This is a genomic window from Microbulbifer sp. ABF4_148 (assembly GCF_056158985.1).
The window spans coordinates 1,333,946-2,256,691 of sequence record NZ_JBSWUI010000001.1 but is presented as its reverse complement, the minus strand read 5'-3'; the positions used below and the strand labels follow the sequence as shown (position 1 = coordinate 2,256,691).

The following is a 922,746-nucleotide window of genomic DNA, read 5'->3' as shown; positions in this document are numbered from 1 at the left end:
GTGCCTTTGCACGACTTTCTGCTGTTCTGCGCCAATTCGGCGCTGAAAACCCGCCGGGTTTCGACTAAATAACTCTAGAGAACGGTACTACAACCAGAAAAATGTCCCCTCCCCTGGATCTTCGGGAGGTCAATCTCCGGCACAAGGAAGGCTCCATGCGAATCATTTGCCCCGCCCTGCTCACGGCAGGCCTGCTCGCGTCTACTCCCACCCTCGCCGCGCTACCCGAAGATGCGCGCCTGGATGTCATGCCCTACTTCACCCGCGTCGACGGCTCCCGTAAGCAGGACCGGCAGGCGGGCGGATTCCGGGCCAGTTATAACTGGGGCTTGACCGGCAATTGGTCCGGAGAAGTACAGGCTTTCAGCACATTTCTGAGCAGCGACCTGCCCGGAGATGGCAGAACCGCCCGCAGTGCCGGTACCGGTTTCGACATCGTCTACAACTTCGCAGACCGCACAGGCTATACACCCTATCTGCTCGGCGGACTGGGCGCGGTCTACGATGACGCCCAGGGTTATCTCGCCAGTGACACCAACGCCTTCGTCAACGTCGCGGCTGGCGTGATCTCCCGCCCACTGTCCGTCGAAGGTGTCAAGTTTCGCGCGGAAGTGCGCTACGTCTACGATGACTTTGGTGATGGGATGAACGACTGGCAGTTGGGTCTGGGCTTTAGCATTCCATTGTGCTGCGAGTCCACCACCGTCGCCATGGCCCCACCACCCGCCGCGGCCCCCATGCCGGTCGAAGCGCCACCGCAGGATTCCGATGGTGACGGTGTTTACGATGAGGACGACCGCTGCCCGGACACCCTTCCGGGCGCGCGGGTGAATCGTGAGGGTTGTGTGGAGGCCAACGAAACCATCCGGCTGGACGCGGTACGCTTCGAGTTCAATTCGGATCGACTGACGCCTGCTGCACGCAACGACCTGCTCGGCGCCGTGCGCGCCCTCAGCAGCCAGCCCAACGCCATGGTCGAAATTGCGGGTCATACCGATAGCCGCGGGAATGACGACTACAATCGTCGGCTGTCGCAAAAGCGCGCCGATGCAGTACGCGCATTCCTGATTCAGAACGGTATCCCTGCCGACCGGCTCAGCGCCAACGGCTATGGCGAGTCCCAACCCGTCGCACCCAATGACACAGACTCCGGACGCGCAATGAACCGCCGGGTAGAAATGCGTTTCCGTTGATTACAACGCCCCACCCTGTGGGGCCTGCCACGCGCGGGCCCCTCTCAAAACGCCCCCCAGGTTTTTGTTGGACAAAAACCGCCCCAGGGTCTACTCCTTCCACAGATTCTGTGGATATCTTTGTGCACAACTAATGGGAATCGGCCGCCAAGCCCCATGTTTCGGTTGCAACCTTATTGTGAAGAAATTTTAATCAACGGAATAAATCCATTAAAAACAATAGGTTACAAGGACTCTCAAAAGCGTGGCACGAACAAATCCCGCTAAATTGCAAGAGAAAAGTTTATTTTTTTCGCTGTGGAAAGCCTGTCGGATCCAATCCGACGGATGTGACAAAGGCCTTACGGACACAGAGGGATTGCAATGACAGGAACGACAGTCCGACGCATGTTAGATATAGCGCTAAGTCAATTGTTTCTGCGCCAACTGCCCTGAAGGGCTGCCCTGTAGGCTCCGGCAGAAAATCGGGTCCGCGATCTGCCCCGCGACGCGGACCCAGCCGACTGGCGACCACCATTGCCTAGAAGAACAGTGTGACACCCACAAACGGACCGCTGGCATCGATCATCTTCACTGGCCCGCCGCTGGTGCCCAGGTTGTAACGAATGTAACGCCATCCGCCATCGAGGCTGAAACACCGAAATCGATAGGCCATCCCAAGGGCCACTTGCCCCAGTGAGTTGGATTCCCCGGTTCCGATGTCGGCGAAGTATGGGATGTACAAGCGATCGCTCAAAAAATAGCGCCCGCGAACCCCGACAACCGCATCCCAGTTGCGGAAGGAGATCGACGTAGTGCTCGTCTCCGGCGGCGGGCCTTCAGCGGTTGTCTTGGTATCGTTGTCAATCCAGAGGTAGCGGGCACCCAGATACAGATCCGTGTGCGTGGACATATGCTCTTCGGAGCCATGGATCCGATATCCAATACTCGGGGTGCCAATAAAACCCTGCAAACTGACTCGGTCGCGCACCACGCCGGGCTCCAGCACCACAGTGTCCGAGTTGGAAATATCGAAATAATAGAGATCGGTGGTGAGCGACCACTTGCCTTTTAGTGCACGCGCGCGGGTCTGGAAGACAAAATCCAGGTCATCGATCACATCGCCACGACTGATCTTGGTTTTCATCCCCTCCTGGGTTTCTACCTCGAGGGTGGGCACATTCGCATAGATCGTCAGGTCGTAACGCCATTCAGATTCGGATTCCGCCACCGCAGTGCACATCAGCAGGGTTCCCAAAACAAAAGCCAGACATTGGCGCTCAATTCTCATAGTCCTACTCAGACAGTTGGTTGGTATGTGACCGAAGTCGCCTGTTTAAAGCGTAGATGGCAGCGGTCTACCAATGGGTGGGAAAGATCGGCGGTGGCAGCAAAGCAATCCTGATGGCGGATATCCGGGGAAAACGCCGTCTAGTGAGAGAAGTTTCCCAAAGCGATTTTGGCAACGGTCAGCGCAACCGGGCCCGTAAGCCTTATGGCAATACCCATCTGCGGCTTTACCGATGTCGAAGACTCATGACAGAAATGCTGAGCCAAAGAAGAATAAGTCGAAGACCGTGTGTTGGCAGCGAATGCTCGCTCCTATGCGATCCGACCATCACCATGACCATGACCGCGCAAGAACGAGCATTCGAATTCCCGGAATTTATCCGTCCAAATGTGACTTCAAACGGTGCAATACCCCACCCCAATGGGTATTGCAGTACGGCAGGCTCGGATCTCCCTCTTTCCACTCGCCATCGGTCAGATCAACAATGGTTCCATTGCCGTCTGGCGTGAGCGTAAAGGACAGGGTTTTACCGACAGAAGAGCCCGGCCCCTCCACACATTCCTGCTCAAGTTTTTGATTGGGCACCAGCTCTTTGGTTTTCCAACCAAAGCGCAATCCCGGTTTGGAGTCGAGAAAGAGGACGTCCCCTGGTGCAACCTTTCCTTCGACCGATCCCATATGCCAGGTAGCAATGTCATTGGTATCGGTCAACGCATGGAACACCTTGTCTGGTGCAGCATCAATCTTGACTGAATGGCGAAGCGTAACGCCCATAGGTTTTCTCCCTGCGTGCTTACTGTTTTAGCGGCGGAATAGCGGGCATAACAGGGCAATCGCCCAGGTCCGCAGGATTCACTTTAAAAGTCGAATCATAGAGTTTTGGATCTGTCATATTCTCTGGTTCGGTGCTGCGCCAGGCAAAAAGACAGGTCGTACAACGATAAAGTACCCATACGCCTTCTACGGGAGACTTGAATTGCACCTCTGTGGTTTTTGAGTCACAGCGAGGACAGACGGAAAAATCGTTGGCCATCTGGCGTTCTCCTTATTGGCTCTTGGCTAAATCTTGGATAAGTGCCTGGATCTTCGGCAACCAGTCTTTGGCTTCTGGAGGATTCTTAATCTGCATGGAGTAGTCGCCATGATCATCTGGTGGTACCGGTGTGGCCGCATCCAGAATAATTTTGTGCGACATGCCCACCGGGTCAGATCCAGGATCCAATGCCAGAATGGAGCAACCGGGAATGATGACCGCATCGAACTTGGGGTTAAATTTGGTCGATAGCGCCCACATCACTTGCGGTAGATTAAAGGGGTCCACATCGGAGTCGACAATAATCACCACCTTTGCATAGCCGGTACCGTGCGGCGTCTGCAAAACCGACATCCCCACGGTTTTGGCAAACCCACCCACGCGCATATCCGTCGATACAATCACCACCAGGCCATGGGTGTAGAGCGCATTAACGGCATTGATTTCCGGGAATTTTTCCTTGAGCTGCACATATAGCGCCGCACCGGTATTGATAAACATATAATCAATCTCGGTCCAGGGCATACCGATAGCGCAGTACTCATACAGGGGGTTCTTCCGGTGTGAAACCTTCGTCACCTCGACACTACACATATTGCGAATACCAGAGAGGTGGCCGGTAAATTCACCATAGGGACCGTCAGGCTCCCTCACTCGAGGGAGAATATTGGCCTCAATCATGTATTCCGAGCCCCAGGGAACCTGTAGCTTGTTATCCAGCGTCACCACCGGATAGGGCTCGCCCGCCAACGCGCTGCACATGTTGTACTCATCCTGGTCGTACAGCAGCGGCATACTCGCGACCAGAGGGATCATTGGCTCATTGCCAACGGTAATTGCAATTGGCAAGGGCTGATTCTTCTCTTCCGCTGCCTTCAGGTGCACCGCCACATCATGGTCCGGCACAATCTGCATACTCAGCTTGTTGGGGCCCTTGACCTGCAAGCGGTACATGCCGACGTTCTGCTGATCAAAGTCGTCCATATGATCCGGATGGCGGGAAACAATCGACGCCTTGTTGATGTACATTCCGCCATCACCAGGGTTCAGGCGAAAAAGCGGCATCAGTTCAAACAGGTTGATATCGTCGCCTTCCACCACGACGTCCTGCCATAGAGGGTTCTCTTTTTCTTCGATCTTCCCTTTGGAAAAATTTTGGTAGCGATTATTGAATTCTGTCGTCAGATCTTTGACCGATGTATCTTTTGGCATACCCATCGCCAGTGCGAGATTGGGCCAGGAACCATGCACATTCGATACAATTTGTGTGTCACTGGTAAATCCCTTGATATTTTCAAAGATAATCGCAGGAGCCTTCTCACCGATGCCTTTATTGTTGGCACTCAATGCTGCTGAAATGTCCGGCTCCGGATTCACCTCATCTTTCATGCGGATGAGCTGGCCATCTTTCTCAAGCGCATCGATAAAGGTCCTTAAGTCTTTAAAAGCCATTGTTATGCTCGTCTCTGGTTAACCGTTCAATTATGGAAAAAGTCAGTACGCACCACATTCCGCCACTGAGCACCCGGCCCCAACTATAGTTGCGACATAACAATTCGTGCTGATTCGTACGCCTGTTCCAAAAAAACCCAATAGAACAATTCAGACAAAAGTGAATATCAATGAGTTACTCATGGAAACTCAGTCGACATTCACCACTTGTCATAATCCGAAGAAAATTGGAGCGATATGCCGCCAACTACTCGCTGGTGGCCATAGAGGATTCGGGCGTATCCGAGGAGGGTGCTGAAGAGGAACCGGTTCCCTGCCACCGTTTCATATTCGGTGGATCCAGATCAAACAGGTCCAGTACCCGCCCCACGTTATGATTGATCAAATCATCGATGGACGTTGGACGGTTATAAAAGGCAGGCATGGGTGGCGCAATCACGGCGCCCAGTAGTGAGGCTTCGTACAAAAGCTTGCAGTGCCCGGTATGCAATGGGACTTCGCGGGGCATTAGCACCAGTCGACGACGCTCTTTCAGTACCACGTCGGCCGCCCGTGACATCAGGCTTTCTGCCGAGGAGTTGGCAATCGCCGAAAGGGTTTTCATCGAGCAAGGCGCGACGATCATCCCCTCGGTTTTGAATGAACCACTGGAGATATTCGCCGCCTGATTGCCGTGACTATGAATCTCATCCGCGAGGCTCTCGACATACTTCACTGCATAGTCTGTCTCGATCTCGATATTGAGACGGGCATATTTACTCAGGATGAGGTGCGTCTCGACCGTCGGGATTTCCTTGAGCATCTCAAGAAGGCGTATGCCATAGATGACACCACTCGCGCCAGAAATGCCTACAATCAATCGCTTCATCTTCATTCTGGTTATTCTCCTTACTGGTCTTTCACTGGCACGGCAGAAAATTCTTTGACTTCAAGCTTTCAGTCATGGAGCCTAACTATAGCAGTGCAATGTCCGCCGGCCTTTTGACGTCGTGACTTTGAATCATCGTGTCAGCAAAATGATGATCACTGATGTTTTCAAGTGCACTATCAGCCTGACGAAATCAATTGGAAACCTTATACATTTAGAGAGAACGGGCTTTCGCAAAGGCTATAAACTCTTAGTCCCCAGCCAGGCAGAAAATTCAGCATTTGATCGACCGTAGTGGCTAGTCAGCAACTGCTGCCAATACAACAACATAGATCTCAAGCAACAATAAGGGTGACCAACATGCATCCAAAACAGAAAATCCTGCGCTTAATCAGTGAATGCGGCTTGCGTCCCTAACTTACTGGGTATTCTCGCGCAGAAAATATTACGTCCATTGCAGGAATGTCACCGCAGTGCCGTCCGGATCGCACAGCCGAAACAATCTCGCGCCCCAGGAAGTGTCTTCAATCGCTGAAGGCAGATTGCCGCGCGCAATGAGTTGTGTATGAGATACGTCGACATCATCCACCTCGACCACCACATGCACCTTATTGGTCGAATCCCCGAGGAGCATCGGCTCAGGCACCCGCTGGTTATCGAGGATCTCGAGCTTCATCCCACCCAGGTCATAGCGTCGCCCGCGCCCGCGCTCGCGGTCCCACCCGTCTACTACAGGCAGACCCAGCATCTCTTCATAGAAGTGGGAGACCACTTCAAACTGATTAGTGGCTAGCGCAATAAAACTCAATTCAATACACCTTAAAGGAATAGCCGGGGTTACTCGGGGAATAGCAAGGTTGCGTTGATCTTGATATCCCAGACCTGGTCATTGCCGCGGTCCTGCGCATAGTAGTCCGCCCCGCCGAATACATTGAGATACTTGCCTCCAACAGAGAAGACCCGCCCCATGTAAATACCTACAGGCCAGCTTTTGCGCTCTTTGCTTGGTTGATTCCAATCCCAGCTCCATAGCTGGTCGGTGAACCGCACATACCAGCCTTTCTGGTTAAACAGCTTCTTAAACTGGTAGGTCAGAATCGGGCCCAAATAGAACTGATCGACGTCCGGGCGCGAATCGCTCCCCGCGAATGACCAGACCTGATAGCCATAGGCACCAAACTGAATGGAGTCGCCATGGGTAAAGAGATTGTTCTTGGCACCGACGATGACGCCACCGGGGCCGGCACTCCATTTATCCGAGCTCGTGCGGTCGTTCTCTCCGGTCGGTATCAGCACAGAAAGAATGGGACCCGCGGTAAACCCCAGCTCTTTATTCACATCCCAATGGCGTACCGGATTGATAATCAGCGTGGTGTCAGTCATTCGCGTCTCCGCACCGGGAAACTCCGGGGTACGCGGTAAGGTGTTAATCGGTATGGTGGGGCGAATCAGCATATTCTGGAAAAACTTGTCATCGCCAAGGTGGACGGGGATAACCGGCTGAATAATAAACTGATTGAAACTGCCGTCCGCATCATGCACGTCCCAGGCGTGCACATTCTGCAGCGCAAACTGAATCAGTGGCGCAGTCGGGTTGGTCGCCATCGCGGCGATATCCTTGTCGCCCCCCTGTGGTGGACGACTCTGAACCCGTCGATTTGAACTGGATGCTGAAGCCCCTGGGTGCGGCTCATAAAGCACCTGATCTGGAGTGCGATTTCCCGATTGATGGGATACGGCCATACTGGCATGCGGTGCATTTCCGTGTGAAGCCAATGAAGGGGATTCACCCTGAAACCGCGAAGTGAATGGGCTGCCTGAAACGTCGGACTCATTGGCGCCCCAGTTGGTAAATTTTCCCAGATGTCCGCCGGTATCTGCTGACGGTCGAGAATCGACAACCCGTAATTTCGGCGCCAGCGCTGAATCGACGTCCGGTTCTGCCAACACGCAAGATGACGAAAACTGCAAAGATAGCAAGCCAATCGCCAGTAGCGACATGTGCACTCTAAGTGATCTCATTGAAAACCTTCTTTATCAAAACCCATACCAAAACCATCTGCAGCCCTACTCCCTGGAGAGGTTTTGAGAGTTCCGGTTTTTCTACCCCATACACTCAGTTAGCGAACAGCTACCCAAGCAATCTGCGCGTCACTCGCTTGCGCAAGTGACGCTGGCTTTTCGACAGACTTCGCTAGCCGCCAAAACCCCATTTGCTCCAGTTATCCAGCACTTTCTTTTTGATATTGTCGGGATAGTTATCTTCGAAGGTCAGGATCCGCTCCAGTGGCTGGCCGGTTTTGGACTCCGCAGGCAAACAGCTATAGGCCGTCAGACCACTGCCATGGATAAAGTCACTCTGGCAGTGATAGGCCTCGAGTCCGGTCCCAACAACATTGGTGATTTCCGGAAATCCATAGGTGCCTTTGGTGGGGTGATTCCGGGTTGCAAAGGCCCAACTCAAATCACTGACATTGTCAGGGTCAATGTCCTCGTTCACCACGATCAGTTTCGTGGTGACATTGCCACAATGCTGGGACCAGAGCGTGGTGGCAATCTTGCGGACAAACTCCTCCATACCCATGCCGGTTTTCTCGTGCCAGTCATTGCTGACCCGCACCACCAGCCACGCCAGCGCGGACTCCATGGTGAGCATCGCGTCGATCACCGGAAGTCCTTCTTTTTTCAATGCCACGGCCACATCACCGGACATAAAGAAGCCCATTCCCACAGTGCACGAATCGATCGGTTTACCGGGAACGGAGATTGGGTAAAGCGGGTTATTGCGATAGGTCACACAGGTCACGGTCATCCGTGCGCGATTCGCCGAATCAAAGGGCAGATAGCCCTGATACTCACCAAACGGGCCTTCGCTTTCGACCTGATCTTTGGACACGAAACCTTCGAGCACCAGTTCGGCATCCGCCGGTACCAGTAAATCGTGGGTCTCGCATTTGACCATGCGGATGCCCTCGCCGAGCAACCGACTCGCGTAGTCATATTCGTTAGTGTAATCCGGGGCTTTCGAGGACGCCTGTGACAGGGCTACTGGCGGCACCCCAAATGCCATGGCCCAGGGGGTGTCCTTGCCATCTCGGGCCCAGGCATCATGTACCATGCCATTATGCTGCGAAGGCAACCAGAGACCGGTCATGGTATTTTTGTTGACGATCATCGCGCGGTTGATCGACCAACTTGTCCAGCTTTCATCTGGCGTGCGAACAATGTTCACGCCGGCCGTTCCTATGTAACGGGCAGCATCGCCATCATGGGCCAGGGGTGCGGGAATTTTGTAGAGGTCGACTTCATCGCCTGTCCATTTGTTTTCCTTACAAGGGGCATCGGCGGCATCGACAATCACAGGGTCATGGACATCGGTGCCCTCCCGCGCTTCGAGATAGGCCTTCTGGATGTCCATCAGCTTCGCCTCGGGAGGCAGCCCCAACATTACCGCCAGACGACACCATTCTTTGCCCGGGGTGCCGGATTTGGTATAGCCAATGTCACAAGCGCGGAATCCATCCGGCGTGTCCTTGATTTTGTTGAACACCGGAACCTGAGCCCGAGACTCATAGGAGTGACGGCAGATCGCTCCCATTTCCAGATTCGTATCGACCTCGTCATCGATCTCTACCGCCTCACCCATCTCCTTGAGCTTTGCGATGTAGTCACGATATGTACGGGGAATTGCTGATCGGTCAACGCTATATGCCATGATGAATTTCCTGTTTGCCTATGCGAGCGGCCCCGATGGGCGCTTGGTTCAGATTACGGAGTGGATTAAAGACTGTCTGCGCAGGACAACGGCGACGATGCCTGTGCGTCAATTGCGGCGTTGCAGCGTGGCAGGACGTCATCTGCCAGAAGACGTAGGCTGCGCTCCCAATTGGATTGCTCGTTTTCTGCGTGGTACGACAAAATCACCAGCTTGCCGAAGCCGCCTGTGGCACTGTGCATATCCAGAATTTTCTGCGCGACGGTTTCCGGCGAGCCGACGAACCACAGGTTGTCCGCCACATAGTCGAGATCAATCTGTGATTCATCCATGTCCGGATCAATCTTCAGGAAGGGGCCGAGCCCAAGCCCGAGATAAACCGGCAACAGGAATTCCCGCCAGCAGCGCCCCATCATCCCGTTAATGGCCAGGGAGCGGGCTTCTTCGTCCGTGGGGGCCACATAGACATCGCGTACAATCCGCCAGTCGGCACGGTTGGGCACACGCTGAACGGTTGCCGCACCTTCCTCCACTGCAGTCCAGTGGGCCGCAGTAATGTCGTGGTCAGGGCTGACGCTTAAACTGACGGGGATATAACCTTTCTCGCCGGCGAGCTTGTGATTGCGGGAACCGGGTGTCAGCCCGGCAATTGCTATGCGCGGGTGTGGCTCGGTAAAGGGACGGAGGTGATAGCCGAGCCCGGCCAACTTGGTTTCCACCTGGCCGCAGGACCAATAGTCGCCGGCAAATGCATGATCGCCATCGCGCCAGAGCCGCGTCATGATCTCCAGACTTTCAAAGGTCATATCCCGATTAACACCGGGGGAAGGATCAATGGCAAATAATTCCCGGTCGGACGGCAACGCGCTGATGCCCACACCCAACTGATACCTGCCCTGCGCCATGTGGTCCAGATACGCTGCCCGATGGGCGAGCTCAACCGGATGGTGATAGGGCAGCAGGTGACCCAGAGGCCCCAGTTTGATCTGTTGCGTCATCGGCAATGCCTGCGCAATCAGCAAGTCCGGCGCCGGACACGGCTCCCAGGGGGCGGTAAAGTGTTCGCCAATCCAGGCTTCCGAAAAGCCCAGGGTGTCGAGCAGTGCAATTTCCTGCAGTGCCGCGGTTTGTCCTTGTGCGATTGAGACTTCAGGTGCCAGTGACGGCATTAACAAACTGCCAAGTTCAATGGACATTGTGTAAATCGATTTCCTACTCAGATTGCCGGAATTTTTCGCTGCGCACTGGCAAGCGGAACACCTGCCTCACACAACGGACCGTTCGGATGTGATTTTCCGGATGGAACACCTGCCATCCGCCCGCTGACGGATCGAATAGGATCAAGCCCAGGGAAAGTTGCCTGCCACTCAAGGTCTGTCTACGCCGCAAAACGTCGTTAATGAACCACAATCCAAAATTAGTACGAAGGTACTAAAAAACTAGCTGGAAATACCTATGGGGCAAGGACGCTGGCGCGGAGAGTATGTTGAAATATAGGGCGCCGGCCGTCAGCAAAATCCCTTTTGTGCGGGTGTCTTGGATCGACGGACAGCAAACAGAAGGACTGATATTGAATGCGCGAAATGCACCGCTATCCCTGGGCCTGGAAAACGATGGGATGGGACTGCATCAAGGTGGCCCACTCCTGAATGAACCATGGCGTGTAATATTCCGGTTGCTCGCTCAGTGCCCGGGTGAGCTCTGTCGGGGCAACCCAGCGCCAGTCGGCAACTTCATTGGAGTTTACCTGCGGCTCCTGCGAGGTCACGCCGGTAAACACTCCGCAGAGTTCATGCTCTGTACCCACGTCGAGATACTGTGCACGGTATTCGAACTCAAAGCGGAAGGTCAGGTCGACCTGCAGGCCCAGCTCTTCCTGCACCCTACGGCGGGCGGCCGCCCCGATACTTTCCCCCCAGCGCGGATGGCTGCAACAGCTATTAGACCAGTAGCCCGGCCACAACCGTTTGGAGGCACTGCGCTGCTGCAGCAGCACTTCTCCCCTGGGGTTAAATACAAACACGGACAGGGCGCGGTGCAATACCCCATCGCCATCGTGACAGGCATCCTTGGCAAGCGACCCGAGTTCGCGCCCCTGCGAATCCACCAGAATCAATGCTTCATGATCAAAGGAGACAATTTTGTCCATAGCGGGCGTTTCACTCTGTATCGGCGTGTAGAGGGTTCCGTTTTTTCATCGTGTCTCTGTCACGGGGCACCCCGCCATGGGGAGCTCACCGTGAGCCACTTCCCTTCCAGACCAGCACACAGTGCAGGATGTCTCCATCATCAACCGACAGAACTGCACGCAAGTTAGCGGGTGCAATCAACTCCACCTGGCTCGCCGGATAGTCCGGGACGTGCGGCACCACGATCGCGCAGGTCAGCGGCACATCGAGCCTGACGGGGAAGCAGCGCGCCTCGATACGGTCGGGCGGGGTAGCCGGGTTGTTCAGCGGCAAACCGTGTGAATGTCGTATCTCCTGCCAACGCTCCGGATCTGTTTCATTGGAGAGTTGCAGATTCAGAGTGCCCGGGTAAGGCGCAAATCCGAGCTGGCTCTGACAAGCCTGCACTACCCAGGGCAGCTGAGTGAAACGACGGGCCTTGCCCTGACCGGTGGTGACGCGGCCGACCAGTGCCGTGGGCAGTTGCCGCATATCATTTCCCTCACCGAGTCGGGCAGAAATTGGTTGTTTGGATTGCACGGGATACCGTGCGTGTATTGACGCGGTCACTTCAAAGTAGCATCCGACGTCCTGTGTGCAAGTGACGGGAATGCACGGGTGACGTCGGCCTGAGCCCTAATTGAGTGGCTGTGATCGCCAATAGTGAAAGCATTCGGTTGTTGCCATTCCCGCGGTGCCCTCAAGGTCGACCCATCCGCTAACTGGTTTAAAACGGTCATGGATTTTTCCCTCAAACCCGCAACCTCTTGCTCCTTTATGCCCGGCTGTTGGCAGCGGAGGGCGGATCATCGACCCACCCGCCAAATGCACTGACAAAATCTCTCATTTCCATTCCGGTGACCGAAATTGCCAAGAAAAAATACGCGATCCGGCAGTTCACTCATTTTTATCGCTGGGTATGATGCGGCGCCTTTTTTATCACTGTAGAAGAGAAGTATGCGTAACAATCATAAAGTTCTGTCCCTCTCCGCTGTCATCGCCCTGACGACCGGCTCCCAGGCTATGGCTGCCGGCTTCCAGCTGGCTGAATACTCCGTAACCGGCCTTGGCCGCGCTTACGCGGGCGAAGCCGCACTGGCTGACAACGCCGGTGCGCAGTTCCGTAACCCGGCAGCGCTGTCGCAGCTGAAAGGCACGCAGATTTCTGCGGGCTCTATCTATGTTGACCCCAACATCGAGGTAGAAGGTGACGTAACTTTTGGTGGACCAGCAGTTTCCACCACCGCGGAAGACATCGCGCACGACGCCGTCATTCCCAACTTTTACCTGTCGCACTCCCTGAATGATGAGTGGAGCCTCGGCCTGGCAGTCGCCACCAACTACGGCATGGAATCTGAGCTGGAAGGCGATTACCTCGCAACACACTTCGGCAACCAGGGCAAAATCCTGTCCGTAGAAATCAACCCGAATGTTGCGTACCAGCTGAACGACGACGTGGCCGTCGGTGCCGGTATTCGCTACGTATTGGGTGAAGGCCACTTTGGCGCCGCGCTGCCTCCTTCAATGGGCGGTACCGACCTGAAATACATGGAAGGTGAAGACGAAGCCTTTGGCTGGCAAGCCGGTGCTACCTGGCAGGTTACTCCGGCCAGCCGCGTTGCCATCGCCTACCGCTCCGCCGTTGACTTTACTCTGGACGGCGAAGCGTCTGGTCTGGCCTATGGCGGTCAGACCCTCGGTGGCAAAATGGACCTGACCTTGCCAGCCTCTCTGGAGATTGCCAGCAACCACCAGCTGAATGCCGAATGGGTACTGCACTTCAGCGCCAACTGGACCGACTGGAGCTCCTTCGAAAAGCTGGAAGCGGACATTGAAGGCTTCGCGCAGCCAGACCTGATCAAAGAAGAAAACTGGGAAGATAACTATCGCCTGGCTGCGGGTACCAGCTACCAGTACAGCGACACTGTGACGCTGCGTGCGGGTCTGGCGTACGATACTTCCGCGGTGAGCGATGAGTACCGCACCCCGACCATTCCGGAAACCGATCGTATCTGGACCAGCTTTGGCGCGGCCGTACAGGTTTCCCCGCAGCTGACCGTGGACGGTGGTTTCACCTACATCTTTGCGGAAGATGCGACCATCAGCGAAGAAGTGATTCTGCCGGCGGGCAACAGCTTTATCGTCTCCACCCTGGAAGCGGAAATGAACGGCAGCGTTTGGCTGGCAGGCCTGCAGGCGAGCTACCGCTTCTAAGCGGCACGATCGCAAGGTCCAACAGGAGTAGCGCAGATCGCGCTGCTCTTGTCGCCCTGCTTCGCCGAGGCAGAACGGCCACTCGGTGGATCCGGTGTGGCTGTTCTATTGATGGTGTTCTTTAGCGAATAGACGACTTTGCATTTAAGTCAAAGTCTCAGCGTCGCGCTTCCAGAAACTCGCTTCCCACGCTCTCTTGCCGAAACGCTCTTGCCAGCAGTTCCATCGTGGTGTGCGAGGTTAGCCCGCTGCTGCTTCAGGATTGGTCTGCAAAGGCTTGAGCTTGGCAAGCGCCTCCCAGACGGCCGGCGGAATTGGCCAGTCTGCCCACTCATGCGCCTGCCTAACCCGTTCGGGCCAAGTCACGCCACAGACAGTGGCGGAGATATCAGAATCCCGCATCGAACTTTGCAAGGCCAGAGCGCCCACCGGTACGTCGTGCTCAGCACACATTTTTTCAATGGCGTGCACCAGTGCCAGCGTCGGCTTGTTCGCCTCCCGATAGGCATAATGCGACTGCACCGCACTGCCTTTCGAGAGTATGCCACCGCCAAAAGGCGCCGCGTTGAGTACCGCAATGCCTCTCGATTTGGCCAGCTCGATCATCGGCGCTGCATTATTGTTTACCAACGTATGTCGGTTGTGGCTCAGTAACACATCGAAGTCTCTTTCCATTAGCACCGGCATCATCACATCAATATTGCCCGCCGCGAGCCCGACGGCAGTGGCCAGCCCCTCTTCCTTGATTTTGAACAGGACATCGAGCGCGCCGCCCTCCCGGGTGACTTCCTTGAGATCGGCCGCATATTCAATATCGTGGATATGCAGAATATCCACGCGCTCGACACACAGCGCCTCCAGGCTCTTCTCAAAGGACTTGCGTGCCTGGTTGCCGTCGAACTTGCGGCTTTGCAAATCCATATCGAGCTTGGTCGACAGTACCCTGCCCTCGGGCCAGCCACCGAGTTCGCGGACCACCTTGCCAATGCGTTCTTCGCTGCGACCCACGGCATAGTTGCGGGCCGTATCGATAAATCCGTCGGGGCGTTCGAGGATGGCGCGGATCGTGCCCAACGCGCGATCCTCATTGACTTCATACCCATAGAGATCCGGCATACTGCCGAGGCCAGTACTGCCAAAGCCCAGTGCCGGTACCCGTAATCCCGTTTGCCCGATCTCGCGATTTACCGCCATAACAGTCTTCCCAGTTTGAGTGTGTACATCCGTTCCGTACGGCCAGGTGACCAGCAGGACGAATAGATTAGGGGAAGTTTAGTTAGGCAATCGCAGGAAGGTTTTGGAACGGCAGTTTTCTACGCGAATATTCACATGTGGCCTGGTGACGTCGTGGCGCGCGCGATCAGGAAAGAAAATTTGAAGGGGAAAGCGAGCTGGCACTGCGGATTCCCGCAGTGCCAGTGATAACCAGACGGTGTGTCGCCGTTATTCCCACTCGATGGTGGCAGGCGGCTTGCTGGACACGTCGTAGGTGACGCGGGAGATATGTTCAATTTCGTTGATGATGCGGTTGGACACACGCTCGATCAGCTCGTAGGGCAAGTGTGCCCAGCGAGCCGTCATAAAGTCGACGGTTTCTACTGCACGTAGTGCCACGACATACTCGTAGCGACGACCGTCACCAACAACGCCCACAGATTTCACCGGCAGGAACACCACGAACGCCTGGCTGGTTTTGTGGTACCAGTCCGCGTTGTGCAGTTCCTCAATAAAGATGGCATCGGCTTCACGCAGGATATCGGCGTATTCCTTTTTCACTTCGCCGAGAATACGCACGCCCAGCCCCGGGCCCGGGAATGGATGGCGGTACACCATATCGTAAGGCAGGCCCAGCTCCAGGCCGATCTTGCGCACCTCATCCTTGAACAGTTCACGCAGCGGTTCCACCAGCTCAAACTGCATGTCTTCCGGCAGACCGCCCACGTTGTGGTGTGACTTGATCACATGCGCCTTGCCGGTCTTGGCAGCCGCAGATTCGATCACGTCCGGATAGATGGTGCCCTGTGCCAGGAACTTCACATCTTCCAACTTGCTCGCTTCCTGATCGAACACCTCGATAAAGGTATTGCCGATGATCTTACGCTTGGCTTCAGGATCGCTCTCGTCCGCCAGACGCCCCAGGAACAGGTCTTCGGCGTCGGCACGAATCACCTTGACGCCCATGTTGTCGGCGAACATCTCCATGACCTGATCGCCTTCATTCTTGCGCAACAGGCCATTGTCGACGAATACACAGGTCAGCTGATCACCAATCGCCTTGTGCAGCAGCGCCGCCACTACAGAACTGTCGACACCACCAGAGAGGCCCAGCAGGACATTGGAACTCCCGACCTGCTCACGTACTTTGGCGATGGAGTCTTCAATGATGTTGGCCGGAGTCCACAATTTTTCGCAGCCACACAACTCAATCACGAAGTGCTCATAGATACGCGTGCCCTGCAGGGTATGGGTGACTTCTGGGTGGAACTGTACACCGAAGAACTTTTTCTCCGCGTGGTACATGCCGGCGATCGGACAGGAATCCGTAGAGGCCATCAACTCGAAGCCTTCCGGCATCTGCACAACCTTGTCACCGTGGCTCATCCACACATCCAACAGGGCGTGGCCGTCACCATCGAGATGATCCTTGATGTCGTGCAGCAGCGCAGATTCACCCTCGACCTTCACCTGGGCGTAACCGAATTCGCGCACATCACTGCCCTGCACTGCGCCACCCAGCTGGTGCGCCATGGTCTGCATGCCATAACAGATCCCCAGTACGGGAACGCCCAGATCAAAGACCACTGCAGGCGCGCGCGGGGAACCTTCCTCCGGCACAGACTCCGGACCGCCGGCGAGAATAATGCCCTGCGGGTTGTACTCGCGGATTTCTTCTTCGCTCATATCGAAGGCGCGAATTTCCGAAAACACTCCCAACTCCCGTACACGACGGGCAATCAGCTGGGTGTACTGGGAACCGAAGTCGAGAATCAGGATGCGACTGGCGTGAATATCTTGGGACATGGCTCTCTCGAGAATTGAAGCGGGTAAAACCCAGAAACTGCGAGCGGACCCCTTGGGTCCGCTCGCCTGTTAACAGTTTAGCCGGCACCGATTATGCGGTGCCCTGCCAATCAGCGACCGCCAACCGGATAGTTGGGCGCCTCTTTGGTAATGGTCACGTCATGCACGTGGGACTCGCCCATACCAGCAGTGGTGACGCGTACAAACTCGGGACGGGTACGCATGGTGTCGACGTCGACACTGCCGGTGTAACCCATCGCAGAGCGCAGGCCGCCCATCATCTGGTGCACAATCGCGGCCAGCGGGCCCTTGTAAGGTACGCGTCCTTCAATGCCTTCCGGCACCAGTTTTTCAGCGCCTTTGCTGGCGTCCTGGAAGTAGCGGTCAGAAGAACCCTGGGTGCGGGACATAGCGCCGAGGGACCCCATACCACGATAGGACTTGTAGGTACGGCCCTGGTACAGCTCAACTTCACCAGGTGCCTCTTCGGTACCGGCAAACATCGAGCCCATCATGACAGAGCTCGCGCCCGCCACAATCGCCTTGGCGATATCGCCGGAGAAGCGCACACCGCCGTCTGCAATCAGGGGCACGTCGGTATTCTTCAGCGCGCGGGCCACTTCAGAAATGGCACTGATCTGCGGTACGCCAACGCCACTGACGATACGGGTGGTACAGATGGAACCGGGGCCAATACCGACCTTCACCGCATCGGCACCGGCCTCAACCAGCGCAGTTGCCGCTTCAGCAGTGGCGATGTTGCCACCGACCACATCCACTTCAGGATGCATTTCTTTGATACGACGGACGCGGTCCAGCACATTGCGAGAATGGCCGTGGGCCGTATCCACGACCAGCACGTCGACACCGGCTTCGACCAGTGCCGCCACGCGGTCATCGGTGTCCGGGCTGGTGCCAACAGAAGCACCCACTCGCAGACGACCATCGGCATCCTTACAGGAATTCGGGTACTGCTCTGCCTTATTAAAATCTTTGACAGTAATCAGGCCGCGCAGCTCCAACTGGTCATTGACCACCAGAACCTTCTCGATACGGTGCTGATGCAGCAGCTCCTGGACACGCTCCGGGGCAGCACCTTCGGTCACGGTTACCAGGCGTTCCTGCGGCGTCATAATGCTGGCGACTGTAGCATCCAGATCAGTCTGGAAGCGCACGTCGCGGCTGGTGACGATACCGACAAGGTTGCCCTTGTCCATCACCGGGACGCCGGAGATATTGTGGTGGGTGGTCAGGGCGATCAGTTCGCGGACCGAGGCGCTGGACTCGATAGTAATCGGATCCTTTACCACGCCAGCTTCGAACTTCTTCACAGCGCGCACAGCCAGCGCCTGTTCTTCGATCGACATGCTTTTATGGATAATGCCGATGCCGCCTTCCTGCGCCAGCGAAATTGCCAGACGCGATTCCGTCACGGTATCCATTGCGGCGGACACCAGAGGAATATTCAGGGAAATGTTGCGGGTCAGCTGAGTTTTCAGCGAAACGTCTTTGGCGGTCACCTCGGAATAGCCGGGCACCAGCAGGACGTCATCAAATGTGAGAGCTTCGCGCGCGATGCGCAGACCAGTATCAGACATGGACACTCAAACCTCGATAGGGCGGGATTGGGTATCGGCGCGATTATAGCGGCAGTTTCGCTGTGGTCAAAAGACAATTTGCATTTTGTGCCCAAATGCTATTTCTTTGGCAACCCGACCGGACCCCGGCAATACCCGGGAGTCACGGAAATCCTCAGATAAAGAGAAGGCAATGCCCCGCTATACCCCTCCGCCTCCCCCCAATCCTGCCGCTGGCGCTTCCGGCAATGTCCGTCAGGAACGCAGTGTACTCAGCGTCAGCGACCTGAACCGGGAGGTGAAGCAGCTACTGGAAGGCAGCGTACCGCTACTCTGGGTCAGCGGGGAGATCTCCAATTTCGCCGCGCCCAGCTCCGGCCACTGGTATTTCACTCTGAAGGACGCCCGTGCACAGGTGCGCTGTGCCATGTTCCGTGGGCGCAACCGGTCGGTCTCCTTCCCGCCCACCAACGGTCGCGAGGTGCTGATTCGCGCCCGGGTCAGTCTGTATGAAGGTCGCGGTGAATTTCAGCTGATTGCCGAGCACATGGAAGAAGCCGGATTCGGTCTGTTGATGCGCCAGCTGGAGCAACTGAAAGCCAAACTGAAGGCCGAGGGCCTGTTTGCGCTGGAGCGCAAGCGTCCCCTGCCCGCACTGCCCGCGAATATCGGCATTATCACCTCGCCCACGGGCGCCGCAGTACGCGACATGATCCAGGTACTGGGGCGACGCTATCCCGCTGCAAATATCGAACTTTGGCCGGTGCCGGTGCAGGGCGAAGGTGCCGCGCAACAGATCGCCGATGCGATTCGCAAGGCGGGACGCCTGGGCCGACACGATCTGCTTATTGTGGGGCGTGGAGGAGGCTCCCTGGAAGACTTGTGGGCATTTAATGAAGAGGTCGTTGCGCGTGCACTGGCGGACTGCCCTACCCCCACCATTTCCGCCGTTGGCCATGAAACCGACAACACCATTGCGGACCTGGTCGCTGACGTCCGCGCTCCGACGCCCTCGGCCGCAGCGGAAATTGCCAGCGCTAACGCCGCGACCTTGCTGGAAACCACGACCACCCTCAGCCGCCGACTGGAACGCGCCATGCAACAACAGCTGCGCCATCTCGGCCAGCGCGTGCAGATTACCGGCAATCGTTTGCGCCACCCGCGTGAACAGCTGCATAACCGCGCCCAGCAACTGGACCATCTGGAATTGCGCCTGAAGGCAGCGATGGAGAACCAGGTAGAGCGTCGTCGCCAGTCACTGTCATCCAGCCTGCGCAGCTTCGCGCGGGTTCATCCGGAACAGCAGCTCGCGATCAAGCGCCAGCAGCTCGCCACCGCGATGCAGGACCTGCAGCGCAGCTGGAAAGACTTGCTGGCGCGCCGGCAGGATCGCCTGCAGCACGCCGCCGCCATGCTGAACAATGTCAGTCCCCTGGCAGTCCTGCAGCGCGGCTATGCCATCAGCCGCAATGCCGACGGCCAGGTCATCAAGAGTGCCCGACAAGTCACCGCGGGCGAGCAGGTTTCCGTCACGCTCGCGAGTGGGGGATTCGAAGCCACCGTCAGTCAGGTGCACGCAGAGTCAGATTGACCACTGACCCACACCTGACGGTGCACCGGCGCCCGTTCGCGACCCTCTTTTCGGCACCTTAAACTTGGTAGCCTACCCACTGGGAGGCTGCCGCTGGTGCCTGTTTTTCCCAACTTGCTGCAACATCTGACTCTTCCGCGATCATCACAGCTTGCCTGTCTCGCCGTGACCACGCTGACTTTGCTCTTTGCCGGGTGCGAAAAAACGGAACAGGAGCCCGTGAGCCCGGATGCTGCGCCTGAGCTTGAGAGCCTGGAAATCATCGCCACTACCAGCTCATATACGGAAACGGGCGATCTCGAAGCCATACGCAAGCGCGGCTACATTCGCTTTGCCAATGTGACGGGGGGATATCCAGAGATGCTCCCCCGCGACAGCATCATCAACCAGCGCAACCGGTTCCTCGCAAACGAATTTGCCAAGCGCCTGGGGCTGAAACCCAAATGGATTATTGCGCCTAATTCTGAATTCGCAGTCGACATGGTAAAGCGTGGCGAGGCCGATATTGTTGCGGACTACATTACCCTGAGCCTCACGCAGGATGATGCTGTCGTTTTAAGCACACCGCTAAAACAAACCCATCGTGTATTAATTACCACGACTAATGGTCCCGATGTCTCTGACATCAGCAAGCTCAAAGGCGCAACCATCTTCCTCTGGGAAGGTTCAGCCCATGTTCAAACCGGAGAACAATTGCTGAAGGACTATCCGGAAGCCTTTGCAGAGGTAAAAGTCGTCCCGATTCCCGGCGAAAAAACCGACCACTTTCTCGATCAGATGGCACGGTTACCGAACGCCGTGACCATCGGCAATCTCGCGCTGGCAAATGAAATTGCCAGTTACCGTATCGACCTGAAAATTGGTCAAAAGATAGGAGATGAAATCAATATCGCGTGGGCAGCACGTGAGGCGTCGCCAGTCCTGCTGAACCGCCTCAATACTTTTCTGACGCGCCAACTGATCCAGGAAGTCGGCGACCGTGCTACCAACTGGCGTGCGATCAAGAAGTCCGGGGTAATTCGTTTCGCCACCTATAACAAGCCGACCAGTTATTTTATCTGGCGAGGCACGTTGATGGGCTTCGATTACGAACTCGCCAAGATGTTTGCCGATGAGCACAACCTGCAGCTACATGTCATGGTGGTACCCACCCACGAGCCGCTCACCAAGTGGGTTACCGAAGGGCTCGCTGACTTTGCCGGCGCATCGACAACCATTACCGAGGAGCGCAAGGCCCAGGGCGTCGCCTTCACAAATACACACTTTGAGTCAGGTACACGCGTGATCAGTAATGAAAACGATAAACCGATCGAGACGCTGGCAGACCTCAACGGCCGCACCCTGACGGTCAGGGCCCACTCCATTTACATCGACATCGCCAAGCGACTGCAGGAGCAAGGCATTGACGTCAAGGTAGAGGAGGCTCCGGATGACGTCTCGCAGGCACAGATCATTAATGGTGTGGCAGAGGGAAAGTACGATGCGACCCTCGAGGACACCCACCGGGTTGAGATCCGCGCGGCCTTTAACCCCAATCTCCGTGTGGGCGTCCAGGTGGAAGAACCATTGCCCCAGGGCTGGATGGTCTTACAGGGCAACCGCAGTCTACTGAGGAAACTCAATGCCTTTGTCCAAAAGTACAAAAACGACCCCGAAGCCGATGCAATCTTCAAACGCTACTTCCGTCCCAATGCCGCTTTCCTGAAAAAAGCGACCGCGAAAATCAAGCCGGGCGAGCCGCTCTCTCCCTTCGACGACCTGGTCAAAAGTGCGGCCAAGAAACACGACTTTGACTGGCGCATGATCGTTGCACAGATGTGGGCCGAGAGTAGTTTCAACCCCAAAGCGGTATCGTCCACCGGTGCCCAGGGGCTGATGCAGGTCATGCCCGGTACCGCGCGCGACATGGGGTTTCCACCACCGGTATTCGACCCGGAGAGAGGCATCGACGCGGGCGTGAAGTATCTCAATTGGGTACGGGATCGCTTTGAAGAAACGCTGCCCGCGACCGAGCGGCTCTGGTTTACGCTGGCGTCTTATAACGCAGGCTTTGGCCACGTGCGTGATGCGCGCCGATTGGCGGAGAAGCTCGGTCTCGATCCCGATAAGTGGTTCGACAATGTGGAAGTGGCCATCCGCAAGTTGTCAGAACCACGCTATTTCGAAAAGGCGCGTTATGGTTTTGTCCATGGCGATGAACCGGTGGCGTATGTGCGTAAAATCAGCCACCTTTACCAATCGTACACGCAGATCACCAGCGGGGATGTGAGTTGGCGTCCGCCGATGAAGACGCCGCACCAGTGGTTTATTGCCCTCTTCAAACAGTCAGCACAATTTTGCCGATATGGCTGCTCGACTCCATCAGGCGATGCGCATCGGCTACCTGGTCCAGCGGGAATGTGGCCGCAACCTGCGGGCGAAAGCGCCCCTCGCGGATTAATGGCCACACCACCTGCTCCAGCTTTGCAGCAATCGCCGCCTTGACCTCCGGTGGTTGCGGACGCAGGGTGGAGCCGCTCAGGGAAAGCCGCTTGAGCATAACCGGCAGCATGTTCACCTGCACTTTTGCCCCCTGAAGATAGGCGATATTGACGATGCGACCATCGGCAGCAGCCAGCTTGATGTTGCGGTCAATATAGTCACCGCCCACCATGTCCAGAATCACATCTGCCCCGTATCCGTCCGTGTGCTGGCGAACTACTTCCACATAATCATCGGAGCGATAATTGACGGCGAACTCGGCACCGAGTTTTTCACAGGCGCGGCACTTCTCATCCGATCCGGCAGTGGCAAACACACGGGACCCGAGTGCACTCGCCAGCTGAATGGCGGTAGTGCCGATGCCAGATGAACCGCCGTGCACCAGTAATATTTCACCGGGCTTCAACGCCGCGCGATCAAAGACATTACTCCATACGGTAAACAGGGTTTCGGGCAGGGCCGCCGCCTCGATCATACTCAGCGCCTCGGGCGCCGGCAGGCACTGGCCTTCAGGCACTACCACCTGCTCCGCATAGCCGCCACCATTAGTCAGCGCACAAACCCGATCTCCCACCTGCCAGCGTTCGACACCGCTGCCAGTACCGATGACGGTCCCGGCAACTTCGAGCCCCAACACAGAAGACGCTCCAGGAGGCGCGGGATAAAAACCCTGACGCTGCACGACATCGGGCCGGTTAACTCCGGCGGCTTCCACCTGAATCAACACCTCTCCGTCGCCCGGCTCCGGTGCTGCACCCTCGGCCATCACCATGACATCCACGTCGCCAAACTCTGGCAAGTCGATATACCGCATTCTTCCCCACTCCGTTGCATCGAGTTCATCAATTCAAGCCCAAATACTTCAGGCATAAAAAAAGCCCGGCCAGGCCGGGCTTTATTCTAGGGCAATTTCACCATGCGAACATTAGAGGTCGTAGGTGAATTCCACCCCCATCACACGGCCCTTGTTGAGCGGAGTAAAGCTTGCGCCCATACCGCCCAGAGTCGCCGGCAACTGGGTATTGTTACCCTCGGTCACTTCGTCCAGCATGTTCTTGCCGAACAGTGACAGGCGGTAGCTACCTTCTGCCGGGGTAAAGCCAAGGCTGAAATCGAGCATATCGACTTCGGACAGCATGCCGAGGTTATTATCGGTATAAGGCGCCGCATCACGATGGTTGAAGTTGATGCGTGAAGTGAGCGAACCCAGTGAGCCCAGTTCCAGATCATGGATCAGGCCTACACCGTAGGTCCAGGGCGCCAGACGCGGGATATCCAGGCCAAGATCGATCGCGTTGACGACGCCGTCCCCACTGATATCACCGTTGACACTGTCGTAGTCGCCGTCGACGTAACCGACATTCATGGTGAACAGCAGGTTATCGGTCATGGCAGCCAGCGTTTCCAGCTCGGCGCCGCGAATCGTCGCGTCAGCGGTATTGCGGATAATCTGCACTACGCCCACAGCCGGGTTGGACAGGTTTTCCTCACGCTGCATATCGTCGATGGTGTTGTGGAACAGCGCCAGGTTGGTACGCACCCGGCCATCCATCCATTCGCTCTTCGCACCGATTTCGAAGCTGGTCTGCTCTTCCTGGTCGGTCGGCCCCGGCAGCTCTCCCGGACCGGTATTGCGCATGTTGTAACCACCACTGCGGAAGCCCTTGGTCCAGAAGGTATACAGCTGGGCATCATCGGACAGATTCCACTGCAGACCGACTTTCGGAGTAAACGCGTTCCAGGTTTCGCTGTCTTCAAAATCGTAGGCGACACAGCCGCCGTCGAGGGTACACAGGTTCACCGGGATAGTGGCGATACGCGCGTCTTTCTCTTCGGTGGAGTAGCGGCCACCCAGGGTAAATACCCACTCATCGGACAGATCGATATCCGCCTGCACAAACACACCGCGGGCCTCGTGGTCCTGCAGGCCACCGCCGGTCCAGTCGAGTCCGCCCGGGGCAGACAGAGGCAGCAGGCGATTCTCATAGTATTCGAGATCCTGGCTGAACCAGTACAAACCGGTGGTCAGCGCAGTGGCGCCAAAGCGGCCGGCGTAGCGCAGTTCATTACTCAGCTGGCTCTGGGAAACCTTGGTGTTGGCATGGAAGCCGAAAATCGGCAGGCTATCGATATCGCCGAGGCCGACGGCATCGTACTCGCGCCAGGCGAGAATATTGGTAATGGTGCCATCACCGAACGCCACGTCGTGGTTGTATTCGGTAATGACCTGGCTCCACTCGTCTTCCTGGAAGCCTTCCTCGTCAATCGCGACCTCAAAAGAGTCGTCGCTGTTATCCCAACCGGTAATACCGAACAGGCCTGCTATCTGCTGGGCGCCCGGGGCAATCAGGGTGCCGTCAGGAGCGAAGATCGGTTGACCGCGGTTCTGACCAACAACACCGTCGGAATCCATACGGCCATGTTCAGCGCGAATCAGCAGCTCGGAGGCTTCAGTCAGTGCAATGCTGACACTCGGGCGGATGAACCAGCTCTGGGAAGCACCGAGGTTGTCGTTGCCGGTGGCCACGTTCTCGAACCAGCCCTGGTCGTCGTTATAGTAAGCCGTCAGGCGACCATTCACTCGATCGGAGATAGCGCCGTTGAGGCTCATGGCCGCAACGGTATCGAGGTTATCGGTGGTGGAGAGCTTGAATTTGGAGCTGAACTCTTCGGTTGGGCGCGCGGTTTTAATCACCACCGCACCGCCGGTTACATTGCGGCCGAACAGCAGGCCCTGCGGACCACGCAGCACCTCGATACCTTCGAGGTCGAACATGTCGGTGACGACACCGGCGTTGATGCCCATATACATGCCGTCAACGAAGACACCAACGGTCGGGTCAATCGAGGGTATAGAGCTGTTTACACCCAATCCGCGCACGGTAAAGTTAGCGGTATTTTTCACCGTACCCACATCGTCAAGCTGCACATTCGGCATCTTGAATGAAAGGCTCTGGAGATCCCGCGTCTGCAGGGCTTCCAGCTGGTCACCGGAATACGCAGTAGCCGCGACAGGCACTTCCTGTAGCATTTCCGCGTCCGCGCGCTTACGGGCGGTTACCTCGACCTCATCCATGATGGTGCTGATCGCACCCTCATTTGCCTGGGCGACGCCAATACCACTGGCTACCCATAAAGCGGCAACCGAGCAGGCCGACAGCAGTACGGACGGTTTCCAGGTGGGGTTTTGACTTTCCATCTTCATCTCTCCATCGCTTTCGTTGTTTTTATCGTGATTCAGCAACGGGATTACGCGGTCGGTAATGCAGCCCCCCGGTTATTTTTTTGTGGGGGTATCCGACCTGTGACCGCGCCGAATATCATCGCCAGCAGGCGACATCGAAAGAGTAACCGTCTCTCGCCATGGGGGAAAGGGAATTCACGCCTTATCGGCGGCAATTACACCAACTCAAAGCGTGACTAGATAGTCCGTACCAGTCAAAACGGAATTTCTCAGGGAGAAACACTCGCGCGCACCAAAATGATTCAGCAAATCTTGCACGCGCTTCCGCCTTTCCACGTTCACCACCCCAATAACAACAAGGTTACGGGCGGGCCCGTCCTTCCCGGAGCAGCTGCCAGTTAGCTGGCATCAGGTTTACGTCTTTCGATCACTCGGATATTCACTACGCGACAGGCAGAGTTTTGGATTCCGCTTTCCAGGCGAAACGAATCACAACGACCGCCGATGCGTTTTTGCCGGCGAGCGGATGTCATTCTGGGAGAGGGTCCGGCAGGGACTGTGTCGCAGTCGGATTATCGACACGATCAATCGTGCGGCACAAACACAGAGATTTTGCCGGGAGAGGGAGAAACAGATCCAACCTGCCTCTCCCGGTCTTGTTGCAGCTCGTTAGGGCAGCAGGTTACGGCGCCAGCCTTTCGATGGCCCAGCTTCCGGCGTCATCGCGACGATACATAAAGCGATCGTGCAGGCGGCTGGCCCGCCCCTGCCAGAACTCGATTGCGTCGGGCACTACCAGATAACCACCCCAATTATCGGGAAGCGGCACCGTCTCCGGATAGCGCGTATCCGCCTCTTCAAAGGCATCTTCCAGGGCGTCCCGTGAAGAGATCACTTCACTCTGATGCGATGCCCAGGCCGCCAGCTGGCTGCCGCGCGGACGGGAATGGAAGTAGGCCTCCGAGGGTGCCCGCTTCAGCAGTTCGGCCTTACCATACACGATGACCTGTCGCTCTACCGCCTGCCAGGGAAACAGCAGGTTAACCTTCGGGTTTGCCGAAATATCCTGGCCCTTGCGGCTTTCATAGTTGGTAAAGAAGACGAATCCCTTTTCGTCAAACCCCTTCAGCAAAACGATACGCTGGGAGGGCTGGCCACTGGCATCCGCCGTGGCCAGGCTCATGCAGCTCGGATCGGACAGGCTCGAATCGGCAGCCTCTCTCAGCCAACGGCCAAACTGCCGGAACGGATCCTCATCAAGATCCTCGCGGTCGAGTCCGCCCTTTAAATATTCCCGACGCCACTGATCAATTTCCATCTACTTCTTCCTTCTCGGGATGAATACCTGAATGCTTTGAGGCAAGTTTACCCCCTCGCCGCCTTTTGCCCAGTGATTCAGCTCAAGAGGCAGAAACTTTTGCGCGTAGATGCGCACCGCCCTGGTATGCGCAGACGAGACAATCACGATCCGTGCGTGGACACCCCCACACCAATACGATGGCCTGTCCGTCCCGCCTGCACCCACATTGATGCCAATGACAGTGCCATTACACGCGATTACACCCCGGTCGTTTGCCCAAGAGATGGGACTATACTTGGCCGGTTGTATCGTCGATTTACCCGACTCCAGACACCCCACCGGATTCGTTCAGAGTAAGGACTGGTGCGCAAACTGGATGACACCGGGAATTCGCAGCCATTTAGGGGCGACAGAGAGTCCGATCCCCAACAATGAATTCCTACGAATAACAATTCTCAGAACATCACGGGGATCTCATGAGCAATGTTTACCCACCCGGTCCGTCCGCGGTACCCGAAAACCTGACCAAACCCTCTGGCACCTATCGCCGCAATGCCTGGATTGCGGTAGCGGGACTGGTCGCGTTTATCGCCGTTTACCTCGCTCTGGCAGCGTGGTTTAGTGTTACCGCCTACCGACTGATCTCAAGCGCCTTCGCACCGGGCGGAGATTGGTTTTGGGGGCTCGGCACCGGACTGCCCGCGGCATTGCTTGCCGCCTTTATGCTCAAGGCGCTCTTTTTTGTTAAGCGTGCAGAAGAGAGTCGCGATATCGAGGTTTCCCCCGAAAAGGAACCGCGTCTGTTCGCCTTTTTGCACCAGCTCGCTGATGAGGCCGGTGCCCCGCGCCCTCATCGCGTATTCCTGTCTCCGAGGGTGAATGCCGCGGTCTTCTACGACCTCACCCTGTTCAACCTGTTCTTTCCCTCCCGCAAAAACCTCGAGATAGGGCTTGGGCTGATCAATACCCTGAACCTGTCCGAATTCAAAGCGGTGCTGGCACATGAATTCGGTCATTTCGCGCAAAAATCCATGGCGGTGGGGAGCTGGGTTTACATCGCCCAGCAGATTGCCGCACACCTAATTCATCAGCGCGACATGATTGACAGTTTTTTGCACGGGCTGTCGCGCTTCGATTTGCGTATCGCCTGGATCGGCTGGCTACTGCGTCTGGTTATCTGGAGTATTCGCTCGTTACTCGACACCGTTTTTATTCTGGTTGTGGCGGCCCAGAGGGCCCTTTCCAGAGAAATGGAGCTGCAGGCAGACCTGGTGGCCGTCTCCCTTACAGGATCCGATTCGTTGATTCACGCCCTGCATAAACTGCATGCAGCCGATGAGGCCTGGGACCGCAGCATCGGCTTTGCCCAGGGCCAGGCGCAAAATGGGCATGGCGTTGCCGATCTATTCGCGGTGCAGAGTCACATTATCGAACGACTTGGCGTGGTACTCGATGACCCCACCTACGGCAAGATACCGCCACTGCCGGAATCCGGCCTCGCTGACCATCGCGTGTTTACCCAATCCATCGCATCGCCGCCAAAGATGTGGTCAACACATCCGGAAAATGCGGTTCGCGAAGAAAATGCCAAACGTCACTACATAGAGAGCGCAATTGATGAGCGCAGCGCTTGGGTCGTCTTTGAGGACGCTTCCGTTGTTCGAGCCAAGATGTCAGAGCATCTGTTCCAGGGTGTAGAAGTCACCGTCCAACCGATTGAACAGTCCCTCGAGTCACTGGATCAACAATTCAACAAAGCCTATCTGCGTCCAAGTTTCCGCGGCGCCTACCTGGGCCGATCTATCGTTCGCAATGCACAAACTCCCCAGGAGTTGTACGACGCCAACGTGGCAGATGCCGATTTGGTGGCCACCCTCAACGCGCTTTATCCCACCACGCTTGGCGATGATCTGGAAACACTCAGGCACCTGTATGAGGAGCTCGCCAATCTGGAGGGCATCCACAACAAGACGCTGACCATCAACGGCGGGATCATTCGACATCGCGGCAAGCAGCTGGAACGCGCCGATTTGCCGCAAGCCATCGAGAGCCTGAAAGCGGAGATCGAGCAGGCAGAATCCCAAGTCCGGCAGCACGACTTCCAGTGCCGCAGCGCGCATCTGTGCGCAGCACGCCAACTCGGGGGTGGCTGGGAGGCAACCCTCAAGGGCACCATTGCCCTGTTGCATTACGTCGACCACTCGGAAGCCGAGCTCCATGACGCCCATGGCTATCTGGGCAATGCAGTGGCCGTAGTCACTGCGGATGGCCACGTCAGTGGATCAGAGTTCAACCGGCTGATGCGGGTATCCAATGAGGTCTACGACTCGCTGGCCAGCGTGTACAGCCAGGCATCGGAAGTGGATTTAGGGCCCGAATTAGCGAACGAACTCGGCATTGCCAACTGGTCGGAAGCACTGGGCGAACTCAAGCTGCCTGCGCCCACCCGAGACAACCTGAACGAATGGATACAGGCCATCGACGGCTGGATAGGCAGCACCATCAATATTCTCTCCAGCGTCAAGATGGCGACGCTCGAGCATTTGCTGGGTCTCGAGGCACGGGTAAGCCAAAATTTCCAAAACGGCGCGCAACCCGATGGTGCACCCAGCATGCCGAAAGTGCCCACGGAATTCCGCACGCGGGTTATTGGCACCGAACGCAAATTGCAGACCAAGCTGGATTTCTGGGACCGGTTCCAGACCGCAGATGGATTTGTACCAGCGGCACTGCGCTTCAGTGCAGCGGCAATGATTGTTGGTTCTGTCATCGTTGCCGGCCAGTTTGCCGGTGGCGCGATGATTAATATTTACAATGGTCTGGCGCATCCGGTGCGCGTTGAGATCTCCGGGTCGAGTGCGGTGTTACCCCCCTTCTCAGCCGACACCATCTACCTGTCCAGCCGCAGTGAAATAGAGGTCGCAGCGTTCACTCCGGGGGACCGCCAGATCGAGGCGTTCACCGCCGAGACGGGTCAGATGCACTCTACTTTCGTCTACAACGTTGCGTCGGCGAGCCCACTGGTAAAGTGGCATCAGTCCTACGGCAGCGCGCGCGATCTACCCCATACCGAAATCGGAGCACCACGCTGGACCTCCGTTGATGCGGATGTATTCTTCGCCCCTCCACCGGAATCGATTTCCAGTTCGGGCAATGGCGGTGTCAGGTCAGTGCTCTCCGGCATGGGGGACGAGAACCCGTATCGTCTGCTGCAGCTGGTCGGCAACGAGAAAGAAGTGGAAGCCATGATTCGCAGCCACGTAGTGTGGGACAAAGCGGACTCCGCCTACATCGCTTTCTGGTTGCAGCTGGCACTGGAGCACATGGAGGAAGATTTGCCGGCGCTGCTCGCGGCCCGGCTCGCCAATTATCCCAATGACGTTTTCGGCATGCGCATGCAGCAGGACTCTGTTGAGGGAACCCCTGCCCACAAAACGGTCTGCGCAGATCACAACGCCCTGGCCGACGCCCAACAAGAGAATGTCAATCTGCAGTACCTCTCGGTGCGCTGCCTGACCGATGACACGGCGCAAAACCAACGTTTCCTCGCCGGGCTGGAGCGTTGGCCGGAGCACCCCTGGTTCAATTTCGCAGGCGGCGCGATCTACGCGGAGCAGGGTGACTGGGACCGCGCCGCGGAGGCCTGGCTGACGACCCTCAATCACAGCCGGGCATTCAATGAATGGATTACTGTGGATCTGGCCCGGATTCTGCGATTAATGCCGGACAGCGGCGACGAAATACAGAGCCTGGCATCGCACTCTGATCAACTGGGTTTCCTGCTGTCGGTGGAACAGGAAAGTGCACTGGAGGGCGCCCTGTCCGCCTATGCCAAGTTGTCACGGGGCGAACTCGAGCAGGCGCAACAGCTGGCCTCAAGCCTGGGAGAGGATGCCCATAGACTCACACGGCTCCTCGCTGCCTCGGACGGCGCTGACACGCAAATGGTACAGAGCGCGCTGGCCCTGCCGCCCACACAGGGCCTGGATGATTCAACGGTATGGTTATCCTGGAGCCTGGCGGTGAAGGCGGGACAGGATCCGGCGCCGTTTGAGCAATGGGCCGACACGCAAATAGAGGACAACGACCAGGCGGTGGCATTCCTCAGGCTGCTGCAATCCGGTCAGGACCTGAGCGGTGCCGACCAAACACTCAACGGGCTACCCCCGCGGGTACGCGGGCAGCTCCTGGCCGCAGGGCTGGTGTTGCTCGGCAATGAGGCGCCCGATGATTGGCGTCGCCAGGCCCAGGCTTTGCTGTTCGCCACGGAAAAACCGTTCTTTCTCTGAGTCATCAACTTGTCCTGTTCCAGCAGGCTCTGCATCCCCATCGGGGGGCAGAGCCTGACAGACCTGTCCGGTCCGATTGGTGCCCGGAACTCGCAACACCACCACTCCGGCAACCGCCAGCGATCATCCTGACGCATGCGACACCTTACCCGGAAAATTCGAGTTTCCTGCCTCCTGCCACCACCCCAACCTAAGAATCCAGCGAATTTGCGCCAAAAATCGCAGAGTCTGCAGGCGCTTGCAGCCCCTGTCCGGCCCCGCTAGGCTCCATGCCAAATTCAGATCAATAAGGACCACTGCTGTCATGTCTTCTGCACCCTCCTGCGCCCAGGTATTGATGCATCTGCTCAAGGCGCATCAGGTTGATACCGTTTTCGGAATTCCCGGTGTCCATACCATTGAGCTGTATCGCGGTCTGCCAGGCAGCGGTCTCAAGCACGTTACGCCGCGCCATGAACAGGGTGCCGCCTTTATGGCCGACGGTTACGCGCGGGCCAGTGGCAAGCCCGGGGTTTGCTTTCTGATCACGGGTCCGGGGGTGACCAACGCGGCGACCGCAATGGCGCAGGCCTATTCGGACTCTGTACCGATGCTGGTCATTTCAGCCGTCAATCGTCGCGAAGATCTGGGAATGGGCCGTGGTCGCCTGCACGAACTGCCGCGACAAAGCGATGCCAGCCGGGGCATCTGCCTGTGGCAGCACTCCGTGACGACGGCAGAGCAATTACCCGAGGTCATCGAACGGGCGTTTCAGTTACTCCAGGGCAGCCGCCCCGGCCCGGTGCACATTGAGATCCCCATCGACCTGTTTCCCGCCGAGATGCCGGGCAGCCTGGCCGACTATCGCGCCGCGCCGGCTCCGGCTTTGCCAGCTGCCAGCCTGCAGGCGGCAGACGCTGCCGCCGAGTGGCTGGCGAGCGCCAAACAGCCGGTGATTCTCCTGGGCGGTGGTGCAGCAGCGTGCAGCGAAAGTGCGACTGCACTCGCAGAGAAACTCGCGGCACCCGTGTTCCTGTCGCTGGCGGCCAAGGGCATTGTTGATGAGCGTCACCCCCTTTGCGGCGGTGCCAACCTGAGCTTTGACTGCGTACGGGACTACCTCGAGTCCGCCGATGTGGTGCTGGCCGTCGGTACCGAACTGGCGGAAACGGATCGCAACCTGGTCCGTGAGAACTATGCGTTCTCGGGCAAGCTGATTCGCATTGATATCGATCCCGCACAACTGGTGTGTAATGCCCAGCCGGATCTCGCTATCTGCGCAGACGCAGATGCCAGCATCCGGCAGATTCTGGCAGCGCTGGACGTCGACAAGCGTGGGGAGATTGAAGCTGCTGCGGAATCGCTTTCCAATCTGGTTGCGCGCTGCCGTGAAGAATGGTGGCCGGGATCAGAAGAACGCTTCCCCTGGGTTGAGGCACTGCGCGCAGCGCTGCCGGACGACGGCTTACTGGTCACCGACTCCACCCAGCTGGCGTACAACACCAATCACGCCCTGCCCCTCTATCAGGCCCGCAGCCACATTACCTGCACGACCGGTTACGGCACGCTCGGCTTTGCCCTGCCCGCAGCCGTGGGTGCGCGGCTGGCCAGCGGCAAGCCAACACTCTGCCTTATCGGCGATGGCGGATTGATGTTTACCATTGGTGAACTGGCCTCGGCAGTTGAACAGCGCCTGCCATTGCCCATTCTGGTTTGGAACAATATCGGCTACGGGGAAATTCGGGACTTTATGGACGCGGCGCAAGTTCCTCAGGAAGGTGTTAACCTGCACGCGCCGGATTTCGTTGCGCTCGGCAAGGCCTTCGGGGCCAATGCCTGTCGCATCGACCGCCCCGAGCAATTACAGGACGCCGTGGCCGAGGCACTGTCTGCCGACCGGCCTACCCTCATCGAGATCAGCGTCCCCGAATAACGGCAAGATCATGACAGCATTAACAAGGAGTCAACGCATGACCGCCTTCAGTAACCTGAAACTGGACAAGCTTTACATCGATGGTCGCTGGTGCGATTCAAGCGGTACCGACAGGCATCCGGTCATCAACCCGGCCACGGAGGAAACCGTCTGCGAGGTTGTTCAGGGAACCAGTGAAGACGTCGATGCTGCAGTCGCTGCCGCGCAATCGGCCTTCCGGACCTTCCGCTACAGCACGGCAGCAGAACGGGCGGCGCTGCTCAATGCCATCGCCGATGGTATGGAAGCCCGCCGCGAAGAGCTGATTCAGGCAGTCTCCACACCGCTGGGCTGCCCCGCCCACGTCACCGGCTGGCTGCACGTGGACGGCCCCATTTACGCCGTGCGCTACTACGCGGAACGCGCCGCAGAAATGGAAAAGACCGAAAATGCGGGCAACTCGGTGATTTATCGCGAGCCCGTCGGTGTGTGCGGGTTCATCACCCCGTGGAACTACCCTCTGCATCAGTTTGTTGGCAAGGTGGCACCGGCGATCGCCGCAGGCTGCACCATGATCACCAAGCCATCCGAAATCACCCCGCTGCAAGACTACGTGATGGCGGAGATTATCGATGCGGCAGGCTTGCCCGCTGGTGTATTTAACCTGGTGCCAGGCGCCGGTCCTATCGTGGGTGCCTCCCTGTCCTCTCATCCGGGCATCGACATGGTGTCCTTCACCGGATCAACACGTGCCGGTATCGAGGTCGCCCGCGCGGCGGCGCCGACCGTCAAGCGGGTAACACAGGAGCTGGGCGGCAAGTCCCCGTTCATCATTACACCGGACGCCGACCTCGAGGCAGCAGTCCGCTACGGCTGTGAAGATGTGTTTATCAATACCGGACAAACCTGCACTGCCCTGACGCGCATGCTGGTGCCCGCCGACCGCTACGAAGAAGCGGTCGAAATCGCCAGGAAAGTGGCCGAGGAAGTGTCAGTGGGCATGGATGGGGAAGCCTTTATGGGGCCACTGTCCTCCGCCCGGCAGCGCGACATCGTGCTCGGATATATCGACAAAGGTATTGCAGAAGGCGCGCGGCTGGTCACCGGAGGCACAGAGCTCCCCGCCGGCCAGGACAAGGGCTTCTATGTCCGCCCCACTGTCTTCGCCGATGTCGATAACTCCATGGCCATCGCCCGGGAGGAGATTTTCGGCCCGGTCACCTGCATGATCCCCTACCAGGATCTCGACGAGGCCATCGCCATCGCCAATGACACCGAGTACGGCCTGTCCAGCGGTGTTTGGGCCAAAGACGCCGACAGCGCCCTGCCCGTCGTACGTCGGATTGAGGCCGGACTGTGCTTCGTCAACGGGGGTGACTTCAACTACGATGCGCCATTCGGCGGCTACAAGCGCTCCGGCAACGGACGTGAATTCGGCGCCGCCGGCCTGGACGAGTTTATTGAACTGAAATCGGTGCAGTTGCCGAAATAATCTGCCGTAGCGCCAGCCCAGTGGCTGGCGCTATTGACTGGCCGTTCCTCCAAAGCTATCTTTGCCCGCACATCAAGAGAGTGGCTGACGCCAACGCCAACCTGCCGACCGGGGCAAGGTGGTTTTCTCACCGCGAAAGCGGGAGAGATGGGGCTCTAACCGAGCAATCCAACCGGATTCGCGAATCACTTCGCTGCCTACCCGTCAGCCCTCCAAGCACTATTTGGAGGGACCATGTCCGAACAAGCACTTTCCTGCTCAGAAGTTATCGAGATCGAGATCGCCAACCAGCGTAGCCGTACTGCCGTCCGTGCACGTCGTCGCGCAGATAAGCAACTCCTGTGGCAACTACTGTTCGAAACGGCGGAAGAAGCGTTAAACTTCGCCACCAATTGCCGCGCCAGCGAACAACCCGTTACGGCCCACAAGGCTTGCGAACTCGCCGGTTGAACAGCGGCATGCGCTACGCTTAGTGCATCCGGCACCCAACCGTGCCGATAGTAAAATAAGCGCAGCGCGCCATTGAACCGGGCGCCAAAAGCGCGATTTCGAGGAGCCAAGACAATCCATGTCCAAGTCATCCCCTTTTTATCAGCGACTGAAAGAAGAGCTACAGCAGATCGACGCTGACGGCCTGTATAAGCGTGAGCGCATCATCACCTCGCAGCAGGCGGCGGAAATCCAGGTCAACAACGACACCCAGGTACTGAACTTCTGTGCCAACAACTATCTGGGCCTCGCCAACCACCCTGACCTGATTGCAGCGGCGAAAGAGGGGCTGGACCAGTACGGCTTTGGCATGGCGTCGGTGCGCTTTATCTGCGGCACCCAGGACATTCACAAGGCACTGGAATCCCGCCTGTCAGAGTTCCTGCGCACCGAGGACACCATCCTCTACACCTCCTGCTTCGATGCCAATGGTGGCCTGTTCGAGACCCTGCTGGGCCCAGAAGATGCCATCATCTCCGATGCGCTCAACCACGCCTCCATTATTGATGGAGTGCGCCTGTGCAAGGCCAAGCGCTATCGCTACGCGAACAATGATATGCAGGAGCTCGAAGCTCGCCTGCGCGAAGCCACCGAGGCCGGCGCGCGCACCAAGCTCATCGCCACCGATGGTGTCTTCTCCATGGATGGGGTCATCGCCGACCTGAAAACCCTCTGCGACCTGGCCGACCGCTACGATGCCCTGGTAATGGTCGACGACTCGCATGCGGTCGGCTTCCTCGGAGAACACGGCCGCGGTACTCATGAATTCTGCGACGTGATTGACCGCGTCGATATTATTACCGGCACGCTGGGCAAGGCCCTGGGCGGCGCGTCCGGCGGCTTCACTTCCGGCCGCAAAGAAATCATCGACATGCTGCGCCAGCGCTCGCGCCCGTACCTCTTCTCCAACTCCGTGGCGCCGGCCATCGTGACCGCATCCCTGCGCGTACTCGACATGCTGATGGAAGGTGCCGAGTTGCGTGAAAAGCTGCGGGAGAACTCCGCCTATTTCCGTGAGCGTATGACCGCTGCCGGCTTTACCCTTGCCGGCGCAGACCATCCGATCATTCCCGTCATGATCGGTGACGCCGCCCTCGCCCAGCAAATGGCAGACAAGATGCTGGAGCGCGGCATTTATGTGGTCGGTTTCTTCTATCCGGTTGTGCCCAACGGCCAGGCCCGCATCCGCACACAGATGTCCGCCGCCCACACGCGCGAGCAGCTGGACCGCTGTATCGATGCCTTCGTCGAAGTGGGCCGCGAACTCAATATTATTTAACCGCGTTTTGCGGAACTGGACCCCGGCGAGCGCCGGGGTGTCGGATGACCCTGTGCGCGATATGCCGGTTGCAACCGGCATCCAGAAGCAACCTTCAAACGGTTTTGCTCCGCGCCCGATTCAGGAATACACATGAAAGCGCTTTCCAAACTCAAGGCCGAACCCGGCATCTGGATGACGAACGTCGATATCCCCGAGCCCGGCCACAACGACCTGCTGATCAAGATTCGCAAAACTGCGATCTGCGGCACCGATATGCATATCTACCACTGGGATGAGTGGTCCCAGAAAACCATCCCGGTACCCATGGTCGTCGGGCACGAGTACGTTGGCGAAGTGGTTGGCATGGGCCAGGAAGTGGCCGGTTTCAATGTTGGCGATCGGGTATCCGGTGAGGGCCATATTACCTGTGGTCACTGCCGCAACTGTCGCGCTGGCCGCCGGCATTTATGCCGCAATACCTATGGCGTTGGCGTCGATCGCCAGGGCGCGTTTGCGGAGTACCTGGTGATTCCGGCCCTGAATGCCTTCAAGATTCCCGACAACATTTCCGATGATCTCGCGGCCATCTTCGATCCCTTTGGTAACGCGGTACATACTGCTCTGTCTTTCGACCTCGTTGGGGAAGATGTACTGATCACCGGTGCAGGGCCCATCGGTATCATGGCTGCCGCCGTTGCCCGTCACGTTGGCGCCCGCCACGTGGTGATTACCGATATCAATGATTACCGCCTGCAACTCGCTGAGAAAATGGGTGCAACCCGCGCGGTGAATGTGAGCCGCGAAAAATTATCTGATGTAATGACAGAAATCGGCATGACCGAAGGTTTCGATGTCGGCCTGGAAATGTCCGGTGTGGCGGTCGCCTTCCGCGATATGCTCGACGCCATGAACCATGGCGGCAAGATCGCGATGCTCGGCATCCCCCCTGGTGAGATGGCCATTGACTGGAGCCAGCTTATTTTCAAAGGCCTGGTCCTGAAGGGCATTTATGGGCGCGAGATGTTTGAGACCTGGTACAAGATGGCAAGCCTGATCCAGTCCGGGCTGGACCTGTCGCCGATCATTACCCACAACTTCCCGATCGACGACTTCCAGACAGGCTTTAACACCATGGCATCCGGGGAATCCGGCAAGGTCATTCTCGACTGGCGCTGATCCCGGGACCGTTTTATGGGAGAGGATTCCTCTCCCATCTTGCCCAACTTGTCTTGGCAACCTTCCCCTCTTTCATCTACCCCAATTTCACCTACCCCAATTTCACCTGCCCATCATTCTTACCCAGAGTCGCCCTTCAGCAAACGGCTACCCATCAGCATGATCGGTGCGTACGTCATTGCCTGCGTATTGTTGAACTAGCGATGGGTCGATTGACGGTAGGTTGTCGGTGAGAGCCCCGTCACTTTCTTGAAGGTCCGCGAGAAGTACAACGGATCTTCAAAGCCCAACCGAAAGGAAATTTCCCCAATACTCAGCTCCGAGCTATCCAGCAGGACACAGGCGTGCTCCACCTTCAGATGGGTAAAATGCTGCAACGGTGCGTAGCCCGTCAGTTCTTTATATTTTCGCGCAAAATGGTATTTGGACAGATTACACACGGCCGCCAGTGCTTCCAGGCTGAGTGGCTGGTCGATATTGTCGAGCATATAGGTATGCACGACCTCGTAATCAAAGTTTTTCTGGATGCGTTCGCGCCGCTTCCGCAATCGTGCCAGCAGCGTAAGCATCTGGCGCAGCTGGTTGGCCGCATGCACAAACGCGGTTTTGCCATAGCCGGTCCGCGCAATACTGAGCAGCGATTTAAAGCTGGACTGAAAAGCCGGATCGGCAATACCCTTTAACACCGGGGTTGCCCTGTCCAGGCCGATATGCTGGAAGAAGACATCCGCCAGCGCGCCGCGAAAATGACACCAGTAGATGGTCCAGGGGTCATCCCCATCGGCGCGGTATTCGTGGGCCAGCCCTGGCGGCAATATCAGCACATCGCCCTTGCCAATCGCGCCGTCAAAGGTGCCCGCCCGCAGTCGCCCGGCGCCACTCTCGCAAAACAGCAACAGGTAATCATCGTGACTACCGCGACGCATGGCATGCCCCTTCGCCGACGGATAGTAGCCGAGTGCGGTGGGATAGCACTCACGGGTCAGCAGGTTCTCGCTCAGGTGATCGAGAATAAAGCGCGGGGCGAGGTAGCGCAGTCCGCTAGCGGGCAAGGGCCAGGAAGATGGTTCGCTCATAGCCAACCATTCTAAACCCGGCCGCCCGGAATCAGCAATATCGTCCATGCATGCCGCAATTTCGTCAATGTTAGCGAGGGCTATTCACAGTAAAGTTTGCCTGTTAAGCGCAATCGCCCTTCCTGAGGCCACACGCTCGATCGCAGATGGTACCGCCTGGAGCGCTAGACTGACGGATAGGAACGCATACCACCGACGCAACCAGGGCAACAATGATGACCAGACAAGTACCGATGCTGATCAATGGCGAGTTCATTGAGAGCCAATCCTCAGACAAGCAAGATGTGATAAACCCGGCCACGCAGGCGGTACTGGCCCAGGTCCCCTTTTCCACCCCGGAAGAGATTGATCAGGCAGTCGCCGGCGCCAAAGCCGCGTTCCAGGAGTGGCGGAATACGCCCGTTCCCAAGCGCGCGCGTCTCATGCTCGAGTACCAGCACCTGCTCAAGACACACCAGCGGGAGATTGCGGAAATCCTCGCGGAGGACAATGGCAAAAACCTCGAAGATGCCATGGGCGATGTCTGGCGTGGTATCGAGGTGGTCGAGCATGCCTGCAACATCCCCACACTGCTCATGGGTGAAACCGTCGAGAATGTCGCCTCCGGTGTCGATACTTATAGCCTGGTGCAGCCGCTTGGCGTCACCCTGGGGATCACCCCATTTAATTTCCCGGCAATGATTCCCCTGTGGATGTTCCCGATGGCAGTAGCCTGCGGCAACGCGATGATCCTGAAACCTTCGGAACAGGTCCCCCTGGCCACCGTGCGCCTGCTCGAACTGTTCCAGCAGGCCGGCGCGCCCGCGGGACTCGTGCAGATGATTCACGGCGGCAAGGATCAGGTCGACCAGCTAATCAATCATCCGGACATTGTGGCGACCTCTTTTGTGGGCTCTGTGCCGGTGGCCGAGCATGTGTATCGCTCCACCACCAATCTGCTGAAACGCTCGCAATGCTTCGCCGGTGCGAAAAACCATATGGTGGTCATGCCCGATGCCGACAAGGAAACGGTAATGAATACCCTGGTGGGTTCAACTGTTGGCGCCGCCGGCCAGCGCTGTATGGCCATCAGCGTGATTGTTTTTGTGGGCGATACGATCGAGTGGGCCGGGGAATTGGCGGACCGTCTCAAGCGTATTCGTCCCGGCATCTGGAATGATCCCGAAGCCGCCTTTGGCCCACTGGTCAGCAAGGCCGCGGCCCAGCGTGTGAAAGGCCTCATTCAATCCGGAATCGATCAGGGCGCCACCTGCGTGATCGACGGCCGGGATATCGAGGTAGAGGGCTATCCCGACGGCAACTGGGTGGGCCCCACCCTGTTTACCGATGTGACCACGGACATGGATATTTATCGGGAAGAGATTTTTGGCCCGGTGGTTTCCTGCATGAACGCCGACAACCTGGATGAAGCGCTGCAGATTGTCAATAACAGTCCCTACGGCAACGGCACGTCAATCTTTACCACCTCCGGCGTCAATGCACGGCGCTACCAGCACGAAGTGGAAGTCGGCCAGGTTGGCGTGAATATCCCGATTCCGGTGCCGCTGCCGTTCTTCTCCTTCACCGGCTGGAAGAAGTCGTTTATGGGCGACCTGCATGCCTACGGCAAGCAGGCAGTGCGGTTCTACACCGAAACCAAAACCGTAACAGCCGCCTGGAAAGAGACGCGCGTCTCGGCACCGAATATGAGTATCGCGCTCAAGTAAATTGCTCTTTCACTGGGCATTGCGCGCGGGAGCTACCCCGCGCGCTTTCTTCAGGGCTGCAGGAACCGGACACCCATGCACTACGAACTCAATGAAGACCAGATTGCGTTTCAGGAAACCGCGCGTAAATTTGCGGAAACTTCTATGGCGCCGCTGGCTGCCAGGTGGGATGCCGAACATATTTTCCCGACTGAGCTGTTCATCGAAGCGGGTGCGCTGGGATTTATGTCCCTGTACGTACCCGAAGAAGATGGCGGGATTGGGCTGGGCCGACTGGACAGCACGCTGGTCATCGAGGAGCTGGCCACTGGCTGCACGTCTACTGCGGCGTATATCAGTATCCATAATATGGCCCTGAACATGCTCGCCCGTTATGGCAGTTCGGCGCTCAAAGCACACTGGTGTGAAGCCCTCGCATCCGGCCAGCGACTGGCGAGCTACTGCCTGACAGAGCCAGGCTCCGGCTCTGATGCGGCTTCCCTCTCGACCCGGGCCGATCGGGATGGCGATCACTATGTCATCAATGGTAGCAAGTGCTTTATTTCCGGCGCCGGCGAAACAGACCTGTTGATCACCATGGTACGTACCGGAGAACCCGGGCCACGGGGCATCACCTGCGTCGCCATCCCCGCTGATACGCCGGGCATCCACTATGGTAAAGCGGAAGAAAAGATGGGCTGGAACAGCCAGCCCACACGCACCCTCACCTTCGAAAAGGTACGGGTTCCGATTGAAAACCGGCTTGCCGAAGAGGGACAGGGCTTCAAACTGGCGATGGAGGCGCTCGATGGCGGCCGAATCAATATTGCAGCCTGCTCAGTGGGCGCTGCACGTGCCTGCCTGGATCTGTCCACCACTTATGTGCAGGAACGCAAACAGTTCGACCAACCGATTGCGGAATTTCAGAATACCCAGTTCAAGCTCGCCGATATGGCCACCCAACTGGTCGCGTCCCGTCAAATGATCCGGCTGGCCGCAGCCAAGCTCGACCAGGGCTCGCCCGATCGCGCAAGCTTCTGCGCGATGGCCAAACGATTTGCCACCGATGCCTGCTTCACCATTTGTGACGACGCAATTCAACTCCACGGTGGTTACGGATATATCCGCGAATACCCGATCGAACGCTATTTTCGCGATACCCGCGTACACAGGATTCTGGAAGGCACCAATGAAATCATGCGCCTGGTAATCGCGCGCCAACTCTTGTCTGACCGGCGCGCTGCACTGATTGAGTAGCCTCCCGGCGACCTAACACGCACAGGACAGTCAACAATAAAAATTCAGGGAGAGCACCATGAACGCCATCAGCCCGACCGAAAAGCTTCTGGTCGAAATCAGGGATCACATTGCCATCCTGACCATCAATAATCCGCCCGCTAATACCTGGGACCGGGAAAGCCTCAGCGGTCTCAAGACAATTATCCATCGCCTGAATGCGCTGGAAAAAACAACCGCCCTCGTCATTCATGGCCAGGGCGAAAAATTCTTCTCTGCCGGTGCTGACCTGAAGCAGTTTGCTTCCGGAGACAAGGCAATGGCCGCTGACGTCGCGCGTCTGTTCGGTGAAGCCTTTGAAGCCATGGCGCTGTTTGAAGGGGTGACCATTGCAGCAGTCAATGGCTACGCCATGGGCGGCGGACTCGAGTGTGCCCTCGCCTGCGATATCCGTTTTTTTGAAGCGCATGCACAAGCCGCGCTGCCCGAGGCCAAGGTCGGGCTGCTGCCCTGCGCCGGGGGCACCCAGCGACTGAGCTGGCTCGTCGGCGAAGGCTGGACGTCTCGCATGATTCTGTGTGGTGAACGTGTCGATGCAGAAACCGCAAAAAGCATCGGGCTGGCACAGGAAGTCGTGCCGAAAGGGCAAGCCCTCGAGCAGGCCATCGTGCTCGCCAGCCAGGTCGCACAGCAGAGTCCCGATGCGGTGCGCAGCTGTAAACGCCTGATGATACAGGCGAGAGAGCATGCCTTGTCCGCAGGACTGAAATCCGAGCGCACGCTCTTTGCGGACCTCATTGGCGGGCAAAACCAGCTGGAAGGGACCAACGCCTTTCTGGAAAAGCGTCATCCCGCCTGGCAGTAGCTGCAGAACAATCATCAAACCGGACCAGAGAACACCCATGACCGGAGATATCATCGCCGAGGTTCAACCGGCCCAACGCGGCGCGATCGGCATCCTTACCCTGAACGCCAGCCAACGGTTAAACAGCCTGTCACTGGACATGGTGCGAGCGCTGTACAGACAATTACTGGAATGGCAGAAAGACGAGGCCATTGCTGCCGTATTCCTGCAGGGTGCCGGAGACAAGGCCTTTTGTGCGGGCGGCGACGTCCAGCAACTCTACCGTTCCGCGGTGGCTGCCGACGGCGGCCCCAACAATTATGCGGAAACTTTTTTCCTCGAGGAATACCGTCTCGACTACCTGATCCATACGTTTGGCAAACCGGTGATCTGCTGGGGGCATGGCATTGTCATGGGTGGCGGCCTTGGCCTGATGGCAGGCGCCTCGCACAGGGTAGGCACCGAACGCACCCGCATCGCCATGCCGGAAATTACCATCGGGCTTTACCCGGATGTCGGCGGAACTTACTTCCTCAGCCGCATGCCCCATCGGCTGGGTCTGTTTCTGGGACTCACTGCAACCTCGCTGAATCTTACCGATGCCCTTTATGTTGGTTTGGTGGATCGCGCGGTACCGTCAGAAAAGCGCGAGGAAATACTCGAGCAACTGTGCGGCCAGGCATGGCAGCCGGGCACCAACATAGGTCCGAACGTGGACGCCAACCATGCGATCGCCAGCGAACTCCTGTCCGCTTATGCACACGACGACCTGCCCGCGGCGCAGCTCCAACCCTTAGGTCAAAAAATTGAAATGGCCTGCAGCCAGTCCACCCCGGCCAAAATCATCGCGGCGATTCTCGACTTGCCGGGTGATGCAAAATGGCTGCATAAAGCCAAGGCAGCGCTCCAGGCAGGCTCACCGTTGTCCGCTCGACTCATCTACGAGCAGCTCGAACGCTGCGCCGACTGCTCACTTGCCGACGCCTTCAGGGCAGAATTACAGCTCTCCACCCATGTGGTGCGTTTTCCAGATTTTGCGGAGGGTGTGCGAGCACTGCTCATCGACAAGGACAACAAGCCCCGCTGGCGATTCGATGACCTCGACCAGATTCCACAGCCGCTGATCGAGTCATTCTTTGAGCCACCGTGGAGCCAGCATCCCCTTTCCGACCTGTAATCGAATTCCCCGGAGGAATCATCCATGACAACAATCGCATTTATCGGGCTGGGCAATATGGGCGGCCCCATGGCAGCCAACCTTGTGGCAGCAGGTCACGATGTTCGAGTATTCGACCTGTCCACGGCCGCCGTCGAAACCCTGGCCCAACGGGGCGCGATCGCCGCCAAGAGCGCTGCCGACGCGGCGCAAAATGCGGCAGTAGTGATCTCTATGTTGCCGGCGGGGCAACATGTGGCCGCTCTATACCTGGGTAATGACGACGCCCCCGGACTACTCGATACCCTCAGCCCGGAATGCCTGGTGCTCGACTGCTCCACCATCGACGTCGATACCGTACGACGGGTCCAGCAGAAAGCCACCGAGAGAGGACAACAATTTCTCGACGCGCCCGTCTCCGGCGGAGTAGCCGCTGCCCAGGCCGGCACACTGACATTTATGTGCGGCGGCGAAAAAGCCGGATTTGCGCGGGCGGAATCCATTTTGTCCGCAATGGGCAAGAACATTTTTCATGCCGGTGGCCACGGCGCGGGACAGGTCGCCAAGATGTGCAACAACATGTTGCTTGCTATTCATATGATCGGGACCAGCGAGGCTCTGAAGATGGGCGCAAACAGCGGCCTGGACCCCAGCATCCTTTCTGAGATCATGCTCAAAAGCTCCGGCCGCAACTGGTCACTGGAACTGTACAATCCCTATCCTGGCGTGATGGACAGCCCGGCTTCACGGGGCTACCAGCCAGGTTTTATGGTGGATTTAATGAGCAAAGACCTGGGGCTCGCCATGGACAACGCGAAGGAAACCAACAGCAAAGTGCCGCTGGGCCAGCATGCGGCAGCACTCTATCGCGAGAAGCAGTCCGCGGGAGACGGCAAGAAAGACTTCTCCAGTATTCTTGAGCTACTCGAACACGCCTGAGGTCATCGCAAATTCGGGAATGCCATCAAAACGGATTCCGGCCCTGCTTCGGCAGGGGACGGTGACGTATCCGTTATAAGGTGCAAGAACCTGGTGGAAGGTCTATTAAACGCCAAGGGCAGCATTCAATTGACGATGCATATTCTGCACACCGGGCTCGTTGCGGCCAATCATCACCTTGCGCGGAATGCCTGCAGATAGCCCGCGATGGACACGGTCGACCAGCTGATAGTCCTCGGTTACGGCCACATCATTGATCATCTGGAAATAATCCTCGAATGCCTGCTGTTCCTCAGCGTCTTTTGGCGCTGCAGGAATAAACATGCTGTGGTAAACCACGGACTGGTCCGGGCTAACCGGATAAACCCTCCAGGTTTGGAAGTGGTCATTCACAATAAAGATGACGGTATTCGGGAAGATATAGTTGACGTAGGACGTGTATTCCCGCGGTTGCCACTGGGACTCCGGCAAGTCCTTGAGCTCTTTGATCTGCAGCGAGGGGGAGCTCATGGCATGGTTGCGGCCAAACTGACGATAGTGCGCGATATTGCCGTACGCCATCTTGGCGATACTGTCAGGATGCAAAAAATCGAAATGATAAAACTCATGGAAGGTATCCATATTGAGTTTCCAACTGAATGCGGTGTCGACTTTCTTCATCCCCAGAAAATAGTGGTCGTCGAAACCAAATCTAGAGAGACGCTCCTGAATCCCCCCCAGCACCTCCTCAATATCAAACCGTAAGTCCGGGTTCGGCATCACGAAGATCATGCCATAGCGTTCCTCTACCTGCAGCGAACGCAGGCCAAGTGATTGCCGGTCTACGCCAGGAAAACCTTCATTACCGCCCGGAATACCGACCAGACCTCCTTCAAGGTTATAAGTCCATCCATGGTAGGGGCAGGAAAACAGTCTGCCTTTTTTCGCCTGGCCACTGGCGCACTGTGTCAGGGGTGCGCCACGATGCGAGCAGATGTTGACGAACGCGTTCAGTTCCCCCAACGCATTACGCACAATGAGAATCGGGACACCGGTATCATCAAAGGTGAAGTAATCGCCGGGATTCGGGATCAGGCAGCTGGGCCCGACAAACTGTGCATGGTCGCGGAACAATGTGCGCTTTTCGCGGACAAAACGCTCAGGATCGGTGTACTCGCTGATGTCGATCTGCATGATATCGTCAGCCAGCGTGGTGGTATTCTCGTCGACCAGACGCATGAGTGTCTTGACTTCATCGAGCAATAAATGTCGCTGCATTGACGCCTCCCCGGCTCAACCAATATACGGGCGCAAGGTACCAGGGATTAAAAAAATGGGCTCTGCGCGAGCCCTACAATCCCAGCACGAATTTGGCCACAATGTTGCGCTGAACCTCCTGTGAACCGCCAAAGATGGAGGCGGCGCGATTATTCAGGTAACGCGGAACAATCGAGCTAACATAATTGGGCCGCTCGTCACTGCCATCGTCAACCGGATCCATCGGGATCCCCTGGTATCCAATCACTTCAACTGCCAGCTCATTGACCGCTTGTTCAATTCGGGTATAGGTGAGTTTCATCACCGAAGACTCTGGCCCTGGTGTTCCCCCACTACTGAGAGACGACAAGATGCGCAGTTCGATAATTTCCAGTGCCTGCAGGTCAATATCGATTCGCGCCACTTTGCGGGCAATCGAGCCGGTACGATCGAAGCCAGGGTTCGTCTCCCGCACATCGTCGATCAGCGCCTTGAGTTGATTCAGCTCGTGGCGAATTCGGTCACCACTGAAACCACCACCGCGCTCAAACTCGAGCAGGTACTTGGCATAAGTCCAGCCCTTGTTCTCCTCGCCAATTCGATTGGATTGCGGGATCCGAACATTGTCAAAGAAGACCTGATTCACCTCATGGTCGCCCGCCATGGTGATAATGGGCTCAACGGAAATCCCCGGCGTGCGCATATCCACGAGTAAAAAGCTGATGCCATGCTGTGGCTTGCACTGGCTGTCGGTCCGCACCAGGCAGAAAATGTGATCCGCGAGATGGGCATGTGTTGTCCAGATTTTGGACCCATTCAGCACGTAATCGTCACCATCGCGTTCGGCCTTCAGTTTCAGACTCGCCAGATCCGATCCGGCACCGGGCTCAGAGTAGCCCTGGCACCAGTAGTGCTCTCCACTCAGCATCTTGGGCAGGTATTCCGCCTTCTGTTCTTCCGTACCGAACGCCATCAGAACGGGCGCGAGCATCAGCAATCCGAGCGGAATCAGCATAGGCGCACCCGCGTGGTAACACTCTTTACTGAAGAGGTACTTTTGTGTTGCCGTCCACCCCGTACCACCATGCTCTACCGGCCACTGAGGCACTGCCCAGCCTTTTTCCGCGAGAATCCCCTGCCATTCCAGTGCAACGGCTTTGTCCACGAACACGCCACTGCCATTGCGTGTTGCCGCGACGATATGTTCGGGGAGGTTGTCCTGAAGAAACGCACGCACTTCCTGCTGAAACGCCAGCTCTTCCTGGCTAAACGATAGGTCCATTCTCACTGCCCCCTGGGTACAAAACAGTCAGAGCGGTTCGCGCCCGCCCCGGCCTTCGCGTTACTGTGCAATGGGATCCATCGCCCAACGGATACCTCTTCGCAGCAACTCATAGAATTCATCGGTGCGCCAGGCGCCCTCTTCGGGCTCCGGATACTCTTCAATGGCGGGTTGCATATCGTATTTGCCACGGCAATGGCCAAGCGTGAGATACAATACCTGTCCATCTCCATACGGATGGATATAGAGCACAGGCTGTATATCGTCCTCTTTCACCCAGTCATTACTCGTGAAATTTTCTACCGGGTCATTCCAGTGGGTATGCAACAGGGTCTGGTATTCGCCGTGGAATTTGCTCAGGTACAGTTCGTCGTCCACCTTGAACGAGGGAATGCCCTTCACCAGAGGATGATCCGGCTCGGTTGCCTTGACCTCATATTCGTGAATCGGCGGGTGGGCCATGAACTGACTGCCGAGCATCTGCATAAAGGGAACGTTGTCTTCCGGGCAATCAACGGTAAAGTCACCATCATTGACCAGAAAACGTAAAATCGAGTTGGTACCGTGCAAGGCAAACCATTTCTTGCCACTGCGCACATAGTCGCATAGACGTGATGTCTGCTCAGGCGTCGGAATCACATCACATGTGTAGGTGATGATGAAATCAGACGCACAAATCGCCTCAATATCGCTGTAATCGGCACCTACCTGGACTTTTACCCGGGGCTGCTCTGCGAGCAGCTTCAACAGCTCCAGGCGGGCATGGTCAATATTGTGGTACTTACCACCGGCAACGAGATAGACATCTATACGATCACTTTTACCCATAGCATCCCCCGGTTGTTCACAAAGAAGAATACGCGGGCGCCCGCGGCGGACGCCCATCGTGATGCGGTTCCCGATTCAGGTTACAGCTGTACCCGCTTGGTAAATCCACCGTCTGCCACCAGGTTCACCCCGGTAATGAGACTGGCTGCCGGGCTCGCCAGGAAAGTCACGGCGTTGGCAATTTCCTCCGGACTACCCATACGGCCCTGAGGAATTTGCGCCAGCGTGCCGTCGTACAATTCGGCCATGTTTTCCTTGATAAAGTCCCAGGCTCCGCCCTCGACAAATACCGGCCCCGGAGACACACAGTTGACGCGGATCCCCTGCCCGGCAACCGCCTGGCTCAATTGCTTGCCATAAATGACCAGAGCGCCTTTCAAGGCATTGTAGGGTTGAGGCCCCATAAAGGTTTCAACACCCGCAGTACTGGCGATAATGACGATGGAGGCCGCTTGCGAATGCTCCAGGAAAGGCATTGCCGCCTCTACACCGCGTGTCGTACCCAGCACGTCGACATTCAGGTTGTTGATCCAACCCTCATCGCCCATGTTGCCGCCACCAGCACTTACGTTAGGCACGAAGATATCGATACCGCCCAGCTCGTCGCCGACGCGCGCCACCCATGCCTGATAGGAATCCTTGTCCGCAACATCCACTACCGAGCCAAGCACTTTGACACCCTTGGCACTGAGAGCGCTTACCGCGGACTCCACCTCTTCCTGGTTCCTGGAGCAAATGGCGAGGTCCACACCTTCGCTGGCCAATTGTTCTGCTATCGCACGTCCAATGCCGCGCGTCGCACCTGTAATGACTGCCTTTTTTCCGGAAAGCCCGAGATCCATAACAATCTCCTAGTCTGTTGGTGGCTGCCCTGATCAGACGGGTAGTACAGGCCGGGGCAGTTTTATTGGTTATTTAGCGACCATCGAACAGCAGGGTAGCAAACCTCAAAAGCAAAAACAATCAGTGTTGACTGTTTGTTTTTGCTTGGATAGGCTGTCTGCAAGGATTCAGATTCCAGCGTTCGACCGGACCGGTTAGGCGCTCTGCATCCCGCTGTAAGCGGTACAAAAAAGTCACGCAAACCATTGGGATACCACTATGAAAGCAGCGGTGTTTAAAGAGGTTGGTCAGCCACTGAGTGTTGAGACCGTTGAGGATCCAACCCCCGAACCCGGAGAACTGGTCATGAAAGTCGCTTATTGCGGCGTTTGTGGCACCGATCTACACGCTACCCGTGAGGGGCTGACCACCGCCTGTTGTGGACAAATTCTCGGTCACGAGTTTGTCGGCGAGATTGCCGAGGTCGGCAAAGCGGCCGAAGGAAACTGGCAAGTTGGCGATCGGGTTTGCGCACTACCGTTTATCGGTTGCGGGAAATGCGCAGCCTGCTCCACCGGGCAGTTTTTCCAGTGCGAAGAGAAAAAGGTATCCGGTGTAAATGACCAGGGCGGCTTCGCTGATTACGTCACTACCGGGGCTCGCGAAACCATTCTGATTCCGGACAATCTGGATCTCGAGACCGCGGCCCTGGTTGAACCACTTGCGGTCGGTTTACATGCCGTACGCGTCGCCAACCTGAAGGCCGGAGATCGCGTGCTGATTATGGGAGCGGGGCCGATTGGCCTGACAGTCGCACTATGGGCCAAGTTCTTCGGTGCCCGGGATGTGGTTGTCAGCGAGCTTGCCGAATCCCGAGCGGAACTGGCAAAAAAGATGGGGGCCAATCATGTGGTCCAGCCAGATGTCAGTGCCGGTGCCCCCGCATTGCTTGAGCAATTTGGCGACCTGACCGGTTCTACACCCGATATCATCTTCGAGTGTGTTGGCGCACCCGGCCTGTTACAGCAGTGTATGGAAATGGCCCCTTATGGGGGCAAGATTGTGCCGGTCGGTGTCTGCGAGCAACCCGACAACATCATGCCCTTCCTGGGTCTGGTCAAGGAGCTCAATCTGCAATTCGCCATTGCCTACACCAAAGACGATTTTGAAACGTCCATTGCCATGCTGGCAGAACGACGTATTGATATAAAGCCCATGATTACCGATGTGATCAGCCTGGATGACCTGCCCGGTGTTTTTGAAGCACTGAGAACACCAACCCACCAATGCAAGGTGCTTACACAGGTCAGCCAGTAACACCGTACCGACTTTGTCGCCCCCCTGAACGCCTCCTGTAGGCCAGGCTTGGGCCCACGTTTGTGGGCCCTTTTTTTATTTCCTGAATAGTCGACCCTGCCTGCCCCTGTTACGTGGTGGCAATCAGTTCTTCATGATCGCGCACACTGGAGCGCACCAGCGTCCGCTTCGGGCCGCAACCACGCTTGCGCGCATTCACCGGGGTATTCACCACCTCTTTGAGAGGAGCCGCAAAAAATGACGAGCGTACGCGCTCGATCGGTACCTCGCCATAGGTTGTCGTACGCTGTGCCGGCGCCCGCCCCATCCTCTGGATCAGTTCATCCATACTGGCGGGCGTCTTCTCCTGCCCATGTGCCGCACCCGCAGACCGGGTGATGGTCTCGTTCATCAGGGTGCCCCCCAAATCGTTGGCACCACTATTGAGGCAGGCTGCGATACCCGCCTCTCCCATTTTTACCCAGGACGTCTGAATATTGTCGATGGATTGGTTTAATACCAGCCGGGCAACCGCATGCATCAACAGTGTCTCCCGGAACGTCGGTCCCATCCTGGCGTTGCCCTTCAGGTACATCGGAGACTCCTGGGCGACAAAGGGCAAGGGGACGAACTCGGTAAACCCTCCGGTACGTGACTGAACATCGCGTACACGCAACAGGTGACGCGCCCAGTGAATCGGGCGGTCTACATGACCGAACATAATCGTGGCCGTGGTCCTGAGCCCGACTTCATGGGCAGTTTCGACCACTTCCAGCCACTCTTCGGTATTCAGCTTGTCTGCACAGATTACTTTCCGCACTTCATCGTCCAGTACCTCCGCTGCGGTGCCTGGCAAGCTGCTCAAACCCGCTTGTTTGAGTGCCTGCAGAAACTGCCGAACGGGGATACCCATCGTCTTGGCACCCTGCCAAACCTCGAGAGGTGAAAACGCATGGACATGCATGTCCGGGGTCACGGACTTGATCGCTCGCAGAATGGCCAGATAGGTTTCACCGGTGTAGTCCGGGTGAATTCCGCCCTGCATACACACTTCTGTGGCGCCGCGCTCCCATGCCTCCAGAGACCGGCGCTGGATTTCATCCATTGAGAGGTCGTAAGGTAACCCACGTAAATTCTCGCTGAGCTTCCCTTTGGAGAAGGCGCAGAACTGGCATTTGAAATAGCAAATGTTGGTGTAATTGATATTACGGTTCACCACATACCGGACGGTTTCGCCGTTGACTGCCTGACGCAGGCGATTGGCCTGGCCACAGACAAAGGCAACTTCGGGCCCCCGAGCCTGGAATAACCGCTCAATGTCCTGTTCCGCCAGACGTTCACCACGAGATGCCCTGGCGACCAGGAGCTTCACTTCTTCACTGACGCAGCGATCGTCGCTGACTGACTCCAGCTCCCCAGAAACATGGGCTGGCGCAGCGGCGCTTTGCCCGGATACCCAGCCATCAGTACGAGGGTAGCCGTCGCTATCCAGCATTTGCAAAACGGGCTGCTGTAATGCCGAATCCAGCCATTCACGCCCCGCGAGTGCATACTCCGGATAGATGGTAAGACGCTGTTGCAGATACTTGCCGGACAACGCCGACTCCCTTGCCAGCTTTTCCACATGAGGCCAGGGTGCCTCGGGATTGACGAAGTCCGGTGTCACCGGAGATACACCGCCCCAGTCGTTAATCCCGGCGTCAATCAACCGCGGCAATACGCCAGGACTCAGGTTAGGCGGTGCCTGAATACTCATCTCTGCGCCGAAGAGGATACGGGCTACCGCAATTGTCCATACCAGGTCTTCAAGATCCGGCTCCGGTGACTCGGCCATCTTGGTGCCGGGCTTCGCGCGGAAGTTCTGGATAATGATTTCCTGAATATGGCCGTAGCGTGCATGTAATGCACGGATCGCCAGCAATGACTCAATACGCTCCAGGCGTGTTTCGCCAATACCAATCAGGATACCTGTGGTGAAAGGTACCCTGGCTTCGCCCGCCAGCCGCAGGGTTTCCAGGCGTCGTTCCGGCTGTTTATCCGGGGAGCCGTAATGTGGCATGCCCTTTTCACACAACCGCTTGGATGTGGATTCCAGCATGATGCCCATCGAAGCGGATACCGGGCGCAGCATCTCGATCTCGGCCTTATCCATACAACCCGCATTAATATGCGGTAGCACACTGGTGTGCTCGATCACCTGCCCGGCCACATGAGCGACATACTCCAGCGTCGACTTGAATCCCATTTCTTCCAGCGCCCGCCGCGCCACGCTATAGCGGTCTTCCGGGCGCTCACCCAACGTAAACAGGGCCTCGCGACAGCCCATCGCTTCCGCGTCCCGCACCGAAGCGAGTACTTCTTCCACGGACATATAGGGTCGTTCAATCTTCCTGGGCGTCTGGGCGAAAGTGCAATAGTGGCAAACATCGCGGCACAGCTGTGTCAGCGGGATAAACACCTTGCGGGAATACGTCACCAGATTGCGAAACTGCCCATCGCGAAGTTGCCGCGCCGCCGCCATCAGTGCCGCAGTATCGGTGTTTCCAGCGAGGGCGAGTGCCTGCTCATCTGAGGGTAAAGAATTCTCTGCATTGAAGTTCGCCATACCTACTCCTTTTGTCAGCTCACCCTGTAGTACTGCTCGTCCAAATCCGCTGCGGACTCCATGCACCTGCCTTCCAGCCGTGCACCAATGTCTGTAGAGCCTAAATAGTGAAAGGTGCCCGTCGCCCTCTCCGGGCCAGCATTGCACAGTAGTGCTTGCAAATCCTCAGGGGTATCAATGTCGGAGGATGTGCCCATCTGTGAGATGGCCTTCAGCTGCAGGCCCGCGCGAAACGTCGACCGGGCATGCGCTGCGAAACTGTCACTGCCATAAAAAAACTGCATCCCGGCGTTCGTCGGGCAGATCAGACAGTTGGTCCCACGCCCATACTTATCCGGCGCAATGGTGACGACGGAACATCGTCTTCCTGACGAACTCTGGCGGTGCATATCCAGTAGTCGGTTCAGCTCTGATATCGTCATCAGGGGCATGTCGCCATGGAGCACCATCGCCTGCTCAATACCACGCAGCGCCAGAACCTGAATCCCGGCATGCACAGCACCATTGAGGCCGGTCACCGCCAGACTCGACTCACTGATGAACTCTGCATCAAAACGATTCGCCAGGCTCCGCGCCTCGAAGTCCTGCCCTATCACCAAGACACCATCAATTTCGGGGTGGGACTGCAACACCGACAACACATCACAGACCATCGCCCGAAAAAGCCCCCGGCGCTCTGCGGCCGTCAGCACGCCAGCCAACCGCTGCTTGGCAGCATGAAACCTCTTCAGGGGTAACAGGGCCCACATAGGTACGATTCCTAAATGACGAGTTCAGGTTGCGCCAGAAGCGAAGCGTAGCGAATCACCTGTTGCGCCAGGTCAATTCGGTCTTGCAGGCTCTGCATGACGGTCGGCGTTACCAGCGTGTTCACACCCATCGCCTGAATCGCCGGTGCCTCGCTCGCATCACTCTCGTCGAGTACGAAACCATCGAGAATGTCCCCGTAGTGATCTGCCACCGCGATGGCAGACGTTGGCATGGAGAGTTCTTGCATCATCTTTGCGGTCGGCCCCTTGATCGCTTTCCCTCCCACAATGGGAGACACTGCAATAACAGGAGCGCGACAGCTGGCGAGCGCCTCGCGTACGCCGTCCAAAGACAACAGGGGCTGCACACTGACGAAAGGGTTAGATGGGCAGATGACTACACCGGCCAGGCAATCGTCCCGCAGCAAATCAAGAAACTCCGGCAGCGCTGAAGCCCGGTCTGCCCCCTCAAAACGGAAGCCCTGCACTATTGGCTCGCAGCGTTCCCGGACAAAATATTGCTGAAATCCGATTTCGCCCTTCTCTGTTTTCACCATGGTGCGAACCGGATCATTGGACATTGGCAAGAGCCTGACCGCGACACCAAGCTGGTGGCACAGGTGCGCCGTAACCTCGGAGAGCACTTTTCCGGAAGCCAGCAATTGGGTGCGGACCAGATGGGTCGCCAAATCCCGATCACCCAGCTGAAACCAGGTGTCACCACCCAGCCGTTCAAGTGCTGCGAGATTCGTCCAGGATTCCCCGGCGAGCCCCCAGCCCCTCTCCTGGTCGTTCAGGCCAGCCAGGGTATACATCACCGTATCCAGGTCAGGAGAAATACTCAGCCCCAGATGCTCGAAATCATCCGCCGTATTGGTCACCACCGTCAGCTGGGACGCCGGCAAACAATGACTGAGGCCGAGCGCTAACTTCGCGCCCCCCACTCCACCCGAAAGGGCGAGAATCTTTTTACCTTTAGACAGCAACGGCGAACTCTCCTGAAACAAGGCTAACGAAATAGATCCTGACTACGCTCACGAATCAGGCTTCCGGAGCCATGCTCGGTCCGCGGCAGATTGGCGCCACGAACGAGAACGGCTGGAACCGCTTCCGCAGCCTGCCCCATCAAAAACGACGCTGCCGCGGCCAACTCATCTGCCACGGCTACGGTCGTGGTTTCCAGCGCGCGTCCAAAAAGGTCATCTTCACCGACGAGGTCCACCAGGGGCTGCAAGCCCGCCGTACCAATGGCAAACCCGACGGTACCATTTCGCCAGGCCCGACCGGCGCTGTCGTTCATAATGATGGCGATATCTGCCCCCGTCGCGTCGCCCAGCGCCCGACGCAGCGCATCGGCACTGCGGTCGGGGTCCTCGGGTAATAGCAGAACGCGCTGGTCCGACACGTCGGACTCAATATTAGATTGGTCAATGCCGGCGTTGGCATGCACGTAGCCCAGGCGATGCTCAACGATAATGGCACCGGGGCGATGCCTGATGACCTCCACCGACTCATTCAGGATCAGCTGTACCAGCCGGGGGTCCTTGTCCGTCTTGCCAGCTAACGCTCGAGCTTCGGGAGAGATCTCAACCTGATTCAGATACGCATAGCGGTTTTCCGCTTTCGAGAAAATTTTCTGGGCGAGCACCAAAATATCGCCATCAACCAGGGAAATATCGGCTCGACCAAGGGACTGCAAAACGTAACCTGCCAAATCATCCCCTGGCTCCACCAGCGGAAAATCGGGCAAGGCAATCAGCTCCATGCGCTGCACCATCGCGATGACTTCCTTCTACCGATCAGGCTTCAACGCCGGTGACACGCACACCGGCGTGCGATTTGTACTGTTTATTGACAAAAATCAATACAGAAGTCATTGCTTCAACCGCCGCGGCATTGTCAATCGGCCCCGCATGCAAACCACGCATACCCGCGGCATTGGCAAGCTCAATCACGGTTGCGCGCGCCGCTTTGTTGTTGCCGCAGACCAGTACATCGCAATCGAGATCATCCCCCTCCTGCAAGTGAATAGCAGGGACATTCTGGAACGCAGAGACCACGTGGACCTCATCGCCAAGGAGGGATTGCGCAATCTGACCGGCAGAACCCTGCGCCGGGAGTTGAACGCGCGCAACCTTGGGAGGAACCAGCGGTACAGTCACGTCTATAAGTATCTTGCCCTGCAGCGAATGCTTGAGGGGTTCCAGGGTACTGGAATGATGGCTGAACGGGACGGTAACGACGACCACCTGCCCGCGTTCCGCGGCCTCGGTGTTATCCATGGCCTCTACGGAGGGGGTTTGCACACCACGCTGCTGCATCACGCCGCGCAGATCCTCTACTGCAGTGATCGCCTTATCCCGATTTCGGGATCCGATAATCACCTTGTAACCGGCATGTAGCCAGCGACGGGCCAAACCGGTCCCCAGCGCCCCGGTTCCGCCAAGAATGGCTATTACAGGCTTTTGCTCACTCATTGTCATTCCTATCAACTCTGCGTTCGCAGCGCCTTCCGAACTGACCTCTAGAGCTTACTACTGTTACCACACGCTCGTTTCGAAACGCTGTGACTGCGCAACAACCTAGAAAGTAATTATTATTACCTTCAAAGGTATCAGATTAAATTAAAACAATCACTCAAAAAAGACGAAATCGGATAGGCATTCATTCCATACTCCACCCTCCTGTCAAAGCGCAAACTCGAACACAATTTTGCTTCCTTCGTCGAACGAAAAGTGCAATTTTCCTCTCAACGGCAAACCTTCTGTTCCTTTCTGTTTCTGACACCCCGCGGAGATCGCCACGCGACGTCATCAGAAGAAAAAATCAGGGGGCTTCAAGCCCCCTGAAAAGCGACATCCCTGCTCAAGATACAGCCAGCAAAAAACTATTCGGCAGTATTGATATTGTAGACACGGGTATAGTGCTCCCCATTGCCGTTGATACTTGCCGCAAAATTGTTGTTGAACATTGCATGCAACGTCGTTTCTGTCACATTAATGAATTGTGTCCAATTCGTAGCATCGTCTACATTGGTCATCTTCAGGCGCATGTTGTAGTTCGGGAAAGTAGTGCCCTGCACACCGGCTCGCAGCCACTTCGGATCCTCGAAACTCCAGGCGCTGTCATTGACCATCGACAACACACCACCCGTACATCCGGACGCGTTGTATGTCACCGTCTTATTGACGCGGATACCATCGCGTATCGCCAATAACTCGCGGGTATTGTTGACGGTGCACTCGTCGTTCAACCAGAGACCATTCAGGCCCGGGTAATCTGTACGCTGACGTACAAACAGACCACGCGGTTCCGGATCACCTTCTTCCGCATTTGCCAACTGATCGCCCTCTATGGCAATGACATCTTCGGCAATGGTGCCGTCGGGCTTGGTATAGGTCACATTGTGCGAAAGATACCCGCGGGAGTTAATGAAGGGGCTACCGACTTCCATTTCCCATGACAAACCATGCCCGGGGTTTTTCACTCGCTCTGTGTCAAATACCTGGCAGTTGGCATCGGAATAGTACTTCACCAGCAGGTCCATCCGCTTACCATTGGTAAACGTCAGGTTAACGATTTGTGACTTGCCATTATTGAGAGTGTTACAGACGCCGTCCCACTGACCGTTATAGCGATTACCAACGTCACGACTGGTTTCAAACGTCTCGATAAAGGCAATCAAGTCCGCCTTATCTTCTGGACTGAAGTGACAACCAAACTTGTGTCCCTTGTTGGAGAAGAAGGGGTTCTCCGCAAAATGTTCCTCGAGCGTCGGTACAACGGTATTTCCGAACTCATCAACATAAGGAATGGTTTTCGCATAGCTGGAACGATCCTCTTCACAAGTCAGCAGCTCTTCCAGGCCACCAACGGAGGCGTTATGCAGCAGTCGATTGTTATCCCACATGGATACAAACCTGGGCGATTTCACCTGCCGGGTAATCTCCCCGGTCACACCAGCGGGGAAACGCTCAGCGAGTAGTGGAATACCATTTTCCCAACCGCCGAGCCCACCAAAGGCATCAGGATCCCAGAATGGATTCATGATATTCGCATGGGACGCCTCAACACCCAGTTCACTATGATCATAGGGACGGCTTGTCTCACCACCGGGACCATTGTGACAGCTGGTGCAGTTTGCATCGAAGATCGCCTCTCCACGCTTCGCCGCCACCATGTCGAATGTACGATCAGTGGGGAGCTCAGGCTCCTTGAGTGACTCCAGATACCGCACCAATGGCATATAACGGTATTCTTTCACCCAGTAGTTGTACTCTTCACGAGACTCTGGATAGTCCGGATCACTTGGCGTGATGGTGATGAATCCGCGTACAAACTGAACCAGGTCATAGGCACCACCATTCCAGCTCAGGCCGGCCTTTTGCGGAAACCCATGCTGCTTGTGCACATGCTCATCCGTAACGATAGAGTTGGTATTCATGATACGGGTGAGAGAATGAACACCATCGTCCTGCATGGGTCTGACAAGGAAGTCGAGTGCACCAGTCCAGGTAACCCAGTTTCTCTTTTGCTCCTCGATTGTTGACTGGATCGAGGTGAGCTCTTCAGGCTTGGAACCCGCACTGATGATGTCATTGACAACGAGGAAGGCATTCTTTGCGGCGTCCTGACCATACTTCTGATTGGAATCCGCAACCGCATCTGCAAGGGCCGCCAGCAGGCCATCCGGGTCATGTGCTTCACCAGGCATATCCAAAAGGACGGAGAGGGGAAGCTGACCCTGTGCGGCAACCATCCGCGCGTAATCAAAATCGGTATTGCCGATGCCCACGGCATAGTTGCCATCGCTCATCTTTTTGAAGTGACAGGATGCGCATGCAAAGGAGTAAACGGCAATGGCATCTTCCGGGTTATCTGCCGTTCCGAAATCACCACTGCTCGCCGCGAGACCAACCGGCAGCTGTCGTGTGCCGATCTCCGGGTTGGAGGCCGGAGCGGGAATCGTAGCAATCGGATTGGGATCTTCATACATGCCAAAGTTCGTCATGCCTGGACCGAAGAAATCGTCAAAGTAACGCAACAGCCAGTTGAATATGACCTGAGGGCCGCCAGTTGTATCGAAATGGCCATAGAAGTACAGGTACTTGCCACACTGCAGTACAGACGCGGCATCATAAGTATCAACAAAGTTATCGATGATGTACTGCTCGCGCTCAGACAGCACACCGAGGTTTGCCTCCTGATCACTGAGCTGGCTCAATACTGCATCATTATCAATGAGGTACTGATCGAGATCGGCCTGATACTGATCACAAGCCGCTTTTGTCACGTCGTACTCAATGACGGTAGCCAGATCCGGGCCGACGTCATTGGTGACACCGTTATATGACTGGTAGCCAGGTAACGGCTGTGCCTGGCTGCCTGTGGCTATTGATAGCGACACTATCGCCAATAGGAGTAGGGTATTTCTAATTATCATTCTCTCATCCTTTATTATGTTGTGTTTCTAGCTTGAATCTAACTGCATTTACTGCCCTTACTGCTGTACTACTGACTACTATGGAGATCGCGCCCGCGAATGCGGGAGCACTACAAGAAACTCCCGCCGAGGCGGGAGCGTATTACTTAGAAGTTTGCGGTGAATGCGACACCGTAGTGCCGTGGAGGGGTGTATTGACCAAAGTTGGAGACGGGCGGAATCAGGATAACCCGCGCATAGCGCTCATCGGTGAGGTTACGCCCGTAGAGACTGATCTCATACTTCTCGTCAATATTGAGGCCAAGACTCAGATTGTGGAACGCCGTCGTATCCACCAATCCGAGCGGATCATTACCGAAGATCGTTTGATACTCATCGCGCCAGCGATAATTATAATTTGCGGTAAACGCGCCGAAGCTGAAGTCCCGGACGTAATCCGCACCGACACCCAGCGTTCTTTCTGGCGCATTGCGGATCACGAGGCCAGAGTTGTCAGTCGCGATACCATCGCCACTGATATCTGCGAAGAACTCGTTATATTCCGTATCCAGCAGTCCCACGTTCATAAACAGGCTGAGATTGGCGGTAACCGCTGCGGTCAGTTCGACTTCCAGTCCCTGGATGTCTACATCCGAGGCATTTCGCACCACCGTACCGACCGATCCAGTCGAGTCTGGCACAATCACGTCTTCCTGCTTGTCGGTATAGTCACTAACAAAAGCGGTGGCATTCAAACGCAGTCGATTGTCAAACCATTCACTCTTGATGCCCGCCTCCAGGGTGTCGACGTACTCGGGATCGTATGACTGCATGCCATACACATCCTGGGTTCGAGCAAAAAAGCCACCACTCTTGAAGCCTTTTGCATAAGAACCAAACAGCATCACGTCCGGATTCAGTGTGTACTGAAGCGCAATCCGTGGAGAAAACTCATTCCAGTCATCCTCCAGCTCGGTAATGGGACCCGCGGGGACAACCACAACATTAGCCGGTACAAAGGTCAGCGCCCCGCTGCCGCCACGGAAGGTCTTCTCTTCCTGGGTAAATCGGCCACCCAAGTTCAGCATCAAGGCGTCCGTCAACTGCCAGTCGACGCTGGCAAACAGTGAGTAGGCGGTGTTGTCGCCCTCGCCGGTCAGGTCCTGGGAAATATCACCGGGGTTGTCACCAACGCCGAAGAAATACCACATGTCATAGCTTTCCTGGGTCTGCCAATAATCAGATTCCCAGTAATACAGTCCTGCCGTCAGATTGATACTCTCGGTAAGATCACCGTTAATACGCAACTCCTGGCTCGTCTGCGAGTAACGATGCGCGGCATCGACATGCAGGAAGGGGTTGCGGTTCGCATCATATTCAACGCGGAAGTCTTCTTCCCGATCTACATAGCCGGTAATGGCCGTCAGCTGCCAGTCACCAATCGCCCAGTTCATGGTCAGATTCGCGTAGTCATTCGTCACGGTCGACGTATTCGGCTCATTGACAGAGCTCTTGCCCACACCACTTTCGTCATCGAACTCCATACAACCGGAACCAAACGGAACATCGGCAACACGGATACCCGGTACTGCGCCGCCGAGCGTAGACCAGCAGGCAATACTGTCCGTAGTGCGGCTAAAGTTCGACCAGGCGCCGACTTCCGAGTCGTCTTCAATGCGTTCGAGTGTGAGTGCAACATCAAAACGCTCGGAGACATCAAAAGCCAATGTGGCACCGAGCTGCTGGTAGTCCACATCACCCAGATCTTCATTGATGATGTTGTTTTCTATATATCCGTCATGCTCGGTCTTGTTCGTATACAGTTTGACACCGCCGTTCTCACCAAGCGGCGCATTTACTACGGCACTGATTTCCCGCTTGTCCCAGTCACCGGCCCCGACTCGTACACGTGCTCCCCACTCTTTGGTGGGCGCTGTGCGGATCACGTTGACGGCACCAGCAATGGTGTTCTTGCCAAATAACGTGCCCTGCGGCCCCCTCAGGACCTCGACGCGCTCGATATCAAAGTTGTGCAGCAGCTGTCCAGCGGCGACACCGAGATACACGCCATCCACAATCACCCCGGCAGGGGGATCCAGGCTTTTGTCGGTTTCCTGAAAACTAATGCCTCGAATGGAAATAGAGGCACCATTGTTCCCAGGAATCTGATCAATAGATACGTTGGGAACATAGTTCTGAACGTCCTGGAGGCTCTGCACTGTCGGGTTGTCCAACTGTCCGGCGATCGCAGTGACGGAAACCGGCACGTCTTGCATGGATTCCGCACGCTTACGTGCCGTGACGGTGACTTCTTCAAGCGCGATTGATTCTTCCTGTGCATGCACCACCAGTGGAAAAGTGGTGACCACAGAAATAGAACCCGCTGCGGCCATCGCAGCCGTGATCTTATTCATTTTTATCATGGATCTCTCCGTCAAACTGTCTTGATTCCGAAGCGCCCAACGTATCCAGAGGCCCTGCCCAGGCTTTCGAATACTGTTGCAGTCAATCTGTTCAGGCGAGCCGGTTTTCTTTACTGGCAGCGCGTTTTCAGCGACCAGCATGTAGCCCCCAAACCACAAAACAATCAGGACATACGGTTTATAATATAGCCAGAATTATCCTTGTTGCAACAGCGTTTGATCGCATTTGTCATAGACGGATCATGCGGAAATTTGGAAATGGAGAGCGTGAGGGAAAATAGAAAAGGCAACAGAAAATCGACTACCGCGATCATCCGCGGCAGTAGAAATAGTACAGAATAGCGGTATTTTCTTGACGTTCGGACGCGTTACCAAGCGTCCCGAATACTCTGGAAAAAAGTCCAGAGTATCCGAGATCAATGATTACTCGCTCCGCGAGTGAAAGACTGCATTACGCATTGCAGCCTTTCACTCCGGAGAGGTCTCTCCTTAGAATTCAGCGGTGAACTGAACTCCATAGGTACGCGGTGCATTGTACATACCCATCTGCGACAGACCACCGATCTTCACCAGGCGAGCGTAGCGCTCATTGGTCAGATTTCTGCCATAGAGACTGATTTGATAAGACTCGTCAATCGTCAGATTGGTGCTCAAGCTGTGCAGCCCCATGGCATCAACATGACCGCGCGGATCGTTGAAAAATTCACTCTCGTACTCATCAGACCAGCGGTAGCTGTAGTTGACCGAGAGCTCACCGAATGAAGTATCGCGGTAGTAGTCAAAGCCGGCACCGAAGGTACTATCCGGTGTGTTACGCAGCTTCAGGTAGGTATTGTCGGTGGGAATTGCGCCTTCACCCGGGAATGCCTCACCATCCACATCCGCGAAGAACTCCTTGTACTCCGCATCCAGCAAACCGGCCATCATGTAGATGCTTAGCTCGGAAGTCAGTGCAGCCTGCAGTTCCAGTTCCAGTCCTGATATTTCGACGTCACCGGCATTGCGCACAATCGTGTTTACCTGGCCACCTTCCTCCGGCACCAGAATTTCTTCCTGCTTGTCGACATAGTCCGTCATAAACGCCGTAGCGTTAAAGCGTACACGGCTATCCATCCATTCACTCTTCAGGCCCGCTTCATAGGTGTCGACATACTCTGGATCGAAAGAGGCAATTGCCGCAACATTCTGGGTCCGCGCAAAGAAGCCACCACTCTTGAAGCCCTTGGCATAGGAAGCAAAGGTCATCACATCATCAGTGAGGTTATATTGCAGGGCAATGCGTGGAGAGAACTCTTTCCAGTCATCTGACAGGTTCCGGACAGGGCCAGGTGGAATAAAGCCTTGACCAAGAATCTGCGAATTCCAGCCACCTGCACCTCCGGAGAAGCTTTTCTCTTCCCAGGTGTAGCGCCCACCAAGGTTCAACGAGAGATCATCGGTCAGTGCCCAGTCGAGGCTGGCAAATACCGCACTGGCTTCACTCGCAACAGAACCATCGAGGTTCGCACTCACATCTTCCAGTGGAAGTGGGAACGGAATAGCGCCGCCCATCCCATCAGGAATGGCAAAGTCCGGGCCAAATCCCAGGTAGTACCACATGTTGAAACTATCCTGGTGCTGACGGGCATCGGACTCGAAGTAGTAGACGCCTGCAGTCAGGTTCACAGCTTCACTGAACTGGCCATTGATTCGCAGTTCCTGGGTGAATTGGGAATATTCGTGTCCACCGGTCACCGTGAGAAGCTGTACCTGGCTTGAATCCCACTCGTAGCTGTACTCTTCCTGGCGATCCTGGTAGCCAGTCACCGCTGTCAGCTGCCAGTCACCAAGATCCCAGTTCATGGTCAGCGTGGCAAAATCATCTTCGATTGATCCGGTATTCGGGCCGTTGGTGGATACACGATCCTCGTCACTACCCTGGTCGAAGCTCATACAGCCAGAACCAAAGTCGGGATTGGTCGGGTCCGCCGGAATGTTGACGATACCCGGGATGAAGAGGCCGCCGACACTCACCAGACACGCCAGGCTGGCGTCATCATTGAAGTTCGCAAAGGCACCGCGCTCCGAATCATCATCGATGCGATCATAAGAGAACAGCACGTCGAAGTTATCGGTCACATCAAATGCAATCGCGGCACCCAGCTTCAGCGAGTCCAGACCGCCTTGATCGTCACCGGTCGTGGTATTTTTCCAGTAGCCATCGCTTTGCTTTTTGTTCACAGACAGCTTCAGGCCACCAGACTCAGTGAGGGGCGTATTGACGATCGCTTTGGTCTCGATCAGGCCAAAGTCTCCGGCTCCGACTTGAATCTTGGTACCAAATTCTTTGGTCGGCTTTGAGCGAATCACATTCACCGCACCGCCGGTGGTATTTTTCCCAAATAGCGTCCCTTGCGGACCGCGCAGCACCTCAACCCGTTCCAGGTCAAAACTGTCCATCATCTGACCAGCGGTAGTGCCCATGAATACGCCGTCGATAATCACGCCTACCGGCGCTTCCATACTCTTATCGGGATCCTGATGGCTGATACCGCGGATAGAGATCGCAGCACCATTCGCACTGGCCGGGCCAAAGTCGAAATTGACATTGGGAGAGTAATTATTGATGTCCTGAAGGCTCTTTACCGCCGCGTTTTGTAGCTGGGTGGAAATCGCGGTGACCGATACCGCAACGTCCTGCAGGGATTCTGTCCGCTTACGGGCCGTCACGGTAATTTCTTCGAGAGCAACCTTCTCGTCCTGGGCGTAACCCATCAGGGGCAGCGCCATGAGTGTTGAGACTGAGCCGGCCATCGCCATCCCAGCAGTAATCTTGTTCAGTTTCCTTGTTGTGCGCATCGATCTCTCCCATCGCTTTTAGTGGTTCCCCACCGGGCTTCTGCCGACTTATTGAGAAAGTCGGTTCGCTCAACCCGATAGCACTTGAACAACTCGATACTGGTCGTTGGTTTAATTTTTATGCAGTGCAACCAATATCAGCCCTACCACAAAACAATCAGGACGTACTGTTTATGCTATACAGCGAATTAGGGCCATGGCAAGCGGCTTTTTGCGAAATTTTCAAAAAAAGCGGCCAGGTGCAGTCCATTCGCCATTCAGCGCAATCTTCCACACCACCACAAAGTAAAACCAATAGCAGCGCCATCCTTTTGATTTTTATCAAGAATTTCTTTTTGCTCAAGGTTGAAAAAGCAGCGATAAACAAAGCGGGTAATCAGTGCGATACGGTGATGATTTCTTGCGACGAATCGCGACAATAATGCCTGTAAAAGGAAAACAGGCGAAAGAAGCGATCATGACTGCTGCAGAGAGGGAAAATGAATGGAGAAGTTTTCCCGTGGATACCATAGAAGCTGCGATATCCCACGGGCATACGACGCGCTCTGCACGGTGCCGCTCAAAGCGGAAAATACAAAGAGAGTACGCCGAGTCGCGATAGATCAGAGACCGATCGCTGGTGTTACTCGTATGGTTACGGACAGAGAAATTAACCGTGTCTCGCCGTCAGCGCTACTGTAGCTCGGGGTTTTTCTCGAATGCTGGCAGTTCATCATCAACCGGTGACCACGGTGCCGCAGAGGTACTCCAGCAACTGGAGCCCACCTGAACCCAACTACTGTCGTCCAGGGAGCCGGCCTTGATAAACTTCACCGTATTCAGCTCTTCAACGTTGCTCATCACCTGTGATCCGCAGGTCGAACAAAAGCCCCGAGAGACATGCGCGCCTTCACTACCCTCAATGGTATAGGTTTTCAGCTCGCCGTGAGTAACCAGTGCTTCTGAGGGCACGAGAACAATCGTGGCCTTACCGCTACCGCTGACTCGTTGACAATCTTTACAGTGGCAATGCAGCGCTGTCACTACATACTCGCGGGGAAACTCATAGCGAAACTCCCCACAGAGGCATCCGCCTTTTACAATACCGGTCATATCCAACGACTCCATTGTTGTGCACGACGACTACAGACTGACAGTAGCGGCCCTACAGCACCAGGCAACGGATGCCTGACCTGTAAGTAGCGTCTTACCTGCTATCTGTTCAACGTCAGTCCGTCCATCCAGTTTGCATGGAATCCATTAGGCACCCTGGATGGAATAAATACTTTGGCGATCGGTCCCTGTTCCACGTCTCCCGCGCTCAAAATTGCGAGGTAACGACCATCTTCCGGATGGTTCACGTAGGTCATCAGGTAACCGTCTTCTTCTTTATCGCTATCGGGATTGGGAATATGCACCGGTTCCCCGGCATTGGCACCCTCCCCGTAATCCCAGAACTTTGATGTTCCAGTGTCCATATCGTAGGCAATGGTACCGTTGTAACCATGATTGGGGCTCTCGCCCCAATCATGGGTAGCCGCCGCGGCGAAGCCATATCGATACCGCTGTCCACATCGACGATCATCTGCCCGGGAAAACTCGCAGTAGGTGGTACCGACTTTTTCGTTGGCGACTTCGCCGGTCTTTAGGTCGAGTGTCAGGCGGTGCATATTACGCATCTGAGACTCGATACCAGTGCCCAGATCATTCGAAATTGGCATACTGTTCATCCAGACGTAGTCAATGTAAAGCTTCTGCCCGCTCTGGAAACCATTACAGAAATGCCAGCTAAAGAACGTAGGGGCATCGAACCATTGTGGCTCGCCACCCTCTCTGTGCACGACAAAAATTCTTGTTGGCCGCTCTCCTTCCCAGACAAATGGATTCTTCCCTTTCATTGCCGCTTCGATATCAGGAAATGCCGGTGCAAAGAATCCAACGATATAATCACCACAAATCTGCATATCGTGAACCATCGCCCGACGATGCATGCCGTGGATAGGTATAGAACGCTTGTGCGCGCCAGACTTGTCAAAAATTTGCACCGTAAAATATGGGGGCGTAAAGGTCTGGGTATTTGAAATAAGCTCGCCGGTACGACCGCAAATCTTCGGGTGTGCCGTTAAGCCCTCACCCGGAGATAACAGTCCGTCATAGCTATACTCATCAGCCGCCGACAGATCCGGGCTCATAACATGGGGAAATCCTGCTTCAAATAGCGCAAACAGCTTGTTGCCGTGCAGGAGAACATTCGTATTCGCAGGATTTTTCATTGGGCTGGGCGAACCGCCCGCAGCGATGGTTTCTTCGTCCACAGGGAATGGCTTGCCATGGCTACCCCAGCAGGCGCGCTGTAGCTGTTCTTCTACCTTGAACCACTGGGTGCGTACCCAGCGATTACGATAGTGCACACGCCCATCCTTGAAATAGACCGCATGGATCATGCCATCGCCGTCCACCGGATACACATAGTGATCGGGTTGCCAGGCGACATTCGGCCCATTGCGCATGAATGCCCCGGTGATATTCTCGGGAAGCTTACCTTCGACCCGAAGCCCACCCTCCCCTTCATCGAAGGTGGATTCTTCGAGTACCGGTGCGTAATTTCCCTGCAGGTAGGGAAAGCGCGCAAGGTCCATTGCGGGTCGTGTCGTCATCACCGTATTCCTAGATTATCCATATTCTTTCAGAACGCTTAACAACCATCAGCGCCTCTTCACCGAAGATAAAACACCTAACCGGCTATCGGCTCCTCTTCCGCCGCAACTCTCGCCATGGCCTGCGCAAAGAGATCCAAGTTGCCCTTTGAGCCGCGCACCTCAAGACGGGATTTCAAAATCTTCCACTCGTCGCCAATACGCTGGTAGTGGTTGGTATATTCGCCAATGACGGTAATCACATCTTGTGGGCCGGCAACAGGCAAAGCAGGATCCGGGAAAATAATATGATCTGCGACCATATAGGCCCTGCAGCTCGGTAGATCGCCAGACAGATCGACGCGAAAATTGGTAATGACATGGTGGGTGAGGTCAAAGCCACCGATATTGTGGTGCAGGCGCTTTACCCACTCATCTGCATTTTTGGGTTTATCCGGTGAAACCGTCGGGTCAACTGCAGGCCCATAATCCAGATACAGCTCATCGGCAAAACAGCGTCGGACTTTTGCCCAGTTCTTGCTATCGAGTCCTTCAGCATAGGCGTAGTAACTCGCGCGAAACTCGGACTCGAGCTGGAGTACATCCTTTTCTGTCATTGGTCTTCCCCCTGACAAGTAACCGTTAGGAATGGGTTAAATTTTGGGAACCATACCTTCTGTAATGGTCACCGTATTATCGATCACCATTTCTGCACCGTTGACAGATACAGACTCGTCGGAAGAAAGGAAAAGCACCATATTGGCGACATCCGCCGGATCTCCCACCCAGCTCTTTTTCATCTGGGCGGCAGTAACCGGGTCATGCTCCAGTACGATGTTGTACATCGTATCGAGCATCGGTGTGGACATATTGCCAGGGTGAATAGAGTTACAGCGAACACCGTAACCCGCCTGAGCACTTAAGCAGGCGATAGATTTGGTCATGCCGCGGATCGCACTCTTGGAGGCAGCATAAGCAAAAATTGCCGGCCCCCCCTGAATGCTCGCGGTAGAACACATATTGATAATGGAGCCACGACCCTGTGCCTTCATGACACGGAGCGCGTGCTTGCAACCGAAGAAAGTCCCATCGGTACCCACCGCATTGACCTTACGCCACAACGCTTCGGTTGTTTGCTCGATACTGGCCAGCTCAGCAATGCCGGCGCAGTTGAGCAGAATGTCCAGGGACCCGTAGTCCGATACCACTCCGTCGACCAGTGCTTCCCACGCGGATTCACTGGTGACATCCAATTTTACAAACTCTGCACCACCGATCTTTGCTGCTTCCGCCTCTCCGCGTGCAACATCGATATCGGCCATAATCACCGAAGCACCTTCTTCTGCCAGTCGCTTCGCTGAAGCCAACCCCAAACCGGAGGCAGCGCCCGTGATAATCGCTACTTTATTATCTACACGTCCCATCAAGTCACTGAGCCTCGTATTATTTTAAATTATTAAGACTTCCAGAAAGTTTGTACCATATATAAATCATTTGCGCATCGAATCACGACAAGATACCGAGCCTCTTATGTACGGGCCTCAATCAGCCTAGGAACGCTCCGCGGGTAGAAAAACGCGCCAACGTGCTACGAATCCTGACTCTCTCCACCCGAGCCCGACAGGAAAGCCTGAAATGGGTTAGTACTTACCTTGCCACTTAGCTTGCCGAACGCACGCGTTAGCAGTGCTGTTGATCGCACAATCTATTCACATCGCGCGCCAATTGAATCACCCGAAAAGACCTCCAGGAAACTGATTTTCAAGGATTTTTTCCAACTGATGGACCAGCTTCAGGATCGATCGAAGTACTGCCGAAACCGCCTGCTAAGCGCTTGCAATCCACAGCGCTGACCGATACCTTAACAGATAAACAGTCAGTTTGTACTGTTTTTTATTTCCATTGAACTCGGAACAGAAATCCCGTTATATAGAGAACGAACCCGACATGTATGGGGTGAGTAATGTCGTATTTGTCATAAATTGCATGTTGCAATCGTGATTTAGCGACTCGCTTACTCGATACAGCGTAATCAGGCGGGAACGCGGTTAAAAAGCTGGGGCCTGTCTTTCGGTGCCTGGCGTTTTTCGCGGCAGCCATGCGCCACGGGTTCATTCGACGGAGTGACAGTACATTCGGCAACCACGCAGGAGAGACAATGCCATGAGTGATAAACATGTAAAAAACTATGATGACGTCACCATGTATGGGCTGACCAACGAACGGGAAGAAGCACTCCTGCGCAAACAAAACGAACTCACGTTTATATGGACCAATAAAGCCGGGCATGGCATGGGCGTCACCATGAGCTATATCTGGCGCAATGGCCGCATCTGGTGTACCGCTACCGCTCAACGCGCACGCATGAAGGCCCTGGCAAGAGATAATCGCTGTAGTGTGGTTATTTCCAGTGCCGGTACTGACATCGATGTTAGCCAGTCCATTACCTTTAAGGGACATGCCATACTGCACACCGATCAGGAAACCAAAGACTGGTTCTATCCCGATTTTGCCCGGCACACCAATAGCCCGGCCCCAACCCCCGAGCTGTTTGTACAATTCCTCGATACGCCCGAGCGCATCATTATTGAAGTCGTCCCGGAAAAGACGATCTCATTTGACGGCGGTTCCATGCGCGACAAAACCTCGGATGCGATCAACAGCCAGGCAGAGTTGCAGCCAGAGTAGCGTATCAGCCTGCCCATGCCGGCACCGTCGCCGAGAACATGTATTCGACGGGGCTGGCATGCAAATCACGGGATGCGCGCGGTCGCCTCCCTTCTTCTTTACCCCTTTGCTTGTTCCCCCCCCCAAATTGATCCAAATCAAGAATCAATTAAAAACAAACCGTCTTGCTTGTTTTTAATTTCATCCTCCTGCTAATATGAGCTGACTACGTTAATGCTTCAGGTTCTCCTTGTTGGCTACTCCAAAGTGGCTCGCCTCCAGAGAACGTCTGGCAAACGCATCAGGGCTGGGAAGACCATGAATCGGTTTGAAGGACAATGCATCGCCGTCACCGGCGGCGCCAGTGGTATTGGCAGCGCTACCGCCACCGCGATTGTCCGCGAAGGCGGAAATGTCGTGATCGCCGATATACAGCACGATAAGGGAAAGGCACTGGCGGACTCGCTGGGACCAAGTGCCCTGTTTCAGCCCACTGACGTAACGAACGAAAGCGATATCGAGCGACTGGTTCGATGCAGCGAAAACGCCTTTGGGGCGCTGAATGGTATGGTCAACAACGCCGGCATCCTCGGCGTCACTGGCCCGATTACCGAAACCACGACGGAAGCCTTTGACCGCACAATGGCAGTGCTATCACGTGCCGTCTTTCTCGGGATAAAGCACGCAGCCATTGCCATGAAGGAGGCTGGCGGCGGCAGTATTGTCTCGGTGGCGAGCACAGCAGGACTCATGGGAGGACTGGGGCCCCATGTCTATACCATGGCCAAGCATGGTGTCATTGGACTGACAAAGTCAGCCGCGAACGAATTGGCCGGTTTCGGTATCCGCGTCAATACGGTCGCGCCAGGCGGAACTGTCACACCATTAGCCGCCGCATTAACTGCAGGGAGTGAAGCCCTGCTCGAGGAGGCCATCAAATCGGCATCGCCGCTGGGCATTTCCTGCCGACCGGAAGATGTTGCCGACGGAATTCTGTACCTGTTGAGCGAACAAGCGCGCAACGTATCAGGGCATACACTCATTATTGATGCCGGCCTGACTTCAGGCCCGCTGCAAACGCAATTTCATTCAGAACAACACCCTGCGCGGTCCGGGGCGTCTGAAGGCGCATCTTGATAGTGCGCAGAGTTTCAACGGGATCGAGAGAGCAGGACACGGTCTGCCAACACGCACGCAAGAACGCAAGGTCGAATCGAGAATCCGACAATGATCGTTTCAAGCGCACTGCCAGACAACGATATAGGGCTTAAACATACATAGCCGTCAAAACTCACGGTTTTATCGCGGTACCACATCATGATTGGACAATAATGAGGAAAGACCACATGACTGAGGCAATCCTAGAAGATCCACAATCTTTGGCTGACATGCCATTATTTGACTCTGAAACGCTCAAGTGTCCGTATCACTTTGACAAAACCTTGCGCGAGAAGGCTCCGGTCTACCAGGACCCTTCTTCGGGCATCTATATCGTCTCCACCTACGAACTGGTGCGTGAAGCGCACAAAAAACCCGACATCTTTACCAATGATTTTGCTCTGGCCAAGGGTGCCGACGAAGCACTTGATGAGGATATAGTCGCCGCAATGGCCAATACGTACGACCTCGGTAAAGGTACGCTGCTGACAGTCGATGACCCGGAGCACAAGATCTATCGCGATGCGCTCAGGGACTTCTTCCTGGCCAAAAATCTGGCCAAATATCGACCCTGGATCAGCGAATTCGCCGATCAACTGGTCAGTGATTTGCCCCGTGGGGAAGCATTTAACTTTATCGAGAAGTTTACTCGCCCTCTGCCACTCTCGGTCATCATGCATGTATTGGGTATGCCCCTGGAGATGCGTGACCTTGCGTTTAAATGGACGGTAGATAACGTTACCGTCTTCTCACAGCTGGGCGACAAGGAAACACTGTTGGCCGCCCATGCGGGACTCAAGGACGAATACGATTGGTTCGTCAAGGCACTGAACGAGCGCAAACAGAACCCGCAGGACGACTTGTTGACCCTGATCGCTCACGCGACCTATGAGGGGCGTCCGCTGACTATCGAAGAACAGCTGTCCCATTGCACCCAGTTCCTGGTTGCAGGCAATGAAACAACCACCGCGACGCTGGCAGAAGGCATGCGGCAGCTCTGTATGTATCCGGACCAGCAACAAATGGTGCGCGATGATCCCTCACTCATTCCTACCCTGGTTGAAGAATCACTGCGCATCGCAACGCCGACCTCCAATATGTGGCGTGTGTGCAAGGCGGATTACACACTCGGTGGTGTCACGATTCCTGCGGGGAGCATGGTTTTGCTGAAGTACTTCTCATCGAACCATGATGAGAAGATGTTTGAGAATCCGCAAAAGTTCGATTTGACCAGAAAGAATGTCAACCGTCATGTAGCGTTTGGGTTCGGATCCCACGTTTGCATTGGTCAGCATCTTTCCAAACTGGAAATGATCGTCGCCTGGGAGAAGCTCATCGAGAATAGCAGTCATTTCAGACTGGTCGGTTCAGCCGATGACCTGGATTACATGCCTCACTTGCTGCTCCGCGGTCTGGAAGAAATCCCCATTATCATCGAGCCTTGACTTGGGCAGGCGCACCGCGCCTTACCCTTGACACAAAAAAACAGGCGCAAATTGCGCCTGTTTTTGTATCCGGTACTCAGATAAATCTCATCAAGCTACGCCCTTCCCTGCGTAAGCCGGGATGAAGTTTAAGCGGATGTACCGGGAATGGTGCCCTCATGGGAAGACTTGGCAATGCTATCGCCGTCAAACTTGATCGACTTTTCCGGGATCAACTCGATGATGACCCGCAGCGGCGTATCCAGATGAGCGATGGCAGCTTCCTCCGTCGGTGCAGGATAGGGTGAGATGATCTTCGCCATCGCCGGGTAGAACCAGTCCTTGGTTGCCTGGTCCTCGTGAATCTTGACCCGGCCCTTATAGGTCACCGTCTTGCCCGGCCCCATATCTGTTCCCATACTGGAAATAACCACGGATGCACGCGGGTCCCTGCGCAAGGCCTTTACCCTCGGCCTCTGACTGGTTGCCGTGACCCAGATCGAGCCATCCTTGGCGATGTAGTTCATAATCACACCCAGCCCATGCCCCTCCTTGTTGGTCCAGATAAAGTTACACTCGATTTGCTTGCTCAGCAGTTCCTGCTCGCGTTCTTTAGAGAGCCCATAAATCGTGACATCCTCATAACCCTGCATATCATTAGACATAAGCATTTTCCCCAATAATAGATTTCATCCCATCATCGCCATATGGCAAGACCACGAGTCAGAAGCGTGGCAAGTGCCCCATCTGCTGGCCGCCGGCGAGATCAATAATTTGGCCGTTCACAAACCCGGAGCGTTGATCATCGGCGAGATACAGCGCCGCTTCTGCGATATCGTCGACCGTACCCATACGACCCGCCGGGGTCTCATTGATAAAGGCATCGATGATGGGCTCCACACTGAAGAATGCATCCGTCATATCCGTCTGGATAAGCCCAGCAGCGATAGAGTTGAAGCGAATCTTTTTCTGAGCATACTCGACGGCAGCGACACGGATGGCATAGTCAATGCCTGCCCGCGCCCCGGCATAAACGGCCATCTCAGGTCCTGGCAATCGCGCCGTCAAAGAAGAAATCGTGACGATCGAACCACCAGCTTTCATGGCCTTGGCAGCCCACTTGAAAAACAACAGCGCCCCGATAAAGCTGATTTCCAGGGTTGGCATAACCTTCTCTTTGGTCAGATCGTCAATCAGGTGGGACGCGTGAATACCCGCGGAGTTTACCGCGATATCAACGGTGCCAAACTGATTGACGGCCGAATCGAATAGACCCTGGATCTGGTCTTCATTGGTCACATCACACGGGACCGCGATACCCCCAATCTCCTGGGCGAGTGCTTGGAGAGGTCCTTCCCGGCGTGCCGCCACGACAACATTGGCCCCTTCGGCGGCCAACCTGCGCGCAATGGCAGACCCGAAATTCTGTTTACCCGATGCCCCTAAAACCACTGCGGTCTTGTTATTTAACGTCCCCATATCGAACTCCCTCTCCCGGTAGTCGTTTAGTCCACAAACATATCTGCAATTTCTTTACGCAAAGTGTCTTTCTTCACTTTGCCGCTCGGTGTCCTGGGCAGGTCTTCTACGAACTCAACGTGCTCCGGTATCTTTTGCTTTGCCAGCGCAGCCTTATCCGCAAAGTCGGCGATCTTGGGCAGGTCGAGCTTATGGTCACGAGACGCAGGAATAATAAACGCGCATACTCCCTCACCCAGTCGATAGTGTGGCATCGCCACAACCGCGGCTTCCCTGATTTGGGGATGATCGTGCAGCACATCCTCAATTTCCTTGGCACTCAGGTTTTCGCCGCCGCGGATGATGATGTCTTTCTTGCGGTCGGTAATCAGGATGGCATTGTCTGCCGTGCGCATGCCGATATCCCCGGTATAGAAATAGCCATCCTCGTCATGGGATGCGGCATTTTGCTCCGCGTCTGCATAACCCAACATCATGCCGGCGCCACGTGCCGCAATTTCTCCATCGACATCAGTGGGCACTTCCTTACCGGCGTCATCAACGATCTTGACATCGTAGCCATAGATCATCCCATCGGTTTCCGCAGCCAGGTTCTGCTCGCCGTCTCGCACAAACCCCTGGGTAATGACGGGCGTTTCGGTACTGCCATACACCCGGAATGCGCGACAGCGCTCCAGCTGCTCATAGCATTGATGGATTACCTGGGGAGGCACTGCGGCACCGCCACAGGCAAAGAGGCGCATTGTTGGCAAGCGGGTGCTGTGCCGCTTGGCGGCCGCCAATAACTCGACCAGAAATGGGGTGGCGCCGACACTCGCGGTCGCGCCGACACGCGTGATGTATTCGACGGCAGCATCAGCGTCCCAACGTGCCATCAAGGCCGACTTCACCGCCGTGATAAACGGCAGTACCATCCCCGACCCATAGCCGGTGATATGTGTCACTGGTGACGGCATCAGCATGATGTCGTTTTCATCCAGCTGCCAACAATCGACAGAGTTCTGAATGACCCGACTGAGGGTGTTATGACTGTGCAGCACCGCCTTCGGGTGTCCGGTGGTACCCGATGTATACAGGATCGTCTTGACCGAGTTCGGATCCACCTTGGGCAACCGGGCGATATCCGCCGGCGCATTGTTCAGTAAATCCTCAAACCGCAGCGTCCCTTCATGGGACTCTTCAGCCCGCGCGGTCACTACATATTCGAGATCCGGCAAGTCCGCCCGAAGCGATGCGATCATCGACGGAAATTCAAGGCTGCGAATACGTTCCGGTATGAAGATCAGCCGGGTACCGGCGTCCTTCAGAATGAAGCGTAATTCCCGGTCCCGGTAGATCGGAATCACTGGGTTGACGATCAGCCCCATGGCGGATGCGGCAATATCCAAAATCACGGATTCGCGCCAGTTCGGCAGCTGGAAGCTGATCACGTCGCCGGCCTTCATGCCCAGACCCTGCAGGCCGGTAATCAGTCGCTTGGCCTGTTCCGCGATGGAACCGTAAGTGATTGCCGGTTCGTGTTCCAGGTAGATGGCGACCTCATCCGGGGATGTGGCCGCTTTTTGCCAGGCCGCATCGGCAATGGTCTGGTCGGACCAAAGATGTCCATCTCGCTGTATACGGTCTTCAGTCAGAGGATTCATCATGATTATTTTCCCTCGCTTAAAAAGTCACCGTTCAAGTAGTGGGTACCCGGATTGCTATAGTTCCGACAGCACATGTCCGCCATCAACGGTGATGGCGGCACCAGTCATCAGCGAGCCGGCATCCGAAGCCAGCAGCAACAAAGGACCATTCAGTTCATCCAGTTCACCAATGCGCCGTGTGGGTATGCGGTTCAGCAGGGCCTGCCCGTCTTCTGTCTTGAGCCATTCGCTAATCAGCGGTGTATTGAAGTAACCCGGACAGATGGCATTCACGCGAATATTATGTTCAGCGAACTCGAGCGCGGCGGCCTTGGTAAACTGAACAACCGCAGCTTTCGCGGACGCATAACTCGTCAATGCTTTTTGCAGTCGACTGGCAGTGATTGAGGCGATATTGACAATGCTGCCCGGCAAGCCCGCTGCGACCAGTCGCGCGCCCGCTTCCCGGGTGACGTAGGCAACCCCATTGAGGTTGGTATTCACCACACCACTCCAGTCTGCGTCAGAAAGTTCGAGTAGTAACTTGGGGATGGTGATCCCGGCGTTATTGATCACCACTGTCACCACGCCAAACCGTTGTTCTACGGCATCAAAGGCTGCCTTGATGCTATCGCTATCGGTCACATCCATAGTGACCGACATGGCTTCGCCACCACGGTCAATAATCGTATCCCGCGCTGCGGCAAGCAGTTCAGTGCGCCGTGCTGCGAGTACGACCCTGGCACCGGCAGCCGCCAACACCTCCGCGAAGTGCAAGCCAAATCCACTGGAAGCACCGGTTACCAGGACAACTTTTCCCTCGAGGGAAAAGGTATTTAGCAGGTCATTCATGGTGTTTCTCCTGTCGCATGTGCACCGATCTATTTCGCCTTGAGGTACTTATCCAGTGTCTGGTGAAAGTGTCGAATCCTCACCTCCTGGTAGTTACCAAGAGTCACCGCACCTTTCTTCGAGGCTTTCAAGCCCTTTTGTACCTGTGGCAGGTTCGCACCGTCCTGATTAAATACGTTGGCAAAACCGGCCCCCATCACTTCGGCGGCCTCACTGAACGGCTGATCAATACCGAGACGGAAAACTGGCGCATCCGGCGGAGACTCCTCCCCTTCCGGGAACCGTGTTAACAGGAAGATCTCCATAATGCTGCTATCGACATCATCCCCGTTGGGGCGATGCCGATAGGTAATCACGGTGCCATGCCCGGCCCAGGGCGCAAAATTCGGGAACAGGAGATACAGCGTGGAGTCCATCAACTCGGACATGGTCGCCCGCTCGGAGAAGTCCTCGCCGGCCTGTTGGTTGGCGACCGGCAGGTTGAGCTGCGCATACATTTCCCGTGCCGTTTGTCCGGGGGCGAGCTGGGGTCGGTCCGGAACGCCAATAAGCTCCATCATGGCATCCAGCGACTGCTGCTCGGTAAACTGATCCGCATGGCTGGGGTTGGCCACACCGTACGCACTGATCGTGCGGCTGACATGATCGCCCCAGACGTCATACTGGGAGTTATCGATGCCCTGGAATGGCATGAGTTGCGGGTGCGTCGCAATCGCATGATAGGACTCAATGAAGGCTTCCAGTGCGACCTTCCAGTTGCAGGCGATCACTTTCTCGATATGCAGAGAGACGAAGCGCTGTTCATGCTTCCACTGATTCATGTGTTCGGGAAGCACCTCCATATACTCTTTGAGCGATGGAGCTTCTTCATCCATATTGATAAACACCCAGCCGCCCCAGGTATCTACCCGCACTTCGTGCAACTTGCTGTTTTCTCTGGAGACATGGGGGAAGTCCCACTGGCAGGGCGCGCCGAGAAACTCACCGTCGAGATCCCATGACCAGCCGTGGTAGGGGCAGCGGAGGTTATCACTGTTGCCCGCGCCCCGCTTCAGTACCCGGCCGCGATGCAGACAGGAATTATGGAAGGCTTTTAGCTCGCCCGATTCGGTCCGTGTTAACAGGATTGAGTCGTTGACGATATCGTAGACGAAGTAGTCGCCGGCGTTGCGCAATCGGTTTTCCCGGCAAGCAATCTGCCAGGTCTTGCGCCAGACCTTCTCCACTTCCAGGTCAAAAAACGCCCTGGAGGTATAGCGTTCGACAGAGAGGTCTTCCGATCCGAGATAGGTTTCGGTGCTTTCCAGCAGTGCCGCGGGGACGTCGACCGTCTCCCGCTTCAGTAAATCCTGGAAGGAGTCTGAAGGGCTGCGGGCAATAATATCTTCCGGGCTCAGTTCCACTTGTTCTGACATGGCTCTGCCTCTTCTTGTCGTTACCTAGCGTTGCAAAATCGTCACGGCGCTGATGCCGGGCGCACCATAGACATGGGTATAGCCGACCTTGGGCGCGTTCGGCACCTGACGCGCACCGGCCCCGCCCCGGAGCTGCACACAGGTCTCAAACACCTGCCGCAAGCCAGTGGCACCAATCGGCTCGCCATTGGCAAGGCAGCCGCCATCGGTATTAATGGGTAGCTTCCCGTCGATTCCGGTTTCCCCGGCCTGAATGAGTGATTCCTGCTCACCGTGCTCACAGAAATCGTTCTCCGCCATATGCATCACTTCTGCCCCAGACTCGGTATCCTGCAACTGCAGAACATCGATATCTTTGGGACCCAGGCCAGCGGCTTCAAACGCCGCTTTTGAGGCATCGACCGTCGGCCCGTCAACCTGCGTCAGTGCCTGTGACGGCGCGAACACTTCGAAAGACCCATAACGTCTCGAGCGTACGGCTGCCGCCTTCAGGTAAATTGGCTTGTCGGCATAACGATGCGCGATATCTGCCCGGCAGAGAATCAATGCCACACCGCCTTCCCCTGGCGCGCAGAACATAAACTTGGTCAGGGGATGACTGATCATCGGCGACTCACTGATCACATCGAGCGGGATCTCTTCCCGGCGCCAGGCATTCGGATTCTTCGCGCCATTGGCAAAAGCTTTCTGGGCAACCTTCGCCAGGGTGTTGCTGCTAATGCCATGCGCATCCATATAGCGCTGAATTTTCATGGCGAAAAACTGGGTCGTCATCATCAGGCCGATTTCGCCATACCATTCTCCGATGCCCATCTGTCGTGGGTCGGCATTAAAGGCGCCGCGTTCATGCTTGTCGAAACCGGTCACCATACCGATGTCATATTCACCGGATTTGATGGCATTGAAGGCAGAGATCAACGCACTGCCGCCAGTCGCGCAGCCATTGGCCACATTGATAAACGGTAAACCGGTGAGGCCCAGCTCATTGACCATTGCATCTGCGCTGCCTGCGCTGGCACTGCCGCCGAACCCAAACTGCATGTCTTTCCACTCAACGCCGGCATCTTTCAACGCCATGCGTGCGGCGTAGGCGCCCTGTTGAAGTCCGCTCAGGCCAGGTGTACGACCAAACGGGTGTATCCCGATTCCAACAATTGCAACGTCCATCACTCCCCCAAATTAATCATCTCGGCGTTCCGCGATATCCATTCCCCGATGCCGAGGTATTCGCGTCGGCGCCGAGGATAGAATCGTCACTGTCCGGGCTTTTCTTATCCGGCAGCCTTGAAAGCAAAACTCATCACCGGATTGCCGGACTCGTCATGACGAAAAGTTTCCACCACCAACTCCATTTCCATCCCGATCCTGAGTTTTTCCGGATCGTTTTCCAGGAGCCGACTCTCCACGCAAACGGCACCGGGTAATTCGATATATCCCACACCAAAGGGCGTGAACGTCTCCGGCGTTTCATCTGAGTGATAGGGCTTTTTCGGCATAAACCCCTGGATGGTCCAGCTCCACAGCCTTCCCCGCCGGGGCAACTCCTCAACAACCACATCCTCACTACCACAGGCAGGGCAACTGGACTTCTGCGGAAACTCCGCAATCGTACAGGCGCGACAGCGGCTACCGAGTAGTGCCGGATTGTCCGACGGCCAGGTGAAAAGCCCTTCTGCGATAGGCACTTGTTTGTACATTGCCGTCTCCCTAGTGGTGAATCGCGCGGTCAAACGCATCGAGGACGGATTCATGCATCGCTTCCGACATGGTCGGATGGGCAAAGACAGTTTCCATCAACTCTTCTTCCGTGGTTTCCATTTTTCGGGCGATGACATAGCCCTGAATCAGCTCGGTCACATCTGCGCCAATCATGTGAGCGCCGAGCAGTTCGCCAGTATCCGCATCGAAAACCGTCTTTACGAAACCTTCCAAATCCCCCATGGCCTGTGCCTTGCCGAGATTACCGAGGTCAAATTTACCCACCCTTGTTGCCAGCCCCCGGGCGTTTGCCTGGGATTCGGTCAGGCCTACGCTGGCAACCTGGGGCGTACTGTACGTACAGGACGGTATGCAGAGCGGATCGACGGGCTCGAGATCGTCGAGGCCCGCGATTCTTTCCACGCAAGTGATCGCTTCATGGCTGGCCTTATGAGCCAATAACGGCGGCGCTGTCATATCGCCAATGGCATAAATCCCCTTAACAGAGGTCTCAGACCATTCATCGACAACGACCTGACCGTTCTGAAGCTGAACACCCAGTGCTTCCAGCCCCAGCCCTTTCGTGTTGGCAACAACCCCGACTGCGAGGATGACCCGATCAAACACTGATTGCTGCGGCTCCCCCTGAGCATCCTGCCAACGGGCGTGGGCTCGCCCATCTTTAACTTCAATACCCTGCACCCGCGACCCGAGAGAAAACTGCACCCCCCGCTTTCGGAATGAACGTATCGCCAAACGAGAGATATCCTCATCTTCCTGGGGCAGGATCCGGTCGGCCATCTCGATCAGCGTGACGTCACTGCCAAACGTTGAATAGAAACTGGCAAATTCAATACCGATGGCTCCGGCACCAATAATCAATAGGGATTCGGGCACCGCAGAGGGCGTCATTGCTTCACGCGCCGTCCAGACCACTTCGCCATCAGCTTCGACACCGGGAATCTTTCTGGGGCTGGCACCGGTGGCGAGAAGGATGTGTGGGGCGGTAAGCGTGGTGGAGAGGATGCCACTGGTCGTCACGCTGATCGTATGGCGATCGATCAGACTGGCAACCCCCTCAAAAACACTGATGTCATTTTTATCCATCAGGTAGCGAATACCCTGGCTGAGGCGATCCGCGGTACTGCGGCTTCTCTGCACGATCTTCCCGAGATCAAATCCGGGTTCCGCTACTGTCAGCCCGTAGTCATCGGCATGCTGCATCTGCTGGTAAACTTCAGCGCTCTTCAGCAAACTCTTGGTGGGGATACATCCCCAGTTCAAACAAATACCACCCAGATGCTGGCTTTCTACCAGGGCGACACGCATACCCAGCTGGGCGCCGCGAATGGCTGCGACATAGCCTCCGGGTCCGGCTCCCACAACGACCAGATCGAATGTTTGTTTATCCACGTTGCTCTGTGTCACAGTGATTTCCTTACACCAGCATGGACGCCGGGTTTTCCAAAAACCCCTTGAGTGACTGCAGGAACCTGGCTGCCACGGCGCCATCGATCACACGGTGATCACAAGAGAGTGAGACGGTCATCATCGTGGCCGAAACGACGCGCCCATCGCTGACAACTGCTTTTTCCTTACCGGCACCCACCGCCAGGATCGCCGCCTGTGGCGCATTGATGATTGCATCGAACTGATCGACCCCGAACATTCCCAGGTTGGAGATGCTGAAGGTGCCACCCTGCATTTCATCGACTTGCAGCGCCCCCGCATGGGCCCTCCGCGCCAGGTCTTGCGATTGTTCTGCAATCTGAACCAAGCTCTTGCTGCAGGCATTGCGAATCACGGGCGTCACCAGCCCGCCGTCGATGGCAACCGCAACCGATATGTCCGCCCGTTCGAATGCGCGTATCGTGTCGGCTGCATACTGAACATTCACTTCCGGCACGCGCTTGAGTGCACTGGCACAAGCCTTGATGACAAAGTCATTGACCGAAATACGATGCCCAAGCTCCGTATTCATGTACCGCCGCTGCGCCAGTAAACTGTCCATGTCGATGTCGACGTTTACCCGGTAATGCGGAATACTTTGTTTCGCCTCACTCAGTCGTGCTGCGATCACCTTGCGCATCCGACTGACTTTTTCCACGCGGAAATCCGATGCCCCGCTCAGTATGCGCGCCGCACTTTCCACATCATTTTTGGTGACCCGATTTCGGCGACCTGTCGGCACAATATCGTTCAGGTTCAGGGCGAGCTTTTTGGCGAGCCGTCGCGCCACCGGGGTCGCCGCAACGCGGGAGTCGTCCAGGGAGATGCCCGCACCCTGTACCTGTTGAGCTACTTTCCCTGCGGGTACGGAAGCGGCTATCCCCGCCGCTATCCCCGCTGCTTTCTCCACATCCCACTTGGAAACGCGGCCGTTCCGTCCGGTGGGCGTGATATTGTGTAAGTTGATGTTATGGGCTTTGGCAATTCGCCGTGCGACAGGAGAGGCCTTTATGTCTGTATCATCAGCCCCCGCAGACAGCTCCGGTTTCGTTGCTGGCGCAGTAGCGGATTCAGCCGGCTCTGGCTGAGGGATCGGCGCCGGCTCTACGGGCGCCGACTGCGTAGCCTGTGGTTTTTGCTCACCGTCAGAAACCAGAGGAGGCACGAGTGCTGCCGCATCGGGTTCGAAATTCGCAACGAAAGCATCAATTTCCGCATCGGAAACATCACCCTCTGCGACTACACCCAGCAACATCGCTACACGATGTACTTCGCCGGGCTGTGCGACGATACGAACCAGTGTGCCACTACAGGTGCTCTCTGCGGTATTGACGATCTTTGAGGTTTCAATATCGACCACTTCATCGCCAACCGAGACCTGATCCCCCACATCAACACGCCATTCGGTAATCTCGCCTTCTTCCATCGACATGCCCCACTTGGGGACCGTCAGTGCGTGTAAATTGCTCATGACGCATACTCCAGCACTTGTCGAACGGCAGCCTCAATGTCAGCTTCCTGCGGCATCCAGGCGTCTTCGAGGTTGGGCGCAAACGGTACCGGAGAATGCGCCGCCGTCACTTTTTTGATCGGTGCGCGCAAACTACCAAAGGCCTTTTCCGCAACAATGCTGGAGATGTCTGACGCAATGCCGCAGCGCGGTGTCATTTCATCCACCACCACCAGTCGTCCGGTCATTTCTACACTTTCGAGAATGGCCTCTTCATCAAGCGGCGATGTCGTGCGAGGATCGATGACATCGCAAGTAATGCCTTCCGCCTCGAGCCGGTCTGCCACCGCGAGCACCTTGTGCATGGGATTGGAAATCGCCACGATGGTGAGGTCACTGCCCTCGCGGTAATACTTGGCTTCGCCAAAGGGCACCGTATACATCTCATCGGGCACTTCGCAGCTGGTGTCGTAGAGAATCTTGTCCTCTACAAAGATTACGCAGTCGTCATCCTGTATCGCCTGGAGCATCAGGCCTTTCGCATCGTAGGCATTGGTGGGACATACGACTTTCAGCCCCGGTACCATGGTGACCATCTGGGTGAGGTTCTGTGAGTGCTGCGCACCGGCACGCCATCCCGCACCAGTCGTACAGCGAATAACCATGGGACACTTGGCTTTTCCGCCGAACATATAGTGGAATTTGGCTGCCTGGTTGTATATCTGGTCGAAGCAGACCCCGAAGAAGTCCATAAACATCAGTTCAGCGACCGGGCGCAGACCAGTTTGTGCGGCCCCTGCCGCCGCCCCGATAATCGCCGATTCGGTGATCGGGGTATCGATCACGCGAGAGTCGCCATAGGTCGGCAACAGTCCCTTGGTGACACCCATGACACCGCCGTAGGCGTCCCGGGATCCATCACACCCCGCACCGCCGGAAACTTCCTCACCCAGCACGATTACGCGGGAATCTTCGGCCATCGCCTGGTGCAATGCTTCGTTGATTGCTTCTCTGTATGTCTTGACGGGCATCCTGATAACTCCAAATTTATTCTTGTAAACGGGCTTTTATCAAAGCGCCTTCGGGTTCATTAATACGCTGAGCTGTAGACGTTAGTCAGTAGTTCATCGTCGCCTGGCGCGGGAGCCGCCAGGGCTGCCTCGGTCACTTCATTGATGGTGCTGGCAATTTCAGCGTCGATCGCATCGAGCTCTTTCGCCGTTGCCAGTTTCTTCTTGACTGCGGCCTTGCGCGCTATAGCGAGACAATCCTCGTCTTTCATCAGACGCTCGATCTCGCCTTCTCCGCGATAAGCCTGGGGATCCCCTTCAAAGTGCCCCTTGAAGCGCGGAACATTCGCTTCGATCGTCACCGGACCATTGCCCTGGCGGCAGTGCTCGACCACCTGCTTGCAGACTTCATAGACGGCGAACAAGTCAGTGCCATCCACCTTGTAGGCCGGCATACCAAAGCCCTGTGCTCGACTGGCAATATCCTTTGACCCAACGGCATAGCTCGCATGGGTACCTTCGCCATAGCCGTTATTTTCAAACAGAAAAATGGCAGGCAGTTTCAATACAACCGCCAGGTTCATTGCCTCGAAGGTTGTGCCCTGGTTGGACGATCCGTCACCACCAAAGGCAACACCGACACGATCGGTACCCAGCGTCTTGGCGGATAGCGCAGCGCCGACGATGATGGGCGGGCCTCCGCCGACAATGGCGTTCGCGCCGAGCATCCCCTTGTCGAAGTCGGCAATGTGCATAGAGCCGCCCTTGCCATCACACAGCCCGCCTTGCTTGGCCATGATTTCTTTCATCATGCCGCCAACATCACCGCCCTTGGCGATGCAGTGGCCGTGGCCGCGGTGTGTGCTGATCACGTAGTCATCGTCTTCCAGCAACAGGCAAATGCCGGCGGCGACTGCCTCCTGGCCAGAGTAGAGATGGAGAAAACCCGGAATATTGCCTTTCATAAACTGTTCGCTGATCTTGTCTTCAAAATCGCGAATCGTGCGCATCGTCCGGTAGGCTTTCAGGAACTGCTGTTTGGTCATGCCTTCTGTGGACGCTTTGGGCTTGGTGATTTCTGGGGTATCTAGGGACATTTTCTGCCTCGATTTATTGTTACCGGTAACAACAGCGGTGGAATTTGGGCAACGCCATTCGCGTTACAGCATCAAGCCCTGCATCCAGTTCGCATGGAAACCGTTGGGAATTCGACTCGGTACGTGGACTTTTGCTACCGGACCGGAGGAGAAGTCTCCGGCAGGTAGAATGGAAAGGAACTGCCCTTCACCGGGGTTATAGACGAAGCACATCAGCCATCCATCTTCCTCACGATCCGATTCCGGATTCGCGACATAGACCGGCTCACCGGCATTCGCCTCGGGCCCGTAATCGTGCAGCAGGGTTTCACCGGTATTGAAGTCATAGCGACCGGTACAGTTGTAGCCATGCGCATCACCCCAGCTGCGATTGCTGGAGGCGGCAAAACCATACCGGTATGACTTACCCATACGGCGCTCATCTACCCTGGAGAACTCGCAGAAGACGTCAGAGAATTTTTCGTTGGTAACGGTTCTCGTTTTTTTATCGAGCTCCATGCGATACATCCGGCGCGGTTGCTTTTCCACACCGGTACCCTGTGTCTGGGTAAAGGGCATGGAATTGATCCACACATAATCGATGATGATCTTTCCACCTTTCTCGAAGCCATTGCAGAAATGCCAGCTAAAGAAGGCATCGGTCTCGTAGGTGACAATGTCACCGTCCCCGCTACGGGGAATCACAAAGATCTTTGTTCCCTTTTCAGGTTCCCAGGAAAATGGATCTTCACCGCGCATCGCCCGCTCTACATCATGGAAGGCCGGTGCATAGAAAATGACGACGTAGTTCTCTGTAATTTGCAGATCGTGGATGATGCCCTTGCGCGCGAACGGCACCTCGATGGTTTTTTTGTGGCGAGCATTTTTGTCGAATATCTGTACCCAGTAATTGGCACTATCCCAGCGCTGGGTACAACTGATCAGGTCACCGGTATTCGGACAGATTTTTGGGTGCGCAGTCAGGGCATCCCCCGGCTTTAGCGCGCCTTCGTAGTCGTAAAGCCCGACTGTGGACAGATCATTATTCAGGAGGTGCGGGAAACCACCTTCCCACATCGCCAGAAGCTTTCCGCCGTGATACAGCACATTGGTATTGGCGGTATTGCGCACCGGATTCGGCTCGCCCCCAGCCTCAATCACTTCCGGTGGAACTTCCAGCAGCTTTCCAACACTGCCGTAAATGGTCCGACCGAATCGCCGCTCCGTCTTTAAATGACTGGTTTCGATCCAGCGATTCTTATAGGTCGCCTTACCGTCCCGGAGATACACGGCATGGATCATGCCATCGCCATCCAACGGATAGACATAGTGGTTGGGTTGGTATGCGGTATTGGGGCCATCCCGCATAAAGGCCCCCAATAGATTATCTGGAATCTTTCCTTCGACCCTGAGCTCGTCAGGCCCGAAATCCTTTTCTTCGGTCACCGGGGCATAGTTGCCCTGCAGGTATGGAGAGACACTTAAATCCATGAGATCGCCCTCTTAACGTAACCCTGAGTTCGTGAGGCCGCCGCGGATACATCGATGAGAGGCCTGCGGTTTCACTAGATACTATCAGCTCTCTTTTAAAGAAAACAGTCATGATTGTTTATTTTTTTCTGCACGCCAGATACAGTCACCCTGCAGATAAAAAGACGAATCAAGCTGAGATAGAGAAATGCAGAAAGTAATGGATAGTCACATGGAGTTGGCGGATGAAATCGCATTGCGCAGCCTGATGGCCCAGTACTGCGATGCCGTCATCCGCAATGATGCCGCGCGTTGGATCGATTGCTGGAGCTCGGATGCGGAGTGGAATCTTCTGGGGAATGAGGTTGCGGGCAGAGACGCGATCCTGGCGTTCTGGCAGCAAGTCATGACGGGGTTCGAGTTTGCCCTGATGATCCCCAGTTTCTGCCAGTTCGAGGTCAACGGGGATTGCGCAACGGGCTACTGGTACCTGCAGGAGCACACGCGCGATACCAGCGGAACAGGGACTGCACTGTTCAGTCGCTACGAGGACCGCTACATCAAGCAGGCAGGACAGTGGAAATATCAACGGCGTGATTACCAGATCCTGTATACCGGCGAAGCGATGTTTAGCGGTGCGTTTCCATCGCCCAATGGTTCCGCCTCATCAGCAAAAGCTGCCGAGGGCGCTGAAGCAACGGGCACAACCGTCGATGCTTGAAGCGAAATGGCCAGAACCTGCAGTATCTGGCCAGACAGCGCATCTGGAGATGACCACTGACCAGAGCGCGAACTGCCGCTCTATACAGTTTCTTCAGGAATACGGGTAATCAGCTTGCCCTGGTTTGAACCGTCGAATAGCTTGAGGAAGGTGGGCAGGATATTGTCCAGATCATCGACAATCTCTTCCCGGTACTGGAGCTTTCCGGCAACGAGCCATTCGGCAAGCTGTTCAACGCCCTCAGCAAAGCGGTCGACGTAATCGAGTACGACAAATCCCTGGATTTTCAGACTCTTCGCGACCAGCTGCCACAGATTTTTCGGCCCCGGCGCATCTGCATCGTTATACGTGGAAATCCATCCGCACACGGCAATTCGCGCGTGCTTATTCAGGCACATTAACGCGGCATCCAGGATGTCACCACCCACATTGTCAAAGTAGATATCGACACCTTGCGGGCAAGCCTCACGGATAGCCGCCTCCAGGTCATCACAGGTCTTGTAGTTAATCGCAGCGTCAAAACCGAGCTCCTCGGTAATCCACTGACACTTGTCATCTGCTCCGGCAATACCGACCACATGGCAACCTTTCATTTTGGCAATCTGGCCGACAGTTGAGCCCACCGCACCTGCCGCGGCACTGACTAATACGGTTTCCCCGGCTTGCGGTTGTCCGACTTCCAGCAAACCGAAGTAGGCCGTCAGTCCCGTCGGCCCCAGAATCCCGAGAAAACTGCTCAAAGGAATTCCTGCGGCTTCATCCAGCTTGGTCATCGCGGCAGCCTGGGCAGTGGTGTAGCGCTCCCAGGCGCCTACCGCCAGCACGACATCCCCTTCCGACAAGAGTTCGCTCTGAGATTTCACAACCCGGCCAATGACCGAGCTACGAATCGGCTCGCCGATCGCAATCGGCTCAATGTAATTACTTACATCACTCATCCAACCCCGAATGGCTGGATCAAGAGAGATATACATATTGCGGATAACCACTTCGCCGGTAGCAGGTTCGCGCAGGGGGACATCACGGAAAGGAACTTCTTCCGGTGTCGGCGCCGCAGCCGGACGGGACGCGAGGTAGAACTGTCGATTGATCAAGTCTTGCATAGAGAAAATGGCCTTTCAGTATGAGGCACCGAATACCGACACCTGTTCAACAGGGGCACCCCCTGTACCAGAGCGCACATCGCAGCTCATCCAGACGCACCGGGTGTCACCTTGCCTGCGCCGTGAACGTCGCGAGGTGGCGATCGGTAACCGCTCGCCGGAACTTCCGCAAACGGCCATCCCCGGCGATGACTCGATCGGGTCCAGCCCCCCGACCTTTATGGCAATATAAACCCGGATAAAAAAACAGTCAAACCTGATTGTTTGACTTTGGTAAGTTTGATACGTTTAGCGAAAGCCAATAGATGACTGACAAACCCAGCGGGAATGCACAGCAAAAGGACAGCAATATGACGGTACTGATCAACGGATATGTCGACATCAAGGCAGAGGACCGTGCCAGGGCCCTGTCAGCCGCTGCGTCACTCATTGAAGAAACACGCGCACAAAAGGGCTGCCAGCATTATGTGTGGTCTGCGGATCCGACATCCGCGACCCGCGTCTATGTCTACGAGAAGTGGGACTCCTCCGAAGACCTCGTTGCGCATCTTGCCGGCCCCTATTACGCGCAGATGCTCGGCATACTCGGCAGCTTCGAGATACTCGACACCGCTGTTTCCAAATACAAAATCGCCATTGAAGAACCGGTTTATGATCCCGAGGGCAACCCGCGCGGTGACTTCTTTACCGCCTAGTCGCCAGGTTCAGGCACAGGCCAACTTATCAATAATAAAATTCAGGGTTGAAGATCATGGCTGAAATGCAAGGCGACAAGAAGATTAAAACCTACTGCCGATTCTGCCACGCGACCTGCCCGATGGAGGTCACGGTCAGGGACAACAAGGTTATCGGATTGCGGCCAGACACCGACAATGAAGTCTTTGGCGGATATACCTGCCTGAAAGGCCGGCAAATGCCAGAACAGCTGTATTTGCCCGAGCGGATTCTCAGCTCGCTGAAGAAAAATTCCGACGGTACCCGCAGTGAAATCTCCACAGAACAGGCGCTTGATGAGATCGCCGAGAAGCTCAAAGCCATTCGGGACAAGTACGGTCCACGCAGTATTGCCAGTTACAACGGTACCGTCTCCTTTCAAAATTCTGCGACCCATCCGGTTGCCAAAGCCTGGCATACCGCGCTGGATTCGCCGTCTTACTACACCAGCATCACGATCGACCAGCCAGCAAAAGTGGGCATTGGCCAGGCGCGAATGGGTTTCTGGGCCGGCGGCAACCATACCTGGCGGGATTCCAACGTCGCATTGATTGTCGGCAACAATACCCTGGTCTCGCATTTTTCCATTCCAGGTGGCATTCCTTCATTCAGCCCCAGTAGCGCCTTGCGTGAGGGGAAAAAGCGCGGCCTGAAAATTATCTGTGTCGATCCCCGGCGCACAGAGGTCGCTGCACGTTCAGACATCCACTTACAGATCAAACCCGGTCAGGACGCGATTCTGCTGGCGGGACTGCTGCACATCATCCTGGAAGAAAACCTGCACGACGCCGAGTTCTGTGAAGAGAATATTGAGAACCTGGCAGCCTTCCAGAAAAGTCTCGCGCGCTTTACTCCGGATTACGTCGCAGAGCGCGCCGGGCTCGAAAAAGATGACATCCTCGCAGCGGCGCGGCTGTTCGCTGCGGGTCCCAGGGGTTCCGCCACCACGGGCACGGGGCCGGAAATGGGCCCCTACCCCAATCTGGTACAACATCTGACCCAGGCGTTGAATGCGATTTGTGGGCGTCACTACCGCGCGGGAGAACAACTGCCGAATCCCGGCGTACTCTCGCCACCCTTTCCCCGCATGGCGCAGGCAGTACCTCCACAACCGGAGTGGCTGACGGGCATACGCAGCCGGGTATCCGACGACATTGGCGAGGTGACCGTACTCACAGCGAATGGTCCGATCAAGGAAATGCCCACCGCTATTTGCGCAGACGAGATATTGATGGAGGGCGAAGGACAAATTCGGGCGTTAATCTGTATTGGCGGAAACCCGTTGCTGGCATGGCCCGGACAGGAAAAAGCCTACCAGGCGCTGAAGAATCTCGACTTGCTGATTTGCCTCGATTACAAACTCTCTGCCACGGCGGAAATGGCGGATTACGTCATCGGCTCGAAGCTCTGCCTGGAGCGCGATGATCTCACTGTACTCACCGATATCTGGTACGAACAGCCATACAGTCACTATACGAAGACGGTGGTAGAAGCCGAGGGCGACGTCATCGAGGAGTGGGAACTGTTCTGGGAGCTCGGCAAGCGTCTCGGACTGGAGCTCAGCATACGCGAGCAGCCGCTGGACATGGTCAACAAACCGACCAAGTACGAAATCCTGGAAAAAATGACGGCGGGCTCAAGAGTGCCGCTGGAAGAGATTTACCAGCGCGAGGGCGGTCATGTATTCGACGCGCCCGATGTCATAGTCGAGCCGGCGGATCCGACAACCAAAGGCCTGCTGGACCTCTTCCCTGAAGGACTGGCAGAGGAGCTCGAAGGCGCCGCCAGTGATGCGGATCGCAGTGTTGCACAAGCGGGTGAACACCCTTACCTGCTGGTGAGCCGTCGTATGAAAAATACCTTTAACTCCACCGGTCCGGAGCTGAGCTTCCTCGCCTCCAAGGGTACAACCAATCCGGCTTATATGAACCCGGAAGATCTCGCGGACCTGAGCATCGAAGATGGCGAGATCATCTTTATTCGCTCCGCGCGCGGTGAAATCCCCGGTGTGGCACAGAGCAGTCCGGATATTCGCCGGGGTGTGATTTCCATGGCGCACTGCTGGGGGAGCGCCCCGGATGGCGCAGGCGATGATAAGGTGCGGGAAATCGGGGCCAACACCAACCGGCTCATCCACAACCTGGACAACCCGGCGAAATACTCCGGTATGGCTCAACAAAGTGCTATCGCGGTGTCAGTTCGCAAGGTGAGCGTACCCGACTGAATACTTCAAAGCCGCTTGCAGCAATACCGTGCCCACAACAAAATATTTGCTGTGTGGGCCTCAAATGTTCTCCATGCGGCCGAATCTCCAATCCCCTATGAACTCAACTCTGTTGCCGACTCTCCGAGGAATATTATGCTAGCCCTCTCCGATCCATCGCTGCTCCGCTCCCAGCTCTATATCAATGGTGAATGGGTAAACGCCGATAATGAAACCACATTTTCGGTATACAACCCGGCAACCCGCGAAAAAATCATCGATCTGCCCAACGCCGGCGCGGCAGAAACCCACCGCGCGATCCAGGCGGCAGATGAGGCGCTCAAAAGCTGGAGACAGGTCGTCGCCAAAGAAAGATCTGCTGTGCTCAAACGCTGGTTCCAACTGATCATGGCGAACCAGGAAGACCTGGCAAGATTGATGACCGCGGAGCAAGGCAAACCACTGGCGGAGTCCCGCGCGGAAGTTGCCTATGGCGCCTCGTTTGTCGAATGGTTTGCGGAGGAAGGCCGCCGCGTATACGGCGATACCATTGCTGCGAACAATCCCAATCAGCGTATTGTCACCCTGAAGCAACCGGTCGGCGTGGTGGCCGCGATCACCCCATGGAACTTCCCGATCGCGATGATTACCCGCAAGGTGGCTCCGGCACTGGCCGTAGGCTGCACTATCGTACTAAAACCAGCCACCGAGACCCCGCTGTGTGCGCTGGCACTGGCAAAACTGGGCGAAGAAGCGGGTATCCCTGCGGGTGCCTTTAGTGTGGTGGCTGGCAATAAGGCCCGCGATATCGGCGGCGCAATGACCAGCAGTGCGATCGTGCGCAAGCTCACCTTCACCGGTTCCACAGAGATCGGCAAGACACTCATGGAACAGTGTGCAGGAACCATCAAGAAAACCTCGATGGAGCTCGGTGGCAATGCGCCATTTATTGTCTTTGACGATGCCGACCTCGATGCGGCCGTACAGGGGCTTATGGCATCCAAGTTCCGCAATGCCGGGCAGACCTGCGTGTGCGCAAACCGTATTCTCGTGCAGGAATCTGTGTACGATGCCTTTGTCGACAAGTTTGTCACCGCTGTGAGTGCGCTCAAAGTCGGCGATGGGATCGACGAAGGCGTCACCATTGGTCCGCTCATCAACGACGACGCCTTTGCCAAAGTCAGCGCCATCGTTCGCCAGGCCACAGACAATGGTGCCCAAACATTGATTGGGGGCGGTGGCGAGCGGCTGGGTCAAAACTTTTTCCCACCCACGGTATTGACCAACGTCGACGCTTCTATGGATGTCTATCGCGAAGAGATTTTTGGTCCGGTGGCACCGGTGTTCAAGTTCAAAACCGAAGAAGAGGCGATCCGTATCGGCAATGACACGCCCTTTGGATTGTCGGCCTACTTCTACGCCCGAGATATGGGTCGTATCTGGCGAGTGTCCGAAGGTCTCGACTACGGTATTGTCGGTATCAACGAAGGCATCATCTCAACCGAAGTCGCACCATTCGGAGGCATGAAGGAGTCCGGCATCGGGCGCGAAGGCTCCAAATATGGCATCGATGACTATCTCGAAATTAAATACCTCTGTATGGGTGGGGTAAACCAATAGAGCGCGATGCCTCGACAATCTCCGTCCCGGTGAAGCGGCACCGGGAGGGATTCTCCGATCAAAAGTCCCCGTGATTCCGTTACTTCACCCTAATCCACGCCGGAATACCGATGCGTATACCTACCCTTTGCACAGCATTGAGCGCACACGAGAGTGCCGTAAAGCCCGGGCGGTCACGCCATACCGGTTAGACCGAAATGGCAAGCCTGATAAATTTTCTCGACCGGCTTTCGGGTGAAAGCCGCACAACTAACCGGTGCTGGCCTTTCTTTTGCAGCACATTTCCTTATAATTGCGCAGTACTGACCGACTAAAACAGTACCAACTGTTTTTAATAAAACGCAGCAGGAAACGAGATCGCGATGAGTGATGTGAAGGCACGTAAATCTGATGACCTGGCCGAAGGCGAGGTCAGTTGGCAGTCGAAAAAGAGTGCCATGACCCGTGACCGTATTCTGGAAGCCGCCATTGATTGCTTTATCAACTTGGGTTACTCCAACGTCACCACTGCTAAAGTAGCCGATGCGGCCGGCGTTTCCCGTGGCGCCATGCTGCATCATTTCCCCTCCAAGACAGAACTGATCCAGGCCGCGGTTGAGTATCTCCATGGCAAGCTGCTCGATGACTACACCCAGCGTGTAGCAAGAATCCCCAAGAAACTGAAAGGCAGAGAGCGCAGGCGTGCGGGCCTCGACGCCTACTGGGAGCACCTGACCGGCGACCTGTTTGTTGTTTACCATGAGCTGTGTGTGGCCGGACGTACTGACGAGGAACTCAACTCCATTCTGGAACGTGCAACCGCACGCTTTGAAGAGCACGTGCATGAGTCCAATCACGAGCTCTTTGAAGAGTGGAATGAGCGTGGAGAGCTTTACTTCCTGGCCATGGACCTGACCAAATTTATGATGGAAGGCATGGCCGTCGGCCAGTGGGGCAAAAACAAGAACAAGCGGATCAACCGATTGCTCGACTACCTGGGAGATCGCCTGGAAGAAATATTTTCCGATGACGGCCCGACCGCCATTTCCCAGCACTCCGCGAAAATGAAAGCGAAAAGCTAAAAAAAGCCACCTTCGGGTGGCTTTTTTGGGTCTACTCTGTCGCTTTATTCCACCCGAAAGGCCCTGTCCGCGGACGCTGGCGGAGGCTCAGGCGGACAGCGCACAATACCTTTCCAGATAGTGCTCTTCGTCGCCGTAGAGCATCGCCAGCAGCAATAGCCTCTTGAAATGGTGTCCGACATTCAGTTCGTCGGTCATGCCGATGCCACCATGCAACTGAATGGCTTCCTGGGAGATCGCGCGCCCGGCCTCGGCCAGTTTGACCTTTAGCGCCGCGCAGGCTTTGCCGGCCTGATCACTTCCCTCGTCCACCAGAATGGCGGCGTGTAATAGCAGGGAGCGGGTTTCCTCCACTTTCAGGAACATATCTGCCATACGGTGCTGCAGCGCCTGGAACTTGCCAATCGGCTGGCCAAACTGCTCTCGGGTCTTGGTGTACTCCACCGTAGCGTTCAACAACACCTGCATTGCACCAAGGGCTTCGCCGCCCATCGCGACGATGGTCTTTTGTAATACCGCATCAATGTACGACTCACCCAATCCCGGCTTACCCAGCAGTTGCTCGACGCCTAATTCAACCCGGTCAAAGTGAACGTGTGCACCGCGACTCCCATCGACCGCCGAAAAGGCTTCCCGCCGCACGCCTTCCTGCTGCCCATCAATAATAAACAGGCTCAATCCATCGGTTGTTGCCGCAGTCACCACGAAATAGTCCGCGCAATGGCCATTCAACACGGCCAGTTTACTGCCGCTCAACACATATCCAGATTCCGTCAACGAGGCGCGGGTCGAAATGCGATGCATCTCATAACCGCCCGAACACTCCGCGAACGCGAAAGCCCATTGCGACTGGCCAGCGATCATTTCGCCCGCATATCGATCTTGCTGCGCACTGCTGCCCGCGACTTGCAGGAATCCCCCACAGGTGACTGCTGTGGTCAGGAAGGGCTCTCTGAGCAATCCCTTGCCCATTTCCTCTGACATCACCATCAGGTCTACCGCACCGCCACCAAAACCGCCCAGAGCCTCACTGAAGGGCATTGCCAGCCAACCCAGTTCGGCAAACTGTTGCCAGGTTTGCGGATCGAACCCCTGAGTCGTTTTACTCAGCGCACGGTGGCGTTCTACATCGCTATTTTCGCGTACGAATTTTTCGACACTATCGCGCAACATCGCCTGTTCTTCTGATAGAGAAAAGTCCATATTGCTTCGACTCCAACGAATGTCTGCTTACGTTTTAAAGCTTGTGTGACCACCCACTGACACGCAACAAAGCTCACAATTTCAAAGGGTTACACAACCTTCCCGACCGCTGGCACGCCCGCAATACACGGTTCAGCACCACCTGCAACGATCGTAGCAAACCGCCTACAACAAAACAATCCGTCTATCCTGTTTTCTTTATTGGGATATTGCCTTAGACTCAGGCATAGACGACGACCCTGAACGTTATTAGGCTGGACTCGGGTGAAACAGCGGCGCGAACCGCACCAGTAGAGGACATAATAATGAACGCAATCATCCCACCAGATGCGCAATCTGTAGCAGAGCTGGCGACCTGCCTGGACGCACAGCGAGCGGCCTACCTGCAGGAGGGGCATGTCTCTGCAGAGGTACGTATTGACCGCCTCAACCGCGCGATCGCCCAACTGCAGAAGTATCAGGACCAGATTGCGGACGCACTCAATAGCGACTTTGGTCACCGCTCAACGCAGCACAGTAAACTGATGGACGTGGCGGCCGGAGTTGGCCCACTCGCACATGCAAGGAAACACCTGAAGAAATGGATGCGTGCGGAAAAACGCAGCACCCTGTTCCCACTGAATCTATTTGGCGCACGCTCCCGAATCGAGTATCAGCCTCTCGGTGTCGTGGGCATTATCAGCCCGTGGAATTTCCCGGTGAACCTCACCTTTGCGCCCCTGGCGCAGGTGCTCGCAGCCGGTAATCGCGCAATGATTAAGCCCTCCGAGTTCACCCCGGCCACCTCCGAGCTGATGAAACTCATGGTGGAGGAAGCATTTGATCCCACTGAGGTGGCAGTGATCACGGGTGGCCCGGAAATCGGCCAGGCTTTCAGCAGCCTCGCATTTGACCACCTGATTTTTACCGGTGCGACCTCGATCGCCAAGCATGTCATGACGGCGGCCGCACAGAACCTGGTTCCCGTTACCCTGGAACTCGGCGGCAAGTCTCCAGTGATTGTCAGTGAATCTGCGGATCCGAATCTCGTGTGCGACCGGATTATGTGGGGCAAGACCACCAACGCAGGACAAATTTGCCTGGCACCCGATTATTGTTTTGTTCCCGAACAGGCCCTCGACCAGTATGTGGAAGGCCTCAAAGCTTCGGCGAGCAAAATGTTTCCCTCTTTGCTGAACAACAGTGACTATACGTCTGTCATCAACCAGCGCCACTTCGATCGCCTGACCACCTATCTGACGGACGCCAGGGCGAAAGGGGCCACGATCATTGAACTGAACCCCGCTAACGAATCATTTGCAGGGCAGCCGCACCACAAGATTCCGCCAACATTGCTGCTCGATTGCACCGATGACATGCTGGTGATGCAGGAAGAAATCTTCGGCCCGTTGATGCCCATTAAAACCTATCGTCATCTCGATGAGGTGATCGGTTTCGTCAACAGCAAGCCCCGCCCCCTCGGACTGTACTACTTCGGTGAGGACAAAGAGGAGGAGCGCGCGCTACTCGATCGCACAACCTCCGGGGGTGTCACCATCAATGACGTCATCATGCATGTCTCGCAAGAGGACCTGCCCTTTGGTGGCGTCGGCCCCAGCGGTATGGGTGCGTACCACGGCTTCGAAGGGTTCAGGACTTTTAGCCATACCAAGTCCATATTTCGGCAGTCCAAGATGGACATTAATGGCATGACCGGAATGAGCCCGCCTTTTAATGAAAAGACCGAGAAAACCATTCAACAGATGCTCAAGGGCTAGCGTACCGCAGACCAATCATCCTGCGGCAAGTCACGCACAATCCATCACGCCGATCATGGCTGCGGCGCAACGAACAGCGAAAAGGTAGTAAAGCAATGGCAGACTACAAAACCTGGGAATGCCTGGTATGCGGTTGGGTATACGACGAAGCCAAGGGATGGCCGGAAGACGGCATCGCGCCGGGCACACGTTGGGAAGATATCCCCGATGACTGGCTGTGTCCGGACTGTGGAGTCGGCAAGGCCGATTTCGAGATGATCGAAACGGGGGTCACCAGTGCCGAGGCACAAGCGGTGCCCCCTAAAGAAGACACTGTCGCAGCAAAGGTAGCGGAACAACCCTACCAATTGTGGGAGTGTCTGGTCTGTGGCTGGTTTTACGACGAAGCAAAGGGATGGCCCGAAGACGGTATCGCACCCGGTACCCGCTGGGAAGACGTTGCGGAAGACTGGCTTTGCCCGGAGTGCGGGGTGGGCAAGCAGGACTTCGAAATGCAGGTGGTTGGCACCTCCCCTGTTTCACCAGTCACCCGCGAGCCGGCGGTCAGTGCCATACCGTCAACCGGTACGGCGATCGAACCGATTGTCATTGTCGGTTCCGGTCTTGCCGGTTACACACTGGTAAAAGAACTGCGCAAGCTCGATCAGCAAACCCCGATCATCATGCTCACCGCGGACGACGGAAGATACTATTCAAAACCCCTGCTCTCCACCGGTTTCCAAAAGCAGAAGACCGCCGATGACCTGGCAACAGCGTCTGCCGCGGAAATGGCGAACGAGTATCAAATTGACGTCAGGACAATGACCGAGGTCACGGCGATTGATACTGACAGGCAGCGTGTCGCAATTGGTGCGCAGGAAATTCCTTACTCCAAACTCGTGCTCGCCAGTGGCGCCGCCTGTATTAGCGTACCACTCTCGGGCAACGGCCTCGAACATGTGTATTCGGTCAATGACCTGATGGACTATGCGCGCTTCCATGACGCCATGAAGAGTGCACAAAAGGTGCTGATCATCGGAGCAGGGCTCATCGGCTGTGAATATGCCAATGATCTGGTGCAAGCGGGATATCAGGTTGATGTCGTCGACCCAATGCCGAATGTGCTGTCCAGCCTGTTGCCTGAAACTGCGGCCAATTCGGTACAGGCTGCCCTGGAAGAAGCCGGCGTAACCTTTCACTTCAAGACCGTCGTCAATACTGTGAAGCAGAGTAAGCGTGCCCATCCTGTTGTCGCGCAGCTCGATAATGGCAATGAGATAGAGGCCGATATCGTACTCTCGGCAATTGGCGTGCGCCCGCGTACGGACCTCGCCGCAAGGGCTGGCCTGCAGATCAATCGCGGCATTCTGGTAGACCGCAACCTGCAAACCAGCGCTGGCAACGTCTACGCGCTGGGAGATTGCGCCGAAGTCGATGGCCATGTGCTGTTCTACGTCGCCCCGCTGATGGCCTCAGCCCGCGCATTGGCCCGAACGCTCACCGGCGACACCACCCCAGTCAAGTACGGCACGCTACCGATCACCGTCAAGACAACCCTGTACCCGGTAGTAACCAATCCGCCTGCCCGTGATTGCAAAGGGGAATGGACCATTGAAAAAACCACCGTCCATGGGGTCAGGGCAGTATTCCGGGATACGTCCGGAAACATCGGTGGGTTTGCCCTGACCGGGCAGTGTGTGAACGAGCGAGAGGCACTGGTACAGGAAACGCCACCAGTGATGGCGTAATCCCCGCAACCAGGAACCGGCAATATCCGCAGGCCAATACCGCCTGCCAAGACTCTTTTTGGTAACCATTGGTTTATGGCAGAAATCATCCTGATCCGGCATGGCCAGGCTTCTTTTGGTGCGGACAACTACGATCGCCTGAGTGCACTTGGGCAACAACAGGCGATCTTGCTCGGACAACATTTACGCGCGCTTGGGCAGACATTTGACCGTCTCGTCTGCGGAACAATGATCCGTCACAGGCAAACCGCTGATGGCGTCCTCCAGGGACTTGGCCAACCGATCCCCATGAAGTCGACACCCGGGTTAAACGAATACAGCTTTCAGGGACTGTTGCGTCCACTAAGGCAACAATACCCGGCGCAATGGTCCGATACTGGTGAAGCGCGACGGGACTACTACCACAACATGAAGCTTGCCCTGACCTACTGGATGCAGGGCGCGATTCAAACGGATGGCAACGACAGCTGGCGTTCATTCAGGCAGCGCGTACGCGATGGGTTCGCCCTTGCCTGCTCGGAACATGCGCAACGCACCCTTGTGGTCACCTCCGGCGGACCCATTGCGGTTGTCCTTGCGGGGGTACTGGGGCTGGACGAAAAGCGTACCCGCGACATGACACTGCAGATCAAAAACAGCAGTACCAGCCGCCTGCTCTATTCCCGCAGCAACCTGTCCCCGGATGGGTTTACCCTCGACAGCTTTAATGACGTGGGCCATTTGCTCTGTGAAGAACAACCGCACAATGTCACGTTTTCCTGAACAGGAAGCACGATGACAACGTCCGATGGAGACCGTAATGCATACTTTCAGTGAAAAATCCCGGCAACTTCAACACAAGCTCAGTGCTTTTATGGATGAGTATATCTATCCGAACGAGAAGGCCTATGCCGAGCATCTGCACCAGGCGGAAAACCGCTTCGCACCCTTACCACTGATGGATAGCCTCAAAGACAGGGCAAAAGCTGCGGGCCTGTGGAACCTGTTTGTACCGGAAAATCACAGTCACTACTGCAACCACGGGGGCCTGGGTAATTTCGACTATGCACCGCTTGCGGAAATGATGGGGCGCGTCACCTGGTCACCAGAAGTCTTCAATTGCAATGCACCGGATACCGGCAATATGGAAGTGCTGATGAATTACGCTTCCCCCGAGCAGCAATCCCGGTGGCTGACACCACTACTGAACGGTGAGATCCGCTCTTCCTACGCCATGACTGAACCCCAGGTCGCATCAAGCGATGCCACCAACATTGAACTGCGTATCGAAAAGCAGGGCGAAAACTGGGTACTGAATGGTCGCAAGTGGTTTATCACCGGCGCCATGTATGAACGCACCAGGCTGTTCATCGTCATGGGAAAATCTGATCCAGACAACCCGGATCGACACAAGCAGCAAACCCAGGTATTGGTCCCGAAAGACACTCCCGGTATCCAGCTGATTCGACCATTGACCACGCTGGGGTATGACGATGCCCCCATCGGTCACGCAGAGATTGTCTTCGACAACGTACGGGTTCCATTGGGCAATGTGTTGCTGGGGGAAGGCCGTGGCTTCGAGATCGCCCAGGGCCGGCTGGGCCCGGGCCGCATGCATCACTGTATGCGCCTGATAGGCGCGGCACAACGATCGCTGGAACTCGCCTGTGAGCGCGCCGCCTCTCGTACCACCTTTGGCCGCCCTCTGAGCAAGCACCAATCCGTACGCGAGGATATTTCCAGGTGCTTTTCCGAGATTGAAATGGCACGCCTGCTGGTATTGAAAACCAGTCACAAAATGGACCAGTACGGTGTGCCCGCCAGCGTTGATATGATTGCCGCCACCAAGACCACCGTGCCATTGTTAGTACAAAACATTATCGACCGTTGCATGCAAATTCATGGTGCCGGCGGCCTGACCGAAGATTATTTTATGGCGGAAGCCTTTAACTACGCACGCTGGTGCCGGCAGGCCGACGGTCCCGATCAGGTCCACCAGATGGCACTGGGAAAAAAGATCATTGATCGTTATTCCGCTCCGCAAGATGAGCAGCAGGAGCAGAGCTCATGAATGCGACCGCGATGGATATCGAGACAGACAGTCTACAGGCCTATCTGGAGCAACACGTCGCGGGCTTTCAGGGGCCCATGACTGTGACCAAATTTGCCGGGGGACAATCCAATCCCACCTTCCTGATACAGGCGAAGAGTGGCAAATACGTTTTGCGTCGCAAGCCACCGGGCAATTTGCTCAAATCTGCCCATGCCGTCGATCGGGAATTTCGCGTGATGTCGTCCCTGGCCAATACCTGGGTGCCCGTCGCACGGGTTTACCACTTGTGTGAGGACGAGCGCATTATCGGCAGCATGTTTTATGTAATGGAATACATCGATGGGCGTGTGCTGTGGGACCCCGCCCTGCCGGGGCTCACGCCGAGCCAGCGCGCCGCTATCTATGCTGAAATGAACCGGGTATTGGCGGCCCTGCATTCGGTCAATATCGAACGGGTCGGACTCAGTGACTATGGCAAACCCGGCAATTACTTCGAGCGGCAGACCGGGCGCTGGACCAAGCAGTATCGGGCAAGTGAAACCGAAACGATTCCAGCAATGGAGACACTGATGCAGTGGTTACCGGCCAATATGCCTGAAGACGATGGACAGATTGCACTGGTGCATGGTGACTTCCGCCTCGACAACATGCTGTTTCACCCCACCGAACCGCGCGTCCTGGCTCTGGTGGATTGGGAGCTTTCCACATTGGGGCATCCGTTTGCCGATCTGGCCTATCAGTGCATGCAACTGCGCATGGATAGCCAGGGAATAATGCCCGGGCTCGGCGGACTGGATCGGGCCGACCTGGGCATTCCTTCGGAAGCCGCCTATGTCCGCGAGTACTGTGCAAATCGTGGAATCCACAGTATCCCCAACTGGAACTTCTATCTGGCATTCAGCTTTTTCCGCTTCGCGGCAATCTTGCAAGGCGTTAAACGACGCGCCATCGATGGCAACGCGTCCAGTGAACGCGCCGAACAGTTAGGCGCCCTGGTGAAGCCCCTTGCCGATATGGCGATCGAATTGCTCGAGGGCGAACCCAACCTGCCGAGCGGAAGACATTGATCATGATGCCTCTGAAGGTACATCCGGAATTAGCGCCGATCATTCGGTTGATCCCAACCCTGCCATTTCATCGCATGTGGTTTGTCAGAGCCATTCAGTCATTTCAGCGCATATGGCCGACCGCCAGGGGAGCAGACGGCGCGACGATAGAAACCCATGCACTTTCGAACGCGCGCATTCGCCTCTACCAACCGACGGGCGAACGTTCAGGCGCAGCGGTGTTGTGGATGCATGGTGGTGGACTGGTATCCGGGCGGGCAGCCCAGGATGATGCCCTGTGCGCGGCCTATGCGCGGGAACTTGGCCTGGTTGTTGTCTCAGTGGACTATCGCCTCGCCCCCGCACATCCATTCCCCGCTGCACTGGATGACTGCTATGAAGCGTGGCAATGGTTGGTCACATCAGCCGGCCGACTGAATATCGAGTCCACGCGCATAGCGCTCGCCGGACAAAGTGCCGGCGGAGGACTCGCAGCTAGTCTGTCGCAACGCCTGGCTGACGAAGCCAGCATCACGCCTGCCAGCGTCGCCTTGTTTTGTCCAATGCTGGACGACCGCACGGCAACCAACGCAGCGCTTGATCAGCTGAATCATAAAATCTGGAATAACCGCAGTAATCGAGCCTGCTGGTCTGCGTACCTTCGCCAAACGCCAGGTGCACCTCAGGTGGCTCCCTACGCGGTACCAGCGCGACGACAAGACTTATCCGGCTTACCCGAGACCTGGATTGGTATCGGCGATATCGACTTGTTTTATCAAGAATGTCTGACCTACGCGCAGCGCCTCAGCCAATCGGATGTGGACTGCGCGCTCCATGTCGTCGCCGGCGCACCGCATGCCTTTGAAACCATTGCACCCCGCGCCGAAGTCACCCGAAAGCTCTTTGCAGCGAATTTTCGCTTCCTGCAACAATCTCTGGGGCTGCCGACTGGCGAATCAGAAGGGTTCAAGCAGCCAGAAAAATTCAGTCTTCGACCATCAACGACAGCCGCTGACGAATCGTAGCGCGTGCCTCTGACACCATACGTTCGATCAGCACCTGGCAGGTGGGGATGTCATGGATCAAGCCCATCACCATGCCGACGGTCCAGATTCCGTCATCGATATCGCCGCCCTCGATACAGCGTTCCCGTCCGCGCTCTCCCGAAACCAATGGCCGCAGATCAGTAAAATCTGTTTCGCCGGGCTTCGACTCAATACTCAACACTTCCTCTGAAATCGGGTTCCTGAAAACCCGGCAGGTATTCTTTAACGAACGGAACATCAACGTCGTGTGGCGCTCGTCGGCCTCGACCATCGCCTGCTTCATATTTTCGTGCACCGGCGCTTCCTGAGTCGCCACAAAGCGGCTGCCCATGTTCACTCCCTCCGCCCCCAGAGCGAGGGCGGCAGCCATTTGTGTGCCGGTGCCGATCCCGCCTGAGGCAACCATCGGGATCGTCAGCCTGGCATACGCCGCCGGGAGCAGTACGAGATTGGTCACATCATCCTCGCCTGGATGACCGGCACATTCAAATCCATCCACACTGACCGCGTCACAGCCTACTTTCTCCGCCTTGATGGCATGGCGGACCGAAGTGCACTTGTGGATCACCTTGATCCCTGCCGCCTTGAAGGCCGGCATAAACGGCTCCGGGCTGCGCCCCGCGGTCTCCACAATTTTGACACCACTCTCGATAATTGCCTGAGCATATTCCGCATAGGGCGGCGGATTGATAGCCGGCAATATCGTCAGGTTCACACCGAAAGGCTTGTCTGTCATCGAGCGGCAACGGGCGATTTCCTCTCGCAACGCCTCCGGAGAAGGCTGGGTCAGGGCGGTTAGCATACCGAGTCCTCCGGCATTGGAGACGGCGGCAGCCAGCTCGGCGCGCCCGACCCACATCATGCCACCCTGAATAATCGGATACTGAATATCAAAGAGTTCGGTAATTCTTGTTTTCATCGCTGCCGTTTCCATTTTCCGGGACGCACTCAATCGGTATTGAGGCTCCACCCAAACTGTTCATCTCTGTAAATGCGCTTCATCAGATCGGAGCCAGCAGAGATCCCCCATCCACCGGTAACGCCACGCCATTCACGAAAGAGCCCGCATCACTCACCAGTAGCAATAGCGGACCCGCCAGCTCCGGATAACGCCCCAGCCGCTGCGGCACCAGGCGATTGATATAAGCCTGTCCACGCTCCGTAGCGAATTCATCCTGATTGATTGCCGATGCAAAATATCCCGGGCACAGCGCGTTCACGCGCACGCCGTAGCGACCCAGTTCGAGCGCCATGTTTTTGGTGAGCTGTGCGATCGCCGCCTTGGAAACGTTGTAGTCGGTTTTCATCAGGCCAGTGGTGAGGCTGTAGATAGAACCGGTATTGACGATACAACCTTGTCCGGCGGCCTTCATGCGTTTCGCCGCCTGCTGCGCAACCCGCCAAGCGCCATTGAGGTTGGTATCGAGGAGGCGGTCCCAGTCCTGCTCACTCTGTTCGACGAATCGGGTGGGGGGATTACTGACGCCCGCGTTGTTCACCACGATGTCCAGGTTGACGTTGTCTCTGTCCAACTGTTCGAAAGCCATCGCGACGCTCTCGGCACTGGCCACGTCCATCGCCAGCGCATAGGCAGAACTGCCCGAGTCCTGGATCTTGGCCACCAACTGTTCCAGCTTTTCCATGCGTCGCGCTGCAACAATTACCTCGGCTCCGGCCTGTGCGAGCACCCAGGCAAAATAGGCGCCCAAGCCACTGGAGGCTCCCGTGACCAATGCGATCTTGCCCTGTAAAGAGTGCAGGGCACAAACATCCAGTGCATCAAAATCCAATGTCGACTGTTTCATCGCTTTGGGCTCCTCCGGGATTTCCGGTTGCCGGATCGGTATAGGCGGGTCTATTTCCCCTGAAACTTTGCCGCTCTCTTCTCGAGGAACGCCTGCGCCCCCTCCCGGAAGTCCTCACTGCGATAGTGAATATTCTGGGTCTGCGCTTCCCGCTCCATGGTCTCTGCAAGGGTTGCCGTGCTTGCCTCGCGTAACAGCTGCTTGCTGTATTGCAGGGTCAAGGGTGCGAGATCCGTCAATGAGCGTGCCCAACCGAGGGCCTCTTCCTGCAGGTGTCGGGCATCCACAACGCGGTTGGCAATCCCGTAGTGCACACAGTCCTGCGCAGAAAGCCGTTGCGATTCAGCGATCATTTCGAAAGCTTTCTTGTTTCCGAGGCTTCTGGACAGGAACCAGTGTGTGCCCCCGTCCGGTATCAGGCTGATTGCACCAAAAGCCGAATACAGGAACGCATCCTCTGCCATCACCATCAGATCACAGGCCATGGCAATAGCCGCACCAATACCTGCAGCCGCGCCATTGACTGCAGAGATAAAGGGTTTGGGGGATTCGGTAATCGCCTGAAGAATGGGGTGATATTCAGTGCGCAGCTGATGGGTGATAAACCCGTCTTTGTCCGAGTCAGGATATCTTTCAGCGAGGTCGGCGCCCGCACAGAATCCTTTTCCGTTACCTGCCAACAGCACGACTCTCACATTGCTATCGTTATTGGCCGCGCACAGTGCCTGGTGGAGTTCTACCCGCATCATTGCGTTTAGTGCATTGCGAGCTTTGGGACGATTCAGGGTAATAACGGCTACCTGCTCATCCGTATGATAACTGACTGTTTCGTATTCACTCATAACCACCTGCCCCGCTCGATTATTGTTGTTGTGTTGAGTGACTAATCCCTAGGTGCAAATACCTGCTGCCCTCAACGTTGAAATTTGTTCCGGACTGTAGCCGAGCGTCCCGAGGATCTCTTCTGTGTCTTCTCCCGGATGCCGCTGCCCATGCTGTACCACTGACGGCGTGCGACTGAAGCGGGGTGCGGGCGCGGGCTGCTGGAAGCCATCGACTTCCACATAGGCGTTCCTGGCCTGGTTATGGGCATGAACGGGCGCTTCCTCCAGCGTCAGCACCGGTGCAAAACAGGCATCCGTGCCCTCGAGGATCTCGCACCACTCCTGCCGGGTCTTACTGCGGAATACTTCAGCAAAGGCCGCCGAGCAGTCCTTCCAGCTGGCCGGGTCATACTGTCTATCCACTCCGTAGACTTCTGGATCCAGGCCGGCGCGGCTGACCAGCTCCGCATAAAACTGGGGTTCTATCGCGCCGAGGGCAATAAATTTCTGGTCACGGGTTTCATAAGTGTCATAAAAGAAGGCGCCACCGTCGAGCAAGTTGACGCCACGCTCAGCCGAATCCCAGATACCCGCTGCAGAAAAGCTGTGGCACATCCACATCAGGTTGGCAGTACCATCGACCATCGCCGCGTCGACCACCTGGCCTTTGCCCGACTGTTTCGTTTCCAGTAATGCACCGAGAACACCGGTCACGAGAAACATACTGCCGCCCCCAAAATCCCCTACCAGATTCAGCGGCACCACCGGTTTCTCGCCGGGACGACCTATCGCATGAAGCGCACCGGTCAGTGCAATGTAATTCAGGTCATGGCCAGCGCTCTGGGCCAATGGGCCAGTCTGTCCCCACCCGGTCATGCGGCCATACACCAACGCAGGATTTCTTTCGGCACATTCTGCCGGGCCCAACCCGAGCTTTTCCGCGACCCCCGGGCGGAACCCTTCGAGCAATACATCTGCGCGCTCTACCAGGCGTAACAGCGCCTCCCGCCCCTCGTCGCTTTTCAGGTTGAGGATGATCGACTTCTTGCCCCGCGCACTCATATCGTGGGTGTAAATAGGGTCTCTCTGCGGACCGCGCTCTATACGTATGACCTCCGCGCCCATGTCCGCGAGCAACATGGCTGCCATCGGGCAGGGGCCCATGCCAGCCAATTCAATGACGGTATATCCGCTCAATACACCCATCGCTATCCAACCCCGTCGTAAATCTACTGTAAAGAAAACATTGGCCAACTGGCTGGCCGGGCGACAAGCGCCGCTACTGGAACACGCATTCCACCCGGACTACTTGGGCTGCATTCGCACTGCAGCATCCATGCGGATGCACTCGCCATTGATGTAGTCGTTGTCGACAATATGGGCCGACAGCTTGGCAATTTCACTGGTTTTGCCGAGGCGTTTTGGGTAAACCGTAGACGCTTCCAGCGCTTTGTAATAAGACTCTTCAATGGTTTCGAACAGCGGGGTATGGATCAACCCGGGCACGATGGTATTCACCCGGATACCGTAGGGGGCCAGCTCCCTGGCCATGGGGAGAGTCATTCCCACAATCGCACCCTTGGTTGCACTGTAGGCGACCTGACCGATCTGCCCCTCGTAGGCAGCCACAGAAGCGGTATTGATAATCACACCTCGTGCGCCGTCCGCATTGACGGGTTCATTTTCCGCCATCTTCTCCGCCGCTAGGCGGGCCACATTGAACGTGCCCACCTGATTGACCATGACCACTTTCATATACAGTGCAATCGGATGCGGTCCCTTCTTGCCGAACGTCTTACACGCAGGGCCAATGCCCGCGTAATTATTCACAATGTGCAACGCACCAAAGCGCGCTACCACGGCATCGATGGCGCCCTGCACCGACGTTTCATCGGTCACATCGACGTTGAAGAAGGCAATCTTGTCACCAACGTCTGCGCCCAGCTTGTCGGCCAGCGCGTTGCCGGCCTCTTCATTCACATCGAAAATCGCGACGTTGGCACCATCCGCAGCATAGCGCTCTACGGTTGCAGCGCCGAGGCCAGATGCCCCACCTGTGACGATTGCGGTTTTCCCCCGAATATCCATCTTCTGCTCCTGTTGTTAAGTGCAGTGCGATACATCAAGCTAAAACGCCGCGGTACAACGTTACGGCAAATCCCGGTCTACAAACGGCACCGTTTCATTCCTGTAGAGATCACGTCCCACAATCAGTTTCATCACCTCTGACGTACCGGCGTAAATCCTGGTCACCCGGGCATCCGTGTACATACGAGAAATCGGGTATTCATCCATATATCCGGCCCCACCGTGCAACTGCACCCCTTCGTCGACCACCTTGCCGAGCAGTTCGGTGGTCAGCAGTTTGGCCTTGGCCGCATCTTCTGCCGTCAACTGACCCTGGCCGATCGCCTTTACACAATGGTCCACATAGACCTGCTGGATATCGAGCTCTGCGCGCAGGTCGGCCAGCTTGAACTGGGTATTCTGGAAATCGCCCAGGCTCCGGTTAAACAGCTTGCGATCCCGGGTATATGCCAGCGTGACATCAAAGGCCTTTTGCGCCATGGCAAGGCTGCCGACCGCGGTAATCAACCGTTCTTCCGCAAGGCCTTCCATCAGATAGAGGAATCCACAGGAGGGATCGCCCAGCACGTTTTCCTTGGGAATAATGACATTCTCAAAAAACAGCTCGGCAGTATCCTGCGCTTTCTGGCCCATCTTTTTGAGCATGGCCCCACGCTGGAAGCCTTCCATGCCTCGCTCAACCAGGAACAGGCCGACTTTGCGCGGGTCATTGGCAGGATCGGTTTTTGCGGCAACGATCACCAGGTCGGCATTAATACCGTTGGAGATATAGGTCTTGTTGCCATTCAGGAGGAAGTGGTCCCCCTGGTCAATGGCGGTCGAACGCATACCCGCAAGATCGCTGCCGGCATCCGGCTCGGTCATGGCAATGGCGAGAATGGTTTCTCCGCTCACGCACTTCGGCAAAAAGCGCTGTTGCTGCTCTTTACTACCAAAACGCGTCAGGTAAGGGCCAATGAGACGGCTGTGCAGGGTACTGCCCCAATCTCCCGTCAGCGCGTATTGGTTTTCTTCAAGGATGATCTGCTCGAAGCGAAAGTCATTATCGCCGAGTCCGCCGAACTCCTCATCTGGCCAGACCATCAGGAATCCCTGTTCGCCAGCCTTGCGAAAAGCCTCGCGATCGACAATGCCCTGCGTCCGCCATGTTTCCATATGCGGCACAATTTCCTGCTGCAAAAACTTGCGATAGGCGTCCCGGAACATCATTTGTTCCGGAGTGAAGTCACGTTTCAGCATCTCGGCATAACTCCCATGAAATCAGAAGATTGAATCTATCAGGCGGTGTCACTCGAACTCGGCGCCAGAACGCGCCTTGTCCCGCAAAATCTCCGGTGCGGAGAAACGCTCCCCGTAGCGCGCCGCCAACGCTTCACAACGTGCCAGCAGTGCCTGCGGGCCCGTCTCGCCAGCGTACTCATAGGTATTCGCCAGCTGCAAGAATCCACCGGTCCATGCGGGAGCGCCGATACCCATCAGCGACCCTACATTGCCATCCGCCACAGTGCGCAATACGCCCTCCTGCAAACACTTGAGACTCTCGACGACCTGGCGCAACAGGATACGGTCCTTGATATCGTCGTGCGGCAATTCAACCTCGGGATTAAAGTAGAGCTCGTAAAGCTTTGGCCAAATGTGCTTGCTGCCATCTTCGGTATATTCATAGTAGCCTCCGCCATAGTGGCGACCGCCGCGGCCAAATTCACTGATCAGCCGCTCTGACACCTCGGCATTACAGCTGTTGTCTCCAAGGGAATTGGATACCCCCATTTTTTTGTGGGTTTCGGCAACTTTACGCGTGAGTTCCTGGCTAACCTCATCCTGTACTGCCAGTGGGCCTACCGGCATACCAACCTGTTTTGCCAGCGCATCGATCAGGACGGGATTAACCCCCTCGACCAACAAGCGCGCGCCTTCATCCATAAAGGTGCCAAAGACACGGGAAGTAAAGAAACCCAGCGAATCATTCACAACAATGGGGGTCTTGCCGATCTGCCGGGCAAAATCAAAAGCCCGCGCCAGGGTTCGGTCACTGGTCTTTTCTCCACAGATAATTTCGATCAACGGCATTTTGTCGACCGGAGAGAAAAAGTGAATGCCAATAAAGTTATCCGGAGACGCACTGGCCTCCGACAGTAGAGTAATCGGCAGTGTCGATGTGTTGGTTGCCAGCACCCCATCCTTGGCCAGGAATTGTTCTACATCCCTGGTGACCTGGTTTTTCAGTGCGACATCCTCAAACACCGCCTCGACAATCAGGTCACAACCCTGCAGCGCAGCATACTCCGCAGTGGCAGTGATGCGATCGAGAATCACCTGCTTGTCCTGCTCCGTTTTGCGGCCACGCTGGATTTGTTTATCCAGTACTTTGGCACTGTAGGCCTTGCCCTTCTCTGCGGCTTCCGCACTGGTATCTACGAGGACCACCTGAATACCGGTCTTGGCCGCTGCATAGGCAATGCCCTGCCCCATCATGCCTGCCCCCAGAATACCGAGCTTGGTCACATGCGTGCGCTCGATTTCCGCCGGACGACTGATACCACTGTTAATGCTATTGAGCTGAAAGAAACCCGTATTAATGATGTTTTTCGCTTGCGGGGTCGTGACCAGATGCGCAAGTCCGCGAGACTCAATACGCAGCGCCGTATCAAAGTCCACCGAAACCGTATCGCCACTCACTGCCAGTATCCGCTCCGGCGCCGGCAATAGTCCGCGCGTTTTCTGGTAGGTCGCGGCCGGCGCGATTGCCAGAAAGTTGGTGATCGATGGATGCCAAATGTCTCCACCGGGTATTTTGTGCCCCTTGATGTCCCAGGGCTGGGCCCAAGCCGTTGGGTTGTCTTTGATCCACTGTTTTGCCGCTGTGATCAATTCTTCACTGGCATCCACCAGTTGATCGACATACCCCACCTCCAGCGCTTGTGCCGGCTTCAACCGCTTGCCTTCCATCAGGAAAGGCAGGGCTTTCTGCAGTCCCAGCATATGAATGGAGCGCACGATCCCTCCGGCACCCGGAAGCAATCCCAGAGTCACCTCGGGAAAGCCGACAACGACCTTGGGACCGTTCAGTGCAATACGCCGGTTACAGGCGAGACACAGTTCAAAACCGCCGCCCAACGCCGCACCGTTGATGGCGGCAACCACCGGAACCTCCAGTTTTTCGAGACGCCGGAGCGGTGCCTTGATATTTTCCTCCAGCACCTGGAACTGATGTTCCTCACCCCCTTTAGGAACCGCACACAGTTCTTTCAGGTCTCCACCAGCAAAGAAAGTGGACTTTGCCGAGGCGAATACAACACCGGTCAGGTCCTCTTCTGCTTCCAGCTTTTGCGGTATCACCGCCATGGCCTGGCGATATTGTTCATTCATCGCATTCACCGGTCCATCCATATCCATGGTGATGGTGACGATGCCATCGGCGTCTTTTTGATAGACAAAGCCGTGAATGTTTTCACTCATGATTTGTTACCTTGCTCTGTAGTGCCCGTAACCCGTTCAGGTTGCGATGGGCTCCGGTTAAACACGCTCGATGATGGTTGCAATACCCTGTCCGCCGCCCACACACAGTGCGACCAGCGCCCGTTTCAGGTCGCGACGTTCCAGTTCATCCAGAATGGTACTGACCAGCATTGCGCCAGTTGCACCGAGGGGGTGTCCCATGGCAATCGCACCGCCGTTGACATTGGTCACTTCATGGGAGATATCGAGGTCCTGCATGAATCGCAGCGCGACGGAGGCAAATGCCTCGTTGATTTCAAAGAGATCAATATCCGCCGTGGTCATGCCTGCTTTGGCCAGCACTTTCTTGGCCGCCGGTCCCGGCCCTACCAGCATGATGGTGGGATCAGTCGCCAGTACAGCGGTTGCCACAATACGACCGCGAGGCGTTAACCCCAGGTCTTTGCCTGCGGTTTCCGAACCGATCAACACCGCGGCCGCACCATCCACAATCCCGGAGGAATTTCCCGGTGTGTGGACATGATTGATCGCGGGGATATCCGGATACTTCCGCAACATCAGGTCATCAAACCCGAGCGATCCCATGGCTTCGAACGACGGCCGCAGTTTGCCCAGTATCTCCATGGTGGACTTCGGCTTGATAAACTCATCCCGGTCGAGAATCGTGACTCCGTTGAGATCTTTCACCGGCACCACAGAGCGATCGAAATAGCCACTCTGCTGCGCGTGGGCCGCGCGTTGCTGGGAACTCAATGCAAACGCATCCACATCTTCCCGACTCCAGCCCTCGAGCGTCGCGATCGTATCGGCCCCAATCCCCTGGGGCACCGCGCCGGTGGCAATATTGATTTCCGGGTCGTTCAACCAGGCTCCACCAGCGGTCCCCATCGGTACCCGTGACATGGACTCCACGCCGCCGGCAACGACCAGTTCTTCCCACCCGGAGGCGATCTTCATCGCCGCCAGATTCACTGCCTCCAGGCCCGACGCACAAAACCGGTCCAGCTGCACACCGGCCACGCTCTCGTCCCAGTCCGCGTACTGGACGATGGTCTTGGCAATATCACCACCCTGCTCGCCAACCGGTGAGACACATCCCATCACCACGTCGTCTACGTAACGGGTATCCAGATCGTGGCGTTGCTGCAGCTCGCGTAGCAAGCCCGAGCCCAGCGCTACCGACTTCACCTCGTGAAGCGATCCATCTTTCTTTCCTTTACCTCTGGGAGTACGAATTGCATCGAAGATATATGCAGTATTTGGTGCCATTGGGAGAACCCCTGCCTGATCAAATTTAGAAACGACACTCACGTAATAATGTACGTTTTATGCATTTTTACTTGCGCCAAACCGCCAAAACAATGACCATGATGGACAAAAATAGACATTTTAAGCCCGCACCAGCTGAACCGGCCTGCCGGCCTGCAAAGGGTTTAAATACACGCCAAATAACGAGGTCCGGCGACCATGCGGGATATTTCTGTACACGTCTGCTTTGTGAAAGCGGCACTCAAGAAGGCTACCGAACAAGGCTATGATGTCGAGCGACTCTTGCGCCGCAGCCGCATTTCTCCGCGATTATTGGAACAGAGCCAGGCCCGGGTAAGCGCGGCGCAATATGCCAAGCTGCAAACGGTCACCATGCATGAAATGGGTGATGAGATGCTGGGCTACTACCCCCAGCCATTCAAGCTGGGACAGTGGTCTGCCCTGTGCCACTGGCTGATCCAATGCAGGACGCTCGGGCAGGTCATAAAACGGTTTTGCCTGTTTTACGACATCCTCAACCAGGGCCTGGCTCCGCGGCTTATGATCGATGGCGATCTGGCCATCGTTGAGATCCGCCAGTCCGCAGAAGACGCACCGCCACTGGAAGCCTATGCCTACGAACTCTTCTGTTTTGCCCTGCATCGGCAACTGTGCTGGCTGACTCAGCAAAACCTGCCTCTGGTCAGCGCTTCCGTCCCCTATCCAAAGCCGACATACAGCGAAGAGTATCGAGCGCTGTTTGCTGGCGCACCGATCGACTATGACGCACCCGTATGCCGCCTGGTCTTCAGGCGGAAACTACTCGAGAAGCCGGTAAAACAAACGCCGCAGAGTCTTGCAGATTTCCTGCGCAAACCGCTCTACAACACGCTGGTCAACAGTTTTCACAGCAAGAGCTGGAGCCAGAAAATCAAGGATGTTATCGGTGATGACCTGAGCATAATGCCGACCTTCGCAGAAATCGCCACGCGCCTGGCGTTAAACCCCAAGCAACTGCGACGACATCTCAATGATGAGGGACTGAGTTACAGTGATCTAAAAGTTCAGATCCGACGCGACCAGGCAATTTATCACCTGTCCCGGCAGCGCACATCGATTGAAGAGATTGCCTTCCTGACAGGATTTTCCGAAGCTAGTGCGTTTATCCGCGCGTTCCGCAGCTGGACCGGCGTCACACCGCTAACGTATCGAAAGGACTTGTCTTAGTGCGAAGCCGGCAAAAAAACACTCCAATATAGAGAAAAGGCGATGTGGAAACGGGCACCAAACATTACGACCAGGCCGTCGTCCTGCGGTAGCTGACCCTCATATTTCGGCAACCTGACAGATTGACCGGCCTTTGCGAGTCAGCTACCCGTTAACGGGTTGCCGCACTATTGAATGAGTTCGACCTGCTTCTCATAAGTGTATGTCTGCAGACCAAAGTGGCCATAGGGATAGGTATAGGAAGCCTGTTCACCGCGAATGCTGCTGCTGTGAATGCCACCGACTGTACAGATCCCACCGTAACAAACAATCTGGTCCGACCAACTTTTGATGCTGAATACCCGGCTGCCAAGGGTTTTCCCGTACAGCCAGTCCAAAAACGGACTGGAAATGGATAACCCATCACGACCACACGTGGAATTGTAAATATTGAACGGATAGGTCCCACAACTGCGCAGGCCGCGATAGGCACCGGCAATACCAACAAATGCATCGACGTCTGCGGCGACCCCGAGTTTGACCACCTGCTGCCCCGCCAACGTCACGCCCATCGAGTGACCGATGATATCCACTTTGCCACTACAGGAAGAGGCGAGCGCATTCACAATCGCGTTGCGCACAGGTGTTTCTTCCGCACCACTATGGTTGTTGCATGCTGCGCAAACTTTTGAACCCCAGCTGGGGCGATAAATCTGGCTGGCACTGTAACCGTTATCGAGTAACTGCTGATACGTATTCCCCCAGTCCGAGGGATCTCCGGTATTGCCATGCACCAGGACAACGTTATCGCGGCATTGTGCCAATGCTCCGGCAGGGAGCAACAGCAGGACACATAGCCCCAGTAGCAAAGCGCATCTATCGATTGCAAATGCACCGCGCCGCCGAATTCGAAGGTATTTGAACATTATTTTTCTCCGTTTCGCTGAACATCAACCAGGTCACTAACTGGATCTGGCATCATATTTTTTATGTATTCGCCGACCCAGAAGAGTCAAACCGCTCTCACTCCCCCTGCTGCCGACAGGTCAATTTCCCGCAGCGCGACAACAAGCAGTATTCGACTTAAGTCGTAGTGAGTTTGAGCGACACAGAGAACAGCCTGGAAGACCTATACTCACAGGTCGATTTCGTCTCCGACGCTATCTGGAAATTTGACTGGGAGTCATCACATGCTGAGAGTACTGACAGTGTTGGCGGTTATCGTTCTGGCGCTTCTGGCAGCGGCCTACCTCTACTTTTCCAATAAGGCGCTCACACTGCATATTACAGAAGCGCAGATTCTGGCGAGCCAGCAAAAGCGTATGCCCGTTGAACGCAGCTATATGTCGATCATTCACCTGCGCCTGCAAAATCCACGGATTGATTTGAATCCGGCCCAAGAGCGAATACACGCCGGCCTCGACTTTACCCTCGAGCTGCGTGCACGAGACGACAGCAGAACCGTGGAGGGCAGCGTCGATCTGTCGGGCAAACCGGATTACGTCTCTCAGGAAGGCGCATTGTTTATCAGGGATATTCAGGTTGAAGACATTCAGTTACCGGGAGACGTACAGGAAAAAGCCGCAAGCACCCAGGCGGCTGCCGCCATCACGACCATCCTGAAAGAGTATTTCAATACCCACCCGGTCTACGAATTGGAAAACGCAGGCTTCAAGCAACGAGTCGCGCGCCTGCTGCTAAAAGACATTGATATTGAGGAGGATCAGCTGGTAATACAGCTGGGTCTGTAGCCGCGGTAAATTCCGACGGAGACTAGGAATCACGTTGCTCCGCGGCGGACTTCGCGCGGGCCTCTAACCCCGCTTCAGCTTCCTGCATATTCCGGATCAGGACCCGACATGTGGTGCCCTGTACCAGCAGGGAGAACAGCACAACGCCGAACACCATCGACTGTACCGTCCACCAGTAGGGCAGCTCAATGGGCAGTGACAGCACCAGTGCCAGCGCAATCACCCCACGCAAACCACCCCAGCCGAGCACCATGCGCCACGGCTTCGGAATCGTCGGCCCCACCAGCCCGCAAAGCGGCGCAACCGTAAAGATAGCCAACGCCCTGGCACCGACCGCAGCGGCAATCGCAATCAGCATTGCCAGCCAGCGCTCGGTAAACATTTCGACGGTGAACAACAGGCCCATAATCACAAAAATCAGCGCGGTAAACATCAGGCTGAGCCAATCCCAGGTCGGCCCCGCATGAATCAGAAAAGTATCCCGCTGTTCCCTCAGGCAGGCGCGGCTCACTATGGCACAGACCATCACCGCGATAATGCCGGATACATGCGCCACGTGCTCTGCCAGGTAAAAGGTACCAAAAGCCGCAAGCACCAGCGCCACCAGCGCTGCGGCGGCAGAGCCGAGAAAAAGCACGATGATGGCAGTTACCAGTCCGCATATCAGGCCTATGGCCACCCCGCCCGCTAGTGTCACCAGAAAGTACAGCGCAATCACGGGCGCACCGCTCAGGGGTTCACCGGTGGGCTCGCCAGCTTCCATCACCGTATGGGACGCAATCGCCAGTACCAGGGAAAAAGCGACGATCGCCGCCGCATCATTGAACAGGCTCTCTCCCTCGACCAGCGTCAACAGATCGTCATCGGCATCGCTGTCACGTAACTTACTGACCACCGCTACGGGATCGGTAGCGGCGAGGATAGCGCCGGTGAGCAACGCCGCTGTCCAGGGAAATCCTGAGGGGTGGTTCATGCCGTAGTAGGTGATCAAGGCAATCACCGCACCACAGATAATCACCCCCAACGTACTGAATAACAGGATGGGCGCGAGCCACCGTCGGAGCGTCGCCGGCTCGATCTGCCAGGCTGCCTCAAAGATGAGGATGGGAAGAATGACGAAGAAAACCAGTTCCTGCAGGTTGCTGGCCCGGATACCGGTATCAAAGTCCAGCAATGGCAACAGCATGCCGGCACCGACACCGGCAATCAGGCAGCCGAGGGTATTGTCCGTGCGCAATAGCCTGGCCAGACCCAGACCGACGACTGCGGCAACGGCCATATACAGGCCCTGGCCAACCAGTGTTGTCACTCCAGACATCCCTGTATACCTCTAGCATCCTTGTTTCGAGCGCCAACACTATCCGTCGCGTGAATCGTCTCGATCGCTGGCAATCACCGATGCAGGCTTTATTTCCGGTACCGAAACACTCAATGGCACGGCAACACCGCGCTCATTAATCACTTCCACATGGTGGCGACGCAGCTGACGGGGCTCCCTGACACCACAGGAATGCGCGATCACGCCGACTTCATGCGTCATGTTGCGCGCATAGTTCGCGACCCTGTCAGCCTTGCTCATCGGATCGAGTCCTTGTTGCAAGTCCGGGTCATGGGTCGTTACCCCGGTGGGACAGGTATTACGGTTGCATTGCATCGCCTGAATACAGCCTAGTGCAAACATAAAACCGCGCCCGCAGTTGACGAAGTCTGCGCCCACCGCCAGCGCGCAAGCCACCATTGAGGGGGTCAGGAGTTTGCCGGCGCAAACGACTTTGACCCGATCACGTAATCCATATTGCGCCAGGATATCAATCACCAGCGGCAAGCTGCGATTCAGGGGCAGCCCCATATAATCCATCAAGCTTTGCGGCGCCGCACCACTACCACCGTCGGCACTGTCGATAGTGATAAAGTCAGGGGCGGACTCCAGTCCGCGCTGTAAAATCAACTCGCACAGTTCATACAACCAGTCACTGACACCGACAACCGTCTTGAAGCCCACAGGCTTGCCCGTTACCTCGCGGATATGCTGGATCATATCCAGCAATCCACCGACGTCATGAAACTCCGGATGGCCATTGGGACTGATCGAATCCTTTCCCACCGGGATGCCCCGCACCCGGGCAATTTCCTCAGTGACTTTCACCGCTGGCAGGATCCCGCCCTTACCAGGCTTGGCGCCCTGCGAAAGTTTCAGCTCAAACATGCGCACCTGTTTGTGAGACGCCACCTCGGCCAGACGCTCATCGGACAGGTGGCCGTGCTCATCCCGCACCCCGTACTTTGCGGTACCGATCTGAAACACGATATCGCAACCGCCTTCAAGATGATGATCCGACAGGCCACCCTCCCCGGTGTTGAGCCAGATACCCGCTTCCCGCGCTCCCCGGGACAGCGCCCTCACCGCGGGCGCGGACAACGCGCCAAAGCTCATTCCGGAAATGTTGAAAAATGCGCTGGTGGTATAGGGTTTCTCGGCGTAACCCTCTCCCACAGTCACCGCCTTTGGCGGCACGGCATCCTTGGCCAGCGTGGGAAACGGGTGGTTCAAAAAGATCACGTCCCCGGGCTGGTTCAGGGGGCGGGTGGAGCCAAAAGCCACCGTAGAGTCGACATTTTTGGCCGCCCGGTAAACCCAGTTTCTCTGGGCACGGTTAAACGGCATTTCCTCCCGGTCCAGGGCAAAAAAGTACTGCCGGAAAAATTCCCCGAGGTGCTCAAACAGATAGCGAAAGCGACCGATAACAGGATAGTTACGGCGGATCGCATGTTTCTTCTGGGTAACGTCGGCGGCATACAGGTAAATCACATAGAGGACGAGTACCACCAGCCCGAAGGCAAACAGCAACGCGAACACCTGTAACACATTGACGGCAAACGCCTTGATTGTGGCAACAGCCTCCAGATCCATGAAATGCTCTCCCGACGCACGCTGGCTTCAAACGGTCGCAATACTGCCGACAATCTTCCCATTGTATGCCTCCCCCAGATTCCTTGCACTGATCTCAACGCAACCGCAGCCAGAGGTTGCATCAACCCGCTAACGCCAATAGACTGTACGCATATACAGCATACAGAAGTACCCAACCACGCTCTGCAATCATGGCGAATGACCACCCCGACAACCCTGTGCAGATCCACACCGGACGCGGTGTGGTCAGTAACCTGGCCGGCCGGTTTATCAGCCAGGTCAGCACACGGGAAAGCGATGGCTGGGAGACAGATCTGGAACCGCTGGAGCGCGTACTGACAGAGGCGATTGAAGAAAAGGCCAAAAGCATTATCGCGACCAATCGCTCCCCGGACCTGCCGTTCGACCAGTCGATCAATCCCTACCGGGGATGCGAGCACGGCTGCGTCTACTGTTATGCGCGTCCGGCTCATGCCTATATGGATCTGTCACCCGGGCTCGACTTTGAAACCCGCCTGTTTTACAAGGCCAATGCCGCCAGACTGCTCGAAACTGCCTTGCGCAAGCCGAGCTACCGCTGCCGCCCGATCGCCCTGGGGAGCAACACGGACCCCTACCAGCCGCTGGAACGCGATCAGCAGATAACCCGACAGCTACTGGAAGTGATGCTGCGCTATCGGCAGCCGGTGACCATCGTGACCAAGAGCCAACTGATCTTGCGTGACCTGCCGCTACTCGCGGAAATGGCGCAGGAAAATCTCTGTCACGTTGCCGTGAGTGTGACCACCCTGTGCAAAGACCTGAAACGTAAACTGGAACCGCGCACCGCCAGCCCCACTGCCAGGCTGCGCACTATTGAAGCCCTGGCCGGAGCCGGCGTTCCCACCGCCGTGATGGCAGCCCCGATGATTCCCGCACTCAACGATTGTGAGCTGGAAAGTATCCTGGCCCGGTCCCACGATGCGGGCGCAACTCAGGCGGCTTATGTGCTGCTCCGTTTACCCCATGAAGTCAGCCCGCTGTTTCGCCAGTGGCTTGCCGTGCACTATCCGGAACGTGCCAGCCACGTCATGAGCCTTGTCCAGCAAAGCCGCGACGGCAAGGATTACCAGAGTGATTTCTCCCAGCGACAGACTGGCACCGGCGTATTTGCCCAACTGCTGCAACGACGCTTCCGCATTGCCTGCAAGCAGCTGGGTCTGAATGAGAACCATCGGCGCCTGGACAGCCAGCGCTTCGCGCCGCCACCCCAGCCCGGAGATCAGGGCGATCTGTTTGGATAGGCCCTGGACAGGGTTCAGCTGAAGAGCTTCAGCATCACATTGATTACGAATGCATTGGCGATGTCGATAAAGAACGCTCCGACTAGAGGTACCACGAGAAAAGCCTGCGGCGCAGCGCCATACCGCTCCGTCACCGCCGTCATATTGGCGATTGCGGTCGGGGTAGCGCCCAATGCCAATCCGGCATATCCAGCAGAAATGACCGCGGCATCGTAAGTTCGCCCCATGAGCGGGAAGACCACAAAAATCACGAACAGGGAGATCATGACGACCTGGGAAACGAGCAGCAACACCATCATGCCCGCCAGGTCCAGTAGGGTCCAAAGCTGCAGGCTCATCAGCGACATCGACAGGAACAGGCCGAGGGTCAGATCGGAAATCAATGCCAGAATGGGTGTTCCCGTAGGCCAGCGGACCTGCTTGAACACGAGCGGAATGGTGTTGGTGAGCACGATCCCGGCAAACAGACAACTCACAAACATGGGAAGCTGCAGCCCGAGCTTGGCAATCCAGTGGTTCAGGTGTATCCCGAGGCCGATTGCCACACTGATGACCAGTATCGCGTTCAGTACCGAATCGATATCGATGGGCTCTTTCTCCCCGGCCTGGGGCACCCCCACAACGAGATAGTCGTCACTGGTCGACTTGAGATTGAAGCGATCGATCAGGAACCGGGCGATCGGTCCGCCGACAATCCCCCCCAGCACTAGCCCAAAGGTCGCGCAGGCGATACCCAGCTCCATGGCATTGTGGATACCGTATTCTGTGGCGAAGATCGGCGCCCATGCGATTGCCGTCCCATGGCCACCACTCAGGGAGACACTTCCCCCCAGGAAACCCACCTCGGGCTCGAGATGGCTGACAGCGGTAACGGCCATGCCGGTGAAGTTCTGCAGGAACAACATCACCACCGCAAGTCCCAGCAGAATCAACAGGGTTTTCCCACCGGCCAACAAGCTGCTCAGGCGCGAAGACAGGCCGATACAGGTAAAGAATATGACCAGAAAGGAATCGCGCTGGGTCATGGTAAATGACACGGAATAGTCGGCGATAAAGTACATCGCCGTCAGCGTCAGGGACGCCAGCAAACCGCCGCTAACAGGATCGGGGATATTGAAATGGCGCAAAAGACCGACTTTCTTCGTCAGGAATTTGCCCACAAACAGAACGAGAATCGCGACGATCAGGGTCTGTCGGGTGTCAAGCACCTGCTCCATATAGGCTTCCTGCCCGCATCTGTCTGTTTTCTCGGACGACACGCAGCGCACTCGCACTCCGGCACCCGGCGCAGCCTGCTACGGATAGGCTCCCCGCCCATCTTACATACCCTAGGCAAAGGCCATGGATTTGCAAAAAAACCCGCTGTCGTGCAGTTCCGCAGAGCGCCGGAATCGCGCAAAATAGCCAGAGGGATGTAGGAGAATTCGAGTTGCAAGCCTGGTCTGTTTATCTGATACGTACCGCTGCGGGGGCCCTCTATACCGGTATCACAACCGATGTAGCGCGTCGCTTTGCCGAGCACTCGGCCGGCGGCAAGCGCGCGGCGAAAGCCCTGCGAGGACGGGGGCCACTCGAACTGATATTTCAGTGTGAAGCCGCTGACAAATCAGCGGCATTGAAGCTCGAGGCGGAAATCAAACGATGGCCCAAGGCCCGTAAGGAAGCCCTGGTCAGGGGAGAGGAGCCGCTGCCGGTGATTGGGGAAATACCTGGCACAGAAAAATAGCCATCTCCAGCGGGGCGCGATTAGTCAGGCTTTTTGCCGGTCGGGCGCTTGCCCTGATCTTCATCCAGCGCCACATCACCACTTCCTCTGGAGTACGCGCGCATGATACTGCGCAAGCTATCCATTTGCTGGCCGAAGTGTCGGCACGCGGAACAAATCATCAAATGGAACCGCAACTCCATACGCTCACCGAATCTCAGCTCACGTTCCTGGGACTCCGACAGCAAGCGCGTTACTTCTCGACAACTCCTCACGCTGTGTCCTCCTGTGCAAACCAGTTGTTTTCCAGACATTCCCGCAGACGCAGGCGCGCGCGGTGCAGTGTCACATTGAGATTACTCACGGTAATCCCCACCGCATCGCAGATCTCCGGCGTTTCCAACTCAATAAACTCGCGCATCATAAAGACCCGCGCCTGACGCCCGGGCAAATGATTCAGGCAGGCATCGAACACCCGCCAGAAATGAGAGTCGCTCATGGCGTCCTCCGGATCGGTCCAGTGCGCTGGCTTCTCATCCATGCGCCAGTGCCCTTTGGCATCAAACAGTTTGTCCAGCGCCTGATCTTCCTCATCCGTATGGAGCAGACTGTCGGCCTCAACAAACCGACTGCGCTGACGCAGAATATCCGCGATCTTGTTTTTCAGGATCGCGAACACCCAGGTTTTCAGTGCGGCCCGCCCCGCAAACGACCGCGCGCTTTTCAGGGCGCCTACCAGAGCTTCCTGCACGGCGTCTTCGGCCAGATGCGGATCTGCCAGCTGTACCGTGGCAAAGCGCTGCATCTGCACGCGCAAGGTTTCCAGATACTCGCTATCGGCCAGAGGGCTGGAATCCGCGACGTCATGCGCCTCGCCGCTAGAAGCGGCTGCTTGCTCGTTCAAAGTCATCTCCTGGCAGTGGTATCGACTGAGCGACCCGAACATTGATGCCGGGTCATAAAGCTCCACTTATAACCGAAGCCTCAGCCAACCGCCAAGTACAACTCAGTGCGCAAAGCGCTGTGCACCTGTGGGTTAGTCGGCTGGACACGGCAAATATTACAAACAAAAACTGATGGCACGGGGCCCTTACCAGGGAATCTCCTCCCCGTCGTAGTTATGAAATCGACCGGTGTGCGACACGCCCGCGGCGTCCAGCAACTGTCGGATACCCGCAACGCTCTGTTCCGCGGAAATCAGTGCATTGGGACCACCCATATCTGTCTGCACCCAGCCCGGGTGCAGGGCCAACACCTGGATCCCGCGGTCCGCCAGGTCAATCGACAGGCTCTTCACCACCTGATTCAGGGCCGTCTTGGAGCTCCGGTACATATACCCGCCTCCCGAGCCGTTGTCGGCGATGCTGCCGACCTTACTGCTCAAAACGCCGATGACGCGCCGCTGTCCTGCGGCCACATGCTCGCAAAACGCTTCGACCAGCATATACGGAGCGATGGTATTGACCTCGAGCACCTGTCGCCAAACCTCCGGGTCCACCGCGCCAAAAACCACGCCCTTGGGGCCATAGACGCCGGCATTGCTGATCAAAATATCAATCGCCGTGCCTCGGAGCGCGCCCGCCAGGGCATGCACTGCGGCGTAATCGGTCACATCGAGCGGATAGACACTCAGATTGCCATGACGTTCCGCCAGCGCCTGCAAATCCTGGGCGGTCTCCGGTTGACGGCATGTGGCAATCACCCGGCAGCCCTCTTCCGCGTATTGACGTGCCAGTTCCAACCCAATTCCCCGATTACAGCCGGTTATCAGCACAGTGTCAGGCATGAGATCTCCTTCAGTGGTATTCTTTGCCGCTGCATCATAACAACCCTGTGACTATGTATTACTCTCTCGGCGATCTTGTATGGCTGTTCCTGCTGCTTGCAGCGGTGGCCTATTTCTGGTCCGGCATGGCCAGCAAGGAGCTGGCACGTCGCGCCGCAGCCCAGCACTGCGCGCGCCTGGGTGTCCAGCTACTGGACGATACCGTCGCGCTGACGCGCACCCGCCTGAAGCGGGATCGTCGCGGTCGACTCGGTTTACAGCGACAGTTTGAGTTCGAATTCACCTCTACCGGGGAGCGCCGCTATGGCGGGATCGTGGTGATCCACGGCCGCCAGATTGAGCAGATGCAATTGTCCCCGCACCATATGGCGTAGGTGAAAGATGCAGCGAGGCATTTACCGCCACTATAAAGGCGCCCTCTACGAAGTGATGGAAGTGGCCACCCATAGCGAGTCCAGGGAAGCTCTTGTTGTCTATCGGGCACTCTACGGTGATTACGGCGTTTGGGTGCGCCCGCTGGCCATGTTCCAGGAAGAAGTCGACAAAGATGGCGTCCGCGTGCCGCGCTTCGCGCTGGAGCGCGCTTTCACTCCATAAAGCAGTACCGGGCGTCCGGGTTTGTGCGGCCGCCGCTTGCACGGCTACAGACACCGGTTTAATGTTGCGTGCAATTCATCCTTGCGAACGCATACAACGATAAGGTCACGTCGTGAACGACAAAACAATAATGATCTACGGCGCCTACGGCTATACCGGCGAGCTGATCGCCCGCGAAGCCGTCGCGCGCGGCCTGCGGCCGATTCTGGCTGGCCGCAGTGCGGCCAAGCTGCAACCGCTGGCCGAAGAGCTGGGACTACCGGCGATGGCCATTGGCCTCGATGCCACCGAAGCCCTGGAATGCAGCCTGCAGCAGGTCGATATCGTTATTCACTGTGCCGGCCCTTTTTCCGCGACCGCGGAACCCATGATGCGCGCCTGCATCGCCACCGGTACCCACTACCAGGATATTACCGGTGAAATGCAGGTATACCAGCTGGCCCACAGCCTGCATTCGGAAGCCGCGGCCGCCGGCATCGTGCTGTGTCCCGGTACCGGGTTTGACGTGATCCCCACCGACAGCCTGGCCAAGGCACTGCAAGAGGCCATGCCCAGCGCGACCCACCTGACCCTGGGTTTTGATTCCGATTCCGGTCTCAGCCCCGGCACCGCCAAGACGTCGATCGAGGCGTTGGGTCTCGGTGGAGCAGTGCGCAGCAATGGCAAAGTCGAATCCATTGGCCACGCCGAGCTGACCCGTGAAATTGACTTTGGCCGCGGCAACAAATTTGCGGTGGCCATCCCGTGGGGCGACGTCGTCACGGCCTACTATTCCACCGAGATACCCAACATCGAGGTCTACATCCCCATGAGCCCGCGCCGGGCCAAGAAAATGCAGCGGCTGAACAGCATTCGCTGGCTGCTGAAAATCGGTTTTGTGCAGCGCTGGCTCAAGGGCAAGGTTGACCAGAAGGTAACCGGCCCATCAGAGGAACAGCGCAGTGACCAGAAAACCTGGGTATGGGGAGAGGTTCGCAACGACCGCCGCGGCGAGCGCCGCATCGGGCGCGTCGTGACCGCAAATGGCTATGACGTTACGGTATCAGGATCTCTGGCGGTAGCTGACTTCCTTGCCAACTATGAAGGCAGCGGCGGTTATTACACACCCTCGCGACTGTGCGGCAGTACCCTGGTGGAGGAACTGCCGGGCTCCAGCACCATCAAGATTGGCATTGACTGACCAGCCGATTCGGTAGGGCGCGGGCCTCACCGCGCCGAAAGATTTCACATCTCTGACATACGCCGGTCAATTCCGCGCAACAAAGGCTTCGTACTGTGTGCACATGCGAAGCTTACCTGTCACCCTAAAACACGTCGATATCTCGCTGGTCCTGCGCATGGCAGAACGGGCTACCAGGCCCGCCTCGCGCCGCAGATACCTGATGATATCCAAATCCGCTGATGGCTGGCTGTATCTCGCCTCTCCCTTGCTGGTAGCGCTGGCGACCACCGCCAATCTGGCAACACAGTTTTTCTATCTGTGTGGTGCGGCCTTCACCATCGAGCGATCACTCTACTGGACCATCAAGAACACCACGCGACGATTGCGTCCCCCGCAAGCCATACCGGGCATGCGCTCGATTATCGTGGCCAACGATCGATTTAGCCTGCCATCGGGACACACCTCCGGTGCGTTCCTGTTTGTGACCCTGCTGGTCCAGTGCCTCAGTCCGGTATGGCTGCTGGCATACTTCTGGGCTGCGGCAGTCGGCACATCCCGGGTGGGTCTTGGTGTTCATTTTCCAAGCGACGTTTGCGCCGGAGCCGCTCTCGGCACTGGCGTTGGCCTCGCCGCAGCTGGAGTCATCCTGTGAGAATTCTTTACGGTGTGCAGGGTACGGGCAACGGCCACCTTTCCCGCGCCAGAGCGATGGTGACTGCGCTTGAAGCGCATCCCGAAATCGAAGTGCAATGGCTATTCTCTGGCCGCCCCCGCGACCGTTTTTTCGAGATGGAAGCCTTCGGTGATTTCTGGCTGCGGGAAGGCCTGACGTTCGTCACCGAAGGCGGCCGGATCAATCAGCTGGCAACGGTTCGCGCAGCAAAGCCGAAGCAGCTGCTGCGCGACATTCGCGAACTGCCGGTAAAAGAGTTCGATCTGGTCATTACTGATTTTGAGCCGGTCACCGCGTGGGCCGCCAAGCGCGCCGGCGTGCCCTGCCTTGGACTTGGCCACCAATACGCGTTCAACTTTTCCATTCCTGCGCCCAGATTCAACTGGCTTGCCCGAATGATTATGCGTGCCTATGCCCCGGCCAAGCACAGTCTCGGCCTGCACTGGCATCACTTCGGACAACCAATTTTGCCACCGATCGCCCACGCGTACGGACACGATACCGTCGACGAGCACATCCTGGTGTATCTGCCGTTCGAAAGCGGCAAGGGACTAATGGCAGAACTGGCCAGGGTCAGCCAGAGATTTATTGTCTACGGACAGCCTACCGAGATGCCCTGTGCCGACAATATCGAACTGAAAGCACCCTCCGTGGAAGGCTTCCGTACGGATGTCGCAACCTCCAGGGCGGTCATTTGCAACAGCGGGTTTGAATTGATCGCCGAAACCCTGGCGATTGGCAAGCCGATTCTGACACGCCCACTGAGCGGCCAGTTTGAACAGGAAGCCAATGCCATGGCGCTGGAAGAGCTTGAACTGGCAACGGTTGTAAAACGCATTGACGCCAACAGCATCCGCAAGTGGCTCGACGCCAAGCCCTCCAGCGCGCATCTGCAGTGGCCGGACGTGGCCGGTGGCATTGCCCGCTGGATTGCCGAAGGACGCCAGCAAAGCAATCAGGCGTTGGCCAGCGCCCTGTGGGAACAGGTCACTCCCGCGCGCACCGTGACCGCTGAACTGGAGAAGTTTGCCAGCGAATAACTGGCCGTAGACGCTCGCCGGAAACCCGCAGACCTCAGAGGGCGATGCGGATTTCCGCTCCGCCTTCTTTTGCCCTGGCGACGGTGATATCGCCACCATAGTTTTCCACGATATCAACCACAACCGCCAGACCAATGCCCTGCCCCGGTTGCTGCTGGTCAGCGCGTACACCGCGTTGCGTGACCTGCTCCCAGTGCTGTTGGCTGATGCCCGGCCCGTTGTCCGCGACAACCATGCGCAGACGATACTGACCCGAAGTAGCGACGACCCTGACACGAATCTGGCCATCACCATATTTGTACGCGTTGTCGAGCAGGTTACCCAGTAATTCCATCAGGTCCCCCTCGTCGCCATAAAACAGTGCGGCATCGTCACACTCAGTATCCACCTCCGCCGACCGATCGCGATACACCTTGGCCAGGGCCGAAAGAATTTTTTCCAGTTGGGGGCAAACCGGGACACCGCGCAAAATGGATTTTGGCGAACTGGCGACCGCGCGCTGCAATTGATAGCGGATAATCCCGTCCATCCGCTGCACCTGCTCGTCGAGGACCTGTTGCGTGGCAGTCGCTTCGGGAATCTCCAGTGTCTTCAGTACCGCGAGAGGTGTCTTCAGGCTATGCGCGAGATCATCGAGCGTATGACGGGTCTTTTCCCGCTGGCGGCGTTCGTTTTCGATCAGCAGGTTGAGATTGTCCGTCAGTAAATGGAGCTCGCGTGGCAGGTCCCCTTCCAATCGCTCACTGCTCCCCTGCTGGATATCCCGCAGCGCATGGGCCAACCGGTCGAGCGGTGCCAGTCCCCAGCGCATCACCAGCCACTGGGTGAGCACCAGCAGCAAGCCGGCAATGCCGAGCCAGCGCCAAATGGTTTCCCGGAACTCCCTCACCTGCGCGGTCAGGGGGGCCGCATCCTCCAATACGCTGAAGGTATACAGGTCTTCGTCCTCAAGCCCCCAGGCGACACCCTGGCGGAAACTGCTGAATGGCGCTTCGTCAATTGCCTCAGTGCGGAACACCTCCTGCCCCTGGGCGACGGGCTTTGAGGGCAAACCATTGGTGGACAGGACCGACGCCGACTGCCAGACAATACGACCCGAAGCGTCGGTAACCACCCCCAGCAATCCCGTGTCCGGCTGGTTGAAACGCGGCTCGGGTAACACGGGCGGAAACAGCAGACCGTCTCCATCGGACTCGGCCACAGCGAGCAACGTATACACATGCAGCTGCAGTTCGCGCTTTTTCGCTTCCGCCAGGGATTTGCGGAAGCTGTGCTCCAGCGCGGCAGAAACAGACACGAGAAACACCACCAACACCAGTGCAGTCACCAGCGTGAGGCGTCCTTTGAGGGAATGATAACGGGTAGAGGTCGCAGCCATGCAGAGACAGTCAGACCGGCGCTACAAATCGATAGCCACGGCCACGCAGGGTCTCAATCGGTTTGACACCACCGGCCGCTTCCATTTTTTTGCGCAAGCGCCCGATAAATACCTCGATGACGTTACTGTCCCGGTCCGCATCCTGCTCGTAGATGTGTTCCGTGAGCACCGTCTTGGAAATGACCTTGTCCGGGTTCAGCATCAGGTATTCCAAGACTTTGTATTCGTAGGAAGTGAGCTCCAGCTCATCATCATTCACCAGAACGCGCTGTGCACCCGTATCCAATGTAATCGGCCCGGCTTTGATTTCCGGTGAAGAAAACCCTGCCGAGCGACGCACCAGGGCGTTCAGCCGCGCCAATAATTCTTCGGTATGAAAGGGCTTAACCAGGTAATCATCTCCGCCGGCCTCGAGACCGCTGACCCGTTGCTGCCAGTGACCGCGCGCCGTGAGAATCAAAATGGGAAAGTGCTTGTCTTCGCGCCGAAGTGTCTGAATCACCTCGATGCCGTCCACCTTGGGCAGACCCAGGTCCATTACCGCCACGTCATAAGGGTACTCACGACCCAGATAAAGCGCCTCTTCTCCATCCGGCGCTTCGTCAACGGTGTAGCCCGCATTTTTCAATGATTCCACCAGTTGCTGGCGGAGGAGAAGTTCGTCTTCAACAACCAGAGCACGCATTGTGTCTTCCTATGCCCCCTGCTTTTCTTGTGCCCGAACCGGCAGAATCGATACCTGCACCTTTACTTGTCCGGACGAAATACGTTACCTGAGCGCCGGGTAATCCCGTCGGCCTCACTTCGAAATCTTGCCGGTCGCCCGATCTACAAAGACCACATACACCTGGCTTTTCCCCGACAGTCCCTTGATGCGAAAGTTGCTGCGACCATTACGCTGCACCTCGGAAATCGCCAGGATCTTGCCACCATAACGGCGCTTCACCATAGCCGCGGCCTGATCGCGGGAGATCTCCCGTTTCTTCTGCACCGGCTTCACCAGATAGTGAACATCTGCACTCGGCACACCCAGCGGGCTACCCGCCACAGCGGCGCTCGCTGCGGTCGGCAGGAACAGGCAGGCGAATATCGCTGCCGCCAGAGGCAGCCACCGACTTGTCATACGAGCAGATTTCACAATATTTTTCCTCTGGATCGGTTCAATGCACCGGGGTGACGTCAACACGCACCCTGATTCTATCGCCTGGATGCTGCTGAGTGCGAGTCAGGAATTCCCTGCCATTGTAGCGATAGCGAACGTCGTATCCGACCAGTTCCCGCTGGGTGGTATATTCATCCACCACCTGACAGCGCTGCTCGGTCACATATTGCACATTTTGATGTCGGCTCACGCTGTGTCCGATGGCGGCGCCAATCAAGGCTCCGGCCACCGTGCGGGCCTCACGGCCACCGTGGTGATGGTGCCGACGGTGGTAGCGACGGTGCCCGTGACGCTTGCCACTGGCATTGCCCACTGCAGCGCCAATCAGTCCTCCCACAATTGTGCCGGTGGCACTGCCAGGGCCCGGGTAAGCCACCTGCTGATCCCAGCACTGGGTACGGGGCGTTCGCACCTGCACATCGGTATACACCGGGGTCACTCCAATCACCGGTGCATAATCAAATCCATCCCCGTATTGGGGGTGTCCATATCCACTGTCACCAGCCCGCACCGAAACGCTGATTGCTACCATTGCCACCACGGCCAGGCCGAATACAAAGTGTCTTGGGATAGTCATTTCCTTGTCCTCTGTTCCGATAAGGATCCTCTAGATTGGCAGGCACTTTACCCACCCCAGACTGAATCCAACCTGAACTGATAGAGACAAATTCGCGACCAACCAGACAGCCTGGTCATAAAAGCGCACGGAAGCCGGGTAAGAGCGCAGAAAAGCAGGACATTTGATGGGGTTGGAAATCCGGCACGAGGCCGGATTCGGCGGGAAAAATTTGGGTACAAAAGAAGAATGGGCCGGGCCAGGGCCCGGCCACAGGGCGCGCGGGTTACCCCCCCCTGAATGCTGACCGCCTGGCACGTTTATCCTTGCGGAACTGGCGACGCTTCTGCCGCCTTTCATCAGGGCTCATCTTGCGCCACTTGTCTTTCAGCTGGCGCTGCTCTTCCTCCGGCAACTCGCGAAAGCGCTTGCGTGCCTCCAACAGGCGCTTGCGCTTCTCTGGCGGCAGGGACTGAAACCGCCGATAGGCATCTCGCATGCGCTTGCGCTGCTCAGGAGACATATCCCGCCACTTGCCGAACTGCTTGCGGGCGCGCTGACGCTGCTCCGGGGTCATTGCTGACCAGCGTTGTGCGCCTGTTTTCAGCCGCTGTTGCTGGGCCTCCGTCAGACCATCCCAGCGCGGTTCAAAACGCTTCAGTAACTTTTGTTCTTCGCTACTGAGCGACTGCCAACTCTCGGCACGGGCCCGGTCGACACCGGCAAAACTCACCAGTGCAACAACGACCATTAGGGTAATCAACGCGTTACTTTTCATCTTGCTCTCCCCGCGGTAACTCTGCCGCAGAGGCATCCACCGCGCCGGTTTCCAGCAGCGACTCCAGCGCATCTGACTCAACCACTTCACCATCTTCATCCACCCATTCCTCCAGGAACAGGAGAAAATCCTCATCCAGCTCGGAATCCTCTTCGCCGAGCGAGTCCTGCGCGTGCACCGGCCCGGTACCAATACCGAGCAAGGTCGCGAGACAAATCCCCCACAGGAAAACCATTCGCCGCTCAGGAAGAATGCCCATCCAACGCTTCCTCTGCCAACCACTGATAAAACTCCTGCTCTGCCAGAAGCTCCAGTTCAACTTCGCTATCCAGCAGAATATCTGCGCCGGCCAGCAAATCGTCTTCGGGCAATGGCTCGTTTGACTGGAATTCCACCGCCGGCACAAGCAGTACCGCCAAAAGTGCCGCCACAGCACTGCCCCCCAGCATCCAGCCCAGCAGGTTACCTTCAGAATCCGGAGTCTCGGACGATGCCAGAGCGGCCGCCCGTGCGCGGCGCAGTCGTGACAGGGTCTCACCATCGAGCCCATCTTCACGCTGACGCAACGCCCGCTGTACCTTGTCGACCATTTCCCGGTCGGCGTTGGCACGGGTATTTCGCTGGCTCATCGCAATTCCTCCAGTTGATTCCGCAGGGACTTCAGCGCCCGCGATAAATGGGTTTTGACGCTGCCGTCGCTACACGACATCGCCCGCGCAGTTTCCGCCACGTCAAATCCCTCGACGCACCGCAACATAAAGGCCTGCTGCTGCCGCAGCGGCAGAGCACCCACGGCGCGTTCGACTGCCTCCATGGTTTTACTCGCCAGCCACTCCTGCTCCGGGCGCTCTCCATGGGGGTCAGGCAGGTCGCCTGGATCCCATAGTTCGTCCTCGCCATCCTGGGGTAGCTTTTCCCGCAATAGCTGCCAGCGCGATATTCGCTTGTGGCGCCGGTGCCAGTCGGTCACCCGGTTTTGCAGGATCGAGAAAAAAGCGGCCGCCACTCGGCCTCAGGCCGGTGGCGGTAACTTTTCACCAGGGACAACATACTGTCCTGAACGATATCGAGCGCCTCGTCGGCATCACCCACCGCCAGCCTGGCTATGGTAAAGGCCCGCCTCTCTACGGAGGCCAGGAACTGCTCCATAGGCTTTAAGAATCCCCCATACTGCGGTCACCGCGTTCGCCAGCCTGAACCGATGCGGGCAACGCGCCTCAGCTTCCGCTACGTGGACTGTGGCGATCCATGCGCCGATCAATCCGCTCGCCTTTTCGGTCCAGTTTACGGTCGATGCGATCCCCCTTGCGATCAAGGCGCCTGTCGATCCGGTCCCCTTTCTTGTCGAGCTTGCGCGCGCGCTTTTCGTTGCCATTTTCCAGCGCCCTCTCGGACTTGCGATCGAGGCGGCTATCAATGCGATCACCCTTGCGGTCCAACCGGTTATCAATGCGGTCCCCCTTGCGATCCAGGCGGGCCTCGACGCGATCACCGCGGTCGGTCACCTGCTCCACGTCGCTGGTCTCGGCCAGAGCCGGCACCGAGAAGGCCAGAGCGGCACAAAGGGCGATAGTGTGAGTCAGCTTGTCCATTTCTGTTCCTCATTGTTGGGCTAACGCCGGCGGAATTGCCGGGGCTTACCTGTATCAACGGGGAAGTTGGCGAATGGTTGACACCAAATTGAAAAAATTCGATGAGCACGCCGCATCGCGACGGCGGCTATTGCACCGCCGCATCAATTGCCTTGGATAAGGAAGCCTCGGTCTGCGGACCGACAAGCGTCGCCTTCCACAGGCCATCTGAACCAATGATGAAGGTGGTAGGCAGGACCTGCGGGCGCGGCTGTGCCCAGATTGTCGCCGGATCCGTCGCCAGTACCGGGAACTCGATACCCAGCGCTGCCATTTGTGCACGATTCTTGTCCACCTCTGGTGCGTCATAATTGAAGCCCACCACGGTGACATCTTTACGCTGGGCGTCGAGGTGGTTCAGCTCCGGCACCTCCTCCCTACAGGGGGCACACCACTCCGCCCAATAATTCACCAGCAGTATCTGCCCGGCGGTGTCGACCGCTTTGCCGTCAATATCCAGCAGCGGGGCCTCGCGCTCACATGCGCTTGTTGCGACGACCAATAACAGAAAGACCAGCTTTTGCAGTGTCCTCACTAGCAGACTCCTCTTTACCGCGCTTGCCGCGCGTTTTCTTGCTATTTGATTCGGGATCCGTGCCGCCATCCGCCGGCGGGGGCGTCTCTTCTATGGCGGTGCGGAACAGTTCGCCCAGACTCACCGAGAACTGTTGCTCCGCAAGCGATTCCGCCTCGCTCACCCGATTGGCAAACTCTCCGTACCAGCCCTGACCATTGAGCTCGCCGTGGCCCGACTTGGGCAGGGGCGAAGGGCTCAGCCAGTGCATCAACTGTGCGAGCGTAATGCCATCCAGATTGCGAGCCAGCACATAATCGTTGCGATCGGTCTGGGTAATCAGGTTGTGCTTCTGCAACACTTCGCGGATGCGCCGCCATTGCGCCGGCTTGACCCCGGCCCGGGAAATATCCCGATCGCGCAGCGGTTGACCACGTTCGTAGTTGGCATAACAGCCTTTCAGCAGGACCAGTGCGGCCATCAGATCACTGTATTCGCGGGCCCGGGTGGCCGCGTGATAGGCGGAGAGCGTCCGCACCAGCACACAGCCGGCGAGGACAATCATCCACATCAGGTAGATCCACAGCAGGAACAGAGGGACAAACGCAAAGGCCCCATAAATGGCCTGTACCGAGCTCTTTGCGAAGAAAATACCAAATAAGTACTTGGCCACTTCAAACGCGCAGGCAGTCACCACTCCGCCGGCAAGACCGTGCCGGAACGGAACCCTGCAATTCGGCACGGCGATAAAGAGCAAAGTAAACGCGGCCGCGGTCAGCGCCCAGGGCAGCCCGCGCAATAGCATCGGCACCAGCTCGAAGCTGTCGACATCCGAAACAAAAAACTTTTGTGAAAAGAAATAAGTCGACACCGCCAGTCCGGCACCGAGCAGGATCGGCCCCAGGCTCAGCGTGGCCCAATACAGGAGGAAACTGGATACACCGCTACGGCCCCGGGGAATATCCCAGATTGCGTTGAAGGTGCCTTCGATATTGCGCAGCATCAGGCCCGCAGTGACCAGCAGAATCGCGATGCCCGCACCCGTCAACCGCTGGGCCTGAGACGAAAAACTGCTGATATATTCCTGCACCTCGCGGCCACTTTCCGGAACAAAGTGGTCAAAGATCTGTGCCTGCAGACGGGTTTCCAGGCCGGCAAAATCCGGAAACAGGGATAACATCGCATAACTCACCGTCACCAGAGGCACGATGGCAAACAACGTCATGTAAGTCAGCGCAGCAGCGTTTTGCTGACAGTTCTTCTCCTTGAACAAGGTCCACAGTGAAAAAAAGAAGCGACGCCAGCGGTGCACCATTTCTGTCATGGAAATACCCGTCCCAATTCCTCGAGCCCCGCAACCTCTCAGCCTCATAACTAGCTGTACGATAGGCTGATTTTCTTATGCCTGTTAGAATACGCCAAACCTTAACAGGATAATGACCCAATGTGGACGATCTACCACAATCCCCGCTGTTCAAAATCTCGCCAAACCTTGCAGCTTCTGCAAGAAAACCATATTGATCCTGAAGTCGTCCTGTATCTGGAGACACCGCCTGACGCCGCCACCATTAACGCGTTGCTGGGTAAACTCGGCATCACTGCGCGGGCATTGCTGCGTACTGGCGAGGAAGCCTACAAGGCGAACAACCTCTCGGACAAAACCCTGGAAGACGCCGAGCTGGTCGCCGCCATGGTGGCACATCCCAAATTGATCCAGCGTCCCATCGTCGTAAAAGATGACAAGGCCGTACTCGGCAGACCGCCCGAAAACGTGCTGGAGCTGATCTGATGTCAGCAGACTCGGCCTACGTTCTGGTGCTGTACTACAGTCGCAGTGGCGCCACTGCGAGCATGGCGAGGGAAATCGCCAGCGGGATCGAAGCCACCGGCATTGCCGCAAAACTGCGCACGGTCCCACCCGTTTCACCGCAGACGGAAAAGAGCCTGCCGGAAGTGCCTTCCGAGGGCGCTCCCTACTGTACGCCGGAAGACCTGCGCCAGTGCGCCGGGCTCCTGCTTGGAAGCCCGACCCGGTTTGGCAACATGGCGGCCCCGCTGCGACATTTCCTCGACCAGACCGGCGACATGTGGCTGGATGGCAGCCTGTCGGGTAAGCCCGCCGGCGTATTTACCTCCACCGGCAGCCTGCACGGTGGCCAGGAGAGCACGCTACTCACCATGATGCTGCCCCTGCTGCATCACGGCATGGTCATTTCGGGTATTCCCTATTCCGAGGGCGCACTGATGCACACGGCCTCTGGCGGTACCCCGTATGGCGCATCACACTGGAATCGCGGCAACTCTGCAGAGTTGAGTGAAGATGAAATCACCCTGTGCCAGGCCCTCGGAAAACGGGTCGCACAGCTGGCATTGGTCCTCAGCCAACCCGGGAGCAAAGCATGACGACCCCCGTTGCAACGAAACTGGCCATCGCACAGCGCCTCAACTGGATCTGCTATATCGGCATGCTGGTGCTGTTCGTGGTTTGGAACCTCCAGCGTGGCTCCGCCGTGCTGTGGGTACTGCAAACCCTGCCACTCTTGCTGGTGCTACCCGGCCTGCTGAAACAGTCCAATCGCAGCTATCTGTGGCTGTGCTTTATCCTGTTGATTTACATCTGTATCAGTGTTGTCGACGTAATGATGCCTGGGCGCGGCTGGCGACATGGCCTTTTACTCGTATTGAGCCTTACGCTGTTCTTTTCATCCATGATGACCAGCCGCTGGCAGCACCAGCTCTGATCCCCGGCCAAGAGCCGGCCGATCAAACCCCTGACAAGGAGACCGAGGTTTGAGCAATACCAACCCGCAAAAAGGCGTAGTACGGCGGTTCTTCGGTGCCATTGGCGGTGCCGTTACCTGGCTGCGTCGCGTCGTCACCAATCTGTTGTTCCTGTTTATTATGCTGGTGGTGATCGCGGCCATTTTTGGCGACGAGGAACAACTGACCATTCCCCAGGGGTCGGCCCTGAAGGTCGCGCCAGTTGGCGTACTGGTCGACCAACTCTCCCCGCCCAGCGGCGTACCGGGTTTTATCGGCGGTTCGCGCGGCCCAATGGAAACCCGGGTCAAGGATCTGGTGGATGCCATCGACTATGCCGCCAAGGACAGCCGCATCAACTCAATGGTGCTCGAGCTCGACGGTATGATTGGTGGAAGCCTGAGCAAGCTCGAGGAAATCGGTGCGGCGTTGCAGCGCTTCAAGGCGGAAGACAAGACGATTTATGCGGTGGCCGATAACTTCACCCAGTCGCAGTATTTCCTCGCGAGTCATGCAGACACCATCTACCTCAATCCGATGGGCTCGGTATTGCTGACCGGCTTTGGCAGCTACCGCAATTATTTCAAGAGCGCCATCGACAAGCTGAAGATCAACTTTCACGTCTTTCGGGTTGGCGATTACAAAGACTTTATCGAGCCTTATACCCGCGATGACATGTCGCCGGCCTCGCGTGAAAACAACCAGCGCTGGCTGAATGAGCTCTGGGGTGAATACACCGAGCAGGTGACCGGACTACGCAACTTGCCGCCGGAATCCATCGATGAGTTTATTAACCAGCTGCCCCAGAACTTGCGCGCCCAGTCCGGCAGTTGGGCGGAAGCCGCCCAGGCCAACAAGCTGGTGGACAAACTGGCGAACCGTCGCGCAGCTATCCAGGCCCTGCAGGAGGAGATCGGCGAATCTGACGATGGGAACAGCTATAAATCCATCGGCGCGCTGCGTTACCTGCGTAACCAGAAACTGACACTCAAGGCCGCTACCCCCGCCCGGGGCAATCGCATTGCCCTGATCTCAGCGACCGGCGCCATTGTCGATGGCGAAGCCCCCGAGGGGCAGATTGGCAGCGAGACGCTCGGTAAACTGATCGTGAAAGCCCGCGAGAGCAAAGCCAAGGCGCTGGTACTGCGCATCGACAGTGGCGGTGGCTCGGCCTTTGCCTCGGAAGCCATTCGCCAGGAACTGCTGGCCACCCGCGAAGCCGGTATCCCGGTAGTGCTGTCCATGGGTAGCGTCGCGGCGTCCGGTGGCTACTGGATCGCGACCGGTGCGGATCGTATCTGGGCAGCCCCCTCGACCATTACCGGTTCTATTGGCGTGTTCGGTGCCTTCCCCACCTTCGAGGACTCCCTCGAGCATCTCGGCATCTACAACGATGGCATTGGCACATCGGATCTGGCCGGGGCGCTGCGTATTGATCGCCCCCTGCCAGAGCAGGCGGCGGACCTGATCCAGCAGGGCGTGGAAAACACTTATGGCCGTTTCCTCGGTATTGTGGCGGAATCCCGTGGTACCACGCCGGATGAGGTCCACAAGATTGCCCAGGGCCAGGTGTGGACCGGCCGCGCCGCGCTGCGCCTTGGGCTGGTCGACGAGCTGGGCTATCTCGACGATGCCATCTCCGACGCAGCCCAACTGGCAGAAATCGAGAAGTATCAGGTCGTGGAAATCGAGCGCGAACTGAGCCCCAGCGAACGCTTTATGCGTGCTTTGTCGGACAACATCGGCGTGCGCGTGTCCGAGCACGTACAGGCCAACCTACCCCTCGGGGCCTGGTTTCAGAGCCTGGCGCCAGCCCTGTCGCCGTTGACCGAGCTGCAGAGCTATCGTGACCCTCGCGCGCTGTATGCCCGCTGCCTGGCCTGTAAATCGCCCTGATCAGCAAGCCAGGCCGGAGATATCCCGGCCTGGCTCTTCTCCACCAACCAAGCGTTATTCCAACCCCTCGCCGCACCGCCTCGCCCTTCCCCCGCGACTTAGACCCAGTTCACGGCCCACCCGCTGACTTTCGTCTATATTCGCGCCAAACGTCACCTGATACCGACGTGTTTCGCGATGACCTGAGGCCCCTATGAAAGCATTCACCCCGATTCTCGCCCTGCTACTGGGCTGCAGCCTGTCTGCCGTTACCTTTGCGGATCCGCCCGAAGGGCGCGGCTGGAAGAAGCATCGTAAGCATAAGGAAGTCGCTTACGAGGAATACTGGGACGGCAACTGCAAAGTGACCCGCAAGTGGAAGCGCAACGGCGACTACGAAGAAAAACGCAAGTGCAAGGCTCCACGCGACCACCATCACCGTCCGGCGGTAGTGGTTCTACCCCCCTGGTTTGATCGCGACACCCGGGAACCGGAATACCATCCGGAATGGCGCCCCGCCCCTCAACCCACCGCCACACGCTGTAACAGCGCCAAGGTCGGCAGTGTGCTGGGCGGCCTGATCGGCGGTGTGCTGGGCCATCAGATTGGTGATGGGCGTGGTCAAACCGCAGCAACCATTGGCGGTGCCATCGCCGGCGTACTGGTTGGCGGAGAGATTGGTCGCCGCATGGACCAGCGCAACCAGGCCTGCATTGGACAAGCCCTGGAATTTGCCCCGGCTGGTGAGCGCATCGCCTGGGAAGACAACCAGCACCGCTACGCGGTAACCCCCGGTCCCATTGAGCAACGTGGCGATCGTTACTGTCGCGACTTCACCACCGAGTATGCGAGCCAGGACCAGACCTGGAGTGAGCAAGGCTCCGCCTGCCGCCAGCAGGATGGCAGCTGGACCCAGTCGTTCTAATTCATCGCCCTCAAGGGCCGGGCACCCGCCCGGCCCTGCACCATTTTGACCCACCGGATATTTACCCACACCCGGCTCGCCCCAAGATCGCGCAAAAATCCCTGAAGAACTGAGAACGCCCGTGGCCTCTCACTTCGCGGGCAACCTAAAAATGTTTTTAGCGCCAATAATTACTCGAAATCCCTCCTCCGGCCCCAATGGGAGGCACCGGTTTAGCCCATAATCCCGAACTGGCACTATTTTTGGATCGTAAATTCCATACCCAAAAACACAGTCGGCGATGAAGCATTTTTTACAACAAGACGATCCCTGGATAATCGTCACGGATCTCGACGGTACCCTGCTCGACCACAATACCTATTCCCATGCGGCGGCAGATGCGGTGCTGGCTGATCTGGAATCCGCCAACATTCCGGTGATCTTCAACAGCAGCAAAACCCGCCCGGAAATGCTGGCCCTCCGGGCAGAGTTCGGGAACCGGCATCCATTTATCGTGGAAAATGGTTCTGCCGTTTATATCCCCGAAAACTACTTCGCCGAGGCCCCGACTGGCAGCGCCCTTGCGGACGGCTTTTATGCCCTTGAGCTGGGCCGTGCACGGTCAACGCTGGTCGACTACCTTAACCAGGATGCCGCGCAACACGGCGCCCCCTACCTGTCTTTTTCACAAGCCTCCACTGAAGAGATTGTCGCCGCCACCGGCTTGCCGTTCGAAAATGCGCAGGCCGCCGGACGCCGCGACTTTTCCGAGCCTTTGCTGTGGAAAGGCAGCGACGCGGAAAAAGCAGCATTTTGCGCACGCGCCGAGCAAAGCGGATTAAAAACCCTGGAGGGGGGACGCTTCCTGCACTTGCTCGGCGATACCGACAAGGGGCGCGCCACGCTCGCACTGCTGAAACTCTATGAGTCGCAGGCGGGAGGCTTCCGCCTGGCAGCGGCGGGCGACAGCCCCAATGATATGGACATGCTCAGCGTGGCAAACCTCGCTGTGATCGTACGCGGCCCGCACCGTCTGCCGCCCCAGCTGGAAGAAAGCGAAAACCGTAGTGTCGTAATCACCCAGCGGGAAGGTCCCGCTGGCTGGAGCGATGCCATGTCTGCGCTGCTGTAGCGATCCAGTAGCAGACACAATGCCACTGACCCGTGGCAATGCTCAAAACTCGATGCAGCCCCGACAAGAGGGCAGCACACTTTATCTAGCGACAACAGGAGTCACCCGTGACTGATTTTTTCCAGAACGGCTCGATTACCACCCTGCATAATCTTTCCAACCGCTCTCTGGAGGAAATGGAAGAGGAACTGGTGCGGTTTTCGCGTCAGCGTCCTATGTCACTGTTGTTGCCGTCCCTCTATTCCGAACTGGAAGGCGAGGCCCTGCCGCGCATCCTTGAACACCTCACCCAGGTGCCGTATCTCAGCGAGATTGTCATTGGCCTCGACCGTGCCACCGAAGAGCAATACCGCGATGCCCTGCGCCAGTTCAGCATTCTGCCCCAACACGTGCGGGTGCTCTGGAACGATGGCCCTCGCCTGCGGGAGCTCGATGCCAAGCTGCAGGAACGCGGACTCGCGCCCCTCGAACCCGGCAAGGGTCGCAACGTCTGGTACTGCCTCGGCTACATCCAGGCATCGAATCGCGGCGAGGCCATTGCCCTGCACGACTGCGATATCGTGACCTACGACCGCTCCCTGCTCGCGCGATTGTTCTACCCCATTGCCAACCCCAACTTTAACTATGAGTTCTGCAAGGGCTATTACTCACGGGTCGCAGGCGGCAAAATCAATGGCCGCGTTTGCCGCCTGCTGGTGACCCCACTGATTCGGACGCTGAAGAAGATCTATGGCAGCACCGAGTATCTCGATTACATGGACAGCTTCCGCTATGCCCTCGCCGGCGAGTTTTCCTTCCGACGCGATGTCATTAATGACCTGCGCATCCCCAGTGACTGGGGCCTGGAAATTGGCGTGCTGTCAGAAATGCACCGGAACTATTCCACCAATCGCCTGTGCCAGGTGGATATTGCGCACAACTATGACCACAAGCACCAGAAGGTCTCGTTCGATGATGAACAGTGCGGCCTATCCAAAATGTCGATCGACATTGCCAAATCGCTGTTCCGCAAACTCGCCACCCAGGGCACGGTGTTCTCCACTGAAACGTTCCGCAGCATCAAGGCCACTTATTTCCGCATCGCGCTCGATTTCGTCGAGACCTATCGCAACGATGCCATCATGAATGGCCTGGAATTTGATATTCATAAAGAGGAGCAAACCGTAGAGCTGTTTGCCCGCAACCTGGTAAAAGCCGGGCAGACCTTCCTCGATAATCCGATGGAAACCCCGTTTATCCCGAGCTGGAGCCGCATCACCAGTGCCGCTCCGGAATTCCTCGACGAGCTCAAAGCGGCCGTCGAGGCCGATTACGAAGAGTACAACGCCTAAGCCGGATCGAGACCATGACCGCTGCTACCGAAGAACTGCAAATTACAGACGTATTGCTGAAGAAACTTTGCTGCCACCTCGAGGTGATCTATCCCGACCTCGATGGTGTGGCCCTGGCAAAGCAATTGATGACAGTCATGCGTCTGGACCAGGATTGCCAGAGTCCGCTGGCCCACAAGAATTTGTGGGATCAAACCGACATCGCGGTCATTACTTATGCCAATACAATCCTGAGTGAAAACCAGCATCCACTGAAGTCGTTACACCATTTTCTGAAAACGCACTTCACCATGCTGATTAACAGTGTGCACATCCTGCCATTCTTCCCGTTTACCAGCGACGATGGGTTTGCGGTAGTGGATTACAAGCAGGTCGATCCATCCGTGGGCGACTGGAATGACATCCTGCGTATCAGCACCGATTTTCACCTGATGGCAGATCTAGTCGTCAACCACTGTTCCGCAAGCCATCAGTGGTTCCAGAATTACCAGGTAGGGAAAGACCCCGGTAACGATTATTTTTTCGCGGTAGATCCCAATGAAAACCTGACCGGCGTGGTGCGTCCGCGCACTACCCCGCTACTGCGTGCCGTGCCCAATGGGGAGGAGACCCGACACGTATGGTGCACCTTCGGCCACGACCAGATTGACCTGAACTTCCGCAATCCACAGGTCCTGATCGAAATGCTTGACGTGATTCGCCTGTATCTGGATATGGGAGTGCGAATTTTCCGCCTCGATGCCGTTGCGTTCCTGTGGAAGAAAATTGGTACCAGCTGTATCAACCTGGAAGAGACCCACGAGATCATTCGCCTGTTGCGCACATTGATTGAACATGCCGACCCGAATGCCGTCATCATTACCGAAACCAATATTCCCAACCGTGAGAACCTTTCCTATTTCGGTAACGCCAACGAAGCGCACTGCATCTACAATTTCTCCCTGCCACCACTACTGGTGAACACGCTGGTTTCCGGCAGCAGCCATCACCTCAAGAACTGGCTGATGAGCATGCCGCCGGCCCAGAATGGCACCACCTACCTGAATTTTATTGCCTCCCACGATGGCATTGGCCTGCGTCCCGTCGAGGGCCTGCTCTCCGATGAGGAGCAGGAAGTCCTCATCCAGACGATGGAGAATTTCGGCGGTCAGATTTCCTGGCGCGCACTGGACGATGGCAACCGCAAACCGTATGAAATTAACATTTCCTTGTTCGACGCCCTAAAAGGCACGACCGGTGGCGAGGACTGCTGGCAGCTGGAGCGTTTTGTGTGTGCTCACGCCATTATGCTGGCACTCGAGGGGATTCCTGCGTTTTACCTGCACAGCCTCGTGGGTACCACCAACGACTACCAACGCGTAGAAGACCATGGTCACAACCGGGCGATCAATCGCCGCCAGTGGCAGGAAGATGAACTCAACCAGAAGCTGGCCGATCCCGCCTCGCACCACCACCAGGTGTTCTACCGCCTGCGCAATCTGATCCGCCTGCGGCGTGAGCAACCGGCATTCCACCCGAACGCCACACAATTCACTCTGCACCTGGGGGATCAGATTTTTGCTTTCTGGCGCCAGAGCATGGACCGTCGCCAAAGCATTTTCTGTCTGAACAATATTTCCGATCAGGAACAAATCGTGGCGATGTCCAGCATCAACCTGATCGGCACAGACAGCTGGAAAGACCTGGTCAGCGAGGACATCCTCGACGATATGATGGGTTCCTTGACGCTCAAGCCTTACCAGACCCTGTGGATCACCAATCGCTGGTAACTGAGCAGGTTAGTCTCCCCGCCATCATGGATCGAACTCGAGGCCGCTGGGCGGCCTCTTTCAAACGTTCGACATATACTTTTGATGCGCTTCAAGCGGGCCCGATACCAGTGGCTCGCCCCCTGACTCCACCCGTCATCTAGGCATGTGCCATGAGAATCCTGATTGTCGGAGCCGGTCCTTCGGGCTTGACCGCAGCGATCGAGCTCGCCCGCTATGGGGTTATCCCGACAGTAATCGATCGAAAAGACGAACCCTCGTCGCTGTCCCGTGCAGTCGGTATTCTTCCCGCCACCATGAAAATCCTCAGCCCCAGTGGCGCTGCGCAACGTATCGAAGCACAAGCCATGATCATTCAGCGGGCGCAGTTTTTCTCTCAATCACAGCCGATCGCGTCAATTCCTATCGATGTGCTCAATGAACACTACCAGCATATGTATGCTCTGCCTCAGGACCAGACAGAGTCGATATTGGCAGATACCCTGACGCAACTGGGTGGCACAGTCCTCTATGGGCATGAGCTTAACGGAATCAGCCAGCACGGAGACAAAGTGACGGTCCAGGTGAACGGAGATTCCACCGAGTTCGACCTGGTCATCGCTGCTGATGGTGTCCACAGCAAAGTAAGGACTCTTCTTGGCATCGATTTCCCGGGTTATGAGTTGGATGACGACTGGTCGATCGCCGATATCTATACCGAAACAGAATTCACCGAAGCGATCTTCCGTATATTTCTGCTCCAGGGAGCACAGGCAGTCATTTCGATCCCCATGGAGCCCAACCGTTTACGAATCATCTCGAACACTAGTCATGCACTGGATCTGGTACCGATCCCCCTGGCCATTCGTGAGATAAAACGAACCGGCACCTTCAAAATTTCCGTCCGACAGGCGGTGCACTACGCGCTTGGGAATGTTTTCTTGGTAGGCGATGCCGCACATGCCCACTCACCGGTCGGGGGACGCGGGATGAATCTGGGCATCGCCGACGCGGCAGACCTTGCCAGGCGCATCATCCACGGAGGCCTGGAGCACTACCATGCAGAGAGGCATCAAAAAGGGAAAGAGGTCATTCAATACACGGAGGCGGGCCGCAAATTCATTTTGTCGGCCAACCCCATAAAAAGGCGGCTACTCTTTTTTCTCCTGAAACTCGTGAGCAAAAGTACCAGCCTCAACAAGGCGTTTGTGAAGAGGCTGCTTACCTTATAGAGTGCCGCGTTTGCATCGCGATCGACAGCGCTAGGGAAAGGCCTCTGACACAGCGGCTACTTCACAACGTCAACACCATTGCTTGCCAGTACTGCCGCTATTCTGGCGCCATCCTGGCAGTCCACCGGAATGTCACGGTCCAGCGCCTCGAACATCTCCACCGCACGACTCCCCTCCCCTGTAATCTCGAGCAGTTCCGCGCCCTGCTCACCGAAGGTAAAGGCGTGTATCTCTCCCGCCGGAAAGTGCACCAGCGTACCCGCACCGGCCTCCTGGCTGTGGCCATGATAAGAGAAGCGCACACTGCCCCGCACCACAAAAAACGTCTCATTCCAGTCATGCCGGTGGGGCGGCGGCCCATCGCCGGGCTTGCCATGCACCAGGGTAATGGCGTAAGTACCCGTTTGGGCAAGTCGGGCCAGCACGCTCACCGTATCGCCCATGACCCGCAGGGGAGATGGATAATCGGCGGGGGAAATTGCAAAAGGAAATTGGTTCATCGGTCACTTGAGAAGGAAGGCTGCGTTACCAAAAGTCTAGTGACAAAACGTACCCTGACAGGATCTTACAGCCTCATGCAGAAGACGCTTCAGTTTGTTGCAGTCTCTACGACGATTTCCAGGCGATCCACATTGCCGCTGGCGTCCAATACGGCGATTTGCTGCGATCCAGAATCAGGTACCACGCGAAGACTCTCGGTACCCTGCGTCTCGCCACGGGGCGTACCGTTGATAAACCAGTAACGAGTCCCCTGCCCGCCTATCGCACTCAGATTCAGGGTTGGCAGTGAAGAATCAGTACCCGCGGGACGGTAATGGCTACCATCCCCCGTGCCGACAATCTTAAGCGGGGTCGCGTTTGCTGCAGCGGGGGCTCCGCATGCCGGAGCGGTAGATGGAATCTGTCGAGATCGAGTCTGACCTGGCGGCAGCCAGGGCTCCAGCTCTTTTGGCCAAAGCGCTCTGGTCTGCTTTTCTGCATCTGCTCCCATGCAGCTGGGTTTCACCCGCAAACCGCGTCTGTTCGCGAAAAAAGTAAAGGTTTGTGCCGCCATCAAGGGTTCGCTGTTTGCGGTCAGGGTCCTGGGAATGCGCCCCTTGATTAGCCAGGCATCACGCCGCTGATGGCAGTGTTCCGTTGGGGTCAGGTCTTCGCGCCCGCCGAGCGGCCAGCAAATACTCCCCTGCGATACGTTCACCGGCTTTTGCAGCCGCTGGCGTTGGTTCCCCGGTAGCGCGGCAATCACTGCATTTAATAAGGGCGTCGCGCTAATAGCACCGTAATAGCCGGGCAAAGGTGTGCCATCTGGTCGTCCCAGCCACACACCAACGGTATAAGTCGGCGTCACGCCGATTGCCCAGGCATCACGATAGCCATAGCTGGTACCCGTCTTCCAGGCGATGTCCGCAGCATTCTGCCGCACCAAATTGCGCCAGCGACGCGAACCACCACGATTGGATGCCAGCACCTCAAAGGTAACCCAGGCCGCCTCCGGGGACATCAGGTAACGCTCCCGCAGGGGCACCTCGGGAAGATATCGCGGCGCTGCCGACAGGCCGCCGCGGGCCAGTGCGGCGTACAGGCCGGTTAGCTGGTCCAGACGTGCACCCACACCGCCCAGTACCATCGCCAAATTGGGTTTTCCGCCACTGGGAAATTGTAAAGACAGGCCGGCATTTTCAAGTGCTGCTGCAAATCGCACCGGACCGTAATGTTCCAGCAGCTGAACCGCAGGCACATTCAGTGATCGCTGCAACGCCGCGCTGGCACTCACCGGCCCCGAAAAACCGCGACGAAAATTTTCCGGGCGATAGTCACCGTAGATACGTGGAGCATCGCTGAGTAGTGACGCGCTATGGATCAGGTCGGCGTCCAACGCCAGCCCAAACAAAAATGGTTTTAAAGTCGAGCCAGGGGACCGTACTGCCCGAGCCATATCCACGTAGCCAAAGCGACGTTCATCGCCAAAGTGGGAAGATCCGACATAAGCTCTCACTGCCATGTTGGAATTCTCCATGACGACGACCGCGGCCGATGTTTTGTCGGGGTGCGCACTCATATGGTCACGCAGAAAGTCTTCCAAACCACGCTGGACACTGCCATCAATCGTGGTGCGAATGATCTCCCGATCTCCGGCATAATTCACAAGGCGGCGCGCCAGATGAGGCGCAAACTGGGGAAATGCCAGTCGCTCTGCATAGACTCTTTCCAGACTGGCCCGCGATACCTCCTCATCAGTCCAGACGCCAAAGTCGCGGAGCCGGGTTAACACCTTGTCGCGCGCTCTCTGTGCGCGCTCAGCATGCCGATCCGGCCGCAACCGGCTCGGCGCCTGTGGCAAGACTGCTAACAGCGCGGCTTCGGCATGCGTGAGATCTGCGGCAGACTTGCGCAGGTAGAGACGGCTGGCTGCTTCTACACCTTCGATGTTGCCGCCGTAGGGCGCAAGATTGAGGTAAAGCTCCAGAATTTCCTGTTTGCTGAAATGCCACTCTAGCTGGAGCGCCCGCAACATCTGCTTTCCCTTGCCCGGCAGGGTTTTTCGATGGGGATCGAGTAGCCTCGCCACCTGCATGGTCAGCGTCGAACCACCGGAAACAATTTTTCCAGTGCGCAGGTACTGGCCAGTAGCGCGCAATAATGCGAGAGGATTAACCCCCGGATGCTGGTAAAAGTAGCGATCTTCGTAGGTCAGCAGCGCCTCAATAAAGCGCGGGGAGACCTGATTCTGGGCAACCGGATAGCGCCAAACTCCCCGGCTATCTGCGAAAAAGCGCAACGGCTTTCCATGCCGATCAGCAACGACGCGAGCGAACCCTTGCCCTTGCGGTACAGGCAGCGGGAAAACCGCATCAAGGAGAAGCAGCAGACTCGCGAACACCAATGGCAGTAGCAGCAACGCACGGACGGTGCGACGGCTGCACTGCCAGAGGCGAAGAGCGGCGGCTACCAGACTCACTGTTTTCCGATAACCTGCAGTTGAACGAGTGGATTAGTACCAATGGCAAAACGCTCGGGATTGTACATATCTTCCACGTATGGTGGCGGCACCTGATAAGTGCCCGGCGTCACCGCGCGGGCGATATAGAACAGGTTGGTGGTTTTCCACCCGGACTGGTCGATCGCGGCCACAAAACGGTCATCCCGATATTCGGTGTGCTCGACGTTGTCCTGATCCCGCTGCCAGTCCCGAATCGACTTACCGTCGAATCGCAGCTCATCCACTTTAACGCTGTCCGCAAGGTTTTGATTCTCCAGCTCGAATCCGGCGGGCAACAAATCCACTGCTAATAGATCAGGGAGTCGCTGATCCGCATCAATTTCAAGGCGAACCAGATACAGTTCGCCCTCTTTCACCTGGGTGGGTACAACAGCGCTACCATCCAGGTGGTGATAACTACGGGATATTCTGACTCCATTGCCCACGACGGCAGCAGGCGCCTGTTTGCTATAGCCGTTGGTCGTAATTGCCGCATACAGGTTGTCGATCTGCGCCGTTACCCCAACCGACACAGCAGCATCGCGACCGCGGAACAGTGTACTCAGCGGCGCGTCTCGATTGAGTTCACGCATGCCCTCAACGGAGTCCAGAGTTGCGGACCATGTGTTGCCGCTATTGAGCTGCATTTGAACGCCCGCCATAAAGACACTGTTACGTTCCTGAGTACTCAGGTAGCTGCGTCCGTGCAGCTGATCCGCCAGCTCAAACACCAGTGACTCGGCTTGGTCGGCGGCAAAGTCATGCTCGAGAATCAGGGCAATCATTTGTGCGGTATCACGTAAATCTGAACCGTACTCCCCATAGTAGCTACGACGTTGCCGCTCAATAGACAGCGCTTTCTGCACCGCTTCTTGTGCAAGTGCCATGTCACCCATCGTGTTCAGCGCGAGGGCCAGATGCAGCTGCGGCAACGGCGACTGCGTCATGCTCGCGCCGGCCTCATAGAGACTGCGCAATTGGCCAAGAGACACTTTCTGCACACGTGAGAGAACGTAGGCCGCATAAGCTCTGGACGCAAACGCATAAAAATCTGGCGCGCTGCTGTAACGCTGGCGATAGAAACCGCCACGCTCTCGGGCATAGTCCTGTAAACGATTCAGGGTGGACTCCAGGCGTGCGTCATCGAAGACAATTCCCTGATCCCGTGCGCGCAATAGCAGGTCGGCCACGTAGGCAGTGAGCCACTGATTCTCCGGTGATTCAGAACTCCAGAGCCCATAACCGCCATTGCCCTTCTGCATGCTGAAGATACGTTCAATACCCGCATTAATCCGTCGTGCACGCTCCGCTTCGTCCAGAGGCTCAATGCCCAACTTTTGCTGTCGCTGCGGTGTCGCCATGATCAGGGGATAGACGCGGCTCGAGGTCTGTTCGAGACAACCATAGGGATATCCCAACAAGTTTGAAAGGTGATCCTGGAGCTGCAACTGTGGTCGACTGTCGAGAGACACGAGCGTCTGGACCGTGTCAGGCATAAGGGAATCCAGGAAACCGGCATCTACCGAGAAGCGCTCCCCCACAGAGAGCAAGCGACGCTGCGTGCGTGATGTCGCCGGCCAGGCGGGACGCACACCAAGCCCCCAGGAACGTTCGATCCGGATATCCTGTCCATCTTCATCCACCGCACCGTGCACCAACAGCTGGAACTCAGCGTCACCGGTCGCTTCTTTGGCCGTGATCGGGAAACGCAAGGTCTTGCGCTCGCCATCGGCGAGCTCCAACAGGCGGTCCCCCATGTCCAGATCAACCGCGCCGACAGAACGCATCTCTACCGTAAGTTGCTGTGGCTGACCGCTTAAGTTGTTGAGATCCAATGCCAGCGTACTGCGATCTCCCGGTGCCATAAAACGCGGCAGTGCCGCCTGGGTCACCACCGGAGAGGCAACGGTGAGTTCCGTATCGGCGCTACCAAAGCGGTCGTCACTAAAGCTCACCGCCATCAGGCGCAATTTGCCATTAAAGTCCGGTAATTCCAGCGTGACTTGGGCTTTGCCTTCTGCATCAAACGCAACTGGACCGGAGAACAGAGAAACAATCTGTACATCAGAATTCGGCTCATCCCCTCCGCGCGCCAGCTCGGCATCACCACCAAAGCGCTGCTCTACCGCGGTACCACTATCGGACTCAATCACGCGATGGTAGATATCCCGCACATCCACGCCATAGCGACGCTGCCCAAAGAAGGCATCGAAGGGATCGGGTGTTTCAAAACGCGTAATGTTCAACACCCCGAGATCCACCGCTGCGACGGTGGTCCAGGCCGTGCGACCACTCTCGGGGATGGATTCAATATCCGTACTGACAGTGACCTGAACCTCGGAGCCCGGTAATGCGCGCCCTGGCGCCTCCACTGCCACCGGCAATCTCCGTGGCTCGCGGTCCAGTGGCAGGTGTGCCAGCCCGAACGCCCGGTTCGGCGCTATCCGTTCCCGCTTGTCAGCCGGGCGCAGGGAAGTCACTGAAATATAGATGTCGTGGCTGTCCCATTCGGGGGCAATGGGAATTTCGACACTCGTCCCCGAAGCCTCAACCGTCAGGCGTTCTGACCACAACAGACGATCACTCTCCACCAATACCAGGGCTTCCCCATCCGCAGGCGGCACGATTGTAAGCTCCGCCCGCTCTCCTACTACATAGCTCGGTTTATCCAGTGACAAAGCAACCGTATCCGGACGTGCCGCCTGTCCTTTTGCCATCTGGTCCTTGCGCCACCAGTAATACCAGTTGCGCCCCGCATGGAAACGCACGCTACTGGTGGCTCCGGTACTCGCGTCCGTCACTTCCAGACGATAATGGCCGTAATCCACTGGCACGGTTAGCTTCAGTGGACGCCCATCTACAAACGCCAGTGAACGATTGAAGGCTTCATACTCAGCGCTGGAATACTCGTAATGCCAACCGCGACTCGCGGAATACTCCCAGAAATACTGACGATCTTCGGCAATCAATACCGCCTTCAGCTCTCGTCCAGTCACAGGCTCACCCTGAGCATTCGTCACAACGATATCGAATTCCGGCTTGCTGTTCGCAGAGGGGTTTTCGTCGCTGAAGTTGGGTCGAATACCCACCACTGGATGCTCCGGCCATACCAATAACGGATGCTGACGGGTCACTGGTCGGCCACCGGACTCAAACAGGCTCGACAACATATTGACCTTCAGGGGGCTCTGCGCACGCCGCCAACGCGAATTCATCCGCAGCTGGGCCCGCCCATCCTTATCCAGTTCGACAGTGGGGGCATCAAATTGGCGGCCATACAATTGCTCCCGAACATCACCAAACTGATAGCCCTTCCACTGTTCAAAGGGCTCCCGGTAGTGGCTGACATGCACCATTGTCTCGAGGCGATTATTTGCAGCGGGCGCCCCGTATAGGTAGCTGCCCTCTACCGCCAATGTCACCGAAGCGTCGTGTCCCTCTACCAGGCTGCGCTCCGCGCCGTCTTGCAGGACGAGTTTCATGCGCTCAGGCAAAAACTCTTCCACCTTAAACGGATACTTGACTTTGCGCCCGTCCGCGAGCTCCACATCCACACGCCAATTTCCGGTCGGTGCGTTTTGCGGGAGTGGTACCAGCGCCTCATAGTAACCAGGCTTGCTGGCGTGCCAGGTAAAACTGCGCACACTGGTATTGTCGGGTTTAATAAGTTCGGCCTTCAGCGGCAAGTCCTGAAGATAGCGGCCATCATAATTACGCAGGAGACCACTGATCTGTACCGCTTCGTTGGGACGGTACAGATCTCGCGGACCGTACACAAAGAGCTCCATGGGACGCGCCGGACGCTGCCCCAAATTAAAGTCGGAGAGATCCAGTGCTGGCTCACGCAGATCCAGCATGGAAAAATGTCCATTATTGACATCTCGGGCAACGAAAAAGCGCGGCGCTTTCTCAGCGTGACCTGCGAGCTGGAAACGCACACGTCCATCGCCAACAGAAGTCTGGCGATCCAGTAGCGCGCCTTTCTCATCGAGCAGATCGACCTCAACCCCCTGAAGCGCCTCGCCCTCATCCAGGGATGAAACGTACATATCGACGGTATCGGCGTAGAATCGAGCGTGCATGCCCAGATTGGTTACCGAGAAATGGGAAACGTCATATAGTCGGGCGTTGTAAACGCCAGCCGGGGCCATAACCGCAACATAAATACCCGGTTCCCTGAGCGCCTCGATATGTCCAATGGAAAGATCAAAGTCCCGTTGTACGTGCTTCTCGTCAGTCAGGTCAAAGTGCGCCGTATAAACCATGTCCGCAAACTGATTAAGCGCTTGCAGCCGGTAAAAGCTCTTTAGCGACTGCCGTTTCACCAGACGGAAAAACGCTGAGTAATGTTCCGGTCTCACACGGTGAAAATGGATCTGAACCGCATCGATACTAACGGCAGTGACGGGCAAACCCGGGGATACTGTAACGGGAAACACGCTGCCATTACTGGAGAAGCTAATGCTGGGCTCGATGCGACGTGTACGAATGCGTTCCTGCTTATACTCCTCCAGTTCAAGGCCATTTTCACCTGGCAAACCCGGACGCACGGAAAGTTTATACGTGGTATCTGGTTCAACATGCGGGAAATACAGGGTTTTCTGATTGTCGGACAGCACCCAACCCCCATCCACATCCTCACCATCTTCGCGGGTCAGTGAAATATAGGATCCAAAAAGCGCCTTACTCAACAGCGGTTCTGAAAAGACGATCGCGATTGCACGCTTGTCCTTGTACATTCTTTCGCCAATATGCAGCGCTTTCAGTGGACGCGTCTCCGGCGTCGGCGCGACCGCGCCGAAAGCGGCATCATCGGTCCCCGCCCCATCAAGAGCTAGCCCGGAAACATCCTCAGTTCCGGCAACAGCGGATGCCGGCTCCGCTGCATCAGTATCCGAAGCACCCGGGTGCAGCTCCGCATCGATAACTGATTCGGAGTTTGAACCCTGGACAGACGCACCATAGCCACCCGCGGACTCTGACCGCTCCTCTTCTACAGCCGCTGATGGCTCTGTCTCAGGCGCCACCTCGATATCGGACCCGTTGGTGATTCCCTCATCGGCTAGCGACTCTGACTGTTCGCGAGCACCTGCGGAACTCTGCTCGGTATCAAAGCGCGGATCCGCAATAATCGTTTTATCCGACTTCTCTTTAGAACAAGCAAAGGCGAAAACGCACACTAGTACAACCGCAATCCTGCGCGGCTGACGATAAACCGACATGAGATTTCCTTATTGATTATTCGTGTCAGGGAATACTGATAGTAAGCACGCTAGCAGGCGTAACTGTATTACGTGGGCGATCAGCATAAACCGGCGAAAAACAGGGAGTTGGTATTAAAACACAAAATACTTGCGCCTGGACGAAGGAATTTAGAACGTGAATTTAATACACTCTAATACATGTCTATTTTTTATACGAAAAAAGGGATTAAAAAGACCGGCCAAGAACGTAGAGGATAATGGATAGCGTTATGCCGATCTAATGCTCAAATAATTGAGTCAGCACAATTACCATGCAAGGCCCAAATTAGACTATGCACCTTCTGAACCCTCTGAACCTTACTCACATTCTTTTCATAAGTGGAGTAAAACCAAAACAGCCCAAGGCTCAATAGCAATAGACCCAACCCACCGAAGAACACCCCTAAATTGAGATATTGATCGGGATGGAGACGAAGCATTCACCGATAATCACTACATTATTGTTCTTCCAGCTCGCCCCGTGCGGATTCAATCTCCAACTGTTTCATTACTTTCTTATGATTTAGATAGGCCAAAAACATAACAAAGATAAAACTGAAAACCACACAAATACTCAAAAAGCCCCAAAGATTCATTCGCCCTTCCTCTATCTATCACTAAATTAAGAATTGAATAAGGTACCTATAAGCGCGCTCGATTGTCTACACCTAGGTTTTTGAAGCCAAGATGCTTACACTTCATAGACTATTGCTCCTGTCTCGTGAGGAAACACCAGTTTCACAACGAACAGCAGGGCAAGCATCCCACAGAGCCAGACGGCATATTTGGCAAGTAACCTACTGAATCTACTGTCCATATTCATCAATAGCTGAAATGTGTATTTTTATGGATAGTAAGGGAAGTCAATTTTATTCATTGACTTTAGCCAGTCACGATCAATTCCACCGCTAAATCCAACGACATAGTCGAGACCACAAAAGGGACACAAAGCCGTCTCCCCATTGTCACACCAGAACTGGACATCCTCAGGTCTGAACTCAGAAAAACAGCTATAACAAGCGGCGAACTCACTTGCCAGAAGCTCCAATCGGTGTCGGCCAACAGTGGTTCTGACAATTTCGGTGTAGTTATCCCCCATCGCCCGCGCTTTACCCTGCTTCTCCATTTATTGCTCCACAAAGGAGCCAATGACTGCAATTACGAAGGACACGATTGCGCCATCCATCACCAACGCCTCCTTAAGGAAAAAGCCTATTTCTCCATAAGGTATTCTATGGGATTCAGGTAAAACGCTTTCTTCCAGCCCTGAGTCGAACGGTCAGCTTTCCACGGTAACGGCACCAGACTGACAATTGAGTAGTGCATATGCGATGGCTTTCCGGCAGCATTACCGGTATCACCGACAGTACCTATCACTTCTCCTGTCGATGCCAAGAATCCCAACTGCTCAGAGACAGTGTCGAGATGAGCAAAATAATGCACCCGCCACCTGGGCCCCAGACCAAGCACGACATTACCACCCCTGGGGAGGGCGCCTGTATAAATAACAAGCATATTTGTACTGCTGAGCGCAGGTGTACCCCTCTTGGCGAAGATATCAATCCCTTTATGCACACCAGATACGCCCCAAGGCTCATACCAAAATGTATCACTATTCCAATCCGCCGGTGATGCCCCAGCGACAGGTATCGTCCTCCCCTCCGGAAACGAAAACCCGATAAGAATCAGCAAACAGAATGTCAGAAATACTTTCTTTATGAGACTCTCCCGCCAAACCAAATAAGATCAGACACTCTACAAATAGTCTTTCCGATATCTTATATATGAATTAAGCATATCGAACTTTGTAGAGTTTCAATACAGCTTTAATAGCTGACGACAGCTACTTGTAAACGCCTCGACGAAGTCCGTAGATATAGGCCTTCACATGCTCCCCTTCGTGAGTAGTGACAATAACCTCCATACGCTGATACTCAACCCCCTCGAACGCATCAAGCATTTGCCAATATGCTGAAAGACTCTCAGAAGTAAGCAGATAGCCATCAATCCGCTCACCACTTTCAGAAGGTATAAACCCAGGAAATCCCAACTCGGCACCCCAACCCTCAGCCTTGAGCGCACCACTGACTGTAGCCAGCTCCCAAGTCCCCTCGACCCCTCCAGCATATGGTGATTTTTTCTTCCAGGCCCTAACGAACCATATATGAATAGTCTTTCCATATAATTGCCAACTGAAATTCCGTCACCGCCTAACGCGTGAAAAGGAAACATGGTCTGACACAATTTTATGCCAATTTGCGCGGGAATTGAGCAACAAAAAAGTGAAATAAAATTTGACTGGTTAACACAATGAGCCCCTGATTTGTGGCCACCCTGATGTTTCGTTTCGAACTCCAGAGAGGCTGTTACACGATCCATAACTCTTACTTTTATGAGTGAGTCAGGCTAAAGCAAAAGAGGAACACAGACGATGAACTTTTGATTCCACCGAATTACAAGGTCAACACTCTTCCTTAAGCCTGCTATTCCGCGGTTTCGACCGTTAATTTACGCAGTGAGCCACTGGCAATGACGAGCACAAAGGCAACCAGGCTGAGGATGCCGGCCCACATCAGGGTCGTGAGCGGTGCTGCGTATTCGCTGAGGACACCGGCACAGAGTGCGCCGAGTGCGGCGGAACCGAACAGGGCGAGTTGATAGATAGAAATCAGGCGGCTGCGGTATTCCTCCGGGGCCAGCAGTTGCACGATGGCACGCCCCAGCGCGGCAGACGCGGCGGCGACCGCCCCCCAGCAGGCGCAGAGCAGCATCAGGCCAAAGGGGGTCGGGCCAAAGCTGATACCGACGAGAATACCCGCGCTATAGAGCAAGCACATCAGAATGCCCCGGCCAGGGGTACTGCCCTGCCCGCGCCGCAACATGACTGCCGTCGCAATCACCGTACCGACGATGAAGGCAATCTGCAGGGTGGCGTAGTAGCTGGCGCCACGGTCGTACTGCTCGGCCAGTAATGGGAGCACCACCAGGAAAACCCCGATATGGACAAAACCGTTGAAGGCCACCAGGGCGATCAGCTCGCGGATGGGCTGGTTTTCCCAGGCGCGACGCAGGCCATCGTGAATCATGTCCAGCGGCAGTGAGAGACGCATCGGGCGAGGCGCGCGTCGGAAGCGCAATGAGAACAGCAGGATGGCGGCAACCAGTAATACGCCGATCTGAATCAGTAACAGCGGCGCGACGCCCCAGCGGTCAAACTGGCTCGCCAGCAGCATACCCACCGCCTGGCCTCCATACTGGGCCAGCATCATCCAGGTGACGGTATCCTGCACCTGGCGATGTCCTGGCTTGCCATTGGGGTCGTTCACACTGCCCTGCTTGCCCGCGCTGCGTTGCACCAGATTGTCCCGCGCCGGTTGCAGAAAGGCGGTAAAGGTGCCCAAGGAAAAACCGTAAGCGAGCAGGACCGCGAGCGTCGGTACACGGGACTGGAAGTACCAGAGCAGAGCAGCATGGCAGAGTGCGAGGCCCAGACAGGCGAGCGCGGCGACCGCGGCAGAATCCCGTCGGTCGGCGAGTGCACCACCCAACAGGAGAAAGAGCAATGTCGGCAGCAACACCGATGCCTGCACCCAGCCCAGCTGAATAGGCGGCAGATCGACAACGGCGACGGCGATCCACGGCAACAGGATCACCTGCAGGCCGGTAGCAAGCGCGGTGCCACCGTAGCCAAGCAGGAAGGTCTGTAGTCTTGCCGAAGGAAACTTCACCGAATTTAAGTCCGTTTAAAAAAGCGTGGCGATTCTGTTTTACCCGACGCGACAGGCCGGTTGCCGAGCGCGGAGTTTACCCCATGAGGGACACAGGCCAGAACCCGCGCAACAAGCGACGCATTTGACGCACAGCCGTAGGATTGTCGGCATACGCCGCCTGCTCATAGGCGGCGGTAAAATGTCGGGCCACTGGGCCGAGCTTTGGCCGCTCTGCGGCCACCCGTTCGGCGAAATCCCGCGGCGCCTCGCCCCGTTCACGCACGAGCCCCACGCGCTCCAACCGCCGACAGAATCGCAGGTACAACCGGGCGGCAGGTGGCAACTTGCGCCCTCGCCCGCTCCACAGCATCCACCCCCACAAACTCAGCAGTGCCAGTACCACCGGCAGCGCGAGGAATAACGCCAGACGCATGGCATCCACTTCCCCAATCAGTTTGCGCAGCAGGCTCTGCTGCCGCTCGGCATCAAAACTGACAACTGTCTGATACCAGCGGTAGTTGATCATGTCCCACTGCAGGCGCAATTCATTCAGGAACGAGCTTTTATGCAACGGCAGTAACGCGTCCTGCATAAACTCGTCGGCGACCGCAGTTTGCAGCCCACTGCGAACCCGCTCCGGTGCGACGGCGGCAGTGGGATCTACCCGTTGCCAGCCTCGCCCTTCGATCCAGATCTCAGCCCAGGCGTGGGCATCATATTCCCGCACCAGAAGGTACTGCTGCCCTTCGACCCATTCCCCGCCCTGATAGCCAGCCACCACGCGCGCGGGCACGCCGGCGGCGCGCATCGCAAAAACGTAGCTGCTGGCAAAGTGCTCACAAAAGCCCTGCTGTGTATCGAACAGGAAGCCATCCACGGTATCCCCGAACAGCGTGGGTGGTTCCAGCGTGTAAGTGAACGTGCGATTGAAATGATTCAGTACCGCGGTAGAAATCGCTTCGGCACTACTGTGGTTCTGCTGCAGTGACCGTACCCAATCGCGGGTGCGCGGATTCCCCTGCGTGGGCAACTGCAAATTGCGGCGGCGCTCGAATTCACGCAGTTCCCGAGCCGCGTTGAACGACTCACGCGGCCAGGACTGAACCTGATATGCGAACCGATTGAAGACCGGGGTGCGTTTTACCAACCGATCATCGAGGGTCTCGCCAACGCTACGGGTCTCTGAATAAGGGCTGGCAAGCGCAAACAACCAGGGTTGCTGGGTCGCCTCCTGAATCACCTGATAGCGATAGCGCGGGCCAACCTCCGGCAGAGGCACCTGGCTGTTTTGCCAGATAACCCGCCCGCCATCACGGGGGTCCACACCAATCCCCTGGCGCCACTCGCCATTGTTAAAGTTGGAAAATACCAAGCCGCGCCAGTAGCGCTGTTCCGGTGGTGGTATCGGGCCGTCAAAACTGATGCGCAACGCGGGCTTATCAGACTGTGACAACTTGCCAAAACTGCCGGGCTTCATGGTGTCCGACATACCGGTTGTGGCGGCCCCACTGTTTTGTGGCACTGCCCATAAAGGCCCCATTCGGGGAATCACCACAAACAGCAACACCATAAGCGGCAACGCTTGCAGGAACAGTTTGGTCACCATCCGCAACGCCCGCGCCGGCTGCGCAGAGGCACCGCCCTGCTGTGCGGCCAGCGCCGCGGTCACCACGCCAACGGCAGTTAAACCGTACAGGGCATACGGGATAGTTTGTTCAAATACCAACAAGGTGCCGGCTACAAAATACGCCAGTATCAGATTGAGGAAGGCATCCCGGCGGGTCACCAGCTCCAGATTCTTGAGAGAGAATGCCACGGCGAGCAGTGCCACCATGGGCTCCAGTGCGAACCAGCGGTGGTAAGACAATGACAAACCACCAATTGCGATAATCACCGCAATCAGTTTGGCAACTTTACCGGGCAGCTCGCGCCGACCGCGAAATACTTCAAAGCGCCACAACACCGCGACCACCCACCCCAGCACGATCCAGATCGGCAGCCGGGTAAAGTGCGGCAGTAAAACCACAAACTGTGCAGCAAAGATCCACAGTAGGCTTTCCCGGGGCAAGCGCGCAGTTTCCATTTACACGCCTCCTACCGGAAACAGGGCCAATGCGGTCAACAATTGCCGTTGGTGTGCCTCACCAAGCGCGGGCGCAATCGTGGTACCGGGAATACGCAATCCATAGGGCACCTGCTGACGTTCAGCGTCGAGGACCCAGGCGCAGAGATTACTCAAGCGCGTTTCCACATCCCGGCCCCCGAGCAAATCCCAATCGAGCCACAGGCGATGGTCAATGCCCTGCTCGAAATCCCGGCTGTGCAGCTCACGCCCTCCGGCATACTGCTTCCACGCCACATGCCGCAGTGAATGCCCCGGCACATAGGGCTTCAAACCGGCGAACTCGTCGCCGTCAGCGCGTTTGATCTCGGAGTCTCCATCACCTGCGGAGGCCTCCAAGGGCAATGGACCAGGGGATTTCGGGCGCGGGTACACCAGAAACTCGGCATCGAGATCCACATTACTCCAACAGCGAAACAGTCCCAGGGGAAAACGACTCTCAATCACAAGCCGGGGCGCCCGCACACGACCGCGGCGTTCAACCGGCCATGCCACATCGACTTCGGCATCGACAATCTGTGTGCCGTCTTTTTCACACAGATGCGCCACCGCACTCTCTCCATCGGGCCAGCGCAGGTGCAGATGCTCGCGCTCACGACGGTTATCCCGCGCCAACAGGATGCGGGCCTGGGCGAGGTCTCCGGCAAATGCGGGTCGGGTTCGCAACAGGCGCAACTCGAGTCCGCTGAGATTGGAAAAGGTATGAATGGGGAGAATCACAAATACGCTCAGCAGCAGAAATGCCAGCGCAAAGACCAGGTTATTTTCGTAGTTGGTCCCCAGCAGCCACAGCAGAGCGGCCAGCAACAGAAACGTGGCACCGGCACGGGTGGGCATCACAAAGAGTTTGCGATGGTCGAGAAAGACCTGCTTCGAGGGTGGCAGGCGCCGCTTTAGCCAGCGTTCCGTCATTTCACGCCAGCGTGCCCCGAGCGCCTGCCGTTGTTTCGCCAGGTTTGTCACAGGTTCAGGCCGCGATAACGTCGACCTGGTGCATCAGGCGCTCGACAATCTGAGTGCCATCCCCGGCCTCGCTCTGCAGGCGATGACCTGCCACCGAGGGCAAAACCGCCTGCAGGTCTTCTGGTACCAGATGGTTACGTCCGTGAATCACCGCCCAGGCGCGGGCAGCCTGCAACAGGGCGAGCGCACCGCGCGGGGAAAGTCCCACGTTGCACTCCGCGCTGTGACGGGTGTGTTGCACCAGGCGCTCCAGATAATCCAGCAGGCTGTCGGAAGCCTTCACCGCGCTCACGTGACGCTGTAACAAGGCCAGGCCGTTCAGGTCGATTCGCGGTTTAAGTTCACGCAATTGCGCCCGCGGATCGACCCCCTGAAACAACGCGCGCTCGGCTTCGCGGGTCGGATAGCCGAGACTGATCCGCATCAGGAAGCGATCCAGCTGGGACTCCGGCAACGGGAAGGTCCCGGATTGCTGCAACGGATTCTGGGTTGCGATGACAAAGAAAGGATTGGGTAGCGCGCGGGTTTCACCGTCGACACTCACCTGGCGCTCCTCCATAGCCTCGAGCAAGGCGCTCTGGGTCTTGGCGGACGCACGATTGATCTCGTCGGCGAGCAGCAGCTGGCTGAATACGGGACCCTCATGGAAACGGAACTGGCTGGTGTCCCGCTCAAACACGGATACCCCGATGATGTCCGCCGGTAACATGTCACTGGTGAACTGCACCCGGTTATAGGAGAGCCCCAACACCCGTGCCAACGCATGGGCCAGGGTGGTCTTGCCCATGCCCGGAAGGTCCTCGATCAACAGGTGCCCACGGGACAGAAGGCACGCAATTGCCAGCTTGACCTGGTGCTCTTTGCCCAACAAAACCGTGCCAATGTCGTCGATAATGGCGGAAATCGTATTCTGCATAATGGTTCCGGTGCTGCGGCCGCCCCCGCACCGACAGGCGCACGGGCGTCCGGAATTCTTGTTCTTAATAGTAGGTGGAGGCCGCTACTACTCTGCCACGAATGTCACATTTTGCGCCACTCAGGGCAAGTTATTTCAGTAAAGCCAAGCCCCGCGCCAGATCCCTCTGCAGATCTTCGACATCCTCCAACCCGACAGACACACGGATGAGGTTTTCAGTGATACCCGCTCGAGCCTTGTCCTCATCGCTGAGGCGCCCATGGGTGGTGGTAGCGGGATGCACAATGGTGGTCTTGGCATCCCCCAGGTTGGCGGTGACCGACATGATGCGGCAGGCGTCGATCACCTTCCATGCCTCTTCCCGACCGCCACGCACACTAAAACTCAGCACACCACCAAAGGCCTTCTGCTGCTTCGCTGCCAGCAGGTGCCCGGAGTGTTTGGGCAGGCCGGTATAATTCACCTTCTCTACCGCCGGCTGCTCGTCGAGCCACCACGCCAGTGCCAGTGCATTGCGCGAGTGGGCCTGCATGCGCAGGCTGAGAGTCTCCAGGCCCTTGAGGAAGACCCAGGCGTTGAACGGGCTCAGACTCGGCCCTGCAGTGCGCAGGAAAATCACCAGTTCGTCCATCAGCGCCTTGCCGCCGATAACGACACCACCCAGACAGCGCCCCTGCCCGTCCAGGTATTTGGTGGCGGAGTGCACAACAATGTCTGCGCCCAGCTCAAGCGGGCGCTGCAGGGCCGGTGTACAAAAGCAGTTGTCCACGACCAGCAGTGCGCCGGCACTGTGGGCCAGGTCTGCCAGTGCGGCAATGTCCGCCACTTCACACAGGGGATTGGAGGGCGTTTCCATAAACAGCAGGCGGGTATCGCCATCGAGGGCATCACGCCAGCCATCCATATCGGTGAGGTCCACATAGCTCACCTTCACCCCGAACTTTTCCATGTAGCGCCCAAACAGCGCGGTGGTCGTGCCGAATACACTGCGGGAACAGATGACCTTGTCACCACTTTTCAGCAACGCCATACACACACTGAGGATGGCAGCCATACCACTGGAGGTGGCTACCGCGGCCTCTCCACCTTCCAGCGCCGCCATGCGCTCTTCAAACATACGCACGGTCGGGTTGGTATAGCGCGAATAGACATTCCCGGGGTTCTCGCCGGAGAAGCGTGCGGCGGCCTCGGCAGCGGACGGAAAAACATAGCTCGAAGTCAGGAACATCGCCTCGGAGTGCTCGCCTTCCTGAGAGCGAATCTGGCCGGCGCGAACCGCCAGGGTATCCAGGGCGTAATCATCATCTTCAAACATAACTTGAACCATCCGGGTAAAACGTTTGCCAATCCAGGCGTGAAGCCACTGCCGCATATGACTTTATCGCCAAGGCAGTGCCGGTTATTGTAAACGGTGCACCTGCAAGGAAAAGCCCCCCGGCATCCGCAGGCTGCGTTTTTTCGCAGATACAAAAAACCCGCGATGGGTACCGCGGGTTTCAGGGCGTCGGGTCTTTACCACCCGACGGGATCGGAGGCTGGCTTTAGATCGCCGCCTCATCTCCCTTGTTGGACTTGGCGTTGTCATTACGCTCGGCGTGCAGGCGCTCGAGGTAAGACTCGTCAACATCACCGGTCACGTACTTGCCATCAAATACGGAGCAGTCGAAGCTCTGGATGGCCTCGTTGCCTTCCGCGGAACACTCCACCAGATCTTCCAGGTCCTGGTAGATCAACCAGTCTGCGCCGATCTCCTCACAGATTTCTTCGGTAGTACGATCGTGGGCCACCAGTTCTTCTGCAGACGGCATATCGATACCGTATACATTCGGGTACTTGACCGCAGGCGCTGCCGAAGCAAAGTACACCTTGGCCGCACCGGCGTCGCGGGCCATCTGGATAATCTGTTTGCAGGTGGTTCCGCGCACGATGGAATCATCCACCAGCAAGACATTCTTGCCGCGGAATTCCAGCTCAATGGCATTGAGCTTCTGGCGTACCGACTTCTTGCGCTGTTTCTGCCCCGGCATGATAAAGGTCCGGCCGATATAGCGGTTCTTCACCATACCCTCACGGAACTTCACACCCAGGCGGTAAGCCACGGTCTGGCCGGCCGTACGGGAGGAATCCGGAATCGGGATCACCACGTCGATGTCATGGTCCGGACGATCGCGCAGGATTTTTTCAGCCAGGTGTTCACCCTGGCGCAGACGGGACTTGTGCACCGAGACACCATCCATGATGGAGTCCGGACGCGCAAAGTACACGTGCTCGAAAATGCAGGGGTTCAGGGACGGATTCTCGGCGCACTGCTCGGCGTGCACGGTGCCATCCAATTCGATGTAAATCGCTTCACCCGGGGCGACGTCACGGACCAGGGTGTAGCCCAGCACGTCGAGCGCAACGGACTCGGACGCCACCATGTATTCAGTGCCACGATCGGTTTCGCGCTTGCCGTAAACCAGCGGACGAATTCCGTTCGGATCGCGGAAAGCCACGATGCCATAACCCACGATCAGTGCCACACAGGCATAGCCACCGCGGACACGCTTATTGAGCGCTCGCATGGCCTCAAAAATATCTTCAGCCTTGGGCTGCAGTTTGCCGAGCTTATGCAGCTCATGGGCAAATACGTTCAACAGGACTTCCGAGTCGGAATCGGTGTTGATATGGCGCAGGTCCTGCTGGTAAATCTCTTCGACAACCTCGTCCTTGTTGGTGAGGTTGCCATTGTGTGCCATGGCGATGCCGTAGGGGGAGTTCACGTAGAACGGCTGCGCCAGCGCCGGGCCGGAACCGCCGGCAGTGGGGTAACGCACGTGACCGATACCGAAGTTACCGGTCAGGCGCTGCATGTGGCGCGCGCGGAACACATCACGTACCAGGCCATTGGCCTTCTGCTGGCAGAGACGGTCCTCATCGCAGGTCACGATGCCGGCAGCATCCTGTCCACGATGCTGCAACAGGGTAAGCGCGTCATACAGCTGCAGATTGACGTCACTCTTACCGACGATACCGACAATACCACACATAGTTTTGGCCCTACTGGTCGAACGTTGGCGGGCGGCTGCCCGTTAAAACAAGTTTACAAAAAAGTCCTTGATCACCGCGGCCGCATCGCGCGCACGGTCTTCAAAGGTGAGGAAATGGGGGATAAGCGCCGAATCGCGCCACCAACTGTCTTCCTCCACCGGAATCATTGCCGGCGCCATAATCAGGAGCGCCAGCACAATAATCGCCCCGCGCATCAAACCGAAAATCATCCCCAACACCCGATCCGTGCCGGATAGCCCGGTGGCTTCCACAAACGCGGACACAGTCATGTTCAGGCCGGCTCCGGCCAGGAGGGTGAATATAAACAGGATGCCAAAGGCCGCTATGGCCTGCAGTGACGGGGTATCCACGAGGCGAGACAGCAGCGGCGCCAGCTCGTCACGGAACATCATGGCGATCACAAAGGCGGCCACCCAGGTCAGCAGAGAGAGGGTTTCCCGGACGAATCCGCGGCTGAGACCGATCAGCGTGGAGATTGCCACGATAGCCAGGATGGTCCAGTCAGCCCAATTCATTCAGTTCTCATCTGCCTCGGCAGCTGTCGCGAAAGAGCGCGCATTCTAACTTACCACCGGGGGCGCGTGAAGCCGTTCGCAAAAACCCGGGGAACCGTGGGACAGCGAGACCCGCAATACGCGTCGTGACGAACTGGTCAGGCTTTGAAACGCATCACCAGGGTTTTGAGGCCCAGCAGCTGGTCCAGCTCCTGCTTCACACCCTGTGCTTCTGCCTTCTCGGCCTTGGGGCCGACAAAGACCCGCACAAAACGCCCGCGATCCGTGGTTACCGGACGTACAAAAGCGCGGTAGCCTTCGCCCAGCAGACGATCACGCATCTGCCCGGCGCGATCGGCCTGACTGTAAGAGGCCACCTGCACTACCCAAGCATGGGGCAGCCCGGAGGCATCGAGAATGGCTGGTTTTTCTGCGGGAACCGCCTTCGTCGGGGCAGGCGCTGCAGGCTTGGCCGGCTCCACCTGTGCCACCGCCGGGGACGGTGCCGGTTGCGGGGCTTTCACCGCGGGCTCGGGCTCAGCGACCGGTTCTGGATCGGCCTCTGGCTGAAACAGACTGTCTGGGTCTGGCGCAGCCGCAATACCCTCGACCGGTTGTGGCTCGGCAATCTGGATCGGCTGAATCTGCGGGGGCTCGGGGATCTGACTGGTGACGTCGATGTAGCGCGCACCCTCCCGGTCAAACAGGGACGGCAGGAAGATCACAGCGAGAGCAGCCAGCACCAGAGCGCCAACTATTCGCTGCTTGAATCCGTCATCTAAACGCCCCCGCTTGGGAGCCTCGTTGTCACACGACGCCATCGCCCTCTTCCCGCATGCGCTGTAAAACTTCTGCAACGGTAAAGAAAGAACCAAAGACAAGCAACCGATCTGTGACGTCGCTCTCATCAATCAGGCGCTGTAGCACGTCACTGATGGGCGCACAATCCGCCGCCAGCCCTCTGGCCCCTGTGTCACGCAGTGCTTCTTGCAGCTGCGCACCATCGGCAGCGCGCGGATTGTCTGGCAACAGCGCGGGATACCAGTGGTCCACGCGAGAAACCAGTGGCTCAAACAGGCCCGGCAGGTCCTTGTCCGCCATTACCGCGACCAGCGCCAGTGTGCGACCACTCACAGGATGGCGATCGAGCCAGTCGGCCAGATAAGCCGCGGCAGCCGGGTTGTGACCAACATCTAGCAAAAGTTCACGCTCATGCCAGCGCACCTGTTGGCAGCGACCGGCCAGACGCAGCTGACTGATGATCTGCACCGGATACGCCGGCAGGACGTCGAGCATTTTCAACGCGGTCAGCGCCGCCGCCACGCTCGGTGGCGGCAGGGGAACCTCCGGCAGAACGAGTTCCAGATCCCCAAAGCGGTATGCGCCTTCCGTCATGTAAAAATCAGTATCGAAATAGCAGGCCGGTGACGCCTGACCCGAAGCGGCCGCAACCACCGAGGCGGGCGGCTCCGGATCGGCGCACACAAAGGGAACGCCGGGGCGCAGGATGCCCGCTTTCTCGCGACCAATCACTTCGCGGTCACTGCCGAGCCATTCCTCATGGTCCAGCGCCACGCTGGTAATAATGGCGAGATCGGGGTCGACCAGATTCACTGCATCCAGCCGCCCGCCCAGCCCGACTTCCAGCAAGGCATAGTCTACGCCGGCACGCTGAAACAGCCATAGCGCCGCCAGCGTGGTGTATTCGAAATAGGTCAGGCTGACGGTGTCGCGGGCCTGCTCAATTGCCTCAAAGGCAGCCACAAGCGAGGCGTCATCCACCTCCTGCCCGTCGATACGGATACGCTCGTTAAAGCGCAATAAATGGGGAGAGCTATAGGCACCGACATGGCGACCATCGGCGCACAGCAAGGCTTCCATGGTCGCAACACACGAGCCTTTGCCGTTGGTACCGGCCACCGTGATCACGGTGTTTGCAGGTTTCTCGATACCCAGCGTGGTCGCCACCTGGGCAACGCGCCCGAGGCCAAGCTCGATTTCGGTGGGATGCAGCCGCTCAAGACGGCTGAGCCAGGAGTGCAGCTCGCTCATAGTACTCTCACGCCCGTTACACCGGGGTGTTCTGGGCCGGGGATCATCCGGCCCGTGCTATGGCAGCTGAGGGGCCCGACTGAGCCCCGGCAAGGGCTTAGGCGCCGCCGAGCTTACCCAGCAGGCGGCTGACGGTCTTACGCATATCTGCGCGCGGGATAATCATATCAATAGCGCCGTGCTCCAGCAGGAATTCACTGCGCTGGAAACCCTTCGGCAACTTCTGACGGATAGTTTGCTCGATGATGTTCGGACCTGCAAAGCCGGCGCGCGCGCCGGGCTCGGCCGCGTTGATATCACCCAACAATGCCAGAGAAGCGGAGACACCACCGTATACCGGGTCAGTCATGATGGAGATGTAGGGCACACCGGCCATTTTCATCTTTTCCAGCACCGCGGAGGTTTTCGCCATCTGCATCAGGGAAATCAGGGCCTCCTGCATGCGGGCACCACCGGTCGCGGAAAAGCAAACCAGCGGGATACGCTCTTCCAGCGCCAGCTGGGCAGCGCGGGTAAAGCGTTCACCCACCACGTAGCCCATAGAACCGCCGTGGAAGGCAAACTCAAAGGCGACCGCCACCAGCGGACGCCCTTCGAGGGTGCCGCGCATGGCGATCAGTGCATCTTTTTCACCGGTCGCCTTCTGCGCCTGGGTCAGGCGGTCCTTGTATTTTTTAACGTCCTTGAACTTCAGGCGATCCACCGGCAACACATCGGTTGCGAGCTCTTCGCGGCCGTCTTCATCGAGGAAAATATCCAGCCGACGGCGGGCACCGATGCGCAAGTGATGGTTGCACTTGGGGCACACATCGAGATTTCGCTCGAGTTCCGGCCGATACAGCATGGCGTCACATTTAACGCATTTTTTCCAAACACCTTCCGGCACTTTGCTGGCGCCAGGACGGCGCTCTGTGCGAATGACCGCGGGTACAATTTTTTCTAACCAGCTCATTTCGAATCCAATTCCCGATACTGTTGTCTGGTCACGATCTAAAACCTGACCGATGCGTTTCAGGGTGAGAATTAAAACACTATCGCTGCACTCAGACCCGGCCATTTCAGCCGGCAATTTCGGCTTTTCAGCCAAAGCCTGCCTGCCAGCCCGGATCCTGCCAACCAGTTCGCGGGCTGCATGCAACGACAGCTCAGCTATCCAGCTTCTCGCGGATTTCGCTGACAACACCGGCGAGGCTGGCCTTGGCCTGTGTGGCGTCTGCCGCCTCGCCGACGGCGCTCACCAGTACACTGCCCACTACGGCGCCATCGCCGTGTTCACTGGCAGCCTTCGCCGAGGCACCATCTTTGATACCAAAGCCAACGCACATCGGCAAATCGGTGTAGCCGCGGATCTCATCAAGCTTGTCGCGCACCGAGCCAAGGTCGAGATGCCCCGCCCCGGTTACGCCCTTCAACGAAACATAGTAAATGAAGCCGCTGGCCAAACGCGTAATTTCCTGAATACGTTCAGGACTGGTGGTCGGCGTCAGCAAGAAGATATTGCGCAAGTTCCGCTCTGTCAGCAAGGTGCTCAGGGGACCCGCCTCTTCTGCCGGCAGGTCTACAGTAAGCGCCCCATCGACCCCAGCCTCCAGCGCCGCATCGGCGAATGTCGCTCCGCCCATACGCTCGATCGGGTTCGCATAGCCCATCAGGATAACCGGGGTTTCGCTGTCCCGGGTGCGGAATTCACGCACCATCTCCAGGCATTTGCGCAGCGAAGCCTTACTGGCGAGTGCGCGTTCATGGCCGCGCTGGATCACGGGCCCTTCCGCCATCGGGTCAGAAAAAGGCACCCCCAGCTCAATCAGGTCCGCGCCGGACTCCACCAGTTGATGCATCATCGGTACGGTATTTTCGAGACCGCCATCGCCAGCCACGATGTAAGTCACCAGACCCTTACGGCCCTCTTCCCGCAACCGGGCAAATCGACGATCGATGCGATTTTCTTGTGAGGTATTGTTTTCTTGTGTCACTACATTTTCCCTGGACAGTCGCCGGTCCCTTCCGGCTTCCAAACTGGGCGGCAGCCATACAAGCACTGTCGCCCGGTTGCCAAATCCCCCGTTAAACGGAAATTCCGTCGATAGCGGCAACGGTGAAAATATCCTTGTCGCCACGACCGGACAGGTTCACCACAATGTTCTGCTCCGCAGGCAGGGTCGCCGCCAGCTTGAGGGCATACGCCACCGCATGACTCGACTCCAGCGCGGGCAGAATACCTTCTTTGCGCGTCAGCATACGGAACGCGCTGAGGGCTTCCTCATCATTGGCGTCGACATACTCCACTCGACCAATATCTTTTAACCAGGCGTGCTCAGGGCCGACACCCGGATAATCCAGGCCCGCGGACACCGAGTGGGTCTCGATAATCTGGCCGTCGTCATCTTCCATCAGGTAAGTGCGGTTGCCGTGCAGTACACCCGGAATACCGGCACTCAGCGGCGCCGCATGGCGCCCGGTTTCGATACCGTCACCACCGGCTTCCACACCGTACATCTTCACCGAAGTATCGGCGAGGAATGGATGGAACAATCCCATGGCGTTGGAACCACCGCCGACGCAGGCGACCAGGGCATCGGGCAATTGCCCGAACTGTTCGAGACTCTGGCGACGTGCTTCGCGACCGATCACGGAGTTGAAATCCCGCACGAGCTGCGGATAGGGGTGCGGTCCGGCAACGGTGCCAATAATGTAGAAGGTGTCATCGACATTGGTGACCCAATCCCGCATCGCTTCGTTCATGGCGTCTTTGAGCGTTTTGGAGCCGGATTCAACCGGCACAACCTCTGCACCCAGCAGCTTCATCCGATACACGTTGGGAGACTGGCGCTTGACGTCCTCGGCACCCATATACACCACACACTCGAGACCCAGTCGCGCGGCAACAGTAGCCGTTGCCACGCCGTGCTGGCCAGCGCCGGTTTCCGCGATAACACGGGACTTGCCGCTGTGCTTGGCCAACAGGGCCTGGCCCACCGTGTTGTTCACCTTGTGGGCGCCGGTGTGATTGAGGTCTTCGCGTTTCAGCCAGATGCGCGCGCCACCGGCCTCTGCCGTCAGGCGCTCGGCAAGGAACAGGGGTGAAGGACGGCCAACGTAGTGGGCCAGGTCGTAATCGAACGCGGCGACGAATTCAGGATCATCTTTCAGGCGAGAATACATCTCCTGAAGTTCATCCAGCGCGTCGATCAGGGTTTCGGATACAAAGCGCCCACCATAATCACCGAAATGCCCAGTGGCATCGGGAAAGTGAGAAAAATCCAGTTTTGATTGATCGCTCACACGACTGCTCCTTTTCCATTTCTGCACCCACGTGCCGACTCAAGGCTGGTTGTCACCAACCGGAGGCACGCAGGCAAAATCAACTATTTGACTGATCGGGCGGCTCGCACAAATGCCGTAACCTTGTCGGCGTCTTTGCATCCAGGTGCCATCTCGACACCCCCGCTGACATCCACACCGTCAGGTTGCGCCGTGCAAATCGCCTCCGCAACATTGTCCGCGGACAAACCGCCGGCAAGCACGATCGGGCGACCGGAGTTTTGCGGCACGCGTTGCCAGTCGAAGGATTCACCAGTACCACCGGGCACGCCAGGCTGATAGGCATCGAGCAGGAACCCGCGTGCGCGCGGGTGCGCCGCCATCTCTGCGTCGAGGTTCACATCCGGTCTCATCCGGATCGCCTTGATGTAAGGACGCTGAAATTGCTCACAGTATTCGGCGCGCTCCGCACCGTGAAACTGCAGCAGGTTTAGTGGCACCTGGGCCAGAACGCGTCTGACATCAGCCGGCTCAGCATCAACAAACAAACCCACCAGCGTCACAAACGGCGGTACAACCGCTGCGATATCAACGGCCTGTTCCAGGCTCACATTGCGAGGACTTCGGTGATAAAAAACCAGCCCCAGCGCGTCCACGCCAACGTCCGCCGCGTGACGGGCGTCGCCTGACCGGGTAATACCGCAGATCTTGACTTGCATGGTGATGGACAGCTGACTGGAAATTCAGAAAAGAAACAGCCAGCGATACTAGCAGATTGCGCCACCGCGCGGAATCCGCCCGCCCACCAAAAACGCCTTTGCTTACTGACTTTTACTCCGCGGGAGCACAAATGGATCCCAACGGGACCGGCACCAGCAGCGGCCCCGGCTCTTGGATGGGCAAGGTGAACTCGGGCGGGTATTGCACATCGACCAGATACAGGCCAAAAGGCGGCGCCGTCACGCTGGCCGCGCTGCGATCGCGAGCGGCAAGTACTTCGGCAACCCAGGAAGGATCCCGCTCACCCCGACCGATCGCCATCAGAACACCGGTGATGTTTCGCACCATATGATGCAGGAAAGCCGTCGCGCTCACTTCCAGCACAATCAGGTGTCCGACACGGGCAATATCCAGGCGGGTCAGTTCCCGCACCGGATGCTTCGCCTGACACTGGCTGGCACGAAAACTACTAAAGTCGTGCTCCCCCACCAAATGGGTCGCCCCCTCCCGCATCGCTTCCAGATCCAGCGGGTGCTGGGTCCAGGTGACCTCGCGGGCCGCCTGGGCTGAACGTGTCGGTGCACTGTGAATCAAATACCGATAGGTCCGCGAGCGCGCGGAGAAACGCGCGTGAAACTGCGCTGGCACCTCCATGGCCCAGCGCACACGCACATCGTCCGGGAGCCGCGTATTAACCCCCTGAACCCAGGCTTGCTGCGGACGGACGGCGCGCGAATCAAAATGGATGACCTGATTGGTCGCATGCACGCCGGAATCGGTTCGACCGGCACACACCAGTGTCACGGGTTCATTGGCGATGCTGGAAAGGGCCTGTTCCAGATGCGCCTGCACCGTCTTCGGCGAGTGCTTCTGCTTCTGGAACCCATGCAGGTCGGAACCACAATACTCAACTCCCAGCGCGTAACGTTTGACGCCCTCCGGCAGTGACTCGCCCGGAGGCACTTCTCCATTGGGTTTGTACTGATAGTCGGTTTTCCCTGGGTGCACGGCCCCGCTCCCTCTTTCCAGTCGATGGCCCGCCCCAAAGCGGCGGCCACTCTCAATTTACAACATTCAAAAAAAAACCCCGCATCGAGTGCGAGGTTTTTGTCGGCGTGGAGACCGCTGTTACGAGATTCGCTCCAGCAGCTCACGGGCACGCCCTTTGTGCTCGTCGCCACCCTCATCAACGACTTCGGCGAGGATGTCTTTCGCACCGTCCTTGTCACCCATATCCAGATAGGCCTGGGCGAGTTCAAGCTTGGTGCTGACCTCATCATTGCCTTCCAGCAGATTGAGCTCGGAGTCCAGGTCACCCTCGAGGTTAAAGCTGAGATCTTCGAGTTCAGCAGAAGACCCCGCTGCTGCCGGGCTGCTGCTCGCAGGCGCCTGGGCAACGGGCTGTTCAACGACATCGGTAGCCGCGGCCGCACCCTCTTCTGGCAGGTCGAGCGAGATACCATCCAGGTCGATACCGTCCAGATCCAGGCCACCCTCGAGATCGAGACTACCTTCCAGATCGAGATCGCCTTCCAGGCTTAGCTCATCACCGGCGGATTCTGCGACGGTCGGCTCCAGGCTCAGCTCGGCAGGTGCCTCGAAAGCGTCTAGAGACGGCGCTTCAACAGCAGGCTCTTCCGGTGTGGTCTCGAGCGCAATGTCACCCAGGTCCAGCGAGTCCAGGTCGAGCTGGTCACTGACACTGCTTTCAGCTGCAGCCGTCGGCTCCGATTCAGCCAGCGGCTCCAGATCCAGGTCAAAGTCCAGACCATTGTCTTCAGCGGCAGGTTCTGCAGCAGGCGCGGCGTCGGCATCCAGATCCAGGTCGAGCTCAAAAGTATCCAGGTCGCCGCCAGCCTGGGGCGCGGCAGACGTATCGCCCGCATCGCTTTCCAGGTCCAGGCTTCCGAGATCACCCAGGTCGCCCAGATCGAAATCGCCAGCGTCCGCGGCCGGTTCTGAATTCGCTGTCAGATCGGCGCCCAGGTCTCCCGCATCAAAATCCAGGTCCAGGGAGAAATCGCCTTCGGCTGCGTCATCGCTGCTCTCGATGGCACCGGTATCGACATCCATGGTGAGTTCGTCCAGCAGGCCGACACCGCCATCATCAAACTCGCTCGACGCACTGTCATCACCCAGCGCAGGCTCATCAAACGAGGAGCTCATTTCGTCCAGTTGCAGCGCTTCCAGGGATTCGCTGGAAAGCTCGCCAATCTCGCCCTGCTCAAAGGCCGGGGCGCCGGCAATGCTTTCGCGCAGACGCGCGGCACGGTCAATTGCCGGGCCATCGCTGACCGCGAGCAGCTGACGGTAGTGATCGTCAAACTTGGTGATTTCCTGCTGCTGTGCATACACCTCAAGCAGCATCAGGCGCGCGTCGACGTTCTGACCGTCGCGCTGCAAACCCAACAACAGCTTGCTTTCCGCTTCGCTGTGCTGACCGAGCGACAGGTGAATTTCCGCCTCGGACACCGGGTCTTCGGTTTCCACTTCGCCCAGCTCACCCAGATCGAAGTCGTCCGCGCTTTCCAGTTGTTCGCCACCTGCCACGAGATCTTCGGCAGAGTCTTCGATTTCAGGGGCATCCGCCAGCGCACGCTCTTGCGCCATTTCGGCTTCCAGCTTGCGCAGCTCTTCTTCTTCCGCTTTTTTGCGACGCCAGGACATAAAGCCCAGGAGACCCAGAAGCAGCGCGGCCAGGCCACCGCCGACCGCGTAGATGTTGTCCATCACGTGGTCGACAATCGACTTCTCCTCACGGGTCTGTACGACCACACGGGGACGCTCCGGCTGTTGCGGTGCCGCCTCGGTTTCTTCTGCGGTATCCGCAGCAACTTCGAGTTGCTCAGCCTCTTCCGCAACAGGTTCCTCTACTGGTTCCGCATCGGCAATGGCATCGTCTGCCTGCTCGGAGGCCTGCTGAACTGCGCGCAGCTCTTCGTTGGACACCTCAACGAGGCGTTCCATGGTATCGATTTCCTCGTCCAGCTCGGAGATACGTTCACGCAGCTCTTCGCTTTCCAGACGGGACTTGTCGAGTTCTTCTTCGGTGACTGCCAGTTCGCCCTCAAGCGCCTCGCTGTCTTCCGCACCAATGCCGGAGCCAGACGTTACCGACTCGTTGTCACCCGGCGCTGCCAGGCTGACACGGCCCTCAACGGTGCTGGCCACCTCAGCGCTCTCAACCACTTCACGGGCATCCAGCGGCGCGCCGGTTGCCAGATCATCGACACCAGTACCCGCACGCCAGCTGTCGTTTTGTACCGCTACCTGGGCAACTGCCTCACCGCGGTTAAGCGCACGGATTTCGACCTCTGACGGCAGACGCAATACCGCGCCTTTCTTCAGCAGGTTGATGTTGTCGTTGATGAACGCCTGCGGATTCAGACGCTGGATCGCCAGCATGGTCTGCTGCACGGTCATGTCGCGGCTTGGACGGGCCTGCAGGGCGATCTCCCACAGCGTGTCGTTGGAAGACACCGGACCATAGACGCTACCGGCCTGATCGACGTTTGATTCCGCCTGCGGAGACTGGGAACTATCCAGTTCCATTGGCTCTTCGTAGGCGGGCTCTTCATAAACTGGCTGCTCGGCCTCAACCGGCGCGGGCTCTTGCGCTGGTGCCGGCTCCTCCACGGGCTCCACTGGCTGTTGCTCAGGCTGGGCTGCCGGCTGTGGTTGAGCCACAGGCTGTGGCGCAGGGCGGGATACTGTCACCGGCTCCTGGCGCTGTACCTGCTGCCGCTCGCGCTCGGCCGCGCGAACCGGCTGCTGTGCCGCGGTACTGGAGAAGGCCGGCAAATCCATCAACAGGGTGTATTCACGCAGCAAACGGCCACTCGGCCAGCGGGTTTCCACCAGGAAGTTCAGGAAGGGCTCGCGAATCGGCGTTCGAGTGGACACCCGAACAACGGGATTGGGACCGGAATAATCCACCTCGAAGCGCAGGTCATTCAACGCATAGGAGCGATCCACTCCAGCACGCTCGAACTCTTCCGTTCCAGCGAGACGTACACGGATCTCACTTTCGCTCAGACCACGGGTCTGCAGCAGCGAAATCTCCGCATCGAGAGGCTGATTGAGGTTGGATTTCAGCTTGATCTCTCCGAGACCAAGCGCCAGAGCCGTGTTGCCACCCAGTGCGCTGACCATACCCACAGCTAGCGCCAGCTTACGCACACGCATATCCGAATCCCTTTATTGTTAGAATTCCTGGCACCTGTCGCAAAGGATACGAGCAGGCCAGGCTGTACAAAAAACGATCTTTATCGTGGCCATCTGCTCGATGACCCCCCGTCAATGGCGAAAGTTTCGCCATCCCCATACCGCTGAAAGTTAAGAATGAACCTTCACTATGGCGGCTAAGTATTAAATATCAGTGGGTTTTTAGCAATAACTGAACAATCTGTACACAGTTTATTGCGAGATCTTTCCGCAAATTGTCGGATGCTGCACAAAAATTAATCTGACGCCTGCTTAACAGGCTTTGACGCAACCTCCCGATCAAAGTGACGTCATCTCCGACCGACTCCTGCGCCGACGGCCTGTCACTCAGTTTGAGGCCGGTGCCATTGCGCAACAGGCCCTCGATCGTGGGCAGGTCGGCGTCCTCTTTCAGCACGACCCGCAAGTTGGCGAGCTGGCCATGGAATACCGAAGCGGTATTCACGCAGGCATCCACGGCGATCTCCTCTCCGAGCAACCGGCGCAGGTCATGCACCAGCGAGAGCTCCGCCAGGCTGTGACCACTGGCCAGCAAAGGCTGGGCAGAACTGAGTTGATTAAACGCCAGGCGATGGCCGACCTCAGGATCGATATCCGCCTCCTGGCCATTGAACATCTTGGCAGTCTGCGCGGCCATGGCGTCTACCGCCGCCTTGCCCAGCGCCGATACCGGCTGGTTCAGCTGCACCTCTACCCCCTGCAGCTTGGCGCGCAACGGCAATAACGCCTCTGCGACCATCGCAGCACCGGCGCCGGGAAGCGCCAGTACACGGCGATCCGATTCGGCAATCACACCGCTGTTCACCAGTGGATGCACAACCTCTGCAGTTTCATCGCCGCGGGTGACTTCCGCGGCATCGATTACCCAGGCGCCGGCGGCCTCTGCCGCTTCCAGTGCCGCCTGCCCCGCATCGCCGCCGCGCAGCAGCACGACGACCTGCTCCGGCGCATACTGAAACTGCTCCAGTGACTGCACCGTAATGTTGCGGTTGGCAAAGACCTGCTGGTCTACATCGCTATCGTCCGCCTCCAGCAATACCAGCTCACCAGGAGTGACGACTTTACGCTCTTCGAGGATTTCCAATAGCGGGGTAAACGCCGCTTCGTTGACGCCAACGATGACCAGTTGACGGGTGGATTCCTGCTCGGCAGCCGGACTTTGTTCAGACATGACTCGGGTATTCTCTGGGTGGGGATGGGTAAAAGCGGGGCGATTATACCTGCGCGCGGGCTGCGTGGAAGGGGCGTCATCAGCGGGGCGCTGCATCTAACAGGGCAATCACCTGATGATGCAGCAATCAAGGCGGCAGACCGCCGGGATTCATCTAGAGAAAGATACGGTGCGCTCCGCGATCCCCCTCCTCAAGGCCACGGAACTGGAGGGCCGGTCCCTGGCTGTCCAACTCCAGTGGCTGGCCCGTATAGGGGTCGCTGAATTCCACAGCGGACCGCATCTGGTCAAAATGCTCGGAAGACGCATCGTTCGCGCGCAACTGACGCAAGGTGACCGCTAGTAGGGTGGCGCGGCGCACCCCCTCAAGGTCAGCGCTCCGCGCTGCGTATTTCCCCCACTCAGGAGCGGCGCTCTGCACTAACAGTCGGCCCACCGGGTTGTACCAGAACCCATCAGTATCAAAGGGCTCCATCATCTCGATATCAGCGAGTTGCTCCGGCAAGTCCGCCGGGGAAACCGTGGTTTTATTTGACCAAGAGAGGAAATTCTGGCTTATCAGGTTAGTCGAGTGCTGAGGCTGAAACAGCGACATAAACAGACTCTCGGTCGCCTTGTCGACGAATGAATATGACGTATTCATCTCCAGCTCTGCATAACAATCATCGCCACACTCAGCAAGCATATCCACTATACCCTTACCGAAAGCCCACTCGCCGATCATCGCTCGCGCGAGAGAGACCTCTGCGGACGTAAATGGCTGTTGCCAAGATTCCGGTACCGCTTCTGCGCCCCCATCCGGCAACTCTTTCAAGATGGCATTGCCAACACGAAAGCTGCGTTCGATCGCAGCAGCGGCGATCATTTTACTTATCAGCAAATTACTCTCACGCATGACCATACGCCAGAATTCCATGTCTTTTTGCAATAGTGCGCGTAACGCTGCAATTTCCCCCGCTTCTGCCTTCAAACGCGCATTGACCAGCAGTAATTCCTGCCCATCCATGATCTTCGAATACTGAATGAAGGGCGCTGCCGGATCCGCGAAGACCATTTCCTGCCATTCCCCTAACCCGATCAGTTTCTCGTAGCGGGCAAGCTTCCAGGCATCCCGCTCCAGCCAGTGCAGCAGCTCACTCATTTCTACCGTCGTGAAAGGCGTGGGGCTCTCTTTGTCGCCCAGTGCATCTGCGACCAGCCTTTGCGCCTCTGTCCGCTCATCCCCTGGGGAATTTTCATTTTCGCCATCAAATGGCATCCCCTCAAAAATCCGCGGGAAAGGTGTAGCCATCTTTTCGCGCATCCACGCAGCACGTTCGCGGCCAACCGCCATCGGGCCCTGCCCCCGCGGCGCATCAAATCCGAAGGCGAAGAGCCATGCACTTTCCGAAGAAGGTATATCCGAAATCCGCGCGTATTCCTGCTCGAAGTGACGCGCTGCCTCAGAGGCAGGCCGATCATTCAGGTTCAAGAGCAGGAACAGCAGGTAAGTTGCGACGAGGAAAGCCAGAGGGGCCAGAAGGAGCCACTTGGCAGCAAATTTAGCGAAAGGGAAGAGGCGCATCGCCGATATCCTGAAGGTAATTTTATCCGCCAGCGTACCAGACGACGCAGGGGCCCTAAATGGGCCCCTGCATTACAGGCAATTACAGTTTGCCCAGCAAAATCAGCAGCACGCGACGCAGGGGCTCGGCGGCCCCCCACAGCAACTGGTCGCCCACAGTAAACGCATTCAGGTACTCGGGGCCCATGCTCAGCTTGCGCAGGCGTCCTACCGGAATATCCAGCTTGCCGGTTACCGCGGTGGGAGTCAGTTCCTGCACGGTTACGTCACGGTCGTTGGGCACAACTTTTACCCAGTCGTTGGCACTGGCAATCAGCTGCTCAACTTCTGCCAGCGGTACATCCTTCTTCAGTTTCACGGTGAACGCCTGGCTGTGACAGCGCATGGCGCCAATCCGTACGCAGGTGCCATCCACAGGCACCGTAGTATCTGTCGCCAGAATCTTGTTGGCCTCGACCTGCGCTTTCCACTCTTCGCGGCTCTGGCCGGACTCCAGCTGGGTGTCGATCCACGGCAGCAGGCTGCCGGCGAGCGGCGCGCCGAACAGGTCGGTAGGGAACTCCGCGGAGCGCATATCGGCCGCCACCTTGCGGTCGATATCGAGAATCGCACTGGCAGGGTTGGCCAACTCAGTCGCAACGCCATCGCGAATCGCCCCCATCTGGGAGATCAGCTCGCGCATATTCTTGGCGCCGGCACCACTGGCCGCCTGGTAGGTCATGGCGGTTACCCACTCGACCAGACCGGCCTTGAACAGGCCTCCCAGACCCATGAGCATCAGGCTGACCGTACAGTTACCACCGATAAAGTTTTTCACGCCTGCGTCGATACCGCGATCAATCACGTCGCGGTTCACCGGATCCAGCACGATAATCGCGTCGTCATCCATACGCAGACTGGAAGCCGCATCAATCCAGTAGCCGTCCCAACCCTGCTCACGCAGCTTGGGGAATACGTCCTTGGTGTAGTCGCCACCCTGGCAACTGACGATGCAATCCAGTGCGGCCAGCGCCTCAATATCATAGGCGTCGCCCAGCGGTGCAACTTCGCGACCAATCGCCGGTGCCTTACCACCCGCATTGGACGTGGAAAAGAACACGGGCTCTGCAATATGGGCGAAATCGCCCTCTGCCAGCAGTCGCTCCATCAGTACCGAGCCGACCATACCGCGCCAGCCGACAAAACCTACTTTTTGCATCTCAAAATCCTGTTGATCGAGTAATACCTGCACCCCGTTATGAAACTAGAGTGCAGGCGTCTTTTCATAAGACTCAGTGAATGATCCGCAATGGATCTTTCTTTACAGTGCGGCGACGACCGCCGCACCCATCTCAGCCGTCGAAACCTTCTGACATCCATCGGTATGGATGTCTCCGGTACGCAGGCCCTGGTCCAACACGGTACTCACCGCCGCCTCAATCGCGTCTGCCGCTTCTCCCATATCCAGGGAGTAACGCAGCATCATGGCCGCGGAGAGAATCGTGGCCAGCGGGTTGGCAATGCCCTGCCCGGCAATATCCGGAGCGGAACCGTGGCAAGGCTCGTACAGGCCAAATCCGGTTTCGTTCATGGAAGCCGAAGGCAACATACCAATGGAACCGGTCAGCATGGCGGCGGCGTCGGAGAGGATGTCGCCGAACATGTTGCCGGTCACCATCACGTCGAACTGCTTGGGCGCACGCACCAGCTGCATCGCCGCGTTATCCACGTACATATGGGACAGCTCCACATCCGGGTATTCTGGTGCCAGGCGATCGAGCACTTCACGCCACAACACGGTCACTTCCAGGACGTTGGCCTTGTCCACCGAGCAGAGCTTGCCACCACGCTTTTGCGCCGCCTCAAAAGCGGTGCGCGCAATACGCTCAATCTCGGACTCACTGTACACATAGGTGTTGTAGCCCTGCTGCTCACCGTTGGCGAGAATGCGAATGCCACGTGGCTCCCCGAAGTAAATACCGCCGGTCAGTTCGCGCACGATGAGAATATCCAGGCCGGCAACAACCTCTGGCTTCAGCGAAGAGGCGTCGGCTAGTTGTGGATAGAGGATCGCCGGGCGCAGGTTGGAAAACAGACCCAGACGGCTGCGAATTTTCAGCAGGCCTTTCTCCGGGCGAATATCGCGCTCCAGCTTGTCCCACTTGGGCCCACCCACCGCACCGAGCAACACGGCATCGCAAGCACCTGCGGCATCCAGGGCTTCATCGGTCAGCGGTTCGCCATGCGCATCGATAGACGCTCCACCAATCAGGCCCTCGGCAAACTCGAGATTCAGGCCAAACTTGGCGTCGACGGTTTTCAGGACTTCCACCGCCTGCTCAACGATTTCCGGGCCGATACCATCGCCCGGAAGGATCATAATTTTTTTGCTCACAACATTTTCCTGTTGATGCAGGCTGACCCGCCTGCAGAGTTTTTTGGGTTTGCCACGCGATTGCCTCAGCAAAAAACGCGCGGCAACCGAGCGTTACTTGACCGCGTCAAACAGCCACGGCGCCTGATCGCGACGCTTGTCTTCGTATGCACGAATGGCATCGGCATCTTCAAGTGTCAGGCCGATATCATCGAGACCGTTCAGCAGACAGTGTCGACGGAAAGTGTCGACTTCAAATTCGATGACGGTGCCATCGGGCTTGATCACCTGCTGCATTTCCAGGTCAATCGTCAGCTGATAACCCTTCTCGGCATACATTTCCTGGAACAGCTCTTCCACGATTTCCTCGGCGAGGACGATCGGCAGAAGGCCATTCTTGAAGCAGTTGTTAAAGAAGATATCGGCGAAGCTGGGTGCAATCACCGCGCGGAAACCGAAATCATCCAGTGCCCAGGGGGCGTGCTCGCGGCTCGAACCACAGCCAAAATTTTCCCGCGCCAGCAGGACCGATGCACCCTGGAAATGCTCATGGTTCAGCGGAAAATCCGGGTTCAGCGGGCGCTTGGAATGGTCCTGGCCTGGCTGCCCTTCATCGAGGTAACGCAGCTCATCAAACAGGTTCGGGCCAAAGCCGGAGCGCTTGATGGACTTCAGGAACTGCTTCGGGATGATCAGGTCGGTATCCACATTGGCGCGATCCATCGGCGCCACCAACCCTTTGTGCTGGTTAAAAGCTTTCATTAGTTGCTCTCCTTCTGCAGTTCGCGCACATCGACAAAGTGCCCCGCAATGGCCGCGGCGGCCGCCATGCTCGGGCTGACCAGGTGGGTACGGCCACCGTAGCCCTGACGACCTTCGAAGTTACGGTTGGAGGTGGAAGCACAGTGCTCACCGGCACCGAGTTTGTCGGCATTCATTGCCAGGCACATGGAACAGGAAGGCTCACGCCATTCAAATCCGGCATCGGTAAAGACCTTGTCGAGCCCTTCCTGCTCAGCCAGTGCTTTCACAGACTGGGAGCCCGGCACAATCAAAACCTGCTTGACGCTGTCCGCCTTGGTACGGCCCTTGGCCACTTCGGCGGCGGCACGCAGGTCTTCGATCCGCGAGTTGGTGCAGGAGCCGATAAACACACGATCGACGGGAATATCGGTAATGTTCTGGCCCGCCTCGAGCCCCATGTATTCGAGCGCACGCTCGATACCGGTGCGCTTGGTCGCATCGTTTTCTGCGGTCGGATCTGGTACCTGTGCACTGACCGGCAATACCATTTCCGGGGAGGTACCCCAGCTCACCTGCGGTTCGATTTCCTCTCCCTGCAGTACAACAACAGTGTCGAATTCGGCATCGTCGTCAGAGTGCAGATTGTTCCAGGCTGCAACCGCGCGATCCCACAGCTCACCCTTAGGCGCGTAGGGCTTGCCCTTCACGTAATCCAGAGTGGTCTGATCAACTGCACACATACCGGCACGGGCACCCGCTTCAATTGCCATGTTGCACACGGTCATACGGCCTTCCATGGTCAGGTTGCGAATCACTTCGCCACCGAACTCAATCGCATAGCCGGTACCACCCGCGGTGCCAATTTTGCCGATAATCGCCAGCACCACGTCTTTCGCCGTGACACCCGGACCCAGTTCGCCGTCGACGCGAACCAGCATGTTCTTCATCTTCTTGCCGATCAGGCACTGGGTGGCGAGCACATGCTCCACCTCGGAGGTACCGATACCATGGGCAAGCGCGCCCAGAGCGCCGTGGGTAGAGGTATGCGAATCACCACACACGACAGTCATACCCGGCAGGGTGGCGCCGGTCTCGGGACCAATCACATGCACGATGCCCTGGCCCGGATCGTTGATACCAAATTCAACGATGCCAAAGTCTTCGCAGTTTTCCTCCAGGGTCTGGACCTGCAGACGGGAAACTTCGTCGCGAATACCGGCGATACCACCTTCACGCTCGGCCTTCTCGGAAGGCACATTGTGGTCGGGTGTCGCTACAACGGAATCCGTGCGCCAGGGCTTGCGCCCGGCCAGTCGCAAGCCTTCGAATGCCTGCGGGGAAGTCACCTCGTGGATCAGGTGACGATCGATATAAATCAGGGCGGTGCCGTCATCGCGGCTCTTAACCAGATGGTCCTGCCAGAGTTTGTCGTAAAGCGTCTGCCCGGCCATGGCCATATCTCCTCTTATTTTGACGGCACCGAGTGTAGGGGCCACATTGCATAACATCAATTTATATTTATTATAAGATCGATTCCAAATAGGAATGACACTGACCACAGTGCCCCATCAATAGGAAAACTATGGAAATTCAATGGCTTAGGGCCTTTCTGGCAATCGCAGAGCAGGGCTCAGCGTCTGAAGCCGCGGAACATTTGCACCTGACCCAGCCGGCGGTCAGCAAGCGACTGGCGGCGCTGGAACAGCAGCTCGGGGCCCCGCTGTTTGACCGCATTGGCAGGCGCCTGCAACTGACAGATGCAGGCCGCGCCCTGCTGCCACGCGCGCGGCACATTCTCAACGAAGTCAGTGATGCCGAACGGGAACTGCGCGCACTGGGCGGCCAGGTCAGCGGCAGCCTGCGTATTGCCACCAGCCACCATGTGGGACTCCATCATCTTCCTCCCGTGCTGAAGGCGTTCAGCAACCGCTATCCGGACGTCGCGCTGGACATCGATTTCGTCGACTCTGAACAGGCCTACGAGGCCCTGATGGCAGGTGAGTACGAACTAGCGGTGGTGACCTTGGCGCTCAAGGAGTACCCCAGCCTGGATGCCCGCGTGGTCTGGCCCGATCCGTGTGTAGTGGTAGCTGCGCCCGAACACCCACTGGCACAAATGGTGCAACTCAGCCTTGAGAACCTTGCCGCCTACCCCGCAATCCTGCCAGACCTGAATACCTATACCGGCCGACTGATCAAACGGGAATTCGACGCACGCGGATTACGCCTGTCAGCGAAACTCGCCACCAACTTTCTGGAAACCATCAAGATGATGGCCGGCGTCGGACTGGGCTGGAGCGTTCTGCCGCGTACGCTCGTTGACGACAGCCTCGCCATATTGCCCGTTGAAGAGCTCCACATCGTGCGCAACCTGGGCGTAATCAGCCACCGGGCACGCACCATGAGTAACGCGGCAGTGGCCCTTCAGCAGTTATTGCTCGAAATTGCAGCAACATTTTCAAGAAAAAAATGACGCCAATCACAGTTTTCCGCATAATCTCGCGCGGTGTCATAGGACGTGAATAGATTAATAGTAAACTACACGCCAGTTACGACACTTCTGCCAAAGAGCGACAACATAAAGAAAGGGGAACTTCCATGAAGAAACTGAGCCTGGCCATTGCAATGGCCCTCGCTGCAACCAATGCGTCTGCAGATACCATCCTGGGCTTCGATGCCACTGCAGGTGTCTGGCAGCCGGCATACAGCGGCGCAATTGGTGTCGATGGGTTCGACATTGAGGAATTTGCCCCGGCAGAAGACAACATCACTTTTATCGCCGCCGCTCTGGAGCACCCGATTCCGCTGATCCCCAACATTCTGGTTGCCCACAGCAAGATTTCCACCAACGGTATGGCCTCTCTGGAAGAGGACATCGTCTTTAACGATGAAACCTATACAGCGGGCTTTGACGTCATTTCGGATATCGACCTGACTCACACCGATGCCACGCTGTATTACGAGATTCTCGACAACTGGGTCAACCTGGACCTGGGCCTGACCGCTCGCCAGTTTGACGGTGTCCTGAACCTCGAACAATCTTGCCCAAGTGACACCACTTGTATCGCCCAGAATATTTCAGAAGAAATCGAACTCAGCGGCGTGCTGCCGATGGTGTACGCCCAGGCGCGCTTCGATTTGCCTCTCACTGGCTGGTCCATCATCGCCCAGGGCAATGCCACCGGTTACAACGGTGACTCCCTGACTGACCTGACCGCCAAGGTACGCTGGGACTTCATGCCGGCCGTCGACTTCGCAATCGAAGCCGGCTACCGCAGCATGACACTGGAAGTGCAGGAACTGTCCGATCTACAGAGCGACCTCGAGATCAGCGGCCCTTACCTCGGCCTGAACCTGCACCTGTAATAGTTGCTGGTTGTACGATAGAAAAACGCGGCTACGCCGCGTTTTTTTATGCTTATTCCCCGATTACAATCTCTTTAGCGATAACTATGAAGATGCCAAAATTAGTCCTCGGTTTGTTGGCCCTACTCACCAAGACACCTGCCTCCCCACACCACAAGATCTTCTGCAAAGACAAGAACCAGTATTCCCTAGAAGAGCTCTTAATTTGGGGGTTGCTGGAAACTGGGTTGTGCTCACTTTTGATGCCGACCAAGGTAAAGCAAAGAATATTCGTGAACTGGACAATGGCTTCCGCTCAATCGACAACAGTCTGGCGGAATCCTTTTCAAGCAGCGCACAACGAGCAATCGAAAGCTCCGTTTACCGCCGAGAATTTTCCGGAAAAAACTGCCATATACTAATAGCCTTCGACACTACTGACGGACAAAAGCTCCCCTGGACACCCGCCAGGACAGCTGATGAAAAAGCGCGCTCCCTGTATGAGGACTACCTGCGCGAGATTGAGCCTTTCCCTGAAAAGGTAGATTCCGAAAAGGCCAAGGCTTATCTGAAAGAAGCTATCTCACTCGTGCCAGAGCAATCCGACTTTTCTCAGTTCCTACAGGTGCAGTACGCCCATGCATTTTTATTTGGGTACTTTGGCCATCTCGACTATCAAAAATTTGTCGATATAACCAACCGCAACCCAAATCCAAAACCCAGCGTAGTAAAGGCACTGGTAGAGGGGCTTGAGCACTCTATCGAGTCAAACCCCTCACTGGCACAGAAACACTACTCGGTAATGAGGCAGTATTGTCCCGATACGCCGTACCTTACCCCGGAACTGATTGACGAATCTGGCAATGCGCCCGCGAAACTATTGGTTTCCCTGGATTGCGTGGACTTCCAACTGTTCAAGCAGTCTGACGTGCTGGCAAATTACATCAGCTTTCTGGAAGAAATCGCCCCAACGGAGCTGCGTGATCAAAGGCTATTTGGCCTTAAAAACGTTGATCTATCCTGGCAAGAACTGGGCGCATTAACCGAAGCTGAATTAAAGTCAGTTCTGGCCCGGAAAATCCAAAGATACGACCGTACGAATCCATCCTCCCCACTCGAGACTCAGATCCACCTGTTTTCTAACAAAATGATGAGACAGCTTGGAACAATTCAAAACCTCAACCCAGCTCACCGAGCAAAGGACAGAGAAAAGAAAGTACGCATGACCAATCGCCTGCTTAAAACCAAAATGTCTCCCGAGCAGCGATCACAAATACACTGGATTTTGTTCAACTTGAGTTTCGCTCAAGAAGATCACGACGAGATGATACGCCACGTTGATATCGTGCTGGGCGACCCTGACATCCCCGAGGAATCCAAAAACTATGCACGCCAATTGGCCGCTCAAAGTCTATGGTCTGCCCAGCGCTACCGTGTGAGCCTCGCCTATCTAAGCACTCCAACGGAGTCGAAGGAAAATAGCGCCACCGTGGACGGCCAGTGACGACGGAAGCTCTCCCATCGGACTCGACTCATTCCAATTGGGGCCGGCGAATTCGTTCTTCGCCGACCCCAGTTTTCTCTTCATACTCAAGCTGCCTTTTGGTGCCGGTACATCTGTCCAAGCCAACTGTCTTCCGACAGGTAAAAGTCGATAAAACGCTGTTCAAAGTCTTCGGGGACAGAGCGTTCTGCGATACCCGTACCGAGTACACGCCGCTGCCAGATCTTTACTGAGCCATTCGCCGGGACAAAATCGTAACCGGTCAAACGCTCAATCATGGATGCGCGATGCAATAGCGGGATCCACGCAATGTCGACCGCACCGAGGTCGAATTTCCCAAATGCAAAACCACTGCCAGGCAGAATTTCATCCACACGCGCAAAGGCTCGGGAAAGTGTTTCGCTACGCTCCTGCAAGGTCGTTTCGTCTGGGCTGCGCATCGCGCTGCATTGCACCAGATAATTTTTGCTGCCCTGATAATTCCAGGCGCGCTGTCGCGCGCGATCCTCAGCAGTGAGGCCCTGCTGGAGCGATCCGTGGATTTCAGTGAGGTACTCGACGATGGCATCGGATTCAAACAGCGCCATGCCGTCATCGGTGATGAGAACGGGCACCTGCCCGGTCGGGGAGATATCCAGAAACCAGTCCGGTTTCTGGCTGAGGTCGATATATTGCACCTCATAGGGCACGCCCTTCGCCTCCAGGTGCGCAATCACCCGCTGGACGAAGGGGCAAATTTTGAAACTGATTACCTTGAGCATAACGACCCTCCCGGCACGCATCGCGGAATGGATGCCTCCGGACATTTTAGGGTCGCCGCATGGGGAACAGTGGAGCGGCGTTATGACTCGCCGACAGTGACTACACCAGGCTCCACATCGGCGTTCTGAGCGCGCTGGCGCAGAACATGGTCGATCAGCACCAGAGCCATCATCGCCTCGGCAATCGGCGTCGCACGGATGCCCACACAGGGGTCGTGGCGGCCTTTGGTTACCACTTCGATGGGATTGCCGTGCACATCGATACTGCGACCCGGCAGGCGCAAACTGGAAGTGGGCTTGAGGGCCATATGGGCGATCAGCTCCTGGCCGCTGGAAATCCCACCCAATACGCCGCCAGCGTGGTTGGAGAGGAATCCTTCCGGCGTGATCTCATCGCGGTGTTCCGTGCCCTTTTGCTCGACACAGTCAAAACCCGCACCGATCTCCACCCCTTTGACGGCATTGATGCTCATCAGGGCATGAGCGAGGTCCGCATCCAGACGATCAAAAATTGGCTCTCCCAGGCCGGCGGGCACGCCACTGGCATGGACGGAAATACGCGCACCGATGGAGTCGCCGTCCTTGATCAGCGCCTGCATGTAGGCTTCCATCTCGGGCACCTTGTCGGCATCCGGGCAGAAGAAAGGATTCTGGTTAACCTGATCCCAATCGAGTTTCTCGGCCTTGATGGGGCCCAGCTGTGACAGGTAGCCGCGCACCTCAATCCCGTAGCGCTGCTTGAGCCATTTTTTGGCAACCGCTCCCGCGGCAACCCGCATGGCAGTCTCGCGCGCGGACGAACGGCCACCGCCGCGGTAATCGCGGATACCGTACTTTTGCCAGTAGGTGTAATCCGCGTGGGCCGGGCGTACACGCTCGGAAATATTGGCGTAGTCCTTGGAGCGCTGGTCGGTATTCTCAATTAACAAGCCGATCGGCGTGCCGGTGGTTTTGCCCTCGAAAATCCCGGACAAGATACGCACCGCATCCGGTTCGCGGCGCTGGGTGGTATAGCGGGAGGTGCCGGGCTTGCGCCGATCCAGTTCCAGCTGAATCTCTTCCGCACTGATTTCCAGTCCGGGCGGGCAACCGTCAATGATGCAACCGAGTGCCTCACCGTGACTCTCCCCGAAGGTAGTGACAGTGAACAGTTTGCCAAAGGTGTTACCGGACATAATGTTTGACTTCCAAGGCTTGCGAGACTTCCGTGACTTCCAGGCAACAAGGCATTTTTCACCACCGGGAGCGTGCCTTGCGCCAGAGGATTGTCCGGTGGGAGCCGCGCATTATAGAGGAAACTGCCGACCCGTGGGTATCGGTGCCGGCAGTCACTGGTCCGATTACGAACCGAAATGATCCCGATAAGCGAGTAGTTCCTCACGGCTGATCACAAATACACCGTGGCCACCGTCGGCAAACTCCGGCCACAGGAACGGGACTTGGGGGAATGTCTGCTCCAGCGCCTCCCAGCTATTGCCCACTTCGCACACCAGCAACCCCTCCGATTGCAGGTAATCCGGTGCCTCGCGCAACAGCCGCCGGGTGAAATCGAGACCGTCGTCTCCGGATCCCAGGGCAATTTCGGGCTCGGCACGGTATTCCTCGGGCATTTCCGCCAGATCCCGGGCATCCACATAAGGGGGGTTACAGACAATCAACTCATAGCTGCACCCCTGCAGCCCCTCGAACAGATCCGACTGCACCGCGCGCACGCGCTCGTTCAGATCGTGTCGATTAATGTTGATCTGCGCCACTTCCACGGCACCTTCGGAGATATCGCTGAGGTCCACCCGCGCCTCGGGGAAAGCTTCCGCACTGGCAATACCAATGCAGCCGCTGCCGCAGCAAAGATCGAGGATCGCCAGTGGCTCAACCTGCAGCCAGGGCTGGAAGCCGTTACGGATCAGCTCGCCAATGGGCGAGCGCGGCACCAGCACCCGGTTGTCCACATAGAATGACAGGTCACAAAAGTGTGCCTCATGGGTCAGGTATGGCGCCGGTAAGCGCTCATTGACCCGGCGCTCCAGCAACGCCATCACTTCGCGGCGTTCCTCCATGGTCAGCCGCGCGTGCAGGACCTCGGGTTTGCTCTCCATCGGCAGATGCACCGCGTGCATCACCAGCAGCAGGGCCTCGTCCCACGCATTATCGGTACCATGGCCAAACCACAGGCCGGCCTCGTTGAAACGGCTGGTGCCCCAGCGCACATAGTCGAGCAGGGTGCACAACTCCGTCGCTTCACGCTTTTCGATCATTCACTCTATCCTTAATGGTTATTCGCATCCTGTGTCCCGGACTGCGAACCGTTTGGCCCTGACGGGCGTATACAGCGCCTAACCCCGCCTGACGGGTATAGCGGTGCCGCCCAATTATGTGGCGGTTCTTTACTCTATGATGACAAAAGCTTAGGGTAGCGCCCCCACCCTTGGGTATAGCGATTGGAAACTGGACCAGATGAACGAACACTACGCGCGAATTATTGAGGCAATTGGTGAGGATCCGCAACGCCCGGGTCTCAAGGACACTCCAAAGCGCGCAGCAAAAGCCATGGAGTTCCTCACCCGTGGTTACCATCAATCTGTCGATGACATCGTCAATGGCGCCCTCTTCCCATCAGACGCCAGTGAAATGGTGCTGGTGAAAGACATCGAACTCTACTCGCTGTGTGAGCACCACCTGCTGCCTTTCATCGGCAAGGCCCACGTAGCCTATATTCCCAACGGTACTGTAGTGGGCCTGTCCAAGGTTGCACGCATCGTAGATATGTTTGCGCGTCGCCTGCAAATCCAGGAGCAGCTCACTGTAGAGATTGCGGAAACCCTGCAGAAAGTCACCGGCGCCGCCGGCGTAGGCGTGATTATCGAAGCCAAGCACATGTGCATGATGATGCGCGGCGTCGAGAAGCAGAATTCCGTGATGAAAACATCCGCCATGCTCGGCACCTTCCGCAGCCAGCAGGCGACCCGTAACGAATTCCTGTCCCTGATTCGCGATTGATCCGCGGCCAGGGGCTCTGACCGGCGCCTCCGGGCGCCACGGCACGGAGGCCGTCATGCCGCACCTGGTGATTGAATACGCCGAAAAACTCGAAGAACAAATTTCCATTCCCGCACTGGTGAGCTCTGCCCAGGCGGCGATGGAATCCTCCGGGCTCTTCGCCCAGCACACCATCAAAACACGCGCCCGGTCTTACCAGCATTTTATTGCGGGTGAGAAAGGCGGCAGCTTTATTCATGCGGAAGTGCGCTTGCTCGCGGGACGCAGCGAACGCGAGCGGGAAACCCTCAGTGCCGCGGTATTCAACACCCTGTGCGAATATGCCGACGGCGTACCCGCGGTGACGGTGGAAGTACGGGAAATGGACCCGGGCAGCTACTCCAAACGCCTGCCCTTCTAGCAACGCCCGACGATAGAGTTCAGCCGGACTCAGCACCGGTCGATTCTGCAGGTTCTGCGAGAAATCCGGCAAACCACTGCGCCAGCTCGTCCGCGGCGGCATCCATGTGCAGATGGTGCCCTCCGGCAAACTGGCATGCAGTGATATTGTCACGCCCGGCCAACACCGGCTTCAGCCGGTCGGCCATGCCTTCGATCCCCTCGCTGGCCAGAGCGAGGCGCATCGGCATTTTCGCCCGATCCAGAAAGGCCCACACTTGCTCGGGGCTAAACTTCGCGCTGGATGCCTCCATCAAGCGCGGGTCGCTACTCCAGGTCAGCCCATCGCCGCTATCTCGGGTTCCCCGTTCGGTCAGTGCGCGCGCGGCCTCAACCGATAGCTTGAACATCCCGCGCTTACGGGCTTCCACCGCCTCTTCGAGTGATGCAAAGTGACGCGGTTTACGCCCATGGTAACGGGCGCGCTGGGCCACAGCATGCGCGAGGACCTCGGGCGCCGTTTCCGCTTCCACCCTCGGCGGCACCAGTCCGTCGATCAGGGCGAGCTTCTCAATCCGGTCAGGAAAGGCGCCGGCTGCCAGAACGCCGACAATAGCGCCGCGGGAATGGGCCAAAATCGAGAACTTACGCCACCCCAGGGCGTGGGCCATTCCCATCACATCGACAACCTCTTCGTGCAGGTTGTAGGAGGCATCGTGGGAGCGGTGATAACTGCGACCATGGCCGGCCATATCCACGGCTACCAGATCCAGCCCCGGAAGCAACGGCGCCAACCGGTCGAAGCTTGCGCAATTGTCGAGCCAACCATGTAGCGCGAGCACCGGCACCCCACCTCTGCCCCAACGCCGTGCAGCGATCGTCTTTTGATCAAATTCGAGGGTAATTTCTTCTGGCGCCATGGTGACTCGTCAGATACTTCCGTGAAAAGAGGCGCAGATAGTGACAGCTGACGGCGATGACCTCAATGACCCGATGTGCCAGAGGCCAGTACTGGACCGAGGGGATAGCGCCTGTGATGGCAGGCGCAATGGATATTTACACTTCCGGGTGGAACAGCCACTGCAACTCGGCACACCCGTTAGCCCAGACATCCGATTCCAGACAAGCCAGTGTGGAGGTGCCCATTGGATGCGCGCCGCCCGAACCACACAGGCCATTCACCAGTTCGCCGACAAGGGGCTGATGGCTCACCAGCAGCAAGGGGAATTTTTTATCCTTGGCAGCCGACAGCGCGTCGAGTACTTCAGAGGGCGGTGTTTCACTGGTGAGGAACGATTTGGTAACCAGTGGCAAATCAAAGTGTTTGGCCACAATCTCGGCGGTCTGCTGCGTCCGCACGAAAGGGCTCGCCCAGATAGCGTGGACCGCCGACAGGTCCGCGGCATGTGCATCGCAGACCGCGGCAACCTGGCGTCGCCCTCGGTCTGTGAGCGCCCGCTCCTCATCGGAGTTGGCCCACGGCTCAGCCTTGCCATGGCGAAGGATCAGTAGTCGCTGCATGGGTTACTCGACGCTTATTTGTCGTCGGTCGCGCCTTCTTCCGTAGACTTGGCCGCGGGATCACCAGCCTCTTTCGCGTCTGTTTTATCCGCACTGGCTTTTGTGGTGCGCTTGGTCGAAGCCGACTTGGTCGTTGTACTTTTGGCACTGCTCGAGGACTTGCTCGAAGAGGCCTTGGTCGTAGCGGACTTCGCCGTGGTGGACTTGCGACGCGCGGGCTTCTTGGCCGGCGCTTCAGCGGGCTTCTCTTCGGTCTCTACGGTAACGTCATCGGCACCCAGCTCAATCACATCGCCCGCGTCGGCATCCGCCTCGGCAGCACTCGCGACGATTTCACCATCCATCTCTTCGGCACTCTCATAGCCCGCCAGATCTTCCACATCAGAATCCGGCCACTCGGAGAACGGGAACGGCTTCTCCTCGGTGTTGTAAATCAGGAACTGCAGCGTCTGGAAAATGTAGGAAGCCACCTGATCACCCAGCCGTTTCAGGTTGGTGTTAGGCGCACCGCCAATCAGGCTGAACAGGAACTGCAACACCACAATCGCCAGCATCACCACACCTGCCACTTCCAGCAGGATCGCGAACAGCACCATGTAGATAAGGCGCAGCCACTGGCTGCCGGAGGTCAGGTTGTGTTTCAGTTCTTCGTTTTTCATAAAGCATTCCCTTGCTGTCGGTTGGGCGTTGAGCTAGTTGGACGTCTGGGGCGGCTTGGCCGAATAAGCGACATCAAAAGTCTGCGCGCCGGACATCAGGTCCTTAATCACTTCTGGAATGGGCCTTGATTCAAATAATATGGCGTGAATCGCAGAAACCAAGGGCATGTAGACGCCCAATTCATCCGCTTTGTGTTTTACCAACCGAATTGTGTTCACACCTTCGGCGACCTGACCGATTTCTGCGACGGCCTCCTCCAGCTTGCGACCACGCCCGACCAGATAACCCACCCGGTAGTTGCGGCTGAGGTCAGAAGAACAGGTCAGGATCAGGTCACCCACGCCAGCCAGACCGATAAACGTCATCGGATCTGCGCCCACCGCCTCGGCAAAGCGCATCATTTCTGCCAGCGCTCGAGTAATCAGCAGGCTAATGGTGTTCTGACCGCGCTCCAGCGCCGCCGCGAGACCGGTAATAATCGCGTAAATGTTCTTCAGTGCGCCCGCCAGCTCCACGCCAAAAACGTCGCTGCTCGAATACACCCGGAAAGTCTTTGAGTGTAGGACCTTCTGGATATTCTCACACAGGTCCTCGTGGGCGCTGGCGATAACCGTGGCGGTGTAGTGGCCGGCAACAATCTCTTTGGCGAAGTTGGGCCCGCTCAGCACGCCAACCCGCATGCCTTCAGTCTCTTCCTCAAGAATGTCACTCATCAGTCCGAAGCTACCCTGCTCTACCCCCTTGGTCAGGGAAATCAGCATGGTACCCGGGGAGAGCATCGGTGCCGCACGACGCACCACCTCACGGAACGACTTACTCGGGATGGCGACAAAAACAATCTTGCAGCCCGACAGCGCCTCGGCGAGATCACTGGTGATCTTCAACTCCGGGTGCAGCGCAACCCCCGGCAGGTAATACTGGTTCTCCCGCAACCGGCGGCAACTTTCCGCCCGCTCGGTGTCGCGCATCCATTGACGGGTATCGTGGCCGTTGCCTGCCACAATGTTGGCAATGGCAGTGCCGAAGCTGCCACCACCAAGGATGGCAATGGAAATGGGTGCTGCGGATTCAGTTTGTGTCATGCCTGTTCCAATGAAGCCAGAAAATGGAAAGGGGGAAATCAAGTTGGCCAGATTATAGAGGGCTGCCCGCGCGAGCCCAACGCACGCCCCGCAAAAATGTGAAATTCGCTCAGATACCCACCAAAGCGTTCAAGATGCCCGCCAAATCGTGCACTTTTTCAACACCCCCAAACGGAAAATGGCGACCTGAAGGGCCGCCATTTCTCATTTTTACCGGTTAGCTGTTCAGCTCCAGTAACAGCGCATTGAGGCGCCGCACGTAATCCGCCGGATCTGTCAGCTGGTTACCCGCCGCCAGATTGGCCTGGTCCATGAGGATATTGGTGAGGTCGGCAAAGCGGTCCTCATCCTGCTCCTGATCGAGCCGCTGCACCAGCGGATGATTCGGATTCACCTCAAAAATCGGCTTGGCTTCCGGTACCGCCTGACCCGCCTGCTCCAGAATACGGCGCATCTGCAGACCCATATCCTGTTCACTGACGACCAGACATGCCGGTGAATCCACCAGACGCGTGGTTGCGCGAACATCTTCAACGCGGTTCTCGAGCACGGCCTTGACCCGCTCAACCAGCGCACCCGCAGACTCTTCCGCCTTTTCGCGCTCGGCCTTGTCCTCTTCAGACTCGGCCTCGCCCAGATCCAGCGCGCCCTTGGCCACGTCCTGGAACGGCTTGCCATCAAACTCATTCATGTGGCCGACAAACCACTCGTCCACCTGATCGGACAACAGCAGCACCTCGATCCCTTTCTTGCGGAAGACTTCCAGATAGGGGCTCGACTTGGCCGTGGCAAAGTTATCCGCGCACACGTAGTAGATAGCCTTCTGGCCTTCCTGCATGCGACCGACGTAGTCCTCCAGCGACTGATTCTGCTTGGATTCATCGGTATGGGTGGTGGAGAAACGCAGCAGCTTTGCAATCTTTTCCTTGTTGGAGAAATCCTCCGAAGGACCTTCCTTCAGGACATTACCGAACAGGTCCCAGAACTTCTGGTACTCGTCTGCATCCTTGCTCGCCAACTTGGAGAGCATATCCAGCACGCGCTTGGTCAGTGCTGCTTTGATCGCATCGGTATTGCGGTCCTTCTGCAGGATCTCGCGGGAGACGTTCAGCGGCAGGTCGTTGGAATCCAGCACACCCTTCACGAAACGCAGGTAGAGCGGCAGGAACTGCTCAGCGTCGTCCATGATAAAGGTACGCTGTACGTACAGTTTGAGGCCGCGGGCCGCATCGCGCTGATACAAGTCGAACGGCGCGCGCGCCGGAATGTACAGCAGGCTGGTGTAATCCAGCTTGCCTTCCACACGGTTGTGACTCCAGGTCAGCGGGTCATCAAAGTCATGGGAGATATGCTTGTAGAACTCGCGGTACTCCTCCGCTTTCACGTCGCTACGGGAACGGGTCCACAGCGCCTGTGCAGCGTTCACTGCCTCGAATTCCGGCGCTTTCTCTTCCTGCTCCTCGCCCTCGGCTACCGGCGGCTGCTCCTTGAGCATTTCCACCGGAATGGCGATGTGATCGGAGTACTTTTTGATGATGGAGCGCAGGCGCCAGCCATCGGCAAATTCAGCGGCATCCTCTTTCAGGTGCAGCACTACGCGGGTACCGCGCTGCGGCCACTCGACATTCTCAATGGTGTATTCTGCCTCGCCGTGACACTCCCAGTGCACGCCCTGATCGGCACCTGCACGACGGGTAAACACTTCTACCTTGTCGGCAACAATGAAGGCAGAGTAAAAGCCGACACCAAACTGACCAATCAGGTGCGCGTCTTTCTTCTGGTCACCGCTCAGGTTCTGCATGAAGTTCGCAGTACCGGATCGGGCAATGGTACCCAGGTTCGCGATCACCTCGTCCCGGCTCATACCGATACCGTTGTCGGTAATGGAGATGGTGTTGTCATCCTTGTCGAATTCGATTCGGATACGCAGGTCGGGGTCTTCCTGCAGCAGCTCGCTGTCGGACAGGGCTTCAAAACGCAGCTTGTCGGCGGCATCAGAAGCATTGGATACCAGCTCGCGCAGGAAAATCTCCTTGTTGGAGTAGAGCGAGTGGATCATCAGGTGCAGCAACTGCTTGGCCTCCGTCTGGAAGCCATGGCTTTCTTTTTGGGCCTCTACGGTCATGAGTCGGTCTCCCCGTAACACTTCATTTGGAACAGGGAGCAAATATTGGGACAGGAATGAAGGATTCAAGGGTTGCAGCCGATCCGGGAAGGAAATCCCCGGGCGCCGGCTGCAGGAAGGTCAGTGCGCCCGTGTGGTCGCGTCCGAGGGGATCTCGATTGAGGCCAGGTTACCCTTGCCGGTCACGTCGATGACGAAGTTGGCGGTCAGGTCGGCAATCACCCGCGACTCGGCATTCATCAGGATGGCGATGCCCACCTTGCGTTTTTCTGAATAGGCCACTGCCGCGCGGAAGCCGGCAACCCAGCCGCCGTGATAGATGATGCGGTCATCCCCCATGGTGTACAGGCGCCAGCCCAGGCCGTAGCCCGCATGGGACAGGTGATCGCGCCAGATACGATGACGCATATGACGCTGGGTGGTGACCCGCTCGGTGGTGATATCCGCGATAACCTCCGGTGACAGTACCTTTGGGTAATAGCCCATCTGCGCTTTCAGCCACTGGGCCATATCAGAGATGCTGGCATTCACACCCGCCGCCGGTGCAGCATGGTAGTACTCTTTCCGCACCTTCACCGGGCGCCAGCCCTTGCCGGTCTGCACGTGGGGCGCCGCGCGGTTATCGGAAGCCATAAACTCTTCCCAGCCGACCGACGCGTTATCCATCTCCAGCGGCTCGAAGAAACGCTTGCTGAGCTGGCGCTCATAGGTTTCCCCGGTCGCCTTGTGGATCACATCCTCAATCAGGCTGAACAGCACGTTCTGGTAGCCATAACACTTGCCGGGCTTACAGCGGGGATCGATGTTGGCAAACTGCGGGACAATCTTGCTGAGCGGCTTGTTGTCTTCGAGGTAATTGTCGTAGGCGTTCGGAGTCAGGCCCGAGGCATGGCTGAGGAGATGTTCAACTTCAAGCTGGCGGGACATAGCCGGCGTCTTGAAACGCAAGTCGGGCACATAATTGACCACTTTGTCGCGCCAGTCGAACTGCTCCTCATGCTGCAGTACTGCCGCCATACTGGCCGCAAACGTCTTGGACACCGATGCCAGGCGGAACACCGTATCGGGGTCGACCTTCTCTTTCTTGCCTTTGACCCGAACGCCGTAGGTGCCCATGCCGACCACTGCGTCACCATCGACAATGACGTAGGCACCCCCGGGGATACCTTTTGCCTTCATCAGGTCACGGAAATAGCGTTCGAACTCTTTAGCACTCTGCTCAACATCGTCGGCATAGGCCGTCTCTGTGCCAAGCATCACCAGACAACAGAAGACCGCCATCACCGCGCAAGAGAAGCGCAGGAAGGGAAGAGAAAACTGAGAATTTGCGTATTTCATGCCGTACTTCAAGCCGCCGCGGCAGATTGCAAAGGGAGTGTTTCTAAGACTAGCAGCCAGCATCTAAGTTCACCGGCGCAAAACAGCCCCTAACGCGCCGCGCTGGTCATGGATTGTAACCGCAAACTCACGCGCGCGCCGCTCCCAGTGGGGGTTTCGGGGCACTTCGTCCCGGCCAGCCCGACCAGAAGCCAATTGCCAGACACAAAAAAGCCGCCCAGAGGGCGGCTTTTGCCGGGACCGGAGTCCCGCATCCAAACAGCGGCGAAAGCCGCAGCAGGATTACAGCTTGTCAGCGTTCTCGCTCAGGTACGCAGCAACGCCTTCCGGAGAAGCGTTCATACCCTTGTCGCCTTCCTGCCAGCCAGCCGGGCAAACTTCGCCGTGCTCCTGGTGGAATGCCAGCGCGTCAACCATACGCAACATTTCGTCTACGTTACGGCCCAGCGGCAGGTCGTTAACTACCTGGTGACGAACAACACCTTCTTCGTCGATCAGGAAAGAACCACGGAAAGCAACGCCCGCGTCGGCTTCAACGTCGTAAGCCTGGCAGATTTCGTGCTTCACGTCGGCAACCAGCGCGTACTTCACCTGGCCGATACCACCGTCGTTGACGGAAGTGTTACGCCATGCGTTGTGGGAGAACTGGGAATCGATGGAAACACCGATAACCTCAACGCCGCGCTTGGCGAACTCTTCGTAGCGGTGATCGAAAGCGATCAGCTCAGACGGGCATACGAAGGTGAAGTCCAGCGGGTAGAAGAAGATCACTGCCTTCTTGCCCTTGATGGCTTCAGCCAGGTTGTACTCGTCAACGATCTCGCCGTTACCCAGAACAGCTGCAGCGGTAAAGTCCGGTGCCGGCTTGCCTACCAGAACTGCCATAAAAGCCTCCTCATTCCAGTGATGGATTGCTAAAGAAAATGGTCAATTTATATACAATCACTATAAATCGACCTTGAATTAATAGTGGGCCGCTATGATACACAGCGCCCTCTGGCAGTCCCATTAAATTTTTATATCGCTTCGATAGCTGACCGGACGCGGGCTGGCGGGCAGACTCACCAGTCGAACAATAAACTGCCAAACCGATCAGATGTAACTCAACTAGACTGAAAACTGTGCAGACGGGAAACGTTATTGACAACCATTCTCGTTTTCAATACGATCACCCTATACTTAATTAGCGCACTCATTCAGCAGTTCAAAAGAGACCGGTTTAGCGATGTACGTCTGTATCTGTAAAGGCATCACTGACAGCCAGATCAAAGAGGCCGTTCACGACGGCTCTACTTCCGTGAAGGCCCTGCGTCGCCAGCTGGGCGTCTCTTCCCAATGTGGTCGCTGTGCTGAGCACACCAAAGAGATCATCGACGAAACCATGGACGCTGGTGGCATCTCGGTGAGCAACAACGGTCTGTTCTACTCCGCAGGCTAATTCCGACCGTCTCGTTGCAATCGGTGCTGCGCCTACGCAGCACCCTCCTCCTCCAGCTCTTATTCCCTGTGCCCGCTCGCCTGGCCAATTTCCCCCGCACTTTTCCTACGCGCTGCCTACACTCTGATCTCAGTGGCCATCCCCGTGACGCCCACCCCGATGAGACTTTTTCTCCAGCACCTGTCGGAAAAATTGCGCAGCAGCTTTTTCGCCATTCCCTCAGCGATGATCGTCCTGTCGATCCTGCTCGCTTTTGCCGTGCGCTTTCTGGAAAACCACTTTGATTTTGCCCGTCTCACCGGCTTGAGCTGGCTCGAGCTCAGCGACCCGGACAGCGCCCGGGTCATCCTCTCGACCATTGCCGGTGCCACCATCAGTGTTGCGGGCACCGTGTTTTCCATCACCGTCGTTGCCCTCACGCTCGCGTCCAACCAGTTCGGGCCGCGGGTCATGCGCAACTTTATCCGCGACCGTGGCACCCAGGCCACGCTGGGTATCTTTCTCGCTACCTTTGTCTATGCGCTGATGACCATGCGCAACATCGACACCATGGGTGACCAGCCCAGAAATCTGGAACTCTCCATCCACGTGGCCGTCGTGCTGGCACTGGTCAGTATCGGCTTTCTGGTGTTTTTCATTCACAACCTGGCCAAGACCATTCAGGTCGACAATATTGCCCATCAGATCTATCACGAGTTCTGTGGGTCAATCGAACGGCTCTACCCAGCCAAGCCCCGACAGGACCAGGCGAAGCGCTTTGAAGTGGATCGTCTGCAGCTCGGCAACGGCTGGCTCAAGGTGCCAGCCACCGCATCCGGATATGTGCAGACGATCAACCATAACCGGCTGATCGAACTTGCTGAGTCCCGCGCCTCCTGCATTGAAATCACCTGCCATCCAGGGCGGTTCGTACATCACTGGGGTGATATTGCGCGTGTATTCCAGCCACCGGACAGCCGAGCAGACATCGATGCGTTGATCGCCGGAATCCAATCGAGCATTACCCTCGGCTCGCTACCAACCCCCGAGCAGGATATTGTTTTCGCCCTCAGGCAATTGTCACAAATCACCGTGCGCGCCCTGTCGCCCGGGATCAATGATCCGTTCACTGCCTATGCCGGTGTCGACCGGTTGATTGAAGGTCTTGGTACCGTCGCCCTGCGCCCTGCGCCGCCCAACTGCTTTAGCAGCCACGACGGGCAGCTTCGGCTGATTACGGACACCATAGACTTCGATGAATTGCTCGCTGCGGCGCTGGATGAAATTTGCGAGCACGGGCGCTCCAACACCGTGTTTATGCGGCATCTGTTGCGCGCGCTACAACAACTCAGTTACCAGTGTTTGCGCGGGAAAGATCGGGATGCCCTGGGCGAGTATGTAGAAAAGATGCGTGCAGACAGTGAAGTGTTCTTGAAGAGCCCGCGCGAGCGAAAAGAAATCGCCGAGATCATCGATAACATTCATTCACCCCCATCAAACTAATCGCCCGCTCTCGCCCCCCTTGGCTACAGCCGCAGCTGCAACTACCGCTACCCACTTGCCTCCCCCTTAACTTGTTCAATTTCGCGGTTCAGGAAAAAGCCGATCACGGTACGGATTGTGACCAGTGCTGCGAGAAACCAAAGGTCTTCGAGCGTGTGGCTCACTACGGTATGCAGCAAGTCAGAAATAATCAGCAGCTCCAGGGCAAACACCAATTTGATGCCAAGATCGCAGCGTGCCACCTGTAGCGCCATCATACGATCAGCGTGGGATCCGCTCCGGGAAGCACGCACCACTTCATAAACCGCCACCACAAAGCCCCACACCATGATAAGGGAAGCGGTGGCCTCAATCACAAAGGCTGCGATCTGCAGAAAGGAATGGAAGTGTTGCTCCACTAAAACGCGCTCCCCAGAGTATCTGGTCTGCAACAGCAACAAGCCACTTCCAGACATGACAGTTCGCACAGCGCCGATTTTTACGACATTCACAGATGGGGCAGACCCACATCCACGCACTTCAAAATCTTGCGAACTTAAGTTTGGTAGCGACCGCCGAAGTGAAGCAGAAAATCAATGCAGTGTAGTCGATCCGCACCTACGCGAACGCATAAAAGAGGAATACAAGGGTTTCGTTGTACAGCAGCCTACGCTCGATGATAGATCGCTAGAAGCGACCTGATCGCGTGCGCGAACTTACGCGAAAACGGACGACAACCACAGAGGGTTTAACACGGCAAAAAGTGTCTCGAAGCATCGCGCTACGTCATGCCAGTTTCAATTGGCTCTCTCTCGAGCGCGTTTCTCTTTCTGTATCGATCTCTACCAATCCCGGTCCCTGAGCACGTTTCACGCAGAAAACCCATCGAGTTCGGTTCTCACCATTGCCTTGCTGCTATCTTACGTCCCCTGCTCATCCGTGCCCCCCCGCAATAAAATACCGGACAAAAATAGGAATCGTTTTCGTTTACCTTTACGGCTAAATTTGCTTTTAAGCCTTTATATATAGTCCCAGCGGAATTTAAGACTGAGCCTTGACTTGCCGCATTCTGCCCATCAAACTCGACCGCAATTCGCTCGGGGTCCGATGATTTTCACCAACGGAACACCTCGAACGGAAACCGGGACAATAAAATTGAGTTAGGGCTCACCCTGCCCCAAGCAAACGAGTGATCGCTTGAGCAGGAAGCCTGCAGGAAAAAACAAGGAGCTAACGCAATGAAAGGCGATCCCAAAGTTATCGAGTATTTGAACACGGCGCTGGGCAATGAGCTGATTGCGATCAACCAGTATTTCCTGCATTCACGCATGTTCAAAGACTGGGGCCTGAAAGAACTGGCCGACAAGGAATATCACGAATCGATCGACGAGATGAAACACGCCGATTGGCTGATCGAGCGCATCCTGTTCCTCGAGGGTATTCCCAACCTGCAGAAGCTCGGCAAGCTGATGATCGGTGAGAACACCAAGGAAATGCTCGAGTGTGACCTCAAGCTCGAGTCCAAGGCCATCCCCGATCTGCGCGACGGCATCGCCTACTGTGAATCCGTGCGCGACTTTGGCAGTCGTGAGCTGCTGCAGAAAATCCTCGATTCTGAAGAAGAGCACGTGGACTGGCTGGAGACCCAGCTAAGCCTGATCGACAAGGTCGGCCTGCAGAACTACCTGCAAACCCAGATGGAAAGTGCCTCCGAATAAGCACGCTTTCTTCGGGCACAAAAAAACCGCGGTCATTGCCGCGGTTTTTTTAATGGGCGCGGGTAAAGCCGGGCTTTATTCGCCAGACTCTTCCGGAGCCGCCTCGTCGATGAGGGTTTTCAGCTCACCGTTCTCGTACATCTCCATGATGATGTCACATCCACCCACCAGCTCACCTTTGACCCACAGCTGCGGGAAGGTCGGCCAATTGGCGTACTTGGGCAGCTCGGCGCGGATATCCGGGTTGGACAATACATCCACGTAAGCAAAGCGCTTGCCACAGGCCATCAGAGCCTGGGAGGCGCGCATGGAGAAACCACACTGCGGGGCGTTCGGGCTGCCCTTCATGTAAATCAGGATGGTGTTGTCAGCGATCTGCTGCTTGATGTTCTCCAGTGTATCCATAGGGAAAACGGACCTCAGGTTCTGCTCGAAGGGGTTTATGGAAACGCTCGCTCCATCGGCCAGATTAGCCTCCATCTGGCGAGCGGGCGCCATTGTACCCTATTTGAGCAGCGACCGGATATCCGCAGAATCTGCGGTTTTCACCCCTTTTTTACAAAGAGTCTGAAGCGTCACAATCGCTGTGCTAGTATTGCCGGCTTCCTATTTTTCAGCCAAAGCAAAGGAGAACTGACGTGGCTACCCCCGCACTGATGCAGAATTACGGCAACAGAACCCTGACCCTGGTCCGGGGCGAAGGCAACTATGTGTGGGACGATAGCGACCGACGATATTTCGATGCCATCTCCGGGATTGCCGTTTGCGGTCTTGGCCACTGCCACCCCGCTGTGACCACGGCGATCCAGGATCAGGCGCAGACGTTGCTGCACGTGTCCAACCTGTACAACATTCCGCCCCAGGAACAGCTGGCCGATAAGCTGGTGGCGGTTTCCGGCATGGACAATGTGTTCTTTTCCAATTCCGGTGCCGAGGCCAACGAAGCGGCAATCAAGCTGGCGCGTCGCCTCGGTCACGAGCGCGGTCTCGAGTGCCCGCGCATTGTGGTCATGGAAAATGCCTTCCACGGCCGTACCCTCGCCACCCTGACGGCAACCGGTAATAAGAAGGTACAGGAAGGTTTCGGCCCATTGCCAGAGGGGTTCCTGCGCGTACCCTTCAATGACGTCGCCGCGATTGAAGCACTGGCCGCACAGCACGACGATATTGTCGCGATCCTGGTGGAGCCGGTGCAGGGCGAAGGTGGCATTCGGGTGCCGGCGGCAGACTACCTGCAAAAGCTGCGCGGCCTGTGCGACCAGCACGACTGGCTGCTGATGCTGGACGAGATCCAGACCGGAAATGGCCGTACCGGCAAGTTCTTTGCCTATCAGCAAGCCGGCATCTTGCCGGACGTGGTCACCACCGCCAAAGGGCTCGGCAACGGCGTGCCCATCGGCGCCTGCCTGGCACGCGGCAAAGCCGCCAGCCTGTTTGGTGCCGGCAGCCACGGTTCCACATTTGGCGGTAACCCGCTCGCGTGTCGCGCTGGGGTCGCGGTACTCGATACCCTGGAAAACGACGGCCTGCTGGCCCGCGCAGAATCTCTGGGCCAGGCCTTCCTGCAGGGCTTCACCCAGGCACTGGGGAGCGACAGCGCAGTAAAAGAGATCCGCGTATGCGGCCTGATGGTTGGCATCGAACTGGACCGCCCCTGTGCAGAACTGGTAGAACAGGCGCGCGCCCGTGACTTGCTGATCAACGTCACCGCGGGCAATGTGGTGCGACTGCTGCCCCCGCTGACCACCAGCGATGCAGAGTGCGCCATGCTGATCGATACCGTCAGCGACCTGATTCAACAATTCGTGCGGCAAGCCGCCTGATTGCGATACGCCAGACTTTCTATAAGGAGTACAAGATGGCTACCAGACACTTTCTCACCCTGCTGGACCTGAGCAAGGAAGAACTGCGCGGTGTTATCGAGCGCGCAATCGAGCTGAAAGCACTGCGCGAACAGGGCATCGCCACCGAGCCCTTCCGCGACAAGGTGCTGGGGATGATTTTCGAAAAGTCCTCTACCCGCACCCGCGTTTCCTTCGAGGCCGGTATGGCACAGATGGGCGGCAGCGCCCTGTTCCTGTCCCCGCGCGATACCCAGCTCGGCCGCGGCGAGCCGATTGAAGACAGTGCACGGGTCATCTCGCGCATGGTCGATATGGTGATGATCCGTACCTTTGGCCACAACGTGCTGGAGCGCTTTGCGGCCTATTCCCGGGTACCGGTGATCAATGCGCTGTCAGACAGCTACCACCCCTGCCAGCTGCTGGCGGATATCCAGACGTATGTGGAGCACCGTGGCAGCCCCGAAGGCAAAACCGTGGCCTGGGTCGGAGACGGCAACAATATGTGTCACTCCTACATTAATGCTGCGCTGCAGTGCGACTTTGAACTGCGCATCGCCTGCCCCGAGGGCTACGACCCGGATGCCGCCATTCTGGAAAAGGCCCGTGACCGTGTCACCGTCGTACGCACCCCAGCCGAAGCCGTGCGCGGCGCCGACTGGGTGGCGACAGATGTGTGGGCTTCCATGGGCCAGGAGACCGAACAGACCGAACGCCTGCGCGCCTTCGAGGGCTATCTGGTGGATCACGAGTTGATGAGCCAGGCCAACAGCGATGCCATCTTTATGCACTGCCTGCCGGCACACCGTGGCGAAGAAGTGAGCGGTGAATTGCTCGAAGACGAAAAAATCTCTGTGGTGTGGGACGAAGCGGAAAACCGCCTGCACGCCCAGAAAGCGCTAATGGAGTTCCTGCAGGAGCAAAGCAATTAACCCCTGCAGTTAACCCGTCACTGCCCAACGCATACTTGCAGTTCGATGTCAGGTCCCGGCCAACGCCGGGACCTGACTTTGCCTTCCATCACAGATAGCTCAGCCACCAGTCCTTGCGTCGTGCCTTGACCGCCGCCAGCCAGTAGCAGAATGGGTACAGAGCTACGAGCACACCCAGCCAGATCAGGTAGACCGCGGGCAAGGGCAATCCGTACCCCTGTGGAAACGTCCACCATCCTCCGATCGTGGCCTGCCAGCCAAGCCCCTGCCACTGTGCGACCAGAAGCGCCAGTAGGTGAGCGACATAGATGTGCAAAATATAGAACGCAAAAGGTACCCGACCGAAGGTATTCACGATCTCAACGATGGGACCCCGGATGCGCTCAGACCACGCCAGAAGAACCAGCCCCGGCCCCAGGGTCATCAATAGAAAGAGCAGAGAGGGTGGGTACTTTTCCACATTAAAGAATGAGGAGAGGGTCAGGCCCAGAGTTTCCTGTTCAGCCCAGGGCTTTGGATCCCCGTAGCCGTTGAGCCCACGCAAAACCAGGAAGGCAGCGATGGCACACCCGCCCCACGTCAACAGCAGGCGCCGGCGGTAGTCACCCGGCGCACGGTAGAGATCCGCGAGCAGATAACCGAGGGGCATCACCGCCAGCCACGGCAAAACAGGATAAACCACCATCATCGGTACACCGCCCAACAGGGTGAAGCCGGGCTCATGCAAGGCATACCAGGGCGGAGGCACCGCTCCCGGAGATACAGGGAAGCGCCCATCAAGCAGGTTGTGTCCCGCGATCAGCAACAGGCACATCAACAGAAGATAGGACTTTCGCATATGAACGAAGGCCGCCATCGTAATCATGCAAAAGCCGATCATCGACAGCGTGGTGAGCACCAAAGCGTATCCCTGCGGCTGAACGAACGCCCAGCCGAACGACATCACCGTCTGCTCAATAAAAATCAACCACAGCCCGCGAGTAAACAGAAAGACACTGAGTTCCTTTGGCGATCGACTTGCACGCATAAAGCCGGCGCTCATGCCAGCGAGCAGCACAAACAAGGGCGCGCAGAAGTGCGTGATCCAGCGGGTGAAAAAGTAAGCAGGCGAACTCTCACTCAGGTCTTCCGGGGCAAAGCGCGCGGACGTCAGATAGTCCCGCACATGGTCCAGTGCCATCACTACCATCACCAGCCCCCGGGCAAAGTCGACCGAAGCCAGCCGCCCGGCACGCGTTTGCAGCTGGCTGTCTGCAGCGGCCTCGGGCGCATTGACTACATCAGGTGAGGGAATGGCGGTGGTGGCGGAGGTTTGGGTACTGCCCTGCATTTGGGTCTGCATTTTCGAACCCTCTCTGTGCTTTGGCGTTATTGTTATCATCTGCCCGTCACACAGCCCGGACAATATCGATGCACGGCGACTCCGGGGACTGACCCCCGGCACCACAGCATCAATCAGGACCGGCGTAAACGCAATAACGGCCCATTACAGCACCAGTGAGTCTGTCCGAGCAGCCTGGAAGAGTGAAGAATGCTGAGCAAAAAACCACCAGCTGGCATGCTAATCAACGTCCGGTTAAAAAAAGATCACTCCGCGCTTTTCGCGCCTCTGGCGTACCAAATTGCTTAAAGGTTAGACAGCGCGCAACGGTTATTGCCAAGGTTAATTTGCCCCCTCTTCACTATTAAAAAAAATTCTTAAAATTTCCGCGCCACGCAACCTGCTGTACATCAAATCGCCACCCCAAGGAACCACGGGCGCTGGCGCCCGGAAATCTCCCCAATTCCACCGCCTACTCACAAATTATCCACAACTAGTCACAGAGTTATCCGCCTTGAAATACCCCCCTCACCGCATTATCTTGTTGCGCAGTCGAGAGGCGACCCCAAGATGTTGGGTTTACCCGGTAAACACCCCCTAGACCCGAATGGGCCGATGGGGACAACTTCGGAAAGCTTCCGACGCCGCGCACGGCTGCGCTGATGTCATCCACAGAAGTGGCGACAACACACAACAAAGCAGCGGGCGCCATTGATCCGGTACACACCCGATCAAGAGCAAACCAGATGTACCCAGCGGAACGGAATGTCCGCAACAGGCCAGCTGGAAACAGACAACGGCCTGTCCCCTGCCCCGGCACTTTGCCATTGGGGGGGCGTGGGGGAAACGACGGACCCGTTACGCATGCCCACTTTCTGTACCGGGCATTTGCGAAAACTACAGTGAAAAACTTGCGGAGAATTTATGCACACAGAGACAGGGCGCTCTAAGGCTGTGCCTGCAGAAAAACAGGGCACCATTGGGGAAAAAGCCGACGGCGGTACCGCACTCGCAGCAACTGCACCGGGCCAGATTCGCGTCATCAAGCGTAACGGCACCGTTGTACCTTACGATGACAACAAGATCTCTGTCGCTGTCACCAAGGCGTTCCTCGCCGTTGAAGGTGGCACCGCTGCGGCATCTGGCCGCGTACACGAGCAAGTAGAAGAACTGGTCGCACAGATCAGCGCTACCTTTACCCGTCGCATGCCTTCCGGTGGCACCATCCACATCGAAGAAATCCAGGACCAGGTCGAACTGGCCCTGATGCGTTCCGGTGAACACAAAATTGCCCGCGACTACGTTCTGTACCGCGAAGAGCACGCGCGTCTGCGTGCTGAGAAAGAACAGCAGGCCGAAGCTGCCCCGGTTGCCGACGCGCACCCGAGCATTCGCGTCAAACGCGAAGACGGCACCCTGGTCCCGCTGGATATGGAGCGCCTGCGCACCATCGTTGCGGAAGCCTGTGAAGGCCTCACCGATGTAGACGGCGACATCATCCTCGACGAAGCGCTGAAGAACCTGTACGACGGTGTTTCCGAGATCGACATCAACACCGCGCTGGTGATTACCGCGCGTACCCTGGTTGAGCGCGAGCCGAACTACACCTTCGCCACCGCCTTCCTGCTGCTGGACAAACTGCGTTCCGAAGCCCTGCGTTTCCTCGAGGTTGCCGACACCGCAACCCAGAAAGAAATGGAAACCCTGTACCCGAAGGCCCTGGAAGCCTACGTGGCCAAGGGTATCGAGCTGGAACTGCTCGACCCGGCCCTGGCTACCTTTGACCTTGCCCGCCTGGGCGCGGCCATCAAGCCGGAGTGTGATCACCAGTTCACTTACCTCGGCCTGCAGACCCTGTACGACCGTTACTTCATCCACAGTGATGAAATCCGTTTCGAACTGCCGCAGATCTTCTTTATGCGTGTGGCCATGGGCCTCGCCATCAACGAAGACGACCCGGATGCCCGTGCGATCGAGTTCTACAACCTGCTGAGCTCCTTCGACTACATGAGCTCCACCCCGACTCTGTTCAATGCCGGCACCCTGCGCCCGCAGCTGTCCTCCTGCTACCTGACCACGGTACCGGACGACCTGCACGGCATTTACGGTGCAATCCAGGACAACGCCATGCTGTCCAAGTGGGCCGGTGGCCTGGGTAACGACTGGACCCCGGTGCGCTCGCTGGGCTCTTACATCAAGGGCACCAACGGCAAATCCCAGGGTGTTGTGCCCTTCCTGAAAGTGGCCAACGACACCGCCGTTGCCGTAACCAGGGTGGCAAGCGTAAGGGCGCCGTGTGTGCGTACCTCGAAACCTGGCACCTGGATATCGAGGAATTCCTCGAGCTGCGCAAGAACACCGGTGACGACCGCCGTCGTACCCATGACATGAACACCGCCAACTGGGTACCGGACCTGTTCATGAAGCGCGTGTTCGAAGACCAGGAGTGGACCCTGTTCTCCCCGGCCGATTGCCCGGACCTGCACGACCTGTTCGGCACCGCGTTTGAAGAGCGTTACAACCACTACGAACAGCTGGCTGCCGAAGGCAAGCTGAAGCTGCACAAGAAAGTGCGTGCGGTAGACCTGTGGCGCAAGATGCTGGGCATGCTGTTTGAAACCGGCCATCCGTGGATCACCTTCAAGGACGCGTGTAACCTGCGCAGCCCGCAGCAACACGCCGGTGTAGTACACAGCTCCAACCTGTGCACCGAGATCACCCTGAACACCAAGGCCGATGAAGAGATTGCCGTATGTAACCTGGGCTCCGTCAACTTGGCGCAGCACATTGGTGAAGACGGCCAGCTCGACCGCGCCAAGCTGTCCGGCACCGTAGAAACTGCTGTGCGCATGCTCGATAACGTGATCGATATTAACTACTACTCCGTCGATACCGCGCGCCAGTCCAACATGCGTCACCGCCCGGTGGGCCTGGGCCTGATGGGCTTCCAGGATGCGCTGTACAAGGCCGGTATCTCCTACGCCAGTGACGAAGCACTGCAGTTTGCCGACATCACCATGGAAGCGATCAGCTACGAAGCCATCTCTGCTTCTGCTGACCTGGCAGCCGAGCGTGGCAAATACCAGAGCTACGAAGGCTCCCTGTGGAGCCAGGGCATCCTGCCGCTGGATTCCATCCAGCGTCTTGCCGAAAACCGCGGCCAGCAGTTTATCGAGCAGGACACCAGCAGCACCCTCGACTGGGACAGCTTGCGCAGCAAGGTGAAGACCCAGGGCATGCGTAACTCCAACGTGATGGCAATCGCACCGACTGCGACCATTGCCAACATCACCGGTGTTTCCCAGTCCATCGAGCCCACGTACCAGAACCTGTACGTGAAATCGAACCTGTCCGGCGAGTTCACCGTGGTGAACCCGTACATGGTCCACGACCTGAAGGATCGCGGCCTGTGGGACAAGGTGATGGTCAACGACCTGAAATACTACGAAGGCTCTGTACAGAAGATCGACCGTATCCCGGAAGACCTGAAAGCCAAGTACGCCACCGCGTTTGAGGTGGAACCGCGCTGGATTGTGGACGCCGCCAGCCGTCGCCAGAAATGGATCGACCAGGCCCAGTCCCTGAACCTGTACATTGCCGGCGCCGACGGCCGCAAGCTGGACCTCACCTACCGTATGGCGTGGTACCGCGGCCTGAAGACCACTTACTACTTGCGCGCACTGGCTGCCACCAGCACGGAGAAATCCACCGTGAACACTGGCAACCTGAACGCGGTAAGCGCAAATGGCGCAGGCAACGGTGCCGCCGCAGCCCCGGCTGCTGCACCCGCTGCCGAACCGCAAGCCGCACCGGTGCCCCAGGCCTGCTCCCTGGACGATCCGGATTGCGAAGCGTGTCAGTAATAAGCACGCAATACGAAGTAGTCAGTAAAGAGTTAGTGAAATCGTAGCGAGCGGACGCCGCAAGGCGCACGCTCGGCAGATTTCAAAAGTCTCTCGGGGGAGAGTGTCGTAACTGTAAAAGCAGCCAAGACCATCCGCACCGACCCCGGTCCACCGCACACCTTGTGATGATTCACAGGCGTGTGAGGCAAAAAACAAAACGGACCGGGGCTCGGGTGCGCACTCACCCCCTGCCCCAACCGGTGAAAAACCGGTTGCAGTAAACCGACAAGGCAAGGCCGATAAAAGAAGCCGATGAAAAGGCTACTTAAATGGCCGCTTGAGAAGTCACAAGCACCTTGCCACTTGATCTGGCGCAGTAACTGCAGCGTCTTTATAGGCGACACTGGTCAAGCGACACTGAACGGGCAATAAAGAGAGCGTGTTGAACCGTCGCATGCGACAGCCAACACAAAACCAATACCAAACGCGAACACACACAGTCGCCAAAAGAACACCAACAAGAAACACAAAGGCGGAGTAAAAGGTCACAATATGCTGAGCTGGGACGAATTCGAACAACCGTCACAAGAATCCAAGAAGGCTTTCAATGCAAAGCCTGAGGCTACCGAACCGCAACCGGCGCCGGCTGCGCAATCAGGGGTTTCCGAACCTGCTACCAACTACGGTGCTCCTGAAAGTGCGCCGGCGTCGCCTGCGGCCCAACAATCTCCAGCTGCGGCGGCATCTGATGCCGTAGCCGCTGCCCGGGCCGCCGTTACCAACCTCGACCCCGCTCCGGGCCTCGAGGAACTGGACATGGGCGCTGCCCGTATCCAGGTAGACGAAAAGCGCATCATCAACTGCCGTGCAGACCTCAACCAGCTGGTACCGTTCAAGTACGACTGGGCCTGGCAGAAATACCTCGACGGCTGTGCCAACCACTGGATGCCGCAGGAAGTCAACATGAACAAAGACGTGTCCATGTGGAAAGACCCCGAGGGTCTGACCGAGGACGAGCGTCGCATCGTGGAATACTCCCTGGGCTACTTCTCCACCGCAGACTCCCTGGTGGCGAACAACCTGGTACTGGCCATCTACCGCCACATCACCAACCCGGAGTGCCGCCAGTACATCCTGCGCCAGTCCTTCGAGGAAGCCATCCACACCCACGCCTACCAGTACTGCGTAGAGTCCCTGGGTATGGACGAAGGTGAAGTGTTCAACATGTACCGCGAAGTCCCGAGTGTTGCCAAGAAGGCCGCCTGGAGCCTCGCGCACACCGGCTCTATCAGCGACCCGGACTTCAAGACCGGCACCCCGGAAGCCGACCAGGAACTGCTGCGCAACCTGATCGCCTTCTACGCCGTGACCGAAGGTATCTTCTTCTACTGTGGCTTTACCCAGATCCTGTCCATGGGCCGCCGCAACAAGATGACCGGCGTTGCCGAGCAGTTCCAGTACATCCTGCGTGACGAGTCCATGCACCTGAACTTCGGCATCGACGTGATCAACCAGATCAAGCTGGAAAACCCGCACCTGTGGACCGAAGCATTCCAGCAGGAAGTGACCCAGATGATCCTGGAAGGTATGGAACTCGAAGTGGCCTACGCCCGCGACACCATGCCCCGCGGCGTACTGGGCATGAATGCCAACATGATGGAAGAGTACCTGCACTTCATCGCGAACCGCCGCCTGAGCCAGCTGGGCCTCAAAGAGCAGTTCCCGGGTGCACAGAACCCCTTCCCCTGGATGTCCGAAATCATGGACCTGCGCAAAGAGAAGAACTTCTTCGAAACGCGCGTCATCGAATACCAGACAGGTGGCGCCCTGCAGTGGTAAACCACTAAACAACCAAGCTGTAGTTAAGGAACAACTACAAGAAGTAGTCGCTCACAGGAAGAGAAGTAATTAAGCGGGCGTAATGCCCGCTTTTTTTATTGTGATAAAAATACGGATGTCCGAACAGGCAAGAAAGGAATACTACTAGATGCCAAATGTAGCTTTTTTTAGCTTTAAAGAAGATGATCGTGGTCTAGTCCTCACAATTAAGGGCCGCGCTATAAATTCAAGATACTCCCCATTGAATTTCAGGGTACATGATCTCCTGAAACGATGGGAAACAGATGATAGCGCAGTTATCAAGCAAGCAATTTCAAAGAAAATTTTTGGCACCTCTAGAACAATAGTCTTTGTCGGAAATAATACCTGGAAAAGCTATTGGGTACCTCTCGAAGCGGAAATGACTCTAGCCAAAGGAAAACCAGTTCATGCTATTCGACTAAATGGCTCGAGTGGAAAAATACCGACTTGTCTATTAAAACACAGGATAAAGGTCCACCCATGGAGCGAACAACGCCTACAAGCACTAGCCACAAAATGAGACCTATCGACAGTGGAAAAGAATGATTATCCTAGCCTCTATCGATCGGCAGATAGCGCCTCGATAGAGGCGCAAAGCTCCTATCTATTAATAACCCGGCTTCACATATTGACCCTCATAATAGGCGCAGCACTTACGATCAACCCAGAACCAAGCACAACATACTCTTTAGTTAACGCCTTAGTGTTCTTAATCGCTCTAGGAGTTTCAATCTTAATCGCCGTACTCGCTTTCGAGCGATCTTGGTACAGCGCTCGTGCCGTCGCAGAATCAGTTAAAACCGCGACTTGGAGGTATATGATGAAAGCTGACCCCTTTTTGGACTCACAGTCTATTCGGATTGCAAACCAGGATTTTCGGCGTCTACTAAAAGAAATACTCCAATCCAACAACCAAATAGGAGATTTTTTAAGCGGCCAAGACTGCACTCACGATCAAATTACAGAATTCATGTCAAAAATTAGAGAATCATCTCTTAAGGAACGGAAAAATTTTTACGCTGAAAATCGTATTTCCGAACAACGATCCTGGTATTCCAAAAAATCAGAAAGATTTAGGAGAAAGAATAGGCAACTATTTTTTTTACTCATAACCTTACAAGCCTTAGCCGTAACCTGCGTATTGCTTAAAATCGAGTTCACAAATTGGGCATACTGGCCTACAGATGTACTCCTAGTTTCAGCAGCAGGAGTGACCACATGGATACAACTGAAACGCTACAAAGAACTCTCTGCTGCATATGCACTAACCGCACACGAAATTGGAATTATTGCAGGACAGATACATGAATCAGACAATGACACCAACTTTTCTGATTTTGTTCGAGATACTGAAAATGCATTTTCCAGAGAACACACCCAATGGATCGCAAAGATTGAGAGAAGCATCTAACTCACGCAGTCAATTAAAATTAAATAAAATTTAAAAAAACTAACTCAGTAAAAAACAACTAAAGTGACAACTTAATGTAAACCAAAGAATTTTCGCGACGGAGCACTATACAGCTTCCACTCGACGTACCGGGACTAATTCCCCACTAGCCAACGATAAAAGACCGAATAAAAAACGAAAATAAATATAAAAAATCACTTAAAAACTGGAAAGAGATAATGATGGATAATTTTTTTGTTTCCGCCACATCAATCTTCGCCAAAATATCTTACGATATTTATATCGACAAAAACCTATCGATTCCAACTTATTCTATTGTAACGATCCTGGGCACTGCCAGCTTCATAAGTCACCCTTACGGCACACCAGCACTAATTTCATTGCTAGTAGTTTATATAGGGTTGGCATCTATTACAGCGGCACGTTTAAGAAAGCATAGACTTAAAAATCCACCCACTAGAAGTAAAGAATATCTGAACGCACCCAAGAACAAAACTTTGAGTAAGATATTGACAAATCACTTCATGATTTGGTTTATATCCATACCTGTAGTCTATGCCATTTACCTCCCCGAGGCCTTCAATCACCTCGCCCCATCAAGCAACCCACCTTGGAAGCTCATCTTTGGCTACTTTATTTTGGCAAACCTTGTTACATATACTTGGTTCTATGTCGTAAACATATGCATCATCCAACTCCTAAAGTATATCGCAGATAGAAGCTTTAGAATTGTAGTATTCAGGAGATTTCAAGACTCTTATATACTAAACTCTACACTAAAAGTTGATGAGGAGCACAAATCTACCGTCTTACCAACTCTCGGAGCTTTTGGCCAAATCTCTATCCTTCATAACCCCTCATTAGAATTTGCCGATTCAGGCTTTCAGGGAAATTCAGCTGAAATTTTAAGCGAGGTTAGAGATGCTCATCCAGCAACAGATAACAATTGGAAAGAAGTTGTAAATAGCCTGCTCGAACCCGCAGATCTAGTTGTACTTCACTGGAGCAGTCCGCCGACAGAGAACATGAAATGGGAGTTAGAGCAAGCATCATCCAAGCTTCCTAACGAGAGAATAATCTTCATTACCGACAGAAATGCATGGAATTTGGAAGAATACTTAGAAGCTAAGTATGGAGTAAAATTTGAATCTTGTAAGAAATTTTTCCTAGATGAACCAAAAGATAGTTTCGAAAAGAAATTGAGGTATTTCCTTCTATCTATTGAGGAGACGCCCAAGTAGGGAATTTTCGTAAATAGGCAGATCCGCTCACGCCACCCAAGAAATATAAATCCGGAAGACACTTAGTGAGAAATTAGTACTTCTAGGGTAGCGACTTGAAATAATTGGGGTCAGAGTAAAGTTTCGGCGCGCAAGGCATCATCTGGCCGCCGCTGCTGATTGAGCGCCGGCAACAATAAGAGCAAGAAGGTCAGTGAAAGATCTCGATAAACACAAGAAAATCATCGTTTTAATCGATGCGGGCAACCTGCAGAAGCCGCTGCTGGAAAGGACCATCAGAGTCATCTGCCGAAGGGAGACAGTATGCCTGAGCTACTATCTTTAGGTGGATATCCGTACCCGCATCAATATTGCAGTGCACTTGAATGGATCTTCCGCCCTCAAGCCCCTCGATCTCACCGAGGGCCGGGCCAACAGGAGCCATAGGAGAGCTCGCCGTTCAGTATTAAGGCTCCCAGAGCCGAGTGAGCGCCAAGGAGCAGCCCGCCTGAGCTGGAGAAAACCCAAAACACCTTTATACAATCCTTTCGGCAAGGTATAACTTCACGGATGACAAGCAACCCAAAACCAACCCGTGGCTCCCGTGCAACCGTTTAGTACCCAATTTACGCTATCCCGCGAGTACCTTACCGAGTGTTTCGACCAGTCCTTACCCTACGGTAAAGGTGCCAAGCCCAACTACCTGTTCCCGCTTTTATTGTTTGCTGCCGGTGCAGGCTTACTGTCGTTCACTGAGCAGCCCAGGGTCGCCGGCTATATGTTGATCGCTTTAGCGGTTCTGGAGCTGCTGCATATTCGATACCGGCGCGCCTGGTGGTTAGCACGGCAGATGTGGGGCAAGGGCGCCGGCGGCGAAGTGAATCTAACTGTCGATGATGACGGTATCCGGACCCAGAGCGCCCATACGCAAACAGCGCTATCGTGGCCTGATATTGAGCGCGTCATTGAAACCGATCTGGGACTGATTCTGGTGGCTAAATCTGGCGGCCGGCAGTACTTGTCCAAGTCACTGCTTCCGGCTGATTTGGTGCCCGAGATCATTACCAGGACTAATGGAGAGGCTTGAACCCACTCCGGGCACGATCGGGAGAATTCGCGCACAGCTCCACCGAACTCGCTAAACCCATGGAATCATAATGGACGAAATAAAGCAGAAGATTGCCCTTTTTATTGATGCGGACAATGCGCCTGCCGGCAAATTCGAGGATGTGCTGAGTGAGGTCGCCAAATACGGCGTGGTCACCATCCGCAAGGCCTATGGCAACTGGAAGGCACCGACTCTCAAGTCCTGGGAGGAACTACTACACGAGCACGCCATCCAGCCGGTGCAGCAATATGATCTAACCAAGGGCAAGAATGCCTCCGATATCGCCCTGGTGATCGATGCGATGGATGTGATGTACACCAAGGACATCGATGTAATGTGCTTCATATCCTCGGACTGTGACTTTACTCCGATGGTGACCAGAGCGCTGGCAGATGGCAAAGTAGTACTTGGGTTCGGCGAGCGTAAAACGCCACCGCCCTTCGTAAACGCCTGTTCTAAATTTCTCTTCCTCGACCAAGCAGATACCGTTGAGAAGAAAAATGGTGAAAAACGTAAAAATTTCAAGTCAGATACAAAGCTAATCACCCTGCTGCGACAAGCTATCGAAGCCACCGAAGACGATGATGGATGGGCTGCGCTTGGACCTGTCGGCTCTAATATCTCCAACAGGGCGTCTTTCGACTGTCGAAATTATGGTTTCAAAAACTTGAGCAGCTTATTTCGGGCCATAGATTTGTTCGAATTGAAACGTAATCAAGACAAGTCTTACATGGTGAGAGATAGCAGACGGGCCAAAAAAACCAGAAATGCTGAGACTGAGACTGCTTCTTGAATTTAGAAATTCAGAGTATCCAAACATTGTCTATTACTTGAGCGTATATTTTATTGATCTTATAGCAGGGAATATTCGACTTGTTCCAAAAGGTACTTCTTCGGAAAATAACCTAGACAAGAACTTACAATCATGAAAATAAAGCAGGAACTTTCCACGATTTTTGTACTTTCCGTTTTTCCCATCGGGCTGTCGTATTTATGTGGTGGTCCAGAGCTACTAAACGACATCATTAAAGGCATGTTTACCCATAGCTGGATCCTCTTCTATAGCATGGCGGGCGCATTCATCTTTTTCCCTGTGGCATACTTAGATTGGCGCTTTATTTTCAATTCCGAGAAGATCGAGCGGAGTCATTCATTCCTCTCTCAACTGCTGTTTGAAGTAGCATCCTCTCTTCACAGCCTTCTTCGCATAACTGGCGGCACACTATTAGCGCTTGTTATAATCTGGCTCTTATTCGAATATCAAAAAGACCAACTTAGCCAGATTATTTATCTCGCTACTCTTGGATTGGTAGCGATCATTGAATGCATTGTTATCAGCTCACTACTTGAATACACCAGAAAAAAGTGGCTTAGGATCATTTAGATCACATTTAAATCCGAATAAATATTTCAAACAATTATCGTAATGAACGCCAGAAATGACCGTAAATTTTAGTGAGCACTTCCATTGAATGGCCTTATTCCAGTATCGACTCTCTTTCAAGATTTAGACTGGGATACAGAAAAAATCCATGCCGCACAAAGATCTCCAAATAATCGACCTATCGACGTTTTCACACGAAGTTTTGATCAGTGGCAAAACAACTGGAACGGGAATTTTCAAAGTAATCACTGCTGGAATCGCCCTCATAATTTCTCGATTATTGAGCTTCCAAACCAACCTAACTTATGGTTATTCGGTGGGATATTTAACGTTCTTTCATTTCGCAAAGGCCAAAGCAAGGATGGAAGAGAGGGCGTGATTTATAGAGTTGGCCTATGTGATATTGTACGCGCATTGATTGGACGGCTGGTTATCAAGTGGGAAAAAGATGCTCGATCGAAGCATAGGAAGCCAGAGGGCATGCTTGATTATATAAGCGTGTCTGAAATCTTACCCGAGGTGTATGCTGGGGAAGATTTCCCTGGCCATCAGAATATCAACCACAGCTACGCCGATCTGGAAAAGCTTTGGGCTGACGCCAAACCAGATTGGTCCGCTGCCCTGTCACACTGCCAAGGTGTCTATTTAATCACCGATAAGTCAACTGGCCTCCGCTACGTAGGGTCAGCCTATGGGGAAGACAGTATATATTCCAGGTGGGCAAGATACTTCGCTACTGGAGGCCATGGGGGAAACAAGCTACTTAAAAAGCTTCTATCCGGCCAAAAGGACGCCAAGAAATACGCACGGGACAACTTCCAAATATCCCTTTTAGAGCAAGCTTCATCTCGTGATAGCGAACAGTACATAATCCAAAGGGAAAGCTATTGGAAAGAAGTACTGTTAACTCGAAGCGAATATGGGCTCAACGAAAACTAGAAACCTGAAATGAATAGGATTGTAGGGGAGCTACGACCTATAACCTCCAGAGAATGAGCGGCGAGCTATCACCCAATCCCAAGCCCCATCCAAGTCAAATTAACACTCTATGTCATGAGACGTTGTGCAGCACATGACATTGGCTCTCGAATTCATAAGTCCCGTATCAGTTCGGCCTTCCCTCTGTGAGTTGGCCTGGGTCCACTACCGGCGATACCTCAAGCGAGCCTGTTGAACGGGTGGAGTCTAGGGACCCAGGCGAAACACTCCTCAATGTGGACCACCCTTCCGAGAATCAGCATTTTCAGTTGGAAGAAGCACTTGCGCCAAATATGATATGTTATATCATTTATACCCATAACCCTCTTCTCCAGCCTGAACCAGAGCAACCCGTATGAATCGTTTACCCGTAACCGTCCTGTCCGGATTCCTAGGCGCCGGCAAAACCACGGTGCTCAGCCACATCCTGAATAACCGTCAGGGCAAGAAGGTGGCGGTGATCGTGAATGATATGAGTGAAATCAATATCGACGCGGCCACGGTGCAGAATGAGGTCTCGCTGAGCCACCAGGAAGAGAAGCTGGTGGAAATGAGCAACGGCTGTATCTGCTGCACCCTGCGGGAAGACCTGCTGCTGGAGATCAACAAGCTGGCCAAAGAGGGCCGCTTTGACTATCTGGTAATCGAATCTACCGGCATCTCAGAGCCGTTGCCGGTGGCCGAGACCTTTACCTTTGCCGACGAAGACGGTGTCTCGCTCTCCGATGTCGCCGAGCTGGATACCATGGTCACCGTGGTCGACGCGGTGAACTTCCTGAAGGACTATGAAGAGGCCAAGTACCTGCAGGAAACCGGTGAGTCCCTCGGTGAAGACGATGAGCGCAGCGTAGCCGACCTGCTGGTGGATCAGATTGAGTTTGCCGATGTACTGCTCATCAGCAAGACGGATCTGATCGAGCAGTCCGATCTGGCGCGGTTGCAGGCAATCCTCAAGACCCTCAACACACGCGCCAGAATCATCCCCATCGCCAACGGCAAGGTGGATGTCGACGACGTACTGAACACCGGCCTGTTCAATTTTGAACAGGCACAACAGGCCCCGGGCTGGCTACAGGAAATGCGCGGCGAGCACGTGCCCGAGACGGAAGAGTACGGCATTGGCAGCTTCACCTATGTGGCCCGCCGCCCCTTCAACCCGGAGAAGTTCTTCCACTTCCTCCACAATACCGAACAATACGGCAAGCTGATCCGCTCCAAAGGCTATTTCTGGCTGGCCACCCGCCCCCAGTTTGCCGGCCAGTGGAGCCAGGCCGGAGGCATCGCGCACTACGGCTTTGCCGGCATGTTCTGGAAAGCCGTCCCCAAGGCTAACTGGCCCACCGATGAAGGCTACCTGGAAACCATTATGGAAAACTGGGTGGAGCCCTTTGGGGATATGCGCCAGGAACTGGTATTCATTGGTCAGGGGCTGGACCAGCAGGCGATGACCAGCGCGCTGGACAACTGTCTGCTTTCCGAGGAAGAGGTGCTGAGAGGGAAGGAATACTGGACCAGCCTGAGCGATCCCTTCCCCCAATGGCAGGAAAACCAGGAGGACTGAATCTCATGCCGGCGCTGTAAACCACACAGCACAGCGCCGGCGCACTCTTCCTGCCCCCTGACCCAATCTTTGCCGGGCAAAGAACGCTGTCACGACTGACGTCATTTAGAACAAACAGCAGCGACAACCGAGAAGACGCTGCCGTTTTCTCCGCCTGACACTCCATGTCATACCTCGGGTTAGCGCACATGTTGTACTTTAATTAGACCCCTCAACGTACAACACTCTCTGGCGATCTCTTCCATATGTCAGGGTGACTGAGCCAACAATGAAAGAGATACTCGAGAACATTTTCATCGAGCTTCTGACCGAAGCCCGCATCGAGGCGACCTTCAAGTTCTTGTCCGGAATTGCCGCCTGTGCAGCGCTGATATTCGCCCTGAACAAAGGCATTCAGGAAGGCTATGTGTTCAGGGGGATTGTACTGACCACCTTCCTACTGGTGCTGATCTCACAGATTTTTGTCTACGGCGTACGCCACATCGCCATCCCTCTCAGTGAGGCAGCATTTCCCGGTGAAAAAGTGCATATCAGCAAGGCGCGTGACTTTCTGGGAAAACTGGGAAAGAAGCATCGCTTTCGATCGTTCCTAAGGCTGCTGTTCAGCAAAATTGGGCTTTCGGTAATGATATTTATTGTCACCACCTTTTATGTGATGCACGAAGTGTTTCAGGCGTTTTTGTTTTCCGCCAAGTAATGGATTTTCTGAGGTGGGAAAACGAAAATGGTGCACTCCAATCGGAAATGCACCATTCATCGAATTAGGGCGAAATACCCAAGGTTCAGTGAAAGGATAAACCGACTAGCGCAGCTCCTCAGCGATTGCCTTCAGTGACTCCGTCAGCGCCTGTGTTTTCTGCGCTTCTTCTCCACCTTCGGTATGGGCCACGGCTGAAGAGGCCAACATCACCAGCTTGCCTGACAGCCGGCTGTTGCGGGCCTTCTGCTCGATCAGGGCATCAGAACCTTCCAAAGCCTCCTGCATATCTGCTGCCATGCTTTCGGGGATGGATTCGCTGCGCTGCAGCTGGTCCAGGTACGCCCTTGCCACCAACGGGTGTGCCGGCCAAGAAACCGGATACTGTTGCTGGGGGTTGAAGACTCCTCCCTGGTCTGCAATTTCTGCAGCGCCAATCTCGTTAACTGTCAGGTGCTGGCTGGGCAGCAGGGAAAACACATCAATACCGCGGGCAATCTCTGTACCGTACACTTTGCCGTTGTACCAGTAGGCCGACCAGTAGCCACCCAGTACCAAATGCTCTTCGTCCACCGGGCCACGATCGTAGAAGGCGATTTCCATCGGATTTTCTGAGTCGGTGAAATCGATCACCGAGATCCCGCCCTGATACCAGGCCTGCACCATGACGTCTCGCCCCGGAACCGGCACAATGGAGCCATTGTGGGCCACACAGTTTTCTGTTTCAGCCTGCGGTGCGGGCATCTTGTAGTGACTGCGGTATTCCAGCTTGCCGTCAACAATGTCGTAGATCGCATTGGCTCCCCAGTCGAGCGGGTCGAAAGCGCGACAGCGGGGCCGTGAACCACCGCCCCACTCGTCGGTAAAGATCACCTTGGTACCATCATTATTGAACGTGGCGGAGTGCCAGTAAGCAAAGCCACTGTCGGTCACGGCATCGATACGCTTGGGTTTCAGGGGATCGGAAATATCAAACAGAATGCCATTACCAGAGCAGGCCCCCGCAGCGATGTTGCGCTCAGGGAACACGGTAATATCGTGGCAGTGGTCAGTGAGATAAGTCTCCTGGGTATTGTCACCGTGGTCACCGCCGCGCCAGAGCCCGGCCAGGTCTCCGGTTTCTTCATCCATAAATACCGCAGGGCTGTCGACAATCCGCGCCCTGGACGGGTCCGCAACCGGGATTTCAATCACATCTACGCGGAACAGGGCTGTACGGGTGTCCCCTGGTGTCTCATCGATACAGCCCGGCATTTCTTCTTCCTCCCGCACCGAGGAGATACCGGAGTTATACACAATGATCTTGCCGTCTTCGCCGGGGCCCGACACAACCGAGTGGGTGTGGGAGCCGCGACAGGTCTGCACCGCACCCACCTGGCGGGGGCGTTGCAGGTCACTAATATCGAAGATGCGCAGGCCACGGAAGCGCGCCGGACTCACATCCTTACTGTTGCCCTGCAGGCCACAGTCGAGGCGGCCACGGGGCTGCTCTACCGACATGATCAGCAAATTGCCAACGACCGAGACATCGCCCTGACCGCCGGGGCAAACGACGGAACTGAGCTGCTTCGGCAGGCTACTCTCCGCTAGACGATAAATATTGAAGCCGTGATAGCTGCCCGCCACCATGATGTCTTCGGAAAAGGCGATGTCTGTGTTGGCAAAGTCCATAAACGGCCAGCGGGTATCGTCACTGCCGGACGATGCTTCCTCCTCACCCTCCTGAACCTCGTCAGCCCCCTTGTCATCTTTTGATTGTGGTTTGGCCGGCGGTAGTCCGGCCACGTTAGCCGGGTCGTAAAAACCGGCCGGCTTGGGCAGCCGCCCCTCGTGGGTCATATTGAGAATCGCCTCGCCGGCATCCTCGTATCCTGCTGCCAGCCCTGCCCGAGGGTCCTCGGATAGGCCTGCCAGCAGCTTTCCCATACGCTCCACTTCAGCAGCCTGGTCATTGGTAATGTCAGAAGTAAATTCGAACAGGACCGGATCGTATGCGGAGCCGGGCTTTTCGTGCAGTTCCTCGACCATGGTCACCGCACCCTCGTGATGGGGAATCATGAGTTCGAGGAACAGCCGATCGAAGTCCTTGCCTTTGGCCTCGGCCAGTGCGGCCATTTGCTCCGGGCTCGCCATGCCGGCCATCTTGTGGTCCATATGCATAGCATGATGATGGTCCGGTACAGGGACCATCTCGCCCCGCTCTCGCAGCCATTCCTGCATAAATCTGATTTCATCGGCCTGTGATACGTCGATGCGCCCAGCCAAGTCGACAATTTCCGGATTATTGGTGCGCTCTGCCACCAACATCGCCATCTGCAGCGCCTGGTGATGATGCGGAATCATGTCCTGCATAAATCGGACGTCATCCGGCGAATAACTGCTCACGGCTATCTGAATCGCCTGTTCGGCCGTCAGCTCACGTACAGACTCTCCCGGGGCGCCGGGCTGCACGATTGTCACCTGATCGGCAACACTCGCGCTGACAACACCAAACAGGCACACAAAAGCCGCAGACTGAAGAGAAAATAAACGGGTACAACGATGAAGCCTGATCATGAATAACACTCCATTCGCAACAGCAGTGAAAATTGGAATCGTTCCGGAAGCCTTCGAGAATCCAAAGCAACCATGACTCTAGTCGAATCGGTTTTTATACGTACACGCTCGCATACAATCAATTACATAACAACACAGCGGCGCAGTGGCCTGGCCCACCACCAAAAGAATTGGCGCCAAATTCATTTTTTGGGCGATTCGGATCGAGTATGGAAAGCTATCGATTTTGATGTACGAGTCTGACGAGATACCATCGCTCTAGCGCTTCAAAAATGCCCTGAAAAACTCAGCAAGAAGAATAAGAACCGGAACAGCTCCATGAAATTCTCTTTATTACTCACGTTACTTACCTGTATTACCTCGACAGCATTTGCAGAACAGCGGCAGCCGGTCATCGACATGCACCTCCACGCCGGACCGGGAAGCCACTCTTCGGACAACTACGCGCTGCGTGAAGGAGAGACACCCGACGAAGGCCGCATACGCGCATTGCTTACGGATATGCAAGACCATAACGTGGTGTATGGGATTGTGGGTGGGCCAGAATCCCATATCCAGCAGTTCCGGGAAGCGTCATCAGTCCCTCTCGTGGGTGGCATTATTCTTCCCTGTATCGACGGCCATAGCCCGAATTTCTATGAGTGTTATAAAGACGGGGAGAAATGGCCCGATATTAAAAGGCTCGAAGCTGAAATAGATAGTGGCCGCATTGGCGCGATTGGTGAACTCTATAGTGTTTATGCCGGCATCTCTCCCCAGGATCCGCGAATGCAGCCTTACCTGAAGTTAGCGGCTGAGAAAAAGCTGATCGTCGCCACACATGCAGAACAGGGACCACCGGCTGATCGAGGGGTTCGTGCGGCAGGCTGCTGTCCTGATTTCAATGGAGATTTAGGCAACCCGGCATTGTGGGCGCCGATTCTATCCAATCACCCGGACCTGAGACTGGTTCTCTATCATGCCTTTCGTCCAGAGTTTGTCGAAGCGGCAATTGCACTCATGGATACCTACCCCAATATCGTGGTTGAAACGTCTCCCATGACGCTGGTACCCAAGCAACCTGTCTATGCCGCGCTAAAACGCTATGTCGAGTCTGGCCACGGCGACCGCATTGTCTTCGGTTCCGATTACCTTGGTGCAATCGGCGGCAGTATTGCAGTGATAGAAGGCGCCGACTTCCTGAGCGAGAAGCAGAAGCGAGACATTCTCTATCATAACGCCGCACGATTCCTGGATCTGAGTGCGGCGGAGATTGCACAGCATCATGAGGTACCGGGGGAGGGCTAAGCTGACCCCACCCGACCAAACGAGAGTAAGAAAATGAAAGCAGTAACGTTTGGGATCATATCGATACTGGGACTGGCAGCGGCCTATCTGCTATTGGCCCCGGTCACCGTGGACCCCCAACCCTGGCAGTCCCCTGCGAATCCCGGGTACAGCGGGAAGTTCGCAGCCAATGAAAAGCTGGCACAACTCGAAGAGCTTGGAATTGCAGAATGGACTGGCCCGGAAGATGTGGTACTTGATGCGCAAGGGCGAATCTATGTATCGGTGCATGAGGGGCGCATCCTCCGCCTGAGCGCCGATGGCCAGCAGATAGCCGTCTTTGCCGAAACCGGTGGCAGGCCTCTGGGGCTGGCTTTGGACCAGCAAGGCAACCTGATTGTGGCGGACGCCTTTCTGGGTCTGCTGTCCATCAACCCCGCCGGTGAACAGACCCTGCTCACCAATACGCTGGGCGACTCCTCTATTCTCTATGCCAACAACCTCGATATCGCCAGCGACGGCACTATCTACTTTACCGACGCCTCGACCAAATTTGGAGCCCGGCAATGGGGCGGCAGTTACCCCGCCAGCCTGCTGGACCTGATGGAGCACGGTGGCCATGGACGGGTATTGAGTTATTCTCCCGAGACCCGGCAAACCGAGCTGGTATACCGGGGCCTGAACTTTGCCAACGGTCTCGCGTTGTCAGGCGATGAGCAATCAGTATTGGTGAACGAGACCGGCAACTATCGGGTCGTAAAGATTGGTATCACGGATCAGAACCGGGGCCAGCTCACCGAAGTCATTACCGAGTTGCCTGCGTTCCCGGACAATCTCAACCGTGGGCTCGATGGCAAATACTGGATTGGACTGGTTTCGCCCAGAAACACACTATTGGACAAGATGTCCGACAAACCCTTCTTGCGCAAGGTCGTCCAACGCCTGCCACGGTTCGTCCGCCCCAAGGCGACCTACTATGGCCATGTCATTGCCATCAATGAGGAAGGGAAAGTACTGCAGGACCTACAAGATCCTTCCGGTAGCTATGCCACTACCACTGCCGTGTTTGAAACCGAGGAGTATCTTTATATTGGTAGCCTGATGGCTAAAAAGCTGGGACGACTGCAGAAAAAACCGTAGTTTGCAAATGGGTTAGCGCTTCGGGTTATCCGAGTAATTTCTTACCTAAGAAAATTGTATGCCGCGCACCCTTGCCTGGGCGCTCACGTACGGTTTTCACCTCGACTTTGAAGCCGGCTTTTTTCAGCCGGCCCACATACATCGAATCCGGTCCCGCCGACCACACCGCCAGCATGCCATTGCGCCGGAGGCTGGCATCAATGCAGCTGGTGCCTTCGAGGGAATACAGCCAGTTATTATCATTCTGGGTCAGTCCTTCGGGGCCGTTATCTACATCCAGCAAGATGGCATCGTAGTCGCTGTCGCCCTTTTCCAACAGTTCGCGCACGTCACCGATATGCACCTGGCAGCGGCTGTCGTCCAGCGGACGGCCGGCACACTCACCCAGTGGCCCACGATTCCACTCCACCACTTCCGGAATCAGGTCAGCCACAATCACTTCGGCATCAGGCGGCAGCACCTCCAGTGCCGCAGCAAGCGTGTACCCCATGCCCATACCGCCCACCAGTACGCGGGCTTTCTTTTGCTGTTTCAGATGCGCACACCCCAGCAGCGACAGCTCCCGCTCGCTGTTGAAACGGCGACTGTTCATCAACTCCCCGCGCGGCCCGCTCAGGGAAATAGAGAACTCCTGGTCCCGCTGCCGCAGGGTGAGCACCCCACCCTCATTGGGAATCTGGGCGGTACCGAGTTCAATCCAGCGTTTCATGCAAAGGCTCACTATGGGTGGGGTCAAGAGGCGAGCAATGTACCATAAAGGCCTGCGCATTGGTTCGCGTGGCCGAGCAGGTTAAAATTGGTGTCGCGCAACAGTGTCCACGGGCTTGAAGCCCATAGCTCATGAGTGAAGTATGAACCGTCGGAAAAAGGTCAATCAGATCCTGAAAAAAAAGGCCAAGAAAGCCAACGACAAACTTAACCCCAAGAAGAGCAAGACCCGCTATATCTCCAAGGCCGAGCGCGCCAAACTGGATCAAGAACAGGATAGGAGTGGCCGCCAGGAAGAAGGCTTAGAAGGTCAGCAAGACTAACCCTCTAAACCGACGATCAGAGATCGCTAGTACTGCCGACCACCTAAATTCAGTTTATCGGCTCGAATAGGAAGCACTTCGGAATGGCAGCCATCGACGCAGGTTAAAGAAGCTGCGCTTTCGATCTCGGTCCGGCGCATCTGCACCGCGCTGTCGATGAAACAATTGGATCAGTTCATCCACATCCGCGGCCTGAAAGTCCAGAGGAGCGAAACGCTGCTCACCACGGCCACGCACGAACTCGCGCACGGCCTGATCCACAGGTACGTATTTCATCGACCACTCGGAAAACACGCGCGCGCGAATGGGTTTTTCTGCGAGTATCGTCACCTGGCTATGGCGACCATCGCCGACGATTCGCTGGTAGGTCTTGTCGACTTCCTCACGCTGCCCTTCAAGCACCTGAAAGAAGTGTCCGTCACCAAAGTACAGCACCCCACCAATATCTACCCGACTATTGTTGCGTCGACTTTGCATCAGAATACGGGCGACTGAAGGTTCCACCCCTTGTTCGTTGGGTGCCGGCTTGAAAGTCGCCTTACTTGCATAGACCAGCTGTATCAGTTCGCTCATGGTCTGTTCCTGTTGTTCGTTGTTTTCTGTGGACGTCTTACGCGTCAATTATGAAAGCGGATCAACAGTTACCCCGGCTTTAAGAGCAGCAACGTGAAATCCCGAGACAAAAGTCCTGAGCAAAAAAACCGGGGCATTGCCCCGGTCTTTTCGCAGAAATATGGGTTTAGTGCACCCAGTGGTGCCGCTCCATCTTCTGCTGGATCGCTTCTGCAGTCGGTGCGGGCATGGCACTGATGGGCAGGCGTTCATGGAAGAACGCGAGACGTTCCTGCTCATCCAGTTCGTTCATGCTGGCGGCATCAAAGATACGGCCATTGATCACGGTGTACTGGATATTCTCCGACAGGCGCAGGTCAGACAGCACATCACCATCGATAACCACCAGATCTGCCAGCTTGCCGTTCTCGATACTACCGAGGTCACGATCGAGGCCCAGGTAGCGGGCGCCGTCAATGGTTCCGGCACGCAGCGCTTCCCAGCTGGAGAAACCGCCCTGCTCCATCATCCACATTTCCCAGTGGGCACCGAGGCCCTCACGCTGGCCGTGGGCACCGATGTGTACGGTTACCCCCTTATCGCGCAGCTGCTTCGCATGCCTGGCGACATTGATGTGGTTGTAGTGGCTATCCGGGGCGGTGGGGCGACGGATACTCCGCGGGTTGACGATAAAGTCCGGAGTGAAGGTGGTCAGTCGCTTGTTCTTCCACACTTCGGTGCGGTCATACCAGTAGAACTCACCGGTGAGACCACCGTAAGCGACAACAAACGTGGGGGTATAACCGACGGTTGTCTGGCTCCACAGTTGCTCGACGTCAGTGTACACATTGGCGATCGGCAGGGAGTGCTCAACACCGGTATGGCCATCCACAATCATATTCATGTTGTGCTGGTACTTACCGCCACCTTCCGGCACCACCATGATCTCATGCTTGCGTGCAGCCTCCAGCACCTGCTGACGCTGGTCACGACGCGGCTGGTTGTAGCTCTTCACCGAGATGGCACCCATGTCTTTCAGGCGACGCACATGGAACTCTGCATCTTCTGGCGAATTGATCTTCGCTTTGTAGCCCGGCCCCTTGGCGCCGTACAGAATGGTACCGGTGGAGTAGATACGCGGGCCGGTAATCAGGCCGGCTTTCTGCAGTTCCGCCGCCGAGAAAATTTCACTGCTGTCGTTAGACGGATCGTGAATAGTGGTCACACCAAACGCGAGACTGGAGAACAGGTTCCAGTTTTGCTGCGGGATGATTTCCTCGCGGCCCTGAGCGCCGTGTGCATGGGCATCCACCAGACCGGGAATCACCGTTTTGCCGGTGATATCGATCTGACGGGCATCGTCCGGAATGGCGATAGTGCCCATCGGGCCAACGGCCACAATGCGCTTGCCTTCGATAATCACCACGCCGTTGTCGATCACTTCCTGCTCGTCTTCGGCGTTGCGCATGGTGACTACCTTGCCGCCGACCAGTGCCAGGGTCTGTTCCGGCGCTGCCGTATCGACGTTGAAGCTCAGGTTAATACCATCCATAACCGGGTCCGGCAGCTCTTCCGGCGCACCGGGCAGGAACGCGAACGCATCCTTCAACGCGCGCTCAAACAGGCGCGGACCATGGGCCCACAGCAGGGTGTCGCTGTTTTCGGACCAATGCAGGTATTCCCCGGCGCGCTTGGACACCTGAGTCACCGGGATGGCCTTGGTGGTTGGGCTGATGGACTCGGACTTGCCGGTCGGCATAAACGGCGCAACGAAGGCATTGTAGTCCTGGGTAAAGGCGATCCACTGGCTGTTGGGCGACAGGCGGAAAGAAGTGATTTCCTTGCTGTGCAGGTGCTCGCGCTCTGCCTTGCCTTCCAGGTTCATGCTCTTGAAGCTGATCTTGGCTTCGCCGTTTTCGTAGCCCAAATCGCTGTAGTAAACGCGCCCGGCATCCTCACCAAAGTGCGGCTCGAAGCCGGACTTGGCCAGACGACGCTGCCAGCGACCGCGGCTGTCGGCGAGATAAATACCCGGCTCCAGAGAGTACTCAGGGCTCAGCAGGTAACCGCCCGTGAAGCGACGGAAGGTAATCTGCTCACCGTCGGGTGAGAAGCTCGGCTCGACGTACAGGCCCGGCTGGGTAGTGACATCGTTACCGCGACCATTGCGTGCAGATACATTGCGCACATGGCCCAGTGCTTCATCGTGCCAGGTCACATAGGTAATCCGGCTGCCATCACGGGACCAGCTGGGGTAAAACTCGAAGTGATCCTGCTGGCGGGTCAGGCGACGTTGCTCACCACTGGCCAGATCCTTGATATAGATCTTGCCCAGCGCCTGGAAGGCGACCTGCTTGCCGTCTGGTGACTTCTGCGCCCAGCGGATCATTTTCACATCGAAGGTATCTGGCGAAACGTCCACGGTGTAACGCACCGCATCTGCGACCTGCTTGTCCACATTGATCTGCGCCACGATTTCAGTCGCTTCACCGCCATTGACCGGGATACGATGGAACACACCGCCGGTCCAGACCATCAGGGAATCACTATCCGGCATCCAGTCGTACTGCACGTAGTTGCCGTGGGAACCGAAGGTTTCCTGCAAGTCGCGCTCCAGTTCGGTAAACAGCGGCTCTTCCAGACCGGTTTCCAGGTTCTTCACGAACAGAACGGTTTTGGTGTTCTGGCGCCGTACAAATGCCAGGTATTTACCGTCGGGGGAAGGTACCGGCGCAATGGAGCCACCGGGGCCAGACACAAAGGTCTCTTCTTTACCATCTTCCAGATCGTAGCGGTTGATCGCAAACAGCTTCTGGGTGGAGTTCTTGTTGTACTCCCAAACGGTGCCGGGAGTCACATCAATCGAGTAATAGAGGTAACGACCATCCGGTGAGAACGATGGATCGGCAATATTTTTCTGGGCAACGTTACCGCCGAGACGCTTCTTGATCTGGCGACCTTCGCCACCGCCATGGTGGTACAACCAGATTTCTCCGGCGGGAATGCTGCGGCCGGACATAAAGCCCTTGCGCGCAACCAGATACTGGCCATCTGGGCTCCAGTTGGGGGAGTGCACCAGGTTTTCTTTTTCGCTGGTGAGCTGACGCAAGTCGCTGCCGTCCGCCTGCATCACCCAGATGTTGTCAGCCCCGTCGCGGTCACTGATGAACACGATCTGCTTTCCGTCCGGGCTGAAGCGGGGTTGCATGTTCCAGGCCATTTCATTGGTAATGGCCGTAGCTGTACCGCCGTTCACGGGCATGGTGTAAATGTCACCCAGCATATCGAACAGGATGGTCCGGCCATCAGGGCTGATGTCCAGGTTACTCCAGGTCGTCTGCTCAGTATTGATACGAATGGTATTGAGGGGCAGCGGGGGCTGATTCACATCCCACTGCTCAGCCTTGACCTTAGTCTCGTCAGCATTAGCAGCCGGCTGTGGGTCTGCGGCCAGGCTGGCCTGCGCACCTGCCAGGAGCGCCACCAGCGCCCCCGTTTTGAATAGGTTTTGCATACAGTTCTCGTTGTTATGGAGGCCGCACTCGCCGGCGGCGCATTAAGGTCCGAGAAGTAAGCTAACGGCTGGGATAAGCCGACGCAACTTCTGCTGGCGGGCTGACCAATCCGAAGATAAGTTGTCTGCTGAAGTCGCAAAAGCCAGTACAAGCCTCGATAAAAATCGAATACACCGGGACGATTGGCTGACCTGATCGTGGAGGACAAAGGCCCTGTAGCAGACCAGCAGATTGTCCCCGGTCAAAGTTTACCGGTTATGACTGGTCGACTCTGGTGCCAGATGCTGGAGCCAGGGCCGAACTTTGAGATATAAAAAGCGGACTACAGCATCCGTTTTGTTCCGCTTTCCCCGATAGCTGTAGGCGTCGCGACATTGACAGGCTTTCAGCTTCAGCATGCTGATTGCGTCGCGCACGGCCGAACTGCACCAAACAGTACATAAATAATAAGATTTGGAATACGCGATGAACCTACACGTCACACCTACGGGACAATCTTGCGGCGCACACGTTACCGGAGTGGATCTCGGTAAACCTCTCACCACCGACGAGATCCGCCAAATCCGCGAGGCATGGTTAACACACCATGTGCTGGCCTTCCCCAACCAGAAATTGGATAGCGATCAGCTGGAAGCCTTTGCCCAGCAATTTGGCGATTTCGGTGAAGATCCGTTCTTCGATCCGATACCCGGTCGCAAATACATTGCTGCAGTACGGCGGGAAGCGGAAGATACCAATCCTATCTTCGCCGAGCACTGGCATTCCGACTGGAGCTTTCTCGCAAAGCCTCCGTCAGGCACCATTTTGTATAGCCTCGACATTCCACCCCACGGTGGTGATACCCATTTCTCCAACCAGCACCTGGCCTACGAGCAAATGACAGATGACATGCGCGTGCGTTTCGAGAAGCTCCAGGCAATTCACTCTCCGATCATGGGTTATTCCCTGCAGGGCGTGTATGGCGATGTTGCCAAGAACGGCGCCATGGATATCCGCCCATCAGAAGAAGCTGCGCATATTCGTTATACCCATCCGCTAGCCCCCATTCACCCGGAAACCGGCCGCAGAGGGTTTCTGAGTGGCATCGGCTACTGGATTGGATTCGAAGGCGTCGATGACGATACAGCACTGAAATACATTCTGGAGTTGAACGAGTGGCAAAATAGAGAAGACTTCGTCTATCGCCACCAGTGGGAAAAAGACATGCTGGTAATGTGGGACAACCGCAGTGTGGTGCACAAGGCGACGGGTGGCTACGAAGGGTATCGTCGGGAGCTGCATCGAGTGACAATCTACTGAGCAAATGGCCCACAAGCATTTATTATGAAAGCATTTCTCGCACTGACTCTTGCCCTCTGCTGCTGCACATCCGCGGTCGCTATCGATATACCGACCAGCGAAAGATCTATCACCGCGATAAACAACGTACAGACCCGACTCCAGCAAGAGCTATCCGAAAAGAACCTCAGATACGGCGCTCCAATTTTTATCCGAATATTCAAGGATCCAGGCTCTCTCGAACTCTGGGTTGAATCCGAAACTGGAGCATTCAAGCTATTCAAGGAATACGACATTTGCACCTATTCCGGCGAACTGGGGCCGAAGCAACGGGAAGGCGACCTCCAGAGTCCGGAAGGCTTTTATTTCGTCAATGCAGGCCGACTGAACCCTTGGAGCCGCTTCCACCTTTCGTTCAATCTGGGCTACCCAAATCAATACGATCGCCAGCTCGGTAGAACGGGAAGCGCGTTAATGGTCCATGGTGACTGCATCTCCATTGGCTGTTATGCAATGACCGATCACTACATCGAGGAGATATATGTCCTTGGGTCGGAAGCCCTGAAAAGCGGCCAGCCATTTTTCAGAGTTCACGCATTTCCTTTTGAATTATCCAAAGAGAACCTTGCGCGACACCGAGACAACCAGTGGTATGGGTTCTGGATGAATCTGAAAGAGGGATATGACCACTTCAATACTTACGGACGTCCGCCGAATGTAGAGATATCGCGAGGACAGTATGTTTTCCAACAGGATCAATACAGCGAACAGGGCGTCATAGTAAGTGCCGAATAGTAATCTTGTGTATAACAAGCGGAGCTGGAGCGATCATGAAGGTAGATGAAGTATGATCAACACACCCATAGGTATAGTGTTCTCTATTTCCTAGGGAAATAAACTAAGCTCGAAAACACCAATCGGGCATTGGCTACAAAACTACGATCTACGTTTCGTAGCTTAGGGCGCATTAGATGACATCATTAAATTACAGCGTATTCCACCGATCAATGGCTATGCGGGAAGACCTCCATCCGATTGCGGCCCACTGCTGACCATCTTTTCTACATTTTCTTCAGGAGAAATCAGACTGACGACTTGCCATCCCTCCTCAGGTGAAAACTCGGATGAGACAGTCACTATATGCACCCTGCCCTTGGGATCCAGCGTATAGAGGCCCGTCGCACGACTACCATAGGTTTCCCTGTAATCGTCAATCGTAAACGACTCGGTCAGGTTAGTTGTTCTTATCACTGCACCTTTCGCTACCAGGCTCGAAAGGCGTCCATAAGTCGCGTTATCTGCAAAAAGCTCCAGTTTATTGGCATAGTCTTCCGAAACCTGGTGACTGGCACGCTCCTCTTTGCTGCCCTGACTCAGGCCAAGTACCGCCCCCTTCCCCAGCAGGTGTTCGAAATGGTACGTCACGACCGGATTCAGCTGCCGGTACGGTGAGATAACCAGTACTTTGCCTACCGACGAAAGATCCAGAGTCACACTGGCATGATCAGATGCTGGATTCCCATAGTAAGTCGGGATATTCGCCATGCGCGCTTTGCTGATGGCATCCCAGTTGGTATCCGCAATAATAACGGGAACGTCTTTTTCCATCAGATCCTTTGCCAGCATCCGGGCAAAGTCACCGCCGCCAAAGATTAAATAGCCATTGGCAATCGGCGATCGCACGCCCAGCAGCTTGGCAACGGTTTTTGAAGTTAGGCTCTGCAGCACCACGGTCGCGATAATTACCAGAAAGACCATCGGCACCAAGAGCTCAGAGTTTTGCAAGCCCAGCGTATCCAGCTTGAGGGCAAACAAGGCGGAAACCGCGGCGGCAACAATCCCGCGGGGGGCGATCCAGCTGAGCATCGCCAGCTCTCGCCATTCGAGACCAGAACCGGGCGAGGAAAGAAGTACCGAAAGCGGCCTGGCGATAAACATAATGGCCACCAGTACCATGACTGCACCCCACCCCAGCTGGGCAATCGTATAGACCTCCAGCCGCGCTGCCAGCAGAATAAACAACGCAGAAATCAGCAAGACACTGAGGGTCTCCTTGAACTCGATGATGTCGTCAACTTCGAGTCCCTTCATATTCGCCATCCAGATACCCATCACCGTCACCGTGAGCAGGCCGGATTCATGGGACAGCAAATCAGAAGCGGCATAGGCCCCGAGCATCAGGGTAAGCACCGCCGTATTCCGCAGATAGTGCGGCACCCAGTTGCGCTTGAGCATGGTGCCAAGGAAATAGCCCATCAGTGAGCCCAATCCAAAGCCGATGGCGACCACCTTCAACAGGATCACCAGTGTGTGCTCAAAGGCATTCTGGGAGGCAATGATGTACTCATACACCAGCACTGCCAGCAGCGCACCAATTGGGTCGATGACGATACCCTCCCAGCGGAGGATGTTGGCAATGCGTGCATTGGGACGCACGGTACGCAGCATTGGCACGATTACAGTGGGGCCCGTCACAGTAACAATGGCGCCAAACAGCGAGGCCATTTGCCAGGACATATTGAGCCAGTAGTAAGCCGCTGGCGTGGCAACCGCCCAGGTCACAAATGCCCCCAGGGAACACAGGTTGCGCACCATCACACCATGACCGGCAATATCGGAGAGTTTGAGGGTTAGCGCGCCTTCAAACAGGATGATCGCGACAGCCAGTGAGACCAGCGGGAACAGCAGATCCCCGAACAGATCATCAGGGTTGAGGACACTGGTCATCGGCCCCAACGCGAGGCCTGCCAGCAGCAACGGCAATATGGCGGGAAGCTTGAGCCGGTAAGCCAGATACTGGCATCCAATCGATACAAGCCCAACCATTACCAACTGGGCCATCGGATTCGAGAGGATGTCGTGCATAGTCATTACCGGCAAAGTGTACATGGGCGCACGCGGAGGATTATAGCTTCGCACCGAATGCGAACAGCAAAATCCTGGCCCGATTACGGCGAAAGCCTTCGAATACTAAACCATACCCTTGCGACGCCTTGCTCGTCAGACTCTCCAGGCCGCCACGGTATAGCGGATATGAAGATCAGAAATTGGAATGACAAAAAATGAGATAGCTTTCAAGCCCGGGAACCTATCCAAAAAAGCTTCAACGATAAGGCTATATCCGCCATCCGCCAAGCGGGATCAAAAAACTTGGTGGAGTTTGTGGAATTTCAGATCCTTCTGACGTGGCATTTATCGTGGATTATCTCCGAGTCGACATGTCGACGATTCCTTCACCTTGTCACTACACCTTCCGGCGCCACGCCCAAAGCCTATGCTGTTGGTTAAACAAAGCATTCATCGAAAAATGGAGGCAACCCGGAATGGCAACTTCTAACGGCCAGTTTCTTAAACGACTGGCCGGGATTTCTCTGGGTATTTTTGTCAGCGCAGGAGCGAATCACTTGATTTCCGAAGATGATCCTTACGCAACACCCACTGAGGGTTTCTCGGTCTCTGATTTAAAGAACGGGTATAGCCTTCGCGACGCGCAGAGACTACATGATGCCTGGACCCTGGAGAAATTCCTCAATATTACCGAGTCTGGCGCTTACTCCTACTTCCACCTCTCTGAATTTCTTCCACACGCCATCATTGCCCGAGACGGCCCCGTGTCGGAGCTACCCAAAATGCTTTCCAGCATGGTGGGAGAGATAGCTCTACCGAATAGCGGCAAGGACGTTGTTTTCGAGAAAATGATCACGTCGCCGGAATCGCCAGTCCAGGGTGTGATGGTTGTCTACAATGGAAAAGTCGTTTATGAACAGTATCCGGGCATGCGGCGGACTGATCGGCATGTATGGATGTCCAACGCAAAAGTGTTCGCCGGACTCCTGATTGCCCTGCTGGAAGAAGAAGGAAAGATCGACATCCAGAAAGCGGTTGCGGACTATCTACCAGAAGCGAAAGATACCGCATGGGAGAAGATCAAAGTCATCGACATTCTCAACATGCAGTCAGGTCTCGACCTCGAAGAGAACCCGGCGACGCGAAGTGGAGACACGCCCTACAGCGCGTTTACCAAGGCTGAAGTCGGGCTGCCGGCCGCCGATGGCACCGTCTACACACACAATGAAGCGCTCTTTAGGATACCCAGGCTCGGGGAACCCGGATTACGGTTTGAGTACTCGTCCGCCAACACCCAAATGCTGGGCCTCATCATAGAAGCCGTCACCAATCGGCGGCTGGCCGAGCTGATTTCACAGAAGATCTGGATGAAATCCGGCATGGAGGGGGACGCAGCCCTCGGCTTGAGCCCGCAAGGCAATGGGATCATTCACGGCCTCATCAGTTCCAGACTGGATGATATGGCACGGTTTGGCATGCTGTTTACACCGAGCTGGAAAGTGCTGAGCAAAGAGCAAGTGATCTCCGACGCGGTGGTTAAGAAGATGCAAACCTCAGGTAATCCGGACAATTTTCTCAGAGGATCTCTGGGACCGAGACTGACAGAGGAGTTCCGCGAGCAACCGGCGTTTAATGCCTATCAATGGGATGCGATATTCAAGGATGGTGATTTGTACAAGAGCGGGATGAACGGACAAGGTCTCTATGTGTCCCCTGCAAAGGATACCGTCGTGGTCTGGTTTGCAACGGGATTCCCGGAAATCCCAATGGAGGCCTTCAGCCGTGAGATTGTTCGTCGCTTGCCAACTCAGCAAAACTAGCCCAAAACGACTGAGCCCACTGCCGAACGAATCCTCACCAAGCCCCAGTAGCTTTATCCAGGGAACGCTGTGCTGGGCGCCCTCTGACCGCTTCGAGGAAGACCGAGCCTTCCTCAACGCCGGTTATTGATTGTCGTGACTTTGATCAGGCTTCCGCCATTTTCAGCCCGGACACCTCACTATTCACCAGGAACTTTCCGTAGCCAGTTGAGGAACCAAAGTCGGCAGCGAAGTTATCCGCTGTGGTGCCCTCTTTCTGGTACACAACCTTGCCATTCACCAGAGTCGCCTCGATTGCATCATCGTTGCGCTTCACCAGACGATCCATACCAAAGCCCTCCATCGGCGCCTCTTGGATCTGGTCCACATCGTCATTCACCCCTTCGGGGTTCAGGATTACCACATCGGCGCGATCGCCTTCACGGATATAGCCAGCGCTCAGGCCGAACCAGCTGCCCAGATCACCGGTCAGTTTGTGCACCGCCTCAGCGTTGGTCATAAACGGTATGCCAGCTTTTTCTGCGTCAAACACATACTTCAGCATGCGCAGCGGGAAGTTGTACATCGCCAGCGAGCGAATGTGTGCACCACTATCACCGAAACCGATATGGGTAGAGGGACTCTTGATGAGCTTCTGCATAATGTGCGGGCGGGCATTGGAATAGTTGGTTTTCCAGCGCAGCGCTTCTTTGTATTTTGTGGCCAGGTCAAAGTAGGCATCCACCGGCTCTACACCGTAGGTATCGGCAATCTCCTTGAAGTTCTTACCGACCAGGGACTCATCCGGACAATGGGTAATCCAGCCATCACTGAAGTCTCGATGCCACAGGCCAACGGTAAAGATCTCAGAGATATGCTTTTTGAATTCCTTGCGGAATTCCGGCTCATTGATCTTCTGATACAGTTCAGACTCATCTTTCATATCGCGCAGCAATGCGCCGGTCTCGAATTCCTCGAACGCATTCACATTCAGGCCTTCCAGATGCACCGTAAACGGCGCCGGCAGCGTCTGCCAGCGATAGTTGCCGCGCAGTACCTTGTTGGCCAGCCAGCCGCTGGCGCGGGTAATCAGGTGCAGGAATGGATTGGACTTCAAATCCAGTGCGGTCAGCATGGTGACTTTCATCGGCTTGCGGAACAGGCCATGGGCCTGCCACAGGAAACCAAACACATTCACTTTCTTCACTGCATCCGGCGCACCCTGCAGGATCGCTCCGCGGCGACGCAGGATCTTGAACAGGCGTTTGAATTCCCACCAGGTAGAGAAAGTCGATGGCAGCGGCTGACTCCATGCGCGGTCACCATCCATTTTGTCGAGCTTGGTGGTCATCATGGACATACCCACACAGCCCGCATCCAGCGCCTCTTCCAGCATCCGCTCCATTGCCTGCATTTCTTCTTCTGTCGGCTTTACGTCGCTGGTCGCACGATCAATACCCATGGCTGCAACGCGCATATCACTGTGGCCAATAAAGCTCAGTACATTGGGCCCCAGCGGATGCTGGTCATAGAACTCCCGGTAGCCTTTGGCATCAGTCCACTGCTTTTTCTCAAACAAAATCGGTAGTACGGCCTCGCGCGGCACTGCCTCAACGCGGGTAAACAGGTCGGAGCAATCTTCCGGGGCGCTGTTGACCATGGAGATGGAGCAGGAGCCAATGGCAATGGAAGTCACCCCGTGGCGTACGGATTCCTTCAGTGCCGGTGCCGCGACCACCTCCGCATCATAATGGCTATGTATTTCGAGAAAGCCCGGGGTAACCCACTTGCCGCGGGCATCAATCACCTGTTCAGCATCAGCTTCGTCCAGGGGTTGCTCACTGACCTTTGCGATCTTGCCGTCTTTGATCGCAACATGTGCCAGCTTCTCTTTGCGCTTGGAACCATCGAAGTAGGTACCGTTTTTGATAATGATGTCGTACATAGTCAAAGTCCGTCGGTTCGATGCGGTTTATCGTTATTGGATGAGGTAGCGGCTCGCAATCAGGATGCAGCCAGTAGCGAATAGCAGGGTATATACCCCGATTCTGAAGTGGTTTTCATTGAGGCGATCATGCAGGTAGTTACCCAGCTTCAATGCGATATACAGAAGTGGCAGATACCAGAGCACCTGCAGCAGCACGGGTTGCATGCGTCCATCCAGCAGAAACGCAACCAGTAGCAGGCTGTTCATGCTGAACCACACAGTCACCATGGTCGCGCGGAACTTCGATTTATCGATCTTGGTACCTGCTACTGCGTACACGAGTAGTGGTCCCCCGCTGGCAAACAAGCCATGGGTGATACCGGCAAAGTAGGTAATGATTCGGGTGATCCAGGCAGGCTTGGCCACATCACCGAATCGGTGGTACAGGCGATACAATTCGCGACCGGAGAACCAGAGGATCAGCACACCCAGGATCTGCTTCAGAAATTCTTCATCCAGATAGGGCTTGATGAAGTAGCCTGTCAGGGTGCCCAGCAGCATACCTGGCAGAATGGTTTTCACCAGTAGCGGCACATGGATGTTGTGTCGGTTTTTGAAAGCCAGGGTACTGGTGAGCGGAATATTCAGCGCAACCAGAATCGGCAAAATCATATCGATCGGAAGAAACAGCAGCCCTAACGACAGTGCAACCACGATACTGCCGAACCCTGTGATCGCTTCCAACGTAAAGGCAAGAAGAATAATCAGCCCGAACAGCACCCAAAGCATTTCCACTACAACAACTCCTGAAACCGCTTAGGCCTTGTGCTGAACCGCTTGCTGTTCGGCTGAGGTTTCTACCGGGCGACGCGACCAATAGGTAGAGAGGGCCAATCCACTAACCAGATGCCAGACGCCCCAGAAGGCGGCGATCAACAACATGCCGGAGGCATTGGGGAAGAAAGTGAAGATAATCACGAGGGCCAATGCCCCATTCTGAATGCCGACCTCAAGGGAGATCGCCCGGCAGTCTGCCGGCGGCAGTCCGGACATTTTGGCCCCCATATAACCCAGGAACAGCGCCAGCGCATTGTGGGCAACCACCAGGAAGAAGAACAGATCGAAGTACTTAAGAAACTGATCGGTATTCTTATAGAAGGCGATACCGGCCAATAACAGCATGATGCCCATTGCAATAAAGCGCAGAGGCTTTTCCACCTTGCGCGACAGCCCCGGATAGCGACCGCCCACCAGCATTCCCAGCACCAACGGCACGCCTAGCACCATCAGCACGACCAGCAGCAGTCCCGTCGGGTCCATGGCGATTTCGGTCAGCAGAGGACGCGTATGGGGGTTCAGCCAGGAATACAGGGTGAAGTTCAGCGGCGTCAGCACACTCGCGGCTACGCTGGAGACGGCGGTCATACTGACCGAAACCGCCACATTGCCCCGTGCCATCCAGGTCATGATATTGGAGAAGGTACCGCCCGGGCAGGACGCTACCAGCATCATGCCCATGGATAACATCGGGTCGATGTTGAACACCCAGGTCGCGGCACAGGTTGCGGCCGGCAAGATCAGGAACTGGAGCAGCAAGCCAATCACCGGTGCCTTGGGGTTCCGGATGATGCGTTTGAAGTCGTCGGGCTTCAATTCCAGAGACACGCCAAACATCATGATCGCAATCATGACGTTGAGGACAAACAGGCTCTCGGGGTTAAAGTCTAGGGTTACTGGGTCCATACGACTGCCGCTTTCATTATTGTCTCCACCTCTGCGCTCTAGGCGCCCATGGGTGCGGGAGCAGTATGCTCACCGGCAGAGGGGATGGTTACGCTGGCCAAGAATTAGGCAATGTAGAGGATATGCGATCCGTCACGCCCTGTTGCAGGTCAAATCAGGACATGCATTCGTCGAATTAAGACGCGAGAACCGGAAAAGCTGGAGACTCGGGGGGCTCAGAAGATGAGGAATCTTGCAGATTGAAGGTGACTCCCCTTCTCAGGATACGCCAATCCCAAATGGAACGAATGTCCTATTTTGACGATTTTCCACTCAAGTTGCCGAACACTGGCTGGTCAGGTGTTGTGATCGAGATTCGATACCATTCACCAAAACCCCAGGCTTTTACCGACTCAACAAAGCGTGGGTTTAAAAAACTACGGCAAACAAACCTTCATTCTGACCCATAACCCAGATATATCTCGCTACGGCGGGTACATTTCCATTTCAATTGCCGAGACCAGCAATCAGGCTACATTGAGCAAAACGATATACAGAAAAACGAACGATGTGCGCTCCAAAGCAACCACCTCAACATCGGGAATTCCTACCGCGCCTGACCGCACTCTGCCATACGCATGTTGCCGTCTTGCGAAAGCAAAACAGAACCACCACCGAATGTATTGATTTGCAACTCCCCGGTTTCAACAAAGTAAGACGTGTCAGGGGCGCCAGGCAAGACACGCCAGGTATCGGCTTTCCAGCTCCCATCAGACCGCCTCATCACCTCAAAAACTTCGCCACTATTGAAACTCAGATGCGCAAGACCAGTCACAACAATGTACCGGTCACCAAATCGGTAAATATCCTCGACATTCTTTTCCATGATCAGGTGAGACTCGCCAGCATCATCAACGAATACTAATTCCCCACCCCACTCACCGCGATCGCTTCCTGCCAACCAACCACCTTCGACCTTAAGCGCTTTGTCCGGAACCTGTCGAACCTGTTCGCGCACAACTGCCAGGTTACCTTCTCGAATCACTATGATTCCATCGGGGTCATTCGCTCTTTGCTCTGCCTCGTCAGCCGCTGTGTAGCCCTCGATTTCTACCATGTAAGCTAACGCATTTAGCTTTTTTGGTGCATTGCGATAGTATAGTTTTTCGTCTCTAGCCTCTGACACGATGTCCGCTTCATTAACGGCACATGATTTTGTCTGAAAGTGGGAGTAGTCAAAAAAATCCATCGCGAAATTCAAACCTTGACCAGCGTGCTCCTCCTCTGAAACTGTATCGGCGAAGTTTGCCGCATCACGGACATAAGGATGCCAATGCTTTTTAAAGGCCGAAAGTAGAGCCTGTTCCGCTTGTCCTCCCCCAATCTCCTTCAGCGACAGCGCAGCCACCAGATTCAAAACAACATCTGACTCATCCTCCAACAGATCGATGAGCCTTGGCACTGCCGGCGCATATTGCAAATAGCCAAGGGCCCTGGCCGCACCAACCCGCAACTCCCGGTCTCGGCTATCGAGAAGAACTTCCACTGCCGGACCGGCATCCCAGCCATTCGCTCCAATTTCAGACAAGTCGCGCAAGGTCAAGATGTCCGGATGCTCTGTCAGCATTTGCGCGAAAACCCGACCAGCGAATTTGGAGTGAATGCCAATTAGTGCTCTGTCGACACAATGAGTGAGGTTTGGCTCACTTTCTCTCAGGCGAAGGAGATCACTCTCTACGGTAATTCCCTCTGGCCCGAGAAAGCCGATCATGCAAACCATTCCTGCCCGGTCTTGTGCAAGTAATGCATCGGAAAGGGATTCGATAATGGTGGTAGCTGCCGAAGCTCTGGCACGAGCGTCCATCTCCCCCAGCGCATATCCAATCAGGTAGTGTTGATTGGTAGGACAGCCTTTCTCACACAAGGCCTCCTGAATAAGAAACGGTACTGCCCGCTCACCACTACGTACGACCGCAAAGGTAATTTGATTTCCGCCGGCTTCACCTTCTTGCAGGTAGCGAATCACCGCTTCTCTCGCCGCATCAGGGTGGTCTATTCTTGCCAGTGCCACTGGCAACCAATCCAGTGGCTTACCGCTATCCAGCGCTGCCAAAATATCAGGTAGATGCTTCGGATCAATTTCCTGCATTTCACGCAAAGCCACTGCGGCGACTTGGGCTACATCGATATCCGTCTGTGCCAAAAGGGGGACCAGCTTGTCGGCACCGTCGCCACCAAATTGACTGAGCCGTCTGGCCACCTCCCACTCCTTGCTCGAAACACGGGAGTACGAGGCTTCCGCAGGCTCAGCCACATCAAACAAACGCACTATGCAAGCGTCAAGATCAGGACAATCATCAACTGGCCGCTGAGGCTCTACTGACATCGCCTGAAACGATACAGAAGCAAACAGCGCAAAAAGCCAAATTCCCTTAAATCGACTCACAGACATTTTCCGATACCGGTTAAAATTTGCACAAACCAACCTGTCAGGTGACTGATCGATAAAATCCTATAACTATTCGGTGAAATTGGATAGCCAGCCACAATTCACCATGGCGCCCTCAATTGACGCCCCCCCTGGTATTCCGCTAACTTCATGCTTTCTCCAATAATTAAAATAAGGAGTCTGTCATGTTCTGGGAACCTCATGATCCTGCGAGCTACCTCATTCACGTGGTTCTGGGGACTGCAGCGTTAATTGCCGGCATTATCGCCATAGGCACTACCAAAGGCTCGGATGTCCATATCCGATTCGGTAAGGGTTTTGCCTACCTGATGATCCCCGTCGCACTCTCGGTGTTCATCTTTATGACCGAGCGTGTACTACCCCTGGCGATCCTGATGTCTCTGGCAGTGCTTTATGCCATCCCCAGTGCTATCAATGCGTTCCGCGATAAACGTAGTGCGGAGTGGTGGGACCGCCTACTGGTTGTGATTCCCCTCTTGCTGTGTGTATTTGCGGGGCTTACGCTGTTCCGCTCACTCTCGGGCGCTCCCGTGCCATCAGTCGGCCCGGCCATCTTATGCACCACCTTTGGCTTTTTGCTGTTTCAAGACATTGGCTTCTTGCGTAATCGCCTTCGCGCCCAGTCCTACCGTGTACGCAGGCACCTGACACGGATGATTCTCGCCTTCACCTTCGCCGCAATGTCGATCTTGCGAGACGGCATCGACTTGGGCCTGACCATTGAGCAAACCGTGATTTACCCCATGCTCGTCGCATGGATCTGCATCGCCTTCTGCTACAGAAAGTATGCGCAAGAAAAGCTGGATCCAGTCACCACCTGATTGCGCTCCAACGTAAACTCTGGCGGCGCCGGGCAGGTCACCTGACTACCCGGCCTCCCCGCCGCAGCCTAACGACAATTTGAGCCCTAGACACTATGAGATATCTACTGCTGACGGTCTCCCTGCTTCTGGCCAACGTTTGCTACTCCGCAAACTTGCCTGACTTCCCCTTTGTCGTATCCCGTGGTGAGGCAGAAAAAGAGGTGCCGCCAGATGAAGCGGAGGTATATATACATCTGACTTCCTTTAACAAAGACTCTGCAACTTCCCTGTCCGATCTGGAAACCGCCTTTGATAAAGTACTGTCGATCGTCGAGAAGCATGGATTTGATCAGCGCAACATCGAAGCCAAGGATATTCGCAAGGAAACCAAGCGCAACAGAGACAAGCAGTACAATCGACTCGAGATACTTGGCTATGAAACCTCGCGGGGTCTCGTACTGAAGATCAACAAGCTCGAGCACTATCCGATGTTGATGAGCGACTTGATCTCTGTTGACAACCTCACCGATATACAAGCGCGCTTCGACACCACGAACCGCGAGGCATATGAAACTGAGCTGACGCAGCTCGCGGGGAAAAATGCCCGAGAAAAAGCTGAAATCGCAGCGAATAGCCTCGGAACGCGCGTGATCTCTGTTTATGCGATTTCACAGGAATCAGACTTCGGGAGCTTCTTCGCCACATTCGGCGCGATGGATCAACAGGTATTTGCGGAGATGGCCAGCGCCGGCGCCGCACGATCCCAGATGTTCGTACCCGAAACCATTACCCTGCAAAAGCAGATTAATGTTGTTTTCCGCATCAAGTGAAGGTAGCCAGTGCCAGTCCGGTTGTGGGATTCAACCGCCTGGCACAATCCTCAGAGTAGATGCCATGCAATCCTATATACAGGATCCGTTAATAGCGAGTGCATGGTAACCAACCTTGATTAGTCCAGCATAACCGCCAACATCTGACGCTTACCGAACAAAGCCCTATACTTGGCCAACCTTTAGTGTAAAGCTGCTCCAAAAGCGATGAACAACAGAGGCATTTATGTCCGTTTCTTCTTCTATCGAGTCCCGATTTTCTACCCGCGCCTTTAAAGATACGCCGATCTCCCCCGAATTGCTCAACCAGATCTTTACCCAGGCCCAGAAGGCCCCTTCCAACTGCAATGTACAGCCGTGGAAAATCTTTGTAGTTTCTGGGGAGAAGAAGGACCAGCTCAAGCAGCAGTTCATTGCCGAGCTCATGAAGGGCCAAGGTCCCAAGCCGGACTTTAACTGGCATGTGAAATTCGAGGGCGTTCACCGGGAACGACAGTTTGGCTCCGCCAATGCGCTTTACTCAGTCATGGGTATTGCACGCGAAGATAAAGCTGCGCGAATGACGGCAATGGCACGGAACTGGGAGTTTTTCGGTGCTCCGCATGCTGCATTCTTTGTCATGGATAAGTACCTGGACATTATGGGTGCTGTCGATGTAGGCATTTATGCACAAACGCTCGCGCTGTTACTGCAGGAAAACGGGCTAGCCAGCTGCTTCCAGGGCGCACTCGGCCAGTTCCCTGCCCCAGCAAGAGAAATGTTTGGTTTGGATAAGCATCAGGGCATCCTGTTCGGCATGTCGTTCGGCTACCCGGATGAGACTGCACAGGTAAATACAGCACGTACCGATAGAGCAGAGCTTACCGAAGCCGTCAGCTTTATTGGATAAAAAGATTCATTTGCGCAGACTAACTTGTCTCGAGCCTTTCCCATACAAGGAAGTCAACATTGACGTATCGCCATTCAAAACTACTCGCTATCGCACTGATCATATTCACATTAGGCGCTTGCGATGCGAAACAGCAGCAACCAGCGAATGCTGAAAAAGAACACGCTGAACGCACCGTACCGCTGAACTTCCTCCCGGCACTTACCGGCGATTACTTTCGACTGGACTCCGAGGTTGTCGGTCGGCCATATCACATTTATGTCCGTTTCCCAGAAGGCTACGACAAGTCAGCGGATATACGCTATCCGGTAGTCTACTTGCTGGATGGCGACTCCATGTTTCCGGTGCTCGCTGGCAATCATCTGTTTCTGCACTATGACGATATGATCCCCGAGGCGATTGTGGTCGGTATTGCCTATGGCTCCTTTGAGCCCAGCATTAACTACCGTGATGTTGACTTCTCGACACTGACCAAGGAGATGGCACGTAGCGGCGGCGCTGCTGCCTTCCACCAGTTCCTCGAACAGGAATTATTACCGGAAGCGGAAGCGCGCTACGCGATCGACCCCAGCAAACGCATCTTGTACGGACAGAGCCGCGGTGGCTTTCTGGCCCTGTACTCGGCTTTTAACCATCCCGATGTCTTTTGGGCTCGTATTGCCGGAAACCCCAGCTTTCGCCCCGATATCGAACAGTTTTATGCCGAGCCAACGCCCGCAGGACGTGACGACCTGAAACTCATCGTCGTCAGTAGCTCGAATGATCGTTACGAATTCAAGCGCAAGTACGCTCGAGAATGGTATGACCACTGGAAGAACCAAAGCAATATGCCCTGGTCCATCACGTTCCATACCATTGAGGGCGGCACGCATGCTGCGAATAGCCCGGACACCTATCGGCTGGGGCTGAACACAATCTTTCGCGACGAGGTGGCCGCCGCGCGCAAGGCAAGGCAGCAACCTGTCGCCACAACTTCACATTGACTGCTGAACGGAAGTTTCAATTAGAGGCCATTTCTTATTAATGGGCCTCTTTGGTCTACAGGGAGGCTGAAAGGCCTCCCGAACATCGCTGGACCATCAGTATTTCATCGCTTGGGCAATGAATCATTGACATCCACAATGCGACGATCGTAGAAGAAGTGGGCGTTGGACTGAAGTTCGCCGGGCAATTCCGCCCCGTTACATTTCTGGTAAAGTAACTGCGATACCAGCTTCCATCCCATTGCATTGGTATTGTATAAAACGTCCCCGCAAACCTGACAGAAGATGCGCTTCATCTTCTTACTCGGATGCTGGAATTCCACCACTTCGCCTTCACCCCGCTTAATATTGACCCGTTCACCTTCCCACGCCAGCACTGAGTGATAAGGCACTTGCAAGAGATCACGGCAATCCTCGCAATGGCAAAAGGCATGCACTTTCGGGTCACCTGCCATCGCGACTTCAACCCTATTGCAGTCGCAATGAACGCTATGTTGTTCCATGGGTTTTCTCCTTGTTGAAATTTAGCGGTCTCGTGATTCCGTAGCCGGCCGCTCCGGGGATTCCAGATACTCGCTGACATCGACCGTCAGAATGCGCCGAAATGTCAGGTAAACGTAGGTCAGCATGCCCAGTGTCATACCGATAAGTGAGTATTCCAGTCGTGGCAAAAAGCTGCTCGCCACGGTTATGGAAAGACAAATCAGTGTGTTAGTGATAATCGCACTGCGCCAGGGCGGAAAGGCATACCAGTATGGGATTTGCTTGCCGAGGTAAAACAGCAACAAACCGGTAACAGCCAGTAAACCAAACGTGGGGCGATCCAGGTCACCAAGAATGGCGTGCTGAATCATGTTCGCCAAAATGAGCAAGCCCATACAGACCAGCAAGTTGGGGTAGATCAGCGCGTTACCGGTGACAAGGCGTTTGGCTTGTTCGAGCTTGGCGAAGCTATCGAAATAAACCCACCAAATGGCACCGATTAACAGGAAACCCGTTGCCGTGGAGACAATGTCCATCGTATCCCAAGCCTGATTATTCAGTGAGGCCACTATTGCGATAATGGACTCCCCCAGAATGATGATGGCAAGCAAGCCAGTTCGTTCGACCAGATGCTCGCGATCCACAGGACAGATTTTCTGTTTATGACGAACAGAAATCTGCCAGCCAGCGTCGACCATCAAGCCGAGATAGAACACAAAAAACTTGGCCGGGCTGGGCAACCAGATTGCACTCAGGCTGATCAGTCCTCCCACAGCAATCGCCAGTGCCAAATCTTTGGTAAAGGGGACACTATTGCCAGGATCCTTGTACTCACGCCAGTAGCGGTATGCCAGCATCCAGCGCACCAGCACATAGAGCCCCACAAAAGCGGGAAAGCTCTGATTCAGGCTTTCTTCTGCGAATGTCGAGAACACCACCATAATTGCCATAACCGTCAGGCTGAACAGGCGATGCTCGCGACTATCGGCGTCGAACCGGTTGGCATACAGCGTATGCGTCATCCAGATCCACCACACTGGAATAAACACCAGCGGAAAGCGCAATAACTGCTCGATTCCGATATGCCGGTCATGGGTATGGGCCAGGTCATGAGCGACGACACCAATCACCGCGACAAAGACGAGGTCAAAAAACAATTCCAACCAGGTCGCATGGCGCCCTTGTGACCGATATAAAGTTTCCATATCAATCTCTCCGGCATCCCGTGTAGTGCGAGCGCACTGGCCCAAACGCGGTGTTCAGGCGATTACCTCGACACAATTAGAATTGCGATTCCAGATGTGCAGCAAAACGCTGGAAGTCCCTTTCCGCATCGGCATTCTTCATGACATCAAAACAGGCAAAGGTGTCCAGCGGCTCCATGCCGAAGAAGCGAAAATTCATATGCATTGGTGCGAACAGATCATCGACGCTCATGCCCTGAAACAGGTATTCGCGGTCATCATTGAAGGCCTCTTCAGGTGCATTGAACGTGAGCGACAGCATGTACTTTTTGCCATTCAGCGTACCGCCTGCACCGTAGTTCTCCTTCGGCGTATCTGCGTGACGGCCATCGCCATTGCATAGCGCCCCGGCCATTCCGGCCGTGTACACCTCGTCCATGTACTTTTTGAACGTCCAGGGCACCCCCATCCAGTTCACCGGAGACTGCAGCACAACCGCGTCAGCCCACTGGTGACTCTCCAGTTCTCTCTCTACGTCCCAACCGTTGTCGATTACAACCATGCGCGTGGCATAGCCCTTGGCCGCGAGCTGCTCCTGAGCATGACTGACAAGGGAGGCGTTCAGACGCCCCTGGGCAAACGGGTACTGATGGTGGGCATTGATGATGAGAACGTTTTTCATCCGGGTCTCCTGGTTTGATCTAGGTTACTAAAGTAAACCAGGTGTATTATGGTAACCTTTCGACAGCCTTCAATTAGTTTACTTTTGGTAACCTGCCAGTCCGGCAATCACAATGGTGGAGATACGCATCGGGAGTCGCGAAGTGGGAAATGTAAGAAGTCGTGTAGAAACCGATAGTCACGGACGCAAAACGGCCATCAGCCCCTGCCTGGAGCCCTGTGCGATCGAAAAGGGGATGCGGCTGATTGGCGGCAAGTGGACCGGCTCGATCATCTATCACCTGAAGGACGAACCGGTACGCTTTAACGATCTGGTCAGGATGCTGGGTGGCGCCAGCAAGAAAATCATCGATCAGCGCCTGAAGGAGCTGGAATCACGGGGCATGGTAGTCAGGGTGGTCATCAGCGAGCGCCCGGTTGCCGTGACCTATAGCCTCACGACATTTGGACGCAGCGCCCTGGATATTCTGGAAAGCCTGCGGGAGTGGTCCGAAAGCCATGACCTCCCTTAGGGAGAATCCCCGGATCCCGCTTCGTAAGTGAACTTGCCATTCATCATGGTCGCCATCACTTTTGTGGAGCCAATTTCCTGCGGGTCCACGTTTCTAAGATCCGTTTCCAGTAGTACGAAGTCCGCCAGCTTACCCACTTCGATAGAACCGACCTTGTCTTCCATCCGCAACAGATACGCCCCACCCAGTGTGTGGGCATGAATCGCTTCTTCCAGCGACAAACCGGCCTCTGCCCCACCGAGCTTGGGTTGCTTGCGCGTGGTCACACCAAATCCCTGGCGGGTGACCGCCCCCTGCAGGGTTTTGAGCGGTTCATACGTCGGCGCGTAGGCGGCGACCGGCCAATCCGAACTCAACGTCAAGCGCGCGCCAGCATCCAATACCGGCCTCGCCGGAAACAGACGATTAAGCCGCTCTTCGCCGACGCGCAACCGCGCGGTAGTGTCTGTGAGTGGGTCCAGCCCCGCCCACGACAGCTGCATATCTGCAGAGATATCCGATTCCTTTAACCGCTTCAGGTCGTCCGGATGGATCAGCCATGCGTGGGAAACAGCGTTCCTGCGGTCGCGCGCGGGATTGGTGGCAATCATTCTATCTACCGAGTCGATCAGGCGACGCACTGCCAGGTCTCCGAGACAGTGGCAGAAGACATCAAAGCCCTTTTCATCTGCCCGCGTAACAGCATCGGTGACAATGTCGTAATCGATAATGGGCGTTGGCTTCGCCTCGGGATCATCCGAATAAGGGTCAACCAGTAAGGCCGTGCGCGTCACCTCATCGCCATCCATGTTGACCTTGAGCTTTTGTATCTGGAGCAATTCGGAATCGTATTTATCCCGATACTCTTCCAAAAACGGGATTGGATCGACTTCGCCATTGTTCCAGTAATAGGTGGCGACAATACGGAACGGGAGCTTTCCACCCTCTTCATACTCACGAATCAGAGAAAATGCATCGTCATGCTCGACCCCCTGGATACCGGCATCCAGCACACTGGTGACCCCGGCGGCAGCAATCTTTGGCATCCACTCCTCCATACCGGAACGGGTGTAATCCACGCCCAGATCGAGGAGTTTTTCCAGGGTATAAATCTGCGCGGGCACCTCGATAATGTATCCCGTCGGCGTGCCGTCAGGATTGCGTTTGAAGTAGCTGAACCCCGGTGCCGGATCCTTGGTGTTTTTGTCGATTCCCGCAGCTTCCAGTGCTTTGGAGTTCACCCAGGCTTTGTGCCCGTCGACGGCCCATAGAAAAATGGGACGTGTAGAATCAATTGCATCCAGATCCGCCGCCGTGGGGTCTCTGTCATCCCAGACATTAAAACGCCATCCGTATCCGGTGATGACCTCGAGGTCCGGGTTCTGCTCGGCGTACTCGCGTATACGACGAAATAGCCCTTCCCGGTCGTCGGTCAGTAGATTGACGCCTCGAGCGATCAAGGTGCCTGTGGCCAGATGAATATGTGAATCCACAAAACCGGGCAGCAACATGCCACCCTGCATATCGACCACCCGGGTATTCTCACCGATCCAGGCCTTCGCGCCCTCGGAAGTGCCCACGTAGCGGATCTTTTTGCCCGTGACGGCCACTGCCTCGGCTTCCGGCTGTGCTGGATTGACGGTAAATACCGTGCCATTGGTAAAGACGACGTCCGCAGTCTCCCGCTTGCCACCACAACCACTCAATGACAACAGTGCAGCGAATACCAGGAACACGACGATTGCAAAGCGGGGCATCAGCGAGCGGGCATCCTGCATTAGAAAGCACCTTCCATTGGTGTTGGCGTGATATGCCGATGGTACGGACAAGCAATAGACCGTAGCCGGAACCAACCCGGCAAACCGATCGGCAGTTGGCTGGTATCCAGTCTTTATCCGGGCCCTGCTACCTGCAAGTGGGCGAGCGGGAACAAGACGCCAATCTCGACATATCACCGGGCTAGCGGTTGTCCTGCGTCATACATACCATCTTCAGGAGGAACTCTTTCTCTGACTTCTTCTGGGAGTATCCGTCATGCAGGTGCTAGACGCGGATCATACGCACCCGAAAGCTCCGCCCCTTGAGCTTGCCCTTGCTCAACTTAGCAATCGCTTTGCGCCCCACCTGGCGTTTCACCGCGACATAGCCACTGAAATCAAACATGTGGATCTTGCCGATATCCGCGCCAGCGATTCCGCCATCGCCCGTCAATGCGCCAACAATGTCACCCGGGCGCACTTTTTGTTTTTTGCCACCATCAATCTGCAGGGTCACCATGTCGGGGCGGACGGGTGGATCGATCGTGTCGGACTCAGGCAGCGTTGAGATATCAAACTCCTGCCCCAGCAGATCCTCCAGCCGACTGACCTTGTAGCTCTCTTTTTCACTGACCAGGCTGACGGCGACACCTTCCTTGCCGGCCCGGCCAGTCCGGCCAATGCGATGTACATGGACTTCCGGATCGCGGGACAAGTGGTAGTTCACTACCAGGCCCAGCTCCTCGATATCCAGGCCTCGCGCGGCGACATCCGTCGCCACCAACACCGAGGCGCTCTTGTTGGCGAAACACACCAGTGTTCGGTCTCGATCCCGCTGCTCCATGTCCCCATGCAATGCCGACGCCGCATAGCCGGCGGACTTCAGATAGTTAGCTGCCTCAACGGTCTCGGCTTTGGTATTGCAAAATACGACCGCCGACTCGGGCCTGAAATACGCCATGACCCGACTCAGTGCTTCGGGCCGGGCCTCGTTGTTTTTTACCCGGTAAAAGTGCTGCTCGATACTGGCATGACTGTGGGTGGCGGCAACCTGGACCTTGACGGGTTGCCTGAGCACCCGCGATGCCAGCGACTCGATGCTCTCCGGATAGGTTGCCGAGAAGAGCAAGGTCTGACGCTGCGCTGGCACTTCCGCAAGAATCTTGTCGAGGGTCTCCTTAAAGCCCATGTCGAGCATCCGGTCCGCTTCGTCCAGTACCAACGTACTGACATCATCCAGACTCAGGTTCCCCTTGCGCACGTGGTCCTCAATACGCCCGGGCGTACCCACCACGATGTGCGCACCATGCTTGAGCGAACCAACCTGGGGACCGAATGGCATGCCACCACAGAGGGTGAGCACCTTGACGTTGTGCACCGCACGGGCCAGTTTGCGCAGCTCACGGGCCACCTGGTCTGCGAGCTCACGCGTGGGACACAACACCAGCGCCTGCACCCGAAAGCGCTTTACATCCAGGTTGTGCATGACCCCCAGACCAAACGCCACGGTCTTGCCCGATCCGGTCTTGGCCTGACCAATGACATCCTTACCCTCCAGCATGGGCGGCAGGGCAGCCGTCTGGATGGGGGTCAGTTCGGTATAGCCAAGATCACCCAGGTTCTTGCGCATGGCGGCGGAGAGCGGGAGTGAAGCGAAGGCGGCAGGCGTTCCGGTAGTCGCGGAACCCCATGGATTGTTTGGCTTGTCTGACAAGGTCGTGCCCCAGGTTGGGTGAATCACCCGTGGTGTAAGGAATCTGTGCAACTTGCGCAGGCCAACGAGAGGAAGCCCGCGGTGCCCGCGGGCTGCATTCTATGGATATCTAGGTTGATCGGCCAGCCGGAGACAACAACAGGCCCTGATCAATGGGAACATAGCGCGAGGCGGCGTCGATCAGGGACTGTGCCGTCAACGCGGGTACGCCATAGACCTCTACATCCGTTTGCAACCGCTGTCGTACCCGGTCGGCCAGCAGATCGAAATCACCGTCTCCGGAAGCCAGCACCAGGACATCCGCAGCGGCGGCGTATTCCATCGCATCCAGCGCAATACCCACATCCCAGTCTCCCTTGGAAGAACCATCAGCGCGCTGGATATAGGGCTTCAACTTCACCTCAAACCCAATGGCCTTGAGAATATTCTGAAACTGACGCTGCTTCTGGTCACCCCGGTCAATGGCGTAGGCAATCGCCTTCACGACCTGCCTGTCCCTGGTGACCTGACGCCAGAAGGTGTTGTAATCAAAGTTCTGTCCGTATGCCTGCCTGGTGGTGTAGTAGATATTCTGCACGTCCACCAGGATGGTGACTTTTTTCACCCGCGCTCTCCCGCCTTGCTTTGGCCGCGTAGCATAGTGCCTTGCCCCGTTCTTGTCTCACTTGCCACGCCGCCCAACAGGACAAACTGCACGACCGCTACACGACTATCCTTGAAGTAAACCCGCGCTCGGCCTATCGCATCCCGGCCGCACTGCGCCGGTTCGCCCTGCGGTTTCAAGCGCCAAAAACCCTACTTTGGAATGCGTCATGAACAAGCTTCTTGTGTCATTCGTTTTGCCCCTGCTCTTACTCAGTGCCTGCAGTCGCGAGGCATCGGATACCGCCAACAAAGGAGAGTCATCGACCGCGACCTCTGCCCCGCCGCAGAGCACGCCCCCCGCAGTCGACAAGAAACCCGACCCGGAGCTGGTCGCGCGCGCCGGTGCCCCTCTACTGCGGGGCTTAGGCAACTTTACTCATCCGATCACCACCAACGATCCCGGCGCGCAGCGCTACTTTGACCAGGGCATGATGCTCACTGCAGGGTTCAACCATGCAGAGGCCATTCGGTCCTTCCAGGCCGCGCAACGGCTGGATCCCGACTGCGCCATGTGCTTCTGGGGAGAAGCGCTGGCGCTGGGTCCCAATATCAATGTCACCTCCCGCGGACAGGTCGTAATGCGCGGGGATGATCGGATAAAGGCTTACAATGCCATTCTCAAAGCGCAGGAGCTGGCAGCAAAAACTACACAGAAAGAACAGGACTATATCCAGGCACTATCCACCCGCTATGACGGCGATCCGGAAAGCGATCGCCACCCGATGGATCTCGCCTATGCCGAGAGCATGCGCCAGCTTGCCCACAAGTATCCCGACGATGATGATGCCCAGGCGCTGTTCGCAGAAGCCATGATGAATACCATGCCGTGGGACTACTGGCTGGACGGAAACAATCCTAAACCGGAAACGGCCGAAGTCATCAACACCCTCGAAACGGTAATGGCGCGCAACCCGCGTCACCCGCTCGCGCTGCATCTTTATATCCACGCCGTTGAAGCGTCCTCAAAACCCGAGCGGGCAGAAACAGCGGCAGATACGCTGGCCGCTCTTGTACCGGGATCTGGACACCTGGTGCATATGCCCTCGCACATTTACTGGCGTATAGGCCGCTATGAAGATGCCTCCGAGGCGAATGTGCGGGCAGCCAAGGTGGATGAAGACTACATCGCCCAGTGCAATGCCCAGGGCTTCTACCCCGCCATGTACTACCCCCACAACATCCACTTTTTGTGGGCCTCTTCCTCCATGGAAGGTCGCAGCGAAGTGGCCATCGCAGCGGGCGAAAAGGTCGCCGCCAATGTCAGGCTCGATCAGATCAAGCAATATCCGGTGGTGGAGTTCTTCCAGACCATTCCATTGCTCTCGCTGGTACGATTCGCGCGCTGGGAAGATATCCTGGCACGACCGGCCCCTCCGGAAAACCTGCAATATTCCAACGCTATCTGGCACTACGCGCGTGCGGTCGCCCTGGCCCGTACTGGCAAGCTTGAGGCGGCTCAAGCCGAGATCGACGCCATGCAGCCCCTGATGCAAAATGAAGCGATCTACTTTCTCGACGGTAGTGACTACCCGGCAACGCATATTCTGGGTATTGCCGAGCTCCTCGCGCGCGGCGAACTTGCCCTGGCCAGGGGCGACCGGGACACGGCCATTCTCGCGTTTGGCAAAGCGGTCGAGATACAGGACCAGCTGCCCTACACCGAGCCCCCTTTTTGGTATTACCCCACCCGACAGTCGCTCGGGCATGCGCTACTGCAACAGGGAGACTTTGCCAATGCCGAGGCGGTATATCGAAAAGATCTGGAACAATATCCGCGTAACGGCTGGTCTCTGAAAGGCCTGAGCCTCGCGCTGGCAGGACAGGGCAAACAAGAAGAAGCCAGGCAGGCCGAGAAACAATTCGAGACCATCTGGCAGCGCGCAGACGTGAAACTGGACAGCTCGGTGCTTTAACACGTACCGCGCAAGAACAGCATTCTTTCTACTAGATGGGGACTTGCTGCACCCCGGCCGGCCGTCACAGACCGGGGGCGGTGAGAGGTATTTAGCGGTCGGATGTCGCCATGATTTCATCCAGGATATGCAGGGCATCAGACACGTGCGAGAGCCGATCGGCAACACTCATGCTGTCCGGCCGCACAGCGATTTTGACTCCGACCACGTCGAGCCTGGAAGCCGCCGCTGCTGAGAGGCAACGCTGGAACTCGGTCTCAGTCAGCAGGGATGTGGGCTCGAAGGCGCCGATGCCAAACGCCTGCGCAGGTGGCATATGCGTATCGCGCCAGGCTCCATAGGCGCTCTCCTGATCGGACGCGCCCGAAAACATCAGGCCTTTGAGTAAACCCGCCGCGCGCGCCGCCTCGATATGTCGGACAGGTCCGTCGACACTACGTGCCTCAATGGCAGAACGCCCCCAGTTAACGCAAATACTGATCGGTGCACCACCCGCCTGCCGGGCTTGTTCAATCGCAGCAATTTCTGCCTCCAGCGGCAAAAAGCCCTTGGCTGGTGCCTGCCCTTCGACATGCGCGTCACAGTGTTCCAGCACCAGTGCGGCCCCGTCCCAGTCCCACGAAGCCAGGGTCTGCAGTGAGGCCGCCAGCGCATCGGCGTCCGGAGATCCCGCCTCGGTTACCCGGGGCGATGCCTGTATCAGAATGGCGCTGACCGCCTGACGTCCGAGGTGTCGATTCAGTCGGTGAATCGCGTTGCGCGCTTCCTCGAAAAATGCCAGCGCGGCCTGACGTCCGGCTTCATCCGCGGAAGCCAAACCAAACTCGGCATTTTTTCCCAATCGCTGCATCACGCCGGGCATGGTGGTGAAAACAAAATCCCAGGTCGGATCAATCGTCGAAAGAAACCAATCCTCGTCCTCAGCGTGCAGTGTGCCGGTAAAGGGATGCTCCAGACCACGCACATTGGACATCCCCTTCAAGCCTTCGAAATACGCCGTCTGCAAAGCAGGATCCCAATGATCAGTAATTGGAGCAGTGGCATAGGCGCCGACAAAGTACTTCATGGTGCAGTTCCGATCGTAAAATTTTCTAATAAATGGCCACCGGGGTGTGGCCGCTGCAGCTTAACATCAGAACCCGACCCGCCAGAACGCCGGCGCTCGCTTTTTTTCAGAATTGGTATGACCGCTACCCGCCTGAGAGAAAAACACTTCCGCAACATTCGATAACCGCTATCCAAACCTGCAGGTATTCTCCGGGAAAAGCCCCGGCGATTACGTAATGCTGCATCAATGGAGCAAATTAAGGCGTCATAATCGACGCAGGGTTTGCTGTCACGATTTCAGAGCATGGACATTCACCAATAAAATAGAGTCCACAACACTGGCCTTCTCGCACTACTTGAGGCCTTCAGCCCGTTGAATCGTGCCAGGAGAGTTCTATGGACGACATTGCCATCAGACCGGAACAACGCAGTGACGTGGATCATGAATTACATAAAGTCACCCACTTATGGCTGCAGCGCGCTCAGGTTTCCCAGTGCGCCCACTATGACGCCGCCAATTTTTATGAACGCTTATTCCTGACACTGGGCTGCCTGGTTGTCGCACTTTCTGCAATTATCGGCAGTACCGAAGTACTCCTCTCCTCCGAGACGATTTCGCAATTGGGCCCCGACGCGGTCAAATCCGTATCCGGGGTCATTAGCCTGGTAGTGGCGATTCTCGCAGGCCTGCAGACCTTTCTGAAGCTCAGCCAAAAGTCAGAGAATCACCGTGTGGCGGGCGCCAGGTATGGCGAGGTACGGCGATCCCTGGAAGAGCTCGATATCCTTACGGCGGAATCCCTGTCCGCATCGAAGGAGGAGCTGCACAACATCAAGCAGAATGTCGATGATCTGGCACTGCACTCTCCAGAGCTGCCGAACCATATTTTGAGGCGGCATGGTGGTACCGACGCGTAGCCTGAATGAAGCGTTTGAATACTCGCAGGTATTACGGCTAGCGATCGGGGCATTTTGGGTAGCTCTCCGCGGAAAAGGTTCTGAGGTGCGCTTAACAAGCCCATAAGGGTTGCGTGGCAGCCAATCGACAATCCCGATTCATCCCAACGTCATAACGGCGATCGCCTCTTCCAGGGACTCCACTGACATACGCGAACCATCTAATCGAATCGGCCCCACGGATTCTTCCGGATACTTTTCATACAGAGCGAGGATGATTTTCAACCAGACTGCAGAATTTTCAGCCAACAATGAGCTCGTAGTTCATTAAATACAGCTTATACAGGTCCGCACTACGAATAGTGGATACTCTCAGTCCACTTTAAACGGTAGACATCCCCTAATGTCAGCTAGAAAATACTGCGCTTGAAAGACCAAGCTGCAACATCCTGCTGAATGGGGAAATAATGAAAAAGTCTCTGTATTTGTGCTTAGCGTTTGCGATGAGCATTCTAGTTGGTTGCGCCCACACCGCACCGAAAGAAGCTTCACAAATCCGTGTTACTACGGTGCTCAATCAGGAAATTACTGTTCCGGTTGACCTGAAGGTTGGCTACTACGTACATGAATCCAAGCATCATGGTGCCCTCTTCACAGCGAAGGGACTACGAGCGCTTTCCACTGTGGGCCCAAAGCAGTTTGATGCGGCAATGGAAGGTGTGTTCTCCGAATATTTCACCTCCATTGAGCCTATCGAAAATGACACAGAATACGATCTGGTATTCCGCATCGGTTCTGACCTCGAAATTACCTCCTGGCCGAATTACATCGCCAACCTGACCATCGAGGTTCACGATATTCATACCGACAAGGTATACAACGTCACCAGCCGCAAAATGACCACCAGTGGCAATGTTTTCGATAAATTCGCTATTTACAATGTTTACGCCGGCGCGCTGAAGGAAGGCCTGTTTAAATCCCTCAACCTGATCGGTCCGGCGGGTATCGAGACTCTGGTCCAGAAAGAGGAGACTCCAAAACTGGATCTCTATACTGATACCCGATTCTTGAATTTCGACAAGCCCGCGTTCACCAGTTCTGGCTTTTACATCAACGACTCCGGCGAAATTGCTACCACCTGGCACGGCTTGAGCCAGTGTAAAGCGGCCAAAGTATTCGTTGGCGACCAGAGCTATCCGGCGCGTCTAAAAGACCACAGCCTGTTGCTGGATGTGGCGGTACTGGAGACCGGCAGCACTCCCGCCGCTCATGCAAAGATCGCCAGTGACAAAATCTCTGGCGCCAACCTGGGGCAGCAGATACTCGCGACCGGCTACCCGCTCGCGAATGTGCTGAGTGGCTCGCCCAACCTGACCATTGGCAACCTTAGCTCCATTGGCGGCTTGAAAGGACGCAAAGGCCAGTTCCAGATTTCCGCTCCCATCCAGCCGGGCAACAGTGGCGGCCCCGTGATCACCCTCGACGGCACTGTGCTGGGCATGGTGACCAGCAAACTCAACAATGAAGAGTCCGAAAATGTCAACTTCGCAAACTCATCACGGTTGCTGAAGCGCTTTTTTGAAGTGAATGAGATTGACTTCGAAGAAGCCCTGATCGACAAATCCAGCACCGATTTCAGCAAGGCGTCCGTGCTTTCCCAAAATTTCACCGTTCAGGTCGCTTGTTACAGGTAATTCAGCATGACTAAAAAAATATTCTCTCTGATTCTGAGCGTTTCATTTGCCATGTTCGCCCAGGCCAACGTGGAAACCCAGGCTGTTGATTACCAGCACGAGGGCCGTGAGTTCCCGCCGATTTTCTTCGCGGCGAGTGAATACAACGATGAATTGTTTAAGCTGCTGAAGGAAGAGGGTTCCTTCGAATCCATCGACAACGATGTAGGCACGCTGCCTATTGGGGTTGTCGCACTCGTCAGTAAGGAACAGAAAGCTGACGCTGCCAACTTTGCCACCCTGATGCTCTCGGCATCGACGCTGGGTATCACGCCAATCGTGGGTGGTGACCAGGTGTCGGTACAGTATTTCGTGCGCGTGCAGAATGAGGGTGTGGCTGAATTTACCTATCAGCTCGACGGTGTAGAAGCGACCAGCCTGTATAGTGCCGGCCAGCTGGACTACAACGCTGAGGACAAGCAATTTGTCCTCGACTCGCTGCAGACGTTCCTCACCGACCTCAAGAATAATGAGGACGTTCAGGAAGTGTTCGAAGAATACTATCTGTATTTCGACGAAGAGCTCTGAAACCTAAGCCATGATCACTGTCCACCCGGCGAGGGTGGACAGGGGTGGGCAGGGATACGCTTAACCGAGGTTGGCCTTGAACAATGCCAGCAGTCGATTACGAGCGCGCTCTGCCTGGGCCGGGTTATGGGCCATGGAGTCTGATGGGCACCAGCCATGCAGGGTGTCCTCGTAGACTTCGATCTCCGCTTGCTTTCCTGCCGCATCAAAAGCCTTGCGCAGTTCGACTTTCGCTTCCGGATCGCGCTCATCGTCGTTCTCGGCAATCGCCACCAGAAAACCTGCATCAATCTTTGGCACCAGACGATGAGGGCTATCCTCACGATCAGTGACCAGTCGACCGCCATGAAACGAGGCTCCCGCTCCAATCCGCTCGGGCATGTCAGCAGCCAGGCGGAACGCGTATGACCCAGTCATGCAAAAACCCAGGGTGCCGATTTTTCTGGCAACATCGACAGAAGGCTGGCTATCCAGAAACTGAACAAAAGCACGCCCGTCTCTGACCGCCGTCGCACTAGACAGAGTCCCCGCCTGCTCCCTCGCCTTCGGCCAGATAGACTTGCGCAACTCCGGGCCGATCACGGTAGTGTCGGCAGGCAACAGGCTACCCTGCATGGTGCGATAGTAAGGATTAACCACCAGAACGGAATAGCCCTCTTCTGCCAGGCGCTTCCCCATTTGCCGATACGCTGGGCGAATACCAAAAATATCGGGCCACAGGATCACACCGGGATGCCTACCGTTCGCAGGGTGCACAAAGTACGCATCGGCTTCCCCATCGGGTGTCGCAATCTTCACTTCTTTTTCAGTCAGGTTCGAAGCCCAGGCCCCAGGTAACAGGGTTGCCAATGCGGCGCCGAGTCCCAGGCGGCCGAAGTCCCGTCGGCTCAGGCCCCGGTTAAGGAAATACGCTTCCGCTTCTTTATTGCTTTGTTCGTTGCACATAGTTTTATCCTGAACGGTCTTTATTGGAGATCTAGTACTCAGAGTACGGAAATCTGGATCAACCGGTCAAACGCGCAGCGATGGATCGAGTAGCTTGCCTGAGACATAACAGCCCACCCTGCATAAATATTGCACAATCCATCGGATTCCGGCATGGTTACGCGCATCGAAGCGCAGGAAGTGGATGTCCGAGCATCGCGCAGCAATATACCCTCGTGGCCAGCTGATACCCGGCCCTGACAAGGAGAAGTCACCATGGCAGACCAGATTCCCCCGGGACCGGAAGAAAAACCCCAACAACGATCATCATCGAATCCCGAGCAACCCACGCCGTCAAATCCAGAACAGAGTTCACCGGAATCCGCTACCACGCCAGCAGAGCAGATTGGTGAACTGTTGCATGAAGCTTCGGTAAACGAGCGGGAAGCGATCAAGGAATCGATCGAAAATCTCAACAAACCATCCTTCTTTCGCCGCTTTATCAAAGAGCTCAAACAGGCAACCTGGGATCATCTCGCCAGCCTCGGGCGCAGCTTCTATGGCATCACCCTCGCCTTTGTCATTGCGGTATTAGCACCCGTACTGATGACGGGCGTGGTCTCCGATAAGCTCGAAGCCATGGATTCCAAGCTGGACAGCAATGTCAGCGGTGCATTGGAAGAGTTTGGCAACAGCGATGCCGTGAACCAGTTTTCGCTGGCGCTGGAAAACCAACTTGCACTCGCCAGCAATGGTCAGGCCAAGCTCAATGAACATGTACAGCAGTTTGAAGGGGTTTTGGCCAACTCCGGGGAGACCTTGCAGGCACAACTGCAGGCCTTCGAGGGATGGATGGGACAGGTCGATGACAACGTGGGCCAGCTGACGGCCAACCTCAATCAGATTCAGGGCCAAATGGGCAGCCTCAACAGCCTGCTCCAGCGCGCGCAACAGCAAGAGCAGGAAAACCTGTTCCGGGAACATATTTCCACACTGCAGACCGATGGACAGCGTTTTCTCGCCGCCGCCAGCCGCGCCGACGCGGACTATCAGGATCATCGACAGTGGTTGAAAACAGTCATGTATCTTACCCACAGCCTGCCGATCGCCAACGCCGACCTCAGCCTGCTGCAGGACACCATGCAAACGGTGGTCGCCGGGCGCGATGAGTTTGACACGCCCTCTTCACAAATTCAGGAAGCACTCACAATTCTCGAAGTCCTGACCCTGCTCAGCCAGGCCAGTTGATGCGAAACCGTGACACGGTTTCGTCACGGTGATACAACTATTCCCAGCAAGGCTGCCAGTGATGGCAGCCAACTTTCTATTCTGAATCCGGAGCATTGATGATGAAGCGCATCGTATTGTGGATTGCCGCCAGCCTGCTTTCGAGCCCAACACTCGCAATACCAGAACTGAAGGGCACACCTCAGGATCTGCGAGGCCTTCTCTACCCCGAGGCGCGGACGGTGGTGATTTTTGCGGAGGCTGAAAAGACCGCATATTCCGATCGCGCGATTGTCAGCCTGGTCGTCACCACAGACGCGCGCTTGCTGGCGGAAGCCATCGCCACGAACAGTCGCATTCGTCAGCAACTGGCTACTTCGTTGACCAGCGCGGGGGTTCCGGCGGACCACATCAAGAATTCCCGCTTCTCTTCCTCCCCCCAGTACGGCTGGCTTGGTAAGAAACCAAGCAGCTACAAAGTCATCAACCGGGTCGCGGTCACCATCGACAGTGAATCGCAGTTGCAGGAGATTGCACGCTTGGCCGATCAAAATGCGGAAGTGGAACTGTCCGATACCACGTTCGAACATACGCAGGAGGATGCCTACAGCAAAGAAGTCAAAAAGCTGGCACTCGCCAAGATCATGGAACAGAAAGCGGAGTATGAAGAGGTTCTGGGGGTATCGCTGGAGCCGATCGGCATTCGCTCTTCCCGTATCGACCATCGTGCCACCGCCGGTGCTAGCGCGCTGGAAGAAGTGGTGGTGACCGCAGCCCGCGTCGCTGACACATCGAGCTTTCGCCAACCGGAGCCAACGGACGCCTCGTTTGACGAATTGGTTTATGAAGCAGAGCTGTCGGTGGATTTTACAATCAAGCCCCAATAATAACTGGCTTTCCGCTTTCGATATCAAGCTCAGGCTAAGGCAATTCCCGTGATGGATATTCTGTGGTTACTACTCGGCGCTCTCGCTGCCTTGCCATTGATTTGGTGGGCCCGCGGCAAACGCATCGAAACCCAGGCGAAGCTCTTTGGGCAGGGCCTGGTTATCGCAGCCATTATCTATATCGGATTCGCGATCGCCTGGGGATCCGCCATCTGGATACTTATCGAGGGGCTGGGCGTCTTGCTGTATGGAGTCTTTTTTCTGTTAGGGAGCAAGAAAGGCGTGGTCTGGATCGGGGTGGGCTGGTTGCTGCATCCGCTATGGGATGCCGCACTGCATCTCTACGGACCCGGCAGTGAGGTCGCACCGCGCTGGTACGCGGTTGCCTGTCTTTCTTTTGACGTGGTGGTGGCCGGCTACCTCTTTTGGCTCGCAACCACTGGCCGCAAGCGAGCAACGCGGCAAACGGCGTAAACCTGTTCAGGCCGGACCCAAGCAGCCCCGCGGTACCTAGCCCCGTGGTACCTAGCCCCGTAGTACCTAGCCCCGTAGTACCTAGCGACGTGGTACCTAGCCAACAGAATAGGCAAGAATCTGGCTGATGCCATTCAGCCCCCGACCGCTCTCTGCATGCCACTCCAGCACCGCATCCTGTACGGCAGACCAATCGCGCTGCGAAGACGGTGTCTTGGTCACTACCCCCTCCCGAATCAGTGCTTGCACCATGTCAGGAGAGAAGATCAGGGTATCCACCCCCATACGGCGCAGGAAGACCTGTGCAGTCTTTCCTCCCAACCGCGAACCGCCCTTTCGCAACGCACGTAAATTATCGGAATAGCTGGCGATGTCCCAGCTGGCAAAGTAATTACCCAGGCCACTGTGTGCGCGAGAGAGCTCCAGGAAATACGTGGCATTGTCACGAATGGCCTTGGTCTTGGCCCAATGCTTGATCATCCCCTCTTCTTTCATCACCGCTTCCAAGCCGTCATCGGGCATGAACGCACAATGATGCAGATCAAAGCCGTGAAAAATCTCTTCAATGCGCGGCCATTTCTTTTCAACAACTTTCCAGTTAAAACCTGCCTGCATCACCGCCTTGGAGACTTCCGATAACCAGCGACCATTTTCGATCCGCTTCAGAGCGGCAGCAGACTTTGGCTTTTTCAGCTGCTGCTCGAGCGCACCTTCGCCACCGAAACGTTCGATCACCGGCGCTTCAATATCGCTAAATTTTCGCATGCTTCTCTTTCATCCAATTCAGTCTTATCACTCGCATTTCAAAGATCACCATCTGCACCTGCCCTGCCGATCACGCCCTATAGCAACAGCAACCAGCTAAAACCGGCAATCACCAGCGAGGCCAGCACGCTCAAAATGGCCCCTTCCCTCACCATTTCCTGAATACGCACTTTTCCTGTGCCGTAAGCAATGGCGTTCGGTGCCGTAGCAACCGGCAACATAAATGCACAACTGGCGCACATCGCAGCAGGTATCATCAGCACTTTTGGATCCAGCCCAGCAGAGGCCGCTGCGACCGCGAGGATCGGCATCAACAGCGTCGCCGTCGCGGTATTGCTGGTAATTTCCGTCAGGAATGTCACGGACAGGCACAGCAACACCAGCATCAGCCATACCGGCATCGTCGTCAGGAAGGTCAACCCATCGCCCAGCATGTCACTCAGGCCTGATGCGGTGAATCCCTTGGCAATCGCGATACCACCGGCGAAAAGCAATAGCATTCCCCAGGGAATTCGCTCGGCAGTTTGCCAGTCCAGCAGCCGGCCGCCCTTGCCATTGGGGATCATAAACATCGCTACCGCCGCCCCCAGCGCAACGGTACTGTCACCAGCCCCTTCGATACCGAACAGGCCGCTCCAGCCACCAAATGGCTCCCGCCGCGTCACCCACAACACAATGGCGACAGCGAAGACCGCCAACGTGCGGATCTCTTCCGTACGCCAGGGGCCGACCGTGGGTACCTCAATGGGTTTTTCCAGCGACACATTGCGAGTTAACCACAGGGCCATCAACGGTAGCGTCACCAGCACAATGGGAATACCGATTTTCAGCCAGTCGAAGAAACTGAATTCATAGCCGGTAAACTCCTCATAGATCCCCATAAAAATCACATTGGGAGGTGTGCCCAGCGGGCTACCGACTCCACCGAGGCTGGACGCATAGGCAATCCCGAGTACCAGCGCAATGGTCAGTCGATGGTTATCGGCGCGGTTCAGAATCGCGAGTGCAATCGGCAACATCATCAGGATGGTCGCGGTATTGGATATCCACATGCTGAGCAAGCCAGCCGCGAGCATAAACGCCAGTACCATCCGGCGCCCGCTGGAAACTCCGACAATCCGCAACATATACAGTGCGAGCCGCTCATGTGCGCCACTTTTCTCCAGTGCCGTCGACAGAATAAATGCGCCCATCAGCAATAAAATGACATGACTGCCCAGAGAAGACGCGACCAGCTTGTGATCGGCAACCCCAAACACCGGCAACAGTACAAAGGGTACCAGCGACGTGGCTGGAATCGGCAGGGCTTCAGTGATCCACCAGATCACCGTGAGCAGCGTGATCGCTGCCGTAATTGCCGGCAGGTATGCCATACCCGATGCCGTCAGGCCGAAATAGAAAGCTGCGGCCAACAGTGGCCCCAGCGGAATAAATAATCGCCTCGTCACGCTCTCTCCAACTTCTTATTCTTTGTCTCGCTCACAAGCCATGTCAGGCCAACTAAATGTGGGGGGATGGTACTACAGCCATCGCCAAGCCAGCGGAACCAGCCCGGGCCGAGGTACACTTACCGCCGCGAAAAGCGACGATGGTTCCCGGCAATTTCCTGCATCACGTCTTCGCGTACGCCCGCCTGCTCGGCAAAGCGGGGCCAGCCTGCCACAGCTTCACCCACCTCTTCGATCAATGCCACCGGCTTTTTGATACTGATTGACTCACCAACAGCGATCAGATCTTCCAGTACAAAATGATCGCGTTTGCCGTTCAACGTCATCTGGTGCTGGCTCGTCCATTGACCACCGGGATTATGGGCATAGGTCAAGTCAAATGCGGGAGACAGCGCCCACTGCCCGTCACGGCTCATCGTGAAAGCGGTATTTTTTGTGTGGTCATCCTGGTTACGCGCCAGTACATTGAAGACCATACGTCGGTATTGCTGGATCGCCTCACTTTTCGGCAGCCCCAGGGCACGCATGACCGAAAAGATCTGCTCGTAGGAGTGTGCTCCCGCCTGATTGAAATCCAGATGCCCGAGACCACAAAGCGACAGCATGTGGACCTTTTCGGTGCCCGCCTCCGCGGTAACGCGATCAAATCGACGGGTCATAAAGTGCGCACGCCCCCCCTCCTGTAACAGGCGGGACTCCGACATCTCAATTCCAGCGGCCTGTGCCATCAGGTAGTAAGCATATTCAATGCGCCCGAACCCCTGTGAAGCACCCAGCTCAATATCGTCGACACCGTCAAACTTCAGCAGCCAGTAATCAAAGCCGGGGGGCGCCGGGACTTGTCCGGAACGCACATCTCCGCTGCTGTTAATGGCGATCACCGCTTTCGCGCGCGCGCCGCCGGCACTGGTCCCTACGCGGAGAATATCTCCCAGGGCATCGGCATCTGCGCCCCCGCCATTTCCAAATTGCGATGTCAGACCGCGCTGGCGGTGGGTTACCTGTTGGGCCAGGGCCACCAGCTCGGCAATCTCAACCGGTGCCGACTCCCGAAAACGGTTATCCACGGCCGGTTCAAATTCCAGCGCACCCATGCCACGTGTTCCGGTGTAACAGAGCCGCTCGATTGGGCTGAACTCGGCGGGCGTCCGCCCCTGCCGCGCCAGCCAGGCATCAATAATCGCGTTACCAAATTTGTCCGGCAACGCATCCGCCAACAATCCCGGAAGCCCCCGATAGGTTTCACGACTCAGCCCGGGAAAAGAGAACAGGGTTTGTCCCCCATCCGTGGGCATGAACAGAGGCGACACTTCGAGACCTGAATGGGCGAACTCCGGATCATATTCGAACACGCCATAGCCGTTGGGGTGCCAGGACACCGCCCCAACGCGCCGCCCCCACATGCGCACAATGGCAGTTTCAATACGCTCAACCATGTATCTCCCCCGATAGATCAGAGATCTGCTGTTACCAGTCGGACTTGGGACGGGTCCGTTTTTGTGGTCGGCGACCACTTGCCCGCTGACGCGGCAGCCCTTTCCGTTCCGCCAGCTGCAATGGACTGAATCCCGGCTCTGGCAGCAAGCCATCAAGGCCCGACAGCTGCCCGAGCTCGCGCAGCACTGCAACCAGGCTATCCAAGCGTCCGCGTCCGGCTTCGAGCCCCTTTACGGTGGAAACAGAGAGCCCGGCCCGGCTGGCCAGCTGCGCCTGGGTCAGGTCGGCCAGCAAGCGCTGCGCACGCAGGCGCTCCCCCAACCCTTCCAAAATCTGTCGATCTGTTCTGGCGTCCATATCATTAATAGATGAAATTAAAGCTATTAGCAGCAAAATAGCCCAATTGAAGCTGCTTTTTCAACTATTAATATAAAACCAATAAGAGCTGAATTTCCATCCTTTAACCGAAAATAAGGAAATAAAAGGTGGATTTCCAGCTACCCAATAATATCCATGCCGGCACTAGGAATTACCGGCCAGTCACGGCACACTGTGGCACGCAATACACAGCATCTCCGTCAGCTCGACCAACACAAGGAAGTCCGATGTCCAGCATCCCGAATACGGTTGAAGTCCTGGAAAAGCTCCGCTGGAATTCCCACCTGTGTAAACACAGTCACTTTCGCGCTTCGATGAAAGGTCGCAATTTGCACGTACTCTGCGGTGTGCCGATCGTGATTATCAACCTGATTCTGGGCTCGCTGTTTTTCTCACTGATCAATGCTGAGCTCCCGGACTGGAGCAAGTGGACCGGCGCCTTTCTCGCACTCATCACCGCCCTGCTGGGTGGCGTGCAAACCTTTTTTAACTTTAAGAAGAATTACGAGGGGCATCGGGAAATCGGCAACGAATACCTTGCTGTCGCGCGGGAGTGCGAGCGACTGATCGCACTCTACTTCGACCGCATCCTCGACCTGGCACACCTCTCGGAGAAGATCGCCGAGCTCAACGGTCGCTATGCCGATATCAACCAGCGCGCAGAAGAGTACATTGTCTCGGACAAGGTTTACCGCGAAGCGCTGCGCATGCAAAACGCCAAGGCACAGCGAGAGCCTTCTCTCGTGCAACACGCACGAAAAAGCCAGCGCAGCGACAAAACCCAAACGGCAGAACCTGCGTAACAATCGATGGGCAGAGTGACTGGCCGGGTGTGACGACGCGCCACATGGCAGCTTGCACTTGAATAGCAACACTGAAGCGGTAGCATGAATACCCTGCGACAACCGCCCTGTGTGGCTGTACGCCCAAAACAATAACAACCATTCAGAAAAGAACACATGGCAAACCAGCTGCAGGAATTGCTAGAACTCTGGCACCAGCAAAAGCATGGTCGGGAGTGGGTGCTGGGTACGATTTTCCGCACCTCGGGCCCCTGCTACCGCAAGGCTGGTGCCATGATGCTATTCGACAGCCTCGGCAAGCATTACGGCCTGCTGAGTGGGGGCTGCCTGGAGTCCGACATTCAGCGCCATGCACAACGGGTATTGCAGACAGCCCAATCTGCCACGCTGTGTTACGACGGCAGTGACGAAGACGACTTCGCCTTCCAGCTCGGTATCGGCTGCGGTGGAACCGTTCATATCCTGTTGCAGCCCGTGCTCCCGCAAACTGATTACCTGCACCTCGATCAACTGCGCGCACACCTGCTGCGGCGGGAAGGCTGCATCTATCGTCAGAAGATCGCCGTCGATGGCGAAACCGCAAGCGCCATCGTTATACCGACCGCCGGTCGTCTACCCGCAAAAGCCACACTCATCACCGACAATGATGGCGAGTGGTTACAGACGCCCGCCGCTCCGGTGCCTCACGTACTGCTGATCGGCGCTGGCATCGATGCCCGCCCGATGGCGGAGCTTTGCCGCAGCCAGGGGTGGCAGGTCAGCCTCTGCGATGCGCGCCCGGCCAACGGCCGTGCCGCCTACTTTCCCGGATGCACACTGCATCACTGCGCGCCCTGTGAGTTGGCCGAGGTCGCGGACCTCCGTCAGTTTGATGCGGCCGTCTTGATGTCGCATAACCTGCAGATGGACGCGGATGCCCTGGAGTTGCTCACGCGGCAGCCCTTACCATCCCTGCGGTATCTCGGGTTATTGGGCCCGGCAAGTCGCCGTGATCGCGTCCTGGAGCTCGTCGGTATGGAACTGGCCGACGTCAATCGGCACACACGTTTGCATGCGCCGATTGGCCTCGATCTGGGCGGCGAATTACCGGAAAGTATTGCTCTGGCCACGTGTGCAGAAATGCACGCGGTACTGTTTGACGCGAGCGCCCGCGGATTGACCCGGGAAGATCCCATCGCTGCCTCACCGTCTTTGGTCGCAGCAAGCGGATGAATGCATCCACGCCGAATATACAGGCCATTGTACTGGCCGCCGGAGCGTCCAGCCGCTATGGCAACTGCAAGCTGCTGGAAGAAATTCACGAGCGCAGTCTGTTGCAGCACACCGTGGACACCCTGGCGGCTGCAGGCATGCACGAAGTCACCATTGTGAGTGGCGCCTGGCACGAAGCACTGGTCAGGCGACACCCCGAGTTACCGATGATTCGAAACCTGGCATGGCAACGCGGCATGGGGCAATCGATTGCGTTTGCGGCGTCCCACCTGCGCGACACAGAGCCAATGGCGGATGCGCTACTCGTGGCCCTGGCGGATCAGCCCGCTATTGCGTCCGCCGACTACCGGCGGCTGATCCAGAGATGGCGTGACGCCAGCAGGCCAGAGGCGACCATTGTGTGTAGCACTTATGCCGGACGCCGGGCAGTGCCGGCCGTATTTCCGCGCAGCTGTTTTGAACAACTGTGCGCACTCGATGGTGACAGTGGCGCACGGCACTTGCTGCGCACGCCACAAGATGCTGCACATGCTGCAGAAATCCTGGAGTACCCATTACCCGCGGCAGCGCGGGATATTGACACCCCTGAAGACTGGCGAGCCTACGGAGACCAGCCATGCAAATTACCGTAAACGGTAAGACCCGAGAAATCGATGTCGACAATGATACGCCGCTGCTGTGGGTGCTGCGTGACACGCTGCAACTAACCGGAACCAAATTTGGCTGCGGCATGGCGCTGTGTGGTGCCTGCACGGTACACGTGGATGGCCAGCCGATCCGCTCCTGTGTCACACCCGCCAGTGCGGTGGCCGGCAAGCAGATCACCACGATCGAGGGCCTCTCCGAGAAAGGTGATCACGCGCTGCAGCAAGCCTGGATCAAGCACAACGTGCCCCAGTGCGGCTACTGCCAGAGTGGCCAGCTGATGTCCGCCGCCGCGCTGTTGGCCAGCAATTCGAATCCCAGTGACAGCGACATCGACAAGGCCATGAGTGGCAACCTCTGCCGCTGCGGCACCTACCCGCGCATCAAGGCAGCCATCAAAGATGCCGCCAATGGCCTCGCCTACGATGCCGGCCCGGTAAAAAGCCAACAGGGAGGGCAAAGCTAATGGCTCAATCAATCACCCGTATCGATCGCCGTCGCTTCCTGCAAATCACCGGACTGACCACCGGTGGGCTGGTACTCGGCTCAGCATTACCCGGCTGGCAGCCGGCCTGGGCGCAGGGCCTCGCCGATAATGGCGAGCTCAACCTGTTTGTAAGTGTCCACCCTGACGATACCGTGTCCATCGTGTGCCACCGCTCAGAGATGGGCCAGGGAATTCGCACCGGCCTGCCACAGGTGGTTGCCGACGAGCTGGAAGCCGACTGGAACAAGGTCAACATTGTGCAGGGACTGGGTGACGCCCGCTATGGCAGTCAGAATACCGATGGCTCGCGCAGTATCCGCCGATTCTTCGATGCAATGCGCAAGATGGGCGCGAGCGCCCGCGCCATGCTGGAGAACGCCGCCGCTGAAACCTGGAAAGTGCCGGCGAGCGAATGCCGAGCCGTCAATCACACCGTGCAACATATACCCACCAGTCGCAGCCTGCGCTTTGGCGAGCTGGCGGAAGCGGCCGCACGCCAGCCCGTGCCCGATGAATCCACCCTTAAGCTGAAAGACAGCAAGGCGTTCCGGTACATCGGCAAACCAGTGGATACCGTCGACACGCCAGATATGGTGGTCGGCAAAGCCCTCTTTGGCCAGGACGTCGTGATCGACAATATGCTGATTGCCAGTATCGAGCGCGCGCCGGTGCTGGGATCCAAGATCGCCAAACTGGATGACAGCGCCGCGCGTAACGTCAAGGGCGTGGTCGCCATCGAGCGGCTCGATGGTGGTATCGAACCCCCACTATTCCATCCCCTCAGCGGTGTCGCGGTGCTTGCCGACAATACCTGGAGCGCGATGAAAGCCCGCAAGCAGCTCAAGATCGAGTGGAGCGACAGCAACAACAGTGAACACAACAGCGAGGCCTATCTCGCGACCCTGAAAGAACGGGTGCAACAGCCCGGCCGCACGCTGACCAGCCACGGTGACTTTGCCAGCGCACAAAGTGCCGCCGCAAAAAACCATAGCGCGCTGTATACCGCCCCCTATCTTGCCCACGCCACCATGGAGCCACCTGCTGCTACGGCAATGACCACGGACGACGGGTGCGAAGTGTGGGCCTGTGTACAGGACCCGCAATCCGTACAGCAGAATGTCGGTGGTGCACTGGGGCTGCCGCCAGAAAAAATCAAGGTCAACGTCACCCTGCTGGGCGGCGGTTTCGGACGCAAATCCAAGCCCGACTTTGTGATCGAAGCAGCATTGCTGTCACGCAAAATGAAACGCCCGGTGAAAGTGGTCTGGAGCCGCGAAGATGACATTCACCACGATTATTACCACGCGATCAGTGCGGCGTATTTCCAGGGCGCACTCGATGACAAAGGCCGCGTGACCGGCTGGCTTCAACGGACGGCTTTCCCCAGTATCGGCGGCACCTTCCAGGCAGGGGCCGATCATCCGGCATCATTCGAGCTGGATCTCGGCATGTCGGATATGCCTTACGACATTCCCAATCGCCAGACAGAAACCCAGCAAGCGGAATACCATGCACGCATTGGCTGGTTACGCTCGGTATCGAATATCCAGAACGCCTTCGGGGTCAGCAGCTTTGCAGATGAACTCGCGCACGAGAGCGGCAAGCGCCCGGATCGATTCCTGCTGGAACTCATTGGTAAAGACCGGCAAATCAATCCCAGCCAGGGCGACTATAAATACGGTAACTACGGTGAGCCCCTGGAGAAGTTTCCGGTCGATACCGGTCGACTCAAGGCGGTACTAAAACGCCTGGCGAAAAAAGCGGACCTGAATGCCAGGGGCGATCACGAAGCCGGCGAAGGGGAAGGATGGGGTATCGCGGTCCACCGCAGTTTCCTTTCCTATATCGGTATCGCTACCAAAGTCAAAGTCGCGGAAGGCAAACTGGATATTCTGGAGATGCACTGCGTCGCCGATGTGGGCCTGCCAGTGAATCCGGATCGCGTGCATTCACAAATGGAAGGGTCGATGGTGTTCGGCTTGAGCCTGGCACTAATGGGTGAAATCCGCATGGAAAATGGTGCTGTTACCAACAGCAACTTCCACGACTACCCATTGTTACGGATGCATCAGAGTCCGCCCATGACGGTGGAAATTGTGGATTCCAAGGAAGCACCGGCCGGTGTCGGCGAGCCCGCTGTGCCGCCGGTCGCACCGAGCATCACCAATGCCATTTTTGCTGCGAGCGGCAAACGGATCCGCGACCTGCCCATCAACCGGCATCTGAAATTCACTTAGGACGGTTTTACCACAGCCTGGAAACAATAAAGCCCCGCATCGGGTCCGAATGCGGGGCTTTATTGTTTCGTTTCCGATTAACGACGGATTGTCGAGAGGCCCTATTTGGGCGGTAGGGAACCCGCAAAATCCACGCCGCGGTTTACCCAACCATCCAGGTCCGCCGCAATGGCGTCCTCTTCTACATACACCATACCCTTCAGCGGGCGACCGGTGTAATCCATGGGGCGGGTATAACGTTCGCCCAGGGCGTCCTGATAATTATCGGGACCAACCCGAACCATCAACTCCTCACCGACCACGCCACAGGCCATATGGCCGTTCAGCATAAATGCGAGACCGCCAAACATTTGCTTCTCCGTCAGCCCTTCATTGGGCTGAAGTAGCGTACGGACTTTCTCTGCCAGATCCTCGTTGTAAGCCATTGCGGCCTCCTTAATCATCCTTGTTAAATGCTGATGCCAAAACCGGCCCCAGGTCCGCCCAGGCGATCTCATCGCCGTCACGAAAATTGATACATCCAGTACCGTGCTTCACCTTGGGATGGATATCGAGATAGGACTGGATGTGCTCGCGCGCACAGGTATAGAGTGAAACGTAATTTTTCTGGCTGGCCACCGCAATCCAGCCTTTGCCAAACTCATACGTGGGCATCTTGTACTTGAGGGAAACCTGCGCCGAGGGGAAATTTTCGATAATAAAACGGTGCAAGGCCTCCACCCGCTCTTTGCGCTGTGGTGAAAGCCCGGTGGTGTAATCGGCGAACGGTTGCTGATCCTGCACCATATCTAAAAAGTTATTGTGGCTAACCTTTTAAGTGTAGCAGGAAATATGCAAATTGCTGGCAGCCGGAGTATCGGCGCACCAGCAGTAGTGAGAGAAAGAAAACTCCAGCGCACTGCGCCAGATGGTGCGACAGCCTGACTAGCTAGCCCTTGGCAAAACCTCCATCCGCCCATCACTGAGGTGATAGATGGCTCCTACCGCTTTGATTTTGCCTTCATCTTCCATTTTTTTCAGCACGTTACTGGAGCGGATTTTTTCGAGTGTCTGGTTCACATTAGTGCGCACCACCAGATTAACAAATTCCTCATTGTTACCGGTACGCTCCCCATCGTAGGGTGTCGCTGCGACCGCAGGCTGAATCGCTTCCACCAGACGGGTCACGTTTTCTAGCTTCACTCGGTTGATCGCACCCTTCACTGCACCACAGCCTGTGTGTCCCATCACCATGATGACTTTTGCCCCCGCCACTGCGCAGGCAAACTCCATACTGCCAAGTAACTCAGTGCAAAAAATGTTACCTGCCACTCTGGCGTTAAAAGCATCACCAATGCCCATATCCATCAGGATCTCTGCCGGTGCCCGCGAGTCCACGCAGCTCAGGATTGCCGCCGCAGGATACTGCCCACCCGCCGTCGCACGCATTTGTGCCAGATAATCCTGCCCCTTCATATTGCCGGTACGAAAACGCGCGTTACCAGCCAACATCCACGCAATGATCTCGTCCGGGGTCATTTTGTTCCGCTTCTCGCGGGTCAGGGCGCTCGCGTGGCCAGTTCGACTGTCCATCCCCAAACGCTCGCGCACCCCGATACCCGCCTGGCTTGCCCCCAGCCCAGCAGCTCCAGCACCCAGCGCCACCAACCCCTTCAGCCAGCGCCTGCGACTACTGCGGTCTGTAGTGGGATTCTGCTGCAAGTGATTGTGATCTGACGACATGACTCGGCACCTTTACTGAAACCAATAACTGTTCAAGCCCTCTTTCAGTAAAGACTATTTTCATGCCGTTGACCTGCCCTCAGGCCACCATGGCTCACAATCGACACCATGTTCAAACATCATTTTCCGATGCCTGACCAGCCTGCTGCGGACATAAAAAAGCCCACTCAAAGAGTGGGCTTTTCGTTGATCAGCGAGGAGACCAACCGATTAATCAACGAAGACCCGCGCATTGCGGAACAGGCGCATCCAGCCGGAATCTTCCTGCCAGTCGTCCGGATGCCAGCTGTTGCTGACCGTCCGGGCAACACGCTCCGGGTGCGGCATCATGATGCTCACGCGACCGTCCTCGGAACACAGGGAAGTAATACCATTTACCGAGCCATTCGGGTTGGCCGGATAAGTCTCGGTAATTTGCTGGTGATTGTTCAGGTAGCGCATGGCAATGGTGCCAGACTGCTCACAGGCTTCCAGTGCCTGCTGGCTGGCAAATTCCACCCGACCTTCACCGTGGGCGACGGCCACCGGCATGTAGCTGCCGGCCATCCCCTTGAACAGGACAGACGGCGATTCCTCCACACCCACCAACGCGAAGCGCGCTTCATATTGCTCAGACAGGTTGCGTACAAAACGCGGCCAGTGGTTGGCACCGGGAATCAATTCCTTGATGACAGAGAACATCTGACAGCCGTTACACACCCCCAGGCCGAAGGTATCTTTGCGGTTAAAGAAACCTTCAAATTGGTCACGCGCGCGCGGGTTGAACAGAATCGTCTTGGCCCAGCCCTCACCAGCGCCCAGTACATCGCCGTACGAGAAGCCACCACAGCCCACCAGGCCTTTAAAGCCATCGAGGGTAACGCGGCCAGCGAGAATATCGCTCATATGCACGTCCACCGCATCGAAACCCGCGCGGTGGAACGAGTGCGCCATTTCGACCTGGCTGTTCACACCCTGCTCGCGCAGGATCGCAACCTGCGGGCGTACCCCTTTACTGATATACGGTGCGGCAACATCCTCGTTGATGTCATAGCTGAGGTGCGCGGACAGACCTGGATCAGTCTTGCTGATCGCAGCGAATTCCTGCTCGGCACACTCGGCATTGTCACGCAGGGACTGGATCTTGTAGCTGGTCTCAGACCAGATACGCTGCAGGTCAGCGCGTTCGCGACTGAAGATCTCGGTACCGTTGAAGGTAATGCGCAGACGGCCGTGATTGTTCAGTTCACCAATCTGGTGAGCCGGCACACCGGCAGCGGCAAACTGGCCGACCATCATTTCCGCATCACAGGCAGGTACCTGCAGCACCGCACCCAGTTCTTCACTAAACAGTGCCGCCAGCGGGTTCTCACCCAGCTCGTAAATATCAACATCCACACCGACGCGACCGGCAAACATCATTTCTGCCAGGGTGACAAACAGACCACCGTCAGCGCGGTCGTGGTAGGCAATGACCCGGTCATTCTGCAGGGCGTCCTGCACAACGTCGAAGAAGCCCTTCAACGCTTTGGCGTCATCCAAGTCCGCCGGCACATCACCAAGCTGGTTGTACACCTGCGCCAGGCAGGATCCACCCAGGCGATTCTGACCAGCACCGAGGTCCACCAGAATCAGCGCGCTCTCACCCTTGTCGGTGCGCAGCTGCGGTGTTGCCGTTTTGCGTACGTCGATCACCGGGCTGAATGCAGAGATGACCAACGACAGCGGTGCGGTTACCGCTTTGTCTTCACCCTCGTCATTCCAGGCGGTGCGCATGGACATGGAATCCTTGCCCACCGGGATGGTGATACCCAGCTCCGGACAGAGGTCCATACCAATGGCCTCCACGGTACGGTAGAGCTTCTCTTCTTCGCCCGGATGGCCAGCGGCACACATCCAGTTGGCCGACAGTTTGATGTCAGACAGCTGTGCAATCGGGGTACAGGCGATATTGGTGATGGCTTCTCCCACCGCCAGACGACCGGAGGCCGGGGCATCCAGCAGCGCAACTGGCGTGCGCTCGCCCATCGACATCGCCTCACCGGCGTAGCTGTCATAGGCCACGGTGGTAACGGCGCAGTCCGCTACCGGCACCTGCCACGGACCCACCATCTGATCGCGGGAAACCATGCCGGTTACGGTGCGGTCGCCAATGGTGATCAGGAAGTTCTTGCTGGCAACGGTTGGCAGGCGCAATACGCGATCCGCCGCTTCATTCAGGTCAATGCCTTTCGTCTCGAAGGTCACCTTTGCCACGTCGCGTTTGGTGGCCTCACGGTGCATACGCGGCGGTTTGCCAAACAGCACGGTCATTGGCAGGTCCACCGGCTTGGCTTCAAACACAGTGTCGTTCAGCAGCAGGTGTTTCTCTTCGGTGGCCTCACCCACTACTGCGTAGGGGCAGCGCTCGCGCTCGCAAATTTGTTCGAAGCGGGCCAGATCTTCCGGCATGACCGCCATGACATAGCGCTCCTGGGATTCGTTACACCAAATCTCCAGCGGGCTCATGCCCGGCTCATCGCACGGCACATTGCGCAGTTCAAAGCGGCCACCGGTGCCACCGTCTTTGACCAGCTCCGGGAAGGCATTGGACAGACCGCCAGCACCCACGTCATGGATAAACGCGATCGGGTTCTTGGCGCCCAGCTGCCAGCACTGGTCAATCACTTCCTGGCAACGTCGCTCGATTTCCGGGTTCTGGCGCTGAACAGAGGCAAAGTCCAGATCCTCGGAGCTGGAGCCACTTGCCATACTCGACGCGGCACCACCACCCAGGCCGATCAGCATCGCCGGGCCGCCCAGTACGACCAGCTTGGCTCCGGGCTGGAACTCGGGCTTATCAATATGCTCTTCGCGGATATTGCCGTAGCCACCGGCCAGCATGATCGGCTTGTGGTAGCCGCGGCGTTCGCCAGCAAAGTTTTCTTCAAAGGTACGGAAGTAACCACAGATATTCGGGCGGCCGAACTCATTGTTAAACGCGGCACCGCCAATGGGGCCCTCGATCATGATGTCGAGTGCCGTCACGATGCGCTCGGGCTTGCCATAATCGGCTTCCCACGGCTGTTCAAAGCCCGGAATCTGCAGGTTGGAAACGGTAAAGCCTGTCAGGCCCACCTTGGGCTTGGAGCCCCGGCCCACAGCGCCCTCATCACGGATCTCACCGCCGGCACCGGTACCCGCCCCCGGGAAGGGCGCGATCGCGGTGGGATGGTTATGGGTCTCCACCTTCATCAGCAGGTGAATGGCTTCGTGGCTGAAGCCATAGGATTTGGTCTCGGGATCCGGGTAGAAGCGGCCCGCCTCAGAACCGGTAACGACCGCTGCGTTATCCGCATAGGCAGACAGTACGTTCTCACCACCCTTCTGGTAGGTATTGCGGATCATGCCGAACAGGGAGTGCGGCATTTCCTCGCCATCGATGGTCCAGCTGGCGTTGAAGATCTTGTGGCGGCAGTGCTCGGAGTTCGCCTGGGCGAACATCATCAGCTCCACATCGGTGGGGTTGCGCTCCAGCTCCTCGAAGCTGGTGACCAGGTAATCGATCTCGTCTTCAGCCAGCGCCAGGCCCAGGGTCACATTGGCCTGCTCCAACGCACCGCGGCCACCATCGAGGATATCGACCGTGGTCAGCTCGCGCGGCTTTTCTTCGACAAACAGCTGCTCAGCTTCATCAAAGCTGGCGAATACGTTCTCCACCATACGGTCGTGCAACGCGGCGGCCAAAGCCTCTCGTTCAGCCTGGGTTAATTTCACGCCGGTAACGTAGTAGGCCATACCGCGCTCCAGCCGCTTGACCTGCTCGAGTCCGGCGTTGTGGGCGATATCGGTGGCCTTGGAGGACCAGGGAGAGATCGTGCCGGGGCGCGGCACCACCAACAGCAGCTCGCCTTCCGGGGCATGCTTCTCCTCGGTGGGGCCGTACTGCAGCAAACGCTCTAACAGGGCGTGCTCGCGCTCGGCCAGTGCCGGAGAGTCGGCAAAGTGCACGTATTCAGCGTAGATATCGCTGATGGCGGGCTGAATACCGCGTAGCTGGCTGAGTAATTTTTGATGGCGAAATTTCGACAGTGCAGGAGCACCACGCAGTACTAGCATCGCGGGAGTTGGCCTCTTGGTCTGAAATTAGGTCCGCGCGGCCGGTTTCGGCGCCGGGACCGGAATTGGAGCGGGCGCAATTGTACCCGAAGCTCCGCGCCATCGACACTGCCTTGAGCCGCGATCTGTAAGACGCGGCAGGAAGGGCTGAACTCGCTTCTGGATCCTGGTGTCGAAGTGGCCTTATGCGCCAATTTTGCCGGCCACCTCCGAGGAGTTTAGCCGGCTCTACTAGACTTACAGCGTGGCTGCAAGCGATTGGCTCTCGGTTCAAACAACCGCCAATGAGCAATTTATCGCCAGATGGGGTAGAATCGGCCACCTTTTGTCGACACCCGAGCTCAGGAAGAGCCCCGTCGACCGCTGCCAGAGCCAGCTGGGATGAGGCGCAGAGCGCCCGAAAATGCTGGCGAAATCACAGCTGAAGGACCAGAGGGGACTGTTTATGATCACGAAAAGCCGTGTTTTGCGCTACAGCCGACGCCTTGTCAAAGGCCTGGCTCTGGCCCTCTGTGCTTCTCTGCTGGTCGCCAGCAAAGCCCCGAACACGCTCGAGCAAATAAAAGCCTCTGGCAAGCTCGTGGTCCTGTCGCAGAATGGCCCCACCACCTACTACGAAGACGCCAGCGGCACCCATACTGGCTTCGAATATGGTCTGCTGGAAGCCTTCGCCGCCGATCTCGGCGTCGAGCTGGAAATCCGCAATACCTACAGCCTGACAGAGATCTTCTCACGCCTGCAGGACACCGACACCGAGAGCCCGATCCACCTGGCCGCAGCGGGCCTGACGGTCACCCCGGAGCGCCGCGAGCAGGTGCGCTTCACCCCCTCTTACTTTGAGATTCGCCAGCAAGTGATTTACCGCCTGGGCGAGCAACGGCCGCGCAAAGTCGCGGACCTCGAGGGCAAGAAGCTGGCGGTGCTCGCCGGTAGTGCCCACGCCGAGGAGCTGCGCAAACTGTCGGAACGCTATCCCGGCCTCGAGTGGGAAGAAATTCCGGAAGTGGATGCGACAGAGCTGGTAGAAATGGTGAACGACGGCCAGTTCCATTACGCGGTTGTCGACTCCCATGCCTACTCCGTTCACCGGGGCCTGTATCCCAACACCCACATCGCCTTCAATCTCACCCAGTTCCAGCCCGTTTCCTGGGCTTTCCCCAAGTCAGATGACGACAGCCTGTACCGCGCCGCGCGGCACTTTATGCTGCGCGCCAATACCAACGGCCTGGTTTCCGAGCTGCGTGAAGAGTTCTTCGGGCATGTCAGCACCCTCAATCCCGGTGGTGCCCAGGCGTTTGCCAAGAATACCCGCGAACGCCTGCCCAAATGGCGCGATGCCCTCAAAGCGGCTGGCGAGAAATACAATATCGACTGGGAACTGCTGGCTGCCCTCAGTTACCAGGAATCCCACTGGAACCCCAAGGCCCGCTCACGCACCGGGGTTCGCGGCCTGATGATGCTGACGCTGGGCACCGCACGCGAACTCGGCGTGAACCGCCTGGACCCGCTACAGAGCATTGACGGCGGCGCGCGCTATATCGCCCAGATCCGTGAAAAGATCCCCGAGCGTATCCGTGAACCCGATCGCACCTGGATGGCACTGGCCTCCTACAACGTGGGCTACGGCCACCTCGAAGATGCCCGCATCCTGACCGAAAAAATGGGTGGCAACCCCGATCGCTGGGCCGACGTTCGCGATCATCTCCCACTGCTGGCCAAGCGTCAGTACTACAAGCACAGCAAGCACGGTTACGCGCGCGGCTGGGAGCCGGTCACCTACGTAAAGAATATTCGTCACTACCAGGCACTGCTGACCTGGAGCGGCCGCATTGAAGAGCAGCGCATCGCCCGCGCCAAGCAGGAAGAGCTGGAAGCCCTGGCCAATGCAGAGCGGGTCGAAACCAATAGCGGCACCGTGCCCGCGCTCTAGGCGCCCCTACTCCCGCAGAGCTCCAGAATGCACGCAGGATGCACCTGCACGCTCATCAGGAAAACGGCTCAATGACCTCGCGCAACGCGGGGGGCAGATGCTGTAGGTCCGCAGGCTCATCAACATCCGGTAGTTCCTGCAGCCATAGCGCATCGAATTGCCCATCAGCAATGCGCGCGCGTGTCTGGGCTGCCACGCGTTCTGTGCTCCACTCGATCCCCTGAAACAGGTTTGCCGCCGGCCGGCTTAATCCCATCAGGGTATAACCGCCGTCAAGCGCCGGATGTATCACCACGTCGTGCTCTCGCAACGCCTGAGCCGCAGCCCGCAGATGTGCGCCATCCAGCGCAGGACAATCCGTCCCTATCAGGACCACGAACTCTCCTCGACCCAGCGCCCGACTGGCGGCACGCCACATGCGCGCCCCCAGATCACCGTCCCCCTGAGAGGAAAGCTGCACCGCATCGGGCAGACCGGCAGCCTGCCAAAAGACATGATCAACGCCCGGCGCGACACAGAGTTCGACTACATCGGCACCACAGGCAAGTGCCGCGTCGAGGGTATGCCATAGCATCGCCTCAGCGAGTCGCGCGGCGCCCCCTGGCCCCAATGCGGGTATCAAGCGAGTTTTCGCCATTCCGGGCTCTGGCGCCTTGGCAAAAACAATGATCCGAATGGGAGAGCTGGAACCGGGCGTCATGCATCACCTAGCGGTAGCGAGCGGCGATTGCAGCAGCGGGGACGCCCCGCCAGTAATCAAAACGCAATCGCCACATCAGCAAGATGGTTCGCCACACCCCGCGGCACTCCCAGCGCCGTCCAGAAGTAGACACTTTGTCCCGCAGGCACACGGGTCTCTGCTGGCACAGCAGGCGCTTGCTCAACTCGATATCTTCCATAAGCGGCTGCGCGGGAAACCCCTGTATGCGCTCGAAAACATCGCGACGCACGAAGATCGCCTGATCACCGGTGGCGATGCCGGTGAATCGAGACCGCAGGTTGATCATCAAACCGATCAGGGGAAACCAGAGACTACGACCGGCGATACGCACGTCGAACCGCCCCCAGTGTCGTCCAGGCGCCAGCGCTTTTATCACACGGTCGAGGGCATTGTCCGGCAAGCAGGTATCGGCGTGAAGAAACAGCACAATTTCCCCAGCCGCTTGCTCGGCGCCGGTGTTCATCTGCAGGGCGCGGCCACGCTCTGACGAGATCACCGTCAGTCCGGACTCACTTAACGCCTGCGCGGAGCCATCGTCACTACCACCATCCACGACAATCACCTGGCATCGAGGGTCCACCTCAAGTACACGCAACTGGTGCGCCAATGCAGGAACTTGATCGCGCTCGTTGAGCACCGGCACCACGACAGTTAACTGCGTCGCAGACATGTCAGCCCCTGCGCCAGCGATGGAATCGCTCCAGCCAGCGCAGGGCCCCCTGGGGTGCGTGCGCACGCTTCCAGTTGCCCGCAACAAATCGATTGGCTTCCATCAGGGTCGGGTAAATATGGATCGTACCGAGCAGCTTGTTCAGACCCAGCTTGTGCTTCATGGCGAGCACAAACTCCGCAATCAATTCTCCGGCATTTTCGCCCACGATGGTGGCGCCGAGAATGCGGTCTTTACCCGGCACCGTCAGTACCTTTACGAAGCCACGTGCACGCCCCTCGACAATCGCCCGATCGAGGTCGTCGAGATCGTAGCGCGACACGGTATAAGCCACGCCCTGCGCTTTCGCCTGTTCTTCCGTCAAGCCGACACTGGCGACTTCAGGATCGACAAATACCGCACGCGGCACCAGCGAGTAATCCACGCGGAATTTTTTCAGGTCCCCAAACAGGCCATTGACGGCCGCATACCACGCCTGATGGGATGCCATATGCGTAAACTGAAAAGGCCCGGCCAGGTCACCGGCAGCGAGAATATGCGGATACCCCGTGCGCAAATGATCATCGAGGGACAAACGCCCCTCGTCCAGCAGAGCCAACTCCTCGAGACCAAACCCCTGTACACGCGGCTTTCTGCCCAGTGCCAGCAGCAGCGTGTCAAAACCCTGCTCAAACCCCCCGTCGGCATTGCGTAACGCCGCGGTATTACCACCGGCAAAACCGAGCGCCTCGGTACCGGTGAAGACCTGCACGCCCTCCTCGCGCAGCGCCGCCGTCACCGTCGCCGACACTTCCGGATCTTCCGCAGGCAACAGTCGCTCCGCCTTTTCCACCAGGGTTACCTGGGAACCCAGGCGAGACAATGCCTGCGAGAGTTCACAGCCGATCGCACCGCCGCCCAGCACCAGCAGCTTTTCCGGGGCGCGCGGCAAGGCTCCGAGGTAATCCCACAGGGTTTCACTGGTAAGGTAATCAACCGTATCGAGGCCCGGCAATGGCGGCACCAAAGGGGCAGCACCGGTTGCGAGCACAATCGCGCGCGCGGTCAGCCGTTGCTCACCACCGTCATTCAAGTTGACCTGAACTGTCCAGGGGTCAACCAGGCGCGCGCGTCCCTGCAGGACTTCAACGCCCAGGCCGGTGTATCGCTCCACACTGTCATGGGGTTCGATCTGCTCGATAGACGCACGCACGTGCTGCATAACCCGGGGGAAATCAATGTCGGGCTCGCCGACCTGAACACCAAACGTCGGGGCTTCACGGGCTTCCTGTGCAATGCGCGCACAGCGGATCAATGCCTTGCTGGGCACACAACCGGTATTGAGGCAATCGCCGCCCATCGGACCGGCTTCAATCAGGGTCACCCGCGCTTTCACTGCAGCGGCAATGTAGGACGTGACCAGTCCGGCAGCACCCGCACCGATCACGACCAGGTTGCGGTCAAACCGGCGCGGCTTAGAAAAATTCGCGTTCATGCATCACCTCCACTGGCGTCGCCTCGCATTCGCTTCACGACAGCCAGTACACGTTTGGCGAGCAGCGGGAACAGGCCAAGCAACACGAAGGAAAGCAGCAACTGCGGCGACAGGATATCGCCGGGGCTTTCGATCTGTGCGAGCTGGGTACCGGCGTTAACGTACACGATGGTGCCGGGCAGCATGCCCAGCTGGCTGACCCAGTAAAACGTCCAGGGCTTCAGCTTGGTGAGCCCCATCAGGATATTGATAACGAAAAAGGGGAACAAAGGCACAAGACGCAAAGCGAACAGGTAAAAGGCCCCCTCTTTTTCCATACCGCTATTGATTGTTTCGAGCCGATCACCAAAGCGCGCTTGCACCCAGTCATGCAATAAATAGCGGGAAACCAGGAACGCCAGGGTTGCCCCAATGGTGGAAGCAAACGAGACAATCACCGTGCCCCAGAACAAGTCAAACAGGGCACCGGCGGCGAGGGTCATGATGGCCGCCCCGGGCAACGACAACCCGGTGACCGCCACATAGAACAGGAAGAACACCAGCGCCACCAGTAACGGCGAAGCTGCCTGAATATTGCGGAACTCCTCGTGTCCGGCTTTCAGGTTTTCAAAAGTCAGCACCTGATGCAGGTCGAACAGGAAAAATGCCGTCGCCAGTACAGCGAGCACAATGAGTACAACAAGCTTTTTGCTCACTATAAACTCCAGAACCTATAAAAACTCAGAGCGCGCCGCCGCAACTACTGCCCTGCCCCGCGGTACACCCAAAACAGTGGTCAGCGATGCGAATCGGCGCGTTATTCAGATCGCGCTCCAACAGGTCGCGCAAATGCAAACGTCCCGGCAACGGCAGCGCCAGTTGCTGGTTAAAATCGCAATCGTACAGGTTTCCCTGCCAGTCGACGCTCACCAGATTACGACACATCACACCGGCCAGATTGTCCTCACTGTAATTATCCTTGAGCAGCTGCATGTATTCGTTGAATTGCCCCTTGGACACCAGCGTGGAACCAAACCGCTTGATCGGCATATTGGCCAGGGCAAACAGCTGGGTAAACTCCACATCAAAGTGCGCGCGCAACTCACGGCGGTAGTCGTCCTCCAGCGCCTGCTGGGGCGGCGGCAGGAACGGCCCGAGCGGGTTATACACGAGGTTCAGCTTCAAGCCAGTCCCCGGCTTGCCGTAGCCCAGCGCATTCAGCTGCTGTAACGCCGCGATACTCTTGTCGAAAGTCCCCTTGCCACGCTGTTGGTCGACATTCTCCAGGGAATAGCACGGCAGGGAGGCCACGACTTCGACCTGATGCTCCGCCAGAAACTCGGCGGTATCTTCCTGTCCAGGCTCAAACAGCACCGTCAGGTTACAGCGATCCATCACGTGCACGCCCAGTGCCCGCGCGGCGCGCACCAGCGGCCGGAAGCCCTCATGCAGCTCCGGTGCGCCGCCGGTGATATCGAGGGTGGACAATGACTGTGCACGCAGCACATCCACCACTTGCTGCAGGGTCTCATCGCTCATCATTTCTGTACGATTCGGGCCCGCATTGACATGGCAATGCACACAGGTCTGGTTACAGCGGTAGCCAATATTGATTTGCAGGGTATCCAGAGGCGCCCGGCGCAACGCCGGAAAATCCGAAACTTCTAACAGCGGCAAGGTATCGTGCATGGGCTCTCCATTGTGGCCGGAATCTATCCTACCGGCCGATTCTGTATCACCGCGGGCGCTCAGACGCTCGCTGTCTCTTCAGAAACCTCAGTCGGTTTCAGGAAGGTATTTATTACAGCCGCTCGCTCTGGTGCCATCGCCTCCAGCGGTGTTACCAGGCCACTGGCCAGGGCGGTATGGGCGGGGGAAACCGGCTGCTCGCTGCCCAGCAAACGTATTGCTTCGGCGGCAATCACCTGGGCCCTGGCGGCATTGGCCTGCAGGCGGCCGATCGCGACCTCGGCGGTCACCGCCTCCTCCTGCGGATGCCAGCAATCGTAATCGGTCGACATCGCCAGGGTGGCGTAGGCAATCTGCGCCTCGCGGGCGAGTTTCGCCTCCGGCATATTGGTCATTCCGATCACCGAAGCGCCCATGCTGCGGAACCAGTGGGATTCCGCGCGGCTGGAAAACTGCGGCCCCTCGATACACACGTAGCTGCCACCGCGGTGCAGCGCTACCGATGCATCCTGTTGGGTCGCCTCAAAAGCTCGGGCAAGGGCATCCGCGACATTCGGGCAAACCGGGTCGGCCATGGAAACATGGGCCACTGCCCCATCACCAAAGAAGGTCATCTCGCGCTTGCGCGTCATATCGATGAACTGGTCCGGGATCAACATATCCAGCGGGCGGACGTCCTCCCGCAAAGAGCCGACGGCAGAGAGGGACAGCAGATAGCGCACACCCAGTGCGCGCAGCGCGTACAGGTTGGCACGATAGGGAACTTCAGAGGGGATCAGCCGGTGGCCGCGACCATGCCGGGCGAGGAACGCAACCGGCACACCGTGAAGATTGCCGGTAATAATGGCATCAGAAGGCTTGCCGTAAGGCGTCTCCAGAAAATGCTCCTGCGGATCTTCCAGCCCTTCCATCTGGTAAAGCCCACTGCCACCGATTACGCCTACCAATGCCTGCGCCATAGCGATCTCACTCCTGTTTTGCGGGCAACCAGTATAGAAGCGCGGACCACGGCTGTATATCGCGGCCACAATGGGGAAAAGTGGAGGTCAGAGGTGACACCTGCGCCCAACTAGGGAGACGCGTAGCGGCGCTGGACCTCCACGATTTCTACAGAATAAGACCGATACCACTGGCTGCGCCCCTGGGCCTGGGCAAGCTGATGCTCCGGATCCTGCTTCCAGGCACGAATGGCCTCCTCCGAAGGCCAGTAGGATATCGCTACCTCATCATCACCCTCGGTGACCGCAATAAAGTCGATGCATCCATATCGATCAAAAGCCAACTGACGCATCGCCGCCGCAGTGAGTGTGTACTCATCGTCCAGCTGTCGTATTTTTGCTCGGAAAATTACCGCGTACATTGGGAGTCGATACCTCCTGCTGATTAATGGGACGATGTACTAGGAGTCTGCATCACCGATGGGCAGCGTCACTTGCCAGTAGCCAACATCCAGCCACTGGTCGAACTTCCGCCCAACCTCTTTGAACTGGGCGACCTGAATAAAACCCAACTTTTCATGCAAAGCGACACTCGCCGCGTTGGGGAGTGTGACACCGCCAATCACAACATGAACGCCCATCATCTCAAGCTCTGACAACAACGCAGCGTACAATCGAGTCCCCCAACCCTTCCCTTTGGCAGGAGCATCGAGGTAGACCGTCGATTCCACAGAGAAACAATAAGCTTCTCGCTCACGCCAGCGCGTTGCATAGGCATAGCCCTGCACACCGTCAGTTGTTTCCAGTACTAACCAGGGAAATCCGGAACGCGTTACTGCTTCGACTCGAGCGATGATTTCTTCTACGGACACGGGGACCAGCTCGAACGTCACTGTCGTCGACTGGATATAGGCATTGTAAATACGCGTGATGGCGCCAGCGTCCGCAGGTCTCACCTGCCTGATGTTGACCGTTTCCAGACTCGCCACAACCAAACTCCCCCGCACAGTGCCCATCGATTTCTTATCCACCTCGCCAGCTCAACATTCTAACCTCGCCTGCGAGCCACACGAGCAGAACCTTAGGCTACTTGGTACTCGCGCCTCAGTTCAAACGAACGCGCCACTGATACGTGCATCGACTCACTCGGAGCCGACCACGATATCGCCGCGTATCAGACACCAAAGTGGTTGAAAATAACGCACCCACACCAGATAATCGACCAAATTTCATACTAATAAGATCTGCCGTATTTGATCGAACCTGGTACAACGGGGAATCGACAATGGGCTGGCGAACCAATCGCTTAATCAAGCGTGCCTACCGGAAGCTCGCGGGCAACGACGAACTCATCGATTATTCCGACTGGAAAAAAGCACTATCTGTGGATAGTGACTTTCTCGCCAGACGCATGTTTACCGTCATCGACAGCGATGGCTCGGGCTATATCGACCACAACGAATTCCGGGAGTTTGTCCTTTCCCTGAAAGGCACGGACCGAATCGCATTTTTGTTCCGTTGTTACGACGTGGACGACGATGGCAAGCTCACCCGTGAGGAGCTTCGATCCATTTTGTCCACGAGCCTGTCAGAACAGGATCTGGCATTGTCACAGGACACGCTCGATGAGATGGTGCAGAGTGTACTCGATGCCGCACAGGTCAAGAAGCACAGCCTCAACGTGCGAGATTTCGAAGCACTCTTTGAACATTTTCCCGACCTGACCCAACAGCTCGACCACTTTCTCCGACAATTACTCGGAGAAAAGCCACGGCGAAAAAAATCGAACCACCCGGTTGCGGACTTCACGAGACGCATCAATGCAGCCCTGCATGTCTCACTAGTACCAGGCCTGTGGCTCCTCGCTTACATTGCGGCGAACGCCTATCTGTTTACCAATGCGATGGCCCGCTATGCAGAGGAAGGCGCAAGCCTTGCTGTGCAGATTGCACGCGGCGGGGGTGCTTGCCTGAACCTCAATGCCGCACTCATCCTGATCCCTATGCTGCTCAGTATTCTCAGCTTCCTGCGGCACAGCGCTATCCACAAGCTGTTGCCCCTGGACCGGCTGACCGACGCGCACCGTCTCTTCGGCTACGCCATCATCCTGTTCTCGGGAATACATATCGCCGCGCATATCGTGAATTATGTGCAAACCGATCAGGCACTCGCAGAAAACCTGTTTGCCACGACCGTCGGCCTTACCGGCGTGGCGATCACAGTTTGCCTGCTTCTGATGTGGCGAAGTGCCCAGCGCAGAAAGGCGAACTATGAGCGTTTCGTGCTCACCCACTTGCTATATGCGCCATTCATGGTTGCACTGCTCCTCCATGCGCCGCACTTCTGGCTGTGGTTTGCGCCAGTTGCCACGCTGCTGCTGATCGATGCACTGATACGCTTCTTCTTCCGTTACAAGCGCGTGGAGATCACTGAGCTCAAACCCCTCTCCGAACGGGTCACCCAGGTAAAGTTCAAGCGCGGCAAGCACTTCAAGTTTGTCCCCGGCGACTATGTTCGCGTGCGCATCCCCGCGATCTCTCGTTGGCAATGGCATCCCTTTACCCTCAGTGCAGCGCCGGAGTCTGATCGTATTGATATCCATGTGCGTCATGCGGGCAACTGGACAGCGGCACTGAATAATCTGGCCAACAAGAAACACAAAGACCGGCAGAAGTGGACGGCCTACATTGATGGTCCCTATGCAGCACCGACTTCTGGTTTCTACCGGGCGCCAGTAGCCGTCTTGATCGCAGGTGGGATTGGCGTCACGCCTTTTGCGTCAGTGATTCACTCCTTCTTGAAGTCGATGCGAAACACCCCGGGACAGCTGTATTTTCACTGGCTCAACCGCTCCCAGCGATCCTACAGTTGGTTTATCGACCTGATTCACCAGGCCGAAGCCAAACTGGGAGAGTCCCGGTTCAAAGGCACCATCCACCTGACGCGCCTGAAACTGAACCTGTCGAACCTGCTGCTGCAGATCGGGTTCAATGCCTACTGGGGCAATCACGATAAAGATGCCTTAACCGGGCTGCAGGCGAGAACACAGACCGGCCGCCCAGACTGGGCTCAGGTGTTCTCAAAGCTACGGAGCGAACATCCGAAGACACCGGTGCATATCTACTTTTGTGGGCCCAAACAACTTGGCAAGCAGTTAAGGCGGGAAGCAGCGCGGCAAGGCCTGTTATTTCACGAGGAACAATTCGACTAGTGCTCTCCATCGGGCTGCTTTTCATGCGCCAGACGTTTCTCCAGTCTCTGGGAAACTTTCTGAGCATAGTCAGCACAACCGTTTGGGTCGGTCAGGCCAGTAGAAGATTGGAGTCGTTCACGCATCTTGCTGGCGGAAGGGTGTGGCGCCAGGATTATGTCGCATTGCAGTTTCGCGAGTTTCTCCAGGCCCTGCTGGTATCTGGCAACATACTCGGGATGATCACCAAAGTGGTAACCGTCACGGCTGATCGGTGACAGGCTATCGGCATAGACGATGGACACGCATAGGTCTTCTTCACAAGAATTCCACTGCCAGCTCAGCGCCCCTGCAGTATGTCCCGGGGTCGCTACCGGAGTCAGCGCCAGATCGCCAAGCTGGACTTTTTTACCTTCGGTAACGAGTCCGTCAACCCTCGCGGGTGGAAAAGGCTCATGCATACCCGCTTGCGGATCGACATCCGCAGTCACGCCAGAACGCAAAACCGGTGCCGCGTCTTTGGAGGCCAGCAGATATGCCCCACTCAGTTGTTGAAGTTTGGCCAGCCCGGCGACATGATCGAAATGCTCGTGGCTGTGCAGCAGTACCTTGATATCTTCAAGAGAGAACCCCAGCGACTGGATATTCGCTGCGATCACCTCTGCACCCGCTTCTGTGCCCCCATCGATCAGTACGTGGCCGGAATCACCCGTCACCAGAATCGTCGAGATACCACAGGTGCCCACGTAGTAGGTATTGCCAAAAACCTGGAACGCGGGGCCGGGTTTGTCCCAATCATCCCAGTCCGTACAGGCGGTAACCCAATCCGCGCGTGCCTGGGTCTGCGCAGCTTGGGCATCAGTACCCGCGACGCCGAGAGAAAAGAGACAGAACAAGAGAGAAGGCATACCGAGCCGGGCTGGAAAAGACATGAGAACCTCGTATCCGTCAGAGTAATGCGCCAGAACCTGGAGATAGCCGACTAGTCAGGACGCCGCTCCATCAATGTGCAGCCAAGCATATCACCATTGACCACTGCGAAATCCGACTCGTAACGCACCGCGGTAAAATCATGCTTCTGCAGTACCCGGCGAGACCCCGAATTGTTGTCCAGTACCTGCGCACGCAACCGCAATTGGCCGAAGCGTAAACCTGCTACTTGAATCAGCTCTGCCAGACATCGGCTCGCCACCCCTCTCCCAATCTGGGCTTCGGCGACTCGATATCCAACCTCGGCCACCCCGGATTTAGTACAGATCGCTTTCAGATTGGCCCTGGCGATAATTTCACCACCGTGAAGCAGTATGAGTGGCACCAGTCGCCCGGCCTTCTCCAGAGCGACACAATCCTGTATATGCCGACGCACACCTGACTCTGAATAGAAAGCTTCCGGTCTCGCTTCGATCAGGGTTTCAAACCATACCCTGTTCTCGCGCTCAAACTGGTCAAGCTTTTCGAAGTAAGTCTCGGAGAGAAGTTCAAATTCCATGGAGCCAGAGCCACATCCAGGCGTATCAACACGCCTGCGTCCTGGTAGTTTACGGTCCCTATCTTATGGGGGAGATGAGATATCCAGATACAAACGCAGCATATCTTTATGCTGTATACCGTTCTCAAAGAGCGGTTCAGGGTAGTGATCCAGAAAGTGGTCCTTCACCACAGTCTCGACCCGAAACCCTGCTCGTTGGTAGAACGCGAGCTGATAACCAAAAGTACCCGTGCCCAGCTCCACTCTGGATATGCGCTTGCTGGCCAACTCAGCCAGGACAAACCGCAATAACGCAGAGCCAGTCCCGCGCTGCTGATTCTTGGGACAAACGGCAATATTGAAGATCTCAGCCCTATCGCCGCCAGTAGGTTTCACTACGCAAGCGCCAATTATCTGGTCTTTCTCTTTTGCAGCGAAACACCAGGCCCCTTCGAGATAGGATCGGATACGACGCTCAGACGGATCCGCTTGCAACAGCAGACTCTCAGGGACCTCACTGCGCTCTACTTCGAAATATTCCATGTTTCAATGCAAAACTCGGAGGATTTGGCATGCTGACAGCGTAGCGCCCACCCATTTACAAAATACCGCATTTGCCGCAAGCCATTGCCCCGCTCCCCCCCAAACTCGCCGTTCGAACGGGCCCGGACAGCAACCTGACGTCCGCAAATCATCATGAATTTGCAGCCGGTTCCAAATTTCCGAGTTCAGCTTGCTCAGGTCTGCGACGAATCGGAATTCGCTGGTTCAAGGTGGCCATTCTCCACACCCATTCCAGCGGGCCGAAGTGAAAGTTTCGCATCCAAATCCGGCTAATCACAATGTGGAAAAGGGCCAAGGCTATCGCCAGTAGAGCAAGCTGCGTATTTTGAAGCTGACCGATCAGCCCCAGACCCCAGCCATATAGCAAGAAGCAACCGATCAACGATTGCAACAGATAGTTGGTCAACGCCATTCTTCCATAAGGCGCCAACCACTTCACTAGACGCGAACAGACTCGAGTTTGAACCAGTAGTAGAAATGAACACCCATAAACGAAGGAGGTCGCGAGGCTTGACAGGTCGTATATGCTCAGAGCGATCGCCTCTTGCCAGGTATTAAACGCCAGAGGCTGACTGAGCAATGAAAAAACTACACCGGTCGCCACTGAAAAAACTACCATTGCGGCAATAGAGAAATATAGGGTCTTCTTGATTAACGCCTTATTTTCAGCGAGGTTTTGAAGCAAGCCTGACCTGCCGATCATTACCCCCAGCAAGAACAGGCCAAATGTCATATAGCCCCTGCCAAAAATCCCATACTGAAAAGCCAACAGGCCCTCAAGCGCGCCAGTATTATTGGTCAGAGCCAAATCCAGCAGACTGCCTGAAGAAATCACTTCATAGTAGTTCACCATCGATGGCTGGTCAGCCGAAAAGGCATCCAAAGACGATAACGGCAAAATAAAACTGAAATATTTCCCCGCGCCTAAAAACAGCAAGGCAGAAATGATTAGCAGATTACGATTGGACAGCGAATGGATTAGCAGCAGTAACACACCGAGAACCGCATACGTCGTCAGGATATCTCCCCGATATATCCAATGATGAATCCAACCAAACAAAAACAGGAAAAACAGCCTTTTCAAGAATCGCCCAACATACGGCTCACGCTGTCGGAACGGCCTCTCTATCTGCATAAAAAAGCTCAGGCCGAACAAAAAGGAAAATAATATATAGAACTTTCCAACGACGAAGGTTTGAGTGATCCCACCAACAATTTGATCGGCCAGCGTCAAATTGGCGACGGACGAGATCCACGCAGGTGCTGGCGCAGCCAGATATTGCTCCAGGAGATGCGCAAAACCAACGCCAAGTAATGCGAAGCCTCTTAAGGCATCAATACTATCAAATCGGACTTTCACACCTGATTCCTGATCGATAGGGCTCATACAAAAAATCCTTTTCTCTCAAAATTGTGCTGATTTCGAAGACCATAGCGATGACTGAGAGAAGGCCTCAGCGGCCATCAAGCAATGGCGCCCGCTCGGCCCGCCATTCTTAGTCCGACTTGATCTTATTGGTATGACCAACACCCAGACTTCTCAAATCTGGCTCTGTCCATAGTGTGCATTGACTTTGCACCCAGAGACTGGGCTGCTTTCTCAAAACGGGGGCAACGTACTTTACGCCTATTGAATAGCTCGCCAAACGCTCTTTTATGCCGGCAACTTTTCTCCGAGCGGTTGTATTGTATTGAAGCTCGCAAAATATTCGGGGCCAGCCTTTGTATATTTTTTTTGGTTTGCGTTAACTATTAAATATATAGCCACACTCAAAGCAATAAAAACAGCCTAGATTTGCAAGTTTTTATCTCGCATAGATAGATTTGCTGCTTATTTTTAAAGGATCGCAACGATCAGAGTTGCTCCAGGGAACCTAAATTGATGAATTGTGGTTGGTCGGCGCACCCTTAAAGATGCATTGCGCGCCAACCCGCCCACGCGAACCTAGATCCGCGGCAGCCACATACCCAAGGTCGCAGCAAAGATACCGATGGCCATAAACACGGTGAGCGGTATCAGTGTACTGACAAAGGCAATCTGGGTACCCTGCCCGGCTTCACGCTTCTGGCAATGGAAGTACCACTCCAGCATGGCCAGCGGCAGCAGGTACTGACCGAAACCCAAAGCATACAGAAAGGGGCCGGTAAAGGATTTCCAGTCGATCCCCCACCCGCCGGTGAGCATTGCCCACCCCATCAGGGCTACGCGGAAAAACCAGACTGCGCTGGCGGCCATAAAGAGGCGCAAGGCCCATTGACGGTGCTCGGTGAACCGCTTGCGCATGGCCGTACGGACCGCCAGAAATGCGAACACCAGAATTAGTATGCCGTCGATGGTAATGGTTATCTGCGACACCAGATTGCCAATGGTGTGCCGGGTCCAGGTCATGTACAACCCACCGGCGCTGCTGATCACCGCTGCCAGCAAATAGCTGCGTCCCAGCCAACGATGAAAAGTGGGCGCATACCGGCGGATAGAGGGCACCAGCTGCAGAGGGCCACCGCCAATCACAATCGCCGCCAACAGCACATGGCTGACCGAGGCCAGGTTACCCAGTGTATCGCCCTCACGGAATCCCGCCGGCAGATGCAGGCCCTTCAGGCCGTATAGCCCGGACTCTGCAATCGGTGGGTAGAATACGGCCAGAATGTAGGCAAAGAAGATGGCATGGCCGATGGCCGCGACCGTGAACCAGGTTTTTACCGACAGGTTAACGGCCCGCCGGGTATCAATTGGCCGCGGCAGAGTTTGGCTGAGTACTGCGTCGTTCATGGGGTTTCTCCAGACGATTAGGTAGCGCGCTTGGGCTGAATGAATCTGCCGGGCATGTTCCGCTTTTGTAGGTTCCTGCACATCCGTCACAGGCAGGAATCTGCTCTCCCCCAAAAGGTGGAGATGCCCCCGCCCCCGCCTCCCCCGCAGGTGCCATGACAGTCGGACGTGCCTGGTTTAGCATGCAGGAATGAAATCGCCGTCCCCCAAGACATCCGCATCGCATTCACCCAGTACCAGTCCCGGACTACCCACACTCCCGGTATGGCAACCGTTCCGTGGGCCTTTTGAACGCTGGCCGCACCTGACCGACCTGCTCATCGCCCTGCTCATGTTATTGCTGACGCTGCTAATGTGGTCGCGCACCGGCGTCCGCGAGGTGCTCGCCTTACAGAGCCTGTGGGATGTGATTGCTTTCCAGTGTGCGTTTGTCGGCTGCTTTGCCCTGTTGTGGCGCCGGACGCACCCCTGGCAGGTGCATGCCGTTGTTCTCGCGGCAACAGTACTGCTGGAGCTGGGCTTGCCAGCCGATGGCATCGTCGCGATGGCCGTTTCGCTGTATAGCCTTGGCCGTTATGAAGCCAATACCCGGGCCAGTTTTATTGGGGTGATCGCCACGCTCATTTTTGTGGCAGTTGATCAGGGGCTTCTGGTCCAGCCTACGGCTTCCGGCACGGTGACGGTGATGCTGGTATGGGCCTTGTGGTATATCGGCCGCCGATTGCGTTTTCGCGGCGAATACCTGCGCTTGCTGGAAGAACGAGCGGAATACCTTGAGCGCGAGCGCAACGCCGAATCCGAACGTGCCGTGGCGGCCGAGCGCACCCGTATCGCACGCGAGATGCATGATGTGGTCGCGCATCAGGTGAGCCTGATGACCGTACAGGCCGGTGCCGCCAGGGCCATCAGCCGCAATAATCCGGAAGCTGCCAGCGAAGCCATGGCGTCCGTGGAAGCTGCTGGCCGCCAGGCCATGACAGAGATGCGCCAATTACTGGGTGTACTTCGCCCGGCCAGCGAAAAGACTGCGCTTACCCCGCAACCAGATCTCACAGACTTTCCCACCCTGATCGAAAAAGTCAGGGAAGTATTGAGCGAAGTCGACTACGAAATTCACGGTGTGCTGGAGGATGTGCCCAACGGCGTCGCCCTGGCCGCCTATCGTATCGTGCAGGAATCCCTCACTAACGTGATCAAGCATGTCGGCGCTGCCGCGCGGGTGCAAGTGCGTGTGCGCATAGACAACGACAGTGTCATGATTCTTGTTCGCGATGACGGCAACAGCTCGGGTGAGCGACCGACAGTGGAAACACCCTCTCAAGGGCAACCGGGCGGTGGACATGGAATTACCGGTATGCGCGAGCGCGCGGAACTACTCGGTGGCAAGTTAAACGCCGGGGCGGATGATCGCGGTGGTTTTGAAGTTTCTGCGCAATTACCCACAGGAATGAGAAGAACATAATGTTGCGAGTGATGGTAGTGGATGACCAGGCGCTGGTACGCCGCGGCTTTGCCCTGGTACTGGATAACGAGCCCGATATCGAGGTCGTCGCCGAGGCGGGTAACGGCCTCGAGGCAATCGAGGCCGTCAGTACGCACAAACCGGATATCATCCTGATGGATATCCGCATGCCGGAGATGGATGGACTGGAAGCAACCGCACGTATTCTGGAAGCCAGCGATGCAACTTGCCGTGTGATTATCCTGACCACCTTCGATCCCGATGAATACGTATTTCGCGCACTGCGCGCAGGCGCCAGCGGCTTCGTCCTCAAGGACATTCCGCCCGAATCACTGGTAGAGGCAGTTCGCACCGTCGCGGAAGGCGGTGCGATGCTCGCACCCGGTATCACCCAGCGCCTGATCAGCCAATTTGCGCAGAAGATGGGGACCGGACGTAACCTGGCCGAACGTCTGGAGCGCCTGACTGCCCGGGAGCGCGAAGTCCTTGAGGCCATCGCCGCGGGCAAAAGCAATGCCGAAATTGCCGAGGCCCTGTTTATAGGCCCGGCAACCGTCAAAACCCACGTTTCCAGCTTGCTCTCCAAACTCGGACTGCGTGACCGCGCCCAGGCCGTGGTATTTGCCTATGAATGTGGGCTAGCTACCGCAGGAGAGCGTGATGTCGGCTTCTAGTTTTAATACAGCTAAGCAACCCAATGCGCTATACCGTCTCGCCGCCGTCGGCGCAGTCATTCTGGCAATATTCCTTTTCCTTGGGGCCCGCGGCCACTTTGTGGCTGTCTGGCCGCAGGTAACTGATGAAGGTACGGCCATACTACGACGAGCGCTTCTGGTCCTACCCGGCGCGATGCTCGCAGCCACCGCCGCACTGAATCTCTTCCTCTGCAAGCCCCTCTGGCGAGCGCGGAGCGACGCACTCACGTTGACACTTGCGGGAAACCTGGCTGCTATGGCCTATCTCATCTACCTGATGATTAGCGGTGTGCCAAACCATCCGATTGGCGTGTTCCTCGCGCTAGAGATGTCCTTTGTTATTTTGCTGCTGGGCTTAAGAGCCGGCTTGGTCTGGCCCGCCATCAAGCCGTCGTAGGCTGATACTGAACTGAGAGCCGATACGCGAGATATACGAGATCCCGCAAAAAAGAGGGCTCGATAGAGAAAATTACACTTTGGTTGATTCAATGCGGCATCTGACAAAGGCTATGCGTACGCTAGCTCCGCATGCTCAACGGGCACTCAATCTCGCTCAACTCAAACCATGAGACAGCATTTGCGCGCTGAGGGATGGTCACAACCCAAATGACGGCCGGGTTAATTCGACTTCTAAGGCAAACCCTTTCATTCGGTTCTAAAAAGACAATCAAGCTCGAAGACCGGCTACCATTGGCTTTCATCTGAAAATCATAGGTGCCAGCTGTCAGCTTGCGGTTATATATTGTTTATTATCCAGCGTCCCGAGACTTTTATCATCGAGCCCAAGCATCATTCCGTTCGCACCAGCAGGAAAAGCCCAGAGCCGGTAGATCAAGAGTTCTCCGTGCGGCCCCTGTTTATCCGCAAGCACCATTGACCGCTACCGATCAACAGCCTGTTACAATCATTTATTTTACTGTTAGTGAAAATATGATCACATAACATAATAACAGCTGACCAAGCCATGCATGCCATGCCTGAAAATATCGAAGCATCAGGCCAGCGGCCAAAAACGATACCCCGAATACAATACCGTAGAGGGCGACCAGCCCTTCGAAAGTGCCGCAGCTATCGCCGCCTACAAAGCATCCATAGCTATTTATATGAGAAATCACGGATAGACATAGTAGAAAGTAGCCGAGTATTAACTGCAATGTTGCGAGAGTTTTCTTCATTGGATTAACTTCGATGAACAGTACCCGTTATCGTAACGATCGGCATTAAGCTTCAAAAAAATAGAGCCGCACTGGAAAGATTCCGAATAACACAGCAAACGGACTGGGCCCACCATGCATCACAACCTCAAAGTTGCCACAACCCATGGTCCACTTCGCCATTGATATAGATGGCGAATTTCCCCCTACCAGGGATATCCATCGGAGGCACCGCAACCTCTGCCCCTTGAGCCTTCACAAGATCTACGGCTTTCTCGATATCATCAACCAGCCAATAGGGCCGAACGACCGGCTTTTCTGAATCTCGTAGCGGTCCCCGAACCCCAACAATACTCCCATCCGCTAATTTGCAGGTTCTTGCTCCACCGAGCAACGCATCCGGTTCACCAAACCTGACGCCATGAGCGGCCTGGTAGGCCTCACACACTGCACTAACGTCCTGTGAAACAATTTCCAAATAGTGTACTTTCATGCGTTCCTCTCCTTCATTGAAGATCCAATTCGGGCAGCAAATAGCGCTAACCCCTCACGCCGCCTGTAAAAATAGTCGGGAAAACACCCAAGCAACATACTTAAAAAGGCAAACCACCGGCAAAGAGACGAAGAACCAACGCAAAGCGAGAGACCTTATTAGAACAGCTTTTAGCAACGTTCAGAAAATTCTGGATCACTCGCTTCAACCGGACGGATCCAGCGGCCAGCATTCCGAACAGCATTAAAACACTGGGTTTCTTCATCTTGCACCAAAGCCCAGATAGTGTGAATCACAACTAACGCACTAGCCTTGTGTCAACTACGAGCCTACCCAAATGTAATGGAAAAATTGACTGAGTGTATTTTCCAGCCACTCTCTGTCTTAACCAGGTGCCAACTCTCGTCGCCCCAGTTCATCCTCTTATCACCAAAGTAAAACTCGTAGTCAAAGTAGATGATAGCCACATCTTTATCGTGCAATATTTTTACATTCTCGAACCTTTCCTGATACTGACCATTTCCATATGAAACCCACTGTATAAATTCCTTCGGGGTACTGTGGAATGTTTTCTTAACATCCTCTACTTCTTTTCCATTCTCTCTGTCCAGATCGACCTTGCTTTGCAAAAAACCGATGCTCTCGTCTGAGTACACACCGACCCAAGACACGCCCTCCTCCAAAAAGAGCCCCAAGAATTTTTCTTCATCCCTCTCAATGATCGCATCGCCAAAATCCTGGACGATCAACTCCAACGCCTGCCTATCTGGATCTACTTCCGCAGAAGCCTGTATTGAATAGAAAAGTATTGAAACGAAAAAGATACAGCCCTTCATATGTTTAATCATTTTGGAACTTGTCGAATGGCCACTTTCACCAACGGAGCGATGACAGGCCTGCACGCTTAATTTTTACATAGCACACCACTCAGGAAGACCAAGTAGCAGCTCAAGTTCGGCCACTAAAAATCACTTAACGAGCCCAAGAACGCAGCGCAACGTTGGTGGGTGCACTACAAGACACTCTTATAAACCTACTCCAGTGTTGCGAGATAGGAGCCATCCTTTACAGTAAGTCGGCTTGCTCCCACCCGCCCTTGATCGAAAACACCGTTTGAAATCCGCATCAACGTACCCTCCGGCAAAGCGAGATACTTAATCAGGTCTGGACGATTTTGTGCCAGCTCATATATGGAGACACCAATGTAATTAGAATCTTCTCCTTTACCGGCAGCAGGAAAAAGCCACCACCCGGTTACCCGACCCTGCCCTTTTACTCGCCTTAGCACGAGTTTATCCAGCGTCTTATAATCCTTATGCACAAACATCGCACTAACGATTAAGGGAAAGCTCATTGCCAGGCTTTCATTAAAGCTTTCTACAACAAATTTCTGCTGGCGAAGATAGTGCATACTCTTACTCAGCCCGGGAGTATACTTGATAGGCCATGAAGTCATATCTGGCTCGAGTAATTGAATCCTCCCGTCATCCATTTTGGAGAATTTATTTAGCATGGGACCAAGCTGTAAAGTTTGGCCATCTTTATAGACCGTCCCAGTCGACACCGCCTCTTCGAAGCTTGCCAAGATGACCTGAATATCATCTTCAACGTCAAATTGATCATCAAATTTTATTACAATCTCTGGATGATCGTAATTATGAAGAACAGAGGTTTGAAGCTCCCTCATCTCAGCCACTGTATTTCCCGATATAATAGCAATACACACAGTTACTGTGAGCCTGACGAATTTTTTCATATCTCTCTCAATCATTTTCTAGTACACAACTCACACCGCACGGGAGAGCCAATCTTACGCCGGACACCGAAGATCGTGCATTTAACCATCTCGTAACACTAGGTTTCTTGTGGAACCACCAGGTCATCGTAAAACATTTCGGTTAACAGCCTGGCTGCCTCGAAAAAATTCTTAGCTCCGTCTCCGCATTCCTTGTAAAGACCACCCGATGCACCTAATTTACCTCTCTTCTGCTGGAAGATAATGATCTCTCGACCAACCAATTTTTGTGCATAAATATTTACCTGGGACAGCATACCGATATAGGTATTCTTCTCGTCACCGGATATAAACTTGCAGTTCTCATTCACGTAGTATCCGCCTGCAAGCTGCTCGAATCTTTGGATTAGTAAGTTTTCGATATCTTTCTTTGGAAAATTCTGAGCCCCAACTGCTGAACTAAAGATGGAAATCGAAAGCAATGCCGAATTGACAATATTCTTCATATTTGACACTTAATAAATTTACTCATAAACCATATTTTTATAATTAGGTTCTGCTCAAAGAATCTATAGGACCGAAGCCCATTCAACCCCCTCTGCCACCGATATAGTATCACCGGATTTATGCCGAGGGATTCTGCCACATCCTTTGACCCAACGTCAGGATGACTAGCCAACTTAACGGCCTGCAGCTCATAAGCCAATGTGTAACGGTCGTAGTTAGGCTTTTTTGCTTGTCCCATTCTGAGCTTCTTTCATGAACAGTAAATACTGCCCATAAAAGTGGTTACAGATCAGCAACCTACCTTGTGCGCGTTTTGCGCGATAATGGGAGCGCAGCGACCCGCGTGAAACGTGCACAAGGTAGGCTGTCCCGCGGAGGGCCGGAAGCCCGGAGCTTTACTGCCTGGCTTTGTTAACACCTATGATCCTGCGGGCATCTGCGACCCTTGATTGATCTACTGGACTAATGTACTCGCAACTATAAACTTGCAATTTATTCTTGTACTTACCGGCTACTACCAAATATGTAATTCCGGGCTCAAATTGATACTTACAAGCACAAATGTCATCACTTTTAGTAACTAGCTCACCAGAAACGTTGCCTTTTATAGCTTCTTCAACCTCGAATTCTGCTTCCACTGTGAGAACTCGGGGCTCTGCACCCTCTTGTTCGTAGATCGTTTTTTGAACGTTCTTCGCCTTTCCTACGAAGATAAACTGGGCCCTTTCAATAGCAAACTCAAACGCATCTTTACCGACGCTGTTAGCTACCAACTCATTTTGAGATTGAGTCCAGCATTTTGTGGCCAATGCTGGAGAGCAGAAAATTATTAGCCCTAAAATTACGATGTATTTCATGTGTTAACGCCCGGTTCACGCGCCGATCTGGAGCCGCGAAGCGGTGGAAGATTGGTCGCTGTGCAGCCGATTGTTAGAAATTTTTTATGCACTAAGCAAAGATTTCACGTCTTGATCCAACTTCTTTTGAAGATCACTCACTACTGGTGACAGATCATCGTCTTCAGGAATTTTATAGTCATATTGATAGCTATTGGACTTACCCTCGACGCCCGCCGGCAAAATATAAACGTTAAGCTTACCATCTCTCACGTCTACTAAAAATTTTGCAGCTTCAGCCGAATAATTACTTGTTATATGATTTTTTATTGACTCCTCTATGAATTTTTCAGCTGTGACCAATATGTTACTTCTATTGATATTTCCTTCGGACGCTCTTGGATTTCTTTTTACTGAGAAATTTCTAGGATTTTTATTACTGACACTCTTTTCTTCTAAGTCCCTAATTATCTCTTTCAGACGCTCGACATTTGAACTTTGCTTTTCAAGCTCTTCCTCAAGCTCTATCGTTCGCTTTAAAGCCTCCTTTCTTATAGCTCGAGCCTCCTCCTTAGTTAACGGTGTCTCATCGTCAATTCTCTGCTGTATCTCCTTAAGCTCTTTTTGCCTATTTTTAGCGTATTCGTAAACGTACTTCGCTGGCATTGGATAAATAAAGATCAAAGCTAAAGCAGTTATTAGTGGGTATACCAAACCACTAAGCAGCACAGACATTAATGATGGGAACGCAACTGAATCTATTAACTCAAACTTATCTTCTAGCGGTACGGCCGTAACGAGAATGAGAACAAATTTATAATTCCATGCCAACCACGCGAGGCTAAATGTGGCAAGTAATGGGCTACTCACTCTTTCATGAAGCTGAGCCCTGATAGTTTTTGTTAATTCATCAATCAAAATCACCTTCCTAAGAATTTCTAACGCTCTAATAACCGGCATGATCTGCTACCACTTTCGTGGACACTTTATGCCGCCAGTTTTTCATACTCTGAGGGCGATTGATAGCCGAGACTGGAGTGGAGCCGCTCTCGGTTATAGAACTCTATGTATTCGATGATATGAGCCACTGCATCGATTTCGTTCTGAAACATCCGCTGATGGACAAGTTCTGTCTTCATACTGTGGAAGAACGATTCAACGATGGCATTATCCAGCGGATTGCCCTTTCGGCTCATACTCCTTGTCATCCCTGCCGACTCAACAAGCTCTCGATACTCATGTGCGGCATATTCAATTCCCTGGTCAGAATGGAATATACAGCCAGCCTTTGGTTTCTGGCGCGCCAAGGCCATCTTTAGGGCACTCTTCGTCAGCTCGCTATTACGCTTCCTACTGAAGGACCAGCCAATCACCGATCTCGTAAACAAGTCGATCACAACGGCATGATATAGCCAGCCAGTTCCGGTCTTTATATAAGTAAAGTCTCCGGCCCACTGGCGACCGACGGAATCCGCGGGATCAGCTACTCCAAGTTGATTGCCTGTCGCCGAGTAAAATTCATGCTTGCCTGGGTTCCAGGTGTAGAGCCCTCTGCTAGAGGCCTTGATACCTGCGCATTTCATCAGCCGCGATACGCGCCTAACACTACACGGTAGGCCGTTACGCTTCAGCTGCTGATGTACTCTGCGCGCACCGTAAGCCTTCCGGAACCCCTGATGCAGCTCTACAATGGCGTCAGTAAGGCGCCGATCGTGCTTACGTCGCTCACTCTCTTCGCGACTGCGCCAGGCATAGAAGCCGCTCTTCGATACGCCTAATAGGTTACAGAGCTTTCTTACATCCCGCCCTTTGCGGTTCTTCTCAACCAGCTCGAAGAGCTTTACTTTTTCCGCTGGAAGAACCGCTCGGCCTTTTTTAGCAAATCGATCTCATCATTGCGATTTGCCAGTTCGCGCTCCAACTTCTTAATTTTCTTCTCTGCAGCAGCCAGCTTCTCTTCTGCTTCTTTTACTGGATCAGCTCTATCGGGACGACGTTTCGGTGACGGCTTGCTCGGCTTCATGTGCTTATTTTCCTTCAGATCTCCCCTGCGATGCTCCATCTGCCACCGATATAGCATCACCGGATGTATGCCGAGGGATTCTGCCACATCCTTTGACCTAACGTCAGGATGATTGGCCAACTTAACGGCCTGTAGCTTATAAGCCAATGTGTAACGGTCGTAGTTACGCTTTTTCGTTTGTCCCATTCTGGACCTCTTTCATGAACAGTAAATACCGTCCACAAAAGTGGTTACAGATCAGCGACCAATACTGTGCACCTTTTGTGCGAAACTGGGAGCGCAGCGACCCGCACAAAAGGTGCACAGCGTTGGGCGTCCCGCGGAGGCCCGAAGGGCCGGAGCAAACTGCCTGCGTTTGTTAACTGTTTGTGGCACCGAGCTTCTCAGTTACTTCGTCAATTTGCTTGGTAAGTACGTCTTTAGTTTCGGAGAAGAAAATAGCCTTTTGTGCCATTGTCATAATGACTAAAAAGGAAACAAAGTAGCGAGTGCAAAGACCGACCACCCCATAAAGACCACCCTTGGCTATTGCTTCCGGAATTTCCCAGAAACCAGATGCAATTTCCATAAAATACGGCAATAGAAGCAGCAGCCATAGAAACACGATTTGCTCGAAAACCTTGGGAAGTAGCCATTTCAAAAGTTCTCGTAAATCACTTTTTGACTCATACCAAGTCAAACTCGATTCGAGCTGCCGAAGTCTTGTGTTGAGTATTCTTACACCAGTAGCGCCAGCCTTAACTTTAAATTGTGTAAACCCAGATATGAGCCACCGACGAATCAATGGTGTAGCCAGATTTACGATCAAGGCAATTAAAATCGAAATAAGAATGTCTGATGCGGTCATAATCTTACTGAACAGTTAACGCCCAGCACAGCCGCCGGCTAAAGTGGCACGTAATTGCGCAGCAATTTGAGTGACACTTTGGACGGTCGGTTGCTGCTGCTTGTTAAGTGGCGACTGGCTGTTCATTGAAAAAGTACACCAAATTCTCGACCACATTAGCTTTACCATAATATGGGTTATTTTCTGCATGGTCTAACGTTCTTCCTGTACGTTGTGCGATTTCTTCGACTATGTCCATTTCAAAGTCATCATCATCTATCAGAAGATCTTTGAATACATCATCTGTTGGCTTTATTGGGAAATCGCTGCTGTCTGAACTGATATAGTTTTGGAGCTGCTCATAGACAGCACGAATTACCCACGTATCAATCGATTTACAGTCAAAATGACGAGAAAAAGTACAAATTGAATCTTTACTACGATCTTCTTGTAGTTTTGAAAAGTGGGATTTTCTATCTTTGGAGTTTTTTAATTCGAGAGCAACTAATACTGGCACAATCGCGAGAATTACAGGGACTTTGTAGATAAACCAGGATAGCATCAAAATAAAAGCAAAAGTAATCAGCCAACCTGAAATACCAGTTGGTTTCTCGACATACTTTGGCATAAATCTCGAAGGTTTGCGCATACTCTCTAAAGCCACTTAACGCCGCAATCAGCCGCATTTAAAGCGGAGCGGCTTTTGTGTATAAAATGTGAGCGAAGCGAACATACACAAAAGGTGCATAGCTTTGAATGTCGCGCTGCATTGCCTTGTTAACCTTTGGCGACCAGGGAGTAACTTGCTATCTGAAGTTTATTATCTTTCTTCTCAACAGTGAACAACAGAAATACAGTGTTCTGATTCTCACAATAAACCTCTACAGTTACAAATTTCTTATTTTCTGTCTTCGAATACGATTGAATAGAGCACTTACCGCCATCTTCAACGTAACCAAAAATATCCTCAAAGGCCTTAGAATCATTTGGGGAAAACGGCCAAAGTTCACCTGAAATTGTCTTACTAACTAGCTCCTCAGCCTTCCATCGAAAATTATAATCTACGAAAAATAATTCAGTGAAAACCAGTGCCATAATTGACATTGCACACCCCAAGGGTTAACGCCGCCAGCAGGGGCAGCTTACCTTGTGCGCGATTTGCGCGAAAATGGGAGCGCAGCGACCCGCGCAAAACGTGCACAAGGTAAGCTGTCCCGCGGAGGGCCGGAGGCCCGGAGCATACTGCCTGGCATTGTTAACTTACCTTGCAAAGGACCAGCCTTTTTGCTGAAGACAAGCTTTACGCTCTTTGTCCTTTGCGACAACGGTTTTTAGATTTTTCTTGAAGTCTGGCGCCGTAAATTTTGAGTCAATATCCTTCTTAGTAAGCATCATTGTTACTACTTCTAATTTATTATCTAGAGAAAATTGAAGGAGTGAGTACGGGTCTGAAACTTTACGGTCTCCAAAATACAATTTTACACCCTGAAATGAAGCACCCAAACAAGCCTCATGATCACTTCTCAGCGGACCTTCCAGATTGGAATGTTTTTCTCCATCACGCTTGAAAGACCCGAGGACTACATCTCGATTAATTTCTTGATTATCAAAGTACTCGTCATATTCCGACTGATATTTATCATTTGCCATAGCTCCAGTCGCTGCGAATCCAAGAGCCACTGAAATCAATATATTCTTATTCATTCTCGATTACCTCTATATAAGTTAACGCCCAGCGCAGGCGCAGCCAGCGCGGAGCAGCTTTTGTGTTAATGTTTGAGCGCCAGCGAGTAACACAAAAGATGCGTAGCGTTGGCTGTCGCTCTGCCGCTGTTTGTTAGGGCGATTCTCGAAGTACCCTGCTAACCGCAGCCACTTTTCCTGAGGCCATTTCAAGATCAACTGCGACGATTGGATGAAGAAGCAAACCCCCGCTTTCATTATTGTTACGACACCTCAAATAAACTCGACAATACTGGTTTAGCTTAAAAAAACCAAAAATGTTTAACGTACTTTTAGGGTTAACACAGGCCTTTATTTCCGAAAGTTCAGTCGTATGAGGTAATTCATTTAGAGCTACCCATACATTCTCACTCTCAGCCCAATCAGGCTTGCACGGCACTTTGGTAAACTCAAAATTTACCGGTTCCTCTGCGTTTACAAATGAGGACATAGCTAGCGCCAAAATAGTCGATTTCATGGCCATTGCCCTAACAGTTTATTAAAGAGCCAGTGGCTCATTATCCATTTGGCTACTATTTCTGGAAGACCCCATCCGAAGCTCAGATAAAAGCCAATATTTACAATACGTTATAGCTTTCTGATCATATCGTAACCAGTGATAGTGAGCCAATGGCTCAAGTCGCCTGATTTTACATGCGGCTCTTGAACACAATTCGTCTTTAATAAAATCAATAAGTTAGAGAAGATTCTCGGTGGATGTGAGCCATGGCTCATTAATTCGGGCTTCGGGCGCGCGCGTTGCTCGCAGGGCACGGCACATTTACAGCAAAGGAGACCTTTGCTAGAGGGCATTTGTGAGCGACTCCGCGGGCATTCAAACAAATTGATCCTGCGTGCTCCCCGCGATAAACGCGCGGCTCGCTTCGCTCATCGGACTGCGCAGCGGAGAATTACCGGAACTGCGCATGAACGTGATTGATTTCCACAAACAGGAATTTGCGGTTAGATGCGGCGTAGACATTAAGGATTTGACGACGCTTTTGCCACAAGGCTCGAACAACCCCATACGGCACACGGTCCAGGCAGATTTCCGGCAAAAAAAAGCCCCGCAAAAGCGGGGCTTTTTGGATAGGCCGAAAGGCTGGCTTACACACGCCCTTCTTCGATCTTTTCTTTCCAGATCAGCGGGCCGGTCTGGTGCACGGAGTCACCCAGACTGTCGACGGCCACGGTTACCGGCATATCTTCCACTTCAAACTCGTAGATGGCTTCCATACCCAATTCCGGGAAGGCGATGACCTTTGCATCTTTAATGGCCTGGGCCACCAGGTAGGCCGCACCGCCTACAGCCATCAGGTAAACCGCTCTATTATCGCGGATCGCCTCAATAGCGACCGGGCCGCGTTCGGCCTTACCGATCATGCCGAGCAGGCCGGTTTCTTCCAGCATGGTGCGGGTGAACTTATCCATGCGGGTAGCCGTCGTCGGGCCGGCCGGGCCAACCACTTCGTCACGCACCGGGTCTACCGGGCCTACGTAGTAAATAAAGCGGCCGGTCAGGTCTACCGGTAGTTTTTCGCCGCTGGCCAGAATGTCGACCATTTTCTTGTGGGCGGCATCACGGCCGGTGAGCATCTTGCCGTTCAGGAGCAGGGTCTCGCCGGGCTGCCAGCTCTGCACATCTTCCGCAGTGACGGTGTCCAGGTTGACGCGACGGGTGTTGCTGCCCGCTTCGCGGGTGATTTCTGGCCAGTCTTCCAGCTTCGGCGGGGTCTGGCGCGCAGCACCGGAACCATCGAGGGTGAAGTGGGTGTGACGGGTCGCCGCGCAGTTGGGAATAATCGCGATGGCCTTGTTGGCGGCGTGGGTCGGGTAGTCTTTGACCTTCACGTCCAGCACGGTGGTCAAGCCACCCAGACCCTGGGCACCAATACCCAGCTTGTTAACCTTGTCGTACAGTTCCAGGCGCAGCTCTTCGGCACGGTTGCTCGCACCGCGCTCCTGCAGTTCCTGAATATCAATCGGGTCCAGCAGGGATTCCTTGGCGAGCAGCATGGCTTTTTCTGCGGTACCGCCAATGCCAATTCCCAGCATGCCGGGCGGACACCAGCCAGCACCCATCTGCGGCACCATTTTCAGTACCCAGTCCACCACGGAATCGGATGGGTTGAGCATGGCAAACTTGCTCTTGGCTTCACTACCACCACCTTTGGCGGCCACGTAGACGTCAACGGTATCGCCGGGGACGATTTCGTAGTGAATAACCGCTGGGGTGTTATCACCGGTGTTCTTCCGCGCACCGTCCGGATCCGCCAGGATGGAGGCACGCAGGACGTTATCCGGGTTCATGTAAGCCCGACGCACGCCTTCGTTGACCATATCGCTGACACTCATGTCGGCGTCCCACTGCACGTTCATGCCGACTTTCAGTTTCACGGTGACGATACCGGTGTCCTGGCAGATTGGGCGGTGGCCCTGGGCACACATGCGGGAGTTAATCAGGATCTGCGCCATGGCGTCCTTGGCCGCCGGGTTGGCCTCTTTCTCGTAGGCCGTATTCAGGGCCTGGATAAAGTCCTGGGGATGGTAGTAGGAGATGAACTGCAGCGCATCGGCAACGCTATCGATCAGGTCGTCCTGGCGGATAGTGGTCATGACAGACTCCGTTATTCCACTGAGAGGGTGGGGTTATACGGCGGGCGATTTTACACGAAAACCGGCGTAGGAGTGGTAACCGGCAGTCAGACTGCTGCCAAAGTCGTACAGACGGCGGGTCGCACCAAGTTTGGGCAACAAAAAAGGCGAGCCAATGGCTCGCCTTGTCAGGTTCCGGGTCCGGGGACGGCTTACATGGAGGAAGCCGTGGTGGAGCCGCTCTGCAGGGTGCGAATGGCTTCGCGCAACTGCACCAGATCCTTGTTCACCGAGCGACGGTAAGCATCGATGGACTCGACGGCTTCTTCATTGGCGCCCACGCGTGCAGTCAGGTCACTGCGGATAGAGGCCAGCTGACGCTCCATACGGGCCAGCTTGTCCGTCACTTCACGTTTGTCGGTGGTAGAAGACTGCTTGAGCGCTGCCAGTTCGCTTTCCACGGCAGCGATCTTTTTCACGGTCGCGGCAAAGCCGTCTATCTTCTTGCTCAGGGAGGCCACGTCTCTCCGCACGGCGTCGGAAGCCTGCTTGTTGGCGGTGATACCCTTGCGATTCACATTACGGGTATCCCACAGCTTGCGAATCTCCGCGGAGTTTTCTTTGGCCTTGGCGTTCAGGACCTCAACCGATGCGGAAGATTCCTCATCAGACAGCTCGAAGCGCTTTTCCAGCTCGGCAATACGACGATCGGCATCCACCAGCTGGGAACGGGTCTCCTGCCACTGGTTGTACAGGAAGCCAGCCGCCGCCAGTCCGGCGATCGCCAGGATAGTGGCTACGGCGCCCAGTACGGCACCACCGCCGCCACCGCGGCGTTCGGGCTCAGGAGCGGGTGGCGCAGCACGGCGCTGCTGCTGGGTACGGCCAATGGGGCGGTTGGCTGCGGTTGGCTCGATGGCGGCGCTGCCATCCAGGGTCGGCTCTCGGCGTTGCATGGTCGACTTATACCCTACTGTTTGGGCCTGTTCCGAACACGTGGTCACTAATAGTCACTGACTGGTCACGGAACTGGCTGTGGAATTCAGCGGCATTTATACCAAAAATTGACGAAAAAGTAATCACGTGAACCATAAGACTAGCCCAGCCCCTTGTGTTAGCAGAATATGCCCCCATACGCTGTATTCATCCGCTGGCCGGCTTATATTTGCCGTTCAGCGCGGTTAGAATCCCCCTCATCTAACAACAGAGACATATAGAAGGAAGATCCAATGGCCCACGTTCTGCCCGAACTCCCTTACGCAATGGACGCCCTGGAACCGCATATTTCCAAGGAAACCCTCGAATTCCACTACGGCAAGCACCACAAGACCTACGTGGACAAGCTGAACGGCCTGCTGGATGGCACCCCGGATGCCGACAAGTCCCTGGAAGACGTGATCAAGTCTTCTTCCGGTGGCGTGTTCAACAATGCCGCCCAGATCTGGAACCACACCTTCTACTGGAACGGCCTGGCCCCGAACGCAGGCGGCGCTGCCACTGGCGCGGTTGCTGACGCGATCAATGCCGCTTTCGGTTCCTTCGACAAGTTCAAGGAAGAGTTCACTGCCAGCGCGGTAAACAACTTCGGCTCCGGCTGGACCTGGCTGGTGAAGAAGGCCGACGGTTCCGTTGCCATCGTCAACACCTCCAACGCGGAAACCCCGCTGACCGACAGCAGCGTTACCCCACTGCTGACGTGCGACGTTTGGGAGCACGCCTACTACATCGACTACCGCAATGCGCGTCCGAAGTACATGGAAGCGTACTGGGCACTGGTTAACTGGGACTTCGTGAACCAGAACTTTGCCTGATTGCACGACACTGTCGAAAGAGCGGGTCTAGTACCCGCTTTTTTGTGTCTAGGATTCTCGAAACACCCTTGTCACTTTCTGGATACTTACAATGAAGCTGAAGATCACCCTGTTGGCCGCTGCCATAAGCACGCTGGCCGTAACCGGCTGTGACCGGGCACAAAAGCAAGCTGCCCCGGAAGCCGAAGTCGAGACCGCCACGGTTACTGAAACCGATAGCTATACCTCCGAGAACGGCGAGAAAAAAGAAGGCGGCAACGAGGCGCTGAGCGCCGAGGTTAATGCCCTGTTCGAAACCCAGTTCAATGAGCACGTGGCACGTAGCCCACAGTTCAAAACGTTCCTGGGTATGAAGGAAGACTATGACAAGTGGGATAACATCTCGCCGGAATTTGAAGCGGAAACCCTGGAGCTGAACAAGCGCCAGCTGGCCGACCTGAAAAAATATGATCCGGCTTCCCTCGACGATGCCACACGCCTGAGCCTGCGTTTGGCCACCCGCAATCTCGAGGAAGACATCGAAAACTACAAGTGGCGCCTGCACACCTACCCGGTGAACCAGATGTACGCCACCCACACCGGTGTTGCTTCCCTACTGATCAACCAGCACCGCATCAGTGACACTTCCGATGCCGAGGCTTACATTGCCCGTCTGAACGCCCTACCCGCACACTTCGGTCAGCTGGTCGAAAACCTGAAAGCGCGCGCTGGTGCCGGCGTCATCACTCCCAAGTTTGTATTCCCCTACGTGATCAGCGATGCGCAAAACCTGATTACCGGTGCTCCGTTTGATGACGGCGATGACAGCACCCTGTTTGCTGATTTCAAAGGCAAAGTCGACAAGCTGGAAATCAGCGACGAGGAAAAGCAGGCACTGGTCGACAAGGCCCAGACCGCCATGCTCGAGAGCGTAAAACCCGCTTATGAGTCCCTCATCACTTATCTGGGTGAGCTGGAAAAACTGGCTACCACCGATGACGGCGCCTGGAAACTGCCAGACGGTGACGCGTTCTATCAGGCCCGCCTGAACAACTACACCACTACCGACATGACCGCAGAAGAAATCCATGAAGTGGGTCTGCAGGAAGTAAAGCGCATTCAGGACGAAATGCGCGAGATCATGAAGAAGGTCGGTTTCGAGGGTTCCCTGCAGGAATTCTTCGAGTTTATGCGTACCGATGACCAGTTCTACTACCCCAACACCGATGAGGGTAAGCAGCGCTACCTGACCGAAGCCACCGCCCTGATCGATACCATGAAGGGTCGACTGGACGAGCTGTTTATCACCAAACCCAAGGCAGACCTGGTGGTAAAAGCCGTAGAACCTTTCCGCGAGAAATCTGCAGGCAAGGCGTTCTACCAGCGCCCGGCACCGGACGGTTCACGCCCGGGCATCTACTACGCCAACCTGTATAACACCAAGGACATGCCCACCTACCAGATGGAAGCACTCGCTTACCACGAGGGCCTGCCGGGGCATCACATGCAGCTTTCCATCATGCAGGAGCTGGACAATGTGCCCAAGTTCCGCAAGTTTGGTGGCTACACCGCCTACACCGAAGGCTGGGGTCTCTACTCCGAGCTGGTACCGAAAGAAATCGGCCTGTATCAGGACCCCTACTCCGACTTCGGCCGTCTGGCCATGGAACTGTGGCGTGCTGCGCGCCTGGTGGTAGACACCGGCCTGCACAGCAAGAAGTGGACCCGTGAGCAGGCAATTGATTACCTCGGTGAAAACACCCCGAACCCGGAAGGTGACCAGGTGAAAGCCATCGAACGTTACATCGTCATGCCGGGCCAGGCGACTGCCTACAAGATCGGTATGCTGAAGATCCTCGAGCTGCGTGAAAACGCCAAGCAGGCGCTGGGTGACAAGTTCGACATCCGTGAATTCCACGATGTGATCCTCGCCAACGGCGCTGTGCCGCTGGATGTTCTCGAGGAGCTGGTGGACGAATGGGTTGCCGAGACCAAGGCCACGAACTGATTGTTGGCGAATAGCAAAAGGGCCGCTCCATGAGCGGCCCTTTTTGTTTGTGCAGTGTTCATCGACACCAGGGGCGCCGATTGTGGTTACACACTATTGTTTTCGCCCGCGGATCCTGAGCGCTTCCTGCGCTTCGTCAGGGTTTGACCGGGGAAGAAAACCCTCCGGGTTTAAGTGCCAACAGGGAACATCCCACTTTCTGCAAAATGTTCTCCGCGGTATTTCCCATCAGGAATCCGGGTATACCGGTGCGGGCCACCGTCCCCATCACCAACAGATCGTAGCCACCGTCATCAATCAGCTGCGGAATATACTGCTCCGGGCGGGCAATGCGATGCAGCACTTCAAAGGGTTCTTCGATACCCGATGCGCGAATCAATACATCCATTTTGGCGCGATGACTCGCCCCGGCCTGCTCGGTAATCCGCTCCAGCTCCTCGTCAGAGATACCCACAGGTACACGAGAACGCAAATAGGCATCGAGGTCATAATCCCAGCAGGAGACGATATGCAACACGCCTTTTTCCCGGTCGGCCAATTGGCGGGATAGCTGCAGCAGGTTAATCGCCAGATCATAGGCATTGGGCTCGCTGCAGTCGGGATCAATCGCAAGCAGAACGTGCCGCTGCGAAGCCGGACGCGCGACCGGCCGGCACAGCCATACCGGACAGGGACACTTGCGCAGCAGCTCCATATCCAGCGCCTTGAACCCCCTGGGGCTATCGTCCGCTTCGACATTCTTCATCACCATGTCAAAGCCATCGGTCATGGCACGCCGAATAATACGCTCCGCGGGCGTCGCACCGCATTCCACTTCGACGGTTGCCTGCGCACACAACGTCGCCGCGCAATCTCCCAGGGCTTCACAGGCCGCGCCCAGTGCACTCTGCGCACGCTGGCGCAAAGCGTCTTCAAAAAGCTCCCGGTAATCATCCAGCTCATTGGGCAGCTCAGGTCCCAGGGCCAGCACTGTCAGGGTGGCATCATGCGTCCGACTGACATCCAGCGCCTGGGCCAACCCGTCACTGTCATCGTTATCACCGCGACAGACAAACAATACCTTGTGAATATTCTGCATCGTCTCACCAAGTGGCAACCCGCGCCGCGAATCCGGCCAACGGGATTTTGGCTCATCTCTTTTTATTGAAGATCAGAAAACTGGCTGCGCCAACCACTCACTCGCGACAAAGTGCTTGGGCGAAACAGACATGTCGAGTATTCGCCTTTTTACAGCGCGATTCCCCTCTGCCAGGCAGATGCGCGAAATAGATTGCCAAACGTTTATTTTGCGTTGAAATGCGCGCACAGCCTCTGTTAGCCTGACGCAATTGCCGCCAAAGCAGTGGAAGGCAGCAATTCGGGATCCGGTCCCGCTGGTATCGACCGGCCTCTAACGACCCCAGTAAAAGAACAAAGCAATGGAAGTGATGCGAAAACTGATGGCGATTCTCCGCGCCATATTCCACCGTATTCTATCGGCCGTAAAATCTCTGGCCCGATTCATCCTGCGAACACTGATGGCCCTATGGCACTGGCTGACCCGGCTGCTCAGCGCCGCCTTGCAGTTCTGGAAGGCCCTGGGTCCGCGCTGGCTGCGCGTCACTCTAGCCATTGGCCTTGTGGGAACTGTTGGCTACAACCTCGCCCAGGATTACCTGAAACCCAATCTGACGGAAGAGCAGATTTATCAGGTGCACTACCTCAACGAGGGCTGGGACCAAAAAGCACGCGAGACTTTTTACTACACACCGCAGGGGACTGAGCTGCTGGGTATCGATTACCAATGGCTGGTGAATCTGGAATTGCCACTCTCTACCGAGTTATTTGCCTCAGCCAGGAACATGCGCGGCTGGGGGTTTATCGTTGACCCGGATCAACATGCAACCGCTGCCAATCCGGGAAACCTGCCGGTCGGCCTGACCCGACATAGCGACCCGCAGACCGGTCGGGAAAAACTCGACATTGGTTGCGCCGCTTGCCACACCGGCGAGTTGCATTATCGCGGCACCGCGCTGCGCGTCGATGGCGGTCAGGCGGTACAAAGTATCTCGACCGGCGCACAAGGGGAATTTATCACGACGCTGGGTGCGACCCTCATCGAAACCTACTTCAATCCGCTGAAGTGGCGCCGCTTTGCCGATCGCGTCGCGGGAAACGATGACACCGCGCGCGAGCAGTTGCGCAAGGATTTTGGCAAGGTCATCACCACCCTCAGGGCATTCGCCAAAGGGCCAGGTAACCCGGACAATTTCCCCACACTGGAAGGCCGTGGCCGCACAGATGCCGTCGGACGTATTGGCAATGTAGTCTTCGGCTACAACCTCGGGATCGAGGAAAACTACAAGGTCGCCGACGCACCGGTGAGCTATCCGTTTCTGTGGGACATCTGGCGATTCGACTGGGTGCAGTACACCGGCTTCACCAACCAGGCTATGGCACGCAATGTGGGCGAGAGCCTCGGCGTACTTGCGCCGATCCAGCTGGTGGACGATTCCGGCAACCTGTTACCGCCAGGTGAATTTGGCAAAAGCCTGATCGACCTCGACGGCCTGCATTGTGTGGAAACCACACTGCGCGCACTGCAGCCCCCAAAATGGCCGGAAAACATCCTCGGCGAAATCAATATCACCAGGGCCCAACAGGGCAAGGCTCTCTTCGCCGACCAGTGCGCGTTCTGTCACGGACCGCATATTTCCAAACCCTACGAATGGGCAGTTGCCACCGGTCCCGAATCCAACCCCGCCAACCAGCGCGACGTGAACTGGGAATGGGATATGGCCGGAGATATTTCTACCGGTGAGGATGGCGAGCCGATTCGACGTGACTGGCGCGCGGAGGTTTGGGCATTACCCTGGATTGATGTGGACGTGATTGGCACCGATGCCACCGCCGCAGACAATTACCTCAATCACCGCTACGATCCGGGCCCACTCGTGCCACCGAACCCGGATAACCCGGAAGCGCGACTGGTGAATGCCGGTGATGGATTGCAACTACTCATCAACCAGCTGGCACCAGTGCTCTACAAAGAGTGGGATGTCAGCCAGGCGGGCAATGGCGTTGCCCAGTACGATGGCCTCAATGTGCCCTTCCGGATCGTCAACAAACGCGCCTATAAGGCGCGTCCGCTGCACGGTGTGTGGGCCACCCCACCCTACCTGCATAATGGTTCCGTCCCCACGATTTATGATTTGCTGTCGCCCTTGGAAGCACGTCCCGCCACCTTTTCGGTGGGTCACCGCGAGTACGACCCGCAGAAACTCGGCTATATCACCGATCCGCTGCCGGGCAGTTTTGTGCATGACACCGCGCAGACCGGAAACAGTAACCGCGGCCACCTGTTCACCGACGTGGAGATGCCCGGACGTATCGGTGACCTGCTGAGTGAAAACGAGCGGCTGGCCATCATTGAATACCTGAAGGTGATGGGTAACCCGGACTATACCGATGCGCTGGGCGGCGATCCGCTGAACTGGGAACAGTACAGCGCAGCCCCTGCCGATCCGCGTGGTGAACAGGCCTGCAAAAGTGCCCCGCACCCGATGCTCTTTGCCCACAACACAGAAGAGATCGAGAAAGATCAGCAGACTGAAGGGGAGAGTGCGCGATGAAGCCAATATCGACCCTCACACTCGTCACCCTGCTGGGACTTTCTACGAGCCTGCCATTGATCGCCAGTGCCACGGATACCCCGTCAACCTCTGCGGACCTACCGGTATCGTTTGATACGCTGGGGATGGATATTTCCGCTGAAGAGCAGCAGGCCATTGCCTCTGCCATCCATTCCGCCAGGGAAATTTCCCGGGTGGCGCAAACCATCAATGGCAACCCATTCCGCCGCGATGCACACGCCAAAGCGACAGGCTGTGTGCGCGCACGCTTTACCGTCGATGGCAACCTGGACGAGCGCTTTCGCCACAGCATTTTTGCGGATGCGGGGCGCGAGTATCGCGCCTGGATCCGTTTTTCCAATGGCGACATGCTGGTCAGGCCGGACAGTACGCCCGATGCCCGGGGCATGGCCATTAAAATCATGGGGACCACGGGTGCCCCAATTGCACCGGAACTGGGTGCCACTGGCACCCAGGACCTGATCATGACCAACAGCCAGGCATTTTTTAATCGGGACATTTACGACTACGCGGAAACGGCCACGTACCTGGCCAAGCTGGATCGGACCGGCGGCTTCATCAGCCTGTTCCCGCCCAAATTACACTGGACGCAACTGGTCAGGGCCAAGGAAACCGTGTCTTCGCGTATCGACTCGCCGCTGCAGGCCCAGTATTTTTCCATGCTGCCCTATCGCCTCGGGGAGACCGAGGTAAAATTTTCTGCGCGCCCCTGCCCCGCTGCGCCACGAGCGGAGACCGCTGATCGCGATACACCGGACTTCCTGACCACGCAAATGGAGCAAACCCTGGAGACCGGCGCCGCCTGCTTTGAATTTATGGTGCAACCCAAGGTCCCGGGCGCAGACATGCCCATTGAAGACGGCACCGCCATCTGGTCGCAGGCCGATTCGCCGTTTATTCCCATCGGCCGGGTGCATATCCCTCCACAGGAGTTCACCAGCCCGGAACAACAGGCGTTTTGCGAAAACCTGTCGATGAACCCCTGGCATGGCGTGGGAGAGTGGGAACCCCTGAGCAGCCTGAACCGTGCTCGTCGCCTCGTGTACAACGCCGTCTCGAAATTCCGCCATGCGCAGAATCATGCCCAGCGTATCGAACCATCCAACTGGTGCATCCCGGAAGCCGATGGCAGCTGCCCAAAAAATCAGGGACTGCTCATTACCAAACCACGCTGGCCACTGCCCCGCTGTTTTGACCCCCTGTTCCAGCCGATTGATGGCAGCGAGGTCACGAGTGAGTGCCAGAGCCTCTACGACGAGGAAGCATCAGACTACGGCGCCGATATGACATCGAGCACACGTTATTCCGGGCAACAGTAATGGCAGGAATCTGGGATCAGATATCAAGCACTTGCTTGACGAAGGGAATGGTGATTTTGCGTTTGGCCATCAGTGAGGCCCGGTCGAGCTGATCGAGGCAATCGAACAGGGCACCGGTGCTGCGCGGCGCACGGTGCAGGATGTACTGGGCCACGTCCTCCGGCAGGTCAAAGCCGCGCCGGCGACTGCGCTCACGCAACGCAGCCAGCTTGTCGGCATCGCTAAGCGACGCCAGATGGAATGTGAGCCCCCACTGCAGGCGCGAGCGTAAATCGGCAAGCCCAAGCTCCAGGCCACGCGGCGACTTGCGTGAACCCAACAGCAATTGCCGGCCACTGTCCCGCAGGCGATTGTAGAGATGGAACATCGCCATCTGCCATTCGGCGTGGCCTTCGAGCAGCTGAATATCGTCGATACAGACAAGCTCTAACTGCTCGAGTCCATCGAGAATGACAGCGGGATCGAGCGGCAACAAGTCGGCAAGCGGCAAGTACTGAAAGGCGGCGCCACGGGATTCTACCCGCTGACAAACCGACTGCAGCAGATGGGTGACGCCACTGCCTGCCTCGCCCCAAACGAACACCACAGGCTCGGGCAAATTCCCTTCCGCAAGCGCACGCAGGGCCGCTACCGGCTGGCGATTGTCATCCTCCGGACCCAGGTAGAAATTATCGAAAGTGGCGTCATCCCGCAGGGAAACACCCAGCGGCAACTGCTGTAGCTCGCCCCGCTTTTCGGTCATCTCAATACCAGCGGTAACGCAGCGGGTTCTCCGCGCTGCCAAGCGGCGCGCGGTAACCGGTCAAGTCAATGGGATCCTCGTCGCTCTCTGCGCGCAGGCTGCGGTTCAGCGCCAGCGCATCCTGCAGGTTGCGAATCGGGACAGTGGTGGTCAGGGCCATATAGAGCCGATCGTTGTTCACACGCAGCAATCGCGCCTCACTCACCTGCGCCAGGCCGCGAAAATAACTTTGTGCCCGGGAATATTCCTCGAAGCTATCCACACCAGACAGTTCGACCATCACTGCACCCTGAGCGGTATTGGTGCCGGGGCGCACCGCATAGCGCTGGGCCAGGACGTTGGCGGCCTCGTCGACACCCTGCTGCAACAGGGATTCCAGAGAATCTCCGCTGCCGTCGAACGCGTAGGTTCGGCCACCGTGCACCAGCAACCAGTTCGCGCGCCACCGCTGCCCCGATACTTCCAGCAGCCGGCCCATCAGGTTGCCATCGGGACGGTAGCGCGTCGCGGCCATATCCACTGTGCGTTCGTCCTGCGCCCACAAATTGCCGAGAGGCATGGCGCGCTGGTCAATGGCGTCCAGCTGGGGAAAATCCAGCGGCAAGCCCCGGGCAATGGCCGCGGCTTCGATCTGGGAAAAGAGTTCCGGGTTTTCGGCCTCGCTGAGGTAGCCACGGCCACCGGCCAGGGTATCTACAGCGAGCCAGACCAGAGTGCCCGGGCGGTTATTCGGCCACATGGGCAGCTGCAGCTCGTGGACTTTGGCCTCCACCGCCTGCGGATCATAGGAGAGACGCAGGTACAGCTGGTTGTCTTCACTGACGTAGCGATAACTCTGGATAAACTGCTGTGACTGGGACAAGACGTCTGCCAGCAGGGGATTGGCGCCGATCTCGGCATCGCCGGTCACGCGCACAAAGATACGCTGCAGGCCGCGCTGGGTCGCCGCTGCGCGATCAACGCCAGTCCGGCTGGGCACGGCCTCGACGACCTCGTACAGATCGGGAATCACCCGGGCCTGGGCATTGATGGACACAAAACTGAGGACCAGTACGCAGAGCGCAGCCAGAGTAGCCCGGCTCATCCCGGCAACCCCATGCAGAAACAACTTATGCATCAGATTTCTCCACTCGACCTCGCAGTTATCTGGTTTGGGGCGGGCCTTGGGCACCTGCTACCCCGGTCACTATGGACCAAACAGGACGCCATTGTATCAGTGTCGGGTATTTCTCCCAGCCCCGAGTTCGCACAATTGGAGGAAATTCGCCCCCAGCCCGTCAATACTCACCCTTATTGGGGCCAATATGCGCGAATCCGGGCCCCCGATACCCGCCGATAACAGGCCGCGCATTGCGATTTCCCGTTATCAGCGCTCCAGGCCCGGTTCCAACTGACATTCGACGCCAGCAAGCTATCGAATTTCCGGCGCACAGGCCCTACAATACGCGCCCTTCAAAAAGCCCATTGCAGGAAGATCCATGAGCGATTCCAAGCCCCAGTCCCTCAGCTACAAAGATGCCGGCGTCGACATCGATGCCGGTAACGCCCTGGTAGAGCGTATCAAGCACGTGGCCAAGCGCACCGCGCGCCCGGAAGTCATGGGCGGCCTGGGTGGCTTTGGTGCCCTGTGCGAGCTGCCGACTGGTTACAAAGAGCCAGTACTGGTATCGGGAACTGACGGCGTAGGCACCAAGCTGCGCCTCGCCATGGATCTGGGCATTCACGACAGCATTGGCATCGACCTGGTCGCCATGTGTGTAAATGACCTGGTGGTCGCAGGCGCCGAGCCGCTGTTCTTCCTCGACTACTATGCCACCGGCAAGCTGAATGTCGATATTGCTGCTGAGGTAGTGACCGGTATTGGCGAGGGCTGTGAGCAGTCCGGCTGTGCGCTGGTAGGCGGCGAAACCGCCGAAATGCCGGGCATGTATGAGGGCGACGACTACGATCTGGCCGGTTTCTGCGTGGGCGTGGTCGAGAAGTCCGAAATCATCGATGGCAGCAAGGTCAAAACTGGCGACAAACTGATCGGATTGGCGGCAAGCGGCGCCCACTCCAATGGCTACTCGCTGATCCGCAAGGTGCTGGAAGTCAGCGGTGCCGACCTGCAGCAGGACATGGGTGGCAAGACCCTGGCCGAGGCCCTGATGGCCCCGACCCGTATCTATGTAAAGAGCCTGCTCAAGCTCATCAAGGAGAGCCAGGTCAACGCACTCAGCCACATCACCGGCGGTGGCCTGCTGGAAAACCTGCCGCGCGTACTGCCGGAAGGTGCCAGTGCCCGCATTGATACCACCAGCTGGGAGCTGCCCCCGGTCTTCCAGTGGCTGCAACAGGCCGGCAATATTGATGCCCGTGAAATGTACCGCACGTTTAACTGCGGTGTGGGCATGGTGATCTGCGTACCGGCAGACCGCGTGCACGAAGCCCTCGCCTCCCTCAAGGCCAGCGGAGAAGACGCTTTTGTCATCGGCAGTATCGAAGCCGGTACAGACGGCGAAGAAGTTGTCGAGCTGGCAGGGATTTGATGACAGCAATGGCAGAACGTAAATGCCAGGTGGCGGTGCTGATTTCCGGCAGCGGCACCAACCTGCAGGCACTGATTGATGCAGCGGCACTGCCCGACAGCGGCTTTTCCATTTGCTCGGTCATCAGTAACAAAGCGGATGCTTACGGTCTCACCAGAGCCGCCGATGCGGGCATTGCGTCACAAGTCGTCGATCACCGCGAGTATGCTGACCGTGAATCCTTTGATCGCGCGCTGATTGCGGCGATTGATGGCAGCGGCGCGGAACTGGTGGTACTGGCCGGCTTCATGCGGATCCTCACTGCAGACTTTGTCCGCCATTACGGTGGTCGCCTGCTGAATATCCACCCCTCGCTGCTGCCCAAGTATCAGGGTCTGCACACCCACCAGCGGGCGCTCGATGCGGGCGACGAGGAACATGGGGTTACCGTGCACTTCGTCACCGAAGAGCTGGATGGCGGCCCCCCCATTGTCCAGGCCGTGGTGCCGGTACTGGCCGATGACACTGCCGAGGCACTGGCCAAGCGCGTGCAGGTTCAGGAGCATGTGATCTACCCGCTGGCAGTCGAGTGGTTTGCCGCCGGCCGCCTGCAAATGCAGGGCGACACAAGTGTTCTGGACGGTGAGCCACTGCCGCCCAGTGGCAAAGTCCTGCGCAACTGATCCCCGCCCCTGACAGCACGGCACTTTCCTTCCGCCCTGCGGTCTGAGTTAGACTCATCGAGCCACCGTGCTGCTAGAATCTTTCAGCACACGTGCTGCCAGGGAATTCCATCAGGGGGACAAGGTGTTGCGCAAACTTTTGACGACATTGGCGCTGGCAGCCTGCCTGACTGGCGCGGGCCTTTCCGCACAGGCATCACCCCCTACCCCGCAGCTCAAGCCGTTTACCGCCACCTATCAGGCGCGCCATTCCGGGATGAACATTACCGCCACGCGCACACTCAGTGGTGAGGGCAACAACTGGCGTATCGATTTCAAAGGTGATGCCCTGGTCGTGCGTATTCAGGAATACTCGAGGTTCTCACTGGATGGCGAGCAGATTACGCCCCGCCACTACACCTACAAACGTGGCGGATTCGGGCGCGGGCGGGAAACCAAACTGAATTTCGAACAAGAGCAGCAAAAGGTCGTCAATCTCACGCGTCCGGACCGCACCATCGACAACGCGCCAGAGAAAGTGCACGACAAGCTCTCTTATCAGTTACAACTGGCACTGGATATTGCAGCCGGGAAAAAGGATCTCCGCTATCAGGTGGCCGATGGCAGAAAAATCCGCGATTACAAATTCCGAATTGCCGGCGAAGAGCAACTGGATACCCCCGTCGGTAAACTCAACACCATCCGGGTCGAGCGCATTCACAATGGCGGCGACAAGCGCGAAACCAAGATCTGGTTCGCCCCCGAACTGGACTATGCCCTGGTCAAACTGACCCAGGCAGAAGAGGATGGCAAAAACTACCAGATTTCTTTAACCAAACTATCCGCAGACACAGACTGAATCTGGTCCGTGTCAAAAAAATCCTCCCTTTGACGATGAAGACATAAGTAATGTCACGTCATGCCATGCGTTTTTGGCACCGTTTTTCTACAAAGTCGCGAGTTTCCCCGAGGGGACTCGATTGGCACTGCTAGACTCCTCCTGCTCGAAACTTTTGTATCAATTTCAGGCTAAGGGCCTTTAGATTCGCGCTCGATATTCCGCACATGGATTGCGATGCCCGGTGCGCGACGAAATTGCATTAAACACTAAAGAGTGGGATCTCATGAAAAAGCACCTCTTGCGCCGTGCAATACTGGCAACAGCGATCAGCGCTATCTCCAGCGGCGCCTCGGCCGCCGGCTTCTACTTGCAGGAAACGAGCCCGACCGGTCTCGGACGAGCCTTCGCTGCAGAAAACACCATTGGTGATAACGCCGCAATCCTCGGCCGTAACCCGGCTGGTTCCGCACTGTTTGATGAAATCACCCTTTCCGCCGGTGTTACCTACGTCAATCCGGAAATCGATGCGGCAGGCGATGTCAACTTCCAGTTGATTAGCTTCACGCCGGGGGGACCAGTATTCACCGACCTGGGTACTGAATTTGACCGTGCGAATGATTATGCGAGTGATGCATTCATTCCAAACTTTTATCTGTCAGTGCCGATTGACCCGTGCTGGTCTTTCGGCCTGGCCGCGTACACTGACTACGGTCTGGAAACAGATTTTGATCCCGACTGGCTGGTTACGCATATCGCAGACAAGACCAGTCTGCTGACGCTGAATATTGCGCCTTCTGTTGCCTACAAGTTCAACGAGCAATTCAGTATCGGCCTGTCGGTTAACTTCCTGTATGCGGATGCCGAGCTCAAAAGCAAAACACCGCGCGGGCTGGTTTTACCGCTGGGTGCACCGCCGGATCAGGGCATTGCGGTACCTGAGGTGAGGATCCTCGATCTGGATGGGGATGATTGGGATGTCGGCTGGGTACTTGGCGCCCTGTGGAATATCAACGATGCCACGCGTCTGGGGATTTCCTATCACTCCGAGTTCGATCCGAAACTGGATGGCACGATCAAATCGGATGTCCTCCCGTTCCGCAGGAATTCCGCAAACCTGACACTCGACTTACCCGATACCCTGGAGCTCGGTTTCTACCATCGCTTCAATCAGGAATGGGGCCTGGCGCTCGGCCTGATGTGGACCGACTGGGACGACTTCGAGCGGCTGGAAGGCTTCGTGCCCGGCCAGGGAGAAGCCTTCAATCCGCTGCTGATCAAAGAAGAAAACTTTGAGAGCGGCTACCGCTTCAGTATTGGTGGTGAGTGGTACCCCTGTGAAGAAGTCACCTGGCGTATTGGCTATGCCTACGATCAAGGCGCTGCGCGTGACGGATTCAATCGCGAGGAATCAGAGGCATTCGGCTCGCCCATCACTTGGCGCACGCTATCTATTCCAGATACCGATCGTCAATGGGTAACCTTCGGCGGCACTTACGAATTCGACAAGCAGCTCTCCGTGGATGGTGGTATTGCCTATCTGTGGGGTGATGACGAGACGATTCTGGAGGGCAATATCTTGCCCACCGATGGTCTCGTCGGTCCAGGCACAGCGTTGCGCACCTACTTCGATGGCGGCACCACCAATATCGAAGCCTGGCTCATTGGTGCTTCCATCAACTACACCTTCTAGAGCCCATTCTGGACAACCTATACATGGCCCGTCAGCTTTGCTGGCGGGCCATTTTTTTGCCTACTGCGCTGCCCATCAACAGGCGCACTGCCTCCAATACGCGCACCCCTGCCCTTCCCGCTTTGTAAAATGACATCGCCACAGCCAATACGAGTCTCTCGCAGCACCACAGATTTGGATTGCACCATCCAATCGCACGATACATGCAACGCACCATCAACCAGCATCGCGGCGCGCCAATTCGGCTCGTCGACGCACCACGGGAGCGCAATCTCAGCGAGACGGGAACGCGGTAAAAAAGTCCAGTCGAGGGCGCGCATCGTTTAGACGCGCCCCAATTTCCTGTCCGCTATCGAGTCCCCGACGCCTTTCCACTGCGCTTGCATCCCACAGTGCACATTCCCCGAAAGGCCAGTATGGACAATGATTTACGTCGATATTCTATAAGACCGGCAATGCCCCTCGGCGTTGCGCCGAGCGCGGGGCGACCTTCAGAAAAATTAAATTGGCACAGTCCCTGCATTGATGTGGCAGAGCCCAGTTTCCGAGGTACTGCAGCGAAAGGGGCACAACAATTAGTCGACTGCCCCCGTTTTGGGGCAGCCTGAGCAAAGGCGCTCATTGACCTTCCGTCCGGTGACGGGAGCTCGATGAGCGCCTTTTTTTATGCGCGAATTTTGACAACTCACCGAAACGGAACAGGAGAGACTCTCTGATGAAATGGGCAACCCCTCTCAAGGCTGCGGCCATGTCACTCGCCATGCTGGCGGGTCTCGGCAGCACTGCCGCCCAGGCAGAAGAACTCGGATATCCCGAAAAAGAAGAGCTGACGTTTGGCTTTATCAAACTCACGGATATGGCGCCGATCGCTATCGCCTATGAAAATGGCTACTTCGAAGATGAAGGCCTTTACGTCACTATCGAAGCCCAGGCCAACTGGAAAGTTCTGCTCGATGGCGTTATCGATGGCCGTCTCGACGGCGCGCACATGCTCGCTGGCCAGCCAATCGCCGCGACCATGGGCTTCGGTACCAAGGCCGACATCATTACGCCTTTCTCCATGGACCTGAACGGCAACGGCATCACCGTTTCCAATGACATCTGGGAACAGATGAAGCCGAACATCCCCAAGATGGACGATGGCCGCCCGGTGCATCCGATCAAGGCCGACGCGCTCAAGCCAGTTGTTGAAAAGTACAAGGCTGACGGCAAGCCTTTCAACATGGGTATGGTATTCCCGGTCTCCACCCACAACTATGAGTTGCGTTACTGGTTGGCGGCTGGTGGCATCCATCCTGGATTCTACGCGCCGCACAAGGGTGACATCTCTGGACAGATCAGCGCAGATGCCTTGCTGTCTGTCACCCCGCCACCGCAAATGCCTGCCACCCTCGAAGCCGGCACTATTTATGGCTACTGCGTGGGCGAGCCCTGGAACCAGCAGGCTGTCTTCAAGGGTATTGGCGTACCGGTCGTAACTGACTACGAAATCTGGAAAGACAACCCGGAGAAAGTATTCGGCATCACCAAAGAGTTTGCTGAAAAGTACCCGAACACTACCGTGCGTATTACCCGCGCGCTGATCCGCGCCGCCAAGTGGCTGGACGAGAACGACAACGAAAACCGCCCGGCCGCCGTAGAGATTCTCTCGCAGTCCAACTATGTCGGTGCGGATTACGATGTTATCGCCAACAGTATGACCGGCACCTTCGAATATGAAAAAGGTGACAAACGTGAAGTGCCCGACTTCAACGTGTTCTTCCGCTACAACGCGACTTACCCCTACTACTCCGATGCTATCTGGTACCTGACCCAGATGCGCCGCTGGGGCCAGATTCCCGAAGACAAGAGTGATGATTGGTACAAGGAGCTGGCAGCAAAAGTCTATCGCCCGGATATCTATGAAGCTGCAGCCAAGTCCCTGATCGAGGAAGGCCTGGCATCCGCTGAAGAGTTCCCGGACTTTTCCACTGAAGACGGATTCCGTGATCCCCAGACTCACTTTATCGACGGCATTGTCTACAACGGCCAGAAGCCGAACGAGTACATCGAGAAATTCCCGATCGGCCTGAAGTCTGGCGAAAAGCTATAACGCCGTCTGAACCCAATATTGAAGTGAGGAAGTGAGGTAGAGATCAATGACAACCATCACCATGGTCACCAATAAATTCAGCAACTGGAAACTGTCGCTGTTCGACGGCAACCTGCTCAGCAAGTCTGTCAACCTGGTAGCGCTGCCTCTCGTCGGCATCCTGGTATTCCTGCTGTTGTGGTCGGTGAGTGCACGTAATATCGATACCTCGCTGGGCAAGTTCCCCGGACCCGCTGCGGTCTGGGAGCAATTCAATGCCCTGTATGACGAACATGAGCGCTCACGGGAAAAGGAAGCGGCGTTCTATGAACGCCAGCATGAGCGCAATGCCAAGCGCATGGAGAAGGATCCGACGTACGTACCCAAGATTCGCGATTACACCGGCAAAGAAACCTTTATTGACCAAATTGGCACTAGCCTCGTAACGGTCATGAGTGGATTCCTGCTGGCAGCACTGATCGCAATCCCCCTGGGTATCGCCGTCGGTCTCAGTGCGGCATTGAACAGTGCGATCAATCCGATCATTCAGGTATTCAAGCCGGTCTCGCCGCTGGCATGGCTGCCTCTGGTCACTATGGTGGTTAGTGCCCTGTACACCAGTTCTGATCCCCTGGTAGCTAAGTCCTTCCTCAACTCCATGATCACCGTCACGCTGTGCTGTTTGTGGCCAATGGTGATCAACACCTCCGTGGGCGTTGCATCCATCGACAGTGACCTTGTTAACGTCAGTAAAGTGCTGCGTCTGCCAGCACTGCGGCATGTGCAAAAAATCGTTTTGCCCGCTTCTGTACCGATGATTTTCACCGGTATGCGTTTATCACTGGGCGTTGCCTGGATGGTATTGATTGCGGCAGAAATGCTTGCGCAAAACCCGGGACTGGGGAAATTCGTCTGGGATGAATTTCAGAACGGTAGTTCCGATTCGCTTGCTCGCATCATGGCGGCCGTCATTGTGATCGGGTTTATCGGATTCCTGCTGGATCGCGGCATGCTGCAGATTCAGCGATTCGTTTCCTGGGACAAAAATGCTTCAACGCATTAATCCAATACCAGAAAAACACTGACAGCCACCAGATAAGACAGGATATTCCAATGAGTGTACTGCTCGATATTAGCCACATGGGTATGGAGTTTCCGACCCCCAAAGGTCCCTTCACTGCTTTGCAGGACGTCAACCTGAAAATCAAGAAAGGGGAATTTGTCTCCCTGATTGGCCACTCCGGTTGCGGTAAGTCTACGGTTCTGAATGTGGTCGCTGGTCTTTACCAGGCCACACAGGGCGGTGTCATCTTGAATGGTAAGGAAGTCACCGAACCGGGGCCGGAGCGCGCGGTCGTCTTTCAGAACCATTCCCTGTTGCCGTGGTTGACGGCCTACGAAAATGTCGAACTGGCGGTCAAGCAGGTTTTCGGAAAGACCAAGTCCAAGCAGGAAATGCGCGAGTGGATCGAGCACAACCTGCAGCTGGTGCATATGGAACATGCGATGCACAAACGTCCGGGTGAAATATCCGGCGGCATGAAGCAGCGCGTTGGTATTGCCCGCGCACTCTCCATGCAACCGCAGGTACTGCTGATGGACGAGCCCTTCGGTGCACTTGATGCGCTCACCCGCGCGCACATGCAGGATTCGCTGATGGAAATCCAGGCGGAGCTCAACAATACGGTGATCATGATCACCCATGATGTAGATGAAGCGGTCCTATTGTCTGATCGCATCGTCATGATGACCAATGGCCCCTCCGCCACCATCGGTGAGATTCTCGATATCTATCTGGAGCGTCCTCGCCATCGTCTCGAGCTCGCCGGCGACAGTCTCTACAACCAGTACCGGGCGACCGTACTGAAGTTCCTGCACGAACGCCATGACAAGCCTGATGTACCAGCCGCCTCGCCCAAGCGCGCTGCCGAGACCTTGATGGCGAAGGCAGATACTGCTGGTAAGACCAAGGCCATCGACGACGCCGCTGCTTAACGCCTAACCCGAAGTAAGCGCCGAAAAACGGAATTTGGGGAGCCCTGCATCAAGCATCTCCCACACGATGTTGTTTGCTTAAAAAATTTAAATTTGGAGAAAAACCATGAAAGGATCCCTTCTGACGACCAAACGCAGCCTGCTGGCGCTGACCATCGCAAGCTTTGCCAGTACGCCCGCACTGGCCCAGGACGATAGCGCAGAAGCTGCTGCTCCAGCCGCAGCCTCATTTGGCGAAGCCCTGTCGATGGGGGAAGTTTCCCTGGGCCTGCGCTCTCGCCATGAAACCGTTGAGGTCGATGGTGCCGATGACGCGGACCTGCTCAGCCTCAAGACCCGCCTGACCTATACGTCTGCCCCGTATGCCGGGCTCAGCCTGTTGGTCGAAGTCGATGACGTTACACACCTGACCGAATATGAAGGTGGTGTGGCAGACTGGGAAGGTACCGAAGTGAATCAGGCCTACCTGGCCTACAGCACTGGCGCTACTACCTTTAAATATGGTCGCCAGCGAATCCTGCTCGACAACCAGCGTTTTGTCGGCGGTGTCGGCTTCCGCCAGAATGAACAAACCTACGATGGCTTTTCCGTCACCAACACCAGTCTGAGCGATACCACTCTGTTTCTCGCCCACGTAGACAACGTGAACCGTATCTTTGGCGAAGATGACCCTCGTGGAGATAACGAGAGTGATACTTATCTGTTGAATGCCAAATACACCGGCTTTTCTGCAGGCACCCTGTCTACCTATGCTTACTTGATCGACAACCTCGATGTCGCAGCGTTCTCTTCCGACACTTTCGGAGTGCGCTTTGCCGGCGCCAAGGACGCGTTCAACTACGCCTTTGAATACGCCACACAGAGCGATGCCGGTGACAACCCGGCAAGCTACACCGCGGATTACCTGCTCACCGAAGGCGGCCTGAAAGCCGGCGCGTTTACTTTCAAGGTGGGCTACGAGGTCCTGGGTGCAGATGGCGCTGACGGTCAATTCACCACGCCGCTGGCTACCCTGCACAAATTCCAGGGCTGGAGCGACAAGTTCCTCGGCGGTGGTACTGGCAACATTGCCGGTGGCATTGAGGACCTGTATGTCGTCACCGGCACTTCCGCCGGCCCAGTAAAGTTCACCCTCGCCTATCACCAGCTGACTTCTGACGATCCTTCCGTATCCGGTATGGACGAACTGGGTAGCGAAGTCGGTTTCTCCGTGGGCGGCAAAGTGGCCGGTGTTGGCCTGAGCCTGAAGTACGCCGAGTACCTGGCAGACGAGTTCAGCGTGGACACCAGCAAGCTGTGGCTGACTGCGCAGACTACCTTCTGATCCCTGCCTGAAGCCAGGATCCAGATCATCCCGGCTTCGGCGCTACGCCGGATGCCGGGATTTTTTTGGTCCAACGAAACCGATTAACTCAAAGGATTGACATATGCTTAGAATTTTTCTGGTAGTGGCTTCGCTATTCAGTGCAGATGTAGTGGCATTCTCTATGGGGGATGCGATCAATATGGCAGGCCGACAGCGAATGCTGTCCCAGCGTATCACCCAGACCTATATCCTCCAGGGTATTCAGCCATATGCAGAGCGCCACCAGCAGGTATTCTCCCGCAGCCTGGATGAATTTGGACGCAACCTGGATAAATTGGCCGCATTTGAAGAGGCGGCACCGGTTCGTGACACGCTGGCGAAGGTGCAGTATCAGTGGATTCGTTTCAACGAAGTAGCACGCCGGCCTGTGGACAAGGCAAACGCGCGCGAATTATTCAAGCTCAGTAACGAGCTGTTGCCCGCTGCGCATGGCTATGTGATGGCCTTGCAGGAACTGGCGAATCACCAGAGTGCAGAGCTGGTCAATGTATCAGGCCGGCAACGCATGCTGTCACAGCGCATTGCCAAAAACTATGTCGCCCAGTACTGGGGCGTGGCCGATGCACGAGGTACAGAGGTGTTATACGAGGATCTGGCTGAGTTCGAGCACATGCTCGCTTTCCTGCTGGACAGTCCTTACAACACGGAACAAATCACCCGAAACTTGCGCAAGACTCAGGGCCACCTGCGCTATGCGAGCCGCGGTTTCGATGGAGAAATGTCCATGTCGGAAGAGCGGCAGATTCATGTCATCACCGGCACCACCGACATTATGCTGCGCAACATGAATGTGATTACCGGCCAATATGCCGACGTGATGGACTCCGTACAGGTTGTTGATAATCGCTAGGCCCCATTTCCGCACGCCCAACGAAAAAGCCCTGCAATTCTGCAGGGCTTTTTGTTATCGGAAGAGTTCCGCGCTAACCACTCAGTCTTCCCATCCGCAATCACGATCCTTGTTCTGCTCTTCCAGATAAGCCATCAACGGCTGGAAGTAATCAATGATTGCCGATGCATCCAGCTCGCGCTGGCCGGTAATCGCCTCCATGGCATCCGGCCAGGGTTTACTCGCACCCATGGCCAGCATGGCACGGAGTTTTTCACCCGCCGCATCGTTCTTGTAAATGGAGCAACGGTGTAGCGGACCGGTTTCACCGGCTGCATCACACAGCGCGCGATGGAACTGGAACTGCTGGATACGCGCCAGGAAGTAGCGCGCATATGGGGTATTGCCCGGAATATGATATTTGGCACCCGGGTCGAAGTTGGCTTCAGAGCGGTCTACCGGGGCCTGGATACCCTGGTACTCTTCGCGCAAATCCCACCAAGCTTTGTTGTAGTCTTCTGGCTGCACCTCACCGTTGAAGACTTGCCAGCGCCACTTGTCCACCAGCAGGCCGAAGGGCAGGAAGGCAATCTTGTCCAGCGCCTGCTGCATCAGGTAGCCGATGTCCTTGCTCTCGTCCGGCACTTCGTCCATGAGACCAATTTCTTTCAGATACTTTGGCGTAATGGACAGAGCAATGGTATCGCCGACCGCCTCGTGGAAGCCATCGTTGGCACCTTCTTTGTACAGTAGCGGCTGGTCGTTATAGATGCGCTGGTAGAAGTTGTGGCCCAGTTCATGATGCACGGTAATGAAATCATCCGCGGTCTTCTGGATACACATCTTGATACGGATATCATCCTGCCCATCCAGATTCCAGGCGCTCGCGTGACACTCCACATCGCGATCACGGGGCTTGGTGAACTGCGAACGTTCCCAGAAGGTTTCCGGCAAAGGTTTAAAGCCCAGAGAGGTGAAAAACTCTTCACCAACCTTGACCATATCTTCTTCGCTCATGCCGGAGTCAACCACCAGCTGGGTCAGGTCATAGGGGGCTTCCATGTCGTCGTCTTTCACGAGTTCATAGATATTGCCCCACTCTTGCGCCCACATGTTGCCGAGGAGGTGTGCCGGAATTTTGCCCTGCGGGGGCACCACTTCATCGCCATAATGTTCATTGAGCTTCGCTCGCACATGGCAATGCAGCGCCTTATACAGGGGCTTCACCTTGTTCCATTGGGCATCCATATCTGCCGCGAAGGCATCGGGTTCCATGTCGTACTTGGAACGCCACATGACACTGAGGTTGTCATAACCCAGTTCCTGGGCACCCGCGTTGGCGATCTCAACCTCTCGCTCATACAGCGGTTTCATGGGCGGGGCAACTTCGCGCCATCCCACCCACAACTCCTTGAGCTTTTCAGGGTCGCGACTCTCCTGGAAGACCTTGGTCATATCGGTCAGGGAATAGCACTTCTCACTGTCCCCTTCTCCGGTACAGTACTTGCCAGAGCCGTACATGGCCTGCAGCTTGGACTCGATCTGAGCCAGCTCGGAAGTCAGTGCCGGATCCTTGGGCGCGGGCAGAGTCAGCGCCTGCTTCAGCATGGTCAGCTGGCGACGGGTGTCATCGTCCAGCGTCACGTCATCGAATTTGGCTGCCTCATTGGCGAGCTCGATGGCCAGGGACTTGAAACGTTCGGAAGCCAGCGCCTCAACATACTGGGAGTCCAGATTGATATACGTCTGGGCCAGCCAGGCGGCATGCGCGGACTCTTGCCCCACTTTCTCCAGCTGGGATTGCGCCTGCTCAAGGAAGGCCTGCGCATCCGCAGCAGTTGGTTGCGCGCCGGGTGTGGCATCGGCGGTAGCGGGAGCAGCGGTACTGCCCGATGTATCAACTTGAGTCTGCTCAGGGGGTTTGCTGTCGCATCCAGCGACTACCGCGGTCAGCGCCACGGCCAGGGCGACTTTTTTCATTGTGTCCCTCGTTGTTATGGTTTGGGCCAACAGTGCAGCGAGACGGGTGCTGCACTGCTCTGTCGCCGTTTATAGCATATGGCCCGCGAGCAGGAAGCGCGTTACCCGAACCCGGGCGAACATCGGCACAAAATTCCCCAAATACACGGTAATTTAAACAATTATCTGGAAACGGTGGATCCGGCAGACAGTCGCAGACCTGCGCGGTTCTCTCCCAGAGATGGAGGCGCAAAATCAGGCAATCGGGGAAAATAGAGGGGATTGGAGGCAGCCCAACCAGCACACCCCCGGCACATGATACCACTGCTACCGTTGCTCCCTTCCGGGCCTGGCGGGGTTCACAGCTGTTCATTGCGGGGGGACCGGAAGGGCCGCCACTGCAACCTTCGACTACTGTGTAGTAGCGAAGAGGCCGCGATTATAGAGATTCGTTGCGGCGAGTGCCAGCCCCAGTTTGCAGGTATACTGTGCGCCCCCAAAAGCCGCCGGAAATGGCCAGTTCAAGAGAGTTCCATGCACCTGTTTGTCGACAACCTCATCAATATCGATTTCAGTTTTCTCGATCACCAGCGCGGCCTGGTCGGTGAGACCTGGCTCGCGCATGCCGCACTCGATGGTGCGCTGGACGAGCAAGGCATGGTGTGCGACTTCGGCATTGTTAAGAAGACGCTGCGCCACTGGCTGGATGAGGAGCTGGACCACCGACTGCTGGTACCCACCCGATCTCCTTTTCTGAAACTCAACGCCCAGGGAGACAACCTGTCCCTGGCGTGGCAGCTCGCAGACGGCGAGACGCTGTCAGTCAGTGGCCCTCGCCAGGCGTTTGCCCTGATTGAGGCGGAGGAGATCAACGCGGGATCTGTCGCTGCGTGGAGTGTCACCCAGCTGGCAACATCCTTCCCCACGCACGTCGAGCAGCTGCAACTACGATTTACCTGCGAGCCCATCGAGGATGCGTACTATCACTACAGCCATGGCCTGAAGAAACACGACGGGAATTGCCAGCGCATTGCCCACGGCCACCGTTCGCGCATCCAGATTTTTATCAACGGTACGCGCAGTGCAGAGTGGGAACAGCGCTGGGCAAAACGCTGGGCCGACATCTATCTGGGCACACGCGAGGACCTCACCTCAACCAACGCGGATAAGCTCGGCTTTGCTTACCGTGCGCGCCAGGGCGATTTTACCCTCGAGATCCCCGCGTCACGCTGCGAGCTGCTGGACTGCGACACCACAGTGGAATGGCTGGCCCAATACATCGCCAATACGATTGCCACGGAAGAAAGGGACCAGCAGGTCGAGGTGAAGGCCTTTGAGGGCATCGGCAAGGGTGCCATCGCGATCGGGCGCGCCGCGTCCTGACCACCTCACGGAACCGTTACACCACCAATCCCAGCAATGCGCCGCAGCCTGCCGCCAGCACGACCATCAGGCCGATGGGCAGGCGTGCCAACTTCAATGCCAGAATAAACGTCAACAACAGCAGGCCATCGCCGACATTCTGAATCGCAGAAGGCCAGACGGGATTGATCAGCGCGGCCAGCAACAACCCAACGGCAGCGGCCCCCAGGGCAGCAATCGCACCGGCGGCACCGGGCTTCCGCTGCAACCTGTCCCAATGCGGCATGATCGACAACAGCAACAGCCAGCCGGGCAAGAAGATTCCGATCAACGCCAACAAACTTCCGGGAACAGCACCCATACTCTGTTCCCCGATCAACGCGCCCAGAAATCCGGCCAGCGAGAACATCGGACCCGGGACCCCCTGGGCCAGGCTGTACCCCAGTAGAAAGTCCTCCGTCGGCAATTGCTGCACGAGGGGTTGCTGCTCCAGAAGTGGCAATACCACATGTCCACCACCAAAGACCAACGAGCCCACCTGATAAAAGCTGAGCAACAGCTCTTCCGCAGCGGTCGCCGAGGGCATCAGTGACAGCCCCAGCAAACCGAAAAAGGCAAACAGCATCAGCGGGTGCCGCGGCGCAGGGGCGATATCGCGGGACGCCTCCCCGCCGATGGGGGGGACCCTGCCGCGCAAAAAGACAAGGCCAAATACCGCGGCCGCAGCAATAACCAGTAGCTGGGTCCAGGCGGAAGGCCACAACAGTACGACGGCCGCGACCACCAGCGTGATCCCCAGACAAAACGGGCCTCGGCTCAACTTGCGGCCCATTTGCCATAACGCATCGAGCACCACCGCCACGGCAAACACTTTCAGTCCGTGTAATGCGCCAGACAGCAACGCGCTGTCGGGAACCCGCGACAACCACAGGGCCGCAGCGAGCATCAACAAGGCGGACGGCAGAGTGAAGCCGAGAAACGCCGCGATTGAGCCCGCCACGCCAGCGCGTCGATATCCGAACGCCATCCCCAACTGAGAACTGGAAGGGCCGGGCAAGAAGTGACACAGTGCGACGAGACCGGCGAACTCCTGTTCAGGCAACTGTTGCCGACGCTGGACAAATTCTCGCTGGAAGTAACCGATATGCGCCAGTGGCCCACCGAAACTCCGACAACCCAGCCAGAGAAAATCCCTGAAGACGGCGAACACCTGTTTCCAACTCGAAACCATTGTCCCGGACTCCATGCAACCATCCCACTCCACATAATATGTGCCGATGTCGCGGGCTCCCTGCATTCCAGTTCCCGCCGGCGGGCCTATAATAGCCCCCTTCAGTCACCACCCCCTAATCGGGAATCTGTCCATTGAACCTCATTCTTTTGCATCCAGATGAATGCTCTCCCGGCCCCGAGGGTACCTTGCTGGCCACCCTGCAGGATCGCCGCGCAGATCACATTCTGGCCGTGCACCGGGCAGCCGAGGGGGATTCACTCAGGGTCGGTTTGCTCAATGGAGCCATCGGTACCGCCAGCGTCGTCGCTGTCGATAAACCGCAGGTCAGGCTCTCCCTGACCCTCACCCAGGAGCCTCCCCCTGCCCTGCCGCTAAAGCTGGTACTGGCCCTGCCGCGCCCGAAAATGCTCAAGCGCATCATCCAGCATGCGACGGCCATGGGCGTCAAAGAACTCTACCTGGTCAACGCCTATCGGGTCGAAAAATCCTTCTGGCAGACCCCGTGGCTTGACGAAGAACGGCTACGCGAACAGGCGCTGCTGGGCCTGGAACAATCCGTCGACACTGTGATGCCCCGCATCGAATTGCGCAAACGCTTCAAGCCCTTCGTGGAAGACGAACTACCGCAGATCTGCGCCGACACTCGCAAGCTCGTCGCGCATCCCGGTACACCTACGCCCTGCCCGGTTGATGTCCGGGAACCGGTAACAATCGCCATTGGACCCGAGGGTGGCTTTATCCCCTATGAAGTCGAAAAACTGCAGGCGCAAGGCTTCAGTCCGGTTCACCTGGGACGTCGGATCCTTCGCGTGGAAACCGCTGTGCCGGTACTCCTCAGCCGCCTGTTTCCCGCCGTCTGAAAAGAAACCCCGTACAATTTCGCTAGCGCCTGCATCCGTTTCGCCTTTTCAGTGCATCTATAGAAACAGAACCCCTGATTCTTTCTGCACAAACAAGGAGAACGAAGACATGAACGAAGGAACCCTCGCACTGCTGGTCCCATTTGCCTTTTTCCTGCTGGTTGGTTTCAGCATCTGGGCACTACTGCAGTTCAAGCAAAAGGCGCGCGCCGAAGCCCAGCAAACCATTCGCCTGGCCATGGAGCGCAACACTGAACTCACCCCGGAGCTGGTGAGCCAACTGAACACTTTGGAACGCCACCCGCAAAAGGACTTGCGCGCGGGTATCGTCTGGACGGCCCTCTCAGTTGGTTTGGCGCTCACGGTTATCTTCCTGCCGAACCAGACAGATACCACCATGGGACTCGGGTTTGCCGTCGCATCGATTCCCCTCATGATTGGCCTGGCCTATCTGCTGATGCATCACTTTGCCAACAAGGGGCGCGCCGCGCCTCTAGCTTAATGAGGGAGAAAGCCCACGCCGTAACAGCGATACGGATAGACCTGAAAGAAAAAAGCCGCGCAAAGCGCGGCCAACAAGGACGTCGTGGCTTGCGCCACTCGGGGATTTACTGGCCAACTCCATGGCCCGCGCAGCCCCGTTTCACAGATCGGGTGAGTGTGCACCCAAGGAAAAACCACAGCCGCTGACCTTTTGGGCACGGCTGCTTACGCGTTCAATGATGCGCTTCAAAACCTCACATCATTGCTAAAACCATCTGCAGCTCCCGCCGGGAGCCACATCCGTTCGATCAGGCCGCGGCACCTTCCGGCGTTGCGGACTTCTGCAGAGCCAGCTTCGGATCGACAAACTCGTAACCCAGTACTTCTGCCACTGCTTCGTAGGTCACCATGCCCGCGTGAACGTTCAGGCCTTCCAGCAGGTTGGCGTCGTCCAGCAGTGCTTGCTTGGCACCTTTGTTGGCCAGCGCAACGGCATACGGCAACGTGGCATTGTTCAGGGCCATGGTAGAGGTACGTGCGACACCGCCTGGCATGTTGGCCACACAGTAGTGAACAACACCATCCACAACGTAAGTCGGCTCTTCGTGCGTAGTGGCCTTGGAGGTCTCGAAACAACCACCCTGGTCAATGGCCACATCCACAACCACCGCACCTTTCTTCATGCGGCTGATGATGTCGCGGGTCAGCAGCTTCGGTGCAGCAGCGCCCGGGATCAGGACAGCACCGACAACCAGGTCTGCTTCCAGCGCGTGTTGCTCGATCGCATCATTGGTGGAGTACTCGGTGCGCACCGCGCCGCCGAAGATATCGTCCAGCTGACGTAGACGCGGCAGGGAGCGATCCAGAATGGTGACGTCAGCACCCATACCCAGCGCCATCTTGGCAGCATTGGTACCAACCACACCGCCACCGATAATCAGTACTTTGGCCGGTGCCACACCAGGTACACCGCCGAGCAGAACGCCCAGGCCACCCTGAGCTTTTTCCAGGTGGTGCGCGCCACACTGAACGGACATACGACCGGCAACTTCAGACATCGGCGCCAGCAGCGGCAGGCCGCCGAAACGGTCGGTGACAGTCTCGTAGGCGATACAGGTCGCACCGGACTTGACCAGCAGCTCGGTCTGCTTGGGGTCTGGGGCCAAGTGCAGGTAGGTGTACAGGATCTGGCCTGGACGCAGCATTTCGCATTCGTGAGGCTGGGGCTCTTTTACCTTGACGATCATATCGGCAGTGGCGAAGATCTCTTCCGCGGTCTCAATGATGCGCGCACCAGCGTGCTCGTACATTTCGTCGGCAAAGCCAATTGCAGTACCGCCGTCTTTCTGCACGATCACTTCATGGCCGTGGCTGATCAGCTCGCGGACACTCGCAGGGGTCAGGCCGATGCGGTACTCGTGGTTTTTGATTTCTTTTGGGACACCAATCAACATTTTTCTACTCCTGGTTCCTGGCTGACACGCCGTCTGTGCAACGCGCGCTCCTCAGCTCTGATCAACTGATTTCACCCAGTGTAGTCCCGCCTAAAAAGTGTTTTCATGGTAGTTTTACAACTATACTAGTGGAATCCACTATTTAAGACTTGAAAAAGATCTTTTTTTGATCAATTCGAGCAAGATTCACCTTGCGATCCACCAGGGGAAAAGCCATGCGCAAACGCGCCGACGAACTCAGTACCATCGACCGAAACATCCTGCGGGTCCTGCAAAAGAATGGACGCACCAGCTATGCGGAACTGGCCAGACAGGTGGGCCTGACTGCGACGCCCTGTGTAGAACGGGTTAAACGCCTGGAGAACGATGGCGTCATCCAGGGATACACCGCACTGATCAATCCGGAATACCTCGACGCGGCACTGGTCGTGTTCGTGCAAATTCGGCTGAACCGCTCCGCCCAGGACGCCTTTGAAGAGTTCCGCAATGCCGTGGCGGCCCTCCCTGAGGTCCAGGAGTGCTATCTGGTTTCAGGCAACTTTGACTACCTGATCAAGGCGCGTGTGGCTGATATGGGGGCCTACCGAAAATTCTATGGCGAGACCCTGCTCACCCTGCCGGAAGTCCAGGACTGCACCAGCTATGTGGTGATGGAAGAGGTAAAGGAGACGCTCGAAGTGCCGGTGCACTACAACCGCTAACAGGCAGCGCGGGGAAATGTACTGGGGAAAGGGCCGCCGGGGCGGCCCAAACCGGGATTAATAGCGGATACCGACAGCGCGATACACGAAGCCGAGCAGCCACGCCGGGCCGATCAGCAGAAACTGGATGTCCTTGAAGAAGGAGGGCTTCTTGCCTTCCACGTGGTGACCGATGAACTGGAATACCCACATCACAACAAAGATGCCCAGTGCGGTCTGCCAAACCGGGATACCGATACGTTCGGCCACTGACCAGGCCCAGAAGCACACGGCACTCAGCGCCGCCATGCCCAGCGCCAGCGGGAATGACATCACCAGGTAAAACAGCAGGGTCGGTACCAGAGCAACCACAGCCCAGTTCAACCAGGGAATTTGCGCCATAAACTCTGGCTGGGGAATATCCCACAGCAATCCGATCACGGTTGCGTAAATAACCGGGACAGCCACCCAGTGAATGGCCTTGTTCAGTTTGTTCTGATGGCTCTCGCCATATTCATCAAACCACTGATCCGCTGAACGCATGGGACAGGTCCTCTCTTTATTTGTCTTATCAGCGTCTATCTTCGGCGACCTGTCAGCAGGAATCAATGGTGCGAACAAACGCGAAAAGGGGCCAAAAGGCCCCGATACCGCGGCAGCTCTACGCTATCGCAACACATGGAATTTCGCGAAAAAATCAGACTGAATGGTCAACGCCGGATCAGGGCATCCAATTGCTGGCGATACAGACCTGCGATGACCTCATCAAAGCAACAGAAGATGACTTTGTGCGGGGCACACTCGCGATCGAGATGGCTGTGCACTTCTTCCACCGCGATCTCTACGGCCTGCTCGGCGGGATAGTCATAGACACCGCAACTGATCGCCGGAAACGCAATGGAGCGCGCCGCCTCGCGCCGGGCGAGTCCCAGGCACTGGCGGTAACAGCTGGCCAACAGCTCAGGCTCTCCCAGACTGCCACCACGCCAGACTGGCCCTACGGTGTGGTAAATACGTTTAACGGGAATCTTGAAGGCAGCGGTTGCGCGGACGTCGCCGACCGGACAACTGCCAATTTGGCGACATGCTTGCTGCAGAGCCGGGCCAGCTGCTCGATGGATCGCGCCATCAACGCCACCGCCTCCGGCCAACCGCTGGTTTGCGGCATTGACGATAACGTCTACCTGCAACCCGGTAATATCACCGACGTGAATCTCGATCACTCAGTTTCTCCAACCGCTTGTTGACTACTTGGTGCGGAAGGAAATCCATTTCTCCGGAGGAGCCTTCACGTGAAGGCCCCTGCCGTGCGCGCCGGCACGCCGGCGGCGGGCACTTACCCGAAGAGCTGTCGATGGCGAGAAGCCACGGCTGCCGGGCAATTTGTCACTGTGCTAACTATCACGATAGCAGCTGTGGAGAGAACAAACCCCGGCAACAATTCGTAGAGATCAAAGAGACCGCCCGACAGCTGCCGCCAGACAACGACGGTCAGACCACCGGTAATCACCCCGGCAATGGCCCCGGCGCCGGTCATTCGCGACCAGAACAGGCTCAGCAGTACCGCAGGACCAAAGGCCGCACCCAGCCCGGCCCAGGCATAGGCCACCACATCGAGCACTTTTGAATTGGGCTCCATCGCGACCGCGACCGCAACGAGTGACAGCACCACCACCGCCCAGCGACCCACCTTGACCATCGCCTCGGGGCTGGTCTCACGACCAAACCAAACATGATAGATATCTTCCGCCAGTGCCGCCGAGCTCACCAGAAGCTGGGAGTCTGCCGTGCTCATAATTGCCGACAGAATCGCCGCTAGCAGAACGCCGGCCACGAGCGGATGAAACAGGATCTCGACCAGCGCGATAAAGATTCGCTCTCCATCGGGCAGGGCCTGGTCCAACGCCAGATGACCGAACAGGCCGACGCTCAGCGCCCCCAGGAACCCGATCAAAGACCAGATCGCGGCGACGGTCGCCGCAGCGGGTACATCATCGGGACTGCGCACGGCCATAAAGCGGGCGAGAATATGCGGCTGGCCAAAGTAGCCGAGCCCCCACGCCAGGGAGCTCAGGATGGCGACTGCAGCCAGGGCCTGACCGCTGCTGTCTTTCCAGAAGTGCAGCAGCTCCGGTACTTTCTGCTCCAGCTCAGCCCAGCTGCCGGCAAAGCCGCCGTGATCGAACATCACCACCAGCGGCACCACAACCAGTGCAAGGCTCATCAGCAGTCCCTGAAACACATCCGTCCAGGAAACTGCCAGAAAGCCCCCGAACAACGTGTAGGAAATCACCGCGATGGCCCCGATCAGAACCGCCAGGCGATAGTCCCAGCCAAATACCGTCTCAAACAGCTTGCCGCCGGCAATAAGTCCGGACGCCACGTAAAACAGGAAAAACAGCAGGATGAAAAATGCGCAAACGGTGCGCAGTGCAGGCCTGCGCAGATTGAAACGACGATGCAGGTAGGCGGGTACAGTCAGGGCATCGTCCAGCTCGTAACTGTAAATACGCAGCCGGCGCGCCATGGTGGACCAACTGAGCACAATACCGGCAAACAAACCCAGTGCAATCCAGGCCGATGACAAGCCGCTGGCATAGGCGGCACCGGGCAGGCCCAGCAGCAACCAGCCACTCATATCAGAAGCCCCGGCACTGAGGGCCGCGACTGCGGGCGGCAGAGAGCGACCACCCAGGAAGTAGTCACTGGCGTCGCGGGTACGCTGGTACGCGATATAACCGATGGCGAACATCAGCGCGAGGTAGGCGATAAAGGTCAGGGCTACAAGCCACTCGGATGACATGGACAATCCTCAATCGGGAAAATGTGACACCGAGGCAAGCGCCGCACGCGGGAGAATCATTGCAAATCTGGCCTGCGGACTGGGGAATGCGCTCAGTTTTTCTGTTTATTGCGCGTAAATCTACTAATTCGCTGGCAGCAACTCAATCGGCCAACTAGATATTGGAATATATTCTCACAATACCGACACCACTATGGGCATTTGTCTGGACGAACTCCGCCTGCTGGTGATTCGTCCCACCCTCAAACACCTGCGCGCCTGGTCTGCGGGCATGGAAGATCTGTTGCTGGGCACCGCAGCGCAGGAATCACAACTCGGATTTCACCTGAAATTTGGCCGACGACACGGTCTGGGTATTTACCAGATTCTGCCGCATACCCACCGGGAGATCTGGGACCACTACCTGATCAATCATCCGCCTCTGGCGTCGAAGGTACGCGGACTCGCCAGCCAGCGGGATTTCCTCGAACACCCCCACTGCGAGCTGACCACCAACTTGCGCTACGCAACGGCAATCGCCTGGCTGATCTATCGTGCGGCGGGCGCCGATCAGGTAGAGGCGGGGGACGTCAAACGCATGGCGAAACTGTGGCATCGCCACTTCCACCACGGACCTGCCGCCAGTGCGCGGGACTTTATCGGCAGCTATCGCCAGCTGGTTGCCGCTTCAGAAACTACAGGTTCTGAACGTCAATATACTGCACCGGCTCAGCCGCATCCGGCACCCAGGAATTCACCTGCCGAGCGACTGAATGCTCACTCGGCACGCTAGGTGCAGGCTCTGATCGGTCCAGTTCCAGATTGACGAAATCGAACAAATCGCGGTCCGCCAACTGTGAGGGAGATACCCGGGTGAGCGCCGCAAAAATATTCTCGGTACGCCCGGGGAATTTCTTGTCCCACTCCCGCAACATCTGCTTGATCGCCTGACGCTGCAGGTTTTCCTGACTTCCGCACAGATTGCAGGGAATGATCGGGAAAGACTTGTGCACTGCAAATTGCTCCAGGTCTTCTTCCCGGCAATAGGCGAGTGGGCGAATCACAATGTTTCGACCGTCATCGGAGCGCAGCTTGGGCGGCATTGCCTTCAGTCGGCCCCCGTAAAACATGTTCAGAAACAGGGTTTCGACGATATCGTCACGGTGGTGCCCCAGCGCAACCTTGGTCGCGCCAATTTCCTCGGCGAATCCGTACAGAGTCCCGCGACGCAATCGCGAGCACAGACCGCAGGTGGTCTTCCCCTCCGGCACCACTTCCTTGACCACCGAATAGGTGTCTTTCTCAATGATGTGGTGAGTGACCCCAAGTGACTGCAGGTATTCGGGCAGGATGTGTTCGGGAAATCCGGGCTGCTTCTGGTCCATATTGACCGCGACCAGCTCAAACTTGACCGGCGCCGTCTTCTGAAGATTGAGCAGGATATCCAGCATGGCGTAGGAATCCTTGCCACCGGACAGGCAGACCATAATTTTGTCGCCTTCCTCGATCATGTTGAAGTCGACAATGGCGCGGCCCACATTGCGGCGCAGGCGCTTCTGCAGCTTGTTGAATTCGAGACGCTCGCGGCGGTTTTCCAACTCGGACATGGGTAACTCTCTCAGGTCGCACCCCGCGCTCGGTGGCGGTGCTGTCATTCGCTTGTTGGCGTCAGGTCTGGCCGATCATTCGACCCGGTTGGCCTGCCACCACTGGCGCGCCTGGTCACGCGCCCGGATTCTGGGCGCGATTGTACGCATTTCGATCACGACATGCACAAATTGTCTGACTTGCCGGACACTTCCTGCCCTCCAATCAGGCGCTGCAGGCAGGGCCAGACGTGATCCAGCAGTGCCGGTTGGGCCTTGGCGGTGGGATGAATGCCATCGGTCTGCATGGCGCCCTCTTCCAGCGCGACAGGCTCGAGGAAGAAGGGGACCAGCGGTACGTCCTCTGCCTTCGCCACTTTGGGGTAGACCGCCGCAAATGCCTCGGTATACGCCCGCCCGTAATTAGGCGGCATCTGCATCCCCAGCAACAGGACCTTGGCACCCTGCTCCCGCGCCATCCGCACCATTCGCAGCAGGTTGTTCTGCAGCGCAGGCGGCGGGTAGCCGCGCAGGCCATCGTTGCCACCCAGCTCCACCACAACCCAACTGGGGCTGTGCTCCTTGAGCAGTCGCGGCAGACGCGCCACACCGCCAGAGGAGGTCTCACCGCTGATACTGGCGTTGACCACCCGTACCGGTATTTCCTGCTCATCCAGACGCTGGCGCAACAGTTCTACCCAGCCCTCTGACTCTTCAATCCCGTAGGCCGCACTGATGCTATCCCCGAGCACCAGCAGGATCTCCCGCTCCGCCGCGTCGGCATATGGGACGACCAGCAGCAGGCACACGCTGAACTGCGAAAATAGCCGCCGGAAAAAATTGCTCGTCATGTCATACTCTCCACTGCTTTGACCGTATACCCAATAAGACCAGATTACGTCGAGAAGATCCTATGTCCGCCATGCTTACGGCCGAAAAACTGATTCACCGGGTCCCCACCAGTGAGGGGCCCCTGACGCTATTAAATAATATTTCCCTCAATCTGGCTCGCGGTGAGAGTCTCGCCATTACCGGCGCATCGGGTTCAGGCAAGTCCACCCTGCTCGGTTTGCTGGCCGGCCTCGACACCCCCAGCGAGGGCAAAATCTGGCTGGCCGGGGAGGAAATCACCCGGATGGACGAGGAGCAGCGTGCAGAAATGCGCTCCCGCTGCGTCGGCTTCGTCTTTCAGACCTTCCAGTTGCTGCCCGGCCTGACCGCCCTCGAAAACGTCATGCTGCCCAGCGAATTGCGCGGCGAACGCAACGCGTCCGGGCGCGCGCAGGACTTTCTCGAGCGCGTGGGCCTCGGCCACCGCCTGCAGCACTACCCGCGCCAGCTGTCCGGTGGCGAACAACAGCGCGTTGCCATCGCCCGCGCCTTTTGCAGTATCAGCGACAGCGCCAGTAACAGTGCCGGCGGTATCCTGTTTGCAGACGAGCCCACCGGCAGCCTCGATGCCGGCAATGGCGAAAAAGTGATCGAGCTGCTGTTCAAACTCAACGCCGAGTCCGACACCACACTGGTACTGGTGACCCACGAGCAGCGCCTCGCGGAGCGCTGTGGCAACCACCTGCGCATGGCCGCCGGGGAAATTCTCTCCAGCGACCAGCCCGCTGACGGAGACCACGGCCAGCTGTCGGAGGTATCCGTCTGATGGCCACCACCCAATCCCAACCAGCATCCAGCTGGCTGACCGGCCTGACGCTGCCGCTCAGGCTGCTGAGCCGCGACTGGCGCGGTGGCGAGCTCGCCCTGATCGCTACCGCACTGGTGCTGGCGGTCAGCTGTGTCACCGCCATCGCCCACTTTGGCGATCGCCTCAGTCGCGCGATGCATATCCAGTCGCAAACCTTCCTTGCCGCTGAACGTGTTGTACGCAGCAGCAAGCCGGTGGATTCCTCCTGGATGGAAGAAGCGGAGCAACGCGGCCTGCAACAGGCCCGTACCGTGACGTTTGCCTCCATGCTGTCGGCGGGAGACCAGTTCCAGTTTGCCTCCGTGAAAGCGGTCAGTGACGGCTACCCGCTGGTGGGCAGGCTGGAAATCCGCGAATCACAAACTGCCGAGACCCGCATTGTCGACGGCGGCCCAGCGCCCGGCCAAGTTTGGCTGGAGCCGCGCCTGCTGCCTCTGCTGGAACTGCAACTGGGGGACACCCTGCAACTCGGTGATGCCGAGTTACAGGTCACCGCTCTGCTGGATCATGAACCTGACCGCGGCAACAGCCTGTTCGCCATGGGCGCACGAGTGATGATGAACCGCGATGATCTTGCAGCCACCAATGTGGTGCAACCCGGCAGTCGCGTCACCTATCGCTATCTGTTTGCCGGTGACGACAAAGTGCTGGAGGACTACTTCAACTGGCTGAAGCCACGACTCACCGAGCACCAGCGCGTGATCGACCTGCGCGATGGACAGCCGCAGGTCGCGTCTGCCCTCGACCGGGCGGAACGTTTCCTGTTCCTGGCGGCGAGCCTCGCGGTGCTGTTGGCCAGTGTTGCCGTGGGACTCGCTGCACGACGCTATAGCCTGCGACACACTGCCTACGTAGCGGTGATGAAAAGCCTGGGTGCAGGGCGTGGCAAAGTGCTGCGTATTTACCTGGGCCAGCTCACCGGCCTGACGGTGCTGGCCACCGCAACCGGTCTGCTCGTTGGAACCCTGATCCAGGCCCAGGCGGTTGCGTTTATGGGAGACTATTTCCCCGTCGATCCGCCCCCGACGCACTGGGCACCCCTGCTGGTCGGCGCAGCCACCGGTCTGGCCTGTGCACTGGGTTTTGCCCTGCCGCCGCTGTTTCGCCTGGCACGTACCGATCCCATGCAAACCCTGCGTCACGACTGGAGCAACCCCGACCGACGCGAGTGGCTCGGTTTGATTCTCGGCCCGACCAGCATGCTGCTATTGATCTGGTGGCTGTCGGCGAGCCTGCCAATCACCCTCGCGCTGTTCGCCGGCATGGCGTTACTGGTCGCCGGCAGCGCGCTGGTCAATCTGCTGCTGGTCCGCGGACGCCTCGCCAGTCTCGGCGGCGCCTGGCGCATTGCCCTCGGCAGCTTACAGCGCCGGGCCGCGTTCAACACCCTGTTGATTGCCGCCTTCGGCACCGGCCTGCTGGCGATGCTGGCGATGGTGTTTGCCCGCACCGCGCTGATTGATGAGTGGCAGATGCAATTGCCCGAAGACGCGCCCAATCACTTCCTGATGAATATCGCCCCGTACGAACGGGACGGTGTACAGGCACTGCTGGATGACAACCAGCTGAAAGCCACTGAGCTGTACCCCATGGTGCGCGGCCGCCTGATCGAAGTGAACGGCGTGCCGGTGAAAGAGCGCGGTGCGCAGGCCGGCGCGCTTAATCGCGAGCTAAACCTGAGCTGGACAGAAAACCTGTCCCCGGATAACCGCATTGTTGCCGGACAGTGGTGGGATGAGGTCGATGAAGGTGTGTCGGTTGAAGTGGAACTGGCTGCGCGCCTCAACCTGGCCATCGGGGACCAATTGAAGTTTTCCATTGGCGGGCTGGAAGTAGAAACACCCATCACCAGCCTGCGCACCCTCGACTGGAACAGCATGCGCCCGAATTTCTACATGCTGTTTGCGCCGGGCACCCTGGAAGATTTTCCCGCGACGTATATCAACAGTTTCTATCTGTCTCCGGATCGCAAACTGCTCGTGAATGATCTGGTGCGCAACTTCCCCAGTGTCAGCGTGATCGAGCTCGATGTCATCATCGAACGTATCCGCGATACGATTGCGCAGGTTTCCCTGGCGATCGAATCCGTGATGGCCCTGATGCTGGTCGCGGGTGTGCTGGTCTTGGTGGCGGGCGTGCGCGCCAGTATTGCCGAACGACTGCAGGAAGCGGCCGTCATCCGCACACTCGGCGGCCGCCGGCGTTTGCTGCTGCAAAGCCTGATGATCGAGTTCGGCCTGCTGGGTGTCGCCGCGGGATTACTCGCTGCGGTCGGTGCGGAACTAACGCTGGTGATCCTGGCACAACGGGTATTCGAACTTCCGCTGACCCTGCACCCGACGCTGTGGCTGGCCGGCCCGTTACTCGGCGCCCTGCTGGTAGGTACCGCTGGCACGCTCGCCTGTCGCAGTGCGGTGAGTGAACCACCATTGAAGGTGCTGCGCGCCCTCGCCTGATTTACACTGCTGTCTTCACGCTATGCGCCCCTGCTCCAGAAACGGAGCCGGGGCGTCGACGTTTTTGCTCTGGAGCCCTTTCCATGGATCTCGCCTTTGACCGCGCCCATATCTGGCATCCCTATTCTTCCCTGATTGATCCGCCGCCGGTTTACCCGGTGAGCCATGCGGAAGGAGTACGCATTTACCTGGAAGATGGCCGCGGCCTGATCGATGGCATGTCTTCCTGGTGGAGCGCTCTGCATGGCTACAACGTACCGGAGCTGAAGCAAGCGGCCAGCGCCCAAATGGACAAGATGGCCCACGTCATGTTCGGTGGCCTCACCCACGAGCCCGCCATCGAACTGTGTAAAAAACTTGTGGAACTAACACCTGCGCCGCTTCAGCGGGTATTCCTGGCAGACTCCGGCTCTGTTTCAGTCGAAGTTGCGATCAAGATGGCCCTGCAATACTGGCACTCGCAGGGGCGTCCGCAGAAAAACCGTCTGCTGGCGCTGCGCAATGGCTATCACGGCGACACGTTTGGCACGATGGCGACCTGCGACCCGGTCACCGGCATGCACCACCTGTTTGCCTCGCAGTTGAGCCAGCACCTGTTCGCGCCAGCCCCGCAACCCGCTTTTGGCGCGCCGTTTGAACCACAGCATGTTGCCGAACTCCAGCAGCTCATCGAACAGCATCATGGCGAACTGGCGGCCGTGATTCTGGAGCCTATTGTGCAGGGTGCCGGCGGTATGCGCTTTTACGCTCCGGATTACCTGAAGCAGGTGCGCGCTCTGTGCGACGAATACGACCTGCTGTTGATTGCCGATGAAATTGCCACCGGTTTTGGCCGCAGCGGCCGCATGTTCGCCTGCGAGCACGCCGGTATTAGTCCCGACATCCTGACCCTGGGCAAAGCCCTGACCGGTGGCACCATGACCCTCGCGGCCACACTGTGCACCGACAAAGTGGCGGACGGCATCTGCCGCGGCGAGGCTGGTGTGTTTATGCATGGGCCCACATTCATGGGGAATCCGCTTGCCTGCGCCGTAGCCAACGCCAGTATCGATCTGCTGCTGCAAAGCGACTGGCAGGGCAAAGTTTCCGCCATCGAAGCGCAACTCAGCGCAGAACTGGCGCCCCTCAAATCCGCCCCCGGTGTTGCCGATGTCCGCACACTTGGCGCCATCGGTGTGGTCGAGATGCGTGAACCCGTTAACCTCGGCCCGCTACAGGCACAGCTGATCGAGCGCGGCGTATGGCTGCGCCCGTTTGGCAAGCTGGTATACGCCATGCCGCCGTATGTGATCAGTCAGGAAGATCTGAGCCAGTTGACCGGCGCCATGGTCGACGTGCTGTCGACCCTGTAAACTCCGCCCACACGATTGTCATTGGCGTAAACAAAGGTTTTTACTGTGCAGCCGCTGTTACGAGTCCATCAGGTCGCCTGCCATCACGGCGATAAACCTGTCCTGAGCGATGTCAGTTTCTCACTGGCGGCCGGAGAAATCGGGTGTCTGTTGGGGCGCAGTGGTTGCGGCAAGACCACCTTGCTGCATGCCATTGCCGGCTTTCAACCGGTGTTGGCCGGCACCATCGACTTTGACGGGACGGCGATCGCCTCGCCGGAAGACAACCTGCCGCCGGAGAAGCGCCATATCGGCCTGGTCTTCCAGGACTACGCGCTGTTTCCCCACTTGTCGGTTGCTGACAATATCGCCTTTGGATTGAATCGCTTGTCTCGTGCTGAACAGCAACAGCGGGTAGCCGAGCTGCTCACACTGGTTCGCCTCGATGAGTTTGCGGATCGCTTCCCGCACCAGCTCTCCGGCGGCCAGCAACAGCGGGTGGCGCTGGCGCGCGCGCTCGCTCCCAAACCTCGCCTGCTGTTGCTGGACGAGCCCTTTTCCAACCTCGATACCGAGTTGCGTCGCGGACTCGCCAGCGAAGTACGTCGCATCCTCAAGCAAACAGGCACTGCCGCCCTGCTGGTGACACACGACCGCAACGAGGCGTTTGTCGCCGCGGACAAACTCGGCGTGATGGGAAAGGGACAACTGTTGCAGTGGGATACGCCGGAACAGGTGTATCAGGCGCCCGCCAATGCGGATGTCGCCCGTCTGACCGGCAGCGGCAACCTGCTCAGCGGTGTGGTCACCGACAACCAGCTGGTGCAAACGCCCATGGGCTTGATAGAGGCAGCGCAAAACGCTCTCCAGCCCGGTGCACGGGTGCAAGTATTCGTGCGCAGCGGAGATATAGAGATTGGGGAACACGAATACGCCGTGCCGGTCTCGGTTGCCGAGCGCGACTTTCTTGGCGAACAGTGTCTCTATCAGTTAACGCTGGCCGACGGTCAAGCGGTAGAAGCCAGCCTGCAGGCGCAGCCCGAACTCAACAGCGGCGAGTCGGTTCCGGCCCGGGTGCGGCGCGCGCTGGTCTTCCCAGCCTGAATACTCCCCCCTGAAGTGGACCCGCAAATCAGGTCTCGGGATTGAGCCCCTGCATGGTGGCACTTGCCTCCGGCCGCTCGCGCCGGGCACCCATCGAGCGACTCAGCAGAATGACCGGCAACAAGCCAACCAGCACAATCATCAGTGCACCCAGCGCGGAGCGCTCCAGCATTTCGTCAGAAGCAAACTGGTAGACATAGGTCGCCAACGTATCGAAGCCAAATGGGCGCAGCAAAAGCGTGGCCGGCAGCTCTTTCATGCAATCCACAAATACCACCAGCGCACCGCTGAGGATACCGGCCCGCACCAGAGGCAAGTGCACCTGCCACAGCGTTTGCCAGCTATTGCGACCGAGAGAACGGGCGGCGTGGTCCATCGAAGGTGTGACTTTTTCGAGGCTGGACTCAATGGAGCCGGCAGAAACCGCCAGAAACCGCGCGACATAAGCAAACAAAATCGCAAATACCGAGCCGCTGAGCAGTAACCCGGTCGATACACCAAAATAGTCTCGCAGCAATTGATCCAGGGTATTGTCGAACGCCGCCAGGGGAATAATTACCCCAATTGCCATCACCGCTCCCGGCATTGCATAACCGAGTTTGGCAACGCCTACCAAGGCCCGAACCGGACCGCTGGGGCTGAGACGACGCCCATACGCCAATAGCAAACCGAGCAGCGCAGCGGCGCCGGCGGCGACCGCAGACAACAGGAAGCTATTGCCCGCAATCTGAGTAAAGTCGTCGTTCCAGTAACTGGAGAAATTCCCGAGCGCGTAACCACCCAGTACCAACAGCGGCACGCCAAATCCACCCACCAGCAATAGCAGGCAGAATAAGGTGGCACCCGCGGCACGCCATCCACACAAGGTGAAAAAGTCCCGTTCCTGTACCGGGGACTGGACAAAATGCCGTTGGCGAGAGCGCGCCATGCGCTCGAGTGTTATTAACAACACCACGAAGACCAGTGTGCTACAGGCGATTTGCGCGGCGCCACCGAGGTTGCCGCGACTGAGCCAGGTATCGTAGATACCCACACTCAGGGTGCGCACCGCAAAGAAATCCACCGTGCCGAAATCGTTGAGGGTTTCCATCAGCACCAGTGAAAGCCCCACAGCGATAGCCGGACGCGCCATGGGCAGGGATACCCGTAAAAAGCTCTGCCAGGGAGAACAGCCGAGCGAGCGACTAGCGGCGCGGATGCTGCCACACTGCTCCAGAAACGCAGCCCGTGCCAGCATATACACATACGGATAGAGCACCAGCGACAGCATGGCGATGGCACCGCCCATGCTGCGTATTTCCGGGAACCAGTAATCCCGCGCAGTCTGCCAGCCAAACCACTCTCGCAGCGCGCCCTGCACCGGCCCCGCGTATTCCAGCAGGTCCGTGTACACATAAGCGATCACATAAGCGGGAACCGCAAAGGGCAACAACAGCGCCCACTCGAACAGCCGACGCCCGGGGAAACGACACATAGTCACCAGCCAGGCGCCGCCGATGCCCGCCAGCAAGGAGAGCAATCCCACACCCGCCGCCAGTATCAGGGTGGAACTGATGTAGCGCCCCAATACGGTATCGAGCAAATGTGGCCAGATATTTTCTTCCGGGAAAAACGCCAGCCAGAAAATTGCCAATACCGGCAGCGCCACCAGCAACGCGATCACAGCGACCACTATCAGCCAGCGCCGGCTCGAGGAATTGGAACTGCTCAGTATTGGCATAGGCTTAAAGTGGTTACGTCCATATAGAAAAAGCGCGGCCCCAGTGCGGGGCCGCGCTCAATCCAGATTCATTGTGCCGGAGTGGCTTTAGAAATCGAAGCCGACTTCGTCCACCAGCTTGGAAGCCACCGGCACCTGCGAAGCGATCTCGGTCAGGCTGAGCTCGTCTTCCTTGAAGTCACCCATATATTCCTTGATCAGCTCGGAACGCTCAATACCCGGGCGAACCGGGAACTCAAAGTTTTTCTCCGCGTAAACAAACTGCGCGTCTTCACCGCTGAGAAACTCCATCAGTTTGATGGCATTGTCGCGATTCGGCGCGTGCTTGGCCAGCGCCACACCGGAAATAAACATATGGGTTCCGCGGTCGGACTGGTTCGGGAAAACCAGATTGACGGACTTGGCCCAATCGATTTGTTCCGGCTGCTCGGTGTTGGTAATCATCTTACCGAAGTAATAGCTATTACCCAGCGCCAGATCACAAACGCCCTCGCTGATGGCTTTCACCTGGGCGCGGTCATTACCCTGGGGCTTACGCGCCAGATTGGCTTTGACACCCTCGAGCCACTTTTTGGTTTCTGCTTCGCCGTGATGGGCAATCATTGATGCCACCAGAGACAGGGTGTAAGGATGCTTGCCACTGCGGGTACAGACGCGACCCTTCCACTTGGGATCCACCAGCTCTTCATAGGAAGTAATTTCACCCGGCTTGACCCGGTCTTTGGATGCGTAGATCAGGCGCGCACGGGTGGTGAGGCCAAACCACTGGTCTTCAGGATCACGGAACTGAGCCGGGATATTGCCTTCCAGTACGGTACTCTCTACCGGCTGGGCCAGTCCCTTGTTCACCAGATCCATCAGATTACTGGTGTTGGAAGTGAGAACCAGATCGGCCGGGCTGTTGCGCCCTTCCCGCTCAAGACGCTCGTTCAGGCCTTTGCTCGCGTAGACAACTTTAGCCTCGATGCCGGTTTCCTCAGTGAACTTCTCCAGAATCGGCTCGATCAAAAAGGGCTGGCGATAAGAGTAGATGTTGACCTGTTCGGCGGCGCTGGCGGCAATGGAGAAACCAATACCGGCAAGCAGAGTGCCTATTTGAGCGAAGCGTTTGTTGCGCATAGTTCGATTCCTGAAAGAACTCTTAAAGTGAGAAGGATTCTCATTTGTGTTCCAGGTAATGTCAACCCCGCATTGGCACGGTTTGCGGCAAAGCGTGTGTTCGGGTGACTGCGCAAATTTCAACCTATGCTTAGTGGAGCACGACATCCGTCGTCCTTCGATTTCTACCCGAGCGGGCTTGCAAGAACCCATGCAACGTTTCTGGAGAGGTCATTCATGTTGTTAGATCCCCGCGGCCTGATCCGGCACTGTGCCGTCGGCTGTCTTATTTGCCTCCTGTCCACCACGGCCCTGGCTGACACGATCGACCGCCCTCCACCGGGGGCGATGGCATTGTCCACCGTGCTCACCCGTCTTGAACAACAGGGCTACACCCCCATCGTCAAAGTGGAACTGAAAGGCGAACGCTGGGAGATTACCGGCTTCAAGACCGGCGAGGTGCAGGTCGTTCTGGTAGATCCGAACAGCGGCGATATCATCGGTGACACCAACGCAACACCGGCGCAGGAAGCGGCTGGGGACAACCCATCGGCAGCCGATGCGATAAATCCGGATTCCACCGACTAGCGGACAGTACCCGCCATTCGCAAAAAGTGTGGGTGAGACGCAGAAATCACCTTATCAATGGGTCTTCCCATTGATAAGGATTCAGCGATGAGCCTGACGATCAGCGTCCTGTTAGCCGGTGCACTGACCTTCCCTGTTCCGCCGGACCCGGTGATCCCCCCCAATATCGGCCTGCCCAGCAGTCCCGATCTGTACGAGGAAGAGCCCTCGATCATTGCGCTCGAGGTATCCACGATCCGCGGGCGACTGAAGAGACTGGGCTACTACCCGATTACTTCCATGGAGTTTGAGCGCGGGCGCTGGACCATTTATGCGTATCAGGGACAGCGTATGCGTCGCCTGCGGGTGGATCCCGACAGCGGCTATGTGCTCAGCGACAGGGCGGCGCGTTAACAGCTGCTAGCGATGGGGGGGCTTGACGTCGTGATCGAGCTCGTAGGAATGCCAGTACTTTTGCATTTTCAGGAACAGGAAGGAGGCCGTCCAGGTAATCATCACCAGACCGGTCAGGGCCTCGAGCCCCACCGTAAAGCGCAACTGGCCGTGGGGTTCGATATCTCCGAGCCCCAGTGACGTGTACGTGGTAAAAGAGAAATACACGGCGTCATGCAGGGTCCCGTCAAAATTGCCCTGCAGCGTGCCAAAATAGTCTGCCTGGTACATGTAGTAGTAAGCCACTGCAAACAGCCAGATTTCGATCACGTGGGCAATCAGCCCTCCGAATACGCCAATCAGCACGGCCATATTGCGGCTGACATGTCGCTTATGGCCCAGCACGAACATCGCGTTCAGGCATTCGTGGTGAATCACCACCACGCTGGCTACCAGCAGGGAATTCAACAACACCAAAAGCCACAGATCAGCGTCGGCCATGAAAAAACTCCTTCATGAGCGCTGAAGCCTGCTCCGCGAGCACCCCGCCCTCCACCGTAATCCGGTGGTTGAAAAAGTTCGCCTGGGGCAATTGCAGCTGGCTCTCCACCACACCGGCCCGGGGTTCACTCGCCCCATAAACCAGTCGGGATACCCGCGCGTGCATCATTGCGCCAAAGCACATGGTGCAGGGTTCGATGGTGACGTACAGGGTGCTGTTGGGTAGCCGATAATTATTTTGCAACTCCGCCGCCCGACGCAGTGCGACAATCTCCGCATGGGCGCTGGGGTCACAATTGCCAATGGGCCGATTGCTGCCCTCGCCGATCACCTCACCATCGCGCACCAGCACCGCGCCCACGGGAACCTCCCCACGTTCCGCCGCGATCTGCGCCAGGTGCAGCGCCTGCTGCATAAAGGCAAAATCCCTAGGTGTCGCCATGATTTCCCGTCAATGTTTGCTACTCAATCGGCGCACAACAAAATCGGCTTCCAGTTCGAGAGTATCGCGCTGCGCCAACGCTTCCCGCACGGCCGCATCACCTTTCCAGGCAAACGGTGTCATACCGAGAAAATCGGCAATCGCCTCATGGCCCCGCAGGGTAAAGGTGAAACAGCATCGCAGTTGGGCATCGACGTTAAACCCGGCAATCGCCTTGGGAGGCTCGTGGGGACGCGCCTCGTTGTACAGTGCTGTTTTCAGTGACCACAGGTGCTCGGGACCTGGCGCCACATCGAGCAGCACACCGCCCGGCTTGAGAACGCGGAGTAATTCACTCTCTGCAGCAGGCGCAAAAATCCTGAGCAACCTTGCAATGCTGTGATCCTGAAGCGGGATATCATAACTACCCGCCACAACAAATTGTGCCCCCGACTGCCGCTTCGCGGCGAGGCGAGCGCCCGCCTTGGAAATGTCGATCCCACCGAGCGCATCCTGTGGCCAGCCCGCCGCTTGCAGAGCGCGCAGGTAATATCCCTCACCGCTGCCAATATCCAGCAGCTGCAGCCCCGCTTCGTAGGGCAGCATCGCCACAATGGCATCAACCAGGGGGCGGTAGTGCCCGGCCTCGAGGAACCTGCGTCGCGACTGCAGCATATCGGCGGAATCACCCGGTTCCCGGCTGCGCTTGCGATTCACCGGCAACAGGTTGACGTACCCTTCCTTCGCGCGATCGAAGCTGTGGGCGTTATCGCAACGCCACACGGTGCCCGACTGCAACGCCAGGCTGCAGATAGGACATGTCCAGTTCATGCAGTCTCCCGCCTTAATTTACTGCTCACTGGCGCTGGTTCGTTCAACATCATATCGGCCCCTTTCTCGGCAATCGCAATCGCTGGCGCATTGGTGTTGCCGCTAACCAGCGTGGGCATAATCGAGGCATCCACAACCCGAAGGCCATCAACGCCGCGCACTTTCAGCTGTTCATCGACCACCGCCATTTCATCGCGGCCCATTTTACAGGTGCCAACCGGATGATAAATACTTTCTGCATGCTCACGGATAAATCGGATAATGTCTTCACGTTCGGTCAGACCTTCTCCCGGCAACCACCAACGCTTCTGATAGCGACGCATTTCCGGTCGGTCCAGAATATCCCTGGCCATTTCAAAGGCTTCGATCATCACCTGTAAATCTTCACTGGCAGAGAGATAGTTCGGCTGCAGGCGTGGCAAGTCGGCGGGGTTGGCGCTGGCGAGTGTCAGGTATCCGCGGCTGAGTGGACGCAGAGCGCAAGCGTGCAAAGAGTAACCATATCCGGGCAATTTCTTGCGCCCGTGATCAAAAAGAGCTGCCGCGGTAAAGTGAAACTGTATATCGGGCTCACCACCGGAAAGTGAAGAGTGTGCGAAGCCGCCTACTTCGGCAACATTGCTGGTGAGGGGCCCCCTGCCACCAAAAAACCACTCCGGCAATCGGAACCCGGTTTTCAAGACGGACCACGGCGAGGTATTGAAAGTCACAGGCTTGCTCGCTTCCACCACCTGGGTAATATCCAGATGATCCTGCAAGTTTTGCCCAACGCCGGGTAAATGCGCCTGAACGGTAATACCGTGCTTCTGCAACATCGCTGCATCGCCGATCCCTGACAGCATCAATATCTGCGGAGACTGCAGGGCTCCAGCACTCAGCACGACTTCCCGGTTGGCAAGAATCTGCTGGCCATTTAACAGCTCGACCCCGGTCACCCGATCCCCACGGAACAAAAGCCGCGCCACCTGGGCCCCAGTCATGACATCGAGATTCGGACGCGACATGACCGGATGCAAATAAGCAACCGCACTGGAACAACGGCGACCATTGCGCTGCGTGACCTGATAGAAGCCGACGCCGGTCTGTTTATCGCTATTGAAATCAGGGTTTGGGAAGTGTCCGTTCTTGACGGCTGCACTCAGGAAAGCTTTACCAATCTCTGACTTCCAGCGGAGATCCGAGACGGCGAGCGGGCCAAAGCCACTGTGATGCGAATCACTACCGCGCTGATTCCCTTCGGCTTTCAAGAAATACGGCTTGAGATCTCGCCATGACCAGCCGGGATTTCCGGCGGCTTCCCAGGCATCGTAATCGGCGCTATTGCCGCGCACATAGATCATCGCATTAATGGAACTGCTGCCACCCAGCGTACGTCCGCGGGGCCAGAACATTCGGCGATCATTGAGCTCTGACTGGGGTTCCGTTTCGTGATGCAGATTATACCGGTCACCGGGCACCAGATAGCTGATACCCGCGGGCATGTGAATGAGAGGACTGCGATCCTTGGGGCCGGCCTCCAGCAGGCAAACCCGGTTTTGTTCGCTGGCACTCAATCGATTGGCCATCACGCAACCAGCGGAGCCCGCTCCCACAACAACGTAGTCGAATACCATTTGACGCGGCATGTTGGTTCTCTCTCTGTCCCTTGGTGCTTTGCACCGTACAGGGAGACGCCACCAGTCCTCAAGTACGACCGACGAGGTTTTCCGAGCTATTTCGGATTCCGCAAGAGAAGCTGTGCGTTGCTGCCGCCGCCGCTACCAGCGTGGCGAGTGGGCCCTGTGCCGCCTAATTGTAGCCGCTCGGTATCTCACACTCGCTCGACATGCGAAGGGATCGCTAACAATGCGGCGCCAGAGGCGCCCGGGATCATGAAGGCCTCCGGGTGGAGGCCCTGGAGAGGCGCGCCCGCTCAGGGCGCTAGTGGCACGGCACGACCCGCTCGGCGACCGTCGGCACTCCGGGCGCGGACAGCGTCCACCTTGTCGGCAGGCATACCCGTCGTCACCGGTTGCCAGGACTCGCCATTGAAATACTCCGCCGCGAGCCCCGGGAATGCCTGTGCAATTTTCAGGGTGTCGCCATCCGCTGCAGCGCCCGGCACGGGGATGCGGTAGCCCACACCCGCGAGGTCCAGTTTGAGCAGCTCCCGATAGCCCAGTGCAGCGGAGAATTCTTGCCAGTCGGCATCCAGCGCTGCCACATCCACCAAATGGCTTTGCGCGGAGAACTCCTGATCTGGCGTCGCGTCGAGTTCCCAGGACGCGCGATGCCAGGCACGCTCGGCCAAAGCGAGCAGCCGCGGGAATATCATGTACTCCACCTGAGCGTCGGTTCTGACGACCTCACTCCACAGGTTACCCTGAATCCCGCGCACGCTATCGGCAAACTCCGCCGTAGCGGCCTTTGCGGACCAGGCATTGCCGTCTCGATCGGTCGAAACCTCTGCTAACTGTGCCGTCACCAGCGGCGCATAGCTGAACGTCTTGCGCGTGTCAGTGTGACGCGACGCCCAGTAATAGCCCGGTTCCTTCGGGTCGACCTCGTAGGGCATATCGAAATACAGGAAATCGGAGTGGGACTGCACTACCTCAAATCCAGTCGCGGCGAAATGCGAACTTTCGTCACCGCCACCCCAAACCAGAGGTGCCCAGGAATTGACGTAATTGTTCTCGGTGGCCAGCTCAGCGCCGGCATCCTTAACGGCCTTGACCCCATCGTTCCACGCGCCCAGCGTGGGAATACCTGCACCATCCACCAGCGCACTGACCTGGCGCGCGTAGTAACTTCCCAACTCGGAAATATCGGCAACGGCACCGCTGGCGATCAGTTTCTGGCACTGTGGTGAACCGGACCACGGCTGTTGACGGGCACCGGCGTCAGCATCCCCTTTCGCAGGGTTCTGACCGGGCGCATCCTCGAAGCTATCTCCCGCCAGAATATTGACCGCTTCATCACCACCAAAGTGCCAGCTCTGCAGGGGATAACCGGCCCGCGCATGCATGTCCTGCACTTCGGACATCACTTTGCCCACAAACCGATAGGTAGAATCGATGCAGGGGTTGATATAGCTATCGTCATAAAACTGCACGGACAGGAAGCGGCTGGTGTCTTCCGGGTCGATCAGCCGGTAACGGGATGCCTCTTCTGGGGCGCTCGCCGCCAGTCGACGATAACGCGCCTCCATTGCCACCACTGCGGCGCGTGCATGGGCGGGCATATCAAATTCCGGAATCACTTCGATATGGCGATCACCGGCGTATCGGACAATTTCCACATAGTCCTCAACACTGAAGTGACCGCTGCCATTATTGTCCGAGCCGGGCCCAGACCCCAGCTGAGGCAACAGGCAGCGATTCTCTTCAAGATCAAAGCAGCGCCGCGCACCAATATCCGTGAGCTCGGGCAGACCCGGCACTTCGAGTCGCCAGCCTTCATCATCGGACAGGTGGAAGTGGAAGCGATTCAGCTTGTACGCCGCCATCTGGTCAAGCAGCTTCAGTACCAGTGGCTTGGTGTGGAAGTTGCGGCCCACATCGAGAAACAGGCCCCGATGGGGAAAGCGCGGAGCATCTTCTACCTCGGCAACCACCAGTGTTGCTGCGCGCACATCGACCAGACCAATCAGGGACTGGAGCCCATAGAAAGCGCCAGCCTGTCCGACGGCTTCAATGACGGCACCCTGCTCCTCCACTTTCAGGCGATAGGACTCCTCATCCCCCAGCCCGGGAAGACCCGCATCCACCACAATCTGTACCGGGAAAGCTTGCGCCCCCGCTCCGGCGAGACCCAGCATTTGCAACCGCTGCTGTATCGCATCTGCGGCACCGTCGCTCAGGGCACCATGATCGATGGTCAACCCTTTACGAATATCAATGGTCTCACCGGTCGCCCGTATGTTTAGGGGTTTCGGCACGAGACGCGTGCGCCAGCGGTCATCGCCCTGCACGCCACGGGCAGAAAACGTATCGAAGCGGCTTTCGGCTGTCGCCAGGGTGTTGGCGTCCGCGGCCGCCCGTTTCCAGTTGTCGGGATGATTTTTCTGAATCGGCAGCACCATTCCCGCGATACTGTCGGAATCTGTTGCGCGAATCACGTGTGCCACACCGTCGCCATCGACAGTGAACAAGCGCGGCATAAAATCAGACTCGAACTGGAACCAGTACTCTGCCAACAAATCCAGCTCGAGTGTTTCTCCAGCACCGAGTCCGGCGAAATTCTCCTCAGGAATCAACCGATGCAGATCCCCTTTGACATGCTCCAGACGCAGGTCGTCGCGATTCAGGAGCGCCAGAGTGCGGCGCACGCTGTGAAAGTAGAGACTCCAGTCGGCTGCGCCAGAGACCAACGGGCTGGCGCCGGCGTTGGTTAATGAGATGCGATACGTGGAGCAAATGGCGCCACTGCCCCCCTCGACTTTACAACGGGACGCCAATTCCGCGCCGCCGGCCTGGTAGTTAACCAGTACTTCCTGATGTACCTGGAAGTCCTCGGCGATTTGCTGCGCCGTGCTGCGCTCGGGCTCCGGCGGACTTTGCTCGGCACAACCGCCCAGGACGGCGGCCAACCCAATGGCCAGGGCAAAAACAGGAGTGCGCAGAGCGGCTTTCATAGGGGGATAAATGGCGCGGAGCATGGGAGTCCTTGTCTATTTGTTATGGCACCAATCGTTACCTGCCCCACAATAACGAAAAAGACAGCGCTGTCAATATGCAAACTGGCTCCAAAGCGCTGTGGGCGCCCCCGGCAAAGACCCTCGGACCCCCTGTCAATATGGCACAAAAAACGACCAGCTAGCGTCAAAAACGAACGTTAACTAGATCATGTTTTTCTATAGACGCCGAAAACGCCGCTTTTGAAGTAATTAAAAACTATTGGCGGCCCCATCCCCACTACTCACGGGGACTGGGCGAGACTCTTGAAAGCCAGAGCTGGTACGGTATTCGAGCCAACGTGACCCACTCACCAGCAGCATTCACGATTCGGGTTTGCAAGGGGATACGACGCATGAGATACATCAGATTGTTCGGGTTGAACCATAATAAATTCAGTGGCTGTTAAGGCCACATAGGAAACAAACACCCGGGGTTGATTCCATGGAACTCTGCAGTACTCGTAAAAGGATCAGACTAGGCGCAAGGGTGCTTGCCTCGCTGATCTTGGTGCCCGCCTCAACCTGCTGTCTCGCAGACGAAATCTTTATTCCTGACACCAGCAGCGCGCTCAATCTCCGCGCCAACAACGCGTTCTTCATCGACAGCGCGTTTGGCATGGACAACGAGGCGCTTTATCAGTCGGCCGAAAATCTACGCAATAACTCGATGGGCACGGTGCACCGTCGCCTGAATTATCAGTGGCTTCAAACCCACACCAACCCGGACAAGTTCTCGCCTACCACCGGTGGCAAGGCCGTCAATGCCATTCTGCGGATGGGCTGGGAAACCTACCGGGAGCAGAACAAGCGCAACAGCAATAACTTCCTGATGCGCTACAGCAACAAAGCCCAGGGCAAGATCGGTAAGGCCATGGACTACGACGTGCGTCTGTCCGACGACAAGTTCAGAGTGTCCTTCGAGTACGAGTTCTAGGGAACCTCTGATCAAATCCTGTCCCTTTTGTTAGAATCTCCGCCATTCAATGTGGCGGAGATTCCCGTGAGCAACCCTACCCCCCCAACCGAGTACACCCAGCTACCCTTTGCCAGCCCCGGCCGACGGCTCGCAGCCCTGCTGTACGACGCCCTGATCCTGCTGGGTTTGCTGATGGTGTACGGTTTTATCGCATTGATGGTTGGCGGCCTGGTCGGAGGTCTCGAATGCCAACCGCAACAGCAGGATTACAACCCCTGTGTCAGCGGCCCGCTGTTCCGCCTGGGCGCCATTGCCGTCATCGCCGGATACTTCTTCTGGTCCTGGCGCGCTGCGGGACAAACCATCGGCATGCGTGCCTGGCGTTTGCTATTGGCAAGTCCTGACGGCGTCCAGCTGAGCTGGGGACAGTGCTTTCGCCGGGCCATCGTGGGACCGGTCTCGCTGGCCTGTTTCGGACTGGGATACTTCTGGGGGCTGAGCCGCGCGGACCGCGCTACCTGGCATGACCTGTTCTCGGACTCACAAGTGCGTGTTCTGCCGCCAAAGAAGAAGTCATAACATCGGGACAGAGTGTTGCGGGCGCGTTGTAACCCTCGACATACCGGGTGCCCGGCGCTGACCGCCAGGCACTCACAGATACCGCGCCCCCGGCACTAACCCGCGCGGCGCAACAGGGCCCAGCCAAGCAGGCAGCAGAACAGAATGGGCACGACTACGGCAACCAGCGGCGGGAAGCCAAAGACGAGAGAGGACGGGCCGAGCATATCCTGCAGGGTTTGGAAGACGATCCCCACAATGACGCCGGTGAATACCCGAAGTCCGGTGGTGACCTCCCGCAGTGGTCCGAAGATAAAGGATATCGCCACCATCACCAGACTGATAATGGTCAGCGGTTGCAGCACTTTCTTCCAGAACTCCAACCAGTAACGTCCTGAATCTTCCCCTTTGCGGTCGAGAAAAGTCGCATACGACCACAGGCTGCGCGGGGCCAAATCTGAAGGCAACGGCACGACCAATTCGAATAGCTGGGGTGACACTTCCGTATCCCAGCTACTCGATGGACTGGCGGAACTTACCGTGTGATCTTCCGCGAGCTGGGTCTCACGATTGTTCAGCAGGACCCACTTGCCACCCTCGTATTCACCACGCTCAGAGAAGGTTACTTTCTCCAGTTCACCTTCTTCGGCAAATCGATAACGCGTAACACCGTACAGCTGGCCATCCGGCATTGCAGCGTTGAAGTGTACAAATTCTCCCTGATCGTACATCCATAATCCCTGATCCAGGCCGCGCCGGTCGAGGTCACCCAGAGCCTCGGCTTTGCGACTTTCAGCTACCTGGCTGGTATAGGGAATCACATACTCGGCCAATGCCATACCGAACAGGATCAGCAGGATGACGGGCTTCATGACTGCCCACGCAATACGTCCGACGGACACACCCGCGGCACGCATCACAGTAAGTTCACTGGTACCCGCAAGCGTACCCAGGCCGATCATGCAACCAACCAGCGCACCGAATGCCAGGTACTCATAGATTCGGTCGGGCATGGTCCACAGCAGATAACTGGCAACCTGGGACTTTTGATAGCCCTCAGCGACGTCATCCAGCTCGTCCAAAAACGCGAAAAGCAGGTCGAGCCCCAGAATGACCAACAGCACAGCCAACACCGCGCCCGCCACTGTGCGGCCGATATAGAGATCGAGCTTAAGCATGCTGCGCGTCTCCTGCCGGCTTGGTACGCGTAAAGCGCCAGTTCCTGCCAAACAGCAGGATCAAACCGAGTATCAGGAAGGGAGGATGCACCAACCAGATCGCGGCAGGGTTATCCACTTTGCCATCCTCTACGGCGCCGCGGATCCAGATCAGCGCATAGAGGTACAGTACATACAACAGCACTGCGGGTATCATTTTCAGGTAGCGCCCCTGGCGGGGATTCGTGCGGCTAAGCGGCACCGCCAGCACGGCGACCACCAACACCAGTACCGGCAGGCTGAAGCGCCAGTGCAAGTTGGCTTTGGCCTCACGATCATCACTGCGCATCAAGTCGAGGGTCGACGCGGATTGGAGTCGGTCACTCTGGCGCTCACGCACCCGCGGCGCTTCCAACAGAGTTTCGTAGCTTTCAAACTCCATCAACCGATAATCCCGCTGCCCCGGTACGCCCTCGTAGCGAAAGCCATTTCGTAATACGAGATAACGCAACCCGGTCTCAGGATCGATTTCCTGGACGCCCTCCGCGGCACGGATCACAACCTGGTAATCCGTCTCTGTTTGCGCCTCGGCACTGCCAAGCTCCGCCAGAAAGACATTGTGCATGGTCGAGCGATCGGCACTCAGACCTTCTGCGTAATAAACCGCGCGGCCGCCTTCGGTAGCAACAAACTTCTTGGGTACCAGGTGATCAAATTCGTTGCGGGATTTATCCGCGGTCAGTAAGCCCGAAGAGCGCTCCATCCCGGTTGGCGTCAGGTAAAGGCTCATCGCCGCCACCGCAAGCGCGACGATAGCAGCGGGAGCGAGTGTGTAGGCGAGCAGACGTTTTTCACTGAAGCCACAGGCGTGCAGGACGGTCATCTCACTTTCAATGTAGAGTCGTCCATAGGCGAGCAGGATCCCGAGGAACATACCCATGGGCACCAGCAGCTCGAGGAAGCTGGGCAGTCGATACCCCATCACGGGAAACAGAATGGCCGCGGACAGATCCCCCGCTGCCGCCTCGGCCAGATATTTCACGAACCGGCCGCTCATCACCATTAACAGCAGCACCGAGCTGACCGCCACAGTGGCATACAATAGCTCGCGGCACAGGTAACGAAAAATAATCACGGGGAAATGGTGTCCTCAAAACCCAGCCAATGCGCGGGCAAAAAATGAGCAGCGAACGGGCAACTCTTGTGGCCAGGGCCCGGTGTGCGCTTGGTCATTGCTCGCGGGGAGTCCCAACAATTGGGCCCCCGGCGCGGCAAATCAACCCGTCACGGGTTACACTGCCCCATTATCGCCAAAAATACCGGCTGTGTCTCGAATACTCTGGCGCGAATCTATCGCCCGGGAAGGAAAATTTCGAGAGTCACCCGTGCAAAATGGGACGCCGGTGACAACTTATAGATTGAAACTGATCGAGAGGAAAAGGAAGCATGCAGTTTTCTGCCAAGGTTACTGATATCACCAAGCAACGCACGGCGTGTGCGATATTGCCGGTCGGCGACAAGAATCGCCTGACAGCCAGCGGCGCCGCCCTGGACAAAGCCTGTAATGGCGCTATTGGTAAACTGCTCAAGCGCGGGGATCTTTCCACCAAAGCTGGCAGCACACTGCTGCTCAATCAGACCGCGGCGAAACCGGAACGCGTGCTTCTGGTTCGCTCGGGCCAATCGGGTAAGGGAGCACTCACCCAAGCCGAGTTTCGCAAGTTGTGCCAAGTGGCAGCGAAAGCGGTAAAGGGCTTCAAAGACGCGGTCAGCTACCTGAGTGAAGTCCCTGTCGCTGACGCGGACATCAACTGGCAAGCCCAGCAACAGGCGCTGGCGATGGGTCTGGCAACTTACGTGTTTACCGAATTCAAGAGCGCCGCCAAAGCCAGCCCGCTGACTGCCTTCATTATTCATGCCCCGGAGCGCAAACAGCTCAAAGCCGCACAAACCGGCTGCGCCCAGGGTGCAGCACAAGCCAATGGCAGCAACGTCGCGCGCGAACTCGGCGACCTGCCAGGTAACGTGTGCACCCCCACTTACCTGGTGAACCAGGCGCGGGCACTGGCGAAAAAGCATCCCAAGCTGAGTACTACCATTCTCGATCAGAAAAAAATGACCGCACTGGGTATGGGCTCCTTCATGAGTGTGGCCAAGGGCAGTGACGAGCCCCCGGCACTGATCGCCATGAACTACAAAGGCGGCAAGGCGGGTGACAAGCCCGTGGTCCTGGTGGGCAAGGGCATCACATTTGACACGGGTGGCATCAGCCTGAAGCCCGGCGCCAGCATGGACGAGATGAAGTTCGATATGTGCGGTGCCGCCAGCGTATTCGGGGTCATTAACGCACTGCTGGAGCTCAAGCCAGCAATCAATGTGGTGGGGCTGGTTGCCGCAGCCGAAAACATGCCCAGCGGCCGCGCCAGCAAGCCCGGCGATATTGTGACTTCGATGTCAGGTCAGACCATCGAGATTCTCAATACAGATGCCGAGGGACGCCTGGTATTATGTGATGCCCTCACCTATGCCGCCAAATACAAGCCCAAGGCGGTCATTGATATTGCCACCCTCACCGGAGCCTGTGTCATTGCACTGGGTAGCCACGCCAGTGGCCTCTACGCCAATCAGGACAAACTGGCCGAAAAGCTGCTGGCGTCCGGCGAGCGCACTGGTGACCGGGCCTGGCGTATGCCACTTTGGGATGAATATCAGCCCATGCTGGATTCCAATTTCGCCGACATGCAGAATATCGGTGGCCGCGAAGCAGGCTCAGTGACCGCCGCTTGCTTCCTCGCCCGATTTACCAAGGACTACAACTGGGCGCACCTGGATATTGCCGGCAGTGCGTGGAACTCCGGTGCCGCCAAGGGCGCTACCGGCCGCCCGGTTCCGCTTCTGGTGGACTACCTGCTGTCCAAGTAATCCGGCAGGCCAAACCACCAAGAAATCACCGCGGGCCCCCGGGGTCCGCGGTGCCAGCGTCTCTGTCATACCTCAAAGGTGAGGCAGAAAGGGCGCTCACAACGAATACCTGACCATTGCACCATGACCCGAATCGACTTCTACGTCCTCGCCTCAAACAAGCCGGAGGACAGTGACCTGTTTGCCTGCCGACTCGCCGAGAAAGCCACGCGCGCCGGTCTCAGGGTGCTGCTGGCCGTCGACTCCGAGGACCACGCCACGCGCCTGGACGAACTGCTGTGGACCTTCAGAGAGGACAGCTACGTTCCACACAATCGGCAATCAGAGGAAAAAAATGCGCTAGTGGAGGTCAATTGCGGAGAAGACCCTGCCGATCATCACGGGCTACTCATCAATTTGTGCAGTGATCTGCCCGCCTGGTTCAGCCGCTTCGAGCGCCTGGCCGAAATCGTGATTCAGGAGCCTGGTTCGCTCGAGCGATCCCGCACGCGCTTCAGTCATTTCCGCGACCGCGGATATCCGCTGCAAACCCACAAGATTGGCGGCTAAAGCTACCGCACCCGGATTCGACCCGATCAAGCCACGCCCAAGCACGCAAATTAAGATCCGGTTCATTGCCCGCCATTCGCCTGTCCGGCTAAACTACCCTTTTGTCGCCAACGGCCTCTTTTTGAGGGGCGGGCACTCAGCTTTGATCAAAATATAAACAGGCTCTGACGCGCACTCCATGTCCGGCAAGAAGAACAGGCACAAGCACCGCCATCAGCAGCGTGGCCAATCCCGGGAATTGCTCGCAGAGCTGAATTCCCTGCGGGAGCTTCTCGGAACCGATGATCTCGGCGATATACCGATCCTGGATCAGGTTGCCCCCTCGGATCGCCCCGGCGGAGCGACCGATTCAACCCCACAGATGCCGGAACCGGCGCCACTGGACCCCAGCGAATTACCGATCCTCTTCTCCCCGGTCGACGAAGAGCCCGTGGAGGATATGCTCGGCGAACTCAGCGAGTCTGAGCGCGCCCTGCTGCAACCACTCAATGCGCTGCCCAGACCAGCAGATACCAGCATCGAACCGGTTGGCGTACCGGCAGATGCCGCCGCGCAAAAAGGGCGCAAACAGCGCAAGCAACGGCGTGAGGAACACCAGCACGAGCTCTTTGCCGAATCGGCCGCTGAGGAAAAGGAGAATCCCTTTCTCCCTGCCCATATTCGCGCCCGACTTACGGGAGGCAAGGTGCCTACCGGGGAAGCTGAGGCGGATCGCCCGCTCGACGAAACACCCGAGGAGCTGCTGTTGTCGGGGGAGCAGGCTCCTGAGGGGCTTGAGCCCCCTGTGGCGCCGGAGGAGAATCTCGCTACCGAGCAGACGGACTCGGGCACCGACCGCATCGAAGCGGCACCAGCCGAGCACGACGCGCAGCCAAATCGGGGCGCCCGCGAGGGCGAGGCCACGTCCCCACAACGTCAGCAACTGGTCGATCGCCTGGTCGCCCAGCAGCTGCCCGAACTCGAGCGCCAGCTGCGCGCGCGTATCGAGCAAATGCTCGACGAACTCGAAACCCGTCGCTAATTCACTTCCAGATGCCTGATTCGCCAGGCCCCGGGCAACCGCGGCCATGCGATCTTTGGCCGCAGCTACCGCAGAGCGCCTTCTTCGCTTTGCCGCCATACAGCCCGGCGGTATAATTCCGGCCCTTTTGGTGACCCGCCCCCGGCGGCGAGCCTGGCGCGGATCCGCGCCGGTAGATTTTCAGAGACAAGGTTCCCCCATCCACATGGACAAGACATACCAGCCCAACGCCATCGAACAGCAGTGGTACATGACCTGGGAAGACAACGGTTACTTCAAGCCGTCCGGTGACACCGAAGCCGATCCGTACTGCATCATGATCCCGCCGCCGAATGTCACTGGCAGCCTGCATATGGGGCATGGCTTCCAGGAGTCCATCATGGATGCCCTGATTCGCTATCACCGCATGCTGGGCGACAACACCCTGTGGCAGGTAGGTACCGACCACGCCGGTATCGCCACCCAGATGGTGGTCGAGCGACTGCTGGCCGCCGAGGGCAAGAATCGCCATGAACTGGGCCGGGACAAGTTCATCGAAAAAGTGTGGGAATGGAAGGAAGAGTCCGGCGGAACAATCACCCGCCAGCTGCGACGCCTGGGTGCCAGTCCGGACTGGTCCCGTGAACGCTTCACCATGGATGACGGTTTCTACAAGGCGGTCCAGGAAGTCTTCATTCGCCTGTACGAAGACGGTTTGATCTATCGCGGCAAGCGTCTGGTGAACTGGGACCCGAAGCTGCATACCGCCATTTCCGATCTGGAGGTCCTGAACGAAGAGGAACAGGGCAGCCTCTGGCATTTCCGCTACCCACTCACCGATGGTTCCGGTCATCTGGTTGTCGCCACTACCCGCCCCGAGACCATGCTCGGCGACACGGCAGTCGCGGTGCATCCAGAGGACGAGCGCTACAAGCACCTGATTGGCAAGACCATCAAGCTGCCCCTGGCGAATCGTGAAATTCCGATCATTGGCGATGAATACGTCGATCGTGAGTTCGGCACCGGCTGCGTCAAGATCACTCCCGCCCATGACTTCAATGATTACGAGATGGGCCAGCGCCACAGCCTCGAGATGATTAACATCCTCGACGCCGATGCGAATCTGAACGACAACGTTCCGGAAAAATATCGCGGCATGGAGCGCTTTGCGGCGCGCAAGCAGATCGTCGATGATCTGGATGCGCTGGGCTTACTGGAAAAAATTGAGCCTCACACCCTCAAGGTGCCCCGCGGGGACCGCTCCGGGGTCGTGATTGAACCCTGGCTGACCGACCAGTGGTACGTCAAAACCCAGCCACTCGCCGACGAAGCCATTGCCGCGGTCGAAGATGGCCGCGTGAATTTCGTGCCGAAGAACTACGAAAACATGTATTTCTCGTGGATGCGCGATATTCAGGACTGGTGTATTTCTCGCCAGCTGTGGTGGGGTCACCGCATTCCCGCGTGGTATGACAGTGACGGCAACGTCTACGTGGGCCGTGATGAAGCCGAGATCCGCGCCAAGCACGGCCTGGGTGATGAAGTCGCCCTGCGCCAGGACGATGACGTACTCGATACCTGGTTCTCTTCCGGCCTCTGGACCTTCGGTACCCTGGGCTGGCCAGAGGAGACCCCCGAGTTGGCGGCCTTCCATCCATCATCGGTACTGGTCACCGGCTTTGATATTATCTTCTTCTGGGTCGCGCGCATGATGATGCTGACCCTGTACTTCAAAAAGGAAGTCCCCTTCCACACGGTGTACGTTCACGGACTGGTGCGCGACAGTCACGGCCAGAAAATGTCCAAGTCCAAGGGCAATGTGCTGGACCCGATTGATCTGATCGATGGCATCGACCTCGAGAGCCTGGTGCAAAAACGCACCACCGGCATGATGCAGCCGCACCTCCGGGAAAAAATCGAGAAACAGACCCGCAAGGAATTCCCTGAGGGAATCGCCGCGTACGGCACTGATGCCCTGCGCTATACCTACTATTCCCTCGCCTCCACTGGACGGGATATCAAATTCGACGTGGGCCGTATCGAGGGTTTCCGCAACTTCTGCAACAAGATCTGGAATGCTTCCCGCTACGTTCTGCAGAATTGTGACGGTCATGATTGCGGACAGGATGGCAGTGAAGACTTTGAACTGACAATCGCTGATCGCTGGATCATTTCCCAGCTGCAGCGTACAGAACAGACAGTCGCCGAAGCCATCGACACCTACCGTTTCGATCTGGCTTCGCAGGCGCTGTACGACTTTATCTGGGGGGAATACTGCAGCTGGTACCTGGAACTGTCCAAGCCTGTGCTGTGGGACGACGATGCCTCCGCCGCAGTCAAAAAGGGCACCCGCCGCACGCTGATCCGCGTACTGGAAACCATTTTGCGACTGGCGCACCCGATGATGCCTTACATCACCGAAGAGATCTGGCAGCGGGTCAAAGAACTGGCGGGCAAGAGCGGCGACACCATCATGCTGCAGCCTTACCCCATCGCCGATGAAAACCGGATCGATACCAATGCCGAAGCGGCGATTGGCTGGCTCAAGGGTGTCATCGAAGGGTTGCGCAATATTCGCGGCGAGATGAACATTTCTCCGGCGAAGAAAATCCCGGTCATTCTACGCAACGGTTCGAGCGAAGATGCGAACCTGCTGCAGCAAACCCGTTCGCTGTTGAGCAAGCTTGCGAGCCTCGAGTCCATCGAGTGGCTCGAAGAGGGTCAAAAGGCACCGGCGTCCGCAACCGCACTGGTTGGTGACCTGGAGTTGCTCGTGCCGATGGCAGGGCTGATCGATGTCGCCGCTGAATCTGCACGCCTGCAGAAGGAACTGGACAAACTCTCCAAAGACCTGCAACGGGTAGAAGGCAAACTGAACAATCCGAAGTTTGTCGACAAGGCACCCGCCGCTGTCGTGGACAAGGAAAAAGAAAAGCTGGCAGACATGCAGAATGCGAAAGCTCGCCTGCAGCAACAACTGGAGGAGATCCAGCAGCTCTAGCGCACTATCGTCCCTTGCGTAAAACGGCGCCTTTCGGCGCCGTTTTTGTATCCATGTAACCCTCTGCCAGAGAGAATTGTGCCCATTGAAAGTACCATCGGTACCCTCTTGGTAATCTGCCTGAGCGTCGCAGTCTGCGTCAGCAGATCGTGTGACACGGAAAGCGACAGAACAGAAACATATATTAAATTTTCCACTAATAAATAATCGATCCAGCCGGTAACTGGCAGAAACCCCTTCCAGCGCTTATACACATGGAAGCGCTGAATAAATTACATGCCTAAATAGAGCTCTTGTCGCCAAACGCGCATGTAAGCCATAAAAACGGTCGCCTGCTTTTTCATTTCCAAGCCGACAAATTCGACCCAACTTCAGCGCCCCCGGCCATGCACCCGGATGAGCATCGGTGCACGCCCATAAAAACGATGATTGATGGCGTTTCTTGCGCCCTCATATGCGGGGAAAACCGTGACTACAACAACCGGTATCGATACGGCCATATGGCCCCTGCTCGTTTACGCGCTCGCCGTGGTGGGACTGATCACCCTGATGCTCGGACTATCACATTTTCTCGGACAACGACGTCGCGATGAGCAGACGGACGAGCCTTACGAATCCGGCATCGTCTCGCAGGGCAGCGCTCGCCTGCGCATTTCCGTGGCCTTCTATCTGGTCGCCATCCTGTTCATCGTATTCGACCTCGAAGCAGTCTACCTGTTCAGCTGGGCCATAGCCTTCAGGGACGTCGGCCTAGCGGGGTTTATCGAGGCAGCGGTCTTTATTGTCATCCTGCTCGCTGGCCTGGTTTATCTCTGGCGCCTGGGCGCGCTGGAATGGGGTGGGCAACAGGAGAGCCTGCAGAAAAAACACAAAACCAAAGAACAATCTTGATGCGGGGAGCAACATGCGCTGGAAGTTAACCAAAGCCTCTCAGAGCAATAATGTCATCGCCGCAAGTGACGGGCGAGATACCCAGGAAATCTTTTCGGAGGAGATCAAGCGCAATGTGCTCCTCACCAAACTGGAGGATATGGTCGCGTGGGGACGCGCCAACTCGCTGTGGCCATTCAACTTCGGGCTTTCCTGCTGTTACGTGGAAATGGCAACAGCCTTTACCAGTCGCCATGATATTTCCCGGTTTGGCTCCGAAGTGATTCGTGCCACGCCACGACAGGCAGATCTGATCGTCATTTCGGGAACCGTATTTATGAAAATGGCACCGGTCCTGGAGCGTCTGTATGAACAGATGATGGAGCCACGCTGGGTCATTTCGATGGGGTCCTGTGCAAATTCCGGAGGCATGTACGATATCTATAGCGTCGTGCAGGGCGTCGACCGCTTCCTGCCCGTCGATGTCTATGTCCCCGGCTGCCCGCCCCGGCCGGAAGCCCTGATGCAGGGCCTTACCTTGCTGCAGAAATCGATCGCCAGTGACCGCCGCGCCCTGAGCTGGGTGGTGGACGATCAGGGGCCTCGCCAGGTACCGCGCCCAAGCCAGAGGGACCTCCACCGGGAAGAGCGAATGGCCGCACAAAAGCTGCGCGCTCCAGACACGGTGTAACCCTATGACCGGCGTCATCGCTACCAGCGAAACCATCCAATCGCCCTACGCCGCGGCCGCGAAGCACTTTGTCGCGGATCTTGCACAGCAGTCGCCCGATCGCAGTTACTGGTTGCAGCCGGATTGCGTCGACATCCCAACGATCTGGATCGGCCAGGAACAATTGTTGCCACTGCTGCGTTTCCTGAAGACAGAGATCAGCCAGCCGTTCGCCATGCTGTATGACCTGACCGCGATCGATGAACGGCTGCGCGCAGAGCGTGGGCAGGGAGACAGCCAACAGCCCCAGAGCGACTTCACACTGGTTTACCACTTGCTGTCGGTGCAGAGGGACCTGTTCATCCGGGTAAAACTGGCACTGCCAGAATCAAGACTCAGGGCACCGTCGGCCACGGCAATTTGGGAAAACGCCAACTGGTACGAGCGGGAGGTGTGGGACCTCTTCGGCATCGAATTCTGTGGCCATCCCAATCTGCGGCGCATCATGATGCCCGACACCTGGAGCGGCCATCCGCTGCGCAAGGATCACCATGCGCGCGCAACAGAAGTCGACCCCTACACGCTGTCCGCGGAAAAAGAGCGCGAAGAGCAACAGGCCCTGCTCTTCCGACCGGAAGAATGGGGCATGGCGCGGGCCAGTGACAGCGCAGAGTTTATGTTTCTGAATTTGGGCCCCAATCACCCCAGCGTGCATGGCGTATTCCGAATTGCACTGCAGCTGGATGGTGAGCAGGTCGTCGATGCTGTACCGGATATTGGCTATCACCATCGCGGTGCTGAAAAGATGGCCGAGCGTCAGGCATGGCATAGCTATATGCCCTATACCGACCGGATCGACTATCTCGGCGGGGTGATGAACAACCTCCCCTATGTACTCGCCCTGGAGCAGCACGCGGGCATCCGTGTGCCTGCACGCGCGCAGGTAATTCGCGTGATGATGTGTGAGCTTTTCCGCATCGCCAGCCATCTGGTGTTCTACGGCACATTTGCTCAGGACGTTGGGCAAATGTCGCCGGTGTTTTACATGTTCGTGGATCGGGAAAAGCTGTTCGGTATTGTCGAGGCAATTACCGGGGGGCGCATGCATCCCGCATGGTTCCGTATCGGTGGCGTCGCCCAGGACCTGCCCCATGGCTGGGACAAAATGATTCGTGACTTTCTCGACTACATGCCGGCCCGTTTGCAGGAATACGAGCAAATGGTGCTGAAAAACAAACTGGTGCAGCGTCGCTCGGTCGGCATCGGGGTGTATGACACCAGCGAAGCGCTTGAATGGGGAGCCACCGGTCCGGGGTTGCGGGCCACCGGCCTCGAATGGGATTTGCGCAAGCGGCGACCGTATAGCAGCTACGACCAGTTCGAGTTTGATGTGCCGGTGTTCGATGGCGGCGACTGTTTTGATCGCGCCCGCCAGCGTGTGGAGGAGATTCACCAGAGTTTGCGCATCATCCGTCAATGTCTCGACAACATGCCACCGGGCCCCTACAAGTCGGATCATCCCCTGACGACGCCACCGGACAAACGTCACACGATGCAGGACATCGAGACCTTGATCCAACATTTCGTTAACAACAGTTGGGGGCCGGTAATCCCCGCGGGGGAAACCTGTGTCCCCATTGAAGCCACCAAAGGGTTGAACAGCTACCAGATCATCAGTGACGGCGGAACCATGTCGTATCGTACGCGGATCCGTACCCCGTCGTTTCCACACTTGCAGATGATTCCATTGATGTCTCGAGGCCTGCTGGTTGCCGATCTGATTGCCATCATCGCCAGTATTGATTTCGTCATGGCCGACGTAGACCGCTAAATATCTGACAACCGTGAAGCAGGGAACTGTGCAAGACGGAGAAGAAAAAAGTATGTCCACCATTATCGCGGTAGACAGGAAATCGGAGGATGGCCCGGCTGCTCCTGGGAAACGTCCGGATGACGACGCCCTCTCTGACGCGGAAAAGCGCGAAATCGAACACGAGTTCACACTCTACGAGCAAAAGCCATCTGTCGCTCTCGAGGCGCTGCGCATTGTACAGAAGCATCGGGGCTGGATTTCTGACCAGAGCCTCCGCGCTGTCTCGGATTATCTCCAGGTGCCGGTCGCCCACCTGGAGAGCATCGCCACATACTTTCAACTCCTGTTCAGGCAACCGGTTGGCAAGGAAGTCATGTTCCTGTGCAAAAGCGCGAGTTGCTGGATCACTGGCTGCGACCAGCTACAGGCGCACCTGAAAAATAAGCTCGGAATTGAGCCCGGGCAAACGACCCGGGATGGCGTTTTTACCTTGCTGGAATCCCCCTGCCTGGGCGACTGCGACAAGGCCCCGGTTTTGATGCTGGGAGAACAGATGCATCAAAACCTGACTTCGAACGATCTCGACCAACTTATCGAACGGAAAATGCGGGAACATGCTGAGCAATCCTCTGACTAAAAATATCGGCTCTGACAATGTCGCAGCAGACCTCAAACGCTATCGGGAAAATGGCGGCTACCGTGGGTTGGCGAGCGCGCTGGCGCAAACACCCGCCGAAGTGATCGAACTGCTCAAAGACGCCGGGCTCCGCGGCCGTGGGGGCGCGGGCTTCAATACGGGACTGAAATGGAGTTTTGTGCCCACTGGCCCGGAGAGCCCGTCCATCCGATACCTCGTATGCAACGCCGACGAAATGGAACCCGGCACGTTCAAGGATCGCCTGCTCATGGAGCGGGATCCACATCTGTTAATCGAGGGCATGGCAATTGCGGCCCATGCCATTGGTGCACAGACCGCGTATCTCTTCATCCGCGGAGAGTATCACCTGGCCACGCGCCGGCTCGAGCAGGCTATTGGCGAAGCCCGGGAATTCGGCTTACTCGGTGACAATGTCATGGGAAGCGGTGTGTCCATCGACATCCATATCCATCGCAGTGCCGGCAATTATATTTGTGGCGAAGAAACCGCGCTGATCAATGCACTCGAAGGGCAACGTGCCATACCGCGCGCCAAACCACCTTTTCCCCAGGTGAGTGGCCTCTGGGGAAAGCCCACGGTGGTCAACAACGTGGAAACTCTGTGCAATCTGCCACATCTGGTCGAGCTCGGGGCAGATTGGTTCAAAGCCCTTGGCCGCGGTACCGATGCCGGCAGCAAACTTTTCGGCGTCAGTGGACGCGTCAAAAATCCCGGGACCTGGGAATTGCCGATGGGCACCCCGATTCGGGAAATCATCGAGCATCACGCAGGTGGTATGCAGGATGGGCTGCAGCTGAAAGGCTTCCTGCCAGGCGGCGCCTCAACCGATTTCCTGGGGCCAGAACATCTCGATTTGCCGATGGATTACGACGTCATTGGCAAAGCGGGAAGCCGTATGGGGACCGGCACCATTATCGTGCTGGACGACCATACCTGCCCCGTTGGGCTGGTGCTCAACCTGACTCGCTTTTTCGCGCGTGAATCATGTGGATGGTGTACTCCATGCCGGGATGGACTGCCGTGGGTCGTATCGATCCTGGAACGTATCGAACAGGGCGAGGGGCTTCCCGAAGATCTCGACCTGCTTGTGGAACACACCCGACGCATGGCACCGGGACATACTTTCTGCGCACTGGCTCCCGGTGCGGCAGAGCCCATCCAAAGTGCCCTGAAACTGTTTGAGCAGGATTTCAACGAACACATCACCCACGGCTACTGCCCCTATGCGCCAGCGACAAAGCGCAGGTCTGCTGCTTTGAGCTAGCCGCGAATGCTACAGGAACCGATAACATGCCGAAAATCACCATCGACGGCAGAGGTTACGAGGTAGAAGACGGACAGAATGTATTGGCGGCCTGCCTCAGTCTCGGCCTCGATCTACCGTATTTTTGCTGGCATCCAGCCATGGGCTCCGTGGGTGCCTGTCGTCAGTGTGCCGTTATTGAATTGAAGGACAGTGAGGATACGCGCGGACGCCTGGTGATGGGCTGCATGACACCTGTCCGGGATGGCGGTATTTACAGTATCAATGCGGAACCTGCACGGGAGTTTCGCGGCGGTGTCATCGAAAACCTGATGACCAATCACCCGCACGACTGTCCAGTGTGCGAAGAAGGTGGAGAGTGCCACCTTCAGGACATGACCGAGATGTCGGGGCATACACACCGGCGCTTTAACAACCGCAAGCGCACCCATCGCAACCAGGATCTCGGCCCCTTCATCAATCATGAAATGAACCGGTGCATTGCCTGCTACCGCTGTGTCCGCTTTTACCGGGATTACGCCGGAGGAGAAGATCTCGAAGTACTGGGGCGTAACAATCAGGTGTACTTCGGCCGCCAGCAGGAAGGAAAGCTGGAAAATGGCTTTAGTGGAAACCTCGTTGAGGTCTGTCCCACCGGGGTCTTCACGGATCGCACCTTCAGCAACCATTACACCCGCAAGTGGGACCTGCAAACCGCACCTTCCATTTGCGAACACTGCGGGGTGGGATGCAATACAGCACCCGGGGCACGAGCTGATACAACCGGCAGAGGCGAAAACCTTCGCCGTGTGAGCAATTTATACAACCCGGACATCAACGGCTACTTCCTGTGTGACCGCGGTCGTTTTGGCTATGAGTATGTCTATGCCGACAACCGGTTAAAACAGGTGCTCAATGTCCGATCTGAAGCTCTCATCGAGAGTACCGCGGCCGCGGGCGACAAGTTACACAGGGAGGTCGACCCCCAACGCGCCGTCAGCCATCTCGCCCAGTCGATTTCAGAGTCGCTGCGCGGACGCCGTCGTCTGATCGGTATCGGTTCCCCGCGTACGTCACTGGAAAATAACTTTGCCTTGCGCCAGCTGGTGGGAGCGGAAAATTTTTACGCAGGCCTCAGTGCACGAGATATTGAACTGGTGCAGTTGGTGGACCGGATCCAGCGGGATCCTCGTATCTACGTACCCAATACCCCCGAGATCGAAGCAGCCGACACGGTAATCATCCTCGGCGAGGATATTGCCAATACCGCACCGAGAATCGGCCTGGCAGTTCGACAGGCCGCACGCGCAACCCAGAGGGAGCAGGCACAAGCCCTCAAGATTCCCCTCTGGCAAGACGCCTCTGTGCGCCAGCTTCAGGGCCATGAAAGCCAGATCTACATTGCCTCACCGACCACAACCGGACTGGACGATGTGGCAGCCGCACGCTGGCTCGCGACCCCCGCCAACATCATCCAGTTAATCGAGACCCTGATAGCCGCGCTACATGGCAGTTCAACAGCCAGCGCCCTGCCCCCGGAGATTAAGCAGCTGGCCGATACCATCGCCACAGCGCTCAAGCATTCTCGCCACCCGGTCATTGTCAGCGGCTGCGGCAGCGCCAATACAGAAATCCTGCAAGCTGCCGGCAAGCTTGCCACCGTCATCGCCGATCGACAGGGCTACCCCTGCGCCACCTACCTCGCCTGCCCCGAGGTGAATACACTTGGCCTGATGCAATGCTTCGATGACACACCCGTCCCGCTCGAAACACTGTCTACCCTTCTCAACGATCGCGCGCCGGACACCGCACCGGTCACACTGCTGGTACTGGAAAACGACCTGTTCAGACGCGCTGCCTCACCCGTCATCGATGCACTGTTCGAACAAGCTGACGAGTCGATCCTGATCGACAGTTTGTATCACGCCAGCGCGCGTCGCGCCGACTGGATATTTCCCTCCGCCGCAGTACCGGAGTCAGAGGGTACGGTCGTCAATAGCGCAGGCCTGCTGCAACGACATTACGCAGTCTATGAAGGTGAGGGATTTATCCAGGAAAGCTGGCGCTGGCTGGTGGATGCCGCGGCCTATGTGGAACTCGCGGGCAGCGGCAATCAACAGGAGAAACGTATCGATATCATGCGTCAGTGGCAACACTGCCACCAGCTGAGTGATGCAGTATCCGCAGAGATCCCCAGCCTGCAGCATGTCGGCGCCATTGGACCCGACGAAACCTTCCGCATCGATGGCCTGAAGATTGCGCGACAGACCCATCGCGCCAGCGGACGCACAGCGCTGCACGCTGACCAGCATGTGAAAGAGGAGCGCCCACTGACCGATTACGATGCGCCCATGAGCTTTTCCATGGAGGGTATCCAACAAGCCGGTGCGACGCCCCTGCAGGCAAACATCTGGTCACCGGGCTGGAACTCCAACCAGGCGCTGCACAAATTCATTGATGGTGCAGACGGCCCACGGGAAGGTACCGCACGGCCATGTCATCTGGTTCGAACACCAGAGCCGATGTCCTCCCCCACCAAGATGAGTAATGGAAATCCACTTAACTTACAGGTCGCTCCGATTTATCAGCTGTTGGGATCCGGTGAACTGAGTAATGCGGCCTCGGCCATCGCCGGGCTCTGCGAATCGCCCTTTGTCCTGTTCAACCGTGAGGACGCGGATCGCTGCGGTATCGCCGCCGGCGACCTGGTGAGCTTCACGCTGCACACGCACACCTACCAGCTGGAGGCGCAAACCGGTGAGCCCATTGCACCCGGCGTAGTCGGTATCCCATGTGGTTTGCCGGAAATCGAAACCCTCACTTCCCAGATGTTTGGAGCATGCGAAATTGAGCGCGTCGAACCTTCAAGCCAGGTAATGAGTCGCGAGACACCCTCGGCGGGAGAGCACATATGACATCCGCAACCTGGCTTACGGCAGCCAATATATTGGGGGTTCTGATTACCGCTGTCGTCCTCGCCGCATTACTGACCTGGGGGGAACGACGCCTGCTCGGCCTCTGGCAGGATCGCCCCGGTCCAAACCGCGTCGGGCCCTTTGGGTTACTGCAAGTGGTCGCGGATATGATCAAGCTGTTTTTCAAGGAAGATTTCATACCGAAATTTGCAGACATTCCGGTTTTCGTACTGGCGCCCACGATCGTCATGGCCACCATGCTGCTGGGCTTTGCCGTGATTCCTGTGGCGCCCGCCATTGGTGTGGTGGACCTCAACATCGGCCTGCTGTTTTTTCTGGCGATGTCCTCCATGGCCGTATACAGCGTAATTCTCGGCGCCTATGCCTCGAACAACAAATATGCCTTACTGGGCGGGCTTCGCGCCGCGGCACAGACGGTTTCGTATGAGGTATTCATGGGCCTCAGCCTGATGGGAGTCGTTATGATGGCGGGCACGTTCAATCTGAGGGAGATCGTGCTGGCCCAACAGGAAGGCTGGTACATCTTCCCCCAGTTTGTCGGCTTCGTGATCTTCTTTATCGCCGGTCTCGCCGAGAGCCATCGCCTGCCATTCGACTTACCAGAAGCCGAACACGAACTCGCAGCGGGCTTTCACACTGAATATTCTGGAATGAAGTTCGGCATGTTCTTTGTCGGCGAATATCTGTCTGTCATTTTGATTTCATCCCTGATCACCACGCTGTTCCTGGGCGGCTGGCTCGGCCCCTGGTTGCCGCCGGTGGTGTGGTTCTTCCTCAAGGCGTTCGCACTGGTCGTTCTGTTTATTCTATTGCGTGCCGCAGTACCCAGACCACGTTATGACCAGCTCATGCAGTTTGGCTGGAAAATCATGCTACCGCTGTCCCTGGCAAACCTGCTCGCCACCGGAGGCATCCTTTTATGGCTTCAGTAATCGCGGAGACCCGTCATGATCGCTAGCCAACTACGCAGCATGTGGCTGGTGTTCCGCCACCTGTTTAACCGCAATGCCACGGTACAGTACCCGGAAGAAAAGCCTTACCTGGCGCCGCGCTACCGCGGTCGTATTGTGCTCACCCGCGACCCGAATGGGGAAGAACGCTGTGTCGCCTGTAATTTGTGTGCAGTTGCCTGCCCGCCCGACTGTATTTCCCTGCAAAAAACAGAAGATGAGGACGGCCGCTGGCGGCCAGAATTTTTTCGTATCAATTTTTCCCGCTGCATCATGTGCGGGCTCTGTGAGGACGCCTGCCCAACCTATGCGATCCAGCTCACGCCGGACTTCGAAATGTGTGAATACGACCGGCAAAACATGGTGTATGAAAAACAGGATCTGTTGATCAGCGGACCTGGGAAGTACCACGAGTACAGTTTCTATCAGGTGTCCGGTAAAGCCATCGCCGGCAAAGACAAGGGAGAGGCCGACCGGGAGGCAGAACCGATTAATGTCACCGCTCTGAATCTCTAGTTCGGGAAATATCTACCATGGGATAGATACCCGCACAGGCATCAAAAAAGAATAAGGAGATCACCGTGCTGTCAATCTCATTTTATTTGGTCGGCCTGGTCGCCATCGCCGCCACCACAATGGTCATCGTGAGCCGCAATGCGGTCCATGCGTTATTGCATCTGGTTGTTTCGCTACTGGCCGCAGCGGTGATTTTTTTCCAACTGGGCGCTCCCTTTGCCGCCGCCCTGGAAGTCATTGTTTATGCGGGCGCGATCATGGTGCTGATGGTTTTCGTCATCATGATGCTGAACCAGGGCGATGCCGCCACCACGCAGGAAAGCGAATGGTTGAGGCCTCGGACCTGGTTGTTGCCCTGCTGCCTTTCCGCGGCGCTGCTGGTGCTGCTCGCCCCGTCACTAATCGCCGGTAGCAGTTCGGGCGCAGGCAATGCCCATACCACGCTCAGCTATATCAGTGCCCGGGATGTGGGTATCGCGCTATTTAGTGGATATCTGCTTGCGGTCGAACTGGCCTCCATGCTCCTGCTTGCAGGTCTCGTGGGCGCCTTTCATCTCGCCCGTCGTCACTCCACCGTTCAGGAAGAGGAATAAATATGCTAGCGGATACACCGGTTGCGGCGCTGCAGCACGGACTGCTCCTTGCGGCGATACTCTTCTGCCTCGGGCTGATCGGGGTGCTGGTCCGGCGCAATATCCTGTTTATGCTAATGAGCATTGAAGTCTGCACGAATGCCGCCGCAATGGCTTTCGTTATTGCCGGCGCGTACTGGGGCAATGCCGATGGACAGGTGATGTTTATTTTCATCATCACCCTTGCGGCTGCCGAAGTAGCAATTGCACTGGCACTGGTGTTACAGCTGTACCGTCGGCGCCACACAGTGGATATCGACCAACTCAATTGGATGCGGGGTTAGCATGGAGCAACTGACTGGCTGGATAGCACTGCTACCCTTACTGGGCTTCCTGACACTCACTTTCTATCCGCTGCTGACCGGGCGCGAACCTTCGGAAACCTTTTCAGCTTGTATCGGCGTGGGGAGCATTGGGCTTGCTGCCCTGCTGTCCTTTACATTGATGCTAACGATATTTTTCGGCAAGCCCGATGCCGTGCTGACCGTCAATCTTTGGCAATGGCTGGAAGTCGGCGGCCTCTCCCTGGGCTTTTCATTCCGGGTCGACTGGCTCACCCAGGTGATGCTTCTGGTCATCACCGGGGTCGGTTTCCTTATCCACCTCTACTCGGCGGGCTATATGCGTGGCGATTCGGGCTACCGTCGCTACTTTTCTTACCTGAACCTGTTCGTCTGTGCGATGCTTATTTTGGTCATGGCGGATAACCTTGTGCTGCTGTACCTGGGTTGGGAAGGAGTCGGGTTGTGCAGTTATCTGCTGATCGGATTCTGGTACCGCAACCCGGACAATGGCGCAGCCGCGCGGAAGGCATTTATCGTTACCCGTATCGGCGACACAGCAATGGCGATCGGACTGTTTCTGCTATTCAGTCGATTCGCGACACTGGAGATCACTGCACTCAACAATGCGGTCGCCACATCGCCAGTCAATGACCACATGCTCACGCTGGCCGCGCTGCTCTTGCTCGGTGGGGCTGTCGGAAAGTCCGCACAGCTGCCATTGCAAACCTGGTTGCCCGACGCAATGGCCGGCCCGACTCCGGTCAGTGCCCTGATCCATGCGGCAACCATGGTAACCGCCGGCGTCTACCTGATTGCCAGAATGCACCCTCTGTTTCTCTCGTCTGCACTGGCCATGGAGGCAGTGGCCTGGACGGGCGCACTGACACTACTCATCGCCGGCTGCAGTGCACTGGTGCAAACTGATATCAAAAGAGTGCTCGCCTATTCCACGATCAGCCAGATTGGTTACATGTTTCTCGGGCTCGGGGTCGGCGCCTGGTCCGGTGCGGTATTTCACCTGATGACGCATGCCTTCTTCAAGGCGTTGCTGTTTCTCGCCGCAGGTTCCGTGATTCTCAGTCTGCACCATGAGCAGGATCTTCGTGCAATGGGGAGCTTGCGAAGAAAAATCCCCCTGACCTTTATCTGCTTTACCGCAGGGACCCTCTGCCTCGCTGCACTGCCCTTTACTTCGGGGTTCTACAGTAAGGACCAGATTCTCCTGCAGGCCTGGCAGAGCCTCGAGGGCTTCAGTCCAATATGGCTGGCCGGTGTGATTGGGGCACTGGTCACCGCAGTGTACAGTTTTCGCCTACTTTTCCTGGTCTTTTTTGGGGCACCCGGCAAGGCCTCGTCCCATTGCCACGATGCCAACACTGGCATCATGGCGGCGCCACTGATGATTCTCGCCACACTGGCATTAACCGGCGGCCTTATCGCTCCGCCTGTCCAGGCAATCTTCCCTGCGGGTATTAGCGGCAACCCGTCAGCCTGGGTGGAAGTGCTTCTCATCGCGACTCCCATCATCGGAGCGATCATTGCCTACTGCCTGTTCCGTTTTGATCTCTTGCCGGTCAGCCCCCAAGGGTGGCTGGCGAAATGGTGGTACAGCGGCTGGGGTTTCGACGCCATCTATCGTGGCCTGCTGGTGCATCCTTTCCAGTGGCTAGCAAACCTGAATAAAAACGACATCGTCGACGGCATGTACCGGGGTATTACCTCGGCATGCCGCAACCTGCACTTACTGATGAGCAGTACGCAGAACGGTCAGATTCGCTGGTATCTATCGACGATTATCGCCGGGTCCATTTTACTTCTCGCAATCCTGGTGGCCATATGACAATCGCACTCATCATTGGTGTTTTGCTCGGGGGCGGCATTCTCGCCTGGCAAAGCGAGCGCCTGATACCCGGTTTCAGTCGCTGGATCACCTTGCTATCGGTCTTGCTTGCCCTCGCACTGGCAGCCACCTTTGTCCCCCAACTCACTGCACAACTGTCCACACCGCTCGCCGAATACCAGCCCCTCGGCACAGTGCAGCCACAATGGTGGCAAACATTCGAGCTCACCTGGATTCCCAGATTCGGTATCAGTTTTTTCCTCGCGCTGGATGGGCTGGGCTACCTGCTCCTGGTATTGACTCTTATTACCGGCGTATTTGGACTGCTCGTCACCTGGAACGAAATCCACTTTCGACGCGGTTTTTTTTACCTGAACTACTTGTGGACACTGGCTGGCGTCGTGGGTGCCTTCACCGCCATCGACCTGTTCCTGTTTTTCTTCTTCTGGGAAGTGATGTTGATCCCCATGTTATTGCTGGTCGCCATCTGGGGGCATGAAGCGCGCACCTACGCTGCCATTAAGTTCTTTATCTTCACCCAGGCCAGTAGCCTGCTAATGCTGATCGCAATTGTGGGGCTGGTGTTCGTCCACTATCGCGCATCCGGTCAGGTCAGTTTTAATTATCTGGATCTGCTGGGCGCCCAGATGTCCCCTGCGACCGCCTACTGGCTGATGCTCGGCTTCTTCATTGCGTTTGTGGTGAAGCTGCCAGCGGCTCCCTTGCACACCTGGCTTCCCGATGCCCATACCCAGGCACCAACCGCGGGCAGTATTCTACTGGCGGCCATCCTCCTTAAAACCGGTGCCTACGGCTTGCTCCGCTTCACGCTACCGCTGTTCCCCGATGCCTCAGTCCAGTTCGCCCCGGTGGCCATGGGGATCGGCGCAATCAGTATTGTCTACGGCGCCATACTGGCCTTTGCACAACGGGATATGAAACGCCTGGTTGCCTATTCGAGTGTGAGCCACATGGGCTTCGTGCTCCTCGGGTTGTACGCACTCAATACGATTGCCATTCAGGGGGCCGTCATGCAGATGATCGCCCACGGATTGAGTACCGCAGCACTGTTCGCTCTCGTCGGTGCGCTCCAGTACCGCCTGCATACTCGTGACATGAGCGGTATGGGCGGCTTGTGGACGGAAGTCCCGCGTCTCTCGGCGATCGCACTGTTTTTCGCAATCGCATCACTGGGCCTGCCCGGCCTGGGAAATTTCATCGCAGAATTCATGGTCTTGCTCGGCGCCTTTGCCGACCACCCCTGGATGACCGTACTGGCCGCCCTCGGGATGATTGGCGCGGCGCTGTATGCACTAGTGATGGTACAGCAAGCATTCTTTGGCGAGTCCCGGCGGGCAAACCCCAAACCAGGCTCCACATTGCCGGACCTGAACTTGCGTGATTGCACCGCCATGCTGGTGTTGGCAGCGGGACTGGTTTACCTGGGCCTCAAGCCCCAGCTGGTATTCGATACTGCCGCCCCTGCTGTTGCCCAGGTCGTCAGAGAGACGCCTGCGGACATATCCACGCTTTCCCGACCCGACAAAGAAGGAACTGTGGTCGCCCGCGCAGACAGCAACCCGTACCGGTCGCCCTCGAACGCTAGCGACAAGGGAGATTAACCATGACGAGTCAGGAACTTCTTGCGATCTTACCGTTGTTAATTCTTTCGGCAGGCATTGTGTGGCTACTGCTGCAGGTCTCCTTCTGGCGAAATCACCGCGGCGCATTGATCGCAACGCTGGCGATCCTTGCACTGGCGATCTGGAGCTGTTTCATTGTCGCAGGACGCTTACCCGATCGGGCAGGCATCGAGGTCACCGACCTGTTCCTGATGGATTATGGAGCCCTGTTTTTTCAGGTATTGATGCTACTGGCTGCAATACCGGTGGCTTTTCTCGGTTATCACTACCTGAAAGCGCGCCAGTGCGACGCTGTACCCGGCAGCCTCCCGGAGGAATTTTACATTCTGTTACTGCTGGTCATATTGGGAAGCTGCTGCCTGGCGAGTGCAAGTCACTTCGCCAGCTTGTTCCTCTCGCTCGAGCTGATGGGGCTGGCTCTCTATCCACTACTGGGTTTTTCCGTCATCGGCGAGCGCTCCAGCGAAAGGGAGCAATTACTTTCCCTTGAATCCTCCACCAAATATTTAATCCTGTCGGCACTTTCTTCCGCCCTCCTGCTGTTTGGGATCGCAATGGTCTATGCCGGTAGCGGTGGTCTCGAATTTTCCGCCGCGGCCGCGGCGCTGCGATCATCTCAAACGCCAGATTTGCTGATGCCCGCCGGCTTTACCCTGCTGCTGGTGGCCGCCGCCTGCAAGTTGTCTTTGGTGCCCTTCCATATCTGGACACCGGATGTCTATCAGGGTGCACCCACCCCGGTTACCGCTCTCATTGCGACGATTGGCAAGGGAGCGGTCATCGCGGTTGTGCTGCGCTTGTTTTCCGAATTGGAGCTGCTGTCCGCACCTGCATTGAATACAATGCTGGTGGTGATGGCGGTGAGTTCGATGCTGGTCGGCAATCTTCTGGCACTGCTGCAGCAAGATGTGAAAAGGCTCCTGGCTTATTCCTCAATCGCGCATATTGGCTACCTGTTTGTCGCCTTTATGCTGAGTGGCAGCACATTCGGTGTCGAAGCCGTGATTTATTATCTGGTCGCTTACGTCATTACGACACTCGGTGCCTTCGCTGTAGTGAGCCTGATTGCGGACGCTGCAGCGCCAAATCTTCCAGGCGGTGATACCCCTCCATCAAATCAGCGTGAAAACCCGTTTCACCTCGAGCACTATCGGGGATTACTGTGGCGGCAGCCGCTCCTCGCCAGTTGCTTCGGGGCGATATTGCTCTCACTTGCAGGTATTCCACTGACGATCGGATTTATCGGCAAGTTTTATATCTTTGCCGCCGGAGTACAGGGACAACTGTGGGTGTTGCTTGGCGCCGTAGTGGTCGGCAGTGCACTGGGGCTTTACTACTACTTGCGATTGCTATTGATTATGGTTCAGCGAGAGGAAACCCCGGAACCGTCACTCTCTGCAACGGAAGCCGTTGCGGTACCAGGCCAGCTTCTGGTATCAATACTGACAGTCGCATTACTGGTTTTCGGAATTTTTCCTCAACTCTTGATCAACTGGATTAATGCGCTATAACCAATAGTGAGGAATGTGGATTAACGAGACAAGGACGATTGCAACACTGATAACAACAGCAATTTCCGCGAAGGCATGCCTATGAAAACGTTCAAGCAAGCGTACGAAGTCCTGAAAGACGCTGAGAAATTCCATCTCGATATTGCCCATCTATACAGTGACCTGTATGACAGGTCTGACGATAATCGCACGAGGCTCCTGTTGAAGCACATGCTTGAGCATGAGGAGCGCATGGCGAAAAATCTATCCCACTATGGCCAGGTTGCGCAGAACAAAGTCATGCAAACCTGGCTGCAATACACCAATGAAGAATCGCCTCAGGACTTCATTCGCCATCTCAACCTCAGTGATCCGCCCGATATCCAGGAGATCAACAAGGTAGGACGGGAGGTCGATCGATACTTTTCCGATTTGTACCAGTCGGTTCACGGCTCGATAGAGTCGACCGAGGTGAAAGAAGTGTTCGAGGACCTGAAGCACATACAGGACAAGGAACGGATTACGCTGTCGATGGCAACGAACTCGCTCTGGGATATGTAGCCGATACGGTCATACCAAATAAAAAAACCCGCATGCAGCGGGTTTTTTTATGGGGGAAGACTCCCGGGACTAGCCCGGAAGTCATCCGACTCAGAACTCGTAACGGGTTCTCAGGTAGTAGTAGCCACCTTCAAAACCAAACGGCGAGAACTGACTGTAGCGGTTGCCCACGCCACCCCGGGCACCAGGATTTTCTTCCGGTGTCTGGTCCAGGACGTTCTGTGCACCCAGGATTACCGAGGCATTATCCGTAAAGGAATAAGCCACCTCGGCGTCCAGCAAGGTCTCCCCGCTATAGTCCTGCGCATCCTCAGAATCAAACCAGTCATCGTAATAGCTCACACGGGCAAGGAAACGCCAGTCACCCACCACGGTATTACTGGACAAATTCCAACGCGTTTCCGGCAAACCATCTTCCAGCTCACGAATTCGGGTATCGTCAATAATGCCCGGTGTGAAGCTGTCTACACTGGTCTGGGTCTGGTTAAACGCCAGGCTGAAGTCGGTATTGTCACCGATTGCATCGGTTCCATAGGTTGCAACAATATCGATACCCTTGGTGGTGGTATCGAAATCATTGGTAAAGAACCGGAAGTTCTGCAGGTTTGCGGCACTGGTAACACCGGAAGCAACCAGGCTATCGACTTCCTGCTGGGTTAGGGAGAACAGCTGGGACGGAGCGATGCGGTCTTCCACTTCAATATTGAAATAGTCGACGGTCACATCGACAGCACCGACAGAGAACACAGCGCCGAGGGTCCAGTTAGTGGACTCTTCCGGATCCAGTGCCTCGCCACCGCGCAGTTGCGCTACCGGGTTAGTGGAGGGAATGGTGCCGTTGTTCACCAGATCATTCAACGCCACATCGAATTCAGTCGAAACGTTAAACGCGTTGGATTGGCCCGGAGTCGGTGCACGGAAACCTGTACTCAAAGAACCCCTCAGTGAGAAGGTATCGGTAATTTCGAGGTTACTGGCGAGCTTGGCATTGGTCGTGGTTCCGAAGTCTTCAAAGTCTTCAAAACGTACGGCCAGGCCAACCAGCCAACCTTCCACCAGATCCGCTTCCAGATCCACATAGGTCGCGATGTTGGAGCGACTCCACTTGCCACCAGCCAGCGGACTGAACCCCGGGAAGCCGTTGGAGGCTGCACTGAAGCCCTGCGCCGCCAGCGGACCAATCTCGTAGGAAGCCTGGTCACCAGTGGTGATTTCGAATGTCTCATCCCGCCATTCGAAACCGGTTGCGACGTTCAAATCGGAAGCGAGCCCAACGTCATATGACTTGACGAAATCAACGTTGAAGTTTTTCTCCAGCTGGGTGTAGTCACCCGGATTAAAGGTGGTCGGCGTCTGCGGACCGAGCGAGGCGTTAACCGTGTTGTAAATGAAGAAGTCCACATCGTTGTAGCCAAGCGAGGCGCTGACGTCATAGCCCCAGCCGTTCGCCAGCTCGCCGCGCACGCCCGCTACACCCGCGAGATCGGTAACGTCACCACCGAAGCGCGGGGTGAAGCCGCCGGGGAACAGTTCCTGGAACGAGAAACACTCCGCGCTGGCGATTGCCTGTTCATGGGTGAAGCCATCGCAGCTGTCCAGACCGTTACTGGGATCCAGATCACCAATCAGTGGTTGACCGCCGGAGGCGAATACGGCGTTGCGGGTTTCCGGATTACGGAAATAGAAACCGCCATCCACATGCTTGCTGGCATAGTTACCGAACGCATAGAACTCTTTATTGCCACCCAGGTCGACGCCGAGGTTCACTGCGGTCTTCAGGTCATCAGAAATTTCTGGACGCCCCCAGACTTGCGCCGGATTGGCAACATCGGTATTGCCTGCCGCAATCAGGTCCGCGGCATCCTGGCGCTGCACACTGCGATCGGTGTCATCTGCAGAACCCACTTCGAAACTGGCATTCACAAAGCCGTTGGCGGTAAATGGCATGCCGTAGTTGCCAGCTACCGTAAAGGTGCGACCGTCACCTTCGTAGAACTGGCCCGCTTTCACCTCGATGGCACCGCCTTCGGCATCCTCTTTCAGGGAGAAATTAATCACCCCGGCGATCGCATCAGAACCATATTGAGCTGCAGCCCCATCGCGCAACACTTCGACCTGCTGCAGGGCAATAGAAGGAATCTGCGAGATATCCGGACCCTGTGCACCATCGGAAACCCCATTACCCAGCCAGGCAATCACAGCCGCACGGTGACGGCGCTTACCGTTGACCAGCACCAGGGTGTGATCCGGAGCCAGGCCACGCAGGTTGGCCGGACGAACAAGGCTGGCAGCATCACTGATGGGCTGCGTATTGACGTTATAGGAGGGGACAACGTTACGCAGCAAGGAATTGAGGTCTGAGTCCCCCTGATTCACGAAATCATCACCGGTAATGATATCGATCGGCACGGCGGAATCGGCTGCGGATCGGCCCTCCACGCGGGTACCGATACTGATGACCTCTTCCATGACTCGCTCTCCAGCAGCTTGCTGGGCTTGTTCCTGGGCCAGGACCGGGCTGGATGCTGCGGCGATCGCTACCGCCAGCAGAGTCGGGTTACTCAGTAGATTGATTGGCTTCATGTAGGCTTCCATTTAGTTTTGTTATTCGTGCGCGCCCCTTACCGGCCTGCGAACGGAGTGGTGTCCCACAACGGCACCGATCATCGACGCCATTGAAAGTTGCGGGACATTGCCGCTTCCAACTCACGCGCGCTCCCTCGTTTCTCTCCTCAATCCTGATCGATAACATCACGGACCAGGAAACAAGACGCGTTGCCTTGCTCCGGTCATATTCGCCTAAAGTTCCGTTTTGATCGTGACATGGATCACAACTAAGCCCTGATGTCACCGAAATCCTCTTTGTTTTCCGCACCTGTCATCAAAACGTTCCTTTTCGCATTGCGCGGGCATAGACTCGCTGATACTTTGACAGCGGTGTCATTTTGGCGATCGCATCACCTAACTGCCGATGACCAACAACAAAAATAACTTGCTCAAGGTGAACCCAATGAAACAATCACTCGCGCTCGGCGGTCTTGCCGTGGCGATCTTTGGCGCTGGCCAGGCCCACGCCGTGGACTGCACGGGCCTCCCGGACTGGGAGGCTGCCACCGCCTATAACGGTGGTGCGGAAGTCCAGTACAACAACAATGCGTATCGGGCCAACTTGTGGACGCAGAACCAGAACCCGGAGCAATTCTCCGGCCAGTATCAGGAGTGGACGTTGCAGGGCGCCTGTGACGGCGCTGCCGACCAGCCCCCGGCCGGCTCCATCACCGCCCCTTTGCCGGGTACGACTTTCAATGAAAATGACAGCGTTATCATTTCTGTCGACGCCAGCGACGATAACCAGGTCGTCAGCGTCGAATTTTTCGTCGATGGCGTCTCTATCGGAACGGATACCAGCGCGCCCTGGCAGGCCAGCTGGAACGCCGTCGCCGGTAGCCCAGTACTGCGTGCGCGCGTTGTGGACAATGCCGGGCAGGACGCCTTTACCACAGACGTCGCCATCACCGTTTCCGCGAGCGGCCCACAAGCGCCTGTCGTCTCGCTCGATAGCCCCGCGGACGGCAGCCAGTTTGATACCGGCGCATCTGTCGTCATCACCGCCAGTGCCAGTGATGCCGATGGCAATATCACATCGGTAGAGTTTTTTGTGGATGGGAACAGCCTGGGCAGTGATACCAGCGCGCCCTATTCCACCGATTGGACGGCAGCCCAGGGCAATCATGTCCTGCATGCGGTAGCCACGGACAACGACGGCCAGAGCACCCAATCAGCCTCAGCCAGCATCGACGTCAGCACACCCGATAACCCACCATCCGTGGCACTAGATAGCCCCATCGACGGCAGTGTGTTTGAGGAAGGCGCCAGTGTCAGCATCGCCGCGACTGCCAGTGACGCCGAGGGTGCGATTTCCAGAGTGGAGTTCTTCGTCGCCGGGCAAAAGGTTGGCGAAGACACGAGCGCACCGTTTAGTGTCGACTGGGTCGCCACTCCGGGTAGTGCGTCCGTGTTCGCCAGGGCGTTTGATAGTGCCGAGCAGTCAACGGATTCCGCCCAGGTTTCAATCACCGTCAACGGTGAACCGGTGGTAAGTGATTTCCCCTGTCGCCCTGACGGTTTGTTTACCAGCCCGGGGACTTCACCGAACTACTGCGATATCTATACCGCGGAAGGCCGGGAAATCATGGGCGCTGATCACCCGCGTCGTATCATCGGCTACTTCACCAGCTGGAGAAATGGCGCCAACGGCCAGCCAACGTATCTGGTGAACGATATTCCCTGGGACAAGATCACCCATATCAACTACGCCTTCGCGCATATCAATGACAACAACGAAGTGTCCGTTGGCAACACCGCCGATCCCGCCAACCCGGCCACAGGCATGACCTGGCCCGGCATCGGCGGCGCGGAAATGGATACGGACTTTAGCTATCAGGGCCACTTCAACCTGCTGAATAAATTCAAGAAACAGCATCCGGAAGTACGTACTCTGATTTCCGTCGGTGGCTGGGCGGAAACCGGTGGTTACTTCAATGAATATGGCGATCGTGTCGACAACGGTGGTTTCTATACCATGACCACCAACGCGGACGGCAGTATCAACCATGCCGGTATCGAGACATTTGCCAATTCCGCCGTGGACTTTATTCGCCAGTACGGTTTCGACGGTGTGGATATTGACTATGAATACCCCACCTCGATGAACGATGCCGGCAATCCGCTGGACTTTGGCGTCGCCAATCCGCTGCGCGGTTCGCTGATGGAATCGTACGTTGAGTTGATGCGTGTCTTACGCGAGAAGCTGGACGTTGCGGGCGAGCAGGACGGTACCCACTACATGCTGACCATTGCCTCGCCGTCTTCCGGTTACCTGTTGCGCGGCATGGAAACCATGCAGATTACCCAGTACCTGGACTACGTCAACATCATGACCTACGACCTCCACGGTGCGTGGAATGAATATGTGGGTCACAACTCTGCGCTCTACGACAACGGCGAGGATCCCGAGCTGGCCGCAGCGAGTGTTTACTCCACTTCCCAGTACGGCGGTATTGGCTACCTGAATATCGATTGGGCAGTGAAGTACTTCCGCGGATCCATGTCCCCCGGCCGAATCAATATCGGTATTCCCTACTACACGCGTGGCTGGCAGGGCGTGAGCGGTGGCAATAACGGTCTGGGCGGCTCCGCTGCACTGCCGAACCAGTCCGACTGTCCGACCGGTACCGGCGGTTCCGCCAAATGCGGTTACGGTGCGATTGGCATCGACAATATGTGGCACGACCTGGATGAGAACGGGATAGAAATGGGGGCCGGCTCCAATCCCATGTGGCATGCCAAGAACCTGGAGAATGGCATCCTCGGTTCCTATGTCACCGACTACGGCCTCGATCCCGCAGGGGACCCGGACGATGCGTTTGTGGGCACGTACGTACGCAACTATGACGCAGTCTCTGAAGCACCGTGGCTGTGGAACAGCAGCAAGAGTGTGTACATCTCCACCGAAGACGAAGAGTCAATGGATGCGAAGGTGCAGTACGTCATTGACCAGGGTGTCGGTGGCATCATGTTCTGGGAGCTCGCCGGTGATTACGACTGGGATGCTGCCAAGGGCGAGTACTATATGGGCTCCACCCTGACCACCCTCGCCTACGACAAATTTGCCAGCGCGGCCCCCTACCGCGAGCAGCGCAGCGATCGCATAACCCCGTCCGAAGCAATCGATGTGGGCATCGAGATTTCCGGATTCAAACTCGGCGACCAGAACTACCCGCTCAACCCCAAACTGTATATCACCAATAACACCGGTGGTGTGTTGCCCGGCGGTACCGTGTTTGAGTTCGACATGCCGACGTCGACATCCAACATCATTTCCGACCAGAGCGGTGCCGGTCTTGAGGTCATCGAGGATGGCGCCAACACCGGTGGCGGCAATGTCGGCGGACTCGAGAACGAGTTCCACCGTGTGCGCTTCGCCCTGCCGGGCTGGCAGGATCTTGCCGATGGCGAGACCTGGGATATGACCATGAACTACTACCTGCCGGTCTCCGGTCCGCAGGCCTACACGGCCACCGTGAACGGCACGACGTACGCACTGGCGTTCGAGCATCCGGAACTGCCACTGGCGACGCTTGCTGGTGGTGGCGACGGCGGCACTGGCGGAGGTAGCGGAGGAAGTAGCTGCGTCGATGCCGGTGTCGATACCAGCGGACTGGTGACCTATCCACAGTGGCCCTCTGGCGACCACGCCAGCGGCGGTCAGCAAATCATCCATGACGGCAGCGTTTATCGGGCAAAGTGGTGGACCAATTCGGTTCCCGGTAGCCCCGACGGCAGCTGGGAATTTGTCTGCAGCCTGAACTGAGTCCCGGCGGGGGCAGGAAGCCCCCGTTTGTTTCGACAGGATGTTGCAAATCTCTCTCTGAAGTTGTTACAGGTTAATGTTCCTGTACTTGCCCCGGTCTCCGGGGCCTTTTTATTGACAAGCAAGGATTTTCACTGATGCCCACAACCGAGCTATATCGAACAGCCCGCCTGACATTAATCGCCGCACTGGCAACAATGTTGACTGCTTGCAGCACTGAGAAGCCAGCAGCCCAAGCGGCCGTCCTGTTCGATGACTTCAGCTATTCTTCCCTTGCAGAAATGGAGCAAAACACCTGGCGTGTTCGCACAGAAACCGGACATCCGGGAGTCACCGGGGCCCGCTGGTCCGCGGAGGGCATCAGTTTTCTGGACGACGAAGCCAATCCGGGTAATACGCTGTTGCGCATGGCCTCCTATACCAGCGGCCGCGGAGAAAACACGCGGCATACGCAATTTTGTCACCAGAGAAAATACCTCGACGGCACCTATGCCGCACGCGTGTATTTCCGTGACGCGCCGAGCCAGGGTCCCGATGGGGACCAGATTATCGAGACCTTCTACACCATCAGTCCGCTGGCAGCGCCAATGGACCCCGACTACAGCGAAATGGATTTCGAATATCTCGCCAATGGCGGCTGGGGAGAGGAAGACCACGGGTTATTTGCCACCAGCTGGGAAACATTCAAACTGAATCCCTTTATCAAGGACAATGAATACACTGTAAAACAAGGCAGTTTCGCTGGCTGGCATACGCTGGTATTACAGGTCGCCGATGAGCGTATCCGCTATTTTGTGGATGGTGAGCAGTTCGCAGAGCACAGCGCCCATGTGTACCCGGAAGCACCGATGTCCATCAACTTCAACCTGTGGTTTGCCCAGGAAGGCCTGATCGACTCAGAAGAACAGCGCCTGTATGAACAGGATGTAGACTGGGTCTACCATCAGGCGGGCAAGATACTGACACCCGCCCAGGTACAGCAGGCGGTGGAAACCCTGCGGAGCAATGAGGTGACCTATCGCGATACAGTCACCGAGTGGCAACCGCGACTCGATTCCCCCTGTGGACTTTGATCCATCGGTCAACTCAGACAAAGACCAGCAAACACAACCCGGCATCGCCTGCGCCTCCAGCGGGCAATGCCAACCCCACGGCATCAGGCACGGAATCAAGTAGTACCATGCAACAACAGACCGACAACACCTCCACTGGCCGCCGGCGCCTGGCATCCGTCGATGCCCTGCGCGGCTTCGACATGTTCTGGATCATCGGGGGCGAATCACTCTTCGCTCCGCTGTTCGCGCTGACCGGGCTTGGCGCATTTGCCTGGGGGCAGACCCAAATGCAGCATAGCGTGTGGCATGGCTTCACGCTCTACGACCTGATTTTTCCGCTGTTTATCTTTCTTTCCGGTGTTACCCTCGGTCTGGCCAATAAAACCCTGCGGGGCCAGCCACCACAGCGACGCCAGACTGCCCACAAGAAAGCGATAAAAAGGCTGCTGATCCTGATTGGTCTCGGTGTCCTCTATAACCACGGCTGGGGCTCAGGTATGCCCGCTGACCTATCCGAAATCCGCTTTGCGAGCGTACTCGCCCGCATTGGGTTTGCCTGGTTTTTTGCCGCGCTGATTGTCTGGCACTTTCGACCGACCATCCAATATCTGATTTTCGCTGGCATTTTGTTTGGCTACTGGCTCGTGCAACTCGGGCTGGGAGATTTCACCGCCTCGGGTTCTATTAATGCGGCAGTGGACCAGTGCTGCCTGCCAGGCATCACGTATCAGGGCAAGCCCTACGACCCTGAAGGACTGTTGTCTACCTTGCCCGCCGTCGCCAACGCACTCGCCGGTGTGTTTGCCGGCCGCTGGCTGCATCTGCACGCTGACCAGCCACGCAAACTACTCGGGGGCCTGCTCCTCGCGGGGCTCACCACTTTCCTGCTCGGCTGGATATGGAATCTGGTTTACCCGGTGAATAAAGATTTATGGACGAGTTCTTTCTCTCTGGTCACCATCGGTTGTAGCCTGCTATTTCTTGGCAGTTTCTACCTGGTCGCGGATATTTGGAAATGGCGCAGGTTTACCACGCTATTTGCCGTGATCGGCTGCAACGCGATTCTGGTCTACATGGCCACTAGCCTGGTGAACTGGACCTACACCAGCAAGAGCCTGTTTGGCGGGATTGCCTCCGCACTCACCTCTGCAGACGCCGGTCACCTGGTGATTGTCATCGGCGTGCTGGCAGTACAGTGGATCATTCTCCACTGGCTCTATCGCCGAAAGTTGTTTATCAGTCCCTAGCCGCCCGCGTCACCCGCCCAGAGTGGTAGTTTTCCACAAGGACACTCCCTGGGCGACATGGACCGATACCAACTACCTTCCGTTGCCACGTGCCACACCTGATGGTCGTTACGCGACTCCGGCGCAAGACTAATGGAAAAAGCGGATGCTCAGGGGATATGGCCAGAGAATCCCGTCATTCGCCTTGACGGCCCCAACGACAACAAACACGATATTGAGCAACATCAGTACAAACAGACCAAAGATCCCGATCACAAAGAACACCAGGATCAGGCAGATAATCGAATAGATAATGGCACTGATGATCCAGTTCATAATCACCTTGCCATGACGATCAATTTCATCAGATTGGTCCCGGGTAGTCGCCCACATCACAACCGGCAGAATGAGACCGGCCCAGGGGATGATAAACCCTGCCAACTGGCTCAAGTGGAGCAGCATCAGGAAAGTTCTCTGCTCCAGTCCCCAGGGTTTGAATTCCGTCATTGCGCTTGCTCTCCGTGAATAGATGTTAACCGTGGTTCAAAGCGTGAGTTCGTAGCTGAAAAACGCTTCGTTGGCCTTTTTATAGCCCAGCTTCTCATACAGGTGCTGGCCCGCGAAGTTGGATTTCCCCGTCATCAAGTCGATTCTCACCGCACCCGCATCTCGTGCATAGTTTGCAGCGGTTTCCATCAACGCTTCTGCGACGCCTTCTCTGCGGCTATCAGGTTCAACGAACAGGTCATACAGGACAAAAATACGCGAAGCCGCAAGCGAGCAAAAAGTTGGGTACATCTGCACAAACCCCCTGATTCGATCGCCGGAACGCGCGACAAAAATCCGGGAATCCGCTGCGCGCAAGCGCTCCCCCAAATACTGCCGACACAGGTCGACGTCTGACGGAAGCTCATAGAATTGCCGATAGCAATCAAACAAACTGGCTATTGCTTCAAGATCTCTGATATCCGCGGGTACAACGTTCACTTTGACTCCCTGCCCTGTCTTTTGGCTTCTGGCTTCTGGCTTCCTCGTTATCCGGGAGTCAGCATGTTACCTGATACCCTTCAACGTATTTTCACCAAACCTGTCGAATTACTGTCATACCGAAAGCTTACGCTCTGGTCAGCGCAGCCATCTTAACGGACAAATCAGTATGAACACAGAGCCAGCAGCCAGTGTCAATGTACTCTGTATGAAGTGGGGGCCGAAGTATGGCCCCGAGTACGTCAATCGATTGTCTCAACAAGTGCGTCGCTGGCTGACATTGCCGCACCGCTTTGTTTGCCTGACCGATGACCCTTCGGGGCTATTACCCACAGTTGAGACACTGCCCATACCCGATCTCGGCATCCAGGGGAGATTGGGCAATACAACCTGGCGCAAGCTCAGTGTATTCAGCGAATCACTGGGCGACCTGCAGGGGCCAACGCTGTTCCTGGATCTGGATATCGTCGTTTGTCAAAATCTCGATCGCTTTTTTACCTATCAGCCCGACAAGATTTGCATCATTCACAACTGGATATCGCCGCACAAGACGTTCTTTCGGGCGCGCCCGGAAATCGGCAACTCCTCCGTATTCCGTTTTCCGGCGAATGCGTGCGGATATATTCTCGAAAAATTCCAGAACGAAAAGCAGCAGGCACTGCAGCAGTGGTGGCCACCGCAAACCTATCTGACAGAGTGTATTCGCGACCAGATGTGCTACTGGCCTGACGCCTGGGTACGCAGCTTTAAATTCCACTGCCGCCGCGGCTTTCCGTTGAACTATGTGCTGTCTCCGCGTACACCGGAACGGGTCGGAGAGCCCAGCATCGTCGCCTTCCACGGTTTGCCGCATCCTCATCAGGCTCTGCAGGGCTATGAAGGAAAGAAACTGCACCACTTCACCAAGCCTGCGCACTGGATCCGAGAGCACTGGGGGGAGTGATGCCCACCGGCGTCAGGATCTGCAGGTACGCATCATGGGTGAAAGTAGCTTGCTATGGCAGAAGTCGTCGAGCGAAAAGTACCGGGGCCTGATTGATGACAGGCCCCGTCAAGCAGTAAAGGTGGTCAGGCAGGCGTGACAAGACCAATAATCAGTCGAATCGGTCCTGATTCATCACTTTGTTCCAGGCGGCAATAAAGTCACGTGCAAATTTTTCTCCGGCACCATTGAACGCGTAGACCTCGGCAACCGCCCGCAATTCGCTGTTGGAGCCAAAGATCAGATCGACCGGTGTGGCCGTCCACTTGCGTTGGCCACTCTTCCTGTCCACGCCCTCATAGATTCCCTCCCCCTGCGGGGCCTTTTTCCATTGGGTCGACATATCCAGAAGATTGACAAAGAAGTCGTTACTGAGGACGCCCGGACGGTCGGTGAATACACCATGCTTGGAACCGCCATTGTTGGCACCCAATACCCGCATGCCACCGATCAGCACCGTCATTTCAGGCACGGTCAGGTTGAGTAGACTGGAACGGTCCACCAGCATTTCCGTCGGTGAACTGACATTGCCCTTCGCATAGTAATTGCGAAAACCATCGGCGGTAGGCTCCAGCACAGCAAATGATCCCGTATCTGTCTGCTGCTGTGTGGCGTCGACCCTGCCAGGCCGGAAGGGAACTTCAATTTTGTAACCCGCTTTCTGCGCGGCTTGCTCGATGGCGGCGGACCCACCCAACACAATCAGATCGGCGAGCGAGACCTGTTTGCCGCCCCGATTAAATTCACTTTGGATCTTGCGCAGCCCATCCAGTACTTTGGACAGCTCGGCAGGCTCATTGGCAGACCAGTCTTTCTGTGGCGCGAGCTGGATTCGTGCACCGTTGGCACCGCCGCGCTTGTCAGAATTACGGAATGTCGAAGCGGACGCCCAGGCAGTGCGGACCAGTTCCGGCGTAGTGAGTCCTGACCCGAGGATTTTTGACTTCAGTGCAGCGACATCGGCACCCGACAGTGTCCCCCCTTTGGTGGTGGGCAGCGGATCCTGCCACAGCAGCGCACCATCTGGCACTTCGGAACCCAGATAGCGTGATTGCGGCCCCATATCCCGATGGGTCAGCTTGTACCACGCCTTGGCAAACGCCTGCTTGAACTCATCAGGGTTTTCCAGAAAACGTTTGGAAATCTCCCGATACGCAGGGTCAAACTTCAGCGACAAGTCGGTAGTCAGCATAATGGGTGCGTGACGCTTGGACGGATCGTGGGCATCTGGCACCAGGCTCGCGGCATTTTTGTCTTTCGGAATCCACTGCACGGCACCTGCAGGGCTCTTCGTCTTTACCCAGTCAAAATTGAACAGGTTCTGCAGGTAGTTGATGCTCCACTGGGCGGGGGTCACCGTCCAGGCACCCTCGAGACCACTGGTAAAGGTATCGTCGGCATTGCCACTGCCACATTTGTTTTTCCAGCCCAACCCCTGTTCCTGAATATCGGCCGCCGCAGGTTCCGGACCGATACAGTCTGCTTTCACCGCCCCGTGCACTTTGCCGAACGAATGTCCTCCGGCGATCAGGGCGACAGTCTCTTCATCATTCATCGCCATGCGCGCGAACGTTTCCCGAATATCCTTGGCGGCTGCCACCGGATCCGGATTGCCATTGGGACCCTCCGGGTTCACATAGATCAGGCCCATCTGCACCGCTGCCAATGGCTGCTCGAGTTGACGGTCGTCCTCGTAGCGCTTGTCATCGAGCATTTTGGTCTCCGGCCCCCAGTACACCAGGTCCGGTTCCCAATCATCTTCCCGCCCGCCGGCGAATCCATAAGTTTCGAACCCCATGGACTCCAGCGCTACGTTGCCAGCCAACACCATCAAGTCCGCCCAGGAAAGCTTTTCCCCATATTTTTGCTTGATCGGCCAGAGCAGGCGCCGGGCCTTGTCGAGGTTGGCGTTATCCGGCCAGCTATTGAGCGGATCAAATCGTTGCTGACCGCCGCCCGCGCCGCCCCGGCCATCCGTCACCCGGTAGGTACCGGCACTGTGCCATGCCATGCGGATCATCAATGGACCGTAGTGACCAAAGTCGGCAGGCCACCACTCCTGGGAATTGGTCATCAAGGCCTCAAGATCTTTCTTGACGGCATTCAGGTCGAGCGTCTTGAAGGCTTTGGCGTAATTGAAGTCTGGCCCCAGCGGATTGGATTCCGCCGAATGGCTGCGCAGCGGAGATAAATCCAGTTGTTCTGGCCACCAGAATTGATTGGGTTTCGGAGTCCCCGGCGGCAGGCTGGGAGGCGCGGCACTGGCGCCCGCGGCCGAGAGTAACGTACATGCAGCCAACAAAAAGGCCGACAGAAAGGCGGCGGAGTTTCGCAACATAGCCAGAATCCCACTTGTTATTTACCTCTAGGTAAGACTCTAGATATATAGAGATGGGGAATCTCGCAAGGAAATGGGGATCTAACAGGCGCCTTTTTCGGGCGCCCGTTGTCACCTACAAACCCGTTCAGCGTTGATGCGGCTTTTTCGACAAGCCGGCGACCAGCTCGATCCAGTCACCACTGCTGCGAACTGATCTCGCGCCATATTCGCTCCAGGTGGGGAACCGGGTAGCGAACTTCATAAGGCAGGGTATTTCGCAGCCATCGGTCGCCCTCGTGTGTTGCGAGATAGCCAAGGCCACCCAGGTTTACCAACACCGTCAACCAGAACACGCGACGGAATCCCCGTTTGCTCGATTTGTGTCGGAATATTCCCTGAGCCAGCATCGCACCCGGCCAGCCACCCAATAACGACCAGACGTGGAGAGTTATCTCGGGAGTCCGCCAACGTCCCGCCCTGGCCGCTCGTTTGTCGAGCCAGTACAGAATAAACGTCACCCCGGCCAGCAGCAGATACAGCAACGGGATCAGCGGAGGCAATCCGCGCTGATTCTGCAGATAGACCATTAACACACCAAAACCAGCGACCCACAGGACAGCGACAGCCAGCAAATTTCCACCAGCAGAAGTCGCCACCTTTTTTTCCGGCCGATGCCCGCTCACTGGGCGAACAGCAATAGCGCGCTCGCGGCCATTGTTGTCACGGGACAGTTTGAACCGCACCGCCAGGCCCACCTCAGGCCTGCGGTGCCGCCGACTATAATCGGTAATGTGCACAAACAGTCTTTCCGCACCCGTCACCGATCGGATAAATCCGTAACCTTTTTCATCGTCCCAAATCTCGATACTGCCCGTTAGCTCCGACATCGTGTTTCCCTGCCATGCCCGCATACATTACATGCGTTTTTTTGTTTTATTGGTTGCCTGCGCTACGCGCGGATCATCTGGCCAATAGTGCTTTTGATAGCGAATGCGTAATTCTTTTTTTACTTCTTCGTAGGTATTTTCCCAGAAACTCGCGAGATCCCGGGTAACCTGTACCGGACGTTGCGCCGGCGACAGCAGGTGCAGCATCAGGGGAACGCGGCCAGACAATATTGCCGGCGTTTCAACCAGGCCGAACATCTCCTGCAAACGGACGGCGAGCACCGGCGGGTCCTCTTCATAACGAATCGCGATGCGTGATCCGCTCGGCACTTGCAGGTGTGTGGGCACCAATTGATCGAGTGCCTGCTGGCAGTCCCAGGATAGCTGCGCCAATAGTAGCCCGCGTAAATCCAGCTGGCGCAGCTGCTCCAGACGACTCAATCCCTGCAGGTGTGGAAGCAACCAGGATTCCATACTTTCGAGCAAGCCGGCGTCACTCCAGTCAGGCAGCTGGAGGTGAGCGAGATCACCGTAAACTGGCAGATACTTTCCGAGAAAATTCACTCGCGCCCGCAACGCAAGGGCCTCCCTGCTCCACGGAAGGCTGTCGAGACCGCTCTGTCTGATCGCATCGAGCAGTGCGCTGCTCATCTGTTCGGGGGAAACGTCTCGCGCTGGACGCTCTTCCAGCACCAGGCCGCCAAGCATCAGGCGCTCACGGGCCACCACCCTGGCTGCGGACTGGTCCCAGCGCACAAAGGTGTTGCGCGTTACGGGACCGGCAAAGCCCGCTTCCAATGCCTGTCGAGGGATACGTGCCGCCAGTTGAATACGCGCATCGCGCCCTTCACCATCCAGCTCGGCGACGACGAGAAACTCTTCGTGGGCCAGGGGATCCTCATGAGAAAAATGCGCGCCGCGCCCACCGGACAACAAAAAGCGGCGATCGCGATCACGTCGATTTTGCGCAATTCGGTCGGGATAGGCCAACGCCAGCAGAACGCCGACGGCATCACTGCTGTGCGGGCCGGACGCAATCGGTTGCTCCGCTTCCGCATGCTGACGCAGCTGTTGCATCCAGCTGCGTGCCTGCTGGCGGATACGCTGGATAGCGCCGCGATCTGCCTGATCGATCCTGGTTGTCCCCTGCAACACATCCATGCGCTTTTGAATGTCCCGATCCCAGCGCTGTTCGCCGCGGAAAATATCCCGCTCCGACAGCAGCGCCGCCAGCAAGCTCGCCTCCGATTGCAGCCCCCAGTCCTGACTGCGAATCAACATATGGGCGAGACGGGGATGCAGGCCCAACGACAGCATCAGTGCGCCATGCGAGGTAATCCGTCCATCCGCATCCAGCGCGCCCAGAGCAGCAAGCAACGCTCGCCCCTGTTCAAAGGGGCCTGGCGGAGGTACGTTCAGCCAACGCAATTCTGTCGGATCGGCAATCCCCCACTGTGCGAGCTCCAGCACTAGAGGGGTCAGGTCACCAAGGAGAATCTCGGCGGTGTTCTTCGATGGCAGCGACTGCTGGCGAGACTCTGTCCAGAGGCGCAACGCGTAGCCGGGGCCGAGCCTGCCGGAACGACCGCTGCGCTGGGTCGCCGAAGCCCGAGAGATCGGAGTCGTTAGCAACCGGCTCATCCCGCTATTCGGATCAAAGCGCGACTCTCGCATCAGCCCGGAATCAACCACCAGGGAAATGCCATCAATCGTGAGGCTCGTTTCCGCCACATTGGTGGCCATCACAATCTTGCGCTGACCGTCCGGGGCCGGGGCAATGGCCGCGTCCTGCTGCTGGCGATCGAGATCGCCATAGAGGGGTGCCAGCAATACCGCATTGTCTCTCGTCGCCAGTCGTTCTTTCAGCAGCTTTTCCAGCTGACGAATCTCGGCCACGCCCGGCAGGAATGCGAGCAAACTGCCCGCTTTTTCATCGAGTAACTCGATAATCTTGCGAGCCATCAGGGCGGGAATCTCACGGACATCCTGGGGCTGCTGTCGGGGTGGGAGATAGTCCACCTCCACCGGGAAACTGCGCCCCTCACTGATCACCACCGGAACAGGGCCCGACTCTGCTCCACCGAGCAAACCCGACACGCCCTCGGTATCCAGCGTTGCAGACATTACAAGCAGCTTCAGGTCCTCCCTGAGGACCTCCTGAGATTGCAGACACAGCGCAAGGGAGAGGTCCGCCTGCAGATTGCGCTCGTGGAACTCGTCGAAGATGACGAGTGCGGTACCTTCCAGCTCGGGATCCGATTGCAGCATCCTCGTGAGCACGCCCTCTGTCACCACCAGAATACGTGTCTGTTGACCGTGGCGGCGTTCTCCCCGGACCTGGTAGCCCACCGTTTGGCCAACGCTTTCCCCGAGCAGCTGCGCCATGCGACGCGCGGCACTGCGCGCGGCAAGACGGCGGGGCTCGAGCATGATGATATTGCGTCCGCGCAGCCAATCGGCGTCGAGCAGTGCCAGCGGCACAGCAGTTGTTTTTCCCGCGCCGGGGGGCGCCTGCAGGACAACGTTGGGGTTTGCCGCCAGTGCCGCTTTCAACTCCGGCAACACGGCATAAATGGGAAGATCTGACATGGGCGGGATTATACCCTCAGTGGCTTTCACCCGAAGCCAATCGGCTGTCACTGATGAGTACCCGGTCCAGCATGGGCGGAATCAGGATCCGGGAGCCATGCGTACTCAAATGGTCATCGTCGCGATACAGGGGCACACCACCCGTTTCAATGGCACAGACGGGATCGCACAGCACTTCACTCAAGCCGGCAACCTTTCCTTCATGGCGCTCGGCAATCGCGTGAATCATGGCATTCGCCCGCTGGTTACGCACCTGAACCTCAGCGAGACTGGGGGGCTGCTGTAACTTGGCGCCGATAAATTCCGCATTGACCACTGCGACCGGCACCGAATAGCCGATCTCGGGAAGGCCCTCGACAATCACGACGTTCCTGCCGGAGTCACGAATGCGCGCGACGGTTGCTTCCAGCCCGAAAAAGCTCAGCGAGAAGTTATCGCGATCCGCCGGTGTGCCCGTGGCGAGTGGTGACAACCCCAGACTGGCTGGCTTACCGCTCTCTCCCGCCGCGCGACTGCCCTCCACCGTAAAAGCCCACCGCGCCACCAGAATTACTGTGCGGATATCCGGTCGCTCTTCGATGAAGGTCATGACCCGTTCATTAAACCGGTCGCAGCCATGCCCTTCCGACATGTCCGTGCGGACCACCCCCAGTAATGGCGCACAACTCGATTTGACCGCCGCCAGTCCCTGCAGTCCTCGCTGTTCGAGCCACAGTGAGAAACCCGGTAAAGCAGCGGCACCATGCGAGTCTCCCCAGAGAAAGTAATCCGCGGGCTGATCCGGCTCAACATCAACACCAAATCCACACAAGCCCTCTTCAGGCAAGCGTCCCATACACCGCTTGTGTTCTTCCGGACGCTCCACTGCCTGCTCGTAGGTCGCGAGCAATTCCGGCGGCAAGCGGTCGGGAAATCCTTTGCCGGCACTGATGGCAATCGCCAGCACGCTCATTCCAACTGCGCCCAATCCCGCCCAACGAAAGACCGCAACGCGCTCACGCAGCAAGCCGCTCGAATGACGGAATGGCTGTTCGACCCACTTCCAGCTGATGCCCGCCAAGATCAATGACACCAGCACCGCTTCCAGTGCCTGCGGCAATGGCAGGTGCGTGGCCCCCGCGTGCAGTCGGTAGAACACCAGGACCGGCCAGTGCCAGAGGTAGAGGGAATATGAAATCAGACCGACGGCCACCAGCCAGCGCAAAGACAAGAGCCTGCCCACCACGTGCATTCGCTGCTGACCGGCCCAAATCAGGCCGGCTGCGCCGAGACAGGGCAACAGCGCCGCATAACCGGGGAATGCCGTACTGGAATCAAATTGGACAATACTGAATACAATGACAATCAGGCTGACTACGCCGACCGTGTTGACCACGCCCTGCCGCTGGCAACCCGGTACTGCACCCAACGCGAGTAACGCCCCAACGCCCAGCTCCCACATCCGCACCGGTGTCAGAAAATAGGCGGCAAACGGATTGGTACTGGTCGTCCAGATCGAAGTCATCAGTGAGGCGAGGGACAAAACGCCTACCGCAGCGAGTGCCAACCCGCGACGCCGACCGGCCAGTAGCAGCACCAGCGGAAAAATCAGGTAGAACTGTTCTTCCACTGACAGGGACCAGGTGTGTAGCAGGGGCTCCCATTCCGCAGCCTGCCCAAAATAATCCTCGGTGGTGCGCCAGAACCAGAAATTCGATGCAAAGAACAGGGTCGCCAGCGCAGACTGGCCAAGCCCCTTGAACATATCCGGGGGCAGCAGAAACCAGCCGGCAGCCATGCACACCAGCAAGACAGCAAATAGCGCGGGAAGAATGCGTCGGGCTCGACGCTCGTAGAAACGTCCCAGGGAAAATTCGTCGCGACCAATCTCGCGGTGCAGGATGCCCGTAATGAGATAACCGGAGATCACGAAAAAGAGATCGACACCGACATAACCGCCGGCAAACCCCGGCAGGCCTGCGTGGGCAAAAACCACAGGCAACACGGCAAGGGCCCGTAACCCGTCTATGTCTGGGCGGTAGGATGACTGGCTCAAAAACGAAAACCCCGGAAAGACGATCTTATGCTGCTTCACGACAGGCCATTGCGCCCGCTGCGTGAATCGAGGGCATTCCAGAGACTCGCCCATACGGCCCGGCCAATCCGGGGCACGGGATACAAACCGCTTTTTACCACACTGGCTGGCGGCTTGGCAGCGAGAAACGCATAGAATGGGCAGTCAGTCGCAGATTGGCGGCCGGGGGGCGTGGGCTAGCGGCCGGATCGTTTCTTGCGCAGGCGTCGGTACCAGGGCTCGGCAACCAGAGGTGCCCGCGCGGTGCCGGACAGACAGTCTGCGAAAGACTTCAGGGTAGCGGCATCCACCTTGTATGCCGCCCCCCCTTTACACCAGTCGGAAAGCAGGAGATCCCTCAGTGCTACCGGATCAGAAACCTGTGTGGAAAACAGATCTGGTACCCAGGCAGCCAAGTCTGTGGCTGTGATCTGATCATTACCGGTCACAGGGAATCGCGAGAAATCATCGGAAAAAGCCATCCCTGAGCGGTGCCCAAGGAAGCGATCATTCAGCTGGCGATTGCTTTCGGCAAAGGCGAGGAAGAAAGCCTGTGCATCCGCACGGGAGGGGAGCATTTTCGTGGCGGCATCACAATCACGCATGCCCGGCTTGAGCTTACGAATATCCGCAGGCGCGACCCCGAGCTCCAGAAGTTTATGGGTCCACAGCGCCTCTTTGCGACACACCGCCTCGTTCACCCGTGCTGACGGCAATTCGACACCATCACCCAGTATCGCGGCAAAGTCCGTCACCAGATCTCCACCCTGCAGGCTGTCCGGCTCAAAATCCCGGACAACGAGGGCCTCGCGGCCAAAGGCTTCTTCCCAAAGACAGAGCTTGGCAAAGTAATCGTAATAGCCCCTGACGGCTGGTGTCAGTGCGGGCAGCGCACCCTCTGCGTGGCCGAACAATTTACTCGACGAACTGCGTCCCACTTCGACACCGCGGGCGCCTTGCTGTTTGAATGAAATGGCCTGTAAATCCTGACGGCGGAGATAGGCGACAACCCGCACTTCATCAAAGTACTGACGACATAATGTCGCGAGACGCTGGATATCCGCCGGCTGGGTCAGGTAGCACAAATGCTCAGCGGAGACGATGACGCGGTCACCGCGACTGTCACTGAGCAATTTTGTCAGCCGGTCATTGAGGCTGAAGCTGAGTTCACCATCGTTCAGAGAGACATCAACGGCACCGGAGGAATTTCCTTTCTTGCCGAGAGCAAGAAACTCAAAGCCCTGAGCCTTCAATCCCTGGCGATGATTGTGCAGGGCCAGCTGCAGGGAGCTGGAACCCGTCTTGTGAAATCCGATATGGAGGAAAAGCGAGCGCATACCTTTCGGGCCTTGATGGACGAAGCCAGCAGGCCGGATTCTCCGGCCTGCAAACGCGCTATGTTACCCGAATTTCTTTTGTGCTCTACCTATCCTCCGACCGGATGGGCCATTTGCTGGCCCGCCAACCTGTTCAGCCGGCCGGCTCCAGTGCCAGTTGTGCCACCGCTTCCCGCACCTGGGCCGCCACGGCGTCGGAGGTGGGCTGGCCGCTTTCTCCATCAAAATTGTCGAAGAACTTGGGCACCGAAACAGCGGCTTTCACTTCGGCGCCAAAGTAAGGGGCAGAAGCCTTTGCGGCAGCCAGCACGCTCTGAGCACCACCCGGACCAGGCGAAGTCGCGAAGAGTACAACCGGTTTCCCCTGATACACGCGCATATCGATACGAGAGGTCCAGTCATACAGATTCTTGTAGGCTGCGGTGTAGGAGCCGTTGTGCTCTGCATAAGAGATCAAGATCGCGTCCGCCTCGCCAATTTTCTTGAAAAATTGGTGGGCAGCTTCCGGGATACCGCCGTCGTTTTCCCGGTCGATACTGTAGATGGGCATCTCGTAGTCATTCAGGTCGATCAACTCGATTTCCGCCCCTTCCAGCTGGGAGGTGGCATAGCGCACCAGTTGCTGGTTGATGGACTGTCGGCTGTTGGTCGCTGCAAAGGCAAGTACTTTCATCTTTCTCTCCATTTTCGGGGCGTCCTGCCGCACATGCAGCGCCACCTTGATTGATAAGCGGGTAAGTTGCCCGCGTCACTTGCTGCACACTGTACATTGACCACAGATGTTGATTAACCACGTAAATGTGTAATGATTATTTCCAAATAGAGGGTAATTGGACACAGAATTGGCGATTAACACCCACCTACTGGACGGCATGGTCATTTTTGCCGAAGTCGTGCAGCACGGTAGTTTCACCGCTGCCGCCGCCGCTACGGGCTTTTCGACTTCCTATATCAGCAAGGAGATCAACAAGCTCGAGGAGCGTCTCGGGGTACGGTTGCTCAATCGCACCACTCGCTCCCTCAACCTCACCCCGGAGGGCGGGCAGTACTTCCAGCAGTGCCAGCAAATCATCGACGACGCCCAGCAGGCAGAAAATGCCCTGAGCGGTGGCCAACTGGAGCCGTCCGGCCGCCTGCGCGTCAGCTGTCCGGTCAGCCTCGGTTTATCGCGGCTGCGCCCGGTGATTCCGGATTTTCTCACCCGCTATCCGCGCGTCTCCCTGGAGCTCGACCTGAACGACCGCAAAGTGGATGTCATCGCCGACGGCTTCGATGTGGTCATACGGGCCTCGGCCAGACTGGAGGACTCCTCGCTGATCAGCCGGCGCTTTATGCAATCGGAAGGGGTGACCCTCGCCTCCCCGGACTATCTGCGACAGCGAGGCACCCCCACACACCCTGGCGAGCTGACCGGACACGACACCATCAGCTACAGTAACCTGCCGACACCGGAAACCTGGCAATACCAGGACCGTGCGGGAGACACCCTGTCGGTGAAGCTGGGGAGCCGGGTGCTGACCAACAGCCCGGAAATGGCGCTGGCGCTGTGCAAGGCGGGCCAGGGGATCACTCGCCAACCACGCTTCAATCTGAGCGATGAACTGGCGCATGGTGAACTGGTGGAGCTGTTCAGCGATTGGCCCCGGACCGTGATTGATGTGTTTCTGATTTATCCCAGCCGCAAACACCTTTCCGCCCGGGTGCGCAGCTTTATCGACTTTGTCAGTGCCAGAGTCGGTAACCGGTAAAGGCCTGGTTCAACTGACGCCACAGACAAAGGCTTCGCGCACAAAAAAGGCCGGATAACCCGACCTTTTTGTGTGCGAATCCGGAACCTTCCGGACCACCCTTACGAACGACGCGGCCGACGTCCGCCACCGCCGCCTCGCCGACCGCCGCCGCGGCCATCACGGTCACCGCCGCTGCGCTTCACTTCCACTTTCGGCGGCTCAGTGAGCAGTTCCACCGGGGGCACCTCACATTTCAGCTTCTGCCCCAGCAGTGTCTCGATGGGTTCGAGACGCATAGCATCGTCCTCACAGGCGAAGCTGATGGACGTGCCGGTTTTACCCGCGCGCCCTGTCCGCCCAATGCGATGTACGTAATCTTCCGGCTCCTCAGGCAGGGTGTAATTCACCACGTGGCTGATGCCATCGATATGAATACCACGCCCGGCAACATCGGTGGCAACCAGTACTTTGGTCACACCATTCTTGAAGTCTTCCAGGGTGCGAACCCGCTTGTTCTGGGCGACCTCACCGGACAGCAAACCGGCTTTGATGCCATGTGCTTCCAGGTGCTCGTGCAAACGACGGCACTGATCCCTGCGGTTGGCAAACACGATCAGACTATCGACGTCTTCATCCTGTAAGATGTTGTACAGCAACGCATATTTCTCGTCGCCCGCAACCATATAAATACGCTGTTCCACCGTATCGGTGGCCACCCGCTCGGGTTCAATCTCGACAATCTCGGGCTCATCGGTCCACTGTTCAACCAGCGAATCCACCTCAGGAGTAAACGTCGCAGAGAAGAACATGGTTTGACGGTGGGTCTTGCGCGGCGTCTGGCGAACGATACGGCGCACCTGGGGGATAAAGCCCATATCCAGCATGCGGTCCGCCTCGTCAATCACGAGGATTTCCACCTGGTCGAGGTAACAGTCACGGTTGCTGGCAAAATCCAGCAGACGGCCAGGGGTTGCGACGAGAATATCGACCAGGCGCTCGTTCAGCTTACGCTGTTGCTTCGCATAATCCATACCGCCGACGAGGGTATGGATCTCAAGGTCCGTGTACTTGCACAGTGCCTTGGCATCGTCGGCAATCTGCATCACCAGCTCGCGGGTCGGGGCAATAATCAAAGCCCGTGCTTCGCCCGCGTAGCGCTCGCCGTCGAAGGGGTTTTTCAGCAGGTCATCAATAATGGTGACCAGGAAGGCAGCGGTTTTACCGGTGCCGGTCTGAGCCTTACCAACCAGATCGTGGCCATTGAGGGTGTGCGGCAGCGAGCGGCCCTGAATCGGGGAGGCGTACTGGAATCCGAGATCGTAGATGGCGTGCATCAGCTCCAGCGGCAAATCCAGATCGTGGAAGCGGACCTTGCCCTCCTCCTCTGGCACCTGAAACTGGTCCAGGCTCCAGGGTGCTGCCGGCTTGCTCTTGCGGCCACCACGACGGCGTCCGCGGCTGCGGCCCTTGCCCTCACCGGCACCTTTGCCTTCGCCAGAGCCTTTGCTGTCGGCGTTTGCGGCAGATTTGGCCTCGGGAGTCGGCGCCTTGCTGCTGGTCTCGCCAGCTTGATCACCGCCCTTGTCCTGGCCGCGACGGAACATCTTTCCTATCAAGAGATTACTCGCTCAAATGTTCAAATAATCGGCGAGTATATCATCTATGCACCGGTACGGGGCCCCTGTTCGCCTCCTTACACCGTGATGTAACAGCCCAGTCACCGCACTGCAATCCCCGAGCACCCGCTGGAAACGCTAGGCGTTACCCCGACTCAGGCGACGGCATAGCCAGTAATCGAGGCTGACAAAGCGGCCGCCCCCGGTGCCCAGCAGCGCCAGCAACATGACAAAGTAAGTGGCGGCAAATTCGATGCCGTTCTTGAGAACGGTCAGGTTCCCCGCCTCCGTAAGCCAACTGTAATTGCCATGGGCTTTCAACAGCTCTACCGCCTTGTCTTTGCGCACTGATGCAGCCTCGATGAGGTCTTCACGCCATTCCCAGGGCATGGTCAGTGTTTTCTCCGGCAGCGCATGCCACCCGTATTGCCAGTGGGCGGTGACCGCAGCGACCGCCATGACGACCAGTAACGGCACCGCCGCCAGTCGTGTACCGAGCCCCAGCAGCAAGGCGATGCCGCCCAGCAATTCGGTGAGGGCCGCAAGCCAGGCCATCAGCATGGGCGCCGGCAAACCGAGTCCCCAATCCGGATTACCGAACCAGGCCGCCACGTCTCCGATGTTGCCCACCTTGTTCAAGCCCGCGAGGATAAAAATAGGGGCGAGAAACAAGCGCAATGCCAACGGCCCCAACCAATCGATCGAATTGGTAAAACGCAGGAACGCCGCGTAAAAGCGATTGAACCAGCCCAGTGCGCCATCCATAATCCAGCCCTCTTCTACGATATGTGATGAACCCTTAGTCGACCGGCGCCCCCGAGTCTTACACTCGAGTTACTGTAGCCCCTATTTATGCTCAAACTGACCAAACGGGCGATCGCCACTGAATTTTCTCGCCTGGCGACACTGGGCGGCCCGCTGATCATCAGCAACCTGGCCGTGATCAGCATGGGTGTTACCGACACAATCGTTGCCGGCCGCGCCGGCGAAATTGACCTGGCGGGCCTGGCGCTCGGATCCAGTATCTGGGCCGTGTGTGCAGTCACCCTCATCGGCCTCCTCGCGGCCGTCTCTCCCATCGTGGCCAACTTGCGCGGCCAGCGAAACGAAGTGGGTGCGGCCAACCAGCTGCTGCAGTCTTTCTGGATCGCCACCGCCGGTGGCCTGGTGGTGGTCGCGGGATTATTGACCGCTCCCTGGTGGAGCCAGCTGATCGATACCGAGCCGGAAGTGCGCCGGGTCATGGTCGACTACCTCGCGGCGCTCGCTATTTCCAGCCTGCCGTTTGCCTGGGGAACCTGCCTGCGGGGCTATTGTGAGGGCATGGCGCAAGTGCGCCCGGTCATGCGTATATATCTGGCCGCGGCAATCCTGAACATTCCGCTGGATATCCTGCTGGTATTCGGCGCCGGCCCGATTCCCGCCATGGGCGGGGCCGGCTGTGGCTGGGCGACCTGCCTGGTCAGTTGCTGCATTGCCATCGCCCTCTGGTGGCATGCGGGCAATGACCCGGCCTATCGCCACCTCAAACTCAGCCTGAAACTGCCGAGACCGCACTGGCCGACACTGCGCCACCAGCTGGCCGTCGGCCTGCCGATTTGCGTGGGTGCCGGCAGCGAAGTGACATTCTTTGCCAGCCTCACCCTGCTGCTGGCCTCTTACGGCGCAACCATCGTCTCCGCCCATCAAATTGGCATGAGCATCGGCTCGGTGTTCTACCTCGTTGCCCTCGCACTGGCACAGGCACTGAGTATTCGCGTCGCGCACTTGCTCGGCCAGGGGCGACCAAAGCGGGCCTATTTCTCCAGCAAAGTCGGCATCGGTACCGGTATGCTGTATGCGCTGGGCACCGGCCTGCTGCTGATTGTGATGCGCGAACCCTTCGTCAGGGTTTACACCAGCAACCCGGACATCATCGCTGTGGCCACCAACCTCCTGCTGCTCTGTGCCGCCTTCCAGCTATTGGATGTGGCCCAGGCCATGGCGTGGGGCGCACTGCGCGGTTACAAAGACACCCGCGCCCCAATGTACCTGCAGATTTTCTCCTACTGGCTGATCGGGCTGTCCAGTGCGTATTGGCTGGGAGAGGCATTCTGGGGCGTTTACGGGTACTGGGTCGGGATTTGTGTGGGTCTCGGTGTCGCCTCGATCCTGCTCGGTCTGCGTCTCCGGTACACGTCGCGCAAGACGATCGCGACCTATCCGGGCATGCAGCCGCAAGCCTGATCGGGTTTTCGTCGAACGTGACGCAATTTTCATGGAACGCTTTGTCTATAATCCGGCTCCAAAGGATAACCGGTGCTGCGATACGGCAACCGGCCCGAAATATAAGAGAGTGGAGTCCCGAATGCCCCTGCGCCCGCTGATGCGCCAAGTCATCTTTTCCGCCAGCCTTGGCCTCGCAGTATTGCCGGCCTTTTCCCTCGGGCAGGCAGAGGGGCAACAGGAACCCCAGCAGCCCGCTCAGGAGCCGGCGCTCCCCAAAGCGGAAAACCAACAGCTGGATCAGCCCCTCAGAGAAGACGAGCTGCCGAAGCCGCAACCAAAGCAGGAAGTTCCGCCAGAGCCAAGTAGTGACGACGCCGCCCCGGCCATCGCTCCCGCCCCGCCCATTGAACCCGCGCCAACCCTGGATGCGCCGGGCGAAGGCCCCACAGAGACGGAGGAAGTCGAGGATCCCGACGCGCCCCGGTCACTCCGGCTGCTCGGTACCGAAGTCCCCCCCTCCACCGCGACACGCCTGGCCTGGTCACCCAGCCAGCACTTTGAAGGCGTTTACAGCAACACCGCCGTGCTGGTGGTCAACGGCAATAAACCGGGCCCAACCCTGTGCCTGACTGCAGCGATCCACGGGGATGAGCTGAACGGGATCGAAACGGTGCGACGGGTGCTGTATGACCTGGATCCGGAGAACCTGAACGGCGCTGTGATCGGTGTTCCTATCGTCAATTTGCAGGGCTTTCACCGGGGATCTCGCTACCTGACCGATCGTCGCGACCTGAACCGTCACTTCCCCGGAGATCCGAATGGCTCTTCCGCGTCGCGCATCGCCCATTCGTTTTTCCACGAAATCATCCTGCAGTGTGACGCTGTGGTGGACCTGCATACCGGTTCGTTCTATCGCACCAACCTGCCCCAGTTACGCGGGGACCTGACCAACCCCAAAGTGGTGAAACTCACCAAGGGTTTTGGCTCGACCGTCGTGCTGCACAGTGATGGCGCCAAGGGCACTTTACGACGCTCCGCGGTCAATGCCGGCATCCCCACGGTCACCCTCGAAGCCGGTGCACCAATGGTGCTCGACGAGACATCGGTGAGCCACAGCGTGAAGGGTATCCGCACCCTGCTCAATCAGCTGGGTATGGTGAGCAAGTTTCGCCTGTGGGGAGATCCGGAGCCGGTTTATTACAATTCCACCTGGCAACGCGCGACCACCGGCGGGATCATTTTCAGTGAGGTGGAACTGGGCCAGTCGGTACGCAAAGGGGATTTACTCGGAACCGTGACAAACCCCATCACCAATGTGCGCACCGAGATCCGATCGCTGCACAACGGTCGCGTGCTGGGCATGGCGATGAACCAGGTGGTACAACCGGGCTTCGCGGCTTATCACATTGGTATCCAGGCGCCGGAAGAGCAGATCAGTCCGCCGGAAGAGGTTACCGCGGGCGAGGTAAAACCAGAGACATCCCCACCGGCCGAAAGCCCGCAGGAGACCCCTGTCGAGGAGGCCGCAGCGCCGGCCACCACTCCGGAAACACAAACCCCCACCGAGGCTCAGGACGAAGATCCGGACACCGCTGACGACGAGTGATCGCGTCGAGCATTGAAGGTTATGTTCTCGGGTTGGAGACCCGATCAATCACCTCGGCCTGTGCTAACGCCAGCGGCTCGGGCTGCAGGGTAATATGATTGATCTCATAGCGCTGGATCAGCAGCTCGCGCAACCGCTGCAGCACCTGCGGCCAGGCCTGCAGGTCGTCCACCACAATATGCGCAGACAGGGATATGGTGCGCGAGTCCAGACGCCAGATGTGCAGGTCATGCACGGAACGCGCGCCCTCCACCGCCGCCATCGATTCACCAACCACGGGCAGACTCAGCTCCCGCGGTACCCGCTCCATTAACACGTCAATCGAGTCCCGCAGCAACCGCAGGCTCGAGGCGAGGATCAACAGACAGATCAGCATGGACAGCAAAGGATCGATCGGGGTCCAACCGGTGAAATAAATCACCGCCCCGGCCAGCAGTGCCGCTACAGAGCCGAGCAGGTCACCCATTACATGTAGCAGCGCACCGCGGATATTGAGGGTTTGCTCTCCCCGGTGCAGCGTCCACGCCACCAGGATATTCACCAGCAAACCGATCGCGGCAATCACCATCACCATACCGCCCTGAACCGGCTGCGGCGCGCGCAACCGGTCAATCGCCGCCACGCCAATGGCCACAATAATCAGCAGCATAAACACTGCATTGGCAATGGCCGCCAGCACTTCGGCGCGCCCCCAGCCGTATGAGAGCTCCCGATCCGCGGGCTTGCGTGCCAGCAGTGCCGCCACCACGCCCAGCGCCAGCGCGAGGCTGTCGGTGGCCATATGGCCGGCATCCCCCAGCAGAGCCAGCGAACCGGACAGCAGCCCGCCGACCAGCTCCACGAAGGCAAAACTCAGGGTGATGATCAGCCCGAAAACCAGGGGCCTTAAATGTCCGGAACCGTGTCGGTGATGGGAATGTTCGTGCATGCAATCCTTGCCTTGCCATTCAGGTTCGTCGGGTCAGCGTCGCCCGAGCGTCAGGCGCTCTCTGTCTCCATAATCGTGGCGACTGGACACTTCGCGCAAGCCCACCGCACGGAAAATTTGCTGCACGGCCGCGGCCTGCTGCCAGCCATGTTCCACCACTAACCAGCCGTTGTGCACCAGCCGATGCATCGCACCGGCTGCAATCTGCTCGATATCCGCGAGCCCGTCGTGCGCGGCAACCAGTGCAGACTGCGGTTCAAAGCGCACGTCGCCTTCATGCAGGTGGGGGTCGGCGATATCGATATACGGGGGGTTGCTGACGATGAGATCGAAAGTCGCCTGCGGATCCAGGCATTCAAACCAATCGCTCTGTTGAACGTCCACGTTGGCAAGGCCCAGGGCAGAGCGATTCTCTTCTGCCAGCGCCACCGCCTGTGCAGATTTTTCCAGCGCGCAAACCCGCCAGTCTGGTCGCTCGGAGGCGAGCGCCAACGCGATCGCACCGGTACCTGTACCGAGATCGAGTACCTGCGCCCCTGGCCGGGTGCACAGCTCAAGCGCAACCTCTACGAGCAGTTCAGTTTCGGGTCGCGGGATCAGGGTCGACGCATCAACCTTCAGATCGAGAGACCAGAATTCCCGGCGACCCGTGAGGTGGGCAACGGGCACGCCCTGCGCGCGCTGCCGCAGGAGATCGTCAAAGCTTTGTTGCTGAGTCGGCGTCAGGGTTTTTTCCGGCCACGTATATAACCAGGTCCGCGTTTGCTGCAAAACATGCGCGAGCAAAACCTCGAGGTCGAGACGCGCACTGTCGCTGTCGGGTAACTCGCCTGTGCGCCGCAAATTGTCCTGAACGGTGCGCACCGCCACCATCAGCCGCCCAACGCCGCCAGCTGATCTGCCTGATGCTCGGTGCGCAGGGGACCGATCACTTCTTCCAGCGCCCCCTGCATAATCTCATCGAGCTTATAGAGGGTGAGACTGATGCGATGATCGGTCACGCGACCCTGGGGGTAGTTGTAGGTGCGGATACGCTCGGAGCGATCCCCGCTGCCGACCAGGTTCCTGCGCGCGTCGGAAATTTCCTGGGCCGCGGCAGCTTCCTGTTCGCTGCTCAGTTTGGCCTGTAGCAGCGCCATCGCCTTGGCCTTGTTTTTGTGCTGGGAGCGCTCATCCTGGCATTCCACCACAATACCGGTGGGAATATGGGTCAGTCGCACTGCCGAGTCGGTTTTGTTGACGTGCTGGCCGCCCGCTCCAGATGCACGATAGGTATCCACGCGCAGGTCAGCCTTGTTGATATCCACCGCCTCGCGCTCATCGGGCTCTGGCATAACGGCAACGGTACACGCCGAGGTATGGATGCGCCCCTGTGACTCGGTTTCCGGCACTCGCTGAACCCGGTGCGCACCGGATTCGAACTTGAGCTTTGCATAGACATCGTCGCCGGCAACGCGGGTAATAATCTCTTTGTAGCCGCCGTGCTCTCCCGCATTTTCACTGATGATCTCGAGGCGCCAACCTTCCTTTTCCGCGTAGCGGGAATACATGCGAAACAGGTCACCGGAGAAAATGGCCGCCTCATCCCCACCGGTTCCCGCACGGATCTCGAGGAATACATTTTTGCGGTCATTGGGGTCACGCGGTAACAGCAACGTCTGCAGTTCTCGCTCCAGCGGATCAAGCTGGCCTTCTGATTCGCGCAGCTCTTCCTGCGCCATTTCACGCATTTCCGGGTCGCTTTCTCCCAACATCTCACGAGCCGCCTCGATATCCTCGAGTAGCTGGCGATAGCGGCGATAGCACTGCACGACCTCTTCCAGCTCGGCATACTCGCGCGACAGTTCGCGAAACTGGTCCTGATCACTGATCACTTCCGCGTCGCTCAGCAGCGCGGAAACTTCCTCATGTCGATCGACCAGGTTATCGAGTTTTGTCTGAACCGACTCTTTCATGCATCACTTCTCTAAATTCTTTTCTCGGCGACTGCGGCCAGGGCTACCAGCCTTTTGGCTATTCAGTTCGCGTCTGACTTCACGTCGCGATCGAAATCGCTCTCGACTCCGGGCTCTTCCAGCCCGATCAGCTCGCGAGCAACCCGCAATCGTTCCAGATCACCTTCGGCGGTGGCGCGACGCATATTCACGGTGGGAGTATGGATCAGCTTGTTGGTCAGCGAGCGAGCCAATTGCTCGAGCAGACGACGGGGCTCACCGCCCTTGTCGAGGGCCTGCGTCACCTTGGCCAATTCCGAGTCACTAATTCGTTGGGCGTGCTCGCGATAACTGCGAATAGTATCGACGGCGCCCAGCGCGCGATGCTCCCGCATAAACCCGGCAGCAGCCACATCGACAATCTCGGACGCCGCCTCAGCGGCCTTCTCCCGCGAGCGCCTGCCCTCGTCAATGACACCGCGCAGATCGTCCACGGTATAGAGGTAGACATCATCCAGCTGACCAACCTGGGGCTCGATATCCCGCGGCACCGCAATATCCACCATAAACATCGGGCTGTGGCGCCGGGCCTTGAGGGCCGTTTCTACCGCGCCCTTACCCAGGATGGGCAACTGACTGGCCGTCGAGCTGATCACGATGTCAGCGCGTGGCAAATGTTCCGGGATGTCCGCCAGCAGAATGGCTTCCGCACCAAAGTTCTCCGCCAGTTGCTCCGCCCGGCTGAGCGTGCGATTGGCAACAATCAGCTGCTTGATGCCCTGCTCCAGCAGATGACGCGCAACCAGTTCGATCGTTTCACCGGCGCCAATCAGCAACGCGGTCTGCTGACCCAGATCAGTAAAAATACGCGACGCGAGGGAGACAGCAGCATAGGCCACCGAAACCGGGTTTTCCCCAATGGCGGTCTCCGTGCGCACTTTTTTGGCCACGGCAAACACCTGCTGGAAAACACTGTGTAACAGGCTTCCGACACTGCCCGACTCGCGGGCCACGGCGTAGGCAGATTTAATCTGACCAAGGATTTGCGGCTCGCCGAGTACCAGGGAATCGAGGCCACACGCCACACGCATCATATGGCGCACCGCCTCTTCGCCGGTATGGCGATAACTGCAGGCCTGCAGTTCGCCCAGATCGACCCGATGGTACCGGGACAACCACTCGAGCAGCTGATCCTCCGGGACCGAGCCGTAAATCTCGGTGCGGTTACAGGTAGAGAGAATGGCCAGCTCACGACAATCCAGCGCCGTGCGCGCATCCGCCAATGCCCCGGGCATGACTTCGGGAGCAAACGCAACACGCTCGCGCACTTCGACCGAGGCGCTGTCGTGATTAATTCCCAGGGCAAGGATTGGCATAAGTTCTCGCTGCTTTGAACACTCTGTCCTCGCGCGGGTCAAAGACCCTGGTCGCACGGGGACCGGTGGCGCATTTTCTGCCGCCACCGCGCCGCTTGCAAGGGCAGCACTGTGATCACCTGTTCAGTCAGGGGGCAAAATACCGCCGCAACGGCTCCCCGCAGACAAATCGCGACTAGAATTATACGGCTATAAACGCTCTAAAAGAGCCAGCTTGCCGTTCGCCGGCGCGCTGCAACAGTACGGATACACCCCTATGCCCTTTCCGCGCCTCATCGCCCGCTCCGGCCACTGCGGGGTTAGCCCTGCCCCACAACGCACTCCTGATCAAAATCTAGCCACAGCCCAGCCACTCTTCCGGCCTGAGCGGCGCACCAAAGGACATGGATTGGGCTTTCGCCAGCCGCTGCTGACCGCACTGGCCTGCGCCCTGCTCACCGCCTGCAGCCAATCCCCGACTGTCGACCAAAATGGGAGCGCGGTCAGCACCACCGGCACAACCGCCACCGCGGCCGCGGCCGCCCCGGCGGCGTCAGCGAATGCCGACGAAATCGCGGCATCTGAGGTGCGCGCCTTTCCCATCGACACCTTTTACACGCTGCTGGTGGCCGAAGTTGCGGGCAACCGCGAGCAATATGACGTCGCCCTGGCCAACTATTTCCATCAGGCCCAGCGCACACAGGATGCCGGCGTGGCAGCGCGGGCGACCCGCATTGCACGCTATCTGAACGCGCGCCGGGCCGCACTGCGCTCCGCGACCCTGTGGGCACAGCTCGAGCCCGATAACACTGAGGCCCGACTTGCCGCGGCAGCAGAGCTCACCCTGGCGGGCAATCTTGAACCCGCATTACTGCATGCCGAGGAGGCGCTCGCCCAGGGCGGAGATGCACCGCTGCAGTCACTGGCGGCGACGGCGGTCTCCAACCCCGAACTGGTAGAAAAAGTCGCGCCAACGTTTGCGCGCCTGTCCGCTCAGTACCCAAACAATCCGGAAGTGAGCCTGGCACACGCCATGATGCTGCGCGCGCAAAAGGACTACGACCAGGCACTGGCCATCACCTTGCGCGTGCAGGAGCGGAACCCCAACTTCCTTGATGCACCCTTGCTGCAGGCCCACCTGCTGGTGGACCAGGGCCGCCGCAAGGAGGCCGTCAAATTGCTGGAGGGCCTGGTCAGGGTCTATCCCCGTGAAAGTCGCGCCCGCCTGCAATACGCGCGACTGCTGGTGCGCGAGGACCTGGCACTGGCCGAGGAGCAGTTCGGCAAACTGGTCGAACAACGTCCCGAGGACGGCAACATCCTCCTGTCTCTGGCACTCATTCGCTATGAAACGGGCAAGCTGGACGAGGCCCACAACCTCCTGCAAAAACTACTGGTGCTGAAACAACACGAATCTGCCGCGCATTTTTATCTGGCGGGTATTGCCGACAAGCGCGACGAACCGGCAGAGGCAATCCGCCACTACCGCCAGGTAAAGCCCGGTAATGACTATGTCTCGGCGATTACCAAGGGCACCGAACTAATGGCGAAATCCGGCCTCACAGCAGAAGGCCGGGACTGGTTCGCCGAACTGCGCAAAAGACATCCGGATCAGACCGTACATTTTTATGTGGTTGAAGCAGACCTGCTGCGCAAACAGCAACAACCGGAAGCGGCCCTCGAGCTACTCAATCAGGCACTGGCCGAGAAACCCGACAACGGACGCCTGCTCTACAGCCACGCCCTGATCAGCGACCGGCTCGGCAACGCCGAGGATTTTGAGCGGGATCTGCGCAAGTTACTCGCCCGCGATCCGGAAAATCCCACCCTGCTCAACACCCTGGGTTACAAACTGACGGAGTACGACGACCGGCTCGACGAAGCCTACGAGCTGATCAAAAAGGCCATTGCGCTGCGCCCCGACGACCCGGCGATTATCGACAGCATGGGCTGGGTAGAGTACCGTCGCGGTAACTATGACGAGGCCGTCACCTTATTGCAGCAGGCTCTGGAAAAGTTGCCCGATCACGAAATCGCAGCCCACCTCGGTGAGGTACTGTGGATGCAGGGACAACGCGAGCAGGCCGTTCAAGTCTGGCAACAGGGCCTCGAGCTAAACCCACAAAGTGAAATTATTCCCGCCGCCATGGAGCGGCTGCGTATCAACGAATCACTGGAGCAACATGTTTCTGATAACTGATCGGGTCGTACAAACGCTGCGACCGAGCCTGATCGCGTCTCTGGCAGCCCTGCTGTTGAGTGCCTGTGCAAGCCAGAAACCTCAACAGCCAGAGCCGCAGCAACCAATGCCCCAGCAGCAATCCGAGTACCCGTCGGAACAGCAGCCCGATCAACCCGGCCAACAGCAGGGACAGCAGCAATACCCAGAAACCCCAACGCCTATTCGTCCCGAGAAAACCGTTGAGCAACTCCAGCGCTGGACCATCAACGGCAAGCTCGGTGTGCGCTCGCCCAAGGAAAATGGCAGCGCGAACCTGAACTGGCAGCAAAATTCCGCTTCCAATTACAACATTCGCCTCACCGGCCCGTTGGGAGCGGGTGCCACCGTAATTAGCGGGACCAGCGCCGGGGCCACCCTGCAACGCGGAGATAAACCTCCGATGCAGGCTGCGAATCCGGCCGACCTGACAATGGAAACCCTGGGCTGGCCGTTGCCGGTAGCGGAAATGTTCTACTGGGTGCGGGGGTTACCGGCCCCGGGTAGCGTCCTCGAGCAGCGCAATGCGGCCGGGCAACTGCAGGGACTGGAGCAGTCTGGCTGGCGACTGGAATTTAGTGGCTATAAAGCGGTCAGCGGATTTCAATTGCCCACACGAATCAAGGCGTTCACGCATCAGGCCGCAGGCCCGGTTAGCGTCACATTAGTCATTAAGCAGTGGCAACCTCGATAACGGTTCCCCGGTTAATGACGGCAGTAGGCGACTGAGCAAACGGGTTGTACGTGACCGCGCCCAACCCGTTATCATTGCGCTTTTGCAACCAGCGCACCCCATGTCCCTGCAGCTCCCCGCCCCCGCCAAACTCAACCTGATCCTGCGTATCACCGGCCAGCGCGCCGACGGCTACCACGAGCTGCAAACACTCTTCCAGCTACTGGACTTTGGCGACCAGCTAACCTTCGCATTGCGCGACGACGACCATGTCCTGGTGGACATGGACGGCCCGCAAATTCCCCTTGAGGAGAATCTCGTTTACCGCGCCGCACGCTTGCTGCAGGAAGCCACCGGCTGTACACAGGGAGCCAGCATCCAGTTACACAAGCAACTGCCGGCCGGAGGCGGAATCGGCGGCGGCAGCAGTGATGCAGCGACGACGTTGCTGGCCCTGAATTATTTGTGGCAACTCGACCTGTCGCTGGATGAGCTCGCCCGAATCGGTGCCGGACTCGGTGCGGATATACCGGTTTTCGTGCGCGGCCAAACCGCCTGGGCCGAGGGAATTGGCGAGTGCCTGACCCCGGTGATCACCGAACCGCGTTTCTATCTGGTGATTGCGCCGGACACGCCCGTCAGCACTGCGGAAATATTCCAGCACCCGGGTTTGACAAGAGATTCCGCCGCAATTACATTAGCGCCCCGTCGCGATAGGCGCCTGGATAACGACTGGCTGGAACAACATTCCGGCAACGATTGCCAGGCTCTGGTAGAGTCTCTCTACCCGGAAGTTGCTGCAGCCCTCTCCTGGCTCAGGCAATTTGCCAGCGCACAGTTAACCGGGACCGGGGGCTGCGTATTTGCCCCATTCGACACCGTCGAAGAGGCCCGTCAGGTACTGGCGCAACTACCCGCAAAGTGGCGGGGCTTTGTCGCCTGTGGCGTGCAGGAATCTCCAGCACACACACAGTTGGCGAATCTGGCAGCGGACTCCAACCAATAGCTCTGCTATTGTGTTCGCAACCAGACGGACATCGCACACAGAATTACTGGGGTGTAGCCAAGTTGGTAAGGCAGCGGGTTTTGATCCCGTCATGCGCAGGTTCGAGTCCTGCCACCCCAGCCATTTTTATTCTCACCCGGGATATTCCCGCGCGGCGAGAACACGGGCCAAAATGTTGTATTGGCCTTTTCCAGACGAATCAAGCGGTTGCTTTGCGGAAGATCAACAACAGCATGCAATCAGTCTCCCTCACGCCCAGCCCTGTAACTACCGACGTTGAGCTGCCTTCGATGGGCAAGCTGGTGGTTTCGGCTGTTCGTGCCTGCAAGCCGCTCCCCCAGAACAGTATGCGCGAGCCACTCCTTGAGGCCGACGCCTACAATCTATAACCAGAAACCAGCAACCCTACAGAGAGAAAGGTATTCCCAGTGGCAGACTTAATGGTCTTTACCGGCACGGCCAACCCGGAACTGGCACAGAAACTTGTCGATCACATGGCAATTCCCCTGGGTGAAGCGACCGTAAAGCGCTTCTCCGACGGCGAGATCGCAGTGGAAATCACCGACAATGTCCGCGGTCGTGACGTATTTGTTGTCCAGTCCACCTGCCAACCCACCAACCGCAACCTGATGGAACTCATCCTGCTGGTTGATGCATTGCGCCGCGCCTCTGCCGGCCGCATCACGGCGGTCGTACCTTACTTCGGCTACGCGCGCCAGGATCGCCGAGTCCGCTCCCAGCGCGTCCCGATTTCCGCAAAAGTGGTTGCGGACATGATGGTCAGCGTCGGCATTGACCGCGTATTGACCGTCGACCTGCACGCCGAGCAGATCCAGGGCTTCTTCGATGTGCCGGTGGACAACGTATACGGCTCCTCCGTACTCCTCGACGATATCGAGCGCCAGAGCTACGAAGACCTGGTTGTGGTCTCCCCGGATATCGGCGGTGTGGTTCGCGCCCGCGCTGTCGCCAAGAGCCTGGACTGCGAGCTGGCGATCATCGATAAACGTCGCCCCGCGGCCAATGTGGCGGAAGTGATGAACATCATCGGTGAAGTCAGCGGCCGCACCTGCCTGCTGGTCGACGACATGGTGGATACCGCCGGCACCCTGTGCAACGCTGCCAACGCGCTGAAAGAACATGGCGCCAAGAAGGTCGTGGCTTACTGTACCCATCCGGTCCTGTCTGGCGCCGCCATCGAAAACCTGAACAATTCCGTTCTGGACGAGCTGGTCGTCACCGACTCCATCCCGCTGGGCGACAAGATGAAGCTGGCCCCCAAAATCCGCCAACTGACCCTGTCTGCCATGCTGGCCGAATCCGTTCGCCGGATCAGCAACGAAGAGTCCCTCTCGGCAATGTTCCGTTCCTGAGAAACCAGCCCGAGAAACCGCCAGTCAGCCCAGTTGTGCGGGCCCGGGGCCCGCACAACTATCCGCCCGGCCCCTCTGGCGCTACCGCGCCGTTTACCTTAGAATACGCGCCCGCCCGGCACCGTCCGGGCGTTTACTATTGGGTCAATGGCCTCGGCCTGCCCAATGCAATACAACGCCAGAGCGGTCCGGTCGCAGGTCGCCCTGGGCAGACAACCAGAGGTTTATCCAATGTCTGATTTTAAACTGAACGCAAACGTCCGTAGCGACGAAGGGAAAGGTGCGAGCCGCCGCCTGCGTCGCCTCGAAGGCCGTGTACCGGCTGTTATTTACGGCGGCAAAGCGGAAGCTTCCTCTATCTCCCTGCTGAGCAAGGACCTGTTCAAGGCCCTGGAAAGCGAAGCTTTCTTCTCCTCCGTGGTCACCCTGGATGTGGAAGGCAAGGAAGAGCAGGTGATCCTGCGCGACCTGCAGCGTCACCCGGCCAAGCCGATCCTGCTGCACGCTGACTTCCAGCGCGTATCTGCCAACACCAAGGTACACGTGAAAGTGCCGCTGCACTTCCTGAACGAAGAGTCCTGCCAGGGCGTCAAGGCGGGCGGTATCGTCTCCCACACCCTGACCGAGCTGGACATCACTGCGCCGGCCTCCAAGCTGCCCGAGTTCATCGAAGTGGACCTGGCGGACCTGGAGCTGGACGGCAACGTTCACATCTCCGACATCAAACTGCCGTCTGGTGTTGAGTCTGTAGCGCTGAGCCACGGTGCGGACCACGACCTCGTTGTCGCTTCCGTACACAAGCCGCGCGGCGCCGTAGAAGCGGACGCTGAAGCTGCTGCCGAAGGCGAAGGCGAAGGCGACGCTGAGTAAGTCCGTTGTCCAAGGCACCGGATACACCAATCCAGTTGATCGTGGGCCTCGGTAACCCGGGCCCCGAATACGACCGGACACGTCACAATGCCGGTGCCGACTTCGTGACCGAGCTGGCGCGCCGCCATGGCGCCCAGCTTGCCAACGATAGCAAGTACAAGGGCCTTTCCGGCCGGGTACGCGTTGGTGGCCAGGAGATCCGCCTCCTGATTCCCACCACCTACATGAATCGCAGTGGACAGTCTGTCGCGCCGCTGGCGAACTTCTTCAAGATTCCCCCGCAAGCCATTCTGGTCGCTCACGACGAGCTCGACCTGCCTCCGGGTACCGCACGCCTCAAATCTGGCGGCGGCCACGGCGGCCACAACGGCCTGCGAGATATTATTTCGTCCCTGGGCAACAACCGCGACTTCATGCGCCTGCGCCTCGGGATCGGCCATCCGGGCAATGCTCGCGAAGTGGTCAACTTTGTCCTGCAGCGCGCACCGCGCAGTGAGCAGGATCAGCTGGCAGACGCTATTGAGCGCTCCATTGACGCTCTGCCCACCGCCGCTTCCGGCGACTGGGGCGCCGCCATGAAAGACCTGCACACCAGCGGCAAGTAACCCGCGTCAGGTCCCACCAAACCAACATCAGCGAGGGCGCAGCCAGCCTGCTTGCCCAGACGAAGCACACAGGAACCAGACCATGGGTTTTACTTGCGGTATTGTCGGACTGCCCAACGTCGGCAAATCCACCCTGTTCAACGCCCTGACCAAGGCGGGCATTGATGCAGAAAACTTCCCTTTCTGTACGATCGAGCCCAATGCCGGCGTCGTACCGGTACCGGATGCACGCCTCGACAAACTGGCGGAAATCGTAAAGCCGGAAAAAGTCATCCCCACCACCATGGAATTTACCGACATTGCGGGCCTGGTGGCTGGCGCCTCCAAAGGGGAAGGCCTGGGTAACAAGTTCCTTGCCAACATTCGCGAGACCGATGCCATCGCGCATGTCGTCCGCTGCTTCGAAGATGACAACGTCATCCACGTCGCCAATCAGGTGCATCCCGCCGCAGATATCGAAATCATCAATACCGAGCTGGCTCTGGCAGACCTGGACACCGTCGAGCGCGCCCTGCAGCGCTTTACCCGCGCCGCCAAGGGGCAGGACAAGCACGCCATCAAGATGAAGGCTCTGCTGGAAAAAATCCTGCCACACCTGAACGAGGCCAAGCCCCTGCGTTCCTTCGGCCTGAGCGATGACGAGCTGGCCGATCTGCAGGAGCTCAGCCTGTTGACCGTCAAGCCCACCATGTATATCGCCAACGTGGACGAAGACGGCTTCGAAAACAATCCACACCTGGATGCCGTAGCGGCCATCGCCGCAGAAGAAAATGCGGTACTGGTGCCCATCTGCAACAAGCTCGAGGCGGAAATCGCCGAGCTGGATGACGATGAAAAGAGCGAGTTTCTCGAAGAGCTGGGCATGGAAGAGCCAGGCCTTAACCGCGTCATTCGTGCGGGATACCAGTTGCTGGGCCTCCACACGTACTTCACCGCGGGCGTGAAGGAAGTGCGCGCCTGGACCATCCCGCTGGGCGCAACCGCTCCCCAAGGCGCCGGCAAAATCCACACGGATTTTGAGAAGGGCTTTATCCGCGCAGAAGTCGTCAGCTACAGCGACTATGTGGAGCACAACGGTGAGAGCGGCGCCAAAGAAGCCGGTAAATGGCGCCTGGAAGGTAAAGACTATGTTGTCGCAGACGGCGACGTGATTCACTTCCGCTTCAACGTCTGATCTGCTGCGCCGCCGGAGCTCCCCGGTGGCGCCCTCCTCCCTATTCGTACGCCCCTGACGGGAACAACCTGCCATGCCGCAATACAACTGGCGCCTGGGCCTCTCCATGGCCCTGGTCACGACCCTGATGTGGGCTCTGCTCCCCATTGCACTGAAGGGGCTGCTCAGCGACATATCGCCCACGACCGCCACCTGGTACCGGTTTCTTGGCGCAATGATCGTCGCCGGGGGCTACTACGGCTGGAAAAACCGCCTGGATCTGAAAAGCCTGTTCACCGGCGGGATCGCCTCGATGACCGTTCTGGGCGTGATCGGCCTGCTGGGGAATTACCTCGCCTATGCGAAGGGACTGCAGTTCATTACCCCTGGCGCCGTACAGGTACTGATTCAGCTGGCCCCTTTGCTTCTGCTGGTTGCCAGTGTCGTCTGGCTGGGGGAGCAATTTTCTCCGCGCCAGTGGGCGGGCGTCGCCATGGTCGTCGTCGGCCTCCTGCTGTTCTTCAACCAGCGCCTGCCCGAGCTCCTCAGCGGCGCAGACCCGCAATATCTCCTCGGCGTTGGCCTCACCATCCTCGCCGCGGTGGGCTGGGCGGTTTACGGCTTCTACCAGAAGAAGATTCTCATGCACGCCTCGCCACAGGATCTGCTGGTGCTGATCTACATCGTCGGCACCATCGTGTTCCTGCCCGGCGCAGAGCCAATGAGCGTCAAGGGGCTGGACAGCCTGGGCTGGGTTCTGCTGGCATTTGTCACCTTGAATACCCTGATTGCCTACGGCGCATTTACCAAGGCACTTGCCTGCTGGGAGGCCTCCCGGGTCAGCGCCACTCTCGCCCTGGTGCCATTGCTGACCCTGTTGATCAGCAGCCTGATCGGCGCCATCTGGCCCGATTACATTGCAGTGGAACCCCTGAACTGGATCAGCTGGCTCGGCGCAATAATCGTCGTGTGCGGCTCGCTGTTCGCCGCCATTGGCCGCAGCCGCTGATCTGCCAGCAGCTTTTTTGAGCGACGGCCCGGTAGTCACTAACTTGTTGAAAAGACAACAAAAAAAGGGGTTGACAGTCCCGGGCCATCGACTGATAATGCGCGCCCTCGGACACACCGAGACGTGCAGTGGCAAGGTAGCTCAGCTGGTTAGAGCGCAGCACTCATAATGCTGAGGTCGGGAGTTCAAGTCTCCCCCTTGCTACCACTTTCCTTACTGGGGTATAGCCAAGTTGGTAAGGCAGCGGGTTTTGATCCCGTCATGCGTAGGTTCGAGTCCTACTACCCCAGCCATATTCGGCAGCTCAAGCTGCCAACAAAAAAAGGAGCCTTACGGCTCCTTTTTTTGTGTCTCCATTCCCGGTCATGATCCAACTGCTCGCGCACGACAGCAGCGCACACCAAGCGCCACCGGGCTGACACCCCAACAGAGGATCGGTCACATTCACGAGACAGTGAGAAGGGATAGCCGCAGCGGGGAAGACCAGGTTACTGCGCATCCATGGCGAGAGTTTCCGTGGCCATCGCCGGCATACCCGCTGCCTGCACCGCCACCCGACGCGCCTCTCTGCGCAGGCCGAGATAGCGCAGCCACTCAAAGCCGGCCAGACACAGCAGCACAGCCATCAGCGCCAGCAGTACACCGCTGACGCCCAGAGTCTGCCGCTCTGCCACACAGGTCCAGACAAACTGCACCACACACAGGAAGGACACCACCAGCAGCGTGGGACGGCGACCGATCAGGCCAACCACAAAGACGCCCAGCGGCGCGCCCAGCGCGACGATAGGGGCAGCCGCCAACCAGTTGCCGAACACACCAGGCTGCCAGTCACCAGCCGCCGTTTTCACCAACACGCCAACCACAGAGGCAAACGCCATAATGACCACCGAGGTGGGAATAGCCACCTTGAGATCCACCCGCGTCAGCAGGACCAGTGCCGCGTAGATCACCATATCAACGCCGACTCCGGTTACCGCGACCGCGCTAAAACCGGCTACGGCACCCAGCAACAACCCCACGCGGAAATCGACAGGACAGTTCGGGTCACCCTTGTGGTCTTGCGCGGTAATTTCCCGCAGTCGATACAGATGCAGAATGCCGAAGCTGCCCCACAGCACAGCGAACACCAGCTTCACCCACAATTCAGGCACGATCGGCGCGAACAGCAGGATACCCAGCGGCGTCGCCATCAGAACCCCCAGCAGGGAACCCCGCAGCATCGACCACGCCAACACCTGGCGGCGACAGAAGATAAATATACTGGCACTCACCATGCCAATGGACTGCACCGCAAAACTGAAGTCGCGCCCCAGACTCGCAGGCATATCAAATAGCAGTACCAGCACGGGAAAACCCACGGTACCGCCGCCCATGGGCGTAGAGCCAGCCGCATAGCTACCGACGGCCATGGAAACCGCCATCGGCCAGTGTTCAGAGACCAGATGCCACAGATCATTACCAGCCACCAGCAACAGCCAGCCGGTATAAAAAACAGCCAGAAAGCTAAGCCAGGGCAGCAGGCGACGGAGCGCGGAGATAGACATCTGAAATAAGGAGAGACTCGGGGTGAGCGCGCCGCAAACGATCGCCCTCACCCCACCGACCATCGTGGCCGGAACAACCCTTACTGGGTTGCGCGCATCTTGGCCAGCTTGGTGAACTGATGCAGGGAAGTCAGCTGAGCGTACAGCGGCGGCAGGAAGCCACGCTTGCGGAAGTCCGCAAAGTCTTCTTCGCTCAGCTCGTTGAGCTTCTTCTCGTCAACGATGTACATACCGCTCAGGTTGATCTTTTCTTCACCGGCGTTGATGGTGACGGCCTGCTGGGTCAGCAGTTCCTTCTCAGCCAGAACCTTTACAAAGGCACGGGTCATCTGGTCGCTCTCGAGGAACGCGACCAGGCTTTCCTTCTTCGCCTTCAGGTAATCAGACTCTTCGCCTTCTTCAGTGAACAGGGCCGCACCCTCGTCGTCGCTGACCAGCGGGCTGTCTTCCATGATGCCGACAACCAGCTGATCGCTGTCTTTACCGGCCGGAGCCAGAACGAACGGATGGTTGCGAATGCTGGCCGGCATGTACACGCCCTGCCACTTCTCTTCGTTCAGGAACAGGTTTTCACCCACTTTGAGGCCCAGCAGCGCAACGGCCTGGAATTCACCATTGTCTGTATTCTTGACAAAAACGATAGGGTATTCCGCACTCAGGCGAGCAATCTCGTGCGCAGTAACCGGCACCATGTGCGCGCCCTTCACGTGATCGAAGCCACCCAGCTCACGGATTTTCTTGCCGCCGTGGGCTTCTTTAGTCAGGGGAACGATCTTGGGAGTTTGGTTCTCGGACATACAACACCATCAGGTTCGTTGGTTATTCTTAAAAGTGATGGGACAGTATATTTTTAGCGGGGCAAAAGGGAAGCATTTACCGCCGATTTTCCAGGATTTATTCAATCCCCTCCCAAAGCCCGTCAATTACGGCCAGCACCAACACGGTCTGAGCGGTCAACCGGGCCGACATAGGGTACCAATCCGCCAAAACAGCCCATTTACGCCCCGTCAGCGGGAACGTGCAGCAAGTTGCACCCCACCTGTCCCTCAGGAATAACCGATAAAGACGTTCGCCGTTAACCTGCCAGTAACCGGGTTGAGACTAATACTGTGCTCCCCGCCCAGATTGGCGCTATGCAGGAAGCCTCCGCGGTAGACCACCAGACGGTTGTACCGCGCCGGCACGTAACCAATTCTCGTAAAGAGCGTATCGGACCCTGAAAAGTAGCGTTTTGGCAGGCGGCGGCTATTGAACTCCTCGTAACAGCGATCCAGGTACTGCTCGCACCGCTCGGGGGTGATCATCTCAAACCCTGTGCTGTTGTGGCGATAAAAACCGGTACCACCATGCGCCTCATCACACAGGTACAGCAACACCGCGTAGAAACCGGGATCGCTGGCATCGAAGTGGGGGACACGTTGCAGCGGCCCAAGCTCCGGCTCAGGGACCGAAATCAGGTTGAGTGCCTCCTGATAGGTGGTCAGCGTCGACTCTGCCGCAACACCAAACCGCTCGCGCAACAGGGGGTCAATATGCTGCCTGACCAGATCACCATAGGCAGACGGTGCCGCCGCCCTTACACCGGGATAGCCTTTTTTCTCGACGGCGATCGGGTAGGGGGTAAACTGCACCGACTGCGCAAACGCCACCAGCGCCCCGGGCTCCTGCAGAAAATCATCAACAATGAGCACCCGACTCTTGTCATCGCCCAACTCTTGCAGCTGGGCGTTACCCAGCGCAGATTCGTTCACGCGCACTTATGATCTCCTTGCCAATTGACGCTGCAGCTCTGTCAGCCAGGCCCTGTGCGACATCAGCTCGCCGGCCATACCTGCAGACCGCTTGCCCAGCTCATCGAGAATTTTCTCGGCATGCTGCCCTTCTCTTTCGCCAATAAAAACCGGGCGCGTTTGGTACTGCATACCGTAGAGAACAAACAAATGGTTCTCGATACCAAAAATATCAAAGGCACTGAAAAAATCAGACTTTCGCGGAACTGTTACCGCCCAACGTGCCAGCCTCTCTGTGAGCACGTCTGAGCGCGGAGCCTGCTCGGTGCAGTCAACCCAGAACGCCGTATCCCGCCGGTCAGAAATGCAATAATGCAGCTGAACAAAATCAATCACCCGTTCCCAGGTGTACTCGACCGCCTTGTTGTAATAGTCGGACAACAGGGCAACATCGCTCATTTCCCTGGGGAAACTCCGTGCCAGCAGACTGGCGGAGAAATCCGTGACCAGAATCGAGGTTGCCTCAAGCGGCTCAACAAACCCCTGGGCCAAACCCAGCGATACGCAGTTTTTCTTCCAGAAGTCGCGGCGGTAACCGATCTTCATGGGGATCTTGCGCAACTGGTCAGCATTCACTTCGCGACCGAGGTAGCCAGAGAACTCGGCTGCCGCCGCATCCTCACCCATATGGTTGCTCGAATAGACAAAGCCCAGTCCGCGGCGATTCGTCAGTGGGATATCCCAGATCCAGCCAGCCGAATGTGCATGCGCCGTGGTATAGGGCTGAATTTCTTCACTCGGCTCGGTCGGCTCCTGCAACACCAGTGCAGTATCGGTGAGAATCTGATCCGACTTGTCGACAAACGGAACCTCCAGCGCCCCGCCCATCAGCACCCCATGGAAACCCGAACAATCGATATAGAAATCAAATGACTCTTCTTCTCCCGTGGCGTACACAAGAGAACGAATATTCCCGTGGCGATCCAGCAGCGTCCGATCCACGGTTGCAAACTTGTGCCCGACCCCAAAACGCTTTTTCGCATTGGTGGCGAGCAATTCCGAAAACTTTCCGGCATTAAAATGGTAGGCATAATCCACCGCCCCCAGATAAGGGCGCGATGACTTGAGCTTGGGGCAGCGGTTGGATTCGGCTACATCATAAATTTCGGAAAGCCGGGAAAACTCCGCAGGATTCTGTGCACCCAGCCAGTAATCGGTCACGTCAAATCCGTCCGGATAAGGCGAGCTGAACGGGTGGTAGTAAAAATTTTTGTCCGGATTTCCCGCTCCCGACATCCAGTTGGAAAACTTGATACCCGTTTTGAAGGTCGTATCGCAACTGGCGAGCAAGTCGACTTCCGATATGCCGAACTTGTTCAGGGTTTCCTTGATCTTCGGGACCGTGCCCTCCCCCACGCCGATAACCGGCACATCCGGGGATTCGATCAGGGTAATTTCGATATCCGGATCGCGGCCAAGCTCAACACCGAGATGGTTCGCTGCCATCCAGCCTGCTGTGCCACCACCGACAATCGCAATTTTTCTAATTTTCAAGTTCACTTACCTCCGGACAAAAAAAAGCCCAGCAATACGCTGGGCTTTTTCTTAACTCATGATCTTAGAACTTGTAGCTGGCACCGAACTGGTACACAGCTTCGCCTTCAAATGACCATGCGGGGAACCCTTCCTGCAGGGATCCTTTCACACCAGTAGCCGAGCTTTCAACGCCAGCCGCACCGTACTGGATATCGTCTTCTTTCAGCAGGTTTACTGCTTCAAAAGTCACATCCAGGTTTTCGGTAACGTACCAGTTGGCACTCAGGTCGAGGGAACCAAAGTCGTCGTGCATACGGTTACCGTACCAGAAACCACCATCACGCACCATGTACTCGGAGCGATAGTTGTATGCGGTCCGAACGGAGAACATGTCATTCTCCCAGTAACCCACTACGTTGTACGCATGCTCGGAAGACTCGGTGAACAGCGTCAGCTGATCAGCGTAGGAGTCTTTCGGCGCTTCGGCGTCGGTATAGGTGTAGTTAGCCGCAAAACCGAAACCGTTGTCGAACGCGTGCTGCCACTGCAGCTCGAGGCCGGTGATGTCAGCGCCGCCAGCGTTTTCCAGGGTTTCAACAGCCCAGCTGTCACCACCGTCAGGATCCACCAGACCGATAGACTGGTCGGTAACGATGCGAGAAGTCACGAAGTCGTCGATAGACTTCACGAACAGGGTGGCAGAAACCAGGTTGCCTTCGCCGTAGTAGTACTCGGCCGCAAAGTCAGCCACAGTGGCCTTCATCGGCAACAGACCTTCACTACCCAGACGTGCGGTCTGGTTGAACGCATTGGTATCGTCGTAACCAGAGTAAGTCACCAGCATGTCGTCGTAGCTCGGGCGAGTGATCGCCTGAGAGACAGATGCGCGCAGAATCACATCGTCAGACAGGTCGTACACAACGTTTACGCTCGGCAGAACGTCGCTGTAGTCTGCAGTGTGGTCAGTCAGGGAGTAGCTGTAACCGTTGTTACGCGGCAAATCGCCAGCTGCCAGCGCAGAGCCGTCCAGCTCATACTGGGTACGGGTCACGTCGGTGGAGATATAACGCAGACCAAAGTTACCGCGGATGTCGCCAGACTCGAAAGTGAACATACCGTACAGCGCAGTGTTCTCTTCGCTCAGGTCAGAGTAACCGGCACGGGCTTCTACCCACTCATCGATGCTCGCCTTGGTGGCAGCAACCATGGCACCGAGGTTCGGTTTGGGCGCAGTAAAGCCGTTGGAACCGACTTCAAACAGACCGCCGTAGACGGAAGAGGTATCAACAACAACGGGATTGGTTACCACACCGCGGTAAGCGCGACGGTTCACTTCGTGGTCAGTCCAGCGTACGCCGGTCTTGAACGAGGTCAGGATGCCAGCATCGAGATCGAACTCAACATCCATCTGCGCGTAGACTTCTTCGTCCTGCGCAGGGCCGCTACCCACAGCCCAACCTTGCGGAGAGGTGGTATCGGCGAAGTCAGCCAGAGTCAGGCTCGGATCCATGGTCGGATTGATCTTGATCTGGTTGCCGGTGGCATCAATAGAACCTTCCCACAGGGACATGGTGTCACCCAGGCTCGGGAAGTGCTGGAAGTTGGTGGTGAAATCTGTACCACCTTCTGCCTTGGTAGAACCTACGCTACCGCTTACGCGATAGCCGTCGCCTTCGTAGTCGCCGCTGAAGTCGAACGTATCAGAGCTCATCGCAGAACGACGACCCCAGGTCTGAATAAAGGTCTCATTACCCAGGGCGCCACCGGCCCAACCGATTTCCAGGTCACCGAACTGAGAATTCTCGGTAGTGCTGGAAGTACACAGGCCCGCAGCGTTGGTGCTGTGACAAGTCAGGCCACCGTTATCAAACAGGGAGAACAGGTACAGGCTGGTGTTGGTGTTGTCTGCCTTCAGGTCCAGGGACATGGAGTGCAGAGTGAAGGACAGGGATTCTGACGGCGCATACTGCAGGGTCAGATCCAGTGCAGTGCGCTCACGATCCTGCAGGAAAGTAGTCGGTGCAACATCGCCCCACCAGCGGTAATCAGATTCAGTACCGCGACGTACGTATTCGCTGTCTTCACTGGCAGCCGCAACGAGAACACCGAAGGTTTCCTCGTCGTTCTTCCAGCTGTAAAGGCCGGACACTTCCGGAGACAGCTCATCGCTGATGGAACCGAATTTTGCCTTGGTACCCAGGAACGCAGTGTTGGCGTCCATGTCCAGAGGCTTGCGAGTGTTGACGATAACCGTACCGCCAATACCGCCTTCATTCAGGTCAGCCTGCGAGGACTTGTATACCTCGATACCGCCAATCAGTTCGGCTGGCAGCAGGGAGTAGTTGAAGCTGCGGTCTACCGGGATCTGGTCGAACCAGCCGGTGGAAGCAACGTTCTGACCGTTCAGCTGGGTCAGCGTCATCTGCGGCGCTGCGCCGCGAATGGACACGGAAGCACCCTGACCGAAAGCACGGCCGACGGTAATGCCCGGGATACGACCCAGAGCTTCACCCACGTCGGAGTCCGGGAACTTACCCACGTCTTCCGCAGAAACGGCGTCAACCAGGGCAGTCGCATCACGCTTGATGTTGACCGCGTCCTGCAGAGCACCGCGAATACCGGTTACAGAGACTTCCTCGAGAGCTTCACCAGACTGGGCAATAGCCAGCGGAGCCATCAGGCCGCCACTAAGTACCGCCGCACTGATAGACAGAGCGAGTTGATTGCGCTTAAGCATCGATTTCCCCTTCCTTGCTTTTTATATGAAGGTTGTAAGTAATTTTTTTGTTTCACCTTGTACCGCCAAATGATAGCGCTGTCATTCAGTTTTATGATAGCGCTGTCATTCTCGATGATCGAAGATACACAGGATTCCCCGGAATTGCTACCGCCTTTGCCGTAAAAAACACTCGGTGCGGGCGATTGGTTGGGCTCCCATCGGCCGCGCCCATTATCAAAATCTTTACAATTCAATCAGTTAGGCAACAGTGGAGGCAACACTGCGGGAGGTGCGGAAGTTCAGGGGCACGACGCCCTCGTCCCGAATTAACCAGCCAGAATGCTAGAGAGTGATCAATAAGCAGTCAAATGTGAGAGACAAGTGAGAGGAAGGTGAGAGACAGGCAGGAGACAGCCGAGAAAAAGAAGCGAAAGAACGGGAAAAAGACCCCCACCCCGCTGCGGGATGGGAGCCAATAACCGTCGGGCGTTACTCGATTTCTTTGATACGCATTGAGCTGGTCATACCACCGACATTGAGACGCTCGCCCTGAGTAATCAGAACACGCTGCCCCTTTTGCAGATCGATTCGGGCGCCGAGCACCTCGATGATCGACTCGGTCAGGTGGCCCAGTGGCACCGCGGCAGGATCAAAATCCACCGGCTCTACGCCACGCAGCAATACCAGCTGACGGGCAACCGCCGGGTGGCGAGTCAGTGCGTAAATGGGCAATCGCGCCGTTCGCGACATCATACGTGGCGTACGTCCGGACTCGGTGAGCGCGGCAACGGCACACAGGTTCTCGACGCGGGACGCCACATCAATCGCGGCCTGGGCAATCACGGTATCAATACGTTCAGCAGAGGCCTGGGCAGAAGACACGTGGGGCACAGTGTCGAGATACTGCTCGGCACCGATGATCACTTCGCTCATGGATTCCACTGCCGCGACCGGGAAATCGCCGGCCGCCGTTTCCGCGGAGAGCATGACGGCGTCGGTACCGTCCAGCACCGCGTTTGCCACGTCCATCACTTCCGCACGGGTTGGCGTGGGGCTGGTGATCATGGATTCCATCATCTGGGTGGCCGTAATCACACCACGATTCAATGCATTTGCGCGATTGATCAGCTTCTTCTGCACACCAATCAGCGCAGCATCACCAATCTCGACACCCAGGTCTCCGCGCGCAACCATAATCGCATCGGAAGCCCGAATCAGATCGTCCATTTGCTGGTCATCGCCAACGGCTTCCGCGCGCTCGACCTTTGCCACGATGGCAGCACTGCCACCGGCCTTTTTCAGGGCCGCACGGGCCGTTTCCAGGTCCTCGGCACAACGGGGAAAGCTCACAGCCAGGAAATCCACTTCCAGCTCTGCTGCCAGCTCGATATCCCGATAATCTTTTTCCGTCAGTGCCGGCGCAGACAGACCGCCGCCCAACAGGTTGATACCCTTGTTGTTCGACAGTTTGCCGCCCTGCAGCACACGACAGTACAGCTTGGTCGGGGAAGTGCCGGTCACTTCCAGTCGAATCTTGCCATCATCCAGCAGCAGAATATTGCCAGGGCGACAGTCTTCAATCAGAGAAGGATAATCGACACCAACCCGCTGCTGATCGCCACCTTCCGGGGGACAATCCGCATCCAGGGTGAACTCACTGTTGTTCTCCAGCCAGATACTGCCCTCAGCAAAGCGGGCGATACGGATCTTTGGCCCCTGCAAATCGCCGAGCACCGCGACAAGCTTGTTCTGCGCGGCAGCAGCTTCGCGCACCGCATTAACACGATTGCGATGATCGTCTGCGCTGCCATGGGAAAAGTTCAGGCGAACAACGTTCACGCCTGCACGAACCATTTCCTCAATAACGTGGGGCTTGTCGGTACCCGGGCCAAGGGTGGCAACAATTTTGGTATGTCGAATCATAAGGACCAGTCATTTAATTTTTTGTTGGACTGGGGCGCCCTGCGCCCCAAAACTCTCTGTCGTCGCACTTTGCCGGCAATGATCAACCCAGCTGCAGGGTCTCTGCCATTGCCAGACTGGTATCGAGCATACGGTGGGAGAAGCCCCACTCGTTGTCATACCAGGCCATCACCTTGACCAGGTTGCCGTTCACGCGGGTGTGATTGGCATCAAAGTGGCTCGATGCGGTTGTGTGGTTGAAGTCCACGGAAACCAGCGGCTGGTCACAGTAAGTCAACACACCACCACTCGCATCGGCGGCCTTGCGCATAATTTCATTCACTTCTTCTGCAGTGGTGTCGCGACCGGCAATAAACTGGCAGTCCACCAGGGAGACATTGTTGACCGGTACACGAACCGCCATACCGTCCAGGCGTCCCTTCAGCTCCGGCAATACCAGGCCAACAGCGGCTGCTGCACCGGTTTTGGTCGGGATCATATTGTCGGCCGCAGCGCGGGCACGATAGATATCCGCGTGTACCGCGTCCTGGGTATTCTGGTCATTGGTGTAGGCGTGCACCGTGGTCATGAAGCCACGCTCGATACCCAGCTCTGCGTGCAACGCGCGCGCAACCGGCGCCAGGCAGTTGGTGGTACAGGAAGCGTTGGATACCACAGTGTGATCCGCTGCAAGCTTGTCATGGTTTACGCCGTAGACGACGGTCAGGTCGGCATCCTTGGACGGTGCGGAAATCAATACCGCCCTGGCACCGGCCTGAATGTGCGCGGAAGCCGCTTCCTTGCCGGTAAAGCGGCCGGTACATTCCAGCACCAGATCAACGCCCAGGGCTTCCCAGGGCAACTGGGCCGGATCGCGTTCCTGACACACCTTGATGCGGTCGCCGCCGATAATCAGCTCTTCGGAGTCAACAGCCACCGGGGTGTTGAAACGACCGTGAATGGTATCGAAGCGGGTCAGGTGTGCATTGGCCTCCACCGGTGCCAGGTCATTGATCGCAACCAGCTGAACACGATCATTGTAGCCGGACTCATAGATCGCTCGGGTGACATTGCGGCCAATACGACCGTAACCGTTAATGGCAATTCGCAGTTTCATTACACTAGCCTCGATTATTTGCAGTTATTTTGTAAAAGTTCGCCGCTCTTGAACGGCACTCTTAAAGGAAATTTCACTCAGGTTTTTGGCTCGTAAGCCTTACTTGCTCAACGCAGCCGCTTCGCGCGCCAGACGGGTAACCTCATCCCAGTTACCTTCTTTCAGCAGCGCCGGCGATGCCATCCAGGACCCGCCCACGCAAACGACGTTTGGCAGAGACAGGTATTCGTTGGCATTGGCAGGGCTCACACCGCCCGTCGGGCAGAACTTCACGTCCCCGATTGGGCCACCGATGGACTTGAGCATCGGCACACCACCCGCCGCCTGGGCCGGGAAGAATTTCTGATAGCGATAACCACGCTCATACAAACGCATCACTTCAGAGGGGCTCGCAGCGCCCGGCAGCAGCGGTACGGAGAAGTCTTCAGCGGCATCCAGCAACGCCTCTGTAGCGCCAGGGCTCACCATAAAGGTCGCACCTGCGTCGACAGAACGACGCAGGTCATCCGCATTCAATACCGTTCCAGTACCGACATGCGCATCCGGCAAGTGACGGGCAATTTCTTCGACAGCACCAAGAGCGGCTTCGGTACGCAGAGTAACCTCCAGTACATTCAAACCGCCCTCAACCAGCGCCCTGGCCAGCGGCAGAGCCTCTGCCACATCGTTAATCACCAGTACGGGGACGACTCCCGCCTGCGCCAGCACTTCACCCAATTTTTCTTGCATTACTCAATTCCGATTTTTTAACTTTCTTTGGTTAAACAATACTTTTCGACAGTAGTCGGCCGCTCAGGGAGCCCAGTAAACAGTGACTGGCTTAAGTCCCTGTTTGAGAATCGCGCGCACCGGCATTTCCAGCTCATCGCTTCCCAGCAGTGCTTCTCGATAGACACGCAGCTTTTCCTCACCGGTAATCAGCAGCTTGATATCACGCGCCTTCAAAATGGCCGACAAACTCAGCGTCATACGCTGCACGTGGCTGCCAGTGACTTCACTTTGATTGGCGGTGATTGCGCGACACAATTCTGAGGACTCCGGATCGAGCGCCGCTTCCAGGCCTTCCGCAAACGGAAACAGAGAAGCGGTATGCCCATCACCACCCATACCCAACACACAGATATCAAACGGCTGCGGCAGCTCTTCATAGGCGCGCTCGCAATCCACCTGCCCTTCCGCCGGTGTTGCTGCGCCATTTTTCATCCCGAGGAACGGCGCATCGGCTGCACAATTCTGTAGCAGGCTTTTCTCGATGAACGTGTGATTACTACCGCTTTCACCGGGGTTGACCCAGCGCTCATCAACCAGAGCCACATTAATTTTTTCCCAGGGCAGCGGGCGTTTGGAGAGCTCGCGATACACAGGTTCCGGAGTGCTACCGCCGGAAACCAGGAACGTCGCGCGACCGTTGTCCCGGATACCTGCCTGCAGGATGCTGGCGCACTCGGTGGCCAGAGCCAGGGTCAGGCGCTCGCGATCGGGAAAAAACTTTTCTTCAACCATCATGGATTTAGACTCAGTCCTGTTAAACGGGTGCATTCAGCACCCGAAATACTTTCCAGCCTCACGGCTTGTTATGGGTTAAACCAGTGTCGGCCATCCCGCTCCAACAATTCATTGGAAGCCTGCGGCCCCCAGCTGCCAGCGCGGTATAGCTGCGGCTGGCTATTGGTATCCCGCCAGTGATCAATAATGGAATCCACCCATGCCCAGGCCGCGGCTACCTCCTCGCGGTGGATAAACAGCGCTGAATTGTTGGCAGCGGCATCCAGCATCAGACGCTTGTAAGCATCACTGCGGAAACTGTCGTAGGTGTCAGACAGAGTCAGGTTCAGCTCAACCGGCTGCAGCTCCATGCTGAGGCTATCCATCTTCTTGGCCATCAATACCAGCTTGATGCTCTCTTCCGGCTGCAGGCGAATCACCAGGCGATTGGGCAGCACCTGTCCAGCAGACTCCTCATACACCTTGTGGGAAACATCCTTGTACTGAATTACGATTTCCGCGCAGCGTTTTTCCATTCGCTTGCCCGTGCGCAGATAGAACGGCACACCGGCCCAACGCCAGTTGTCGATATGCGCGCGGATCGCGACGAACGTTTCCGTATTACTTGCCGGTTCCTTGAGCTCTTCCAGATAGCCGGGCACCAGGTCATCGCCAAGGCCACCGGCAACGTACTGCCCACGCACGGTATCGCGATCGACACCCTCACCCTCCAGCGGTCGCAACGCCTCGAGGACCTTGATCTTCTCCATGCGAATATTTTTCGCCGACATGCTGTTGGGCGATTCCATCGCGATCAGGCAAAGCAGCTGCAGCAGGTGGTTCTGCACCATGTCCCGCAGCGCACCGGTTTCATCGTAGAAGCCCGCGCGCCCCTCGAGGCCCACGGTTTCCGAGATACTGATCTGAATGTGATCGATCACACTGGCATCCCAGAGGTGCTCGAACAGCACGTTACTGAAACGCAGTGCCAAGAGGTTCTGGACCGTTTCCTTACCCAGGTAGTGGTCGATACGGAAGATATGCTGCTCAGGGAAATAGGACGCAATCTTGCCGTTGATCTCATCCGAGGTCTTCGCGTTGTAACCCAGCGGTTTTTCCACCACGACACGGGACTGCTCATGGATCAACCCCTTGATCGAGAGGTTTTCGCAGCAGGGACCGAATACAGCCGGTGGAATCGCCAGGTAGAACAGGCGTACGCGTTCTGTATCGCCACCCAGGACATCAATCAGCTTGTCCCACTGATCATCTGGTGTGGCGATATCCAGTGCCAGCGCGTGCAAGCGCTTGCTGAAAGACTTCCAGTTAGCCTCACTGTATTCGCCATCGCGCAGATAGGTCTTCAGCGCATTGTGGGCAATATCGAGATACTTTTCTGCGTCTTCATCGCGACGACAGATAGGCAGAATGCGGCTCTCGTCGTGGAGGCCGCCTTCAATGTGGGCGCGGTACAGCGCCGGAATCAGCTTGCGCAGGGCAAGGTCGCCAACCCCGCCGAACAACACCATATCAAAAGGATTAATCATAATTTTTGCTCTGCAATCCCGTGATTATTTCGCCACTCAGTACAGAATACTGGCGCCACTCTCCGCACCGCTCGCCAGGGCGCGCAGGTTTTTAAACAACTCACGGCCCATACCACGGCCATTTTCGCTGAGGTCTGCAGTTGCAGCTTCACGAGCTTCGAACTCTGCTTCATCAACGAGTACGCGTAGCACACCCGCTTCAGCATCCAGTTCGATCATGTCGCCTTCGCGTACTTTCGCGATGGCGCCACCATCCAGTGCTTCCGGCGCCATATGGATCGCTGCCGGCACCTTGCCCGACGCACCGGACATACGGCCATCGGTAACCAGCGCCACCTTGAAACCACGATCCTGCAGCACACCCAGGGTCGGGGTCAGTTTGTGCAGCTCCGGCATACCATTGGCTTTCGGCCCCTGGAAACGCACAACGGCGACAAAGTCGCGTTCCAGCTCTCCGGCCTTGAATTTATCCAACAGCGCGTCCTGGCTATGCAGAACAATGGCCGGCGCGGTGACCTTGTGCTGTTCGGGCTTCAGCGCTGACACCTTGATCACGCTGCGTCCCATATTGCCTTCCAGCAACTGAAGGCCGCCGTGACTGGAGAAAGGATCGGAAGCGGGACGAATAATCGACGTGTCACCGCTCTCTTCCGTAGTCGGCTTCCACACCACACTCGCCTTGTCCTCGCCAAGGAACGGATCCTGGCAATAGGGCTCCAGGCCGGAATCGCCCATCACGGTGTGCACATCACTGTGCAGCAGGCCCGCACCCACCAGTTCCTTGATCAGGTACTGCATACCGCCCGCGGCGGCGAACTGGTTGATATCTGCCGTGCCGTTCGGATACACGTGGCACAACAGCGGAATCACTTCAGAAAGCTCCGCCATATCCTGCCAGGTAATCTGAATACCCGCGGCGCGCGCCATGGCAATCAGGTGCAGGGTATGGTTGGTGGAACCGCCGGTCGCCAGCAGGCCAACAATGCCGTTCACGAATACTTTTTCCGTCAGGATTTTCGCGATCGGGGTGTAACTACTTGGCTCGGAAATTTTTACCAGCTGGCTGACAGCCGCCTCATTCAGTGCCTGGCGCAACTCGGTGGCCGGATTCACAAAAGAACTGCCCGGCAGCTGCAGGCCCATGATTTCAACCAGCATCTGGTTGCTGTTGGCGGTACCGTAGAATGTACAGGTGCCCGGGCTGTGGTAAGAGGCACACTCTGCTTCGAGCAACTCTTTACGACCGACTTTGCCTTCGGCGTAGAGCTGACGCACACGCACTTTTTCGGCGTTCGCCAGCCCCGTGGGCATCGGACCCGCCGGAATGAACATTGCCGGCAGGTGGCCAAACGACAGCGCACCAATGACCAGGCCCGGAACGATCTTGTCGCAGATACCGAGGTACATACTGCCGTCGAACACATCGTGGGACAGAGACACTGCGGTGGACATCGCGATAACGTCGCGGGAGAACAGGCTCAACTCCATACCTGCACGGCCCTGCGTGACACCGTCACACATTGCCGGCACGCCGCCCGCAACCTGCGCGGTCGCGCCGTTGCGCGCCGCAGCTTCTTTCAACATTTCAGGATAAGTGCCGTAAGGCTGGTGAGCCGACAGCATGTCGTTGTAGGCGGTCACGATCGCCAGGTTGGGTCCACGACCGGTAGCGATCAGGTCTTTTTCATGCGCGGGGGAAGCCGCAATGGCGTGGGCGAGATTTCCGCAGGACAAGTGACTACTGGCAGGGCCGTCAATATGGGCCTGCTCAATCTGGGCCAGATACTCTGCGCGAGTCTCCGCGCTGCGCTCAATAATGCGCTCGGTAACTGCCTGTACCTTGCTGTGTACCATAGTTATCCTATCTTTTATTGCCGGTTTTCAGGGTGCTTGCCTTCCCTTACTGAGAAAACCGGTTGTCGCTTTCTATTTTTGCCAGCGGTTCTGCGCCAGCTTTTAATAATGTCGCGCACTCTGTGTTGCGCGATCGTTACCACTTCACTGTGGTTGTAGTGCCGCCATCCCCTTTTTACCCGGCACCGGGGCAACTTCTCGGGAAAACAGATTGCGTACTCTCGCCACCCAAGAGCATCAGTTGCTCTTTTTTGCTCCCGCTCCCCTTTTTACTTCCAGAGACCGGAAAACCGAGGCAACGGGAATCTCACCGATATCAAAGGCCAATTAGCACTTTCCCCGATCAAGGAAGGGCCCGGGCCCCAACGGCAATCTGCCCCCGGCATCGCACGAAGACTCTTACGGCCATCCTGCAACGGCGCTATTATGTAGTAAAACTACAAAACGATTCAAGCGCGCGGACCACTTAACGCAGCGCACGTGACCGAGCGCGCATTTCTGCCGGCGATCCCGCCAGGCGGCGGCCCCGAAAGCGGATGCGTCGGGGTGCCCTGCGAACATCAGGATCGCCTCTGATACGGCCGCCACAACCCCTGCCCTTGCCATCAGCCACCAACAGTAACTTCTAAGAAAGTGACATGAAATTGCAGCCAATTTCCAGTTTTTGCTGAAAACTAGCAACATAAGGAGATTGAAGGGGCGATGACCGATGGACGCTCAACCGGGGGCCGGCGACGGACACGACGACGCGCCAAACGAACAGAAATCACGGTGTCAGGTTAGCGCCAACGGGAAAGATGGGTGCCCGATGACCGACAATATTCCGGTACCTGCAGCGCCAATGCGGGCAATCGGGCGCTACTTTGGCGACACTGGAGAACCCGGAGTCAGCCTGGTTTTTTTGTAGTTATACTTCACACGACACACAGGGTCGCCTGCCTGGACCTGGGAACTGCGCATTTAGGGTCCCTCTGAGCCTCGCGAGCGAGCACCTACTTACGCTACCGGCAGCGAATTCCCAGTCATTTCTGCTAAGATGGCGGACTGAGCAACAGCGCGGACAAAACCGCTGGCGAAACAGTTCAAGGACCAGACGACCCTCATGAAAGTCACAATCAACGATGTCGCCGCCCACGCGGGGGTATCCATCAAAACCGTATCCCGGGTCATCAACAACGAGCCCTCGGTCCGACCCGCCACCAAGAAGAAAGTCGAAGACGCGGTCAAGGCGCTGAATTACCAGCCCAACCTGGCCGCCCGCAACCTGGCGGGGTCCAGGGCGTACACCATCGCCTTTATTTACGATAACCCCAACGCCTATTACGTCATCGACATGCAAAACGGTATCCTCGATGCCTGCAAGGCCAGGGGCTACGACCTGCTGATCCATCCGAGCAACTCCAAGTCTGCCTCCGTCCACGACGAGCTGAAAAACCTGGTGGAGCACTCGAAAGTTGCCGGCCTGGTGTTGACGCCGCCGTTCTCGGAAACCCCGGCGGTAATCGAAACGCTGAAAGACCTTGATGTCGACTACGTCCGCATCGTCTCCAAAACTCCGGATGTTAAAGACCAGGACAATTGCATTCAGGTGGACGACTCCGCCGCAGCCTATGACATTACCCACCACCTGATTGGCCTGGGTCACAAGCGCATTGGCTTTCTCTGTGGTGGTGAGGAACATATCTCCACCCACAGCCGCCTCGAGGGTTATCGCCAGGCCATGCAACAAGCCGGGCTGCCGGTCGATGACAGCCTGATCCTGAAAGGCGAATACTCTTTTGATTCGGGCGTCCAGGGCGCCAAGGCGCTACTCGGCACCGACAATCCCCCCAGCGCCATCTTTGCCAGTAACGATGAAATGGCGGCGGGCGCGCTGTTTGCTGCCCGACTGATGAATGTCGACATCCCCTCACAGCTCTCGATTGTGGGCTTTGAGGACAGCCCCTTCTCCCGCCAGACCTGGCCCAAGCTCACCACGGCACATCAGCCCAACAATGAAATCGCCAAATGCGCGGCGGCACTGGTTCTCAGCAAAGCACGCGGTAAAACATCCAGTGAAAGCGCCAGCGCCAGCAAAGAAGCGGGCATTCAACGCGAATTCACTCCAGAGCTGGTGGTACGGGATTCCAGCGGCGCCGCACCCTCTAACTGACCCTGCCTGTAACAGACAAAAAAAAGCCCTCCTTAAAGGAGGGCAAGTTCACGAGAACCAAAGAGATACAACGACGAGAATCAAACAGACTGATGCACCAAACAGCTGGATTAATTCCAGCTGCGCATCTTGTGCCCTTTCAGGGCATAAAAGAGGATGAACAGGTAGCACGGCAGCGCCACCCAGTAACCCATGCGGGCTTCGCCGGCGATTTCAGACACCGGACCGAAACCAAAGGTCGGGATAATCGCACCACCGGCAATACCCATAATCAACAACGCGGAACCCTGCGCGGTGAGACGCCCGAGCCCATCGAGGGCCAGCGGCCAAATAGCCGGCCATACCAGTGCATGTGCCAGGCCCATCAGGGCAACGAAGGTGATGGTGTCAGGCACCACTGGAGCGATACCACTCCAGCCCCACAGCACGTCCGCCAGCAAAGTACTCTCCTGAGAACCAAACAGCGCACCGAACACGCACAGGCTGCCCGCGACTGCGGAGCCGAACAGCGCCTGCTGCTGGCTGATAAAGCGCGGGATACCGACCACACCAATGATGTAGCCAATCACCATAAATACCATCGTATAGGATGTGAGGGCGGCGTAATTGGACAATCCCAGTCCTTCGCCGTACAGACCGATGGTGTCACCCGCAATCACCTCGACACCCACGTAGGCGAAAAGCGCCAGAGAACCGAGTACAACCTGTGGGTAGCGCAGAATATCCAGGAAACGGCCTTCAGATTGACCACCTTCCGCAGCGTCGTCTTCATCGATTTCCGGCAGGCCGGAAAACTTGACCAGACCAACCAGCGCGAACAGGGCAATCGCCATGTAGATGTACGGCATGATCAGGCGGCTGGAAACTTCCGCCAGCTGGGCTTCTCGTTCAGCGGCAGACAGCTCGGCCAGTGACTCACTATTGAAATCGGCCAGGCCAGACAGCACCAGCGCGGTAAAGGCCAGCGGCGCAAGCACACCCGCGCCCTTGTTGATAATCCCCATAATAGCGATACGCATCGCTGCGCTTTCCGCAGGACCAACCTTGACCACGTACGGGTTTGAAGCGGTTTGCAGAATCGTCAGGCCCGCACCCAGGCCAAACAGGGCGATCAGGAAAATTGGGTAACTACCCGTTTGCGCTGCCGGAATAAAAATCAGCGCGGCAACTGCCATGATCGCCAGACCAATGGCCATGCCGTCGCGGTAGCCTGTTTTGCGCAAGATAAATGACATGGGCAACGCCATGACGGTGTAAGCAATATAGAACGCAAAAGTAACAAACAGTGCCTGGAATTCTGTGAGGTCACAGAGCACTTTGAGGAACGGCATCAGGGATCCGTTCAGCCAGGTCACAAAACCGAAAATAAAGAACAGCATGCCGATAATTGCCATCGGCAACAGGCTGCTGCGCGTCTCTCGTTGAACACTTACGGCGGATTCCATAAGAAGCACCTTTTATATAGTTATCGTTGTCTGAATTGATCGCGAAAAAACTTCAAACGCTGTGAACTTCCCTGCCCGAAATCCAGGTCTTGCGCACCTGCAATTCGTCATCCAGTAAAATCAAATCGGCCGGCGCACCCACTGCCAGGCGTCCACCCTCGGCACCAAGGAAGTCCGCCGGATAGAGAGAAGCCATTCGCAGCGCTTCCTCCAACGGCACATCACACCAGTCGTGGATATTCCGTACGGCACCGATCATGTCGAGATGCGACCCGGCCAGCTCTCCAGTGGTCGAGGTCAACTTATCTCCCTCGCGTGTAACGACGCGGTCAAACAAAGGGAAACTGGTTTCATCACTGCCGACCAGCGACATGGCATCGGTGACCAGCATCAGCTTGCCACGCGGCTTGGCCTTCAGGGCCAGGCGGATTGCATCCGCACACACGTGGTGCCCATCCACAATCAGGCCGCACCACGCATCGTCACTGATCAAGGCCGTGCCCACCACACCCGGCTCGCGGGAATGGAACGGTGACATCGCGTTATACAGGTGCGTAAACCCGGTCGCCCCTGCTTCCAGGGCCGCTGCAGTTGTCGCTCCGTCGGCATTGGAATGGCCGAGACACACGTGCACACCCAGTGAGACCAGTTTGCGAATATCCTCGGGCGCAACATTTTCCGGCGCGAGGGTCACCACTTTCAGGCCCAGGTCATCGCGCGCGTAAATATCCAGCTCTGCCGGTGTCAGGCTGCGAATAAATCGCTCCTCGTGTGTGCCCTTTTTTGGGGTACTGAGATGCGGCCCCTCAAAATGCACACCGATAATGCCCGGCACTTTTTCGCGCAACGCGGTACTGATCGCCTCTGCAGCGCGCTGCATCACTTCCACTTCATCAGTGATCAACGTCGGCAACATGCCGGTGGTGCCAAAACCGGCGTGGGCCACTGCCATTTTTTGCAACGATGCCACGGTCGGCTCGTTATTAAACAGCGCACCCCCACCACCATTGACCTGAACATCAATCAGGCCCGGCGCCAGCATTCCGGAAAGACGCTCTACAGGTTCGCCAGACAGCGGCACCTCGCCACCAATCGCAGCGATCCGGCCCTCGCCATCAATGGATACCGGGACCTCATGCAAGACCCGCTCACCATCAAATAACCGCTCTGCCAGCAACACCTGTACCACACGCAACTCCCTGCTCTATCGACCCAAGTCAGACGGTCTGGGTCACTTTCTTCAGGCCCGCGGGCTCATCGGGGTTAATACCGCGACTCACCGCCACATGGGCAACATCAATATAGAAGCGCTGCAATAAAGGCAGCGGCGCTACCCGCGGGTGCACACCCTTGGAAGGTACGTGCAAATTAATCAGGGTGCCGCCACGACGGATAATGTCCGCAATCTGCTCGCTGTGCGCCTGATACGACTCGTCTTCGATCGGCACATTGATCACCGTCAGCTGCTGCTCAACCAGGGTCACCGGGCCGTGCAGGAACTCCGCACTGGAGAATGACTCCGCATGAATGTTGCAGACTTCCTTGAGCTTGAGCGCCAGTTCGCGGGTGATGCCATAGCCCGGCCCACGACCCAGCACCACCAGGTTCTTGACCGAAGCCAGGTCTTCGGGGCGCAACTGGGTTTCTGCAGACACCGCATCGCGCAGTGCTTGCGGCAAATCGTCCACTGCCTTCAGCAGTTCTTCATCCTGCTTCCAGTTGGCAACCAACTGCAGCACCGCCGACAGGGTTGCCAGGTAGCTCTTGGTCGCAGCGACCGCTTTTTCCGGCCCCGCTTTCAGCGGCACCATCTGGTCGACAATATCTTTGATCGGTGCGGATTCATCGTTAACGAAAGCCACCGTATAGGCACCCGCCTCTTTTGCCATCTTGGCCTGGGCGAGGATGTCCGGACTACGGCCGGACTGTGAGATCACAATCACCAGGGAGTCTTCCAGCTTCAGGGTACGCCCATAGACACTGGAAACGGACGGGGCCGCCGCAAACGTGGGCGTGCCCGTTTCGATCTCAATCAGATACTTGGTAAATACACCGGCGTGGTCGGAAGAACCCCGCCCGACAATCATCACGAAGCGCGGCGGCTTGTTGCGCAAGCGCTCGCCCAGTTCCGCCATGACGGCCGCATTGCTCTGCAGCTGTTCTGCAATTCGATCCGGGGCTTCTCGAGCCTCGGTTTCCATAATTGTCATACCCATGATCCGTCTCCCTTAACGACTCCAGCGGGAAAATTCAATTCCGTTCCGTTTTGATGATCATCCGAACAATGCTTTACCATCGACATCGATGGAGCCAGCACTTCCGCTCGCCGCTTCAGCAACACACTGGCGAGCAAAATAAACACAACCAAACTCGGGCGGGTCCAACGCTTCCGCAACCCGCTCGACAACGTGCGGCGCCATCCACTGCTTCAGTCGCGGTGCCACACCGCCAATCAACGAAAGTCGTGGCGCATTCATTTCAAACAGCTTGTCCGCCAGGTCGCTGATATAGCTGGCGCCGTCACGCACGATAGCGAGAGCAACGGGATCGCCCGCTTCGGCACATTCCACCACCGGCACGGCGAGGCGCGCATAGTGACTGGAGGACTTGCCGCCGATACGTTCAAATACTTCCTGGGCGTCGCTGCTATCCAACGCTTGCAGCAGCTCTCCCTTGAGGCGGGAGTCTTCGGCGAGACCATCCAGGGCAAGGAACAGGTACTTCACCGCTTCCATACCCATCCACGCACCACTGCCCTTGTCGCCATGGGGAAAACCGTGACCACCCAGCAAATGGGCCTCGCCATTCACCCAGGCATAACCGCACGATCCGGTACCGGCAATAATCACAGCACCATCACCACCACGGTGTGCACCGAGGCAGGCAGAGTGTTGGTCGGTGGTCAAGAACATTTGCTTGAAGGGGTGCGCCCAGGCGTCCATCTCGTTGTAGAGACTGGGCATATTGACGCCGGCCAGACCGACGCCAGCAACCAGCTCACCGAGAGTTTCCGGAGGCAGACCGGCATCAGAGAGGGCGAGAGCCGCGGAGCGGACAATCGAGTCGATGGTCTGGGCATAGCCATGGAGTGGATTGGCGGGACCCGACACACCTGTGCCCAGCACCCGGTTATCACCATCAAGGATTGAGGCTCGACACTTACTGCCGCCACCATCGATACCGATATACAGAATTTCCCTGTCTCCCACAGCAACCATCAGAAACGGCCTCTAAGAATTTGTATTGTTATGTACCGCAACCGGGCTTCCCAATTCCCCCGGAGGTAGCGCTACGCGAGCCACAAAGGCTCCTGCGCTAACTAGTTGTCGCCATACTACAAGAACAATGACAGCGTTGTCATCAACTTTTTTAAAATTTCCTCTCTGCATGGGGACGAGCCTCCGTGGGGGCTTTAGAACACCTTCCTTTCAGTATGGTTCATTTCAGCAAAGGCAGATCCCCCTCACCGAATGTGTGCGACTTCACACGCCCGTCACACAAGGGTTCGACAATGCCACGCAGTTTGGACTGACACCGGGCAGCGCTGCTCCGCGGTACAACGGCCTCGCCAGCGCTCCCGCTTGCCGAGAAAGCCGCTCCGCAGGAAAGCCCTCTCATGAAACACGGTTGCAACAATCCTGTAACAATCGTTTGCCATATTCCCGCCCGCCATCCGTCCCCCCCAGGGTTTTTGCAAGGAGTCTTACTATGAGGGGTCTCTCCGCGCTGCATCTGTTGATCGCGCTTTCTCTATCCCAGCTATTGACGCCGACCGCCCAGGCGGCCGACACCCTGTTCCGCATGACCGGCTCCAATACCGTCGGCGCAGAACTCGCACCGCTGCTGGTCAAAGGGTATCTCACACAGCTTGGCGCCCAGAACATCCAGCAACGCAGTGCCGGCGAGCAACACTGGATTAGCGCCAACCTGCAGGGGCGCGATGTCCAGGTGCCGATTATTGCGCTCGGCTCCAGTACCGGATTCAAGGCCCTCAATCAGGACACCGCCGATATCGGCATGGCCTCGCGGCGAATCAAAGACAAAGAAGTGAAACTCCTGTCGCGCTTCGGCGACCTGTCCAACGCAGAGGCGGAACATGTTATCGGTCTGGATGCGCTTGTCGTAACGGTGCATCACAGCAATCCAATTTCGGAGCTCTCCCTGCAGCAGCTGCGCGACATCTACAGCGGAAAAATCCGTAATTGGCGCGAGCTTGGCGGCAGTGACCTGCCGATCCGGGCCCTGCACCGCGATATCGAATCGGGCACCCGCGCCACCTTTGATGGCGATGTGTTCGGACGCACCCCACCCCCGCGCCACGTTGCCTATGAAGTCTCCGGCAACAACGAGACACACGAACTGGTACTGACAACGCCCGGAGCGATTGGCTACCTGCCCTATGCGGATGCCGGCGATGTGAAGAAAGTCGCCATCCAGGCCGGCAACCTGCCGGCGACCGTACCCGACAGCGGCATCATTGCGACGGAAGACTTCCCGCTGACGCGGCGTCTGTATCTGTACCGGAACCCCACCCGCTATCACCCCCATGTCGACAGTTTCCTGCGCTATGCCGAATCGCGTATGGGCCAGGCGCAGGTTGCCGAAGTCGGCTTTATCGACCTGACACCCGTGACCCTGGATGTACCGGCCTACCCCAACGCGCCAGAGGCCTATCGGGCGTTGGCCGCCAAAGCACAGCGCCTAAGCATCTCATTCCGTTTTGACGACGGCAGCGCCCAGCTCGACAGCCGCTCGCAGAAGGATCTACTGCGCCTGCAGACGTATGTGGACGAATCTGAAGCCCCGGTGCAGCTTACGCTGGTCGGGTTTTCAGACCAGAAGGCAAAAGACCAGCATTCAGACCTGATTTCCCGCTTCAGGGCACTGAAGGTGCGCGGCGCGCTTCTCAGGGACCACAATGTTGGGGATAGCCGTGTCCTCGCCCTGGGTGCCTTTGCTCCGCTCACCGCCGATCAGGAGCATGCACCGGTCAAAAACAGCCGCGTCGAGGTTTGGGTACACTGAGCCCCTGTGGGGCCATCTATGATCCCTCTCTGATCCGAACCGTTCGGCAGCGCGTACGGCGCTGAACTATGCTGGAAATTGGAGCGCCAATGTATCCAGTCTCTGCTTTGCGCGCTGCCCCGGCATATCTCCCGTTCCGGCCCCTCCGGACCAAGAGCAAGGATCGACCACATGGCACGCCGTATCGGCAGCAGCGCCCACACAGGTTTTCGCGCGCGGACATCCCGGCGCGTTTTTGCCCTGGTGGTCCTGTTGTTGAGCAGCCTGATCGCCAGCTGTTCCAGTATCCAGTTTGCCTACAACCAGCTCGATCGCTGGATGCGCTGGCAAATTGACGACTTTGTCGATCTCTCCGCCCAGCAAGACACCCAGCTCCGCGTCGCGCTGGACAGCTTCCACCAATGGCACCGCAAGACGCAGCTCCCCCTCTACGCCGACTACTTCTCTTCCCTCGCTGCTGAAGTCCAGCAGGGCACGGATCTGGTGACGCGTCTCGATGAAGTGGAAAGCAAAGTCGACAAGTTCTGGCAAACCAGCAGCACCCAGCTGTATGACATCATGCTGCCACTCACGGCGAGCCTGACCCCGGAGCAGGTAAACGAGATTGCCGCAGAGTTGGAAGACAAGCGCCAGGATTCCCTGCGCAAGTGGCAAAAGTCACCGGAGAAGATCGAGCAGCGCCGACGCAAGCAGATTCGCAAGCAAAGCGAGCGCTGGCTCGGCTCGCTGTCTGCAGAGCAGGAACAGCTCATCGCAGACTGGGTTCACCAGGTGGGTTACAACCCCCTGCTCCGCGACCAGCAACGTCGCCTCTGGCAAGCCAACTTTGTCGATATCCTGCGCCGCCGGCCGGACGACTACCAGCAACAGCTACTCAATTTGATGCAGGACCCACAGCGCCTCTGGAGCGAGGAATATCGTCAATTGCAAGCGGAGCGCGAGCGCCAGGCCCGCATCCTCAGCGAACGCATCCTGTCCACTATCTCTGAACGCCAGCGGCAACATCTGGTCCGCACCCTGAACGAGTACGCACACGACTTTCGCGTCCTGTCTGCGCAATAAATCCAAGAAAAAGTGCTCGCAAGCACGCAAAAAACCCATTCAAACAAGCGTTTCATGAAAAAAATCGCGCAGGCGCGTATATTTGCCCCACATTTCGGCTGACGGACGGGCACGGCACTGGTAAGCTCGCCCTTCCTTAAATACACCCAGTAACCAACAGAGGAATCCCCGTGCGTATCGACCCCGCAAGCAACGAGCAATTGCAGCAATGGGAACAAGAGCTCAACGCGCAATACCAGCGTATCTGCCAGCATGAGCTCAGCCTGGACCTGACCCGCGGCAAACCCTCGGCAGAGCAACTCAACCTCTCTGATGAGCTCGACGGGATCCTCAAAGGTGATTATCGCGCGGCCGACGGAACCGACACCCGTAACTACGGCGGCCTGGAAGGACTGGAATGCGCGCGCAAACTGGGCGCCGATATTCTGCAGGTACCGAACGAGGAAGTCTTTGCCGGCGGCAACAGCTCCCTGACCCTGATGTATCACGCCGTACTGACCGGCTATCTGTTCGGCTTCGCCGGGAACACCCCATGGCGTGATATGGAGGCCCCCAAATTCCTCTGCCCGGTGCCCGGCTACGACCGGCATTTCTCGATCTGCGAACAGCTTGGCATCGAGATGGTCAATGTACCGATGACCGCAACCGGTCCGGATATGGACGCGGTCGAGCAAATGATCCAGCAAGACCCGCAGATCATTGGCATGTGGTGCGTACCCAAGTTCTCAAACCCCACCGGGGCCACTTACGACGGCGACACAGTCAATCGACTGGCGCGACTCGGCCAGATCGCCAATCCCGGTTTCCGCATTTTCTGGGACAATGCCTATGCGATCCACGACCTGGATCACCTGGTCAACCTGCCGAGTATCCGCGATGCGAGCCTGGCCAACGACAGCGCCGATATCGTGCTGCAATTCGCCTCCACCTCCAAGGTCACCCACGCCGGCGCAGGGGTCGCATTTGTCAGTGCCAGTCCGGCCAACCTGGCCTCACTGAAGCAGCAAATGCAGGTCATGACTATCGGACCCGACAAGGTAAACCAGCTGCGACACTCACGCCTGTTTGCCGAGTTCTCCCTGCTCAAAGCGCATATGCAACATCACGCGGCACTGCTGAAGCCGAAATTTGCCTGCGTGCTGGACCAGCTCCAGGAAGCCTTTGCCGATAGCGATTTGGGCGAGTGGGAAACGCCGGAAGGTGGTTACTTTGTCTCTTTCAACACACGCCCCGGTTGTGCCGCCGAGGTGGTAAGACTGGCCGCAGAGGCGGGCGTTAAGCTCACGCCCGCGGGTGCGACCTTCCCGTACGGCCGCGATCCGGAAGACCGCAATATCCGTATCGCACCCAGCTTCCCACCGCTGGAAGAACTGGACACCGCCATGGCAGTACTGGTGCTCTGCATCAAGCTCGCCAGCGTGCGTCAGGTACTCGCCGCCGGATAATGCGGCAAGCGACCTCGGCAATAAAAAAGGGCGACACTCAGTCGCCCTTTTTTATTGCCAACAATACGCACGCCTCAACCGCTGAGATAGCGCCGCGCAAACTTGGGATCCACCCGCTGCAGGTCCACAACCACCAGGCCATCTACCGAGTCGCAAAAATCCGGATCGACATTAAAGGCGTGGAAGCTGGTTCCGCCGGGCAGCGTCAGTGCAGTGTACTTTTTGAAAAGCGGGGGCAACATGACCCCCTCTTCTTTCAGCAGCTGCTTCAGCTGCGCCATATCTGCAGCGGCATCCTCACTCAACGGCGGCAGATCGGCGCTTTCCTGAAACGGCAGGCGGGCATCGCCCATCGGGGTGTCGGTCGCAAAATGCCGGAGGAAATAGCGCACAATGGCCGATTTGGCGCGGACAGAAAAATTCCCGGGCATCGATACCGGGCCAAACAGATAGCGCACCTCATTCTGTGCAAGCCAGCGCCCGATACCCAGCCACAGCAAGTCCAACCCGCGTCCACGCCAGTATGCCGGCAACAGGAAACTACGGCCCAACTCCGCGGAGCCAGGTAGTGACTCCTGCGGCGCCTGCGCATAGTGAAACAGGGTGCTGCTGTAAATCTGCTCCGGCTGCAGATGACTGGTACTCACCACACGATACGCACCGGCGATTCGCTGTTGCTCGCTATCCCACAGCAACAGGTGATCGTACCAGGCATCGAAGGCATCCCAATCTCGACTGTTGCCGGTTCCCTCCCCCACTGCGCGGAACGCCACTTCGCGGGTCCGTGACAATTCGCGCATTACCGGGCAGTCGCCGCGCTGGCGATACCAGTAAACACGGAAGTGACCTTGCTCAACGAGCACCGGACTTTCCGCCAACGCTGCGGCCACCTCTGCAACCGGCTCACTCGCGGCAATAATTTCAGGACCCAACGGCTTCGGGGATTTGTGCAGCCGGTGCACATGACGCCGCCACAACCTTGCCTGCGCGCGGGGTGCCAGTGGCCAGGCTCGAAAGTGTTCGGCCTCTACCGGGCTACCTACGCGTAAATCAATACCGCGGTGACTCTGCTTGAACATTTCCCGCACCAGCCACAGGGTCGAGAGTGGCTTGTTGAGCATCGACAAGCCATAAAACCATAAGGAGTTCCGACCGCGAACCTGCACCGGCAGAATGGGTGCGCCGGTCTTTTCTGCAAAGCGGATAAACCCCGGATTCCATGCGCCATCACGCACGCCCTGCGGTGTCAGCCGGGAAACCTCACCGGCGGGAAATACAATGATCACTCCACCCGCATCCAGATGCTGGTAGATCCCCTCCACGTCGGTGCGGCGTGTACGCCCTTTGAAATTGTTCACTGGCAGCAGGTGGCTGCGCAGTGGTTCGATATTCCACAACAGCTGGCTGGCCACAGCCTTCACATCTCGCCGAACCCGCGCAACCATATCGATCAGGGCCAGGCCATCCAGGCTCCCCAGGGGATGATTGGCGACAATCACCAGCGGTCCGCTTTGGGGGATTCGCTCGAGGTCCGAGGGCGTAATGTCGTAGCGAAAATCAAAGAACGCAAAAACCTGCCGGATAAAGTCGATGCCCCCCAGGTGCGGATACAGTCGACCAAACTCCCGCAACTGCTCTTCACAACAAATTTTTTTCAGGGTTGCCGACACCAGTTTGCGCGTGGGCCGCTGCGGTGCCGCGCTGTACCAGGGGTTCTGCTGTAACAGGTTTTCCAGCTGAATCATGCCGCCACCGCTTCTGTCATGATGTGGGCGATCTTTGGCGAGCGATGCCAGTGCAACAGGTCGAAGCGCCCATCCTGCAATTCCACCACGGCGCTCATGGTATCGACCCAGTCCCCGCAGTTCGCATACGTGACGTTTTGCCCCTTCGCCTCACAGTCGCGCAGGGCTGCACGGTGAATATGGCCGCAGATGATCCCATCGAGTCCACGCCGCGCGGTTTCGCGGATAGCAATGCCCTCAAAGTGATTCATCATCCGGCGCGCGGCATGCACGCGGTTTTTTACGTGATTGGCCAGCGACCACCAGGGCAAGTCGAAGCGCCCGCGCCAATAGTTGATCCAGCGATTAAAGCGCAGCATCAGGTAATAGCTCTGATCACCGATGCGATAGCTGATGGGATGCACGCGGATGTCGTGTTCAAACTGATCACCGTGCGTAACCCAGTGTCGCCGACCGTCGACACCGGTGTGGACCCACTCACGCTCAATCTGAATATTGCCCAGACGCTTGCCCGCCCAGCTGCGCATCGGGGCATCGTGGTTACCGGGAATGTAGATGACATTGCGCGTCACACTGCTGATATCGGAGAGCATGTCCAGTAGCATCGACGAGGCCTGGCACCAGCTGCCCTTGCCCTGGGAGATCGCTTTCATATCGAAGATATCGCCAACCAGATACAAGGTGTCGGCCCGATGTTGGGCGAGAAAATCAGCGAGCCGATGCGGCTCACTATCCCGACTGCCCAGGTGCACATCTGAAATCCAAATTGCGCGATAACGATTGCCCATTGCAAAGCTCCCATTTCGGTTTGGGCAACTCTGCGCCATTTTGATGACAGTGCGACGGACGTTTTTTGAAGGTTATGTTGCTGTGCAGGGCGGCAGGAATCTCAGCGACCGGAACCGGGTTTCCGGTTTCAATATTGGAGAATGAAACCTGCAAGATTCGACCGGTAATCCGGACCGCAGCTTGAGTGCGAAGGGCTAGGGTTCCGGGACAAACCCGACAATCCGCAGCGGCCCGCCACTCCCGCCCTTGATTTTCATCGGCAGTGCCACGATCCAGAAACCACGATCCGGCAATGACTGCAGGTTCGCCACATTTTCAAAGGCGGGAATATTGCGCTTGAACAACACCTGATGGGTTTCAAACTGGGTGGAGCCACCGAAGTCGATACTCGGGGTATCCAGCCCCACCGCCTTGATACTGCGCTTCTGCATCAGAAATTCGGCTGCCTCCGGCGACAGCCCCGGGAAGACCAGCTTTTTGACCGCCGCCTCGCCCCGCTCCGCCGTACCCATATACTTCTCCCTGTCGGGCCAGAACTGCGCATTACCGGTATCAAACAACACGATACTGCCGTCCGGCACCAGACCATGCTGGCGTTCCCACCGCTGAATATCCTCGACCGAAATCTGGTAGTTACGATCCTTGCCGATGCGGTCGGCAACCCGAATGATCACACCCGGACCAATGGTCTGCTCAATGGGAATCTGGTCGACCGACTGCTGGCCGCGCGCAAAGTGCACCGGCGCATCAATATGGGTACCGCCGTGCTCTGCGGTCTTCAGGTTATAGGCAGAATAGTAAAACCCCGCATCAGACTGCCCCTCGAATACCGTAGTCTTCTCGAACTTGTCTGCCGTTGGCCAGTAGATGGTCTCGTCAGAATAATCGTGGGAAAGATCGACCCAGCGGCCCTTGAAGGGGTCGTCGGCGGCGTACGCAGAAGAGACAAACAGCAACGCGAAAGCGAGACGTAAGGTCACATGCAGCATGGTGATGATTTCCGGTTCGGCAAAGAGGGATTCACAGCATCTTATTGTTGGGCCCCGCAATAGGCCTCTGCCTCTTAAAGTAGCCGAAACCGGCAGCCCGCGCCGCAGACTCCGGCGCCTCGGCACAGGCCTCAGGCCAGGCAGGCATCCCAATACGGCGTACCGGAAAAGCGCTCGGCAAAGTAATCGATAAACACCCGTACCTTGGATGCAAGCAATCTGGAACTCGGGTACACCGCCCAAATCGCCGTATCGGAGACCAGCGGATAGTCTGCCAGTATCTGTACCAGCTCCCCGCGCTGTAACTGTTCAGAGGCGCTCCAGGTAGAATTGATGGTGATCCCCACCCCATGCACACACGCATCCCGCACACATTCACCATTGTCCGTACGAAAGCGCCCCGCTGGCCGAATGCTGAGGGGGCCATCCGGGGTGTCGAACAGCCAGGACTCGAACCCGGCCAATCGGATGCACTGATGCCCACGCAGGTCCTGCGGATGCTTAGGCGAACCATATTTTTGCAGATACGCCGGGGCAGCGCACAAGACACGGCGGTCCGTCGCCAGGCGCCGCGCAACCAGTGCAGAATCCCGCAGGGCCGCATTGCGAATGGCCACATCAAAGCCGCCCTCGACCAGATCAACAATGGTGTCGGACAGGCGCAGGTCCACCGTCAGATCCGGAAAGCGCGAGAGAAAGTCATCCAGTGCGGGCATCAGGTGCATGCGGCCAAAGGACGCCGGCGCAGCAACGCGCAGCGTGCCGGACGGGAGTGTACTACCCGCGCCTACCGCGGCTCGGGCCGCCTCGACACTCGACAACACCTCTTCTGCGTGGGGGAGAAACGCCCTGCCCTCTTCCGTCAGCGAGACCCGGCGCGTGGTGCGGTGCACCAGTCGAACGCCCAGGGCGCTTTCCAGCTTGCTGATATGGGCGCTGGCAACCGCCGGGGAAAGACCCAGTTCATGCCCGGCCGCACTGATATTGCTGGTTGCGGCAAGACGCACAAACAGCCGCAAATGCTCAAGATTCATCACACATTATCAACTTTTTCTAAAAACTGATTAACCCAATAGGTCGATTATCACCAAAATCCGAGCAAATTATACTGGCAGCATTCACCAATCAGGGAGAGCAACCATGAAAGCAATGATCGTGAAGGAATTTGGCGGGCCGGACGTCTTCGAACCCGCGGAGGTCCCGACACCCGTCGTGCAGCCGGGGCAGGTATTGGTGCGCATTGTCGCCACCAGTGTGAACACCGTGGATACCATGATCCGCCAGATGGGGCCGGAGCTGCCATTGTCGCCCGAGCCTCCCGCCATTCTGGGGATGGATTTTGCCGGCACCGTCGAGGCGGTTGGCGAAGGCGTTACCGGTTTCGAGGCCGGGGACGAGGTATTCGGCTGCGCCGGTGGACTGGCGGACCTGCCCGGTACACTGGCGGAATACATCTGTGCGGATGCGCGCCTGATTGCCCGCAAACCCAAAAACCTGAGCATGAGAGAAGCTGCCGCCCTGCCTCTGGTGGGCATTACGGCCTACGAAGGTTTACAGAGAGCAGGCATCAAAGAGGGCCTCAAAGTCCTCGTCCATGGCGGCTCCGGTGGAGTCGGCCATGTCGCGCTGCAGCTGGCGCGCCACTTCGGCGCCAGGGTCTATTCCACCGGGGGCGGCGCGCAGCAACTGGCCCTGATCGAACAACTGGGCGCCGAGCCCATCAACTATAAGACGGAATCCGTTGCCGACTATGTGCAAATGCATACCGACGGAGCGGGCTTCGACATTGTGTTCGACTCGGTGGGGGGCGCCAATATGGCAAACTCATTCGAAGCAGCTGCGCTCAATGGTCAGGTCGCGAGTACCGTCGCGTTGGTAGAACTGGATCTCTCCACCGCACACTTCAAGGGACTCTCACTGCATGTGGTGTTTATGCTCATCCCGATGCTGCACGACTTCCATCGGGAAGATCACCATCACATCCTGTCTGAACTGGCCAAAATCTGCGAGGCGGGTGATCTCAAGCCCGTGTTGGACGATACCAGCTATACACTGGAAGAAATTGGTCAAGCGCATGAACGGCTAGCCAGCGGTCAGGCAATGGGCAAAGTGGTAGTCAGTATCTGACTCCCACCACACGGGTACTGATCACCCTGTAGAAGCCTGCATGGTGGTGACGAGGCACGCTCTTCACCACCTGCTGTCCCTCCTGGTCAATGCTCGATCCAGGGAAGCGCGCACCCGCATCACACCAATGGAACCACAACGCCTGATGGACAACTAATCAACGCGCGCATCTGCCGCGGCAACCCGCGACTCGAATACCCGAGAAACCCCACTGAACACCACGACCCCAAGAAAGCTGGCCAGGAAATCGTAAGCATCCAGCGTACGTTCAGGCAGAAAGTACTGACTCAACTCCTCCAGCGAGAAAAAAGCCGTAACGAGGGCGCTACCCCAATAGCTCTGGAAGCGACCAATAGACAGCCTGCGAAACCGGAATGCCAGATTGGCGAGCAGCGCAAGCACGCCAAACAACAGAAAATGACCGATCTTATCCCCATAAGGGAGCACCTTCACCAGATCAAAAAAGATACTGGAATACCCCCCATTGGCGAGGTAGATCACCCAGAGAATAAACAGCGCAAAGCAGCAGAACAGGAGGCCCGACAACTTATACATCATATTGGCAATCCATCACACATACCGAAAAATCGCCTGAAGCTATTCACCGAAAACTCAGGAATCAATCGCGATATTACCCTCTTCAGATTGAAGAAAGAGCGTATAGGGGAGCACAACCGTATCGGTAATGGCACATGCGGCAGTATCGAGCATATAGAAGCCCAGAAACCAATTAAAGTTTGGCGTATTCGAGTTCGAATTTAACTTGCAGAGATTGTAGGACACACCACCGTAGGCTCTGGAAGTACTTTCACACTGCGTTCTCTGCTTCTTCAGATTACTCACAATCTGTTCATCGGAACTGGACAACGAAGTCACCGTTCCACACCCGGTCAGCAGAGTGGATAACACTATCAACCATAGTCTGTTCATATTCCTGATCCTAAAGCCACGATATATGGCGTTCAAAAAGAAACAGCGAGCATCCGTCAAAATCCTGCAGGGAAAAACGAACAGATCCACCACCGGCTGACAACCTCACCTTTACTTATCAGCTGTGTACTTCGAAACGAAGCTCACCACCAATGACATCGACCGAACCAAAGTCACCAGATAAGTGAAACCCGTTCCCCGTTTGACGTAATGCCTCTATATTGCCGTAATCCAACGTGCCACTCGCATCTATAGAGAACCGCGTTGATTCGATGGGATTTAAGCCAATAACGTTTTCAACACTGATAAACATCAGCGTTGCCTTGCGATAGCAGGTGTATTCACCATCAACGGGCTTTAAGTAATACTCGGACTCTGGCCAAATGCTTGCCTCGAGCTCAAACCGAAGTTGATCACTTTCTCGCAACCAGGTCAGAACAAAAGAATCATTTAAATCGATCCCCTTGAACAGCACTATTTGATTCCAATGCATCCTAATCTACGTATAACGCCCCAAGCTGGGCACAATTGAAAGGACTTCGAGCCGGTGGTAAGTAACCTACGATGGTTCGCTACATCTCAATTGGCACATCATAAGCGATTTCACATAAAGGCCCCAACGTTACTCTATGCCCAGTACCACCTTCGTTTCGCTCAACGCGAACATGCGGCTTATAGAATACGATGATCTTTGAGCCGTCTAAGAGTCTGTTTGATCCATCAAAGGAAAACAAACGAAATCCAGAATCCCCAGCCCTGGACTTAAGCGCAATTTTTGCGTCCTGACCTTGAAGCAACGCCCCCCTTAGGTCCATGTTCTTCCATATCTTAGGGACTGAAAGCTCTACAGCATAAAGACTACCGTCTCCGCCACTATTGGAAGGACTTATATTCAAATAATACAGTAGATCATCATCACTGCATGAAAGTACCAATGATGGATACAACAAAATGGCCAATGACAAGAAGATTCTCATATTGAAATATCACGCACGTGATCAGGATAATTAAGCCGGCTCATTCTCCGTACACACATAGAATCGAAGTAAATCTCGCGGAATACGCACACTACCAGGCACTCCCTGAAAGCCTACAAAACCCCGGGCTAACAGCTTGCGCATGCGAAACGAAACTACGACCATGTCCGACAGCTTTGAGGGTTGCCGCCCTTATCGAAACCCCAGGCCTTTATTTTTCGAGATGATGGGTCAATTACTTCATAAATCAAACATTTACCCACCCACGCTTTATTATGAAAGTGAGGAAGCACTTCAGAAACACTATAACGGTACACCAGATCACCTTCCTCGTTCTCACTAATACGTATGAGCCCTTGCCCGGCAATAAGAAAGTCTGAACGGATCAGCTCACCAGAGTTCGGCCAAGTGTATGGCTTTAATTCTACGACCTTCGTTCCAATTGACTGATTTCTAAGACTGACAAAGTCACCATACCCTACGGCACAACCCGTCAAAACAAGCATAATAAAGACTAGACAATATCTATGCATCGATTGAGCGATAATGGCGAAATTGGAACGAACAGCGGCAGTACTGGGTGGACCGCATAGACTCAATCGAGGAGCGGCATGCGCCGGCTAGACGCCTAAGGGTTGTCACTGTAGATCTTCCTTCCAATGCCCACAATACGGTATCGGGATGGTCCACACACTGCGATAGGACCACCAGCATACTCCCCGTCTTCATAGATCAACTCGATCACTGTCTTGGCCGCCGCCAACTCACTCAAGCATACCCGCAACGTGGAACTCTCCTGATCCAGCCCCCTGACCCTTAACTCGGATTCCACCTCAGCACCTTCATTCGAGCCAAAATGCGCTATGGAACTTCGCATGTAAGTCCTTAGGAACGCGGTGGACAACACTTGTCCGCCATAGGTTTTTGGCACAATAATATCAAACGGGTAACAGCCTTTCGCAGCAAACGGCTCTGGTACAAGAGGATTGATCTTATACGGAAATTCTGAACCGTCCCCGCAGGCGCAAGCCAAGACCGGAAAGGCTAACAGTAACCCAAGCAATCTATGTTTCATTGTAATACTTCCGCCTGCCGGAGCGTCTTACCTTAAACGCCCATTTCAAGACATAGAGAACAGCGATCTAGAAAAAATCACATTCGAGAGCGAATGACCCGAGGAAGGTCCAAATATCGGAGCACGTCAACCAGCCCCATGTCGTCACTATTCGTGATATTTACGAATCACTGCGACCTTTCCGTCCTCCATTTCTAAAACTTCCATCATGGTTTGACGATATTCGACGGTTTCCTTGCTTTCAGGATGTATCCCCTTTGCATAGTTCTTGTATCTAATGGCAACGGCAGAATGATTAAACACAAAGATATCGATAAGCTGACTACTGTATTCGGTATGCGCACCCAAATAAAAAGTCATGCCCTTACGCATATTTTCCTTTCCATCCGGTGTACGGGAACCATCCGGCTCCCAGGGCAGATGGGTATGCCCGATATCGTCAGTAAGTAACTCAAGATAGCTTTCGAGATCCTGCTCAGTCGCACCGGGAGCCTGAGTAGCAGTCATTCTCGCGAAATAGGTTTGTGCGAACTGCTCCAAATCAACTACGGATTCCTCCGCGTGAAGATGAAAAGAAAAGATCATTATGTATACAGCTGACAGGAACTTCCTCACCTAAACCTCCTATTTAGTCTTCAAAAATTGTCTGGCCATTTGCTACGATCCAACACGCAACACAGCAATAACCCTGAAAAGGTGGACAAAGTAAACTGTCCGGCAGTGGACCAAAGGTCCAGCGCAAGTTACCTGTCCTTGTAATAAAGCTCCCACTGTCACTCTAAACAACAAATATACATAAAAAGCTAACAGCGGCACACATAGAGAAACTGCAATTGTATTGCTATACAGCTTACTGCTCGGCAGGCATTCATAGAACAAAAACTTGATAGACGTCATTACCAATCCCGCTATTCCGACAACATGCCCCCCTATTAACGCCACCAAACCAATACCAAATACAGAAAACGCACCGCCATCACCTGAGCCATCGTCGATCAAAAGTAGAAATTTTAAGATTAGCGCCAAGGTTGTAGCAGCGGCGATTATCGCCAAAAACAGCAAAAATAAATATGTAGCTCGAATCATACTTTCGCATTATAAAGGCTGGACCTACCACCGGAGTACTTAGTACGGGGGTCACTGTCCGATAGGAGCGCAGGCAACATGCTCTTGCTAGGTTTCTGGTTCGACGGGAAAGCCCTCTGGTTGACTTACAAATTCAGCCACAGGAAGTTTATTATTTTTTCCAGCCCAGTAAAGTAAACCTGACGGCTCTAGCTGCAATGGTACCGAACAGCGTTTAAGTATAATGCCACTACAATAAACCTCGGATGCATACTCGGGATAGGTACCGAGCACAAATTCGTATAGCTTTCCATTGATACTGTACGCCCAAGAGTCAGCCTTTATATTGTTGAGCATTGCCACTGAGCCAGTCTTTTTGCTTCCAATTTCTACGCAAGGACGATCATCGTTCTGAGTATTACATACTACAATAGGTGCACCTGTATTATTGAAAAGCTCCATTTCAATTAAGAACGAACAGCCACCAAGGCTAAGAATGAACAATATAGTCGCTAAGTATTTCATTATTACCTTGTTCACAATGCCCGGCTTCCGGGCGGACTTGCAGCTACGGACCAGCGGAAAGGCCGTACCAGCTCCGCGGAGTCGATAACAGCCGGTTGTTAGTTACCTGTCCCCGAAGCATCTATAATTCCATACGAATATTCAGGACCAGGAGAAATTCCGACCACTCCGACCTCAAACCCACCATAAGAAGCGCTAGCGCCCAGCCAAGATGGCTTTATCCACCGCTTGTTTGTTCTAATTTTATATGATTCGATAACGAATTTATCCAATAGCTTGTTATCAATATTTTCGATGAATTTTAAGCAAATCTCTTTACTTGGCTCTTTATCGAATTCTCGTTTAAATTCTTCACCATCGACTGCCTTCATATTCTTCGGCCAATCGACACCCGTACGAACTACAAGTTCTCTGTATGACTCGCTGAGTTTTTCATCTAATTCCGGGTGATATATTTGGCACGATTTTACCGACAAGATAACCTTCAATGAAACAATGTCAAAACTAGGCATACCTAATTGTGCTACTGCATTATGTGAAAACAGCATCGGTAGCATCATCACATTCAGTAAAACTTTTTTCATTTTACTTTCATTTCATATACTTTTCTTCTACACAGAATGTGTGCATACACAATCCCACTACAACGGGCGACTTTGTAACTGGTTATTTTCGCGCTCATCAAGCATTAAAAGCATACGACCTAGAAGATGCCACATTAAAAGCCTTATCGGCGGTGGAGTGCTTCATGGCATACTTACCATTTTCAACGCGGGCATTCTACTCAGCCCACGTTGACTAACAATTTAAAGTTAATGACTGGAATTAAGCTTCTCTTGCAAAGCCATCAATGTGCCAGAGATTACAAATGTCATATGGATAATAACACGCCACATAACAAGACTCTCATCGCTGTCTTCGGTCATGGTCAGAAACACTTTTAACAACTCTATTGATGAGATAGCAACGATAGAGCCAATCACTTTGATCTTTAGGCCTGCAAATCCAACTTTGCCCATCCAACCCGGACGGTCTCCGTCATCTTCCACTTCAATTTTAGAAACAAAGCTTTCATATCCGCTAAATACGATTATAAAAATCAAGCTGGCAATAAGAGAAATATCGATCAGCGTTAAAATATGCAGGATAACTTCTGACCCGCTAAGTTCATTTAGATTAAGAATAATACTTCCTATCTCTTTTATGAACTTCAACAACAACACAAAAACCGCAGCAACCAAGCCAACAAAGAACGGCACCAAAAGCCATCGACTGGCAAACAAATTACGCTCAAATATTTCTTCAAAGTTTTTCATTCTAACCTCCAATGATGTAGCTAATTTTCGATTCGATAATGCACGCAGATAATGGCCATCGAGAGGCCCCATTATCTAGTATTGACTACACCCCATTTTAATTTTTTCACAACTCTTCGTTTTACCACATTTTGCCTACGCTGTGCTCATGCGCAGCGGACCGTGTGCGCTCTTTGTGAGATTCTGGGAGCGAAGCGACCGCGATAGAATCTGCACAGCGAAAACTGGCCAGCTAGGTGCGCAGGACCGGAGCCATTTACGCGGCATTGTTATACGCTTCCCTCGCTTTCAACTACGAGGACGCGCACTTCACCCCGCGGGTGGGCAACATGCTCCGTACCTACAGAAGCATAAAATATATCTCCAGCTTCCAATACAGCTACGTCTTCAGTGCCATTCAATCGATAGTGCATATCTACTACACCATCCAACACTACGAAGACCTCTTCTCCGTCGTTTATGTGCCATTTGTATGGCTTGTCAGTCCAATGCAGCTTGGTCGTAATCCCTTGCATATTTGCAATTTGTTTGGCACCCCAAGCGTGGTCGGCGGTGAAACATCTACCTCTTATGACTTTCATCTTTTAGCTACTTACCTGTAACTCAATATCATTGCCTATAACGCGCCACACTAGGACAGATAACCAAGCGTTGCATTTCGGCTACCCCTGCCCCCAACGGAAGCAGTAGCTGCGGCATGTTATGTGAACGTGCATTGTACATCTACTGTTCACTCTCAGTCTTTCTTATCTGCCTTTCGCTACGTCGCTTTTTCCGCTCAGCGTCTTTATATGAGTACTTTTTACCAAGCTCTTCAGTATCTGGATCGTTCTCTTCCAGCATGCGATGCATCTCTCGAGCGGACTTACCGCCATAAACACCTTTTACGGTTTTATGGATACTTCTACTCATATTCGATCATTCCTTGTATGACAACGCCGACGGCAGGCATAGCTTACCTTGTGCAGCTGAGCGCATAAATCGGAGCGTAGTGATCTTCTCAGACAGCGCACGAGGTAAGCCGTGCCGGAGATGGCCAAAGACCCGGGAATAGCCAAAGACCCGGGGCCACTTGCCTGAATTTGTTATCCCTATCCGCTTGATGGAACCACCTGATATGTACCGGAGCCATAAGTTAAGATCCCATTAGACAACATGTAGATAAACACTAAAACGGAGATCACAATGACCATCAAGTGGACCACTAAGGCGTGCCTGGCAAACTCTGATAAATAACGAGACTTACTGGTGACCCCCAATACACTGAAAGTAGCGAACGGAAGCAAAATAATTAGCGAAATTCCTGCTAAGAAGAAATACCCGACGTATTCTTCATAGTAGTACGGGAACCAAGATTCATAGAATGCCGTGAATGTGAGAAAGTATGCGGTAGTTCCCAGTGCTAATGTGGCAATGTAAAGAAATAATTTTTTCAATTTGAATACCAGAGTTCCTGATACAGGCATAACGCCCGGCCTTGGGGCCGACTTGTAGCCGCAAAGCGGCGGAAAGACCAACCCTGCACCGCTGGGCCGCCAACAGCCGCTTGTTTTAGGGCTACTCTCTGATTGAGATGGAGGGTCATTGACAGACCTAACCAGAGCACACTGTCCATTTTTACAACCAGGCGCCGCAAATTCACATATTAAGAACCCAGTGATGCAACTTAACTGGTCTGACATCTAAAGAACGGTGGGGGGCGCAGGTTCGAAGTAAATTGCCCGGCCTTATTATGGAGCCCTACCATGAGATTTGATCCATGGCATTCCTGTACGAGGAAAGAGCTTTGTACGTAGCCACTTTAAAGGATACTCTTTGCCTCAATACCTGGTACAGAAATACTGGCACTAGCCAAAATACAAAAATTATTCCCTGCGACACCAATCCGACAATTACTATTTCGCTCTCGAAACCTTCGACTAGAAAGAAGAACAGTACTAGTAAATTGATACAAACCAATACGAACAGAGCACGACGTGCATCCTTAATCAATACATCTTCTTCTACATTTTCTTGCTTGTTGCTCATAGTTGAGAAGCTTCAGTACGCCAATAGCAACGGCGATTTTGGCACGGCAAAGCCGCGGAAAAGGCATCCGCCCCGCAGCGGCGAATGAGCTATGTTTGATATGTTCATTACCTCAAAAAATATCAAAAATATTTCCCTTATAACTACCTTGGAAAGACTCAATCTCAACGCCTACCTCATTCGCGAACTTCTCTCCAATAGATCCAGCCCTCTCGTACGAATACCCCCATGACTTTCTAAGCACAGGAACATCCTTAAGGCCTGTAACCTTACTGGGATGATAACTTGATAGAATAACTTCATCGATTGTCACTCCCTCAGCCACCTCGAGATGCCAATCTACAGATTCATATGAAGTCAATAAGAGAGTCACGGACTCTGCCTCTGGGTTATTTTTAACAATCACATACACCTTGCCCTCTTGAGGCTGACGAAAACCTCTCTGCTTTCCATCCGGATAACTTCCTTCGTATACCCCAATCATATGTGCCATCTTCACTTTCTCTAAGGACATATTTGAACCGGAAACATTCTCCCCATCCAGGGCATCCCCACCCTTAAAAGCGAATGTAAATACAATATATGAAACAAATATTCCAACGCCGATGCCAAAACCTTTTACAAAATTCATTAAGATGATCCTCACCAAATCTCTACAAAAGCACAACGCCTCAATAACAGGCCCAGATCTGCTGCATCCTCCACCGAAGGCACGAAGTTAATTGACTTGTTAGGCTAACGAATAAGTTCCTTAAACATCTTTACGAGATAAAAGAACCCTGGGATGACAAAGGACGCCAAAATCAATGCACTAACAATTGCGCCAAGCAGAGCCTTACATCTGAACCATAGACTATAGTTCCACTCAGATGTCTCGCCATTTATATCTACCTCGACAACTTCTACACCATAAATTCGCCTGATTTTTTCGGAAATTTTTTCTTCCGAAAAAGGACCCAGCTCAAATGGCTTCTTTATTTCGATAACGCCATCTTTTATGTAAATAAACCATTTATACCATATGCCATCATCTTCATATGCTTCTCTAGACAATTTTCTAATTTTTCCAGAATGCAATTCGAACGGCTCTACCTCTTCATTATCTGGCGTTTCCAATTTAATGCCCTCACCACCAATTTCAATATGCCAATCGCCTCGAAAGTTTCTAATTCTATTAATTTGATATACTATTAAATATAGAATCACAATTCCTAAGAGAGACAACACAAACGAGAGAAATAATTTAACCATCTCGGGTGGCTTTCCAGATGTATCCCCATTAAAAATCGACAACGATCCACTGATAAGTAAAATAAAAATCAAAGACAACAGTGCACAATCGAAAATTACTTTTCTTATTGATGAATGAGTCTCTTGATACATTTTCTAACCTAACGCAGCGTTTAGCCGCGACCAAAATGGGTGACTTTTGTAGTAAAAGCGCAGCGACGACAAAAGGCGAATAGTTTTGAACGTCGCGCTGCAAAGCTTTATTAGATACGCGCTAAAAAGCTACTGAAAGACTTGCATATACAGCATCTATATCTGCACCCGAGGTTTCATACTTTTGGGCATTTACTCCGAAATGAATACTTTCTGAAAGAGCATAAGAAATACGTGCCCCGTAAAAAGCAGCGGACTCCTCGCCTCCGTTATCGGCTGCAAGGTTTGGATCTACTGCAGTGCCTCCGGTCCAGCTTTTACTTAAATCAAGCAGAGAAATTCCGACCATCCCAGACACTGTAACTGAGTTAGACAATTCATAATTCAAGACAGGCGCCAATGTAAATCCTGAGGCTTCGACGCTTAAAGTATTTTGGTATAAAGAAGTCATTCCGTCAGCCAATAGATATTCTGATGCGCCATCAACTTTCAAATAGGAGGCCTCAAACGAAAACATCTCATTAAGTTGATAGCCACCATAAAGCGACCGATATCCTTCACCTTGCTCAAGGCCAGAAACCTCATATTCCCCATAGCCAAAACCAAAACCGAAATAGCCAGTATCTTTAGCTATTGCTAGAGCTGAAATACTCATACACGCCAAAAAAGCTATTGATTTTAACACCTTCATAAACGTCCTCCTTTGCAATAAAATTTTGACACCTAACGCGGCCAGCAAGATAAGCTTACCTTGCGCGCCTTTTGCGCGAAAATTAGAGTACAGCGATCTGCGCAAAACGAGCACAAGGTAAGCTTTCCCCTGAGTACCCAAGGTCCGGAGCAATTCCCCGACCTTGTTAACCCCGAACTCAACCGTGGTGCCGGCGGATGTGCTTGATGAGCCCTTCACTATTAAACTCCAAAGACATAATGATTGTACTAGTGTATTCAACCACTTTATCCATATGGCTCGGCTTAACCTTTGCATGCTCTTTGTACTTCACAAACACTACATTACGACCGAACATCATTTTCTCTATCGTAATGTTTGAAAAGAACACTTCATCTTTCATTTTTAAGATCATGCCTTTTCTTAGCTCAGATTTATCATTGACTGTTACGCCGAACTTTACATGCTCATCTACGAATTCATCTGCCAAGAAAGATATGAAGTAGTCAATGTCCTTTTCGGTAGTGCTCGGTTGCTGTCTAGCATTCTTTGCTTGGATAAATGCTTCTACCTTTTGCTTCAGAACTGGCTCAGGCAGCACCTCGCTAGCCGTAGCTATTCCTGAACTAGTTATCATTAGAAAAAGCGAAAGTATATATTTCATCGTATACACCTTATTGGCTTAAAGCCCGGATTGGGGCGAACTTGTAGCTGCGAAACACCAAAAAGCCGTGCCAGCCCCGAAAGGGCCGCAACAACGGCTTGTTATGTGGTTGGCTTAGTACGCAGGTCGTAAAATAGACGAGCCAACGGCTGTAGGTTTTCGCGATCTAACTTTCGTAATCGACGCTTCCCAACCCTCTCATCCAGAATTGCTAGCGCCTGAATCAATGCGTTATCCGACGAAAGAGACTCATCGATGCTGAACTTGTGGATGAAGTCCCAGCATGAGCGATAAAAGCCCTGCCTAGATAGATCACCGTATTCTACAGCTTGCCTCAAATAATAATTTTTAGTGCGATGTAGCATGTCACTTGGAACAGGGCCCAGCTTATAAATCCCGCTTTCTCTCCAATTCCGGTGTAGCCTATTAAACCGGGCTCGAGTGCAAAAATTTGCTACTAGATTTTTATCTACCGTAATCCAGGCGTGTCCGCATGTGCAATTTCCATACGCTGCGCTATTGAAGGCGACTCGACCTTTTATCTCTTTCGCAAATCGGCCCTCTAGCAGAACCTTCAATTTTGACCATTTCATAGCTCTGCCACATAATGCCGCAATTATACGCAGCTTACTTTGTGTGCTTTTTTGCACGAAAATAGGAACGTAGCGACCGCGCAAAAAGTAAGACGTCGGCTGCATTGCATTGTTAAGATCCGGGAGCATAATCTTGGTCGAGCAAGGAAACTCTTAGCATGCAATTCACTGGCATTTCCACACCTCTAAACTGAAAACGGTCAGATTCGTCTTTTATGTACCATACCATAACGACACTATCTCGGTATCGCCGATGTAGATCTGAGTTTATACACCTTCTTGTTGAAACTCCTCTACCGTAACGAAACGGCACCCCTTCAACGAAGTAGACGCGATCATCCTCATTAGATTCTCTTAAAACTCCAGTCGCAGTTTTAATCGAGCTACTTCTTTGGTCGATGAGCCCTACATATTTTTCGACATAAAAGACGCTACTCACAAATGAGTAAAGACCCGTTCCCCAGATAAATAGCGCAAACCCTACGATTAAAAGAACCAAAGTACTCGGCGGATTGAACAAATCCTTCAAATTCTTGAAGTACTGCCGTTTATCTTCGCTCTTCATCAACCCAATACAAACGATGAGATATACAACGAACATCTGAATGAGTGGGATAATTAGAGGAAGCCATGAATACGAGATCGTCATTTCGTGCAATCTTAACGCCGTAAACAGCAGTGTGATCTGCTACACTGACGGCTGTCTCGTGCCGACCCAGCGGCGCTTACTGGGTCAGGCTTCAATGGCTTGTCAGACATGCTTAAACCAATGTTCTGGTGTTCTTTTGCTAAGTAGATAGTACACCGCTAAAAAGCATGAAGCTTCGCTAATTCCGGTATATAGCGAGTAGGCCCCAAGAGGGGTGAGGATGCTCATGCCGGCGACTACGATAGACAAGATTAGGAAAGTATTTTTAGGATTCTCGGTCCGTTTTGTGATCATGGTAGATAGCCATAGCAAGATTACACCCCATATAGCGGCAAATATGTAATTAAAGGGATCGAGTATTCCAGTTTCAGAGTTAAGTGCGTAGATAAACTCTTCAATCAAAAAGATTAGAAAGCTAAGGCCTATGAGGAAGTACACCACCTTGATACTTGCAGGAGCGGCTAGGTTTTCTAGCTCAATAGCTGATTCAGGTGATTTGTATGGATTCATGAACGATATGCCTAACGCCGCAATCAGCCGCATTTAAAGCGGAGCGGCTTTTGTGTATCAAATGTGAGCGCAGCGAACATGCACAAAAGGAGCATCGCTTTAAATGTCGGCTGCATTGCTTTGTTAGCATTTAGTGCAAGAATCTTGCAGCCCACCTTCCATTTAGGCACACATAAATAGCTCCTGTACCATCATATATACTCAAAATCCCTTTGGTTTCAATTTTTTCCAAGCTGGATATCTCTTCATTTGTACCTACAAATTGATACCAATTGGCAGGGTCACTTATATCTTTGAATTCCAAGCCTCCAATGAAATCTATAGATTCAATTTTGCTAGGACACGACGCCATGGGGTGCTCTGGATCATCGAAATGTAGCAATAAGGTGTACTCTCGCAAATACTCCTCTTTGTCCATGTCAGTTGTGCACCATACAGCGACTTCCCACTTTCCGTAAGGAGCAACATTCACAGCATAAGGCGGCCGTTTAATAGATACTCGTGAGTAAAAATCAGATACTTGGCTGCACCCGCGTTCTGTAATCATCCCGTGAATGTCTTCTGGCACCACCAGATTATCTGACACATGGGACACCAATGGGATGAAAAAAAATAGAAAAATTGTACGAACCATAAAAATGCTAACGCCCAGCGCAGGCGCCGCCGGCGCGGAGCGCATTTTGTGTTAATGTTTGAGCGCCAGCGAGTAACACAAAAGGTGCGTAGCGTTGGCTGTCGCTCTGCCGCTGCTTGTTAGCTATTTTCTGTGCTGCAATGATCTAATTTTTCTCAGTATACCCTGAGAAAGCTCTGATTCATTGCCTACTATAACTCGGTAATGCACTTCATATTTTTCTACATTATTACCGGAAACATAGAAGATATGACTTCTTTCTTTGAAGCCCCAACCTTCTGAAGCTGGTTGAAATCTGACCGCCTCATTTTTTAAGGCATTGATCATAGTGCAAATTTCATAGGCTTCTTCAACTTCAATAGAGCGCTCTACCGATATTCCCTGTTCCGTACTTGTGAACGTTGCTTTCGTTTGCTCACTGTTAATTCCAAATGCAGATAAATGCTCTGAACCATTGCGACCGTATGTGTCATGAAAACACTGTAAGTAGCCTTCAAAAGTTGGGCTAAACTCAGCTGCGGAAATCGCAAGCGGAACGCTCATGGTAAGAAGAAACAGATAACTCCTCATATTTCGCTCCGATAGCTAACGCCGCGCTCAGCCGCTGACAAAAGTGGCGCTTGTTTTGCGGCTTTTTGCAAAACAAGTGACGCTTTTGGCAGTCGGTTGCAGCGCCTTGTTAAGCCTTGCCTATTTTTTGAGCTGAACTGATTTTATAATGTCTTTTACCTGCTCACGATAGGTATCGATGTCTTTAGTAAAGCCGGTAAAAGTTAAGCTCATAGCAATGCCATCCATGCCAATTGTAGACACGATATACGTTGTTGGGATATCTTCTTTTGGCCAAATACCTTGATACTCTTTGATGTAACCACTGTATTTAGGGTGTTCGATTTTTGTTAATTCTGTCGTAGCTTTATACCAGTGCATTTTTTGCGTGATGCCTTGGTGCTTATTCTCGGTGAAGTCTTCGATTGGTTGACCATTTGTACCGAAAGCACTACCGGAAACCTCTAGTTTTTTGTCTGCCGAAAAAACGCCAACTCTTTTTTGGTCATAAGTCTTCCAGTCGGCTGGAACCTCAATCGTCAGTTTGCTGAAGCCTGGGTACTCGACAATACGAGTTTCTTTTTCAGCTGCAGATGCACCTGAGGCAATTGCGCTTGAGGCTACGATTCCAGTGAAAAGTTTTTTTAGCATACTTCTTCCTACTTGCTAGATGTTTATTTAAATGTGGGCTTAACGCCGCGTTCAGCCGCGTGATCTGCTACCACTTTCGTGGACACTTTATGCCGCCAGTTTTTCATACTCTGAGGGCGATTGATAGCCGAGACTGGAGTGGAGCCGCTCTCGGTTATAGAACTCTATGTATTCGATGATATGAGCCACTGCATCGATTTCGTTCTGAAACATCCGCTGATGGACAAGTTCTGTCTTCATACTGTGGAAGAACGATTCAACGATGGCATTATCCAGCGGATTGCCCTTTCGGCTCATACTCCTTGTCATCCCTGCCGACTCAACAAGCTCTCGATACTCATGTGCGGCATATTCAATTCCCTGGTCAGAATGGAATATACAGCCAGCCTTTGGTTTCTGGCGCGCCAAGGCCATCTTTAGGGCACTCTTCGTCAGCTCGCTATTACGCTTCCTACTGAAGGACCAGCCAATCACCGATCTCGTAAACAAGTCGATCACAACGGCATGATATAGCCAGCCAGTTCCGGTCTTTATATAAGTAAAGTCTCCGGCCCACTGGCGACCGACGGAATCCGCGGGATCAGCTACTCCAAGTTGATTGCCTGTCGCCGAGTAAAATTCATGCTTGCCTGGGTTCCAGGTGTAGAGCCCTCTGCTAGAGGCCTTGATACCTGCGCATTTCATCAGCCGCGATACGCGCCTAACACTACACGGTAGGCCGTTACGCTTCAGCTGCTGATGTACTCTGCGCGCACCGTAAGCCTTCCGGAACCCCTGATGCAGCTCTAAAATGGCGTCAGTAAGGCGCCGATCGTGCTTACGTCGCTCACTCTCTTCGCGACTGCGCCAGGCATAGAAGCCGCTCTTCGATACGCCTAATAGGTTACAGAGCTTTCTTACATCCCGCCCTTTGCGGTTCTTCTCAACCAGCTCGAAGAGCTTTACTTTTTCCGCTGGAAGAACCGCTCGGCCTTTTTTAGCAAATCGATCTCATCATTGCGATTTGCCAGTTCGCGCTCCAACTTCTTAATTTTCTTCTCTGCAGCAGCCAGCTTCTCTTCTGCTTCTTTTACTGGATCAGCTCTATCGGGACGACGTTTCGGTGACGGCTTGCTCGGCTTCATGTGCTTATTTTCCTTCAGATCTCCCCTGCGATGCTCCATCTGCCACCGATATAGCATCACCGGATGTATGCCGAGGGATTCTGCCACATCCTTTGACCTAACGTCAGGATGATTGGCCAACTTAACGGCCTGTAGCTTATAAGCCAATGTGTAACGGTCGTAGTTACGCTTTTTCGTTTGTCCCATTCTGGACCTCTTTCATGAACAGTAAATACCGTCCACAAAAGTGGTTACAGATCAGCGGCCAAAGTTGGGTGACTTTTTTGGTAAAAGCGTAGCAACCACAAAAGGCACACAGCTTTGGACGTCGCGCTGCAACGCCTTGTTAAATGTTTAGTCACGCAACCTGCCACCCAAAACTAAACTTCTACCAATTTTATAAAAATAGAGCAATCCGCATAACAATAAAGCAGTTATAGAAAGAAGCTCAAAGGTGTCTTTGTTAATACCTGAAGGAATATACCATGACGGACGCTCTACAAGACCCCACAAAAATATAGCTCCTACAGCCAACACTCCAAGACCGATGAGAACCAAATTACTTTTCGTTTTATATGTGATCATCAACGTCACACGCCATATCCCTATGGTCCCTGCTACCGAACACAATGCAAAAACCACTAGAATTAGCCCATCAAAAGCCTGGTACTTGAAAGCATCAACGAGCCCCGCCGCCCCAAATAACACCGAAACATAACAATAAACTAGCGAAGGAAGTGCTGCGATAACTAATGTAGTGAGTTTTCTTGCCATGACATTTAACGCCGTGCTCAGCGGCGGCTTACTTTACGCGCGTTTTGCGCGAAAATGGGAGCGAAGCGAGCGCGCAAAACGTGCATAAAGTAAGACGTCAGCTGCAGCACCTTGTTATGAATGTTTAGCACGACACCCCCCGGATATCCATGATTGCTGGGAGGCCCGAAAAAATTCCCACTCTACCAGAAACGTAAGTTACTTTGCCTACGCAGCCTTCCATTTCAGACTCAACGATACCATTGCGAATTTTCTTATCAGAGAAAAGTAACAATCTTAATACATTGGCTGGGGGCTGCAAATTTTCATGGTTTTCTGAAGGGATTAACTCGAGGACATTGCCTGCCTCTGGCTTGTGCATGTAGCCAACAACACGAACGTAATTTTCATAGTAATTTTTAAACATACCGACGACCATAGGCACATCACCCACAATGAACTCATCTTCATGCCTGTCACCACATGCAGCTATAGAAATAGCTACAAAAATTATAATAGCCTGACGTATTCTCATAGATTCATAACGCCCACGGCAGGGGCGGATTACCTTATGCGCTTTTTGCGCGAAAATGAGAGCGAAGCGACCGCGCAAAACGTGCATAAGGTAAGCCGTCCCGCGGAGGCCCGAAGGGCCGGAGCTTCATTGCCCGTGCTTGTTATGTTTTTACTCAAAACTTGTGTTTCTCTCAATGTCTTGCATCAAATGGTAGATATTGCTGCATAGCGTGCAAAGCCTTGAATTTACCTGGACCAGCTCCTGTTCCGAGACTTGATGCCCGTTCGCGGGATGAATTACAAGGTCATTGAGTGTACCAATAGTGCCGAACCATGTTTTTACTTCTTCGATACCTCGATAAGTTGAGACAGACAGAAATGAGCGAGCTTTCTTAACTGCACTGCTCCAGCCGTCTTCGCCAGCATGCTCGAGAAGGCTGGATAGCTGGTCCATTTCCTTGATCATTTTTTCAGTTAATGGCCCCATGACTCTCCTGAAACATAACGCCCTAATAACCGGCAGCCGAAGCGCAGCGTAGGCTGTCCGGCGCGCGCACTTTGCGCGCGAAGTTCATTAGCTTGTTAGGCATGCTCACGCTCCCACTTGCGTGCAAAGGAAAAAGCTTTGTGGCGCAGCGGCTGTGGAAAATGCTTTTTCTTTGCCACTGCATCAAGAGCATCTCTAACTTCCCCATCGATTGGCGCCCCTTGCTCGATCCAGGAGACTGCTAATCCCGGCCAATAGTCCGGATCCCAAGTTAATCCGGCTAAAAGTATTTCTTTTACTCGTACAGAATTTTCAAAGCTCAAATATGGCTTTTCTAGGTGAACAACCAATGCTCGAGGATCCATAAACTAGCTGCCTAACGCCGCCGGCAGGGGCAGCTTACCTTGTGCGCGTTTTGCGCAAAAATGGGAGCAAAGCGACCTGCGCAAAAGGTGCACAAGGTAAGCTGTCCCGCGGAGGGCCGCAGGCCCGGAGCAGATTGCCCGGCCTTGTTATGAGCTCGGAGGTAACGGGAAGCCCTCTGGCTGGTTAGGGAACATAGTTAATGGCCGAGCAGATTCGTGACCAATAAGATACAAATAACCGTCCTGATTCAACTGCACGTACACCGTGCCATCAAAGTAATGACCGTCTTCACCGCCGTACGGTACCAAATCGCGTCCGTAAGACCACCTACCTAGGCTTGACGTCACCATCAGATTTTTCGAAGTAAATTTCAAGACTTTACTGGTCTGAGAGAGAATCTCAGTATGAGCCCCACCAATGTCAATGATCACACTAACGTCAGTATTATTGTAAAAATCAAGCTTGGCAACACGAGGACAGCCACTTAAAAGTACCGAAATGATAATCAGGAATATAGCTGTCTTAATACTGATATTCATAGTGGTGCTCATAACGCCCGGCTTTGGGGCGAACTTGGAGCCGCGAAGCGGCGGAAAGGCCGTCCCAGCCCCGCAGGGGCGATAACAGCCGCTTGTTATGTCTTTACTTAACTAGCTCCAGAGCTTCTAGGGGGAACGAAGTATCGACTCGGCTCCTCAGTATGCTAAGTGATGAAGCTACTACCTGTAGCGTCTCGTCATGAAAAGCAACAACCCAAAGAAATTTATCCGGAAGCAGATCGAGCTCTGGACTTGTAGTTAACCTATAAAATTCATATGCACGGACACCCAACTTATAGAGGGGATGCTTGCCCAAACCTTCATCGTTTGGATATCCGAATTTGTAACTTGAAACTCCACGAAACTCAATTACCGCGCAATACTCATCATATCCAGGATGGCCGTCTATTATCGGGGTATCGTAGCCAAGAAAATCGGGGTTATTGCAAATATAAGAGCACCTCAGTTTATCCCCATTCACATCTATTTCTGGGCTAGGCGCCCCAACATCCATCGCGGGAAAGTTTTTCAGGTGCATTTGAGAACCTAGACATAACGCCCCGCACAGGGGCAGACAAATAAGCGCAGCGTTTTGTCTGTCCCAGCGACCAATGGGAGCGATTGCTGCGGCTTGTTATAAGCTGAACTCGTCTGTAATTTCACTATAAAACTCAAACTCGTTTGCCATGCCAACACCATTGCCGCCACTAAAATACCTAACTCCCACCGCAGTACCCTCAGAGTAATTCTCAATCTGTATGGCGACGCACGGAACTCTGGAATTATTCTCACTATCTATTTGTACTGCGAACAAAGGTAGCTCGGTATCGTAGGGTTCACTACCGGTTGGAATATGGAATACGGCCCGGCCTTCCTCTACATCCGCCTCTGTGGCAGATCTGCCTGAAATTGAAGGCACGTCTTTCCAATTTATAGAATCTATTCCTTCCCACATAATTCGAATTCAAAGTCGCTTATAACAGTTAGATACTGATCAGATTGGTCATATGTAACTGACCAGTATCCATTTTTATTCGATTTGGACAAGAATGCGCGCGAGCCCAGGCCACGTCAAGGTTTTCACCTCTCCCCCTGCATTCCGTTATCTGCAAAAACACCCATACTGACCAGTATCCAAAGACTTTCGGCTACGCTTCAAGTCATTGTTTTCTATAGACTTTCTAAACCTTGATCGGTGGCTTACCGGGATACTGGTCACAGTGTCCATATGTATTGTTGACTCTCGAATATCGGCGGCGCAGGATGCTGTATAAATATACACATAAGGTGCAATTCGTTATGGAAGACGTCCCTCGCGCGTTGCCGGCGCGGCCCGAGCGGTTTATGCACCGTCTGCGCGGATTTATTCGCACTAAACGGCTCGCATACCAAACGGAAGAAACCTATTGCCGCTGGATCAAGGACTATATTCGATTTCATTCCTATCAGCAGCCTCACCAGCTGTCGGCGCGCGATATCGACTGCTGGCTGTCCCACCTTGCCTGTGAGCGTCATGTCTCGGTGAACACCCAGCGTACAGCGTTAAATGCGGTCGTGTTCCTGTACCGTCAATTTCTGCAGCAAGATATCGGTAAGTTGCAGTTTTCCCATGCCAACAGGGCGCGTACATTGCCGACGGTGTTGTCACATGCCGAGGCGGATTGCGTGATCTCGTTGATGCGGGGCCCTTTCCGCCTCGCCACGGCGCTGATGTATGGATCGGGTCTCAGGGTAATGGAGGCCGTACGGCTGCGGGTCGGCGATGTCGACTTTGCCAACACGTGTATCTTTGTGAGGGAGGCAAAAGGCGGGAAGGAAAGGCGGACATTGTTGCCGCAATCGCTGATAGAGCCCCTCCGCCAGCAAGTGGACCTCAGCCAGGCGCTTAACCGCAGGGATGAGATGGACGGCGTCGGGTCACCCTATTTGCCTCCTTCTGCAGGGGGCCGAAATCCTGCGGCCCGCGCCAGATGTGCCTCGAGCTGGTTATATCTGTTTCCGGCGCAGGAACCTGCACGGTGCCCACAGCAGGGTATCTACCGCCGCCACCATATGAACGAGCGGCAACTGCGGCGTGCCGTTGCACGGGCGCTGGCCCGCAGTGGCATCGGAAAGCGGGCAAGCTGCCACACGTTCCGCCATTCTTTCGCCACGAACCTACTGCTGGGAGGCACCGATATACGGACGATTCAGGAGTTACTCGGCCATAGCAATGTCGACACCACCATGATCTATACCCACGTTGCTGGCAAGCACACACAGAATGTGCGGAGCCCTCTGGACAACGTTTTTGAAGGTAACAGTGATAATGGCTCTTGAAGCACTTTCGTACAGGCACAAAAAAGCCGCCCGAAGGCGGCTTTTCTGCTTCTGAGAGAAGGTCGGCTTACCAGCCAGTCGCTTCTTTCAGGGCGTCGCCGATCTGGGCGAGGGAACGCACGGTTTTCACACCAGCGTCTTCCAGTGCAGCGAACTTTTCGTCTGCAGTGCCCTTGCCGCCGGAGATGATGGCGCCAGCGTGGCCCATGCGCTTTCCGGGAGGAGCGGTTACACCAGCAATGTAGGAAACCACCGGCTTGGTGACGTTTTCCTTGATGTAGGCTGCCGCTTCTTCTTCAGCGGTACCGCCGATCTCACCAATCATGACGATGGCTTCGGTCTGCGGATCGTTCTGGAACATTTCCAGAATGTCGATGAAGTTGGAACCAGGGATGGGGTCACCACCAATACCAACACAGGTAGACTGGCCGAAACCGTAGTCAGTAGTCTGCTTAACGGCTTCATAAGTCAGGGTACCGGAACGGGAAACGATGCCCACTTTACCCGGCTTGTGGATGTGGCCCGGCATAATGCCGATCTTGCTCTCACCCGGAGTAATCACGCCCGGGCAGTTCGGGCCAATCAGGCGTACACCCAGCTCGTCACACTTGACCTTGGCGTCCAGCATGTCGAGAGTCGGGATACCTTCGGTGATACAGACGATCAGCTTGATGCCGCCGTTCGCCGCTTCCAGGATGGAATCCTTACAGAAAGGCGCCGGTACGTAGATCACAGAAGCGTCTGCACCGGTGGCTTCAACCGCTTCGGCAACGGTGTTGAATACCGGCAGGCCCAGGTGGGTCTGGCCACCCTTGCCCGGAGTTACACCACCAACCATGTTGGTGCCGTAGGCAATCGCTTGCTCGGAGTGGAAGGTGCCCTGGGAGCCAGTGAAACCCTGGCAGATCACCTTGGTGTCTTTGTTAATCAATACGGACATGATTATTTGCCCTCCGCGGCTTTAACCACCTGCTCGGCGGCGTCGGTGAGGCTGGTAGCAGCGATGATGTTCAGGCCGCTGTCTGCCAGAACCTTGGCGCCCAGCTCGGCATTGTTACCTTCGAGACGTACAACAACCGGTACCTGTACACCGACTTCCTGTACCGCACCGATGACGCCTTCTGCGATCAGGTCGCAGCGAACGATACCGCCGAAGATGTTGATGAGAACAGCTTTTACGTTCTCGTCGGAGAGAATGATCTTGAACGCTTCAACAACACGCTCTTTGGTCGCACCACCACCAACGTCGAGGAAGTTGGCCGGCTTGCCGCCGTGCAGGTTCACGATGTCCATGGTACCCATGGCCAGGCCTGCGCCGTTTACCATGCAGCCGATGTTGCCATCGAGGGCGACGTAGTTCAGCTCCCAGTTGGCAGCGTGCGCTTCGCGCGGGTCGTCTTGGGACGGATCGTGCATTTCGCGAAGATCAGCGTGACGGTACAGAGCGTTGCTGTCGATCACGACTTTGGCGTCCAGGCAGTGCAGGTTGCCTTCGTCGGTGATAACCAGCGGGTTGATTTCCAGCAGCGCCAGGTCTTTTTCCTCGAACATTTTCGCCAGACCCAGGAAGATCTTGGTGAACTGCTTGGTCTGGGTCGGGTTCAGGCCCAGCTTGAACGCCAGCTCACGCGCCTGGTAAGGCTGAGCGCCTGCCAGGGGGTCAACGGTGGCTTTCAGGATTTTTTCCGGAGTCTCTTCCGCAACCTTTTCAATCTCAACACCGCCTTCGGTGGAGGCCATGAAAACGATACGGCGGGTGGAGCGGTCTACGACGGCGCCCAGGTAGAGTTCCTGATCAATGTCGGTGCAGCTTTCTACCAGGATGCGGGAAACCGGCTGGCCGTTTTCGTCTGTCTGGTAGGTAACCAGGCGGTTGCCCAGCCACTTGTGCGCAAATTCTTCGATTTCCGCTTTGGAGTCTACCAGCTTAACACCGCCGGCCTTGCCGCGGCCGCCGGCGTGTACCTGGGCTTTAACAACCCACTTGTCGCCACCAATTTGATCAGCCGCTGCTGCTGCCGCTGCCGGGGTTTCCGCTGCGATGCCTTTGGAAACCGGCAGTCCGTATGCTGCAAACAGCTGTTTGCCCTGATACTCGTGCAAGTTCATAGTTAATACCAATTCACTTTAAAGTTGACGGACGCAGGCTTCCTGTCTCCGCGTCCTGAACAGGCGGGATCTATCCCGCCCAAACTGAGATGGGCGAGCCCGAAGGCCCGCCGCTACGCCGGTAAAGCACCGGCGCCACAGATGCTTACTTGCGCTTCTTGCGGTTCGCGATGTGAATCGCGTGGCCGTTGACAGCAAGCGCCGCTTCCTTCACTGCTTCAGACAGGGTTGGGTGACCAAATACGGTCATGCCGATGTCTTCTGCACTGGAACCAAACTCCATCGCAATCGCTACCTGCTGAACCAGGTCGGCTGCAGACGGGCCAATAATGTGGGCACCGAGTACACGATCGGTTTCAGCGTGGGCAATGATCTTCACCATACCGCCAGTATCGTTGGCAGCCATGGCGCGGCCAGAGGCTGCGAACGGGAAAACGCCTACATTGTAGGGCTCGCCATCGGCCTTCACCTGTTCTTCGGTACGGCCAACGGCAGCGATTTCCGGGTGGGTGTAGATCACGTTGGGGATCACGTCGTAGTTCATCATCGGCTTCTGGCCAGCGATGCGCTCGGCAACCACAACACCTTCTTCAGACGCTTTGTGCGCGAGCATCGGACCACGAACCACGTCACCAACTGCCCAGACACCCGGAGCGGAAGTCATGCACAGGTCGTTGACGTAAACGAAGCCACGCTCGTCCAGCTTGACGCCGGCGTCTTCAGACAACAGGCCTTCGGTGTACGGACGACGGCCAACACACACGATCAGCTTGTCGAACGTTTCCTGATGCTCTTTGCCGTCCTGGTCTTCATAGGTAACCACAACTTCCTTGCCTTTCACTTCGCTGCCAGTCACACGGCAGGAAAGGCGGATGTCGAGACCCTGCTTCTTGAAGGTCTTCTGGGCTTCCTTGGCAATTTGCTGGTCCATGATCGACAGAAACTTGTCCATCGCTTCCAGGACAACCACGTCAGAACCCAGACGGCTCCATACAGAACCCAGCTCCAAGCCGATCACACCAGCACCGATTACGCCAAGACGCTTTGGAATCTTTTCAAATTCCAGTGCGCCAGTGGAATCAACAATAATGTTGTTGTCCACAGGAGCAGGCGGGATGTTCACCGGCACGGAGCCGGAGGCAAGGATAATGTTGTCCGCTTCATAAACAGTAGCGTTACCTTCGTCGTCGGTAACTTCTACTTTCTTGTTGGCGAGCAGCTTGCCGGTACCCCAGATAGAGGTCACTTTGTTGGCCATAAACAGGCCGGCAACACCACCGGTCAGTTTCTTAACGATCTCTTCTTTACGTTCCAGCATTTTTGGAACGTCCATTTTGATCTTGCCAACTTCGATGCCGTGAACGTCATAGTCGTCCTTGGCTTCGTGGTACTTCCAGGAGCTGTCGAGCAGGGCCTTGGAAGGGATACAACCAACGTTCAGGCAGGTACCGCCATTCACGCCTTTGCCATCCTTGTTCTTCCACTTCTCAACACAGGCGGTCTTGAGGCCCAGTTGCGCAGCACGGATAGCCGCAACGTATCCCCCCGGACCGGAGCCAATTACGATTACGTCAAATTTTTCCGACATGGTCAGTTCCAGATATTGGTGAGTTTGCGAAGGCCCTGTTCGGGCCTGGCGACGGGTTCGGGTGCCGTATTGTCGACACTCAGCGAACCCTACATCGTGTGCTTAGATTTCCAGCAGAATGCGCGCCGGATCTTCGATCATCTCTTTGATCGCAACCAGGAAGCCAACCGCTTCCTTGCCGTCGATCAGGCGGTGATCGTAAGACAGCGCCAGGTACATCATCGGCAGGATTTCGACCTTGCCATTGACTGCCATCGGACGCTCCTGAATCTTGTGCATACCGAGGATGGCGGTCTGCGGCGGGTTCAGGATCGGGGTGGACAGCAGGGAACCGAACACACCACCGTTGGTGATGGTGAAGGTTCCGCCGGTCATTTCCTCGATGGACAACTTGCCGTCACGGGCGCGCAGGCCCAGGTCACGGATGTTGTTCTCGATATCGGCAATGCCCATGTTTTCGGCGTTGCGCAGTACCGGAACCACCAGGCCCTTCGGTGCGGAAACAGCAACACCGATATCCTGGTAGCCGTGGTAGACGATATCGTCACCATCGATAGAAGCGTTCACAGCAGAGTAACGCTTCAGTGCCTCAACGGCTGCTTTGACGAAGAAGCCCATGAAACCCAGACGGGTGCCATTGTGCATCTTCTCGAACAGCTCTTTATATTCCTTGCGCAGGTCCATGATCGGCTTCATGTTCACCTCGTTAAAGGTGGTGAGCATGGCGGTGGACTGGCTCGCGTCGAGCAGACGCTCGGCAATACGCTTGCGCATACGGGTCATCGGAACGCGCTTCTCGACGCGCTCGCCCGGGGCAACCACAACTTCTGCAGCAGCGGCAACGGCAGCAGCCGGCGCGGCGGCAGGCGCAGAGCCCGCTTTCATGACGTCTTCTTTCAGAACGCGACCGCCTTTACCGGTGCCATCAACACCCGCCAGGTCAACGCCCTTTTCCGCTGCCATTTTCTTGGCAGACGGCATGGCAATTTTCTCGCCAGAGGCAGCCGGTGCAGTTTCTTCCGCTGCAGGGGCAGCCGCTGCCGGAGCTTCAGCCGGGGCAGCGCCAGCACCGGCACCTTCCTCAAACTTGGCAATCACTTCGTTGGAAAGAACGGTGTCGCCCTCTCCTTTAATAATTTCACTGAGAGCGCCGTCAGCGGGGGCAACCACTTCCAGAACTACCTTGTCAGTTTCGATATCCACGATCAGTTCATCGCGGGACACAGCTTCGCCGGGCTGTTTGTGCCAGGTGGCAACGGTGCCGTCCTGAACGGATTCCGGGAAAGTTGGCGCTTTAATCTCGATGGTCATTTTTCCTGTTTCCTGAGATTGACTCTTACCTTGTTACTGCCGCCCATTACTTGACGGTCAGCGCCTCATTGATGAACTTATTCTGTTCTTCCAGGTGGGTGGACATATAGCCCGCCGCTGGTGCCGCAGATGCGGCGCGTCCCACATACTCGAGCTCGAGCTTCGGATGCTGTTCTGCGAGCAAACGACGCATGTGATGCTGGCTGTGGTACCAGGCGCCCTGGTTCATGGGCTCTTCCTGACACCACACCACGCTCTTCAACTTCTTGAACGCGGAAACCGCTGCAACGAATTCCTCATCCGGGAAGGGATACAGCTGTTCGATGCGCACCAGGGCCACATCTTCCTGTTCCTTCTCCATGCGTGCTTCGAGCAAATGGTAGTAGACCTTACCGGAGCACAGCACCAGCCGCTTGACTTTTGCCGGGTCGACGGCGTTGTCCTGGATCACGTTGAGGAATTTGCCCGAGGACAGTTCTTCCAGGCTGGAGGTGGCCAGCTTGTGACGCAGGATCCACTTCGGGCTCATGATCACCAGCGGGCGACGCATCGGGCGAACTGCCTGACGACGCAGAAGGTGGAAGATCTGTGCCGGAGTGGTGGCGTTACACACCTGGATATTGTGCTCGGCGCACATTTGCATAAAGCGTTCCAGACGGGCGGAGGAATGCTCCGGGCCCTGCCCTTCGTAACCGTGCGGCAGCAACATCACCAGGCCACACATCCGGCCCCATTTGTGCTCGCCAGAGGTAATGAACTGGTCGATCACCACCTGGGCGCCGTTGGCAAAGTCACCGAACTGCGCTTCCCAGACCACCAGCGACTTCGGCGTGGTGGTGGCATAGCCATATTCAAACGCCAGTACGGCCTCTTCGGACAGCAGCGAATCGTACATATAGAAAGGCGGCTGGTCTTCCGACATATGCTGCAGTGGCACATAGGTCTGGCCATCTTTCTGGCTGTGAATGACCGCGTGGCGGTGGGAGAAGGTACCACGACCCACGTCCTCACCGGTAAAGCGGACCATGTAGCCCTCTTCCAGCAAGGTACCGTACGCCAGGGTTTCTGCCATGCCCCAGTTCAGCGGCAATGCACCGCCGGCCATCTTGCGACGGTCTTCATAAATCTTGGAAACCTGACGCTGCAGCACCACACCGTCCGGTACCGTGGTCATGCGGTTGGCAACGTCCTTCAGCTTGGGCATTTCCATACCGGTATCCGCCGGCGTCTGCCAGTCGTGGTTCAGGTACGGGCGCCAGTCCACAAACATCGACTCGTCGGGCTCTTTGACCAGCCCGGTGGCCACGTCTTCGCCGCGGTCGAGTTTGTCGCGGTAGTCGTTGGCAAGCGCGTCGGCAGCAGCCTTGTCGAGGACACCCTCGGCAACCAGCTTTTCGGAATACAGCGTGCGCGTGGTCTTGTGCTTGCGAATGGTCTGGTACATCAGTGGCTGGGTACCAGACGGGTCATCGGTCTCGTTATGACCGCGACGGCGGTAGCACACGAAGTCGATAACAATGTCTTTCTTGAATTCGTAACGGTAATCCACCGCCAGCAGTGCGGCGAGCACCACCATTTCCGGATCGTCACCGTTCACGTGCAGTACCGGGGCGTCGATCATCTTGGCGACGTCAGTACAGTACTCGGTGGAACGCGCATCCTCGCGCTTGCTGGTGGTGAAGCCCACCTGGTTGTTCAGCACGATGTGAATGGAGCCGCCGGTGTAGTAACCGCGGGTCTGGGACATCTGCAGGGTTTCCTGCACAACGCCCTGGCCGGCAAACGCGGCGTCGCCGTGGATATTGATCGGCAGGACCTTTTCACCAGTGGTATCGCCACGGCGATCCTGGCGCGCACGTACGGAGCCAACCACGACCGGCGCACAGATTTCCAGATGCGACGGGTTAAAGGCCAGCGCCAGGTGCACTTCGCCACCGGGGGTCATCACGTTGGAAGAGAAACCCTGGTGATACTTCACGTCGCCAGAGGTATCGAGCAGCTTCTTGCCCTCAAACTCTTCGAACAGGGCAGCAGGGTTTTTACCGAGGATATTCACCAGGGTGTTCAGGCGACCGCGGTGGGCCATGCCGATCACAATTTCCTTCACGCCATAGGTGCCGGAACGACGGATCAGGCCGTCCATCATCGGAATCAGGCTTTCACCACCCTCGACACCAAAACGCTTGGTACCCGGGTACTTGGAATCCAGGTGACGCTCGAGCCCCTCTGCTGCGGAAAGACGCTGCAGGATTTCAGTCCGCACATCATTCCCGAAATTCGCGGTGGTCTGGCTGCGCTCCAGGCGCTGCTGGAACCACTGCTGCTCTTCCAGGTTGGAGAGATGCATGATCTCTGCACCGAGATTACCGCAGTAGGTTTTTTCCAGGCCTTCGACAATCTCACGCAGGGTCGCTTCGCCATTGCAGAAAAACAGGTCACCGGTCTGGAAGGTGGTATCGAAGTCACCTTCGGTCAGGCCGTGATAGCTGAGCTGCAGGTCAGGCACCTGTTCGCGGGCCATGATGCCCAGCGGATCGAGGGAAGCCTTCTTGTGGCCGCGGTGGCGGTAAGAATTAATGAGCTGCAGCACTTTAATCTGCTTGCGCTCATGTTCGATATTGACGGAGCCGGAACCCGGCGCGCTCAGCGGGCGCGTGCGGTTCTTGGCCAGCAGTTCGAAGTGTGTGCGGACCGCGGAGTGGGACATTTCGCCGCCACCCTGGACCCGGGGCAGGCTGTCAAAGTAGCTGCGCCACTCATCCGGCACGGCCGTCGGGTCGTGCAGGTAAGTCTCGTACAGCTCCTCTACATAAGCGGCGTTCCCACCCGAAATATGGGAAGTGCGCCACAGCTGCTCCATGGTGCTTTCGTGCATGTTGGTGCCTACCTCAATAGCAGCGCGCCCATTCCTCGGGGGTTGCGCTGCGCTTTCCTTTCACTCACAAAAGGGGAGGCGCGCTTCGCGTCACCTCCCCTTTTTAACTTTTCACCGGCTCTACTGGCCAGTTTCAATTTTTAGGCGCCGCCGTTGGCGCCGGGCTCAAGGCCCAACCGGTTACCCGGCCACGTCAGTTGGCACTACACAGCACGTGCCAACAGCATATTGCGGATGTGGCCAATTGCGCGGGTCGGGTTCAAGCCCTTCGGACAGACGTTCACGCAGTTCTGAATGCCGTGGCAACGGAACACGCTGAACGGATCGTCGATCTTTGACAGGCGCTCGTCGGTGGCGGTGTCGCGGCTATCCGCCAGGAAGCGGTATGCCTGCAACAGGCCGGCCGGGCCGATGAACTTGTCCGGGTTCCACCAGAAAGATGGGCAAGCGGTAGAACAACAGGCGCAGAGAATACACTCGTACAGACCGTCCAGCTTGGCGCGATCTTCCGGTGACTGCAGACGCTCGATGGCCGGAGCCGGCGTATCGTTCTGCAGGTACGGCTCGATCTTCTTGTATTGATCGTAGAACTGCTCCATATCCACAACCAGATCGCGGATAACCGGCAGGCCAGGCAGCGGACGCAGAACCAGCTTGCCCTTCGGCGCCGCTTCAGACAGCGGCGTGGTGCAGGCCAGGCCATTGCGACCGGAGATGTTCATACCATCGGAACCACAAACACCTTCGCGACAGGAGCGACGGAAGGACAGGGTTGCGTCCTGGGCCTTCAGCAGCTCGAGTACGTCCAGCACCATCAGGTCCTTGCCCTGGGTGTCCAGCTCGTAGTCCTGCATGTACGGCGCTTTGTCAGTTTCCGGGTTGTAACGGTAAATGCTTACTTTCAACATATTCTTTCCGCTCCCGAATTAGTAAGTCCGAGCCTTCGGCTCGAAGGCTTCCATGGTGTTCGGCGCAAAGTTAACGGCACGCTTGCCGACACGCTTCTCACCCGGGAAGTACATGGAGTGGCACAGCCAGTTTTCGTCGTCACGCTCCTGGAAGTCTTCGCGGGCGTGAGCGCCGCGGCTCTCGGTGCGAACTTCCGCCGGAATCGCAGTAGCTTCGGCCACTTCCAGCAAGTTCTGCAGTTCCAGTGCTTCGATACGAGCGGTGTTGAAGGCGCGGCTCTTGTCGTCCAGGCGTACGTTTTCGATACGGGTACGCAGGTCTTCGAGCTTCTTAACGCCTTCTGCCATGTAGTCGCCGCGACGGAATACACCAAAGTGGTTCTGCATGACGTTCTGCAGCTCAGTGCGCAGTTCGGCAGCAGACTCACCGTCATTGGTATTTTCCAGACGGTTCAGGCGCGCCATGGCGGCTTCGATATCAGACTCGGACGCTTCGCGGTGTTCGATGCCCTCGCGCAGGGACTGCTCGATGAACAGGCCTGAAGCGCGGCCAAACACCACCAGATCCAGCAGGGAGTTGCCGCCCAGGCGGTTAGCACCGTGTACAGATACACACGCTACTTCACCACACGCGTAGAAACCGTCGATCACGGAGTCATTGCCAGCGGCGTCCTGGGTCAGGGCCTGGCCGTTCACGTTGGTGGGGATACCACCCATCATGTAGTGGCAGGTCGGCACAACCGGGATCGGCGCCTTGACCGGATCCACGTGGGCAAAAGTCTTGGCCAACTCACAGATACCAGGCAGGCGGCTGTTCAGCACTTCCTCACCCAGATGATCGAGTTTCAGGAATACGTGATCGCTATTCGGGCCGGCACCGCGGCCTTCCAGAATCTCGAGCACCATCGAACGGGCAACCACGTCGCGGGAAGCCAGGTCTTTGGCGTTCGGGGCATAACGCTCCATAAAGCGCTCGCCGTCCTTATTAATCAGGTAGCCACCTTCACCACGACAGCCCTCGGTCACCAGTACGCCGGCGCCGGCAATGCCGGTGGGATGGAACTGCCACATTTCCATGTCCTGCATCGGGAAGCCCGCACGCAGGGCCATGCCAACACCGTCGCCGGTGTTGATGTGCGCATTAGTAGTGGAAGCGTAGATACGGCCCGCACCGCCAGTGGCAAATACGGTGGCCTTGGATTTGATGAAAACCACTTCGCCATCTTCGATGGACAGGGCAATCACACCAACGACAGCACCGTCCTGGTTCTTCACCAGGTCAACCGCAAACCACTCGTTCAGGAAGACGGTGTCGTGCTTGACGTTGTTTTGATAGAGGGTGTGCAGCAGTGCGTGACCGGTACGGTCTGCCGCAGCACAGGTACGTGCAGCCTGACCGCCGCGACCGAAGTCCTTGGACTGGCCACCGAACGGACGCTGGTAGATACGACCTTCTTCAGTACGGGAGAACGGCAGACCCATGTGCTCGAGTTCGAAAACCGCCTCGGGGCCTACGGAACACATGTATTCGATCGCGTCCTGGTCACCGATGTAGTCGGAACCCTTGACGGTGTCATACATATGCCAGCGCCAATCATCCTTCGGATCGGAACTTGCGATGGCACAGGTAATACCCCCCTGGGCAGAAACCGTGTGCGAACGGGTCGGGAATACTTTGGTAATTACCGCAGTCTTGAAACCAGACTGGGCCATTTGCAGGGCCGCGCGCATACCCGCGCCGCCGCCGCCGATTACGATCCCGTCAAAAGAGATAGTCCGCATGTTCGCCATAAATTACAAACCCCACAGAATTTCAATGCCCCACACCGTGTAGAACACGGCAACTGCACCCAGGAATACCTGGGCAATCACACGCAGGACAGTCGCCTTGGCGCCCATCATGCGGTTTGTGAGGTAGTCGGTAACCACGGACCAGAGACCGATCCAGGCGTGAACAACGGTGGACAACAGAGCCACCAGGCTGAAGATGCGCATCCAACGCTGCTCGAACAGCGCAGACCATGTCTGGTAAGAGAAGTCATCACTCAGGAAAATGAAACCCACAATAAAGAGGGTATACGCAGCCAGCACCACCGCAGTGACGCGCTGGAAAAGCCAGTCATAGGCTCCGCTGCGACCGAAACTTGTAATCGTAGTTACCATAACCACACCCCCACCAGCAGGATCAGTACAACGCTAATCACCAGCACCAGTACGGCACCGAGGCGACCACCTTCCAGAGATTCACCCAGACCCAGATCCATAAACAGGTGACGGATACCCGCAACCAGGTGATAGATCAGAGCGGCCAGGGATGCCCAGAGCACCAGCTTGGCCGGAAGGCTATTAAATGCTGCGGCAGTTTCTGCGAAGCCCTGTTCGGACTCGAGGCTGGCATCGAGCATGCACAGCAGCAACGCGACAACGGCGAAGAGCACGACGCCGGAAATGCGATGCAAAATAGAAACCAGTGCAGCAGCGGGAAGCTTGATAGTGGAAATGTCTAAATTGACAGGTCTGTTTTTGTTCACAGGAAAAACACCTTGTTGCCCTGAACGACTGGGCGCCCGTTAGCTTGTTCAGTGGGAGGGCGTACCGCTTGCAGATTGTTTTGCAACCAACTTGCCGGAGTTTCGTGCAAAACAGCTACACCTTGGCGCAAACCGCGCGGATTATAGGCATTCGGTACCTAAAACACAACGAAACAGAGGCCGTACCAAGGCATGATTTTCCGCATTTCCCGACTGGGGTATTCGTAGAGCCACGCGACACGCGGGCCGAATAAAATTGATCAGACCAATAAGTTCACAGCTAAATACTCGCCCCAGAGGCCATAAATCAGGCTTTCCTGCGGTTATTCGACCCAGCGTCCACCCTTTGGCGTTTGACAATTCCGGGCCCGGCACTTAAGTTTGGCCCCGCCAAAAAGCCGGCAGGCCCCGCTATACGCAAGGAACTGGCGGTAAAGTAAAGTTTTAGGAGTCAGAAATGTCCGATAAAAAAGCGCAACTCACGGTGGATGGTATTGATGGCGCCATCGATATGCCGATCCGTTCCGGAACTCTCGGCCCAGATGTTGTCGATGTCGGCGGTCTGACTGCCAAAGGCCTGTTCACTTACGATCCAGGCTTCGTTTCTACCGCGTCCTGCGAATCCAAAATCACTTTTATCGACGGCGCCAAAGGTCAGCTGCTGCATCGCGGCTACCCGATTGAGCAGCTGGCAGAGAAGTCTGACTACCTCGAAACCTGCTACCTGCTGATGAACGGCGAACTGCCAAACGCAGAGCAGAAGAAAGAATACGTCGACACCATCATGAACCACACCATGGTGCATGAATCCCTGGTCAACTTCTTCAAGGGCTTCCGCTACGACGCCCACCCGATGGCCATGATGTGCGGCGTTGTCGGCGCCCTCGCCTCCTTCTACCACGACTCCCTCGACATCAACGATCCAGAGCACCGCAAGATCTCCGCGCACCGCCTGATCGCCAAGATGCCGACCCTGGCCGCCATGTGCTACAAGCACTCCAAGGGCCAGCCGTTCATGTACCCCGACAACAGCATGGGCTACGCAGAGAACTTCCTGCACATGATGTTCGGCAACCCGTGTGAAGCGAGCAAGATCGACCCGATCGTTGCCAAGGCAATGGACGTGATCTTCCTGCTGCACGCCGACCACGAGCAGAACGCTTCCACTTCTACCGTACGCCTGGCCGGCTCTTCCGGTGCCAACCCGTTCGCGTGTATCTCCTCCGGTATTGCAGCCCTGTGGGGACCGGCACACGGTGGCGCCAACGAAGCGGTACTGAACATGCTGCAGGAAATTGGCGACGAGAGCCGCATTGACGAATACGTGAAGAAAGCCAAGGACAAGAACGACCCGTTCCGCCTGATGGGCTTCGGTCACCGCGTCTATAAGAACTTCGACCCGCGCTCCCGCGTCATGCAGGGCATTTGTGACGAGGTTCTGGGTGCAATGGGTGCCGAAAACGACCCGCTGCTGCGCATCGCCAAGAAGCTCGAGAAGATCGCCCTGGAAGACGACTACTTCGTCGAGAAGAAGCTCTACCCGAACGTAGACTTCTACTCCGGCATCATCATGAAGGCGATCGGTATCCCCACCGATATGTTCACCGTGATTTTTGCTACCGGCCGTACCGCAGGCTGGATCGCGCACTGGAACGAGATGATCTCCAACCCGTACAAGATTGGCCGTCCGCGCCAGCTGTACACCGGTTACCCGCAGCGCGACTACGTGGATCTGGACAAGCGCTAAGCGTCCAGCTCTCACATGAAAAGCCCGGCTTCTGCCGGGCTTTTTTGTTTGCGCACAAGGTGTAATTTGCGGTGGTGCGGCGCCACATATCCGCGCGCTTCACGTCTCAGATCCGATCTCTACTACCCCCTCCCCGGCACTCGAGCCCGCGCTTTCCTGCGTGATCTTGAGGAGTGGACCGCAACAGAAAAGGGGCGCCTGAGCGCCCCTGAATACCTCGATTTACCACCCTGTGAAAGTGATCAGTTGCAGCTGGCCGGACCAATGGCCTCCCAGGTTGCGGAAACACCGGGCTCCTCACCCTGAGTCCACCACTTGGCGCGATAACGGGTGCCGTTGTGGTTCACCTCATCGCCGCCGTTATAGGCCGTCGCCGCATTCCAGGGCACATCCACATTGCTGACCAGCGCCCAATCTGCAGCAGTCAACCCCGGCTCCATCTGGGTCCAGTACTTGGCCTGCCAGACGAGTCCTTCATGGCTGACCTGATCCCCACCGAGGTAGGTGCTGCCGGCACTCCACGCCGGATAGCTGCCCGCATTCGGATCGGTCTGGCTACAGCCGTCTCCGGTTGAGCTGTTAGTCACATTCACCTGCACACTGGCGGAAGCACTGGCAATGCCATCACTCACCGTCACAGTGGCGGTGAAGGCCGTATTGGCTTCGACCTGCGGGGCCGTGAACGTGGCCGTTGCGGTGCTGCCATCGGCAACAGCAAGACCCGGTGCACTCCAGCTGTAGCTGAGTACATCACCATCGGCGTCGGTCGCATTCGCAGTCACACTCACACTGTCCCCTTCCACAACGGAAACACTGGCGGGCACAGAAACACTGGGCGGTGTATTGCCCGCGGGCAACAGGGTGACCACGACATTGTCGGTATCGGAAAACTCGCCATCGCTTACCGTCAGGGCAAACTCCAGCACGGCCTCCACACTCACTTCCGCCGCCGCGAAGCTGGCACTCACACTGTCCGCAGACTGCAGGTTTACTGGCGTGCCGCTTACCTGCGCCCAGCTGTACGTGAGGGCGTCACCATCTACATCGGCACTGGCTGCGCCATCCAGGGAAACGGTCGCGGGGGTGACCACACTCTGGTCCGCACCGGCATTCGCATCCGGCGCCCGGTTGGGCTGTTCGGCCAGAACGGTCACATCCACGCGATCGGTCGCCGCTTCCTGGCCATCACTGACGCTGAGTTCAAACGTCAGGACGGTATCGACAGAAACCTGCGGTGCAGTGAACGAAGGCGTCGCACTGGCAGCGCCCTGCAGCGATACCGCCGGGCTACCAATTTGCGTCCAGCTGAAAGTCAGCACATCGCCATCCAGGTCACTGGAAGCACTGCCATCCAGAGAGACCGGAGCACCGCTATCTACCGACTGGTCCAGACCGGCATTGGCAGACGGCGCTCGGTTGGCCATGCCATCACCATGACCGAGACTCTCGTGCATGGCATTCAGAATATCGCCATTGTCCGCATCGATCTCCCAGGCGAACAGACCCGCGAGACCATGACTGCGTGCATAGGCACCTTTCTGCATCACCGAAGTTTCGTTGTCGTAGGTAATCAGGTCACCGGTATCGGCCTTGAAGATGTAAGCGGCCTGGGCGGTACTGTCGTAGTATTCCTGCCACTGGCCGCTGGCAATTTTCCCGGCGATATCGCGGTAATCGACCACACCCGCTTCCCAGGTGCCGGCGACGGCACCGGTGGCGGTACCGGTCAGGTGATCTCCACCGGTCCAACCGGAAACCCCCGTCCAGCCGCGCCCATACATGGCCGTGCCCAACACCAGTTTCGAGGGCGGCACGCCAGCACCGATCAAAGTCTGGATACCGGTGTGCGCGTTGTAGTTATCGGTCGGATCCCAGCTCGGTGCGTAGATAGCAGTCTGGTGACCCAGTGACTCATTACTCCAGGCGCCGTAGAAGTCGTAGGTCATCACGAACAGGTAATCCATGTACTGCTCGACGTTCGCGTAATCGACATCCTCGATCTTGTCGGTACCCGCACCGATCGCCGAAGTGAGTTCATACTCACGTCCGGTTTCCTGTTCGAGCACGTCCAGCATGGCCCGCAACTCCTGCATCAGCAGGCGATAGGTTTCCCCATCCGTGGCCGGGTTACCCAGGCTCGTATTGGCACCCTGGCCACCGGGATATTCCCAATCGATATCCACCCCGTCGAAAAATTTCCAGGTGCGCAGGAATTCCTCCACGGAATCCACAAAACGTGTGCGCAACGCCGGATCATCAAAGAAGTAGAACGGGTCAGACAGGGTCCAGCCACCAATCGACGGCAGGATCTTGATATCCGGATAGGCCTGCTTCAGCTCCATCAGCTGACCAAAGTTGCCCTTGTAGGGGTCAGAGAAACTCTGCCCGGCCTGGGACTTTTGCAGTGCCGCAAACGGGTCGTGGATGGAAACCTTGAAGTCTTCGCGGCCGGAGCAGGAACGCTGCAGGGCCTGGAAGCTGCCTTCAATTTCCTTGAGGCTGTCATTGATACCGTCACCCCCACAAATGGGGATAAAGCCATACAGGATATGGGTAAGGTTGTAGGCCGGAATTTTGTCCACCGGGAACTTGCGTCCGTAGACGCCCCACTCCACAAAGTAAGCGCCGACCACCGAGCCACTGGTATTGGTGTAGGGCTGGTTATTCTCACCGTCGGTGAGCACGATCGGATCCAGGTGACTGCCATCGGTATCGGCGACGACAATGTCGGTGACTGCGGAACTGCTGCAGCCGGAGTCATTACACAGCGCGACCTGCAGTTCATACTGGCCGCCTTCGCTGATTTGCAACGTGGCAGTGCCGGTCTGGCTGCCCGTGCCACTCACGGGCTGTTCGAGCACAACCTGTCCGTTGAGCAGGTACTGCGCGGTATCGGCATCATCACCGGACCATTTGGACCAGGCCACCGGAACTTCGGCGTAGTCTTTGATGGTCACCAGCTGTTCGTAGGCGGTGGCCGCCTCATCGACTTCGATCACCGCAAAGCTGGTTTCCATCCAGTCGATGGTAGGGGCGCCCGGGGCTGCAAGCGCGGGCGAACTAACGAGACCAAGTGCCAGCAGCGCGCGCCGCCAGCCCTGGAATTTGGGGGTTTGCATTGGATTCACCTTGAGCATTTTTTATTGTTGGCGAGCCTCTGCGGCACCATGTACCGGGCTCGACTGTGTGTACTGCGAACCTCTCAATGACATCGCTGTCATTTTTATGACAGCGATGTCATTGCCCGATCAACTTATCCCCAACCATGTACTCCTGACCAGCCCGCGAGCACTGCAATTGGATCCTTGTCACAAATATGACGCAAATAGATACAAATTCATGCTCAATAGTCAGGATACATACACAACAGAAATCTAACCGAAGGGAAAACAGGAGGAAAAGGTGGAACTCCGAGTACCTGCGCAAGGGCCCTCGTGGCAAAGCGGCGGGATCGAGACAGGGGTGGGACACAATGGAGATAAATCCGATCCGGGAATTTCCATTCCCCCAAAAGATAAAGCGGCCGAATTCATTTCGACCGCTCCCTCTCTTTAAGCTGACTGGAGTCTTCCCGCTGTTCACCTCGCTGAAGTCATTCAGACCAGTGGATACCCACTTAGGGTATATGATCTCGGGCTAGCTCAGTCTCCGTTACGGACCGCTTCTTCTTGCTGCTCCGCGATGCGAAGCTTACCTAGGTACTACCTATTCTAGTGTGCGCTCGCGTCTTCCACACCGGTTCAGCGCGTTTATTTGAGCGGTTTGATCAGCCCCTCGAGCCCTTCGATTTTGATTTCCAGTGTCAGCGCCAGCAGCTGTCCCAGCCGGCCGGCGGGGAAGCCTTTTTTGGCAAACCACAGAAGATATTCCTCGGGTAAATCAATCAGTACCCGTCCGGCATATTTGCCAAAGGGCATTTTCATGCGCGCAATTTCTACGAGATCCTGCTTTTCAAACACACTGCTTTCCAATTCCAAAAAGGTGTCACTGCCGGGAAATTGTGGGGATCACCCGATCGCCACCATAGACTTCCGCCGTCGAACTGCTCCCGGACTGTAACCGGGCCAGGCCCGGTACTCTACCCAAGGCCAGCGATTTGCCCAAGCGTTCGCAGTTGGAGCGAGATTCTTCTTTCGGCTCATGCCATCGAAAACAGGAGAGCTTTGTATGCAATTGCTTAAACGCTCAGGGCTGGCGTCCCTGGTGATCGTCGCTGCAGCATCCACAGGTTGCGCGAACATGAGTGATACCGACCGCCGTATCGGTACCGGTGCGGGCATCGGTGCTGTGACCGGCGCTGTGATTTCCGGGGGCCGGCCCGGTGGTACCGCGCTGGGTGCCGTAGCCGGCGCAGCGGGCGGTTACATTTATGACCGCAACAAGAAGCGTCGCTATTACTACGACCGCTACGGCCGTCGTCACTACTACCGTCGCTAGGTTTCCTTTCCTGCTCTCTCAGGTCCGGGGCAGAACCCCTGCTCCGGACCCTGCCATTCGCGTCAGGCCATCCACTCGTCTCGCCTGTCCGTACACCAGTCCCGACGCTATTTTCATTGCCGCGAATCCGTGGAACTATGCGCCACCCTCAGTACCAAAAGTACTGAACAAGTTTTAACCAGAGTAGATTTTTCAAGGAAACCCCGTGAGAAAAATAAGCACCTCCAGCCTGCTGGGTTTACCCCTGGCAGCTGCGCTATTGACAGCCTGTGACAAGCCTGCCCAGACGCCGACAGACACCCAGGCAGATAGCAGCAAGCCCATCTCCACCGAAGGTATGTGGATGCCGAGCCAGCTGCCGCAGCTTGCCGACAAACTCAAGGAAGCGGGTCTGGAACTGGATCCTAACACCATGACCGACCTGACCAAGTTCCCCATGAACGCGGTCATCAGCCTGGGCGGCTGTTCGGCCTCCTTTGTTTCCCCGCAGGGATTGGTAGTGACCAATCACCACTGTGCTTACGGCTCCATTTCCTACAACTCCACCGAAGACAACGACCTGCTGGCCAACGGCTTCCTCGCCAAAACCCTGGAAGAGGAAGTGCCTGCTGCACCGGGATCCCGCGTATACGTCACCGTCGACATGCAAGACGTAACCGATAAGATCAAAGGTAAGCTCAGCGATGACATGGACGGTGCCGCGCGCTTCAAAGCCATCGAAGATGCTGAGAAAGCGCTGATCGCCGCCTGCGAAGCAGATGAAGGCCACCGCTGTGAGGTGTACAGCTATTACGGCGGCGCCACTTACTATCTGGTCAAGCAACTGGCAATCCGTGATGTGCGCCTGGTGCACGCGCCCGCCTCGTCCATCGGCAAGTTTGGCGGCGACATCGACAACTGGATGTGGCCGCGCCATACCGGAGACTATGCCTTTTACCGCGCCTACGTCGGCCCTGATGGCAAGCCCGCGGATTTCTCCGAAGACAACGTGCCCTTTAAACCCAAGCACCACCTGACCGTCGCCACTGAAGGTCCGCAGGAAGGCGACTTCGTCATGGTGGCAGGTTACCCGGGCAGCACCAACCGCTACCGCACCGCCACTGAAGTGGATAACAACTTCAACTGGTACTACCCCACCATGCAGAAAGTGCTGGAGGAATGGTCCGGTGTGATCGGTGACGCTACCAAAGACGACAAGGACGCAGAACTGAAATATGCGAGCCTGGTTGCCGGCCTGAACAACTACTCCAAGAACTTCACCGGCATGATGGAAGGCTATGGCCGCAGCAACCTGCTGCAGCGCAAGCAACAGCTTGAGAAAGACCTGCAGGCCTGGATTGAAGGCAACCCGGACAATGCCAAGTACGCTTCCGTGATTGCTGACCTGCAGTCTCTGGTCGAAGAAAAGCAGGCAACTCAGGAGCGCGACCTGCTGATGCGCTACATGGGCCGTTCTGCCATGCTGAGCAGTGCCCGTCGCCTGTATCGCCTGAGCCTGGAAAACCAGAAGGCCGACATGGAGCGCGAGCCCGGTTACCAGGAACGCGACATGACCCGCTTCACCGAAAGCATGAAGCGCATCGAGCGCAACTTTGCCCCGACCGTAGACCAGGCCATCTGGACCTACTTCCTCAACCGCTACAACCAGCTGCCGGCAGACCAGCGTATAGAAAGCTTTGACGCTTTCTTCGCGGACGCCAACAGCGGTGATGCCCTGCAGGAAAAGCTGTCTGGCATGTACGCCAATACCGGCCTGACCGATGTCGACACACGTCTGGCCTGGATGGAGAAATCACCGGAAGAATTCCGTGCAAGTGATGACCCATTCATCCAGCTGGCAGTCTCGATTCATGACGACATGTATGCGATCGAGCAGAAAAACAAAGCCATGGACGGACGCTTTGCCGAGCTGCGTCCTCAGTACATGGATCTGCTGATTGCCTTCTACAAGGAGCAGGGCAAACCAGTCTATCCGGATGCCAACAGTTCCCTGCGCCTGACCTACGGTCTGGTCAAGGGCTACACACCACCGGCGGGCACCATCAAGGGTGCAGCTGACGGTAACGACGGTAAAGACGGTTTTGTTCCGTTCACCACCCTGCGTGGCATCGAAGCCAAATACACCGGTGAGGATCCGTTTGATTCACCGCAGGCACAGCTGGATGCCATCAAGGCGAAGAAATACGGACGTTTTTACGACGAGAAACTCGACTCCGTACCGGTCAACTTCCTGAGCACCGTGGACATCACAGGCGGCAACTCCGGCTCCGCCACCATGAATGGCAAGGGTGAATTGATTGGCCTGGCCTTTGACGGCACTTACGACAGCATCAACGCGGACTGGGACTTCAATGACAACACCCGCGCGATTCATGTCGATGTCGAATACATGCTGTGGGTCATGGAGAATGTGGACGGTGCCCACAACCTGCTCGAAGAGATGGGCGTGGCAGACAAAACAGAAAAAGCGGCTGACTGAGCCTTTCTGTTTTACAAAATAACCGGCGCTTTGCGCCGGTTTTTTTATGCCTGTGCGCAACAAATTAGTTGAGCATGCTGGCAATTTCCCGCTCGACAATCTGCTGCTGTTCCTCACGGGAAATCTGCGCAGGATTGTCGTTGTTCTGCAGGGTATCGGAGTAGTAAAACTGCGTGTGGTTACCCCCTTCGATACGTACATAGTTGGTGTTGGCCGGCAACTGGTTCTTACTGCCTTCGATATCGGATTCTGTGGTCAGGCCATCGACACTGCCCCAGATTGACGTAACCGGGATCTGCACGTCAGACAAATCGGTCAGTGCATCCGGGTATGCCGCGAGCAGGACAAGGCCGGCAATACCATCAGAAGGCGCTCGGTTATTGTCTACCCACAAGGCCGCGACAGTGCCGCCCAGCGAGTGCCCGGCCACAACCCAGTCGACCACTTCACTACGCCAGTGATTCTTTGCATAGGTTCCATAGTGGGTACCGAGAAAGCCAAAGTTAAACGGTGGGGTAACGACGGCCGCGTAGTAGCCCTGGTCAGCAAAGTGCCGGGCGATTGGCGCATAGGCACGGGGATCCTGGAAAGCGCCGGGATAGACAATCACGCCGCGGTTGGAAACCGGTGCGACCGGCTCAAAACCGAAAAACAGGGAAACGCCGACAAAATTGCGTTTCTGGAAGACCGAGACTGAGGGCGATGACGTCATTGCCGCGTCCACTTCCGACTGGGCATCAGCGACGGCTGACTGATGCATAAACAACGCGACGATCGCGAATACAGAACCTCTGATCAATTGGGTCGATATCACAATGTTCTCCTAAAGAGTGCAGATTATTTTTATGGGTGCTAAGGCAAACCATTGCTCCTCTCGACAGAGAAAAGTGAACCACTCCATGGTCTGCGGGCGCTGCTAAAACAACAGGTACTACAAACAACATAAAGACATATTGACATAACGGCATATCTACATATCAATATATCTTTCTTATACGTTTACGCAGGCCCGCCGCGCAAGAGGGGAAACCAAGCCGAAGCGTTTCAGTGGCGGTTTTTTCTACTGGAAACAGGAAACCTGTGACTTACTGCCGCAACCGACGCCAGGAATGGCGGGAAAAAACACGAAAAAGAAAAGGGTAAGAAAAGAAAAAGAGAAAGAGAAAGAGAAGAGAAGCGAAGAAAGGCCATTCGACCTGATCGCCCGCTTCCCACGGGAACCATTCTGGAGCCCCGATTGAAAGGCTCTCCGGTACACACGCATTCCGTGCCCATCTCGCGGACCTGGTGATGGCTAACGCGAGCCCGCCCGGGCAGCGCACGGCTTTACTGCATAAATACGTCCGAGTTTACGTTCAGCTGCATGATCTTGAGCGCTTCGGACTCCAGATTGAGCCCCATCAGGATGACCGCTTCACCATGCTCATAGGTGGCTTTGATCTTGTAGTTACAGCGCTCTACCGGCGTTTTGCTTTGCATGGCATTGATACACCCGGCCTGCTCAACACTATCCAGTGAGGTGAACGCACCGAGCTTATTGAAATAGCGGAACAGATTACGAGATTGCGCCTCGTCGACGCCCTCAAGCCACAGCTTGCTCAAATCAGATTTGGCCGTGTCATAGTCCCAGGGGGATTGAGACTGGAGAAACCCGGAGATAAAGGGCTCTGCAACATCGACAAACTTCTCGGAAGTATTGGACGTTTTCACCAGCGCCCAGATCACCAGTGCGAGCAACAGCGCAAACAGGACACCGAATCCGATCAGGACTTTTTTCAGTACATTCCACAGACGACCGGATGTCGGCCCGTCACTATCCGCAAGGTTTGCCGCTGCCGGCTGGTAAGGATTGGTATCCATAAACGTCGAACTCTCGTTATTTTTTAGTGCCTGACTGCCGGGCTCAGACCAACTTGGTTTTTGTTTTCCCGCAACGTTGGCAGCGATACTCCGTGACCAACTTGCCCTGCTTCACGTCAAATTTACGCTCGGTCACCACTTCCCACTTGTGAAAGCCATCCCTGCACAGGCTACTGCCCTTGTGCTTCTGCCAGGCGGTCTTGCGCTTGAATGGAATGACGTCTCCCATAATCTACTCTCGTTCAGCCCGCAGGTTGATTACACTACCTCACCAGCCGCATTGGCCGAGGACCAGGCCCATTGAAAGTTAAACCCGCCCAGCCAGCCAGTGACGTCCAATACCTCACCAATAAAATATAACCCCGGCTGGGTGGTACTTTCCATGGTGCGTGAGGAAATCGCGTTGGTGTCCACACCGCCCAGCGTGACTTCCGCAGTTCTATACCCCTCGGTGCCGGAGGGCACCAGCTCCCAGTGCTGCAACTGCCTGCCAATCTCTGCGAGCTCACCCTGGGCATAGTGCTTGAGTGCACGGCTCTCGATGGGCTTCCCCTTATCCGGGCTGCCGGCACCCGGGTGGTTCAGGAAAAACTGCACCAGCTTCTTTGTCCACAGGTCAGCCAGCACCGTATGCAGATAAGCATCCGGACGCTGGTGTCGCTGCGTGTCGAGCCATTCCGGCAGATCCATGTCGGGCGCGAGATCAAAAGTCACCGACCTGCCCTCTTCCCAGTGAGCCGATACTTGTAATACCGCCGGCCCGGAAAGCCCCTTGTGGGTAAACAACATCTGCTCACGGAAGCTGCCATTTCCACTGCTGGCATGCACCGCCAGTGAACTCCCCGGCAGGGACTCCTGCTTCTCCAGTGCACGACGCGACAGGGTAAACGGCACCAGCGCCGCGCGGGTCGGCACCACCGCGATGCCAAACTGTCGGGCAATGTCGTAGCCAAATCCGGTCGCCCCCATGGTGGGAATCGACAGGCCACCGGTTGCCACCACCAGCGAGGCACAGCGCACCTCACCCAAACTGGTCGTTACCCGGTAACCCTCTTCCCCGGCGACAACGGACTCGATATGGCAACGCGTACGGACCTGGGCACGGGCACTGCGGCACTCCGCCAGCAACAGGTCGACGATATCCTTGGATTTGTTATCGCAGAACAGCTGCCCGAGGGTTTTCTCGTGGTAGGGAATTCCGTGCTTTTCCACCAGCGCGATAAAGTCCCACTGGGTGTAACGCGCCAGCGCCGATTTACAGAAGTGCGGGTTCTGGCTGTAGAAGTTTTCCGGTGAGGTGTACAGGTTGGTGAAGTTACAGCGCCCACCACCGGACATCAGGATCTTTTTGCCCACTTTGTTGGCGTGGTCGACAACCAACACCCGACGCCCGCGCTGCCCCGCGATCGCCGCGCACATCAAACCCGCCGCACCGGCGCCAATGATCAGAACATCGACGTGTTCGGGCAGGGCTGGCTGGGAGACATCTTTCATAGGGGAGGGAGCGTTGGCCGGGCAGCCTTTAGTCTAGCCCGGCCGGACGGGTCAGGCGCGCGGCAGGGTAACGCCGCGCTGGCCCTGGTACTTGCCGCCGCGATCCGCATAGGAAACGTCGCAAACCTCATCGGACTCAAAGAACAGCATCTGCGCCACACCCTCGTGGGCGTAGATCTTCGCCGGCAGGTTGGTGGTATTGGAGAATTCCAGGGTGACGTGCCCTTCCCACTCGGGTTCCAGCGGTGTCACATTCACAATAATGCCGCAACGCGCGTAGGTGGATTTGCCCAAGCAGATGGTCAACACGGAACGCGGAATACGGAAGTACTCCACGGTGCGCGCCAGCGCAAAGGAATTGGGCGGGATGACGCAGGAGTCGCCCTCGACATCAACAAAGCTGTTCTCGTCAAAGGTCTTGGGGTCAACGGTGGCGGAGTGCACGTTGGTGAAGATCTTGAACTCACCGGCACAGCGCACATCGTAGCCGTAACTGGAGGTGCCGTAAGAAATCAGGCGATCGCCGTTGCCATTGCGGCGCACCTGGCCCGGCTCAAACGGCTCGATCATGCCGTGCTGCTCGGCCATGCGGCGAATCCACTTATCGGACTTGATACTCACTTTGCCCCCTCCCGGTACGCTGGTCTCGGGCCCCAAAACAGGCCCTGTAAAGGAGGCGAATCATAGCGGGTTTGGCCTGTTCAAAAAAGTGCCAATCTCTACCAGGCAGTCTTGCACACCCTGTACAGGTACTGTATAAATCGACAGTAATTGCTGTACAGATATACAGTCACTCCCGCAGAAGTCGCCCAAACACGGACGCAATACGGGGGTAAATAGGTGGCCAAGCGCGCCCCCAAGGGAGACCAGAAATCGTGAACAACGCCGAAAACCTCATAGAAAACAATCAGTTAAAACTGCAGGGCGAGCGCACACAACAGGATACCCAGCAGCCCCCACAGCTGAATCAGCTCCTCGCCCGCGCCGATATCTGGCAGGCCGCCAATGAGCACCGTCGCCAGCGCAGCGGTATCTCCACGGGTCATACCGCACTCGACGCCCTGCTGACCGGACACGGCTGGCCGCGCGGCGCCACCACTGAGCTACTCGCGGACCAGACCGGTATTGGCGAAATATCCCTGCTGCTGCCCACCCTGGCAGAGCTCACCCGCAACGAACAAATGGTCATTCTGGTCAATCCGCCACATATTCCCTATGCGCCCGCCCTGGCAGCAGCAGGCATCAAGCTCGAGAAACTGCTGATCCTGCATCCCCACGGCCCGCGGGATAGCCTCTGGGCCATAGAGCAATCCCTGCAGTCCGGCTGTTGCGGTGCCCTGCTCAGCTGGCAGGGCCGCCAGGCACCCGCCGATAAAGATCTCCGTCGCCTGCAAGTTGCAGCGCGGGAGGGCGATTGCCTGCACTTCCAGTTTCGCCCCCAGTCCAGCGCCAACAGCCCTTCCCCTGCCAGCCTGCGTCTGCAGCTGTGCGGTAGCGGTGACCAGCTGGCACTGAAACTGCTCAAGCAGCTCGGCGGCCGTTCCGGCCAGCAGTTGAACCTGGCCCGCGCCCCGGAGTTGTGCCGGCGCGATCAGCCACTGCATTAATCCCCTGCGGAGGCGCTCATGCTCTGGCTTTGTATCCAATTACCACAGCTGCCGCTTCAGGCCCTGACCCGCGCACAGCGTGAACAAAACACGGCTCAGGCGCAGGCAGTGGTTGAGCAGCAACAGATCATCGGCAGCAACCCTGCCGCCCGCGAGCGCGGCGTCGACACGGGCCTCACCATCGCCACCGCCTGTACGCTCTGTGCCGACCTGCAGATACTCGAGAGAGATACAGAGCGGGAAAACCAGTTATTGCAGGAGCTGGCCCAGTGGGGCTACAGCTTTACCCCGGTTGTTTCCCCCCGTGCGGCAGCCCCTCTGGAGGGCAGCAAACACGGCGACGATGGTCAATATGCCTGCCTGTTTCTCGAGCTGAGCGGCTGCCTCAAGGCCAGCGGTGGTTTGCACCCCATGCTGCAGCAGCTGCACACCGAGCTGCGTGAAATGCGCATCTCGCATTTTATGGGCCTGGGCCACAGCCCTAGCGCCGCGCGCCTGCTCAGCCAACTGCCCGAGCATCGCCAGTGGCTGGCAGAGGCCAAGGTGCCGCCTACGCCACAACAGTGGAAACAGTGGATCAGTTTCGCACCCAGCAAACTCCTCGACTGCAATCACAAGACCGTGGCCAAACTTTATGCCAGTGGTATCAAGCGGGTCAGCCAGTTACTGGCCATCCCCCTGTCGGAGGTCGGCAGCCGCTTTGGCCGCACGTTTGTGGATTACCTGGCACGCCTCAATGGCACCCGCCATGACCCGGTGCCCAGCTACCAGCCGCCACCGGAATTCCACAGCGAGCTGTTTTTCCCCAGCCCAATGGATAACAGTGAGCAGCTACTTTTCCCCGCCGGCCGACTGGTGCGTGAATTGTGCCAGCAGCTACAACGGCGCCAGCTGTATACCCAGCAGTTACGCTGGAAGCTGGACTTCGGCCAGCAGGGCTGCAAAGTCATTGGGGTGGAAATTTCGCGACCACAACTCGATCCGCAGCGCCTGATCGCCCTGACCAAGCTGCAGCTTGAGCGCATCACACTGGAACAACCAGTACAGGCACTCAGTCTCACCTGCGACCAGCTGGTGCGACTCCATGATGGGGATCTCGACGAAGACCTGTTCGGCGCGGGCAGCAAGGTCAAACGCTGCCATCAGCTGATCGACAAACTCAAGGCGCGCCTCGGGCATGAGAGCCTGTCAGGTGTCACCCTGAAAGAAAGCCACCTGCCCGAGCAGGCCTGGCAAAGCGCGGATACGCTGCTACTCAACAGCCACAGCCGCGGCCACCAGGTACAGGCCGTCAATGCCTCCCGTCCAAGCTGGCTATTACAGCGCCCGGATCGCCTCCAGTGTCGCGACCACCGACTGTTCTATCGCGGCGAGATCCAGCTGCTGCAGGGCCCCGAACGTATCGACGGTTATTGGTGGCAGCATCGCCGCCACGCGCGGGATTACTACATTGCCCGCAACGAAGAAGGCAGCCTCTACTGGATCTACCAGGACCTGACCTCCGAGGCCTGGTACCTGCACGGGATCTATGGCTGAACCTCAAGATGTTAAGGCGATTCCCCCAGCGCAAGACGGGAACACAGCGCACTGGCCACTCAGTAGTTCCAGGATACCCGCCTACGCCGGCATGACGACATCAACCGAACGCATTACATACAACCCCCCACCGCCGTCACCCCGGCGAAGGCCGGGGCCCAGAAGGAACTGGCAGTACAGTGGCGGCCTGGATACCAGCCTCCGCTGGTATGACGAAATCAACCGGAAGCATCACATACAGCCCCCCACCGCCGTCACCCCGGCGAAGGCCGGGCCCCAGAAGGAACTGGCAGTACAGTGGCGGCCTGGATGCCAGCCTCCGCCGGCATGACGAAATCAACCGGAAGCATCACATACAGCCCCCCACCCACCGCCGTCACCCCGGCGAAGGCCGGGGCCCAGAACACACAAAAGCCGAGCCCATGTACAAGCAACCCTGCGTCTACATACTCACCAACCAACGCAATGGCACCCTCTATACCGGCGTCACATCCAACCTTGTGCAGCGCGTGTGGCAACACAAGGAGGGGATGACAGATGGCTTCAGCAATAAGTACTCACTCAAAATCCTAGTGTGGTACGAGCTACACAACGTGATGGAGACTGCTATTTCCAGAGAGAAATGCATCAAAGAATGGCAAAGAGCGTGGAAACTGAAACTGATCGAGCGCAACAATCCTCAGTGGCATGACCTCTACCCAGGACTCACTTAATCCACTCCATACCGAGAGCGACTCCTCTCGCTGGGTACCAGCCTGCGCCGGCATGACGAAATCAACCGGAAGCATCACATACAGCCCCCTCACCCAGCGCCGTCACCCCGGCGAAGGCCGGGGTCCAGAGGGAACTGGCAGTACAGTGGCGGCCTGGATACCAGCCTCCGCTGGCATGACGAAATCAACCGGAAGCATCACATACCGCCCCCTCACCCAGCGCCGTCACCCCGGCGAAGGCCGGGGTCCAGAGGGAACTGGCAGTACAGTGGCGGCCTGGATACCAGCCTCCGCTGGTATGACGAAATCAACCGGAAGCATTACATACAGCCCCTCCACCGCCGTCACCCCGACGAAGGCCGGGGTCCAGAAACCAAAGGCCCTACAGCTCCGGCAATCACAAACCAGGATATACAGTAACAACGTCGCCCCCACTACCCATGCAGTACGCCGAGCTTTTCTGCCAAAGTAATTTTTCATTTCTCCAGGGCGCCTCACACCCACAGGAATTGATCGAGCGTGCCAGCGCGCTCGGTTACCGCGCACTGGCAATTACAGACGAGTGCTCACTGTCTGGTGTGGTGCGCGCCTATCGGGAACTGCAGGATTTACAGCAACAAGGGAAGCACACACCAACACTCATTTGCGGCAGTTTTTTTCGCCTGCATGACATCCCGTGTGAGCTGGTACTCCTCGCACCGAACAAGGCAGCCTACAGCGAACTCTGCCAACTCATTTCGACTTCGCGCCTGCGCAGTGAAAAAGGCAGCTACCAGACCACCCAGCAGGATCTGGCACACCTGCGTGAGCTGATCGCAATCTGGCTGCCCGGCAAGGCACCGCTGGAAATCCCCGAGACGATTCTGTCCAGCTTTACCGGGCGCCTGTATATCGCGTTCAGCAACCATCTTCTGCCCGAGCAAAACCGCCAGCACCAGGATTTGATGGCCTTCGCCAAACGCCTGCAACTGCCACTGGTCGCCACCAATGCGGCCCTGATGCACTGCCGCAGTCGCAAGCCCCTGCAAGACATCCTCAATGCCAACTACCACAACTGCACGCTGGACGCGCTGGGCTATCGGCTGGAACAAAATGCCGAGCGCTATCTGCGGCCTCTCAAGGATATCGCTGCATTGCACCCACAAGAGGCCATCGCCAACACCATGGCCATCGCCGAGCAGTGCCACTTCTGCCTCAGCGAACTGCGCTACCAATATCCGTCCGAAGTGCTGCCGCCGGGAAAAACCCCAACGGCATATCTGCGCGAACTGGTGGAAGACGGCATCACGATTCGCTGGCCCAACGGCCCGGAAGCGCGTATCGCCAACCTGATTGAGAAAGAACTCAAGCTCATCGCCGAGCTGGAGTACGAATACTACTTTCTCACTATTTATGACATCGTCAAGCACGCCCGCAGCCAGCAAATTCTCTATCAGGGGCGCGGCTCCGCCGCTAACTCTGTGGTGTGCTACTGCCTGCTGATCACCGAGATTGACCCCCACAAAATCGGCCTGCTGTTTGAGCGGTTTATTTCGCGTGAACGCAATGAGCCACCGGATATCGACGTCGACTTCGAGCACGAACGCCGAGAAGAGATCATCCAGTACATCTACCAGAAGTATGGTCGTTCCCGTGCAGGGCTTGCAGCCACCAAAATAACCTATCGCTTCAAAAGCGCTTTGCGGGATATCGGCAAGGCCCTCGGTATCGGCAGCGCCACCATTGAGCAACTGCAGGCTGAGCGCGCCTGGTGGGATACGATGGAGCAATTCCCCGAACAAATGCGCAAGGTCGGCATCGACCCAAACAGCACTGCCGGACGCATGCTGCCCCTGTTCATGGAGCAGCTGCGCGGCTTTCCCCGGCACCTGTCCCAGCACGTCGGCGGTTTCGTGATTACCGAAGCACCGCTCCATTCACTGGTGCCCATCGAAAACGCCGCGATGGAAGACCGCACTATCGTGCAGTGGGACAAGGAAGATATTGAAGATCTCAAGCTGATGAAGGTCGATATTCTCGCACTGGGTATGCTCACCGCCCTACGCAAGTCTCTCGACTATATGCGCCTGTACGGCCCCAGGCTCCGCTTGCAGGATATTCCCGCAGAAGACCCGGCGACCTATGAAATGATGTGCCGCGCCGACACCGTAGGGGTATTTCAGATTGAGTCCCGGGCACAGATGAGCATGTTGCCGCGACTGCAGCCTCGCAACTTCTACCAGCTCACAATCGAAATCGCGATTGTACGACCGGGTCCTATCCAGGGGGGCATGGTGCACCCCTACCTGCGCCGCAAGCAGGGGCTGGAACCCGTTACCTACTCCCACGAAAACCTGCGTCCCGTACTGGAACGTACACTCGGCGTGCCCATTTTTCAGGAGCAGGTCATCCAGCTGTCGATGGTGGCCGCCGGTTTTAACGGGGGCGAAGCCGACCAGCTACGTCGCGCCATGGCCAGCTGGGGCAAGAATGGTCACCTGTATAAGTTCCGCGAGAAACTCATCGATGGCATGCTCGCCAATGGCTATCGGGCAGACTTTGCCGAGCAGTTATTTGAACAGATGAAGGGATTCGGCTCCTACGGCTTCCCGGAATCCCACTCTGCCTCATTTGCGTTGCTCGCATACTTTTCTGCCTGGCTCAAACGCCATCACCCTGCGGCCTTCTACTGCGGCTTGCTGAACAGCCAGCCCATGGGCTTCTATGCCCCTGCTCAGCTGGTCTACGATGCCCAGCGTCACGACGTCAAAATCCTGCCAATTGATGTCCTCTACAGCCACTGGGAACACTATCTGGAACTCGCTGAGCGAACCGGCCAACAACCTCGCCTGCAAACCACAGACCTGGATGGAGAACACTCGCCAGCTAACCCACCTGAGCAGAATCAACCGGTGACCACTGAACCTATGCTGCGCCTCGGCATGTGCCTGATCAAAGGCTTTGACCACGCGAATGCCGAACGCATCATCGAGCACCGGGAACAGCAGACTCACAACTCCATTGAGACATTCCGGCGTATTGCCGGTATCAATAAAGAACAACTCGCACTGCTGGCCAGTGCCAATGCCTTCCACAGCCTGGAAGGCAACCGCTACCTGAGCACCTGGCAAACCCTGGAAGATGCCGGGCAACAAGCCCTCGCGGCCAGCCATGTGCCCACCAACTCCGTTGAGGAAAATACCTATAGCGATTACACCAGCACCGGCCTGAGCCTGGGCGAACACCCCATCGCCCTGCTGCGCCGTCACCACCGCTTCCGCAACCACCACACGGCCCGGTCGCTGAGCCAATGCCAAGATGGGGAGCGCGTAAGTGTGATAGGACTGGTCACCTGCCGACAGCGCCCGGGAAGCGCTTCAGGGGTGATATTCATGACTCTGGAAGATGAAACAGGGGTGGTGAACGTGGTGATCTGGGAACAGATCCAGAAACGCTACCGTGCCGAAATCCAGCAGGGAAAAATGCTCGAAATCAAGGGGAAGCTGCAGCTCAGCAGCCCCCCCGGATCAGCGCAGAGCAGCGAATACCAAACCACACATCTGATAGGCGAACGTATGGAAAATCTCAGCCGCAAGGAGATACAGAGAGTCCGCAGTTTCCGATAACGAGCAAAACGTCCACATTCAAGCGCTTACAGGCCTGCTGGTAGCAGTACTGAAATTACGCGCAAACCGTTCAACACAATAATAGGAAAAAGCCGCAAGAATGAGACCACCTACCGTAGACACCAAAAACAGTTCGGGCCAGTCGAGAGTCGGCCGAAAATACAAAACAAATGGGTAGTGAAACAGGTAAATCCCATATGAGAGCTTCCCTATCCAGACCAATACAGGGAGCTCAAGGAATTTTGCGTAGCCCAAAAGTACTGCCCATAGGATTAGTGCCGCCGAGACTTCTGCAAGCGCAATCCCGAAGTTGAAAAAAAAGCGGTCGCCCCACGCAACCATCCCAAATACAAACACAAACACGAAGATCGGTATCAGGAAAAAGATACCCGAGAACCGTATTTCCGAGCACACTTTCATGAACAATGACAGCAGAGCCCCGCATAGCAGCCCGCCCAGGCGAGTATCAAACCTGCTATACACTTCATCCCAACTGGCATCAAAGACCGAGATCAAAAGAACTCTCGCGGCAATTACCAGCGCATAAAGAACTGCCACCAGTAGAAGGACACCTATAATTTGCAGCCTGCGCAAGGCGAATAACAGGAAAAATGGCCAGATCAGATAAAAGTGAAACTCGACAGCCAACGACCATGTATGCCGTAAATAGTGGGGAAGACCGCCGTAGGCATAGCCATAATCACTTAGGTAAAGCAATGTAGCCAGCGCGTCGCGCCAGTGGAACTCATAAGAGGGCCATAAAAAAGGCGCAAACAGGAGATACAAAACAACAAGCAATACAAGCGCTGGATACAATCGCAAGCAGCGCCGCCAAAGAAATGTCCGTATCTCGACCTTACCGGTCGAGCCATATTCGACCAGTAACAGCGTAGTAATCAGGAAACCACTTAAGACGAAGAAAAGGTCAACCCCAAGGAAACCACCGGAAAAGCTAGGAACACGCGCATGAAAAGCCAGCACCAAGACAATACAAATCGCGCGAAAGCCATCGAGAGCACGAATATATGGCATAGTTATGGCCTACTTACCACGCTCCAACTCCCTGAAAAATTCACGTAAGCTGGGATGTACAGGCGCATTAACCTCAGAGGAGGCTGATTCTTCAAACAACCGTCGATTCTCATAAGCAACCATGCCAAAAGCACCATCGATACGAGAATCGGCAGATGCCATTGGATGTAACTCACCACCTCTCAGCGGGTCGCCATCCACCTCATAGCACTGGGCACCACCGAAAAAGTCGGAGACATCTGCTGCACTGGTCGTGGCCCAACATGATTGGTATGCACCCGCACACTCTGACTTAGCAGGCAAGCAAAGCTGATGCGCTTCCCGTAACGAGATCTGCCCCCCCTTCATCAAGACAGCCCAGGGACTCGCCACCTCATCAAACAAATCCTTGCCAATAAAGGTATCTGCATCAAACTCTGCACCCACCAGATTTAACAGGGTTACAGGAATATCCACCTGACTAGAGATTTGCTCCACCTCCTGAAACCCATCCATATCTGGATGATAAACAAACAGGGGCATACGGAAGAAATCTTCGGTCTGTCGTTCTTCACTCCCTCGGACACTTTCCGAAAAAGACCAAACTCCGTGGTCAGCGGTAATCAAAACAATAGTATTCTCCGCCAGTTCGCTATTCTCAAACTTTTCCCAGAAGACACCTAACGCGTAATCACTATAAAAAATCGCGTTCTCATACCCCCTATATACTTTTTCTTCGTCCTCTAGCAATCTCAGATCATTCGGCACATCTACTGGCCAGTCATAATCAAATGGATAGTGATTACTAATCGACATCACATGCGCATAAAAAGGCGCTTCTCGGTCAGACACTTTATCAATGGCCAATTTAAAAAACTCAGCATCAGACAATCCCCAGCCAATATAGTCAGGAGAGTCCAATCCCAAAGGCTCTACATCCGCATGGAAATATACCTCGCGGAATCCTTGCTGCGGCATGAATTGAATTCGGTTGTAAAATTTTCCGTAGTTCGCATGCATGTAAAGCGTTTCATAGCCATATTCAGCTAGCAAAGAGGCCAGACAATTCAGGTTTTTCTCACCCGGATACTCAGCGATAGATATCTTGGCATTATGGTCAAAAAAACCACAAATAATGGCATTCTCACCTTTTACCGTGTAATTGGTATTGGCAAAAAAATTTCGAAACAATACACCACGCTGTACGATGCGATCGAAATTAGGTGTCAGGCCTCTCTGGGATCCGTAGGCGCCGATAAATGAAGCACGAAACGACTCCATCGTTAACACAAGAATGTTGTATTTCTCTCGCTCTAAGTCTTCAGGTAAAAACTGGTCGTCCTCTAACACCTGATTTCTAAACTTGAAGTAAGACCAGTCTGAAAAAGTATCTTCAGAAACGCCGCCAAGAGGCATCAAGAAGGCATGAACAGGGTGCAAATAATGCGGCGAGAGCGTAAAAGCATTCGCTTTGCGCAGATCTGAGACAACAACACCAACCCAGAGTAGTAAGACAACGCCACTCAGAAAGAACGAGCCCGCAACAACTCCGGTACATCTATTCTTTACTCCATATCTCAGCCAGCACAAGTAAGCGGCATACAAAACAAGGTAAAGAGCACCTACCCGAATCAGTTCCGACTTGTACTCAAATGCCGACAGCGCCTTGAGGGAGTCACCCCCATCCCGCGCAAAGGGCAGGTACTCAAAATTGAAGAAGACCTGAAAATACTGGAAGTGCCACCAGTTGGTAACGGTCAACAAAAAACAGGCGGCAAGAATAATCAGCGTAATGACGACAGAAAGTCTGGGGAATCGCCATCCCAGGAGCAGAACCGCGGACAACACTAGGCAAGCTACCCCGAGCGAACTCGCAAGTCCAACCGGAATCGGGTTTGGCAAGCCAAAATAGGAAGTAAAGCTGATGGCCGATAGAGCAAGGACGACCAGAATAAAATCAAGCAGAGAAGTTCGCCGGCTCAATATGTTCACCTCTCAACCCGTCCAATACGGTACCTATGCACAAACAACAAACGACAAACGACAAACGACAAACGACAAAAAGTAAAAAGCCCCGCGATAGCGGGGCCTTTACTAAGCCTACTTAAACTAGAACTTAGAAACCACCGCGGCAGGAACCTGGCAGGTACTTCGGATCGACGCTAGTACCATCACCAGAAGCACCACAACGCCAGCCATAGATCAAAGCGCCTACGTCGGCATTGGTGAGAGTATCGCCTGCATTAGGACCAGTCATCGGGACCAGGGTTACCAGCTGACCATCAGTAACGCTCGGTGCGAGACCCTGAACGGCAATAGTGACCACACCATTGTCGTCAGTAGCAATGCTCTGTACGTACTTAGTTGCGGCGCTGGAGGATTCACAACCCCAAGTACCGCCAGTAGGCAAAGTAGAACCTACAGCAGACTGAACAGATTCAGTGATAGTGGTGCGGCATGCACTACCGGCAAGTACCACTTCAGACATTTTCGCGCGAACGGTGTAGTCCTGGTAAGCCGGCAGAGCCACAGCCGCCAGAATACCGATGATCGCAACTACGATCATCAATTCAATAAGAGTAAAACCCTGTTGTTTTTTCATTGTAACCGTCTCCATACAGACAATTAGATTGTTGGATGAATCCCGTGAGGAAGTCGCGTAAAACAATACAAGCAATGTGCCAATACGCGCAACCGCGAAACTGCAACAAAATCAAAGAATTAGCTGGGTATTTTTTAGGCAATTCGAGTTAAGCGTGTCACAGAGACTCACCAAGTGACAAAATTTGTCAGGTCCAAGCCGTTTGGGCAGGCAGGAGACATGGCAGCACGGAAGCCACTTTGGTCCCGGTCGCCGCTCAGAAATTGGGCGCCCCAATGAGCGCCTTCCTTATATGGCCTAAATGCGACCTAGTTGATTGGCCAACTCTGGCGAATTCGATATATTGGGGCTAAGCGCGCCAATTGGGCTGAGAGCGAAGCAACTCACCTTCTCCCGGGTAGCCCTATAAATCGTTTAAAAAACGCGCAAAATTCGACCGATCGCACAACCGTAGCCCAGGCATTGTAAGAATCATGAGCAGTATCCCCCTCAATGGACTGGCCAAGCAGCTGGTAGCAGAGCAGATTCTCGATGAGACGACCGCAGCGTCGGCCATGAAGGCTGCACGCCGGGAAAGCCAGACATTTGCACAACATGCGGTAGAAGCCAAGCTGGTCAAGAGCCGTGAACTCGCCACCATTGCCTCCAATGCCTTTGGCTCCCCAGTCTTTGACCTCGGCACCTACAACTTTGATCTGATCCCCAAAGACATCATTGATGAAAAACTGATCAGCAAGCATTTCACACTGCCCCTTTACAAGCGTGGCAACCGTCTGTTTGTTGCTGTGGCTGACCCGACCAACCTGTCCGGCCTGGACGAGATCAACTTCAACACCGGGCTTAATACTGATGCGGTCCTTGTCGAAGCGGACAAGCTGGCCAAGGCCATCGAAAGTTATCTGTCCAATAGCTCGGACATTAGTGCCGGCCTGGATGGCATGGATGACGAGGATCTCGATGCGCTCAACGTCGAAGGCGGTGGTGATACCCAGGAAAGCGAGGATGGTGAGCCCGGCGGCGACGAGGCCCCGGTTGTACGCTTTGTCAACAAAGTACTGCTGGATGCGATCCGTACTGGTGCCTCCGATATCCACTTCGAACCCTACGAGAAGAGCTATCGCGTACGTTTCCGCACCGACGGCGTTCTGCACGAAATCGCCAAACCCCCGATCCAGCTGGCGACTCGCCTGGCGGCACGCCTGAAAGTGATGTCAAAAATGGATATCTCTGAACGGCGCGTGCCCCAGGACGGCCGAATCAAGATGAAGCTGTCCAAGACCAAAGCCATCGACTTCCGGGTCAATAGCCTCCCGACCCTGTGGGGGGAAAAGATCGTACTGCGGATCCTCGACCCGTCATCCGCCAAACTCGGCATTGATGCGCTGGGCTATGAGGACGAGCAGAAGCAACTATATATGGACGCCCTGGGCCAGCCCCAGGGTATGATCCTGGTGACCGGGCCAACCGGTTCGGGTAAAACCGTATCTCTGTATACTGGCCTCAATATCCTGAACACCCCGGAGCGCAACATTTCCACCGCGGAAGACCCGGTAGAGATCAACCTGGAGGGGATCAACCAGGTCAACGTCTCCAACAAAGTGGGCCTGAACTTTGCCGAGGCACTGCGCTCGTTCCTGCGTCAGGATCCCGATATCGTGATGGTGGGTGAGATCCGGGACCTCGAAACGGCAGAAATCGCGATCAAAGCCGCGCAAACTGGCCACTTGGTTCTCTCGACACTGCACACCAACTCTGCACCAGAGACCCTGACCCGCCTGATGAACATGGGGGTCCCCTCGTTTAACATTGCCACCTCTGTCAGCCTGATCATCGCGCAGCGACTGGCACGTCGCCTGTGCGGTGAGTGCAAAAAGCCCATCACTCTTCCGGAAGAGGTGCTCAAGGAAGAAGGCTTCGACGCAGTGACCATCGAGCGCAAGGAGTGGAAGATCTATCAGCCCGTAGGCTGTGAACACTGCTCCAAGGGTTACAAGGGGCGGGTCGGCGTCTATGAAGTGGTTCGCATCACTGATGGGATCTCGCGAATTATCATGGAAGGTGGCAATTCCATTGAAATTGCCGATCAGGCCAAGAGCGAAGGGTTCAACAACCTGCGCACCTCTGCGCTGAGAAAGGTTGTACAGGGGGTCACCAGCCTGGAAGAGGCCAACCGGGTAACCAACGACTAAGACAACATGCAGGCCATCCTGGCATGATCAGGATGCAACAATAAGAAGTACGGGCGGCCAGATGACGCCCAAAGTGATTAAGCAACAGGTATAAGATATGGCCAATGCCACAGCTGCCGCATACATCTTTAAAGGTGTTGATAACAAAGGCAACAAGGTCGAAGGCGAAATCAATGGCACCAGCCCCGCGCTCATCAAGGCGCAGCTGCGCAAGCAGGGCATTATCGCCAACAAGGTCCAGAAAAAGCCGAAGCCCCTGTTTGGTGGCAAGAAAAAGGTAAAACCGGCAGATATCGCCCTGTTTACCCGCCAGATGGCCACCATGATGAAGGCCGGTGTGCCACTAGTGCAGAGCTTTGAGATCGTTGCAGACGGCGTGGACAACGATGGTCTGAAAGACCTGATCTTCAAGGTCCGCGATGATGTGGCATCTGGTACTGCCTTCGCCGAAGCCCTGCGAAAGCATCCTTTATACTTCGATGATTTGTTCTGCAACCTGGTCGCGTCCGGTGAGCAATCCGGTGCGCTCGAGACCATGCTGGACCGTATCGCCACCTATAAAGAGAAAACAGAAACACTCAAAGCCAAAATCAAAAAGGCCATGACCTATCCGATCGCGGTAGTCGTGGTCGCAATTGTCGTGACCTCAATTCTGCTGGTGAAAGTAGTTCCGCAGTTTGCGGAGACTTTCTCGAGCTTTGGTGCAGAACTGCCGGCATTTACCCGCATGGTGGTCAGTATGTCAGAATGGATGCAAGCCAACTGGTTCATCGCATTGATCGTAGTGCTGGGTAGTATCGGTGGTTTAATCGAAGTTAAAAAGCGCAACAAGAAAGTGCAGGAAGCCTTCGATCGCCTCATCTTGCGCATGCCCATTTTTGGGCAAATTACTTATAACTCGATTGCTGCGCGTTTTGCCCGCACGCTGTCTACCACCTTTGCCGCTGGTGTACCGCTTATTGACGCATTGAAGTCTGTGGCCGGTGCAACGGGTAACTCGGTTTACGAGCAATCCACCCTGCAGATTCGTGAGTCTGTCGCCACCGGTATCACCCTGAATAGCGCCATGCGCCACTCCGGCCTCTACCCGACCATGCTCGTGCAGATGGCCTCGATTGGTGAAGAATCCGGTGCCCTGGACGAGATGCTGGCTAAAGCCGCCGACTTCTATGAAGAGGCCGTCGACAATATGGTCGACAACCTCACCACACTACTCGAACCGATGATTATGGCAGTACTGGGTATTCTCGTGGGCGGCCTGATGATCGCCATGTACCTGCCCATCTTCCAGCTCGGTAACGTTGTATAAAGAATGGATTATCTTGCTTCACACATGGCGCTGCTGATTGGCAGCGCTTTTGTTTTGGGGGCCCTGATCGGGAGCTTCCTCAATGTCGTCATCTATCGCCTGCCGATCATGATGGAACGGGAATACAAGCGGGACTTCTACCAGTACTTTGACAAAACGCCCCCAGCAGATGAAAAAGCGCAGCTGGAGGAGTCGTTCAATCTGATTCTGCCGCATTCCCACTGCCCCAATTGCGACACCGAGATCAAACCCTGGCACAACATTCCCGTCATCAGCTACTTGATGCTCGGAGGAAAGTGCAGTGCCTGCAATACCGCGATCTCCAAGCGCTACCCGCTGATCGAGCTCGCCACAGCACTGCTCACCGCGATCGTGGTCTGGCAACTGGGCTTCACCTGGCAAGCCCTCGCCGGCTGTGTGTTCACCTGGGCGCTGGTCGCACTTACCGGCATCGACTTCGACAAGCAACTGCTGCCCGACAACATTACCCTGCCCCTGTTGTGGGCCGGACTGCTGATCAATTGCTGGGGCATTTTCGTTCCCCTGCAAGATGCCGTGGTGGGAGCCATCGCCGGCTATCTGTCCCTGTGGACGATTTACCATATCTTCAAGCTGGTTACCGGCAAGGAAGGGATGGGAGCCGGAGACTTCAAGATCCTCGCGGCAATCGGTGCCTGGTTTGGCTGGCAGGCCCTGCCCCTCGTGATACTCCTGTCCGCAGCGGTTGGCGCTGTTGCCGGCCTTACCTGGAGCGCAATTGCCGGCCGCGACCGCAACCTGCCAATCGCCTTTGGCCCTTATCTGGCTGGTGCTGGCTGGATCGCCATGTTGTGGGGCGAAGACATTATGGGCTGGTATTTCGCCTTCTCCGGCCTGGGCTCCTGACGATCGGAAACGTGTCGCAGCTTCCCGGATTCAGGAAGCTGCGCTCCCTGCCCCGGCGCTCCCTGCCCCGGCCCGACCTCACTCAGTAGCGCCCCAACCGATTCCGCATCCTTCCCTGCCTCGCTACAATACAGAGCAAACCTTCAACACGGATGGCCCCCATGTTTATAGTCGGCTTGACCGGTGGCATCGGCAGCGGAAAATCTGCCGCAGCAGACTGCTTCAGGGAACTGGGCATCAACGTCGTGGACGCCGACTGGGCAGCCCGCGTGGTCGTACAACCCGGCCAACCCGCACTGGAACAAATCGCCCAACACTTCGGCAGCGACATTCTCCTCGACAACGGGCAGCTCAACCGAGCCAAGCTACGAGAGCAGGTCTTCTCCAACGCAGCCGAACGCCAGTGGCTCGAAGCACTACTGCACCCCCTGATCCGTCAAACGATCATCGAAGCCTTAAATGCCAGCGAAAGCCCTTACGCCATCCTCGAATCTCCACTGCTTATAGAGTCCGGGCAATTTGAGCTGGTGCAGCGTATTTGCGTTGTGGACATCCCTGAAGACCTCCAAATTGCTCGAGCAACCGCCCGCGATGAAAATTCTGTTGAGCAAATCAGGAACATTATGCAGGCACAGTTACCTAGAGACCGCCGACTAGCCAAAGCGGATGATGTCCTCGACAACAGCGGAACGCTCACCTCACTAAAACGGCAAGTCACCCGACTTCATGCAAAATATGCCGACATGCTAACCACCAAAGCCTAATAGATCTATTTCTTTACTATCCGAATAAATTTTTTCATCCAAACAAAATAGACACTCCGACAACAAGAGACTGGTAAACCCGTATCAATTGGACACAACCAGTAAGAGAACTGTCTCACAAAAACCACAATTGAAAATTCTTCGACAAAATCCCTATTGTCCTTGCCCTCCGCCGTTATTAGTCTTTGCATCTACTCGCTGAACAATAAATTGCCGTATCAGACAAGGATCGTCTCGTGGCTAATTTCTTTCGACGTGAAGTCACTGCAAATTTAGAGAATCGCCTTCACGGTGAAGTTTTGCTTTCTCAAAGCATCCCTCATTGGCTTATCGTCACTTTTCTAACTTTCTGGATTCTGCTCGTCGCCATATGGCTGGTTAACTGTAGCTTTTCCAGAAAAGCAACGGTACAGGGATGGATTGAACCAAACACAGGAGAGGTTCGCCTCACCGCCAGCAGAAATGGAGTTGTGACGGCCATTCTTGTCAACGAGGGAGATACCGTAGCAACTGGACAAGAATTACTGAAAATCAGTAGTGAGAGCCATCTAGGCGGCGGGCAAAAGATCGAGCAGCTGATACTCGCCGAGTTCGAAGAGCAGGAACGACTGATAAAAAGTGAAATCCAACAAAAGCAGAAGTCCTTTCCTGAAAAATTGAAAACCCTGGAATTTCAGATCTCCTCAGCTATCACAGAGCTTTCTCTTATAAAAAGTCAGCTCAAAAACTTACAAAGCAGACAAAAAATTAGTCAATCTCAGACCATGAGGTATCGACAGCTAAATGGCGATGGCTATATCTCAGATATCGAACTAGAGTTTGCGACGACGAGAGATTTGGAGCTCGAAAACGAACAACAACTACTGCAAAGAACTCAGCTACTTTCGGAAAATAAGCTCCGTGAGCTGCAGCTCACCAGAGAGCTTCTTCCTCATGACCATGAGAACGACATTCGCTCACTTCAATCTCGCCTTTCAGATCTGAATCAACGGATGGCCGAGGTAGAAGCCCGCCACACCTACACGGTGAAGTCCGTTAAAAGCGGGAAAGTTGGCAACATCATGGCCACCAGAGGACAAACAGCACATGCGGGCCAACCACTCCTCACCCTACTGTCGGAGGATGATGCCTTAGTCGTCAAACTACTGGTTCCAGTCAGAGCTTCAGGATTCGTCGAAAGAGGACAGGAGATACGTATTCGCTACCAGGCCTTTGCGTATCAAAAATTTGGGGTCCATCAGGGAACGATCAAAGAGATCTCGGACTCCATTCTCCTCCCCAATGAAGTTGTAGATTCTCCGGTTCGGGTGACGGAACCCGTTTATCGAGCCACAGTCCATCTGAAACAGCAGGAACTCCTCGCTTTTGGCCGTCGCGTTTCTTTAAAGCCGGGAATGACCCTATCAGCTGATATCGAGCTGGCAGAAAGAAGCCTTGTGGAGTGGCTAATCGAGCCGTTGTTGAGCTTACGGGGGCGAATTCAATGAGTGCTATTACTCCACCCGCTATACCCGTCCAGGGGAGAATGGAAAGCCAGCTCAATTTTGGACTTCGCCGTAAAACCGCCCTGGTCCGTCAGTCCGAGGCTTCAGAGTGTGGTCTGGCCTGTATCGCAATGATTGCTGGACATCATGGGCTAAAACTATCAATGACAGCTCTACGTCAGCGTTTCAGGATTTCCAACCGGGGGACGACGCTAAAAACACTGATCGAAGTATCCTCTGAACTTCAACTTTCTACGCGGGCACTCCGCCTTGACCTCGAACACGTTGGGCAACTGCAGCTACCCTGCATCGTCCACTGGGATATGAACCATTTTGTCGTACTCGCCAGAGTAAGCGGAAAAAAAGTGACGATACTTGACCCGGCAATGGGTGAAGTTGTCATGACCAAGGAAACGTTTAGCGGCCACTTTACCGGAATTGCCTTGGAACTGAGTCCGGCGGAAGGATTCGAGGCAAAAGAGGAGCAACACAAATTAAAGCTTTGGCACTTCTGGTCCCGCACGAAGGGGCTGAAGAGAAGTCTACTCCTGGTGCTGATACTTTCGCTATTTCTTCAGATATTCGCGGTTCTATCTCCCTTCTATATGCAGACGGTTGTGGACGACATCATCCTTCGCACCGATACACACTTACTCACAGCTGTTGCCTTGGGGTTCGCGCTTCTACTCGTAATACAAACGGCCACGAGCACGTTGCGGCAATGGGTGATTGTCCATATCTCCAGCCGCCTGAGCATTCAGATGGCGTCAAATCTCTTTCGACACCTGATTCGTTTACCACTTGAGTACTTTTCTTCACGGCATATGGGCGATGTGGTTTCCCGCTTTGGATCACTCACACACATTAGGGAGCTGTTGACTACAGGCCTTGTGACCACCGTTGTCGATGGATTGATGGCCATCATCACCCTCTTGGCAATGTTTATCTACGACCTGAAGCTCAGCGCCGTAGTTGTCATTGCCGCACTTATTTATCTGCTATTGCGGCTATCGCTATACCGACCGCTCAGGCTCAGGTCAGAAGAGACGATTCAGGCACAAGCACAAGAAAACACGCACTTTATGGAATCTATCCGTGCGATCCAGACAGTAAAAGTCTTCCAACGTGAAAACGATCGGCACAATGAATGGCAGAACCTACTGGCAGACTCAATCAACAAAGATATAAAAGTGAGTCGATGGACCATTAGCTATGAATTGGCGCAACGGCTCATTTTTGGAGTAGAGAACCTTCTGGTCGTGTATCTGGGCGCTCTCGCGGTGATGGGCAACACAATGAGTATCGGTATGCTGTTCGCGTTTATGAGCTATAAACAGAGATTTCTTGAATCCACAGAAGGGTTAATCTCAAAGCTCATTGAATTCAAGATGCTTGGCCTACATTTCGACCGCCTGTCAGACATCGTATTTACCCGACCGGAATCTTCCCACAACGGCAGAGACCACTTTCAACTGGAGCTCTCCAGTAAAACCTTCAACGGTAGCATCGAAGTCAGAAATCTTGGCTACTCCTACGGAGAGTCAGATGCCCCTATATTCCAAAACCTGAATTTCAAGATTCAAGCCGGCGAGACCGTCGTATTTACCGGCCCTAGTGGCTGTGGAAAAACCACGCTGCTCAAGTGCCTCATGGGTCTATTGACCCCCAGCGAAGGCGAAATCTTGATCGATGGAAAGCCGATTTCACAGGTCCAACAGTACCGTGCCATGATCGCTGGTGTGATGCAGGAAGACCAGCTTCTTGCTGGCAGCATTGCCGACAATATTACTTCCTTCTCGCAGAATCCGGATCTCAAGAAGCTTACCGACTGCGCAGCGATGGCCTGCATTCACGATGAAATTCTCACTATGCCCATGCAGTACCAGACACTCGTGGGCGATCTCGGAGCGCATCTGAGTGGCGGGCAGAAGCAAAGAATCATATTGGCTCGCGCCCTTTACCGCTCACCCAGAGTTCTGTTCATGGACGAAGCAACCAGCCACCTGGATGTGGCAAATGAGTCTTTGGTCAATGACCAAATCAGTAGGCTCAACATTACCAGGATAATGGTTGCACATAGACCGGAAACGGTCAGATCTGCAGGGAGGCAGATCGACATTTCCGAAATTTTAAAATAGTAGAAACGGAGTGAACTATGAAAGTATTGAATGATTATGAAACCTTGCATGTTTCCGGTGGCTCATATAAATCGATCGGCTATGCTGCCTTTGGTGCGGGCGCCGGCACTGCAGCGGGATGGGCCACTGGGAGGATTGCCGGACTTGCGCTTGGCTTTGCATGGGGAGGCCCTGTAGGAATGGCAGTTGGAGCCCTCGTCGGCGTTGGTATTACTCTAGCCACCACTAGATAAGCTATTATCTATGCGATCGCGGGACTCCCCGCGATCTCAATTTTATGGGAATTATCATGTATAACGAATTCTATCGCTGCTTCGGCTTTGTAAGCTTCTTTGGCTTCGGGATATATTTGATGCGGGGAGCATTGATCGGAGAGATTTCCTACCCTGCATTAACCATATTCTTAATAGGAGTGCTGATCTCCTGCATTTCGGTTGTTATTAAGAGGTTTACCAAGCTTCAGGATATTTGACTTACATCTTATAGAATTTAGGTCGACTTCATATTTAGCCGCGCATCGAAATGATTAAGGCTCAACCAATAATTGAAACTTCAAAAAAAGCTTAGAATGTAATTATTTGTCGACTAGCTTATACCATCCAACCACTTTAACCATCTCCCTATATCTGGTATAGATGGTCTTTTCTCAACCTCAAAAGTAAAAGGATTTCGATTTTGGAAAGCCTCATTGACAGCAATGACATCGGCTCACCTCAAAAGAAGGAAACGCGACCTATCTACCCGTCACCGTGGCGTGCATCGCTGTGGGCCATAGTGTTATTTGTGCTATCTGTGATAGGCGCAGTGCTTTATATCTCGGGCTACGGCGGATACCTTGGTTACCAGTCTGCCATCAGCGGCATGGATCCGGACCCGTTAGTAATCGAAGCCCAGATTGAAGCGCATCTTGAGACAATAACGGCTTTCGCAGGCATGTACATTGTGCAAGCGCTTTTGGTACTGCCGGTATTACTGGCGATTTCCAGCTTTGCCAACCAGAGCCGCAAAGAGACTTTAGCCTGGCATCGTTTTCCAATCTCCCAGCTAAAGCGATGGCTGCCAATTCTGGCGGTGTTCTATGTGTTCCAGTATTTTGTGGCACAAGTATTTGAGATCGACCCCGGCGACTTCATGCGCTCGCTGGTTGGCCAACAACATCTCATCGCAGCGCTCGTCATCGTATTTCTGGCTCCATTGGTTGAAGAGCTCGTATTCCGCGGTTACCTCTATAAAGCATGGCGCCATACATGGCTCGGGTTTACCGGCACATTGTTGCTCACGTCTGCATTATTTACTGCCATGCATCTCGGCCAGTATGGCTGGGTCCAGCTTGCGATCGTCTTTGGACTGGCACTGCTCTGTGGCATCGCGCGCGAGAAGAGTGGTACGGTGTTGCTGCCGATTGTGCTGCACAGTACTTCGAATCTGGTAGGCGTTATTCTTGTGATGTACCTGGGTATCCTCTAGCCGACCCCATTGGCATGTCACGCGGCTGCCATTACCTCACCTCTGCATGTCAGCGGGCATCAGAGGTGATGGGATTCAGTCCCTGACCCGCTCAATCTGCTCAAACTGCGAGACACTGTCGAGATACTCCCGCCAGCTACTGACCAGATCGCTGGTTTGATATTTCTTGTATTTCTCTCGCTCCAGCCACAGTACATTGGTATTGGCCCGACGGAGGTCGATCACCGGCAGGTTGTCGATGGCTTCTGAACCGCTATCGAATACAGAACCGGCCCTGGAGTTCTGGATCATGTCGCTGACAATGGTGAGATTGACCTGCTCGGCTCGCGGATCGATACGGCGCAGGGAGACGATATCGGACATGGCTTCATAGATCGGCGAAGTACCCTGCTCGGAGCTGGCGACGGCGACTCGCACAGCCTTTTTGAGGGGGCGCTCAAACCGCTCATTGTAGATGCGTTCCACAAACTGGCGGTTTCCGGTGAGACTGCTGATTTCCTTACCCGCTTTGGGCTTGCACATATCGACTACAGGCGCAGATAGCCCGCTGAAGGTCTCGTCGAGCATAAAAAGCGTGATACGGTCGTTCTCCTGAGCCTCTTCGAGGGTGCGGGTCAGGTGGGTCCTGAGGAAATACTTCTGGTACTCGGACAACGTATCGGACGCGTCGATGATAAACAGGTTGTGAGAGCCTCTCGGCAGGTTTTCGTTACACAGCGTGGACTGGTCAAAGTCCCGCTCAGGTGCCGAGAGCTGAATCCCCAGCACCACCACCATGGCAACCAGTATCAGGAAGCTGACCGCAAAGATAATCAGCCCCCGACGATCCTCATAGCTCAGCGTAGATCTCCTTCGCTTCATTACAGTCCCTTCAGGCCAACTTCCCTTTCGATGCGAGTCACTTCTTCGGCGATTTTCTGCCGGTAGGTTTCACCACAGGCATCAGCTTCTTCCATAGCACGCTTGTAGTCTTCGTCCAACGCTTCGATGATCTTTCGGTACGAGGCCAGGTCTTCGCGATGCTGCTCCAGGCCGGCGGTATTTAGCCGCGGCAGCTTGTTCGGGTCGACCATCAGTAGCTCACCAAAGTAGGTAGGACGATGGTTCATCATGCGCGCGGCATAGCATTGATAATGCCGAATTAGTTCGTTGAGTAACTCCTGGGCTTTCACAATGTCACTCTCGTAGGCGTGATGGATATCATCACTGCGCTCAATACTCGCCTTGAATTCGATGTACTGGTCGCGGATGGCCTTCTCGGACTCCGACGCTTCTTTCTTGACGGTTTCAATCTCTGACTGAATGTCGTCATACATCGAGGCACTTTCATCGAGCCAGCGACGCTGCAGGTCTTTGACGCGACGGGTGGCATCCGCGTAGCCCGGATATGAGTCTTCGACGGTAAAGAACTTGGCGGTGAGCAGAATGACGGCAATCGCACTGACGATCACCATGATCCACGCGTTAAAGTCCTGGATACCCCAGGGGTTCGCCAGCATGCGCGTCACAGCGAGGCCCGATGCCTCAAAGGGATTAACTTCCATCGCCTCGCGGTAGTGCCCCACACCCAGAACAAACGCAGCGGCAAGCACAGAGACCACGCAGAACAGCAGCAGTCCGGCGCACTTGCGCATGGGGCTTCGGTGATAACTGTTGCGCAACGAAAAGGCGAGGAATGCGGCCAGGCCGAGGTTCACGAGAGCGATCACGAGCGACTGGAAGAACCCGCCGAGCATGCCCAGCTCGCTGCCCTTGGAGAGAAAGTAGGAGTTTAGTACCGTCTCACAGATAACGATAAAGAAAATGATGGCGTAATGCTGCAGCCGCGATTCTTTGTACACTGCATCACGCGTGAGCTCATTCTGGTTGCGGAAAATTTCAAGATCCACACGGGCTGAAAGCAGCTCCCTGGCGAGGGTCTTCATTTCCTTGAGTAACACGGCGAGCCTCGCACCGACACGCTGGTCGATGGTCCCGCGCGTATTGTTCAGTCGATGCGACTGCTGGCGGATATCGATATCGCTGCGCAGGTCGAGCTGCTCATCCATTGCGGATTGACGCTCGTCGTGCACCCGACCAATCACTTCCCGTGTCACATAGGAGCGCAGGCTTTCTTCACTTTCGGTGTGCCGACTGCGGTCCACCTCCGGAATTCCGGCCTTTACATCACTCTCTACCCGCTGGTCGATCTTCAGTGCCGAAATGGCGGTCTTACATGCTGGTATCAGTTCCATACACCTCACCTAAAAGACATCCCAACATTTAGGTAACTGGATAGTGCTCCCGTGTCAGTGTGCATGCAGTACATGACCAGCAAGGCGTGCGACCAGCCGGGTGCCAGCGCACGGGCGCGCTTCCATACTTAAGAATAGACCGCCATAGGGCTTCTTCTGCTGTGCTGCGATAAACCGCGGCAGTAGGCGCGCAATGACTCTTGGACGGTATCGGGGGAAGGGAAATGAAGAGGATCAAGAGCCGGGTCGGGGCGAAAGGGGCGCCTGCGCGCCCCTCGAGGGTTATTCGCTGTCCTGCGGTGGGCGCATGGGCGCCGGGAAGGGGAACTTGGCGACTTTATCGCCTTTGACCTCGACGATTTTGCCGACACCCTCTTTTTCCACTTCATCGATACGAACGATGCTGTGCATGGGGATATAGGAACGCGCGACCGAGGCGAATTCGGTTTTCAGTTTTTCCTCACTAGGGTCTACCAGCAATTGGGACTTCTCGCCGAAAACAAATTCCTCGACCTCGATAAAGCCGTACATATCGCTCTGGTAGATTGCCCGGGCATACAGCTCGTATACCTGGTTCTGGTTGTGAAAAATGACTTTGTAGATCGGGTTTGCCATGGGGTTCTCGTAGGGCCCTGCCCTGCCATCAGTTCGCGCCGGGAATCCGGCTGCCGCAAAAAGCGCGCAAGAATAGCACAGCTCCTGCCCCGCTAATATAGCCCGAATGGCGCCTCTCTATGCAGTTTGCGGCGGGACCGCTATAATGCCCGCCCATTTCAGATTGAACAGTTTTTGATCAGGCCCGATATGTCCGAATCCTCGGTAAAAAAGCTTTATATCAAGACCCACGGTTGCCAGATGAACGAGTACGATTCCTCGCGTATGCGCGATCTGCTCGGCGAATCCCATGCCATGGTGCCGACCGACGACCCGGATGAGGCCGATGTGCTGCTGGTAAACACCTGTTCTATCCGTGAGAAGGCACAGGAAAAACTGTTCCACCAGCTGGGCCGCTGGAAGCACCTGAAGGAAAAGAATCCCGAGCTGATTATCGGCGTGGGTGGCTGTGTGGCCAGTCAGGAAGGCGAAGCCATTGCCAAGCGCGCGCCCTATGTAGACCTGATCTTTGGTCCGCAGACCCTGCATCGCCTGCCGGAGATGATGGAAACCCACGAGCAGGACAATGGTGCCGTGGTGGTGGATGTCAGCTTCCCGGAAATCGAGAAGTTCGACCGCCTGCCCCAGCCTGAGGCCGATGGCGCCACCGCGTTTGTCTCCATTATGGAAGGCTGCTCGAAGTACTGTACCTTCTGCGTGGTGCCCTATACCCGCGGAGAAGAGGTGAGCCGCCCGCTGGCGGATGTGCTCGAGGAGATCGCCCACCTGGCAGAACAGGGCGTGCGCGAGGTCAACCTGCTGGGCCAGAACGTCAACGCTTATCGTGCACCTGGCGCCGATGGCCAGATTGTCGATTTCGCCGAGCTGATCACCTATGTGGCGGCCATCGAGGGGATCGACCGTATTCGCTACACCACCTCCCATCCGGTGGAATTCTCCGACGCGTTGATCGATGTCTACGGAGAAGTGCCGGAACTGGTCAGTCACCTGCACCTGCCGGTACAGAGCGGTTCCGATCGTGTCCTGATGGCCATGAAGCGCGGCCATACCGCCCTGGAATACAAGTCCAAGATTCGTCGCCTGAAGAAGATCCGTCCCGATATCTCCCTGTCGTCCGACTTTATCATCGGCTTCCCGGGCGAGACCGAAAAGGACTTCGAAGACACCATGAAACTCATTCAGGATGTGGGTTTCGATACCTCGTTCAGCTTTATTTACTCGGCGCGCCCCGGAACGCCGGCCGCAGACCTGCCCGACGATACCCCGGAAGAGGTCAAGAAGCAGCGCCTGCAACTGTTACAGCATCGGATTAACCAGCAAGCTGCGGAGATCTCCCGTCGCATGGTGGGCAACACCGAGCGGGTACTGGTCACCGGTGTCTCCAAGAAGGATCCGGGTCAGCTGCAGGGCCGCACCGAAAACAATCGGGTGGTCAACTTCCGCTTTGACGACCTGGCCCTGATCGGCAAGTTTGCCGACGTCGCCATCGAAGAAGCCCTGCCCAACTCCCTGCGTGGCACGCTGCTGGGCTCCGAGCTGGACGACTCACTGCTTTAAATTGGTCATACCGCGGCAGGCTTTCGCGCGTTTCGTCGCCGAAAGCCTGCAGTAATGCCCTGGCGTTATATGGAAATTCGGCCATTAGAAGCTATTGGTCATATATGGCACTTCCCCCCCGGCGGAAAATCGGTATACCCTAGAGACTGAATCCCCTGATAGAAGGTGCACGGAACCCAATTTGGACACACAAACCCTCGCTCACAGCATCACCCTTGAGCCCAACGACGCCCGCCGCCTGGCCAACCTCTGTGGCCAATTCGATCAACACCTGCGCCAGATAGAACAGCGACTGGATATCGAGATCCGCAATCGCGGCAATCAGTTTGCGTTTTACGGTGAACCCAAGAGTGCCCGAGCTGCCGGCGAGCTCCTCAGCTTCCTGTACAAGGAAACCGACACCCGCGACCACCTGACACCGGATGAGATTCATCTCGCCCTGCAACAGGCCGGCGTCGAGGAGCTGATGGCTGAGAACGGCCAGGGAGACGAGAAAGAGCAGGTTGTGCTGATCCGCACCAAGAAGTGCTCTGTGCGCCCCCGTGGTATCAACCAGCGCAAGTATGTCCGCGCGGTACAAACCAACGACATTAACTTCGGTATTGGCCCTGCCGGTACCGGTAAGACTTACCTGGCCGTGGCCTGTGCCGTTGAGGCCCTGCTCAAGGATGAAGTAGAACGCATCCTGTTGGTCCGCCCCGCGGTGGAAGCGGGTGAGAAGCTGGGCTTCCTCCCCGGTGACCTGAGCCAGAAAGTCGACCCCTACCTCCGCCCGCTGTACGACGCCCTGTATGAAATGCTGGGCTTTGAAACCGTCGGCAAGCTGATTGAGCGCAATGTGATTGAGGTGGCGCCACTCGCCTACATGCGTGGCCGTACCCTCAACAATGCCTTTGTAATTCTCGACGAGAGCCAAAACACCACCCGTGAGCAGATGAAAATGTTCCTTACCCGGATTGGTTTTGGTTCCACTGCGGTGATTACCGGCGACCCCAGTCAGGTCGACTTGCCGCGCGGCCAGGCATCGGGCCTGCGCCATTCAGTCGAGGTACTGGGCAAGGTCAACGGCATCAGCTTCACCCATTTCGGGGCAAAAGATGTGGTTCGTCACCCGCTGGTCCAGCGCATTGTAGAAGCCTACGATGTACATGAGGCCGAGCGCGACGCTGCCCAGGCTGCCAAAGCCGCAGAGAATGCCCAGAGCCGCGATAACGCCGCCTGATGAGCAGTCTGTTGTCATCCCTGTGAGTATCCTGATTGATATCCAGCGGGAAAGCCGCTGCGACGGTCTTCCCGATGATGGACACCTGCAACGGTGGGCGAACGCCGCCCTGGCCGGCCAGCGCGATGAGGCCGAGCTCACCGTCCGGATCGTCGATGAAGACGAGAGTCGCGCGCTCAATCACCAGTACCGCGGCAAGGACAAGCCCACCAATGTGCTGTCGTTTCCGGCGGAGCTGCCGCCGGGTATCGACCTGCCGCTGCTGGGTGACCTGGTAGTCTGCGCACCGGTGGTGGCAGAGGAGGCCCGCGAACAGGGCAAGACGTTAGACGCGCACTGGGCGCACATGATTGTTCATGGCACACTGCATCTTCTGGGCTATGACCATATAAAGGACTCCGAGGCCGAAGAGATGGAAGGCCTGGAGACCCAGCTGTTGCAGGGCATGGGGTTTGCAGACCCTTACCTGCCGCAGGATGTCGGACAGTAACCGACTGGTAACGACGACCGCGCTGGTACGGGCGGCTGACCGATTTTTGAGAAATAGAGAGTAAAGCGGAGCATGGCCACTTCCATGACCACAGACGAACCCCCAAGTAGTCCCTCTTCCAGCAAGCCCCGTTCCGGGGAGAAAAACTGGCTGGAGAAACTTTTCGGCGCCTTTTCCGCCGAGCCCAAGTCCCGCGATGAGCTGCTGGAGATCATCAAGGACGCCGCAGAAAACCAGCTGGTGGATGCGGAAGCCCTGTCGATTATCGAGGGCGCCCTCGATGTATCGAGCCAGCAAGTGCGTGAGGTCATGATTCCCCGCTCCCAGATGGTTGTGGTGAGCCTGGAAGATAGCCCCGCCGAATTCCTGCCCAAGATTATCGAGTCCGGACACTCGCGCTTCCCGGTTACCGGCGAGAGCGTCGACGACATCCGCGGCATCCTCCTCGCCAAAGACCTGCTGCCCCTGGTTCTCAAGGGCGTTGAGAATTTCAGCCTCGAGGAAATCATCCGTCCCGCCAATATCATTCCGGAGAGCAAGCGCCTCAACATCCTGTTGCGCGAGTTCCGTGAAAACCGTTATCACATGGCTGTCGTGATTGACGAGTACGGTGGTGTATCTGGCGTCGTGACGATTGAAGATATCCTCGAGGAAATTGTCGGCGACATCGAAGATGAGACCGATGACGAAGAAGAAGATAGCTTCATCCGCAAGGTGGGTGAGAACGACTTCATCGTGAAGGCGCTCACCCCCATTGAGGAGTACAACGAGTACTTCGCCAGCGACATGAGTGAAGAAGAGTTCGACACCATCGGCGGACTGATTATGCAGTCGTTCGGGCATCTGCCCGCGCGGGACGAAGTCACCGAATTGGGCGAGTTCCGTTTCAGAGTGCTCTACGCGGATAATCGCCAGATCCACCTGCTGCGGGTCAATCGGGTCAGCGAAGGATCTGCGCAGAGCGACTGAATCCGCCGATAAACATAATCAGATACGGCAAAGCCAGACACGGACACCATGCGTAACCTGCTGTTCTCACTGATGAGCGCCGCCTCCGGCGCTCTGATTACCCTGTCTCTCGCCCCCTTCGATTTCTGGATCGCGGGCCTGTTGTCGCTCAGCGGTTTGGCAGCAGTTCTTTTGCTGGCCAGCCGCGGCAACCGACTGTCCAGGCGAATGGCCTTCTGGCTGTCATTCTGTTTTGGAGCCGGCCTGTTCGCCAGCGGCGGATCCTGGGTCTACGTATCGATCACAGAATTTGGCGGTTCTTCGGCGCTGCTGGGCGTTATTCTCACCGGTGCGCTGGTGGCCATCATGGCCGCCATGATTGCCCTGCCGCTCACGTTTGTCGGCCGCTTCACCGATAGCCCGGTCGCGTTCACCTGTGCGTTTGCCGCGCTCTGGTTTGCCAGTGAGTGGATTCGAGCCTGGCTGTTTACCGGTTTCCCGTGGCTGTTCTCCGGCTACGCGCACCTGAATACCTGGCTGGCAGGCTGGGCGCCGGTGCTCGGGGTTTATGGCATCGGATTGCTGCTGGCACTGGCCGCTGCGGTCATTGCGCTGCTGCTCACCGGCAGGCTCCGCGGTCAATCCCGCGCGATGCAGGCGGGCCTGCTGAGTGCCGCCCTCCTACCCTGGCCAATCGGCGCGGCGCTCACCCAGGTTGCGTGGACTGAGGCCGCAGGCGACCCCATCAAGGTCGGACTGGTACAGGCGAATGTACCGCAAGAAAAGAAGTGGCTGCCCGAATTCCGTGGCGAGACCATTCGCCGTTACCAGGAGGGCACGCAGACCCTCACCCGACAGCAAGTCGATGTCATTATCTGGCCGGAAGCCGCACTGCCGATCCTTTACACCCAGGCCCCCAACCTGATGCAGGCCCTGCAACGCAACGCAGAGCGCACCGAAGTCGACCTCATCAGCGGAATTCTCTACGACAAAACCGATAGCGGCCGCCGGGTGGTACACAATTCTGCCGCGGTGTTCGGCCGCAGCCCGCACGTCTACCACAAAAGGCATCTGGTCCCATTCGGTGAATATGTGCCGCTGGAAGACCTGATTCGGGGGACCATCGAGTTCTTCGACTTGCCCACCTCATTTATCCGTCCCGGTCCCGATGCACAGCCGCCGCTACTCGCCGGCAATACCAGCTGGGCACCGCTGATCTGCTACGAGATCGTGTACCCACAGCTGGTCGCCGATACCGCGCTAACCGCGCAAGTCCTGCTGACCATCAGTAACGATGCCTGGTTTGGCGAGTCCATCGGACCGCTTCAGCATATGCAGATGGCGCAGATGCGCGCGCTGGAAACGGGTCGCTTCCTCGTGCGTGGCACCAACACCGGGGTCACCGCGATTGTCGATCCCCGGGGCCAAATCATCGAGCGACTGCCCCAGTTTGAGCAGGCAACCATGGTCGGCAGTGTCGTTCCGTATCGGGGCAACACACCCTTTATGCTCGCCGGCGTCACCGGTGTACTGGCATTGGCTCTGGTGCTGCTGGCAATCGCCGTGTTTGCCCAACGCGCTGCCCAGCGCGATCGCACGGCCCCGCCAGTTGCCGACGGACTGGTGGAATAACACCATAAAAACAGCACGCAGCGGTGAGAATGTCGCCGTTGCGTCCCTTTAATGGTCTCTTCGTGGCCTGCCCTGCCGCTAAGCCAGCCAGCCCCCTATCACTCCCGATACAGCCTGCTATGCTGCAGTCACTGAACTTTTTCGAGGTGGCGGGGGCCCCCTGAACACATGCACTGTTTAATTACTGGAGGCACCGGGCTGATCGGCCGGCTCTTCTGCCAGCAGTGGCTCGCCCGTGGCAACCAGCTTACCGTCATCAGCCGCAATCCGGGGCAGGTGCACCAACTCTGTGGTGAAGCGGCTCAGGGCTATCGCGACCTCACCCAGGTCAGCGAGCCGGTGGATGTCGTTGTGAACCTGGCCGGAGAGCCGATTAGCCATCGCTGGAACAAGCGGCGCAAAGCGGAAATTCGTCGCTCCCGTGTTGATGCCACCGTGCAACTATCCCGCTGGATTCTCGAACAGCCGCAGCGTCCGCAGTATGTCCTGTCTGGATCGGCGGTTGGCTATTACGGGGATCGCGGCGGCGACCTACTGCGCGAAGACAGCCCTGCCGGGGGCGGCTTTGCTGCCGACCTTTGCCGTGACTGGGAAGCGGCGACCCAACCATTGCAACAGGCGGGCCTGTGTGTCGGCACTATGCGCACCTCGATCGTGCTATCTACGCGTGGTGGTGCACTGGCGCAAATGCTGCCGGCATTCCGTCTCGGACTGGGGGGGCCGATGAGCAGTGGCGAGCACTGGATGAGCTGGATTCACGAGGAAGACGTCGTGGGTCTGATGTTACATGCCATCGACCACGCGCTTTGCAAGCCTTTTAACGCCTGCGCGCCGGAGGCCGTCACCAATAACAGTTTCGCGCGACTGCTGGCCAAGCAGTTGCACCGCCCCTGCCTGCTGCGAACACCCAAATGGCTGTTGAAGGGATTGTTTGGCGAGATGGCAGAGGAACTTCTCCTTGCCAGCCAGAAAATGGAGCCGAGGACGGCGCTGGACAGCGGCTACGTATTCCGCTTTCCCACGCTGGAACAGGCCCTGGCGGACCTGCTGGACAAGCACACGCACCATCACGCGCGCGCCTGACCCAGATTTAACAGGGGATGGAGCGTACCGCCGGGATCAGGCGGCTACGACGTCGCGCTCGAGCACCTGGCTCAGGAAACGGCGCCCGGATTCACCCTTGACCGGCTCTGCCACGCACTCCATGGGCGCGGAGCCGACCCAATGCGCCTGCCAGCGATACCAGCTGGCCTGTTCTTCCGCACCACGCAGTTCGATAAATTCCACCTGGGCGGGCTCGAGGTCGAATTCGCGCACAATCTGACCAGCAAAGGTCTCAAAGTTCTTACTGACGACCGCCGGGTTATCGCCGGCGAGAAACACCAGTTCCCGCCCCTCGTGGCAAACTCGTCGGAAACCCACCTGCACCGGGCGATTGAGGCGGTTCACGAGTTTCAAATGTTCAAATGTGTCAGGGATATTCATCTGTTTTGGTACCTCTTTTATTGTTATCAGCGGTGTCCTTTACCGATCTGTTAACTGTCATATCTGCCGGACACCTCGGGAATCCCGAGCTGGCACCCATGTTAGGTGTCGTACTAAAAACGTACAAGCGCCAGACGCGACTGGATTTTTGAACCCAGTATCCTGCGAATAGTTCCTCAGCAACGACGCACTTCAGGCATTGGCCGCCAGGCGTACCAGAGCGACGCCAGCTTCTCCCGCCAATATAGCTGCGCGCGGAGCATGGCCGCTGCACTGGGCAACCAGCGCAGTAATCCGCTCTGGGCGCGGGGTAACCGCTCATCGGCACTGCCAACCGGCAGGGGCTCTACCTGCAGGCCGGCGCGGGCAAAAGCCTTGGCCGCCCTTGGCATATGCCACCAGTGCGTCACCAGCACAATCCGCTCGACACCCCCGTCGCGCAGCATCTTGGCGCTATTAACTGCATTCTCGGCAGTTGTGCGGCTGCAACTTTCGCGCCAAGTGACAGGGCGGGACAGGGCCTCCTGCAACAGTTCCGCCATCATGTCGGCCTCGGCCAACTGCTCCTGCGCGAATACCCGCCCCCCGGAGACCAGCATCGGCAGCTTGCGGGGCGCTTTCTGCGCTGCCCAAACCACGCGTTCCAGCGCTGCAGCCGAGAGGCGCTCCTCGCCGGTGCGGCTATCCCGGTAACGCCCCGCGCCGAGCACCACCACGGCCTGCGCAGCCTCGCCCTGTGCCACTGGCGGTTGCTTGAGGCGCTGACCCATCCAGTCAGAGAAAGCCGGCGTGGAAAACACCCAAAGGGCAAGGAGCGACAGGATAATCATGGGAAATGACAATTTTGCTGCCAGTGAATTGGCGGGAAACAAACGCAGGATCAAGGCCACCAGCACCCCCAGCAGGGGCGCCAGGGGCGGCAACAGCATCAGCGTGAGGATCGAGGTGAGCTCCATCAATCTTCGAGACCACCTTCGATCTGGCGAAAGCAACCGTAGCCACAGCGATGGCAGGGCGTAATTTGGCTCCCCTTGGGTGGCAGCGCCCGGTAGCCACAGCCGAGACACTGCAGCTCTTCATCGGCACCTACCGTCTCCCCCGCCAGCGCCCAGGGTTTGCCGGTACGAATGCAGCGCATCAGGTTAGGCCAAGCCGTCTCCGTGGGGTTGGCCGCGTTGAGCAGCCAGTCCCCGGTGCGCTCTTCCAGCGTTTGCAGCTCGCCCCCCAGCCCCTGGAGATAGTCCGATGCCCGGTGCAGGTCATCCTTGAGCCAGGCCTTCAAAAAGGCCAGTTTGTTGGCGGTAAGGTTCTCTACCGCCAGCTCTCCCTCGACGATATTTTCCAGATCCTGGCGCAACTCGTCGGTAACATTGTCTTCCTTGGGCAACTTCGGTTCCTTCATCTTGGCTTCCCCCATATAATTCGGCGCTTGCATTGCAGTCGTCAGACTGTCTTTACCACAGAGAATACAGAGTCACAGAGTATAGGTTCCCGCCGATGGAAGAGCAGTACAACCCCTCAGCAGTCGAAGCCGCCGCCCAGGCGTACTGGGATGAGCAAAAAAGCTTTGAGGTGAAAGAGGACACCAGCAAGGAAAAGTTCTACTGCCTGTCCATGTTCCCCTACCCCAGCGGCAAGCTGCATATGGGGCATGTGCGCAATTACACCATCACCGACGTGATCTCCCGGTTCCAGCGTATGCAGGGCAAGAACGTCCTGCACCCCATGGGCTGGGATGCCTTTGGTCTGCCCGCAGAAAACGCGGCCATCCAGAACAAAACCGCACCGGCCAAGTGGACCTACGCCAATATCGACTACATGAAGGGCCAGCTGAAAGCGCTGGGCTTCGGTTTCGACTGGTCCCGCGAGCTGGCGACCTGCCAGCCCTCCTACTATCGCTGGGAGCAGTGGTTCTTCACCCGCCTGTACGAAAAAGGCCTGGTGTATAAAAAAATGGCCACCGTTAACTGGGACCCGGTGGACCATACCGTTCTGGCCAACGAACAGGTGATTGACGGTCGAGGCTGGCGCTCAGGCGCCGTGGTCGAACGTAAGGAGATCCCCCAGTGGTTCATCAAGATCACCGATTATGCCGAAGAGCTGCTGGCCGATCTGGACAAGCTGCCGCACTGGCCGGAGCAGGTGCGCACCATGCAGCGCAACTGGATTGGCAAGAGCAAGGGGATCGACCTCAGCTTCGCCCTGCCACAGACCATCGCCGGTGTTGACCACTTCGACGTCTACACGACCCGTCCGGATACCCTGATGGGGGTTACCTATGTATCTCTGGCGGCGGAGCATCCGATTTCCCTGTCACTGGCGGAAAACAATCCAGAGCTCGCAGCGTTTATCGCCGAGTGTAAGAAGCAGTCTCTGTCCGAGGCCGATATGGCCACCATGGACAAAAAAGGCATGGATACCGGCATCAAGGCCATCCACCCGATTACCGGCGAAGAAGTCGCGGTCTGGGTCGCCAACTATGTGCTCATGGATTACGGCTCTGGCGCGGTGATGGCCGTACCGGCCCATGACCAGCGCGACTGGGAGTTTGCCCGCAAGTACAACCTGCCGATTACCCAGGTGGTCGCTCCGGCCAACGGCGAGGAAATCGACCTGGACAAAGAGGCCTTTACCGAGAAAGGCGTGCTGGTCAATTCCGGCGGCTTTGACGGCCTCGACTTTGAAGCCGCCTTCAATGCCATTGCCGATGCCTTGTCTGCAGCGGGTAAAGGCAAAGTGACCACTAACTATCGCCTGCGCGACTGGGGTGTGTCCCGCCAGCGCTACTGGGGTGCCCCTATCCCCATGTTCAACCTGCCAGATGGCGGCGAAATTCCGGTGCCGGCCGACAAGCTGCCGATTCTGCTGCCGGAAAACGTGGAGCTGGACGGCGTACAGTCGCCGATCAAGGCGGACCCGGAGTGGCGTAAAGACGACCTCAACGGTGAGCCGGTGGAGCGCGAAACCGACACTTTCGACACCTTTATGGAATCGAGCTGGTACTACGCCCGCTACACCTGCCCCGATTTCGAAGAGGGCATGCTGGATCCCGCTCGCGCAGACTACTGGCTGCCTGTGGACCAGTATGTCGGTGGTATCGAGCACGCCATCCTGCACCTGCTGTATGCGCGCTTCTTCCACAAGCTGATGCGTGATGAAGGCCTGGTCTCCAGCGATGAGCCCTTCAAGCAGCTGCTGTGCCAGGGCATGGTATTGGCGGAATCGTTCTACAAAGAGCAAGATGGTGCACACAAAGTCTGGATCAACCCGGCGGATGTGGACGTCGAGCGGGACGATAAGGGTAAAACCATCCGCGCCGTCGAGCGCGCAACTGGCGAGGAAGTCATTGCCGGTGGGGTGGTGAAGATGTCCAAGTCCAAGAACAACGGCATCGACCCGCACGCCGCCGTTGAACAGTACGGTGCTGACACCGTGCGCTTGTTCACTATGTTTGCGGCACCGCCCGAGCAAACGCTCGAGTGGCACGACTCCGGTGTGGAGGGCGCGAGCCGCTTCCTGCGCAAGCTGTGGAAAGCCGTGCACGGCCATACCGCTGCCGGTGGCAGCACTGCCGTGATCGACGCAGCCAACCTGAGTGACAAGCAACAGCAACTGCGCCGCAAGACCCACGAAACCATCCAGAAAGTGAGTGACGACTACGGTCGCCGCCAGACATTCAATACCGCGGTCGCGGCCGTGATGGAACTGCTGAATGAAGTCGGCAAACTGGCCGAGCGCGACAGCGAGCAGGGTCTGGCCGTCGAAGCGGAAGCGCTGCGCTCTGCCGTGCTCTTGCTGGCGCCGGTCACCCCGCACGTCTGCCACCAGCTGTGGCAGGCACTGGGCCACACCACCCCGCTGGTCGATGCAGAGTGGCCGCAAGTGGATGAAAAAGCCCTGGTGCGCTCCAGTATTACCCTCGTGGTACAGGTGAACGGCAAGGTGCGCGCGAAACTGGAAGCGCCCGCAGATGCCGACAAGGAAGCACTGGAAAAAATGGCGCTGGCCGATGCCAATGTGCAGAAATTTATTGGCGATGCCACTGTGCGCAAGGTCATCGTGGTACCCGGTAAACTGGTGAATATTGTCGCAAAGTAAATCCAGCGCACAGTAAGCAAGGATGGCGCAATGACTCTGGCAGCTAAAATCGCTCTGGTTGTTGCGCTTCTTTCGCTTGCGCCCTCGACTCTTCATGCTCAAATCAGCATCGAGAACCTTGTGGGCACCTGGCGAAGCACTTGCCAGCTGCGCAGCGCGCAGAGCAGCCACAGTCTCATCACCACCACGACCTATCTCAGGTCAGGAAAAGTGTCGACAACAGTGGCGCTTTACGCAGATGATGAGTGCAAAGAAGTGCGCGAGGGGGCACTCTTCCTAACCGGTCAATATCGGCTGGGAGAGTTTGTTACCACCCTCGATGGAGATCTGGCTCGGGAGCTGGATATCCAGATTGAAGAGATGCGCCTGGATGACTCAGAGTTGCAGATTCAGGAAAAGAAACATCAACAGATCGTCGTTATTACAGACGGACAAATGTACTTGGGGACGCTCCCTACGGAGCCCACAAACGGGCCGTTGACCCGGCCGCAAACCCTTAACAAGACCTACTTTCTGACACGGCGGGCTCCGTCTGTCAGCCCAATGCCGAACAGCAGTAAGCAGAAACAATGAAAACAACGATCCGGCTTTGCCTAACCCTACTTCTCACTTGTGCAGTAACGGCGTGCGGCTGGCACCTGCGTGGCGCGCCCAAGAATTTCCCGCCGGGCAGCCTGCTGTATATCACATCGGAAAACACGCGCAGTGACCTGGCAGCCCAGCTGACTCGTCTGCTGCAGCACGGCGGCATCGAAATGTCCGAGTCGCCGGAACTCGCCGACTACGTCATGATGATTCACAAGGAGAGTGAAACCAAACGTATCGTTTCCGTCGACGCAAAAGGTCGTGCATCGGAATATGAGCTGCGCACCAGTGCAAACTACAGTGTTCAGGATGGCCAGGGACGCATCCTTCTGGATAACGCAATTGCCGACGTCTATCGCACACTCGAGTGGGACGACGGCGAAGTGGTGAGTAAAGGGGAAGAGGAACTGCTTTTACGCGAGGAAATGCGCCGGGAGTTAATTCGCCGCATGATCGATCGGTTGCGCCGCATTGATATCAGCGCGACCCCAGAACAGCGCAGCTACTGATCGCCGGGTATTTCTGTATGCGCATTAATCCTCGCCAGTTACCGCAAAGCCTCAAACAGCTTTCCCCCATTTATGTGATTTCGGGTGACGAGCCCCTGATCGTGCAGGAGTGCTGTGACAATGTGCGCGAAGCTGCGCGCCAGCAGGGCTTCACCGAACGGGAGCTGCTGCACGCGGAGGCCAATTTTGACTGGGGCCAACTCGTCGCTTCTGCCGGTAACCTGTCCCTGTTCGCGGAGAAAAAAATCGTTGAGGTGCGCCTGCCGAGTGGCAAGCCCGGCGACAAGGGCAGCAAGGCACTGCAGGAGTTCGTTTCTATCAGTGCCGGCAACCCAGATCTGCTGTTGCTGCTGGTGATGCCACGCCTGGAGCGCGCGCAGCTGAACAGCAAGTGGATCAAGGCACTCGATGCCAACGGCGTACTGGTACAGATCTGGCCGGTCGAGGCCGCCGAAATGCCCCGCTGGATTCACCAGCGACTGCGCGCAGCCGGGCTCGACGCCGAACCCGAGGCGATCCAGATTCTCGCCGAGCGTGTGGAAGGTAACCTGCTGGCTGCCAGCCAGGAAATCGAAAAGCTCAAACTGCTGAGCGATGATACGCTGATTACCGCCAACACCATGCGCGATGCGGTCGCGAGCTCTGCGCGCTACGATGTGTTCGGCCTGATTGACCGGGCACTCGCGGCAGATGCCGACGGCGCGGTACGCACACTACAGGGATTGCGCGCCGAGGGCGTGGAGGCGCCTGTCGTGCTCTGGGCTCTGGCGCGGGAAATTCGCAGTCTGCTGGAAATCGGCGAGAAGCTCGACCAGGGGCAACCCCTGAATCGCCTGGTACGCATTCAAAAACGCCAACCCCTGGTGCAGTCCGCCCTGTCACGTCTACACCCGCGCCAACTGCAAAGCCTGCTGCTTCGCGCCCGTGCCGTGGATACCGCCATCAAGGGCGCTCGTGATCAGGATCCCTGGACCGGGCTTCTGGAGCTTACCCTCAACCTGTCGGGTAAACGCAGTATCTAGTGGTCCATGCAGAAAATTATGTAACAGTTCGCTTCGCCAACTTGTCCTGCTCTGCGTTGAGAAAGCTTTAAATAGAACCACTATTCCTGCGCTTCCTCGCATGGACCACTAGCCCCCGACCGCACCAACCCCTCCTGCCGGGCGATAGCGGCTTCCTCTCCAGGCGCTCCCCGAAGCCCAAACATCAGGTGATGTATTTTCCATTCGCACCATCAGCAGCTAAATTGGGAAGGCCAATGACTGACGCACAGGGCTGTGCGACTTCGCCACACCTGCTCCGGGGGCAATATGGATTTCACGCCAAGCGATGACGGGACCCATTCAGTAGAGAACCAGGTGCCAAGGCTCCAGGGCCACAACCTGTATGAAGACGACACCGCTTTGCGGGAAGCCGTGCAGCGCTATGGCGGGCACTGGGCCGAAAACGATCTGCAGCGTTATGGGGAAGTGTGTGGCCGCCCGGAAATGATCGAGCGCGGTTTCCTCGCCAACCGTTACAAGCCCGAATTGGAAAGCCATGACCGTTGCGGCCGACGGATCGACCTGGTGCACTACCACCCCAGTTATCACCAACTCATGAATCTGGCATTGGGTGAAGGCCTGCACGTCAGCCCCTGGACCGCGCCACAGCGCGGTGCACATGTGGCACGCGCAGCCAAATACTTCCTGCACTCCCAGCTCGAGTCCGGGCATTGCTGTCCGGTAACCATGACGTTCGCGTGTGTACCAACACTGCAGAAGAACAAGACCCTGGCCGCCCAGTGGCTACCCAAGATTACCGAACAGGCATACGACTACAGCAACCGTCCCTACTCCGAAAAACCCGCGCTCACAATAGGCATGGGCATGACGGAGAAACAGGGAGGATCGGATGTACGCAGCAACAGCACCCAGGCAATTCCCATGGGCGGGACGGAGACAGACTGTTACCTGATTCGCGGCCACAAGTGGTTCCTGTCTGCGCCGATGTGCGATGCCTTCCTGATGCTGGCACAGGCACCGGAAGGGCTGAGTTGCTTTCTGGTGCCCCGCTGGCGCCCGGATGGCAGTAAAAATGCGATGGAAATACAGCGTCTCAAAAACAAGGCGGGCAATGTATCGAATGCCTCATCCGAGGTGGAGTTGCGCAACGCCTTTGGCTGGCGAGTTGGGGATGAAGGGACCGGCGTCAAAACCATTATCGAGATGGTGGCACTCACCCGCTTTGACTGTATGATCGGCTCCGCCGCGGCCCAGCGTCAGGCTACCCTGCAGGCCATTCATCACGCCCTCCACCGCCGTGCCTTTGGCAAACCCCTGATTTCCCAACACCTCATGCAAAATGTGCTGGCCGACCTGCAACTGGAGGTAGAGGGTTCGCTGGCGCTGAGCATGCGTATAGCGCAGGCGCTGGATCATCAGGACGAGCAGCGCCAACGTCACCTGTTGCGGCTGGGGGCAGCGATCGGCAAGTTCTGGATCTGCAAGCGCACACCTGCCCACAATTACGAGGCGATGGAATGTCTCGGCGGCAATGGCCTGATCGAGGACTTCATTACGGCGCGACTCTATCGGGATGCGCCCGTCAACGCGATTTGGGAAGGATCGGGCAATATCCAGGCGCTCGATATCTTGCGTGCCATCCAAAGGGAGCCCGAAGCACTCAGCTGCTGGCTGGATGAACTGGAACAAAGTGCCGGTAGTGACCTCTGCTACGACCGGGCCCTCACCCATCTGAAGGCGGAACTGAACAAACCCAACGACTTCGAATATCGGGCCCGCGACCTGGCGGAACAACTGGCGCTGACCATGCAGGCCCACTTACTGATACAGGGCAGCCCCGAACCGGTTGCCAGCGGCTTTATTCAATCACGCCTGCACCGTCACAACAGCCACGGGTATGGATCCCTTCCTACCGGGGTCGACGTGGAGCTACTGATTCACCGCGGAGCCGCTGATGAAAAATAATGCGCTCAGATGAAACGGACGGAAAAGCAGAAGACATCCCTCAAGCGTCAGTGATTTCAGCTTCGATCTCTTCGTAAGCGTCCGGGAGGAATCGCGGTGAGCAAATCGCCAGAAACAACAGGTCTGTCTGACCGAGATTGGTGATCCGCTGCGGACAGGATGCCGGTATCACGACTACATCACCAGAAGAGACTTCTGTCGCGGGCATGCCCTCGACTTCAACCCTGCCCTCACCGGACAAGATATAGTAGCGTTCTACCGTATCCCGCACGCGATGCCATCGTGTGGTTACGCCCGGTTCGACGCGCGCCCTGGCAATAGAAACATCCGGGTCATCCTCTGAATTCGACACTTCGATAATGTGACATTGCTCTGAGGTCCAGAATTCGCTATCTAGCTCCTGACGTTTGATGCAGGCCTTAACCATTTTCTTATCCAAGATAACAACGTGGGATTGTACTCAAGCACAAGTGAATCCGGTTGTGAAGGGAATTGGTCAAGACCAAACAGCTGATGCTGAAAACTACCCTTGACGGCTACCGGTCGTCATCTTGGCCAAGGTCCTGTCACCAACAATATAGTGGTGATACAGCGCCGCGGATGAATGACCCAGTATCAACATCCAGGCGACCCACTCACCCAGAATGTTCTTGTGGACATAATCCATCCCCTTTTCAAATTCTTCAAAACTCATCCCCATTCCGTTGTGCACGACGCTTTCAAATACCCTGGTATCTTCGAATTTTGGAATATCAAATAAGAAAAAGTATTCGGTACTGACACCTGTGCCCAGGTAGCCGGTAAGTGGCATGATGATCATAATGGCATACAACGCATAATGACCGGAGTGGGTAACCACCTGCTGCCATCGCGGGCCCGGCTCCAATGCCGGATATCGATTGGTTAGCCGCCAAAACACACGCAGAAAAACCAGGACGGCAATGGTAATCCCAACAGACAAATGCAGCTGCAGAGCAGTCCAGTTTGCCGGTGTTTCCTTCTCGGTAAACCACTGGCGATAATACACAGAGAGGTAAGAGCAAAGAAACAAAATGGCAACCGACCAGTGCAGCCACTTGGCAACCCTGCCGTAGTCATTACTGTTACTGCTTGCTGTCATATGGTCTCCCGGGAGTACTTGTGTTCACCATCGTGCCTACTGCAGACCAGTGGAAAGAGACCACTTCACTCAACCCCATCGGGTCAGTGATGCTGCAGCAGATAGCAGTCTTCTTCCAACACTTGCGCTGGATCTGTGAGACGCCGCTCCGCAGCAAACTGCATGGCCAATTCATAGTAATTTTTGTGTTCCACTAGTTTGTAGAAGTTCAGAGTCTGGTAAAAGTTTACCGGCAGAGCCGTCGGTTCAAAGTCCGGATCAGAAAACGCTTTCCTGAAATAGCGCACCAGTTCCTGATAGGCCACCTTACGGGATTCCTCCGGCCTGAAAGACATGGCCGCGATCAGATCGCCATTCTTTTGCAACTTTCCCAGGCCTGCAAACAGGGCGACGACCGCGGTCAGCGGCAGGTAGAAAATGAGCCCTTCCATCAAGACGAAAGAAGGTCTTCCATTCAGCCACACGCTGAGTTGTTTCAGAAGCACCTTGATCGATTCCACACAGGACAGGTTCGCACTCAAGAACGAAATCGATCTCTGAGGAAGCTTGCCACTTTTCTGATAATCCTCAATTCTCTGCCGTTTATGCCGGGACATATTCGGCAGATCCACTTCACAGACCGGCATGTCCCGATCGAGCAGGTGGGCATAATTGGTGAACCCTGCACCGAGATTTATCAATACGCCATCAGGTTCTCTTACCAGGAATTCTTCGAGCAGTTCAAGAAAGTAGCGATGCCGAAGACAATGCACAAATGGCTCTGAAGACAGCGTCTCTTCACAGTGTACCCGCGTTGCGGACCGGACCCCGTCTGTCACCCATAAATCCGCAAAGCGATCCCGGCTCAGCAGGGTGTCAGATGCCCGAAAGCCATTCCACAGGAAAGCGGTGTCGTCTAATTCACTACTATCGAGCCAATGCATCGCCTGCCCCTCCCAGCTGCCCTCTCAGCGACATTCAACAGGAAATCAGTCAGCGGGCGTGACAGCCCGCCAGAAGTATAGAAAGGTTTCAGAGAGGCGAGACCTGCCTCAGAGATCACTCGGCGGCTGAGTGATGCGCTACCAGGGCAGGATGGAACCATCCCAGAAAAGCAGCTTGCCATTCCTTGCCGTATCCATCGTGTCGAGCACGTCGACAATACGAGCGGCACTTAACTGCGGGCTGTAGAGTTTGTCTTCCGCGATATTCTGCTGAAAAGGTTTGGACAGGGCGGTATCCGTCGTTCCCGGGTGGATGGCAAACACGGCACATGCTGCGAGCTTGCGCTGCCATTCAATCGACAGGTTTTTGACCAGCATATTCAGCGCCGCTTTGCTCATCCGATAGCTGTACCAGCCGCCCAGGCCATTGTCTTCAATGCTGCCTACTTTGGCGGACAATGACGCCCATGCCAGTTTCGTCTTCTTTTTGAGCAGTGGCGCCAACGCACGGGCCAGGTGCATATGCGGCAGGACATTAACGCGCATGGATTCCAGCAGCCATTCATCGGAACACTGTCCAATCGCCTTTTCCGGCCCATGTTGCTGGTCATGCAGGATACCGCAACAATTGATAACCCAGAGTCCCAGCGCCTGCGGCCGCGCCTCTCCCGCCTGGGTGAGATGTGCAGCGAGGAAACTCCCGACCTCGGCAATAGAAGCCTCTGCGCCGAGATCCGTCTGTAACGTTGCAGTAAAAACCGGGTTATCCACAGCGGCCCGGCTGATCCCCACAAGCGCAGCTGCCGGGTGACGGGACCTGATTTCTTCGGAAATGGCTGCGGCAAGACCGCCTGACGCGCCGGCGACGACAACAATATCCGGAGTTCCAATCGGTTGTGCATCTGCGTCAGTCATGAACTGTCCATTGTCCATCAATCAGGAAGCGGCCTTGCGGGGCGGTCGACGACGCACCGCACGCGATAGCACCGGCATGGCAATATCCTGCTTCACCACCCTGAGCATCGGTTCGTCGGATCGATAAATCAGGCCATGGATCTCGGTGGCATTCTGGCCCTGCAACAGCTGTTGAAGGAACTGCACAATTTCCGCCGATATCTCCTGGCCGGGCACCAGCACCGGAATCCCCGGTGGGTAAGGGACAATTTCATCCGCGCTGATACGTCCCACGAGATGCTTCTCCGCAAGAATTCCATTGTCCATCAGCGGCAACTCCTCTGCCGGGGCGAAGTATGCGTCCGCCGGTAAGGTGCTCAGCCGGGTAAATTCTGGCAGCCGGCGTGCGGCGGGCAGGTGCTGGCGCCGGCGATTGGTCAGGGCCAGCTGTTTCAGCGCATGCACCAGACGCAGTAACTTGCTCTCCGTGCTGCCCAGCGTGACCAGGATACTCACGGTGTTATACGTGGTTTTTTCAACCTGGATGCCGTACTGGTCAAACAATTTGATCTGGATTTCCTTTCCGGTGTAGCCGCTTCGGGAAAGGTCGATGGTCAGCTTGGTCGGATCGAGGCGAATCCCGTCACCCGCCAACGGAGGTGGCGTCAGCTCTTCGGTGGTCAGGGCGCGAAACACCTCCGTTTCATCCACGGCGGCGCGTAACTTTTCTACCACCTGCAGACACTGCTTCAGCCTGCCATAGCCTTCCATCGCCATCTGTTTGCGCGCCACATCGAGGCTCGCGATCATCGCGTACTGCGGGCTGGTAGAAGCGTGCATATTGAGATTTTCGCGGAAGCGGAACTCGTCGAAGTCCGGGTCCTGCACATGGACCATGCTCGCCTGCGAAAACGCCGAGAGCATCTTGTGGCTACTTTGAGTCACATAGTCGGCACCACACTCCAGTGCCGTTGGGCGCAGCGATGGATGAAAGTAGCCGTGGGCATACCAGGCTTCGTCGACCAGGACCTTGATGCCCTGCGCATGGGCATAGTCAATGATCGGCTTGAGATCGTAACGCAAACCATCGTAGGTACAGGAAGTGAGCACCAGCAAGCGTGCGTCGCGGTGCGCATCGAGTGCACATTCGATATCGGCCCGGCGTACCGGGCCATAAATACCAAACTCGGGGTGCAGCACACAGCGGAGATAGACTGGCTGGCAGCGGTTCATCACGATGCCATGATGAATGGATTTGTGACACGCCTGATCCACAATGATCTTGCCGCCACCACCCAGGATTTGCTGGATCACAACTTTGTTTGCGGTGGACGTACCATTGGTCAGGAAGAAGGTTTGCCGGGCGCCGAAAGTGCGTGCAGCGAGGTCCTGGGCCTCCTGAATCACCGAATGCGGTTCGAGCAGGCTGTCCAGCACCTGAACCGACACAGACAGGTCGGTATTGAACACGTGTTCGCCCATAAACCGATAAAAATCCCCCACCCATGGACTGTCGCGCAAACTGTCGCCACCGGAGTGGCCGGGCGTGTGCCAGGCGTCGCGGGCGCTAAAAACATAGGTTTTGAGGGTATCTGCAAATGGCGTCGAGGCTCGCCGTGCGATGAACGATTGCACCAGCCGGAACACCTGATTGAAATTGCGCTCACGGCGGTTAAAGAGTTCATCAAATCGCTGTCGGGAGGAGTCAGTCAGCGCGCAATTCTGTGCCAGGAGAAAGGTATTGACTTGCGAACGCGAGGCGAAGCAACGGTCAGCCAGTTCTTCCGCGACCGCCAGCCCCTGGGGCTCCGCCCCCGCATCGATCAATAGGGCCTGCAGTTTGTCTTCCTCTTCGAGCAGCCGATCCACGCGCGCCGGCGCTTCGGCCATAAAGCGCAGGCCGTAAGGATTTTCATGCAACGCCGCGGTGTTGTTCAGCGCCGTAACCCAACCCTCGGACAACTCGCGGTCACTGCTGACCAGCGCCACCCGGCACTCCAGTGGCTGACTGCGTTCACTGAGATTGCCGAGATCGGGCATCTGCGTTACCACACTTATACGCTCTCTTTTCAGCATAGCCCGCACCGGCGCATTCATTCGCCCACGGGCTAACTAAGTCACTGATAACACTTGGATTTCAGTCGAGGGGAGAATTGTGCTCAAGAAAACCTAAAACTTGGCACTGTGGACCTGCCCATTAAACTCCAGGCAATCCACAACCCGCTGACGCTGCACAGGGGATAGCGCGTCAAGGGGGAAGTAGCGGTAGTCAGAATGTTCTTCGGAAAGTTGGATTTGGTCGTCGCCGATAAAATGGGCGCGAAAAATAAAGACATGGGAACAATACACACGGTGGAAATAAATGCCACTCAGGTAATCGATCGCGACATCGCAACCGAGCTCCTCGCGACATTCCCTCAGCAGCGCTTCATGCACCGTTTCACCAACATCAAGCGCGCCGCCGGGTAGTCCCCAGTTCCGATCGGCGTAGGTTGCCCGAACCTGTAGGACTTCATTGTCTCCGTTGGTAATCACCGCATGGGCACTGAGCCGATAAGTGTCATCGAATCCCATAGCCTTTCTCCGGCGCGCGCTTCCTCTGCATCATGGGTTCAAGATAGCACGGCACTCTGAACAGGAGAAATGGGAGGAGGCCTGCTCAGAAACCCTGGGCGAGTTCTACCCCAAGGCCAACGCTGCGCTGACGCAGGTTGTAGTCCACCAGCGTCTCGCCATAGCCATCAAAGTAACGCAGGAAACCCCGCACTCTCTGCCCCACAGGAAAACTGAAGTTCAGCTCAAAAGCACCCCGGTTATCCGAGCGGAAGTTATTTCGCAGGCCCATCGTCAAACCAAAACCATGACTGCGGTAGCCGGTCTCCAGCTGGAAGTTCCCCATGTAATAGCCAATGTCGCGGTCATTCTCACGCCCATGTCGACGCGGCAGCTTGTACCAGGGTTTTATCGATAAAAACAGCGCATCGCGCTCGAAGGTAAAGTTGGCAAACAGCCGATTCCATCCTCGCGAGTACTCGTCACCGCGGCCGTTGGATTGATGATTGATGCCCAACTGGCTGACAACGCATTGAAAACCAAATAACTCCCAGTCACTTAACCAGGTCAGTAATATTTCGGGTTCATGGATACTTTCGCGAAAAGGGCCAGAGCGGCTATAGGCTTGCCAGAAACTGCGATTGGTATATGCGAGACTCACGAAGGAGCCCTCCCCTACCGGGTTACTCCACACGGGCACCTGCACAGAGAGCTGGAACTGCATTTCCAATGGTTTGTAACCATTTTCGCTGAAATACTCCGCTTGCGCGGTTTCCATTTCATCGTTGTAGGAAAAGGGCAAAAGGTAATTCGTCCGGTGTGAGGCCAGTGACAGGCGGTTGTCAGCCGCCTCTCTGACAGCGGCCACCCGGTCGCTGACAAAGGGGGATTGGGAATAGCCATCAACCCGCGGGCGCTCCTGTTCCGCAGATGCGCCCGCCGGTCCGCTATCCTCGGTGGCGTTTGCATCATTCCCGGAAGAGTAAGAGCTGGAACCAACGCAATGCTCACACTCGACAGCGGGTGTTGCCACATCTGGCCGTACGGACGCGCACCCCGACAGGGCGACAATCAACAGGCCCAACACCGCGGGAAAATATTCACACAAAGGGGAACGCTGCACGACTTTTCCTCCCTGTCGAAACGAGCATACCCATCCAAGTTAGCAGCCCCGAAGGGGGGAGCCGCGCGGATGGCGGCTACAGAGCCCTATTGATTCTCAACAGGAGAGAGGAGCGCCCGGTGGGACGCAAAAGATTCAGAAATGATTCAATCAGGTCAGTAAAAGGTTGGCGGTTTGATCGCCCCACTCCAGGTCGCGCAGACGCACTTGCCACAACCTGCCAGTACTGGAAGGCCAGTCATACCCCACCAGTAAACCGCGCGGATCCACATAACAATGCGCGTCCCGTTCTGCTTCGTCGCCCTGGTAGTAAAAGCCGCGCACATCCTCACCCAGTTCCTGCGCGCGCTTCAGGGCGGCCGCACCGGACATTGAGCGCGCAGTGCGATGGCTGACACGCGGTGCGAGTAGCTTGCCTCGCTGGGAAGGATCGACAATGTCGGGGGAAACCACTTCCATGCCTTCTTCACGATCGGCGAGCTTGAGGAGCAATGGCCCCATAAAAATACGCATCAGAGGAAATAAAAGACGGGCCTGCCCATTCAGCACCGATTGCTGCGGGCCATTGGGACCACACCAGTCGGCGTGAATATCAGCGCCATAGACGGGTGTCTCCCCATGTTCTCCACCAAGGCGATAGGTCGCGGAGACTTCATCCACCTCATCCCGCCAGGTCACATGGCATTCTGTGACAATGCCATCACTCAGGGCCGCACCGACCTGTAAACCGAAACGGTCTGCACCGACGAGGCGCTGGCTCAACAGGATGCGGCGGCCATCGGCGTCGTCACCCAGCTGCCATAAATCCTGCACGGGCATCTCTCGACCGTCGCAGCTGTAATGAAAACGTCCCTGAGCCAGAGTGGTACAGAGTTTCATGTGGACTTCCTCCCTGTCCTGAGCATGCACAACCTTGTGACAAGCTGGGGTCGGAACTGCCTGACTCTCAAATCGCAACAACCGGCACGGCTATACCAGTCGCCGCGTGGATAACCTGAACATCATTCGTTCATATCGCGCTCAGGAGACCCCACCTGCATGCACCAATAAGGCGCAGGTCAGTCCGCGATTTTTCTTACAGCAATGGGAAAGCAGCTCTTCCAGAACACCCTGGCGGCAAGCGGCCGGCACTCCTTGTGCCGAAAATGGCCGATTGAGAAAAACAGCACGGAAAATTGGCTGGGAGAATCAGGATTTTTCTAAACCCTGTAAAAAGTATTACACACGGGAAAAACTATGCGCCGAAATTGGCGTGCGATCGGACGTCAAAGATATCGCTGCCAGAATTCAGCCGCTCCCATTTTTTCGTCAAGTGTGTAGGGACGGAAACCACATTTGCGGTAAACCGACCGGGCGGGATGATTGCCTTCGAGCACTTCCAGGGTGAGCTTGCAACATCCCCGGGAACGCGCTTCTTCGGCAACCCGTTCAAACATACGGGTGCACACGCCTGCACCGCGCATGGAAGCACTCACAACCACATCATGAATATTGACCAGCGGCGCACACAGGAAGGTGGAAAAACCGGTAAAACAGTTGACCAAACCAATCGCTCGCGACTCTGCACCCTGCGAGTACGCAAGCACGCTGAACGCGCCGGGTACTTCGGCCAGTCGTGCGACCAGATGCTCGCGTGTGTGTTGCGGCAGTGGTTCACCCCCGCCGTAGGGGTCGCGCGCATATTCATCCATCAAGGCCACGATATCCTGCCCCTGCTGCGGATCCCGGTAATCCGCCAGGCGACACACAACCGGCAAGTCCTGTACTTCGCTATTCATTCATTACTCGATGCAGTCGTCATTTGTTAACCCAACAGGCACGGGAAGAGGCCGACACTACTCCACCGGTCCCTCGACGGTCTCGATATTGGCAAACATCCGTCGGTACGCATGCAATCGGCCACGCTGGGCCCACAGCCGGCGAACACGCTGGCGGTGTCGGCAGGCAGGCGTTGCGTGATAGGTACGGCGGCGACGCCGCGAGGACGCGCGATGAATTCGCCTGGCCATCCGAATCCCTCCTTATGGCTTGACCGGCCCGTGACCTGGATAGATCAGGGGCAATACGGCCTTGGAAAGGCGCTAGTGTAGCAGGGCCCCCCGGAGGCACGTCCAGCCCACCGGGGCCCCGGCAGAATGCCCGTGCGGACGGCCAAATCCACCTATCCGCGTTGGCACTGGTCTACTTTAAGCTTATTCCCCAAATGACGTGGGGTCTTGGCCAGCAAACGCGAAGCCGGTATCCTGCCCGACTGCCAGACCAAATGGTCACAGATCAACCAGAGAACATTGGAAGGACGCCCGTGGGAGATACGTTGCACCCGCTCAAACAACTCATTAACAATAACCGCGATTGGTCCGACAACACCAATGCCGAGCGGCCCGATTTCTTCCAGAAGCTATCTGAGCAGCAGTCTCCGGAGTATCTGTGGATTGGCTGCGCCGACAGTCGTGTGCCGGCCAACCAGATTGTGGGCCTGATGCCCGGTGAGCTGTTCGTTCACCGCAATGTCGCCAATGTGGTGGTGCACACCGATCTGAACTGCCTGTCGGTACTCCAGTATGCGGTCGAGGCACTCAAGGTAAAACACATTATCGTCTGTGGACATTACGGTTGCGGTGGGGTTCAGGCGGCCCTGGAAAATACCCAGCTCGGCCTGATCAACAACTGGTTGCGCCACATTCAGGATATCCGCGACAAACACCACACCCTGATCGAGCTGTTCAAGCAGAAAGACCGTGTCGATCTGCTGTGCGAACTGAACGTACTGGAGCAAGTGGTACACGTTTGCCAGAGCACTGTGGTTCACGATGCCTGGCAACGGGGCCAGGAACTGTCGGTTACCGGCTGGATCTATGGCCTGCGCGACGGCCTGATTCACGATCTCGGCATCAATATCTCCGATCCAAAGAACCTGTCCGAGGTGTACCACAGCGCCCTGACCAGCATTGCCCAGCGCGACAACGAATAACGAAGACTTGCCGGGCAAATTTCCTTACACTGCGCCCCGTTCTAGGTGGAGCGGCTGGCGCTGATCGACGCGCAAACCTCTTCGTTTTATTCGCGCCAACCGGTGTAAGGGGAGTCAATGGACGCGTATCGTGTGTGGGAATGCCAGATTTGTGGCTGGATTTATGATGAATCCAGGGGTTGGCCTGACGATGGCATTGCCCCCGGCACTCGCTGGGAAGACATACCCGACGACTGGGCCTGTCCCGAATGCGGCGCGGCAAAAGAAGATTTTGTCATGCTGGAGATCACCCCGGCGGCAAAGTCCCCTCAGACACAGGCCGCGGACGCGCCCACACCAACCCCAACCACTTCTGCACCGGCACAGCCATCTGCACCCGCCTCCCGTATTTGGGAATGCATGGTGTGCGGCTGGGTCTACGACGAGGCCAAAGGGTGGCCGGAAGACGGTATCGCGCCCGGCACTCGCTGGGAAGATATCCCGGAAGACTGGTGTTGCCCGCAGTGTGGTGTCGGCAAAGAAGAATTCGACATGGTACTGGTGTCAGAAGGTGGCGCCGAAACCACGGAAGAGCCCGTAGTAACCCCATCGATCGACACCGAAGCGGCCCCGCTGGTTATCATCGGCACTGGCCTCGCGGGCTATAACCTGGCCCGGGAATTCCGCAAGCTGGACCAACAGACCCCCCTGGTCATGATCACCAGCGATGACGGTGGATACTATTCCAAACCGCTGCTGTCGGCGTCTCTCGCACATGGTAAAAGCGCCCAGCAACTGGCAACGGCCAGTGCGGAAGAAATGGCGCGTGAGCTACACGCAGAAATCTATATACACACCCATATCAATGATATCGACCCGGCCAGCCATACCCTGACACTGGTGCCAGACAATGGCAGTCACGCGTCGACGCTGGTCTACGGCAAGCTGGTGCTGGCCACGGGCGCCAGTTGCCGCCCACTGCCAGCCATCGACGGAGACGGCCTGGCGCGTATCAAACGCATCAACAACCTGTCCGATTACCATGGATTCCGCACGGCACTGATCAATCGCCGTCGCGTGCTGCTGCTGGGCGCCGGACTGATCGGATGCGAATTTGCCAATGACCTTGTGCAGTCCGGTTTCGACGTTGAAGTGGTCGATCCCCTCGCGTGGCCCCTGGCCACGTTACTGCCAGAACAGGCCGGACGCGACCTGCAGCGTGCACTCGAGTCTGCGGGAGCACGCTTCCATAGCGGCCGCTCTGTAGTCCGTATCGACTCTACTGGAACCGGTATTCGCGCCGAACTGGACGATGGCACGATCATCGATGCAGACCTTGGGCTTGCGGCGCTGGGCCTGCAGGCCAATACGCTACTGGCAGAAGCCGCCGGCCTGCGCGTCGAACGGGGCATTTGCACAGACCGCTATCTGCGCACCAGTGACGACAACATTTTTGCACTGGGAGACTGTGCTGAAGTGGATGGTCTGCAACTGTACTTTGTCGCCCCTCTCATGCAGGGCGCCCGTGCGCTGGCCCGCACTTTGAGCGGTGAACCGACGTCCGTGCAATATGGCTCCATGCCAGTGGCGGTCAAGACCACGCTGCGGCCCACCACCGTCTGCCCGCCCGCGCCAGGCGCCAGCGGCGACTGGCAGGTCCAGGCAGACAGCGATGGCGTGCGCGCTGAGTTCCGCGAGGCCGGTGGACAACTGCTGGGCTTTGCCCTCACGGGCAACCGCATCTCGCACCGTGACGATCTTGCCGGCGAATGCGCTCCACTGATGCGCGACAAAGACTGATTGCTTCCGGCCCCGTCAGTTTGGCTGGCGGGGCTTTACTGACCTGCCAGTTCTCTTTTGAGTGTAAAAACGCGCAATAGGCACTTATTTACCGTAGAATTGCCGGCAGTCACAAATTTGTACAGATTTTAGCCCGCAGTATGAGTTCACAACACAAAGCGCCCGCTTCCAATCCCGCCGAACTGGCTCGCGTTCTCCGCGATACCCTGGGCCATTTCGCGACCGGCGTTACCGTCGTCACGACCCGTGATGCCGGGGGAGCCCCTGTGGGCATGACGGTCAACAGCTTCAATTCCGTGTCGCTGGATCCGGCACTGATCCTGTGGAGCATCGACAAGCAATCCATGGGTTACGACGCCTTTACGGCCAAAGATGGCTTCTTCACGGTGCATATCCTCAAGGGTGACCAGCAACATATCTCCAACCTGTTTGCCGGTCGTGGCGCCGACAAGTTTGGGCAGGTGCGCTGGCATGAGGGCAGCAACCAGACCCCGCAGCTGGATGAGTGTGCGGCTTACTTCCATTGCCGTCTGCACCAGGCCGTCGAGGGTGGTGACCACACCATCCTGCTGGGAGAGGTGCTGGAATTTGAATCGACCGGTGGCGAGCCCCTGGTCTTCCATCGCGGTCGCTATCGGGCGCTTGCGGGCGAGTAGGAAGAAGCCTGCCAGACTCCGTAAAAAGTTTCTTAATTAGTGGTGCGGACGTCATGGTCACGTCATACTTCAACGGCAGCCTGTAACTGGTTTTTTAATTAAGTCAGTTGACTATGCAGACAACCGGCCCCCTCTTCTGCTTCGCGCATCGCGGCTATCGCGAGAAAGCGACCGAGAACACCTTGCAAGCGATCGCGCATGCACTGGAGTTTGACGTTGACGGTATCGAAGTCGACATATGGAACGTCGGCGGCGAGCTATTGGTTCAACACGATCGTCGCCTGGGCCGGCTGATCGCCGGCAGCGAACTCATCACCGAACTTTGCCCCAAAGCCCTGCGGGAAAAACTACTGCCCTGCGGCGGCACCATTCCCACCCTGCGCGAAGTACTGGAACTGGTGCACAACCACTGCCAGCTCAATATTGAAATCAAGGGACCGGATTGCGCGGAATTGCTGATAAGGGAACTGACCGCCTTCGTCCACGACAACAATGCGTCCTGGGAGCAGTACCTGATTTCCTCCTTTGACCACCGTCAAATCTTTCAGTGCCTGCAAGCGTTGCCGCAGGTTCGACGGGGAGTTTTACTCGAAGGGATCCCTCTGGACCTGGCCGCCTGCGCAGAACCGCTAAAAGCCTATTCGATGCACTATGCGCTGGATTTTGTCGACGCGGAATTGATGGCAGACGCGCGCCGCCGCGGGTTGCGCAATTATGTCTTTACCGTCAACCGACCTGAAGATCTCGTGGTCGTTGCACGATTGGGCGCGGATGGCGTTTTCACCGACGACCTGCCTATCGTCATGGATTACAACGCTGCCAAAACCGCTGAGGTGCTGATGCCCGAAATGTCCACAATAGAGCAGCATCCGGAGCCCTGAGTCATTTCCAGCTCAAGCCGCCAATCCAGGTTCCAGCTGCGGGTATGAATTCCTGCCAGGAAACCTGTTCATAGAGACCCGCGAGATAGTAGGGATCCTCGTATAGCAGAGACTCCGCCTCGCGCAGAGAATTCGCAGAGTAGAAAAAGCCACTCGCGCTGTAACCCTCCTCACCCGGCTCCCTGAGAGGACCCGCGACGCGTACCTGATCCACAATCGCTTCAATGTACTCCAGGTGCGCCTGCAAATAATCGCGACGCAACGTGGCGGAGTCTGGCTTATCCCGGCAGATAGCAAAATATACAGGCATGACTTAGACCTCTTCTCCGGCAGCCATCGCAAAACATTCCAGCCGCACACCGTCTGGTGATATCAGTGTGTGCAAGGTCACTTCGCCGTAGGGTGGCAACTGCATTTGCACTGACGGGCCAAACTCTCGCAGCGTTGCCGGCGCCGCCCGTGGCTTGAGTGGAAACCGCAATGCCACTACGCCAGCATGCTCGCCACTGACCTGCTGCCGCAGGTCTCTACCCGGCTTATCAATCGTTACCAGCTCAACGGAACCAGCCATTTCTCCCTGCGGATGCAAAACCTCCAGTGCCACGTCAGTATCCGCAAATTCGTTGCTCGCAAGTCCCAGTACCCGGCCTGCGTTACCCGGTAACGGCCCGCGATGCGCCACCACTGACGAGAACCCCAACCCACGGTAGAACGCGCACGCCGCCTCCAGATCCGCGACCACCTGGGAGGAATTGAAGACACCGCTGGTTTCGCCAAACAGGTTCGCCGCGAGCGGAGGGTCGAGACGCTCGATTAATGCGAATACCACACCGTCCGGCCCCTCCACCAACACTTCGCGTACCAGGCTGCTGCCAAATCGCCATTCGACTGGCTGGCTAAACGCCTTCCAGCCACAATCCAGAAATCGGGCAAGCACCGCGTCAATGTTCCGTACGCGTAAATTCAGATCGAAAATACCGCCGCTGTCCCAGCTATGCGCCCCGTTTCTCAGACCGGGCAGCACATCGGGTGCCTGATAAATCCGGATAGCCGCTGCATCTTTGGCAGGTGCAGTGAGCAGCCACCAGTGCAGCTTTTTCTGCCCCATGCCCCACGCGACCGCCAGAGTCTCTTCAGCAATTCCCCGATCCGACACCTGCCAATTTGCGGCAAAACACAGGTTGTCAGCCAGTGTCTCAGCACCATTGGACAGGATCACCGCCTCGCAAAACCCCTGCTCAAACATCAGCGATCTGCAGTCTGCATTTCATAAAACTGCAGCCACGTGCCGTTGGGGGCAATCGCGGTCATCTGCTGCACTTTGCCATAGGGCGGAAGCAGCCCTGTGTGCAGATCAACCGCAAACGAGACATCGGCCGCGCGCAAACGGGCTTCGAGCGCCTCGATACCGTTCACCGGAAACTGCAGGGCAAGCATGCCCAAATTGGGTGGCCGCACATGCTCGGCAAAGTCACGGCCTTCCAGCCCCTCGAAGGACAGGAGTTCGACGGAGCCCTCATTGATGCCCTGTGGGTGCAGGATCCAGATTTCGCGATCGACTTCCCGCGCCAGGTTAAACGGTAACCCGAGAACGTTGTTCCCGTTTCCGCTACTGGCCCCCTTGTGGTACAGGTATTTTTCAAAACCCAGCAGGTCCATATAGAAGTGCCGTGACGCCTCCATGTCGCCCACTACCTGCGTCGAGTTGAAGGCGCGACTGAACTCGCGCAAGTTCGGCCAGCCGCTGAGCTGTGGCTTGTGGCGTTCGATCAGGGCAAACGATAATCCGTCAGGACCGCGCGTAATCCATTCGCTGACTTCGAATGGTCCGAACGTGAATCGCACCGGGTCATTGGCACCCTGCCAACCAAGCGCCTGCATCTCGGCATACTTTTTCTGCATATCGGCAACCCGCAGATTGATATCCAGAATACCGCCTGGCTCCCAGGTCTGACTGTTCGAACGAATCTGCCGTTGCGGCACGCCCGAGAATTGCACCAGACGCACAAAGCCGGTTTCACTACCGATGTTGCCCATCACCACTTCTTCGGCAGTCACATGCTCGGGCAGTGCCCAGCGCGCAAGTTGGGAGGATTTCATCTGACCGCGGTAGCGCACTTCCCAGCCGCCAACTTCCTGAAAAAAAGCCACACTGGCAGATAAGTCGGACACACTGACCAACACCTCTTTCCAGCCACTCAGCTGAAACGGCAAGACCGGGTCTTCTTTCGCCGCGATCGGGAGGGAGAAACACCAGACCAACAATGTCGATAACAGTAAACGGCGATACTTCATGGCCGCACCTCGAACAACTCTATCGGGAAGCCATTGGGCGCCTGTAGTGTTGCAACCCGTACGCTACCGAGTGCGGGGCTCTCATAGTCCAGCGGCGCATGGATGACCGGTGTTCCCGCTTCCTTTGCCTTGGCCAATACCTGCTCCAGATCGGATACCGGGAATGTCCACATACCAATGCCGCGGTTGGGCAGTCGCGGCTCGACGCCCGGATCGACAGGCTCAATATTCTGATAGTCCACAAACAACATATGTCCGCTGGTCGCGCCTTTCGCGTAGACGATGGAAAAACGGAATACCGTCCCGTCGGGCACATTCAGCGCGCCTTTGGTGCCGGCACTTTTCCATACCCGATCTGAGCGTAACTCCAGACCCAGCACGCCCGTCAGGAAAGCGAGCATCGCATCGGAATCCGCAACGACCTGTGCCGAATATGCCGGTCCGCCCAGACCACTTTCCGCATCGATCCCCCCCAGCTGCGCCATGCCGTCACCCCGATGGATGCCAACACCGTGGACAAAATCCGGGCCGTTGAAGATAGTCTCGTTAATCCCGTAACGGCTGCCATCCGGGCGTGGCACCTCGTATTTTTCGATGGCATTGAGGGCACCGAAACCCAGCGCGCGAATTTTCTGATCGAGCGCATCCTGATCCATATTCGGGAAGCCCATCGAGAAGGGCCCCAGCTCTAACGCACTCCAGGAGCGGTGAATCGCAGGGGTCGGCCGGTCAAGCACCAGCAAGCGGATCTGAATCGCGCCTTCGGCCGCTGGACGCCGCAGCAGGTACATTTGCCAGTCCACATCCTCTTCGATGCCCCACAGACGTTTCTGTACCGCTTTCTCTTCGGTGCTTTGCGCTAGCGGACCGATTACGTCCATCCCCAGCCCACGCTGATAGAAATGCAGGCTCTCTTCCAGGGAAGCCGTACTGACCGTAACCGTATGCAGCTGCTGGGTCAGCGCGTCGCTGGCCAGACTCTTCGGCGCAAGCGCATCATTGCTCTCGCCGGCCAGTGCAGGCAGGCCCAATAACAGAGACAGGCCGAGGACGGCCGGGCGGATACGCTGGTGAAACATCGACTTATACCTTTACCTGATCAGCGCCCTACTATAGATTAAGTTATATAGATATAACAATATGATCATACGGTCATCGCAGCATCATAGGTTCGAACATGCGCACTCTTCTCTTCTGCCTGCTCCTGGCAACCTGCACCACCTCACTCGCGACCGAGCGCACGCTGCCGGACACCGGAATCAGCGGCGTCTACGAGGTAATGGCCGGAGTGGAAGATGCCGAAAAGGCATTGGACTATTTCGCCCAGTTTGGTTTCCGTGTCACCCAGCAGGCCGAACTGGACATTGAAGCGGCCAGTCGCATCTACGGGGTGCCGAGTGCCTTACAAAGCTACCGGTTACAAAACGGGGATATCGACGCACATGGCCTGTTGCGCCTTCTGGTTTGGGAAAAACCGCTGGGACCAGGCGTCGGCTTTGCGCCTCCGGCAACTGTCGGTACCAGGATGGCCGTCATGCGCACCCGGGATGTCTTCCGGATCGCGGATGTCTATAACGACCTGCGCGAAAAAGCGGGAGAGCCCTGGCTGATCGCCGGTCCCGTGTATGACGATCTTTATGGCGGAACAGAAGGAAAACCCAGTATCAGCAACCGGCGCGTAGGCGTGCGCGAAATGGGTGTCTATGGGCAGTTCTTCAACCATGTCTTTTATCAACGCTACGGCTACCGTATCCCTGGCTACGGCACGATTGGCGATGACGCCCCCCTGCAGACCAGCGAATTCACCCATCACGATTTTTTCGTCAAAGGTAAGCTGGAAGAGGTCACGGCCTATTACGCCAACGTATTGGGACTGAAACCGGAGAATGACCCGGTTATCGATGGTGCCTGGCAACCCGGTCCCAGAGCCGTGTTCCAGATGGGGCCGGGACGGTCGCACTGGTACCGGGGGTTCGTATCGCCCAATGACATTAGCGGCAAGCTCAAGTTCTTTTCCCTGGAAGGATTACATCAGGCCGACGACCGCTCTGAACGGCAACGACCGGGCGAACTGGGCATTACTCTGCATTCACTGTGGACACCGCGATTGGACCTGGTACACCAACTGGCGCAGCAGGCCGGCCTGACACCGAGTGAAAAGCAGGATAACGAATTTGGCGAGCGGAGTTTCCTGCTGACAGGACCAGACGGAGCCAGCTGGCAGATTATTGAGCGGTTGGCAGCAGACAATGCCCCGGTAACGCAGTTCCAACTGGAAAGCGTCAATAACTGAAGCACAAAATTTTTCCTGCAATCGCGCTTGCCTGCCGGTATTTAGCCGGCCAAGGCGAGCGTCCAGCCCCATGCCTTCATCGCCGCGAGCCGGCTAGCCGGCCGTATCCGTGCATCCGCAGAAGTTCACAAGTGATCCGGCAAATAACAAACATAAGGGCCGTGCAACATCGATGCTGTGCGAACTTTGTTTGGGACACACGTACCAAAAAATCCGATTAATAACTGTCTTTCCTGCACCTAGACGTCAAAAGCCCCTTACACACTGTTACGACAGGAAAATCATCCAGATCCCGTGACAAACGTCTCCCTTTGAAGACTGGTCTGTGGATTACAGTCAATTGACGGCAGATTTATCACCGCCGGATTTGTGGCACTCCGTTACTCGCAGCCTGACCGGCTTCCAGTCATCGGCGCAAATTTTTCGTGGTGCCACGCAGCCCTGCCAACAGCAGATCGCCGCAACGCACCACACTACCCACACCATCATCCGTTTTTGGGAGAACAATAAGAATGAAATCCATTCTAAAGGGGTCTACCTTTGCCGCGGTCGCGGCTGTCACATCGCTGGGGCTTCTCGGCAATCACTCGCCGGCCATTGCTCAAGTATCCGCCGATGCGGACTTTTCCAATGTGCCCCAGCGTCTAATCGTCCGCTATAAGGACAACCAGGCACGTAACTGGCAATCACAAGCAAGTGCACTTTCCAACCGCGGCGGTGCCAAGATGGGTCACCTTCGTGGCACTGCCTTTGCAGATCGCCAGGTATTTCGTCTGGAAAAGCGTATGGCCCCGGGCCAGCTGAAAAAATTGCAGGCCTCACTGGAAGCTGACCCGAATGTACTTTCCGTTGAGGAAGATGCATTCATGGTGCCGATGTTCACGCCAAACGACACCTACTACAACGCACAGTGGCATTACTATGAAGCTACCGGTGGTATTAACCTGCCCGCCGCATGGGACAAGCAGACCGGTACCGGTGTAACCGTAGCCGTTCTGGATACTGGCTATGTCTACCACTCCGATCTCGATGCCAACATTCTGCCTGGCTACGATTTTATTGACGACACCTTTGTCTCCAATGACGGTGACGGCCGCGATGCAGATCCCTCCGACCCGGGTGACGCCGTGGCTCGCAACGAATGTGGGCTGTTCAATCCGCCGCAGGATCAGACGAGCAGCTGGCACGGTACGCACGTAGCAGGCACTGTGGCGGCGGTTACTGATAACAACAAAGGGGTCGCAGGTGTCGCCTTCAATTCGAAGGTCGTACCCGTGCGTGTGCTTGGCAAGTGCGGTGGCTACCTGTCTGATATTGCCGATGGCATCGTATGGGCCTCCGGCGGCAACGTCTCAGGTGTTCCCGTTAACGCAAACCCCGCGCAGGTTATCAATATGAGCCTCGGTGGCAGCGGCGCTTGTGACTCGACTTACCAAACCGCCATCAACACCGCAGTAGCCAATGGCGCAACGGTTGTTGTGAGTGCTGGTAATAGCGATGCGGATGCATCAGGTTATCGCCCGGCAAGCTGTGACAATGTGATTTCAGTTGCTGCAACCGAACGCTTCGGCGCGCGCTCCTATTACTCCAACTACGGTGCAACCGTGGATGTGAGCGCACCTGGTGGTGATGTCGCCTACGATGCGACCCATGGGGTGGCATCAACGCTGAACGACGGCACCGCGGGCCCGGGTCTGGAATCCTACGTTTATTACCAGGGTACCTCCATGGCCGCACCGCACGTTGCCGGTGTCGCTGCGCTGATGTATGCCGCCAACGGCAGCGTAACGCCTGCGCAAGTTGAGAGCGCACTGAAATCCACCGCACGCGCATTACCCGGCGCCTGTACCGGTGGATGTGGTGCGGGCATCATCGATGCCAGTGCAGCAATCGATGCGGTTGGCGGAGGCGGCACACCGACCAACCAGGCACCGACTGCGGGCTTTAGCTTTAACGCATCGGACCTGTTCGTGACCTTCACAGATAGCAGTAGCGACAGCGACGGCAGCATCGTCAGCCGCAATTGGGACTTCGGCGACGGCAGTAGCTCAACCGATACCAACCCAACCTACAGCTACGGAGCTGCAGGCACCTACTCTGTCACCCTGACAGTTACCGACGACGACGGCGCGAGCGACAGCGACACCCAGTCTGTGACCGTGTCCGATGGCAGCGGTGGCCCTACCAGCGATGGCTTCACCCTGACAGGTTTGAACCTGTCATCCAGGGCCTGGGAGTACTACACCATCGATGTACCGGCGGGTGCTACCAGTCTGGAAATTTCTACTTCCGGTGGTAGTGGCAACGTCAACCTATACGTGCGCCTGGGAGCAAACCCAACCAATGGACAGTGGGACTGCCGTGATACTGGTGGCGGCAACGCGGAATCCTGTACCATCAGCAACCCCGCAGCGGGCACCTGGCATATCGGTACTAAAGCAACCCGCAATGGCGCCAGTGGCTTCACTCTGGATGCATACTGGTACAGCAACTAAAAGTTGTCGTCTATGTGAGCGAACCGGGTTCGGTGCGTTAACATAGAACAAAGGGCACGCTGGCCTCCAGCGTGCCCTTTTTATTACTCAGATTACATCCAGATTTTGGTTCAGGCTGAACAACGGTCACAAACACAGGGCAGTTCGAGCGTAGGGCTGAGCATCTTCCACCCTGCCTGCTGCGCGCCCAGTTTTAGTGAATCAACCACCTCGCTACTCACAGCGATTTCTTTCACCGAACCACATCGTTCACAGATCAGGAACTGCGGCGTCTCGTGCTCGTGGCGGCAGGCAATGTGTGCACAGGGAACATATTTGTTGGCAGAAACGAGTTTATGCGCGAGCGCATTCTCGATCAGGAATTCGAGCATCCGGTAGACGGACATCACCTGAATAGGCTCACCCGCCAACTCCCGATAGTGATCGGCGATTTCATAAGCCGAAAGCGGATTGGAAGACTGCAGCATTACCTTGAGGATAGTTTTCCTCTTGTCGGTAAAGCGCACGGCATTCAGACGGCAGCGCTCCTCTGCCCGCCCCATAATCTGCTCTATACGCGCCTTATCCATAACCTATCATCCGGACGATCAACCTGTGTAGTTGCGGCGAGTTTATCATTTGCACGGCCTGTGCACGAACGCGACTAAAGCCTGACCAGTTGGGCATCGCCCATCCCCGCACCAGGCCCTTCCAGTCAGCACTGGGCCGCCGTCTGTCAAGGAGACGGGTACGGTTCAGCGGATAAACCTCAGCCAACGCCACAGGCGCAGCACATCGACCAGTGCCGCCGCGACATACGTCAGCGCGGCAGCTCGCAGGACCTGACGCACTGCGGGCATATGTTCGCCCGGTATATAGCCCTCCGCCAGAATGGGCAGCGCCTTGTTAAAGCTCGCATCAAACTCTTCAGGCAAAATCGCCGCATACATCGCCGTGGAGGCAAGCATCGTCAATACGCCGATACCAATCATCACCGGAAAAATCATCGGCGACTTCAATATCACTGCCAGCAGGGGCAACACAGTCAGGATTACCGTTCCGGCACGTTTTACCGAAAACACCCTGGACAAATACTTATCGCGTAACTTGCTGACGGGTTCTTCGCGGCTGAACTGAATGGCATGGCCCACTTCGTGGGCGGCAACAGCCACCGCAGTCAATGACTTGCGATGATAAACATCAGGACTGAGTGACACGACCCGTGTAGCGGGATTGTAGTGGTCCTGTCCCGGCTGTCCTTCCACAACCGTGACATCCGGCAATGCAAAGCGCTCGATCAGGTGGTTTGCCAACTCCCCCCCTGTGCCGGGCATTTCCTCTCGCTGCCCTGAATGACGCCACATCACGAACTTGATCCACAGGGAGGGGCCCAGAATCAATAGCAACACCGCAACGACAATCAGAATGTATGGCATGAACAGAACTCCTTATTCTGCAATCGGCATAGGGACAGGCACCCCGAGCTTTTCCGCCCACGGCAGGATATCTTCCATAATGGTCGGATAAAGCGATACCCCCTGTTGCAGTTGTTCAGTACGGCGCGCCCACGCCCCCTGGCCAGGCACCCGGACCGCGCCCTCCATACCCCGGCAATTTTCCCAAAGGTGGCACAGCGCGCGCGTCTGCCGTAAAAAATCCCCGCGTGCGCCAAACGCCGCGGGATCAATGATCTGCAGGAAGACAGAATTGGCTTCGTCATCGCCGGCGGCCGCCGCATCCGCCCGACCATAACCGCCGAGCGCCATGGACAGCACCTCGATCATTGCGCCGAGGGCAGCCCCTTTATATCCATGATCCGCACCGCCTACGGGCAAGATACTGCCCCCCTCATCGAACACCGCAGGATCATTTGTGAGCTGCCCATCGCGATCGCGCAAGTAGTCCCCCGGCAGAGACTCCCCTTCCCGCTTCGCTCGTGCCACATACCCGCCAGCGATGACTGACATACTGATATCAAATAACAGCGGATAGTCTTCTGCGGGTGCGCAAAAAGCGATTGGGTTGGCCGACAATAAGGGATCGCGACTTCCGTGAGGGGATACCGTATTTTCCGCCGGTGTGGAGCAACTCAGGATACCGACAAAACCTGCCTCAACGACTGCCGGCAAATAAGCAGCGAGGCATGCGATGTGCTGACTCCTGCGAATCACCGCCGTCGCCACCCCATGCTGCCGCGCGCGCTGCAACAACACGCCAACCGCCTGGGAGACCACAACCGGGCCCGGCAGAAAGTTGGCATCCCAGTTGAGGCAGCTACCCGTATCCGCCAGGACTTTCGGCTCTCCATCAGCACGGGTCTCGCCCTGCTCCAGCCAGCGCAGGTTGCTCGATACACGATTCAAGCCATGGGTACTGTACCCGAGCAGATCCGCCTGCAGGAATACGTCTGCCATCCGGCGCGACCGCTCGTCAGAGAGGCCAACGCGACGAAAGAGTGCGGTTGCCAACGAGAGGAGATCATCGGCGCGGTAGCGCAACACTGCCTGAGAGTTTTCTGGCCCCATGTTTACTCCTTGACCTTGCCGCGCATGGATTTGATTTTACCGCGATGGCTTTTCGCGTTGAGGCGCCGCTCCCGTGCGGCACGCCCGGGCTTGGTAGCGACTCTACGCTTGCGGCGCTGGCACGCACTGGCGATGAGTTCGGCCAACCGTTCCAGCGCATCTGCGCGGTTTTTTTCCTGAGTACGGAACCGCTGTGCTTTGATCACCACCACACCTTCAGAAGAAATCCGCTGATCTCCGCGGGTGAGCAGCTTCTGTTTCACCTCATCCGGCAATGAAGAACCGGGAATATCGAAACGCAGGTGGATCGCGGTGGCCACCTTGTTGACGTTCTGCCCCCCGGCCCCCTGCGCGCGCACGGCATTCAGGGTGATTTCGGCAAGGTCAATTGAGAGACTATTGGTGACTTTCAACATATCCACTTTCTACGATTCGAGCGCTGACACCGATGGCAATCCACGCCCATTCTATGAGCCTAAACACGCGATTTTGACACCTTATCCAACCGATAAAAGTGATCTATGCGCCAGCCGTGACCGATCAGACACATTTAGTGTTGAAACCGCATATTATCCCGGCGCCTGTTCCTTTACTATCGGGGTGAATCCTGAATAACAGGATCGTACAAAACAATAAAAACACGCTTTGCCAGCCCAACTGTGGGCCCTCTCCCACCCGGCTTGTCTTTGCGTGACCATATCCGCGATAGGAGAAACACATGCCCATTGCCAAGCGCAGTCTTGCGGCAGCCATTGCGCTCGCCTCCCTTTCCGGCAGCGTTAACGCCGAATCCCCATTTTCACAGGTCGTCGCTTTCGGAGACAGCCTGACCGATGTTGGTAACGCCGGCGTATTTACCAGCGGGGACAATAAACAGGCCGCAATCAGCATTCTCTCACAGCAACTGGGCATGGGCCCGGTCACCCCTTCCTGCGCCGGCCTGAACCTGTGCCTGCCGGAGGTCGACCCCACACTGTCTGAAGCAGAATTGCTCGCTTCCGCCGAGAGCCAGGTCCTGTCCGCCCTGCCCAATGTTGGCAGCGGCTGGGCGGTTGGTGGACATCGATCAGCCGATGTCCTCTTGAACATCCTCGGTACCCGTGGCTACTTTGAATACCTTGCCAATAACGGTCTCACCTTTGACCCCAGTGCACATAACTTTGTCAGCGCATTGCTGCCCGATCCAACGCGTGAAACCAGCACCGGTCTCTACGCTGACCTCGACTTGCTCGGTTTGCTCCTGCAGGGACCGGCAGTGGTAGCAGAGCTGAATGCGGCGGCGGATCAGTTTGAAGCAGCGGGCGACCCGGCAACCGCGGCCGCTTATCGCGCCCAGGCCGACGGCCTGCAGGCACAAATTGATGCAGCGCCGGGCATGATTGTCGCCGACTCCGGTATTACCGGTAACCCCCACCCCCTCGGCCTCGGCTATCTGGAAACCACCAGCGGCATGGCCGACCCGAACGCCCTCTACTGGGTAAACGGTGGCGGTAATGACCTGCTTGGCGGCTTCAGTGCTGTCGTAGCCGGCCAGATCGATACGCAACAGTTCGGCGCCAATATTGGTGTTGCCGCAACCATGCTGGCTGACAGCGCAGGCGCACTGTCCAGCGCCGGTGCCAACTACATCCTGCTGTCCAACGTACCGGACATCAGCAACACGCCGGGTATGTATGCCGCCGTGTTACAGGCGGTGATGAGCAGCCCCGAGGCCGCGCAACTTGCCGATGCCGTCGCAGGGGGCTTCGTCACTCAGGAAGAAGCTGACGCCCAATTGGCCGCGGCGGTACAGGGCACCCTGTCGATCGCCAATGAGGGCGCAGAAGCCTTCAACCAGGCTCTGCTTGCCAGCGCCAGAGACATCGATGGCGTTTTGATGGTGGACCAGTGGGGCATGCTCAAGGTGACCCTGGCCAATGCCGGTACCCTGGGCTTCTCCACTGAATTTGACCAATCCGCTTTCTGCTACGACGGCAGCGGCGGTTGTATCGAGCACCCGGTCTACGGCATCAATGGCTCCGCACCGGATGACAGCCAGCTGCTGTTCAACGATGCGGTACACCCCACCCAGGCCGCCCAGGAAGCGCTCGCGGATTACTACACGTCGGTAGTGACGGCCGCCCAGGTAGCCGGACAGCTACCGGATATCGGTCTGCAGGCGTCCCGCACCCACACCAACACCCTGCAGGGTGACCAGCTCGGCAAGCGCTACCGCGATGCACAGACCGGCGTGTTTGTCAGTGGAGTATTCGGCGATAGCGACTACAACAATAGCTTCGCGCCCACGGCTACTGGCAACAGCACCAACAGCGTGATCGGTGCGACCTACGCACTGCGCAGTAATGTGGAGCTGGGTTTCGCCCTGAGCCGTGCCGATCTGGATGCGGACAGTGAGCTGGCCAATATCGAGTCCACCTCAACCAACTACAGTGTGTTCGGCCGTTTCCACCACGACGTATTCTTCGTGGATGCCAGCGCGACGATCACTGATGTGGACTACGACCAGGTCAATCGTGCAATCGAGCTCGGCAACAGCTTCAACGCGAACATGGAAGGCAGCACCAGCGGTGAAAACCTGTCCCTGGACATTACCGCGGGTATCAACCTGACAGAGGGCGACAAGAGCTTTGGTCCCTTCGCCGGCGTCACCCGCGCAAGCATGGACGTTGATGGGTATACCGAAGAATCCCTCGCGGGCTTTACCTATGTGGATGGCGCCGGTATCGAGCGCGACCCACTGGGTATGAACTTTGGTGATCAGGAGCGTCGCTATACCACCATGCGCCTGGGTGCTTTCGGCAGCAAGAGCTGGAGCAGTGTGAGCGCTTATGGACAGGTATGGTATGAGGACACCACCGGAAGTGAAACGGACAGCCTCGAAGTCGGCGTGAAGTCGATGGAAGGGAATATGAACGCGATGCCAAGCTACGACAGCGCGGGCATCGGTCTGTTTGAAGACGGCATGGGTGCCATGGTTGGCCTGCGCTGGCAGGCAGCCAATGCTATCACCATCAGCGCCGACTACACTTCGCGTCCAACCGCGGAAACCGGCGCCGTCAGTGTAAGCTATCGTTTCTGATTATTGCGTCCCACACCCGCCCCTGAAGGGGCGGGTTACCCCATTCCTCTGGCCTCACGGGCCTCGCCAATCTCGTTTCCAACCCGCACAATAACAGCCTGTCGAAGGAAGACTGGGCGCTACTGTGTTCGAACTCCATACCCAACATCTCCGTATCCGGGAAATCCTGCCCGAGGACGCGACGTTTATTTTACGGTTATTGAATGACCCGGACTTTGTCCGTTACATCGGCGATCGTAACGTCAGAAACCTGGAGGACGCCCGTCGCTACATTAACGATGGACCGCGAGCGATGTATCGCGCACATGGTATGGGTTTGTGGCTGGTGCTAAAGGACAGCACACCGATCGGCACCTGCGGCCTGCTGCGGCGCGAGGGGCTGGAGAATCCCGATCTCGGATTCGCCTTCCTGCCCGAATATCGCGGAAGGGGCTATGCGGTGGAAGCCAGTGTGGCGGTGCTTGAGCACGGACACCAAAACCTGGCACTGAATAGAATCGATGCGATTGCACAGCCGGACAACACACGCTCTATGGCGCTGCTGGGAAAGCTCGGCTTTAAAGCTTTGGGCGAAATCACCCTGCCGGGAGAAGACACCGCCATCGCACTCCTGGCAAAAACATTGGGCTGACGAGGGAGAGCGGCAGCCCGTCCTGAAAGAACTGGCCCCGCCGACCCCACGTTTCAAATTTCCGTTTCGTTAGTGAGCGCTCGCTGCGCCGGATCCTTTGGGGAAACGGATATCCGCAACCATCGCCTGAACCTCCGCAGGAGCATCACGGGTAAACCGCGCCACGCCAATCGCAACGGCAAAATTGAGCAACATACCCAAAGTGCCAATCCCCTCTGGCGAAATTCCGAACCACCAATTCTCGGGTATATTCGCTGCCGGGTTGATGAACTTGAAGTAAATGATATACGCCGCAGTAAAGGTGATGCCGGCGATCATACCGGCGATCGCCCCTTCTTTGTTCATGCGCTTGCTGAAGATTCCCATGATGATCGCAGGGAAAAATGACGATGCTGCAAGCCCGAAGGCAAACGCCACGACCTGAGCAACAAAGCCCGGCGGATTGACCCCGAGATAGCCCGCAATGCAGATAGCCACCGCCGAGGCCATACGCGCGTAGCGTAACTCCTGCCGGTCACTGATGTGCGGCATCAGATTACGCTTCAGCAAGTCATGGGAGATCGATGTGGAGATCACCAGCAGCAAGCCTGCAGACGTAGACAGCGCGGCCGCGATGCCACCCGCCGCCACCAGGGCAATTACCCAGGCAGGCAAATCGGCGATTTCCGGATTGGCCAGCACCATGATATCCCGGTCGATCGTCATCTCGTTGCGCTCGTCTCCGGAGTAGAACATCCGCCCATCATCGTTTTTGTCTTCCCAGGAAATCAGGCCGGTGCTTTCCCAGTTGCGGATCCAGCTCGGGGCCTGTTCATAGGCAGTACCTTCCGCCTGCGGACCGTTAATCGTGTCGATCATATTCACCCGAGCGAAGGTCGCGATTGCCGGCGCCGTGGTATATAGCAGCGCAATAAACGCCAACGCCCATCCGGCGGACTTGCGCGCGTCACGCACCTTGGGCACGGTAAAGAACCGCACAATCACATGGGGCAGGCCCGCTGTCCCCACCATCAGCGCCGCCGTAATAAAGAAGATGTCGATCGTACTCTTGGTCCCCGCCGTATATTCGGCAAAACCCAGTTCCGTCGAAAGCCCGTCGAGCTTATCCAGCAAGTACGTGCCCGAACCATCGGCCAGTTCCGAACCAAACCCGATTTGCGGAATCACATGGCCAGTCATCATGATGGAAATAAAAATTGCCGGCACCAGGTAGGCACAGATCAACACACAGTACTGTGCCACCTGGGTATAGGTAATGCCCTTCATACCACCCAACACGGCATAAAAGAACACAATCCCCATACCAATGATGACGCCCATGGTGATGTCGACTTCAAGAAAGCGTGAGAACACCACGCCGACCCCGCGCATCTGGCCAGCCACATAGGTAAAGGAAACAAACACGGCACAGAGCACCGCCACTGTGCGCGCAGTATTCGAATAGTAGCGGTCACCGATAAACGCCGGCACAGTGAACTTGCCGAATTTGCGCAGGTAGGGCGCCAGGCACAAGGCCAGCAGCACATAGCCTCCGGTCCAGCCCATCAGGTACACCGCGCCGTCATACCCCATAAAGCTGATCAGGCCGGCCATGGAAATAAACGAAGCTGCCGACATCCAGTCAGCTGCCGTCGCCATTCCATTGGCGACCGGATTAACACCACCACTGGCCACATAAAAATCATGCGTGGAGCCGGCGCGGGACCAGATCGCAATGGCGATATAAACCGCGAAGGTGGCGCCAACGATGAGAAATGTCAGGGTTTGAATATCCATCTCGGCGCTCCTACTGTCCAAACTCTTCTTCGAGTGCTTCTTCGAGTTCTTCCGGCTCCTCGTGATCTTCGTGCACGTTGTACTTGCGGTCGAGCTTGTTCATTTTCACTACATACACAACGATAAGAATCAGAAATACGTAGATCGCCCCTTGTTGTGCGAACCAGAAACCGAGCTTGAAACCACCTAAGCGAATCGCATTGAGCTGGTCCACAAACAGAACCCCGCAACCAAAGGAAACGGCGAACCAGATCAACAGCAAGGTGAGCATCATGCGGAGATTTTCTTTCCAGTAGGCGTCAGCGTGCTGATCACTTTCAAAGCTCATACAGGACTCCTGTTTTATTGTTATTCGTTGGCCCGCTGACCAATCAGGAAAAGCCGGTCAGCGTAGGTGGATCGCAGTCACCATGCTGGTGCCACGCCCAATATTGAGTTCGAGTGTAACCGATGCGGCGGGTGAATTGACAAGCGCTCGTGCTGGACTAGGCTCGAGAGAGTCCATTTGCCCGACAGAAAGAGGGAGGGCCCCATGATCATAGCGACCGATATGCCAGAGGTTGCCCAGTGCGCCGTGAGCCAGTGCGCCTACAATGCCAATGATGCCTGCCATGCACGGGCAATCACTATCGGCGACGGAGAAAACCCCGGCTGCGACACATTCTTCACCAACAACGTGCATACACGCAGCAACCGCACTGCGGGTGTTGGTGCGTGCAAGATTTCGGTGTGTCGCCACAATGATGATTTTGAGTGTGCTGCTGACAGCATCCAGGTATCCGGCTCGGGAAACAACATACGCTGTCAGACCTTTTCCCGGCGCTGAAAACAAAAAAAGGCCGGACAAAGTCCGGCCCTATGCCTGTGAGACACGCTTGAAACTGTTTTAAGATGCGGCGGCAATCTCCATGCCCGCCTTGGTGTCCTCGATATACCCATCAACGATCTTTTCAAGGATATCCAGCGGTACTGCGCCGTTTTTCAACACGACGTCGTGGAAATCGCGCAAGTCAAACTGATCTCCCAGCGCCGCCATTGCCTTGGCGCGCAGCTCCAGAATTTTGATCATGCCGATCTTGTACGCAGTCGCCTGCCCGGGCATGACGATGTAGCGTTCGATCTCTGCCGTCACGTCACTCTCTGCCATGCCGGTATTCGCCAGCATGTACTCAATTGCCTGCTCGCGGGTCCAGCGCTTGTGATGGATACCGGTGTCTACCACCAGGCGCACAGCGCGGAACAACTCGCCGACGAGGCGGCCGACGTTATCGTATGGGTTGTCCTGGAAGCCCAGTTCCCATGCTACTTGCTCTGCGTAAAGCGCCCAGCCTTCGGTGTAGGCCGTAAACGGGGCCATACGGCGCATAAAGGGCATACCTTCCAGCTCCATCGCGATGGCGATCTGGAAGTGGTGGCCAGGGATCCCCTCATGGTAGGCCAGGGTGCGCATACCGAATTTGGGGGTAGCCTTGATATCGTACAAGTTGGCAAAGAAACGACCGGGGCGGCTGCCGTCAATCGCGGGCTGTTGGTAGTAGGCTCCCGGAGCGGTTTTTTCCTTAAACTCGGGAATACGCACGACTTCCATGCCAGCCTTCGGGCGTACCCGGAATGCCTCGTCCAGGCCCGCATCGATTTCATCGAGAATCTTCTGGTAATCCTCGAGAATCTGCGCGCGACCCGCGTCGCTGTCTTCATAATAAAATTCCGGACGCTCGGAGAGGGTATTCATTGCCGCAGTAAAACCCTCCGCGGTGTCAAAACCTTCACCTTCCAGAATCGAGAGAATCTCACCCTGAATGCGCTGCACTTCCGCCAGCCCCAGATCGTGGATCTCGTCCGCGGAATAGTCGGTGGTGGTAAACATTTTCAGGGCCAGCTTATAGACCTCTTCACCCTGCGGCAGGTGCCAGTAGCCATGGTCATTACCTGCACGATCAGACAGGTTAGCAAAATAGCTGATCAGGTCCTGATAAGCCGGGTACACGTACTGCTCGATACGCTGCTCCGCCTCGGCCAATACCTCGGCACCCTGCTCTTCGCTAACGGCTTCGGCTTCATCCAGCTTTTTCGCCAGAGATGCGTAGAGAATATTCTCCTGCACAGGTGTCTCAACGAAACCTCGCATTTCATCCAGTACACGGTCAATGACAAAGCGCGGCGGGATAATGCCACGTTCTTCGCGCACCTTGAGATCCTCGATCTGTGCACTAAATTTGGATTCCACCGCCTGCAAACGAGCCAGGTAATTTTCGGCATCTTCCAGGTCCTCGACCCGATGCTGCGCCTCCATAAAGCTGGGGTAGCCATTCTGAACCCCGAATAGCTGGTTCACCGGATAGGTGTGATAGCGGTAGGGCTCTGCGGCAATCACCATGTCTGCGAGATACGCAGCGATCTCCCGGGTCAGCTCCTCGCTCTCACTCAAACCTTCATAGCGATCAAGGGTCGCACGGAACTGTTTAAAGTCGGCAAACATCTGCGCACTTTCTTCTGGGTCGGCAACATCCAGCTCGGCGTTGTGCCCTTTGATCCCCATCGACTCCAGGAAGCCGAGCGAAGTCAGGGTTTCGGGGCTATCGAAGGCAATCTTTACCAGCGGGCGGTCAACAAAGACACGAAATGAAAGCGGTTTCTCTGCGACCCACTCATGAGTGCCCAGGGCAGCGGCAGCAATGACACCCGCCAGCAGGGTGCCACCGGTGTACTTCAGGATTTTCTTCACGGGTTTATTACCTTCTCTTTTCTTTACTATTTAAACGGCCGACGGGGCGACTCCCTCAAGGGACAGCCCCGGCCACGGCGTCAATTTCATCCTCTGGATTCCGGAATGACGACTGATCCAGCAGCGCAATAAAAAAGCGGATGCCGTTCGCGTAGTCCTCTACTGCGAGGCGTTCATCGATACCATGAAAGGTCTTGACCGTGTCCGCCGTGATACGGACCATGAGGAATCGATATACCGCATCGGACAACTGGTAAAAGTACTTGGAATCGGTCCCGCCCTGCACCAGATAGGGCGCAACCAGTACCTGCGGGTCCAGCTGGCGAATGTTCTTTTCGATCAGCCGATAGCCATAGGCCTCAGTGCTGGAGACCGGTGAAGGGTTATTTGCCATAAACGGCTCGAGCCGGACCCGTGCATCATCGATCACTTCTTCTACTCGCTGTACAACGGACTCGGCGGTCTCCCCGGGCATAATCCGGAAGTTCACCACCGCACTGGCTTTAGTGGGCAGAATGTTCGACTTACTACTGCCCTTCAGCATGGTTGCCGCGGTCGAAGTGCGAATGCTCGAGGCGCTGCTGTCACTGGCAAGAATCGCCGACTCCACCAGTGGGGCCGTCAACCATTGGTTCGCCATTCCGAAGCGCGCTCCGAAACCGGCGTGATAGCCGATCGCGTCGAACGTCAAATTAGTGAATTCGAGCGTGGTGGGAAAAGGATTTTCTTCCAACTTGACGATGGCGCGGGCGAGGATACCGGCACCCGTGCTCGGCGGCGGCGTCGATGAATGCCCTCCGGGTTGCTCAACGATCAAACGTATATTCATGAAACCCTTTTCGGCGACGCCAATAATCGCAACAGGCTGATTGAAACCCGGCATCAGCCCTTCGGTAATCGCCCCGCCCTCATCGAGAACAAATTCAAAGTGGAGGCCACGCCCGGCAAAGTACCGGGCAATCTCGGCAGCCCCGCTCTTACCGCCAATCTCCTCATCGTGGCCAAAGGCAAAGAAGACACTGCGCGCGGGCCTCTCGCCCTGCGCAAGCAGGTGCTCCATGGCTTCCATCAGCGCCATCACACTGGCCTTGTCATCGATAGCGCCACGACCCCAGACCTGGCCATCTGCTACGACTCCATCAAACGGCGGATGGGTCCAGCTTTCCAGCGAATCCTCGTCGACGGAAACCACATCCATATGCCCCATCAGCAGAATGGGCTTCAGGCTCGGATCAGTCCCCGGAAACTCGTAGACCAGTGAGTAGTCATTGATGATTTTCCGCCGGGCTTCGCGATGCACCAGTGGGAACTCAGCCTCAAGATACTCGCGCAATGCGACAAATGGTTGTGGGTCGAGATGCGGCGCCTCGTCACGAGTCACTGTCGGAAAGCGTATCGCCCCTGCCAGTCGCTCTGCTGCCGATTCCGCATCGACGGGGAGTAGCGCCAGCGCGCTATCGACCGGCACCTGACGGTCTGGATACACGAGAAAGGCCCTTGCCACGGCAACCGCTGCGATCGCCAGCACGGCCACTATAAGCCCCCCAACCAGGCCTGATACGCTCTTTTTCATGACTACATCTTGTCTTCAGTTCACTCTGCAAAACATCTTGCGGCAGTTCCGGGAAAAAGTAAACACACCTGTTTACCTTTGCGGCACAAGGCACTAACCTGCTGCGCAGATGCCCCCACCGGACGACTCAGGCACTGTGAAAGTCACTGAACAAAAGCACCAACAGATTCTGGATGCCGCACTGGCGCTGTTCCTCGAGCGAGGCTTCGCCGGCACGTCCATGCAGCAGTTATCAGAAGAGGCCGCGGTCTCGAAGCGAACCCTGTACCGGCACTTCCCCACGAAAGAGCAGCTTTTTGCTCATGTGCTGGCGCGCCTCGCGGAACGCTGCGTCGAGCAGGTCAACCAGCCCTACCAGGCCAAGGAACCGCTGGCAAAGCAGTTGCGCCCGCTCCTGCAGGCGAAACTGGCGGTACTGGCTGATCCGGCCTATGTGGCGCTTGCGCGCATTGCGATTCCGGAGGTGCTGAGCGATCCGGCACGTGCGCAAGAACTGACGGCACGCATACAAGTCACGCCGGGACCATTGCTGAAGTGGCTGGAAGGTGCCGCCGCTGACGAACGCCTGCGGGAGGGGGATTTACTCTTTATCGGGAAACATCTGCAGGGGACCCTGGAGACTTTTGGCTTCTGGCCCCAGTTGCTGACCGGCGCCCCGCCTTTGGATGAAACGGAAAGCGAGAGGGTCGTCGATGCCACCCTCGCCACTTTCCTCGAGCGCTATGCGCTCGGTACCTGACATCGGAAATCAGGCACCGGGCGTATCCACGGAAACCTTACGCCCTGGCGATCAATTCCCAGACGATGCCGCTTTGCTGCTGGCTGCGCTCGATCCAGGGCAAGAAGCGGCTCTCAATCGCCTTGCGCTTGATTTTCAGCGTGGGCGTCGCCAGGTCGTTATCAGGTGTCCAGTCGTACGCGGTCACAAAGATCGTACGAATACGCTCATGAGCCGGCAGCTTTTCATTCACCATATCCAGAGCATTGGTGAGCTCGGCAGTGGCCTCACTGCGGTCCATGTGGTGTCCGAGCTCTGACAGAGTCGCCAGCATGACGGGTTGATCCATCCCGTGGCCAAGCACACAAACCTGCCCCAGTACCGAGACGTCAGCAAACAGGCCCTCGAGTGCGGCGGGCTGGATGAATTTACCCTTACTGGTCTTAAAGGTATCGGAGATACGACCGGTTACCCGCAGCAAACCGTCGTCGCCGATATAACCGGCGTCCCCGGTATGGTAGAAACCATCACGGATGACCTCGGCAGTTTTCTCCGGCTCCAGATAATAGCCTTTCATCAACGCGCGGCTCTTGAACAGGATTTCGCCCTGATCGGATATCTTGACTTCATTTCCCCAGAACGGCTTGCCCACCGTGCCGGGCACCGGCTTTTCGCCCATATGGGTGATACAACCGTAAATAAAGTTTTCGGTCATGCCATAGCCGTCCGCCACCATCATTCCCATACGGTGATACCACTTCTGCAGATCCTCAGCGATGGGCGAAGCACCAGTCACCAGCATACGCGCCTGATCGAGGCCCAGGCCACGCTGTACCTTGCGCTTAAACAGCGTATTGATGCCTGGAATACGCAGAATAGTGCGCTGTACGGAGGGAGAAAGCTTCGAATCCACGCCCTCCTTGAACTTGGCCCACAACCGGGGAACGGAGAAAAACATGGTCGGCCGCGCGCGCTGCAAGTCCTCGAGAAAGGTATCCAGTGACTCGGGGAAATGAATCGGGGTACCGCTATACAGACTGTGAAACTCAACCACGATACGCTCGGCCGCATGCGCTAACGGCAGATAGGAAAAGAAACGATCATGCTCGTTGTATGCATATCCGCGTACCATGTTCGGCACGGCAAAGGTAATGGCCGACCAGGTATGCATGACGCCCTTCGGGTTACCGGTGGTACCCGAGGTATACATGATGGTGAATACCGCATCCTCGGGATACAAGGGTGACTCGGCGAAGGGTTCGTAGTTGTCGAGAATATCCGCCAACTGCTGGTCACATTCAATTTCACAGCGCTGAATAGCCACGCTGGGGAGCTCAGTCGCTACTTCATGCAGCGCCTCATTGTTGTCGCTACCGCCGCAAAACAGCATCTTGCTATCGGAATGCTGCAACACATAGCGCATCGAACTCGCAGCCTGTCCGGGATACAACGGCACACTCACCATGCCGGCCAACATAATGGCGTAGTCAACGATGATCCAGTCCGCACAATTCTTCGCATGAATCGCGATGCGATCACCCTCTTGCCACTGGCTGCGCAGATACGTGGCAATACGCCGGGCCTTCTGCATCACCTCGCCCCAGGTATATTCGCGCCATTCACGCTGCTGCATCTGGCGCAGATACACCTGATCCGGACATTCCCGCTCGCGGCGGTAGAGCACTTCGAGAGGCTGCCGCCCTTTGATTTGTTCGTATTTTTCTTCTGGGCTCATCATCGTGACTCCAACTTTTTCGTGTTAGAAAACCTTTATCAGAACCGCTGCGTCCAAGAAAGGTATAGGCGATGATATGACTGACGGCGATTTCCGCCAAGTATCGGCAGGTAGCAGCCATCCGCAAATGGCGCCTTTCTCCAGCCAAAACGAAAAACCCCGGCACAAGGCCGGGGTTTTTCTCAGTCGCTTTCAGAACATCGTTCAGTGACGACGACGGCGCAAGAAGGCAGCTGCGAGCAGGGCCAGCAGTGCAAAGTGCATAGCCCCACCGCTGGAACCACCGTCATTGTCTTCGCCCTGATCATCCTCGTCCTGCTCTTCTTCCTCATTTACGATGGAAGAGTCCTCGTCACGTGCGAGCATGAAAACGGCTGTTGTGCGCGCCGGTACAGTGAACACGCCGGCTTCCACTGCCGCATCAGCCAACGCCTCATCAGCAGACTCCTGCTGAACAGCATGCAGTGAAAATGGCAGTTCAGCGGCGCTTTCCAGCGTAAACTGCTGTGCGTCCACACCACCATTGAACAGCACCAGGATCTGAGAGGTCTCCTCGTCATAATCCCCTGCCGGATCGTTCAGGTGCATGGCGATCAGACCCGGAATCTGCTCCGGACCGGTGTTGGCAAACGACACCACAGATTGCACAGCCTCACCCGTGGGCAAACGGAACAGTCCACTGCTGGAACGAATCTGCAGCCACTCCTTGAATACTGCCAGGGCAAACTCACGGTCAGCCTGTTGCGGCGCGATAGCGGGATTCGCCAACAGCGGTGCCATCAGGCCCCATTTGTCTTCATTTTTGTCCGCAATCGGCAGACCAACAGCCCAGTTGTCCGTAGCCAATGAATAATCAATGGCATTGAACCAGTCACCGGAGTTGTAGCTGTCGCGATCCATCGACTTGGAACGCAGGATCTCCTGGCCAGCGTGGAAGAAAGGCACACCCTGGGCAAGCGCCACCAGCGAGTTATTGAAGTTCTGCAGACGCACCCGGTCAGCCAGACTGGTGGTACTGTTGGCCTTAATCTGGATACCGTCAAACAGAGTTTCGTTGTCGTGGGCAGCAACGTAGTTGATCGACTCCTGCGGATCTGAGGTATACCCGGTAGGCTGGCCGTTGTATACCAGCTGCGCACCAGTCAGCTCCGTTCCGGTGGAGTCCACCAGCAGGTAGTCAGACAGGTTACCCGCAAGGGAAATACGCACTTTGTCCGCTAAGGTCAGCAGGGTTGCGCGCTCGTTGTCACCACCGAACTTGCCGTTGCTATCGGTGAACAAACCGGTAGCAAAGCCCTGCTCCTCGAAGCCACCAAACGGATTGCCACCGCGGGCGGAATCACGCAGGCGATCGTTGAAGGTACCAACGCCGGTACCCGCCATATTGGCCTGGCGCGCCTGAACAAAACGCGCATCGTCTACGACTTCACCAAAGTTCCAGCCTTCGCCGTACAGGTAAATGGAAGATCCATCGACACCGTCAGCTTCGGTGGTCAGCGCTTCCAGGTCTGCAGCCACATTCAGGATGTTCTCCTTGCTGTGGTGGCCCATCAAATCGAAGCGGAAACCATCTACCTTGTAGGCAGTCGCCCAGGTAAGCATGGAGTCACGCATCAATTTTTCCATCATGGTGTGCTCACTGGCGGTATTCGCACAGCAGCTGCTCATTTCGACGAAGCCGTCGCCATTGCGACGGTGATAGTAACCCGGAACAATCTTGTCGAGGATGGAGCGGTCGAACTGACCGAACGAACTGGTGTGGTTGTACACCACATCCATTACCACGCGCAGGCCAACATCGCTGAGCGCCTGCACCATCTGGCGGAACTCAACGATACGCTGTACGCCATTCGGGTCGGTGGAATAGCTACCTTCAGGTACGGTGAAGTGCAGCGGGTCATAGCCCCAGTTGAAACCGTCCTCGTCGCGAATCGCATTCACAGCGGCCTGCTGCTCCGGGCTATCGGCGGCGTAGACACTGAGGTCTTCAGTGGTTTTCAGGGCAGAGCGATCTTCGTTGACGGTCGCAAAATCAAACGCAGGCAACAGATGCACATGGGTCAGGCCCGCCGCTGCCAGCTCGGCCAGGTGCAGGGCACCGCGACCATCTTCGGCAAACGCGGCAAAAGTGCCCCGAGCCTCTTCAGAGACCATGTCGTCCATGATACTGAAGTCGCGCACATGCAGTTCATAAACCGAGATATCCTCAGCAGCAGCCAGTGATGGCTTCATGACCGAATCCCAACCTGCGGGCTTCAGATCATCATCGTTGAGGTTAACAATCTGGCTCTTGTAAGAGTTGGTGGAGAGGCTCAGAGAGTAAGGGTCAGACACCCAGTTGTTCTCGACCTTACGGCTCGCATACGAGTAAACCTCGACCTCGTACATATAGAACTTACGATCCCAGTCGATGCTGGTGGACGCCGTCCAGACACCATTGTCAGAGGTCATTTCAACATGGGTGGTGGGTTCGAACTGATCACCACTGTCAAACAGGTGCACCTTGACGGACTTGGCCGTGGGCGCCCACAGCGCAAACTCAATGGCATTCTCACCCACAGTCGCACCCAGTGTGCCACCGTAAGCAAATACCGCGTCGAGTACGCCCGGTGTTTGCACACCAGTTGCATCGACAACTTTGCCGTCTGCATCGTAGATCGCGACCGCCAGCTGACCCTGCACCAAAGCCGCCACATCGGCGCTGTCAGGGACAGTAAAGGCCGTGGCGTTGGCCAGATGACGGAATTTTGCCGCGGTGGCTTCTGACATGCCGCTCATGTTGTATTCGAGCAGGACCTCACTGTCACCCGCCACACCGTCTGGCCCCAGCGTGAGTGCAGCACTGTCGCTGACGACCAGCTTGGCGCTTCCGCCTTCAGGCAGGGTGACCGGCCACACGATGGTGGACGCATCAACCCAGTGCGCTTTGTCGGTGGTCAGGTCACCGCGCGGCACACCATCGGTGCTGACAACAACGCTGTTGGTGTTGCTGTCGAAGGCAAAATACACTTCTTTGCCAGCCTCTACGGTAAAGGCGATATTATTGCCGTTGTCACCGTAGCTCTCGTCCCAACCTTCGTTGAGCGCCGCCTTCATCTGGTAATCCCCGGCGGGAATCGCGTCGGTGATAAAGGTGTAGATACCGTCCCCATCGACATCCTGCAGCCAGGTTTGCAGGCAGGAAGGCTGCCAATCTCCGGGGCAACCCAGGGCACTCTGGAAATCGCCGGCAGCAGCCACAATAGTGTGACGCACGTTGTCCGCGATCCAGTTGCTTTCGTGGTCATAGATAAATTTAACTTCGGTCTCCGCACCCAGGCTGAGTCCGATATTCGGACCATCTCGGTCTGCAGAACCGCCGTAGTTCTCATCCCAGGCACCATTGATCGCGACTTTGTATTCGTAGTCGCCAGCCGGCACGGTAAAAGACCCCTGCCACAGGTCGTCCTCAGCATCGTAGGACAGCTGCGAGACGTCGCAAGCCGGATCCCAGTCGCCACCACAACCGATCGCGGTCTGGATGGAGCCAGGGATATTCACCATGGTGAGTTCAGAATTTGTTGAAGCCTGGGCAGTACCGTGGACAGCGGCGGCAATTGCCATCGCCAGTAGCGAGCCCACGCGGACGCGCCCCCGCGCGCGAGAGGAAACTTGCATGCTCAAAGACCTTGTTGTTTCTATTTATCGATTGTTTGCAGAACAACGTGAATTCACGTCGCTGTAGCCCGGTGCATCATCGCTACACGCGTTACCCTCAAGACCGACAGGTACTTTCCTGCATGTAAAAAACCGGAATCTGGATTAGAAGTCAGTCTCTGTATAGCGGCATCCCACCCTCAGGGGGGAGGAGTAAAAAACAACCGGGGAGGACAGGGCTGAGATGCGCCTGCAGGCCCTGAAAACAGTGAGTCCGGCAGTAAACCGAATAATTTTCAGACAGCCCGTCTGCGCAAGAATTGATCGGTTACACACCGAAGCGTGATGAGAGAGAAGATCGCAGTATGGCGAATAAAAAAAGCCCGGCAATGCCGGGCTTCTCTTTGGAAAATGCAAAAATGCGAACCAGATCAACTTTCTGGCAGTTCGCGCACACCCATATTATGCAGTGTGAAGCTGAAGATATCGGCGTACTGCTCAATATATTTCGAGACCGGAGTTCCTGCGCCATGGCCCGCATTGGTTTCGATACGGATCAGTGCCGGGGATGATCCCGCATGCTTGGACTGCAATTCAGCCGCGAACTTGAAAGAGTGTGCCGGTACAACGCGGTCATCGTGATCGGCAGTGGTCACCAGTGTCGCCGGATAGCTGACACCCGCACGGATATTGTGTACCGGCGAGTAGCCTTTCAGGTACTCGAACATCTCCAGGCTATCCTCCGCTGTGCCGTAGTCATAGGCCCAACCCGCTCCAGCGGTAAAGGTGTGGTAGCGCAGCATATCCATAACGCCGACTGCTGGCAGCGCAACCTGTACCAGGTCCGGACGCTGTGTCATGACCGCACCAACCAACAGGCCACCATTGGACCCGCCACGGATCGCCAGGTAGTCACTGGACGTGTAGTTGTTCTCGATCAGGTACTCACCCGCGGCAATAAAATCATCAAAGACATTCTGCTTTTGCAGTTTGGTACCCGCTGTATGCCATTCCTTGCCATATTCACCGCCACCGCGCAGATTCGGCACCGCATACACACCACCCAGCTCCAGCCAAACCGCATTGGGGATACTGAAGTTTGGCGTCAGGCTAATATTGAAACCGCCGTAACCGTAGAGAATAGTAGGGTTCTTGCCATTGAGCTCCAGGCCCTTTTTATACGTGATCATCATGGGAACACGTGTGCCATCTTTGGACGTATAGAAAACCTGCTTGGATTCATAGGCCGCGCTGTCAAAGTTGGCACCGGACTCACGGTAAACACCCGAAGTACCCTCGGCGACATCAAACGCGAAAATGGTGGAAGGAGTTTTGTAATTCGTGAACGAATAGTACAGAACGCTATCTTCGCGCTTGCCTGAAATCGCGGTCGCACTGCCTGGCCCCGGCAAGTCGATCTCGCGAACCGGCTTGCCGTCATATCCGTACTGATAGACTTTGGAGAGCGCATCAACCATGTACTCTGCAAAGATGTAGCCACCACCCGTGGACGCACTGAGTACGTTCTCGGTTTCAGGGATGAAATCGACCCAATGCTCCGGAGTCGGGTTGGCGACATCGGTGGTGACGATCTTTTTATTCGGCGCGTCCAGATTGGTGACCAGATACAGCTGGCTACCGACATTGTCCATGACGTAGGTATCGGACTCGAAGTGATCGAGGATGGTGACCAGCGGCGCTTCGGGCTTGCTCAGGTCCTGGATAAACAAGTCATTACCGGAAGTGGACTTGGCGCCGGAGATCAGCAGGAAACGGTCGTCCTCTGTCACATAGCCCGCGACATAGCGACGTTTTTCCGCCTCGCTCGCGCCGAAAATGACTTCGTCTTCAGCCTGGGGCTGACCCAGCTTGTGGAAGTAGAGCTTGTGCTGGTCGGTCTTGGCTGACAGCTCACTGCCATCAGGCTTGTCGTAGCTGGAGTAATAAAACCCTTCATTACCCAGCCACGAAATTCCGGAAAACTTCACATCGACCAATGGCTCTTCAAGCACTTCCCTGGTCTCGGCATTCATTACGATGATTTTTCTCCAGTCACTGCCACCTTCAGAAATGGCATAGGCGGCGAGAGAGCCGTCCTTGGAGAAGCTCAGGCTTGCCAGCGATGTGGTGCCATCTTCGCTGAAGGTATTGGGGTCGAGGAAAATCTCAGGCTCACCATCACCCTTGGTGCGCCACACCACATACTGATCCTGCAAGCCATCATTGCGATAGAAGTAGGTATATTCACCCTCGGTAAATGGGCGACCGACCTTCTCATAATTCCACTTGGCCTCAAGTTTCTCTTTCAGTGCATCGCGATAACCAATGCCATCCAGGTAACCAAATGTGACCGCATTCTGGGCTTCAACCCAAACCGCGGTTTCTTCACTGCGATCGTCTTCCAGCCAGCGGAATGGATCCGCTACTTCAATATCGAAGTAGGTATCAACAACCGACCCACGTCGGGTTTCCGGATAGTTGATGGCAGCAACCGTATTACTTTTTGCTTTGTCAGCAACACTACCACCCTCCGCTGCACTCTTCTCTGGTGACTCGCCCGAACAGGCTGCCAACGCGCCAGCAAGAGCCAAGACTGTAAGCTTGTTCATCAGTTTTCCTTATTCAAGTCATTGCCGTCTACGGGTAAAAACCTTACGACCTATCCCAATGCGTGGATCGCCAAGGCTTAGCAAAGCGGATTCACGCGAGGTTTTCAAGGTGTATCAGGCAGCAGCACTTAATATACAAAACTGGTTCACAAGCAGCATTACCGACTGCCTGGATGTGCTTTGGGCGTCAATTTTGGGAGTAGACGCGAGGAGAGAGCAAATCGAGCGGGAGGGGAAAGGCCTGCGTCTCGAAAGACGCAGGTCATCGACAGGCGAGGTTTAACTGACTTCCTCGCCATGGGCCTGCTTGTCGGCGTGGTAGGAAGAGCGTACCAGCGGACCACAGGCGGCATGCTTGAAGCCCACCTGTTCGGCATACCGACGATACTCTTCAAACTCATCCGGGTGCACATAACGCTGCACCGGCAGGTGCTCTTTACTCGGCTGCAGATACTGGCCGATGGTGATCATATCGATATCATGCTCACGCATATCATCCATGACCCGGAAGATCTCGTCTTTTTCTTCTCCAAGTCCAACCATCAGGCCGGATTTGGTCAGTACATCGGGACGGCGCTTCTTGTACTCCTGCAGCAACTTAAGGGACCACTTGTAGTTGGCACCAGGGCGCGATTCGCGATACAGGCGCGGCACCGTTTCCAGATTGTGGTTAAACACATCCGGGGCTTCCGCCTCGAGAATATCCAAAGCCACGTCCATACGACCACGGAAGTCTGGTGTCAGGATCTCAACCTGCAAATTCGGTGAGAGCGCTCTGGATTGCTTGATGCAATCGGCAAAATGTTGAGCACCGCCATCACGCAGGTCATCGCGGTCAACAGAAGTAATGACCACATAGCGCAGGCTCATTGCTGCAATCGCTTCCGCCAGATTCTTCGGCTCTTCCGGATCCAGCGGCAGCGGCTTGCCATGCCCCACATCGCAGAACGGACAGCGGCGGGTACAGATCTCACCCATGATCATGAACGTCGCGGTACCGCCACTGAAGCACTCACCCAGATTGGGGCAGCTGGCTTCTTCGCACACCGTGGCAAGCTTCTGCGAACGCAAAATACTCTTGATGCGATCGACTTCTTTGGAGGCTGGTACTTTCACTCGAATCCAGTCCGGCTTGCGCAGCATCTGATCGCTGGCAATAACCTTTACCGGGATTCGCTCCACCTTGTCGCCATCACGCAGCTTTTCGCCCTCTTGCAGGCGTCGGGTGCGTTTGACGGGTACCAGATCGGGTTTCTCAGCCATGGGTAGATTCCTGCTCTTCATGTCCCTGTCCAGATTCGCCAACCGGCGCCAACAGGGATTCATCCACCAGTTGCCAATCAGCATCCGGCAGGGAAAGTTCGCGCAGCAGCGCGTTGACAAATATTTCGGCCACCTGTTGCCAGGCAGGTACCGGTTGGATTAGTTCGGCCATCTGCACCATTTGCATTCCGGCATAACCACACGGGTTGATGCGCAGGAACGGCGTCAGGTCCATATCGATATTGATGGCGATACCGTGAAAACTGCAGCCTCGGCGGACCCGTAAGCCAATGGAGGCGACCTTGTTGCCCGCTCTTGGCCCTTCGGTCAAGTAGACCCCCGGTGCATCTGCGCGCGGCGCAGCGGCCACACCAAATTCGGCCAGCATTGCGACAGTCGCAGACTCCAGTGCCGTCACCAGGTCACGTACTCCGATTTTGGCCCGGCGCAAATCCAGCAACGGGTATACCACCAGCTGACCGGGACCGTGATAGGTAACCTGACCACCACGGTCAACCTGGACGACCGGGATGTCTCCGGTATTCAGCAGGTGTTCGGCCTTGCCCGCCTGCCCCTGGGTAAACACCGGCTGGTGCTCAACGCACCAGATCTGGTCTGCACTCTCCCCGCCGCGGGTATCGGTATACGCTGACATGGCCTGCCACACCGACTCGTAATCTCGCCGGCCCAGATTGCAGACCAGGGTTCGCTCTGAACGTCCGCCCATCAAAGCACCATATGTACTGAAGGGTGCGCCTTGAGCTCCTCAAACAGGGCCTTCAGCTGCGGCTCCCCGGTAGCGAGGATGTAAAACGTCATCGAGGTGTACTTACCATTACTGCTCTCGCGCAAGCCGATACGCCCTGTATCGAGCTCCGGCGCGTGCCGGCGCATGACTTCGATGACAAAGTCGTGGACCGCCGGGTCGGAGTCTCTGACGACCTTGACGAGATAGTCCTCGCAGGGAAATTCAATCTTAGGGGGTTGCTGTTCGCTGGAATCCTGACTCATACCGCCTCCGGGGCCGCAATGGACAATAAATAATCAGACAACGGCCGGGCGGCGATTATACAGTGCCGAGGGACGGGGGGACAGAGAAGCGCAAGCAAGTAGACCGGCAGGTCGAAGTGACCTGAAAAGAGCTATAAGTCAGAAAAGTGCAGGGAGGGGGAAGCCCCGGTGATGGGGCCTCCCAAGGGATGCGCTAGCTGAACATGCCCATCACAAAGCGCTTGATCGCGTCCCAGATACGCTTGAAGAAGCCCGCCTGCTCAACGTCCTCCGCAACCACCGCGCGGACGTCTGCGACGGTTTTGCCGTCGAGCGTTACAACGACCTTACCTACCGGCTGGCCTTTCTTCAGCGGCGCCTCGAGTTCGCCGTCGATAATCAGATCAGCCTTGATACCCTCTTCCCCACCACGCGGGATGGTGACAAACACATCTTTCTCCAGGGCAATACCGACCTGGGGCTCCTTGCCACCCCAGACGCGCTCACTTTGCAGCACCTCGTCTTTCGAATACACCTTGTGGGTCTGGAAGTAGCGGAAACCGTAAGCGAGCAGCTTCTGGGACTCTGCCGCACGCTTCTCGTCACTGTCGGTGCCGACAACGACGGAAATCAGGCGCATACCGCGTTTTACCGCAGAAGCGACGAGACAATAGCCGGCCTCTTCGGTATGGCCGGTCTTGATGCCATCCACCGCATTGTCCCGCCACAACAGGCGGTTGCGGTTCGGCTGGTTAATACCGGCATAGCTGAAATACTTTTCCGCATACAAGGAATAGTGTTCCGGATGATCGTTGATCACCGCGCGCGCCAGCGTCGCGAGATCGCGGACGGTCGTCATATGTCCGTCGGCGGGCCAGCCAGTCGCATTCTTGAATGTGGTGTCCTGCATACCGAGCAATTCGGCCTGCTGGTTCATGACTTCGGCAAAGACATCCTCACTGCCGGAGACAAATTCGGCCAGTGCGATACTGGCGTCGTTACCCGACTGAATAATCACGCCGCGCAACAGGTCCATCACCGGCACCTTGTCACCCACCTTAACGAACATCTTCGAGCCGCCTTTCTTCCAGGCTTTCTCGGAGATATTCACCATATCGTCACTTTTGATCGTGCCCTTCTCAATCTCTTCGGAGACGATATAGGCCGTCATCATTTTCGTCAGGCTGGCGGGCGGGATCTGCTTGTCAGCATTGTGCTCCACCAGAACCTGGCCGGTATGGGCGTCGATCAGCATGTACGCGGTCGCTGCCAACTGCGGCGGCGCGGGGATCAACGAAGGCTGTGCCTGCACACCCCCAACCAGAAGGGAGATAGACAGAAAAATGGCTGTAAGGCGTTTGATCATGGGAAAAGTTCCAGTTATTCCTCGTGTTCTTTGATTTCCGTTCAATCGCGACAGCGCCGCGCGCGCATTGTCAGTCGTACACCACTTGTGGGCTGCCGAGGGCACTTCGTTCAACCGACTCACGCGCAGAGATCAGTGCCCGCTGCTGGCTGAAGGGACCGATGCGCACACGATACAGGGTGCCGCTGTCTCTTTGCACGGGACTGACTGTAACAGGATAGTCGACTAATGCCGCCAGCTGACTGCGCAGGTCCCAGGCTTTGCTCTCGCTGCTGAAGGCACCGATTTGCAGGAAGGTGTTACCGGGCAGTTTGAAACTGGCGTCCTGCGCCAGGGCTTCCCGCGCGGTGACATCTTTCTGCGCCGCCAGGGTCTCATTTGCCGCGGGCAGGCTCGCCGGGTCCAGCGCCTCGACCTGGACCCGGGCAATACCGCGGTCGATATAACCGAGCTTCTGCGCGGCGGTGTAACTCAGGTCAATAATCCGTCCCGGCACAAAAGGCCCGCGATCATTCACCCGCACAATCACGCTGCGGCCGTTGTCGAGGTTGGTGACTTTGGCATAGCTGGGCAGCGGCAATGTCTTGTGTGCCGCCGACATTGCATACATGTTGTAAATCTCGCCGTTGGCCGTGCGACGGCCATGGAATTTCGTGCCGTACCAGGAGGCCTGCCCCTCCTCCCGGTAACCTTTGACGTTTGCACGGACCCGGTAGGTAACGCCATTGACCTGATAAGGAGACTTGTTACCCGCCTTGCCAATAGGCTCCCGTACGGGGGTGGGCTCCGGCGTGGCCAGCATATCGACAGGAACGGCCGGGCCACTGTCCTTTACGGTATCGGGAAGTGGTTGGGCAGGGCGCTGCGGCTGGCTGCCACAAGCCGACAGAGTCAGGGCCACAGTGACGGCCGCAACCCGCAGAGTTGTCAGGTACATGATTCCCCCCGCCGTGAACAAAGAAGTGATTTCACGACATCTCAGAAAATATTATTTGAATCTCGATGATCAGAGCGTCAGATTATGGCGAAGTTCCTCGCCAAAACACAGACCGGGATGGCGATGCCCCGGTCTGCGCCCGTTATTTTTCTATTTTGCAGGCGGTTTCACACTCGGCAAAACCCCACCTGACATCACGCGGGTAGTTATGAACGTCCTCCGCGCGCCTTGACGATTTCCTGAGCCAGTTCGTAAACCGCCATCGCATACAAGCGGCTGCGGTTATAGCGGGTAATCACGGAGAAATTCTTCAGGCCAATCCAATACTGCTTGCCCTGTTCGGTGTCCAGCGAGAACACGCTGGCGGCCAGGTCTCCATCCAGTTGCGATGAGGAGGGGAAGCCTTTTTTCGCAAGTTCAGCGATCGTCCAGTTCGGGTCGAGGGATTCATTGACCAGTGTCATATCCGCGTTTGGACGCGGATTGGACAACACGGCAACGGGCTCAAGCGGTAACCAGCCATGCTTGGCCAGGTAATTGGCCACACTGCCGATGGCATCCTCGGTATCACGCCAGATATCGACCTTGCCATCATTATTGAAATCCACGGCATAGGCGCGGTAGCTGGACGGCATAAACTGGCCGAAGCCCATTGCCCCCGCATAGGATCCCTTGAGTGAAGTCGGGTCAATACCCTGGTCACGGGCCAGCAACAGGTAGTTTTCCAGTTCTTTGGTGAAGAATTTGGAGCGGCGTGGATAATTAAATGCCAGCGTGGACAGAGCATCCAGCACGCGATAGCTGCCCATATTGCCGCCATAACGGGTCTCGATACCAATGATCGCCACGATGATTTCCGCGGGCACCCCATATTTTTTCTCGGCCTCGCCGAGCACAGTGGAGTTCTTGTCCCAGAAATCGACGCCACCGGTAATGCTTTGCGGCGTAATAAACATGCGACGATATTCGTACCAGGGTTTGGCTTTTTCCGCCGGACGCTTAATGGCCTTGAGGATGGAATCCTTGCGTTTGGCCTCCCTCATCAGGTCATTGAGTTTTTGCTCGTCGAAATTGTGCTCTTCCACCATATAGGTGACGAAGGCCCGGGCCTGGGAATTCTCCGAGTAGTTCGGTTCCTTGGCACAGGCGGCAAGCACCAGCCCCATCCCTACGAATAATCCTGTGGTCCACCTCAAAATCGCCGCTCCTGTTGCCATTGAAACGCCCTACACCCCGTTGGTTGTCGACCGGCCCAGTGGCCAGCCATCGTTTGATCGGCCCGCCTTCCGGGCAGGCCGCACTAAATTATCGCTTTCCTAAAACGTTACCCGCCGACGCTCGGTACTGATGGCCATCAACAGCCCGAATCCCGCCATCAGCGTGATGACCGAGGTACCGCCATAGCTGACCAGCGGCAGCGGCACACCAACCACCGGCAGCAGGCCGGTGACCATACCAATATTCACAAAGACATAGACAAAAAATGTGAGCGTAATACTCCCCGCCAGCAAACGGCCGAACACCTGTTGTGCCATAACACTAATATAGATGCCCCTTGCAATAATCAGCACGTAGAGCGCCAGCAGGATCAGTACACCACGGATGCCCCACTCTTCCGCGAGAACCGCGATAATGAAGTCGGTATGGCTTTCCGGCAGGAAATCCAACTGCGACTGGGTCCCCTGCAGGTATCCCTTGCCGTGGGTACCGCCGGACCCGATCGCCGCTTTCGACTGGAAAATGTTCCAGCCCGCCCCCAGCCGATCGTCGTCGGGGTTGAACAGGGTCAGGATGCGCTGACGCTGATAATCCCGCAGACCCCATAGCCAGATAGGCCACGCAGCAGCGACCAACGCCGCTGCCGCACCAAAGATCAACCGCCACCTGAGCCCCGCCAGGTACAGGGCAAAGATGCCGGATGCCGCAATCAGGATCGAGGTACCCAGGTCGGGCTGCCGCACGATCAGCGCCGCAGGTAACAGTGCTATGCCCAGAGCGCCAATAATACTGAGCAACGAGGGCGGCAAAGTTCGCTTATGCAGAAAGGCGGCGACCGAGATTGGCACCGCCAGCTTCATGATTTCAGAAGGCTGGAAACGGAACCCGCCCAGATCCAGCCAACGCTGGGCGCCCTTGGCGCCTACCCCGACAAACAGCACGGCAACCAGCAGGCAGCAGCCACCGATATACATCCACGGCGACCAACGTCGATAAAAATCCAGGGGAATCTGGGCGGCGATAAGCATGCCCACAAAGGCCATGCCCATAAAGATGGCCTGGCGTTTCACATAACGAAATTCAGCGCCGGCGGCACTGTAAAGAACGACCAGGCCGACGCCACACAGGGCCATCAACAGCACCAGTAGCGGCACATCAATGTGCCAGCGCCTGGCCAGGCTGACCGGCCGACTCAGGCTCGTATGGGAGTCCGGCAGACGGTGCTGGAAATCACGGCTAGCCATTCGCCGCCTCCTGCAGAGACGGGACCTGCACGGTATTTTCCAGCGGCCGCGACATCCAGTCGAAGAACACCTCACGGGCAACTGGCGCGGCCACCGCACCACCGGCCTCGCCGTTCTCTACCAGCACGGAAACCGCGATCTGCGGATCATCGGCGGGCGCAAAGGCGACAAACAGCGCGTGGTCGCGATGGCGCTCCTGGAGCGCCTCGGAATCATATTTGGCGCCCTGGGCAATCCCGACGACCTGGGCCGTACCGGTCTTGCCCGCAACTCGGAACTCGAGTCCCTCACCGGCTTTTTTACCGGTGCCGTTCAGCGCGTACACTACGGCCTCCATGCCTTCAAACACGAGATCCCAATGTTCGGGACGCACCTCGACGTTGTGCAACACCTCGGGGGGCTGGTCGACGCCATCCACGGCCATCACGACTTGCGGCCGATAGTGCGTGCCTCGATTGGCGATCGTGGCAGTCATCACCGCCAGCTGCAGCGGGGTGGCCAGCACGAAACCCTGGCCGAGAACGGCATTGAGGTTATCCCCGGGGAACCAGGGCATGCCACGCGCGCCGCGCTTCCAGTCCCGCGACGGGAACAGCCCCGGTCGCTCTACTGGCAGGTCGATGCCAGTGCGCGCGCCCAGGCCGAAATTCGTCGCCATCTCCTTCATGCCCTCGATGCTCCAGCGATGGGCAAGATCATAGAAATAGGTATCGCAGCTCTCGGCCAGTGCCTGGGTCAGGTCGACCTTGTTGCCGTGCCCCCAGCGTTTCCAGTCACGATAGAGACGCTTGTCATTGGGTAGCTGGTAAAAGCCGGGGTCGCGGATCTGGTAGTCGCGGGTAATCAGCTTGGCATCCAGGCCGCCGAGCCCCATCATGGGTTTGAGCGTGGATCCGGGCGGATACTGGCCCTGCATCGCTCGGTTGAAGAGCGGCACGTCGAGGGAATCGGACAGCGCGCGGTAGTCATTGAAGCTAATGCCGGTCACGAACAGGTTGGGGTCGAAGGAGGGCTTGCTCACGAACGCCAGCACCCCTCCGGTTTTCACGTCGATCGCCACGACGGCACCGCGCCGGTCACCGAGAGCATCACTGGCCACCTGCTGCAGGCGCGCATCCAGGTGCAGCGTCAGTTCCGCGCCCGGTTTCGGGTCCTGGCGCTCCAGCACTTTCAATACGCGTCCGCGGGCATTGGTCTCGACATTCTCGTAGCCGACCTCACCGAGCAGCAGCGGCTCATAGGACTTTTCCAGCCCCACCTTGCCAATACTCTGGGTACCGCGATAACGACGCACATCCTCTTCGGTAAATTGCGCCAGATCCCGGTCACTGATCCGCCCCACATAGCCCACGCTATGGGCAAACAAGTCCGTCAGCGGATAGTGCCGCACCAACTCCGCATCCACAGACACGCCGGGCAGGCGATATTCATTCACACTGATGCGCGCAATCTCCTCCTCGCTCAGGCGGAAGCGCAACGGCGTCGGTTGGAAGGGACGGCGCCGCTGCAGGCGCTTGCGAAACTTGGCGACATCGCGATCGTCGAGCCGCACCAGCTCGCCGATCGACTCCAGAGTGGCATCCATATCCTTCACGCGCTCGCGCACGATCGACAGGGTGTAACTGGGCCGGTTGGCGGCCAGCAGCGTACCGTTGCGGTCGTAGATCAATCCGCGTGTGGGGGCGACAGGGCGTACCTGGATACGGTTCTGGTCTGACTGGGTCTGGTAATCCTGATAGTGCACAACCTGCAGGTTGTAGAAGCGCGCCACCAGTACCCCCAGCAGCACGACCACCCCCAGCACGGCAACAAGCATGCGTCCTCGAAAGAGGCGCAGCTCCAGGTGGGGGTCTTTGAGCTGAAGGTTCTCAACCATTGGCTATCGCGGGCTCTGGTCCGGTTCGGTGGCGCTAAAATCGCCAGGCTGCATACATTATCACACCCTCCGAACATTTCCTGTCCGGTGGTCACAAGGCTCATTACAGAGCACCCGCCTGCGGGCTACTTGTGATAGGGGTGACCGGCCAGCAGAGTCCAGGCCCGGTAAATCTGTTCGGCCAGCACCACGCGAACCAGCGGGTGTGGCAGAGTCAGGGGAGACAGCGACCAGCGCTGACGGGCTTTCGCCAACGCTTCCGGGGCGAGACCATCCGGTCCGCCGATCAACAGGCTCACATTCTCACCGAGCATTTGCCAGTCAGCCAGCTGTGCCGACAACTGCTCTGTACTCCACGGCTTTCCTTTGACATCTAAAGCCACGATATGATCCCTCGGGCCCAGGGCAGCGAGCATCGCCTCCCCTTCCCGGCGTCGGGCCTTGTCCACCAGGGCCGCAGAATTCTTCTGCCCGCGCTGCCCCAGCGGGATCTCCACCACTTCCAGGCTCAGCTCACGCGGCAGGCGCTTGGCATACTCCTGGTAACCTTCCTGGACCCAGCCGGGCATACGCCCGCCTGCCGCCAGGATCCTTAACTTCACTGGCCCTGCTCGTCGCGGGAAGCGGGAGCCATCGACCAGAGCTTCTCGAGGTCATAGAAATTGCGGATATCCGCCTGCATCACATGGACGACGACATCACCGTAATCCACCAACACCCATTCGCCCTGCTCCATACCCTCAACGCCAATGGGACGGACACCCGCTTTTTTGCCGTCTTCTACGACATTGTCAGCGAGGGATTTCACCTGGCGGTTGGAGGTACCCGTGCAGATGATCAGGGTATCCATCACGTCGCTCATCCCGGACACGTCCAGAGAGACGATTTCCTTGCCTTTGAGATCTTCCAACGCCGCAACGGCAATATCTTTAATATCAGTCATAACACCTATCTGATTTGGTTGCCGGCATCGCCGGTCGCTCCGTAGAGCTGGTTTTCTTCAATATATTGCAAAACCGCTTCCGGCAGCAGGAAGCGGGGGCTGACACCCGTTCGCAATTGCGCGCGAATGTCAGTGGCCGAAATCGGTAACAGGGTCAACTTTTGCATGACCAGACTGCCACAGGGGTTCTCGGCCAAATCGGTAACCGTGCCGCCGCAGCGCGCCAGCAAGTTCCTGAGCAACTCGCCATCCTGCCCCTCCAGGGTATCGAGCGACCAGCCGGGTCGCGTCACCACCACCAGATGCGCCAACTGCAGCAACTCTTGCCAGCGGTGCCAGCGCGGCAGGGTCAGGAGGGAATCCATCCCCATACAGAAGCTGAGCGACACGTCACCACCCAGCTCGTCGCGGAGCTCGTGCAGGGTATCCACCGTGAACGTATCGCCGCCGCGACGTAATTCGCGATCGTCAAGCTGCAGCGCTTCACAAGATTGCAGAGCCAGCTCGAGCATGCGAGCGCGATGCCGGGCAGATACCCCCGGCGTGCTCCGATGCGCGGGCTGATGACTCGGCAGCAGGCGCATCTCGTCGAAACCGACAGCGTCGCGCAGCTCCAGCGCCATGCGCAGGTGACCGAAGTGCACCGGATCAAAGGTGCCACCAAACAACCCGATCCTTCTCAGGTGTCCAGCTTCACTCCGTTGATCACTCATGAACGTGTCACCGGGATCCGTGTGTTACTGGCGAATCTGCCCATCGCCAAACACAATCCATTTTTGCGACGTCAACCCTTCCAGGCCAACGGGACCTCGCGCGTGAATCTTATCGGTACTGATGCCAATTTCCGCACCCAGGCCATATTCAAAGCCGTCGGCAAAGCGCGTCGACGCATTGACGATGACCGAGCTGGAATCCACTTCCGCCAGGAAACGACGGGCACGAGTGTAATCTTCGCTAACAATGGCTTCCGTGTGACCGGAACCGAACTGATGGATGTGATCCATCGCCGCCTCCATATCCTTGACCACGCGAATGGCCAGTATCGGCGCCAGGTACTCTGCACTCCAGTCCGATTCGGCCGCAGGCAGGCAATCACCCAACACTTGCTGGGTACGCGGGCATCCGCGCAACTCCACGCCCTTTTCCCGATACGCCGCCGCCAGACGCGGCAGTATTTCATCGGCAACGCCCTCGGCAACCAGCAGGGTCTCCATCGCGTTACACACACCGTAGCGGTGCGTTTTGGCATTGACCGCGATGTTGAACGCCTTTTCCAGATCGGCACGGTCGTCGATATACACGTGGCAGACACCATGCAGGTGCTTGATCACCGGCACCCGGGCATCGCGGCTGATACGCTCAATCAGCCCGGTTCCGCCGCGCGGCACGATCACATCCACATACTCCGGCATGCTGATCAATGCACCCACCGCCGCGCGGTCGGTGGTATCCACAACCTGCACTGCTGACTGCGGCAAGCCCGCTTCTTCGAGACCCGCGGTAATGCAGCTGGCAATTGCCGTGTTCGAATGCAACGCCTCGCTGCCGCCCCTCAAGATAGTGGCGTTACCCGATTTCAGGCACAGGCTGGCGGCATCGATGGTCACATTGGGGCGCGACTCGTAAATAATGCCCACTACTCCCAGAGGCACGCGCATCTTGCCGATCTGAATCCCGCTGGGGCGATAGGCCATATCGCTGATTTCGCCCACCGGATCCGGCAGCTCGGCAATTTGCTGGAGCCCCTCGATCATTGCGTCAATACGCGCGTCGTTGAGTTCCAGTCTATCCAGCAAGGCAGCATCGAGACCGTTTTCCCGGCCTGCCGCCATGTCCCGCGCGTTGGCCGCCGCCAGCTGCGGTCGCTGGGCATCGAGTTGTCCGGCAATCGCGCGCAGGGCACGATTCTTGGTTCCGGTGTCGGCGCGGGCCATCAGCCGCGCTGCGGCGCGGGCGGCGCGCCCCATGTTCTCGAGTTTTGCCTGGGTCGACTGCTGGGCGGTGGCTTCCGCCGTGCTGACGCTGTTCACAATGGCTCTCCGTGCGGGTGTGCTAAACAGTTGAATACTTTCCCGCGACACGAAATCGCGGGCCGCGCAGTATACCCTACCGGCGTCCGGTATTTCTCCCAAAGCCGGGACAGGATGCGGGGGCGCCCTGATTTACTGCCGGGTCCAGCGTTCCAGATGGGCGGCGATGGAGGCGAGCCGCTCCAGTGGATCGCTCATCGCCAGCATGTCCACGCGGTCGCGGTCTTCGAAGGGCAGCAACTGGGTCAATTGCCAGGACAGCGCGTCTGCGCTATCCACCGGGGCAAATTTGAATGACAGCATGGCGGCATGCTCCTTGAGCTCATCCAGCATGCCGAGCAGGCCATCGCACTCAGAGGGAATCGGCTGCACCGGGTTATCGTCCAGCCACTCGACCATGCCGATCAGCAGGTCGTGCTCGTCACGGCGGGTATCGACGACCCGAAAGCGCCGGCTGCCGGCGACATCGACATGCAACAGCCCTTCCTCGCCCTGACTCCAGTCAACGATCTGAACCTGCAGTCCGATGGGCCAGATATCCGCATGCCCGACCTCCCCGCCGGACCGGATCAGCACCACACCAAAGCCGGAACCGCTCTTCAGCGATTCACTCACCAGGTGGATATAGCGCTGCTCAAAAATCCTCAGGGGCAGTGTCACGCCCGGGAACAGGGCCACCCGCAGCGGAAATAGGGGTAGTTCAGTCAATGTCTCGCCTCGAGATCTTCAACCTCAATAAGATAACACCGGCGTGCAAATCTCCCCACAGGCTCAGGAAGAATTTTGTGCCTACTGGTCTAGACTCAGTAGAAACCCTGTTGTGGAGAACCCCCATGCGTTGGCGTAAGGGTCGAAGAAGTAGCAATGTCGAGGATCAACGTGGACGCTCCGGGTCTGGCGGCGGGGGCGGACTGGGGAGCCTGCTGGCGCTGGCCCCTCTGCTGATCCGCAGCAAGCTGGGCTGGGTTATCCTGGCCGTGCTCGCGGCGATGTATTTCTTCGGTGGCAATACCCTGTTCAATACGGGCCAAATGGAGACGTCTCCGCAAAGCGTGCCCGGGCAACAGCCGGGGGCACCCGCCGGAACTGGCTCAGATGAATTAAAGGAGTTCGTGTCCGTGGTGCTGGCCAATACGGAAGACACCTGGGGCAAACTCTTCTCCGCCGCCGGGTCGCAATACGTCCCCCCCAAACTGGTGCTCTACGACGACTACATTCGCTCCGCCTGTGGCACCAACTCCTCCGCAGTGGGTCCCTTTTACTGCCCCGGTGATGGCAAGGTCTATCTCGATCTGAATTTTCTTGGTGAGTTGAAACGCCTTGGCGCTCCCGGTGACTTTGCCTTCGCCTACGTGATTGCCCACGAGGTAGGTCATCACGTGCAGAACCTGCAGGGCACCTCGCAAAAAGTGCAGCAAGCGCGTATGCAGTCCGACCGGGTCACCGCTAACCGCCTTTCGGTCATGCTAGAACTACAGGCTGATTGCTATGCCGGGGTCTGGGCACATTTTGCCCATCGCGACCAACAGATGCTGGAACCGGGAGACATCGAAGAAGGCCTGCGCGCCGCAGCCGCAGTTGGCGATGATCATCTGCAGAAGCGCTCGGGTCGCGCAGTTTCCCCCGATGCCTTTACCCATGGCAGCGCAGAGCAGCGAATGTTCTGGTTTCGCCGCGGCTTCACGACGGGCGACGTGAATCAATGCGACACTTTCGCTGCACTGGCAGGACAATGATGCCATTCCATCCCATGGCTTCCTCAATCTGATAAGCTGCAACGCGTCAATCTATATAGAGCCCGGCTTTGGGTTCAATGCAAAAAGGAGCAGATACCATGCCTACAGCATCAGCACGCCACATTCTTGTGGATAGCGAGGCCCAGTGCGAGGAACTGAAGAAGCAAATCGAAAACGGCGCAGATTTCGGTGTAATCGCACAAGAACATTCCCGCTGCCCATCAGGCCGCAGCGGCGGAGACCTGGGTACTTTCTCTCAGGGACAAATGGTACCGGAGTTCGACAAGGCCGTATTTTCTGGCGAGCTGAACAAGGTTCAGGGCCCGATCAAAACCCAGTTCGGCTACCACCTGCTGGAAGTGACCTCGCGTAACGACTGAATCTTCGCGCGACACAAAAAACCGGGCGATTGCCCGGTTTTTTTAAGCCTGCAGTGTCGACTACACCGCAAAAAACTCAGCTATCAAGGCAGGGTTGTGCCCCCGCCGGAATCTTTCCCACCTGGCGTCCCGGCACCTCGGGGGCCGGTAGTGGCCGCACCAACAAAATCAGCAGCGGTAACAGAGTCAATGAACCCAGCAAGGCCGCAGACATCGCCAGCGCGGTCAGCAGTCCGAAATAAATCGATGGGACAAACTTGGACAGCGCCAGAATCGAGAAGCCCGCGATAATCGTAATGGCCGTATAGAACATCGCCCGACCAATAGTGGCGTGACTGCGGTGCATGGTTGCCACGTAATCCCCGTCCTTGGCGAATTCCGCGCGGAACCGGTAGATATAGTGAATCGCGTGGTCCACGCCAATACCGACCGTAATGGCTGCAATGGTAATCGTCATCATATCCAGCGGGATACCGGCCAGGCCCATACCGCCCAGCACCACACAGGCAGCCAGCATGTTCGGCACCAGCGCAATCATCGCCAGGGAGAATGACCGGAACAGCACCAGGAACATCAGCAGGATGCCGACAAAAACGGCACCCAGTGTCAGGATCTGGGACTTGAACAGGCTCTGCAGCATATTGTTGTACAGCACCAGCAAACCGGTCTGGCGGACATCTGTTTCTGCAATGCCCATGTCATTGTGGACGTAGTTGTAAATTCGCTGGATCAATTCATCCCGGCGCAGGCTGGGGTCGGTTTCCATCACCCGCAAGGTGACGCGCGCCTGTTGGTTCTCAACCGACAGGTAAGGATCCACCAGCACCGCGTTAATCTCTTCCGGCAAGGTCGTCCGTGCTACCGCCAGTTCGAAATCATTCACCGCACCATCGTTCAGGTCCCGCGCCACTTTGTACAGGGTTGCCAGGGACTGCACCTTGCCTATTTCCGGTTGCTGCTCAAGATAATCATGCAACTGCTCGATCTTGCTGAGGCCCGCAACGGTGAACCAGTAGCTGTCGGGCAGCTCCGCTTCCTCGCTGCTGCCAAACGGATCGTCCGCAGCAAAGGGATCATCGCTCGCAAAGGCATCCTCGCTGGCAAACGGATCGTCTTCCACGCCGTACTCGTCATCACCCTCCATGGCAAACGGGTCGTCCTCGCCCTCGAACGCTGCCTCTTCGGTAGCGGCGGGCTTATCGAGAATGATGTCGAGCGTCACCGTGCCACCGAGACGACGGTCAATCACCAGCATGCCCTGATAAATTTCCGTGGAGCTGTCGAAGTAATCGATAAACCGGTTTTCCACCCGCAACTGGCTGATGCCTGCCACACTGACAACCGCCGCCAGCGCCGCAACGCCGAGCACTACCCAGCGATGCGTATCGGCAAAACGCGAGAACTTGAGGGTAAACGCGTGGGAGTTGTCAGCCGACACCCCTTCCACGCGCTTGGGCAACAACGTCAGCGCTGCCGGAATGACCAGGAAAGACATGATCAGGGCCAACGAGACACCGATGGTCATCATCCAGCCGAAATCAATCACCGGACGAATCCCGCTGACGACCAGCGAGACGAACGCCACTGCCGTTGTCAGCGCAGTATAGAGACAGGGTTTCGCCATAAAGCGGACAGCCTCCAGCGCCAACTCACGACGATCCCAATCGGGATTCTTGGCAACCAGCTCGCGGTAGCGCACCGACAGGTGGATGGTAATCGCCAGGGTAATAATCAGCAGTAGCGCGAGGAAGTTCGCAGAGATAACGGTCATGCGCCAGTCGAGCCAGCTCAGCAGGCCCAGCATGATTACCGCCGTCAGCACACAGGTCACCAGTGGCAACAGCACCCAGCGCACCTGCCGGAAAATCACCAGCAGCGTCACAACGATAAAGATAAGGATACCGGCCCCGAACACCACCAGATCACTTTTGATAAACGCGATCATATCGGCGGTAATCATCGACACACCACCCAGGAACAGCTCGGCGTCTGACTTGTACTCCTCGATAATGCCACGCACCTCATCGACTCGCGCGCGGGATTGCAGATCCTGCTCCGTGCGATGCTGCAGATAGGTCGCCGTCACTTCTTGCAGACGCGCCGCCTCTTCCGCAGTCAGCTCCCCCGCATTGCGCTTGCGCCGCAGGGCGTCGCGCTCGCGCACCAGTTCGATACCGCGGCTGTCGAGCGTCAGGTTAGCCAGTAAAGCCGTGGTCTGGCCGTCAGGGCTGAGAATCAAGTCCCGATAGATGGGGCTCGACAGAAACTCCTGCCGGGCCATGTCTTTGTCGGTATCCGCCGTGGACAGGGTTCGAATTTCCTTGGCAATGTCCTTGATAGCCGGCTTGGGGCTGTACAGCAGGGGGACATCCAGGATGGTCTGGACCGACGAAACCCCTTCAACACCGGCCAGGGTATCGCGCAGCTGTCCCAGGGTCGCCAGAGAATCTTCGCTGAACAGGTCGCCATCTTTGTAGCGGTAGGTCACCACCAGAAAATCGCCGGTTGCATAGCGCTCGGCAATCTCGCGGAAGTAATCCAGGGAGTCATCGGTTTCGAGCGTCAGTGAGTCCGCCGACGCGTCAATTTTGAAGCGCGGCAGTCCGAGCGCCGCCGCCAGCGCGATCAGCGCGACGAACAGCAGCACCGCCTTGGGGTGCCGGGTTACCAGGTTTTCATAAGCGGTCTTCAGGGCAGACAACATATACAGGTCGCTTCTCTATGAGTCCGTTATCGCGTAACGGTTATTTACTTGTCGGGGTGCCGCTGGCACGCCCTGGTGTTCGAGTGCGGTTCAGCGGTCGATATGACCGAGGTCGCGTTCAGGAAAGATCAGATCGCGAACCCGCTGTTTGAGTTCCTTGGGACCGGGGAAGCCCCCATCCCTTTTCCGCTCCCAGACCAGCTGGTCCCCCACGGAAATTTCAAACACGCCTCCGCTGCCCGGCTGCAGGGCAACCTGCAACAGGTCATCGGAGAAGGTATACAACAGCTCCTGGGCCATCCAGGTGGCGCGCAACATCCAGTTGCATTGCACGCAGTAGTGAATCGTGACCGAGGGTTTCACAGAGCCGCCTCGGGCTCGCCCCACTGCGGCAACAGCGCCTGCTGCAGGCCCAGCTGATCGAGGATCCGCGCCACTACAAAGTCCACCAGATCTTCCACCGACTGCGGACGCTGATAAAACCCGGGGCTCGCAGGTACCACCAGTGCGCCCATCCGGGTCAGCTTCAGCATATTTTCCAGGTGTATCTCTGAATAGGGGGTTTCCCGCGGGACCAGAATCAGCTGGCGCCGCTCTTTCAGGGCCACATCGGCCGCCCGCTCAATCAGGTTATTGGATGCCCCGGTCGCAATCGCTGAGAGGGTGCCGCCACTGGCCGGGCACACCACCATGCTCGACGACGCGCCCGATCCGGAGGCGACCGGCGAAAACCAGTCGCGCCGCCCGAACAGGGTCAGCTGACCGGGGCGCGCGCCATAGAGTTCGGCAAAAAACGCCTGTTCCTGAGACTCATCGACGGCATCGCCTTGCGGCAGCGGGCAATCGGTCTCGGTCGCGATCACCACCCGTGCGGCATCCGATAACAACAGCCACACCTGGCAATCTGCGGCCAACAGGCACTGCAGCAGTCGCAGACCATACTGGGCACCCGAGGCACCGGTTATGGCCAGCGTTACAGTCTTGGTAAACGGGGAATCGGTCAAATCTGCTTCCGTCTCAAAGCGGCCGTCAGCCGGCCGCATCGCGGCCCTTTTCCAGTGCCGCGAGCAATTTCTGGTGGATACCGCCAAAACCGCCATTGCTCATGATCACCACATGGCTACCCGGCTCGGCAAGATTCAGCACGGATTCTACCCCGGCTTCAATATTGGCGAAAATTTTGGCAGGCACGGTGGAGTGGTGGACCACATCATCGAGCGACCAGTCCATGCCTTCGGGCTCATACCAGAGCACCAGGTCGGCGCCCGTGCAGGCTTTCGACAGCTGTCCCTGGTGGAATCCCATACGCATGGTATTGGAACGCGGTTCAATCAGGGCGATGATCCGCTCGTCGCCGACCTTGGCCCGCAGGCCATCGAGGGTGGTTTCAATCGCGCTGGGGTGATGGGCAAAATCATCGTAAACACGCACGCCATCGATGTCTCCCAGACACTCCATACGGCGCTTGACCCCTTCAAAGCCCCGCAATGCCTCGGCAGCGGTCTCGGGCTCCACCCCCACATGGCGCGCGGCAGCGATGGCGGCCAGGCCGTTGCGCACATTGTGCAGCCCCGTGTGCTGCCACTCCACATGAGCCACTACCGAGCCCTGGAACTGCACTGAAAAACTGCTGCCATCCGCGGAAATATCCACCGCACACCAGTCTCCCTGCCTTACGCCATCGCCATCTTCGCAGTCAAAGCGCTGCAGCTCGCTCCAGCAGCCCTGTGCCAGCACCTGTGTCACGGCCTCATCGGTGGCGGCCACGATCAGGCCGTTACCCGGCACCGTGCGTACCAGATGATGAAACTGCTTCTGGATCGCCGCCAGATCATCAAAGATGTCCGCATGGTCGAATTCGAGATTATTGATCACCAGGGTGCGCGGGCGGTAATGGACAAACTTGGAGCGCTTGTCGAAGAAGGCCGTGTCGTACTCGTCAGCTTCGACCACAAAGAAGGGGGTTTTCCCCAACCGCGCGGACACGTCGAAATTGCGCGGCACGCCGCCGATCAGGAAACCCGGCTCCATTCCCGCATATTCCAGCACCCAGGCCAGCATGCTGGCGGTGGTGGTTTTCCCGTGGGTACCGGACACCGCCAGCACCCAGCGTTCCCCGAGGAAGTGATCACACAACCACTGGGCACCCGAGGTGTAGGGCAACCCACGCTCAAGGACAGCCTCCACCGCAGGGTTGCCACGCGATAACGCGTTACCAATGATCACCAGATCAGGCGCCGGCTCAAGCTGGGCCGGATCGTACCCTTCAGTCAGGGTAATGCCAGCCTGCTCCAGCTGGGTGCTCATGGGGGGGTACACATTGGCATCACTGCCGGTGACCTTGTGCCCCTCGGCCACAGCCAGCTGGGCCAGGCTGCCCATAAAGGTGCCACAGATACCTATAATGTGGATATGCATGCTGTAAATCGCGCTCCTGCTGATTGCGACGAAAGCTTAACACGGTAAGAACGGACAGTAATTGCGCAAACCGACAGTTCCAGTGCAATTTCCAACCTCTTCCAGTAGACTTCGCGCCGTTTTTGCCCGCCTCAATCACTGGGAAGCTCATGTCCAAGAGAAATGCCTTCTACGCGCAATCCGGCGGTGTCACTGCCGTCATCAATGCCTCCGCCTGCGGCGTCATCGAGGCCGCCCGAGACCACCATGACCAGATCGGCCATGTTTATGCCGGACTGAACGGTATTGTAGGCGCGCTGCGCGAGGAGCTTGTGGATGTCAGCCAGGAGAGCGTGGAAACCATCGCCGCCCTGCGACACACGCCCTCCGGCGCCTTTGGCTCCTGCCGTTACAAGCTGAAGAGCCTCGAGGCCAACCGGGCAGAGTACGAACGCCTGATCGAAGTCTTCCGCGCACACGACATCGGTTACTTCTTTTACAACGGCGGTGGTGACTCCGCGGATACCTGCCTGAAAATTTCCGAACTGTCGGAAAAGATGGGGTACCCGATTCAGGCGATCCACATTCCCAAGACCGTCGACAACGACTTGCCGTTTACAGACAACTGCCCAGGCTTCGGCTCTGTCGCCAAGTATGTGGCGGTCTCCACCCGCGAGGCGGCGCTGGATGTCGCCTCCATGTGCGCCACGTCCACCAAGGTGTTTATCCTGGAAGTGATGGGTCGCCATGCGGGCTGGATTGCCGGCGCGGGTGCACTGGCGCAGGAGCAGGAAGGCGATGCCCCGCACATCATCCTGTTCCCGGAAGTCGCATTCGACAAAGAGAAGTTCCTGGCCCGCGTACAGAAGACGGTGGATGAGCAAGGCTTTTGCGTAATCGTTGCTTCCGAAGGCGCGCAATACGCCGATGGCACTTTCCTTGCCGACTCCGGTAGCGTCGATGTGTTCGGGCACAAACAGCTGGGCGGCGTTGCCCCGACCCTGGCGCGCATGATCAAGGACGAACTGGGGCTCAAATATCACTGGGCACTGGCGGACTACCTGCAGCGCGCGGCACGCCACATCGCCTCCGCTACCGATGTTGCCCAGGCCTATGCCGTCGGCCGCGCGGCAGTCGAGAAAGCCCTGCAAGGCAAGAATTCAATCATGACCACCATCGAACGCGACAACGGTGAGCATTACGGCTGGTCTGTTGGCGAGGCGCCGCTGTCTGAGGTGGCCAATGTTGAGAAGATGATGCCACGGGAATACATCAGCGAAGATGGCTTTGGTATTTCGGATTCCGGTCGCGCCTACCTGCAGCCGCTCATTCAGGGTGAGGACTACCCGCCATACAAAAATGGGATTCCACAATACGCGCGGCTGAAGAAAGTACTGGTCTCGAAAAAACTCTCAGAGACCTTTGACGTCTAAACTGACGCCGCACGCCTCTACCGATAAGCCCGCTTAATGCGGGCTTTTTCGTGCCATTCTTTTCCCACCATCCCGAATTTCAGTCAACTGGTCGTTGGCAAAATTTCCCTGACAACCTGTCGACATCTCCAACCCTCTGATTTTCATCGAAATTTTTCCTGACAACATTCCGCTGCGCGCTATTGCCATCGCCTCGAGCAAACAAATTATTGCACACAAAAACATATTTGCGATAACCTAAGTTTGCTTCCGCATACAAAATAAACTTTCCCAAGAGAGGAGCGCGTCATGCAACCAACGAAGAAACTACTGCCGCTTGCGATCGCAGCGGCGGCGATGGGGTACACCGGAGTGGGCTTTGCCCAGGCCGACAACAGTAATGAAGAAGCGGAGATCGAGCAGGTAGTGGTAACCGGCTCAAGGATTGTCCGCTCCACCTTTGAAACACCCGCGCCGACCACCGTGATCGACGCAGAGAACATCAAGATGTCTGGCGAGCTCAACCTGAATGAGATGCTCTCCACGATGCCGCAATTTGGCGAAGGCTACGACTCCACCAGCGGCAGCTATTCCTTCGGTAATTCGGGGCTCAATGCGTTGGACTTGCGCGATATGGGCACCATTCGCACCCTGTCACTGGTCAACGGACATCGACCCGTTCAGGTCACCACAGACAGCAACACCATGGTGACGGATATCGGCATGATTCCCAGTGAACTGGTGGAACGGGTCGAGGTCATGACCGGCGGTGCTTCGGCGGTATACGGCGCGGACGCCGTTGCCGGTGTGGTGAACTTCATTCTCAAAGACGATTATGAAGGGGCCAGCTTCCGCACCCAGTTCGGTGATTCCGAAGCCGGTGGCGCGGCCAATCGATCTGCGACCTTTACGTTCGGTCAAAATTTTGATGACGGGCGCGGCAACGTCGCCGTCTCCCTCGATTACTTCAAGCAGGACGTTCTCCACTTCCGCGACCGCAAAGATGCGGCTGGCAGAACCCGCTACATCTCCAACCCGGAAAATACCGGCCCGGATGATGGCATCAAGGATTTCCTGATCCACAATGGCGTCACTTACCCGGACTTCAATATCGTCGGCAATACGTTTGGTATCTGGAATGGTGCTGAGAGTGGAACCGACTGGTATATGCTGGAAGGCGACCAGGCCCGCCTGAGTACACCGGCCGCCAATATCGATGCCGGCTGGAAGGCACTGGATGGCACTGCCCATGATCCCAACGCCTACAACTTCGCGCGAAGCCCCTATGAAAGGATCAATGCCTATAGCCGTGTGACTTACGAGCTGACTGATGACCTGCGTATCAGCGGCGACATTATGTATTCCGGCACCGAGTCCTATGACGAAATTGATCCCGACTTCATCTGGGGATCCTGGTTTACCGTGACCGAACTCGAAGGTTACGGCATCAGCGTACCCGATGCCGTGGCGGATCTCGCCAACACCGATGGTGGCTGGCTGAATCTCCCCTACACCTTCGATGAAGCCGGGCCACGCTGGCACGAAACCGAGCGTGAATACCTGTCCGCCAGCCTGACTCTGGACGGGACGCTGGCAAACGACTGGCGCTGGAATACCCGCATTGGCAGCGGTTATACCAAGGGCGAACTGCGTCGCGGAAACAATCTCCGCTACGATCGCATCGATATTGGCACCTTCCAGGTCATTGGCCCCTGTGAGGAAACCGGTAACTGCCCGTCGTTTTCTCCGTTCGAACCCGCCTCGCAGGAACTGATCGATTACGTCATGGTGAATCACAACACCTATACCGACGTTCAGCAGCATACCTTCGCCGCCAACCTCTCCGGTGACGTATTCTCCTTGCCTGCCGGGGATATCCAGTTTGGCGTCGGTGTCGAAGGACGTTCTGAGAGCCTGGACTACCAGCCATCAGAACTGTGGCAATCTGGCCTGCTCAGCTCACAGCAGACCCCCATTAACGACAAGAGCCGGACGGTCAAGGAAGTGTATGGCGAACTGCTGGTCCCCCTACTGAGTGAAATGCCTCTGGTACAGAGCCTGGAACTGGAGACGGCGGTACGGGGTGCCGAATATTCCACCGAAAATGCAAACTTCACCAGCTGGAAAAGCGGCTTGAACTGGGCCATCAACGACAGCGTCCGCTTCCGTACCAGCTTCTCCGAGTCTGTGCGTGCACCGCAGCTCGGTGAAATGTATCTGGGCACCAGCATTGGCTACGGCAATGTGACGGACCCGTGCGATGTACTCGAAATCGACGGCGGACCTTCCGATGGACGTCGCGAAATAAACTGTCGTGCACTGGGTATTCCCGACGGCTGGGAGTCCAACCTGAACGGACAGCGTGGTCGAATTATTTCCGAGGGCAATGAAGACCTGAAGGAAGAAGAGGCCAGCACGTTGACCGCCGGCTTTATCTTTACGCCCAGTTTCGTAGACGGCCTGAATATTTCAATCGACTACTACGACATCGACCTGACAGACATGATCGTCCGCTTCGGGGCAAGCGACACGCTCGCACTGTGTGTGGATTCGACCAGTATCCAAAATGACTTCTGTGCGCAGGTAGAACGTGCCGCGAATGGGGATGTTGTCGGAGTGCGCGACACCTTCATTAATGCCGACGGTTCACGTCGTCGCGGGATCGACCTGGAGCTGGACTACCAGTTCAGCCTGGCGGACAGCATCGGCGTGCCGGGTGACCTGCGTCTGAACTTGCTGGCAACCAAACAGCTTGAACATTCCTACTCCGAAGTGGACGGCGCAACCGGACAACTCGAAACAACCGAGTACGCTGGCGAGTTCGGCTCACCGGAATACAAGGCTGACATGTCCGCACTGTACAGTCTGAACGACCTGAGCGTGCGCTGGACGACCAAGTTCACCGAAGGCGGACCTATCGATCTCGATGGTAATCCGGAACGTTACCAGGGATTCTTTGTGAAGGACTCCCTGTACCACAACCTCTGGGCAGGCTACCAAGTCAATGAATCGACGGAACTGTATCTGGGTGTCAACAATGTTTCCGATGAGCGTTGGACCGACCACCCCTATACGTCTTACGGTTCGAACAACTACTCACTATTGGGTCGCTACCTGTACGCAGGTGCAACGCTCAATTTCTGAGTTGATGCACGTCACTCTCCCTACCTGAGGCGCCTGTCAGGGCGCCCGTCTCTCAGGAAATTTTGCCGGTGCGCTGCGCCGGCTTTTTTCTCTTTACGATGAAACCTTGTGCATCTCGCTCACAATAAAAGACTTCACTGCACCCTCAGTCGCCCGCAGGTACTCATCGAGATGCGGACTCTTCATATGCTGCTGCCATAACTCACGACTCTCCCAGTTCTCGAGAAAGAGGAAAACTGATGGGTTATCGTGGTCCTGATGCAGGTCGTACTGTACACAACCGGCATCTTTTCGCGTGGGCTCAATCAGTTTCAGCAGTTCGGATTTCACAAAGTCGATCTGGTCCGGCTTGGCTTCAATTCGCGCCACGATTGTCAGCTGTTCACCCATTCCTGCTCTCCATTGCGTTGCCATTTTCCCGCCGCGGTGCAATTCCTGGTTGATCTGCCACAGCCAGGATTTCTCCGCCGTAAAGGGTACAAAGTCTTCTATCAGGCAGTGTACCGGTATTTGCAACAGGCACAGTGAAATGGCCGTCTTCCAACGGTCAGGCATGTCATGCACAGGAAGAAAGGCATTAAAAAGTTCCTGAGCGCAGTGATCCTCATGTGTTCAGTCCGGACGGGAGGGCGCTACCGGCCAGCCGCCTGCAAACTTGATGATACTGCCGGTATGAAATACCCCCGGCAGATTGGCCAGATAGCGTACCAGCTCCCCCACCTCCGCCGGATCCCCGAGACGCCCTGCCGGCACCGCGGATTCTATGAATGCCCGTCCTGCCGGATTAGCGGAAAATTTTTCCTTCGGGAAATATGTCTCGCTGTAGAGATAATTTGGCGCAATGGCATTCACAGGAACGTCGAACGGCGCCAATTCAATACTCAGGGTTTTCACCAACGCATTGGCGGCAGCCCGCGCCATATCCGGTATGGATCCACCCGCCTGCGGCAACTCTGTGCGACAGGAAGTGATCATGATGACACTGCCTTTGCGCGCCGCCTTCAGTCGCGGCATCGCCGCCTGCATCAGGCGAAACGGATAGACCACCAGATGCTCAAGTGTGGACTGCAAGTCGCCGACAGCGGCCTGCTCAACCGGTGCATGTATGGCCGGGAAGGCATCGTTACTCACCAGCACATCGAGACCGCCGTACTCTTGATACACGTACTCGATCAGGCGCTCGGGCTCTTCGATGGCCACCGCATCAACACCGGGTCGCCCCGACACATACTCCGCACGCGCACTGGCATCGGCAAATAGCCTGTCCTGCACAACGACGGTCATACCCTCGGCAGACAGGGCGGCAACCGCGGGAGGGCCAACAAACTCTGTGGCGTTGGTCACCAGGACCACTTTTGATGGGGTACTCATATCACTTGCGCCATATTCACTGTTTCACAAGAGGATATTGATTACATGAAAAGCGTAGTGGGACCAATCATCATTTGGTCGCAGGCGATCAATCAGTCTACCGATCCTGATTCCTCCGCTCGTGAGCGCCTGGAAGGATTCCACTCCGGCACAGCCTCGATGTTTTCAATCAATGCGACCCACCGTCCTCCGCCTGCCATGGACCGTCCCATGGCACAAAAAAACGACATCCGTCGGCGAATGCGGTCAACATCTATGCTTACTGCAGGCGGCCACCAATCGGGAACACATCATGGCATGGCAATGCGGTAGGAATAAGGTCTTTGCACTTTTCCATAACTTTGGCTTGAGCGAGACATTCGGCCAGGGAGTGGCGGAAAGGGAAGCCAAAACGCGGGCTGAAGAAAATCGAGATGTATTGATGAGACTCGAAAAGCAACGGGTTGAGCAACTATTAGAAAATGAACCGGGCTTTGGTCGCTGCCCGGAGAATTGTCCTGTCGCAGTGGTTTCGGCGGAGCCGGAACCTGTAACTCTTGTTGAATCTCGGCCCGGCGTCAAAACCAAACTCGTATTCTGGTTGTTCGGGTTGATCCCTATTCGCTACTCTGTGACCACTTGGGTAGCCAAGGCCGATGCGCCTTTTCAGTTGATTCTGGAATGCAAGGAAGAGGAACAGGAAGAACCCACATCTGAGCAGGGAAAAGACCACACCAAATGACGATCCAATTGGGCATCCCGAGCGCCCTGAAAAGGAAATAGCGCCGCTGTGCAGCCGCAGGCTTGGTGAGGCCACTATTTCCCAGGTATGAGCGGCGAACCGATTACCGGCTGTAATACCGCTATATTCCCCTACTCTTTACCCCAGACCTCTTCCAGACGCTGGTCGCGCCCACAGCGATACCGATAATATTTGTAGCGTACCGGATTCCGCTGGTAATAGTTTTGGTGATACGCCTCGGCGGGATAAAAGGTAGCCGCCGAATCAATCTGGGTCGCGATCGCTTTACCGAGTTTCTTCTCCGCCGCCAGCTTGCTGGCTTCTGCCAGCTTTCGCTCTTCTTCGTTTGCGACAAAAATCGCACTGCGGTATTGATCGCCCCGGTCACAAAACTGGCCACCCCCATCAAACGGATCAACGTTGCGCCAGAAAATATCCAGCAGCTCCGCATAGGAAACGCGATCTGCGTCATAGGTCACCTGAAGGACTTCAGCGTGACCGGTTCCACCGCCGGAGACCTGTTTATAGGTAGGGTTCTTAACGGATCCCCCGCTGTACCCAGACACGGTTTCAATAACGCCGCCCTGCTTGTCAAAGGGCGGCTCCATGCACCAGAAACATCCGCCGGCGAATACCGCGGTCCGAATATTTTTGCTGGGTTCTGCCACAGACTGCGCCAGGGCCCCGTGTGAGAACAACATCGGACCTAGCAATACCAGCAATGCCAGAGATACTACGCGCATGGTCAACTCCTGATTCTCCGTATTTTCAGGTTAGTCGCGCTCCCTCGGGCAATTATTACACCCTCTGGAAGTACATTGCCTTACTCACAACTTGCCGGTCAGTGCCCGTTGGAACAGCTCGCTGTATTGCTTGGCAGTAAAATGAATGGGGTTGCCGTCTGCCGACGGGTCGACCGCCGCCATTTCCCCTACCTGTGATACGCGATCTCCATCGATTCCGATCTCTTCCAGGCAACTGGGAATGCCAATTTGCTGCCGTAAATCCAATACCCAGGCCAACACGCCGTCGAACCCCGCCTCCGACAGTTCCAGATACCGGGCCAGCCGTGCCATCGGGGATTCAATCGCCGGACGATTCGCGAGGAGCACATAGGGCATCAATACAGCATTCAGCAATCCGTGGTGCTTGTTATACAGCGCGCCAATGGTGTGTGCCAGCGCATGCATTGCGCCCAGCCCCCGTTGAAATGCGGTCGCCCCCATACTGGAGGCAACCAGCATATGCAAACGCGCCTGGAGATCACTTCCTTCCGACACGGCCCGGGGCAGGAATTCCTGCACCTTGCGAATACCCTCCAGGGCAATGCCCTCCGCCATCGGGTGGTAAAAGCGCGAGTAATACGCTTCCAGGTTATGCGATAACGCATCCATGCCCGTCGCCGCGGTCACCTCTGGCGGCAACCCCACCGTCAGGTTCGGGTCGAGAATGACGGTCGCGGGCATCATTCGGGGATGAAAAATGATGCGCTTGATACACGCCTCTTCATCCGTGATCACGGAAGCCCGCCCGACCTCGGAACCAGTTCCTGCCGTCGTCGGGACAGCAATCACGGGCACCATGCCGGCTTCATCGACGCGCTGAAAGTTGTCCCCGGCATCCTCGAAATCCCACAGCGGACGTCGCTGTCCGACCATCAGGGCAATGGCCTTGCCCGCATCCATTGCGGAACCACCGCCGAACGCGATCACCCCATCGTGCCAGCCTGCGCGCATCGCCGCCACGCCGTCCTCGACATTTTTTCCGGTCGGGTTTCCCTGAATTTCCGAGAATATCGCCGTATTGAGTCCTTCGCCCACACAGGCCTGGACTGCGCGCTGAACCATCGGCAGTTCGGCCAGCCCCGGATCCGTCACGAGCAGCGGAGCATGGATATTCAATGCACGGCAGGCATCGGGTAGTTCGTCTACCCTGCCGGCACCAACGCGCATCGCCGTCGGGTAGTTCCAGTTCACACTAGGCAGTTCATCCGGCATGGACTTGTTCTCACTCAGGCATTGTCGATAGACGTACGAAAATGGAAAGACTGCGGGCGGGTCAGATGTTCGTAGCCGACGGTCGAAAGGGTACAACCGCGTCCGGAGTTTTTGACTCCGGTCCAGGCGAGAGCGGGATCCAGGTAATCACAGCGATTTAGAAACACTGTGCCACATTGAAGTTGGTCTCCGAGCGCCAGTGCTGCCGCTTCATCCCCGCTGAAAATTGCCGCAGTCAGCCCATAGTCACTGTCGTTCATCAACGCCAGTGCTTCCTCATCATCGCTGACGGCCTGCACCCCCACAACCGGGCCAAAAGACTCTTCCGACATAACCCGCATATCGTGGTGTACATTGGTAAGCAACTGCGGAGCCATATACGCACTGCCGCGCTGATCCAAGGCAAACTCCCTCGGATCAATGTGAGCCTGGGCACCCGCAGCCACCGCCTCATCGATCTGGTCGCGAACGCGGTCGGCGGCGTCGGCGCGCACCAGCGGGCCCAATGTTGTCTCCGGGTCATCGGGCCGGCCCAGTCGATACTCCTTGAGCAAGGCAACGGCCCGCTCAACAAACGCATCGTGCACTGTCTGTTCGACATAAATGCGCTCAATGCCACAGCAGGATTGCCCGGAGTTGAAAAAGGCCCCGTCCATTGCGGTCGCTACAGCATGATCGAGATCCGCATCTGCGCGGACATAGGCGGGATCCTTGCCGCCGAGTTCCAGGCCTGCGGTGATGAAACGCCCTGCGGCCGCGCGCTCTACGATTGCGCCTCCAGTAACTGACCCGGTAAACGCAACATGATTGATTTGCGGAGCCTGAATTAATTCACGGGTATCGTCGTGGTTCAGATGCAGATACTGGAAAACCCCCATGGGCAAGCCGGCCTCATGAAAAGCGGCCACCATACGCTCCGAGCACAGCGGCGTTTGCGCAGAGTGCTTCAGAATCACCGTATTGCCAGCCATGAGAGCGGGCACGATGGCATTCACGGCTGTCAGGTAGGGGTAGTTCCAGGGTGCGATCACCAGTGAAACGCCCAGTGGTTGGCGACGGATAAAGCGTGTGAACCCTGTCTTTTCAGGCAACTGGATATCCGCTAGCGCATCTTCAGCAATATCCACCATGTAGCGCGCGCGTTCGGCAAACCCGTCGATCTCTCCTGCGGCATAGCGGATGGGACGTCCCATCATATGACAGAGTTCCTTACCCAGTGCGTCGCGCTGGGTAAGCAGCAGCTCCACACCGTGGCGAACGATGTCGGCTTTCTCCGCTATCGGAACACGACGCCAATGCTCACTCGCACGATCCGCTGCACCAACGACGCGTAAAATTTCTGCCGCGTCCGCAAGAGGACGCTCTACATAAATCGATCCATCGATAGGGGAAATACACTGAAGGGTATTCATGGTTGCTTTCAGGCTATTGGATAGGGTTTCTGAGTCTCTTAAATAATTTCGAAATAGCGCTCGAGTTCCCAGTCGGTGATGTGACGACGGAACTCCCGCTCTTCCCACTCCCGACTCGCGGCAAAGTGTTCAACAAACTCTGAACCGAACAACTCCCGGGCTGCGTCAGAAGCCCTCAATCGCTGTGCCGAGTCCCACAAGGTCCGCGGTAATGCCAGACCATCGGCGTGCTCCAGCGCGTATGCATTACCCGCGACTGGCTCCCCCGGCTCCCATTGCTGGAGCACCCCGTAGAGGCCGGAGCCCAGCGCAGCTGCAAGTGCCAGATAGGGGTTGGCATCTGCCGCACCGAGGCGATATTCAACACGCTGCGATTTGTCCGAACCGGGAATAACCCTGAGTGCAGTCGTGCGGTTCTCGACGCCCCAGGTGGCATCTGTTGGCGCCCAGAAACCGGGGATCAGACGTCGGTAACTGTTCACGGTAGGGGCCATCATGCACAGGAGCTCCGGCATCAAACGCTGCTGGCCGGCAACAAAATGACGCTGCACCGCGCTCATTGAATCGGGCTGGCCCTCGGCAAAAAACGCAGACTTGCCACTATCGAGATCGCGCAGGGAAAGATGGATGTGGCCACTCTGTCCGGGGTAATCCCCCGACCACTTGGCCATGAAGGTCGCCATCAAATCGTTGCGCTGGGCCAGCACCTTGATAAAGGTCTTAAACAAGGCGGCCTTGTCCGCCGCAGACTCGGCAGCGTCGACCGTGATAGCCGCTTCCAGAACCCCGGGGCCGGTTTCGGTATGCAAACCCTCCAGCGGAAAGTCCATCGCCTCCGCCAGGCCGAGCAGTTCCTGATAGAAGTCTGAATGCACCGAATTTCGGATAACCGAATACCCGAACCAATCCGGCGTGAAGGGTTTCAGGTCACGAAAGCCTTTTTCCCGCGCGGAATCTGGTGTCTCCTGAAACAGGAAAAATTCATATTCCAGTGCAGCAAACGGATCAAATCCAGCGGAATGGCAGCGATCAATCACACGCCGCAGCGTCGCGCGCGGGCAGACGCTCTCGGCCTGCTGTTCGAACTCCGCGATAAACAGCAGCATGCCATTTTCCAGCGGGAGGTCACGACACGTATGAGGAAGAATCCGAACCGGGGCGTCGGGATAACCGGTATGCCAGCCGGTGAACTGGGCATTGTCATACAGCTGGTCCTTCACGTCCCAGCCCAGCACGACGTCACAGAAGGAAAAGCCTTTCTCCAGCGAAGCGAAGAACTTGTCGCGACTCATGTATTTGCCGCGCATCACACCGTCGTTATCGAACAACCCCACCTTGACGTGGGTCAGGTCGCGTTCTTCCACAATGGCGCGCGCATCTTCGGCGCTGCGCACGTTGCGCGGTTCGAGCATAAGCCCCTCGTTTCCATTGTTATTCTGTGGTGTTCCGCCCCTATTGATAGCGGCGTAATGTGACTGGGCTGTGACGAGCGACTTCGGCCCGACTAACAGGATAGACGATGGCCGGCCGCGCCGCGGATACACGCGTGCGGCCGGCTGGATAGCCCTGCCAGCGCAGGAGCGGCACCGGCGAGATCATCCAACAGCGGGCAAATGGGCCCTGCGGGCCCGGTATTCCCCCGAAACGCAGGGGTCACAGGGGGGATGCGGCTGCCCAACACCTTTTCCAGACCCTTGACAGCGTTTATACTCCGGCCTCCAAATTTTCCCGCCCATTTGAAAATCAGGAAGAACAATGAGTTTCGACAAGGTTTCCCCAGGTAAAGACCTGCCCAACGATATCAACGTCATCATCGAGATCCCGGCCAACCACGATCCGATCAAGTACGAAGTGGACAAGGACGCTGACGCAGTATTCGTTGATCGTTTTGTCGCCACCCCGATGTTCTACCCGGCCAACTATGGCTACGTGCCCCAGACCCTGTCTGAAGACGGTGACCCCCTGGACGTGCTGGTAGTCGCGCCTTACCCGGTAATGGTCGGTTCCGTGATCCGCTCCCGCGTGATCGGCGTCCTGAACATGACCGATGAATCCGGCGTAGATGCCAAGCTGCTGGCGGTACCGCACACCAAGCTGACCAAGCTGTACGATCACGTGCAGGAAATCGGCGACCTGCCGGAACTGCTGGTCAAGCAGATCGAGCACTACTTTGAAAACTACAAGGCGCTGGAAGCTGGCAAGTGGGTAAAAGTCGACGGCTGGGCCGATGCTGACGCGGCGCGCGCAGAAGTCATGGCGTCCCGCGAGCGCTACCTGAAAGAAGAAGGCTGATCTCCCCGAGATCAGCCAGTGGCCGCGGAGTGCAATACGATTGCATTCCGGCAGCCCATAAAAAAAACCGGCCCCAGGGCCGGTTTTTTTTATGGGCGAAGCTTCCCGTCAATCAGTTCACCTGCCACTGGGGTACATCCACCTGCACCGAGGGCTTGCGCACCCGCTCGCCGTCCTCAACCAGATTACCCCCAACCGGGGCTATTCCCAGATGATCAACACTAACCTGCACGGATTCTTTGCGCTCACGCTCATGCTCCTTGACCAGGTTCCCCTCCATGGGGGCAAGTGTCCACTGATCACTGGGTGAAGCCGCCGCAGCACCCTCTTCGCTCGCGTCTTCAGCGGGCCGCGGCGCCGGGGGTGGCGCGACCGCACTCTCATCCTTCACGGTGGCCTGCGCACCCATCTTGGCCATGGCAGCGACAAACTGTTCCGCCTGCGCTTGTGCCAACCCCTTGCGGATCGCTACCGGTCGGCCGGAGAAGAGCTTGTCGATGGTTTCGGGACCGGTCTTGAACAATCTTGCCAGGTTGGACCGAACATCGGCGACCGTAAACCCGGGGAGGAGGTCACCGCGAAATATAACGCTGTAGTTGCTGTCGGACATCTGGGATTGCCTCTGCTTGCCTCGTTTGTTCACACGCTCACGCGTGTTTTTTTATCGTTTTTCTGACGGCCCTGAAAGGCCTTATTCGTCGGAATCCAGGGTTTGATCCATGGTATAGGCTGGCGCCGCCGCCGTGCTGCCCACCTGCCGTGCCGGGACTCCGGCCACCGTAGAGTGTGCAGGCACATGAGTGAGCACCAGACTGCCCGCGGCGATTTTCACCCCAGTCTCGACGTGCACCGGGCCCAATATTTTGGCACCGGCACCGATCATAACGCCACGCCCAATCTTGGGATGGCGATCTCCACCGCCACTACCGCTGCCACCAAGGGTGACCGAGTGCAGGATAGAAACATCATCCTCGACAATTGACGTTTCCCCCACCACCAGGCCGGTGGCGTGGTCAATCATAATCCCGCAGCCAAATTTGGCCGCGGGGTGGATATCTACCGCGAACTGCTCGGAAACCCGACTCTGGAAATACAGCGCGAGGGTTCTGCGCCCCTGGCTCCAGAGCCAGTGGGCAATCCGGTGGGACTGCAGCGCGTGGAAACCTTTAAAGTAAAGAAACGGTGTCAGGTATTGATCACAGGCGGGGTCGCGGTCGTACCAGGCGCAGATATCGGCTTGCATCGCGCGGGAAATTTCCGGGGCTTCCTGTAACGCCCTGGCGATCACTTCCTGCAGGGCAGTCGCGGTGAGGGCGCTGTGATCGAGCACCGATGCCAACTGATAGGCCATCGCCGCATCCAGCGAGCGGTGGCGCAGCACGGTATTGTGAAAATAGCTGGCCAGAACCGGCTCCTCCGCGGCAGCGGCAGTCGCCTCCGCGCGCATCGCGCTCCACACATCACGTCCTGCAGAGACATCGCTGACAGTACTTGCTTGGCTCACAGTCATTCAGCCCGGTAGTAATCCTAGAAATCGGCCCTCAGGCCCAGTTGGCGCCGCGGCTCGACGGATAATTTGCTTCCGCGACCCAGATGAATCGGGGAAAGATCTCGTCGATCCGTTCGCACACAGTGTCGCACAGTTCCAGCCCACTGCGCTGCCAAAGCGCGCACAGTCGCTCCGGCGTCAGTAATTGCTGCAGCTCATGGGCGCGCGGCGCATAACTCAGGTGCCAGCGCTCCGGCGCGATACCACCGCAGTCCCGCGCGTAAGGACGGAACAGGTCGTAACTGTTGCCCGCCGCCATCTGGTCGTCGAGCCAGCAATGAAAGGGACCGAACACGCCCTCGTCCGCGACCTCTTCAGGCGTCAACTGCGGACGATAGGCTTCTGGCACCGCGGCCGCATCAATCACGTCAAAGTCGGTGCCCCAGTGATGCCGGGATGCCCCCGGGAGGGCAGACCAGCGCAGTATGGCAAAGGCGCGGTCTGACAGGGACAGACTGGCGGCATCCAGCGGCTGCCCACTACTGTCGAGGAGCGGACGCTCACCGATGGCTTTGCCATTCCATATTGCCCGCTGGCGCGAAAAATCCCGAAAGCCAGAAACCACTTTGGGCTCGAAACCCGCGGCGCGGGCGTCCCGGCGCAATCGATTGAAAGCCTGCAGCGCTTCAGGGTGTAACAATTGACCGGATGCGGGCTCCACAATCACATGATCATCGGTCAATCCGAATAGCATCCGCTCCAAGACAGCATTCAACCCTTGGTCCACCAGAAAACCTCTCAAACCGAGACAATAGGGAAATAATTTTCTTTAACAACAAAAAATTAATGAGATCTTTACAGAAAGACACCAGAAGAAGGAACAGTATTTGCACTTTTACTGGAGAATTTTCGCTTAGTACCAATACTGATGAACTTTTGGCTTATTATCAATTTATGATATTTTGCTGTCGCGGCTCACGGATCCGAGCCCGACAGAAGTCCCCAGCAAAGATTTCAGGGAAGAATCCGTATGCATCCGAGTCAGTCAGAGCTTCTGAAGCTGAAGAACCTTGGCCTCGCCTCTGTCAATATCCTGCATTCTATCGGCATCCGCTCCTATGAAGACCTGCAGAGGGTGGGTCCAGTCGCCGCATTCATCAATATCCGTAACCGGGGCATCGTCGTCTCACGCGTCATGCTGTACGCACTTCAAGGGGCGTTGCTGGATATCCACTGGAACGATCTGGATCCCGATCTCAAGGAGCGCCTGGTGGCAGAGGTGGAACAGCAGGAAACCGCCAATGACTCCGCCGCGCCGGTCAATAGCGCGCGATAACGGAGCTCCGGTCATCGCAAGTGCATCGCCAAGTTAGCCGGCACTTGGAATCTGTACACGTCACCCCTATCTACACTTGAACTAACCCAGTTTCAAAGCTTCGAGTGAGGGTCCCCGTCATGATGCGCATCGGCCTGTTCCTGCTGACGAACTTTGCCGTTCTGATGCTGATCAGCATTATCTTCAACCTGTTTGGTTTTCAGGGTTTTCTGGACGCAAATGGCGTCGACCTGAATCTCCCGTCCCTCCTCGTGTTCTGTGCCATCTGGGGTATTGGCGGCTCGCTGATTTCCCTGCTGATGTCCAAATCCATGGCGCGTATGAGCACCCGTACCCAGATCATCGAGCAACCGCGCAATGAGGATGAGCGCTGGCTCGTCGAGACAGTACGTGAGTTGTCGCAGGAAGCGGGGATTGGCATGCCGGACGTGGGTATTTTCCCCATGGAGCAGGCCAATGCCTTCGCGACTGGCTGGAATCGCAACGACGCGCTGGTATCGGTCAGTGCTGGCCTGTTGCAGCGGTTTAGCCGCGAGGAAGCCAGGGCCGTTATCGGCCACGAAATTGGCCACGTAGCCAATGGAGATATGGTGACGCTGGCCCTGATTCAGGGCGTGGTGAACACGTTTGTCATGTTCCTGGCGCGCATCGTGGGCTTCTTTGTTGACCGAGTGCTGCTGCGCAATGAACAGGGTCTCGGACCCGGTTTTTATATCACCTCAATCATCATGGATATGGTGTTCGGCGCGCTGGCGATGATGGTTGTGGCCTGGTTCAGCCGCCGTCGCGAATATCGCGCAGATGAGTCCGGTGCGAACCTTGCCGGCGCCCCCGCCATGATCGGTGCATTGGAGCGACTGCGCAGCGAGTTCCAGGCAGGACGCGAGCAACCCCTGCCGAGTAACATGAAAGCGTTTGGCATTTTCGGCAATATGGGAGCCCTGTTTGCCACACACCCGCCACTGGAAGACCGCATCCTCGCACTGCAGAATCCAGCGCGCTGAATTCAACCGAACCATTGAGGGGCGCTCCTGCGCCCCGACACCAATAAACGACAACAACCTGATCCGACCATGAAGATACTGCTCCACCTGCTGGTTGCACCGCTACTCGTTCTGGCCGCCTGGACCGCCAACGCGGATAGCCTGCCCGCTTTCTCGACGGACGATGAAAAGAACACCATGCAGGTGTTCAACTTCGCCAGCCCTTCCGTGGTGTACGTGACCAACGAAACCCTGGTGCGTGATCGCTGGACACTGCGCCTGCAGTCGGTTCCCAAGGGCGCCGGCAGCGGCTTTATCTGGGATGAGCAGGGCCATATCGTCACCAACTTCCACGTCATCGAAGGTGCCCGCAAAGTCACCATTACCTTACAGGATCGCAGTGAATGGCCGGCAGAATTGGTCGGCACCGCCCCGGAGAAAGATCTGGCGGTGTTGCGTATCGATGCACCGGCAGACGTCCTGCAGCCCCTGGTCGCGGGGAATTCCGCACAGCTGGCCGTGGGCCGCAAAGTTCTGGCCATCGGTAATCCTTTCGGGCTCGACACCACTTTGACCACCGGCGTGGTCAGCGCACTGGGCCGGGAAATCGAATCATCCAACAACCGCACCATCCGCAATGTGATTCAGACCGATGCAGCCATCAACCCCGGCAACTCCGGTGGCCCGCTGTTGGATTCCAGCGGGCGCCTGATCGGCGTCAACACGGCAATTTACAGTCCCAGCGGTGCCAGCGTTGGTATCGGTTTCGCCATTCCCGTGGATACCGTCAAGAAAATTGTTCCGGAGCTCATCGCATTTGGGCGACTGGTCAGGCCGGTTCTGGGTATTGAATCTGCACCGGACCAGTGGGCGGCGCGCTACGACTTCGAGGGCGTGGCGGTTTTACGGACTGTACCCGGAATGCCGGCCGAAAAAGCCGGCCTGCGCGGGGTGTTCCAAACTGAACGGGGTAGCTGGCAACTGGGTGATGTGATCGTTGCCCTGGATCGCAAGCCCATTCGTAATTACGACGACTTGCTCAATGCGCTGGAAGACCGCCGAGCTGGCGATGAAGTCAGCCTCAGCTTCGTGCGCGACGGGCAAAAACGCCAGACATCCGTTACACTCGCCGCTCCGCGCTGAGACGCGCACAACCATAAAAATGATTAGAAACTGCCGTGCAAAAATTTTTTCTGTGCCGTTATGAAGAACTTGAAGACGGCCAATCCAAAGGGTTCTCACTGGGGGACACCGCCGCAGGAGTAGCCAACGTCTTCGCCGTCAAAAAAGACGGCGAGGTCTATGCCTACAAGAATGTCTGCCCCCACCGGGGCATCAACCTGGAATGGCAGCCCGACCAGTTTCTGGACCCGGAAGGCGCGCTGATTCAGTGCGCCTCCCATGGAGCCCTGTTCAGCATCAACACTGGCGAGTGCATCGCCGGTCCCTGCCAGGGCGACGCCCTGACACCAGTGCCGGTAGAGTACGCGCAGGATGGGCTTTACGTGCTGCTGACCGGTTAAGCGGCCGGTGGACCGGCCAGAAATGGCAGGGCGCTAACCAGCCGAATTTCCGTCGCGCTCATGTCCGCGCGATACGCCAGCACTTCCACCCCTGCCGCCACTGCAAGCTGCAGGGCTGACGCATACCCCGGATCAATCTCCACCGCCGCTTCAACCGTGGCAATTTCACTGTGCTGGACACAATAGAACAGCACGGCGCGCACGCCCTGTTCCGCCAGCTTTTGTAATTCGCGCAGATGCTTGGCTCCGCGGGCACTGACAGCATCCGGGAACAGGCCGCGATTGCCCTCCGCCAGGGTGACGTTTTTCACCTCGACATAGCAATCTCCCTGGTCGCCACTCAGCAGCAAGTCGATACGACTGTTTTCTTCGCCGTAACGCACCTCCCGCCGCAGGCCCTCGTAACCTTGCAACTCGCTCACAACGCCAGCGCGGATTGCCTCCTCGACCAGTGCGTTGGCCCGGCCTGTATTGACCCCGGCCAGGGCGCCTTCCGGCGTTGTCGTTATCTCCAGCGTGTGTCGATATTTCCGCTTCGGATTCCCTGAATCCGAGAACCAGCAAGGGGTGCTGGCCTCCCAGCAATTTTTCATCGAACCCGTATTGGGACAGTGAATGGTGATTTTTTCGCCAGATTCCAGCTGCACATCAGCGAGGAACCGTTTATAGCGCTGCAATAGCGTGCCGCGCTGGAATGGAGGATCAAACTTCACTAGGGACTCCTGGCAGACAAATCGAGCGCCAGAAAATACCAGACAACATTTTGTGGCGCGAATCGCAGAGATTTGATAGTTTCCTCCCCCTCAGGCGCCGGGGGTATGGCGCCGGAATGGAAGCAGCCTACCGAAGCTGGCCTGATGCGCCAGGCTCTCCCGCTTATCGATTCATCAATTGGATCAAAAATGCATCAGCCAGTAAAAATCCGGGCTAGGCTTGATTGAATTTGGTGGTACCGCCCCGATATCTGGGGGTCTGTATAGAAAGAGAGGCACCGATTATGCCCAACACTGCTGCGAGCACCGACACACTGCACGGCTTCGAACCCTACAAGGAAAAGAAGGGCGAGGAGTACATGAATGAAAACCAGCAGCAGCATTTCCGCAATCTGCTGCTGGCCTGGAAAGCCGAGCTGATGGCCGAAGTGGATCGCACCGTTACTCACATGAAGGACGAGGCAGCCAACTTTCCGGATCCGGCCGACCGCGCGAGCCAGGAAGAAGAATTCAGCCTGGAGCTGCGCACCCGCGACCGCGAGCGCAAACTGATCAAGAAGATCGACTCCACCCTCGAGCTGATCGATCAGGACGACTATGGCTACTGTGAAGCCTGTGGCGTAGAAATCGGCATTCGTCGCCTGGAAGCCCGGCCGACGGCCACTCTGTGCGTCGACTGCAAAACCCTGGCAGAGATCAAGGAACGCCAGATCTCCGGCTAAGCAAGTGATGGCGAGGCGACCCTTCTGGCAGCCTCGCCGGCTCTCTCCCCTGCCTATCTGACCGTGACAAACTCTCCCAGATACATTGGGCGTTTTGCCCCTTCCCCGACTGGCCCGCTGCATTTTGGCTCTCTGGTTTGCGCCCTGGGCAGTTACCTCGATGCGGTAACCCATGGCGGACACTGGCTGGTGAGAATGGAAGACCTGGACCCTCCCCGCGAGGAGCCCGGAGCGGCCGACCGAATTCTGCATAGCCTCGAGGCACATGGCCTCCACTGGCACGGGCCCGTTGTCTGGCAAAGCCAGCGCCTGCCCCAGTACGAAGACACGCTGGCGACATTGCGTCGCCAGGGCGCCACTTATGACTGCTACTGCACACGCGCACAGATCCGCGGTGCTGGGGGCCACCAGAACCGGGCTTGCCGTGCCGGGGAATTGTCATCGGCTGACGAAACCACCACCTCGGCCGCCACACGCCTGAAGTGCGCAGGCACCACGGAAACCTTTACCGATCTCTGGCACCAACAGCAGGTTCAACCCCTTACCGAGGACACCATCCTCAAGCGACGTGATGGCCTCCACGCCTACCAGCTGGCGGTTGTGGTCGACGATATTGCCGCCGGTATCACCCATATCGTTCGCGGTGCCGACCTGCTGGAAACCACCAGTGCACAGCAACACCTGTTTCGGGTACTGGGCGCTGCACCGCCGCAATTTGGCCACCTTCCGCTGGTCATGGGCAAAGGCGGGCAAAAACTCAGTAAGCAAAATCACGCGCCGGCCATTGAGAATCAGCGCGCCAGTGAAAATCTCTGCGCCGCACTCGCTTTCCTGGGCTTTCATGTAGACAAGGCATTAGCGGAGGCCAGCCCATCGGAAATACTGCACTGGGCACTGGCGCGCTGGCAGCGACTGCAGGTCGACCGGCATAACCGGATGGCGGAGCCGATTGCGCCAGGACGCGACCACACTTAACATCACCCGCCACAGCAATCGGACAGCACCCACCGGGCGGCAGCACTGTCACTATGAGCAATCGCACCCTGTTAATACTTCTGGTTCTGGTGGGCTATGTTTTTTCCCCCACCATTTACACCTGGATCATCAATCCCAGCGGCGCCTGGTACCGGCCGTTTATTGTCTGGTTTGCCCTGATCCTGTTGTCGTTGTTCATCCAGTTAAGGCGCAACTCCGATGACCTTTGAGTTTGCGCACATCGCGCTGATCGGGGTTGCCTACATTGCCCTGCTGTTTTTTGTCGCCTTCTCAACCTCACGCGGATGGCTGCCGGCCGCATGGGTCCGCCACCCGCTGGTGTATGTCTTGTCACTGGGTGTCTCTCTCAGTGCCTGGACCTTTTATGGTGTCGTAGATCTCGCCTGGCAATACGGATACGGGGTGCTGGCCTATTACCTCGGCACCGGCGCCATGTTCCTGTTTGCACCCGTGGTGCTGGAACCGCTGGCGCGCCTGGCACAGCGCTATCAGCTGACCTCTCCGGCAGATTTGCTGGTCTTCCGCTACCACAGCCGCGCTGCCGGTATTCTTGCCACCCTGTTCCTGTTACTGGGGCTGATGCCCCTGATTGCATTGCAGATCCAGGCGGTGGCCGAATCCCTGGCGCTGCTCTCCGGCGTCAGTGTGGCCACACTGTCGTTCGACGATGTGGGCATCACCACCAAGAACCTGATTGCCTTGCTCTACTGTGTGCTGCTCGCCCTGTTTACCAGTATGTATGGCGCCAATCGGGAAGAGCGCACCGGATTGGCAAGTGCCATGGCACTGGAATCCGTCGTCAAGCTGGTGGCACTGCTGGCGGTTGGTGGTTACGCCGTGTTCGGCGTATTCGGTGGGATGGGCGCGCTCGACCAGTGGCTGCTGGACCACCCGGACATGCAGGCTCGCCTGTACACCCCCATCGAAGAGGGCTCTTCCCATACCCTGCTGCTGGTGTTCATCGCCACGGCCGTTGCAATGCCCCACATTTTCTATCTCAGCGTGGCCGAGCGATCTGCCGGCAAGGCACTGCGTATCGCCAGCTGGGGTTTCCCACTCTTTCTGTTATTAATGGCCCTGCCGATCTTCCCGATCCTGTGGGCAGGTTTTGCACTGGAGGTCGAGGAGCCGGTGCAATACTTCGCACTGGCGGTACCCCGCGCCAGCGGTTCGCAGGCACTCACTATCCTGGCATTTATCGGTGGCCTGTCGGCCGCGACCGGCGCCCTGATCATGATCACCCTGGCCCTGTCCACGCTGGTGATGAACCACTGGCTGCTGCCGGATACCCGCTGGCAGGCGGACGACAACATGTACCGGCAGCTGGTGTGGCTGCGTCGCGCCCTGGTGGCGACCCTGTTTATTGCCGGTTTCGCCTTCTACCTGTTGCTGGATAACCGCTTGTCGCTATCGGATCTGGCACTGATCGCGTTCAATGCGTCGCTGCAGTTCCTGCCGGGAATTTTTGCCGTCATTCATTGGCCGCGGGGCAACCGGCGCGGATTTATCGCCGGTCTGCTGGCCGGCATGCTGATCTGGGGTTGCGGCCTGCTGCTGCCGGCGGTGCTTGGCATTGAGCAGGTGCCACTACCTGGCGGCGGCGAACTGCCGCTGGGGATGCCTATCTGGACCCATGTCACAACCCTGTCACTGGCGGTCAACGTCATCCTGTTTGTGGGGCTCTCCCTGCTCACCAAACGATCCAATCTCGAGCAATACGCGGCCGACCTCTGTAGCGACGACACCCTGAGTCAGGCCCTGCGGCTCGAGCTGGACGTAAAATCTGCGGATGAAATCAGTGTGCGACTCGCTGAGAGTCTCGGTGCAGGGACGGCCAGCCAGGAAGTCCGGCGTGCACTGCAAGAACTCAACCTGCCCGAAGACGAGCGGCGCCCCTATGCGCTGCGACAACTGCGCAACCGCCTCGAGGCTAACCTGTCCGGATTGCTCGGCCGCGTGCTGGCCGGCCAGATCATCGATCGTCATCTGCCGTTCAAAGAAAGCGATCAGCCCGCCACCCGGGATATTCACCTGATTGAAACGCGACTGAGCCGCTACAAAAACCAGCTGACCGGGCTCGCGGCAGAACTCAACAATCTGCGCCTCTACCATCGGCAAATGCTGGAGCAGCTGCCGATGGCCGCGTGCACGCTGGGGCGCGATGGGGAAATTCTGCTGTGGAACTACGCCATGCAGGACCTCACCGGTGTCACCGCGGGAGAAGTGATTGGCTCCAAACTCGATTACCTGCCTGACCCCTGGAAGGGATTGATTCAGGACTTTGCCGCGTCCGAAGAGGAAAGCAGCTTCAAGCAACAGGTCAGTCTCGACGGCAACAGCCACTGGTTGAACCTGCACAAGGCGAAACTACAGCACGGTCAGGCACAGCGACGCGATCGCGATGACGGTCTGATGCTGCTGCTGGAAGACACCACCGAAACGCAGGTGCTGGAGCAGGAGCTGATCCACAGTGAACGTCTGGCATCCGTGGGACGACTGGCCGCCGGGGTCGCCCACGAAGTCGGCAATCCGGTCACCGGCATCGCCTGCCTGGCACAGAACCTCCAGTACGAATCCGAAAATCCGGAAGACGTGCGGGAAACGGCGGACCAGATTCTGAGCCAGACCGAACGCATCAGCCGGATCGTGCATTCACTGGTGAACTTTTCCCACAGCGGCAGCCAGGAAAGCGAGCACGCGCCGGTCGACCTTTATGCGTGTGTGCAGGAGGCGGTACAACTACTGTCGCTGCAGCGCGACAAGACCGAAGTCACATTTGACAATGCGGTGCCGGAAGATCTGTTTGCCCCGGGTGACAATCAGCGCCTGATCCAGGTTTTCATCAACCTCCTCAGCAATGCGCGTGACGCCAGCCCCTCCGGCGGTCACATTCACATAGAAGGCTATCTGGAGAATGAACTGGCCTGTATTTCCGTGACCGACGAAGGGCCCGGTATCTCCGCGGCCCACCGGGAGCGGATCCTGGAGCCGTTTTTCACCACCAAGGAACCCGGTGAGGGTACCGGACTGGGATTGGCAATGGTGTACAGCATTGTCGAGGAGCACAACGGGCAGCTGGAGCTGAAAAGCCCCGCCAACCCGGCAACCGGTCGCGGGGCCTGCTTTATCGTTCAGCTGCCACTGGCGAAATAACTCTCGGGATTCCCCCTGATTGGCGCAAAATCTGTGCAAATTTTGATCAATCGCGCCAGATTGAGTTGCATCGAAACGGCTGGCGGGTAAAACTAGGCATCCACTGAGCAATTTGTAACCAGGCGTAACAAATGAGCCATATCCTGATCGTTGAAGACGAAGCGATTATCCGCTCCGCATTGCGCAAGCTATTGGAGCGTCACCGCTATCGGGTCAGCGAAGCAGGCTCTGTCCGGGAAGCCACCAACAAGTATCGTCTGAGCGAGATGGACCTGATCATCTCGGATCTGCGCCTGCCCGGGGCGCCTGGTACCGATCTGCTCAAGCTGTCCGGCGACATTCCCGTGCTCATCATGACCAGTTACGCGAGCCTGCGCTCCGCGGTCGATTCCATGCGTATGGGCGCAGCCGACTATATTGCCAAGCCGTTTGACCACGACGAGATGATTGCCACCGTCCGCCGCGTGATTGGCAAGGCCGAGCTGAATCGCGCCCAGGCCAGCCAACCGCGAGCACCGGGTGGTGCGATCACCGGGATGATCGGCAACAGCCCGGTCATGCAGAGTCTCTACAGCCGCATTCACAAAGTCGCCCCGACCGATGCCACCGTGCTGGTCCACGGCGAAACCGGTACCGGTAAGGAGCTGGTTGCCCGAGCGATCCACGAGCAGAGCCGTCGTGCTGACAAGCCGCTGATCTCTGTAAACTGTGCCGCCATTCCCGAAACCCTAATCGAAGCCGAGCTGTTTGGTCACGAGAAGGGCGCATTTACCGGTGCGCAAACTGCCCGCGAAGGCCTGGTAGCGGCAGCCGACGGGGGCACCCTGTTTCTCGACGAGATCGGCGAACTGCCACTGGAAGCCCAGGCGCGGCTATTACGGGTCCTGCAGGAGGGCGAGGTTCGCCCCATCGGCGCGATTGAATCCCGCAAGGTGGATGTCCGTCTGGTGGCTGCAACGCACCGCAACCTGCGCCAGCTTGCCGCAGAGCGCAAGTTTCGCGAAGACCTTTACTATCGCATCAACGTTGTACAGATGAGTCTGGCGCCACTGCGGGAACGCGGGCGCGACGTACTGGCCATTTCCGAACACCTGCTGGAAAAGTTCTGTGCCAAGAATGGCCGATCGGTGCTGAAGCTCTCTCCGGAAGCGATTCAGGCGGTAACAACCTACACCTGGCCGGGTAACGTGCGTGAGCTGGAAAACGCGATTCAGCGTGCGGTTATCCTGACCGCAGACGATGCCACCGAAGTCGATCATCGCACCCTCGATATCGATCTCGATCTGGTACCCATCGAAGAGACCGAAGTCGGACTGCCGCGCCCGCGCAGCCTGCAGAATGATCCCCGTGAAGACCTGTCCCTGGAAGACTACTTCGCGCGCTTCGTCCTCGAGCACCAGGAAACTATGAGCGAAACCGAGCTGGCCAAGAAACTGGGTGTCAGCCGCAAGTGCCTCTGGGAACGTCGGCAGAAGCTGGGCATCCCGCGCAAGAAGAGCCGTCGGGCCGCCGCCGAGGCCTGATCGCCGCCTCCCACACAGAAAACCCACCACATTTCTGGGGCTTCATTACCCCTATTCGCCCGTTGATCGCAAGCACTGCGCGAGGCGGGCCAACCTGTTTGATGATTCCGCACCTGCCAATGTCCGCAAATAACCAGCTGGCGGACAATCCGTTACTCACGATGTTCCCTCGACCCGCAGGTCTTTTCGAAAAAGTGTTACCGCTTTCGCAATCGGAGTAACAACTCCACCGGCTTCCGTAACGTCTCACCACACAAATTTGTCGCACAATTCAACGTAAATTTTTGTAAGTATTTGTTTTTAAAGGATTTTCAAAAGTTGGCACGCTAAGTGCTTTATTGGGAGTGCAAACATGAAAAGCAGCCAACAATAAAAATAAATGACTGCTACAGCCCTAATAACTACTCACAATAAGCGGGCGAAACACAATAAAAATAAGAAAAATAACAACAATAAAAAAACACCGGCAAAGTCGACAATAAAAGCCAAAGTGACTGGAGCCGAGCAGAAAAATAACAATAAACAATAAGAATAACGTTAAGAAAAACAATAAAGCTTCAAGCTGTAATAAAAAGAAAAACCACAAGCGCGTTACAAACTGACTGATTGTACCTGGGAGAGGGTGTTTGCCTAACGGCAAATTGAGAGCGCAAGGAAGCCGCTGCCTTCATCTGCAATAACAATAAATCCCTGTGACATCTTAGAGCACTGGATACGGGCCCAAGGCCCGTACAGTTGTTTCCCCCGTTCCCATTTCGCCACGCCGACAGGCTGTACGCGCATACTTGAGTACTCCCCCAACTTGGTCCCGACTGCCTGATTCACCCGACCATAGGCGGCACCGTGGTCTGCTGTGTTAGAATCCCGCCCTTTACCAACACCGGGGTTCCCGCACGTCAATTCGACGATCGCAAGCCTGTACTAACTAGCCGTATGTTCAATTCCCTGATCAGCAGCATCAAGCGCTGGCGCAAGCCGGTTGGCAAGACCGGACCTCGCATCGTGCCACGCGACGAGCACACTATTTCTCGCCGTGACATCAGTCGGGCAGCACTCACCGTCATGAAGAGACTGCAGGAGGCCGGTTTTCAGGCCTACATCGTCGGCGGTGGCGTGCGCGACCTGATGCTCGGTGGCCATCCGAAGGATTTCGATGTCGCCACTGACGCCACCCCGGAAGAGGCCAAGCGCCTGTTTCGCGGTGCGCGCATCGTCGGCCGACGGTTCCGTATCCTCCACGCCCGTATCGGCCGCGAGATCATTGAGGTGACCACCTTCCGCGGACACCATAGTGAGGGCGAGTCCCACGAAGCACAGCAGTCGGAACAGGGCATGCTGCTGCGGGATAACGTCTACGGCGACCTGGAAAGCGATGCCATCCGCCGGGACTTCACCGTCAACGCGCTCTACTACACCACCGACGGCTTTGCGATCCACGACTACACCGGCGGTGTCCGTGATATCGAGGCGCGCCAGATCCGCATGATTGGCGACCCCACTACCCGCTACAAGGAAGATCCGGTCCGCATGCTGCGCGCCGTGCGGTTTGCTGCCAAGCTGGACTTTGAAATTGAACGCAAGACCGCAGCACCGCTGGCAGAGCTGGCGCCACTGCTGCGCAACATTGCGGCGGCACGCCTGTTCGACGAGGTGCTCAAGCTGTTACTGGGCGGGCACGCGGAAAAAACCTTTACCCTGCTGCACCAGTACGGCCTCTGGCAACACCTGTTCCCGGACAATGCTGCCCGGCTCAAGGATCCAGTGGCGAAAACACTGACCGTGCTGGCGCTCCGCAACACCGATCAACGCGTGCAGGCCGACAAGCCCGTTACACCGGCCTTCCTGTACGCGGCGTTGCTGTGGCCGGCGGTCCTGCATGAACAGAGCAAGCTGGCCGACAAGGGCACCCCGCCCGTGCCAGCACTGGCAGCCGCCGCGCAAAAAGTCAGCGGGTCACAACAGGCCCACACGGCCATTCCCAAGCGATTCTCCATGCCGATGCGGGAGATCTGGGATATGCAGCTGCGTCTGCCCCGTCGCAATGGGGAGCGCGCACAGCGCCTGCGCGAACACCCGCGTTTTCGCGCTGCCTACGACTTCCTGCTGCTGCGGGAAGAGTCGGGTGAGATCGAACCCGGCCTTGGCCAATGGTGGACCGATTACCAGAATACCGACGAGGAAGGCCGGGAGAAGCTGGTGCGCGGACTGCAGCGAAACCCGCGCGGCAGCCGCGGTGGCCGCAAACGTCGTCGTGGACCACGGCGGAGTCCGAAGGAAGACTGAGGCCAGAAGCGATGGCAAGATGCTTTATTGGTCTGGGCAGTAACCTGTCAGCACCGGCAGCGCAACTCCAGGCAGCACTCGCCGCGATGGATGCGATGGCGGAGTCTAACTTGGGCAAGGTATCCAGTTTTTACTGTAGTGCCGCGGTGGGGCCGGGAGAGCAACCGGACTACGTCAATGCCGTCGCGGAACTGGAAACCACGTTGCCCCCATTGTCGCTATTGCGCGCCCTGCAGCACATCGAGTCGGAACAGGGTCGCGAGCGCAACATTCGCTGGGGTGCACGCACACTGGACCTGGATATCCTGCTGTACGATGATCTGCAGATCGATGAGGCAGACCTGCAGGTACCCCATCCGCGGATGGCAGAGCGTAATTTCGTGCTGATCCCCCTGCAGGAAATTGCACCTGAACTGGTCCTGCCCAATGGCAATCGGATCGAACAGCTGGTGGCTCAGTGCCCGGACAATCGCTTGCAAAAACTCTGAATACACAGGTGTATGTCGTGCGCAATGTTGGCAACTGCGCAACGGTTCAGAATGACAAAGGAGTAACACCCAGTGGTAATCAATAACGACGAAGAGCCCATTGTCGATTTTTCTGCAGCCAACCCCCCGCGATTTATCGCCGTCGAGGGGAATATCGGAGTGGGCAAGACCACTCTCGCCAAAAAGCTCGCAACAACCTTTAACTACGATACCCTGCTCGAACTCCCCGAAGAGAATCCGTTCCTCGAGCGCTTCTACCGCGACGAGAAGAGTGCGGCGCTCCCGACCCAGTTGCACTTCCTGCTGCAGCGGTCACAGCAGATCCAGTCGCTGCGCCAGGATGACCTGTTCAAACCCGTGCGTGTGGCGGACTTCCTGATCGAAAAAGACCGTCTCTTTGCCGAAGTCACACTCGACGCCGATGAACTGCAGCTTTACCGCCAGGTGTATCAGCACCTGACCCTGGAAGCGCCCAAGCCCGACCTGGTGATCTACCTTCAGGCTCCCCTCAGCGTCCTGCAGGACCGCATACGAACGCGTGGCATTGCCGCCGAACGTTCCATCAGCAACGACTACCTCGCCACGCTGAATGAGGCCTACACCCAGTTTTTCCATTATTACGACGAGGCGCCGCTGCTGATCGTCAACAGTGAGGATATCGATATCGTCGATCGGCCCGACGATTATCACCAGCTGGTCGAATACATGCTCTCGATAAAAAGCGGCCGCCATTACTACAACCCGGGGAACTGATTGTTATGCCCTACTCTGCCTCCGAACTTACCAAGCCCATCACTGTACAGACACTGCGTCGGATGAAAGACGCCAGTGAAAAGTTTATTACCGTTGCCCTGTACGACGCACCGATGGCTGCCATGGCACAGAAAACTGGTGTCGAAGTGCTGCTGGTAGGAGATTCCCTGGGCATGACAGTGCTGGGTTACGACAGCACCATCCCGGTCACCATGGAGCAAATGATTTATCACGTGGAGGCGGTTGCTCGCGGGAACAAGAAGTCCCTGATCATGGGGGACATGCCCTTCATGACCTACGCCACGCCGGAGCAAGCACTCACCAATGCCACCCGTATCATGCAGGCGGGTGCGCACATGGTAAAAATTGAAGGCGGCGCCTGGCTGGCAGACACCGTGCGGATGCTCACCGACCGCGGAATCCCGGTCTGTGCTCATCTGGGACTCACACCGCAATCCGTCCACAAGCTCGGCGGGTTCCGCGTGCAGGGACGTGACGAGGACACCGCAGGCGCGATTCTCAACGATGCCACCCTACTGGACGAAGCCGGCGCAGACCTGCTGGTGCTGGAGTGTGTGCCGGCAGAGCTGGCCAAGCGCATTACCAGGGCCGTCAGCATGCCCACAATTGGCATCGGTGCAGGACGCGAGACAGACGCCCAGGTGCTGGTCATCAATGACATCCTCGGGCTCACGGAAAAGCCGCCGAAATTTTCCAAGAACTTCCTGGTGGAAGCCGGTGATATCCCCGGGGCCCTGCGCAAGTACGCCGAAGACGTTAAAACCGGTGTATTCCCGAGCGACGCCCACACCTTCAGCTAATCAAGCCGAATCGCATGCAATTTCATCAGCTACTGCTCGACAGCCGTTCACAGACTGCGACCATTCCCCCGGACTGGAGCCAGGGGCGAGCGACCTTTGGCGGGCTGACCACCGCCATGCTGTATGCACACCTCTCGCAGGCGGTCGCTGCCGATGCCACGCTGCGCTCCATTACCTTTTCCTTTGTCGCCCCTGTTGCGGTGGGGCCGGTAGAGATGCAGCGGGATATCTTGCGTGCGGGGCGCTCGGTCACCCAGGTCGAGGCGCGCATGTCCCAGAATGGGCAGGTGGTTCTGGCCGCTCTGGCCAGCTTTGGCGCGGGGCGAGCCTCCAGCGTCAAACTCGGCAGCGGTTCCGCGCCCGATTTCCCCTCCCCTGATACGGGCACAGAACTACCCTACATAGCGGGCGTAGTACCCGAATTCACGCGTAAGTTCGATTACCGTATCACCGCCGGTGGCCTGCCGTTTTCAGCCAGTAAAGAGCGCCGCTTTGGTGGATGGGTACGTTTCAGTCCGGGGCAAGATAGCGAGGAGCAAGTCGGCATCGCATCACTGCTTGCCCTGATCGATGCGTGGCCGCCCGCGACCATCACCCTGCTGTCGCAACCGGCACCCGTCAGTTCCCTGACGTGGACAGTGGAGTTTATTGAGCCACTGCCACCCATGCGTTGCGGAGAGTGGTGGCAATACCTGGCCGAGGTGGAGCAGGCAGACGACGGTTATGGTGTCATCGCCGCCCGTTTGTGGAGCCCACAGGGAGCGCTGGTAGCATTCTCACGCCAGACCGTAACGGTGTTCGGGTAGACGCTCGGGAGTAAAGGACCTTAGCGGGACAGCGCCAGTGAAGCAGTGCGTGTCTCCCCACCCTCCAACGTCCAGCTATTCGCAAACGCGTTACCGTGCTCGACGCAGACGTATTCGCGATAGTGCGGCCCCACGTCGGCAAGCGTCGCAGCCAGCTCTGCACCCGGATTCCACGCGATAACGCTATCGCAGTGCTCACTGCTGGCGTTCACCGGATCCACATTCTCAATCACTTGCCAGGCGGGCGCATTTTCATAGGCCCGGTCGACCTCTCCGCGAAACGTCAGGTCCCCTCGCTGAGTGGCGCGGTCCAGCTTCCGGGTATTATCGAGATAGTCGACGCCGTCGAGGCCGGTTACCCGAATCTGCTCAACATCTTCCACGGGGAAATAGGTATGCCACGCCCAGCTGAACTCGGCAGGGGCATCACCCAGGTTCTGCAAAGCCAACTGCAGAGACAGCTCGTTGCCCAGTGACATGGTCACCGTACAGGCAAATGGTGTGGGGAAAACACCGTCCCCTTCGTGGCGAAACCCGAAGACCATTTCGACCTGGCCGCCACTGTCAAAGTTGGTCTGCTCCAACAGCCACTCGCTGGTGCGGGCAATTCCATGCTTCGGCTTCGCCGGATCCTCACGATGGATACCAAACCAGGGCAGGCACAGTGGAATGCCGCCGCGCACAGCTTTGCCACGCGCGAACTCAGCCAGCGGGCTCAGCCACAAAATCGGCGCGCGCCCGGCAGCCTGGAACTCCAGCAGCTGCGCCCCCTGTTTGGCAATCACGGCACGACAGGCCGGTGACTCGACAAGAATCAGGTCGAGGCCCGGCTTGCCATAGAGGGCGCCGCTATCGGTATGGTGGATCCACGCCTGCAAAGGGTTGTCAGTCAACGTCACGTCCTTGGTTATTCTCTGATATTCGTTAGCGGCACCGCGCAGTACCGAAAGCCCTGCGCTGCTAGCCCGGCTTGCTCAGGTGGGCCAACGCCCCGGCATTCTGCTCCCAGTTCTGCCCGTCAAACGGCTCCAGCTTGACCGCATCAGGCGCTTTGTCCAGGCAACGCAGGTTCAGGCTGTAACCATCGGGGTTCGAACGGGGCACATAAAAAGACTTGACCCCACAGTGGCGACAAAAATAATGCTTGGCCACACCGGTATTGAAGGTGTAGCAACTGAGCGCCTCATCGCCTTGCAACAGCTCGAAATCTGCGGCGGAAACGATCACATGCTGAAAGCCAAGCTTGTGGCACATCGAGCAATTGCACTCATGCACGACCAAGGGAGCGGTACCACTCCGTGGGCTGCGCGCACGAAAACGCACGGCGCCACAATGGCACCCGCCTTCCAGCAGCCAATGGGCATCATGACTCATGGGGAAGCTTCCTTTCGAACAGCGGGATGGCATAGATCAACGTCAACACCGCACCCGCCAAGAGCAGGTGGAACCAGTTCAGCCGTGCCAACCCCAGCAGGCGTGTCGCGCTGGTGCCCACGAAAAGCGAGGCAACTAACACCAGGCATGCCCCGATCAACAACAGGATGGCCATCGGGCGTGGCAGCCAGCGGGCCTCCAAAAGCAGCGACAATGCGACCAGCAACCAGGCAACGATACCCACGGATGAAAAGAGTGTGCTGACCTGACCGGCGGGCATGAACTCGCTAGCTGCCAGTCCGGCGCCAATCAATAGGGTAATGACGGCATAGGCAGCGCCGCGGGAAGTGCCGCCCAGGCCGGGGCAAAATCGCATCCATGCCAGGGCCAGCCCCACCAGTGCGAAGGTCAGGAAACCGGAGAGATTGGAGAGTGCGCGGTGCAGGTCAGTGATATAGGGGTTGATACCATAGCGGTATGCGCCCACCGAGGCGGCCAGCGCGAGAAACAGCATCGCCGCCACCACCAGTAACGCCACAGGGCGACGGTGATCTCGGGCAACAAACCAGTACTGGCTTGCTACCAGCAGCGCAGCAAGCGCGAGCAACACTTCTGCCAGCCAAAAATTCCTCAAACTTCCTCTCCCGAAGGGGTCTGAAAGACCAATGAGCGGGATTCTAGCGAAGTTGGAGAAAAATTACCCCTTCCAACAAAAATGCCCCGGCAAGCCGGGGCAATCAAAGCTCTCCCTGGGGGAGAGCACAACGATGGAGAGAATCTTAGAAATCCATACCCAGTGACAACTGCAGACGACGCGGATTGTAGTAACTGCTCGGCTTACCAAAGTCCTCGTCGTTGACAACCGGGTTGTAGTTATAGCCTGTCTGGTTGTCGAACACGTTAAACAAATCCGCACGGAACTTCATGGTGTAGCCAGAGAAAAGTTCAAGATCCTGGGTGTAATTCAGGTCCAACTGCCAGTGAGAATCGGTTCGACGGCTGCCAGCTCTCTCTGCGTAGCGGATCGTATTAGACGAGTAGCCATACAGAGAGCCGTCCCACGCCTCCCAGGGATCTCCAGACTGGTACAACAGGAAGGCGCCCACGTTGGCTTGCCAGTCCAGCGTGTACTGTCCAAACACCTTGAAGACGTTCGGCTTGTCGCCGTGCAGGGTGCCGTCCTTCAGGTCCCACAGCTGTCGACCACGACCATCCGCCAGATTAGAGGAGCCAACAAAAGTGGCCTGGTCGTTATTGGTGGTCGTGTTGTCCTGGTCAAAGTTACCGCGGTAGCGACTGCGCGTGTAAGAGGCATTCACATAGGTGCGCTCACCGATCCAGGAGGCCTCAACACTGAATTCCAGGTATTTGGTGTAGGCATCGTCCAGCGCGGCAATCACATAGGAAGAACCACTACCGATCTGATCGCGCCAATCATCCAGCTCGGGGATATAAAGCCCTTTTGCTGCGATATCATCCGGTACGCAGATCTCTCCATTGGGCCCTGGACCCTGATAACAACCGTAAAATTCACGGGTACCGTTCCAGGTATCTTCCCAGAAATTAGAACCCTCGCTGTAGCGGATATGTGAGCGCAGACTGATACCGTTTTCGAACTCCTTGGCAGTACCGATGGTCAGCTCGTCCACACGACGTGGCTTAATGCCATCCTCGAAGAATTTACCGGAGGAACCGGCGCGCGCTTCGGAGTCAATAAAGTCACCATTTTGGTCCCAGTACACGTTCAACAGTGCTGCGGAATTACGGTCCCACGATGCGGCGCGAGCCAGTGACGAGACGTCAGGGTTATACTGGGCGAAGCTGGCAAATACGGTATCCACGCCGTTGTAAGCCCAGGTGACACCGAGGCGTGGCTGGATCATATCCGCCCAGTCAACTTGATGCATTTCGTACTTGTTGCCCGGCGCCGCTTCGAAGCCAGAAATGGTATTGGCCTTTCTCAGCCCCTGACCAAATAACGTGTCCTGGCTGATCATCACACCCACATCAAACACAAAATCTCGCCAGCTGATGGAATCGTTGATCTCGAAGTTTTGCGTTTCAATATAGGAATTGATGGACGGAACTCGCGAGCCGTCTGCCATCACAAAGCTCATTTGCTCCGTAAGCGCCTGGAAGGCCGCATTATCCGGAGCGTCTGCATCTGCCGCACCGTCGATCACGCCTACCAGACCCCAGCCGTTAGAGGTACGCGCCAGTTCTTCCTGACCTTCAGAGAACTGGTAACCGATGTGCACATCATGGGTTGTCTCACCCCAGTCAAAGGTATGATCCAGGGCCACCTCAAACGATTCGTTGTAGAAATTTTGCGTGCTGTACTGGTAGTAGCCGCCGACCGCGCCACTGCCTACGAGCACACCTTCATCCCCGACGTAACCGTGCTGGTTGATGTAGGGCTGAACAAAGGCATTCCACTCAGCGTCTCCATCCCTGACAGTTGGGACAACGAAGTAACCCATCTGATCCAGATTAGCCAGATCCAGACTCGCACCGAAAGCTGGCTGCACACCCAGCTTAGTATCCGGTACAGCTGAAGTTTCCAGCGCGTAGTCACTGTACTGGAAAGAAAGGGTGGTGGAGTCATTAATCACCCACGCACCATCCAGGGAGAAGATGTCCTGTAAGGATTCCTCACCCACAGAAACGGAATCTGCTTCATCAAAGGAAATCGAAGCCCCCTGATTCACACGCTCAGAAGTCCGGTAAGACATGTTGAGCAGTACGTCATCGATCGGTGCGTAGGTCAGCTTGCCGAAATACTCGTCCCGCTCACTGCTGTAATCTTTGGTCGGACCATAGGCGGTTTCTTTGTTATCACGCTCTTCACGTGGACCGTAGTAGGACCCGAAGAAGAACAGCTGGTCTTCAATAATCGGGCCGCCCACACTAGTGGTGACCCAGTTGTAGCTGGTATCGTCTTTAACACCCTCTTCGTTTTTCTCGCGCATATCCGCTGTCTGGAAGGTGTAGTCGATACTACCTTTGAACTCATTGGTGCCTGACTTTGTCTTGGTGTTAACGGCAAAGCCCGCGGCACGCTTGAACCCAATGGCTTTCGCCGCGCCACGCTCGATGGACATCTGCTCGACGTCTTGGCTGGAAGGCTCTGCAGAGAGAACACCGAACAGCGGCAGCGTGACATTCACACCACCAAACTTGAACACGTTGTCCTGACCACTGCCACCTGCGCTCGGGCCGCGAACAGAGTTTTCGGTATACTGAACACCCGGGATCAGTTTCATCATGTCACGAAAGTCCTGGCCTACCGGCAAGGCTTCAATCACATCAGCGTCAATTGCATTAGAGAGTGCACCGTTTCCTTCGTAGGCAAGCGCTTCGCCCACAACTTCGATTTCCTCAACACCCTCTTCGGGCGCCATCACTATGGTGACCGTAGACTCCTGATCCAGAAGGACGCGAGCAGGAACGGATCGGGTAACACCATCTTCAGAGGTAAAAGTCAGGGTATAGGAGCCGGGGATCAGCGCGGGCAGTCGGAACTCACCATCACTATCAGTGGTTGCGGTACGGCCGCGAGGCATTACCGAGCTCGTGGCTTTTACAGTAACACCAGCAGCTTCAGTGCCCTTGCCATCCAGGTACACCTGACCCTCGATACTACCGGTCTGCTGCGCGAGGGCGTTTGCAGACAGCAACACGCCAGCAGTTAAGGCGACGGCACGGGAGCCGGCGGCGAGGCCACGGATTCGCTCAAATGAGCGACTGAGTGCTTTCTTTTGGAACATAAGCTGATCTCCAGGAAGTTGTCGTTGAATGCGCAGCAGAGAGGGTCCAGCTTGTGGTTTCAGGCAGCTCGAATCAGCCTGCCTGTGCCCCCAAATACCCAAAGCACCACCCCTACCCCAACGGTGGCGCCTCTACGTTATTTTTTACTTCGGGCCGACGAGCCTCGTTGCTCCATCGAGGCCCAAAGCAGAATTAATTATTTATTTGATGAATAAATATACAAAGGAATATCTTATTCAACGAGAGCCATTGTGCGAGATTTTTTTATGACAGGCGAGTAGATATCGGATGAAAATACCGATAAATAGTCACTTAAGACAAATAAAGTCAGAAATTTGCGACCAAAAGTGGTAATAACGCGCCAATTAGATCAGCAGTGAGGAAATCTGTTTAACGCGGGTCAAAACCATCCGAGCAGTAACACAGCCTGAATAGCGTACAGTGACACAGCGTGACAAAAGGAATAAATCATTCCAGGCATTCGTCAACCGAAGGCCTGACATTTGTTATTACTCTCCTCATAACATGCGGACTAGGGACTGCGGATCAGTCCGGGCACCTTGCGAGCGCCCACAAAAAAACCCGGCGCAAGCGCCGGGTTTTTTTGTCAGGATAAAGCTGGGGATCAGGCTTCGCCCTGCTCCTCGCCCGCTTCCTGCTCGGCCTTGGCTTCCTTGATAGAAAGCTTGATACGGCCACGCTGATCAACGTCGAGTACCTTAACGAATACCTTCTGGCCTTCGCTCAGGTAGTCAGTTACGGCGTTAACGCGTTCTTCTGCAATCTGGGAGATGTGCACGAGGCCATCTTTACCCGGCAGGAAGTTCACGAATGCGCCGAAGTCGACGATACGAACCACGGTACCCTCGTAAATCGCACCAATCTCTGCTTCCGCAGTGATTTCCTCGATACGGGTTACCGCAGCCTCGAGGCTCTCGCCGTCTTCACCAAAAACTTTCACGGTGCCATCGTCTTCAATATCGATGGTCGCACCGGTGTCTTCGGTAATGGAGCGAATGGTCGCACCGCCCTTGCCGATCACGTCGCGGATCTTGTCCGGATGGATCTTCAGGGTTGCGTAGCGCGGGGCATTCTCGTTAACCACATCGCGGGAAGCACCGATGACCTTGTTCATCTCGGCCAGGATGTGCAGACGTGCATGCAGTGCCTGCTCCAGCGCAGTCTCCATGATCTCTTCGGTAATACCTTCGATCTTGATGTCCATCTGCAGAGCAGTCACACCAGAAGCGGTACCGGCTACCTTAAAGTCCATATCGCCCAGGTGGTCTTCGTCACCCAGGATATCGGTCAGAACCGCGTAACCTTCGTCTTCCTTCACCAGACCCATTGCGATACCCGCAACCGGCGCTTTCAGCGGTACACCAGCGTCCATCAGGGCAAGGCTGGAGCCACACACGGAAGCCATGGAGCTGGAACCGTTGGATTCGGTGATTTCGGAAACGACACGTAGGGTGTACGGGAATTCTTCCGGGTTCGGCAGTACCGCAGCGATACCGCGACGTGCCAGGCGGCCGTGGCCAATTTCACGACGACCAGTCGCACCGACACGGCCCGCTTCACCGACGGAGTAGGGCGGGAAGTTGTAGTGCAGCATAAAGTAGTCTTTACGCTCACCTTCCAGCGCGTCGATGATCTGAGCATCACGGGTGGCACCAAGGGTGGAAACAACCAGGGCCTGGGTTTCACCACGGGTAAACAGGGCAGAGCCGTGGCCTTTCGGCAGCACGCCAACTTCTACACTGATCGGGCGTACAGTCTTGTTGTCGCGGCCATCGATACGCGGCTCGCCACGTACCACAGCACCACGTACGGTTTTCTTCTCGAGCTTGCCGAAGTAGCCCTTTACAGTGCCTTCATCGAGCTCTTCGCTGGACAGCGCTTCAGCAGCTTCGTTACGCAGCTCACCCAGAGCCGCAGTACGCTGCTGCTTGTCGGTGATCTTGTAGGCTTCTGCCACTTTGCCACCGAACTGGGCTTCCAGAGCGGCTTTCAGTTCGCTGTTCTCAGCTTCTGGCTGCCAGTCCCAGGTCGGTTTGCCCGCTTCTGCTTTCAGCTCTTCACAAACCTTGATGATGGCCTGCATTTCCTGGTGGGCGTACAGCACCGCACCCAGCATGATGTCTTCCGGCAGCTCTTTGGCTTCGGATTCGACCATCAGGACCGCATCCTTGGTACCGGCCACAACCATGTCCAGCTCGGAGGTCGCGAGGGCACTGTAAGTCGGGTTCAGCAGGTAGCCGTCCGCCTGGGTGTAACCTACGCGCGCTGCACCAATTGGGCCAGCGAACGGGATACCGGAAACAGACAGGGCTGCGGAAGTACCGATCATGGCAGCGATATCGGGATCAACGTCCTTCTCAGCAGACAGGACGGTACACATCACCTGAACTTCGTTCAGGAAGCCGTTCGGGAACAGCGGACGGATCGGACGGTCGATCAGTCGGGAGGTCAGGGTTTCTTTCTCAGAAGGACGGCCTTCACGCTTGAAGAAACCACCGGGGATCTTACCGGCGGCGTAGGCCTTCTCCTGATAATGTACGGACAGCGGGAAGAAGCCCTGGTCAGGCCGGGCTTCCTTGGCGCCAACAACGGTACACAGCACTACGGTCTCACCCATGGTGACCAGGGCAGCACCGGTTGCCTGGCGCGCAATGCGGCCGGTTTCGATGGTGACCTGATTCTGGCCGTACTGGAAAGTTTTGCTTACTGGATTCACTAGTTTTTCCTATTTCCTTTCGGTTGCTGGCCCATTCCAGCAACCCCTACAAGCGGTCCAAAATTCCTCAGGACCGCGATGAAGCGGTACGGGATGTACCGCCACCGGCTGCAGCCGGTGCGAGCAGCGAACAGCCGGCAGAATCATACTTCTGCGCCAGATGCTCGATGCGACTGTTTCCTGGCAGCAGGGACACTGCCAGAAAACAAAACCGTAAAAAGAAGAATGCCCGCCAGAGGCGGGCATTCAAGGGTCTTAACGACGCAGGCCGAGCTTGGCGATCAGCTGTGCGTAACGGTTCAGATCCTTGCGCTTCAGGTAGTCCAGCAGCTTGCGACGCTGGTTTACCATGCGGATCAGGCCACGACGGGAGTGGTGATCCTGCTTGTGGGCAGAAAAGTGCCCCTGAAGCTTGTTGATGTTGGCGGTCAGCAGGGCTACCTGGACTTCCGGAGAACCGGTATCGCCTTCAGATTGGCCGTGCTCTTTCAGGATGGCTGCTTTTTCAACTGCAGTCAGTGCCATAACGAATTACCTCGTCGTAATATGCTTTGAAGATTCGGCTGGCCCGTGCATATTTACAGACCAGCTAATGCCTAATGATTAAAAACACCCATCCTGGCTGTTTTCAATCGTCGCCCTGCCGGGGCTGCACAGGTACGCGGACCTGCTTGCCCCGGCGGGCTCGCGCCAGCCACCGCTGGCGGGCGGTACGTCCTTGTACCGCCATACGTTCAGAGCAAGTTGACCAGCCAGACAGCGGGGTCAATCGCCGCTTTTTACCAGACGCCGGGGCGCGACGCACCCGTCATCAGTAATCTCTCCTACGCCTAGAAAATCGCCACTTTCCAGGAAGAGGCGCACCATATCACCTTCTTCTCCCAGGCGGTAGACCTGAAGGTCCATTACCGGCTGTCCCTGGCGTACATAGTAGCCTGTGCTGTCCGGAAGTATCAGTTTCGGCAAGCCGCCCGCCGGTGCATCGACAGGAAGTAGGTGGTGATCCAGCTCCTCCGCCCTGCCCTCGCCACGCTCTTCCTCGAGCTCGGCCAGCGTAATCGCGTCAGCTTCATCGAAGGGACCCGCGGCACTGCGGTGCAGTTCCTCGACATGTGCACCCACGCCCAAGGCTTCACCGAGGTCCTCCGCGAGGCTACGCACATAGGTACCCTTGGAGCAATGCACCTCAATCTCGGCGCGCGGCATCGGACCAGGCGTGAAACTCAGCAGCTCGTACTCGAAGATTTCAACTTCGCGCGGCTCCCGCTCCACTTCCAGCCCCTGGCGCGCGAGCTTATACAGTGGCTGCCCCTTATGCTTCAGCGCCGAGTACATGGACGGCACCTGCTTGATCACACCACGAAACTGATCCATCGCCTCAAGTACCTGCGCTTCGGTCAGCGCTGACGCATCTGTGGTCGCAATGACATCGCCATCGGCATCGCCGCTGGCGGTCGTCATGCCGAAGCAGAAGGTGCTGCGGTAGCGTTTGTCCGCATCCAGCAGGTACTGGGAAAACTTAGTGGCCTCGCCGAAACACACCGGCAAAACACCAGTCGCCAGGGGGTCCAGCGCACCCGTATGGCCTGCTCGATTGGCGAAGAACAGTCGTTTCGCTTTCTGCAGGGCGTCGTTGGCAGTAATTCCGGCGGGCTTGTTCAAAAGCAGAACGCCGTTAACTGCACGGCCCCATTTTGGTCTGCGCCCCATGATTACTTCTCGCTGTCGCCCTCGTCACTGCCGTCTTCGTCGGCATGGTTGCGATCGGCTTTGACCGCCTTGTCGATCAGGGCAGAAAGTTCCTGGCCCCGCACCGATGTCTCGTCGTAGCGGAACTGCAGACGTGGCACGGTGCGCATTTGCATCACGCGCGCCAACTGGCTACGCAGAAAGCCGGCCGCCTTGTTCAACGCGTCCATCGAGTCATTGATGCGCGTGCGGTCGTCTTCGCCCACAAAAGTAACGAACACCTTGGCGGAAGCGAGGTCTCGGCTGACTTCAACGTCATTCACATTGACCATGCCGAGGCGCGGATCGCGCACTTCCTGCTGAATCAGCAGAGACAGCTCGCGACGCATGGCGTCGGCGACCCGGTCTGCACGGTGGAATTCTCTTGCCATCGGTTACCTGTCTTGAATGGCCCTAAACGGTTTCGCCCGCAGGTGGATTCCGCCGCATTTACGGAGGTCCAGCTGCGGGCGAGTCCCGGTCAACGCGTGAATTACAGTTCGCGCGCTACCTTAACGATATCGTAGACCTCAATTTGGTCTCCGGATTTGACGTCGTTGTAATCCTTAACGCCAATACCACATTCCATGCCGTTACGGACTTCCTGGACGTCGTCCTTGAAGCGACGCAGGGACTCCAGCTCACCCTGGTAGATCACCACGTTGTCCCGCAGAACCCGGATCGGCTTGCTGCGGTATACGGTACCTTCGGTCACCATACAGCCGGCAATGGCGCCAAACTTTGGAGAGCGGAATACGTCGCGAACTTGGGCAATACCCACGATTTCTTCGCGGACTTCTGGCTCCAGCATGCCGGACAGCGCCTGCTTCACTTCGTCGAGCAGGTTGTAGATTACGCTGTAGTAGCGAATCTCTACATTTTCGGCCTCGGCAGTCCTGCGCGCAGCAACATCGGCACGAGTGTTAAAACCAATCACAATCGCGCCTGAGGTCAGGGCCAGGTTGATATCATTCTCGGCGATACCACCCACACCACTGGAAACCACATTGACGGATACTTCTTCGTTGCCGATATCGGCCAGCGCAGAAAGAATCGCTTCGAGAGAACCGCGCACGTCTGCCTTCAGAACAACCGGCAGGACCTTGCGCTCACCCGCTTCCATATCGGCAAACATGTTCTCGAGCTTGGCCGCCTGCTGGCGACGCATACGCTCGCGACGCTCGCTATCGGCGCGCTGCTCCGCCACTTCACGCGCTTTGCGCTCGTTGGCAACGACCATGAAATCATCACCGGCATTCGGTGTGCTATCCAGACCCAGCAGCTCGACCGGAGTAGACGGACCCGCTTCCTTGACGCTCTTGCCAAGTTCATTGGTCATCGCCCGCACACGACCATAGCTCTGGCCGGCCAGTACGATATCGCCTCGGTTCAGGTCACCGTTCTGGACCAGCAGGGTGGCGACAACACCACGACCTTTTTCCAGACGGGACTCAATGACAACGCCGCGCGCCGGAACACCGACTTCTGCCTTGAGCTCGAGCATCTCAGCCTGCAGGGAGATGGCTTCGAGCAATTCGTCAATGCCCTGACCGGTATGCGCAGATACCTCGATAAACTGGGTATCACCGCCCCAGTCTTCCGGAATCACTTCTTTCGCTGCCAGCTCGTTCTTCACACGATCCGGATCAGCTGCCTCTTTATCACACTTGTTGATGGCCACAACCAGCGGCACACCAGCAGCCTTGGCGTGCTGGATCGCTTCCTCGGTCTGCGGCATCACACCATCATCGGCGGCCACTACCAGGATGACCACGTCGGTCGCCTGGGCACCGCGGGCGCGCATCGCGGTAAACGCGGCGTGTCCCGGTGTATCCAGGAAGGTGATTTCACCCTGGCTGGTCTTAACGCGGTACGCACCGATATGCTGGGTAATACCACCGGCCTCACCAGAAGCCACTTTCGCTTCGCGAATGTAATCCAGCAGCGACGTCTTACCGTGGTCGACGTGACCCATCACCGTCACAACCGGCGCACGGGAAACTTCCTTACCGGAAGCCTGCTCGACTTCTGCCATCAGGCTGTCTTCCAGCTCAGTCTCGGAACGCAGCACCACAGTGTGGCCTAGTTCTTCGACCAGCAAGGTCGCGGTATCGCGATCCAGTGCCTGGTTGATGGTGACCATTTCGCCCATTTTCATCAGGCGCTTGATCAGCTCACCAGCCTTCATATTCAACTGCTTGGCCAGTTCGCCAACAGTAATGGTTTCACCCAACTGGACTTCGTACACCTGTTTTCCTGTCGGCCGTTTGAAGCCGTGTGTGTTCTTGATCTTGAGGGTCGGGCGCGACAGAGAACGCGTACTGCGCTTTTCGTCCTCGTCCTCGAAAACTTCCAGCGCCTGATCGTACAGAGCGGTCTTGCTGGATTTCTTCGGTCCCCCTTTGGGCGCACGACGACTGCGGCGCTTGCGTGGTTCTTCCTCTTCGCTCGGCGCAGCCTCGGTGGGCGCGGCCTCTATCTTGCGACGCAGGGAAGGCTTGGCCTTGGTGGTATCAGCCTTGGCGGTGCGTTTTTCTTCCGCCGCACGACGTTCTTCTTCTGCGCGTGCCTTCTTCTCTTCTAGCTCTTTGGCATCGCGGGCGTCCTGCTCTTTGCGACGTTCCATCGCGGCAATACGCATTGCCTCAATATCATCCACATAGCTGGAACGCACAGGCGCCGGCTGTTCTGCAGGCTTCTCTGCCGCCGGCTCCGCGGCTTGTTCTTCACTGGCCGCCTGAACAGCTTGCGCCTCTGCCGCTGCTTTCGCGGCAGCTTCCGCTTCAGCCGCAGCACGCGCTTCTTCAGCCGCTCGCTCGGCTTCCTGACGCTCACGCTCCGCCTGCTCTGCGCGCAGGCGCTCCTGTTCGGCCTGCGCTGCCGCCGCGGCTTCCTGCTCTGCGCTGGCCGCTTCTGGCGCCTCCGCGGTAGCTTCTTCCGCTTCAGGACGTTTTACGTAGGTGCGCTTCTTCCGCACTTCGACATTGACGGTCTTACGGCCAGTGCCCGAGCCGGTTTTCAACGTCGTCGTGGTCTTGCGCTTGAGGGTAATTTTGCGAGGTGCCGCCTCCTTATCCCCGTGAATCGTCTTCAGGAATTTGAGCAGGACCTGCTTCTCCTCATCCGACACAACTGCGTCGACGGAGTCATGGGGCAAACCCGCTTCTTTCATCTGCTTGAGCAGACGCTCCTCGGTGGCACCAACCGATTTGGCGAGTTCGCTAACTGTTACTTCGGCCATTCTCTCTCCTAAAAGTCACTTGGTCGGAGGTTTTCTTTTCTCAATTTACATGACGGTGTCCCGTTGGGCCCCTCAACAGGGCCCCACTACTGGAGGTAAAGCGATGCTTATGCCTCGTCACCACTGTCATCGGCAAACCAGGGTTCGCGCGCTTTCATGATCAGCGCTGCGGCTCGCTCCTGGTCAACCCCCTCGATATCCAGCAGATCATCAACCGCTTGCTCTGCCAGGTCTTCCATGGTCGCAATGCCACGGCTTGCCAGCTGGTAGGCCAGCTGACGATCCATACCTTCCATACCCAGCAGGTCTTCCTGCGGTTCGGAGGCATCCAATTTTTCCTCTGAGGCCAACGCCTGAGTCAGCAGGGCGTCCTTGGCACGGGCGCGCAGCTCTTCAGCGATTTCCTCGTCGAAGCCCTCAATACCGATCATTTCCTCAATGGGTACGTAGGCGACCTCTTCCAGAGAAGTGAAGCCCTCTTCCACCAGCACGCCAGCCACGTCCTCGTCGATATCCAGACGTTCCATGAAGACTTCCATGATACTGCCGGACTCGGCTTCCTGCTTCGCCTGCCACTCGTCAACGCCCATGACATTGATCTGCCACTGGGTCAGCTCGGAAGCAAGGCGCACATTCTGGCCACTGCGGCCAATTGCCATCGCGAGGTTCTCCTCCGCCACAGCCACATCCATAGAGCCGGCGTCTTCGTCCACCACGATGGACTCGATTTCTGCCGGGGCCATGGCATTGATCACGAACTGGGCCGGGTTCTCGTCCCACAGGACGATATCCACACGCTCACCAGACAGCTCATTGGAGACCGCCTGTACACGCGCACCGCGCATGCCCACACAGGCACCGACCGGATCGATACGACCATCATTGGTGTTCACTGCAATCTTGGCGCGCAGACCCGGATCACGGGCAGCGCCCTTGATCTCGATGACCTGCTCGGCAATCTCCGGCACTTCAATGCGGAACAGCTCAATCAGCATTTCCGGGCAGGAGCGGCTCAGCATCAACTGCGGGCCCCGGGCCTCTGGATCGATCTGCAGCAGGATGGCACGTACCCGGTCTCCCAGACGGAAGATCTCACGACCCACCAGCTGGTCCCGCGGCAGACGGGCTTCCGCGTTATTGCCGAGGTCAACAGCAATAAAGTCGCGGGTGACTTTCTTTACGGTACCACTCAGCATTTCGCCAACGCGGTCGCGATATTCCTCAACCACCTTGGCGCGCTCGGCTTCTCGAACCTTCTGCACGATCACCTGCTTGGCGGTCTGTGCGGCGATACGGCCGAACTCGACATTCTCTACCTGTTCGCGGTAAACGTCACCGGCTTTCAGCTCGGGATCTTTCTCGGCAGCCTCTTCCAGGGTGAACTGGGTACCCAGTTCCGCCAGAGTGTCGTCATCGACAACCTCCCAGCTACGGAAGGTCTCATAATCACCGTTACTGCGATCGATGATGACTTCAACGGTGGATTCCTCGTCGTAGCGCTTCTTGGCCGCGGTGGCGAGTGCCGCCTCAATGGCCTGGAAGATGATTTCCTGATCAACGCCTTTCTCGTTGGAAACCGCCTCAGCTACCAGCAAGATCTCTTTATTCATGCAGCTGTGCCTCTAATTCGCCTGATCCCAGGCGCCTACTCGTTACTCAGAACTGGTCGATGCTCAGTAAACTGAGCCGTTATTTGGAAAACTGGGGAATGATATTCGCTTTCTCAATGCTGTCGATCGGCAACAGGTATTCGTTCTCGCTGTCGACCCGCAACACGATCTCATCCCCCTCAACACCGGCAAGTAATCCCCGCCATTTGCGCTGACCATCAAGCGGCATACGCAGGCGTACTTCTACCTGGGCGCCGAGAAAACGCTGGTAATGCTCCAGCTGGTACAGCGGGCGATCCATACCCGGAGAAGAAACCTCCAGGGTGTAGTTGCCGCTGATGGGATCCTCTACATCCAGTACCGCACTTGCCTGACGACTGACTTTTTCACAGTCCTCAACAGCGATTCCCTCGTCGGAATCGATATAAATCCGCAACAAAGCATTGCGGCCGTGGGTCTGGTACTCAATACCCCACAGCTCGCAGCCCAGTGAAGCTACCACTGGCGCCAGAAGTTGTTCCAGCTGTTCGCGCTTGCTCGCCATCTTTATCACCACATTACCGGCTGGGGTTTCTTGTCTCTTGGTAGGCTCGCGTGGAAATCCGTCATTTCCAAGCCAGAAACCAACTTATCAACCCCACAAACAAAAAATGGGCTGGGAAGCCCGGCCCACGGTCCGAATGTCAAACCGCGGCGCCTACTTCCGGCCCATTCGGATGCCGTATCCGGCAGATACGAAAAAGCCCCTAACAGGGGCTTCAAACGCGGAATACTAACACATACTGCAGTATTCCAAATTTGGTAGCGGGGGCAGGATTTGAACCTACGACCTTCGGGTTATGAGCCCGACGAGCTACCAGGCTGCTCCACCCCGCATCAACTCTTTTTGGTAGCGGGGGCAGGATTTGAACCTACGACCTTCGGGTTATGAGCCCGACGAGCTACCAGGCTGCTCCACCCCGCACCAGCTTGAGAAGCAAAGCCTGGTTGTCTTTACTTCCCTGCGGTGGGTCACCCCAACCGCTCAAGAGGCTGCGCATTCTATTGGCGCGGCCTCAGGGAGTCAAGACACTTTTGGCATTCATTTACACTTTGCCCGCTTCTCGCCCTGGCCCCAATTATAGGTGGCGACTCGGGGTATAGGTAGCAATCGCGACAGCACGGGCCAGCGACCGTATTGACCCGTAAAAACCCATCCCGTCAGCGCGCATACTGGCGCGAATGCCATCAAAAAGGCTAAGCTGACGGTTCCACGAGAATGGCGGGCCGGGATTTGCCCTCCAGGTGGAACCCAATGCCATGCAGGGAGCACCGCAGTGAAAGCCATCGGTTTTTATCACCACCTTCCGATTCGCGACGAGAAATCGCTGGTCGATCTTTATCTGGACCGCCCTCAGCCCGGCCCCCGCGACTTGCTGGTCTCGGTTCAGGCCATTGCCGTCAATCCGGTTGATACGAAAGTGCGCATGGCACAGGCTGCAGGAAGCCCCGCTGACCCCTCCCCGCGGATCCCCGGCTGGGATGCCGCCGGTGAGGTCATTGCCGTCGGTTCAGACGTGGAACATTACCAGCCCGGGGACCGCGTCTACTATGCAGGCGATATCAACCGTCCCGGCTGCTACGCCGAGATGCAACTGGTCGATGAGCGTATTGTCGGCAGCATGCCAGACAACCTCGACTATGCCGCCGCAGCGGCGATCCCGCTAACTGCACTGACCGCCTGGGAAGCCCTGTTCGAGCGCCTGGCGATCTGCCCAAACGGCGGCAACGCCGGCCAGACGATCCTGCTGGTAGGGGGAGCCGGAGGGGTTGGATCCATCGCCATTCAAATGGCACGCAAGCTGGCGGGACTCAAAGTCTACGCCTCGGCATCCCGCACCAAGTCCAGCGTGTGGATCAAGCAACGGGGCGCACACCATGTCGTCAACCACCGTAACCCGCTCGATAAAGAGTTGCGCGACCACGGCGTTTCCGGCGTCGACTACATCCTGTGCATGAACAACACCGACGAACACTGGCAGGCGATGACCACCGCCATCGCACCACAAGGTCACATTTGCTCGATTGTCGAAAATCGCGAGCCACTGGCGCTGGAGCAGCTCAAGAACAAGAGCGCCTCGTTCAGTTGGGAGTTTATGTTTACCCGCTCAATGTACCGGACCGCCGACATGGCGGTACAAAGAGAGATATTGAATCGGGTAGCTGGACACGTAGAAGAAGACGTTTTGACATCTGCGGTTAATCAGAACCTCGGCACGATCAACGCCAGTAACCTGCGCGAAGCCCACCGATTGCTGGAAAGCGGCAGCACCATTGGCAAGATCGTTCTGCAGGGCTGGTAGCCAGCCCTGCAGAACATCGCCGGATCAGAGTTTACCGATCGCGTTGATGAAGAAACCCTGGCTATCGTAATCCATCTGGGTCAGGTCGTCGGAGAAGTCGGTAAAGTTATAACCCGCCCCCATTTTCAAGTGCCGCCCCATCTGGCGATAGACCCCGATCAGGGCACCGCTACGGCGGTCTCCCGCATCCGGCAGATCCAGCAGACGGCCCTCGATCAACAGATCCCACTTGTGCACAAAATGCCAGTCGGCACGCAACACCGTCAGGCTCGCGCGGCTATCAAAAAATTCGGGATCCTGCCGGTCCTGACTCAACTGTCCGAGTCGATAGGCGTACTTGCCACCAATCGTCCAGCGACGGCTCAGGTCGTAGTTCGCATCCACCGAGAAGATATGGCTTTTCTGCACAAACTCCGCCGCGGTGTTTTCCACGGTGACCTGCCCCGCGGTGGGCACGTTATAGAAGTAGGTGTACTTCGCCAGCGCGTTCAGTCGATCATTCTCCACCGGCCGATAGGCATAGCCCATCACCGCCTCGGTGAAGCGCCCATCATAGAACTGCCCCTGGGAGCTGCGACTGTCAGAAACATTGAGCTTACCCACGAAGCGCCAGTCGGGGCTGATCTGGTAACTGGCAGTATTCTTTAACAACCAGGTATCGCGCTCGGTTTCACTGACAGTCTCGTTATCGACAGGCGTTTCCATGATGTCATTGCGGAACTCCAGCGCGGAGGACACACGGATCGCGTCCGCGTTGTACCCAACGCTAAAGCCAAGGGCACGTCGGTCGGTCTGCGCCCCGGTACGCGGGTCCTCAAGGCTGCCAGCCTCGAGCGAGGCCCCATAGTGCCAGCGATCACTGGGAGCAAGATCCATCCCCAACGCGTGGGTCAGGCCCGAGGCAATATCGCCATGGCTATAGCGTTCTTCCCCATAGATATTCAGGCTGTCGGAATAGCGGCTGCGGAAGCCGCTACTCATATTCCCGCGACGCGCACGCACGCCGGTATCACTGCGCTCATTATCGAGGGTGTAATTCAGATAAAGGCTGGTGCGATCACTGACGAGAAAATCGGACCCCAGTCGAGCGGCGGTACCCGTGTCCCCACCGGAGAGTTCACTGTCGAGAGTGAGGCGATCACTGACCCGGTAAGCACCACCGAATCCCACCCGATTGTTGTCTTCGCGTGTGCCGGTCACCTCCAGCGTTTGCTGTACATAGCCAAAGGCTCGCCAGTCGGCACCGGAATCGTAACTGGCCTCCACCGCCATATCTGTCCGATCCCCCTGCGTCTGCGTGGGCGCAACCACCGGGGAAAGGTCCTCGCGGGTATCGGTACGAGTACCACTGGTCACCCGCCAGCGATCGTTAATACGGTAACCAACGGCCACATCCAGTGCACTGGTCTGCAGCCCATACTCGCGCTCGTTGGTATCCGCCTTCAGGCTGACATCAAAACTTTCACCAACCGGCAAGTTGACGCTGGCCCCGGACTGCACAGTTTCTCCCAGCACCAGTTGACCGGGCGCGGCAAAGCCCGCTTCCCGCTGCTGATGGTAGAAAGTACCGCTGCCTGCCACACCGTCGAAAAAGTCATTCAGCTGCAGACTGCCTTCAATACGCGATGCCCCGGCACTGGCATTGGGATCTGGCAGGGGCATTTGCTGGTCGAAACTAAAGCCGCCGTCATAAGAGGTAATGCTATCAAGGTTCCCTCCCTCACTGGCTGCCGACTCGACCTTCACCCAGCTGCCGGCACTCATACGGAGTGTGAGGTCCACACCCTGCAGGGACGACTCGCTATCTTCCTCGTCCTGACGCGTTCCACTGACGCCCACTTTTACATGATCGCCAATCCAGTAGTGCGCACGACCACCGACTGCCAGCGTGTCCATCTCGCGGAAACCCGGCGAGTATTCATAGCGCGCAACCAGAAACTGTGGATTACCGTTGTAAGAACCATCCTGAATGAGCAGGTTATCGTTGGCGATTGCCGATAGCGGTCGGTTGAGCAAAACCCGCCCCTGGATGTAGTCCACATCGTAATCGATCACCGGCGTCAGGTTGCGCACCCCCAGCACGAGGCCGGAATCCTTGTCACGCACCTCCACACGCAGGCGTTCGGAGCCGGTCAAAATATCCTGGTGTCGCAGGAAATACAGTGACCCGCCTGTCCCACGGAATTCATCGCGTCCGGCAATGGTTCCCGGTTCCGCACTGAAACCGTCGACCTGGAAACGCTTCTCACCAAAACTGGTGACCGCATCGGACTCGAAGTGGCCATTGGCGCCGTACAAGGCGCGGTCGATATGGGCCAGCTCATTATCGGTATATGCGGCCTTAAAATTGCCCCACATCCCATAATCATCGTAATTGGACAGCTTGATATAGAACTTGCCCGACGTCGGCGCTTCTTCGACGACGGTGGAATCGTCACCAAACGTCGGGTAGTAAAGATCAGAGTCCAGACGACGGAACAGCGCTTCCGGTGTTTTTTCCATAAAATTGGAAAACAACTCATCCACCGGCCCCTCACGGGTATCCGCGCTGGCGGCCAAGCGCCAGCCATCACCGAAAGAACCACTGGTGTAGAACGCCAGCCGCCCATCGTAGCTGACCGAGTTGTCATAATGGCTTTCGTCACCGGTCACCAGCGCCGCCGGGCCATTGGTGTCGTCCGCAGCAATGGTGAGATCCGCGATACCCACGGTAAACCAGTCATCATTCCGGAAGCGCACATCGCGCAGGAATAACTCGCCATTCCCCTCTTGATCCAGTAATGCCACCTCAACGGTATGCAGTCCTTTGTCGAGGATCTGCTCGGCAACAAAATCTCCGCTCTCATTCACCGGCACTGCCTGGCCTGCCAGCCAGACACTGTGTCCCGCGGGGACCTGGGCACCGTTTACCAGCACAGAATTGCCACGCAACGGAATCGCCTGTCGGGCCAAACGGTTTTCCCCATAGCCGACAAGCAGCTCCCGCGCCGCCTGGCTTTGCTCGGGGGACAACTCGACCCGATCCACCAACCAAAGGTCCTGCGCACGGGTCTCATCGTAGCGCCCCTCGGCGTCATAAACTCGCAGCACATACTGCAACTTTTTCAGCGGTGCCTGAAAAGCCTCCAGATCCGCACTCCAGCTTGCCTCTCCATTGGCATCGAGCGCGACAACCGCGAGCGGCGTATCCCGTGTCGACTGGTCTTCCTCGAACAGGCGGACTTCCGCCTTCTCAATAAACGCGGGGTAATTACTGTGACTCTTGAAGAAAACGCGACTGTCATCAAACTCGGTTTGAATATCATCCGCGTAGCGAATCGTAGTGGGCCAGGCACTGACATTCAGGCGTGGCTGCATTTTCTGGTTGTCGAAGCGGAACTGGATATTGGCCTGCTCCAGCGCGACATCGGTGCAGCGCTGCAGGTCGGCAGAATTCTTGTAAGGATCGTATTCCGGACTGCCGTCAACGGTAATTCGCATCAGGTTGAGCGCATAGGGGTTATTCGTTTGCGCTTCGCGCTCTATACGCTCAATCTCTACGTCATCTCTCTCGGCCAGAATCGCGAGTTCGTCATACAGCACTTCAACTTCGACCCTGGCCTCGCCGCTATTCAGGAAACCGCTGGCAACCACACTCTCGCTCTGCACATGGCCGCGACCGATAAACTCTACCTGCGCCGCATCGAGACCGAGGCGCTGCTGTACCAGTTCCATGGCGCGACGCGCGCGCGAGCGCGACAGGCCAATATCATCCTGGTAGACCATGGCTTCACGGCGCTCCAGGGCGACATTATCGGTATAACCGACAAAGCCCAGGCGCACGTTGGCCTTGCCCGAAACCTCCGCCATCACATTGCGGATCTGCATCAACTGCGCCTCTGAAACCTGAGGTTTGCCATCGGCAAAACGCAGCACCGGAAGCGCTCCGGTTGGCGACTCGTGGGAGACCGTCATCGTCTCCGCGGCAGCGCTCTCCGGGCACGCCTGAACGCCATGCCCCGCTGACTCCATCGGGTCGTCGTACCAGAACTCCACCTCTACCCGACTGTTCAGCGCCCGGCCCTTGCCGGTGTCATTTCCAGCCAGCGGTTGCGCGCTCCCCTTTCCGACGCTGGTCACCGCAAGATCGGGTAATCGCAAGGCGTCGCGGACTGCCAAAGCGACACGGCGAGCATCCGCTGCAGAGCGCTGCTGTACTTGCTCGCTATCCTCGGCACCGGGCAGCGCCGCACTGTGGCCGACGAAGTGCATCACAAGATTGCCCTTGTCCGCCAGATTCGCACGCACCTCGGCGATTCGGCGAATAAACTCCTGCGGCACGGCTGCCTGGCCCGGGACCTGGCGCAACGGCGTGACCAGGTTCTTCAGGCGTGCCCGTTGCTCACTCCCATTGGTGTAATTCAGGCGACATACGGTTTCCTGACGACACACCTGAACACGGTTCAATTGCAGCGCCTGCTGACGCACCAGTTCGGCCTGCGCGTCCTCGTCGAGCTCCTCATAGGTGAGCTGCACTTCGACGCGGCGATTCAGGGCTCGACCGGTCTGGGTAATGTTGTCGGCGAGTGGCTCGGCTTCGCCGCGTCCCTCGAATGTCACCGACTCAGCGGGCAACTCTAGTGCCGCACGGATGGCCTCTGCCACTATCTCGGCACGAGCACTCGAGAGTGTTTCGCGATCCCCATAATCGTCTAGCCCTTCCGGCGTCATCTCACCGGCGTCTGTGTGGCCGATGACGTGCACACGGACATTGTAGATTTCGCCAAGAGCTTCCAGGTTTGCAGCGAGCTGCTGTAGCGCTTCAGGCGAAACTGCGTCCTGTGGCAAGGTGTAGTACAGCGGATCGATAAATTGCTCGATCACGACCGGGGCAAGTGCTTCGGAAAAGAAGGTTGCATCCTGGCGCCACTGGCGTCGCGGCTGCCCCAGCAACATCGCTTCGGTGTTGGTACCCACCGGCAGTTCGGTAAGTCCCTGCGGTGTCTCTTCACCGACATTGAGTCCCGGAATCTGGCCCCACACCTGCCACCAGGGCGCAGTGCTCTCCGCCGCATTTTCGGTGTCGTCAGCGATCGACAGGGTGGGCACAAGGCCAAAGATCGAAATTGCAATGGCACGCGCCAGGGGCGTCATCGCGGCAGGAAAACGCCTGTTCAACTTAGAGGACATTACTCCCATCCCCCTTTTCTGGGCGGCGCACCGCGTCGCCAGAATATTTCAGTTTCTATGGTCAGTTCGTAGTTATCTCCCGATACCAGCCAGGCCTCGGCTATCTTGGACTTGATCGCCTGCAGGCGCCGGTCCACCAGTTCGGGAGATTCAATTTCTGCCAGGTAGGAGAGTCGCAATACCGAGGGCGCCTCTCGCAATTTTTCCTGCAGTAACCCAAGCCTCGATTGCCACTGCGGCCTCAGCTCGGTAGTACCGGGTTCGAATACTGCCTCGGCAAGATCCAGACGCACGACCCGATGCAGACCGGCACCAAAATTGAACTCGATCATCTTGCCTCGGGTTGCCCGCTGAACACGCGGGTTCTCCGTCGTCAGGCGATAACCGCTGGGCAGGCTGCGATCGTCAAGCTTCAACACGAAGTTGGAGCCGCGATCCTGGTTGGGCACTACGGCACAGGTAATATGGAAACGGCCATGAGCATCGGTGGTGGCGTTCAGGCCAGTGGCACTGACCACCCGCGCACCGGGAACCCCACCCTCACCACGGTCCTGGTAGCCATTCATATTGCGATCATCAAATACTTTGCCAATCACATCGGTACAGTCGAAGGTCGGGTCCGGTACCACGCGTACTGTCGCAGCAGCCTCACCCGAAGCCTGCTGCCCGGATAGGCCATTGAACAACCGCGCCCTATTGACATATTCACCTTCTCCGACACCCGATCCAACGACCAGTAGTAGCTGCAACTTTCGTCTCTGTTCTGCCTCTACACGCAAATCACTCCAGCGTAACTGCAAACCATTGATCTCAGGCTCAATCGCCTCTCCGTCAATGCGAGCGGAACCAGCGATGTATTTAAAACCTGCCGGGAAGAAATCCACCAAACGCAGATCTGTCAGCGGAACAGGAAGCGTATTGCCAAAAGTAATGGTGTATGGGACCAACTGGCTACGTGTCACATTCAACATCGCCGCGGTCTTGGTGATCGACAACGCACCTTCGAGCTCCGGATCCACGGCAATATGGTTATTAAACAGCTGACTGTCTCGAGGTAACTGTTGGTCGCTCAGCGTCAGACGCAAATAGTAGTCGGTGGTCAAATCCCGTGCGGCGACACTCACCGGTGGCGGAGAGGAAGAAGACTGCGCTTCACAATGATCTGCCGTCGCGGGCACCGCATCAGCCGCGCTGCCGATGCAGGCCGCAACGTCAAAGCCGGCACTAGAGCCATCCGTTTGCGGCGGAATAATGGCCGAAGGGCCCGCCACATAGTTCTCACCAGGCATCTCTACCTGAATCAAGTAGTCCGCGTTGGCGGGACATGCAGCGCTGCTGAAATTAATGTCGAAACGATAATGACCACTTGCAAGCGTCACCTGATGCTGCTGCTTGTCGTCATCGAAGCAGTTGCCCGGGAGCTCCGTGCCAGAAGATGCTCGAACCATTGTCAATATTGCACCAGCAACGGGAGCACGCAGCACCGAGTCATAAACCACGCCGTTAGGCGCTATGGGAAGGTTCAGAGCTTGCAGATTGGCTCCGGACCCGACGAAAATCTCGCGAATTGCCTGAGGCGCATTTTCATAGTCAGAATCCGCATATCCCAGAGCAGCGGTATTTGCGCCGGCATTAGGCGCAGAAAAACGCAACCAATACGCTTGCTCCCCGTCGGCGGGGGTCATTCCCGACATATTGGGCAGAAGCCCATTAAACTGGAAATAGCCATCGCTATCGCTTTGGACGATTTCGAGCAGAGTGTTGCCGAGATACAGCTCTACGCTCCACTCCTGCAACGCCGGTTCCTGCCCATCCAACGTACGACTGAAGTTCACATCCTGCCAGAGGTATCCTCCCAGATTGGCAATACCAGGTGTGCCACCAACATCAATAGAAACAGAGGCCTCTGCGCTCTGCAGTGGATCATTCCACTCCACAATCGCGGTATTGAGCACCGTATAACCAATGGCAAGATTTTCCGCGAGTATCGCCTGGAAACGCAGGGTCGCCTCCGCCCCTGGCATCAGCTCCCCGTAGGTAGCGCCGATGTCAGCGGTAATGACACTGCCAGTCACCAGAATACCGTCTGTCAATCCATTCAGCTGGGCCGAATCGGCGACATAGGTGAGTACCCCATCGCCAGCAACCAACAGATCATCAATGATCACAGCCATGTTCACCGGCACAGCACTGATATTGGTAATCGTTACCAGATACTCCAGTGTCGCACCCGCTTCCGCCGCGCCACCGCCAACAACAGAAACTTCTTTGATGATCGACAGCTGTTGTGCATCACCAACGACAACTTCGGTTGGCTGTGCACCATTAGAAGGATCTCCATCGGCATCGGTCAACGTGGCAGGCACCTCCATCGTTGAGAGGCTGCCCTGATTACTGATGATCGTTCCCCGCGGAGTATCTGCGTCAATCATCACATCAAAGGTAATCGTTGCAGACTCACCGGAACTCAAAATGCCTTCAGCAGCACCAGGCAGAGGCGGCGTCAGATTATCCGACGATACCGGCATTCCGCTGTCCAGAGGCGACGTACCACCGGTATTGTCGTCAATGGCAAAACCATTCAGGGTCGTACTGTTCGCAACATAAGTGGTATTAGCTGGCACCTGGTCGAGCAACTCAGCCAACGTTGCATCAATGCCGCCATTGTTGGTGATCTGGATCGTGTAACGGAGGGTATCTTCAGGGTCGACGACACCGGCGGAAACATTATCCACTGCGATCTCAACGGTCTTGTGCACGATCAGCAATGGAACATCACCGACAACATCAACCGTGGGATCATTCGGTGCCTCGGTTGTCGGGTCATCAGACAGTACTTCCGTAAAGTCTCCACTACCGGCACCCGCGCCATTGAGGTACGCCTGGTTGGAAATCAGAGTTCCGTCACTGACGTCATTGATCGTTACATCGAAGGTAATCGTGGCAATGCCGGCACCTCCCCCTGCAGGGTCAGCCACCAATTCGCCTTCGCTTGCATCAACGGACTGGAGCTCCAAACCAGCAGTCAACGGCGATGTGCCATCAACATCGGCAACCGACTCACCGTTCAGCAGAGTCGAGCCCGCAACATAAGTTGTATTGGCCGGTACCTGATCTCGAAGAATTGTCTGCACCGCATTCTCACTACCGACGTTGTCGATTATGATCGTGTAGCGCAGGGTATCCCCGGCCAACAGCAGCTCCGGATCATTCGTGAGATCTTCAGAAAGCTTCTCAACGACAATTTCTGGTGCTGATTGCACCGTTATTGCTGTTGGATCTTCATCGCCGCTCAGCTGCGGATCATCGGCACCATTGATATTTGGATCGTCACTGTCGAGCGGCAACTGACCCGGCAACTGCGCTTGCGCCTGATTCAGAATCACGGTATCGCTGTCAATCACATTCGCCAGAGCAATCTGGTAAACAATCTGAATCTCTTCGCTACCGGAACCGGTTGCACCGAGCTGCAAGTTATCGAGATTCAGCAGACCACTACCATGTACGCCGCCCATCGGATCGATGGTAACGCCAGCCGTATCCGGAACACTGGTTACCTGTAACGTTCCGGTCTCAAATAACGGCAAGCTGTTCAGTCTGCCAAGTTCGTCAGAAACCACAATGCCATCGATATCAAGGTCACTGAGATTACGTAGCGTCAGTGTGTATTGCAGGACATCTGCAGGACTCGCCAAAACGCCCGGGTCTTGCGCCGTCGTGACATTGGCAACCGATTTATAGAACGCGACATTGGGAACTGCCGCCGTCGTCGTATAAACATCTTCGTGGTCGAGTGTACCCGGTGTACCATCTACCGGCTGCGGACGGGTGTATTGACGTGCATCCGGACCGTTACTATCCCAGCTGAACCAAACATCAACGCCAGCGATATTAGTCAGCGAACTGCCATCCACCGTATCCGCATCCAGATACGCATCGTACGTCACGAGCAAATGGTGATCTGCTGGCAGCATGGCAGCAGCCCCGGCAGTAGTAATCTCCAGCTGGCAAGTACCCTCTGTAAACACCACTGTAAAGTCACTGTCGATCGCCAGCGTCGCTACCGGGTTGCCACCACTATCGACAATGGCAGCAGCAAAATTTTCCGGAGCGGTTTCACACATGCCGCCGGGATCTGTATCCGGCAACAGGTCGATGACGTGGAGATCCCAGGCCGGGCCCATACCGGTATTGTGCAAATCCAGTTGGAAGCTGCCAGGCAAGCCGGACTGAACGGTTACCGGGCCAGTCTTGGTCAGGGTCAGGCGGGTAGGCTCGACGACTTGCATGTCGGAAGTGGTATTGCCACCACCTGTGCCCTGCCCACCTGCGGCATCATCGTCATGGAAGTTGTAACGGTAGCTGGCACTATTGCTAAACAGCAGACCATCGACATTCGGCGGATCGGTATCACGCAGGCGCACGGTGATATCAACCACCACCTGTTCATTTGCTGGAATATCGATGCCATTGGTACCGTCACCAATCACCAGGACAGACTCATCACCGCTGTTAGTGGGCGTAAAGTCCGCACTACCTGACACTTTAACCGCATCTACAAACACCAGGTCGGCAGCGGCGCCTGCAAGGTTCAGTAGTACCTCAACATCATTGAGCGAGGCGTTCTGTGGTGTACCGGGAATGGTAACGCGATAGCGGAATGGCTCACCGATTGAAGCCGTCGGCTGTGTATTTTCGATAAGCAGATCCGCCGCGCTGGGAGTATTGAACTGCACAGCCTGCGGCGCGGAGGGACCATAATCCTCCCGCATATCGATAGAAACACTACTGTCGCCTAGCGAGGATAAGTCATCGTCATCGAGTGAGTAGTAAACCTGTACCTGTGCAGCATTCTGCAATAACAGACCCGCAGCCAGATTACTGTCTGCCTGAACACGATAAGTCATTTCCAGAGTCTGTCCCGGCAGGATGGCGTACCCGGTACCAGCACCAAAATCCCATACGACCTCGCCGGTCGCGACATCATAGTCCGGGTCGATAATCCCAACTGCCGCACCGTTAACCGTCAGCGATTCGACGCTTACACCCGCCATACGCAGGCCAACGGGAATCACATCCCGCAGAACCGGATCATAAGCCGGGGCCGCACCGGTGTTGCTAACGATTACCGAGTAATCGATAACCTGACCCGGCGTCAAGGTGCTGCCATCGGCCGGGCTTGCACTCAGTACCAATGCTAGCTCTGGTTGCAACAGGTCGAGAGTCTGGCTGCTGTTGAGTGACACCGGGCCGGTAGCGATATCGAAAACAAAGTCGACACTATTCGTCAGCGGGGTGTTCGCTGCTGGCCAGGGGTTCGCGTCCTGATTGAGTACTCGTGCACGATAGTGAATAACAAAGTCATTATTGGCACTGTCGTTGTCGCCGGCATTAACCAGGTCAACAATATTCCAGCTAACAGTGGTCGGCCCGGCCACGGGGTCGCCGGATGGTATAGCTTCCGCAATTTCCGCATGTATGAACGGTGCAGTTGCAGCGAAAGGCGCATTAGCGACTCCATGAATCGAAAGGGTTTTTTCAAAAACCATTCCCTGCGGTAATAAATCCGTCACCACCGCGTTCGGGTGGGCGCCTTCCTGCAGACTAAGGCGTACTTCGTAGTCAACGAGGTCACCAACTCGAAGTTGCGGATCGGTATCCACGAAACTATCAGCAAGACGCGTTTTTCGTAGGGTGGTGCTATTCGCTATGGTCTGCTGCACCGCACCCAAAAGAACATAGTCGTTGAGACCGCCCGTTCCATCGGAGCCGTTCCGCTCGAAAGGTCCTGTGTTGTCATCGTCAAGACTTGTCCACTCAATCTGGCTATTTGCCGACAGCACAGCAGCTGCGAGCGCACTATCGAGTACCAATACGTCATAGACCAGCGCAGCACTGGCGCCTGCAGCAATATCCAGATTTTGATCACTGACCTCCCATTGCAGGCGTTGCTCGGTAGCCACACCATCGCCGGTGACAACCGGATCCGCAATCGATACACCGGCGAAGGTCGCACTGCCGGAGATATAAACCATGCCACTAGAAAGCTGCTCTGCCACACTCAAGTCAAACGCATCCGTGGCACCGGCAATTTCCGCCATATCCAGCGTCACGCGCAGGATGTCACCCGCGTCCGGCGCCACCCCGGGATTAGTCTGATTATCAAGACTTTTCGTCAGGGCCAATTGCGGCTCGACGATCGTAAGGGGCTCTGCCGAGCCACTACCACCATCTACCGCCGATCCCCCATCCGTGGCGGCGTAGGTATAGCTAGCCTGATTGATAACACCGTGTCCCTGTTGCGAAACAGGTTCATTCACGACACGTGTGCGAATCTCAATCTGTGCCTGACTACCGGCAGGCAGCAGGTCCAGAGATAATCGCAGGCTATTACCAACGGAATTGTCGGTCAGAGTCAGTCCATTCAGCTCCTGAACCAGGACCACTTCCAGACTGTCATCAAGAACGTCAGTGATTTCCAGATCGTAGATCGCCGCGGCAGTATTACTGGCAGGCACCAGCAACTGATACACCACCTCTTCACCGATAGCCGCAGTACCATCTGCTGGCAGCACTAGAATTTTTTGCAGCGGATCCACACTGGTGGGGGCGGTAGCCATCAGGTAGGGCGCAGGCAAATTGACCGGCCCATACCGTTGAGCGTCCGCCGGAGGCTGCGACCAGTACTCATCTACTACAAAGCTGTTCTGCCAGTTACTGTCACCGGGCACATCGATGTGAAAACCAATGTCGTAATCGACGGTGACACAACTACCCGCAGGAACTTCCCTGTCCAGTTCGATCTGCATATTGCCATCGCGGGCGGCGGGCGGGGTGTAAGTAAACTCACTGCTATCAACCGCGACACCGTCAATGCTGACCTGCAAATTGGCAACGCTGGTTTCATCCATTTCCCAGGCGAGATCATCGGTGAGTCGAAGACCATAGGCAGGCGCGCCCCCGACATTGCAGGCCTCAAGCTGGAAACGCATGATGTCCCCAGTAAGATCCATAACCAGGTATGGGGTTGGGCGTCCGTCCCGATCACTCTTGATCAGGTTGTCAACGACTGGCTGGGCCACCGTGATGACCGTACTACTCTCGAGACGCGCCAGCACTGCCGGATCTGTGGGCGGGTTACCTGCGGCATCCTCGTAGGCCAGAGTAGCCGTGTTGGTGAGCGGAGTCGTTGCTTGATGCGGTATACCCGTATCTTCGGTCACACGCACCACATACTCAATCACCAGCGGGTCGACAGTGCCCAACTCTCTGGTGACATCGCCCAGATCCCACACCAGTGCATTGACATCACCGGCTGTCGGTTGACTGTTGATGGCAAAGCTGTAACCGCCAGCGGCATCATCCACTGTAAAGGATTGCAGAGTCAGGCCAGTTGGCAGAACGTCGGTAACCGATACTGCGTTGGTGGTGCCTGGTTGTAGATTCAGGCGCAACTGGTAAGTGGCAGTGTCACCAACTCGTAGTGTGGCGTCGTCCACAGGAACAAAGCTGTCTTCAATGAATAGCTTTTCCAGACCAGTGCTGTCTTCGCTGTTCACCTGCACAGAGGCAGTCGCACAATAGTCATTCGGATTGGTTGTCGCCGGGCAGCCCAGACCATGACGTTCGTAGGCGGTGTCATCGGTCTCCGAGTCATCGAGGGAAGTCCAGTCGACAGCCACGTCATTCACTACCGGCTGGCCAAAGGCAGATACCACGTCGACCTGGAAAACCAGCTGCAGGACCTGACCCTGCGGCAGATCAAGCAGATTACTGCCGCTATCGCGCCCCCAGGTCAGCGGACCAGACGGGTCACCGGCGGGAGTCACATCGAAGCCGGTCACCGGAGATCCGTTGATGGTTAGCAGTGGAGTAACGTCACTATTGAAACGTAATTCCGGAGGGAGAATATCGACAATATTCAGATCGAACGCATCCGCAGTCGAGGTACCACTATGTGTAACCGTAACCTCGTAGCGTAGAAGGTCACCGCCCTGAGCAATGGTTACAGGGTTACCTACAGCATCGGTGACCGTCTTGCTGATTTCCAGCTGTGGCTCGACGGCGGTCACTGCAGTGGTGGCGTCGCTCAACGTTTGCACTGCGGCATTACCCGCAGCATCGGGCCCGGATCGATACGCAAGGTCAGCAGCGTTCTGCAGGGTGTCACCAGCATTCGTCGACACCGTTTCGTTGTCTACACGCGCAACGTAGGTAATCGTTAAACGCGGCTGAAGATTGTCCGCCGCTGTATCATTCTCGGTCCCTGTGGCAACGCTGCCAATATCCCAGGTAATGGTTCCACTGGAAGCATCGACGGGCAGCCCGGAGAAGTTGCTACAGTCTGCTGCCAGCGCCACACCGTTGACCATCAGTCCCGGATCGTTACTGCTGCAACTCAGGCCGTAGTTCGCATCCCGCGCCAGAAGGTAGCTGGTGCCCCCGGCCGCAAGTTCATCGGAAATCTGCAGGTCATTGGTTACGCCCTCGGGCAAATCGACAACAAGAGAAAATGTCTTGTGCGCGCCTATCGTCGGCAGCACCGCCGTACTGGTATCATTTTTCGTAAATACCAGCCCCGGTACAGAGACAGAACTCGTAGCGGTACTCTCATAGTCGTTCAGAATATCGGACGGGTCACTATTGGGGAGCACACCGATACGCATGCCGTCGGCAACGCCATCTTCACCAATTTCACCTCCGGAATTCAATGCAATATCGCGTCCTGCCAACGACTGCCAGCGAGCGTCAATTGAATTTTGCAGCTCTTCGAGCGGCTCAACATCTTCGCTGTCTGCTGTACCTACAACCCGGATATCGAAAGTAAACTGAACCGGTCCTGCACCCGCTGCCAATTCGTATGGTGTCGCATCGACACGATTCCATCGAAAAATCGGCGCGTTAGTATCACCCCCAAGGAAGTCAACTTGATCGACCCCCACCGCGCTGCCTTCCACGTATCGGAACTTTGTTGCCGTCAGGTCATTCAATACACGCAAATCATACGCAGTGGCCGCGCCGTTATTTGTCGCAGAAACTGTCACCGTCAGAATATCATCAGCATCTGCGGCTGATTCTGACAGTGCAAGTGTCAGGGCAATTTCCGGCTCCAGCACTTCAACCTCATGGGCGCCAAATTCACGGATTACCGTACTACCAGACTCATCGACGTAGGTAAGCTGGGCCGTTGTGCCCGTACCACCATTGACTAGCACGTCCCCATGATTGGTATTCGCGCTGTTCTCCAGCCGCGCGATGAATTCCACCGGAAAGTCGAACAGGCTTCCGGCTACCATTGTCAGTTCCCGGTCGCCGAAATCCCATTCAACAAAGTCTGCTGTGCCGTTGCTGGTACAGGTCGGGGTAACCGTGCCACCGGGCATAATGCCAGCCACATCAAACGGCGGCGCGTCGAGGTCAACCATTGGCGCCTCGACACAACGCATGCCCGCCGGCAGCTCATCGCGTATAACAAAGCTACGCAACTTTGCCGCAGGAATCTGGGCCGTCAGTTGATAGCGGATTTCTTCCCCGACAACCATTTGATCCCTGTTGGGACCGTTCATGGGATCGCTCTGCACAGTACCATTGGACAGCGCCAGTGCCGTTTTAGGTAACGCCTGGACTTCAATAATGCGCATTTGAGCTGTATCAGACGGTTTTTCCCCATAAATTCGCGCACCACCAATCCGAGGGGCATCCGCAAAAAGCGTTCGTGGGTCATTATCATTCCCCACCAGAGGGGCAGTCTGATTACCAGTCTCTCCCGACAGACTGTCATATGCAGTCACTTCTACGCGATTAGTAAACACCTGCTGCGGTGCAACGCTCTCGTGTGGTTTAACCCGGTACAACGCAGTGACAGATTCTCCCGCATCGATCCGCTCCAGGGCGGCAGTGTGCTCAAAAGAGAAAGTGAGTACCGCGGATGTACCACCTTCCTGACAGTGGGTCGCGATATCGTAGTCATCCAGACCGGCAGCGGTACCAACCAACCCCTCGAGGGCAATGCCTTCATCTACACTGCTGTCTCCATCATTGTCGAGGCCGTCAGCATCAAAAGGTCTGACGCACATCTGCCCGGAAGGATCGAGAGTGTCCGTCACCACCACGTCATAAGCCGGTGCACGAACTGCACCGTTGTCATCCGTTCTGTTGGCAATGATTAAACGAAACAGGTAAGTCTGATCCCGGTGCCCCTCATCGGTCAGATCGGTCCAACCGGAAGTACCCTGGGCAGCATCTGGGTCACAGCCATACAGCGCCTCGTTACAGACCTCCTTCACAACCTCCAATTGGGGCTCGGTAATACGAAGATCCACTTGCCAGTCCGCCTGTGGCGGGAAGCCAGGAATATTGGCCGGGACACCCAGGGCATTATCAACGTCCACCGGTACCTGACTGCCGTCTTCCAGCTGGAATACAGCAGTAAAAAACGTGCGCGCATAATCGGTTGTAGTGAGGCCATGTTGGTTGGGGCCGCCGACAGAATCTTCGCTGTCATTGAGGATCCGGGTTGTCAGATCCGTCAGAAACCAGCGATCGCGCACACTAATGGGATCATTGACGATCCACTGTGGGTCCACTTCGCTGAGCGGAGTACCAATACCACCTGCGGATGTCGTGTTACCGATTTCGACACAGTTGGAGAGCGGGTCAGGCAGTGTGACATCCATGCACTGCAAGCGATTATCGTCGATATAACCCTGGCCATCGGGTAGGTCGTCACCAAAGGTAATACTGTTGACCTCGATCAGGGTGTAGCCAGGCGTCTGGAACCCAAACCAGCCACCCGCTTGGATCTCGACCTTACACTCCTCACCTACCACGACATCGGTATTGGCAAAACCCGGCTCATTCAATTCAGTGCACTGGCCACTCAGCCGTTTTTTCAGGTTGAAGCCCAGCACTTTGGCCCGAAAAGCATCCAGGGTATAGTTATTTGCCAATTGCAGGCCCGGATTGGTACCGGGAGTACCGGCAAGATCTGCCGGTGCGGGAAATGTCAGTCTAGAGCTATCGCTCAGGGTAATTTCACCAACAACATCGGCACGAAAGGTAAGGTCATCATCAACCGCGCTATGATTTTTCCGGACCTGAAAAATCACCCGGGAGGTTGCTCCCGGAGCAATAGTTCCCATACCGGCCGCGTTACAACGATATACACTGGCAGAGTCAGGGATATAAGCTGGATCATTCCAGAGGGGGTGTTCGAGCGGCCTGGTAACGGCAACACAACTGCTATCGTTACTGACCACCGTCATGGCTTCACCAAACGTGATGTAGGCAAAGTAGTCTTCAGCGTCGTGACCTCCGTTATTGGTGATATCCACCGTTAACGGGGACTCACCGTCATCACGGATAATGTACAGCGGGTATACCGTTGAAATATCCAGATCTTCCGGATCCGGCGTCACCCCGTCAGTTTCAACCTGCTGGGGCCGGGTACCACTACAAAAGTCAGTCGATTCCAGAGTCAGCACATTGTCGGTCGACAAGCGGAAGTTACTGTCGGGGTCGGTACCATCACCCGGGGACTCCGCTTCAACGTCCAGATTAGCCACCTTGTCATAGAAGCCTGGCTCTACGGTAACGATCCGGAAACGAATCTGGATACGGTCACCATGCCGCAGCATATTTTCCTGGTCAGCGTAGAGAGGGTGTGGCGAAGAACTCCGCAAGCGAAACTCTGGTGCATTGTTCAGCAGAGGGTCGACATCCCACTGATTCCAATTTGCGCCTACGCGCCACTCCAGGGTATCGACCATTCCGTCGTAGGACGCGTTGTAATTGGCATTGTGGCCAACCCCCCGATCTGTGGAGAGAATGACGGGGTCGAAGGTGGTATCAACAACATACTCCGGAGGCAAATCGTTAACGAAGCTGACATCTTTTACGGAGCCACCGGTGAGGTTGGTAATGGTCAGGGTGACATACCCTCGTGCACCTAGCGGTTGACTGGTGTTAACACCGGTGATTTCGCGGACGATGTCGAGTTCACCGTTGGCCACCGTGCTCATGGTCGCGGAGGCACTGGGGCTTGTGCCGGTTGAAGAACTGGAAATTCCCCCAACACCGGTATCACCGTCAATCTCACACCCCCACTGGAAGTCATCCACAGTGTTGGTACCGTTAGTACAGGAGCTGTTGACCTTGCCCACAAGATAAATAAATTCGTTTGCTCCAGCAGCAACATCAATGGACGCACCATTGGCGTCGGTACCGCCATTGCTGAAAGGAGGCTCCATTTCCCAATTATTCATCGTGTTGGAAGCACTGGTACAGTCACCAAAGCTACCCGAGCCATCATTATCAGCAATACTGAAAGCACTGCCCTGTGACGCACAGGCGTGGGAGATCCGGACATTGGGATCGTCCATCATTTCGTCGAAACGAACATCCTGGAGCGCGGCATTACCGTTATTTCGAACCCGGATACGCCAGACAATATCGTCATTCGTATTGCCGTAGATCGTTTGCGTCCAGTTGGTCTGATTGGCATCGCGATTACGACCGCGCTTTTGCAGATTCGGGACTGGCTCGCGTAGAGGGAGCGAAAAGCTTGGCGCAGCATCGCTATCGGGGGTAGCACCAGTGCCACAGTTCAGATAGTCATAGTCGATACTCGCAGAGAGATTTCGATTGGCCAGTCCAAGCAACTCTTCCTGCTGACTGGGAAGATGCTCCAGATCAAAGGTGACCGTAATCGAATTAGTCCGGTCAACTGTGACACCCGTGCCGAGATCCCATGTCAGGACACTCCCCGACACAACAGGCTCCACCTGACCCACGCCGCTAACCTGGGCACTGTTCGGCACATAGCGCATAACACTGGCAAGCTGACCGAGATCTTCGCGCAGAACGATGCCGGAGATAGCCTGACCCGCATTATTGCCCGGGCCGTTGTTGGTATCGTTGGAGATCGTCAGTGACACCTGACCGTCGCCACAGAATTCGCAGTAGCTATTGGCGCTCGAATGCTGAATCGAGATATTCGGATTGGGACACGATTGGGCCTGCACACTTGTCGGCGACAAGAACAGACCAATAACGCCCAGCAACCCTGCTGCCAGCACGCTCGAAAGACCCTTTCGCTCAGTCACATCCCACTTCATCGCAACCAACTTGTCACCAGTTATTCACATCATCTGCCGAAGACAAAGCTGCCCGCAGGCAGCTCCCGGACGGAGTTCGCCCGGTGATCGCACTTTATCTGGATGTTGAAAATAGGGACGTGAAGCAGGTCAAAATTACCCTGCACTCACAACAAACTTTTTGATGTTTGCCAATTAGTTCTCAGGAGAAGCTCGAAAACACCTTAGGTTTTTAGGCTATTTTTTAGCCAAGGTTGCACACGCCAGCCAGAAAACTGACTGGCACGTGCAGGTGCGCTTCTATCCTGCCGGCAGGAAGTCAATCGGATAGAGAATCGTAATCGTCGGCACGCCAGCCTTGGGACCAAAATTAAACCGCTTAACCCGCGATGCAATCATGCGATCCAGGGTTGGCGAGTCCATATCCGTGGTCTCCACTTTGGAAAGCGACACGCTACCATCAGGTTCGATGGTAATTCGCAGCACCATTTTGCCCTGAAGCGCCGGATTCTTACGCAGCTCGCGGTTATAGATCCGGTACAAGGCAGCCTTGTAGCGATCGAAGACAATTTGGATTTCCTCATCGGTACGCGAGGGCCCGGCACCATCACTGAGAGGTCGATCCTCTCCGGCGAAGTCACCCTCACTGCCAATAGAACTCTCTACGCGAGAGAACGCCACACCGTCCAGCGCTGAGCCCGTACCACCCACATTACGACTGACCGCAGCGGTATCAATACCCCCACTGCCTGCCTTCGCGGCTGCAGTAATGAGCGAACGCTGGCTGCGGTTCTCTTTCTTGCCGGCGGTACTCAACTGAGTCTGCGCACCGAGACGGTTGTCCAGGTCATCCTCGATGAGATCCTGGAAATTGTCCTTAAAGGCAAGTACACCAGCACGCTCGGCCTTACGACGCGCCTCTTTCTTCTCTGCTTTGGTCGGTGGCGGATCCTTTTGAGCAACCTCGTTTTTCGGCTCCGGCTTCTTCTCATCCGGCTTTTGCTGAGCCTGCTTGGGCTCCGGTGGAGGCTTCGGCTTGGTCTTCTTCTCGATGACCAGTTTCGCCAGACGTTCAGGGATTTCAATCACCTCATCTTCATCGGGCTCCGGCAAGGTCCACACTGACACGACGGATCCCAACATAAATGCCAGCAGTATTGAGACAAGCAATGAACGCCTGAAACGTTTTTCATCTTCCCCCTGCTTGTGCCATGGCATCACTGCTGCGCGGCCATCCGAGAGATCGAGGTCACGCGTTATGACAAACTCGAACTGCGACTCTTCTTGCTTGCGCCGCAACTGCTCCGCCGTGTCATCCAGCTCAAAGAGCTCGTCCTTGAAGCCTTCAATCCGATTTGTCAGCTGACGAGCACGCTCCTGCAGCGTCTCTCGACTGGCCGCATGCGCGCTGACGGCACGCTCAATGCGGCGCACGACGACTTCCGAGGCATCGTCTCGATACTGGTCAGCCCAAAACAGCTCCCCCGCACCGACTTCCTCGAGTCGGGACAAACGCTGAGAGATTTCCGCAAGCAGCTGGTGCTTTTCCGACTCACGATCGAGTTCGGCGAGGCGGCCCGCCAACTGCTGGTGCTCCCCCTCGAGTGCACGGATACGGCTGCGCACCTTGTCCTGCGCGCCGCTCACCGTCTGCTGTTGTTGAATAAAATTGCTCACTAAACTTCCATCAACTTTGCGATGCTTTCTGGATAACAGCCAGAGAAATTCGCGTGTACCCAGCACTCGTACAGCTGGACATCACTTTTTTCAGGAGACTGAATGGTACGGACCTATCTGCCAGAATATTGACCTCTGGAGGCTCTTCCTCAATTTCAATGCCCTCTTGCGCAGCACCTTCTACTTCTTCTGCTGCAAGCGTGATCGCCTTGCCCAGCTCCGCCTCCATCGCCTGACGGATCGCGAGGACCACCGTCTCTTCGCTGCCGAGCAGCTCATCGATAGTCAATACCGGCTTGGATTCGATCAGCACTTCCTCGTGGGTGACCATCAGCGTGACGGTCTCACGCGGTTTGGACTCCACCACGGAATCCGGCAAGGTAATCACCTTGGGGGGATCCAGTGCCTCGTCGCTAGCGGTATTGGTCAACAGAAAGAAGACCAGAATCGTAAACACATCCATCAACGAGGTGAGGTTCATTCCGGGCGTCTTGCGGCGACGGCTCCGCGCCATCCGCTTCATGCGTCGACTTTCACGTTTCACGGCGCATCTCCTATGGAAATATCCGGGAACAGCACCACCATTTCGACGGCATCCGGATCTTCTGAATCACTCTCTTCACTGCGGACTTCTGCACTGCGCACCGCGTCCATGACGCCGACCAGATGTTCATAGGCAACATCGGGTTCCATCAGGATGATCGCATCCGTTTTCTTGGGGTAGCTACCCTTTACCTGCAACAGGAAAGTACGCAATTTCTGCAGGTCGTAGAGATCCCCGGTGGTAACCAACGCCGCTTCCTCACTCCCGGCGTTCACTGGAACCACTTCTTCTGCCCCGGCGGTATCCTCTTCGCTCACCAGATTTGGGAAGCGGGCGATGACTTTTTCACCATCACCGATCTCAAGCCGGTCTTTACGGACAACCACCTCTACCGTCACCGTCGGATCATCCGGTGCACCACCACCTGCGCCGGAGGGCATATTCAGCTCCAGGATGGTTACACGAGAGAACACGGCAGAGACCAGCAGGAACGGGACCAATACCACCATCAAGTTCAGGAAGGCAGTAATATCCAGCTCCGGCGCCTCTTTATTGGCCGAATAACGCCTTCTTCTCATCACACGGGTTCCGCTTGATGGCTTTTGTTCTGAGCCGGTGCATGACTTTCCGTCTTCTTGGCCGAAGCAGTCTCGGCCTTACCCTTGGCTGCGGTTTTGGCATCGGCCACATCTTCGCCACCGGCACTCTCCCCTACCTCACCGCGACGACGCGTGGAGATGGCGATGATGTTAAGCGCCTTAACCGAAACCATTTCGAGGCTATCGACGATTTCGCCGGTCAGGGAGTTCAGCAGCGCATGGATAATCAGTAGCGCGATACCTGCCATCAGGCCGAAAGCCGTCGTGTTCATCGCAACAGAGATACTGGCCGAAAGGAGGTCAGCCTTTTCCGCCGGATTCGCGTTGGCCACTGCAGTAAATGCCTCGATCAGGCCCATGATCGTACCGAGCAGCCCGAGCAGCGTGGCGATGTTGGAAAACAGCGCGACATAGGGTGTGCGTTTTTCCAGCTGTGGAATAATCTCCATCATGCTCTCTTCCATCGCGATTTCGATATCCTCGCGACGACGCACTGCGCCCTGACGGGCAAGCCCCATGGAAAGCAGCTTGCTGACACCGGTATTGTCGTGCTTGACCATTTTGCGCGCGCGATCAAAGTCACCAGATGTCAGTACAGGCTGCAACTTGTCCCACATAGCGCGGTTTGTATGACGCTCATAGATCAACCGTCCATAGCGCTCTGCGGCGACGGCCAAACCCAGCGCCAGCACCACGAGAATGGGGTACATAAACGCCCCACCCGTCTGGAAAAACGCGATTACGCTATTGAAAAAGTCCATCACACACCCTCTTGAAACATACTGCAGTAAGCGTTGAAAACTTGATCAGCGGAAAACACCTGTTGATCCGACCAAGTCCTGATTTCAGTTATCCCGTCTTATTCGTCGGAAGTACTTAAGTTGTAAAATTCGTATTCGCGCATAAACACCTCTTTATCCAGGGGTTGCAGCGAATCATCGAGCAGACTGGAAGACAGGTCCGTCTCCACCCCGACTTCGGAACTCTTCCAAGGCACGATATAAAGTGACTTGGGCGCCTCTTTGTTACCGATAATGGAAATACCGGAGAGGGCTTTCACCTCGTTGTCCACTTTTTTCCCGCTATCCTGCTCGCCAGTTGTCTCCTTGCGCTCTGCTTCATCCTGCGCGAAACACACCGGGGCAATTGGGGCCATCATGAGCAACGCAACACCAGCGGATACGATCGTTCTGTTCATTGCACCCTTCGCTCCAGATCCACCAACCAGATTTTCACTTCAGCATCTTCCGGCCTGAGGGACTGGTAATGCTTGAATTGTGCCAGTGCACAGGACAAATCCTGGAGATACAGATCACATAAAATGCCAAGGTTTTTCACCAGAGGTGGATGATTGGGGTTGGCCAGTATTCCCGCCTGGTAAACTGTGCGCGCTTCCTCAAAACGCCCCTGACGACGATACAATGCACCCAACTCATTGCTGGCAGCGGCATGACTGGGCCGCACCTGCAGCGCCTGGAGAAAAACTTCCTCCGCGATTTTTTCATTCCCACTGCGGTAGTGGGCGATACCCAGGTTGACATAGGGGGCCGGCAACCGTGGCTCACGTTCGATCACCTCCTGCAACAGCGCTATCGCCTCGGCATACTGCTCGCCGCGAAGATAGGCCAGCGACTGCTCAAAATCGCGATTCACGCTGCCGGAGACCCGCACCGACGACAAGTCGCCCCCCGACCGCCCCGCCGGGGTCGTGGCGCACGCGGCCAGCAACAGAGGCAATATCACCATGACCAGGCGCGCTCCCAGGCACCGGTCTTTGACGCAACGCATCATGACTCACCCCCGGTCTCGGCAGCCACCTGCGCGCTGTCCGCACTTTCGTCCAACTGCCCAGCCGCTGAACTCACATCAACCGGTTCCTCAGCCTGCCCCACCGGCATGGGAACGATTGAAGGCATAAATTCTCCGTACTCTTCGACCCGCGCATAACGGGCTGGCATCATCCTGGCCAGGGTGCCGATACTGCGTTCGATCCACCGGTTATAAATACCGGCGCCGAGCAACTCGATATTTTTCTCGTGCACAGCGATGGAACGCTCCTCGAAGGGATAAATTTGCTCCTCCAGAGCCAGCTCGTACTCTTCCAGCTCGAGCGGACTCAGATTACCGGGCCGCTCGGACTCCTTCAGCGCCACACTGAATTCCAGATAGATCTCTGCCAAATAGAACGTGGCGGCAGCGGTGACATCCGCCACCTGATAGTCGATCAGGCCGGTAAATGCATCGGATGCAGCCTTCATCAACGCACGCTTGCGATTGAGACTTGTTTCAACGGGCGCAACGAGGGACACCGCAGCAAAGGCCTCAAATTTCGGCTCCGCCAGCAGGAGGGCGGCGTTGCCGCCCAGGAAGCGGGTTCGATCCGTTCGTTTGTCGCCACCGCGCCATTCCACACGTACCAGTGTGTCGAGCGCTGCAAGATAGCGGGACTGATCTCCGCTCACACGATAGATGTCGGCAATTTTCTGCCGCGTTTCAATGGCCGGCTCAAACGGCGTCGGGAAATACTCCAGATATCGGTTCAGCACGGTCAATGCGCGCGAGGGTTCCTCCGCAGCGAGATACAGATCGGACGCCTGCACCAGTGCCTCCCTGCGTACCGCGTCATCTTCCGACTCACGCTCGATCCGCTCAAATTCGCCGGCAGCAAGCAATAGCTCACCACTCTCCTGATACACCACCGCAAGCTTTTTGGTGACCTCACGAATCAGTTCATGCTCGGGGAAGTGCCGGCGGAAGTCGTTCAATACCGTGGCGGCGGCTTTCCAGGAAGCCAGCGCGATCAGGGAAGCCGCTGCATCATATTCCGCGGTGGCCAGGATTTTCGCCCCGGGTGCGGCCGCTCGAATTCTCAGGAAATGATGCGCCGCTTGCTGATGATCCTCGGCCTGCCGTGCCAAGTCACCCTGCTGGTAGATAGAGGCCGCAAGGTTGTCGATCAGGCCGGTCCGATCCTCAGGCTCGCGAGGCGTCAAGGAAAGAACTTCTCCGTAAGCGCCCTCCGCATCAACATAGGCTGCAGTATCAAAGGATGCATGGGCCACAGCGAGCCAGGCGGAACGTTGAATATCACTGCTGGCACCCGGAAACTGTTCGAGCAGTCCCCGACCATGCTGGATCGCGAGCGCGTGCTCCGCGAGACCATAGAGGTCCTCGACCGCTCCCAATTGGACCCGGGCGGCATTTTCATGCTGGGGGAAAGTCGCTGCAAATTGCAGGGACGTACGAATGATTTCGCGCAGGAAAGGCGCCCGCTGGGCCTGCGAGGCGTCCTTGAGCGCATCGCCGAGATGTTCGCGATACGCGTAGACAGCGGCATAGCCAGCTTCGCTGGACTTTTCATGAGTGGGGTATTCGTACGCAGTGCGCTCATACTCCACGCCCGCCTCCTGGAAATCGCGGTTTTCCAGCAGCAGTCCGGCTAACTGGAAATTCACTTCCGGCGCGCGCGGCTTATCACTGAAGTCTGCCAGGTATCGGCGATACCAGTGGATGGCCTCCTGGTAATTCTCCGCGCGCTTATCTTTCAGGCGCTTGTTCTGGTAGGCCGCATGGAAGTGCGCCGCCAGATCCGTCAGATTACTCTGGAGAAATTCGTAGACCTGCTGGTAATCGTCGATCGCGAAGACCGCCCAGTATTCACTATCCAGCGCATAGGTATTCGCAAATGCTTTTTTGGAATCGAGTACCAGCTTCGGAAAGCCGCCTTTTTCATAGATCTCGATAACCCGGATGGAAAAGTCCGGCGCAACTTTATCCAGAGGGTTACGCGTAACGAATGCGTTGTATGCCTCCGCTGCGTCCTGATAACGTCGCTTATCCAGGTAGTACTCTCCGAGATGGCTATACACATAGGCTTCATAGCCGCGTGCACCCTTTTGCTCGAAGTAGTCGACGATCGCCTCAGCACCGCCCAGGTAAGAAAAACTCAGGCTGATCACCCGGAAGGTGTCATCAACATGCTTACGCTCGACTTTGTTTGATTCCTGCTCAAAGTCATAGCCCTGCGACAACTTGAAGTCGAGCATGCCAATGAAGTCATCGAGCCCCTCTTCATACAAGTCTTGCTTGAAGAATGCCCAGCCGCGCTTGTACATGGCGAGCTCATAGAAACTGGAGCTCTGGCCCATGGCAATGACCCTGCCATAGGACTCTTCGGCATCCAGGTACTTCTTGCGCGTAAAGTAATATTCGCCGAGACGAAAGTGGGATTCGTCCGCATGGCGCGACGCCGGAAATTTGGCGACCAGATCGCGCAAAATGGCGACCGCTTCTTCAATTTGTCCGGTTTCCTCATAGGCGCGGGACAATTGATACATGACCTGATCATTGCGAGGGTACAGCGGATACTTAGCCAGAAGCTTTTTATACAGGGCGATGGCTTCGGCGGCATTCGCAGCCAGGATCGCATCGGCATCCCCTTCGGGGACTTCCAATTCGGCATCACTCGCTGCCACGTCCGCGCCGGCAGTTGCCCGCGCCTCAAAATCCTGATCGGTCTCATTGCCACGATCAGCGATTGCGGCTCCTGTAACACCCGTCACTACAGAGGCATCGGCACCGGCCACGGCAGCAACCGATGGCGCTTCCAGCCTTTGCACACGATCAGGAGCAACCGGGAGCTCCAATGTCGCAATGGCGTTCCCGCTGGCCGGGCCGGGAGCGGCCGCAGTAATCGAACCGGTCTCCTCCGCGCGGTGCGCTTGCTTGATCTTCAGATCGGCAATCCGGCGGATCGCCTCTGGCGTCAGCGCACTTTCGGGCGTCTCCTGCAGGTATTTTTGATAGCCCGCCAGCGCCTGCTCAAGGCTGCCGTCAAGCTGGGTTTCCTCAATATTGACTTCGACACGCTGGAGACTGGCAATGGTTTTCTGACCCGACGATGTGGCACAGCCGCCCAATACAGCGACGCAAGCGATGGCCAGAGGCGCTTTTTTAAAGGACATCATCGCGTACCTCCGGGCGCATCAGCGGGCTGAAGTTCCGGCGGGTTTTCCCGAGGTAAACCACCGTCCTCCAACTGGTACTGCTCGACTTTGCGCTGATCCTCTCGCGCCTCGAGCAACTCGTTGGCCCGGTCGTAACTGTCAGCCAGGGCGAATCTCGCTTTGATCTGGTAGCTTTCGAGAGCAGCGCGGCGCCGCTCCAATTCCGCCACAGCCATGGTCTCCAGCATATTACCCTGTCGCGCCATCAGGACTTTGAGACGATCCTGGGATTGCTGCAAGCGTGCCCGCAAGCGGCGGATCGAACTGTCATACCCCTCATAGCTGTGGGTTGCCGCCTGCCGGCTACGCACAAAACTGTTGTGCGCTTGCTTGAGGGCAGTGATCTCCCCATCGAGCTCCTGCAAGTGACGATACGCCTCGGTCAGACGCTGATCGTATTCCGTCGTAAGCCGCCAATTGACTACGCCTTCCAGGCGTGCGACCCGGTCCAGGCTTGCCGTATCATCACTGTAGGCAAGCGCACGCTTTAACCTTTCGAGTCGCAACAGACTGTCCTGCTCATCGGCGGTCGCCAAATATTCAGGCCGGCGCGAGACAAGCATCCGATCAATCCGGCTGGCAAAGCGATCTCGCTGCTCCATGCGCAATTTGATGCGCGCATCCAGCCGACGGAATTCCTGATCAATCACTGGCAACAACGGCTCGTAGTAAGCGCGACGCTGCGCAATCAAATCTTCGAACGCGACAAGACTATCCAGAGATTCGGCATTGCGTTCAAACAGGTCATTGAGATCGCGATAATTCTGCAGGAATTCCTGGTAATCGTTGGAAGCCATCAGTTGAAGGAGGTAATGCGTCTCCGGAGCACCGGGAATCGAACGCAGCTCGACCACCCAGTTCTTTACCTGGCTCGACTCCTTGCGGCGTAGAGCGTCAAGAAACTTGCCCTCGCGAATGCTTTTAATGGAGCGTGTCAGCACATCGATCTCGTGGCCAAACTGGTCGAGAGCCCTGCCGTAGTTCACCGCCGCAGTACTGTACACGTCCAACTTGCCATAGGCGTAGGGAACAGCCAGCAGCGCTTCCTGCACCGATGCGTCAGTGCCCTTCCTGTCCCGCAGTAACTGCCACGGCACCAGCGCCCGATCATAACGCCCAGCCCGAGCCTCTACCCAGCCGGCACCGAGCAGTGCGCGGTTTGAAAATGGCCCTTCGAGGCTCACCCGATCAAAGCGTGAGCGCGCCGCGTCAAACTCTCCCGCCTCCATCAAGCGGGACCCCAGCATCAAATTGGTCTTGTCATAGAGCGACTGCAGCGCCGGGTCCTTACTGGTCCGCCGCCCCAGTGACGTCAACTCGGCGATTCCGGCAACCTCTTCACCAGACTTCAACAAGGCGATGCCCAGGTTATATTCGATAAAGCCATCGAACTTTTCTTCACCGCGCAGGCCACGCAGAATTTCCACGGCTTCGGCAAATCTTCCGACCTGCATCAGCACCCTTGCCCGTAAGAATTGCTCGTCAGGCCGCACCTGCTCCGGGACACGCCCTTCAATCAGTTCGAGCGCATGCAGGGCATTCATGGGTTGCCGCTTGTGGTAATGAATCTTTGCCAGGCGGTACGCCGCTGCATTGCGCACCGGCCTCGGCACATCGCCCTTCAGGACGGCCTCAATAGCACGCCCCGCCTCCCGATGCATACGATACGAAAGCTCGAGGTCGCCAACCGAAAACTCGGCCTCCCCGAAGTGTGTAATAAACGGATCGAGTTCTGGCTCATCCAGCCGTCGAAACTGGGCAAGCTCTGCATCGAGCGAAACAATCGCATCGAAAAAATTATCCTGATGGGCGTCATACATCGCCGCTCCAAAGAACAGGTCGTTCAGTGGTGCCTCCTGGCGATCCAGTGCGGCGGCTCCCTGCGTCGTCAGCAAAGCGCCGAGGGACACACCCAGCAGTCGAGCGAACATCCGGCGGCCCATCAGTTACCAGTCCTTGAAACTGATTTTGGATTCAGCGCCGACAATCTGGATTTCAACAAACTTCGGGCCAACAGCTTTATCCACCGAGTAGGCGGCTTGCGCCTGAACCTGTTTCCCCGATGCAAGTTTGCCGATGACACGCGCCTCCAGCGGATGGGTACCCGCCCGCAAATTCGCGGTATACAACTTTTGCACACCCCCCTTTTGCAGGGCTTCCAATTCACGGAAGGTATACAGGTGATGCGCCACGACCTCACCATTAAATCGGAGCTCAACGGCTTCAAGGTCAAATCCCGGCTCACCCTTCAACGAAACAAACACCGCGGTTTGGGAGTTGGAGGGAAACAACAACTTTTCTTCCAGTTGCGCCAGTTCGGCAGTGATGCCGATCACATCCTGTTTGACGTCCTGGATCTGCTCGTCCAATCCTCGAATTTCGTCACGACTGACTCCCTGAGCGGAAACCCAGGTGGTGAGCAGCATCAGAGTGGTGATCTGAAGAATCCTGTACATTTTGCTACCTCTAAAACCCTGCGTTCACGACAGGCTTTGTTGCACAGCCGCTAGCGCGGTTCTTGCGAGCGATAAAAACGGGCGATGATAGACGCGATTCTAGGGCAACACGGTATAGGGGGGATGTGAGGCAGGTCATAGTTGGCAATGACGCCAAGCGGAAAGTTCGCTGTCAACGGGAACAGGTTCACGATTTAAGCGCGTGATGGGGAACTGTCCCGAATTCGCCAAACATGCAATTGCCGCGGAATGCAGAAGCGCGGAAGTGCAACATTCAGGGTTTTTATTCTTTATAAAGCGACAAGTGTGGAATCAGGGCTCACCCTTCCGAACAAGCACTTTCACACCGGCGGCCGACGCTGAGACAACAATTCACACTGGCAACGAACATAAAAAAAGGGAAGCCGTCTCCGGCTTCCCTTTACGATGTGGTGCCAGGGCGGGATAGGCAAACTGATTCGGGTTTGTACGAAGTGATTCATTAATGTACAAATCAATCATGGTGTACCCCCAAACGTACCCTCATATGTACCCCCATAGAAAATAATACGTTTGACCTCAGCCTGCGCTCGAAATTGGTCGAGAATCATGTTTTAGATCGAACCGATACGTACACTTTCGGTCAAATACCGTCCAGCCTCGAGCGCTATCTCACCATACTAGTATATATTTCAGTCAGCCTATCCTGAAGGGAGTCGCCCGCCCCCGCTACCAGCCAGAAGCGCTATCTCGCTCATTGCCAGCGGCGACCAATCATCACTTCACTCTGGGAGTCACCAATGCCCTCTCAAGAAGATCAATACCAAGTCGAACTCCTGTGGATTGGAACATCTTTAGTGAATGACACACCAGAATGGATTCAGGAGCTTGACCGACGGCTAAAACGCCAAACCTTGAGTCTGACATTTACAGCGGCTAAGCCACAACCCAAATGCGCAGAACGAACACTTACCCTAGAATCTCTAATCGAAGGTACTGACCCCAAGGACTTGGCGCTCAGCCCAGACGACCATGCCTGGCTGGCCACACCATCCGTCGGGAAGGAGGATCCTGATCAATATGATCAGAGCGAGAGTGATGCAGAAGAGGAGACCCTCTATATATGGGCATTGGCGGCTTGTGTCTTTGGCGACTCAGATAGAGCTTCACTCTGGATGGAAAACCTGGCTCCGACTCTCGACACTAGCCCTACTCAACTACTCTCGAGTAAAGCAGGAAGGCGTAGACTCATAAACACATTGTCTCGTGTTGCGAGCACCTGCCGCGGTGGAGAAGCTTAACAGCTAAACAAACTATCAACCGATCGACCCATATAGCCCCTCCGGCATACGCATTCCTCCCCCAAATATTCACGCATCATTCTGTGCGAGCTCTAGCAAATCACTGATTCCGCACCCCAGATAGACACATAGTTGCTCGAGCACCTCAAACTCAACTCTCACAGCAGTCTCGTGGTACAGCCGAGTGATGGTTCCCCTGTTTATCCCTGTATCTCGAGCAACATCAGAGATCTTGAGCTTTTTCTCGCCCATCAGTCTCGATAAGTGACACTTAATCATCTTTAAAAGCCCATATTGATCTACAGAAAGACAAAAAGGCTTGCAAAAGACCTTTTTCTGATTAATATGATCTGCAGGAGGTCAAATTGATTATTTGGAGTTCCTTTCATTCTATAGGAGGCAAGGGGAATGTCACATACCTATCTAACAACCAGTGAGCTCGCCAGGCGGATCAAGTACGACCCTCGCACCATCAGGGTAAGCCTGAAAGACAGGGTGCTTTTCGAGGGAGTACATTACATTCGGCCCTTTGGTGGCCGGAAAATTCTGTACATCTGGGAAGCGATTGAAAAGGAAATGGGACGGTCGACAGCCGGCTACGTCGGAGGCTTGCCACAATCTACGGGAACATTGGAGGGATTCTAGAAATGCTTACTCACGAGATGTTAATTGAAGAGCTACGGTCTGCAAGGCAAGCCAGGCGCAGACACTACCTGATCGCTGAATATCTCTGCAACCGACTACAAGTCAATGATGGTAAGCAATTGGTGTTGATACTGGGTACCGGCAACGAGCACTCCAATATTCAAGCCATTACCCATTGGGTATCCCACCAACTACAAGGTGCTATGCTATTGCCACACGAATTGAGCGACGCACTCACTACCCTCGAGCAACGCCTACTTCGCATATTAGTTGAGCATTTTCCGCCCCATTGAGCTAAATCTGACAGCGGTCGCCATGCTAGGAATTAGTCATCATCGTCACATTGTCGCAGAATCAGGGCAAAGGGTTTGGTTTTGTGGTGATGTCCATGGCGAGTTACAGCTGCTATTGCGGGAGCTAACCGACCGATCTGTCGACTTGGACAAAGACCTACTCGTATTGACAGGTGACGTTATCGACCGGGGACCTGACTCTGTTGGTATGCTTGAATTTGTCGCATCCAATGAAAATGTCTACTCGGTTTTGGGCAACCATGAATGGATGTATCTACGAGTGATGGACGAGCCCACCCTACTCGAGGAGTACATCAAGCCTGTCTACGGGGGCAGTTGGGTGCAAAATTTGTCAGATCCAGAGCGGGCGCGGCTGGCAAGTATCATCCAAACGCACTTTACCCCCGCCCTAACTGTCAATAAAGATGATGTCAGTATTGGCGTCATTCATGCCCGGGCACCAGAGGACTGGAAATCAATCACCGAAGGCTGCCTCACAGATGAACAATGGAAAACCTCGCTTTGGGACTTTAGCCTGCACGCCACTTCAAAGGCCCGTCAAACTCCTATTCCTGCAATAAAGAATATCCATGCCGTCATTCATGGGCATGTAGGAGATCAAATGCACATTGCCAGGAATCAAATCTGGATAGATACACTTATGCATTCGGGGTCTTTAACCCTGATTGAAATGTCTGAGGCACTCGATTTTTCCAGATTGAATCATTAGACAAGGCACGCCTCCATTACTTTTCAGGGAAGTGCCGCAGCAACGCGTATGCGATCAACCGAACCACCTCGTATCAACCAATCACGTCGACTGACAGCAACCCCATCCTCAAAAGCTAGATCGGGATCTACCGTCAAAAAAAAACGTTCGACGGTTAAAGGATTCCAGCCTTCCATAAGCGGTAGTAACTGTGCGAGCGCTGGAATAGTGCCGCCATCATAAAATTGGAACTCTGGAAACCTCACTCCCACATCTCCAGATATCCCGAACAAGTTATCTGTAGTTTGCAACTGACAAACTTGATCTTCCCCAATATGCAGCAAGTCAGATACCGTGTGAGCAGGTAAAGCGGCCTGATACAGTTTCTCTTCTCGAATACAACGTTCAACTCTACTAATCAATATCCCCGTTTCCGAGGCGATCTCAATTGGAATTCCACCACCGAGCAGACACAATTCATCCGCACACAACTGAGCCGAAGCTGAAGAACTACCCCACTCTGCGACGACTCGCTGCACCCCCTGAATTACTTGCTCCTCAATTACCTCACCATTTGCAACCCAATTCTCAAAAGTAGAGAAAAGCGCGCCTCTATCAATGTTGATCAAATAACGACCAAGCATGGTATCTAGCTCTCGTCCAATTAGCTTCTTGTCAGCGGGGCTCATGAAACTGCACCTCTCATAGTTAGATATCAGATCAACTTATAGACTAATTGGCGCTCAAGAAGGGTGCGGGTACAAGATTGACCGTCGGTGGAATGTAGTGGTCAACGGTCTTCGGACGGTAAGTTAAGTTTTTTTCTACGATTGCGCGCGATTGATTCGGGCTTCGAGCTCTTAGAGTATTTGCTGTTCCTGGATGAGAGCTTCGTTCGCGGGCGCTTCACCACTCTGCTCAGTCTCTAACTACTTTAACCATCGACGGATTACGATAGTACCGACATCCAGCGAACGGGCGACCACCGATATTGAACACCCTTGATCAACGACCAAACGGACAGCATCCAGCTACTTGCTCAAGGCAAAATCGTTCAACTCTCTTGTGTCAAACGATCCGGCTGAGGATATAGCGAGCGTAGCTATAACAGAAAACAGAGCACAATCACTGCTCCCTGTGCTATCAGACAACTACGAGAAAAAACTCAAGTTTTCGCCGTATCGAAATTCAAAAAAGCATCAAGACTTAGAACTCTCGGCTGGTGTCTGCCCCCGCGGAACCCGTCCATCCAAACAATAGATCTCTTAGATTCGGGGCCCACTGAGACATGGAACGGTCTATGTGGTGAGTAAAAATATAAGCGGTCAAAATTGGTATTTTTTGCCACCCATTGTGCAACAGCCAAGGAACTTTGACCTGCAACATAAAAGTCGACGGCGATCCCCAACCTGCGACAATAGGGCGTACCATTTCGATTCAACTCCCAGCCGGAGTGCTGATCCTTATCCGCCGTGATGTTCGGAAATTTTTGCCTTTTGATAAGTTTGACAAGTGCGGCAGAGCTAAACCCATAAGTCAATTTGACCTCACCAAACTCCTCCCAAACCGGATCGAGGATCTCACGACATATCTCTCTTATAGATTGATACGTTGCAAGTTCCTTTGGGATGTTATCAACGCCAGTTGAGTTCCAAGTATCACTACACTCAAAAAAATCACGATATACAAAGAACCTGCCGCATTGTGAATCTATATTTGGAAGATCCATATGAACACCCTTAATTTGTATTATTTATGGAAGGTATAAGAATTTTGGAATTAGAACACGAAGAGAAATCTTAAGCCTTACCTATCGATGGATACTTTTAAACAAGCCCTTTATTACGCAGCCATAACTCCCGATGTGATCGCCGTCTTTGTTCCCGCTTCTCATCTAGGTCAAAAGATTTGAGAAAGAGATTTTTTCTCTCTTCGGTCTCAGCAATCCTGGCTTCCAGCACTCCAACCCCAAGCTTATTTCGCTCTTCATCAATATATTTATTCTTTAGAAACTCGACATCACATAGATTTTGAGTCAACTCTTCCAGTTCGATAAGAAAACAATCCAACTTGGACTGCAAACCACTTCTTCTGTATCCAACATTTTTTAGTTCATGTAGCTTAGAACGATCTTTTTTCACCTGATCTATCTGACCAAATAAGATTCCTATCTGACTTTTCACATCAGCGATTTCATCGGACAGCGCATATTGACGGTCCTTTAAAGTAGCAATTTTTCGCTTTGCATTGCTCACACGCTGATAAGCGGAGTCCTTGCTATCTTTAAGAGACTCGAGATCACCAATGCTTTGACCAAAAAGTGAACGCTTTGGTAGCCTTTTCCCAGAATTCCCTAATAGCCATTGCGACCTGTCTGATTTGGCGTACCAAGAGTCAATTTGAGATTTATAGTAATTAAAATCACGGTATGCATCTTCCTTCTGTTCAAATGCATCTGACAGCAAACCCCTTATTTCGTTTTTTTCATCATAAAGGTGGCTTTTGTTGGCAAACAAGGAATCTTTTTTACCGTACAGACCTTCAAGCTCTTGCTTGTAATTCCTTGTGAAAAAGGAAAGTAAAAGTTTCGTTTCATCCAACTCGAATTTACATTTACTTTTTTCATTTTTAATTTCGTAAAGCGACTTATCAAATTTATTTGACGCCTGTTGATTAATCTTCGCTAATATTTTTTTCCTTTCATAATCTAATTGCTTCGTCGAGAAATTAGCGAAAGCTTGTTTTTCATACTCTACTCGACATTGACTTTCATATCGAGGAAAATCGAGGCTAATCCTTACATCTCGAATATAGCTTTTAATACGATTAAACATATTTTTCACTACAGAAAAACCTAATTATGTGATTTTTAACTGCTATTATCGAAAGGCTATCTCAGGAAAGAATGGCACCAACACGCAACTTCATTCTTGATTGAAGACAGCTCAACTTAGCGCCGCTCTTACCTAGCATACAAATCTTTAATCAGTGATCCACTACTCATCGCTACCTAGTTGCTTATCCAGCGATTGCCTCGCCAGTCCTACGATGTAGGTCAAATTTGACGGATCCTCGAGTCGCACCTCTACATTTCCGTTACCCCACCGACCTATATCAGAAACATCTTTGCAGAGCCCTCGAGGATCGTCGATCTCTGGAAAATCCATATTCAGCGAAATCCGCAAACCCTTGGCTTGAGGCACAATATCGACAAAATTAGTCTCAGCCTTGTACGCTACATATAACTTGAAGAAACTCTCCGATACACACTCATCCAACTCTAACAATCGAGCCCTCAATAACTCAAAGAGTTCTCGCGTACGCCCTCCATGAAGATGCTGATGATCGTCAATGGAATAGTTAGAGCTCACAGCTTTTACAACGCGATATTCTTGTAATTTCTCTGAACCAAGATTCGGGGCCAGCCAAATATCAACAGCGTGACGAGCTAGATTCTCTGCTCGAGCTTTGATACTAGATTCGCCCCATGATTCAAAGAGACCTATCCCTTCATTCAGTTTCAATGGCGATTGTCTAAATCCCCCATTCATATCACGCTTTTCTTTGAACGGTTTATCACTATATTCAGAGTTGTAACCGGTTAACGTCAGATTTCCAAGCGTGTGTAGATACTGCTCCTGAATACGCTGCCAATCCTCCCCCAATTCTTTCTGCCACTGCGCACTCAAGTCGCTATTTTGGGGCATGATATGTTCAATAGTGTAGTCATTAACCGGCACACGCTCTTTACGCCCATGATTTTCAAAACGGCGCAGCCAGTACGAACGTCGATTGAACTTGTACAAATTACGGATTTGAATTTGACGAATAAACTCCTCATCTTTAGGAAATCGCCGGTATGAAGGCAGCAGCTGGAAACTGGCTTTTGCACTTTCAAGATAGCGAGTCTTGTCAACACTTTTCATTAAGGTGGCGAATGTCTGGCGCTGGGAGTTAGTAGGGATGTCACATACAGCTCGACGGAATACATAGCTTTCCACTAAGCGCGTTATCTCCAACATTTCCTCACGATCGAGAACTTTATCGGTAAAATCTTTGTAGAGTTCCATTAAGAAGGGATAGGTTACGTCCGCACGGAGTTCTCGGATGTCATGGAAAACCTCCCCAAGTTGCACGTCCTTTTCTGTTCCGAGCGCAATCCGGCAATAGTAACTAGCGTACCCTTTTAGCGATGACAGTAACGACTCCACTTCAAAATCACGCGAGTAGGCTTTAAACTCATCGTAGACTTCTGCCTTCCGCATTCGGGTATTGCCAGTCTGTACAACCAGGTAAAAACGCATAAATTCATCGAATCTTTGGCTATAGTTCTCTGCACCAAATTCGACTTCCATTGGACGCCAATACTCTTCATATAGACGAGTCTGAAAATCGTGTTCGAGCCCCATCAACACGAAATTTCGAATTAGATCTGCCTGTGTGAGAGCTTTACCTGTAGAGTTCATGCTCTCGAATATCATCTGAGGGTTGTCGATGCCTTGCTGTAAACACACATCGACGATCATTAGCTTTTTGATACCCTTCCAAAGATTATCAATGTCCGCTGATTCAATCTGATCAGCGAAGAACTGATAGTTCGAAGCAATACGTAAAGAGTCATTGTCGTCCAATGTTTTCCCATCCAAGATCCGAATCAAGGTATCCTTGTCAGTCTTGGTCAAAAGCATCCGGTATGCCGCCTCTCCCTTACCGTATCGGTTCTTTAGGTAGTAGTCCTCGAGCTGCGCTGCTGATATAGGCTCGTCTATATCTTCTTTCTGCAGTCGATTTTTCAGCGCTAATAGCAGTAGCGTCATAGTAGTGATACGTTGTTGGCCATCGATGACCAACCAGCGAGGGATAGCAGCATCAACGTTTGTTTCAGGAATATAGACTGCAGAGCCAATAAAATGACTATTGAGATCAGAATTGCTCCCTACGCGAAGAATATCGTCCCATAACTGCTGACATTGACTGAGTTCCCAGCTGTATGCTCGCTGAAAAATAGGGATTATAAATTGCTTCGATCCCTCAAGCAGTTGAGTAAACTGTAAGTCTTGTGCTTTCACTGGGTCACCACTGTAATAAAGGTCGGCCAAGAAGCGCTGTTGATCATGCTTGCCTGATTTTGGTATTTCTGGATTGCGTGCAACTGCTGAGCGACATCACAAAGAAAGTTAAACCGATCATTATATGTTCTAACTTTATCCCAGTATCCGACGCCCTGATCCAGCAAAATTTTTGTTGTCTTACCAGATTCCCATTCCAGCAAAAGGACACGACCATGAGACATGGTCTTTGGCGTGTTTTCCATATGCACAGTTACCTGTGACTTTAAATTAACGCCAAGCCATTCAGCTATCACGGATCGCTGATCATCCGGATCAGTCCAGTTCGCATCAATGAAGGAGGATGAATTAATCCCCTTTACCTTGACAGTCTGGATCTCCAAAACACATTCACGCAACGGGAAACTGGAAAGCATTTTTTCCAGCAACAAGACTACCCAGGGTGACTTTAGGTAGCGATCGCTATAGCTAATCTTCTTAACTCGATCACTAGAGAACTGCTCGCGAAGGGTTGGCACTTCCTCTTGGAGTAACTGCGCAAACCGTTTAGGAAAATCGACCACAGGTCCATTCAATGTGTCACTGAATTCAACCACTTGGGCCCCGCTGAGATTGGTCTCCCAAAATTCCGCTGGTATAGGCACATACTCCAATGCAGGAAGGGCCGTAGTCGAAACTAGTGCATCTCCAGAGGCATCCATTAGCCAACTCTCGCCCGGAACAAATACAACAGGGCTCCGGCCTAAAAGTGTGCCTACGCCGCCAGCACCGCTTACCTGTATACCTACGTTGACATCACCAATACCATCCAAAGGAGACTTGAGTGAAACTTCAACTCCCATGCGGCTAAGAAGCTGGAAACTGTGCTTCACTTCATCTGAAATGACTAAGTCTGGCTCAAGTAGCAGCCTGACATTTACTCGGTCGGCTACCTTCCACCCAAGAACAAGGTCACGAAAGTGCTTATGATTGACGTCGCTGTCAGAGCCAGGTATGCAAATTGAGACGGTGTCAGCACCACCATTGATTTTTGATCGAACCCATTCGATCGGGCTAATTGCGCAGTGTCTAGCACGGGGCACCAGATCGAAGTCAGACGGTATCGAGAGATATTCGAGTAGCCCGATGGAATTAAGCCATGCAAGCGCACCATGTCGATCGAGTGTTTCCTGCTCGACACGACTATCTTGGCCGGTCAGGCACGCAGAGCAGACATTATCGCACTCTGCCGGACATTGCAGACGCTTATATGCGCCTTTCAATAGACGTGCAATATTTCCGACTTCGGAGGTACAGAAGCCCCCGCCTCCACTCACCCGGTCGTAGACTTGGATTACAAAGCGCTCAGCGCCCTGTTCGACGTCCCTATCCTTGCGAAAGCCAAAGCCCATCTCAGTACTCGCGACGCCGAGCATTCCCGCAATTTCATCCCTGAGAGCAACGGCAATAGTCGCAGCGATTGCCTGACCAGCGGGTGTAGTAGGCAGCCATTCTCCAGTAGCAGGGTTCTTTAGGTAAACTTCGAGCACGTCAGTAGAAGTCTGGTACCCCAGATATACGTTACCCATGACCTTTTCGCCGCTACAAGACTCGGCTCTATCTGCACCTTTTCCTCCGCCCAATGGCGCATGTTGCTTACCAGGACGTAAGGCTTGCGGCAACTCGCCATTGGCTTGCATAGACTCCGAGCGCCCACAAGCCATGCAGATCGCATAGCCTTTCTGGTGTTCGCCGGACGAGTGATGAAACACTGTTCCCTCGTTCCCATATTGGATATAACCGAGACGCTCATCGGGAAGTGATATACGGGAGCCGCTTACAGTGATGCGAGGAGGCTCAACACGGATAAATTTTTGCGAAGTAATGTCATTGGTTGTTTCTTTATAAAAATCGGTCAAAAAGCCTGCTGGCCGTAGGACTAGCTTCTTTTCTGGTTCTGAAATTGGATGATTGCAACTTCCGCAATTTAGATCCCCAGTCTTGCTGTAAGCATTTTCCTGTATGCCAGACGCGCCACACTGTTTGCACCGCCAGGACAGATCGAATTTCTGAACCTCATTTACTGCACCATCAGAGTGCCAGTGTAAACTTACGCCGGCGCTTCGATAGACGCGACCATCGATGACGATCTCGGATCCAGGGGCATACTCACGGATGGCGACATCAAGCCCTCGACTGGGCTTTTCTTTATAACTATAAATATTGTCCTCACGCGAAGCGCCTGCCTGCAGGTTTTTCCGATGTTTAAATTCTTCAAAATTGTAGGTATTTATATTGACAACATCTGTCGGAAAACCATATCCCGGGAGGTAAACACGTGCGGCCAGATCTCGCAGGAGATACTCTTCATTATGGCGTTTTAGTTCGAGAGAAAGTGCTTTCTTATAAGCCTCATCAGTAGCTGCAGCCTGCTTGGATGTAAGGCTGTCGAACTCGTCCCTCCAGCGGTCCTGGAGCTTCGTCAACCTCTTACTAGATTCATCAACTATCTTATGCGGCGCAACGCCAGCTAAGGAAGTGCCTCGAAGTAGGGCATGCATTGCCTGTTCGAGCTCTGAAGGCAAAGACTGTGTCCATGCGTTGAATTGCTGACAGGGAGAGCTCTCACCTCCACTGAAGAACCACTCGACGTTTAGCTTAGTGTTATCGGTAGAAGTTTTTAGATGGCCGCGAAGAAATATACCGAGCATCAACGAATGTACATGTCGTTGAACAATACGGTCGGAACTTAGGGTAATCGACGGTGCAGGAATCGCAGTAACAAATGGCCACTTTGGATTCGTGAATGCGCGTTGGTTATGCGGATCTTTTTTACACAAGGTATAGGCAATCGCCCTTGATTCACTGCGACGTCCCGCACGACCAGCTCGCTGCAAGTAATTCGCAGGGTGAGGAGGCACATTGTTCATCACTACCGCCGAAATACCACCGATATCGACCCCCATCTCCATTGTGGTGGAGCAATTCAGTACATTCACCTGACCGCTTTTAAACAAGTCTTCATATTGTTTTAGCGCTTCAGATGACTGCTGAGCAGAGTGCTCCGCGGTTCTATAGTAGTAGCCCCCCTCTACAATCCGATCAGATAGATCGGTCCAGAGTCCTTTTGCGCGCAACTCGCGAACTTCGAAATTATCTTGTATCAAGTCGCGAACAGTCCTGACTTTCTCAGTTCCAGTTTCCTTGGCTTCGAGCTGGGTCCATCCAGGCATCGATACCAAGGTACAGCGATAATCACCTTCTCGGTATTTTCTTGGTAGATAAGGTGTCAGACCAACAAATGCTGTATCTAGCAATCGCCCTGTGACAGGACATACCCAAGCCTGACTTGGCAGTGAGAACTGCAGCTTTCTTAGCTTCAGTGCATAGCCTGTCCCGGACTGCTCAATAATTCGTACGTTTTTCAGTTCCTGCCAAGCCTTCTCGAGCCAAACATTTACGACATCAAGGCTAGTCTGATCTGAGATATCCTTGCCTGTAGCCAACTCCAGTAACTTGACCAAACGCCCACGATGAGGCCCAGGCTTAGCCATAGGCCACTTCTTCACACGCGGACTTTCCTCTATATCCGCACCAGGCGAGAACAAAGTCTTCGGTGCAAACCGAGCTCCCATCCAATTACGAAGATTCTCTTCCAATTCCAAAAAGGTATTTTCACGGACGTGAAAATCCAGTGCGACCTTCAAGAAATCTCGCCAATCATCGATGCCTAGCCGGCGCTTCTCGCCGTCGTTCAGCTGTACCTCGGACTCTTCCCAAAAATCTGGGCATTGACGGACACTATCCAGGCCTTGATAACCAACCTTAATGATGCCAAGGGTTTCAGTGCTATTCTGGTTTTTTGGCCTGCGGGCAAACTCTCTGGCCAGCAAAAGCCTCGCCATAGTGCTTGGGTCGTCGCCTGAGCTAAATAACTCTGGGCTAGCATATCGGTTATAACGAACAATTCCATTGACAACAATTGGATTGGCTGCCAACTCTCGGGTCATCGTGTCAAAGTCAATTACTGATTCTGACGTGCTGGCCTGCTGCTTTCTCAAAGCATCTTCGGCTGCCATAATCAGAGTCTTTTTAATAGCAGGGTCTGGCATCGCTTCGGCAGCAGCCATTAAATCTTCGTATGAGCTGGCCGAATTCTCTCCCGCCTTGAGCTCTGCATCTGCCATTCGATTACGGAGCGCTTCAAAAACCAACCCACGTAATCCAGAACGTTCAGCTTCCTGCTGCATTTTCACTGCAAGTCTTGCGGTACCCTGCCGACTATCGGTAAACGTAATCAACTTGCGCCCCCGCCCCGGCAGCTCCTCTGGAGAATTTTTCCCCAAATCCCCCTTTTCTGGATCCGGACAGTATTCCAGAACGGTAGGCACCGCATTACTGATATAGAAAGGCGCCCCCAAATAGCACTGCCGATAAAACTTTCGACCGTTAAACCCACTATTATCACAATGTCGACATGAAGCTTCTATTTCGGTTGATTGCTGGAAGGTAATATTGCGCTCGGCCTGGATGAGGTTGATTTCCAGATTTCGCGCGTCAACGCTAGCGTTGGTGTATGTATCCAGATCTGCATTATTTGCAAGTTGCTTGTTTCGTTCAGTCAGCGGCGAGGCAATCACCCACTGGGAGTCCAGCGCGATTGATTCATCTAAGGCGCTTCTCGAATCATCCTCACTCTCTGACTGCTCCACTGACAGAGCAAACTCATCGCGTACATATGCGCTACGTTGATGCAGAAATCCATTGTTTTCTTCTGCGAGGAGATGTGGTGTTGCGCAATCGTGGCAAAAGGCAACCTCGTAGACAGGTGCATTACATTTACAACGAGACTTTTCGCTTACGTATAGATTGCCAAACGGCCAATCTTTAAGATTTTCTGACTTTTCTGGGCAAGCGGGATCAATACAGGACCAGAGGCCATGCAACATACGCTGAAAGAAGTGCGCCCGAAGCTTTAGGAAGGGCTCGCCCCCCTCTTTGAACTTGGTGCCGGTCATCAAGTCAATCCAGGAGAGAACCTCACGCTGTAGCGATTCCCTATCGCCTTTTGGCAATAGGTCTTCAACCGCAGAAAGCAGTTCATTCAGAGTCTGTGGCTTCTCCTCTTTATTGGAAACGATCGCATCACGAAGACGACAGGCAATCACCGAGTGTGTGAGTGCCTCGTAGCGAGATGGCGATACTTCAGAATTTGACTCGATAGCACTGATATCGTCCCGCGTCGCCGTTGATGGCTCACCATCGCACTTCAGCTGTGGAATACTGCGGTGCCCACCAATAACGACCACCTGCGATTCATCAACGCCAGCCAAGCTCGATAGATAGGTTTTTAACTTTGCCTCAGCATCCTGGTCAGCAATAGTTGCAGAGGTTGCAACAAAACGCACGTCCTTGGCCTCGCGCCCAAAGGCATGGAGTACCCGACGCAATAGTAACGAGAGCTCGGCGGCTTGAGAGCCGATGTAGGTGTGCGCTTCATCCAATACGATCCAACGCAAAGATTGTGCTTTACGAGAAATCTCGAGAATCGGCGCGTCATCCTGTCTAACCAGCATATATTCCAACATTGTGGAGTTGGTCAGGAGTATCGGCGCAGGTTCTCTCCGCATACCTTCACGGGACAGGATCTGGTTAGGGCGATCTCGCTGTTCCTTTCGCACCTTCGATTCATTATGTACGGTATTGCCGTTGTATAAGCAGAAACGAATGCTCTTATCGTAATCTCTTGTCCATGCATCGAGACGCTCTTGCTGAGAGTTGATCAATGCATTGAGCGGATACAGGAAAAGTGCCCTGACACCCACAAGCGGCCCACTCTGCTTTTTCTCCCGAATCAGGTCGTTCAGGATCGGAATCATAAAGCATTCGGTTTTTCCGGAACCCGTGCCACTAGTGACCACTGCCGACTTAGGCTGATCATCCTGCAACGTTTTCCACGCCATTAGCTGGTGTGTATAGGGGTGAACGTGCCCAGGGAGGTCATAACCTCCGCTAGCGCTCGCTAGCGTCTCGACTAATTCCGGTTCCAATAAGTTGCCTGAAAGGCTGTCCAGACTACGATCAGAGGGGGCCCAGCCGAAGGTGTGTTCAAAAACCGGAGGCGCCAAAAAGCAGCCTTCTGCACCTAGCTCATCAGTCATTTGGCTCTCGAGATGCGCGCGCAGATTGGGATCACTAATCCCGAGAATACTGAGAGTTGATTGCTTAGTACGGCTGAGTGATTGTTCTACCAGACTCTGGAAATACTTCATTGTAAGCGGGCTCTCTTTATTCTTCTGTCATCAGGTACGTGGTCACGATTGCATGGGCTGGCACAAACCAACCCTGTCGATCAAAGTCCGCGAGCACACGGATAGCAAACTTCATAAAATCTGGGTTTACTTCGAGATCTTCTGGCTTTGCGCGTCCAGCGGTCACATAACCAAGAAATATTGGTAGGTATGCCAAGGCATTTGTTTCGTGAGTGTTCGAGTAATCGCGTAATTGAGGTGCGACCTCTTGATCTATTACCCACTGACGTAGATTTGAGCCCAGATAACTGGGCCAACGATCGATTTCCGGATAATTCCTGCGCAAGTCCTGAAAGAACATTGGCAATATCTCGATGGGCGAAACGCTCCTAAGATCGCTGCGGCGACCGCCTTGTATATATGACTCCATGCTCTCATAGCCAGATATGAGACTCTCGAAAACGCTACTGCGCTGCGTCATGATGCTACTAACTATTGTCTCAGGAAGTCCATTGCCGACCATCCAGTTAGCATACTTTTCATAGCTATCTCGCCAGGTAGCCAACGGTATGTATTCCCAGACGATCGAAAGCTCCTCCTGGAAGCGTAACGCTTTCGCTTCGTCGAAGCCCAGCCGCAAAGTAGCCAGTGCGAGAGCACCGGGATTTCGTGCCAGTGACTTCCAAGCCTCGAACGTCGATAGTGGTAGATGGCTGAAATTATCCCAGAGTTCTTCCAGATAGCCCCAGCCGCTATGAGATAGGTCTACGCACATACGGGCGATTTGAGCGTCGATTACTGTGGGGTTGCTCTCTGGATGAAAGGCTCTAGTAGCAGCATGAAGAGAGTGGATCTCGTCCTCGTTTGCCTCGATCTGGCCGTTAGGAACAAGTACTGGCCGAAACTGCTCTTTAGCACCAGGCACAGGATAGATTAGCCATGGACCACCGTCAGTCATTTTTGGCTGAAACTCAAATGCGCCCATGCCCACACCAAGTGTGGTGACCTCCTCCAGCTTTCGCGGTTTCATCGCGGGATCGGAGAGAAGCATTGCCTCTACGACACGCGCTTCTCCCACATGCGTTGCACCGGCACCTTGGAGGCGGAAGGTGCCACTCCCCTCACTCTTGAGATCACGGTTAAAGCGCCGGATATCGAACCGCATAAGAGGTTTGTGCGAATCGACACTGAACCGAATGTAACTGTCCTGATTTCCGGTAACACTGAGCATCTGACGGATATCATCACTGAACGCAAAGAGCGATAAAGGTACGGGTCTGTCGGTAACCGCAATGGAGTAGTGACGTTTAATTGTGGCAGCGGTTCCGCCCACCAGCTGCATCTGTATATTAAACACCTGTCGGCCAGTCATACCGTTGGTCAGTATCAACTGGCTACCCAGGAGATCCTCTACCAGCAGGTCTACTGGCGAATCTTCTTGTCCATCACGGTTAATAAATCGAACGCCGTCCAGAGGATAGTCGAGTCGAAGTTCGACTGAATCCTCTCTCGCCCCACTGAGCAATAGCCGAAATCCGGCAGGCGGCGTGGGCCCGCTTCGTTTTAGCGGTAAGGACGCAGTGCCGCCCGATAAGATAGCTTCATACGACTCGATGCCCTCACCACACACCCGGGCCCTGAGCGCAGCACCTGAATGCACTCTCACTTGGGCAGACTCTCTGGTGCACTCAGGCACGAGGCTGATTTTTAAGTCCTCTGGGAGAACTGCAAATCGGCGCAGCAACAGAGTTTCACCTTCACCGTTGGTAACCTTATAACGAAAGGCTCCGTAGCGCTGAATTGACGCCTCGGCAGTTTCACGCTTGCCATTGATGTAACGGGCGCAGTCTCTGCCAACAGCAACTCCAGCTTCAGAGACAAGCTGTGGCCAGCCACGATAAACAGTGGTGGGCAGAGAGCTGTCCAACATTGTCCTGCCTTTCAGCTGTATCTGGGAAGCGAATTCCCCTGAGCCCGCAGGAGCAAATCGATATCGTTCTTCTCCCAGCTTCAATCGGACATCATCGGAAATGAGCAACCAGCTGCCGTCGTTGCCTGAATGATGGCAATCTATATCCGGGCCTTCAACTTCCGCCCCAAAGGGCGCCCACAATAGAGCCTCTTCCATACCATACCGGTGTGAGCCATCGGCCGTCAGGATCCAGCCATGATCCCCTCTCTCAAATAAGAGCGGCGATCCAGTAAAGGAAACTGCGCTGTCTGCAAGCGTTTCCGCAAAGATCTCCTGGCCATTTGCCAGAAATGCCACCTTAAGGGGTTCGCTATACTCCCGACGGGTGAGCTTGAAATACTGACGAGGCAAGCGAACGCTCATCTCGACTTCCGACTCCGTTCCGAGCTGACCGTATATCGCACCCGCTTTTGCCAGTAGTGCATCACCTTCATAGAATGCCAGCTCCAGGCGGGTGCTCCTTAGCATGGCGGGATCAACAGGGAATCGCATTTCCTTCGGTAAAGTGACTTCGGTCTTGATGTCTCGCTCAAAGTAACGTTCCGGATCTAGCCAGTGGTTACAGCGATTAACCGTTTGTTCTTGCACTTTTTGCAGGCGCTCACCGCGGCTTCTGTCTGCACGACGTAGCCAGTCATTCACTAAGCGCCTTCCATTCTCCTCCCCCAACGGGATTGGAAATCCTCCTCGCCAACCTTCGACATGTTGGTCGAGATAGCTCGCAGGGTCTTCCTGGTCGGTAATAGAGTGGGTTTCAACAAGCGAAACTAGCTGTTCAACAATACCAGCGAGCAATTGGCGAGTTTCTGAGTTGCGGAAGCTTTGGGGCAAGTAAGGGAGATAGTCGTCAAGAAATTCTGCAGTGCCGCGACCGGCATCGCGATTGGTATAGTAATTTTTAAGCCCTGCAAGAACGGCGCGACCAAAGCCGTGCTGTTCATGCTGAACTAGCTTCCAGGGCAGGCCCCCTTCTGCAAACAATGAACCGAGATTATCCCGACCATTCGTTCGCATACGAATCGGGCGCTTCCAATACTTTACCAGCCCCTCATCGAGGGCTTCACTACGCTGGGCTGGCGTAAGGCTGATCCCCAGATCACGTTCAAAGCCATTCCATGACCAACCACCGTCACTCGCGTCATAGTTACGCCGAAATGACTCTGCGACGTACAGGCAAAAGCAGGCCGCCCAGGTGGTTTTTCGTATGGGGCGGTCAATATCACCAACCCCATCTCGCAGCACCTGGGCAAGCTCGGTGAATTCTTCCTGGGAGACGTGGTAGCCAAACAAAGGGCGACCATCGGGTATTTTTGCACCTCGAACCATCCGCTCAAGACGGAACATATCCAGCCAATCTTTGGCTGTCGCTGCGGCAACTAAACTCATTGTGCCAAAACACCTCTTTATTATTCTCTGCTCTCAGGCACGATTCCCGTACCCTCCACAGGGGAGGCTCGCACAGCCAGTCAGGGGAAGTTTCCTTTTACTGCATGCGAAGCTTTTGTATTTATTGTCAGTATTTACGCAACCAGACTGATCAAAAAGCACACGAACCGTGCTTTGTACAACCAGGCTGAGCAATTCCCGGCAATCGCCGAAAATGATCGGCTCAGGCTAATACGGACGCCAGTCCAACGCAAGTTTGTGAACTGCATCACAATCGATTTCAGCCGAGGATCGATATCTGTTACCCCACTGCATTGCCTACGAGGCATAGACGAAGCTGTTGCCGCTCAATTTTTGTTCTCCATTAAAGCGATACGCAACGAGCCTACCTCCACCCGCCACGGAATAATCAAGACAGGCAACATTGTGCGTGAGAGGCGCCGGCACCCCATTTAGCCAGTAGTGACCGATAAAGCACGGCTTAGCTGTTTCCGGGTACCGAGGCATACGCGCGGGGATGGGCAACTTGGCTGCGCCCCCAATATCAACACCAGCGGGCAATGCAACCTCGCCCAGTATTTCCGCGGAGGATCGCCACCATTGCACCCGGACTGCCGATCGCGGATTGCCATCTTTATCATGGAAACTCACATCTTCGGGTAAGCGTACTTCGCAGCCCTTGAGTAACGTCTCCACCGCGTGAAATACGTCGCTGCCCTCCGTTGTTGCCTCGACCAAGAGCTCCGGCGTTATATATGCGCCTTCAGCCTTTGCTGCCAACAGGCCAATACTTTTCTCGTCCCAGCAGGCATGCACCGCGCGCAGGCTACCCAAGTCCAGCCACATGGGCAGAGTGCGGAAGAAGTTCAGCACTTCCGCTTTCTCCGGGCATTCATCGGGGTACTCATTGAGAAAGGCCTGATGTTGCTCAGTGTTTTTCTCTGTATGGGGGCGCAGATACTCTCCATTAACTCTCGCGTGATAAGCCAACGCATTGAGTTCGTGATTCCCCATAATCGCCCTCGCATGGCCATTACGGACCATTGGCATAACGATCCCTAGTAGCTTGCGGTGCTGTGCCAGGTGCTCACCACGGTCAATAAAGTCTCCGAGAAAGATCACTTTGCGTTCTGGATGCGCATATCCCGTTGCCGTTTCCCGATAGTCCAATACGTCCAGCAGCTCTATTAATGCATCGGCATGCCCGTGAATATCGCCGATGATGTCGTACTTATTTTCTTCCACTCGATCCCTCTACCTGCGACTATCAATGGAGTGCCTGCCGTCGTCGACAAACATCATTATTTCGCTCTCTGTCACTGATCTTATGTTCTACGGTACTCGCCAGTATCGACATTGACGACTAACCGAGAGAGCCTGGTTGGATGCTTAAAGATAGCCTCCCGCTCTTGGACTCCAATCAGCTTCCAAGCCTTCGCGGCCTTCTTAATTACCTCTGCTGCTTTACAGCCCATCAACTGACTCAGCGCAGCCTCCGGATCAAATCCGTTGGCAACAGCGATCTCTACACTGTCCTCTAGCACAGCAAACCACTCATCTGCTTCACGCTCAAAACACTTGATTGGATACACCTTCTCCTCAAACCGCTTGATACTCCACTTTTCCGCCGCGGCGTCGTGGGGCTCCAGCATGACGATATACCCGGGCATACCGGCTTTAATCGACTCAATATGTCGAATGCGCTCGCCGTAACCAGGACTCCCGTAGTCGTCCCGGTTACCAAGAACATAGACTCGTCGCCCGTCAAACTCCGGCACCCAGCTGCGCAGAAAAACGGCCTTGTCATTCTCTGCTCCCCAAGACCACTGGATATTGTGTAGAGGTGCCTGCAATACCTGGGCGAAGTATTCACTGATATTCATAATTGCTACTCAATTAACGTGTTGATTATTGATTGACTCTAAAGGCAACCAGTTCCAGGCCTGATAATCACAGTCATTATTCTGACAACAGCACACCTATGAAGTCTCCGCTAAACGAATCGCCAACACCGTCGTTACCAGCCTGGTGCCTGCATTGCGTGCTGCCAGCATGAAACCCAGGGCCGAAATAAGGAAAATCCAGACGGAGGCATAACCAAATGCAGACATAGGCGATTCCAGTAAAAACTTTGCAAAGACAAACATTGCTGCACTGAGTAACGAAATTGATGTGCCATCTCGGTAGAGCAAATAGGACCTATGAGTAGAGGCCACCGCAGGCTGATTGATTACCGGCCGATAGAACTCACGATACCAAACGCTGTTCTGGGCCTTATGGTCTGATGACAGTGCCAGATAATCTGGCACTTGTACTCGAAGCAGCTCGCAATCGATACGCGGGTCAGCCTCGGCCAACTGGATGAAACGGTGTCCCGGGAGAACATTCCGCACGCGAAGAAACACAATCGCGTTCTTCAAATCTACGGGGAGCAAGTAGCTTAGCCATCCGGCCAGTGCCCCAATCGCGAGCATGACACCGCCGGCCTGTTGAATAGATACCAATAGACTGAGGTCGAAAGTAGCGGAGTTCAGAGAATGAATGGCCAACAACTGCAGCAGTAGAAGTAAGGCCAGAGGCGCAACGTTTTGCGCCTTTAGTGACATAACGGCCATGCTCAAGCCTCCTCATCTTCGTAGGCGAAGTGATAGGGCTCTGGATCGAGTTTCGTCCAGCCATCGCGCTGAGGAGCATCATAAGGGAAGAGGATGCCTTTCCCACGGGTCGCCAGCGCCTCCACTCCGCGATGGGTAAACGCATTCATAACCGCCTTTCTGGGATGCTTGGGCTCCCCAGCCTTGGCGGTCGAGGCTATCGCCGTGATATCACGGGATTGGCCCTCGCTTACCGGTTGACCCACCAGGCGGTTCAATACGGTCTTGCCGATATTCCGCTTGCTACCGTGGTGGGGGATCTGGACAAATTTGAGGTCTGCACCGGTTGCACAGCTCTCAACCTGGTCGGCGGCCATTTCCAGCGCCTGGATACCCGCATCGCCGGTAAACAGGAGTCTGCGACCATCAACCACCAGCTGAGTAATCACACTGGAGTTATTTTTTGCTGATGTGATGCCATCATCGTCGATCTGGTCGTCACCCCAGGTTGCAAGGAAACGCTTCAAGACCGCCGCAGCCTTATTGAAGAAGCCCTCAGCCGCCTCACTCGTGGATGCCCGATCAGGCATTCCTTCAAACTCAGGAATTAGGGATTCGTAGTATTCAACAGATGGACCCAGTACCTTGAGCGCACCAGAAGCATCCTGCTCTCCAGTAAATGGCGCACGCACCACAACCCCTTTCGACTCCGCTAGCGCGACTAATGAGGATGCCTTTTCCAGATTTTGCTTCAAACGCTCGCCAAGGCTATTGTCGGTTACCCGCCCGTCTTGAAAGTGTTGTGCCAGCCCCTGGTTATGCTCCCAGGGCTGATGAATCCATAGCTCCAGAACCTGCAGCTCGTTCAGCACCGTTTCTAGGCCGTTAATGTGGTCCTGGTCCGGATGGGTGTTGATAACGATATCCACCTGGTCGGTGCCAAAGTGGTTTTTGATGTGCTCCACCAGAGCGGCCCCGGTGTCTTTGAAGCCCCCATCGATCACGACGACGGTCTGCTCTTGCCGGCTGCCATGGAGATTGCCAAAGCGGATGGCAATAGCGTCCCCGCTTTTGGACTCGTCGCCCACACCTAGAAAATCTACCTCGTAACCCATAATCCATTCCTTTTTAAGGTTAAGTTACGAGAGGTATATCAAGCTCCGTGCCAACTTGCTTTTACATTAAAAATCAATAGGTTACGAAATTTGACGGAAAGACGGCACAGGGAACAATGTAATTATATTTATAAAATGGTAACAATATTTACAGTTGCAGATCAGAGGGTTCCTAGGCCGCATCCTCCCCGTATTCGAGCATCTGGACTTCAACCCAACTGCTTAATAAGTAGGGAATCCGCACATTTACAGCCCCACGTCATATCAAGCGATCTCAATCACGTCAATTATCGCCTCTGCCGAACCACTAACACTGTACTGGGCGAATAAATCGATTACTGTACCTCGCTCGAGGCACACGACATCTGTGCGTTTTGCGCGTTCATGATGAGCAGCTGGCTCAACAAAACCGCGGTCGTATCTTAAGCCCGCCTGGTCTGTCAGCAGATATCTGGCATGGAAGTCAAAATCCATGGCTTCGTCATTCCACCTAATAACCTGTAGCGAAAACCCATTAGCGATTTTTTCGCCCATAAACTCTTTGTACGCTGAGATCACATCGGCTTGATCAGAAGGATCTTTGGAGTGCGCCATGTGAATAGTAATTCGAGTTATCCCACGACCCGCCTCGGCAGACACATCGACAAAAGCATTCAGAAGCTTCGTGCAAGCCTTGCTCGGTTTTAAGTAGGGATCTATTAGGGTTATTTCACGAGCATCGACAAATAACCGCGACGCTGCTGCAGCAAGGGAGCATGCATCTCGCGGAACCCTGACTTCTCTGCGATTATGAAAGACTTCTTCAGGCAAATCATCGATGGAATAGGCGTGCGTTAATGGCTCATCATTCGTCAGTACAAGTACGTCGAAGAGACTAGCAACTGCCGAATCAACCGCATTAGCTCGCCACTCGCCGCCACCATAAGGAATTGGCTTATTGTGCATACGATCACGCTTGGCTTGGCTGAGCTTTTCGACAATTTTCAGGCGCTCGACTTCCTTAACACCATTTGCATCACAAGCCTCAATTACCAAACGCATCCATGACTTGGGATATCTGGCAATAAGCGCACCATTGGGAAAGCCAAATTTTTCTATCAGGTAGCGGAAATTGGCCCAACAATTCACAGCTTCTGGCTCTACTGCAAAGACGGCGTGCATTAGAACAACTCCTCAGCACGCTCTGCGAAAAATCCGTTAGGCCATCGGCCGACAAACTCGCCGTCGCTATCAATTTCGATTCGGCGCACCTTAACTCCGTCTGAAGATGACTCCAGGTACACGATAGACACATGACTCGGGCTAATCGCTTTATAGCCCTCCGGCAACTCACCATCGGTAGTCTGGCGAATACGCTTTAGTAAGCGCAAGATTAGGTGCTCGCTGTGCGTTTCGACAAGAAAGCTCACATCGGACTTTACCTGCGTAAACAGATCACCCACCGCTACCTGTACGCGAGGATGGATATGCAGCTCGGGCTGCTCTACGGCTACCACACCTTTGCGACGGTCTAGTGCCGCCACCACGATAGGCAACAACTGCGAAACACCCACCCCGATCTCATTGGGCATAACATCGATGTGATTCGCCTGATCCCAAATTCGGTAGGAATACCGAGTCGAGGTTTCATCAAAACGGATCTGGCTGGATTCTGATGAGGAAGATCGGCCTATCATCGCCTCCAGTTGGTCTTCTATTCGCTCATAGGCCTGCAACTTGCCAGCAGATTTCAATTCCGCATAGCGTTTCTCCACTTTGAGTGCCAGACCATAGCCCAGGTCTAACTTATCCTTGTCTGCCATCCAATGGTGGACTGCCTTGAGCAGCTTCGCATCCGACTTTTCCAGGACATCCCATGCAGCCATACCGTTATGCCAGTCTTTGGCTTGTGGGTAAGGATTGGCTTGGTAGGTCGGGTCAGGGATGTTGCGCAAGGGGCCAATACAAAGGCTGTCATTGAGTATTTTTAACAGGTTATCCAGCGGCGCGACCAATACATCGGACAGGATCTCGCTGACGATTACGCCTGTACGCTCATCCTCTAGATCGAGCGACGTATGCAAGCGGCGCCCCAACCGCGGCAATGCACCGGCAAAACCTTTGAATCCGATCGGAGCATGCGATAGCGTGTAGTCACTATCGCCTATAGCGGTCATATAGGAGGAATTATTATACTCGCTCTCAGGAATTCGGCTTTCGTTCAGCAACGCATGAAATTTACTAATAAAACAGTCTTCCGAGAACACAATGGCGTCATCAGCTTCAGCAACCTCACCTGTAAGAAACTCCTGCCAGCCGCCCTCTTGATCCTCAGACCAACCTTTTATTCGAGCGACCTCCTCCTGGTAATCAGGATGTACTGCCTGCCCCTGCTCCAATTGCTCCTTAATCCAATCGTCATACTCCTCACCCAAAAGGTTACTATGGTGATAATTTAGCGCCATGATCATGGGTTGTTTGAGGCCGGAATCACTAGCTGCCTCTGCACACTCCTCCCCATCCAACCAGAGCCGATAGCTAGAAACGTACGCAGATTTCGCGGACTCTGACCAAGAGACCTGCAGCTCAACAGCCACTTTATCCGCAATTTCTGTTACGCCACCTAGAAACAAGTCGCTCCACCCCTCTAGCTCGGCGAGGTGCGCATAACCGGCCCCAATATCATCAGGTTTTGCATATTCGACTTTTAAGGTAATGCTCTTGCGCAAATCCCGGCCATTGACCAAATTCTTAAAGCCACCGACATACTTATCACCCAAGGCCTCGATGCGTAAGGGGTCACACTGGCCTTTTTCCAAAATCTGCTGCAGATAGAACAACGCAAGCAATACCGTACTTTTACCCACACTGTTGGGGCCGAACAAGAGCGTCACCGGCGCAAAGTCGATGCACTGGGTTTCACTGAAGGAACGAAAATTGGTTAGGGATAGCTTTGTTATTCTCATAAGATATTCTTGCTATAGGCTTCCTGAAAATGCATTTTTACTTAAAGAACCAAAGCATTCTTCGATGCATATAGATGAGCCCTTAATTTCATCTAAAATACTTTGGCATTTCCAATAGATCGATTTAAACTTATCTTGCAAATCCATGGATGGAAAGATTGCATCGGTTTCTTCAAATTTTGCCTTTGAAATATTAAGCATCGACCCACTGGTTCCCGTGGCCTGGGATGTAAGCAAATCTTTAAATCTCGGCTGCCACATCATGTAATGCAGAAATTCCGGTAGCAATTTTTCTTCCTGAGTTTTTACCACCCAAAGCTTATCTGGCAAAAACACATCGTTTTGATCCTCAGAGACAATACAGGTTGCAGCAACCAACTCCCTCGTATTGGCTCGACTAAACAGCAGGTCACCTGCTTTAGGGAATATAAGGCTCTTCCCCTTAGGCACTATTGATGGATCAATGGCCTTATTTTCTTTCGGCAAAAAAGTTCCACTGGTTACTGCACTAATCTTTAAAACTCCAATCCCTCCTGGTGTACAAGGCTCGCTACTACCTTTAGCACTCCAACCGGAAGCTATCGAATCAATCCCATTCCCTATTTTCGCTACATCCCACCCCTTCGGGTTCGTCACCGGATCACCAAACATATCCAGGAAAACGGCGCGGAGGAATTCGTCGGCGAGCTGGATGGCTTGCTGGCGTTTGCGGCGCAGGTTATCGGCCTTGTCGAGGATGGCGGCGATGCGTTTCTGTTCTTTTAGAGGCGGAAGGGGGATTTCAATCTCTTCAATCCGAAACAAAGCTAACTTTGGCTGACTAGTTGTTTTCTTTTTCGACTGTATATGCCTTTGGCCCGCTGTAGACAAGTACCAAACAAGATAGTCTCTATCGAGCTTATCTGGCTTATGAATAACAATTTTTGCAGCATTTTCTGTTAGATTCGCGCCATCTAAACAATCTGGAATAGTTCCAACCAAACCTATTGTTCCAGCTATAGATATGTAGACATCATCTTTAGAAATCACATACCTACTAATTTTCCTTTGAATATTTTCCGTAATATATTTAACACCCGCAACATCAACCCCCTTATCGGAAAAATCCGTGACGCGAATATATGGGTATTTTGTTTCTGAATCACTCAGCTGCTCCCCTTTTGGTAAACGCTTACCGCCTTTTACAGCCGCAAGATCTTTCAATAAGATCATCGGAAAAGAGTTCACAGCATCCCCTCCAGCTCTTTCAACTCCTTCTGAATATCTACCTCTAAATCCATCAAGCGCCGCAAAATTTCCTTGGGCGGATCGTAATCTTCCTCTTCATACACCACTTCCTTGTAGCGATTAATAGAAAGATCGTACTTATTACTGGTAATATCTGCTTTGCTCACCAGGAAGGCCTTAGCGGTCTTGTCCGACCACTCCTCTACCGATTCCCCTGCGATGGCCTTGGCACTGTAGGCCTGCCACTGGGTAACCAAATCTGGCAATTCGTTGCTGCCTTCACCGATTAACGGAGTGCGCTTGTCATCCAATGAAAAGCCATCCGCTTGCAGATCGTAGAACCAGACCTTGTTGGTCTCACCGCCTTTGGTGAAGATCATGACCGCGGTGCTCACCCCGGCATAGGGCTTGAACACGCCACTGGGCAGGCTGACGATGGCCTCCAGCTGGTTATCTTCAATCAGGGTTTTACGCAGCTGCTGGTGCGCCTTGGAGGAACCGAACAACACGCCGTCGGGCACGATGACGGCAGCTCGGCCACCGACTTTGAGCATGCGCAAGATCAGCGCCACGAACAGCAACTCGGTCTTTTTAGTTTTAACGGTGCGCAGGATTTCCGGATCAACGTCCTCCTCATCCAGGCTACCTTTAAACGGCGGGTTGGCCAGCACCAAGTCGAAGCCCTCTTTGGCGGCCTTCGGGAAGCGTTCGATAAAACCCTGACTCAGGGTATCCTGATAGTGGATATCGGGCTGGGCCACGCCGTGCATCACCAGGTTCATGGCGGCGATACGCAGCATGGTGGCATCGAAGTCGAAGCCGTGGAACATATCTTTGTCGACATGCTGACGGTGCTCAGCTAGTAAGTCACCGGTGAAGAGGGTTTGCTCCTCCTGCTCGCCCTTCTCATTGGTGACCAGTTCGGTGAAGGTGCCCTCCGGCGAGCTGTACTTTTGCAGCATAAACTCGTATGTGGTGCTCAGAAAGCCCGCGGTGCCACAGGCCGGATCACAGATACGGTCGGTTGCGCTGGGGTTCATCAGCTCGATGATGGCACGGATGATGTGGCGCGGGGTGCGGAACTGGCCGTTGATGCCCGCGGTAGTGAGTTTACCGAGCAGATACTCGTAGAGGTCGCCCTTGGTATCGCCTTTATCGAGCGGTAACGCATCGACCATATCCCGTGCCCGCACCAGCAGCGAGGGCTTCTGGATCATCAGCTGGGCATCTTTCATAAACTCGGCAAACAGGGTGCCTTCGTTACTCTCAGCACTGCTCTCTTTGAAGTAAGGGAACAGACCATCACGCACGGTTGCCAGCAGTTCGTCGGCGGACTCAATATGCTTGAGGTTTTGCCAGCGCAGGTGCTGTTGCGCGTCATTAAAACGTCGCTTAAAGGGCTTGCCCGTGCGCTGGGACTTTTTCTCGTCACTGGTTTCGTTCATATCCAGCAGGCGTGCATACATCAGGAAGGTGATCTGCTCGATCACGGTTAAGGGGTTGGTGATGCCCCCAATCCAGAACTCTTCCCAGAGTTTGTCGATATTGCTTTTTAGTGCACCTGTAATCATTTCTTCTCTCTTACATCTAATAGTTACTCAATGGGCAGTGCTTACGCCGTAAGCTCATTCGCCACATCGAGTTTTGATTTCTGTGTTTTGGTTTCGACGGTAAAGCCCGCAACAAACTCGGCGATAAGCTCTGCTTGTGCATCCTGGAATAGCCCGTCAATGCCATCCTGGTGCAGCCCTTTGAACGGTTGTTCGTACAGGTCTGCGATGGTCATTTGCCCCTTGCGGCAGATTTCGCTTTTCAGTAACCCCAAAAAGCGCTGCTGCAGGGCGCTGAGGTTGATGTGGTGTTGCTGCACAAACGCGGTAAATTGCTGCTCGATCGCCGCAACGTCCAAGCCGATGATGGTACGCAGCAACTGATCGACACCAGCACTGGATTCCGGGTAAAACTCGGCCAACAGTTCCAGGTCGACACCGGGATTTTGGGTATGTACCAAGGCATTCAGTGCATCGAGCTCTGCCTCTGTGACCGGCTCACCGGCACGGATTTTTTGCAGCACCGGGTCTTTGTTGAATAGCGGCGTCAGTGTTTTTTCCACTTCTTGCCGATAGATTTCGTAGTCGACGGTGCGAATATTGGTTTTACGCTCTTCTTCCCGATATTCCGCAGTATTCTCTTTGATATCGAAGACCGGTATTGGCGCCGGCGGAGGCACCGCGCCCTTCTCCCGCAGATGAATAATTGGGCGCAGCTGCTGACGGCTGTGCTCCAGGCTATCGAAGCTGGCCGTCGACCAATAGTCGTCTTGCTGCATGGCATTGATTTCGGACGCTTTGCTGCGCACCTGAGGCATGTGCATGAGTAGGCTGCGCACTTTACCGAGCACCTGCTCTTTTACTGGATCCAATAACTCTGGTTTGCAGAGTTTGGTGTATTGCGCAGTGGTGATATCGAGATCCCACTTTAAGGCTTCACTCTCGCCCTGGATGTTCCGCCACTGCATCAGCGTGGCCATCTGCCCAAACAGCTGCGCTTTGGTGACGGGCGCAAACTGGTGCAAGACATCAATCTGGCTGAGCTGCTGCTTGAGCTTCCAGTTGTCTTTGATGGCAATGGTATTGTCATCCAAGGCGTCGATGTCTTGCTTGAGCAGTACAACCATCTTGCCGAAGCTATCCAGCTCGCCACGTTTTAGCGCCTCTTCGGCATAGTGAAGGCGGGCTTCAAACAACTTCTGACTGAGGGATTTTGGTTCCCGGGGCTCTTCCTCGTCCGGGTCCATTTCAAAGTATTCAAAGTTGGCCCAGTGATCGAAAATCAGGAATTTCTTCTTGTCATCACTGCCATCGGTAGCCGGACCATAGAGGTTTGGACACAGGCGCGTACCGCGGCCGACCATCTGCCAGAACTTCACTTTGGATTTCACTGGCTTGGCAAAGACGAGGTTGAGCACTTCCGGTACGTCGATACCGGTATCGAGCATATCGACGGAAACCGCAATGGTGATTTCAGAATCTTGGCCGTCAGTGGCCTTGAAATCGTCGATCAGCTCTTCGGCGCGCTCATACTTGGAGTGGATAACCCGACAGAAGTTACCTCCGTATTCGGGATACATCTCTGCAAACAGACCAGCCAGCAGCTCTGCGTGCTGAATATTGCGGGCGAACACCATGGATTTACCCAACGTCTGGCCATCCGCCAGGCGCTGGCCCTTTTCCATCAGGTTGCGCAGGATGGCGCGGTTGGTGTCCTTGTTATATACCGCTTTATCGACCGATGCCGCATTAAAATCCAGCTCATTCGGGTCGAAGCCTTGGTCTTCCAACTGCGCTATTTGCTCATCGCTGAGCTTGTCGCCCTGAATACCCTCACGCAGAAATTGGGTGGTATGGGAAACCACCTTGAAGGGCACCAGGTTACCTTCTTCCACCGCTTGCTCCAGCGGGTAGTTGGCGGTTGGCATTTTATAGTCACAGCCAAACAATTGGCTGGTGGAGCGGCTGATCATTTCAACGGGCGTGGCGGTGAGGCCCAGCTGATAGGCATCGAAGTATTTGAAGAGATCGCCGAATACGTTGTAGATGGAACGGTGAGATTCGTCCGCAATAATCAGGTCAAAGTAGCCCGGATCAAATTCCTCCATGATTTTCATCATGCCGGGATAAGTGGAGACATAAATCTGCGAATTCTTGCGGTATTCCTTTTTCGTTTTACCGACTATGTAAAGGGGCTCGCTGGTGAACTCGTTATAGGCCTTGCCGGCCTGCTTGCGCAGTTCTTTGCGGTCACAAAGAAACAGCACACGCTTGGCCCAGCTGGCCTCGATCATGCGTTTGGTCAACGCGATAGCCACGCGTGTTTTACCGGTGCCGGTGGCCTGTACGATCAGCGCCTTGCGATGCCCCTGCGCAAAGCGCTCGCATACACGAGTGATCGATTCGACCTGATACAAACGCCCTGCGATATCGGTATCGATCGGGGTTATGTTTAAGTCTTTGCGCTTGGCTCGCTGGGCAACCAGGTATTGCAGGCTCTCTTTGGAATAGAAACCGTACAGCTTTCGCGGTGCCGCATTTTGCGCATCGTCCCAGATGTAGATGTCGTGACCGTTGGTATAGAAGATGACCGGGCGCTGACCGTATTTTTTCTCCAGGGAATCGGCATAAAGCTTGGCTTGCTGGCGGCCTTTTTCGGCGTTCTCGCGGGTGCGCTTGGCTTCGATCACCGCCAAGGGTTTACCGTTGTCGTCCCAGAGTACGTAGTCACAGTAACCAATACCGGATTCGGTAGGCTGGCCGTCGACCTCTTCCTCCAGTGTCACCTCTTCAGTGTTGTTGCCATTGAGGAGGTCGATATCCCAGTTACGACTGTGGAGCTCGGTATCGATCAGGCGGCGGCGGGTTTGCGCTTCATTCAGCTCTAGCAGGTTTTTCGCCTGATCGCTGGCCTGCTTGTGTGCCGAAGCCGATGCTTTATCTAGCTTGGCCTTGAGCTTGGCGGCTTCACGCTGGGCTTCAAGTTCTGCCTGCTGCGAAGCCTCAAGTTCGGCCATTGCCTGCTCAAGACGCGCCTTATGCTCTGCTTCACTTTTCTGGCTGGCTTTCAGCTTTTTAATCGCCGCTTTGCTGAGCTCTTCGGCGGGAATTGTTTTGGCGGGCTCTACGAATGCGCCGAAGTCACTCTTGCCGCCTTTTTTGAGGGACAGGAGTAACCAGCAGCTGAGAATATGCGCCTCTTTGAGCAACCAGAGGCTGCTGCCTTTACCAAATTTACCTTCGTGAGCTGTCTTATTGCCCTCTTTGCGAATGGCATGCAGCTTGTCAATGATGGCCTGGTCGACCACCGAGGCAAACGCGTGATTCTCCAGACGATCAATGAACTTTTCATTGGGCAAGCTGGGCAGGCGCCATTCTCGATAGACAACGCCCACCAGCTTCTCGGCAAAGCAGCGCAGCTTGATCAGCGCGCTCTGGGGGTCGTCATAGACGTACTGCTCGGCATGCCCGCCTAAATTGGCCAGGTCCGACCAGTAGGGCCTTAGATGCTCAAAGTTCTTTGACTGCATAAATTCTATTATTTCCATATCCCTGCTATTGCAGGTGCTGTGCCAACATTTTTTCGGCTATTGATGTGCGCCGTATTTTGCCATTCGAAAGCTCGATACCTATGCCCTTTCAAACTCTGACAGTTGAGCCAATCTCGGCGAGCAAACTTTCGAAAGACCAATAAAATTTCATACAAATCAACAACTTAAATAAAAAGCCAACCTGAAAAATCTGACTCATCGCCATGGTATCACCAGTTACGACTACCCTAACCCACCGGCTTCGCCCCTACTGGGCTAACCGTAAAACCAGTGCGAAACACGATGAGCTGGAGCCAATAAACATCATTCGATCAACCAGAAAAAGTAAAAATTATTACCAATAAGTAACCGTTATTACCTTCAGTGTTTTCCCTCTTTATCCCACGATACCTAGCTTCTTCGCCTTGTTCTCAAGGGTCTGGTGGCTGTTAAAGCCCAAAAGCTTGGCGGCCTTGGTTTTCTTGCCCTGGGCGACATCGAGCGCGCGAGGAATGTAATGCCGCATAACGTCATCACAGAGCCCCTGTAAATCAATGCCTTGCGATACATCCTTATCCAACAGCCCTGAGCTTTTCTCTGGCATTTGAAACAAGGCCTGGCGTACATCTTGCGCATTAATCGTGTCACCCTGACACCACAGCGCTGCACGCAATAAGCTCGACTGCAGCTCACGTACATTCCCCCGCCATGTGTGCTTCAGGATAAGATTCATGGCATCGGGAGCAAGTTTTTTCCCCTGTAAGCCCGCATCCTGCTCGCCCAGGGCATCCACCATCATGCTGGCCAGTAGAGAAATATCCCCTTCGCGCTCCCTTAAAGGCGGCAAGTGCAGCACTCCAACGGCAATGCGGTAGAACAGGTCTTCGCGGAAAGAGCCGCTTGCAACGGCTTCCATCAGGTCACGATGGGTTGCACTGGTCAGGCGAACATCAACCCGCTTTTCTTTGGTGCCGCCAACCGGCAGGAAGGTGCCCTCCTGCAATACCCGCAGTAGCCGAACCTGAACACTGAGTTCCAACTCTCCAAATTCATCGAGAAATAGTGTGCCGCCATTAGCCTGCTCGAACACACCGGGCTTATCGGCCGTAGCACCGGTAAACGCCCCTTTGGTATGGCCAAACAGGACAGAATCCACCAACTCGGGAGGAATGGCACCGCAGTTAAGAGCTATGAACGGTTTGGTGGCCCGGTTGCTGGCGTTGTGAATGGCACGGGCAAACAATTCTTTGCCGGTGCCAGTTTCGCCATAGATCAGTACCGGCACATCGCGTTCGGCCAGTACCTGTGCCTGGGCCTTTAGCGTCTGCATACGCGGACTGCGGGTAATGATGTTGCCAAACGCAGCATCGACGGGAGCATGGGCCTGAGCCAGCTGGCTGATTGTCGTACTATCCAGATCTTTGGCGACGGGTATGTATTCTGCGGAGAGCTCGAAGGGCACATCGACTTCCTGCACCCCATCCTCGACAGAGGCTTGGTAGAAACGACTGGCGTAGCGTGCCTTACCCAGCAAAATCCAGATTGACTGCATGGCCGGCGTTCCCGGACTCAACAGAATTGAAAGGTCGCAACCCTCGGACTCCAGTCTTTTCAAGTGCTTGTCCGCCGCCAGATAGATCTCGGCAAAATTCACCGGTGACGACAACGGCGCTGAGCGCAGATGGATGGGAGTCTCAACCTGCCCAGAGAGCCAATCGAGGTAGCCCTGAGCTTGCTCTTCGGGGTAGTTGTAGAGCAACTCCACTGTGTCGAACGTCTGAGACTTCAGGGTGGAAGCGATAGGGCCAAGTATTTGCTCCGGCGAACCTGCGTTATCCACAGCCTTGAGGTCATTGCCACCAATCCAGCTAATTAGCACTCGGCGCTTAGTGCGGCTCATCGGTACGCTCCAACATATCGCTGACATCACACTGGAACAGCTGGCACAAAACATCCAACGCCTCGATGTCGATTTTTTGTGCAGTTTCCTTGTACATCAGTGTTACGGTGTTCCGGCTCAGGCCGGTCTCCCGCAGAACATCAGCAATCTTCATTTTCCGCTCCCCCATCAGGCGAGCGAGGTGGCAACGAATCATCGGCGAACCTATAGAGAAAAGAGTTCACCGATAATATCTCAACAAACCCAAATAATTAAAGCTGAGATGGAATTTTTGCACTTTACGCACAAATAGGCCCGATTAGCCACAGGCCTTACAGCTGACAGGTAAAGTTCCTCCGGCCCACCAGCCTGAATGAAGCTTGCCCGGCTAAATTTTGTACGAATTCCCGCCCACCCTGCCGATTTCGGAGATATCGTTTGGTTTTGCAGGAGAACTCAGGAGCTCTTAGGAGACGGCAAGCTGATAACGCCAATTCGCTCAGGAAACTATTCAGGCTTCGGGTACCACTATCTCTAAGACACCTTCCTTAAACGTCCACCCCACATAGTAGTCATAGATGTTTCGAGCGACCGTTTTGTAAACATATGCAGTACCCTCTTTGTATTCACGGTCGAGATATGCCCATAGCCACTCAAGGTGCTCACGCTCCCAGGCTGCAGGACGAACATGGTATTCGTCGAATATTTTTCTTGCGACTCTAGTCATTAGCTTTGCGCGAGCCTGGAGAGTTTTACGGCGCACCGCCCTGTGGCGGACAATGGAATTCGGCTTAAACATTTCTGCGATATCTCGCTGCACGTCTCGAAACGATGCTTTATTTTTCACGCTTCGCCTCCACGTAACTACCAATGTATACATTAAGGATCGATTCGCGACTGTGCCCTAACTCGGCACTTATTATTGCGCGAGCACGCCGGTCCTCTTCTTCACTCGGTAGAGCATGGCCATAAGCGAGACAATTTACAGGGCTGTAGCATCCGGTAATTTCCAAATATCTACGTGCTGCGTACTCGTGGCGCAGTCCATGAATCGTTATGCCATATCTGGCTTCTAACAGTGGCAGCAGCTTACTTTGAACCTGTTTTCGAAAGACGTTGAGTCCCATGTCATCTGGGATAATTGAAAACCTCTCACCCACATAAGGAAGGCACCCTTCCAAGACATGGAGACCCAGGCGCTGTACAGGAATCAACCGTGAAACATATTTTCCGCGACCCGACTTCGTGCCATAGATAACATCAATATTTCCCGATGCTTTACACTCTTTCAAAGCACCGTGGATATCGATCGAGATGGCCTCTCTGAGCCTCAGTCCAAATACTGTCATGAGTGACAAAATCGAAAACATTCGGCCAGGCAGGTCACCACGTAGTTGCTCAAGCAGCGTTTCCGGCTCTATATACTGATGTGGTTCTTTACGGACATTCTTCCTGCGGGTTCCCGTAGATTTTGAAGGACTTACAGATTTCCACTCACAAAAGGTCAGTGTCCTCATTACTGAATTAATTGCGGAAACTTTCGACTGGCATGTAGCCGCCGAATATTCTGTGGATAACTTCTGGCCGTAACCCACAAGGTGTCGCGTTTCATAGTCGTTGATGTCGCACAAATTGTGCTCTGCACGCATATAGTCCGCAAACTGCGAAAACCACAATTCATAGTCATTTGCAGTTTTACTACTAACTTCTCTATTCCTATAACGTGACCGTAATGCCGAGCGCGCAGCGCGCTTTGGGCTCCGCCCCCAGCCTCGATTTTTTCCCTTGCTCATTGAAAGCTCCCGTTTTCTTGATCTCAAAGATGTCGCACGGAGGCCAATTTGGTCAGTGTTTTCTCCGCAATCTGCGAATGCCAGACCGTGCGATGAGTGCTCCGAGAATGACTTCGGAGAAAGAAATCGCGCGTATATACGCCACGCGAGAATGGACCGAGCAGGTTTTTGTTGCTGGCTAGGCAACCTGCTCAACTGGATAGCCGATGAGTTTATTTTGATCAATGCTCATTGTCGCGAGCTACGGTCGGCATGCACATGCATGCCGTTTAACAGAGTTTAATGGTGACTGCTTGTGGAAATTATTCCTGATAGCCTCGCCACTCGTGAGATTTAACCTCTAATAAAAAAAACGTTTATGTCGGAATTTCTTATAGCCATGTGCACCAGGTAGGTCAACACCACTGCGTAAGAATGGTCTCAGCGGCCCCTGCCCAGAGGGCACTCCGCGCAAATGGGAAGTGATCTAGTGAGTTTTGAAAACGAGCAACCAACAAAGAATTTTTTCATTAACTGAGAAGTATTTATTGCCCCCACCGTGAGAGAACCCCAGGCAGCCCTCGCTCGAATACAACGGGGGTTTTCAAATTTTCTAGTTATGGCACGATGTTGATCATCCCCACGCTACTCTGTAGTACAGCGCATTCAGAGAAGACGAGGTTGCGTTTTGGATCCGAGGGTTCAAGATAAGTGGGTCTTCCCCGGACATAAGTTGCCGGGCTATGAACCGGGAAAAGCGAATCAGACCTAGTCGATTCAGCCAAACTTCTAATTACGAGATATATATCCGATGGAAACAGAGTACAGATTACTCCGATTGAAAGAAGTCCTGCAGATAGTCCCCATCTCCAGAACGACCTGGTACACCATGATCCAGAACGGGAAAGCTCCAGCTCCCGTTAAAATTGGTAGTCGGACTGCGGCATGGCGCTCTGATGAAATTCAGACATTTCTGAATGATCTTTGTGAAAAATCCCATTCAAAGCGTGAATGACTTGACCCATATTTTTTAACGATGGCAGTAGGGGCAATGTTCCACTACATACTGGCGCTTGCATTGAATACAACATCGTGTATGGAGGATCTGGGAAGCCTCTAATTTTCGACGACCTGATTCAGAAGCATCATTTTCACCTAGCTTGCTCATGATAGGACCGACTGAAACGCTCCGCCCCAATCTGCCGACATCACCTACCATTACAGACCTCGATTTTCGACCAATTGGTCTCACAGTCGCCGCCTGATCTATTTTCTCTTTCTTCTGAGCATCTAAGGCTTTAGTAGCGTCAGCAATTTTTTTCAGTTCTCTTACATGGTAGAGCCACCGCTTCCCGGACAACCCTTGATATATCAATGAAATTAATACGTGTTTGAAACCGCGTCCTTTGATTTCTCCCTTATCATATATCTCCTTGAAGCCAGCTAGATTAAGGGCTATGTGCCCACTGATATCCTCTGGATAGCTATCTAGTTTCGCACCAAATCTTTTTGAGTGTTCGATATCAAGCAACATTCCAAAATTTCTGATCTTCGCAATCAAGCTATAAGGGCCGTTGAACTCTTTAACACTCTCTATCGTGGGTGAAGAAGGCCTGGTTATTATTATCGATTCATTCGGGATCTGCGAAGCAGAGTCAGTAAAAATTGGCTTCACATAGTACGGGAGCGCGAAAGAGGCATTTTGAGTATCAAGAAGTATTTGTCTGGTCATTTGTGCACAAACAGCTTCGAACGAAAGATCACAGTCTTTCTGCGCTTCATCCGACGCACGACAGTCGTGTGCAAAATGCCACGTATTCTTTTCTCCACGCCTTGCAACTAGTGATAGCCCACACGACGGGCAAACACAGTCGCACGCACGTCCACGAGGTACATCCTCCACATCCACGAGCAGTCCGGTTTTGAGGTCTTTCCCAAATGGGATTAACGTACTCACAGAGATTATTTCCCCCCTCTATTGATAAATTGGGCTCATCAGCCGACTCAATCAATACTCGAAGAAGTGTGTCTCATAGCGGAATTTTCAACCCTCTTCTTTAACGCCTCCAGATAATCAGCCCAGACCTGCATCATCTCAGTGCGCTGTGATATGTGCCGAGTGCGATTGTACGCTCGCCCTAATGGGTCACGTACGGTATGGGCGAGCTGTTGCTCGATCAGATCGACTCGACACTCGAGTTCCTCATCTAAAAGTGTTCTGGCCATCGCACGAAAACCATGGGGAGTCATGACCTCATTGGGGTAACCCATGCTACGTAGCGCAGTCCGCACCGCGTTTTCGGACATTGGTCGACTTCCACCACGCGAAGAGGGGAATACATACAGACCTCTGCCCGTAAGCAAGAATAACTCTTTGAATATCGATGTAGCCTGAGAGCTTAGAGGGATAATATGGGCCTCTGCGGACTTCATGCGCGCACCAGGGATTTCTATCCGACTCTTATCCCAGTCAAAGTCGGCCCATTGCAAGTTACGAAGCTCACCGGGCCGGCAAAACAGTAGCGGCGATAGTTTCAGCGCCGCTTCCACGACAGCGGTTCCCTGATATGAATCGATAGCGACCAACAGTCGTCCAGCTTCCTCAGGGTCAGTAATGGCAGCCATATGACGGACCGATGGAGACTTCAGGGCTCCGGCAAGATCTGATGAAGGGTCACGCTCTGCGCGGCCGGTCATGACCCCGAACCGGAAGACCTGGCTCGCCACCCTGCGGGTGCGATGAGCGAGCTCCAGATGACCTCGCGCCTCAATTTTTCGGAGAACCTGAAGTAGCTCGAAAGGCGTTATGTCACTCACTTCACGCGAGCCAATAAATGGAAAGAGATCGCGCTCTAGTGCTCTCCAGGTGCGGGATTTGTGACTGCTCGACTTACCCTCCATTACAGTGGAGTACCATTCTTTTCCCAAGCTTTCGAATGAGCATTCCGGGTCGATCGATTCGCCCTCAGCGGCAAGCGCTGATCGCTGCTCCTGGTAGTGCTTTACAGGATCGATACCTTCGCGAAGTAGGAGCTTGGCCTCATCGCGCTTGTCCCGGGCAGACTTCAAACTGACGGTAGGGAATGGCCCAATGGCGAGCATCCGCTCTTTACCACGGAATCGATACTTCATGCGCCAATGCTTTTGCCCAGACTTCTTCACCAGAAGATAGAGGTTGCCGCCGTCACTCAGCCTGTAATCTTTTTCACGCGGTGTGCAGTTCTTAACCTCAGTGAACGCTAAAGCCATACGCCTACTCCATGTGAAGTGGGGGTACGGGGAGAGTCTAAATTGGCATTTGCGCAGGCCATACCCCCATCCGTACCCCCAAAGCATGTTGATACAGACGAATATAGCGGGACTTTGACGGGAGAGTCAAAAACGCGAAAGCCCCGCAATGCGGGGCTTTCGGGAAGATACCGGCGAACGCCGGCTTTCAATGTGGTGCCCAGGGCGGGACTTGAACCCGCACGAGCATAGCTCACTACCCCCTCAAGATAGCGTGTCTACCAATTCCACCACCTGGGCTAATAAATCGTTACTGGGGAGCGTCCTCTTCAGGCGCTTCGTCCTCAACAGAAGGCACTTCACCTGCGCCACCTTCGAGCTGCGGGACATCACCCGCCTCACTGTCTACCTGAGGCAGCTGCTCTTCGACCATCGCAGGAATCTGCGGCAAGTCAGCATCGACGGACGTATCCGACTTTTGCTTGGCCAGCAGGGCCAAACCGAAGCTGGTGACAAAGAACACAGTCGCCATAATGGCAGTCAGGCGCGAAAAGAAGTTGCCACTACCCTGGCTGCCAAACACAGTCTGGGAAGCACCCGCCCCGAAAGAAGCGCCGGCCTCTGCACCTTTACCCTGCTGCAACAGGATCAGGCCAATGATGCTCAGAGCAGTCAGGACATGTAAGACTAAAACCAACTTTTCCATTGTTCTGGAAACCCACTATCGGGCCAACGGCCCTTCTCAAATTTTACGCTTTGCCAGCACGACAGATGGCTGCAAACTCCGTAGCCTTCAACGATGCGCCACCAACAAGGGCCCCATCGATATCGGGCTGGGTAAACAATGCTTCGGCGTTGTCTGCCTTCACACTGCCACCGTATAACAGCTGAACTTGATCGCCATCTTCACCCAAAGACTCGCGAATAAAGCGATGCACCTCTTGGGCCTGTTCGGGGCTGGCGGTCTTGCCGGTTCCGATTGCCCATACGGGCTCATAGGCAACCACTGCGTTCTGCCACGCCTCAGCGCCCGCAAGTCGAGCCACTGCTGCAATTTGCGCACCGACGATATCTAGGGTACGCCCCTGCCCCCGCTCCTCGAGGCTCTCACCCACGCAAAGGATCGGCAACAGACCTGCCGCTTTCGCGGCGACAAACTTTTCTGCCACCAGCTCGCTGCTCTCACCATAGAGGCTGCGTCGCTCTGAGTGGCCGACGATGACGTATTTTACGCCAAAATCCTGCAACATGCTTGCTGCAACTTCGCCGGTAAAAGCCCCCGAGGGCTCCTGGCTCAGATTCTGAGCGCCCAGCGACACCGAAGACGTGCCCGCGATATGATCCGCTACGACCCCGAGATACGGGAACGGCGGACAAATCACCACCTCTGCGATTACCCTCTGAAGGTCAAATTCCGAAAAAAAGGCGTCGACAAAGCTGCGACTACCGTTCATTTTCCAGTTGGCTGCTACCAAATGCTTTCGCATGCGTGCTCCTTCAAGGGGCGCAAATCTTAGCGACATTGCCCGCAACATACAACCTCAATTGAATGGCAAACGGCAAGTTTTTTGTCGCTGGTAAATCCAGTGTTTCTGGCCGATCAGCGGTTACCGACCCTCTCAACAACGGCAGCGATATCCGCCGCAAGTTGCTGTACCTGACCGCCATCTTCTCCCTCGACCATAACGCGGATCAGGGGCTCAGTACCAGAGGGGCGCAGCAGTACCCGTCCACGATCTGCCAGCACCTGCTCGGCCTGTGCAACGGCGGCGACAACATCCTGATCGTCCAGCACTCCGTCCCTGTGGGCCAGCCGCACGTTAATCATGTGCTGCGGGTACATGGTCATACGTTGCAGCAGGGTGTGCAGGGACTCGCCGAAATCCGCAATCGCACGTAACGCCTGTAGAGCGGACACGATCCCATCACCGGTGGTGGTCGCATCGGCGCAGATAATGTGCCCGGAAGATTCGCCACCCAGGCTCCAGCCGCGCGCATGCATCTTCTCCAGCACATAGCGATCGCCGACCTTGGCCCGCTCGAAGGGGATACCCAGGTCGCGCAACGCCAACTCGAAGCCATAGTTGCTCATCTGAGTGCCCACGACCCCATTGCAGCCGCCGCGAAACTGATGCCGGTGCAACGCGATAATAAATAGAAGCTGATCACCGTCGACGAGCGAGCCATCGCGGTCCACAAACAGGACGCGGTCACCATCGCCGTCAAAGGCGATACCCAGATCCGCCGCATGTTCCAGCACGGCCGCCTGCAGCTTCTGCGGACTGGTCGACCCACACTCCAGATTGATGTTGTGACCATCGGGACTGACACCCAGCGGTATCACATCCGCACCCAGTTCCCGAAAGACTTTCGGCGCGATGTGGTATGTGGCCCCGTTGGAGCAATCGACAGCGACTTTCATGCCATCCAGAGTGAACCCCCAGGGCGTCGATGCCTTGCAGAACTCGATATAGCGCGCCGCCGCATCATCAATTCGCCATGCCTTGCCGAGATCCTCGGCGGTCGACATGGGCGCATCCAACGCGGCCTCAATCTCGAGCTCGACATCATCAGGCAGCTTGCTGCCGTCCGCACTGAAAAACTTGATGCCGTTATCCTGATACGGGTTGTGTGAGGCACTAATCACAATCCCCGCCTGGGCATGAAAAGTTCGCGTCAAATACGCGATCGCCGGCGTTGGCATTGGCCCCAGCAACCCCACGTCCACCCCGGCATTGATCAGGCCAGCCTCGAGGGCCGCCTCGAACATATAGCCGGAGATACGGGTGTCCTTGCCAATCAGGATGCTCGGGCGGCCGCCTCGGGCACTCTTGTATCGCTCACTCAGCACTTTTCCCGCCGCATAGCCCAGACGCAGCATGAACTCCGGGGTAATCGCGCCCTCGCCGACCCGTCCGCGAATGCCATCAGTGCCAAAGTACTTTCTAGCCATCAATCTCTATCTCTTTCATCGCGCCCTTTGCCGGACACTCAATCAAATTATGAACGGTCAACCAGCTGCTGCATGGTGAGGACATCGACGGTCGCTGCCACATCATGGACACGCAAAATCCGGGCACCACGCTGGGCGGCCAGCATCGCCAGCGCCAGACTGCCGGGCAGACGCTGGTCGACCTCTCTCCCCAGTAGTCGCCCAATCATGGACTTGCGGGACAATCCGGCGAGTACCGGGATCCCGTCTGGCGCCAAACGGTCGAGACCGCGCAACAGCGCCAGATTGTGGGTATCGTCCTTGCCAAAGCCGAAGCCTGGATCCCAAACCAACTGGTCGCGCGAGATGCCAGCAGCAACGCAGGCGATGGTTCTCTCTTCCAGATACGCGCTTACTTCGGCGACGACATCCCGGTACCGGGGTGCCTTCTGCATCGTGCCCGGCTCTCCCTGCATGTGCATCAGACACACTGGCAGCCCCGTCGCGGCAGCCGCTTCGAGAGCGCCAGCCCGGGTGAGAGCCCGCACATCATTAATCAGGCCGGCACCCGCCTGCGCTGCTGCCGCAATAACGCCAGGAGTACTGGTATCCACCGAAACAACCACATCCAGCTCTGCCGAAATCGCTTCCACCACCGGCACTACGCGGTCGAGCTCCTCGGCCTCCGTAACGGGCAAGGCACCGGGACGTGTGGATTCACCACCGATATCCAGGACTGCGGCGCCTTCCTCGACCATTTGCTGAGCACGGGCGAGCACCGCATCCCGGTTCAGGCGCCCCTCCCGGTAATAACTGCCACCATCGGAAAAAGAGTCGGGCGTGGTATTCAGCACCCCCATGACCAGCGGTTTTTCTAGGTCAAGAGTACGCGCCCCGCAGGTTAGCAGGGCGCGCGTGGACGTATTGGAAACGACTGCCATAGCTTTTCTATTACTTGTCGGGCCCATAAAAAAACCAGGGCGAACCCTGGTTTTATCCAGCCCAAATCGTGATCAGTGGCCGTTCAACGGACCACCCACAGGATTCCGCTCTTCGTTACCGGAGCTGGGCTCGTCGGGCTTTTCCACATCATCCACGGAACCACTGCCCCCGGAACCGTAGTTACTGTCGTGCCAGTCTTTTGGCGCACGCACCTTGCGGCGCGCCATCAGGTCATCGACCTGGTCAGAATCCAGGGTCTCATATTCCATCAGCGCATCTTTCATCGCCTCAAGGATATCCCGGTTTTCTTCCAGTAACTTGTGTGCACGGGTGTAGCATTCGTCGATGATCCGGCGAACCTCGGCATCGATATCGTTCGATGTCTGGCCAGAAACCGGATTGCCCGCACCCGGCTGCCCACTTTCGTCCTCGCCGTAGTGCAGCGGGCCCAGCTTCTCTGACAGGCCCCACTTGGTCACCATATTGCGCGCAAGATCGGTGGCACGCTCAATATCATTCGACGCGCCAGTGGTTACCCCATCAATGCCCAGCGTCATTTCTTCCGCAATTCGGCCGCCAAACAGCGAACACAGCTGCGACTCAATCGCGCGCTTGGACAGGCTGTATTTGTCCTCTTCCGGCAGGAACTGGGTGACCCCCAGTGCACGGCCGCGAGGAATAATGGTGACCTTATGCACCGGATCATGCTCTGGCACCAATCGACCAATAATGGCGTGTCCAGCCTCGTGATACGCGGTATTGGTCTTTTCCTTCTCATTCATGACCATGGACTTGCGCTCGGCACCCATCATGATCTTGTCGCGGGCGCGCTCAAACTCTTCCATGGTCACCATGCGGCGATTGGCGCGCGCAGCAAACAGCGCGGCCTCATTGACCAGGTTGGCCAGGTCCGCACCGGAGAAGCCGGGCGTGCCACGGGCGATTGTCTGCGCCGACACGTGCTCTTCGAGAGGCACTTTGCGCATATGTACCTTCAGGATCTGCTCGCGACCGCGGATATCCGGCAGCCCCACAAACACCTGTCGGTCGAAGCGACCCGGGCGCAGCAGCGCGTGGTCGAGCACATCCGGACGGTTGGTCGCGGCGATCACAATAACGCCTTCACTGCCCTCGAAACCGTCCATTTCCACCAGCAACTGGTTCAATGTCTGTTCACGCTCGTCGTGCCCGCCGCCGACACCGGCGCCGCGATGACGGCCGACCGCATCGATTTCATCGATAAAGATGATACAGGGCGCCTGCTTCTTGGCCTGCTCAAACATATCCCGGACGCGTGATGCACCGACACCGACGAACATCTCGACAAAGTCAGAACCAGAAATAGAGAAGAACGGTACTTTTGCCTCGCCGGCAATCGCCTTGGCCAGCAGGGTTTTACCGGTTCCGGGCGGTCCGGCCATCAAGACGCCGCGCGGGATATTGCCACCCAGGCGCTGGAACTTGGTTGGATCCCGCAGGAACTCCACCAGCTCCTGTACATCCTCTTTCGCTTCATCGACACCGGCGACATCGGCAAAGGTTGTTTTGATCTGATCCTCACCCAGCAGACGCGCCTTACTCTTACCAAATGCCATGGGGCCTGAGCGGCCACCGGCACCGCCCTGCATCTGGCGCATGAAAAACATGAAAACGGCAATAATGATCAGGATGGGGAAACTGGCGACCAGCAACTGCTGCCAGATACTGGGAGACTCAGGCTCACGACCGACAAACTGCACCCCGCCGCGCACCATTTCATTGGTGAGCTCGTCATCGATGATCTGGGGCTGAATGGTCTTGAAGCGCTTGCCGTCGGCACGCTCACCGGTAATCACGAGTCCGTCGACGACAACACTCTTTATCTGACCGGCCTGGACGTCCTGCACAAAGTCCGAATAGCTGAGGGATTCATCCCGGGTTTGCGGCTTGAAGTTCTGAAACACCATCAGCAGTACCGCCGCGATGATCAGCCACAGCACCAGGTTTTTCGCCATATCGTTCAAAGGGGGTTCCCTCTTGCGTTGTTTACCTTCCGGCAGGGCTGGCACTTATCGTCCCCAACCACCGCCCAGATCCTCGCGGTCATCCGTTCAGTATAGGCGTGACGCCCGCCGCCTCGACCAGCGAGGCATCGAGAATTCAATTAGACGCTTATACCACACCTGAAGGCCCCATGCCGCTGGCAAAGCGACGGCCTACAGGCTTGAGGCGATGCCTTAACCGCCCTTGTAGCCCCGCGCCACCACATACACTTCCCGGGAACGGGGCCGGGACGCGTCGGGCTTGCGTGTAACTACCGAACTGTAATTTGAGCGAAGATCGCGAATAAGCGCATCGAAACCCTCACCCTGAAAGACCTTCGCCACAAATGCGCCGCCAGGCTTGAGCACCTGACGTGCCATATCGACAGCCAGCTCCACCAGATACATGGAGGCGGGCTGATCGACGTCACGCACTCCACTCATATTGGGGGCCATATCGGAAATAACAAGGTCCGCCCTGGCCTCTCCCAGTTTTTCGAGTAACTGATTGAGCACGGCCTCCTCGGTGAAGTCTCCCTGGACAAAATCCACCCCCGCCAGCGGGTCCATGGGCAGGATATCCGAGGCCAGTACGCGTCCTTTATGACCTACCAGCTCAACAGCCACCTGCGACCACCCACCGGGAGCCGCTCCCAGATCCACTACCGTCATTCCCGGCTTGATCAGGCGGTCCTTCTTTTGCAGCTCCTGCAGCTTGTAGCTCGCCCGCGAACGGTAGCCATCTTTCTGCGACTGTTTGACATACTGGTCGTTGAAATGTTCACGCAGCCAGCGATGGCTGCTTTTCGATCTACCCATCAGTTACAATACTTCTTCAATTAACTGGAAGCAGCGCGCCGGCCCCAAGCCCACCCGCCGGTACTCACACCTACCATTGAGTACTATAGAGCCCATGGCCACATTGGCCGCGAGGTGCCAGCACCTGTTTGCCTTGCTGACAGCGCCGGAATGCTCCGGCGACCCCTCAAATGCCTCTAAAAAGGATGGAGTATTGTATGCCTTTAACCACCGAGCGTAAAAAGTCCCTGCGCACTCTCGGACACAACCTGAAACCTGTCGTGACCATTGCCGGCAAGGGACTGACTGAGGGAGTCCTCGAGGAGCTGAACCGGGCCCTGCAGGACCATGAGCTTATCAAGGTGAAATTGGTGGTGGCCGACCGCGACTTGCGCCGCCAGGTGGTTGTCGAGCTCTGCGAACAAAGTGGCGCAGAACTCGTGCAGGAAATTGGCAAGATTGCGCTGATCTATCGGGCCGCGGACAAACCCAACCCCCGCCTGTCCAATCTGCTGCGCTGATACACAGCGCCGTTCACCGGGCCTCGATGTTGTTTTCGATGCCTAGTTCGCGGGCCGACAGCTGACCCCGTTCAGGAGCCAGCGTCGCCCGGAATCCTCCCTCTGCAGCCAGCAGCGTGACTCCCCGTCGACAAACAGCCGGAAACGGGTCGGCAGCGACATCTCCCGACCGGCGAGTGGCCGCTGCTGCAAGTCCTGCTGTTGCCGACGCTCGACCACCAGCACACTGGACTCCGTCAGGGCATCTGCCGCCAATGGCACAGAGATACCGTGCATCGCCTCGCTGACAACCCGCTTCAGCTCCGACTGGCCCCGAACCAGGTTCTCCGCCGGCACCGCAGCGATAACGCCGGGCACCTCGCTGCCCAGCGCAGCCTGAACACCGCAGCCCGCCAGGAAAAACCCGCCGAGCATCGAAAGCCACTGTTTCCTTGCCATCATCCCCGCCTCTCCTTGAATTGACCCGCGGCTTAACGGCCGAACGGCACGCCAAGAATGCGGTTTTCGCGCGTGGGAGCCTTGTAAACCTGGGCTGGCGCGGCGCCCACGCTAGCTTCCGAAGTTGCCATCAGCGTACTTACCCCATCCCCACGGTAGGCCCGCACGCAGCTGCCACCCGCGATATAGCCAAGAGCCGTCGAAAAACGCGCTTCAAACTTGTCGCCAAGGCCACGACTGAAATCATCCGCGACCTGACAGCCAGTCACACCCGCACTGCCGACACCCCCGGGTACAAAACCATCAGAATACTCGCCAAAGCCTTTCGCATTGACGCCCTGAAACTGGATGGTGAAATACGTTGTGCCGCAATTGTCTGTCGGATAGAAGCCGTAGGGTTTACCACAAGTTTGCTCGCCAATCTGAACCACCTCGACGTCGACACCACGCAACCCATTGATTATGGCCTCGCTGGCCGAACAGGTGCTGGCGCCGGTTAAAACGATTACTCGGGCGAGATCAAGCGTCGGCAGCAATTGGCCACTGGGCAGCTCACCGAACCCGAGGGTGGTATCAAAGAACGGCATGGGGTCCAGTGGATCCCCCGTTACCGGGTTGGTGTTCGGGTATTTGTCATTGAACTGCATTTGCTCGAAGGTGCGACCCGCGGTGGGTGTCCGGCCTGCCACCATGTAAGCCAGCTGGCTGGCGATCGCCAGGTAACCACCACCGTTATAACGCAGGTCAATTACCAGCTCTTCGATATTTTCACCGGAGAGATATTCGACGGCCTCCTTGAGCTGCTTTTCTGCAGTGGCAATGTGGTCGTTGAACAACATATAGCCGACGCGGCGGCCCGCCTCATCAATCTCCACCGAAACCTGGCGAACCGGATCTACGACAACAGCATCCGCGGTCAGCACCAGGGTTGCCGTCGTCCCATCGGGATACTCCACATCAAAAGTGTGACGCTCGCCGGGCTGGGAGGGGAAGAAAGCCGCATTCAGCGTATCCACACCGGCCTGGGTGTTTACATTGACCGCATCAACACCGTCGACACCCAGAATGCGTGTGCCGCGCGGCGGCAGTCCACTAATGGAATCCGTTTCCGTGTAGGCGACCAGAATTTCCCGTGGCGCATAGGGCTCAAGAATGGCCCACTGCAGTCCATAGCCAACGGACACTCCGGACTGGGACTGCGCAATCCATTCATCGGTGGGCATCAGGAAATGAAAGTTGTCCTTGCGCGCCCCACTGTCTGTGAGTGCATTGGTTACCAGCAAATCGAAATATTCGTCCACCGCATAGGACGCAGGGTCCACATCCACAATCTCGCTGTACCAGAGGTATAACTCATCGCTCCAGGAGCGGAGCCAGAACTTCTCGTCCAGTGCCGAGCCCGCCACATCCAGGTAGTTCGAACCGGTGGCCGGATTCACGCCTGAACGGGGAGCCTCACAACGATTGGCAAACGTCTCTGAGGGTTGAAAGTTGCCCTCCTGCCAGGTCGGAGTCTGATACCCACCAGAGCCGCCTCCCAGTGAACCCGCACCGGCCGAACCTCCGCCAGAGCCACCGCCACAGCCCGACAGGGCTACCACTGATGCGACCAACAGGTGGCCAAGCTTTCCCCCCATAACGCGCATACCCTTCTCCAGAATTATTCGATTTATCTGGAACAGGAATGTAACACGGGAGTTCCGCAGTGCAACCGGTTGAGAAACGTACCCGAAAGGAAATGTGAAATGCGTTCGCCGGCCCTGCACAGGACCGGCGAAATTTGAAATGATGAGCGCTTAACTGGAGAGACCAGCTAGCACTTTCTGCAGACTATCCTTGGCATCACCGAACAACATACGGGCATTGTCCTTATAGAACAGGGGGTTTGCCACGCCCGCGTAACCGGAAGCCATGGATCGCTTCAAAATGACCACTTTACCGGATTTCCAACATTCCAGAACCGGCATGCCGGCAATCGGCGACCCGGGTTTTTCTACCGCGTCCGGGTTAACCGTATCGTTGGCGCCAATCACCAGAACCAGGTCGGTATCAGGGAAGTCATCATTGATCTCTTCCATCTCCAGCACGATGTCATAGGGGACATTCGCTTCGGCAAGCAGTACATTCATATGTCCGGGTAGACGACCTGCTACCGGGTGAATACCAAAACGTACCGTTTTGCCTTTGCGACGCAGCCGGTCGGTCAGGTCGCTCACTGCCTGCTGAGCGTGGGCGACCGCCATGCCGAAGCCCGGCACAATGATGACACTGTCAACAGTCTCCAGCTCTACCGCCAGATCGTCAGCGCTCATCGCGACGGCCTCGCCCTCAATTTCACCCTCGGCCACTTCACCACCATCAGAACCGAACCCACCAAGGATCACACTGATAAACGAGCGGTTCATACCGCGACACATGATGTAACTCAGAATCGCACCAGAAGAACCGACCAGGGCACCGACCACGATCAACAAATCGTTGCTCAACATAAATCCAGTAGCAGCCGCGGCCCAGCCGGAATAGCTGTTCAGCATGGAGATCACCACCGGCATATCTGCACCACCAATGGCAGCGATCAGATGAACACCGAGGAACAACGCGATACCCGTCATCACTAACAGATAGAACACGGTGCTAGCGCTGACCTCTCCGGGAACAAACCACGCACCCAGCAGTACACAGCCGAGGAGTGCAATCAGATTCAGCCAGTGGCGTGCCGGCAACATCAGAGGCTTACCGGAGATAAAGCCCTGCAATTTACCAAAGGCCACCAGAGAACCCGTCAGGGTAATTGCGCCAATAAAGATACCGAGATAAATCTCGACGTTATGCACAATATGCTCTGCACCGGTGAGCGAAATACGCGGATCAAGAAACCCGCCCCAGCCGATGAGGACCGCCGCGAGACCCACAAAGCTGTGCAGCAAAGCCACCATTTGCGGCATTTGGGTCATCTCGACGCGACTCGCCAGGAAGAGACCAATCACTGCGCCAATCACCATCGCCAGGGTCACGAGTCCGTAAGCCCCAGAAACAATGCCTGCCACGGTCGCAATGATGGCTACCGCCATGCCGACCATACCGTAGACATTACCGCGACGCGCAGTCTCGTGACTGGAAAGCCCACCGAGACTCAAAATAAACATGACCGCGGAAAAAAGATAAGCCATGGAAATCATACCGTTCATCATCTTTCTCCCCAATCAACGACGGAACATTTTCAACATGCGGTAGGTCACGAAGAAACCACCGAATATATTGATACTCGCAACGAGTACCGCAATAAAGGCCAGGACCGTCACCAGGCCGGATCCCGTTGACCCCACCTGGAGGAGCGCGCCCACCACAACAATGCCCGAAATCGCATTGGTCACACTCATCAACGGTGTGTGCAACGCGTGCGTCACATTCCAGATCACCTGCCAGCCGACAAAAATAGCCAGAACGAAAACCGTGAAGTGCGAAACAAAATCGGCCGGCGCAACGCGTCCCAACCAGAGCAGCAAGGCTCCGGCCACCGCCCAAAAGGCGAAGATCGACAACGGCGATGTTTTCTTGGATTCTGTAACCGCTGGTTCAGCCACTTTGGGCTCTGGCGCTTTGGCCGCGGCGGGCGCAGCAGACAGCTTCGGAGCGGGGGGTGGCCAGGTGATTTCTCCAGCCTTGACGACTGTGGCACCACGCAGAACCTCATCTTCGAAATCGATATTGATTTCACCATTCTTTTCCGGGCTCAACTCGCTGAGCAGATGGAACAGATTGGTTGCATAGAGGTTGGAGGACTGAGTCGCTGCACGACTGGGCAGATTGGTGTAGCCGATTACCGTTACACCACTTTCTACTACCTTCTCTTCCGCAACCGTGTAATCACAGTTGCCGCCATTTTCTGCCGCCAGGTCGACGACGACAGAACCGTCTGCCATCGCATCCACCATATCAGCCAACCACAACTTCGGCGCAGGCTTTCCGGGAATCAACGCAGTGGTAATAACAATGTCAACTTCCTTGGCCTGCTCGCGGAACAGCGCCATTTCTGCATCGATGAACGCTTTTGACATCTCTTTGGCATAGCCGCCCTGGCCGGAACCTTCTTCCTCGATTTCCACCGTCAGGAATTCGGCCCCCATCGACTCGACCTGCTCACGTACTTCGGCACGGGTATCGAAGGCGCGCACCACCGCCCCCATTCCCTTGGCAGTACCAATGGCCGACAAGCCCGCAACACCAGCGCCAATCACCAGTACTTTTGCCGGTGGGATTTTCCCCGCCGCAGTAATCTGTCCGGTGAAGAAGCGACCGAAGTTATGTGCGGCTTCGATGACGGCACGATAGCCGGCAATATTCGCCATGGAACTGAGCGCATCCATTTTCTGCGCACGGGATATCCGCGGAACCGACTCGACAGCAAGCGCATTAATATTGCGTTCAGCCAGTTGCTGCAGCAGCTCGCCATTTTGTGCGGGTTTCAGGAAGGAGATGAGAGTCGCCCCTGCGGGAATCAACTCCAGCTCTTCTGCATTGGGAGCCTGCACCTTGAGTACCAGCCCCGCACCTTCCATGCAGCTGGTGAAACTCTCGCGAATTTCGGCTCCAGCCTCTCGATAGGCGTCATCCGGGTAACTGGCTTCTACACCAGCACCGGACTCCACGACCACATCAAATCCCAACCCCCGCAATCGGCGAACACTATCGGGGGTGGCCGCAACGCGCGCCTCCCCGGAGGCCGATTCTTTCGGAATAGCAATAATCACCAGATATCTCCGTCGTTGTTTGTTTTGACTTCCCGCTACCGACCATTTTTCACGGAAGGTGCTCAGAGAATTCCTCACACACTTCACTCCAGGGCTTTTTCACAATTGAACGCGGAGGAGTCGCAACGACTTGCTTCCACATCACTACATGAAAAGGGCAGACCGCCACTGCTTCACCCTGGATAAAAAAAGGATACGGACTACAGCAAAAATTTATATTCGATCCAAATTTCGTCGAACAACGTAACGACTAACGAAACCTGGGAACAATTAACCAAAGTAATCACCCCCATACTAAAAAACAATTTTCAATAAGGGGAGAAATAGTGTAGAAAGGGAAGTTTTTTGCGCCGGAAAAACAGCGAATTGGGAGGAAGCGTGAAGACTTTTTAAGCAGAAAAAGCAGCGAAGACCATAGCCTCGCCGAATAGTGGGAATAGATTACCCCAATTAGATTCAATTGCAACTAAGCTGCCTGACCAATCATTATTTTTTTATCCCGCCCGTTCACAAACCCCACATACCCCAAAGCCACCAACATCGCCCCGCGCGAATAGCAAAGCTCCCCCAAACAGCATTCACCCGGGAAAAGTGATCACTAATTGCCGCTTCAATGGCACCAATCTTGCTTTGACTCCCATACAAGAAAAGCAATTTGCGAAACTACACGCCAATCCCAGCGACGATTGATTACCGGAACGACACCCCAATTCATGAGCAAGCCCCTAGGTATTATGTTGGTAGACGATCAGCCCGAGCGGGCGCAGATGGTCACCCAGCAGCTGCAGGTCGCGGGCTACGAGTTACTGATCCACTTGACCAGCGCCAACGGGCTGCTGCAGCAGGTCGACACCCATCGACCAGATATCGTGTTAATCGATATTGAATCACCGGATCGGGACATTCTCGAAAGCCTCGCCATCATCCACCGGCAACACCCGATGCCGGTTGCCATGTTCTCGCCACGTGGCGATGCAGACTTCATTGCTCGCGCCGTTGAATCTGGCGTCAGCGCATATATGGCTGAAGGGCTGTGTGCGGATCGCGTCGCCCCGGCTATCGAAATCGCCATGGCACAATTCCGCAGTTATCAACAGCTGCGCAAATCTCTCGAAGCAACCCAGCAACAGCTCGACGAACGCAAAGCCGTTGAGCGGGCAAAAGGATTGCTGATGGCAAGTAAGAACCTTAGCGAAGATGCCGCCCACAAGACCCTGCGTACGCTCGCCATGAACAGTAACTCCACCATGCTCGCCGTGGCGGAACAGATCATTCAACACCTGCAACCCAAGCTGTAAGTCGCTATGCCGTCAAAAAGTTCGCTCACTCCCGAAAAGAATCGATTGAAACTGCTCTATCTGCGACTGACGGATAGCGCCCCTCTGGTCGTCGCCAGGGAAATGGGATTCTTTGAAAAATTCGGTCTCGAAGTCGAGCTGCAACAGGAGACCTCCTGGGCCACCCTGCGTGACAAATTGATAGGGGGCACTGCCGATGCCGCGGCAATGCTTGCACCAATGGCCCTCACCCTGCAGCAGACCCTGCCGCAATGCCGCGAATCCCTTGTCAGCGGGCTGATCATGAGCTGCAATGGCAATGCGATCACCCTGTCCTCGCCACTCTTTAACGCGCTAGGTAAAGACGGAAACACCAGTGCCGCCGGCAGCGCACTGGCAACGCACTTGCACAATCGCTCCCCCGGCGCTCCGCCGTTGCGTTTCGCCACCGTTTACCCATTCTCCAGCCATACCCTGCAGCTCCGTCACTGGCTGAGAACCTCCGGGATTGATCCCAATACGGAAATCGAGCTCCAGGTGTTGCCTCCTGAGCAGATGGTGTCCCACTTACGCGCAGGCGATATCGACGGCTGCTGTGTCGGCGAACCCTGGAACTCCCTCGCAGCCCAGGAGGGCAGCGGCGCGATCGCCGCAACCTGCAACACACTGATGCCGGGCATGCCTGAGAAAGTCCTCGCGGTAACCTCGAGCTGGCATGAAGCCAACCCGGCAACGCACCTCGCGCTGCGCGCAGCATTGCTGGAAGCGTGCGCGCATCTTAACGATCAATCGCAGCGACGCGATGCGGCGGGCTTACTCGCCAGAGAGGAGTTTCTCGATCTGCCGGAAAATGCGATCGCTGCATCGTTCGGTACCGACGACAGCAACGCTCAACGCAAAGACCTTCACGAGCAGGGCGGCTGGCACCTGTTCGCGCACCCGGATTCCGATATCGGCCGCCCAACCGCGACTAAAGCGCGGGAGCTGCTCGCGCTCTGCAATGAAATCGCCCCGGTAAGCAGCGATGACAGTGAGACTTTTCGTGATGACCTATATCAGCAGACGCTGGACTTTCTGTCGCGCAGCCGCTGCACCAATAGTTAACACCGCTTCACCCATATGCCCCAAGACGGATCACCGGCACCTTGCCAGTGATCCCACTTGCGACTCCCGCACCAAGATCAAACGTCACCGGCTGCTACCCCCGCACCCCAATACGCCTCAAGCGATATCACGCACCAGAACGCGGCGAAGCCAGAGCGACGCCCAACAATGGCACAGTAATTGAATGCACCGTGGTGCATGACTGAAGTTACCCGTGCCTGCTTCTAGCGCATCCGGCAAACTGCAATGGCTGCAGAATGCCCGAGACCGGTGCCAACGCACCAAAACAACTGCGCAGATCTTTTCCTGGCAACCGCTTCAGACCGGACAACGACGTCCATCGGCCGCAGCAGTCGCTGCCCGTGGGCGCGCTCGGCCTGCGGATTTAGAATCATCAACAGGAAATGACCATGTCTAGCGATTCCTTCAACCTGTTTTCCTTCAGTGGGAAAATCAAGGTGCTCCACCTCACCTGGATTGCCTTCTTTATTACGTTTTTTGCCTGGTTTAACCACGCCCCCCTGTTGATGGCGATCGCCGATAGCCTCTCGTTGACCAGCGAGCAGGTGAAGACCCTGCTAATCCTGAATGTGGCGCTGACCATTCCTGCGCGCATCATCATCGGTATGTTGACCGATAAATATGGTCCACGCCTGACTTACTCCCTGTTACTCGCGATCGGTAGTATCCCCTGTTTCATTTTCGCCCTGGCCGACAGCTTCACTCAGGCGGCTATCGGTCGCTTCCTGCTCGGATTTATCGGCGCGGGCTTTGTAGTCGGTATTCGCATGGTGTCCGAATGGTTCCCAGCGCGCCAACTGGGCACCGCCGAGGGCATCTACGGAGGCTGGGGCAACTTTGGCTCCGCGGCGGCCGCCATGACATTACCAACAATCGCCCTGCTGTTTGGCGGCGAGGATGGCTGGCGTTATGCCATCGGCATTACCGGCGTGCTCGCTCTGGTTTACAGTGTTATCTACTACCGTTCGGTAACCGACACCCCCAAAGGCAGCACCTATTTCAAGCCCAAAAAGATTGGCGGTATGGAAGTGACCAGCCCCAGTGACTTTGTTCTGCTGCTGATTATGAAAGTCCCCATGTACGCTGCACTGGCACTGCTCACCTGGAAACTCTCACCGGCCGGCGTGGCGATGCTTTCAGAAGGCATCGCCATCGCACTGTACATTGCACTGGTACTGCTTTACCTGTATGACGCAAAGAAATGCTGGGACGTGAATCGCGAGATTTTCGTCAAGCCGGTAGACCCCATTCACCAATACCAGTTCAAGCAGGTGGCAGTGCTGAATATTCTTTACTTTGCCACCTTCGGCTCTGAGCTTGCAGTGGTCTCCATGCTGCCACTGTTCTTCTCAGAAACCTTCACGCTGGACCCGGTGAAGGCCGGCTTGCTCGCCTCTGCTTATGCGTTCATGAACCTGATGTCTCGTCCGGCTGGTGGCTTGATCAGTGACCGCTTCGGTCGCAGGAGCACATTGCTGATTCTCACGGCAGGCCTGGCAGTCGGCTACTTCACCATGAGCATGATCAATGCGGAATGGCCACTCTACCTGGCCGTCGCCGCAGCCATGGCATGTTCATTCTTCGTGCAGTCGGGCGAGGGTGCAGTGTTTGCGGTGGTGCCGCTCATCAAGCGACGCCTGACCGGACAGATTGCAGGAATGACCGGCGCCTACGGCAATGTCGGCGCAGTGTTTTACCTGACCGTACTCAGCATGGTGTCTTACCAGGCCTTCTTTATGGTGATTGCGGCGACCGCGGTACTCGGTTTCTTTGCCCTGTTGCTGCTCGAAGAACCGGAAGGCCAGATGGCTGAAGTGATGCCCGATGGCAGCGTCTCGATGATTGATGTAGCCTGACGGCCACTCAACGGGTGCCGGCCGGACCGGCACCCGCCTCTCAGCTTCAACAGCAGATTCCCGTGACCCAGTCGACCTACCAGCCCGAAGTAGCCACTGACGAAAGTCATCCCACGACCGACGCACTGCAATTTGCCAGCGCTTCGGATCGGGGACGCAAGTCACGCAACGACGATGCCTGCGCGGTGTATCCGGCGCGGGGCAGCGAGAGAAGCTATCGCGGCTCTCTGGCGGTAATCGCTGATGGCGTTGGCAGTGCTGAAGCGGGCGGCGAGGCCGCAAGGGCCGCAGTAGGCGGGTTTATTGCAGATTATTACAGCACCCCGGATTCGTGGTCGGTCAAACAAGCCGCTGCCCGGGTTCTGCAGGCCTTGAACGGTTGGCTATATCGACAAAGTGGAGGTTCCGACCAGATACAAAAGGGATGGCTCACCACATTCTCTGCTGTCATTTGCAAAGGTGGCAGCGCGCATCTGATACATATCGGGGACTCCCGTATTTATCGCCTGCGCGACGGTCATCTCGAATGCCTCAGTCGGGACCATAGCCGCACCGTCGGACCCAGTCGCACCTTCCTGAGTCGGGCACTGGGGATGGACTCCCATATCGAGGTGGACTATCGCCGTGAACCTTTGGAGCCGGGTGACCTGTTCTGCATCACGACCGATGGCATACACGATTTTCTCACCCGGGAGCAAATGGAAGCCATCATTAGCGAACATGCGCTGGAGGCGGCACCAGCGCTCATGGCCACCGCCCTCGAAAATGGTAGCCACGACAACCTGAGCGTCGCGTTTTGCAGGGTTAATCATGTTGAGGAAAGGCACAGCGATGACCTGCTGGCGGTCGCGCGTGAACTCCCCTTCCCGCCACCGATGCGCGCCGGTAATCGCATCGATGGCTATCTGATCCTGCAGGAGCTACACGCAAGCAGTCGCAGCCATCTTTATCTGGTGCGCGATAGCGAAACCGATCAACTGCGTGTTCTCAAAGCGCCCTCCGAGAACTTTATCGACGATCCCGCCTACATTGAACGGTTTATTGCCGAAGAATGGACGGGCCGAAGGCTCGATCATCCGGGCATTGTACGCGTCTACCCACCTAACCCGGAGCGTCGGTTTCTCTATCACATTCTCGAGTATGTGGAGGGGGACAACCTTCGCCAGTGGATGGAGCTCAATCCCTCACCAACCCTGGAATCGGTTCGCGATCTGATCGGGCAGCTGGTCAGCGCACTGCGTCGGCTGCAGCGCCTCGAGATTGTGCATGGCGATCTGAAACCCGAAAACATCATGATCGACCGACAGGGCAGACTAAAGCTGGTCGACCTCGGCGGCGCAGAGTCAGCGGGCCTGCGCGATCTGCTTCGCCACCAGGAAGACGTCCCCGCAGGAACCAAAAACTATTGCGCACCGGAGTATTTTTTCGGTGAACAGAGCGGCCACTATTCCGATATATTTTCTGTGGGCGTGATTTGCTATGAGCTCCTGAGCGGGCAGTATCCTTACCAGGAACGGTTCGGCAGCCGGCACTATCAGCTGAAGAACTACGCAACGCTGCAATATACAAGCATCCGCAAGTATCGCGATGACCTGCCAGAATGGATTGATGGCGCGCTCGCGCGTGCCTGCGCACCGGATCCCCGCAAACGCTATCCTGCCCTGTCCGAGTTTCAACACGACCTGCAACATCCCAACCCACAGTTTCAGCGTGAACAGGCCGCCCCGTTACTGGAACGTAATCCGCTGCTGTTCTGGCAGCTCGCGACGTTGTTTGCACTCTTGTCGCACCTCCTCTACTTTTTTTAATCCCTGCCATACTGTCGGGCATCACTGGCTGGCATCCATAGCAAACAGCTCCCCGCACCAACTTCATGCACCGCGTGTCAATTTTGGTGCACTCTCGATGATTGCTGTTGGGTAAGACTGTGCCGAATGGCTGGTGTCATCTCGAACGCGATCACTTCGCGACACAACTTGTCACCGCGCGGGCCGGCGTGGTTCGTACCCTGCATCCCATTCCCTGGCCGGATCCCGTCGACTGGCCTATCGAGGTTGGCATAAAGATTGTATTGAATTTGCCACAATCCAATCTTTTTCAGCGAGGCAACGGCGCCTGCACTCTTCGGCAGAAGAGGGGACAGCCGTGCTAGATCGCCGCTCCGCCCTTCCCTCTGCCGTGATTACCAGACAGCAACGGCAGAAATTATGGTTAAGCAAAAAATCGTCGTCATCGGCAATGGCATGGTGGGCCACCACTTCCTGGAGCAACTGGCCAGCCGCCCCGAACGTGATCAATTCGACGTTACCGTTTTTTGTGCGGAACCCCGCCCGGCCTATGACCGCGTGCACCTTTCCGAGTATTTTGGCGGTCGCAGCGCCGACGACCTCGCGATGGGCAAGGTCGATATGTATCGGGAGTGGGGTTACGACCTCCGCCTGAACGACACCGCCACCCACATCGACCGCGCGGCAAAAACGGTTACCGCCGAGAGTGGCGCAGTCGAAAACTATGATTACCTGGTACTGGCTACCGGTTCCTATCCATTTGTTCCCCCTATCCCCGGCGGCGATCATGAGCGCTGCTTTGTCTACCGCACCATCGAAGACCTGGATGCCATCAAGGCGGCAGCGGACGGCGGCAAGTCTGGCGTGGTGGTCGGCGGCGGGCTTCTCGGGCTCGAAGCGGCAAACGCCCTCAAGCAACTGGGTCTAGAAGCCCATGTGGTGGAGTTTGCCCCAGGCCTGATGTCTGTGCAGCTGGACGAAGGCGGTTCCAATCTTCTCAAGGACAAGATCGAAGCGCTGGGAGTCACCGTCCATACCAGTACGGCGACCGAACTGATTGAAGAAAAAGACGGCCAGCTGCGTATGCAGTTCAAGGGTGATCGTGAACTGCACACCGACCTGATTGTATTTTCCGCAGGTATCCGCCCCGAGGACAAACTGGCCGGCTCGGCCGGCATCCAGCTCGGTGAGCGCGGCGGCATCGTGATCGATGATCACTGTCTGACCTCTGACCCAAATATCTTTGCTATCGGAGAATGCGCCCTTTACGACAACCGGATTTTTGGACTGGTCGCTCCGGGTTACACCATGGCCCGCACCGTCGTCGCGCGCCTGTGCGCCGAAGATAGCGCGTTTACCGGTGCAGACATGAGCACCAAACTGAAACTGCTCGGCGTCGAGGTGGGATCCATTGGCGATGCCCATGGCCGCGCCGAGGGTGCGCTGGCCATCACCTTTGTCGATGAGCAGAGTGGCGTATACAAGCGCATGATCACCGACAGCGAGGGCAAGAAGCTGCTTGGTGCTGTGCTGGTGGGTGATACCAGCGACTACGATACGCTGCTGCAATTCCACCTGAATGACATGGACCTGCCGGAAAGTCCGGAGCAACTGATTCTGCCGGCGCTGGATGGCGCCGCGCCGGCACTGGGCGCTGATGCACTGCCAGACGCAGCCTCAATTTGTTCCTGCCACAACGTCACCAAAGGCCAGATCGTCGACGCGGTTCAGGGAGGGTGCTGCTCGTTGGCAGACGTCAAGGATGCCACCAAGGCATCCACCGGCTGTGGGGGCTGTGCCGCACTGCTGAAAAATGTCGTGGACGACCAACTCGCGGCGCTGGGCGTCGAGGTCAATAACAACGTCTGCCCGCACTTTGCTTTTACCCGTCAGGAGCTCTTCCACATAGTCAAAGTGGAAGAAATCAAAACCTTTGATGAACTCCTCGATAAGCACGGTACCGGGCATGGCTGTGAGATCTGTAAACCTCTGGCGGCGTCGATCCTGGCTTCTCTGTGGAATGAACACATTCTGGAAAAACCGCATGTTGGCCTGCAGGATACCAACGACACCTTCATGGCCAATATGCAGAAAAACGGCACCTACTCCGTGGTACCGCGTATTGCGGGTGGCGAAATTACACCGGACAAACTGATTGTCCTCGGCCAGGTCGGCAAAAAGTACAACCTGTACACCAAAATTACCGGCGGTCAGCGTATCGATCTGTTTGGTGCCCGCCTGGAAGATCTGCCGGACATTTGGGGCGAGCTGATTGATGCCGGTTTCGAGACCGGGCACGCCTACGGTAAATCACTGCGTACCGTGAAGTCCTGCGTGGGCAGCACCTGGTGTCGCTACGGGGTACAGGACAGTGTCAGCATGGCACTGCACGTCGAGAACCGCTACAAGGGACTGCGCTCACCCCACAAAATCAAAATGGCCGTTTCCGGCTGTACCCGTGAGTGTGCCGAGGCACAGAGCAAGGACATTGGCGTTATTGCCACCGAGAACGGCTGGAACCTGTATGTGTGTGGCAACGGAGGAATGCGTCCGCGTCATGCCGACCTGTTCGCCACCGATCTCGATGATGAAACCCTGATTCGCTACATCGACCGAGTGCTGATGTTCTACGTCCGCACTGCCGATCGCCTGCAGCGGACCTCCGTGTGGCTGGAAAACCTCGAAGGTGGTCTCGACTACCTGAGAGAAGTCGTCATCGATGACAAGCTCGGTATTTGCGCAGAGCTGGAACAGCAGATGGCCAATGTTGTCGGCACATACCAGTGTGAATGGAAGACCGCGATCAACGACCCGGAAAAGGTCAAGCGCTTCCGCCAGTACGTCAATACCGACGCAGCCGATGAAAAAATTGTTTTCGTGGAAGAGCGTGGCCAGCCACGGCCAGCACGCCCTGAAGAAGTGGTGAAGGTCGTCACCTCGGACGAGAGCTCAGCGACCACTGCCCGCGAAGCGCTGGAAAAGGCCCTGGCGTAAGCCGGGCCGCCTCAAGCAGAACGCATCAGAAATTACTGGAGTGAAATCCATGTCTCAAATTGCCGTAACCCAAGCCGAGTGGCTGCCTGTCTGTCAGCGATCAGATCTGGTGGCCCACTCCGGGGTCTGTGTGCTTTTGGGCGATCACAGCATCGCCCTGTTTTTTATCCCGGGATCCGAGCCGTCGATATATGCTATCGATAACTGGGACCCACTCGCCAACGCTGGAGTCATCGGGCGCGGCCTGGTTGCCGAGGTAGATGGTGAGCTGACCGTTGCTTCCCCCCTGTACAAACACCATTTCGTATTGACCGATGGCCGCTGTCTGGAGGACGCAACCGTTACGTTGAGAACCTATCCGGTGATGCTCGACGGCGACACCGTCTGTATCAATTTCTCCGCCTGATCAGCCAGCAAAGACAGGGAATTTATGGGTCCGGTCGAGCAACTGCGTGCTAGTCGCACCTGCACTACTTGCCCCTACTGCGGGGTCGGTTGCGGTGTCGATGCCACCTCCGTACAAAAGGGCAATCACTCCCCTAGCGTGAACGTCACCGGAGACCCAGATCACCCGGCCAACCTAGGCCGGCTCTGTGTCAAAGGTTCTGCGCTCGGTGACACGCTGGGAGAAGAGGGACGTTTGCTGAAACCCCGACTCCGCGGCGAGGAATGCGACTGGGAGACAGCCATGCAGACGATGGCGGATGGGTTTTCCCGCACCATTGCCGAGCACGGCCCGGATTCCGTTGCGTTTTATCTCTCGGGCCAGCTACTGACGGAAGACTACTACGTCGCCAACAAACTCATGAAAGGGTTTATCGGCAGCGCCAACGTTGATACCAACTCCCGGCTGTGTATGTCGTCTGCGGTCGCCGCCTACAAGCGCGCATTCGGTGCCGATGCCGTGCCCTGCTGCTACGAGGACCTCGACCAGGCGGAACTGATTGTACTGGTCGGTTCCAATGCGGCCTGGACTCACCCCATCCTGTTCCAGCGCATGCAAGCAGCCGGGGCAAAGCTGGTGGTCATTGACCCACGCGCGACGGCTACTGCCGCGACCGCTGACCTCCATCTGCCGATTTCCCCCGGTAGCGATGCCGTCCTGTTTAATGGCCTGTTGCGTTACCTCTGGCGCAACAACCAGCTCGACCAGGGATTTATCGAGACACACTGCGACGGCTTCGAAGAAGCGCTGGCCGCTGCTGCAGATTGTGACCTGCCGACCGTTGCCCACGCCTGCGGCGTCAGCGAGGAACAGCTTTCGCGCTTCTACCAATGGTTTGTCGAACATCAACAGACGATCACGTTTTACTCTCAAGGCGTCAACCAGTCGAGCAGCGGCACCGATAAAAACAATGCGATCCTAAATTGCCATCTGGCCAGCGGCCGGGTAGGCAAGCCGGGAAGTGGACCCTTTTCCATCACCGGCCAACCCAATGCCATGGGCGGCCGGGAAGTCGGTGGACTGGCCAATATGCTCGCTGCACATATGGACTTCACCCCGGGGAGTATCGATCGTGTCGGCCGCTTCTGGCAGACCCAGCAAGTCGCGAAGCGCCCGGGACTCAAAGCCGTCGATCTCTTTGATGCGGTAGAGCGCGGCGAGATCAAGGCGATCTGGATCATGGCCACCAATCCCGCGGTGAGCATGCCGGATGCCGGCCGTGTCGCGCGGGCCCTGCGCCAGTGTCCGCTTGTCGTGGTTTCCGATTGTGTGTCTGACACCGATACAGCGCGCTGCGCCGACCTGCTGTTGCCAGCGACCACCTGGGGCGAGAAAAACGGCACCGTCACCAACTCCGAGCGGAGAATCTCACGGCAGAGAAGCTTTTTGTCGCCTCCCGGGGAAGCACGCCACGACTGGCAAATAATTTGCGATCTGGCTACACGGATGGGTTTTGGAGCACATTTCGACTTTGCCCATCCCAGCGAGATTTTTCGGGAGCATGCGACGCTGTCCGGCTTCGAGAATCAAGGTCAGCGCGCGTTCGATATTTCAGGGCTGAGCAACATTGACCGACAGCAATATGACAATCTTGTCCCGGTACAGTGGCCCGTTAACGCGCACTACCCCGATGGGTCCCAACGCCTGTTTGAGGATGGCAAGTTTTACACCCCCTCGCAGCGGGCAAATTTTATCGCTATCCATCCGCGCCTGCCGCAGCACCAGATCAGCGATGAACATCCGCTGTGGCTGAACAGCGGAAGAATGCGTGATCAATGGCATACCATGACCCGCACCGGGCGGGCACGCAACCTGCTCGACCATAGCGAGATGCCCGAAATTCAGGTGAACCCCGCAGACGCCACACCACTAGCAATCAGCGACGGGCAGCTGGTGGAGCTTCGCAGCCCCCGCGGGCGTATGCGTGGCCGCGCTGTACTCACTTCGGCGCAGAAACCCGGAGAGTTGTTTGCCCCCATCCACTGGAGTGAAACCCTCTCGCAGTTCGGGCGTGTCAGTGCGCTGGCAGAACCGGTTTTCGACCCCGTCTCCGGACAGCCGGAATTGAAACAGGTCGCGGTCTCCCTGCGGCCAATTCCAGTCGCCTCCTATGCCACTCTTATCTGTCGTCCCGCATCAGCCGCTCGGCTACAGGAATGGCTTGAGCGCAGCGAGGAGGTTCAGGAAAACGGTATCGCGCACTGGTATCGGGTGCCCTGTGACGGTGGTTTTCGCTATGAGCTGGCCCTCACCGACGCCACCGACCTGCGCGCACTGGCGGGCATGACCAAACTGCTTGTGGACACGGAAGCGGTGCGCTGGCAGCAGCTGCATATGCAATTCAGCGAACGCTGGCTGGCCCACACCGAGTCACACGCGGAGCTACTCGCGTTCAGGACCAATGACTGGCGTACACTACCGGACCGACGCGCACTGGAAAGATGGCTCGACGAGCCACTGCCGGAACAGCCCGCCCAGCTCCTGGTCAATATCCAGTCGGGTACACCGATCGTCTGTAGTTGCCTGCAGGTTTCCCGCCAACAAATTGACGACGCTATTGAAGGCGGATGTCACTCCGTGGAAGCGCTGGGTGAACAACTTGGCTGCGGCACCAACTGCGGCTCCTGTAAACCGGAGATCAGTGCACTGCTGGCGCGCAGCGGCGTTGCGATTGCGGTGTAATTACAGCGCGATCGGTTTGTGGCAGGATGACGCTTTCCCACCACCCCGGACAGAGTACAAGCGCCCTTTATGATCCTTGAAGTTGCCCACCTGCAGGTCAAGCCTGGACGCTATGCAGAGTTTGAAGCGGCCTTTGCCAGTGCGCAGGGGATCATCGCATCCATGCCAGGTTACATCGACCACCAGTTACAACAGTGTATCGAGCAGGATGGCCATTACCTGTTGCTGGTGCGCTGGCAACAGCTGTCCGATCATACCGAGGGGTTTCGGCAATCGGCGGAATACCGGCAATGGCGCAAATTGCTACATCACTTTTATGACCCCTTTCCCGAAGTGCTGCACTTCGAAGCGGTAACCCCGGCCTGAATGGCGCTATCCTGCAATGGCTTAGTCCGGACCAGCATTGAGATAGCTCGCTCCACTACCCGATCGTGATGCCTGGTCCTCCGGGTTTCTCAACGGGCAGTCCGCAAGGGAAAGACAACCGCAACCGATACAGCCCTGCAGGCGATCCCGCAGCTCAGTCAGCTGTTCGATACGCAAATCCAGCATATCCCGCCAGCTTGCAGACAGCGCAGCCCAGTCTTCCGCGGTCGGCGTCCGCTCATCGGGCAAATGGGCAAAAGCCTGGTGAATGTCCGCCAGTGGAACACCCGCGCGCTGGGCAACCTTGATCACCGCGACCCGGCGAAGAATGTCGCGTTTGTAACGTCGCTGGTTGCCAGCGTTGCGCCAGCTTTGAATCAGCCCCTTGCGCTCATAGAAATGTAATGCGGATACGGCCACGCCCGTTCGACGCGATACTTCTCCGACCGTAAGGCCCCCGCCCTGTGTTGTTACCTTTCGCGTAGACACCAGCCTGCCCCTCTCCCGGATAAATACCACTGCGCGGTCGCGAGTTGGCCCGATGGGCACGCCGCAACCGCCCTGTAATAAAAACGCGCCATCCTGCCCGCCTGGCTTGACCTTAACCTTGGTTGAGGTTTTAACCTTTCTCCCGTCAAAGTACAACCGCGTGATCAAGGAGGCTATCCATGCGCACAACACAAGATCCGAATCCGCACTGCCCGCCAAACAACCTCGCAAAGCATCCGCATACGGCACCCGGCTGGGGACAGCGGGTACTGCGCGCGCTACACTCTCTGTCCACCCGTGTCAGCAGTGGCGTCTCAACGTTTATGGCTATCCTGGCGAGCGTTGTTATCCGTTGGGCTGAGCGGGCGAAAGCCGCCTGTCCCAACAGAAACGGCTGGCAAAAGTAAAGGACGATGACTCGACAACAGGGGGACCCACGTGGAGCCAATCATCAGCATCAAGGATGTCGGCAAGACTTATCAGGGCGGATTTACTGCGCTTCGGGATGTCAGCCTCGACATTGAGAAGGGCGAGATTTTCGCACTACTGGGCCCCAACGGCGCAGGTAAAACCACGCTGATCAGTATCATTTGTGGCATCGTCAATCCCAGCTCCGGTCAGGTGTTGGCTGATGGCCATGACATCACCACCGACTACCGGGAAGCGCGCAGTAAAATTGGATTGGTGCCACAGGAACTGTCAACCGACGCCTTCGAAAGCGTCTGGGCCACGGTCACCTTCAGCCGCGGCCTGTTTGGCAAAGCGCCGGACCCGGCCTATGTCGAAAAAATCCTTCGCCAGCTTTCACTGTGGGAAAAAAAAGACAGCCGCATCATGGCGCTGTCCGGCGGCATGAAACGCAGAGTGATGATTGCCAAAGCACTATCCCACGAACCCAAAATCTTATTCCTCGATGAGCCCACCGCGGGTGTGGACGTCGAACTGCGACAGGATATGTGGCAAATGGTGCACGAGCTGCGCAATTCTGGCGTGACCATTATCCTCACCACGCACTATATCGAGGAAGCCGAGGAAATGGCTGATCGTATCGGGGTCATCAATCGCGGGCGCCTGGTACTGGTGGAAGACAAGGAAACCCTGATGCAGAGAATGGGCGAAAAAGAGCTCGGACTACATCTCGCCGAGCCTCTCGCAGAAATTCCAGCGGCGCTGGCAAATCAGCCACTGGAACTTAGCGCGGATGGGACGCACCTCACCTATCGTTTCGATACCAAACGCGGAGATACTGGCATCGCTGAACTATTACGCCAACTTAATGACGCCGACATTGATTTCCGGGACCTGCACACCCGCGAGAGTTCCCTCGAAGAAATTTTTGTCGGCCTGGTGAAAGAAGCGAGGGAAGAAGCACAGGATCAGGGAGGTCAGGCGTAATGAACTGGTATGGCATCAAGGCAATCTATAAATTCGAAATGGCGCGCACCTGGCGCACCCTGATGCAGAGTATTGCGTCCCCTATCTTGTCCACATCACTGTACTTTATCGTATTTGGCGCGGCGATCGGTTCGCGCATGGGAGAGATAGACGGCATCAGTTACGGGGCGTTTATCATTCCCGGCCTGATCATGCTATCGCTGCTGAGTGAGAGTATTTCCAACGCGGCGTTCGGTATCTTTTTCCCAAAATTTTCCGGGACCATTTACGAGGTACTGTCCGCACCAGTATCCGCGTTCGAAATTGTTGCTGGCTATGTCGGGGCCGCGGCCACGAAATCCATCATCATCGGGATACTGATTCTGATTACCGCAAAGTTCTTTGTGGATTATGAGATTCTGCATCCTTTCTGGATGATCGGTTTCCTGGTACTGACCTCACTGACGTTCAGCATGTTCGGGTTCATCATCGGTATCTGGGCGGACGATTTCCAGAAACTACAGGTAATCCCGTTAATGGTGATTGCACCGTTAACCTTTCTCGGCGGGGCCTTCTATTCGATTAACATGCTGCCGGAATTCTGGCAGAAGGTCACCCTGTTCAATCCGGTAGTCTACCTGATCAGCGGATTCCGCTGGGCGTTCTATGGAGTTTCGGATGTGAATGTGGGTGTCAGCCTGTCAATGACACTGCTGTTTCTGGTGATGTGTCTGGTGGGTATCTGGTGGATTTTCCGAACAGGCTATCGCATCAAGCCCTGAGCGGATTCAGTGATGGCACGGGAGTATCATGGCTCCCGTGCCGCGCCCTACTTACTGAGCTGTCAGGCCGTCGTAGACGATACCAGTCCAGACATCCGGCTTCATAAAGCCCTGGCCATACTTCGCATCGTAATCGGCGGTCGGCTTGGCCGCGATAACTTCCTCACGGTTCTTACCTGCGTCAATCAACTTCTGGATACGGTCGCGCAGAGTGACCAGCAGATCGCGCTGTTCTTTCAGTTCCAGCTTGTTACTCACGACACCATGACCAGGGATGATCTTGGTGTTGTCATCCGTCATGTCCAGAACCCCATCAATCGCAGAGATCAGTCCGTTGATCGAACCACCGGAGGAAAGATCAATAAACGGATAGCTGCCGTTGAAGAACGTATCCCCCATATGCAGCACATTGGCGTCCTTGAACCACACCATGGAATCCCCATCGGTATGCGCGCGAGCGATGTGTTGCACATCCACCTGTTCGCCATTCCAGTAGAATGTGGTCTTGTCGGTAAAGGTAATAACCGGCAAAGCGCCCTCAGGGGATGGTGGCACCTTGGCATTCAGTGCTTTCAGAAACTGCTCCGTGCTCATGCGCTTGCGCACATTCTCGTGAGCAACAATCAAGGCGCCCGCCTTGCCAAAATTCTCATTCCCTCCGGTATGGTCCCCATGCCAGTGAGTATTGATCACAAAGCGCACCGGCTCCGCGGTTAATTCGCGGATTGCCTGCAGGATGCGTTCACTCAGCGGGGCATACTGGTCGTCTACCATAAAGACGCCATCCTCACCGATCAGGATTGCGATATTTCCGCCGCGTCCCCTCAGCATATAGATGTTATCCGCTACCTTCTCACTGGTGATTTTGACAGACGCAAAAGGGTCATCTGCCGCATGCCCCCAGGATGAAAGACCCAACACCAGGCCCGCAAAGACCCCCTTCAGAACATGGCTACTACGCATTTTTTTCTCCTTATTCGTTGAACGCGATCCCTATTGCTACAGGCACTGTAGCGATCGACTCTGTTATCCCGGTTAGACTAACGCCCCCCGGCCCTTTCAAGCAATTCCAGCAGGCGATCGGGCCGATCTGTCACTATGCCATCCACGCCTCGCTCCAGATACTGTTGCATCTCCTCTTCGGTATTTACGGTCCAAACGGCGACATGAATCCCGAAACGATGGGCAGCGTTCAGTAGCCCCCGGGTCACCACTGGCAAGCCAAAATGGTGCATGGGTAACTGCATGGAGCGATAGCAAGGCTGCATCCAGCGATCCAGGCCGAGCAATTGCCCGGCATACAGCTTGAGCGCATCTGCAAATGCGGCACCCGTAGAGACCTCCGGGCAAATACGCCGGAATTCATCAATGACCGACTGATGGAACGAGGAGACCACCAGGCGATCGGTTGCCGCCGCAAGGCGAGCCGCTCGACACATGGCCTGTGCCGCAAGCGGGGACTTGTCCTTGAGCTCTATCACCAGCGGCAAGTCACCACTCTCCGCGAGTACCTCATCAATCGATGAGAGTGACAGGGGGTGATCGCGAAATGGAAAAGTCTCTCCGCCATCGGGGCTCCACGACTCCCCCACCCTCAGCACTTTCAGCGCTTCGAGGGTGTGCTCACGGACCAAACCACGACCGTCAGTAATACGCTCCAGGCGGTGATCATGGATCATTACCAGCTGTCCATCCGCAGTGAGATGCAGATCCAGCTCCAGTGCATCCACGCCCAGCCCCTGCATATGGCGCAGGTAGTCCAGTGTATTGCCTGGTCGCAGCCCATTGCCGCGCTCATCTCCATGGGCGATCACCAGAGGCTGCTCACGGCGATGGAAGACCGGGGGAGCCTGCGCAATGTCATCAGCAATGGATTGCGAACGACCGAACAGACTGGAAAGCGCGGCGACCAGCGACAACACCAGTACCACGGCGACGATCAACGAGAACAACAGCCACGCCATCTTTCTGCCCCCTTGAAATACAAAAGCCCCTGACGAGCACTCTGCTTACCCGTCCGGGGCACACCGTGCCATTCGGATCGTCAGGATCCCTTCACTATCTTGGCGGCAACAGTTTCTCGAGCTGCTCCAGGTCATTGACCAGTTGCCAGCTGCCACCACTCTCCTCAACCCTGGCCTGCCACGCGTCGAGGCGAGCCAAGTACTCGTTGGGATCCAGGTTATCGCTGCTCAACTTGGTAACATTGAGCGCAACCAGATGCACATTATCCAGCGCGAGCGGTACATCCCGGTTATACCCGGCTTTCAGGTCTTCCTTCAGATCAGAGAACACGAGTATCGTCTTGCGCCCCGGCTGCTTCTCATTGAGATACTCAATCGCCTGCAGTAATCCGCCCGTAATATCGGTATGCGAAGACGGCCTCACTTCACTGACAAAACTGGAAACAGACTGATGGAACGCTTTCTTTTGCTGATTGGTAATACTGGGGCGGTCATCGAAGGTCGCCTTGGCAACAATATTCTTCTCGCTGAAACTCGCCGTATTGATACTGGCAACCGCGAAACTGTCTCCAGGCTGTAATCGAGCCAGCGTGTAATTAATTACCTGCTGCGCCTTGCCGAGTTCTTCCGTGTAGGTGCCAGAGGTATCAACCAGCATATAGACGCCCTGGTTGCGTGCCGGCGACGGACCGCAACCACTGCTGAGGATGCCCAGGGCCAATAACAGCCATCCGAATTTTTGCATTAGCCCGCCTCCCCGGTTGAAACATTTCGTTCCGACTCAGCGCGCCACATGTGGTAGCGCTGCTCCAGCCACAAGGGGAAGAAGATCACGATATCGTATGCCTTGATGGCCATGGTGCCGATTCTCAGGGACGCGGCCCCCAGCAGCCGCAGCATGACCGCGAGAATACGGAGTACAAACGCGCTGACAATACCAATGACGGTGCGGGCGGAAGCAATAAAGTTTTCCAACGGAATCGCTACAAATGTCAGGGCAAAGGGCAGGATAAAGCCAAGCCCCATTTGCGCGGCAGTGGTAATCCAGTACACGCTGCCATCCACTGCGCCAATCTCTTCACCACGCAACTGGGCACTGACTGCGAGATCCTCCTGCATCAAAATTTCGCGCATAAAGGCCAGCCCGGCTTCGACACAGGCGAGAAATGCCAACAGTCCGAACGCGGCCCACAGCATCTTCTGACGCAGTTTGTCATTCAACGACCCGATCACCGGAAACAGTCGGGTGATCCGCAGACACTCCATGACAAACAGCCCCATGGTGATCTCGGTCAGGATAATCACCAGCGCCGAGATATCGGCCATCCGAAAACTGCCGATATAGCTGGAGCCACCCACCATTTCTGTCATCGGCCTGGCAATCAGATGAAAATTCACCAGTGCCCCACCGACGGCGATGGCCAGCACAAACGCGGCAATAAAGAATTGACTGAGAGACGACGAAGACAACATACGTACCGCACGATCCGATCCCTTCAGGATCTCCTCGTACTTATCCATATGATTGTCGAGCAGTTTGGCACGCTGCAGGACAGACTCCATATGATTATTGACGCGCCCCAGAGCGGAGAGAATTGAACGCCAGTGCGGCATCATCCGCTTGAGCAACTGATGCCGCTCACGGGCAGACTCCCGAAATGCCTCCAGGGCGCGGGATTCCGCCTTTTTCATCGACTGGTGGATAATCTCCAGCACATCCCCCACCACACTATCCTGCTTGGCCGGGATTTCCGCGACTGCTTCTATCGCTTTGGTCCAGTTGGTCGGCTGTGGCGGCACCTCGGCGCTGCGCACATAGTCCTCGTCAATCGCCGTCAGTTGCTCGCAAAGACGCCGGTGCAGGGTTGGGTACTGGGCCAGATCCTTCTTGACGGTCTGCTCGATGCGGTCGAACTCCCGTTCTATATGACGCTCCGAAGCCTCACGGCCCGCTGCCAGCAGCACCTCCCGATTGCGCTCCTGAAGCCGGGACTCCGCAGCGGATACGGCATTGGCGCCAATCCGTAATGCGTGGTGAAAAAAGCGCGCCATGGCCATCATCCCTTGATGTACCGGTTTGCGCGCGAGAAACAACGCCACCAGAATCAGGGCAAACCAAACCCCTAGCGGCAGGTTAGTCAGGTAATCTGTCATGGATTCCCTCCCATTGGTTTTGAATCCTGTCCATCGTAACAGCACTTTGCCTCCGCGGCGCAAAATAAATCACACTCGCAAACATCCGGGAGACCGCGCATCTGCCCCGTCACGTCTATATCAACTTTCTTACACCCGAGCATCTGGTTCCCTGCGAATTCTTCAGAGCTGATACCGGGTCTGCTCTGTATGTCACAGCCCGATCAATATCGCTTTCCCTTTGGCGGCCAAACAGCTGCGAATCACCACAGAATTAAAATTATTTTCCGGGCGTGACAGGGAATCCCTTCATGAGAAAAAAATCCCACAGGGTATTCACCTCCCATTCATCCATTTTCGAAAAAACGGTCGGCAGACTGCCGTTTTTCAAAGACTTAGTTATGTCACACTTTTTTACGTGCACGACCGACAAGCGGCTACACTGCAAACTATCTTCTCAGCAGATGAGAAATTCATCTTGGGTTGATGTTGAAACAAGAGACGCGCGGCGGGCAAAAAGTTTGGAAAAAACCTTCTTGCCAACAATGCGTCGAGAGAAGTGATACGGATGTAACCATCCAAGATCGGAGAGGTTTATGCCGATTCTTTTTATCAGCGACTCAGGTCTTCATGGCGACCTGCTGTTCAAACTGATTTCCGAGCGACTTCCAGAAAACTGGCACGCGTCCAGGTCTGATCAATTGATTGGTGACCTGAGGCATTACCGGGCACTCGTCCTTGATTGCTGGCAAACCCTCCTTTCTCTCCCCCAGGAGGAAATGGTCGACTTCCTTGAGAAGCTGAACCACCCCAAGATTTTATTAATCAATTATCCGGCAGACTATCCGGACTCAATCAGTGAAGTCCTGCCTGATCATTCGATACGCTGGGTCTGCGATGTCGGCGCAGACCAGGACACCCTGCTCAAGAACCTGTCCGACGCGCTGAATGAAAAGGGCCATGGCAATGGACAGGATGAGGCATCGGGTGTGTCGCTAACCCGGAGGGAGCAGGAGATTCTCGGCCAGCTGACCGAGGGTGAGCCAAACAGCGTCATCGCCGACCGGCTGCATCTGTCAGAACACACCGTTAAAAACCACATGTACAACATCTTCCGGAAACTCGGGGTCAAGAACCGACTGCAGGCTAGTAACTGGGCAAAGCTGCACCTCCGAGAAGAGCGCACATGAAATGGCTCTGGTTCATCGCGGCACTGCCATTGGCTGCGATGGCTTCAGATGCAGAGGATATCCCCATTAGTACCGGCGTACTGGAGGAAAACACGGGCCGTATTGATGATGAAATCAGCGGCTTCAACATTGACCGAACCATTACCCGCACCGGACATGATTTTGCGCGCTATATGAGCGAATACCGCAATTACCATTACCCCGATGCGGAGTACAACCTGACGATCCTGGAACGTCCCTCGGCCCGCTGGGGCAACCTGATCTGGGTTACGTATCGGGAAAAAACCGTTTATCGGCGCTTTATTCGGCCCGGCACGAACGATGTCGAAAAACTGGCAAAAACTGCAGCCATACAGATTCATGAGATGGTGCAACAGGAGAAGCTGCGCGAAGCACTCAATGATCACTTCGATATAGGCAAGGATGAGTTTTGATGAAAATAAGGATTCCCGCGATGCTGGCTCTTGCCAGCCTGGTATCCCTGGCAAATATCAGCCATGCGACCGAGCTGGTTTATACGCCGGTCAACCCGGCATTTGGTGGCAACCCGTTGAATGGCACCTGGCTGTTGAACAACGCCCAGGCGCAGGACACCAATGAAGATCCGGACCGCCCCGAAAACCTGTTGCAGCAAGATAGTGCGCTCGACCGTTTCACTGACTCTCTGGAGACACGCCTGCTCAGCCAGCTGCTCACCGATGTCGGCAATGGCAACAGCGGAGAACTCATTACCGATGACTTTATCGTACAGATTACGGATGTAGACGGGACGCTCACCGTCCTGATCACCGACAGAAATACCGGTGACACCAGTGAAATTATTGTTTCGGGCTTGAACCCGCTGAATTGATTGTACTGCCAGCACCATAGGGGTATCGCGGTAGGTGCGAAGGCTTTTAAGCGAACGCTGTAATAAGACCCGCCAGGAGAATAGCAAATGCGTTTTGCCAGTCGCGCCCTCGTCGCCTCGTTGCTTGGGGTGGCATTGACATTGAGTGGCTGCTCCCTCGTCAAAACCGCAGGGGATGCCCTGTTTGGTCCCGGACGCCAGGATGCAGTACTAACACCACGAACCGGGACCTACCGGGACCTGCTCCAATTGCCTGCGCCCATGGGGAAGATCCCCGCGGCCGTGTATGCATTTCGTGACCAGACTGGCCAGTACAAGCCGGCACCGTCCTCCAGTTTCTCTACCGCCATCACTCAGGGCGGCGCCTCCATGTTGATGGATGTACTGAATGACTCCGGCTGGTTTATTGCCCTCGAGCGAGAGGGGCTGCAGAACCTGTTAACCGAACGGAAAATTATCCGGGCGACCTTAAACAAACCCAACGTGCCGGCAAACAATACCGACCTTCCATCGTTACTCGCGGCAAACATATTAATAGAAGGCGGGATCGTCGCGTATGACACCAATATCCGCACGGGTGGCGCAGGAGCCCGGTACTTTGGCATCGGTATTGCCAACCAGTATCGGGTGGACCAGATTACCGTCAATCTGCGCGCAATCGATATTCGTACCGGTCAGGTACTGCATTCGGTACTCACATCGAAAACGGTTTACTCCAAGGAAATCACCACCGGCGTGTACCGGTTTGTCGACTTCCGCCGGCTACTGGAGCTCGAAACGGGCGTGACCACCAATGAACCCGCGCAGCTTGCCGCATTATCGGCAATGGAGTCGGCAGTGATTCACCTGATTACCGAAGGCATTATTGCGAATTCCTGGGCGCTGCAAAATCCGGACGATATCAACAGTCCGGTCCTGCAGTATTACCTGAATGAAGGCTCGGCCGTGATGTAGGACTGGCAATGGTCTGTACCCTAGTAACCTCCGCCTTACACAATTGGCTGCCGCAAGAACACGTCCGGGCGATCACAACAGGTGTGCAACGCCAACCGGGTAACCGAAATCTGCAGGACAAACGACAGACGTCGGCATGGGGTCAATGGCCGGGGTTCCGCGATAAAAATGATTTTTACGCCATATTTCCGTCTTGTTATGGGGTAAAGAGGGACAGCACGTCTAACAGTTCAAAAAACGTGCTTTCTTCCTATGGGTTTCCCACTTCATTCCTATGGCGAGGCCTGTCCGAGCCAACAAGACTAAATATCAACTGTTCACAAATTATCCAGAGCGAGGACTGTAACCTCTTATGAAAAATTTCCGGCTGCCGCGTGTAACGCACAGGGCGATGGCATCAACAGTGCTTGCCATCTCCGCGGTTTTTGCTTGGCAAGACCCCTCTCTCGCGTCGGATCTGGCGACTACCAGCGAACTGGACCTCATCGGTACCAGCACGTTACCCGCCAGCAACCTGGAAATTTTGTTTCAGGACGGTTACTACAACTTGCTCGACAGTGACCAGGATGGACTTCTCAACTTTATCTCGATGTTGCAAAGCGGTATCCGCAACACGGCAGTGATCAGACAGGTCGGCACTGAAAACAGCGTTATTGCCCGCCAGATTGGCGAGGACAATATTGCAGTGATGGTGCAAGCCGGCATGGAGAATTTCATTCTGGTAGAGCAGCAGGGATACGCCCACCAGGCAGGGGTCTCCCAATTCGGCATCCAGAATTCCGCACTGGTCGATCAGTACGGAGACATCAATACAGTGAAGATTTACCAAAGCGGCAATGGCCTTCATACCGCGGTAACCCAACATGGTACTGGTATCAGTACCACTGTGAATCAGTACGATTGAGACTGATGCCCCAAAACGTCCGAAAGTCGAAGTAAAGGAGTAACTTATGAAGACGTTGACCCCTATCGCTGCAGCGATCCTGCTCGCTGTCAGTGGTTCCGCGCTCGCTGCCAATAACACTGCCACCCAAGCCCAGGCTGGTATTGGTAACCACGCTGAAGCTGATCAGACCGGCGCCGGCACTATCGGCAACACTTCACTGCAGCTGCAGTTGGGTGTCTACAACAAAGCTTATGCCACCCAGAGCTTTGAACTGGGCAGCTCCATCATGCAGTCCCAGGTAGGTCTGGGTAACAAAGCTGGCTCGCTGCAGACTTTTGGTGCCGGTAACAGCGCCGCCATCACCCAAGTTGGCAAGTTCAACAGCGCCAATACTTTCCAGCTTCTGGAGCTGGGTGGCAGTGCCACCATCAACCAGAAGGGCGTGAAGAACGACGCTGACATCGTGCAGTTCCTGGGTATTGGGAACGTAGCGATGGTTGACCAGCATGGTGCGCTGAACGACTCCTACGTGAACCAGACGCTGGGTATAGCCAACTATGCCCACGTGGACCAGGATGGTCTGCTGAATGATGCAGTAGTTCTGCAATTCGGTCTGTTTAACAAGGCCAAAGTCAGCCAGGACGGCATTGCTAACCAGGCCAACGTTCTGCAGGCAGGCGCTGGTAACGATGCGGGCATCTGGCAGGTTGGTGTGTACAACATGGCAAGCGCCACCCAGCTTGGCTTGGGCAACAGCTCAATTCAGCTGCAGGCTGGCCTGGCCAACCACTCCAGCGTGACCCAGATTGGTTTCGGCCACCATGCCCTGACCGCGCAGCTTGGTATCGCAAACTCCATGACTGTAAGCCAGTTCGGTCTCAACGAGACTGCGGTTGGTCTGCAGGCTGGTATCGGCAACGTAGGTTTCATTTCTCAGTAACCTACCGAGCCCGTGCCGGGGCGACCAAGCCGGTCGCCCCGGCATTTGTTTTATTCGTTGAATGTGAAAATGCCACAAGCATTGCACGCACAGAGACGAAGCTCAGGTAACGAAATATGAAAGCCATTATTTTATCGTCAGCTGGCGTAGCTCTGGCATTGAGTGCCGGTGTGTTTGCCGCAAACAACACTGCAACGCTAAACCAGAGCGGTGGCATCAATACGGCGGTTGCCGACCAGAGTGATCCGTCCAACCACGGCAACCTGATCGACCAGACACAGGACGGATACCTGAACAATGCAGACGCCCTGCAAGAGGACGAAACTGCCAGCTCGATTTATCAGGTACAGGAAGGCAGCCTGAACAGCGCCTACTCCTACCAGCTCGGTGGCGAAGACAACACGGTACAGATTTACCAGGGCGGTGTGGCCAATGATGCCTACACCTATCAGGTGGAAGAGTACGGCAGTTCCGCGATGATTGTGCAGGAAGGGTTTGCCAACAAGGGCGAGATATACCAGCTCGCTGGCGGGCAAAACACGGCGCGAATCATTCAGTCGGGCGCCCAGCACAATGGCTATATCTACCAGTACGGCAGCTACGGTTCCGATGCCCTGATTGTCCAGAACGGATCCGGTAACGAGGCCGACATCCTGCAGTCTGGCATGGGCCACGAGGCCATGATTACTCAAGACGGCGGCTACAACTCGGCGACCATTGAGCAACAGGACCTGGCTAACAAAGCGACGATTTATCAGGACGGTTGGAACAACTCGGCGTATGTTTTCCAGGCTCAGGAATACAACGAAGCGCGGGTGATGCAAAGCGGCGTGTCCAACACAGCCACCATTTACCAGACGGGTTATATGGGGGCCGGTGGCGGACATCTGGCGATCACCACCCAGGAAGGAGTGCTGAACCAGGTCATCATCAACCAGACTGGCTACAACGAAACCGCGATTACCACGCAAGTGGGAATCGGCAACACCGCTATCATCAATCAATGATGCGGGTCTGATCGCCAGGCACAAAAAAGGCCGACCCCAACCGGGATCGGCCTTTTTTTATTGATCACACCAGCACGAGTTACAGGTGCTCGACCGCGTCAATCTCATATTCAACGCCACCGGAAGGCGTCTGCACAACCACGATATCCCCGACTTCCTTGCCGATCAGCGCGCGGGCAATCGGTGAGTTCACGGAAATCTTCTGATGTTTCACGTCGGCCTCATCGTCTCCCACAATCTTGTAGGTTACCTCTTCGTCATTATCGAGGTGGATGATCGTCACAGTCGTACCGAAGATCACCTTGTCGCTGGGCTCAATGGTCTTCACATCAATGACCAGCGCGTGGGAAAGCTTGCCCTCGATTTCCTGGATGCGGCCTTCGATGAAGCCCTGCTTTTCACGGGCGGCATGGTATTCGGCATTTTCCTTCAGGTCGCCGTGCTCACGCGCCTCGGCAATCGCCTGCACAACGGCCGGCCGTTCTACTTTTTTCAGGTTTTCCAGTTCGGCGCGCAAAGCCTCCGCACCTTCAACGGTCATTGGTACCCGGTTCACCCTGGGACCTCCTGTTCTTGTTCTTCAGTCAATACCAAAGCCCCGCCCCGGAATAGATCCGGGCGCGAGGCTTCACACAAATTAATTCGGGCCGCACCTGATCGGCTGCGGCCCGTGCGACCCTGGGAACCCAGGCTTACAGCTTGGAAACCCGCTGATGCAGGTCCTGCAGGCGGCGTACCTTGAGTGACTCGCCCTGCTTCATGGCCATCGCCATGGCCTGCGCTGCCGCCAAAGTGGTGGTATAGCACACCTGGTGGTTCTCGGCACTGCGGCGGATATCCGCTGAATCCCGAATCGCCTGACGGCCTTCGGTGGTATTCACCACCAGCGCAATCTCGTCGTTCTTGATCATATCCACAATATGCGGACGACCTTCACTCATCTTGTTGACGGTTTTAACGGGAATATCGCTGTCTTGCAATACTTTCGCGGTACCGCGGGTGGCAACCAGTTCAAAGCCGAGGTCGGCCAGGTCACGCGCCACATCCACAACGCCCGCCTTGTCGAAGTCGCGCACAGAGATAAATACGCGCCCGGACTCCGGCAGGCGATCGCCCGCAGCCACCAGGCCCTTGTCGAAGGCTTCAGCAAAGGTTTCGCCGACACCCATGACTTCACCCGTGGACTTCATTTCCGGACCAAGGATCGGATCCACTTTCGGGAACTTGTTGAACGGGAATACCGACTCTTTGACAGAGAAGTAATCCGGTACGATTTCTTCGACAAAGCCCTGCTCGGCCAGGCTAATGCCTGCCTGACAGCGCGCTGCAATCTTGGCCAGGGACGTACCAATACACTTGGACACGAACGGCACGGTACGGGAAGCGCGCGGATTCACCTCGATCACGTAGATCTCACCATCCTGATAGGCCAGCTGCGTGTTCATCAGGCCAACCACACCCAGTTCGCGGGCCATGGACTTCACTTGCTCGCGCATCAGGTCCTGTACGTCCTGTGGCAGGCTGTATGGCGGCAGGGAGCAGGCAGAGTCACCGGAGTGCACGCCGCACTGTTCAATGTGCTGCATGATCGCGCCAATCACCACGTCTTTACCGTCGGACACCGCATCGATATCGACTTCGATCGCGGCATTCAGGAAGTGATCCAGCAGCACCGGCGCATCGTCGGAAACCTGCACGGCTTCCTTCATGTAGTTGAGCAGCTCGTCTTCCTTGTAGACGATTTCCATCGCGCGGCCGCCCAGTACATAAGAGGGGCGTACCACCAGCGGATAGCCAACGTCTTTGGCTGCCGCGATGGCTTCGGAGACAGAACGCACAATCGCGTTGCGCGGCTGCTTGAGGCCCAGGCGCATGATCATCTGCTGGAAGCGCTCACGGTCTTCCGCGCGGTCAATCTGCTCGGGCGTAGTACCGATAATTGGCACACCTTCGGCCGCCAGGTAACGGGCCAGATTCAGCGGGGTCTGGCCACCGAACTGAACGATCACGCCCTCCGGCTTTTCCTTGCGCACGATTTCGAGCACATCTTCCAGCGTCACCGGCTCGAAGAACAGGCGATCGGAAGTATCGTAATCGGTGGAGACGGTCTCCGGGTTACAGTTGACCATAATGGTCTCGTAACCGTCTTCGCGCATTGCCAGCGCTGCGTGGACACAGCAGTAGTCAAACTCAATGCCCTGACCGATACGGTTCGGGCCACCGCCCAGTACCATAATTTTCTTGTTGTCAGACGGGTTCGCCTCGCACTCCTCGTCATAGGTGGAGTACATGTACGCGGTGGACGTGGCAAATTCTGCTGCGCAGGTATCCACACGCTTGTAAGCCGGGAACACACCCAGTTTCTGACGGAACTCACGGACCGTTTTCTGGCTCACCCCCAGCAGGTCGGCCAGGCGACGGTCAGAGAAGCCTTTGCGCTTGAGGAAGCGCATTTCTTCCGCAGACAGTGCCGACATCGGCAGCGACTTGAGCGGCTCTTCGATGCGGATCAGTTCTTCAATCTGCACCAGGAACCAGGGATCGATGCCGGACAGTTCGTAGATTTCTTCCACGCTCAGGCCCATGCGGAACGCATCGCCCACATACCATATACGCTCAGCACCCGGTACAGACAGCTCGCGACGCAGGCGGCTTTCGGCACCGTCTTCGCTCGGGTCGACCTTGCTCTCGAATCCAAAACTGCCCACTTCCAGACCGCGCAGGGCCTTTTGCATGGACTCCTGGAAAGTACGGCCGATGGCCATCACTTCACCCACAGACTTCATCTGAGTGGTCAGGCGCGCATCCGCTTCGCCGAACTTTTCAAAGGTAAAGCGCGGGATCTTGGTTACCACGTAGTCGATGCTCGGCTCGAACGAAGCCGGGGTGGCACCACCGGTGATATCGTTCTGCAGCTCATCGAGGGTATAACCCACCGCGAGCTTGGCGGCGACCTTGGCGATCGGGAAACCGGTTGCCTTGGAGGCGAGCGCGGAAGAGCGGGATACCCGCGGGTTCATCTCGATGATCACCATGCGGCCGGTATTCGGGCAGACACCAAACTGTACGTTGGAACCGCCGGTCTCCACGCCGATCTCGCGCAGTACCGCGATAGAGGCGTTACGCATCAGCTGGTATTCCTTGTCGGTCAGCGTCTGCGCCGGGGCCACGGTGATGGAGTCACCGGTGTGCACGCCCATCGGGTCAAAGTTTTCGATGGAACACACGATGATGCAGTTGTCGTTCTTATCGCGAACAACCTCCATCTCGTACTCTTTCCAGCCCAGCAGGGATTCGTCGATCAGCAGCTCGTTGGTTGGTGACAGATCCAGACCACGCTTACAGATCTCTTCGAACTCCGGCCAGTTGTAGGCAACACCGCCACCGGAACCGCCCATGGTGAAGGACGGGCGAATAATGACCGGGAAACCGAACTCTTCCGGCACTTTCTTCGCTTCTTCCAGAGAGTGCACGATCTTGGCACGCGGGGTCTCAAGGCCGATGGACTTCATCGCCTTGTCGAACAGGTCACGGTCTTCCGCTTTCTCGATGGCATTCTTGTCGGCACCGATCAGCTCACAACCAAACTCTTCCAGTACACCGTGCTTGTCCAGCGCCAGTGCGCAGTTCAGAGCGGTCTGGCCACCCATGGTCGGCAGAATTGCATCGGGGCGTTCCTGCTCGATAATCTTGGCGACGTTTTTCCACTCGACCGGCTCAATGTAAGTGGCATCCGCCATCGCCGGGTCAGTCATGATGGTGGCCGGGTTGGAGTTCACCAGGATCACCCGGTAGCCCTCTTCCCGCAGCGCCTTACAGGCCTGCGCGCCGGAATAGTCAAACTCACAGGCCTGGCCGATCACGATCGGGCCTGCGCCAATAATCAGAATGCTTTTGATATCTGTGCGTTTTGGCATCTTTCTTCCGTCTCACACCGGCCCGGGCCGGCGATGATCAATTCAAATCTCTGTCTCAGGCGGGAGTCACGTTAGCCCCCGCGTCCCCTCACACCCTTATCGGCGGGCCTGCATCAGTTCAATAAACTGATCAAACAGTGGCGCCACGTCGTGCGGACCGGGGCTCGCTTCCGGGTGCCCCTGGAAGCTGAAGGCCGGCTTGTCCTTGAGGCGAATACCCTGCAGGGTTTTGTCGAATAGGGACACATGGGTCACCTCGACATTGTCCGGCAGGCTGTCGGCGTCCACCGCGAAGCCGTGGTTCTGTGCAGTGATCATCACCTTGCCGCTGTCCAGGTCCTGCACCGGGTGGTTACCACCGTGGTGACCGAATTTCATCTTGAGGGTCTTGCCACCGACCGCCAGGCCGAGCAGCTGGTGTCCTAGGCAAATACCATAGGTGGGCAGTTCAGCGGCAAGGATTTCCTTGATGGCGGCAATGGCGTAATCGCAGGGCTCGGGGTCACCGGGGCCGTTGGAGAGGAACACACCGTCCGGGTTCATCGCCAGCACCTCAGAAGCCGGGGTCTGGGCCGGTACCACGGTGACGTCGCAGCCGCGATCCACCAGCATGCGCAGGATATTGCGCTTCACACCGAAATCGTACGCCACCACTTTGTAAGGCTGCGCCGGAGCAGGCTTGTGGCCGCTACCCAGCTCCCAGGTCCCTTCGTTGAAGGCGTAGGATTCGCCGGTGGAGACGACCTTGGCCAGGTCCATGCCTTTCAGGCCGGCAAATTCGCGGGCCTTGGCGAGGGCGGCCTCGGCATCGATATTGTCACCCGCGACAATGCAGCCGCTCTGGGCGCCCTTGTCACGCAGGATGCGCGTCAGGCGGCGGGTGTCGATGTCGGCAATGCCCACAATATTGCGCTCGCGCAGGTAATCCTCGAGGGATTGCTCGCTGCGGAAGTTGCTCGCCACCAGCGGCAGATCGCGGATCACCAGGCCCTTGGCCCAGATCTGCGCGCACTCTTCGTCCTCGGAGTTGGTGCCGGTGTTGCCGATGTGCGGATAGGTCAGGGTCACAATCTGACGGGCATAGGATGGATCCGTCAGGATTTCCTGGTAACCGGTCATGGACGTGTTGAATACCACTTCGCCGACGGCGCTATCGAGCGCGCCAATCGCGCGACCATGGAATTCACTGCCATCGGCGAGGACCAGTACTGCCGGGGTGGTGCGGGGCATCAGAGCCTCCGGTGAAGAAACACCTTTACTCAATTCGATCTCCAATTCTCAGGACTGCTTGCAGGCGGGATTGGGGCGGGGCGCGGCGTCCGGGGACAGCTTTTTGGCTGCCGGCGCCCCCTATAAAAAAGCGAGATGACGCAGCTGCATCATCTCGCTCTTAAAATCGTCTTACACGCGGCTCGTCTTCGAGCCTGCGATCGGGTTGCGTTCTTCGCACTCATCGCGGTCTCTGTTAGCACTCGTGCATTTGTGACCGGCAGAAAACCGGTCTCCGACAGGCTATTGGCGCCACTTCCATCAAAAAAGTGCCATCCACAGCCGGCCCAAACCGGGCGCAGATTGTACAGGAATCCAACAATGGATGCCATAGCTAATCAGTCAGATATTAGCGGCGGGGCGATGCTCAGTTCAGGGTGCGGCTCAGGCGGAACAGGCTGCTCCCCTCCTTCAGCTCGGCCTTTTCCAGCATGGTCTTGTTCAGCTGCAGGGATACGCGACTGCCGGTGCCCGCAAAGCCCACCATACCGCCGCTGGCCGCGAATCGATAACTATCGCTCACAGTAAGGACCGGAAAGAATTCCAGCGTGGCAAACGCTTCCTGAACCTGATCGGCATTGAGGTTGCCAAACAGGACGATCTGGCAGCGCCGTGCACGCAGCTTGTCGGCCATCATCAGCTTCTCAACGGCGACCTTGCGACCGCTGATGCGGTGATGCTGCAGCCGTTCGGGCAGGGATTCGGCCAGGCTGTGCTCACCGAGCACACAGATGCGAAATGGCGCGGAAGTCCCCGAATAGACTTCGATAGGCCACTGCAGGTGATAAGCGAAGTGCACAATGTAGTCCACCATCACCTGGCGCCCGACCTCCGTATCGGAGAGCTGCGCCGCTGCGGCCCCGCTACCGGCGAGGGCCACTACCGCCAGCAGGGCGACCTGCAACCGCCGGCTGACGCGATGGAATAGCTTCACAATTTCGCCTTTCTCAACTTCCAACCAGAACGAAAGCTGACCGGAAAGCCGCGAACAGACACGATGAGGGTGTCGCGAAACCTTCCCTGAGAGCCAGCTCCCTGACTCTCAGGTTAGTTCCGCCGAACCGGTATCGCCACGGATGAGCGACCGCTGCAGAAAGAATTTGGCGCCGGACCAGCGCCCCTTGACGCTAGACCTGATCTCCCGCCACTGGCATCAACGGGCGCCATTTGAGCGCTTTCTCGATGGCCAGAATCATCGAGCCGGCCACATCCTTACGCGTCGCGCTCTCGATGCCCTCCAGGCCCGGAGAAGAGTTCACCTCCAACAGCAATGGCCCTTTGCGCGAACGGATAATATCCACGCCCGCGACCTTGAGCCCGAGCACTTTGGCCGCCTTGACGGCGAGACGCTTCTCTTCCTGAGTCACCTTCACCACCGAGGCCGTGCCGCCCTGATGGATATTGGCGCGAAATTCACCCGGCGCAGCCTCGCGCTGGATCGCCGCCACGACCTTGCCGTCGATAACAAACAGGCGCAGGTCACGCCCTTCCGCCTCGCGGATAAACTCCTGCACCAGCAGGTTGGCCTTCAGCGATTTGAACGCGTTGATCACCGATTCTGCCGCCTTGCCGGTTTCCGCCAATACCACGCCGCGCCCCTGGGTACCCTCCAGCAGCTTTACGATCAGTGGTGCACCACCGACCATGTCGATCAGCTCGTTGGTATCCACTGGCGAATTGGCGAAACCGGACGTCGGAATATTCAAGCCACTTTGTTGCAACAGCTGCAGGGAGAACAGCTTGTCACGGGACTGGCTGATGGCCGCTGAGCCATTGAGTGCGTAGACCCCGATACTCTCGAAGTGCCGGGTCAGTGCGCAGCCATAAAACGTCTGGCTCGGCCGAATGCGCGGAATCACCGCATCCAGGTTATTGAGGATACGACCATCCCGGTAATGCACTTCCGGCTCATTGGCATCCAGCTTCATATAACACTGGCGCACATCGAGAAACGTCATGCGGTGCCCGCGCTCAGCACCCGCTTCCATAATGCGACGGTTACTGTACAGGTCCGGGTTAGAGGCCAACACGCCAATGCGCAGGCCGGTACCCGCCATATGTGGCTCGTCGCGGTAGTATTCCTCAAGCTCACTGGGGCGCACTTCACCCAGGCAGAACGATTCGCCCGGGTCCACCATCATGTGCCCGATCATCGCCTCGCGACCAAGCAGCATCCGATACCCCATACTGTCGCGATTGGTGAGGGTCAGTTCGATGTCCCACACGCGGCCACCCATGGACACCGCCACACGAATAACCGGACGCTTTTCTGCCTCACCGGATGAGCTCCGCACCGAGCGGCGGTCAACCAGTCTTGCCTCACACCGTACCGATGGACGACGAGAGTCCTGCAGCGGGTGCGCTTCGAAGCTAACCCAGGGTTCTCCATCCCGCTTGAACGTCTGAATGTTGTACGCATGCAGGGAGGACGTCTTGGCCCCAGAGTCGACCCGGGCCTTGATCGCGGGAATGCCCAGCCCGGGAAAGCTGCACCATTCTTCGCTACCAACGACGATTTTATTTTCCATTCATTTTTCCTGAAAAAATGCCTACGCCCCCTGGCGCAGACCGAGTACATCGCGCATATCGTAATGTCCGGGTGCGCGCCCCGCTTCTACCAGCCACGCCGCTGCGCGCACTGCGCCACGGGCAAAAGACAGTCGCGAAGTTGCCTTGTGGGTAATCTCAACCCGCTCACCGTCGGCGAGGAACATAACCGTATGCTCACCGACCACGTCCCCGCCACGTACCGTGGCGAAACCGATGGTGTCGTGATCGCGGGCGCCGGTTTGCCCTTCCCGTCCGTACACCGCCACCTTGTCCAGATCCCGCCCGAGGGTATCGGCGATCACCTCGCCCATACTCAGGGCTGTGCCGGACGGCGCATCGACCTTATGCCGATGATGGGCCTCGACAATTTCGATAGCCGCGTCATCGCCCATCACCCGGGCGGCAGTCTCCAGCAGGTTGAAACACAGGTTAACCCCGGTGGAAAAATTGCTCGCAATACACAGGGGAATGCGCCCGCCGAAGGCTTCTAGCTCCGCCCGCTCACTGGCAGTGAATCCGGTGGTCCCCACGACCAGCCCCTTGCCTGCGACCGCACAGTACTTGGCATTGGCCAGGGTGGCGGCGGGGGCCGTGAAGTCGATGAGCACGTCAAATTTTGCGTTGTCGAGACTGTCGACAATCGGCAAGCCCGACTTCCCCAAGCCGGCAACCTCACCCGCATCCGCGCCAACCAGGCTTGAGCCCGGGCGCACAATCGCCGCCGACAAGGTGGCCACTTTCGACTGCTGCAGTGCCTCTGCCAGCACCCTACCCATACGTCCGGCATACCCGGTGACAGCAACATTGACGGTCATATCCCTTTCCTTTTCATGACTGCTTGGTTTGCGCGGATTCTACACCCACAGGCCCTTCTGGGAAGCCTCAAATTAACAATCCCATAGATCACCTGAACGCCACTCACTGACTAAGCTGTTATTAAGCAGCCAAAGGCCAATACGTAATGCTTTCAAACCCTCAGAGACAACAGGCGCAGCCACCGTGCCCGCATATCGTCGCCCTGGCCCTTTTGTTGATGCTGGCGCTTCCGTGCCTGCCCAGTTTTGCACAGGATCCCAGTGAAAAGACCGAACTGGAGGCGGTGACGCAGCAGCTGACCAAGCGACTGGACCTCGACGACACACAACGTGACGCCCTGGAAAAGGTGTTTCAGGGCGCACTGAAACGCCGGGTCCAGATGTTCAATGACTTCGGTATCGAGAATCTAGGCAGAACCGAACTCTCTCATGAGCAAAAAGAACAGATTGAAGCCGGCATCCTGGGGCTGATGGCGCAAAGCCGTGCGGAGCTGGCACCGTTTCTCGACAAGAAACAGCTGGCCGAATACAAGGAGTTCCAGCACGAGTATTACCGCCACTTCCTGCACCAGCTTTGGTCCGGCCAGGAATGGGACTTCTGACTCACCCGCCGCAATACCCGTGCCACTATCAGTCCAGTTGGCGCAATTATCGTCTACGCTTTGAGGAAGACGATTAGGAGCACTCCCCTATGGGCGTTGATATGACCAAACGTGTCGCTATACGCGTTTCCCGGCAGCTGTCGCGATGCCTCACTGTTTTCTTTGCCAGTCTGACCCTGGCGTTCCCCGCACTCGCCCTGGATAGTGAGGCGGAGCTGCGGGAAAAATACAAAGAAACCACTGCGAAGCTGGTCAAAGAGCTTGCGCTGAGCCCGGAGCAGGAAAAGCAGGCACGACACGTTGTTGAGACAGCACTGCAGGTAAAACTGCAGATGCTGGAAGACTACGGCCTGAAAGATGGCAAGCTGCCCAAACTGAGCAAAGAGCAGCGTGAAGAGCTCGATGCCGGCATGCTGGCCCTTCGCGCGAGCACCCGCGGCGAGATGGTGAAAATCCTCACACCCGAGCAGTTGGAAATTTTCAAGAAATTCCAGCGCGAATATCACCTGCAATTCCGTGAATACCTGGCCTCCAAGGCCGAAGACTGAAGTCTCTTTTCAGGAGGTAACCCAACATGCATTACTCCATCCGCAGCTTTTCCATTCATGTGCTGGCAAGACTGACATTGCTCACCTTCACCATTGCGTTCCTCTCGTTGGCGGGCCCCAGCCTGAACGCCTCGGATGACGACAAGAACAAGCCGATACCTTCTGGTGAAGACTTCTGGGAAAAGTACGACGATCTGACCGACTGGCTCACCCTACGTCTGAAGCTGACACCGGAACAGGAAAAAATCGTCCTACCGATTCTGCACAAGAATTTTAAGGAAAAGAAAAAGCTGCTGAAAAAATACGGCTTCCGCAAAGACAACATCCCTGCGTTAACCCGCAAGGAAGTGGAAGAAATCGATGCGAAGATCATTGGCATTCGCGCCGCGACGCGCGCGAAACTGGTGCCCATCCTGAATGCCCAACAGCTCGAAGAGCTAAAGAAAATTCAGGAGGAATACCACATGGCGTTCCGCGAACAGCTCGGTGAACTCAAGAAGCGCGAACCGGGCGACTGAACACATCCCCCAATCTCACAGGCACAAAAAAGGGCGAGAATTTCTCGCCCTTTTTTATTGGTTCAACAAAGCGTTTATAGCTTCATATCACCAAAGAAGTTCTTCACCCCTTCAAACCAGCCGGTCTGACGGGGGGAGTTTTTCTTCTCGCTGAGCGTGCCGGCAAACTCTTCCAGCAGCTCTTTCTGCTTGCTGGTGAGGTTCACCGGGGTTTCCACTACCACGCGACACAGCAGGTCACCGGCAGAGCCACCGCGCACCGGGGTAACGCCCTTGCCACGCAGACGGAACAGTTTGCCGGTCTGGCTCTCGGCAGGAATTTTCAGTTTGACCTTACCATCCAGGGTCGGCACTTCCAGCTCACCACCCAGGGCAGCTGTAGCAAAACTGATCGGTACTTCGCAGTACAAATTCTTGCCATCGCGCTGGAACAGCTCGTGCTCGCGCACCACCACCTGCACATACAGGTCACCGGGAGGACCGCCGTCCGGTCCGGCTTCGCCCTCACCGGAGAGACGAATACGGTCACCGGTATCGACACCCGGCGGCACCTTCACCGACAGGGTCTTGGTTTCCTCGACGCGTCCCGCACCGTGACAGCTGGTGCACGGATCGGAAATGATGGTACCGCGGCCGCGGCAATTGGGGCAGGTCTGCTGCACAGAGAAGAAGCCCTGCTGCATGCGCACCTGGCCAACCCCACCACAGGTGGTACAGGTTTGTGGGCGGGTACCTGGTTTCGCACCGGAGCCGTCACAGGTGTCACAGCTGGCCAGGGTCGGGACGCGGATCTTGACGGTGGTACCGCGCACCGCGTCTTCCAGGTCGAGCTCCAGGTCGTAGCGCAGGTCGGAACCACGCGCCGGGCCACCACGGCGGCCGCCACCGGCACCCCCACCAAAAATATCGCCGAAGACGTCGCCAAAGATATCGGAGAATCCACCGAAGCCACCGGCACCGGCGCCACCCATCTGGCCTTCCACGCCCGCATGACCAAACTGGTCGTAGGCCGCTTTTTTCTCGGCATCCGACAGGATCTCGTAGGCCTCATTGGCCTCTTTGAATTTTTCTTCCGCTTCCTTGTTATCCGGGTTGCGGTCAGGGTGGTATTTCATTGCCACCCGGCGGTAGGCCTTTTTCAGGTCCCGCTCGGAAGCATCTCGCTCGACACCGAGGACTTCGTAGTAATCGCGCTTCGACATAACAGCTATTCTCTGGGCCGGCCTGCGCTGCGGCTGGCCTTATTCTGATTATCACGTCCCTTTACATACCGTCCGCGAAATTCCTGTTCGCGGTGGGGAGGGCCGGTAGAAGTGGCCGCTCCCAAACGACGGAGGCGCAGGGGCATTTCAGGAGAAATACCACCGCGCCTCGCTGAGGTTACAAGCGCTCTGCTGAGGGCTTATTTATCCTCTTTTTTGTCTTCCTTCACTTCTTCAAACTCAGCGTCGACAGCGTCGTCACCACCGGAAGGCTGTTCGCCACCGGCAGCACCTTCAGCGCCTTCTGCACCCTGCGCGGCCTGAGCCTGCTCGGCGTACATCTTCTGGGCAACCGGACCGGTCGCTTCAGTGAGCTTGTTGGTGGCGGCTTCCATCGCCGCCTTGTCGTTGCCTTTAACCGCTTCTTCCGCTTCGGTCAGGGCCGCTTCGATCGCAGTTTTCTCTTCTGCAGTCGCCTTGTCACCCGCTTCCTCGAGGGTTTTCTTGGTGGCAGAGATCATGCCGTCGAGGGTGTTACGTGCCTGTACCAGCTCCTCGAACTCCTTGTCCGCTTCGGCATTGGCCTCGGCATCGGCAACCATCTGATCAATCTCGTCCTCAGACAGACCGGAAGAGGCCTGGATGCGGATGGACTGCTCTTTACCGGTCGCCTTGTCTTTGGCGTGTACGTGCAGGATACCGTTGGCATCGATATCGAAGGTCACTTCGATCTGCGGCATACCGCGCGGCGCCGGCGGGATGTCAGCCAGGTCAAAACGACCCAGGGACTTGTTCTGTGCCGCCTGCTTGCGCTCACCCTGTACCACGTGAATGGTCACGGCAGTCTGGTTGTCGTCAGCAGTTGAGAACACCTGGGACTTTTTCGTCGGGATGGTGGTGTTCTTTTCGATCAGCGGAGTGGCCACGCCACCCATGGTCTCGATACCCAGGGTCAGCGGGGTCACGTCCAGCAGCAGTACGTCTTTCACGTCACCGGCCAGTACCGCACCCTGAATCGCAGCACCCATGGCAACAGCTTCGTCCGGGTTCACGTCCTTGCGCGGCTCTTTGCCGAAGAACTCGGTGACTTTCTGCTGTACCAGCGGCATGCGGGTCTGACCACCCACCAGGATCACTTCGTCGATCTGGGAGGCAGACAGGTCAGCGTCAGCCAGGGCAATCTTCAGCGGCTCAATGGAACGGTTCACCAGCTCTTCGACCAGGCTCTCGAGCTTGGCACGGGTCAGCTTGACCACCAGGTGCTTCGGACCGGTAGCGTCTGCAGTGATGTAGGGCAGGTTCACTTCGGTCTGCTGGCTGGAGGACAGCTCGATCTTGGCCTTTTCCGCCGCTTCCTTCAGGCGCTGCATCGCCAGGGGATCACCTTTCAGGTCGATGCCCTGCTCTTTCTTGAACTCTTCCGCGAGGTAGTCGATCAGGCGCAGGTCGAAATCTTCACCACCGAGGAAGGTGTCACCGTTAGTGGACAGTACTTCAAACTGCTTCTCGCCGTCGACGTCAGCAATCTCAATGATGGAGATATCGAAGGTACCACCACCCAGGTCATATACCGCGATGGTGCGGTCACCACCGGACTTGTCCATACCGTAGGCCAGCGCAGCCGCCGTCGGCTCGTTGATGATGCGCTTCACATCCAGGCCCGCAATACGGCCGGCATCTTTGGTGGCCTGACGCTGGGAGTCGTTGAAGTAGGCCGGTACGGTAATTACGGCCGCATCAACGGTTTCGCCCAGGAAATCCTCGGCGGTTTTCTTCATCTTCTTCAGCACTTCGGCAGAAATCTGCGGCGGTGCTTTCTTGTCGCCTTTCGCTTCTACCCAGGCATCGCCATTGTCGGCTTCAACGATGGTGTACGGCACCATCTTGATGTCTTTCTGTACGACGTCGTCTTTGAACTTACGGCCGATCAGACGCTTAACCGCAAACAGGGTATTGGTCGGGTTGGTAACCGCCTGGCGCTTGGCAGACTGGCCCACCAGCACTTCGTTGTCGTCGGTAAAGGCAACAATGGACGGCGTAGTGCGGTCACCTTCCGCATTCTCGATCACACGTGCAGAGTCGCCGTCGAGTACCGCCACACAGCTGTTGGTGGTACCCAGGTCAATGCCAATAATTTTTCCCATGTCTTAAATCCTCAATTTCGTTGCCCGCCGCCGCAGCGGCCTGCACGTTAATATTCGCTTTGTCTTCTATATGGGTCCGTCGAGACCGGTTTCAACCCCGACAGTCACCCTGAAAGGGTCGGATCAGGGCGCCTTGCTCACCACCACCATGGCCGGACGCACCAGGCGACCGTTCAGGCGATAGCCCTTCTGGAACACGTCCATTACCGTGTTCGGCTCAACATCCGGGTTGGGCACCTGCGTCATCGCCTGGTGCAGTTCCGGATCAAACGGCTCACCCACCGGGTCGATCACTTCCACCGAATGCTTGGTCAGAGTGTCGACGAAAGACTTGTGGGTCAGCTCCACGCCCTCGGCCACGGCCTTGGTCGCCTCGTCGTTGGCGTCGATGGTAGACAGGGCACGCTCGAGGTTATCGACCACTGGCAGCAGATCCTGCAGCAATTTTTCCACGCCGAACTTGTGCGCACGCTCCACATCCTGTTGCGCGCGGCGACGGGCATTCTGCGCCTCGGCCTGGGCACGGACCACACTGTCGTGCTGCAGGGCGATCTTCTCCTCCAGGGCGGCGACCTGGTCGCGCAGCTCGTCGGCAGTCTCAGCGCCTTCCTGCAGGGCCTCCTCCGCTTCGTGCTGCTCTTCGGCAGACGGGGACTCCACCTCAACAGATTCCTGATCTACCGGTTGCTGATCATCGTGCTCTTTGGCCACTGATCTCTCCATTGGTCAACTGTCATTCTTACCTGTACGCCCTTCTGCGAGCGCGCTGAATGGCAATATGGGGCCATGCCCACGTAGTTCAAGAGGTTATTCGCCAAGGAATTGCATGGCGCTGGCGACATCCAGGGGAATACTGTATAAATACCCACTAATTGGCTGGCGAGCTACCGCACTGTGCGGTGTCCCGCCGCAAGCAACCCGGCCTGATGGCACGCGAATGCCCCGGCCGGCAAGAGATAAAAACCACAGAAGCCACTGCCATGCTGCTGCACCTGTCTATCAGCCAGTTCACCCTGGTGGACCAGCTGGAGCTCGAATTCGGTTCCGGCACCAGTACCCTCACCGGCGAAACCGGCGCGGGCAAGTCCATCACCCTGGACGCCCTCGGCCTCGCTCTGGGCGACCGCGGAAGCGCCGAGCTGGTACGCGCTGGCGCCAACCGCGCTGACATCCATGCCACCTTCGATATCAGCGACCATGCCCAGGCCAATGCCTGGCTGCAGGAGCAGGAGCTGGATGCCGGCGCCGAGGTGATCCTGCGCCGCACCATTGGCGCCGACGGCCGCTCCCGCGCTTACATCAACGGGCAACCGGTCACCCTGCTGCAATTGCGCGCCCTGGGCGAACAGCTGATTGATATCCACAGCCAGCACGAACACCAGTCGCTGCTGAAGAAAGAAACGCACCGCCGCCTGCTGGACGAATTTGCCCACGCCGATGAGTTAGCCGCGGAAACCCGCATTCGCTTCAAGACCTGGCAGGACCAGTACCGCCGCTATCGCGGCCTCGCCGACAGCGCCGAGGAAACCGAATCCCGCCGGCAGCTGCTGCAGTACCAGCTCGACGAACTCGAACAGCTCGACCTGCAGCCCGGCGAAATTGAAGAACTGGAAAGCGAGCAGCGCCAGCTGGCCAATGCCGGCGAGATCCTCAGTGGCAGCTACCAGCTGGCCGCCCTGCTCAATGGGGGCGAAGGCGATATTGCCGAACAGATGCACCGGGCCCTGCAACTGGTGTCGTCGATGCCCGAGCAGACTGGCGCCCTCACCGAAGTCGCGCAAATGCTCGAGAGCGCGCGTATCCAGATCGATGAAGCGGCCGGCACCCTGTCACGGCATATCGACCGTTTTGAAATGGACCCTGAGCGCCTGGCCGAGGTTGAGGAACGCCTCAGCGCCATCTACCAGGCCGCGCGCAAGCACCGGGTGCAGCCCGCCGAACTGGCGGAACTACAGACCCAGATGCAGGCAGAGCTGGAAGAGATCGGCGCACCGGATGCCCTCGACAAGCTCGCCGGCGAGTGTGAAGCGCTGGAGCAGCAGTTCCGCGAGGTTGGCGCCAAACTGAGCGCCTTGCGCACTAAATCTGCCGGGGCCCTGGCGGACGCCGTCAACCAGCAACTGGCCGATCTGGCCATGCCCCACGCCCGTATCGAGTTGGCGCTCACTCCGCTGGACAAGCCCGCCGCAACTGGCCTCGAAGAAGTCGAAATCCTCATTGCCACCAACCCGGGACAGCCGCCACGCGCCCTGGGCAAAATTGCCTCCGGCGGTGAACTGTCGCGGGTTAGCCTGGCCATCCAGGTAGTGACCGCACAAACCTCGCGCACTCCCACGCTGGTGTTCGATGAGGTGGATGTCGGTATCGGCGGCGCTACCGGCGACGTGGTGGGCCGCCTGCTGCGCCAGCTGGGAGAAACCCGCAATGGCCAGGCTGGCCAGGTGATCTGCGTCACCCATCTGGCCCAGGTGGCTGCCCGTGCCCACCGCCAGTACCTGGTGGAGAAGCACAGCGATGGCGATGCCGCGTTTGTCTCCCTGCGGGAACTGGCCGGCGACGAGCGCCGTGAGGAAATCGCGCGCATGCTCGGCGGCGATACGACCTCCCAGTCACTCGCTCACGCCGAGGAAATGCTCACCCGCGCCTGAATCAGCCGCCACTTTTTCAGGTGCAAATGTCACAAAATGACCGGATCAGCGCGTAAATCCACACTATAATGCGCCGCAAATAACCGATCTGGCTTTTTTATGCAGACCACAATTTTCAACACCCCCATTGTTACCCCCATCCTGCGCCTGCTGGCGCGGTTGATGCTCAAACTGCACGGCTGGCGGGTGACCGCCGACGAGCAGGCGCTCAAGCTGAAGAAGTACGTGTTGCTCGCCGCACCACATACTTCCAACTGGGATGGCTACTACTTTGTTCTGGCCGCGCTCAAGCTGGGTGTTGTGCCCCAGTGGATGGGCAAGGACAAGCTGTTCGCCTTCCCGCTGGGTGGCACCATGCGCTGGCTCGGCGGCATTGCCGTGGACCGCAGCAAGGCCAATAACCTCGTGGATGCCACCGCGGCACAGTTCCGTGAGCGCGATTCACTGATTGTGGGGGTTCCGCCGGAAGGCACCCGCGGTCAGGCCGAACGCTGGAAGACCGGCTTCTACCACATCGCCCGCAGCGCCGGCGTGCCAGTGGTGTGTGGTTTTCTGGACTTTTCCCGCAAGGAAGCTGGACTGGGTCCAGTGATGAAGATGGGAGAAAATCTGGCGGAAGAACTGAAGCGCCTGGGCGCTTTCTACTCCACCAAGGTGGGCAAGTATCCGGACCTGTATACACCGCCGGTCTGATTGGCGGTGTGTTGACCGTGCCCCCCACGCTGAACGGCTGGGGGCCCGATCTGCCTGAGCGTTCGCTCAGGACTCCTTGGCTTTCACGTACAGGACCAGGCTGTGGCCGGTGAGCTCATAGCCATGCTCTTCGGCAATCTGGTGCTGCAACCGCTCAATCTCTTCTGAGTGGAATTCAATGACCTTGCCGGTATCGGTACACACCATATGATCGTGGTGGTCGCCGCGATCCAGCTCAAATACGGAATGGCCGCCATCAAAGTTGTGGCGCATCACCAGGCCGGCACTTTCGAACTGGGTCAGTACGCGGTAGACGGTGGCCAGACCGACATCTTCCCCCGCTTCCAGCAGCATCTTGTACACGTCTTCAGCACTCAGATGCTGTTCGCTGGCGGTTTCCAGCAGTTGCAGGATCTTGACCCGCGGCAAGGTTACTTTCAGGCCAGCCTTGCGCAGTTCCTGGTTCTCATTGGGCATGGGATATTTTCCGGGAGATTTCTTTGTTCTAGTTTATCCGGCTGCTCAGGGCGGCCGGTCGCAGCGCGTATTCACGCATTCTGCGGGCGGCGAGCGGAAGACGCACCGGCGTCTGTCAGCCCGCCGACAGTTCGGGTATTATCCATGCCCAGCGGACGCAGCGAAACCCCGCGACATCGATGCGACATCGATGGTTGCCGGCGCGGCGCCAATGCCCACAAGTGTTGTGGGGTTATCGCTGTATTGCGGAACTTTCCCCGCGCCGAAGCGACTATGCTCTACCCCAGCTGATTTTCAGCACACGGCGGGAGCCATCGCCAGGGTCAACGGGCTTCCGCCAGTACAAGAACAACGGAGTATTCCATGCCAGTTTTCCTGAAAGCCCTGCTGATCGTCGGCCTGAGCGCCGCCGTCAGTGCCTGCGGCATCATCAAGTTTCCCGGTGTACACCGGATTGAAGTCCAGCAGGGCAACATCATTACCCAGGATATGGTCGACCGCCTGCAACCGGGCATGACCCGTCGCCAGGTACGCTTTGTACTCGGCACCCCCCTGCTGGAAGACAGCTTCAACGCGGATCGCTGGGATTACATCAACCGTATCCGCGACCCGAAAGGCGAAGTGACGCAAACGCGCTTTACCGTATTCTTCAATGGCGACCTGCTGATCGCCACCAGTGGCGACTGGCAGCCGGCCGGCTGGCCCTGATTCGCACCACCTGATCAAAAAAAGGGCGGCCACTGGCCGCCCTTTTTATTACCCGCCAGTTGCTGGCTGCCTATCCTGCGCTGTCCGCACCCTTCTGCGCCTCTTCCGCCAGGCGCTTGGCCTTGGCCGCACGCTGTTTGCGCGCCTCTTTCGGGTCGGCAATCAGTGGGCGGTAAATCTCCACCCGGTCCCCCGGCTGCAACGGGTACTCGTCTGCCGACGGCAGGCCCTTACTGCCGAGCGGTGAAGAAAAAATACCCAGCTTGACCGTGGCCAGGTCAATCTCCGGGTACTCCTCCGGCAACCCCGAACGCACCACTGCCTCCAGAGCCGTGGTCCCCGCAGGTACCAGCAAGCTCACCAGGCGCTGCTCCCGCGGCAGGGCGAATACAACTTCTACTGCAATGGTCTTTTCCGTCATGCTGCTTATTCCGGCTTCCCGTATACCGTCTCCGCGCGCTCACTCATCGCGCTCACCATCTGATTGGCCACACCACTGAACAACTTGCCCGCGGCCGCCCCCAGCAAGCGATTGCCGAAGGAGAAATCCAGCGTGAAGCTCACCTTGCAGGCGTTGTCCGCCAGCGGGGTAAAACGCCACTCCCCGGTAAACTGCTCAAAGGGCCCGTCCACCAGCTCCAGGGTCATACTCGCGGGGCGCTGCAACTGATTGCGGGTGACAAAACTCTGCTGGATACCAGCCCTGGACAGATCCAGCCGCGCTTCCAGCGTACTGTCATCGCTAAACAACACCTCGACACCGCGACAGCCGGGCAAAAACTCCGGATAGCGGGCAACGTCATTGACCAGGTCAAACATTTGCTCCGCACTGTACATCACCAGCGCACTGCGTTCTATTTGGGGCATATCTCGTGTTTGTTCCAAAACTGCATAGCAAAACCGCAGGGATAACCGCCTGCAGGCGATTTTTGCAGTGCGAAGCTACTCAAGAACCGCAATTCCTGCAACAATCGCACCTTTCATCTGGCCCTTACCCTCTGCCCGATTGGCAATCCGGGGGTTCCGGTTAACGGGTTTTCCACTCCCCGGCCGGGGGCGCGGCAACGCCAACCGGCACCGCACGCGGGGCAACGACAAGAATAACAGGCGAGCGAGAGTAATATGGCCGCAGCAAGAGAGCATTTTGGATCGCGACTGGGTTTTATCCTGGCCGCGGCAGGATCCGCAGTCGGTATTGGCAACCTGGTGGCCTTTCCGGTAGCCGCAACCAAGAGCGGAGGCGGTGCATTCCTGCTCGTCTACGCCCTGTTTGTCTTCTTTATCTGTCTGCCGGTCATGATGGCCGAACTGGCCCTCGGTCGCCGCACCGACAAAGACCCGGTGGGCGCGTATCGCGATCTGTCCCGCGGCTCCACCGCCTGGCAAGTTCCCGGCTGGCTCGCCCTGATCACCCCGTTCATGATTGCCGTGTTCTATCTGGTGGTCACCGTCTGGGTACTGGGCTACCTGCTCGCCACCCTCACCGGTAACCTCGACCAGCTGGCGACCGGCGAATACTTCGGCCAGTTCATCAATTCCCCGATCGTGTTCGTGTACCTGATCGTGATGATGCTGGTGATCAACGGCATCCTGGCGCTGGGTGTAAAAGACGGGATTGAACGTGCGGCCAAAACCCTGATGCCGATGCTGTTCGTGATGCTGGTGGGCCTGGTGATCTTCGTTCTCACCCAGGAAAACGCCATGCTGGGTGTGAAGTACTACCTGACCCCGGACCTGTCCAAGCTGAATGCGGAAGTGGTCAACAACGCGATGGCGCAGGCGTTCTTCTCCCTGTCGCTGGGTATGGGCATCATGATCACCTACGGTTCCTACATGAAGAAGCAGGATTCCGTACCGGGTTCCGCCAAGGTGGTCGCCTTCACCGATACCATGGTGGCGTTTACCGCGGGCCTGCTGATCCTGCCGACCATTTTCCACTTCAACCCGCAGATTGACCCGACCGAGTTGAGCGATTCCTCCGCGGGCATGATCTTCCTGTTCCTGCCGAAGATCTTCTACGCCCTGCAGGAGAACATCGGCTACTTCGGCGCGAGTGCGTTTGCCTCGGTATTCTTCTTCCTGGTGCTGGTTGCGGCGATCACCTCGCTGGTGTCCATCATCGAAGTGCCGGTCGCCACCCTGTGCGACGAGCAGGGCATGGAGCGTAAGAAAGCCATCTACACCGTAGCCGGCGTACAGCTGGTACTGGCCATCGGCTGTGCCATGTCGTTTGGTATGGCCGGCTGGCTGACCTCGTTCGTGGAGATCGCCGGTGAGAACAAGTCGTTCTTTGATCTTGTGGAGCTGATCTTCTACTCTACAATCCTGCCGCTTAACGGCCTGCTGGTCTGCCTGTTTGTGATCTACAAATGGAAAAAGGCCAACTTTGACGCCGAACTCCAGGAGGGTGACAGCGGCTTTGCCGGATCCCTCTCCCAGAAATATGTGAACTTTTCCCTCGGTACTTTCATCCCGCTGATCCTGTTGCTGGTGTTCATCAACACGGTCGCCGAGAAGTACTTCGGGTATAGCTTCTTCTAACACTCAGGCAACGTTGTATTCATGGCCAAGAAGAAAAGTGGTAACAGCTCCAACACCATCGCCCTCAACAAGAAGGCGAAGCACGACTATTTCATTGAAGAAAAGTTTGAAGCGGGTATGGAGCTGCGGGGCTGGGAAGTAAAGAGCTGCCGCGAAGGCAAGGCACAGCTCACCGACAGCTACGTCATTTTCAAAAATGGCGAAGCCTTCCTGCTGGGTGCGCGTATCCAGCCCCTGCCCAGCGCTTCCACGCATTTTGTCACGGAGCCGGACCGCACCCGGCGCCTACTCCTGAACAAGCGCGAACTGGCCAAGTTGATTGCCGCCGTTGAGCAAAAGGGCCACACCGTGGTGTGCAGCGCGCTCTACTGGAAAGGGCACCTGATCAAGTGCGAGATCTGCCTGGCCAAGGGTAAGGCGCAGCACGACAAACGCGACACTGAAAAACAAAGGGACTGGGACCGGGAAAAGCAGCGCCTGATGCGCCACAACACCCGCTAAGCGCCGCCACCGCGCAGTGCCCCCATTCGAGCAGTAAACACAACAATAACGAACAGGATTTTCCATGAGTGCACCGAGAGGACAGTTCAGCTCCAACGTCGGCTTCCTGATGGCCGCCGCCGGCTCCGCCGTGGGCCTCGGTAATATCTGGGGCTTCCCCACCAAGGCCGCCAGTAATGGCGGTGCCGCCTTTGTGGTGGCCTATCTGGTGCTGGCCTTCCTGCTGGCCTACCCGGCGCTGATGGCCGAACTGACCATTGGCCGCCATGCGCGCAGCAACATGGTGCAGGCCCTGCGCGGTATTTCCAACGGGCCCATCAGCCGCTTCTTCGCCAGTATTACCGGCTTCGGCGGCATCCTCGTAGCCTCGCTGATTCTCAGCTTCTACGCCATTATTGCCGGCTGGATGGTGGCCTACCTGGCCGAGCCAGTAGCGAGCCTGGTTGGGGCCACCAACCTGGCCGAACAGCTCACCACCAACAGCGTGGGCCGCAACCTGCTGTTTACCGCCATCTTCAGTGGCCTCACCATGGCAATTATTGCCAGCGGTGTAGAACAGGGTATCGAGCGCTGGTCCACCCTGCTGATGCCCGCGCTGATCGTGCTGCTGCTGATGCTGATCGTCTATGTACTCACCCAGCCCGGCGCCATGATCGGCCTGGACGTGTACCTGATGCCCGACTTCAGCCACTTCACCCCCGAACTGATGCTGTCGGCCATGGGCCAGGCGTTCTTCTCGCTGTCGCTGGGTGTGGGCACCATGCTGATCTACGGCTCTTACCTGAGCCGTGACGAGAGCCTGCCGCGCCTGGGCGCACTGGTCACCGTGATCGACGTAGGTATTGCGTTTACCGCCGGCCTGCTGATTATCCCGGCCATGTATGTAGCGCAGGCTGCCGGCACGCAAATCTTCAGCGAAGCCGGTGACCTGATTGCCGGCCCCGGCCTGATCCTGCAGGTACTGCCCGCCCTGTTCGACACCATGGGCACCGCCGGCCTGTTTGTGGCCTTCGCCTTCTTCGCACTGATGACCATCGCCTCGCTGACCTCCTCCATCTCCATGCTGGAAGTGCCGGTGGCCTTCTGTATCGAGAAGCTGAAGATGGACCGCCGCAGAGCAACCATTCTGGCCGGTCTGGTCATCTTCGGGCTGAGCAACCTGATTATCTTCAACGTGTACCAGGTGGATGACCCGATCGGCTTTGTCGCCTCCATCAGTACCGAATATGGCCAGCCCCTGCTGGGCGTGGCGCTGTGTATCTTCGTCGGCTGGATCTGGCGCCGTGACCAGGTACTGGAAGAGCTGCGCAAGGGCCACCCGGATATCGAAGATACCCTGTTCTGGGCCTGGTGGCCCTGGTACGTGCGCATTGTCTGCCCGCTGCTGATCCTCGCCGCTTTTGTCCAGACCCTGCTGTAAAAGTGACCCGAGGGGCGAATCCAGCCAAATCCGCTGGTTCGCCCCACTCAGAATTGCGGTATAATCGTCTTAAGACCACAAGGTTTTCATCGGGGATGATTTGGATTCGACGCCGGTGACGAAACCATGGGTGCATGCCGTGATGGTAGCGAATCACGTAAATCCAAAGCTGCATTTTATTAGTTGCCAACGACGACAACTACGGTGCCCAACTCGCTGCGTAAGCGGCTTGTGAAGCACTAACTAAGGGTTCGTCCCTTAGCAGCCCTCAGCAAGGTTCCAGTACCGCGCTGTTGGCTGTCATACAGAACTGGATCGCCATGAAGTATGCCTGATGCGGATTGGCTAAAACTTTTTCAGGCTCGCCTGCTACGTCCTGCCCGTTGGGCTGTATTGGGCTAAATCAATAGACGGAACTAAGCATGTAGAGCCTCTGGCAGAGTGCTGACGGACGCGGGTTCGACCCCCGCCATCTCCACCAAATTGAAAAGGCCCGCTACCGCAAGGTACCGGGCCTTTTTAATTGGACAGATCTGCCAGACATGGAGCCCAAAGCGCCAGTTTCGATCAATGCGCAAAGCGAATTAAGATGGTCGCAGGGCCGCCCCGAAGCGGCGAATCACTCCCGACACGCGCCCTTCCGCACATCCTGAAGCGGTGAATATACTTTAGCGCACCGGCCTCATTTACCGGCAATGTCCAGCATTGCCTGCCACTGGGACAGCACGAATTCTACAACCCTAGCGGCGCCACAAGTGTTGATCTGAACCCACATATTTGCATACCTAGATAGAGCGCCATGAGCTAATGGGTGTTCAGCGATGGCCGGTCTAGCGGCTGAGATAAACAGGTCGGGCATTGGCTGCAGAAATGGGAATAGAAAAGGAGCCGCTGGGGCGGCTCCAGGAGCAGTCTTGATACCGATAGCTACCAGTAACCGGCGAGAAATAGCTCCGACAGACAGGCTGCATACCAGTAAGCCCAGCAGGCGAACATGCCGATTACGGAATGTTTGTGGTGGAGTAGCTGGTTCCAACCGAGTTCGACAAGTGTGCTGCCCATGTTGGGGCCCCTCTATTGATTTCCAATTTAGTGACTCCTGTACATCATGTTGTCACCCCTATAGTTACGCATAAAAGGAAGGGCGAGGGGGAGTGAGCGCCCCAGTATTGGGGGTCGCTCGGGACAGATCGCAGTAGTCGTGGGGACATGAAGCCAAACTATTCCCGCTCACCTCAGACGAAGTAAGCGCCAAAATGTTGATCTGACCCCATATATAGAATTATATAGAATGGCCTACAGGCCGCTTCAGCAACACTCAGCACTATTGCCCGCCTTGGCAACTCAGCCCTAAGGGTTTTAGAAGGGTTATCAATTTTAGAACCAGTAAGCGCTAAGGGGCCTCCCTTGGCTCTAGTGTCCCTCTCACACGAGCACTCACCGTAAAGGTGTGCATTATTTGCACAGCACTCATGAGGCCTAGAACTAACTAGCCTCCAACTCTTCCCAACTTGTTGATTTTTTGAAAGTTTTTTAGGACTCTTGTGTTGTGGTTCCAGATAATTGGTGCCAGGGGACATAAGGCCGGCGGCCTTTTGCCAAAGGTTCACTTTGAATAAGAAATTATGATGAAAAGAATATTTGCTCTATCTCTCTTACTTGGTTTTTCAGGGGTAGCTAATGCGGGGAAACTTATCTCTCATTGTGACGGACCGGATAAGTCAAAATACGATGTTGAAGACTGCCTTGATCGCATAGCAAAGGAACAACTGGAGAAATTAGAAAACCTGAATAATCTCCTCGAAAGAAAAGCCCGAGAATATGAAAATACTGGTTCTGCTGGATATTCTGGATTAAGCTCCTCTCATGAAAGAACAAAGTTTTCCTTTGATCTCTATATTGAATCTCATTGCGGCTTATATACGTCAATGATGGTTGGCACAGGGACTGGCGGTAGCCTTGTCGCAAAAGAATGTAGAATTCTTGAGATTAATAAGCGAACAAAAACGATTGAGCAGTTTCTCGCCGAGTTAGATCACTAGTTGAAAATCCCACCACTTGGCGATACACCTTACGCGAAAGGACGGGTTTTGTGACGGATTCTGAAAAAGCGAAAAATAAAACTATAAATAAATCAAAATGTTAGAACCACTTTACGAGCCCCGCCATCACCAAATTGAAAAGGCCCACTACCGCAAGGTACCGGGCCTTTTTAATTGGGCAGGACTACCTGCCACGAAACAAAAAACGTAGGGGCCGCTCAACGTATAGTCGGTAAAACGGGCTCAGCATCGACCACAAGAGGTGAGCAGCCAAGCCGCGAATCAATTCCACCATCCTTACGCTCCGATAACTCACCTACTAATCAAGACCCTCGCACCAAAACCAATCAAAACCACCATTGCCGCACCATCACGTCCCGACCACTAGAAACCTGTAAGCCCCTGTAACAACAAACCTTGGCATGCAATAACAAAATAAAGTAGCCTAAGCCACTGACCGAATAGGCACCGTTAGTCGCCCAATAGTCATTACTACTTTTTTTGATAAAGCTCAATGTATTAATCGACAGGCCTCTAAACGGAAAAATAAGAAAACAACATGATCGACTTCGAAAACTCTGCCGTCTTCAAGCTCAAACCCATCGAGACGCATAAAGTACGGGAAGACTTCCACAAGTTCCTGATCGAACAGGAAGAGATCTTCGCAGCGTTCAAGACTATTCGCGATCAAGTGGTATTTACCAACAAACGAATCATCGCGGCAAATGTGCAGGGCATTTCTGGCTCCAAGGTGGATTACACCTCACCACCATATAAAAAAATCCAGGCGTTCTCCGTCGAAACCCCGGGAACATTAGATTTGGATTGTGAAATCGAAGTCTACTTGAGTGAGCTGGGGAAAGTGAGATTTGAAATCAAAGGAGGGTTTGACTTGCTAACCTTCAATAAATTGATAAGCAATCAAACTTTAAGCTAGCCGACAGAAAGAGTGGTCAACTGATAATAAAATTACAGACTGAATTCTGAATACGGCAAAAAACTTAGGAATATTCAAGACTGACACAATCAGATAATCAAAAATCCTTAGATTATTCCTTTAAGCCAACAGGAAATTGCATGCAATTCAAAATCATCAAAGTCACCGGACAACTCGACATAGATAGGCGCGGCTCAATTTTCCTACCTTTTGGCATTGCAAAAAAATATAAAAAGGCGATCCATGATGGCCAATGGAAGCTAAATGCTTCAGCACAAGAGGGTTACATTTACTTAGAAAAAGAAGATCGGAAAATACAAATCTACCCGACATACACAAAAAGAGTCGATAACGGAAAAAAAAAGAAAGATTGGACTTTCACCATTGTCAACACGGAAATCGACAAGCGCGCATGCCTAAAATTAATTCTTGACGAACACTACCTATCACCGCCATCTAGAGGTGTTTTTTTTGCGATCAAAGAACAAAGCAAAGTGATTGCATGCTGCGTACTCGACGACCTCAAGTTTGGAAACCCAAAAGGACGCTATCATATAGATCGAACATTAGCGAAGTCTATGGGCTTAAACCTGACCACGTGGGGAAAAGGATTTACGGATCCAGACCTAAAAGAGAGACAAAAACGGTACATAGAAAGTCTCGGAATCGTCTGGATCAGCAGAATAGCACGTGATAGAAAATATTATGGCAAGGGACTAGGAAGAATTGTTGTTGAGGAAACCATGGCAGCCATTCCTGCAGTTTTCCCAGACTCTTATAAGTACATTGAAGTCATCCGAACGTTACCTAGCAATCCAGCTAAGAATGATTTTTTGGAGGATATGGGTTTCAATAAAATTGTTCTAAATAAAAATAAGCTACTTCGGAACTCAAAAGCAGGCGATCAAATTTTCGTAGAGCGAGAGCGCTGTGACAGAGTGTATTTCTGGTCAAAGCTATCTACGAAAATCGAAGAACAAACAGATAGACTATTTGTCCCTCTAGCATCTCAACCATTTGAATGGTTTAGCAGCAGAGAGAAAACTTGGGAGCTTAGAACGCTCGGTCGCCAATATTCCACAGATCATATTTTTCAGGGCAGACAAGTCGAACTCCGACGCGGATACAACTCTCAAGATAGACTAATGGGCTATATAAGTTCTGTGGCGATAGCTGACACTATGGAAGAACTATTTGCTGAAGTAGAAAAAATTGAACCAGACAAAAAATTTCACTCCGTCATCCCACATGCCAGCGACTTGAAGAATGCCATCGCGATCTCCATGTCGATATTAAAACCCAAGAAAAACTCAAAATTCATAGCCTTTAAAGTCTGCAAGATCGTCGATATGCGAGCAGTAAATGAGTAAAATTAAAATAACAGGCGTAATAAGCTTAAGAGCTGACTGCAAGCTGAACGCCGACAGTGTATATAGTATCGTTCGTCAAAATATTGTGGCAGGAACATATCGAGAATTCACAGAAGACATAAAATCTCTCCTTGACCAACAGACTATAGATCTCGTCGACAATGAAAAACCTAGCAATAGACTTTCACATATAAACGACAATGATTACCTATTTGAACTAAGAGTACCAGAAAAATATTTCCCGCTAGATATGGGAGGAGACATTCACCTCCTAGATTCACTGATAGGAGACATGTTTAGTCTGCAGGTCGAAAATTCAATTGAAAGAATTTTAATAAGCGATGTGAAATGGGAGGGACTAGAGAGGTCACTTCAAGATAAAAAACTATCCCCAATTGATATTAGAGAAAAATTTCAGTTAGAAAACATGCAAAACTTACTCGGATTCTCGGTAAAACCAAGGGTAGGATTATCTGACAAAGAATTCTTCAACAGGTGCGAGAATGTTGCACAATCTGGATTCCATATTGTCGAACCCGACACAAGAAAAATGATACTAAGTGATTGCGACCTAAAGAAAAATATTGAATTCGCAGGGAAGGTCTCAAAACTATGCACCAAACATAAATGCGCATACGGTATAAACCTAAGTAATTACTCCGGGGATATCGAGAAGGCAGCAAGCCAATTAGTCGCAGCTGTCGGGGAAAATCCAGCAGTCATAAAGTTGGACGCAGGACTTGATTCAATTTCTAAACTTCGCACCATAAAAAATGTAAGCGACAATATTATTGTCACCTCCTACCCACTAGTTAGAAAAGTAATATCTAAGTCAGTTCCAGTTTCGTTTTTAGACAAAGTACTATCAAAAAATGGTATTGACATAATGTATCCTGGAGGTTTTTTTGCAGTCCCGGAAAATATGAGGCATTACAATGCCTCCACGGAAAAAAGCGACCTTACACAATCAATCATTCGCTACCAAAGCCACCTAAAATATAGTCGATTCACCCCTACCATTACTGGCGGGGTAACGGCAGCATTGTTACACCTCTATTACGAACTCTATGGGCCAAAGGTTAGCATGTTCTTAGGGGGAGCGATTTCGACCAACGATCAAGGATATGAAGCTGGCGCAAAGCTCTGTATAAAAGTACTTTCACATGCTATGCAACAGCGTTCTAGAGAGACATCTTACAAACGCATAAAACTTCCATCAAGAAAGCTCATTCATCAGATTAAGCGGGAAACGGGACAGGAATATGTAATCCCACATGAATTCATCGAACAAAATGGTCTAGCGGATTTTGTCGACAATAACTGGGAGAAATTTGGAAAGGAAGGTATCGAGTGATAGGTGAATCTCCACTTATAATTGAACCAGTTCTCAGCTATTTTTCTGGTCTGCTTAACTTACTCGGAAAAGGCTCAAGCCACCTATCCAACCCGATTGGAATGTGGTGCTTCTTAGATGCTATAGGAATCCGCTGGCTCTTCGCTTTCATTAGTTCCGGTGCATTAATGTTTGCCTTCCCAAACTTATTAGAGAGACGCCTTTATAGAATCGAATACACAGCCACCGAAAAGTCTGATTTCTTGAAAAACCGAAGATTAATGCATATTTACAGCGTTCTATTGATCGCATGTACAATTCTTCTAGTTTGGCTGTTCGCCTCGCTGTGGTCAATATTAGGGCATAGAGATATTTGCACGAAACCACTTTCACCTCACAACGAAATCCCTCAAACACAATATGTCTATATGCTCATAGTTCTCATAGCTTGCGGGTTAGTGTTAGCATTTAGGGCATTTAAATATCGTCTTTATTACAATCAACACAAAACGGACAACTGACAGGAATAGATCGCCAATTTTTTTAGCCAGCGAAACGACACTCTAGGAAATTGATATCTGAGTCGATTTTTGCCAATTTTCAAGCTAGCATGATTTTTTCAGGGAAAGCGATAGACAAGGTTATGTAGCAGAAGACCCTAACGTGACAAACTCACGAGAATGGCAAAAGTACAAACGCTAATTTCAGGAGTAGATCTCAAAAAGGGTTTTAGATGTATTTTTCAGATAATATCAAGAAAATCATAGAGTTAGAGGCTTTGACTTATGCACTCACTCTTCTGGACACTTCAAAGAAATTCACAAGCCATGTGATTCCATATACCGACATCATCAGAAGAACCAAATCAACCCTAAGACTCCGCACCGCTGCAAAAAAGTAAGTGACTCACATCACAGTTTGGAAAAATTGGGCGTGAGAGGGGGGTATATGGCAGGCACTGAACACACCTCCTTCCGATTAGAGGCTATATCGTTACCATTGTTCCACCAATGTGGGACGTGACACAACCTCTAATATGGCATTGGCCCAGGAGAAAACTATATTCAAAGAGTTTATTCGCGAACTTCGTCGCGGCTGGAAAATATTAAAGCGCTTTCCAAGTCCAGTAAAGGCTATGATCATCGCGTGGTGGATCTGGTATAAGGCTACTTTAAAGCTGCTTAAGGAACTCTGCTAAAAGCAAATTAGGGCGGAGAAAAGTTCCGAGCGGAAGCCTATTCAATTGATACGGGCTTTCCACTTACTCCGCCCTGATTTGCACCACAGGCAACTGGGCTAGACTTGTTAGAAGACTATCGTAACAAGAAGTACTCACCAATAACCTCAGCACTTCGTAGCCATCTAGATCGAAAGCCTAAACTACAATCCTATTAATTAATTTTGCACCTTAGAGTGCGCACCGATCTCCCGGAATAGCTTCATCTACTTTGATTATCAATATTTCTAACATCGCAAACGAAATCTTTGGGACAGATAAGAATCGACTCTAGATAGTATCTGCTATTAGTTAATTCGCAAGCTCAAACTCAGGCAAGTTTACCAAGTCCGCCTGATCAAATACCGCATTCTGGTAAAACCTCGGATAGTAAAACCCACGAAGCTCAGCGTGAAACTGTCTAACCCTATCTTCATAAGCCAAAGCGGATTTCTGATCGGTCTTCGCGAGCGCCTCCAGCCCACGCTCAAGCAACGATGGCGGCGACAGTACTGATAGCTTTCCAGCCAGGCGCTCTCGTTCAATACGGCCCCGCTTGTAGGCCAGCGTTAACGGTTCAGTGCGCTGATCACCCACTTGCTGGAATGCGTAATACCACTGCCACTCGAATGAACTCTCGACGGGTTCATAATCGCTCCACTCCGGATGCCGCTCATAGAAGGCTTCCATGGTGGCTTCCCGTGGCAGATCCCATGCGTCGTTCACGATCTCACGCTGCAACATCAGGATGTCTGCGCCCGAGGGTACCGGAACGGCTGCATCAATCGAAACTCTAGCGGCTGACGGTACAATCACTGCCAACGACAGCCAGACACCCATCAAGGTCATCAAGATCATTGCACCAGGCTTTTGCCAGGCAGCAACGAAGTAACACACCGTCGCCCAGAACGCGGCATAGACACACACGGCCAGCACAGCCCAGAGTAGGGTCGACGCCGCCGTACCCGATACCAGTCCGGCAACCACAAGTGGTATACACAGACTCAGGATGATAGCGCTCACCCGCACGAAGGTACGCGTTATCCACAGTGAGGACTCGCTACCCGTGGTTGCTGCCAAAAGGTTCAGCCGTCCGCTGATACGCTCATTCACCCGCAGGCCATAGAGCAACATAATCAGCACAAGGGGTAACAGGTAGGTGGCCAGAAACGCAAAATCAAAACGACCAATCAGCGCGACCACCGGGTTGCCCGCATCGCGCTCGTAGATCTGCCCCTCCAGTGCGAGCATACGCACACGGTGCTTCCATGGCTGCACGTCACGTTGACCCATGGCCGCAAAGGCGAAATCGGAAGGCCGATCATAGGTGAAGTGGAAGTTGTAGTAAGCAGCGCTACCCCAGCTATCCTGCTTGGCAGAAGTGGCGAGGCGCTCCTGCTGATCCGCGGCGATGAGACTGTCAATCTGGGCGTTCTGGCGTTTCACTTCCGCTAGGCCGAATGTGACCGCCAGCGCGGAAAGAGAGAATACGACTGCCATCCAGATAATGACGGCGCGATCCCGTATGGCAAATTTGGTTTCGCGTATCAGGTCAGAGATCTTATTCACGGCTTCAATCTCCTCGCAGCCAACAGTAAGCCACCCAAAATGGCGATCAGCCAAACAGCCAGCATCCCGATCGGCTGCGATGCTTGGGCAATTCTTGACGGCGCATCGCCCGGCGTAAATTCAAAGCGATCGAGTACTTCCCAGTTTTTCGCATCCACCCGCGCGCGCTGCCAGGAGGCTTCGTCTTTATTGCGGTTGATATCGTCTTGATAGGAAAGCGATTCAATATGGGCGTTGTTCAGCCCCTGCACAAACTCGAAGCGCAGGGCTTCGGCCTCGCGCAGGAAACGGTGGTAATGCGCCAGGTCCGTACCGGAGATGGCACGAGACGCACTGGACACCGCCAGCGCCGGGGTTAACCAGCCATGCTCGGCCAGCCGCTGTGCCTGACGTGCCTCTGCGGCCATGCGCTCATCGGCGTAGCGGTTGAGGACGTCTGTCAGCTTTTGCTCCGAGTAGGTGGCGACCACGCCGCGGTAATTCACCGGCAGGTCTTCAACCCGATCCACGTCATACTCCGCGAGCAAGTCACTGCGCAATTTCACAAAGGCCGGATCATTGGCGTTGTGGCCGTCACCCACTTTGCGCAGGTCCGCCAGCATCGCCAGATCGGTCTCGATTTTGCCGGCGAGCGGCGCGCTCTGTGCTGCAACATTCACCGCGACAGACGGCAGCACCAGGGTGATACCCAGCCAGAGCGCCGTCAGCACGGCCAGTACATCGGCGCGCTTGTTCAGCCAGGCCGAGACCAGCAACGCCAGCAATGCCCATACGGCGAGATACAGGAAGTAGGTGCCGCACAGCGACAGCACCACCAACGGGCTCTCCCCTTTGGCCAGTGCCAGGAATCCGCTGATGAGTAACGGCGCCAGCAACAGGGCAACCACCGACAGCATCGCCAGCGCTTTGCCAAGCAGCAGCGTATTACCGCTAACGCCCTGCGCCAGCAATGGGCCGAGCACCTTGGCTTCCCGTTCGCGTACCACCGCCGCATGGCCAAACAGGATCAGCAGCAGCGGCACAAAAAACTGATAGACGGCGGCAGGTGTCAGCCACGATAAACCGCCCAGATCGGCACTGGCGCCGGACTCGGCGAACATCGCGGAGTTCTGACGATGCCCCTCGAGGAAGATCGATTGGCCGGTCACCGCGTCCAGGCCCGGATCAAACAGTGCGAGGGGCGCCGGACTGCGGAATACGTAGTGGCCATAGTGCACCATACGATGAGGATGCCGATCGGGCTGCGCGAGGAAGGTTTCCTCGGCCTCTGTTTGATGGTGCGCGCGCGCATGGCTCTCGGCCTCGACACGTAACGCCGTAAGTACGGTCGTCACTACAAGGATCAAGGCAAACAGGCACATCGCGCCCAGCACCAGATACGAACGCAACCAGTAACGCCACTCTGCCGCGGCGATCAACACGGCCTGTTTCATAGCACCCCTGCTTCTGACGTATTCACTGAAGGAGCCAGGAAAACGGTACTCGACGAAAAGGCACGATGGACCAGCTCGGTATCGATACGCTCGCCATCCGCTGCCTCAAACTCACCCACCAGCTTGCCATCACGCAGCAGCCCGATTCGGTCGGCAACCTGGCAAGCACCGTATACGTCGTGTGTCACCATCAGTACGGTCTTGCCGCTGTCGGCAAGTCCGCGCACCAGGTTATGCAGCTCATCAATGGCACTGGGGTCGAGGCCTGAAGTCGGCTCGTCCAGCAGCAGGATTTCACTGTCACGCAAGATCGCCAGTGCAATGGCCACTTTCTGGCACATGCCTTTCGAGTAACCCTGCACTTTGCGGCTGCGGGATTCCGGTGCCAGCGCGACACGGTCCAGGGCCGCATCGAGCCTGGCTTTTCCGTCGTCACCGCCGACCTCAGTACCGGCAAGCTGCAGAAAGTACTGCAGGTTCTCGTAGGCATTCAGATGCTCATAGAGCGAAGCAGACTCGGGCAAGTACGCAATCGCTTTACGCGCCTCGGTTAACGCGCCGCCAACTTCCTGGCCGTTAACACGCACGTGACCTTTTGTGGGCTCGAGGAAGCCGAGGAAACTCAGTAGCGTGGTGGACTTGCCCGCGCCATTACCACCCAGTAAGGCATAGACCTCACCGGCATCGACGCCAAAACTGATACCGCTCAGTACTTCCTTGTCCGCGCGGGTGACATACAGTGAGTCTGCTTGCAATTTCATCATGTTAGAACCGGAAAGCAGCCGATACGCGGAAGCTCCGCGGGGTGCCAGGCTGCACCCAAACGTCGGCATAGGAGTTGGTGTAGTACGTTTCGTCGAACAGGTTGTTAATTTCTGCGCTCAGCTGTACCTGCTCAGAGACTTCGTAGTTTGCGGCAACACGCGCGTGGGTATAGCTGGGCAGGCGGAAGGTGGGATCGCCAAACTGGCCGCTGCGATCGTCGACATACAGGAACCCACCGATCAGCTCGAGCGCCTTACCGGCAAGCTGTGCTTGCTGCACCAGCTGCACACTCAGCTGATTCTCGGGAACGTTCAGCAGGTCGGAACCCGCCGGGATAAAGCTCCAGGAAATCGCATCGGTATAGTCGTTCTTGGTCTCGGCATCGACAAAGGCATACGACACCCACATGCTCAGGGTATCGGTGAGGCTGCCGGTCAAATCCAGCTCAAAACCCTGACTGCCCGCTTTACCCACTGCGGTAGGATTGAAGTCGGCATCAAAGGTGGCGATGTTGGACTGCTTGACGTCGAAGATGGCCACGTTGCCCTGCAGCGCACCGTCGTTGAGGGCAAATTTCACTCCCAGTTCGGTCGACTCGGACAGATTCGGGTCCAGACCATTTTCGTCAGTTGCGCCGGATAACGGACGGAAGTTCTCGCCGTACACAGCATAGAAAGACAGCGCTTCAGAGGCTTTGTAGACCACACCAAACTGCGGGCTTACCTGGGTTTCAGAGTAAGTCGAGACACGGGACGGGTCGCCGGCATCGCGCCGACGGTTGACCAGTTCCTGCTGGTAATCATCGAAGCGCACACCCAGGCGGAGCTCCAGTTTGTCGGTCAGGCTGACTTGATCCTGGATGTACAGACCAGCGGATTCCTGCGTTTCGATGCGATCAATATTGGGGGCAAGTGCCAGCTCCGCTGCCGGGGACTGTCCATACACCGGATCGAAGATATTGATGCTCTGGTCCGTCGAACGGTCTCGCAGTGCGAACTGGTCATTCTCAAACTCATCCGCGTCAAAACCGACGATGACCCGATGGGTCAAGCCGCCGGTCTCGAAGCTGCCGCTCAACTCTGCACGAAACACCTGATAGACCGCGTCGTAGTCGCGGATGCGGCTGAAGCGGCCGAAGTTACCGGCTTCATCCGGTGCACCAAAGCCATTCTCGGAAGCCAGGCCTTCGAGGGAAGTATCACGATAGGCGTAACCGACCAACGCGCTCCAGTTGTCGTTCAGGTCGTGCTGCAGCTCAACCTGGTGACCCAGCACATCAGTTTCAATCGGGCCATAGGAAGGTTCACCGAGGAAGCGGCTCTCGGGAATACGGCCCAGCTGATCGTCAATGGCAATCACCCCCCGATCAAACGGGATTTCCTGGTGGCTGTATTCCAGCTCGTAGTTGAGCTGCGTCTGTTCACTCAGTTTCCAGGCGATGGATGGACTCAGACCCTGTTTGGTGGTCTCGATGGTGTCGCGAAAGCTGTTGGCATCTTCGTAAAAGCCCACCAGTCGCACGGCGACCGCATCGGAAATGGGAGAGGTCCAGTCGACGTCGGTGCGGTACTGATCGAAGCTACCTACAGACAGCTTTACTTCACCCTCGGTGTCGAAGGTGGGGCGCTTGGTGACCAGGTTAATGGTTCCGCCGGGCTCACCACGGCCAAACAGTGCCGCGCGCGGGCCTTTCAGCACTTCAACCGCCTCAACACCAGACAGATCACGGGGGCCACCAAATCCGCGGCCAGCGTTAAACCCATTAACCAAATAGTTGCTGGGTAAATTTTCATCACCGACAAAACCGCGCACGGCGAAACTGTTCCAGAGACCGCCAAAATTGTTCTGGCGCGCCACAGAGGCAGAAAGGTCCAGTGCCTGGGTCAGCTCGATGGCACCGGCATTGCGCAGCATCTCTTCGCTGATGGTCAGATCAGCCTGGGGCGTTTCCAGCACGGTGAAATCGCCCTGGTACGCCTGGCGAACACCCAGTACGGTGACGCTTTCGATGTTCTCGCTATTTGCCTGTTCAGACTGGGAGAACACGGGATTGGCCAGGAGCATAGAGCTCAACAGGCTGCAGAAAATAGCGGTGTGAGAAAATTTTGGATTCACGGTTCTTTCCCTGATTTGAGATGACATGGAGAAGTTGCGCTGAGCTACCCTGAGCTCACCTTGCATATTGTTACGTTGCAACATATCGTATCATGCTTGCCAGCTCGGATGTAAACCCCTTTTCAGTCGCGGAAGTCCGTGGTCAACGATGGCTGGCGAAAGGGACTACGCGTTGGCACCAGTAGAGAGTTCGAGGGGGTAGACCGGGCTTCTTTGATGGAGCAGCGGGCATACCATCACTCTGTTGATGGGCGCATCGCGTGCTGAGGTTTTCCGGTGGAGGCAATCGCTTCAATCCAGCACAGTGAGAGAATCGGGAAGTGACGGATAAAGCGGCTTTTGGCACATAAACCTTTCCGGGCGAACAAAGTAATGCCACGAAAGATCGGAATAGCCCTCTTGTCCGTATCTCGGAAGGGCGAAAGCCGAGTTAGACCAAACCCAATCAGAGGAAGACGATGACAGCTATCTCCGCGCACCGGTCACCTAACCGTATTTTGCCTGGAGCGTGAGCAAAAGCCTCTGTGTGATTCTCCCTGGCGCCGCCAACTGTGCGGCCGGATGAACCCGGTATTGAGACATGACGCTTCTTCGGCTACCTCCATGCAACTGATTGACCGCACCCTTTAACACGCACAAGCAGGGCTTTTCTGACCTGTGCGAACGAATCTGTCAGACCGGGGAAATACGTTGAACAGACGATTCTGTCAGCCAAGCGTGCAAAACAGACTCGCCCTTTAATGAGACACTGCATTCAGAGTCAGGGTTGATCGTGGGGGAAGTCTGTCTGCGAATGACGGCCGCGAATCGCCGTAGTTGATTCACAAAGTTGAATAAATGAATCAGAATTTTTCCATTGGAACAATAGCGAGAACAAAATGAACATAAATAAGCTCAAGCTTAAAACAGCAGGCTTAATGTGTGCGAGTGCTGTGGCACTGGCAACCTTTGTTGCACCGGCGATGGCGCAGGAGAGCCCAGCAGAGGTCGTCGATGAGCAGTACACCTGGGACTTGACCGATTTCTACGCCACCAAGCAAGACTGGGAAGCAGAGCTGGAACGCCTCGGCGGCCAGATCGACAGCCTCAAAGTCTACGAGGGTAAGCTCGGAGATAGTGCACAGACCCTGTTGGCCGCGCTGGAAATGCAATCTGCTATTTCAAAAGAACTGTCCCGCGCATGGACCTACGCTTCCAATATCCGTAATACCAACCTGGGCGATGCCGAAGGCCAGGAAATGGTCGGACGCCTGCAGGCGCTATACCAATCGATTAGTGCCAACCAAAGCTTTATGGCCCCTGAAATTGTCGCACTTGGCGAAGCGCGAGTTGAAGGCTTTATCAAGAGTGAACCAGGCCTGGCCAAACACGCCCTGTCACTCCGTGACACCCTCCGACAGGGCAAACACGTACTGACACCAGAAACCGAGAAAGTGCTTTCGTTGATGGGAACCGCTCTGTCAGCGTCTGAGAATGCGCGTTCGATTCTGGCCAATGCGGAAATCGAATGGCCAACCATTACCCTGAGCGATGGCACTGAGGCACACCTGACCAATGCCGGCTACTCATTACATCGCGCAGCGCAGAACCGCGAAGACCGTGAGGCGGTGTTCGATGCCTTCTGGGGCCGTTACAAAGATTTCGAAAGCACCCTCGGCGCAACGCTCAATGGCGAAGTCCAGGGCAACGTTGCCATGGCAAAAGCGCGCAAGTACGACAACACCCTGCAGTACTTCCTCTCTGGCGACAATATTCCCGAAGAGGTCTACCGCACTCTGGTCAATGTGACCAACGAGAGAATCGATGTGCTGCATCGTTACTTCGAGTTACGTGGCCGTATGCTCGGTATTGAAGACCTTGGCTACCACGACATTTACCCGGACCTGGTCAAGACCGACCTGACGTTCCCGATCGATGAAACCCGCGAGCACATGCTGGCGTCACTCGATATTATGGGCCGTGAGTTTGCCGAGAAGTTCGCCGAAGCATCCGCCGAACGCTGGATGCATGTCTACCCACAACCGGGCAAGCGCTCCGGCGCGTATATGTCCGGTGCTGCGTATGATGTACACCCCCTGATTCTGCTCAACCATCAGGATGACTATAACAGCGCTTCAACCTATGCCCACGAATGGGGGCATGCACTGCACAAGGTGCTGACCAACGAAAACCAGCCCTACGAACTCTCCAACTTCTCGATTTTCACAACCGAGATTGCGGCTATTGCCAAAGAAATCATCCTGCAAGAACACATGCTGGCGCAGGCAAAAACCGAAGAAGAGCGTTTGTTTTACCTCGGATATGCGCTGGAGCAAATGCGCGGAACCTACTTCCGCCAGGTTATGTTTTCCGAGTTTGAACTGGCGATTCACGAAGCCGTTGAACGCGGAGAAGCCATGACCGGAGCGCGGATGACGGAGCTCTATGGTGAAATCCTGAAGCGATATCACGGCCATGAGCAGGGCGTGATGAACATTGGCCAGCGCGAAATGGTCGAATGGGCCTACATTCCGCACTTCTACTACAACTTCTATGTGTATCAGTATGCAACCTCAATCGCCGGCGCGGCCTACTTCGTTGAGCAGCTGAAAACCGGTGGCGATGGTGCACTGGACACCTACCTTGAGTTTCTCAAGGCCGGCGGTAACGACTACCCGGTTGAGATCCTCAAGAAAGCCGGTCTCGATATGACCAGCCCTGCGCCGTACAACGCGGTGATCAACCGCATGGAAGTAGTGATGGATGAAATCGAGTCCATTCTGGACAAACGCGAGGGCTAAGCGACAGACAAACCACCGCGGTGCCGCTACAGCAACCCGTAGCAGCGTCGCAAACTGCGAACCTCTCTGATTAAACATCGGGTTTTGCAGTGGTAACTGTCACGAACCATGCAGGTGAAAGGTGGGAATTTCACCTGCTGCTGAGCAGCGACTTATTCAAGCTAACGAGCTCAACCGCTAAAAACGACTATCCTCTGGTCTTTCACCCAAAAAAAGCCCCGCTCATATGGCGGGGCTTTTTTGTGCTCAGAGGTTAACTTTGCATTTTGCGCTACCCAACGCCCGGGCCTTTCGCTGTTACAAGCCCTGCCGGAACGCATACAGCGTATCAGCCAGTGCACTCATTGGCTGATCTATTGCTTCAACAACCTTCTCCGGTGTTCCATAGAGTCGTACTGCCTGATCCTGAGGAGCAATCTCCAGCAGGAAGGCACCACCTCCCGAGTGGCCTGCGATCTTCAATGTCATATTGCTTTGAAAGCGGACTTTATCCCCATAGCCCGGACGGATACGAAAGCCAACAGCATGGAGCGCCTGCAAAATGTTATCCCGGTGAATAATTTGCTCTGCAAGCGCGAGCGTAGCATCGCTGGTGGCGCGTTCATCCAGGATTAATTGAATACCACCAATATACCCGTACTTTTTGCCGTCTTCTTCGGCACTCGCATAGGCATTATTGTTGCCATAATCCTCCGAAGGAATTTTGTCCGCATCGTAGTGGATCGAGGCAATGGTGACCCCATGCTTAACCGCTGCTTCCAGTATCTGATCATACTGTTGGTAGGCTGCATCAAAGGTATCTTTGCTTTGAATGTCTTTGCCCACGATCATGTCTTCAACATTCAGAGTGTAGGTTTTGAGGCCAAGGTTGGTGAGCTTGTCATTGAGGCTTGCCAGCGTTGGATCAATGAACAGCCGCTCTTCTCCATTGGCTCCACCACTGGATAGATTAAGGTGATCCGGCAACGTATGGTCAGATACCAGCAGTACGTCCACTTCTTCCATCAGCTTCACGACCGGGCCGATATCTGCAGTGGCAACCTCAGTTTTACCGGCGCAGGCCTGAAGAAGCGGCAGGGCCAACAGGAGGAAAAACGAAGATATTTGACGAGCAAACGGCATAGGACACCTGTACCAACGATGTTGATCTGTAAAAGCAAATACCAAGGTATGGTATCCCGGTAAAAATGATAGTGGCCTTCTATCGTCAAGGCCGATGCATGGCGCCAACTTGACCTCTAAGCTGTGCCGATATAATTGACAACCAGGCACCAGTCGCCTCAATCCCTATCCCTGCCAAAGTGTGCTTCCCGTTCATAATCTGGGCGCCTCTAGTAGCAGTATTGTACCGGTGAAGGAGTTCGAGATAACCAGCGGCTTGCCCCGTAGCTGCCGAACTATGGCAAGGCTGAGCGGGAAACCGCGGCCAGAGGGTTGGCGCGACCTGGGTTGTCACCGTTGCCAATATTGACTGGCCCAGCCTCGGTGCTCACCCAGGAAGGTATTCACTACCGCCATGGAGTCTCCCTCGGGGAAGCGCGGACGATTGTGCCGCCAAAGATGGAAACGATGTCTTTTCCTCAATGGACTCTCTTGTGCCGATGCGCCTTACGAATGGCATTCGTGCGATTCCTCGACCGGCTTTTTGCATAGAACCAGCTACCCGGGAATCGCAGCGCGCTTGTCTATACTCTGGACGCCCACGTGCCAACTCCGGTCAACCGCCTGTTCTGGAAGAGCCTGAAACTCCATGTCACGACTCCACCGCTATATTGCCCGATTTGACGTTGCGTTATGTTCCTGCGTCACTGTCATCTTCTGTACCTTCGCTCTGGGCCAGTTCGCCCTGGCGGCCGATGACCACAGCAAACACTTCGATCCTCAGGGCAAGCCTCCCTCAAAACACACCCTGAAAGTCATCGCCGAAGACAGCGCCAACCTGCCTTTTAATGACAAACGCGACTTTGAGGAGGCGCAGAAAGGATTCATCGCCGAGCCGGAAAACTGGAAGGTGACCGGGCCTGAGGGTAATGTGGTCTGGGACCTCGACCGCTATGATTTTTTCCGCGGTGAAAAAGACTTCCCCAGCGTGCATCCGTCACTGCAGCGTATCTCCCGCCTGAACATGAAAACCGGCCTGTTCGAGGTAATTCCCGGTTTCTACCAGGTGCGCGGATTCGACCTCGCCAATATCACCTTCGTGCGCGGTAAAACCGGCTGGATTGTGCTGGACCCTCTCACTGCGCCAGAGGCCGCAGCTGCGGCAAAAGCACTGGTAGACAAGGAGCTGGGAGAACGGCCGGTGGTGGCGGTGGTGTATTCACACTCCCACGTGGACCACTGGGGCGGCGTGCGCGGCATTGTGGACGAGGCGGACGTAAAGGCCGGCAAAGTGAAAATCATTGCGCCGCGAGGCTTTATGGAACACGCAGTGTCGGAAAATGTATTTGCCGGCAATGCCATGAACCGGCGCGTGCAATATCAGTACGGCACCCAGCTACCTGCCAGCCCTTTCGGCCACGCCGGGCAAGGCCTGAACATGAATGTTGCCAACGGCGCCATTGGACTGATTCCACCTACCATTGTCATCGATGAGAATTTCGAGACGCTCAACGTCGATGGTGTGGAAATGGAGTTTATGAATACTCCCGGCGGAGAAGCCCCCTCGCAGGCGCACATCTGGTTTCCGAAAGACAAGGTCTACTGGACTGGCGAAGACGTCACCGGAGTCTTCCACAACGTCTATACCCTGCGCGGCGCGCTGGTGCGCAACCCGCATCTCTGGTCGCAGCATATCAACCGCGCCCTGTATCGTTACGGTCACGACGCCGAAGTGATGATTGCCTCGCACCACTGGCCTCGCTGGGGTAATGACCGGGTGCAGGAAGTATTACGTGGCCAGCGCGACCTGTATGCCAATATGAACAACTACTCCCTGTTCCACGCCAACCAGGGGGTGACTATTAACCAGATCCACAACGTGTTCGAGACACCGGATGGCATCGCCCAGCAGTGGTTTAACCGCGGATACCACGGTTCACCGGAACACAACAGCCGCGCGGTCATCAACCGCTTTCTGGGCTACTGGGATGGCAACCCGGCCACTTTGATTCCTCTGTCCCCAGAAGACGCGGCACCGCTGTATGTAAAGATGATGGGAGGGTCGGGCAATATCCTGCGCGAGGGCCGCAAACTGCATGACGCGGGGGAGTATTTCCTCGCTCAGGAAATCCTCGACAAACTGGTACAGGCGGAACCGGACAATCATGATGCCCGGTTACTGCTCGCCGACGTATGGGAACAGATCGGTTATCAGCAGGAGAACCCCGGCCTGCGCAATAGCTTCCTGCAGGGCGCCTATGAGCTGCGCAATGGCCTGCCCGAGGGCGCCCCACCGAACTCCAGTAGCCCCGACGTGATCCGGGCCATGACCACCGGCCAGTTTCTGGATTTTCTCGGTGTACGCCTCGACCCTGCCAAGGTCAAGGACCTGAGCTTCAGCATGAATCTCATCACACCAGACAACAACGAGAAATATGCCATCGAGTTGTCCAACAGCACGCTCACCAATATCGAAGGGTTTACAGTCAAGGACCCGGACCTGACCCTGCGCATCAATCGCTCCGATCTGGAGCAAGTGATGATGGGCAAGAAGACACTGAAAAAAGCGATTGAAGAAGGCCTCGCCAAGGTAGACGGCAATGTCGAGCCACTCTACAAGCTCGGCAGTGCACTGGTCGTGTTCACGCCCAATTTCCCGATGATACCGAGCAAGGAAACCGGGGGCACGCGCAAGCAGAACCCTTACGAAGCGGTAGTGGAGTTGCCCGGTGAATAGATGCCTTGTATGAGGTTTCATGATGACGATATAAACAGTCCCTCTCCCGGCTTTCTCACCTAAGCACCGCGTAAATACCCGGCGCACTTCGAGTAAGGCCTTTCAGTGCGTTCACTCAGATTGAACCTGCTGTCGTGGCAGAATATCGATACAGGAAAGTTTGGCGCGTAAACCCTCAGAAGACTTCCGCCAGAACGCCTTTTGATCCAAAGTTTTGGCTCTGTAGGTATAAAAAGTATTTGGCCGCCAGTAGTGGGCCGTCCACTGACAACACAGGGCGCCCTATGAATCCCATCATTGCCGATAACAAACCCAGCAAAGTCGAACTTGAAGAAGGCAAGGAGTACTTCTTCTGCGTCTGCGGCCGTTCAGGCAACCAACCCTTCTGTGACGGCTCCCATGCCGGTACCGAATTCAAGCCCAAGGCGTTTGTGGCCGAGAACAGTGGTGACGCCTACCTGTGCCAGTGCAAGCACTCCGCCAAACTCCCCTACTGTGATGGCACCCACAAGCAATTTGAAGACGCCGCCGTGGGCAAAGAAGGGCCGGGTATCCAGACCGGTGGTAATGGCAGCCCAAGCGCAAAGGCCACCAAGGAAGAACCCACGGTCGAGTTCATCCATCAACTGGCCCGAGAAGGGTTATCCAAAATGGGCCACCATGGCCCGATGACCGCGATGGGTGTGCCGCGCCACCAACTGCCCCACTGGGACGACATCCAGTTGTTAACCGCACAAATGGCGAGAAAACCGCTGCAGGAAGAGGCCAGTGTCAGTACCGAGCTAGTGATCGGCCCCCTCGCGAACAAACCACTGAAGCTGAACATACCGCTGTTTGTGTCGGATATGAGTTTCGGCGCACTTTCTGAAGAAGCCAAAGTGGCCCTGGCAACCGGCGCCGAGCTGGCAGGTACCGGTATCTGTTCAGGCGAGGGAGGCATGTTGCCGGAAGAACAGCAGGCGAACTCCCGCTACTTTTACGAGCTGGCCAGTGCCAAGTTCGGCTTTGATGAATCGAAGCTGCTGAACGTGCAGGCTTTCCACTTCAAGGGCGGTCAGGGGGCGAAAACCGGTACCGGCGGGCATCTGCCCGGCGTAAAGAACGTCGGCAAGATTTCCGAAGTACGCGGTATTCCCGAGGGCGAGCCCGCAGTATCGCCACCGTCTTTCGAAGATCTGGAAACCGTGGAAGACTTCAAACGCTTTGCTGATCGCGTGCGGGAGATTACCGGTGGCATTCCCATCGGCTTCAAGCTCAGCGCCAACCATATCGAGGACGATATACAGTTTGCCCTCGATGCGGGGGCGGATTACATCATTCTCGATGGCCGCGGTGGCGGCACCGGTGCGGCTCCGGCGATGTTCCGCGACCATATCAGTGTGCCCACCATTCCTGCGCTGGCGCGGGCACGACGGTTCCTCGACGAACAGGGGGCCAGTGGCAAGGTGACGCTCATTATCACCGGTGGACTGCGCGTGCCGATGGACTTTGTCAAGGCAATGGCGCTGGGTGCCGATGGCGTAGCGATCGCCAACAGTGCGATGCAGTCGATTGGCTGTGTGGCTGCCCGTATCTGCAACACCAACAACTGTCCCGCCGGTATCGCCACACAAAAGGCGGACCTGCGCCAAAGGCTGAATGTAGAAAAATCTGCAGCGCAGCTGAAAAATTTCTTCGAGGCCTCCACCGAACTGATGCAGGTCATGGCCCGGGCCTGTGGGCATACCAGCCTGAGCGGGTTTAATCAGTCGGACCTGACCACCTGGCAACGGGAGATGGCCCTCCTCGCCGGTATTCGCTTTGCCGGTGCCCGGGACCCCATCGGCTAGAGACAGATCACAGATCGGTTCTACGCAGCCTTTCACTATGCCACTGGCTCACCGTAGTGAGCCATAAAATAACAAGCAATTTTAGCGATGAAAGAGAACCCATACTCTCCTCCGGAGGCAGCGCTCGAAGAATCAGACATCGCTGGCGATCAGGCACGTCAGCGGGCCACGGTCTTTGATATCTATTTTTCTGTAAAAGGCAGAATCACCAGAAAATTCTATCTATTTGCATTCGTCATACCGCTGATGGCGATCAGTATTATCATGGCAGCAGTAATCACTTTTACCATCGAGGCTTCCTACTCTATGGTGATCCTTGGAGTGATGAGCCTGCCTGTGATTTGGGTGTCCGTTGTCGGCTCGGTGAAACGTATTCACGACTTCAACCTGAGCGGCTGGTTTTACCTTGCGACCTTGATCCCCTACGTCAGATATCTCGTTTCACTAGTCATTCTGGTGCTGCCCGGCACCAAAGGGACGAATGATTTCGGTCCCGACCCCAGGAAGCGACGCGCTTAAGCTCGGCGAAGATCGCGGTTTGGCGATTCACGCGGGTAGATGCGGGCCTGGTGCAGCGTAGTCAGATCAGCGTCCATGCAATCAAACCCATCAGTAATCCCTGACCACTCAATGAATACCATGAACTGCCCCAAATGCCTCGAACGCCTCCGCTACGAACTGTACAGAAGCAACGAATATAAAATTTGTTTCTATTGCGAGGGCGCATGGTTACAGAAGTCTGACCTGGACACCCATGCGTTACTGGAATTGGCAGTAGGCACAGCGGCAAGTACCCCGCTGCCCTGCCCCTGCTGTGATACCGCGACATTGGTGCATGCACAGGTCGCAGGGGTGGAAGTAGATTATTGTCCCCAGTGTGAGGGCATGTTTTTTGACAAGGGTGAACTCGAGCAGGTGGCACCAGAGTATAAATCGATGAATTCGAGGGAGGCGACGTCAGATGCGGTGAAGGCGGTAACCACACTGATGCTGATTGCCAGGACGGTATCCATGCTGTTTCGGAAGTTCAGTGGCTAGCGCTTTAGCCGCTGGACCTCAGTATTCGTTGTCAGCCTCCACAAACGCTCTCTATCCGGGTTCCATACGGCCGCGCTCATGTCCAACTAAACTTTGCTCACCCCCTAATCAGGAACCACATATGGCCTGGATATGGCTCATTGCCGCCGGTATTCTGGAGGTCGGCTTCGCCACACTTTTGAAGCTCTCAGACGGTTTTACCAAACCCTCTTACACCCTGGGCTTTATTGTTTCGGCGGCGCTGTCGTTCTACTGTTTGACCCGCGCCATGCAATCCATCCCGATCGGCACGGCCTATGCGATCTGGACCGGAATCGGAGCGGTAGGCGTCACTATTTTCGGCGTTATTTTGTTTAATGAACCGACGAATTTCCTGCGCATCTTTTTTATCGCCACGCTGGTCGCATCGATCATTGGCTTGAAGCTCGTCTCGGCGAGCTGAAGGTAAACCAACACGAACTACGCCACCTGGTGAATGCCGCCAACTCAGGTCTTGATCAGCGACAGTATCCGGCACACGTCCATTCACACGCTGGCGGCGTCCGCGCCCGACCACTATCTTTTACGCCATTACCCTTCTTTTTTATTCCCACAGGCAACAGCGTAAATGGCGGTAAGCGAAGACACGAATCCGTCCGGCGCCCGTGCTCCGGAACCGGGGCGCTGGATTCGTCTCGTCTTTCCCCTGCTACCGGCTCTGCCATTTTTTTTCCTGCTGACCCAGTGGCGTGCGGTGGCACAGGGGAACGTCGCCTCGATCTCCTACAGCTGGGTACCGAGCCTCGGTATTGAGTTCAGCTTCTTTCTCGACGGGTTGAACCTGCTGTTTGCCTTTCTAATTACCGGCATCGGTATTTTCGTCTCCATTTATGCCGGCGCGTATCTGCATGGGCACCCGCAGCTGCGCCGATTCTTTCTGTACCTGTTCCTGTTTATGCTGGGGATGCTGGGGCTGGTACTGGCAGCCGACCTCATCACGCTGTTTGTCTTCTGGGAGTTGACCACCCTCTCGAGCTACCTGCTGATTGGCTTCAACCATGACTCTGCCAAGGCGCGCCGCTCCGCCCTGCAGGCACTGCTTCTGACCACCATGGGCGGATTGTGCCTGCTGGCAGGCCTGATCTTGCTCGGGATAGCCACAGGCACCTATGACCTGCAAGAGATCCTGACCCAGGGCCAGACAGTGCGTGAGCACGCACTCTACCCGGCCATTCTGACCCTGATATTGATCGGCGCCTTTACCAAGTCGGCGCAATTTCCCTTTCACTTCTGGCTGCCCAATGCCATGGCCGCCCCCACACCGGTAAGCGCCTACTTACACTCCGCCACCATGGTGAAGGCCGGTATCTACCTGATGGCACGCATGCACCCGGTGCTGGGCACGACCGAGGTATGGGAGTGGACACTCACTATCGTGGGTGCCGTCACGGCGACCATTGCGGCGATACTGGCACTGCGCCAGACCGATCTGAAACTGACACTCGCCTATACCACCGTCGTGGCGCTCGGCACCCTGACGATGTTTCTCGGCTCTGACGATTCTGTCGCTGTCGCAGCGGCGATTACCTTTATCCTCGTGCACTCCTTCTACAAAGCCTCGCTGTTTATGGTGGTGGGCATAATCGACCACCAGGCGGGCACCCGGGATTTGCACCAACTGGGCGGCCTGGGGAAAGCCATGCCGATCAATTGGCTTTGCGCTATCGCCGCAGGCATTTCGATGGCGGGCTTCCCGCCATTCCTGGGTTTTATCGGCAAGGAACTCAAGTACGAGGGTGCACTCGCGATCGCGACCGAACCCACGCTGGTGGCCGGTGCCGCGGTGTTTGCCAATGTGCTGATGGTCGCGGTGGCGGGCACCCTGGCGATGCGACCTTTTCTGGGCAAGCGACCCGAGTCGCTGAAAAAAGTGCGGGAGGCCGCCCCGGTCCTATGGTTCGGCCCGCTGGTGCTGAGTGTACTCGGCCTGATATTCGGGTTATTCACCCCTATCATCGCCGAAGGGTTGGTACAGCCTGCGGTAACAACACTGCTCGGACAACCCGAGGTGGTCAAACTCAAGCTGTGGCATGGCGTGAATGTGCCTCTGCTACTCAGTGTGCTGACATTTGTCGCCGGGGTCGCGGTCTATCTGTTGCAGCGCCCGTTACGCGCCGCGCTCAAAACCTTGCTGTCTTTTATTCCGGTATCAGCCGACCGCCTTTGGGATCTTGGCCTGGAGGGCCTCAAGGCACTGGCGGCCACACAGACCCGCTGGCTGCAGCACGGCATTCTGCGTCGCTACCTGCTGGTGATTTTTGTCAGCTCCACGCTCGCACTGTTGCTGGCAGTGGTGCGCAATGGCGGTCTGGAAATCGAACTGGCGCTGCCCAAGCTGACCATCAAGGAATGGGCGGCGATGATTCTGGTGGCAGCCGGCGCACTGATGGCCAGTTCCGTGCGCGCACCACTCGCCGCCATCTGTGCACTCGGTGCACTGGGCGTTGGTGTTGCGCTGATCTATCTGTTCTTCGGTGCGCCCGATGTGGCCATTACACAACTGCTCGTTGAGACGCTTTTCTTGGTGTTGATTGCCAATACTCTGCATCGCCTGCCCCTCAGTTATCAGACCCATGCGCATTCCTTTCGCAAGCTGGATGCGCTGGTGGCCTGCATTGCCGGTGCGGGGGTCACGGTGGCCATTCTCGCGGTGGTGCAGCGGCCCTTCAACAGTACCACTAGCGATTACTTCGTGGAGAGCGCCGTACCTGAGGCCTTCGGACGCAATATTGTGAACGTGATTTTGGTGGACTTCCGCGCACTGGATACGTTCGGCGAAGTGGTCGTGGTGTTCACCGCAGCGCTGGCGGCGACCACACTAATCGGACAGCAGTTACTCGGACGGCGAGAATGAACTCCATCATCCTGCGGACTGCAACACGTACTTTTGTCTCGCTGTTGCTGATGTTCTCTATCTACATGCTGTTGCGCGGACACAACCTGCCCGGCGGTGGCTTTATTGCCGGACTGGTGGCGGCGGCTGCATTTACGCTACTGGCGATTGCCTGGGGCATTCAGGCTGCGCGACGCGCGCTGCGTTTCCCGCCGGCCGGACTCGCCGCTACGGGCCTTTTGATTGCCGGGGCTTCCGGCATGGTCGCAGGCCTGTTTGGCGAGGCGCCGTTTACCGGACAGTGGCTGTTTCTTGGTGGTGAAGGCAAAGACAAGGGGCTGCCACTCAGTACGGTTCTGATTTTCGACATCGGGATTTACCTGTCAGTACTGGGCGCAGTGCTGGCACTGGTGTTTGCCCTGGAAGAGGACAACTGACCATGGAAACCGCCCTCGCCCTTGCGGTTGGTATTCTTGTCGCAACCGGTGTCTACCTGATGCTGGCAAGAAACCTGATGCGCTACCTGTTCGGGCTGGTGCTGCTCAGTAATGCGGCCAACCTTGCGATCTTTGCTGCGGGCCGTCTGACCCGCGCGACACCGCCGCTGATCCCCGAAGGTGCGGAGGTACCGCCGCTGCCCGTCGCCAACCCGTTGCCACAGGCCCTGATCCTGACCGCCATTGTGATCGGCTTTGGCCTGCTCGCCTTCGCACTGGCATTGATTGCACGCAGCTATCGTGGCTTTGGCACCCTGGACTCGGATGAGATGCGCGAGGCAGAACCGCCCAGGCATACCAAGACTCAAAACAGTTCAGCCACCTCGGTAGGCGAGGAGCAATAGCCCGGTGAGCTGGCTTCTGTCACTGCCATTCCTCATTCCCATTCTGGCGGCGATGCTGGCCTATCTGGCCCGCAATCATTCCCGCTATGGACGCCTCGTTTCTGTTACTGGCTGTGCCCTGCTCCTGGCAGTGGCGATCGCAATTTTTTATCTGGTTGCCACCGGTGGAGTGCGCGCTGCACAGATGGGGGGCTGGCAGGCCCCGTTTGGTATCACGCTGGTGGTTGATCGATTAAGTGCAGTGATGCTGCTGGTGAGTGCTGTTGTGGGCCTCGCCGTTGCTATTTTTGGGCTGGCAGAAATCGATCGCAGACGCGAGCGACTTGGCTATCACTGCTTCTTCCAGCTTTTACTGGCCGGAGTATGCGGCAGTTTTATCACCGGCGACTTGTTCAACCTGTATGTGTGGTTTGAGGTGATGCTGATTGCCTCATTTGCCTTACTGGTGCTCGGAAATACGCTGGTACAGCTGGATGGTGGCACCAAATATGTGGCCATGAACCTGGTCTCCACCCTGCTGATGCTGACGGGAATTGGCTTGCTGTATGGCCTCACGGGAACGCTGAATATGGCCGAGCTGCACCGACAACTGGCGACACTGGATGCGCCGCTGGCAATAGACCTTCTCAAGGTCATGTTTATCTGTGCGTTCGGCATCAAGGCTGCGATTTTCCCGTTGTTTTTCTGGCTGCCGGCCTCTTACCACGCGCCACCGCTACCGGTAACGGCGGTTTTTGCCGGGCTGCTGACCAAGGTTGGCGTGTATGCATTGATACGCACCTTTACCCTGATTTTTCCCGATGGCGACGGCTTCGGTCATCAGCTATTACTCTACGCCGCCCTGCTCACCATGATAACCGGCGTACTCGGTGCCGCGGCCCAGTATGAATTCCGGAAAATCCTGTCATTCCATATCGTCAGCCAGATTGGTTTTCTGGTGCTGGGGCTTGCACTCAATAGTTCGCTGGCGCTGGCGGGCGCTATTTTCTATATGGTGCATAACATTGTTGCCAAGACGAACCTGTTCCTGATCAGTGGCACCGCTGCGCGCCTGACCGGTTCCTATGAACTGGCGGATATCGGCGGCTTGTATCGGGTGACGCCGCTGCTGTCGACGCTGTTTTTTATTGCCGCATTCAGCCTGGCCGGCTTCCCGCCACTATCCGGCTTCTGGGCCAAATTCCTGCTGATCAGGGCAAGTCTCGACCAGGCCGCTTACTGGGTGTGTGCAATTGCACTGATCACCGGGGTACTCACCCTGTTCAGCATGTCCAAGATCTGGGCCGAGGCGTTCTGGAAACCTCACCCAGAACACAATGCCTGCAAATTGTCGTCCTTCAATCGCCACGAACGGCTGCAGCACATGATTCCAATTGTCTCGCTGGCGACGATCACGCTGCTGTTGGGCCTGATGCCCGAGCCGTTTATCCACTTTTCTCTGGCCGCGGCCAGAGAGCTGCTGGCACCGACAGAATACCTGGCTGCTGTTCTTGTGCCCGGCCGACTCTAGTTATTCAGGACTCCACCCCATGCGGTTGTTTTTGCTCAACACCCTGCTCGCCATCGCCTGGTCAGCGCTGACCGGGAGCGCATCACTACTGAACTTCCTGGTGGGTTTTATCATTGGTTATGGCGCGCTTGCGGTTGCCAACTTCCAGCCCCAGAGCGAAGTGTATTTTCGCCGCGTGCCGCAGGTACTATCGCTGGTGTGGTTTTTCCTCCGTGAGCTGGTGCTTTCCAGTTTGCGCGCCGCCCATGAGGTGCTGTCGCCGCCAATGATCAGCCGCCCGAAGATCATCCGCGTTCCACTGGAAATTCGCGAACCTGCGCAAATTCTGGCGCTGACTAATCTGATTTCCCTGACCCCGGGCACGCTGGTGCTGGACGTGACACCAGACAACGATGCGATCTACGTGCACACCATGTTTGTCGATGATCCGGAAGCCTTCCGTGAAGAAATACGGTGTGGATTCGAGAGAAGGGTCAAGGAGGCCATGTCCTGATGGTACTGGAAGATGCGGGTCAATTATCGTGGCTGCTTGAATTTGCCATTAGCTGTGCCTCATGGCTGATGCTCGTTGCTCTGGCACTGTGCTTTCTCCGTATTGCACGCGGGCCGACGCTGGCCGATCGTGTTGTGGCCCTCGATATCCTCAACATTCTGGCGGTCGCGTACTGTGCACTGCTGGCCGTGACCTCCGGCCGTGCGATTTATCTGGATGTGGGGATTGCTCTGGCGCTGGTCGCATTCCTGGTGACGGTGGCTTTCGCCCGCTTTATTGAGCGTACCAGTATTGATAGCCGGGCAGAAAGCGCGGCCGAGGTGGACAATGATCACTGAAATTCTGACAGCACTGCTGCTACTGAGTGGCAGCTTCTTCGGTTTTACCGCCGCATTGGGACTGATCCGCATGCCGGATATCTACATGCGCATGAGCACATCGGGAAAAGCGGCGACCCTCTGTTCCGGACTGCTCCTGGCAGCCGTGGCAATCCTGTTCAAGGATATCCAGGTTACCGCCAGAGCGGTGCTGGCGATCCTGTTTCTCCTGCTAACAGTACCGGTAGGTGCCCACATGATTGCGCGGGCAGCCTATCGGGAACACGCGAGAGTCTGGAAAGGCACGGAAACCGAGAACAGAGATGACGGGATCTCGTAAAGATCCCCGTCACCGATACAGCCACCGACCAGGGTGACCGCATGCCTTTCAGGGCATGAGTGCGCGCGGGATGATCGCGCCCTGAACCTGAATCACCTGACTGGCGAGCCGGTGGCCATTCTCTGCTGCAGCAATGCAGTCCTGGCCTTTCAGACGTGCGGCGAGATAGCCTCCATTAAAGGAGTCTCCTGCTGCCGTGGTATCAACCGGAGTCACCTTGTGTGCGGGCACCTGATCGACGCTGGCTGCTGACGCGCACAAACACCCCTCTTCGCCGAGCTTCAATACGATCTCCACCACCCCGGCAGCGCGCAACCGCTCGATCACAGCAGCGGTACTGCTGTCGCCAAACAAGGCTTCTTCATCTTCAAAGGTCGGCAAGGCGATGGACGTCAGCGAATAAATTTCCCCGTACACATCGCGGGCCAACTCGGCGGACTCCCACAGGCGCGGACGATAATTGCCATCAAAAATGACATATCCACCGGCGGCGACATAGTCGCGCAGAAAGCCCATCAGCCGTTGCAGTGACACCGCCGACAAAACACCGAGGCTAATACCACTCAGGTAAATACAGGGAAACTGCGCGAGCTGGGCAAAAACCGCTTCGGCGGCCTCTTCCTGATCGAACATCCGGCGCACCGGCGCACTGTCTCGCCAGTACAGAAAGCTTCTTTCGCCGCTGCTGTCCCGCTCGATCAGATAGAGCCCGGGTACGCTGCCGGGTACGCGGCTGACCAACTGACAACCAACACCCTCTGCCTGCCACTGCGCCAGCATCCAATCGCTGTAGGCGTCGTCGCCCAGTGCAGTGACATACTCGGCATGGCACCCCTGCCGGGCGAGATATACCGCCGTATTCAGGGTGTCGCCACCAAATGACATCGACAGTGCGAGTCCCGTTGCGTTGCCATCTGCACCCGCGCTTTTCGGCGCATCCGTGCTCGAGCGATTCAGCTCGAGCATGCACTCACCGAAAATGGCAATACCTTGCTGCGGGAACTTGCCCTGGTTGCTGGCCGAGCCGGATAAATCAATCACTCTCAGTTACCGCCCAATCAGGAGAACAGCAGTCCGCCATTGGTGTCGAGATTGACACCAGTGAGGAACGACGCCTCATCGGAAGCCAGGTAAGCAACAACGTCACCCATTTCGGACGCCTTGCCTTCGCGGCGTAACGGGGTTGCACCAGCCACATTCTCGCGCACCGCATCTTTTGTGAAGGTGTCGTGGAAGGTGGTGCTGATCATACCCGGACACAGGGAGTTCACGCGGATATTTTTCGGGCCAAGCTCTTTGGCCATGGAGCGGGTAAACGTCATCACCGCGCCCTTGCCCGCAGCATAAGCGGAAGCACCCGGGCCACCACCATCACGTCCGGCCTGGGAAGCCAGGTTAATGATGCTGCCACCGTCCATGTGCGGCACAACTGCCTTGGTCAGCAGGAAAGTGCTGTTCAGGTTCAGCTTGATCACCTTGTCGAAGAAATCTTCATCCATTTCATCGAGGGTCTTGCGTGCGACGAGGCCGCCCGCAACGTTGACCAGGATATCGATCTTGCTGCCAAACGCGGCAGTTGCAGCGTCCACGACGCTCTGCACGTCTGCCTGCTTGGTCATGTCGCCCTGGGCAATAATGCCCTCACCGCCCGCGCTCTTCAGCGCTTCCAGAGTGGCTTCCGCCTGGCCTTTGTCGCTGTAGTAGTTGATCACAACTTTAGCGCCTTCGGCAGCCAGCTTCAGCGAGATTGCTTTACCGATATCGCGGGCACCGCCGCTAACGATCGCAACTTTATCTTGTAATTTCATGTCTATCCCCATTCCTAGGTAATCAATACAGCCGGGGGCCGGGCGCCCCCAGTCCTTAAATTCAGCTCAGCGCTTCAGCTGATGGTGCAGCGTCAGCAGGTTTCTTTTTTACAGGTTCAATACGACCGCCCAGCAGCAGGGTGGACAGCAGCATCAGAGGTACAAGAGATGCACCGAGAATAAAAAACGGCGGATAGTAGGTTCCATCATTGGTAATCACCGGAACCAGCTGTATCGCTGCGATAACGCTGGTCACACCGACGGCACCGCTGATACCCGCCAAGCTAGCGACACTTTTTCCTGAGAAGAAATCGCTTGGGAGAGTCTGGATGTTGTTAATGGCAGTCTGGAAGCCAAACAGAATGATCGCGATGAGGCCAAGCGCCATCGCCGGGCTGTCCGCCACTGTGGTGGCAAGCAGTGCTGGCAACATCAGCGCACCACCGATTGCAATCACGGTTTTGCGCGAGCGGTTGACACTACTGCCCGAACGCATGAGGCGTCCCGCGAGCCAGCCACCAAACAGCGCACCCAGCGCAGCGCCCACATAGGGGATCCAGGCCGAGGCACCGATCGCCTTAACATCAAAACCAAACTTGTCATTCAGGTAGAGCGGCAGCCAGGCAACAAACAGCCACCAGATCGGCTCGATAAACAGGCGCCCGAAGATTACGGCCCAGCTCTGGCGATGGCTCAACAGCTCACGCAGGGTCGGTACGTATTCGTCTTCATCGGAAGCTTCTTCCTCAACCTTCTGGCCGCTGAGGATGTACTCACGCTCTTCCGGGGTAATCCATGGGTGGGCATCCGGACCGCTCTTGTAGAGGATCAGCCAGGGGATCAGCCACAGGAAACCGAGGCTGGCAACAATGATGAAAGTCGCCTGCCAGCCAAAGAAGGCGTAGAGGAACGCCACTAGCGGCGGTGCGATGATGCTACCGGCTGAAGCGCCGGCACCGAAGATGCCCTGCGCCAGCGCGCGTTCGCGAACCGGGAACCACTCGGCGTTCGCCTTGGTTGCGCCAGGCCAGTTACCCGCCTCACCAAAGCCGAGCAGTGTGCGGAAAACACTGAAGGAAGCCACCGATGAAGCGACGGAGTGCATGGCGATCGCAACGGACCACACCACAATCGACAAGACGAAGCCGATGCGCGTACCGATGGCATCAAAAACGCGACCGAATACCGCCTGACCAATCGCGTAGGCCACCAGGAATACGCTCATGATGTTGGCGTAGTCGTGTCCATCCATGTCGAGGTCCTCGGCAATGCCGGGCCACATTACGGACAACGCTGTGCGGTCAATATAGTTAATGATCGTCGCAAGCGCGACGAGGCTTACCACCATCCACCGAAGATTTTTTATCATTGTACTTATTCCAAAAAGTCTGCCCGGTAGGGGCTGAATGTATCGAGCAAAACGCCTGCTTCCAGGCACTTTGCACCATGATCCAGATGCGGAGCGACGTAGAAGGTATCGCCAGCCTCCAGTCTCTTCACCTCGTCGCCAACGGTGACTTCAAAAACACCGCTTTCGACATAGGTCACCTGCGAGTGAGGATGGGAGTGCACGTAGCCGATACTGCCCTCCTCAAACCAGGCTTTTACGACCATCAATTCCTTGTTGTACCCGAGGATCTTCCGGCGGATACCACCACCGACATCCTCCACCCCGGATTCATCACCGGGAATAAACGCCGCACTATTGGCCATTTTGTTCTCCGTTCCCTGTGTTGAGCGCCAGCACGGTGAACTGCCCATTCAAAGTGAAGGCCTTATCGTCGATCTTGAATGTTTTCTCCTGGTCCGCGGCGACCGCGTCCAGGCTGTAGGCCACCGCATACTCACTGCCGTCGAGCAGCGCAATGGTGATGAATTCCACACCCTGGTCGGCACCGCGGCGCAGGCTCGCCACTTCACTCTTCGCATCAACGGTAAACTCGCGTTTCGGGTTGTACTCACCGTGGGGCTCAAGCACATTGACGAAGACGTGACGATCCGTCGCGTTGTGGCGGGCGATGATCCCGCGCTCCGGGCGCAAGTTGAAGAACGGATCGTTGGCACCGATTTGTGTCAGCAACATTTCGGTATTGCCATCCACCAGTGAGGTCTGGGAATAGAACCGGCCGTTGTCATTCAGCCAGGTGACGCGCGCCACGCCCGCTTCAGGCCGGCCACTGCCGAGCAACCAGAGATGCTGGTAACCGTGATCTTCACCCAGGCTGCTGAGCTGGCTCCCGTTGGACTGCAACTCAAAACTCGTATCGATAATCTGGCCACTGAAGTGCAGGGGGAGATCCAGTTGATGCTCGCCTTGTGCATCGACCTTGAATACATCCACCACGAGCGGTTTGCCCGACCCGGGCAACTCCAGCATGGCTAGCGTTCTTTGCAGACGCGTGCCAGGATAGGCCGTATCGATAAAGGCAGAACTGATGACCCCCTGAGCGGATTCCGCAAAGAAAGCCACTTCGGCATGCTCGTTCTTCGCTTTGCGGTATTCGCCAGCGAAGTGGGACTGCTCATTGATGACGACGGTATTGTGCGCAATCGTTTGCTTGGCATAGCTGTTGTTTTCGGGCAGGTAGCGACCACCTGCCTTGGCCTCGACATTCAGAAACCTGGCAGCACCGTAGTCACTGATGATCTCACTGCCATGGTCGTAGAATTGCCAGGTGAGCTTGTCGAAATGGCCGTGTCCCATCCCTTGAGCCGTGGGTTTGAAAACCAGCGCGCGGTCATTGGCATCACCACGGCGCATCACTACCAGGCCACCTTCGGAACCGTCGAGGCCATCACGGAACACACCAGAACGGAAGTCAAAGGTTGCATCGACACCAGCGTCCATGGCCTGTGCGACCTTCATACCATCACCCGTCAGGGGAATATCGCCCTGAACACGTGCAATTTCGATCAGGGACTCATCACCGGTAATCCCGAATGCAATAGCAAGGCCCAGCACCAGCTCACGGGTATCGATGCCCTTGTCCTTGATAGCGTCATTGATCGGGAAGAACAGGCCGTTATAGCTGAGCTGAATAGTGGTATCGACAGCCTTCAGCAGGACACCATCGCGGTAGTCAAAAATACCGAGATCAGGGTCGTTCGCCTCGATTGCCTTGGCGAAGGTGACAAACGGCATCAGGGCATAGCGCTGGTAGTAGGGCCCTTCGGTGTAATAGCCATCCGGAGAAAACAGCTCGCGCAACTGTCGGAGGAATCCGCCTTTACCGCTTTTGTCCAGTCCATTGAGAGCCTGTTCGACCAGCTCGCGATCACCCAGTGCATACCCGGTCATGCCCACTGCAGCAACATGCCAGGTACCATGGTTATGAATCTTGTCGAAGGTGATTGCGGATCCTGCCGAAAGAAACTCTGCGACCGGACGCATAACACCAGAAACAATACGCTCACGCTCTGACGCGCTGAGGTAAGACTCTACGAGATCAAATGCCTGACTGGTCTCAACCAGCCAGACGGCCTCATTCAGGCTCTGCCAGAACAGGCGCCCCGGATTCGTCGCCCCCTCCCTGCGCTTTGGATGCAGCGGCAGGCCGGGATACAGGTCGGCATACTGCAACAACATGTCCCGTACCGCTGCCGCATAGCGATCGTCACCAGACAACTGATACAGGGTTGCGGCTTGACGCATAAACGTCGCGTTGGCCTTGTGTTGCTCATGGGAGTAGCCACCACCCGCATCTTTGGGCACGGGTACGTTTAACGGCTGCAACATCATCTGGTCAACGTTGCGGCGTACGCGCTCATAGGCATCCCAGAAAGCGCCCTTGGCCTGCAGTTGCGCGCGCATGGCCTCGACTTCCTGCGCGCCGACCAGCAGGTTTGGCTCAGCAGGTTTTGCACAGCCGGTTTGGGCAACGCCAGCCAGCACCAGCGCCAGCACCAGCGACCAAGAACGTTGCACCAATTGACGAATAGGGGGCCTGAACTTCATAACTCTCACCATTAGTCTCAGCGTACGGTGTTATCGCGAATAGTTGCGGTATGCGCGCCGCCGAAAACCAGCTCGCTCACAGAGGGCTCGGGGGTTGTGTCGAAGAGATTCTCTGCGACCGTTGTTTTGGGCTCGCCAACGGTATGCTCGGCAACGATACCGGCGGTACCACTGAACGTGTTGTTTGCCACGTTGGCCACCTGCACACCGTGCAGATACAGAGAGGCTTTGCGCTTGTTGCGCTTGCCATGGCTACTGTTTTTCACCTGATTGCCGTGGAACTGCAGCTGGGGACCAAAGGTACTTTCATCGGTGCCGCCGCGGTACAGGTTCACTACAGCGCCCTGTACGTTCTCAATCTGGTTGTCACGCAGTACCAGGAATTCGACGTTGTAGATACCGAGATCGTCTTTCTCTTTATCCAGACGCAGCAGGTCACCGGAAATATTGCTGAACACGCTTTCCACGATTTCGATCTGGTCCGCAAACGCGCGGTGGCCGGTTTCAAAGAAATGGAAGGAATGGTTAACGTCCAGGTCGCGCACTTCAGAGTTGGCGATACGCAGGCGGTAATTCTGAGTCATACCCCATTTTTGCGTGCGGATCAGTGCGTTACCGGCTGAATCCGGGGCATCTTTCCCGGAGATTGTGACGCCGCTGATTTCCAACGCACCGCCATCCGCAATCTCGAACAGGGTCGAGCGACCGGGCAACAGAGTAACGCTACCGGGTTTGGCTGCACGAATGCTGAGGGTCTGGTTAACTTTCAGGATTTTTTCAACACTGTAGGTTCCCGGCTTCAGCTCGAGAACATCTCCGGAAGCCGCGCCTTCCATCGCCCGCTCAATTGCCCCGGCACCATGCTGGACGATAATCGTCTTACCCGAAGCATAAGGGGTCACCGGTTCGCGCTTTGCGTACCAGGCGGGCCCGCTCTCTTCTCGCGACGCTCCGGTAACACCGCGACGTGCGCCGATATCCCGCAGGTTAGCTGCTGCCGGCACCATCAGGCCGTTGTCATCACGCTGAAGGGCAACATTCAGATACTCCAACGGTACTGGAGAAGCGCCGTCGTTTTGCGCCAGTGCAGCAACATTGTTCTCGAAGCGAATGCCGGAAATATCGTCGAACACGGTAAACGGGGACGCCTTCTGCTCGTGATAGATCAGGTTGTCGGCGACCACGCTATCGACGGGAACGGCGGAACGCTCTGAATCACTACCTGCTGCCAGCTGGATATTGTCGACGTTAACAAAGGTGTTGTTGGTCACCTGCGCGTTCACCACCTGGTGATAGCGATTCACCGGCGAGTTTGGAACACCATTCATGATGGTGAGTCCGCTGCCAAAACGGTAGCCGGTCAGGCCTTCCAGGTAATTGTTGCGAATGGTCTGGTCGCGGTTGATCACGCGAATGCCACCGGTATGCGGCACACCATTACCGATAAAAACATTTTCCTCCACCACGTTGCCGTTGCCGTGGCGCAGGGTCAGGGTGCCGCGCGATTCGTAGAAGGTATTGCCGCGCAGGACGTTCTTGCCGGACTTGACTGAAATAATCTCAACTTCGCCGCTGCAACGGTCAAAGTAGTTGTCTTCTACGACGGTCAGCGAATCAAACACGGAATAGTGGCTGGTGCCGATACGCAGGGTCTCACCACCGTTCGAGCCGAGTGTCGGCCGGGGACCGAAGTAGTTGTGGTCGATACGATGCCGATTCTCGCGGCTCGACTCACTATCCAGCCGCACCGCCAGGGTTACACCCTTATTGCGCTTGCCCGCCAGGTAGTTGTGGTCAAACCGATTATTCTTGCCATACATGGCAACCCAGTAATCGGATTCAAAACGATCCGGATTGCTGTAGTTGTCGATGACCAGCTCGGTAACGCGTGAATTGTTGGCCAGGTGTTTCTTGTTGCGACGGAACTCAACTACGGAGCTGGTGGGCGTATAGCCGTCTTTAAATACCAACCCGGAGACAACGAGGTGATTGCCAGCGAGGCGTAGATTCGACTGCCCGGAAAGGATCACTTTTCCTTTTTCTTGCGCAGTGAGCGTGATCGGAGCGTTCTTCTTCCCTTCTCCCTGGAACAAGATTTCAAAATCTTTCCAGACGCCATTGGCAAGCACCAGTGTGTCACCCGGTTTCAGGGCTTTCACACTTTTCCGGTACTGCTGCTGGTCATGCACCAGCACTTCCGCGGCATGCAAAGGCCCCATAAAAACCAGTGCACCGAGCGTAAAAATTTTTGCTAAAGAGGAAACATTCATTAGGAAGCCCCACCCACGATCATCGCGTTACCGACAACATCAGCCACACAGGTGACACTGCCAATTTATTATGGGGCCAGACTAAATTGGACAAACCGTTATGTCAACCAATCTGAATGACCAATTGACCAATTTCGACCAAAGACAGGGTTTCCCGTTACGAGACGCCCGACATTAGCGCACAAAAAGAGTGCAAAACCCCCTTCCGGCCAGACCAATTATGCATTTTTTTGTGCAAACTGGTTGACTAGGTGTCTATCCAGTGCAATCTTCTCCAACCATGGGTATACAAATAGGGATTTTTGGTCTTACCAGTTATTTTTATGCTCTGCCCAGATAACCGCAGAGTCGATGAGGCTGCGGCAATAATTACTCACGCGCAAACATCCTTGGGGGTTAAAATGCGTAACCATAATAACGATACAAGAGTTGTTTCAGTGCCTAATAAGAAGTTCACAAGGTCCCTGCTCTTTTCTGCAATCGCAACGGTTTCTGTCAGTGGTGCAGCGATTGCTCAAGAGAATTCCGAAGTAGCCGGAGCCAGCGCTCTAGAAGAAGTCACGGTCACCGGTACTCGTAAAACAGTTCAGAACACAATCGAGATCAAGCGCGATTCCATTACCATTGCAGACGGCCTGTCCGCCGACGAAATTGGTGATCTGCCCGCACTGTCGATTGGTGAAGCGCTGGAAACCATTACCGGAGCTTCCTCTCACCGTGAAAACGGTGGTGCTACCGAGATCTCCATTCGCGGTCTCGGCCCTTACCTGGGCTCTTCTACCTTTAACGGGCGCGCCGCAACCAACGGCAGTGGCGACCGCTCTGTGAACTTTTCCCAGTTCCCATCCGAATTGATGAGTAAGCTGGTCATCCACAAGACCCAGGACGCAAGCCTGATCGAAGGCGGTGTAGCCGGTCAGATCGAAATGGAAACCCTGAAGCCGCTTGAGTATGGCAAGCAGCGCTTCCAGATCGATACCAAGGCCAACTACAACCCGGATCAGCAGAATATCGCTGATGCCAGTGAAGGCGATTACGGCTTCCGCGGCACCGCCAGCTACGTTGACCAGTTCAGCTTCGACGGCGCCGGTGATTTCGGCGTATCCCTCGGCTACCAGAAGAGCGAGATTTCCCAGCCAGAAGCGGAAATGCGCTCTTCCAGCCCGTCTGGCAGCTCTCTTTACGCCTGTATCAATGACCCCAGCGTGACCAACGAAGGCTTCTACCGCGAGTCCAGCGGTGACTGTGAAGACCAGATCGGCGGTTCCAGCAACCAGGGCTACAACACCGACGTTGACCCGGCCACCGGGAAGGCCGTCAGCGATGGCCTGGCGTACGCGTTCGCCCCCAGCTCCAATGGCTATCGTCAGAATGACACTTCCGATACGCGCGATGCTGTATTTGTTGCACTGCAGTGGCAGCCCAACGACAAGTGGGACATCAACTTTGACCTGCAGCAGTCTGAGCGCATCCAGGCGGAACAGCGTCACGACCTGAACTTTGCCAACCAGAAGCGTGCTACCCCCGGGGTGACTGGTCCGGCACTGGTTACCACTGCGAATGGTGCTGTACTCGAATGGGCGGGCGAAACCGCGATCGAGTCCAACAGTGAAGTGTATTCGCGCACCGAAGAGTATCTGGGCTACGGTCTGAACGTTGAGTTCCAGGTGAATGACAACCTGAAGGTTTCCGCCGACTACGGTTTCTCTGAAACCACGCGCGAGGAACTGCAGGTGTCCCTGCGTACCCAGTCTGATGACGACGATATCTTCAACGAAGACACTGTCGCCGGGTATCGTCCGCTGGTTTCCTGGGATTTCGATTCCGGTATTCGCCAGTACACCATCAACGACTTTGATGTGACTGACCACACCCTCTTCTCCGACGAGTACCGTGTACGTATCGATTCGGACGTTGACCGCCGCAACACCATTGAAGCGTTCCGTACCGACTTCGAATGGACACTGGACGGCGACGTGATCAGCTCGATCGAAGGTGGCCTGCGTCACTCCGAGCTCGAGTATGTCAACCTCGGCGGCACCCGCTTTACCACTGACAACCTCGACGACAGCTCTGAAGAAGAACGCGCACTGATCCTTGCGATCAACGAAGCCTGTCGTAACAACGAGTTCCCGGAGAGCGGTTTCCTCAGCGAGCCTTCCAGCGGCAACCTGATCACCAACATTGACTCCTCCACCGGTCAAGCAACTTCCGGCACCGGCAATTCCTGGGCGACCTTTGACACCATGTGTGTCACCAACATGATTCTGGACGCACAGGGCTACGCCTTTGAATATCCGGATCAGGAATACCAGAGCCCATCTACTACTGACGTTACCGAGACCACAACGGCAGCGTACGTCATGGCAAACTTCGCCAGCCAGATAGCAGAGACTCCGGTTCAGGGTAACTTTGGTGTACGCGTGGTCCAGACCGAAGTGGATTCCGTCGCCTTCCGCACCGCATACCAGATCATCGAAGACGACAGCGGCTTCCTGTCTCTGCAGACGGATCCGAATGCAGACCTGGAGCGCGTTTCCTCTGGCGGTGACTACACCGAGGTTCTGCCGAGCTTCAATATGGCAGCAGACCTGACCAGCAACGTGATCCTGCGTACCGGTGTTTACCGTGCACTGTCTCGCGCCGATCCGAGCGACATGGGCTACAACCGCTCTTTCGCACTGAACGGTTCTGCTGACATCACTGACCCGAATGACCTGATCACCAATGTTTCTGGCTCTGGCAACCCGGAGTTCGAACCGCTGACGTCCTGGAACTTCGATACCAGCGTCGAGTGGTACCCGAATGAAGACACCATGCTGGCTGTGGGCGTGTACCACAAGAAATTCCAGGGTGGCTTCGAGCAGGTACGTACCACAGAGCAGTTCATGATTGATGGGCAGTCTGTTGGTGCTGACTTTACCCTGACCCAGACCAATGACGACACCAATGACCTGTCTGGTATTGAGATCACCGGTACTCACCGCTTCTCTTACCTGCCGGGTTATCTGAGCGGACTGGGCACAAAGATCAGCTACAACTATGCTGACTCCGATTTTGAGTTCGAAGACAGTAACTACGGTTCCATCACCGTTCTCAATGATGACGGATCCGTTTTCTCCCAAACCCAGGGTATTGTAGAACCGGGTAATGTGCCGGGCTTCTCCGAGCACGTATTCTCTGGTCAGCTGTACTACCAGATTGGTAAGTTGGACACGAGCCTCATCTATAAGTACCGCAGTGAGTACTTCCAGCCGTACACCAGCAATGGCACCCGCCTGCGCTTTGTCGGTGATGTCGGTGTGTGGGAAGCACGCGCTTCCTACGAGTTGACCGACAACGTGAAGATGAGCGTTGAAGCAATCAACCTGTTCGACGAACCTAAAAAGCAGTACTTCTACTCCAAAGACTACCTGGGTGAGCTGAACAGCTACGGCCCACGTGTATTCCTTGGCCTGAAGGCGAAGTTCTAATCCGAGAACAAGGCTGGTGGCGTCCGCCACCAGCCTGATTTCCAGTTTTCGATTTTTCCGCAACGATGAGAGACGGGGGGCAACTGCTGTCCGCGTCCTTGCGTGTTCCCCCCTCATTCCCAAACCTCAACAACTCCAACAAAGAGGTAGGTATGAAGATTTCCAAGACTAAAGCCGTTGTATTTGGATTGCTGTCCAGTGCGTGCGTTTCGGCAAGCGCTGCAACCATCAACAACCCCGGATTTGAAAGTAGCTGGGATGGCTGGACAGACTCCGATCCTTCCGCCATTTCCAGCGATGCACATGAAGGTACCAAGTCAGCCAAAATTACCGGCAGTGGCGGCGCTTTCGAGCAAACGGTCGCTGTGCAGGCGAACACCAATTACACCCTGTCTGCCTATATTGAGGGCACCGGTACCATTGGTGCAGAGATATCTGGCAGTGAAGTTACCAGTACCGGTGGCGGCAGCGCCTTCGAGCAAGTCAGCGTCGAGTTTAATTCTGGTAGCGCAACGTCAATCAATGTGTTCGGTCGATATGCGAGCGGTACAGGGCGCTTCGACACATTTGCCATTCAAGAAACTTCGACCGGCGGCGGAGGAGAAACCGGCGGCGGTGATCCCGGCAGCTGCACAGGCTCGCTGACTATTGCATCCGCCTCCGACGACGGCACCAATGACGGTAACGTCCCCGCAAATGCCATTGACGGTAGCCTGGCCACTCGCTGGTCTTCGCGCGGTGCGCCGAAGTCGCTGGTGCTGGATCTCGGTTCCACTGCAACCGTAGGGGAAGTGGCAATCGCCTGGTATAAAGGCAACCAGCGTTCTGCGTATTTCATTATTGAGACGTCAGTCAATGGACAAAATTGGCAAAGCGTCCTCGAAGGTGGCACCTCTAGCGGAACCACTGCAGATCTGGAAGCTTATCCGGTCACTGAAACCACTGCCCAGTACGTCCGCATCACGGGTTACGGCAACAGTAAAAACAACTGGAACAGCATCCTCGAGGTCGACATTTCCGGTTGTTCAGATGGTAACGGTGGCGAACCCACCGACCCGCCGACGGACCCTACCGATCCTCCGCCCACCGGAAACCTGGATCCCAACCTGCCTCCTTCCGGGAACTTTGAATTGCTCGATTGGTACGTCAGCGTACCGACTGACACGGACGGCAGTGGCACCGCTGATTCCATCAAGGAGAACGAATTGGCCGGCGGTTACGAGGATCCGAATTACTTTTATACCGGCAGTGACGGCGGCATGGTATTCCGGTGCCCGGTAGACGGATTCAAAACCTCGACCAATACCAGCTACACCCGTACCGAGCTCCGCGAAATGCTACGTCGTGGCGATACCAGTATCTCCACACAGGGCGTGAACGGGAATAACTGGGTATTTGGCAGCGCGCCGTCGTCCGCCCGCAATGCTGCCGGCGGGGTAGATGGCACCCTGCGTGCGACACTGGCAGTCAACCACGTCACCACAACCGGGGACAGCGGTCAGGTTGGCCGTGTGATCGTTGGTCAGATCCATGCGAACAACGATGAGCCACTGCGACTGTACTATCGCAAGCTGCCCAACAACTCCAAGGGCTCTATCTATTTTGCCCACGAGCCTGAGGGTGGCAGTGACCAGTGGTACGAGATGATCGGCAGCCGTTCCAGCAGCGCTTCCGATCCTGCCGATGGTATCGCACTGGACGAAGTCTTCAGCTATGAGATCAAGGTCGTCGGCAACAGCCTGACGGTCACGATTTTCCGCGAAGGCAAAGCTGACGTCTCGCAGACAGTGGATATGAGCAACAGCGGATACGATGTGTCTGACCAGTACCAGTACTTCAAGGCTGGCGTCTACAACCAGAACAACACTGGTAATGCAGACGACTATGTTCAGGCCACATTCTACGCGCTGGAAAACACCCACACTGGTTACGCCTACTAAGACGTACACGGGTAATCACGGAAGCCGCTGCCACCGCAGCGGCTTCTCATTTTCCAGGGTCTGATTGGCAAGCGGCCTTTTTCACAAGGGCCTCTCGCCAATCGCATCGCAAACTCGACACGATCAACACAAGATTTTTCTATGAAAGTATTCGGAGTACTCGCCTTAATTTTCGTATTTGTCACCGGCTGTAGCGGCAGCAGCAACGGCGATACGACAAACAACAGTACAAATTCCAGCAGTGACCCGGTTGGCAGCCAGAACCCTCCTCCCGCCACAAGCGAGACCTGCGATGCTCCCGGCAGCCTGACCATTGTTGCCGCTTCCGATGATGGCAGTCACGACGGTCGCGGACCGGACAATGTGTTCGATGGCAGTTTCGCTGAAGAATCTCGCTGGTCTTCCGAAGGCATCGGAAAGTGGATCATCGTGGACCTGGGCCTGCAGGCGACGGTGACAGCGATTGAGATCGCCTGGTACAAAGGCGATACACGCAGCGCGCTATTTGATGTCGCTATTTCCGCCGATGGCAGCAACTGGGATCCTCTCGGTGAGAGCCTCGCATCCAGTGGCACCACCAGCGGATTGGAACAGTATGCGCTGGCACAAAGTCTGGGCCGCTATATTCGAGTGACGGCCCGAGGGAACACACTCAACGCCTGGAACAGTATCCTCGAGCTGCGTGTACTTGGCTGCAGCACTGGCGAACCCGAATACCCGGTGTCGACTCCCGGTGGTTCCCCCGGCATCAGTGATCTGGACCCGAGCCTGCCCCCTTCTGGCAACTTTGAACTGATCGATTGGTATCTCAGTATCCCAACAGACAATGATGGCAGCGGCACCGCCGACTCGATTCGTGAGCATGAACTCTCATCAGGCTACGAAAACCCGACTTACTTTTATACCGCAAGTGATGGCGGCATGGTGTTTCGCTGTCCAGTGGAGGGATTCAAAACCTCGAGCAATACGAGCTATACCCGAACCGAGCTGCGCGAAATGCTGCGTCGCGGCGACACCAGCATCTCGACTCAGGGAGTCAATCGCAATAACTGGGTGTTTGGCAGTGCGCCAGCTTCCGCACGTGCTGCAGCCGGTGGTGTGGATGGCACCCTGCGCGCAACACTGGCAGTCAATCATGTGACCACCACTGGCAGCAGCAGCCAGGTTGGGCGGGTGATCATTGGCCAGATCCATGCGAACGACGACGAGCCGGTTCGCCTCTACTATCGAAAATTACCGCAGAACACGCGCGGATCAATTTACATTGCCCACGAACCTATCGGTAAAGAGGACCTGTACTTCGAGCTCATTGGCAACCGCTCCAGCAGCGCATCGGACCCGATCGACGGCATCGCGCTGGATGAACGATTCAGCTACCTGATCGAAGTGATTGGTAATACCCTGAACGTGACCATTTCACGCGATGGTAAAGCCGACGTTTCTACCACCGTCGACATGTCGCAAAGCGGCTATGACGCCGAAAATCAGTACCAGTATTTCAAAGCCGGCGTGTACAACCAGAACAATACGGGCAGCGCGGACGATTACGTCCAGGCAACCTTTTACGCTCTGGAAAATAGCCATTCTGGCTACGCCTACTAACAGAAAAATCTGTGCATAAAAAAGCCGCGCATAAAAAAACCGCTGCCTAGCAGCGGTTTTTTTATCTAATGCTCTTTAGTCGTCGAGCCTCTCGATGGAAAAGCGTTTGCGCCGCTCGGAAACCTCCCGGCGAATCACCTCCACCGCCTTGGCCTCGGTCGCTTCGTGCAGCGCATCGATGGTTCGGCCGAAATGCCGACGCATCGCATGACGCGCAGCCTGCGGGTCGCGGTCTTCTAGCGCACTGACAATCGCCTTGTGCTCTGCCAGACGCTTTTGTCCGTCTTTCTTACAGACAGATTTGTGCACATGGAGGATATCCGGGTTGTGCTCCTGGATATCCCAGAGCGTATCAATGGTACTCATCAACACCCGGTTATGCGTTGCCTTGGAGATGACTTCATGGAATTTTCGGTCGGCCACTTCCGACGTCAGATTACCGGCTTCATTCTCGCGCACCATTTCCTGGTAGGCGGCTCGCAGTTCGTCCAACTGGCCTTCAGTAATCATGGTCGCCGCCAGTGCCGCCGCCTCGCCTTCAAACAACACGCGAGCCTCTGTCAGCTCAAACGGGCTAAAGCTCTTGTTATCCGACAGGACATTGGCCGGTTCTTTCACGTAAACGCCAGACCCGGTTTTTACCACGACACGTCCGATCACCTCGAGCGCAATGATGGCTTCGCGAATCGTCGGACGACTGACTTCGAACCGCTCGGACAGCTCGCGTTCAGAGGGCAATCGGGCGCCGGGAGGATATTCTCCTGAGTCCAGCATCGGGAGCATGCGCTTCACAACCTGCTGATATAGACGGCCAGTATTTTCCATCAGTTACTCTCTGAAAACAGTCGAAATTTGGACTGAAAAATAGTAGCACAATTGGTCAGACAGGCAAAGAAAATTGGTATTAATTTGGCCTCACCAATATGAAATAGATTCCCAGCAAAAACCAGTAACTACGGGGCCTGAAGGCCACTGACCAATTTATGCTGCGAATGGTTTGGGGAGTTTGCAGGTCATTTCGCCGCGCGCCGTGACGCCAGCGTTACGAGGGCGTGCCTGAGCCTCCGGAAAGGCATGCGTTTTTCAGGCGCGCGTCTCGGGCGCGGATGGCAGCTGCCGCTGCAATGGGCGGGAGACGAGGCCCAGAGCCCCAAGAACCAGGCCAGAAATCGCCCCGAACATATGCGCGTCGATCGCGACATCCGCGTCGATCATTGATGCCGTCATTGAGGTATCCCCCCCCAGTTGCTCCCAGAGGATTTTCCCGGCGGTGCCGAGCAGGAGCAGCCAGCCGGTGCGCTCGCCGTCGCGCACATCCAGCACCGCCCCCCAGATAATCAGCCCGTGTAATGCGCCCGATAAGCCCACATAACGCACCAGCGACTCCGCAAACATCAGCAGTCCGACACCGGTCAGTAAAGTGAGCAAGAAAAGCAGGCGCACCAGTGATACGGCAGTGAGGTAGCGACCAAATAAAATCCAGAGTACCGCCAGCGCACCGGCATTCATGAAATAGTGGTTCAGATTGGTATGCAGGAAATGGCCGGACAGTAAACGCCAGTATTGTCCTGCAAAAATTCTGTCGCGGTCGTACACCAGCCAGTCGCGCAATTCTCCCGGCAGCAACTGTAAAAATAGCGAAGCGGCGATGATCACCAGCACTGTTATCACGACGGCACCTTGCCCCGGCTTAAACAGCAGACCTGCTCTTTGAATCATGGGGTGATCTCGCTCGGTACCGGCGTTTTTCCCGATGAGGGAAAAGATTTTTTCTTGTCGCTGCGACGCAGGCGGCTGAAGAATGCGAGCTCCCAGGGACGCAAGGCGACCATCAAACTGGAACCAAAGCGTTCATCGAGGGGCAACTTGGCATCTGCATCATGCAGTTCATCAAATTGTTCAAGCAGGCGTTCCATACGCTTCATCAGTTCGGCATTCGCAGATCGGGACAGCATGCCCGTGCGAAACACGAGCTTCTCACCGGGTCCGGAAAAGCTGGAATCCAGAAATTCAGGTTGCACCTCTCGCTGGAAGAATCGCTGGATCGGCCCATTTGCCAGCCAGCGAAACTCCTTCGACACAATGACGCGGTAACGATTGAGTGGCAACAGTTCGATCAGGGCCAATCGATCCAGTCGGGCCAACAGCTGTATACACTCCGTTGGCGCAATTTCGTAGGTTTCGACAATCTGGTCAAACGTCCAGAGATTGAGCACGCACACGGTCACCAACAGCAGCAGCGGATCTCCCGCCACTTCCCGCTCCTGTGCTTCCGTCAAGGTCTCGAGACCGTGGCGTGCCTCGGCGGTTTTGCGGACTAGATCGGTAATATCCAGACCCGCGATCCTGCACAGGTCTTCGAGACGCGCCAGGGAAATTCCACCTCCGGCAAACAGTCTTTTGATACTGCTCTCCGACAACTGCAGCTCGGCAGCAATATCGGCATAGGTAATTCCCCGCGCCTTCAACGCGCGCTTCAGTGTCTTGATGAGTGCTGGTATCTGGCTCACAACCGCCTCAAAAGTATCGAAATTTAATACCTGAAGCCTTAATTTACTCTACTTTTCCGGTTTCTGGTGAACTTTATGACCCCCCGGGTGTTAATCGCCGGGCACTGTGGGAGACCAAACCCACGCCCATGAAATGCGTTATTGCCCGACGACCGGAGGAAATTTCGATGCAATCTTTTTGGCGCAAACCTGCCCATCGGCTCGCGCTGACCCTGTTGGGGCTGTTGTTCACCGAGCTATCGATGGCGGCGGGCTTACTCACCCCAACGGACAGCGGTCTGCCTGAACTCCAGATCAAGGAGCATCACGTTAACGTCATTGTGGAGGACGGTTACGCCATTACCGAAGTCGACCAGACCTTTTTCAACCCGCACGATCAGACGCTCGAAGCCGTCTACACCTTCCCGGTGCCGTATCAAGCCTCGGTTGGTGAATTCACCTATTGGATCGACGGCCAACCCGTCACGGCAGAAGTGCTGCCCAAGCAAAAAGCCCGTGAAATTTACGAGCACGAAAAAGCCCAGGGTCGACGCACCGCCCTTACTGAGCAGGACGCCTACCGGAGTTTTGACAGTCGCGTATCAGCGGTTTTGCCCCAGGACTCGGTGCGCATTCGACTGGTCTATATCCAGCCAGTACACGCCGACCTTGGTATCGGTCGCTACGTTTATCCGCTCGAGGAGGGTGGTGTCGACGAGGAGCGCATGGCTTTCTGGACGTACCAGCAACAGGTACAGGAAGCATTTAGCTTTAACCTGACCATGCGCTCTTCCTACCCGATTGACCAGTTCCTCCTGCCCGCCCATCCGCAGGCACAGATCCAGCAGTTGTCCGGCCAGGAATGGCAGGCTTCCTTCGCCAACGGGACTGGCACAGGGCAAATACTCACCGAACAGGGCGAGTCCATTTCTGCAGTCCCCACCAGCGGAAGCGCCTTCTCGCTGGATCAGGATATCGCGGTGTACTGGCGACACCGGCAGGGATTACCCGGCAGTGTGGACATGGTGACCTACCGCCCCGAGGGCAGCGATCGCGGTACCTTTATGCTGACCCTGACACCGGGTGACGATCTCGGAGTTGTGCAACAGGGCAGGGACTGGACCTTCGTGCTGGACATGTCAGGGTCCATGGCCGGTAAATACCACAGTCTCGCCGAGGGTGTACGCAAGGGGCTCGGCAAGCTGCAACCCAATGACCGGTTTCGCCTGGTGCTATTCAATAACCACGCGTGGGATCTGACCAACGGCTATGTTCCCGTGACGCCCGGTAACATTGGACTCTACCTGCAGCAACTGGAAACCCTGTCACCCGACGGCGGCACCAACTTGTTTGCTGGACTGAAGCTCGCCTATCGCGGCCTCGACAGCGACCGCCCCAGTGCAGTGGTCCTGGTCACGGACGGTGTCGCCAATGTGGGCGTCACGCAGAAAAAGGCCTTTCTGAAGCTGCTGGAGCAACAGGACATCCGTCTGTTCACCTTTGTGATGGGGAACAGTGCGAACCGCCCGCTGCTCGATGGGATGGCAAAGGTCTCCAACGGCTTTGCGATGGCGATCTCGAACAGCGACGATATATCCGGCCGCCTCCTACAGGCCGCTGACAGGCTCAAGCACGAGGCATACCGCGATATCGACCTGAAAATTTCCGGCGTCAAAGTCCGCGACCTGAGCCCGGCCCGAATCGGCTCGCTGTATCGCGGCCAGCAACTGATTGTTTTCGGACACTATTGGGGGGAAGGCGCAGCGCAGCTCAAGATTGACGGCAAGGTGTCCAGTCGCGATGTGCATTACGAGTCCCCATTGCAGTTCCCGCGCAGCGACGACCGAAACCCCGAGCTAGAAAGACTCTGGGCGTTCGCGACCATCGAAGATATTCAGAACCGCATGGATTACCTGGGACAGGATGCGGATAGTGAAAATGCGATTGTGGACCTGGCCGTAGAATATGGACTGGTTACCCCCTACACATCGATGCTGGTGGTGGAAGAACCGGTGTTCGAGCAACTGGGAATACAGCGCAATAACAAAGCCAGAGTGGAAAAAGAAAGGACTTCGCAGGAAAATCGGCGCATGGTACCGGTGCGCGAACATCGTCAGGACAAGAGCAATCCCGCCTTCAGCGGCAATCGCGCCTACCCCAGTGGGGGCGGCGGTGGAGGTGGCTCGGTGGAGCCGATGTTAATGATGCTGCTGTTGTCCTTATTCCTGCTGCGGAGAAGACGCACTTCCCCCTTCCGTTGAAATCCGCAACCAAAGAGGGGCGCACCGGCGCCCCTCCTTTTGTCTTGCGCTTGAACTCACGTACTAGCACTTGCTGACCGAACTCTTGTGCGGATCATGCAGTACCGGTGGCGTCGCCGTACCGCCATGCTCCTTCAGCCAGTCACAGGCCTCGATGATGTCGTTGGCCAGAACCTTGATCACATTGTGATTGATATGCGGTCGTACCACGACGCGCAGTGAATTCACACTTTGCGCTTCCGGCGGCATCGAATAGGCAGATAGGACCCAGCCTCGTTCGCGGACCTTGAAAGACACGTCGAACTCATTGAAGTTGGTAAACTCCCGCTTCAATGTCAGTGCCACCACAGGAATTCGCTGGGTAGCATTCATGGCCTCAAAATAGCCACTTTCCAAAAGGCGCTCGCGCAGCTCATGGGAGTTCTCTAGCGTTCGCTGCATGATTTCCCGGAACCCGTCGAACCCCAGGCGGAGGAAGACATAATATTGATAGGCGACCGGGGCTGCATTGCGACTGAAATTCAGCGTCGCGGTGGGTTGCTCGCCTCCCAGATAATTGACGTAGAACATCAAGTCCTCATCAAACACCTTGCGATCGCGAAAAACCAGCCAGCCCAGCCCTGGTGGTACCAGCCCAAATTTGTGTCCCGATGCATTGATGGACTGCACTCGCGGCAAACGAAAATCCCACTCGTAATCCGGATACAGGAACGGGTTGATAAACCCTCCCGAAGCCGCGTCGATATGTAACGGGATACTGTGGCCGGTCCGTTCCTCATAGGCATCGAGCCAGTCGTGGATATCCTTGAAGTCGTCATCCTCACCGGTAAAAGTCTGACCGGCAATGGCGACCACTGCCGTGGTGTTCTCATCAACCAGTTCATCCAGGTGTTCGGTGGTGAGTTTGTACTTGCCAGGCGCCAGTGGTGCGATACGCGGCTCGACGTCGAAGTAACGCATATATTTTTTCCAGACAATCTGGACATTGCCACCGGTCACCAGATTGGGGCGACTCGCATCCTTCCCCGCTCGCTCCCGCGCTTTGCGCCAGTTCCATTTGTGTGCCAGTCCCGCGAGCATACACGCCTCGGAGGAGCCGATGGTCGCCGTACCGAAGGCCTGAGCATTCTCGGGACCATTCCAGAGATCGTGCAGCCAGCGCACCATTCGCTCTTCCATCGCGAACAGCTGGGGGTACATATCGTGGTCGATATAATTTTTCAGATAGTGCTTCTTCAACACATCGAACGCTTCGGGCTCGGTAAAGGTCGTGACGAATGACGACAGGTTCATAACCGGCTTCGCATCGGCCCAGGCCTCACTATTTACGATCGCCTCTGCCGCAAACGCGGACATTGAACCTTTGGGAAACTGGTGCTCGGGGACTTCCTCGTTTAACTGGTCGAAAAACTGTTCGAACGGCGATTGCTGTTTCACGATGGATTCCTTTGTCTACGGTTTTTCGACACGGAAAGAATTCTGCTTCCAGCCCGGTTTGCGCAACTGGTAGATCAATAACGGCAGGGCGGTGAATACAATGGCACCGGCAGCCACCAACATCACATAGATCGTCGGGCTGCCGATGGGGAGCTGGTCCGGGGGGAAAAATGAAACCACGAATGCGAAGGCCACCGCGAGAAAACCGATGCCCGCGACCAGCAGCATACCGCCCATCCCGCCCGGTATCTGGAAACTGCGCGGCAGATCCGGACGTGTACGACGCAGGCGTATCGCAGCGGCATACATCATCAGGTACATGATGATGTACAGCGTAATCGTCATCGCGGAAATCAGGAAAAAGGCCGTCCCGACATTCTTGAACAGAAAATAGATACAGGAGATCAATGTGGCGATCATACCCTGCACAATCAGGATATTCTGCTGCATCCCATGCTTATTGGTGCGCTGCAGCCAGGGCGGCAACATCCCGTCTCTCGCCGTCGCCAACAGGCCGCGACTCGGTCCCGCCAGCCATGCCAGCGCGCCACCCAGCGCGCCATAGCACACCAGCAATGCGAGCAGTTGGACGGGCCAGTGCACCCCCAGCAGTTTTTCGAACGCCTGCTCAAACGTGGTGTAAACACCAGTCTGCAAACTGATACTGTCGTAGGGAAGAATCGCGGCGACCGCCAGCGCCCCCATGGTAAAAATCGCAAAGGATATCGCCGCGGCAATAAATATCGCGATGGGGTAATCCCGCTTGGCATTCCGCATCTCGGTTGCGTGCGTCGCCTGCGCCTCAACGCCGGCAAAATTCAGCAAAATTCCGCCGAGAAACGCCAGTGAACCCAGGCCGGCGACATGCGGGAACCAGCGCGGATGGTGGTGCCCCCCCTCCTCTGTGGTTACCGCCGGATTGGTTGCCGTTTCCCACCCCAGGTCGTGACCCGCCATTGCCCAGGCAATGGCCAACGCCATCAACACCAGGCCGGGCAACACCGTGCCCAGCAAAAAGCCCAACTTGGTAACCTTGGCGAGAAAGTCAGTACCCGTCAGAGCGACTGCCGTCGCAGCCCAATACGCACCAATACAAAACAGTCCGACAAACACATTGTTTTCTGCGAGGTGGGGCAGACCGATACCGTAAGCAATTCCCGCGGCAGCAAAGCTCAGGCAGGTCGGATACCAGACGACATTCTGTATCCACTGCAACCAGATCGCGGTGAAACCCAGACGCGGGCTAAAGGCTTCACCAATCCAGGTATAGACCCCGCCCGCCCGGTCGCCAAAAGCGCCACCGAGTTCGGCGGCCACCAGGCCGGCAGGAATCAAGAACAGCAACGTGGCGAAACCGATGTACACGAACATCGTCAGCTCTTCCTGCGCCATCATGGGCAGCCCACGCAAGCTCGTAACAATCGTTGCGGCGGTTACCAGCCCCAGCGTGGTGGCCGTCAGCGTCTTGCCAGGCGCAGATCCGGTGGTTTTGTCGGCGGAATTCACACAAGGTCCCTCTAGCGGTATTCCAGCAAATTAGGAGTTTAGCTGGGCATTGGCACTGCTCGCTGTTGCTGGAGCGGCTGTGCATTCCCTTGCACCTGTGCTGCCGCTGGTGTTTCATGCGCGCTAAAGTGGCAGGCGGCAGAGTCGAGATTTATGCGCCCATACAATCCCCCCACCACACCACGTCTCGCTGTTGTGTACGAAGACGACACGCTCGTCGTGCTGGATAAGCCCAGCGGGCTGCTGAGCGTCCCCGGCCGTGATCCCGCCCATGCCGATAGCCTGGCCAGCCGGGTCCAGGAGCAATACCCTGGCGCCATGACCGTCCATCGACTCGATATGGACACCTCCGGTTTGATCGTGATGGCGCGACATCCAGTGGCCCATCGCCAATTGAGCAGCCTGTTCCAACAGCGTGCGGTTGAAAAAACGTACTACGCGATGGTTTGGGGAGTACCGGAATTGCAACGGGGAGAGATTGATCTGCCTCTCATCTGTGACTGGCCCAACCGACCGCGACAAAAAGTCGACTGGGAGGTGGGCAAACCCTCTCGTACCCTGTGGGAAAAAGTCCGCTCTGACGGCACCAGTAGCCTGGTTCGCCTGACGCCCATCACCGGACGCTCGCACCAGCTTCGTGTGCACCTGCAGGCGATCGGACATCCGATTTTGGGCGATCCTTTTTACGCCCATCCGCAGGCGCTCGCGGCAGCACCGCGCCTGTTACTCCACGCGGCGGCACTGCAGTTTGCGCACCCGGTGTCGGGTCAGCCGGTCCACTTTCAGAGTGATCCCGATGCCCAGCTGTTCTTCTCCGCGACAATCTAACCGCATCTAGAGGCACCTAAAGAACCGCCGGTAGCCCCGGATAGACATTTCCGGCGCACCCCGATGTAAACGTTTACATTTATGGTTAAATCCCTTATGTTGTGGGCAAACCAATGAATAACGACCTGCAGTTTCAGCGTATGAAGACCATCCAGAACCCGTTCCTGCGGGGGTTCAACCCGGACCCCAGTATTTTGCGTGTGGGCGACGATTACTATGTGGTGACCTCGACTTTCGAGTGGTTCCCGGGCTACCAGATCCACCATTCACGGGACCTGCGCAACTGGCAACTGGTGCACCGGCCACTGAACCGACTGTCCCAGCTGGATATGGAAGGCGTTCCGGATTCCTGTGGCGTGTGGGCCCCCTGCCTGAGCCACCATGACGGGGTCTTCTACCTGCTGTATACCAACGTGCGCAGCTTTGTCGGTATGTGGAAGGATATGCCCAACTATCTGGTGACCAGCACCGAGATCACCGGCGAATGGTCCGACCCTATCTACCTCAACTCCAGCGGCTTCGACGCCTCCCTATTCCACGATGATGACGGGCGCAGTTATCTGCTCAACATGATCATGGACCACCGCGACAATCGCTTTTTCGGTGGCATCGTGTTGCAGGAATATGATCGCGAGCAACAGAGGCTCGTCGGTGACCTGCATTATATTTTCGAGGGCACCGAGCACGGCCGCACGGAAGGGCCTCATCTCTACAAGCGCAATGGCTGGTATTATCTGCTCACGGCGGAAGGCGGTACTGGCTATGAGCACTGCATGACCCTGGCTCGTTCCCGCAGTATTACCGGCCCCTACGAAGTGGCTCCGCACAACCCCATCATCAGTTCGAAATACACCCCGGACGCCTACCTGCAGAAAACCGGGCACGGCGGCTTCGTCGAGACTCAGGATGGCGACTGGTATGCGACGTTCCTCACCGGGCGACCACTCTCTGAAAAGGGGCGCTGTATCTTGGGGCGCGAAAGCGGCATCGAGCGCGTTGAATGGCGAGAGGATGACTGGCTTTACCTGGCCTGCGGCGGCCGCGTCGCACGCCCCGAAGTGGAGGCCCCTGAGCTCCCGGATTTTCCGTTTGCAGCAGAGCCCGCGCGACTCGACTTTGATGGCGAAGAACTGAACATCCATTTCCAGTCCCTGCGGGTACCGATGACCGCCGACTGGGTAAACCAGACAGATCGCTCCGGCTTCTTGCGCCTTTACGGTCGCGACTCCCTCAGCTCGTGTTTCCGACAGAGTCTGGTGGGGCGTCGGGTACAGGCCCACCATTCCAGTGCGGAAACCTGTGTGGAATTTGCCCCGCAGCTGTTCCAGCAAATGGCCGGCCTGGTGTGCTACTACAACACCGGCCACCACCATTACCTGCATATTGCCGGTGATGACTTCGGAGCAAGCAGCGGGCGCAAATTCCTGAAGATCGTAACCAACGACAATTTCAACATGCGCGAGCCCTGCGCACCGGTGGAAGTCACCGGCTCCACCCGGGTCTATCTGAAAGCCGAATTCAACGGTGCCGAGTTGCAATTTTTCTATGCACTGGAACAAGGCCAATGGCAGAAAATTGGTCCCGTTCTCGATGGCAGCATTCTGTCGGACGACTACGTGGAGATCTCCAGCGGTCGCTATCACCCCAATTTCACCGGTGCCTTTTATGGCCTGGCCTGCCAGGACTTGTCAGGACAGGGACTGCATGCCGATTTCGATTACTTCGAATACCGTGAAAACAACGACTGAAGGTCACCGGCCCCAGAGCCAATAACAACAAAGAGAGGGATAAGGTCATGCGAGGATTAGCCGACAAGAAAGCCATCGTCACCGGCGGCGCCCAGGGCATTGGCCGGGCTTGTGTAGACGCACTGCTGGAAGCGGGCTGTGCCGTTACCCTGTGCGATATGCAGGAAATCAGCCCGGAGACCCGCGCGGCGCTCGAGAGCTATGGCACACCGGTGCATTTCCTTTGTGGCGACATGTCAGAAGAAAGCTTTTGCCAACAGCTGGTGGACTTTGCCATCAAGAAAATGGGCGGTATCGACTTTCTCGTGAACAACGCTTTCTCCTTTATTGCGGAAGGAGTCAATGCCACCCGTGAGCACTGGACGCGCTCGCTGACTGTCGGCCCGATTGGTTTTGCCACCATGACCCAGCTGGCCGCTCGCCATATGACAGAGTCCGGTGGTGGAGCCGTGGTCAACCTCAGCAGTATTTCCGCCCATATCGCCCAGCCGGATCGCTGGACTTATAACGCTGCCAAAGGCGCCGTCGACCAGCTCACCAAGTGCAGCGCCCTTGACCTGGCCCCCAATGGCATACGCGTGAACAGTGTCAGCCCCGGCTGGATCTGGAGCCCTGCGGTACTAGATGCCGCCGGCGGTGACCGGGAAAAGTTCGAACCCATCTGGGGCAGATATCACATGCTGCGCCGCTGCGGTGAGACCTCGGAAGTGGCCAGTGCAGTCCTGTTTCTGCTCAGCGACGAAGCCAGTTTCATTACCGGCACTGACCTGCCGGTAGACGGCGGCTATCTCGGCCTCGGCGGCGAGGGGCTGGGAGAACAGTCCAGTGCACCCAATATCGACTAAGCCCAGCACAGAGCGGTCATAACAGCGAGCAGTCCTCCATGGCGATTACCTATCAGGCCGACGTTGGCATTATCGGCGCCGGTCTCAGCGGCATTACCACGGCACTGGAATTGCTGGACAGCGGCCAGCGCATCGTAATGGTCGACTGCAACGGCGCGGATCAATTTGGCGGACTGGCTAACAACGCATTCGGCGGCCTGCTATTGAACGGCACCCGTGAGCAGAAACTACTTGGCGTCACGGACTCTCCCGAACTGATGCACGCCGACTGGCTGCGCGCTGCCGAGTTCGACGAGCAGCATGTCTGGCAAAAGCGCTGGGCGGAGGCGTACGCCTATCGCAGCACCGAAGAGGTCTATCACTGGCTGCGCGAGCGCGGGGTTCGCTTTTTCCCCATTGTGCACTGGGTGGAGCGCGGGGATTTCCGGCCCGGCAATTCGGTACCGCGCTACCATATTGCCTGGGGTTGCGGTAACGGCATTGTGCAAGCCCTGATCGGCAAACTGCAAACCCACCCCAACGCGGGCAACCTCACTATTCACTTCAATCACCGCGTCGACACCATTGAGCGCAATGGCGATCGCGTCAGCGGGTGTAGCGGCCACAACCCTGAAGGCGCATTTACGCTGCAGTGCGACAACCTGGTTGTAGCCAGCGGTGGTATCAATGGCGACCTCGAGCGGGTACGCCGGGAATGGGATCCTATTTACGGTAAGCCACCAACCAACATGCTGAACGGCTCGGACCCCGCGACCGATGGCAGCGTCCACGATGCGGTGAGCAGCATCGGCGGCAGGGTTTCCAACCTTGGCTGGATGTGGAATTACGCCGCGGGTATTGCCAAACCCAAACCGGATTTCGACAACCAGGGCCTGGCCTTGATTCCACCGCGCTCGGCACTGTGGATGGATTGCTACGGTCGGCGCGTCGGGCCGGACCCGATGATTGGAGCCTTCGATACCCACCGGCTGTGCAAGCGCATGGGGCACCTGCCCCACCAGTACAGCTGGCTTATCCTGAACCGGAATATCGCCTTGCGCGAGATGGCGGTGTCCGGCTCGGACATGAATCCCAACTTCCGCGATAAACGTGTTTTCAAGATCATTGTGGGACTCATCACCGGCGCCCGCGGACTGGTGGACTTTATGGTGAATGAATGTCCGGATGTAGTGGTAGGCCACTCCTATAAAGAACTGGCCGAACGCATGAACGCACTGGCCCCGGAAGCCGAGATTGACGTCGCCGGGATGCAACGGGATATCGAGCAGTACGATACCCTGCTGCGTCAGGGCAAACGCTATTTTGCCGATGACCAGTTACGCCGCATTGCCCAGGCGCGCAAGTGGATCGGAGACTGGGTCCGCACCTGCCGCTACCAGCCCATCCACGATGACAACGCCATGCCATTGATTGCCATCCGCCTGCGTTTCCTGAGCCGCAAAAGCATGGGCGGCATCGAAACGGATCTGGACAGCCGCGTGCTGTCGCAGGGTGGTGCCCTCATTCCCGGTCTGTTTGCGGCCGGCGAAGTCGCCGGGTTTGGCGGCGGAGGCATCGCAGGCATTCGCTCCCTCGAGGGGACCTTCCTTTCCAACTGCGTATTCAACGCCCGCGCGGCCGCCCGGGCCATACGGCGCTGATATTACCGCAGCGCCAGGAGCTGCGATGCCTGTTACACGTCGCATGCCGCACCGCATGGATTCCCAGACAGAGAGATAGTCCAATCCCGCAGATTGCCGTATATTCCCATAGAGCGCGCGCCCCTGGCGCCCACAGAATAAAAACTTCCCGGGAAAAGGACATTCATGCGCACTGCCTTGCTACTGCCGCTTCTTCTGCTGCTGGCTGCCTGTGCGACTGCACCGAACCCCGCGCCCAGCACGGCGGAAAATGACGCGGAATTTATCCCGAAATATCCTGCGGTATCCCTGTACTTCAAGACGCCCAGTGAGCAGCTGGCCAGTGACTGTGAAAGCTTCCGCAAAGCATCCCTGCTACAGCACTGTACCGAGAACCTGTTTTCCCTCCCCCTGTTCCGCGCCAGCCTCCAGCGGGAAGGCGCGTTTGAGCATATAGCGGTTGCACAGGAAGGGCCCCAGTATGAACTGCTGATCTCCACCGCCCTGTTCGATCGGGAATCCGGGGCCGAAATCGGCAACGAGGCACTGTCCGGCGCCACGCTGAAGCTACTTCCCTCTGTTAAAGAAAAGACGCTGCGCAGTGAGGTGGTAATCAGCTGGAACGAGCTGCCCATACAACTGTACAGCTATGAAATCCCGGTCAAGCAATCCGTTTCGCTGTTCAGTGGCGGATACGATTCCCACAAGCAGCTGACAGAGCTGGTGAGCGACCAGCTGTTACAGGATCTCGAGCGGGATGCCGTGTTTTCCGGCAGGCACCTGCTGAGTGCCATCGGGGCCAGCGACTATGACAAGGATCTTGTGGTCCCCGGAGAGGTAGGCGGTTACTTTTTTGAGGATCGCTACATTTACAACAACCCCTTCCATGGCACTCAACTCAGTTTCCAGCACAAGCTCTTTGCCTTCGACAAAGCCGAGGTTTTTGTCTATCCCGTGCGTAATATCGACTGGAGCGACGCGGCTACGATCACCAATGCGGAAGCGGAAATCCTGCAAACAGAACTGCTTTCACTGTCCAATCAGGGGCATATTGCCAGTATCGAGCTGAGTGACATCCAGCCACTGACCTGGCAGGTGCAGAACAACGTGTTCGAGGGCGTCTTTTTTGATGGTCTGGTGACCGACCACAATGGCGGCCAGGCGACCACCGCCAACTACATTTTCACCAAGGGCGATAAATTTATTCGCGTTCGCGCCAGTTTCCCGGTCGTGGAGGGCAGCGCAGAAGTGGACAAACCGGATCAGTTTGTCAGAGCGCTGCTGGAGGAAGTGGTACCGCCGCAGGAGTCCGAATTTATGAGTAACATTCGCCAGCGCCGCCGCGAGATGGCGATGTACCGCTAATGCACCTGCGGTCAACCCCACAGACAAACGTCTCCCCTGCACGCAACGCCCTACTCCGTCATTGCCCGGCTATGACGCCCGGAATACAGTTACCAAGGATTTGCCATGCTGAAGACCACGACCTCCGTCGTCGACGGAAAGACCATCGCCCATTACCTCGATGTGGTGGCCGGGGAGGCCATCATGGGCACAAACATTTTCAAGGACTTCTTCGGTGCCGTCCGGGACATTGTCGGTGGCCGTGCCGGCGCTTACGAGCGTGAGATGAGCAAAGCCCGCGCCATCGCGTTTACCGAAATGGAAGAGCAGGCGGCGGCACTCGGCGCGGACGGGATTGTCGGCATCGATATCGATTACGAAGTGGTGGGTTCAGAGGGCGCCATGATGATGGTGAGCGTCAGTGGCACCGCGGTGAAATTCCAGTGACCGCACAAACACTGGAGCCACAGCGCACAGCGCTTCTCGCCACCATCGAACAACGATTCCGGCAATTGTTCGGCAACTCCCGCGATGGCTATCCGATCCCGGCCGTCGAGCGACACCGTCTGGAAGGGCTTATGCAGGCGGGCCCCTTACTGGGGCTCGCGGGCAGAGCGGAACTGGAGGCACTGATGGAGCGTGTACACCTGGAGGTGTTTGGCTGCAGCATTGCAGAACGCCGCGAAAGTCAGCCCCTGCGTTGGGAAGCCGGCTCGATAGATTACAGCGGCTATGAAACCCCGGCGATTGAGCGCCGCGGTAGCAGCAAGCCCACCCCGCGCTGACGCGCTCCGGGCGGGCATTGCGGCAATCTCAGTCATTGCCTAGAAGCGGGAAAAGTCGGCAGGACGCTTTTCCATAAAGGCGGTTGCCGCTTCGCGGAACTCTTCCGATTGCAGGCGCGTGTGGAAATGGCCCGCCTCGTTGCGAATCACTTCCATACCGCGCGCCTTGGTGCCTTCACGCAACAATTCCTTACTCAGGCGGATTGCCTCCGGTGCCAGGGTGGCAATCTGCTGTGCGGTCTTACGGGCCGCGGCAAGCGCCTCCCCGGCAGGCACTGCAGCATTACAAATGCCCAGTTTTTCCGCTTCTTCGGCACCAAACTTCTTACCCAACAGCAGGAGTTCCGTCGCCTTTACATGCCCGAGCATACGCGGCAGGAAAAAGCTGGAGGCATACTCGGGCACCAGGCCGAGATTCACGAAGGGCATCTGGAACATGGCATCTGCGCCGGCATAGGCCATATCGCAGTGCAGCAGCATAGTGGTGCCAATACCGACGGCCACCCCTTCAACCGCCGCAATCACCGGTTTGGGGAAGTTGTAGAGTGCATACAGAAACTGGATAACGGGCGATTCTTCGCTGGTGGCACCGCCATTGAGGAAGTCCGCCAGGTCGTTGCCTGCGGTGAAGGTCGTGTCCGTGCCGGTGATAATGACCGCGCGCACCGCTTTGTCCTCAGCCGCTTCGTTCAGCAGATCGGCCATGGTGGTGTACATCGCCAGGGTCAGCGCATTCTTGCGCTCCGGACGCTGGATCGTGATTTCGAGGACGCGCTCGTCCAGCCGGACGCCAATCTCTGCACAGTTGCTCTGCATGCCAGTCTCCTTGTGCCGGGCTGGAAGCTTCACCAGTCGGCGTTGTTATGGTCCGTGGCGACGGGGCGACACCACTTTGGACTCCATCTTAGCCGTTCGCCGCAGGCTTGCGAGCCCAGAATCGACCAGACTGCTTGACCAGACTTATGGTCCGGTACCGCGGACCTGCCCCAGGTACACCGCTTTCCAATCAGCCCACAATAGACCTTATAATGTTCCTCATACCACGCCATTTGGGCAAAAATCTTTTTGAATTCCGGCGACAGTGATGCACTGCATTTCGCCGCAATCTGGACAAACCAGGCAGTACCAATGACCGTTACCTACAGTTCTTACCTAAAAGTCGACGATCTGCTGCAATGCCAGCACCCGCTTTCCGATGGACCCGAGCACGATGAACTGCTGTTTATCGTGATTCACCAGAGCTACGAGCTGTGGTTCAAACAGTTGCTGCACGAGCTCGATTTCCTCGTGCGCCTGTTTCAGGAGGGGGAACGCTACCGTGCGCTACACACCCTGAAACGGGTCGACGCCATCTACCGCACCCTGGTGCAACAGGTCGATATCCTGGAGACCCTCACCCCGCTGGAGTTCATGTCGTTCCGCGACCGACTGTCCACCGCCAGTGGTTTCCAGTCCTATCAGTTCCGCGAACTGGAGTTCCTCTATGGGGCCAAAGATGCCAGCAAGCTGGAAAATTACCCGCAGGGCTCCGAGCACCGCGCTCGCCTGCAGCGCCGCCTGGACGCCCCGACCTTGTGGGACGCGTTCCTGCAGCTGCTGAGCCGCGAGGGCTACGACATTCCGCAAAGTATTCTGGAGCGTGACTTCTCGGTGAAGGCAGAGCCCTCCCCCGACGTGCAGCAGGTCCTCATCGATGTATACCGCAACAACCCCCTGCTGAGCGAAATCTGCGAGGCTCTGGTGGATATCGACACCTCCCTGCAGCAGTGGCGCTATCGCCACGTGAAGATGGTGGAGCGCACCATTGGCAGTAAGATGGGTACCGGCGGCTCCAGCGGTGTCGGCTATCTGCAGAGCACCCTGTTCCGCCCGGTTTTCCCGGACTTGTGGGCCATCCGCGCGGAGCTCTGATCGCCCGCCAGACGCCCCGACCCCGCAGCCAGCCGCGGCGGGGCCAGTCCCGGACGGAACGCCGGGCATAAAAAAAGCCAGCATATTGCTGGCTTTTTTGTCACTGGCCGCGAGGGCCTGCCGTCAGAGGAGATTAATCCTCAAACGGTACCAGGGAAACCTGGATGGCCGAGTTCACTTCCTTGGCCGCATCGTTGATGGCCACGTAAGTTTCGGCATTGGACTTGATGTGTGCGCGCACAATCACCATGGCCTCGGGGTTTTCCGCAAACAGCTGCGCGATACGGGCGCGGACCGCGCGGGAGTCGACACGGCTGTCATCCATCATGGTGATCTCGTTGTTGGAGCTCACGGAGATCAGGATGTTCTGCTTGTCGTCATCCGGCGGAGTATCCTGTGTCTGATCCGGATCCGGCACATTCACATCCAGCGCTTTCTCTTTCACAAAGGAAGCCGTCACGATGAAGAAGATCAGCATGATAAACACAACGTCCAGCATGGGCGTCAGGTCGATATCTGCTTTTTCCTCTTCTACGGCCTTACCGCGTCTTCTACTCATAAAACACCGTACTTTTTTGATTTGCCATTGGCGCCGGATTGACCGGTCTAGTCAGGGGGGCAAGATTGCCGCTATTTGGCCAGTTTTGCAAGGGGATGGAGCTCAGACAGGTAAAAAACCTTAGTCTTCAAACGGTCAAAACCGTGACGCAATAATCCTCCCCGGTCACGGGCACAGCCCAGAATGGCCCTAGCGTGCCGCCAAATACCCCTGGTAATCGGGGATTTCACGCTCAAAACTCGCGTCCATCAGTGCCGACTGCACGATCATATCGGCGCTGCTCGCGTTACAGGCCACCGGGATGTTCCACACCGCTGCGATGCGCAGCAGCGCCTTGACGTCCGGGTCATGGGGCATTGGCTCGAAGGGGTCCCAGAAAAACACCAGAATATCGATTTCCCCCTGGCAGATTCGTGCTCCGAGCTGCTGGTCTCCGCCCATGGGCCCACTGAACAGCTTCTCCACCGGCAGGCCGGTGGCCGCTTCGAGCTTGGTACCGGTCGTACCGGTGGCCAACAGGATATGTTGCTGCAACAGGTCCCTGTGGCGATCACACCACTGAATGAGGGCCGCCTTGCGGTTATCGTGCGCGACCAGCGCGACGCGCTTGCGGGCGGGAAGAGGCTTGGAAACGTATTGCATGGACTCCTCGGAAATTCGGCAGGTGCCCGGGGATCACCCCGACACCAGTTACAGGGGTTTTTCTTCTTTCTGCTTACCATCACCGGCGATGCTGGCACGACACCATCTCACCGACCGATGCAGCCAATGTACCGCCAGCGCTCCGTCAGATCTATCCTTTCTTGTTCGTCACCGCGGGTCAGTGAAAGCCCGCCGGTACCCTCAGCACCACGCGCTTCTATATAGAGAGAAAGAATCCACCACCGAATCTGGCGATGGAAGCGCTATACTGCGGCGCAGCCGATCGCAGTGAATCTGGGGCGGCACCCGTCAATTTCGAAGATTAAGGAGTACTGCCCATGAGTGTCGGAGCCTGGGAACCCGCTCAAGCAGCCAACGACCAACAGGATCAAGCCGCGCTGGATGTTCACCAGTTGCAGCGCCTGATTGACGCGGCAACTGCGGCGCCTGGTCAACCGCTCAGCGAAGCCCTCGAAGAACAGGACCTGCAGGCCTCTGCACTGATCCGGTTGCCGGCACAACGCTGGATTGAAGAGAGCGCGAACTGGGATAGCGAAGCGCTGTGGGGCCTGATTCGTTTCTTCACCCTGGCAGAACAACAGCTGTCGGGCTGGGATGCGGGTGCCGATTCGGCCGTCATCCCGATTGCGAAAGCCCTGCGCGAACGCGGCGATCGCCTGTCACGGGAGAGGCTGCTGTGGATTCGGGAACACAGCGACAACCGTTACCTGCCTTACGGACCGCTGTAACAACATTCCCTTCTTGCTCGCCAGGCGGGCGAAGCGCAGGTAAACCCACTGGGTACTGCCGAACTTTTCCAGCGCTGTCACCGGGCCGAGAATACGGCCCGGATTTCTACCCCGCGACAGCAAAAATCCCTTTCCCTCACGGCGACCATCGCAGGCCTGCGCTAGACCTCCTCGACGCGATAAAACTGGGATTTTACGAGAGAGACCTCGCCCGGCACGCGATAGTTATCAGGAAGATGACGCCAAGCCACGAACCCCTCTCGATCCAGCAACCAGAATGCCGGTCGACAGACGCCCGCCGGCAACCACTTACGCCGGAATAATCGCACCCAGACCGGCACACCCTGCGCATCGACAAACAAATCGTTTTCTCCTGCCGGTGTGCTCACCGCGAGCTGCAGCCAATGGATCGGTATCTCCTGCAGTGCATTGCCCAGCGCTTTTGTACATTCGGCCAGAAAGTTCTCTTTTGGCTCGGTACTGACAACGATGAGCTCAATGGAAGAGGCCTGCAGGGCGCTGGTCAGTTGTGGCAGGTCTGCCATAAGGGTCCGGCTGTCCGCGCAGAAACTTCCGCGCAGAAACACCAGCAAATAGCCATTAATGTCTGAATTCTCTCTGTTTTTTTCCCCACCCGAAGGTTCATCGGTGTCACTTCCAGCCTGCCAGACAGGACCCGCAAGGGTTTTCAAGGGAGCAAATGGCCGAATCCCACTTTGACCAAGCTCGCCCCCCAACGCCGTCAGGGTTTCGGCCAGTGACTGTGGATAAGAAATCCGGCTGAGATGGAACAGATAAATCAGCAGGACAAAAATATTCAGGATTGCCAGATAAATGGGCAGGCCAAGCTCGCTATCTGACAGCAATGTAATTGCGAATCCGATCAGTGCACCCAAAAATGCCATCGGCTCGCGAATATCGCCCCGGTATTTTTCCGGCCAAAAATAGCGACACAGCATCCACACTGGTAACGCCGCGCTATTTAAAAAAAGTCCGAACCAGGGAAGGCCTCCACCGGCAATTACGCGAGAAAAAGCCAAAAATCCGCACGCGTAAAGCCAGGCAAATGCAATAAATGTAAAAATTACTCTGAAATTACCCATTTTCCGTTAGAAAATCCGTAAAAATACTTGCAATCAATTATATAAATAGGCTGCAATTAGCGCGATGAATTTCTTTCGTCCACAACAATACTTAATTACAGGGAAATTTTTATGGCTGCACGTAAAACGGGCACAGTTAAAAAAGCCGTAGTATCTGAAGTTGCCAAGCTTCAGGCAGAACTGACTTCACTGAAGTCAAAGTTGGAAAAAGCACGCGCTAAGCAGGAAAAAGACGCGGCTTCTTCTGCAGACAAGCTGGCCAAGGCCGCGACCAAAGCTGCTGGAGCGGTAAAATCCGCCCAGGCCAAGGTCAAGACTGTCCGCGCCAAGAAGAAATCTGCTGCCCAGCAGGCCCAGCTGAAGAAGGCCGTCGCTGCTGCTACTGCTGCCAAGAAAGCTGCTGACAATGCCAAGTCTGCTGCCAGCACAGCCAAAAGCCAGCTGGTAACCATCAAGGCTGACAACAAAGTTGCCGCCCAGGTTGCCAAAGCGGTTGCTAAAGAAGAAGCTGCTGTAGCCAAGGCGCTGGCCGCTGCGGAGAAGAAGAAGGCCGCTGCTGAAGCCAAGAAAGCCGCTGCTGCTGCCAAGAAAGCTGCCGCTGCTGCCAAGAAGAAGGCTGCTGCTGACAAGAAGAAGGCCGCTGCTGCTGCCAAGAAGAAAGCTGCTGCTGACAAGAAGAAAGCCGCTGCTGCCAAGAAGAAAGCCGCTGCTGCCGCCAAGAAGAAAGCCGCTGCTGAGAAGAAGAAAGCCGCTGCTGCCAAGAAAAAGGCCGCTGCTGCTGCCAAGAAGAAAGCCGCTGCTGAGAAGAAGAAAGCCGCTGCTGCCAAGAAGAAGGCCACTGCCAAGGCTAAGAAAAAGCCTGGTCGCCCGAAGAAAGCCGCTGCCAAGAAGGCTCCCGCCAAGAAGAAAGCTGCTGCCAAGAAGTCTCCGGGTCGTCCGAAGAAAGCTGCTGCTAAAAAGGCTCCGGCCAAGAAAGCTGCTGCTCGTCGCGGTCGTCCGCCGAAGGCCAAGAAGTAAGGCTTTACGCGCAGACCTGTCCGGAGCCTGTCTCCGGATGCAAAAAACCCGGCTTATGCCGGGTTTTTTGTTAGATCGGAAACGATATAACCAACGCTTATCAATCGACCTGTTTCAGCCCCAGTGCTGCGATCTGGTGATCCCGTCCCAATTCAAAGACACAATCGGCCCGCGCGGGCATTTCCTCGAGCAAATTGCGGGTCACCCGTTCGTAATGCTGTACAAAACGGGCAATGTCCTCATCGCCCATTCCCGCTCCGGTACGTTCCCGTAATTTTTGCTCCTGCAAACGGCGCCACTCGAGCACGCAGTCCATATCCGGCACTTTCAACATCAACAGAAAATCCATCTGTTGGAAAAGGGTCTGATAGGCCCCCTTCAACTGCGCATTCATATAGCGCCGCCAGATACCAACAGGGTCCTCTTCACGCTCCAGCGTATTGATCGGGGCAGTATCCTCATCCGCCCAGGGTTGTGCGCCGACACACCAGCCCTCAAACAGCAGAATATCCACCGGGGCGTCGTAACAGGGCCACCCGCTCTGGGGAGCGCGATCGTCCACCGACTTATCAAACAACGGCACGCAGACTTGCGCTCCCGCTGCTGCCCAGTCGCTCAGCTTCCGGATCGTTTCCAGCCCCAGGTCCACATCATGGGTACCAGGGACCCCACGGGTCTGTAACAGCGGATGGATTTGTTGCGCCAGAGTGCCACGCTCGGCGCGTGTGAGGTAAATATCGTCGAGGGAGAAGCCGGCACTACTGAGCCCCATCCGCTGCCACACAAGCTGCAACAGGGCGGTCAATGTGGACTTACCGGAACCCTGGCCACCACAAATGCCAACGCAAAGGGTACTGCCCTGCTCGCGCCGCTCGGCCAGGTACACCGCCAGGGGCAGGTAATAGTCGTCAATCACCCGCTGAAATTCGTCGGGCAAGCCGTGATCGACCATAAATTTGGAGAAATCGGGCTGCAGGCTTTCTCTCACCAATGCGGATTTTTCTTGTACCCAATGGGGCCACGCAACGTGCACAGAAGAACTCCATGTTGAATTAGTGCAGATGGCAGCGGCTGTCAGGCGACCTGCCAACTGGCAGGCCGCACTCAGGGGACTAGCCTTCGCCGAGCTGGGTACCGCGAATGTGCGGCACCGGCGAACGGATCAGTTCGCGCAAGCGCGCCGGCAGGGCAAGCATGGTGGGTGTCACCACCAGGGTGAGCAAGGTGGAGAAAGTCAGCCCATACACGATCGCACTGGCCAGCTGCACCCAGAAAGATGCAATCACCCCGCCAACTACGATATTCCGGCCGACCATATCCACACTCACCCCCAGTGCCAGGGGCAACAATCCCAGAATGGTCGTCGCTGTGGTCAGGAAAACCGGGCGCAGGCGCTGGGCCGCGGACTTGACCGCTGCCTGACCGGGGGTAAGCCCGGGCTCATTGCGGCGCACGTGGTTAAAGGTATCGATCAACACGATGTTGTTGTTCACCACGATACCGGCCAGCGCCACAATACCCACTCCGGTCATGATCACGCTGAACGTCGTCTGGGTAATCAACAACCCCAGGAATACGCCGATTGTCGACATCACCACCGAAGACAGAATCAGGGCCGACTGGTAGAAGCTGTTGAACTGGGTCACGAGCAGGATAAACATCAGGAACAGTGCCAGTAACGCGGCCATGCCGAGGAAGGTCAGGGACTCATTCTGCTTCTCATCGGCACCCCGGAAAATCACCGCGACATCTTTGGGCGGCGGGTTGTCGGCCAGCCACTGGCGCATCTGACGCACCTTGTCATCGGCAAGGACACCATCGGCAGCATCTGCCTTCACTTCCATCCGGGTGATGCCATCAATTCGGGAGATCTTGTCGACTTTCGGGCTGGCCACCACCGAGACAAAGCTGCTTACCGGCACCGACCCGTTGGGCGTATTGACCTTGAGCTGATCCAGCATGCCAATACCCCGCGCATCTTGCGGGTAGCGCACGCGAATATCCACTTCCTCGTCACTGTCGTCCGGACGGTACTCCGCCACCCGCACGCCGTTCGTAACCAGCTGCACGGCACGACCGACCTCTGTCAGGTCGGCGCCATACAATGCCGCCTTAGCGCGGTCCACTTTCACTTCCCACTGAATACCCGGCAGAGGCGCGGTGTTTACGATATCCCGCAGTTCACCGATGTCGTTTTCCAGCGCGCGATGCAGACGCCAGGTTTCCTTCAGCAGGCTCTGGTAATTCTGGCTGCGAATATCCAGCACAATGTCTTTGCCCACCGGCGGGCCGCCCTCGAATACATTCGCCGTCACCTTGATACCGGCGAACCCGGCGGTGCGCTCGCGCAGATCGTTAAAAATGGCATTACTGCGCCGGTTACGCTCGCTCGCCGGGTACAGCTCCAGCAGGATATTGGCAATCTGGTCCGGGGCCTGGTCACGATTCCCCGACAGGCCACCGCCGCCGACGACCGTATAGGCAACGCGCACTTCGGGTACCGACAGCACCGCCTGCTCCACCTGGCCCACCAGCGCAACCTGCTCTGCCACCGACAGGTTGCCCTGGGCACGCACTTCGACGTTGCCGTACTGCTCCTCGGTATCGGTAAAGAACTTCACCCCCACACCCCAGGCGCCGTAAGCGAGCATGATCGCGTACAGAATGGCGATGGTGCCAAAGAAGGTAAGAATCGGGCGCTGTACCAGCGGGCGCAAAACCCTCGCGTAGGTACCGGTGATACCTCCGAGTTCGGTCACATCGCCGTGTTCGAGTTGCTTCAGGTAGCGCTGCGCCTTGGGATCGGGGCGGCCCTTGCCAAACAATGCCCCCACAACCGGCGCAAAGAACAGGGCGTACACCAGTGACCCGGCCAATACAGAAAATACCGTCACAGGCAGGTAGCGCATGAAATCACCCACCACACCTGGCCAGAACATGATCGGCAGGAAGGCGGCGAGGGTTGTACCCACGGATGCAACCACGGGCCAGAACATGCGGCGCACCGACAACACATAAGCGGTGCGCGAAGACATGCCCTCCGCCATTTTGCGGTCGGCAAACTCGGTGATCACGATGGAACCATCAATCAACATGCCCAATGCCAGCAACATGCCAAACATCACCATGAAGTTGAAGGAGAAGCCCAGGTTCCAACAAACGATGGCGCCGAACAATAAAGAGAAGGGAATGCCGAGCCCCACCAACAGGCCCGAACGGAAACCCAGCGCGGCGACCACAATGATCATCACCAACAGCATCGCGGTGAGGATGTTGCCCTGCATTTCGCTGACCATATCGCGGGCGAAGGTGGACTGGTCGTAGACGAAGTTGACCTCAATGCCACGGGGCAGCTGTGACAGCTCGCCATTGACCACTGCGCGAACGGAATCCGCCAGGTCCACTGAACTGGCGTCGTTGCGTTTTTCCACACTGATGGCCAGCGCCGGGCGGCCATTCACACTGGTATAGCTGGAGGCATCTTTGAAGGTACGGCGAATATCGGTGACATCGCCGAGAGTCACCACACCCGCGGCAGAAGTTTTCAGCGGGATTGAATAGACATCTTCAGCAGTTTCAATCAGCCCCGGCACCTTGACCGAGAAGCGTCCCAAATCTGTCTGCACATCACCGGCCGGAATAAGCTGGTTGTTGTTCAGCACCGCATTGATCAGCTGGCCACTGGTAACCTGATAGTGTTCCAGGCGCGCGGGGTCGATGATGGCCTCGACCACTTCCTCGCGGTTCCCCTGCAGGTCCGCACTGAGCACCGCACTGAGATCCTCGATTTTGCGCTTCAAGTGCTGGGCGGTTTGCAGCAACACCCGCTCGCCGACACCCTCACCGGCCAGTGTGACCACAATGGCCGGGAATGGCTGCGCCGCCGCTTCCTCTACCGAGGGCTCGTCTGCATCGCGGGGCAATTCGGCCTTTGCCCGGTCGACGGCATTGCGAACATCATCCACCGCATCATCAATGTGCACAGCAGTATCAAATTCCACCACCAGGTACACCATGGATTCGCGCGCGGTGGCAATGGTTTCTTTGACGCCTTCCAGCGCGCGAATTTCCTGCTCCAGCGGGCGCACGAGCAGTCGCACACCATCTTCCGGCGATATCCCTTCGTGGCGAACCGTCACCACAACAAAGGGCGGACTGACTTCCGGATTGGCTTCAATGGTCATACTGGAACGCGCAACAATACCTATCAGCAGTACCAGCAGCATCAGGCTGAGGGTACTGCGCGCGCGATCAATTGCGGAGTCCAGCAGTTTCATTCGTCGTCACTCCCTGACGGCAGCAGCACTGCGTCGCTGTCGGGTTCGGGGAGTGCACTGTCCATAGCACCCGCCAGGTTGGGTTCAGGCGCGACAACACCGTCTGACAACAGGGGCAGGTCGGGTCCGCCATCGACAATCTCTGCACTGACTACTTCACCGGGTGCGACATACTCCTGGCCGACAGTGATCAGCGTTGCACGTGCGGGCAGACCGGTAACCCAGACGCCTTCCGCACCATCGCCGACCAACTCCACGTTGGCGAAATACACGCGCCGCTCTTCATCCAGCAAGCGCACGCCCAGTTCGCCGCGATCATCCAGGGTCAGCAGTGACTGATTAATTCTGTGGGCCAGAACCTCACCGGTGGGCAGCGCCAGGCGACCGCTGAGACCGGCACGCAGGTGTCCGTCCGAATTATCAATGGCTACTTCGACGCGATAAGCGCGGGTCACGGCATCAGCCTGCTGACTGATATAACGCAGCTCGCCCTGCACCAACTCGCCAGACTGCAGCTTGGCAGAGGCAGCGCCACCAGAGACCAGGGCAGCCACTTCGGCTTCCGCCACTTCGCCCACCATCAAAACAGGGTTCAGGTCGAGAATGGTCGCGCACGCCTCACCACGCCGCACCAGGTCACCGACCTCCACGGCATAGCGATTCACCACTCCATCAAAGGGCGCCCGGACCGCCAGATTCTCCATGGCCAGGCTCGCACGCTTGAACTCTGCCCGGGCATTGGCGAGGTTCACCTTACGCTGGGCCATCTCGGTTTTGGATTGCAGGGACTTTTTACGCAGTCGCTCGGCAGCGGCATAATCCAGCTCCGCCTTGCGCAGGGAAGCCTCGGCCTGAGCCAGGCGCTCCGGACGGTCCTCGGCCTTGATGCGGCAGAGTACGTCCCCTTCACTGACACTGGCGCCCTCTCGCGCCGCCAGTTCCACTACCACGCCATCCAGTTCGGCGCGCAATTCGACACTTCGATTGGGCTCGATATGTCCATTCACCAGGGTTCGAGACTGATAGGGCTGGGCGACCATATTGCGGGCCTGCACCCGGAAGTCTGAGACCGCGCCATTACTCAGTGAGGCCCTGCCCGCCTCGCCCGGGGTCGTTTTCTTTTCGCCGAGCACACCACTGAGCAGCCACGCCAATGCCAGGATCGCGACAATCAGGGCTATACGGTAGTTGCGCTGTTGCCAGACAGATGCGAGCAGTTTCATGAATCAAACAACCTGTAAAATTCTAAAGACACGGAATTGATATGCGGGGCCCGGACGGGTCCACTTCCGTGGCGACAAGGTACCAGCCACATTCCCAACCGCGAATGACAAAAGTCCGGGGAAACGTATTGTATGCACAATAGTCAGCTTATTCAGTGACCATTTCTTTCGGATTGCGAAAACCGACAGCACATTTGCAGGGAGATGGCGGTATCAAGGGCTGATACCGCCGAAAAGGAATTTTAGATCACTTCTGGTGTTTAAAAGGTCAGCTATGCGCCGCCTCCGGGGTCAGGACAGCATCGATTCGAGGAAGTCCGACATATCATTCTGATCGTCGGTCAGGCCGCCGCTGCCAAATTCGGCATTCCAGTCCAGCAGGATACGGGCCAGCGCCTGGGCCTGGCCGGCCAGCGCGACCAGTTCGTCACGACAATTCTTGGTACCGGTATAGAGTTTCAGGCGTCGGTGACTATCGGCCAGCTGGTGATCCGGATATTTGGACCGGTAGACCTCCAGCTTCCAGCGCAATGAATGCACCATATTGCGGTAGAACACCAGCTTGGTGTCCAGATGGAGCAAGGTGAAATCATCGAGATCAGCGAACAGCGTGCAGTCGATACCCAGCACCTGGGTCTCAGCGGCCGACGTTGAGGCAAGAATCGTGGCCGAACGTGGCTCCGCCAGCAGCATGGCCAGATCACCGAACAGCTCTCCCGGGCGAATAGTCGCCACCGGACGCTCCCCCACCAATGCCGACGGCTCCTGGGAATCTCCTACATAGACGTTGAGTTCACCGCGCAGCAGGAAGTAAATCCACTGATCCTGGTCACCAGCACCCAACAATTTGTCACCGGGTGGCAGGGTCACCAGACGAGAGCGCTTAAGCAGCACATCGTATTGCCATTCGCTGGCAGCGCGAATATCGCGGAACAGGTGAATCACGTTGAGCAGGCGATCAACTGCGTCGCGGGGAAATTCACTGAGGGGCTTGATGTCCATCTGATACTTCTTCGATGTAGTTATGTTATTTATGACAGTTATGTCAGCACGTTAACCAAAAATCCAAAGATCGCTGGCAAAAGAGTTCGCGCCGCGCGCTCCCTGGCGGCTATTCTACCGACGAAAAAAGACTTGTCTCCCTCAGCACCCGCAATTCCCCTAAAAACGAGACTTTGTACCTACTTCAGGCTTGAACTCCGTAACAGTTACAGTAGAGTTAAGCAAGGCGCGGAATACGACATACTGCCCGGGGGAGGGCGGTTTTCCTATTTCAGCCTGGCGGGCTTCGGGGAGGGAGGCACGCCCTCTGTTCAAATCTCCGGATTCTTCCCATCCGGAAAGGCAGACACAAAAAAAATGAAGCTGAAAACATTCTTTTTTGCCCTGATAGCACTGCTTGCGGGTGCCACAGCCTATGGCCAACCACTGCTGAATGGCCTCGCAATGGAGCAGCAATTCAACAAGGATCGCTATATTGCTGCCGTTTACTCGGATGAAATTTCTGCGGACGCCGGTGCACTGCTCAATGACAGCCTGTCACGCCGCATCGAGATCCGTGTGATCGCCAACAACTTATCGGCGCGGCGCCTGCGCAATCAGTGGATGGAAGCCATTGCCATCAACAACAGCAACAGCGCACTGACCGAAGAAGCCAACAACATGGTGGCCTTCGCCAACCTGTTCAAAGGGCGGCTCTACACGGGCGACAGCCTGACCATCGACTTCGACGGCAACAGCGGTGTTTCCACCGTGTTACTGAATAACAACGAGCTCGGCAAAATCGAAAGCCGCACGTTCTTCAGCATTTTGTTGCGCTCCTGGATTGGTCCGGTACCACCGTCGACCGAATTCCGCGACGGCCTGCTGGCCAGTGGCGATGTCGACCAGACACTGCTGGGACGCTTCGAGGGACTCACCCCGACCCAGGACCGCATCGCCGCTGTTGCCGCCACCGTCGCTACAGCCGCACCGGCGGCCGCGGCCGCAGTACAGGCTGCGCCGAAGCCTGCTCCCGCCAAGCCGAAACTGGCCGCGGCGATTCCACCGCCTTCACTGGCAACCCTGCAGCCGGCGCCTGTCGAGACCACGGCCCCTGCCGCTCAGCCCCAGACCGAGGCCGCGCCAGTGGAGTCCGCACCGGCCCAACCGGCACCAGAGCCCGTTCAGGTCGCCGCAGTGGTCCAGCAGCCGGCCCTGGAAGATGAGCTGGAAGAAGAGGAAGACGAGCCCCTGACCGCGAGCCTGCTGCTGGCGCAACAGGTGTATCACTCCATGCTGCTGCGCCATACCTACAAGTACCTGAGCTATCCGCAGCGCGCCCAGGCGCGTGGCCAGGAAGGCAGCATCCGGCTGTCAGTGGTCATCGACAAGCAGGGCCGGGTAAGCGACGTGACCACCGTGCAGGAATCCCGCTACTCTTCGCTCAACAAGGCCGCCCTGAAGGCGATTCGCGAAGCGTCTCCCTATCCGCGGGCCCCCTCGCAGCTGGCGAAGGACAACTACCGCTTCTCGGTACCGATCACCTTCCGCCTGCCCTGATCGAAGGGCGCGGATCACCAACCGGCAAGGGCTCCGTCATACGGGGCCCTTTTTGTTTGATGCACCACCATACCGGCGGCGCCCGCCACGTCTCCCTCCCTCTACCTGGCCAGGCGCCGGTCCCGACCGGGGTTCGCCGTCTGGAGAGCACCAGCTGTCGCCGCCGCGGTTGTCCTTATCGGGGAAAGCGGCGTAGTATCCAGCGACACCATAAACAGCCCAAAAGGCCAGATAATGAAAAGACTGATCCTGTCTCTCGCCATTGCCGGTGCCCTTGCCGGATGCACTAAAAGCGAAGCGCCCCAGCCTGTCGAAGCGAGCCATCCCGCGCTGGTATCCGGTATCGACCTGACTGCGATGAATACCGACATTCGCCCTCAGGACAACTTTTTTGAGTACGTCAACGGCGGCTGGATGGCCCGTACGGAAATCCCCGCCGACAAGGCCCGCTGGGGCTCTTTCGGCGAACTGGCCGAACTGAGTACCGAGCGCGTCAAAGCCCTGATTGAAGAGGCTGGCAACAATGCCAGCAATGCCGATGCGGCCACCATCGGCGCGCTGTATAACAGCTTTATGGACGAGGCCGGCATCGAGGCCCGCGGCATGCAGGCCGCAGCAGCAGAACTGGCCAAAATCGACGCCATCGACAACCTGACCAGCCTGTCACGCTATTTCGCCTATGCCGATGCCATGGGGATCGATGTCCCGTTTGGCGCCTATATCAATCAGGACCTGAAAGACGTCGAGTCCTACACGGCGTACATCAGCCAGTGGGGACTGGGACTGCCAGACCGCGATTACTACTTTGACGACAGCGAGAAGGGCCAGAAACTGCAGGCGGCCTACAAGGCGTACCTGGTCCAGGTACAGGAACTGGCCGGTATCGCGCAGGCAGAAGCCAGCGCAGACGCCATTTACGCTCTGGAAACGGCCCTGGCGGAACACCAGTGGAACCGTGTTGATAACCGCGATCCGGACAAGACCTACAACAAAAAGACACTGTCCGAGCTGGCCGAGATGCTGCCCGCCATCGATTGGCAGGCCTACCTCGCCGACGCCAAACTGGACAGCCTCGATGCCGTCATCGTGCGCCAGCCGAGCTACCTCGAAGCGGCCAGCAAAGTCATTGCCGAGACCGACCTCGACACCTGGAAAACCTACCTGAAGGTGCGCCTGCTCACGTCCCTGGCACCTTACATGCATAATGAACTCGCCCAGGCGCGCTTCGATTTCTATGGCACCGCCCTGCGTGGTACCGAGGAGATGCAGCCGCGCTGGAAGCGCGGCGTGAGCTTTGTGAGCGGCAGCGCCGGCGAGCTGGTCGGCAAGCGTTATGTCGAAAAACACTTCCCGCCCGAAGCCAAAGCGCGCATGAACGAGCTGGTGAACAACCTCAAAGAGGCCTATCGCGAATCCATCGAGTCCCTCGCGTGGATGAGTGACGAAACCAAGAAGCAGGCGTTGTTCAAGCTCGCCAACTTCACCACCAAGATCGGCTACCCGGACGAGTGGCGCGACTACTCCGCTTTGCAGGTCTCTGCCGATGACCTGGTTGGCAACGTCCTCGCCGTTCGCAAGTTCAACGACGACTTCGATCGCAACAAGCTCGGCAAGCCGATCGATCGCAATGAATGGCATATGTACCCGCAGACGGTGAATGCCTACTACAACCCACCGATGAACGAAATTGTCTTCCCGGCTGCCATCCTGCAACCGCCGTTCTTTAACCTCGAAGCCGATGACGCGGTGAACTATGGAGGTATCGGCGGCGTGATCGGCCACGAGATCGGCCATGGCTTCGACGATAAAGGCAGCAAGTACGACGGTAACGGCTACCTGAATAACTGGTGGACCGACAGCGATCGGGAGAACTTCGAGCAGCTGACCGGCAAGCTGGTTGCACAATACGACGCCTTCGAACCGCTCGAAGGTGAGCACATCAATGGCAAGCTGACCCTGGGTGAAAACATCGGTGACCTGTCCGGCCTGGGTATTGCGCACAAGGCATACCGCATGTCATTGAAGGGTAAGGAAGCACCGGTGATCGATGGCTTTACCGGCGACCAGCGTGTCTTCCTCGGCTGGGCACAGGTGTGGCGCAATAAAATCCGCGACGAAGCACTGAGTGAGCGCCTTAAGACGGATCCGCATTCACCGACCCGCTACCGTGTGCAGGGTGTACTGCCGAATATCGATGCATTCTACGGTGCATTCGACGTCAAGGAAGGCGACGCGATGTACCTGCCTGAAGAGGAACGCGTCGTTATCTGGTAAACACGCCAGAACACACGCGATCCAATGCCCTCCGCCCGGTCTATGGCCCGGGCATGGGCGAGAAAAAAGCCCCGCGTCGCGGGGCTTTTTTAGTCCGGCTTCCCAACCCCCACAGAGTTTCTCTCCCGCACCGCCACGGCGGCAAACAGCTGCTAAGGTTACTCATTACTCCCCATCTGCAGGATGCAGGCGCAGTTCAGGGAACCACTCGGCAAGCAAGCATTGGACACCGAGCCACGCAGGGAGCGCGCGATGAAACCCGGTTTATTGGTTACTTCCACCGTACTGGTATTCCTGTTACTGATTTCTCCCGCCAGCCATGGGCAGGAAGACTGGCGCAATATCGAATGGGGCGACTTTATCGTTCGGATCGGCGGCAGTTACATAAAGCCCGACGACGAGAGCAAACAGGTTAAATTCCCCCTCTTCCAGTCCCTCGACCTGTTCACCACACGCTGGGATATCGATAGCGAAACCACCTGGAATATTTCCGGAGCCTGGCGACCCCAGGACGACTGGGGTATTGAGCTGGTGCATCTCGGCGCGACACAGTTTGATCCCAACCTGACGCGCTTTAATGGCATTCCCGGGCGCGAAAGTATCTCGCTCGGCAACTTTGAAACCACCTCGACAAGCGTGTTTCTCAACTGGTACTTGCTCGGCCCGCTCTGTATGGGGCGCCCCTATCTCGGTATCGGCGTTACTTATACCGATTACCACAATGAAAGCCTGTCAGGAGAATTTTCACGCTACCTGATTGATGAAGAGATCTCTACCGGACCCGGTCGCCTTGGCCTGGGTCATTCGTGGGGCGGCGCCGCACAAGCCGGTATCGATTTCAAACCGATGCGCGATGTCGGTTTTCTCCTCAACGCGTCAGTGATCTATTTCAAATCCGATACCAGCGTCACCGTCAGCCACCCCACGCGCTTCGGTAAAGGGCGTCTGGTGTCTTCCTTTGACCTCGATCCCTGGGTCTTCAGCCTGGGAGTCGGCTATCAGTTCTGATGTCCGTGCTGCCTGATCCACAAGAACGCTTCCAAAGGGGAACGCTGGCTATCACTATCCGCAGCAAACTTTGCGCCGGACTCGGCGTCCCATTGTGCTCACTCGCGCTACTCGGCTATGCACCGCAGACGATCGCTGACTGTGTGCCGTTTAATGTGGGCACGCCGGGAGACGACACCATCAACTGCAGCGAGGACAACGATGCCCCTGGTGAAACGGTCGAGGGCCTTGGGGGCAATGACACCGTTACCCATACCGGGGGCACGGTGGGAAGCATTGATGGCGGCAGTGGCAACGACACCCTCACCGTCGATGGCGGCCTGGTCGAGCGCTGGGTCCTTGGCGGCAGTGGTGCCGATACGCTCATTGTGGACAACCGCGATTCTGAAATTGGCGATTTTCTCGCAGGTGGCGGCATCGACGGCGGTGCCGGCAACGACCGGATCGAATTCTACGATGGGCTTGTCTTCCGTGTGTTGGGTGGTGATGGCAACGACAACATTCTGCTCGATGGCGGCCTGGTATTCGAGTATCTCGATGCCGGTCCCGGCGACGATGACATCTACTGGGACGAGGGGGTGGTATTCGATCTGCGCGCGGGTACCGGTTCGGACGAACTGCTGATTGATTCCTTCGCCTATGAAGGGGAAACCGAACTGGATGGCGGAGATGATCTCAGCGCGGACGATGGTTTTGTCGATACCCTGACTTTCGTGCTGGATCACGAAGTCGACGGTCGGCAGATTCGCAACTGGGAACGCATCATCATCGAAGGCAGTTCGAAAATGATCTTCAGCGGCCCGTTGGCCGTGGGCGGCGGTACCGACAGCAACGGTACCGAGCTGGGGCTCGACCTCTATTTTGGCAGCTGGATAGAGTTCCGCCCGGTAACCTTCAACCTGAGCGGCAATGTCCTGAATGCAGGCACCGTCAACCTGTGGGACAGCCGAATCAGTCGTCTCAACCTGCGTCGCAACGCCAACGGTGAATGGGGTAATTGGGTCGGCCGCGACGGACGCTTGTTTATCGACACGCAGCTGGATGGCAATGACTCTCCGACCGACTTTGTCACTATTGAGGGCGACACTTCCGGTAACTCGACACTGCGTGTCTACAACTTCAATGGCCGCGGCGCCCGCACAACTGGCAGCGGAATTCAGGTAATCGAGGTACAGGGCAACTCGGCCCCTGATGCCTTCGTGCTCGATGGTGACTACACCACCCGCGATGGACGCGAAGCCATCATCTCCGGTGCGTACGGTTATACCCTGCACCACAACGCGGTCGATCAGGCAGACGGCAACTGGTATTTACGCTCAACCCTGCCCGACAGTGGCGACCAGATCCGTTGGCAACCGGGGGCAATCGCCTACGAGAGTTACCCGCAGGTATTACGCTCCGCCAACCAAAGCCCAAGCTTGCGCCAGCGCGTTGGCAACCGATTCTGGATGGGCAGCAGCTTTCGCGACGTCGGCGTTTGCGACTATACACAGTCCGTCGAGCGCATGATTGATGATGGCGGTCCCTGGATGCGGATCGACGGCGGGCATCGAGAGATATCCCCGAGCACCAGTACCACCTCGGCAGAGTGGGACCAGGACTACTGGCAGGTACAATTCGGTTTCGACGAACCGCTGTGGTTTGGCGTCGCTGGTAATGCGCCGATCGGGGGTGTCGCCCTGCATTACGGACGCTCGTATACCGACACCAGCAGCTTTTTCGGCGACGGCAGTATCGACCTGGAATACTTCGGGGTCAGTGGCACCATGACCTGGTACGGGCTGGACGGCTATTACCTGGATGGACAGGTTGGCCTCAACTGGTTCAAGGCGGATATCGATGCCGACGACCTGCGCGATCTGGCGCGGGACAACGACGCTTTTGGTTATCGCCTCTCGATAGAAGGGGGCCGCAGCTTCAAACTGTGTGACTACTACTCGATCACGCCGCAAGCACAGCTCAGTTTCAGCGCGGAAGACGCCGATGAGTTCACTGACGTGTACAACACCCGGCTGTCCGACGTCGACAATAATGGGGCCCAGCTGCGTCTGGGCGTCTCTTTCGACCAGAGAATCTCCCGACGTAAAACCAGCCTGAACATGTTCGGTGACTCACCACTGGAGCGCATCGCTTATTACGCCGTACCCAGCCTGGTCTTTAACCTCAGCGACGAAAGCGATGTCGATGTCTCGGGCACCCGTCTCCTGCAGGAACCGGATGACTGGTACGCTACTCTGGATTTGGGCGCGACCTATGACGAGTGCGGGGATCAATGCTCCGTCTATGGGGAGCTGAACCTGGCCACCGGACTGGACAATTTTGGCGATAGCTATGAGGTCGGTGTGAAGTTTGGCGTGCGGATCAAGTGGTAGAACTGGCCGGGATTTGCAGTGACAGCGGCGCGCCCAAAATCTATGATGTGCGACGCAATTTCCAGACCCATCCAGTATGAGCTTCCGCAAGAAAAATCCCCCGACGAGAAGAGGCGGCGTAAAGCGTAAACCGCCACGTGTGCCGAATACGCGCCCGATTGTCACCATTGACCGACTCAGCCATGAAGTGCGCGGTATCGCGCAACTCGAAGGCAAAACCGTGTTCGTCGACAACGCGCTGCCGGGCGAAACGGTGCGCATGCGCTACACCTCCACCCGCTCCAAGTTCGACGAAGGTGTGGCCGAAGAAATTCTCGAAGCGTCATCCGACCGCTGCCAACCGCGCTGCCAGCATGCAGAAACGTGCGGTGGTTGCGCCCTGCAGTACATGCGCCCTGCAGCACAGGTCGCCGCCAAACAGGCAATCTTGCTCGATCAATTACACCGTTTTGGCAACGTCAGTGACCAGGCGCCCCCCGAAATCCTGCCGCCACTCGATTCGTCCCCGTTTGGTTACCGGCGCAAGGCGCGCCTGGGCGTACGGGCCTCGCGCAGTCGCGGCGTTGTCATTGGCTTTCGCGAAAAGCGCTCCAACAACCTGATCGATGTGCAGGAATGCCCGATCCTTGAATCCCGTCTCGAAGCCCTGCTGCCCGCCTTGCGGGCATTACTCACGGCCAGTGAAGGACGGGCCCAGATCACGCATGTGGAACTGGCCGCGGGAGATGATGACCAGGCACTGGTGGTACGCCACCTGCAACCGCTGAGCGAGCCTGACCGGCAACGCTGGCTGACCTTCGCACAGGAGCATCACTTGCAGCTCTTCCTGCAGGGCAGCGCAGAAGCGGCGAGCGCGGCCTCTGCCGACGACCGCTTGCATTACACCTTGCCGGCATTCAACCTCAATTTGGCATTCCATCCACAGGACTTCACCCAGGTAAACGGCGCGGTCAACGTGCGAATGATCGAATGCGCACTGGAACTGCTGGACCTGCAACCCGAGGACCGCGTGCTCGACCTGTTCTGTGGTCTCGGCAACTTCACCTTGCCCATCGCACGGCAAGCCCGAGAGGTGGTCGGGGTAGAAGGCGATGCGTCACTACTGCACCGTGCGCGTGAAAATGCGCAACGCAACCAGATAGATAACGCGCAGTTTTTCGCGGCCGACCTCACCCAGGACATTACGGGAAAACCCTGGGCCAAGGCGGGCTTCGACAAGATCCTGATCGATCCGCCGCGCACCGGTGCCATCGAAGTCGTACGCGTACTGGCGCGCTTTGCAGCCAAGAAAGTTGTGTACATCTCCTGCAATCCCGCCACCCTGGCGCGCGACACGGCGGAGTTACAGCAGCTGGGCTATCGGCTGGTGAAAACCGGCGTAATGGATATGTTTCCGCAGACCACCCACGTGGAATCCATTGCGTTATTCGAGCGCCGCTAGCCCATGATCACCGCACCGGCACCCTCGCACTGGGACAACCTGTTGTGGGCAGTCAGCGCACCATCACTCGTCACCGCCGATGCGGGTCTGCCGCTGCTATCGCCGGGACGCCGTCAGGCGCTGGCGGATTTTTTCCACAAGCCCGGCTGCCAGCAGGCGCTCGCGCCGCAACTGGAGGCGCGCTTTGCCGCGCGCGCACCGAGTCGCCTGGGCCTGTATTTCGAAGACTTGTGGGCGTTCGCGCTGGAACACCATCCTGACTACACCCTCATCGCGCGCAACCTGCCACTGCGGGAAGCCGGTCGTACTCTGGGCGAGCTGGATCTGCTACTGCACTACCTGCCGGATAACACGCTCGAACACTGGGAGCTGGCCGTGAAGTTTTATCTACAGGTCTGCGGGGCGTGCTGGGTGGGTCCGGGCCTGCGCGATCGCCTCGACAGCAAGCTGGCACGGTTGCAGCAGCATCAGTTCCCTGTTGCCGAAAGCGCTCAGGCACGGGCCGCCATTGCCAACGCAACCCCGGCACTTTGCACGGCGCCGCTTCGACAGTACCTGATTCTTCCCGGGAGGCTCTTCTGTGCATCTGCAGCATCCCATCACGACACCCGGAATGGGGACGTCGTCGGCGCGATCTCTCCGAATCATCTCAACCCGGTGAGTCGCCAGTTCTGGTGGGATACCGTGCAGGGATTTCAGCATCGCTTTGGGCAATCCTCCCTGCGCTGGACCTGTCTGCCCCGCCTTGGCTGGCTGGCGGAATACACCGCCGGTGCCGGCAGCGAGGCGACGGGTTCCGCAGAGGCGTTATGCAACGCCCTGCCAGATCCTTTTCTGCGCCCGGTGTGCATCGCCGCTTTTACACCTGACGGCGAAGCGTGTCGCGGGTTTCTGGTACCGGATGACTGGCCCCAGGCAGCTCGGGCCAAGGTATTCACCAACTGATTGCACGTCTTCTCTTGACTTGGATCAGGTTTTGAATAGAATTTTCAGAAATTTCTGAAAATTCAATAGGCCATGAAGTTAACCAGTCAAGCGCAGGCCTTCGTCCTGCACTTCGGCGAGATGGGCAGTCGCTGGGGATTTAACCGCACGGTGGGGCAAATGCTCGCCCTGCTCACGATCCACGAGGCACCCCTCAATGCCGATCAGCTGGCCGAAGCGCTCAAGGTCAGCCGTGGCAACGTCAGCATGGGCCTGAAGGAACTGCAGTCCTGGCGACTCATCGAGCTCCGCCATAAACCGGGCGACCGCAAGGATTATTTCACCAGTGCCGGCAGTATCTGGGATATGGCACGCACCGTCTTCGAGGAGCGCCGTCGGCGTGAACTCGATCCAACCCTCACGCTGCTGCGCCAGCTGCTCCTGAACAGTTCCGATGACAGCGAGAACCCCGAAGCCAACGCCGAGCTGGCGCGTATCCGCGAGGTCTACAGCCTGCTGGAACAACTGGAGCAGTTTGCCGATACCCTGGGAAGACTGAGCGAAAACGACCTGGCCCAATTGATGAAACTGGGGTCCGGGCTGAGCAAAGTCCTGTCGCTGCGCGATCGCCTCACTGGCAAGGACAACGATTCCCCATCTGATGGCCACAGCACAGGAGGCTCTTCCGGCGCCGGGCGCTGAGTCGCACCCGCCGCCCCATTGTGTTTTTCCCCCAGGGCGTGCCGCAGCTTCTATTCTTGGGACTCTTTCTCTCTGAATCCGGGCGCCCAAAACAACTCTGAGGTTGCCATGTTAGAAACTCTGATGCTGTCGCGTATCCAGTTCGCCGCCAATATCAGCTTTCATATCCTGTTTCCCACGATCACCATCGCCCTGTGCTGGTTCCTGTTTTTTTTCAAGGTGCGCTACGACATTACCGGTCATGAAGTCTGGATGCGCGCCTACCGCTTCTGGGTCAAGATCTTTGCCCTCACTTTTGCACTGGGTGTCGTCAGCGGGATCACCATGTCCTTCCAGTTCGGCACCAACTGGCCCGGGTTTATGGAGACCGTCGGCAATATTGCCGGGCCACTTCTGGGCTACGAGGTGCTCACTGCCTTCTTCCTGGAAGCCACCTTCCTCGGGATCATGCTGTTCGGCATCCATCGTGTACCCTCGAAGGTCCATACGTTTTCCGCACTGATGGTTGCCGTTGGCACCACGCTGTCGGCATTCTGGATCCTCGCGCTGAACTCCTGGATGCAAACGCCCACGGGCTATGAAATGCGTGACGGGGTGGCCTTCCCGCTCAGCTGGATGGAGATCATTTTTAACCCCTCTTTCCCCTATCGATTCACCCACATGCTGTTGGCATCCGGCCTGACGGCCGCATTCTTTGTCTGTGGGATATCCGCCTATCGCATCCTCAAAGGAGACAAGAAACTCGCCCCTCGCCTGGCCATGCGCATTGCCCTGGTTGTGGCCGCCATCCTGACACCGATCCAGGCCTTTGTGGGCGACCAGCATGGCCTGAACACACTGGAATATCAGCCGCAAAAAATTGCCGCCATTGAAGCGATCTGGGATACCGAACGCGGCGCCCCTCTCCTGCTGTTCGCTATCCCGGATGAAAAGGAACAAAAAAACCATCTGGAAATTGCCATTCCCAAGATGGCGAGCCTGGTACTGACCCATGAACTGGACGGTGAATTAAAAGGGCTGAAAGACTTCGAGGGCAACCATCCACCGGTGAAGCCTCTGTTCTTCGGGTTCCGGGTCATGGTGGGTATCTGGCTACTGATGTTCACGGCCGCCTGGCTCGGGGTTTACTACACCCGCAAGCGACGCGAAGCGCCGGGATGGTTCTTAAAATCCCTGGTCGCCATGACCTTTTCTGGTTGGGTGGCGACACTGGCAGGCTGGTATGTCACGGAAATTGGCCGCCAGCCCTGGCTGGTCAATGGTGTATTGCGCACCGCCGATGCCGTAACCCCCCTGGCCTCCCCCAATGTCGGACTGACGCTCACACTGTATCTGTCGGTTTACGCGTTGCTCATGTGGGCATACATCCACACGCTGCGCGTGATGGCGAAGAAAGCGGTTCATATCGAAGAGTTTGAAACCCGCTCACCGGTCGTCGAGGGTAGCCTGACCAACCTGCCAGGCAAAGCCGAGGAGGGCGCCGCATGATCAGTTTAAATCTGCTGAGCACCGCACCGCTCGCGGCAATTGATGCCGCTGCCCTGTGGGCCGGAATCACCAGTGGCACCGAGGCGCCGATGCACGACTGGCTGCCCGTAGTGTTTATTGGCCTGATGGGGCTCGCCATCATCATCTATGCGGTACTCGACGGTTATGACCTGGGTGTCGGCATCCTGCTGCCAATGCACAAGGAAGACGAAGAGCAGCGAGACACGATGATCGCATCCATTGGGCCATTCTGGGATGCCAACGAGACCTGGCTGGTACTCGGTATTGGCATACTGCTGATTGCTTTCCCGGATGCCCATGGACTCATCCTGATGCATCTGTATCTGCCCGTCGCACTGATGCTGGTCGGCCTGATTCTGCGCGGAGTGGCATTCGACTTCCGCGCGAAGGCGGGTGTAGACCACAAGCTCACCTGGGACCGTGTATTTAAAGCCGGATCACTGATGACCGCACTGAGCCAGGGTTACATGCTGGGGAAATATGTCATCGGCTTTGACGCGGGCTGGCAGGGGGTCGGTTTTGCACTACTCAGTGCACTCTGCGTAACGGCCGCGTACAGCTATATCGGCGGTAGTTGGCTGGTGATGAAAACAGAAGGCCGCCTGCAACAGCGCGCCGTGTTCTGGACCAAACATGCGGGTCGACTGGCACTCCTTGGCGTGGTTGCCGTGTCACTGGTCAACCCCCTTGTGAATCCTGGCGTCTTCCAGCGCTGGTTCAATTTTCCTCTGGTGATGTTTGTTCTGCTGATCCCCGCGATGTGCTTTACCGCCTTCCTGTTCAATGATCGGCTGCTATCCCGCATGCCGTTCAGCGACGATCGCTATTGCCGGATGCCATTCCTGCTTTGCGTTTGCGTATTCATCACCTGCTTCATCGGCCTGGCGTTCAGCTTTTTCCCGGACATTGTCCCCGGCGAAATGACGATCTGGGAAGCCGCCAGTGCAAGAGAGTCACTTCGCTTTATTCTTGTCGGTGCCGTCCTGGTGATCCCGGCCATTCTCGGCTATACGATTTTTTCTTATCGCGTTTTTCAGGGAAAGGCAACGGAACTCCGCTACCACTAATCTCACTGAAACATCAGTACAAACTCTGCGAAAGCCCCGGACTTTTTCAAAACCGAAGATAGCTTCGGGGTTTTCCGAATATAAATTCAGTATTTTTCTTTCCGCTTATTCCCGCACGAAAATTTGTGACTTCGCTTTCAAAAGCGTGAACCAGTTGACGAATTTTCCGAGGAAAAAATCTCATTAAACTTTCCTTGCCGCACGAACCTTTATAACATCATCTCGACCACCCAAAAAAAACGGTCGGAGCCGCATAAAAAAATAATCAAGGCTCTTTGCGCTTACTCAAAAAGTAAGCGCTAGTGGTCCATGCGGAAATTTTTTAACAAAGGCGCACAGCCAAGGTCTTCAGATCAAGGCGAGGAAGCGCAGGAATCGTGGTTCTATTTCAAGCTTTCTCAATGCAGAGCTGGACAGATTGGCGAAGCGCTCTGTTACATCATTTCCGCATGGACCACTAGTACAAACAACGAACCGGAACACTTGATACCGGGTTTGGAGGCTTTGCAGATCATCACCTTTCGGCCTCAATGATTGCATATGCATGCATGGCGTGAACTTCGCAACGCGATGGGTTCAGGCCATTCGTCGGAAACTCAAGCGCATTAACAACGATGACAACGCGCGCTTGAGTTTGTAGAAATCAAGGAAGAAATCCTGAACACCCAGTCAGGCTCGTTGACTGGCAGTACAGGACACTTTACAAGGAGCGGAAACGTGAAAGCATCTTTCCAGGCCGACCCCAACGGCCGCCCCAGCCCCCTTCCCCGCAAGCCACAACGGAAAAACGGCTACGAAAAGTACGAGCGACTGCTGGATGCACTCGAGCATTTACTGAATTTTCGCGAGGCCAGTGAAATCACCCTGGCCGACATGAGTAATGCTGCCGGCGTTCCGACGGCTTCGGTGTATCATTTTTTTCCCTGCAAAGACGCGGCGCTGATCGCCTTGACAGAGCGGCTGCTTCAGGTGCGTCTCGATGTTTCTGCATTACTGCCAGAAGAAACGGAATGGTATTGCTGGGAATCACTGCTGGAACATCTCTGCGATCGCTTTCTCGCATACTTCAAGAAAAAACCCGCACTGGAAAAAGTGCGCTTTGGCCCCAAAACCAGCTGGGCCGTGCGCAACCTCATTGTTGAAAACAATGAGTTACTCGCTGAAATCACCTATCGCGCTTTCAGCCAGTCGTTTGCGTTGCCCGAGTCCCGCGACTGGCTGGGCCGCTTCACCCTCGCGATTACCATCAGCGAGTCATTCTGGTCCCTGGCCTATACGCGCAACGCGCGCATCGACGAAACCTATGCAAGCGAGGCCAAGATGGCTGCGATTGCGTATTTGAGAACGTATATTGGCGCGCAACTGGAGCCTCTCGGGCAACCGCTACTCACTCCGCCCCCAACGGAAGCACGCACACAGGCTGCCAAATAAGTCCGGTCCGGCAACGATACAGAGCGTGACAATGGGCTGCTGTTCTAGAGGTGCCCGGTCTTGACGTAGATCAGCGCTCCATCGGGCCCGGTATAGGGCGTATGGTCGCTGAAATGCGGACTGCGGATCCAGCTCCCTTGCGGATAGCTGCCGTGTTCATCGTGGAAAGTCCCTTCGAGCACCAGGATCTCTTCGCCGCCCGGATGGGTGTGACGCTGAAAGTGGGTGTTGGGTGCCCAGCGGACCAACGCCACCCGTTCACTTTCGAGCTCATGCAAGGGGAGAACCTGTAGCCCGGGCACCAGGCCGGGGAACCACTGGGCGCCGACGGTATCGATCACCGCCCGATCAGTTTCGCGCTCACTATGCTGATGCAACTTGACGAATATCGTGCACCCCTCGCCGCCGACACTGGGGCGATGACTGGAACCGATCGGGTTGCGGATATAGGTACCGACCGGGTAGCGACCGTGCTCGTCGGCAAATTCACCCTCGAGCACGAGTATCTCCTCACCCCCGCCGTGGACATGGGCCGGGAAGTCCGAGTCTGGCGCGTAGCGAACAATCGAGGTCGCCCGGGCGACCTCTTCGCCGATGCGGTCCAGCATCATGCGCTCGATCCCCGCCGTGGGCGAGCTCACCCAATCGTACTCTTCTGGCAGTACAACCACCCTCTGACCAAAGTCCGCATTAATTCTCACGCTACTGTTGCTCCTGGCTGACTCGCGCTCCACTGGCGCTTCTGATGACCTCGGCGAGGCATCCGAAGGTCCGCATCCTAACACTGTGTCAACCATCACAAAAATTGGCGCGACAACGGTCAACGACGTTTCCAGCGGCCTCTATAGGTACAGATGTACAGGATGTTTTCCACTATTGGCGCCTAAAATCACCTGGAAAAGGAGGACCCTGATGGCGATGATCGACGCCCACACCCTGCACGCCGACTTCCCTCACTTCCGCGATCGCATCCGCCAACTGCTCAGCAGTGACCCGGAGTTCTGCATTGCCTGCGACGAATACCATCAACTCGACAAGAAGATCCGCGGGCTGGAAGCGAGTGGCATCGCGACAGACGACGGTCACTTCACCTGGCTAAAACACCGGCGGGTCCAGATGAAGGATGCGCTGTACCGGCGCCTTTGCCAGGAAGAAGCCGGGACCGAAGCCTGACAAATGACTGACTCGCCGCGCGACAGGTGCCATGGACGCCAATTGCGCACCCATCTTCCTGCTCGCCGGCATGATAACCATCTAAACTATAGGAGTAGGCGCCAGCAGGTGCCTACCCCTATTCCTTTTTCCCCGGAGGAACCGCCGATGCAGATTGCGTCACACGCCCTGGAAGTCGACTTTCCCGAGTACCTGGAAGTCATTAACCGACTGAATCAAGAAGACCTGCAATTCAAGAGTGAGAATGAGGCCTACTGCAAACTGGACAAACAGATTCGCAGTCTTGAGGAACGGGGCGTAGCTACGGACGACAACCATTTCAACGCACTCAAGATTCAGCGGGTGCATATGAAAGACCAGCTCTATCGCCGAATTACCGACAGCGTGACGCATCACTAAACGCTGACCGGCAACCGAGCATTCCGACCCATTGGCGGTCTCACCCCATCAGGGACCGCCAGCGGGCAGGCATTTTTCGAAGCCTGTACTCAGGTAATTCCGTTACCTTGGCAACCCGGCTGCCGGGTGTAATATCACCCGCCGCAGACTTGCGACTGCGCATGATCAATACCCGCTCGGTAGAACGCGCGACGCCATAGCACTACATAACCGGAGCTCCCCTAACGTTGCCCTCACTCTCTCTTGGGGAGGTCATCGTCGATGCTGACAATCCGATCCCCATAAAAAAAGTGGCTCTGGCCTTTCAGGGCCTCCGGTAGCTCACCATCGTGACTCCGGCGAACCAGCAGCTGGGAGACCACTCGCCAGTCTGCTTTGTTGCTGTTAAACAGCGTGTCCCCGCAGCGCGAACAAAAGTAGCGGCGCATTTGCTTTTCCGGGTGCTGAAAGACTTCGATCAGGTCTTCCCCCTGGAGAACCTCCACATTGTCTTTCTCATAGGCATCCACCGAGTGGTAAGGCACCTTGAGAAAACTGCGACAATCTTCGCAGTGACAAAAACCCCGCACCTTGGGCGGTCCACTTAATTCAAACACCACCCCACCGCAGTCACAGCTGGCCCTGTACTTTTCTGACATCGTCAATACTCCTTGCTTCTGCATGGCACGTTAGATGCAGCAGCTTTATACAGCCGCGGGAAAAACCCGATCCAGATGTTCATCAAGCCGCACAAAGTCCCGTTCAATCTCCGGGTTTTTCATTACGTCATGACAGGAAAATGTCTTCAATGGCGACATTCCAAAAAACTTGAAGTTGAGGTGCATCGGCAAAAATAGCTCATCCACACTGCGCCCCGAAAAGAATGCCTCGCTGGCATCACTGAATGCCTCCCGCGGTGCATTAAAGGTAATGGAAAGCATGTATTTCTTGCCGGTTAATACTCCGCCGAGGCCATAGTTTTCCTTGGGCGCCTCCCGATGCCGGCCGTCGCCATCACACATGCGACCGTCCATACCGGCGGAATACACGAAGTCCATATACTTTTTGAAACTCCAAGGCACCCCCATCCAGTTACACGGCGTCTGCAGCACCACCACATCGGCCCAGCGATGTCGTTCCACCTCCTCATCCACGTCGTAGGTATCTTTCATCGTCGTATGTTGGAACGCATAACCCTTTTCAGTCAGCTTTTCGGTAATTCTCGCTGCCATGGAGCGATTCAGGCGCCCCTCCGCAAAGGGGTAGGCCTCATGCGCATTAATCAGGAAGACGTTCTTCATTGGTGGTCCATTGGTCTTGCTCGAACGATGACTGGCGCTACGGACGGCGCCACAAGATGCAAAGAGCCTAGGACATTCACGCTGTCATTCGCTGCAACTGGCAGCATTAACCACAACTGTTATGATGAGAGCACTACCCGGTAGAGGTGTTGAGGTTGCGCCGGGAATTACACCCGATTACACGAAAAACAACGACCTCGCACGCTATGAGCCAGATCTTTGCCGAACTCCGCCGCAGAAACATATTCCGTGTGGCAGGCGCGTATGTTGTCATCAGCTGGGTGCTCATCCAGATTGCCGTAGCGATCGAGGCCCCCCTCAGCTTGCCGAACTGGACCGATACCCTGGTCATTACCCTGCTCGCTCTCGGTCTGCCCATCACATTGATCTTTACCTGGGCTTTCGAGATCACCCCGGAAGGGGTGCGCCGCAGCAGCGATTCCGACGACGCTGCAGGCGATGGAAACGGGCGTATCGCCGACTGGGCTCTGGCGTTGACGCTGCTGGCGTTTATCGGGTTTTTCGCCTGGTCACGGCTTGTCCCTGATACCGCCACCTCTGCGGTAGCCAGTGAAGGGACTGCACCGTCCATTGCCGTCCTGCCTTTCGCAGATATGTCCCCACAAAAGGATCAGGAGTATTTTTCCGACGGTATATCAGAAGAGATACTGAATGTCCTCGCCAAAACCCATGGCATGAAAGTCGCTGCGCGCACTTCATCCTTTGCCTTCAAAGGCCGCGATCAGGACATTCGCGAGATTGGCAGGTTGCTCGATGTCGCCCATGTGCTGGAGGGGTCGGTACGAAAGTTTGGCGATCGCATCCGCATTACCGCCCAGCTCATTCGCGTCGACAATGGTTACCACCTCTGGTCCGAAACCTATGACCGCGACCTGCGGGATATCTTTGCGGTACAGGATGAAATCTCGGCGCAAATCCAGCATGCCATGCGGCTCCACCTGCTGGGCGATGTAGAGACACCGGCCCGCGCAGAATCGGAATTTCTCGCCACCGACAATATGGAAGCCTACGACCATTTTCTGCGTGGCAAGCACTTGATGGCGAAACGCACCGGCAAGGATCTGGAGGCTTCCGCGGAAGAATTCCGCAGGGCAGTCGAACTGGCTCCGCAGTTCGCCCGTGCACATTCCATGCTGGCGATCAACTATATGCTGCTGAGGCAGGGTTTTTCTACCTACGGGTCTCTCAGCAGTACTGAAGCGCGTGAACTTGCGCAGCCACATATTACCGTCGCGCGCGCACTTGCACCGGACTTACCTGAACTGCATGCTATTGAATACTTTCTCTCAAAGGATCCCAAACGCGCTCTCACCGGGCTCAACCGAGCCATCGAGCTCAACCCAAATTATGCGGAAGCCATTATGTGGCGCGCGTTGGTTCAGCTGAACCAGGGTGACAACGACGAGGGGTTCAAGGGGTTGGAAGCAGCAAGGAAGGTAGATCCCCTGTCGCTGGTGATTAACGGAAATCTGGCAAATATACATGCACGCTCCGGTAATCTTGGTGAAGCCCAACGCGCGATCGAGTCGATGCGTATTGTCGATCCCAATTCCGTACGGACTCTCTGGGCCGAAGTCACTGTTGCCATGCTCAGTGGCGATTTTGAGTCGGCCTTGCTAAAGGGCATCAGAGCGGATAGGACAGGCAAGCTCTCCCTGGTGCAGCGATACTGGCTACATGATTTCCTCTTGGGCCTCGACCTGCCCCCCAGTCTGATTGTCTCTCCCGGCCCCGACAGCGACTTCTGGCGGGCATTTGAGCACTGGGACAACGGCGAGCTTGGCCTCGCGCTAGCCGCCAGTAAAACCTACCTGGAGCACAACCCGAATGCGCCCTTCGCGAAAACTCAGCTCGCGGCTTTGCAGGTCCTCAATGGCAATGAGTCGATTGCGCGACAACTGTTCGAAGAAATGATCGCGAAAGGCAATCATCGCGAATTGCCGCCGTGCTGGACGCCTCTGCAAATGACGCTGGTCAAATTGAACTTGCGTGATCAACTGGATAAAACCGCTGAACTTTGCGCAATCATGCTCGCTGCACCACCAGACTGGGAAGTGGCCCAGCGAGCATTCGGGTTTCATGCCATTCGGGGTAATCACGACCAGGCAATAGCCGAATTGACACGCTCTATGGAACTTGGAGCACCCATGCTCTCCCCAATTTTCGCAATGGCGCTCCCTTTTATCGAGGAACATCCCGAGCTACCAGCGATATTAGGGGAACTGGAGCAACGCCAGAAAGCCGAACGCAAACGCGCGCTCCTCACCCTGCAGCAGGCATATCCAGACCTCTATGCCAAAGTACAGTCGCGGGACGCAACGGCGGCGACGCATTGAGGAAAAGAGAGCGCGTGCCAAAACGGCTACCCAGGTGCGTTATGCTTGCCAGGCCGCCAGTGCCGCCACAGCGGCAGCAATCAACAGGGCAATGGCCCAGATCAGATCAAAGTTGATCCAGTGGCGCCGTAAGATAGAGAGGCCCACGTAGCGATACACCAGCATTGCGGTTAGTCCCATCACCAGCAGCATCGCCACGCTGTGCAGGAGAATGGCGAGTGGTACATTCAAGTCGTGATGCAGATGCCCCGCATGGTGCCCTTCTGCTTCCGCCATACCCAACAGGATCGGCGCGACCATCAGGCCAGCGCCATGCGCGGTCGCCATCAGGAAAGACCACAGAAACAGATCTTTGCCCCCGACTTTCATGCCCACCCAACGCGGATGTCGATAGTAATTTCGCAGCTTGTAGAGCCCGAACACTAGTAGCAGGCCGGCGGTGATCCACTGCAGAACATCGACCGAGATCCAGCGTAGTCCCAGCCACAATAGTGCTGCCGTCACTGCAATCGCCAGTGCATGCCCGGCAGCAATTGGCAGCAGCGATAGCCAGATCACCTGTTCGCGCTGCTGCTGCAGCCCCAGTGACAGCGCGAACAGCCAGCCCATGCCGGGATTTAGCCCATGGAAGGCGCCAAAGCCGAGCATCGCCAACCAGGGTGCCAGTCCCCACATTGAGTCCTCTCCCACCGGTCAGGACGGATAACAAAAAGAATCCGTGGAGGCATCGCCACCTTCCAGGCGGACCTGATGCACCCGCGTCTCGCCGAAGTCGATAAAGAAGTCCGGATCGAGGGCCATGCCCCCACCGTCCTCAACGCTGACCTTCACCATCCAGCCCCCCATTTTGTCCGGGTAAAACTGATCGTCGACGCTGCTGTACAACGAATTGGTGAAATACACACGCTTGCCATCCCGGCTGATCTCGACCATTTGCGGCCCACCCAGTAACGGCCCCGGCGCCTTTGGATGACCGGCTTTCCGTACAATACCGCCGATACAGACCTTGCCGGTGAGTGTGGGCTGGAACGGATCGGAAACGTCGTACTGGTGCAGTTCGCCCGTGCCCCAGCAAGACACATACAGGTACTGATCATCGAGTGACAGGTCGATATCACTGACCAGCGGTGGTACCGCACCAAACTCTTTCAGCGCTGGCGGCAACTCATCCGCTTCGGCGGGCACAGCGGGGATGCTGATGACCTTGTCGGCTTGCCACTCATCGCCCTGACGGTGCCACAGCCAGATAGAAGCCGACAGATCTTCAGTGCTGATCACCACGCCGGCGAAGCCATACGTCTTTTTCGGATCATGGGCCGGGCGCAGTTCCAGCGCCATCTGGTGCGACGCACCCAGGTCTATGGATTGGGTGAGTTTGCGCTTACGCAGATCCCAGAAGTGGATGCGGTGGCCATATTTATTTGCCAGCAGGTCCTCCAGCACCAGTCCATTCTCAAACTGCGACGGTTTGCCCCACTCACTACTGATCAATACATCCTCGGCGAGGTGCCACCAGAAGTCATAGGCCAGCTCCTGATCTCCCCGGTCAATTTCCCACGGGCCAATCACGTCGAAGCTGAAATGATCCAGTAGGAAGATCCCGCCCGGGCCATCGTCGCCATTGGGGCCACCCATTGCACTCACATAAATCGCATCGGGTCCGCAATGTACGGTATGTGGCCGGGAGTAACCCGCGCGTGCCACCACCTCTTCGGGTTCGATAATTTTGGTGATATGCGGCTCACGGGGATCCGGACGGGTATCGATGATGTACAGGCGCGAGCTACGCAACCCTGGCACGATCAGGTAGCGCCTCTCCAGGTGGGGATGGGGTGCATAAGGACAGAGCGCAGAGCTACAGGCGTTCCAGCCGAAGTGATGCAGCTCGTCACCTGTGTCAGGTAATTCAAGGGTATACACCACCTCGCCGTATTGATCCGAGTCAGGATCCAGGTCGACCACGCAGATACCATCGGGGGCATCGTTGCGGCCAACGTTGAGCGCGGCAACATAGGCAAACCGCTCTGGCGGCGCCTGCATTGCCATTTTGGCCGACGGGTAAAAGGTCGGGTCCGGCTTCCACAGGGCCATGGGCACACTCCTTTGCATTCGCAGAATGGCAAGGAGTATAGGTGCCCACAGTCCCTCGGGTTTCGATCAACCTTTCAGGAGGAAGTCTCCGTGGAAACGCAAATGCTGCTCGATAAAAGAAGCGATAAAGAAGTAGCTGTGGTCGTAGCCGGCATGATGCTCGATACGTACCGGGAAGCCGGCAGCTTCCGCTGCGGCCGCCAGCGCCTCCGGCTTCAGCTGCGTCGACAGGAACGCATCATCATCCCCCTGTGAAACCAGTACCGGCAGTCGGACATCGGCCTGCGCCAACAAGATCGAAGCGTCATATTCACCCCAGGCGGCTTTATCTGCGCCCAGGTAGTGGCTAAATGCTTTCTCACCCCAGGGGCAATCACTCGGATTGCAAATTGGGCTGAACGCAGAAATCGACGTATAGCGGTCCGGGTTGCGCAAACCAATCACCAACGCGCCATGCCCGCCCATGGAGTGACCGCTGATCGCCCGTCGATCGGTCACCGGGAAATTGGCTTCCACCAACGCCGGCAACTCATTCACGACGTAATCGTACATGCGGTAATGGTCGCGCCAGGGCGCCTGGGTGGCATTGACGTAGAAGCCGGCGCCCTTCCCCAGATCATATTCCGCATCATCCGCCACACCGTCACCGCGGGGGCTGGTATCCGGTATGACCAGGGCAATACCGAGTTCCGCCGCAACCCGCTGCGCCCCGGCCTTTTGGCTGAAGTTTTCATCGGTACAGGTCAGGCCCGAAAGCCAGTAAAGGACCGGCACCCGCGCCCCGCGAATTTGCTCTTCGGCCTCCCGCTCGACAACCGGCGGCATAAAGATCGCAAAGCGCATCTCGCAACCAAGTACTTCGGAACGATGACGATACTGGCGCTGCACGCCATCGAAGCTTTTGGTACTGCTGACTAACTCAAGACTCATTCTTATTCTCTTTCTGCCAAGGGTTACTGGTAGTGAATCACACTGCGAATGCTCTTGCCTTCATGCATCAGGTCAAATGCCTCGTTGATCTGATCCAGCGGCATGGTGTGGGTAATAAAATCCTGCAGGGGTATTTCACCGGCCAGGTAGCGCTCAACATAACCGGGCAACTCCGTACGCCCCTTGACACCCCCGAATGCAGTGCCGCGCCACACGCGACCGGTCACCAGCTGGAATGGGCGAGTACTGATTTCCTGCCCGGCACCGGCGACACCAATAATGACGGACTCACCCCAGCCTTTATGGCAGCATTCCAGTGCAGAACGCATCACATCCACATTGCCAATGCACTCAAAAGAATAATCGACACCGCCATCGGTTAAATCGACGATCACTTCCTGAATAGGCTTGTCGTAATCCTTCGGGTTAATACACTCAGTAGCGCCGAGCTTTTTGGCCAGATCGAATTTACTGGTATTGATGTCCACCCCAATAATGCGCTCGGCGCCCGCCATGCGCGCGCCGATCACTGCCGACAGCCCGATACCACCCAGGCCAAAGACAGCAACACTGGAACCCGGCTCCACATTCGCGGTATTCATGACCGCGCCCATCCCGGTGGTAACACCGCAACCCAGCAGGCAGACTTCTTCCAGCGACGCTTCCGGATTCACTTTGGCGAGGGCGATTTCCGGCAGCACGGTGTACTCGGAAAAAGTGGAAGTCCCCATATAGTGAAAAATGGGCTCACCGTTGATGGAGAACCGCGTAGTGCCGTCCGGCATCAGTCCCTTGCCCTGGGTTGCGCGAATCTTCTGGCAGAGATTGGTTTTGCCCGACAGGCAAAATTTACACTCGCGACATTCGGGCGTGTACAGCGGGATGACATGATCCCCGACCGCCACGCTGGTGACACCCTCACCAACCGACTCCACAATACCGCCGCCTTCGTGCCCGAGAATAGCGGGGAAGATGCCCTCCGGATCTTCGCCGGAAAGCGTGAAGGCATCGGTATGGCACACCCCGGTCGCCACCAGCCGGATACGTACTTCACCAGCCTGGGGCGGTGCAACTTCCACCTCTTCGATCGAAAGTGGAGCGCCTGCCTTCCAGGCAACCGCCGCCTGGCACTTGATGGAATCTGCCATATTTCTCTCCCTGAATCACCGTGTGGATTACGCCGAAACGCGTTTTAACTGTTGCTCTCCATCATACGCAGGTTAGCTACGCTCCGGGGTTGATTTTAGCGCCATCAAGCCCGCATCAGAATCGCACCAAAATTGGCTGCTCGCACCAACATATGGCAAAAATGACCTTCAAAATCCCACATCAAAGCAATAATTTCCCGAGCGCTACCCCGGCTCGCACCAAGATCAGACCAGGTTTTGCCTTAATTTGGGCAGGTCCCAGCTAACGAAAAACATCGGTAAATCAGGGCTGAAAAGGCATTAAGCGTACGCAGTGTGGCGCAAAACTTATCGAGAAGTCGCAAGTTTGGTGCACCGTTTGCACCACAAAAGGGAAAGCGAATTTGAGGGGACAGAATTTTGGACAATCGCGACTGGTTAATGCGCTCCGATGCGCTCACGATTTTGCGTAAACTACGCAAACGCCTATTGGCCGAATTCGACATCAACCTGCGTTTTGCCGATTACCAGTTCGAGGCGCAACTCTCAGAACTGAAAGAGAAAACGGTCGACACCGAAACCCAGGCCCTGATCGCGCAACTCGAGAGCTTGCGTGGTGAAACCTTCGGGGACGACACCAGCAATACCCGGATGTACCGCGGGCAGATGGTGGCGGAAACAAGCCAGCCGAAGAAAGATATTTACGAACTGATCTACGGTGATGACCTGAGCCAGCACGATCCTTCAAAGCGCAAACCAACCCAGACCACCAGAATGTACCGCGGTAAGCCCGTGGTAGCGGGTGAACCTGTCACCACCTCGAGTCGATCCGCCACCGCAAAAACCTATCGCGGCAGTGTCGTGTCATCCTCCTGACAGCGATCAACCGGACTTCTTGACGAACTTCGTCAGGATGACGATGCGCTGGCCGTTCACCCGGCCTTCGATGTGCTCCGGGTTATCGGTGAGACTGATGCCACGCACTGCGGTGCCACGCTTGGCCACCAGGCTGGTCCCTTTCACATCCAGATCCTTGATCACTGTGACAGTGTCACCCGCCTGCAGTAGCACCCCGTTGCAATCGCGGTGTTCGGGCAGGTCTTCCGCTTGCAGCGGCGCATCCGCTTCCGCCCATTCGCGCAGATCTTCATCCAGATACAGCATATCGAGCAGGTCTTGCGCCCAGGTCTCTGCACGGAGTGCATTCAACAGTCGCCAGGCCAGCACCTGCACCGCCGGCACCGGGCTCCACATACCGTCAGACAAACAGCGCCAGTGCGCTGTATCTGACGTCGGGTTACCTTCGAGCAGGCCACGACAGGTGCCGCACGCCAGAATCCGGGCATCCGCCTGCCCCTCGGACGCGGGGAGGTCGTAGACGCCAAGCGCTTCGTCAGAACGACAGAGCTCACAACGGTTGCCACCGCGCTCTGCCAGCTGCTGATCAATCCCCATATGCATTACCTCAACCACGTCTTTTGAACGGCGCGGATTATGCGCCGGCGCGCACAAGATGCCAATCCGATTTGCTTATTCTAAAGCCTACGCTGCGCAATCTCCGGGGCGCGGAAGCACATGTCTATAATTTGAGGCACGCAACGCGCTCTGCAACCAACACAGCAACAGGGCCAAATCGGGGAACACTACAAGTTTCATGGATGTACGCCGCAGGATTCCCCTGCAACCTGTTCGGGCCGTCGTCGCAGTTTTGCTGGTCGTATCCTGCATGCTTGCCGGTGGGTGCAGCTGTCACTACACCTATCGCGACGGGAACGGCTACCCGCCCAAAAAAGACCTCTCGCAAAGTATCTCCCCCAGCCTGTCGGCGGCAATGCAGGAGAGCGGTTTTCCGCCCATGCCTCCGCGCCAGAAAAGCCACTATCTCGAGCCAGCGCCAGATACCCGTATCGCCGCGCGCACTGCCGAGCTGAATGCAGACATGGCCCCTCTGAGCGGTGTCTATCCGCTGACATCTGCACACAATGCCCTCGCCGCCAGACTCTCTGCCATTCGCGCTGCCAGCAGCAGCATCGACATCCAGTATTTTATTTTCCGTCGTGACGAAACCGGCCTGCTACTCACCCATGAGCTTATCGATGCAGCCGATCGCGGCGTGCGTGTTCGTTTCCTGCTGGATGATTTCACCACCGGGGACGCCGACCAGCTGCTGGCCGGACTCGAGTATCACCCGAATATTGAAATCCGCCTGTTCAACCCCTTCCCCCATCAACACTGGCGGAACCTGGAGTTGTTAAAGGATTTTTGCCGGCTGCACCGCCGCATGCATAACAAGTCTTTCACCGTCGACAATCGCATCAGCTTTATCGGCGGGCGCAACCTGTCGAACAAATACTTTGGCATTGATCGCAAATACGTGTTCGGGGACCTGGACCTGATCAGTGTGGGCCCGGTGGTGGGCAAAATATCCCATCAGTTTGATATCTACTGGAACAGTCCGTTCAGCTACCCGGTAGATGCCATTATCGAGTCCACCGCAGCGGAGCGACAAAGGCTCGTTGCAGAGCTGGAGCACAACGCGCACGAATTGCTGGCCACGGACTACGGCCAGAGCCTGGAAAGCTCACGCCTGTTCACCGCACTGAAGAATGACCGGGATCTCTGGTATCGCGGCAAGGCCCGACTGCTGGTTGATCCACCAGAAAAAATACTCGAGCCTGAGGACCTGAGTATCGGCCATGCCTCGGCAGCGCTGTTACGGGAAATAGCGTCCGCCACCGAAGAGCTGATCATCATCTCCCCTTATGTGTTGCCGGACACCAGATTCCTCGATGCGATCCTGTCTGCACGAAAACGTGGAGTCGAGGTCTACATCCTCACCAACTCCCTGTCCTCCACCGATGTGGTGTTTGTGCACGGGGCCTATCGCAAGTATCGCCGCCCACTCCTCAATGCCGGAGTCCACTTGTATGAGATGGCGAACAACCTGACATACAAGCTGGACAACTGGAGTGGTGAGTCCAAGTCCCTGCTGCACGCCAAGTTATTCGTCGTGGACCGTAAAACTCTGTATGTGGGATCTTTCAACCTGGACCATCGATCCATCGTGCACAACACAGAACTCGGCGTGATGCTAGATTCCTCGAGAATGGCGAGCGCCTTTGCGGAGAACTTTGTGAACAACGTGAGCCGTAACGCCTACACTCTGGTGCTGCGCCACGGCAGTCGTCAGGTCTGGCTGGATGCCCAGGGCAGAGAATGGCGCATAGAGCCCGGCACCAAGTTTCTTCAACGTCTGTTATCGCGGGTATCGAGCCTGCTGCCCATTGAAGAATTGCTATGAGCCGCACGTTCTATCGATGATGGGCAGACACCGCACAGGTAAAGGTCTTGCACTGGCTATGCGTCGCCATATGCGCTATATCGCCGAGGCTCAACATACCCACCATGCGCCGGTCTTTGTTCATCACCGGTAATCGGCGCACATGGTGATGCTGCATTCGATCCAATACGTCGTCCAGGGTTTCCTCTTCAGAACACCAGGTGACCGCCTCACTCATCACATCGCGCGCTGTCAGGCTAGCAAGTTTCTGCCCCGCCACACCGCGGCAGCAGATATCCCGGTCCGTCACAATGCCTATCAGACGGTCATTCTCACCAATTGGCACCGCACCAATGTCCTGATCGCGCAGGATGCGTGCAACTTCTGCCAGTGAGGTATCCGGAGAGCACCAGGTCACGCCCCGGTGCATTACTTCTGAAACTCTCATGGCGACCTCCCTCAACGCAAAGACCCGTCAGAACGACGGGCCACGGAACTGCTCAGCATCAATCAATGGATCTCGATACGCTGCTGCTTCGGCTGCGGCTCTTCGCGCTTCGGTGCGACCAGTTTCAGGACGCCATCTTTGAAGCTCGCCTGAATGTCCGACTCATTGACATCGCCACCCAGATTGAAGCTTCGCTGGTATTTACCGTAGCGGCGCTCCTCGCGAATCACGCGACCACCTTCCTCTGTTGACGCTTCACGGTGCATTTCTGCCTCGACAGTCAACACGCCATTTTCGAGGGTCACATCGATATCGTCGCGGTTGATCCCGGGCAACTCCGCCGAGATCTCGTAACTATCCGTCGTTTCTCGCACGTCAATTCTCGGGGAGAAAAACCCCTCTTTGTTCTGACCTGAAGTGCGGCTGGGTGAAACCCAGTGCTCAAACATATCATCAAGATCGAACAATGATCCTCTGGGAATCAGGCTCATCTGGCACCTCCCGCTCACGCTGGGTCGATAATGCATTCATTGTATCGGTCGCTCCCGAAAGGCGACCAACCCTTGTTCTCAACGAATTCTAGGCAGGACGCAGCGGGTTCCGTAGCGCGACATCGATATCAGTCAAATTACGAAACCGTGACACTTTTCCCTAGCATTCGAGCGTAATAAACAGCGAGGAGCATTGCGATGGCACTAGCTTGGGTTGTGGTAGCAAACCACTCGCACGCGCGCTTGTTTGAAGCCGAGAACCGCGCTGGCAACTTGCGCGAAATTGAAACCCTGATGCACCCGGAAGCCCGTCTGCGTGGACAAGACCTGGAATCCGACGCGCCAGGACGCACATTCAACAGTAAAGGACAGGGCCGTCACGCGATGGAAAATACCAGCAGCCTGCGGCGCCAGGGTGCCGATCAGTTTGCCCGTGAGATTGTCCACTCGCTGGAGCGGGGCCGCCGCGACCAACTTTACGAAAAACTCTACATCGTCGCAGACCCTCAAATGGTGGGCAGCATTCGTCAGGCCATGGACCCCTCTACCAGAGCGACCATCGCTGGCGAGACTTCCAAGAATGTCGTTACCAGCGACAATGACGACATCCGTTCAGCGCTTCCCCACTGGCTATAGCGCGAGGTAATGACGTCAGGTTCAGCACCAAAGGCATCGGTGTGCGGGAACCTGGCGCCTGCTCCATCTTACTGGCAACAATCCCATTGCCTTGAGCAATACTTCCCTAACCCAGCTTTCGCGGGGGCGTCATGTCATTCCCTCACGACCTGATCGAATGCCACTATCGAATGCCACGGGGACGCGGCGATGCTGAGACTGTTTGAGATCCAACAGGGCACCATCAAGGAAAGACTTGATGAAGCGCCCGTTACCGAAACGGAACTGACCGATGCCGTTTGGGTAGACCTGCAGGATCCAGAGGAAAAAGAACGCGACCTTCTGGAACAGATGCTGCGCACCGAGCTGCCGGAATCTGAAGAGGTCGAAGAAATCGAAGCGTCCGCGCGCTACTTCATTGATTCGGCCGGCGTGCATATTCACTCCCTGTTTCTATGCCAGAGTGAAGGTCGCCACGAAACCTCAACTGTCGCTTTTATCCTTCAACCAGATCGCCTGATTACCGTGCGCGATGTAGAACTCGCCGACTTCCGCCTGCTGCGCATGCGCGCGCGCCTGGGCAGAGTGGAAGCGCGTACTGCGCAGGAGCTGACGGTGCAGGTATTTGAGCAGAAGATGGAGAATCTGGCAGATGCCCTGGAAGACCTCCACCTCAAACTGGGTGAAGTGAGCTTTTCGGTGCTGGAAGATGACGACGCCGAACTGGAAGGCGCCATCGACAAACTGGCCAAACTCGAGGACAGCAACGGAAAGGTTCTGCTGTGTTTAATGGACAGCCGGCGCTCCATCACCTTCCTACAGCGCCACATTCAAATCAATGGGGAATTGCAGGAAAAGTTTCGCGACATCATCCGCGATATCGACACCCTGACGGCACACACCAGCTTCCTGTTCAACAAGATCAATTTCCTGATGGACTCCACCCAGGGTTTTATCAGCATCGAACAGAACCAGATCATCAAGATTTTTTCCATCGCCGCTGTGGTGTTCCTGCCGCCGACGATGGTCGCCAGCATTTACGGGATGAACTTTGAGAACATGCCGGAGCTGCAATGGGAGCTTGGCTATCCCTGGGCGCTCGGCATTATGGCCATGTCCGCCCTGGCACCCTACCTGTATTTCAAGATCAAGGGGTGGCTGTAGTCGCTCAGCAGGTCACGCCCTGACTGCTAATATTATTGGGTCTTTTCCTTCCACGATAGCGAACGCCGGGCCGAGCAGTATTCATGGGGACAGTGCATCACCAACCCTTACATCGCAAGCGTTGGCTGAATATTCAGCAGGCGGTCACCCACCTGAGCGCAATGGCTGAAGAGAGCATTTCCAGCGAGGCGCTCGCCGACCTGGCCGATGCCTATCAGCTGGACCTTTACTGGTACCGGCCAGGGCAAAAAGTGGCCTATATCGGCCGCCCACAAATCCTGGAACTGAGCGCGCCGCTGCGCCTCTGCAGCGAAGACGCCAGTGACTGGCACGCGATCACCAATATTCTGCGCGAGCGCCCGGCACTGCCAGCCTATGAGCAGGATACCCCGCTGCTGGAAGATGACGACGGCAACCGCTTGCGTCTGCACTTCGAGCATCACGAACGTCCCGAACCCTTCAGCAGCCTCTGGTATCCCACTGGCGCGGAACTGATGATGCACCAGCGGGATCTGGACCTGATCGAGCAGCAACTGTTCGACAGCCAGCCGGTCCATCACAATGGCCTCGACGAGCAGGAACTGCTCAAAGTCATCTGGCAGCTCACCCGACAGACACTCGACGGAGATCATCATTCCCGCGACTGGCTCGTGAGTGAACTGTCGCGTGTTCCCGACGCCGTGCCACGCACGCAATTGGAGCAGATCCTTGCCGCTGCCGAGCACGCCGACAGTCGCGGCCGTCCGCACTGACGGAATTCCTGCCACCCTCTGTCTGACCTTGCGCTTTTTTCGAAAGAATCGGCCAGTTATTCGCGCTGGATGCGAAAAATCCGCTCCCTATAATCTTTCGCAACTGAACCGCTGACGGCACCCGGAGCTGGCGCCAACTTCAGCGGTCTCGGACAACAAGATTGGTTCAGGGGGAGTCATGCCGGCAAGAAACACCGCACAGCAGTACGGCTGGGTATCCATCGTAATGCACTGGCTAATGGTACCGGTTGTGCTCGGCCTGTTTGGTCTCGGCTGGTGGATGACGCAGCTGTCCTATTACGACCCCTGGTATCGGCAGGGCCCGGAAATTCATAAAGCCGTCGGTATACTGCTGATGGCAGTGTTGCTGTTTCGCTTACTCTGGAAAATCACATCCGCGCGCCCACAAGAGATTAGCGGCACCCCGCGCTGGCAGGCGCGCGCCGCGCACATCGCACACGGGGCGCTTTACGCGCTGCTGTTGGCCATCGGTATTTCCGGCTACCTGATTTCCACGGCCGATGGCCGTGCCATCGAAGTATTCAACTGGTTCAGCGTGCCCGCGACCTTGCAGGGTATTGCCAATCAGGAAGACCTTGCGGGCGATATCCACGAGATTCTCGCCTGGACACTGGTGGGGCTGGTTGCCCTCCATGCCCTCGCCGCACTCAAGCACCACTTCTTTAACCGCGACGAAACCCTGCGCCGTATGCTCGGGCTGAAAAGCCGTCCGTCCGAGTCCGGGGAATCCGACCATCCTCTGCAAACTCAAAATATTTGAACAGGGAAATCACCATGAAAACACTCGCCACCTTTTTACTCGCTGCACTGATGGCAGCCACTGCGCAAGCCGCGCAATACCAGGTTGATACCAAGGGCGCCCACGCGTTCATTCAATTCCGTATCAAGCATCTGGGTTACAGCTGGCTGTACGGCCGCTTCAACGATTTCGATGGTTCCTTCACGTTCGACGAAGCCAACCCGGCGGCAGCCAACATCAACGTGAATATCGATGTCGCCAGCCTCGATAGCAACCACGCGGAGCGGGACAAGCATCTGCGCGGTGCGGACTTCCTCCACACCGACAAATTCCCCACGGCGACCTTCAAGAGCACCAAGTTCGAGCCGCTGGCTGACGGCAAGGGCAAGCTGACGGGTGAGCTGACCCTGCGCGGTATCACCAAGCCGATTACCATTGATGTGACTCACATCGGTGGCGGCGCTGACCCCTGGGGCGGCTACCGTCAGGGCTTTACTGGTACCACCGAATTTGCGCTGAAGGACTTTGGTATCGACTACGATCTGGGGCCGGCCTCGCAGATTGTCGAGCTGACCCTCGATGTGGAAGGCATCCGTCAGTAATCCCGACAACATCGTGGAAACAGAAGCCCGGCACAGCCCGGGCTTTTTCATTTTTGTCACGCACTTTCATCCGCCTGACACCCGCCTTCAACGTAAATTTCGACCCCTGTCACAGGACAACTGGGGGAATTGTCACAATTGGTACGATGGCATTGCATTTAGCCTCGAGTCGGGTATAAAAGGGATCGCAACACTAGGGCCTGTGCAGCTGAAATAAGTTGAACAATTATACTGTACAGGTCACTCAAGACAGGGCGTAATAACAAACAATCGCTCCCGGGAAGACGGTTTTCCTCAATGTAACCGGCCTCTCGATGGCTCAACATCAGCGCCCCGCGATTTGGAACCGCACTCTGCCCGGAAAACAGGCATGGTGTGCGCTTGCCTGTATCCCTGTCTGGGTTCTCTGGTGTGCACGGAGATTGAACAAGGGGATGGAGAGAACATGGCTTGCCTGCAGCACCCGGACCGGGAACACCCTGTCCACCTGATGGCGCATCACACCATCGGGCGGCGCGAGGGGGCCGTTGATACGCGCATACCAAACGCAGAGATTTCCGGTATCCACGCCGCGATCCAGTGGACTGGAACGCACTGGAACCTGCGCGACCTGAGCCGTAACGGCACCTGGCTGAACGGCCAGCAGTTGGTACCCGCGCGCAACTATACTCTCCAACTCGGCGACCGCATCAGTTTTGGCCGGGCCGACAACCCTATCTGGCGAGTGGAGAACCTCGACGCACCGGAAGCCATGCTGATCGACCTCAAGACCGGTGAGCCCACTCCCCTGCAGCAGTACCATCTGCTGCCCGATGAACGCGAGCCCCTGGCAAGCCTGCACTTTGATCATCGCACCGGACAGTGGCTGTACGAGCTGACCGGCAATACCAATGGCACCACCATCGCCGAACCGGTCCAGCACGGCCAGCGCATTGATTGCGGCCTGCACAGCTGGGAACTGTTCGTTGCCGACAACCAGGGTGCAACCAAAGAATTATCTTTGCAGCAGCTCTCTATCACCGATTTCTCCCTGCGCTTCTCCGTGAGCCACCATGAGGAACACGTGCAGCTGCTGCTCACGCATAAAGAGATGCGCCTGCCGCTGCCGGCACGCATCCACAATTACCTTTTGCTGTATCTGGCCCGCGCGCGTGTCGCCGACATCGAGCGTGGCGCCGACAAAGACTCTCAGGGATGGGTGTCTATCCAGGTGGCAACGCGTGAACTGGGGATCACCGTCAACCACCTGAACACTCAGATCTTCCGCGCGCGGAAGCAAATTGCCGAGGCACTGCCCGATGCGATCGACACCTCCCAACTGGTGGAGCGCCGTTCCTGGGAGTTGCGACTTGGCTGCAGCGAATTTGAAATTTTTAAAGGGGCTCAACTTGAAGCCAATAGTGCCGGTAACGTTGAAACAACAGCGTAAAAACTGAACGGCATAACTATAGAGGTAACTGCGTGCGCGCCTTGCGAGCGTGCGCGCCAGAACAAGCGACCCGGAAGCAACGTGTGGGGACGGCTTCGCGGGCGACAACAAGCAGCGCCATGGACGGCGAGCAAGCAATTGGGGCTTATCGTCGAGTGATGATTTCTGACGAACTTCCAGGCTACATTGGCCGATACAAGATTCTCCGCCAGCTGGGAGCTGGCGGCATGGGTGTTGTTTATCTCGCGCAGGACGAACGCCTCAATCGCAAGGTCGCGATAAAGCGGCTGATTCGCAATCCCAGCAGTCAATCTGCCCCGCAGCGTATCCGCCAGGAAGCGCTGCTGCTCGCGCAGCTCAACCATCCCAATGTGGTGCAGATTTACGATGTCGTCGAGGAAGACGGTGAGCTGGCGCTGGTCATGGAATATGTCGATGGCTGTTCGCTCAGCATCTGGCAGCGCGAGCGCGCCCCAAGCTTGCGCCAGGCGTTACAGCTGCTGCGCGAAATCAGCCTCGGACTGGCAAAGGCCCACAACCTCGGCATCATCCACCGGGACCTGAAACCCGACAATATCCTCGTCGATAGCAATAACATCGCGAAGATTACCGACTTCGGGATCGCCAAGAGCTGGCGCGAGGAGAGCGACCTCACCCGTGAACAGCATGTGGCCGGCAGCTGGAATGCCATGTCGCCGGAACAGGCGCTGGGCAAGCCACTCGACAACCGCTGCGACCTGTTTGCCCTTGGCGTACTCGCCTACCGGCTGCTGTGCGGGCAGAACCCGTTCGGTGATAACGAGAGCGCCTTTGTCATTGTCGATCGGATTGTCAATAGCCAGCACCCTTCGGCCAACAAGCTCAACCAGGACATCCCGGCACCCCTGTCGCAGTTGCTCGACCGCCTGCTGGCAAAAGACCCGGACAAACGCCCCGTCAATGCCACCGCGGTGGCCAACGAGCTGGACGCACTGCTTGCCGCCACGGGCCCGAGCGAGGCCCCCACCCTGAGCCGCAGCGGCACATCCTCGTCGACCGTAACCGCAGAAAGTTTCCACACCAAGCAACGCCGCAAACGCTCGCGTCGCCCGGTACTCGGGTCTATTGCTGCCGGCATTACCGCCGGGGTCGTACTCGCAGCCGCGTACATACTGCCTACTGACCTAAGCGGCTCCGCCGAAATCACGGACCAATACATTGCCCTGGTCGCGCCGACAGAACCCGATGATGACAACTCGGCAAATCGGCTGGCGCGCAACAGTGTGTTGAGTGCCCTGAAGCATGGCCTGGCCAACCGCGAGGGCCTGTTGCTGGTACCGTATTCCGAGTCCATCGATATGGCCGGCCAGGGGTTACACAAACAGGCCCAGGCGCTGAACGCACAACTTCTGTTGTACCCATCGATCTACTGCGGCAAGGCCACCTGCGAGGCCTCGCTGGAGCTGGTCGACACGGCCTCACTGGCGGTCATTAACAGCCGCAGCGTGATCCTGCCGAAGAGTAAAACACTGGAAAGCCGCGCGCGCGTCCTGCAACTGCTGAATGTCCTGCTACCGGACAACCCCTCCCATGATCCGGAGGCCGCACTGAGCATCAGTCCGGAGGACTACGAACGCTACCTGACTATCACCGAGTACCGTGCCAACTTCAGCCGCATCGAGTCCGCCCTCGACGAGCTGGAGACCCTGCAGGCACGCTCACCGGATTTCCCGCCCTATTACCAGCTCTACAGCGAGCTCGTACTGCGGCACAGCAATGTCACCCGTGACAACACCAATATCAAACGCCTGCGCGCCTTTGTTGAACGCGCACCACAGCATATTTTGCGGCATCCCTCTGTTGTCAATGCCCGCCTGCACCTGGCGGCGGAGCGCAATGATGTTTCGGAGGCGGAGGCCCTGCTGTCGCAGCTCAGGCAGGACCTGCCCGACCAGGCCAGCTACTACCATATGCGCGCCGGCTATCACCAGATGCGCGGCGAATACGCGCAGGCGCTCGCGGCCATCGACGAAGCACTGGCACTCCGCCACAGTTACTCCCATGTGATGCTGAAAGCCCTGACCCTCACAACCGGGGGAGATATGACCAGTGCGCGCCCACTGCTTATCGAGGCCATGCGCATCAATGACAACCCCTACGAGGCCATCTCGCTGCTCGCCGCCAATGAGCTGGATGTCGGCCGCACGCAGGAGACCATTCGCCTGCTGCAGAGCCGCGAGCAGGACAGTATGGATCCACTGGACACGTACAACCTGTGCCAGGCCCTGTATATCGAGCAGCATTTTGAAAGCGCCTTCGACTGTTTTGGCCGCGTGGTAACCCTGTCGCCCCGCGATGCCGACTCTGTGCTTTACCAGGCAGAAATCGCCAATGTCGGCCTCAACCACCTGGCCGCGCGAGCGCTCGCGGAACGAGCCTTGCAGATCGCCAGCGAACGTACAGACTGGGAAGGCATACTGATGCAGGCCCGTGCACATGCCGAACTGGGTAACAAAGGCAAGGCGATCGATGCATTGATGCAAATTCGTCGCAACGCGCCGGACGACATCTACGCGAACTTCGGCCAGGCCCAGGTGTATATCACGATCGGTGACATGCACTCCGCCAGGGCCCACATCCGCCGTAGCCTGGAGCTTGGACTCGCCCCCGTCTGGTTCCGCACCCAGCGCTTTGCTCAGCTTTGTAGCAACGCATCCTTTGGCTCGCTGACTGCGAAGTACCCCGCGCTGTGTGTCGACAACCGCGAGCCAGAATCGACGGGCAAGAAGGTGACGATCCTCGCCGAAAACAGCGCGGCGGAGTAATCACGCCCCCACTTGGGCACGCCACCGGTCGCGTTGATGTGATCACTTATCATCGGTGAGAATGCTGGACGATAAACGGCACCCAATAGTCCCGCCACAATATTCCGGGTAGACTGTCCTGCATAACTGATAAATGCCAGACAGCTATCAGCCTTGCACAGGAACTGATAGCCAAACTTTTTCGATTGCTGGGGCCGTCAGCACGGGTTTGCTGACGGGACATTCGGACAAGTCTCTCCGGCACACAAGAGCAGGCAATACCGTGACCATGGACGTCGTTGAACCAACACTTCTTGCAGACCGCTATCAGGTAGAGCGCACCCTGGGTGCCGGTGGGATGGGCATTGTGTACCTGGCCCGCGACACCAAACTGCATCGCCCGGTGGCCATCAAACAACTGCGCCAGGATGCCACCTCGGAATCTGCCGGGGCACGCATTCGCTCCGAAGCGCAACTGCTCGCCCAGCTCAACCACCCCAATATCGTGGCGCTCTACGATGTACTGGAAACCGACGGCGAAATCGCGCTGGTGATGGAGTTTGTCGAGGGGGTGACCCTGCAGGAATGGATGCGCGAGCACACGCCCTCGCTGCAGCAAAAGATCGACCTGCTCATGCAGATCTGTCGCGGCCTCACCGAGGCCCATCGCCTCGAGATCATTCACCGGGACCTCAAGCCCGATAATATCCTCGTGGCAAGTAGCCCCCGCGGCTTCACCGCCAAACTGACGGATTTCGGTATCGCCCGCTCTGTCGATACCGACAGCACCCGCATTACCCGTGAAGACCATGTGGCCGGCACCGTGGACGCCATGTCGCCGGAGCAGCTACAGGGGCTCAACCTGAATATACGCTCCGATCTGTTCAGCCTGGGTACCATCGCCTATCAAATGCTGTGCGGTAGCAAACCCTTCGACAAGGGCAAAGGCGGGTCCATGGCGCTGGCCCAGAAAATCATCAATGAACCGCACATACCACCGCAGCAAGCCAACCCGCGCCTGCCCGATCCGCTCACGGCACTGATTGATCGACTGCTCAGCAAGGCGCCGGCAGACCGCCCCGAATCTGCCGAGGACGTACTTGGCGCGCTGCGTCTGCTACACAGCCACAGCAGCGACGGCGACACTCAGGAATTTTCCGCAACCGTCACCGAACTGCTGCGCAAACGCCCCACCCGCTCCAGGCGCATCCTAAAAGGCTTAGCCATCGCCGCCGGCCTCGCCGCCGTGACCACCGCCGGCTGGTTCGGCTGGGAATACGCCACCCGCCTGGAGCCCCAATATATTGCCGTGATGCCGGTGCAGATTGAGGGCGAAATTCGTGGGGAAGAAAATGCCAAGGCGCTGACAGCGACGATGGTGCGACAGGCGCTAATGAATTCAGTTTCGCAGTTGAAGGCGAGTGCGCTGGTGAGTTTTACACCGCGAGAGGGCCAAGACTTTGATTCGCAGTTGCGTGCGTTACGAGACAAGGGCGTTACAGATGCACTCTATGCACAATTACTTTGTGCTGAAATCCGCTGTGAAATAGAGTTACAACGTATCAATCCAAATGATAGCCAGATAAGGCGACAGACCAGTTTCGCATTTTTGTCAGACAAGCGGCAAGAAGCTGAATATCAGTCAGCTAATAGTGCCGCCAACTTATTCGATTCGGCTTATCGTCAAGACAGATTAGAATCAAGCTCGATGTCAGAAGATGACTACGACCTATACCTTAACGTTTTAAGCCGACTAGAAGCTAAAGCGCTAAAGGAAAGAGATCTAGAAGATCTTATTTCACTAAGCAATCGATACCCTCGCAACCTATATATTTATCGCGGACTTACTGATGTTGCAGCGCGCCTCTATGTCCTACGAGGGGACATCAAAAATCTTGAAATGGCATTGCGCGCACTAGATAGAAGTGAAGAGCTAAACGTAAGCAAATCTAGCATTTCCGGCCTTAAACTATTTCTTTATGGTCTAGGTGACTACCCCAAAGAATATCAAGAACTCATCGCAGAGCTAGAAGAATCAGACTTCCCTTTGGCAGAGTTAAAAAGTGAACGTGCGAGAAATTTTTATCGTAGCGGTAATTACCGAGAAGGCATCCAAGAGGCACGTGAAGCGACTGAATTAAACCCTTCAGCCGCAAACCTTTACCTTCTTGCAATCAACCTAACAGCAAGCGGCGATTATACCGATGCTCGTTCGACTCTAAACAACCTAATCAAAACCTATCCCGATCACTGGTCTTCCTATTCTCTCCTCGGCGTCATAGAACTGGAGAGTGGCAATCTTATGGAGGCAGAAAAAGCCATTACATCTATACCCGTCGACCTGCGTGGCTGGCGTACCGCTTCCAATCTGGGGGTTGTTTACTATTTACAGCAAAAATATTTACTAGCTTTAGAAGAACAGAAAAAAGTCCTAGAAGTAGTTCCTAGTAGTGCTTCAGCAATGGAAGAGTTGGCCGCCACCTATCTAATGCTAGGGGACAATACAAACTCCCAACTAACTTTTGAGAAAATTTTACTATTAACTGAAGATAAACAAGACTTAGAATCTAGGATGTACCGCGCGCTTGCTTATGCAAATCTAGGCAAATCTAATAGTGCAATATCGTTAATATTGGAGTTGATTCTTGAAGCACCACAAGATACCGACTTGAAATATAGCGCAGCACAAATCTATGCTTTGGCTGGTGAATGGCGCTCAGCTAACCATTACTTGGAGCAGCTGTTGTCCCAGGGCATGAGTTCAGATTGGTTTCGGCTTCCAGCTTTCCGCGAGCTGTGCAAAAGAGAATCCACTACGGCAGCAGTAGCCGCCGCAGTCTGCAACTAGCTCAAAGAGGTTCAATTTTTGCGTTTGGATCACCAGACTTGAATTGCCCTCCCAGAGCTACGCTCTGACAAAGCCACAGGAAGGAAAAAGTCTCTTCGCTATCTTCGTCATCCTTGGTCTTGACGGTAATCTCCAGCTGAGTACCGCCAGATTGAGAAACGATTTTTGACTTAAAGTCATGCTTGGCAATGGTATTCAGCGGAAAAATGCCGTCCTGGTTGCCAGACTTATTCACAAACTGCGCGTCTGAGACCGCTGAAGTGTCCAGAGTAACGACCAGCGTGATCTGTCCACCTTTTACGCCGTTAAACTTGAACAGCATGTTGCCAAATTCTTCAGACGGGCTTCCTGAATTGAACAGCGGCCAATACTGATCTGTGCCATCCACTGCAGGAACCGGCTTTAGCGTCAGGCTATAGGAAACCTTTTTGTCGTTTCCGGAAGCTCCCTCCGCGACTTCCGCCTGGAACGTCGGCAGCGAAGCACAGTAATTTTCAGCTTCAGTACTCATTTCTCACTCCTGTTTATCTATATTCCCTGTGATTCATTCAGGGTTATTCAACAATTACCCGCCCCCACCAATATCGCACGCCAGGTGGGATGAAGCGTCCGGTTAGCATAATGCCTTTGCGGAACGGAACTCCATCACATTTTCAACAATTTCGCTCAATTTTTTGTAACAGGCAAAAAAAAGCCGGCAGTAACATAAAGCTACTGCCGGTCCGAATTGATGGTCCCAGCCATCGACGGTTACAACAACACTATCAAGAGCGAAATGGAGCATCCTTGCCCCTGCCAGGCCCTTCCTAAAAACCCGTTGCGCTAGGCTCAAACGCTTGGGGTCGGCCTGACCATCCAGCTTGCGCTGAATACGTCTCCGTACGGTGCTGTGCTAGTTATGGCTCTATCACAGCGCTCCGATCCTTCGGATTCTGTGTTCAGGGTGACCTCCGTGCCGGTAGCTCCAATCCATCAGCTACCCCTGAACGCTTGAACGCCAATTTACGGATGTAAGGATTACAGGTCTATCACAGTGGATTACAGGTAATTACAGCGCCCGCCTGCACCTTCCCTGAGCCCCGCCGTCTATAACCAAATGAGGAAAAACCGGCGAGGGCAGCATGGCCAATTCCATCGATAGCGCACGACTCCTCTCCCCGCGGCGCAACACCTCCAGCGCCACGGACCTGGATGCACTGGCAGACGAACAACTGCAGCATTTCGGCATAGACGCGGGCAGTGAAGAAGGGCAACGGTTGCGGGAAATTGCCCTCAACCTGTACCGCGCCCAGGGCAGTCTGGCGGCATTGTGTGCCGCCGGCACGGCGGCGCTGGCGGGGCTCGACCGGCAGCAGCGTATTGGGCATTTCAATGCCAAACGCTTTATCAGCTTTCAGCTGGCCAAGCTGTTACACCAGTTGCAGGAGCCGCTGCGCAGCGGCTTTGCCGACCTGCAGGGCAAAGAGGATTTCAACGCCATTACCCGCGGTGGCTATCCGTTGTTCGACAATATCCCGGCGATCTTTTCCGCTACGCCGGTGATTGCCCGTACCGCCACCTATATCTATGCCTGCACCGAGTGGATCGACGATGCCTTTCGCGGCCGTGAGCCCAGCCACGATATCTACTCGCGCCTGCTGAACCCCACCTCGATTGCGCTGGCCAACGCCATGGTGGCTGTCGAGTGCGGGCCCCATGCCGCCGACTATATGGCGTGGAACTTCAATTCGGGGATGGCCGCTGTCGACGCGCTGCTGGCCAACCAGCTGCGCCATGGCGATGTGTTGATTGTGTCGCGGAACGTGTACGGCGGCGTGCACCAGATCCTGGTGGACCACTATGCACGGGCCGACAAACTGGCGATCAAGCTGGTGTGGTTCGACGGCACCAGTGCAGAGGAATTTAACGCCGTGCTGGCCAGCGCTCGCCTGCAGCATAAGCAAGCACTTACCGACGGTGCGCGCATCCGGGTGTATCTCGAATCCCCCTGCAACCCCCATGGCACCATGCTGGATGTGCCCGCCATCTGTGCGGCAGCCCATAAAGAAGATCTGCTGGTCATGCAGGACGCGACGCTCGCCACCCCCTACCTGTACCGGCCGTTGCGCCGTGAAAACAAGGCAGAACGACCCGACTTTGTCCTGCACTCCTATACCAAAGACATCGGCGGCGCTGGTGCCGCGACCGCCGGTGTCGTTATCGGTCCGGCCAACCGGATGTTTATCCCCAAGGGCGACCAGAGCGATGGCATCGACTGGAGCGAGACGCTGTTCTGGGATGTGTATTACATCAAGGGTGCCTTCCTCGATGCCGACAAGGCCTGGCAGGTACACGAGGGCCTGCGCACGCTGGAGCTGCGCATGCTGAAGAAGTGTATCAACACCCTCGGCCTCGCCCACTATCTGGCCAGCCACCCCCAGTTGCGTGTGAGCAGCCATGCACTCGAAGGCGACACCAATGCCCCGCTGCGTGAGCGCTTACTTCGCCACGGACTGCCGGTACCGCTGTTCACGATGGACATGGAAGCGGCCAGCTTGCCGCGGGAAGCCTTCCAGCGCTTCTTCGATTCACTGGAGCCCGCCTTCGGGCAGATGGTGAGCCTGGGCCAGACCAATACCATGGTGCTGTGCCCGGCGCTCACCTCCCATTCGGAACTGTCCGCAGAATCCCAGCGCGCCGCCGGGATCTACCCCACGACTTTACGGGTGTCGGTGGGCGACGAAGACATGGCGCAACTCATCGCGCAGCTACTTTGCTGTGCACGCCTGCACCTGGATCCGGTCAGCCCCGGTTTCAGCGATGGCTTTATGTCGCCCGGTGAAGCGGACCAGATGCTGGCGCGTTTCTATACGGAAGTGCATACACGCGTGGCCGCCGCGATGCCCCAGGTGGCGGACTACCTGTAGCCCTGGGCACCATCTCTTTGACCAACCACGGCGCAGGACTGCCCGGCTCAGGTTTTAGACGCAGCCATCAGCATCCGCCGCGCATTTCCGGGCTAACAGGCCGGACCTGGCACATTGCTGTCGGTTGGCGCGGGTTTTCTTGACAATGGCGCCCGTTCCAGCGCACCTTCAATCGCAGGGTTAATGACGTACCTGCCCTTGATTCAAAACAACACTTTGAAGCAAACCCCAAGGTCGCTCTATGTTCCAACGTCTCGCTATTGCCGTACTCCTGCTGCTAACTTCCCACTTCGCGCTCGCCAGTGACAGTCAACAGACTGCCGACTCTGGAGTGATCCCGGCAGACACCAATGTTTATTCCCATATGTTCCGCGACGCCCTCAAAGGCGCCGATATCGTCGCTTACTATGGTCTTGAGCCCGGCAGTAAATCGGTGAAAGGTTCGGCAAAGATCACCCATCAGTGGGCCGACGTGACCTGGCGCTTTGCCACGGAAGAAAACCGCGATTTGTTTGCCGCCAACCCGGAAAAATATGTACCGGCCTATGGGGGCCATTGTGCATATGCCATGTCCAAGGGCTTTGAGGCACCGCCGCGCCCTGACAGCTGGGTAATCATCGATGGCAAGCTGTATCTCAACAACAATGACAAATCCCGCGAGATCTGGGAGCGGGATGTCGAAGGCAATATCGGCAAGGGCGACCAGAACTGGGTAAAAATTAATTCCGCCGACTGAGCATCGCGATACCCACCAGGCCGCTCTCTGTTTCGTCAGAGCGGTCTGCAGCAAGCCCCTCGCGCAGACCGGCGCGATTGCCCGACAAATGAATCTGGCGGCAAAACCAACAAAACAGAAAACGTTCTGGCGCCGCGGCACTTGACCTTTAACCCGGGTGGCGCGTGCTATTCAGCCTTTGTATTACCGCTTGCAACCCCACGTATGATCGTGGTTGTCGCGCCGGCGCGCGCTTGTTGCACTACCCTATATCCCGTAACATCAATCTCCTTTGCCCATTATTCAAACAAATTCATGCGCATTCCCCTTTCGCGCCTTTGCGCGCCACTGCTGGCATTCGTGTGCTGTAGCCTGTTGTCGAACACGGCCATGGCGCAGGGTTTCGAAAACCTGTACAGCGAATATCGCGACACGCTTTACCAGATCCGCCTCATTGAAAAGACATCCAACTCCAAAGCCTCCATCGGTTCTGCATTCCAGATTTCTGCCGATGGCCTGTTGGCGACCAACTATCACGTTGTAGCGGAGGCGGTGAGCGAGCCGGAAAAATACCGGCTGGAATATATTTCGGTGGATGGCAGGAAGGGCATCGTGTCACTGCTGGATCTGGACGTCATCAACGACCTGGCCATTCTGCGTCAGGACCGACCCGGGCCGAAATACCTGGAGCTGGCCAGCGCTGCGCCCCGTCAGGGGGAAACCATTGTCTCGCTGGGCAACCCTCTCGACCTGGGGATGACCCTGATACCGGGTACCTACAACGGTATTGCCGGCGGCAGTTTCTACGATCGCATTCACTTCGCCGGCTCCATCAACCCGGGCATGAGTGGTGGCCCCGCCATTAACCTGCAAGGGCAGGTAGTTGGAATCAATGTGGCTACCGCGGGCAACCAGGTGAGCTTTCTGGTGCCGGTCGAAAAACTGGACCGACTGGTGACGCGCCTGCACAGCCGCGGGGATACCAAGGCCAACCTGCAGGAAGTGACCCATCAGCAACTGCTCGATAACCAGCAGCAGATTATCGACAAGGTACTCGGTGCCGAATGGAATACCCTGGCGCTGGGCGAGGCATCGGTGGTGGGCGAAATCGTGCCGTCCATCCAGTGTTGGGGGAATACCCAGGAGAGTGACGACAACCCGATCAAACAGATCATCAAGGGCTGTACCGGGCAGGATGTGGTGTTCCTCGCTGAAGACTTCAATACCGGCCGGGTGGAATATGAGTTCTTCTGGTTCGAGGCCGAGGACCTGATGCCGATGCGCTTCTATGCGGAGTATGAGCGCGAGATGAGCAGTTTCTATCCGGGCAACTCTGCCAGTGAAGAAGATGTAACCAACTTCAACTGCAAGCAGTCGTTCACCTCGCAGGCACGCACCAATGGCAAGCCCCCGAACGGCGACCAGAGCAGCACAAGCCAGGACAGCGAAACTCAGAATACAACCGCTGAGAATGGCAACGCACAGCAGACCGCGCCATCAGACCAGACCGATGCTGACGCGCAAGAGCAGCAGGCCAATGGCACATCCGCAGAGACGAAGAACCGCGGGCCGGTGATCGCGCGCACCAGTTTCTGTGTGCGCCGCTACAAAGACTTCCCCGACCTGTACGATATCTTCTACCTGAGCCTGAGCGTAGACCAGAACAACCGCGCGCTGGCCAGCCACTTCACCCTGTCCGGCTTTACCAAGAAATCCGCGGCGGCGTTCACCGAAAAGTTCACGAGCGAAATCCAATGGCCCTGATCATCGAAGAACTGAACCGCGCCCGCCATGTGCAGGCCCGCTATCGCATGGACAGCGATCGCATGACCGTGGGCCGCAGCTTCGCCAACGATATTATCCTCGAAGATATCCACGCCGACGCCAATCACCTGGAGATCCAAAAGGGCGAAGACGGCTTCTTCTACCTGCGCGATTTGGATACGGTGAATGGTACCCAGCTGATCTGCAATGTCTTCGACCGCACCATCAAGCACGGTGATATCGACGAGCGTCGGGTCGAGTCTGGCGATGAAATCCAGTGCGGCCGCACACACCTGCGTATCAGCCATGAAGAAGCGGCAGTGCCGCCTGCCGTGCCCCTGCATTCACTGGAAGGGTTCCTCGAGCATCTATCCCACCCGGGCAAGTCACTGGCGCTGCTCGCAGCAGTGGCCGGCATTACGCTGCTGACTGCCTACCTGGGCTTCGCCGGCTCCTTCGAATGGACCGATGCCGCCAGCCTGGTGCTGGGCGGCCTGGTGGGTCTGCTGGTCTACGCCGCGGCCTGGGCGTTTATCGGCCGCGTGGTGCGCCATGAAACCCGCTTCTTTGCCCACCTCGCCGTCGCCTGTATCGGGGTGCTGGTGTACAACAGCTGGGACTGGATCAGCGGCTTCCTCGGCTTCAACTTCTCCATGAAGCCACTGATGCCGTTCCTGAATTTTGCCGTGCTGGCAGTGATACTGCCGGCCATGCTGTGGTGCGCCTGCTATCTGGCCCTCAACCTGTCCTCAGGCTGGCGCTGGGCCGCGGCACTCATCCTGCCGCTCGGCTTTCTCGGCCTGGGCCTGGCGGAAGATGTGGCGGATATGGGGGACTTCAGTGAGGTACCGGCGATCTCCACCGACCTGATGCCGAAGAAATTTCTTTTGCGCCAACCGGTTCCTATGGATAATTTCCTCAATGAGTCTGCCGGGCTGTTTGATATTCCCCTGAAGCAAAAAAAGGCAGACCAGAACAAGGGCAAACCCGCTGAGCAACAAGCGCCGGGCGATACCCAGCCACAGAACACACCTGACGAGGCGACGGAGACAGATTCGTGAGTAACCCGTTCTGGAGTCCGGCACTGGCGCAACTGCAGCCTTACGTGCCAGGAGAACAACCCCGCGGCAACAAGCTCATCAAACTCAATACCAATGAGCACCCCTATCCGCCTTCGGCAAAAGCGCTCGCTATCCTCCAGGACGAGACCCTGGCCGATGCGCTGCGCCGCTACCCGGATCCCGAATCCACCGAACTACGCGCCGCGATCGCGAAACAATTTGGTGTGGAGACCAATCAGGTATTTGTTGGCAATGGTTCCGATGAGGTACTGGCCCACGCGTTCTACAGCTTTTTCCGTCACGATGGTGAGCCGCTGCTGTTTCCGGACATCACTTACAGTTTCTATCCGGTGTACTGCCAGTTGTACGGCATCGAATATCGTACACCTGCCCTCAAGGATGACTTCAGCATTGACGTGGCCGACTATACCGGCACCGCCACAGGCGTAATCCTGCCCAACCCGAACGCACCGACCGGACGCTACCTGCCGCTTGCGCAGATCGATCAACTGTTGCAGGCGCAACCCAACCGCGTGGTGGCCGTGGACGAGGCGTACATCGATTTTGGCGGCGACAGTGCCGCCAGCCTGATCGATCGCTACCCCAACCTGCTGGTCATCCGTACCCTGTCCAAGTCCCATGCCCTGGCGGGCCTGCGCCTGGGCTATGCATTGGCGCAGCCGCACCTGATTGAAGGCCTGCAACGCACCAAAAATTCGTTTAACTCCTACCCCATCGACAGCGTGGCACAACGCATCGCCACCGCCGCGATCGAGGATACGGAGTGGCTGGCAGACGCGAGTGCCAAGGTGATCGCCACCCGTGAACGTGTCGTTGAGCAGCTCGGCGAACTGGGCTTCGACGTCGTGCCATCACTGGCCAATTTTGTGCTGGCGCGTCCCACCGGGATGGATGCCGAGGCCCTGTATCGGCAACTGCGCGAACGGGAAATCCTGGTGCGTTACTTCAACAAGCCCCGCATCGGTGACTACCTGCGGATTTCCATCGGCACCGATGCCGAGATGGATGCGCTACTCGATGCCTGCCGCGAGATTCTCGCCAGCTCAGGCGCAACCGAGGCATCCTGAAGCACTATTTGTCGCGGGGGTTCCGGGCCAAACAGTGCGCCGCCGCGCAGAGGGCCACAGGGAAGCCTCTATAATGTGCTCTGAATTTCGTGGTAGAGCGTTTATGTTTCGCACTGTCGTTAAATATTTTGTGTCGGCTGCCTGGCTCAGCAGTGCGCCGGTGCTGGCGCAAGACAACCCCTGGGAAGTCATCAAGACGCCTTCAGCCGAACCGCCCGCCAGCATTGGTGAATACACCAATGGCTGCCTGAGTGGCGCAGAACAGATGCCGATGCGCGGCAAGGGCTTTCAACTGGTGCGCACCGGCCGCGATCGCCATTACGGCCACCCCCATACCGTAAGCTTCCTGAAAGATTTTTCAGGCAAGGTCGCAGACAAGGGGCTCGGCCGTTTGCAAATCGGCGATATGTCCATGGCCCGGGGAGGCCCTTTCACCAGTGGCCACCGCAGCCACCAGATGGGACTGGATATTGATATCTGGCTCTCCCAGGACGCGCGCGCTGCCGAGCGTGAGCTCACCCCCTGGGAACGGGACAATATCTCCGCGATTCCCATTGCTGACGCTGCGGAACATCGCCTGATCGAAGAGAACTGGGACAAACGCATTCCCGGTATCCTGCGCCTTGCGTCGGAGGACCCCCGGGTAGCGCGAATCTTTGTACACCCGACCATCAAGCGCAGACTGTGCGATGAGGCGGGCAATGATAACGACTGGCTGCGCAAGGTACGCCCGTGGTGGGGGCACAACTATCACTTTCATGTGCGCCTGGATTGCCCCACCGGTGAACCGGGATGCCGCCCACAGAAACCCGTGCGGGGCACCGCCTGCGGCCCGGAGCTCGACTGGTGGTTTAGTGATGAGTTCTACGCATTACTGCGTGCACCGAAAAAACCGGAACCGAAAAAAGAACCCGCCCCCATGCCACAGCAATGTGAGCGGGTGCTGGCTGCACCGGCAGCCAACCAATAACAAACCGAGCCGCCACAAGCGGCAAGCGAATGGACACCGGCATGATCAAGACCCTACTGATATGTGGTGGAGGCGGCAGCGAACATGACGTTTCGTTGCGCACGGCAGACTTTATCGAGGCGCGCCTCGCGCCCCTGCGCGACCTGGAAGTCTTCCGCGTGGAAATGGACGCAGAGGGTCGCCTGCTCGACAGCGAGGGCCGCGCCCACCAGATTACCCAGTCGCGCCAGCTGGTGAGCGACACCGGCTACAAGCGCGACGTGCATTACATTATCCCTGCAATCCACGGCTATCCAGGCGAAACCGGCGATCTGCAGTCCATGCTGGAGATTTACGGCATCCCCTATTTTGGTTGTGGTCCCGAGGCCAGCAAGAATTGCTTTAACAAGGTCACGACCAAGCTGTGGCTGAGTGCCATGGGCATCGACAACACACCCTATCAGTTTCTCAGCAGCGACCACCCGGAAGAGCTCAGCAAGGCAACGATGGCACTGAAAGAATGGGGGGAGGTGTTTATCAAGGCCTCCAACCAGGGCTCTTCCGTGGGTTGCTACCAGGTCAGTAGCGCGGACGCGCTTGCCCCCGCGCTGGAAAAGGCTTTTGCCCTGTCCCCCTATGTACTGGTGGAGAAGTCCCTCAAGGTGCGTGAGCTGGAAGTGGCTGCCTATCCCTACGATGGCGAGCTGGTAATCACGCCACCCGGCGAGGTACGCGCGCCGTCGGACACCTTCTACAGCTATGAAGAAAAATATAACGAGGGCAGCCGGGCCACCACGTTTGTGGTGGCCGAGGGACTCAGTGAAGCGCAGCTGGGCTGGATCCAGACGGCCTCACACAAAGCCTTTGTCGGGCTGCAACTAAAGGATCTGTCGCGGATTGATTTCTTCCTGACCGAAGAGGGGGATATCTATCTGAATGAGGTGAATACCTTCCCGGGAATGACGTCCATCTCCATGTTCCCGAAAATGATGGAGAACGCCGGACACGACTTTGGCCACTACCTGTCCAGCCTGATTCGCGCCGCGGTCAGCTGAGACTGCCTGACCAGCCATTGTGGCCCCTCGCAGCCGTCGGCCACGGATAAGGTGACCGGCGCAGTTGCGGGGACTAGACCAGCCACCCCTCGCGCCGCCCACTGGAAAACTGGCTGCGCAGGAATTCCATCTGGTCCCCGCGAATCCGCTCACTGTTGATCAACGCCAGGTACTCTGCCGCGTTGGGGCAGAACGGCAGTGCCAGCAACTCCATGTCGATGTCTTCCAGCAGGCGATTGCCTTTGTGCTGATTACAGCGCCGGCATGCCGCGACCACATTTTCCCACACGTCCCTGCCCCCCTTGGACACCGGGTGGACATGGTCTCGGGTCAGCTCCGCCAGGCGGAATTCGCTGCCGCAATACAGGCAGGTCTGTTTGTCGCGGAAAAACAATGCGCGATTGGTGAGCGGTGGCCGCGTACGTGGGCGCGCCATGCGCTCACCCCCACAGGCGATGATCGCGGCCAGATCCAGATAGGAGCGATGCCCGGTGCGATTGAAGCCACCGTGCACACGCTGGACGACGCCGCCCAGCGACCAGGTCACCAGATCGCGCACATACAGGCACGCCGCCTCCTCCCAGGACAACCACTCCAGCGGCTGCCCCGCCAGGTTCAGTCGCAGAATTCTCGCTTCCACTCGCATCCCTCCGCACGGTGTTGGCACCGCACCCTACTGGTAAGCGGCCCGGGAAATCGGGCCAAGAAAAAAGCCCCACCGGTTTCCCGGAGGGGCTTTGAGAATCTGACAGCGCGAAGGGGAGCAGCTTGCCTACCTGATGGAGGCAAGGGGAAATCCAGGTTCACTCTCTCTGAATTACTGAATGCTTCACCCTCCGCCGGCCGCGACATTAATGGCCGGTACGTTCAGATTAAAGCGGATTATTGTTGCAATTTCAAAACCGCGGCACACGATGTGATCACATCATCCGGCAAAGTCGAAAAAAGCGGAAAAAATTCGTGGCTGGCAGAAAATTGTTGGCGGGAGAGGAGTAAACTGGCGGCAGAAGAAAAAATGCAGACCCCAAATGTAAAAACACCGCCCAGGCAATCCGGCCCAGGCGGTGCGTCTCACAGGATGGTGCCCCGTCCTTTGGGGCGAGCGGCAAAAATCCCTTATTCCCTTGCCGCTTTGTTCAGTCCCTTTCGCGTCCTTGCATGTTCATTATGGACAAGGGAGGAAAATTAACTAGGGGGAAATGTCGGAAATTCGTGTGCGAGATATCTCACACGACAGGGAGATGTCTCACAACGCCAGAATGGCTAATAGGGCGAAAATGAATCGTTGCGCTGAGTTGGCAGGAATCTGCGCCGAGGCGTTTGATTGAGGACTCACTATAGTGAGAAATATTTCAATATCAATACAGCCAGAGCAAAACCGTTGAAAAAGTCGCCATTTTTTTACCCCCTTCTGCTGGCTGTCACATTTGGCTTTGCCACGGGCGATTCATCACGCTCCTCTTTTAAGTTGTTGCAACAGGCGTCCGCACAAGCCCCCGTCCCCGTACAGGAAGAAAACGACCGCTCACAGGACACTTTGCACACTCAGGAAGACTACCATGTCACCCTGTTTGCCGAAGACCTGCCCAATGCCCGCTGGATTGTGATCACACGCAACGGTGATTTGCTGGTGTCCCAACCGAAACGCGGTGAGATCAGCCTGGTTTATGCCGATCGCAACGGCGATGGTCGCAGCGACAGCCAGCGTGTACTGATCGATGATCTCGACCGCCCCCACGGCTTGCTGCTGCATGAGGACTGGCTGTATATCGCCGACGCGGATGGCATCGGCCGCGTTCCGTTTGATCATTCTGACGGGCGCCTGGCAGGACGCTACCAGAAGATCCTCACCGGTCTCGAAGCCAGCGGCCACTGGACCAAGTCCATCGGCATGGGGCCTGACGGCTGGATCTACCTGAGCAGCGGCTCCAGTTGCAATGTTTGCGAAGAGAAAGATCCGCGCCGCGCCACGATCATGCGGTTACGGCCCGACGGCAAGGACTTCCAGATTTACGCTACCGGCCTGCGCAATAGCGTGGGGTTTGACTGGTCGCCACGGGATGGCGGCCTGTATGCCACGGACAACGGGCGCGACTGGCTCGGCGATGACTTTCCCCCGGACGAACTGAACCGTATCGAGCATCGCGCCTTTTATGGTTGGCCCTATGCCAATGGCGACCGCGTTCCGGACCCGGACTTTGGCGTTAATGCCAGCCCCGAAATCCAGCGGAAAATTGCCGCATCGCGCATTCCGGTCCACAACTTCGCCGCCCATAATGCGCCGCTCGGAATCACCTTTTTACGTAGCCCGATGCAGGCCTCGGACTATCGCAATGCAGCCCTGGTTGCCCTGCATGGGTCCTGGAACCGCACCGAGCGCGACGGCTACAAGGTGGTTTCGCTGCACTGGGATCAAGCCGGCAATATCAGCCAGCGCGACTTTCTCTGGGGGTTTCTCAGCCCGGATCGCAAGGAGGTCAGCGGCCGACCGGTGGCGATTGCCGAGGATGAAGCGGGCAACATTTACATATCCGACGACTACACCGGCCGAATCTACCGAGTTGCGGCGCGCATGGCGGCCTCGACACCGGCTATTGGCGCGCGCCCCCGGCTGCTGGCCCCGTTGAAGCCGCTGGCTATCGACAGCGGCGCCGCCGCCCGCGGCGAAGTGCTCTATCGCGAGCATGCCTGCGGCACCTGCCACGATCGACAGTCGCCCCTCACCGGTTTGTCGAAAAAGTATTCGCTCAAGGCCCTGGCCGACTATTTCGATGCCCCTACCCCGCCCATGCCGAGCTATCCGCTCAGCGACCGGGAGAAACGTGCACTCGCCCATTACCTGATGCTGCGGGAAACCACCGCCAACACCCCAGATTGACCCCCGGCAACCCAGCCGCTAAGGTTGCCGCGGCAAGTACGGAGTAAAAGGCACGACAATGGCAGCGGAGCAGAAACCGGCCTCTTTTGAGCAGGCCCTGGAAGAACTGGAACAGCTGGTAACCCGGCTGGAAGCGGGCGACCTGCCACTGGAGGAAGCGCTGGCGGACTTCGAACGCGGCGTAAAGCTCACCCGAGAGTGCCAGCAGAAACTCGCCAGCGCCGAGCAAAAGGTTCGCGTCCTGATGGAAGAGAGCGGCCAGGTGCAGGAGCTGCCTTTCGATACCCCCGAGCAGCCTGGGGGCGACAACTGAGTGACGGCCCTGCAGACGCCTTCCGTAGACCAGTTGCGGCCTTTCCTGAGCACCTGCGCCCAACGGGTCGAAGCCAGCCTGAAAGCCGCACTGGCCGAAACAACACCGGGCGCCGAGCGCCTGTTTGAAGCCCTGCGCTACGCGGCCCTGGGGCCAGGCAAACGCCTGCGCCCTGCACTGGTGTACGCCAGCGCCCAGGCCGTCGCTGGCTCTCAGGCAGAAACCGGGCCTACCGGCGAGCTGTGCGATAGTGCCGCGGCAGCACTGGAATGCATGCACGCCTATTCTCTGGTCCACGACGATCTGCCGGCAATGGATGACGACGACCTGCGCCGCGGGCGCCCTACCTGTCACATCCAGTTTGATGAGGCCACGGCCATTCTCGCCGGAGACGCCCTGCAAACCCGCGCCTTCGAGCTGCTGCTGGGGAGCAACGCAGACGCGAACCTTAGGCTGGCCCTGCTACAGGAACTGGCCGACGCTTCCGGCGCCGCCGGCATGGTGGCAGGCCAGGCCATCGACCTGGAGGCCGTCAATGGCCAACCGAGTCTGACCGAACTGGAAACCATGCACCGGCTGAAAACCGGCGCGCTGATTCGCGCCAGTGCCCGCATGGGGGCCCTGGCTGCCGGCGCCGATGCCCGGCAATTAACCGCCATCAGTACCTATGCCGAAGCCATTGGGCTGGCGTTTCAGGTACAGGATGACATCCTCGATGTCACTGCCGATACCGCTACACTGGGTAAAACCCAGGGCGCCGACGCCGCGCGCAACAAGCCCACCTATGTTTCCCTGCTGGGGCTCGGGGGCGCGCGCGACAAGCTGAGCGACCTGCATCGCACGGCAACCGACGCGCTGCAGGCGCTCCCCGGTGATGCGAAGCGGCTCGCGCAGCTCGCGGACTACATTGTAGAGCGCGGTCACTAGCCAAAAAATCCCGTCGCCTGCCCCGAAATGCGGGGCCCGCGGGATGCATTCTGCCCCTCACAGGCATACAATCCTCTGTTTCGACTCTGTTGCAAGTGATACCAAAGTGGCAGGCAACCTCCGCGCTCCCAATAGGGAAACGGCGCTGCCCGATACAGGACGTTTGATGTTCGACGAGATACCACGTACACGCCCCCACACTCCGTTGCTGGACAGCATTGACGAGCCATCCCAGCTGCGCGCCCTCGAAGAGCGCCAGCTGCCGGAACTCGCCAGCCAGCTGCGCGAGTACCTGCTGTACTGTGTGGGCCAGACCGGCGGCCATTTCGGTGCCGGCCTTGGCGTGGTCGAACTCACCATTGCCCTGCACTACATCTACAACACACCGGAAGACCGCGTCGTGTGGGATGTCGGTCACCAGACCTATCCGCACAAGATCCTTACCGGGCGCCGCGAGGAAATGCTGACCATGCGCCAGCAGGGTGGCCTGTCCGGCTTCCCCAAGCGCAGCGAGAGCCCCTACGACACCTTTGGCGTCGGGCACTCCAGCACCTCAATCAGCGCTGCGCTGGGCATGGCACTGGGTTCCGAAGAGGCCTCGCGCAAAGTGGTTGCGGTAATCGGTGACGGCGCCATGACCGCTGGTATGGCGTTTGAGGCGCTCAACCATGCGGCCCATACCGAATCCGATATGTTGGTGGTTCTGAATGACAACCGCATGTCGATTTCCAAGAATGTGGGCGGTCTGGCCAACTATTTCGCCAAGATCCTCGCCAGCAAGACCTATCTCTCCATGCGCGAGGGCAGCCGCAAGATCCTGTCGGTGATACCCAAGGCCTGGCAGCTGGCGCGCCGTACGGAAGAGCACGTAAAGGGAATGATTACTCCCGGCACATTATTCGAGGAACTGGGCTTCAACTACATCGGCCCGCTCGATGGACACAACATGCACGACCTGGTGCACACGCTGCGCAACCTGCGCGGCCAGCGCGGTCCGCAGCTGCTGCATATCGTCACCACCAAGGGCAAGGGTTTTGGGCCCGCCGAAGAAGACCCGGTGGGCTACCACGCGCTGAACAAGCTGGAGCCGGAACCGAAGGTACAGGTCGCCGTGCCCAGCGAGCGCAAGCTACCCAAGTACCAAGACATTTTTGGCCAGTGGCTGTGCGATATGGCGGAAGCCGACGAGCAACTGATCGGCATTACCCCGGCCATGTGTGAAGGCTCCGGTATGGTGCAGTTCGCCGAGCGTTTCCCCAAGCGTTTTCAGGACGTGGCCATCGCTGAGCAGCACGCGGTCACCCTCGCTGCCGGCCTCGCCTGTGAAGGCAAGAAGCCGGTAGTGGCCATTTACTCGACGTTCCTGCAGCGCGGTTACGACCAGCTGGTGCACGATGTGGCCATCCAGGACCTGGATGTGACCTTCGCGATCGACCGTGCCGGCCTGGTAGGAGAAGACGGCCAGACCCATGCGGGCAGCTACGACCTGACCTACATGCGCTGCCTGCCCAATCTGATCATCGCGGCACCCAGCGACGAAAACGAGTGTCGCCAGTTGCTGTACACCACATACCAGCACACCGGTCCCGCTGCGGTGCGCTATCCGCGCGGCACCGGACCAGGTGTCACCATTGAACAAGAAATGCAGGCCCTGCCCGTTGGCCGCGGTAGAGTCGTGCGCGAAGGCAATGAGGTTGCGATCCTCAGTTTCGGTACCCTGCTGGCGCCCGCCCTGGAGGCCGCCGAGCAACTTGGTGCGACCGTCGCCGACATGCGCTGGGTCAAGCCACTCGACGAGGCACTGATCGACGAACTGGCAAATTCGCACTCGCTGCTGGTTACCATTGAAGAGAATACCGTTGCCGGTGGTGCCGGCAGCGCCGTGTCTGAATATCTCAATGCACGCGGCACCTTGGTGCCCCTGATGCAGCTGGGGCTGCCGGACAAAACCATCGAACACGGCAAGCACAAGGATCTGCTTGCGGCCATTGGCCTCAACGCTGACGGAATAGAACAACAAGTCCGCCGCCGGCTGAAACAGCTGCGCGGCAAGGACATCCAGGGCCAGGCCGCCGCTGTCTGATCGCGCGACGGCCGCCCTCACGCTTGCATTATCGAGGGGACGCCATGTCTATTCGCCTTATATCTCCGGGCAAATCCCTGCTCACCACCCTGCGCCGCACTGCACTGTCTGTTGGGGTCACGCTCATGGCTGTCCAAGCGACAGCCATGGAAGAAGATGCCTTTGACCAGGCCTTCAAAGCGCTGCCCAAAGACTCTGCCGCCGAGCGCCTCACCGCCCTGCAGGACCTGCGCTACCGCTGGGTGATGGAAAGCTATCCGAGCTGGGCAACCTATCGCGGCTACCCGGGTGTCAACGACCGCTGGACCGATCTGTCCAAGCGCGGCCAGGAAGCGCGCAAGGGCCAGACCCGACGGATGCTATCCGCCAGCCGCAAAATCGACGAGAGCGCGCTGACCGACAACCAGCGCCTCGACTACCAGCTGCTGTACCAGGATCTTCTCAATGAGGTGAAAGGGTTCCAGTTTGCCGACCCGCTAATGCCGGTCACCCATATGAGCGGCATCCAGCGCAATGTGCCCGGCGTTCTCAACAGCATGCCCAAGCGCAGCCAGAGCGATTACCAGGACATCCTCTCTCGCCTGGAAGCGCTGCCTACCCTGGTGGAGCAAACCACCGCGTTGATGCGTCAGGGGCTCAAGCGCGAAGTGACGCCGCCGCAGATCACCCTGCGCGACCTGCCCGGCCAGATCCGTGCCCTGATACCGACTGAGCCCGAACAGAGCCCGCTACTGGGCGCATTCAAGGCAATGCCCGACAGTCTCAGCAAAGCCCAGCAGCAACGTCTGAAACAACGTGCCCACAAGCTGTACCGCGAGGCACTGGTTCCGGCCTGGCGGGATATGGCGGAATTTGTCGAGCGCGAATACATTCCCGGTGCCCGTGTCGATACCGCCTTTACCAGCATGCCGGACGGCCTGCGCTGGTACGCCTACAAGGTGCGCGACAACACCACCACCAGCCTCAGCGCTGAAGAGATTCACCAGATTGGCCTGAGTGAAGTCGCGCGCATCCGCGATGAGATGGAAAACATCATCGAGAAAACCGGCTTCGAGGGCGACTTCAAGGCGTTTACCGAATTCCTGCGCAGCGACCCGCGCTTCTACCATACGACCCGCGAAGCGCTGATGCGCGATTACCGCGACATCGCCAAGCGCATTGATGGCGAGCTACCGGCCCTGTTCGGCAAGCTGCCGCGCCTGCCTTACGGCGTGAAGCCAATTCCGAGCTACTCGGAGAAATCGCAGACGACCGCGTACTACATGCCGGGCTCCCAGGAAGCCGGACGCGCGGGCATCTTCTTTGCGAACACCTACAACCTGCCGAGCCGACCCAAGTGGGAAATGGAAGCGCTGACGGTGCACGAGGCCATGCCCGGACACCACCTGCAGATTGCACTGGCGCAGGAACTGGAGGGCGTGCACCCACTGCGTCGTCTCGGCGGCTATACCGCGTTTGTGGAAGGCTGGGGACTGTATTCCGAGAGCCTGGGCTATGACCTGGGCCTGTACACCGACCCCTACAGCGAATTTGGCGCGCTCACCTACGACATGTGGCGCGCCGTGCGCCTGGTGGTGGATACCGGCATGCACCAGCTGGGCTGGAGCCGCGAGCAGGCCATCGAGTTTTTCATGAATAACAGCGCCAAGCCGTTGCACGACATCACGGTCGAGATCGATCGCTATCTGGTGTGGCCCGGCCAGGCGCTCGCCTACAAGCTCGGCCAGCTGAAGATCAAGGAATTGCGTGCGCGTGCGGAAGAACAACTGGGTGACCAGTTTGATATTCGCGCTTTCCACGACGAGTTGCTCGGCGCCGGTGCCCTGCCACTCAATGTGCTCGAGACTCGCATGAACAGCTGGCTGTCGGCAGAGACGGCCCGCGCCGGCCTGACGCCGGGTATCGAGGGCACCGCTGGCCCCGCGCCGGCAGGTTAATTTCCACCGAACAAAGGCGGTCCCGCATCCCGCGGGGCCACCTGATTCCTCCCCCTATTCTCCTCTCTCAGCCGGCTCGGCCAACAACTCGCCCAGCATCGCACCAAGCGACAAATCCTCCAGCAGACCAAAATGACTCAGGCGGATATTCCCGCTGCGATCCAGCAGCACCGTCGATGGTGTGCCCTGCAAAGCCAGCTTCTGCATGGTGACCGGCACCGGGCCATTGTCAGCGGGCTGGTCGATGGCGATCGGAAACTGCAGACCAAACTCCGCGGCGTAGACCCGCAGTGCATCGGCATCCATTACAGGGTGATGCTCAAACACCGAATGCAGGCCAATCACGCACAGGTCCGTGGTAGCGAAATGATCGGCCACGCGCACGGCCTGCGGCGTCGCGTGCTGGGTGCAGCCCGGACATAGCATCTGGAAGACATGCAACAACACCACCCGGCCATGGCAATCGGGCGGCGCGTTCACATTCAGCCAGGATGCAGCTGAAATCTCCGGAGCCGGGATGCCGGCGTCAGGCAAGAGGGGCACGTCCATTCCTCCGACAATTGATTGCCACTCCCCTGCAGTCTAGTCACCGCCCTGTTTTCGATGGCGCGCATGGCCCTGCACGGAGCGATAGAGCTGCGCCAGTGCACGATCATCAGCGCGCTGCTCGGCCAGGGTCTGGCGGTTGCGTCGCGCTTCTCGCAATAGCTTGCGCCAGTTTTCCAGTCGACGGGTATCGAGGTCACCACGAGCCACTGCGGCCTGTACCGCGCAGCCGGGCTCGACCCCGTGACCGCAGTCATCAAAGCGACACTGCTGCGCCAGATGGTCGATATCGCTGAATGCAGCGGACAGATCATCTTCGGCATCCGCCAGCCCAAGCTCACGCATACCCGGGGAATCGAGGAGCAACCCGCCATCTGGCAGTGGATACAGCGCACGGTGCCGTGTGGTATGCCGGCCCTTGCTGTCATCTTCACGAATACCACCGGTCGCTGCGCGCTCGGCACCCGACAGTGTATTCAGCAACGTCGATTTCCCTACACCCGAGGACCCGAGCAACGCAGTGGTTGTGCCCGCCGGACACCAGTCTCGCAGCTGCGCCACCGCTTCAGGATCGCGCCCGTCGAGCACCTCCAGCGGTAAGTCCGTGTAGCGGCGCAACGCCTCACGGTAGGGCGCGATATCCTCGCACAGGTCCGCCTTGGTCAGGACCAGACAGGCCTGGCTGCCCGCACTGCGGATCATCGCGAGGTAGCGTTCGATTCGTGACAGGTTGAAGTCGTGATTACAGGAAGACACGATCAGCACCGTGTCGATATTGGCGGCGATCAGCTGGGCGCGGTTGGCGCCGGGCGCCATGCGGCGGAACACACTGCTGCGTTCGAGCCGGCGTCGCGGCCGCCCACTTTCATCCAGTAGCAGCCAGTCACCGACGGCAACACCATCGCCACTCAGGGACAGCAGGCTTTCGGTCACCGGGATACGTTGTTCTCCGGCCGCGGCGGCTATTTCGAGCTGATCCCGATGGCGGGCCATCACGCGCACCGGCGTCAACGATTCCATATCCGCCAGGTCCAGCTGCTGCTGGAAAAACGGCTTCCAGCCCAGCACACGCAGGGCGGAGGCTTCGGGGTTGGCAGTTTGGGCTGCCAGGGTACGTCCGCCAGCGATACGCGGGCGGCGATTCAACAGGGATTTTTTCAATGGAGGAACCCTCGGGCACGTACCGACATCCACAGTGGCAATGGCCACCGTAGAGAACTCCGCCCGTAACTTTTCAACGACACGCACTTTGGCGCGCTACCGTATCCATCGACGGAACACATCGGTACTGCAATACATGTTGCTTCCTTCAGGAAGCATGGCCATCAGCCAGGCTGATGGGGCCGGGGTTACACCCAGGTAAGAGGCATCGCCTCAGTGGGTCACCCGGCGGGGCTTGCACACAATCATCAAGCGCCTCCAGGGGTTCAATATGGATAGACATCCTGGGGTTACACCCGCCATTCACTCGGGTGCCGCCTCAAGATTCTGGTTAATTTATCACCAAACGGATATGCCGGCAATTTCAGCGGCGCAATCACGGGCCCAACCACTAGCCCAATCACTGGCCCAACCACTAGAGAGTGTCGCGGGTCTGGGGGAATAATCGAACAACGGGGTTTGTCATCAGACAGAAAGAGAAAAGCCGGCATAGTGCCGGCTCATCATCCGATCGCAACGGGTACATCACCTTTCTCGACCCGCAACAACCTGATGGCTTGAGTATAGACACCAATCACCTTTCTCGAGGCGTCTTGCTCGAAGTAAAGGATGGTGTGGCGCCGTTTCGATAACATGATGTTTTTATGAACGTTTGGTGACACACCAGCCAGCACCCCACATTGGGGGCATCTATTGCGCCAACCGGGCATAGACCCGCCGCGCGGCCACCAGATCCTCCAACGCATGCCCGACCGACTTGAACGCGGTAATGGCGTCAGTTGCGCGCTCGATGGGTGTACCGCAACAGAGCCCAAACAAATCGCCAAGAATCGCCTCCTCCCGCAACACGCCACTGGCCAGGGGAATCGCCAGATCACCGGTTTCCTCCATCGCCTGTGGCAGCACGTCCACATAGAGCGCGACTTTACGGATCAACGCATCATCCGCCTCGCGCATATCCGGCCGATAGGCCCCGACCAGATCAATATGCTGGCCGGGCCGCAACCACTCGCCGCGCAGCAACGGCGTCCGGCTCAGGGTGGCGCAGCTGACGATATCCGCCTCGGGCATGGCACCCGGTAAATCCTCGGCAACCGCAACCGGAAATCCCTCCGCCGCGAGGCACGCCACCAGTGCGGCCGCCTTGTCCGGATTTCGCCCCCAGATATGAACCTGTTCAATAGGCCGCACACTGCAGTGAGTGCGCACCAGCTCCGGAGCCAACGCGCCCGTGCCCACCATGAGCAGGGAGCGCGCATCCGCGCGGGCGAGATAGTCCGCCGCCAGGGCCGAGGCAGCCGCGGTGCGCTTGCTGGTGAGGGCCGTCGCATCCATGACGGCGCGCGGTACCCCGCTCGCCGCGTCAAAGAGCGAATAAAGCCCCTGCACACTCGGCAACTCGCGATTCTCCGGCGCGACACTCACGGTTTTCACGCCGAGAAAATCCCCCGCCTGCCAGGCGGGCATCAACAACAGTGTGTTTTCCGAATGGCTGTCCGCACGCCCCTGGTAGTGATGGTGGTGCCGCGGTGGCACCTGAATCGATCCTTCGCGAAACGCATCGCGCAGGTCGGCGATCAGCCCCGGAAAATCCAGCAGCTCACTCACCTGCTGCTTATCAATCACTTGCACTTTCCCACTCCTGTTCAGCGCAACAAAAAACCATCCCGCAACGGGTCGCCGGGATCCAGGTAAAAGGTGTGTTCTCCGGTGATGTAGGCATCACCTGCCACTTCCGGAATTACACCGGGCATGCCGGCGAAATCCACTGCCTCAACCACGGTGCCACGAAAAACACTGCCGGTAATACTTTCAATGTGCATCCCTTCGCCCACGTGCAGGCGCCCTTGCGCATGGTGCAATGCCATGCGGCCCGCAACGCCGGATCCGGTGGGAGAACGATCCAGTTCGCCATCGGCAAATACACAGGCATTGCGACTGTCTACGCCATCACCAACGCTGCTGCGTCCGTGATCAATAAAGATGGTGCCGTACAAAAAACTGAGTTCAGGTTCCAGTGGATGTCGGATCTCAAAATTCTCCATCACTGCTCGCTTGATCGCCCGACCCGCTTCAATCACACGACCCGCACAGTCAGGCTCAAGCGGGAAACGCAGCTGCGCCGCGTCGACATAGGCATAGAAAGCGCCGCCGTATGCAAGATCAAACTGGATAGTTCCCAGGCCAGGCACCTCAACAGACTGATCCCGCGCGAGTACAAAGGAGGGCACGCAAAGAAAACGCGCATCGACAACGCGATTGTTCTTGTCAGTACGCGCGAACGCATGAATCCGCCCACAGGGCACATCAATGGTCACCGGTGTTTCCCGGCACGGCCCCCGGCTTTCCACCCAGCCAAGCTCCAGCGCCAGCGTCGCCAGCGCTATTACTGCGTGGCCGCACATGGTGCTGTAGCCTTCGTTATGCAGGAATATCGCACCGAAATCTGCCCCCTCGTCATCGGGGGGCACCAGCAGGCACCCGTACATGTCGGCATGCCCACGGGGCTCCCACATCAGGGCAGTACGCAAAGCATCGTACTGGTCCCGCGCGCAGGCGCGCCGCTCCAGCACCGTATTTCCAGCCAGCTCGGGATATCCAGCGATCACCACCCGCAACGGTTCCCCGCCGGTATGCAGATCAATCGTCCGTATAGCCTGCCTGCCGTCCGCGATGGGCAGGTCAGACGTCGATGCGGTACGAAGTATGCGCTGGTAACTCGTCATTGAAATGCGTGTCACTATTTTCCTCCAGAGTGTACCCCTGTAACCTGTCACGCCGGTGTGATACGTGTCGCTATTGCATTGGCGGCAAGGGTTAAATATTATTTTGCCGACAATAACAACTTAGAGAATAAATTCCAATCATGGCTTCCCTCGCAAAACCTGCCCGTGATTCCGGTTTGCGCCCTGGCGCACTCAGCACTCTGTTGCTCTTTACCTTGCTGGCTTCCCTACTGCTGCTGGGGCTCAAGCATTTTCGCGCGAGCAACCAGGACACCCTGGTCGCGGAAGTCCTGGAAGGACGCGATACCATCTGGACGCTGGATTTCGATCACGATCGGGATGGCCGCCTGGAAGCGATACTCGCGCGAATCGGCATGCTCTCCGAAACTCCGGCGTTACAGCCCGAGCAAACCTCGGAACTCAGTGAATTGCTTTTTTACCTGCGTGCGTATTACTACTTTACGCCGACACGGGTAGTGACCGAGGAGGATCGGCAACGCGTTGGAGCGGCGCTGCAACAATTTGTGACATCGCCGTACTTTCTGGCCGCTAACAGCAGCGAGGCGCGAGAGAACTATCTGGCTGCGCTCTACCTGTTTCTCGGCCGCAAGGTTTCCGCTGAGGATCTCGCACCGCATCTGGCCGCCCTGCAAACGCTCCTCTCTGACTCAACGCCGGCACAGTCGCCTGCGGAAACCCTCGAGTTGTTGAGAGCGGTGGGATTCCTTGCTTATGAGGCGCGCAACAGTGACGACTATCGCTCCGCACTCAAGACTCAGGGAGACTTTATCTCTGAGCTACTCGCACTGGGACGTTCTGGCGCGACAGACTGGGTACTGCAACATGCGCTTTGGACATTGGCCTACATGGCCGTGCTCGAGGAAGCAGAGCCATCGGAGCTGGACGATACCGTATGGAACTTGTTGCAGGAAAATAGTGCACTGGATGACGTTGCACGCAAAATGCTGTACAGCAATTTTTATCTGGTGAATGCATTCCGCGTAAAAGACCAGTGCGACGATGCACTGCAGGGACGCTGTATGGCGGCCACCATCGATGAGGCCTTACCGCTCGCCCATGAGTGTTCTGAAACGCTGCTGATCCGCGCCACCGAGCTTGCCCCCCGGGAACTCACACAAACCTGCGAAAGACTGACGGCCCAGGAAGCATTCTTTCATACGCTACTGGATACCAAACACGAGCCCGTGGCGGATGACCTGAATACACTGTTGCGCGTGGTTATTTTCGATAACTACAGCGAATACAACCGTCACGGGCAAATGCTGTTCAACATCAATACCGACAATGGCGGCATGTATATCGAAGGCGAACCCGCCGCGCCGGGCAATATCGCGACGTTCTACTCGTTCGAAACGTTCTGGCGTAAGGCGGAATTTGGGGTGTGGAACCTGAACCACGAATACGTGCACTACCTAGACGGACGCTACATCAAATACGGTGGTTTCGGGCACTACCCGGAAAAGCTGGTCTGGTGGTCGGAAGGCCTCGCCGAGTACGTTGCCAATGGCGACGACAATCACACGGCCATGAAAACCCTGAAAAATGCTGAGGCGGAAGCACTGCCGGACCTGAGCAAAATCTTTTCTACCGCCTATGGCGACGGCGTAGAGTTGACGTACCACTGGTCTTACCTGGCGGTGCGCTTTCTGGCAGAACACGACAATCCATCACTGATCCAACTGGGCGAAGCCCTCAAGCAGGACCAGTTCAATACCTATAGCGAGTTGCTTAGTGCCCTGGCCGAACAGCACGATCCGGCGTTCCAACAATGGTTATTGGAGCAACAAGAGCACTTCGATATTGAGCCGGCATCCGGCGACAAGCCGCGGCAGATTTACCGCTACCTCTACCGTGACTACCTATGGCCGGAAACACTGGCCGAACGTGTGCAGCGCTATCACTTCGGCTAGCGCAATCCACTCTGGCGCCCTTGCCGTGACGTAGTCTCGGCAGGAGCTCAGAAGTCAGTTTTCAGCAGCAACGCCGAGAAGTTAGGGCTCAGGAATGATGGGCTGAGAAATTAGGCCTTAGCAGAAACGGGGCAGGAATAAACCCGGGGGAGAAGATACCGCGCGCAACGGGGTCGGCGCGGCATCGCAGGACTCGTCTCAGGCGTCTTTTTCAGGATCGCTGCCCTGCTCCTGGGGTTCTTCGTCCTGCAGCAGGTGGCCCAGTTTGCCCTTCTTGGTAGACAGGTAATTAACGTTGTGCGGGTTGCGTCCACTCTGGTGCGGCAGACGTTCGACCACATTGATGCCGAGATCCTGCAGGGCTTTTACCTTGCGCGGGTTGTTCGTCATCAGGCGAATTTCATGCACCCCCAGATGCTCGAGCATCGGCTTGAGAATGGAGTAGTCACGCATATCCGCACCGAAGCCCAGCTGCTCATTGGCCTCCACGGTATCGGCGCCACTGTCCTGCAGGTGATACGCACGGATCTTGTTCAACAGGCCAATGCCACGGCCTTCCTGACGCAAATAGAACACTGCACCGCGGCCTTCCATCGCGATACGATGCAGTGCATGTTGCAGCTGCGCGCCACAATCGCAGCGCAGCGAGAAAAGCGCGTCGCCTGTCAGGCACTCAGAATGGATGCGGGCCAGCAGTGGCTCGTCGGTATCCATATCTCCCATGGTCAGGACCACATGCTCCTTGCCGGTTTCAACTTCCTCGAAACCATGCATCGCAAACATGCCCCATGAAGTCGGGAGTTTGGAAGATTCGACGTAACGAATGGTGGTCAAGTTACTACCTCATTATCACTGACGAGCCCGAAGGATCAGCAAGCCACCCTGCTGCTCCATATCTACCCGGCGCAGGAAGCTGTTTCCCAGCAGGGTGATCTCGGGAAAATTATCGGCGTGCACAGTGGCATCGACGTTATGTATTTTGATCCCGCCAATCGCGACACTGGCGAGCTTTACCCGGTAGGCCCGCGCAATGCCGCTGGCCGTGGATACGCGAATCTCCTTGGCGTTATCCAGACTGATACCCAGCCGTCGCGCGGTGGGATAATTGAACGCGATACTGGTCGCACCGGTATCCACCAGTACATTGACGCGGCGCCCGTTAATCCACGCATGGGTGCTGTAATGGCCGCCCCCATCCGCGTTGAGCCGCACCTCCGCCTGCTGCGCCTTCGCATAGGCGCTGGCAATCGGGGCATTCAGGGTGAGCTTCTGCTCACGCCCATCGATACTCACTCGGGCAAACTCGCTGGTTGCCTCCAGCAGGCGCACCCCTTCCGGGGATTGCTGGCCCGGCTTGAGAATCCGCTGGGTACCGTCAATCTGTAACATGGCGGAGCTGCCAAACAACCCTTTCAGCTGGACACTTTGCCCATAAGAACCCGCGGGCAACAGCGCGACGATGCACAGCAGCAGACCGACGAATTTCATGTTGTGCCTCCGGTGTAGAGTGCGTGCTATGCCAACCAGTAAGCGGTGACCTGCAGTACCAATGCCGCGTAAACAGCCGCCAGTATATCGTCCAGCATAATACCGATACCACCATGTACACGTCGGTCAGCCCAGCCGATGGGCTGCGGCTTGGCGATGTCGAACAGGCGGAACAGTACGAAGCCATAGAGCGCCCAGACCCAACCGGCCGGGGCCATAAACATGGTGAGCCAGTAACCCACCATTTCATCCCACACGATACCACCGTGGTCATGCACACCCAGCTTGCGCGACGCGGCGCCGCACAGGTAGCAGCCCAGTACTGCCGCAGCCGCTACGACCGCCAGATACCAGGCGGGAGACAGGCCCTGCAGCAGCCACCAGAACGGAATCGCCATCAGCGTACCGAAGGTGCCGGGCGCCTTGGGCGCCAGACCCGAACCAAAGCCAAACGCCAGCAGCATGGTGGGGCTGCGCAACAACTGCTGAAAACTCGGATTGCTCATGATGGCATTCAGGTCCTGATGTTCTTGTTATTGATGTCAAAAGTGCGTGTAGCCGCGGCCAGGGGGTGTCCAGGGGGCCCCCTCCAGCTGACAACGCACGCGCTTGTCCCCGGTCTCGCCGGGAACGGCAGCGGTAATCCGGCCAATCTTCACCGGTTCCAGATCCAGGTGGTGACAGACGTCCCGCATTTGCGCTTCGGCCCCAGCTGGCAGCGTGAAACACAGCTGGTAATCATCTCCGCCGGCCGCGGCCTGAGCGAGGGCATCACCAGCATTCAGTTCTATCGCCAACGGAGCAACCGGCACCGCCGCCATGTCGAGTTCTGCACCGACACCGCTGGCCGCGCAAATATGGCCCAGATCGGCCAGCAGGCCATCGGAGATATCCAGCCCACTCGTGGCAAGGCCGCCCAGGGCGCGGGCAAGCGCCAGCTGTGGATGCGGCCGATAAAACGCCCGCTCGGCGCGCGCGCGGGTTTGCGGGTCCACCGCCAACTCCCCCAGGACCACCGGCAGGGCGGCAGCGGCAGCCCCGAGAGGCCCACTGACATAGACCCCGTCACCGGGACGGGCACCATCACGGCGCAGTGGCGCTTCACTCACGCCCGTGACCTGAATGGTGATCGAGAGCGGCCCGCGTGTGGTATCGCCCCCCACCAGCGAAACGCCAAATTCGGCAGCCGTTTCCAGCAGCCCGGAGGAGAAATCCTGCAACCACTGCGCATCACTGTCCGGCAGGGTGAGCGCCAGGGTAAACCAGAGCGGGCGGGCGTTCATCGCGGCCAGATCGCTGAGGTTTACCCGCAGCGCACGGGAGGCCAATAATGCGGGATGAGCGTCGACGGGGAAATGGCGGCCGGCCACCAGCGTATCGACACTGGTGGCTAACACACCCGATGCCGGCGGCTGCAACAGGGCGCAGTCGTCGCCGATCCCCAGCAGCACGCCTTCACCGTGCGCCGCCACGGCGAAATATTCGCGGATAATGTCAAACTCGCCGGGGCCGGTACGCATCAGGGGCCTTTACTCAGCCTTTGCGATCCGCGCCAACTTCCGCAGCACGCAAATCAGCGGCAGTCTTGTCGAGGATGCCATTGATATATTTAAACGCATCCGTGGGGCCAAACTTCTTTGCCAGCGCCACCGACTCGTTGATCACGACCTTGTATGGCACGTCGATACGATTCTTGAGTTCATAGGTCGCCATGCGCAGCAGTGCACGGGACACCGGATCCAGATCGTCCACAGAGCGATCCAGGTGCGCGGCATAAGCCGCCTCAACTTCATCCAGCTGCTTGGCCACGCCATGAAACAGATCGCGGAAATAGTCCACGTCGGTTTTGCTCATGTCGTTGTCAGTACGAAACTCGGCTTCAATAGCATTGAGGCTGGCACCAGCCATCTGCCATTGATAAAGAGCCTGCATAGCGTAGTGGCGCGCCTTGCGACGTGCGGAAGCAGTTACGGTCATTCGTTTTTCCAGTCGTTACATCGGTGGGGGCCTGGCCCCCGGAAAATTAGATCTGCCCGAGCAGGGAAACCATTTCCAGCGCGGTTTCCGCGGCTTCGCAGCCCTTGTTACCCGCCTTGGTGCCGGAGCGTTCAATCGCCTGTTCGATAGAGTCCACGGTCAATACACCGAAGGTCACCGGGATGCCCGCATCAAGGGATACCTGGGCCAGGCCCTTGGTGCACTCGCCAGCAACATATTCGAAATGCGGAGTGCCACCGCGAATGACGGCGCCCAGTGCAATGATCGCATCGAACTTGCCGGAATCCGCCAGCTTCTTGGCCGCCAGCGGGAACTCGAATGCACCCGGTGCATAGTAGATGGTGATGTCTTCTTCCTTGATGCCCTTGCGGCGCAGCGTGTCCAGCGCGCCGTCCTTCAGGCTCTCAACAACAAAGCTGTTCCAGCGACTGACCAGCAGGGCAAACTTCCCCTTGCAGCCTACGAAATCCCCTTCGATTACTTTGATCTTGCTCATGGTCTTTTCCAGTTTCTAATTCGCTAAAACTCAGTTTTCTTCAACGTTGAGGTATTCCTCGACTTCGAGCTCGAAGCCGGAAATGGCGCTGAATTTGAACGGCGCACTCATCAAACGCATTTTATGCACATTCAGGTCCCGCAGAATTTGCGAGCCGGTGCCCACCTGCTTGTACACCAGGTCCTGGCTCGGGCGCTGCTGCTTACCGCTGATCAGCCAGTCGATGCTCTCTTCGATTTCTTCAGTGGTTTCGTTGTGGCAGATCAGTACCACCACGCCCTTACCCTCTTGTTCAACGCGCTGCATGGCACGACGGAAGGTCCACGGCGTGTACTTTTCATCACCACGCTGGATGGTCAAAACATCGCGCAGGTTATTGCCCACATGCACACGCACCAGGGTCGGTTCCTGCGGGGTCGGCTGGCCCTTGATGAAAGCAAAGTGGCGCTCGCGGCGGGCTTTGTCCAGATAGGTGCGCAGGGTGAAGTCGCCATACTCGGTCTTCACTTGCCGCTCGTTAACACACTCTACCGTTTTCTCATTCATGGCCCGGTAGGTGATCAGGTCAGCAATGGTGCCGATCTTCAGATTGTGCGCCTTGGCAAAGGTCTCCAGGTCCGGACGCCGTGCCATGGAGCCATCTTCATTCATGATCTCAACGATCACCGCAGCGGACTCGAAGCCCGCAAGGCGGGAAAGGTCGCAGCTGGCCTCGGTGTGGCCGGCACGGCTCAGCACGCCACCCGGCTGGGCCATAATCGGAAAGATATGTCCGGGCTGCACGATATCCTTGGGCTTGGCATTACGCGCTACCGCAGCGCGGATGGTCCGCGCGCGGTCCGCCGCAGAAATACCGGTGGTCACCCCTTCAGCAGCCTCGATCGAGACGGTGAAATTGGTGCTGAACTGGGCGCCGTTATCACGGGACATCAGCGGCAGGTCCAGCTGCTCACAGCGCTCGCGTGACATCGGCATACAAATCAGGCCGCGCGCGTGGGTCGCCATGAAGTTGATGTCTTCGGCGCGCACCTGTTCGGCGGCCATCACCAGGTCACCTTCGTTCTCGCGATCTTCATCGTCCATCAGGATCACCATCTTGCCCTGGCGGATGTCGTCGATCAGTTCTTCAACCGTATTCAGTTCCATAAATCTCTCTGCTGTGGTGAGAATTCCCCGCCGCCGCATTGTTGATCGCGGTCTCTCCGGGAACGGGAGCCTTACCTCCCTGCTTGTTCTTGTTTCCTGTAATCCGCTTCAGGCCCGGTGGAACCCGTGCTGCGCCAGGAATTCCATGGTTAGCCCTTCACTACTCCCACTGCCGGGTTCTGCCGCGGCATCGCCCATCAACAGGCGCTCCAGGTAGCGCGCGATGACATCCACCTCCAGGTTGAGGCGGGTACCGGCGCGGTAATCCCCCATAATGGTTTCCTGCAGCGTATGCGGCACGATGGTCAGTTCGAATTCAGCGCCATCGACCGCGTTGACGGTGAGGCTGGTGCCATCGACTGTGATCGAACCCTTGTGGGCAATGTAGCGGGCCAGCTCCCCGGGTGCACGGATACGGAAGCGCTCGGCGCGCGCCTCCGGACGCCGCCAGACCACTTCGCCGATGCCATCGACATGTCCGCTGACAATATGGCCGCCAAGACGGGTCTGCGGTGTCAGGGCTTTTTCCAGGTTGACCCGGTTGCCGATCTTCCAGTCACCGACGGTGGTCACCGTCAGGGTTTCAGCCGAGACATCGGCCCAGTATCCATCGCCGGGCAGGTCCACCACGGTCAGGCAGACACCATTTGTGGCAATGCTGTCACCCAACTGCACGTCCTGCAGGTGGAGTTTGCCCGAGCGTACCCGCACACGCAGGTCACCGCCCTGCGGTTTTAGCTCGGCGATTTCGCCAATGGCTTCAACAATCCCGGTAAACATTCGGCTTTCCCCTAGCGCTCGATATCGGTAGTGGCGGTAATTCGCCAGTCGTGACCGACAGCGCGCATATCGGTAATGGTAATCGGCAGCACCGAGCCCATCCGTTCAATGGGCAGTTCAAACAATGGGCGCGCCGAACTACCCAGCAGTTTAGGCGCCACGTACACAATTAACTCGTCGACATGGCCGCGGTACAGAAACTCACCAGAGAGGGTCGCGCCACTCTCTATCATGACCTCGTTGCACTGACGCCGCGCGAGCTCCTGCAACAGCGCGAGAAGATCGACCCGACCCTCGGCGTCCGCGGGCAACACCACCACTTCGGCACCGGCCTTCTCCAGCCGCTGGCGGCGTTCGCTATCCGCATTGGCGGTCGTGCACACCAAGGTGGGGGCATCCCCTTGCAAAATAAAGGCTTTGGCGGGCGTGCGCAGACGGCTGTCGACAATGACCCGCAGCGGTTGCACTTCAGCGGCCTGCTCCGCCTCCAGTAATTCCAGCGCAATTTCGTCCGCGCGCACATTCAGGTTGGGGTTATCAAAGCGCACGGTTTCCACGCCCGTGATCACCGCACAGCTGCGCGCCCGCAAGCGCTGCACGTCCGCGCGCGCTGCCGGTCCGGTTACCCACTTTGACTCTCCGCTGGCCATAGCGGTACGGCCATCGAGGCTCATCGCAGACTTGCTACGCACCAGGGGTAACCCCAGCGTCATGCGCTTGATAAAGCCCGGATTCAGGTCGCGACAAGCCTCTTCGAGCACCGGACCTTCAACCTCAACGCCAGCGTCGCGCAGCTTCTGCAAACCGCGCCCACTGACTTCAGGGTTTGGATCTTCCATGCCAAAAACCACTTTGGCGACACCGGCGGCAATCAGGGCATCGGCGCAGGGGCCGGTTTTCCCGGTGTGGCTGCAGGGCTCCAGAGTCACATAAACCGTCGCGCCGCGGGCGGCCTCCCCGGCATCGTTCAGCGCTTCAACTTCGGCATGGGGCAGGCCGGCGCGCTGATGCCAGCCTTCACCGACAACCACGCCGGCAGGATCGGTGATCACGCATCCCACACGAGGGTTGGGCATGGTGGTATACAGGCCGCGCTCTGCCAGTTGCACCGCACGCGCCATCAACGCCTGGGCAACGGCCGCATTAGGGGATTCCGCGCTCATGGATTCTCCGCTCTGAATTCTTCGCTCATGATGACGGGAGACTTAAGGGGTCTCTGACGGGTCGCGGGTCAGCTTGTCGATTTCCTCGCGGAACTCGGACACGTCCTCGAAGCGACGATAGACCGAGGCAAACCGTACGTAGGCCACCTCGTCCATCTCACGCAGCTTTTCCATCACCAGCTCGCCAACCGATCGGGCCGGCAACTCCCGCTCACCGGTCGCCTGCAGCGCATGTTTGATCTGGGCAACGGCAGACTCGACCCGCTCAGTACTGACCGGGCGCTTCTCTACAGCCCGCTGTATACCGGCGCGCAACTTGTCTTCATTGAAGGGTTCACGCTGGCCATTCTGCTTGATCACGCGGGGCAGCAGCAGTTCAGCCGTCTCAAAGGTGGTGAAACGCTCGTGGCACTCAAGGCATTCGCGACGGCGGCGCACCTGGTCACCCTCGGCGACCAGGCGGGAATCCACAACTTTGGTTTCATCTGCGCTGCAGAAAGGACAGTGCATAGGGGTGGCCCATGGTGAAAATGGGCCGCAGTTTACCACAGCTACAGGACCGCGGCGCCCCCGCGGGTCAGTGCCCGCTGGCGCCGCCCGGCGGCACTCAGAGAGACTCGCGCTCGACGATCCGCTGCCACAGGCGGTGGCGCAGCTGCAGAACGCGGGGCGTCGTCGCCTTGGGAATCCAGCTGTCGGACAACTCTGTGGGATCAGGGTAGATAATGGGATTCGTCAGCACGTCCATATCAACATACTGACGCGCCTCGACATTGGCGTTGGCAAACCAGGTCTCGTTGGTGATTTCGGCAATCACCTGGGGGCGCAACAAATAATTCAGGAACTGATAGGCATCATCCTTGTTGGGCGCATCGGAAGGAATGGACAACACGTCAATCCACAGGGGAGCCCCTTCTTTTGGGGTCGTATAGCGGATTTCAAAGGGCTTGCCAGCCTCTTTTGCCTGCTCCTGCGCTTCGAGAATATCGCCGTTCCAGCCATGCACCATGCAGTGCTTACCGCTTACCAGGTTCTCGATATAGTCACCGGAGTCAAAGTCCGTCACATACAGACGCACCTTCGCAAGCAGATTGGCCACCATGTATTGGTGGGCAACCTTCATGCTGTTCGGGTCTTTGCCCAGAAACTTCAGGCCCACATCGAAAATTTCTTCGGGGGAACGCATTAGCGTGACGCCACAGTGGTCCAGCAGCTTGAGCCGCTCGGGATCAAACAATAGATCCCAGCTGTTGTCCGGTAGGGTACCGCCAAAGGCCTTTTGCACAGCCTCGACGTTATAGCCGATTCCTACCGTGCCCCAGAGATAGGGAAAGGCATATTTGTTGCCCGGATCAGAGCCCTGCAGACGCTCCATAAAGATGGGATCATTGCGTGACCAGTTGGGGATCCTGCTGCGATCCAGCGGCTCCAGCCGCCCGGCAGCGATGTAGCCCACAATGTTGTCGGAGCCGGGCACGATCACATCGAACTTGCGCCCTTCGTTGATCCACATTTCCTCGAGCTCTTCGATATCGTCGAACTCGGTGTAATGGACTTTAATGCCGGTCTCGGCTTCGAAGCGCGCGAGGGTATCCTCAGCGATATATTCAGACCAATTGGCCACGTGAATTTCACGCGCGTCGGCAACCGCCACCAACGCAAAGAGGCCAAACACCATAGTTAGAATATTGTTCTGTGAAGAAAGCCCCTTGCGAGACTTTTCGTTCGTCATGAAGCGGGTAAGGCGCATTTTCCCTCTCTTCGCAGGCACTGCGGAATTGACCGGACCCTGCGTAACTGGCTGTTGCCATCGAGGGAAACGAGCCCGGTACCGTCTGGACTCATTGGTCGCTCCGCACCACCGCGGAAAACACCAAAATTTCAAAGACAGAGACAGTACATCCGTGCGCCGCTCACCGTCGAAAAGTCTGACTTCCTGTTCGACTTGTCGCTTAAGCGGTCAATTAAACCAGAATTGCGCCATGCCTGCATTAAACCGAATAAAGTTTCAATGACTGGCATCACCGTACCAACTTGCAGACAAAAAAAGCGGCTTCGATGAGCCGCTTTCTTCTTACTCTGAACTGCAAAGGTCAGTCGGCGTATACCGGGAACTTCGCGCAGATTTCCAGCACCTTGCCTTTGACTTCCGCAACGGTTGCATCGGCATTGCCGCTTTCCAGCGCATCGAGCACGTCACAGATCCAGTGGGTCAGCTGCTTGGTTTCTTCAACCCCGAAACCGCGGGTAGTAATCGCCGGGGTACCGACACGCAGACCGCTGGTGATAAACGGGGAACGCGGGTCGTTCGGTACCGCATTCTTGTTAACGGTGATGTTGGCGTTGCCCAGGGCTTCGTCCGCATCCTTACCGGTGTACTCCTTGCCGATGAGGTCCACCAGCATCAAGTGGTCATCGGTACCGCCGGAAACGATGTTGATACCGCGGTCGAGGAAGGTCTCCGCCATGGCGCGGGCATTTTCCACGACCTTCTTCTGGTACGCCTTGTATTCCGGGGTCATGGCTTCTTTGAAGGAAACCGCCTTGGCCGCAATCACGTGCATCAGCGGACCACCCTGACCACCGGGGAATACCGCGGAATTCAGCTTTTTCTCGATTTCCTCGTTGGCTTTGGCGAGGATGATACCGCCGCGCGGACCGCGCAGGGTTTTGTGCGTAGTACTGGTGACAACGTCGGCGTAAGGCACAGGCGTCGGGTATTCACCGGCGGCAACCAGGCCAGCAACGTGGGCCATGTCGACCATCAGGTAAGCGCCCACTTTGTCGGCGATCTCGCGGAAACGTGCCCAGTCCATTACGCGGCTGTATGCGGAGAAACCGGCGACGATCATTTTCGGCTTGTGCTCGAGGGCCAGGCGCTCGACTTCTTCGTAATCCACTTCACCGGTTTCGGTGTTGAGGCCGTACTGCACCGCGTTGTAAATCTTGCCGGAGAAGTTCACACGCGCACCGTGGGTCAGGTGGCCACCGTGGGCCAGGCTCATGCCCAGAACGGTATCGCCCGGCTCGCACAGCGCCTGGTAAACCGCAGAGTTGGCCTGCGAACCGGAGTGTGGCTGTACGTTGGCGTAATCGGCACCAAACAGCTCTTTGGCACGTTCGATCGCCAGTGCCTCGACTTTGTCCACATATTCGCAGCCGCCATAGTAGCGCTTGCCTGGATAGCCTTCGGCGTACTTGTTGGTTAGGGCGCTGCCCTGCGCTTCCATCACCAGCGGGCTGGTGTAGTTTTCGGAAGCGATCAGCTCGATATGCTCTTCCTGGCGACGGTCCTCATCCTGGATGGCTTCCCAGATGTCCGGATCGTAGGAGGCGAGAGTGACTGACTTATCAAACATGGTATTCCCTCAATCTATCGGGCTGCGGTTCCCGCGCCACGGGCTCGGCGTATTCCAGCCGGCGAGCGGCAAAACGGGTCTGAATATGGGGTACAACTGTAGAAAGGCGCGCATTGTACACCAACTAATTCCGGGCTTGTTGTTGAATTACACGCCCTTCTGCGTCACCGCCACCCACCGCCAATAGGGTGAAAAATGACCGATTACTCGCGCGCAGTTCCGTAATCCGGGGCCACCGTGCCATCCCACGCCGGCACAATGTGCTCAATCTCTCGCCACGGCGAGCAATTGCCGCGCTTCCCCACCCTGACGCCATAAACGTCTCACCCACTGCTACATTTGATGAGCTCTGGAGTTCCGCTGCGCCAGCGAAATCCCAGCCAGTGACTGGCGCGTATACGGAATACCAGGTCGACGACCCTCTGGTGCAGTTTTTGGTGGGTGTCACCAGCTCAGGCGGCCGCGATGTCAGCGGTTCCGGCCAGCCATCAACAATCACGGCGGATGGAGTCAGCGATGGATAGCATTTACACCCAGTTGTGTCGGGATCATCAGAACATGCACCGGGTTCTCGACACGTTTGAAGAACTTCTGGCAGATATGACGCGGGAAGACCGCGACCCCGCCACTCTCTCCCTGCTCCTCGACACCCTGGACTACATCGCCACTTACCCGGACAAATGGCACCATCCGGTCGAGGATGTCATCTTCTCCGTGCTGCTGAACAAACCGGATATCTCGCCAGAACCGATCCTGTGGGCGCGGGACGACCACCTGCAGCTGGCCAAACAGACCAAGGAACTCAAGGAACTGCTCTACGCGGTAGCGCACGACTGCGCCGTCGACCGGGATCACCTGCAGGCCGCTGCCGACCGCTACCTGAAGCACCAGCGCGAGCACATGACACGCGAGAACCGCACGGTGTTCCCACTGATGGAGGAATTCCTGACCGAGCAGGACTGGATGGCCATTGGGGAAGAGCTGGAGGAGCGCACAGACCAGGTGTTCAATCCGGCCATGCGCTGTCAGTACGATGCCCTGCAGGAATATGTGAATAACAGCCGATCGGCCACCGCAGTCTGAACAATCCACAGCAATGGGCGCACGCCCCGAGTGCGGTTTAGCCGTTCAGGGAGCGCCCCATTTCATTCTCATCACACACATGGGTGCCGGCCAGCTCGCTCAGGGCGAGCAGGTCGAGGATCTCCACCGAGCGCCCGGACACCTGAATCAATCCATCCTTCTGGAATGCGGTGAACAGGCGGCTGACCGTTTCTGCAGTCAGACCCAGATAGTTAGCGATATCCGTGCGCGGCATCGACAACACAAAGCGATTGGCAGAGTAACCCCGGCGGGCATAGCGACTGGAGATATTCACCAGTAAAGCCGCCAGTCGGGCATTGGCCGCGCGCTTGCCCAACAGCAGCAAGATTTCGTTTTCCTGGCGCAGCTCTTCAGAAAAGATCGAATAGATCTGCTTCTGCAGCGCCGGCACCTCCAGCGCCAGCTCCTCGAGCCGGGCGAACGGCAACTCGCATACACTGCTGTCTTCGAGGGCACGGGCAAAGCTGGGGTGGCTACCGGTGCTGTAGGCATCAAGACCGAGCAGCTCGCCCGGCAGGGAGAAATTGGTCACCTGTACATCGCCATCGGCGGACAGTACGGACGATTTGAAACTGCCGGAGCGGATCGCGTACAGGTTGTGAAAAGAGTCCCCGGCACGGTAGAGGGCCTCGCCGGCTTTGACCGAGCGTTTACCGCCCGTCATGGTCTCCAACCGCTGTAAATCAGACTCGGGCAGGCCTGCAGGCAAGCAAATCCGCCTGACTGCACATTCACTGCATTTCACTGCTGTTGAATCCCGACTCATTTTCTCGTCCCGTGGGTACCTGAACTACCGCTATTGTACCGGATCCGGGCCCGGGGTTGTGCACCCCCAATCGCGGACGCGGGTTTGCTGTTACAGCACGCGCGAGTAGCGCCGTGGGGTGACTTTGCCATCGTTTGCAGTTTCATCATTGAGATAGGCATCAAACGCGGATGCCGCGTTGCGAGCAAACCAGCGGCCGCGTGCGGTCAGCCACAGCCGGTGGCGGTCCTCGCCGACCAGACCGTCTTCGATCATCGGCTGCAACCGCGCGCGCTCCCGCGCAAAACACACATCGAATGGCTGGCCGATCTGCCGTGAGACCTCCCGCTTGTCCAACTCCATACGGCACATCAGGGTCATAATCAGCTGCTGGCGTAACCGGTCATCTTCGCTGAGAGACCAGCCACGGAATGCCGCGCTGCCCTGTTCCTGTATAGCGGACACATACTCTTTGACCCGGTGGTGATTCTGCCAGAAGCCATCGGCGCTATAGCTAATTGCGGAAGCGCCCAGCCCGATCAGGGCATCCGCAGGCATCAGGGTATATCCCTGGAAATTGCGTTTTAACTCGCCGCGAGAAGCCGCGCGAGCGAGCTCATCCCCCGGCAGGGCAAAATGGTCCATGCCGAGAAACTCGTAGCCGGCTTCGCCCAGCATTTGCACCGCCGCGCGCTGCATGGCAATTTTTTCTTCAGCCGATGGCATGGCATCGGTATCGATCAGCCGCTGCGCCTTGAAACGCTCCGGCAGGTGCGCGTAGTGATACAGCGCGATGCGGTCCGGCGACAACTGTAAAACCCGCGCGACGGTTTCGCGCAAACTGTCTTCACTCTGGTGTGGCAATCCGTAGACCAGATCATAGGAAATCGAGGCAAAGCCCCGCTGTCGCGCGCCCTCGGTAATGGCCGCAACCGTATCCGCATCGCAGACCCGATTGATCGCGCGTTGCACCTGCGGGTCAAAATCCTGAATACCAAGACTCAGCCGATTAAAACCCAGTGCCCGCAGCGTATCGAGCGATTCAATGTTGAGACTGCGCGGATCCGCCTCGATGCTGTATTCCACACTGTCATCATGACGCAGCTCAAAAATCTGCCCCAGGCCCTCGATCAACCGGCGCATATCCGTGTCGGTCAGGAAGGTGGGCGTGCCACCCCCCAGATGCAACTGGGTCACCGGCGCCTGAGCCACACGATCACGATACCAGCGAGCCTCTTCCAACACGCGATCGAGATAGCTTGAGGCCAGGCCATACTGATTGGTGATGACTTTGTTGCAGGCACAGAAGTAGCACAGCGAATGGCAGAAGGGGATGTGCACATACAGCGACAGACTGTCGATCGTTTGCAATGCGTCCCACGGCCGGATCGTCCCGTCGAGCGGCACAAAGCGATCGGCGGTAGGATAAGACGTGTAGCGCGGACAGGATCCGCTATAGCGCGACAGCATCTCGGTGGGAAAAGCCAGGTCGTGTTCGCCGGTGTGCTGGATCATGATGCTTCTTGCCTGTGCAGTAATCCGGGCACGAGGCCCGGATAAGATTGTTGCGCCCGGCCCCCGATCAGAGAACCGGTCATTTGGGTCGCGCTGTTAGAAACGGTAGCCAAGCCCGGCCATGGTCACCAGCGGATCCAGTTCCACGTCCGCAGTCACTTTACCCACACCCGGCACCCGGACAGTGGCTTCGGTATCGATATCCATCCACCACACGGCAACATTGAACAACCAGCGCTGGTCCGCACCGAAGACAAAGTCGACCCCGGCTTCGAGCGCCACACCGGTGGAGTTTTTCAGGGACAGGTCCGCACCGCCGGTTGCGCCCAGGCTCGCGAAGACAGCATTGGCCTGCCCGCTCACTTCTTCTTCAAAGAAGGCGGTGTAGTTCAGGCCGGCACCGACATAGGGCTGCACCTTGGAAGACGGCGACAGCGGGTAGTACTGCAACAGTACAGTGGGCGGCAGATGACGGGTTTCGCCCAGGTCAAAGGTTTCCCCCAGGCCGCTCACCTCAAGGTCATGAGTGAAGGGGCTGGCAGCCACCACTTCAACGCCCCAGTGGTCACGGAACATATATGTCGCGGTCAGACCCAGCGCCGTCCCGTCATCCACCCCTGCCGCAGTTCCGTCCAGAACGGTACCGGACAGCGCCAGCGCCGAGGAACTCACATCCGGGCTAACGGTTGCGGCGCCGGTACGCAACAACACGCTACCGGACTCATAAGCGAGCGCGGGGGCAGACAGAAGGAGGGTGGCCATGACGGCGAGCATTTTCATAGGATTCTCCAGATTCCTTACTGAGTAATTCGACCCGATCCGTTGGTTCAGTGGTCGGGACGGGCGCAGAGTAACTGCGCGCCCCCCTCCACAAATTGATCCACATCAACGGATCGTCAGCTGCCGCCATTTGATCCGACGCAGGAAAACAGGCGCCGACAAACGCGACGGACTTGATCCAGGTCAAGGGAGTCCACCCCCCTCGGCCTACCATCAGGGAAAAGCCATCAGCGGAGGCAAGCCCATGCACCCTCTATACCGACAACTGTGCCGCGATCACCGCAATATGCAGCAATTGCTACAGGCGATGGAGAGATTGCTCGCCGACCTCGACCGGCGTGATCGCGACCCGGCCACTCTGGGCCTGATTCTCGATGCCCTCGATTACATCAGCACGTATCCGGATCGCTGGCACCACCCGCTTGAGGACCTGGCCATGCAACACCTGCAGGCCATACCGGGTGCAGACCTGGCACCGATCAAGGAGATTCAACAGGAGCACCGTGACATCGCCGAGGCGACCCGGCGCATGACGACCCTGTTTTATGCTGTGGCCAATGACTCCGCGGTAGAACGCTCACAACTGTTTGGTGCCACCCAGAAATACCTGGAACTGCAGTGGGGCCATATGGACAAGGAGAACCGCCACCTCTTCCCGCAGTTTGAACGGTTGCTGGAGGCGGAAGACTGGGACCGGATTGGTGAAACCCTGAAACTGCAGGCGGACCCTCTGTTCGATACCAGCCTGAAGCGGCTGTACGAATCACTGCACCATTACGTCACGCACGTTCCGGTCGACCCCATTGAGGAGCAGCGCGCAACGGCGTAACGCAGCGGCTACAGCGGAATGTAAGATGGAAAAAAGGAGCGCACCATGAGCAAGGCAAACCGACATGGCCTATCAATTGGCATTGAGCGAGTAGACAGCGAATTCTTTTTGTACCTGCGTATTATCGGCAAGCTGACCCATGCAGACTACGAGACCATTAACCCGCTGCTGGAAAGCGCACTGGCCGCCGTGGAACACCCGCAGGTGAAAGCATTGGTGGATATCAGCGAGCTGGAAGGATGGGAGTTACGTGCGGCCTGGGATGATTTGAAGCTCGGCCTGCGCCACGGCAAGGACTTTTGCCGCATCGCCATCCTCGGCAATAAAAACTGGCTGGCGCTGGCAACCAAAGTCGCCGACTGGTTTACCGCTGCCGAACTGGAACACTTCGAGCAACGCGATGCGGCGCTGGAATGGCTGCAAAAAGCTACCGCCAATCACAACACCACAACGGCCAGCGCCTGAACCTCGCCCTGAATTTATCCGGCGGTCCGATTAGTGCTGACTTCGATCAGTTACCGACGGGCCGCCGGAACAGGTTCTGGATACTGGAAAAATCCAGGCGCTGGTTCACGGGATCGCCGCCGTGCAGCTGATACAGGTTTTTGGCCAGCGCACCGAGCGGTGTGGAGGACGCACTGCCCGCTGCCGTATCCATCGCCAACCCCAGGTCTTTCAGCATTAATGCCACCGAAAAGCCTCCGGCATAATCGTGGCTGGCAGGCACCCCTTCCATGACACCGGGATAGGGATTGTATTTTTCCAGCGACCAATTACCACCGGAGCTGGCCTTCATGATGTCCGACAATACATTGGGGTCGAGACCATTATCGACGCCCAGCTGCAAAGCTTCCGAAGTGCCGATCATATGAATCGCCAGCAGCATGTTGTTGCAGATCTTGGCCACCTGCCCACTGCCCGCCGGGCCCGCATGGAAAATATTCGCACCCATGGCCTCGAGCACCGGTCGCGCCCGCTCAACCGCTTCCGCATCCCCACCACACATAAAGGACAGGGTTCCCGCTGCCGCCGCAGCCGTACCACCAGAAACCGGCGCATCGACAGCGGCAATCCCGCGTTCACCGGCCGCCGCAATCACCTGACGGGCATCACTGGCAGCGATGGTAGAGCAATCGATCAATAACGCATTGTCATCCATGGCCTGCAGAAGACCGCGCGCGCCCAGATAAAGCGAGCGCACCCCGTCCCCGCTGGTCAGCATGGATAACACCACATCGGCGCCCTCCACCGCATGGTGAGCACTTTCTGCAGCGATGCAGCCATTCAGGACAGCTTGTTCGAGGGCAACCGCCGCGAGATCAAACGCACGTACCGTAAAGCCGTTCTTCACCAGGTTTGAGGCCATCGGCCCACCCATATTACCGAGGCCAATGAACGCTACTGTCTTCATCCGCATCATCCCTTTTGTCATTGTTAGTTTGCCTGCCGCCGCTATTCCCTCTCACGGATGCATGGACCCCGCATCAAAGAAGCCAGGCCAATACTTTGCAAAGATACGCCGGGTAGCCGGCAAATTCATCTTTTCCACACCGGGAACCCGTGCTCCAGACGATCAATGGGACTTTCGAACTACGCCCCGGCGCAGGGGGATGTGCCCGGTTCCAGCCCGGCACTAGTCTGGACCCTGCGGTGAAGGCCGATCGAAGCCCCAGTTGTGTCATGAAATTCGACCAATAATTCCAACAAAATAATAACGGTACACAGCGATGATCAACCCCACAGATGGTGGTCGAACCCGACTACCGGCACTCTCCTGCCTGCTTATTACTCTCTGTTCCGCCAGTGCTTCGGCAGAGTGGTACTTTCGCGGCACCCCCAATGGCTGGGAGACCGATGCCATGACAGCCGTCGGCGGCACCCAATATGAAACCTGCCAGACCTTTGCCGCCGGCGACGCTAATGGCGGCCCGCGTTTCAAGATAGACCGCTATGGCAACTGGCAGGAAAACTACCCCACATCAGATTACGGGGTAGAAGCCGGCAAAAATTACGCAATCACTTTCTACAGTGACAGCAAATCCATTCAGGTGACGGAAGTTGCCAGCTGCGATTCGCCAGGTGGCTACCAGAGTAATTTCCCCGGCCTGTTTTTCCGCGGAACCCCCAATGGCTGGGGCACCACAGAGCTGGCACTGGTCGACGACAACACCTGGCAGGTGCAGGTTAATTTTGATGGCCAGGCAAACCAGCGCTTCAAGCTCGACGTCAACGGTGACTGGAGCTGGAACTATGGTGACAATGGTGCAGACGGCACCCTCGAGCAGACCGGTGCAGATATCTATACCGCGGTCACCGGCGACTACCTGCTTACCGTCAACGATACCAACCTGAGTTACACGCTGGAAAGTGTCGCCTGCAGCAGCAACTGTGGTGGAAACGTGGAGGCCCTCGGCGCAATCTACAGCGCAACCGAAACCCGCTTCTCGCTCTGGTCCCCGGACCACAGCGATGTGCAGCTGGTCCTCGATGGCCAGAGTTACCCGATGAATAAAGTCCCCGACAGTAACGGCCTGACCGACGTGTATTCGGTTGTCGTCAGCGGCGACTGGAAGCTCAAGCCCTATTACTTTGTGGTGAACGGCAACTCGGTACGCGACCCCTACGGCCGCATGGTGGAACCCAACACCAATAACAATATCGTGATGGATCTGGACAGTACCGATCTGCCCGGTGGCTGGTCGGCGCGCCCCGCCATGAACGCCCGCGAGGATGCCATTATTTACGAGGTACACGTCCGTGACTTCACTATCGCACCGGAGTCCGGTGTAAGCAGTGACAAACGCGGCAAGTTCCTCGGCATGGTGGAGAGTGGCACCACCTACAATGGCGTCGCCACCGGTATCGATCACCTGAAGGAACTGGGCGTAACCCATGTGCAGTTATTGCCCTCTTATGATTTTGGTTCCTGTCCGGATGTGACGGACAACACCTGCTACAACTGGGGCTACGATCCGCGCAATTACAGCATCCCGGAAGAACGCTATTCGCTGACGCCGTTCGATTACGAAAACCGCGTGCGCGAGTTCAAGCAGATGGTGGATGCATTCCACAAGGCCGGCATCCGCGTGATTATGGATGTGGTGTACAACCACACCTACGCCAAGGAAATGTTCGAACCCATTTCCACCAGCTACTACACCCCGACGGACCTGTCCGGCACCGGCAACAGTATTGATGCCAATGTGCCGATGGTGAGTCGCATGATTCGCGATTCGCTCGAGTACTGGGTGGAGGAGTACAACATCGATGGATTCCGCTTCGACCTGATCGGGATCTTCGATTACGACGAAGTGGAAGAATGGGGCACGCACCTGAACGCTACCTTCCCCGACAGAAACCTGCTGATCTACGGCGAACCCTGGAACGGTTACGCTTCCGATCCACGCGAGCTGGAGCGGGTACGTCTCGGCACTATCGGCCGTATTCATGAAGCGCGCGTAGGTGTGTTCAACCCCAAATTCCGCGAGGCGATCAAAGGCCAGAACGACAACGGCGGCTGTAACCCTGGCGATTGCTATGCCTTCAACAACAACCCGGACACCTGGCGGATTGAAGTCGGCAGCCGCGGCGCATTGCGCTACAGCAACAATGCCAATACCAACATCGATTTGTGGGATCCGATGTTTGCCATGGACCCGGAGCAGAGCATCAACTATGTATCCGCTCACGATAACCTGAGCCTGCGTGACAAGATTTTGCAGTGGGCGGACCTGAACGGTGTCAGCCGCGATAGCGGTTACCTGCGACGTATCCAGATGTTTGCCAACGGCATTGTGCTCACCAGCCAGGGCATTCCATTCCTGCACGGCGGTGTGGAACTGATGCGCGACAAACAGGAAGACCACAACAGCTACAAATCACCGGATGCAATCAACCAGTACTATTGGAGCTGGAAAATCGACAACGCCGATGTGTACGACTACTACCGCGATGTGATTGCGCTGCGCCGTGCACACCCCGCGTTCCGCCTGACCACCTGGGACGCCGTTAACCAGCATGTGACCAGCAACCGCCCGCGCTATGGGGTGGTGGTCAATCACATTAACGGTGCCGCGGTAGGCGACAGCTGGAGTGAAATACTCGTGATCTACAACAGTGCCGATAATTACACCCACAGCCTGCCGGCGGGAGAATGGAAGGTGGCAATGGAGAAGTCAGATCCCGCCGCAGGCAACGGGCGCGTGGTTTCCGGTTCGGTAGTGGCAGAAGGCACCGCCGTAACGGTGCTCTACCGCGACTAAACCGCAGTCCGCTACACAAACCCATGAAATAGGCCCGCTACAGATCTGCCAGCGGGTTTTGTTCCCAGGGCGCTGCAAAGCAGCGCTCAATATCTTCACGGGTAACTTCTGCGAGTGTCGCCGGCTGCCATTGCGGCTGGCGATCCTTGTCGATCAGCAAGGCCCGCACCCCTTCCTTCACCTGACCGTTGCTACACATGTTTACCGCCAGTACCAGTTCCATGCGCAGGACTTCTGCCAGGGATAGATGCCGGCCGCGTCGCAACTGCTCCCACACAATCCAGGCCGTGAGTGGGCAACCCGCCTGCATCGTGGACGAAGCGCGCTGCAGCCATTTGTCATCACCGCTGTAGGCAGCAATATCGGCATAGACTTCCGGCAGGGTCGCGCCGTCGGTCAATTCCTGAATGGCGTCATAGTGATGACGCAGGTTGGATGCCGGCTGATCCGCACTCGCCATCTCCAGAGACTGCACTTGCTTGCTGACCAGCACATGGTTGTTGTCAATATCCGCAGAGAAGTCGAGTGCTGCCAAACCGTTCAGCAAGGCAGCTTTACGATCACTGGGCAACAGCCGATCCGCCATACCACAGTAAATGGCATCACTCCCATTGAACTGGGCGCCGGTCAGGCCGAGGAACAGTCCGGTACGCCCGGGCATACGGTTGAGAAACCAGCTGCCGCCTACATCGGGGAACAAACCAATGGTGATTTCCGGCATCGCCATGCGCGTAGTTTCCGTCACAATGCGATGACTGGCACCGTTCATAATGCCGATACCGCCACCCATCACAAT

General features: G+C 56.5%; 778 protein-coding genes, 6 tRNA genes, 2 other RNA genes, 3 pseudogenes and 1 riboswitch (1 of these 790 running past the window's edge). Of the genes and pseudogenes, 326 read left to right on the top strand and 463 right to left on the bottom strand.

What is annotated here, in order from left to right; all coding sequences use genetic code 11:
• The first annotated feature begins 155 nt into the window (after positions 1-155).
• Positions 156-1,193 (top strand): OmpA family protein, encoded by a 1,038-nt coding sequence (locus ACXAD0_RS09755; RefSeq protein WP_475088204.1) that lies wholly within the window; start codon positions 156-158, stop codon positions 1,191-1,193.
• Positions 1,194-1,713: 520 nt separating this feature from the next.
• On the opposite strand, the gene ACXAD0_RS09750 is transcribed toward ACXAD0_RS09755, so the two are convergent.
• From ACXAD0_RS09750 to ACXAD0_RS09700, 11 genes are all read right to left on the bottom strand, one after another.
• A complete protein-coding gene (locus ACXAD0_RS09750; protein ID WP_475088203.1) occupies positions 1,714-2,463 on the bottom strand; it encodes a hypothetical protein in 750 nt (249 codons plus the stop codon).
• A gap of 375 nt (positions 2,464-2,838) precedes the next feature.
• The gene (locus ACXAD0_RS09745) at positions 2,839-3,237 is read right to left on the bottom strand and encodes an SRPBCC family protein (protein WP_475088202.1); all 399 of its coding nucleotides are present in this window, start codon (positions 3,235-3,237) and stop codon (positions 2,839-2,841) included.
• Between the two features lie 19 nt (positions 3,238-3,256).
• On the bottom strand, positions 3,257-3,496 hold the full coding sequence (locus tag ACXAD0_RS09740) for a non-oxidative hydroxyarylic acid decarboxylases subunit D (protein WP_475088201.1): 240 nt from the start codon (positions 3,494-3,496) through the stop codon (positions 3,257-3,259).
• Positions 3,497-3,508: 12 nt separating this feature from the next.
• Positions 3,509-4,948 carry a UbiD family decarboxylase gene (locus tag ACXAD0_RS09735; RefSeq protein ID WP_475088200.1) on the bottom strand — a complete coding sequence of 480 codons (1,440 nt, stop codon included), beginning with the start codon at positions 4,946-4,948 and terminating at the stop codon, positions 3,509-3,511.
• 247 nt (positions 4,949-5,195) lie between these two features.
• Entirely contained in the window at positions 5,196-5,822 is a 627-nt protein-coding gene (locus tag ACXAD0_RS09730; RefSeq protein WP_475088199.1) for a UbiX family flavin prenyltransferase, read from the bottom strand.
• A 439-nt stretch (positions 5,823-6,261) separates the two neighbouring features.
• On the bottom strand, positions 6,262-6,624 hold the full coding sequence (locus ACXAD0_RS09725) for a VOC family protein (protein ID WP_475088198.1): 363 nt from the start codon (positions 6,622-6,624) through the stop codon (positions 6,262-6,264).
• A 29-nt stretch (positions 6,625-6,653) separates the two neighbouring features.
• A complete protein-coding gene (locus tag ACXAD0_RS09720) occupies positions 6,654-7,421 on the bottom strand; it encodes a hypothetical protein (protein WP_475088197.1) in 768 nt (255 codons plus the stop codon).
• 589 nt (positions 7,422-8,010) lie between these two features.
• On the bottom strand, positions 8,011-9,531 hold the full coding sequence (locus tag ACXAD0_RS09715) for a UbiD family decarboxylase (RefSeq protein ID WP_475088196.1): 1,521 nt from the start codon (positions 9,529-9,531) through the stop codon (positions 8,011-8,013).
• A 65-nt stretch (positions 9,532-9,596) separates the two neighbouring features.
• Positions 9,597-10,727: an LLM class flavin-dependent oxidoreductase gene (locus ACXAD0_RS09710; RefSeq protein ID WP_475088195.1), complete on the bottom strand. Its 1,131-nt coding sequence runs from the start codon at positions 10,725-10,727 to the stop codon at positions 9,597-9,599.
• A 395-nt stretch (positions 10,728-11,122) separates the two neighbouring features.
• The gene (gene idi, locus ACXAD0_RS09705; protein ID WP_475088194.1) at positions 11,123-11,680 is read right to left on the bottom strand and encodes an isopentenyl-diphosphate Delta-isomerase; all 558 of its coding nucleotides are present in this window, start codon (positions 11,678-11,680) and stop codon (positions 11,123-11,125) included.
• An 85-nt stretch (positions 11,681-11,765) separates the two neighbouring features.
• Entirely contained in the window at positions 11,766-12,191 is a 426-nt protein-coding gene (locus ACXAD0_RS09700) for a DUF120 domain-containing protein (RefSeq protein ID WP_475088193.1), read from the bottom strand.
• A 465-nt stretch (positions 12,192-12,656) separates the two neighbouring features.
• Between ACXAD0_RS09700 and ACXAD0_RS09695 the strand changes: the two genes are divergently transcribed.
• On the top strand, positions 12,657-13,913 hold the full coding sequence (locus ACXAD0_RS09695; RefSeq protein ID WP_475088192.1) for an outer membrane protein transport protein: 1,257 nt from the start codon (positions 12,657-12,659) through the stop codon (positions 13,911-13,913).
• 240 nt (positions 13,914-14,153) lie between these two features.
• On the opposite strand, the gene ACXAD0_RS09690 is transcribed toward ACXAD0_RS09695, so the two are convergent.
• From ACXAD0_RS09690 to guaB, 3 genes are all read right to left on the bottom strand, one after another.
• On the bottom strand, positions 14,154-15,107 hold the full coding sequence (locus ACXAD0_RS09690) for an aldo/keto reductase (RefSeq protein ID WP_475088191.1): 954 nt from the start codon (positions 15,105-15,107) through the stop codon (positions 14,154-14,156).
• A 249-nt stretch (positions 15,108-15,356) separates the two neighbouring features.
• On the bottom strand, positions 15,357-16,934 hold the full coding sequence (gene guaA / locus ACXAD0_RS09685; RefSeq protein ID WP_475088190.1) for a glutamine-hydrolyzing GMP synthase: 1,578 nt from the start codon (positions 16,932-16,934) through the stop codon (positions 15,357-15,359).
• A gap of 110 nt (positions 16,935-17,044) precedes the next feature.
• Entirely contained in the window at positions 17,045-18,532 is a 1,488-nt protein-coding gene (gene guaB / locus ACXAD0_RS09680) for an IMP dehydrogenase (protein ID WP_475088189.1), read from the bottom strand.
• 172 nt (positions 18,533-18,704) lie between these two features.
• Between guaB and xseA the strand changes: the two genes are divergently transcribed.
• Complete coding sequence (gene xseA / locus ACXAD0_RS09675; protein WP_475088188.1) at positions 18,705-20,102, top strand: exodeoxyribonuclease VII large subunit; 1,398 nt, start codon at positions 18,705-18,707, stop codon at positions 20,100-20,102.
• A gap of 360 nt (positions 20,103-20,462) precedes the next feature.
• Positions 20,463-22,178: pseudogene (locus ACXAD0_RS09670) on the top strand (transporter substrate-binding domain-containing protein); the annotation flags it as partial.
• A 241-nt stretch (positions 22,179-22,419) separates the two neighbouring features.
• Here ACXAD0_RS09670 and ACXAD0_RS09665 read toward each other — a convergent pair.
• From ACXAD0_RS09665 to pdxH, 3 genes are all read right to left on the bottom strand, one after another.
• Positions 22,420-23,397 carry an NAD(P)H-quinone oxidoreductase gene (locus tag ACXAD0_RS09665; protein ID WP_475088187.1) on the bottom strand — a complete coding sequence of 326 codons (978 nt, stop codon included), beginning with the start codon at positions 23,395-23,397 and terminating at the stop codon, positions 22,420-22,422.
• 111 nt (positions 23,398-23,508) lie between these two features.
• Entirely contained in the window at positions 23,509-25,782 is a 2,274-nt protein-coding gene (locus ACXAD0_RS09660; protein WP_475088186.1) for a TonB-dependent receptor, read from the bottom strand.
• A 667-nt stretch (positions 25,783-26,449) separates the two neighbouring features.
• Entirely contained in the window at positions 26,450-27,085 is a 636-nt protein-coding gene (gene pdxH / locus ACXAD0_RS09655) for a pyridoxamine 5'-phosphate oxidase (RefSeq protein WP_475088185.1), read from the bottom strand.
• A 458-nt stretch (positions 27,086-27,543) separates the two neighbouring features.
• Here pdxH and ACXAD0_RS09650 point away from each other — a divergent pair, with 458 nt between their 5' ends.
• From ACXAD0_RS09650 to tdh, 6 genes are all read left to right on the top strand, one after another.
• Positions 27,544-31,356: a M48 family metallopeptidase gene (locus ACXAD0_RS09650; protein WP_475088184.1), complete on the top strand. Its 3,813-nt coding sequence runs from the start codon at positions 27,544-27,546 to the stop codon at positions 31,354-31,356.
• A gap of 304 nt (positions 31,357-31,660) precedes the next feature.
• The gene (locus ACXAD0_RS09645; RefSeq protein WP_475088183.1) at positions 31,661-33,268 is read left to right on the top strand and encodes a 5-guanidino-2-oxopentanoate decarboxylase; all 1,608 of its coding nucleotides are present in this window, start codon (positions 31,661-31,663) and stop codon (positions 33,266-33,268) included.
• Between the two features lie 37 nt (positions 33,269-33,305).
• Positions 33,306-34,739 (top strand): aldehyde dehydrogenase family protein, encoded by a 1,434-nt coding sequence (locus ACXAD0_RS09640; protein WP_475088182.1) that lies wholly within the window; start codon positions 33,306-33,308, stop codon positions 34,737-34,739.
• 64 nt (positions 34,740-34,803) lie between these two features.
• Positions 34,804-34,920, top strand: a riboswitch (SAM-I-IV-variant riboswitch).
• A gap of 53 nt (positions 34,921-34,973) precedes the next feature.
• On the top strand, positions 34,974-35,189 hold the full coding sequence (locus tag ACXAD0_RS09635) for a hypothetical protein (protein ID WP_475088181.1): 216 nt from the start codon (positions 34,974-34,976) through the stop codon (positions 35,187-35,189).
• A 118-nt stretch (positions 35,190-35,307) separates the two neighbouring features.
• Positions 35,308-36,507, top strand: a complete 1,200-nt coding sequence (gene kbl / locus ACXAD0_RS09630) for a glycine C-acetyltransferase (RefSeq protein WP_475088180.1) — start codon at positions 35,308-35,310, stop codon at positions 36,505-36,507.
• A gap of 132 nt (positions 36,508-36,639) precedes the next feature.
• Positions 36,640-37,665: an L-threonine 3-dehydrogenase gene (tdh, locus tag ACXAD0_RS09625; RefSeq protein WP_475088179.1), complete on the top strand. Its 1,026-nt coding sequence runs from the start codon at positions 36,640-36,642 to the stop codon at positions 37,663-37,665.
• A 197-nt stretch (positions 37,666-37,862) separates the two neighbouring features.
• Here tdh and ACXAD0_RS09620 read toward each other — a convergent pair whose 3' ends face one another.
• Positions 37,863-38,741: an AraC family transcriptional regulator gene (locus ACXAD0_RS09620; RefSeq protein ID WP_475088178.1), complete on the bottom strand. Its 879-nt coding sequence runs from the start codon at positions 38,739-38,741 to the stop codon at positions 37,863-37,865.
• Between the two features lie 215 nt (positions 38,742-38,956).
• Here ACXAD0_RS09620 and ACXAD0_RS09615 point away from each other — a divergent pair, with 215 nt between their 5' ends.
• The 5 genes from ACXAD0_RS09615 (at position 38,957) to mmsB (ACXAD0_RS09595) (ending at position 44,601) form a co-directional block, all read left to right on the top strand.
• Positions 38,957-40,447 carry a CoA-acylating methylmalonate-semialdehyde dehydrogenase gene (locus ACXAD0_RS09615; protein ID WP_475088177.1) on the top strand — a complete coding sequence of 497 codons (1,491 nt, stop codon included), beginning with the start codon at positions 38,957-38,959 and terminating at the stop codon, positions 40,445-40,447.
• 75 nt (positions 40,448-40,522) lie between these two features.
• Positions 40,523-41,683 carry an acyl-CoA dehydrogenase family protein gene (locus ACXAD0_RS09610; protein WP_475088175.1) on the top strand — a complete coding sequence of 387 codons (1,161 nt, stop codon included), beginning with the start codon at positions 40,523-40,525 and terminating at the stop codon, positions 41,681-41,683.
• Positions 41,684-41,741: 58 nt separating this feature from the next.
• Positions 41,742-42,527: an enoyl-CoA hydratase gene (locus tag ACXAD0_RS09605; protein WP_475088174.1), complete on the top strand. Its 786-nt coding sequence runs from the start codon at positions 41,742-41,744 to the stop codon at positions 42,525-42,527.
• A 37-nt stretch (positions 42,528-42,564) separates the two neighbouring features.
• Positions 42,565-43,683: an enoyl-CoA hydratase/isomerase family protein gene (locus ACXAD0_RS09600; RefSeq protein WP_475088173.1), complete on the top strand. Its 1,119-nt coding sequence runs from the start codon at positions 42,565-42,567 to the stop codon at positions 43,681-43,683.
• A 24-nt stretch (positions 43,684-43,707) separates the two neighbouring features.
• The gene (gene mmsB / locus ACXAD0_RS09595) at positions 43,708-44,601 is read left to right on the top strand and encodes a 3-hydroxyisobutyrate dehydrogenase (protein WP_475088172.1); all 894 of its coding nucleotides are present in this window, start codon (positions 43,708-43,710) and stop codon (positions 44,599-44,601) included.
• 105 nt (positions 44,602-44,706) lie between these two features.
• Here mmsB (ACXAD0_RS09595) and ACXAD0_RS09590 read toward each other — a convergent pair whose 3' ends face one another.
• From ACXAD0_RS09590 to ACXAD0_RS09575, 4 genes are all read right to left on the bottom strand, one after another.
• A complete protein-coding gene (locus ACXAD0_RS09590; protein ID WP_475088170.1) occupies positions 44,707-45,858 on the bottom strand; it encodes an aromatic ring-hydroxylating oxygenase subunit alpha in 1,152 nt (383 codons plus the stop codon).
• A gap of 73 nt (positions 45,859-45,931) precedes the next feature.
• Complete coding sequence (locus ACXAD0_RS09585; protein WP_475088169.1) at positions 45,932-47,119, bottom strand: acyl-CoA dehydrogenase family protein; 1,188 nt, start codon at positions 47,117-47,119, stop codon at positions 45,932-45,934.
• A gap of 60 nt (positions 47,120-47,179) precedes the next feature.
• Positions 47,180-47,947, bottom strand: a complete 768-nt coding sequence (locus ACXAD0_RS09580) for a ThuA domain-containing protein (protein WP_475088168.1) — start codon at positions 47,945-47,947, stop codon at positions 47,180-47,182.
• A gap of 80 nt (positions 47,948-48,027) precedes the next feature.
• Positions 48,028-48,789, bottom strand: a complete 762-nt coding sequence (locus tag ACXAD0_RS09575) for an SDR family NAD(P)-dependent oxidoreductase (RefSeq protein ID WP_475088167.1) — start codon at positions 48,787-48,789, stop codon at positions 48,028-48,030.
• Positions 48,790-49,048: 259 nt separating this feature from the next.
• On the opposite strand from ACXAD0_RS09575, the gene ACXAD0_RS09570 reads away from it, so the two are divergent.
• A complete protein-coding gene (locus ACXAD0_RS09570; protein ID WP_475088166.1) occupies positions 49,049-50,086 on the top strand; it encodes a zinc-binding dehydrogenase in 1,038 nt (345 codons plus the stop codon).
• Between the two features lie 109 nt (positions 50,087-50,195).
• On the opposite strand, the gene cofH is transcribed toward ACXAD0_RS09570, so the two are convergent.
• From cofH to ACXAD0_RS09530, 8 genes are all read right to left on the bottom strand, one after another.
• Complete coding sequence (gene cofH, locus ACXAD0_RS09565; RefSeq protein ID WP_475088165.1) at positions 50,196-52,670, bottom strand: 5-amino-6-(D-ribitylamino)uracil--L-tyrosine 4-hydroxyphenyl transferase CofH; 2,475 nt, start codon at positions 52,668-52,670, stop codon at positions 50,196-50,198.
• Between the two features lie 14 nt (positions 52,671-52,684).
• Positions 52,685-53,419 carry a 2-phospho-L-lactate guanylyltransferase gene (cofC, locus tag ACXAD0_RS09560; RefSeq protein WP_475088164.1) on the bottom strand — a complete coding sequence of 245 codons (735 nt, stop codon included), beginning with the start codon at positions 53,417-53,419 and terminating at the stop codon, positions 52,685-52,687.
• Between the two features lie 11 nt (positions 53,420-53,430).
• Entirely contained in the window at positions 53,431-54,405 is a 975-nt protein-coding gene (gene cofD, locus ACXAD0_RS09555; protein ID WP_475088163.1) for a 2-phospho-L-lactate transferase, read from the bottom strand.
• Positions 54,406-54,428: 23 nt separating this feature from the next.
• A complete protein-coding gene (cofE, locus tag ACXAD0_RS09550; protein WP_475088162.1) occupies positions 54,429-55,196 on the bottom strand; it encodes a coenzyme F420-0:L-glutamate ligase in 768 nt (255 codons plus the stop codon).
• Between the two features lie 22 nt (positions 55,197-55,218).
• Positions 55,219-55,896 (bottom strand): NADPH-dependent F420 reductase, encoded by a 678-nt coding sequence (gene npdG, locus ACXAD0_RS09545; RefSeq protein ID WP_475088161.1) that lies wholly within the window; start codon positions 55,894-55,896, stop codon positions 55,219-55,221.
• A gap of 410 nt (positions 55,897-56,306) precedes the next feature.
• A complete protein-coding gene (locus tag ACXAD0_RS09540; protein WP_475088160.1) occupies positions 56,307-58,862 on the bottom strand; it encodes a hypothetical protein in 2,556 nt (851 codons plus the stop codon).
• A 146-nt stretch (positions 58,863-59,008) separates the two neighbouring features.
• The gene (locus ACXAD0_RS09535; protein ID WP_475088159.1) at positions 59,009-61,264 is read right to left on the bottom strand and encodes a TonB-dependent receptor; all 2,256 of its coding nucleotides are present in this window, start codon (positions 61,262-61,264) and stop codon (positions 59,009-59,011) included.
• Between the two features lie 489 nt (positions 61,265-61,753).
• Complete coding sequence (locus ACXAD0_RS09530; RefSeq protein WP_475088158.1) at positions 61,754-64,102, bottom strand: TonB-dependent receptor; 2,349 nt, start codon at positions 64,100-64,102, stop codon at positions 61,754-61,756.
• Here ACXAD0_RS09530 and ACXAD0_RS09525 point away from each other — a divergent pair.
• On the top strand, positions 64,093-64,524 hold the full coding sequence (locus ACXAD0_RS09525) for a hypothetical protein (RefSeq protein ID WP_475088157.1): 432 nt from the start codon (positions 64,093-64,095) through the stop codon (positions 64,522-64,524). The genes ACXAD0_RS09530 and ACXAD0_RS09525 overlap by 10 nt on opposite strands.
• Positions 64,525-64,774: 250 nt before the next feature.
• Here ACXAD0_RS09525 and ACXAD0_RS09520 read toward each other — a convergent pair whose 3' ends face one another.
• The 4 genes from ACXAD0_RS09520 to ACXAD0_RS09505 all read right to left on the bottom strand — a co-directional run bounded on the left by ACXAD0_RS09520 (position 64,775) and on the right by ACXAD0_RS09505 (position 68,141).
• Positions 64,775-65,194 carry a GFA family protein gene (locus tag ACXAD0_RS09520; RefSeq protein WP_475088156.1) on the bottom strand — a complete coding sequence of 140 codons (420 nt, stop codon included), beginning with the start codon at positions 65,192-65,194 and terminating at the stop codon, positions 64,775-64,777.
• A gap of 101 nt (positions 65,195-65,295) precedes the next feature.
• Positions 65,296-66,738 (bottom strand): carotenoid oxygenase family protein, encoded by a 1,443-nt coding sequence (locus ACXAD0_RS09515; protein WP_475088155.1) that lies wholly within the window; start codon positions 66,736-66,738, stop codon positions 65,296-65,298.
• Between the two features lie 77 nt (positions 66,739-66,815).
• Positions 66,816-67,334: a nuclear transport factor 2 family protein gene (locus tag ACXAD0_RS09510; RefSeq protein ID WP_475088154.1), complete on the bottom strand. Its 519-nt coding sequence runs from the start codon at positions 67,332-67,334 to the stop codon at positions 66,816-66,818.
• Positions 67,335-67,370: 36 nt separating this feature from the next.
• Positions 67,371-68,141 carry an SDR family oxidoreductase gene (locus ACXAD0_RS09505; protein WP_475088153.1) on the bottom strand — a complete coding sequence of 257 codons (771 nt, stop codon included), beginning with the start codon at positions 68,139-68,141 and terminating at the stop codon, positions 67,371-67,373.
• Between the two features lie 739 nt (positions 68,142-68,880).
• On the opposite strand from ACXAD0_RS09505, the gene ACXAD0_RS09500 reads away from it, so the two are divergent.
• From ACXAD0_RS09500 to ACXAD0_RS09490, 3 genes are all read left to right on the top strand, one after another.
• Positions 68,881-69,405 (top strand): pyridoxamine 5'-phosphate oxidase family protein, encoded by a 525-nt coding sequence (locus ACXAD0_RS09500; protein ID WP_475088152.1) that lies wholly within the window; start codon positions 68,881-68,883, stop codon positions 69,403-69,405.
• Between the two features lie 297 nt (positions 69,406-69,702).
• Positions 69,703-70,521: an SDR family oxidoreductase gene (locus ACXAD0_RS09495; RefSeq protein WP_475088151.1), complete on the top strand. Its 819-nt coding sequence runs from the start codon at positions 69,703-69,705 to the stop codon at positions 70,519-70,521.
• Between the two features lie 209 nt (positions 70,522-70,730).
• Positions 70,731-71,987 (top strand): cytochrome P450, encoded by a 1,257-nt coding sequence (locus ACXAD0_RS09490; RefSeq protein ID WP_475088150.1) that lies wholly within the window; start codon positions 70,731-70,733, stop codon positions 71,985-71,987.
• Between the two features lie 128 nt (positions 71,988-72,115).
• Here ACXAD0_RS09490 and ACXAD0_RS09485 read toward each other — a convergent pair whose 3' ends face one another.
• The 12 genes from ACXAD0_RS09485 to ACXAD0_RS09430 form a co-directional block, all read right to left on the bottom strand.
• The gene (locus ACXAD0_RS09485; RefSeq protein ID WP_475088149.1) at positions 72,116-72,631 is read right to left on the bottom strand and encodes a pyridoxamine 5'-phosphate oxidase family protein; all 516 of its coding nucleotides are present in this window, start codon (positions 72,629-72,631) and stop codon (positions 72,116-72,118) included.
• A gap of 58 nt (positions 72,632-72,689) precedes the next feature.
• Complete coding sequence (locus ACXAD0_RS09480) at positions 72,690-73,445, bottom strand: SDR family NAD(P)-dependent oxidoreductase (RefSeq protein WP_475088148.1); 756 nt, start codon at positions 73,443-73,445, stop codon at positions 72,690-72,692.
• Between the two features lie 26 nt (positions 73,446-73,471).
• On the bottom strand, positions 73,472-75,091 hold the full coding sequence (locus ACXAD0_RS09475; protein ID WP_475088147.1) for an AMP-binding protein: 1,620 nt from the start codon (positions 75,089-75,091) through the stop codon (positions 73,472-73,474).
• A 54-nt stretch (positions 75,092-75,145) separates the two neighbouring features.
• A complete protein-coding gene (locus ACXAD0_RS09470) occupies positions 75,146-75,922 on the bottom strand; it encodes an SDR family NAD(P)-dependent oxidoreductase (protein WP_475088146.1) in 777 nt (258 codons plus the stop codon).
• Between the two features lie 29 nt (positions 75,923-75,951).
• Positions 75,952-77,337 carry an aromatic ring-hydroxylating oxygenase subunit alpha gene (locus ACXAD0_RS09465; protein ID WP_475088145.1) on the bottom strand — a complete coding sequence of 462 codons (1,386 nt, stop codon included), beginning with the start codon at positions 77,335-77,337 and terminating at the stop codon, positions 75,952-75,954.
• Between the two features lie 24 nt (positions 77,338-77,361).
• Positions 77,362-78,504, bottom strand: coding sequence for a thiolase family protein (locus tag ACXAD0_RS09460; RefSeq protein ID WP_475088144.1), 1,143 nt, complete (start codon positions 78,502-78,504; stop codon positions 77,362-77,364).
• A 104-nt stretch (positions 78,505-78,608) separates the two neighbouring features.
• A complete protein-coding gene (locus tag ACXAD0_RS09455) occupies positions 78,609-79,034 on the bottom strand; it encodes a Zn-ribbon domain-containing OB-fold protein (RefSeq protein WP_475088143.1) in 426 nt (141 codons plus the stop codon).
• Positions 79,035-79,044: 10 nt separating this feature from the next.
• The gene (gene lpdA / locus ACXAD0_RS09450; protein ID WP_475088142.1) at positions 79,045-80,463 is read right to left on the bottom strand and encodes a dihydrolipoyl dehydrogenase; all 1,419 of its coding nucleotides are present in this window, start codon (positions 80,461-80,463) and stop codon (positions 79,045-79,047) included.
• Between the two features lie 10 nt (positions 80,464-80,473).
• Positions 80,474-81,955, bottom strand: coding sequence for a 2-oxo acid dehydrogenase subunit E2 (locus tag ACXAD0_RS09445; RefSeq protein WP_475088141.1), 1,482 nt, complete (start codon positions 81,953-81,955; stop codon positions 80,474-80,476).
• Positions 81,952-82,965: an alpha-ketoacid dehydrogenase subunit beta gene (locus ACXAD0_RS09440; protein WP_475088140.1), complete on the bottom strand. Its 1,014-nt coding sequence runs from the start codon at positions 82,963-82,965 to the stop codon at positions 81,952-81,954. Before ACXAD0_RS09440 ends, ACXAD0_RS09445 begins: the two co-directional genes overlap by 4 nt.
• A 59-nt stretch (positions 82,966-83,024) precedes the next feature.
• A complete protein-coding gene (locus ACXAD0_RS09435; RefSeq protein ID WP_475088139.1) occupies positions 83,025-84,041 on the bottom strand; it encodes a thiamine pyrophosphate-dependent dehydrogenase E1 component subunit alpha in 1,017 nt (338 codons plus the stop codon).
• A gap of 63 nt (positions 84,042-84,104) precedes the next feature.
• Positions 84,105-85,511 (bottom strand): carotenoid oxygenase family protein, encoded by a 1,407-nt coding sequence (locus ACXAD0_RS09430; protein WP_475088138.1) that lies wholly within the window; start codon positions 85,509-85,511, stop codon positions 84,105-84,107.
• A gap of 187 nt (positions 85,512-85,698) precedes the next feature.
• Here ACXAD0_RS09430 and ACXAD0_RS09425 point away from each other — a divergent pair, with 187 nt between their 5' ends.
• On the top strand, positions 85,699-86,211 hold the full coding sequence (locus ACXAD0_RS09425; RefSeq protein ID WP_475088137.1) for a nuclear transport factor 2 family protein: 513 nt from the start codon (positions 85,699-85,701) through the stop codon (positions 86,209-86,211).
• Between the two features lie 80 nt (positions 86,212-86,291).
• Here ACXAD0_RS09425 and ACXAD0_RS09420 read toward each other — a convergent pair whose 3' ends face one another.
• Positions 86,292-87,314: an NADP-dependent oxidoreductase gene (locus tag ACXAD0_RS09420; protein WP_475088136.1), complete on the bottom strand. Its 1,023-nt coding sequence runs from the start codon at positions 87,312-87,314 to the stop codon at positions 86,292-86,294.
• A gap of 305 nt (positions 87,315-87,619) precedes the next feature.
• Between ACXAD0_RS09420 and ACXAD0_RS09415 the strand changes: the two genes are divergently transcribed.
• The 4 genes from ACXAD0_RS09415 to ACXAD0_RS09400 all read left to right on the top strand — a co-directional run bounded on the left by ACXAD0_RS09415 (position 87,620) and on the right by ACXAD0_RS09400 (position 92,912).
• Positions 87,620-88,009, top strand: a complete 390-nt coding sequence (locus ACXAD0_RS09415) for a putative quinol monooxygenase (protein ID WP_475088135.1) — start codon at positions 87,620-87,622, stop codon at positions 88,007-88,009.
• Between the two features lie 56 nt (positions 88,010-88,065).
• Positions 88,066-90,252, top strand: a complete 2,187-nt coding sequence (locus tag ACXAD0_RS09410; RefSeq protein WP_475088134.1) for a molybdopterin-containing oxidoreductase family protein — start codon at positions 88,066-88,068, stop codon at positions 90,250-90,252.
• Positions 90,253-90,387: 135 nt separating this feature from the next.
• Complete coding sequence (locus tag ACXAD0_RS09405) at positions 90,388-91,851, top strand: NAD-dependent succinate-semialdehyde dehydrogenase (protein WP_475088133.1); 1,464 nt, start codon at positions 90,388-90,390, stop codon at positions 91,849-91,851.
• 362 nt (positions 91,852-92,213) lie between these two features.
• A complete protein-coding gene (locus ACXAD0_RS09400) occupies positions 92,214-92,912 on the top strand; it encodes a TetR/AcrR family transcriptional regulator (RefSeq protein ID WP_475088131.1) in 699 nt (232 codons plus the stop codon).
• An 87-nt stretch (positions 92,913-92,999) separates the two neighbouring features.
• Here ACXAD0_RS09400 and ACXAD0_RS09395 read toward each other — a convergent pair whose 3' ends face one another.
• Entirely contained in the window at positions 93,000-94,115 is a 1,116-nt protein-coding gene (locus ACXAD0_RS09395; protein ID WP_475088130.1) for an acyl-CoA dehydrogenase family protein, read from the bottom strand.
• Between the two features lie 305 nt (positions 94,116-94,420).
• On the opposite strand from ACXAD0_RS09395, the gene ACXAD0_RS09390 reads away from it, so the two are divergent.
• The 6 genes from ACXAD0_RS09390 (at position 94,421) to ACXAD0_RS09365 (ending at position 101,702) form a co-directional block, all read left to right on the top strand.
• Complete coding sequence (locus ACXAD0_RS09390) at positions 94,421-95,872, top strand: coniferyl aldehyde dehydrogenase (RefSeq protein ID WP_475088129.1); 1,452 nt, start codon at positions 94,421-94,423, stop codon at positions 95,870-95,872.
• 95 nt (positions 95,873-95,967) lie between these two features.
• Positions 95,968-97,599: an FAD-dependent oxidoreductase gene (locus tag ACXAD0_RS09385; protein WP_475088128.1), complete on the top strand. Its 1,632-nt coding sequence runs from the start codon at positions 95,968-95,970 to the stop codon at positions 97,597-97,599.
• 75 nt (positions 97,600-97,674) lie between these two features.
• The gene (locus ACXAD0_RS09380; protein ID WP_475088127.1) at positions 97,675-98,361 is read left to right on the top strand and encodes a histidine phosphatase family protein; all 687 of its coding nucleotides are present in this window, start codon (positions 97,675-97,677) and stop codon (positions 98,359-98,361) included.
• Positions 98,362-98,398: 37 nt separating this feature from the next.
• Complete coding sequence (locus tag ACXAD0_RS09375; RefSeq protein ID WP_475088126.1) at positions 98,399-99,649, top strand: acyl-CoA dehydrogenase family protein; 1,251 nt, start codon at positions 98,399-98,401, stop codon at positions 99,647-99,649.
• Positions 99,646-100,698: a phosphotransferase gene (locus ACXAD0_RS09370; RefSeq protein ID WP_475088125.1), complete on the top strand. Its 1,053-nt coding sequence runs from the start codon at positions 99,646-99,648 to the stop codon at positions 100,696-100,698. The genes ACXAD0_RS09375 and ACXAD0_RS09370 overlap by 4 nt, the downstream gene beginning before the upstream one ends.
• A gap of 2 nt (positions 100,699-100,700) precedes the next feature.
• Entirely contained in the window at positions 100,701-101,702 is a 1,002-nt protein-coding gene (locus tag ACXAD0_RS09365; RefSeq protein WP_475088124.1) for an alpha/beta hydrolase, read from the top strand.
• On the opposite strand, the gene ACXAD0_RS09360 is transcribed toward ACXAD0_RS09365, so the two are convergent.
• The 8 genes from ACXAD0_RS09360 to ACXAD0_RS09325 form a co-directional block, all read right to left on the bottom strand.
• The gene (locus tag ACXAD0_RS09360) at positions 101,662-102,642 is read right to left on the bottom strand and encodes an NAD(P)H-dependent flavin oxidoreductase (protein WP_475088123.1); all 981 of its coding nucleotides are present in this window, start codon (positions 102,640-102,642) and stop codon (positions 101,662-101,664) included. The two genes, ACXAD0_RS09365 and ACXAD0_RS09360, sit on opposite strands and share 41 nt — an antisense overlap.
• An 82-nt stretch (positions 102,643-102,724) precedes the next feature.
• A complete protein-coding gene (locus tag ACXAD0_RS09355) occupies positions 102,725-103,528 on the bottom strand; it encodes an SDR family NAD(P)-dependent oxidoreductase (RefSeq protein WP_475088122.1) in 804 nt (267 codons plus the stop codon).
• A 50-nt stretch (positions 103,529-103,578) separates the two neighbouring features.
• Positions 103,579-104,370 (bottom strand): enoyl-CoA hydratase/isomerase family protein, encoded by a 792-nt coding sequence (locus tag ACXAD0_RS09350; protein ID WP_475088121.1) that lies wholly within the window; start codon positions 104,368-104,370, stop codon positions 103,579-103,581.
• 48 nt (positions 104,371-104,418) lie between these two features.
• Positions 104,419-105,558 carry a CaiB/BaiF CoA transferase family protein gene (locus ACXAD0_RS09345; protein WP_475088120.1) on the bottom strand — a complete coding sequence of 380 codons (1,140 nt, stop codon included), beginning with the start codon at positions 105,556-105,558 and terminating at the stop codon, positions 104,419-104,421.
• A 99-nt stretch (positions 105,559-105,657) separates the two neighbouring features.
• A complete protein-coding gene (locus tag ACXAD0_RS09340; RefSeq protein ID WP_475088119.1) occupies positions 105,658-106,440 on the bottom strand; it encodes an SDR family NAD(P)-dependent oxidoreductase in 783 nt (260 codons plus the stop codon).
• A gap of 60 nt (positions 106,441-106,500) precedes the next feature.
• On the bottom strand, positions 106,501-107,679 hold the full coding sequence (locus ACXAD0_RS09335) for an acyl-CoA dehydrogenase family protein (RefSeq protein WP_475088118.1): 1,179 nt from the start codon (positions 107,677-107,679) through the stop codon (positions 106,501-106,503).
• 48 nt (positions 107,680-107,727) lie between these two features.
• Complete coding sequence (locus ACXAD0_RS09330; protein ID WP_475088117.1) at positions 107,728-109,899, bottom strand: 3-hydroxyacyl-CoA dehydrogenase NAD-binding domain-containing protein; 2,172 nt, start codon at positions 109,897-109,899, stop codon at positions 107,728-107,730.
• 57 nt (positions 109,900-109,956) lie between these two features.
• Positions 109,957-111,168 (bottom strand): acetyl-CoA C-acetyltransferase, encoded by a 1,212-nt coding sequence (locus ACXAD0_RS09325; RefSeq protein WP_475088116.1) that lies wholly within the window; start codon positions 111,166-111,168, stop codon positions 109,957-109,959.
• A gap of 198 nt (positions 111,169-111,366) precedes the next feature.
• Here ACXAD0_RS09325 and ACXAD0_RS09320 point away from each other — a divergent pair, with 198 nt between their 5' ends.
• The gene (locus tag ACXAD0_RS09320; protein WP_475088115.1) at positions 111,367-112,374 is read left to right on the top strand and encodes an AraC family transcriptional regulator; all 1,008 of its coding nucleotides are present in this window, start codon (positions 111,367-111,369) and stop codon (positions 112,372-112,374) included.
• 167 nt (positions 112,375-112,541) lie between these two features.
• On the opposite strand, the gene ACXAD0_RS09315 is transcribed toward ACXAD0_RS09320, so the two are convergent.
• Positions 112,542-113,279: an alpha/beta fold hydrolase gene (locus ACXAD0_RS09315; protein ID WP_475088114.1), complete on the bottom strand. Its 738-nt coding sequence runs from the start codon at positions 113,277-113,279 to the stop codon at positions 112,542-112,544.
• Positions 113,280-113,543: 264 nt separating this feature from the next.
• On the opposite strand from ACXAD0_RS09315, the gene ACXAD0_RS09310 reads away from it, so the two are divergent.
• Entirely contained in the window at positions 113,544-114,104 is a 561-nt protein-coding gene (locus tag ACXAD0_RS09310; protein ID WP_475088113.1) for a DUF1439 domain-containing protein, read from the top strand.
• A 22-nt stretch (positions 114,105-114,126) separates the two neighbouring features.
• Here ACXAD0_RS09310 and ACXAD0_RS09305 read toward each other — a convergent pair whose 3' ends face one another.
• Entirely contained in the window at positions 114,127-115,422 is a 1,296-nt protein-coding gene (locus tag ACXAD0_RS09305) for a cation:proton antiporter (RefSeq protein ID WP_475088112.1), read from the bottom strand.
• 39 nt (positions 115,423-115,461) lie between these two features.
• Positions 115,462-117,015 (bottom strand): FMN-binding glutamate synthase family protein, encoded by a 1,554-nt coding sequence (locus tag ACXAD0_RS09300; protein WP_475088111.1) that lies wholly within the window; start codon positions 117,013-117,015, stop codon positions 115,462-115,464.
• 191 nt (positions 117,016-117,206) lie between these two features.
• Here ACXAD0_RS09300 and ACXAD0_RS09295 point away from each other — a divergent pair, with 191 nt between their 5' ends.
• Entirely contained in the window at positions 117,207-118,298 is a 1,092-nt protein-coding gene (locus ACXAD0_RS09295) for a PA0069 family radical SAM protein (RefSeq protein WP_475088110.1), read from the top strand.
• A gap of 14 nt (positions 118,299-118,312) precedes the next feature.
• On the opposite strand, the gene gltS is transcribed toward ACXAD0_RS09295, so the two are convergent.
• Positions 118,313-119,515, bottom strand: coding sequence for a sodium/glutamate symporter (gene gltS, locus ACXAD0_RS09290; RefSeq protein WP_475088108.1), 1,203 nt, complete (start codon positions 119,513-119,515; stop codon positions 118,313-118,315).
• A gap of 212 nt (positions 119,516-119,727) precedes the next feature.
• Here gltS and ACXAD0_RS09285 point away from each other — a divergent pair, with 212 nt between their 5' ends.
• Positions 119,728-120,024 (top strand): GIY-YIG nuclease family protein, encoded by a 297-nt coding sequence (locus ACXAD0_RS09285; RefSeq protein ID WP_475088106.1) that lies wholly within the window; start codon positions 119,728-119,730, stop codon positions 120,022-120,024.
• 20 nt (positions 120,025-120,044) lie between these two features.
• Here ACXAD0_RS09285 and ACXAD0_RS09280 read toward each other — a convergent pair whose 3' ends face one another.
• From ACXAD0_RS09280 to ACXAD0_RS09270, 3 genes are all read right to left on the bottom strand, one after another.
• A complete protein-coding gene (locus tag ACXAD0_RS09280; protein ID WP_475088105.1) occupies positions 120,045-120,278 on the bottom strand; it encodes a zf-HC2 domain-containing protein in 234 nt (77 codons plus the stop codon).
• Positions 120,275-120,913 (bottom strand): RNA polymerase factor sigma-70, encoded by a 639-nt coding sequence (locus ACXAD0_RS09275; protein ID WP_475088104.1) that lies wholly within the window; start codon positions 120,911-120,913, stop codon positions 120,275-120,277. Before ACXAD0_RS09275 ends, ACXAD0_RS09280 begins: the two co-directional genes overlap by 4 nt.
• Before the next feature lie 180 nt (positions 120,914-121,093).
• Complete coding sequence (locus ACXAD0_RS09270; RefSeq protein WP_475088102.1) at positions 121,094-121,789, bottom strand: SDR family oxidoreductase; 696 nt, start codon at positions 121,787-121,789, stop codon at positions 121,094-121,096.
• A 53-nt stretch (positions 121,790-121,842) separates the two neighbouring features.
• Here ACXAD0_RS09270 and ACXAD0_RS09265 point away from each other — a divergent pair, with 53 nt between their 5' ends.
• From ACXAD0_RS09265 to ACXAD0_RS09245, 5 genes are all read left to right on the top strand, one after another.
• Positions 121,843-122,163, top strand: a complete 321-nt coding sequence (locus ACXAD0_RS09265) for a DUF3301 domain-containing protein (protein ID WP_475088101.1) — start codon at positions 121,843-121,845, stop codon at positions 122,161-122,163.
• Positions 122,164-122,170: 7 nt separating this feature from the next.
• Complete coding sequence (locus ACXAD0_RS09260) at positions 122,171-122,386, top strand: DUF1653 domain-containing protein (RefSeq protein ID WP_475088100.1); 216 nt, start codon at positions 122,171-122,173, stop codon at positions 122,384-122,386.
• A gap of 112 nt (positions 122,387-122,498) precedes the next feature.
• Positions 122,499-123,566 (top strand): saccharopine dehydrogenase family protein, encoded by a 1,068-nt coding sequence (locus tag ACXAD0_RS09255; RefSeq protein ID WP_475088099.1) that lies wholly within the window; start codon positions 122,499-122,501, stop codon positions 123,564-123,566.
• Positions 123,567-123,768: 202 nt separating this feature from the next.
• Complete coding sequence (locus ACXAD0_RS09250) at positions 123,769-124,200, top strand: phosphatase PAP2 family protein (protein WP_475088098.1); 432 nt, start codon at positions 123,769-123,771, stop codon at positions 124,198-124,200.
• A complete protein-coding gene (locus ACXAD0_RS09245; protein WP_475088097.1) occupies positions 124,197-125,261 on the top strand; it encodes an MJ1255/VC2487 family glycosyltransferase in 1,065 nt (354 codons plus the stop codon). The genes ACXAD0_RS09250 and ACXAD0_RS09245 overlap by 4 nt, the downstream gene beginning before the upstream one ends.
• 34 nt (positions 125,262-125,295) lie before the next feature.
• Here the strand turns inward: ACXAD0_RS09245 and ACXAD0_RS09240 are convergent, their stop codons facing one another.
• The 11 genes from ACXAD0_RS09240 to ACXAD0_RS09190 form a co-directional block, all read right to left on the bottom strand.
• Complete coding sequence (locus ACXAD0_RS09240; protein ID WP_475088096.1) at positions 125,296-126,639, bottom strand: ATP-binding protein; 1,344 nt, start codon at positions 126,637-126,639, stop codon at positions 125,296-125,298.
• 10 nt (positions 126,640-126,649) lie between these two features.
• Positions 126,650-127,324: a response regulator transcription factor gene (locus ACXAD0_RS09235; protein WP_475088095.1), complete on the bottom strand. Its 675-nt coding sequence runs from the start codon at positions 127,322-127,324 to the stop codon at positions 126,650-126,652.
• 114 nt (positions 127,325-127,438) lie between these two features.
• Positions 127,439-127,777 (bottom strand): PepSY domain-containing protein, encoded by a 339-nt coding sequence (locus ACXAD0_RS09230; RefSeq protein ID WP_475088094.1) that lies wholly within the window; start codon positions 127,775-127,777, stop codon positions 127,439-127,441.
• Between the two features lie 22 nt (positions 127,778-127,799).
• Entirely contained in the window at positions 127,800-128,378 is a 579-nt protein-coding gene (locus ACXAD0_RS09225; RefSeq protein WP_475088093.1) for a glycine zipper 2TM domain-containing protein, read from the bottom strand.
• A gap of 265 nt (positions 128,379-128,643) precedes the next feature.
• Positions 128,644-129,135 carry a DUF3106 domain-containing protein gene (locus ACXAD0_RS09220; RefSeq protein ID WP_475088092.1) on the bottom strand — a complete coding sequence of 164 codons (492 nt, stop codon included), beginning with the start codon at positions 129,133-129,135 and terminating at the stop codon, positions 128,644-128,646.
• Positions 129,125-129,394, bottom strand: coding sequence for a hypothetical protein (locus ACXAD0_RS09215; RefSeq protein WP_475088091.1), 270 nt, complete (start codon positions 129,392-129,394; stop codon positions 129,125-129,127). The genes ACXAD0_RS09220 and ACXAD0_RS09215 overlap by 11 nt, the downstream gene beginning before the upstream one ends.
• The gene (locus tag ACXAD0_RS09210; RefSeq protein ID WP_475088090.1) at positions 129,378-129,764 is read right to left on the bottom strand and encodes a hypothetical protein; all 387 of its coding nucleotides are present in this window, start codon (positions 129,762-129,764) and stop codon (positions 129,378-129,380) included. Before ACXAD0_RS09210 ends, ACXAD0_RS09215 begins: the two co-directional genes overlap by 17 nt.
• Positions 129,761-130,141, bottom strand: coding sequence for a sigma-70 family RNA polymerase sigma factor (locus ACXAD0_RS09205; protein WP_475088089.1), 381 nt, complete (start codon positions 130,139-130,141; stop codon positions 129,761-129,763). Before ACXAD0_RS09205 ends, ACXAD0_RS09210 begins: the two co-directional genes overlap by 4 nt.
• 211 nt (positions 130,142-130,352) lie before the next feature.
• Positions 130,353-130,727 (bottom strand): hypothetical protein, encoded by a 375-nt coding sequence (locus tag ACXAD0_RS09200; protein WP_475088088.1) that lies wholly within the window; start codon positions 130,725-130,727, stop codon positions 130,353-130,355.
• A gap of 127 nt (positions 130,728-130,854) precedes the next feature.
• Entirely contained in the window at positions 130,855-131,301 is a 447-nt protein-coding gene (locus ACXAD0_RS09195) for a TlpA family protein disulfide reductase (protein ID WP_475088087.1), read from the bottom strand.
• On the bottom strand, positions 131,243-132,604 hold the full coding sequence (locus ACXAD0_RS09190) for a YihY family inner membrane protein (protein WP_475088086.1): 1,362 nt from the start codon (positions 132,602-132,604) through the stop codon (positions 131,243-131,245). Before ACXAD0_RS09190 ends, ACXAD0_RS09195 begins: the two co-directional genes overlap by 59 nt.
• A gap of 120 nt (positions 132,605-132,724) precedes the next feature.
• Between ACXAD0_RS09190 and arsC the strand changes: the two genes are divergently transcribed.
• From arsC to ACXAD0_RS09145, 9 genes are all read left to right on the top strand, one after another.
• Positions 132,725-133,069, top strand: coding sequence for an arsenate reductase (glutaredoxin) (gene arsC / locus ACXAD0_RS09185; protein ID WP_475088085.1), 345 nt, complete (start codon positions 132,725-132,727; stop codon positions 133,067-133,069).
• Positions 133,069-133,683 (top strand): NAD(P)H:quinone oxidoreductase, encoded by a 615-nt coding sequence (gene wrbA / locus ACXAD0_RS09180; RefSeq protein WP_475088084.1) that lies wholly within the window; start codon positions 133,069-133,071, stop codon positions 133,681-133,683. Before arsC ends, wrbA begins: the two co-directional genes overlap by 1 nt.
• Complete coding sequence (locus ACXAD0_RS09175; RefSeq protein ID WP_475088083.1) at positions 133,680-134,021, top strand: DUF2069 domain-containing protein; 342 nt, start codon at positions 133,680-133,682, stop codon at positions 134,019-134,021. The genes wrbA and ACXAD0_RS09175 overlap by 4 nt, the downstream gene beginning before the upstream one ends.
• A gap of 49 nt (positions 134,022-134,070) precedes the next feature.
• Positions 134,071-135,936, top strand: coding sequence for a signal peptide peptidase SppA (gene sppA, locus ACXAD0_RS09170; RefSeq protein ID WP_475088082.1), 1,866 nt, complete (start codon positions 134,071-134,073; stop codon positions 135,934-135,936).
• Between the two features lie 193 nt (positions 135,937-136,129).
• Positions 136,130-136,840 (top strand): glycine zipper 2TM domain-containing protein, encoded by a 711-nt coding sequence (locus tag ACXAD0_RS09165; RefSeq protein ID WP_475088080.1) that lies wholly within the window; start codon positions 136,130-136,132, stop codon positions 136,838-136,840.
• A gap of 280 nt (positions 136,841-137,120) precedes the next feature.
• Positions 137,121-137,951 carry an HAD-IIB family hydrolase gene (locus ACXAD0_RS09160; RefSeq protein WP_475088079.1) on the top strand — a complete coding sequence of 277 codons (831 nt, stop codon included), beginning with the start codon at positions 137,121-137,123 and terminating at the stop codon, positions 137,949-137,951.
• Positions 137,952-138,058: 107 nt separating this feature from the next.
• The gene (locus tag ACXAD0_RS09155; protein WP_475088078.1) at positions 138,059-139,282 is read left to right on the top strand and encodes a glycosyltransferase family protein; all 1,224 of its coding nucleotides are present in this window, start codon (positions 138,059-138,061) and stop codon (positions 139,280-139,282) included.
• 14 nt (positions 139,283-139,296) lie between these two features.
• Positions 139,297-141,051, top strand: coding sequence for a sugar phosphorylase (locus tag ACXAD0_RS09150; RefSeq protein ID WP_475088076.1), 1,755 nt, complete (start codon positions 139,297-139,299; stop codon positions 141,049-141,051).
• A 152-nt stretch (positions 141,052-141,203) separates the two neighbouring features.
• Positions 141,204-142,262, top strand: coding sequence for an FAD-dependent oxidoreductase (locus ACXAD0_RS09145; RefSeq protein WP_475088075.1), 1,059 nt, complete (start codon positions 141,204-141,206; stop codon positions 142,260-142,262).
• Positions 142,263-142,318: 56 nt separating this feature from the next.
• Here the strand turns inward: ACXAD0_RS09145 and ACXAD0_RS09140 are convergent, their stop codons facing one another.
• From ACXAD0_RS09140 to leuC, 27 genes are all read right to left on the bottom strand, one after another.
• Positions 142,319-142,762, bottom strand: coding sequence for a cupin domain-containing protein (locus ACXAD0_RS09140; RefSeq protein WP_475088074.1), 444 nt, complete (start codon positions 142,760-142,762; stop codon positions 142,319-142,321).
• Between the two features lie 89 nt (positions 142,763-142,851).
• Positions 142,852-145,221 carry a penicillin-binding protein 1C gene (gene pbpC / locus ACXAD0_RS09135; protein ID WP_475088073.1) on the bottom strand — a complete coding sequence of 790 codons (2,370 nt, stop codon included), beginning with the start codon at positions 145,219-145,221 and terminating at the stop codon, positions 142,852-142,854.
• Positions 145,218-150,464 carry an alpha-2-macroglobulin family protein gene (locus tag ACXAD0_RS09130; RefSeq protein WP_475088072.1) on the bottom strand — a complete coding sequence of 1,749 codons (5,247 nt, stop codon included), beginning with the start codon at positions 150,462-150,464 and terminating at the stop codon, positions 145,218-145,220. Before ACXAD0_RS09130 ends, pbpC begins: the two co-directional genes overlap by 4 nt.
• An 865-nt stretch (positions 150,465-151,329) precedes the next feature.
• Complete coding sequence (locus ACXAD0_RS09125) at positions 151,330-151,611, bottom strand: hypothetical protein (RefSeq protein ID WP_475088071.1); 282 nt, start codon at positions 151,609-151,611, stop codon at positions 151,330-151,332.
• An 86-nt stretch (positions 151,612-151,697) separates the two neighbouring features.
• Positions 151,698-152,177: a M23 family metallopeptidase gene (locus ACXAD0_RS09120; protein ID WP_475088070.1), complete on the bottom strand. Its 480-nt coding sequence runs from the start codon at positions 152,175-152,177 to the stop codon at positions 151,698-151,700.
• 151 nt (positions 152,178-152,328) lie between these two features.
• Entirely contained in the window at positions 152,329-152,535 is a 207-nt protein-coding gene (locus tag ACXAD0_RS09115) for a gamma-glutamylcyclotransferase family protein (RefSeq protein ID WP_475088069.1), read from the bottom strand.
• Between the two features lie 433 nt (positions 152,536-152,968).
• A complete protein-coding gene (locus ACXAD0_RS09110) occupies positions 152,969-154,213 on the bottom strand; it encodes an MFS transporter (RefSeq protein WP_475088068.1) in 1,245 nt (414 codons plus the stop codon).
• Between the two features lie 76 nt (positions 154,214-154,289).
• Positions 154,290-156,278, bottom strand: a complete 1,989-nt coding sequence (locus tag ACXAD0_RS09105) for a transglutaminase TgpA family protein (protein ID WP_475088067.1) — start codon at positions 156,276-156,278, stop codon at positions 154,290-154,292.
• Positions 156,279-157,280 carry a DUF58 domain-containing protein gene (locus ACXAD0_RS09100; RefSeq protein ID WP_475088066.1) on the bottom strand — a complete coding sequence of 334 codons (1,002 nt, stop codon included), beginning with the start codon at positions 157,278-157,280 and terminating at the stop codon, positions 156,279-156,281.
• A gap of 4 nt (positions 157,281-157,284) precedes the next feature.
• Positions 157,285-158,196, bottom strand: a complete 912-nt coding sequence (locus ACXAD0_RS09095; RefSeq protein ID WP_475088065.1) for an AAA family ATPase — start codon at positions 158,194-158,196, stop codon at positions 157,285-157,287.
• A 130-nt stretch (positions 158,197-158,326) separates the two neighbouring features.
• Positions 158,327-159,511, bottom strand: a complete 1,185-nt coding sequence (locus tag ACXAD0_RS09090; protein WP_475088064.1) for an O-succinylhomoserine sulfhydrylase — start codon at positions 159,509-159,511, stop codon at positions 158,327-158,329.
• A 226-nt stretch (positions 159,512-159,737) separates the two neighbouring features.
• On the bottom strand, positions 159,738-161,225 hold the full coding sequence (gene purF, locus ACXAD0_RS09085) for an amidophosphoribosyltransferase (RefSeq protein ID WP_475088063.1): 1,488 nt from the start codon (positions 161,223-161,225) through the stop codon (positions 159,738-159,740).
• Positions 161,226-161,267: 42 nt separating this feature from the next.
• A complete protein-coding gene (locus tag ACXAD0_RS09080) occupies positions 161,268-161,762 on the bottom strand; it encodes a CvpA family protein (protein ID WP_475088062.1) in 495 nt (164 codons plus the stop codon).
• A 137-nt stretch (positions 161,763-161,899) separates the two neighbouring features.
• Complete coding sequence (locus ACXAD0_RS09075; RefSeq protein ID WP_475088061.1) at positions 161,900-162,562, bottom strand: SPOR domain-containing protein; 663 nt, start codon at positions 162,560-162,562, stop codon at positions 161,900-161,902.
• Positions 162,549-163,793, bottom strand: a complete 1,245-nt coding sequence (gene folC, locus ACXAD0_RS09070; RefSeq protein WP_475088060.1) for a bifunctional tetrahydrofolate synthase/dihydrofolate synthase — start codon at positions 163,791-163,793, stop codon at positions 162,549-162,551. Before folC ends, ACXAD0_RS09075 begins: the two co-directional genes overlap by 14 nt.
• 97 nt (positions 163,794-163,890) lie before the next feature.
• The gene (gene accD / locus ACXAD0_RS09065) at positions 163,891-164,745 is read right to left on the bottom strand and encodes an acetyl-CoA carboxylase, carboxyltransferase subunit beta (protein ID WP_475088059.1); all 855 of its coding nucleotides are present in this window, start codon (positions 164,743-164,745) and stop codon (positions 163,891-163,893) included.
• 193 nt (positions 164,746-164,938) lie between these two features.
• Entirely contained in the window at positions 164,939-165,766 is an 828-nt protein-coding gene (gene trpA, locus ACXAD0_RS09060) for a tryptophan synthase subunit alpha (RefSeq protein ID WP_475088058.1), read from the bottom strand.
• 91 nt (positions 165,767-165,857) lie between these two features.
• On the bottom strand, positions 165,858-167,075 hold the full coding sequence (gene trpB / locus ACXAD0_RS09055; RefSeq protein ID WP_475088057.1) for a tryptophan synthase subunit beta: 1,218 nt from the start codon (positions 167,073-167,075) through the stop codon (positions 165,858-165,860).
• Between the two features lie 83 nt (positions 167,076-167,158).
• Complete coding sequence (locus tag ACXAD0_RS09050; protein ID WP_475088056.1) at positions 167,159-167,773, bottom strand: phosphoribosylanthranilate isomerase; 615 nt, start codon at positions 167,771-167,773, stop codon at positions 167,159-167,161.
• A gap of 112 nt (positions 167,774-167,885) precedes the next feature.
• On the bottom strand, positions 167,886-168,782 hold the full coding sequence (gene truA, locus ACXAD0_RS09045; protein WP_475088055.1) for a tRNA pseudouridine(38-40) synthase TruA: 897 nt from the start codon (positions 168,780-168,782) through the stop codon (positions 167,886-167,888).
• 120 nt (positions 168,783-168,902) lie between these two features.
• Positions 168,903-171,959, bottom strand: coding sequence for a motility hub landmark protein FimV (locus ACXAD0_RS09040; protein ID WP_475088054.1), 3,057 nt, complete (start codon positions 171,957-171,959; stop codon positions 168,903-168,905).
• Positions 171,960-172,149: 190 nt separating this feature from the next.
• On the bottom strand, positions 172,150-173,169 hold the full coding sequence (locus ACXAD0_RS09035; RefSeq protein WP_475088053.1) for an Asd/ArgC dimerization domain-containing protein: 1,020 nt from the start codon (positions 173,167-173,169) through the stop codon (positions 172,150-172,152).
• A gap of 154 nt (positions 173,170-173,323) precedes the next feature.
• Entirely contained in the window at positions 173,324-174,733 is a 1,410-nt protein-coding gene (locus ACXAD0_RS09030; protein ID WP_475088052.1) for a hypothetical protein, read from the bottom strand.
• An 82-nt stretch (positions 174,734-174,815) separates the two neighbouring features.
• Positions 174,816-175,931 carry an aspartate-semialdehyde dehydrogenase gene (asd, locus tag ACXAD0_RS09025; RefSeq protein WP_475088051.1) on the bottom strand — a complete coding sequence of 372 codons (1,116 nt, stop codon included), beginning with the start codon at positions 175,929-175,931 and terminating at the stop codon, positions 174,816-174,818.
• Between the two features lie 102 nt (positions 175,932-176,033).
• Positions 176,034-177,107, bottom strand: coding sequence for a 3-isopropylmalate dehydrogenase (gene leuB / locus ACXAD0_RS09020; protein ID WP_475088050.1), 1,074 nt, complete (start codon positions 177,105-177,107; stop codon positions 176,034-176,036).
• A 93-nt stretch (positions 177,108-177,200) separates the two neighbouring features.
• Positions 177,201-177,848 (bottom strand): 3-isopropylmalate dehydratase small subunit, encoded by a 648-nt coding sequence (gene leuD / locus ACXAD0_RS09015; protein ID WP_475088049.1) that lies wholly within the window; start codon positions 177,846-177,848, stop codon positions 177,201-177,203.
• On the bottom strand, positions 177,848-179,281 hold the full coding sequence (gene leuC / locus ACXAD0_RS09010) for a 3-isopropylmalate dehydratase large subunit (protein WP_475088048.1): 1,434 nt from the start codon (positions 179,279-179,281) through the stop codon (positions 177,848-177,850). Before leuC ends, leuD begins: the two co-directional genes overlap by 1 nt.
• Positions 179,282-179,412: 131 nt before the next feature.
• Here leuC and ACXAD0_RS09005 point away from each other — a divergent pair, with 131 nt between their 5' ends.
• From ACXAD0_RS09005 to ACXAD0_RS08995, 3 genes are all read left to right on the top strand, one after another.
• A complete protein-coding gene (locus tag ACXAD0_RS09005) occupies positions 179,413-180,303 on the top strand; it encodes a LysR family transcriptional regulator (RefSeq protein ID WP_475088047.1) in 891 nt (296 codons plus the stop codon).
• 125 nt (positions 180,304-180,428) lie between these two features.
• Positions 180,429-181,196, top strand: a complete 768-nt coding sequence (locus ACXAD0_RS09000) for a TIGR04219 family outer membrane beta-barrel protein (RefSeq protein WP_475088046.1) — start codon at positions 180,429-180,431, stop codon at positions 181,194-181,196.
• A 229-nt stretch (positions 181,197-181,425) separates the two neighbouring features.
• The gene (locus ACXAD0_RS08995) at positions 181,426-182,679 is read left to right on the top strand and encodes a hypothetical protein (RefSeq protein ID WP_475088045.1); all 1,254 of its coding nucleotides are present in this window, start codon (positions 181,426-181,428) and stop codon (positions 182,677-182,679) included.
• A gap of 86 nt (positions 182,680-182,765) precedes the next feature.
• Here the strand turns inward: ACXAD0_RS08995 and ACXAD0_RS08990 are convergent, their stop codons facing one another.
• The 3 genes from ACXAD0_RS08990 to prmB form a co-directional block, all read right to left on the bottom strand.
• Positions 182,766-183,440 carry a glutathione S-transferase family protein gene (locus tag ACXAD0_RS08990; RefSeq protein ID WP_475088044.1) on the bottom strand — a complete coding sequence of 225 codons (675 nt, stop codon included), beginning with the start codon at positions 183,438-183,440 and terminating at the stop codon, positions 182,766-182,768.
• A gap of 80 nt (positions 183,441-183,520) precedes the next feature.
• Positions 183,521-184,615, bottom strand: a complete 1,095-nt coding sequence (aroC, locus tag ACXAD0_RS08985) for a chorismate synthase (protein ID WP_475088042.1) — start codon at positions 184,613-184,615, stop codon at positions 183,521-183,523.
• 165 nt (positions 184,616-184,780) lie between these two features.
• On the bottom strand, positions 184,781-185,695 hold the full coding sequence (gene prmB, locus ACXAD0_RS08980; RefSeq protein WP_475088041.1) for a 50S ribosomal protein L3 N(5)-glutamine methyltransferase: 915 nt from the start codon (positions 185,693-185,695) through the stop codon (positions 184,781-184,783).
• 199 nt (positions 185,696-185,894) lie between these two features.
• Here prmB and folE point away from each other — a divergent pair, with 199 nt between their 5' ends.
• Together folE and ACXAD0_RS08970 are read left to right on the top strand one after the other, a co-directional pair.
• A complete protein-coding gene (gene folE / locus ACXAD0_RS08975; RefSeq protein WP_475088040.1) occupies positions 185,895-186,437 on the top strand; it encodes a GTP cyclohydrolase I FolE in 543 nt (180 codons plus the stop codon).
• 55 nt (positions 186,438-186,492) lie between these two features.
• Entirely contained in the window at positions 186,493-186,837 is a 345-nt protein-coding gene (locus ACXAD0_RS08970) for a 5-carboxymethyl-2-hydroxymuconate Delta-isomerase (RefSeq protein ID WP_475088039.1), read from the top strand.
• Positions 186,838-186,856: 19 nt separating this feature from the next.
• Here ACXAD0_RS08970 and ACXAD0_RS08965 read toward each other — a convergent pair whose 3' ends face one another.
• The 7 genes from ACXAD0_RS08965 to ACXAD0_RS08935 form a co-directional block, all read right to left on the bottom strand.
• Complete coding sequence (locus ACXAD0_RS08965; RefSeq protein ID WP_475088038.1) at positions 186,857-187,735, bottom strand: alpha/beta fold hydrolase; 879 nt, start codon at positions 187,733-187,735, stop codon at positions 186,857-186,859.
• Between the two features lie 136 nt (positions 187,736-187,871).
• A complete protein-coding gene (sixA, locus tag ACXAD0_RS08960; RefSeq protein ID WP_475088037.1) occupies positions 187,872-188,336 on the bottom strand; it encodes a phosphohistidine phosphatase SixA in 465 nt (154 codons plus the stop codon).
• Between the two features lie 14 nt (positions 188,337-188,350).
• Positions 188,351-188,995 (bottom strand): DUF4389 domain-containing protein, encoded by a 645-nt coding sequence (locus ACXAD0_RS08955; protein ID WP_475088036.1) that lies wholly within the window; start codon positions 188,993-188,995, stop codon positions 188,351-188,353.
• Between the two features lie 33 nt (positions 188,996-189,028).
• A complete protein-coding gene (locus ACXAD0_RS08950; protein ID WP_475088035.1) occupies positions 189,029-190,078 on the bottom strand; it encodes an NAD(P)H-dependent glycerol-3-phosphate dehydrogenase in 1,050 nt (349 codons plus the stop codon).
• Between the two features lie 217 nt (positions 190,079-190,295).
• Complete coding sequence (gene htpG / locus ACXAD0_RS08945; protein WP_475088034.1) at positions 190,296-192,203, bottom strand: molecular chaperone HtpG; 1,908 nt, start codon at positions 192,201-192,203, stop codon at positions 190,296-190,298.
• A gap of 120 nt (positions 192,204-192,323) precedes the next feature.
• Positions 192,324-193,541, bottom strand: coding sequence for a serine hydrolase domain-containing protein (locus tag ACXAD0_RS08940; RefSeq protein ID WP_475088033.1), 1,218 nt, complete (start codon positions 193,539-193,541; stop codon positions 192,324-192,326).
• Positions 193,542-193,823: 282 nt separating this feature from the next.
• The gene (locus ACXAD0_RS08935; protein WP_475088032.1) at positions 193,824-194,426 is read right to left on the bottom strand and encodes a peroxiredoxin; all 603 of its coding nucleotides are present in this window, start codon (positions 194,424-194,426) and stop codon (positions 193,824-193,826) included.
• Between the two features lie 340 nt (positions 194,427-194,766).
• On the opposite strand from ACXAD0_RS08935, the gene ACXAD0_RS08930 reads away from it, so the two are divergent.
• Positions 194,767-194,979 (top strand): bacterioferritin-associated ferredoxin, encoded by a 213-nt coding sequence (locus ACXAD0_RS08930; RefSeq protein WP_475088030.1) that lies wholly within the window; start codon positions 194,767-194,769, stop codon positions 194,977-194,979.
• Between the two features lie 159 nt (positions 194,980-195,138).
• Positions 195,139-196,461, top strand: a complete 1,323-nt coding sequence (locus ACXAD0_RS08925; RefSeq protein WP_475088029.1) for a DUF2254 domain-containing protein — start codon at positions 195,139-195,141, stop codon at positions 196,459-196,461.
• A gap of 47 nt (positions 196,462-196,508) precedes the next feature.
• Here ACXAD0_RS08925 and ACXAD0_RS08920 read toward each other — a convergent pair whose 3' ends face one another.
• Positions 196,509-196,901 (bottom strand): DUF1622 domain-containing protein, encoded by a 393-nt coding sequence (locus ACXAD0_RS08920; protein ID WP_475088028.1) that lies wholly within the window; start codon positions 196,899-196,901, stop codon positions 196,509-196,511.
• A 777-nt stretch (positions 196,902-197,678) separates the two neighbouring features.
• Here ACXAD0_RS08920 and bfr point away from each other — a divergent pair.
• Positions 197,679-198,158, top strand: a complete 480-nt coding sequence (gene bfr / locus ACXAD0_RS08915) for a bacterioferritin (RefSeq protein ID WP_475088027.1) — start codon at positions 197,679-197,681, stop codon at positions 198,156-198,158.
• A gap of 75 nt (positions 198,159-198,233) precedes the next feature.
• On the opposite strand, the gene grxD is transcribed toward bfr, so the two are convergent.
• Positions 198,234-198,563, bottom strand: a complete 330-nt coding sequence (grxD, locus tag ACXAD0_RS08910) for a Grx4 family monothiol glutaredoxin (protein WP_475088026.1) — start codon at positions 198,561-198,563, stop codon at positions 198,234-198,236.
• A 233-nt stretch (positions 198,564-198,796) separates the two neighbouring features.
• Between grxD and ACXAD0_RS08905 the strand changes: the two genes are divergently transcribed.
• A complete protein-coding gene (locus tag ACXAD0_RS08905) occupies positions 198,797-199,981 on the top strand; it encodes an acetylornithine/succinylornithine family transaminase (RefSeq protein WP_475088025.1) in 1,185 nt (394 codons plus the stop codon).
• Positions 199,982-200,016: 35 nt separating this feature from the next.
• On the top strand, positions 200,017-200,931 hold the full coding sequence (gene argF, locus ACXAD0_RS08900; RefSeq protein ID WP_475088024.1) for an ornithine carbamoyltransferase: 915 nt from the start codon (positions 200,017-200,019) through the stop codon (positions 200,929-200,931).
• 88 nt (positions 200,932-201,019) lie between these two features.
• Here argF and ACXAD0_RS08895 read toward each other — a convergent pair whose 3' ends face one another.
• Entirely contained in the window at positions 201,020-202,273 is a 1,254-nt protein-coding gene (locus tag ACXAD0_RS08895) for an acetyltransferase domain-containing protein (protein ID WP_475088023.1), read from the bottom strand.
• A gap of 903 nt (positions 202,274-203,176) precedes the next feature.
• On the opposite strand from ACXAD0_RS08895, the pseudogene ACXAD0_RS08890 reads away from it, so the two are divergent.
• From ACXAD0_RS08890 to ACXAD0_RS08840, 11 genes and pseudogenes are all read left to right on the top strand, one after another.
• Positions 203,177-206,115, top strand: a pseudogene (locus ACXAD0_RS08890) (ribonucleoside-diphosphate reductase subunit alpha).
• A gap of 534 nt (positions 206,116-206,649) precedes the next feature.
• Positions 206,650-207,936 (top strand): ribonucleotide-diphosphate reductase subunit beta, encoded by a 1,287-nt coding sequence (locus ACXAD0_RS08885; RefSeq protein ID WP_475088022.1) that lies wholly within the window; start codon positions 206,650-206,652, stop codon positions 207,934-207,936.
• Between the two features lie 148 nt (positions 207,937-208,084).
• The gene (locus ACXAD0_RS08880; protein ID WP_475088021.1) at positions 208,085-208,477 is read left to right on the top strand and encodes a TIR domain-containing protein; all 393 of its coding nucleotides are present in this window, start codon (positions 208,085-208,087) and stop codon (positions 208,475-208,477) included.
• A gap of 12 nt (positions 208,478-208,489) precedes the next feature.
• Positions 208,490-209,368, top strand: coding sequence for a DUF4231 domain-containing protein (locus ACXAD0_RS08875; protein WP_475088020.1), 879 nt, complete (start codon positions 208,490-208,492; stop codon positions 209,366-209,368).
• 218 nt (positions 209,369-209,586) lie between these two features.
• A complete protein-coding gene (locus ACXAD0_RS08870; RefSeq protein WP_475088019.1) occupies positions 209,587-210,609 on the top strand; it encodes a hypothetical protein in 1,023 nt (340 codons plus the stop codon).
• 583 nt (positions 210,610-211,192) lie between these two features.
• Positions 211,193-211,675 (top strand): YcxB family protein, encoded by a 483-nt coding sequence (locus ACXAD0_RS08865; protein WP_475088018.1) that lies wholly within the window; start codon positions 211,193-211,195, stop codon positions 211,673-211,675.
• Positions 211,676-211,745: 70 nt separating this feature from the next.
• Positions 211,746-212,489 (top strand): NYN domain-containing protein, encoded by a 744-nt coding sequence (locus tag ACXAD0_RS08860; RefSeq protein ID WP_475088017.1) that lies wholly within the window; start codon positions 211,746-211,748, stop codon positions 212,487-212,489.
• A 132-nt stretch (positions 212,490-212,621) separates the two neighbouring features.
• Complete coding sequence (locus tag ACXAD0_RS08855) at positions 212,622-213,080, top strand: hypothetical protein (protein ID WP_475088015.1); 459 nt, start codon at positions 212,622-212,624, stop codon at positions 213,078-213,080.
• Positions 213,081-213,164: 84 nt separating this feature from the next.
• Positions 213,165-214,019 (top strand): GIY-YIG nuclease family protein, encoded by an 855-nt coding sequence (locus ACXAD0_RS08850; protein WP_475088014.1) that lies wholly within the window; start codon positions 213,165-213,167, stop codon positions 214,017-214,019.
• Positions 214,020-214,413: 394 nt separating this feature from the next.
• Positions 214,414-215,619: a zinc metallochaperone GTPase ZigA gene (gene zigA / locus ACXAD0_RS08845; protein WP_475088013.1), complete on the top strand. Its 1,206-nt coding sequence runs from the start codon at positions 214,414-214,416 to the stop codon at positions 215,617-215,619.
• Between the two features lie 268 nt (positions 215,620-215,887).
• Positions 215,888-216,316, top strand: a complete 429-nt coding sequence (locus ACXAD0_RS08840; RefSeq protein ID WP_475088012.1) for a hypothetical protein — start codon at positions 215,888-215,890, stop codon at positions 216,314-216,316.
• A 105-nt stretch (positions 216,317-216,421) separates the two neighbouring features.
• Here ACXAD0_RS08840 and ACXAD0_RS08835 read toward each other — a convergent pair whose 3' ends face one another.
• Positions 216,422-218,872, bottom strand: coding sequence for a DUF305 domain-containing protein (locus tag ACXAD0_RS08835; protein WP_475088011.1), 2,451 nt, complete (start codon positions 218,870-218,872; stop codon positions 216,422-216,424).
• A gap of 318 nt (positions 218,873-219,190) precedes the next feature.
• Here ACXAD0_RS08835 and ACXAD0_RS08830 point away from each other — a divergent pair, with 318 nt between their 5' ends.
• Together ACXAD0_RS08830 and ACXAD0_RS08825 are read left to right on the top strand one after the other, a co-directional pair.
• Positions 219,191-220,159 (top strand): amidohydrolase family protein, encoded by a 969-nt coding sequence (locus ACXAD0_RS08830; RefSeq protein WP_475088010.1) that lies wholly within the window; start codon positions 219,191-219,193, stop codon positions 220,157-220,159.
• A 33-nt stretch (positions 220,160-220,192) separates the two neighbouring features.
• Positions 220,193-221,278, top strand: coding sequence for an SMP-30/gluconolactonase/LRE family protein (locus ACXAD0_RS08825; protein WP_475088009.1), 1,086 nt, complete (start codon positions 220,193-220,195; stop codon positions 221,276-221,278).
• A 25-nt stretch (positions 221,279-221,303) separates the two neighbouring features.
• On the opposite strand, the gene ACXAD0_RS08820 is transcribed toward ACXAD0_RS08825, so the two are convergent.
• Positions 221,304-221,987 carry a spermine/spermidine synthase domain-containing protein gene (locus tag ACXAD0_RS08820; RefSeq protein WP_475088008.1) on the bottom strand — a complete coding sequence of 228 codons (684 nt, stop codon included), beginning with the start codon at positions 221,985-221,987 and terminating at the stop codon, positions 221,304-221,306.
• A 142-nt stretch (positions 221,988-222,129) separates the two neighbouring features.
• On the opposite strand from ACXAD0_RS08820, the gene ACXAD0_RS08815 reads away from it, so the two are divergent.
• Positions 222,130-222,309 (top strand): DUF2986 domain-containing protein, encoded by a 180-nt coding sequence (locus ACXAD0_RS08815; RefSeq protein WP_475088007.1) that lies wholly within the window; start codon positions 222,130-222,132, stop codon positions 222,307-222,309.
• Between the two features lie 54 nt (positions 222,310-222,363).
• Here the strand turns inward: ACXAD0_RS08815 and ACXAD0_RS08810 are convergent, their stop codons facing one another.
• Both ACXAD0_RS08810 and ACXAD0_RS08805 read right to left on the bottom strand, forming a co-directional pair.
• Entirely contained in the window at positions 222,364-222,882 is a 519-nt protein-coding gene (locus tag ACXAD0_RS08810) for a BLUF domain-containing protein (RefSeq protein ID WP_475088006.1), read from the bottom strand.
• 166 nt (positions 222,883-223,048) lie between these two features.
• Positions 223,049-226,375 (bottom strand): amidohydrolase family protein, encoded by a 3,327-nt coding sequence (locus ACXAD0_RS08805; RefSeq protein WP_475088005.1) that lies wholly within the window; start codon positions 226,373-226,375, stop codon positions 223,049-223,051.
• A gap of 466 nt (positions 226,376-226,841) precedes the next feature.
• Between ACXAD0_RS08805 and ACXAD0_RS08800 the strand changes: the two genes are divergently transcribed.
• Positions 226,842-227,675 carry a TauD/TfdA dioxygenase family protein gene (locus tag ACXAD0_RS08800; protein WP_475088004.1) on the top strand — a complete coding sequence of 278 codons (834 nt, stop codon included), beginning with the start codon at positions 226,842-226,844 and terminating at the stop codon, positions 227,673-227,675.
• A 24-nt stretch (positions 227,676-227,699) separates the two neighbouring features.
• On the top strand, positions 227,700-228,449 hold the full coding sequence (locus ACXAD0_RS08795) for a L,D-transpeptidase family protein (protein WP_475088003.1): 750 nt from the start codon (positions 227,700-227,702) through the stop codon (positions 228,447-228,449).
• Between the two features lie 216 nt (positions 228,450-228,665).
• Here ACXAD0_RS08795 and ACXAD0_RS08790 read toward each other — a convergent pair whose 3' ends face one another.
• Positions 228,666-230,519 carry a cation:proton antiporter gene (locus ACXAD0_RS08790; protein ID WP_475088002.1) on the bottom strand — a complete coding sequence of 618 codons (1,854 nt, stop codon included), beginning with the start codon at positions 230,517-230,519 and terminating at the stop codon, positions 228,666-228,668.
• 458 nt (positions 230,520-230,977) lie between these two features.
• Between ACXAD0_RS08790 and ACXAD0_RS08785 the strand changes: the two genes are divergently transcribed.
• Entirely contained in the window at positions 230,978-232,321 is a 1,344-nt protein-coding gene (locus ACXAD0_RS08785) for a serine hydrolase domain-containing protein (protein ID WP_475088001.1), read from the top strand.
• Positions 232,322-232,466: 145 nt separating this feature from the next.
• On the opposite strand, the gene ACXAD0_RS08780 is transcribed toward ACXAD0_RS08785, so the two are convergent.
• The 4 genes from ACXAD0_RS08780 to ACXAD0_RS08765 form a co-directional block, all read right to left on the bottom strand.
• The gene (locus ACXAD0_RS08780) at positions 232,467-234,245 is read right to left on the bottom strand and encodes an N-acyl-D-amino-acid deacylase family protein (RefSeq protein WP_475088000.1); all 1,779 of its coding nucleotides are present in this window, start codon (positions 234,243-234,245) and stop codon (positions 232,467-232,469) included.
• Positions 234,246-234,278: 33 nt separating this feature from the next.
• Positions 234,279-235,016, bottom strand: a complete 738-nt coding sequence (locus tag ACXAD0_RS08775; RefSeq protein WP_475090349.1) for a sulfite exporter TauE/SafE family protein — start codon at positions 235,014-235,016, stop codon at positions 234,279-234,281.
• Positions 235,017-235,043: 27 nt separating this feature from the next.
• Positions 235,044-235,970: a bile acid:sodium symporter family protein gene (locus tag ACXAD0_RS08770; RefSeq protein WP_475087999.1), complete on the bottom strand. Its 927-nt coding sequence runs from the start codon at positions 235,968-235,970 to the stop codon at positions 235,044-235,046.
• Between the two features lie 586 nt (positions 235,971-236,556).
• A complete protein-coding gene (locus ACXAD0_RS08765; RefSeq protein WP_475087998.1) occupies positions 236,557-238,395 on the bottom strand; it encodes a HEAT repeat domain-containing protein in 1,839 nt (612 codons plus the stop codon).
• 188 nt (positions 238,396-238,583) lie between these two features.
• Between ACXAD0_RS08765 and ACXAD0_RS08760 the strand changes: the two genes are divergently transcribed.
• From ACXAD0_RS08760 to ACXAD0_RS08745, 4 genes are all read left to right on the top strand, one after another.
• Positions 238,584-239,240 carry a hypothetical protein gene (locus ACXAD0_RS08760; protein WP_475087997.1) on the top strand — a complete coding sequence of 219 codons (657 nt, stop codon included), beginning with the start codon at positions 238,584-238,586 and terminating at the stop codon, positions 239,238-239,240.
• Positions 239,241-239,335: 95 nt separating this feature from the next.
• Positions 239,336-240,052 carry an SIMPL domain-containing protein gene (locus tag ACXAD0_RS08755; protein ID WP_475087996.1) on the top strand — a complete coding sequence of 239 codons (717 nt, stop codon included), beginning with the start codon at positions 239,336-239,338 and terminating at the stop codon, positions 240,050-240,052.
• A 226-nt stretch (positions 240,053-240,278) separates the two neighbouring features.
• Positions 240,279-240,941, top strand: coding sequence for a nitroreductase family protein (locus ACXAD0_RS08750; protein ID WP_475087995.1), 663 nt, complete (start codon positions 240,279-240,281; stop codon positions 240,939-240,941).
• A gap of 59 nt (positions 240,942-241,000) precedes the next feature.
• Positions 241,001-241,924, top strand: coding sequence for an alpha/beta hydrolase (locus ACXAD0_RS08745; RefSeq protein WP_475087994.1), 924 nt, complete (start codon positions 241,001-241,003; stop codon positions 241,922-241,924).
• A 104-nt stretch (positions 241,925-242,028) separates the two neighbouring features.
• Here the strand turns inward: ACXAD0_RS08745 and ACXAD0_RS08740 are convergent, their stop codons facing one another.
• The 3 genes from ACXAD0_RS08740 to ACXAD0_RS08730 all read right to left on the bottom strand — a co-directional run bounded on the left by ACXAD0_RS08740 (position 242,029) and on the right by ACXAD0_RS08730 (position 244,273).
• Complete coding sequence (locus tag ACXAD0_RS08740; protein ID WP_475087993.1) at positions 242,029-242,427, bottom strand: GFA family protein; 399 nt, start codon at positions 242,425-242,427, stop codon at positions 242,029-242,031.
• A gap of 21 nt (positions 242,428-242,448) precedes the next feature.
• A complete protein-coding gene (locus tag ACXAD0_RS08735; RefSeq protein ID WP_475087991.1) occupies positions 242,449-243,612 on the bottom strand; it encodes a low temperature requirement protein A in 1,164 nt (387 codons plus the stop codon).
• 76 nt (positions 243,613-243,688) lie between these two features.
• Positions 243,689-244,273: an NAD(P)H-dependent oxidoreductase gene (locus ACXAD0_RS08730; protein ID WP_475087990.1), complete on the bottom strand. Its 585-nt coding sequence runs from the start codon at positions 244,271-244,273 to the stop codon at positions 243,689-243,691.
• Between the two features lie 142 nt (positions 244,274-244,415).
• On the opposite strand from ACXAD0_RS08730, the gene ACXAD0_RS08725 reads away from it, so the two are divergent.
• The gene (locus tag ACXAD0_RS08725) at positions 244,416-244,784 is read left to right on the top strand and encodes a winged helix-turn-helix transcriptional regulator (RefSeq protein WP_475087989.1); all 369 of its coding nucleotides are present in this window, start codon (positions 244,416-244,418) and stop codon (positions 244,782-244,784) included.
• On the opposite strand, the gene ACXAD0_RS08720 is transcribed toward ACXAD0_RS08725, so the two are convergent.
• From ACXAD0_RS08720 to ACXAD0_RS08710, 3 genes are all read right to left on the bottom strand, one after another.
• The gene (locus ACXAD0_RS08720; protein WP_475087987.1) at positions 244,781-246,541 is read right to left on the bottom strand and encodes an amidohydrolase; all 1,761 of its coding nucleotides are present in this window, start codon (positions 246,539-246,541) and stop codon (positions 244,781-244,783) included. The genes ACXAD0_RS08725 and ACXAD0_RS08720 overlap by 4 nt on opposite strands.
• 265 nt (positions 246,542-246,806) lie before the next feature.
• The gene (gene dbpA / locus ACXAD0_RS08715) at positions 246,807-248,234 is read right to left on the bottom strand and encodes an ATP-dependent RNA helicase DbpA (RefSeq protein ID WP_475087986.1); all 1,428 of its coding nucleotides are present in this window, start codon (positions 248,232-248,234) and stop codon (positions 246,807-246,809) included.
• Positions 248,235-248,343: 109 nt separating this feature from the next.
• The gene (locus ACXAD0_RS08710; RefSeq protein ID WP_475087985.1) at positions 248,344-248,838 is read right to left on the bottom strand and encodes a LabA-like NYN domain-containing protein; all 495 of its coding nucleotides are present in this window, start codon (positions 248,836-248,838) and stop codon (positions 248,344-248,346) included.
• Positions 248,839-249,046: 208 nt separating this feature from the next.
• On the opposite strand from ACXAD0_RS08710, the gene ACXAD0_RS08705 reads away from it, so the two are divergent.
• Positions 249,047-250,792: a tetratricopeptide repeat protein gene (locus ACXAD0_RS08705; RefSeq protein WP_475087983.1), complete on the top strand. Its 1,746-nt coding sequence runs from the start codon at positions 249,047-249,049 to the stop codon at positions 250,790-250,792.
• Between the two features lie 91 nt (positions 250,793-250,883).
• Here ACXAD0_RS08705 and ACXAD0_RS08700 read toward each other — a convergent pair whose 3' ends face one another.
• Entirely contained in the window at positions 250,884-251,858 is a 975-nt protein-coding gene (locus ACXAD0_RS08700; protein ID WP_475087982.1) for a DUF4862 family protein, read from the bottom strand.
• Positions 251,859-252,235: 377 nt separating this feature from the next.
• Between ACXAD0_RS08700 and ACXAD0_RS08695 the strand changes: the two genes are divergently transcribed.
• Positions 252,236-252,757, top strand: a complete 522-nt coding sequence (locus tag ACXAD0_RS08695) for an SLATT domain-containing protein (RefSeq protein ID WP_475087981.1) — start codon at positions 252,236-252,238, stop codon at positions 252,755-252,757.
• A 138-nt stretch (positions 252,758-252,895) separates the two neighbouring features.
• Here ACXAD0_RS08695 and ACXAD0_RS08690 read toward each other — a convergent pair whose 3' ends face one another.
• Complete coding sequence (locus ACXAD0_RS08690; protein ID WP_475087980.1) at positions 252,896-253,045, bottom strand: hypothetical protein; 150 nt, start codon at positions 253,043-253,045, stop codon at positions 252,896-252,898.
• A gap of 194 nt (positions 253,046-253,239) precedes the next feature.
• Between ACXAD0_RS08690 and ACXAD0_RS08685 the strand changes: the two genes are divergently transcribed.
• Both ACXAD0_RS08685 and ACXAD0_RS08680 read left to right on the top strand, forming a co-directional pair.
• A complete protein-coding gene (locus ACXAD0_RS08685; RefSeq protein WP_475087979.1) occupies positions 253,240-254,430 on the top strand; it encodes a S1 family peptidase in 1,191 nt (396 codons plus the stop codon).
• Positions 254,431-254,436: 6 nt separating this feature from the next.
• A complete protein-coding gene (locus tag ACXAD0_RS08680) occupies positions 254,437-254,997 on the top strand; it encodes a hypothetical protein (RefSeq protein ID WP_475087978.1) in 561 nt (186 codons plus the stop codon).
• A 60-nt stretch (positions 254,998-255,057) separates the two neighbouring features.
• Here the strand turns inward: ACXAD0_RS08680 and ACXAD0_RS08675 are convergent, their stop codons facing one another.
• Positions 255,058-255,942 (bottom strand): dienelactone hydrolase family protein, encoded by an 885-nt coding sequence (locus ACXAD0_RS08675; protein WP_475087977.1) that lies wholly within the window; start codon positions 255,940-255,942, stop codon positions 255,058-255,060.
• Positions 255,943-256,197: 255 nt separating this feature from the next.
• Between ACXAD0_RS08675 and ACXAD0_RS08670 the strand changes: the two genes are divergently transcribed.
• The 3 genes from ACXAD0_RS08670 (at position 256,198) to ACXAD0_RS08660 (ending at position 258,509) form a co-directional block, all read left to right on the top strand.
• Entirely contained in the window at positions 256,198-257,169 is a 972-nt protein-coding gene (locus tag ACXAD0_RS08670) for a hypothetical protein (RefSeq protein ID WP_475087976.1), read from the top strand.
• A gap of 98 nt (positions 257,170-257,267) precedes the next feature.
• On the top strand, positions 257,268-258,035 hold the full coding sequence (locus ACXAD0_RS08665) for an SIMPL domain-containing protein (RefSeq protein WP_475087975.1): 768 nt from the start codon (positions 257,268-257,270) through the stop codon (positions 258,033-258,035).
• A gap of 51 nt (positions 258,036-258,086) precedes the next feature.
• Positions 258,087-258,509 carry a DUF6010 family protein gene (locus ACXAD0_RS08660; RefSeq protein ID WP_475090348.1) on the top strand — a complete coding sequence of 141 codons (423 nt, stop codon included), beginning with the start codon at positions 258,087-258,089 and terminating at the stop codon, positions 258,507-258,509.
• A 96-nt stretch (positions 258,510-258,605) separates the two neighbouring features.
• On the opposite strand, the gene ACXAD0_RS08655 is transcribed toward ACXAD0_RS08660, so the two are convergent.
• The 4 genes from ACXAD0_RS08655 to ACXAD0_RS08640 form a co-directional block, all read right to left on the bottom strand.
• Positions 258,606-259,274, bottom strand: coding sequence for a DNA-3-methyladenine glycosylase I (locus tag ACXAD0_RS08655; RefSeq protein ID WP_475087974.1), 669 nt, complete (start codon positions 259,272-259,274; stop codon positions 258,606-258,608).
• A 77-nt stretch (positions 259,275-259,351) separates the two neighbouring features.
• Positions 259,352-260,722 carry an SLC13 family permease gene (locus ACXAD0_RS08650; RefSeq protein WP_475087973.1) on the bottom strand — a complete coding sequence of 457 codons (1,371 nt, stop codon included), beginning with the start codon at positions 260,720-260,722 and terminating at the stop codon, positions 259,352-259,354.
• Positions 260,723-260,841: 119 nt separating this feature from the next.
• The gene (locus ACXAD0_RS08645; protein ID WP_475087972.1) at positions 260,842-262,158 is read right to left on the bottom strand and encodes a type II toxin-antitoxin system HipA family toxin; all 1,317 of its coding nucleotides are present in this window, start codon (positions 262,156-262,158) and stop codon (positions 260,842-260,844) included.
• Between the two features lie 31 nt (positions 262,159-262,189).
• Complete coding sequence (locus ACXAD0_RS08640) at positions 262,190-262,516, bottom strand: helix-turn-helix domain-containing protein (RefSeq protein WP_475087971.1); 327 nt, start codon at positions 262,514-262,516, stop codon at positions 262,190-262,192.
• A gap of 248 nt (positions 262,517-262,764) precedes the next feature.
• Between ACXAD0_RS08640 and ACXAD0_RS08635 the strand changes: the two genes are divergently transcribed.
• The 5 genes from ACXAD0_RS08635 (at position 262,765) to ACXAD0_RS08615 (ending at position 267,921) form a co-directional block, all read left to right on the top strand.
• On the top strand, positions 262,765-263,340 hold the full coding sequence (locus ACXAD0_RS08635) for an SLATT domain-containing protein (RefSeq protein WP_475087970.1): 576 nt from the start codon (positions 262,765-262,767) through the stop codon (positions 263,338-263,340).
• 156 nt (positions 263,341-263,496) lie between these two features.
• Positions 263,497-264,552: an XdhC family protein gene (locus ACXAD0_RS08630; RefSeq protein WP_475087969.1), complete on the top strand. Its 1,056-nt coding sequence runs from the start codon at positions 263,497-263,499 to the stop codon at positions 264,550-264,552.
• Entirely contained in the window at positions 264,549-265,184 is a 636-nt protein-coding gene (locus ACXAD0_RS08625; protein WP_475087968.1) for a nucleotidyltransferase family protein, read from the top strand. The genes ACXAD0_RS08630 and ACXAD0_RS08625 overlap by 4 nt, the downstream gene beginning before the upstream one ends.
• Positions 265,169-265,663, top strand: a complete 495-nt coding sequence (locus ACXAD0_RS08620) for a (2Fe-2S)-binding protein (RefSeq protein WP_475087967.1) — start codon at positions 265,169-265,171, stop codon at positions 265,661-265,663. The genes ACXAD0_RS08625 and ACXAD0_RS08620 overlap by 16 nt, the downstream gene beginning before the upstream one ends.
• Positions 265,663-267,921, top strand: coding sequence for a xanthine dehydrogenase family protein molybdopterin-binding subunit (locus tag ACXAD0_RS08615; protein WP_475087966.1), 2,259 nt, complete (start codon positions 265,663-265,665; stop codon positions 267,919-267,921). Before ACXAD0_RS08620 ends, ACXAD0_RS08615 begins: the two co-directional genes overlap by 1 nt.
• Before the next feature lie 101 nt (positions 267,922-268,022).
• On the opposite strand, the gene ACXAD0_RS08610 is transcribed toward ACXAD0_RS08615, so the two are convergent.
• The 4 genes from ACXAD0_RS08610 to purL form a co-directional block, all read right to left on the bottom strand.
• Complete coding sequence (locus ACXAD0_RS08610) at positions 268,023-268,346, bottom strand: TfoX/Sxy family protein (RefSeq protein WP_475087965.1); 324 nt, start codon at positions 268,344-268,346, stop codon at positions 268,023-268,025.
• Between the two features lie 10 nt (positions 268,347-268,356).
• Positions 268,357-268,707, bottom strand: coding sequence for an iron chaperone (locus ACXAD0_RS08605; RefSeq protein ID WP_475087964.1), 351 nt, complete (start codon positions 268,705-268,707; stop codon positions 268,357-268,359).
• Positions 268,708-268,845: 138 nt separating this feature from the next.
• A complete protein-coding gene (locus tag ACXAD0_RS08600; RefSeq protein WP_475087963.1) occupies positions 268,846-269,643 on the bottom strand; it encodes a carbonic anhydrase family protein in 798 nt (265 codons plus the stop codon).
• Between the two features lie 210 nt (positions 269,644-269,853).
• On the bottom strand, positions 269,854-273,720 hold the full coding sequence (gene purL / locus ACXAD0_RS08595) for a phosphoribosylformylglycinamidine synthase (protein ID WP_475087962.1): 3,867 nt from the start codon (positions 273,718-273,720) through the stop codon (positions 269,854-269,856).
• A 445-nt stretch (positions 273,721-274,165) separates the two neighbouring features.
• Here purL and mltF point away from each other — a divergent pair, with 445 nt between their 5' ends.
• Positions 274,166-275,650, top strand: coding sequence for a membrane-bound lytic murein transglycosylase MltF (gene mltF, locus ACXAD0_RS08590; protein WP_475087961.1), 1,485 nt, complete (start codon positions 274,166-274,168; stop codon positions 275,648-275,650).
• A gap of 55 nt (positions 275,651-275,705) precedes the next feature.
• Here the strand turns inward: mltF and ACXAD0_RS08585 are convergent, their stop codons facing one another.
• The 8 genes from ACXAD0_RS08585 to ACXAD0_RS08550 form a co-directional block, all read right to left on the bottom strand.
• Positions 275,706-276,350, bottom strand: coding sequence for a TIGR04282 family arsenosugar biosynthesis glycosyltransferase (locus tag ACXAD0_RS08585; protein WP_475087960.1), 645 nt, complete (start codon positions 276,348-276,350; stop codon positions 275,706-275,708).
• Positions 276,351-276,357: 7 nt separating this feature from the next.
• Positions 276,358-277,041 (bottom strand): TIGR04283 family arsenosugar biosynthesis glycosyltransferase, encoded by a 684-nt coding sequence (locus ACXAD0_RS08580; RefSeq protein WP_475087959.1) that lies wholly within the window; start codon positions 277,039-277,041, stop codon positions 276,358-276,360.
• 1 nt (position 277,042) lies between these two features.
• The gene (locus tag ACXAD0_RS08575; RefSeq protein WP_475087958.1) at positions 277,043-278,515 is read right to left on the bottom strand and encodes a dihydrolipoyl dehydrogenase family protein; all 1,473 of its coding nucleotides are present in this window, start codon (positions 278,513-278,515) and stop codon (positions 277,043-277,045) included.
• Entirely contained in the window at positions 278,512-279,210 is a 699-nt protein-coding gene (locus ACXAD0_RS08570; protein ID WP_475087957.1) for a TVP38/TMEM64 family protein, read from the bottom strand. Before ACXAD0_RS08570 ends, ACXAD0_RS08575 begins: the two co-directional genes overlap by 4 nt.
• Before the next feature lie 25 nt (positions 279,211-279,235).
• Positions 279,236-280,183: an arsenosugar biosynthesis radical SAM (seleno)protein ArsS gene (gene arsS, locus ACXAD0_RS08565; RefSeq protein ID WP_475087956.1), complete on the bottom strand. Its 948-nt coding sequence runs from the start codon at positions 280,181-280,183 to the stop codon at positions 279,236-279,238.
• A 59-nt stretch (positions 280,184-280,242) separates the two neighbouring features.
• Entirely contained in the window at positions 280,243-281,142 is a 900-nt protein-coding gene (mtnP, locus tag ACXAD0_RS08560) for an S-methyl-5'-thioadenosine phosphorylase (protein WP_475087955.1), read from the bottom strand.
• Positions 281,143-281,252: 110 nt separating this feature from the next.
• Positions 281,253-281,543 (bottom strand): antibiotic biosynthesis monooxygenase family protein, encoded by a 291-nt coding sequence (locus ACXAD0_RS08555; RefSeq protein WP_475087954.1) that lies wholly within the window; start codon positions 281,541-281,543, stop codon positions 281,253-281,255.
• Positions 281,544-281,582: 39 nt separating this feature from the next.
• The gene (locus tag ACXAD0_RS08550; RefSeq protein WP_475087953.1) at positions 281,583-282,110 is read right to left on the bottom strand and encodes an arsinothricin resistance N-acetyltransferase ArsN1 family B; all 528 of its coding nucleotides are present in this window, start codon (positions 282,108-282,110) and stop codon (positions 281,583-281,585) included.
• A gap of 296 nt (positions 282,111-282,406) precedes the next feature.
• Here ACXAD0_RS08550 and ACXAD0_RS08545 point away from each other — a divergent pair, with 296 nt between their 5' ends.
• On the top strand, positions 282,407-284,332 hold the full coding sequence (locus tag ACXAD0_RS08545; protein WP_475087951.1) for a ferric reductase-like transmembrane domain-containing protein: 1,926 nt from the start codon (positions 282,407-282,409) through the stop codon (positions 284,330-284,332).
• Here the strand turns inward: ACXAD0_RS08545 and bla are convergent.
• From bla to ACXAD0_RS08520, 5 genes are all read right to left on the bottom strand, one after another.
• The gene (gene bla / locus ACXAD0_RS08540; protein ID WP_475087950.1) at positions 284,329-285,243 is read right to left on the bottom strand and encodes a subclass B3 metallo-beta-lactamase; all 915 of its coding nucleotides are present in this window, start codon (positions 285,241-285,243) and stop codon (positions 284,329-284,331) included. The genes ACXAD0_RS08545 and bla overlap by 4 nt on opposite strands.
• Before the next feature lie 50 nt (positions 285,244-285,293).
• Positions 285,294-285,800 carry a GNAT family N-acetyltransferase gene (locus ACXAD0_RS08535; RefSeq protein WP_475087949.1) on the bottom strand — a complete coding sequence of 169 codons (507 nt, stop codon included), beginning with the start codon at positions 285,798-285,800 and terminating at the stop codon, positions 285,294-285,296.
• A gap of 63 nt (positions 285,801-285,863) precedes the next feature.
• Positions 285,864-286,322: a GNAT family N-acetyltransferase gene (locus ACXAD0_RS08530; RefSeq protein ID WP_475087948.1), complete on the bottom strand. Its 459-nt coding sequence runs from the start codon at positions 286,320-286,322 to the stop codon at positions 285,864-285,866.
• 151 nt (positions 286,323-286,473) lie between these two features.
• Entirely contained in the window at positions 286,474-287,730 is a 1,257-nt protein-coding gene (locus ACXAD0_RS08525) for a DUF418 domain-containing protein (RefSeq protein ID WP_475087947.1), read from the bottom strand.
• 558 nt (positions 287,731-288,288) lie between these two features.
• Positions 288,289-289,116, bottom strand: coding sequence for a DUF2306 domain-containing protein (locus tag ACXAD0_RS08520; RefSeq protein WP_475087946.1), 828 nt, complete (start codon positions 289,114-289,116; stop codon positions 288,289-288,291).
• A gap of 190 nt (positions 289,117-289,306) precedes the next feature.
• On the opposite strand from ACXAD0_RS08520, the gene ACXAD0_RS08515 reads away from it, so the two are divergent.
• The 3 genes from ACXAD0_RS08515 to ACXAD0_RS08505 are packed head-to-tail and all read left to right on the top strand — an operon-like array spanning position 289,307 to position 291,670.
• Positions 289,307-290,578, top strand: coding sequence for a sensor histidine kinase (locus ACXAD0_RS08515; RefSeq protein ID WP_475087945.1), 1,272 nt, complete (start codon positions 289,307-289,309; stop codon positions 290,576-290,578).
• A complete protein-coding gene (locus tag ACXAD0_RS08510) occupies positions 290,578-291,252 on the top strand; it encodes a response regulator (protein WP_475087944.1) in 675 nt (224 codons plus the stop codon). The genes ACXAD0_RS08515 and ACXAD0_RS08510 overlap by 1 nt, the downstream gene beginning before the upstream one ends.
• A complete protein-coding gene (locus tag ACXAD0_RS08505; protein ID WP_475087943.1) occupies positions 291,239-291,670 on the top strand; it encodes a hypothetical protein in 432 nt (143 codons plus the stop codon). Before ACXAD0_RS08510 ends, ACXAD0_RS08505 begins: the two co-directional genes overlap by 14 nt.
• Before the next feature lie 905 nt (positions 291,671-292,575).
• Here the strand turns inward: ACXAD0_RS08505 and ACXAD0_RS08500 are convergent.
• The 16 genes from ACXAD0_RS08500 to ACXAD0_RS08425 form a co-directional block, all read right to left on the bottom strand.
• The gene (locus ACXAD0_RS08500) at positions 292,576-292,920 is read right to left on the bottom strand and encodes a VOC family protein (RefSeq protein WP_475087942.1); all 345 of its coding nucleotides are present in this window, start codon (positions 292,918-292,920) and stop codon (positions 292,576-292,578) included.
• 329 nt (positions 292,921-293,249) lie between these two features.
• Positions 293,250-293,756: a hypothetical protein gene (locus ACXAD0_RS08495; protein WP_475087941.1), complete on the bottom strand. Its 507-nt coding sequence runs from the start codon at positions 293,754-293,756 to the stop codon at positions 293,250-293,252.
• A gap of 197 nt (positions 293,757-293,953) precedes the next feature.
• Positions 293,954-294,676 carry an immunity protein Imm33 domain-containing protein gene (locus tag ACXAD0_RS08490; protein WP_475087940.1) on the bottom strand — a complete coding sequence of 241 codons (723 nt, stop codon included), beginning with the start codon at positions 294,674-294,676 and terminating at the stop codon, positions 293,954-293,956.
• Positions 294,677-294,774: 98 nt separating this feature from the next.
• Positions 294,775-295,161 (bottom strand): hypothetical protein, encoded by a 387-nt coding sequence (locus ACXAD0_RS08485; protein ID WP_475087939.1) that lies wholly within the window; start codon positions 295,159-295,161, stop codon positions 294,775-294,777.
• Positions 295,158-295,400: a transposase gene (locus ACXAD0_RS08480; protein ID WP_475087938.1), complete on the bottom strand. Its 243-nt coding sequence runs from the start codon at positions 295,398-295,400 to the stop codon at positions 295,158-295,160. The genes ACXAD0_RS08485 and ACXAD0_RS08480 overlap by 4 nt, the downstream gene beginning before the upstream one ends.
• Before the next feature lie 157 nt (positions 295,401-295,557).
• A complete protein-coding gene (locus ACXAD0_RS08475) occupies positions 295,558-296,019 on the bottom strand; it encodes a hypothetical protein (protein WP_475087937.1) in 462 nt (153 codons plus the stop codon).
• A gap of 84 nt (positions 296,020-296,103) precedes the next feature.
• Positions 296,104-296,958 (bottom strand): hypothetical protein, encoded by an 855-nt coding sequence (locus tag ACXAD0_RS08470; protein WP_475087936.1) that lies wholly within the window; start codon positions 296,956-296,958, stop codon positions 296,104-296,106.
• Between the two features lie 26 nt (positions 296,959-296,984).
• Entirely contained in the window at positions 296,985-297,827 is an 843-nt protein-coding gene (locus ACXAD0_RS08465) for an IS3 family transposase (protein ID WP_475090346.1), read from the bottom strand.
• An 11-nt stretch (positions 297,828-297,838) separates the two neighbouring features.
• Positions 297,839-298,207: a transposase gene (locus ACXAD0_RS08460; protein ID WP_475087012.1), complete on the bottom strand. Its 369-nt coding sequence runs from the start codon at positions 298,205-298,207 to the stop codon at positions 297,839-297,841.
• A 172-nt stretch (positions 298,208-298,379) separates the two neighbouring features.
• On the bottom strand, positions 298,380-298,868 hold the full coding sequence (locus ACXAD0_RS08455; protein ID WP_475087935.1) for a hypothetical protein: 489 nt from the start codon (positions 298,866-298,868) through the stop codon (positions 298,380-298,382).
• Positions 298,869-298,971: 103 nt separating this feature from the next.
• Positions 298,972-299,511 (bottom strand): hypothetical protein, encoded by a 540-nt coding sequence (locus ACXAD0_RS08450; protein WP_475087934.1) that lies wholly within the window; start codon positions 299,509-299,511, stop codon positions 298,972-298,974.
• 113 nt (positions 299,512-299,624) lie between these two features.
• Positions 299,625-299,951, bottom strand: coding sequence for a hypothetical protein (locus ACXAD0_RS08445; RefSeq protein ID WP_475087933.1), 327 nt, complete (start codon positions 299,949-299,951; stop codon positions 299,625-299,627).
• 156 nt (positions 299,952-300,107) lie between these two features.
• Positions 300,108-300,551 (bottom strand): hypothetical protein, encoded by a 444-nt coding sequence (locus ACXAD0_RS08440; RefSeq protein ID WP_475087932.1) that lies wholly within the window; start codon positions 300,549-300,551, stop codon positions 300,108-300,110.
• A gap of 133 nt (positions 300,552-300,684) precedes the next feature.
• Positions 300,685-301,047 (bottom strand): hypothetical protein, encoded by a 363-nt coding sequence (locus ACXAD0_RS08435; protein ID WP_475087931.1) that lies wholly within the window; start codon positions 301,045-301,047, stop codon positions 300,685-300,687.
• 629 nt (positions 301,048-301,676) lie between these two features.
• Positions 301,677-303,185 (bottom strand): fumarate hydratase, encoded by a 1,509-nt coding sequence (locus tag ACXAD0_RS08430; protein ID WP_475087930.1) that lies wholly within the window; start codon positions 303,183-303,185, stop codon positions 301,677-301,679.
• A 191-nt stretch (positions 303,186-303,376) separates the two neighbouring features.
• A complete protein-coding gene (locus tag ACXAD0_RS08425; RefSeq protein ID WP_475087929.1) occupies positions 303,377-304,120 on the bottom strand; it encodes a hypothetical protein in 744 nt (247 codons plus the stop codon).
• Between the two features lie 273 nt (positions 304,121-304,393).
• Here ACXAD0_RS08425 and ACXAD0_RS08420 point away from each other — a divergent pair, with 273 nt between their 5' ends.
• Positions 304,394-304,975, top strand: coding sequence for a superoxide dismutase (locus tag ACXAD0_RS08420; RefSeq protein ID WP_475087928.1), 582 nt, complete (start codon positions 304,394-304,396; stop codon positions 304,973-304,975).
• Between the two features lie 91 nt (positions 304,976-305,066).
• Positions 305,067-306,962 carry a DUF885 domain-containing protein gene (locus tag ACXAD0_RS08415; protein WP_475087927.1) on the top strand — a complete coding sequence of 632 codons (1,896 nt, stop codon included), beginning with the start codon at positions 305,067-305,069 and terminating at the stop codon, positions 306,960-306,962.
• Between the two features lie 136 nt (positions 306,963-307,098).
• On the opposite strand, the gene ACXAD0_RS08410 is transcribed toward ACXAD0_RS08415, so the two are convergent.
• Positions 307,099-308,040, bottom strand: coding sequence for a universal stress protein (locus ACXAD0_RS08410; RefSeq protein WP_475087926.1), 942 nt, complete (start codon positions 308,038-308,040; stop codon positions 307,099-307,101).
• 340 nt (positions 308,041-308,380) lie between these two features.
• Between ACXAD0_RS08410 and ACXAD0_RS08405 the strand changes: the two genes are divergently transcribed.
• Complete coding sequence (locus ACXAD0_RS08405; RefSeq protein WP_475087925.1) at positions 308,381-310,573, top strand: di-heme-cytochrome C peroxidase; 2,193 nt, start codon at positions 308,381-308,383, stop codon at positions 310,571-310,573.
• On the top strand, positions 310,570-311,913 hold the full coding sequence (locus ACXAD0_RS08400; RefSeq protein WP_475087924.1) for a catalase family protein: 1,344 nt from the start codon (positions 310,570-310,572) through the stop codon (positions 311,911-311,913). Before ACXAD0_RS08405 ends, ACXAD0_RS08400 begins: the two co-directional genes overlap by 4 nt.
• 16 nt (positions 311,914-311,929) lie before the next feature.
• On the opposite strand, the gene hda is transcribed toward ACXAD0_RS08400, so the two are convergent.
• Both hda and ACXAD0_RS08390 read right to left on the bottom strand, forming a co-directional pair.
• On the bottom strand, positions 311,930-312,655 hold the full coding sequence (hda, locus tag ACXAD0_RS08395) for a DnaA regulatory inactivator Hda (protein ID WP_475087923.1): 726 nt from the start codon (positions 312,653-312,655) through the stop codon (positions 311,930-311,932).
• Position 312,656: 1 nt separating this feature from the next.
• On the bottom strand, positions 312,657-313,772 hold the full coding sequence (locus tag ACXAD0_RS08390; protein ID WP_475087922.1) for a DUF2066 domain-containing protein: 1,116 nt from the start codon (positions 313,770-313,772) through the stop codon (positions 312,657-312,659).
• 361 nt (positions 313,773-314,133) lie between these two features.
• Between ACXAD0_RS08390 and purM the strand changes: the two genes are divergently transcribed.
• From purM to ACXAD0_RS08345, 9 genes are all read left to right on the top strand, one after another.
• Positions 314,134-315,183 (top strand): phosphoribosylformylglycinamidine cyclo-ligase, encoded by a 1,050-nt coding sequence (gene purM / locus ACXAD0_RS08385; protein ID WP_475087921.1) that lies wholly within the window; start codon positions 314,134-314,136, stop codon positions 315,181-315,183.
• The gene (gene purN / locus ACXAD0_RS08380; RefSeq protein ID WP_475087920.1) at positions 315,183-315,845 is read left to right on the top strand and encodes a phosphoribosylglycinamide formyltransferase; all 663 of its coding nucleotides are present in this window, start codon (positions 315,183-315,185) and stop codon (positions 315,843-315,845) included. The genes purM and purN overlap by 1 nt, the downstream gene beginning before the upstream one ends.
• Before the next feature lie 67 nt (positions 315,846-315,912).
• Positions 315,913-316,683, top strand: a complete 771-nt coding sequence (locus ACXAD0_RS08375; protein WP_475087919.1) for a DUF3108 domain-containing protein — start codon at positions 315,913-315,915, stop codon at positions 316,681-316,683.
• 265 nt (positions 316,684-316,948) lie between these two features.
• Complete coding sequence (locus tag ACXAD0_RS08370; protein WP_475087918.1) at positions 316,949-318,355, top strand: OmpP1/FadL family transporter; 1,407 nt, start codon at positions 316,949-316,951, stop codon at positions 318,353-318,355.
• Between the two features lie 748 nt (positions 318,356-319,103).
• Positions 319,104-320,447: a CmpA/NrtA family ABC transporter substrate-binding protein gene (locus tag ACXAD0_RS08365; protein WP_475090345.1), complete on the top strand. Its 1,344-nt coding sequence runs from the start codon at positions 319,104-319,106 to the stop codon at positions 320,445-320,447.
• Positions 320,448-320,493: 46 nt separating this feature from the next.
• The gene (locus tag ACXAD0_RS08360) at positions 320,494-321,489 is read left to right on the top strand and encodes an ABC transporter permease (RefSeq protein WP_475087916.1); all 996 of its coding nucleotides are present in this window, start codon (positions 320,494-320,496) and stop codon (positions 321,487-321,489) included.
• A 50-nt stretch (positions 321,490-321,539) separates the two neighbouring features.
• Positions 321,540-322,421, top strand: coding sequence for an ABC transporter ATP-binding protein (locus ACXAD0_RS08355; protein ID WP_475087915.1), 882 nt, complete (start codon positions 321,540-321,542; stop codon positions 322,419-322,421).
• A gap of 106 nt (positions 322,422-322,527) precedes the next feature.
• Complete coding sequence (locus ACXAD0_RS08350; protein ID WP_475087914.1) at positions 322,528-323,745, top strand: alginate export family protein; 1,218 nt, start codon at positions 322,528-322,530, stop codon at positions 323,743-323,745.
• Positions 323,746-323,848: 103 nt separating this feature from the next.
• Positions 323,849-324,637: a type IV pili methyl-accepting chemotaxis transducer N-terminal domain-containing protein gene (locus ACXAD0_RS08345; RefSeq protein WP_475087913.1), complete on the top strand. Its 789-nt coding sequence runs from the start codon at positions 323,849-323,851 to the stop codon at positions 324,635-324,637.
• 81 nt (positions 324,638-324,718) lie between these two features.
• On the opposite strand, the gene ACXAD0_RS08340 is transcribed toward ACXAD0_RS08345, so the two are convergent.
• Together ACXAD0_RS08340 and ffs are read right to left on the bottom strand one after the other, a co-directional pair.
• Complete coding sequence (locus ACXAD0_RS08340; RefSeq protein WP_475087912.1) at positions 324,719-326,596, bottom strand: M2 family metallopeptidase; 1,878 nt, start codon at positions 326,594-326,596, stop codon at positions 324,719-324,721.
• A 271-nt stretch (positions 326,597-326,867) separates the two neighbouring features.
• Positions 326,868-326,964, bottom strand: an RNA gene (gene ffs, locus ACXAD0_RS08335) — signal recognition particle sRNA small type.
• Between the two features lie 145 nt (positions 326,965-327,109).
• Between ffs and ACXAD0_RS08330 the strand changes: the two genes are divergently transcribed.
• Positions 327,110-327,958: a 6-carboxytetrahydropterin synthase gene (locus ACXAD0_RS08330; protein ID WP_475087911.1), complete on the top strand. Its 849-nt coding sequence runs from the start codon at positions 327,110-327,112 to the stop codon at positions 327,956-327,958.
• A 16-nt stretch (positions 327,959-327,974) separates the two neighbouring features.
• Here the strand turns inward: ACXAD0_RS08330 and chrA are convergent, their stop codons facing one another.
• Positions 327,975-329,168 carry a chromate efflux transporter gene (chrA, locus tag ACXAD0_RS08325; RefSeq protein ID WP_475087910.1) on the bottom strand — a complete coding sequence of 398 codons (1,194 nt, stop codon included), beginning with the start codon at positions 329,166-329,168 and terminating at the stop codon, positions 327,975-327,977.
• Positions 329,169-329,302: 134 nt separating this feature from the next.
• Here chrA and ACXAD0_RS08320 point away from each other — a divergent pair, with 134 nt between their 5' ends.
• On the top strand, positions 329,303-330,031 hold the full coding sequence (locus ACXAD0_RS08320; protein ID WP_475087909.1) for a 16S rRNA (uracil(1498)-N(3))-methyltransferase: 729 nt from the start codon (positions 329,303-329,305) through the stop codon (positions 330,029-330,031).
• A 109-nt stretch (positions 330,032-330,140) separates the two neighbouring features.
• A complete protein-coding gene (locus tag ACXAD0_RS08315; RefSeq protein ID WP_475087908.1) occupies positions 330,141-330,533 on the top strand; it encodes a DUF6249 domain-containing protein in 393 nt (130 codons plus the stop codon).
• Between the two features lie 289 nt (positions 330,534-330,822).
• Here the strand turns inward: ACXAD0_RS08315 and ald are convergent, their stop codons facing one another.
• The gene (gene ald / locus ACXAD0_RS08310; RefSeq protein WP_475087907.1) at positions 330,823-331,968 is read right to left on the bottom strand and encodes an alanine dehydrogenase; all 1,146 of its coding nucleotides are present in this window, start codon (positions 331,966-331,968) and stop codon (positions 330,823-330,825) included.
• Between the two features lie 215 nt (positions 331,969-332,183).
• Here ald and ACXAD0_RS08305 point away from each other — a divergent pair, with 215 nt between their 5' ends.
• The gene (locus ACXAD0_RS08305) at positions 332,184-332,669 is read left to right on the top strand and encodes an Lrp/AsnC ligand binding domain-containing protein (protein WP_475087906.1); all 486 of its coding nucleotides are present in this window, start codon (positions 332,184-332,186) and stop codon (positions 332,667-332,669) included.
• A 57-nt stretch (positions 332,670-332,726) separates the two neighbouring features.
• Here ACXAD0_RS08305 and ACXAD0_RS08300 read toward each other — a convergent pair whose 3' ends face one another.
• From ACXAD0_RS08300 to putP, 3 genes are all read right to left on the bottom strand, one after another.
• A complete protein-coding gene (locus tag ACXAD0_RS08300; RefSeq protein ID WP_475087905.1) occupies positions 332,727-333,191 on the bottom strand; it encodes an Mpo1 family 2-hydroxy fatty acid dioxygenase in 465 nt (154 codons plus the stop codon).
• Positions 333,192-333,358: 167 nt separating this feature from the next.
• Complete coding sequence (locus tag ACXAD0_RS08295) at positions 333,359-333,871, bottom strand: macro domain-containing protein (protein ID WP_475087904.1); 513 nt, start codon at positions 333,869-333,871, stop codon at positions 333,359-333,361.
• Between the two features lie 113 nt (positions 333,872-333,984).
• Positions 333,985-335,451: a sodium/proline symporter PutP gene (putP, locus tag ACXAD0_RS08290; protein WP_475087902.1), complete on the bottom strand. Its 1,467-nt coding sequence runs from the start codon at positions 335,449-335,451 to the stop codon at positions 333,985-333,987.
• Between the two features lie 193 nt (positions 335,452-335,644).
• Here putP and ACXAD0_RS08285 point away from each other — a divergent pair, with 193 nt between their 5' ends.
• Entirely contained in the window at positions 335,645-336,223 is a 579-nt protein-coding gene (locus tag ACXAD0_RS08285) for a hypothetical protein (RefSeq protein WP_475087901.1), read from the top strand.
• On the opposite strand, the gene ttcA is transcribed toward ACXAD0_RS08285, so the two are convergent.
• Together ttcA and ACXAD0_RS08275 are read right to left on the bottom strand one after the other, a co-directional pair.
• Positions 336,126-337,037 carry a tRNA 2-thiocytidine(32) synthetase TtcA gene (gene ttcA / locus ACXAD0_RS08280; protein WP_475087900.1) on the bottom strand — a complete coding sequence of 304 codons (912 nt, stop codon included), beginning with the start codon at positions 337,035-337,037 and terminating at the stop codon, positions 336,126-336,128. The two genes, ACXAD0_RS08285 and ttcA, sit on opposite strands and share 98 nt — an antisense overlap.
• A gap of 155 nt (positions 337,038-337,192) precedes the next feature.
• On the bottom strand, positions 337,193-337,867 hold the full coding sequence (locus ACXAD0_RS08275; RefSeq protein WP_475087899.1) for an arylesterase: 675 nt from the start codon (positions 337,865-337,867) through the stop codon (positions 337,193-337,195).
• A 62-nt stretch (positions 337,868-337,929) separates the two neighbouring features.
• Between ACXAD0_RS08275 and ACXAD0_RS08270 the strand changes: the two genes are divergently transcribed.
• From ACXAD0_RS08270 to ACXAD0_RS08255, 4 genes are all read left to right on the top strand, one after another.
• Positions 337,930-338,673, top strand: coding sequence for an ABC transporter ATP-binding protein (locus ACXAD0_RS08270; RefSeq protein WP_475087898.1), 744 nt, complete (start codon positions 337,930-337,932; stop codon positions 338,671-338,673).
• Positions 338,673-341,171, top strand: coding sequence for an ABC transporter permease (locus tag ACXAD0_RS08265; RefSeq protein ID WP_475087897.1), 2,499 nt, complete (start codon positions 338,673-338,675; stop codon positions 341,169-341,171). Before ACXAD0_RS08270 ends, ACXAD0_RS08265 begins: the two co-directional genes overlap by 1 nt.
• Before the next feature lie 83 nt (positions 341,172-341,254).
• Positions 341,255-342,523: an adenosylmethionine--8-amino-7-oxononanoate transaminase gene (gene bioA / locus ACXAD0_RS08260; RefSeq protein WP_475087896.1), complete on the top strand. Its 1,269-nt coding sequence runs from the start codon at positions 341,255-341,257 to the stop codon at positions 342,521-342,523.
• Between the two features lie 45 nt (positions 342,524-342,568).
• On the top strand, positions 342,569-343,606 hold the full coding sequence (locus tag ACXAD0_RS08255) for an ABC transporter ATP-binding protein (protein WP_475087895.1): 1,038 nt from the start codon (positions 342,569-342,571) through the stop codon (positions 343,604-343,606).
• A 28-nt stretch (positions 343,607-343,634) separates the two neighbouring features.
• Here the strand turns inward: ACXAD0_RS08255 and ACXAD0_RS08250 are convergent, their stop codons facing one another.
• Both ACXAD0_RS08250 and ACXAD0_RS08245 read right to left on the bottom strand, forming a co-directional pair.
• Entirely contained in the window at positions 343,635-345,269 is a 1,635-nt protein-coding gene (locus tag ACXAD0_RS08250; protein WP_475087894.1) for an ABC transporter permease, read from the bottom strand.
• A gap of 144 nt (positions 345,270-345,413) precedes the next feature.
• A complete protein-coding gene (locus tag ACXAD0_RS08245) occupies positions 345,414-346,445 on the bottom strand; it encodes a Fe(3+) ABC transporter substrate-binding protein (protein WP_475087893.1) in 1,032 nt (343 codons plus the stop codon).
• 216 nt (positions 346,446-346,661) lie between these two features.
• On the opposite strand from ACXAD0_RS08245, the gene ACXAD0_RS08240 reads away from it, so the two are divergent.
• On the top strand, positions 346,662-347,012 hold the full coding sequence (locus ACXAD0_RS08240; RefSeq protein WP_475087892.1) for a PepSY domain-containing protein: 351 nt from the start codon (positions 346,662-346,664) through the stop codon (positions 347,010-347,012).
• An 87-nt stretch (positions 347,013-347,099) separates the two neighbouring features.
• Entirely contained in the window at positions 347,100-347,405 is a 306-nt protein-coding gene (locus ACXAD0_RS08235; protein ID WP_475087891.1) for a hypothetical protein, read from the top strand.
• A 6-nt stretch (positions 347,406-347,411) separates the two neighbouring features.
• Here ACXAD0_RS08235 and ACXAD0_RS08230 read toward each other — a convergent pair whose 3' ends face one another.
• The 5 genes from ACXAD0_RS08230 to ACXAD0_RS08210 form a co-directional block, all read right to left on the bottom strand.
• On the bottom strand, positions 347,412-347,885 hold the full coding sequence (locus ACXAD0_RS08230; protein WP_475087890.1) for a potassium channel family protein: 474 nt from the start codon (positions 347,883-347,885) through the stop codon (positions 347,412-347,414).
• Positions 347,872-348,327 carry a tRNA adenosine(34) deaminase TadA gene (tadA, locus tag ACXAD0_RS08225; protein ID WP_475087889.1) on the bottom strand — a complete coding sequence of 152 codons (456 nt, stop codon included), beginning with the start codon at positions 348,325-348,327 and terminating at the stop codon, positions 347,872-347,874. Before tadA ends, ACXAD0_RS08230 begins: the two co-directional genes overlap by 14 nt.
• 9 nt (positions 348,328-348,336) lie before the next feature.
• Complete coding sequence (locus tag ACXAD0_RS08220; protein WP_475087888.1) at positions 348,337-349,137, bottom strand: putative RNA methyltransferase; 801 nt, start codon at positions 349,135-349,137, stop codon at positions 348,337-348,339.
• Positions 349,134-350,762: a GMC family oxidoreductase gene (locus tag ACXAD0_RS08215; protein ID WP_475087887.1), complete on the bottom strand. Its 1,629-nt coding sequence runs from the start codon at positions 350,760-350,762 to the stop codon at positions 349,134-349,136. The genes ACXAD0_RS08220 and ACXAD0_RS08215 overlap by 4 nt, the downstream gene beginning before the upstream one ends.
• Before the next feature lie 287 nt (positions 350,763-351,049).
• A complete protein-coding gene (locus ACXAD0_RS08210; RefSeq protein ID WP_475087886.1) occupies positions 351,050-353,773 on the bottom strand; it encodes a family 20 glycosylhydrolase in 2,724 nt (907 codons plus the stop codon).
• A 526-nt stretch (positions 353,774-354,299) separates the two neighbouring features.
• Here ACXAD0_RS08210 and ACXAD0_RS08205 point away from each other — a divergent pair.
• Both ACXAD0_RS08205 and ACXAD0_RS08200 read left to right on the top strand, forming a co-directional pair.
• On the top strand, positions 354,300-354,725 hold the full coding sequence (locus ACXAD0_RS08205) for a hypothetical protein (RefSeq protein ID WP_475087885.1): 426 nt from the start codon (positions 354,300-354,302) through the stop codon (positions 354,723-354,725).
• A 66-nt stretch (positions 354,726-354,791) separates the two neighbouring features.
• On the top strand, positions 354,792-355,286 hold the full coding sequence (locus tag ACXAD0_RS08200; RefSeq protein ID WP_475087884.1) for an RDD family protein: 495 nt from the start codon (positions 354,792-354,794) through the stop codon (positions 355,284-355,286).
• Positions 355,287-355,381: 95 nt separating this feature from the next.
• Here the strand turns inward: ACXAD0_RS08200 and lptG are convergent, their stop codons facing one another.
• Together lptG and lptF are read right to left on the bottom strand one after the other, a co-directional pair.
• The gene (lptG, locus tag ACXAD0_RS08195; RefSeq protein WP_475087883.1) at positions 355,382-356,443 is read right to left on the bottom strand and encodes an LPS export ABC transporter permease LptG; all 1,062 of its coding nucleotides are present in this window, start codon (positions 356,441-356,443) and stop codon (positions 355,382-355,384) included.
• On the bottom strand, positions 356,436-357,557 hold the full coding sequence (gene lptF / locus ACXAD0_RS08190) for an LPS export ABC transporter permease LptF (protein WP_475087882.1): 1,122 nt from the start codon (positions 357,555-357,557) through the stop codon (positions 356,436-356,438). The genes lptG and lptF overlap by 8 nt, the downstream gene beginning before the upstream one ends.
• 311 nt (positions 357,558-357,868) lie before the next feature.
• Here lptF and ACXAD0_RS08185 point away from each other — a divergent pair, with 311 nt between their 5' ends.
• The 18 genes from ACXAD0_RS08185 to ACXAD0_RS08100 all read left to right on the top strand — a co-directional run bounded on the left by ACXAD0_RS08185 (position 357,869) and on the right by ACXAD0_RS08100 (position 380,000).
• Positions 357,869-359,344: a leucyl aminopeptidase gene (locus ACXAD0_RS08185; protein ID WP_475087881.1), complete on the top strand. Its 1,476-nt coding sequence runs from the start codon at positions 357,869-357,871 to the stop codon at positions 359,342-359,344.
• 123 nt (positions 359,345-359,467) lie between these two features.
• Positions 359,468-359,893: a DNA polymerase III subunit chi gene (locus ACXAD0_RS08180; RefSeq protein WP_475087880.1), complete on the top strand. Its 426-nt coding sequence runs from the start codon at positions 359,468-359,470 to the stop codon at positions 359,891-359,893.
• Between the two features lie 178 nt (positions 359,894-360,071).
• Positions 360,072-360,914, top strand: a complete 843-nt coding sequence (locus ACXAD0_RS08175; protein ID WP_475087879.1) for a hypothetical protein — start codon at positions 360,072-360,074, stop codon at positions 360,912-360,914.
• 205 nt (positions 360,915-361,119) lie between these two features.
• Positions 361,120-363,894 carry a valine--tRNA ligase gene (locus ACXAD0_RS08170; protein WP_475087878.1) on the top strand — a complete coding sequence of 925 codons (2,775 nt, stop codon included), beginning with the start codon at positions 361,120-361,122 and terminating at the stop codon, positions 363,892-363,894.
• A 468-nt stretch (positions 363,895-364,362) separates the two neighbouring features.
• Complete coding sequence (locus tag ACXAD0_RS08165; protein ID WP_475087877.1) at positions 364,363-364,785, top strand: NADH-quinone oxidoreductase subunit A; 423 nt, start codon at positions 364,363-364,365, stop codon at positions 364,783-364,785.
• A gap of 13 nt (positions 364,786-364,798) precedes the next feature.
• Positions 364,799-365,455, top strand: a complete 657-nt coding sequence (locus ACXAD0_RS08160) for a NuoB/complex I 20 kDa subunit family protein (protein ID WP_475087875.1) — start codon at positions 364,799-364,801, stop codon at positions 365,453-365,455.
• 4 nt (positions 365,456-365,459) lie between these two features.
• Positions 365,460-367,265, top strand: coding sequence for an NADH-quinone oxidoreductase subunit C/D (gene nuoC / locus ACXAD0_RS08155; protein ID WP_475087874.1), 1,806 nt, complete (start codon positions 365,460-365,462; stop codon positions 367,263-367,265).
• 52 nt (positions 367,266-367,317) lie between these two features.
• Positions 367,318-367,884, top strand: a complete 567-nt coding sequence (gene nuoE, locus ACXAD0_RS08150) for an NADH-quinone oxidoreductase subunit NuoE (RefSeq protein WP_475087873.1) — start codon at positions 367,318-367,320, stop codon at positions 367,882-367,884.
• Positions 367,862-369,169: an NADH-quinone oxidoreductase subunit NuoF gene (gene nuoF, locus ACXAD0_RS08145; RefSeq protein ID WP_475087872.1), complete on the top strand. Its 1,308-nt coding sequence runs from the start codon at positions 367,862-367,864 to the stop codon at positions 369,167-369,169. Before nuoE ends, nuoF begins: the two co-directional genes overlap by 23 nt.
• A 26-nt stretch (positions 369,170-369,195) precedes the next feature.
• Entirely contained in the window at positions 369,196-372,063 is a 2,868-nt protein-coding gene (nuoG, locus tag ACXAD0_RS08140; protein ID WP_475087871.1) for an NADH-quinone oxidoreductase subunit NuoG, read from the top strand.
• The gene (gene nuoH, locus ACXAD0_RS08135; protein ID WP_475087870.1) at positions 372,060-373,016 is read left to right on the top strand and encodes an NADH-quinone oxidoreductase subunit NuoH; all 957 of its coding nucleotides are present in this window, start codon (positions 372,060-372,062) and stop codon (positions 373,014-373,016) included. The genes nuoG and nuoH overlap by 4 nt, the downstream gene beginning before the upstream one ends.
• 15 nt (positions 373,017-373,031) lie before the next feature.
• Positions 373,032-373,550 (top strand): NADH-quinone oxidoreductase subunit NuoI, encoded by a 519-nt coding sequence (gene nuoI, locus ACXAD0_RS08130; RefSeq protein WP_475087869.1) that lies wholly within the window; start codon positions 373,032-373,034, stop codon positions 373,548-373,550.
• 65 nt (positions 373,551-373,615) lie between these two features.
• A complete protein-coding gene (nuoJ, locus tag ACXAD0_RS08125) occupies positions 373,616-374,143 on the top strand; it encodes an NADH-quinone oxidoreductase subunit J (protein WP_475087868.1) in 528 nt (175 codons plus the stop codon).
• Between the two features lie 2 nt (positions 374,144-374,145).
• Positions 374,146-374,466, top strand: coding sequence for an NADH-quinone oxidoreductase subunit NuoK (nuoK, locus tag ACXAD0_RS08120; RefSeq protein WP_475087867.1), 321 nt, complete (start codon positions 374,146-374,148; stop codon positions 374,464-374,466).
• A gap of 1 nt (position 374,467) precedes the next feature.
• Complete coding sequence (nuoL, locus tag ACXAD0_RS08115; protein WP_475087866.1) at positions 374,468-376,306, top strand: NADH-quinone oxidoreductase subunit L; 1,839 nt, start codon at positions 374,468-374,470, stop codon at positions 376,304-376,306.
• Positions 376,303-377,928, top strand: coding sequence for an NADH-quinone oxidoreductase subunit M (gene nuoM, locus ACXAD0_RS08110; RefSeq protein ID WP_475087865.1), 1,626 nt, complete (start codon positions 376,303-376,305; stop codon positions 377,926-377,928). The genes nuoL and nuoM overlap by 4 nt, the downstream gene beginning before the upstream one ends.
• Positions 377,929-377,930: 2 nt before the next feature.
• The gene (locus ACXAD0_RS08105; protein WP_475087864.1) at positions 377,931-379,460 is read left to right on the top strand and encodes an NADH-quinone oxidoreductase subunit N; all 1,530 of its coding nucleotides are present in this window, start codon (positions 377,931-377,933) and stop codon (positions 379,458-379,460) included.
• 81 nt (positions 379,461-379,541) lie between these two features.
• Positions 379,542-380,000, top strand: coding sequence for a hypothetical protein (locus ACXAD0_RS08100; RefSeq protein WP_475087863.1), 459 nt, complete (start codon positions 379,542-379,544; stop codon positions 379,998-380,000).
• A 90-nt stretch (positions 380,001-380,090) separates the two neighbouring features.
• On the opposite strand, the gene ACXAD0_RS08095 is transcribed toward ACXAD0_RS08100, so the two are convergent.
• Positions 380,091-382,583 (bottom strand): TonB-dependent receptor plug domain-containing protein, encoded by a 2,493-nt coding sequence (locus ACXAD0_RS08095; RefSeq protein ID WP_475087862.1) that lies wholly within the window; start codon positions 382,581-382,583, stop codon positions 380,091-380,093.
• A gap of 427 nt (positions 382,584-383,010) precedes the next feature.
• Between ACXAD0_RS08095 and ACXAD0_RS08090 the strand changes: the two genes are divergently transcribed.
• The 3 genes from ACXAD0_RS08090 (at position 383,011) to nagX (ending at position 388,675) form a co-directional block, all read left to right on the top strand.
• A complete protein-coding gene (locus ACXAD0_RS08090; protein WP_475087861.1) occupies positions 383,011-386,373 on the top strand; it encodes a chitinase C-terminal domain-containing protein in 3,363 nt (1,120 codons plus the stop codon).
• 137 nt (positions 386,374-386,510) lie between these two features.
• Complete coding sequence (locus ACXAD0_RS08085; protein ID WP_475087860.1) at positions 386,511-387,446, top strand: glycoside hydrolase family 16 protein; 936 nt, start codon at positions 386,511-386,513, stop codon at positions 387,444-387,446.
• Positions 387,447-387,553: 107 nt separating this feature from the next.
• Positions 387,554-388,675, top strand: coding sequence for a transmembrane glucosamine N-acetyltransferase NagX (nagX, locus tag ACXAD0_RS08080; protein ID WP_475087859.1), 1,122 nt, complete (start codon positions 387,554-387,556; stop codon positions 388,673-388,675).
• 129 nt (positions 388,676-388,804) lie between these two features.
• Here the strand turns inward: nagX and ACXAD0_RS08075 are convergent, their stop codons facing one another.
• Both ACXAD0_RS08075 and ACXAD0_RS08070 read right to left on the bottom strand, forming a co-directional pair.
• Positions 388,805-389,161, bottom strand: a complete 357-nt coding sequence (locus ACXAD0_RS08075; RefSeq protein WP_475087858.1) for a DUF4870 domain-containing protein — start codon at positions 389,159-389,161, stop codon at positions 388,805-388,807.
• 36 nt (positions 389,162-389,197) lie between these two features.
• Complete coding sequence (locus ACXAD0_RS08070) at positions 389,198-389,641, bottom strand: N-acetyltransferase family protein (RefSeq protein ID WP_475087857.1); 444 nt, start codon at positions 389,639-389,641, stop codon at positions 389,198-389,200.
• Between the two features lie 169 nt (positions 389,642-389,810).
• Here ACXAD0_RS08070 and ACXAD0_RS08065 point away from each other — a divergent pair, with 169 nt between their 5' ends.
• Positions 389,811-390,584: a glycosyltransferase gene (locus ACXAD0_RS08065; RefSeq protein WP_475087856.1), complete on the top strand. Its 774-nt coding sequence runs from the start codon at positions 389,811-389,813 to the stop codon at positions 390,582-390,584.
• Positions 390,585-390,735: 151 nt separating this feature from the next.
• Here ACXAD0_RS08065 and katG read toward each other — a convergent pair whose 3' ends face one another.
• The 6 genes from katG to ACXAD0_RS08035 all read right to left on the bottom strand — a co-directional run bounded on the left by katG (position 390,736) and on the right by ACXAD0_RS08035 (position 400,482).
• The gene (gene katG / locus ACXAD0_RS08060) at positions 390,736-392,958 is read right to left on the bottom strand and encodes a catalase/peroxidase HPI (protein WP_475090343.1); all 2,223 of its coding nucleotides are present in this window, start codon (positions 392,956-392,958) and stop codon (positions 390,736-390,738) included.
• A 179-nt stretch (positions 392,959-393,137) separates the two neighbouring features.
• Positions 393,138-393,830, bottom strand: a complete 693-nt coding sequence (locus tag ACXAD0_RS08055; protein WP_475087855.1) for a DUF1294 domain-containing protein — start codon at positions 393,828-393,830, stop codon at positions 393,138-393,140.
• Between the two features lie 27 nt (positions 393,831-393,857).
• A complete protein-coding gene (gene hrpB / locus ACXAD0_RS08050; RefSeq protein WP_475087854.1) occupies positions 393,858-396,419 on the bottom strand; it encodes an ATP-dependent helicase HrpB in 2,562 nt (853 codons plus the stop codon).
• Between the two features lie 16 nt (positions 396,420-396,435).
• Positions 396,436-398,454 carry an acyltransferase family protein gene (locus ACXAD0_RS08045; RefSeq protein ID WP_475087853.1) on the bottom strand — a complete coding sequence of 673 codons (2,019 nt, stop codon included), beginning with the start codon at positions 398,452-398,454 and terminating at the stop codon, positions 396,436-396,438.
• A gap of 215 nt (positions 398,455-398,669) precedes the next feature.
• Positions 398,670-399,809, bottom strand: coding sequence for a hypothetical protein (locus ACXAD0_RS08040; RefSeq protein WP_475087852.1), 1,140 nt, complete (start codon positions 399,807-399,809; stop codon positions 398,670-398,672).
• 133 nt (positions 399,810-399,942) lie between these two features.
• Positions 399,943-400,482 (bottom strand): NADPH-dependent FMN reductase, encoded by a 540-nt coding sequence (locus tag ACXAD0_RS08035; RefSeq protein WP_475087851.1) that lies wholly within the window; start codon positions 400,480-400,482, stop codon positions 399,943-399,945.
• Positions 400,483-400,639: 157 nt separating this feature from the next.
• Between ACXAD0_RS08035 and ACXAD0_RS08030 the strand changes: the two genes are divergently transcribed.
• Entirely contained in the window at positions 400,640-401,557 is a 918-nt protein-coding gene (locus tag ACXAD0_RS08030; protein ID WP_475087850.1) for a LysR family transcriptional regulator, read from the top strand.
• Between the two features lie 101 nt (positions 401,558-401,658).
• On the opposite strand, the gene rhlB is transcribed toward ACXAD0_RS08030, so the two are convergent.
• Both rhlB and ACXAD0_RS08020 read right to left on the bottom strand, forming a co-directional pair.
• Positions 401,659-403,143, bottom strand: a complete 1,485-nt coding sequence (gene rhlB / locus ACXAD0_RS08025) for an ATP-dependent RNA helicase RhlB (protein WP_475087849.1) — start codon at positions 403,141-403,143, stop codon at positions 401,659-401,661.
• A 150-nt stretch (positions 403,144-403,293) separates the two neighbouring features.
• Complete coding sequence (locus ACXAD0_RS08020; protein WP_475087848.1) at positions 403,294-403,920, bottom strand: HvfX family Cu-binding RiPP maturation protein; 627 nt, start codon at positions 403,918-403,920, stop codon at positions 403,294-403,296.
• Between the two features lie 87 nt (positions 403,921-404,007).
• On the opposite strand from ACXAD0_RS08020, the gene ACXAD0_RS08015 reads away from it, so the two are divergent.
• Positions 404,008-405,381, top strand: coding sequence for an MATE family efflux transporter (locus tag ACXAD0_RS08015; RefSeq protein ID WP_475087847.1), 1,374 nt, complete (start codon positions 404,008-404,010; stop codon positions 405,379-405,381).
• A gap of 121 nt (positions 405,382-405,502) precedes the next feature.
• Positions 405,503-406,969, top strand: a complete 1,467-nt coding sequence (locus tag ACXAD0_RS08010; protein ID WP_475087846.1) for a succinylglutamate desuccinylase/aspartoacylase family protein — start codon at positions 405,503-405,505, stop codon at positions 406,967-406,969.
• 19 nt (positions 406,970-406,988) lie between these two features.
• Here the strand turns inward: ACXAD0_RS08010 and ACXAD0_RS08005 are convergent, their stop codons facing one another.
• The 4 genes from ACXAD0_RS08005 to hemA all read right to left on the bottom strand — a co-directional run bounded on the left by ACXAD0_RS08005 (position 406,989) and on the right by hemA (position 411,207).
• A complete protein-coding gene (locus ACXAD0_RS08005) occupies positions 406,989-407,897 on the bottom strand; it encodes a cation diffusion facilitator family transporter (RefSeq protein ID WP_475087845.1) in 909 nt (302 codons plus the stop codon).
• A 33-nt stretch (positions 407,898-407,930) separates the two neighbouring features.
• Positions 407,931-408,761, bottom strand: coding sequence for a peptide chain release factor N(5)-glutamine methyltransferase (prmC, locus tag ACXAD0_RS08000; RefSeq protein WP_475090341.1), 831 nt, complete (start codon positions 408,759-408,761; stop codon positions 407,931-407,933).
• Positions 408,762-408,769: 8 nt separating this feature from the next.
• Positions 408,770-409,852, bottom strand: a complete 1,083-nt coding sequence (prfA, locus tag ACXAD0_RS07995; protein WP_475087844.1) for a peptide chain release factor 1 — start codon at positions 409,850-409,852, stop codon at positions 408,770-408,772.
• Positions 409,853-409,914: 62 nt separating this feature from the next.
• The gene (gene hemA, locus ACXAD0_RS07990) at positions 409,915-411,207 is read right to left on the bottom strand and encodes a glutamyl-tRNA reductase (RefSeq protein ID WP_475087843.1); all 1,293 of its coding nucleotides are present in this window, start codon (positions 411,205-411,207) and stop codon (positions 409,915-409,917) included.
• A gap of 388 nt (positions 411,208-411,595) precedes the next feature.
• Here hemA and ACXAD0_RS07985 point away from each other — a divergent pair, with 388 nt between their 5' ends.
• The 12 genes from ACXAD0_RS07985 (at position 411,596) to ACXAD0_RS07930 (ending at position 420,386) form a co-directional block, all read left to right on the top strand.
• Complete coding sequence (locus tag ACXAD0_RS07985; protein WP_475087842.1) at positions 411,596-413,386, top strand: tetratricopeptide repeat protein; 1,791 nt, start codon at positions 411,596-411,598, stop codon at positions 413,384-413,386.
• The gene (gene lolB / locus ACXAD0_RS07980) at positions 413,370-414,098 is read left to right on the top strand and encodes a lipoprotein insertase outer membrane protein LolB (protein WP_475087841.1); all 729 of its coding nucleotides are present in this window, start codon (positions 413,370-413,372) and stop codon (positions 414,096-414,098) included. Before ACXAD0_RS07985 ends, lolB begins: the two co-directional genes overlap by 17 nt.
• A 100-nt stretch (positions 414,099-414,198) precedes the next feature.
• Positions 414,199-415,083 carry a 4-(cytidine 5'-diphospho)-2-C-methyl-D-erythritol kinase gene (ispE, locus tag ACXAD0_RS07975; protein ID WP_475087840.1) on the top strand — a complete coding sequence of 295 codons (885 nt, stop codon included), beginning with the start codon at positions 414,199-414,201 and terminating at the stop codon, positions 415,081-415,083.
• 47 nt (positions 415,084-415,130) lie between these two features.
• Positions 415,131-415,206: transfer RNA gene (locus ACXAD0_RS07970), tRNA-Gln, on the top strand.
• 110 nt (positions 415,207-415,316) lie between these two features.
• Positions 415,317-415,472, top strand: a complete 156-nt coding sequence (locus ACXAD0_RS07965) for a hypothetical protein (protein ID WP_475087839.1) — start codon at positions 415,317-415,319, stop codon at positions 415,470-415,472.
• A 51-nt stretch (positions 415,473-415,523) separates the two neighbouring features.
• The gene (locus ACXAD0_RS07960) at positions 415,524-416,456 is read left to right on the top strand and encodes a ribose-phosphate pyrophosphokinase (protein ID WP_475090339.1); all 933 of its coding nucleotides are present in this window, start codon (positions 415,524-415,526) and stop codon (positions 416,454-416,456) included.
• 231 nt (positions 416,457-416,687) lie between these two features.
• On the top strand, positions 416,688-417,326 hold the full coding sequence (locus tag ACXAD0_RS07955) for a 50S ribosomal protein L25/general stress protein Ctc (RefSeq protein ID WP_475087838.1): 639 nt from the start codon (positions 416,688-416,690) through the stop codon (positions 417,324-417,326).
• A 5-nt stretch (positions 417,327-417,331) separates the two neighbouring features.
• Positions 417,332-417,931, top strand: a complete 600-nt coding sequence (gene pth / locus ACXAD0_RS07950; RefSeq protein ID WP_475087837.1) for an aminoacyl-tRNA hydrolase — start codon at positions 417,332-417,334, stop codon at positions 417,929-417,931.
• A gap of 82 nt (positions 417,932-418,013) precedes the next feature.
• Positions 418,014-419,105 (top strand): redox-regulated ATPase YchF, encoded by a 1,092-nt coding sequence (gene ychF, locus ACXAD0_RS07945; protein ID WP_475087836.1) that lies wholly within the window; start codon positions 418,014-418,016, stop codon positions 419,103-419,105.
• Positions 419,106-419,178: 73 nt separating this feature from the next.
• A complete protein-coding gene (locus ACXAD0_RS07940) occupies positions 419,179-420,093 on the top strand; it encodes a DMT family transporter (RefSeq protein ID WP_475087835.1) in 915 nt (304 codons plus the stop codon).
• A 130-nt stretch (positions 420,094-420,223) separates the two neighbouring features.
• Positions 420,224-420,300: transfer RNA gene (locus tag ACXAD0_RS07935), tRNA-Met, on the top strand.
• Positions 420,301-420,310: 10 nt separating this feature from the next.
• Positions 420,311-420,386 (top strand) — tRNA-Gln (locus ACXAD0_RS07930).
• Positions 420,387-420,581: 195 nt separating this feature from the next.
• Here ACXAD0_RS07930 and ACXAD0_RS07925 read toward each other — a convergent pair.
• The 11 genes from ACXAD0_RS07925 to edd all read right to left on the bottom strand — a co-directional run bounded on the left by ACXAD0_RS07925 (position 420,582) and on the right by edd (position 435,527).
• Positions 420,582-421,637, bottom strand: a complete 1,056-nt coding sequence (locus ACXAD0_RS07925) for a sulfite exporter TauE/SafE family protein (RefSeq protein WP_475087834.1) — start codon at positions 421,635-421,637, stop codon at positions 420,582-420,584.
• Positions 421,638-421,717: 80 nt separating this feature from the next.
• Positions 421,718-422,434: a SapC family protein gene (locus tag ACXAD0_RS07920; protein ID WP_475087833.1), complete on the bottom strand. Its 717-nt coding sequence runs from the start codon at positions 422,432-422,434 to the stop codon at positions 421,718-421,720.
• Positions 422,435-422,683: 249 nt separating this feature from the next.
• On the bottom strand, positions 422,684-423,394 hold the full coding sequence (locus tag ACXAD0_RS07915) for a DUF6445 family protein (protein WP_475087832.1): 711 nt from the start codon (positions 423,392-423,394) through the stop codon (positions 422,684-422,686).
• A complete protein-coding gene (locus ACXAD0_RS07910) occupies positions 423,395-424,921 on the bottom strand; it encodes a tryptophan halogenase family protein (protein WP_475087831.1) in 1,527 nt (508 codons plus the stop codon). It lies immediately after the preceding gene.
• A gap of 64 nt (positions 424,922-424,985) precedes the next feature.
• Positions 424,986-427,640: a TonB-dependent receptor gene (locus ACXAD0_RS07905; protein ID WP_475087830.1), complete on the bottom strand. Its 2,655-nt coding sequence runs from the start codon at positions 427,638-427,640 to the stop codon at positions 424,986-424,988.
• Between the two features lie 471 nt (positions 427,641-428,111).
• Positions 428,112-429,545, bottom strand: coding sequence for a pyruvate kinase (gene pyk, locus ACXAD0_RS07900; protein WP_475087829.1), 1,434 nt, complete (start codon positions 429,543-429,545; stop codon positions 428,112-428,114).
• Positions 429,546-429,627: 82 nt separating this feature from the next.
• A complete protein-coding gene (gap, locus tag ACXAD0_RS07895) occupies positions 429,628-430,641 on the bottom strand; it encodes a type I glyceraldehyde-3-phosphate dehydrogenase (RefSeq protein WP_475087828.1) in 1,014 nt (337 codons plus the stop codon).
• A gap of 99 nt (positions 430,642-430,740) precedes the next feature.
• Positions 430,741-431,370, bottom strand: a complete 630-nt coding sequence (locus ACXAD0_RS07890; protein WP_475087827.1) for a bifunctional 4-hydroxy-2-oxoglutarate aldolase/2-dehydro-3-deoxy-phosphogluconate aldolase — start codon at positions 431,368-431,370, stop codon at positions 430,741-430,743.
• Positions 431,371-431,433: 63 nt separating this feature from the next.
• Positions 431,434-432,147 carry a 6-phosphogluconolactonase gene (gene pgl, locus ACXAD0_RS07885; RefSeq protein WP_475087826.1) on the bottom strand — a complete coding sequence of 238 codons (714 nt, stop codon included), beginning with the start codon at positions 432,145-432,147 and terminating at the stop codon, positions 431,434-431,436.
• Between the two features lie 68 nt (positions 432,148-432,215).
• Complete coding sequence (zwf, locus tag ACXAD0_RS07880) at positions 432,216-433,673, bottom strand: glucose-6-phosphate dehydrogenase (RefSeq protein ID WP_475087825.1); 1,458 nt, start codon at positions 433,671-433,673, stop codon at positions 432,216-432,218.
• Between the two features lie 36 nt (positions 433,674-433,709).
• A complete protein-coding gene (gene edd / locus ACXAD0_RS07875) occupies positions 433,710-435,527 on the bottom strand; it encodes a phosphogluconate dehydratase (protein WP_475087824.1) in 1,818 nt (605 codons plus the stop codon).
• Positions 435,528-436,629: 1,102 nt separating this feature from the next.
• On the opposite strand from edd, the gene ACXAD0_RS07870 reads away from it, so the two are divergent.
• On the top strand, positions 436,630-437,679 hold the full coding sequence (locus tag ACXAD0_RS07870; protein WP_475087823.1) for a LacI family DNA-binding transcriptional regulator: 1,050 nt from the start codon (positions 436,630-436,632) through the stop codon (positions 437,677-437,679).
• 110 nt (positions 437,680-437,789) lie between these two features.
• On the opposite strand, the gene ACXAD0_RS07865 is transcribed toward ACXAD0_RS07870, so the two are convergent.
• From ACXAD0_RS07865 to nagK, 4 genes are read right to left on the bottom strand one after another with little or no spacing between them, the layout of a single operon-like run.
• A complete protein-coding gene (locus ACXAD0_RS07865; RefSeq protein WP_475087822.1) occupies positions 437,790-439,124 on the bottom strand; it encodes a sugar MFS transporter in 1,335 nt (444 codons plus the stop codon).
• 52 nt (positions 439,125-439,176) lie between these two features.
• Complete coding sequence (gene nagA / locus ACXAD0_RS07860) at positions 439,177-440,313, bottom strand: N-acetylglucosamine-6-phosphate deacetylase (protein ID WP_475087821.1); 1,137 nt, start codon at positions 440,311-440,313, stop codon at positions 439,177-439,179.
• 28 nt (positions 440,314-440,341) lie between these two features.
• A complete protein-coding gene (gene nagB-II, locus ACXAD0_RS07855) occupies positions 440,342-441,340 on the bottom strand; it encodes a glucosamine-6-phosphate deaminase NagB-II (protein ID WP_475087820.1) in 999 nt (332 codons plus the stop codon).
• Positions 441,341-441,397: 57 nt separating this feature from the next.
• Positions 441,398-442,342: an N-acetylglucosamine kinase gene (gene nagK / locus ACXAD0_RS07850; protein ID WP_475087819.1), complete on the bottom strand. Its 945-nt coding sequence runs from the start codon at positions 442,340-442,342 to the stop codon at positions 441,398-441,400.
• Between the two features lie 490 nt (positions 442,343-442,832).
• Between nagK and ACXAD0_RS07845 the strand changes: the two genes are divergently transcribed.
• The 3 genes from ACXAD0_RS07845 (at position 442,833) to ACXAD0_RS07835 (ending at position 446,656) form a co-directional block, all read left to right on the top strand.
• Complete coding sequence (locus ACXAD0_RS07845; protein WP_475087818.1) at positions 442,833-444,149, top strand: substrate-binding domain-containing protein; 1,317 nt, start codon at positions 442,833-442,835, stop codon at positions 444,147-444,149.
• A 171-nt stretch (positions 444,150-444,320) separates the two neighbouring features.
• A complete protein-coding gene (locus tag ACXAD0_RS07840; RefSeq protein WP_475087816.1) occupies positions 444,321-445,211 on the top strand; it encodes a DUF6279 family lipoprotein in 891 nt (296 codons plus the stop codon).
• A 170-nt stretch (positions 445,212-445,381) separates the two neighbouring features.
• Positions 445,382-446,656 carry an aspartate aminotransferase type Ic gene (locus ACXAD0_RS07835; RefSeq protein ID WP_475087815.1) on the top strand — a complete coding sequence of 425 codons (1,275 nt, stop codon included), beginning with the start codon at positions 445,382-445,384 and terminating at the stop codon, positions 446,654-446,656.
• A gap of 74 nt (positions 446,657-446,730) precedes the next feature.
• Here ACXAD0_RS07835 and olsF read toward each other — a convergent pair whose 3' ends face one another.
• From olsF to ACXAD0_RS07815, 4 genes are all read right to left on the bottom strand, one after another.
• Positions 446,731-448,401, bottom strand: a complete 1,671-nt coding sequence (gene olsF, locus ACXAD0_RS07830; RefSeq protein WP_475087814.1) for a bifunctional ornithine lipid synthase OlsF — start codon at positions 448,399-448,401, stop codon at positions 446,731-446,733.
• Positions 448,398-449,189 carry a UDP-2,3-diacylglucosamine diphosphatase gene (locus ACXAD0_RS07825; protein WP_475087813.1) on the bottom strand — a complete coding sequence of 264 codons (792 nt, stop codon included), beginning with the start codon at positions 449,187-449,189 and terminating at the stop codon, positions 448,398-448,400. The genes olsF and ACXAD0_RS07825 overlap by 4 nt, the downstream gene beginning before the upstream one ends.
• A gap of 195 nt (positions 449,190-449,384) precedes the next feature.
• Positions 449,385-450,179, bottom strand: coding sequence for a cyclase family protein (locus ACXAD0_RS07820; RefSeq protein WP_475087812.1), 795 nt, complete (start codon positions 450,177-450,179; stop codon positions 449,385-449,387).
• A gap of 131 nt (positions 450,180-450,310) precedes the next feature.
• Positions 450,311-451,213, bottom strand: a complete 903-nt coding sequence (locus ACXAD0_RS07815; protein ID WP_475087811.1) for a LysR family transcriptional regulator — start codon at positions 451,211-451,213, stop codon at positions 450,311-450,313.
• 106 nt (positions 451,214-451,319) lie between these two features.
• Between ACXAD0_RS07815 and ACXAD0_RS07810 the strand changes: the two genes are divergently transcribed.
• Positions 451,320-452,306, top strand: coding sequence for a zinc-dependent alcohol dehydrogenase family protein (locus ACXAD0_RS07810; protein WP_475087810.1), 987 nt, complete (start codon positions 451,320-451,322; stop codon positions 452,304-452,306).
• A 153-nt stretch (positions 452,307-452,459) separates the two neighbouring features.
• On the opposite strand, the gene ACXAD0_RS07805 is transcribed toward ACXAD0_RS07810, so the two are convergent.
• From ACXAD0_RS07805 to ACXAD0_RS07665, 29 genes are all read right to left on the bottom strand, one after another.
• Complete coding sequence (locus ACXAD0_RS07805) at positions 452,460-452,864, bottom strand: VanZ family protein (protein WP_475087809.1); 405 nt, start codon at positions 452,862-452,864, stop codon at positions 452,460-452,462.
• A gap of 54 nt (positions 452,865-452,918) precedes the next feature.
• Positions 452,919-453,173 carry a YceK/YidQ family lipoprotein gene (locus tag ACXAD0_RS07800; RefSeq protein ID WP_475087808.1) on the bottom strand — a complete coding sequence of 85 codons (255 nt, stop codon included), beginning with the start codon at positions 453,171-453,173 and terminating at the stop codon, positions 452,919-452,921.
• Positions 453,174-453,354: 181 nt separating this feature from the next.
• Positions 453,355-453,711 (bottom strand): hypothetical protein, encoded by a 357-nt coding sequence (locus ACXAD0_RS07795; protein WP_475087807.1) that lies wholly within the window; start codon positions 453,709-453,711, stop codon positions 453,355-453,357.
• A gap of 1,130 nt (positions 453,712-454,841) precedes the next feature.
• Positions 454,842-455,090: a hypothetical protein gene (locus tag ACXAD0_RS07790; RefSeq protein WP_475087806.1), complete on the bottom strand. Its 249-nt coding sequence runs from the start codon at positions 455,088-455,090 to the stop codon at positions 454,842-454,844.
• Between the two features lie 345 nt (positions 455,091-455,435).
• Positions 455,436-455,903 carry a nuclear transport factor 2-like protein gene (locus tag ACXAD0_RS07785; RefSeq protein WP_475087805.1) on the bottom strand — a complete coding sequence of 156 codons (468 nt, stop codon included), beginning with the start codon at positions 455,901-455,903 and terminating at the stop codon, positions 455,436-455,438.
• A gap of 42 nt (positions 455,904-455,945) precedes the next feature.
• Positions 455,946-456,374 (bottom strand): hypothetical protein, encoded by a 429-nt coding sequence (locus ACXAD0_RS07780; RefSeq protein WP_475087804.1) that lies wholly within the window; start codon positions 456,372-456,374, stop codon positions 455,946-455,948.
• An 87-nt stretch (positions 456,375-456,461) separates the two neighbouring features.
• Complete coding sequence (locus tag ACXAD0_RS07775; protein WP_475087803.1) at positions 456,462-456,893, bottom strand: hypothetical protein; 432 nt, start codon at positions 456,891-456,893, stop codon at positions 456,462-456,464.
• Between the two features lie 83 nt (positions 456,894-456,976).
• A complete protein-coding gene (locus tag ACXAD0_RS07770; protein ID WP_475087802.1) occupies positions 456,977-457,462 on the bottom strand; it encodes a hypothetical protein in 486 nt (161 codons plus the stop codon).
• Positions 457,463-457,690: 228 nt separating this feature from the next.
• On the bottom strand, positions 457,691-458,194 hold the full coding sequence (locus ACXAD0_RS07765) for a TIGR00645 family protein (RefSeq protein WP_475087801.1): 504 nt from the start codon (positions 458,192-458,194) through the stop codon (positions 457,691-457,693).
• A 269-nt stretch (positions 458,195-458,463) separates the two neighbouring features.
• Positions 458,464-458,775 (bottom strand): cupin domain-containing protein, encoded by a 312-nt coding sequence (locus ACXAD0_RS07760; RefSeq protein ID WP_475087800.1) that lies wholly within the window; start codon positions 458,773-458,775, stop codon positions 458,464-458,466.
• Positions 458,776-458,917: 142 nt separating this feature from the next.
• A complete protein-coding gene (locus ACXAD0_RS07755; RefSeq protein ID WP_475087799.1) occupies positions 458,918-459,106 on the bottom strand; it encodes a hypothetical protein in 189 nt (62 codons plus the stop codon).
• Positions 459,107-460,334: 1,228 nt separating this feature from the next.
• Complete coding sequence (locus ACXAD0_RS07750) at positions 460,335-460,853, bottom strand: hypothetical protein (RefSeq protein WP_475087798.1); 519 nt, start codon at positions 460,851-460,853, stop codon at positions 460,335-460,337.
• A 104-nt stretch (positions 460,854-460,957) separates the two neighbouring features.
• Positions 460,958-461,605: a hypothetical protein gene (locus tag ACXAD0_RS07745; RefSeq protein WP_475087797.1), complete on the bottom strand. Its 648-nt coding sequence runs from the start codon at positions 461,603-461,605 to the stop codon at positions 460,958-460,960.
• A 121-nt stretch (positions 461,606-461,726) separates the two neighbouring features.
• Positions 461,727-462,515 carry a hypothetical protein gene (locus ACXAD0_RS07740; RefSeq protein ID WP_475087796.1) on the bottom strand — a complete coding sequence of 263 codons (789 nt, stop codon included), beginning with the start codon at positions 462,513-462,515 and terminating at the stop codon, positions 461,727-461,729.
• On the bottom strand, positions 462,475-462,939 hold the full coding sequence (locus ACXAD0_RS07735) for a hypothetical protein (RefSeq protein ID WP_475087795.1): 465 nt from the start codon (positions 462,937-462,939) through the stop codon (positions 462,475-462,477). Before ACXAD0_RS07735 ends, ACXAD0_RS07740 begins: the two co-directional genes overlap by 41 nt.
• Before the next feature lie 101 nt (positions 462,940-463,040).
• Positions 463,041-463,532 carry an SF0329 family protein gene (locus ACXAD0_RS07730; RefSeq protein ID WP_475090337.1) on the bottom strand — a complete coding sequence of 164 codons (492 nt, stop codon included), beginning with the start codon at positions 463,530-463,532 and terminating at the stop codon, positions 463,041-463,043.
• A gap of 751 nt (positions 463,533-464,283) precedes the next feature.
• The gene (locus ACXAD0_RS07725) at positions 464,284-464,691 is read right to left on the bottom strand and encodes a hypothetical protein (protein WP_475087794.1); all 408 of its coding nucleotides are present in this window, start codon (positions 464,689-464,691) and stop codon (positions 464,284-464,286) included.
• Between the two features lie 130 nt (positions 464,692-464,821).
• Positions 464,822-465,277, bottom strand: coding sequence for a hypothetical protein (locus tag ACXAD0_RS07720; RefSeq protein ID WP_475087793.1), 456 nt, complete (start codon positions 465,275-465,277; stop codon positions 464,822-464,824).
• A gap of 171 nt (positions 465,278-465,448) precedes the next feature.
• Positions 465,449-465,895, bottom strand: a complete 447-nt coding sequence (locus tag ACXAD0_RS07715) for a hypothetical protein (protein ID WP_475087792.1) — start codon at positions 465,893-465,895, stop codon at positions 465,449-465,451.
• 120 nt (positions 465,896-466,015) lie between these two features.
• Positions 466,016-466,525, bottom strand: coding sequence for a hypothetical protein (locus tag ACXAD0_RS07710; protein ID WP_475087791.1), 510 nt, complete (start codon positions 466,523-466,525; stop codon positions 466,016-466,018).
• A gap of 87 nt (positions 466,526-466,612) precedes the next feature.
• On the bottom strand, positions 466,613-467,455 hold the full coding sequence (locus ACXAD0_RS07705) for an IS3 family transposase (protein WP_475090336.1): 843 nt from the start codon (positions 467,453-467,455) through the stop codon (positions 466,613-466,615).
• An 11-nt stretch (positions 467,456-467,466) separates the two neighbouring features.
• Positions 467,467-467,835, bottom strand: coding sequence for a transposase (locus ACXAD0_RS07700; protein WP_475087012.1), 369 nt, complete (start codon positions 467,833-467,835; stop codon positions 467,467-467,469).
• 147 nt (positions 467,836-467,982) lie between these two features.
• Positions 467,983-468,402 carry a hypothetical protein gene (locus ACXAD0_RS07695; protein WP_475087790.1) on the bottom strand — a complete coding sequence of 140 codons (420 nt, stop codon included), beginning with the start codon at positions 468,400-468,402 and terminating at the stop codon, positions 467,983-467,985.
• A 124-nt stretch (positions 468,403-468,526) separates the two neighbouring features.
• Entirely contained in the window at positions 468,527-469,003 is a 477-nt protein-coding gene (locus ACXAD0_RS07690) for a hypothetical protein (protein ID WP_475087789.1), read from the bottom strand.
• Positions 469,004-469,066: 63 nt separating this feature from the next.
• On the bottom strand, positions 469,067-469,384 hold the full coding sequence (locus tag ACXAD0_RS07685) for a DUF6966 domain-containing protein (RefSeq protein ID WP_475087788.1): 318 nt from the start codon (positions 469,382-469,384) through the stop codon (positions 469,067-469,069).
• A 95-nt stretch (positions 469,385-469,479) separates the two neighbouring features.
• On the bottom strand, positions 469,480-469,749 hold the full coding sequence (locus tag ACXAD0_RS07680; RefSeq protein ID WP_475087787.1) for a hypothetical protein: 270 nt from the start codon (positions 469,747-469,749) through the stop codon (positions 469,480-469,482).
• A 147-nt stretch (positions 469,750-469,896) separates the two neighbouring features.
• Complete coding sequence (locus ACXAD0_RS07675; protein WP_475087786.1) at positions 469,897-470,289, bottom strand: hypothetical protein; 393 nt, start codon at positions 470,287-470,289, stop codon at positions 469,897-469,899.
• Between the two features lie 103 nt (positions 470,290-470,392).
• Positions 470,393-470,827 carry a hypothetical protein gene (locus tag ACXAD0_RS07670; protein WP_475087785.1) on the bottom strand — a complete coding sequence of 145 codons (435 nt, stop codon included), beginning with the start codon at positions 470,825-470,827 and terminating at the stop codon, positions 470,393-470,395.
• Between the two features lie 96 nt (positions 470,828-470,923).
• Positions 470,924-471,244 (bottom strand): hypothetical protein, encoded by a 321-nt coding sequence (locus ACXAD0_RS07665; protein ID WP_475087784.1) that lies wholly within the window; start codon positions 471,242-471,244, stop codon positions 470,924-470,926.
• 344 nt (positions 471,245-471,588) lie between these two features.
• On the opposite strand from ACXAD0_RS07665, the gene ACXAD0_RS07660 reads away from it, so the two are divergent.
• Complete coding sequence (locus tag ACXAD0_RS07660) at positions 471,589-472,608, top strand: integron integrase (RefSeq protein WP_475087783.1); 1,020 nt, start codon at positions 471,589-471,591, stop codon at positions 472,606-472,608.
• A 67-nt stretch (positions 472,609-472,675) separates the two neighbouring features.
• Here ACXAD0_RS07660 and sucD read toward each other — a convergent pair whose 3' ends face one another.
• The 9 genes from sucD to sdhC all read right to left on the bottom strand — a co-directional run bounded on the left by sucD (position 472,676) and on the right by sdhC (position 483,930).
• On the bottom strand, positions 472,676-473,548 hold the full coding sequence (gene sucD / locus ACXAD0_RS07655; protein ID WP_475087782.1) for a succinate--CoA ligase subunit alpha: 873 nt from the start codon (positions 473,546-473,548) through the stop codon (positions 472,676-472,678).
• Between the two features lie 2 nt (positions 473,549-473,550).
• The gene (gene sucC, locus ACXAD0_RS07650) at positions 473,551-474,717 is read right to left on the bottom strand and encodes an ADP-forming succinate--CoA ligase subunit beta (protein ID WP_475087781.1); all 1,167 of its coding nucleotides are present in this window, start codon (positions 474,715-474,717) and stop codon (positions 473,551-473,553) included.
• Between the two features lie 145 nt (positions 474,718-474,862).
• The gene (gene lpdA, locus ACXAD0_RS07645; RefSeq protein WP_475087780.1) at positions 474,863-476,305 is read right to left on the bottom strand and encodes a dihydrolipoyl dehydrogenase; all 1,443 of its coding nucleotides are present in this window, start codon (positions 476,303-476,305) and stop codon (positions 474,863-474,865) included.
• Between the two features lie 102 nt (positions 476,306-476,407).
• Positions 476,408-477,616: a 2-oxoglutarate dehydrogenase complex dihydrolipoyllysine-residue succinyltransferase gene (odhB, locus tag ACXAD0_RS07640; protein ID WP_475087779.1), complete on the bottom strand. Its 1,209-nt coding sequence runs from the start codon at positions 477,614-477,616 to the stop codon at positions 476,408-476,410.
• Positions 477,617-477,662: 46 nt separating this feature from the next.
• A complete protein-coding gene (locus ACXAD0_RS07635) occupies positions 477,663-480,491 on the bottom strand; it encodes a 2-oxoglutarate dehydrogenase E1 component (RefSeq protein WP_475087778.1) in 2,829 nt (942 codons plus the stop codon).
• A 203-nt stretch (positions 480,492-480,694) separates the two neighbouring features.
• Complete coding sequence (locus ACXAD0_RS07630) at positions 480,695-481,399, bottom strand: succinate dehydrogenase iron-sulfur subunit (RefSeq protein ID WP_475087777.1); 705 nt, start codon at positions 481,397-481,399, stop codon at positions 480,695-480,697.
• Between the two features lie 18 nt (positions 481,400-481,417).
• On the bottom strand, positions 481,418-483,190 hold the full coding sequence (gene sdhA / locus ACXAD0_RS07625) for a succinate dehydrogenase flavoprotein subunit (RefSeq protein ID WP_475087776.1): 1,773 nt from the start codon (positions 483,188-483,190) through the stop codon (positions 481,418-481,420).
• A gap of 3 nt (positions 483,191-483,193) precedes the next feature.
• Positions 483,194-483,562 carry a succinate dehydrogenase, hydrophobic membrane anchor protein gene (sdhD, locus tag ACXAD0_RS07620; RefSeq protein WP_475087775.1) on the bottom strand — a complete coding sequence of 123 codons (369 nt, stop codon included), beginning with the start codon at positions 483,560-483,562 and terminating at the stop codon, positions 483,194-483,196.
• Positions 483,556-483,930 (bottom strand): succinate dehydrogenase, cytochrome b556 subunit, encoded by a 375-nt coding sequence (gene sdhC, locus ACXAD0_RS07615; RefSeq protein ID WP_475087774.1) that lies wholly within the window; start codon positions 483,928-483,930, stop codon positions 483,556-483,558. The genes sdhD and sdhC overlap by 7 nt, the downstream gene beginning before the upstream one ends.
• A gap of 457 nt (positions 483,931-484,387) precedes the next feature.
• On the opposite strand from sdhC, the gene gltA reads away from it, so the two are divergent.
• Positions 484,388-485,677 carry a citrate synthase gene (gltA, locus tag ACXAD0_RS07610; RefSeq protein ID WP_475087773.1) on the top strand — a complete coding sequence of 430 codons (1,290 nt, stop codon included), beginning with the start codon at positions 484,388-484,390 and terminating at the stop codon, positions 485,675-485,677.
• Positions 485,678-485,919: 242 nt separating this feature from the next.
• Here the strand turns inward: gltA and ACXAD0_RS07605 are convergent, their stop codons facing one another.
• Positions 485,920-488,796 (bottom strand): glycosyl hydrolase family 18 protein, encoded by a 2,877-nt coding sequence (locus ACXAD0_RS07605; protein ID WP_475087772.1) that lies wholly within the window; start codon positions 488,794-488,796, stop codon positions 485,920-485,922.
• A gap of 630 nt (positions 488,797-489,426) precedes the next feature.
• Positions 489,427-489,636, bottom strand: a complete 210-nt coding sequence (locus ACXAD0_RS07600) for a DUF3820 family protein (RefSeq protein ID WP_475087771.1) — start codon at positions 489,634-489,636, stop codon at positions 489,427-489,429.
• 208 nt (positions 489,637-489,844) lie between these two features.
• Between ACXAD0_RS07600 and ACXAD0_RS07595 the strand changes: the two genes are divergently transcribed.
• Both ACXAD0_RS07595 and ACXAD0_RS07590 read left to right on the top strand, forming a co-directional pair.
• A complete protein-coding gene (locus tag ACXAD0_RS07595) occupies positions 489,845-490,114 on the top strand; it encodes a YMGG-like glycine zipper-containing protein (protein WP_475087770.1) in 270 nt (89 codons plus the stop codon).
• Between the two features lie 205 nt (positions 490,115-490,319).
• Positions 490,320-492,593 carry a S46 family peptidase gene (locus ACXAD0_RS07590; protein ID WP_475087769.1) on the top strand — a complete coding sequence of 758 codons (2,274 nt, stop codon included), beginning with the start codon at positions 490,320-490,322 and terminating at the stop codon, positions 492,591-492,593.
• A gap of 64 nt (positions 492,594-492,657) precedes the next feature.
• Here the strand turns inward: ACXAD0_RS07590 and ACXAD0_RS07585 are convergent, their stop codons facing one another.
• From ACXAD0_RS07585 to dcd, 5 genes are all read right to left on the bottom strand, one after another.
• Positions 492,658-493,407 carry an alpha/beta hydrolase gene (locus ACXAD0_RS07585; RefSeq protein ID WP_475087768.1) on the bottom strand — a complete coding sequence of 250 codons (750 nt, stop codon included), beginning with the start codon at positions 493,405-493,407 and terminating at the stop codon, positions 492,658-492,660.
• Between the two features lie 512 nt (positions 493,408-493,919).
• Positions 493,920-494,453 carry a hypothetical protein gene (locus ACXAD0_RS07580; protein ID WP_475087767.1) on the bottom strand — a complete coding sequence of 178 codons (534 nt, stop codon included), beginning with the start codon at positions 494,451-494,453 and terminating at the stop codon, positions 493,920-493,922.
• A gap of 43 nt (positions 494,454-494,496) precedes the next feature.
• Positions 494,497-494,682, bottom strand: a complete 186-nt coding sequence (locus tag ACXAD0_RS07575) for a hypothetical protein (RefSeq protein WP_475087766.1) — start codon at positions 494,680-494,682, stop codon at positions 494,497-494,499.
• Between the two features lie 29 nt (positions 494,683-494,711).
• On the bottom strand, positions 494,712-495,947 hold the full coding sequence (locus ACXAD0_RS07570; protein WP_475087765.1) for a BaiN/RdsA family NAD(P)/FAD-dependent oxidoreductase: 1,236 nt from the start codon (positions 495,945-495,947) through the stop codon (positions 494,712-494,714).
• A gap of 51 nt (positions 495,948-495,998) precedes the next feature.
• Positions 495,999-496,568: a dCTP deaminase gene (gene dcd, locus ACXAD0_RS07565; RefSeq protein WP_475087764.1), complete on the bottom strand. Its 570-nt coding sequence runs from the start codon at positions 496,566-496,568 to the stop codon at positions 495,999-496,001.
• 254 nt (positions 496,569-496,822) lie between these two features.
• Here dcd and imuA point away from each other — a divergent pair, with 254 nt between their 5' ends.
• From imuA to ACXAD0_RS07545, 4 genes are all read left to right on the top strand, one after another.
• On the top strand, positions 496,823-497,554 hold the full coding sequence (gene imuA, locus ACXAD0_RS07560; protein WP_475087763.1) for a translesion DNA synthesis-associated protein ImuA: 732 nt from the start codon (positions 496,823-496,825) through the stop codon (positions 497,552-497,554).
• Positions 497,555-497,572: 18 nt separating this feature from the next.
• Positions 497,573-499,090 (top strand): Y-family DNA polymerase, encoded by a 1,518-nt coding sequence (locus tag ACXAD0_RS07555; protein WP_475087762.1) that lies wholly within the window; start codon positions 497,573-497,575, stop codon positions 499,088-499,090.
• A gap of 422 nt (positions 499,091-499,512) precedes the next feature.
• The gene (locus ACXAD0_RS07550) at positions 499,513-499,803 is read left to right on the top strand and encodes a GIY-YIG nuclease family protein (RefSeq protein WP_475087761.1); all 291 of its coding nucleotides are present in this window, start codon (positions 499,513-499,515) and stop codon (positions 499,801-499,803) included.
• A 440-nt stretch (positions 499,804-500,243) separates the two neighbouring features.
• Positions 500,244-503,408, top strand: coding sequence for an error-prone DNA polymerase (locus ACXAD0_RS07545; RefSeq protein WP_475087760.1), 3,165 nt, complete (start codon positions 500,244-500,246; stop codon positions 503,406-503,408).
• Positions 503,409-503,426: 18 nt separating this feature from the next.
• On the opposite strand, the gene ACXAD0_RS07540 is transcribed toward ACXAD0_RS07545, so the two are convergent.
• From ACXAD0_RS07540 to ACXAD0_RS07530, 3 genes are all read right to left on the bottom strand, one after another.
• Complete coding sequence (locus tag ACXAD0_RS07540; protein WP_475087759.1) at positions 503,427-504,440, bottom strand: acyltransferase family protein; 1,014 nt, start codon at positions 504,438-504,440, stop codon at positions 503,427-503,429.
• 9 nt (positions 504,441-504,449) lie between these two features.
• A complete protein-coding gene (locus tag ACXAD0_RS07535) occupies positions 504,450-506,402 on the bottom strand; it encodes an LTA synthase family protein (protein WP_475087758.1) in 1,953 nt (650 codons plus the stop codon).
• 133 nt (positions 506,403-506,535) lie between these two features.
• A complete protein-coding gene (locus tag ACXAD0_RS07530) occupies positions 506,536-507,021 on the bottom strand; it encodes a pilin (protein ID WP_475087757.1) in 486 nt (161 codons plus the stop codon).
• Between the two features lie 473 nt (positions 507,022-507,494).
• Here ACXAD0_RS07530 and pilB point away from each other — a divergent pair, with 473 nt between their 5' ends.
• The 8 genes from pilB (at position 507,495) to ACXAD0_RS07490 (ending at position 517,257) form a co-directional block, all read left to right on the top strand.
• On the top strand, positions 507,495-509,210 hold the full coding sequence (gene pilB, locus ACXAD0_RS07525) for a type IV-A pilus assembly ATPase PilB (protein WP_475087756.1): 1,716 nt from the start codon (positions 507,495-507,497) through the stop codon (positions 509,208-509,210).
• A 97-nt stretch (positions 509,211-509,307) separates the two neighbouring features.
• On the top strand, positions 509,308-510,519 hold the full coding sequence (locus ACXAD0_RS07520; protein ID WP_475087755.1) for a type II secretion system F family protein: 1,212 nt from the start codon (positions 509,308-509,310) through the stop codon (positions 510,517-510,519).
• Positions 510,520-510,522: 3 nt separating this feature from the next.
• Entirely contained in the window at positions 510,523-511,404 is an 882-nt protein-coding gene (locus ACXAD0_RS07515; protein ID WP_475087754.1) for a prepilin peptidase, read from the top strand.
• 161 nt (positions 511,405-511,565) lie between these two features.
• Positions 511,566-512,168 (top strand): dephospho-CoA kinase, encoded by a 603-nt coding sequence (gene coaE, locus ACXAD0_RS07510; RefSeq protein WP_475087753.1) that lies wholly within the window; start codon positions 511,566-511,568, stop codon positions 512,166-512,168.
• Positions 512,169-512,404: 236 nt separating this feature from the next.
• Positions 512,405-513,655: an HlyD family secretion protein gene (locus ACXAD0_RS07505; protein ID WP_475087752.1), complete on the top strand. Its 1,251-nt coding sequence runs from the start codon at positions 512,405-512,407 to the stop codon at positions 513,653-513,655.
• Between the two features lie 38 nt (positions 513,656-513,693).
• A complete protein-coding gene (locus ACXAD0_RS07500) occupies positions 513,694-515,790 on the top strand; it encodes a peptidase domain-containing ABC transporter (protein WP_475087751.1) in 2,097 nt (698 codons plus the stop codon).
• A gap of 17 nt (positions 515,791-515,807) precedes the next feature.
• Positions 515,808-516,023: a hypothetical protein gene (locus ACXAD0_RS07495; RefSeq protein ID WP_475087750.1), complete on the top strand. Its 216-nt coding sequence runs from the start codon at positions 515,808-515,810 to the stop codon at positions 516,021-516,023.
• A 442-nt stretch (positions 516,024-516,465) separates the two neighbouring features.
• The gene (locus tag ACXAD0_RS07490; protein WP_475087749.1) at positions 516,466-517,257 is read left to right on the top strand and encodes a lysostaphin resistance A-like protein; all 792 of its coding nucleotides are present in this window, start codon (positions 516,466-516,468) and stop codon (positions 517,255-517,257) included.
• Between the two features lie 75 nt (positions 517,258-517,332).
• On the opposite strand, the gene ACXAD0_RS07485 is transcribed toward ACXAD0_RS07490, so the two are convergent.
• The 3 genes from ACXAD0_RS07485 to ACXAD0_RS07475 form a co-directional block, all read right to left on the bottom strand.
• On the bottom strand, positions 517,333-518,118 hold the full coding sequence (locus tag ACXAD0_RS07485) for a hypothetical protein (protein ID WP_475087748.1): 786 nt from the start codon (positions 518,116-518,118) through the stop codon (positions 517,333-517,335).
• The gene (locus ACXAD0_RS07480) at positions 518,118-519,491 is read right to left on the bottom strand and encodes a hypothetical protein (protein WP_475087747.1); all 1,374 of its coding nucleotides are present in this window, start codon (positions 519,489-519,491) and stop codon (positions 518,118-518,120) included. The genes ACXAD0_RS07485 and ACXAD0_RS07480 overlap by 1 nt, the downstream gene beginning before the upstream one ends.
• 282 nt (positions 519,492-519,773) lie before the next feature.
• Positions 519,774-520,106, bottom strand: a complete 333-nt coding sequence (locus ACXAD0_RS07475; protein ID WP_475087746.1) for a DUF1820 family protein — start codon at positions 520,104-520,106, stop codon at positions 519,774-519,776.
• A 189-nt stretch (positions 520,107-520,295) separates the two neighbouring features.
• Between ACXAD0_RS07475 and miaB the strand changes: the two genes are divergently transcribed.
• The 6 genes from miaB (at position 520,296) to ACXAD0_RS07445 (ending at position 527,038) form a co-directional block, all read left to right on the top strand.
• Positions 520,296-521,663 (top strand): tRNA (N6-isopentenyl adenosine(37)-C2)-methylthiotransferase MiaB, encoded by a 1,368-nt coding sequence (miaB, locus tag ACXAD0_RS07470; protein ID WP_475087745.1) that lies wholly within the window; start codon positions 520,296-520,298, stop codon positions 521,661-521,663.
• Positions 521,664-521,844: 181 nt separating this feature from the next.
• Positions 521,845-522,885, top strand: coding sequence for a PhoH family protein (locus tag ACXAD0_RS07465; protein WP_475087744.1), 1,041 nt, complete (start codon positions 521,845-521,847; stop codon positions 522,883-522,885).
• A gap of 22 nt (positions 522,886-522,907) precedes the next feature.
• Positions 522,908-523,375 (top strand): rRNA maturation RNase YbeY, encoded by a 468-nt coding sequence (gene ybeY / locus ACXAD0_RS07460; protein ID WP_475087743.1) that lies wholly within the window; start codon positions 522,908-522,910, stop codon positions 523,373-523,375.
• An 84-nt stretch (positions 523,376-523,459) separates the two neighbouring features.
• Complete coding sequence (locus tag ACXAD0_RS07455; protein ID WP_475087742.1) at positions 523,460-524,344, top strand: HlyC/CorC family transporter; 885 nt, start codon at positions 523,460-523,462, stop codon at positions 524,342-524,344.
• A gap of 48 nt (positions 524,345-524,392) precedes the next feature.
• Positions 524,393-525,955: an apolipoprotein N-acyltransferase gene (lnt, locus tag ACXAD0_RS07450; protein ID WP_475087741.1), complete on the top strand. Its 1,563-nt coding sequence runs from the start codon at positions 524,393-524,395 to the stop codon at positions 525,953-525,955.
• 168 nt (positions 525,956-526,123) lie between these two features.
• Entirely contained in the window at positions 526,124-527,038 is a 915-nt protein-coding gene (locus ACXAD0_RS07445; RefSeq protein ID WP_475087740.1) for a TIGR01777 family oxidoreductase, read from the top strand.
• A gap of 36 nt (positions 527,039-527,074) precedes the next feature.
• Here the strand turns inward: ACXAD0_RS07445 and ACXAD0_RS07440 are convergent, their stop codons facing one another.
• From ACXAD0_RS07440 to ACXAD0_RS07430, 3 genes are all read right to left on the bottom strand, one after another.
• Entirely contained in the window at positions 527,075-527,440 is a 366-nt protein-coding gene (locus ACXAD0_RS07440; protein WP_475087739.1) for a hypothetical protein, read from the bottom strand.
• 176 nt (positions 527,441-527,616) lie between these two features.
• Positions 527,617-528,396: a YdcF family protein gene (locus ACXAD0_RS07435; protein WP_475090334.1), complete on the bottom strand. Its 780-nt coding sequence runs from the start codon at positions 528,394-528,396 to the stop codon at positions 527,617-527,619.
• Positions 528,396-528,842 carry a zinc ribbon-containing protein gene (locus ACXAD0_RS07430; RefSeq protein WP_475087738.1) on the bottom strand — a complete coding sequence of 149 codons (447 nt, stop codon included), beginning with the start codon at positions 528,840-528,842 and terminating at the stop codon, positions 528,396-528,398. The genes ACXAD0_RS07435 and ACXAD0_RS07430 overlap by 1 nt, the downstream gene beginning before the upstream one ends.
• A 95-nt stretch (positions 528,843-528,937) precedes the next feature.
• Between ACXAD0_RS07430 and leuS the strand changes: the two genes are divergently transcribed.
• The 5 genes from leuS (at position 528,938) to ACXAD0_RS07405 (ending at position 535,601) form a co-directional block, all read left to right on the top strand.
• Entirely contained in the window at positions 528,938-531,538 is a 2,601-nt protein-coding gene (leuS, locus tag ACXAD0_RS07425; protein WP_475087737.1) for a leucine--tRNA ligase, read from the top strand.
• A 30-nt stretch (positions 531,539-531,568) separates the two neighbouring features.
• Positions 531,569-532,111 carry a hypothetical protein gene (locus ACXAD0_RS07420; protein WP_475087736.1) on the top strand — a complete coding sequence of 181 codons (543 nt, stop codon included), beginning with the start codon at positions 531,569-531,571 and terminating at the stop codon, positions 532,109-532,111.
• Positions 532,108-532,632: an LPS-assembly lipoprotein LptE gene (locus ACXAD0_RS07415; protein ID WP_475087735.1), complete on the top strand. Its 525-nt coding sequence runs from the start codon at positions 532,108-532,110 to the stop codon at positions 532,630-532,632. Before ACXAD0_RS07420 ends, ACXAD0_RS07415 begins: the two co-directional genes overlap by 4 nt.
• 17 nt (positions 532,633-532,649) lie before the next feature.
• Entirely contained in the window at positions 532,650-533,654 is a 1,005-nt protein-coding gene (gene holA, locus ACXAD0_RS07410; RefSeq protein ID WP_475087734.1) for a DNA polymerase III subunit delta, read from the top strand.
• Between the two features lie 288 nt (positions 533,655-533,942).
• Positions 533,943-535,601 carry an acyl-CoA dehydrogenase family protein gene (locus ACXAD0_RS07405; RefSeq protein ID WP_475087733.1) on the top strand — a complete coding sequence of 553 codons (1,659 nt, stop codon included), beginning with the start codon at positions 533,943-533,945 and terminating at the stop codon, positions 535,599-535,601.
• Between the two features lie 40 nt (positions 535,602-535,641).
• Here ACXAD0_RS07405 and ACXAD0_RS07400 read toward each other — a convergent pair whose 3' ends face one another.
• The 10 genes from ACXAD0_RS07400 to ACXAD0_RS07355 all read right to left on the bottom strand — a co-directional run bounded on the left by ACXAD0_RS07400 (position 535,642) and on the right by ACXAD0_RS07355 (position 544,223).
• Complete coding sequence (locus ACXAD0_RS07400) at positions 535,642-536,028, bottom strand: cupin domain-containing protein (protein WP_475087732.1); 387 nt, start codon at positions 536,026-536,028, stop codon at positions 535,642-535,644.
• 96 nt (positions 536,029-536,124) lie between these two features.
• Entirely contained in the window at positions 536,125-536,721 is a 597-nt protein-coding gene (locus ACXAD0_RS07395) for a cytochrome b (protein ID WP_475087731.1), read from the bottom strand.
• Positions 536,722-536,804: 83 nt separating this feature from the next.
• Positions 536,805-537,644, bottom strand: coding sequence for a class I SAM-dependent methyltransferase (locus ACXAD0_RS07390; RefSeq protein WP_475087730.1), 840 nt, complete (start codon positions 537,642-537,644; stop codon positions 536,805-536,807).
• 138 nt (positions 537,645-537,782) lie between these two features.
• Positions 537,783-538,559, bottom strand: coding sequence for an SDR family NAD(P)-dependent oxidoreductase (locus ACXAD0_RS07385; protein ID WP_475087729.1), 777 nt, complete (start codon positions 538,557-538,559; stop codon positions 537,783-537,785).
• A 21-nt stretch (positions 538,560-538,580) separates the two neighbouring features.
• Positions 538,581-540,578, bottom strand: coding sequence for an aminotransferase class I/II-fold pyridoxal phosphate-dependent enzyme (locus ACXAD0_RS07380; protein ID WP_475087728.1), 1,998 nt, complete (start codon positions 540,576-540,578; stop codon positions 538,581-538,583).
• A gap of 129 nt (positions 540,579-540,707) precedes the next feature.
• Positions 540,708-541,112, bottom strand: coding sequence for an NUDIX hydrolase (locus ACXAD0_RS07375; protein ID WP_475087727.1), 405 nt, complete (start codon positions 541,110-541,112; stop codon positions 540,708-540,710).
• Between the two features lie 85 nt (positions 541,113-541,197).
• On the bottom strand, positions 541,198-542,214 hold the full coding sequence (locus ACXAD0_RS07370) for a phospholipase A (protein ID WP_475087726.1): 1,017 nt from the start codon (positions 542,212-542,214) through the stop codon (positions 541,198-541,200).
• 150 nt (positions 542,215-542,364) lie between these two features.
• Complete coding sequence (locus ACXAD0_RS07365; protein WP_475087725.1) at positions 542,365-543,093, bottom strand: hypothetical protein; 729 nt, start codon at positions 543,091-543,093, stop codon at positions 542,365-542,367.
• A 386-nt stretch (positions 543,094-543,479) separates the two neighbouring features.
• Entirely contained in the window at positions 543,480-543,992 is a 513-nt protein-coding gene (locus ACXAD0_RS07360; RefSeq protein WP_475087724.1) for an N-acetyltransferase family protein, read from the bottom strand.
• A 57-nt stretch (positions 543,993-544,049) separates the two neighbouring features.
• Positions 544,050-544,223, bottom strand: a complete 174-nt coding sequence (locus tag ACXAD0_RS07355) for a hypothetical protein (RefSeq protein ID WP_475087723.1) — start codon at positions 544,221-544,223, stop codon at positions 544,050-544,052.
• A 305-nt stretch (positions 544,224-544,528) separates the two neighbouring features.
• Here ACXAD0_RS07355 and can point away from each other — a divergent pair, with 305 nt between their 5' ends.
• The 4 genes from can (at position 544,529) to ACXAD0_RS07335 (ending at position 548,501) form a co-directional block, all read left to right on the top strand.
• Positions 544,529-545,185, top strand: a complete 657-nt coding sequence (gene can, locus ACXAD0_RS07350) for a carbonate dehydratase (RefSeq protein WP_475090332.1) — start codon at positions 544,529-544,531, stop codon at positions 545,183-545,185.
• 117 nt (positions 545,186-545,302) lie between these two features.
• On the top strand, positions 545,303-546,964 hold the full coding sequence (locus tag ACXAD0_RS07345) for an FAD-dependent oxidoreductase (RefSeq protein ID WP_475087722.1): 1,662 nt from the start codon (positions 545,303-545,305) through the stop codon (positions 546,962-546,964).
• Positions 546,965-547,104: 140 nt separating this feature from the next.
• Positions 547,105-547,620, top strand: coding sequence for a flavin reductase family protein (locus tag ACXAD0_RS07340; RefSeq protein WP_475087721.1), 516 nt, complete (start codon positions 547,105-547,107; stop codon positions 547,618-547,620).
• A gap of 113 nt (positions 547,621-547,733) precedes the next feature.
• Positions 547,734-548,501 (top strand): glycerophosphodiester phosphodiesterase, encoded by a 768-nt coding sequence (locus ACXAD0_RS07335; RefSeq protein ID WP_475087720.1) that lies wholly within the window; start codon positions 547,734-547,736, stop codon positions 548,499-548,501.
• Position 548,502: 1 nt separating this feature from the next.
• Here the strand turns inward: ACXAD0_RS07335 and ACXAD0_RS07330 are convergent, their stop codons facing one another.
• Genes ACXAD0_RS07330 through ACXAD0_RS07315 form a run of 4 tightly spaced genes read right to left on the bottom strand, consistent with a single transcriptional unit; the run spans position 548,503 to position 551,875 of the window.
• Positions 548,503-548,811 carry a YciI family protein gene (locus ACXAD0_RS07330; protein WP_475087719.1) on the bottom strand — a complete coding sequence of 103 codons (309 nt, stop codon included), beginning with the start codon at positions 548,809-548,811 and terminating at the stop codon, positions 548,503-548,505.
• Positions 548,812-548,814: 3 nt separating this feature from the next.
• Positions 548,815-549,747: a VOC family protein gene (locus tag ACXAD0_RS07325; protein ID WP_475087718.1), complete on the bottom strand. Its 933-nt coding sequence runs from the start codon at positions 549,745-549,747 to the stop codon at positions 548,815-548,817.
• Positions 549,747-550,796 carry a VOC family protein gene (locus ACXAD0_RS07320; protein WP_475087717.1) on the bottom strand — a complete coding sequence of 350 codons (1,050 nt, stop codon included), beginning with the start codon at positions 550,794-550,796 and terminating at the stop codon, positions 549,747-549,749. Before ACXAD0_RS07320 ends, ACXAD0_RS07325 begins: the two co-directional genes overlap by 1 nt.
• Positions 550,793-551,875: a VOC family protein gene (locus tag ACXAD0_RS07315; protein ID WP_475087716.1), complete on the bottom strand. Its 1,083-nt coding sequence runs from the start codon at positions 551,873-551,875 to the stop codon at positions 550,793-550,795. Before ACXAD0_RS07315 ends, ACXAD0_RS07320 begins: the two co-directional genes overlap by 4 nt.
• Before the next feature lie 98 nt (positions 551,876-551,973).
• Here ACXAD0_RS07315 and ACXAD0_RS07310 point away from each other — a divergent pair, with 98 nt between their 5' ends.
• Both ACXAD0_RS07310 and ACXAD0_RS07305 read left to right on the top strand, forming a co-directional pair.
• Entirely contained in the window at positions 551,974-553,089 is a 1,116-nt protein-coding gene (locus ACXAD0_RS07310) for a hypothetical protein (protein ID WP_475087715.1), read from the top strand.
• Positions 553,090-553,601: 512 nt separating this feature from the next.
• Positions 553,602-555,584, top strand: coding sequence for a S8 family serine peptidase (locus ACXAD0_RS07305; RefSeq protein WP_475087714.1), 1,983 nt, complete (start codon positions 553,602-553,604; stop codon positions 555,582-555,584).
• 110 nt (positions 555,585-555,694) lie between these two features.
• Here ACXAD0_RS07305 and ACXAD0_RS07300 read toward each other — a convergent pair whose 3' ends face one another.
• The 4 genes from ACXAD0_RS07300 to arfB form a co-directional block, all read right to left on the bottom strand.
• Positions 555,695-556,153 carry a Fur family transcriptional regulator gene (locus ACXAD0_RS07300; protein ID WP_475087713.1) on the bottom strand — a complete coding sequence of 153 codons (459 nt, stop codon included), beginning with the start codon at positions 556,151-556,153 and terminating at the stop codon, positions 555,695-555,697.
• Positions 556,154-556,318: 165 nt separating this feature from the next.
• Positions 556,319-556,999 carry a zinc metallopeptidase gene (locus ACXAD0_RS07295; protein ID WP_475087712.1) on the bottom strand — a complete coding sequence of 227 codons (681 nt, stop codon included), beginning with the start codon at positions 556,997-556,999 and terminating at the stop codon, positions 556,319-556,321.
• A gap of 12 nt (positions 557,000-557,011) precedes the next feature.
• Positions 557,012-558,088 carry an Ldh family oxidoreductase gene (locus tag ACXAD0_RS07290; protein ID WP_475087711.1) on the bottom strand — a complete coding sequence of 359 codons (1,077 nt, stop codon included), beginning with the start codon at positions 558,086-558,088 and terminating at the stop codon, positions 557,012-557,014.
• 2 nt (positions 558,089-558,090) lie between these two features.
• Complete coding sequence (gene arfB, locus ACXAD0_RS07285) at positions 558,091-558,504, bottom strand: alternative ribosome rescue aminoacyl-tRNA hydrolase ArfB (RefSeq protein ID WP_475087710.1); 414 nt, start codon at positions 558,502-558,504, stop codon at positions 558,091-558,093.
• 302 nt (positions 558,505-558,806) lie between these two features.
• On the opposite strand from arfB, the gene ACXAD0_RS07280 reads away from it, so the two are divergent.
• Together ACXAD0_RS07280 and ACXAD0_RS07275 are read left to right on the top strand one after the other, a co-directional pair.
• On the top strand, positions 558,807-561,167 hold the full coding sequence (locus ACXAD0_RS07280) for an autotransporter outer membrane beta-barrel domain-containing protein (RefSeq protein ID WP_475087709.1): 2,361 nt from the start codon (positions 558,807-558,809) through the stop codon (positions 561,165-561,167).
• Between the two features lie 124 nt (positions 561,168-561,291).
• On the top strand, positions 561,292-561,798 hold the full coding sequence (locus ACXAD0_RS07275; protein WP_475087708.1) for a GNAT family N-acetyltransferase: 507 nt from the start codon (positions 561,292-561,294) through the stop codon (positions 561,796-561,798).
• A 69-nt stretch (positions 561,799-561,867) separates the two neighbouring features.
• On the opposite strand, the gene ACXAD0_RS07270 is transcribed toward ACXAD0_RS07275, so the two are convergent.
• Positions 561,868-563,574, bottom strand: coding sequence for a sodium:solute symporter family protein (locus tag ACXAD0_RS07270; protein WP_475087707.1), 1,707 nt, complete (start codon positions 563,572-563,574; stop codon positions 561,868-561,870).
• A gap of 10 nt (positions 563,575-563,584) precedes the next feature.
• A complete protein-coding gene (locus ACXAD0_RS07265) occupies positions 563,585-563,902 on the bottom strand; it encodes a DUF4212 domain-containing protein (protein WP_475087706.1) in 318 nt (105 codons plus the stop codon).
• 204 nt (positions 563,903-564,106) lie between these two features.
• Between ACXAD0_RS07265 and ACXAD0_RS07260 the strand changes: the two genes are divergently transcribed.
• Positions 564,107-564,400: a DUF1540 domain-containing protein gene (locus ACXAD0_RS07260; RefSeq protein WP_475087705.1), complete on the top strand. Its 294-nt coding sequence runs from the start codon at positions 564,107-564,109 to the stop codon at positions 564,398-564,400.
• Between the two features lie 60 nt (positions 564,401-564,460).
• Here the strand turns inward: ACXAD0_RS07260 and ACXAD0_RS07255 are convergent, their stop codons facing one another.
• Complete coding sequence (locus ACXAD0_RS07255; RefSeq protein WP_475087704.1) at positions 564,461-566,299, bottom strand: DUF885 domain-containing protein; 1,839 nt, start codon at positions 566,297-566,299, stop codon at positions 564,461-564,463.
• 55 nt (positions 566,300-566,354) lie between these two features.
• Positions 566,355-567,872: a M20 family peptidase gene (locus ACXAD0_RS07250; protein WP_475087703.1), complete on the bottom strand. Its 1,518-nt coding sequence runs from the start codon at positions 567,870-567,872 to the stop codon at positions 566,355-566,357.
• Positions 567,873-568,008: 136 nt separating this feature from the next.
• Between ACXAD0_RS07250 and ACXAD0_RS07245 the strand changes: the two genes are divergently transcribed.
• Positions 568,009-568,611, top strand: a complete 603-nt coding sequence (locus ACXAD0_RS07245) for a TetR/AcrR family transcriptional regulator (protein WP_475087702.1) — start codon at positions 568,009-568,011, stop codon at positions 568,609-568,611.
• 37 nt (positions 568,612-568,648) lie between these two features.
• Here the strand turns inward: ACXAD0_RS07245 and ACXAD0_RS07240 are convergent, their stop codons facing one another.
• The 16 genes from ACXAD0_RS07240 to ACXAD0_RS07165 all read right to left on the bottom strand — a co-directional run bounded on the left by ACXAD0_RS07240 (position 568,649) and on the right by ACXAD0_RS07165 (position 589,145).
• A complete protein-coding gene (locus tag ACXAD0_RS07240) occupies positions 568,649-570,328 on the bottom strand; it encodes an AMP-binding protein (protein ID WP_475087701.1) in 1,680 nt (559 codons plus the stop codon).
• Positions 570,329-570,529: 201 nt separating this feature from the next.
• Complete coding sequence (pulA, locus tag ACXAD0_RS07235; RefSeq protein ID WP_475087700.1) at positions 570,530-573,982, bottom strand: pullulanase-type alpha-1,6-glucosidase; 3,453 nt, start codon at positions 573,980-573,982, stop codon at positions 570,530-570,532.
• 410 nt (positions 573,983-574,392) lie between these two features.
• Positions 574,393-576,570 carry a prolyl oligopeptidase family serine peptidase gene (locus ACXAD0_RS07230; RefSeq protein WP_475087699.1) on the bottom strand — a complete coding sequence of 726 codons (2,178 nt, stop codon included), beginning with the start codon at positions 576,568-576,570 and terminating at the stop codon, positions 574,393-574,395.
• 279 nt (positions 576,571-576,849) lie between these two features.
• On the bottom strand, positions 576,850-577,833 hold the full coding sequence (gene lipA, locus ACXAD0_RS07225) for a lipoyl synthase (protein WP_475087698.1): 984 nt from the start codon (positions 577,831-577,833) through the stop codon (positions 576,850-576,852).
• On the bottom strand, positions 577,826-578,560 hold the full coding sequence (gene lipB, locus ACXAD0_RS07220; RefSeq protein WP_475087697.1) for a lipoyl(octanoyl) transferase LipB: 735 nt from the start codon (positions 578,558-578,560) through the stop codon (positions 577,826-577,828). Before lipB ends, lipA begins: the two co-directional genes overlap by 8 nt.
• Positions 578,560-578,844, bottom strand: coding sequence for an HP0495 family protein (locus ACXAD0_RS07215; protein WP_475087696.1), 285 nt, complete (start codon positions 578,842-578,844; stop codon positions 578,560-578,562). The genes lipB and ACXAD0_RS07215 overlap by 1 nt, the downstream gene beginning before the upstream one ends.
• A gap of 193 nt (positions 578,845-579,037) precedes the next feature.
• Positions 579,038-580,189, bottom strand: a complete 1,152-nt coding sequence (locus ACXAD0_RS07210) for a D-alanyl-D-alanine carboxypeptidase family protein (RefSeq protein ID WP_475087695.1) — start codon at positions 580,187-580,189, stop codon at positions 579,038-579,040.
• Between the two features lie 70 nt (positions 580,190-580,259).
• Positions 580,260-581,126, bottom strand: a complete 867-nt coding sequence (locus tag ACXAD0_RS07205; protein WP_475087693.1) for a septal ring lytic transglycosylase RlpA family protein — start codon at positions 581,124-581,126, stop codon at positions 580,260-580,262.
• A 206-nt stretch (positions 581,127-581,332) separates the two neighbouring features.
• On the bottom strand, positions 581,333-582,322 hold the full coding sequence (gene mltB / locus ACXAD0_RS07200) for a lytic murein transglycosylase B (RefSeq protein WP_475087692.1): 990 nt from the start codon (positions 582,320-582,322) through the stop codon (positions 581,333-581,335).
• Between the two features lie 120 nt (positions 582,323-582,442).
• Positions 582,443-583,588, bottom strand: coding sequence for a rod shape-determining protein RodA (rodA, locus tag ACXAD0_RS07195; protein ID WP_475087691.1), 1,146 nt, complete (start codon positions 583,586-583,588; stop codon positions 582,443-582,445).
• Positions 583,581-585,464, bottom strand: a complete 1,884-nt coding sequence (gene mrdA, locus ACXAD0_RS07190) for a penicillin-binding protein 2 (protein WP_475087690.1) — start codon at positions 585,462-585,464, stop codon at positions 583,581-583,583. Before mrdA ends, rodA begins: the two co-directional genes overlap by 8 nt.
• A 125-nt stretch (positions 585,465-585,589) precedes the next feature.
• On the bottom strand, positions 585,590-586,066 hold the full coding sequence (rlmH, locus tag ACXAD0_RS07185) for a 23S rRNA (pseudouridine(1915)-N(3))-methyltransferase RlmH (protein ID WP_475087689.1): 477 nt from the start codon (positions 586,064-586,066) through the stop codon (positions 585,590-585,592).
• Positions 586,063-586,407 (bottom strand): ribosome silencing factor, encoded by a 345-nt coding sequence (gene rsfS, locus ACXAD0_RS07180; RefSeq protein WP_475087688.1) that lies wholly within the window; start codon positions 586,405-586,407, stop codon positions 586,063-586,065. The genes rlmH and rsfS overlap by 4 nt, the downstream gene beginning before the upstream one ends.
• A 5-nt stretch (positions 586,408-586,412) precedes the next feature.
• Complete coding sequence (gene nadD / locus ACXAD0_RS07175; RefSeq protein ID WP_475087687.1) at positions 586,413-587,120, bottom strand: nicotinate-nucleotide adenylyltransferase; 708 nt, start codon at positions 587,118-587,120, stop codon at positions 586,413-586,415.
• Between the two features lie 24 nt (positions 587,121-587,144).
• The gene (locus tag ACXAD0_RS07170) at positions 587,145-588,437 is read right to left on the bottom strand and encodes a glutamate-5-semialdehyde dehydrogenase (protein WP_475087686.1); all 1,293 of its coding nucleotides are present in this window, start codon (positions 588,435-588,437) and stop codon (positions 587,145-587,147) included.
• Positions 588,438-588,569: 132 nt separating this feature from the next.
• Positions 588,570-589,145 (bottom strand): LON peptidase substrate-binding domain-containing protein, encoded by a 576-nt coding sequence (locus tag ACXAD0_RS07165; protein ID WP_475087685.1) that lies wholly within the window; start codon positions 589,143-589,145, stop codon positions 588,570-588,572.
• A gap of 125 nt (positions 589,146-589,270) precedes the next feature.
• On the opposite strand from ACXAD0_RS07165, the gene ypfJ reads away from it, so the two are divergent.
• A complete protein-coding gene (ypfJ, locus tag ACXAD0_RS07160) occupies positions 589,271-590,173 on the top strand; it encodes a KPN_02809 family neutral zinc metallopeptidase (RefSeq protein ID WP_475087684.1) in 903 nt (300 codons plus the stop codon).
• A gap of 98 nt (positions 590,174-590,271) precedes the next feature.
• On the top strand, positions 590,272-590,553 hold the full coding sequence (locus ACXAD0_RS07155) for a peptidylprolyl isomerase (RefSeq protein WP_475087683.1): 282 nt from the start codon (positions 590,272-590,274) through the stop codon (positions 590,551-590,553).
• 76 nt (positions 590,554-590,629) lie between these two features.
• On the opposite strand, the gene ACXAD0_RS07150 is transcribed toward ACXAD0_RS07155, so the two are convergent.
• The 4 genes from ACXAD0_RS07150 to mpl form a co-directional block, all read right to left on the bottom strand.
• Complete coding sequence (locus ACXAD0_RS07150) at positions 590,630-593,257, bottom strand: efflux RND transporter permease subunit (protein WP_475087682.1); 2,628 nt, start codon at positions 593,255-593,257, stop codon at positions 590,630-590,632.
• 90 nt (positions 593,258-593,347) lie between these two features.
• Positions 593,348-593,620, bottom strand: a complete 273-nt coding sequence (locus ACXAD0_RS07145; protein WP_475087681.1) for an Rdx family protein — start codon at positions 593,618-593,620, stop codon at positions 593,348-593,350.
• On the bottom strand, positions 593,617-594,261 hold the full coding sequence (locus ACXAD0_RS07140) for a flavin prenyltransferase UbiX (protein ID WP_475087680.1): 645 nt from the start codon (positions 594,259-594,261) through the stop codon (positions 593,617-593,619). The genes ACXAD0_RS07145 and ACXAD0_RS07140 overlap by 4 nt, the downstream gene beginning before the upstream one ends.
• Positions 594,262-594,286: 25 nt before the next feature.
• On the bottom strand, positions 594,287-595,675 hold the full coding sequence (gene mpl / locus ACXAD0_RS07135; RefSeq protein ID WP_475087679.1) for a UDP-N-acetylmuramate:L-alanyl-gamma-D-glutamyl-meso-diaminopimelate ligase: 1,389 nt from the start codon (positions 595,673-595,675) through the stop codon (positions 594,287-594,289).
• Positions 595,676-595,824: 149 nt separating this feature from the next.
• Here mpl and ACXAD0_RS07130 point away from each other — a divergent pair, with 149 nt between their 5' ends.
• Both ACXAD0_RS07130 and ACXAD0_RS07125 read left to right on the top strand, forming a co-directional pair.
• On the top strand, positions 595,825-597,087 hold the full coding sequence (locus tag ACXAD0_RS07130) for a 6-phosphofructokinase (RefSeq protein ID WP_475087678.1): 1,263 nt from the start codon (positions 595,825-595,827) through the stop codon (positions 597,085-597,087).
• A 288-nt stretch (positions 597,088-597,375) separates the two neighbouring features.
• Positions 597,376-600,210: a TonB-dependent receptor plug domain-containing protein gene (locus ACXAD0_RS07125; RefSeq protein WP_475087677.1), complete on the top strand. Its 2,835-nt coding sequence runs from the start codon at positions 597,376-597,378 to the stop codon at positions 600,208-600,210.
• Positions 600,211-600,303: 93 nt separating this feature from the next.
• Here the strand turns inward: ACXAD0_RS07125 and ACXAD0_RS07120 are convergent, their stop codons facing one another.
• Complete coding sequence (locus ACXAD0_RS07120; protein WP_475087676.1) at positions 600,304-600,765, bottom strand: putative quinol monooxygenase; 462 nt, start codon at positions 600,763-600,765, stop codon at positions 600,304-600,306.
• 57 nt (positions 600,766-600,822) lie between these two features.
• Positions 600,823-601,581, bottom strand: coding sequence for an SDR family oxidoreductase (locus ACXAD0_RS07115; RefSeq protein ID WP_475087675.1), 759 nt, complete (start codon positions 601,579-601,581; stop codon positions 600,823-600,825).
• A 292-nt stretch (positions 601,582-601,873) separates the two neighbouring features.
• On the opposite strand from ACXAD0_RS07115, the gene ACXAD0_RS07110 reads away from it, so the two are divergent.
• Positions 601,874-602,302, top strand: a complete 429-nt coding sequence (locus ACXAD0_RS07110) for a hypothetical protein (RefSeq protein ID WP_475087674.1) — start codon at positions 601,874-601,876, stop codon at positions 602,300-602,302.
• A 131-nt stretch (positions 602,303-602,433) separates the two neighbouring features.
• Here the strand turns inward: ACXAD0_RS07110 and msrA are convergent, their stop codons facing one another.
• The 4 genes from msrA to ACXAD0_RS07090 form a co-directional block, all read right to left on the bottom strand.
• Positions 602,434-603,045: a peptide-methionine (S)-S-oxide reductase MsrA gene (msrA, locus tag ACXAD0_RS07105; protein ID WP_475087673.1), complete on the bottom strand. Its 612-nt coding sequence runs from the start codon at positions 603,043-603,045 to the stop codon at positions 602,434-602,436.
• An 84-nt stretch (positions 603,046-603,129) separates the two neighbouring features.
• Positions 603,130-604,299, bottom strand: a complete 1,170-nt coding sequence (locus ACXAD0_RS07100; RefSeq protein WP_475087672.1) for an iron-containing alcohol dehydrogenase — start codon at positions 604,297-604,299, stop codon at positions 603,130-603,132.
• Positions 604,300-604,313: 14 nt separating this feature from the next.
• Entirely contained in the window at positions 604,314-605,711 is a 1,398-nt protein-coding gene (locus ACXAD0_RS07095) for an aldehyde dehydrogenase family protein (protein WP_475087671.1), read from the bottom strand.
• Between the two features lie 38 nt (positions 605,712-605,749).
• Positions 605,750-607,123, bottom strand: coding sequence for a glutamine synthetase family protein (locus tag ACXAD0_RS07090; protein WP_475087670.1), 1,374 nt, complete (start codon positions 607,121-607,123; stop codon positions 605,750-605,752).
• 343 nt (positions 607,124-607,466) lie between these two features.
• Here ACXAD0_RS07090 and ppa point away from each other — a divergent pair, with 343 nt between their 5' ends.
• Entirely contained in the window at positions 607,467-608,003 is a 537-nt protein-coding gene (ppa, locus tag ACXAD0_RS07085; protein ID WP_475087669.1) for an inorganic diphosphatase, read from the top strand.
• Between the two features lie 112 nt (positions 608,004-608,115).
• On the opposite strand, the gene ACXAD0_RS07080 is transcribed toward ppa, so the two are convergent.
• From ACXAD0_RS07080 to ACXAD0_RS07070, 3 genes are all read right to left on the bottom strand, one after another.
• A complete protein-coding gene (locus tag ACXAD0_RS07080) occupies positions 608,116-608,613 on the bottom strand; it encodes a hypothetical protein (RefSeq protein WP_475087668.1) in 498 nt (165 codons plus the stop codon).
• 81 nt (positions 608,614-608,694) lie between these two features.
• The gene (gene cysE, locus ACXAD0_RS07075; RefSeq protein WP_475087667.1) at positions 608,695-609,513 is read right to left on the bottom strand and encodes a serine O-acetyltransferase; all 819 of its coding nucleotides are present in this window, start codon (positions 609,511-609,513) and stop codon (positions 608,695-608,697) included.
• Positions 609,514-609,544: 31 nt separating this feature from the next.
• On the bottom strand, positions 609,545-610,267 hold the full coding sequence (locus tag ACXAD0_RS07070; RefSeq protein WP_475087666.1) for a M15 family metallopeptidase: 723 nt from the start codon (positions 610,265-610,267) through the stop codon (positions 609,545-609,547).
• A 255-nt stretch (positions 610,268-610,522) separates the two neighbouring features.
• On the opposite strand from ACXAD0_RS07070, the gene ACXAD0_RS07065 reads away from it, so the two are divergent.
• From ACXAD0_RS07065 to ACXAD0_RS07050, 4 genes are all read left to right on the top strand, one after another.
• Positions 610,523-610,828 carry a TfoX/Sxy family protein gene (locus ACXAD0_RS07065; RefSeq protein ID WP_475087664.1) on the top strand — a complete coding sequence of 102 codons (306 nt, stop codon included), beginning with the start codon at positions 610,523-610,525 and terminating at the stop codon, positions 610,826-610,828.
• Between the two features lie 119 nt (positions 610,829-610,947).
• On the top strand, positions 610,948-611,832 hold the full coding sequence (htpX, locus tag ACXAD0_RS07060) for a protease HtpX (protein ID WP_475087663.1): 885 nt from the start codon (positions 610,948-610,950) through the stop codon (positions 611,830-611,832).
• Between the two features lie 69 nt (positions 611,833-611,901).
• The gene (locus ACXAD0_RS07055) at positions 611,902-612,954 is read left to right on the top strand and encodes a S1C family serine protease (protein ID WP_475087662.1); all 1,053 of its coding nucleotides are present in this window, start codon (positions 611,902-611,904) and stop codon (positions 612,952-612,954) included.
• A 35-nt stretch (positions 612,955-612,989) separates the two neighbouring features.
• Entirely contained in the window at positions 612,990-613,334 is a 345-nt protein-coding gene (locus ACXAD0_RS07050) for a Rieske (2Fe-2S) protein (RefSeq protein ID WP_475087661.1), read from the top strand.
• Here ACXAD0_RS07050 and sfsA read toward each other — a convergent pair.
• Complete coding sequence (gene sfsA / locus ACXAD0_RS07045) at positions 613,331-614,047, bottom strand: DNA/RNA nuclease SfsA (protein ID WP_475087660.1); 717 nt, start codon at positions 614,045-614,047, stop codon at positions 613,331-613,333. The two genes, ACXAD0_RS07050 and sfsA, sit on opposite strands and share 4 nt — an antisense overlap.
• A 284-nt stretch (positions 614,048-614,331) precedes the next feature.
• On the opposite strand from sfsA, the gene dksA reads away from it, so the two are divergent.
• The 10 genes from dksA (at position 614,332) to ACXAD0_RS06995 (ending at position 625,592) form a co-directional block, all read left to right on the top strand.
• Positions 614,332-614,769, top strand: a complete 438-nt coding sequence (gene dksA / locus ACXAD0_RS07040) for an RNA polymerase-binding protein DksA (RefSeq protein WP_475087659.1) — start codon at positions 614,332-614,334, stop codon at positions 614,767-614,769.
• 63 nt (positions 614,770-614,832) lie between these two features.
• Complete coding sequence (gluQRS, locus tag ACXAD0_RS07035) at positions 614,833-615,744, top strand: tRNA glutamyl-Q(34) synthetase GluQRS (protein ID WP_475087658.1); 912 nt, start codon at positions 614,833-614,835, stop codon at positions 615,742-615,744.
• Between the two features lie 53 nt (positions 615,745-615,797).
• A complete protein-coding gene (locus tag ACXAD0_RS07030; protein WP_475087657.1) occupies positions 615,798-615,974 on the top strand; it encodes a hypothetical protein in 177 nt (58 codons plus the stop codon).
• Positions 615,964-618,918 (top strand): ATP-binding protein, encoded by a 2,955-nt coding sequence (locus ACXAD0_RS07025; protein ID WP_475087656.1) that lies wholly within the window; start codon positions 615,964-615,966, stop codon positions 618,916-618,918. The genes ACXAD0_RS07030 and ACXAD0_RS07025 overlap by 11 nt, the downstream gene beginning before the upstream one ends.
• Positions 618,919-619,049: 131 nt before the next feature.
• Positions 619,050-620,441: a sigma-54-dependent transcriptional regulator gene (locus ACXAD0_RS07020; protein WP_475087655.1), complete on the top strand. Its 1,392-nt coding sequence runs from the start codon at positions 619,050-619,052 to the stop codon at positions 620,439-620,441.
• A 933-nt stretch (positions 620,442-621,374) separates the two neighbouring features.
• Positions 621,375-622,724, top strand: a complete 1,350-nt coding sequence (gene pcnB / locus ACXAD0_RS07015; RefSeq protein WP_475087654.1) for a polynucleotide adenylyltransferase PcnB — start codon at positions 621,375-621,377, stop codon at positions 622,722-622,724.
• A gap of 11 nt (positions 622,725-622,735) precedes the next feature.
• The gene (folK, locus tag ACXAD0_RS07010; RefSeq protein WP_475087653.1) at positions 622,736-623,212 is read left to right on the top strand and encodes a 2-amino-4-hydroxy-6-hydroxymethyldihydropteridine diphosphokinase; all 477 of its coding nucleotides are present in this window, start codon (positions 622,736-622,738) and stop codon (positions 623,210-623,212) included.
• A gap of 78 nt (positions 623,213-623,290) precedes the next feature.
• Entirely contained in the window at positions 623,291-623,965 is a 675-nt protein-coding gene (locus ACXAD0_RS07005; protein WP_475090330.1) for a deoxynucleoside kinase, read from the top strand.
• Positions 623,966-623,970: 5 nt separating this feature from the next.
• The gene (gene panB / locus ACXAD0_RS07000) at positions 623,971-624,786 is read left to right on the top strand and encodes a 3-methyl-2-oxobutanoate hydroxymethyltransferase (protein ID WP_475087652.1); all 816 of its coding nucleotides are present in this window, start codon (positions 623,971-623,973) and stop codon (positions 624,784-624,786) included.
• 14 nt (positions 624,787-624,800) lie between these two features.
• On the top strand, positions 624,801-625,592 hold the full coding sequence (locus tag ACXAD0_RS06995) for an acyl-CoA thioesterase (RefSeq protein WP_475087651.1): 792 nt from the start codon (positions 624,801-624,803) through the stop codon (positions 625,590-625,592).
• A 20-nt stretch (positions 625,593-625,612) separates the two neighbouring features.
• Here the strand turns inward: ACXAD0_RS06995 and ACXAD0_RS06990 are convergent, their stop codons facing one another.
• From ACXAD0_RS06990 to ACXAD0_RS06930, 13 genes are all read right to left on the bottom strand, one after another.
• On the bottom strand, positions 625,613-626,485 hold the full coding sequence (locus tag ACXAD0_RS06990; RefSeq protein ID WP_475087650.1) for a D-hexose-6-phosphate mutarotase: 873 nt from the start codon (positions 626,483-626,485) through the stop codon (positions 625,613-625,615).
• A 67-nt stretch (positions 626,486-626,552) separates the two neighbouring features.
• Positions 626,553-626,966, bottom strand: a complete 414-nt coding sequence (locus ACXAD0_RS06985) for a GFA family protein (protein WP_475087649.1) — start codon at positions 626,964-626,966, stop codon at positions 626,553-626,555.
• The gene (locus tag ACXAD0_RS06980; protein ID WP_475087648.1) at positions 626,956-627,600 is read right to left on the bottom strand and encodes a hypothetical protein; all 645 of its coding nucleotides are present in this window, start codon (positions 627,598-627,600) and stop codon (positions 626,956-626,958) included. Before ACXAD0_RS06980 ends, ACXAD0_RS06985 begins: the two co-directional genes overlap by 11 nt.
• Positions 627,601-627,745: 145 nt before the next feature.
• Positions 627,746-630,733, bottom strand: a complete 2,988-nt coding sequence (locus ACXAD0_RS06975) for an outer membrane beta-barrel protein (RefSeq protein ID WP_475087647.1) — start codon at positions 630,731-630,733, stop codon at positions 627,746-627,748.
• A gap of 626 nt (positions 630,734-631,359) precedes the next feature.
• Positions 631,360-633,471, bottom strand: a complete 2,112-nt coding sequence (pnp, locus tag ACXAD0_RS06970; RefSeq protein WP_475087646.1) for a polyribonucleotide nucleotidyltransferase — start codon at positions 633,469-633,471, stop codon at positions 631,360-631,362.
• 255 nt (positions 633,472-633,726) lie between these two features.
• The gene (gene rpsO, locus ACXAD0_RS06965; protein ID WP_020412406.1) at positions 633,727-633,996 is read right to left on the bottom strand and encodes a 30S ribosomal protein S15; all 270 of its coding nucleotides are present in this window, start codon (positions 633,994-633,996) and stop codon (positions 633,727-633,729) included.
• Between the two features lie 240 nt (positions 633,997-634,236).
• On the bottom strand, positions 634,237-635,181 hold the full coding sequence (gene truB, locus ACXAD0_RS06960) for a tRNA pseudouridine(55) synthase TruB (protein ID WP_475087645.1): 945 nt from the start codon (positions 635,179-635,181) through the stop codon (positions 634,237-634,239).
• Between the two features lie 2 nt (positions 635,182-635,183).
• On the bottom strand, positions 635,184-635,591 hold the full coding sequence (gene rbfA / locus ACXAD0_RS06955; RefSeq protein WP_475087644.1) for a 30S ribosome-binding factor RbfA: 408 nt from the start codon (positions 635,589-635,591) through the stop codon (positions 635,184-635,186).
• A 101-nt stretch (positions 635,592-635,692) separates the two neighbouring features.
• The gene (infB, locus tag ACXAD0_RS06950) at positions 635,693-638,440 is read right to left on the bottom strand and encodes a translation initiation factor IF-2 (RefSeq protein ID WP_475087643.1); all 2,748 of its coding nucleotides are present in this window, start codon (positions 638,438-638,440) and stop codon (positions 635,693-635,695) included.
• Between the two features lie 107 nt (positions 638,441-638,547).
• On the bottom strand, positions 638,548-640,050 hold the full coding sequence (gene nusA / locus ACXAD0_RS06945) for a transcription termination factor NusA (protein ID WP_475087642.1): 1,503 nt from the start codon (positions 640,048-640,050) through the stop codon (positions 638,548-638,550).
• Positions 640,051-640,129: 79 nt separating this feature from the next.
• The gene (gene rimP / locus ACXAD0_RS06940; RefSeq protein ID WP_475087641.1) at positions 640,130-640,594 is read right to left on the bottom strand and encodes a ribosome maturation factor RimP; all 465 of its coding nucleotides are present in this window, start codon (positions 640,592-640,594) and stop codon (positions 640,130-640,132) included.
• A gap of 255 nt (positions 640,595-640,849) precedes the next feature.
• Positions 640,850-640,926, bottom strand: a tRNA-Met gene (locus tag ACXAD0_RS06935).
• 11 nt (positions 640,927-640,937) lie between these two features.
• Positions 640,938-641,014, bottom strand: a tRNA-Met gene (locus tag ACXAD0_RS06930).
• A gap of 352 nt (positions 641,015-641,366) precedes the next feature.
• Between ACXAD0_RS06930 and ACXAD0_RS06925 the strand changes: the two genes are divergently transcribed.
• Entirely contained in the window at positions 641,367-642,392 is a 1,026-nt protein-coding gene (locus ACXAD0_RS06925) for a zinc-binding alcohol dehydrogenase family protein (RefSeq protein ID WP_475087640.1), read from the top strand.
• A 24-nt stretch (positions 642,393-642,416) separates the two neighbouring features.
• Here the strand turns inward: ACXAD0_RS06925 and ACXAD0_RS06920 are convergent, their stop codons facing one another.
• The 12 genes from ACXAD0_RS06920 to ACXAD0_RS06865 form a co-directional block, all read right to left on the bottom strand.
• Positions 642,417-647,561, bottom strand: a complete 5,145-nt coding sequence (locus ACXAD0_RS06920; RefSeq protein ID WP_475087639.1) for an OmpA family protein — start codon at positions 647,559-647,561, stop codon at positions 642,417-642,419.
• Positions 647,561-660,664 (bottom strand): hypothetical protein, encoded by a 13,104-nt coding sequence (locus tag ACXAD0_RS06915; protein WP_475087638.1) that lies wholly within the window; start codon positions 660,662-660,664, stop codon positions 647,561-647,563. The genes ACXAD0_RS06920 and ACXAD0_RS06915 overlap by 1 nt, the downstream gene beginning before the upstream one ends.
• 291 nt (positions 660,665-660,955) lie before the next feature.
• Positions 660,956-662,332, bottom strand: a complete 1,377-nt coding sequence (locus ACXAD0_RS06910; RefSeq protein ID WP_475087637.1) for an AgmX/PglI C-terminal domain-containing protein — start codon at positions 662,330-662,332, stop codon at positions 660,956-660,958.
• Between the two features lie 10 nt (positions 662,333-662,342).
• Positions 662,343-662,876, bottom strand: coding sequence for an ExbD/TolR family protein (locus ACXAD0_RS06905; RefSeq protein ID WP_475087636.1), 534 nt, complete (start codon positions 662,874-662,876; stop codon positions 662,343-662,345).
• Positions 662,873-663,454 (bottom strand): ExbD/TolR family protein, encoded by a 582-nt coding sequence (locus tag ACXAD0_RS06900; protein ID WP_475087635.1) that lies wholly within the window; start codon positions 663,452-663,454, stop codon positions 662,873-662,875. Before ACXAD0_RS06900 ends, ACXAD0_RS06905 begins: the two co-directional genes overlap by 4 nt.
• Positions 663,454-664,236 (bottom strand): MotA/TolQ/ExbB proton channel family protein, encoded by a 783-nt coding sequence (locus ACXAD0_RS06895; protein ID WP_475087634.1) that lies wholly within the window; start codon positions 664,234-664,236, stop codon positions 663,454-663,456. The genes ACXAD0_RS06900 and ACXAD0_RS06895 overlap by 1 nt, the downstream gene beginning before the upstream one ends.
• Positions 664,237-664,334: 98 nt before the next feature.
• Positions 664,335-664,673 carry a hypothetical protein gene (locus ACXAD0_RS06890; protein ID WP_475087633.1) on the bottom strand — a complete coding sequence of 113 codons (339 nt, stop codon included), beginning with the start codon at positions 664,671-664,673 and terminating at the stop codon, positions 664,335-664,337.
• Positions 664,670-665,266 (bottom strand): tetratricopeptide repeat protein, encoded by a 597-nt coding sequence (locus tag ACXAD0_RS06885; protein WP_475087632.1) that lies wholly within the window; start codon positions 665,264-665,266, stop codon positions 664,670-664,672. The genes ACXAD0_RS06890 and ACXAD0_RS06885 overlap by 4 nt, the downstream gene beginning before the upstream one ends.
• The gene (locus tag ACXAD0_RS06880) at positions 665,263-668,442 is read right to left on the bottom strand and encodes a tetratricopeptide repeat protein (protein WP_475087631.1); all 3,180 of its coding nucleotides are present in this window, start codon (positions 668,440-668,442) and stop codon (positions 665,263-665,265) included. The genes ACXAD0_RS06885 and ACXAD0_RS06880 overlap by 4 nt, the downstream gene beginning before the upstream one ends.
• Positions 668,439-670,412: a tetratricopeptide repeat protein gene (locus ACXAD0_RS06875; protein ID WP_475087629.1), complete on the bottom strand. Its 1,974-nt coding sequence runs from the start codon at positions 670,410-670,412 to the stop codon at positions 668,439-668,441. The genes ACXAD0_RS06880 and ACXAD0_RS06875 overlap by 4 nt, the downstream gene beginning before the upstream one ends.
• A 15-nt stretch (positions 670,413-670,427) precedes the next feature.
• Positions 670,428-670,937, bottom strand: a complete 510-nt coding sequence (locus tag ACXAD0_RS06870) for a hypothetical protein (RefSeq protein WP_475087628.1) — start codon at positions 670,935-670,937, stop codon at positions 670,428-670,430.
• A 1,349-nt stretch (positions 670,938-672,286) separates the two neighbouring features.
• A complete protein-coding gene (locus tag ACXAD0_RS06865) occupies positions 672,287-672,496 on the bottom strand; it encodes a helix-turn-helix domain-containing protein (protein ID WP_475087627.1) in 210 nt (69 codons plus the stop codon).
• A gap of 636 nt (positions 672,497-673,132) precedes the next feature.
• On the opposite strand from ACXAD0_RS06865, the gene ACXAD0_RS06860 reads away from it, so the two are divergent.
• Positions 673,133-673,885, top strand: a complete 753-nt coding sequence (locus ACXAD0_RS06860; protein ID WP_475087626.1) for a metallophosphoesterase — start codon at positions 673,133-673,135, stop codon at positions 673,883-673,885.
• A 23-nt stretch (positions 673,886-673,908) separates the two neighbouring features.
• On the opposite strand, the gene ACXAD0_RS06855 is transcribed toward ACXAD0_RS06860, so the two are convergent.
• The 19 genes from ACXAD0_RS06855 to ACXAD0_RS06765 form a co-directional block, all read right to left on the bottom strand.
• Positions 673,909-674,553 (bottom strand): hypothetical protein, encoded by a 645-nt coding sequence (locus ACXAD0_RS06855; protein WP_475087625.1) that lies wholly within the window; start codon positions 674,551-674,553, stop codon positions 673,909-673,911.
• 476 nt (positions 674,554-675,029) lie between these two features.
• Positions 675,030-675,593 (bottom strand): hypothetical protein, encoded by a 564-nt coding sequence (locus tag ACXAD0_RS06850; protein WP_475087624.1) that lies wholly within the window; start codon positions 675,591-675,593, stop codon positions 675,030-675,032.
• A 97-nt stretch (positions 675,594-675,690) separates the two neighbouring features.
• Positions 675,691-676,698 (bottom strand): hypothetical protein, encoded by a 1,008-nt coding sequence (locus ACXAD0_RS06845; RefSeq protein ID WP_475087623.1) that lies wholly within the window; start codon positions 676,696-676,698, stop codon positions 675,691-675,693.
• A 162-nt stretch (positions 676,699-676,860) separates the two neighbouring features.
• Complete coding sequence (locus tag ACXAD0_RS06840) at positions 676,861-678,933, bottom strand: GmrSD restriction endonuclease domain-containing protein (RefSeq protein ID WP_475087622.1); 2,073 nt, start codon at positions 678,931-678,933, stop codon at positions 676,861-676,863.
• The gene (locus ACXAD0_RS06835) at positions 678,930-684,875 is read right to left on the bottom strand and encodes a DEAD/DEAH box helicase (protein WP_475090329.1); all 5,946 of its coding nucleotides are present in this window, start codon (positions 684,873-684,875) and stop codon (positions 678,930-678,932) included. Before ACXAD0_RS06835 ends, ACXAD0_RS06840 begins: the two co-directional genes overlap by 4 nt.
• A 325-nt stretch (positions 684,876-685,200) precedes the next feature.
• Positions 685,201-688,521: an STY4851/ECs_5259 family protein gene (locus ACXAD0_RS06830; protein WP_475087621.1), complete on the bottom strand. Its 3,321-nt coding sequence runs from the start codon at positions 688,519-688,521 to the stop codon at positions 685,201-685,203.
• Between the two features lie 318 nt (positions 688,522-688,839).
• Positions 688,840-689,766: a metallophosphoesterase gene (locus tag ACXAD0_RS06825; RefSeq protein WP_475087620.1), complete on the bottom strand. Its 927-nt coding sequence runs from the start codon at positions 689,764-689,766 to the stop codon at positions 688,840-688,842.
• Between the two features lie 80 nt (positions 689,767-689,846).
• A complete protein-coding gene (locus tag ACXAD0_RS06820; protein WP_475087619.1) occupies positions 689,847-690,404 on the bottom strand; it encodes a hypothetical protein in 558 nt (185 codons plus the stop codon).
• A 96-nt stretch (positions 690,405-690,500) separates the two neighbouring features.
• Positions 690,501-691,136 (bottom strand): hypothetical protein, encoded by a 636-nt coding sequence (locus tag ACXAD0_RS06815; protein ID WP_475087618.1) that lies wholly within the window; start codon positions 691,134-691,136, stop codon positions 690,501-690,503.
• 2 nt (positions 691,137-691,138) lie between these two features.
• Entirely contained in the window at positions 691,139-692,230 is a 1,092-nt protein-coding gene (locus ACXAD0_RS06810; protein ID WP_475087617.1) for a ComEC/Rec2 family competence protein, read from the bottom strand.
• A gap of 264 nt (positions 692,231-692,494) precedes the next feature.
• Positions 692,495-693,391 (bottom strand): hypothetical protein, encoded by an 897-nt coding sequence (locus ACXAD0_RS06805; protein ID WP_475087616.1) that lies wholly within the window; start codon positions 693,389-693,391, stop codon positions 692,495-692,497.
• Positions 693,391-695,175, bottom strand: coding sequence for an AAA family ATPase (locus ACXAD0_RS06800; RefSeq protein ID WP_475087615.1), 1,785 nt, complete (start codon positions 695,173-695,175; stop codon positions 693,391-693,393). Before ACXAD0_RS06800 ends, ACXAD0_RS06805 begins: the two co-directional genes overlap by 1 nt.
• A gap of 12 nt (positions 695,176-695,187) precedes the next feature.
• Complete coding sequence (locus ACXAD0_RS06795; protein WP_475087614.1) at positions 695,188-696,402, bottom strand: restriction endonuclease subunit S; 1,215 nt, start codon at positions 696,400-696,402, stop codon at positions 695,188-695,190.
• Positions 696,399-697,973 carry a type I restriction-modification system subunit M gene (locus ACXAD0_RS06790; protein ID WP_475087613.1) on the bottom strand — a complete coding sequence of 525 codons (1,575 nt, stop codon included), beginning with the start codon at positions 697,971-697,973 and terminating at the stop codon, positions 696,399-696,401. The genes ACXAD0_RS06795 and ACXAD0_RS06790 overlap by 4 nt, the downstream gene beginning before the upstream one ends.
• A gap of 41 nt (positions 697,974-698,014) precedes the next feature.
• A complete protein-coding gene (locus ACXAD0_RS06785; RefSeq protein ID WP_475087612.1) occupies positions 698,015-701,482 on the bottom strand; it encodes a DEAD/DEAH box helicase family protein in 3,468 nt (1,155 codons plus the stop codon).
• A gap of 397 nt (positions 701,483-701,879) precedes the next feature.
• Positions 701,880-703,382, bottom strand: a complete 1,503-nt coding sequence (locus ACXAD0_RS06780) for a sigma-54 interaction domain-containing protein (protein WP_475087611.1) — start codon at positions 703,380-703,382, stop codon at positions 701,880-701,882.
• Positions 703,369-703,536: a helix-turn-helix domain-containing protein gene (locus ACXAD0_RS06775; RefSeq protein ID WP_475087610.1), complete on the bottom strand. Its 168-nt coding sequence runs from the start codon at positions 703,534-703,536 to the stop codon at positions 703,369-703,371. The genes ACXAD0_RS06780 and ACXAD0_RS06775 overlap by 14 nt, the downstream gene beginning before the upstream one ends.
• Positions 703,537-703,872: 336 nt before the next feature.
• Positions 703,873-704,208: a hypothetical protein gene (locus ACXAD0_RS06770; RefSeq protein WP_475087609.1), complete on the bottom strand. Its 336-nt coding sequence runs from the start codon at positions 704,206-704,208 to the stop codon at positions 703,873-703,875.
• Positions 704,198-705,154, bottom strand: coding sequence for a hypothetical protein (locus tag ACXAD0_RS06765; RefSeq protein ID WP_475087608.1), 957 nt, complete (start codon positions 705,152-705,154; stop codon positions 704,198-704,200). The genes ACXAD0_RS06770 and ACXAD0_RS06765 overlap by 11 nt, the downstream gene beginning before the upstream one ends.
• A gap of 790 nt (positions 705,155-705,944) precedes the next feature.
• Here ACXAD0_RS06765 and ACXAD0_RS06760 point away from each other — a divergent pair.
• Entirely contained in the window at positions 705,945-706,148 is a 204-nt protein-coding gene (locus ACXAD0_RS06760; protein ID WP_475087607.1) for a helix-turn-helix transcriptional regulator, read from the top strand.
• Between the two features lie 15 nt (positions 706,149-706,163).
• On the opposite strand, the gene ACXAD0_RS06755 is transcribed toward ACXAD0_RS06760, so the two are convergent.
• The 9 genes from ACXAD0_RS06755 to rlmE form a co-directional block, all read right to left on the bottom strand.
• A complete protein-coding gene (locus ACXAD0_RS06755) occupies positions 706,164-707,090 on the bottom strand; it encodes a competence protein CoiA family protein (RefSeq protein WP_475087606.1) in 927 nt (308 codons plus the stop codon).
• A 47-nt stretch (positions 707,091-707,137) separates the two neighbouring features.
• Complete coding sequence (locus ACXAD0_RS06750) at positions 707,138-708,382, bottom strand: tyrosine-type recombinase/integrase (RefSeq protein ID WP_475087605.1); 1,245 nt, start codon at positions 708,380-708,382, stop codon at positions 707,138-707,140.
• 193 nt (positions 708,383-708,575) lie between these two features.
• A tRNA-Leu gene (locus ACXAD0_RS06745) sits at positions 708,576-708,661 on the bottom strand.
• A 10-nt stretch (positions 708,662-708,671) separates the two neighbouring features.
• The gene (gene secG, locus ACXAD0_RS06740) at positions 708,672-709,067 is read right to left on the bottom strand and encodes a preprotein translocase subunit SecG (RefSeq protein ID WP_475087604.1); all 396 of its coding nucleotides are present in this window, start codon (positions 709,065-709,067) and stop codon (positions 708,672-708,674) included.
• A gap of 43 nt (positions 709,068-709,110) precedes the next feature.
• Complete coding sequence (gene tpiA / locus ACXAD0_RS06735; protein ID WP_475087603.1) at positions 709,111-709,848, bottom strand: triose-phosphate isomerase; 738 nt, start codon at positions 709,846-709,848, stop codon at positions 709,111-709,113.
• Between the two features lie 113 nt (positions 709,849-709,961).
• Positions 709,962-711,314 carry a phosphoglucosamine mutase gene (gene glmM, locus ACXAD0_RS06730; protein WP_475087602.1) on the bottom strand — a complete coding sequence of 451 codons (1,353 nt, stop codon included), beginning with the start codon at positions 711,312-711,314 and terminating at the stop codon, positions 709,962-709,964.
• Between the two features lie 47 nt (positions 711,315-711,361).
• Complete coding sequence (gene folP / locus ACXAD0_RS06725; RefSeq protein ID WP_475087601.1) at positions 711,362-712,234, bottom strand: dihydropteroate synthase; 873 nt, start codon at positions 712,232-712,234, stop codon at positions 711,362-711,364.
• Between the two features lie 72 nt (positions 712,235-712,306).
• Entirely contained in the window at positions 712,307-714,229 is a 1,923-nt protein-coding gene (gene ftsH, locus ACXAD0_RS06720; RefSeq protein WP_475090327.1) for an ATP-dependent zinc metalloprotease FtsH, read from the bottom strand.
• 222 nt (positions 714,230-714,451) lie between these two features.
• The gene (rlmE, locus tag ACXAD0_RS06715; RefSeq protein WP_475087600.1) at positions 714,452-715,075 is read right to left on the bottom strand and encodes a 23S rRNA (uridine(2552)-2'-O)-methyltransferase RlmE; all 624 of its coding nucleotides are present in this window, start codon (positions 715,073-715,075) and stop codon (positions 714,452-714,454) included.
• 197 nt (positions 715,076-715,272) lie between these two features.
• On the opposite strand from rlmE, the gene ACXAD0_RS06710 reads away from it, so the two are divergent.
• Positions 715,273-715,575, top strand: coding sequence for a YhbY family RNA-binding protein (locus ACXAD0_RS06710; protein ID WP_475087599.1), 303 nt, complete (start codon positions 715,273-715,275; stop codon positions 715,573-715,575).
• 42 nt (positions 715,576-715,617) lie between these two features.
• Here ACXAD0_RS06710 and ACXAD0_RS06705 read toward each other — a convergent pair whose 3' ends face one another.
• From ACXAD0_RS06705 to ACXAD0_RS06690, 4 genes are all read right to left on the bottom strand, one after another.
• Complete coding sequence (locus tag ACXAD0_RS06705; RefSeq protein WP_475087598.1) at positions 715,618-716,016, bottom strand: hypothetical protein; 399 nt, start codon at positions 716,014-716,016, stop codon at positions 715,618-715,620.
• 29 nt (positions 716,017-716,045) lie between these two features.
• Positions 716,046-717,659, bottom strand: a complete 1,614-nt coding sequence (locus ACXAD0_RS06700; protein ID WP_475087597.1) for a S41 family peptidase — start codon at positions 717,657-717,659, stop codon at positions 716,046-716,048.
• Between the two features lie 150 nt (positions 717,660-717,809).
• Positions 717,810-719,201: a Re/Si-specific NAD(P)(+) transhydrogenase subunit beta gene (gene pntB, locus ACXAD0_RS06695; protein ID WP_475087596.1), complete on the bottom strand. Its 1,392-nt coding sequence runs from the start codon at positions 719,199-719,201 to the stop codon at positions 717,810-717,812.
• 15 nt (positions 719,202-719,216) lie between these two features.
• Complete coding sequence (locus ACXAD0_RS06690) at positions 719,217-720,764, bottom strand: Re/Si-specific NAD(P)(+) transhydrogenase subunit alpha (RefSeq protein WP_475087595.1); 1,548 nt, start codon at positions 720,762-720,764, stop codon at positions 719,217-719,219.
• Positions 720,765-721,477: 713 nt separating this feature from the next.
• On the opposite strand from ACXAD0_RS06690, the gene ACXAD0_RS06685 reads away from it, so the two are divergent.
• From ACXAD0_RS06685 to ACXAD0_RS06650, 8 genes are all read left to right on the top strand, one after another.
• The gene (locus ACXAD0_RS06685) at positions 721,478-722,062 is read left to right on the top strand and encodes an ANTAR domain-containing response regulator (RefSeq protein WP_475087594.1); all 585 of its coding nucleotides are present in this window, start codon (positions 721,478-721,480) and stop codon (positions 722,060-722,062) included.
• Positions 722,063-722,068: 6 nt separating this feature from the next.
• Positions 722,069-723,145, top strand: coding sequence for a CmpA/NrtA family ABC transporter substrate-binding protein (locus ACXAD0_RS06680; RefSeq protein ID WP_475087593.1), 1,077 nt, complete (start codon positions 722,069-722,071; stop codon positions 723,143-723,145).
• Between the two features lie 410 nt (positions 723,146-723,555).
• Positions 723,556-725,022, top strand: a complete 1,467-nt coding sequence (locus tag ACXAD0_RS06675) for a NarK family nitrate/nitrite MFS transporter (protein ID WP_475087592.1) — start codon at positions 723,556-723,558, stop codon at positions 725,020-725,022.
• 62 nt (positions 725,023-725,084) lie between these two features.
• Positions 725,085-726,830 carry a bifunctional protein-serine/threonine kinase/phosphatase gene (locus ACXAD0_RS06670; protein WP_475087591.1) on the top strand — a complete coding sequence of 582 codons (1,746 nt, stop codon included), beginning with the start codon at positions 725,085-725,087 and terminating at the stop codon, positions 726,828-726,830.
• Between the two features lie 399 nt (positions 726,831-727,229).
• Positions 727,230-729,803, top strand: coding sequence for a nitrite reductase large subunit NirB (gene nirB / locus ACXAD0_RS06665; protein WP_475087590.1), 2,574 nt, complete (start codon positions 727,230-727,232; stop codon positions 729,801-729,803).
• Between the two features lie 49 nt (positions 729,804-729,852).
• On the top strand, positions 729,853-730,209 hold the full coding sequence (nirD, locus tag ACXAD0_RS06660; RefSeq protein ID WP_475087589.1) for a nitrite reductase small subunit NirD: 357 nt from the start codon (positions 729,853-729,855) through the stop codon (positions 730,207-730,209).
• Positions 730,210-730,233: 24 nt separating this feature from the next.
• On the top strand, positions 730,234-732,930 hold the full coding sequence (locus ACXAD0_RS06655; RefSeq protein WP_475087588.1) for a nitrate reductase: 2,697 nt from the start codon (positions 730,234-730,236) through the stop codon (positions 732,928-732,930).
• A gap of 69 nt (positions 732,931-732,999) precedes the next feature.
• Positions 733,000-733,296 (top strand): antibiotic biosynthesis monooxygenase family protein, encoded by a 297-nt coding sequence (locus ACXAD0_RS06650; RefSeq protein WP_475087587.1) that lies wholly within the window; start codon positions 733,000-733,002, stop codon positions 733,294-733,296.
• 21 nt (positions 733,297-733,317) lie between these two features.
• On the opposite strand, the gene soxR is transcribed toward ACXAD0_RS06650, so the two are convergent.
• On the bottom strand, positions 733,318-733,785 hold the full coding sequence (soxR, locus tag ACXAD0_RS06645; protein ID WP_475087586.1) for a redox-sensitive transcriptional activator SoxR: 468 nt from the start codon (positions 733,783-733,785) through the stop codon (positions 733,318-733,320).
• A gap of 179 nt (positions 733,786-733,964) precedes the next feature.
• Here soxR and ACXAD0_RS06640 point away from each other — a divergent pair, with 179 nt between their 5' ends.
• The 3 genes from ACXAD0_RS06640 to ACXAD0_RS06630 are packed head-to-tail and all read left to right on the top strand — an operon-like array spanning position 733,965 to position 735,941.
• Positions 733,965-734,192 (top strand): hypothetical protein, encoded by a 228-nt coding sequence (locus ACXAD0_RS06640; RefSeq protein WP_475087585.1) that lies wholly within the window; start codon positions 733,965-733,967, stop codon positions 734,190-734,192.
• A gap of 31 nt (positions 734,193-734,223) precedes the next feature.
• On the top strand, positions 734,224-735,180 hold the full coding sequence (locus tag ACXAD0_RS06635; RefSeq protein ID WP_475087584.1) for an ABC transporter ATP-binding protein: 957 nt from the start codon (positions 734,224-734,226) through the stop codon (positions 735,178-735,180).
• Complete coding sequence (locus ACXAD0_RS06630) at positions 735,180-735,941, top strand: ABC transporter permease (RefSeq protein ID WP_475087583.1); 762 nt, start codon at positions 735,180-735,182, stop codon at positions 735,939-735,941. The genes ACXAD0_RS06635 and ACXAD0_RS06630 overlap by 1 nt, the downstream gene beginning before the upstream one ends.
• Before the next feature lie 51 nt (positions 735,942-735,992).
• On the opposite strand, the gene ACXAD0_RS06625 is transcribed toward ACXAD0_RS06630, so the two are convergent.
• From ACXAD0_RS06625 to ACXAD0_RS06610, 4 genes are all read right to left on the bottom strand, one after another.
• On the bottom strand, positions 735,993-736,904 hold the full coding sequence (locus ACXAD0_RS06625; RefSeq protein WP_475087582.1) for an MBL fold metallo-hydrolase: 912 nt from the start codon (positions 736,902-736,904) through the stop codon (positions 735,993-735,995).
• Between the two features lie 77 nt (positions 736,905-736,981).
• Complete coding sequence (locus ACXAD0_RS06620) at positions 736,982-737,905, bottom strand: glycerophosphodiester phosphodiesterase family protein (RefSeq protein ID WP_475087581.1); 924 nt, start codon at positions 737,903-737,905, stop codon at positions 736,982-736,984.
• A 94-nt stretch (positions 737,906-737,999) separates the two neighbouring features.
• Entirely contained in the window at positions 738,000-738,650 is a 651-nt protein-coding gene (locus ACXAD0_RS06615) for a VWA domain-containing protein (protein ID WP_475087580.1), read from the bottom strand.
• On the bottom strand, positions 738,650-740,059 hold the full coding sequence (locus tag ACXAD0_RS06610) for a hypothetical protein (protein ID WP_475087579.1): 1,410 nt from the start codon (positions 740,057-740,059) through the stop codon (positions 738,650-738,652). The genes ACXAD0_RS06615 and ACXAD0_RS06610 overlap by 1 nt, the downstream gene beginning before the upstream one ends.
• A 575-nt stretch (positions 740,060-740,634) precedes the next feature.
• Between ACXAD0_RS06610 and ACXAD0_RS06605 the strand changes: the two genes are divergently transcribed.
• The 7 genes from ACXAD0_RS06605 to ACXAD0_RS06575 all read left to right on the top strand — a co-directional run bounded on the left by ACXAD0_RS06605 (position 740,635) and on the right by ACXAD0_RS06575 (position 745,865).
• On the top strand, positions 740,635-741,228 hold the full coding sequence (locus ACXAD0_RS06605) for a helix-turn-helix transcriptional regulator (protein WP_475087578.1): 594 nt from the start codon (positions 740,635-740,637) through the stop codon (positions 741,226-741,228).
• Positions 741,225-741,662, top strand: a complete 438-nt coding sequence (locus ACXAD0_RS06600) for a CsgE family curli-type amyloid fiber assembly protein (RefSeq protein WP_475087577.1) — start codon at positions 741,225-741,227, stop codon at positions 741,660-741,662. Before ACXAD0_RS06605 ends, ACXAD0_RS06600 begins: the two co-directional genes overlap by 4 nt.
• Positions 741,662-742,078: a curli assembly protein CsgF gene (locus ACXAD0_RS06595; protein ID WP_475087576.1), complete on the top strand. Its 417-nt coding sequence runs from the start codon at positions 741,662-741,664 to the stop codon at positions 742,076-742,078. The genes ACXAD0_RS06600 and ACXAD0_RS06595 overlap by 1 nt, the downstream gene beginning before the upstream one ends.
• An 87-nt stretch (positions 742,079-742,165) precedes the next feature.
• Positions 742,166-743,032 carry a CsgG/HfaB family protein gene (locus ACXAD0_RS06590; protein ID WP_475087575.1) on the top strand — a complete coding sequence of 289 codons (867 nt, stop codon included), beginning with the start codon at positions 742,166-742,168 and terminating at the stop codon, positions 743,030-743,032.
• A gap of 391 nt (positions 743,033-743,423) precedes the next feature.
• On the top strand, positions 743,424-743,936 hold the full coding sequence (locus ACXAD0_RS06585; protein WP_475087574.1) for a hypothetical protein: 513 nt from the start codon (positions 743,424-743,426) through the stop codon (positions 743,934-743,936).
• 46 nt (positions 743,937-743,982) lie between these two features.
• Positions 743,983-744,858, top strand: coding sequence for a hypothetical protein (locus tag ACXAD0_RS06580; RefSeq protein WP_475087573.1), 876 nt, complete (start codon positions 743,983-743,985; stop codon positions 744,856-744,858).
• A 116-nt stretch (positions 744,859-744,974) separates the two neighbouring features.
• Positions 744,975-745,865, top strand: coding sequence for a hypothetical protein (locus ACXAD0_RS06575; RefSeq protein ID WP_475087572.1), 891 nt, complete (start codon positions 744,975-744,977; stop codon positions 745,863-745,865).
• A 79-nt stretch (positions 745,866-745,944) separates the two neighbouring features.
• Here the strand turns inward: ACXAD0_RS06575 and greA are convergent, their stop codons facing one another.
• From greA to dapB, 7 genes and pseudogenes are all read right to left on the bottom strand, one after another.
• Positions 745,945-746,421, bottom strand: coding sequence for a transcription elongation factor GreA (gene greA / locus ACXAD0_RS06570; protein ID WP_475087571.1), 477 nt, complete (start codon positions 746,419-746,421; stop codon positions 745,945-745,947).
• A gap of 136 nt (positions 746,422-746,557) precedes the next feature.
• Complete coding sequence (gene carB / locus ACXAD0_RS06565; RefSeq protein ID WP_475087570.1) at positions 746,558-749,782, bottom strand: carbamoyl-phosphate synthase large subunit; 3,225 nt, start codon at positions 749,780-749,782, stop codon at positions 746,558-746,560.
• Positions 749,783-749,878: 96 nt separating this feature from the next.
• On the bottom strand, positions 749,879-751,012 hold the full coding sequence (gene carA, locus ACXAD0_RS06560; protein ID WP_475090326.1) for a glutamine-hydrolyzing carbamoyl-phosphate synthase small subunit: 1,134 nt from the start codon (positions 751,010-751,012) through the stop codon (positions 749,879-749,881).
• Between the two features lie 406 nt (positions 751,013-751,418).
• On the bottom strand, positions 751,419-751,985 hold the full coding sequence (locus tag ACXAD0_RS06555; RefSeq protein WP_475087569.1) for a YfiR family protein: 567 nt from the start codon (positions 751,983-751,985) through the stop codon (positions 751,419-751,421).
• A gap of 193 nt (positions 751,986-752,178) precedes the next feature.
• The gene (gene rimK / locus ACXAD0_RS06550; protein ID WP_475090325.1) at positions 752,179-753,093 is read right to left on the bottom strand and encodes a 30S ribosomal protein S6--L-glutamate ligase; all 915 of its coding nucleotides are present in this window, start codon (positions 753,091-753,093) and stop codon (positions 752,179-752,181) included.
• Positions 753,094-753,177: 84 nt separating this feature from the next.
• Positions 753,178-753,579, bottom strand: a pseudogene (locus tag ACXAD0_RS06545) (ATP-dependent zinc protease family protein); the annotation flags it as partial.
• Positions 753,580-753,600: 21 nt separating this feature from the next.
• Entirely contained in the window at positions 753,601-754,416 is an 816-nt protein-coding gene (gene dapB / locus ACXAD0_RS06540; protein WP_475087568.1) for a 4-hydroxy-tetrahydrodipicolinate reductase, read from the bottom strand.
• 146 nt (positions 754,417-754,562) lie between these two features.
• Here dapB and ACXAD0_RS06535 point away from each other — a divergent pair, with 146 nt between their 5' ends.
• From ACXAD0_RS06535 to ACXAD0_RS06525, 3 genes are all read left to right on the top strand, one after another.
• The gene (locus tag ACXAD0_RS06535; RefSeq protein ID WP_475087567.1) at positions 754,563-755,018 is read left to right on the top strand and encodes a hypothetical protein; all 456 of its coding nucleotides are present in this window, start codon (positions 754,563-754,565) and stop codon (positions 755,016-755,018) included.
• Positions 755,019-755,119: 101 nt separating this feature from the next.
• A complete protein-coding gene (locus tag ACXAD0_RS06530; RefSeq protein ID WP_475087566.1) occupies positions 755,120-755,566 on the top strand; it encodes a hypothetical protein in 447 nt (148 codons plus the stop codon).
• 26 nt (positions 755,567-755,592) lie between these two features.
• Positions 755,593-756,084 (top strand): hypothetical protein, encoded by a 492-nt coding sequence (locus tag ACXAD0_RS06525; protein ID WP_475087565.1) that lies wholly within the window; start codon positions 755,593-755,595, stop codon positions 756,082-756,084.
• Between the two features lie 74 nt (positions 756,085-756,158).
• On the opposite strand, the gene dnaJ is transcribed toward ACXAD0_RS06525, so the two are convergent.
• The 3 genes from dnaJ to grpE form a co-directional block, all read right to left on the bottom strand.
• Positions 756,159-757,286, bottom strand: a complete 1,128-nt coding sequence (dnaJ, locus tag ACXAD0_RS06520) for a molecular chaperone DnaJ (protein ID WP_475087564.1) — start codon at positions 757,284-757,286, stop codon at positions 756,159-756,161.
• Between the two features lie 200 nt (positions 757,287-757,486).
• Positions 757,487-759,430 (bottom strand): molecular chaperone DnaK, encoded by a 1,944-nt coding sequence (gene dnaK, locus ACXAD0_RS06515; RefSeq protein ID WP_475087563.1) that lies wholly within the window; start codon positions 759,428-759,430, stop codon positions 757,487-757,489.
• 123 nt (positions 759,431-759,553) lie between these two features.
• Complete coding sequence (gene grpE / locus ACXAD0_RS06510) at positions 759,554-760,141, bottom strand: nucleotide exchange factor GrpE (RefSeq protein ID WP_475087562.1); 588 nt, start codon at positions 760,139-760,141, stop codon at positions 759,554-759,556.
• A 269-nt stretch (positions 760,142-760,410) separates the two neighbouring features.
• On the opposite strand from grpE, the gene recN reads away from it, so the two are divergent.
• Both recN and ACXAD0_RS06500 read left to right on the top strand, forming a co-directional pair.
• Positions 760,411-762,078, top strand: coding sequence for a DNA repair protein RecN (recN, locus tag ACXAD0_RS06505; protein WP_475090323.1), 1,668 nt, complete (start codon positions 760,411-760,413; stop codon positions 762,076-762,078).
• Positions 762,079-762,177: 99 nt separating this feature from the next.
• Positions 762,178-762,771, top strand: a complete 594-nt coding sequence (locus ACXAD0_RS06500; protein ID WP_475087561.1) for a 1-acyl-sn-glycerol-3-phosphate acyltransferase — start codon at positions 762,178-762,180, stop codon at positions 762,769-762,771.
• 66 nt (positions 762,772-762,837) lie between these two features.
• Here the strand turns inward: ACXAD0_RS06500 and fur are convergent, their stop codons facing one another.
• Positions 762,838-763,248 (bottom strand): ferric iron uptake transcriptional regulator, encoded by a 411-nt coding sequence (gene fur / locus ACXAD0_RS06495; RefSeq protein WP_475087560.1) that lies wholly within the window; start codon positions 763,246-763,248, stop codon positions 762,838-762,840.
• Between the two features lie 363 nt (positions 763,249-763,611).
• On the opposite strand from fur, the gene ACXAD0_RS06490 reads away from it, so the two are divergent.
• Entirely contained in the window at positions 763,612-763,956 is a 345-nt protein-coding gene (locus tag ACXAD0_RS06490) for an outer membrane protein assembly factor BamE (protein ID WP_475087559.1), read from the top strand.
• A 70-nt stretch (positions 763,957-764,026) separates the two neighbouring features.
• Here the strand turns inward: ACXAD0_RS06490 and ACXAD0_RS06485 are convergent, their stop codons facing one another.
• Together ACXAD0_RS06485 and ACXAD0_RS06480 are read right to left on the bottom strand one after the other, a co-directional pair.
• Positions 764,027-764,377, bottom strand: coding sequence for an RnfH family protein (locus ACXAD0_RS06485; protein WP_475087558.1), 351 nt, complete (start codon positions 764,375-764,377; stop codon positions 764,027-764,029).
• Between the two features lie 5 nt (positions 764,378-764,382).
• Positions 764,383-764,823, bottom strand: coding sequence for a type II toxin-antitoxin system RatA family toxin (locus tag ACXAD0_RS06480; RefSeq protein ID WP_475087557.1), 441 nt, complete (start codon positions 764,821-764,823; stop codon positions 764,383-764,385).
• A 255-nt stretch (positions 764,824-765,078) separates the two neighbouring features.
• Here ACXAD0_RS06480 and ACXAD0_RS06475 point away from each other — a divergent pair, with 255 nt between their 5' ends.
• The 4 genes from ACXAD0_RS06475 to ssrA all read left to right on the top strand — a co-directional run bounded on the left by ACXAD0_RS06475 (position 765,079) and on the right by ssrA (position 768,899).
• Positions 765,079-766,497, top strand: a complete 1,419-nt coding sequence (locus tag ACXAD0_RS06475; protein WP_475087556.1) for a sodium-dependent transporter — start codon at positions 765,079-765,081, stop codon at positions 766,495-766,497.
• Positions 766,498-766,518: 21 nt separating this feature from the next.
• The gene (smpB, locus tag ACXAD0_RS06470; protein WP_475087555.1) at positions 766,519-766,998 is read left to right on the top strand and encodes an SsrA-binding protein SmpB; all 480 of its coding nucleotides are present in this window, start codon (positions 766,519-766,521) and stop codon (positions 766,996-766,998) included.
• A 64-nt stretch (positions 766,999-767,062) separates the two neighbouring features.
• Positions 767,063-768,418, top strand: coding sequence for a sodium-dependent transporter (locus ACXAD0_RS06465; RefSeq protein WP_475087554.1), 1,356 nt, complete (start codon positions 767,063-767,065; stop codon positions 768,416-768,418).
• Positions 768,419-768,509: 91 nt separating this feature from the next.
• Positions 768,510-768,899: a transfer-messenger RNA gene (ssrA, locus tag ACXAD0_RS06460) on the top strand.
• 446 nt (positions 768,900-769,345) lie between these two features.
• On the opposite strand, the gene ACXAD0_RS06455 is transcribed toward ssrA, so the two are convergent.
• The gene (locus ACXAD0_RS06455; protein WP_475087553.1) at positions 769,346-769,480 is read right to left on the bottom strand and encodes a hypothetical protein; all 135 of its coding nucleotides are present in this window, start codon (positions 769,478-769,480) and stop codon (positions 769,346-769,348) included.
• A gap of 566 nt (positions 769,481-770,046) precedes the next feature.
• On the opposite strand from ACXAD0_RS06455, the gene ACXAD0_RS06450 reads away from it, so the two are divergent.
• From ACXAD0_RS06450 to ACXAD0_RS06435, 4 genes are all read left to right on the top strand, one after another.
• Complete coding sequence (locus tag ACXAD0_RS06450) at positions 770,047-770,460, top strand: hypothetical protein (protein WP_475087552.1); 414 nt, start codon at positions 770,047-770,049, stop codon at positions 770,458-770,460.
• 559 nt (positions 770,461-771,019) lie between these two features.
• Positions 771,020-771,397 (top strand): PH domain-containing protein, encoded by a 378-nt coding sequence (locus ACXAD0_RS06445; RefSeq protein ID WP_475087551.1) that lies wholly within the window; start codon positions 771,020-771,022, stop codon positions 771,395-771,397.
• A gap of 140 nt (positions 771,398-771,537) precedes the next feature.
• Complete coding sequence (locus ACXAD0_RS06440) at positions 771,538-772,767, top strand: hypothetical protein (protein ID WP_475087550.1); 1,230 nt, start codon at positions 771,538-771,540, stop codon at positions 772,765-772,767.
• A complete protein-coding gene (locus ACXAD0_RS06435; RefSeq protein WP_475087548.1) occupies positions 772,760-774,121 on the top strand; it encodes a hypothetical protein in 1,362 nt (453 codons plus the stop codon). Before ACXAD0_RS06440 ends, ACXAD0_RS06435 begins: the two co-directional genes overlap by 8 nt.
• 1,507 nt (positions 774,122-775,628) lie before the next feature.
• Here ACXAD0_RS06435 and ACXAD0_RS06430 read toward each other — a convergent pair.
• The 4 genes from ACXAD0_RS06430 to ACXAD0_RS06415 are packed head-to-tail and all read right to left on the bottom strand — an operon-like array spanning position 775,629 to position 781,198.
• Positions 775,629-776,885 carry a DUF3526 domain-containing protein gene (locus ACXAD0_RS06430; RefSeq protein WP_475087547.1) on the bottom strand — a complete coding sequence of 419 codons (1,257 nt, stop codon included), beginning with the start codon at positions 776,883-776,885 and terminating at the stop codon, positions 775,629-775,631.
• Entirely contained in the window at positions 776,882-778,318 is a 1,437-nt protein-coding gene (locus ACXAD0_RS06425; RefSeq protein WP_475087546.1) for a DUF3526 domain-containing protein, read from the bottom strand. The genes ACXAD0_RS06430 and ACXAD0_RS06425 overlap by 4 nt, the downstream gene beginning before the upstream one ends.
• The gene (locus ACXAD0_RS06420) at positions 778,315-779,082 is read right to left on the bottom strand and encodes an ABC transporter ATP-binding protein (RefSeq protein ID WP_475087545.1); all 768 of its coding nucleotides are present in this window, start codon (positions 779,080-779,082) and stop codon (positions 778,315-778,317) included. The genes ACXAD0_RS06425 and ACXAD0_RS06420 overlap by 4 nt, the downstream gene beginning before the upstream one ends.
• A gap of 1 nt (position 779,083) precedes the next feature.
• The gene (locus ACXAD0_RS06415) at positions 779,084-781,198 is read right to left on the bottom strand and encodes a TonB-dependent siderophore receptor (protein WP_475087544.1); all 2,115 of its coding nucleotides are present in this window, start codon (positions 781,196-781,198) and stop codon (positions 779,084-779,086) included.
• 917 nt (positions 781,199-782,115) lie between these two features.
• On the opposite strand from ACXAD0_RS06415, the gene pepF reads away from it, so the two are divergent.
• On the top strand, positions 782,116-783,978 hold the full coding sequence (pepF, locus tag ACXAD0_RS06410; protein ID WP_475087543.1) for an oligoendopeptidase F: 1,863 nt from the start codon (positions 782,116-782,118) through the stop codon (positions 783,976-783,978).
• A gap of 297 nt (positions 783,979-784,275) precedes the next feature.
• On the opposite strand, the gene ACXAD0_RS06405 is transcribed toward pepF, so the two are convergent.
• Positions 784,276-785,100 (bottom strand): hypothetical protein, encoded by an 825-nt coding sequence (locus ACXAD0_RS06405; RefSeq protein ID WP_475087542.1) that lies wholly within the window; start codon positions 785,098-785,100, stop codon positions 784,276-784,278.
• A gap of 628 nt (positions 785,101-785,728) precedes the next feature.
• Here ACXAD0_RS06405 and ACXAD0_RS06400 point away from each other — a divergent pair.
• From ACXAD0_RS06400 to mnhG, 12 genes are all read left to right on the top strand, one after another.
• Entirely contained in the window at positions 785,729-787,816 is a 2,088-nt protein-coding gene (locus ACXAD0_RS06400; RefSeq protein WP_475087541.1) for an alkyl/aryl-sulfatase, read from the top strand.
• A gap of 284 nt (positions 787,817-788,100) precedes the next feature.
• Complete coding sequence (locus ACXAD0_RS06395; protein WP_475087539.1) at positions 788,101-789,645, top strand: glutamate synthase-related protein; 1,545 nt, start codon at positions 788,101-788,103, stop codon at positions 789,643-789,645.
• Between the two features lie 87 nt (positions 789,646-789,732).
• Complete coding sequence (locus tag ACXAD0_RS06390; RefSeq protein ID WP_475087538.1) at positions 789,733-790,164, top strand: DUF805 domain-containing protein; 432 nt, start codon at positions 789,733-789,735, stop codon at positions 790,162-790,164.
• 120 nt (positions 790,165-790,284) lie between these two features.
• A complete protein-coding gene (locus tag ACXAD0_RS06385) occupies positions 790,285-790,683 on the top strand; it encodes a TFIIB-type zinc ribbon-containing protein (RefSeq protein ID WP_475087537.1) in 399 nt (132 codons plus the stop codon).
• A 121-nt stretch (positions 790,684-790,804) separates the two neighbouring features.
• Positions 790,805-791,125: a DMT family transporter gene (locus ACXAD0_RS06380; protein WP_475087536.1), complete on the top strand. Its 321-nt coding sequence runs from the start codon at positions 790,805-790,807 to the stop codon at positions 791,123-791,125.
• A 165-nt stretch (positions 791,126-791,290) separates the two neighbouring features.
• Positions 791,291-793,576: a putative monovalent cation/H+ antiporter subunit A gene (locus ACXAD0_RS06375; RefSeq protein WP_475087535.1), complete on the top strand. Its 2,286-nt coding sequence runs from the start codon at positions 791,291-791,293 to the stop codon at positions 793,574-793,576.
• On the top strand, positions 793,573-793,992 hold the full coding sequence (locus ACXAD0_RS06370; protein ID WP_475087534.1) for a Na+/H+ antiporter subunit B: 420 nt from the start codon (positions 793,573-793,575) through the stop codon (positions 793,990-793,992). The genes ACXAD0_RS06375 and ACXAD0_RS06370 overlap by 4 nt, the downstream gene beginning before the upstream one ends.
• A 2-nt stretch (positions 793,993-793,994) precedes the next feature.
• Positions 793,995-794,396 carry a Na+/H+ antiporter subunit C gene (locus ACXAD0_RS06365; RefSeq protein WP_475087532.1) on the top strand — a complete coding sequence of 134 codons (402 nt, stop codon included), beginning with the start codon at positions 793,995-793,997 and terminating at the stop codon, positions 794,394-794,396.
• Positions 794,397-794,400: 4 nt separating this feature from the next.
• Positions 794,401-795,906 carry a Na+/H+ antiporter subunit D gene (locus tag ACXAD0_RS06360; RefSeq protein ID WP_475087530.1) on the top strand — a complete coding sequence of 502 codons (1,506 nt, stop codon included), beginning with the start codon at positions 794,401-794,403 and terminating at the stop codon, positions 795,904-795,906.
• A gap of 19 nt (positions 795,907-795,925) precedes the next feature.
• Positions 795,926-796,399: a Na+/H+ antiporter subunit E gene (locus ACXAD0_RS06355; RefSeq protein ID WP_475087529.1), complete on the top strand. Its 474-nt coding sequence runs from the start codon at positions 795,926-795,928 to the stop codon at positions 796,397-796,399.
• The gene (locus ACXAD0_RS06350; RefSeq protein ID WP_475087528.1) at positions 796,399-796,737 is read left to right on the top strand and encodes a cation:proton antiporter; all 339 of its coding nucleotides are present in this window, start codon (positions 796,399-796,401) and stop codon (positions 796,735-796,737) included. The genes ACXAD0_RS06355 and ACXAD0_RS06350 overlap by 1 nt, the downstream gene beginning before the upstream one ends.
• Positions 796,727-797,056 (top strand): monovalent cation/H(+) antiporter subunit G, encoded by a 330-nt coding sequence (gene mnhG, locus ACXAD0_RS06345; protein WP_475087527.1) that lies wholly within the window; start codon positions 796,727-796,729, stop codon positions 797,054-797,056. Before ACXAD0_RS06350 ends, mnhG begins: the two co-directional genes overlap by 11 nt.
• A gap of 48 nt (positions 797,057-797,104) precedes the next feature.
• Here the strand turns inward: mnhG and ACXAD0_RS06340 are convergent, their stop codons facing one another.
• The 6 genes from ACXAD0_RS06340 to ACXAD0_RS06315 all read right to left on the bottom strand — a co-directional run bounded on the left by ACXAD0_RS06340 (position 797,105) and on the right by ACXAD0_RS06315 (position 805,089).
• Positions 797,105-798,097, bottom strand: a complete 993-nt coding sequence (locus ACXAD0_RS06340) for a sugar kinase (protein WP_475087526.1) — start codon at positions 798,095-798,097, stop codon at positions 797,105-797,107.
• A gap of 17 nt (positions 798,098-798,114) precedes the next feature.
• Entirely contained in the window at positions 798,115-798,864 is a 750-nt protein-coding gene (locus ACXAD0_RS06335) for an SDR family NAD(P)-dependent oxidoreductase (RefSeq protein WP_475087525.1), read from the bottom strand.
• A gap of 61 nt (positions 798,865-798,925) precedes the next feature.
• Positions 798,926-800,233: an MFS transporter gene (locus ACXAD0_RS06330; RefSeq protein ID WP_475087524.1), complete on the bottom strand. Its 1,308-nt coding sequence runs from the start codon at positions 800,231-800,233 to the stop codon at positions 798,926-798,928.
• A 5-nt stretch (positions 800,234-800,238) separates the two neighbouring features.
• On the bottom strand, positions 800,239-800,577 hold the full coding sequence (locus ACXAD0_RS06325) for a cupin domain-containing protein (RefSeq protein ID WP_475087523.1): 339 nt from the start codon (positions 800,575-800,577) through the stop codon (positions 800,239-800,241).
• Positions 800,567-802,819: an alginate lyase family protein gene (locus ACXAD0_RS06320; RefSeq protein ID WP_475087522.1), complete on the bottom strand. Its 2,253-nt coding sequence runs from the start codon at positions 802,817-802,819 to the stop codon at positions 800,567-800,569. The genes ACXAD0_RS06325 and ACXAD0_RS06320 overlap by 11 nt, the downstream gene beginning before the upstream one ends.
• 17 nt (positions 802,820-802,836) lie before the next feature.
• Entirely contained in the window at positions 802,837-805,089 is a 2,253-nt protein-coding gene (locus ACXAD0_RS06315; RefSeq protein ID WP_475087521.1) for a chondroitinase-B domain-containing protein, read from the bottom strand.
• 437 nt (positions 805,090-805,526) lie between these two features.
• On the opposite strand from ACXAD0_RS06315, the gene ACXAD0_RS06310 reads away from it, so the two are divergent.
• From ACXAD0_RS06310 to ACXAD0_RS06300, 3 genes are all read left to right on the top strand, one after another.
• Positions 805,527-808,562 (top strand): TonB-dependent receptor, encoded by a 3,036-nt coding sequence (locus ACXAD0_RS06310; protein ID WP_475087520.1) that lies wholly within the window; start codon positions 805,527-805,529, stop codon positions 808,560-808,562.
• Positions 808,563-808,714: 152 nt separating this feature from the next.
• A complete protein-coding gene (locus ACXAD0_RS06305; RefSeq protein WP_475087519.1) occupies positions 808,715-810,502 on the top strand; it encodes a polysaccharide lyase family 7 protein in 1,788 nt (595 codons plus the stop codon).
• Positions 810,503-810,643: 141 nt separating this feature from the next.
• Positions 810,644-812,104, top strand: a complete 1,461-nt coding sequence (locus ACXAD0_RS06300) for a polysaccharide lyase family 7 protein (RefSeq protein ID WP_475087518.1) — start codon at positions 810,644-810,646, stop codon at positions 812,102-812,104.
• Between the two features lie 75 nt (positions 812,105-812,179).
• On the opposite strand, the gene ACXAD0_RS06295 is transcribed toward ACXAD0_RS06300, so the two are convergent.
• The 3 genes from ACXAD0_RS06295 to ACXAD0_RS06285 form a co-directional block, all read right to left on the bottom strand.
• Positions 812,180-812,929, bottom strand: a complete 750-nt coding sequence (locus ACXAD0_RS06295) for a FadR/GntR family transcriptional regulator (protein ID WP_475087517.1) — start codon at positions 812,927-812,929, stop codon at positions 812,180-812,182.
• Between the two features lie 258 nt (positions 812,930-813,187).
• Complete coding sequence (gene rrtA / locus ACXAD0_RS06290) at positions 813,188-813,766, bottom strand: rhombosortase (RefSeq protein WP_475087516.1); 579 nt, start codon at positions 813,764-813,766, stop codon at positions 813,188-813,190.
• A gap of 53 nt (positions 813,767-813,819) precedes the next feature.
• Entirely contained in the window at positions 813,820-814,614 is a 795-nt protein-coding gene (locus tag ACXAD0_RS06285) for a helix-turn-helix domain-containing protein (protein WP_475087515.1), read from the bottom strand.
• A gap of 167 nt (positions 814,615-814,781) precedes the next feature.
• Here ACXAD0_RS06285 and ACXAD0_RS06280 point away from each other — a divergent pair, with 167 nt between their 5' ends.
• Positions 814,782-816,854 carry a VIT and vWA domain-containing protein gene (locus tag ACXAD0_RS06280; RefSeq protein WP_475087514.1) on the top strand — a complete coding sequence of 691 codons (2,073 nt, stop codon included), beginning with the start codon at positions 814,782-814,784 and terminating at the stop codon, positions 816,852-816,854.
• Between the two features lie 63 nt (positions 816,855-816,917).
• Here the strand turns inward: ACXAD0_RS06280 and gad are convergent, their stop codons facing one another.
• A complete protein-coding gene (gene gad, locus ACXAD0_RS06275; protein ID WP_475087513.1) occupies positions 816,918-818,291 on the bottom strand; it encodes a glutamate decarboxylase in 1,374 nt (457 codons plus the stop codon).
• Between the two features lie 15 nt (positions 818,292-818,306).
• Positions 818,307-819,797 (bottom strand): amino acid permease, encoded by a 1,491-nt coding sequence (locus tag ACXAD0_RS06270; RefSeq protein WP_475087512.1) that lies wholly within the window; start codon positions 819,795-819,797, stop codon positions 818,307-818,309.
• A gap of 153 nt (positions 819,798-819,950) precedes the next feature.
• Here ACXAD0_RS06270 and ACXAD0_RS06265 point away from each other — a divergent pair, with 153 nt between their 5' ends.
• The 7 genes from ACXAD0_RS06265 (at position 819,951) to ACXAD0_RS06235 (ending at position 826,966) form a co-directional block, all read left to right on the top strand.
• Entirely contained in the window at positions 819,951-820,625 is a 675-nt protein-coding gene (locus tag ACXAD0_RS06265; protein WP_475087510.1) for an RluA family pseudouridine synthase, read from the top strand.
• 113 nt (positions 820,626-820,738) lie between these two features.
• Positions 820,739-822,373 carry a glycoside hydrolase family 43 protein gene (locus ACXAD0_RS06260; protein WP_475087509.1) on the top strand — a complete coding sequence of 545 codons (1,635 nt, stop codon included), beginning with the start codon at positions 820,739-820,741 and terminating at the stop codon, positions 822,371-822,373.
• A gap of 47 nt (positions 822,374-822,420) precedes the next feature.
• Positions 822,421-823,218 (top strand): SDR family oxidoreductase, encoded by a 798-nt coding sequence (locus ACXAD0_RS06255; RefSeq protein ID WP_475087508.1) that lies wholly within the window; start codon positions 822,421-822,423, stop codon positions 823,216-823,218.
• Positions 823,219-823,256: 38 nt separating this feature from the next.
• Positions 823,257-824,858 carry an FAD-binding dehydrogenase gene (locus ACXAD0_RS06250; RefSeq protein WP_475087507.1) on the top strand — a complete coding sequence of 534 codons (1,602 nt, stop codon included), beginning with the start codon at positions 823,257-823,259 and terminating at the stop codon, positions 824,856-824,858.
• A 165-nt stretch (positions 824,859-825,023) separates the two neighbouring features.
• Entirely contained in the window at positions 825,024-826,202 is a 1,179-nt protein-coding gene (locus tag ACXAD0_RS06245) for a hypothetical protein (protein ID WP_475087506.1), read from the top strand.
• Between the two features lie 105 nt (positions 826,203-826,307).
• The gene (locus ACXAD0_RS06240; RefSeq protein ID WP_475087505.1) at positions 826,308-826,628 is read left to right on the top strand and encodes a heavy metal-binding domain-containing protein; all 321 of its coding nucleotides are present in this window, start codon (positions 826,308-826,310) and stop codon (positions 826,626-826,628) included.
• A complete protein-coding gene (locus ACXAD0_RS06235) occupies positions 826,625-826,966 on the top strand; it encodes a hypothetical protein (protein ID WP_475087504.1) in 342 nt (113 codons plus the stop codon). Before ACXAD0_RS06240 ends, ACXAD0_RS06235 begins: the two co-directional genes overlap by 4 nt.
• Before the next feature lie 39 nt (positions 826,967-827,005).
• Here the strand turns inward: ACXAD0_RS06235 and ACXAD0_RS06230 are convergent, their stop codons facing one another.
• The gene (locus tag ACXAD0_RS06230) at positions 827,006-827,782 is read right to left on the bottom strand and encodes an enoyl-CoA hydratase (RefSeq protein ID WP_475087503.1); all 777 of its coding nucleotides are present in this window, start codon (positions 827,780-827,782) and stop codon (positions 827,006-827,008) included.
• 312 nt (positions 827,783-828,094) lie between these two features.
• Here ACXAD0_RS06230 and ACXAD0_RS06225 point away from each other — a divergent pair, with 312 nt between their 5' ends.
• Entirely contained in the window at positions 828,095-828,877 is a 783-nt protein-coding gene (locus tag ACXAD0_RS06225; RefSeq protein ID WP_475087502.1) for a tryptophan 2,3-dioxygenase, read from the top strand.
• A gap of 133 nt (positions 828,878-829,010) precedes the next feature.
• Here the strand turns inward: ACXAD0_RS06225 and ACXAD0_RS06220 are convergent, their stop codons facing one another.
• Together ACXAD0_RS06220 and ACXAD0_RS06215 are read right to left on the bottom strand one after the other, a co-directional pair.
• Positions 829,011-829,436: an ExbD/TolR family protein gene (locus tag ACXAD0_RS06220; RefSeq protein WP_475087501.1), complete on the bottom strand. Its 426-nt coding sequence runs from the start codon at positions 829,434-829,436 to the stop codon at positions 829,011-829,013.
• A gap of 189 nt (positions 829,437-829,625) precedes the next feature.
• Positions 829,626-830,078: a methylglyoxal synthase gene (locus tag ACXAD0_RS06215; RefSeq protein WP_475087500.1), complete on the bottom strand. Its 453-nt coding sequence runs from the start codon at positions 830,076-830,078 to the stop codon at positions 829,626-829,628.
• Between the two features lie 338 nt (positions 830,079-830,416).
• Here ACXAD0_RS06215 and ACXAD0_RS06210 point away from each other — a divergent pair, with 338 nt between their 5' ends.
• Positions 830,417-830,827: a hypothetical protein gene (locus ACXAD0_RS06210; RefSeq protein WP_475087499.1), complete on the top strand. Its 411-nt coding sequence runs from the start codon at positions 830,417-830,419 to the stop codon at positions 830,825-830,827.
• A 161-nt stretch (positions 830,828-830,988) separates the two neighbouring features.
• On the opposite strand, the gene ACXAD0_RS06205 is transcribed toward ACXAD0_RS06210, so the two are convergent.
• Positions 830,989-831,930 carry a hypothetical protein gene (locus ACXAD0_RS06205; protein ID WP_475087498.1) on the bottom strand — a complete coding sequence of 314 codons (942 nt, stop codon included), beginning with the start codon at positions 831,928-831,930 and terminating at the stop codon, positions 830,989-830,991.
• Between the two features lie 111 nt (positions 831,931-832,041).
• On the opposite strand from ACXAD0_RS06205, the gene ACXAD0_RS06200 reads away from it, so the two are divergent.
• Positions 832,042-832,947 (top strand): hypothetical protein, encoded by a 906-nt coding sequence (locus ACXAD0_RS06200; RefSeq protein ID WP_475087497.1) that lies wholly within the window; start codon positions 832,042-832,044, stop codon positions 832,945-832,947.
• Positions 832,948-833,047: 100 nt separating this feature from the next.
• Here the strand turns inward: ACXAD0_RS06200 and ACXAD0_RS06195 are convergent, their stop codons facing one another.
• The 4 genes from ACXAD0_RS06195 to ACXAD0_RS06180 all read right to left on the bottom strand — a co-directional run bounded on the left by ACXAD0_RS06195 (position 833,048) and on the right by ACXAD0_RS06180 (position 839,449).
• Positions 833,048-833,935: a phosphoribulokinase gene (locus ACXAD0_RS06195; protein ID WP_475087496.1), complete on the bottom strand. Its 888-nt coding sequence runs from the start codon at positions 833,933-833,935 to the stop codon at positions 833,048-833,050.
• A 124-nt stretch (positions 833,936-834,059) separates the two neighbouring features.
• On the bottom strand, positions 834,060-837,224 hold the full coding sequence (locus ACXAD0_RS06190) for an efflux RND transporter permease subunit (protein ID WP_475087495.1): 3,165 nt from the start codon (positions 837,222-837,224) through the stop codon (positions 834,060-834,062).
• Positions 837,221-838,447 (bottom strand): efflux RND transporter periplasmic adaptor subunit, encoded by a 1,227-nt coding sequence (locus ACXAD0_RS06185; protein WP_475087494.1) that lies wholly within the window; start codon positions 838,445-838,447, stop codon positions 837,221-837,223. Before ACXAD0_RS06185 ends, ACXAD0_RS06190 begins: the two co-directional genes overlap by 4 nt.
• 291 nt (positions 838,448-838,738) lie before the next feature.
• Complete coding sequence (locus ACXAD0_RS06180) at positions 838,739-839,449, bottom strand: cyclic nucleotide-binding domain-containing protein (RefSeq protein ID WP_475087492.1); 711 nt, start codon at positions 839,447-839,449, stop codon at positions 838,739-838,741.
• Between the two features lie 357 nt (positions 839,450-839,806).
• Here ACXAD0_RS06180 and ACXAD0_RS06175 point away from each other — a divergent pair, with 357 nt between their 5' ends.
• The 10 genes from ACXAD0_RS06175 to ACXAD0_RS06130 all read left to right on the top strand — a co-directional run bounded on the left by ACXAD0_RS06175 (position 839,807) and on the right by ACXAD0_RS06130 (position 853,716).
• On the top strand, positions 839,807-840,988 hold the full coding sequence (locus ACXAD0_RS06175; protein WP_475087491.1) for a TonB family protein: 1,182 nt from the start codon (positions 839,807-839,809) through the stop codon (positions 840,986-840,988).
• Positions 840,989-841,222: 234 nt separating this feature from the next.
• Entirely contained in the window at positions 841,223-843,262 is a 2,040-nt protein-coding gene (locus ACXAD0_RS06170) for a M13 family metallopeptidase (RefSeq protein WP_475087490.1), read from the top strand.
• A gap of 252 nt (positions 843,263-843,514) precedes the next feature.
• On the top strand, positions 843,515-844,270 hold the full coding sequence (locus ACXAD0_RS06165; RefSeq protein ID WP_475087489.1) for an OmpW/AlkL family protein: 756 nt from the start codon (positions 843,515-843,517) through the stop codon (positions 844,268-844,270).
• Positions 844,270-846,642 carry an autotransporter family protein gene (locus ACXAD0_RS06160; protein ID WP_475087488.1) on the top strand — a complete coding sequence of 791 codons (2,373 nt, stop codon included), beginning with the start codon at positions 844,270-844,272 and terminating at the stop codon, positions 846,640-846,642. The genes ACXAD0_RS06165 and ACXAD0_RS06160 overlap by 1 nt, the downstream gene beginning before the upstream one ends.
• Before the next feature lie 139 nt (positions 846,643-846,781).
• Positions 846,782-848,083, top strand: coding sequence for a 23S rRNA (uracil(1939)-C(5))-methyltransferase RlmD (gene rlmD, locus ACXAD0_RS06155; protein ID WP_475087487.1), 1,302 nt, complete (start codon positions 846,782-846,784; stop codon positions 848,081-848,083).
• A gap of 3 nt (positions 848,084-848,086) precedes the next feature.
• Entirely contained in the window at positions 848,087-849,028 is a 942-nt protein-coding gene (locus ACXAD0_RS06150) for a DUF1853 family protein (RefSeq protein WP_475087486.1), read from the top strand.
• A 72-nt stretch (positions 849,029-849,100) separates the two neighbouring features.
• On the top strand, positions 849,101-849,709 hold the full coding sequence (locus ACXAD0_RS06145) for a GbsR/MarR family transcriptional regulator (RefSeq protein WP_475087485.1): 609 nt from the start codon (positions 849,101-849,103) through the stop codon (positions 849,707-849,709).
• A 108-nt stretch (positions 849,710-849,817) separates the two neighbouring features.
• Positions 849,818-851,197, top strand: coding sequence for a cytochrome ubiquinol oxidase subunit I (locus tag ACXAD0_RS06140; protein WP_475087484.1), 1,380 nt, complete (start codon positions 849,818-849,820; stop codon positions 851,195-851,197).
• A gap of 89 nt (positions 851,198-851,286) precedes the next feature.
• Entirely contained in the window at positions 851,287-852,285 is a 999-nt protein-coding gene (locus ACXAD0_RS06135; protein ID WP_475090322.1) for a cytochrome d ubiquinol oxidase subunit II, read from the top strand.
• 717 nt (positions 852,286-853,002) lie between these two features.
• Complete coding sequence (locus ACXAD0_RS06130; protein WP_475087483.1) at positions 853,003-853,716, top strand: TetR/AcrR family transcriptional regulator; 714 nt, start codon at positions 853,003-853,005, stop codon at positions 853,714-853,716.
• A gap of 44 nt (positions 853,717-853,760) precedes the next feature.
• Here the strand turns inward: ACXAD0_RS06130 and ACXAD0_RS06125 are convergent, their stop codons facing one another.
• The gene (locus tag ACXAD0_RS06125) at positions 853,761-854,417 is read right to left on the bottom strand and encodes a cupin domain-containing protein (RefSeq protein WP_475087482.1); all 657 of its coding nucleotides are present in this window, start codon (positions 854,415-854,417) and stop codon (positions 853,761-853,763) included.
• 211 nt (positions 854,418-854,628) lie between these two features.
• Between ACXAD0_RS06125 and ACXAD0_RS06120 the strand changes: the two genes are divergently transcribed.
• Together ACXAD0_RS06120 and ACXAD0_RS06115 are read left to right on the top strand one after the other, a co-directional pair.
• The gene (locus ACXAD0_RS06120; protein WP_475087481.1) at positions 854,629-854,889 is read left to right on the top strand and encodes an HP1242/YdcH family protein; all 261 of its coding nucleotides are present in this window, start codon (positions 854,629-854,631) and stop codon (positions 854,887-854,889) included.
• A 147-nt stretch (positions 854,890-855,036) separates the two neighbouring features.
• On the top strand, positions 855,037-855,288 hold the full coding sequence (locus ACXAD0_RS06115) for an HP1242/YdcH family protein (RefSeq protein WP_475087480.1): 252 nt from the start codon (positions 855,037-855,039) through the stop codon (positions 855,286-855,288).
• Positions 855,289-855,521: 233 nt separating this feature from the next.
• Here ACXAD0_RS06115 and ACXAD0_RS06110 read toward each other — a convergent pair whose 3' ends face one another.
• Together ACXAD0_RS06110 and ACXAD0_RS06105 are read right to left on the bottom strand one after the other, a co-directional pair.
• The gene (locus ACXAD0_RS06110; RefSeq protein ID WP_475087479.1) at positions 855,522-855,926 is read right to left on the bottom strand and encodes a GFA family protein; all 405 of its coding nucleotides are present in this window, start codon (positions 855,924-855,926) and stop codon (positions 855,522-855,524) included.
• Positions 855,927-855,971: 45 nt separating this feature from the next.
• A complete protein-coding gene (locus ACXAD0_RS06105) occupies positions 855,972-856,568 on the bottom strand; it encodes an NAD(P)H-dependent oxidoreductase (protein ID WP_475087478.1) in 597 nt (198 codons plus the stop codon).
• 206 nt (positions 856,569-856,774) lie between these two features.
• Between ACXAD0_RS06105 and ACXAD0_RS06100 the strand changes: the two genes are divergently transcribed.
• Positions 856,775-858,925: a hypothetical protein gene (locus ACXAD0_RS06100; RefSeq protein ID WP_475087477.1), complete on the top strand. Its 2,151-nt coding sequence runs from the start codon at positions 856,775-856,777 to the stop codon at positions 858,923-858,925.
• A gap of 39 nt (positions 858,926-858,964) precedes the next feature.
• Here ACXAD0_RS06100 and ACXAD0_RS06095 read toward each other — a convergent pair whose 3' ends face one another.
• From ACXAD0_RS06095 to ACXAD0_RS06080, 4 genes are all read right to left on the bottom strand, one after another.
• Positions 858,965-859,600 (bottom strand): hypothetical protein, encoded by a 636-nt coding sequence (locus tag ACXAD0_RS06095; protein WP_475087476.1) that lies wholly within the window; start codon positions 859,598-859,600, stop codon positions 858,965-858,967.
• Between the two features lie 18 nt (positions 859,601-859,618).
• The gene (locus tag ACXAD0_RS06090) at positions 859,619-861,016 is read right to left on the bottom strand and encodes a selenium-binding protein SBP56-related protein (RefSeq protein ID WP_475087475.1); all 1,398 of its coding nucleotides are present in this window, start codon (positions 861,014-861,016) and stop codon (positions 859,619-859,621) included.
• Between the two features lie 66 nt (positions 861,017-861,082).
• A complete protein-coding gene (fghA, locus tag ACXAD0_RS06085; RefSeq protein ID WP_475087474.1) occupies positions 861,083-861,946 on the bottom strand; it encodes an S-formylglutathione hydrolase in 864 nt (287 codons plus the stop codon).
• 23 nt (positions 861,947-861,969) lie between these two features.
• Positions 861,970-863,094: an S-(hydroxymethyl)glutathione dehydrogenase/class III alcohol dehydrogenase gene (locus ACXAD0_RS06080; RefSeq protein ID WP_475087473.1), complete on the bottom strand. Its 1,125-nt coding sequence runs from the start codon at positions 863,092-863,094 to the stop codon at positions 861,970-861,972.
• A gap of 399 nt (positions 863,095-863,493) precedes the next feature.
• On the opposite strand from ACXAD0_RS06080, the gene ACXAD0_RS06075 reads away from it, so the two are divergent.
• The gene (locus ACXAD0_RS06075) at positions 863,494-863,949 is read left to right on the top strand and encodes a hypothetical protein (protein WP_475087472.1); all 456 of its coding nucleotides are present in this window, start codon (positions 863,494-863,496) and stop codon (positions 863,947-863,949) included.
• A 6-nt stretch (positions 863,950-863,955) separates the two neighbouring features.
• Here ACXAD0_RS06075 and ACXAD0_RS06070 read toward each other — a convergent pair whose 3' ends face one another.
• Entirely contained in the window at positions 863,956-864,528 is a 573-nt protein-coding gene (locus tag ACXAD0_RS06070) for a PhnA domain-containing protein (RefSeq protein ID WP_475087471.1), read from the bottom strand.
• A 199-nt stretch (positions 864,529-864,727) separates the two neighbouring features.
• Here ACXAD0_RS06070 and ACXAD0_RS06065 point away from each other — a divergent pair, with 199 nt between their 5' ends.
• Entirely contained in the window at positions 864,728-866,374 is a 1,647-nt protein-coding gene (locus ACXAD0_RS06065) for a phospholipase D-like domain-containing protein (protein ID WP_475087470.1), read from the top strand.
• A 10-nt stretch (positions 866,375-866,384) separates the two neighbouring features.
• Here the strand turns inward: ACXAD0_RS06065 and ACXAD0_RS06060 are convergent, their stop codons facing one another.
• Together ACXAD0_RS06060 and ACXAD0_RS06055 are read right to left on the bottom strand one after the other, a co-directional pair.
• The gene (locus tag ACXAD0_RS06060) at positions 866,385-866,801 is read right to left on the bottom strand and encodes a CBS domain-containing protein (protein WP_475087469.1); all 417 of its coding nucleotides are present in this window, start codon (positions 866,799-866,801) and stop codon (positions 866,385-866,387) included.
• A gap of 62 nt (positions 866,802-866,863) precedes the next feature.
• Positions 866,864-867,292 carry an Hsp20/alpha crystallin family protein gene (locus ACXAD0_RS06055; protein ID WP_475087468.1) on the bottom strand — a complete coding sequence of 143 codons (429 nt, stop codon included), beginning with the start codon at positions 867,290-867,292 and terminating at the stop codon, positions 866,864-866,866.
• A 198-nt stretch (positions 867,293-867,490) separates the two neighbouring features.
• Here ACXAD0_RS06055 and ACXAD0_RS06050 point away from each other — a divergent pair, with 198 nt between their 5' ends.
• From ACXAD0_RS06050 to ACXAD0_RS06015, 8 genes are all read left to right on the top strand, one after another.
• Entirely contained in the window at positions 867,491-867,928 is a 438-nt protein-coding gene (locus ACXAD0_RS06050) for a host attachment protein (RefSeq protein ID WP_475087467.1), read from the top strand.
• Between the two features lie 189 nt (positions 867,929-868,117).
• Positions 868,118-869,071, top strand: a complete 954-nt coding sequence (gene corA, locus ACXAD0_RS06045) for a magnesium/cobalt transporter CorA (RefSeq protein WP_475087466.1) — start codon at positions 868,118-868,120, stop codon at positions 869,069-869,071.
• Positions 869,072-869,154: 83 nt separating this feature from the next.
• Positions 869,155-869,823, top strand: a complete 669-nt coding sequence (locus ACXAD0_RS06040) for a hypothetical protein (RefSeq protein ID WP_475087465.1) — start codon at positions 869,155-869,157, stop codon at positions 869,821-869,823.
• Between the two features lie 178 nt (positions 869,824-870,001).
• Positions 870,002-870,604 (top strand): cytochrome b, encoded by a 603-nt coding sequence (locus ACXAD0_RS06035; protein ID WP_475087464.1) that lies wholly within the window; start codon positions 870,002-870,004, stop codon positions 870,602-870,604.
• A 14-nt stretch (positions 870,605-870,618) separates the two neighbouring features.
• Entirely contained in the window at positions 870,619-871,185 is a 567-nt protein-coding gene (locus tag ACXAD0_RS06030; protein ID WP_475087463.1) for a YceI family protein, read from the top strand.
• A gap of 445 nt (positions 871,186-871,630) precedes the next feature.
• Positions 871,631-872,614: an FHA domain-containing protein gene (locus tag ACXAD0_RS06025; protein ID WP_475087462.1), complete on the top strand. Its 984-nt coding sequence runs from the start codon at positions 871,631-871,633 to the stop codon at positions 872,612-872,614.
• A gap of 119 nt (positions 872,615-872,733) precedes the next feature.
• Complete coding sequence (locus ACXAD0_RS06020) at positions 872,734-875,418, top strand: protein kinase domain-containing protein (RefSeq protein ID WP_475087461.1); 2,685 nt, start codon at positions 872,734-872,736, stop codon at positions 875,416-875,418.
• 268 nt (positions 875,419-875,686) lie between these two features.
• On the top strand, positions 875,687-878,245 hold the full coding sequence (locus tag ACXAD0_RS06015; protein WP_475090320.1) for a protein kinase domain-containing protein: 2,559 nt from the start codon (positions 875,687-875,689) through the stop codon (positions 878,243-878,245).
• 1 nt (position 878,246) lies between these two features.
• Here the strand turns inward: ACXAD0_RS06015 and ACXAD0_RS06010 are convergent, their stop codons facing one another.
• The gene (locus ACXAD0_RS06010; RefSeq protein WP_475087460.1) at positions 878,247-878,756 is read right to left on the bottom strand and encodes a hypothetical protein; all 510 of its coding nucleotides are present in this window, start codon (positions 878,754-878,756) and stop codon (positions 878,247-878,249) included.
• Between the two features lie 610 nt (positions 878,757-879,366).
• On the opposite strand from ACXAD0_RS06010, the gene ACXAD0_RS06005 reads away from it, so the two are divergent.
• The 7 genes from ACXAD0_RS06005 (at position 879,367) to ACXAD0_RS05975 (ending at position 887,783) form a co-directional block, all read left to right on the top strand.
• Positions 879,367-881,151 (top strand): trans-sulfuration enzyme family protein, encoded by a 1,785-nt coding sequence (locus tag ACXAD0_RS06005; protein ID WP_475087459.1) that lies wholly within the window; start codon positions 879,367-879,369, stop codon positions 881,149-881,151.
• Positions 881,152-881,392: 241 nt separating this feature from the next.
• Positions 881,393-881,887: a YHS domain-containing (seleno)protein gene (locus ACXAD0_RS06000; RefSeq protein WP_475087458.1), complete on the top strand. Its 495-nt coding sequence runs from the start codon at positions 881,393-881,395 to the stop codon at positions 881,885-881,887.
• A gap of 294 nt (positions 881,888-882,181) precedes the next feature.
• Positions 882,182-883,630 (top strand): S1C family serine protease, encoded by a 1,449-nt coding sequence (locus ACXAD0_RS05995; RefSeq protein WP_475087457.1) that lies wholly within the window; start codon positions 882,182-882,184, stop codon positions 883,628-883,630.
• Positions 883,621-884,691, top strand: a complete 1,071-nt coding sequence (locus ACXAD0_RS05990; RefSeq protein WP_475087456.1) for an FHA domain-containing protein — start codon at positions 883,621-883,623, stop codon at positions 884,689-884,691. Before ACXAD0_RS05995 ends, ACXAD0_RS05990 begins: the two co-directional genes overlap by 10 nt.
• The gene (gene hisC / locus ACXAD0_RS05985) at positions 884,688-885,779 is read left to right on the top strand and encodes a histidinol-phosphate transaminase (RefSeq protein WP_475087455.1); all 1,092 of its coding nucleotides are present in this window, start codon (positions 884,688-884,690) and stop codon (positions 885,777-885,779) included. Before ACXAD0_RS05990 ends, hisC begins: the two co-directional genes overlap by 4 nt.
• Positions 885,780-885,882: 103 nt before the next feature.
• Positions 885,883-886,749, top strand: coding sequence for a penicillin-insensitive murein endopeptidase (gene mepA, locus ACXAD0_RS05980; RefSeq protein ID WP_475087454.1), 867 nt, complete (start codon positions 885,883-885,885; stop codon positions 886,747-886,749).
• 41 nt (positions 886,750-886,790) lie between these two features.
• The gene (locus ACXAD0_RS05975) at positions 886,791-887,783 is read left to right on the top strand and encodes a D-alanine--D-alanine ligase (RefSeq protein ID WP_475087453.1); all 993 of its coding nucleotides are present in this window, start codon (positions 886,791-886,793) and stop codon (positions 887,781-887,783) included.
• 73 nt (positions 887,784-887,856) lie between these two features.
• Here the strand turns inward: ACXAD0_RS05975 and ACXAD0_RS05970 are convergent, their stop codons facing one another.
• Complete coding sequence (locus tag ACXAD0_RS05970; RefSeq protein ID WP_475087452.1) at positions 887,857-888,423, bottom strand: HNH endonuclease; 567 nt, start codon at positions 888,421-888,423, stop codon at positions 887,857-887,859.
• Positions 888,424-889,320: 897 nt separating this feature from the next.
• On the opposite strand from ACXAD0_RS05970, the gene ACXAD0_RS05965 reads away from it, so the two are divergent.
• The 5 genes from ACXAD0_RS05965 to ACXAD0_RS05945 all read left to right on the top strand — a co-directional run bounded on the left by ACXAD0_RS05965 (position 889,321) and on the right by ACXAD0_RS05945 (position 895,921).
• The gene (locus tag ACXAD0_RS05965; protein WP_475087451.1) at positions 889,321-890,661 is read left to right on the top strand and encodes a DUF7133 domain-containing protein; all 1,341 of its coding nucleotides are present in this window, start codon (positions 889,321-889,323) and stop codon (positions 890,659-890,661) included.
• Between the two features lie 58 nt (positions 890,662-890,719).
• Complete coding sequence (xseB, locus tag ACXAD0_RS05960) at positions 890,720-890,974, top strand: exodeoxyribonuclease VII small subunit (RefSeq protein ID WP_475087450.1); 255 nt, start codon at positions 890,720-890,722, stop codon at positions 890,972-890,974.
• A gap of 9 nt (positions 890,975-890,983) precedes the next feature.
• Positions 890,984-891,901, top strand: coding sequence for a polyprenyl synthetase family protein (locus ACXAD0_RS05955; RefSeq protein WP_475090318.1), 918 nt, complete (start codon positions 890,984-890,986; stop codon positions 891,899-891,901).
• A 166-nt stretch (positions 891,902-892,067) separates the two neighbouring features.
• Positions 892,068-893,984 (top strand): 1-deoxy-D-xylulose-5-phosphate synthase, encoded by a 1,917-nt coding sequence (gene dxs / locus ACXAD0_RS05950; RefSeq protein ID WP_475087449.1) that lies wholly within the window; start codon positions 892,068-892,070, stop codon positions 893,982-893,984.
• 44 nt (positions 893,985-894,028) lie between these two features.
• Positions 894,029-895,921: a DUF885 domain-containing protein gene (locus ACXAD0_RS05945; RefSeq protein ID WP_475087448.1), complete on the top strand. Its 1,893-nt coding sequence runs from the start codon at positions 894,029-894,031 to the stop codon at positions 895,919-895,921.
• Positions 895,922-895,975: 54 nt separating this feature from the next.
• On the opposite strand, the gene ACXAD0_RS05940 is transcribed toward ACXAD0_RS05945, so the two are convergent.
• The 4 genes from ACXAD0_RS05940 to ACXAD0_RS05925 form a co-directional block, all read right to left on the bottom strand.
• A complete protein-coding gene (locus tag ACXAD0_RS05940) occupies positions 895,976-896,464 on the bottom strand; it encodes a thioredoxin domain-containing protein (RefSeq protein ID WP_475087447.1) in 489 nt (162 codons plus the stop codon).
• 39 nt (positions 896,465-896,503) lie between these two features.
• On the bottom strand, positions 896,504-897,628 hold the full coding sequence (gene rsgA, locus ACXAD0_RS05935; protein WP_475087446.1) for a ribosome small subunit-dependent GTPase A: 1,125 nt from the start codon (positions 897,626-897,628) through the stop codon (positions 896,504-896,506).
• 690 nt (positions 897,629-898,318) lie between these two features.
• A complete protein-coding gene (gene lhpI, locus ACXAD0_RS05930) occupies positions 898,319-899,260 on the bottom strand; it encodes a bifunctional Delta(1)-pyrroline-2-carboxylate/Delta(1)-piperideine-2-carboxylate reductase (RefSeq protein WP_475087445.1) in 942 nt (313 codons plus the stop codon).
• A gap of 14 nt (positions 899,261-899,274) precedes the next feature.
• Positions 899,275-900,369 (bottom strand): proline racemase family protein, encoded by a 1,095-nt coding sequence (locus ACXAD0_RS05925; protein ID WP_475087444.1) that lies wholly within the window; start codon positions 900,367-900,369, stop codon positions 899,275-899,277.
• 125 nt (positions 900,370-900,494) lie between these two features.
• On the opposite strand from ACXAD0_RS05925, the gene ACXAD0_RS05920 reads away from it, so the two are divergent.
• A complete protein-coding gene (locus ACXAD0_RS05920; protein WP_475087443.1) occupies positions 900,495-902,285 on the top strand; it encodes a collagenase in 1,791 nt (596 codons plus the stop codon).
• Positions 902,286-902,483: 198 nt separating this feature from the next.
• Here the strand turns inward: ACXAD0_RS05920 and ribA are convergent, their stop codons facing one another.
• The 12 genes from ribA to glyA form a co-directional block, all read right to left on the bottom strand.
• Positions 902,484-903,119, bottom strand: coding sequence for a GTP cyclohydrolase II (ribA, locus tag ACXAD0_RS05915; protein WP_475087442.1), 636 nt, complete (start codon positions 903,117-903,119; stop codon positions 902,484-902,486).
• A gap of 15 nt (positions 903,120-903,134) precedes the next feature.
• Positions 903,135-903,773 carry a retropepsin-like aspartic protease family protein gene (locus ACXAD0_RS05910; protein ID WP_475087440.1) on the bottom strand — a complete coding sequence of 213 codons (639 nt, stop codon included), beginning with the start codon at positions 903,771-903,773 and terminating at the stop codon, positions 903,135-903,137.
• A gap of 26 nt (positions 903,774-903,799) precedes the next feature.
• On the bottom strand, positions 903,800-904,279 hold the full coding sequence (locus tag ACXAD0_RS05905; RefSeq protein WP_475087439.1) for a phosphatidylglycerophosphatase A family protein: 480 nt from the start codon (positions 904,277-904,279) through the stop codon (positions 903,800-903,802).
• A gap of 36 nt (positions 904,280-904,315) precedes the next feature.
• The gene (gene thiL / locus ACXAD0_RS05900; protein WP_475087438.1) at positions 904,316-905,293 is read right to left on the bottom strand and encodes a thiamine-phosphate kinase; all 978 of its coding nucleotides are present in this window, start codon (positions 905,291-905,293) and stop codon (positions 904,316-904,318) included.
• 13 nt (positions 905,294-905,306) lie between these two features.
• Positions 905,307-905,750 carry a transcription antitermination factor NusB gene (gene nusB, locus ACXAD0_RS05895; RefSeq protein ID WP_475087437.1) on the bottom strand — a complete coding sequence of 148 codons (444 nt, stop codon included), beginning with the start codon at positions 905,748-905,750 and terminating at the stop codon, positions 905,307-905,309.
• Between the two features lie 46 nt (positions 905,751-905,796).
• The gene (gene ribH, locus ACXAD0_RS05890) at positions 905,797-906,267 is read right to left on the bottom strand and encodes a 6,7-dimethyl-8-ribityllumazine synthase (protein WP_475087436.1); all 471 of its coding nucleotides are present in this window, start codon (positions 906,265-906,267) and stop codon (positions 905,797-905,799) included.
• A 30-nt stretch (positions 906,268-906,297) separates the two neighbouring features.
• Positions 906,298-907,413, bottom strand: coding sequence for a bifunctional 3,4-dihydroxy-2-butanone-4-phosphate synthase/GTP cyclohydrolase II (gene ribBA, locus ACXAD0_RS05885; RefSeq protein WP_475087435.1), 1,116 nt, complete (start codon positions 907,411-907,413; stop codon positions 906,298-906,300).
• Positions 907,414-907,521: 108 nt separating this feature from the next.
• Positions 907,522-908,193: a riboflavin synthase gene (locus ACXAD0_RS05880; protein ID WP_475087434.1), complete on the bottom strand. Its 672-nt coding sequence runs from the start codon at positions 908,191-908,193 to the stop codon at positions 907,522-907,524.
• 11 nt (positions 908,194-908,204) lie between these two features.
• Positions 908,205-909,356: a bifunctional diaminohydroxyphosphoribosylaminopyrimidine deaminase/5-amino-6-(5-phosphoribosylamino)uracil reductase RibD gene (gene ribD, locus ACXAD0_RS05875; protein ID WP_475087433.1), complete on the bottom strand. Its 1,152-nt coding sequence runs from the start codon at positions 909,354-909,356 to the stop codon at positions 908,205-908,207.
• Positions 909,357-909,398: 42 nt separating this feature from the next.
• A complete protein-coding gene (gene nrdR / locus ACXAD0_RS05870; RefSeq protein ID WP_475087432.1) occupies positions 909,399-909,866 on the bottom strand; it encodes a transcriptional regulator NrdR in 468 nt (155 codons plus the stop codon).
• Positions 909,867-909,963: 97 nt separating this feature from the next.
• Positions 909,964-911,106 (bottom strand): extracellular solute-binding protein, encoded by a 1,143-nt coding sequence (locus tag ACXAD0_RS05865; RefSeq protein ID WP_475087431.1) that lies wholly within the window; start codon positions 911,104-911,106, stop codon positions 909,964-909,966.
• A 343-nt stretch (positions 911,107-911,449) separates the two neighbouring features.
• Positions 911,450-912,715: a serine hydroxymethyltransferase gene (gene glyA, locus ACXAD0_RS05860; protein ID WP_475087430.1), complete on the bottom strand. Its 1,266-nt coding sequence runs from the start codon at positions 912,713-912,715 to the stop codon at positions 911,450-911,452.
• A 516-nt stretch (positions 912,716-913,231) separates the two neighbouring features.
• Between glyA and ACXAD0_RS05855 the strand changes: the two genes are divergently transcribed.
• Positions 913,232-913,798, top strand: coding sequence for a hemerythrin domain-containing protein (locus tag ACXAD0_RS05855; RefSeq protein WP_475087429.1), 567 nt, complete (start codon positions 913,232-913,234; stop codon positions 913,796-913,798).
• A 37-nt stretch (positions 913,799-913,835) separates the two neighbouring features.
• Here the strand turns inward: ACXAD0_RS05855 and fnr are convergent, their stop codons facing one another.
• The 3 genes from fnr to ACXAD0_RS05840 all read right to left on the bottom strand — a co-directional run bounded on the left by fnr (position 913,836) and on the right by ACXAD0_RS05840 (position 916,859).
• The gene (gene fnr, locus ACXAD0_RS05850) at positions 913,836-914,585 is read right to left on the bottom strand and encodes a fumarate/nitrate reduction transcriptional regulator Fnr (protein ID WP_475087428.1); all 750 of its coding nucleotides are present in this window, start codon (positions 914,583-914,585) and stop codon (positions 913,836-913,838) included.
• 90 nt (positions 914,586-914,675) lie between these two features.
• Positions 914,676-916,079 carry an oxygen-independent coproporphyrinogen III oxidase gene (gene hemN / locus ACXAD0_RS05845; RefSeq protein WP_475087427.1) on the bottom strand — a complete coding sequence of 468 codons (1,404 nt, stop codon included), beginning with the start codon at positions 916,077-916,079 and terminating at the stop codon, positions 914,676-914,678.
• A 96-nt stretch (positions 916,080-916,175) separates the two neighbouring features.
• The gene (locus ACXAD0_RS05840) at positions 916,176-916,859 is read right to left on the bottom strand and encodes an OmpW/AlkL family protein (protein WP_475087426.1); all 684 of its coding nucleotides are present in this window, start codon (positions 916,857-916,859) and stop codon (positions 916,176-916,178) included.
• Positions 916,860-917,103: 244 nt separating this feature from the next.
• On the opposite strand from ACXAD0_RS05840, the gene ACXAD0_RS05835 reads away from it, so the two are divergent.
• Together ACXAD0_RS05835 and ACXAD0_RS05830 are read left to right on the top strand one after the other, a co-directional pair.
• Positions 917,104-917,688 (top strand): hemerythrin domain-containing protein, encoded by a 585-nt coding sequence (locus tag ACXAD0_RS05835; protein ID WP_475087425.1) that lies wholly within the window; start codon positions 917,104-917,106, stop codon positions 917,686-917,688.
• Between the two features lie 45 nt (positions 917,689-917,733).
• The gene (locus ACXAD0_RS05830; RefSeq protein ID WP_475087424.1) at positions 917,734-918,153 is read left to right on the top strand and encodes a SpoIIAA family protein; all 420 of its coding nucleotides are present in this window, start codon (positions 917,734-917,736) and stop codon (positions 918,151-918,153) included.
• 46 nt (positions 918,154-918,199) lie between these two features.
• Here ACXAD0_RS05830 and mmsB (ACXAD0_RS05825) read toward each other — a convergent pair whose 3' ends face one another.
• Positions 918,200-919,099 carry a 3-hydroxyisobutyrate dehydrogenase gene (gene mmsB, locus ACXAD0_RS05825; RefSeq protein WP_475087423.1) on the bottom strand — a complete coding sequence of 300 codons (900 nt, stop codon included), beginning with the start codon at positions 919,097-919,099 and terminating at the stop codon, positions 918,200-918,202.
• 316 nt (positions 919,100-919,415) lie between these two features.
• Between mmsB (ACXAD0_RS05825) and pulA (ACXAD0_RS05820) the strand changes: the two genes are divergently transcribed.
• A complete protein-coding gene (gene pulA / locus ACXAD0_RS05820) occupies positions 919,416-921,950 on the top strand; it encodes a type I pullulanase (protein ID WP_475087422.1) in 2,535 nt (844 codons plus the stop codon).
• Between the two features lie 37 nt (positions 921,951-921,987).
• On the opposite strand, the gene ACXAD0_RS05815 is transcribed toward pulA (ACXAD0_RS05820), so the two are convergent.
• A protein-coding gene (locus tag ACXAD0_RS05815; RefSeq protein ID WP_475087421.1) for an enoyl-CoA hydratase/isomerase family protein crosses the window boundary here: on the bottom strand, positions 921,988-922,746 show its 3' portion. 345 nt of this gene lie beyond the right edge of the window; only the last 759 of its 1,104 coding nucleotides appear in the window; the start codon falls outside the window, past its right edge — the gene reads right to left on this strand; the stop codon is at positions 921,988-921,990.

What these genes read in the sequence shown, in the direction of transcription:
- ACXAD0_RS08420 (WP_475087928.1), top strand. Translation starts at nt 304,394, where the DNA reads ATGGCCCACGTTCTGCCCGAACTCCCTTACGCAATGGACGCCCTGGAA.
- rodA (WP_475087691.1), bottom strand. Translation starts at nt 583,588, where the DNA reads ATGGCTAGCCGTGATTTCCAGCACCGTCTGCCGGACTCCCATACGAGC.
- ACXAD0_RS08305 (WP_475087906.1), top strand. Translation starts at nt 332,184, where the DNA reads ATGCGCAAACGCGCCGACGAACTCAGTACCATCGACCGAAACATCCTG.
- ACXAD0_RS06525 (WP_475087565.1), top strand. Translation starts at nt 755,593, where the DNA reads ATGCATTACTCCATCCGCAGCTTTTCCATTCATGTGCTGGCAAGACTG.
- ACXAD0_RS08655 (WP_475087974.1), bottom strand. Translation starts at nt 259,274, where the DNA reads ATGCGAAAATTTAGCGATATTGAAGCGCCGGTGATCGAACGTTTCGGT.
- ACXAD0_RS08350 (WP_475087914.1), top strand. Translation starts at nt 322,528, where the DNA reads ATGAAAGGATCCCTTCTGACGACCAAACGCAGCCTGCTGGCGCTGACC.
- ACXAD0_RS07540 (WP_475087759.1), bottom strand. Translation starts at nt 504,440, where the DNA reads ATGCCATATATTCGTGCTCTCGATGGCTTTCGCGCGATTTGTATTGTC.
- ACXAD0_RS06050 (WP_475087467.1), top strand. Translation starts at nt 867,491, where the DNA reads ATGGCACTAGCTTGGGTTGTGGTAGCAAACCACTCGCACGCGCGCTTG.
- ACXAD0_RS06280 (WP_475087514.1), top strand. Translation starts at nt 814,782, where the DNA reads ATGCAATCTTTTTGGCGCAAACCTGCCCATCGGCTCGCGCTGACCCTG.
- ACXAD0_RS08575 (WP_475087958.1), bottom strand. Translation starts at nt 278,515, where the DNA reads ATGAACGCGAATTTTTCTAAGCCGCGCCGGTTTGACCGCAACCTGGTC.
- infB (WP_475087643.1), bottom strand. Translation starts at nt 638,440, where the DNA reads ATGGCCGAAGTAACAGTTAGCGAACTCGCCAAATCGGTTGGTGCCACC.
- leuC (WP_475088048.1), bottom strand. Translation starts at nt 179,281, where the DNA reads ATGGCCGGGCAGACGCTTTACGACAAACTCTGGCAGGACCATCTGGTT.
- ACXAD0_RS07440 (WP_475087739.1), bottom strand. Translation starts at nt 527,440, where the DNA reads ATGAATATCCCTGACACATTTGAACATTTGAAACTCGTGAACCGCCTC.
- ACXAD0_RS07760 (WP_475087800.1), bottom strand. Translation starts at nt 458,775, where the DNA reads ATGAAAGTCATAAGAGGTAGATGTTTCACCGCCGACCACGCTTGGGGT.
- ACXAD0_RS07130 (WP_475087678.1), top strand. Translation starts at nt 595,825, where the DNA reads ATGTCCAAGAGAAATGCCTTCTACGCGCAATCCGGCGGTGTCACTGCC.
- ACXAD0_RS07700 (WP_475087012.1), bottom strand. Translation starts at nt 467,835, where the DNA reads ATGGGACAAACGAAAAAGCGTAACTACGACCGTTACACATTGGCTTAT.
- ACXAD0_RS06080 (WP_475087473.1), bottom strand. Translation starts at nt 863,094, where the DNA reads ATGGCAGATTCCATCAAGTGCCAGGCGGCGGTTGCCTGGAAGGCAGGC.
- ACXAD0_RS09515 (WP_475088155.1), bottom strand. Translation starts at nt 66,738, where the DNA reads ATGACGACACGACCCGCAATGGACCTTGCGCGCTTTCCCTACCTGCAG.
- ACXAD0_RS07780 (WP_475087804.1), bottom strand. Translation starts at nt 456,374, where the DNA reads ATGATTCGAGCTACATATTTATTTTTGCTGTTTTTGGCGATAATCGCC.
- ACXAD0_RS08835 (WP_475088011.1), bottom strand. Translation starts at nt 218,872, where the DNA reads ATGATCAGGCTTCATCGTTGTACCCGTTTATTTTCTCTTCAGTCTGCG.
- ACXAD0_RS06325 (WP_475087523.1), bottom strand. Translation starts at nt 800,577, where the DNA reads ATGGCCAATAGTGCGGCGTTTATTCCCGGTGATGAATCCGGGGTGGAG.
- odhB (WP_475087779.1), bottom strand. Translation starts at nt 477,616, where the DNA reads ATGACCATCGAGATTAAAGCGCCAACTTTCCCGGAATCCGTTCAGGAC.
- hemA (WP_475087843.1), bottom strand. Translation starts at nt 411,207, where the DNA reads ATGCCAATCCTTGCCCTGGGAATTAATCACGACAGCGCCTCGGTCGAA.
- ACXAD0_RS07305 (WP_475087714.1), top strand. Translation starts at nt 553,602, where the DNA reads ATGAAATCCATTCTAAAGGGGTCTACCTTTGCCGCGGTCGCGGCTGTC.
- lipB (WP_475087697.1), bottom strand. Translation starts at nt 578,560, where the DNA reads ATGGGCGGACGTTCAGAGCGAACCCTGGTCTGCAATCTGGGCCGGCGA.
- ACXAD0_RS07480 (WP_475087747.1), bottom strand. Translation starts at nt 519,491, where the DNA reads ATGGAACTGATACCAGCATGTAAGACCGCCATTTCGGCACTGAAGATC.
- ACXAD0_RS07435 (WP_475090334.1), bottom strand. Translation starts at nt 528,396, where the DNA reads ATGGAGCTCACCTCGATCCTCACGCTGATGCTGTTGCCGCCCCTGGCG.
- ACXAD0_RS07495 (WP_475087750.1), top strand. Translation starts at nt 515,808, where the DNA reads ATGAAAGTATTGAATGATTATGAAACCTTGCATGTTTCCGGTGGCTCA.
- ACXAD0_RS06820 (WP_475087619.1), bottom strand. Translation starts at nt 690,404, where the DNA reads ATGAATATCAGTGAATACTTCGCCCAGGTATTGCAGGCACCTCTACAC.
- ACXAD0_RS09315 (WP_475088114.1), bottom strand. Translation starts at nt 113,279, where the DNA reads ATGTTCAAATACCTTCGAATTCGGCGGCGCGGTGCATTTGCAATCGAT.
- ACXAD0_RS09485 (WP_475088149.1), bottom strand. Translation starts at nt 72,631, where the DNA reads ATGTCTAATGATATGCAGGGTTATGAGGATGTCACGATTTATGGGCTC.
- ACXAD0_RS09535 (WP_475088159.1), bottom strand. Translation starts at nt 61,264, where the DNA reads ATGATAAAAATGAATAAGATCACGGCTGCGATGGCCGCAGCGGGTTCT.
- ACXAD0_RS07025 (WP_475087656.1), top strand. Translation starts at nt 615,964, where the DNA reads ATGACCTTTGAGTTTGCGCACATCGCGCTGATCGGGGTTGCCTACATT.
- ACXAD0_RS07065 (WP_475087664.1), top strand. Translation starts at nt 610,523, where the DNA reads ATGCATCCGAGTCAGTCAGAGCTTCTGAAGCTGAAGAACCTTGGCCTC.
- ACXAD0_RS07500 (WP_475087751.1), top strand. Translation starts at nt 513,694, where the DNA reads ATGGAAAGCCAGCTCAATTTTGGACTTCGCCGTAAAACCGCCCTGGTC.
- ACXAD0_RS09660 (WP_475088186.1), bottom strand. Translation starts at nt 25,782, where the DNA reads ATGGAAAGTCAAAACCCCACCTGGAAACCGTCCGTACTGCTGTCGGCC.
- ACXAD0_RS05910 (WP_475087440.1), bottom strand. Translation starts at nt 903,773, where the DNA reads ATGAAATTCGTCGGTCTGCTGCTGTGCATCGTCGCGCTGTTGCCCGCG.
- ACXAD0_RS06210 (WP_475087499.1), top strand. Translation starts at nt 830,417, where the DNA reads ATGAGTGTCGGAGCCTGGGAACCCGCTCAAGCAGCCAACGACCAACAG.
- ACXAD0_RS06010 (WP_475087460.1), bottom strand. Translation starts at nt 878,756, where the DNA reads ATGAGTACTGAAGCTGAAAATTACTGTGCTTCGCTGCCGACGTTCCAG.
- ACXAD0_RS09435 (WP_475088139.1), bottom strand. Translation starts at nt 84,041, where the DNA reads ATGTCCCTAGATACCCCAGAAATCACCAAGCCCAAAGCGTCCACAGAA.
- ACXAD0_RS06775 (WP_475087610.1), bottom strand. Translation starts at nt 703,536, where the DNA reads ATGAAGATTGCTGATGTTCTGCGGGAGACCGGCCTGAGCCGGAACACC.
- ACXAD0_RS09425 (WP_475088137.1), top strand. Translation starts at nt 85,699, where the DNA reads ATGCAGAAAGTAATGGATAGTCACATGGAGTTGGCGGATGAAATCGCA.
- ACXAD0_RS06065 (WP_475087470.1), top strand. Translation starts at nt 864,728, where the DNA reads ATGGATGTACGCCGCAGGATTCCCCTGCAACCTGTTCGGGCCGTCGTC.
- ACXAD0_RS07605 (WP_475087772.1), bottom strand. Translation starts at nt 488,796, where the DNA reads ATGCAAACCCCCAAATTCCAGGGCTGGCGGCGCGCGCTGCTGGCACTT.
- arsS (WP_475087956.1), bottom strand. Translation starts at nt 280,183, where the DNA reads ATGCACGATACCTTGCCGCTGTTAGAAGTTTCGGATTTTCCGGCGTTG.
- ACXAD0_RS06810 (WP_475087617.1), bottom strand. Translation starts at nt 692,230, where the DNA reads ATGGGTTACGAGGTAGATTTTCTAGGTGTGGGCGACGAGTCCAAAAGC.
- ACXAD0_RS06900 (WP_475087635.1), bottom strand. Translation starts at nt 663,454, where the DNA reads ATGAGAAGAAGGCGTTATTCGGCCAATAAAGAGGCGCCGGAGCTGGAT.
- htpX (WP_475087663.1), top strand. Translation starts at nt 610,948, where the DNA reads ATGATGCGCATCGGCCTGTTCCTGCTGACGAACTTTGCCGTTCTGATG.
- ACXAD0_RS08860 (WP_475088017.1), top strand. Translation starts at nt 211,746, where the DNA reads ATGGACGAAATAAAGCAGAAGATTGCCCTTTTTATTGATGCGGACAAT.
- ACXAD0_RS09105 (WP_475088067.1), bottom strand. Translation starts at nt 156,278, where the DNA reads ATGGAAACTGCGCGCTTGCCCCGGGAAAGCCTACTGTGGATCTTTGCT.
- nrdR (WP_475087432.1), bottom strand. Translation starts at nt 909,866, where the DNA reads ATGCACTGTCCTTTCTGCAGCGCAGATGAAACCAAAGTTGTGGATTCC.
- ACXAD0_RS08315 (WP_475087908.1), top strand. Translation starts at nt 330,141, where the DNA reads ATGAACGAAGGAACCCTCGCACTGCTGGTCCCATTTGCCTTTTTCCTG.
- ACXAD0_RS06370 (WP_475087534.1), top strand. Translation starts at nt 793,573, where the DNA reads ATGAACTCCATCATCCTGCGGACTGCAACACGTACTTTTGTCTCGCTG.
- ACXAD0_RS08390 (WP_475087922.1), bottom strand. Translation starts at nt 313,772, where the DNA reads ATGCATAAGTTGTTTCTGCATGGGGTTGCCGGGATGAGCCGGGCTACT.
- ACXAD0_RS09140 (WP_475088074.1), bottom strand. Translation starts at nt 142,762, where the DNA reads ATGAACCAATTTCCTTTTGCAATTTCCCCCGCCGATTATCCATCTCCC.
- ACXAD0_RS08605 (WP_475087964.1), bottom strand. Translation starts at nt 268,707, where the DNA reads ATGGTGCAGGATCAGCAACCGTTCGCCGATTACACCACCGGGCTTTCA.
- ACXAD0_RS06800 (WP_475087615.1), bottom strand. Translation starts at nt 695,175, where the DNA reads ATGAGAATAACAAAGCTATCCCTAACCAATTTTCGTTCCTTCAGTGAA.
- ACXAD0_RS08580 (WP_475087959.1), bottom strand. Translation starts at nt 277,041, where the DNA reads ATGTCTGCGACGCAGTTAACTGTCGTGGTGCCGGTGCTCAACGAGCGC.
- ACXAD0_RS08460 (WP_475087012.1), bottom strand. Translation starts at nt 298,207, where the DNA reads ATGGGACAAACGAAAAAGCGTAACTACGACCGTTACACATTGGCTTAT.
- ACXAD0_RS08440 (WP_475087932.1), bottom strand. Translation starts at nt 300,551, where the DNA reads ATGAATAAGAATATATTGATTTCAGTGGCTCTTGGATTCGCAGCGACT.
- ACXAD0_RS09750 (WP_475088203.1), bottom strand. Translation starts at nt 2,463, where the DNA reads ATGAGAATTGAGCGCCAATGTCTGGCTTTTGTTTTGGGAACCCTGCTG.
- ACXAD0_RS08490 (WP_475087940.1), bottom strand. Translation starts at nt 294,676, where the DNA reads ATGAAAAAATTCGTCAGGCTCACAGTAACTGTGTGTATTGCTATTATA.
- ACXAD0_RS08730 (WP_475087990.1), bottom strand. Translation starts at nt 244,273, where the DNA reads ATGAAAAACGTTCTCATCATCAATGCCCACCATCAGTACCCGTTTGCC.
- ACXAD0_RS07380 (WP_475087728.1), bottom strand. Translation starts at nt 540,578, where the DNA reads ATGCCCGATCTCGGCAATCTCAGTGAACGCAGTCAGCCACTGGAGTGC.
- ACXAD0_RS08530 (WP_475087948.1), bottom strand. Translation starts at nt 286,322, where the DNA reads ATGGAATATTTCGAAGTAGAGCGCAGTGAGGTCCCTGAGAGTCTGCTG.
- purF (WP_475088063.1), bottom strand. Translation starts at nt 161,225, where the DNA reads ATGTGTGGTATTGTCGGTATCGTCGGTAAGAGTGACGTCAATCTGCAG.
- gap (WP_475087828.1), bottom strand. Translation starts at nt 430,641, where the DNA reads ATGAAACTGCGAATTGCCATTAACGGTTACGGTCGTATTGGCCGCAAT.
- ACXAD0_RS06220 (WP_475087501.1), bottom strand. Translation starts at nt 829,436, where the DNA reads ATGAGTAGAAGACGCGGTAAGGCCGTAGAAGAGGAAAAAGCAGATATC.
- ACXAD0_RS09075 (WP_475088061.1), bottom strand. Translation starts at nt 162,562, where the DNA reads ATGGCGTCGTGTGACAACGAGGCTCCCAAGCGGGGGCGTTTAGATGAC.
- ACXAD0_RS08475 (WP_475087937.1), bottom strand. Translation starts at nt 296,019, where the DNA reads ATGAAATACATCGTAATTTTAGGGCTAATAATTTTCTGCTCTCCAGCA.
- ACXAD0_RS06225 (WP_475087502.1), top strand. Translation starts at nt 828,095, where the DNA reads ATGACCGTTACCTACAGTTCTTACCTAAAAGTCGACGATCTGCTGCAA.
- ACXAD0_RS09695 (WP_475088192.1), top strand. Translation starts at nt 12,657, where the DNA reads ATGCGTAACAATCATAAAGTTCTGTCCCTCTCCGCTGTCATCGCCCTG.
- ACXAD0_RS09330 (WP_475088117.1), bottom strand. Translation starts at nt 109,899, where the DNA reads ATGAGTGAAAACATTCACGGCTTTGTCTATCAAAAAGACGCCGATGGC.
- ACXAD0_RS06790 (WP_475087613.1), bottom strand. Translation starts at nt 697,973, where the DNA reads ATGATTACAGGTGCACTAAAAAGCAATATCGACAAACTCTGGGAAGAG.
- ACXAD0_RS09665 (WP_475088187.1), bottom strand. Translation starts at nt 23,397, where the DNA reads ATGCGGTATATCGACTTGCCAGAGTTTGGCGACGTGGATGTCATGGTG.
- hemN (WP_475087427.1), bottom strand. Translation starts at nt 916,079, where the DNA reads ATGATCCAGCACACCGGCGAACACGACCTGGCTTTTCCCACCGAGATG.
- ACXAD0_RS06815 (WP_475087618.1), bottom strand. Translation starts at nt 691,136, where the DNA reads ATGGCCGTTATGTCACTAAAGGCGCAAAACGTTGCGCCTCTGGCCTTA.
- ACXAD0_RS07770 (WP_475087802.1), bottom strand. Translation starts at nt 457,462, where the DNA reads ATGAAAAAAGTTTTACTGAATGTGATGATGCTACCGATGCTGTTTTCA.
- ACXAD0_RS08930 (WP_475088030.1), top strand. Translation starts at nt 194,767, where the DNA reads ATGTACGTCTGTATCTGTAAAGGCATCACTGACAGCCAGATCAAAGAG.
- ACXAD0_RS06120 (WP_475087481.1), top strand. Translation starts at nt 854,629, where the DNA reads ATGGCGATGATCGACGCCCACACCCTGCACGCCGACTTCCCTCACTTC.
- ACXAD0_RS09235 (WP_475088095.1), bottom strand. Translation starts at nt 127,324, where the DNA reads ATGCGTGCTCTGGTTGTTGAAGACGAACTTCTCCTCCGCCAGCAACTG.
- ACXAD0_RS09540 (WP_475088160.1), bottom strand. Translation starts at nt 58,862, where the DNA reads ATGATAATTAGAAATACCCTACTCCTATTGGCGATAGTGTCGCTATCA.
- putP (WP_475087902.1), bottom strand. Translation starts at nt 335,451, where the DNA reads ATGTCATCCGAGTGGCTTGTAGCCCTGACCTTTATCGCCTACCTCGCG.
- ACXAD0_RS09360 (WP_475088123.1), bottom strand. Translation starts at nt 102,642, where the DNA reads ATGAAAACAAGAATTACCGAACTCTTTGATATTCAGTATCCGATTATT.
- ACXAD0_RS08680 (WP_475087978.1), top strand. Translation starts at nt 254,437, where the DNA reads ATGACTAAAAAAATATTCTCTCTGATTCTGAGCGTTTCATTTGCCATG.
- ACXAD0_RS07805 (WP_475087809.1), bottom strand. Translation starts at nt 452,864, where the DNA reads ATGATGTATAAGTTGTCGGGCCTCCTGTTCTGCTGCTTTGCGCTGTTT.
- ACXAD0_RS07965 (WP_475087839.1), top strand. Translation starts at nt 415,317, where the DNA reads ATGCAATCAGTCTCCCTCACGCCCAGCCCTGTAACTACCGACGTTGAG.
- ACXAD0_RS06865 (WP_475087627.1), bottom strand. Translation starts at nt 672,496, where the DNA reads ATGATTAAGTGTCACTTATCGAGACTGATGGGCGAGAAAAAGCTCAAG.
- ACXAD0_RS07390 (WP_475087730.1), bottom strand. Translation starts at nt 537,644, where the DNA reads ATGCATTGGCTCGATAGTAGTGAATTAGACGACACCGCTTTCCTGTGG.
- ACXAD0_RS09650 (WP_475088184.1), top strand. Translation starts at nt 27,544, where the DNA reads ATGAGCAATGTTTACCCACCCGGTCCGTCCGCGGTACCCGAAAACCTG.
- ACXAD0_RS09310 (WP_475088113.1), top strand. Translation starts at nt 113,544, where the DNA reads ATGCTGAGAGTACTGACAGTGTTGGCGGTTATCGTTCTGGCGCTTCTG.
- ACXAD0_RS06215 (WP_475087500.1), bottom strand. Translation starts at nt 830,078, where the DNA reads ATGCAATACGTTTCCAAGCCTCTTCCCGCCCGCAAGCGCGTCGCGCTG.
- folC (WP_475088060.1), bottom strand. Translation starts at nt 163,793, where the DNA reads ATGAGCGAGCTGCACTCCTGGCTCAGCCGTCTTGAGCGGCTGCATCCC.
- ACXAD0_RS07725 (WP_475087794.1), bottom strand. Translation starts at nt 464,691, where the DNA reads ATGAATCCATACAAATCACCTGAATCAGCTATTGAGCTAGAAAACCTA.
- nusB (WP_475087437.1), bottom strand. Translation starts at nt 905,750, where the DNA reads ATGACCGTAACTGCTTCCGCACGTCGCAAGGCGCGCCACTACGCTATG.
- ychF (WP_475087836.1), top strand. Translation starts at nt 418,014, where the DNA reads ATGGGTTTTACTTGCGGTATTGTCGGACTGCCCAACGTCGGCAAATCC.
- ACXAD0_RS07890 (WP_475087827.1), bottom strand. Translation starts at nt 431,370, where the DNA reads ATGCAAGAAAAATTGGGTGAAGTGCTGGCGCAGGCGGGAGTCGTCCCC.
- ACXAD0_RS06040 (WP_475087465.1), top strand. Translation starts at nt 869,155, where the DNA reads ATGGGGACAGTGCATCACCAACCCTTACATCGCAAGCGTTGGCTGAAT.
- rhlB (WP_475087849.1), bottom strand. Translation starts at nt 403,143, where the DNA reads ATGTTCCGTCGCGGCCAGGACAAGGGCGGTGATCAAGCTGGCGAGACC.
- ACXAD0_RS07820 (WP_475087812.1), bottom strand. Translation starts at nt 450,179, where the DNA reads ATGCTGCATGTGACCTTACGTCTCGCTTTCGCGTTGCTGTTTGTCTCT.
- ACXAD0_RS06025 (WP_475087462.1), top strand. Translation starts at nt 871,631, where the DNA reads ATGGCTTGCCTGCAGCACCCGGACCGGGAACACCCTGTCCACCTGATG.
- ACXAD0_RS06070 (WP_475087471.1), bottom strand. Translation starts at nt 864,528, where the DNA reads ATGGGGATTGATCAGCAGCTGGCAGAGCGCGGTGGCAACCGTTGTGAG.
- hrpB (WP_475087854.1), bottom strand. Translation starts at nt 396,419, where the DNA reads ATGTCAGATCTTCCCATTTATGCCGTGTTGCCGGAGTTGAAAGCGGCA.
- ACXAD0_RS09620 (WP_475088178.1), bottom strand. Translation starts at nt 38,741, where the DNA reads ATGAGCGAACCATCTTCCTGGCCCTTGCCCGCTAGCGGACTGCGCTAC.
- ACXAD0_RS07815 (WP_475087811.1), bottom strand. Translation starts at nt 451,213, where the DNA reads ATGAATCTTGAGCATTTGCGGCTGTTTGTGCGTCTTGCCGCAACCAGC.
- htpG (WP_475088034.1), bottom strand. Translation starts at nt 192,203, where the DNA reads ATGACCGTAGAGGCCCAAAAAGAAAGCCATGGCTTCCAGACGGAGGCC.
- nuoF (WP_475087872.1), top strand. Translation starts at nt 367,862, where the DNA reads ATGCTGAGCAATCCTCTGACTAAAAATATCGGCTCTGACAATGTCGCA.
- sucC (WP_475087781.1), bottom strand. Translation starts at nt 474,717, where the DNA reads ATGAACTTGCACGAGTATCAGGGCAAACAGCTGTTTGCAGCATACGGA.
- ACXAD0_RS08955 (WP_475088036.1), bottom strand. Translation starts at nt 188,995, where the DNA reads ATGAAAAACGAAGAACTGAAACACAACCTGACCTCCGGCAGCCAGTGG.
- ACXAD0_RS07340 (WP_475087721.1), top strand. Translation starts at nt 547,105, where the DNA reads ATGAGTTCACAACACAAAGCGCCCGCTTCCAATCCCGCCGAACTGGCT.
- smpB (WP_475087555.1), top strand. Translation starts at nt 766,519, where the DNA reads ATGGCCAAGAAGAAAAGTGGTAACAGCTCCAACACCATCGCCCTCAAC.
- fghA (WP_475087474.1), bottom strand. Translation starts at nt 861,946, where the DNA reads ATGAGTCTTGAGTTAGTCAGCAGTACCAAAAGCTTCGATGGCGTGCAG.
- ACXAD0_RS06055 (WP_475087468.1), bottom strand. Translation starts at nt 867,292, where the DNA reads ATGAGCCTGATTCCCAGAGGATCATTGTTCGATCTTGATGATATGTTT.
- ACXAD0_RS07765 (WP_475087801.1), bottom strand. Translation starts at nt 458,194, where the DNA reads ATGAAAAACTTTGAAGAAATATTTGAGCGTAATTTGTTTGCCAGTCGA.
- nuoC (WP_475087874.1), top strand. Translation starts at nt 365,460, where the DNA reads ATGACCGGCGTCATCGCTACCAGCGAAACCATCCAATCGCCCTACGCC.
- ACXAD0_RS06640 (WP_475087585.1), top strand. Translation starts at nt 733,965, where the DNA reads ATGCGCACAACACAAGATCCGAATCCGCACTGCCCGCCAAACAACCTC.
- ACXAD0_RS09295 (WP_475088110.1), top strand. Translation starts at nt 117,207, where the DNA reads ATGGCGAATGACCACCCCGACAACCCTGTGCAGATCCACACCGGACGC.
- ACXAD0_RS08215 (WP_475087887.1), bottom strand. Translation starts at nt 350,762, where the DNA reads ATGCCGCGTCAAATGGTATTCGACTACGTTGTTGTGGGAGCGGGCTCC.
- ACXAD0_RS06480 (WP_475087557.1), bottom strand. Translation starts at nt 764,823, where the DNA reads ATGCCCCAAATAGAACGCAGTGCGCTGGTGATGTACAGTGCGGAGCAA.
- ACXAD0_RS08620 (WP_475087967.1), top strand. Translation starts at nt 265,169, where the DNA reads ATGCAAATTACCGTAAACGGTAAGACCCGAGAAATCGATGTCGACAAT.
- ACXAD0_RS08805 (WP_475088005.1), bottom strand. Translation starts at nt 226,375, where the DNA reads ATGCAAAACCTATTCAAAACGGGGGCGCTGGTGGCGCTCCTGGCAGGT.
- ACXAD0_RS08400 (WP_475087924.1), top strand. Translation starts at nt 310,570, where the DNA reads ATGAAGCCAATATCGACCCTCACACTCGTCACCCTGCTGGGACTTTCT.
- ppa (WP_475087669.1), top strand. Translation starts at nt 607,467, where the DNA reads ATGAGTTTCGACAAGGTTTCCCCAGGTAAAGACCTGCCCAACGATATC.
- ACXAD0_RS08010 (WP_475087846.1), top strand. Translation starts at nt 405,503, where the DNA reads ATGCCCCTGCGCCCGCTGATGCGCCAAGTCATCTTTTCCGCCAGCCTT.
- ACXAD0_RS09375 (WP_475088126.1), top strand. Translation starts at nt 98,399, where the DNA reads ATGCATACTTTCAGTGAAAAATCCCGGCAACTTCAACACAAGCTCAGT.
- ACXAD0_RS09745 (WP_475088202.1), bottom strand. Translation starts at nt 3,237, where the DNA reads ATGGGCGTTACGCTTCGCCATTCAGTCAAGATTGATGCTGCACCAGAC.
- ACXAD0_RS07405 (WP_475087733.1), top strand. Translation starts at nt 533,943, where the DNA reads ATGGATTTCACGCCAAGCGATGACGGGACCCATTCAGTAGAGAACCAG.
- ACXAD0_RS06630 (WP_475087583.1), top strand. Translation starts at nt 735,180, where the DNA reads ATGAACTGGTATGGCATCAAGGCAATCTATAAATTCGAAATGGCGCGC.
- ACXAD0_RS06850 (WP_475087624.1), bottom strand. Translation starts at nt 675,593, where the DNA reads ATGGATCTTCCAAATATAGATTCACAATGCGGCAGGTTCTTTGTATAT.
- ACXAD0_RS08755 (WP_475087996.1), top strand. Translation starts at nt 239,336, where the DNA reads ATGAGATATCTACTGCTGACGGTCTCCCTGCTTCTGGCCAACGTTTGC.
- ACXAD0_RS08005 (WP_475087845.1), bottom strand. Translation starts at nt 407,897, where the DNA reads ATGCACGAACATTCCCATCACCGACACGGTTCCGGACATTTAAGGCCC.
- ACXAD0_RS07215 (WP_475087696.1), bottom strand. Translation starts at nt 578,844, where the DNA reads ATGAGTCAGGATTCCAGCGAACAGCAACCCCCTAAGATTGAATTTCCC.
- guaB (WP_475088189.1), bottom strand. Translation starts at nt 18,532, where the DNA reads ATGTCTGATACTGGTCTGCGCATCGCGCGCGAAGCTCTCACATTTGAT.
- ACXAD0_RS09715 (WP_475088196.1), bottom strand. Translation starts at nt 9,531, where the DNA reads ATGGCATATAGCGTTGACCGATCAGCAATTCCCCGTACATATCGTGAC.
- chrA (WP_475087910.1), bottom strand. Translation starts at nt 329,168, where the DNA reads ATGGTTTCGAGTTGGAAACAGGTGTTCGCCGTCTTCAGGGATTTTCTC.
- ACXAD0_RS09125 (WP_475088071.1), bottom strand. Translation starts at nt 151,611, where the DNA reads ATGGAGAAGCAGGGTAAAGCGCGGGCGATGGGGGATAACTACACCGAA.
- ACXAD0_RS08760 (WP_475087997.1), top strand. Translation starts at nt 238,584, where the DNA reads ATGTTCTGGGAACCTCATGATCCTGCGAGCTACCTCATTCACGTGGTT.
- ACXAD0_RS06320 (WP_475087522.1), bottom strand. Translation starts at nt 802,819, where the DNA reads ATGAAGTTCAGGCCCCCTATTCGTCAATTGGTGCAACGTTCTTGGTCG.
- pepF (WP_475087543.1), top strand. Translation starts at nt 782,116, where the DNA reads ATGTGTGCGAGTGCTGTGGCACTGGCAACCTTTGTTGCACCGGCGATG.
- ACXAD0_RS07295 (WP_475087712.1), bottom strand. Translation starts at nt 556,999, where the DNA reads ATGCCATACATTCTGATTGTCGTTGCGGTGTTGCTATTGATTCTGGGC.
- cofC (WP_475088164.1), bottom strand. Translation starts at nt 53,419, where the DNA reads ATGTGGGCCCTGTTACCCCTGAAGAGGTTTCATGCTGCCAAGCAGCGG.
- ACXAD0_RS06530 (WP_475087566.1), top strand. Translation starts at nt 755,120, where the DNA reads ATGACCAAACGTGTCGCTATACGCGTTTCCCGGCAGCTGTCGCGATGC.
- idi (WP_475088194.1), bottom strand. Translation starts at nt 11,680, where the DNA reads ATGGACAAAATTGTCTCCTTTGATCATGAAGCATTGATTCTGGTGGAT.
- ACXAD0_RS08300 (WP_475087905.1), bottom strand. Translation starts at nt 333,191, where the DNA reads ATGCGTTCAGCGGATCAGTGGTTTGATGAATATGGCGAGAGCCATCAG.
- ACXAD0_RS07100 (WP_475087672.1), bottom strand. Translation starts at nt 604,299, where the DNA reads ATGCCGGATGAACTGCCTAGTGTGAACTGGAACTACCCGACGGCGATG.
- edd (WP_475087824.1), bottom strand. Translation starts at nt 435,527, where the DNA reads ATGGTACACAGCAAGGTACAGGCAGTTACCGAGCGCATTATTGAGCGC.
- ACXAD0_RS09130 (WP_475088072.1), bottom strand. Translation starts at nt 150,464, where the DNA reads ATGTCGGTTTATCGTCAGCCGCGCAGGATTGCGGTTGTACTAGTGTGC.
- ACXAD0_RS08880 (WP_475088021.1), top strand. Translation starts at nt 208,085, where the DNA reads ATGCCAAATGTAGCTTTTTTTAGCTTTAAAGAAGATGATCGTGGTCTA.
- ACXAD0_RS06300 (WP_475087518.1), top strand. Translation starts at nt 810,644, where the DNA reads ATGAAAGTATTCGGAGTACTCGCCTTAATTTTCGTATTTGTCACCGGC.
- ACXAD0_RS06585 (WP_475087574.1), top strand. Translation starts at nt 743,424, where the DNA reads ATGGCATCAACAGTGCTTGCCATCTCCGCGGTTTTTGCTTGGCAAGAC.
- ACXAD0_RS07685 (WP_475087788.1), bottom strand. Translation starts at nt 469,384, where the DNA reads ATGGGGCCATTAACTGAAAAAATGATCAAGGAAATGGACCAGCTATCC.
- ACXAD0_RS06615 (WP_475087580.1), bottom strand. Translation starts at nt 738,650, where the DNA reads ATGCAAAAATTCGGATGGCTGTTATTGGCCCTGGGCATCCTCAGCAGT.
- rimP (WP_475087641.1), bottom strand. Translation starts at nt 640,594, where the DNA reads ATGGCGAGCAAGCGCGAACAGCTGGAACAACTTCTGGCGCCAGTGGTA.
- ttcA (WP_475087900.1), bottom strand. Translation starts at nt 337,037, where the DNA reads ATGTCCGAGTTGGAAAACCGCCGCGAGCGTCTCGAATTCAACAAGCTG.
- ACXAD0_RS09300 (WP_475088111.1), bottom strand. Translation starts at nt 117,015, where the DNA reads ATGGATCTGGAGGCTGTTGCCACAATCAAGGCGTTTGCCGTCAATGTG.
- ACXAD0_RS07675 (WP_475087786.1), bottom strand. Translation starts at nt 470,289, where the DNA reads ATGAATATCAGTATTAAGACAGCTATATTCCTGATTATCATTTCGGTA.
- ACXAD0_RS06350 (WP_475087528.1), top strand. Translation starts at nt 796,399, where the DNA reads ATGGTACTGGAAGATGCGGGTCAATTATCGTGGCTGCTTGAATTTGCC.
- ACXAD0_RS05865 (WP_475087431.1), bottom strand. Translation starts at nt 911,106, where the DNA reads ATGCGCCTTACCCGCTTCATGACGAACGAAAAGTCTCGCAAGGGGCTT.
- ACXAD0_RS08285 (WP_475087901.1), top strand. Translation starts at nt 335,645, where the DNA reads ATGGGCATTTGTCTGGACGAACTCCGCCTGCTGGTGATTCGTCCCACC.
- ACXAD0_RS08855 (WP_475088015.1), top strand. Translation starts at nt 212,622, where the DNA reads ATGAAAATAAAGCAGGAACTTTCCACGATTTTTGTACTTTCCGTTTTT.
- ACXAD0_RS09520 (WP_475088156.1), bottom strand. Translation starts at nt 65,194, where the DNA reads ATGACCGGTATTGTAAAAGGCGGATGCCTCTGTGGGGAGTTTCGCTAT.
- ACXAD0_RS09405 (WP_475088133.1), top strand. Translation starts at nt 90,388, where the DNA reads ATGCTAGCCCTCTCCGATCCATCGCTGCTCCGCTCCCAGCTCTATATC.
- ACXAD0_RS07365 (WP_475087725.1), bottom strand. Translation starts at nt 543,093, where the DNA reads ATGAAACTCTGTACCACTCTGGCTCAGGGACGTTTTCATTACAGCTGC.
- ACXAD0_RS09480 (WP_475088148.1), bottom strand. Translation starts at nt 73,445, where the DNA reads ATGGGGACGTTAAATAACAAGACCGCAGTGGTTTTAGGGGCATCGGGT.
- gltA (WP_475087773.1), top strand. Translation starts at nt 484,388, where the DNA reads ATGTCCGATAAAAAAGCGCAACTCACGGTGGATGGTATTGATGGCGCC.
- ACXAD0_RS06165 (WP_475087489.1), top strand. Translation starts at nt 843,515, where the DNA reads ATGAAACCCGGTTTATTGGTTACTTCCACCGTACTGGTATTCCTGTTA.
- nuoE (WP_475087873.1), top strand. Translation starts at nt 367,318, where the DNA reads ATGTCCACCATTATCGCGGTAGACAGGAAATCGGAGGATGGCCCGGCT.
- ACXAD0_RS08615 (WP_475087966.1), top strand. Translation starts at nt 265,663, where the DNA reads ATGGCTCAATCAATCACCCGTATCGATCGCCGTCGCTTCCTGCAAATC.
- ispE (WP_475087840.1), top strand. Translation starts at nt 414,199, where the DNA reads ATGTCCCTGCAGCTCCCCGCCCCCGCCAAACTCAACCTGATCCTGCGT.
- ACXAD0_RS05975 (WP_475087453.1), top strand. Translation starts at nt 886,791, where the DNA reads ATGATCAAGACCCTACTGATATGTGGTGGAGGCGGCAGCGAACATGAC.
- ACXAD0_RS08100 (WP_475087863.1), top strand. Translation starts at nt 379,542, where the DNA reads ATGAAAACGTTCAAGCAAGCGTACGAAGTCCTGAAAGACGCTGAGAAA.
- ACXAD0_RS08535 (WP_475087949.1), bottom strand. Translation starts at nt 285,800, where the DNA reads ATGGAATTTGAACTTCTCTCCGAGACTTACTTCGAAAAGCTTGACCAG.
- nuoK (WP_475087867.1), top strand. Translation starts at nt 374,146, where the DNA reads ATGCTAGCGGATACACCGGTTGCGGCGCTGCAGCACGGACTGCTCCTT.
- ACXAD0_RS06485 (WP_475087558.1), bottom strand. Translation starts at nt 764,377, where the DNA reads ATGACGGAAAAGACCATTGCAGTAGAAGTTGTATTCGCCCTGCCGCGG.
- ACXAD0_RS08485 (WP_475087939.1), bottom strand. Translation starts at nt 295,161, where the DNA reads ATGAAGAATATTGTCAATTCGGCATTGCTTTCGATTTCCATCTTTAGT.
- ACXAD0_RS08950 (WP_475088035.1), bottom strand. Translation starts at nt 190,078, where the DNA reads ATGACACAAACTGAATCCGCAGCACCCATTTCCATTGCCATCCTTGGT.
- ACXAD0_RS09270 (WP_475088102.1), bottom strand. Translation starts at nt 121,789, where the DNA reads ATGCCTGACACTGTGCTGATAACCGGCTGTAATCGGGGAATTGGGTTG.
- accD (WP_475088059.1), bottom strand. Translation starts at nt 164,745, where the DNA reads ATGAGCTGGTTAGAAAAAATTGTACCCGCGGTCATTCGCACAGAGCGC.
- ACXAD0_RS08635 (WP_475087970.1), top strand. Translation starts at nt 262,765, where the DNA reads ATGTCCAGCATCCCGAATACGGTTGAAGTCCTGGAAAAGCTCCGCTGG.
- ACXAD0_RS06100 (WP_475087477.1), top strand. Translation starts at nt 856,775, where the DNA reads ATGAGCCAGATCTTTGCCGAACTCCGCCGCAGAAACATATTCCGTGTG.
- hda (WP_475087923.1), bottom strand. Translation starts at nt 312,655, where the DNA reads ATGACCGAAAAGCGGGGCGAGCTACAGCAGTTGCCGCTGGGTGTTTCC.
- ACXAD0_RS07320 (WP_475087717.1), bottom strand. Translation starts at nt 550,796, where the DNA reads ATGAAGTATCGCCGTTTACTGTTATCGACATTGTTGGTCTGGTGTTTC.
- ACXAD0_RS08355 (WP_475087915.1), top strand. Translation starts at nt 321,540, where the DNA reads ATGAGTGTACTGCTCGATATTAGCCACATGGGTATGGAGTTTCCGACC.
- ACXAD0_RS09455 (WP_475088143.1), bottom strand. Translation starts at nt 79,034, where the DNA reads ATGTACAAACAAGTGCCTATCGCAGAAGGGCTTTTCACCTGGCCGTCG.
- ACXAD0_RS09735 (WP_475088200.1), bottom strand. Translation starts at nt 4,948, where the DNA reads ATGGCTTTTAAAGACTTAAGGACCTTTATCGATGCGCTTGAGAAAGAT.
- ACXAD0_RS06590 (WP_475087575.1), top strand. Translation starts at nt 742,166, where the DNA reads ATGCGTTTTGCCAGTCGCGCCCTCGTCGCCTCGTTGCTTGGGGTGGCA.
- ACXAD0_RS06975 (WP_475087647.1), bottom strand. Translation starts at nt 630,733, where the DNA reads ATGTTCCAAAAGAAAGCACTCAGTCGCTCATTTGAGCGAATCCGTGGC.
- ACXAD0_RS06385 (WP_475087537.1), top strand. Translation starts at nt 790,285, where the DNA reads ATGAACTGCCCCAAATGCCTCGAACGCCTCCGCTACGAACTGTACAGA.
- ACXAD0_RS06380 (WP_475087536.1), top strand. Translation starts at nt 790,805, where the DNA reads ATGGCCTGGATATGGCTCATTGCCGCCGGTATTCTGGAGGTCGGCTTC.
- ACXAD0_RS08800 (WP_475088004.1), top strand. Translation starts at nt 226,842, where the DNA reads ATGAACCTACACGTCACACCTACGGGACAATCTTGCGGCGCACACGTT.
- ACXAD0_RS07080 (WP_475087668.1), bottom strand. Translation starts at nt 608,613, where the DNA reads ATGTCCGACAGCAACTACAGCGTTATATTTCGCGGTGACCTCCTCCCC.
- zigA (WP_475088013.1), top strand. Translation starts at nt 214,414, where the DNA reads ATGAATCGTTTACCCGTAACCGTCCTGTCCGGATTCCTAGGCGCCGGC.
- ACXAD0_RS06595 (WP_475087576.1), top strand. Translation starts at nt 741,662, where the DNA reads ATGAAAATAAGGATTCCCGCGATGCTGGCTCTTGCCAGCCTGGTATCC.
- ACXAD0_RS05835 (WP_475087425.1), top strand. Translation starts at nt 917,104, where the DNA reads ATGCACCCTCTATACCGACAACTGTGCCGCGATCACCGCAATATGCAG.
- ACXAD0_RS07210 (WP_475087695.1), bottom strand. Translation starts at nt 580,189, where the DNA reads ATGATCAAACGCCTTACAGCCATTTTTCTGTCTATCTCCCTTCTGGTT.
- ACXAD0_RS06920 (WP_475087639.1), bottom strand. Translation starts at nt 647,561, where the DNA reads ATGTCCTCTAAGTTGAACAGGCGTTTTCCTGCCGCGATGACGCCCCTG.
- ACXAD0_RS08015 (WP_475087847.1), top strand. Translation starts at nt 404,008, where the DNA reads ATGCTCAAACTGACCAAACGGGCGATCGCCACTGAATTTTCTCGCCTG.
- corA (WP_475087466.1), top strand. Translation starts at nt 868,118, where the DNA reads ATGCTGAGACTGTTTGAGATCCAACAGGGCACCATCAAGGAAAGACTT.
- ACXAD0_RS07865 (WP_475087822.1), bottom strand. Translation starts at nt 439,124, where the DNA reads ATGGAATCCGCCGTAAGTGTTCAACGAGAGACGCGCAGCAGCCTGTTG.
- ACXAD0_RS07155 (WP_475087683.1), top strand. Translation starts at nt 590,272, where the DNA reads ATGCCTACAGCATCAGCACGCCACATTCTTGTGGATAGCGAGGCCCAG.
- ACXAD0_RS09190 (WP_475088086.1), bottom strand. Translation starts at nt 132,604, where the DNA reads ATGACAGAAATGGTGCACCGCTGGCGTCGCTTCTTTTTTTCACTGTGG.
- ACXAD0_RS06835 (WP_475090329.1), bottom strand. Translation starts at nt 684,875, where the DNA reads ATGGCGTGGAAAACGTTGCAGGATGATCAGCCTAAGTCGGCAGTGGTC.
- ACXAD0_RS08185 (WP_475087881.1), top strand. Translation starts at nt 357,869, where the DNA reads ATGCAGTTTTCTGCCAAGGTTACTGATATCACCAAGCAACGCACGGCG.
- ACXAD0_RS07095 (WP_475087671.1), bottom strand. Translation starts at nt 605,711, where the DNA reads ATGAATACCCTTCAGTGTATTTCCCCTATCGATGGATCGATTTATGTA.
- ACXAD0_RS09400 (WP_475088131.1), top strand. Translation starts at nt 92,214, where the DNA reads ATGAGTGATGTGAAGGCACGTAAATCTGATGACCTGGCCGAAGGCGAG.
- wrbA (WP_475088084.1), top strand. Translation starts at nt 133,069, where the DNA reads ATGTCAGCAGACTCGGCCTACGTTCTGGTGCTGTACTACAGTCGCAGT.
- nirB (WP_475087590.1), top strand. Translation starts at nt 727,230, where the DNA reads ATGGTTAAGCAAAAAATCGTCGTCATCGGCAATGGCATGGTGGGCCAC.
- ACXAD0_RS09000 (WP_475088046.1), top strand. Translation starts at nt 180,429, where the DNA reads ATGAAGAAACTGAGCCTGGCCATTGCAATGGCCCTCGCTGCAACCAAT.
- ACXAD0_RS08935 (WP_475088032.1), bottom strand. Translation starts at nt 194,426, where the DNA reads ATGGCAGTTCTGGTAGGCAAGCCGGCACCGGACTTTACCGCTGCAGCT.
- ACXAD0_RS06785 (WP_475087612.1), bottom strand. Translation starts at nt 701,482, where the DNA reads ATGCAGTCAAAGAACTTTGAGCATCTAAGGCCCTACTGGTCGGACCTG.
- dapB (WP_475087568.1), bottom strand. Translation starts at nt 754,416, where the DNA reads ATGACCGTCAATGTTGCTGTCACCGGGTATGCCGGACGTATGGGTAGG.
- rbfA (WP_475087644.1), bottom strand. Translation starts at nt 635,591, where the DNA reads ATGGCAAGAGAATTCCACCGTGCAGACCGGGTCGCCGACGCCATGCGT.
- ACXAD0_RS05840 (WP_475087426.1), bottom strand. Translation starts at nt 916,859, where the DNA reads ATGAAAATGCTCGCCGTCATGGCCACCCTCCTTCTGTCTGCCCCCGCG.
- ACXAD0_RS08405 (WP_475087925.1), top strand. Translation starts at nt 308,381, where the DNA reads ATGGAAGTGATGCGAAAACTGATGGCGATTCTCCGCGCCATATTCCAC.
- ACXAD0_RS08410 (WP_475087926.1), bottom strand. Translation starts at nt 308,040, where the DNA reads ATGCAGAATATTCACAAGGTATTGTTTGTCTGTCGCGGTGATAACGAT.
- ACXAD0_RS07595 (WP_475087770.1), top strand. Translation starts at nt 489,845, where the DNA reads ATGCAATTGCTTAAACGCTCAGGGCTGGCGTCCCTGGTGATCGTCGCT.
- ACXAD0_RS06455 (WP_475087553.1), bottom strand. Translation starts at nt 769,480, where the DNA reads ATGGGCAGCACACTTGTCGAACTCGGTTGGAACCAGCTACTCCACCAC.
- ACXAD0_RS06000 (WP_475087458.1), top strand. Translation starts at nt 881,393, where the DNA reads ATGTTCCAACGTCTCGCTATTGCCGTACTCCTGCTGCTAACTTCCCAC.
- ACXAD0_RS06015 (WP_475090320.1), top strand. Translation starts at nt 875,687, where the DNA reads ATGGACGTCGTTGAACCAACACTTCTTGCAGACCGCTATCAGGTAGAG.
- ACXAD0_RS08505 (WP_475087943.1), top strand. Translation starts at nt 291,239, where the DNA reads ATGTCGGCTTCTAGTTTTAATACAGCTAAGCAACCCAATGCGCTATAC.
- ACXAD0_RS08455 (WP_475087935.1), bottom strand. Translation starts at nt 298,868, where the DNA reads ATGACCGCATCAGACATTCTTATTTCGATTTTAATTGCCTTGATCGTA.
- mnhG (WP_475087527.1), top strand. Translation starts at nt 796,727, where the DNA reads ATGATCACTGAAATTCTGACAGCACTGCTGCTACTGAGTGGCAGCTTC.
- ribBA (WP_475087435.1), bottom strand. Translation starts at nt 907,413, where the DNA reads ATGGAACTGAATACGGTTGAAGAACTGATCGACGACATCCGCCAGGGC.
- ACXAD0_RS07335 (WP_475087720.1), top strand. Translation starts at nt 547,734, where the DNA reads ATGCAGACAACCGGCCCCCTCTTCTGCTTCGCGCATCGCGGCTATCGC.
- ACXAD0_RS07750 (WP_475087798.1), bottom strand. Translation starts at nt 460,853, where the DNA reads ATGAATTTTGTAAAAGGTTTTGGCATCGGCGTTGGAATATTTGTTTCA.
- ACXAD0_RS08515 (WP_475087945.1), top strand. Translation starts at nt 289,307, where the DNA reads ATGAAATCGCCGTCCCCCAAGACATCCGCATCGCATTCACCCAGTACC.
- ACXAD0_RS07055 (WP_475087662.1), top strand. Translation starts at nt 611,902, where the DNA reads ATGAAGATACTGCTCCACCTGCTGGTTGCACCGCTACTCGTTCTGGCC.
- ACXAD0_RS06870 (WP_475087628.1), bottom strand. Translation starts at nt 670,937, where the DNA reads ATGTACAGGATTCTTCAGATCACCACTCTGATGCTGCTCACCACCTGG.
- ACXAD0_RS06475 (WP_475087556.1), top strand. Translation starts at nt 765,079, where the DNA reads ATGGCCGCAGCAAGAGAGCATTTTGGATCGCGACTGGGTTTTATCCTG.
- ACXAD0_RS06490 (WP_475087559.1), top strand. Translation starts at nt 763,612, where the DNA reads ATGCCAGTTTTCCTGAAAGCCCTGCTGATCGTCGGCCTGAGCGCCGCC.
- ACXAD0_RS08720 (WP_475087987.1), bottom strand. Translation starts at nt 246,541, where the DNA reads ATGCAGGATGCCCGCTCGCTGATGCCCCGCTTTGCAATCGTCGTGTTC.
- ACXAD0_RS08415 (WP_475087927.1), top strand. Translation starts at nt 305,067, where the DNA reads ATGAAGCTGAAGATCACCCTGTTGGCCGCTGCCATAAGCACGCTGGCC.
- ACXAD0_RS08705 (WP_475087983.1), top strand. Translation starts at nt 249,047, where the DNA reads ATGAACAAGCTTCTTGTGTCATTCGTTTTGCCCCTGCTCTTACTCAGT.
- folK (WP_475087653.1), top strand. Translation starts at nt 622,736, where the DNA reads ATGGCAAGATGCTTTATTGGTCTGGGCAGTAACCTGTCAGCACCGGCA.
- ACXAD0_RS07925 (WP_475087834.1), bottom strand. Translation starts at nt 421,637, where the DNA reads ATGTCTATCTCCGCGCTCCGTCGCCTGCTGCCCTGGCTTAGCTTTCTG.
- ACXAD0_RS07360 (WP_475087724.1), bottom strand. Translation starts at nt 543,992, where the DNA reads ATGAATAGCGAAGTACAGGACTTGCCGGTTGTGTGTCGCCTGGCGGAT.
- ACXAD0_RS06705 (WP_475087598.1), bottom strand. Translation starts at nt 716,016, where the DNA reads ATGATGGCAAGGAAACAGTGGCTTTCGATGCTCGGCGGGTTTTTCCTG.
- ACXAD0_RS09385 (WP_475088128.1), top strand. Translation starts at nt 95,968, where the DNA reads ATGGCAGACTACAAAACCTGGGAATGCCTGGTATGCGGTTGGGTATAC.
- ACXAD0_RS06675 (WP_475087592.1), top strand. Translation starts at nt 723,556, where the DNA reads ATGTCTAGCGATTCCTTCAACCTGTTTTCCTTCAGTGGGAAAATCAAG.
- pyk (WP_475087829.1), bottom strand. Translation starts at nt 429,545, where the DNA reads ATGATTCGACATACCAAAATTGTTGCCACCCTTGGCCCGGGTACCGAC.
- ACXAD0_RS06420 (WP_475087545.1), bottom strand. Translation starts at nt 779,082, where the DNA reads ATGATGAAATTGCAAGCAGACTCACTGTATGTCACCCGCGCGGACAAG.
- ACXAD0_RS08525 (WP_475087947.1), bottom strand. Translation starts at nt 287,730, where the DNA reads ATGAGCCCTATCGATCAGGAATCAGGTGTGAAAGTCCGATTTGATAGT.
- ACXAD0_RS09415 (WP_475088135.1), top strand. Translation starts at nt 87,620, where the DNA reads ATGACTGACAAACCCAGCGGGAATGCACAGCAAAAGGACAGCAATATG.
- ACXAD0_RS09395 (WP_475088130.1), bottom strand. Translation starts at nt 94,115, where the DNA reads ATGGACTTTTCTCTATCAGAAGAACAGGCGATGTTGCGCGATAGTGTC.
- ACXAD0_RS09730 (WP_475088199.1), bottom strand. Translation starts at nt 5,822, where the DNA reads ATGAAGATGAAGCGATTGATTGTAGGCATTTCTGGCGCGAGTGGTGTC.
- ACXAD0_RS08480 (WP_475087938.1), bottom strand. Translation starts at nt 295,400, where the DNA reads ATGGGACAAGCAAAAAAGCCTAACTACGACCGTTACACATTGGCTTAT.
- ACXAD0_RS06365 (WP_475087532.1), top strand. Translation starts at nt 793,995, where the DNA reads ATGGAAACCGCCCTCGCCCTTGCGGTTGGTATTCTTGTCGCAACCGGT.
- ACXAD0_RS07400 (WP_475087732.1), bottom strand. Translation starts at nt 536,028, where the DNA reads ATGGTTAAGGCCTGCATCAAACGTCAGGAGCTAGATAGCGAATTCTGG.
- ACXAD0_RS07315 (WP_475087716.1), bottom strand. Translation starts at nt 551,875, where the DNA reads ATGTTTCACCAGCGTATCCGCCCGGCCGTCCTCGGCCTGTCTCTGTTA.
- ACXAD0_RS07430 (WP_475087738.1), bottom strand. Translation starts at nt 528,842, where the DNA reads ATGAAGGAACCGAAGTTGCCCAAGGAAGACAATGTTACCGACGAGTTG.
- ACXAD0_RS06655 (WP_475087588.1), top strand. Translation starts at nt 730,234, where the DNA reads ATGGGTCCGGTCGAGCAACTGCGTGCTAGTCGCACCTGCACTACTTGC.
- ACXAD0_RS06710 (WP_475087599.1), top strand. Translation starts at nt 715,273, where the DNA reads ATGCCTTTAACCACCGAGCGTAAAAAGTCCCTGCGCACTCTCGGACAC.
- ACXAD0_RS08895 (WP_475088023.1), bottom strand. Translation starts at nt 202,273, where the DNA reads ATGCAGACCCAAATGCAGGGCAGTACCCAAACCTCCGCCACCACCGCC.
- ACXAD0_RS06190 (WP_475087495.1), bottom strand. Translation starts at nt 837,224, where the DNA reads ATGAAACTGCTGGACTCCGCAATTGATCGCGCGCGCAGTACCCTCAGC.
- mpl (WP_475087679.1), bottom strand. Translation starts at nt 595,675, where the DNA reads ATGCATATCCACATTATAGGTATCTGTGGCACCTTTATGGGCAGCCTG.
- ACXAD0_RS07905 (WP_475087830.1), bottom strand. Translation starts at nt 427,640, where the DNA reads ATGCTTAAGCGCAATCAACTCGCTCTGTCTATCAGTGCGGCGGTACTT.
- ACXAD0_RS06095 (WP_475087476.1), bottom strand. Translation starts at nt 859,600, where the DNA reads ATGTGGGGACTGGCACCCTGGTTGGCGATGCTCGGCTTTGGCGCCTTC.
- ACXAD0_RS09605 (WP_475088174.1), top strand. Translation starts at nt 41,742, where the DNA reads ATGAACGCCATCAGCCCGACCGAAAAGCTTCTGGTCGAAATCAGGGAT.
- ACXAD0_RS06625 (WP_475087582.1), bottom strand. Translation starts at nt 736,904, where the DNA reads ATGCGTAGTAGCCATGTTCTGAAGGGGGTCTTTGCGGGCCTGGTGTTG.
- ACXAD0_RS08020 (WP_475087848.1), bottom strand. Translation starts at nt 403,920, where the DNA reads ATGGATGGCGCACTGGGCTGGTTCAATCGCTTTTACGCGGCGTTCCTG.
- ACXAD0_RS09350 (WP_475088121.1), bottom strand. Translation starts at nt 104,370, where the DNA reads ATGAGTGAATACGAAACAGTCAGTTATCATACGGATGAGCAGGTAGCC.
- ACXAD0_RS09305 (WP_475088112.1), bottom strand. Translation starts at nt 115,422, where the DNA reads ATGTCTGGAGTGACAACACTGGTTGGCCAGGGCCTGTATATGGCCGTT.
- ACXAD0_RS06875 (WP_475087629.1), bottom strand. Translation starts at nt 670,412, where the DNA reads ATGTTCGCTCGACTGCTGGGTGTGTCCCTCGGCGCTTTGCTGACGACG.
- ACXAD0_RS07030 (WP_475087657.1), top strand. Translation starts at nt 615,798, where the DNA reads ATGAGCAATCGCACCCTGTTAATACTTCTGGTTCTGGTGGGCTATGTT.
- ACXAD0_RS09225 (WP_475088093.1), bottom strand. Translation starts at nt 128,378, where the DNA reads ATGACTATCCCAAGACACTTTGTATTCGGCCTGGCCGTGGTGGCAATG.
- ACXAD0_RS07260 (WP_475087705.1), top strand. Translation starts at nt 564,107, where the DNA reads ATGATCATAGCGACCGATATGCCAGAGGTTGCCCAGTGCGCCGTGAGC.
- ACXAD0_RS07635 (WP_475087778.1), bottom strand. Translation starts at nt 480,491, where the DNA reads ATGCACGAAAGCACCATGGAGCAGCTGTGGCGCACTTCCCATATTTCG.
- purL (WP_475087962.1), bottom strand. Translation starts at nt 273,720, where the DNA reads ATGCTAGTACTGCGTGGTGCTCCTGCACTGTCGAAATTTCGCCATCAA.
- ACXAD0_RS07110 (WP_475087674.1), top strand. Translation starts at nt 601,874, where the DNA reads ATGGCATGGCAATGCGGTAGGAATAAGGTCTTTGCACTTTTCCATAAC.
- sucD (WP_475087782.1), bottom strand. Translation starts at nt 473,548, where the DNA reads ATGTCCGTATTGATTAACAAAGACACCAAGGTGATCTGCCAGGGTTTC.
- ACXAD0_RS06060 (WP_475087469.1), bottom strand. Translation starts at nt 866,801, where the DNA reads ATGAGAGTTTCAGAAGTAATGCACCGGGGCGTGACCTGGTGCTCTCCG.
- ACXAD0_RS09005 (WP_475088047.1), top strand. Translation starts at nt 179,413, where the DNA reads ATGGAAATTCAATGGCTTAGGGCCTTTCTGGCAATCGCAGAGCAGGGC.
- ACXAD0_RS09600 (WP_475088173.1), top strand. Translation starts at nt 42,565, where the DNA reads ATGACCGGAGATATCATCGCCGAGGTTCAACCGGCCCAACGCGGCGCG.
- ACXAD0_RS08170 (WP_475087878.1), top strand. Translation starts at nt 361,120, where the DNA reads ATGGACAAGACATACCAGCCCAACGCCATCGAACAGCAGTGGTACATG.
- ACXAD0_RS05880 (WP_475087434.1), bottom strand. Translation starts at nt 908,193, where the DNA reads ATGTTTACCGGGATTGTTGAAGCCATTGGCGAAATCGCCGAGCTAAAA.
- ACXAD0_RS06880 (WP_475087631.1), bottom strand. Translation starts at nt 668,442, where the DNA reads ATGATGTCCTTTAAAAAAGCGCCTCTGGCCATCGCTTGCGTCGCTGTA.
- ACXAD0_RS07755 (WP_475087799.1), bottom strand. Translation starts at nt 459,106, where the DNA reads ATGAGTAGAAGTATCCATAAAACCGTAAAAGGTGTTTATGGCGGTAAG.
- ACXAD0_RS08340 (WP_475087912.1), bottom strand. Translation starts at nt 326,596, where the DNA reads ATGAAAAAAGTCGCCCTGGCCGTGGCGCTGACCGCGGTAGTCGCTGGA.
- ACXAD0_RS08555 (WP_475087954.1), bottom strand. Translation starts at nt 281,543, where the DNA reads ATGTACGCGGTAATTTTCCGAGCAAAAATACGACAGCTGGACGATGAG.
- ACXAD0_RS06160 (WP_475087488.1), top strand. Translation starts at nt 844,270, where the DNA reads ATGTCCGTGCTGCCTGATCCACAAGAACGCTTCCAAAGGGGAACGCTG.
- ACXAD0_RS07310 (WP_475087715.1), top strand. Translation starts at nt 551,974, where the DNA reads ATGCGCACTCTTCTCTTCTGCCTGCTCCTGGCAACCTGCACCACCTCA.
- ACXAD0_RS07520 (WP_475087755.1), top strand. Translation starts at nt 509,308, where the DNA reads ATGGCCAATGCCACAGCTGCCGCATACATCTTTAAAGGTGTTGATAAC.
- ACXAD0_RS08640 (WP_475087971.1), bottom strand. Translation starts at nt 262,516, where the DNA reads ATGGACGCCAGAACAGATCGACAGATTTTGGAAGGGTTGGGGGAGCGC.
- miaB (WP_475087745.1), top strand. Translation starts at nt 520,296, where the DNA reads ATGTCCGAATCCTCGGTAAAAAAGCTTTATATCAAGACCCACGGTTGC.
- ACXAD0_RS09720 (WP_475088197.1), bottom strand. Translation starts at nt 7,421, where the DNA reads ATGGCGACCAACCCGACTGCGCCACTGATTCAGTTTGCGCTGCAGAAT.
- ACXAD0_RS07270 (WP_475087707.1), bottom strand. Translation starts at nt 563,574, where the DNA reads ATGGATATTCAAACCCTGACATTTCTCATCGTTGGCGCCACCTTCGCG.
- ACXAD0_RS07790 (WP_475087806.1), bottom strand. Translation starts at nt 455,090, where the DNA reads ATGCGAAGTTCCATAGCGCATTTTGGCTCGAATGAAGGTGCTGAGGTG.
- kbl (WP_475088180.1), top strand. Translation starts at nt 35,308, where the DNA reads ATGTCCAAGTCATCCCCTTTTTATCAGCGACTGAAAGAAGAGCTACAG.
- sixA (WP_475088037.1), bottom strand. Translation starts at nt 188,336, where the DNA reads ATGCAGCGACTACTGATCCTTCGCCATGGCAAGGCTGAGCCGTGGGCC.
- ACXAD0_RS08090 (WP_475087861.1), top strand. Translation starts at nt 383,011, where the DNA reads ATGAAACAATCACTCGCGCTCGGCGGTCTTGCCGTGGCGATCTTTGGC.
- pilB (WP_475087756.1), top strand. Translation starts at nt 507,495, where the DNA reads ATGAGCAGTATCCCCCTCAATGGACTGGCCAAGCAGCTGGTAGCAGAG.
- ACXAD0_RS09460 (WP_475088144.1), bottom strand. Translation starts at nt 78,504, where the DNA reads ATGGACGTTGCAATTGTTGGAATCGGGATACACCCGTTTGGTCGTACA.
- ACXAD0_RS08510 (WP_475087944.1), top strand. Translation starts at nt 290,578, where the DNA reads ATGTTGCGAGTGATGGTAGTGGATGACCAGGCGCTGGTACGCCGCGGC.
- ACXAD0_RS07300 (WP_475087713.1), bottom strand. Translation starts at nt 556,153, where the DNA reads ATGGATAAGGCGCGTATAGAGCAGATTATGGGGCGGGCAGAGGAGCGC.
- ACXAD0_RS09440 (WP_475088140.1), bottom strand. Translation starts at nt 82,965, where the DNA reads ATGCCCGTCAAGACATACAGAGAAGCAATCAACGAAGCATTGCACCAG.
- ACXAD0_RS09080 (WP_475088062.1), bottom strand. Translation starts at nt 161,762, where the DNA reads ATGAATTGGGCTGACTGGACCATCCTGGCTATCGTGGCAATCTCCACG.
- ACXAD0_RS06105 (WP_475087478.1), bottom strand. Translation starts at nt 856,568, where the DNA reads ATGAAGAACGTCTTCCTGATTAATGCGCATGAGGCCTACCCCTTTGCG.
- ACXAD0_RS06240 (WP_475087505.1), top strand. Translation starts at nt 826,308, where the DNA reads ATGCTGAAGACCACGACCTCCGTCGTCGACGGAAAGACCATCGCCCAT.
- ACXAD0_RS07250 (WP_475087703.1), bottom strand. Translation starts at nt 567,872, where the DNA reads ATGAAAAAGAGCGTATCAGGCCTGGTTGGGGGGCTTATAGTGGCCGTG.
- arfB (WP_475087710.1), bottom strand. Translation starts at nt 558,504, where the DNA reads ATGTTGAAAGTCACCAATAGTCTCTCAATTGACCTTGCCGAAATCACC.
- ACXAD0_RS06895 (WP_475087634.1), bottom strand. Translation starts at nt 664,236, where the DNA reads ATGGACTTTTTCAATAGCGTAATCGCGTTTTTCCAGACGGGTGGGGCG.
- ACXAD0_RS08360 (WP_475087916.1), top strand. Translation starts at nt 320,494, where the DNA reads ATGACAACCATCACCATGGTCACCAATAAATTCAGCAACTGGAAACTG.
- pgl (WP_475087826.1), bottom strand. Translation starts at nt 432,147, where the DNA reads ATGATGGTTGAAGAAAAGTTTTTTCCCGATCGCGAGCGCCTGACCCTG.
- ACXAD0_RS07325 (WP_475087718.1), bottom strand. Translation starts at nt 549,747, where the DNA reads ATGTTTGAGCAGGGGTTTTGCGAGGCGGTGATCCTGTCCAATGGTGCT.
- ACXAD0_RS08035 (WP_475087851.1), bottom strand. Translation starts at nt 400,482, where the DNA reads ATGAAAGTACTTGCCTTTGCAGCGACCAACAGCCGACAGTCCATCAAC.
- ACXAD0_RS08055 (WP_475087855.1), bottom strand. Translation starts at nt 393,830, where the DNA reads ATGTCGGAGCTAACGGGCAGTATCGAGATTTGGGACGATGAAAAAGGT.
- ACXAD0_RS06680 (WP_475087593.1), top strand. Translation starts at nt 722,069, where the DNA reads ATGCCGTCAAAAAGTTCGCTCACTCCCGAAAAGAATCGATTGAAACTG.
- ACXAD0_RS09275 (WP_475088104.1), bottom strand. Translation starts at nt 120,913, where the DNA reads ATGACTTTGAACGAGCAAGCAGCCGCTTCTAGCGGCGAGGCGCATGAC.
- ACXAD0_RS08330 (WP_475087911.1), top strand. Translation starts at nt 327,110, where the DNA reads ATGCACCTGTTTGTCGACAACCTCATCAATATCGATTTCAGTTTTCTC.
- ACXAD0_RS06230 (WP_475087503.1), bottom strand. Translation starts at nt 827,782, where the DNA reads ATGCAGAGCAACTGTGCAGAGATTGGCGTCCGGCTGGACGAGCGCGTC.
- nuoI (WP_475087869.1), top strand. Translation starts at nt 373,032, where the DNA reads ATGATCGCTAGCCAACTACGCAGCATGTGGCTGGTGTTCCGCCACCTG.
- ACXAD0_RS06425 (WP_475087546.1), bottom strand. Translation starts at nt 778,318, where the DNA reads ATGAAACAGGCCGTGTTGATCGCCGCGGCAGAGTGGCGTTACTGGTTG.
- ACXAD0_RS09700 (WP_475088193.1), bottom strand. Translation starts at nt 12,191, where the DNA reads ATGCGGCAACTGCCCACGGCACTGGTCGGCCGCGTCACCACCGGTCAG.
- ACXAD0_RS07485 (WP_475087748.1), bottom strand. Translation starts at nt 518,118, where the DNA reads ATGAAGCGAAGGAGATCTACGCTGAGCTATGAGGATCGTCGGGGGCTG.
- dxs (WP_475087449.1), top strand. Translation starts at nt 892,068, where the DNA reads ATGTTCGACGAGATACCACGTACACGCCCCCACACTCCGTTGCTGGAC.
- ACXAD0_RS05905 (WP_475087439.1), bottom strand. Translation starts at nt 904,279, where the DNA reads ATGAGCAATCCGAGTTTTCAGCAGTTGTTGCGCAGCCCCACCATGCTG.
- ACXAD0_RS06985 (WP_475087649.1), bottom strand. Translation starts at nt 626,966, where the DNA reads ATGAGTCATGATGCCCATTGGCTGCTGGAAGGCGGGTGCCATTGTGGC.
- purM (WP_475087921.1), top strand. Translation starts at nt 314,134, where the DNA reads ATGAGCGATTCCAAGCCCCAGTCCCTCAGCTACAAAGATGCCGGCGTC.
- ACXAD0_RS08430 (WP_475087930.1), bottom strand. Translation starts at nt 303,185, where the DNA reads ATGACCACTATCCGCCAGGACGACCTGATCGATAGCGTTGCCGATGCG.
- pdxH (WP_475088185.1), bottom strand. Translation starts at nt 27,085, where the DNA reads ATGGAAATTGATCAGTGGCGTCGGGAATATTTAAAGGGCGGACTCGAC.
- ACXAD0_RS08445 (WP_475087933.1), bottom strand. Translation starts at nt 299,951, where the DNA reads ATGTCAATTATGGCACTGGTTTTCACTGAATTATTTTTCGTAGATTAT.
- nagK (WP_475087819.1), bottom strand. Translation starts at nt 442,342, where the DNA reads ATGGTTGCTGTGGGAGACAGGGAAATTCTGTATATCGGTATCGATGGT.
- ACXAD0_RS07575 (WP_475087766.1), bottom strand. Translation starts at nt 494,682, where the DNA reads ATGGGAGACGTCATTCCATTCAAGCGCAAGACCGCCTGGCAGAAGCAC.
- ACXAD0_RS07715 (WP_475087792.1), bottom strand. Translation starts at nt 465,895, where the DNA reads ATGAGGAGTTATCTGTTTCTTCTTACCATGAGCGTTCCGCTTGCGATT.
- ACXAD0_RS07280 (WP_475087709.1), top strand. Translation starts at nt 558,807, where the DNA reads ATGCCCATTGCCAAGCGCAGTCTTGCGGCAGCCATTGCGCTCGCCTCC.
- ACXAD0_RS08830 (WP_475088010.1), top strand. Translation starts at nt 219,191, where the DNA reads ATGAAATTCTCTTTATTACTCACGTTACTTACCTGTATTACCTCGACA.
- mmsB (WP_475087423.1), bottom strand. Translation starts at nt 919,099, where the DNA reads ATGAAGACAGTAGCGTTCATTGGCCTCGGTAATATGGGTGGGCCGATG.
- bioA (WP_475087896.1), top strand. Translation starts at nt 341,255, where the DNA reads ATGGATCTCGCCTTTGACCGCGCCCATATCTGGCATCCCTATTCTTCC.
- xseA (WP_475088188.1), top strand. Translation starts at nt 18,705, where the DNA reads ATGCCCCGCTATACCCCTCCGCCTCCCCCCAATCCTGCCGCTGGCGCT.
- ACXAD0_RS08470 (WP_475087936.1), bottom strand. Translation starts at nt 296,958, where the DNA reads ATGCCGGTTATTAGAGCGTTAGAAATTCTTAGGAAGGTGATTTTGATT.
- ACXAD0_RS09095 (WP_475088065.1), bottom strand. Translation starts at nt 158,196, where the DNA reads ATGCAGAATACGATTTCCGCCATTATCGACGACATTGGCACGGTTTTG.
- ACXAD0_RS09260 (WP_475088100.1), top strand. Translation starts at nt 122,171, where the DNA reads ATGCAGCGAGGCATTTACCGCCACTATAAAGGCGCCCTCTACGAAGTG.
- ACXAD0_RS09145 (WP_475088075.1), top strand. Translation starts at nt 141,204, where the DNA reads ATGAGAATCCTGATTGTCGGAGCCGGTCCTTCGGGCTTGACCGCAGCG.
- prmB (WP_475088041.1), bottom strand. Translation starts at nt 185,695, where the DNA reads ATGATCGAAAAGCGTGAAGCGACGGAGTTGTGCACCCTGCTCGACTAT.
- ACXAD0_RS08600 (WP_475087963.1), bottom strand. Translation starts at nt 269,643, where the DNA reads ATGTCGTCAGATCACAATCACTTGCAGCAGAATCCCACTACAGACCGC.
- ACXAD0_RS09505 (WP_475088153.1), bottom strand. Translation starts at nt 68,141, where the DNA reads ATGGGACGTGTAGATAATAAAGTAGCGATTATCACGGGCGCTGCCTCC.
- ACXAD0_RS06375 (WP_475087535.1), top strand. Translation starts at nt 791,291, where the DNA reads ATGGCGGTAAGCGAAGACACGAATCCGTCCGGCGCCCGTGCTCCGGAA.
- ACXAD0_RS07120 (WP_475087676.1), bottom strand. Translation starts at nt 600,765, where the DNA reads ATGCCTGACCGTTGGAAGACGGCCATTTCACTGTGCCTGTTGCAAATA.
- ACXAD0_RS08940 (WP_475088033.1), bottom strand. Translation starts at nt 193,541, where the DNA reads ATGAAATACGCAAATTCTCAGTTTTCTCTTCCCTTCCTGCGCTTCTCT.
- ACXAD0_RS07695 (WP_475087790.1), bottom strand. Translation starts at nt 468,402, where the DNA reads ATGGCAAGAAAACTCACTACATTAGTTATCGCAGCACTTCCTTCGCTA.
- nuoL (WP_475087866.1), top strand. Translation starts at nt 374,468, where the DNA reads ATGGAGCAACTGACTGGCTGGATAGCACTGCTACCCTTACTGGGCTTC.
- lptG (WP_475087883.1), bottom strand. Translation starts at nt 356,443, where the DNA reads ATGCTTAAGCTCGATCTCTATATCGGCCGCACAGTGGCGGGCGCGGTG.
- fnr (WP_475087428.1), bottom strand. Translation starts at nt 914,585, where the DNA reads ATGAGTCGGGATTCAACAGCAGTGAAATGCAGTGAATGTGCAGTCAGG.
- lipA (WP_475087698.1), bottom strand. Translation starts at nt 577,833, where the DNA reads ATGGCTGAGAAACCCGATCTGGTACCCGTCAAACGCACCCGACGCCTG.
- carB (WP_475087570.1), bottom strand. Translation starts at nt 749,782, where the DNA reads ATGCCAAAACGCACAGATATCAAAAGCATTCTGATTATTGGCGCAGGC.
- nagX (WP_475087859.1), top strand. Translation starts at nt 387,554, where the DNA reads ATGCAACAACAGACCGACAACACCTCCACTGGCCGCCGGCGCCTGGCA.
- ACXAD0_RS07290 (WP_475087711.1), bottom strand. Translation starts at nt 558,088, where the DNA reads ATGGGGCCAGAAAACTCTCAGGCAGTGTTGCGCTACCGCGCCGATGAT.
- ypfJ (WP_475087684.1), top strand. Translation starts at nt 589,271, where the DNA reads ATGCGTTGGCGTAAGGGTCGAAGAAGTAGCAATGTCGAGGATCAACGT.
- ACXAD0_RS08885 (WP_475088022.1), top strand. Translation starts at nt 206,650, where the DNA reads ATGCTGAGCTGGGACGAATTCGAACAACCGTCACAAGAATCCAAGAAG.
- ACXAD0_RS08210 (WP_475087886.1), bottom strand. Translation starts at nt 353,773, where the DNA reads ATGCTCCGCGCCATTTATCCCCCTATGAAAGCCGCTCTGCGCACTCCT.
- nuoH (WP_475087870.1), top strand. Translation starts at nt 372,060, where the DNA reads ATGACATCCGCAACCTGGCTTACGGCAGCCAATATATTGGGGGTTCTG.
- ACXAD0_RS06030 (WP_475087463.1), top strand. Translation starts at nt 870,619, where the DNA reads ATGAAAACACTCGCCACCTTTTTACTCGCTGCACTGATGGCAGCCACT.
- ACXAD0_RS09335 (WP_475088118.1), bottom strand. Translation starts at nt 107,679, where the DNA reads ATGCTGAAACGTGACTTCACTCCGGAACAAATGATGTTCCGGGACGCC.
- ribD (WP_475087433.1), bottom strand. Translation starts at nt 909,356, where the DNA reads ATGAGCGCGGAATCCCCTAATGCGGCCGTTGCCCAGGCGTTGATGGCG.
- ACXAD0_RS07530 (WP_475087757.1), bottom strand. Translation starts at nt 507,021, where the DNA reads ATGAAAAAACAACAGGGTTTTACTCTTATTGAATTGATGATCGTAGTT.
- ACXAD0_RS06685 (WP_475087594.1), top strand. Translation starts at nt 721,478, where the DNA reads ATGAGCAAGCCCCTAGGTATTATGTTGGTAGACGATCAGCCCGAGCGG.
- rlmE (WP_475087600.1), bottom strand. Translation starts at nt 715,075, where the DNA reads ATGGGTAGATCGAAAAGCAGCCATCGCTGGCTGCGTGAACATTTCAAC.
- ACXAD0_RS07345 (WP_475087722.1), top strand. Translation starts at nt 545,303, where the DNA reads ATGGACGCGTATCGTGTGTGGGAATGCCAGATTTGTGGCTGGATTTAT.
- ACXAD0_RS09040 (WP_475088054.1), bottom strand. Translation starts at nt 171,959, where the DNA reads ATGCGTGTGCGTAAGCTGGCGCTAGCTGTGGGTATGGTCAGCGCACTG.
- ACXAD0_RS08815 (WP_475088007.1), top strand. Translation starts at nt 222,130, where the DNA reads ATGAACCGTCGGAAAAAGGTCAATCAGATCCTGAAAAAAAAGGCCAAG.
- ACXAD0_RS09445 (WP_475088141.1), bottom strand. Translation starts at nt 81,955, where the DNA reads ATGAGCAATTTACACGCACTGACGGTCCCCAAGTGGGGCATGTCGATG.
- ACXAD0_RS09320 (WP_475088115.1), top strand. Translation starts at nt 111,367, where the DNA reads ATGCGGGATATTTCTGTACACGTCTGCTTTGTGAAAGCGGCACTCAAG.
- ACXAD0_RS08810 (WP_475088006.1), bottom strand. Translation starts at nt 222,882, where the DNA reads ATGAGCGAACTGATACAGCTGGTCTATGCAAGTAAGGCGACTTTCAAG.
- pulA (WP_475087422.1), top strand. Translation starts at nt 919,416, where the DNA reads ATGATCAACCCCACAGATGGTGGTCGAACCCGACTACCGGCACTCTCC.
- ACXAD0_RS08625 (WP_475087968.1), top strand. Translation starts at nt 264,549, where the DNA reads ATGAATGCATCCACGCCGAATATACAGGCCATTGTACTGGCCGCCGGA.
- ACXAD0_RS08665 (WP_475087975.1), top strand. Translation starts at nt 257,268, where the DNA reads ATGATGAAGCGCATCGTATTGTGGATTGCCGCCAGCCTGCTTTCGAGC.
- ACXAD0_RS09635 (WP_475088181.1), top strand. Translation starts at nt 34,974, where the DNA reads ATGTCCGAACAAGCACTTTCCTGCTCAGAAGTTATCGAGATCGAGATC.
- ACXAD0_RS07940 (WP_475087835.1), top strand. Translation starts at nt 419,179, where the DNA reads ATGCCGCAATACAACTGGCGCCTGGGCCTCTCCATGGCCCTGGTCACG.
- ACXAD0_RS09585 (WP_475088169.1), bottom strand. Translation starts at nt 47,119, where the DNA reads ATGGACCTATCGTTTAGCCAGGAAGAGCTGGCGTTTCAGCAGGAAGTG.
- ACXAD0_RS07660 (WP_475087783.1), top strand. Translation starts at nt 471,589, where the DNA reads ATGGAAGACGTCCCTCGCGCGTTGCCGGCGCGGCCCGAGCGGTTTATG.
- ACXAD0_RS07680 (WP_475087787.1), bottom strand. Translation starts at nt 469,749, where the DNA reads ATGGATCCTCGAGCATTGGTTGTTCACCTAGAAAAGCCATATTTGAGC.
- ACXAD0_RS09740 (WP_475088201.1), bottom strand. Translation starts at nt 3,496, where the DNA reads ATGGCCAACGATTTTTCCGTCTGTCCTCGCTGTGACTCAAAAACCACA.
- ACXAD0_RS09755 (WP_475088204.1), top strand. Translation starts at nt 156, where the DNA reads ATGCGAATCATTTGCCCCGCCCTGCTCACGGCAGGCCTGCTCGCGTCT.
- ACXAD0_RS09475 (WP_475088147.1), bottom strand. Translation starts at nt 75,091, where the DNA reads ATGATGAATCCTCTGACTGAAGACCGTATACAGCGAGATGGACATCTT.
- ACXAD0_RS06885 (WP_475087632.1), bottom strand. Translation starts at nt 665,266, where the DNA reads ATGATGCGTTGCGTCAAAGACCGGTGCCTGGGAGCGCGCCTGGTCATG.
- lpdA (WP_475087780.1), bottom strand. Translation starts at nt 476,305, where the DNA reads ATGTCGGAAAAATTTGACGTAATCGTAATTGGCTCCGGTCCGGGGGGA.
- bfr (WP_475088027.1), top strand. Translation starts at nt 197,679, where the DNA reads ATGAAAGGCGATCCCAAAGTTATCGAGTATTTGAACACGGCGCTGGGC.
- ACXAD0_RS06760 (WP_475087607.1), top strand. Translation starts at nt 705,945, where the DNA reads ATGGAAACAGAGTACAGATTACTCCGATTGAAAGAAGTCCTGCAGATA.
- ACXAD0_RS07475 (WP_475087746.1), bottom strand. Translation starts at nt 520,106, where the DNA reads ATGGCAAACCCGATCTACAAAGTCATTTTTCACAACCAGAACCAGGTA.
- asd (WP_475088051.1), bottom strand. Translation starts at nt 175,931, where the DNA reads ATGCAAAAAGTAGGTTTTGTCGGCTGGCGCGGTATGGTCGGCTCGGTA.
- ACXAD0_RS06500 (WP_475087561.1), top strand. Translation starts at nt 762,178, where the DNA reads ATGCAGACCACAATTTTCAACACCCCCATTGTTACCCCCATCCTGCGC.
- ACXAD0_RS09175 (WP_475088083.1), top strand. Translation starts at nt 133,680, where the DNA reads ATGACGACCCCCGTTGCAACGAAACTGGCCATCGCACAGCGCCTCAAC.
- ACXAD0_RS08085 (WP_475087860.1), top strand. Translation starts at nt 386,511, where the DNA reads ATGCCCACAACCGAGCTATATCGAACAGCCCGCCTGACATTAATCGCC.
- dksA (WP_475087659.1), top strand. Translation starts at nt 614,332, where the DNA reads ATGCCCAACACTGCTGCGAGCACCGACACACTGCACGGCTTCGAACCC.
- ACXAD0_RS07690 (WP_475087789.1), bottom strand. Translation starts at nt 469,003, where the DNA reads ATGCACGTTTTGCGCGGTCGCTTCGCTCTCATTTTCGCGCAAAAAGCG.
- ACXAD0_RS06890 (WP_475087633.1), bottom strand. Translation starts at nt 664,673, where the DNA reads ATGAACAGAACGATCGTATCCGCTGGTGTTGCGTTGCTCATGATGGCC.
- cofH (WP_475088165.1), bottom strand. Translation starts at nt 52,670, where the DNA reads ATGGCGAACTTCAATGCAGAGAATTCTTTACCCTCAGATGAGCAGGCA.
- msrA (WP_475087673.1), bottom strand. Translation starts at nt 603,045, where the DNA reads ATGCGCGTAGTATCTCTGGCATTGCTGGTATTGCTAGGTCCGATGTTG.
- nagB-II (WP_475087820.1), bottom strand. Translation starts at nt 441,340, where the DNA reads ATGGGTATGACAATTATGGAAACCGAGGCTCGAGAAGCCCCGGATCGA.
- tdh (WP_475088179.1), top strand. Translation starts at nt 36,640, where the DNA reads ATGAAAGCGCTTTCCAAACTCAAGGCCGAACCCGGCATCTGGATGACG.
- pcnB (WP_475087654.1), top strand. Translation starts at nt 621,375, where the DNA reads ATGTTCAATTCCCTGATCAGCAGCATCAAGCGCTGGCGCAAGCCGGTT.
- tadA (WP_475087889.1), bottom strand. Translation starts at nt 348,327, where the DNA reads ATGGCGACACCTAGGGATTTTGCCTTTATGCAGCAGGCGCTGCACCTG.
- ACXAD0_RS08820 (WP_475088008.1), bottom strand. Translation starts at nt 221,987, where the DNA reads ATGAAACGCTGGATTGAACTCGGTACCGCCCAGATTCCCAATGAGGGT.
- ACXAD0_RS07735 (WP_475087795.1), bottom strand. Translation starts at nt 462,939, where the DNA reads ATGAAATATATACTTTCGCTTTTTCTAATGATAACTAGTTCAGGAATA.
- bla (WP_475087950.1), bottom strand. Translation starts at nt 285,243, where the DNA reads ATGTCTTTTCCAGCCCGGCTCGGTATGCCTTCTCTCTTGTTCTGTCTC.
- ACXAD0_RS07420 (WP_475087736.1), top strand. Translation starts at nt 531,569, where the DNA reads ATGACTCTGGCAGCTAAAATCGCTCTGGTTGTTGCGCTTCTTTCGCTT.
- ACXAD0_RS06170 (WP_475087490.1), top strand. Translation starts at nt 841,223, where the DNA reads ATGAAAAGACTGATCCTGTCTCTCGCCATTGCCGGTGCCCTTGCCGGA.
- ACXAD0_RS07395 (WP_475087731.1), bottom strand. Translation starts at nt 536,721, where the DNA reads ATGACAGCAAGCAGTAACAGTAATGACTACGGCAGGGTTGCCAAGTGG.
- ACXAD0_RS08780 (WP_475088000.1), bottom strand. Translation starts at nt 234,245, where the DNA reads ATGTACGACATCATTATCAAAAACGGTACCTACTTCGATGGTTCCAAG.
- ACXAD0_RS07240 (WP_475087701.1), bottom strand. Translation starts at nt 570,328, where the DNA reads ATGATGAGCCCAGAAGAAAAATACGAACAAATCAAAGGGCGGCAGCCT.
- ACXAD0_RS07710 (WP_475087791.1), bottom strand. Translation starts at nt 466,525, where the DNA reads ATGCTAAAAAAACTTTTCACTGGAATCGTAGCCTCAAGCGCAATTGCC.
- ACXAD0_RS06855 (WP_475087625.1), bottom strand. Translation starts at nt 674,553, where the DNA reads ATGAGCCCCGCTGACAAGAAGCTAATTGGACGAGAGCTAGATACCATG.
- ACXAD0_RS08365 (WP_475090345.1), top strand. Translation starts at nt 319,104, where the DNA reads ATGTCACTCGCCATGCTGGCGGGTCTCGGCAGCACTGCCGCCCAGGCA.
- secG (WP_475087604.1), bottom strand. Translation starts at nt 709,067, where the DNA reads ATGGAAAAGTTGGTTTTAGTCTTACATGTCCTGACTGCTCTGAGCATC.
- ACXAD0_RS08040 (WP_475087852.1), bottom strand. Translation starts at nt 399,809, where the DNA reads ATGCGCTCGCTTTTCCTCCATATCGGATTTCACAAGACGGGTTCCAGC.
- arsC (WP_475088085.1), top strand. Translation starts at nt 132,725, where the DNA reads ATGTGGACGATCTACCACAATCCCCGCTGTTCAAAATCTCGCCAAACC.
- ACXAD0_RS09030 (WP_475088052.1), bottom strand. Translation starts at nt 174,733, where the DNA reads ATGCGCCTCTTCCCTTTCGCTAAATTTGCTGCCAAGTGGCTCCTTCTG.
- ACXAD0_RS08230 (WP_475087890.1), bottom strand. Translation starts at nt 347,885, where the DNA reads ATGGCCGACGCTGATCTGTGGCTTTTGGTGTTGTTGAATTCCCTGCTG.
- ACXAD0_RS08180 (WP_475087880.1), top strand. Translation starts at nt 359,468, where the DNA reads ATGACCCGAATCGACTTCTACGTCCTCGCCTCAAACAAGCCGGAGGAC.
- glyA (WP_475087430.1), bottom strand. Translation starts at nt 912,715, where the DNA reads ATGTTTGATAAGTCAGTCACTCTCGCCTCCTACGATCCGGACATCTGG.
- glmM (WP_475087602.1), bottom strand. Translation starts at nt 711,314, where the DNA reads ATGGCTAGAAAGTACTTTGGCACTGATGGCATTCGCGGACGGGTCGGC.
- ACXAD0_RS08075 (WP_475087858.1), bottom strand. Translation starts at nt 389,161, where the DNA reads ATGACGGAATTCAAACCCTGGGGACTGGAGCAGAGAACTTTCCTGATG.
- ACXAD0_RS07825 (WP_475087813.1), bottom strand. Translation starts at nt 449,189, where the DNA reads ATGGGCAATCGTTATCGCGCAATTTGGATTTCAGATGTGCACCTGGGC.
- nadD (WP_475087687.1), bottom strand. Translation starts at nt 587,120, where the DNA reads ATGAGTGATCAACGGAGTGAAGCTGGACACCTGAGAAGGATCGGGTTG.
- ACXAD0_RS09420 (WP_475088136.1), bottom strand. Translation starts at nt 87,314, where the DNA reads ATGCAAGACTTGATCAATCGACAGTTCTACCTCGCGTCCCGTCCGGCT.
- ACXAD0_RS06245 (WP_475087506.1), top strand. Translation starts at nt 825,024, where the DNA reads ATGCGCACTGCCTTGCTACTGCCGCTTCTTCTGCTGCTGGCTGCCTGT.
- ACXAD0_RS06180 (WP_475087492.1), bottom strand. Translation starts at nt 839,449, where the DNA reads ATGGACATCAAGCCCCTCAGTGAATTTCCCCGCGACGCAGTTGATCGC.
- ACXAD0_RS06450 (WP_475087552.1), top strand. Translation starts at nt 770,047, where the DNA reads ATGAAAAGAATATTTGCTCTATCTCTCTTACTTGGTTTTTCAGGGGTA.
- ribH (WP_475087436.1), bottom strand. Translation starts at nt 906,267, where the DNA reads ATGAGCAAGATCAAAGTAATCGAAGGGGATTTCGTAGGCTGCAAGGGG.
- ACXAD0_RS09220 (WP_475088092.1), bottom strand. Translation starts at nt 129,135, where the DNA reads ATGAAAAGTAACGCGTTGATTACCCTAATGGTCGTTGTTGCACTGGTG.
- ACXAD0_RS06005 (WP_475087459.1), top strand. Translation starts at nt 879,367, where the DNA reads ATGGCCAATTCCATCGATAGCGCACGACTCCTCTCCCCGCGGCGCAAC.
- zwf (WP_475087825.1), bottom strand. Translation starts at nt 433,673, where the DNA reads ATGATTAATCCTTTTGATATGGTGTTGTTCGGCGGGGTTGGCGACCTT.
- guaA (WP_475088190.1), bottom strand. Translation starts at nt 16,934, where the DNA reads ATGTCCCAAGATATTCACGCCAGTCGCATCCTGATTCTCGACTTCGGT.
- ACXAD0_RS06330 (WP_475087524.1), bottom strand. Translation starts at nt 800,233, where the DNA reads ATGATAAAAAATCTTCGGTGGATGGTGGTAAGCCTCGTCGCGCTTGCG.
- ACXAD0_RS08585 (WP_475087960.1), bottom strand. Translation starts at nt 276,350, where the DNA reads ATGACGCCCGGTTCCAGCTCTCCCATTCGGATCATTGTTTTTGCCAAG.
- ACXAD0_RS09615 (WP_475088177.1), top strand. Translation starts at nt 38,957, where the DNA reads ATGACCAGACAAGTACCGATGCTGATCAATGGCGAGTTCATTGAGAGC.
- ACXAD0_RS08235 (WP_475087891.1), top strand. Translation starts at nt 347,100, where the DNA reads ATGAGCCTGACGATCAGCGTCCTGTTAGCCGGTGCACTGACCTTCCCT.
- ACXAD0_RS09215 (WP_475088091.1), bottom strand. Translation starts at nt 129,394, where the DNA reads ATGGGCATTCTTCCTGAGCGGCGAATGGTTTTCCTGTGGGGGATTTGT.
- ACXAD0_RS09410 (WP_475088134.1), top strand. Translation starts at nt 88,066, where the DNA reads ATGGCTGAAATGCAAGGCGACAAGAAGATTAAAACCTACTGCCGATTC.
- ACXAD0_RS08790 (WP_475088002.1), bottom strand. Translation starts at nt 230,519, where the DNA reads ATGCACGACATCCTCTCGAATCCGATGGCCCAGTTGGTAATGGTTGGG.
- ACXAD0_RS08095 (WP_475087862.1), bottom strand. Translation starts at nt 382,583, where the DNA reads ATGAAGCCAATCAATCTACTGAGTAACCCGACTCTGCTGGCGGTAGCG.
- ACXAD0_RS06295 (WP_475087517.1), bottom strand. Translation starts at nt 812,929, where the DNA reads ATGGAAAATACTGGCCGTCTATATCAGCAGGTTGTGAAGCGCATGCTC.
- ACXAD0_RS08630 (WP_475087969.1), top strand. Translation starts at nt 263,497, where the DNA reads ATGGCAAACCAGCTGCAGGAATTGCTAGAACTCTGGCACCAGCAAAAG.
- folE (WP_475088040.1), top strand. Translation starts at nt 185,895, where the DNA reads ATGAACGAACACTACGCGCGAATTATTGAGGCAATTGGTGAGGATCCG.
- ACXAD0_RS08160 (WP_475087875.1), top strand. Translation starts at nt 364,799, where the DNA reads ATGCGCTGGAAGTTAACCAAAGCCTCTCAGAGCAATAATGTCATCGCC.
- grxD (WP_475088026.1), bottom strand. Translation starts at nt 198,563, where the DNA reads ATGGATACACTGGAGAACATCAAGCAGCAGATCGCTGACAACACCATC.
- ACXAD0_RS07555 (WP_475087762.1), top strand. Translation starts at nt 497,573, where the DNA reads ATGCTCTGGCTTTGTATCCAATTACCACAGCTGCCGCTTCAGGCCCTG.
- ACXAD0_RS07840 (WP_475087816.1), top strand. Translation starts at nt 444,321, where the DNA reads ATGGCACGCCGTATCGGCAGCAGCGCCCACACAGGTTTTCGCGCGCGG.
- ACXAD0_RS09570 (WP_475088166.1), top strand. Translation starts at nt 49,049, where the DNA reads ATGAAAGCAGCGGTGTTTAAAGAGGTTGGTCAGCCACTGAGTGTTGAG.
- ACXAD0_RS06575 (WP_475087572.1), top strand. Translation starts at nt 744,975, where the DNA reads ATGAAAGCCATTATTTTATCGTCAGCTGGCGTAGCTCTGGCATTGAGT.
- ACXAD0_RS08245 (WP_475087893.1), bottom strand. Translation starts at nt 346,445, where the DNA reads ATGCGCAACAAACGCTTCGCTCAAATAGGCACTCTGCTTGCCGGTATT.
- pulA (WP_475087700.1), bottom strand. Translation starts at nt 573,982, where the DNA reads ATGCAAGTTTCCTCTCGCGCGCGGGGGCGCGTCCGCGTGGGCTCGCTA.
- ACXAD0_RS08695 (WP_475087981.1), top strand. Translation starts at nt 252,236, where the DNA reads ATGGACGACATTGCCATCAGACCGGAACAACGCAGTGACGTGGATCAT.
- panB (WP_475087652.1), top strand. Translation starts at nt 623,971, where the DNA reads ATGCCCTACTCTGCCTCCGAACTTACCAAGCCCATCACTGTACAGACA.
- ACXAD0_RS06780 (WP_475087611.1), bottom strand. Translation starts at nt 703,382, where the DNA reads ATGAGCCGCACTAAGCGCCGAGTGCTAATTAGCTGGATTGGTGGCAAT.
- leuD (WP_475088049.1), bottom strand. Translation starts at nt 177,848, where the DNA reads ATGAAAGCTTTTAACCAGCACAAAGGGTTGGTGGCGCCGATGGATCGC.
- ACXAD0_RS06405 (WP_475087542.1), bottom strand. Translation starts at nt 785,100, where the DNA reads ATGCCGTTTGCTCGTCAAATATCTTCGTTTTTCCTCCTGTTGGCCCTG.
- mtnP (WP_475087955.1), bottom strand. Translation starts at nt 281,142, where the DNA reads ATGGCGCAGGCATTGGTAGGCGTAATCGGTGGCAGTGGGCTTTACCAG.
- ACXAD0_RS07570 (WP_475087765.1), bottom strand. Translation starts at nt 495,947, where the DNA reads ATGAAAGATGTCTCCCAGCCAGCCCTGCCCGAACACGTCGATGTTCTG.
- ACXAD0_RS06035 (WP_475087464.1), top strand. Translation starts at nt 870,002, where the DNA reads ATGCCGGCAAGAAACACCGCACAGCAGTACGGCTGGGTATCCATCGTA.
- ACXAD0_RS06995 (WP_475087651.1), top strand. Translation starts at nt 624,801, where the DNA reads ATGCAATTTCATCAGCTACTGCTCGACAGCCGTTCACAGACTGCGACC.
- ACXAD0_RS08740 (WP_475087993.1), bottom strand. Translation starts at nt 242,427, where the DNA reads ATGGAACAACATAGCGTTCATTGCGACTGCAATAGGGTTGAAGTCGCG.
- ACXAD0_RS06600 (WP_475087577.1), top strand. Translation starts at nt 741,225, where the DNA reads ATGAAATGGCTCTGGTTCATCGCGGCACTGCCATTGGCTGCGATGGCT.
- ACXAD0_RS06650 (WP_475087587.1), top strand. Translation starts at nt 733,000, where the DNA reads ATGATCCTTGAAGTTGCCCACCTGCAGGTCAAGCCTGGACGCTATGCA.
- ACXAD0_RS08105 (WP_475087864.1), top strand. Translation starts at nt 377,931, where the DNA reads ATGACGAGTCAGGAACTTCTTGCGATCTTACCGTTGTTAATTCTTTCG.
- rsfS (WP_475087688.1), bottom strand. Translation starts at nt 586,407, where the DNA reads ATGACTGATATTAAAGATATTGCCGTTGCGGCGTTGGAAGATCTCAAA.
- folP (WP_475087601.1), bottom strand. Translation starts at nt 712,234, where the DNA reads ATGGCAGTCGTTTCCAATACGTCCACGCGCGCCCTGCTAACCTGCGGG.
- ACXAD0_RS07920 (WP_475087833.1), bottom strand. Translation starts at nt 422,434, where the DNA reads ATGTCCGAGAACCAAACTCCCAAGATCGTTCCCCTGACTAAAGAAGCC.
- ACXAD0_RS08685 (WP_475087979.1), top strand. Translation starts at nt 253,240, where the DNA reads ATGAGCATTCTAGTTGGTTGCGCCCACACCGCACCGAAAGAAGCTTCA.
- prfA (WP_475087844.1), bottom strand. Translation starts at nt 409,852, where the DNA reads ATGAAAGAGTCGGTTCAGACAAAACTCGATAACCTGGTCGATCGACAT.
- ACXAD0_RS06395 (WP_475087539.1), top strand. Translation starts at nt 788,101, where the DNA reads ATGAATCCCATCATTGCCGATAACAAACCCAGCAAAGTCGAACTTGAA.
- ACXAD0_RS08370 (WP_475087918.1), top strand. Translation starts at nt 316,949, where the DNA reads ATGAAAAAGCACCTCTTGCGCCGTGCAATACTGGCAACAGCGATCAGC.
- ACXAD0_RS05855 (WP_475087429.1), top strand. Translation starts at nt 913,232, where the DNA reads ATGGATAGCATTTACACCCAGTTGTGTCGGGATCATCAGAACATGCAC.
- ACXAD0_RS09530 (WP_475088158.1), bottom strand. Translation starts at nt 64,102, where the DNA reads ATGCGCACAACAAGGAAACTGAACAAGATTACTGCTGGGATGGCGATG.
- ACXAD0_RS09370 (WP_475088125.1), top strand. Translation starts at nt 99,646, where the DNA reads ATGAATGCGACCGCGATGGATATCGAGACAGACAGTCTACAGGCCTAT.
- ACXAD0_RS07870 (WP_475087823.1), top strand. Translation starts at nt 436,630, where the DNA reads ATGAAAGTCACAATCAACGATGTCGCCGCCCACGCGGGGGTATCCATC.
- ACXAD0_RS07810 (WP_475087810.1), top strand. Translation starts at nt 451,320, where the DNA reads ATGAAAGCAATGATCGTGAAGGAATTTGGCGGGCCGGACGTCTTCGAA.
- ald (WP_475087907.1), bottom strand. Translation starts at nt 331,968, where the DNA reads ATGTTGATTGGTGTCCCAAAAGAAATCAAAAACCACGAGTACCGCATC.
- ACXAD0_RS07415 (WP_475087735.1), top strand. Translation starts at nt 532,108, where the DNA reads ATGAAAACAACGATCCGGCTTTGCCTAACCCTACTTCTCACTTGTGCA.
- ACXAD0_RS06135 (WP_475090322.1), top strand. Translation starts at nt 851,287, where the DNA reads ATGCACGACTGGCTGCCCGTAGTGTTTATTGGCCTGATGGGGCTCGCC.
- ACXAD0_RS06260 (WP_475087509.1), top strand. Translation starts at nt 820,739, where the DNA reads ATGAATAACGACCTGCAGTTTCAGCGTATGAAGACCATCCAGAACCCG.
- ACXAD0_RS06175 (WP_475087491.1), top strand. Translation starts at nt 839,807, where the DNA reads ATGAAGCTGAAAACATTCTTTTTTGCCCTGATAGCACTGCTTGCGGGT.
- coaE (WP_475087753.1), top strand. Translation starts at nt 511,566, where the DNA reads ATGTTTATAGTCGGCTTGACCGGTGGCATCGGCAGCGGAAAATCTGCC.
- tpiA (WP_475087603.1), bottom strand. Translation starts at nt 709,848, where the DNA reads ATGCGAAAGCATTTGGTAGCAGCCAACTGGAAAATGAACGGTAGTCGC.
- nuoG (WP_475087871.1), top strand. Translation starts at nt 369,196, where the DNA reads ATGCCGAAAATCACCATCGACGGCAGAGGTTACGAGGTAGAAGACGGA.
- ACXAD0_RS07230 (WP_475087699.1), bottom strand. Translation starts at nt 576,570, where the DNA reads ATGAACAAGCTTACAGTCTTGGCTCTTGCTGGCGCGTTGGCAGCCTGT.
- ACXAD0_RS08795 (WP_475088003.1), top strand. Translation starts at nt 227,700, where the DNA reads ATGAAAGCATTTCTCGCACTGACTCTTGCCCTCTGCTGCTGCACATCC.
- ACXAD0_RS08870 (WP_475088019.1), top strand. Translation starts at nt 209,587, where the DNA reads ATGATGGATAATTTTTTTGTTTCCGCCACATCAATCTTCGCCAAAATA.
- ACXAD0_RS08425 (WP_475087929.1), bottom strand. Translation starts at nt 304,120, where the DNA reads ATGCAACGCCGAGAGCCGACCCTGGATGGCAGCGCCGCCATCGAGCCA.
- ACXAD0_RS06140 (WP_475087484.1), top strand. Translation starts at nt 849,818, where the DNA reads ATGTTAGAAACTCTGATGCTGTCGCGTATCCAGTTCGCCGCCAATATC.
- ACXAD0_RS06400 (WP_475087541.1), top strand. Translation starts at nt 785,729, where the DNA reads ATGTCACGACTCCACCGCTATATTGCCCGATTTGACGTTGCGTTATGT.
- ACXAD0_RS06620 (WP_475087581.1), bottom strand. Translation starts at nt 737,905, where the DNA reads ATGGCGTGGCTGTTGTTCTCGTTGATCGTCGCCGTGGTACTGGTGTTG.
- cofE (WP_475088162.1), bottom strand. Translation starts at nt 55,196, where the DNA reads ATGGTGCAGCGCATGGAGCTGATTGCCTTGCCCGATTTTCCGCTGGTG.
- ACXAD0_RS09640 (WP_475088182.1), top strand. Translation starts at nt 33,306, where the DNA reads ATGACCGCCTTCAGTAACCTGAAACTGGACAAGCTTTACATCGATGGT.
- nirD (WP_475087589.1), top strand. Translation starts at nt 729,853, where the DNA reads ATGTCTCAAATTGCCGTAACCCAAGCCGAGTGGCTGCCTGTCTGTCAG.
- ACXAD0_RS07150 (WP_475087682.1), bottom strand. Translation starts at nt 593,257, where the DNA reads ATGTTGTCTGCCCTGAAGACCGCTTATGAAAACCTGGTAACCCGGCAC.
- ACXAD0_RS07665 (WP_475087784.1), bottom strand. Translation starts at nt 471,244, where the DNA reads ATGTGGGAAGGAATAGATTCTATAAATTGGAAAGACGTGCCTTCAATT.
- ACXAD0_RS06465 (WP_475087554.1), top strand. Translation starts at nt 767,063, where the DNA reads ATGAGTGCACCGAGAGGACAGTTCAGCTCCAACGTCGGCTTCCTGATG.
- ACXAD0_RS05995 (WP_475087457.1), top strand. Translation starts at nt 882,182, where the DNA reads ATGCGCATTCCCCTTTCGCGCCTTTGCGCGCCACTGCTGGCATTCGTG.
- dnaK (WP_475087563.1), bottom strand. Translation starts at nt 759,430, where the DNA reads ATGGGAAAAATTATTGGCATTGACCTGGGTACCACCAACAGCTGTGTG.
- mepA (WP_475087454.1), top strand. Translation starts at nt 885,883, where the DNA reads ATGTTTCGCACTGTCGTTAAATATTTTGTGTCGGCTGCCTGGCTCAGC.
- ACXAD0_RS07455 (WP_475087742.1), top strand. Translation starts at nt 523,460, where the DNA reads ATGACCACAGACGAACCCCCAAGTAGTCCCTCTTCCAGCAAGCCCCGT.
- ACXAD0_RS08965 (WP_475088038.1), bottom strand. Translation starts at nt 187,735, where the DNA reads ATGGCGCCAGAAGAAATTACCCTCGAATTTGATCAAAAGACGATCGCT.
- ACXAD0_RS08645 (WP_475087972.1), bottom strand. Translation starts at nt 262,158, where the DNA reads ATGGTTGAGCGTATTGAAACTGCCATTGTGCGCATGTGGGGGCGGCGC.
- holA (WP_475087734.1), top strand. Translation starts at nt 532,650, where the DNA reads ATGCGCATTAATCCTCGCCAGTTACCGCAAAGCCTCAAACAGCTTTCC.
- cysE (WP_475087667.1), bottom strand. Translation starts at nt 609,513, where the DNA reads ATGACTGTGAGCCAAGCAAGTACTGTCAGCGATGTCTCTGCAGGACGT.
- ACXAD0_RS06255 (WP_475087508.1), top strand. Translation starts at nt 822,421, where the DNA reads ATGCGAGGATTAGCCGACAAGAAAGCCATCGTCACCGGCGGCGCCCAG.
- ACXAD0_RS05945 (WP_475087448.1), top strand. Translation starts at nt 894,029, where the DNA reads ATGTCTATTCGCCTTATATCTCCGGGCAAATCCCTGCTCACCACCCTG.
- ACXAD0_RS06610 (WP_475087579.1), bottom strand. Translation starts at nt 740,059, where the DNA reads ATGACAGATTACCTGACTAACCTGCCGCTAGGGGTTTGGTTTGCCCTG.
- purN (WP_475087920.1), top strand. Translation starts at nt 315,183, where the DNA reads ATGACAGCAATGGCAGAACGTAAATGCCAGGTGGCGGTGCTGATTTCC.
- ACXAD0_RS06265 (WP_475087510.1), top strand. Translation starts at nt 819,951, where the DNA reads ATGCGCCCATACAATCCCCCCACCACACCACGTCTCGCTGTTGTGTAC.
- ACXAD0_RS08825 (WP_475088009.1), top strand. Translation starts at nt 220,193, where the DNA reads ATGAAAGCAGTAACGTTTGGGATCATATCGATACTGGGACTGGCAGCG.
- ACXAD0_RS07960 (WP_475090339.1), top strand. Translation starts at nt 415,524, where the DNA reads ATGGTCTTTACCGGCACGGCCAACCCGGAACTGGCACAGAAACTTGTC.
- ACXAD0_RS06115 (WP_475087480.1), top strand. Translation starts at nt 855,037, where the DNA reads ATGCAGATTGCGTCACACGCCCTGGAAGTCGACTTTCCCGAGTACCTG.
- ACXAD0_RS08435 (WP_475087931.1), bottom strand. Translation starts at nt 301,047, where the DNA reads ATGAAATCGACTATTTTGGCGCTAGCTATGTCCTCATTTGTAAACGCA.
- ACXAD0_RS08670 (WP_475087976.1), top strand. Translation starts at nt 256,198, where the DNA reads ATGGCAGACCAGATTCCCCCGGGACCGGAAGAAAAACCCCAACAACGA.
- ACXAD0_RS07550 (WP_475087761.1), top strand. Translation starts at nt 499,513, where the DNA reads ATGTACAAGCAACCCTGCGTCTACATACTCACCAACCAACGCAATGGC.
- ACXAD0_RS08785 (WP_475088001.1), top strand. Translation starts at nt 230,978, where the DNA reads ATGGCAACTTCTAACGGCCAGTTTCTTAAACGACTGGCCGGGATTTCT.
- ACXAD0_RS06315 (WP_475087521.1), bottom strand. Translation starts at nt 805,089, where the DNA reads ATGAATGTTTCCTCTTTAGCAAAAATTTTTACGCTCGGTGCACTGGTT.
- ACXAD0_RS07265 (WP_475087706.1), bottom strand. Translation starts at nt 563,902, where the DNA reads ATGAGCTTTGAAAGTGATCAGCACGCTGACGCCTACTGGAAAGAAAAT.
- ACXAD0_RS07515 (WP_475087754.1), top strand. Translation starts at nt 510,523, where the DNA reads ATGGATTATCTTGCTTCACACATGGCGCTGCTGATTGGCAGCGCTTTT.
- ACXAD0_RS07730 (WP_475090337.1), bottom strand. Translation starts at nt 463,532, where the DNA reads ATGAAATGGTCAAAATTGAAGGTTCTGCTAGAGGGCCGATTTGCGAAA.
- ACXAD0_RS08770 (WP_475087999.1), bottom strand. Translation starts at nt 235,970, where the DNA reads ATGGACCCAGTAACCCTAGACTTTAACCCCGAGAGCCTGTTTGTCCTC.
- ACXAD0_RS09240 (WP_475088096.1), bottom strand. Translation starts at nt 126,639, where the DNA reads ATGGCTGCGACCTCTACCCGTTATCATTCCCTCAAAGGACGCCTCACG.
- ACXAD0_RS09200 (WP_475088088.1), bottom strand. Translation starts at nt 130,727, where the DNA reads ATGGACAAGCTGACTCACACTATCGCCCTTTGTGCCGCTCTGGCCTTC.
- ACXAD0_RS09645 (WP_475088183.1), top strand. Translation starts at nt 31,661, where the DNA reads ATGTCTTCTGCACCCTCCTGCGCCCAGGTATTGATGCATCTGCTCAAG.
- ACXAD0_RS08265 (WP_475087897.1), top strand. Translation starts at nt 338,673, where the DNA reads ATGGCCACCACCCAATCCCAACCAGCATCCAGCTGGCTGACCGGCCTG.
- ACXAD0_RS07745 (WP_475087797.1), bottom strand. Translation starts at nt 461,605, where the DNA reads ATGTATCAAGAGACTCATTCATCAATAAGAAAAGTAATTTTCGATTGT.
- ACXAD0_RS07330 (WP_475087719.1), bottom strand. Translation starts at nt 548,811, where the DNA reads ATGCCTGTATATTTTGCTATCTGCCGGGATAAGCCAGACTCCGCCACG.
- ACXAD0_RS06750 (WP_475087605.1), bottom strand. Translation starts at nt 708,382, where the DNA reads ATGGCTTTAGCGTTCACTGAGGTTAAGAACTGCACACCGCGTGAAAAA.
- ACXAD0_RS07355 (WP_475087723.1), bottom strand. Translation starts at nt 544,223, where the DNA reads ATGGCCAGGCGAATTCATCGCGCGTCCTCGCGGCGTCGCCGCCGTACC.
- ACXAD0_RS08990 (WP_475088044.1), bottom strand. Translation starts at nt 183,440, where the DNA reads ATGCTCAAGGTAATCAGTTTCAAAATTTGCCCCTTCGTCCAGCGGGTG.
- ACXAD0_RS09710 (WP_475088195.1), bottom strand. Translation starts at nt 10,727, where the DNA reads ATGTCCATTGAACTTGGCAGTTTGTTAATGCCGTCACTGGCACCTGAA.
- ACXAD0_RS09250 (WP_475088098.1), top strand. Translation starts at nt 123,769, where the DNA reads ATGATATCCAAATCCGCTGATGGCTGGCTGTATCTCGCCTCTCCCTTG.
- ACXAD0_RS06580 (WP_475087573.1), top strand. Translation starts at nt 743,983, where the DNA reads ATGAAGACGTTGACCCCTATCGCTGCAGCGATCCTGCTCGCTGTCAGT.
- ACXAD0_RS07955 (WP_475087838.1), top strand. Translation starts at nt 416,688, where the DNA reads ATGTCTGATTTTAAACTGAACGCAAACGTCCGTAGCGACGAAGGGAAA.
- ACXAD0_RS08495 (WP_475087941.1), bottom strand. Translation starts at nt 293,756, where the DNA reads ATGAAGGGCTGTATCTTTTTCGTTTCAATACTTTTCTATTCAATACAG.
- ACXAD0_RS07115 (WP_475087675.1), bottom strand. Translation starts at nt 601,581, where the DNA reads ATGAGTACCCCATCAAAAGTGGTCCTGGTGACCAACGCCACAGAGTTT.
- ACXAD0_RS08270 (WP_475087898.1), top strand. Translation starts at nt 337,930, where the DNA reads ATGTCCGCCATGCTTACGGCCGAAAAACTGATTCACCGGGTCCCCACC.
- lolB (WP_475087841.1), top strand. Translation starts at nt 413,370, where the DNA reads ATGTTTCTGATAACTGATCGGGTCGTACAAACGCTGCGACCGAGCCTG.
- ACXAD0_RS06805 (WP_475087616.1), bottom strand. Translation starts at nt 693,391, where the DNA reads ATGCACGCCGTCTTTGCAGTAGAGCCAGAAGCTGTGAATTGTTGGGCC.
- ACXAD0_RS09610 (WP_475088175.1), top strand. Translation starts at nt 40,523, where the DNA reads ATGCACTACGAACTCAATGAAGACCAGATTGCGTTTCAGGAAACCGCG.
- ACXAD0_RS08660 (WP_475090348.1), top strand. Translation starts at nt 258,087, where the DNA reads ATGGATATTCTGTGGTTACTACTCGGCGCTCTCGCTGCCTTGCCATTG.
- leuS (WP_475087737.1), top strand. Translation starts at nt 528,938, where the DNA reads ATGGAAGAGCAGTACAACCCCTCAGCAGTCGAAGCCGCCGCCCAGGCG.
- ACXAD0_RS06335 (WP_475087525.1), bottom strand. Translation starts at nt 798,864, where the DNA reads ATGAAATTACAAGATAAAGTTGCGATCGTTAGCGGCGGTGCCCGCGAT.
- sdhA (WP_475087776.1), bottom strand. Translation starts at nt 483,190, where the DNA reads ATGGCGAACATGCGGACTATCTCTTTTGACGGGATCGTAATCGGCGGC.
- argF (WP_475088024.1), top strand. Translation starts at nt 200,017, where the DNA reads ATGGCTACCAGACACTTTCTCACCCTGCTGGACCTGAGCAAGGAAGAA.
- ACXAD0_RS09355 (WP_475088122.1), bottom strand. Translation starts at nt 103,528, where the DNA reads ATGAAACAGTCGACATTGGATTTTGATGCACTGGATGTTTGTGCCCTG.
- mrdA (WP_475087690.1), bottom strand. Translation starts at nt 585,464, where the DNA reads ATGGTTGAGAACCTTCAGCTCAAAGACCCCCACCTGGAGCTGCGCCTC.
- ACXAD0_RS06445 (WP_475087551.1), top strand. Translation starts at nt 771,020, where the DNA reads ATGATCGACTTCGAAAACTCTGCCGTCTTCAAGCTCAAACCCATCGAG.
- ACXAD0_RS07375 (WP_475087727.1), bottom strand. Translation starts at nt 541,112, where the DNA reads ATGGGATTCGATGACACTTATCGGCTCAGTGCCCATGCGGTGATTACC.
- ACXAD0_RS09590 (WP_475088170.1), bottom strand. Translation starts at nt 45,858, where the DNA reads ATGCAGCGACATTTATTGCTCGATGAAGTCAAGACACTCATGCGTCTG.
- ACXAD0_RS09340 (WP_475088119.1), bottom strand. Translation starts at nt 106,440, where the DNA reads ATGGATATTCGGGGGAAAACCGCAATCGTCACAGGTGGGGCATCTGGC.
- sdhD (WP_475087775.1), bottom strand. Translation starts at nt 483,562, where the DNA reads ATGGTAACTACGATTACAAGTTTCGGTCGCAGCGGAGCCTATGACTGG.
- ACXAD0_RS06435 (WP_475087548.1), top strand. Translation starts at nt 772,760, where the DNA reads ATGAGTAAAATTAAAATAACAGGCGTAATAAGCTTAAGAGCTGACTGC.
- ACXAD0_RS08520 (WP_475087946.1), bottom strand. Translation starts at nt 289,116, where the DNA reads ATGAACGACGCAGTACTCAGCCAAACTCTGCCGCGGCCAATTGATACC.
- rpsO (WP_020412406.1), bottom strand. Translation starts at nt 633,996, where the DNA reads ATGGCACTGACTGCAGTTGAAAAAGCAGCCATCCTGAAAGAGCACGGC.
- ACXAD0_RS09050 (WP_475088056.1), bottom strand. Translation starts at nt 167,773, where the DNA reads ATGCAAGTCAAGATCTGCGGTATTACCCGGTCAGGCGACGCCCGTCAC.
- ACXAD0_RS09265 (WP_475088101.1), top strand. Translation starts at nt 121,843, where the DNA reads ATGTATTACTCTCTCGGCGATCTTGTATGGCTGTTCCTGCTGCTTGCA.
- mmsB (WP_475088172.1), top strand. Translation starts at nt 43,708, where the DNA reads ATGACAACAATCGCATTTATCGGGCTGGGCAATATGGGCGGCCCCATG.
- ACXAD0_RS07580 (WP_475087767.1), bottom strand. Translation starts at nt 494,453, where the DNA reads ATGGATACCAATCCTTACCAGCCGGCAGCGGCAAACCTTGCGGATAGT.
- ACXAD0_RS07205 (WP_475087693.1), bottom strand. Translation starts at nt 581,126, where the DNA reads ATGTACCTGACAACTCTGCGGGTTGCGGCCGTCACTGTGGCCCTGACT.
- carA (WP_475090326.1), bottom strand. Translation starts at nt 751,012, where the DNA reads ATGCCCCGCACCACCCCGGCAGTACTGGTCCTCGCCGATGGCAGTGAA.
- ACXAD0_RS07545 (WP_475087760.1), top strand. Translation starts at nt 500,244, where the DNA reads ATGCAGTACGCCGAGCTTTTCTGCCAAAGTAATTTTTCATTTCTCCAG.
- ACXAD0_RS09210 (WP_475088090.1), bottom strand. Translation starts at nt 129,764, where the DNA reads ATGAGCCAGCGAAATACCCGTGCCAACGCCGACCGGGAAATGGTCGAC.
- ACXAD0_RS06830 (WP_475087621.1), bottom strand. Translation starts at nt 688,521, where the DNA reads ATGAGTTTAGTTGCCGCAGCGACAGCCAAAGATTGGCTGGATATGTTC.
- ACXAD0_RS06090 (WP_475087475.1), bottom strand. Translation starts at nt 861,016, where the DNA reads ATGGCCCTGTGGAAGCCGGACCCGACCTTTTACCCGTCGGCCAAAATG.
- ACXAD0_RS08175 (WP_475087879.1), top strand. Translation starts at nt 360,072, where the DNA reads ATGTCCGGCAAGAAGAACAGGCACAAGCACCGCCATCAGCAGCGTGGC.
- ACXAD0_RS09465 (WP_475088145.1), bottom strand. Translation starts at nt 77,337, where the DNA reads ATGTCAGAACAAGTGGAACTGAGCCCGGAAGATATTATTGCCCGCAGC.
- ACXAD0_RS06390 (WP_475087538.1), top strand. Translation starts at nt 789,733, where the DNA reads ATGAAAGAGAACCCATACTCTCCTCCGGAGGCAGCGCTCGAAGAATCA.
- ACXAD0_RS07020 (WP_475087655.1), top strand. Translation starts at nt 619,050, where the DNA reads ATGAGCCATATCCTGATCGTTGAAGACGAAGCGATTATCCGCTCCGCA.
- ACXAD0_RS09090 (WP_475088064.1), bottom strand. Translation starts at nt 159,511, where the DNA reads ATGTTTGAAGATGATGATTACGCCCTGGATACCCTGGCGGTTCGCGCC.
- ACXAD0_RS08750 (WP_475087995.1), top strand. Translation starts at nt 240,279, where the DNA reads ATGTCCGTTTCTTCTTCTATCGAGTCCCGATTTTCTACCCGCGCCTTT.
- ACXAD0_RS09165 (WP_475088080.1), top strand. Translation starts at nt 136,130, where the DNA reads ATGAAAGCATTCACCCCGATTCTCGCCCTGCTACTGGGCTGCAGCCTG.
- ACXAD0_RS07125 (WP_475087677.1), top strand. Translation starts at nt 597,376, where the DNA reads ATGCAACCAACGAAGAAACTACTGCCGCTTGCGATCGCAGCGGCGGCG.
- ACXAD0_RS09430 (WP_475088138.1), bottom strand. Translation starts at nt 85,511, where the DNA reads ATGGATTTAAGTGTCTCTCCATACCTGCAGGGCAACTATGCCCCGGTG.
- dnaJ (WP_475087564.1), bottom strand. Translation starts at nt 757,286, where the DNA reads ATGTCGAAGCGCGATTACTACGAAGTCCTCGGTGTCGAGCGAGATGCT.
- ACXAD0_RS08065 (WP_475087856.1), top strand. Translation starts at nt 389,811, where the DNA reads ATGAACACAGAGCCAGCAGCCAGTGTCAATGTACTCTGTATGAAGTGG.
- ACXAD0_RS08700 (WP_475087982.1), bottom strand. Translation starts at nt 251,858, where the DNA reads ATGAAGTACTTTGTCGGCGCCTATGCCACTGCTCCAATTACTGATCAT.
- ACXAD0_RS06205 (WP_475087498.1), bottom strand. Translation starts at nt 831,930, where the DNA reads ATGGGTAATTTCAGAGTAATTTTTACATTTATTGCATTTGCCTGGCTT.
- ACXAD0_RS09470 (WP_475088146.1), bottom strand. Translation starts at nt 75,922, where the DNA reads ATGAATGACCTGCTAAATACCTTTTCCCTCGAGGGAAAAGTTGTCCTG.
- ACXAD0_RS07445 (WP_475087740.1), top strand. Translation starts at nt 526,124, where the DNA reads ATGCACTGTTTAATTACTGGAGGCACCGGGCTGATCGGCCGGCTCTTC.
- ACXAD0_RS05920 (WP_475087443.1), top strand. Translation starts at nt 900,495, where the DNA reads ATGGCTTCCCTCGCAAAACCTGCCCGTGATTCCGGTTTGCGCCCTGGC.
- pntB (WP_475087596.1), bottom strand. Translation starts at nt 719,201, where the DNA reads ATGAACGGTATGATTTCCATGGCTTATCTTTTTTCCGCGGTCATGTTT.
- ACXAD0_RS09325 (WP_475088116.1), bottom strand. Translation starts at nt 111,168, where the DNA reads ATGGCACCAAATACTGCATATATCTTCGATGCAATTCGTACTCCCAGA.
- ACXAD0_RS07090 (WP_475087670.1), bottom strand. Translation starts at nt 607,123, where the DNA reads ATGCTCGAACCGCGCAACGTGCGCAGCGCCGAAGATGCGCGCGCCATT.
- ACXAD0_RS07630 (WP_475087777.1), bottom strand. Translation starts at nt 481,399, where the DNA reads ATGTTGAAAGTAAGCATTTACCGTTACAACCCGGAAACTGACAAAGCG.
- ACXAD0_RS08675 (WP_475087977.1), bottom strand. Translation starts at nt 255,942, where the DNA reads ATGTGCAACGAACAAAGCAATAAAGAAGCGGAAGCGTATTTCCTTAAC.
- ACXAD0_RS08545 (WP_475087951.1), top strand. Translation starts at nt 282,407, where the DNA reads ATGGGCTGGCGAACCAATCGCTTAATCAAGCGTGCCTACCGGAAGCTC.
- ACXAD0_RS09150 (WP_475088076.1), top strand. Translation starts at nt 139,297, where the DNA reads ATGACCGCTGCTACCGAAGAACTGCAAATTACAGACGTATTGCTGAAG.
- ACXAD0_RS08220 (WP_475087888.1), bottom strand. Translation starts at nt 349,137, where the DNA reads ATGAACTGGACATGTCCTATCTGCAGCCTGGCGTTGCAGTCGGGCACC.
- ACXAD0_RS08840 (WP_475088012.1), top strand. Translation starts at nt 215,888, where the DNA reads ATGAAAGAGATACTCGAGAACATTTTCATCGAGCTTCTGACCGAAGCC.
- ACXAD0_RS08775 (WP_475090349.1), bottom strand. Translation starts at nt 235,016, where the DNA reads ATGCTTTGGGTGCTGTTCGGGCTGATTATTCTTCTTGCCTTTACGTTG.
- ACXAD0_RS05830 (WP_475087424.1), top strand. Translation starts at nt 917,734, where the DNA reads ATGAGCAAGGCAAACCGACATGGCCTATCAATTGGCATTGAGCGAGTA.
- ACXAD0_RS06305 (WP_475087519.1), top strand. Translation starts at nt 808,715, where the DNA reads ATGAAGATTTCCAAGACTAAAGCCGTTGTATTTGGATTGCTGTCCAGT.
- ftsH (WP_475090327.1), bottom strand. Translation starts at nt 714,229, where the DNA reads ATGGCGAAAAACCTGGTGCTGTGGCTGATCATCGCGGCGGTACTGCTG.
- ACXAD0_RS06145 (WP_475087485.1), top strand. Translation starts at nt 849,101, where the DNA reads ATGAAGTTAACCAGTCAAGCGCAGGCCTTCGTCCTGCACTTCGGCGAG.
- thiL (WP_475087438.1), bottom strand. Translation starts at nt 905,293, where the DNA reads ATGCGTACCGGCCCCGGCGAGTTTGACATTATCCGCGAATATTTCGCC.
- ACXAD0_RS06200 (WP_475087497.1), top strand. Translation starts at nt 832,042, where the DNA reads ATGGCTGCACGTAAAACGGGCACAGTTAAAAAAGCCGTAGTATCTGAA.
- ACXAD0_RS07845 (WP_475087818.1), top strand. Translation starts at nt 442,833, where the DNA reads ATGAGGGGTCTCTCCGCGCTGCATCTGTTGATCGCGCTTTCTCTATCC.
- ACXAD0_RS09490 (WP_475088150.1), top strand. Translation starts at nt 70,731, where the DNA reads ATGACTGAGGCAATCCTAGAAGATCCACAATCTTTGGCTGACATGCCA.
- ACXAD0_RS06020 (WP_475087461.1), top strand. Translation starts at nt 872,734, where the DNA reads ATGGACGGCGAGCAAGCAATTGGGGCTTATCGTCGAGTGATGATTTCT.
- ACXAD0_RS09495 (WP_475088151.1), top strand. Translation starts at nt 69,703, where the DNA reads ATGAATCGGTTTGAAGGACAATGCATCGCCGTCACCGGCGGCGCCAGT.
- olsF (WP_475087814.1), bottom strand. Translation starts at nt 448,401, where the DNA reads ATGATTCAGCTGGAAAACCTGTTACAGCAGAACCCCTGGTACAGCGCG.
- recN (WP_475090323.1), top strand. Translation starts at nt 760,411, where the DNA reads ATGCTGCTGCACCTGTCTATCAGCCAGTTCACCCTGGTGGACCAGCTG.
- ACXAD0_RS09035 (WP_475088053.1), bottom strand. Translation starts at nt 173,169, where the DNA reads ATGTCTGAACAAAGTCCGGCTGCCGAGCAGGAATCCACCCGTCAACTG.
- nuoM (WP_475087865.1), top strand. Translation starts at nt 376,303, where the DNA reads ATGACAATCGCACTCATCATTGGTGTTTTGCTCGGGGGCGGCATTCTC.
- ACXAD0_RS09575 (WP_475088167.1), bottom strand. Translation starts at nt 48,789, where the DNA reads ATGGATCTCGGGCTTTCCGGAAAAAAGGCAGTCATTACAGGTGCGACG.
- ACXAD0_RS08925 (WP_475088029.1), top strand. Translation starts at nt 195,139, where the DNA reads ATGAGACTTTTTCTCCAGCACCTGTCGGAAAAATTGCGCAGCAGCTTT.
- ACXAD0_RS08345 (WP_475087913.1), top strand. Translation starts at nt 323,849, where the DNA reads ATGCTTAGAATTTTTCTGGTAGTGGCTTCGCTATTCAGTGCAGATGTA.
- ACXAD0_RS08275 (WP_475087899.1), bottom strand. Translation starts at nt 337,867, where the DNA reads ATGACGAGCAATTTTTTCCGGCGGCTATTTTCGCAGTTCAGCGTGTGC.
- ACXAD0_RS09380 (WP_475088127.1), top strand. Translation starts at nt 97,675, where the DNA reads ATGGCAGAAATCATCCTGATCCGGCATGGCCAGGCTTCTTTTGGTGCG.
- ACXAD0_RS09365 (WP_475088124.1), top strand. Translation starts at nt 100,701, where the DNA reads ATGATGCCTCTGAAGGTACATCCGGAATTAGCGCCGATCATTCGGTTG.
- ACXAD0_RS06185 (WP_475087494.1), bottom strand. Translation starts at nt 838,447, where the DNA reads ATGAAACTGCTCGCATCTGTCTGGCAACAGCGCAACTACCGTATAGCC.
- ACXAD0_RS07670 (WP_475087785.1), bottom strand. Translation starts at nt 470,827, where the DNA reads ATGCACCTGAAAAACTTTCCCGCGATGGATGTTGGGGCGCCTAGCCCA.
- nusA (WP_475087642.1), bottom strand. Translation starts at nt 640,050, where the DNA reads ATGAATAAAGAGATCTTGCTGGTAGCTGAGGCGGTTTCCAACGAGAAA.
- fur (WP_475087560.1), bottom strand. Translation starts at nt 763,248, where the DNA reads ATGCCCAATGAGAACCAGGAACTGCGCAAGGCTGGCCTGAAAGTAACC.
- ACXAD0_RS09390 (WP_475088129.1), top strand. Translation starts at nt 94,421, where the DNA reads ATGAACGCAATCATCCCACCAGATGCGCAATCTGTAGCAGAGCTGGCG.
- mltF (WP_475087961.1), top strand. Translation starts at nt 274,166, where the DNA reads ATGATCACGAAAAGCCGTGTTTTGCGCTACAGCCGACGCCTTGTCAAA.
- aroC (WP_475088042.1), bottom strand. Translation starts at nt 184,615, where the DNA reads ATGTCCGGTAACACCTTTGGCAAACTGTTCACTGTCACTACCTTCGGG.
- ACXAD0_RS09580 (WP_475088168.1), bottom strand. Translation starts at nt 47,947, where the DNA reads ATGGGTAAAAGTGATCGTATAGATGTCTATCTCGTTGCCGGTGGTAAG.
- ACXAD0_RS08610 (WP_475087965.1), bottom strand. Translation starts at nt 268,346, where the DNA reads ATGGCTTACAACGAGGATCTGGCAGAGAAAGTCCGTACGCTACTTCAG.
- ACXAD0_RS08735 (WP_475087991.1), bottom strand. Translation starts at nt 243,612, where the DNA reads ATGGAAACTTTATATCGGTCACAAGGGCGCCATGCGACCTGGTTGGAA.
- ACXAD0_RS06535 (WP_475087567.1), top strand. Translation starts at nt 754,563, where the DNA reads ATGCTTTCAAACCCTCAGAGACAACAGGCGCAGCCACCGTGCCCGCAT.
- ACXAD0_RS08970 (WP_475088039.1), top strand. Translation starts at nt 186,493, where the DNA reads ATGCCGCACCTGGTGATTGAATACGCCGAAAAACTCGAAGAACAAATT.
- ACXAD0_RS09160 (WP_475088079.1), top strand. Translation starts at nt 137,121, where the DNA reads ATGAAGCATTTTTTACAACAAGACGATCCCTGGATAATCGTCACGGAT.
- ACXAD0_RS06700 (WP_475087597.1), bottom strand. Translation starts at nt 717,659, where the DNA reads ATGCGCGTTATGGGGGGAAAGCTTGGCCACCTGTTGGTCGCATCAGTG.
- ACXAD0_RS09690 (WP_475088191.1), bottom strand. Translation starts at nt 15,107, where the DNA reads ATGGCGGTAAATCGCGAGATCGGGCAAACGGGATTACGGGTACCGGCA.
- ACXAD0_RS05990 (WP_475087456.1), top strand. Translation starts at nt 883,621, where the DNA reads ATGGCCCTGATCATCGAAGAACTGAACCGCGCCCGCCATGTGCAGGCC.
- ACXAD0_RS06765 (WP_475087608.1), bottom strand. Translation starts at nt 705,154, where the DNA reads ATGAGCAAGGGAAAAAATCGAGGCTGGGGGCGGAGCCCAAAGCGCGCT.
- ACXAD0_RS06605 (WP_475087578.1), top strand. Translation starts at nt 740,635, where the DNA reads ATGCCGATTCTTTTTATCAGCGACTCAGGTCTTCATGGCGACCTGCTG.
- ACXAD0_RS07385 (WP_475087729.1), bottom strand. Translation starts at nt 538,559, where the DNA reads ATGACTGACGCAGATGCACAACCGATTGGAACTCCGGATATTGTTGTC.
- ACXAD0_RS06440 (WP_475087550.1), top strand. Translation starts at nt 771,538, where the DNA reads ATGCAATTCAAAATCATCAAAGTCACCGGACAACTCGACATAGATAGG.
- lnt (WP_475087741.1), top strand. Translation starts at nt 524,393, where the DNA reads ATGCGTAACCTGCTGTTCTCACTGATGAGCGCCGCCTCCGGCGCTCTG.
- ACXAD0_RS06110 (WP_475087479.1), bottom strand. Translation starts at nt 855,926, where the DNA reads ATGTCAGAAAAGTACAGGGCCAGCTGTGACTGCGGTGGGGTGGTGTTT.
- ACXAD0_RS06250 (WP_475087507.1), top strand. Translation starts at nt 823,257, where the DNA reads ATGGCGATTACCTATCAGGCCGACGTTGGCATTATCGGCGCCGGTCTC.
- ACXAD0_RS06150 (WP_475087486.1), top strand. Translation starts at nt 848,087, where the DNA reads ATGATCACCGCACCGGCACCCTCGCACTGGGACAACCTGTTGTGGGCA.
- ACXAD0_RS06355 (WP_475087529.1), top strand. Translation starts at nt 795,926, where the DNA reads ATGCGGTTGTTTTTGCTCAACACCCTGCTCGCCATCGCCTGGTCAGCG.
- ACXAD0_RS09510 (WP_475088154.1), bottom strand. Translation starts at nt 67,334, where the DNA reads ATGACAGAAAAGGATGTACTCCAGCTCGAGTCCGAGTTTCGCGCGAGT.
- ACXAD0_RS08500 (WP_475087942.1), bottom strand. Translation starts at nt 292,920, where the DNA reads ATGAAAGTACACTATTTGGAAATTGTTTCACAGGACGTTAGTGCAGTG.
- ACXAD0_RS09345 (WP_475088120.1), bottom strand. Translation starts at nt 105,558, where the DNA reads ATGGGTGTATTGAGCGGATATACCGTCATTGAATTGGCTGGCATGGGC.
- ACXAD0_RS08240 (WP_475087892.1), top strand. Translation starts at nt 346,662, where the DNA reads ATGTTGTTAGATCCCCGCGGCCTGATCCGGCACTGTGCCGTCGGCTGT.
- gltS (WP_475088108.1), bottom strand. Translation starts at nt 119,515, where the DNA reads ATGGAGCAGGTGCTTGACACCCGACAGACCCTGATCGTCGCGATTCTC.
- xseB (WP_475087450.1), top strand. Translation starts at nt 890,720, where the DNA reads ATGGCAGCGGAGCAGAAACCGGCCTCTTTTGAGCAGGCCCTGGAAGAA.
- ACXAD0_RS09500 (WP_475088152.1), top strand. Translation starts at nt 68,881, where the DNA reads ATGAGTGATAAACATGTAAAAAACTATGATGACGTCACCATGTATGGG.
- ACXAD0_RS06845 (WP_475087623.1), bottom strand. Translation starts at nt 676,698, where the DNA reads ATGTTTAATCGTATTAAAAGCTATATTCGAGATGTAAGGATTAGCCTC.
- truB (WP_475087645.1), bottom strand. Translation starts at nt 635,181, where the DNA reads ATGGGGCGCAGACCAAAATGGGGCCGTGCAGTTAACGGCGTTCTGCTT.
- npdG (WP_475088161.1), bottom strand. Translation starts at nt 55,896, where the DNA reads ATGAGTGAGCAAAAGCCTGTAATAGCCATTCTTGGCGGAACCGGGGCG.